Here is a 922,746-nt window from a genome sequence, read left to right as displayed (position 1 = left end):
TGCTCAACTGTGTAATTTGTTGTACTAATTAATTTAGCTATAACGTTATTGTCCAAGATAGGAAATTTTTTTACTAAATAATAAATCGCATCAGGTTTATCTCTACGTCTTGCCGTAGAGGCAAAGCCAAGAATGCTACCAATCGCTTTACTCCTTTTTTTTATATTTTTTATAATCAAATTTGGTACACGATTTGGATTTTTTTTGCAATCATCGATTTCTTTTTCAGTAATTATTCCAGAAATAATAGGGTTATATTTTTCTACTTCTATTTCCTCATCAGCTATGTCTTGTACTTCTTCAAGGGCCAATCTGCAACATTGTGCTATTTGATTAAAAGTTAAACCAGTGTTGTCTACTAACCAAGCAGCTATTTGCACTAGAAACTGTTTATTTCTATCGTTATTGCCCTTAGAAGATTCCATTGACATCAAAAAAGCATCTCCCATTTAAAGTATCCCTTACTGTTATACAGAGCTAAAATATAAACTATTAAAACTAAAAAAGCATTAATTTTGTCATTCAATAACTTTTTGTTTGTCACTTCCCACCTCTTAAGTTAATTAAATGCGCTTACCTTTAAGCATATTTCAAACAAAATATTTCCCCTTCCTAAGATGTATGGTCCCAGAGTGTGATGGTGTGGATTTAGTATAAATAATTCTGGAGACTGTGTCCACTGATAACATATAAATTCATAAGGAGTAAGACCCTTAAGAGTTTTGAGTCTCTTTGCATAATTATAAGCCATAACAAAGTTATAAAGGTGTTCTTTAAGTTGCTGGTGCGATTGATAGTAATACTTCTTAACTGTAGCATCCTTTAAAGTTTTATTCATACGCTCGACTTGCCCATTCGTCCAAGGATGGCTAACTTTTGTCAAACGATGTTCAATAACATTCCCTTCGCAAACTCTATCAAATATATGTTGGAAAGCATACTTATGACGCTTCTGGTTTGTAAATTGTATACCGTTATCTGTCAAAATAGTATGGATTTTATACGGTAAAATTCTAATCAAATTACGTAAGAACTCAGCAGCTATGGGTTTTGTAGCACTGTTACGCAACTCAACATAGGTAAATTTGGATGTCCTATCAATAGCAACAAACAAATGTAATTTGCCCTCCTCAGTTCTAACTTCAGCAATATCAATATGAAAGTAACCGATAGGATATTGTTTGAATTTCTTTTTTGACTTAACTTCTCCATCAACAGTTGGTAATCTGCTAATGTTGTGTCTTTGTAAACAACGATGCAAGCTAGAGCGAGTCAAATGCGGAATTGTAGACTGCAGAGCGTAAAGGCAATCATCTAGTGGCAGTAGTGTATACTTGCGAAATGTAACTATTATAGCTTCCTCTTCTAGCGTTAAAACAGTCGATCTTGGACGCTTTGGACCCATATCAGCATCTTTCGTAAATGAACGTTTTCTCCACTTAATAATAGTTTTTGGATTAAGGTTATAATGCTTGGAGAGTTTTGCTATGCTCTCTTTTCTATTTTGTATTGCTCTACGAATCGTCTGTGTTGTTTTGGCGCACCCATGCAATATTTGTCCCATAACTCCTCCTTTGATGGTATTTTTTTCTCATATTTTATCATACCATCACACTCTGGGACTGTACATCTAAGGTATAGTATAACTCAGTTAAACATATGTTCCTATTTAAGATTAGAGAGTTAAATTTTAAGTTAATATATTGTAATATTATATATATTAGCTAATAAAGCAACAGGTTTACAAGCATTAAATTATCACTATTCTATAATTAATCATTAATTAACTGGGTTTAAAATGAATGTTAAAAATTTTTTCACTAAAGTAACCGTTGTCCTTTTAGCTTGCTTGTTAATCTTCATGGGAATTGGCAACCTTTTATCAGGTGATGATGAAAAAGAAGAGGTAGCTAGGGTTGGAAAAGAAGTTATAACGTCAGATGAGTATAAGTCGCTATATCAAAATTATGGAAAACAAATTTCTGGATCTGATGCGAGTAGAGAACAAGTAAAAAAGCTGAAATATGATTTGCTTAACGCACTTATAGAGCAAAAACTATTGTTTAACCTAACTAGTGAGCTGGGGTTGACAGTTGGAGAAGAATCTATAAAAAACCATATTAAAAACACCAAATACTTTCAAAATGATAAAGGTGAATTTGACAAAAATAAATTCTATGAAACGCTAAATGACCTGCATATGACAGAGAAAGAGTATATAGCAAAGCTAGAGAAAGTCCTGCCTGCAATGATGTTCATGACTTCATTATTTAAAGATAATTATCCAGTAACTTTTGGCGAGAAAATTGATGAGCAGATATACAAAAGTCGCTACCAAACTAGAGTAGTTGATATTGTTAAAATAACTGAAGATGCAGTTACAAACATTCCTGAACCAGATGATCAAGCCTTACTTGATTTGTACGAAAGAAATAAATCCCATTTTTATTATCCTGAGTATCGAACTGCGCAATATATTTCCCTAGGCCAAAAGTATTTTGAAGATCAAATCAAGATCTCAGATGAAGAAGTTGATGGTATAATAGAACAACAAGAACTTAAAAATCAAAGAGATATATTCAATGCAATATTTTCTACCAAAGAAGAAGCTGAGACAGCAAGAAGAGCATTTGAGGAGGGTAAAACAAGCTTTGAACAGATAGTAGAAGAGTTTGGCAAAGCAAAACTTGAGGAAACTAGAGTAAATAATATAACTAAGGATTTTTTACCAGAAGACGTGAGAGAGAAGGTATTTGCTCTTAAAGTAGGTGAAGTAAGTGAAGTTTTAGCAAGCAGTTTTGGTTGGCACATAGTAAAAGTGGAAAGTGCGCATCAAATCTCTGATGAAGACTTAGTTGATTTAAAAAAAGACATAAAGTCAGTTCTAACTAACCAAAAGTCTTTTGAAAGAGTCAATGATTTCATAAACCAAGTGAACTATAAGATATACAATGGTTCAGAAATTGAAGAAATATTGAGTGAATATAATTTACCTATACAAACTATTGGTCCAGTAGATGCGAGTGGAAAAGATCAAAGCGGTAATAACGTAGGAGATTCTGGTGATTTGATTTCTTTCATTTTTTCGCGAGAAAAGGATCAGAAAGGTTATTTTAAGGGCGTTGGGGACGCCGTTGTTAGTGTAAAAATCGTCGATATCTTTCCACCCAAATTGCAAAGTTTTGAAGAAGGCAAGGCATTAGCGGTAGAGCTTTGGCGTAGTGAGTTTATAAAAGAAAGAATGTTTAAATTCGGGCAAGAGGTTGCAGTTCAACTAAGAGAAAAAACAGATTTGGAAGAAATTCAAGGTGTGGAATTAGTTAAAGGTCAGCAGATGCACCGCAATAAAGTGGATCAACAAAACTACCCCTTTTCTTTTGTAGAAGAGATTTTCAATATGAAAACAACTGGTTCAGTGACAGATCCTATTCAATACAATAATGAAATTATAATAGGTGTTCTAAAAGAAATGCATTCATCAAATGGCAAATTAAACACGCTTGACACCGGAAAACGTGTGATGATATCGCTAAAAGAGCAATTAATTAGCTATCTGGAATCAAAGTATAAAGTCGAAGTTAATCACGCTATACTTGATGATATATAATCAAAAATCTTATAAGCTGCTTCAAACGCATCCAGTGCCCAGACACACAACTGTACGAACATTGCGATTTGAGAGCAATCTTCACTAGAAAGGATGTCATCCCAGTGCCCAGACACTGGGATCCAGGAATTTTATTAAGTTGGTAAGCATAAAAGTAGCCGTTTTATGTTAAAATACAACGTTTTAATGATTAAAAAAAGGCTGGATTCCAGTGTCAAGCACTGGAATGACACCATTTGCTGTGCAATTTACCTTCAAAAATGAATGTTCGTATAGCTGTGCGCCCGGCACTGCCCTACATTATTGGTAATTATATTATAAGGTGCAAAAGCTGTATAATTCATTTGACTTAAAACGGCTCATTGTATAAAATTGTGGCTAATATATGAATAAAGGTTAACATGGCAGTTAAAATAAGGTTGGCGAGGTTTGGCGCAAAGAAACGCCCTTTTTATAGGATAGTTGTAGCTGATTCACGAGCACCAAGAGATGGGCGTTTTATTGAGAAAATAGGACAATATGATCCAATGTTACCAAAAGACAATAAAAATCGTGTTGTGGTGAAAGCTGATAGATTAAAACATTGGCTAAGTGTAGGCGCGCAGGCAACTGAAAGAGTACTGTGGTTTATCAAAAAAGGCATAGTAACTTTAGAAACAGAACCAAAGAAAACAGAAAAGAAGAAAGTAGAGAACGAGAAAGCACAAGGGCAAGAGGCATAAGTCTCTTAAAATGCTAAATACTGATTTAACAAACAGCGATAAATTAGACGATATTGTATCTTCTGATTTGTCAGCTATGAATGACTTTGTCTTCAAAAATGTCAATGATGAAGATGCTAAGCTTGCTACTGATATTATATCTCATCTTGTTAGGTCAGGTGGAAAAAAAATAAGGCCTAAACTAGTTTTTATTATATGTAAAATGCTAAACTATTCTGGGGAGAATAGGATCAACGTTGCTGCATCGGTAGAGTTTATACACAATGCTACTTTACTTCATGATGATGTGCTCGATGAAAGTGAGGCACGCCATGGAGTTAAAACAGCGAATAAGATTTGGGGAAATAAATCAAGCATTTTAGTTGGTGATCTATTGTTGACTCTAGCATTTAGATGGCTTATAGAGTGTGGAAATTTAAATATTCTCTCTATTTTATCTAAAGCATCGCATTTACTTGTGAAGGGTGAAATAAAGCAGATGACAGCACGCTTTGACCCCCACACAGTCAGGGAAAATTATTTTGATATCATTGGAGAAAAGACAGCATCTTTATTTTCTGCATGCTGTGAAGCTGCATCAACAGTATCTGGTGCAACAAATGACGAAACAGAGAGGCTAAAGAATTTTGGTTTTAATTTTGGTATGGCATTTCAAATAGTTGATGATATGCTCGATTATACTGCTAATCAAGGCACTTCTGGAAAGCAAGTCGGAAAAGACTTTTTCGAAGGTAAAGTCACCTTACCTGCTATTATAGCATACGAAAAGGGCAGTCCAGCAGAGCAAAAATTCTGGGAAAAATGCTTTTCTTCAGCTAGACACAATTTTGACCAAGCATTACACTATATTAATCACCATAATGCCATTCAGCTTTCTATGGAAAAAGCTAGATACTACATTAATATGGCACAAAATGATATTAGTACTTTTTCTGATTCTTTTTATAAAACTACTTTAATTAACTTTTTAAATGCGAGCATAGAAAGACGAATGTAGCTGGCGCTTGATATTTTCAGATTAATTGTTATATATTTATTAGATTCTTAAGGGTAATGATATGTCAGATAGCAGTAAGGAGAAAAAGAAGAAGTTTGCTGATATGGTAAGTAGGCAGAAAGGTGACGACCAACAAAGTGATAACCATAAGCAAACTGATGATTTAAATGAAGATCTCAATACATTAAAAGAACGTGCAGTTCAGCTTGAAGATCATTTACGCCGTGCTGTTGCAGATAATGAAAACGTCAAACGTATAATGCAAAAGCAAATTAGCGATGCAAGTGACTACGCAGTCACAAAACTTGCACGTGATATGATCGACTCGTGCGACAATTTAAAAAGAGTAATGGAAATTTTGAAAGACGGTGATCCTGTTCATGAGGGGATTAAAGTAGCTTATCAAAAAATTATAAATGATCTAAAAAAACATGGAATAGAGGAAGTAGATCCACTTGGTGAGCTTTTTGATAGTAATTTACACCAAGCTGTTGTGGAAAGAGAAGACAATGAAAAAAAGCCTGGCACCATTGTAGAAGTACTACAAACTGGTTATACTATCAAAAATAGGTTGCTCCGTCCTGCAATGGTTATTCTTTCTAAGAAATCTGCTGATTGTGGAAGCGATTAGCATGAGGTAAATGTATAATGACAAGTATTGTCTTTTCAGGTATCCAGCCAAGTGGCGTACTACATTTAGGTAATTATCTTGGTGCAATCAAACAGTGGATAGACTTACAGGATAAATACAAATCTCTTTTTTGTATTGTCGACCTACACGCAATCACAGCAAATAAGCTTCCCGCAAGTGAATTAAAAAGTAATATTTTCAAAACAGCAGCAGCTTATATTGCATGCGGAATAGATACAGAAAAGTCCATTATTTTTAGTCAGTCCACAGTTAGTGGTCATGCAGAACTGGGCTGGCTGCTTGGATGCTATACACCAATTGGTTGGCTTAATCGCATGACTCAATTTAAAGATAAAGCTGGCAGCGATAAACAAAAAGCCTCTCTTGGATTATATAGTTATCCAGTACTTATGGCTGCAGATATATTGTTGTATCAAACTAAATACGTTCCTGTTGGTGATGATCAAAAACAGCATTTGGAGCTTGCACGTGATATTGCATCAGCTTTTAACAATCATTATAAGCTGGATTATTTCATCGTACCTGAAATCTTAACTTTGGATTGCACATCAAGGATAATGAGCTTAAGGGATGGCACAAGCAAGATGAGTAAATCTGATCCTTCAGAACATTCGTGCATTAACCTTGATGATACGGATGACTTAATTGTCAAAAAAATAGAAAAAGCAAAAACAGATTCAATTCTAGGCTTTGCTACTTTAAAGTGCCGACCAGAAATAAGCAATTTGATAAACATTTATTCAGTGCTTAGTAATGTAAATGCAGAAAAAGTATGTGAAGAAGTGAACAAACATGACATGAAGCACTTCAAAAAAGAGTTAGCTGATTTAATTATCAGTGTTATATCACCCATACGTGAGAAAATGAATGATCTTTTAAAAGACCAATTCCATTTACATGAAATATTAAAAAAAGGCACAAAGAAAGCAGCAGAAATTGCAACCCATAATATAAAAGAAATCAAGGATATTATTGGATTTGCTCAATATCTGTAAGGTTCCAAAGTGTGATGGTGCGAACCGTCATACCGCCGCGGTATCTCAGCCGCTAACACGTAGCGGGATGACGGTTTTTCAAATTGTCGGTAAATCTAAGTCAGTTTAGCTATAGGCAGCAATTTTCTGTATTTATTTTAAGTTGAAGAAAGCTCAAATGAAAAATCGTGTTTTGCTAAAAATCACAGAATGCAGTCTGGTTACAAAATTCTCTAATGGTCTTAAATAAAACTTCCAGTGAATGATTGTCAGACATATTGTGCTCTGCTGATTTTATTAAGTGTACTTCAACATCGGTTGACTTAATTTTTTCAGCTAAATTCAATGAAGTTTGATAAGGAACATCTTTATCATTAATGCTATGCAGCAAGCGCACAGGACAGTTTATATCTATTGTCTTTTTGTTTAAAAGAAGGTTCTTTCTGCCATCTTCGATCAAATTTTTAGTTATTTTGTATGTACAATGCTCTGAAGTAAAATCTATTACACCTTTAGAATCTAGTTCTTCTTTTTGCTTGCCTGACAATTGCTTGAATATCAAATCTTCAGTAAAATCGGGAGCAGACGATATACCAATTAGTGCTGCAATTTTTTCTGGAAATTGAAGGGCAGTGAGCAACATCAGCCATCCTCCCATACTTGAACCTATAATTATTTGTTTATCGCTAGTTAATTCACTCATTACTTTAGCACAATTTTTTTGCCAATCACTTATCGTGTAATCAATAAAATTACCACTTGAATGACCGTGACCAAAATAATCAAATAGCACAAGTGCTACGTCATTTTCTTGGCAAAATTTGTAAATAGCAGTTGCTTTAGTTCCATCCATATTGGATGCAAATCCACCGAAAAAAACTACAGAAGCTTTCTTTCCTTGTAGCTTTCGATATGCTATGTGACCATTATTTCCATCAAACAATTTACAATAATCCATACTACTTTGGCAAAGCAACCGGGCTATCACTCAATTGATGCAAATAACTAACTAGATCTGCAATTTCTTGTGGATTGGAAATACCTGCAAATGCCATACGTGTACCTTTTATATAGGCTTTTGGGTTCTTTAAAAAGGCAAATAGCTCCTCATACCCCCATTTTCCACCTCTTTCAAGCACTGCTTTTGAGTAATTGAATGAGTTACCAAGATGGGCCTTTTTATTTCCAACTATGTTCCATAAGTTTGGTCCTACTTTATTCATTCCACCTTTCTCAAAACTATGGCAGGCTATACATTTTTTTGCTGCTGATTTACCTTTCTCAAAGCTAGCATTCTGCATGAGCGCTCCAATATCAAGCGCCACTTGCTCGATTTTTTGCTGGAACTCATTGCTGCCAGCAGCTACTATCGTTTGGTGTTCAATCTTATATTCTTCTGGACTGTAAAGCATATCAACTACATTACTAACTATCATAATGATTAGCCCAGAAAGTAAAATCGATGCTGCAATCTTATTAAGCTCCATAGTTAATTTTTATTAAGTAATGTTACTTAAATTATGCGAATATTTTCGCAAATAGCAACCAATTACCTTGAAGCTCGCTAAAGATGAGAGTCTCTATAGCTGACCCAAGAAAGGTTTTCCTACGTCCATACCGCCGCGAACCGTCATACCGCGATTCATTCGCGGTATCTCAGCCGCTAACAAGAGATCCCGCTAACAAGTAGCGGGATGACGAGGTTCACTGCCATTAAGTTAAGGAAAGAATGGTTAAAAACTGAACTAAAAAGTCAGAAATAATTAAGGATTTATGACAAATACTGAAACAGAATAGAGTAAACTTTAAAGCAGATAAACTCTGAAGTGTAAATTACTTAAGAAATAGTTTGTTTAGAAGTCATTTTACAGGAGCTATGGCAATAAGCTACCCAGTTATTATCAGAAGATATGAATACTACCTCTAGTCAAAATATGTGTTTTCTAACCCTTTTTTGGTAATTGAACGAACGAAGATAAGGTACCTTATGACGATCAACTTTCCTTCCCTTTCTTACCGCCAAAGTGTTCATCAAAAATAGCTTTGATAATTGATCCATAATGCAGTCAGTATCTGATTCCGTAGCAAAAATGTCGAAAGCCAAGTTTTTGATCGCGTTAAATGAGACAGATTTGTTAATGCTCCTCTTAAGCTTATCATCGGTTAAGTCCATATTCAACGCTTCTTCTACATCTTCTGTCATAACACTTTCTAGGTTGCTAATAAAGATAGCTGACCAAAAATCCTGTTTAACAGACTCAACACTTTTTCCTGTAAAATTTTCTAGACTTAGTCTTCCTTTGAGTTTTGCAAAAAATGTCTCAACTCCCCAGCGTAAAAAATATAACTCCTTAAATCCTCCAGTTTGAAACTTTTGTTCATCCATTAATGATGTAGCTAACACTTCAATTTCACCAGATGGCAGTACCACTTTGAAGCGTTATTCCACTATTTTCTTGTTTTATCTTACGCTGAGCACATATGGTAACCTCAACACTAGATGGGCTTTTTTCTTCAAACATAGCATTCACTTCATTAAAAGATGATCTGGGACATCGAATGACATAAGCAATTTTTCTTTTTGTAAGGCTAGAAAGAAATTTATAAGATAAATATACAAATCAGTAAGTCATTAGTATTTACAACTTTAAGCATTTCATCTGCTAAGTTAATTTCATGAGTGTTACCTCTATCTAACACTGACCTTATGGCAACATTATTTAGCACATCTTAACAAACCGCAAAGGTTGCACTTGCATAATCACCTAAATCTTTTGGTTTTTGGTTACGTATTTTTCTTGAGCCAAATTCATTTTTTATTTCAACGCTTGTTGGTAAAATGATTTTGGAGGCATCAAGAGCTAACACTCTAAAGCCAAAACAAGTTTTAAATTTTTGGTCTTGGTAGTACAAGGAAACCACACCTTCGTTAATTTCTGAAAATGCACTGTGTTTCATTTTTTTTCTTGCTTGACTAAAAGCACTAGCAGTAACGGTATAGTCTTTTTTCCTATATAAAATAAATTCGTTTAGTATTACTTGCAGCGACTTTACACTTTTTCTTAAAATTAAGATAAATATGTCAATAAAAGATAACTTCCTCTTTCTCATAAAATCTTTTGAAGATGATTTATGGGATTCTATAAATTCTAGACTTGCCAATTCATTTTGAATAAATTTTATTACTGCCTTTTTTACTCATACTACCTTTAAACTTATTGGTATACATCATTATCCCATAAAATCTATCTTTTTTCCTTAACTTAATGGCAGTGAGACGAGGTTATCGTCATGCCGCCACGAACCGTCATACCGCGATTCATTCGCGGTATCTCTTAGCCGCTAACAAGTAGCTGGATGACGATTGTCAGGGTGTAATCCCAGTGTCCCTATGATGTCATCCCAGTGCCCAGACACTGGGATCCAGGAAAGTTTGCTTGTAAGCAAGGAAACTAGCACAGAAAGTGGTTACAACATTTTCGATGAGATTATATGGAAAACTGGATCCCAGTGTCAAGCACTGGGATGACAAAAAAAGGAGCACTGGAATGGCACCATTTGTTATGTTTAACAAAGTTCGTACTTAGCTTCATGTTAGCCATAAATATTTAAGAAATTTACCAAATGGAAAAAAAGGCAAAAGAAGCCCCATGGTTAACTAGTTCTGACACTGGTTTCCATCCAAGACGGCAGTAGCCCCTTCGGTGTCATTCCAGTGTCAAGCACTGGAATGACAAAGGAGAGCAGTGTCAGCTACTTGGATGACACCTTTTTTCTACTTAGTGTGGGTTATACAAGAAGTCTATTGTATGGCTATTGTTGGTCGTATATTACTTATAGCTTATCTATTCAAATTGCAACTTTGTTTTTCATAATTAATTATTGACAGAAATTATTAATTGGGTTATTATTAAATTATCGTTAACAAGTGAGGCAAAGAAATGATGATATCCAATAATTCTTCATTGCTAAAAGATAGTCAGGAGCTTACTAAAACTAAGCAGACTATATGGAAACCTTTAATTGCTGTTTCATTATTATCTATATTTAGTTTCATATCTGGTCAATATCTTCCTTATGTTATTATAGCAGTTTCTGGTTCTGGTCCTATTGCAGCAGTTCCTTTAGCAATTTTTGCTGTTTCTACGGTTGTTGCACTTATTTCAGTGACATATCTTGTTAAACTGGCTATTTCTAGAGATGATAATAAGAAAGAAGTAGGTCTTAATGGACAGAAATTCGGCCATACTCCATCTCAAGAACCACAAAAATTTGTGTGTAAAAATTGTACTAATCTGGAGAATAAATCAAATGTACCTACTCCTCAATCACCTCCAGTAACGTTTGGAACACAACCAAATCCAAGTGTCAGTGTACCACCGCCGCCACCTCCTCCATTGCCACAAGATGCTGCACTACCACCTCCGCCTCCGCATTTTTTTACAGCTTCCAAGCGTACGGAGCAACCTAAGAATGATGCACCGAAGAAGGCTGGTGAACCTGAGAATAATAATCATTCTACTCTGTTTGAACAGATAAGAGGAGGTACTACGTTAAAAAGAGTGGGCAGCAACAAAATTTTACAAATGAATTGAAAGCAAAATTAGAAAGTAGTGGGGGCACTGACAAAAAAGAAACACCAGAAGAGTTTGCTGCAAGAATAGATAGGGAGCAAGCAGAGAGAAAGAAGTCGGATGATAATGATTCAGATTGGACAAAGAGACTTAAGGAGAGAGCAGCAGTCATGCAATTCTCAGATAGTGAAGAGGAGTCACCGGTACCGCCAAGTTCGTGTGTTGATTCACCACAAGTAAATAATGTTGACTCAGTGGATAATGAGGTGCAAGATTCACCTCCTCTTTCTGTTGAGGATCGCATAGCACAGTTTGGTGGAAAAGCGTTGCGATGCCAAAAGGAAAATGTTGTACAAGGACTATGATAACTATGAAATGGTCAGCCATGCACTTCCCTTCCTTTTCAAAATAAGTTTACCTACAGGTCTGATTGTATTAAGATTACTTAATACAATCAGATCTATTATATGCGCTTATCCAAATATTACCTGCCAACTCTAAAGGAAAAGCCTGCCCATGCTAAAATTATCTCCCATCAATATTCTTTGCGTGCAGGTTTAATAAAGCAGATAGCATCTGGCATCTATACGTGGTTACCACTTGGTCTCTTAGTGCTTAAGAATATTGAAGATATTATCAGAGATGAAATGAACAAATCCGGTGCTATTGAAGCATTAATGCCTTGTGTGCAACCAGCAAGTCTTTGGCGAGAATCAGGGCGTTACGATGATTACGGTAAGGAAATGCTACGCATAAAGGATAGGCATGAGGAAGATATGCTTTTTGGTCCAACGCATGAGGAGATAGCAACTGATTTAATTAGAGATGTGGTAAAAAGTTACAAAGATTTGCCACTTTGTTTATACCAAATTCAATGGAAATTCCGTGATGAGGTAAGACCACGTTATGGTGTTATGAGGGGCAGGGAATTTTTGATGAAGGATGCATACAGTTTTGATGTAGATTACGAAGGTGCACTGAATTCATATAATTTGATGTACAAAACTTACATAAAAATCTTCAAACGCATGGGATTTACTCCAATTGGAGTTCGAGCTGATACGGGGCCAATTGGAGGAAATTTGAGCCACGAGTTTCATATATTGGCAAACACTGGTGAGAGCACTTTATATTATGACAATAAATTTTCTGAACTACTAGAGAGTGAAGATATTGAAAGTTTAAAGAGTATATACGCAGTTGCAGATGATATGCATGATCCTGAGACTTGCCCTATATCACAAGAGCAGTTAAATGTTAGTAAAGGTATTGAAATAGGGCATATTTTTTATTTTGGCGACAAATATTCAAAGCCTATGAAGGCAAGTGTTACTTCTCAAGATGGAAAAAATGTCAATATACATATGGGTTCGTATGGCATTGGGGTTTCAAGACTTGTTGGTGCGATAATAGAAGCTTTTCATGATGATAAGGGAATTATCTGGCCGGAGGAGGTAGCTCCTTTCAGAATTGGTTTAATCAATTTACAAACGAAAGTAACGGAGGCTGCAGATAAAATATACAAAGCTTTGAAGAGCGATGAAGTGCTTTACGATGATACGGAAGGGAGTGTAGGAGTAAAATTTTCTAGAATGGATCTGATAGGCTTGCCGTGGCAAATAATTGTCGGAAAGAAAGCAGTAAGTGAAAATATAGTTGAAGTAAAAAATAGAGCAACCGGAGAGGTAAAGGAAATGCAGATTGAGGAAGCAATAAATCACTTTAGCGCAAAATGATACACGGTATCGGCACTGACATAGTATATATACCAAGAATATTGAGAATATTACAAAAATACGGGGAAAAATTTCTCAATAGAATCTACACTGAAAAGGAAATAGAGCTAAGTAGAAAGTATAATAGTCAAGAAATGCGAGCAAGGTATTTTGCTAAACGCTTTGCAGCAAAAGAAGCTTTTGTTAAAGCACGAGGTAGTGGTCAGGGTATTACAATGAAAGATATAGAAATATACAATGATGTAAGAGGCAAGCCATATCTTACCGTTAGCAAGGATTTTATCTCCAAAATTCATCTTTCTTTAAGTGACGATGGAGATTACGCTACTGCATTTGTTGTAATTTGCGTCTATAGCTCACACAGATAAAGTTTACTCTTTTGTCATCTTATGGCTTACTGTATGAACATTCATTTTTAAAGGTAAACTGCACAGCAAATGGTCAGTGCTTGACACTGTCCTCCTTTGTCATCCCAGTGCCCAGACACTGGTTTTCTGCAATCTCATCGAAAACGTTTTTCTATGCTAGTTTGCTTGCTCACAAGCAAACTTTCCTGGATCCAAGTAGTCAGGGCACTGGGATGACATCTTTGTTGTGTTTAACAAAAACAAATGTTCGTACAGTTGTGGAATGAATCGCAGTATAGCTATAGCATACACAAACGACTAGTTTGCCAAAAAAACATAGCGGTTTTTCTATGATTTTAGTATAATTCTAGCTTTACCTAAACAAAAAGATGAATTATTTAATGGACTGTGTTTTAACGTCTCTTTCCTTACCATTTTCAATTACTGAGAATTATTTATTAATTACTGCGTTGATTCCACTTTTAAGTGCGTTAGTTATTTTTTTTACTGGTAAATGGCCCGGAGTGAACAATAGTATTACTGTCACTTCTTCTGTACTTCTGTTTACGTATACGTGTCTGTGCACTTTATATTGGGTATATGGTGATCATTCTCAATTTATTCTCATGGATTTTGGTAATAATTTGCACATTAGTTTAAAGCTAGAGTCTACCGGAGTAATATTCAGTTTATTAATATCGTTTTTATGGGTGCTGACCAGTATATATGCAATATGTTATATGCAGAATAACTATGCTGATAGCAATCACTCAAGTTTTCTATGCTTTTTTTCAATATCGATTGGCTGTGCAATGTTTATTGCTTTTTCTGGAGACTTGCTCACTACATTTGTCTTTTATGAGCTTCTAACTATTAGTACATACCCTCTGGTTACTTACAACTCAACAAATGAATCAATGATTGCAGGACGCTATTACTTTGGCGTGCTATTTTTCTCTTCTTTGGTATTATTTTTTCCTGCAATAGGCCTTTTATATCATGAATTTCATACTTTAGACTTTGTAAGCGGTGGAATATTCAAATTTGATACTTCACTCATCACTTTCATTGCAGTGTGTTTTGCTATGCTGATTTACGGAATAGGAAAAGCTGCATTAATGCCAATGCATTTTTGGTTACCAAAAGCAATGGTTGCACCAACTCCTGTGAGTGCACTACTGCACGCTGTTGCTGTTGTGAAATCCGGAGTTTTCATCATCATAAAAGTTATATTATACACTTTCGGCGTCGATAATATGCAACGTTTTGTGCAGCAAAATTGGTTTGCTGGAGGGTGGCTTCCGTACGCTGCTGGATTTACTATTATTACTGCATCATTGATTGCACTAAAGCAAAAAGAATTAAAGAAATTGCTTGCTTACTCTACCATCTCTCAATTGTCGTATATTATATTATTCGCTTCAATTTTTAGTGATCTCAGCATGAGGGTTGCAATTTTTCAATTAGTTTGCCACGCATTTGCAAAAATCACTTTGTTTTTCGTTGCCGGAGCAATAATAACGAGAGCAGGTGAGAAATATATAGATAAGATTTACGGTATAGGACGCAGTATGCCAATTAGCATGACAGCATTTGCTATAGGTGCATTGTCTATGATAGGGGTGCCGCCTGCTCCGACTTTTTGGGGTAAATTTCTCATTTTTCAAGCTGTTTTCAACTCTGGCAATGTAATACTTTCTGTGTTTGTAACTCTAGTGTTAATTGTTAGTACTATACTCAACGCTCTGTACTTTTTACCGATAATTTACAACGCCTTTTTCTTAAAACCTTCTCAGAATTACTTTATTAAAAAAACACCAATTCTTCTAGTTTTACCTCCAGTTATTACTGCTATGTGCACTTTGGTTATTTTTTTTAGCTACCAAGTAATATTTTAAAATCTGTATTTATAACCATTAACAATAAATTTAAATGGTATTATACCAGCCAGAGTTGCTTTTATATTCGACAAAGTGAAGCTAATCTCCACAGTATCCTCCTTATTTTGCTCGGTTGTAAAAACTACAGTAGCATTTCCAGCAAATGTAACTAAGTCCTTGGTCGATCGATCAATAGATAATGTTATTACATTTATGTTGGCGATTTTTCTTTTAGATAAAGACAAATTACCAGCTTCATTATTCGTTTTTTCCTGAAAGCCTTGATAGATTTTATGTATAGAATTGTTTCTTATAAAATTTTCTTGGTACTTCGGTTCAACGATCTTAATGGACTCGTATATTTCAATGTATTTACTTATTAAGTACCTCGCTGTGGAAGTGTATTCATCTTCCTTTTTACTGAAACTAAGCTTATGCATTGCAGAGAACTCATCTTCTGTGTGGTTCATATACTTCACAAAATTTAAATCTTTTTTAATAGGAAATAACAGGTATATGTTTAATGTTAATAAACATAAGCATACTAGGAGAAGCGATACTATTAATGCCATCCAAGATCTTTCTGCTACACAAAACAGATACCTATGGCAGTACCATTCGACTGCTTTACTGAAATAACTTTTGTTTTTTACTGATTCAAGCAATTTATCTTCCATAACACAATACTACCAGACCTAATCGGATCATTATAATAACAATAAGCTTAGATACTCTAAAAAAAACTTTAAAATATGTCTAAATTTTCCCAAATAGGATGAATGATTATATCACCTTGTTCTGCAATGAGGTAGAATTTATCGATTTTGCTCACATCTATATTTATCATTTTTACACTGAAATTTTCAGGATCATAAGTATTACTTTCTACACTTTTGTGATAATTATAATAATGTAATTTATTTTGATCATCAAAATAACCAAATTCATCAGCAAAGGTTCCCACTTTTCTACCTTTACCACTTTTGACTAGCTCAAATAGATCAATTACATGGTTTTGGGATCCAGGCTCAATAGGCCCTTCTGCAGCAAAAAATTTAGGTGCATGACCAATGTATTCCTTAAATTTTAGATTATGAGTCTTTTTTACACTACCAAAATCCACAAATTTATATTCATCTGAAATACCAGAATATTGTGGATCATACTTTTTATATTCAAAAAACTCATTACCTAAAAAATTACAAAACGTTAATTTATAATTATCATGATCGGATTTTACGACTTTAAGGTAATGAAAATCTCCAGGAATCTTTACTTCCTCTTCCGTAATATGATTACGTACAACAAGCTCACCATTTAGCATATGATAGCCAATTTTTGGCAAAGTAGCTATATTGATTGTCTTGTTTAGCTTAAAATTTGCTTCATAAATGCCACTTAACAACTCCTTTCCTTTTTCTAGGGTTATGTCTTGATCTGAAGCTATATTCTTAATTAAGCTTAATTTTTTCTGCATGTTCAATATGGCTTTCGTCAAAACTTCTATTGATTGCCATACAGTTAATTTATTATCAGTCAAATTATATACTTCGAGTATTAAATTAACAGAATTTTATCATGAATTTATGTTAAAAGTATTATACTTTGTAAACTTATGTCATGATATTAACTACATTAGCTAAAACATGCTTTTTATCTAAGTGGAGTTGCTTTGCGGCAACGAAAAGTTCATCTATTTTTTTCCACTGACTTAGCAGAATTTCAACACCATTTACCTCTCTCTTTATGCTTTCTAAAATGAAGGCCTGAATTATATATGATGCTAGTTCTAGTTCGATTTCGCTATTAATTACTTTATTAATCATATTGGGATTCTTTAAATCATGAAGAAATTTATAAAAGCATTTGTATGCTTCATAAGCATCACTACTTATTGTATTTATTATCATTCCTGGCATTCCAGGAAATAAAGTAATCATTTCGTCAAACGTTTGATTATCAAATTTACATTGAGATGAAGCAACTTGCTTTGTTTCATCATAAGTTAATGGGAGTAAATTTAGCTGAAAGCACCTACACCGGATAGTGGTTTGTATATCATATGGCTTATGGCTAATTATAAATATCTTAGAATTTTTTGGCGGCTCTTCTAATATTTTCAATATTGCGTTTTTAGCGTTATTAGTCATTGCCTCTAAGCTATCTATTATAGCTATTTTGTGTTCTGATTGAATGGGACTTAAGTGTAGAAAGTTTTTCATTTCTCTGACTTTTTCTATTCCGATAGTATCACCTTCAACAATGTGTAAGTCCAATGCTACTTCATTATAGTTTTTTATGAGTAACCAATTGGAGAAGGATTTTGCAAGTGTTGCTTTTCCTATACCTTTTTTACCACAGATCAGCCAAGACTGAACAGATAAGTTGTTCATTATTTTTTTTTTGGCTTGGTTGTGGCCTATTACTTTTTTCATTCTTTCTCCTATAGATTTTAGTTTGAAAATGCGTTGTTTACTGTTTGTAATGAAATTGCACCTTCCCTTAAAACCTTAATCTTATCTTCGGTTAAGTCAATAATAGTAGATTCTATACCAGAAATTAGTTCGTCATCTTCAATCACTACAGATAAATGTTGCTTAATGGATTGTGGTATATCGTTTGCCTTACATACACTTTCTTTTCCTGAAATATTTGTACTAGTTGCAACTATTGGAACTTTCAGTTTGTTTAGTATTGAAATTGCAATAGGATGCTCAGGAATTCTGATACCTATACTATCTTTAAAGAATTCGTTTGGCAATATGTTGTTGTTTTTAAGTGGTAAAATATAGGTAATTGGTCCAGGAGAAAAGTGGTTTATTAAATCAATATATCTTTCCTTTACCTTTGCTATTTTTGTCAAATTGTAAATATCACTAACAAATATAGACAGTGGTTTATTTTGAGAGCGTTTCTTTATCTGATATATTTTTCCTATAGATTCATTATCTAGTGCATTACAAGCAAGAGCATACACTGTTTCTGTTGGAAAACACACTAATAAATTGTTCTGTATTGCATTTATTATTTTAGATACCATATAGCTAAAAACTTATTCATAACAACTAGATCAGTTTTGTTGCACTGTATCTTATATAGTAACTGCTAGTTTTTGTAAACGTAATGCAACGCAGCTTACCATTTGTTATGCAGATTTGCTACAACCCAAACTCTTCATTGACTTTATCAATTATTGCCTGTGGTGGATCCTCTCCCCATCCTGAATACAAAATCTCTCCATAGTCTGCAACATCTATAGAGCCAGTTCTGCTTTTTGCTAGAAACATTTCTCTTTTCTCTTTATCAACTAATACATAATGCCACGCTGATTTTCCACGATCTTTACCACGGACTAAGTATATAAGATCTGACCTACTTCTTTTTGTTGCATCAGCAAAAGATCTTTCATTGACAGTTCTGCTTTTACTTTTTATGCCGCCACTTTCAGAAAAAGCTTCCTTGGATTCGGTTTTTTTGCCTGCTAATTCAGAAATTTTTCCTTTTTCCCCTAATGCCCGTTCTTTGGTGTTTTGAGACGAATACTTACTGGAAAAACCTTCCCCTGTACCGCCAGGAGTCCTGTTTGTGAAACGCTTAGTAAATGAATTATTGTCGTTGTTTTCTGCCATAAAAATCTCCAAACTTTAGATTGTAGAATCCAAACTTTTACTACACTTTATCATATGTTAATTAAATTAATATAAATGAAAAATAATATAGTAATTATTACAGGAATTACGGCCTCAGGTAAATCAGAATTATGCGATAACCTGAGAGAAAAATATGGAAATATTAGTATAATAAATTGTGATTCAAAGCAGGTATACAAAGAAATTCCCATAATTACTGCTCAACCACTAAAGCAAGAAGAATTTTATAAATTATATGGTTATGTTTCAGCAAAAGAAAATTATTCCGTGGGTCTATGGTTAGAGGATTTAGAAAAAGAAGTTAATCACGCATTAGAAAATGCTCAAATACCTATCATCACTGGAGGAAGCGGGCTTTACATCAGCAGTTTAATCAAAGGCTTATCATCAATGTCACAAATAAGTCAGAAAGTAAGGAAAAATGTAAGCGAATTAAGGAAAAATTTAAGTAAAGAGGAGTTTTACAAATTAGTGCTAAGCAAAGATCCAAGGATTCAAGGTAAAGTATTCATGAATGACTCGCACCGCCTTTCAAGGGCACTTGAAGTTATCACTGAAACTGGCAAGTCGATTTTCGTATGGCAGAAAAATCGACAGCCTCCTTTATTCAATAATTTTAAGATATATACAATTTTGCCTAAACGTGAGGATGTATACCAAAAAATAAATTCTCGTTTTATCAAAATGATTGAAAATGGAGCAATTGATGAAGTAAAAAAGCTACTTAACATGAACCTAGCCCCACATTTGCCAGCTATGAAAGCACACGGAGTGCCAGAAATTATAAAGTACTTGAAAGGTGAGATTACTTTAGACGAAGCGATACAGATTGCTCAAACCAATACAAGACACTACGCGAAACGTCAGTATACTTGGTTTAAAAATCAATTTCCGAGTTCTAAAGTAATTGATTGTGCAAATAAGCTTACAGAGATTGAGATATCTTAATCATTATCAAGGCTAAGTCCTACCCTTATCGTGGGTAAGTGACTCTACACTGTTCACTTTCAGTTGCTTATCCAAGTCATGCTCTATTTTCAACTTAAATCCTAGCTTCTCGCAGAATTCGTAAAAATACTCCTTAATGACATCAAATAAATTTCTGCCATCAATTTTGTAATCTCTCAATTTTCGAGGAACAGTGAGCGACAATTTACCATCTTCATATGTTACATCTTTGTCACCTTGAGACTTAAGTGTGAATTCTAGCGAGCTATCCAATTTACATAATTCTTCTTCCAGTTCTGCAAAAGTGCGAACTGCAATTTTTTCTTCAATTCTGATTGCCGCATGACTTGGATCACTACAATTAATATGTGTTACATGATTAGACTGAAACAATAACCCATATGTTTCAGCTAAATGAAGGATAGGTCCTCCTTTACCATACAATGCACCCACATAAGCAGCCTGGTTACAATTAGTGATTAGTTCTTCTAGAATAGAATCATTTGGAACTTCTGCTTCAGCATATTCAAATAGCTCTGTAAAAACTTGTTTTACAAATTGGCGGTACTTATTTTTGTCATTTGAAATGAGGTTGGTATGTTTATTATATAATTCATCAACAAGCTCTTTTGTTATAACTTTGTTCTGAATAACAAGTTTCATTCTTGGAAGATCTACGTACATAGTTGCACCAGAATTCGCTTCAGCATTATCTTTACCAGCCCTCAACCTGCTAAAACCAAACTTTTCTGCTTGAGCTCTTAGTGTAACTATTGGATTTTCCTTTTCTTTTGGTGTAGAGCTGTTCATCATTAATACCTTGATATAGACTGCTAATGGTATAATAATACATAAAAATGATTAATAAGTTAATAAAATACCTACTATAAGCCCTATGATAGCAAATATAGTTAGGGGTAACTTAGGCTTACCGACGATTTTAAAAACAACAAATTCGTCATTCCGTTACGTGTTAGCGGCTGAGATACCGCGAATGAATCGCGGTATAACGTTAGAGAGCTGTGCTAGCTATAGTGCATACCTGACCATAAGGTGACAAGATTTTAAAAAGGCTCTATAACAGTTTTACACATGTATGAATCTCAATGAGCAATCAGATTTTTCTAAATAGCAGGCTGGAGAATATACCTAAATTTCATTCCGCAATATTACCTAAACTTTGTGGTGGGGACAAGGTGGTGGATCTGCTGTTTTATAAGCCACTTAGTTATGTGGATAGAAGCAAGTTACTATCTGATGCTCGAGTTGGAGAATTTACAACTTTCATTGCAAAAGTTTATGAACATCAGTCGCCCACTTTTAGAGGTAGACCATATAAAATAGTCGTTGAAAGTGAGAGTCAGTATATATTCATAGTCTTTTTTAATTACTCAGTTAAGTATTTATATAAACTATTTCCAATTGGAGCGAATGTGATCATCAGTGGCAAACTCGAAAAATTTGCTGAACATTGGCAAATTACTCATCCAGATTACGTGTCGCTTGACATCAACCAATTTAAAGAAATAGCTTGCATAGAGCCAGTTTACCAATTATGCCGTGGCATTACCAATAAGCGCATTGGGAACATAATAAGCTCTAATCTAAAGGAATTGCCTGATTTACCAGAGTGGATAGATGATACATTAATCAAGCAAAAAAAATGGTTAAGTTGGAGGGAAAGCATCATAAAGTTGCACAGACCAAGCTCATTGGCGGAAGCTGAGGTTTGTAGAAAAAGGCTTGCTTATGATGAATTGTTTGCGTATCAGCTAGCGCTGAAACTTGCAAGAAAAAATCATGTGAAAGAAAGGGGAAGAGAATTTATAATATTGAGTAAATACAAAGAGCAAGTTTTAAATGAATTGTCGTTTCAATTAACAAATGATCAAACTCGTGCAATAGATGAGATCTCAGAGAGACAAAAATCCAAGTATCGCATGATAAGCTTGCTGCAAGGTGATGTTGGTAGTGGCAAAACCGTAGTTGCACTTTTTGCAATGATAAATGTGGTAGAAAACAACATGCAGGCAGCTCTAATGGCACCGACTACTATCTTGGCGGAGCAACATTATAATTGGATTGAGGAAGTTTTATCCTGTACCGATATAAAAGTTGCGCTGCTTACTGGTAAAACTTCGCGCAAGGAAAGAAAGATTATCATGAACGAACTTGCAAGTGGTGTTTTAAATATAGTGATTGGCACTCATGCACTATTTCAAGCTAACGTTACATTTAAAAATTTAGGGCTTGCAGTCATAGACGAGCAACAGCGATTTGGAGTGATGCAGAGAAATCGCTTGGTAGGAAAAGGAGAAAATGCCGATATACTTTTCGTTACTGCAACTCCCATTCCAAGAACCTTGCAGCAAGCTATGTATGGTGATGTTGAATGTTCAATTTTGAAAGAAAAACCAAAATCCAGATTGCCAATAAAAACTGTAACTATGAACATTAGTAGGGTGCCAGATGTTATTGAAAAGCTAAAAGGTGCTATAAACAGGGGCGAAAAAGCATATTGGATTTGTCCATATATAGAAGAAAACGAAGAGACCAATATTGCTGCAGCAGAGATGCGTTTTCAGGAATTACAAAAAACATTTCTTGATAAAGTCGGGATAATACACGGAAAATTGACTCAGGAGCAGAAAGATCAAGTTATGTTTTCCTTCAAAAGGAATGAATTTTCTCTGCTTGTTGCAACCACTGTGATAGAAGTTGGTATAGATGTGCCAGATGCAACCATCATGATTATAGAAAATGCAGAGCAATTTGGGTTATCACAATTGCATCAGTTAAGAGGCAGAGTAGGGCGAGGAAACAAGCCATCTTTTTGTGTATTATTATACGATAATTTAAGTAAAAGCTCATCTTCAAAGTTAAAGATCATGTGTGAGTCACAAGATGGATTTTACATTGCTGAAAGGGATATGATGCTAAGAGGCAGTGGAGATATTTTAGGCACAAAACAATCAGGATGTATGGAATTTAAATTTGCTGATTTATATCAGGACAAAGAGCTGCTCAATCTCGCGTATAATAACGCAAAAGGCGCAATGGCTGATTTTGAATTACTGCTTGATATATTTGAATATAGGAGTAGATTACATTTTTCAAAATTTCAGTAGAAAAACCAGGTAGCCCGCAGAAACAAAAAAACTTACTTGACACCCTTCGCCAACCCCCTTATCATGAAACTGAAGCTATTGTATTTGCTTTCGCCAATCTGCAGATTAAAAGGTAAGGATTACTTAATGTATCGGCGTCTTATGTTCAATTTTTTGCAGTATATAGATACTGTATGTCTTTACAAAACTTCATCTACATCTAGATTTTTATCTAAATAAGCTGAACGCGCTTATAAAGCGTTACAAGACATCAAAAAATGCCAATACTCGACAGAGATAGTAAAAGACTAGCTAACTCGGGGATTCTTTGTCTTTTTTTCTGCTTAGTAAATTTCTTAAACATTTGCAGCGTAAGTTAGTTGCAATTAAAAGCGGCTGAATCTCGCTTGTCAAGCGTTTAAAACATAAAAAACGCCAATATTTTAAAGCGGATAATAACCACGGGGCTTCTTTTGCCTTTTTTTTCATTTGGTAAATTTCTTAATGTTTATGGCTAAACGACAACCGTCATCCCGCTGCTTGTTAGCGGAATCTGCTGTGGCGACATAAACTCAAATCATTTCAAATTTCAATCCAAAGAGGTATCATTATGTCAAACAACTTCAATTTTAAAGAATTTTTTAACCACTATGAAACAAATAGTACGTCAGATGATATACAAAGGTATTATTTGCTGTGGAAATCAGTAATAGCGCAGGCAATGATTGATGCAGCAAGTCACTGCAAAAAAACAGAAAGCTTGGTAGAAAAACGTAAGGCAATTTCTTGGTTATCAGACTTTAGTCAAGATTTTGTGCACACATGTATATTGGCTGATTGTGATCCGGTATACGTAAAAAATAAAATACAGCCAACCTTAAAAAGCCTTACTAGATAAAGCCTTTTTATATACTTAATGAGGTTTACTCCTTTTACCGAAAAAAATATAATTCAATCTCCTATCTATAGTTGCCTCTATATCTTTGATTAATAGCTGCTTTATCATGTTTACTTTTCGCTTTGCATCTTGAGCTTGACGCTCATTGTTACCACTGTTATTGCTGTAATTATTCTTATCACTATAACTACTGCCACTTGGTTTGCTACTGTTACTGAACTCACTACCCTTTTTTCTTCTTGTGTTGAGTATCTGTATTATCTTTTCCTTTAAAAAGGACTTCCAGCCTGTGCCAAGTAATAATTTATAGAGAAAATGCGGAGTAAGAAACGCCACTAATATTCGAATAGAAATTCCGTAACCGAGATCTTCCCTATTTTCATAATACCACTTGCAATATTGAAACAAACGGTAAAACGCATTTTTGAAAGAGCAAAATTCTACAGCATACCAAAAACCATTGCTGAGAAACATGAGCACAATGCTGAATGTGTAAAGATACATTGTGAAGAGAAACAGTTTCACAATTATATCTTTGAGACTACCTAATATATAATTCAATAATCTTAATTTATAGAAAAGTGATATCATTTCACACCCACTTCAATATGGCTGGGGTGGAAGGATTCGAACCTTCGCGTGGCGGTATCAAAAACCGCTGCCTTACCACTTGGCTACACCCCAATACTACTTACATCAATAACACTATTAGCCCAATTAGTAAAAGATTTATTTGCTTTTTCTATGGGCATCACAGCAATAGCTGGCTGATCATAAGAATGCATTGCTTCGATTTTTTCTACAATTTTATCAACTTGATCATTCCTGCTCTTCATAATTGCCACTACTTCACAACTATTACTAATTTTACCTTCCCATAAATACAGAGAATTCACTTCGGGAAATATATTTACACATACAATTAATTTCTCGTTTAACAATTCTTCAGAAACAGTTTTAGCTTCCTCAAAATTTGAAAAAGTTGTATAAACCAAAACTAAATTATTCATTAGTAGCTACATAAATGCATTGCTACTATACTCTACCGAGATTTATTCATCAAGAGAAAATAACGCCAGCGCGTACTGTATGAACATTTGTTTGCAAAGGTAGTATGTTAAGTGTTATAGCTAGTTTGCCTCAAACGTAAAGGTGTCATCCCAGTGCCCCTGTGATGTCATTCCAGTGCTTGACACTGGAATCCAGTTTTCCATATAATCTCATCGAAAACGTTGTAACCACTTTCTATGCTAGTTTGCTTGTAAACAAGCAAACTTTCCTGGATCCCAGTGGGCTTTGTTGCATCGCTAGCTATGATGGATAAAGATAAAAAAGATAGGGAATATCAGTAGCTTATTATTCTGGTATTTATAACAAGAACGGTCAATGAATACCTAAATTTGAGTAAAAGAAATTTCACTACCATTTACCAATCCGGCTAAAATTCAAGAATTTCAATGCTTTAGCTATTTTCAATAGAATTAAATTTATTAATATAAATAACAAATTACTATTCTTAAATTTGATCAGATTGATTGCAAAAAAACAAGATTTTCAATAGGTTGCTTATAATCCTAACTATAGTTAGCCTTTCATAAGTAGCGATGCAACAAAGCCATCCCAGTGTCAGCTACTCGGATGACACCTTTCCTAGCAGAGAAATCACAATGTTCATACGGTTGTACGCATACCGCTGGGATCTAGGATTTTTCTATAGTTTAAAAACAAAAAAAGGACGTTACTCATTGAGTAACATCCTTTTGGAGAAGGTAGAAGTTTTACTTATTACACTGTTCCTGGAGTTGCTGTAGCTCTTGAGTTGACAGGTTCTGCACTAGGTTGATCTAGAGATGCGCGTCGTTTTGCCAACTTTTCTTCGAGTTCTCTGTCAAATTCTTCTTTTAAAGGAAGAACTTGTTTTCTTGTTAGCGTAGAAGAACCAGAACCCATTCCACTATCAGTAGAATTACTGTGAGTGAGAGTTCTGTTACTCAAACTATCCAGGTTTTGCTCCACAATAGGATCACTGAGAACATCTTCACTGAAAGAACTTTGTCCATTTAAGTTAGTTAATGAGGCGCTTCTAGGTAGTTCTGGTGGAGCAACTGGAGTAAGCTTAGGAGTTAAGCTACTAGATGAATTGCTTCTACGGACTGTTGCAAAGTTCTGAGAATCTGAATCAGAGACAGTAGCAGTACTTTCAGTTCCTATAGAATTTAGTGAATTGCTTTTTGACAAGCTGTTAGATTGTTCAGAGCCTTTTCTTCCCAGTGAAGAGAATGATGATGACACAGACCTAGTTAAACTTTTGACAGAAGGCCTGTTAGCTTTTTTCTCTGCTCTGTCAAACATATTGCTTACGCTTGAGTACAAATGATTTTCTCTACATTCTTTAATAACCTTCTTAATTTCATCGTGATGTTCAGAGAAAACACTGTCGATGAAATAACTACCTTTAGGTAATGACCTTTGTGTTAACAAGTTATGCAAGCTTTTTTCATTTAAATTATTAATGAATTCTTTCTGTACTTGCCATCCAGAAGTATGTTCAATCTCCCCTGATTTTGCCTTCTCTGCCATTTTTAAATCAATTTCTGACGATATTCCAGAAAGTATATTTTTCACTAACCCAGAATTATTTCCTTTATCAGCAAAAATTGCTTTCATATCATTTCTTATTTCGTCAGATTTCTTAATTGCATCTGGAGTAAACCTTTTTACCTTATCTAAATAGTCCGTCTCACCAGATGCCTTATGGAACTTATTTGCCACTCCTTCGCCTACAAAACTAGCGCCTTTTTTCAGTGAATCTACTGAATGTTCATAACCTTCTTTCACCTTATCTTTAACATGCATAGCACCATCTCTAACTTTTCCAGCAGCGTATGTTGATGCGTCCTTAACTTTCCCAGCAGTATATTTCGCCCCATCAACTGTTTTTTCTGCTGACCACTTGAGCCCTTTATATCCAGATTGAACTGCTTTTACAGCGACTTTTACAGCGAAATATAAAGCAAGACCAACTATAGCACCCGGTATAGCAAGTGTTGCACCAACTGCCAAAAGTGGTAGTACTGCCGTAAATAACCCACTTGCTGTACTTACTACAAGAATCTTATCTCCTTGTTTCATCTTAGAGAATTCTGTATCTCCTTTTAACAGGTCAGTCATTCTTTCTTTTAGCTTCTTGTGATCATTAGCAATATCTGAATTTGGTAGATTTTGCATCGTTTTATTCAAATCAAAACTATCTTCTGGTTGGTTTTGTTGAGTTCCAACAGAATTTGAATTTTTTTCATTATGTAACATTTTAAACCTCACTATTAATTAAATATATTATATTGTACACCCTCGATTCTTAAGTTAGTGTTAAATTGATTGCCAGTATTTATTTGTCTTCAAATAATTTCGCTTGACGTGTTTTGTGGTAACATAGAAAATTAGGTCAAGAAGCTGCAGCATTTATGAAGTATAGAAAAAGAACACTCATCTTTTTGGCTGTTATAACTTTAATAATAATAGCTTTACTATTTAGGTATAATTCCCATTTTCACAAAGACGTAGTGCACTTAAAGAGTGACAACAAAGAATTCAAAAAAAAGCCAGAAAATTCCATAGAGTCGACCATATTACATAGAGAAAAGGAAGTGTACGATCATGTTTTCCATCCTGATGATTAATTTGTAAATAAAATAGCAATTTATGTTTGCATTTTCTTATTAAAGAAGTAATATTAGCGTATTAATTATAGAATCAATCATTATGTTTGATGATAATAATCCTTGGAATCTGGGAAAGAAACCGGTAGGGAACAAAACTCCTAATAATGAAGATATTTTAAGTAAAGCTGTATCTGATATAAGGTTCTTTCTTAATGGATTAACCAGAAACAGGGGCAAAAAACCTTATTTCATCATTTTCATTATTTTGCTGTTCTATGCTTGCACTGGCTTTTATATTGTCCATCCTAGTGAAGAAAGTATAGAACTTACCTTTGGTAAATATTCTAATACAGAAACACCTGGTTTGCGTTATCACTTCCCCTACCCTATTGGCAAGGTTTTTAAAGTGAACGTTAAGGAAGTAAATCGTGAAGAAATTGGGGTAAGTAGTTCTTATGGGCGAGATACAGATCGCGGTGAAGGCGTGATGCTAACTGGAGATGAAAATATAGTCAACGTTAACTTCGAGGTTCAGTGGCGCGTTAGAGATGCTAAGGACTATTTATTCAAAGTGCGGGATTACAAACCCGGTTTCAGTGTTAAAAATGCTGCTGAAAGTGCCATGAGAGAAATAATAGGTAAAAATACGATCTCTTTTGCACTTGGTCAAGGCAGACCAGAAATTTCTAGAGATACTAGAATTCTATTGCAGCAGATTCTTGATGGATACCAAATGGGTATAGAGATTTTATCTGTTCAAATGAAAAAAATTGATCCACCAGAAAAAGTAATCAGTTCGTTTAGAGATGTACAAAGTGCTCGTGCAGACAAAGAGCGTACTATAAACGAAGCATATGCTTATAATAATGATATTATACCTCGAGCAAAGGGTGAAGCGATAAAGATAAAATTAGATGCACAAGCATATGAAAATGAAATAATAAATGAAGCAAAAGGTAATGCAAATCGCTTTTTATCTCTTTATGAGGAATATAGACAGAATCCTTCTCTCGTTAAGAATCGTATTTATCTTGAAACTATGGAAAATATTTTCAGTAAGGTAGACAAAGTTGTTGTAACTGATGATCTGAAAGGTATGTTTTCTTATTTACCTCTTACAAATTTAGGAAAATAACCATGAGTAGTAATATTAAAATTGTTTTTGTTTCTGTATTTGTTGTTTTATTGATTGTTTTATTTAATTCAATATTTGTTGTGCAAGAAACAAAGCAAGCGATAGTTATACAACTCGGTAAAGTTGTAAGGGATGTTAGGGAAAGTGGCTTATATTTTAAGTTGCCATTCATAAATAGTGTAGAGTTTCTTGATAAAAGAGTTTTAGATTTAAGTCCTGATAAGATCCCAAGGGAAGTGATAACAGCGGATCAAAAACGTATTATAGTAGATGCATATGCAAAATATAAAATAACAAATCCTGTTATTTTTTACCAGGCTGTGAGGAATGAATCAGGGCTGGTTAGAAGATTATATCCGGTTATAGAAGCACACATAAGAGAAAATATAGGCAGATTTTCGTTGATTAGCTTGTTGAATGAAAAAAGATCAGAGGTTATGCAATTGATTCAGCGTGGAGTTTATTCTGAAGCTGAAAAATTTGGCATAGAAATAATAGATGTAAGAATTAAGAGAGCAGACTTACCAGAAGAAAATAGTTCTGCAATATTTCGCCGTATGCAAACTGAAAGGGAAAAAGAAGCAAAAGAAATTAGAGCAGAAGGAGAGCAAGCTGGGCAGGAAGTTAGATCAAAAGCTGATAAATTAAAAAGGGAAATTATCTCTAGTGCAGTAAAAGAATCGTACGAAATAAGGGGCCGTGGTTATGCTGAAGCAACTAGAATTTATAATGAGGCATTTAAGGTCGATGAAGAGTTCTTTAACTTTTATCGCTCTATGAGCGCTTACAGTAAATCATTTGCCGAAAATAATACTAAATTTGTACTTTCACCAAACAATAACTTTTTAGATATTTTAAATAAGGGGTGGAAATAGTCTATGAAAAGTAAGGCATTTATTTTATCTATATTTGCATATTTTCTAATTGCGTTTTCTTCGTATGCTAATATGTTTGATTGGAATGCAAAAAAGGTCGTTGATGCTAGCACTACTGCATGCAACTGTAATCAAGGACTTGCCGATTTAGTGGAAGAACTCATTCCTGCGGTTGTAAATATTTCAAGCGAACAAATCATCAAACAAGAAAATAACAGCAGAACTAGAGTTCCATCTATGCCAGGAAATAATTTTTTTGATGATTTTAGAGAGTTTTTTGAGCATTTTGATCAGTTTTTTATGGATAGGGGCCCTAGTGTTAACAAAGAGGTGGTGTTGCTTGGTTCTGGGTTTATTATAGATAAAGGTGGAACTATAGTAACCAATTATCACGTTATTAAAAACGCCAAAGATATCACAGTTACTATGAACGATAATACTTATTTCAAAGCAGAAGTTTTAGGCTATGATGCAAGAACTGATCTTGCTGTGCTTAAGATTAATTCTGATAAAGATCTTTCTTCTGTTGCATTTGGTGATTCTGATAAAGCAAGGGTTGGTGATACGGTTATGGCAATAGGTAACCCATTTGGTTTGGGTGGCTCTGTAAGCACAGGAATTATATCTGCAAGGTCCAGGGACATTAGTATTGGCACTATGAATGAATTTATTCAAACTGATGCTGCAATTAATAGGGGTAATTCTGGAGGACCGTTATTTGATTTAAATGGAAAAGTTATAGGTATTAATACTGCTATCTATTCTCCATCTGAGTCTGGCGGCAACGTGGGTATAGGTTTTGCCATACCATCTAATTTAGCTATGTCAATTATTGACACATTAAAAAGTGGCAAAAAAATAAAACATGGTTGGCTTGGTGTGCAAGTTCAGCCTATAACGAAAGAATTTGCTGAGTCCTTGGGTTTAAAAGATATAAAAGGCGCATTGGTTGCAAGTATAGTAAAGGATAGTCCTGCAGAAAAAGGTGGGATTAAAGTAGGTGATATATTATTAGAATTTGACGGTAAAAAAATCGATAGAATGACACAATTACCTCAAATGGTTTCAAGAGCTGGACCTGAGAAAAAAGTGCAAGTTAAGTTACTTAGAAAGAGCAAAGAGGTTAATATTAAAGTTGTGATCGGAGAATCTACAAATGATGGCCAAGATAACAATCAAGAAGAAAATAAATCAACATCTGATTATGTAACCGGTTTAACTGTTTCAAATCTGCCAAAAGAATCAAAAGAAAGTAAAAATAATGTACCTACAAAAGGTGTGATAGTTACCAATGTAGATAGTAACAGTAATGCCACGTTGCGTGGTATTAAAAAAGGAGACATTATTATCCAATTAGATGGAACCGATATAGAAAATACTAATGATTTTCAAAAACAAGTTGATTCAGCAGTAAAGAAAAACGGTAAAGATTCAATAATGTTGCTCATTTACCGCAATGGAAATCAATTCTTTACTTCGATAAAGTTGAAGAAATAGCACTCGTAGGTTATTTACTAAATTAGCAGCATTGTAAGCCTGTCACTGTAACACCTCAATCTTACAAGACAAATCAAAACTATTAAAGTCTACATTCCATTCACTAAAATACACATATGGATAATATAAATTTTCTAAAATTCATTGAACTGTGCTTTCAAACAGTGGTGCCGGGATGTGAGTATAATGATTATCAGTACATAAAAGTCATAGCAGACAGGCTGGAAGCAGCGAATGCTGGCGAAGTAAGGCGCATAATATTCAATATGCCTCCGCGTTCAATGAAGTCCATATGTATGAGTGTTGCGTGGCCCGCATGGATACTGGGAAATCAGCCAACTGCAAGAATAATAGTTGCAAGTTATTCTAAGTTGCTTAGTGAAAAACATTCGCTTGATACCAGGTGCATAATGCAATCTGATTGGTATAAAGAACTATTTCCAGAGGTAGAACTATCCAAAGACCAGAACACTAAATATAAATTCCAAACAGTGCAGAGAGGATACAGAATCGCAACATCAGTTAGAGGAACATTAACCGGTGAAGGTGGTGACTCTATTATTGTGGATGATCCGCTTAACCCTGCTCAAGCTTTGAGTGAAACATTTAGAAAACGTGCCACAAACTGGTTCGATCAGACTTTAGTAACGAGACTCAACGATAGAAAAAAAGGAGTAATTGTGCTTGTGATGCATAGGCTCCACCTGGAAGACTTAACTGGGCACCTCTTATCTAAGCCAAAAAACATATGGCATCACATTTGTTTGCCAATGATTTCTGAAAATAAGGAGGTTATTTATTCAATTAATAACCATACTGGTGTCATTCCAACCCCCCCTCCTGTCATCCCAGTGCCCAGACACTTGTATCTGGGATCTCGTTCCTTAACTTTATAGTGTAAATTATTTCAAATTGTGTCTAGCTGCAAGTATAATAATTTCCATTTATAGATAAAGTATGTTGCAAATGTTATGCCAAAGAGTATAATAAAATCTATATCAAATACTTTACAAGAAAAAGTGGGATAGAGGCAAAAGCAAATATTAATAAGGATAATTTAAGAAAAGCGCATGCTAGAGTTTGAAGAAGCAGTAAAAATAAAAAATATTATTGAAAGGTTAAATAGCACATGATATAATATATATATATAGTGTAAAAATGTAAATAATTTTATTGACATCTTTACATTAATAGTTCTTAAATATTTAGTACTGTAGAATTAAATTATTAAGTTTTATGAAGGAAGTAAAAATGGTGGAAAGCTTTTCAGGTAATAATAAAGATAGTAATTTTATTGAGGGGGCAAAAATAATGGAAAATTTTTCAGATAATAACGGAAACGGTAGCTCGATCTTCCAAGGAAAAATCAGGGAGCAAGATTTCTCTGCAGAGCAGAAGCTAAATGAACTAAAAGCAGCCATAGAGGAGCTCACCAGACAAGATTTGCTCAGGAGGCTCGAGTGTGAGCGTCAGGCTTCTAGTTGTATCGATGAAATATCATCTCAAGCAGAGCTACATATCGGAGAAGGTGATGATGAGAATTACTTCACTGGTGAAAAAGGAAGAGTACTCGGAGATTTCTGGAATTTCTTTGAATCTCTCTTCAACCTTTTTGAAGTAGATGTAGATGATCCGAAAATCTACCAAATGCTCAAAGAGAAGAAAGAAAAAAATTGGCTTCTTTCGATAATTGAATTTATGTGTGACAAGCTTAAGGAGTTAATCAAGAAGATTTTTGCACGCGATTTAAGTTTCAATCAGAGGTTGGACAAAGAGATAAAAGAATTGCAGGAAAAATTAGGCAGTGGTGAGTTATCAGAAGAAGAGTTTGCAAGGGCGTTAGAAAGATTAACTGCATTGCAAGATCTGAAACTCAGGTTACAAATGGCCGTTGTCGGATGGATTGTTACAATGTTCGCAGAGATGTTTGGAGTTGAGTTGGCAGCTGCGGTAGAGGCACCTACAGAAAAAGAAGATAAAAAAGCAGAAAAAACATCATTAGAAGCAATTAAAGAAGTTCATAAAGACGTAGAAATCAAGGTAGATGAAAGAGAAAAACCTAAAGTGCCAGTTTTCCTTTTTGAAGTTTCACCAGGATTTGTAAGACCGGTTGTTCTGAGCAAACCAGAACTTGAAATTGCGTCAGATCCTTTGAAACATCTATTGCGTCTTACTGAGCTTGAAAGAAAATATCATGAAAATTCACAAAAACCAAAAGTGGAAGAAGAGAAAAAAGCGAAGCAGGAGGAACCGAAGAAAGAGGTGTGTCCACCTGCTCCAAAAACTGCAACGAATACGACGGGGACGGGGCAGAGGAGACAGGATGTTCAAGGATGCGATAGTAGTAAGGAAAGAAAGAAAAACCACGATGAAAATAATAATAAGCAAGCTCCAAACCAACCTACTCAAGGCTCTGTTCCTAACGGAAAAGCTTCGAACCAACCTATCCCAAAATCTATGTCTGACAGAAAGGCTTCAGAGCAATTTGTTAAAAATCCTGTTGCTGATTGTGAATATGATCTTACAGTTGGTTTTTGGAATGGTCCTGAGAATGAAGGTTCTGTGAGTAATGCTCAACCACCAAAAGAATTGACTAATGATGTAAAAGTTGAGAAATGTGCAGAAGGTCAGTCAGTAGGAAAGACACCTTAGTGGGGATAGCTAATACTTAGATGACAAAAAAGGGTGTCATTCCAGTACTGGAATCCAGGGGCATATAGATAGATGTCGACAGTTCGTCATTCCGCTACGTGTTAGCGGAATCTATGCTTGAGATACCGCGAATGAATCGCGGTATGACGTAGGGAACTTAGGGTTGCCAATGACTTGTCATTCCAGCGCGTGACGCTGGAATCTTGAAATTTGTGTTTTATGAAAAAGAGTGAATAAAATTTTTTGAAAAAAAATATAAAAAACTGCTTGCACTTAATTTTATTTTTAGTATATTGATTGCATGATATTTTTACTGGAGGGTAATATGCCGAATGATAATGGTAAGGAAAGTTTTAAGGGAGAAAAAGAGTGGGATCTCCGGAACAAGGGGCTAGGTGGTGGAATAGTGACGCATGTTAAAGGAGCAAGGATTGATGATCATCGTGATGCACTTAAGGACGTGCGAGAGAAGCTACGTCAGCCTAGCAGTTCTATGAGCGGGTCAAGCTCTAGTGGAGTTGGTAGCGGTAATAAAAGGTAGTAATAAAAAATAGTTGTTGTAATTTAAAAATGGGGAGGTTGGTATGCCTAATATAGAAACAGTAAGGGCGTTGATTAACGCTTTTAATGTACATAATTATTTTTCTAATACAGTTAAAACTAATTTTAAGCTGCAAAGCGAGGGCAAGAAGAACTATATCGTAGTCTCATTTGATAAGAGTATGGATACGTATCAGTGTAGAAGATATCTGGACAGTATAAAAAGAAAGATAATACGTGAATTCTACGGCATTGAGGAAAGTAATGATGCAGAAATATTGGATACAGCTAAGCTAATTTTTGATGTTAATTCTTTTCCGTTTGATATCAATGATAGAGACTGGTCTTGGGATAAACAGCATGGGTTTAAGTTTGTAACACCTGTAGATAAAGGTGTAATTTTTAATCTAAAGTCTCACTTAGCTTCTTCACTTAAAAAAGATGTTCTAGAAGGTATGCCAACTTGTAGCATATTCACTAATGCATTTGACAAGAAAAAATATTTATGGTGCGGTGAATTTGATAATGAAGAATTAAGTCAGCAATTTAAGAGTAAGTTTTTATCAAGGATGAGAGAAAGATATAAAAATGTTCCTAAGAGCCCTCTGAAGGTTGAAGGTAATGATGTATATATCAAAGATGTTTTTGATGACGCTCGTTTTATTGATAGTGTAACACGGTATAAGGCATGGCTTACAGGTATGGACCTTGGAGTTGGCAATGATGTTGATCATAGTGTGAAGTCATTTAAAAATATGATAATAAGATCTACTTATTCGGTGACAAAAGTGATGGTAGATGGTTTTATACTTGCTCCTCCTTTAAATGGGAGAGTAGTTTCAATTCTTACACCTATTACACAAAATGGTAAGGGGATTAAATTGTTAACAAAAGAAGAGGTACGTGCTATAAATCGTGCATTTAATCATGCTGTACTTGATGATATTAGTGGTAGAACTCAAGCAAAATTATCAGTGAATGGAAGCAGTGGAATATATGGCATAGACTTTTCCAATCCGTACATTTCTCACTGTGTGATAACCAAAATAATAAAAAACTCTGTAATCAACAAAGACCATGAACTGGCCATTGACCCTGAGCTTTGTTTTCGAGCATTGTCGCGATCACCATCGACTGAACTGTCAGATATGAAATGGGAGTCTCCCACGCGGAGTCAGGGTGGAGTAAAGGATTCTCCCAGGCAAGGATCAGAAAGAGAGAAAGAAACAGAGCCTTTTCGGGGGGTGCTGGGGGAAGAGATAGGTCAGGCTAGTACTTCTTCTCAGCAAACGGACATGCCATCCAGTTCATACACGTACATAGATAAACGAGATGAAAGTATGCCAGAGGATTCGTACTTTTTGCCATCAACGTTAACTTCTTTTCCACGTGTTATAACTCCTCCAGTTCATTACACAATATCGACGAAACCAATTCTACTTACGACAAAGAATGATCAAAAGTCCTCAAGTCTTGAGTTTTCTGCACGTTCTCCATGTTTGAAAGATGTGAACATTTTGGGTATGAAATCTGAAGAACATGATAAAAGCGAGCAAGGGGCTTGCTCACAGGTGGGTGTGAGAGCATTGGAAGGTGATCAGGCAGATGATGAAAGTATGCTAATAAAGATTCAGGGTCAGCAAGTGAGCTATAGGCCATCATTGACTCCTTTTCCTACAGCATGGGATAATTCAACATTCTTAAATCTTGAGGTTTCTAATGAGGAATCTGAAAAACAGCAAGTTACTGATAAAAGTGATCGAAAAAGTAGTAATGAGTGTTTTAAAGCGAAGCCACAAAAGAATGAATCTTCGAAGAAACATGGGGGTGGTGTTCAAAAAATGAAAAAATGGCTCTCTTCAACTTTTAGTAAGCAATATGACGTAAACCTTAAGCGACATGATGAAGGGCGTGGTACAACGCGAAGTACTCCTGAAACTTCTGTAACTAAAAAATTATCTGTGTCTAGATTATTTTCTTCATTGTCAGATATAGTAAGAGCAGAAAATAATTCACCCTCAAAAGAGACTTCTCCTGTAAGTTCTCTAGATGGTGATCCAGGCCCGTCACAAGGTACTATTTCGGGGAAAGGGGAGGTACTACCTGTAGAGTATAGATCTGATAACTCTAGTTCTAAAACAGCAGTTGATAGAGATAGTGGTTTTTGTTCTACGGGTTCTCCTGCTGCGCAACATAAGGGAAGTGTCTCTTCAGAGCTTAAACATCTGCAACAGGTAAAGAATATATCAGAAGCTTTGAGGAAATAAATTTAGGTTTTTAGATACATCTTAACCATCTAAATGGTTTATTAGGGTTGGGGCCAAAGTCCCTGACCCTGAAAGCATTGGTGTTAGTTTTTCTCATCCATTGCAGATATTGCGCGGTACTAAATGTTTAAAAAGTATTAATATAAAGATATCAATAAAATTATTTACACTTTCATGCTATGCTCATAGCATCATATATTACTTAACCTTACAATAATTTTTTTATTCTTGCTGCTTCTTCAAACTCCAAATTTTTAGCATGCTCTATCATTTGCTTTCTCAAATCATCCTTATTAGTATTTACTTTCGGTTCTGCTATTGCCCTCTCTTGTAAGGTGTTTGATATAGGTTTTATTATAGTCTTCGGGATAATATTGTGCAATATATTATGTTCTTCTTGTTTTTTTCTTCTTCTTTCGGTCTCTCTTAATGCACGGTCCAGAGAACCAGTGATTTTATCTGCATACAAAATTACTCTACCTTCAGCATTACGCGCAGCACGACCGATCGTTTGAATTAATGAAGTTTCCGATCGCAAAAATCCTTCTTTATCAGCATCCAAAATTGCAACCAACCCACACTCTGGAATATCAAGACCTTCCCTCAGCAAGTTAACACCTACTAAAACATCGATTTCTTTAGATCTCAATTTGTATATAATTTCTATTCTCTCCAGCGCAGCAATATCAGAATGCAAATAACTCACTCTCATATTCAATTCACTCATATATTCAGCTAAATTTTCAGCCATTTTTTTCGTCAATGTAGTGATTAAAACACAAAATCCCTTCCCTATTGTCACTTGTGCCTCATGAATTACATCATCAATTTGACTCTCTATTGGTTTTACAATGCAGATTGGGTCTATAAGCCCTGTTGGACGGATAACTTGCTCTATAAATACATTACTGGTCTTTGCCAACTCATACTTTCCGGGAGTGGCTGAAATGTAAACAGTCTGCGGCCTAACTCCCTCCCACTCTTCAAATTTTAATGGACGATTATCAAAAGCGGAAGGGAGCCTGAAGCCATAGTCGATCAATTTCTTTTTACGCGCCTCATTACCACTGTACATCGCACCAACCTGAGGAACGGTGACATGACTCTCATCAACAAATAAAATTACGTCTTTGGGTAAATATTCAAACAAAGTAGGCGGTGGATCCCCAGCTTCCATTCCATAGAGATAACGCGAATAATTTTCAATACCTTTACATATTCCTGTTGTTCTCATCATTTCGATATCAAAATTAGTGCGTTGCTCGAGGCGCTTTGCTTCAACAATTTTTTTCTGTGAATAGTAATAATCCAAGCGTTCATGCAGCTCTTTTTTGACTAGTTCAATTGCCTGCAACAAAGCCTCACGCGGGGTTATGTAATAGCTATTTGGAAAAATGGTGATTTTATTTACGCCTTTGGTAACATTGCCCGTTATAGCATCAACTTCAGAAATTTCTTCTATTTCATCGCCAAATAACGATAAACGCCAAGCTTTATTTTCATAATGGGAAGGAAATATATCAACAATATCGCCGCGCACTCTGAAATACCCTCTCTCAAACCTGGCATCAGAGCGCTTGTATTGAAGATCAGTTAAGTTGCTCAGGAAATCATTAATACGAATTTTATTTCCAACACTAAGCGGTATGATCATGCTGCGGTAGCTCTCAGGCGAACCAAGACCGTATATGCAGGAAACACTGGCAACTACGATCGTATCCCTGCGCTCCAAAAGGGAGCAGACGGTGGAATAACGCAGCATCTCAATTCTTTCGTTAATTGCAGAATCTTTTTCGATATAAGTATCAGTTTGTGGTAAATAGGCTTCAGGTTGATAATAATCATAATAAGAAATGAAGTATTCAACAGCATTATGGGGAAACAATCCTTTCATTTCCTCATAAAGCTGTGCTGCTAAAGTTTTATTGTGTGTCATAATTAATGCAGGCCTGTTTGTCCTTGCAATAACATTTGCCATAGTAAAAGTTTTCCCAGAACCAGTAACTCCAAGCAAAACCTGATCTCTTTTATTGCTATTTAGCCCTGCAATTAAGCTATCGATTGCCTGTGGTTGATCCCCAGCCGGTTGAAAATGTGTAGCGATTTGAAATTCCATAGACTTTACTTACTATCTTTGATTCATTGTATAGTAAACACTATATTGCTTTTAAGATAAGTTGTATAGCTATCGTAAAGCCATAAAACATTAACCAACAATGTCATGCAAGTAGCTGACACTGGAATCTTGTTTCAATGTTAAACAAAATACCATAGAATTCAAGAAGACAATTCCTAAAAAATCCCTACATCCAAAAAAAGGCAAAATGCTGCTTGAATAAGCTAAATTTTTTTAGATGCAAAAACAATAAAACATAGTTGATACTAAAGTTATAGTACTCCTATGACAACGTTACAAAAATTAAGGAAATGGATAGCTCTGATCAATTGGAATAGTATTTTCAGGTACCGGTGGTCAATATGACATTTTTAAAATAAAGATTTAGAACCTGTTTAAAATCTTCTCAATAGAAGAGAAATGAAGGAAAGAACGACCATTTGTAGGCTAGTGTTAAGTTTTCGCTCGCAATTTTTCCACAATCGTCTGCATTTTTCTAACCAAGCGAAAGATCGCTCTACAACCCATCTTTGTGGCAATACAGCAAAGGAATGTAATTCACTTCGTTTTATTACTTCTACAGTTGCTCCAATAATCGTTTTTATTTGAGTTGCAAAATTTTCTCCTGTATAACCTGCATCAACCAGTATATTTTTAACTTCCGAGAGGTTTTCTTTTGCGCTTTCAACCATTCTCACAGCACTGCTAACCCCAGTTGTAAATTAGAAAAAATAGAAAAGGTAAGGAAATAGGGTAAACTCCGAGGTATTTGATATTCATTCCTAAAATAGGAGGTTACCAATGAAAGAGAAAGTAACAGAAATCTTTTGTATAGTCGATGATTTTTGCAATACAGTCGATGAAAATTTTGCAGAAAAACTTCTACCAAGTGGCAAAAAACCAACCAGGACGCCAGAGATTACGCATTCAGAGATTTTTACCATAATATTGCTATATCAAGTGCGACAATTTTAAAATTTTCTATGTGCATTATTTGAAATTATTATACGAATCAGCGTTTCCAAAATTGCCATCCTATAGTAGGTTTATCAGGCTAAAATCGCGGGTTTTATGGTATTTAGCGCTCTTAATGCAATGGTTTTGCGAACAGTCAAAAGTGACAGGGATTTCGTACATAATCTATCGCTGTTTGCCATCCAAAAAGGACCTCGAGAAACAAAGTTTTCAAAGGGTTGGCAAAGATTGGAAAGACTACTTATGGGTGGTTTTTCGGTACATCTAGTAATCAATGAAACTGGCGAAATTCAAGGGGTTACGGTGATAAAAGGCAACGTTGATACCTGTGCCAAATTTAACTAAGAAATTGACTGGATTATTGTTTGGAGATAAAGGATATATCAAAAAAGATCTTTTTCACGAATTATTCGATAGAGGGTTAAAGCTTGTAACCAGTATAAAAAAGGGTATGAAAAACTCATTAATGGCGCTAAATGAGAAGATTTTGTTAAGAAAAAGATCGATTATTGAGACAGTTTTTGGCTCTCTGAAAAACAAATTTGAGATTGAGCATACTCGCCACAGATCACCGATAAATTTTTTGGTACACATTTTTTCTACGCTTGTTTCATATTCCATGCAGCCGCTGCATTTCTAAGCTTTACTTCGTTGGCTAATCCGCAACTGGGGTATATAGGGTTGACACCAAGGCAATATTCTTCTGGAGAAGTTGATCGGCATGGCAGCATATCAAAGATGGGACCAGCGGAATGTAGAAGTATGTTATATGAAGCTGCACAAACAATGCTTACAGTTACCAAGAGGACATTTAAATTAAAAAACTGTGGTTGCGAAGAAAAAAGGAATGAAAAAAGCAATTGTAGCAGTAGCAAGAAAATTAGCTGTAATTATGCATAGGATGTTGGTTGATAAAACAGAATTTTATTATCAATAAACATCAAAAGAGCATAGGACAATAATTTTATTGAAAATAAAGATAGCAATGCCGATGGAAGGGACAAGCAAGAACTTAGTTAGAACCTGTCTTGAAAGGAACTAAGCAGCTAATTTAGCAAGCATAATAGTAATCATATTAAAGGAGATATTAGTTTTTGAAGTAAGAGGAGAATGCTCATAATCCTTGCTCATACGTCTAAAATTGGAAAGCCAAGCAAAAGTTCTTTCAACAATCCACCGTTTAGGAATAACTTGAAATCCTACAGCATCAGCTGCTTTTTTAGTAATCGTCAATAAACATCCTGTTTTCAATAAACAGTAATTTTGCAATTTACCAATATATCCCTGATCAGCGAGAAACCTTTGTAGCGTTGAAGCTTTTCGTTTAGCTTGAGTAAAAAGATTTAGAGCACCATCACGATCTTGAATGCCTGCACTATGAACATCAGCTGTAATAATTAGGCCTATTGTATCCACAATGATGTGACGTTTTCTACCCTTTATTTTCTTGCCAGCATCATATCCTCTGGATCCCCTTTTTGAGTGGTTTTCACTGATTGACTGTCAATTATTCCTACCGAAGGTATTTCATTTTTGCCAACCATTTTTCTTACCTTTTTTACTAACATATCGTGTATTTCTTCCAATTTGCCACTATTACGCCACCTGAGAAAATAATCATACACCGTTTTCCATGGCGGAAAATCTTTTGGCAGCATTCTCCACTGGCAACCACCTTTCATTATGTATCTTATTGCATTAATAATTGTTCTAATATTGTGCTTTCTTGGCCGTCCTACTGCACCTTGTGCAACACTTGGCTCCAAAATTTCCCATTCTTTGTCACTTATATCACTTGGATACATTTTTACCTACTATTTTTTACTTATCTCATCATATTCTCTTTCTCATTTCTTTTCAAGACAGGCTCTTAGACTTCGTGGTAAACATGTTGCCGTCCACTTCCGCCTAACAAGTATAATGCGGCTTGACAAATTTATTGTCATCTCAGACCGCGGAGAGAACCATATGCTACTTTTAACTTATGTAAAATTACCAAGGATTATGGAGAAGATATGCTGTTTTGATTTGTGTGAAAATTATTGTTGACTTATGTGCAATTAGAGAACCTAAGTCACTTTAGCTATATATAAAAGGTTTAAGTGGTTGTATTGATGTATCTTTGTATTAAAAAACACCCAATAAGCAGAGTTGTAAGTGGAATAAACCACAAAATGTAAGTGCTAGATTTTATAGGCGGTACGATTATAATTGAATTGCCGTAAGAATTTTTTAACTCTGAGATTATCTCTTCATCTGTGTATCCATCATTGATTTTTTTACGAATTGCTTCTCGCATATCATACGCGATCTGAGATCCAGATTCAGACAATGATTCGCCAGAACATATTGGACACCTTATTATTTCAAATAAACTTGTTGCTCGTTTTTCCATGCTTTTATCTCTGAGTTTATTATCCAGAGTAAAAGCATTTACGCCTGAGTGAAATATCAATATGAAAAGTAAACTAACTACTGCTCTCATCCTTGGTTAATTGGGTTGAGTTGGTTCATAAAATCAGTGATGGATAACTTTCCAATAAAGCTTGACCCTACATCATCATCGTACTTTATTGAAAATTGAACGCTGTCATCAGTTGTTTTTTCCGATAAGGAAGATATTAATTTTTCGAACGCATCTGAAATTTTTGAGTCATCAGTCATAAACGAGATTAATTCTTTATAATTTGATATGGCCACGTTAATCTTGTCTTGAAATGAAGACGTAACCAAATTGTAATTTTGCACTCCACCATCTGCAGCAAGAGAAAAATTATTACTTTGAATTAAAAATTTTTCTATATTGAAATTAATTCTGGAAGCTGAGATGTGGTTTACAAATTCAAAATCAAATTTAGTGTTGATACAACTTTCAGGACTTGCAGTACTTTTATACCGATAAGTATAAAAATCAAATCCTAGCTTAATATTTCCATTCAGTTCTTTATTGAGATGAAATTGAATGTAATTACTTTTATCATTCACCTCGGTTATAACACTTTGCTGATTTTCTGAAACATCACATTGTAATCCATAATCTTCGTAACGAAGTGTATCTATATAGTCTATTATTGTACTATTTCTATCAAACCTTAGCGAAGATGGTAAATCATTTAGTCTAACAACAAAGTGGCTGCTATCGTTTGTGTGGCATTTTATATTCTTTTTCTCATCACCATGAACAGTAATATCAACTTTATTACTTGGTGTATAAATATATACTGATTTATCAAATAATCTATTTTTTATCAATAAAGCATCAGATGAGATGGTTAATTGCTCATTGGAAAATTTTGGGTTTGTCACACGAAAAATTAGGTTAGAAGGAAATCCACTAAAATCATGTGAAATATCAAATTTTTCGTCGTTAATGTATAGTATTGTTTCAGCTAAAAGATTTTTTACCTTACATGCAGAAAAATACCAAAAACCACTATACGCTACAGGAATAAACAAAAGTAAAGAGATGATAATATAGATAAAAATCTTACGCATAGCTAATCACTCCCCTGTTTATCCAATGATATATTTCTTGTACCCCTTGGTATGGTTACACACAAGCCGTCGATATCTTTTGTGATTTTTATTTGGCACCCAAGTCTTGATGTCTCTGTTAAGCCGAAAGCTAGGTCTAACATATCATTTTCCTCATCAGATATGGGATTATGCGTTTCTACAGCATCATAAGATTTTGGATCAACAATCACGTGGCATGTAGAACAAGCAAGAGAGCCTTCACATGCACCTTCAAGCAGATCTGGATCACTTCTATGGGCTAAATTGAGCAGAGTTTCTCCCTCTGCAGCTTCATAGCTTTTCTTACTCCCATCAGGTAAAATAAAAGTAACAGATGGCATATTATTCCTATTAAAATCCTTACTAATTTCTCTATATCCTACAGGTAATAACTAATATTTGCAAACTCTTTACAATTCCAGTGCCTATTTTTTGTTATCCAAGTAGCCGACACTGGTTTCCAGAAAAAAGGGTGTTATGCAAGTAGCTGACACTGGTTTCCATCCAAGACGGCAGTGCCCTCTTCTTGTCATCCCAGTGCCCAGACACTGGGATCCAGGAATTTTATTAAGTTAGTAAGCATAAAAGTATAGCTAACGCGAGCTCTACGTCATACCGCCGCGGTATCTCTAGATCCCGCTAACACGTAGCGGGATGACGAACTGCTATACCGCCACGAACCGTCATACCGCGATTCATTCGCGGTATCTCAGGCGCTAACAAGAGATCCCGCTAACAAGTAGCGGGATGACGGTTGTTGTTTAGCTACAAACGTTAAGAAATTTACTAAGCGAAAAAAAAGGCAAAAGAAGCCCCGTGGTTGGCTAATTACTTACATTATACTTTCAAGTATGGCGTTTTTTTATTCTAAACGTTTAACAACCGCGATTCAGTTGCTTTTAAGCCGCAACTAATCTAAATTATAAACATTAAGAAATTTACTAAACAGAAAAAAAGGCAAAAGAAACCCTAGGGTAGCTAGTTATTCACTATCCATTTTTTAAATCGGCGTTTTTTGATGTTTTAAATGCTTTATAAGCGCATTTCAGCTTATATTAGGTAAAAACCTAGAATTTTATAAAGACATAAGGTGCACATAGTGCAAAAAATTAAACATGGGACGCCAGATACGTGAGTTTTTTTGTCATTTAATCTGTACAGAGAAGATAAATAAATAGCTTCAGTTTCATGATAAGGGGGCTGGCGGAGTTTGTCAAGTAAGTTTTTTGTTTCTATTGAATGACAGTTGTAACCTACGAAAGAAGTCTGTTGTAATTTGTACGATATCTTTATAAAATGGTTCGCATAAGTTATCTAGCAGTGCAACTAAACAAATACAAAAATCAAAACGTCGCGGTTTTTGGTCTTGGTAAAACTGGTTTATCCGCCATTAACGCTCTAACAAAGAGTGGTGTAAGAATATATGCATGGGATGATCATGAAGAGCAAATAGCAAATGCAAAAATGATGTATAAAAAATGTAATTTTATTCATCCCAAGGAATACAATTGGCATGAGATCAGTGCATTGGTTTTAAGCCCTGGAGTGCCAACAGAGCCACATTGGATAGTAAAACTTGCAAGGAGATTTGATTGCAAAATAAAATCAGACATTGAGCTATTTCTTGAAGCTAAAACTACGAACCAGAAGGTAATAGGCGTCACAGGAACAAATGGTAAATCAACCACTACATCACTAATAGGGCACATATTAAAATCTGCAGGGAAAAAAGTAGCTATTGGTGGAAATTTAGGCGTTCCTGTTTTGGATCTAGAAAGAGATGCAGAAATTTATGTAATCGAACTCTCCTCTTTTCAATTGGAGTTGATGAATGAAATTAACGTGGACATTTCAGCACTGCTCAATATTACACCAGATCACATAGATAGGCATGGAAGTATGGAGAACTACATAGCAACTAAATTAAAACTGATAAACGGTAGTGAGGTTGCCGTAATAGGATGTGACAATGAGATTACTGCTGATATATTCAACAAATTCACTGGAGACAAAATTCCAATCTCAGTAACATATTCTCCGATGTCATTCCAGCGCGTGACGCTGGAATCCAGAAAAGAAAAACCATTGCCAACTACTCAGATGACAGAGGGTGGTGCAAGAGATCTAATATCATTGGCAGGTAACAATTTGCTTGATTATAGTGAACAGATTACTGGTATAGATCGAAATTATCTGGATCCCAGTGTCAGCTACTTGGATGACAAAAGGGGCACTGGGATCCAGAAGATCTCGTTAAAACTAGAGAATCATAGCTTATCAGTAAGCGACGTGAAAATAAACCTAATATCCAACGCAGAAAACATAGCAGCCACATATGCCGTATGTAAGGTACTTGGAGTAGATAGCAACACTATTATCAATGGAATCAAGTCCTTTTCAGGACTGAGGCATAGGAATGAACTGCTTGGCAAAATAAGAAATGTGTTTTTCGTGAACGATAGCAAAGCAACTAATGCAAAATCGAGCGAAAAGGCGATCTTATCTTATGAAAACATAAATTGGATCGCTGGTGGAAGAAGCAAAAAAGGTGGAATAGAATCATTAAGCAAGCATTTTACAAGGGTTAGAAAAGCTTTTCTTATTGGAGAATCAACCGAAGCTTTTGCAAATGTTATGGAGAATAAAGTAGATTATGTTAAATGTTGCAATCTAGAAGATGCATTCAGATTGGCTTTTGAAGAGGCCTTAAATAGCGCAGAAGAAGTAACAATATTACTTTCTCCCGCGTGTGCTTCTTTTGATCAATGGAAAAATTTCGAGGAACGTGGTGAAGCATTTTGTAGAATGTTTGAAAATCTCAGGTACAATCACACATGCTGTTTAGTATGATGTTGCGTGGAACAAAAGTTAATAATAGATAAGCTAATTAGGGTTATTCCATTTGAAGGGATAAGCGATGAAACCCTATTAAAGGTGTGCACTGACCTTAATCTAGCTAATAGCTTTTGCAAATTTCAGAATGGAATATATAGCGCTTTGGAGCACATAGCAGAGGACTTAAATAGCTCAATGGAAGCTGAATTAAGAAATTCTAATTTAGAAGATATGAAAGTGCGAGAGCGAGTAAAGTTAGCTATTCAAATACACCTTTCAAACTATGCTAAGCTACCGAATTATAGAGAACTTTTAAAAAATGTTTTATCATTCTCCGTATCACCAAAAAATACATATTTTTCTAGTAAACTTTTATACAGAACTATTAGTGCGATTTGGTATGGCATTCATGACCAATCAACAGATTTTAACTACTATACAAAAAGAGCAATATTAGCTGGAGTGTACTTAAGTACGATACTTTTTTTTATCAATGATTATTCAGAAGATTTTGTGGATACTTTATCGTTTCTTGATAACCGTATCAACAATGTCATGACATTTCACAAATTCAAAACTCGCTTAAAAGGAATCATAGGAAATTTCTTATAAGCTATTGATTGTTGGTAGAAAAGTACTTGAGCACGATCCTGAAAAGGTTTGTGAAAATAAAAATATTCATGCTGATCATAAAGAACATTTAGTTTATTGTGAGGATAATAATGGTACAACAAAATACACCAGTTACGAAGAAAAAGAAAATAAATTTATTGAAGAAGCACATGAATATTTAATAGACTCTGAATTTAATAAAAATTTTGATCTAGGGCAGTACAGAATAAGTAATTTCTCCGGAAACTTGACGAAAATAGAACTGGAACTCATCAATGAAAAGTATATGCAAGTTTAAGTTGATAGAGAAAGAAAAATTATTCTTGCTATACCGTAAATACGTTCCAAGATTATACTAAAGTCTTTATTGCACTCAAAACCTTCGTTTTTCCTAATCTCTAGAATTATCAATGCATCATCACTTAACCAGCCTGAGTTAGCTAGTCCATTCAACGTTGATTCAACTAGATTGCTATTGTAAGGTGGGTCTATAAAAACTATGTCGCATTTTGAAATAGGTTTTGGTAAGCAGTTAGCACTGCAGCAAATTAGCGTAACATTGTCCGTAATTCCAAAATCTTCTGCTGTTTTTTTAGGCAGTTGCAAATTGTAATAATCTGAATCCACCATGAATGCATGTTTAGCGCCGCGAGAAAGCGCTTCAAATGAAAAAGAGCCACTTCCGCAGAACAAATCAAGTACATTCAAGTTATAAATAGGTTTTCTTGAGGAAAGTATACTAAATATTGCTTCTCGAACAATACTCATAGTTGGTCGTGCAGCTAAATGCTTACCTGTAGTTATTTTTCTTCCGCGATATTTGCCTGCAATGATGCGTAGCATATTAAATAAGCTCCAAAATAATTAATTATTTATACTATATGATTAATGTCAATATGGCTTTAGCAGTTTAATAGAGAGAAGCTATCGAGTCGCTTGTAAGAAAAACACAAACACAAGACTCATCAGTTATCTTTTTCTGATTTGCCTGCTGCATTAATTGCTTGACCAATCTCATCTTGTAAATCATCATGATCATTTTTTTCATCATGATTTAGCCCTTCAATTCTGCTTTCTAACTCTAACTTAATTATAGTATTGATTTTATCTATATTATCAAGAAAGCCTCTACATTCTTCTTCACTATACTCTTCACCAGATGCTTTTTTTTCAATAAATAGGTTTTTAAATCCTGCTAGATCAGAATTCTGATCGGTATTTAGTACAACATTTCTCTCTATGAAGCTAAGATCTGACAGCAGTAAGCTAACCTCTAACAGATCTTCACTTTTCACGCTTTTAAGGTCTTCAAGACTTTCTAAAATACTAAACACCTTAATCCTTTCTTGTACAATCTCTTTGTCTTCCTTATCAAATTCAGACAATAAACTATGATTATCTACAAATTTCTCACTCAAAGCTTTATTCAATTTAGCAAAATTGACATCCTTGTCAAGTGATGTGTTATCCCGCAACAAGTCTACCCTTGCCCTACGCGCATTTAAAATGTCGTCGTAGTCATTTAACTTTATGTTGCCATCTTTGTCTTGCTGCAATTTATAATAATCAAGGCCTTTGAAATTTTTATTAGTCTTCATCTTCAATCCTCTTCTCATCTCCTTTTGCATCTGGTTTCCTCATTGGTTCCGGTAATTTCCTTTTACTGTCTTCTCGATTTCTTTTTTCCTCTCTTTCAGCACGTTTTTTTATAGCTTCCTGGGTATTCATTTCAAAAAGTGCCTTAACGTACTCTTCTGGATTTTTTGGTTCTTTAAATAAAGGCTTAAGATTATAAACTTCGTCTTTTCGATCTCTTTCTTCTTTTCTTCTAGCTCTTTCAGCACGTTTTTCTACAGCTTCTGGAGTGTTCATTTCAAAAAGTGGTGAGAGGTTGTAAACTTTATCTTGATTTCTTCTGCCTTCTCTTTCAGCACGTTTTTCCATACCTTCAAAAGCAGATCCAAAATCATCAATTTCATCTGAACCTTTTGGTTCCGTGCCTAAATTTCGTGTCACTTCATTTGATTGATCAGGCTTATCTTCTTCTGTTGGCTGATCATGCTGTAGTTGATTAGGCTTGTCTTCTTGTTCTGTGCTTAGTTCTCGTACTACCTTATCTGGCTGACCTCCCCCTCGTAGTCGAAGAGGGTCGCCTTCTTCTAGTGGCTGATCATGGTTATCTCTTACTAGTTCCGTGCCTAACTCTCGTTCTACCTTATTTGATTGATCAGGATTGTCTTTTTCTGGTTCTCTCTTACGGCCGATAGTGTAATCATGAAGCTTCTCTAAGAAATCTCGCCTATATTCTTTTGCTCTATAGAGTAGGTTATGATCATAGCCATGCTTTCCTATAGAGTCAAGACCATGCTCCCAAGTAAACTTCATAGCATCTTCTATTGTATAGCCCAAATGTGATCCTACGTATCCTTTATAATAATCTAAATATTTACCGATCCTTCTGTGTGTAATATCTTCCTTATCAACTCCAAATGCCCTGTAAATTTTTTCCTCGAGCTTATCAACATCATTTTCAGGCGATGTTGCAAACTTCGTTGCTTCAATAGTAGCACCTACAAATTTACGTGGCACATCAATAGCGTATTTCAGCACTCCTCCAACTCTTGGTACTCTCCCCAGCAGATTAGCTGCACCTCCGGCTAATCTATCCGGTAAATGAGTAGCCCAACTGCCTAAAGACTCAAGTCCTCTACCAGCAAAATTTTGCCACTGCTGTTTGAATCCTCCCATTATGCCAGTCAAAGGCGATGCCTGATACATACTAGATATATTGTAAACGCTGAATCCACCACCAGCGATACTTGAGCCCATTTGTTGTACGAACGTGCGTAAGGAGAACATTAAAAATGAAAGCAAGAATAGTATAAAGATTTCCCCTGCATTGATTAAATAACCTCTCTGTATGTCTTGCACCCTTTGGTAATCGCTATTTTCTTGATAATTTTTGCAATCCTCACAATCTTTACATTTCTGACAGTATTCACTGTTGGGATCCTTATATAAATCATGAAGTTTCAGTATTCTACAACCTTGTTTTTCTACCGCACTCCGCACTAAAGATCTTATTTCATTAATTATTTCCCTATAACTATTGCATTTATTTATATCTTGACAGTAGCGTTTTATTATTTCACTAACATCACCTATCCTTTTCTCTATATTGTTGATCAGTAATATAATGTCAGCCCTCTCTGATGCATGAGATAAACTATTTGTTAAGCGCACTAGATCTTTTTCACTACAGCCATTACTAACTACCATATCACTTTCTGCAATATAATGGTCTGCTGGATTCTCTTTAGTACCAGGAATTGGGTTAAAGAAAGGATAATCTATATAACGAAACCCTTTTTCAATGTAATCCGGTGGAAGAGGGATATACCCAGCACCGCCAGTAAATTTTATTGTACCACCTTCTCTGCTTATCTTTTCTATACCTTCTATGTTCTTATCTACGTTCAGCGGAGAAGCTTCTCCAAGAGTGTAAGGTACGAAAATTTGCCCTGGGGTCCAACCAAAGTACTGCTTATCAACGATACAAAAACCACCAAACACCCATTTTGGAGCACATAACCTTACCTCAAACCATTTATTGTAGCATACAGTAAAACCTAACTGCCTATAAAAGGTATTCATTATAATGGAAGCCAGTAATGACAAGAGAGCAAATATCATAATCGACTGTAAACAAAAGCTGATGCAGAATTTTATCCAACCTTCAAATAGACTTTTCAGCGGTGAAAATAAAATAGAAATTAGAAACAGTGGCATAATGGCTATAAGAAAAGCTATACCCATAAAACCAGAGAGAAATATTATGTAAGCATATAAGCACAGCAAGAAGTATAGCACAATCCCTATGAAAATTGCCGGTATCATAAGAAGGCTTGCCCACATTTGGTAATGTAAAAACGCTGCAAACTTTTTCCAAACAGAATAAGCAAAAAACTTATTGAACATGTCCTCCATGAAGCTAAACAACTTAGCTTCATCTCCTTGAGCAATACTTCCGGTGTTCATGTTGGGAGCAAAATTAGTAATTATACTTATCAATTGTTCAAGACCTTTAACGAATAAAACAAGAAAATGATCATAGAAAAATCTAAAACTTCCAGGAGATATAAGCACTATTACTAGAGTGATTTTCATCATTCTGATGAGCATATCATGCTTAGTTTCTTGTATCATGCCAAAAAGATAAAGAAGCGATGAAATCATTACAAATAGAACAAGCAAGGAAAGAACAAAATTGTGAAAGCTCGTACTTTTTTCAGCTATATTTTCGAACATAGCTTGTGCAACTGCAGGATCATTGCTATTAAAATGTTCTTTGCAATTTTCGTTAATCAATAATACACATTTTAGATAGTTATAAATGTAATCAAAAAACCCAAAACTACTTGGCTGCTGCACTCCACTTAAGAACTCAAAAGAGTAGCCACCTACATTATCTAAGTAATATCTATCTAATATTTTTACATATATTTTCCATCCCTTTTTTAACTTCAACTCATTACAATTTCTGTCCTTTAATTTAGTGTTATCTCTGTCTAAAGTAAAAAATCCATTGTCGCCCTCTGCTGTGGAGTTATAACCTAGATGTACAGTAGGATATTGAGGATCGCGCATTAACTTTAGATTTTCGTTAGGATCATCTTTCCCCGTTTGAAACAAAAGATAAGCACCATGACCATTGGTAAACCAACATGGAGCACCACGTGATACTGTATTTGCGCTATCATCTTCATTAATGCACTTGCAATTTACAGTGCAACTTGTATCAGACTTACTTGAAAATTTTTGTATGCTAGGTTTATAATCATTACAAACTAAGTGAAAATTAGGTAAACTATTATCACTTTGTTTACCTTCAAATTTAGTTGCATATTTTAACTGCTCCAAGCTTTGTAAGGTATAACTGCCTTTTTTAGATTCCTTCTTGTTATTATTACTCCAAGATGTCCATGCACCATTAACTCGCACTTTTAAACTATCTCCATTGGTTTCGAGTCCGGTATCCTCCCACTTCACCACTTGGTTATGGTGAAAACCATAATTAATTTCGCCAGTTTCAGGATCAATAACTTCTCCATCTCCTGGAATAAACGCATCGTGGTCGCTTGAAAAATGAGCGCTTACTGCAATAGGTTTAGGACCAAAATAGTCAGCAGATATACACCTTGGAAAAGGCATATCGTTTTTACTACAACCTGTGATCAGCACATAAGCTGCAAGAAGTAATACCCTAAACCAACATTTGCCTAAACGTGATTGCATATCTAAACTTTTTCCAAATACAGAATAAATTTCTAAAACTTTACTTAAAATATCTTTTTAATTAGTTACTCCATAATATCATTTATATCTTACTCCTCTCCATTTTCTTCCTTGTTTTTAGCTTTAGCACTAGGATCACTTCTTATTGTTTCATCAGAATTTTTTTGCTGATCTGATTGTTTTAATGTTTTAGGTCTATCACTCGTTGTTTTATCAGAACTTCCTTTAGAATCTTCTTTTTTGTCTGGTTGCTTTGGTGTGTTAGGTAATTTAGCCTCAATTTTTCCCCGATCTTTACTCATTTTCTGCTTGATACTCTGTATCATACTTTGGGTCTTATCATCAAGGCCAACGGTTGACAGCATAGCTTGCGATGCGCTCTTAGCAACTGTACCAACACCGCCAGTAACTCCATAACCAGAGCTAAATAGTGTTTGTACCATAGTTTCCGATATAGAAACAAAAGCTTCCATTGCACCGGCAATAATGAGGTATATAAACGCCTGGATTAGGTCTATAGGTAATGCTGCAAAGTGTCCACCAGCCCTTTCTCCGGTACTGAGTGCAACATCAACGCTAGTGCCAGGACTGTATCCAAGAGGCAGTATTGATTTCATCAAGCACAGATCATACGATAAGAAATTTACGCTAATTAAACATTGATAGCATGCAGAAAAATTTGTGAGGTTATATAAAACTGAATACATCAACTGATTTAAAAGAGATAAAAATGAAAATAAAATGACTGGTTCTAATGAAACATGAGCCAACGTTTTTATCCAATTATCAAACAAGGGTTTAGTCTTTTGAAATAGAATAAATACGATAAATAAAGGTGTTAATGACAGTAAAAACGCCACTAGAACAGTAGATATTACATATTTAAACGTAGCGCTAATAATGCATTTTAAGAACATAAAAGTAGCATAGAGTATTGCCAAAAATGCAATAAAGCCAAAAGGACCAGAGAGCATCAACGATAAAAACTTTAGCCAAGTTTCTGTTGTGAATAATACTCCTGCTGTCAAGTCTAAGAATGCAAATTTTCTCCCCCCTTCCCCTATATAGCCAGAAAAGCTATCAACTAAATAAGTGCTACCATCTACAAAAAGTCTGGATAAAGTTGTACCAAAGAGTTCCCAGCTTCTATCGCTAAAGGCAAAAGCTATAAATGCTATCTTGAACATCCTTACAATGAAATCAAATTTACTTAGCTGTATTGTTCCAAGCATATAGCCAATGACAGTAAATATAACGTATAGAGTAAGTAAAGCTCTTACCCCCTGAAGAAGACCTCTTGCATATCCTTTGTATGAATCTTTAACGCTGTCCCCAATTACTTCTTCTTTTATAAATTTAAATACCCCGTTTACATTCGATGAAATAAAATCATTAATTTTTCTTTTGACAAATAAAGTTACACTATACTTATTGTTTTCGTAATATTTGCCATTTTTGTCCGTAATGTCATCTTTCTCTACGTTGCTTACATTGATGCCGAAATATATCTTCTTAGGTTTGCATTCATCTGTTATAGGTTTTTTGTCTTTGCATTCATCTGTTAAAAGACCTCCATCTATTATATAATATACCTTATCCTTTGTTTTATCTAAGTGCTCTACTTTTTTGAAATCATTAGTCTTTGGAGCAGATGGATCCCCTGGCGGGTTATCACCCAAATACACATACAGTTTTTCACCATTGATATATTCACACGATCTAGTCACTTTAACATGGTACCCGCCCCTATTAGCTCCATAGTAACCATAATCTGCTATAGCAAGCATCACACTACTACCATATTTTACATTGTCATTTACTGCATAGTCACTATTTAATTTCAGAGAAAAATCCTCGAAATTGTCACTAATTTGCGAACACACATTATCCTTTCTTGCACCTACTTCATTATCTGGAAGACATTGCATACCTTTATCAGTATCTTGATCACCAAGATCACCAATTTTTGCAACAAGAGCCTCAGCCCAAGATTTATCATCTTCAGTAAAACTACCTGCTTTAACATTCCCTTCCATTTTTTCTAGATAAGAATACATATCACATTTATTTCCTTTATCGTACTTCTTATACCTTATAGAGGAGACACAGTTCCGTTCTCCTGCTCGACCTGAATCATAGCTCCATATACCTTTTCTAGTATAGCATATATTCTGATAGTAACAATTAAGCTCATAAGAACTGTACTTTTTTTTCTCATCCAAACTACAGTTTTTTCCATCACATAACTCATTCAATCCTATTTTAGCTCGGCGTAAATCGAACAGCGAGCCATGTATCCATGGTTCGTTGTTTTTAACATAACCTTTATTAAAATGTACCTTATTATCATATGGAGTGTACCCATTGCCAACTAGCACTTTGCTTTCCTTTGCTTTTGTTTTATCAAGAGGTAAAAATTTTATTTTATTTCTCTTTCCATCCTTGCCCTCACAAAAAAATTCCTCTCCCTCTTGCTTGCTAACATTCAATATTTCACTTGCTGACACTTTTTCACCTCCTTCTTCAGCTCTATAACAATTGTCATCAAAGCTGATACCTTTCCCTCCTGGATTGTCATAATCAATTGTTATTTTTCTGGGAACTAAGCTAAAGCTTAACTTATCACCAGGATTTACTTTAATTCCAGTGTCTACATAACGTCTATTGCTGCCAAATCCTTTACCACCGCACAATTCGTTTTTATTTACGCCTTTTTCATCAACGCCATAATTATTAGGCACATCGTTAATATTTGCAGCTTTACTATAATTTGGTTCTGAGCCATCAGCACAAAAGCTAGCTGGCACAAGTACTTTCCTTGGATTTTTGTCTTCTTTAAAAGGGCAAAAATTTACTGATCCATCGAGGGTGAATTTGATTTCCTCACCCTTACTAATTACTTGACCAGAATCAACCCAATGAATTTTAACTTCTTCACCAGCTTTATGAACTGGAACATCCACGTTAACACTAGTGTTTCTGCTCTGCAACCCAGGTTCGACACAATCCATGTTACAACCAGTGATTGCAAGACACAGTATCAACAATAGTGATCTTTTACTTATCATTGCTGTCTTCCTGGTGGTGGTATCTGAGGCGTTGACCTTTGAGTCCCTTGTGGTATTTGAGGTCTTGACGTACCTGACTGTTGAGAAGCACCTCCTCTTTCTCTTCTTTGAACGCTTTGTTCATCTAACCCTACTGTTCCCATTAAGCTTTGTTGATACTGTCTTCCAGGTTCGCTTGCTACATAAGCACCAAACAACGAGTCAGATATTGTCGAAGAAGCTTCAACTAAAGCTTTCATAGCGTGTCCCAAAATAACAAAAGCCATCATAGCGGTAATATTAGGTGTATATTTGGAAGCATAACCATAAAAAATACAAGGGTTAAAAATCTTTAAGTTAATATTAAGTATACATGTAGAGCAGACCTCAAAATCAAATACTGAATACACAATATAATCCATAACCTGGCTTATCAGTGATATAAAAATTAAAAGCACTACTGGATGAATCGCAAATCTTGCTAAATTTTTAACCCAGTTGTGAAACATCTGCCTAGTATACGCAAATAAAAGACAAATAATAAAAATAGGTGCTAAAGAAAGCAATAACGCAACTATTGCTATAGATGTAATAAAAGAAAATAAGGCATTAAAAATAGATAAGCTCACTGTGATTAAACCCCAAATCACCAAGCAAAAAGATACAATGCCCAAAGGGCCAGAAAATATAAGAGATACTATTAACAATACTGAATGCGATGACAAGAACCTATTGAGCGGCAAATCAAGAAACTCAAAAACATTTGAAGTAGTGCCTCTAAAATTTGCTATTTCTATTAGTTGTTTTGGAGTGTTAATAAATATAGAGAATGCGTTGTTATAAAAAAAGTCCCAGCTATTATCCTGCAATAGCTGGGCGATGATTCCTATCTTTACGCATATAATTAAAAACTCATATATAGAAATATGAGTTAATCCAAAAAAGTAATAAAGAGTATATAAGATTATATATAGTACTAATAGTGATATTATAGTAGATCTAATGGTATTTGTTCTGCTTGATTTTATAAAACTTTCGTAAAGAGACTTTACAGGACTAGTATCAGAGTGAATTGCGTTAGGGTCTTTATAATTAGAGCCGAAAAATGCAGTTTTCACTTTTTCATCAAAGAAATTATATATTGCACTAAAAGTTTTTGTAGGTGGCTCTTTAGTTGTTAGGTTAATACTAAATTGACCTTCATTTTTGTAATCGCAGCCATGGTCTCTTATTCCGTAATATATGGTGCCTGTTTTGTCTTTTAATTTTCCTTTCAAGTTTTCCATGTCATGAACTTTGCTGATATCTACAGATATATCCGCTTGATTTTCACCAGGCTTATGCTCAGGGAATTTATCGGAAACACTTATATACAAGCTATTTTCCAGACTATGGTTCTTCGTTACTCTTATGTTGAACCCGCCTTTGTCATTTGTATTGTAGCAGCTCTTGTCATTTCTGCTACATAGACTAAAAGTTAAACTTGGTATTTGATGGTCATTCTCCATCTTATGATCACAACTAGTACATAAACCACCACCTGGAATGTGTTCAAGAGTTTCATTATCCATACCAACTTTTAGAAATGTAATGTCAGTTTTTACCTGTTTTCCCTTTAATACGTTACTAATAATTTCAGCAACAACAGATTCACCACTAGAATTTAAAGCATTGAATAGCTCAATTTCTATATTATTATATTCAATATACACGCAATCCTCGCCTCTACGACCAGAAGAAAATTTACATATACGTCTACAGAGTGAATTTAAAATGTGCGTATCTATCTTACTTGCACTGCTCTCTGAAAGCTTACTGCAATCTATATTCTCTCCTTGTTTTATAGAGTTAATAATATTTTCAATTTCCTTTTTTCTTTCATCTTGATCTAACTTCGAAAACCAGTACTCTCTTCCACTCAACCATTGCGCATCGCCTATTATATATTTATTAGGACATATCCCATCCTTGCCACCTTGGCATTTCTCTTGATTTAAAACATGTGCAAAATGTTCCGTTTCTTGCTCGCTACACTTTTCGTCGATTTTCAAATACCTGATTTTTGTCTCACTCTCTTTATCTTTACACACTTTACTTCCAATCACACTAAAGCTTATCGTATCGCCTTTTTTAAGTGCAAATGGTAATGCAACGTCATTTCTCCCAGGCCCAATTGCAAAATCTGCATACTGCTTAGGACAAAAATTAACCTTACTAGGCACTATATCAATCTCTGTTACTCTTATTCTATCTGAGATATTAACACCAGAATCAACCCATTTCTGCTCTGTTGACACTATATCTAGTTTTTCACGCAAACCTGATAAATTTTCTGGCTTAATACAGTGATGTTCCCCGCAGCCTGACAGAAAAAAAAACGGTATTATCAGCAAAAATTTTAGCATAAATCCAACTCATTCAGTGCTTTTGTTAACACTCTCGGAGCTACTAGAACCAGAACCTCGAGATTTACTCTTGTCTCCACCACTCAACTTCTTAGCAGCAGCACCAGCAACTCCAGCAACACCCCCAGCAGCAGCTTTGGCAGCAGATAAAGCTTTGCCCACCATTTGTCCAGGTGTCTGACCTGAGCCAAGTGCTGCTCTATGGTTACCAGCAAGTTCAGCAGCCATGCCAGGAAGAATGTTTAAAAAGTGGTAAAAGAGGAATAATACTAAACACAATTTTAATAATTCTCCGATGAGAGAGCTGCCAAACTCCATGTATGTAAAGTCGAATAGACCAAGTATGCTGCTCTTTTTAAAGCTATAATTTTGCATCATACATGCAAGAGTAGTTTCATTTTTATCACATTCCCCATCTTTCAATTTAAACCACTGTTTTTTCTTACTATATGAGATTTCTGCTTGTTTCTTTTCATATGACTTGTCCGGTTGTTCATTTTTATATAACTCGTCCAGTTCAAAATTTAAATTTTTAAAATAGATTTTATCACATGCTATGAACATAAAGGACAAAAACGCAAAAAGGATAACCGGGTATAAGCTATAGGTAATCAACTCTTTCACCCAGCCTTCAAAATATCCTTTGGTGTGTTGGAATAAAACCATAGGAATGAACAAAGGTGATAAAATGATGATTACACTTAAAGCAACTAGAGATAAAATAAATACATAGCACAGCCACAAAATAACCATCATCATCAGAACGGCCATAAATATACAGACAAGAGCTACTAAAATTTGTCCACCAGCAAAAATAATACCGATTACCGAACCTGCAACTAATAAGACAGGAGCAGCACCAAGCAAGACTGCTAACGTTGCAACACCTCCAGTACCAATTTTGCCACCAATTCCATCTAAAGGGGCACCTAAATAAAATAAAATTCTACAATCAAGCCTATCCCAAGGTGCAAGATAACTGTAAGATACCCTCTTTCCTGCACGAGTATATTCATAATCTGTACCTGCTTTATAATTACATATGCCTTTACTTTCAGATGATGCTTTTAGCACTATCTCTGACAAACCATTTGAGAGACGAGTTAATTCTCCATAATAATGAGACATGGTACTGCCTGTTGTGAAGTAAATCACTAAAGCGAATTTTATGATCAACATATACATTTCTTGAGGCCTCTGAACTCCACCAGACATGGCTTTTATAGAGAACAGTATTAAAGCTAAAACTAAAACAGCAGTTACAGTGTTTTTCAGCCTTTTCTGTGCTACAGATATAAAACTCTCACCATTTGGTGCACCTTTACCTGCAACTAAATTATCTAACGATTCCTTAATGCATTGCACTATCATAGAAGTTACGGGAATAGGAGCTAATGATTTACTCCCTGCCTGGTTATAACAAGCTTCAGAAACATACGAGCTAAAACAGCCAGCATTATCATAACCTACAAAAATTTTCCCCCCTTGTCCGTTGAGTCTTTTTTCTTTAGATCTGATAATAGTTTTATAGTCATCATTATTACCAATAGGAACTTTTTCCTCTCCTGTACCATCTTTATTTTTGAATATCATCACAGATTTTTCACACATAGGAGCAAGTGGGTCAGGTGGCAATTCCGTGCACCCCATATCAACCCCTTGCGGCCAAGGAGTCATTTCGATACCAAGCATGCTAACACTGGCTAACTCCACACATAATCTGCCCGTTTTTCTCACTGCTTTGAATGTAGCTCCATGTATGGGTTCGCTCTGTCCTGCTTTGAGAACTCTACATTCCAGACCACCATCAACCTTCGAGGACCATGACCCATCTACGTATCCAGTGTCTTTCTCCCTGACATCAAAGTCTATGTATCCAGGTTTTCCTCTGGAATTAAAGTCTACCTTATTAAAAAGATTACCAAAAGTTAAAGGGTTTCGATGACATACTTCTATATATTCACTGTATTGCACACCATTTTTTGGCCAGTAATAACTCTCTGTACTCTCCTGAACGTTAGAATTTAAGGCTTCTTTTTCTGCTCTTTTCCCGTCATAATCTTTTTTGTTCACGTCTTCCCGAGCTTTATTTTGCAAACAAGAAAAATATTCCTCTTCTGTTTGGTAATTTTCATTGGTGCAGCCACTATAACCTGTGTCTTCTAATTTAAAATTTTTGTATTTTCCATCATGATCACGTGCAACTGGGTGTTTAACAAAACTATGTTCACAAACAACAAGCCCTCCTATCGCTTTCCAGACTCCAACAATTGCAGCTATCATTCCAACAATAACAAGAGCGGTAAACAAACCAGCAGAAGAAACGATCAAAACAATGCCAGTAAATATTGCGCCAACAGCAATCGCTATTCCAGCAAGTGCTGCAGCTGTTTTAAACGCTCCACAATCAGGATTAGAGGCACGACTAAAACTGCCAGTGGAATTAAATCTGCTAACAAATTCTGTCTTGTCAGTACCACTTACTCCATCTGCAAGCACTGGATATGAGAGTAAAAAGTCTATATTTAGTAAAAATATCGCAATTAATAGCAATGACAGCTTAGTCTTAAACATTTTTTACCTTCTGATAAAATATAGGCAACCATACTTTTGGGTTGTCCCCAACTTCATTTAATATATCGTGTAACAATAGAACACTTTCTGCACGTCCGGATAATACGTTGATTATATCATCCAGGCCTTTTAAGTCTATTCTAGCTACTACAGCATTGACTCCTTGTTTCACCAAAAAGAATCTAGTACTCGGATCTGTGTGCTTAATTAATATATATTCACGTTCAGTTAACATAAAAACATCCCGATAGACACTAGTAGCTTTCAGATTTGGTAAAAAAATCTGTGTCGCTGTTTGTTGTACAAGCGTATCGCTAATAGTACTTTTACTTGCATCCTCAACACTCTGAGTAGCAAAAATCACAAAAGCATTTAGTTTTCTCAGTACCTTCAACCAGTCTTTTATCTTGGGTGCAAAAACTGGATTATCTATTAACGCCCATGCCTCATCAAGAACGATAATAGATGGAGTGCCATCAAGAGATATACTAATCCTATGAAATAAATAAATCAAGACCGGTCCAAGAGCAACAGGATCTTTGAGCAAGCTAGCCATCTCAAAACCAAATACTCTTGCTCGTGAAAAATCTAGCAAATCTTCTTTATTGTCAAATATTGCAGCATGAGAACCATTATCATGCCACATAGATATTGCCCCAGCTAGAGTATCAGGACCTGCAAGCCCTAAAAACGGTACGAGGTTTCTCAAGAATCTGTCTTCTTTTCTTAATTTAAAATTTCCTTCAATTGCATCATTAATTCGTGCAATATCTTCTGAAGTAAATTTATCATTATATACCGAAATTAAAGACTTTATCCACTCCATTAAAAATGTTCTATTATCAGAGGTATCATCAAGTTGTAAAGGATTAAAATTTGTTTTAGTTCTTGGTTCTATTACAGTATAGATACCACTAAGTGCTCTTAAGAAAATCTCTGCACCGCGATCTTTATCAAAAAAGAATATCCTTGGAGAAAACTTCATCGCTTGGGCACACAGGAAATTCATTAAAACAGTTTTACCAGCACCAGTTGGGCCAATTATCATAGTGTGTCCAACATCCCTTATATGAAAGTTGAAAAAAAATGGAGTACCAGATGTCGTGTCAAAAACTGTAACGGCATCTCCCCAGTGGTTATTGAATTTATTACCAGTAGGATAATTATGTTGAGATGCAAATCCAGCCAAATTAAGACTACTTATTGTAGCTTTTCTCACTATATAATCGAAATTACCAGGAATTTGCGCCCAAAATGCTGGTTCAAGGTTAACTCTCTCACGTATAGGGTAAACACCGCAATTAGAAAGCTCTGATTCTACCAACGACAGAGCGTTATCCAATGATTTAGGACTTTTTTCTATACATAAAATAGTCAGGTGATGTTGACCAAACGCAATCTTACCACTCATTGCGTCATCAAGCGCTTGAGAAATTTCTGCTATTTGAGAAATAGCTTTATCTGCAGACTGTATCATTCGATTTTGCTGTATCTGCATTTTTCCAATCGCCATTTGCCTGTTTATAAATTGAAAAGATTGCGTAATTATAAACTCGTAAGGAAGTTGTAAAAACGAATCAAGCATTCCTGCAGAAGTATGATTTCCATATTCTTTGATACTAATTATTCCAGCATATTTACTCTCATTATGAGTCACAACCTGTATCATCTTACGGCCAAAGAATAACCTATGTACTGGTAAGTATCTTGATATTTCAGTTCTTAGCGGAAAAAGCGTATTTGTAACGAAGCCACAATTTACGATTCTAGATAGAAACTCCATTATTTCGCAGAACAAACCATCTGGAGTTTCTTTTACTCCAAGAATTTTAGGCGAATAATTTCTAAGGCTTGTCACTACACGATTTGTCGTTTCCTCTAAATCTTCATACGTGGCACGTATATCACTTTCCCAAGCATGTTTTGAAGTTACATGTCCGAATTTTTTTAGTAGATGTGACAAAAATTCTACTCCTTTTGTGTCCGCTCTACGGATAATCGTAATGTATAGGTCATTAATAAATGATTGCCTTGTTGCGTGTTTTTCTCTCCATTTTAGATTTACGTGATTAGCGAAAAAATTCGGCAAACCTTGACTTGCAAATTCATCAGAAAAAATATTTTTCTTACGTCTGATAGTATGAAAATACAAACTAAATGCCGGAGATGAAATGCTTCTTAGCATCTGATTCCTGATGTTGTTCTGTATGACTAAATCCTCGTCATCGGCAGTTTCAAATGCAAAACCACTTAATTTTATAACCTTAACCAACCAATTTTCTTTTGTCATCAAGGTTGTGCTATTCCAATAGCAAGAATAAGGAATAAATTCAGCAGCGTGAACTTCCCTGTTCAGAGTAGATTTATTCTTTGATTGAATAGCCCTAAACCTCAGCATCACACAACGTTAAGCAATATCATAAGAATTGGCTCCATGGTAAAAACGATTTAAACATTTCGAGCACTTTCCCAATTTTACCATAAATAATTCAATAAACAACGGTTCTTTTGCAGAAGCTATATAACCAAGTCCATGTATACCTGGTAACATTAAGAGAATCACTCTTAAATCATTTGAATTAATGAAAATTAGCATGCAAATCAGGACGTTTAATATTGCAAACATATAACTCACACCAAAGAGCATTGCAGGTCTTGTAAGACCTTTAAATAATTGATCTGTTTGTATACTACCTGTGGACATATCTTTAACCTTCTAATAATAGCTCTAACACTAATACTATATCATTATATTAAAAATCCATTGAAACTAGTAGCACTTTAAGTTAAGATACATTATTTAATCCCGATAATGACAAATTGGCCATTTCAAGAAGCAGAAAAAATATTGCAAGAGTTTCCTAATAAAAAAGAAATAATATTTGAAACTGGTTATGGACCCTCTGGTTTACCCCACATAGGAACCTTTGGAGAGGTTTTCCGCACTACAGTTATTGTAAATGCATTAAAAAAAATAGCTCCTGGTATAAAAACCAAAATCATTGCAGTTTCAGATGATATGGATGGTTTGCGAAAAATACCAGATAATGTGCCAAATCAAGAGATGCTAAGAGAGCACTTAAATAAACCATTGACTATGATACCTGATCCATTTGGCACTCATCAGAGTTATGGTCATCATATGAATTCATTGTTGTGTAAATTTCTTGATATGTTTGAATTTGAATACGAGTTCAGGAGTGCAACAGAGTGTTATAAATCTGGCGTTTACGATGAAAAACTTTTACTCTTACTGAAAAATTATGATAAAGTGATGGACGTAATGCTTCCATCATTTCGGGAAGAAAGACAGCAGACTTATAGTCCATTCTTGCCAATATGCCCAAAAACTTCTCAAGTTTTACAAGTTCCAGTAATTGAAACAAATACAGAGAAAGGAACAATCACATATGAAGACCCAAACGGGGAAAAAATAGAAGTTCCAGTGACAAAAGGAAAATGTAAACTGCAATGGAAACCTGATTGGGGAATGAGGTGGGCCGCATTTGGAGTAAATTACGAAGCTCACGGAAAAGATTTAACTCCATCTGCTGTGCTTTCAAGTCAAATATGTGAAATACTTGGAGAAAAGCCACCACTTCTGTTTTGCTACGAGCTTTTCCTTGATAAAGAAGGAAAGAAAATATCAAAATCAAAAGGAAATGGCATTTCAATTGAAGAGTGGCTAACTTACGCACCAACAGAGAGCTTAGCATTGTACATTTTTCAGAGTCCTAAAAAAGCTAAACGTTTATATTTTGATGTGATACCAAAATCAACTGATGAATATTTAGAATTTGTAAAGCGTTATCATGAGAACAAAGAAAAGGATATAAATAATCCTGCTTGGCACATTCACCAGGGCAATGTTCCCAGTATAGAAACTTCAGGCATAAATTTCTCACTACTTTTAAACCTAGCAGCAGCTTGTAATGCTGAAAACAAAGAGATCCTATGGGGTTTTATATCCTCTTATGCACCAAACGTTACACCAGAAAATAATAAAATGCTTGATAGACTTTCAGACTTTGCAGTAAAGTATTATCACGATTTTATCAAGCCAACAAAATCATATAAAACTCCAAATGAAAAAGAAAAAGCAGCGTTACTAGATTTGAAGGACACTTTACATTCTCTATCTACAACTGCTACTGCTGAAGAAATTCAATCTCAGGTATTTTCTATTGGAAAAAAATACGATTACACCAACTTACGTGACTGGTTTCAGCTATTATATGAAACGTTACTTGGCCAAAAAACCGGTCCAAGAATGGGATCTTTCATAAAGCTTTACGGAATAGGTAATACGATTTCTCTCATAGAAAGCGCTACTAAATGTATACTTTAGAGTTTACCTCCTTTCATTTGAGCTCTTTAGTTTTAATAAGAATTCCTTGACAAACTCCGCTAGCCCCCTTATCATGAAACTGAAGCTATTGTATTTGCTTTCGCCAATCTGCAGATTAAAAGGTAAGGATTACTTAATGTATCGGCGTCTTATGTTCAATTTTTTGCAGTATATAGATACTGTATGTCTTTACAAAACTTCATCTACATCTAGATTTTTATCTAAATAAGCTGAACGCGCTTATAAAGCGTTACAAGACATCAAAAAATGCCAATACTCGACAGAGATAGTAAAAGACTAGCTAACTCGGGGATTCTTTGTCTTTTTTTCTGCTTAGTAAATTTCTTAAACGTTTGCAGCGTAAGTTAGTTGCAATTAAAAGCAGCTGAATTTCGCTTGTCAAGCGTTTAAAACATAAAAAACGCCAATATTTTAAAGCGGATAATAACCACGGGGCTTCTTTTGCCTTTTTTTTCATTTAGTAAATTTCTTAATGTTTGTGGCTGAACGACAACCGTCATCCCGCTACTTGTTAGCGGGATCTCTTGTTAGCGGCTGAGATACCGCGAATGAATCGCGGTATGACGGTTCGCGGCGGCATGACGATAAGGTTTATACCTTGTCATCCCAGTGCTTGACACTGGGATCCAGCTTTCTTTATAAATTCACCAAAAGTGCTTCATTCTATAACGCAAAACCCATACTCACCAAATCCAATGCATTACTTGCAATTAAGTTTCCTGGATCCCAGTGTCTGGGCACTGGGATGACACCATCATAAAGGAATCAGTGTCAGCTACTTTCATGACACCATTCTTTTTCCTGGATCCAAGTAGTCGAGCTACTTGGATGACAGCTAGCCTGACAACCGTCATCCCGCTACCTGTTAGCGGGATCTATGCTAAGAGATACCGCGAATGAATCGCGGTATGACGGTTTGCAACGGTATGACGGTTCGCGGCGGCATAGTAATTCGTCATCCCGCTGCTTGTTAGCGGGATCTCTTGTTAGCGGCTAAGAGATACCGCGAATGAATCGCGGTATGACGGTGTAGACGATGGTTAAGTATCCCGCTGCTTGTTAGCGCCGCGGCGGTATGACGGTTCGTGGTGGTATGACGTAGAGTGCTTAGAAACTGTTATTTTGCTATAAATGGCTGTAATGGCATCATCTATTTTATTGCTATCACAGCCTGTTTGTGCAAGTTCAGCATTCCCACCACAGTTCTTTTTAACTGCTATGGATATTAGTTCTTTTGCGCTAATCTTATTGATTAAGTCTTTACTTACTTTAATAATCAAGACTGTTTTATCTTTTTCTGTTGCCGTAAAAGCTATTACCGTTTTTGGTTTTTGTTGCTGCAAAACAAACTCTCTTATTACATTTGCTGGAATATCAGTGAAAGTGTGGCTTATAAAATTTATTCCATTTATTTCGGTGCTTTTTATATTCTCTGCACTCACAAGCTTTTTATATAGGTTTTTTATTTTGGTTTCGGATTTTTTGTGTTCTTGACTTAAAATACTTAATCTGCTTGTTATTTCACTCACTGGCGCTTTTACGAATTCTGCAACTTTTTTTAAGTTAATTTCATTATCACGTACATAATTGATTGCTTCCTGACCAGTTAAAGCTTCAATTCTCCTCACTCCAAAAGCAACAGAACTCTCTGTTACTATCTTAAATAAACCGATTTCTCCAGTATGTTCAACGTGCGTGCCACCACACAGTTCCCTTGAATCTCCAATCTTCACTACTCTTACTTGATCGCTATATTTTTCGCCGAATAACGCCATAGCTCCTTCGTCTATTGCCTGATTCATGCTTTGAATTTTTGTAGATGCGGAAAGATTTTCTCTGATTAGAGAGTTTACCATATCCTCTACCCAAAACAACTGATCTTGAGTCATTTGAGTGTTATGGCTGAAGTCGAATCTCAGTCTATCTGGTGCAACTAGGGAACCTTTTTGAGTGACATGATCACCTAGAATTTTTCTGAGTGTAAAGTGCAGAAGATGTGTAGCTGAATGATTTCTTCTTAAGGCTTGCCTTCTTTCCTTATCTATGCTTGCTGTAACTGTGTCACCTTTACACATTGAGCCAGATTTAACTATGCATCTGTGCAAATATAGGTCATTAACCTTATTGGTATTCTCGACTATAATAATACTTCTACCAGGTTTGATCAGACTGCCAGTATCTCCCACTTGTCCACCTGACTCGCCATAAAAAGGTGTTTTATCAAGTATAATGGTTATCTTTTCTCCCTCCTTTGCAGAATCAATTACTTCATTTTTAGAGGAAACTATAGCTAGTATTTTCGCATCACTTACTTCATTGAACTCATAACCAACAAATTTTGTTTTGCCAAATTTATTGATCAAATCAAACCATACTTGCTCAACAGATTTTTCACCAGATCCAGCCCATTTAGCACGTGCTCTCTCTTTTTGTTCTCCCATTGCATCATCAAAACCCTTCTGGTCAAAATTTATTTTTTTCTCTTTTAAAATATCAAGTGTAATATCCAAAGGAAATCCGTAGGTGTCATATAGCTTAAACGCTGATTCTCCAGGCAAAGTATCGCCCGATTTTAAATCTGTAGTGAATTTCTCCAGGAGATTGATACCTTTCATCAAAGTGTCTTTAAAGTTTTCTTCCTCTGATTTTAACGTCGTTTCTATTAAGCTTTTAGCTCTGACTAATTCAGCTCCCATATAAGCCGAACTCGTGCTATCTATCAACACTGGAAAAATACGATGGAGTAGGGAATCATTATATCCAAGCAGGTGAATATAACGTGTGGCTCTCCTAATTAATCTGCGTAATACGTAATTCCTGCCCTCATTTCCAGGAAGCACTCCTTCTGCGATGAGAAATGCAGCCGCGCGAAGATGATCTGCTATGATCTTATGCGCTATTTTATTTTCCGTTCTTCCACAGTACTCTTGTGATTTACTTATCAGAGCAGAAAATAGATCAATATCATAGTTATCATGGACGTTTTGCATAACAGCCGCTATTCTTTCAAGGCCCATTCCAGTATCGATGCATTTTTTTGGCAATTTGTGTAAATTACCTTCTTCATCTTTGTTAAACTCCATGAATACCAGATTCCAGATTTCAACAATTCTATCGTCCTCTTGTAAATTAGGACTCCCATGGTCATAAAAAATTTCAGAACATGGACCGCACGGACCAGTGCTTCCCATACTCCAAAAGTTATCATCCGTTGTAATTCTTATGATTTTATCACTTGAAAAGCCACTTATCTTACGCCAAATCTCGTACGCCTCATCATCAGTATGGTAGACGGTTATGGATAGTCTGTTTTTATCAAGAGATAACTCTTTAGTGATAAATTCCCACGCAAATTCTATCGCAGTTTCCTTAAAGTAATCACCGAAGCTAAAATTTCCGAGCATTTCAAAAAATGTGTGATGCCGAGTTGTATAGCCAACATTTTCCAGATCATTGTGTTTACCGCCTGCTCTTAGGCACTTTTGACTTGAGACAGCACGTTTCATTTCAGTTTTTTGAGCACCAGTAAAAATATTTTTAAACTGCACCATACCAGCATTTGTGAACATGAGCGTTGGGTCATGTTCTGGAATCAAAGGAGAAGAAGAAACCCGCTCGTGGTCATTATTTACAAAAAATTTTATAAATCTTTCTCTGATTTCGTTTAGCTTCATCGTTTTTATTGAGGTTATCTATAAATAATAAGTTGTAATGGAAATAAAATCAATACCACTCTCTAGATCTCAGAACTTCTAGTGACATGCACCTTGTGGTAAGAAAAAATCAATATATTCACGATAAATTTACCTCATATCTGTGTTTTATATGTGGAAATTGGAATGGAAATTTATGTAGGCAAAGAAAAAAGAATAGCAAATGTGGTGACTCAACACTGGAATGACATAAAAGGATCAGACAGAGATTGGCCAGAAAGGCATGAAATAGACACTGCAGAAATAATGGAATCATGGCAGCATTGTTTTGTCATTGAAGTCAAGGATCAAGGTTATATTTGTGAAAATGCAGGAGAAAAGGCTGTTGAATTCTATGGTTTTGAGAAAAAGACGCGCATTGATAATAAGTATGCAATTGATGCACCATTTTTGCGACTATATAAAATAGATGCAGTTATTGATAAACTTGATACTGTAATAGAGAGTAAATGCCCGATCAATGAAGAGGAAGAAAGTGAAAGTGTTAAAATGAGGCAAGTATTGTTGCCACTTGGGAATAAAGAAGGTATAACACACATATTGGGCGTAATTACTTTTAAACTCCTTTAATATACAATTTTAATTTGATTCTTTAATAAAATTATTTATACTAATGCTTAATTACTATTAAAGAACTCAATAGTAGTGCTTGTAAATTTATTTGGAATATGAAGAAAATAAAATTAAAAACCAAATCTTCTGTGAAAAAGCGCTTTCACCTTACAGCTAAGGGTAAAGTTATTTCTACTCAGTCAGGCAAAAGGCATGGCATGGTAAAGAGAAGTAAATCTAATATTCGTAATCAGCGCGGTACAACGATTCTTGGTAAATCTGACTCGCGTATAGTTAAGCTTCATATGCCTTACGGTATTTAACAAAATGGAGGTAAAATAAAATGGCTCGGGTAAAACGTGGAGTCACTACTCACGCTCGTCATAAAAAAATATTGAAACTGGCAAAGGGTTATAGAGGGCGCGCAAAAAGTTGTTATAGAATTGCATTACAAAGAGTTGAAAAAGCACTGCAATATGCTTATAGAGACAGAAGAACCCGTAAACGTGATTTCCGTAGCTTATGGATAATACGTATTAATGCAGCAGCAAGAGAGCATGGGCTTACTTATGGTAGGTTTATGCATGGTCTTACACTTGCCGGCATTGATTTAAATAGAAAAATTCTTGCTGAGATGGCAGTTAATTATAAGGATGATTTTGCCAAATTAGTAGAAACTGTAAGTGGTAAATTAGCGGAGAATTCTTAAAGCAAAAACACCATGAGAATTATTTTCATGGGATCACCAGGATTTGCTGTTAATTCTCTGAGCTTGTTACTGAAATCAAAGAGCGAAGTGGTGGCAGTATACACCAAGGCTCCAAAACCTTCAGGGCGTGGACAGAAGCCAACGAAATCTCCAGTACATGTTATCGCTGAAGAAAGTAACATAGAGGTATGTACTCCTATCTCTCTAAAGTTCTCGGCAGAGCAGGAAAAATTTAGAAATTTCAAACCAGACGTTGCAGTTGTAGCTGCGTATGGATTGATACTTCCAAGAGAAATTTTGAATATTCCAAAATATGGTTGTATTAATATTCATCCTTCATTACTACCAAGGTGGCGTGGTGCAGCCCCGATACAGCACACAATTTTAGCAGGAGATCAAGAAACCGGGGTTAGCATTATGCAATTGGATGAAGGATTAGATTCCGGCCCTATTTTAAAACAGGAAAAATTTCTTATCGAAAAGAACGATAACTATAAGACATTGCATGATAAATTGTCTGAATTAGGCAGTGATTTACTGCTTGAGGTGTTAAATGAAATTGAAAAACAGGTTCCTATAGAGCAGAATGATAATGATGCATGTTACGCTAACAAAGTGGAAGACTATAAAATTTATGCAAGTGATGCCTGTGAAGTTGCTTATAGAAAGGTTAAAGCGTTTTACCCAAAAGCATTCATCAAGATAGAGAATAAACGTATCAGGATACTTGATGCTGACTTTGAAGCTCTCGCTTCAGAACAAGGCAAGATCGTTAATGATAATATGCACATAAGTTTAAAAGGTGGCACTTTAATTCCTAAAGTTGTACAAATGGAAGGGAGAAATCCTTGCAGTATTGAAGATTTTATTCGTGGCTTGAAATCAAGCATGGTAAAAAAATTTATAGAATAGGCTGCTTTAAATTAGTGTAGAAATGTAATAGCTAAATTTCCTTTTCTTAGATATAATCTTAAAAAACTTTCCATATAAAAATGAAAATAAAAAGAGCTTTAATATCAGTATACGATAAAACGAATATAATTGATCTTGCATCGTTTTTAACGCAGCAACAAATAGAAATTCTTTCAACGGGCAATACTTATAAAGTGCTATCTAGTGCAGGAATAAAAACACAAGAGGTCTCAGATTACACACAATTTCCAGAGATACTGGGTGGTAGAGTAAAAACTTTACACCCTAAAATTCATGGAGGCATACTTTGCAATAGAGAAAAACACAAAACGGAAATACAAAATCTAGGTATTGAGCCAATAGACCTGCTTATAACTAACCTATACCCATTTTGGGAGACAGTAAGTAGCAGCTCAAATGAAGAGCAAATTATAGAACAAATTGATATCGGCGGGGTGGCGTTAATTAGAGCTGCAGCAAAAAACTTTCGTTTTACTTCAGTTATTTCTAGCATTCAAGACTATGAAGCACTAAAAGCTGAGATGATAAAAAATAACAATGAAACAACATTGGAATATAGAAAATATTTAGCAACCAAAGCATTTGCTCTCACTGCACACTACGATTCTAATATTCACAGTTGGTTTTTATCCCAGAGTAAAAATAATGAGTTGCCAGAGTTTTTCGCACTATATGGGCATAAAGTACAAGAACTCAGGTATGGTGAAAATCCCCATCAAAAAGCTGCATTTTATAGTAATCAATTTACAGAATATCCGTTGGAAAAACTACATGGAAAAGAGTTGAGTTATAATAATATAGTAGATATAGAGTCCGCACTTAACATAATTTCTGAGTTTAAAGAGCCTGCAGCAGTGATAATCAAGCACAATAACCCATGTGGCGCTGCTGTTAGTAATAATGCTTTGGAGGCATATGAAAAGGCTCTATCATGTGATGAAGTAAGCAGTTTTGGTGGCATAGTTGCCTTAAATCGGGAGATAGATTTAAAGCTAGCAGAAAAATTAAACGAGATATTTTTGGAAGTAGTGATAGCACCATCGGTAAACAATGAGGCACTAAAAATTTTACAAAGAAAGAAAAATTTAAGAGTGATTATTCATAAATCTTTCCAACAAAATGTGAAATACCAAATTAAAAATGTTGTTGGTGGGTTTTTGGTGCAAGAAAATAATGACCACACAATAAAAGCAGAACAAGTAACAAAGTGCACTACAACAGAAAAAGAAAAGGAAGATCTTATTTTTGCCTGGAAAATATGTAAACATGTGAAATCCAACGCAATAGTTATAGCAAAAGATGGTTGTGCTATTGGCATCGGCGCAGGGCAAACAAGCAGAATAGATAGTGTGAACATTGCAGTGAAAAAAGCAGGTGAAAAATGTAAAGGTGCAGTGCTTGCTTCAGATGCATTTTTTCCATTCCCAGATAGCATAGTAGAAAGTGCAAAACATGGAATTACAGCTATAATTCAGCCCGGCGGCTCGCTAAAAGATCAAGATGTGATAAAAGCTGCAAATGAAAATAAAATTGCTATGTTTTTCACTGGCGTTCGCAGTTTTTTCCATTAGGCTTTGTGTCTTATCGTCATACCGCCACAAACCGTCATACCGCGATTCATTCGCGGTATCTCTCAAAATAGATCCCGCTAGCGGGATGACAAATATACCGCCGCGGCGCTAACAAGAGATCCCGCTAACACGTAGCAGGATGACGGTTGTCAGCCAAGTAGCCCCCTATGATGTCATCCCAGCGCCCCTATGATGTCATCCCAGTGCCCCCTGTAATGTCATCCGAGTAGCTGACACTGGGATGACACCCTCCTAGTAGAAACGCTTTTGTAATTGCAACATTCGTGCAATCTTTAGCCATAAACATTAAGAAATTTACCAAACGAAAAAAAAGGCAAAAGAAGCCCTGGGGTTATTATCTGCTTTAAAATATTGGCGTTTTTTATGTTTTAAACGCTTGACAAGCAAGATTTAGCTGCTTTTAATTGCAACTAACCTATGCTGCAAATGTTTAAGAAATTTACTAAGCAGAAAAAAAGACAAAGAATCCCCGAGTTAGCTAGTCCTTTACTATCTCTGTCGAGTATTGGCATTTTTTGATGTCTTGTAACGCTTTATAAGCGCGTTCAGCTTATTTAGATAAAAATCTAGATGTAGATGAAGTTTTGTAAAGACATACAGTATCTATATACTGCAAAAAATTGAACATAAGACGCCGATACATTAAGTAATCCTTACCTTTTAATCTGCAGATTGGCGAAAGCAAATACAATAGCTTCAGTTTCATGATAAGAGGGCTGGCGGAGTTTGTCAAGTAAGTTTTTTTGTTTCTATGGGTCAGTTGGACTTAAAGTCTACACAAAAAACGTTTACAACCAACGTTCAACATGGTAAATTAAAAAAGGTTTATTCCTCGGTAGCTCAGTGGTAGAGCAGTTGGCTGTTAACCAATTGGTCGCTGGTTCGAATCCGGCCCGGGGAGCTTTTCTCTGTGAAATTCTAGTGTTGATTTTATATGAACATTAAATCAGTGGTTTTATGTATACTAGATGGCTGGGGAAATGGAGTAGAAAGCAGTAAATACAATGCTATTAGCAACGCAAATCCACCCTGTTGGCAATATATTAGCTCTAATTATCCAAAATGCAGTTTATCCGCCTGTGGAACTGATGTGGGGTTACCTGGTGGTCAAATAGGTAACTCAGAAGTTGGCCATATGAATATTGGCAGTGGTAGAGTGGTAATACAAAGCCTTCAGCGCATTAATCAAGAGATTGGAACAATAGAAAACAATGTAAATCTACAAAGTTTTATTAATGATCTAAAAAGTAAGAACGGAGTATGCCATATAATGGGATTGGTGTCCGATGGTGGTGTTCATTCGCATCAAAAGCATATTTCAACTTTAGCAAATAAAATATCACAGCATGGAATAAAAGTGGTGATACATGCATTTTTAGATGGCAGAGACACATTGCCAAATTCAGGAAAAAAATGCATTCAAGAATTTACAAAGAGTATAAAGGGAAATGACACAAGAATTGCTACTGTTTCTGGGCGTTACTATGCTATGGACCGTGACAACAGGTGGAAGAGAACAATCGAAGCTTATGAGGCTATCGCATTTGCAAAGGCACCTTGTTATGATAATGCAGTATCGTTGATTGAGAATAACTATCAAAATAACATAACTGATGAGTTTATCAGGCCCGCAGTAATAGGTGATTATCAAGGTATAAAACCAGAAGATGGAGTGCTGTTGGCTAACTTTCGTGCTGATCGAATGATACAATTAGCAAGTATTTTGCTTGGCAAAACAGATTACGCTAAGGTAGCAAAATTCTCTTCAATTTTAAGTATGATGAAGTATAAAGAAGATCTCAAAATTCCTTATATTTTTCCTCCTACTTCTTTCGCTGATACTCTAGGACAAACAATAGAAGACAATAAATTACGACAATTACGTATCGCCGAAACCGAGAAATACGCTCATGTGACTTTCTTTTTCAATTGTGGAAAAGAAGAACCTTTCTCTGGTGAAGAAAGAATACTCATTCCCTCACCAAAAGTTCAAACTTACGATTTGCAGCCCGAAATGTCAGCCTTCGAGCTCACAGAAAAGCTTGTAGAAAAAATTCACTCCCAAGAATTCGCACTGATAGTTGTAAATTACGCTAATCCTGATATGGTAGGGCATACAGGTAATATAAAAGCAGCCGAGAAAGCTGTGCTAGCTGTAGATGATTGTCTTGCGAAAGTGCTGAATGCTGTTAAAAAGTCAAGCAACACCGCATTAATTGTTACTGCAGACCATGGTAACGTGGAATGTATGTTCGATGAAGAAAATAATACACCTCATACAGCACACACTCTAAATAAAGTGCCATTTATTGTGTCTTGCGATAATCTAAAACTAAGAGACGGAAGGTTATCTGACATTGCCCCTACTATTTTACAGCTACTTGGAATTAAAAAACCAAACGAAATGACAGGCAGTTCGTTGATTTCTTGCATTACCCTCTGTCATTCCAGCTAGGCAGCGTTATGCACCGGAATGACATCAAATAGATGTGTTTTAACTTAATCCAACTTTTAAATTTTTCGCTGTTAGTACTAATGATTCATTAAAGAAGCTGTCAATAGACTTCTTTCGAAACTAGGATAAAGTAGTAAAAATAGTAATTTTGAGGTAAGGAGAAATGAAGTATGAAATAGTGAAAGAGCTCGATAAAGGGGAGTTTCGTCGACTAACAGGAGTAAAGAGATCAACATTTAACAAAATGGTAGGGATTTTATGTGAAGAGAATAAAAAAAAGAAAGCCAAAGGAGGAAGGAAAAATAAGCTAAACGAGGAGAATATGCTGCTCATGGTATTAGAATACTTACGAGAATACCGTACATATTTTCACATAAGTCAAAGTTATGGAGTAAGTGAAAGTACGGCATATAAAACTGTAAAATGGGTAGAGGATACTCTAATACAACACCCAGATTTCGCATTGCCAGGACGAAAAGAACTCCTAAAAAGCGACGTGGAATATAAGATTCTGGTGATTGATGCAACGGAAACACCTGTAGAGAGACCAAAAAAAAGCAGAAAAGATTTTATTCAGGAAAGAAGAAAAAACATACGCTAAAAACCCAAATAATTGCAGAAAAGAAGAGCAAGAAAATTATTTGTACGTCATTTTCAAACGGGAGAAAGCATGACTTTCGGCTTTTCAAGGAGTCAAAAGTGCATGTATCAGAAGGTATAAAAGTTTTAGCCGATGCTGGCTATAGAGGTTTTCAGAAAATTCACAAAAATGTCGAGTTGCCACACAGAAGGATGAAAAAGAGTCCCTTAATTAAGGAAAAAAAGGTAGAAAATCGGGAGCTAGCAAGCAAAAGAGTAGTAGTTGAGAATGTAATTGGTCTGTTAAAAAGATTCAAAATTATTGCAGACAGATACCGCAATCGGAGAAAACGTTTTGGCTTAAGATTCAATTTTATAGCAGGAATTCACAATTTTGAGCTGTCTATATGAGTTTCGAAAGAGGTCTAATATCACCAATACTATCTATATTTTTTGTACTGATAGATTGGTCAATTCTTTTGACCAAATTAGATAAAACTTTATTAGGGCCAATTTCAACAAATTTGTTAATGCCACGGCTTGACATATACAAAACCATTTCTCTCCATTTCACTCTGCTTACAACTTGCTTGGCGAGTAAAGTTTTTATAACTTTGGGATCACTCTCCTCTTTAGCTGTAACATTTGATATCAAAGGAACTATAGGACGGGTTATTTTAATACCCTTCAAAAACTCCAAAACTTTTTCATCAGCAGGTTTCATAAGAGATGAATGAAAAGGCCCACTAACCTGTAATTTAATTAGTTTCCTCACACTCGAGTTTTTGAATAAATCGGGTAACATTTCAAGAGCTTCTCTAGTGCCACTTATAACCACTTGTCCGCCACCGTTATCGTTTGCAATTTCACAAATTCCGTCAATTTGAACTGATTTCAATATATCTTCCACTTCATTTATCTCTGCTCCAAGCAACGCAACCATTCCGCCTTTACATTTCAGTGAAGCTTCATGCATTGCTTCGCTGCGAACTTTCAGCAGCTCGATTGCAGACTCAAGCGTTAACGCTCCTGCAGCACACAGCGCTGTATATTCGCCAACTGAATGCCCACAAACATATTTAACATTGTGATCAGTGAAAAGAGATTTGCCAAACACATGCTCCATAACACGTAGCATTGCAATTGATACTGCCATTATAGCTGGCTGAGCGTTTTCTGTAATGGTTAATTCTTCAATAGGACCGTTGAAGATTAAATGAGACAGCTTTCCATCCAATATGCTATCTACTTCATTAAATACTTGTCTTGCAACAGAAAACTCACTATATAAGCTCTTTCCCATTCCTACAAACTGAGAGCCCTGACCGGGGAAAGCAAAAATCATGATAGTTATTATTTATTCCTTATTAAATATACTACTTTATTTATTTTTTGTCAATATTTTAGAATAATGATTGACTTAGTGAATTAAGTTCACTAGAATATTAGCTGACTAAAAGTTTATAAACAACAATGAATTATCATAAAATTATTATAGTTATGACAGACGGTCAAGAGTTTGAAACTCGTTCCACTTATGGAAAGGAGGGAGATAGGGTAAAACTTGATAGAGATCCTCTTACTCACCCTGCATGGACTGGAAGTTTGACAAGCGGGTTAGCAAGTAAAACTAGCAAATTAGCTAAGTTTAACGATAAATATGGAAGCATTTTCTAATTCTCCTCCTCTTTAAGTTTTAGAGAGTTTACTGAAGCATGCATAAATACAAAAATATAGGCTATGTTGCTTCTCCATCACCAAAATCGCAGGAAGTATCTAAACTATTAAAGAAACTTAATTTTATCAATATAACAGAAGAAAATAAGTCCGAAATCGATCTATTGATAGTTGTTGGCGGTGATGGCTTTATGCTACGCACTTTGCACAATTACGTCATAGAAAATAAAAACATGCATGTGTATGGGATAAACACTGGCAATGTTGGGTTTTTGATGAATAAATGCTTTAGCTGCAGTGAAGATTTAATTGATCATATAGAGCATGCAACTTCAACTCAGTTAACTTTGCTAAAAATGGAAGCAACAGACACAAGTGGCAAGAGATATCATTACATAGCAGTAAACGAAGTATACGTTTTTAGAAAAGAGAACCAAATAGTAGAGATGAATATTACTATTAATGATAAGCTAAAAGTAGAAAAATTTAGAGGGGACGGAGTAATATTATCTACCCCCACAGGCAGCACTGCATACAACTTCTCTGCCGGTGGCCCAATCTTGCCGCTAAATTCAAATTTACTTGCACTCACTTCTATCAATAGCTATTACCCAAGGCATTGGAATGGAGCGTTAATATCAAACGATACAATCGTACAAATTGACATTAACAACACAAAAAACCTTCCAGCACTTGTAGTATCAGATTACAAGGAGTTTCATAATATATCACAGATAAAAATACAAAAAGACCATGAAAACACAATAACTTTGCTCTTTGACAAAGATTACCCTCTGAATGAAAGGATCTTTGATAGACAATTTCTATACTAATAATTATCCGTAAACTGGTATTTACTACATCTTAATAACTATAGCGTAATCAATGCAGCATAGTAATTAATTTTGGAGCAGATATGCATGGATTAGAAAACGGAGATAATGTCACACCAACTTCTTATACAAAAAAGGATGAAGATGGCAAGAAAGTACTGCCGACACCAGCACCTAGAAGCACAGTGCCACGAACAAACGATAAAAATGAAATTTCACACTCTACAAGTCCGTTTGATGGCGAGTCTGATGATAAAGAAACAGCAAACTTAAATATGGAAGGATCAGTTGGTGATGGATCAGAAGAACCTATTTATGCAACTATAGACCCAGATACAAAATCTTCGAAAAAGAGTTTAGACAGTGGAATAGATGGTCAAAATTCAATTCTAAGCAGATCCCCTTCTCAAGAGACAGTATTTGATGATCCTGATGATCTTGATAAAACATTAACACGGTTAAGCAGAGAATCAAGTAACAAACTTAGCAATGTACCTTCAACTTCTCCACCATCATATAAGACAGATGACTCTGAAGAGTCTTTGTCACTAAATTCTGATGTAGGTGGCACAACAAATAAAAAAACAAACAGATTCTTGCCAAGAGCAAAGTATTCCATGCAGCAGAAGGGCTTTATAATTTTTACTGCAAGTGCTATTATACTCAGTATATCTGCAGCTTTATTATATTTACAAGATAAAGCAAAATTTATTGCATTTTTTACAAACAGCCCAAAATATATCACTATACCAGTTATCGCACTTGCTGCATTGCTTGCAATTGGTCCAATATTTTTTGCAACAAGGCAATTTATAGATACTGAAGAACATTCCATTCAAAAAAAAGATGCGGATAAAATTTTAGCTGAGGTGTTGGAGCACCAGCCAAAAGATAAAGCTATAAAATCTGTAAGACTGGAATATAGCAATGGCACTCATTCAAATTTTGTACTTAATGCTTGGGAAGCTAAACAAGGCTTCACTAACATTGACGAAAAAGTAATTACTAGAACTAATAAAATCAGTAATTAACGACAGACCAATATTTACTGCATTATTTACTGGTGTAGTTGCTGCAAATATAGCGTTTCCTCTAGGGCTACTTGCAACACATGGTGTTAATGGTGTACAAAAATTTTACCAAAACCCTTTGACTAATAACATAGGATTATCATTACTTATAGGTTCTGGTATACTTGCATTATCAATTATATGTCTTGGCGTGCATTATTATAGAAAAACAAATTGCACTAACCTTATATATTCTGAAGAAGAGATTGATCCTAAAGATGTTAATGGGAAATTCATTGAGGAAATAAAACGAGAAAGAACAAATGTTCTTGGGGAAAATCACAGTAAAGACGCTAAACGCAGCAGCTTAACGCTTGAGCAAGTTGTGGTTCAATCTCATAATTGTAAGGATATTGTTTATAGTGTCGGTTAATAAAATGCATGATATAGCTAGTGCAGCCCTACGTCATACCGCTGCAGACCGTCATACCGCGATTCATTCGCGGTATCTCTAGATCCCGCTAACACGTAGCGGGATGACGATTGTCAGGGTAGCACCTCCCTCCCCTGTCATCCAAGTAGCTGACTGACCTTACCCAGAAAAAGTGGAGAGAAAGTTTGGAATGTTTTTCACAAAGAGAATGATGAATCAAAATGCTCAGAGCCTGTCTTGAAAAGAAATGAGAAAGAGAATATGATGAGATAAGTAAAAAATAGTAGGTAAAAATGTATCCAAGTGATATAAGTGACAAAGAATGGGAAATTTTGGAGCCAAGTGTTGCACAAGGTGCAGTAGGACGGCCAAGAAAGCACAATATTAGAACAATTATTAATGCAATAAGATACATAATGAAAGGTGGTTGCCAGTGGAGAATGCTGCCAAAAGATTTTCCGCCATGGAAAACGGTGTATGATTATTTTCTCAGGTGGCGTAATAGTGGCAAATTGGAAGAAATACACGATATGTTAGTAAAAAAGGTAAGAAAAATGGTTGGCAAAAATGAAATACCTTCGGTAGGAATAATTGACAGTCAATCAGTGAAAACCACTCAAAAAGGGGATCCAGAGGATATGATGCTGGCAAGAAAATAAAGGGTAGAAAACGTCACATCATTGTGGATACAATAGGCCTAATTATTACAGCTGATGTTCATAGTGCAGGCATTCAAGATCGTGATGGTGCTCTAAATCTTTTTACTCAAGCTAAACGAAAAGCTTCAACGCTACAAAGGTTTCTCGCTGATCAGGGATATATTGGTAAATTGCAAAATTACTGTTTATTGAAAACAGGATGTTTATTGACGATTACTAAAAAAGCAGCTGATGCTGTAGGATTTCAAGTTATTCCTAAACGGTGGATTGTTGAAAGAACTTTTGCTTGGCTTTCCAATTTTAGACGTATGAGCAAGGATTATGAGCATTCTCCTCTTACTTCAAAAACTAATATCTCCTTTAATATGATTACTATTATGCTTGCTAAATTAGCTGCTTAGTTCCTTTCAAGACAGGTTCTCAGGAATGCAATAGTTAATAGTGACGTTGTTTGTTATAAAAAATTTCTATGTATTCAAATATTGCAGTTCTAGTTTGTTGAGCAGAGTGTTGTGAAGTATCAATAAGTATTTCTCTTTTCAATGAGCTAAAGAAGCTTTCCACAACAGAATTGTCGTAACAACAACCTTTATGACTCATCTATGTTTTTTATGGATAAGAGATATTGATAACCTTGCGAAGTATATTGTGAACCTTGATCACTATGTAATAGTAGATTTTTGGCAGGTTTACGCTTGTTAACGGCCATTAATAAAGAGTCCATAACCAATTGTTTATTTATTGAACTGCTCATTAACTACCATGCGTGAATATAGATCGATTATTGTTGCCAAATATAGCCATCCTTCTTTGGTTTTTATATAAGTAATCCCATACTTTATTTGGTTGATCGACAATAAAGTTTTGGTCTAATATATTGGGAGCTACTGTCCGTTTGTTGTTTCTTAATTTTAAATTTTCTTCTCAATATAGCCTGAATACCATTTTTCTGCATAATACTTTGCACTGTTTTTAAGTTGCAACTTTTACCCAAAGCCTTTAATTCAGCATGAATTTTAGGAGCTCCATATCTACATTTAGAAGCTTGATATATTTTTTGAATATCTGCTAATAACTCTTTATTTGCTGATTCTCTACTGCTTATTTTCCTTGTAGTCCACTTATAGTAGCCACTAGCAGAAAACCCTACATAATTCCTGCACTTTATAGTGTTTACTATGCTCTTTTATGAAAAAATATTTTACTCTTTTTGACTGGCCAGGGCTTTTTTTAAAATGTCTCTTTCTCTTGTTACTTTTGCTAACTCTTTCTGTAAATCAAATCTCTCTTTGTCATAAGGTGCTACATCTGGAAATGCATTTGCCGCTGACTTTTTTTCGTTATATTTCTTCATCCATTTTCCTAATACACTATCCCTTATTCCTAGATCTCTTGCTACTTTTGCAACTGGTTGACCTACCTTTCTTTGTTCATTTGCCAGCTTAACAACTTCCAATTTGAATTCTGCCGTATATTCTCTTGCCATTTCTAATCCTCCAAAATTTTATTTTACCCGAAAAAACTCCTTTCTTTCTCTCCACTTTTTCTGGGTAAGGTCAATCTGTCCAGGTTCCAAGATCGGTGTCAAAAATTGCTCAAACCATCCATTAAAAACATCCATATTACAGTGGCCTTCAAAGGTTAACGGAACAACTATCTTTCTTCCACTTAAGGCTGCAACCATACTGATTCGTTGAGTTTTCTTTCCAGATTTTAAGGCATAAAACCGCTGTCCTTTCTGGCAATATCCGTAGTTCGGTGTTATCAATGCCAGACTCATCTATATACACTAAGTTTTTAGGTTCTTTTGTCGCTATAATTTTCAAAAATTCAGCACGTTTTTCTTCGTTCCTTTCCTTGTATCCATATGTCTTTTTTTGCGCGTAAATCCAATTTTTTTAAGGGCTCGATAGATCGTTTGGATACTAACGTTGTTCCAAAGTTTAGCCATTTCCGATAGAGTCTTTCCTCCGTGTTCTCTGGCAAATTTGGCAAAGGTATTCCAGTCGGTAATTTTGTGATTGTAACCCCCATTTCCAAGTTTTTTTGATTGAAAGTCTCCTGTTTCTTTTCTTCTTTGCTGCCACTCCCATAAAGTAGTTCGTCCAATCTTAAATCTTGCTGCCACTGTTTCTCTGCTTTCTCCTTCGTCTAGCGCTTCCATTGCTTTTTTTCTTAAATCATAACTATATGCTGCTGGCATTCAACCTCCTTATCATCATCTACCCTTATCCTATCACATCCGGACTTTTATGGAAAGAGCTATATTTTTATCAATTCTGCAATCATTTATCTTAATATTAAGTTTCTTAAACCTTCTTGATGCTTGTGAATAGCTGATAACTGCCAAATCTCTTCCTATTTGTTGCAAATACCCTTTTATAAACCCGACTGTTTGTCTTAAACCAATTCTAAAGAAACTGACGATTATATGCACCAAAATCACAACTTTATCACTATAAATATAGTTGCCGCCCTGCATTTTTGGACAATTCTCGTACCAATTTTCTATGGCGTCATTGATATAACAAAAAATGCTTCCTCTTTCTTGGAGAAATTTGTTATATTCATGGCAGTTACTGACTCTCATTTTTTGTGGCATATTTTTTCTTCAACAGTTAAATGGCTATTTATAATGAATTTTGTCAGTAACTGCCAGTTCTTTTCACTTGAGCGATGCAACAAAGCCATCCCAGTGTCACGCACTGGGATGACATCATCCTTTTTTTGGGATTCCAGCGTCACGCGCTGGAATGACACCTCTCTTGGGCTCTCTTAGCTATAAATATTAAGGAATTTACCAAACGAAAAAAAAGGCAAAAGAAGCCCCGTGGTTGGCTAATTACTTACATTATACTTTCAAGTATGGCGTTTTTTTATTCTAAACGCTTAATAACCGCGATTTAGTTGCTTTTAAGCCGCAACTAATCTAAATTATAAACATTAAGAAATTTACTAAACAGAAAAAAAGGCAAAAGAAACCCTAGGGTAGCTAGTTATTCACTATCCATTTTTTAAATCGGCGTTTTTTGATGTTTTAAATGCTTTATAAGCGCATTTCTGCTTATATTAGGTAAAAACCTAGAATTTTATAAAGACATAAGGTGCACATAGTGCAAAAAATTAAACATGGGACGCCAGATACGTGAGTTTTTTTGTCATTTAATCTGTACAGAGAAGATAAATAAATAGCTTCAGTTTCATGATAAGGGGGCTGGCGGAGTTTGTCAAGGGATTTTTGACGAAATGATTTTGAAAGCAAAGAGCGGGAGAAGGGGTTCGAACCCTCGACCTCAACCTTGGCAAGGTTGCGCTCTACCAACTGAGCTACTCCCGCAATTAAATTAACCTAAATTTACTTAATTATAGGCATATACAGCGATTTGTAAACCCCGTGTACACGAAAAATGTGAGAGCCCATAAATTTGCGTGGTTCCTTCTATGATCTTTTCGTATACTTAAGACTCATTTTTGATTATCATAGGTTTTCAATTGTGCCAAAAAATGTATTAATTTTATGGGAATATTTTTATATAAAGACGACTTGCCAGCTAGTTCAATACCAGATGATATAAGGTCTATAGCTGTTGATACCGAGGCAATGGGGCTACTTCATAGCAGAGATAGATTATGCCTTGTGCAGCTCTCTTTTAATGATGGCAACGCTCACTTAGTTCAACTCAAGAACGATTATACAGCGCCAAATTTAAGAAAAATATTAGAGGATAAAAATATAACTAAAATATTTCACTTCGCGCGATTTGATGTGAGCATAATACGTTATTACTTGGAAACTTGGGCACTTCCGTGCTATTGCACAAAGATAGCTTCACGTTTAGTTCGCACTTACACAGATAATCATAGCTTAAAAGAGTTGTGCTTAGAGCTGCTTGATACCAAACTAAATAAGCAGCAGCAATCTTCTGATTGGGGAAATGAAAATTTAACAGACAAACAAAAAAGTTATGCTGCATCTGATGTTTTGTATCTCCACAGGATAAAGGAAAAGCTAGACTTAATGCTGGAACGTGAAAATAGAAAAGAATTGGCCCAAAAGTGCTTTGAATTTCTTCCTACTCGTATTGAGTTAGACTTAATGGGTTGGGAAAACGTGGATATCTTTAACCACCAGATGTAATAGAAGTTTTTTGTTTGTGCAAAACACTTTAGGGCAATTTTTCAAGCTCTGCGGTAAGAATTTAGTTGATTAACTGCTAATAGATACGCTATATTTTACAAAAATTTAGGTATTTTATGAGTGATGATATTACATCGGTAAATGATCAAAATTTCAAATCTGAAGTCACTGACTATAAAGGGTTTGTTCTGATAGACTTTTGGGCAGAATGGTGTGGGCCATGTAAAAGTCTAATGCCACGTATCGAACAATTGGCTAAAGACAGAAAAGGCAAGATTAAGATCTGCAAATTCGACATAGATGAAGGGACTGAAGTGCCAAGTAAGTATGGGGTTCAATCTATACCTACTTTGATTATATTTCAAGATGGTAAGGAAATTGCACGCAAAATTGGTGCAACAAATGATCTGCTAAGTTGGGTTGATAGTGAAATAAGCTAATAGACAAATTTGCTTTTGTGTGTATTATAAATATTGATAAAAGGGATTGTAGCTCAGTCGGTTAGAGCAGTTCGCTCATAACGAATTGGCCGTAGGTTCGAGTCCTACCAATCCCACCATTGTTAGCATGATCGTAACAATGAGAAAACTATAGTATATGAACTATATATTAATGTAATGGGGGAAATGATGGAATTTACTAAGTCTCTAAATAACAAGTTAGATGAATTGCACTTACTAAATCATCCATTTTACCAGTCATGGAATACAGGAAGCTTAAGCTTGCAAGCTTTACAAACCTATGCTAAAGAATATTATCACCACGTTGCTGCGTTTCCTCGTTACATCAGTGGTATACATTTTCTGTGCCCAGATCTAAAAATGCGACAGGTTTTACTTGGTAATTTAATAGAAGAGGAACAAGGTGATGAAAATCATCCAGAGTTATGGAAACGTTTTGCTGAAGGGCTTGGCGTTGCGCGATCTGATCTTCGTGAAAGTGCACAGATTAAGGAGACACAAGAATTAATTGATGGTTACTTTGACATTGTAAGATCAGGTTTTGCAGCAGGTCTTGGAGCCTTGTACGCTTACGAACGTCAAACTCCAGAGGTTTCCAAGTCTAAAATTGAAGGTTTAAAAAAACACTATTCAATAAGTGATGAGCGTTCTCTTCAATTTTTTACGGTCCATATGCATGCTGATGAATGGCATTCTGAGGAATGTGCAAATCTTATTGAAGATCTAGATGAAAAAGAGCAAGATAAAGTTATGCAGGGTGCTCAAAAGGGAGCAAGGCTCTTGTGGGGTTTTCTTGATGGAATGATGAATGCTAGCGTGTGTTAGTAGTTGTAAGTAGCTTAAACTCAGTGATGTTGGAATGCAATGTCTGCATGTAATCTTCTTATATCTGACTTACGGCTTTGGGTTCATTTAGGCTATAGTGCAGAAGAGAAGTATCATTCTCAATTAGTTAGTGTTAATATTGATTTTACCTTTAAATCCCCCCCTTTAGGACTTACAACTGACCGGCTTGAGGATACTATATGCTACTTGGAGGTAGTTCAGAGTATTCAATCTCTCGTTCAAAGCAAGCAATTCAACTTAATCGAGCATTTAACTCATGATATATACAGGACCATTAATAACCTTGTGATGCAAAAAAAGCTTATTATTTCTTCTATAGGCGTAACTATTCACAAAGTTGCACCACCTGTCCCCAGTGTGCATGGAGGTGTTTTCTTTACTTATCGTAATGCGTTGCAAGAATGATTTACATTTCTATTGGCTCAAATATGGGGAATCGCTTTTCCCATTTACAAAAGGCTGCTCAGTTACTGCAGGAACGCTATTTTAAAAATTTAAAATCTTCAATTATTCTGGAAACTAAGGCTATTTTACCAAATGATGCTCCACCTCAGTGGAATAAGCCATTTCTAAATATGGTTGTGTATGGAAGTTGTTCTTCTTCTCCTGAAGAGCTGTTAAAGGGCCTTAAACAAATTGAGTGTGACATTGGCCGCCCGCAGGTCTATGAAAAATGGGCACCTCGCGTTATTGATTTGGATATTTTGTTATGGGATGACCTGACACTTGATACACCCTACCTTAAGATTCCTCACCCAGAATTGATAAACAGACCATTTTTGCTTCACTTGATGGCAATGCTGAGTCCCATGGCAGTAGTTAACAAAACGTTTGGTACTATTAACCCTAACATTAAGGATTGCTTTTTAAGGAGTTTTACGCTTTCACCAGAGCTTGTAGGTATTGTTAATATTACTCCTGATTCATTTTCAGATGGTGGTCTTTATTATGATGCAGATCAAGCAACCAAGCAGGCACTGCGGCTGTTATCAGATGGTGCAAGCATAGTTGAACTTGGTGCTCAATCAACAAGACCTGGCTCCTCAATACAAACTCCAAAAGCAGAATATGCACGCTTAAAACCAGTGCTTGATGACCTTAATCAATATATGAAAGTTGGTGACATTAAAGTCAGCATTGATAGCTTCTGGTCAGACGTTATTTTAAATGTTTTGGAACACTACAACATTGCCTGGGTAAACGATCAGAAGGGAGATCTAGATGATAATACCTTAAAAGCGATTGCTAGCAGTGGATGTAGTATCGTTATTATGCATTCACTCTCCATACCACCACATAGTGACAACATTATCCCAAGTGACATTGATCCAATTGATACCATAAATAATTGGGCAGAAAAGAGCATTAACAGGTTACTTGCCCTAGGTTTTGATCAAAGCTCGATCATTATTGATCCTGGTATTGGTTTTGGCAAATCTATGTACCAGAATATCCAGATTTTACGCAGTATAGAAACGTTACAAAATTTTGGCTGCAAAGTTCTGGTTGGTCATTCTAGAAAGTCATTTATTTCTTCTTTTTCTACAGAACCTGTCTTTAACCGAGATTTAGAAACAATTGCTTTATCATCTGCATTGCACAACAAGGTTGATTTCCTTCGAGTGCATAATGTGCGTGATCACATGCGATTCTTTGTAGCTCAAGCTGCTTTACAGGGATGATAGTTATCGGAATTATGGCTGTTGATCCCAAGGGGGTAATTGGAATAAATAATGGATTGCCCTGGCATTATCCAAGTGAGTTAGATCATTTTCGTCAGGTGACTGACAAACAAGTTATTGTTATGGGAAGAAAAACATTTGAAACTATGTCTCAAAACATATTAAAGGATCGTATCCCTGTTGTTTTTTCTCGTAACAAATTAAATTCTTGTTTTAACAGAGGAGTAAAATGCACTATTATTTCTTCTATGCAAGAGTTTTTGTCAATCCAAAGTAATTCTAAAGTCTTCATGATTGGTGGAGCACAAATAGCGCATCTTTTTTTGGAGTATGATCTAATCTCAGAATTTATCATAACAGAAATTCACAAACCCTATAAAGGTGATGTATATTTCAACTTAACACTTCTTGATGGATGGCATAAAACTATTCTCACCAAAACGAAAGATTATACTATATGTAGGCTAATACGTTAATATGCATGTTAAAGCAATTTATACCCACCGCATTGAATGTGGGGAAGTATTAGAGCAGGTTCTTGATCGCTATGTTTCAGAGTTGCTAGGAGAGGAAGTTGTTCTTGCTATCACATCAAAAATCATTTCTATTTGTCAAAAACAAGTGGTTTGCAAAACTGCTTGTTCTAAAGAAGAGCTAATCAAAAGAGAAGCTGATGCAATTGTTGATGTAGACCATAATTCTTACGGCATCTATTTAACAATCAAAGACAATATCTTAATTCCATCTGCTGGTATTGATGAATCAAATGGTAATGAAATGTATATTTTATACCCAAAGGATGTTCAGAAAACAGCTCTATCAATATGGAACTATCTCAAGACAAAACACTGCATAAAACATCTTGGTATTTTGATTACAGATAGTAACATAACACCTATGCGCCTTGGGGTTACGGGCGTTGCTCTTGGTTGGTGTGGATTTGAACCATTTTATTCCTATATAGGCAAGCCAGATCTTTATGATCAACCACTGCAAGTAACACAAGTCCATCTTCTTGATGCGTTGGCAACGTCTGCTGTTTTAGTTATGGGAGAATGGGCGGAGCAAACACCAATGGCAATAATTAGTGGTGCACCAAAGATTCACTTTCTTACTCGTCCGCCAACTACAGAAGAAGAAAAAAGTGTGAAGATATCTACGGAAGAGGACCTTTACTCTCCTCTCCTCATGCGAGCCCGCTGGTTAAAGAGTTAAAGAGGAACTTAAAAATTTGCTATTAGACTTCTTACATAACCATATAACATTGGGAATAGAAACAAAAAACTTACTTGACACCCTTCGCCAGCGCCCTTATCATGATAGTGAAGCTATTGTATTTGCTTTCGCCAATCTGCAGATTAAAAGGTAAGGATTACTTAATGTATCGGCGTCTTATGTTTAATTTTTTGCAGTACATAGATACTGTATGTCTTTACAAAACTTCATCTACATCTAGATTTTTATCTAAATAAGCTGAACGCGCTTATAAAGCGTTACAAGACATCAAAAAATGCCAATACTCGACAGAGATAGTAAAAGACTAGCTAACTCGGGGATTCTTTGTCTTTTTTTCTGCTTAGTAAACTTCTTAAACATTTGCAGCGTAAGTTAGTTGCAATTAAAAGCAGCTTAATCTTGCTTGTCAAGCGTTTAAAACATAAAAAACGCCAATATTTTAAAGCGGATAATAACCCCAGGGCTTCTTTTGCCTTTTTTTTCATTTGGTAAATTTCTTAACGTTTGTAGCTAAACGACAACCGTCATCCCGCTACGTGTTAGCGGGATCTATGCTTTGAGATACCGCGAATGAATCGCGGTATGACATAGGGAACCCTTTCTTGGGTTAGCCATAGATTTACTTCGCATATTCAGCTAATTTTTATTACAATTACAACAAAATAATTTTGGCTTTGATGAAAACTGTATATGTATGTCAATCCTGTGGTCACAGCACTGGTAGGTGGGTAGGGAAGTGTATTGCATGTGACAATTGGGATACAATTGTTGAGGAAATAGCAGTAAAAACGGGCAAAAGAAGTATATCTGCGCCAATTTTAATAAAGACGTTATCAGGTAGCGAAATTATCACTCCAAGTCGTTTTCTAACAGGAATAGAAGAATTAGATAGAGTTTTTGGTGGGGGTATCGTTCAAGGTGCTAGCATTTTAATTGGAGGCGAACCTGGAATTGGGAAATCCACCCCTTTGCTTAGAATTGCAGCTAATGTTGTGCAACTTTCCTCTTTTGAATGTCTTTATGTATCCGGCGAGGAATCTTTAGAGCAAGTGAGTCTCAGAGCAAAGCGTCTTAAGATAAATGAACCTAAAATTAAGCTTTTATCTACAGTGTCTTTAACTGATGTAGTAGCAACAATAAAGGAAAACAAAAGTATTAAATTCTTAGTAATTGACTCTATACAAACAATGTATGATAGCAGAATTACATCAGCACCAGGAACTGTAACTCAGGTCCGCACTTGCGCACATGAATTAACCATTCTTGCGAAACAATATGGTATTTCTCTCTTAATAGTTGGTCATATAACTAAGGATGGACAAATAGCTGGACCTAAAACTTTGGAGCATATGGTGGATACGGTATTATATTTTGAAGGTGAAAATAGCAATCAATATCGCATTTTGCGTACTATTAAAAATAGATTTGGCCCTGCAAATGAAATTGGTGTTTTTGAGATGTCTGAAGCAGGACTTGTGCCTGTTGATAACCCATCATCATTGTTTCTGATGGCCCATGACAGAGAAGTAGTTGGCAGCGCCGTATTTGCAGGAATTGAAGGTTCAAGACCAATTTTAATGGAAGTTCAAGCATTAATAGCAGGAACTAATATGGCAACCCCAAGAAGGGCAGTAGTTGGGTGGGATATTAATAGATTGGCTATGATCATCGCGGTGCTAAATGCTCGTTGCAAAATGTTTTTGCATGATAAAGAGGTATACCTAAACATTGCAGGGGGACTCAAAATACAGGAACCATCGGCTGATCTTGCTGTTGCTGCTTCCCTTATTTCAAGTATAGTAAATTTACCGCTGCCAACTTCTTCAATAATCTGCGGTGAAGTTGCACTTTCAGGAGAAATTAGGAACATCTCGCATGCTGATCTCAGACTAAAAGAAGCACAAAAGTTAGGATTCAAAAAAGCAATTATGCCTAAAAATGGTAACTATTCTTCTCATGATATTGAAATAATCAAGCTTGGTCACGTAAGGGAATTAAGAGAAGTCTTTAATTACAATTAAATAACGCTTCAGCAAATTCTTTGCTAGTAAACTCCCTTAAGTCCTCTATATTTTCGCCAATTCCTATAGCATGTAACTTTATCTTATAAGCTTCTGCAAGTCCAATTACCACTCCGCCCTTAGCAGTGCCATCTAACTTTGTTACGATTAGCCCGGTAACATTAACCATTTTGCTAAATGCTTCTAATTGGCTATAAGCATTTTGGCCGGTAGTTGCGTCAAGAACTAAAATAACGTCATGAGGGGCAGTGTCATCCAATTTCTTTATCGTTCTATATATTTTTGATAACTCCTCCATAAGGTTCACATTATTTTGCAGCCTTCCTGCTGTGTCAATTAGAACAACATCAACGTTATCTTTTATAGCTTGACTTACAGCTCTATATGCCACACTTGCAGAGTCGCTACCGTACTCTCCAGTAACAATCAAGCAATCAGAACGTTCTGCCCAAATGTTTAATTGTTCACTAGCAGCAGCTCTAAATGTGTCGCATGCAACAAGCATAACGGATTTTCCCATTTCCTTATATTTATATGCGAGCTTACCTATAGTCGTAGTTTTACCGTTACCATTTACTCCGCATACCATTATTATATGTGGTTTTTTGTTTAAAATTAGCGGTTGCACAGCAGGGTTCAATATCGATTCTATTTCGCTCATTAGCTGCTGTGTGATGGTATTATACTCAACTTCCTTGTCAAATTTGATGCTTGTGAGCCTATCGATAATCAACTTGGAAGTTTTATGACCAATATCCATGCTAATTAGCAATTCTTCTAATTCATCTAAAAGCGACTGATCTAATTTTTTTTTGCCAGAAAAAATACTTTTCACCCCGTCGCTAAAGCGAGAAGAAGTTTTTAACAGGCCCTGATAAAGGTTACTAAACAAACTCAAGGGATACTCCTTTTTAAATTATAAACTTAATTACAATATAAAGAATGACATGCACTACGTGAATTTGTAAAGTAAAATGCACTCAAAAACTACAATTTTACCTTACAAAAATTACACTTTTTGAGTGTATTTTACTTTAGTTTTTAACCTAAATATGTTATAATGTAGAATAGCGGTTCACAGGTAATTTTATGAGTTATAATGAGAAAATTTTAGATCATTACGAAAATCCAAGGAATGTTGGCTCTCTGGATAAAAATGATCCAAATGTTGGTACTGGCCTAGTTGGTGCACCATCGTGCGGTGATGTAATGAAATTGCAGATAAAGGTCAATGACAAAGGTGTTATTGAAGATGCAAAATTTAAAACTTTTGGTTGCGGTTCTGCCATTGCTTCAAGTTCCTTGTTAACAGAGATGATAAAGGGAAGAAGCATCAGTGACGTTACACAGATAAAGAATACTCAAATAGTGGAAGAGTTGTCTTTACCTCCAGTGAAGATACACTGTTCGGTACTTGCTGAAGATGCTATAAAGGCTGCTATTCATGACTATCAAAGTAAACAAAAGAATTAAGAAGCTACGAACATGGGTGAATATCAAGAAGTAGGCGGAGGTGAAACTGTAAAAAAGAATAAAAAACTTATCACTATAACTGCGGAAGCAGTAGAAAGGATAAGGTATTTATTGGATCAAAAAAAGCATGCTAACCTTGAGAAACCGGAAGAAGCAATAGGAATAAGAGTGCTAATTAAGCAAAAAGGATGTTCTGGTTTAAAATATGATATTGAATATGCATATGATACTCGTCCTTTAGAGTCGATAATTGAGGAAAACTGTAGTGATGGCCAAAAAGTTAAAGTGTTAATCGATCCAAAATCCGTCATGTTTATTCTTGGCTCTGAAATGGATTATGTAGAAGAAAAATTTTCATCGGGTTTTGTTTTCAAAAATCCTAATGAGAAAGGAAAATGTGGTTGTGGAGAGAGTTTTCATGTCTAGCAACTATTTTGCATTGTTTGAAATTGAACCAGCTTTCAATATCAGTTTTGATGAGTTAGAGAAAAAATATATCGAGCTAAGCAGGACTGATATAAATGAAAGACAGTCCCAAAACATGGAAAATATTAACAGAGCTTATCAGATACTAAAGTCACCGCTAAAGCGTGCTGAGCATTTGCTGGATTTTTTTGATGTGAAAAGCCAAAAGGACCACTTAAATTCTGAAATATTAAGTGAATCAATGGAAATAAGAGAGTATTTGCTGGACTGCGACGATCTACAATTTGCAAGCAGGATGATTGATGAAAAAATAAAAGATTGCGTTAAAAACCTAATTAACACTTTTGCTGTAAAGAATTTTGATGGAGCTGCTACACAAGTCTTAAGATTGAAATATTTATATAAGTCATTTGAGGAGGTGAAAAAGAATGCAACCAATTCAAATTTCTGAACCAAATTCAAGTGAAGTAGTTTTTGGTATAGACCTTGGCACCACCAATTCTTTGATTGCTATGGTAAATAAAGCTGGCAACGTGGAGATATTTAAAGATGAACAAGGAAGAGAACTGCTGCCTTCTGCTCTTTCATATGAAAATAATACATTGAAAACTGGCTACGATGTCGGTCAAAATGCAATCTACTCAATAAAGCGTTTAATGGGTAAAAGTGTTGAAGAATTAAATAAAGAAGGCGTCAATTTTGAAATAGATCATGAAAGCGAAAAAGTTATTAGAATAAAATGCGCAGAGGAAAAGTATCTTACTCCTATTGAGATTTCTGCTGAGATATTAAAAGCTTTATGTGAGAGGGTAAAAAAGTCTAAGGGGCTGGAAGTAAAAAAAGCAGTGATTACTGTGCCAGCTTACTTTGACGATTCAGCACGTAACGCAACCAAATATGCGGCAAAATTAGCTGGAATAGAAGTTCTTCGCCTCGTTAACGAGCCAACCGCTGCAGCGCTTTCTTACTCCATTGAAAAGAACAATAGCAGTGGAATATATGCAGTTTATGACCTTGGTGGAGGAACGTTCGATATTTCGATATTGAAATTGCACCAAGGAGTGTTTCAAGTCCTTGCGGTTGGTGGTGACACCAAACTCGGCGGTGATGATTTTGATCATTTGCTGAGTTCAATTGTGATTGATAAGTATAGAGAAAAGACGGCTAAGCAACTAAATTCCTTACTTATCGAATCACGCTCTGTGAAAGAGTACCTAAGCAATCACACTATAGGTATCTTTGAATTTAATGTTAACGGCAAGCCATTTGAGTGCGAAATTACCAGAGAAGAATTCGAGCAGGCAATCAGTTCTTTGGTCAATAAGACTATCAATATAGTCACTCGTACTATAAGCAACATAGATCTTAAAATTGATAATATAAAAGGAGTAATTTTAGTTGGTGGTGCAACTAGAACACCATTGGTTCAAAATTCACTAGTCAAACTCTTTGGAAATAAAGTACTAAATGACGTGGATCCAGATAAAGCAGTTGCCATTGGGGCAGCTCTGCAGGCTCATGATTTAACTTCGAGCTCAAAAGATAGGAATATTCTCCTGGATGTTTTACCTCTATCACTTGGCATAGAAACTATGGGAGGCATAGTTGAAAAAATCATACCAAGAAATACGCCACTGCCAGTTTCAGAAACAAAAGAGTTTACAACTTATATTGATGGGCAAACAGCAATGAAAATTCATGTTTGTCAGGGAGAACGTGAAATGATAGAGGATAACAAATCTCTAGCGCAGTTTGAACTAAAAGGTATACCTCCACTGCCTGCAGGTTCTGCAAGAGTTGAAATAGAATTTACAGTTAACGTTGACGGAATCTTGACTGTTACTGCAAGAGAAAAAACTACTGGAATTGAGCAGACAGTTAAAGTAAATTCAAGTTTTGGCTTGAGTGAAGCTGATGTTCAAAATATGGTTAACCAGTCAATAAACAGTTTTGACGAAGATATGAAGGCTCGTTCCCTTGCAGGTGCTAAAATTAATGGAAATAAACTCATACACTTGGTTGAAAACAATAATAGCCTTTCCACTGATTAAAAGTTGAAAAACCTATTACAAAATGCAAAAAACGCTTTACAAGGCAATGACTTGAATGAAATTAACAACACTATCGCCGAGTTAGAAAATTCTTCTTTAGAGTTGTGTGAATTAACAAATAGGTAGAAAAAGCTTACACAACCTTGTGCAATACCCTATTTAATCTCAAAGCAACAGGTAACCTGAAATTAAATGGTAACCAATCGACCTTTCCTAATTTAAATGATAAACCAACTATGCTTACACGCCCAATGATATTTTCCATTGGTACAAAACCAACTTCAGGAAACCTACTATCTAAAGAATTATTTCTATTGTCTCCCATAACGAAAAATTGATCGTTAGGTACATAATAAACCGGAGTGTTATATGATAGCTTATTAGAAATGTCATCTACCAAAATCTCATGTTCCTTGCCACTTAAAAGCGTTTCTATATATCTTGGTATGTTACGATTTGACTCATAATCAAAAAAACTTTCAATTTGCCTTCGCTCTACTTTCTGATCATTTAGGTATAATTCTCCCTCTATCATTTGCACTTTGTCACCTGGTGTTCCTATTACTCGCTTAACAAACCTGATGCTGTCATTTCTTGTGGGTTTGAAAACTACTATGTCGCCACGCTTTGGAGGGGTATAAAAAATCCTGCCGCTAAAAATGTTTGGAGAAAATGGAAAGGAGTGTTTACTGTAACCGTATGAATATTTACTAGTAAAAATGTAATCCCCTTCAAGTAGGGTGCTTTTCATTGAACCAGAAGGTATATGAAATGGCTCGAATAAAAAACTACGTATTGATAGCGCAATCAACAGTAAAAAAAACAATGAAGATAAAAATCTTCCCGTTCTTATCACCCAGTTTTTGCTTAGTTCTTCCAACTTTTCCAACTTTGTTTTTCTTATAGATTAAGCTTATTATAATACATAAATTAAAAAATGGTAATATGAAATTTTACTTGTGAATGTTATTCCTCTATTCAAAACAATTTTGAAAAGGCGGTTCATTTCTTTCAACGGTGTCATCCAAGTAGCGTGACACATAACTGTACGAACATTGCAATTTGCAGGTGGCAGATGAAAGTAGCTGATGCACATCTGTACGAACATTTGCTTTTGTTAAGGTAATATGGTGTTATGAAAGTAGCTGACACTGGAATGGCTTTGTTGCATCGCTACTTATGAAAGGCTAACTATAGTTAGGATTATAAGCAACCTATTGAAAATCTTGTTTTTTTGCAATCAATCTGATCAAATTTAAGAATAGTAATTTGTTATTTATATTAATAAATTTAATTCTATTGAAAATAGCTAAAGCATTGAAATTCTTGAATTTTAGCCGGATTGGTAAATGGTAGTGAAATTTCTTTTACTCAAATTTAGGTATTCATTGACCGTTCTTGTTATAAATACCAGAATAATAAGCTACTGATATTCCCTATCTTTTTTATCTTTAATCCATCATAGCTAGCGATGCAACAAAGCCCACTGGAATCTAGGTTGTAACCGTTCACGGATTGTGAGAATGAATAAAGAACTAAGCAGTCGTAACTTTTGGAAGGGATTTTGGCCATTGAGACGTGATGTCAAAAATATCGACAACATTCTTTCCACAAATCTTTCTCCATGTTCCGACCAGGTGAAAAAGCTGTTTTTACGATAGCCGTCTAATTTGCCGTTCTGCAAGGTTGTTGATTGACTTCAGGCTTTCGTAAAAACTTCCACACCATATCCTCGGCCTTAACATCTTAATGGCCATTCTCAAACCATTTACAAGCCTTGTCATTTCATGCCCCCCCTTTTTGCATTAGTTGTGTAGCATCTTTTAATATTAGCAAGGCCTATAATAGTGCAACACTGCCTTACGTATTGCCAATCCAAATTCTACTTGCTGTAAAATAACACAATCTGCTACATCGCTGCTAATCTCAATCCCTCTATTTATTGGCCCTGGGTGCATAACAATCGCATCTGGTTTTGCGTATGATAGCTTTTGTGAATCAAGTCCATACAAATAAAAATATTCTTTCTCTGAAGAACTATTATTCATGCGCTCTTTCTGCAATCTCAAAAGCATAATTACGTCAGCATCCTTTATACCTTCAATTAATGAATAATGGACTGAATCTACTTCAGGAAAATGCTTACAAATCAAAGTTGGTGGTGCGACCAAGTTTATCTCTGCTCCAAACATTTTTAGCAATCTTATATTTGATCTTGCAACTCTACTGTGCAGAATATCTCCACATATCACAACTTTGAGGTCCTTTATTTGCTTTTTGTGATTGCTGATTACAAGATAGTCTGCAAGAGCTTGAGTTGGATGTTCACTACTTCCATCGCCTGCATTGATTAGCGAGCAGTTAACATACTTTGCCAGTGTATTAATGATACCACTACTTTTATGCCTGATTATTATGTAATCAGGATTCATTGCATTTAATGTTTTGATCATGTCTTTTAGATCTTCTCCCTTGTTAATAGAAGAAGATCTTATTGGCAAAGTTACAACATTTGCTCCAAGGCTTTTTGCTGCTATTTCAAAAGACGCAAGTGTACGCGTTGAATCTTCAAAGAATAAATTTATTACTGTCTTATTTTCCAAGATATGACTATTTGCAACTTCTTTTTTAAGGTACTGGTTGGCCAACTTAGTTATATTTTCTACATCATCGACTGTAAGGTCTGAGATGTTTAACAAATTCCTTCTCTTGTTCATAGTTTCCTTTTCAACTACTTGAACCTATTCTACTTTCTTATTACCTTTTTTCAATAGACTTCTTGTGCAGCAATTGTTTTGGTGAAAGAACGGAAAAAGATAGTAAAGTCAAAATTAAGTTAGAAGGAAGAAAAAGTTCAGCGAGTCAAGAGTAAGGTATATTAGCATAAATCTTTCATCCCAATGTTTAGTGGCGCTGGGGATTACTTCCACTTACACTCATCCGCTATCATAACAGCCTCAAAAAGATGCTTCTCAAGTTCACTTAGAGGCAAATCACTTTGTGAATAATTTCCCCAAGATTTTAGTATATCGGAAGTTTCAACGCCTTCAATAATAGGATATTCTTGGTTTTTTTTAGCGTATAACTCTTGAGCCTGCTTGCTTACTAAAAATTCCAATAAGACTATAGCATTTTCCCTGTTTTTTGCGTTTTTTGTTACTGCTGCACCACTGATGTTTACCATTACACCGTGATCGTTGCGATTAGGAAAAAAAGCCCCTAGCTTGTCTGCAACATTCTTTTTATTTTCTGATGAAAGAATTCTCGCAAAGTAGTAGCTGTTTACTATTGCAACATCTCCCTCACCCGCTGCTACGGCGTAAATTTGATCAGTATCACCACCACTTGGTTTTCTTGCCATATTGCTCACAATTCCGCTTACCCATTCTTTCGTCTTTTCAAAACCATTATTTGCAATCATAAAAGCAATTAACGATCTGTTATATGGACTTGTAGAAGAACGCACTAATATTTTTCCTTTCCATTTTTCATTTGCTAAATCTTCATAAGCACTTAAGTCCTTAGGGTCTACTGACTCTTTATTGTAAACCAATATCCTAGCTCTTTTTGTAAGACCAAACCAATAATCTTCACTGTCTCTAAATCTTGCAGGTATAACACTTTTTAAAACCTCTGAATCTACTTGAGATAAAAGTCCTCTTTTTTTTGCTAGAATTAAGTTGATTGCATCAGCAGTCAAAAATAAGTCAGCTTCACCACCGTTTTCCATTCGTGAAAGTAGCTGAGAATAATCATCAATGATGTAACGTACTTTAATACCTGTATTTTTCGTGAATTCATCAAACAAAGTACGTACTAATTCTTCTTTGCGCGATGAATAAACATTTACCACTTGTGAGTCATTAGTTCCGTCGTTTCTGTATAAATAAGTAATAACTATCAATATAATTGCTATTAAGGATGTGAATATAAAGGCTTTTTTCATATTGGATAAAAAATAACTTCTTTCAGTTAAAGTTACCAAGATGGTACAACTTTAGCAAGTGTAAAGTTCGTTAGATAAATCATAAAAACTTCCTTGACAAGCTTCGCCAGCCCCCTTATTATAACACTGAAGCTATTTATTTATCTTCGCAATCTCTGCAGTGGATTAATGACAAAAAACTTAATGTATTTGGCGTAAATCATGCTTAATTTTTTGCACTATGTGCACCTTATGTCTTTATAAAATTTCTAGGTTTTTACCTAATATAAGCTGAAATGCGCTATTTAAAACATTAAAAAACGCCAACTTAAAAAATGGATAGTGAATAACTAGCTACCCTAGGGTTTCTTTTGCCTTTTTTTCTGTTTAGTAAATTGTATCCGTTCAGCGGAGTGGTAGAATAAGGTAGACAAAGCAAGATAATAAAGATAATCATAGAGCAAAAGTGAGGTAATGTGGTAAACCTTTGAGAACTTTGCAAAAATTTACAGCAAAAAATAGAAAAACTGAAAGCAGAGATAAAAAACTTAAAAGCAGAAAATAAAGCTTTAAAGATAGAGAACGTTGAATTAAAGGAAAGGCTCGGTTTAAATTCAAAAAACTCATCCCTGCCCAGCTCAAAAGAGCTATACAAAATAAAAAAGGACAAGCCAAAAAGCGAAAGGAATGTTGGCGATCAGGTTGGGCATAAAGGAAATTTTCATGCCACAATGGAAGCAGATAAAGTAGTAAAAATAGAGTTGCCTAATATTTGCGAATGCGGAGGAGAGCTTGTAATATGCGAAAAACCTTATGTTCACCAAAAAGTTGATCTTCCGGAAATTAGGCCTTATGTAGTAATTGGAACATGGTCGTTGTTGGAGATGCAGAAAAAGAAAAAGTAGCAAGTTACCAGAAGGTGTTACGCCAGATACATTTGGTCCAAGGGTTAAGTCTATAATTGCAGCACTCAGCGGATTTTACAAAAACTCAAAGCGTGAAGTGGCTAGTATCATAAATGACATTTTTAATTTGAACATAAGTGTTGGCAGCATATCAAATCTTACTATTACCCACAAATATGAGGTTCGTGAGCAAGTCGCCATCCTTCTGCTAAATCAAAGAGACGTTTATATCCTTTCCAAAGAGTAATTGGTCCTGGTTTTGGGTCATTTTTTCTTGCTAAATGGCCTCCAAGTTCATGAAACAGCTTCTTTTATGTTGGGAACTACACTTGGACATGGTTTTCTGTGTATTTTAACGTATAAAACTTTCCATTCTTCTTCAGCTAATAAGGTAGTACATGGTAATGTTGGGTTAGCTCTTGCAATTGATGTAATAAAGAAGATCCTCCAAGCAATAATACTCATAACTGTTAGATATCTCATTAGTCTTTCTGCTATTCCAAGCCTACATTCTTCAACTTTGAGACCGGATTTAAAATTTTATGTAATATCTCTATTTTCCATCTAAGGCAATTGTAAGTTAAAAACGTGATATAAAAGAGATAAGAGAGAAAGATAACCCTGCTCACTAGGAATAGCGGGCGTGCGCGACCGAAAGGAAATTGGTATTACAACCGTTGGTATCAAGGTACGCTAGCCCTATCTCTCGATACGTTTGAATAGTTGCTTGGGACATATATATGCACCCGTTTACAATCTTAAATTAACTAAAACTATCGAGGTTTATTATGGTTACATCTTATCAAAATTTTATTGGCATTGACATCGGAAAATTTAAAAATGTCGTTGCAATTCACAAACAGAAGAATGCTGTCGAATTTGATAATAATGCTTCTGGTTGGCAACAATTATTTCAAGAGTTTTCAGATATTCTACCTAATGCTTTAGTGACTTTAGAAAATACAGGGAAATATGAGCTTGGCTTATCACATTTTCTTACCGACAAAAATATTGCCGTGCATCGAGCTAATACTCGTAAAGTAAAAAGCTTTATTTTATCTCACGGAACTTTAGCAAAGTCTGATAGATCAGATGCAAGAGCTCTTGCTCAATATGGATTTGAACGCCATAGAACTATCTCTCTATTTGTACCTACCTCTACAGAACAATCAACTTTGGCTGCACTTTGTCAACGTCGTGATGATATTACGCAAATGAGAACTCAAGAAAAATGCAGACTTGAAGCACCGGAAAATGATCATATAAAAGAAAGCTGTCAAAAGACCATTGAGTTTTTCGATAGTCAAATAAACGAACTCAATGATACTATACAAAAGATTATTGATGAAAGCCGCGAATTACAACAACGCCAAAAAATTCTTAAAACAGTTCCTGGAATAGGTAAAAAGTTATCACAAGATTTTTTGTGTTTAATGCCAGAGCTTGGTTACTTAAATAGAAAAGAAGTAGCAAGTCTTGCCGGAGTTGCACCGCATCCAAAAGAAAGTGGTAAAGCTGTTGGTTACCGAAGGATTACAGGTGGTAGAAGTAACGTTCGTTCAAAGCTCTTTACAGCCGCTATGGCTGCTACAAGGTCAAAATCTATACTTGGCGCCTTTTATTCTAAGCTTGTTGAAAGTGGTAAGAAGAAGATGGTGGCTATAACAGCCCTAATGCGTAAAATTATAGTAATTGCTAATACAAGACTTAAAGAAGCAATTAATTTGCATACTTAAAAATCTTCACAACGGTAACTGAAATTGGCTAATGAATATGTGCGTCCACACAGACTTAAAGCACATATTCATTAGCTTAAGCAGAAATTGCTGTGGTAGCTGTTTGATATAAAATTCTATTTCTATGACAAACGGGTTTTTATTGCCCATATAATTTGCAAAATTACACAAATAAAAAAATTTTTAAAAAACATAGTTGATACCAACTAATTTTTTCAACAGCTTCATCGAAAGTATTAACTGAAAGATTCGTTAATAGCATCCATTCTAGCGGTTTTTTTTAAGGGAAGGGGAGTTTTCTCAACAACATAAACTGCATAAAGTGGTAATTTAGGTAGTTCTTCCGTCTTATGCCTAATATTATTCTTAGATGGATTCATCATAAACTTTCCAAATCTAACTTCCAAACGTGCTGTTCTTTTTGGCTTATTATCTTTTACAGGAACTTCAACTTCTACCGTACCTGCACAATGAGAGGATTTAATAAATGCCCATAACTTCTGCTCACCTTTTTCAGGATATCGAGATTTTCTATTTACTGCTCTATCTCTGCATGCTCTAACTAGCACTGCCGAATTAAGATTATGTGCAAGCTCAAAAAAGTCATATATATCTGCTTCTCTATCGCATACAGTTATAGTCTCAGTTTGAGTTGGATCAATAATATTATTTGTTTTTCTTAAAGTTTCCAACCACTTTACGCTTTCTTTATCTTCAATGCGATCGCTCTTTTTTTTAAGGTTCTCAGTTTCTTCAGGTCTTGAATAAACTTTTTGATCTAGTATCCCTAGTACCAAACCTTCTATACTAACGGCAAGAGCTGTATGCATTATAATACCTTTTGCAGTATCATAACTGGACAAATTTGCTAATCCGCTTGTTTTTTTATGGTTATTATATACAATGTAACTGGTATCTTGAATGACAAGAACCCTCTTGTGAGCTTTTGTTCTCTCAACCGTCTTATTAATATGTGTAGCTAAAATATCACTTTCTTTTACATTCTCATTTTGAAAAAAACGTTATGCTGTTTTTGCTTCTGACCAACTTTCACATGCTTGATTAATCTAACTTTCAGGTAATTTTGTCAAACATATCAGCAATCTTTACTAATCGCTCAGTTAACCTTTTATCTCCAAATTCATTTTTAGCCCATTCACTACTTTTACTTGCCATTTTACACCCTCAATATTTGCAAACTTTAATATTGTAATATTTTACTTTTTAGTCCATTTATATTTGTGGGTAATAGTAAGGAATGACACCGTCTTGGATGGAAACCAGTGTCAGCTACTTTCATGACACCATCACAAGGTGAAACTGGATCCCAGTGGGCTTTGTTGCATCGCTCAAGTGAAAAGAACTGGCAGTTACTGACAAAATTCATTATAAATAGCCATTTAACTGTTGAAGAAAAAATATGCCACAAAAAATGAGAGTCAGTAACTGCCATGAATATAACAAATTTCTCCAAGAAAGAGGAAGCATTTTTTGTTATATCAATGACGCCATAGAAAATTGGTACGAGAATTGTCCAAAAATGCAGGGCGGCAACTATATTTATAGTGATAAAGTTGTGATTTTGGTGCATATAATCGTCAGTTTCTTTAGAATTGGTTTAAGACAAACAGTCGGGTTTATAAAAGGGTATTTGCAACAAATAGGAAGAGATTTGGCAGTTATCAGCTATTCACAAGCATCAAGAAGGTTTGAGAAACTTAATATTAAGATAAATAATTGCAGAATTGATAAAAATAATATGGAAGATATCGAAATTGCTATAGACAGTACAGGAATTAGTATATACAACAACACTCCTGGTCACAGCAAGGAAAATAGCACTGACAGAAAATATCGTGGCTATGAGCAAACGAGAAAATTGCACGTAATGTTGAATATAAACAACAAAAAAGCCATAGCTGTAAAATACAGTAACGGTGTCTACTCTGATCACTATGGAGCTTGTGATTTGCTAAAAGAAGTTGATTTTCAGCATGCCATAAAAGCACTATATGCAGATAGAGCATGTGATAGGCACAAGTTTTATAAGTTGTGTAACGAATATGATATAAAGACAAAAATTCCACCAATAAACAATGCGGCAGAACATCCAGAAATAGATTATATGTCTGACAGGAATGCTGCTATTAGGTTAATAAAATTATACGGTGAAGATGGCATGAAAGAATGGAAAAAAGAAGTAAATTATGGGAAAAGATCTTATATTGAAGGGTTTTTCTCAAGATTAAAGCAAATATTCGGATTTAGTTTTAGGAATAAATCTGAGATAAATCGAGAAAAAGAACTAAATGCTATTTGCTTAATAAATTCACTGATATTGGTATGGCTAAATTTGAGATAGTTACATGAATTTACCATAAATCACCATCTCATAAAGTGTGATGCAACAAAGCCATCCCAGTGTCAGCTACTTGGATGACAAGAAAGGGAGCACTGGAATGACAGGAGAAGGGGGGCTACTACCGTCATAAAGGAACCAGTGTCAGTTACTCGGATGATACCTTTTTCTACTTAATTTGGGTTATGCAAGAAGTCTATTCGCGGTATAGATTCCGCTAACACGTAGCGGGATGACGGTTGTCGGTAAATCTAAGTCAGTTTAGCTATATGCTTTTAATTCCCCCAAAAGGAGAATTAAATATGTGAAGTTCTAGTTGATATGACTTAATGAATGGTTAGTTTAAATTACTAATTTATTTAAGAGATTTTGATAATATTTAACCCACTCGCTTTTCTATTTTCCATATCACGATGTGCTTGAATTATTTCATCAAATTTATATTTTTTATTGATCCGTACAGTTAAAAGTTTTTTTCTTATCATCTCGAAGATTTCCATTGTGGTAAGCACTAATGTGAATCTATCATGCTTATAATGGTATATTGAGGTTCCAGTTGCAAATAACGAACGTGAACTAAGTAAAGAAAAACTAATAGGAGCGTTACCTGATATCTGCCCATAGGAAACGTATATGCCGGACCTGCCTAAAGATTCAAAAGAAAGCTTGCTTGTAGCGTAACCTATAGGGTCATACACTGCACCTACTCCTCTGTTTTGCGTAATCTCCATAACTTTAGAAACGAAGTCTTTATCATTGTAGTTTATTGCGTATGTGCAGCCACTTTGTAAAGCTATCTTCATTTTTTCATCAGAGCTTACAGAACCTATCACTACACCTTTTTTATCCTTTGCCCATTGGCATATTATTTGTCCTAAACCACCATTAGCCCCATGAACTAGCACGAAAGCACCAGGCCTAACTTTATAAGATTGATTAACTAAATAGTGAGCTGTCATACCTTTAAACAGCACTGCAGCAGCAACTTCATCAGATATGTCATCTGGAATTTTTATCAGATATTTCTGGTGTATAATGCGCTTTTCACAATATGCCCCTGGAGGAGCTGTGCAATATCCAACTCTGTCTCCAACCTTCAATCCATCACTGATTTTTTTACCAAGCTTTTCAATAACTCCCACTGCTTCTACCCCAAGCACTGATGGTAAATTTTTAATTTTGCGCGTACCTTTTCTGTGCTCTAAATCATAACGATTTAAGCCGATAGTTGTGTGACATACTAAAACTTCCTCGCCTTTTGGCTCACCTATACTCTTATCTACAAATTCTAATACTTCTGGTCCCCCAGTTTTTTTAATTTGTATAGCTCTAACCATGATGAATATTAAGATAAAAACTTTGATTATGTTATCTAACAATTAATATTTTGCAAAGTTATTGTTTTCACAATCAATAGACTTCTTGCGTTACCTCCTGTCATTCCAGTGTCAGCTACTTGGATGACACCCTATTGATTACTGAAATGACACGGTTTGCAAACATTCTGTTACTTAAGCTTAAAGAACGTGTATGATAGTGTTATTTCGCCCAAATCTTTTGTATTACTATCAAGCATTATCTCAGGATCTATATAGAAAGATACGGGCATAGCTGCTTTTTGTTTTGGTAGCAACATTTGCTCTTCAAAACAAAAGCATGCAACTTTATTGAAATACTTACCTGCTTTGAAAGGCGTAACATTATACACCGCCATACCAAATGAAGGCTGATCAGATAGATTTTTTGCGTAATAAAACGCTAAACTTTGTTCTCCTATGTTTACGTCAACGTAGTTAGTTTCTGATTTAAACTCCCAAGGTAGATCGGACATTATATCAGCATTGAAATGGACCCTGATCTTTTGGTTAGTTATATTTGTTGTTGTGTTAGTTACTTTTCTTATTGTGCCACCATACCCAGTAGCTTTACAGAAAATGCTATATAGAGGTACCGATGCATATGCAAGACATATCATCGACACAACTAAAGATACTAAAAAGAAAACTATAGAATTCTTACTGCCTTTCCTTAAAAAGGAAAACATCTAATCCCTATTGTTGAACAAGTTAAGTAACCTGAGTAGATTGAGAAATATATTAATAAAGTCAAAATAAAGATTAGTTGCACCGAGTATTGCCAATTTAGTAGTAGCAACTTCTGATCCGTCATTATGTTTATAATAAACGTCCTTGATTCTTTGAGCATCATACGCAGTCATTAAGGTAAAGACTATTACTGATATGAACGATATTGCAAAGTGGAGAGGACTACTTCCAAGAAATAAATTTACTATAGACGCAATGATTAACCCCCAAACTCCCATAATCAAGAAAGAGCCCATACTTGTAAGATCTCTTTTTGTAGTATTGCCATATAAAGCCATAGAGCCAAACATGATTGATGTAATGAAAAACGCCCTTGCTATATTTTCTGCAGTATAAACTATAAAAACATAAGATAAGGAAAGCCCCATTAACACTGAGAACGAGAAAAATATAGTAACGGCAGACTGAGCACTTAGGTGTTGAATTCTATAAGACATGTAGAACACCAATGCAACCGGAGATAACATTACCACAAGCGATAGAACGGGATTAGAATAAATTACTTGAAAAAGACCAGAAAATACTGTTAAAAATGCAACAAGCCCTGTGACGCCCAAAGCTAAAGCCATGTAATTATATACTTTAGTTAGGTAACTTCTAAGCCCAGCACTATAATAAACGCCTTGAGAGCGAATATCCTGTTCATTTCTCATATAAGACATAATATAACTCCTTTTATCCATTACTTAACACATTATAATATAAAACCATATTTTTATCAAGTGTTTTTATTATAAACAGCTATGCGCTGGCATTTGTTTTAATATAAATAGAATATAGGCCTATTGCTGCTGCGTTTGAAACATTTAAACTGTTAATTGCATTTGACATTGGGATTTTTAAAAGATAATCACAATTTTCTTTAACTAACCTCCGCATTCCTTTCTCTTCAGAACCAAAAATAATTACTCTTTTTTTCTCAAAACTCTTTATTTCATCTATATTTTCTTTAGCATTGCAATCAAACCCGTAACACCAGTAGCCGACCTTTTTTAAATACTGCATAGTTTTTACTATATTTGTAACGTATATTAGCGGAACAATATCTAAAGCCCCACTTGCTGCTTTTGCAATAGATGCATTTTCACTCGGTGAATGGTTATGTGGTAAAACCAATGCGTCGACATTAAAACAAGCTGAAGTTCTTAAAATTGATCCAATATTGTGCGTGTCAGTGACTTGATCTAAAATGACTATAGTAGAACTGTCGTTTGAGCTTTCAGCTACTTCTTCGATGCTTAAGTTATAAAGAATAGGGGCAACATTTAAAGCAATTCCTTGATGGTTAGCACCTTTGGGTAAAACGTCATTAAGTATTTTGTTTTCTACTAATCGAACTTTAATGCCCTTACTATTTGCATATTGCTTAATTTCTTTTTCGTGTTCTCTATAGAAATTTTCTGTTACTAACAGTTCTATACACCGCCTATTTTTATTCTTCAGTGCTGACATGCAGGTGTGCTTTCCATACAGCCAAAAATTCTCATTAGTTTTTGACGATTTCATCGTATTATTGAAAATCGGGTTTTTATAGAATAAGCAACATTTTACTATGTTTGAATATTGTTGTAAAATTATACAATTCGATTAATGCGTTTATGTCGGACGATGAGTTGGATTGGCAAAAAAATGTTAAGCCAATAAAATGTGGAAAAGTTACTTTGAAAGTTGATCATAAAGTAAATATAAAGTCTATGGTTGATAAAGGTACCTCCGACTTACAAGGGAATTTTCTTAATACCAATAATAGTAACTCATCATTTTGTCTTGACCAAAACACAAAATCAAAAGTTGATAGGGGTAAATATTTTATAAGCGATAAGCTCGATTTGCATGGCTATAATATAGAGGATGCTTACTGTAAATTGATAGATTTTATTATCAAAAATTATCGAGCAGGAAATAGATGTTTATTGGTAATTACGGGATACGGCAGTGCAACAAACAAAACAGACACTATAAAGAGTAACTTAAATAAATGGTTAAATGACACTAAAATCCAGCATATGGTTCTATACTACCAACAAGCTACGAAAAAACATGGTGGTAAAGGGGCTTTTTATGTTTTATTAAGAAGGAATAAAAACCTTGAGTCCTGATACTTAAAATTCCTTTTAAGCCTTAATTTTTCTTGTATAACCATACAGTGTTCGGCAGCGCGTGACGCACAACTGTGCGAACATTGTGATTTGGGTCTACCAGGAAGGATGTCTCCCAGTACCTCTTTTCCCGTCATCCCGCTACGTGTTAGCGGGATCTCATTTCACTTTATGAGGGTGTCATCCGAGTAGCCCCTTTCTCGTCATCCCGCTACGTGTTAGCGGGATCTCATTTCACTTTATGAGGGTGTCATCCGAATAGCTTGACTACTTGGATCCAGATTGGATACTGAGTTGGTGAGTATAAAAGTATAGCTTCTACGTCATACCGCCGCGGTATCTCAGCCGCTAACAAGTAGCGGGGTGACGAGTTACTATACCGCTGCGAACCGTCATACCGCGATTTATTCCATAGCTGTACGAACATTCATTTTTGAAGGTAAACTGCACAGCAAATGGTGTCATTCCAGTGCTTGACACTGGAATCCAGCCGGCTTTGTTGCATCGCTAGCTATGATGGATTAAAGATAAAAAAGGTGGAGAATATCAGTAGCTTATTATTCTGGTATTTATAACAAGAACGGTCAGTGAATACCTAAATTTGAGTAAAAGAAATTTCACTACCACTCACTAATCCGGCTAAAATTCAAGAATTTCAATGCTTTAGCTATTTTCAATAGAATTAAATTTATTAATATAAATAACAAGTTACTATTCTTAAATTTGATCAGATTGATTGCAAAAAAAACAAGATTTTCAATATGTTGCTTATAATCCTAATTATAGTTAGCCTTTCATAAGTAGCGATGCAACAAAGCCATTCCAGCGTCACGCGCTGCCATGTGATATACAATTTCCTTCGAATTACAACGTACGTGCGCTCTATATGCACTTGATTGACAAATGCTCTCTTATCAAAATCTCAAGAATCTGCACTATATTTAATGCTGCGCCTTTGCGCAGGTTGTCAGCCACTATCCACATATTTAATCCGTGCTCAACAGTATTGTCTCTTCTAATACGCGATACATATACAGCATTCTCCTGTACAACATCAATTTGAGTTATGTATTCACTATCTTCACGCCTGTTGTACACTAAAACTCCACTATCTTCGGCTTCACTTAGCACTTCACGAGCTTGTTCTTCAGTGATATGTTGATCAAATTCCACATTTACTGCCATAGCGTGACCGATAAAGACGGGTACCCTTACACAAGTTGCAGTAACTTTTATATCTTCCTCTAAAATTTTTTTTGTCTCCTCTTGCATTTTCCATTCCTCTTCTGTAGAGCCATTTTCCATGAATTCTCCTACATGGGGAATGCAATTGAATGCTATTTGCTTAGAGAATATCTTGGGTTTTTTAGCTTCGTTCATAAAGATTTTTTTTGTCTGGTCATAGAGCTCATCCATTGCTGCTTTGCCTGCACCAGAAGTTGATTGATAAGTTGAAGCAACGATTCTCTTTATTTTTGCTTTTTGGTGTAATAGATGTAGTACTAGCAGCATCTGTATTGTAGTACAGTTTGGATTGGATATTATGTTGTGGTTTTTATATTCCATAATTTTTTCTTTATTAATCTCTGGAATAATGAGTGGCACACCCTCTTTCATTCTAAAATGGGAACTGTTATCTATCACGATGCATCCAGCCTGTGTTGCAATTGGTACATACTCTTCAGAAACATGAGATCCAGCACAGAAAATGGCTACATTAGTTCCAACGAAGTCATAATCCTCAAGGCATAAAACTGTTAACTCTTTGTCACCAAAGCTCACCTTCTTCCCTTCTGATTTTTTCGATGCAAGTGCAATAACGCAATCTATCGCCTCATCTTGAAATTCAGCAAGCGTGCTTAATACCTCACGCCCTACTCTTCCGGTTGCTCCAATAACAGCAATTTTGTATCTCATATAGATGAACCTCTAATTTTAAAGTTCTATTATATTTTTACTGACAAAATTTACAATTGTTTTAATATTTTTACCTTGCAATTAATTGTAATTTAGCTATTATTATGCAATATTAGTAATATTACATAATGAAATGAAAGATGAGTAAGGAATACGATGAAACTAAGGTTAAACCTGCAATGTCTACACCTCAAGGGCCTGAAGGAACCAATGGATCAAAGGCCCAAAGTGTTCTTTCGAATAAAAGAAAGCCTACAATAAATTTTGATGATAAAAAGTATGGTGTAAAAACCTCTAAAATAGACCAACAGTCTCTAAACAAAAGACAAGAATCTTCAAAGCTAAGAGATCTCTTAAGGTCAATACCAATAATAAGGAGATTTTTAGCAAGGATTTTCACACCTGAAAAAATAGAAATCATCAGTAACCCTATATATGACAACATGGAAGCATATAAAAAATCGCAGGAAGATTACCCTAGTAAGATAAAAGATGAAACTAGTATAGATGATGAACACACAAAAGAAGTAGATAGTAAACTTGAGAAGGGTAATGTTGAACAAGTGGACAACAAGAAAAGTCGTAGTTCATAAATATCAATCATTTAAAAATTATCTCTAGTTATAACATTGTATCTGTTCAGATGTATGGCTCATGTACAAATATTGAAACAAAAATTCCAGTGCTCCTTTCTCGTCATCCCAGTGCGTGACACTTGTATCTTTATGATGTGAGGCATTAGAGCTAAAATACCTCACAGGGAGGGTGAAGCTGATGCGACACTAATGCCATTAAGCCAGATTTTGCTTCCCTCCCATAGAGTTAAAGACTGAACAGTATCTTTTGGAATTATATCCCGTATTACAAGGTTAGTCTAAACTCTCAGTTTATTTATAGTCTTGGAGGCAATTTTATGCAAGTAAATGCTATTTTGGGTGTGGATATTTCAAAAAAGAAATTTGATGTTTGTTTGTTAGTGGACAGTAAAAAACGACACAAAGTCTTTCAAAATAATCAAGATGGTTTTGCAAAACTTGTAGTTTGGTGCAATGGCCATGGAGCAAATCTTACTCATTTATGTCTTGAAGCAACTAGTTGGTATGGAGAAGATTTGGCTACTTTTATGCACGATTTAGGACATAATGTCAGTATAGTAAACCCAGAAAGCTTTTGGCAAAAGTGAGCTGCTCAGAAATAAGACAGATAAATCAGATGCAGCTATGATAGCTAGATTTTGTATCGCCAACAAACCTGCTCTTTGGAAGCCCATTGCACCTGAAATGAGGCATTTGAGCGAGCTTTACCGTTGCATGCAATCGCTAAAAGATGATAAGGTGCAACAGACAAATCGCTTGGAAAACAAAAATATGCATTCCAGTTGCAAAGAAGCTATATCTAAAGTAATTTTGGCAATAGAGGAGCAAATTATTGTTCTCGAAAAAGAAATTAATGAGCATATAAATAACTATCCACATCTAAAAAATATGGTGGAAAACCTTAAGACTATAAAAGGTATAGGATATCTTACTGCTGTTGCTGTTGCTGTTGTCGCAGAAATGCCATCAGTTGATAACTTTGACAATGCTAAACAATTTACAGCTTTTGCTGGTCTAAATCCAGGACATTATCAATCGGGATCGTCAGTAAGTAAGAGAAGTTGCATATGCAAAATAGGATCTGAGCGTATTCGAAAAGCTCTTTATATGCCAGCTATAGTAGTCAAAAACCATAATAATCATTTTCAAAAGTTTTGTCAGCGTCTAGCAAGTAAAGGCAAATGTCCAAAAGTCATAGTTCTTGCGTTAATGCGAAAATTAATGCATGTCTTTTTTGGTATTCTTAAAAATAATCAACCATTTAATTGTAATTTTGTTGGATAATTTGTTTGACAGCAGAGACAGTATCTGGGATCCAGATTGGGCACTAAGTTGGTAAACACGAAAGCGATTAATCCTTTACAACGTTTTTGATGGAACTGCGCGAAAGAACTGGATGCCAGTGTCACGCACTGGCATGACACCCATTTCTTCCTATAGTTGTCTTTTCTCGTCTACCTTATTTTGCCACTCTGCTGAACAGATACATAACATTTGCTATACAGAAACTCTGCGATACCAAAATAAATAAAGAGGTACGCCACTTGCAGTGAATAAGCTTGCGATCAGCAAGGTATTCACAGAAGTTTCAAATATTACCCAGCAGCAAAAGGTTGTTGCTATACTGCCAATTAAAAATTTGTAACAACTCTTTTCTTGCACAATAACTTTGAGAAAAGCAAGACTGCATGCAAGGTAAACAAATAAAAATGAAACTACAGAAAAGTCGATAATTGATGTGATCTGCTTAGCAAAATTGTTGCTTGAAGTGAGGATTAGTAAAGTTGCAGTTCCAACTGAGCTAGTTGTTATGCCCCAGAAAGGAGAACCGTGCTTGTTTCTTTGAGCAAAAAACTGTGGCATCAGTTTATCTTTTGCAAGGCCAAGGGCCACTTGTCCACTAGCTAGTACCCAAGCGTTTAAAGTACCAACACAAAAAATGAACGCAGTTATAGAAATAATCAAGTGCCAATTGCCAGAGGCCATAATTTTTATTGCGTCAACATATGGTGCTCTTGAACTTGCTAAATCATTGCCATTTATTAATCCCATAATTGCAAGATTGTTGATAAAATACACAACAGCAACAGAGATTGTTCCAAGTACCACAGCTCTTGGTATTGTTCTAGCTGGATTATCAACTGACCCTGCAGGTGCTGTTGCCAATTCAACTCCAATAAAACCCCATAGAGTAATAAGTGTAGAACGGGCAAGAATCTGCGATGTTGTAAGATTTGATATTTCTTCACTTATGATGAAGTTATTTCTATCAAAAAAAAACAATGCTGCTATAGGTATTACAAGCAATACAGAAATTTTTATCACCGTCAATAAAAACTCAACACGTCCAGCAGTAGCTACTCCTCTAAAATTTATTAGTGTAATAATTGTAAGTAATAACATCTCTAAAAACAGATGTACGTTTTGAATATCTTCATGGAAAAATGGTGTAAGATAACCAACACCCACAACTATTACGGCTGTTGTGCTAACCCATGAGATCACCCAATACGTCCAACCAACAAAAAAAGCTGCAGCAGGGCCAAAAGCATGCTTTACATAGACGTGAGGGCCACCCGTTTCCGGAAATTTTGCGCAGAGTGAGGCAAAAACTAAAGCAAGAGATATAGCACCAAGCCCTGATATTATCCAGCTTATAAGGCTATACATGCCATATGGAGCAAGGCTAATTGGAAGCATAAAAATTCCAGAGCCAATTTGGCTGCTAATCACTAAGGCAAAAATAGCCCAAAAACCTATTTTATTTGACACAATAATTCTTATCTAAATAGATTAACAATATACCCTAAACTCAGAAATTTCAATTGATCTTTTAACATAAAAACTTGCATTTTTTTCAATTTATTCCTAAAATAGATTATATTAACAGATTATTAAGAGGGGGTTATGAATCCGAGATTAAAAGCATTTTTGGTTGTTTGTAGTATTATTGCATTTTTGATTGCACTTTTGTTTCTCGTGTATTATTTAAATCTTCTTGTTAACTATATCCTTGACCCGATTCTAGTTCGTCCCTTTGAAAGATTATACAAAAACTTAATTGTTGATGGTCTTTATGCCTATTTATCTACAAGCACTTCTAGCCCTGCACTAGCATTTTTGGCTACAGGTTTTATTGTTATTGCTGCGTTTATTTGCCTGAATAAAATGCTTCTTCCCTTGCAAGAGAAGATCATAAACAACTATACCTCCTTTAAAAACAACAATATTGATAGCAATAGCATGTTGTTTGAGGTTTATAAAGATCCAACAATAAAATTAAAGGACAAAATCTTATTCTTCAGTATACACTTGATATATTACCTACAGCTTCCATTTTTGTATATTGCATCAAAGGTATCAGCTCTACGTGGGTTTCTTATATTTAATTTTGGTTTATTATTGTTAAATTATGCACTGCTAATTCCAGTAGCACTTCTTGAGTTAATAAAATATCCATCAGTAAAACTCTTTTCACCTTTGGGTTTGAATGTAAAGCAGCTAAGCTTTTTGTTTAATGTAAGTGATGTGGGTACTAGTAGTCAGAGCGTTCATACTAGAAGTTTTCAGCAAAGCGTTATTGAATGTGCCAAAAAATTAAAGGAAGAACATGGTACGCCGTTAAATGAGTTGGATGAAGAGTTTAAAAGTTATATAAGCGGTTTAACAAGTCAGCAAAAACGAATGATAGAACCTTATCTAAGATTGGATGGTTATGAAACTGGGGAGTGGGTAAATTGGGCAGATTCACAAACCGGATTGACATTGACACAGGCTATAAATTTAGTTTTAATTGCGGCAAGAAAGCAAAATGCAGATATAGAATTATTGAAGTCTATATTACTGGTTCGCTTTGAGGAAAGTAATCGCCAATGTGGTCCTGGAATGCTCAACCGTATCATTTATGCATTAAGTGGTCTTAAAGCGGAAAATAATTTTGCAGCTCAACTAGAGCCTCAGCCAATAGGAAAGTTGGCTAGTGATGCTACTAAAAGATTTCTTGAGAAATATGTGGATAAGCACTACCATAAAATAAAAGTTTTGAAAGAAAATTTTGATAATTTGTATTCACCAAGTTCTGGGGTGGATTTGAGCAGCGTGAGTGATGAAGTAAAGGATGGCATTTCTTATACAAGAGATGCTATAAAAGAATTTGTGTTTAAGGAATTATATGTAAAGTTTTATAACGACTATGGAGAACATATTCGGAGAGGGCAAATAAAACAAAGGCTAAGAGAATTAATAACAGATGAAGTCATAGATGCAGCAATATCTTATAAGATAGACGAGATAGAAATTCCTGCAGAACCACTTACTTATCTTGAAAGAGTAAAAACATTTTTTGGAGCTCATGCAAGGTCTTCTGCTGCTTAGTGGTTTAGTTCGTGCTATATAGCTAAACTGACTTAGATTTACTGACAATTTTAAAACAACAAATTCGTCATTCCGCTACTAGTTAGCGGAATCTATACCGCGAATGAATCCATAGCTGTACGAACATTGTGATTTGAGAGCAATTTCCACAAGGGAGGGTGTCATTCCAGTGCTTGGCACTGGAATCCAGCCTTTATTATGCAGCCACTTGGTTGAAATTAAGTCTTCTGGATCCCAGTGTCTAGGCACTGGGATGACACCATTTGCTGTGCAATTTACCTTCAAAAATGAATGTTCGTACAGCTATGGAATGAATCGTGGTATGACGCGTTAGCTATAGCTTTGTCTTCCCTTTTCTGAATGGCTTACAAGCTGCTATCTCTACAAAAACTATATTTTTCTTCAGAAGAGAGTTATATTGTAACTATGGACAAAATAATCATAAAAAAATTTGGTGGGACTTCGCTAACTGATTTAAACCGAGTTGCAAATTTGATAAAAAACGATATTGAGAAAGGTTGTAATGTAATCGTTGTTGTATCTGCTGTTGCAGGATTTACTGACCAAATGGTTTTTCAGGCTAGGCAAATCTCAAATTTAAGTTATAGACAAGAGTTATCAGAGTATGACGTTATGCTTTCAGCAGGAGAACAAATCTCTTGCGGTCTATTAGCTATCACTCTCCAATCGATCGGAGTTAATGCTAAATCGTGGCTTGCCTGGCAGTTACCAATTGTAACTGATGATTTTTATTCTGAGTCTAAAATAAAAACAATAAAGATTGAACGTGTGAAAAGATCTTTTGCTGAGGGTTATACTGCTGCGATCATTGCTGGTTTTCAGGGTATAAATGATGATAGAATCACTACTTTTGGAAGAGGAGGCTCTGATATATCAGCAGTTGCCTTCGCGGTAGCCTTTGGTGTTAGAACTTGCGAAATTTTTACTGATATTGATGGAATATATACAGCAGACCCGAGAATTGTTCCAAAGGCACGCAAGCTCAAATTTATCTCTTACGATGAAATGTTGGAAATGTCGTCATCTGGTGCTAAAATACTGCATAATCGTTCAGTACAACTTGCAATGAAACATAACATTAAAGTGCAAGTGCTATCCACTTTTAAGGAAGTAGAAGGCACCACAGTGCTACACAAAAGGGATGTACTAGAGAGATACTTAATTACTGGAATAACTTATAGCACTAATGAAGCTCTTGTAACTTTCACTAACCTTGCAAATAACTTGCGTACTTTAAGAGATATAGCAGGAGCAAACGTTAAAATTGATATGATACATGGGTCAAGTTTTGTTATCTCCAAATTTGATATTGATTTAATGGAAAAGTTACTGAATAAGAATGAAAATTATGCTATAAACGATAATGTAGCTAAAATTTCAATAATTGGTATTGGTGTTATGTCTAACACTGAAGTGATGCACCGCACACTCAAGGTTTTAAGCGAAAAAAAGATAGAAATACTTGCTATCACAACATCTGAAATCAAAATCAGTATAATTGTTCAAAAAGAATGCGCTGTAGCTTTAGTCAAAGATTTACATACTGAGTATGAGCTTGATATGCAGCACTAGGATAGGCTTGACGTCCAGTTGTCTAAGAGTATGTCTTAAAAAGGAATGAGGAAAAAAATATGATAGTGTAAGTAAAAAATAGGAGGGAAAATTGTATCCAAGTGATATAAGTGATAAGGAATGGGAAATTTTGGAGCCACATGTTGCACAAGGAAAGATAGGGAGGCCAAGAAAGCACAATATCAGAACAATTATTAATGCAATAAGGTATATAATGAGAGGTGGTTGTCAATGGAGAATGCTGCCGAAAGATTTTCCTCCATGGAAGACGGTGTATGACTATTTTCTCAGGTGACGTAGTAATGGCAAATTGGAAAAAATACATAATATGCTAGTAAAAGAGGTAAGAAAAATGTTTGGTAAAAATGAAACACCTTCAGTAGGAATAATTGACAGTCAATCAGTAAAAACCACTCAAAAAGGGGATCCAGAGGATATGATGCTGAAAAAAAAATAAAGGGTAGAAAACGTCATATTGTTGTAGATACAGTGGGCTTAATTATTGCGGCTGATGTTCATAGTGCAAGTGTTCAAGATCGTGATGGTGCTCTAAATCTTTTCACTCAAGCTAAATACAAGGCTCCAACTTTACGTAAGTTTTTTGCTGATCAAGGATACATAGCAAAACCGCTGTTTATTGGAGACAGGATACGATTACCAAGAAAGCTGTTGATGTTACAGGATTTTTCGACAATCTGGACCACAATTTAGCACTGCAGGCTATCAAGAAGCACACAGACTGCAAATGGGTCATACTGTATGTTGAAAGGTGGATGAAATCCCCTATTCAGCAAGCAGATGGCAGTAAGGTAGTTAGGGAAAAAAGGAGTTCCGCAAGGAGGTTCAATAAGCCCAATCATTTCAAACATATTTATGCACCATGCATTTGATATATGGATGAAACAAAATCACCCAACAGTACCATTTGAAAGATATGTGGATGATGCGATAGTGCACTGCAGAACTAAAAGACAGGCAGAATTTATGCGAGCAGCAATTGAAGAAAGATTGGCATAATGTAAGCTAAAATTGCAACCTGATACCAATGCCATTCCAAAACTCCATCATTATACTGCCTTAGTATAACCTTCTCACTTCTATTGTCTATTTGTTTGTTATGTAATAGAAATTGGTATGAGATTGAAGAATTAAGTGTGAACGGTTACAGAATTTTTGCCAGGAGAAACATATAGTTAAAGTAATTCAGATTTGTAAGATATGTTTATCTGCAATTATAGCTTCAATAGTAGGCAATGTTGCTTTTAATTACCTCAACATTTTCTCTTGGCAATTCTTTAATGAACCGAGAAGTGCGCATCGGTTGCCACTGGTTGTTAATTTCCCTCCTATCTGCACATGAAATGATTAACCTTTCTTTGGCTCTGGTTATGCCAACATATGCGAGTCTCCTTTCTTCTTCTAAAGCTTTACCACTTTTGTCATCAAAAGATCTTTGATGAGGAAATAATCCCTCTTCCCAACCAGGTAGAAACACGCACGGGAATTCAAGTCCTTTGGCTGCATGAAGAGTCATAACATATACGGTGTCATCGTTATTCATATTATCCACTTCCATCACCAGACTTATATGCTCCAAGAAAGTTGTGGCATTATCGAAATTTTTTAAAGATGAGATGAGCTCTTTAACATTTTCTATTCGTGCTAAGCCTGTTACCTCCTCATTTTCAAGCATTTCAATATATCCTGATTGGTTTGCTACGATTTTAACGAATTCATGCAGTGGTTTTACGCTTACTATTTCTTCCCAAGCTTTAATTTTATTTAAAAAATCGTTGAGTGAGAGTTTAATTCTTTCGGTTACCTGATTACTATTAACTAATATTTTTGCTGCCTCAAAAAAAGAAATTTTGTTATCCTGAGCAGTCGTGTATATTTTCTTTAGAGTTGTAGCTCCTATGCTTCTTTTTGGCCGATTTACTATCCTTTCGAAAGCTAAGTCATCGTTATTGTTTGTAACAAGTCTTAAATATGCAATTATATCCCTGACTTCCTGACGTTCGTAGAATTTTACGCCACTTATAATCTTGTAGGGAATTGAATATTTTATAAAATACTCTTCGAGAACTCTAGTTTGAAAAGTGGCCCTTACCAGCACTGCAATGTCACTAAATCTGTATTTATTGAGTTTCAATATCTGTTCGCTTATGAACCTTGCTTCAGCTTTCCCATCCCATAATTTTATTAGATTTACCTTTTCCCCTTCAATGTTTGTTGTCCACAATTTTTTTTCTAAGCGAGTCTTATTGTGATTGATAACATATGACGCAGTTGCAAGTATGTGGGATGTTGACCTGTAGTTACACTCTAGTTTAACGGTTTTTGCATTTTTAAAATCATCAGAAAACTTCAAAATATTTTCAACTTCTGCACCACGCCAACTATATATCGACTGGTCATCATCTCCTACACAGCAAATATTTGAGTGCTCTTTTGCAAGGTATTTTAGCCAAAGATATTGTATCGCATTTGTATCTTGATATTCATCTACCATAACATATTTAAACTTGTTTTGGTAGTAGGACAGAACTTCGGTCTTTTGATTAAAGAGCTGTATGTTATATAGCAATAAGTCACCAAAATCGACAGAATTAAGGAATTTCAACCTTTCCTGATACTGGTGATAGACTTTGAGTGCAGTTACATATACTGGCCTAAATGATTGAATATCTTCCACTTCAGATGGCAATAAGCACTTCTCTTTCCATTGCTGAATAATATTCATAATGGTCTTACATTTTTCTGATAGGTAATCAGGATTTATTTCATTGATAATATTTTTTATTACCTGTAATTGGTCATCCACACCAATGATTGTAAAATTGGGGTTTAAGCCCACAATTTCTGCGTGCAGGCGCAAGATTTTTGCTGCAATTGCATGGAAAGTGCCAAGCCATGGTATGTTTGTGCCCGTTAGCTCAAGTACCCTTGATACCATCTCATTTGCTGCTTTATTTGTAAATGTAACTGCTAATATCTCATCAGAATAAGCGTGACCGTTTCTAATTATGTGTGCTATTCTTGAAGTAATCGTTCTTGTTTTTCCCGTCCCGGCTCCTGCCAGTATCAAAACTGGTCCATCTATGTTAGTTACAGCTGATTGTTGTTCTGGATTTAGCAGTGAGAGATAATCGTTCATCGTAGCCCTATAGATTATAACTTCGTAAAGTTAAACCTATGATTGAAATATTGTAAAGGTTTTATTGAATAGAACAGTTAAAGAATGCTTCACTCAAGTACTACATATTTAAACGTAGGTTTTACATCTATTTTGTTTTAGTAGTTTCAGGTGTATGTCGAGTAACAACAACTTGATTTGAGGTATTGGCACCAGAACTTCTGCTTGTTGGGTGGATAAGTGGAGTTTGGAATGGCTTATATGTACGGTTTAGTTCCTTCATTTCTATTTCTTCAACTTCAACAAGGGGTTTTTCTTTTGGGGTATAGCGATTATGCGTTGCAGGTCGTTCAGTGAGATTTTCATATGTTTCTTTCAACCAAGTTCCGATATCATACATAAATCCATACGCTTTTTCTTTAAATTCTCTCAATGATCTACTGAAACTTGCTAGTGTGTTATTAAAGTAAATTGTCATATAGTCTCTTGTGGTGTATTGATAACTTTCTCCATCTAGTCTGCTACTTTGTGCGTTAGAACTATTGTTGCTTTTAAAATAACCAAATATGTTGTACATTTTGAGCCGCCATTAATTACTAACATACACATATTATATATTGATAAATTAAGGACTTAGTGTATTGATTAAGCACTTAGAGGTTGTCCGGAAACAAGTAAAAGGCTATAATATCTGAAATTTTAGTACGGGGTAAAGATGAGAAAAAAGTATCCAACAGATCTAAGCGAAAGGGAATGGGCAAGAATAGAAAAACACTTCAGAGTATCATACAAGAAAGGAGGAAGGCCGCCAAAGTATAGCAAAAAAGAAATATTAGAAGCAATTTTCTATGTATTGCGTACAGGGTGTCAATGGCGGTATTTACCAAATGATTTTCCGCTATGGAAGACTGTGTATGAGCAGTTCAGGCAATGGAAGAAGCAGGGAATTTTTGAGAAAATGAATTATGAAATTACAAAATATAGTAGAAGAAAAATAGGAAGGAATGAGCAGCCGAGTGCCTGTATAGTAGATAGTCAATCTGTAAAGACTACAGAAAAGGGGGGATCAAAGGCTATGATGGAAGTAAAAAAGTAAAGGGTAGAAAAAGGCATATAATTACAGACACTCAGGGTTTTATACTAGGTTGTTACGTAGGCGCTGCTAACGAAAATGATAGAGATGGTATTAAAATAGCATTAAACAATATGAGAACAAAATATACTAAAGTTAAAAAAATGTGGGCTGACATGGGATACCAAGGAAGAAATTTAAAGAATCACATAAAGGAAGAATATGACATAGATATTGAAATTGTTAAAAGGCCTCCATGTAGATTTTGGGTGCACAAAGATACGCCACCTGAGCTACTACCAACAAGAGAACAAGGGTTTAAAGTACAGCCAAGAAGATGGGTTGTAGAAAGGACTTTTGCTTGGGTTAATAGGAATAGAAGGCTATCGAAGGAGTATGATTTACTCACAACATCCACTGAGAATTTCATATACCTAGCTATGAGTAGGGTTATGTTAAAGAGGGAATATGCTTGAATTTACTAGTTTCCGGACAACCTCTAAGAATTGCGAGAATTCATTTAGAGCAAGATGCAGGAAAGAGCGTTCATGAGGAAAGCAGAACTTATGTAGAGTTAAATCGTGCAGGGGTTGCTTTAATGGAAATTGTTTCAGAGCCAGATCTCCGTTCATCTGCGGAAGCTGCAGAATGCATGAAAAAATTGAGGCAGATTTTGCGTTACATTGGTTCATGTGATGGTGATATGGAAAAGGGATCACTTCGTTGTGATGCAAATGTTTCTGTCCGCCTAAAAGGCAGTAGTACATTTGGCACTCGTTGTGAAATAAAAAATCTGAACTCGATACGTTATATTGTGCAAGCTATAGACTATGAAATACAAAGACAAATTGAAATTTTAGAAAGTGGAGAAGAAATAAGTCAAGATACCTTATTGTTTGACGTTGCTTCGGGAAAAACAAAAGTGATGAGAAGCAAAGAGGATGCAAGCGATTATAGATACTTCCCTGAGCCTGATTTATTACCTGTTGAGGTAAGCCAGGATAAAATTGATTTAATTCAATCATCTTTGCCCGAGTTGCCAGATCAAAAAAAGCTGCGATACATTGAGGAATTGGGTATCAATGAATACGATGCAAACGTCATTACCTCCGATAAAGCAATTGCTGATTATTTTGAGGAATTGATAAAAAAACATGATTCAAAGCTCGCCGTTACCTGGTTAACCGTAGAGCTTTTTGGTCGTTTGAATAAAGCAGGTATTGATATTGTGAGCTCCCCAATCAAAGCAAATGCTTTGTCCGAACTCTTAGATTTTATCGTTGATGGAACAATCTCTGCTAAACTTGGCAAGCAGGTATTCGATAGTATGTTTGAAACTGGCAAACCTGCATCTTTAATTATAGAAGAGCAAGACCTAAAACAAATAACCGATAGAGGTCAAATATCAGGAGTTATCGACACAATCGTCAATAACAACCAAGATAAAGTTCAAGAATACAAAAGCGGTAAAACAAAGTTATACGGATTCTTTGTCGGCGAAGTTATGAAACTTACCAAAGGAAAAGCCAGCCCTGATGTGGTGAATTCAATTTTGAGTGAGAGATTAAGTAATTAGTCACATTTTTTTATTTACATAACAGCACATCTCGTAGATATTCCAAGGTCTTTGTTACGATATCTGTATATCATGACATATAACTTTTTTACCATTTGTTGGTACTATTTTTAAAATTATGTGAGGTTGAGGATGCCTCAAACTTATCCTGCTTGGGGAAGAAAGCGGTCTCTTCATGGTGATATCTACCAACTAAAGTGGGTAATGCTGCTTCTCAAACGTGCAGTAGATGTTGGATATTCTTTCCGTTTAGCTACAGAAATGGAATCAGCTACGGGTTTTGATGATATTGTTTTTCAGGATAGGAAAAATGAAAAAATAGTACATAGGTTTATACAAAACAAACACAAGCAAAATGAATGCGAAAAAATCGGTGTAGGTAAATTGCTTTCAAAAAATAAAAGTGGTGAATTTAGCGTTCCAAAATATTTTGTTTCATATCTAAGAACCTGTCTTGAAAGGAACTAAGCAGCTAATTTAGCAAGCATAATAGTAATCATATTAAAGGAGATATTAGTTTTTGAAGTAAGAGGAGAATGCTCATAATCCTTGCTCATACGTCTAAAATTGGAAAGCCAAGCAAAAGTTCTTTCAACAATCCACCGTTTAGGAATAACTTGAAATCCTACAGCATCAGCTGCTTTTTTAGTAATCGTCAATAAACATCCTGTTTTCAATAAACAGTAATTTTGCAATTTACCAATATATCCCTGATCAGCGAGAAACCTTTGTAGCGTTGAAGCTTTTCGTTTAGCTTGAGTAAAAAGATTTAGAGCACCATCACGATCTTGAATGCCTGCACTATGAACATCAGCTGTAATAATTAGGCCTATTGTATCCACAATGATGTGACGTTTTCTACCCTTTATTTTCTTGCCAGCATCATATCCTCTGGATCCCCTTTTTGAGTGGTTTTCACTGATTGACTGTCAATTATTCCTACCGAAGGTATTTCATTTTTGCCAACCATTTTTCTTACCTTTTTTACTAACATATCGTGTATTTCTTCCAATTTGCCACTATTACGCCACCTGAGAAAATAATCATACACCGTTTTCCATGGCGGAAAATCTTTTGGCAGCATTCTCCACTGGCAACCACCTTTCATTATGTATCTTATTGCATTAATAATTGTTCTAATATTGTGCTTTCTTGGCCGTCCTACTGCACCTTGTGCAACACTTGGCTCCAAAATTTCCCATTCTTTGTCACTTATATCACTTGGATACATTTTTACCTACTATTTTTTACTTATCTCATCATATTCTCTTTCTCATTTCTTTTCAAGACAGGCTCTAAGTCAGTTTAGCTATAATTTCCTAAATTTGCTCACAATCTCTTGACTTGACACATATGTTTTTTTCCCAAATGTTACTATCTTCCTCCTTTTCCTTTCTCAATTTGTGCAACCATTTCCTTTACATTTGCATGCGTGAGAAGGGAATTTTTGCTGACATGAGATTTTGGATCAGATTTTGCTGTTACGTGTTTCGTTGCAGATCTTTTATTCTCTGTTAGAAATGAATGAGATTGTTTTTTCTTCACACCGATATCCGCTTGTGCTGCTGGAGTGGTTTTGCTTTCAGCAAGCTGTACATTAGCATTTCCTTTTGCTTGATTTTGCTCAAATTTTTCTTTTAATGCCTTTACTTTACTGCCCATCTCGCGATTAGCTCCTCCTTTCATAGTAGCTGCTGCTACTTTTGGTATCGCCTTACCAGCAGCTTTTTGTGCTGATTTCCTATTGTCTTGATTTTCAGATTTTAGTGGTACTCTTTCAGCTGATTTTTTAAGAATTACTCCTACTACTTTTGGCTCTGTGCTTACTTTTTGATTAGCACGGCTTAGATTTTTAGGCTTTGGCGGTACTGCAGGTTTATCTTTGATTACCACTTTCGATTCTTGTCTAACTTCTTGACCAGTAGTAAACATTTTTTTTGGCACTTGCGGTGGTTTTGGTGGTACGAGGGATTGAGGTTGTTGTTTCTGCTTACGTTCTCTTTTTGCTTCTATATGTTCTTTAGGAACTGTTGCATAAATTGGCTCTTCTTTGGGCGATTTTGAACTCTGCGAATTTTCTATTAAAATTTTACTCTTCTTCTCTTGATAATTTGATATCTCTTTGTATACAGACTCTTCATTTAATGAACTTCCATAGCCTGAATCTTCTCTCTGCTCATATAAAGGATTTTCCTTTTGCTTTTTCTCTTGATAATTTGATATGTCTTCATATTCAGACCCCTGATCTAATGAACTTTCATAGCCTGAATCCTCAGAAGGATTTTCCTTAGCATCAGGCATACTAAAACTATTAGCTCCTTTTAGTAAAGAAGATGTAGACTTTGCCTTGCTTTCTCCATCTGAGGATATTTCTGATTTAAAGCGTACCTTCCTCGAATCTGGAGCAGCCGGAGGTGCTGTTGTTGGTCGCTTTATTTGCCTCATGCGATTACCACCTAATTTTTCTTTCGGCTGTTCTTCTTTTCGCAGCTCAAAAGTACCTTCCTTTTGCTTTCTACCTTCCAAACTCACTTCGTGTGATCTATCTTTTCCTTGACTCTTTTCACTTTGTTCTAAATTTAAAGAATCTTTTAAAATATTATTTTTTCTGAGAGGTTGTCCGGAAACTAGTAAATTCAAGCATATTCCCTCTTTAACATAACCCTACTCATAGCTAGGTATATGAAATTCTCAGTGGATGTTGTGAGTAAATCATACTCCTTCGATAGCCTTCTATTCCTATTAACCCAAGCAAAAGTCCTTTCTACAACCCATCTTCTTGGCTGTACTTTAAACCCTTGTTCTCTTGTTGGTAGTAGCTCAGGTGGCGTATCTTTGTGCACCCAAAATCTACATGGAGGCCTTTTAACAATTTCAATATCTATGTCATATTCTTCCTTTATGTGATTCTTTAAATTTCTTCCTTGGTATCCCATGTCAGCCCACATTTTTTTAACTTTAGTATATTTTGTTCTCATATTGTTTAATGCTATTTTAATACCATCTCTATCATTTTCGTTAGCAGCGCCTACGTAACAACCTAGTATAAAACCCTGAGTGTCTGTAATTATATGCCTTTTTCTACCCTTTACTTTTTTACTTCCATCATAGCCTTTGATCCCCCCTTTTCTGTAGTCTTTACAGATTGACTATCTACTATACAGGCACTCGGCTGCTCATTCCTTCCTATTTTTCTTCTACTATATTTTGTAATTTCATAATTCATTTTCTCAAAAATTCCCTGCTTCTTCCATTGCCTGAACTGCTCATACACAGTCTTCCATAGCGGAAAATCATTTGGTAAATACCGCCATTGACACCCTGTACGCAATACATAGAAAATTGCTTCTAATATTTCTTTTTTGCTATACTTTGGCGGCCTTCCTCCTTTCTTGTATGATACTCTGAAGTGTTTTTCTATTCTTGCCCATTCCCTTTCGCTTAGATCTGTTGGATACTTTTTTCTCATCTTTACCCCGTACTAAAATTTCAGATATTATAGCCTTTTACTTGTTTCCGGACAACCTCTGAAATCTTTTTCTAATTGTTCCAAGAGATCAATTTTTTTTAAAATTCTTGTATACTTAGCTGCTGTTTCTAAAGTGAAACTTGACAACTCATCATTTACAAAATTACTTATACTACTGTTCTTGGTTGGAAAATTTTTTCCCAAAATTCTATTCATTAATGTTTTAAAAAGACCTAATGGCTGTTCTACATAATTGTTCAAGTCAGTATATATAACAAACTCAGCTATACCTTTTGCCTCACCTGTAAAACCTTCTAATGCATGAGATAAATCCCTTAACGTTTTGTTATATTGTTTCTCTGCATTTCCTAGCTTTACAGCTTTGATCAGAGAATCGAGATTTTTTTTATAGTTCTCACTTTTAAATGGATTATTCATACTAATTACAGCTCATTATTTATTAAAATATAGATCTAAAATATTAAGATCTAGTAAATATTACTTTTGTAATTCATGTAGAACTATAGCTATAATAAGTAAGATTTCCCTACGTCATACCGCCGCGGTATCTCCAGATCCCCCTAACAACTTACTATTACCCACAAATATGAGGTTCGTGAGCAAGTCGCCATCCTTCTGCTAAATCAAAGAGACGTTTATATCCTTTCCAAAGAGTAATTGGTCCTGGTTTTGGGTCATTTTTTCTTGCTAAATGGCCTCCAAGTTCATGAAACAGCTTCTTTTATGTTGGGAACTACACTTGGACATGGTTTTCTGTGTATTTTAACGTATAAAACTTTCCATTCTTCTTCAGCTAATAAGGTAGTACATGGTAATGTTGGGTTAGCTCTTGCAATTGATGTAATAAAGAAGATCCTCCAAGCAATAATACTCATAACTGTTAGATATCTCATTAGTCTTTCTGCTATTCCAAGCCTACATTCTTCAACTTTGAGACCGGATTTAAAATTTTATGTAATATCTCTATTTTCCATCTAAGGCAATTGTAAGTTAAAAACGTGATATAAAAGAGATAAGAGAGAAAGATAACCCTGCTCACTAGGAATAGCGGGCGTGCGCGACCGAAAGGAAATTGGTATTACAACCGTTGGTATCAAGGTACGCTAGCCCTATCTCTCGATACGTTTGAATAGTTGCTTGGGACATATATATGCACCCGTTTACAATCTTAAATTAACTAAAACTATCGAGGTTTATTATGGTTACATCTTATCAAAATTTTATTGGCATTGACATCGGAAAATTTAAAAATGTCGTTGCAATTCACAAACAGAAGAATGCTGTCGAATTTGATAATAATGCTTCTGGTTGGCAACAATTATTTCAAGAGTTTTCAGATATTCTACCTAATGCTTTAGTGACTTTAGAAAATACAGGGAAATATGAGCTTGGCTTATCACATTTTCTTACCGACAAAAATATTGCCGTGCATCGAGCTAATACTCGTAAAGTAAAAAGCTTTATTTTATCTCACGGAACTTTAGCAAAGTCTGATAGATCAGATGCAAGAGCTCTTGCTCAATATGGATTTGAACGCCATAGAACTATCTCTCTATTTGTACCTACCTCTACAGAACAATCAACTTTGGCTGCACTTTGTCAACGTCGTGATGATATTACGCAAATGAGAACTCAAGAAAAATGCAGACTTGAAGCACCGGAAAATGATCATATAAAAGAAAGCTGTCAAAAGACCATTGAGTTTTTCGATAGTCAAATAAACGAACTCAATGATACTATACAAAAGATTATTGATGAAAGCCGCGAATTACAACAACGCCAAAAAATTCTTAAAACAGTTCCTGGAATAGGTAAAAAGTTATCACAAGATTTTTTGTGTTTAATGCCAGAGCTTGGTTACTTAAATAGAAAAGAAGTAGCAAGTCTTGCCGGAGTTGCACCGCATCCAAAAGAAAGTGGTAAAGCTGTTGGTTACCGAAGGATTACAGGTGGTAGAAGTAACGTTCGTTCAAAGCTCTTTACAGCCGCTATGGCTGCTACAAGGTCAAAATCTATACTTGGCGCCTTTTATTCTAAGCTTGTTGAAAGTGGTAAGAAGAAGATGGTGGCTATAACAGCCCTAATGCGTAAAATTATAGTAATTGCTAATACAAGACTTAAAGAAGCAATTAATTTGCATACTTAAAAATCTTCACAACGGTAACTGAAATTGGCTAATGAATATGTGCGTCCACACAGACTTAAAGCACATATTCATTAGCTTAAGCAGAAATTGCTGTGGTAGCTGTTTGATATAAAATTCTATTTCTATGACAAACGGGTTTTTATTGCCCATATAATTTGCAAAATTACACAAATAAAAAAATTTTTAAAAAACATAGTTGATACCAACTAATTTTTTCAACAGCTTCATCGAAAGTATTAACTGAAAGATTCGTTAATAGCATCCATTCTAGCGGTTTTTTTTAAGGGAAGGGGAGTTTTCTCAACAACATAAACTGCATAAAGTGGTAATTTAGGTAGTTCTTCCGTCTTATGCCTAATATTATTCTTAGATGGATTCATCATAAACTTTCCAAATCTAACTTCCAAACGTGCTGTTCTTTTTGGCTTATTATCTTTTACAGGAACTTCAACTTCTACCGTACCTGCACAATGAGAGGATTTAATAAATGCCCATAACTTCTGCTCACCTTTTTCAGGATATCGAGATTTTCTATTTACTGCTCTATCTCTGCATGCTCTAACTAGCACTGCCGAATTAAGATTATGTGCAAGCTCAAAAAAGTCATATATATCTGCTTCTCTATCGCATACAGTTATAGTCTCAGTTTGAGTTGGATCAATAATATTATTTGTTTTTCTTAAAGTTTCCAACCACTTTACGCTTTCTTTATCTTCAATGCGATCGCTCTTTTTTTTAAGGTTCTCAGTTTCTTCAGGTCTTGAATAAACTTTTTGATCTAGTATCCCTAGTACCAAACCTTCTATACTAACGGCAAGAGCTGTATGCATTATAATACCTTTTGCAGTATCATAACTGGACAAATTTGCTAATCCGCTTGTTTTTTTATGGTTATTATATACAATGTAACTGGTATCTTGAATGACAAGAACCCTCTTGTGAGCTTTTGTTCTCTCAACCGTCTTATTAATATGTGTAGCTAAAATATCACTTTCTTTTACATTCTCATTTTGAAAAAAACGTTATGCTGTTTTTGCTTCTGACCAACTTTCACATGCTTGATTAATCTAACTTTCAGGTAATTTTGTCAAACATATCAGCAATCTTTACTAATCGCTCAGTTAACCTTTTATCTCCAAATTCATTTTTAGCCCATTCACTACTTTTACTTGCCATTTTACACCCTCAATATTTGCAAACTTTAATATTGTAATATTTTACTTTTTAGTCCATTTATATTTGTGGGTAATAGTAAGGAATGACACCGTCTTGGATGGAAACCAGTGTCAGCTACTTTCATGACACCATCACAAGGTGAAACTGGATCCCAGTGGGCTTTGTTGCATCGCTCAAGTGAAAAGAACTGGCAGTTACTGACAAAATTCATTATAAATAGCCATTTAACTGTTGAAGAAAAAATATGCCACAAAAAATGAGAGTCAGTAACTGCCATGAATATAACAAATTTCTCCAAGAAAGAGGAAGCATTTTTTGTTATATCAATGACGCCATAGAAAATTGGTACGAGAATTGTCCAAAAATGCAGGGCGGCAACTATATTTATAGTGATAAAGTTGTGATTTTGGTGCATATAATCGTCAGTTTCTTTAGAATTGGTTTAAGACAAACAGTCGGGTTTATAAAAGGGTATTTGCAACAAATAGGAAGAGATTTGGCAGTTATCAGCTATTCACAAGCATCAAGAAGGTTTGAGAAACTTAATATTAAGATAAATGATTGCAGAATTGATAAAAATAATATGGAAGATATCGAAATTGCTATAGACAGTACAGGAATTAGTATATACAACAACACTCCTGGTCACAGCAAGGAAAATAGCACTGACAGAAAATATCGTGGCTATGAGCAAACGAGAAAATTGCACGTAATGTTGAATATAAACAACAAAAAAGCCATAGCTGTAAAATACAGTAACGGTGTCTACTCTGATCACTATGGAGCTTGTGATTTGCTAAAAGAAGTTGATTTTCAGCATGCCATAAAAGCACTATATGCAGATAGAGCATGTGATAGGCACAAGTTTTATAAGTTGTGTAACGAATATGATATAAAGACAAAAATTCCACCAATAAACAATGCGGCAGAACATCCAGAAATAGATTATATGTCTGACAGGAATGCTGCTATTAGGTTAATAAAATTATACGGTGAAGATGGCATGAAAGAATGGAAAAAAGAAGTAAATTATGGGAAAAGATCTTATATTGAAGGGTTTTTCTCAAGATTAAAGCAAATATTCGGATTTAGTTTTAGGAATAAATCTGAGATAAATCGAGAAAAAGAACTAAATGCTATTTGCTTAATAAATTCACTGATATTGGTATGGCTAAATTTGAGATAGCTTCATAAATTTATTGTGCGTTACCTACTATCCGAAGAGCGATGCAACAAAGCCATCCCAGTGTCAGCTACTTGGATGACAGAGGGGGGTGGGATGACAGAAGATGATGGAGTGACAGGGAGTAATACAAAAAGTTTCGTCATCCCCATTGAATCGGCTTTAAAATCGATGTTCAAAGTTGAAATTTCCCTAGAAGATGCGGGGAAAATCAGAAAAGGTCAGGAAGTTGTATTAAATAACTTGCGTAATTTAAAGAATCATGATATTTGTTGTACGGTGGTGGGTAGTGTACCTATTGCAATCTGCAGTTTTATTTATGGTTGTGTGAAACCTATTCGTGTTTTTAATATTTAAAATGAGGTTTAGATGTCGATAACATCCGAAAAGAAAAAGAGTTTGATAAATATATATGCAATTAAAGAAGATGATACAGGCTCATCTTTTGTACAATGTGCAATTTTGACCGAGAGGATCAGTAACTTAACTGAGCATTTTAAAGTGCACAAGCATGACCATCACTCTAAGCGTGGTTTACTTATATTGATAGGTAGAAGACGCAAGCACTTAAATTATATAAAGCGTAAATTTGGTAATGAAGCCTATCAGGAATTAATAGAGAAGTTAGGCATTAGAAAATAATCGAGGAATTTAATATGTTTAAAATTATAAAAAAATCTATAGAGTGGGGTGGTCGTGCCTTATCTTTAGAAACAGGAAAAATAGCACGCCAAGCTCATGGTTCAGTAGTTGCAAATTACGGTGATACTTCTGTTTTAGTAACTGTTGTACGTAAAAAGAAGGAAGAAAGCGTTGATTTCCTACCTTTAAATGTGCAGTTTATCGCAAAAAGCTATGCCATGGGTAAGATCCCTGGCGGGTTTTTTAAAAGAGAAGGCAAGCCATCTGATAGAGAAACTTTAATCTCAAGAGTAATAGATAGAAGTATAAGACCACTATTCCCAGAAGGATTTCATGATGAAATTAGTGTGGTGTGCAATCTATTAACTTATGATACAGTCAATCCTCCTGAAGTGCCAGCATTGATTGGTGCTGTTGCAGCTCTTGCAATTTCTGGTGTTCCCTTTCACTTTACTATAGCTGGAGTGATGGTTGGTTGTGATGAAAATAATAACTATATACTCAACCCTTCTGTTCAAGAGATGAAAGCAAGCAGCTTGGATCTGTTTTTGTCTGGTGATGAAAATTCAATTTTAATGGTTGAATCAGAAGTGAAAGAGCTCTCTGAAGAAAATGTTTTTAATGCAATAAAATTTGGCCATGAACACCTTAAGCCTGTCATTAAGCTCATAAAAGAGTTTGCTGATACAATTGGCAATAAACCTGAGAGCTTTGCCCCTATTGATGCATCAGATATAACACAAGAGCTCGAAAAATACGGTAAAGATTTTGAAAAAGCATATTCGCAAACAGTAAAACAAGAGCGAGTTCAAGCTCTAGAAGCGATCAGAGAGAATATATTGAATACTCTTAAAGAAACTGGAAAAGACGAAAAGTTAATTACGTATGCAGTAAAAAACTTTGAAAGATCTTTAGTACGTGAAATAATTAGGAAGAAAAGTGTAAGGATAGACGGTCGTAAGCATGATGAGATACGTCAGATAGAAGTTGAAGTTGATATTCTGTCCAAAACTCACGGTTCTGCACTATTTACAAGAGGCAATACTCAGGCACTGGTTGTTACTGCTCTTGGCACCACTCAAGATGAGCAAATTGTGGATGATATTGAAGGGGATAGACGTGAGCATTTCATGTTGCATTATAACTTTCCCTCATTTGCTGTTGGAGAAACTTCTGCTGCGCGTGCACCAGGAAGAAGAGAAATCGGTCATGGCAAACTTGCTTGGAAAGCAATTCATCCTGTTTTACCCGATAAGTCTGAATTTCCTTATACAATAAGAGTAGTGTCCGAAATTTTGGAGTCTGATGGTTCTTCTTCTATGGCAACAGTTTGTGGGACTTCTCTTGCTTTAATGGATACGGGTGTGCCAATAAAGGCCCCTGTTGCTGGAATTGCTATGGGTCTCATCAAAGATAAAGACGAGTATGTAATACTTTCCGATATACTTGGTGATGAAGATTATCTTGGTGATATGGACTTTAAAGTAGCAGGAACTAGTGAAGGGGTTACGGCGCTACAAATGGACATGAAAATTTCTGGTATAAGCTTTGAAATTGTTGAAAAATCTTTAGAACAGGCAAAAGCTGGAAGATTACATATTTTAGAAAAAATGAATGCAGTGATTTCAGAACACAGTGATGATGTCAAAGACCATGCACCAAGGATGTTATCATTTTACATAGATAAAGACAAAATTTCTGCTGCTATAGGTTCTAAGGGGAAAAATATACGCAGTGTGTGTGAAAGAAGTAATGCAAAAATTGAAATAGGAGATGATGGTAAAGTTTCTGTTTTTGCTACGAGTGGCACTGAAGCTGAAATTGCAAAGAGTATGATGATTGATTCAATAACAGAACTAGAACAAGGTTCTATAGTTGATGTCAAGGTTGTAAGAATAGAGAAGTCTATTGTAGAGCTTGAATTTCTTAATGGCAGAAAAGGAAAAATGCACATAAGTGAAGTAGCTAATGAACATATAGATTCTATAGAGAGCGTACTTAAACAAGATGATACTTTCAAAGCACTAGTAATTGACTTCGAAAAAGGTGGGTGTCCAAAGTTGTCAAGACGTCGGGTTGATCAAGAGACGGGAGAGTTTTTTGAAGGTGAGCTTTACAACGAGGAAAGGAAAGATGGTCCAAATGACAGGGATAATTATTACAATAATTCATTTAGTAGAAAACCTGGAGGAAGTCACCATAAGAGGCCTCCTCGTCCTCGTTCTGGTTTCAGCAACAGAAATAGGCCGAAATTTGGTAATAATGATTCATCATCAGGTTTTTATTAAGAGTAAACTTCTTGCGTTACCTCTCGTCATTCCAGTGCTTAACACTGGAATGACACCCTTTCTGGTGAAGGTTGTTCTCAAATCACAATGTTAGTACAATTGTGGTGTTAGCTATAGCTAACCCAAGGTATCCGTTCAGCGGAGTGGTAGAATAAGGTAGACAAAGTGATCTAAAAAGATAATCATAGAGCAAAAGTGAGGTAATGTGGTAAACCTTTTAGAACTTTGCAAAAATTTACAGCAAAAAATAGAAAAACTGAAAGCAGAGATAGAAAACTTAAAAGCAGAAAATAAAGCTTTAAAGATAGAGAACGCTGAATTAAAGGAAAGGCTTGGTTTAAACTCGAAAAATTCATCTCTACCGAGCTCTAAAGAATTGTACAAAACAAAAAAGGACAAGCCAAAAAGCGAAAGGAATGTTGGCGATCAGGTTGGGCATAAAGGAAATTTTCATGCTACAATGGAAGCGGATAAAGTAGTAAAAATAGAGTTGCCTAATATTTGCGAATGTGGAGGAGAGCTTGTAATATGCGAAAAACCTTATGTTCACCAAAAAGTTGATCTTCCGGAAATTAGGCCTTATGTAGTATAGCATTTCTCATAATAGTCCGAACAGGTCATAGGAAGGCAGAATCAACAGCACGACGAAAGGATTCGAATAGAGGAATGTTTTTCCTGGCTCTGTTTTTTATAGCAAACCAATGATGCTCAATTTTGTTGAAATCTGGAGAATAAGGCGGCAGATACAAAATTTCTGCACCAACCCCTTTAGCAAGCTCGATAATCTTATCAGACTTATGAAAAGTAGCATTGTCAAGAATGACAGTCTGTCCAGGTTCCAAGATCGGTGTCAAAAATTGCTCAAACCATCCATTAAAAACATCCATATTACAGTGGCCTTCAAAGGTTAACGGAACAACTATCTTTCTTCCACTTAAGGCTGCAACCATACTGATTCGTTGAGTTTTCTTTCCAGATTTTAAGGCATAAAACCGCTGTCCTTTCTGGCAATATCCGTAGTTCGGTGTTATCAATGCCAGACTCATCTATATACACTAAGTTTTTAGGTTCTTTTGTCGCTATAATTTTCAAAAATTCAGCACGTTTTTCTTCGTTTCTTTCCTTGTATCCATATGTCTTTTTTTGCGCGTAAATCCAATTTTTTTAAGGGCTCGATAGATCGTTTGGATACTAACGTTGTTCTAAAGTTTAGCCATTTCCGATAGAGTCTTTCCTCCGTGTTCTCTGGCAAATTTGGCAAAGGTATCCCAGTCGGTAATTTTGTGATTGTAACCCCCATTTCCAAGTTTTTTTGATTGAAAGTCTCCTGTTTCTTTTCTTCTTTGCTGCCACTCCCATAAAGTAGTTCGTCCAATCTTAAATCTTGCTGCCACTGTTTCTCTGCTTTCTCCTTCGTCTAGCGCTTCCATTGCTTTTTTTCTTAAATCATAACTATATGCTGCTGGCATTCAACCTCCTTATCATCATCTACCCTTATCCTATCACATCCGGACTTTTATGGAAAGAGCTATAAGAGGTTGTCCGGAAACAAGTAAAAGGCTATAATATCTGAAATTTTAGTACGGGGTAAAGATGAGAAAAAAGTATCCAACAGATCTAAGCGAAAGGGAATGGGCAAGAATAGAAAAACACTTCAGAGTATCATACAAGAAAGGAGGAAGGCCGCCAAAGTATAGCAAAAAAGAAATATTAGAAGCAATTTTCTATGTATTGCGTACAGGGTGTCAATGGCGGTATTTACCAAATGATTTTCCGCTATGGAAGACTGTGTATGAACAGTTCAGGCAATGGAAGAAGCAGGGAATTTTTGAGAAAATGAATTATGAAATTACAAAATATAGTAGAAGAAAAATAGGAAGGAATGAGCAGCCGAGTGCCTGTATAGTAGATAGTCAATCTGTAAAGACTACAGAAAAGGGGGGATCAAAGGCTATGATGGAAGTAAAAAAGTAAAGGGTAGAAAAAGGCATATAATTACAGACACTCAGGGTTTTATACTAGGTTGTTACGTAGGCGCTGCTAACGAAAATGATAGAGATGGTATTAAAATAGCATTAAACAATATGAGAACAAAATATACTAAAGTTAAAAAAATGTGGGCTGACATGGGATACCAAGGAAGAAATTTAAAGAATCACATAAAGGAAGAATATGACATAGATATTGAAATTGTTAAAAGGCCTCCATGTAGATTTTGGGTGCACAAAGATACGCCACCTGAGCTACTACCAACAAGAGAACAAGGGTTTAAAGTACAGCCAAGAAGATGGGTTGTAGAAAGGACTTTTGCTTGGGTTAATAGGAATAGAAGGCTATCGAAGGAGTATGATTTACTCACAACATCCACTGAGAATTTCATATACCTAGCTATGAGTAGGGTTATGTTAAAGAGGGAATATGCTTGAATTTACTAGTTTCCGGACAACCTCTAAAAAACAGGCCAGCAACAAATGATAAATGCAAACCAGATATGGCAAACAAATGTGCTATACCTGAATCTCGTATCGCATCCATAGTTTTTTGGTCTATTCCGTCCTTTTTACCGATCAGTAATGCAGAAATTATGTCTGCATGTGGTTTTTTAATATTTTGCTGCAGGTTTTCATAAATGTATTGACGGAAAGATTCCATATACTCTAGAAATTGCCTTGCTTCAGCCTTTTTGTGTAGGGCTATTTTGCTTGTTGCAAAACCTGTTGCACTTATTTTCTGGTAATATGCTATTCTTGCAAAATCGTATGCATACTCCGAAGGCGCAATTTTTGGAGGGAAGAGTTTTGCTGATAATTTTACTTGATCGCCTACTTTAATGCCTTTTTCCACTTTGGTTCTAACTGATATTCTGATGTTATCTAGAGCTCTATCCGGTGTCATTCCAGCGCGTGACGCTGGAATCCATATCTTTTTTTTCTGGATCCCAGTATCAAGTACTGGGATGACAGAAGAGGGCGCTGGGATGACAGAAGGGAGCACTGGGATGACAGAGGAGGATTCTGGAATGGTGGAAGGCTTTGTAATAGAAAGCAGAAATTGTTTGCATGAGCCCCTGTCATTAATATCCTTCACTGTGGCAACGATATTTTTTACATACCTCTCTTTATCAAGAATTTGAGTATCAACTAAAGCTGTTCTTAATTTACTGGCTGTAAATCCTATGAGCACTGCAATTAAAGCAATGCATAATATTGCGTACTTTCTGTATAATATTGCAATCAAAATTAGTGTGGGTAAAAGCAAAAGAAAAATAGATATGCAGCTTGGTTCAAAACTTAGGGAAAAATATGTTAAAATTCCTGCACACTGAAGAACAGGAAACCACAGTATCAAGTTATATTGTTCATTGCGCAGATTGTTACGTATATAACTAACTATTATGTCAAGAAAAGTTAATAAGTGTGTCGATATTTGCATGTGGTGAAATTTTATTTTTCTTTTTTCATTATTTGTATATATAATAACTAAATAAGCAACGACGCGGGATGGAGCAGCTCGGTAGCTCGTCAGGCTCATAACCTGAAGGTCGTAGGTTCAAATCCTACTCCCGCAACCATTTTTAAGGATATAGTTGTTCCACTTTCCAATCGCTTCCCTCAACAAGAGTGTATCTAAATCTAATATGCTTCCTATATTCACCTTCTTGCCAAAATTCAATTACTTTTGGGATTACGCAAAATCCCACCCAAAAATCAGGACGAGAAACTTGTGTATTGTGAAATTCTTTTTCCTTCAATTTTATAGCTTGCTCAAAATCTTGCCAATCTTTCAGAATGCTCGATTGTTTTGAGCACCATGCGCTAATTTGACTACCCAGCGCTCGAGAAGAGAAGTATTTGTCAGTTCTTTCATCGTTTAGAAGTTTAACCTCTCCTTCAATTCGCACTTGCCTAGCAAATTCTATCCAATGAAACACTAACGCAGCTTTGGGGTTCTCAGTCAATTCTTTCCCTTTTTTACTGTTTACGTTAGTGAAAAACACAAAACCTTCTTTGCTATATTCCTTTAGTAATACTACTCTTGCAGATGGAATGTAGTCTTTGCTACAAGTTGCTAGCGTCATTGCAGTTGGTTGTTCACACGGAGAATTAAGTACTGCTTTGTACCACTTTGAAAACAAATCAAACGGATCTTTTTCAGGTGAGAATGTCATATCTAAAAATAAAATCTTAATTCTGGCACGCGTTGCAAAAATAAGTGCTACGGCCATTTTGTCGTACAAGTGTTATGATATTATTGCAAATCTTGCAAGGTTTTTGAACTTTACCATATACGTAAAAGTTATTTTGAAAGTATCCAGCAGATCCAGATGGCTGTGCATAATCTTTCAGTGTTGAACCGCCTGCAGCAATTGCATCACTCAGAGTATTTTTTATTTCAGCAGCAAGTTTTTCGCACTCTCTATAGGTCAAGTTTTTTGCTGACCTGAGTGGTGATATACGGGCTCTAAACAAGCTCTCAGAAGCATATATGTTGCCTACGCCAACTATTGATTTATTGTCCATTAACGCTGATTTGATATTCACTTTTTTGTTTTTCAGCAACTCCTGTAAATAGTCTCCACTGAATTCATCCGTGAGGGGCTCTATTCCGAAACCGTCAAAAAAATTTATTTCTTGTTCTTTGCTTAAAATAATAACTAGTCCAAATCTTCTTGGGTCATTAAAGATTATTGAAGTATTATCGGAAAATAAAAATACCACGTGATCGTGCTTATTCCGCACTTGAGCATATATAAGCTTTCCGCTCATGCCAAGATGTATGATTACAGCCATACTATCTGTATTCCAGATTATATACTTACCTCTACGCTTGATACCGTTTATAACTTTGCCCTTTAGCAAATCATCAATATTTTTTGTTATTGGTACACGCAAATTCCAATTATTTACTGTAACACTGCTTATTTGCTTGTTTTTAATTTTATCAAGCAAAAAATTAGAAATTACTTCCACTTCCGGTAGTTCTGGCATCTTGTCTACTCTGTTGCTGTTTTTTTCTTTTTACAATATTTTGCTTTAAAGCTTTTGCCAATCTTTTTCTCTCTTCTTCTTTTTCCTTATTCCTTTTTGTGTTATTCATTATCATAATATATAAGACTGCCGTTGTAGCTCAGGTGGTAGAGTACGTCATTGGTAATGACGAGGTCCCAAGTTCGAATCTTGGTAACGGCACACTCTTACAATATTGCATAACTTGCAAGCAAGGCTTAAAAGAAAGTTACAGAGGCAGGTTATCATGCTTTTTCCATATCCTTTCTACTTTCTTGTTTTTGAGTAGCTCTAATGCTTTGTGAAAGTGATGCCTTGTTTTACTTGGCACTATAATGTCATCAATGTATCCATGTGATGCAGCAAAAAATGGATTAGCAAATTTTTCTTTATATTCTTTAATTAACGTTTGCTGATCTTTTTCGTGTCGAAATATAATCTCAACTGCACTTTCAGGGCCCATCACAGCTATTTCAGCAGTTGGCCAGGCATAATTTATATCACCTTTTAGATGTTTCGAATTCATAACAATGTATGCACCACCATACGCTTTTCTAGTGATAAGGCTAATTTTCGGCACGGTCGCTTCAGCGTAAGCGTAAAGCAGTTTCGCTCCGTGTTGTATTATATTATTGTATTCTTGATTTGTACCCGGCAAAAATCCTGGAACATCAATAAGTGTGATGATCGGAATGTTAAATGCGTCACAAAACCTTACAAACCTCGCAGCTTTTCTTGAAGAATCAATATCCAAACATCCTGCAAGGTGCATAGGTTGATTTGCAACAATACCGACAGTATTTCCTCCAATTCTACCAAAACCAGTTATGATATTACGAGCAAAATCAGGTTTCAGTTCAAAGAAATTCCTTTCATCACAAACTTTTTCAATGAGTTCATACATATCATAAGGAGTATTAGGATTGCTAGGAATCAGAGTATTTAAAGATTCATCAATCTCATTAACATCATTACAGATTGGTGCAGATTTTGGTGATTCTTGATTATTTGCTGGTAAGAAAGTAAAGAATTCACGCATTTTTAGCAGCATTTCAACATCATTATTGAATGCAAAATCCGCTACTCCTGTTTTGCTTGTATGAATTTTTGCTCCACCAAGGTCTTCGAAACTTACATCTTCGTAGGTAACCTTTTTTACTACATCTGGTCCGGTTATAAACATATATGAACTGTTTTTCACCATGAAAGTAAAGTCAGTTAATGCTGGGGAATAAACTGCACCTCCTGCACATGGGCCCATAATTAAAGAAATTTGTGGTATAACACCCGATGCATTTACGTTTCTTTGAAAAATTTCTCCATAACCAGCAAGAGAATTTACTCCTTCCTGAATTCTGGCTCCACCAGAATCATTTAGTCCGATAATTGGAACTCTGGCATTAATTGCCATATCCATAATCTTGCATATTTTTTTTGCATGTGACGCACCAAGTGAACCACCAAAGACAGTAAAATCCTGAGAATAAACAAAAACTTTTCTGCCATAAATAGTACCATGACCAATCACTACCCCATCACCTAAAAAATTAGCATTTTGCATGCCAAAATCATTTGCATGATGTTTTACGAATTTATCGTATTCTGCAAAAGAACTTTCATCGAGCAATATACTGAGCCTTTCTCTAGCAGTTAATTTCCCTTTTTCATGTTGTTTGGTAATCCTGTCAGAACCGCCTCCTTTTTCAGCTTCTAGTGCTTTGGTTTTTAGATTTTCTAGTATTTTAAAGTCTTGCATACAATAAAGTAGTTTTCAAATTAGTTGTAGACTTTATTAAGTTTACAAACCCTACTAACTATACACATACACTATTGCTATATGCAACAATGTATGTATGATAATTGTTAATGCTCTGGTGATTCATGGTCACTACTTTGAAAATGTTGCGATGTGTCAACACTTTTCATATTAGAAAGAGGTGGACTAACTGCACTGCTTTTCGTTTGTGCAAAACTTTTAGCAGCTTCAACAACCTTGCTTATACGAGGTTCTTTTTCTAGCTCTTTTAGGTACTTTGAGAAGATTTCACAACTTTTGTCATCCATATGTACCATTATTTTACCAAAACTTTCAGCTTTTTCAGAAGATAAAATCATTTCGATCTTTTCATCGCCTACCCTAAAGGTCATTTTTACTTTGCCTTGCATATCATGATATTGCCAGCTTTTTATTCAGATTAGATTATCTCCTTCTCCTATTCGCAATGCACCATATTCTAAGTCCTTAAATTCCGGGGAGTTCATAAATTTTGCAGGAGTGATCACACTTTTTTCTGGACACTGTACATAATAAAATTTATTATCTCTTTCTACTACAATTCCTTTTTTTTTGTCATTTTCAATACTATCACTTACAATTTGTTTTAGACGTGACAAATATTCGCCGCGTTCTTTCAGTATATCTTCTGGCAATAATCTCCGAACTTCTTGGCTCACATCAGTGCCTGTTGAAACTAGATTAAACATTTCTAACATAAGAGGCCGTAGTTTTTCTTTTCCAGTCTCAGTAACATTTTTATCTTGCTCCATGAGGTGGTATAAGATCAGTATCGAATAATCTATTATTGATGACTTTTTTCTCCTTGGAATACATCAACACTAAACATGACCTTGTGCTTTTTTGCATCGTCTATAGATTTTTGAAGTCTCTTTGCTATGTTTTCGATAGCTTCATCATTAGGTAAGTGTTCAGGCAATGGCGTCAACTTAAGGAAAAATATCAGCGATAGTGTATAAAATTTCTCTCCAAATTTTTTATCATTAAATTATCCAAAGAGTGCAAGGGACAGCACTTTTGTTTCTATTTTATTGCAACAAAAAAGTTTAAAATGTGTCTTTTTTAGGTGAGGCATGCAAAAAGGAAAAGATCTTATCTTACAAATTAAAAATGCAATATACTCGAAAACTTTTCAGAAAATCCATTGTGTTGAGTTTTACACGAACAAGAAAACTTCCTTTTTCGACAGTATTTTCTATGATTTTAAAGTTAGTTAAAAAAAGTTTGGGAATAGAATGTGAACTTATGGAGCCATTGACATGTACCCTCAAAGCAAGCTTTTTCTAAAGCAAGGTATAAGATTTGCCATACAGGCTTTCAAGAATCTAAGCATCCAAACAGCCTATCAGGATGAACCTGAGTTGGAGAGGCTATAGACTTATTGCAGCAGATGGTTCTGGTATGAGATTACCCAGCTCTGGGGAAATTGTATCCGAGTTTGAACCAAATGGAACAACAGGCACCATTGGCAATTTGTTTGTTGATTTGTGTACTTCATTGATTTGCAGTGCTCGTCTTGCAGCTTGGAATATAGGTGAACAAACGTTGGCGGCAGAGCAATTACCCGAAGTTATCACTCAAATGCGTTTATTAAATCAAGAGAAATTATTATTTATCTATGATCGTCTTCAGTAAAATTCATTCAGCAGCATTATAATTTGGAAGTAGATTTTATTTTTCGCTTGCAAAAAAGAAATTATAGTAAGCTATGGGAACGCTGGCGAATTAGATTTTGATTTTATATTAGAAAATGAAAAGCTAAAAAATAAAATGAAAGGACAGAAAGTAAGAGTTATAGTGCTGACATTAGCCAACTGAGAAACAGAGTTTTTGACCGAGACTTTGGAGCAAAGCTTATGTGTTAAGGTGGCACATAGAGGAGTGCTATAAACGACTCAAAGTAGGAGAAGAGTTAGAGAATTTTTCTGGAGAGGCTGTATTACAAGAATTTTGGGCAAACTTGGTCATGTGCAATATATTATCGCTTCATATGTGTGATGCACAAGGGCCTTGGAACCCAGATCAAATTACTGATACCAATTCCCACTGCACAATAAACGGATAGATAACAATGGAAAAAAAGCCATACTATTGCCTTTCTTTCTCACTCCACAATTAAATAACTCTACAATATCGCTTATTTGATTCACTAATAATGAGAATTGGTATGAGTATCGTTTAAATTTTTCAGTTTTATTTGGTGTAATGAGGCAGAAACTCTATCAGGTACTTATTGCGCCAAAAAACTTTCAAGCCCTTTTTAAGTATACGCGCTAAAGTTAAAATCCGACCGGGACAGCCGCAATAAAGTAGATAAGCCTAAACGCCATCATGTCTTTAGGAGAGTTTGCTAATGAAAGTTCTTAAGTTGACGCCATTGGCTGAACGGATACGGAATGACACCATCCTTTTTTCTGGATTCCAGACTGGAATGACACCTCTGGACACTTCCGTCGTAAAGGAACCAGTGTCAGCTACTCGGATGACACCTTTTTCCTACTTAGTTTGGGTTATGCAAGAAGTCTAATGAAGTGAAAATAAATTTATTTACCAAAATAGAGTTGCCTTGGTCTACAGATCTTAGTTTCTTTATCATTTATCATTTCATACCACTGAGTAACCCAACCAGTGGTTCTTGCAAGTGCAAAAATAGGCGTGAACATATTTGAGGGGATATCAATAGCATTCATTATTATACCTGAGTAAAAATCAACATTTGGATATAACTTACGCACGATAAAATATTCATCCTTTAAAGCTATTTCTTCAAGTTTTTTTGCAATTTTAAGCAGTTCATTATTTTGTTCTAGTTTACTTAGAACCTCATGGCAAGCGCCTTCCAATATACGCGCGCGCGGATCATAATTTTTATAAACACGATGTCCAAATCCCATCAATTTAAATGGATCTTTATCATCTTTAGCTTTTTCGATGAATTTATCTATATCTCCACTTTGCTCTATCTCTTTTAGCATATTTATAACTGCCTCATTAGCTCCACCATGTGCTGGTCCCCAAAGTGTAGCAACTCCTGCAGAGAGGCTTGCAAACAGATTAGAACCAGCCGATCCCACCAATCTGACAGCCGCCGTAGAAGCATTCTGTTCATGATCAGCATGGAGAGTAAATATTTTATCCAGAGCTTTTGCAAAAAGGGCGCTTTTATCATTATCAACAGCATCGCCAAATATCATCTTTAAGAAATTTTCACTGTAACTTAATTCATTGTTAGCATTTATGAATTCCTGATTGTTGATATGCCTATAAATCATTGCAATAATTGTGGAAACTTGCGCTATTGCAGAAATTCCAAAATCTAGGTCTTCACCATTGACATTGTTGCCATGCTTTTCATGATAAGATGCTGACAAACTTGCAAAACATGCAACTAAGATTGACATAGGGTGAGCAGTTTTTGGAAATGCTTTAATTACATTTGTAACTTGCTCTGATACTTTGGATGATTCTTGTATTTTGAGAAGAAATTTTTTGTGTTGCTCTGAACTGGGTAATTCACCATAGAGCAATAAATAAATCACAGCAGTAAAATTATTATTCTCTGCCAAATCAGCTATATTATGTCCCCTATATTTAAGAACTCCTTCATCTCCATCAATGAATGTAATTGTAGAAGAGCATGAAGCTGTAGAAACAAACCCTGGATCGTAAGTGAATAATCCTGTCATCTTATATAAATCCTTGATATTTAACACATCAGGACCTGTTGTTCCGCTTAATACAGGTAGCTCGATTTTTAATCCATTACTTAGTTCTAATAGCACTTTTTTATCCATCACTTAAGCTACTTAAATTTTATACAGAATATACAAACTGAGGAGTATATATTAATACAGTTAACTTTACATTAACCGTATTAAGCGGTCATCAATGCTTTTACTTTTGCATTTAAGCGACTTATTTTACGCGCAGCAGTATTCCTATGAATAACACCTTTATTCACACACTTGTGTAAATTAGATTCAGCATTCCGAAATGCCAGAACAACATTTTCTTTGTCGCCAGACTTGATTATATCAACCAATTTTCTAATAGAGGTGCGAGTTTTACTTTTCCGCATCTTATTTATTAAAGTGCGCTTTGCTATTACCTTTATCATTTTTTTAGCACTCTTATGATTTGCCATATATTAATACCTAAAATACTGTACTTTTCTTTTAATTATAAAGTTTTTTTGTTAATTTGCAATATCAGTTTTTCCTATGGTTAATCTACTGCTTCTCTCTTCAATAATTTTTTCTAAACTTTGCAAGAATTCATTTTTGTTTAACCCAGGATATATTGGGGGCAATATTTCTATTACTGCCTTTCCGGGATTCTTTCTCAGAGAAAGTATGCTTTTTGGCCAAAACAAACCAGTGTTTAAAGCAACCGGTAACACAGGAACAGATAATACGCTATATAAAGCAGCAATACCTGGTTGATATTTTATATTTTGGTTTATAGTTGTTCTTGTACCTTCAGGAAATATTATTATGCTTCTATTTTCTTTTATACGCATTTTTGCTAGTTTGATTATATGGCGTATAGAACTGATACCATCTGAACGGTTAATAAAAATCATTTTCAGCGCTATAAGATGCAAACCAATGAATGGAATCCATTTCAATTCACGTTTTAAAATAAAAACCGCTTTTCTAAATAGTAGTATAAAAATAAATGTTTCAAATGGAGATTGGTGTTTAGATGCAATGATAAAAGGTTGCTTAGGGATGTTTTCCATTCCCCTCACTTCATATTTAATGCCACATAATAAACGCAGCATGAATAATACAACTCTCACCGAACAGACGAGGAAAATGGTTATTACACACTCAGAAAAGAAAATTACAGGGAGAGTAATGAAAGTATAGAATACCTCCCATAATATAAGAAAGAAATTAAACAATAAACTTGAAATCACAAACTCACATAAATTTATTTAAATTTAACTTTATTACAAATTAAAAACAATAAATTTAATTATTGATCATCTGAGTAATAGGATGCGAATCAGCTAATTTGTCCTTTAACTTTTCGTTAGCAATATGAGTATATATTTGTGTTGTAGAAAGGTTAGTATGGCCAAGAACTTTCTGTATCAACACAATATTTGCTCCGCTATTTAGTAGATGGGTAGCAAAAGAATGCCTAATCACGTGTGGAGAGATCTTATTTTCATCAATATTGCATTTTCTTGCCAACTCCTTCATTAATTGACCGACCCTCTGCCTTGTAATTGGTTTATTAGGTTTATCACCTGGGAATAGCCAATCGGATTCCTTTTCTTTAGAGATCAGATTATCACGAACTGATAAATAATTTCTAAGGCTCTGCAATGCTTGTTCATTAAAAAGAATTTGCCTCTCTCTACCACTTTTTCCTTTTATTATTATATAGCATTCTTTGTTATTACTGTTTATTAAATGTGACACTTCACATAATTTCATACTAATTAGTTCAGAAACACGCATTCCAGAAGAGTAAAGGATATCTAAAATCGCACATAGCCTTTTACTGCTTATCTCTTTATTCGATTCGCTTGCTGATTTTCTCACTGTGTCCATTAGCAAAAATATTTCTTCGACACTTAAATACTTAGGCAAAGGACGAGAAACTTTTGGATTCTTTAATTCAGCATCATTAGCCGGCGCTGGATTAAAATCTATTATTCCGTCATTAAATAGACACTTGTAAAAATTTTTCATAGCGGATATTTTTCTTGATATAGAGCTACTTTTATATTTTTTTTGTGTACATAAAGATTTCACATAATCTTTAATATTGGTTTTGTTTACACCAACCAAGGTAGTGCCGCTTTCCAATAAAAATTCTTCAAACTGGTGTAAATCCGAACGATAACTTTCCAGAGTATTTTGTGCAGCGGACCTCTCTGAAGCTAAAGCATCTATGTAATATGTTATGTAAAGATTTTCTTTTTTATTTTGCGACTGTTTATTTTTCATTATCAGTTCCTATATTTATTTCTTTGGCTATAATTTGATTAGAAGTGTTCCCTGTGTTTCTTATGAGAAAATATGAGACAAATAAAGCATTTATCAATAGAGTGAACATCACAAACTTTTGCTTTAACCTTTTTCTTAAATTTAATCTTACTCTTATCATAGTTAAATTATAACGTTAAATCTATAAAAAACACCTTATAAAGTGAGCTCTACTATAAATATAGAATACTTCTTAGCTGTATCTATCTATATTTATTATAACATAACATTGATTATAATTCTAACATGGACAGATAGAGATTCCAATTACGTTAGTGTTATGGGTGTTAATAAATTTTTAATATACACCTTTACAAAAGAAGAAATCAAATGGCATCTTTTTTTAATAAAGTGCTAATAAAAGGAACGGTCACATTTGACCCTATAGATTCATTATCTATCTTTTCTATAATTTTATCAATGCTATAGAAAGAACGTTCTATTCTTGCTAAAATATAATTAATCACTTTTAAATCAATTTTTAACTGTTTATCTGAAAATCGTTTTATTAGCATAATTCTTAATAATTCCTCGCTTGCAGGCAAAATTTTTACGCTGATAGTTGATAATATTCGAGAACTTAAATCTCTTAGTTTGAAGTTAAGCTTTTTTGGTGAAATTGAAGAAGTGATTAGCAGCCTCTTGTCGTTTTCTTTCATGTAATTGTAACAATGTAATAACATTGCTTCATCTTTAATGTTTTGTACGTCTTCTAAAATAAAAGCATCGCTATACCTAATCTCGCTTACGAAGTTATTCACATTGATAAAGATTGCATCGTTTATTGATTGCCAAATATGAGCAAGATGAGTTTTACCGGAGCTTTTAGGTCCAAAAAGAATCAGACATTTCCAAGATAAATCATTAACTACCGAATTATATACGTGCTTATTTTCATCTAAGATGATGTAATTTTGCCGGCTATAATCAGCTTGATTGTTGTTAAATAAATTTAATTGCACGTTGAACCTCTTACGTAACCTCTTTCTGGTAGTAATTTTTGCGCAGAAATTTACTTACGCTCCTCAAATGTGTCAGGTATTCTGGGCTCATTTCTCCTCTTACCATAAATTGATTATGCAAAAGGTCTGTTAGCCGTTTTTATAAAGCTCACTTTTAAAATATTTATTGATTGCATATTCTACTGATACATTGAACATTGCTATTATTGGAATAAAAAGTAATATACCTGTAAATCCAAAATATGAAGCGCATATAGTAATTCCCAGAATAATTACAGTTGGATGTATATGAACTTTTTTTCCTATTAATAAAGGAACTAATATGTTTGAATCTATTAATTGTCCAACACCAAATAATAGCAAAACAGCAGCACTTTCAAACCATCCACTAAATTGAGTGATAGCGCTCAAAAACCCAATAATGGTATATAATAATGGCCCTACGTAAGGTATGAACGTTAACATTCCTGATAAAATTCCAATAACAATAGAGTGTTCCAATCCAATTATGCTCAGACTCACAGAGTAAAAGACCATCATGACAATACATACATTTACCTGCCCCTTTAGATAATTAGATATAATGAAATCCACTTTGGAAAAATAATCTGCAATTTTTCCTCTGTAAGGAATAGGGATTAATTTACTAGCTTTTTCTATAATTAAAGGCCAATCACGTAATATATAGAAAAACACTACAGGAGTAATCACCATTAATGATACCGTGTTAAAGCTTGAACTTAACACTTGGATTATAAAGTTACTAGCAATATCAAGAGCATTCATGAAATAAGATACATAGTTGCTGTAATTTTCTGCTAGATTTTTAGATAAATGATCAAATAAGCTATCCTCGATTTTCATATTAAGAAATTCTAATACAGAGGGGATTACTTTAAACTTTAATGAAGGCACTTTACTCACTAAGAAATTTAATATTGAAGTAATTTGAACATATATAATAGGTAAAACAAATGTTATGACTAGTATAAAAGCTATTAATAAAATAAGTATTATAAAAATTACAGAACATGAACGTGGTATTCTATACTTTTCAAACTTGACTACTAGCGGATTAAACAAATATGCAATAATAATAGATATTAAACATGGAAAAATCATAGGACGCATCAGGAATAACATCCCTATTATAAAAAGCAGTATGAAACAAATAGTTATATGACGTTTTTGCATGTGTTTAGCATAGCTAATTTACTGAAAAATATGCAATTTATTTTTCCTATGTTGAAAGTATTTTACGATTTGTAATACTATCATTTTTTACTAAAATTTAGTTGTTTAATCCGCAGGCAAAGATAGATTTTGAGCTCTCTAAATATCTCTTTTGCTATTATAATTATGCTAGTTAATAGGGGAAGTAACTTTTATATGATGTCAGAAATTTTATTTTTCGGAAAGAATCTTGGATAGAGAGGAAAGCTTCTACAAAAAGAAATATGTGCGCTAAGAAATACAAAATAGCAGCATTAATAGTTGCAGCGGGAGTAGGCAGTAGATGCAATTCTACGATTCCTAAGCAATATATAAAACTGGCAGGTAAATCTGTTTTATTTCATACAATTAAAAGATTTCTGGCTAACCAATATATAGATTACATAAGAATAGCAATTAATAGAGACCATGAAAGTTTCTATGAGAAAGCTATATCACTAATTACAGACACTAAATTACTAAGCCCTGTATACGGAGGAGAAAACAGGCAAAGTTCAGTTAAACTAGGGCTTGAAAGCTTACAAAAAATTAACCCAGATTTTGTAGTTATACACGATGCTTGTAGGCCTTTTGTGTCAGATGTTCTGATAGATAACTTGGTTGAATCTATGATTAATGATCAATATACAGGAGTAGTTCCAGCAATAGAAGTTGAAGACACTATGTCATTGGTGAGTAATAGTTTTATTGAATCTACGATTTCAAGAGGAAAGCTCAGAGCCATACAAACCCCTCAAATTTTTAATTTCAAAGAATTATTATCATGCCATCAATCAGTCAAAGAATTTACTGACGATTCATCACTAATGGTAGAGCACAAAAAACATGTTGCGATTATTAAAGGTGAGAAAAGCAATTTTAAGTTAACCACAAAAGAGGATATCAATATGGCAAAGCTTCTTTTTGAAGAGCCAAAATTTCGTGTCGGAGCCGGTTATGATATACATAAGTTCATTAAAGTTCAAAATGGTGCTGAAAGCTTTATAAAAATTTGCGGTGTGAAAATTGAACACAACATGGCAATAGAAGCGCACTCTGATGGTGATGTTGCAATACATGCAATCGTTGATGCAATACTCGGAGCACTGGGATGTGGCGACATAGGAGAGCACTTTCCTCCTAGTTCCTCTGAATGGAAAGATTGCAATTCATCTCACTTTCTTGACTTTGCTGCTAAAAAAGCAAAGGAAAAAGGGTACAGCGTGTCTAATTTAGATATTACTATAGTTTGTGAAGAGCCTAAAATATCGCCTTACAAAGTAGAAATGAAGAAATTCATATCAAAAGCATTAGAAATTGATGATGAATTTGTAAATATCAAAGCAACCACTGCAGAGAAATTAGGTTATATTGGAAGAAATGAAGGAATAGCAGTGCATGCTTCTGTGTTATTGCATACAAACTTTTATTGGGAATAGAAACGAAAAAACTTACTTGACACCCTTCGCCAGCCCCCTTATCATGAAACTGAAGCTATTTATTTATCTTCTCTGTACAGATTAAATGACAAAAAAACTCACGTATCTGGCGTCCCATGTTTAATTTTTTGCACTATGTGCACCTTATGTCTTTATAAAATTTCTAGGTTTTTACCTAATATAAGCTGAAATGCGCTTATAAAGCATTTAAAACATCAAAAAACGCCGATTTAAAAAATGGATAGTGAATAACTAGCTACCCTAGGGTTTCTTTTGCCTTTTTTTCTGTTTAGTAAATTTCTTAATGTTTATAATTTAGATTAGTTGCGGCTTAAAAGCAACTAAATCGCGGTTATTAAGCGTTTAGAATAAAAAAACGCCATACTTGAAAGTATAATGTAAGTAATTAGCCAACCACGGGGCTTCTTTTGCCTTTTTTTTTATTTGGTAAATTTCTTAATATTTATGGCTAAACGACAATCGTCATCCCGCTACTTGTTAGCGGGATCTAGAGATACCGCGGCGGCATGACGTAGGACTGCTGTCATTCAAGTAGCTGACGCTGGAACCCAGCCTTGCTGTAATCTCATCAAGAACGTTGTGTTTTAACATAAGATCAGCCACTTTTATGCTTACCAACTTAATAAAATTCCTGGATCCAAGTAGTCAGGCTACTCGAATGACACCTTCATAAAGTGAAATGAGATCCCGCTAACAAGCAGCGGGATGACGAGAAAGGGGCTACTCGGATGACACCCTCATAAAGTAAAATGAGATCCCGCTAACAAGCAGCGGAATGACGGGAAAAGAGGTGCTAGAATGACACCGTTTACTATGTAACATCTCATCATATCACAATGTTCGTACAGTTGTGGCGGTATGACGTAGAAAAACTGTTAACTTAAATCTATATTGACATGTCCCATTTTACGCTTATCCCTAACCTCTTTTTTCCCATATATGGTTAAACTAGCTTTTTCGTTGCTCAAATACTTATGAGAATCATATATATCATTACCTATTATATTTTTCGTCATACAAGGAAAGCGTAATACTACTTCCTGCATAGGTAGCCCGCATATTATCCTAACTAGCTGTTCAAATTGACTAACGTTACATGCATCCAAGCTCCAGTGGCAAGAATTGTGAGGTCTGGGAGCTAGTTCATTAACTAACAATTCGTTATCCTTAGTAACAAAAAATTCAATAGCCAGAATTCCTATTACATCAAGCGCATTTGCTATTTTCTTTGCAGCTCGTTGTACCTCTTGAGTTAATTTACTATCTATTTTAGCTGGCACTGTTGAAGTATCAAGTATTCCATCAACGTGGTAATTTTCTGCTATAGGAAAAAAAGCTACTTTACCGTTTTTATCTCTTGCAACGACTATTGAAACCTCTTTCAGTAAATCAACACTTGCTTCAAGAATGTACTCTGTATTCCAATCAAAGGAAGCAAATTGCTTCACTTCAGAATCATTCTCAAGCACATATTGCCCTTTTCCATCATAACCCATTTCTGTTGTTTTCAGCCTTGTTGGATAGCCAAAAGCTCTACTGCTTTTCAGTAGCTCATTATAATTTTGTATACTTTTGTATTCAGCAGTTTTTATACTCAAGCTTCTAATGAAATCTTTCTCTCTAAGCCTATTTTGCGCAATGTGTAACGCTTTTTTACCCGGATAAAAATTTACATCGATATCAATTGCACTACATGGAATATTTTCAGACTCAATAGTGACCAAATCCACACTCTGTGCAAAAGATTCAAGCGCTTTCTTATCAGAGAAATCTGCTATTGTGAAATCATCAGCAATAGAACAAGCTGGATCGTCTTTAGCACTGGCAAAAACATGTATTTTTTGTCCAAGTTTTGTTGCAGCGATAGCAGTCATTTTACCTAATTGTCCACCACCTATTATTCCTATTACTTTTTTGCTCAGCGCATCTGGTTCATTCATACTATAAATTGATATTTCCTAATTAAAGTATACTTGAAAAATCTATGAAAAAAGTATATAATTAAAATACTATTTTCTTATCATGAATATTTTATAATGATAGAATACACACTAACTACCAACTTTGTTGAAGTTACAGTTTTACCAATTTATATTGAAGAGCAATCCATTCCTTATGAAAATTGCTATGTATGGATGTATAACGTTAAGATAAAAAACAAAAGCCAATCAACTATTCAATTGTTAAGTCGTCATTGGCAAATAATAGATTATAAGGGAAAAGTAAATGAAATTGCCGGAGTTGGTGTTATCGGAGAACAACCTGTGATAAAATCTGGAGAGGTATTTAAATACACAAGTGGAACATACTTAAATGTACCGTCAGGAATAATGCAGGGTAAGTATGAATTTCTGAATGAAGAAAGCATAAAAGTTTTTGAAGTTATGATACCACCCTTTTCTTTGGATAGTCCATACATCAAAACTAGACCCCATTAACTGTCAAAATAGTTTATTTGTAACCAGACTGCATTCTGTGATTTTTAGCAAAGCACGATCTTTCATTTGAGCTTTCTTCAATTTAAAATAAATACAGAAACTAGCTATCTTCAAAAATATGGTTGAATAATTGTTAATAATAGTGTATAATTATTAATATTTTCAAGCATTTTTGCCATGGCTCTTTCAAAATTTCTCGATCCTCGCAATGATTTGTGTTTCAAAAAAATCTTTGGAACGGAAAAAAATAAGAATATCCTGATCCACTTTTTGAACGATATTTTAGGGTTTACTGAGATAAATGCAATACAAGAAGTTGAGTTTCTTAGCACTATTATGGATCCCGAAGTTGCCTCTGATAAACAAAGTATTGTTGATGTTCTCTGCAAGGATTCTCACGGAAATAGATATATAGCAGAAATGCAGCTCGCTAGAGACAAGGGCTTCGAAAAACGCGCTCAATTATATGCCGCTAAAGCCTACTCAAGACAATTAGATAAATCTGGCAACTACATTGATTTAAAGAAAGTCTTCTTTATTGCTATATCAAATTGTAACTTACTTCCTGAAGAAGTTGATTATATTTCTACTCACAATATACGTGATATAAAAACTAACGGCCATTACTTAAAAGATTTTCAATTTATCTTTATAGAATTGCCCAAATTTTCAAAAAGTAAAGTAGAGCAGCTAGAAAGTACAATAGAAAGGTGGTGTTTCTTTTTTAAATATGCAGAAGAAACAACAGAAGAGGACTTAAAAGAGATAGCAGAAAAAGCACCAATAATAAAGCTGGCGTATGATGAGTTAGACAAGTTTCGTTGGAACGAAAAAGATTTAGTAGCCTATGAAGAAAGGATAATGGATCTACGCAAAGAAGAAGCCATTCTTGAATACAGACTTGATCTTGCTACTGAAAAAGGCAAAAAAATTGGTAAAGAGGAAGGGAAAATTGAAGGGAAAATTGAAGTCGCAAAAGCAATGCTGGCTAATAATGTTGATGTCAACACTATTGTCAAGTTTACTGGCCTTTCTATTAGTGAGATTGAAGAATTAAGTGGAAATCTGTGAACGGTTACGTTTATTTTTTATCCTTATCATCAAGTGTAAATAAGGTTATTGTAGAGATTAAGCCTATTATAACTATTATTAACGAAAATGGGGCAGCTTCTCTATAGCGCTCATCGCTTACAAGTTCATATATTCTAGTTGATATAGTTTCAAAATTAAATGGTCTTATAATAAGTGTTGCTGTGAGCTCTTTGATAGTATCCATAAATACGAGCAAAAATCCCGATAATATACTCTTCTTGATGAGAGGGATATGAACATTCAAACATGTGGAAATAGGTCCATGACCCATAGTATATGCAGTCCACTCAATTTCATTTGGTGTTTTTTTGAGCCCTAACTCTACCGCATTGAAAGATATAGCAAAAAAACGAAATAAATATGAGTAAACTAATGCGCCAATAGTTCCTACCAAGCTAATTTCCACAATATATTGAGTAATGAAAGAGGATATTCTGCTTAAAAATATTATTATGCTAATTGCGATAATTGCATTTGGAATTGCGTAGCCTAAAGAAATGAGACGTGCTACATTATTGATTACCTTATTTTTACGCGCCGTATATCCAATAATTATTGCAATGCTAATTGAGATTAGTGCAGTGATGAATGATAAACTAACGCTATTTGCTATTATGTTATAGAATCTTGCTTCATATATGAAAAACCCCTTCTCTATGCTCCAATATATGAGCGGAATCATTGGCAAAATAAAACCTATTAATATCGGCAATACACACATAAGATAAGCAAAGATCAATGGTATAGTGCCACTTATACTCCGTTTGTTGTGATAATCTGAATTGGTATTGATTGAAGAGTAGGATATTCCTTTTTTTTGTAGTTTTTTTTCGATAGCTATTAGTGTTGCAACGAAAATCAACTCTGCAACTGCTAAAACAGTAGTTGAATATTTGTCATGCAGTAAAAACCAGGTGCGATATATTCCTGTTGTGAAAGTATCGATAGCAAGAAACTGTGGTGTGCCGAAATCTGTAATTACTTCCATTAGTACCAAAGACAACCCAGCTATAATTGATGGGCGTATGGAGGGTATGATGACAGAAAACAGGCTCTTCAATGAGGAGAACCCAAGTGTTGACGCAATAGTGACTGAGTTACTAACATTCTTTAGACTTGAGCGGACTAACATATAAACGTATGGATATAGGCTGAATCCCATTACTAATATTCCACCACCTAGGGATTTTATTTCAGGAAACCAATAGTCACCTTTGCTCCACTCTAAAATGTCTCTTAATGAGCTCTGCACCGGACCTGAAAACTCTAGTGTATTTACATAGACGAACGCTACTATATATCCAGGAATCGATATTGGAAAGAATAAAGCAATCTCAAAAATTTTACTTCCAGGAAATGAAAAAAATGTGGTGAGCCAAGCTGGAATTACTCCAAATATGAAAGATATTCCCCCTACTCCTACCATCAAAATTAACGTACTCAGTATATATTCAGGAAAAAGTGTACTGATTACCCATTCGGAATTCGCTGAATCTGTAAATAAGATTGATATTAACGATAGTATAGGACAGACGAATAATATACTTACTAAAAATAAGAATATATTTTTAAATACTCTTAAAAACATTAATTTGAATCTATATTTTATATTAAAATGTTATATGTAAAAACTGAAGATATCCAGTAATTAACAGCCGTACTATTGAATATCTTTATAATTTTGTATATCATGTTTTTAGTTGATAAGTGAATAATCATGAGCTTCGTCATTGCAACTTTCTATCACTTTGTAGAACTCTCTAATTATTATGACATGAAAGACGAAATAAAAGCTGCATGCAACAACGTTGAGTTAAAGGGCACTATACTCCTTGCAGAAGAGGGTGTTAATGCAACAATATCTGGTGAAAGAAACGCAATTGATAAAATATTCGATTTTCTACGTTCTGATTATAGGCTAAGGGACCTTACATGGAAAGAGAGTGCAGAAGAATATCAACCATTTAGCAAGATGAAGGTAAAATTAAAAAGAGAGATTGTGAATCTTGGTGTAAGCAATCTTGATATTTCCCTTAAGGGTAAATATGTTGATCCAGAGCATTGGGATGATTTTACTTCTCAACCTGACGTTTTAGTAATAGATACACGAAACGAGTATGAAGTGAAATTAGGCAAGTTTAAGGATGCAATTAATCCACACACACAATGTTTCCGTGAGTTTCCTCAGTGGACAGAGTCATTTTCTGAGAGTAAAGACCTGAAAGTGGCTATGTACTGCACTGGTGGGATTAGATGCGAAAAATCTACAGCATATATGAAAAGCCTTGGATTTAGTGATGTTTACCATCTTAAAGGCGGCATTCTTTCTTACCTTGAAAAAACTTATAATAAAAATGGTAATTGGAAAGGAGAATGTTTTGTTTTTGATGATAGAATTGCTGTTGATAACTCACTTACTCCAAGCAACACAATAAAATGCATATTCTGCTCAAATCAAGTTTCAACTGATAAACTGAAATCAGTTCCACGTGGCCAAGTGGTTTGTTCTGATTGTAAACTTCAGTGTTATAGCTATAATAAATAAAACATCATACTGCTGCAGTTGTATGCACGTTGTGATTTGAGAGCAACCTCTACCAGAAAGGGTGTCATGCCAGTGCCCAGACACTGGCATCCAGGTTCTTTTTTTCTAGATTCCAGCGTCACACGCTGGAATGACAAAAAAGCTGATTTTTAACGTAGATAATGGTTATGCAAGAAGTCTACTTCTTACCCTTAATCAACTCTAAAGCCTTCTCCAGATCTATACTCTCAATATCTGCACTCTTGCCCAAAGCAACGTTTGTTTTACCGCATTTTATATAGAATCCGTACCTACCGTTGCAGATAAAAACTTCTTTTCCCTTTTCATTAACCCCGAGAGATTTTAACTCTTTGCGTGGACTGTTTGCAATAATTTGTACAACTTCGCTCAATTCTGTATTCAGCACCTCTTTGGAGCTTTTCTTAAGAGAAAAGTATTTACCATCATAGAAAATATAGTACCCAAATCGTCCAAGGCCTATTTTTACTTCCTTTCCGGTTTCAGGGTGTTCTCCGATTACTTTTGGCAAGGAAAGTAACTGAGTAGCGGTGCTCAGATCAATCTCATTAACATTTATATCTTTTGGTATGGAAACCGTTTTTTTCTTTTTTAACTCGTTATTAAACTCCAGATAAAGTCCAAAAGGACCCTTTTTGATCATCACTTCTTGGTTTGTTATATCATCTATACCTAAACTTTTTGGATATTCTGAATTGTCGTTACTACCTGTAATTTCTTTTGTATGGTTGCATTCAGGATAGTTAGAACATCCAAGGAACACCCCGGCTTTTCCAAAGTTCAATTTCAATATGCCACCTAAGCAAGCAGGGCATTTCGTATTCACCTCTTTTCTTCCTTCTTCTGAACAAAACCAATCGATTACCAAATCGTGAATGCCGCTGAAAACTTCATCATGCGTCATTTGCTTGACAGAGTTTACATGACCAAAAAATGGCACCCAAAAGTGGCCTAATTCTTTTTTCCAATCTGCATGTCCATTTGAAATTAAATCAAGCTTCTCTTCCATTTGTGCTGTGAAATCATACTCTACACAACGCTGAAAAAAAGTTTCTAAAAATATAGTAACGATTTTACCGCGGCTGCTTGGAATAAACCTTTTGCTATCCAATGAAACGTACTCACGATCTTGTAATACCGAAATAATTGTTGCATAAGTTGATGGTCGACCTATACCGATTTCTTCCATTTTTTTTACGATACTTGCTTCACTATAACGAGGTGGCGGTTGAGTGAAATGTTGTTTTGGCTCAACTGAAATCAGCTTACACGCTTCCCCTTCCTTCATGGCAGGTAGCAGGCCTTCATTTTCGGCTTCTATGTTATCTTGGTAGACTCTATAAAAACCATCAAAGAATATACTTGATCCACTTGCTCGCAGAATTACTTTCTGGTCAGTAGAACTAATTTCGACTACCACTTGATCAAGAATCGCCGACTCCATTTGACTTGCAATGGTCCTTTTCCAGATTAAATCATACAATTTAAATTGCTCTGGCGTTAAGTAATCCTTAATACTACCCGGCGTTCTATTGATATCAGTTGGACGAATTGCTTCATGTGCTTCTTGAGCATTTTTGACCTTTTTTACATATTTACGAGGAGACTGCGGTAAATATTTATCACCATATAATGACTTAATTGACCCTCTAATTGAGTTTATAGCCTCATCTGCAATATGAAACCCATCTGTACGCATGTAAGTTATCAACCCTACAGTTTCACCACCAATATCGATACCTTCATATAAATTTTGCGCTATGCGCATAACACTTTTCACATTAAAATACAGTTTATTCACTGCATCTTGCTGAAGACTTGAAGTAATAAACGGAGGAAGCGGGTTTCTCTTAACTTGCTTGCGTTCTACTGTGCTTACAGCATATTGCCTTGATTCAATCTCCCTGACTAAGTTCTTTGCTTCTTCTTCATTCTTAATATCAAATTTTTCTAGCTTTTTATTGTCATAGTGGCTTAGCATAGCAAAAAAAGCCTCATCTTTGCTATTTTGCATTTCTGCTTTTATGCTCCAATACTCCTGTGTTATAAATTTACTAATTTCATCTTCTCGTTCGCATATAATCTTTAATGCAACAGACTGCACTCGCCCTGCAGACTTGCTTCCCGACAATTTTGTCCACAGCAGTGGTGACAAACTAAATCCAACTAGATAATCCAAAGCTCTACGTGCTTGTTGTGCACGCACTAAATCCATATTAATTTCACGTGGATTTTTTATTGCTTCTTGTACTGCTCTTTTTGTTATCTCATTAAAGACTACTCTATAAATGTTGTTTTCATTACTGATTGCTTTCTTTTCTTTTAATGTCTCTATCACATGCCAAGCCATTGCTTCCCCTTCTCTGTCTGGGTCTGTTGCAAGATATATATCTGATGTTTTGCTTGCGGCTTTTACTAGCTCTTTTATATACTTTTCTGCTTTTTCAATGGTTTCATACTTTATAGCAAAATCATTATCCGGATCGACAGAACCGTTTTTTGCTGGAAGATCCCTCACATGTCCAAAGGATGCAGCTACTTTGAACTCTTTACTCAAATATTTACCTATTGTCTTTGCTTTCGCAGGTGATTCAACTATTAATAATGCCATATTGTTAATTATTTTAGTACTTAAAGATAATATGTTGAGAAATATACAATGAAAAGTAAAAAAATATTTTAATGGTTCTTGTGAATTTTACAAAGTAGACGGTGTCATGAAAGTAGCTGACACTGGAATGACAGCAGTCCTACGTCATACCGCGATTCATTCGCGGTATCTCATCAGCTAACAAGAGATCCCGCTAACAAGTAGTGGGATGACGAGCTTACCGTCATGCTGCCGCGAACCGTCATACCGCGATTCATTCGCGGTATCTCATCAGCTAACAAGCAGCAGTTCTACGTCATACCGCCGTGGTATCTTTTAGCATAGATCCCGCTAACACGTAGCGGGATGACGGTTGTCAGGGTGTCATGAAAGTAGCTGACACTGGTCTCCATCCAAGAGGGTGTCATCCCTAGTGGATTCAAATCACAATGCTCGTATAGCTGCAACCCTGGAGGTACTGTTTCTCACCCACTGGAGATATTGCACGGTACTATCTACTTGATCATCGTGTCGAGTTTCAGGAAACATTAAAATTTCATACTCAAAATCATTTAGCCATACTGCTTGATGCGGCAAAATAATCCTGCCAGACTCTATCATCGGAGCAATCCGGTGGAATCGAGTGAGCTTACCATCATGTGGCACTATTTCGATAATGGGCAAATGACTGTTTGCCTTCAGCTCTTGTGCTAATTGCTGACCACTTGTTTTGGCTTCGATCAAAATCGCGTGTGGTGACCATCTTGCAGCTAGTGATAAAACTTGTTCTTTAAGCTTTGGATACTCAAGCTTTGCGCGATATACATCAAGTAAATAGAATTTATTATCTATTTTTGCCCAGGTGGTGCAGACACTAAAGTTGCTCATGTCGCTTGTTGAAACCGCAGTATCCCAACTTTGTGTTACATGCGAGAGATTATCAGGAACATTTTTATAGCGCTTTAGAGGTTGTCCGGAAACAAGTAAAAGGCTATAATATCTGAAATTTTAGTACGGGGTAAAGATGAGAAAAAAGTATCCAACAGATCTAAGCGAAAGGGAATGGGCAAGAATAGAAAAACACTTCAGAGTATCATACAAGAAAGGAGGAAGGCCGCCAAAGTATAGCAAAAAAGAAATATTAGAAGCAATTTTCTATGTATTGCGTACAGGGTGTCAATGGCGGTATTTACCAAATGATTTTCCGCTATGGAAGACTGTGTATGAGCAGTTCAGGCAATGGAAGAAGCAGGGAATTTTTGAGAAAATGAATTATGAAATTACAAAATATAGTAGAAGAAAAATAGGAAGGAATGAGCAGCCGAGTGCCTGTATAGTAGATAGTCAATCTGTAAAGACTACAGAAAAGGGGGGATCAAAGGCTATGATGGAAGTAAAAAAGTAAAGGGTAGAAAAAGGCATATAATTACAGACACTCAGGGTTTTATACTAGGTTGTTACGTAGGCGCTGCTAACGAAAATGATAGAGATGGTATTAAAATAGCATTAAACAATATGAGAACAAAATATACTAAAGTTAAAAAAATGTGGGCTGACATGGGATACCAAGGAAGAAATTTAAAGAATCACATAAAGGAAGAATATGACATAGATATTGAAATTGTTAAAAGGCCTCCATGTAGATTTTGGGTGCACAAAGATACGCCACCTGAGCTACTACCAACAAGAGAACAAGGGTTTAAAGTACAGCCAAGAAGATGGGTTGTAGAAAGGACTTTTGCTTGGGTTAATAGGAATAGAAGGCTATCGAAGGAGTATGATTTACTCACAACATCCACTGAGAATTTCATATACCTAGCTATGAGTAGGGTTATGTTAAAGAGGGAATATGCTTGAATTTACTAGTTTCCGGACAACCTCTTAGCCACTCTCGTTTGACTATACCACTTGAAAGCGGCAGAGGGTTTTGTTGATATTGCGCAGCAAAAGCGTAACTCCCAAGTTCAGCTTTTATTATCTCAACTTCTTCTTTTCCTCCATCGAGGGGATATAACAACTGACCTTCTTCTCTTGAATATAATATCCTTACAGGTGACGCTGGTTTATTATATAATCTCCTGGTCGCACAGTGCTGAGCTACTCGGATGATAGGAACGGGAGGTATTGGCTTTTTGATTGAATAAATAACCTGCTTATTTTCAGAAATCATTGGCAAACAAATATGATGCCATATGTTTTTTGGCTTGGAGAGAAGGTGTCCAGTTAAGTCCTCCTGGTGTAGCCTGTGCATTACAAGAACGATGACTCCTTTTTTTCTATCGTTCAGCCTGGTTACTAAAGTCTGATCAAACCAGTTTGTGGCACGCTTTCTAAGCGTTTCACTCAAAGCTTGAGCAGAACTGAGCGGATCGTCCACAATGATAAAATCACCACCTTCACCAGTTAGTGTTCCACCAACTGATGTTGCGATTCTGTATCCTCTCTGCACTGTTTGAAATTTATATTTGGTATTCTGGTCTTTGGATAGTTCTATCTCTGGAAATAGCGCTCTATACCAACTAGACTGCATCACGCACCTGGTGTCGAGCGAGTGCTTTTCGCTGAGCCGCTGAGAATAACTTGCAACTATTATTCTCGCAGTTGGTTGGTTTCCCAGTATCCATGCGGGCCACGCAACGCTTATGCACATGGACTTCATCGAGCGCGGAGGCATATTGAATATTATTCGTTTCACTTCACCAGCGCTCGCTGCTTCCAGCCTGTCTGCTATGACTTTTATATACTGATAATCGTTATACTCACACCCCGGCACTACCGTTTGAAAGCACAGTTCAATGAATTTTAGAAAGTTCATGATATAATGTTGAAACCAACGCGTGACGCTGGGATGACAAAAAAAGGAGCACTGGAATGACACCCTACTTAACCGTCATACCACGATTCATTCGCGGTATCTCTTAACATAGATCCCGCTAACAAGCAGCGGGATGACGAATTACTTAACCATCATCTACACCGTCATACCGCGATTCATTCGCGGTATCTCTTAACATAGATCCCCTACTATACCTTAACATAGATCCCGCTAACAAGCAGCGGGATGACGAATTACTTAACCATCATCTACACCGTCATACCGCGATTCATTCGCGGTATCTCAAAGCATAGATCCCGCTAACAAGCAGCGGGATGACGAATTACTTAACCATCATCTACACCGTCATACCGCGATTCATTCGCGGTATCTCTTAACATAGATTCCCTACTATACCTTAACATAGATCCCGCTAACAAGCAGCGGGATGACGAATTACTTAACCATCATCTACACCGTCATACCGCGATTCATTCGCGGTATCTCAAAGCATAGATCCCGCTAACAAGCAGCGGGATGACGAATTACTTAACCATCATCTACACCGTCACACCGCGATTCATTCGCGGTATCTCAAAGCATAGATCCCGCTAACACGTAGCGGGATGACGGTTGTTGTTTAGCTATAAATATTAAGAAATTTACCAAATGAAAAAAAAGGCAAAAGAAACCCTGGGGTTATTATCCGCTTTAAAATATTGGCGTTTTTTATGTTTTAAACGCTTGACAAGCGAGATTCAGCCGCTTTTAATTGCAACTAACTTACGCTGCAAATGTTTAAGAAATTTACTAAGCAGAAAAAAAGACAAAGAATCCCCGAGTTAGCTAGTCTTTTACTATCTCTGTCGAGTATTGGCATTTTTTGATGTCTTGTAACGCTTTATAAGCGCGTTCAGCTTATTTAGATAAAAATCTAGATGTAGATGAAGTTTTGTAAAGACATACAGTATCTATATACTGCAAAAAATTGAACATAAGACGCCGATACATTAAGTAATCCTTACCTTTTAATCTGCAGATTGGCGAAAGCAAATACAATAGACTTCTTTCGAAACTAGGATAAAGTAGTAAAAATAGTAATTTTGAGGTAAGGAGAAATGAAGTATGAAATAGTGAAAGAGCTCGATAAAGGGGAGTTTCGTCGACTAACAGGAGTAAAGAGATCAACATTTAACAAAATGGTAGGGATTTTATGTGAAGAGAATAAAAAAAAGAAAGCCAAAGGAGGAAGGAAAAATAAGCTAAACGAGGAGAATATGCTGCTCATGGTATTAGAATACTTACGAGAATACCGTACATATTTTCACATAAGTCAAAGTTATGGAGTAAGTGAAAGTACGGCATATAAAACTGTAAAATGGGTAGAGGATACTCTAATACAACACCCAGATTTCGCATTGCCAGGACGAAAAGAACTCCTAAAAAGCGACGTGGAATATAAGATTCTGGTGATTGATGCAACGGAAACACCTGTAGAGAGACCAAAAAAAAGCAGAAAAGATTTTATTCAGGAAAGAAGAAAAAACATACGCTAAAAACCCAAATAATTGCAGAAAAGAAGAGCAAGAAAATTATTTGTACGTCATTTTCAAACGGGAGAAAGCATGACTTTCGGCTTTTCAAGGAGTCAAAAGTGCATGTATCAGAAGGTATAAAAGTTTTAGCCGATGCTGGCTATAGAGGTTTTCAGAAAATTCACAAAAATGTCGAGTTGCCACACAGAAGGATGAAAAAGAGTCCCTTAATTAAGGAAAAAAAGGTAGAAAATCGGGAGCTAGCAAGCAAAAGAGTAGTAGTTGAGAATGTAATTGGTCTGTTAAAAAGATTCAAAATTATTGCAGACAGATACCGCAATCGGAGAAAACGTTTTGGCTTAAGATTCAATTTTATAGCAGGAATTCACAATTTTGAGCTGTCTATATGAGTTTCGAAAGAGGTCTAATAGCTTCACTATCATGATAAGGGCGCTGGCGAAGGGTGTCAAGTAAGTTTCTATATAATATTTTCTAAAATAAATAGACTTCTCGCATCCAATTTTGGCAGCGCGCGACACACAACTGCAATGACAAGGTGTCGCAAGATAAACATCATATTCACACGAAGTACTTGACTTCACTTGTACTAAGAAGCATTTTATATATGTTGTGTGCCCGTAGCTCAGCTGGATAGAGCAACAGCCTTCTAAGCTGTGGGTCGTAGGTTCGAATCCCACCGGGCACACTCTTTTATCAATACTTTCTATAAATCTTCAAGTACTCTGGCACCACATTTTCAATTGCTAATGGTCGAACCTTCATTGTTTCAAGGTCAACTGACTTTTCGATTGAACTATTCATCATAACTTTCACCTGATCTTGAGTAAGCATAGGGTTCGTATCTCCGGTTATTGGTTTTAGCAGCATAGAAATAATTTTATTTTCTAAAAAGAAAGCTATTAACTTTGCCATTGGAAAAGATACATTGATCAACAAACACTTTCTGTTAGTAACATTCAGAATAAACTTCAATAAGCTTTTGAAAGAGTAAACCTTTGGTCCACCCATGTTATAAATTTTCTTGTCTTGCTTATTAAAACTGATAATACGATATACCACTTCAGCTAAGTCTGTTACACATATTGGCTGAAATTTAGTTGTTCCATTGCCAATTAGTGGTAAGAAAGGAAGAATAGTTGCTAATCTTGCAAATTTATTAAAGAAGTTGTCTTCTTTACCAAATACAAGGCTTGGCCTAATTATTATTGCTTTTTGAAATGCTGAAGTTACAGCTTTTTCACCTTCCAATTTACTTTTGGCATATTTTGACAACTTGCTATTTTCTATTCCCATAGCAGAAAAATGTATCATCATAGGTACATTTTTCATTTTTGCAGCTTTTGCTATCCTTTCAGCTATTTTAACGTGAACAGCGTAAAAATCGTGCTTTTTTGCTTCATATAATATTCCCACTAAGTTTATAGCTACATCACATTCTTCCATACCATCCAGAACTGATTTTTCATCAAAAAAATCGCCTTTAAATATTGATATTTGTCCTAAATTGCCACACAATTTTAAACAAGCAGCTTTTTCCTGATTACGAGTGAATATCTTTATTAAATATCCTTCTGCTGCCAAGCGTCTTACGATGTGTTTCCCTATAAACCCCGTTCCACCAAAAATAATTACACGTTTTGTCACAATTAAAGTTCCTAATAATTTGTTACTGTAAATTAATACAATGATTTCGCTTAATATTTTATTACGAATTCCCGTACAATAAGATCCATTTTCATTCCTCGTGAGCCTTTAACTAGAATTGCGTCATTATTCTGAATAATGTTAGCTAAATCACTTTTCAATTGATTAGAATCATTAAAATGCGTGCCTCTTATATTATCTGGCAAAAGCTCATGCAATTCTAACATAAATTTACCAACTGTATAAACTTTATCTATATTATTTTCTGTGATAATCTTAACCAAATCTGTATGAAACTCTATGCTTTCATCACCAAGTTCCAACATATCACCAAGCAAAGCTACTTTTCTCTGATTAGAATATGTACTCAAAGTTTTTATTGCAGTTTTCATCGAAGCAGGGCTGGCGTTATAGGAGTCATCAATTAAATGTATATATTTTTTATTGCATTTGACCTTATGAATATTGCCTCTACCTTTCGCTACACTAAAATTCTTAAGTGCAAGTGGTAATTTTGATAAATCAAGTCCGAGGCTTTGCACAACTGCTGCAACAGCAAGTAGCGAATAAGCAAAATGCTCACCTTGTACACGTAAATTACAGTTTATAATTTGATTATCACTCAGCCTGATTTTTAAACTTAATCTATTAGCAACTCGGTTTGATGTCATTCCAGCGCGTGACGCTGGAATCCAGTCTTTATTATACAACCGTCTGATATGCTCATTTGCAATTGAACTTCCTGGATCCAAGTAGTCAAGCACTGGGATGACAGAAGATAGTGCTGAAATGACAGAAGATTCATCGTTTCTTATTAAGTTTAGTAAACAAACTTCAGCATTTTTATCTTTACCGAAGCTTATTACATTTCTATTGGCGTGTGATGAGAGATAATCATAATATTTATTATCTCTGCTTAAAACCAAAGTACCGTTATTTTTCATACCATACAGAATTTCTAACTTCGCTTGTGCAACGTCAAATAGTGATGAAAAATTTTCAGTATGTGCAGGTTCGATGTTGGTAATAACTGCAATATTCGGATTACTAATTTTTGATAATTCTTTTATTTCACCAGCTTTATTCATTCCCATTTCAAGAATTAAGTACTGGCAGTTTTTTGGAGCTTTCAGAATTGTCAAAGGCAATCCTATATTATTATTTAAGTTACCTTCGTTTGCATGGGACACTCCATATTGCGATAAAACAGTATGCAGCATATCCTTTGTAGTGGTTTTCCCGACACTGCCTGTAACTGCAATAACTTTAGCATCAATAAGAACATTTCTAATGTAGTATGATGCCATATCGTGCAAAGCTTTCAGGGTATCTTGTACAATCATGAGAGGGAAACTTTTATATTTACCCTCACTCACTATTGCAGCGACAGCCCCTTTTAAAAACGCTTCATGCAAAAAATTATGGCCATCAAAATTCTTTCCCTTGAGGGCAATAAATAAATCACCTTTTTTTATGCTTCTTGTGTCCGTTGAAATATTTGAGCTATGTATCGAATTACAACCATTTACGTCTCTTCCGCCAGTTGCATCAATGATATTATTTGTGTTCCATTTAAACATAATTTAGAGTATTCTTTATAATAAATTGAACAATAAAAGTAGCGAAAATACTACATGTTTTAGACAATGTGCAAATAATGGTTGCAATCCCTATAATTCTATCTTATAATGGATATAGAAGTTTAAATTTTTTCGTCTATAATTAAAATGTATTTAGTTATAGAAACTACCTTGGAGGTATGTATGGCAGAATCTATTTGGGCTAAGATAGGCGGAGCAGTTAAAACAGGTGTAGAAGCTACAGGTCGGGTGTTTGCTCTTGTGCCTAAAGCACTTATTTACCCTATAAAGAAGCCGTTTGCTTCAACGGGTGAAATGAAACATGATGCTACAGTTTCGTTAAAGAAAGCTGTTGGTATAGATGTACCTGAAGAAGAAAGGGAATATGATCCACCTATAGAAACCACACAGGCTAGTAAGGATCTTGGTGTACAAATAACAGAGCAAAAGAAAGGGATAGGAAAGGTAAGTTTTTTAGTGTCAAGAACTCTGACGGGAGATATACCTTATTTGAATGATGAACAATTGAATAAAATAAAAGCACTAAAAAGTGAGTATTCAAACATCACTATACATAGAGAAGAAAATAAAATTGTAATTGAAGTTGATGTTAAAAAAATAATTGAAGACATTAAAACTGACTATAAAGGAAAGAGTCCAGAGGAGATAAAAAAGCTTGCTATTGAAGAAATTAAACAAAAAGTTGACGGTAACCTTAAAGATCTAGCAAAAATTACTGGTGGAGAATTTAAAGTTCACACAGACTTAAAATTGCTGTATGGTATTGCAGAAAAATTGTATAAGGAATATGATAATCAAAAGCAGTCATCAGACAAAGTTGTGAAGTCTGGTATTGGTCAGCCTTCAGAAACTATAGCTTCAGGTGAGAAAAAATGGGCGCAAGAAGCTATAAAAGCAGGTAAGTCGCAAAGTTGTGGAATGCAAAAATAAGTTATAGGGGAGTATTATGAGTGAAGCTAAAAAAATAGAGGAAAGACATCATAGTCTAACTGTTCCTGGGGATATGTATCACTTACAACCAGGAGTTATTACTGGAAAAAGGGTAAGTGGAATAGAACCCTTTTTGAAAGAACAGCAGGACATGGTAAAAGTAAGGGAACTTGTAAGCTCTTTAAATCTTGAAGATGCTTCTGGTGAAGCGATAAAACCACTATCTACACCTAATGTAGAGAAAAACGAAGAAAGAGGGAAAGGTCGCTCTTAAAATATGAGCAATGAAGTTTATGATAGCGATAACATCTTTGCTCAAATATTAAGAGGTGAGTTACCTTGTAAGAAGGTACATGAAAATGAAAATGTACTAGCTTTTCATGATAAGTACCCTGACGCACCAGTTCATATTTTAGTTATATCAAAAAATCAATATATTTCATATGATGATTTCATTCTAAAAGCTCCTGAAGAGGAAATAGCGGATTTCTTCAAAACTGTAAGAGAGATAGCACACAAATATAATCTAGAAAAAACAGGATATAGATTAGTCACTAACTACGGTGAAAATGGAGAGCAGGTTGTACCACACTTTCACGTGCATATTTTAGGTGGTAAAAAGTTAGGAAAGCATGTAAACTCATAGTGTTATATGTTTTGTTAAATGAGCGAATATTTAACCATAGTAATCTTTATCTGCGTATCAATTGTAGTATCTTTTGCTTTAGGTATATTGCCTATGTTTCTTGCAGTGAGTAAGCCAGATGGTGAAAAGCTTTCCACATATGAGTGTGGCTTCAATCCACTATCCAGTGCAAGGAAAAATTTTGACATTAAATTTTACCTAGTTTCAATATTATTTATAATATTTGACTTAGAAATTGCTTTTCTTTTTCCTTGGGCTGTTTCTTTATCTAAGATAAGCTATGGTGGATTTTGGTCTATGATGGTATTTCTTGCAATACTCACTATAGGTTTTATCTATGAATGGTGTAAAGGTGCATTAGAGTGGGAGTAGTTTATGACAAATCAAATTCTATCTAATGATGACTGGGGTCGTTATAAAAAAGAAGGGTTTCTTGTCACTAAATTTGGTGATTTAACAGATTATGTAATGAATTGGGCAAGGTCTGGTTCATTGTGGCCAATGACATTTGGTCTTGCATGTTGCGCAGTTGAGATGATGCATACTGCATCCAGCCGTTATGATCTTGATAGATATGGTATAATGTTTCGTGCAAGCCCACGTCAATCAGATGTGATGATTGTTGCTGGCACACTAACTAATAAAATGGCAGCAGCATTGCGCAAGGTTTATGATCAAATGGCAGACCCGAAGTATGTTATTTCCATGGGAAGTTGTGCAAATGGTGGTGGTTATTACCATTACTCTTATTCAGTAGTCCGAGGCTGTGATAGAATTGTGCCAGTTGACGTGTATGTCCCTGGATGCCCACCAACCGCTGAGGCGTTGCTATATGGAATGCTATGCCTACAAAACAAAATAAAACGGACTCGGAATGGATAAAACTGCAAAGTATATACAAAAAAAGACCAAATGCGAGTGCATTCAAAAAGATGATGGCATTATTGTAATATATTCAACTTTAGATGAAATTGAAAAGTACCTATTCTTTCTACGTGATGATGAAAAGTGTAGGTTTGAACTATTAGTTGATATTTTTGGGGTTGACTATCCAAATAGAGAGAAGCGTTTCGAGCTAATATACAATCTGCTCAGCATTGTGCATAATATTAGAGTACACATAAAGCTTCAGTTATGTGAAAGCGACATGCCTCCAAGTGTAGCGAAGATATTTAGTACGGCTTTGTGGTTTGAGCGTGAAGTGTTTGATATGTATGGAATAGAGTTTTCTGATCACCCTGATTTGCGTAGGATTCTAACAGACTATGGATTCAAAGGTCATCCAATGTTAAAAGATTTCCCTCTCACTGGTTATGAGGAAGTAAGATATGATATAGAGACAAAAAAGGTTGTGTATAATCCTATAGATTTACCGCAAGATTTTCGTATGTTTGATAGCTTATCGCCTTGGGAAGGTAAAACCATAAAAGTAAATACAAAGGAGTAGAAAATGACAGTACAAAGAAAAAAAATATCTTTAATCGGTGCAGGAAATATCGGTGGAACTCTCACCCATATGATTGCACTAAGGGAACTCGGTGATGTTGTTTTACTTGATATTAGTGATGGAATACCACAAGGTAAAACACTCGACATAGCAGAATCATCCCCTATTGATGGATTTAATGTCAATATTACTGGCACAAATAGGTATGAAGATATAAAAAACTCCGATGCAATTATAATAACCGCTGGCATCGCTAGAAAACCTGGAATGAGCAGGGATGACCTCCTGCAAACCAATGCTAAAGTAATGAAGGAGGTTGGCGAAAATATTAAAAAATATTCTCCAAACGCGTTTGTAATAGTGGTTACCAACCCTTTGGATGCCATGGTTTCAGTGGTGCATAAATTTTCAAACCTTCCAACTAATATGATTGTTGGCATGGCAGGAGTGCTTGATTCTTCCCGTTTTCGTTACTTTCTTGCAAGTGAGTTAAATATCTCAGTTGAAGATATATCTGCTTTTGTGCTTGGAGGACATGGCGACACTATGGTACCACTAATCAATTGTGCTTCAGTTGCTGGAGTTCCACTTACTCAAATTATCGATATGGGTCTTATCACACAGAAAAAAGTCGATGAAATAGTTGAACGCACTCGCAATGGCGGTAAAGAAATAGTTGATCTGCTTAAGTCTGGATCTGCATACTACGCTCCTGCATCTTCAGCTATATGCATGTTAGAATCATATTTAAAAGATAAGAGGCGCATATTACCATGTGCTGCTTACCTTAATGGTGAATATGGTGTAGAAGAGTTGTTTATTGGTGTTCCTGTAATTATTGGAAAAAACGGAATTGAAAAGATCCTAGAAGTTAAAATGAATGATAGTGAACAAGAAATGTTTAATAAGTCTGTAAACTCGGTGAGAGAGCTGGTGAAATCTTTAGGTTCATAAGCAAATTAATGGTTTTATAGAGCTTCTTCATAGCTCAAACAGCCTAAAAAAGTTGCTTGTGGTTACCTTCGCTACTTGTTCTGGTGACTCATTCCACAACTCTGCCAAACAATCAACAACGTATTTCACCATTGCTGGTTCATTCTTTTTTCCCCTATAAGGCTCAGGTGATAGATATGGTGCATCAGTTTCGACTAAAACACGCTCGCGTGGTACATTTTGTGCAATTTCTCTGAGTAAGCTCGCATTTTTAAAAGTAATAATTCCAGAAAATGAAATATATAACCCCAAATCTATAGATTGATAAGCAAGTTCTTTAGAGGAAGCAAAGCAGTGCATTACTCCACTAAAAGCACCGGCTTTCATTTCTGACCTTAACATATCGATCATCTCATTATCAGCGCTTCTTGTGTGAATAACTAAAGGTAGTCCAGTTATTCTTGACGCTTCTATATGTAATGCAAAACTTTTTTTCTGATTGTCTTTGTTGTCAGATTTATAAAAATCTAACCCGGTTTCACCGATACTAATTACCTTTTGGTTCTTGGTAAATTCAACTAATTCATCAACATGTATACACTCACCGTTTTCTATAGCAGCATCAAGCGGATGTATACCAACAGAGGAGTAGACCTGATCATAGGATGAAGAAATTTTTAATAACTTAGGAACATCGTCAATGCTTACGCATATGTTATGCAAAACCTTTACACCATTTTGCTCTGCCCTTGAAATTACTTTTGGTATTTCATCGTCAGAAAAATAAATCAAGTGGCAATGAGAATCTACTATCATGAGCTTATTGTTGAGGCTTTTATTATAGAAGAAAACTCTTCTATCACTGTTTTATAAACTTCTTTTTTAAATGATATAGCACTGGCTACTAAACTATCTATACCTTGCCAACGCCACTCTTTGAACTCTGGATGACCAGTATAATTAATATCAATGTCCTCATCCTCTCCGCAAAACTTCATTAAGAACCACCTTTGCTTTTGACCAGAATATTTTCCATTCCAGCATATTGGTATAACTTCTTCAGGCAAGTTGTAGTATATCCAATCCTTGCTTTTAGTTATAACCTTTACTTTATTAGTACCAACCTCCTCTAGCAACTCACGTAACGCTGCTTGTTCCAGTTCCTCACCATCATCAACACCTCCTTGTGGCATCTGCCAGTAAGAATCGCTATCAAAGCGTTTTCCAATAAAGGCATGTCCTTGTCTGTTAAATAGCATTATGCCAACACAAGGACGGTACTTATCTTTCTGCTCAACCACGAGTACGCTCTGTTTTTAAATGATTTGTTACAGAAGTTTTAATTAATTTTCCATTTTTTTCTTTCTTCATCTCTTCAACAATTTTCTTTGCAACTTCCTTTACACTCAAGTTCGAGTTATCAATTTCAAGCGAACCCTCAGGTATAAATAGCCTTTTCCCTTCAATTTTCTTTATAGCAAAATCCGGATCAGTAATTTTATTTTCCTGATATCTCTCTTCTGATTGGACACGTCTTACTAGTTTTTCATTATTACAATGTAATACTACAGAAAAAATTTCCATGTCCATTTTTTTACTTAAATTTACCACTGAGTTATATAATCTTTGGTCATAGGGATCACCCTCTATCAATTCATTTGTAAATATATAATGTTTTGATTTTACGTAGTGTTTTTCCAGTATTGCTAATACATTTTCCCTAACTGCAAAAATTTTTTCCCATAGGTCATCTGGAACTTCAGCGTTTTGTAATTTAACAATATCAAATATAATATTATTGAATAGATTATTGCTTACTATTACTGCACCAATGATTTTACACAGTTCCTTTGCAGTAGTAAACTTACCACTGCCTGGAAAGCCGATTAAGTAGATGAGAGTCTTGCCCATAATGAATACTAGTAAAAAGCTATTTTCAATTATATAAAAAGTATATACATTGTACATGCTAAAAACATGATGATAAAATAGATGCAGGTAATACCTTTAACAAGTAGTTGCGTTGAAAATAGTTCATATTTAGAAATTTTGAGTATATAATTATAAATGAATCATATAACCTGTAAACAATGCTTAGCGATATGGAATCGATAAGAAGTACAATTGAAGAGATAATAGATCAAAATAAAGGTCATGATATAGTAACTTTTGATGTGCAGAATAAAACCGTTATTGCAAAATATATGATTATTGCATCTGGTGATTCAAGCCGTCACGTTAAAGCTTTAGCTGAGTACGTAATAAAAAGCCTCAAGCCACATGATAAAATAGATGTAGAAGGTATGGATGAAGGCAATTGGGTAGTTTTGAATTTTCAAGGCATAATGGTTCACATATTCAGGCCGGAAGTAAGGGAGTATTATAAAATAGAAGAGTTATGGAACTGATTGCCTGGATAGCTGGTGCACAACTGCACAAACGTTGTAATTTTGAAGGCAACTCCTGCACAGGTAGTGGTGTCATGAAAGTAGCTGACACTGGAATCCAGTTTTTCATGCAATTTCATCGGAAACGTTGTATAGTGTGCTTGTTTATAATTAAGTTCCAGTGTCTGGGCACTGGCTTCTCTATTAGGGTTACCTTCGGCATTAATGACAGGATAGACTGGGGTTTATAAAATGAAACACGCATCTGAATTTTTAAATTTCATCCAAGAAAGAGGGTACCTATACCAATGCACAAACATTGAAGGACTAGATCAATTATTATTGCAGAGCAATTATATAGTTGCATACATTGGGTTTGATTGCACAGCACCAAGTCTTCATGCTGGTCACCTAATTCAGATTATGATGCTCTGTCACCTACAAAAATTTGGTTATAAGCCGATAGTCTTACTTGGAGGTGGCACAACAAAAATTGGTGACCCATCCTTCAAAGATAAAGCAAGAAGCATCTTGCCTGTAGAGAACATCAATCAAAATACATCCAGTATAAGGAGAATATTAGAGAAAATGGTGTCTTTTAATGACAGCAAGACTGGTGCAATGATAGTAAATAACGCAGATTGGTTGGATAACATAAAATACATAGATTTTTTGCGTGATATAGGAGCTTATTTTTCTGTAAATCGTATGCTAAGTTTTGATAGTGTGAAAACCAGGCTGGATAGAGAGCAAACCTTAAGCTTTCTAGAATTTAATTACATGCTATTGCAAGCTTACGACTTTATTGAATTAAACAAAAAATATGATTGTCGTCTGCAGATTGGAGGGTCAGACCAGTGGGGAAATATAGTAAACGGAATTGAACTTGGAAAAAAGTTGAATTTACCTGAGCTATTTGGCCTTACCATGCCTCTTTTATTAAATGCACAAGGAAAAAAAATGGGCAAAACTGAAAGTGGAGCAGTGTGGCTTGATGATAATATGCTAAAGCCTTACGACTACTGGCAATATTTTCGCAACGTTGATGATCAAGATGTTGGACGTTTTTTAAGATTGCTCACTGATGTGCCAATTGATGAGATTAGAAAATTAGAGTCTTTAAAGGATCAAGAAATAAATGAAGCAAAAAAGGTCTTGGCAACAGAAGTGACAAAAATATGTCATGGTGACAAAGAAGCGGAACTTGCACAATTTGCTGCAATTTCTGCTTTTGAGAATGAAGATAGCTCACTACTTCCTGATTACATCATAAAAAAAGAACAAGTTGCAAGCGGCATATCCTTAGTAGACCTACTACATGACACCGGTTTTGAACCTTCAAAAGGCGCTGCAAAGCGTTTAATACAGGGCAACGGATGCAAGATTAATGATAATGTTGTAAACAATATTGATCATGTAATAAATTTCGAAAGCTTTAAAGATCAGCCATTTATAAAATTATCTGCAGGAAAGAAACGCCATATAAAAGTTGTGGTAGATTAGGTCTCGAAGTAAGAAAACAAATTTTATACAAGTGAGAAATTAGATATGGAGCAAATTTTCAAAATTCGAGAATTATGTATAAAACAACTGGAAAGATAGTAGAAAGCGAAATTCTATTATATATAGCTAAAGTGGCTTAGGTTTACCTACAATTTGAAAAACAACAAATTCGTCATTCCGCTACTCATTAGCGGAATCTATACCGCGAATGAATCCATAACTGTACGGACATTGCAATTTGGACCTACCAGGAGGGCAATGCCTCTTATCCAAGTACCCTCTTCTTGTCATCCCAGTGCTTGACACTGGGATGGCTTTGTTGCATAGCAACTGAAAAATCTGGTGGCTACTGACAAAATTCATTATAAAATAGCCATTTAACCTTGAAAGAAAAAATATGCCACAAAAAATGAGGGTCAGTAACCATAGCGAATATAACAAATTTCTAGAAAAAAGAGGAAATATTTTTCATTATATCAACGAAGCCATAGAAAAGTGGTACGAGAATGGTCCAAAAATACCAGGTGGCAACAATATTTATAGCGATAAAGTTGTAATTTTGGTGCACATAATAACTTGTTTATTTAGAATAGGCCTGAGAGCCTGTCTTGAAAAGAAATGAGAAAGAGAATATGATGAGATAAGTAAAAAATAGTAGGTAAAAATGTATCCAAGTGATATAAGTGACAAAGAATGGGAAATTTTGGAGCCAAGTGTTGCACAAGGTGCAGTAGGACGGCCAAGAAAGCACAATATTAGAACAATTATTAATGCAATAAGATACATAATGAAAGGTGGTTGCCAGTGGAGAATGCTGCCAAAAGATTTTCCGCCATGGAAAACGGTGTATGATTATTTTCTCAGGTGGCGTAATAGTGGCAAATTGGAAGAAATACACGATATGTTAGTAAAAAAGGTAAGAAAAATGGTTGGCAAAAATGAAATACCTTCGGTAGGAATAATTGACAGTCAATCAGTGAAAACCACTCAAAAAGGGGATCCAGAGGATATGATGCTGGCAAGAAAATAAAGGGTAGAAAACGTCACATCATTGTGGATACAATAGGCCTAATTATTACAGCTGATGTTCATAGTGCAGGCATTCAAGATCGTGATGGTGCTCTAAATCTTTTTACTCAAGCTAAACGAAAAGCTTCAACGCTACAAAGGTTTCTCGCTGATCAGGGATATATTGGTAAATTGCAAAATTACTGTTTATTGAAAACAGGATGTTTATTGACGATTACTAAAAAAGCAGCTGATGCTGTAGGATTTCAAGTTATTCCTAAACGGTGGATTGTTGAAAGAACTTTTGCTTGGCTTTCCAATTTTAGACGTATGAGCAAGGATTATGAGCATTCTCCTCTTACTTCAAAAACTAATATCTCCTTTAATATGATTACTATTATGCTTGCTAAATTAGCTGCTTAGTTCCTTTCAAGACAGGTTCTGAGGCAAACAGTTGGGTTTATAGCAGGATACCTTGAGCAAATTGGGAAAAATTTGCAAGTTATCAGCTATTCACAATCATCAAGAAGGTTTAAGAAACTCAATATTAAGATCAATGATTGCAGAATTGATAAAAATAATATGGAAGATATCGAAATTGCTATAGACAGTACAGGAATTAGTATATACAACAACACTCCTGGTCATAGCAAAGAAAATAGCGAAGATAGAAAGTATCGCAGCTATGAACAGACAAGAAAATTGCATGTAATGTTGAATACAAACAGCAAAAAAGCCATAGCTGTAAAATACAGTAACGGTGTCTACTCTGATCACTATGGAGCTTGTGATTTGCTAAAAGAAGTCGATTTTCAGTATGTCATAAAAGTACTATATGCAGATAGGGCATATGACAGAGAAAAGCTCTATAAGCTGTGTAATCAATATGGTATAAAAACGAAAATTCCTCCGAAAAACAACGCAGCAGAGCATCCAAAGTTAGACTATATGGCTGAGAGAAATTCTGCAGTCAAGCTCATAAAGTCATATGATGAAGATGGTATAAAGAAGTGGAAAAAAGAGATGAGTTATGGAAAAAGATCTTATATAGAAAGTTTTTTCTCGCAACTGAAACAAACATTCGGGTTTAGTTTTAGGAATAAATCTGAGACAAATAGAGAGAAGGAACTACTTGTTAAATGCTATTTGCTCAATAAGTTCACTGATATTGGTATGGCTAAATTTGAGATAGCTTCATAAATTTATTGTGCGTTACCTACTATCCGAAGAGCGATGCAACAAAGCCCACTGGGATCCAGGAATTTTATTAAGTTGGTAAGTATAAAAGTAGCCGTTTTATGTTAAAACACAACGTTCTTGATGAGATTACGGCAAGGCTGGATTCCAGTGTCAGCTACTTTCATGACACCATTTGCTGTGCAATTTACCTTCAAAAATGAATGTTCATACAGTTATGGAATGAATCGCGGTATGACGTAGGGAAACCTTTCTTGAGTTAGCTATAGCACTATAAAATTGTCCGCAGGGCCATATAAAAGTCGTGGTGAGTTAATAAATTTTTATGGAAGAAAGGATATATTAGAAAATTGAGGGTTTTAAAGGAGGTAAAAATGAGACTGTATTATAAAGATATCACAGGTCTTATCAAAGAACCCTACCGCTCCAGAGGAAGGGATTATTTTGACAAAAGAAAGGTACAGATTATATCTGTTAATGAATCTCAAGCTAAATCAAAGGTAGTTGGATCAAATGTATATCGAGTAACACTAAAGCACGATGGTCCTCTTTTGAGTGGAACATGTTCCTGTCCTGCATTTGTGTATTATGGTCCATGTAAGCATATGGCTGCAACAGGTTTTGCTTTGGTTGCACTTGATAGAAAGGAGTATCGATCGTCTGCGCGCCCAGATGAACAGACTCTCTTTGAAAGGTTTTACTAAGAAAAACAAAGCAAGAGCTAATTTCAATAATTACTCGTTCCAGTAAACATTATCCTGAGATTTTTGAAGAACTAGAGGATAAAGAATATGAGCAATTTATTCAAAGTGAACTTTCAAAATCCGAGAATTATGTATAAAACAACCGGAAAGATGGTGAGATCAGGTAATCTATGGCTAAGACGTCATACCGCCGCGGTATCTCTTAGCCGCTAACACGTAGCGGGATGACGAGATGCCACCACGAACCGTCATACCGCGCGATTCATCCGCGGTATCTCTTAGCATAGATCCCGCTAACAAGCAGCGGGATGACGGTTGTCGTTTAGCTATAAACATTAAGAAATTTACCAAACGAAAAAAAAGGCAAAAAAAGCCCCATGATTGGCTAATTACTTACATTATACTTTCAAGTATGGCGTTTTTTTATTCTAAACACTTAATAACCGCGATTCAGCTACTTTTAAACCGCAACTAATCTAAATTATAAACGTTAAGAAATCTACTAAACAGAAAAAAAGGCAAAAGAAACCCTAGGGTAGCTAGTTATTCACTATCCATTTTTTAAGTTGGCGTTTTTTTATGTTTTAAACGCTTTATAAGCGCGTTTCAGCTTATGTAGGTAGAAATTTTATAAGACATAAGGTGCACATAGTGCAAAAAATTAAACATGATACGCCAGATACGTGAGTTTTTTTGTCATTTAATCTGTACAGAGAAGATAAATAAATAGCTTCAGTGTTTATGATAAGGGGGCTGGCGGAGTTTGTCAAGTGGTTTTTTAGCCACGTTTCCCTGTTATAATGTTCGTTTGCTTGACCTAAGATCCGGGAGTATTTAAACTGAACTCTATATAGTGTTAAAAATGATAGGAAATCTAAGCGGAATAGTTGATGAAGTGCGCAGTGATCACATAATCCTGAATGTGAATGATGTTGGCTATATGGTGTATCTTTCAGCCAAAACTTTAAGTGCTTGTGCAATTGGAAGTAGAATCAAATTACTTATCGAAACCTATGCAAATAACAGAGAAAACACTACTCAGCTATATGGTTTTATAAGCGAAGAAGAACAGCAGTGCTTGAGGTTGCTAGTTAAAGTAAGCGGCGTTAGCTATAAAACTGCAATGTCAATTTTGGGCAAATTAACTCCAGAACAGCTATTTTTGGCAATTATGAATGAAGATAAAGTAGCACTCAAGATGAGCGGACTTGGCCTGAAACTCATAAATCGAATCATCACTGAATTGAGTGGCAAAGTGAGTAAACTAGAAATAAATAACAATAATTTTCATCCAATTAATGAAGATGCCCTTTCAGCATTGATCAATCTTGGGTATGAAAAAATGAAAGCTTATGATACGATAAAAAAATACAGGCCAAATCTGGACACTAAGGATATTATTCGCATGGCGCTTAAGGAGCTTTCAATACTATGAAATCAATATCGTGCGGTAAAGAATATACTGAAGATGTGCACAATATCAACATCAGGCCTGAACAACTTGATGATTTTGTCGGGCAAAAAGACTTAATACAAAATTTAAAAGTGTTTATAAACGCTGCACAGACGAGAACTGAAGCTTTAGATCACGTTTTATTATATGGTCCTCCAGGGCTTGGCAAAACAACTTTAGCACAAATTATTTCTAAAGAATTAAGAGTTAGCTTTCGCGCAACTTCTGGTCCTTTACTTAGTAAAGCTGGAGATTTGGCCGCAGTGCTTACCACTTTAAATGCAAAAGATGTTCTATTCATCGACGAAATTCATAGATTAAATCGCAGCATCGAAGAAGTTTTATATACTGCTATGGAAGATTTTTGCCTGGACATATTAGTAGGTGAAGGTCCATCTACTCGCACTTTAAGGATAGATCTACCACCATTTACGCTAATTGGAGCAACAACACGGCTTGGATTACTTTCTGCGCCACTCAGAGATCGTTTTGGCATTCCTTTGCATCTTGAGTTTTATTCCTTTGAGGAGCTGGTTAATATTATAAAAAGAGGCGCAAGAGTTCTTTCTGCTGAAATTGAAGAGGATGCAGCACGGGAAATTGCCTGCCGTGCGCGCGGCACTCCAAGAATTGCTTTGAGGTTACTCAGAAGAATAAGGGATTTTGTTGAAGTGAAAGATGATAAAAAAATTACTTATGAAGTCGCTGATTCTGTATTACTAAAATTGGGTGTAGATAAAATGGGACTCAATAAACTTGATATGAATTATCTAAGATTTTTATTCAACACTTCAGGCCCTGTTGGAATTGACACCATATCTATTGCGCTATCCGAAGATGTTGGCAATATTGAAGAAACAGTAGAACCTTATTTAATCAAAATTAGTTTTGTAAAGCGCACACCAAGAGGGCGCGTTCTAACCGATCAAGCAAAGGAGTATTTGAGCTTTCAACATTAAACATCATAATTTATATTGACTAATTGGCGTGGTATCTATATGCTAACATTTATATATTAAAAATAATGGAGGCATATATGTTAACTAATAGCACTGAAACTGTATCTTTAATTGAAACTTCTTCTAATCTAAATATCAGTCCTTCTGATAATAATTTGATTTCGGATACTAAAAATGTACCTAAATCAACACTAGATGAGAATGTACCTAAATACGTCACTCCTAATAATGCAGAAGAATGGAATGAGTTCTTTATAATGCAGAACAACACTTCTACTAATACCACTAATAAAAAGAAACCAAAACCTTATATTCATAAGGATAGTAATGGTATATGTACATATACTGCTCGGGATGAGAATAAATATGGTGGTAAGAACATTATAGGCAAAATTGCTGAACAAATTAAAGAAGAGATATCTAAGAGCCTGTCTTGAAAAGAAATGAGAAAGAGAATATGATGAGATAAGTAAAAAATAGTAGGTAAAAATGTATCCAAGTGATATAAGTGACAAAGAATGGGAAATTTTGGAGCCAAGTGTTGCACAAGGTGCAGTAGGACGGCCAAGAAAGCACAATATTAGAACAATTATTAATGCAATAAGATACATAATGAAAGGTGGTTGCCAGTGGAGAATGCTGCCAAAAGATTTTCCGCCATGGAAAACGGTGTATGATTATTTTCTCAGGTGGCGTAATAGTGGCAAATTGGAAGAAATACACGATATGTTAGTAAAAAAGGTAAGAAAAATGGTTGGCAAAAATGAAATACCTTCGGTAGGAATAATTGACAGTCAATCAGTGAAAACCACTCAAAAAGGGGATCCAGAGGATATGATGCTGGCAAGAAAATAAAGGGTAGAAAACGTCACATCATTGTGGATACAATAGGCCTAATTATTACAGCTGATGTTCATAGTGCAGGCATTCAAGATCGTGATGGTGCTCTAAATCTTTTTACTCAAGCTAAACGAAAAGCTTCAACGCTACAAAGGTTTCTCGCTGATCAGGGATATATTGGTAAATTGCAAAATTACTGTTTATTGAAAACAGGATGTTTATTGACGATTACTAAAAAAGCAGCTGATGCTGTAGGATTTCAAGTTATTCCTAAACGGTGGATTGTTGAAAGAACTTTTGCTTGGCTTTCCAATTTTAGACGTATGAGCAAGGATTATGAGCATTCTCCTCTTACTTCAAAAACTAATATCTCCTTTAATATGATTACTATTATGCTTGCTAAATTAGCTGCTTAGTTCCTTTCAAGACAGGTTCTAAAAATATAGAAAATAATGATATAGAATTTATAAAACTTAAAGAAAGCAAAAATGAAGATAATATTATTGAGCCTGCCGTAAGAATTGCGATAGGTAGTAATACAAAAGAAATAAGCATGAGTGACATTCTAAATAACGATTTGTGTAAACAATATGGCGTGAAAGCAATTACATTATTGCTACCTCAAAGTAAAGCAAGGGGGCTAAGTTGCCGGGTTGATGAACATGGAACAAGAATTTATGAAGTAGCTAATGGGTCATATCAAATGACTTTAAAGTGGAATGCTCAAGGAAAAGAATGTAATATTAAAATTAATATTCATGATAATGGCTCCGTAGAACTTATTGAGGGTAATGGTGTTACTATGGAGCAATTAGCTGCACATAAAGAAGTAAAAGTAGGAAGGCAATATGAAGCAAAGCCTTTACATGAAGTGTTAGCATCACAATTGCCACAAACACAATTACAACAAAGCTCTGAAGAAGTAAAATTTTTGGAGCAGCATTCAACAAATGTAGAAGACTTGAGCGGCGCATCACAAAAGCATCAAGCTCCTGCTGCTTCAAAATAGGTAAAGTAGTGAAAATTCAGTATAAGTTGCTTGCATCTGCAAGTAACTTATACTTTTATGATGAGCAACACAATACTACCAAGAAATTTCTACGAGCGGCCAACTTTGGTTGTAGCCGGGGAGTTACTAGGAAAGATGCTGAAATTTTCTAACTTTAGTGGAATAATAACCGAAGTTGAAGCCTATATAGGAATGAGTGACCCAGCTTGTCATGCAGCTAAGGGTTATACTAACCGAACCTCAGTAATGTTTGGTATGCCGGGGTTTTCATATGTGTACTTTATATATGGAATGTATTACTGTTTAAATATTGTAACAGAAGCAGAAGGGTTCCCAGCAGCAGTGTTAATACGGGGATTAAAGCTCATTGAACCGCTTGAGGCAAATTTAGGTGGGCCAGGAATATTGTGTAAAAGATTAAATATTACAAAAGAACATAACAAACAGGACCTTACTATAAGCCACGAATTTTGTGTTTATGAATCTCACCTCAAACCAGATTATGTGTGCACTCCGAGAATCGGAATTAGTAAAGGCCAAGAGAAATTTTGGCGGTTTAAAAACTTAAGATCTTGCGTAGACTATTTGCCAATTGGATAATCACCAGTGAAACAAGCATCACAATATTGTGGTGTAGCATTGTTACGCACTTCTCCTTTAACAGCCTGATATAATCCATCAATACTCAAGAAGGCTAGGCTATCTACTCCTATAACTTCCTTAATTTCCTCTACAGATTTATTTGCAGCAATTAAATCTTTGCACTCTGGCGTATCTATTCCATAAAAACAAGAATGCTTAATTGGTGGGCTTGAAATTTTGAGGTGAATCTCTTTTACTCCTGCATCCTTTAGCATAACTATTATATTTGTTAACGTACTACCACGCACTATACTATCATCTATTAAAATTATGTTTTTACCTTTCAAAGTGTGCTTATTAGCATTGAATTTTAATTTTATTCTAACTTTACGTACTTCAGCGGTTGGTTGTATAAAAGTTCTTCCTATGTAATGATTACGAATTATTCCCAGTTCCATAGGTAATCCTGAATGCTTTGCATATCCAATAGCTGCAGGTATTCCAGAATCAGGTATTGGTACAACCATATCTACATTGTTTTTTGGTGGGCTCTCTTCTGCAAGTATTCTTCCTATTTCTTTTCTTGTATCGTATATAGACCTATTCTCCATTATGCTGTCTGGTCTTGAAAAATAAACGTATTCAAAAATACAAAAACTTGATTTTTGCTGTGGGAAAGGAAACATTGAGGCTAGCTTACTACCCGAACTGATGGTAACTAATTCGCCTGGTTCTATTTCTCTAACAAACTCTGCATTTATTATATCAAGAGCACAAGTTTCAGATGCAAGAACGTAAGAACCGTTTAACTTTCCTAAAACAAGAGGCCTGATTCCAGATGAATCACGTACTCCAATAACTACTTCTTGATTGATTGCAACAAAAGAATAAGCACCTTGTATTTGCTTTAATGCATATATAAAACTCTCTAAAAAGCTATCTTTTTCACCGCTTGCTGTCAGATGCACTACTACTTCTGTATCAATATCTGACTGAAAAACGCACTCTTGTTTAATCAATTGTTCGCGTATCGGAGAAATATTAATTAAATTACCATTATGTGCTATGGCGAAATCCCCAAATTTGCCACTTTTGCTAAACATGGGCTGCACTCCAAATTTATTACCACTTGTTGAGTATCGAACATGACCTATTGCACAATCTCCAGGTAAGGATTTCTTTATTTCATCTATATCATCAAATACGCTGCTCACTTGACCTTGAAAGTGATAAGAGTGCAGCTTATCGTTGTTACTGGTTACTACGCCAAAAGACTCTTGACCTCTATGCTGCAAAGCGTGGAGAGCAAGTATAGAGTTAAAAGCAGCACTTTGGTTGCAACTTATGCCAAATACCCCACATTCCTCACGCATTTCATCTAGCATAAAAACTATTAAGTAAAATTTAATTTTACTTTAGCATAGGTAAAATACAAGCATTTTGTTGTTCATCTGCTTTTATTGCCAGCAATAATCCTATGCATATTAAGCTTGCAGCAGTTGTACTTCCTCCATAGGACAGAAATGGCAATGGGTCGCCTATCACAGGTAAGAGGCCCATTGTCATTCCGATGTTTATAAAGAAATGAGCACTAAAAAAGGCGAAAATGCCGATAGATACCGACTTAGAAAAATAATTTTTCGACCTATAAGCGATAGAGAAAATTATGCCAAGTAATGAGGTATAAAGCAAAATTAAAGCCATGCTACCTAAAAATCCCCATTCCTCACTCAGCACTGCAAAAGCAAAATCTGTACGTTTCTCCGGCAAAAATCCAAGTTGAGTTTGACTTCCGTTAACAAAGCCCTTACCAAGCAAACCTCCTGAACCAATAGCTATCTGAGATTGCTGCGCATTATAACCTATTCCAAGTGGATCCACTGATGAATCCAAAAACGACAATATCCTTTGCTTGTGATAAGGACGTAAAAAAGGCGAAATAGCCGGTACTGCAAAAATGCCAAGCGTTCCACATATTACCGAATGAGATCTTTTTATTATTGCTGTGAATATAATTGATATCCCTATAAATAACATTATCACAGCTGTGCCTAAATTAGGTTGCTTTAACACCAAGAACACGGGTAAGAAAATAATTATAAGTGCCTTAAGCAATCTTTTAAATTCCATCATTTTATATACACTCTGCTTATCAAAATAGCGAGCAAGCGCAAGTATTAAGCCTACTTTTGCAAATTCTGATGGTTGCAAACTAATTGATCCAATTCTTATCCACCTTGTTGCACCCATTATGTGTGAGCCAAAAAAATTCACTACTAATAGCGAAATCACTGCTGCTACATAAAAAAAGTAGGCGTGCTTCAAATAAAAATCTAGCTCTATGAATGACATAGCTATAGCAAGTAGGAAAAAGAAGGAGAATATGACCAGTTGGTGAATCGCAAATGGCAGCCACTTTCCTCCAGCAGAAGAGTATTGAACAACAATGCCAACGCAAAACAGCGCTATCACGTTAATGACTAACAACCAATGAATCTTCTTCAGTCTATCCACAATAAAGACCTTATAACCTTAAAGTATAGTAAAATATGAAACAAAGATAAAAATCAAAAAACCAACTTCTCAACTACTAACCGAATTGGAGTGCTATATATTCCAGTTACTACTGTTAAAACTGCCATAAACAATAGACAGAAAAGCATAGGAAATGGCACATCATTAATTTTGTCCGGTGTCATTCCAGTGCGTGACGTTGCATCATTTTCAAAATACATTTTCTCTACCATCTTCCACATATATATCAATGCAAGGAAAGAGCCAGCAGCAAATGTTACAAGGGAAATCCACGCATGAGATTCGATAATTGCTTTCATTATATACCACTTGCTTACAAAGCCATTTGTTAAAGGCACACCGATTAATGCTAAACTGAGTAGAGTGAACGCAAGTGCTGTATAAGGCATTGATTTCTTGAGTCCCGATAAATTCTCTATTTTTGTTGTATCAAATTTGTAAGAAATACATCCTGCAGCCATAAATAAAGATGTTTTTATTATGCTGTGGTTTACTATGTGAAGAATTGCTGCAAATACACCTGTTTTTGAGTTAAAACTCAGTGCTAAAATTATATAACCAATTTGGCTAATACTAGAGTGAGCAAGCAGTCTTTTTATGTCTTTTGCGGTTATTGCAAATATCGACCCAAATATAACAGCGCAAAGTGCGAGGATAATTATCACGTTGCTTAGTGATGGTTTAAATAAGAAGAAATTTTGATGAAAAACAGTATAAAAGATTCTGATGAAAACATATATCATCACTTTTGTCACTGTGCCTGAAAAGAATATGCTAATGAAACTTGGCGCCTCACTATATGCATTAACCAGCCACCTGCTTAATGGAAACAGTGCCATTTTGATTGAGAGACCAATAAAAATGAACAACGTGCCAAGTTTTATGATGTTGTTATCGTGTAATGGAACTATTCTTTCAGCCATGTCAGACATATTGAGCGTTCCAGTCATTGAATACAAGAGCCCGATGCCAAATAAATAAAATGTTGCGCCTATTGTTCCACTAATTAGATATTCAAATGCTGCAACCAAGGCTTTTTTATCCCTTCCCATTGAAACTAATACATAAGAAGAAAGAGATGAAATTTCCAAGAAAACGTAAAGGTTAAATATGTCGTTTGTTACTAGAATCCCGAACAGTCCGCTTAAGCACAGTAGAAATAGAGAGTAAAAACCAGTGATTTTGTTTTTGCTAATTTCTTTTTCGTTAATATAAAAGCTATAAAGCACGCTAATCAGCGCTATAAAATTCACCAAAGTTAGAATCAAGGAGTTCAACACGTCGATTCTTAACTCTATGCCGTACGGGGGAGCCCAATCCCCAAGGTGATAAGTTATAATTTCGCCTTTATATGTTTTAATGAGTAGTATTGATGAAATGACAAGAGTGATTGTTGTTGCAATAAAAGAAATAAACCAAGATACCTTGTGTTTCTTGGCAAGAAAGCAAAACATTGATGCAATTATTGGGATAATAACTTGTAAAATTGGTAATTGCATTAAATTGTTGTTAATATATCGTTAAAGTATTAGTATATATAATACTTTTTGTTTTAATACCCTTATGTTATCTAAAATTTATAACGCAATAAAACGCCTATTACGAAGAGAAGATAAATTTGTAGGAAGAGATGAAAATGGAAATTCTTACTATGAATCAAGTAAAGGAAAAAGGTGGGTTATGTATAGCAGTGTCTCTGAGCCTACAACAGTGCCTCCGGAATGGCATATATGGCTTCACTATACTGATAATGTAGTACCAGTTAATAATAAAAAAAGAAAAGTAAAACATACTCCTAATTTAACGGGTACAAAAGATGCATACTATCCAAACCAAAAAGTGAAAAATTACTATAAAAGCTGGAGTCCTGATAACTAAAGATGCGAAGGTCAAATATACTTGAAATAACCGCTGGATTATTTGTATTAATTTTCACTATTTTTCTGATTTTCTTTGCTATTGATAAGCTATCTTACATAAAGAAAAACTATAAGGATTGCAATAAAATATATGGTCTTTTTGCTAACGCTAACGGTATAGGAGTTGGTGATAGTGTCAAGATCTCTGGTGTAGATGTTGGAAGCATAACTGGTGTATCACTTGACAAAGCTACCTACGTAGCACGAATCGATATGTGTATAAGCAAAGACATAAAATTGCCAATTGATAGTTCAGCTCTGATCACTAGCAGTGGAGTTGTTGGCAGTAAATTTGTTAATATATCACCTGGATCAGATATTAAACTAATCTTGCATGGTGGTAAAATAGAGTATACTCAAGCTGAAGCAAATATGGGTGGAATAATGGACAGAATTCTTGGTATGTTTACAAAGTGAAAATGGCAGGATTCCAAGTATATCCGTTCAGGTAAAGCCTCCTGTAGTTCTAAAGTATTTAAGGAGTTTGCCTTATTTCTTGCCTTTTCTACCGCTTGCTTTGGGGTTTATAGTATAGAAAGTGCCTTAATAGTTGCAGTGCATGTCTATCAATGATAAAATGAAAATTAATTTATTTTGATATTATGATTGGTTTACTGTTTGCCGTACTGTTGTTCCTCTGTGGTAGTGATGCACTTGCAAAACAGGAGCCACGTTCAATAGCTGGAGATAATCACATAAAGGTGATAAATTATAACCCACAAGCTATACATAAGTATACGGGTTTTTATGGTTATCAGTCCAGTATATTGTTTGAACCAGGGGAGGTAATACAAAACCTTTCAATGGGTGATTCAACTGGTTGGCAACTCCTTCCTCAAGGTAATAGATTGTTTATTAAGCCTATAGATGATATTGCCGATACTAATGCAACTATAATTACCAATAAAAGAGTTTATTACTTTGAACTTCATGCTGAAGAAGCAACTGGACTAGATGATCCAAGATTAGCATATGAAGTAAGGTTTCTTTATCCACTATTTAGCAGTGATGAGATTTACACAACAAATAACGGTGATATCTTCGAACAAGCTAGTCATACCATTATTCCTGATATCAATGATATTGAAGTTGTAAAGAAGGGATTAAATTTTAATTATTCCATCTCGCACGTCAAAGGTAGTCAGTCAATAATACCAATTAAGGTTTTTGATGACGGAAAATTTACATATCTACAATTCAATAAAATAAACTCTGATTTTCCGGCAGTTTTTATGGTTGATTCTGCAGGATATGAGTCTTTAGTAAATTTCCGTACAGTTGATAACTACCTGATAATCGAAAGGGTAAGTTCAGTGTTTACCTTAAGGAATGGATCGAGTACAGTTTGCCTATTTAATGAAACCATACCTTTCAAAAAAGGGTAAAGGCTATAATGCCCGAGATATGGGTGCAAAATTTTTTCTATGATGTTCTGTAATTCCATAAAGGCCAATAGCGTTAAGGTGCTCTTTTGTCCCATATCCTTTATTTTTATACCAATTATATTCAGGATGCTTATTATGCAATTCTTGCATAAGCCGATCTCTCGTAACTTTTGCAACGATTGAAGCTGCTGCAATTGATGTACTCAAATTATCACCATTTACTATGGATTTCACTTGCCATTTCACTTCAGGTGGTTGATTACCATCAACTAGTACATAATCTAATTCTAGGTCCAAGTCTATCAACGCACGTTTCATTGAAAGCTTTGTTGCTTGCAAGATATTGTATGAATTTATTTCTTCTACGCTTGCCATTCCTATACCAAATTTTGCAACGGATGTTATTTTTTCATATAGGACTTGCCTACATTGAGGAGTCAACTTTTTCGAGTCGTTGATTCCATCAATAATTGTATTTCTATCAATAAACACTACGGCTGCGGATATTACTGGACCAGCTAGCGGACCTCTTCCAACTTCATCCACTCCTGCTATCACTCCTGATAATTTATTTTCTAATGTAAAGTCTGGGTATTTCATAGGTTTTTATAATAAGAAAGTTATAGTAAAAACTGAACAGATAATAGAAATTATCCAAAATTTCATAACGATTACATTTTCTGACCATCCCTTCTTCTCAAAGTGATGATGTATTGGTGCCATAAGAAAAACTCTTTTTCCTTCTCCATATTTAAACTTTGTATATTTAAAATATGATATCTGAATAATAACAGATAGAGTCTCTATTACAAAGATTATTCCAATAATGGCAAAAAGCATTTCTCTTTTAATTAGGACACTAGTTAACCCTAAAGCCGCACCTACCGACAAGCTACCAACATCACCCATAAATATTTTTGCTGGATGTGTGTTAAACCACAAGAAACTTAGAATAGCTCCTATAAATGCAATGCAGAATAAAGTAATATTCATATCTGCCTGAGTTATATATGCAATTAGCCCCAAAAAAGCAAAGGAAGTGATAACTTGAGTTGCAGCAAGGCCATCCAAACCATCTGTGAGATTCACAGCATTAGAAGAGCCGACAATTACAAACGCAGCAAACGGAACATATAGATAGCCAAAATCTATTATTACTCCTTTAAATAGGGACGTTTTTGTAAAACATTCAGCAGAGTATAGCTTAAGTATAAACACACCAACCAGAGCAACAATAAACTGAATAAGTATTTTGGTTTTTGCACTTAAACCTCGATAGTGATTTGTCTTCAATTTTAAATAATCATCAATAAATCCAAGTAGAGCAAAAAATAGAGTTATCAATATCAGCAGCAAAATTTCTGGTGTTAACTGAGCCCAGAGTAAAATTGGTAATAAAGAAGAAATCAGTATTATTATTCCGCCCATAGGTGGTACATTCTTTTTTGTTATTAAATGACTTTCTGGTCCACATGATCTAATTGGTTGCCCATCTTTGCTTATTTTTTTTAGAAGCTTTATAAAATAGGGAAAAAGAATAAACCCAAAAACAAATGAGGTAAAAAATACTTTTGTAGCTAAGATCATCTACTTACTTAAATTGACTAAGTGTCATACCACCTATAGCTAATAAAGTCAACTTCTGTCATCCTATAGCCTGACCCACAACTGTACGAACATTGTGATTTGGGCCCATCAGTAGGGTGTCATCCCAGTCTGGAATCCACAACTGTACGAACGTTGTAGTTTGGACCACCAGTGGGGTGTCATCCCAGTGCCCAGACACTGGTTCTATGCAACTTAATTAAAAACGTTTGTTTTAGTGTAAGACAATTACCTTTAGCTTATCAGCTCAGTTATAAGCAAAATTTCTGGATTCCAGACTGGAATGACACCATTTGCTGTGCAATTTACCTTCAAAAATGAATGTTCGTACAGTTGTGAACCTGTGGCAGGTATTACATAAGAGCATTTCCCTCTTCTAAATTAAAACGCACTTTTGCCTCCTTTGCAGTCTATACTTTAGATGTATTTAATTTACAAATACTAATTATTTATTAATAATGGTGATATGTAAATATAGTTATAAAATAATTGTTACACTTGAATTCCTTCCTGGTTTCTGTTGTTATCAGAACATTTAAAACACTTTAAGAAAGCTGCTTAGTTAAATTAACTTAGACAAGTAAATAGCAATTTTGCAGCCTGTTTTTATGAATGATGATAAAATGTTGTAGCCAAATGCGCTTTCAGCATTGTGCTGAATTGCAATATCTTTGTGCTCTAACTCCTCGTCGCGAAATTTACTTATAGTTTCTCTTAATTCCCCATCTTCTAAATGTGAAACTTGCTCTTTGTAGTGCTCCCCGATAACTTCTTCAACTGCAGCAGTGCAAGCCATAGCAGCTTTTTTGCCCATAATGGCAGTTGCAACGCCAAGCGACACTCCTAAAACACGCCAAACAGGCAACAAAACAGTAGGACGAACTTTTTGCTCTTTGATTTTCTCATTAAAATAGTGAAAATGCTTTTTTTCCTGCTCTTCCATTTCAATTATTTCATTGATTATAGAAGATTTCTTAAGAATAAATTTTTGACCAGAATAAATGCAAATAGCTCCATATTCTCCAGCGTGATCTACTCTAATTGCCTGTTGCAAGAACTGATTGTTGCTGTACCTTAAATTATTTAGATTTCTTTCTTTCTCCACAATACACCTTACCTGATACGAACAGAGCTACTATGAGATAAATTAGATTCCATGTTGCTAAGGAAACACCTAGAACGTAATGAGGTCTGTCACAAGATGGAGAGTAATTAGGATTTAGTAGATTATTTCTGAGCTCTTCTATACTAACGTTACTACTTGCTTGCTCTGTACAACCTAAAACATCATGAAATAAGTGGAGTTCAAGACCTATATGATAAAAAGATATTACTGCACCTATGAGGTAGCTGCAAAACATTGCATAGATTAGAATTTTGTTGTCTTTAAGCATGCACGCTACTGCAAGTAATCCAGCGATATAGTAAACTATTCGCTCGTATGTACATAACTTGCATGGCAGCATGTTGAAAAAATATTCTAGCACATATGCAAAAATTAGAGCAGCGGCACTCGACAGCAGAAAGATTGCAGGAATTCTGGAATTATTACACATAACTTTAAGTAAATTATCCCTGAAAGTATAAAGCAGAGTATTCATTTTACATAGGGATTTTTATTTTTTTTCAAAAGCAATCTAACTGGCACACCGTCTGCAAAGAAATTTTTTCTGAGATCGTTAATTAAATAGCGTTTGTAACTTTCATCAACACTTTCAGGTATGTTACATATCAAAGAAAAAGCTGGAGGTTTAGTACCAATTTGAGCGATATACTTCATTTTAACTGCTTTGCCTTTTACAAGAGGGTGAGAATGTTTTCCTACAGCATCTATGAGCCACTTATTCAGTTTTGCAGTGCTGATCTTCTTGTTCAAGGATTCACTCACTTCAAGACACTTATCTATCACATCACCGCAGCGCATGCCTTTTAACGCAGAAATTGTTATAGTTGGCACTTCCAAGAATAACCTGGTTACTTCCTGTTGTTTGACAAATTTTATTAACCTGCTTCTGTCATCCTTACCTATTAAATCCCACTTATTTAAAACAACAATAATCCCTTTCCCTCCCTTAATTGCAGCTTCACCAATTGATAAATCCTGCTGCTCAATACCAACTAGGGAGTCTAGCATTAAAACTACCACATGAGAGCGCTTGATTGATTCCATGCTTTTCTCAACAAATCTTGATTCTAAGCCATCTACAACATTCGCCTTTCTGCGGATTCCGGCAGTGTCAATTAGAGTAATTAACTCTCCATCATGATCATATGTAATATCCACAGAATCACGTGTGGTACCTGGCTCTGAACTTGTTATTAGTCTGTTTTCTGCAAGTAAACCATTTAAAAAAGTTGATTTTCCAACATTCGGACGGCCGATGATCGCGATCCTCAGCCTACTCAGTTCATTGTTAGGTAACTCAGTGTTCTCGTTAAAATTTTCAATAACACCAGCTAATGCATCATAAAGATCAACCATGCCAAGATTATGCTCGGCAGAGATATACACCGGGCCAAGAAAATCAAAAAACTGCAAATAATCAACATTTTCGGATTTATGACTCTCGCATTTATTTGCTACTAGTATTACAGGTTTATTTATTTTTCTCTTCAGCCACTTTGCAAACTCTTCATTTCGCTCATTTTGCACTTTTGCATCAACAAGAAAGAAAATTATGTTTGAATTGGATAAAGAAAATTCGATTTGTTCAATAACTTGTAGTGAAAAATTAGTTTGGTCGTTCCATCCTCCTGTATCTATAACTTTAAACTCCAAATCGCTAATTCTCCCCATTCCCTCTCGCCTATCCCTTGTCACTCCTGGAATGTTACTCACTACTGCTGCTTTTCTTCCTACTAATCTGTTGAATAGGGTCGATTTTCCAGCATTTGGTAGGCCTACTATGGCGATTTTTAGCATAATTCAAGGGCATGTTCTATATGAAGTAAATTATAACCGAAACTTTTCAATTTAACTATTGACTTCGTAGATTATATAAGCATACTACAGTTAGAATTTTTTTATTTCGTTATGTAAAATATGGGGTAGTTATGCTAGTGTCAGAGCAAATAGAGAGTGTAGATAGAGAAGAATTAAAGCAACAAAATCATATACATAAAGATACAGAGTATTCGGAAGAGACGACAATATATGGGCATATTAATCAACATATGGAAAAAAACATCTCAAATACATTGCATGAAATATATGATGCTCTTATGTCATATAACGAATCGGAACAGCCAATGGCGTCAACTTAAGAACTTTCATTAGCAAACTCTCCTAAAGACATGATGGCGTTTAGGCTTATCTACTTTATTGCGGCTGTCCCGGTCGGATTTTAACTTTAGCGCGTATACTTAAAAAGGGCTTGAAAGTTTTTTGGCGCAATAAGTACCTGATAGAGTTTCTGTCTCATTACACTAAATAAAACTGAAAAATTTAAACGATACTCAGTAATTTGATCTGGGTTCCAAGGCCCTTGTGCATCACATATATGAAGCGATAATATATTGCACATGACCAAGTTTGCCCAAAATTCTTGTAATACAGCCTCTCCAGAAAAATTCTCTAACTCTTCTCCTACTTTGAGTCGTTTATAGCACTCCTCTATGTGCCACCTTAACACATAAGCTTTGCTCCAAAGTCTCGGTCAAAAACTCTGTTTCTCAGTTGGCTAATGTCAGCACTATAACTCTTACTTTCTGTCCTTTCATTTTATTTTTTAGCTTTTCATTTTCTAATATAAAATCAAAATCTAATTCGCCAGCGTTCCCATAGCTTACTATAATTTCTTTTTTGCAAGCGAAAAATAAAATCTACTTCCAAATTATAATGCTGCTGAATGAATTTTACTGAAGACGATCATAGATAAATAATAATTTCTCTTGATTTAATAAACGCATTTGAGTGATAACTTCGGGTAATTGCTCTGCCGCCAACGTTTGTTCACCTATATTCCAAGCTGCAAGACGAGCACTGCAAATCAATGAAGTACACAAATCAACAAACAAATTGCCAATGGTGCCTGTTGTTCCATTTGGTTCAAACTCGGATACAATTTCCCCAGAGCTGGGTAATCTCATACCAGAACCATCTGCTGCAATAAGTCTATAGCCTCTCCAACTCAGGTTCATCCTGATAGGCTGTTTGGATGCTTAAATTCTTGAAAGCCTGTATGGCAAATCTTATATCTTGCTTTAGAAAAAGCTTGCTTTGAGGGTACATGTCAATGGCTCCATAAGTTCACATTCTATTCCCAAACTTTTTTTAACTAACTTTAAAATCATAGAAAATACTGTCGAAAAAGGAAGTTTTCTTGTTCGTGTAAAACTCAACACAATGGATTTTCTGAAAAGTTTTCGAGTATATTATATTTTTAATTTGTAGAATAAGGTTTTTTCCTTTTTGCATATTTCACCTAAAAAGGACACATTTTAGACTTCTTTGTTGAAATAAAACAGAAACAAAAGTGCTGTCCCTTGCACTCTTTGGATAATTTAATGATAAAAAATTTGGAGAGAAATTTTATACACTATCGCTGATATTTTTCCTTAAGTTGACGCCATTGCCTGAACGGATACAACTTAATTTTTAATCTGCAGGAGTCAAGTTGAGAATGTCCAATTTTCCACTTTCTTTATAGCATAACATACTTCAGCGCCTCTTGCTCCTCTTGAAGTCCAATGGGCTCACCACTTATGTGTAAATTAATCGTTAATGTTGTACACGTTCTTTTCTTTTTCTACTCTCTCTTGCTCTTCAATACAATATATAGCAAGCGGATTAGCTTTAAGTCTTTCGACTCCTATTTCTTCTCCTGTTCCATCGCAGTAACCATAAGTGCCTAATTTTATTTTTTCTAACGCCTCCTTAATTTTTTCTTTTCTATCTTTTCGACGCTTGATTAATTCCTCGTTTCCACTATCTTCATCAGAATAGTATGTATCAATACTATTATCTTCTAGTTCTTGTTTCTCTAACTCAGCGAGTATTGATTGTAACTTTAAGCTGAAGTATTCCAGTTGTTTTACGCTCATATATTCTTCATCTTCTGAAGGAGTGTAATCTTCTGGTGACTTTATTTTTGGTAACTTTTCCATAATTGCATTATCAAAAAAATAATAAAACCTATATAATTCATGAACAAAAAATTATACTACCTCAAAGTAAACACTATAATTTATAATAAACATTTAAAAGCCTAGTATGATCGACTCAGTAAAAAAATTAGTAATAGATGATAAGAACTTTACCTATATAGTATGTATTTTTATCATAATGTTAAGTTTATCTTCATTTACACTTAAAAACAACAATAAACAAGAAGTTATGTTAACATTAACATGGATATGTGCTACATTTGTTTTGCAGATTTCTACAAATAATTTGTTTACATCTGATTATCATGATGGAATATTAGAGCAAATCTTTGTACAGCCACTCTCTTCTAGGCTTATAGTTGCTTATAAAATTTTCGCTCACTGGTTATTATTTGGGTTACCGATTTCAGTAATTTCTTCCATATTCAGCTTTGCAATTCTAGGCAATAGTATTGAACACTCAATAGCAGTTGGAGTGTCTTTATTATTTAATACGCTGATAATCACTAATATTTCAGCTACTGGAAATGCATTGATGATTGGTCAAAACAACTTAGCATCAGGAGTATCGCAAATTCTTGTTTTGCCAATGATAATGCCAACCTTTGTGTATTTTAAAATGCTAACTCAATTTGAAAATTTATCCTTGAATATTTATACACTACTAATCACCATCTTAGTTTTTGTTATTTTGATTGTTAACAGCACCATAACTACTCACATGGCACTAAAATTTGCTGTGGAACAGGATTGAAAAATCTTACTGTTATTCAGTAGACTTCTTGCATAACCTAGAAAAAAGGCAAATAGTTATTATAGATTTAGGTTTATCGACAATTTGAAAAACCTTCATTCCAGCATCCTTCCCTGTCATCCAAGTAGCCCTTCGTTGTCATCCCAGTGTCAAAAACTGGGATAACAGCTAACCTGACAACCGTCATCCCGCTACTTGTTAGCGGCTAAGAGATACCGTGACGGTATGACGGTTCGCGGTGGCATGACGATAAGCCTCATCATCCCGCTACGTGTTAGCGCCGCGGCGGTATGACGATTCGCAGCGGCATGACGAGAAAGGGGCTACTTGGATGATACCTTTTTTCTACTTAGTTTGGGTTATGCAAGAAGTCTATTCCTTCATAAGGAGAAGTAGTTAAAGGAATTTACTCTATTTCTCCCTCTTTTTTTATTATTTTTAATCTATAGTTAACGTAAAAGAGATATGCAAAAACTCTATTGATCCATAGTCTGCAAATTATTAATAACACTTACTTTAAAGAACCTCACTTTACGCTGATCTTTGAGCGCTCTTCTGTGGTATTTTGTAAGAGTATAACTTGTGAAATCGTCTTCCCTATAGATTAAAGAGTTACACTGCTTTATATGTGATGCTATCCACTCTGCATAGTCCTGATGATCGGTTGCAATGAATATTTCCCCTGTTATAAGTATTTTTTTTGCTAATAAATTTAAAAATTCCGTATTAATTAATCGTCTTTTATTGTGACTTCTTTTTGGCCATGGATCTGGAAAGAGAATAAAGAATCTTTCAACACTGTTATCAGGAAAATTTGCAATCAATTCTCTTGCATCTTCTGTCCACATTAAAATATTTTTTATGTTCTGTATTTCTATGTTTGTTAGCAAGCGAGAAACCCCCTTTAAGTAGGGCTCACATCCTATAAATAATAGATCAGGTTCATTGAGCACCTGGTAAAGCATATTTTCACCGTTGCCAAAGCCTATTTCTACCCATATTCTTTTTTGTGAATTTACAATTTTCTCTATAGATTCCTTGCTGTTTTGAATAGAATATTTTTCCAATATTTCATCAACATCAGGTTTTAGCCTGGACCTTCTGGAGAACGATCTAATCCACTTGCTATTCTTAAATAGCATATTCTTGATACATATATAATTTTCTCACTATATTTTATATAGCTTAAACAATTCTCGAAATGAGTTAATGAAAAATTACTTGTCAATAATTGTTAATATTATATAATATATGAGTTCTAATAAAGTTTAAGTTAAAGGTATGAATAATAATAATCCAGTCGTAAATCTACCGGTTACTATCAGAAAGCTATCATCAAACAAATTTATAGAAGAGATATGTCAAGGCCAATTTGAGGATCAAGATAATACCTTGTTTGAAGATTCTTTTGTTAACAAAATTAAAGAAGGAGATGTGGTAGAAGGTGTAATTACAAGAATAAACCCTAACGACGTTGTGGTTGATATTGGTTTAAAATCTGACGGGAGAATTCTGATCAAGGAACTCGGTTGTAATGATGAGGTCATTATTGGCTCGAAAATCAGAGTTTATGTGGAAAGAATTGAAGATTATCATGGTAATGTTGTTCTTAGTCGTGAAAAAGCAATTAGGGACGAAAAATGGAATAAGTTGGAAGAAGATACAGTTACAAGGGCTGAAGTAAGCGGAGTTATTAAACGCTCAATTAAATGTGGCTTTATTGTTGATCTTGGTGACGGAATAAGCGCTTTTTTACCGCTGAGTCATGTGGATTTGAAGCAAGCAAAAGATGCGAAGCACCTTATTGAAACTGAACAAAAGTTCATCGTGCTTAAAATGGATAAGAAGCAGGGCAATATTGTAGTATCAAGAAAGCTGGTGTTAGAAAAATTGCACGCTGGTGAAAAAATTAAATTTTTAGAATCTTTAAATGAAGGCGATATAATAGAAGGGAAAATAAAAAGTATCACTCATTACGGTGTATTTGTCGGTATTCATGAATCAGATGTAGTGGGAGTTATAGATGGATTGTTACATATTACAGATATCTCTTGGAGTAGGGTAAGTCATCCGTCTGCAGTTTTTACTTGTGGTCAGACTATAAAAGTTAAAATTATAAAAATAGATAAGGAAAATGCTAAAATTTCCTTGGGTGTGAAGCAGCTAGAAGATAGCCCTTGGCAAGATGCAGAGTCAAAATATCCAGTTGATAGTGTGCATAAGGGTTATGTAACAAGCATAGAAGATTATGGATTATTTGTTGAGCTTAGACCTGGAATTGAAGGTTTAGTGCACTCGTCAGAAATAACTTGGGTTAAGAGTAATTTACCAGTTAGTAGTCTCGTAACAAGGGGACAAGAAGTATATGTAAAAATTCTCAGTATTGACATTGCTAAGAGTAGGATGAGTTTAAGCATGAAAAGGTGTGTAGACAACCCTTGGCAAGTATTTATCAATAAATATCCTCCTGGTTCTATTGTTTCTGGTGAAGTGAAGAATAATACCGGCTCATATGTATCTGTTGCTTTCGGTGATTCTGAAATAGATGAGAACGTAGAAGGGACAATATATGTGAAAGATTTTAGTTGGTCTAAAAATGGTTCAGATGAGATAAAGAAGTATAATGTAGGTGATAAAATAGAAGCAAAAGTAATAAGGGCTAACGTGAATCGGGCAAGAATTTATCTTGGAATAAAACAAATAGAGTATGATCCTCTTGAAGAACTGATAAAGAAAGTTAAGGTAGGTGATAAAATACAGGTTATTGTAGGTAAGAGAGAAGATAATGGACTAGTCGTTGAAGTTGAGAACGATGTAACCCTTCTAATAGATCAAGAGCATTTACCAGAGAATAAAAAATTCTCTATATCAGAAAAAATAGAAGTTGAAGTATTGGGTGTTGAAGAATATAACATAGCATTATCTGCTAAGTGATAAGGTTTACTTATTTTGGCTTCATATAAATGGCAACAAAGTCTGATATAATAGCGAGGGTAGCAAAAAGACATCCTTTTTTAGATAAGATTGTTATAGCAGCTATAGTTGATAGATTTTTTGGGATACTTTCAAGCACATTGAAACATCATAATAGAGTTGAAATTAGGGGGTTTGGTTCTTTTTCAGTTAGAAGTTATAACTTGAAAGAAACAAGCCATTTAATGTTACAGAAGTTTACAAAGAATCAATACTTTAAAACATATTTTCGTAGCAGTAAAAAATTATCTGATTTGATAAATGAATAAAAATTTATACCATAAATAAGATGAAAGTAGGGGTTTGAGTTTATACTGTACGATAGAAATTTTTAGCACCATATGCAAGTAGTAGAAATAGTTATACGTAATAACACATATAAAATATCTTGCGAAAGTGGGAAGGGGAATCATTTATTACGCCTTGCTAATAGTTTTGACAAGTTAGTTAGTTCTGTATCTCAAAAAACTGGAGGTAAGGGTTCGGATGCATTAAATTTCTTACTTGCAGCACTAATTCTTGAAGATAAAATTTTAGAATTAACAAAGCGATTAGATGAAGTAAATCAAGAGCGCGAAAAGTATAGAAACGAGAAAAGAATAGAATATACTGAGGTACTAGATAAGGTAAATAAGATTATCACTAATCTTGAGTGCATAAAGGATTAGCTTCAATAAAGCAAGCAATTAAATTGACTATCTGACTATTCAAGCCAGGAGGGAGGTTTGTCTTACGAGTTATGTAACAATATAATTCGTAATCATCAAGATCAACTATTTTTTCGTATTCGATTAGTTCGCTTAAGGAAAATTTATCAAGATATTTCAATGCGAAATGCCCTAAAAGTATATCGGTTTCTTTGCAACCCCTATGCCAGCTTCTATATATTAATTTTCTTCTGAGTAGTGAGGTATCTGTCATTACAATTAAACTTTTTTTAATTTAAAAGTTAAACTAAATACTTGTCAAGCGAGGCGCATTTTAATATACTTAACATTTTGTTAAGATCTAAATATACAGGTGGAATTAATTTCTAATCTTATCCATCAATTTAGCGATGGAATATATTATTTTTTATCATTTTCTTTAATAATTTCTGTCATAGTATTCGTGCATGAATATGGGCATTATGTTGTTGCCAAAGCATGCAAAGTTAAAGTTGAATCTTTTTCCATAGGTTTTGGTCCTGAAATTTTTGGTTTTAACGATAAGTCTGGAACTAGATGGAAATTAAGCGTTGTTCCATTGGGTGGTTATGTTAAAATGCTAGGAGATACTAATGCAGCGAGTGTCCCAGCTGATCAACAAGAATTAACGGAAGAAGAAAAATTGTATTCATTTCATACAAAACCGCGTCATAAAAAAGCAGCAGTAGTTTTTGCAGGGCCTTTTGCAAACATGGTATTTGCTGTTATAGCTTTTACAATATTTTTTAGCATAGCAGGTTATTATCGCACTCCACCGGTGATTGAAAATGTAATCGAAGGTAGTGCAGCTAAGCAAGCTGGTTTGTTGCCAGGTGACACTATTACACAAATCAATGAGCATAAAATAAAATACTTTGAAGATATTTCACGTGTGATAATGTCGAATCCTAAAACAAGAATGGAGATTGAGTATAGCAGAAATAATGAGAAGCACAGGACCAGTTTAACTCCATTAATAATCAAGGACAAAGACGTTTTTGGCAACACAATAGAAAGAGAAACTATAGGGATTATTTCAGTCAATACATTAAAGCAGTCGTCTTTTCTTGGGGCTGTGAGCTTATCAGTAAGTGAAACTTACCACACTATGTGCTTAACGATTAAAGCTATCTTTCAAATTATTGTTGGTAAGAGGAGTGCAAGTGAAATAGGTGGACCAATAAAAATCGCAAAATATTCAGGACAATCAGCTAAAAAGGGATTTATTATGGTTCTATATTTTATGGCAATCATTTCAGCTAATTTAGCTGCAATTAACTTGCTGCCAATACCACTGCTAGATGGTGGGCATTTATTTCATTATATCATAGAAGCGGTTATACGTAGGGATTTAAGCTTGAAATGTCAAAAATATGCAGCTATTTTTGGTGCTTTAGTGTTGTTTTTGCTTATGGCAACTGGAATGTCAAATGATATTAGGGATCTTTTTTGAAATAAAATATGAAAAAGCTATTTTATATACTGGTAGTGGTTTTTATTTCTTTTCCTGCCCTGCTTGTTGCTTTAGGAACTGCGGAAAAAGTGCAGGTGAAAGATGTCAAATGTATTGGTAATGAGAGGGTAAGCAACCAGACAATAGGGTTCTATATAAAACTAAAATCTGGTGATTATATAAACGACGATGATATAGACTCAATTATAAAAGATCTATATAAAACAAAGTTATTTGCTAGTGTTAATGCTTACATAGATGATAAAAAAAATTTAGTAATAAAAATTCAAGAAAATCCACTGATTAACAAGGTAGTGTTAAAAGGCAATAAGTTATTTAACAGCAAAGAGCTGCTAAGTAATGTGATTCAATCAAAGTCGCTAACTATTTTAACTGAAACAAAATTGCAAAACGATTTAGTGAATTTAGTCACTACTTATAGAAATAACGGTAAGATTGGTGTTAAAATTGAATATGACCTGAATAAGCTTGATGGCAATAGAGTCAATCTAATTTTTAAAATAAAAGAAGGCAAAACCTCTAAAATTAAGGATATAAGATTTATAGGCAACAAAAACTTTTCTGAAAATGAGCTAGAGCAAGTTATCAAAAGACATAGTAATGACATATTTAGTAAGTTATTTAGAGCTATTTTTAAAGGCGGAAATCATTATTCACCGCAATATCTATTGATTAACACAGAATTGCTCGATCATTTTTATTCATCTAAAGGATATATTCAAAATAATATTCAACCAATTGTTGAGGTTGATAATAACAATCAAACAGAGTTAACTTTTTTGATTGACGAAGGACAGCAGTATTTATTTGGAAATAATGAGGTTAATATTGAAACTGAAATTCAGGATTTGAGCCTAAAAGAAGAAATATTGGATTTTATAACAGAGGAAAACGATAAGATATTTAATAGAGTTAAAATTAATAATACAGTAGAAAAAATAAACAAATATTTAAATGAGAAAGGATATATATTTGCAAAAGTTAATCCAGAGTATGCACAACGTGACAATGTTGTAGATGTAACCTACAGAGTGCTGCCGGGTAAAAAGATTTATATAAATCAAATTACAATTGATGGTAACGATCGCACTTTAGATAAAGTGATCAGAAGTAAGCTAAGTGTAGCAGAAGGTGATGCGTACAATATATCTGAGATTCAAAAGTCACGTAAAAAACTAATGAGTAGTGATTTTTTTGAAACAGTGAAAGTAAATAGTTATGCAGTTAATGATAATACAGTAAATCTTGACTTAAGTGTTAAAGAAAAAAACACTACTTCGTTGTATTTGGGAGGAGGTGTGTCTCTTCCTGGTGGAGCATTGATTAAAATTGACCTCAAAGACCGTAATTTATTTGGTACTGGAAAAGAGCTCTCTTTTGCTCTTGAAAAAAGTCAATACGTATTTTCTACTGATTTAGAGTTTGTTGAAAATAATTTTAACGATTCTGATACGTCACTAGGCATTGGTGTATTTTATGAAAAACAAGATAAACCAAACACTACTTTTGATAGTTGCGATATGGGATTTTTTACAAAGTTATCATATAAAGTCACAGAGAACTTAACTAATTCCCTTCGCTATTCTTATAAGTATAATCATATACACATGGATAATAAGGGTGGACAAGACACCGATATCTCTGAAATAATACTGGACCGAAAAGGTAAACATCAGATTTCATCAGTGGGATACACGTTGGCATATAATAAACTGGATAACCTCTATACTCCAAAAGAAGGGTATTTACTGCGCTTAAGTCAGGATATTTCAGGATTGGGAGGAAACGTGAATTTCCTGAAATCTGAATTCTTATCTTTTTATACGCACCCTATATTAAGCAAAATTGACGATGATATAACGCTACGCTTTAAGATGGCGGCAGGTCATATTTTTTCTTATACTGATGAAAATCTAAACATTGGCCAGCACTTTTTTAAAGGGGGTAATGAGATTAGAGGGTTTGACCTTTCCGGTATTGGACCAAGAGCAGAAGACAAAAATAAAAGCTCATTAGGAGGCAAAACTTATTTTAATCTAACACAGCAAGTGGATTTTCCTCTACCAAAACTATATGACTATGCTGGTATCAAAGGCTCACTATTTGTTGACTATGCAACACTTTTTGGCTTAGATGATAAAAATAAGAAGTATGAAGGGAAATACTATGATAGCAAGCTTGTGAGAGTGTCACCAGGTTTTGGCTTTTCAATGCTTTCTCCTTTTGGTAGACTTAGATTGGATTTCGGGTTTCCTTTAGTAAAGGAATCTTATGATATAATACCATCACCAAATGTTAAATTTTCTATTGAAGCGGGGATTTGAATGAAATATATACAGTTATTTATATCAGTTATTGCCTTAATTATTTCCTTATTTGTGGGGTATAAGTTTGTAGGATATCAACCTCAGAACACAAAGGCTGCAATTATCGATAGTGACAAAGTCATCAATGAATCTCTTGCTCTGCAAAATATACAACAACAAATAAAGGAGCAGAATTCTAGATTACAACAAGAATTTGAAAATGAGTTAGAAAAACTTAAGCCATCAAAAGAAGAATTTGACCTTTTGTCAGAAGAAGCAAAAAAGGAAAAGACAGGACAATTTAATAAGCACACTGTAAATGTTAGAGATAATTATGCTAAAAAAATGTTACATTTAGAAGAAAGCTATAGAGAAGCAGTAGAGAGTGTTTTTAACAAGATAAAAGAAGTCGCTAAAAAAACGGCAGAAAAAAACAACATAGATTTGGTACTATTTATTTCAAAAAAGAACCAAGTTTTATACTCCATGGATGAAGTTGATTTATCAGATGTGGTATTAAACAATATAAACAAGGAAATACCTGAATTTGCTTTAAAAGGCATTGAATAGACTTATGCAATTTAATATCAGTGATATTATAAAAACACTACCACATTCTTATCCGTTTCTCTTAGTAGATAGAGTTATAGAGTGTGATCCTGGTAAAAGTATAAAAGCAATCAAAAATGTGACTTTCAATGAGCCATTTTTTATTGGCCACTTCCCTGGTCATCCGATAATGCCAGGAGTCTTGATAATTGAATCTCTAGCTCAGGCATCTGCTATATGTGTTCTAGGTAAAGAAACAATAGAAAATAAAGTTGTTTACTTGAGATCCATTGAAAATGCAAAATTCAGAAAGCTAGTTACTCCAGGGGACACATTGATTCTTCAAGCTAACATTCAAAGTGTGTGTTTAGGTGTATACAAATTTAGGTGTATTGCATCTGTTAGCGAAGAAAAAGTTGCAGAAGCAACAATCTCAGCAGTATTGCAAAATAAATAAAATCTTCATCTGTAAGAAACAGCATGTACACTTTATAGTATAGCAATGAAGCTGAATTTCAAAATCTCATTTTCGAATCTATATACTCGCAATGGATTAACAAAATTAGATGAGACATTTTTGAATTATATTAAATCATGTGATGAGAGCTTGTTTTGTTCATTAATTGAAGCAAGAGAAAAAGCAGCTTCTTCTTCGATGTCATCCCAGTGTCACCCCCCGTCATCCCAGTGCTTGACACTGGGATCTAGAAAACAAGAAGAACGGTCAGCTACTTGGATGACAGATAGCCAGCTCATTATAGACCTTTCGTACTTACTTGATGGATTTATTGCAAAACTTTTCAATATTGAAAAAGAAATAGAGGAGCTAAAGAAAAAGCACAACGACTTTGCTGTAATATATAAATGCAAAAGGTTATTTGTCCAACGCTATGCATTGAAGAAATACACTAATGTGGCGAATATAAATATTACTAACAAACTAAGTCCTTTTCTCACTTTGCCAACAACAGAAAAAAATTTCGCTGAGCAGGTGATGCATTGGTTTGAAGATAAAGAAAATCACAAAGAGGAAATAGAACTTGCGGTACAATATGCAGCGTGGAGAGTGAAAAATAAACAGAGCATATTATTTAGCATACATAAAAAAATTGACCACGAAAACCTCATACCATTTTCTAAAAAAGAAGTAGACAAAGTTGAAGTGCTGTATTCAAATGAAGTAAAAAGACGATACGGTTTTGACCTAACAAGTGAAAAGGCTAGTTTAGATAAAGCATTGGATAATGCTCACTACTGCATATTTTGTCATAAGCAAAGTAAGGATAGCTGCTCAAAGGGGCTAATTAATGATGACAATACTTTCAAAAAGTCTCCACTTAGAGTTGAACTGCACGGCTGCCCACTAGAGCAGAAAATATCAGAAATGAATCTGGTGAAAAGCGAAGGGTACAGCATAGCAAGTCTTGCAATTGTGATGATAGATAACCCATTATGCGCGGCTACTGGACACAGAATATGCAATGACTGCATGAATTCGTGCATATATCAAAAACAAGAACCCGTAAATGTGCCAGCAATTGAAACAAGGATTCTGGATGATGTGCTCAGTTTACCGTACGGATTTGAAATATATTCTCTGCTCAGCCGTTGGAATCCTTTAAATTTTCAGCGTTCATTGCCAAGAGGAAACACTGGAAAAAACGTTCTAGTTGTAGGCCTTGGTCCTGCTGGTTTTAATTTAGCTCATCATTTGTTGAATGATGGGCATAACGTTATTGCCATTGATGGACTAAAAATTGAGCCTTTGATCGATAATTTCCAGCTAATTAAAGATTTCAAACACGAAAAATTGAGTGAACGCACGGCAGGAGGGTTTGGTGGGGTGGCAGAATATGGCATTACTTCTCGGTGGGATAAGAATTACTTAAAGATTATTAGATTACTGCTGGAAAGACGTGAGAATTTCGTACTTTATGGAGGCATTCGTTTTGGTGGCACGATTAATGCTGATGACGCGTTCAACTTGGGTTTTGATCACATCGCCCTAGCACTTGGCTCTGGTAAGCCACGAATGATCAAAATAAAAAACATACTAGCTCGTGGAGTACGCATGGCATCTGATTTTCTGATGTCGTTACAACTGACTGGCGCTCTTAAATTTGATTCTATAGCAAATCTGCAAGTTCGTATGCCGATAGTTGTCATAGGGGCGGGGCTTACTGCGATTGACACTGCCACTGAAGCTTTAGCGTATTATCCAATTCAAGTAGAAAAATTTCTTCTTCGTTATGAGATATTAGTTGATAAGTATGGAAAGGACTGTGTTGAAAAAGATTGGACAGAAGAAGAGCGCGAAATTGCGAATGAGTTTATATCGCACGCACAATTGATCCGAGAAAAGCAAAAGTTAACAAAAAAAGAGAATAGAGAAATAAAAATATTAGAGTTAATGCAGAGCCTCGGGGGAGTGAAAGTTATATATAGAAAAGAGCTAAAAGATTCACCGAGTTATCGATTAAATAGCGAAGAGGTGCAAAATGCACTGTCAGAAGGAATTTACTTTATTGAAAACTTAGAGCCAGTTGAAGTTGTGACGGATAAATATAACCATGCTGAGTCAATAAAACTGATAGACACAAAATCCGGCGAAATCAAACGTATAAAAGCACGTTCTATTTTTATAGCAGCAGGTACTGAGCCAAATACAGTTATTGCAACAGAAGATAAAAAGCATTTTAAATTAAGTAATGGGTATTTTACTCATTTGAATTCATCAGGAAAAGAAATAGACCCAATATTTTCTCCTAAAATGCAAAATAAAGATAGAATATTAGTGTATAAGCAAGGCAATAAAACAATCAGCTTTTTTGGTGATCTTCACCCTTCGTATAGTGGCAGCGTCGTGAAAGCTATGGCAAGTGCTAAAAACGGCTACCCTATTATTTCTCAGCTTTTGAGTGGAGTTAATAGCTTCGTTTCTGTCATTCCAGTGTGTGATGTTGTGGGCCAGAAAAAAAATGCGTGGTCAAGTGTTGAAGACCTGGCTAATAAAGAATTATTTAATAGAATCAAAGAGCAATTCACTGCAAAGGTTATAAAAGTTCAATATTTAACAGACAAAGTTGTGGAAATAGTGATCAAAGCACCACTTGCGGCAAAGAATTTTAAGCCTGGGCAATTCTTTAGATTGCAAAATTTTGAAACCAATGGCAGAAAAGCCAATAATACAAACCTTGCTATGGAAGGTATAGCCGTAACCGGCACTGAAGTAGACAAAAAAAAAGGAATTATTTCCACTATTGTGCTGGAAATCGGCGGCTCCACTAATTTATGCAGACACTTAAGAGAAGGCGAGCAAATAATTCTTATGGGCCCAACTGGCAGACCTACTGAGGTTTACTAAGTCTCAATATTAAAGTGATGCCAAATTTTATTTCAAAAAGTAAATAATTTACTAACGCTCGTGCACAAATTAAAAATAAATTATGCACGAGTGTAGCGTTATGAATTAGGAGTGCTATATTAAAGCTTACCTCACTATTAAAGCTATCGGTCAGATTAGATTAAAAACCTAATCTGACCGGTTTCTCTATAACCCTCTAAACTCTGATATAATTATATGATAATTAGTTTAATTAGTGGTTAATATGCAAATTGATTTTATTCATATATTGAGATAGCATAAACCATATTGGTTTTAATTATTGTGCAACTTTATAAATCGTCACTGTTACTTCTACTGACTGTATTAATAGTTATAGTCCTAAAATTACCTGAAAATTTGAGCATTGCAGTAAATTGGTCTCTCCCAATTCTAGATTTTGATTTATCTTTTCGTACCATACTAATATCTTTTTTATCAGTTGCATTTTTAGCTGTTCTACCAGCACAAAATTTGACTTTTTCAGAGATGCTATCTTTTGCTGCTTACACTATTAGTTCACTTTATGCAGTTTTATCTGAACATATGATATTGGTTATAATATTCTGTGAATTAATGACCATCAGTGCATTTTTTATTATCGCAGCTAGCTGTAGAGATAGTGGACCTGCAATAAGGTACGCTTGTGTACACTTTTTCGTTGGAGTTATATTAATAGCAGGATTGGCACTTCAAAGCACTAACCTGATAATTTTGGGTTTATTGATAAACTGCGCTTGTTTTCCTTTTTCATTTTGGGTTGTTGATGCATATCCTGCTGCATCGCTACATGGCACCACATATCTCTCTTTATTTACCACTAAAGTCTCTTTTTTAGTGATGCTTTTACACACTTATAACCTATGGCAAGATTGTACTGAAATATTAGCGCTTGTAGGCGCCATCACTGCAATTTACAGCATTATATTTGCTTCTCTTGAGCAAAATATTCGCAGATTTTTATGCTATAACGTTGTAGGACAAATGGGCTTGCTGATTATTGCAGGAAGTTTGCTCAGTCCTTCGGAAAAAGCAATACCAATTTTGATACTGCATATAATCTTCTCTCTTGTTTATCAATCATTATTGTTTGTGGTCAGTAATTCGATTATTTCACAAACAAAAACAATTAGTTTTAATGGAGTGGGTAAACTGATGTCAGTGGAAGGCATGTGTGCTATAATCGCAATACTTACAATGGCTGCATTTCCTGGAACCGTTGGATTTATCAGTAAATCATATATCACAGCTGAAATTGAAATGAACACTGTTGCCTTAAAAGGGTATAAAAATTTATATAAGCTTCTAAATTTGCTGCTTCATTTAAGCGTGGGGCTAAAGTTTCTTTATTACTTATTTATTGCAAAAAGTAAGTCAAAACCTTTAGCAGAGAGAGGAAGCAAAATGACTATGATTATTTTAGCATTTATATGCGTAATCGCTGGCAATCCTTACTTACCTATTTACAATAAACCTTCGATTTTCGATTTTGTGTACAACACAAAAAATATTTGGTCGCAATTTAATTTATTACTATGTACCACTTTATTGTTTATTCCTTTACGCAAGTTATTTTACCCGAGAGTAAATTTTAAAATGGATGTTGATTGGATTTTTAGAGCTTTCATACCCTATATTATCTTGCTGTTCAATCAGTTAGTCTCTAAAACTAGAGAAATGTTTGCCAGCGTAGTGCAAAACTTGACTAATCCACTTGTTGGTTTATACTTTAATAATATTACTAAACTTAAAGAAGTGCTGAGTTATAACTCAGTGAGTTTTGTTTCAGCTTCTTCTCTCTTTTTAATGAGTATTCTACTAATGCTATTATGTTTAAATCGTTAACTGAAAGTTTAAATTCTGTATTTAGTAAACTGAGAGGAAAGTCAATCATTTCTGAAGATGATTTTAATCTTGCCATGCGTGAAATACGCATAGCCTTAATTGAAGCTGACGTTTCACTTGAAGTTGCAAAAAAATTCATCAACGACATTAAAGATAAAGTGATTGGGGAAAAAGTCATAAAAAGTGTTTCTCCAGCACAAATGATAATTAAAATTGTACAGGATAATTTAGTTGCAGTTCTCGGATCAGAGAAAAGTGACTTAAATCTAGCAGTTAAACCCCCTGCTGTGATTATGATGGTGGGCTTACAAGGTGCAGGTAAAACAACTACCTCAGGAAAGCTTGCTTTAAAACTAAAAAAGCAAAAGAAAAAAGTGATGCTTGCCTCTTTAGACATTTATAGGCCTGCTGCCCAGAAACAACTTGAAGTGCTAGGTAAACAAATAGATGTGCAAACTTTACCTGTAGTAATAGATGAGAAGCCCATTACAATTACAAAAAGGGCAATAGCAATAGCAAAGAACGATAATTATGATGTATTAATACTAGACACTGCAGGCAGGCTTCATATTGACAATAATATGATGAATGAGTTGAAAGCCGTAAAGGAAATAGCTTCACCTGCAGAAGTTATTTTAGTAGCCGACGCAATGATAGGCCAGGATGCGGTCAACATTGCCAAATCATTCAATGAGGTAATAGGTGTAACCGGCATTATTCTCACCCGTGTTGATGGTGATGCACGTGGTGGTGCTGCTCTTTCTATGAAAATGATCGCCGATTGTCCAATTAAATTTATTGCTTGTGGTGAAAAATTAAGTGACCTCGATGATTTTTATCCCGATAGAATTGCAAAAAGGATACTTAGCATGGGTGATGTTGTCTCATTGGTTGAAAAAGCTGCTGAGATTGTTGGTCAGGAAGAAATTGATAAGTTACAAAAGAAAGTGAAAAAAGGTAAATTCGACCTAAACGACCTAGTGGGAATGTTAAAAACTCTGAGTAAAATGGATGGCATTAGCAACATAATGAAATTCATTCCTAGTTCATTTACAAAAAAGCTAAGTAGCAGTGTGCCAGATGACAATAAAGTGAAAAAATATATAGCCATCATAAACTCAATGACTGAAAAAGAAAGGCAAAATCCAGATATTTTAAATGGCAAAAGAAGACTTAGAATTTCTAAGGGGTCCGGAACAACTGTAACTGACATTAATCTTCTAATTAAGCAGTATAATCAAATGAGCTCTATGGTAAATAAGTTCAGTAAAGTTGACCATAGTAAACTCAAAGAATCTGATTTGATGGATATGCTAAGCAGAAAGTAAGTCAGCAGGTAGTGGAATGAGACAAATCATCAGTAAACCTTTAGCTATATCAAAAGCGGCTTAGGTCTCGCAAAAAAATTTACAGCTTCTTGCTAGCCAAGAAATTTATTATTAATTTTAAGAAATACTATAGCTGACCCAAGCAACACGTCATACCGCAATTCATTCGCGGTATCTCATCCGCTAACAAGCAGCGGGATACTATCTACACCGTCATACCGCGATTCATTCGCGGTATCTCATCCGCTAACAAGCAGCGGGATGACGAGTTACTATACCGCTGCGAACCGTCATACCGCCGTGGTATCTCTAGATCCCGCTAACACGTAGTGGGATGACGATTGTCAGGGTAGCTGTCATCCCAGTAGCCTCTTTCTCTTGTCATCCTAGTGCCCTGACTACTTGGATCCAGGAAAAAGAATGGTGTCATGAAAGTAGCTGACACTGGTCTCCATCCAAAAGGGTGTCATCCGAGTAGCTTGACTACTTGGATCCAGGAAACTTAATTGCAAGTAATGCATTGGGTTTGGTGAGTATGGGTTTTGCGTTATAGAATGAAGCACTTTTTGTGAATTTGTAAAGAAAACTGGATCCAAGTAGTCAGGGCACTGGGATGACATCATCCTTTTTTTTGGATTCCAGACTGGAATGACAGCAGTCCTACGTCATACCGCGATTCATTCGCGGTATCTCTAGATCCCGCTAACAAGCAGCGGGATGACGGTTGTCGTTTAGCTATAAATATTTAAGAAATTTACTAAACAGAAAAAAAGGCAAAAGAAACCCTAGGGTAGCTAGTTATTCACTATCCATTTTTTAAGTTGGCGTTTTTTTATGTTTTAAACGCTTTATAAGCGCGTTTCAGCTTATGTAGGTAGAAGTTTGATAAAGACATAAGGTGCACATAGTGCAAAAAATTAAACATGAGACGCCAGATACGTGAGTTTTTTTGTCATTTAATCTGTACAGAGAAGATAAATAAATAGCTTCAGTTTCATGATAAGGGGGCTGGCGGAGTTTGTCAAGTAAGTTTTTTCGTTTCTATTGTAATGACAGTTATGGCCTGTGCAAGAAATCTATTGATTTACAGCAGGTTCTTTGTTACAGTCCACAGTTATGCAAAGAAACTTAAAGCCTCATGAGTTTATTTACAGCCAGTGGTTTACATAATTTGGAGCTGTATAGCTGAGTATTGTATATGATAATATTGATAACAAACGATGATGGCTTTGGAAGTGAAGGAATAAAATTACTCAAAGAGGTTGCACGGAATTTTGCGTCAGAAATATGGATAGTGGCACCAGATACTGATAGAAGCGGAGCTGCAAGATCTCTTGATTATCCAGTGAAACAATCTATTGGAATAAAACAACATAGTGAAAGGGAATTTAGTGTGTCTGGTACTCCTGCAGATTGTGTCATTATTGCGCTAAATAAAGTTATGAATAAAAAACCAGACTTAATATTGTCCGGAGTAAATATTGGATCAAATGTCGGGGACGATATTTGTTATTCAGGAACAATTGGTGCTGTAATGGAAGGTGCTGCAAGGTCTATACCTTCTATTGCGCTAAGCCAAGTTTATCATGATAAAATAGACTGGCACAATACAAAGGTTTTTGCACCAAAGGTTATTGCCAAGCTAGTTAAGGTTGGTTGGCCTAAAAACATAGTGATGAGTGTAAATTTTCCTGCTACGGAAAAAGTAAAAGGAGTAGAATTTGCTGAACAAGGTGAATATAACATTGATGGGGATTTAACTTTTACTGAAAATTCGAATGGCTCTTTTAGCTTAAATTGGTCTCGAGAGCACTCAGGCAGTGGTAGTATAAATAAAATAAAAGAAGGATTTATTACTATTACACCGGTAAAATTAGATTTTACAGATTATGATACTTTGAATACTATGAAAAATTCTTGTGCAGACGAATTTTCTTCTATAGCTGACTGAGAAAAACATTTGCATTGCTCCTAATAGATATTTTCTATTGTGTTATCGCGAGCAATTATTTTTTCTTCACCTGTATCCATGTTTTTAATCTTTAAAGTTTTACTACTCAATTCTTCATCGCCAAAGATTAAAGCAGCTTTAGCATTTGCTTGATTTGCTTTTTTCATTCGGGTTCTGAGCGTTCCGCTATATTCATAGATTACATATAAACCATTTCTGCGCAATTCATTTGCAAGTGTTAAAGCATGTTTTTCAGCCTCTCTACCGATTGGAATTAGGTAAATAGGTCGCTCTTCTTTCGGAGAATAATTGATTAACTCCATTATGCGCTCAATACCCCCTGCAAATCCTATTGCTGGAGTGTGTTTTCCACCTACTGAAGATACTAAATTATCGTATCTTCCACCGGCAAAAACTGCCCCTTGTGCACCTAAATCCTCTGTAACAAACTCAAACACTGTGTGGCAATAATAATCCAAACCTCGAACTAGTTTATTGTTTACGGTATAAGGTATATCAAGAATTGTTAATCCATTTAGTATTTGTTCAAAGAAATCTGAGGACTCTTTCGTATAATAATTGCTGATTTTAGGCGCATCAGAAATTATTGATTTATCTTTCTCATCCTTGGAATCCAGTATTCTGAGTGGATTTTTGATCAACCTATTTTTGCTATCTTCTGATAGATCATTTTGATACTTTGTAAAGTATAAGATCAAAGCTTCTCTATATTTAGTTATTGTTTCACCATCACCTAAAGAGTTGATTTCCAGCTTTACATTTTTATTGATGCCAAATTCAGTTAGTAAGTGCTGAGCGAGTGATATCAATTCAATATCAGCTTTTGGATCTTCTATGCCAAAAACCTCAAAATTTATCTGATGAAATTGCCTTTGTCTTCCCTTTTGCGGTCTTTCATAGCGAAATGCAGGTCCTGTTGAGAATAATTTTATCGGTGTTTGCAGTTTTTTTTCAATGAGTAGCCTGACAATCGCTGCAGTGAACTCAGGACGTAAAGTTATGCTCTTTCCCCCTTTATCATTGAAGCTATACATCTCTTTAGTGATGATGTCTGAGCTATCACCTAAGGTTTTTGTAAAAACCTCCGTGCACTCAAATATTGGAGTTTGGGCGGGCAAAAAGCCGTATAAACTTGAGATTCTGTTTGCTGTTTGCTCTATGTATTTAAACTTGTACCATTCATCAAACAGGAGATCTTTTGTTCCTCTAACCGTTTGATTAGTCATAGTGTGGTCTCTATACCTGCAATCTCTGGTATGTGGTAGCTCAGCATATTTTGCACTCCTTGCTTTAAAGTAATTGCAGCACTTGGGCATCCAGAGCAAGCTCCTTGCAACTCAACATAAACTATTCCATCTTTATAGCCACGAAATTTGATATCGCCACCATCTTGAGCAACTGCAGGTTTGATATGACTTTCCATCAATTCTTTTATTCTATTTACAATTTCTATATCATTTTTATCAAAAAATTCTTCATCTGGATCATTCACTTCTTCTTTATCTAGTGCTTTTCCACCAGAAGTAAAGTGATTCATGATTGTAGTTAAAACTTCTACTTTTAATATATCCCAATTAATTCCATCCAATTTTGTTACTGAAATAAAATCATGACCGAAAAATACTCTTACCACATGCTCTATTTGAAAAAGATTTGCTGCTAGTTTAGAATTTTTTATCTCATTCGCATTTGAAAAATCAGCAGTTTCTCCTTCATTTAAAATTTCAAATCCAGGAAGGAATTTTAGCGTATTTGGGTTTGGTGTTTCTTCAATCTGGATGAACATGTTATTTACCATGACAATTATAATTGTTACTATTTAATCATAAAATGATAAAAAAATATACATGTCATTCATCTTTTTTCTTTTTTTAGTATTCATAGTAATTACATTTGTCTTGCCTAGCGTTGTTATATTTTTTCTTTTCCTGACAAAAAAAAATAATATGAGTTTCATGATGAACTCTATATTGAGTAAGTTTTTGAACGAATTTAGTAGCAGTAGAAGTTATACTGAAAATTACACTGGTGATAACATGTCCAAGGATGAAGCATTAAAGATACTGGGGCTGAATCCTGAGGCAAGTCAAAATGAAATCAATAAAGCATATCAAAATTTAATGAAATTAGTTCACCCAGATAAGGGAGGCTCGGAATATTTTGCGCAAAAGCTAAATGCGGCACGTGATAAATTGTTAAAAAAGTGATCTTAAAAAAAGTTTTCGTTTAACGAATTTCTTCCTTTGCTTTTTCTAAATACTCCAATATTGCTTCATGTAGTGCAGTCCATGTTATCTGTTCTTCCAGGGAAGGTATAAATTCTTGTCTCCAAGCATTCTTAAACTCCTGAAACCACTGTTTTTCAAAACCCTGAAATTCTAAAGAAATATCTACTTTAAAGCTATCAATTAAACTGGAAACTTCTGCAGCTTTAGAGCTATCTAGTGATTTTAAAGATAACACTCCACTCTTTAAAATCTCTAACTCTTCCAATACATTAAGCTTAAATGGTTTATAGAGTGAAGACCATATGCGATATCTTAAATAAGAATCATAGTATAACTTAATTTTGTACATTAAAGTGGTAGATGCATCAGGAGAAATGTTATTCTCATATTGTGCAAGAGAAGATAATAAATTCTCATAATCTACTTTGCTTAAACATGGTTGTAGAGTCGATTTAATTTTTTCACTAAAGGTTAGATAACTAGAAGAAATGCCATGACTATATTCACCAAAGAATTCAGGAAATATATCTGCTTGTTCTAGTTTAAGAGGTAGATCTTTTCTAATTTCTCTTGGTAAATTATGTATTGAAAACTGATAAATAACCCATACAAAATTCTCATCAAACTCATCTGAGTAATCAGCATTATTATCAGGAAAAATTACATTACCTTTCTTATCATTCCAAGGTTCTATCTTATAGAAAAATCTGTTCAGCCTTTGTTTTAATTTCAAAATACCTTCATTTCTATCACCTGCTTTATACAATGTTTTGCCCATTTTGTGTTTAGCATCTTTAGGGTTTATTCTGTCACTTATGTGCAATCCAATTTCATTTTTCTCTAATAACTCCCAATCAAACAATTTGTGTGGATCTGGTTTACGCATTGTATAGCCAAGCTCTGGATCATACACTATAGTTCCTATTTCAGAATGACTAAATATCATATCCCTTTTAATTTTAAAACGCTCCATAAGGTATAAAATCAGCTCTTTAACAGATCTCATTTGCTCTTCCGGAAAAGGCTCAAGTCCTGTGTTTACAATTTCAATACCTACAGAATAGTTGTTAAGCTTCCGTAACTCTTCAAGCTTACTATCTACCTTAACTCTTGCATAACTAATACCAGCATGCCATGCTTCTTTCTCTAATGGAACCATTAAGGTGATGCTGCCATCCCTATCGACAATAAAATGAACTGACAATCCTCTAGCATTCAGCGTATCTTTTGTACCTTTTAGTGTTGATGTTTCAGTATGGTGAACTATAACCATTAACACTTTTTTACCTGCCCTATCACCATAATTTAAAGCTGAAGCTGGATCTAAAAATAACAAATCCTGATCTTTCAATAATGGTAATTTTTCTTGTAAATCTTGAAAATCATTCTCGATATTGCTTGAACTGGATACTTGCCCAGATATGAGAAATGCTGAGACAGTAATCAGTAAAACTAATAAATATTTGTTGACTTTAGATAGTTGGATTTTCATACCATCTTCATAAACACTTTGTAGATAATTTTTCATTATATAGTTAGAATAGGGTTGTTGAATAAATTTACAAGACAAAATCATACTAGTCTGGTAGTAGTAACATGTTCAGAGATGGAGCATTTAAAGTGCTAGGAATAGATTCTGGAGCGAACCAAAATGAAATCAATAAAGCATATCAAAATTTAATGAAATTAGTTCACCCAGATAAAGGAGGCTCGGAATATTTTGCACAAAAATTAAACGCAGCACGTGACAGGTTGCTGAAGAGGTAATTAATATTGCTTTAAAGTTTTTATTTGTGCGTAAAGGATAAGTTGCTACAATAAAAAAATAAGATAAAAGTAGCAATGGACATGTGTTCAGAAAGGTTTAAGTTATGCAGGAAGATAACAAAAAAGAAACAATAAAAGAAGAAAAAGGCATATTAGGATGGATAGAATATAGATTGCCTATATTTTCTTTTCTAAGACACACTGCTTCTTACCAAGTGCCAAAAAACTTAAATTATGCTTGGAACTTTGGCTCTTTGGCTGGTATAGCGCTGATTTTACAAATAATAACAGGTATATTTCTTGCTATGCACTACACTCCGCATGTTGATTATGCGTTTAATAGTGTAGAGCGCATAATGCGAGATGTGAATTACGGGTGGTTAATACGCTACACTCACGCTGTTGGAGCATCGCTCTTCTTTATGGTAGTCTATGTTCATATAATGCGTGGATTATATTACGGATCTTATAAAAGACCAAGAGAGATGGTGTGGTTTATTGGAATATTTATATTTTTTGCAATGATGGCAACTGCCTTTATGGGATATGTATTGCCTTGGGGACAAATGAGTTTCTGGGGTGCAACAGTTATAACCAACTTATTTTCTGCTATACCTTTAATTGGCAATAAAATAGTTATATGGTTATGGGGTGGTTTTTCAGTGGATAACCCAACACTTAACCGTTTTTTCGCTCTGCATTATCTTCTGCCTTTTGTTATTATTGCTTTAGCTATGCTTCATGTGATAGCTCTGCATAGGTTTGGCTCTGGTAACCCAAGTGGAGTGGAGGTAAAATCAGATAAGGATACCATCCCTCTCTATCCTTATTATATAGTCAAGGATTGCATAACTTTTGGTCTGTTTTTTGTAGTTTTGTTCGCATTTGTTTTCTATGCTCCCAATTATCTTGGGCATCCAGACAATTATATAGAAGCTGATTCTATGGTCACTCCGGTACATATAGTGCCAGAGTGGTATTTTTTACCTTTTTATGCAATGCTACGTTCAATTCCAGATAAACTTACTGGTGTGCTTACCATGTTTGCGTCTATTTTAGTGTGGTTTTTGTTACCTTGGCTTGATAAATCAAAAGTTAAAAGTGGTGCTTATCGCCCGGTGTTTAAGAAATTTTTTTGGGTTTTTGCAATAAATTTTGTACTTCTTGCCTGGCTTGGAGGACAAGAGGTAAAAGAGCCTTACATCACTATGAGTAGGCTATCTACTCTTTATTACTTTGCATACTTTGTGATAGTTTTACCACTGCTTAGTAAGTATGAAAAGCCAAAAGAACCACCAAAAACCTTAAGTGATTCTGTGCCGGAGATGAGGTGATGTCAATTCAAAGCAGATCTCTTACAAAATTCTCTGTCATCCCAGAGCTCTCTTCTGTCATCCCAGTGCTTGACACTGGGATCCAGAAAAAAAATAAATGGATTCCAGCATCATGTACACAATTGTATGAACGTTGTATACAACACACAGTGTCATTCCACTATCTTCCGTTGTCATCCCAGTGCTTGACACTGGGATCCAGGTATAAAAATACTTACAAATCATGCAATGGACAACAGATTCTAGGAGTGCATGATAACCATAATGTCAGTGATGAAATAAGCTGGATTCCAGTGTCAGCTACTTGCATGACATCAATTCGAAATTTACTAAAACAGTGGTTATGCATGGGATCTAATGTATTTGCAATCTTCTGCATGTTATTTCTATCTAGTCTTATATCTGCAGAAGAATTTAAATCATCACCAAATAAGAAAATAGACTGGAAATTTGATGGAATTGTCGGATCTTTCGATAGAGAGTCAATTCAGCGTGGCTATAAAGTGTATAAAGAAGTCTGTGCTGCTTGTCATTCAATGAATAGGGTAGCATTTCGTAATTTGCAAGATGTCGGTTTTTCTGAAGAAGATGTAAAACAAATAGCAGCTTCTTATCAAGTTAAAGATGGTCCGAATGATTTGGGTGAAATGTTTGACAGACCTGGAGTACCTTCGGATTATTTTATTGCGCCTTTTGATACAAAAGAAGCAGCTGCAGCAAGCAACAATGGTGCAGTCCCACCAGACTTATCATTAATTATTAAAGCAAGGCATGATGGTGCAAATTATGTCTATTCATTGTTAACAGGCTATCAAAACGGCGAACACGATGAAAATGATTTATATTTTAATTCGTATTTTCCAACAGGCAGATTAGCTATGGCGCCACCACTTTCTGAAGGAATGGTGGAATATGATGGTGCAAGGCAAGCCACAGTTGAAAATATGGCGTATGATGTGATAAATTTTTTACAATGGGCAGCAGAGCCAGAATTAGAGCGCCGGCATAAACTTGGATTAAAAGTAGTGGCGTATTTTATAATTTTAACAGTGTTTTTTGTATTAACTAACAACAAAGTTTGGAGCAAGCTCTATAAAAAGAAGTGATAGTCAATTTTGCCTCAAGCACAATGGTTGTCATCCAAGTAGCTAACACTGGTTCCTTTATGACGGTGTCATCCGAGTAGCTGACACTGGGATGGCTTTGTCGCATCGTACCTTATACGGTAATAATTTACGATAAATTCATGTAGCCATTTCGAATTTAGCCATACCAATGTCAGTAAATCTATTAAGCAAACAGCACTTAATGAGCAGTTCTTTTTCACGATTTATAGCTCTTTTCATAGAAGTCCGGATGTGATAAGGATAGATAATGATAAGGAGGTTGAATGCCAGCAGCATATAGTTATGATTTAAGAAAAAAAGCAATGGAGGCGCTAGACGAAGGAGAAAGCAGAGAAGCAGTGGCAGCAAGATTTAAGATTGGACGAACTACTTTATGGGAGTGGCAGCACTGTAGGCTTGACCATAAATTATGTTAAGATAGAAAATGACTATTTTAGATAGAGCTTGATGTAATGCAGTGCGATACAAAATAACGGTAGAATATAATGGTAGTAATTTCTCTGGTTGGCAAAAACAGCAACACTCTGCTAACTCAATCCAGGAGAAGATAGAAAATGCTATATTTAATTTTAGTGGTGAGAAAGTTACTTTGTACTGTGGTGGCAGGACTGATGCAGGAGTTCATGCTTTAGGACAAGTTGCTCATTTTGATATGGAAAAGGAATTTGAGCTTTATAGAATAAGGAATGCAATAAACTATCATTTAAAATCAATTCCTATAGTCGTGCTTAATGCAGAAGTTGTAGATGATGCGTTTCACGCACGTTTTTCAGCAAAAAAAAGATATTACGAATATAGAATAGTTAATCGCTATGCTCCTGCCGCTCTGGAGACGGGTTATGTATGGCAAGTGTTTAGCCCACTTGATGTAAATATTATGCGTGAAGCTGCTAAACATCTACTTGGAAAACATGACCTTTCAAGTTTCCGTTCAAAAGATTGTCAAGCCGCAAATCCGATAAGAACAATTGATGATATCGATATAATACAAAATGGGAATCATATACACATCAAAATATCTGCTATTTCCTTTTTACATAACCAAGTGAGGATTATTGTGGGTACTTTAGTTGAATTTGGAAAAAATAGAACCAATCCGCAAGAAATGCTAAATATATTAAACCAATGCAAAAGAAGTGCCGCTGGAGTTACTGCACCACCTTTTGGCTTATATTTGGTAAAGATAGATTACTAATTTAATAAAAGCTAGTGAAATAAGTGCCATACCGCCACGGTATCTCCAGATTCCGCTAACAAGCAGCGAGATGACGAGTTTAAGTTCTCATTGGCATTACTACATATAATGCACTTGAATCGTCTTCATCAGTGATAATTGTAGCACTATTACCATCGGCTAAGCTAAACTTACATTTATTTTTTATGCAGGATAGAACATCAAGTAAATAACGCGAGTTGAACCCTATTTCTATAGGGGCTTCATTGTAGTCCACTTCTATGGATTCAGTTGCATCACTGCACTCTTGGGAGTTTGAATGCAGAGTTAGCAGCTTTTCTTGTAGTGAGAATTTAATAGATTTTACTTTATCAGATACAACAACGGAAACTCGATCTATAACGTCTGAAAGTTTTTTACTTTCAATAATCATATGCTTATCTTGAGATGCTGGAATAACTGCTTTATAATTTGGAAAAGTTCCATCTATTAATTTTGATATTAGAATATATTCACCGCATGTAAACTTGATTTTTCTGTCTGAGAGTTTTACTTTAATTTCATTACAATCGTCCAATATTTTTAACAGCTCCATAACAGTTTTACGTGGAATGATCACACCAAATTCGCCATTGATGTTCCCAGGCTTTGGCCTCTTTATACATGATAAACGATGGCCATCAGTTGCAACGCAGTACAGAAATTGCTCATCTGTATGTAGATATATTCCATTTAAATTATACCTTGTATCATCTAGTGATACAGCAAATTTTGTTTTAGTTAATAAGTCTATCAGGTCTGTATTTAGTAGAGTAAAATCATGTTTATAATTGTCTTCTTCAAGAGCAGGAAAGCTGCTTGAAACTACATTCGGTAAAGAAAAGTTTGCATTTCCGCAAGACATCAATAATTTTCCTTGGTTGTTTACTTCAAAATTGACATCCAAATCAGCGGGTAACTTCTTCACTATGTCATGTAAAGTATGCGCTGAAATTTTTACTTCTCCTTCTGTTAATACGGTTGCAGCAAGTGAGGCAAACATTGAAATGTCAAGATCAGTTGCCATTAATTTTATGCTGCCGTGTTGTGCTTTGATATTTATACACGCCAAAACATCTATTGCATTACGCCTTTCAACCACTCCACTTACTCTGGATAATGTATTTAAAAGACTTGTGCGGCTCACGCTAAAACGCATCTGCTCGCACACAGAATTTTGCTTTTTGATTTCTGTATCTACACCTGCAACCTCTGACATTGCTAACTCTCAAAAATATATTTTAAATGATATCCACATCCCATATAAAGTAAAGTGCTATTTATATTTCCATTGAAAGAGTAGTCTAGTTTATACTATAGCTGGGTATTCTGTTACAATAATTTACTTTGTATGGCATAAATCATGCATTTTTTGATACGCTTTTTGAAAACCAAGTAGGGAATAAGTATCATCAATGGTCACTGTTTTTGTTTTTCCATTAACTACCATTGATAATCCCTGCTTCATTTTTAGAATGAGATCTTGATCTATTTTTGTATGCTCTGCCCACGCAAAACTTCCCTGTATTATGGGCAGTGTATATTTAATTTTTTTGTCGATATTGAGAGCTACAGGCTCCTTATCATACTGAAAACCAGAGGTAACGCTTACCTCATCTGCTTTTTTATCAACATAACTAACCATTACATACGGCTTGCGATTGGTTGTATAATATTCGCTTTTTTTTTTAGGATAGGATACAATATAACATACTTTCTCTCCATCTTCCAATGCAGTATACACGAGCCAATCTTTATATTTTTCCTTCAATTGTACATCACTAACCGATGCAAAAGCGCCTATCGAAAAAAATATTAGAAATATAAAAAAACTACGCATGCAAACCAAATTTCAAACTTTCAGATTGTATATATTGTTTTACCTTAGCCATCGCCTGCTCAGCCAACTGCCTTATTCTTTCTCTTGAAACACAATATTTTTTACTAAGTTCATCCAGAGTTTGAATGTTTTCAGACAAATATCTACTGATAAAAATGTCTCTTGCCCTTTCGTTGAGACTCGCTAGTGCATTGTTTAAAATTGTTTCTTTTAATTCTTTTTCTTCATGATTCTGATAGGTTACTTCTTGACTGACCAAGTTACATGGGATCATATCTTGCAACTCCCTTTTAGAGTCATCACCTATTTTTATGCAATCGTTTAGCGACTGATCCTTACAAGCCATACGGTAATTCATCTGCAGAACGTCTCCTTCGGATACAGAAAGCTCATTAGATATTGCTTTTATTTCTTCATTATTTAAAGTTTCCCTGTTTGTATACTGTAAAATTCTTTTTTTTATTTTACGTAAACTAAAAAACAATCTTCTTTGTGCTTGCGTTGTGCCTATTTTCACAAACGACCAAGATTTCAATATAAAGTCTTTTATTGAAGCTTCAATCCACCACACTGCATAAGTTGAAAAACGAAACCCTAAATCAGGATTAAACTTTTTCACTGCGTGCATTAAACCCATATTTCCTTCCATAACCAGGTCCATCAACAATAGCCCATAATTTTTGAATTTCATTGCAATTTTCACTACCAAATTCAAATGGCTGGTAATCAATTTATGAGCAGAAGAAACATCCTTATATTGGTTCCAATTTTTTGCTAATCGTACCTCTTCCTCTTGAGACAGCATAGGAAATTTTTGCACCCTAGCAATATATTGCATGAGATTGGTTCTGCTATCGACACATAAGTTTGCCATTGAGGTCAACATAACAACTTAAATCAAAACTTCATGCATATAATATATTGATTTTCCAGCAAAAATTCAAGCTTTGATTTGAAAAAAGTACAAATTTTCCATCTAATTTCTTGGAGACAGTAGGCCGCAGTGTTAGCTAATTGGATAACATTATGTAACCTTAGATGATATTCTACCAGTACAATGGTAAACGTTATAGCTTAAACACATAGCAAATAGTGTTATTCCAGTGCCTTGACACTGGAATCCACATTTCTTTTTTCTAGATCCCAGTGCCATGCCACTTAGATGGCAAGAAAAAACTCACTGGGATAACAAGACTGAGATAGACTAGAAATTAAACGCTACTCCAGCTTCTGCACCAACAGTGCTGTAAAGAACTTTGTATGCGCCTGCATCAGTAACCTGTCTGGTTGAATCTTTAGGATCTGTTTTTTTTCCATCAAAATTAGCACCATAAGAACCGAAATAACGAGCTCCAGCATAAAGTTTGACTTCTGGAGTTACATCATAACTAACACCAGCTTTTACTTGACCAGCAAAACCAAATTTACTTTTTTGATCATTCACAGCGGGTTCCAAAGGAGTGCTAATATACGCTGCACCAACACCAACACCAATGTATGGAGTGATAGGCATATCTTCAATTGCTATATCGTAATACACGTTCACTAATCCTGAAATTGCTGTTACACTGTCTGCAATAGTATTTGCTGGGTCAAATGTTACATCTTTAACATCATTTTTGTTTAGGTATGAATAAACTCCTTCAACATCAACCCTGATGTCGTCCATTTTGTAACCAAATGCACCACCACCAGCTATAAAAGATGGTTTTAATGGACTGTAATCACTCTTGTCTTTCTTATAGGTAATACCATCAACTTTTGTGAAAAGAGGTAAAAATTCACCGTTGTATTGCAAACGAACGTAGTAGCTAGTTTCTTCATCACTTATTGGACCAACAGGATCTGAAAAAGCAGAGTTTGATAAACTTAGCAACGTTGCTAAAGCGGCTGCTGAAAAAAACTTTTTATAATGCATAATTGTCCTCGTAAAAAAATTAAAATTCCACTTTAGCAGTCTAAGTAACAACTAAAGTTAAGTCAAGTGCTAACTTAATAACACAAAATATTCTACATTTTAACTAATTTTTAGGAGAAGACAAAGATTTTATTAATGAATAAATACGACTTTTTTACTCTTGATTTTTTGGTATAGCTAACACAGGTAAGATTTACTATCGAAAGACCTCGTCATTCCGCTGCTTGTTAGCGGATGAGAAATCCACAACTGCACGAACATTGCAATTTGGGCCTACCAGGAGGGCAATGCCTCTTATCCAAGTACCATCTTCTTGTCATCCCAGTCTGGGATCCAGGAATTTTATTAAGTTGGTAAGCATAAAAGTAGCCGTTTTATGTTAAAACACAATGTTCTTGATGAGATTACAGCAAGGCTGGATTCCAGACTGGAATGACATCGTTTACTATGTGCCATATTGCAATGTTTGTACAGTTGTGGAATGAATCACGGTATGACGTAGGGCTATGCTAGTATAGGTACATTATATGAAGAAGTACTAGCGTTGGGAATATTAGAAAAAAAATACTTACACTAAAAGAAACTTCAGTAGTAAATTCAAAAAGGAAGTTTAAACCCAGATGGTAAACCCATCATACCTGCAAGATCAGAAGTTGCATTCGCCATATCTTCTTCTGCTTTTTTAACGGCATCATTAAACGCTGCTGTTACTAAATCCTCTACTATATCTTTTTCCTCATTTCTCATAAGTTCTAAGTCTATGTTCACCTTTTTAGCTTTATAGCTACCTATTTTTATGACTTCCACTAATACAGAAACTTTGCCACCACCAGAAATACCTTGAAACTCTTTTCCAACATATTTTTCTTGAGCTTCTGCAAGCTTTTTTTGCATCTCTTGCGCTTGTTTCATTATTTGACTAAAATCCACAACTTACTCCTTATTTTCTATATTAACTACTTTTGCACCTTTAAACGTGTCAAGGATATCCTTAACTGCAGGTGCATAATTTAAATTACTCACTTCCCTGTTTATATAACCTGTATCAACTGCAACAACCCACTCTTGCTGAGTCACCTGGTTTAAGTAATTTTTTAAATCATTGCAAAAATTACTATCCAACTTAGATACAGCTTTTAATTTTAAATATCCAGGTTTACAATCTATTAATTGTAGATTATTACACAGTTGTTTGTAAAGATAAATTTGGTTACTTCGCCTTAATAGTTGCAAAATCTTATCAAAATCGTAATTTTGTTGTTTATTTTCCACATGGATCCCAGTGTCACGCACTGGGATGACAGAGTGGGGTTGTTGTTTACTTTCCACATATTTTTTTGGATCCGAGTAGTCAGCTACTTGGATGACAGAGGGGGAAGGTGCAACAGGTCTGCCCTGTCTATTTCCTTGCTCTACATTCTGCGAAAGAACTTTTTTGATCACCTGTTCCGGAGAAGGCAGATCAGAAAGATAACAGAGGCTAATTAACATCATTTCAGCAGCAACATCGTTGCATGTTGAAGTTTTTATATCTTGAATACCTTTAAGCAACATCTTCCACAATCTCGAAAAAAATATTAAAGATCTCTTTATACTTAAATCTTTTATCCTATTCTTTTCATGCTCTGTAACTGCATTATCAATCTCTTTTGTAATCAAAAAACGGCATACTAACTGAATTGTTTGCAATAGACCTTCAAAAATACTAAGTGGGTTTGCTGTTTTTACCGCCTTGTCAAACACTGATAGAGCTTTCTGTAAATCACCTTCTAATATTGCCCCTAATAGATCGAATATAATATCTTTATCCACTAGGCCAAGTATGTCTGTCACATTTTTAGTGGATATTGCACCATCTTTGCTATATAGCACTGCTTGATTCATCAAAAACAAGGCGTTACGCATTGAATTTCCAGAGTGTCGTGCAATTAATTCTAATGCTCCCTTTTCAATGGAATAACTCTCTTTTTGTGCAACATCATTTAAACGTTCCACTATTTTAGCTACAGGAATGTTGTGTAAATCAAATCTTTGACAACGTGCAATAATAGTTATTGGTATCTTTTTTATTTCCGTAGTTGCTAAAATGAACTTTACACTAGATGGTGGCTCTTCTAGGGTTTTAAGTAATGCGTTAAATGCACTGCTAGATAGCATGTGTACTTCATCTATAATGTAGACTTTGAATTTAGAGCTTATAGGTGAATAGCAAATATCTCCCAGGATTACTTTAATATCGTCAATGCTAGTGTGACTTGCTGCATCGATTTCAATTACATCTGGATGGCTTGAATTTTTTATTGCTAGACAATTTTCACATGATCCGCAAGGTTCAAAAATTGGCCCCAGGGAACAATTCAAACATAAAGCTATTATCCTTGCAGTGGTGGTTTTACCAACTCCACTACTACCAGAGAGCAGTATAGATTGTGGGATTTTGTTTAAAATAAAAGCATTTTCTAATACACGCACTAATATATCTTGACCTACTAGATCTTTGAAGCTACTAGGACGATGTTTTAATGCTATATTCATAGCCTCGGATAAAACAAATAATGAAATAGGTATGCAACCCAAAAAGGTTCTGATATGGCTGCTTCATTTCTGATCTGACCAAATTACAGAGTTTTTGCCTGCATACCTTATAAAATATTATACTTTTTTTTTTATTTAGCAAGGTATATCCTATATTAGCTCTATAATTTGATATGTTAAATTTTTTACAGTGCTATTTTGAAGTAAACAAAAAGTTAGTTGTCATGCAAGTCACTACAAGATTGTCACTCCAATGTTTATTTATGTCATTTCAGCGCTTATTTATGTCATCCCAGTGCCTAGGCATACAGCTGTATGAATGTTGTGATATAAGAGCAATTTTTACCGAAAAGGATGTCATCCCAGTGCTTGACTACTTGGATCCAGAAAACTTAACTGTAAATGAGCGCACTAGGCAATTGTATAACAAGAACTGGATTCCAGTGTCAGCTACTTGCATGACACTACCTGCTACGCAAACTTCTGTGGACTACAAAGAAAGTTCGTACAGTTGTAGGTCAAGCCATAGAGTAACAAAAAAAGGATATTGGTATAACAAAAGAGGAACATTATGATTTTATATCATTTTCCTCTTTGTCCATTTTCACGAAAAGTTAGAGCTTTTCTAAAAGAAAAAAAATTAGGCTGTGATCTAGTGTATGAAAATCCGTGGGAAAAGCGGAATGAATTTATGGAGATCAATCCAACCGGGCAAGTACCAGTGTTAATAGATAATAACTTTGTAATAGCGGATAGTAATGCCATTTGTGAATATATAGAAGAGACTTACAATAGCGACGTCAAATTACTTGGTTCATCCACTATTATTAAGTCTAAAATACGCGCTCTAATCAATTGGTTCGATAACAAATTTTACAATGAAGTTACTAAGTATATTATGAATGAAAAAGTAATTACTAACCGCAGCCCTGACTCTAGATTTCTTCATGCAGCTCAGCATAACCTGCCTTGCCATATGGAATACACCGAACACTTAATTAACAAGAACGTTTGGCTTGCAACTGATAAGTTCACTTTAGCTGATATTACTTTAGCATCGCATATTTCCGTAATGGATTATGTAAGTAGTTTTCCATGGGAAAAAAGTAAAATTTTAAAAGAATGGTACTCCATTGTTAAATCAAAGCCTTGTTTTCGTGAGATATTATTAGAGAGGATTTCTGGTTTAATCCCTCCTAAACATTATGCTGACCTTGATTTTTAACTTATGTTAGCTTTAAAGCTACAGTCATTCCTTCATCAGTTGGAATCAATATAGAGAAATATTTTTTTTCATCTGATAATCTATTATTAAACTCCCTCATGGCATGCCATGATTTTTCTGATACTTCTTTTGGAGGCGATTCTTAAAATACTGTGTTAAACAGTAGAGTGTTATCTGCAACGATTAGCCCATCTTGTTTAATGTATGACTCTGCCCAATCTAAATACTTAGGATAACTACTTTTGTCAGCATCAATAAATATCATGTCAAATGGTGCTTTTGCTGATAATTCATTAATTTTTTCCAGTGCATCGCCTTCTATTAGAGTAATTTTATCACTTAGATTAAAAGCACTAAAATTTTTTTTTGCTATTCTTGAGTGTTGAGGATTATTTTCTATTGTATATATATGACCGTCTTTTAGTAGAGCTTTTGCCATGCAAATCGACGAGTAACCGTATAACGTGCCAATCTCAACAATACTTTTGATTTTTTGGATTTTTATAAATAAACTTAATAGCTTTCCTTCTTCAGGGCCAATTTGAATATGTTGCTTTTTTTCAAGAATACAATATTCTTCTATTTTTTTATATTCTTTTGCAAATAGATTTCTTATGTATGACAATTTTATACTAAAATTATTACGCATATATTATAAATTAGGGAGACTTAATTCATACACAATTTATAAATATAATAATATAGTTTAAAATAATAAAAACATTTATTTTAAGTTATTATTTCATAGTATAAAATTTTAAGTGACAAAAATTATTATATATCGTACTATAGTTAACTAGTATAATAAACAGTCGATTATTATGCTAGAATTAAAGGGATTGTTTATGCGCATTTCTCTTTTTAAAATATAATTTTTATAATCAATTAGAGGGGGTTATATGTCTTATACTATTGCTGGTGAAGTTGAAACGTTAAACAAAAAATCTAACAAGAATGAAGGGGTTATGTTACTACATAATCCAGCTTATCGTGAAAAGTATAAAGAACGTTTTGATGAAGCTCAGAGAAAAGTTATGGATATGGTTCAGTTTTATGATGGGACAATAGTATTAATAGAGAATAAAATCGCTATGTATTACTACACTTGGCACAGTAAAAAAAGAGAGTTTGAGCGTAAAAAACAACAAACAGTAGTGAAAAACAATGACTCAGCATAGAGTCTTTTATATGGTAAGCTACAGTGGTATTACTTCACTATAGCTTTTCCATATAATTTATCTATCACATTAGTGAAATATTTCAGCTCTTTATACCCTCCATGTTTAACTTTATTATGCTCTATATATGATTTATCATCGTTAAGCTTGATGAAAAATATTGGAGTGGCTGTGATACCAAGTTTATTAATTGCCAGTGATTTATCATTTACGATTTTATCCATTATTTTCTTATCATTAATGCATTGGTTAAATGCATCTTGCTTTAAGTTGCTTAGTGCAGCAATTCTTTGTAGTAAAGTTAAATCACTTAAATTGTAGTAATTCCACGAATCTATTGAGTTAAAAACAGCTTTGTTAAAATTAAAGTAGTCTTCTTGTTTTTCGTAGCAATGACTTAGCATTGCAGCCTTTAGCCCTCTGTAATCCAAAGGAAAATGACGAAATATATATAACATCTTACCTGTGTCTATATATTTCTCTTTAATTTTAGGAAAAACATTCCTATGAAAAAGAGAGCAGTGATAACAAGTTAATGAAGCATATTCTATCATTAGAATTGGTGCTTTTGGATCTCCTAATAATTTATCATTAGGTAATGGCGATAATAGCTCATTTGATGTTATTTCATTGGGTTTTTTTTGAATGTATTGGTTATCGGATAAATCTTGCTTAACAACTGCATAAGAATTAACACTTATGAAAATTAATAAAAACAATAGTCTAAAAATCATTACAATATAAACACTTAACTTACTAAAAAAAATTATACATTTATATTAATAATGTCAAGATAACTTTTGTTTAGCAAGGCTTTCAGCCCTATCTTTAAATGCAGCAATTATTTTACTTTGTGTATACTTATATACTGAGTTTAATAAAGTGGAAAATGAGTTGGACTTAAACTTAAACTCTATATAAAACTTTACCATAGTTTTATTTTCATCTATGGGAATGAATTGCCATTCATTGTATAGATGTTTAAATATTCCATTTGATGATACAGCTTTTATCCAACCTTCATTTGTTCCACTTGGAGAAAGAGAAGTAACTTCTGATGTATATCTACCTTTAATTCCATGAAAAGCTGCGAGGAGATCCACAACCATTTGGTTGTTAATTTTTTCTTTTATATAAACGGCTTTGCACCAAGGAACAAAATCAGGATACCTTTCAACATCAATTACAATTTGGAATACTTCATTAGGCAAACATAGGAAAACACCCTGTTCTTTGTATTGATGAAGCATAAATGTTAAACCAATCAAAATAGGATCCGTATCTACCGTCAGCCTTAGTAGATTCCTGAGACTAAAGTTAAGGTGGGCATCGCGTATCAATTTCAACGAAATTAACAGAGGCAATTCCCTTGACTAGAAATTACCGCTCGGGAAATTTAACTTAACTCATAACGCATAGAACAGACCCTTAATTAATTGTAGATGATTTATACAAGGTGTGTCTATAGATATATTAAAGCTAGCGATTATTATTTAATCTTTATTAAACTTTGCATTCTAAGTATCATAGCTAATAAATATATCTTATGAACATTACTAAAGTTTTAACTATCATTGTTTTTATTGTAATTTTTTCAAGTGCTTACACTAATTGTACAGATCACAAAATTTTTGTGCATACTATGAAGCAACAAGTGGATGGTATATCTACAAAGGAGAATAAAAAAAACCGGGAATGTGTGCAAAAAAAGCTTCAGGAGGTCATTCAAAACAATGTTAACCTCAAAGGAATATCGCAATTCGTCATAGGAAAACATTGGGCTTTAGTTAAACAAAAAGAAAAAGAAGATTTTTTAAGAGAGTATGAAGTGTATCTTACGCGTTTGTGCGTTAAAATTTTATATAAATACATGCATGATAGTGAAATGATCATAATGAGTACAAAAGCAGTTGACGATGAAACTTGCTTAATTGGTACAAGATTTTCTTACGGTGATGAAGAATTTACAAATATTGATTTTAAAGTTACTAAAAATAACAGTTCTTTCTTGATAAGTGATGTTGTAATGAGTGGAATAAGTATTGCTATTAATCAACGTTATCAATTTAGTGAAAAAATCGACACGCATGGCATAGCAAGCGTTATAGCTGAATTAAAATGCAATAACAATCCATGATATATATGCCTCATTGGCCTAAGCCACTTGGTAGCAGGCCGAATGATTTTTCTCTTGATCGCATAAAAGGCTTTCTTAGCAAACTAGATAACCCCGAGAAAAAAGTGCCTCCCGTAATTCATATAGCTGGAACTAATGGGAAAGGCTCAACACTAGCATTTATAAGATATATAATGCAAGCAGCAGGGTATAAGGTACACGCATACACTTCTCCACATTTAGTGAGTTTTAATGAGAGGATAGTGATAGCCGGCAGCTATATCGACGATAATGAATTATATAGCTTATTAGAAGAATGTCGTGCAGTAATTGCAGAACAACCTATCACTCTGTTTGAAGCTGCAACTATTGCAGCTTTTTTAGCTTTTTCTCGTCATAAAGCCGATATAACTTTAGTTGAAGTGGGTATGGGTGGAAGGCTTGATGCAACAAATGTTATAGATAATCCGATTTTAACAATAATTACTTCCATTGCACTTGATCATACGGAATATCTTGGCCCTACTGTAGAAATTATAGCAGGTGAAAAGGCTGGAATAATGAAACCTAATGTTCCTTGCGTAATAGCACCGCAAGAAAAATCTATAGTGAACACGCTAGAACACCACGCAATAAATAAGAAATCTCCCTTGTATAGAGGAGGTCTTGAATGGAATTGCAAAAAAAAGAACAACAAAATGGTTTTTCAATCAGCTATTCAATCAATAGAATTTCCTTTGCCATCTTTAAAGGGTGATCATCAGGTGATTAATGCAGGCAATGCTATTGCAGCATGTAGTATTTTAAGTGGAAAGTATGAATTTGATATTGGAGAAGAGGATATCACTTCAGGTTTACAGTGCACTTATTGGCCTGCACGGCTAGAGTCTATAAAAGAAGGTAATTTAATTTTCCTACTACCGAAAGATTGGCAATTATTTTTAGATGGTGCACACAATAATGATGGTGCTAGAGTACTATCTCAGTGGGTAAAAGATAATTTTGCTGAAGGTATTTATATGGTTTTTGGTGTTACTAGTAACAGAAATGTGGAAGAGTTCTTAGAGCACTTAAAGCCATATATCAAGCTACTATGTGCGGTTTGTGTTAAGTCTGAACCTAAAGCAACAAATACAAATTTGATTAGGGAAAAAGCCAATAACATAGGAATAAAAGCAGTTGAATGTGAATCAATTGGCGATGCAATATCAAATCACATATTAAAAGCCTCTACCCAAAACGTCAAAACCATACTAATCTGTGGCTCATTGTTCCTAGCTAGAGACTTCGCTATGGAGAATAGCTAACTTTGATGATATTAACTGACCGATGGGGAAATAACTTTGATTGCTCATAGTACTGCTTGGCTTTTCGTTATCGACTTCTATAAACTGATCATCACCTTTAAATTGCTCCTCAATTGAATTTATAGCTGTCTTTTTGAGAATATAATTACTTGCAGCATTTAAAATAGGTGAAGTAACAATTAAAAGCGTGAATGGTAATGAAAGTAATAAGCCGGATAACATCATAGAGTTAGTTATACCAAAGCCGTTGGCAACTAAATCTAATCCCATACCGAAAAACATTAAAGATGTACAGATTGTGTTGCTCAAAATAACTGAATTTTTTAGCCACTTTAATTTAGTCCTATCACTCTTTGAAAAATTTTCGCATTCTTGGTCAAAGTTAAACAATAATAAAATATTAGTCTGATGATTAAACTCTTTCCCATTTCTAGTATAAATGCTCTTAACAGCTAGATTTAAAATAGATCCTGCTAACAAGGGAGCAAGAAAACCTACTGCTATTGGTACATTAGAAGAAATACCATTAATTATTAAAAATGCAATTGATGTGAAGGATACTAAAAGAACTCCTAAGAGATTTGAATAAGAAGAATATTTTACATAAGCAGTTACATTATTGTTAATTGACTGCTGCTTATTATAGAGTTTATTTCTGCACTTATCATCTAAGTATTTTTGCAATTCTTCATAACTGCGACTCCACAACTTACCGCGTAATTCTTTTATTAAATTATTTCTTTTATTGAGACCTTTCTCCAATGGCTCTATTATAAATTCTTCAAAAAATGGCTTATTTAATGCAATAACCTTAAATTTCTCCTCCACTTCTTTATTGTTTGGGTTTTTATCTGAGTGATATTTTAACGATAATTTACGGTATTGTTGACTAAGCTTTTTCTTAATATTCTTAATGTCAGAATTTACCACATCCTCCTTTTGAATATTAAATGTTAAAAACAACTGCTTTAAAGCGTGGTACTCATTTTCATTCAAAACATTTCTAGCCACATTACACCTACAAATTAACTAACTATTAATGTTCTATAATATACATATTTCCAAACTATGTCAATTATTTCATAAATATCTTTGGTAAAAATTATTTCTGTTATGACTAGCATGATAAGTGTATGAAGCGACTAAAATTGTCATTACAGCGCTTAGTGTACGACAGTGCTCCAACATTTAGGGTTGCAGTTTTCATGGCAGATCTGAGTAGCTGACCCATCTAAGAGGTGTCATTCAAGTAGCTGACACTGGAATGGCTTTGTTGCATCGCACCTTATACGGTAGTAATTTACAATAAATTCATGTAGCCATTTCGAATTTAGTCATTTCAGTGTTGGCTACTTGGATGACACCACCTGCTATGCTGCAAATTGCAACGTTCGTACACTAAAGTATAGTGTGTTACTAACGAAGGCAAACAAATATCTGCTTTATGAAAACGTTAATATTTTTCATTGAAATAATACATAAATACTAGAAAAACCTTGGCAGGTTATTCGCGTTTGATTATCATAGAGAATTATATAAATTAATAAATGATCTATGGCAAGTAACCCAGAAGAAAGAAATAGTGATAAACAAAAAGCGCTAGATAACGCAATAAGCCAGATTGAAAAAGCATTCGGTAAAGGTGCAATAATGAAGTTGAAGCAAAACCCTGTAGAAAAAATAGACACAATATCCACAGGATCAATTGCGCTTGATTCGGCTCTAGGTGTTGGAGGTCTGCCAAAAGGGCGTATAATTGAAATATTTGGCCCCGAGAGTTCTGGTAAAACCACTCTTGCCTTGCACGTGATTGCTGAAGCACAAAAAAAAGGAGGATCATGCGCATTTATCGATGCAGAACATGCATTGGATGTCTTATATGCTCGTAAACTTGGGGTAAGCACTGATGATTTAGTGATTTCACAACCAGACACTGGAGAGCAGGCGTTGCATATTGTTGAGTATTTAGTGTGTTCTGGTGCGGTTGATGTGATAGTTATTGACTCTGTCGCAGCATTAACTCCAAGAGCTGAAATTGAAGGTGATATGGGTGATCAACATATGGGGCTGCAAGCAAGGCTTCTAAGTCATGGGCTACGGAAACTAACCTCTGCCGTTTCAAAAGCGAACTGTATATTGATATTTATTAATCAAATTCGTATGAAAATAGGAGTAGTGTATGGAAATCCTGAAACTACCACGGGTGGAAATGCATTAAAATTCTATACTTCTGTAAGGCTTGATATAAGAAAAGTTGGTGTAATAAAAGACAAAGAAAATATTACAGGTAATGAAACAAGAGTTAAAGTTGTAAAAAATAAAGTTGCTCCTCCATTTAGAGAAGCGAAATTTGATATAATGTACAATGAAGGTATATCAAAACTCGGAGAAATAATAGATATGGGAGCAAAGCTTGGTGTGCTTGAAAAAGCAGGCGCTTACTATTCATATAACAACACACGTCTTGGGCAAGGAAGAGAGAATGTAAAAACTTACCTAAAAACAAACAAAGAAGTCGCAAATGAAATAGAAACGAAAATCAGAGATTTACTCAGAAATCATGATAATTCTATCATAATAGACGAGGATAGTGAGCAACTTTTAGAAGAATCAGTTTTCTGATCTAAACTTAGGCATTAGATTTTGTGTTGGACGGGTTGTTACAGTATGACGGTAATTCTATGTGCTAATATAACAATCTGTAATGTTACCTTGTATCAAAAAGACTTTGCTGAAGCAGTTAAAAAAAGCTTTTCATGAGAAATTATAAATGATAAATTGTTAACAATAGGTTATTGTTAATAAGATTATGTGTTTTGGTTTACCTAATATAAACAGGGAAGGTTATTCATTTATAGTAGTTTCCTTTATAGTAACGTGTATAGCATTCTCTATATCTTGGGGGTTTGGCGTTACGTGCTTGTTTCCGACATTATTGTGTACTTATTTCTTTCGTGATCCAGCAAGAGCTGTGCCAAACAATAAGAATCTTATATTAAGTCCTGCTGATGGTGTGATTTCAAAAATTGAAGAAGTTAATTATCCTTTATCAGCAGAAAACGGAGAGGAGAAGAAGTTTACGCTTGTTAGCATATTTTTAAGTGTTTTGAACGTCCATGTGAACCGTATACCAATATCTGGTACGATAAAGGAAATGAGTTATAAAAAAGGCAAGTTTGTATCCGCAATGAGCAATAGGTCTAGTAATGAAAATGAAAAGCAGGTTATTGTAATTGAATACGAAAAGGGGAAAGAAATTATTGTGGAGCAAATAGCTGGATTAATTGCACGTCGTATCGTTTGTAATTTAGGAATATCCCAGAACGTAAAAGCAGGTGAAAGGTTTGGAATTATAAGGTTTGGCAGTAGAGTGAATATCTATGTTCCTGCTGATACAGAAGTCAGAGTTTCAGAAGGGCAAACTGTTATTGGTGGTGAAACAATTATAGCAAACTTAAATAAGGAAAACGTTCAAGAGAAGCTTACTTTTGACGTTATATGAATAACGATGGAAGTAACAGTAGATTCTTACCTATTACTAAATTATTCCCAAACTTTATAACTTTATTGGGTTTATGTTCTGGTCTCACTTCACTTAAATTTACATTTAATGAACAATGGGAATTCTCAGTAATTTTTATCATCATTGCAGCAATAATAGATGGAATGGATGGCAGAATAGCTAGAATTCTAAAATCAACTAGCGATTTTGGAGCCCAGCTTGATTCTTTTGCAGATTTTCTAAATTTTGGTGCAGCGCCTGCATTTCTTTTGTATTTTTGGAAGCTAAACGAAATCAAAGTCATAGGTTGGATTTTAGTAATGATATACGTAATCTGCATATCAATAAGACTTGCAAGATTTAATGTTTCGCTACACTCAGAACAACCATACTGGGAAAAATTTTTCTTTTCTGGTGTTCCAGCTCCAGTGTGTGCTTTACTTTCTTTGTTACCAATAATTATTACCTTTCAATCTCATGAGAGTGAATACTTACTTCTCATAGAGCGATTTTTTAACACAAGAAACGTAGCTTATTACTTTCTGGCCATTTCATTTTTTTCGATAAGTCACATTCCAACTTTCTCTGCAAAATATATTTATATTCCCAAAAGCCTATCCTATATATTTGTGTCATTTTTTGGAGTACTTATTGTATTTTTCATCAGTAAGCCCTGGATGACTCTACCAATTTTAGGTATAGTGTATACACTTACTATTCCAATAAGCATCGGGTTTTACATATATTTTACATATAAAACTCGTTAGCTAACAAAAAATAGAAAACTGCATGATTTTGAAGATAAGTGAACTATTAAATTCATTTCTGTATATAAAGATATTCAACATTCCATTTATAATTATTTGGGTAATTGCAACTGGAATCTTTTGTACTGCCCAGTTCAAATTCATTAACTTTAGGTTACTTAAATATGGAATACAGACGCTATTCAATCTAAAGTGTAATAACAGCAACAATGGCATAATCACTCATATTCAAGCGTTTGCAACAGTAATTTCAGGAACAGTTGGTCTTGGAACAATATCAGGAGTTGCAATAGCTATCACAATAGGGGGCCCAAGTGCAGTTTTTTGGATGGTAATTACCGGAATACTTGGTATGTCGATAAAGTTTGCCGAGGTGGTGCTTGCATTTACTTATCGCTCTGAAAATACAACTGGCGGGGCTTTTTATTACATGAAGTACGGGCTTGCAAAAATTGGATTTGCAAAAACTGGTAGATTTCTTGCCTTCACTTATGCGATTATGCTACTTATTGCAATGATTTTGGGCGGTATACCATTTCAAGCAAATCAAATAGCAGCACTATCAAATAACCTCCTAGAATACAACGCATCCATTATTATATCCCTGCTTGTCTTTATTGTAATATTGGGAGGAATAAAGCGCATTGCTTTCGTTTCAACGAGCTTAGCACCAATTATGATAGTGCTATATGTGGGTATGTGTATATATTTAATTTATGTAAACGGAAGTAATTTGCTGAATGCTCTATCCATAATATTCCAAGATATCTTCAATAAATCAGCTATAGGAAGCGGAGTATTGAGCGGATTAATAGCCGGAGTGAGAAGATCAGTGTTTGCTAAAGAAGCAGGTACCGGAACAGCAGCTATAGCACATTCAGCTGTAAAAGAAGAAGATCCAATTAAAGTTGGGTGCGTTGCAATGATTGCACCACTTATAGACACAATATTAATCTCATTTTTGACTGGTATTGTGATAATTATCACTGGTATGCATAGCACTGATAACGTGGGTGATATTACACTAATTAGTTCGATATTTTCAACAGCTTTGCCCTTGTTCAGCAAGTTAGTTTTTCCGCTAATGATGTTTTCCTTTGCATTTTCCACAATAATAGCTTATTGTTACTACTGTGAAGTTGCTTTGCTGTATTTATTTGGTAGTAAAAAAATACTGATACCGTTCCAAATTCTTATAGTGGTTTCAGTGTATATCAGCTGTATGTCAAAGAATATAGAATTTATATCTTATCTAGGTGACAGTTTGTTTATATGCCTTATGATTCCAAATGCTGTTGCAATATATCTACTAAGAAGGGAAGTTTTGAATACAATAGATTCTTATTACAATTCTAAAGGGTATTAACATGATTTATAGATTGCTTTGTATGGTGTTATTTTGCCTATTGTTTAATGATGTGTACGCTGCTTCAGGTTTTTACGAAAGTTATGACGCTGTGTTGAATGGAATAAATAACTTCATGAATGAAGTACTGTTTTTCAAGATCCTTTACGTGCCATTTATAATCCTTCTACTAGTTTTTGGTTATGTGTTTCTAACATTACGTTTTGGATTTCTCAACATAAGAATGTTTAAGCATGCGTTTGCTATTTTATGTGGAAAATATGACACGAATCACCATGATGGTCATATTACGCATTTTCAGGCATTTATGACTGCACTTTCAAGCACAGTAGGCCTTGGAACTGTTGCTGGAGTCGCAATTGCAGTTTCAATGGGTGGACCAGGAGCGGTGCCTTGGATGATGATTACAGGTTTTTTTGGTATGTCAGCAAAATTTGCTGAGGTAACGTTGGCGTTTAGACATAGAACAGAAGATCAGGACCAATTGTTTAGTGGTCCCTTTCAGTATATAAGGAATGGTCTGGAGGAATTTGGATTTAAAAAACTTGGTATTGTGCTGGCTGCCATGTATGCAGTATTCTTTGTATTATCAGGTCTTGGTGGAAGTGTAGCGTTTCAAACCAACCAAATGGTTTCAATATTATCTGGCTATTCAAGTTGGGTAGATGGTCACTCTTGGTTTCTTTCTTCCATAATTTCTGCGCTGCTTGCTCTAGTGATTATTGGCGGAATTAAAAGGATAGCTAGAGTATCTTCTGCACTAGTGCCTATTATGTCACTTATATATATCTTTAGTTGTATTATTATTATTGCATTTAATATTCATAACCTTGGTTATACGTTGAAAATATTATTTTCCACTATGATAGATTTCAATGCTGTTGGCGGAGGGATGGTAGGAGCATTTGTTGCTGGAATTCAAAGGGCAATCTTTGCCAGCGAAGCAGGTGTTGGTTCTGCTTCAATTACTCATGCAACAACTAAAGATGAAGAACCAGTAAGAACTGGACTAGTCGCTATGATAGAACCATGCTTTGACACAATGTTAATTTGCTGTTTAACAGGAATAACAATAGTAATAACAGGTGCATACCAAACAGGTGTTGGTGAGGGAATATTAATTACTCACAAAGCATTTGAGACAGTTTCTCCATGGTTTCCTATCCTTCTAACAGTAGCTGCTCCTTTGTTTGCATTTTCTTCAGTAATTTCGTTTGTATATTGTTGTGAAATGGGGTGGCTATATTTATTCGGTGCAAAAAGTATAGTGATATACCGCATAGCGGTAATAATTGTGGCGTTTTTCTCTGGTCTTTCTAAAGATATAATGGCTATTGCCAATATCGGTGGAACTTTATTCTCTTGTTTAGCTCTCATCAACATGACAGCGCTTATACTGTTTAGTAATCAGATTAACGATGAAGTTCAGTGCTACCTAAAAAGGCTGAGGAATAATAAAATTAATTAGGTTCTTGGTATAATGGAAAAGTATGTAGTCCTTATACTGTCCTACATACTCGGTTCAATACCGTTTAGCTTAATCATTACAAGAATAAAAGGGATAAACTTAAGAGAAGTAGGTTCAGGAAACATTGGTGCTACAAACGTTGCAAGGACGGGAAATAAATTTCTTGCTGCTTTGGCATTATTTCTGGATTCCTTTAAGGGATTTATTGCCGTTTATATAGCACAACAATTTTGTGATAATAACGATTTTTATATATATGTATCTGCAATTTTAGCAGTTTTAGGACACATGTTTCCTATTTGGCTAAAATTCAGTGGAGGAAAGGGCGTTGCAACCACTCTAGGGATACTGATAGCATTTAACATCGATATTACTTTAGTATTCGTAATAATTTGGATAATAGTCTTTCTTGCCTTTAGATACTCTTCCCTTGCTTCACTCAGTGCTACTTCAACGGCTGTAGCATGGTCCTTTTTTTTTCAGAGGAATTTGTTCTTAACATTACTAATTATAGGAGCACTGGTCTTCCTAAAACACCACAGAAATATTGTGAATCTTCTGCAAGGTAAAGAGTATAAATTTTATAGATAATGTACTGCCAAATTATTGACACTTAAACTACGAGACAAATTGCTTGACGGTATGATTTTGTCCTCTTTGTTTAAGTCTATGATTTTTGCTTTTGTTATATTCTCTACTTCTTGAGGTGTTAAAAGACCATCTTCAATGAATTCCTTTTTTGTTTCTCTTATTTTTTCATAAAGTTGAGTAACGTGATCTTTATTTCCTTCATATACACTTTCAATTTCTAACTCTAGCTTATGTGAAGCTCCTTTTTTTAACATTTCATCCATTGCTGCTTTTGTTACTTTTAACCTTTCTTGCAAAATTTTCGTTATTTTTACTGAGTTCTACATATACCCTATAACATCTTTTTTCTCTTGGGAGCATTCTTAACCCATCTAACATGCTAATTATCTGACCTTCAATAGTCTTCTCAGCCTTTAATTTAAATTCTGCTACTTCTTCTATTATCTTATTAGCTATTCTCTTAGCTCCATCCAAAGATGAATCCTTGAGAGAAAAATCTGTCTCGAGTAGATCTCGATTTAATAGCTCTAAGAACCTGTCTTGAAAGGAACTAAGCAGCTAATTTAGCAAGCATAATAGTAATCATATTAAAGGAGATATTAGTTTTTGAAGTAAGAGGAGAATGCTCATAATCCTTGCTCATACGTCTAAAATTGGAAAGCCAAGCAAAAGTTCTTTCAACAATCCACCGTTTAGGAATAACTTGAAATCCTACAGCATCAGCTGCTTTTTTAGTAATCGTCAATAAACATCCTGTTTTCAATAAACAGTAATTTTGCAATTTACCAATATATCCCTGATCAGCGAGAAACCTTTGTAGCGTTGAAGCTTTTCGTTTAGCTTGAGTAAAAAGATTTAGAGCACCATCACGATCTTGAATGCCTGCACTATGAACATCAGCTGTAATAATTAGGCCTATTGTATCCACAATGATGTGACGTTTTCTACCCTTTATTTTCTTGCCAGCATCATATCCTCTGGATCCCCTTTTTGAGTGGTTTTCACTGATTGACTGTCAATTATTCCTACCGAAGGTATTTCATTTTTGCCAACCATTTTTCTTACCTTTTTTACTAACATATCGTGTATTTCTTCCAATTTGCCACTATTACGCCACCTGAGAAAATAATCATACACCGTTTTCCATGGCGGAAAATCTTTTGGCAGCATTCTCCACTGGCAACCACCTTTCATTATGTATCTTATTGCATTAATAATTGTTCTAATATTGTGCTTTCTTGGCCGTCCTACTGCACCTTGTGCAACACTTGGCTCCAAAATTTCCCATTCTTTGTCACTTATATCACTTGGATACATTTTTACCTACTATTTTTTACTTATCTCATCATATTCTCTTTCTCATTTCTTTTCAAGACAGGCTCTAAGAATACTTTTTTTCCGATGTTTTCGAGTAAACTTTCTTGGTCATCTAAATCATGCTCCTGCAGTTTATTTCTCATGTGCTGAACCAGCTCACAACATTGTAATTTATTTAACTTTATAGAGCTAATATTTTTCATTAACGTCAGCACAATTTGTTCACTATATTGAGAAGTAATACTCAATAATTTTCTCATTAAAGGAATACTTACTTCTGAAATAAAATCATCAACTATTTTTTGACTTTCATCGTCTTCATAACCATTTTGAACGTCATACCAAGCCTTAAGAATTTCTTTATTGTTTTTCTTGTTTTTTAACCTGTCTAACATAAACTCACGTGCTTTATTTTGTGCTTCTGAGAGCAACATTTCCCTTGGGGGAGTAAATCTAATTTCTGGATCAGGATGAATACCCTCTAGCGTGCTTAACATTCTATAGATAATACCGGTGAAGCAAGTGTTAGGAATTCGCTCTTTTCTAGAGAAAGTTTGGCTATCAATTAAATTAGAAATCAATGCATCCTTTTTACTCTTAACGGCTTCTCCGTCTCCATCATTGCAAGCCCTTAAAACTAAAAGCAGAACCTGCCCACCTGTAAAGCCGGAGCTATGCTTTTGATCATCTTTGCAAAAGTCATCTAAAAATGCAATTACTCTTCCTTTATCCTCATCACTAAACTCATATGAATTGTTTATATATCCAATGAATTGAATATATTCATCATTTTTGATTACGTCTTCAGGTACTTGTTCACTATACTTACCTTTTAATTTATCAATATTTTTAATGATATCATCATTTAATTGATGGGGCAGTAAATGTTCAAGCTTAACATCAAAACTATTAACCATACCACGTAAATTCTCTTTTATACCTTCCAAAAAGAAATTTATAGAAGCTTTAAGCAGCGTAAATGGGTTAAAATCTTTTGGCCTTAGTTCACTCTGCAATAAAATTAATAGCATTGTAAGTGGTATAGTTCCCAGTAACGAAATAAGCAAGAAAGTGGTAGTGAAAGTTAGATATGTTATGAAAGCAGAAAACAAGAGGAAGGCTGCTACCTTGATTGTATTGTTTTTAAAAAATATTTCCCAATATTCCCTTTTGCTCATTTTTTGCTGTTTTGCCGTTTTTATTTCTTTGTAGATATAAAGAGTTTTAATTTCAGACCTGAAGAACATAGTACCAAGAGAAAAAAGAACATTAACAGGATTAGTGATAATGCTTAACGAGACAAAAGCTCCAAAGTAGCTAACAAATTTTAGCTTACTAGAATCCTTTGAAGGAAATTGTATTTGAGAAATACCTATCATAGCTTACCTTCAACATCATTACACTCTAGTAATAGCATAATAATTTAAAACGTCAATGTTTAAGTATCTTATTATCCGCACACTCATCGTATTCGATCTCGACTGTAGAGTGTGCTATCTCGAACTTATCTAGCAATATTTTTTTTATTTCATATAAAACATTGGTGTGCTGCACATTTTGCTTTATTTTAGCATGCATGGTAATTATAAAATAATTATCAGACAGCGACCATGTATGTATGTGGTGCACATCTATCACTTCAGGTAATTCTGATGTGATCTTACTTTTTATCTCTTCAGCAGATATACCCTCAGGCGTACCTTCAAGGAGTATATGGCAAGAATTTTTGAGAATTTTATAGCCGCTATTTAGAATTATCACACTAACAAATACTGATAAGATTGGATCTACTATTTGCCATCCAGTAAGCATGATAATTATAGATGCAAGTATAGCAGCTACAGAACCTAAAATATCTCCTATAACGTGTAGTACAGCACTTTTTATGTTTATATTGCTCTCGCATTTACTATGTAATATAAAAAAGACTATTATGTTAGAGACAAGACCGAGTGTAGCAATTATTAACATTACTTTCCACTCAACATTGACTGGAAAAATAAACCTCTTTATTGACTCAATTATAATGATTACTGCAATGAGGAATAGAGTTAAACCATTAACAAATGCTGCAATTATCTGCAACCGATGATATCCGTATGATCTCTGCAAATCGGATTTCTTAGCTGAAAACCTATGTGCTAACCAGCTTAAAACCAAGGCAAAGAGGTCAGTGAGCATATGCCCTGCATCTGATAATAGAGCAAGCGAATGTGAAATTATTCCACCTACTATTTCCATAAACATTGTTATCGCAACTATTATTATGGAATAGATTAAGCGCTTGGACTGCGCTGCTGAGTGTTTACCGTTATGCACTGCTGTCATATAAAATCTTTTCATAAACAAAAACGTGGGTAACACTGGGTTCGAACCAGCGACCGCTTGCACGTCAAGCAAGTGCTCTACCAACTGAGCTAATTACCCATCGTGGTTTTAGTATAGTGCTTTGGTGGAATGAAAGTCAATAAACCACTTTGCTTTTGTCCTTGTCCAATGTGATTCCGGAATATAGCTGTATAGAATTTCAGCCATATTCTAAATTTTACATATTAAGTTAACTATCTATACTTTATTTATTAAGATATAAATTATATTAATACAGGGATTTACGTTTTTTTTAGGGAAATTACTTTATGCTTGATATTGAAAGATCAGCAAATTAGAGGTTAAAATTATGACAATTAGTCAACAAGTAAATAAAAATATAACTAAAGCAGAATATTTCAACAATAACGGCAAAGGGTTTAATTCGCCACATGTTATAGAAGTTGAAGATTTAAATATTAAAGTAGAGGTTTATTCTCACAATTTAAGAGCAAGTAAAGTTGCTAACATTGAAAGTGAGATAAGAGAAACAGCTACTAATTTTAAAAACGCATTCGAGTTAGAACGCGGCAGTTCAGAACAAACATTTAAAATTTACATGTTTGATGACAAGGATGATTACACTCACCTTGGCGGAAGCGAGCGTTTCGGTTCTTACCTTGGAGACGAAGGTGGTAAATGTTACTACAAAGGGAAAGCTGACGTTTTTGCTGAAATGTACGTCTACCAGCAAGGTGGCATTCATAACCTTCAGCATGAATTTGCACATGGTTTAACTTACTTGGCTACAGGAGGCAAATCTTTACCTACAGTATTAATGGAAGGAATTGCAGACTACTTTGAGCATCATTCAGATCATAAATTCAATTCTCAAGGATCAAGTATCGACAAAACTGAAGCTGCAAATTTGGATTTAGATAAAATTTTAAGTTTAGAATACTCAAAGGACAGCGAAGCAAATAGCTTGGTTTATAAAACAGGTCATGCGTTGATAATGTACTTACAGGAAAAAGATCCTAGTTTATTAAGAGACTACCTAGATGCTTTACGTCAAGGTAACTCAGATGAGTCAAAAAGTTTCTTGAAAGACATAAAAGGACACGATACTGACTTCAAAAGTTGGCTTGCTGAGAATGATACAGAAACTGCAATGGAACATCTCAACGCTTTGCAAGTTACAAAAGGAGATTTCATAGCAATTGGTCAAGAAATAGTGGGTGGAGAAATTAAAAACGTATCCTACTATAAAGCAAATATAGAAAAAATGGATGGAGAAAACGTTGGAAGTTTTTCTCCTGTAGAACACGTTGCATTTTATGATGTTGCTCGTGCTATAAATAGGGCAACAAATGATACACTTGATATATCAAAGGAATATCATTTCCTCAAGGTAGTAAAAACTTCCGATGGACAGGATAAACTAACTTACTCTGACCAACAAGGTAATGAATATCGAAACAGTCAAGAGTATAAAAATCAGGCTTTAAGGATATTATCAAAATATGATACAGAAATTAAGAATCAGGTAGATGAATTTGATAATTTGAATAAAGAACGTGGTGAAATGTATCAAAAATATCATAAAGGAGAGATTACTATTGAAGAGTTACGTAATGAGGAAAATACAAAATACAGACCAGCATTTTTAAAGTTTGATCAACTAAAAAACAAAGCTGTTGATAAGATTGAAAATAATTCCCAAGCAGCAAAAATATTAGATGGGCTGGTCAATATCGATCCAAACTTAATCAGAGGTACTCATATTGATCTACAAGAAGGTAAGATTTTTTCTATGCAAGCTCATGGTCAAGGAGATATGGGTGCACTGTCTATATATGACGGAAATACAAAGCTTGGAGAATTATTGAGCGAATCAGGATTTTTTAAGCAAGTTGAAGGCCAAACTAAAGAAACTTTCGTTTTTGAGGATATATTACACAACTTAAATGTTTCATACGAAGGTGGTGCTTACATGGCAGTTACAAAAGAAAACGGTCATTATAAAGCTTCCCTAATAGATGGCAGAACAGTTGAACGTGATGAATACTTTGATGAGGCGCATTTACATGAAAATGAATTGTTGCATCCTAGCACTGGACACATCCAAAAAGATTTAGATTCTCTGCTCCTTAGATGTATGGTCCCAGAGTGTGATGGTGTGGATTTAGTATAAATAATTCTGGAGACTGTGTCCACTGATAACATATAAATTCATAAGGAGTAAGACCCTTAAGAGTTTTGAGTCTCTTTGCATAATTATAAGCCATAACAAAGTTATAAAGGTGTTCTTTAAGTTGCTGGTGCGATTGATAGTAATACTTCTTAACTGTAGCATCCTTTAAAGTTTTATTCATACGCTCGACTTGCCCATTCGTCCAAGGATGGCTAACTTTTGTCAAACGATGTTCAATAACATTCCCTTCGCAAACTCTATCAAATATATGTTGGAAAGCATACTTATGACGCTTCTGGTTTGTAAATTGTATACCGTTATCTGTCAAAATAGTATGGATTTTATACGGTAAAATTCTAATCAAATTACGTAAGAACTCAGCAGCTATGGGTTTTGTAGCACTGTTACGCAACTCAACATAGGTAAATTTGGATGTCCTATCAATAGCAACAAACAAATGTAATTTGCCCTCCTCAGTTCTAACTTCAGCAATATCAATATGAAAGTAACCGATAGGATATTGTTTGAATTTCTTTTTTGACTTAACTTCTCCATCAACAGTTGGTAATCTGCTAATGTTGTGTCTTTGTAAACAACGATGCAAGCTAGAGCGAGTCAAATGCGGAATTGTAGACTGCAGAGCGTAAAGGCAATCATCTAGTGGCAGTAGTGTATACTTGCGAAATGTAACTATTATAGCTTCCTCTTCTAGCGTTAAAACAGTCGATCTTGGACGCTTTGGACCCATATCAGCATCTTTCGTAAATGAACGTTTTCTCCACTTAATAATAGTTTTTGGATTAAGGTTATAATGCTTGGAGAGTTTTGCTATGCTCTCTTTTCTATTTTGTATTGCTCTACGAATCGTCTGTGTTGTTTTGGCGCACCCATGCAATATTTGTCCCATAACTCCTCCTTTGATGGTATTTTTTTCTCATATTTTATCATACCATCACACTCTGGGACTGTACATACCTTCAGTTTCATGATAAGAGGGCTGGCGAAGGGTGTCAAGTAAGTTTTTTCGTTTCTACCAGCTACTTGGATGACACCACATAAATTAATAAATAGGAAAATTACTACAAATCCTTTCAACTTTAGCTTTTACTGCTTTTTCGACACTTGAGCTATTTCCGCTGATTAATCCTTGAATTACTTCATTTATTAGACCAGCTATCTCTTTAAAATTTTCTGCCTCAAGTCCGCGTGTTGTCTCAGCAGCGGTGCCAAAACGGAGCCCTGAAGTGATGGTCGGCTTTGCTGTATCAAATGGTACAGAGTTTTTATTACAGGTAATACCGGCTCTCTCAAGGCTATCTACAACGTCTTTTCCAGTTAATTTCTGCGATCTTAAGTCAACTAGCACTATATGAGAGTCAGTGCCACCGGTTATAATGTCAAGTCCATGCTTTTGCAATTCTTGAGCCAGCACTTTCGCATTTTCCACGACTTTCTTGCTATAAGTCTTAAACTCTGGTGCTAATGCTTCTTTAAATGCAACAGCTTTTGCAGCTATCACATGCATAAGTGGCCCGCCCTGCAATCCTGGAAAAACTGCGGATTGAATTTTTTTGTGTAATGCTTCATCATTGGTCATCACTATTCCACCACGAGGACCACGCAAAGTTTTGTGAGTCGTGGAAGTCATAACATGTGCATATTCAGCAGGGGATGGATATTCGCCCGCTGCAATAAGCCCTGCATAGTGAGCAATGTCTGCAAGCAAATAAGCACCAACTTTATCTGCAATCTCGCGAAAGCGTTTGAAGTCCATTTTTCTTGGATAAGCAGAAGCACCAGCTATGATCAATTTAGGTTTATGCTCCAGCGCCAGCTTTTCTATCTCATCCATATCCAGCAAGTAAGTGTCTTTATTCACTGTATATTGAATTGACTTAAACCATTTACCAGAAAGGCTTGGTGCCGCACCATGAGTTAGATGCCCACCGCAACTCAGTGATAATCCAAGTATTGTATCGCCTGGAGTAAGCAGTGAAGCAAATACCGCCTGGTTTGCCTGAGAACCAGAATGAGGTTGAACGTTTGCAAATTTAACACCAAACAACTTACAAAGTCTTTCTATAGCCAGACTTTCAATTTTGTCCACATGCTCACAACCACAGTAATATCTTTTACCTGGATAACCTTCTGCGTATTTATTAGTCAGAAAAGAGCCTTGTGCCTCCATTACCGCTTTGCTTGCAAAATTTTCTGATGCAATTAATTGCAATTGTGATTTTTGGCGTTGTAATTCTTTTTCTATAGACTGATAAACCTCGTTATCAAAAGACTTTAAACTATTTTTAGAGCCACAGATTTTTTTTAAAACACTCATCATAGATCAAACCTCGCTTTAATTTTAAGATGCACAAGCAATTTTAAGACTGCTTATCCTGCTTTTTTAACCATAAGAGCCCAAAAACAGCTATCAGCAAACATACAGGAATAATAGATGTTGCTTTTATCAGCAATTCAGCACTATACACAGGATTTCCTTGTATCACTGTCCTATCCCAACACAAATCTATTATTTTTGCGATCCCAGTGTGAAAAAAATAGCCAAAAACCATGACTATCATATTTGACACAGCTGTAGTTAATCCTATTAAGTTATTATTTACATAACTTAATGCTTTGTACAGTGTTACTATTTGATATCCAGAAGCGAAACCTATAACAAGAAGTGCAGGCAATACAATATACAATCCGCCAGCCTGTGTAAAAAGTAAAAGGAAACTAGCAATCATTGCAAAGGAACAGACAATAATAACTTCATAATGTCTATTTGGATATTTTTCTAATATGTGAGCAAAAGAGAGCAATCCAGCTGCAAATCCTACATATATAACAGAAGAAATTGAAGACGCTAGATCACCGGCCATTTGATATACCTCACATAAAAAAGCTTTTGTCCAAGCATCAGCAAAACCTTCTAGTGGACCTACCATTAAGCCACCAAAAAAACTAATTAGTTGGATATTTTTCTAATATGTGAGCAAAAGAGAGCAATCCAGCTGCAAATCCTACATATATAACAGAAGAAATTGAAGACGCTAGATCACCGGCCATTTGATACACCTCACATAAAAAAGCTTTTGTCCAAGCATCAGCAAAACCTTCTAGTGGACCTACCATTAAGCCACCAAAAAAACTAATTAGAATGATATATTTATTGAAAAGCACAGTTTTTAGATCCTTCATGCTAATTTTTTCTTTTCGAAAGTCGTAAGCATTGTAAGGAATAACTAAAAATAAAGATAAAGCGAGTAAGAAACCAAACCCTGAAAGAATATAAATTACGTAATTCCAACCAAACTCATCAAGCAAAAGTTCTATTGGTAGACCACCATATATTGCCCCTAATAGCCCTATAATAACAGATATGCTTGCCATTTTTGCTGATTTTTCTCGCGGAAAATACATACTGGCAACTTTAAATACTCCTATTACTGACGCAGACGAGCCAATCCCAACAATTATTCTACCTAATACTGAATAATACCACTCATCAAAGCACACAAGAGGTAATGTTCCAATAGATACCAAGACAGCACAAATAGGTAAAACAATTTTTGGACCGAATCTATCAAAACAAAGACCAACAGGGATATGAACTAGTGTAAATCCCACATAGTAGAGACCATTAAATTGCCCTAAATCTGCAATGCTTATATTAAATTTTGTTATTAATACAGGCGCAATTATGTTTGGCATGACACGTAACACATACTGGTATGCATAGAGAAGAGATACTATCAACCATACAAAAAAATTACTTTTCGACATACCTACCACCTAATAAAACCCAATTACAATTAAAACAAAAATATCAAAGTAAAATAAAGTATTATATTTCATAATAACAAGAGCCTTAAATTAGTACATCTAACGATTTTATCATACGAGCCTTCGATAAATTATCTACTTATTACAATCAACTTCTCTAAAATCTTTATTTTTTAACCATAAGAGCCCAAAAACAGCCACCAGCAAACATACAGGAATAACTGATGTTGCTTTTATCAGCAATTCAGCACCATACACAGGATTTCCTTGTATTATTGTTCTATCCCAACACAAATCTACTATTTTTGCGATCCCAGTGTGAAAAAAATAGCCAAAAACCATAACTATCATGTTTGACACAGCTGTAGCCAGGCCTACTAAGTTATTATTTACATAACTTATCGCTTTGTAAATGGTAACCACCTGATATCCAGATGTGAAGCCAATAATAAAAAGCGTAGGTAATACAACATACAAGCCACCAATCTGAGTAAAAAGCAAAAGAAAACTAGCGATCATTGCAAATGAGCATGCAATTATTACTTCATAATGCTTATTTTTATATTTTTCCAATAAATAAGCCAAAGAGAATGATCCTGTTAACATTCCTATCAATATTACGGAAGAGAGAGAAGATGCCAAGTCTTCATTCATTTTATATACTTCAAAAAAGAATGCTTTCACCCAACCATCGGCAAAACCTTGCATTGGACCGACCATGAGTCCACCAAAAAAGCTAATTAGAATAATATGCTTGTTGAAAAGTATGTTTTTTAAGTCTCTAATGCTAACTTTTTCCTGTTGAGCATTGCTTTCAGGCGTTACTAAGAACAGCAACAGAGCAAGTAAACACCCAAATGCTGAGAATGTATAGATAACATAATTCCAGCCAAATTTATCGAGTAAGAAGTCTAAAGGTAACCCGCCACATATCCCTCCCAAAATTCCTATAATTATAGATAAGCTGGCCATTCTTGCTGATTTTTCTTGCGCAAAATACATGCTTGCAACTTTAAAGATTCCAATTGCCGAAGCGGATGACCCAATTCCCACAATTATTCTTCCAATTATTGAATAACTCCACTCATCAAAGCATATAAGCGGTAGTGTTCCGGTAAATGTCAAAACGGTACAAGCAGGTAAAACAAACTTTGGTCCAAATCTATCAAGGAAAAGACCAATAGGTATATGAGCTAGCGTATAGCCTACATAGTATAACCCACCAAACTGGCCAACATCTGCAATACTTATGTTAAATTTTGTTATTAATTCAGGCGCAATTATGTTTGGAATTACGCGTAATATATATTGGTATGCATAAAACAGTGACGTCAACAACCAGATTAAAAAATTCCTCTGCAACATGAATCTCAGCTAAAATTTAGGATTATAGATACTTTAGTTATAAAAAACAATACTATATTAATCATCTAAATCTGCTTAGCTCTTTTTACAGCTTATAACTTTAAGTAACCAAAAGCCTATCATTCCTATTAGTAGGCATATAGGTATTATTAACATAGACTTAACCATTACATCAGTTCCATAAAATGGCTTTCCATCGATAATTTCACCGTTCCAATAAAAATTCATTATATTTGCAATAATGACGTGAAAAAAATAACCAAAACTCATAACTATGGAATTACCTACAGATCCTGCACTTGCTACTGCTTCGTTTTTTACACAACTTACAACTTTAGCAGTAAAAACAATTTGGTATGCAGAAGCAAGACCAATAATGAATAGTAATATACATGCCAGGAGTTCACTAATATTGCATATAAAAAGTAATAAGAACACAATTATCATGGCCATAGCACAAGAAATTATTATTTCATAGTGCTTGGTTGGATTTTTTGCTAATATGTAAGGAAGTAATAAATGCCCAAAGCCAAAGCCTATTAGAACCTGTCTTGAAAGGAACTAAGCAGCTAATTTAGCAAGCATAATAGTAATCATATTAAAGGAGATATTAGTTTTTGAAGTAAGAGGAGAATGCTCATAATCCTTGCTCATACGTCTAAAATTGGAAAGCCAAGCAAAAGTTCTTTCAACAATCCACCGTTTAGGAATAACTTGAAATCCTACAGCATCAGCTGCTTTTTTAGTAATCGTCAATAAACATCCTGTTTTCAATAAACAGTAATTTTGCAATTTACCAATATATCCCTGATCAGCGAGAAACCTTTGTAGCGTTGAAGCTTTTCGTTTAGCTTGAGTAAAAAGATTTAGAGCACCATCACGATCTTGAATGCCTGCACTATGAACATCAGCTGTAATAATTAGGCCTATTGTATCCACAATGATGTGACGTTTTCTACCCTTTATTTTCTTGCCAGCATCATATCCTCTGGATCCCCTTTTTGAGTGGTTTTCACTGATTGACTGTCAATTATTCCTACCGAAGGTATTTCATTTTTGCCAACCATTTTTCTTACCTTTTTTACTAACATATCGTGTATTTCTTCCAATTTGCCACTATTACGCCACCTGAGAAAATAATCATACACCGTTTTCCATGGCGGAAAATCTTTTGGCAGCATTCTCCACTGGCAACCACCTTTCATTATGTATCTTATTGCATTAATAATTGTTCTAATATTGTGCTTTCTTGGCCGTCCTACTGCACCTTGTGCAACACTTGGCTCCAAAATTTCCCATTCTTTGTCACTTATATCACTTGGATACATTTTTACCTACTATTTTTTACTTATCTCATCATATTCTCTTTCTCATTTCTTTTCAAGACAGGCTCTTAGTATCCATTTTGAAATGCTATATGCAATGTGTCTATCTATAGCGTACATCTCATGCAAGAATGTTGCGGACCACGCATCTGCAAAGCCTTCTAATGGTCCAACCATAAAACCGCCAAACAAACCTATCAATAAAATATCTTTATTAAATATAACTTTGCTTAAATTTTTAATATTTAATTCTTCGTCTGAGGTGCCAACTTTAGGTATAGATATAAAGGTAGTTAAAGCAAGCAATAATCCAAGCATTATACACACAGTAAATAAATAATCCCACCCAAACTTATCAAGTAAGACATGTAATGGTTTGGTGGCAAATACACCACCTGAAATGCCAATAATAACCGATATGCTGAACATCATGGCAAATTTTTCTCTATGGTAATAGATTCTTATTATTTTAAAGAGTCCAAGTACTGAAGCAGAGGATCCAATACCAGTAATTATTCTTCCAATAATAGAATAACTCCAATCATTAGAACTGACTAAAGGTAAAGCACCTAAAGATGTTAATGCAATACAAATCGGTATAACAACTTTAGAACCAAATCTATCTAAAAGAATACCTACAGGAATATGTGCTAACACATAACCTACATAATACAGTCCACAAAATTGTCCTATTTCTGTTGTTCCTATATTAAACCTTACTACCAATTCAGGAATTATAATATTTGGAATTACGCGTAATATATATTGGTATGCATAAAACAGTGACGCCAACAACCAGATTAAAAAATTCCTCTGCAATACTTTACCCCAAAGCTAGCATTATAGATACTCTGTTTATAGAAAACAATATTTTTATGAATACTTATTTTAATTTACCGGAATTTTACACAGTTGAACTCATAGCCAACATAAGTAGTTTATGCATTAACTAAATTTTCCAGGTTCAAGTTTGGATGATGGAAAAAGTTCACTTTTTCTATTTTTAAAAGAGACCTTTTATTTTACTTATAATTTTTTCTACCATATCTACAACTGGCTCATGAATAAGGTATATGAAAAAAATTACACCACAAATGATAAGTATATTTATGATTTTACCCTTATTCATCTTTATCTTGAGCTTCACTTTTGTTACAAGATCCATTTTATTTATGTTTTTATTTCATGCTGACAATTATATCTTAAATACCATAATTTTCAGTAAAATTTGACTTCAGAAGTATTCTATTAATTCAATATTAACCTTTTTATGTGTAAAATAGTTAATATAATATTAAAGCAGGCTGATGAATATAAGCACGATAGATAATACGCTGCAAAATTACATAACAAAATACATTGAACAAACATTCGCTACACACGTGCTAGGCAATAGATACGACAAATTGTATAGGAAACTTCTAAGTGGTATAGAAGAGATAATAAAGCTTGCTGTAAATGAAGCAAAACACTACGATGAAAATTTAGAAGATCTATATAACGATTCAAGATTTAATAAGAAATTTATTCAAGCTGTTGCTAAACATCAGGTGTCGGAATTTTTAAATACTTATCCGAAAAGAAAAGAAATTGTTGCAGAATTTTACAATGAACATCACATTAACGAAAGTGATTTAAAGACTCTGGAAAAGGGGAAAGATTTAGTAAATAAAATAAATAACATTAACTTACTGCAACAAAATGAAAAAAATGAGGAATTCAATATTAGAAAGACACTTGCTCAATCAATAAAAATGCCTTCCATAGAAAAACACAAGTTAGAACATTCAAAATAACCTTGGCGAAGTATGGCAAAATATACAACTTATGGATAGTCTATTTCATTTTAACTCCTGGCACGCTTTAGTAATACTATCACATCCAATTTCTAATTGTTCCTGAGAGGTTGCATAAGAAATTCTGATAAAATTTTCTAGACCAAATGCAATTCCTGGAACCACAGCAACCAAATGATCTCCCAGTAAGTATTCAGTAAAATCTAAATCATTATTTATTATCTTACCACTTTTTGTGCTTTTACTGAGCAATCCTTCACATGAGACAAATAAATAAAACGCACCTTGTGGAACAGACGCTGATAATCCCGGGGCAGAATTTAGCTCTTTCACCATAAAATCTCTACGACTCTTAAAAATCCTTGTTCTTTCTTTCAAAAAACTATGATCACCTTTTAATGCTGCTGCTGCTGCTGCTTGTGCTATCGAATTTGGATTAGAAGTGCTTTGAGACTGCAGCGTAGAGATAGCTTTTACCACATCACTTCTACCTGCAATATACCCTATTCTCCAGCCTGTCATTGCATAGGCTTTTGATACTCCATTGACTACAAAAACTCTATCATAAAGCTTCGGCTCAACCTGAGCGATAGTAAAAAACTTTTCGTCGTATATTATATGCTCATAAATATCATCTGTAACGACATTCATATGTGGATATTCAAGCAATATTTGTGCTATGTCTTTCAATTCATCACATGTGTACACAGCTCCTGCAGGGTTGTTCGGTGAGTTAAGAATTAACCATTTAGTTTTTTTAGTTATCCTGCTTTTCAATAATTCCGCTGTCAGTTTAAAATTTTGTTTGCATTCTACTACAACTGGCAAGCCGCCAAAAAGACTTACCATATCAACATATGAAACCCAATAAGGAGCTGGAATAATAACTTCATCTCCAGAGTTAATTGTTGCCATGAACAAATTGAATAACACCTGCTTAGCACCTGTACCAACACAGATTTGGTTAAGCGTGTACTCGAGGTTATTATCCTTTCTTAACTTATTAATTATTGCTTCTTTCAGCTCACGCGTTCCATCAACAGCAGTATATTTAGTCTTACCTTCACTTATTGCTTGAATAGCTGCTTTTTTTATATGATCTGGAGTATCAAAATCCGGTTCTCCTGCAGCTAAAACACAGATCTTTTTTCCTTCATTTTTCAACTTATTTGCCTTATCAGTTACAGCAATCGTAGGTGATGGTTTTATTAGGGACATTTTTTTTGCAAGGTCTGACATATCTTACTGAAGCTAAATTCAAATGATAAACCCCGTACAACAAAAAAGCTAGAATTTTGTGTATTGTATTAGTAGCTTTTTACCAGGTTTACCAATGCAGCAATATTTTCAACTGGAGTATCAGGGAGTACTCCATGTCCGAGATTAAATATGAAGGGTAAATCTCTAAAGCAATCTATTATACGTTTTGCTTCTTTGATTGCTTCCGTTTTATTATAGGCTAAAAGATTAGGATCAAGGTTTCCTTGTAGAGGGATGTTTAGATTTGCTTTCGCCCATTTTATTGGAACATTATAATCTATACTTACTGCAGATACACCTGTTTGTTCGCAGTAATCTTTATAAAGATTTCCAGCAGACCTTGGAAAACCTATTATTGGAAAATCAGAAAATCTATCCTTTATTGCCAAGATAATTCTCTTTGTTGGTTCGATAACATATTCTTTAAACAATGGTTCCGATAACGCACCAGCATTACTGTCAAATAGCTGAATAACATCTGCTCCAAATTCTATCTGTTTAATTAGATAAATAATCGTTACTTCCGTTATTCGTTCAATTATTTCCTTCAAACACGAAGGATAAAAATTTAATACTTTGGAAAAAGTTTTGCTGCTCCTACCTTCTATGATGTATGAGGCTACTGTCCATGGTCCACCAGCAAATCCTATGAGAGATTTTTCTTTTGGTAATTGGCTTCTGACTTTTTTTATAGCATTTAGAATTGGTAAGGTTTTAGTTTCAATTTCTTGTGGACCCTTCAATTCCTTAGGACTTTCCACGGGTTTTATTATTGGACCTACACCGCGTACGAAATTCACGTCACAACCCAAAACATCAGCTATTATTAAAATGTCTGAAAAAATTATCGCCGCATCCATGTCAAATCTTGTCACCGGCTGTAACGTCAATTCTGTCACTAAATCTGTGTTGTAGCATATCTCCATAAAATTATTCATATTTTCTACTGCTTTGCGGTACTCAGGAAGAGACCTGCCAGCCTGACGCATTAGCCAGATAGGCACTCTTCTACCCGGCTCATTTCTCTTAATAATTTTCGTTATTGTTGTTTTGCCGCTTTCCAATCTATTCTATTTATTCTTTTTTATATTAAAGCATAGTAATAATAATAGTTCTATCAATAACTTGTTACTAACTTAAAATTCAGTAAAAATTGGCGTTGTTCAACTTGTGGATAAATATGTGAGTAACTTTCGTATATTATTGATTTTCTGTTATGATTTATGTGTATAAGTAAGGTGTTTAGAGTGTTAGTAATTTTCTTTTATGGAAAATACTTTACCATCATGCATTGTTACACAACTATGTATATGTTGTTGAAAAAGTTGTTGATCAATTGTTGGTATTTTATATCAACAAATAATTCACAAATTAATTTGACATTATTCACATGCTTATTAAACATTTAATAACAGTTTTCTTGATAAATCTAATCTGAAAACGTTTTTGCCATTACAGGGAATAAATTGAGTAAAAAAAGAACCTTAGTAGAAAAAATAGCATATAGAATTTTTCTCTTCCTTTTCAAAAAAGCTTCTGTGTTGAAAAAGTGTGCGACTGAGGCATTAATGAAAGATCTGCCAGACCTTAATATATTTGATGGTCTATTAAAATTCCACGATTGTGGTATAATGGATATAATGACTCCACGTACAGAGATATGCGCAGTAGACATTGAGTCAAGCGAGCGTGAAATAATAAAGAAGATAAAAAACACTTGCCACACTAAAATACCAATTTATAAAAATAACTTTGATAACGTAATAGGCTTTTTTTATGTAAAAGATGTTATTTTTAATAGGGATAAAAATTTTAATCTGAAACATATTATACAAAGCGTAATATTTGTTCCACCCTCGATGAAGACAACTAATCTTTTTGTTAGGATGAACTCTTCTAAATCATGCTTAGCTATCGTATTGGATGAATATGGTGGAACTGATGGTTTAATTTCAATGACTGATCTTATAGAGGAACTAATACCAAACATTGATAGTGAAAACGAAATAAATTCAGAATATACCATTACTGAATTGTCTCAAAATAAGTTTGAAGTATCAGCAAGGGCTCTTATAAAAGATATAGAAGAGGATCTAAAAATAGAATTACGTGACCCTGAAGAAGACTATGTTACACTTGGTGGTTTGATTCTTTCGATTGCTGGTAAAGTGCCTTCTGTAGATGAAGTCATTAAATATAAAAATGGTATGAAGTTTATCATCAAAGATGCAAATGAGCGCTACATTAATAAAATAGTACTAGACTTAAGTGATTACAAAAATTAGATTTGGTACCCCTTGTCGGGGAATGCCTTGACACGAAGAAAAAGTTGTAATAACCAAATATGCAACTCAAGTTATAGTTAAACCTATTTCCAGCAAATTATTTTCGCAAGTATAATGCATTTCAGTGTTATAGTACTCTAATAATAAAGAGGTCATATAGATATTAATATCTTTTGTATTTAAATTAGTGTCATTTTTTTTGATTAATTTGTCTACTAATGATTTGCTTATTGGTTTGTGTTCATTTAGAATTTTTATAGTTAATAGCATTTTATCTTCTGTTTGACTCAGTAAAACAGATACTAGTTCAACTTCCTCCACTGCACTGGCTATAGTTAGCACCATATTAGAAATTATCTTATTTATCTTTTCAATTAAATCTTCCTTATTTTTTGCAGAGTATGCGTCTATTTTCCACGTAAGCTTTACTTTTTTTTTAATAAATAATTTTCGATATTAGATTTGGTCTTATCAAAGCTATAATTATCCATTGAAGAAGAATATGCCTGCTTCATAACTTTATGTTTATATATTAAATCATCGGAGCTTTCTTTAAGAAACAACAACGCTTCCTTCTGCGCATCAGCATCATTCTTATCTATTACTTCAAGCTCTTCTACGCCAAACGTTATTCCATTCATAGAGTTAGCAAAGTCATGAAGCAGCCGTCCTGATAGCAGTTCCGTTATTAACAGTATGTTTTTGGTATTTTCGTTCATTGGATAATTATAAATGATTTAAGTTACCCTATATTGGTAAGTATATAATAGTCAATTAAGAGAAAGTTTCGTTGCACTTTTTATATCAAGGCATTAATATAGTATTAACAATTTTAAAATTTATAAAAGGATTATGAATACTTATACCAGATCAGGAATAGATATTGAACTATATAATAAGTTAATAAAAGAAGTCAAGCCTATTGCTCAAGAAACTACTAGAGAAGAAGTAATCAGCGAAATAGGTTCATTTTCTGCGTTATTTGATTTTGCTGCACTAAGTAAGAAGTATGACCATCCAGTACTCGTTTCCTCAACTGATGGAGTAGGTACGAAACTGTTGATAGCTCAAGAAGTGAATAAACATGATACTATAGGTATAGATTTAGTTGCAATGTGTGTAAATGACTTACTTGCACAAGGAGCAACGCCTTTGTTTTTCCTTGATTACTTTGCAACAGGCGTTTTGACCAAAGATGTTTTATTATCTGTGGTTAAGGGCATTGCAGAGGGGTGCAAGCAAGCTAAAATAGCATTGGTTGGTGGGGAAACTGCAGAAATGCCTGGAATGTATGGTAATAATCACTATGACCTTGCAGGGTTTGTGGTTGGTGTAGTTGATCGAAAGCAAATTCTTCCAAACTGTAGTATGATGAAAGCAGGTGATTATATAGTTGGCTTAGAGTCAAGTGGAATTCACTCAAATGGGTTTTCTTTAGTGCGCCATGTTTTCAAAAGCTTAGGTATAAATTATAACGATACATCTCTATGGAATAATAAATCTTGGAGTGAAATACTACTTGAACCAACAAAAATATATGTTGATTCTTTGCTGCCTATCATGTCACAAGTAAAAGGTATTGCGCACATCACGGGTGGTGGTTTGGTAGACAATATTCCGCGAATTCTTCCAAAAAACTTATTTGCAAACATAGACATTAATTCCTGGAAATGGCCAGATATATTTTTATGGCTAACAAAGGAGGGTAAAATAGAGAAGAAAGAAATGCTAAAAACATTTAATTGTGGTATTGGTATGGTATTGATCGTAAGTTCTGAGAATATGCAAAACGTGAAAAATCATTTCCAAAAACGTGGAGAAAAAATTGAAATTATTGGAAAACTTGATGAGGCATGTAACCCTCCACTTGATAGAGTAGTATTTAGTTAACCTAACTTTACTGACAGTCTTTTTGCAACTTCTAGGTATGCTTCCTTTAAATCTCCTAAATTCAAACGAAAGACATCTTTATCTAGCTTTTTATAAGTATTTTTATCCCATAATCTGCAGTTATCAGGGCTAATTTCATCAGCTAAAACGATTTTAGTACTGTCATTTATTAATCTGCCAAATTCTAACTTGAGATCAACTAAATATATACTTGCATTTGAAAATAGGTGAACTAATATTTCGTTGATTTTTAAAGTTGTAGTTTTAACTTCATCCATTTCTTTGCTAGATAGCCAATCAAAATACAGTATGTGATTTTCACTTACCATTGGGTCGGCTAGGTCATCATTTTTGTAAAAAAAATCGATTATAGGAGATGCAAGCCTCTCACCTTCTTTGATATTAAAACGTTTGCAAAAGCTGCCAGCTGCGACATTTCTAACTACTACCTCAAGAGGTATTATCTTGAGTTTTTTGACTAGCTGTTCTCTTTCGTTTAGAGTTTTTATAAAGTGTGTGCTAATTTCTGCTTTCTCAAGCTTTTCCATGATAAAAGCACTAATATGATTATTAATTATTCCTTTACCATCGATTATTTCATATTTTTCCTTATTGAATGCTGTAACATCATCTTTAAAGTGCTGTATGACAATTGATAAGTCTTCAGTTTCAATAATGGCTTTCGCTTTACCTTCGTATATCGTTTTATTCAGTGACATGTTTAATTTAACTATATATTATATCAATTTACTATTCTTAGAGTATAGCCCCAAATAACTTAAAATAAACCTTAATGGCATTCAATGTTACAATATTAACCATATTCCCAGAAATGTTCCCGGGGTTTTTGAACTATTCTCTTGCCGGAAAAGCGTTAGAAAAAAAAATATGGAACCTTGAAGTAATAAATATTCGTTCTTTTGCGAAAGATAAACATTCAACTGTGGATGATGTTCCATATGGAGGTGGAGCAGGAATGGTTATGCGTTCTGATGTAGTTGGTGATGCAGTAGATAGTATGCTCTCTGTTCATAAAAACACTAAGTTTATTTACATGACTCCATCTGGAACTAAGTTTAATCAGAATATTGCCAGAGAATTATTAGAGTTTCCTCATATAACAATATTGTGTGGTCGATTTGAAGGTATTGACCAAAGGATAATTGATGCGTATACTCCTTATGAGTTAAGTATTGGAGATTATATACTTTCAGGAGGTGAGCCAGCTGCAATGGTGGTTCTTGATGCATGCATTAGACTTCTTCCAGGTGTAGTAAATAATACCGATAGTATTACTGAAGAAAGTTTTAATTATGGTGGTGGTGTACTTGAATATCCTCAATATACTAGACCTGAGCAGTGGAAGGGATATAAAGTACCTGAGGTTTTGTTATCTGGCAATCACAAAAAAATAAGTGATTGGAGGCAGAAGCAGTCTCATGTTATAACAAAAAAGCGTAGGCCTGAATTATTGAGTGGAGAGATAAATGACAAATTTACTTAAAAAATTTAACGAACAGCAAATGCAAGTGTTAGCTAAAGAAATACCAGAATTTCGTCCTGGCGATGATTTGAAGGTCACTTTTAAAGTAGTTGACGGTACAAGTGAACGTATACAGATATTTGAAGGTGTATGTATATCAAAAAGGAACCGCGGGTTACATTCTTCTTTTGCAGTCAGAAAAGTGAGCCATGGAGAAAGTATAGTGTCTCAGTTTTTTGTTTATTCTCCTGCACTGGTTTCAGTGCAAGTGACAAGAAAAGGAAAGGTTCGTAGAGCAAAACTGTATTATCTGTGCAAACTATTTGGAAAAGCTGCAAGGATCAAAGAGCGTACTACTTATGTTAAAAAGAAATCTAAGTAGATACAATAGGGAGTGATGTCAATTGTGTCATCTCAGAACTCTCTCTTGTCATCCCAGTGCGTGACACACAACTGTACGAACATTGTGTTTGCCTCCCGCTGTGGTGTCATCCCAGTGCTCCGACACTGGGATCCAGCATTCATTATTCTCCTTTTGGTTTGTGCTTTCATGGAAAATGTAAAAATTATTTGCAGGCAAAGCCTGCTGGATCCCAGTGTCAGCTACTTGCATGACAAAAAAGGGGAAAGTTTTTTCAAATCCTCGTGTAAAGAAAAATAAATGAGTATAAAGAAAAAATTCCTTAAATTACTTCAGTCAAGGCGTGTACATGCTCGTATAAAAAGGAAAAATAAAAAGAACAGAGCGTTACGCTTTTGTTCTTTCACGGCACTAGTTATCTCACTTGGCTGTCCTGTGTGCATATTGTTGAGTATATTAGTTAACTCTTACAGTGCCTTAACAGTAACGAAAATTTTATTGCCAGTTGAAATAAATGCTGATCTTACTTTGGCGAGTAATCCTAGTGATTTGCGGTATAAGTCCATTGGCTTACTCAACGATTCTTTACGTAAGGTGTTTGGAGGAACTGATTTTAAAGACGGTGACGAAATTTTAAGTCGTAATTCTTACAAAGAACTAGAGAAATTTTTTCGTAAGAAAGTAAAAGATAGTGGTGAATATGAGATCTGGTTTACCGCGTCAAGTATAATTAATTCAATAAATAAAGATAAATATTTGAATGATCGTTATGCTAAATTACTTGATTGGCTAAAAGAAAAGAGGAGAGTGAAAAAATTTTTTAATAAGTCTTTATTCCTTAAATCTGACTCTCGTGAACCTGAAAATGCAGGGATTTTAGGAGCGTTTATCGGTTCATTAATGACAATTATAGTGTGCCTAGCATTAGCATTACCAATAGGAATTATGTCGGGCATCTGTCTTTACGAATTTATGCCTAAAAATAGGCTAATGACTAATATTGTAGAAATTAGCATAAATAATCTTGCTGCAGTGCCTTCAATAATATTTGGTGTAGTGGGCTTAACTCTCTATCTTGGCATATTTGGGCTACCACGCTCTTCACCACTTGTTGGTGGAATGACTCTTTCATTTATGATGTTACCTAATATTATAATTGCAACAAAAAATGCCTTTGCGAATGTTCCTATTACGATAAAAGATGCAGCGTTTGCGCTCGGTGCACCTCACATCAAGGTGATATTAGATCACTCTTTACCGATTGCGTTACCAAGAATAATACATGGTACTGTGCTTGCAATTGCAAGGATTTTAGGTGAATCTTCTCCTTTACTTATGATGGGTATGGTGGCATTTATTGCTGATACACCTACGTCCTTTTTCGATCCGGCGACTGTTCTACCTGTGCAAATATACATATGGTCAAGCAATCCTGAAATTGCATTTGTTGAACTTGCTGCTATCGCAATTATAGCTTTATTATTGGTGTTATTTGCGTTAAATTTAGTAGCAAATTTTGTAAAAAGGAAATTCGAATTTTTTAATTTTTAGCAATTCATGAAAATCACAGTCCTATCTGGTTATGGCTTAAATTGCGAAAAAGAAACTGCATTTGCATTTATGGAATGCAGCAGAAAACTTGGTATTGGTAATATTGAAGTAAAAATCGTTCACATTAACGATATCATAGATAATCCAGGTGAACTAAAATTAAGCAATATACTTGCAATTCCAGGGGGTTTTTCCTATGGTGATGACACTGGTGCTGGTAATGCGTTTGCTTTACGTATTAAAAACAACTTGTTGGATGAGTTTCAAGAGTTTTTATCTCAGGACAAGCTGATTATAGGAATATGTAATGGTTGTCAGATATTAGTAAAATTAATTCCAGAGTTCTCTAATCTAGCTTTAATCCATAATGATATAGGCAATTACCAATGCCGCTGGATTAGAGTGAGAGTTAATTCAAAGAGTAATTCTGTTTGGCTACGGGATCTGAGTGAACTATATCTCCCTATTGCTCATGGGGAAGGCAAATTTTTTATGGATCAAGATATTTTGAACCAATTGATTGAGAGCAATTCCACCGCATTACGTTACATTGATAAAAATGGCAACTATGCTAACCTACAATTTCCTTACAATCCGAATGGATCTACATACGACCTAGCAGCTTTATCAGATAAAAGTGGAAGAGTGCTAGCTTTAATGCCCCATCCAGAAAGGGGAATATTTTTTACCCAGCAAGATAATTGGCCCCTTGAAAAAGAAAAGAGCAAGCGTTTAGGTGTTGCTGTGCCAAAATATGGCGATGGAATGCTTATATTTGAAAATGCACTAAAGTATTTTTGTTAAAATTTATTGATAGGGATTTATGGTCGAAATTATCCCCTGATATTGCAAAAAACTTGCTTGATAAACTCCGCCAGCGCCCTTATCATGAAAATGAAGCTATTTATTTATCTTCGCAATCTGCAGATTAAAACGACAAAGGGAACTTTGTATTTGGCGTAAATCATGCTTAATTTTTTGCACTATGTGCACCTCATGTCTTTATAAAACTTTTAGGTTTCTACCTATACAAGCAGAAACGCGCTTATAAAGCGTTCAAGACATCAAAAGACGTCAAATAGAACAAGGGAGAATTTGAATACTGGCTACCCTGGGGATTCTTTGCCTTTTTTTTCTGCGTAGTAAATTTCTTAAACATTTATAGCTAAGGTTAGTTGCATTTAAAAGCAGCTAAATTGCAGCGTTTAAGACTTAAAAAACGCCAAATTGACAATAGAGAGTGACCGGGGCTTCTTTTGCCTTTTTTTTCATTTGGTAAATTTCTTAAATATTTATGGCTAAACGACAATCGTCATCCCGCTACGTGTTAGCGGGATCTATGTTAAGAGATACCGCGAATGAATCGCGGTATGACGGTTCGCGGTGGCATGACGATAACCTCGTCATCCCGCTGCTTGTTAGCGGGATCTAGAGATACCGCGGCGGTATGACGGTGTAGATAGTATCCCGCTACGTGTTAGCGGGATCTATGTTAAGGTATGACGGTTAAGTAAGGGATCTATGTTAAGAGATACCGCGGCGGTATGACGGTTAAGTAGGGTGTCATCCCAGTGCTCCTTTTTTTGTCATCCCAGCGTCACGCGCTGGTTTCAACATTATATCATGAACTTTCTAAAATTCATTGAGTTATGCTTTCAAACGGTAGTGCCGGGGTGTGAGTATAATGATTATCAGTATATAAAAGTCATAGCAGACAGACTTGAAGCGGCAAATGTTGGCAAAATGAGGCGAATAATATTCAATATGCCTCCGCGTTCAATGAAGTCCCTGTGCATAAGCGTTGCGTGGCCCGCATGGATACTGGGAAATCAGCCCACTGCAAGAATAATAGTTGCAAGTTACTCCCGGCTGCTTAGCGAAAAACACTCGCTCGATACAAGGTGTATAATGCAGTCTAGTTGGTATAGAGAGCTATTTCCAGAGGTAGAACTATCCAAAGATCAGAATACCAAATACAAATTTCAAACAGTGCAGAGAGGATACAGAATCGCAACATCAGTTGGAGGAACACTAACTGGTGAAGGTGGTGATTTTATCATTGTGGACGATCCGCTCAGTTCTGCTCAAGCTTTGAGTGAAACGCTTAGAAAGCGTGCCACAAACTGGTTTGATCAGACTTTAGTAACCAGGCTGAACGATAGAAAAAAAGGAGTCATCGTTCTTGTAATGCACAGGCTACACCAGGAGGACTTAACCGGACACCTTCTCTCCAAGCCAAAAAATATATGGCATCATATTTGCTTACCGATGATTTCTGAAAATAAGAAGATTATCTATTCAATCAAAAAGCCAGCGCATCCTGTTTCTGTCATCCAAGTAACTACAACCAGTAATAAAACAGCATCGCGTGCTAGACCTGCAAAGATGTTATACTCAAGAGAAGAAGGCCAGCTATTATATCCCCTCTATGGAGGAAAAAAAGAAGTTAAGATGATAAAAGTCGAACTTGGGAGTTACGCTTTTGCTGCACAATATCAACAGAACCCTCTGCCACTTTCAAGTGGTATAATTAAACGAGAGTGGCTGAAGCGCTATAGAAATTTTTCTGATAGTCTCTCATATGTCACTCAGAGCTGGGACACTGCAGTTTCAACAAGCAGCATGAGCAACTTTAGCGTCTGCACCACCTGGACAAAAGTGGGCAATAAATTCTATTTACTCGATGTATATCGCGCAAAGCTTGAGTATCCAAAGCTTAAAGAGCAAGTTCTGTCACTAGCTGCAAGATGGACACCGCACGCAATTTTAATCGAAGCAAAAACAAGTGGTCAGCAATTGGTGCAAGAGCTAAAGACAAACAGTGATTTACCAATTATCGAAATAGTACCACATGATGACAAACTCACTCGATTTTATCAAATTGTTCCGATTATAGAGTCTGGCAAGGTTTTTCTGCCGCACCAAGCAGTATGGCTGAACGATTTTAAGTATGAGATTTTAATGTTTCCTGAAACTCGACACGATGATCAAGTGGATAGTACCGTGCAATATTTGCAGTGGGTGAGAGATAGTAGCTCTAGGGTCGCAGCTTTACGGGCATTGTGATTTAAGCCTACCAGATCCAAGTAGTCAGCTACTTGCATGACACCCTGACAACCGTCATCCCGCTACGTGTTAGCGGGATCTAGAGATACCGCGAATGAATCGCGGTATGACGGTTCGTGGTGGTATGACAGTTCGTGGCGGTATGACGGTTCGCGGCAGCATGACGATAAGCTCGTCATCCCGCTATGTGTTAGCGGCTAAGAGATACCGCGGCGGAATGACGGTCTGCGGCGGAATGACGGTTAAGCAATTCGTCATCCCGCTACATGTTAGCGGGATCTCTTGTTAGCGGATGAGATACCGCGAATGAATCGCGGTATGACGGTTAAGTACGTGTTAGCGGCTAAGAGATACTGCGGCGGTATGACGTAGAGCTCGCGTTAGCTATAAGATTAGCTAACATTCTGCACGTCCATAAAAAACAAACCTTCTTTTTCGTCTTGAACGCTAATAATAGCGTGAGTGTTAAAAGGTAAAGGATCATTTGTATGTCCATGGCCTACCCCTTTCATTGTAAATACAGGAAAGTTAACACTTTTTGCAAACCTTTCTTTTACAACTTCAACAAGGTTATCGTTATAGCAGTTAACGAAATCCCCAAAGATTACTGCATGTACTCCATCAAAGATGTGAGCTTGTTTTAGGTGATCTAAACTGCGCTCTATTGCGTATGGGTAGACTCTTATGTCCTCTAAAAATAGAATTTTACCTTTCGCATTTATTTGCCAAACAGTTCCTATACTGTTTTCAACTAAAGTCATATTACCACCGATGATTTTAGACTTTAATCTGCCATCTTTTAGTCTAATGCCATTATTTATCGTCTTTAGGTTATCAAATCTGATAGAATCCCGCTTGTTAAGAATTAACTCTTTCAATTTTTCAACAGAGCTTTCAGAAACGGAGTTATTTACTATCATTTCCAACATGGTGCCGTGAAGAGTTTGCCAATCATATTTAGCTTGTAGATGGATGTGCAAGGCAGTTATATCGCTATAGCCTATGAGGATCTTTTTGTTTTGAGCAATCCTTTCTTTTTTATAATTGGGTAACTTTTCTAGATAGGGAATTAACCGAGAAGCCCCTTCTCCTCCTCTGATACACCAGATTATTTTACTATCACCGGTTAGTGCACTAACCAAATCATTTGCTCTGAATTCATCAGAGTTGGAATAAAATGGATTATCATTACTATATATTTTCTCCGAAATATGGGGATTAAAATCCAAAGCTTCTACATATTCTTTTATAGTAGTCAGATCTAATTCTTTTCCCTTCGAAGAAGGAGCAATAATATCAACTTGGTCGATTGCATGAATACCTGTGTTAGCACATAAAGTGAGAATGAAATATAAAAGGTAAACAATCATTAAAATATCTTATAAAACTCTTTTTTTAGTATATCATCCAATTCAGAGAGTGGAACTTTCACTCCTAGTTCTTCCATTGACGTGACGCCATAACCTTGCAACCCACAAGGAATAATACCCTTATAGTGAGAGAGGTCTGGAAAGACGTTAAGCGCTATGCCATGATAAGTTACCCATTTTCTTAAGCGAATACCAAAAGCTGCAATTTTTTTTTCTACTCCGTTATGGTTTACCCAAATGCCTATTCTATCTTCTCTAAACTCTCCAAGTATATTAAATTGCTTTAAAACATTTATGATCCACTTACTTAGATCTCTAATATATAGCTTTATATCGCATTTGTTTCTTTTTTTAAGGTTTAACATTAAATATATAATGCGCTGTCCTGGACCATGATATGTGTGTTTACCACCCCTTCCTGTTTTATATATGGGAAATAGTTTTTCAACAATATCATCAGCTGTTGCACTGATTCCTGCAGTATAAAGTGGAGGGTGCTGGAGTAGCCATACCAATTCGTCTGCTGAATTATTGTGAATTTGTTGAATTTTCTCTTCCATGGATTTTACAGCACAGTTATAATCAATAAGCTGATTAGATATTAGCCATTCTGTCATATTCTATTTCTTTTTTTTTAGTATAGCAGTTCGTTCTTTTCCTGTCACCCAAGTGCTTTCCTTCCGTCATCCCAGTGCGTGACACTGGGATCTATGTCTTAGTTTAACTACAGAATCTAAGAACCTGTCTTGAAAGGAACTAAGCAGCTAATTTAGCAAGCATAATAGTAATCATATTAAAGGAGATATTAGTTTTTGAAGTAAGAGGAGAATGCTCATAATCCTTGCTCATACGTCTAAAATTGGAAAGCCAAGCAAAAGTTCTTTCAACAATCCACCGTTTAGGAATAACTTGAAATCCTACAGCATCAGCTGCTTTTTTAGTAATCGTCAATAAACATCCTGTTTTCAATAAACAGTAATTTTGCAATTTACCAATATATCCCTGATCAGCGAGAAACCTTTGTAGCGTTGAAGCTTTTCGTTTAGCTTGAGTAAAAAGATTTAGAGCACCATCACGATCTTGAATGCCTGCACTATGAACATCAGCTGTAATAATTAGGCCTATTGTATCCACAATGATGTGACGTTTTCTACCCTTTATTTTCTTGCCAGCATCATATCCTCTGGATCCCCTTTTTGAGTGGTTTTCACTGATTGACTGTCAATTATTCCTACCGAAGGTATTTCATTTTTGCCAACCATTTTTCTTACCTTTTTTACTAACATATCGTGTATTTCTTCCAATTTGCCACTATTACGCCACCTGAGAAAATAATCATACACCGTTTTCCATGGCGGAAAATCTTTTGGCAGCATTCTCCACTGGCAACCACCTTTCATTATGTATCTTATTGCATTAATAATTGTTCTAATATTGTACTTTCTTGGCCGTCCTACTGCACCTTGTGCAACACTTGGCTCCAAAATTTCCCATTCTTTGTCACTTATATCACTTGGATACATTTTTACCTACTATTTTTTACTTATCTCATCATATTCTCTTTCTCATTTCTTTTCAAGACAGGCTCTAAAACACTTTTAACTTTTAAACATCTTTCATGAGGCACATATGAATTTCAACATCTTTCAAAGAAAAAAAAGCGCAGTATTTACTAAATATTCTGCTTTGCAGCTAATGATGGAGCCAAGTTGGAGTAAGCGTGATTATGTAAGTTTTGCTGAGGAAGGTTACATAAAAAATGTTATTGCCTTTCGAGCAATCAATATGATTGCAAATGCTGCATCTTCGGTACCTCTTACTCTCTGCCAGCTTACTGACCAGGGAAAATCGCAACTAAAAGCCCATCCATTACTGAAATTACTTTATTCTCCTAACCCAATGACATCAAAATCGGAATTTATTGAGGGGATTGTAACTTATCGGTTAGTTAATGGCAATTCTTATATATTGATGATTGAGTCACAGAATAGTAGAAAACCACCAACAGAGCTTTATCTTCTGCGCCCAGATAGGGTTGAAATTGTTCCAGGGAGAAATAACGTTCCTTATATCTATCGTTATACCATAAATAACAACAGTTATGACTTTAAAGTTGATAAACTAACTGGATGTTCAGCAGTGTTGCACTTAAAGACCTTTAATCCTTTGAATGATTGGTATGGGTTATCACCAATTGAGGCAGCTGCATATAGCATAGATCAACATAATCAGGCGGGTGCTTGGAATCAAGCGATGTTGCAAAATGGGGCAAGACCAAGTGGTGCAATAGTTGTAAAATCAGCAAAAGATGGAAGTGGTGGAAGTTTAAGTCAAGAGCAGTACCAACGCTTAAAAGCGCAGATAAATGATCATTATTCAGGTTCTATAAACGCTGGAAGACCGATATTGCTTGAAGGAGGCTTGGAGTGGAAAGAAATGAGCTTATCGCCAAGGGATATGGATTTTATTGAGTCCAAACACAGCTCAGCTCGTGATATTGCGCTAGCTTTTGGCGTTCCACCGCAATTGCTTGGCATACCGGGTGATAACACTTATAGCAATTTAGTCGAAGCACGCTTATCCCTCTGGGAGCAGACGGTTTTACCAACGCTAGAAAATATTATCTGTCACCTGAATTCTTGGCTGACACCAAGATTTGGTGAAGATCTGTGCTTGTCGTATGACAAAGATGCAATAGAAATTCTCATGGAAAAAAGACAAAAGTTGTGGAAATACGTAGAAAACGCAAGCTTCATGACGCTCAACGAAAAGAGAGAAGCATTTGGCTTGCCACCACTGCCAGGTGGTGATGAGTTAGGTTAAGTTTGTATCCGTTCAGATGAGTTTATTGTCCCCTAAACCGTACACCTAAGTAAATTAACTATTTTTCTTGCCAACCAGAGCGATGAAGATTTGGTCTACATCAAAACTCATCTTAGGACGCCAAATAGGGCCATCCAAATGCATATCGATATAGATTGGATTACTATAATTTGGTGGTATGAAAAAGAACCTGAATATAGAAGCTAAAGCGAAGTTAGATAAGGTTAAATTAGAAGAGATCGATCCTGATGCTTGATCAATCCCGAACTGTAAACTAGTTGAACATATACCACTCTTAATACTTGCTTTTCCGCTAATATTTTCAAAAAATGTCTTGCCATTATATATATCAACATAAGCAAGTGTGGAAATTTCAGATTTATTCTTACTGCTTAACAAATTAGTGATAAATGAATTGAAATCTACATTAGTAACTTCTATTCCTTGCGCTTGTAAGTTTACATCTCCTGATAAGTTACTAGCCCAATCATGAAAACTTTTTCCTTGAGTTTTGATTTCACCATTTAAGCTTACCTGACCATTTACATTGTCAATTCCTATAACCTTACCAATCTTTTTAGTGTCCAAATTTACAATAGAAAATCTTGTATTTATTGAGTCTGATCTTAAATAACCCTGAAAAAACACTTGCCCGCGTTCTAATACGTAACTTGCCTGCCTGATAGTGATAGTGTTGTTTCTCATTACCGCATCCAAATTAAAATCTTTTAAAACATTCTGCTCGGTTTTAAATTCTGCAGTATTGATTTGCACATTTGCATCAAAGCCTTCTTTATCATCCAAAAAATCAAGCTGCTTTGTTGACCATTGAATTTGATCTATCTCATTTCTTGAATTTCTTTTCGTCTCTACTAAATTTGGTAATGTAATAATTTTTCCATTAAATTTACTGCCCGTAAGGTTAACATCTAATAAAGGTTTGGCGTATTTTTGATCTGCTAATATTTTTGCATTACCGGTAATATCGAAATCTTCTCCAGATAGTTTTATTTTATCTGCAACTAGCTTACCTTTTTCCATTTTCAGCAAAAAATCCAAATTTTTAATTTTCGTATCATTCAATGTAAGGTTATTAACACGGGCCTTTATATTTGTATCATACTGAAAATTTTTCAGCCATTGCATTTTAGGTAAACTGCTAAATAATGAATGATCATATTTATCTGCATCAAGATTATGCATGCTAAATTCACCATCGATCACACTGCGTTTTTTTGTGTGGCTTACTCTAATTGATCCTTGCAAGGATTCCTTATTATTTAGCAGTCTAATGTCTGAGATAGATAATATTCTTGGTGCAAGGTGCAGTTTAGAACTTAGTGTAAATTGATTTTTCTGGTTTTCTTTCATCTTTATAGAAGGGAAAAAACATGAAATGAATGACTCAAAATCATTTCCTTCGACTAATAAATCACCGTTGAATTCAGATAGGACATTATTGTTTGAGATCTCTCCTGATAAGTAAGATATATTATTGATTCCAGGAAATTTAAGAAGCGTATTAACTTTTACTTTGCCATCAGTGGATTTTAGTACAGCACGGAAATTGTCCAATATTTTGTTTTGATATTGAATGTTAGAAGCTTCCATATTAAAATTTAAGCTCAAGTTCTTTGGCACAACTGCTCTAAAACATTCCAGAAGATCCTTCATATTCATTGTTCTTTGTGAATCATTTTGTATGGAATCTAAATCAACTTTACTGAAGCTAATATTGAAATTAGTGTGATTGCCTTTTCTATCATTTTGTATTGTACCGCTGGCTTGCATGCTTTTGGAATCAATTTTTAAGTCAGTTGCCGTAAACTCACTTTCATTAAGACTTATATTGGATGATATCTTGATATTTTCGCTAGGAATAACACAAGAGAGAAAGCTAAGATTAATGATTTTTGCTAAATCACTCACAGAACCGGAACTGTTATTAATTGTTAATGTTAAATTACCCTGGAGTTCTTCTTGATTTCTATTACCTGTAAATAGCAAATTTACAAAATTTGATTCAACACTAATGTGTACATTCCTTTTTGTGATATTAACCTTTCCTGAAAAATCGTAATTATTATCACCTACCTTTACTTTACCAAAAAACTGCTTATTTTTTTTTACAGCAACTTCCTTTATGTTAACAATATCAGCGAAATCATTCTTGAAACTTACTTGGCTGTCTTTTATTACTATATCGACTGTGTTACCACTGGCGTTTGTATTTATAATATTAAGTAAATTTTCTTTGTTGCTTTTCATGCCAAACAATGTGATTGACTTTGGTTGCAACGAAAATAAAAACAACGATAGGAACGATGGCCTTATTTCAATTTTTCTTACACTAATTAAATCTGACAACTTTTGCTCTTTATTTTCGTTGTATTGTACGTATACATTATAAATAGTGAGCTTTGGGGTAATCAACGAAACTTTAATTTTTCCCCCAATATGCACTTTAGCATCATACGTCTTCTCTAACTCTTTTATGATATATTTCCTGTAGCCACTCCAATCCTTAAAAGTTGCAGCAACATGCATGAGAATTAATAGCAGTGAGATTGATAATATAGCATATAAAGAAAGTCTCATAATTTACACATGCTTAAAGTTTCCCTTAAATATTAAATAGAGAATACCAAAATAAACAATAACACTCAAAGCTATTAAAGTCGTTAAATAAACAATACGAGCCAACATTTTATCAAAAAATAATCCTGCCAACAAAGAATTAAAAATATAAAGGGCTATTGACATGACTGCCGTTGCTACAAAAATTTTCATGACATTTAACAATAACGCTTGGCTAACCTTATACATTTTATTTATTGTTAAATAACTAATTAATAGAATAGAGTTTATCCAAGTGGAAACGGAAGTAGCAATAGCAATCCCCGTATGCTGATACTCGTTCATTAACAAAAGGTTTAGCACTACATTAATTCCAAGACACATTAGCGAAAATATGGTTGGTATTTTCAGATTGCCTTTAGCAAAAAATGTAGGTAGCAATACTTTATTTATAATAAATGCAGGTAAAGAAAGAGAAAATGCTATTAAAGTGGGAACAGTTTGCTGCACTGCATAATGATCAAACCGGCCGTAAGAAAAAAGCGTAAGTAAAATTATGTCGGGAATAATGATAAAGGCAGCAGTTGTTGGCATAATTAACATTAATCCTATGTTGAGAGCCTTGTTCTGTATTTTGACTATATTTTCAGTATTATCCACCTGTTTTGAAATTAAAGGAAGAAGCACTGTACCAATTGCAGTACCGATTATTCCCTGCGGTAGTTGATTTAGTCTATCGGCATAATATATATAGGACACCGCATTTGGTATAAAACTCGCCATGATTGTATCAATCCATAAGCTTATTTGAGTTACACAATTGTTGATAATTGCAGGTATCACACGCTTAAAAAATAACCTTACTTCATTGCTTAATTCAAGGCTAAAAGAAAAAGCTGCCTTTAACTTGTATGCACTAAATAGTATCAAAAGTAGCTGGAAAATTCCTCCTATAAGGACAGCTATAGAAAGGTTGTGCGCTGGAGTTTTTACGTAAGGCACAAACAAACTGATGATTAAACAGAGATTCAAAACGATTGGTGCAATAGCTGTTGAAGCAAAATGCTGCTTTACTTGCAGCATTCCACCAATAAGTGATGCAATTGAAACAAAGATTATGTAGGGCATCATAATTCTTGATAAAGTAACAGTAAGGGTAAACTTACTTTGGTCAAATCCAGGAGCAAAAATTTGAATCATATAAGGGGAGAAAGTTTGCATGATAAGGCAAAAAATTACTAAGATAATAAACGTAATGGATATTACACTACTTGCAAAATTAAATGCCTTTTTATTATCATATGATTCTGTCGAATATAATGGTATGAATGAGGTAGTGAACGCTCCTTCTGCAAAAAATGCTCGAAATAGATTGGCAAAACGAAACGAAGAAAAAAATATGTCTGCAAGAGAGTTCGCACCAATAACCGTAGCAATCAATACATCTCTTATTAACCCTGAGATCCTTGAAATAGCCGTAAAAAAACTAAATGTGAAAATACTTTTAAACATACCACTACTTCATTAGTGTCAATACAATTAACTATAATGGTAAAAGTATCAATGAAAATATTTATTGGCTAAACTTAAAACCCTCTGCAAAAGGAGAGTTAAATAATCAATTGACTATTTGCGCTCTTATGTTAGAAATTTTATATCTTGGCGGGCGTAGCTCAGTTGGTAGAGCGTCAGTTTGTGGTACTGAATGTCGCCAGTTCGATCCTGGTCGCTCGCCCCACTAAAACCCGATAATTTGAAAAACCGTCATCCCGCTGCTTGTTAGCGGGATCTAGAGATACCGTGACGGTATGACGTGAGTTAGCTATACATTGGCCACTGATGATTGAAATAGTTAATTACTGTAAAATTTGACATTAACTGCTAATAGTTAGAATATTAGTAGAGTAAGAATTACTCAAGAAGGCATGCATAAATATGATGTAGTAGTAGTAGGTGGTGGTCATGCAGGGTGCGAAGCTGCTGCTGCAGCTCGCCTTGGTGCAAACACGCTGCTTATAACTCATAAAATTTCAACTATAGGGGAAATGTCCTGCAATCCAGCAATCGGAGGAGTTGCAAAGGGCGTTGTAGTCAGGGAAGTTGACGCTCTTGATGGAATAATGGGAAGAGCAATCGATCAAGCAAGTATACACTCAGTCATTTTAAATAGCAGCAGAGGTGCAGCAGTATGGGGCCCGCGTGCACAGGCAGACCGAAAATTATACAAGCAAGCAATACAGGAAATTATTCTAAATTATAATAATTTGACGGTAAAAGAAGAGTCGGTTGACGATTTTCTTATAGAGAGTAATAACAATGGAGAATTGTGCATTAAAGCTGTAATAACAAGCTCAGGGGAGCATATACTGACAAGTAAAGTCGTTCTAACTACAGGGACTTTTCTGCGGGGTGTGATTCATATAGGAGAGCAGGTAACTCCTTCAGGGAGAATGGGAGATAAGCCTGCCGTAGAACTTGCAAATACGTTGAAGAAATATAATTTTAAATTAGGTAGATTGCGTACCGGAACTCCGCCAAGGCTTGATCGTGGCACTATAAACTGGTCAATATTGCAAGAACAAGTGGGTGATAATCCACCTGTGCCGTTTTCTTACTTAACAGAAAAAATTAATCAACCTCAGGTATCATGCTTTATTACCCATACTAATGAAAACACGCATAAAATAATTAGAGAGAATCTGCACAGGTCAGCTTCTTCGTATTTGGATGATATTATAGCACCAAGATACTGCCCATCCATTGAAACTAAGGTTAAAAAATTCGCAGAAAAAAGTAGTCATCAAATATTTTTAGAACCAGAGGGCTTGAATGATGATACTATATACCCGAACGGAATTTCAAATTCATTGCCTATTGAAGTGCAGTGTGAAATGATAAAGAGTATCAAGGGACTTGAAAATGCAGAAATACTAAGACCTGGATATGCAGTTGAGTATGACTATATTGATCCACGAGAACTAAGCCATACTCTTGAAACTAAGAAAATTAAAGGCCTATATTTTGCTGGCCAAATTAATGGCACTACTGGATATGAAGAAGCAGCAGGGCAAGGAATTATTGCCGGAATTAATGCAGCACTCTCTGCATCTGAAAAAAAAGAAAGCTTTGTTCTTCATCGCACAGACTCATATATCGGCGTAATGATAGATGATCTAGTCACCAAAGGGGTGATCGAACCTTATAGATTATTTACCTCACGTGCAGAATATAGGCTAGCTATCAGGTCAGACAATGCAGATAGAAGATTAACACAAAAAGGTTATGATATTTCCCTTGTTTCGCATGAGAGATACTCCGTTTTACAGAATAAACTTGAATCCATTAAGCAGCTTGAAGAGGAGTTAGGGAGTCTGACGATTACTCCTGAGCAGCTTAGGTCTTATGGTATCAAAATATCTTATGATGGGATAAGAAAAACGGCACTAGATTTACTTAGCTATCCAAACATCGACTGGAATAAATTACAAGAAATATGGCCGGAGTTAAGCAGCATCACGCGCTGGGATGGCACCGCAATGGGTAGCATAACTAAGAATGAAATATGCGAAGCGGTTGAAATTGAAGCAAAATACAAACCTTATCTAATAAGACAAGAAGCGGATATGAAGTTTTTACGAGAGGAAATTAACACTCAAATTCCAATTGATTTTAACTATTCACAAGTTAAAGGCCTGTCAAGTGAAGTAATAGAAAAGTTGCAGACGATAAAACCAGCGACGATTGGCATTGCAAAGCAAATACAAGGCATCACTCCTGCAGCGATAGTGAGCATATTAGTGTATTTGAGAAACAGGAAAACGAAAGTGGCTGCTAATTTTGTATGAGGTGTTCTATGTCAAAAATCGAAGAATTTCGTTCTTTTATGCACGAGATAAACGTTGATGCATTTATGTTGCATACTAAAGATGAATATTTAAATGAGTATTCAGAGGAGCTAACAAAGCTGTGTGGCTTTACAGGAACAAATGGGCTACTTATCGTTACAAAAGACAACAAGTGCCCATTTTTTACGGATGGACGCTATATCACACAAGCTCGCAATCAGCTCGATCGGGGCAATTTTCAAGTATATAATATACAAGAAGAGGATCCACGCGAATGGATAAAAGCAAACTTAACATCGACTGCCTCACTAGGTTATTATTTGCAATATTTTACCATAGAAGATATAAGAAAGTATGAGAATATCTGTAAATTAATACCCTGTTTAGCTGGAAAAAAAAGTGACTGTCGAAAACAAGCAGTGGTTTTACATTCTATTGAATATGCTGGTGAAAGTAGTAAGGACAAATGTGAAAAAATAGCTAAAAGCATAGATAAAGAAGCTGAAGTAGTGCTTTTAACTGATCCAAATTCAATTTCGTGGTTATTAAATTTAAGAAATGAAAATGCTAAATATACTCCATGTATATTGGGCCGTGCTATATTGTATAAAAGCGGTAATGTTGGTTTGTTTATTCAAGATAAAGAACATTCAACTATAGAAGCAAATTTAGGCAATCATATAAATATTTTTGATATTAGTGAGCTAGAAAATTCGCTGCACAAGCTAAATTCAATAGTCATGGATCCAAGCACAACTCCAATGAGTATCATGGCTGTAATAAAAGATAAACAGGTAGCTGAGAGAGAAGATCCTTGTCTAATTTATAAAGCAGCAAAAAACCAAACTGAAATAGCTGGGGCTATAAATGCGCATATCAGAGATGGAGTGGCAGTTACAAATTTTCTATATTGGCTTGAAAATAATGTTGGTACAGAACTTGAAGCTGAAGAAAAGATTTTAGAATACAGAAAAGAGCAGAATTTGTTTAAGCAACTAAGTTTTCCAATAATTTCAGCATTTAATGAGAATGGGGCAATAATTCACTATCGTGCAAGCAGTAAGACGAATAAAGTAATTCAGAAAGATGGACTGTATTTGATTGACTCTGGTGGCCAGTACCTTGACGGCACAACTGATGTGACAAGAACTGTAGCAATTGGCAATCCAACTGATGAACAAATAACCCACTATACAATAGTACTCAAAGCTCACATTGCTATAGCAAGTGTCATCTTTCCTCCTGGCACTACTGGTGGAGAATTGGATATATTAGCACGTACGCATTTATGGAAATTTGGAATGGACTATATGCATGGTACAGGGCATGGAGTAGGAAGTTACCTATCAGTACACGAAGGACCACAAGCAATATCAAAAAGTAATAAAGTGAAACTCACGCCAGGGATGATACTTTCCAACGAACCTGGCTATTACATTCCGGGAGAGTATGGAATAAGAATTGAAAATCTGATATATGTTGACAGGCAAGAAAACGGCTTCTTAAACTTTAAACAACTGACCTCTATTCCATATGATAGAAGACTAATAAATGTGCAAATGCTTACTAAGGATGAAATTGAATGGATAAATGGCTACCATCAATTTGTCTATAAAAACTTAGAAAATAGCGTAAAAGATAAGGAATGGTTAAAGAAGGTATGTGACCCTTTATAAGCAAAGGAGCATTTTTTATTATTTAAAAAGTATTAATGCAATTGTGACAGGTATTTTGTATTGTTTTTAATTTTAAAATAATATATAATAAAGAACACGTATTTTTAGGTAGGTTATAATTATGATAGACAAAGGGCAAGAAGATGAATTTATGAAGCAGTATATGGATACTTGCAAAGAGCAAATAGAAAAATTAGCTAAGGATCCTGGATTGCTTAATCAGACTTTAAAACCATTTATGCAAATGTCTCAGCAGCTTATGGCTGGCGGTATGTTAGAAGGGGCTATGCCTGGCATGATACCTGATTTGGGCAGTATGGATGTTAACAAGATGATTGCTCAGATGAAGGAAATGATTGACTACATAAGAGGTAACTATAAGGAACTAATGAAAGAGCACAGCTCGCAGATTCAAGAGCTTGATGAATCCAGTAAAAAGCTAAGAGGCTTAGTTAAAAAATTGATAGAAAAGATCGAAAGTAAGTAAATAACATCTGGATTTCTGTCATTCTATATACAACTTTCTAGTTGGACGGTAAGTCGAGGTCAATTATTGATGCCATGAAAGTAGCTGACACTGGTTCCTTTATGACGGCAGTGCCCAGAGGTGTCATTCCAGTGCTTGACACTGGAATCCAGGAAACTTAACTTTACACCAGGTAATAAGAACTGGATCCCAGTGTCAAGCACTGGAATGACAGCAATCCTACGTCATACCGCGATTCATTCCATAGCTGTACGAACATTGTCTAGCAGGAGGGTGTCATCCCAGTGCTTGACACTGGGATCTAGAAAAATTGATTGTGCACTATGCAACATTTTCGATCAAAAGCTGGATTCCAGTGTCAGCTACTTTCATCTGCCACGCGAATTGCCTGCAAATTGCAATGTTCATACAGTTATGAGCTAGTGTACATAATTGCACATGGGTTTTTACAAATTTGAAAATTAGTGTTAAATAAAAATATAAATGCAAAAGGAAAAGAAATGATTGAACTTAAAGGCCCAGAAATTTGTGCAGGCGGAAATAAGAAAAATTTGATTATTTTTTTACATGGTTGGGGCTCAAGTGGCGATAATTTCATTCACCTTGCTAAAGTTATGAGCAAGTTTTTACTGGGTTCATATTTTGCAGTACCCAATGCTCCGTTTGAAAGAGAAATAGGTGATGGTTATCAGTGGTTCAGCTTGGAAGATCGTAGTGAGGAAGCGCTATATAATGGAGTAAAAAATGCTACATCAATTGTAAATCATTTCATTGATACAAAATTAAAGGAGCTTAATTTAAAAGATACGCAACTTTCTTTAGTTGGATTTTCTCAAGGAGCAATGCTTGCAATACATACAGCTCTCACCCGCTCTCAATCCTGTGCATCAGTTGTTGCATACTCTGGTAGATTTCTTTCACCTTCAAAAACTGCACCAGAGATCAAGTCAAAACCTAACATATGTGTTATCCATGGTGATGCTGACGACGTGGTACCTTTTTCGTCCCTCGACTTAGCGGTTAAAGCTCTGAAAGAAAATGGAGTAAATGTTGAAGGACACCCAATTCATGCATTAGGGCATATTATTAATGAAGAGGGAATAAAATTAGGAGTAGAATTTATCAAGAAGAATTTTAAAAATTAATTTTCATGCACTTGTTTTGCTTTGGTTATGGATATGTAGCTAAATTTTTATCGAAAAAATTACTGAACTTAGGTTGGAAAGTCAGTGGCACATCAAGAAGTAAAGATATACAAAATGTAATCCTCTTTAATTATGAGAAGGTTAGCCAAGATCTGCTTAAAAGCGCAACGCACGTTTTAATTTCTATTCCTCCAGATGGTGATGATGTTGTGGAGAGATACGGTGATTGCCTGCAAAATGTTAAATGGTTTGGTTATTTGTCTGCAACTAGCGTCTATGGTGATCACTCTGGTAATTGGGTGAATGAGGAATCTGAAACAAAACCTATAGAAATCAGAGGAGAAAAGCGCCTTAGATCTGAAAGGAAGTGGCTGAATAGCAGATTGCCTGTACATATTTTTCGTTTAGCTGGAATATACGGTCCTGGTAGGAACGTGTTAATTGACTTGCAGCTTAGCAAAGCAAGAAATGTGAAAAAAGAAGGGCATTTTTTTTCTCGTATTCACGTTGAAGATATATCGAATATTTTATTTTCTTCCATGCAAAACATAAAACCTGGTGAAATATACAATTGTGCAGACGATTTACCCACTACACAATCTGAAGTGATAATGTATGCAGCCAAACTTCTCAATGTTAGCCCTCCAGAGCCAATTGAGTTACCAGATTATGCACAGAGTTTTTATTTAGGATCAAAAAGAGTAAGTAATGTTAAAATTAAAAAAGATCTTAATGTCTCTCTAATTTATCCTAACTACAAGGTGGGATTAGAGAGTTTGCATGTAAAAAAAACTGAAATCACATCAGAATGATAGATAGGCTTATTGTCACTGCCATTAAGTTAAGGAAAGAATGGTTAAAAACTGAACTAAAAAGTCAGAAATAATTAAGGATTTATGACAAATGCTGAAACAGAATAGAGTAAACTTTAAAGCAGATAAACTCTGAAGTGTAAATTACTTAAGAAATAGTGACCTTACCCAGAAAAAGTGGAGAGAAAGAAAAGAGTTTTTTTGGGTAAAATAAAATTTTGGAGGATTAGAAATGGTAAGAGAATATACGGCAGAATTCAAATTGGAAGCTGTTAAGCTGGCAAATGAACAAAGAAAGGTAGGTCAACCAGTTGCAAAAGTAGCAAGAGATCTAGGAATAAGGGATAGTGTATTAGGAAAATGGATGAAGAAATATAACGAAAAAAAGTCAGCGGCAAATGCATTTCCAGGTAGAGGTAACATGGCTCCTTACGACAAAGAGAGGTTTGATTTACAAAGCAAGAGTAACAAGGGAAAGAGACATTTAAAAAAAAGCCCTGGCCAGTCAAAAAGAGTAAAATATTTTTTTATATAGTAACTGCTATAAAGTACAGGAATTATGTAGGATTTTCTGCTAGTGGCTACTATAAGTGGACCACAAGAAAAATAAGCAGTAGAGAATCAGCAAATAAAGAGCTACTCGAAGCTATTCAAAAAATATATCAAGTTTCTAAATGTAGATATGGAGCTCCTAAAATTCATGCTGAATTGAAGGCTTTGGGTAAAAGTTGCAATTTGAAAACGGTGCAAAGTATTATGCAGAAAAATGACATCAGGGCTATACTGAGAAGAAAGTTTAAAATTAAAAAACAACAAACAGATAATAGAGCTGTAGCTCCCAATATACTAGATCAAAACTTTATTGTTGATCAACCAAATAAAGTATGGGATTACTTACATCAAAACCAAGGAGGGATGGCTATATTTGGCAGCAATAATTCTCACGTATGGTAGTTAATGAGTAGTGCAATAAATAAACAATTGGTTATGAACTCTTTATTAATGGCCATTAATAGGCGTAAACCTGTTAAAAATCTACTGCTGCACAGTGACCAAGGTTCACAATATACTGCGCAAGGGTATCAATATCTCTTAGCTGTAAAGAATATAGATGAGTAATAAAGGCTGTTGTTACGACAATTCTGTTGCAGAAAGCTTCTTTAGCTCATTGAAAAGAGAAATACTTATTGATACTTCACAACACTCTGCTCAACACACTAGAACTGCAATATTTGAATACATAGAAATTTTTTATAACAAACAACGTCACTATTAACTATTGCATTCCAGAACAATTTGATGCATCATTCTTTTTGTAAAAAACATTCCACACTTTCTCTCCACTTTTTCTGGGTAAGGTCATATGTGTACATCCCCATCATGAATGCTATTTTCGGTAAAATCTCTTACAACGCTCAAAAGCAGAAAAACAAAAACTTGATTTTCTCAGCTAAATAGTGGACCATCAAAAGCACGCATAAATATCTACAATGAAAGAAAAAACTTTCACAATCATCGATGGCTATGGTTTTCTTTTCAGAGCTTACTATGTACTACCTCACTTAATTACCACAACAGGAATGCCAATAGGTGGTGTATATGGCTTTCTGAATATGGTTCTTAAGTACATTGCCCATTCGGACTACTTAACTATAGCACTTGATGCAGGGAAAAAGAATTTTAGGCACAATTTATATCCTGAGTACAAAGCGAACAGAGTAACGCCTCCTGAGGATCTAACTCCACAGTTTACCATACTGAGGGAAGCGGTAGAAGCTTTTAACCTCAGCTATGAAGAGATTGAAGGTTATGAAGCAGATGATATAATTGCAACACTAGCTGCAAAATACGCCAACCACCAAGACTTTAAAGTGGTAGTCGTTTCATCAGATAAAGACTTATTTCAACTCTTGAACCACAATATTTTAATATTCGACCCCATTAAAAATATATATATAGATGAAAAACAAGTAATAGAAAAATTTGGTGTAAACTCACACAAGCTTCTTGATTTATTTTCTCTAACTGGTGATGCATCTGACAACATTCCAGGCGTTCCGGGAATAGGTCCGAAAACTGCAGCTAAATTACTGGATGAATTTGATTCATTGAATAATATTATAGAGAACATTGATAATATCGAGCAAACGAGGATTCGTAATATTCTCACCGAACATAAGGAAAAAGCTCTAATTTCAAGAGAACTTTTATCACTATGCGAAAAAGTAGACCTTCAACATGATATTGCAAAATATGAAGTCCATTCTCCAAATATGGAAAAACTATTATCCTTTTTAAAGAAGTATGAATTCAATTCCTTAATAGGGAAAGTGGAAAAGCTTTTTTCCTATAATGGGTCTAGCACAAAAGAGAAAATAGAATATAGTAGTGAAGAGTTAGAGAAATTTTTGGAGCATTGTAGATATGAAGGCAAAATTGCAATTCATTACCACCTTGAAAACAATGTATTAAGTCTATCTTATAGCGAAAGTAATATTTTTTATATAGAGCAAGACAGCATACAAGATGCACTCATTATAATTAACTTAACTTTGCTCTCAAATGGAGTGCTTAAAATAATACATAACATCAAAGAGATCAGGAAAATCTTCCCTACAGTAGAGAAGATGCTAGATTCAGTTGATGATTTGATGATAATGTCGTATAGCTTGGATACAGGAAAGCATGATCACAGTATTCCAAACATAGTTGCGCATAATTTGAGTGAAAATGCAGAAATTTTCTCGGCAAAAACTTTAATAGCAATTCATGAAAAGCTAAAGCAAAGGTTATTTCAGGAAAAATTGCTCACAATTTACGAGCGCTTCGATAAGCCACTTATGAAAGTAATATTTGATATGGAGAAAAATGGGATATTACTGAACATACAAAAATTACAGGAGCTGTCCGATAAATTTCAGCAGGTAATTGCCGTGCTTGAAGATGAGATATATAATTTGGCAGGAGAAAGATTTAATATTGCTTCGCCAAAACAATTAAGTGATGTTTTATTCAACAAAATGGGGCTTAATAAAAAGAAAAAGTCAAAAAAATCTGGATCGTATAGCACCAATTATGAAGTTCTAGAGGCACTCGAAGAAGAAGGGGTAGAAATTGCAAGTAAAATCTTAAATTGGCGACATTTAAGTAAATTAAAAGGCACCTACACTGATGCATTAATAAAGCAAGTTGATCCACTTGATGGTAGAATACACACAAGCTTTTCAACGACTGCAACTGCAACTGGAAGGCTGAGCTCCAGCAATCCTAATTTACAGAATATTCCTATCAGAAGCGAAGAGGGAAATCTTATCAGACAAGCATTTATTGCGCCAAAAGGGCATAAGATAATTTCTGCTGACTATTCGCAAATAGAATTAAGACTCCTGGCACACGTTGCAAACGTTGCAGCATTTAAAGAAGCTTTTGCAAACGGACAAGATATTCATGAGATCACCGCAAGGCAAGTTTTTGGAGTGCAAGAAATAGATGAGCAATTAAGACGCAAAGCAAAATCCATCAATTTTGGAATTATATATGGCATTAGCCCATTTGGTCTTGCAAAGCGGCTTGGAATTACCATTGCGGAAGCTGCTGAATACATTAATTACTATTTTTCCTGTTACCCAGAAATAAAGGCCTATATGGAAAAAACAGTGTCTATCGCAAGATTGCATGGTTATGTAGAAACTTTGTTTGGCAGGAGATGCTTTGTAAGAGACATAAACAATACAATTCCTTATATAAGACAATTTGCAGAAAGGGCAGCAATAAACGCACCACTGCAAGGAACCGCTGCTGATATAATAAAACGTGCGACAATTCAGCTTTTTGACCAATTGAAAGTAGGTAAAATAATCCTCCAGGTTCACGATGAACTACTGGTTGAAGTAGAGGACGAAAAGGTACAAGAAACAGCAAAACTTATGAAAGATATAATGGAAAATGCAATAGAAATTTCTGTACCACTTGAAGTAGAAATAAAAGTTGGCGACAACTGGGGTCTAAATTCCCTTAATTATGACTTAAACATCGTGAATTCTAGGAGTATAGATTATTTGAATTAATATGAAAAATATGCTACAATTGAAGTATAGTAAATGTGAGTAACTCAGTTATGACAAAAATATTAACTCCACAAACAAAGAATTTGGAACCTTCAAATCAGGTAACTAACAAAGATGAGAAAATTTTTGAAAAAGAGGAACATCAGGTAATCTATGATTACTTTGTAAAAGTATTAGAAGGTAAAGCCGAATTAAAGGAGAACAAAGAAATAACTGATTATTTTATATCAGCTTATAAGGACATACTACTTAATAATGTCAATCCAAAAGATATAAAACCACTCAGTGAAGAGAATTTTTCTCAGTTTTTACTTTCTATGTTTAAAGAAATTAGAGAGCAAGGCTTAGCTAGAGAAGAGAAATTAAATAATGATAAAATACAACAAATAATAACCAAGTGTGTAGCTGATATACGGGGTACAGAAGCTAAAGATTCATCCATAAAGTTTGTATTGGAAATGCTGCTGCTAATTGGAGGGATCAAAATAGACCCGAAAAATATTTCTGGCTCCTTTATGGATGGGATGAAAGAAAAAATACCATTCTTAGGTAAAGACAAGAAAGAAGAGGATGAACCACCACTCAGTGATGAAGAGATGGTAACAACGTTCTTAAGCAAGATCTTTTTTCCTGTCCTTCTTTCCACTATTCCAATGTTAATTTTTGGTCCTACTACACTCGGAGTAGTTCTTACTGCTATCGGCACAATATTTGCCATAAAAGGAGGAGTGGAGGTTCTTTTTTCAAATAACAAAAAAGGTACTTTGTATGACCCTAGCTCACAAGATAAAGATGATACAGAAAAGAGAGCAAAACTGAATGGAAAAATTCTCGAGGGCATTGATGATATTTTAAAAACCCCAGTTACAGAAGTTGAGAAAGGCACCTCTGTTTCTGAACAAATTTCCCAAGGAAAAGAAAAGAGTGAACAACAGCCTGTTCCTGAGCAAATTTCCCAGGTAGGAAACGAAAAAAGTGAGCAGCACGATCAATCTTGGACAGGAAAGGAAAACAAACGAAGGGAAAAACCACAGAGCAGCAAAGGTAAGACTACTCAGGTTTGCTAAAAGTGAATTGTGTAAGAGATCTGCTATTATTCTATAGCACATACAACAGGAGTATGGTCAGACGGATTTTCTAGCTTACGCAATCTATCATCTATGTAGCATGTTTCCAATTTATCTACAGCTTGTGGTGATAACAGCATATAATCTATTCGCATTCCTTGATTATTTCTGAGTGAATTGCCTTGATAATGCCACCAAGTGAATTGTTGCAAATTTGGGTGAGATATTCTAAACGCATCTTTAAACCCAAGATTCAAGATCGCTCTTAACTTCTCACGTTCTCTTATATGAAAGCACACTTGGCCATTCAATAAGTTTGAATCAAAGACATCAATTTCATCCGGTGCAACATTATAATCGCCAGCTATAATAGTTAACTCTTCATTCTTTAACAAAGTGCTCATCCTTTCATATAGATTATCAAAAAACTTGAGTTTATATTCAAATGCTTGAGAGTCCGGGCTTTGACCGTTTGGAACGTATACACTTCCCACCCTTACCTTCTGATTATTGTGCTTTATTATGCACTCTATATAACGCGCTTCTTGATAACCTTCTACGATATCAATCTTAAACTTCTCCAGTATCGGATATTTAGATAAAACACAAACGCCATTTCTTGCAACTTGTCCATAGACAGCACATTCATATCCCAGCTTCTCTATCTCTGCATAAGGAAATTGCTCTTCCATACATTTTATCTCTTGCAGCAAAATTATATCTATCTGACTATCAACTATAAAACTACAAAGTTGGTTAACTCTTTTACGTATGGAGTTTACATTCCAAGTTGCAATCTTTAGCATCAACAATCCTTATTAATTATATCAATTAAACTCTCCCCAGTAGGCAACCTCGATGTTATAATTTTTTTCCATTTGATTAACTTTAAACTATCAGCAATGTTTTTACTCATGGTATATGCAACTGCATTATTCATCACATGAGATAACCCACTTTTTAGAACTAATGAACAAAATATCCTTGCTGTCTGTGAGGAAAAAAAAGCAACACTATCAATTTTACCATCCAATAGTAAATTTTTACACCTATAAGTTAGATTCCTTTTTATAATTGTTTTATAGAGTACAACTTCTCTTACGTTAAAATCTTCTTCAGATAATCTCTTTTTTAGGTTACATGATACTTCTTGTCCCCTTATATACAAGAACTTTATTGCGTTTGAATAATGAGCTTTTATGAATGATATCAGACCATCAACGTTGCTGTCTGCTGAGATTATATCAGAAAATCCCAAATTTTTTGCAGCCTGCATGGTTGAATTACCAACTGTAATAATCGGAAAGTCATCCTCTTTGCATATTTGACTAAGAGCCTTTACACTGTTTTTACTTGTAGATATCACAACGTCAAATTCGTACGCAGATATATCAGGATTTAAGTACTTTATTGTGAATACTGGTTCTATAAAAACTTTGTATCCATACTTTCTCAATATATTTCTTGTATTGAACGAGTCCAATAAAGGCCTCGTTAATAAAATAGACTTCATTCTGATTTATTTCACTACTAGTAAAATAGTACCCTTTATACACAAATTACTGAATAAAAACTTTTATTTTGATAGCTTGAGCAATTATTCAAGTAATTGATGTGGAAGTAGGAGTACTAAGCGCTCCTACCCCAATAAGCCCACAATTTCTGCTTACACTTTTTTGACGCTAATTACATCGAACTCTTTTGAATGGCTTCCTTCAGTGGAATTATATAGCTAATATTCCTGTATAAGTTAAATAAGTTAATACTTAAGCTTGTACTCTTGCAGTATTTGAAGAGAGATTCTCAAGGACGTTTTTTGTCTGTGGTTCACTAATCATAGTTTGAACGATATTAGCTGCCATAATAACACAGCCTAGAATAAAAAAAGGCGTAGAAACAAAATAAATAACAGAAGACTCAAAAAGCGACATAGATGCAATACCTCCTATTAGAAATGAAGCACTGGATGCTATATCAAGATAGATCTTTGTTAACTTTTTTTGTCCTGGAGTGTTTTTTATGCCAGATTTCTTATTAAGATTCTGTTGTCGGGAATGATCATTTAGTGACCATATATTTAAAGCAAACGAAAGTGCACTGAATATAGTGCCGGCAATACTAAAATACAGACTTAAGACAGGAATATTCAAGACCAATGCCGCTATGTATCCAATGAAAGAGATAGTAGATAGTGTAGTAACTAAGCGTTTCGAGTAAGTTCGTACCTTCTTTCTGTAGGCTAACTTATCTTTTTCACCATACATAGCATAAATATTACCTAATATGTTATATTATAACATTAATTAATTCAATAAGCAATATGGAAGCTAAGAGTGCCCGAGAGAAGACTTGAACTTCCACAACTTAAAAAGTTACTAGCACCTGAAGCTAGCGCGTCTACCAATTCCGCCACCCGGGCTTTTTATAGTTTACTATGTTAAAGTTAAATAATATACTTAAACAATTTTTAGTTCAAAGGTAATGCCAAATCTAGATCAAATATTTTTTGCTCAAAACAATGTTAATATTAATAACGTATATAAAATAGTCAATAACGCTTTGAGCAATAGCGATGGTGGTGAGCTGTTTCTAGAATTTTGCCAGTCGGAGTCCCTGGTTTTTGAGGATAACATATTAAAACACATGGACTTGAATACTAGAAGGGGATTTGGTTTAAGGTCTTTTTGTGAAGATAGTACATCTTTCGTTTGTTCTTCTGAGATCAGCGAAAAAGAAATTAGTAATGCTGCTTCTATGGTAAAAAGCTCAGTGTCTTTAAACAAGACAAATTCAATAAATTTAAACGAAGAGACAAAAAGCCTATATTCGAGGATTAACCCTATAAATGAAATGGATCTGAATTCAAAGATTAAGCTACTCAATGAGGTTAATGAGTATGTAAGGTCCAAAAATAACTGCGTGAAGCAAGTAAAAATAACTCTAAGTGGAGAATGGCAAGTTGTACAAATAATAAAGGGTGATCACAGATTAAGCGATATCAGGCCTCTGGTACGTTTTAATGTGCTAGTCATTGTAGAAAAAGATGGCCGTACCGAAAGAGGTTCTGCAGGGCATGGTGGAAGGGACTCTTATAGTAAGTTTATTTCTGAGAAAAAGTGGAAAGAAGTTGCAAACCAAGCGTTAGAACAAGCACTGGTAAATCTTGAAGCAATTCCAACTCCAGCCGGAGAAATGACAGTCGTTTTAGGTCCAGGCTGGCCAGGAATATTGTTACACGAAGCCGTGGGTCATGGACTTGAGGGCGACTTCAATCGCAAAAAAGTCTCAGCATTTTCAAATTCTGTGGGTAAACAAGTAGCAGCTAGTGACATCACAGTAGTTGATGACGGAACTCTGCCCAATTTGCGCGGCTCTATCAGCGTAGACGATGAAGGCACTCCACCCAGTTATAATATATTGATAGAGGATGGGATCCTAAAAGGATACATGCAGGATCATATGAACGCTAAACTCATGGGTGTAAGCCCAACTGGTAATGGTAGAAGAGAAAGTTATAAAGAAGTTATTATGCCGCGCATGACAAACACCTATATGTTGCCCGGAAAGTATACACCGAAGGAAATAATATCTAGCGTAAAGAAAGGTCTATATGCAGTAAATTTCGGTGGTGGGCAGGTTGATATAACGTCAGGAAAATTTGTTTTTTCATCTTCGGAAGCTTACCTAATAGAAAATGGCAAAATTACACAGCCAGTAAAAGGAGCAACACTAATTGGTGACGGTCCAACAGTGTTGAAAAAAGTATCTATGGTTGGTAATGACTTAAAGTTAGATCCTGGTGTTGGCACATGCTCGAAAGATGGACAAAATGTGCCCGTTGGAGTTGGTCAGCCGACACTCAAAGTCGACGCAATAACTGTTGGTGGAACTGAGATATAGATAAGGGCTAAAACGGATTCCAGCGCACGGCGCACAGCTGTACAAACATTATGATTTGGAAGCAATTGCCACCAATAGGGTGTCATCCCAGTGTCTGGGCACTGCCTTTGTGTTTGAGGCAAAACTGGCTATAACATTTAACACACTGCTTTCGCAAATAAATGTTCGTACAGTTATGTGTCAGCTACTTGGATGACACTTTTGTACTTGATGCAAGATTATATCTTGAAAAAATTAAGTTTTAATGCTATAAAATAATTGTAAATTTTGTCTCCGTGGTAGCTTTATGAATGTTGAAAGTAAAAAAATACACGATGCTAAAATAAAATTACCAATATTTCTTGATTATCAATCTACTACTAAAGTAGATCCCCGTGTTTTAGAGGTGATGATACCTTACTTTGGTGAGTTCAGCAATGCACACTCTCGCAGCCATTCATTTGGTTGGACTGCTGAAGAAGCAGTGGAAAAAGCAAGGAAACACATCGCTGATCTGGTGAACGCAGATAGCAAAGAAATTATCTTTACCTCAGGTGCAACTGAGTCAAATAATACGGCAATCAAGGGCGTTGCTCACTTTTATAAAAATAAAGGAAATCATATAATCACTGTCTGCACGGAGCATAAGTGTGTTCTGGATTCTTGTCGGCATCTGGAAAATGAAGGCTTTAAAGTTACATATTTGCCTGTTAAGCAAAACGGAATTATAGATTTATCAAAGCTTGAGGAAGCAATTACTGATAAAACAATTTTGATTTCAGTAATGATGGTAAATAATGAAATCGGAGTAATTCAGCCTGTAAAGGAGATTGGTAAAATATGCAGAAAGCATAATATATTTTTCCATACAGATGCAGCTCAAAGCTTTGGAAAAGTTCCAATTGATGTTAATGAGATGTGCATTGATCTTATGAGTCTCTCTAGCCACAAAATTTATGGACCTATGGGAATAGGCGCATTATATGTACGTAGAAAGAATCCTCGTGTTAGGCTGATACCACTAATTAGTGGTGGTGGACAGGAAAGAGGCATGCGTTCTGGAACAGTTCCAACACCTCTTGCAGTTGGTTTTGGTGAAGCGGCACGTATTGCTAGAGAAGAAATGAAAAAAGAAACAACTAGAGTGGAAGAATTAAGGGATATTTTGTATAACAAGATAAAAGAAGCGTTTCCTGATATCGTTTTAAATGGTGATTATGAAAATAGAATTCCTGGCAACCTAAACTTGAGCTTTCCCTATGTTGAGGGTGAGTCTCTCATCATGGCAATCAAGGATTTAGCAGTAAGTTCTGGTTCTGCGTGCACGTCTGCGTCTCTTGAGCCTTCCTATGTAGTACGGTCGCTAAATAATGGCCATGACCTTGAGCATTCATCAATTAGATTTGGCCTAGGCCGATTTACAACTAGAGAAGAAGTTTTGTATGCAGCAGATCTTGTTGCTAAAAATGTTGGCCGACTGAGAGAAATGAGCCCACTTTGGGAGATGGTACAAGAAGGAGTAGATTTGAACACCGTGAAATGGGACTCTCATTAAATGTATCCGTTCCAACTGCAAATGCACTTTGAAATTACTCTGTACCGTTCACACTTAATTCTTCAATCTCACTAATAGAAAGGCCAGTAAATTTGACAATAGTGTTGACATCAACATTGTTAGCCAGCATTGCTTTTGCGACTTCGATTTTTCCTTCGATTTTTCCTTCGATTTTTCCTTCAATTTTCCCTTCCTCTTTACCGATTTTGATGCCTCTTTCTTCGCCAATTTGGATGCCTTTTTCAGTAGCAAGGTCAAGTCTGTATTCAAGAATGGCTTCTTCTTTCCGTAGATCCATTATTCTTTCTTCATAAGCTACTAAATCTTTTTCATTCCAGCTAAACCTGTCTAATTCATCGTAGGCTAACTTTATTATTGGTGCTTTTTCTGCTATTTTCCTTAAGTCTTCTTCCGTAGTTTCATCTGCATATTTGAAGAAAAATAACCAACGATCCACTATGCTTTCTAGCTGTTCTTCCTTATTCTTAGGAAATTTAGGTAGTTCAATAAATACAAATTGAAAATCTTTTAAGTCATGCTCATTGGTTTTCTCATCTCTTATAGTGTGGCTGGATATATAATCAAGCTTATCAGGAAATAAATTACAATTAGAGATAGCAATAAAGAAAACCTTCTTTAAATCAATGTACTTACCAGATTTATCAGCTTGCCTTGAGTAAGCCTTAGCAGCATATAGTTGAGCTCGTTTTTCGAAGCCTTTATCGCGAGTGAGCTGCATTTCAATCACATACCTAGCCCCACTAGAGTCCCTGCAAAGAACATCAACTATACTTTGCTTATCAGAGGCAATTTCAGGATCCATTATAGTACTGAGGAATTCCACTTCTTGTATAGTATTTATCTCGGTAAACCCTAAAATATCATTCAAAAAATGTATGAGAATATTCTTATTTTTTTCAGTGCCAAATATTTTTTTGAAGGTTAAATCCAGCTTAGGGTCGAGAAACTTAGATAAAGCCATAGCCAAAGTGCTTAAAAATATTAATAATTATACACTATTATTAACAATTATTCAACCATATTTTTGAAGATAGCTATGCCGCCGCGAACCGTCATACCGCCGCGGTATCTCTAGATCCCGCTAACAAGCAGCGGGATGACGAATTACTTAACCGTCATACCACCGCGAACCGTCATACCGCCGCGGTATCTCGGCATAGATTCCGCTAACAAGTAGCGGAATGACGATTGTGTATCGTGTTTTGCTAAAAATCACAGAATGCAGTCTGGTTACATTACTCTAGCTATACGCAACAACTTTACTTTCAACAATTTTGTGAGCAATAATACGACTTTCATAATCAATATTTATTATATCAGATAGTGAATTAATATCAGTATAACTACCAAAACTTTCCATTGTTGATTCCACTACCTCTACTATTTTTAAAAAGCCGATTCGTGACTTCAAAAATTCATTAACAGCTATTTCATTTGCAGCATTGAGCACAATACTGTTTGTTTGTGGAGCAGAAGAGTTTAACACTGCCATGCTAAGCTTTAGCGCAGGAAAACGCTTATGGTCTGGTTCTTGAAAGGTCAATTTTCCTTGCTTTGTTAAATCTAATTTACGATTTAAAGCTGATCTTTCCGGCCAAGATAGAGCATATGAAATAGGAATTGCCATGTCAGTTTCTGCAAGCACAGCAAAGTTGAACCCATCCTTATAAGTTACAATTCCATGTACTATTGACTCAGGATGCACTATTGCTTCAATTTTATCCGGGCTGATATTAAACAAGTTATGTGCTTCTATTATCTCTAGTGCCTTATTCATCATTGTTGCGCTATCAACCGAGATTTTCTTTCCCATATTCCAAGTGGGGTGACTAAGCGCCTTATCTACCATAACATTTCTTAATTGCTCAAGGCTATAATTTAAGAATGGTCCACCAGAAGCAGTAAGTATGATCTTTTCTACGCATTTGTCGTCATTTTGCAAAATTTGAAAAATTGCATTGTGCTCAGAGTCAATAGGGATTATTTGTACATTTTTTTCTTTAGCTTTTTTGAGTAATAACTTTCCACCGCAAACAATGCTTTCTTTGTTTGCCAATGCAATGACTTTGGTACCGCTTTCTATAACTTCCATAACTGGCCCAAGGCCTGCAATGCCAACTATTGCAACAACTGAGAGATCAACAGGTATGGTAGCAATATTTGTAGCACCAATTGCTATTTTTACATCTGTACCAAGTAAACTTTCTTTCAAATCTTTGTAAAGCCTTTCATCGGAGATAGCAACATATTTTGCATTTAGCAGTTTTGCTTGGTGTGCCAGTAGAGCAAAGTTCGAATGGGCACTTAGTGCTTCCACTTGGTATTCTTCTTTTCTCTTTGAGAGCAAATCTACAGTCTTTTTTCCAACACTTCCTGTTGATCCCAAAACTGAAACCTTTTTCACTAAGACAAACTCATAACAACAGCAACTTTTCTTATTAGGCCTTCTTCCAACTATTCAATAGTTTTTAAGTGTTTAACCAAGTTCATGTCCGTGGTCATCGCCAACAGATGGTGAAGGACCAGGTGAAAAAGATTGACCATGGTGATCACCTGCATCATGCATGTCTTGCAAACCATCAGCATTATGAGCTATTTCGTTATTGGCATGAGGGTAATCATCTGAGTGATGTCCATCATCACCATGAGCCATATCCATTTCTTCTGATGGCATATCTTCCCCACCTCCACCTGAAAAATATTCTGCAAGGCCTTCAAGAAGTTTTATGCCAAACATATTACCTGACTTTCCAAACAATGTTACTAGACTACTGCCACTCACCAAACCTTCAAACACGTTACTATAAGCAGCAATTGCTCCTTCATGAAAGTTGAACAACCATTTCATTCCATCGACAACTGTTGAAACAGAGTCACTATGACCAAGACCAAAACCACTTTTCTCACCAGCAGCCTCTTGGTGTTGCTGCTGCGCTTGCCATTCTGCAATGTTTGGACCTTGAGCTTCACTCATAAATTTTTACTCTCAACCTTAAGCTATTATTTTATCACAAATATTGCAAAATATCAATAGAGCTTTTGAATATAGCTAATACAAACAATTTCTGTCATCCTATATATAGCTAAACTGACTTACGACAATTTGAAAAACGACAAATTCGTCATTCCGCTACTAGTTAGCGGAATCTATGCCGAGATACCGCGAATGAATCGCGGTATGACGTGTTAGCTATAGGATCCAGTTTGAAAAAAATCTGAATTCCAATGTTCACTACCTTTTACAAAGTTAAAACTTAAAAATATGACTGTTAGCAATAGTGTATATATCTTTAGCTATATATAATGAATGAATTTTTTTATATATTCGTTATTAGTATTTTGTATTTCCTGAACAGTTCCATGGGAAATGATCTCCCCTTCATATAATACTGCTATTTTATCAGCTATTTTAAATGCGCTATGAATATCATGTGTAATCGTGATAATTGTAGGGTTAAGATCTCTAGATAATTTTATTATTATCTCGTTTACTATATCTGACATAATTGGGTCCAATCCTGAAGTTGGTTCATCCAAAATAATGATTTCTGGATTGTGTGCAATCGCCCTTGCAAGTGCCACTCTTTTTTTCATTCCACCTGATAGCTCTATTGGAAACATATCTGCTATGCTTTCCTCCAGTCCAACATCATTTAACTTCTCGATTGCTAGCTGTTTTGCCTCTTTTTTGCTGATATTAAAGCGCTTTTTATAATTAAAAGATATATTTTCCCACACTGTAACGTAGTCAAATAAAGCGGAATTTTGAAATAAAACCCCAAATTTATTTTTGCTTTTACTATTTATTTTAACAGACCCTGAGTCTGGAGCAAGCAAGCCGATAATTGTTTTTGTTAATACAGATTTGCCGCTTCCTGAGCCACCAAGTATGACTAATGATTCCCCTTTTAATATATCAAAATTTAGATCTTTTAGTACTGTCCTATCATCAAAAGATAAGCTTAAGTTCAATATTGATATTATGGGGTTACGCATGTATCAAAGTAATCATGTAGTTTGCTAAAATGATCAGTATGGACGATAAAACAACAGTTGATGTTGTAGCAACACCTACTCCTCGTGCACCTTCTTTGCAATGGTAACCGTAATAGCAGCTTGAGACAGAAATTATGGCGCCAAATACAGTTGCTTTTATTAGCCCAGTTATAAAATCATACGTATTAAAGAACTGAGCTGTGTGTTTAATGTATATATTTAAATTGTGGTTAAATTCGAAGACTGCAGTGATACATCCTCCAAATATTCCTATTAAATCTGCACATACTGTAAGTATGGGAAATACTATGATTGACGCTAAAATCCTTGGTGCAATTAAATATTTAAAAGGGTTGATGTTCAAGGTTGTAAGTGCATCTATTTGCTCGGTGATGCGCATTGTACCAATTTCTGCTGCAACTGATGATCCAACCTTTCCTACCATTATTAAGCTGATCAAAACTGGTCCTAACTCTTTAATGATAGTGATCGTAACAAGTTTGGGTATTATCTGTTCTTGGTTAATTAATGGGTCACTCAAGCTACTTTGTAAAACTATTGCCGCTCCTATAAAAACTCCAGTGAGCCCAACAATTGGCAGAGAGAAAAAGCCTATCTCTATAATTTGTCTTGCTATGTTGCTAAAATAATATGGTGGCACAAGGCAGTGGTATAGAGATTGAATAAAAAATATGAATGCACTACCAAGCCTTAACAAAAAATTGATAAAGTACCTACCAATTATTCTAACACTATTTATATCAAAAAAGCTCACTTTGTATTCATTTTAGCTAGAGGTTAGTCTTACTGATTTTATTAAAATTTTTATTAACTTTATCGTAAAGTATAGCTGAGATATGTTTTAAGTTCAACATACTTGATGTTTTAATTTAAAGCTCATATAGCTAACCCAAGAAAGGTTTCCCTACGTCATACCGCCACGGTATCCACAACTGTACGAACGTTGTAGTTTGGGAGCAATTCCCACCAGTGGGCCAGTGCCCAGACACTGGGATCCAGCTTCTATGCAACTTAATTAAAAACGTTTGTTTTAGCGTAAGACAACTACCTTTAGCTCATCAGCTCAGTTATAAGCAAAATTTCTGGATTCCAGACTGGAATGACATCATCTGTTGTGCAATTTACCTTCAAAAATGAATGTTTGTACAGCTATGGATTCATTCGCGGTATAGATTCCGCTAACGAGTAGCGGAATGACGGTTTTTCAAATTGTAGAGCCACTTTAGCTATAGAACTCAATTACATAAGCAAACCTTACTTATTTTACTATCCCTGTTTACTTCCTGTAAAAAACATGTTACTAATGTATTGTATTTTGTAGTAGAATGGAGGAAATTTTGGCAGTTCCAAAAAGAAAAAAGTCAAAGTCAAGGCGTAATATGCATCGTTCTCATCATGCTATTGAGCCTAAGAATGTTGTGGTATGTTCAACAACTGGGGAATTCATGTTGCCTCATAACGTAGCAGTTGATGGCAGTTACAAAGGAAAACGGGTTTTCATCAAGCAACAGGCAGAGTGACTATTATGATATGTTACCTACGGTCAATAATAATATAGTTATTGCACTTGACGCTATGGGGGGCGATTTTGCGCCTCTTTCCGTAATTCAGGGTGCTGGTTTTTTTTTAGACAACCTTGTTGACCCAGGCATTAAAGTTTTTTTTCATATTTATGGAGATAAGGAAGAAGTATCTCCTTTGCTTTTGAAATATAAAAAAGTAAGTAACAATTCTGAATTTACTCATTGTTCTGACAATGTCCTTGCAAATGATAAGCCATCTTTTGCACTGAGGCATCGTAAAGACTCAAGTATGAAAGCTGCCATTGAGGCAGTAAAAAAAGGTAAAGCTTTCGGAGTGGTGTCTTCAGGCAACACCGGAGCATTGATGGCAATTTCCAGATTTATTTTAGGAACATTACCAAACATTTATCGTCCTGCTATTGCCTCTATCTGTCCAACTAAGACAAAAAGCTTCGCTTTGCTTGACCTTGGTGCAAATGTTGATTGTAATGCCGACTCATTATTTCAATTTGCGTTAATGGGTAGTATATTTGCAAAAATAGCATTAAAAATTGACAATCCTGAAGTTGCTTTGCTAAATATCGGCACAGAAGAAGTTAAAGGTAATGACTCAGTGCGCGGCGCTTTTGAGTTGCTTAAAAACGCTCCAGGCATTAATTTCAAAGGGTATATAGAGGCAAGTGAATTTTTAGAGGGTAATATAGATGTGATTGTTGCTGATGGTTTTGTTGGCAATGTAATGCTCAAAACGGCTGAGGCAACCGCTAGTACCTTTATCAATCTAATAAAGCAGGAAGTATTCAATTCGTGGATAGCGAAAATGCTTGTTGGTATATTGTTAAAATCCAAACTAAATAAAGCTTTAACGCGTTTTAATCCCAAAATTAGAAGTGGAGCTATGTTTTTAGGGCTGAATGGTATCATCATTAAAAGTCATGGAAATTCTGATGCTATTTCTTTTGCCCATGCCATAAAATTTGCAGTAAATGCAATTAGTGAAAATTTAAATCAAAAGATAATTAACGGGGTAAGTCATATTGAATAAAAGTTTCATATTAAGCACTGGATCTTACCTACCAAGAAAAATGTTGAGTAACAACGAAATTGCATCGATAGTTGAGACGAGCGATGAATGGATAAGGCAGAGAACAGGAATAGTTCAAAGGCATATAGCAGATGAAGGAGAACTAACGTCAGATCTAGCTGTAAATGCAGCAAAAAGTGCTATAGAAAAAGCTAAAATTTCAGTAGATGAAATTGACTTGATTATAGTTGCTACAACAACTCCTGATAAAACTTTTCCTAGCTGTGCAACGATTGTACAAAGTAAGTTAAAATGTAAAAACGCATTTGCTTTTGATGTACAAGCAGCATGCTCTGGTTTTATATATGCAGTTACAGTTGCTGATTCGCTCATAAAATCTAACAATAGAATTAAATATGCATTGGTTATAGGTGCTGAAATAATGTCTAGGATTGTTGATTGGGAAGATAGGTCAACTTGTGTACTCTTTGGTGATGGTGCTGGTGCAGTGGTGATGAAATCAGAAATGGGTAGAAGCGGCATCATATCAACAAACTTATACTCTGACGGCAATGTGGACATACTATGTACGAACGGAGGGGTATCCTCTACTGGTGATTCTGGAAAAATATACATGAATGGAAGAGAAGTGTTTAAACATGCAGTGGATAAGTTAACAGCCTTAATAGAGGAAACTCTGAAATGCAATAATTTGAAAATTACTGATATTGACTGGCTAATTCCCCATCAAGCAAATATTCGTATTATTGAAGCAGTAGTAAAGAAGTTAGATTTCCCTATAGAGAAAGTGATTAATACTGTTGATAAGCATGCAAATACCTCAGCGGCATCAATTCCACTAGCACTTGATTATGCAATACAAAAATCAAAAATAAAATTAGGAAACCTGGCACTGCTGATTTCAATAGGTGCAGGCCTAACCTGGGGTTCTGTGTTGCTGCACTATTAGACTTCCTGCATTACCTCCTGTCATCCAAGTACCCTCTTTGTCATTCCAGTGCCTCTTTCTCCTGTCATCCCAGTGCCCCCTTTTGTCATCCCAGTAGCCCCTTCGGTGTCATTCCAGTCTGGAATCCAGTTCTTATTGTACATTCACCTGGTGTAAAGTTAAGTTTCCTGGATCCCAGTGTCAGCTACTCGGATGACAAAAAAAGGAGCACTGGAATGACAGCAGTCCTACGTCATACCGCGATTCATTCGCGGTATCTCTAGATCCCGCTAACAAGCAGCGGGATGACGGTTGTCGTTTAGCCACAAATATTTAAGAAATTTACCAAATGAAAAAAAAGGCAAAAGAAACCCTGGGGTTATTATCCGCTTTAAAATATTGGCGTTTTTTATGTTTTAAACGCTTGACAAGCGAGATTAAGCTGCTTTTAATTGCAACTAACTTACGCTGCAAACGTTTAAGAAATTTACTAAGCAGAAAAAAAGACAAAGAATCCCCGAGTTAGCTAGTCTTTTACTATCTCTGTCGAGTATTGGCATTTTTTGATGTCTTGTAACGCTTTGTAAGCGCGTCCAGCTTATTTAGATAAAAATCTAGATGTAGATGAAGTTTTGTAAAGACATACAGTATCTATATACTGCAAAAAATTGAACATAAGACGCCGATACATTAAGTAATCCTTACCTTTTAATCTGCAGATTGGCGAAAGCAAATACAATAGCTTCAGTTTCATGATAAGGGAGCTGGCGAGGTTTGTCAAGGAAGTTTTTCTTTCCCGTGAATTCCCTTTGAGGTTGAATATTGAAAATTAACCGGAGAGTTGTGGATTACTTTGTATATGTCATAACAAGCCATGGCGCTCTCAGCAAAACCATTTAGTATTAATTTTAGTTTGCCTGAATAAATAGCTATATCTCCGATTGCATATATCCTATCTCTACTGGTTTTAAGTGTAGCTGGGTCGACAACTATGCGGCTATGTTCTAACTGTATACCCCAATTGTTTATTGGACCAAGATTCATTGACAGTCCAAAAAATGGCAGCAAAAAATCAGCGGATATTTCTTTTTCTTCCTTAGAGGCAATGTTTTTTACTATCACTGCGCTCAACTGCCCATTACCTCCTGCTAGTTCGTGTAATTGATATGGCACTACCAGTTCTATTTTTCCATCAATTTCAAGTGATTCTAATTTATTTCTAGTTTCAGGAGTGCAGCGAAATTCCTTTCTCCTATGTATCACATAAATTTTCTTCGCAACTTTAGAAAGTTCTACAGTCCAATCAGCCGCAGAATCACCCCCACCTGCAATGACTATAGTTTTGTCCTGAAAATCAGAAATTTTATTTACACTGTAAAATACAGATTTATTTTCATATTCTAATATACCACTTAAGGGTGGACGGTTAGGTTCAAACATTCCGTTACCTGCAGCAACAATAACGGCTTTGCATTTTACCTCTGTACCTATGTTCGTTATGACAGTAAAGCTTTCACCTTCGTTATTTGAAATCTTTTCCACTTTTTGACTTAAATGGTAAACAGGCTTAAATGGCGAAGATTGCTCCATTAGTTGCTCAATTAATTTTTGGGCAGTGATTACAGGATAACCAGGTATATCATATATTGGCTTTTCTGGGTAAAGAGCTGTGCATTGTCCTCCTGCTTGATCCAAAACATCTATTATATGACATCTCATATCAAGCATTCCCGCTTGAAAAGCAGTGAATATTCCAACAGGTCCTGCACCTATTATTACTATATCGGTTTTCATATTCAGATGGTGATCTATTTATAGATATTAGCTTTCTTTGCTAACAAGGTCAATTTACAAAGGGATGTATTTTTAAAAGATGTGGCTAGATTAGACAAGATTTCCAGCGTTATGAACCACATAGTCCAAATAAGCTCTAAAAATCAGCTAGCATAGCGAGATGCTGTGCGGACGGAATGGGATTCGAACCCATGGTACGCTCATCACGTACGTCAGTTTTCAAGACTGGTGCCTTAAACCGCTCGGCCATCCGTCCATTTCTTTTCTATCACAACATTTGATTTTAAGCAATCTATAAAAGCTTTACTTGCCCACGCAAAAGTTGCTAAACACACTACTCAATATTTCCTCAACATCAATAATTCCAATCACCGCACCAAGTTCAAATGCAGCAAGCCTCAAATCTTCAGATATCAACTCAATTGGATTATCGATATTAAAACGTTGTAAATGTTCCAGTGCTTTCTTCATGTGATTCCTATGTCTTTGCCGAGTGATTACAGGAGTGTCTCTATCATGCCCAAATTTTTCCTCTGCCTTCTCTTTTATGAGAGAGATCAATTTGTTTGTACCTATTTCCTTTAGAATAGAAATGGGTAAAAGATCTATGCCATTAATTTTTATATTGTGATTATTGATAACATCGTCAGCTTTGCTCAATACATAAATGGTGTCATTTTGGTCTGATGTCATGCAAGTAGCTGACACTGGAATCCAGCTATGAACATTGTTTTCAGCACATGTTTCTAGAATCCATTGTCTATTGCATAATTTGCAAGTATTTTTATATCTGGATCCCAGTGTCAAGCACTGGGATGACACCGTTTGTTGATTACAATATTTGCATAGTTGTGTGTCAACGACAGATGGTATATTGCCTGTGGCTTGATAATTGACATCGTGTCGTTGTTCAAAAGGAAATAGCTCTATTCTTAAATCAGCTTCAAAAGACCTCTTTTTCGCTCGACTTATACCTTCTAATTCTATTGGATCTGAACTTTCACGAATTCCAGCAGTATCAGAGAGAATGATTGGGTATCCGCCAATGTCAATATGAGCTTCAAGTATATCTCTTGTTGTGCCTGCATATTCAGAAACAATAGCAATATCACGCTTGGCTAAGAAATTAAACAGAGTTGATTTACCGACATTTGGTTCACCAGTTATTACAATATGTAAACCCTCACGCAACCTTTCGCCCCGTCTATTATCATTTAAATGCTCTTGTATCAACTGCACGAGAGATTGCACTTCATTATTAATTTTTTCCAATTCACTTTTTTCTGCCCAAATGTCCTCTGGAAAGTCTATATATGCTTCGATTTTGGATTGTATCGTTATTAATCTTTGCCTCCAATTGCTGTATAGTCTCTCCAATTCTCCTGATATCTGCTTAATCGCTTGTTTAGCTTGCATTTTCGTCTCAGCATCAATTAAGTCTGCAATCCCTTCTATTTGCGTTAAGTCAAATTTACCATTTAGAAAAGCCCTAAGTGAGAATTCTCCAGGCTTGGCCATAACGAAAACTTTTGATAATTCCTCCAAGATGATTTTTATAACTGCCTTGCTTCCATGCACTTGTAACTCTATAACGTCCTCGCCAGTGAAACTGTTTGGAGCAGGGAAATAGATGATTATTCCATTATCTATCAATTGACTGGAATCATCATATAGATCAACTAAAGTAGCAAATCTTGGTTTAATTTCTTTCTTAATATGAAAATGATTTAAAGCTTTAAGCGCGTAGTTGCCTGAAATTCTGATTACTGCAACTCCTGACTTACCAAATACGGTCGATAAAGCGAAAATAGTTTCATTTGTGTTTGTCATTATTTATATAAACTACTTAGCAATATTACACTTAAGAAACCAAAATACCTAAAAAGTCACCCAGGTGAAAATATTTATTTTGAAAACTGATAATATGATTTATAATGACTGACACAAGTTTTAAATATTTTATGCTCAAGAAATTAGCTTGGTACTGGTCTTTTGTAGAGTTAATTAAAGGGTTTGTTATTACATTAAAATATATGTTTAAGCCAAAGGTTACTTTGAGGTATCCTATGGAGAAGGGCCCTTTAAGTCCAAGGTTTCATGGTGAGCATGCGTTGCGTAGGTATCCAAACGGTGAAGAACGATGCATAGCTTGTAAATTATGTGAAGTTATCTGCCCTGCTCAAGCAATAGTTATTGAAGCAGAGGAAAGAGAAGACGGTAGTCGCCGCACCACGCGCTATGATATTGATATGACAAAATGCATATACTGCGGACTTTGCCAAGAGGCATGTCCAGTTGATGCAATTGTTGAAGGTCCTAACTTTGAGTTTGCTACTGAAACAAGAGAGGAGCTAATGTACAATAAAGAAAAGTTATTGCGTAATGGTGAAGTTTGGGAAGACGCAATTGCACTCAGGTTAAAAAAGAATAGGCCTTATTATTAATGTTCAGAGCTTATAACCCTGTTATCCATTATGATTTAGGGGCAGTGCCCACTAGGGGTGGTGTCATCCCAGTAGCTGATACACAACTGTACGAACATTTGTTTGCGAGGGCAGTATGTTAAATGTTATAGCCTGTTTTGCCTCAAACACAAAGGTGTCATCCCAGTGCTTGACACTGGGATCCAGTAAAATTGATTGTGAACAAGCACACTATGCAACATTTTCAATGAAATTACAAAAAAGCTGGATTCCAGTGTCAAGCACTGGGATGACACCATTTGCTGTGCAATTTACCTTCGAAAATGAATGTTCGTATGGCTATGTGCGTGACACTGGGATGACACCGTTGGAAGAAGCAAACCGCCTTCAAGCTACATGTCCGTATAGGTTTATTTATGGTTAGGGTTACTTTTTCAACCGAACAAAAAGTAAAAGAATACAGTGGTAAAGTCACTGGCTTTGATATATTACAACCGGATGCTTTGAAAGAAGTAGTTGCATTGAAAGTAAATGGTGAGCTATATGACCTCTCACGTGAAATTGAAGCTGATGCAGAGATAGAGGTGATACAACTGAGTGACGAAGTGGGTTTAGATATAATAAGGCATGATGCTGCTCATATAATGGCGCAGGCAGTGAAAGAGCTATTTCCTAATACTCAGATTACTATCGGCCCAACAATTCAGGACGGTTTTTACTATGATTTTGCTACAGATCGTACCTTCACTACGGACGATCTTACCGCAATAGAAAAGAAAATGAAAGAGATTGTAAAAAGTAACCACAGATTTGTTCGAGAAGTTTGGACTCGCAAGCAGTCAGTTGATTTCTTTAGTGGTATAGGCGAAAAATATAAGGTTGATATTATCTCATCCATACCAGAGGGTGAAAACCTAACTGTTTATAGGCAAGGTGATTTTGTTGACCTATGCCGTGGTCCGCACTCACCATCAACCGGTAGAGTTAAAGCGTTTAAACTTATGAAAGTAGCGGGTGCATACTGGCGTGGTGATTCTAAGGGCCCAATGTTGCAGCGAATATATGGCACAGCATGGGGAAATAAGGATGAATTAAACGCTTACCTTGAGTGCCTCAAAGAAGCAGAAAAACGTGATCACCGCAAAATTGCTAAGGATATGGATTTATTTCACATTCAAGAGGAAGCTGTTGGGCAGGTTTTTTGGCATGAACAAGGATATATTCTATATAATGTTCTTGAGTCTTACATCAGAAAGAAGCTAATAAATAATGGCTATTTTGAGGTAAAAACTCCTATTTTAGTAAGTAAAGAGCTGTGGGAAAGATCTGGACATTGGGATAAGTTTCGTGAAAATATGTTTATTGTTGACGAATCTGAGAATAAAAAGTTAGCAATAAAACCCATGAATTGTCCTTGTCATGTGCAGATTTTTAATTCTCACACCAGGAGCTACCGTGATTTACCAATACGTATGGCAGAGTTTGGCACATGCCATAGAAATGAAAGCTCAGGCTCATTGCACGGACTGATGCGAGTGCGTGGTTTTACGCAAGACGATGCACACATTTTTTGTATGGAAGAACAAGTGAATTCTGAGACTATAAAGTTTTGTGACCTTTTAAAAGAAGTATATTCAGAGCTTGGATTTAATGAAATTTCTGTGAAATTTTCAGACCGTCCAGATATTAGAGCAGGTAATGATGAAGTGTGGGATAGAGCTGAAAAAGCGCTGCTTGAAGCCGTTAAAGAAGCGGGCTTGAGTTATAAACTTAACCCTGGTGAAGGTGCATTTTATGGTCCAAAGTTAGAGTTCGTTTTGAAAGACGCAATAGGCAGAAATTGGCAATGTGGAACATTACAAGTTGATTTCATTTTACCAGAACGTCTGGGAGCTTTTTATATAGGGGCAGATGGGCACAAGCATCACCCTGTCATGTTACATAGGGCAATTCTTGGGACTTTTGAGCGTTTTATCGGAATTTTGATAGAAAATTATGCAGGAAAATTTCCAGTTTGGCTTGCTCCAACGCAACTTGCTATTCTGACCATTACAAATGAAGCTGACGGTTACGCCACAGAAATTAGCAATATTTTAAAAGAACAAGGTGTGAGAGTCAAGACTGATTTGACCAATGAAAAAATTAGTTATAAGATACGTTTGCATAGTTCAAACAAGGTTCCTATATTGTGGATTGTAGGCAAAAATGAAGTTACAAGTAAAACTGTGTCAGTAAGAAATTTAGGATCGGAAAGACAGGAGTCTTTTTCTTTGGAAAAGGCTAATGAATCGCTGTTAAAAAGTATTAATTTGAATTAAGGGAGTTAAAGTTTGCAAGTTAAAAAGAACAATAAAAACAGAATTAATGGATTTATCACAGCTAAGGAGGTACGCTTAGTTGATCATAGTGGTGAAATGGTCGGAATCGTGCCAATAGAACGAGCTTTGGAATTTGCACAGGGTGTTGGTTTAGACTTGGTGGAAATTGCACCTGATTCAACCCCTCCAGTATGTAAAATTCTGGATTATAGCAAGCAAAAGTATGATATAAAAAAGAAAGCAAGTGAAGCAAAAAAGAAACAAAAAACATTAACTATAAAAGAAATTAAACTGGGTCCCAATATTGGTGATCACGATTACGGAACAAAATTGCGTCAAGCAAGAGACTTACTTGCCCACGGACATAAAATTAAAGTCACAATGAGATTTAGAGGGAGAGAGCTTATAAACACTGAAGTTGGACTGGAAAAATTAGAACGGCTAATTCGAGACACTGAAGATATCGCAAAGGTAGAATTGGCACCTAAAAGAGAAGGGAATCAATATTTTTTAGCTCTGGTTGCTAAGTAGCAAAACGGCTTAAGAAGTATAAGTAAAGTTAAATTATCGCTCTCTCTTTGATAACATGGCGAAAATGTCTTATTAATCCTTGAATCGGCCAAGCTGCAGCATCGCCAAGTGCGCAAATTGTATGTCCTTCTATTTGAGTTGTAAGGTCAAGCAGCTTATCTATTTCATCAGGCTTAATATCTCCTGCCACCATCCTCTTCATAATCCTCCACATCCATCCAGTACCTTCACGGCATGGTGTGCATTGTCCACAGGACTCATGCATATAAAAGTGTGATAACCTCTCTATTGCAGCTATTATATCAGTTGATTTATTCATCACTATTACAGCAGCAGTACCAAGCCCTGATTGTGCAGTTCTTAATGAATCAAAATCCATTTCAATAGTATCACATATAGATTTTGGAATTAATGGCACTGAAGACCCACCAGGTATTACAGCAAGTAAATTATCCCAACCTCCTCGCACTCCACCTGCGTATTTTTCAATTAATTCACGTAATGGAATTCCGAGCTCTTCTTCAACATTACACGGGTTGTTTACGTGCCCTGAAATACAAAAGACCTTGGTACCAGTATTATTTGGTTTACCAAGAGATGCAAACCATTCTCCTCTGCGATTCAGAATATCTGGAACCATGGCTATAGTTTCAACGTTGTTTATTGTGGTTGGGCAGCCAAAAAGTCCAACACCTGCGGGAAATGGAGGCTTCATGCGAGGAAAGCCCTTTTTTCCTTCAATTGATTCGAGTTGAGCTGTTTCTTCCCCACATATGTAAGCTCCTGCGCCCCTATGGATAAACACATCAAGATCATAACCTGATTTGCAGGCATTTTTTCCAATTAAACCTTCTTTATAGGCTTCCTCAAGTGCTTTTTTTAGAACTAAATATTCATTATAAAATTCACCCCTGATATAAATATATGCAACTGATGCGCTGATCGCTTTGCCGGCCAGGAGAATTCCCTCAAGTAACTTATGTGGCTCATATCGCAATATATCTCTATCTTTACATGTACCAGGTTCTGACTCATCTGCATTGACTACTAAATATGCTTTTGGGAGATTTTTGGGCATAAAGCTCCACTTAAGGCCGGTGGAAAATCCTGCACCCCCTCGACCTCTCAAACCAGATTTCTTTACTTCATCAATGATCTTTTCTGATCCTAAATCCAGTAATTCCTTTGTTTTTTGCCAGCTACCACGTTTTTTTGCACCCTCAAGTAGTGGAGTTCCTTTACCATTTAGGTTGGTGAATATTTTGTCTTGTTCTTTTAGCATGTTTTTCAAAATTTGTGAGTGATCCCGACGCGATTCGAACGCGTGACCCACTGATTAAAAGTCAGTTGCTCTACCGGCTGAGCTACGGGATCATTTCATTTTTCAGCTATACTAAACATCAATACAGTTTTTATCCGTTTTAATCAAACTAAAATTTTCATGTGTGGTTAAATAAATTATATAATATACTGCGTTAGTGATAATTTAGTTAAAAAATCTATGAATAATTTAAAAAAATTTCCAAAGGAAAACTTCTTGTTAATTTTCAGTTCACAGATTTATTTGGATGGTGTGACGTATAACGCTAAGGAGACAAAAAAATAGAGAAGTGTGTACACCCTGCAGAATTTGTACACTATTTAGCAATAGCCTAATAGATAAATATTTCTTGCATTTCAGCCTGAGTGATTTATGCTTTAAGCAAGAATTACCTGGGGGTATAGCTCAGCTGGTAGAGCATCTGTTTTGCACGCAGAAGGTCAGCGGTTCGATCCCGCTTGCCTCCACCAGTCTATACAGCTCTAGCCGCCACAAAACCTGTCAAAGCAGCTTATTTTAATCTATGAGGATTTTATACTATTTCCCTGAAAATCTCTATTTCTTTTCGTAACTTTTCTCTACACAAGTAATGTTGGTTATTACAATTGTAATATATACTAACTTAACAATAAATTAATCAATAAATGTTAGAATACTAACAATTAATTTATTGGTAACGCCTATGAGTGGAAAAAAGCATGTTTTTAAGATGATACCTGGAAAAGAGGTGTTTAGAAAAACCCCGACTACAAGGATAAAGTGGCCTGAAGGTAATGATCCTACAATGCCTATTAAAAAAGTTGAGCTTGTATCGCTGGATGATAAAAACGATGTAGTACTAGGCTTATTGCCTATAAAACTTTGCAGCAGTTCTTGCCTAGACAGTTACATATGTCTGGAGGAAGAAAATGAAGGAAATCTGGTAGCCAAAGATTATAAAAGTGATTCTAACTTAGATGTACAGTCCCAGAGTGTGATGGTATGATAAAATATGAGAAAAAAATACCATCAAAGGAGGAGTTATGGGACAAATATTGCATGGGTGCGCCAAAACAACACAGACGATTCGTAGAGCAATACAAAATAGAAAAGAGAGCATAGCAAAACTCTCCAAGCATTATAACCTTAATCCAAAAACTATTATTAAGTGGAGAAAACGTTCATTTACGAAAGATGCTGATATGGGTCCAAAGCGTCCAAGATCGACTGTTTTAACGCTAGAAGAGGAAGCTATAATAGTTACATTTCGCAAGTATACACTACTGCCACTAGATGATTGCCTTTACGCTCTGCAGTCTACAATTCCGCATTTGACTCGCTCTAGCTTGCATCGTTGTTTACAAAGACACAACATTAGCAGATTACCAACTGTTGATGGAGAAGTTAAGTCAAAAAAGAAATTCAAACAATATCCTATCGGTTACTTTCATATTGATATTGCTGAAGTTAGAACTGAGGAGGGCAAATTACATTTGTTTGTTGCTATTGATAGGACATCCAAATTTACCTATGTTGAGTTGCGTAACAGTGCTACAAAACCCATAGCTGCTGAGTTCTTACGTAATTTGATTAGAATTTTACCGTATAAAATCCATACTATTTTGACAGATAACGGTATACAATTTACAAACCAGAAGCGTCATAAGTATGCTTTCCAACATATATTTGATAGAGTTTGCGAAGGGAATGTTATTGAACATCGTTTGACAAAAGTTAGCCATCCTTGGACGAATGGGCAAGTCGAGCGTATGAATAAAACTTTAAAGGATGCTACAGTTAAGAAGTATTACTATCAATCGCACCAGCAACTTAAAGAACACCTTTATAACTTTGTTATGGCTTATAATTATGCAAAGAGACTCAAAACTCTTAAGGGTCTTACTCCTTATGAATTTATATGTTATCAGTGGACACAGTCTCCAGAATTATTTATACTAAATCCACACCATCACACTCTGGGACCATACATCTGAGAAACTCGAAGCAATTGCTCAGGATTTAACTGATTCTAATAGGATCCAGATTATCATTAAGTCTTTAGTTGATAACCCAGACAAACTTCAAGCTTTTGCTTGCAATATGTCTAATGAGCAGTTTAAAGAACTTTTGGATAACGTAGGTGCAGAAGAGCTTAAAGAGATTATTCACAAACTGCCTTATGAGAAAGTGACAGCTGTGATTGGTGATCTCAGCAATCAAGATCAGTCTAAAGCTATTATTGATGCATTAAAAGGGAAACTTGATGAACAAAATGAAAAACAAAAGGAAATCCTTGAGCTGATTAAGAAACTTGGAGATTCTGCTGATGAACCTAAATGGGAGGGCCCTCTTCAAAACGCCAATGCTGAACTAATGGTAATGGAAGAGTACTTTCAGACTGGATACGAAGTATTGTTGAGCTAAATATTTATGGGTTTGAAAAGAGCTTTTTATATTTCTATAGTTGATTTTATTTGAAATTTTAAATTTTAATGAGGTAGTTTATATGGCCAATGAACCAAAAATTATAAGTAAAGTTACCCTTGCAAAACCGACAAATTACGAAACGAATAAAGATAAAAATGCGAAAGTTAGTTATACTCATAGTGTTATTGATAAACTGATTGAAAGTATGAATGACGGACTTGTTGTGCAAGTAAATACTAACTTGCATGGAGAACAAGAAGAAGTCAATCAACTGATTGAAGACGTTGGTAATGTAGATAGTGGTTTAGTACAGAGCCTGAATAACTTACAGACAAGAGTAAAAGAATTAGAAGACAATACCACTAGTGAACCAGATTGGGGTTAAACTGGAAAGAGTAATAGTCTCTAGGCTATTACTTTCTCCACATACCATTTCAATGTAGCTGAGTTGATTTTAAAAGTATAATTTTTTATAGAAGTTAATATGAGTAATTACAGTGTAAAAGAAAGCGAAAGCAACTTTGAATTAATAAGCGAAATAGGCGGAGATAACCCTAGAGTAATAGACGACATAGAGGTCAAAATTAAGCCTAAATCTTTTGAGAGCGATAAAGAAAAGAATGCATCGGTCAATTACGTTCACAAAATTCTAGATAAACTAATCGCAGATTTAAACGACACATTTGTTCCTAAATTGAATAATGAGCTGAAGGATCGTCAAGATGAAGTGGATCTATTGTATAAAGATTTAGATAGGCTTGAGATGATAGCTATAGAGGCTGAGAAGGATTATAAAATTTTGGAAGGAAACCTTAACAACCTAAAAGAAGAGGTTGAAAAATTAAAAACAGGAACAATTGGTGGTGATAATATGATGAATGGGAAGCACCAACTCACTCTGATATATTGTAGTAGTTAGGAAAGTCACAGCTTGCTAGCAGGCTGTTACTCTCTCTACATACTATTTCAATATAGCCAGATTAAGGAATCTATTTTAAAACTTTCGGCATATAGTTCTCATCATGTTTTGCAAACACCGTATCTGCAAGAAAGGTATTATTATCAGACATTTTACCTTGCACAACAACACCACTTTTTTCTGAAAACATCGGTGGAAGTATTCCCTGGTATTTTACCACAACGCTTTTGTTAAAATCTGTCATTTGAAAAACTACTTCACTTTCGCTCCGTATCACACTATCTTCAACAACCATTCCACCAACACGGATTGGCTTTTGACTATTTGGTAAAACTATTGCCTCACTTACTGTATAGAAAAATGAGATATTTTCTTTGAGCGTTGTTAAAATAAAAAAGACTATGCAGCTTAAAAAGCAGAAAATTCCTGAAGTTATAAGTAATCGCTTATGTTTCTTCTTCATTATTATCTTTCAGGCTTTCTAGAATTTTTTTACTTTTAGTATAGCAAGAAATGGTAAAAATTAGCTCTCCAACAATCAGCGTGAAACTAATAAGGTAAGCAAAAATTACATATGTATTCATAATGCACTGCCAATAAATAACTCACCTGCATCAAAATAAATTAAGCTTCCATCCTTTTGCTGCAACACCAATTTACCACTTTTATCTATATCAGCAAAAATTCCTTCATACAATTTGTCAGCTAACTTTACACTGATTTGCTCATTCATTTTGAATGCTTTTTTTAACCACATTTCTCTTATAGCATAAAACCCATCAAATAGCCATTGCTTTCTTAGCTTATTAAAATTTATTATTAATTCCTTTAACAGATCTATGTTAGACACAGACTCACCGTAATTGCTAATGCACGTTGTTCCTGGAAGTGGTGCATGACTGACATTAATTCCAATTCCTATAATGAGCCAATTCGAATTGGATCTTTTTTCAAGCAATATTCCGCTTATTTTCTTGCCATCAATAAGGGCATCATTTGGCCACTTATACTGGAGATTTAGACCATTTATAAATGACAGTATAGTATTTCCAACAGCAAGAGCAGTAACAAAAGTCAATTCTGTTAATTTGCTAACATCCGCAATTTTATTCACCAAACCCTTCTCTGTCATCCCAATGCCCTCTGATGTCATCCCAGTGCTTGACACTGGGATCCATTCTTCTTTTTTTCTAGATTCCAGCGTCACGCGCTGGAATGACACCGAAAGCTGGCTTTCATTCAGATAATCGTTAAAGAGGTTTATCACCAAACTCGCATAAAAATTACCCTCTGGAGAAACCCAACTTTTTCCGGTGCGCCCCCTGCCTTCTGTTTGTTTATCGGCAATAATAACGGTTTCATTTGATATTCCTTTATCAATTAAATCCAACGCTTCTTTATTAGTGCTTGAAACTTCTTTGTAATGATGAATATGAAAGCCCTCAGGGATCACCTTGTCAGCCCTTTAGTTCAATGAGTGAGTAAAGATCTTCTACATACAAGAAAAGAACGAGGTTGATCAGTGAAGCCACTGAAGTGATAATGAATAGACCCTTAGAATAAGCAACCTTATTACCACTAGCTTTATCAAAATACATAACTTTCATGATATTTAAATAATAGTAGCATGATATCACACTCGCTATTACAAGGATCAAGGACAGGCTGATAAAGCCAGAATTTATTAAACTTTTGAATATAAAAAATTTAGCGAAAAACCCAGCAAGTGGAGGTATTCCCGACATTGAGAGTAACAGCACAGAAAGATGAAATGCTACAATTGGGCGTTTCTTCCCTATACCAGATAAATTTGCAATATCACAATCGTCATCGTCAATTTGTACGAGATATGAGAATAGCCCTATGCTTGTGATGATATATATCACCAGATACATTAAGGCACTATCTGTTCCTGCTTGTGTAAAAATAGAAAGTGAAGCAAATATAAAACCAATGTGACCAATTGAACTGTAAGCAAGCAGCCTTTTTAAGTTTTGCTGACGTAAGGCCCCAAAAGCTGAGATAAGCACAGACAATGCTGAAACGTATAAGAAAATAGGCTGAACATAACTTTTTACATTTACTAACTCTTCATTCATCAATCGAATTAAAAATGTTACAAGTGCAGCTTTTGGGGCCGTAGAAAAAAACGCAGTTACTATGGTAGGTGCACCTTGATAGACATCTGGAGCCCACATATGAAAAGGAGCAATAGCAAGCTTGAAACACAAACCAATTAGGACAAAGACTAACCCAAAAACTATTCCATAAGTTATCTGATGGTTTTGCAAGAATGAACCGAGCTCAGAGAAATTGACTTGTCCTGTATATCCATAAAGCAGCGACATTCCATATAGCATAATGCAGGAAGATAATGCACTGAGTGTAAAATATTTCACTCCTGCTTCACATGAATAAATCGAATCTTTATTAAAGCTCGCAAGAACATACAAAGATATACTCATCAACTCAAAAGCTAAATAAAAAGAAATCAGACTATTTGCTGAAACCAAAGTTATCATGCCAAATAGCGCAAAAAGAATCAGCATTGAAAATTCATACTTATAGTCATATTTTGATAAATTCAGCATCAAAAGTATTAAAATTCCTGTGCTGAGAATTAACCCTTGGGCTGACCTGATGTATAAATTGAGTTTTAACAACGAATTAAAGAGAAAAATTTCATTGTTTTCTGCCGAAAGAATTAAAATAATCAAAGTTACCACTGTGCAGCCAAGTGCTAATAAGTTGATAGTTCTGCGGTTAAATATAATCCCAAGCAGCAGCAACACTAACGAGGAGATAATAGAGAACGTTTCCGGCAATATCTGTATATAATTCATAGCGCATTATATTTGACTAACAAATTTGCCATACATGGCTTCAAATAATTCAGTGCAAGGGTTGGGTAAAATCCAAGCAAAATAACAAACACTGCAAGCAGAATTAAGACAGAAAATTCTATGCTATCCAAACGGTTATTTAATAATTTAGAATAGCTAACCCCCCATATTATTTGCTTACATAAATTCAGCATATAAACTGCGCTTAAAATAGTGCCAAGTGTGATAAATCCTGTAAAAAACCCTATGCTCTTAAACATTCCAACCATAGCCAAAAACTCACCTGCGAACCCAGATGTTCCAGGTAGCCCTATTGAAGCCATTGAAAATAAAATGAACATAAAACCAAATTTTGGCATTGTGTTTACTATGCCAAAATATTTTGCAATCTCCAAAGTTCCAGTTCGAGTATATAGCATTCCAACACATAAAAATAAAGCAGCAGAAATAAGGCCATGACTAATCATTTGAAATATGCTACCCAGTACTCCTTCCTCACAAAATGAAAAGAGGCCAGCAGTAACGATCCCCATATGTGCTATTGAAGAATAAGCTATTAACTTCTTTATATCATCTTGAGCAAACGCAACTAGAGAAGCATATATCACCGCAATAATGCTCAGCACAACAACGAAATTTGAAAAATACAAACTTGCCTGAGGAAGCATTGGAATAGAAAACCTTAAAAATCCATATCCCCCCATTTTAATAAGCAAGCCAGCTAAAATCACAGATCCAGAAGTTGGTGATTGCACATGTGCATCAGGAAGCCAAGTGTGAAATGGAAACATCGGTACTTTTATTGCAAAAGAAATAAAAAATGCAATCCACAGCAATGACTGCACTTCAAGATCAAGGCTTGGCACTAATGTAGCTAATTTTTGTATATTAAACGTTCCAAAAATGTTATAGATGTAAACCAATCCAAGTAGAAATAATAATGAGCCAGTTAATGTATAAAGAAACAACTTAAACGTTGCATATACCCTGTGTTTTCCTCCCCAGATGCCAATAATAAAGAACATTGGTATTAAAACAGCTTCAAAAAACACATAAAAGCTTATAGCATTCAGTGAAACGAAAAAACCGACTACAAAACTCTCAAGCAGTAGAAACAATGCCATATAGGCTTTTAGGGTCGTATAACTCATTTTGCAGTTGTAGAGTGTACAAATTACAAACAAGAAAGTTGTAAGCAGAAGGAAAAGCAACGATATACCATCTATCCCTATTCCAACATTTCTAATTGGGTAGCTGACAAACTGAAAGTCCGCATTGTTATAATCAAATTCTATACAAGCTACAATGCTAAGCAAAAATGGAAGTACAGCAAAAAATAGAGCAAGGAATCTTAAGTGTATAGATTGATGATTAATCCTGATTAAGGATAAAATCAACGCTCCTATCAGTGGAAGCAAGAATATACTAAGTAACAACACCTTCTATTTAATTCCAATAATATATAAAGCACCGATTATTAGAGTAACAAACATAATAAATGCATAATCAAATATATAACCAGTTTGTAACTTTATAGAACTTTTTGAACATTCATTAACCAACCTTACAACACCATTTGGTCCAAATGAATCAATAGCCTTAACATCAAACTTCCATAGAAGCCTAGATATAAACCTTATCGGTGCAATTATAACAAACTCATACACCTCATCAAAGTACCATTTATTCTGCAAAAACTTAAGTAAAAATTTACTCTTAATTTGCCTAATTACTTGATATTGGTAAATTAGGTACGCAAGTGCTATTCCACTTAGGCTTGCTAAGGTTGGCAGTAGTTTTATAAAGAAATTATGAACTCCATGCTCATCAATCATCACTAAACTTGATTTCCAAAACGCATTACTAGTTATGTTCAAAATATTTGCTCCCCATATTCCAGAAAATACTGATCCAAAAGCGAGTATCAGTAATGGTATAAGCATAATCTTTGGTGCCTCATGTATATTAATTTTACTTTGTTTTTGGCTGTGGAACACAAGAAGCAATAACCTCCAAGAGTAAAATGCTGTGAAGAATGCAACAACTAAGCTTATTACAAAAGCAAAGCTATCCGTGCTATAAGCATGTTCAATTATCAAATCCTTTGAATAAAAACCTGCAAATGGGAATATCCCAGAAAGCGCAAGAGATCCAATCCACATGAGAGCGTAAGTGCAAGGGATTTTCTTCCAGCAATTTCCCATTTTCTGAATGTTTTGCTCATGATGCATTGCATGAATTACATTGCCAGCACCAAGAAATAGTAGAGCTTTAAAAAAAGCGTGTGTCATTAAATGAAAAATAGCAACATTGTAAGCAGAAAGCCCACATGCCATGAACATATAACCAAGTTGACTGCAGGTTGAATAAGCAATTATTTTCTTTATATCGTTCTGAGTAATTGCAACGGTGGCTGCAAAAAAAGCAGTGAGTGCTCCAACGATAACTATTAATTCTCGTGCCACATTTGATAACTCAAACAATGGAGAACACTTTGCTACTAAAAATATACCTGCTGTTACCATCGTTGCTGCGTGAATAAGTGCAGAAACAGGAGTTGGCCCTTCCATTGCATCTGGCAACCAAACATGTAAACCAAGCTGTGCAGATTTACCCATACAGCCAATAAAAAGTAATATGCATATTATATGAGTTACTTTGAATTCACAGCAGAATGCCCTAATGTTCTGCGTGCCAAGAAGATCAGTTGTGTCAAAAACTTCAGTAAAATTCAAAGAGTGAAATGTATAATAAATAAGAAAGATTCCAATCAATAGTGCAAAGTCTCCTACCCTATTCACAACAAATGCTTTAATTGCTGCATTATTTGCAGAATATTTTTGGAACCAAAATCCTATGAGTAAATAAGAACATAGGCCAACCCCTTCCCAGCCAAAAAAAAGCTGCACGAAATTATCGCTTACAACCAGCACAATCATGCAAAACGTAAATAGCGATAGGTAAGAAAAAAACCTCGACTTCCCCTTATCATGCTCCATATAACCGATAGAGTAGAGATGTACTACCAGTGAAACGGTGGTAATAACAATAAGCATTAAGGATGAGAGAGCATCCACACTAATTGCCCAATTTACTTTTAAGATGCTCAATGAAAACAAAGGAAATAAACTCAAGTGATAATTTTCAGAGAAGGTGAGAAAAACATACCAAGATAAAACTGCAGATATTCCAATCCCTGCCGTTGTAACTAACTGACTTTTTCTAAAAAGTGCTGCAAATAGCGAACCAAAAAGTGGCAAAAATACTATTAATTTCAGTATATCCATCATACTTTCATTCTTTCATTAAATTTGCTTGTTCAACATCTATATTGCCACGGCTTCTATAATATACAACCAATATTGCAAGCCCAACTCCTGACTCTGCTGCCGCAACAGTCAACACAAACATCACAAAAATTTGCCCAACTATATCATTCATAAAGGCAGAAAAAGCAACTAGATTGATGTTAATCGCCAACAATAATATTTCTATTGATAACAATATATTGATTATGCTCTTACGGTTGATGAAAATACCGCACACCCCAACAGTGAACAAAATAGCAGCAACTATCAAAAAATGATTTAATCCTATTTCCATTCCACTCCTTTTCCAAATTTAGCCTTAACCAATTTTACAGATGAAGATTGCGTCAATTGCTTTAATACATTCTGTTTTTTAACTCCTTTTTTCTTGTCCTGCAAAGTAAGAGCAATTGCACCGACAATTGCAACAAGTAGCAAAATTCCAGAAAGATGAAAAGCGTACATGTAGTCAGTGTAGAGCAAATTACCGATAGCTTTCACGTTATTGGCATTATAGTTTATAACATTACTTATATTCAGCGTTGAGCTGCGGATTACAAAACTGATAATCAAAAAAAACACACCACACAATATAGCACCAAGAGTGAAATGCTTCGCAAAACCCTGGCGCAATCTTATGTAGTCAATATCGAGCATCATAACTACAAAGAGGAACAACACTGCAACTGCACCGATGTATACTATCAGTACCATCATAGCGATGAATTCAGCTCCAAGGAGAATGAAAAGCACTGCAGAGTTAACGAAGGTGAAAATTAAAAATAATATTGCATGCACAGGATTTCTTACACTAATTACGCATACAGCAGATAAAATGCTAAGAATTGCAAAAAAATAAAAGAAAAAAGGCATTGATACTTTAACTGCAACAATAGTTACTAATTTAAAGTGACTATCGTTGTAAAGTCAATATTATATTAAACGTTTGAAAACATTGTACTACAAAGCTCCAGCTCCATTTTAAATTATTATACAGAGCGCTTTCTAAGAACCTGTCTTGAAAGGAACTAAGCAGCTAATTTAGCAAGCATAATAGTAATCATATTAAAGGAGATATTAGTTTTTGAAGTAAGAGGAGAATGCTCATAATCCTTGCTCATACGTCTAAAATTGGAAAGCCAAGCAAAAGTTCTTTCAACAATCCACCGTTTAGGAATAACTTGAAATCCTACAGCATCAGCTGCTTTTTTAGTAATCGTCAATAAACATCCTGTTTTCAATAAACAGTAATTTTGCAATTTACCAATATATCCCTGATCAGCGAGAAACCTTTGTAGCGTTGAAGCTTTTCGTTTAGCTTGAGTAAAAAGATTTAGAGCACCATCACGATCTTGAATGCCTGCACTATGAACATCAGCTGTAATAATTAGGCCTATTGTATCCACAATGATGTGACGTTTTCTACCCTTTATTTTCTTGCCAGCATCATATCCTCTGGATCCCCTTTTTGAGTGGTTTTCACTGATTGACTGTCAATTATTCCTACCGAAGGTATTTCATTTTTGCCAACCATTTTTCTTACCTTTTTTACTAACATATCGTGTATTTCTTCCAATTTGCCACTATTACGCCACCTGAGAAAATAATCATACACCGTTTTCCATGGCGGAAAATCTTTTGGCAGCATTCTCCACTGGCAACCACCTTTCATTATGTATCTTATTGCATTAATAATTGTTCTAATATTGTACTTTCTTGGCCGTCCTACTGCACCTTGTGCAACACTTGGCTCCAAAATTTCCCATTCTTTGTCACTTATATCACTTGGATACATTTTTACCTACTATTTTTTACTTATCTCATCATATTCTCTTTCTCATTTCTTTTCAAGACAGGCTCTTAGAGGTGCAACTAATGGTAAGTTAAAAGATGCAAAAATGGACAACTCTACTTTCTACTTAGAGTATTCAGAGGATAGCATAATAGATGTCGCAAAGATAACAGATGGGGCAAGGAGCTTAGGGTTAACTCAAGGAAAAATAGAATACGGAAGAGATATAGTAAAGATCGGTAAAAGTGAGGTAGAAATTATAACGGAAAATGGCATAAGGCATTACACTAATCTTGCAGACAATAGTAATATAGTGTTAACTTTCTCTACTAGTTTAGGAGAATTAGAAGTTAATTTGTACCCTGACAAGCAAGATAAAATAATAGTAGAAGTTAGTAACAAAAAGGAAATACTGGAAAAGTTCAAAAATTGTAAAGAAGAATTAGGTGAGAATTGCTCGCTTGGTGGATATTGGGTCTACGATGCTATTAAACAGGGATATTTTGAAAGGTCTGGAAAACTTTGTCAATCTTTTGAAACAATTAGTCTATCTAAAAAAGTCTCAGAAGGAGTCAAAGCAGCGGTAAAAGGTTTAAAGTGTGGTGATATAGTGAGTTCTTCATCCAGTAATATATTTCCTCCAAAAGCGATTATGCAGGAAGGTAAAGCAAGAGTACCAGGAGCATGAACTCAAAGTTGCTTAGATGTATGGTCCCAGAGTGTGATGGTGTGGATTTAGTATAAATAATTCTGGAGACTGTGTCCACTGATAACATATAAATTCATAAGGAGTAAGACCCTTAAGAGTTTTGAGTCTCTTTGCATAATTATAAGCCATAACAAAGTTATAAAGGTGTTCTTTAAGTTGCTGGTGCGATTGATAGTAATACTTCTTAACTGTAGCATCCTTTAAAGTTTTATTCATACGCTCGACTTGCCCATTCGTCCAAGGATGGCTAACTTTTGTCAAACGATGTTCAATAACATTCCCTTCGCAAACTCTATCAAATATATGTTGGAAAGCATACTTATGACGCTTCTGGTTTGTAAATTGTATACCGTTATCTGTCAAAATAGTATGGATTTTATACGGTAAAATTCTAATCAAATTACGTAAGAACTCAGCAGCTATGGGTTTTGTAGCACTGTTACGCAACTCAACATAGGTAAATTTGGATGTCCTATCAATAGCAACAAACAAATGTAATTTGCCCTCCTCAGTTCTAACTTCAGCAATATCAATATGAAAGTAACCGATAGGATATTGTTTGAATTTCTTTTTTGACTTAACTTCTCCATCAACAGTTGGTAATCTGCTAATGTTGTGTCTTTGTAAACAACGATGCAAGCTAGAGCGAGTCAAATGCGGAATTGTAGACTGCAGAGCGTAAAGGCAATCATCTAGTGGCAGTAGTGTATACTTGCGAAATGTAACTATTATAGCTTCCTCTTCTAGCGTTAAAACAGTCGATCTTGGACGCTTTGGACCCATATCAGCATCTTTCGTAAATGAACGTTTTCTCCACTTAATAATAGTTTTTGGATTAAGGTTATAATGCTTGGAGAGTTTTGCTATGCTCTCTTTTCTATTTTGTATTGCTCTACGAATCGTCTGTGTTGTTTTGGCGCACCCATGCAATATTTGTCCCATAACTCCTCCTTTGATGGTATTTTTTTCTCATATTTTATCATACCATCACACTCTGGGACTGTACATCTCAGAAAAAATAATATTTTAAAAGATTCTTTAAATTTAGAACAAAGTGAAAAGAGTCAAGGAAAAGATAGATCACACGAAGTGAGTTTGGAAGGTAGAAAGCAAAAGGAAGGTACTTTTGAGCTGCGAAAAGAAGAACAGCCGAAAGAAAAATTAGGTGGTAATCGCATGAGGCAAATAAAGCGACCAACAACAGCACCTCCGGCTGCTCCAGATTCGAGGAAGGTACGCTTTAAATCAGAAATATCCTCAGATGGAGAAAGCAAGGCAAAGTCTACATCTTCTTTACTAAAAGGAGCTAATAGTTTTAGTATGCCTGATGCTAAGGAAAATCCTTCTGAGGATTCAGGCTATGAAAGTTCATTAGATCAGGGGTCTGAATATGAAGACATATCAAATTATCAAGAGAAAAAGCAAAAGGAAAATCCTTTATATGAGCAGAGAGAAGATTCAGGCTATGGAAGTTCATTAAATGAAGAGTCTGTATACAAAGAGATATCAAATTATCAAGAGAAGAAGAGTAAAATTTTAATAGAAAATTCGCAGAGTTCAAAATCGCCCAAAGAAGAGCCAATTTATGCAACAGTTCCTAAAGAACATATAGAAGCAAAAAGAGAACGTAAGCAGAAACAACAACCTCAATCCCTCGTACCACCAAAACCACCGCAAGTGCCAAAAAAAATGTTTACTACTGGTCAAGAAGTTAGACAAGAATCGAAAGTGGTAATCAAAGATAAACCTGCAGTACCGCCAAAGCCTAAAAATCTAAGCCGTGCTAATCAAAAAGTAAGCACAGAGCCAAAAGTAGTAGGAGTAATTCTTAAAAAATCAGCTGAAAGAGTACCACTAAAATCTGAAAATCAAGACAATAGGAAATCAGCACAAAAAGCTGCTGGTAAGGCGATACCAAAAGTAGCAGCAGCTACTATGAAAGGAGGAGCTAATCGCGAGATGGGCAGTAAAGTAAAGGCATTAAAAGAAAAATTTGAGCAAAATCAAGCAAAAGGAAATGCTAATGTACAGCTTGCTGAAAGCAAAACCACTCCAGCAGCACAAGCGGATATCGGTGTGAAGAAAAAACAATCTCATTCATTTCTAACAGAGAATAAAAGATCTGCAACGAAACACGTAACAGCAAAATCTGATCCAAAATCTCATGTCAGCAAAAATTCCCTTCTCACGCATGCAAATGTAAAGGAAATGGTTGCACAAATTGAGAAAGGAAAAGGAGGAAGATAGTAACATTTGGGAAAAAAACATATGTGTCAAGTCAAGAGATTGTGAGCAAATTTAGGAAATTATAGCTAAACTGACTTAGAGCCTGTCTTGAAAAGAAATGAGAAAGAGAATATGATGAGATAAGTAAAAAATAGTAGGTAAAAATGTATCCAAGTGATATAAGTGACAAAGAATGGGAAATTTTGGAGCCAAGTGTTGCACAAGGTGCAGTAGGACGGCCAAGAAAGCACAATATTAGAACAATTATTAATGCAATAAGATACATAATGAAAGGTGGTTGCCAGTGGAGAATGCTGCCAAAAGATTTTCCGCCATGGAAAACGGTGTATGATTATTTTCTCAGGTGGCGTAATAGTGGCAAATTGGAAGAAATACACGATATGTTAGTAAAAAAGGTAAGAAAAATGGTTGGCAAAAATGAAATACCTTCGGTAGGAATAATTGACAGTCAATCAGTGAAAACCACTCAAAAAGGGGATCCAGAGGATATGATGCTGGCAAGAAAATAAAGGGTAGAAAACGTCACATCATTGTGGATACAATAGGCCTAATTATTACAGCTGATGTTCATAGTGCAGGCATTCAAGATCGTGATGGTGCTCTAAATCTTTTTACTCAAGCTAAACGAAAAGCTTCAACGCTACAAAGGTTTCTCGCTGATCAGGGATATATTGGTAAATTGCAAAATTACTGTTTATTGAAAACAGGATGTTTATTGACGATTACTAAAAAAGCAGCTGATGCTGTAGGATTTCAAGTTATTCCTAAACGGTGGATTGTTGAAAGAACTTTTGCTTGGCTTTCCAATTTTAGACGTATGAGCAAGGATTATGAGCATTCTCCTCTTACTTCAAAAACTAATATCTCCTTTAATATGATTACTATTATGCTTGCTAAATTAGCTGCTTAGTTCCTTTCAAGACAGGTTCTTAGATATGAAACAAAATATTTTGGAACGCTAAATTCACCACTTTTATTTTTTGAAAGCAATTTACCTACACCGATTTTTTCGCATTCATTTTGCTTGTGTTTGTTTTGTATAAACCTATGTACTATTTTTTCATTTTTCCTATCCTGAAAAACAATATCATCAAAACCCGTAGCTGATTCCATTTCTGTAGCTAAACGGAAAGAATATCCAACATCTACTGCACGTTTGAGAAGCAGCATTACCCACTTTAGTTGGTAGATATCACCATGAAGAGACCGCTTTCTTCCCCAAGCAGGATAAGTTTGAGGCATCCTCAACCTCACATAATTTTAAAAATAGTACCAACAAATGGTAAAAAAGTTATATGTCATGATATACAGATATCGTAACAAAGACCTTGGAATATCTACGAGATGTGCTGTTATGTAAATAAAAAAATGTGACTAATTACTTAATCTCTCACTCAAAATTGAATTCACCACATCAGGGCTGGCTTTTCCTTTGGTAAGTTTCATAACTTCGCCGACAAAGAATCCGTATAACTTTGTTTTACCGCTTTTGTATTCTTGAACTTTATCTTGGTTGTTATTGACGATTGTGTCGATAACTCCTGATATTTGACCTCTATCGGTTATTTGTTTTAGGTCTTGCTCTTCTATAATTAAAGATGCAGGTTTGCCAGTTTCAAACATACTATCGAATACCTGCTTGCCAAGTTTAGCAGAGATTGTTCCATCAACGATAAAATCTAAGAGTTCGGACAAAGCATTTGCTTTGATTGGGGAGCTCACAATATCAATACCTGCTTTATTCAAACGACCAAAAAGCTCTACGGTTAACCAGGTAACGGCGAGCTTTGAATCATGTTTTTTTATCAATTCCTCAAAATAATCAGCAATTGCTTTATCGGAGGTAATGACGTTTGCATCGTATTCATTGATACCCAATTCCTCAATGTATCGCAGCTTTTTTTGATCTGGCAACTCGGGCAAAGATGATTGAATTAAATCAATTTTATCCTGGCTTACCTCAACAGGTAATAAATCAGGCTCAGGGAAGTATCTATAATCGCTTGCATCCTCTTTGCTTCTCATCACTTTTGTTTTTCCCGAAGCAACGTCAAACAATAAGGTATCTTGACTTATTTCTTCTCCACTTTCTAAAATTTCAATTTGTCTTTGTATTTCATAGTCTATAGCTTGCACAATATAACGTATCGAGTTCAGATTTTTTATTTCACAACGAGTGCCAAATGTACTACTGCCTTTTAGGCGGACAGAAACATTTGCATCACAACGAAGTGATCCCTTTTCCATATCACCATCACATGAACCAATGTAACGCAAAATCTGCCTCAATTTTTTCATGCATTCTGCAGCTTCCGCAGATGAACGGAGATCTGGCTCTGAAACAATTTCCATTAAAGCAACCCCTGCACGATTTAACTCTACATAAGTTCTGCTTTCCTCATGAACGCTCTTTCCTGCATCTTGCTCTAAATGAATTCTCGCAATTCTTAGAGGTTGTCCGGAAACTAGTAAATTCAAGCATATTCCCTCTTTAACATAACCCTACTCATAGCTAGGTATATGAAATTCTCAGTGGATGTTGTGAGTAAATCATACTCCTTCGATAGCCTTCTATTCCTATTAACCCAAGCAAAAGTCCTTTCTACAACCCATCTTCTTGGCTGTACTTTAAACCCTTGTTCTCTTGTTGGTAGTAGCTCAGGTGGCGTATCTTTGTGCACCCAAAATCTACATGGAGGCCTTTTAACAATTTCAATATCTATGTCATATTCTTCCTTTATGTGATTCTTTAAATTTCTTCCTTGGTATCCCATGTCAGCCCACATTTTTTTAACTTTAGTATATTTTGTTCTCATATTGTTTAATGCTATTTTAATACCATCTCTATCATTTTCGTTAGCAGCGCCTACGTAACAACCTAGTATAAAACCCTGAGTGTCTGTAATTATATGCCTTTTTCTACCCTTTACTTTTTTACTTCCATCATAGCCTTTGATCCCCCCTTTTCTGTAGTCTTTACAGATTGACTATCTACTATACAGGCACTCGGCTGCTCATTCCTTCCTATTTTTCTTCTACTATATTTTGTAATTTCATAATTCATTTTCTCAAAAATTCCCTGCTTCTTCCATTGCCTGAACTGCTCATACACAGTCTTCCATAGCGGAAAATCATTTGGTAAATACCGCCATTGACACCCTGTACGCAATACATAGAAAATTGCTTCTAATATTTCTTTTTTGCTATACTTTGGCGGCCTTCCTCCTTTCTTGTATGATACTCTGAAGTGTTTTTCTATTCTTGCCCATTCCCTTTCGCTTAGATCTGTTGGATACTTTTTTCTCATCTTTACCCCGTACTAAAATTTCAGATATTATAGCCTTTTACTTGTTTCCGGACAACCTCTTAAACATTTTTTTTAATCGATTGATTTCATCAGCAAATTTTGAGTCGGTCTTTATAAAATTTTCTACTTGTTTTACTGCATGTATAACAGTAGCATGGTCTCTGCCACCAAAGTTTCTCCCAATATCTGGTAGGCTTTTTTGCGTAAATTTTTTGGCAAAATACATAGCTATTTGTCTTGGCCTTGCAAGACTGCGAAGCCTTCTATTGGATTGCATATCTGCAACCTTTATATTGAAAAATTCAGCTACTTTCTTTTGTATTTCTTCTATTGTGACTGACCTATGATTTGACCTAAGAAGATCGATTAGGGTTTCACTAGCTGATTCTACCGTCATACTTCTTCCAATTAATGAGGTATGGGTAACCTTATTTAATGCTCCTTCTAATTCTCTTATATTAGATTTTATGTTCCTTGCTAAAAACTCTAGGACATCTTTCGGAACATACATATTCATCTGCTCCACTTTTGCCTGCAATATACCAAGCCTTAATTCAAAAGTTGTTTCATTAATATCTGCCACCAACCCCCAACCGAGTCGTGATTTTATTCTTTCTTCCACTCCATCAAGATCACTAGGAGACCTATCAGCTGATATAACCAATTGTTTATTTTGGTCTATCAATGCATTGAAAGTGTGAAAAAATTCTTCTTGTGTACTATCTTTACCACTGATAAATTGCACATCATCTACCATCAATACATCTACTGATCTAAATTGCTCTTTAAATAACATAATATCTTTGCTTCGCAGCGCTGTAATATATTGGTACATGAATTTCTCTGCTGATAAATACACCACTTTTCTTTTTGCTGATGGGGAATTGACTATGTGCCAAGCTATAGCATGCATTAGATGTGTTTTACCAAGTCCCACTCCACCATATAGAAACAAAGGATTGCTGCCTAATATTGGATCTATAGATTCTGCCACACGCTTTGCCGCCGTAAATGCTAATTCATTTGGCTTTCCCACTACAAAATTATCAAAGGTGAACCTTGGATCCAGCGGCGAACCAAGATTATGATTACTTTCCTCTCTGTTTTTTAGTATAACATTAAAATTTGAATTCCTCTCCTCAATTACTTGAATATCAATAGAACGTATACTTTTATCTTCGCTTTGCCATAATGATAATATTTTTTTCATGTAATGAACTGTAATCCACTCTTTTATAAACCTTGTTGACACGGATAAAAGAACTTCCCCATTTCTGCTATTGACAAATTTTAGTGAACTCAGCCAGCTATTATATGTTGCTTCTCCATAAAGATTATAAAGACAATTTTGGATTTTTTCCCAAGTAACATTGTGATCCGTTACTGTAATAATCTGATCAAAAAACATAGTAGAAACCTTAGGGCTAGTTAAGTTCATATACCACACCAAGAAAAAAGCAATAATTAGAAAAATATAAGATAATCAATAGCTTACTGCAAAATGAAAAGCTAATACTACTTAATACATACTAAAAATTATGGTAATTTTTTGATGGGTTGTAAAGGGTATAAAAACATTAAAATTGATCATTTTTATTTCAAAAAAATGATCAATTTGTAAATGTCGCTTGTATCGAGGATTAGAAGCATGCTATTAAAAACAGTAATACATTATGTATAAATAAGATGTTAAATTTACTGGCAAATAAGTAAAGTATTCATATAAATATAGCTAACCTAATATAGATTTACTGAAGCAAATTTATGATTATATTAAGTAATTTGAGTTGTTATGCTGTATTCGGTATTGAACTAGAGTTTTACATTGAAGGAATAGAAAAAGAATACTTATTTCTGAATAGCATCAAAAATAAAATAGCATCTCTTGAATTTTCTTGCGAGAAGGAGAATTCTACACATCAGTATGAGATAAAAAGTGGTTGTTATACGAACTCCTACAATTTAATTAAGCATTTTGAGTTAGCAAAACAATCACTTACTGAAACAGCACAAAAACTAGGTGGGAATGTTTCTTTTAAAGCAAAGCCTTATTTGGATAGAGCAGGCAGTGCATTAAATGTGCATGTTAATCTCGTGAATTCAAATAACGGTAACTTATTTTATATCAATGAGCAAAAGTACAGTGACTATCTGATTCATAGTATTGGTGGATTATGTGCAATGATGAAAAAACATATGTTGTTTTTTGCTCCAAATGATGATTCATATTTAAGATTTCAGTATCCGGATATTCACACTCCAACTACGATTAGTTGGGGAGTAAATAACAGAACTGCTGCGATAAGAATTCCCTATTTTGGCAACGATTCCAAAAGATGCCGCCTAGAGCACCGTGTTCCTGGAACAGATTGTAACCTTGAAAAAGTACTCACAGCAATAATTGAAGGTATAGTTTGTGGTATAGAGAACAAAATTGCTCCGCCAAATAGAGTGTATGGCATTGCATCTGATCCTCAATATAAGATGGAGAGTTTGATATAGCAACTACCTGTTAAACCCTAACCCATTAAACTCCTTTGAGGTAATTGGCCATTCTAGCACTTTCCTCACATCATTATTTACATTCCCATACTGTAATAGCAAGTCTGCAGCAGATAGTTTCTGCGTACTTTTAGATGATCCAAGCCCTATATTGGTAAGGTTGCTCGGTGGCTGCTCAGGAAGTGGATTACCAGATACATCCATGTGTTCAGGGAGAGATTTCATCTGATTCTTTATAGAGCTAGAGTTATTTTGTGCAGGATTTCTATCATCTGACATGTCAAGAATAATTTTCTCAGGTACTACCATAGTTTTTGTATAATCAGCAGAATGACTGCCTTCAGTGTTCTTAAATTCATCAAGAATTGGTTCGCCAAACGCATTTATAGGGCCACCAAGTGATCCTTTCTCCATGCGCTCTTCTGCTCTTTTCCTTATTATTTCTTCTGCTAGCTCAGTTTCAGTTCTTTTTGGTTCTTTTACGGTACCTTTTTCTTCACCTTCATCTCCTGAAACACCAGTAATTTCAGCAGGCTGTTCTTTTTTAGTTCTTATTTTATGAATCAGCGAAAGTAATAAGTAAGTAACTGCAGCAGCAGAAACGATAATGGCTATCTTTGCGGCAATGTGGATTGCTGTTAAAAATATTAAAGCTGATAAAGCTCCAGCTAATCCAGACACAATAACTTTATTTTTGCCTTTTGTTATATTTAGAATTGCCACCATAATAACCTCTCAAATACTGCTCTAGAATTATTATACAGAAATTTTCTTATACTTGCAATTTTGCAAAAATTTTAATTATTTGCGTAAAGTTTTAAAGCTACACAAGGATTAATTAATATGCAATGTATCTCGACTATAATATTGTACAAACGCACATATTCAGCTAACATTCAACATGCAGAGCTTACTCATAGAGCGAAACAGGGCGGTGGTATTATTACTTATAGTAATTTTTATCTTCGGTTCATACGTTTATGTAAAAATGCCAAGGGAAAGCAATCCTGGTATACAGATTCCTATAATCAGCGTGTTTGTTGGACTTCCTGGGATTTCTGCTCAAGATAGTGAAAAGCTATTAGTGCTTCCTATAGAAAATGAACTAAGATCCATCGAAGGTGTAAGAGAATTGAGAGCTTTTGCAACTAATGATGGTGCTCACATGATACTCGAATTTGGAACAGAGTATGATAATAAAGAAGTGCTCGATAATGTCCGTTCAAAGCTTTCAAACATAAAATCGAAGTTACCTGTTGAAGCGGAATCTCCGATAATAAATGAAATAAACTTGAGCTTATTTCCGATACTCAATGTCGGCTTAATTGGTAATTTGCCAGAAAGAGCCTTAACTGAAATAGCACGCAAGCTAAAGAAAGAAATAGAATCTCTGCCAAATGTTCTCAAAGTTGAAGTGGCAGGTATGCGTAAAGAAACAGTGGAAGTGATAGTTGAGCCCACAGTTCTAACAAAATATAACATTCAATCAAACGAAATATTCCAAGCTATATCAAGCAATAACAGACTAGTGGGAGCTGGGTCACTGGAAAATGATACCGGTAAATATTCGATTAAAATATCAGGGTTATTAAAAGATATAGAAGATATTATGAATATTCCTATTAGATCTCAAGGCGATGCAGTTTTGAGAATCAAAGATATAGCAAAAGTATACCCTAGGTTTGAGGATCACCAAGGATTTGCTCGCATTAATGGATTACCTAGTGTCGTGCTAGGAATTTCAAAACGTAACGGAAAAAACATAATAGACACAGTAAATCAAGTAAAATACTTAATGGATAAGGCAAAAGATCAATTACCTGAAAATTTAAAAGTGGTGTACTTAAACGACCAGTCAAAAAACGTCCGCGATGTGCTTGATGACTTGGAAAACGGCATAATATTTGCTGTGTTGTTAATATTGATCATAATGATGCTTTCTATGGGAACAAGGATTGCTATTCTTGTGGCACTCTCGATACCCGGTTCCTTTCTCATTGGGATAATAGCTCTTTACTTTATGGGTATAACCTTAAATATCGTTGTGCTCTTCAGTTTAATTATGGCTGTTGGCATGCTGGTTGATGATGCAATTGTGATCAGCGAATATGCCGATAGAAAGATGATCTGCGGAATGGACAAAGTAGAAGCTTTTTACACTTCAGTTCGTGATATGTTTTATCCGGTTCTATCATCAACGTTAACTAAATTAGCAGTGTTTTTTCCTCTATTATTCTGGCCTGATACTGTTGGTAAATTCATGCAGTACATACCAATTACAATAATCCTAACTTTGACTGGATCGCTCATTATGGCTTTGGTTTTTATACCAACACTTGGTGCAATATTTGGTAAGCCTTCGATAACTTCAAAAAAAGAAATAAAAAAAATGAGTGCTATAGAAAGTGGTGAAATAAAAAATGCTGGGCCTATAATAAGAGCTTACGTACGCATGCTAGAGAAGGTTTTGGATCATCCTAAAAAATTCGTATGTGCTACTGTATTCGTTTTGTTTTCATTTAGTGTGCTGTACTTTACTTTTGGTCCTGGAGTAAAGTTTTTTCCGAAAGTGGATTCAGATAATATTTTAATCAGTGTTAAAGCAAAAGAAAGCTTATCAGCCAAAGAACGAGATCTGATACTCAAAGAAGTGGAAGAACGCATTTTGAGCATTGAAAAAGAAATTCATGTTTCTTATGCTAGATCAGGAGCATTTTCAGACAACGTTATCGCCAGAATACAACTAGAACTTATGGATTGGCGCTTCAGGCGCAAAGCTAAGCACATACTAAATGATATAAGGAGCAGTGTGCAAGACATGAAAGGAATAATAATTAATGTTCAAGAGGAAAAGCCAGGACCGTCGGCTGACAAGCCAATACAAATTAACCTCAGCGGGAGTGTATCCAGTTTGAATTTAGCAGCAGAGAAAATTCTAGAAATTATGAACCAACCTTCATCCGGGTTTATAAATATTCAAGATAGCAGATCAGCACCTGAAATAGAGTGGAATATGAGTGTTGATAAGAGTAAGGCTACAAGCTCTGAAGTAAGTGTTGCAACCATTGGCGATTTTATAAAGATGGTTACAAATGGAGTATTGATTGGAAAATATAGACCAAATAACACGGATGAAGAAATCGATATTGTACTCCGTTTCCCCAGAAAGGACCGCAATATGAAGACTATAGACAATCTTTTTATCAATACAGTTAATGGCCCGTATCCTATGAGCAACATAGTAAAATATGCTCCCGAAAAAAAGGTAAACAAACTAAACAGGATTGATGGATTACGCACAGTGACAATCTCTGCTGACGTTGATACTGGCTATCTTGTTGATGAAAGAGTAAAGTTCATTCAGAATTCTATTGCCCAGGATTGGGACAAGGGAGTAAAAATTGATTTTAAAGGCGACAAAGAAGATCAACAAAAATCAGGAGCATTTTTGTTAAAGGCTTTTATATTAGCGATTACACTAATGATATTGGTATTAGTGACACAGTTTAATAATGTATACCATATATTTATCGTAATGACAGCAGTGTTTTTATCCACAACATGTGTGTTTTTTGTTTTCTTTCTTATCCAACAAGTTTTCGTAGTTGTTATGTGTGGAGTGGGGATAATTGCTTTGGCAGGAATTATAGTGAATAATAACATACTATTGCTTGATGCCTTTCATCATCAAATTAAGGTACACAAAAATGACATCAAGCGATGTGTAATAAACGCTGCAATTTCTCGCGTTAGGCCAATATTGCTTACCGTTGCAACCACAGTTCTTGGTTTAATACCGATGATTACCAGGTTAAATATCAATTTTTTTACGCTACAAATCACATATGATGCTCCATCAAGCCAGTGGTGGGTTGACATTTCAACAACCATAGCAAGTGGAATATTGGCTGCAACGGTTTTAACTTTATTCTTTACTCCTGCGTTGCTTGTTATACAAAAACATGAAAAAACTTGACTTAAATTAGCAATCATTTAACATTTAAGATAGTGTTCTTTGCCCGTTGGAGCTATAATTATAACTAATTACATTGGATTTATTTATTATGATTGCTAATCGTAAAAGCAGTGTTAAGCAGAAAAGTAACAAGAATAACATAGTTGGAAGCCTTGATGTAATAAAAACAGCAGGAGAGCTTTCACTTCAAAAAGGTTTAGATTTTGATGTTGTAATAAAGGCACTAGAAAGTGCTATAGAAGCAGTGGCTCATCAAAAATATGGTAGCAAAAGTAAAATTGTAGTTGATATAGATAGAAACACAGGCAAAGTTACTTCATATAGAAAACTAAAAGTTATTGATGATGAATCAAATGAAAAAGAGAATACTGAGTGTGAATCAATTACGCTTACACAAGCTAAATTAATAAAAGGAGATGCAAAAGTTGGAGATACTGTTAGTGAATTGCTCTCTCTTAACACTGATCTTGCTTCAGCAAGAATTGCCCAGCAAAAGATTGCTCAAGTAATTAAAGATGAAGAGTCAAAAAAGCAATATGAGGAGTTTAAAGATAAAGTGGGAGAAATAAGGTATGGTATTGTTAAACAAGTAGAATATTCAGATCTTATTATAGACATAAATGGCACTAGGGCATATCTTCCATTGCGAAATTTAACTGGTGGTGAATCATTTCGTGAAGGTGATAAGGTTAAAGCTTACATACAGACTGTTAAGCGCTCTGATGATGGACGTCAAATTATTCTTTCTAGGACTCATGAAGGCTTTTTGGAGGCATTATTAAATCAAGAAATACCAGAAATTGCTGACGGATTAGTGACAATTAAAGGTATAGCTAGAGATGCTGGTTCAAGGTCTAAGGTTGCCGTTTTCTCTCCCGACAAGAACATTGATCCAGTAGGTGCTTGTGTTGGAGTTAAGGGAGATAGAATAAAAACTATTATACACGAATTAAATGGTGAAAAAATTGACGTTATAAATTACTCCTCAGATTTGGGTCAATTCGTTATTAAAGCCATTACTCCTGCAGAAGTATCGAAGGTTATTATTGATGAAAATGAAAATTGCATAGAGTTAATAGTTGCTGAAGATCAATTGAGTTTAGCGATAGGAAAAAAGGGCCAGAATGTAAGATTAGCTTCAGAGCTTGTTGGATGGAAAATTGAGATATTAAGCACTCAGCAAGAATCAGAAAGGCGAAGTAAAGAACTTAGTCAATGTTCAGCTTTATTTGCTGAAGCTTTAAACTTAGAAGAGATTATGGGTCAGCTATTGGTAACAGAAGGTTTTTCAAGTGTAGAAGACATATCTAGCGCTTCAATTAAAGAGCTTGCTTCAATAGAGGGCTTTAATGAAGATATTGCAAACGAACTTCACAATAGAGCAAATAAGTACCTGAAAGCAGAAAATGATAGAAAAATAGAAGAGCTAAAAAGTTTAGGTATGGAGGATGATGTAATCAATTTAACTTTATCAATAGACAATAAAATTGCTCTTAGTAAGCATGATATTAAGACTTTAGAGGACATAGCAGATTTATCAAGTTATGAGTTTTGCAGCATACTCTCTTCCTCATCCGATAGCAAAGAAGATCTAAAAGATACAGTAGATTCAATAATCATAGAAGCACGTAAAAAGCTTGGATTAATATAATAAAATAATATGAATAATGAAGATATCAGTGATAAAAAATTAACGCTCCAAGGTTTAAGCAAGCTTAAATTAGACCTCAATTTAAACTCTTCAGCTAGCCCAAGTACTGGAGCTACAGTAGTAAAAAAAAGAAGAAAAAAATCTCATGATGCAGAAGAACATAATTTATTTGACGAGAGTAAATTATGTTCTTTAACAGAGAAAGAACAAATTTTTCGCATTAATGCTGTGCAGAATGCTGCTTTGCTGAAAGAAAGAAATCAGAGAGAAGAAAAAGAGAAAACAGCAAAAGAAGATAGCAATAAAGAGATTGACGAGAAAAATGAAGCGGACGCCTTATCTAAGGAAATAAATAAGCAAGTTTTAAGTAATACCCACTTAGTTGAACCAAAAGAAGATAGTATTGACCATGAGGACAACGATAAAAAGTCTTTTAAAGTCAACAAAGATATATATTCTAAGCATTCTAAACTGGTAATTGCACAGGCAATAGATGAAAAAACTGAACAACCCCCTGTATTTAAGCAAAGGTTTGGTATAAGAGGTAGAAAGTCAAAGTTTACTAAGGGTAAAAATATATCAAGAGAAGTTATTATACCAGACAAAATAACTATCAGGGAGTTATCTATTCGCATGGCAGAAGATAGCAAGAGTGTGCTAAAAATGTTCAAAGAAGAAGTCGGTGAGAGTTATAGAGTAGATGATCTGGTGGATCCAGATATAGCATGTGAAATAGTGGAAAAATTTAATCATACGGCTAAACGAGTGAGCGATACCAACAGAGAAAAAGATTTATTTTTTATAGAAGGCAGAGAAAGCCTGCCTAAAAAACCTAAACCACCAATCGTCACTTTTATGGGACACGTCGATCATGGTAAAACCTCATTGCTCGATGCATTTCGTGAATCTAATGTTGCAGGAAGAGAGTCAGGTGGCATAACTCAACACATAGGTGCTTATCAAATAACGACAAAAGATAAGCAAAAAATTACCTTTATTGATACACCAGGACATGAAGCGTTCACTGCGATGCGTGCACGTGGTGCCAATATTACTAATATAGTTGTAATAGTAGTTGCAGCTGACGATGGAATCATGAAACAAACAGTTGAAGCAATAAATCATGCAAAAGCAGCAAATGTTTCTATTATAGTTGCTATTAATAAAATTGATAAATCTGAGCCTGGTGATGTGGAGAAAGTAATGAGTAGCTTACCTCAATATGATCTCATTCCTGAAGAGCTTGGTGGTGATGTTATGATTGTGCCAGTATCAGCAAAAAAGAAAACTAATTTAGATAAACTAGAAGAGACGATTTTGTTAATCGCTGAATTAATGAAGCTAGAAGCAATAGAAGATTGTCGAGCACTTGGATGGGTAATAGAATCCAAAATAGATAAAGCGAAAGGAATATCAGCTACATTGATAGTTGAGGAAGGAACGTTAAAGGTTGGTGATATATTGGTAGTTGGTACAACATACAGTAAAGTACGTAGTATGGTTAATCACCTTGGTCAAAGAGAAAAAGCAGCACTACCCTCTGCTCCAATTGAAATTACTGGTCTAAATGGTGTACCAAATGCTGGAGATAAATTTGTTGTTGTAAATTCTGAAAAGCAGGCGCGTGAAATTGTTGAATACAGGCTAGAGTTAATCAAGAAAAAGAAAGAAGATTTGGGCGACAATAATTTAGATATATTCAGTCGTAATAACAGCGAAACAGAAGAACTATCTGTAGTTTTAAAGTGCGATGTAACTGGTTCTATTGAAGCAATATCAAGTTCAATTGATAAACTCGGTAAAGACCAAGTGAAATTAAATATCCTACACAAAGCAGTAGGAGGGATAACAGATTCAGATGTGCTGCTTGCAGAAGCATCAAGTGCAGTAATTTTAGCTTTTAATGTAAAAGTGGACTCAAAAATAAGGGACTTGGCAAAACAAAAAGGTATAGAAATACATACTTATAACATAATATACGAGCTCATTGACGACATGAGAATGTATTTAACTAAAATGTTAAAGCCTGTTACACGAGAGGTTCGTGTTGGTTCTGCATCTGTAAGGCAAATATTTAATGTATCTAAAGCTGGTAATATCATTGGATGTTATGTAAGTGATGGAGTCATAAAAAAAGATTCTTTAATTAAGGTAATGCGTGGTGGCAAATTGGTGCATGAAGGAAAGTTAAAAGCACTACGTAGATTTAAAGATGATGTTAAAGAAGTAGGTGTAAACTTTGAATGCGGAGTATCACTAGAGGGTAATGTCGATATTAAAGTTGGAGATATTTTGGAAGCTTATCAATTAGTGCAAGAAGAAAGGGTGTTATAGTAGCTGGATATGAAAAAGGAAATTAGAAACCTAAAGATAGCATCGGTATTGCATAGAGCAATATCAAGAGTTCTAATGGAAGGTAAGGTGTTCAATAAAAATGTAGCGGTATCTGACGTAAAATTAAGTAAAGATTTGAAAAAAGCAGATGTATATATTGTGTTATCTTCATTGAATATTCAAGTAGCTGACTACTTAGATCCAGAAAAAAGACGCACTGGAGATCCTTCTGAGAATAATTGTGATCTTAACACCGTTGTTAATGAAATGAACCAATCTGCATGGTCAATACGTAAATCTATACTGTGTTATGTTGATTTGCGATTTATACCTGAACTAGTTTTCAAGCCTGACTTAGCGTTCGATAATTTTGTTAATGTAAGCAAAATATTACATAATCACACTTAATTAATGCATTTCAATCGTTACTTTTCATTAATGAGGTTGCACAGTTTAACGGGTTTGTGGCTTGTGCTATTTCCCAGTTTGAGCGGTATTCTTTTAGCCTCAACTTCTCTATCGTATCAGGTTCTTTTTCTCCTTGTTTTGTTTACTATAGGTGCATTTTTAATGAGACCCGCAGGGTGCATAATCAATGATATCTTCGATAGAAAAATAGATGCGCACGTTGAACGAACAAAATATAGGCCACTTGCAAGTGGTGCATTAAACATAAAGCAGGCTTTGGCTTTACTTTCACTGCTACTGTCTATTGCCCTGGTAATCTTATTATTAACTAATAAAACTACACTCATACTTGGAATAATCTCAATGTGTATGATAGCTACTTACCCTTTATTAAAGCGGTATGTTTGGTGGCCACAATTGTTCTTAGGGTTTACCTTCAATATGGGATCGCTCATGGGCTCAGCAGCAATAACAAACCAGATCAGTATAGAATCCTTGCTGTTTTATATAGGATGCGTCTTTTGGACACTTAGCTATGACACCATATACGCCCATCAAGATAAAAAAGATGATGAAAAACTCGGGATGAAATCTACCGCATTATATTTTGGTGATACAACAAAATCTTGGTTGAAAAGATTTTATTTAATATCTCTTATGACGTGGCTATATGCTGGTATCTTATCATCATTAAATAACATTTTTTATATTGCTCTACTTGCTGTAGGGTTCATATTTCACCGCCAATACAAAAATTTCAATCCTGACGATCCCAGTCAATGCATGTCCATATTTAAAAATAATTCCTACGTAGGGTTGCTTCTCTTTTTTGGCATCCTTTTAGATAGAATTATCACCTAGGTCTCAAGAGTTTTGGCTCTAATGAAGTCAATAAACTCAGGTACTCGCAGAAACGAAAATTGCTTGACACCCTTCGCCAGCCCTCTTATCATGAAACTGAAGCTATTGTATTTGCTTTCGCCAATCTGCAGATTAAAAGGTAAGGATTACTTAATGTATCGGCGTCTTATGTTCAATTTTTTGCAGTATATAGATACTGTATGTCTTTACAAAACTTCATCTACATCTAGATTTTTATCTAAATAAGCTGAACGCGCTTATAAAGCGTTACAAGACATCAAAAAATGCCAATACTCGACAGAGATAGTAAAAGACTAGCTAACTCGGGGATTCTTTGTCTTTTTTTCTGCTTAGTAAATTTCTTAAACATTTGCAGCGTAAGTTAGTTGCAATTAAAAGCGGCTGAATCTCGCTTGTCAAGCGTTTAAAACATAAAAAACGCCAATATTTTAAAGCGGATAATAACCCCAGGGCTTCTTTTGCCTTTTTTTTCATTTGGTAAATTTCTTAATATTTACAGCTAAACAACAACCGTCATCCCTAAGTATCCCGCTGCTTGTTAGCGGCTGAGATACCGCGAATGAATCGCGGTATGACGGTTCGCGGCAGGATGACGATAAGCTCGTCATCCCACTACTTGTTAGCGGCTAAGAGATACCGCGGCGGTATAGCTATAGGATGACAAAAAAAGGGCACTGTGACGAACTTAAATCACAATTATCAGTTAATGCAAATCGCGGCATTATAAAAAACGCCAAACTTTTTTCTGCTTTTATGCAAGAAGTCTAGTCCATATATTCCTCCCACTTCTCCGCGACTTTCCTTACTATTTCCTCACTCATCTCAATTTTCTTTCCCCACTCTCGTTTGGTTTCAGGCGGGATTTTATTTGTCGCATCAAATCCCATTTTACCTCCAAGTCCACTTTCAGGGGAAGCAAAGTCTAAATAATCAATAGGTACACTTTCTATCATGATTGTATCACGCACAGGGTCCATCCTAGTTGACATTGCCCACATTACTTCCTTCCAATCACGTACATTTATATCATTATCAACAACGATAATAAACTTCGTGTATAAAAACTGCTTTAGAAAAGAAAGTATGCCCATAACAATTCTTTTTGCCTGCCCTGGATAGGATTTTTTTATCGACACTATCGCTATTCTATATGAGCAACCTTCCGGTGGCAGATAAAAGTCCACTATCTCTGGAAATTGATTGATAAGAATGGGCACAAAAATTTCATTGAGTGCTTCACCAAGAATCGATGGTTCATCAGGTGGCTTGCCAGTGAAAGTGCTAAGATATATCGGGTTTTTACGCATAGTAATTGCAGTAATATTAAATTCAGGAAATTGCTCAACAGAATTATAGTAGCCGGTGTGATCTCCGTATGGCCCTTCGTCTTGATATCTATCCAAACTCACATAGCCTTCCAGAACGATTTCCGCGTGAGCTGGCACTTGAAGTGGAATAGTCTTACAATTTACAAGCTCAAGCGGCTTCTTTCGCAGTAGTCCAGCAAATTGGTATTCTGACAATGTTTCTGGCACTGGAGTTACTGCAGCAATAATCGTTGCAGGATCACTACCGATCACAGCAGCAGCAGGAAATTTCATATTTTGTTCCTTCTCTTTCCATCGTTTGTGGTGACCTGCACCACCACGATGTGCAAGCCAACGCATTAGAGTCGTTTTTTTATCTATGACCTGCATACGATATATTCCAAGATTGAAATTATCTTGTTTGTCTTTCGTAGGTCCTTTTGTCACCACAATTGGCCAGGTGATAAGTGGTGCAGGTTCATTTGGCCAGCATGTTTGAATGGGCAGTAGACTTAGGTCCACTTCATCTCCGGTTAGCACTACCTCTTGACATGGAGCCTTGCTCACGACTTTACTTCGCATCGATAACACGACTTTCAACAAAGGAAACATTTTTATAGCATCCTTAAAGTTTTTTGGCGGCTCAGGTGATTGCAAAAATGCTAAAAGTTTACCAAGATCTCTTAGTTCATCAGGATTTATGTTCAACCCCAATGCAATCCTCTTAATAGTACCAAATAAATTCACCAAAACAGGAATCGAATTTTTACCATTTTCTGTGACAACATTTTCAAAAATGATCGCTGGCCCTTTGTTTGACAAAACCCTACGGTGAATTTCTGTCATTTCAAGAACTGTTGAAACTTTCTCCTTAATTCTAATCAGATTCTTTTTTTCTTCTAAGGCTTTGATGAAGTCGCGTAAGTTGTTGTACATATTCCAGTTTTTAAAATTTTAAGTTTACATTTAGTTTTCAAGCACTTTATTGAAATTTGACCTATGCACTACTTTCCTGCCTAGCGAGCTTTCAGTTAATTTGAGATCAAATCCTCATATTGCTTACTAAGTTTGTATTTCCTTCCTCTATTGGAAAAATCTACAATCTTGATAAACCCCATTTCCACCCACTTTTTACAAAGTTGCGCACTGGTACGAGGCTTAAAATTAAATAGTTCGCCAACCTGACTAGCTGTAATAGCGGAAAACTCCTGGAAGAGCTCAAGAGCTTTGCGTTGTTTAGGATCAAGCTTACGTATAAGATCAGTCTGATCAGCGTGGTATTCTTCTTTATTTATACGTTGTAAAACGTTCTCAAATGAATTTGCCATACCTTCTACAAAATACTCCACCCACTTAGTAATATCTGCTTCAGCTCGTCCCATGTAATAGTTGTGCGATGGACCTATACTGATTGCTTCATAATACGCTCCTAGATTCTTAGCATAATATTCTTCCAATGAATAAAGTCCTTTTAGGTCATACCCACCAAGGTGTAAAATTAATGTAGTCAACAATCTTGCAGTACGACCATTACCGTCATAGTAAGGGTGAATTGTTACAAATTGATAATGCGCAATACCTGCAATAATTGGGCAAGGCACTTGCTCACTGTTACGAATCCAATCAATCATACTGCTCATGAGCTTTGGTACATCCTTTGCTTCAGGTGGCATATAAATTATTGCACGTGTAAGACTATCGCGGATAACATTTTGACCATCACGATAAGGTGTTGATTTTATTTTAGATTTTCCACTTGCTATTACTAGAGCATGTAGTGTTTGAACAGCTTTCTCAGTAATGGGTATTCTCCTTGCTGCCCATTGTTCAACTTGAGTTAAAGCTGCATAATATCCTTTAACCTCATTTTCATCTCTCCTATATTTTGGAAAGTGGCTTTTACCACTTAAAACCTCTTCAATCTGTTTAGGTTCAAGTCGATTTCCTTCAATCATAGTAGAATAGTGTGTGGTATAAAGCCGTGCAGTTTCACGAAGAGACAAAAGCATTGATACAGTGAGCGGCAAATGTAACACTTTTTCTTTTGCTGCTTCAATCCTTATAAGACAACTAGCAATTTTAGAAGTAATCGTATAATTCGGCATCGGCATAATATCTGCATTACATTACTTCTATATTATGCTGATAAAATGCAGATAATACAACATTTACACGACGCCGACCATAAACAGCAATAAATTCGGCTGATTGAGAAAGAAGTTTGTCTTGTAGAATAGCTATTTCTTTTTCTCTGCCAATTATTGGTTCACTCATATGTTTATTCCGCGGAAAATTATACACAGCGGAATAAAATTATCAACTTTGTTTTACCGCCGTATTTACAGCGTGGCGGTAAAAGATAGAGCATCTCATAATTGGCTATTCTGGAGGTAGTTTTGTCACTTGCATCACCAATTCTTCTGATGAACTTTGTGGTAATGTGCTTGAGTTTTATTGTGTAAAGTTTGCATTTGAGGCAAAACTGGTTATAAAATACACTTGATACAAATGTTTTTATATATTAACATTAGATGCTTCTTTTAATATACAGATAAATGTGTACTAAAAGTTTTATGTTGTAGGTTTTTAAATAAATTGTATGTCTAGAATATCGTTTTTATTAATTTTAATAATAGCAATAGCAAGCTTGCCGATAATAAACAATTGGCTTTCAAATCGCAGCCAAATGCTAAACGATGATTATATAGGTGAGAAATTAGATAATTATATAAGCAGAAATTTTGATAAGATCGTAAAAACTCTCAAAGAGGAGTCGATTAAAAGTAGTTACGCTGCTCGAGATAATGTAACCAAAAGTAAAATTTCACAATACAAGGATCAAATATTTGACCTTACTTATCCTTACTCCGGAAATGAAAATAGTAGTGTTATAGCTGTAGGCTTCCTTGACTATTCTTGTGGACATTGCAAAGCTATAAAGAATGATATAAAGCAGTTAATTAACGACGGCAAAATTAAGTATATCTTTAGGGATGCTCCAATACTTGGTAACGCTTCTTTAAAGGCAGCAAAAAGTGCTTTAGCTGTCTATTTTCTCGATAAAGAAAAATATTTCGATTTTCACCATGCTGCTTTAAGTCACAAAGGAGAATTTTCAGACGAAAGCATATTGGATATAGTGAAAAACATAGGGATTGATGAGGACGATTTTAATGATTCCATAAAAGATAACGCGGACAAAATTGAGCAAATGATAAACAACAGTAGGCTTCTAGTAAGAGATTTGGGAGTAGGTGGTACACCTTTTTTAATAATTGGAGATAGCCTGTTTGTAGGAGCAACTGATTTGAATGTATTACGCAAAAAAGTAGATGAATTAAGTCACAAGCAAGGCTAGTTACAGTTTGCCATAAAATTTTATTTTTTTGCTTGACAACTCAAATGAACCTGAGTATAGTAACTGTGGGTGTGACAGCAGTTTAACTCAGTAGTCTCATCCACTTTCCATAGCGTCATTTACTATGTGAAACGCTTTCAAATTACAACATTTTCTTCAACCAAACTATTTTACTTTCACAGGAGGGTATATGTCATTCACAGAAATTAGATTTCCAGAAAATATATCTTATGGTTCCACTGGAGGACCGGAATTTTCCACTGACGTTGTAACAACTCACAATGGTTGTGAACAGCGCAACATCAATTGGTCTCATGCACGCACTAGATACAACATAGCTTACGGGGTCAGATCAAACGAGCAACTACTGGAACTAATAACATTTTTTCATGCACGAAAAGGTAAAGCAACAGGGTTTCGTTTTAAGGATTGGTCGGATTTTATAGCCATTAATCAAGAGATTGGTATAGGAGATAACAAAAAAACGACTTTTCAGCTAATCAAAACTTATGTAAGTGGGGAAGATAAGCATATACGTATGATCAAAAAGCCAGTACATGGGACAGTAAAGATTTATTTAAATGGTAAAGAAGAGAGTGAATATTCAGTAAATTATTCAACTGGAGAAATAACATTTATGAAGCCACCAGTAAAAGATGTGATAATCACTGCGAGCTTTGAATTTGATGTGCCCGTGCGCTTTGATACAGATTACTTAAATGCTTCTATTGATGACTATGGAAGCAATAGCTGGAATAATATCCCCTTGGTGGAAGTGAAATTTTAGTTATAAGCGAGCATAGATCCACATCATAGTAGGGCTACTAGTCACCATCAATTGAAAAAATTAAGCACCACTGAGAGCCTGTCTTGAAAAGAAATGAGAAAGAGAATATGATGAGATAAGTAAAAAATAGTAGGTAAAAATGTATCCAAGTGATATAAGTGACAAAGAATGGGAAATTTTGGAGCCAAGTGTTGCACAAGGTGCAGTAGGACGGCCAAGAAAGTACAATATTAGAACAATTATTAATGCAATAAGATACATAATGAAAGGTGGTTGCCAGTGGAGAATGCTGCCAAAAGATTTTCCGCCATGGAAAACGGTGTATGATTATTTTCTCAGGTGGCGTAATAGTGGCAAATTGGAAGAAATACACGATATGTTAGTAAAAAAGGTAAGAAAAATGGTTGGCAAAAATGAAATACCTTCGGTAGGAATAATTGACAGTCAATCAGTGAAAACCACTCAAAAAGGGGATCCAGAGGATATGATGCTGGCAAGAAAATAAAGGGTAGAAAACGTCACATCATTGTGGATACAATAGGCCTAATTATTACAGCTGATGTTCATAGTGCAGGCATTCAAGATCGTGATGGTGCTCTAAATCTTTTTACTCAAGCTAAACGAAAAGCTTCAACGCTACAAAGGTTTCTCGCTGATCAGGGATATATTGGTAAATTGCAAAATTACTGTTTATTGAAAACAGGATGTTTATTGACGATTACTAAAAAAGCAGCTGATGCTGTAGGATTTCAAGTTATTCCTAAACGGTGGATTGTTGAAAGAACTTTTGCTTGGCTTTCCAATTTTAGACGTATGAGCAAGGATTATGAGCATTCTCCTCTTACTTCAAAAACTAATATCTCCTTTAATATGATTACTATTATGCTTGCTAAATTAGCTGCTTAGTTCCTTTCAAGACAGGTTCTTATAGCTCTTTTTACAATAATCCGAACAGACCGTAATATGCTACTGGCCTGCTATAGCCATAAACACATATCTTATCGCATTCGGACTATTATAAGAAAGGCTATACATCCAAAACAAACAAAATTGAGACACATACTATAAAAAGCAGTAACTCCTGTCTGAACGCAATTTCTGATATAAAAGCTGATTTTATTCCTTCACAAGAGTATTGAATTGCTTTTATTAGACGAATAATGCCCTTCTTCATTATTATTCACAAAACCCTTTAATCAAAATTTTAACTCATTTAGATTTGCTACACCCTATAGCATTTTTATCATTTGTTCACCCTATTGGTTTTGAAATTAAGATTTACCGCAACTACAATAAGTACTCTTATCATCACATTTTGGTGTTAAGTCAGGATAGAACGTGAGTATAGCATCATTCTTTCTTACAAACACTGATTGATAATTGTCATCTTCCATTTCATATAGACACATTCCATCTTTTCCTAATTCCTTAAACGCCTTAGTTGCAGAAATTATCGGCATGAAGGTTATATGCGTATCCATTTGGGCATTTAACTTTCACTTCCCCATCCTTACCCAAATATTTCATTCCAAATGTATAAACCGGCGGCTTAATATCTGATTCATTGCACAGGATTCCAACTGCCCATTTATCCTCTTGAGCTTCAACATATCTACCTACAAAATGCATACCACCTAATTTATCGTTTGGCTCACCACAAAAAATATGTCCAAACCCTATAGTTTCTTTTTCACTTCCACTATTTGTAAACCAAATGTTAGCCAGTTCATCTTTAAGTAACTCCAAATCCGCATCTGGCGTAATCACTTATATATTCCTTTCACTACTTCTTGATGCTGCGGACAACTAAGTAAAATTTTGAAATCTTCTTTATCTGGATGTGCTCCCCAATCTCCACAAACTTTCAACACTCCTCTATCGAAGTCAGTTAATTCTGAAACGGTGGCTGGTTGTGAACTGAAAAATGGTTCAAAATTGACTTCAACATTTTCTTCTACATAGCCGGTGTGAAAATAATGATCCTTAATATAAAAAATAAATCCTATTATTGGTATTATTAAACACAAAATTAGTTTAACTGTCTTCGACATAATCACGTTCACAAAAAAGCTAGCCTATAAGAAATAATTTAAAAAAGTTTTAATCTAATCGTTTTTGCAGAGCAGCAACTCCCGGCATTTCATCGCCACTTAACCAATCTAAAAATGCTCCTCCACCAGTGGAAACATATGTAAAATCCTTATCGGCAAGGCCTGCAGCGCTTATTGCAGATAGACTATCGCCTCCCCCTATTATGCTGGTTAACTTTCCTTTGTGCGTTAAGTCACTTACGATTTTCATTACCCCTATTGTACCGCTTGCAAAAGCTGAATGTTCAAAAACACCAATAGGTCCATTCCACAGCAGAGTCTTACTGCTTGCTATTATACTGCTTATTGTACTCAAAGTTTGTGGTCCGATATCCAAAATTATATCACCGTCCAAAATGGACTCAGTTCTTCTTGAAATACTAGTGCTGTAATCAGAGTTTACTGCAACCAGAACGTCTTCTGGCACAACTATTTTGCAATTGTTTTTATTTGCTGTTTCAAGAATATTATGCAGAAGGTCGTCAACACCATTTTGAAAGAAAGATTTCCCTATATTTACTTTGCTAAATGACAAAAAATTATTGGCTATTGCACCACCTAGAACTAGGTAATTAACCTTTTCTGTTAGCTTCATAAGCACTTTTATTTTAGTTGATATTTTAGCTCCCCCGACTATCGCAGTAATAGGTTTAGCTTTAAACGATACAGCTTTTTCAAGATACTTTAGCTCATCTTGCAAGCAAAACCCTGCATAAGAGGGTAAAAATTCTGTAATGCGTGAAATAGAAGCGTGAGCTCTGTGAGAGCAAGAAAATGCATCATTTACATATATATCCGCTAGAGATGCTAGTTGTTTGGCAAAATTTGAGTCACTTTGCTCTTCCTCTTTATAAAATCTTAGATTCTCTAGTAATATTATATCTCCTGCATCCATAACACTTACTGCTCTTTGTACTTTTTCACCAAAGCAATCGTCAATGAATTTCACTTTTTTATTTAGTAACTGCGATAAAGTGTCAATTACATTTTTTAGCGACAGATTATTGTCTCTGGCCTTTGGGCGTCCAAAATGTGATATAATAATAATCTTTGCACTCGCATTCACTAAATACTGAATAGTAGGCAATGCTCTCAAAATACGAGTGACGTCACGAATTTCTCCATCTTTTATAGGAACATTGAAGTCAACTCTGAGTAAGACGGTTTTATTGTGAAGATCACAATTTTCTATACTAGGTATATTCATTACAAAATTGAAGCTATAAAGTCACTATACAGCAGTTTGATCTAAAGTAAAGTTTTAAGCTTACGAACGTTTAAGGAAATTTGCATGCCAAACGCTTGACACTGGAACCTTATCGTCATGCCATCACGAACCGTCATACCGCCGGGTATCTCTTAGCCGCTAACACGTAGCGGGATACTTGACCTTTACAGGGATGACGATTGTCGTTTAGCCATAAATATTTAAGAAATTTACTAAACAGAAAAAAAGGCAAAAGAAGCCCCGTGGTTGGCTAATTACTTACATTATACTTTCAAGTATGGCGTTTTTTTATTCTAAACGCTTAATAACCGCGATTTAGCTGCTTTTTAATGCAACTAACCTTTAGTCATAAATGTTTAAGAAATTTACTAAACAGAAAAAAAGGCAAAAGAAACCCTAGGGTAGCTAATTATTCACTATCCATTTTTTAAGTTGGCGTTTTTTGATGTTTTAAATGCTTTATAAGCGTATTTCAACTTGTATAGGTAAAAACCTAGAAATTTGATAAAGACATAGAGTGCACATAGTGCAAAAAATTAAACATGAGACGCCAGATACGTTGAGTTTTTTTGTCATTTAATCTGTACAGAGAAGATAAATAAATAGCTTCAGTTTCATGATAAGGAGGCTGGCGGAGTTTGTCAAGTAAGTTTTTCGTTTAATCCGTTTCTTGATTTAGGTGCCCTTGACTTCCGGCTGGGTCGAATTTGTATAGCTACATTGTCGGTAAATCTAAATTGCTTTAATGATTTTGATTGAAAAATAGTTTTTCTATTATATAAATGCTACTTTAGGGTAATCAAAATGGAAGACGATAAATATAGCCTAGGTTTAAGGGTTATCCATTGGTTGATGGCTGTTTTTATTATCGGTATGCTTTGCTCTGGACTTTATATGAAAAGCTTACCACTTAGCAATGAAATTAAGTTCAACATATACGCTATTCATAAGGCTTGCGGTATCACTATTCTTGGATTAATCATAGTACGCATATTTTTTCGTGTCTTTACTTATGTTCCACCACTTCCAGCAAATTTTTCTCGGTTTGTAATCAATATAAGTAAAGCAGTACACTTTGGTTTATATTCTTTGATGGTGCTAATGCCACTATCTGGCTATGTCATGTCTTCTGCTTCTGGCAAACAGATCAAATATTTTTTTCATATCCCTTTGTTGATTAATCAAAACAAAGACCTAGCTAACACGGCTAACGAGCTACATTCGATGCTTGCATATTTTATGGTACTCTTTATAATCTTACATATACTTGGCGCCTTAAAACACACATTTATAGATAAACAAAACATTTTTAAACGTATGATATAGGTTATATGTTAAGTAGCCTCTGGAAAAAAGGGACAGATTTTCTTGGCAGTGAGTTTGCTATAATGGGTGGTGCTATGAGCTGGGTTTCAGAGAGAAACTTGGTCTCAGCAATCTCAAACGCTGGTGGTTTTGGTGTGATTGCATGTGGTGCAATGTTTCCAGACTTGCTAAAAAAAGAAATCATAGAGACGCAGCAATTAACTAACAAGCCATTTGGTGTAAATCTAATTACTATGCACCCAAAGTTGAGTGAGTTGATAGATGTGTGTATTGAAACGAAAGTGAGCCATATAGTGCTTGCCGGTGGACTGCCAACAAAGCCTAATATAGAAAAAATCAAGGGTGCAGGCATTAAAGTTATGTGCTTTGCACCAGCATTAAGCCTTGCGAAAAGGTTAGTAAAAATGGGAGTAGATGCATTAATAATAGAAGGAATGGAAGCAGGTGGGCATATAGGTCCAGTTAGCACTTCTGTTCTTGCACAAGAGATATTGCCTCATTTTAAAAATGAACAAATACCAGTGTTTGTTGCAGGTGGAATAGGAAGAGGTGAAATGATAGTTAATTACCTGGAAATGGGAGCAAGTGGCTGTCAAATAGGTACATTATTTGTCTGCACTAATGAGTCAATTGCCCACAAAAATTTCAAGGAAGTGTTTATTAAATCGGCCGCACGTAATGCAATACCTTCTGTACAGATAAGTGCTGATTTTCCTGTAATTCCTGTAAGAGCTATAGCCAACAAAGCAAGCGATGACTTCATGAAGCGTCAAAAAGAAGTTATTGATGAATACCAAAAGGGACAGATCTCAAAAGAAGATGGGCAGCTTGAAATAGAAAAGTTCTGGGCTGGAGCTTTAAGAAGGGCAGTGATTGAAGGAGATGTTGAAACAGGATCTTTAATGGCTGGCCAAAGTGTTGGCATGGTTGATAGGGAAAAGCCTGTAAAAGAAGTAGTGAATATGTTAGTTCAACAGGCAAACAATTATATTGAGAGCAAATCTGTAGAAGTAGAAAGCCCAGAAAGCAAATAGTTAAGCGACCTCACAATAAGCAAATTATCCATATATGGCATAATTGCCCAGTTTTAATGTAAAATTAACGCTAAAAAGGTATCTATACATTTTATTATGTATGGAGGAATGTTATGCTAAGTCCTTTAAAAAAATCTCAGAATAATACAGGAGATATTAACCAACAATTGCACAACACTATATACAAAAAGGTAACAAAAAAAACACATAATCATGAAAGCCCAAAAAAAAATGGAGATGGAACTATCAAAAAATGCATAGAGTTGTTCAAGAAAGAGGCTAATCCTAATGTATTAATTAAATTAGAAAAATCACTGAAAGAGCAAGAAGAATCTTATAATTATTACACCAAAAAATTTCTTCCAGTGTTGGAAACAGAAGTAATGAAATTAGAGGTCGAGCTTTCAGTATCTAACAATGAAAGAGAACAATTACAAAGATCACCAACAAGAAGAGGGAAAATATTAGAAATAATTTCAGGGATTACTAAAAGGAGCAGCAGTGTAAGCTCAATACCAAATGCTGTTGAAGAAAATATTGAAGATCAAATGCAGCTAGGACATATTGAAGAGCAAAACAACACACAAGAAACACCCTTGAATGTAGCTGAGAAAAAAAGTGGTGATACTAAAATACTTGGCCAATTAGATATTCCGAAAGAGGTATCTAGAAAATATAGTAAAGTTATGGAGCAATTAAAGAAGAATATAAAAACTCCTAAGCTTGGTAACGGTAGTGGTTCAGATAGTGGAATAAACTCACCTGGACTGAGTGAAAAAAACTCGATATCACCAATAAATAGTAGAAAAAACAGTTTAACATCAATAGCAAGCACTTCATCTGAGGAAAGTTTAAACTCAACATTGAGCTCTGTTGAAGAAGATAATGGCTTACAACCAGAGGGTGGAGAAAAAACTGAGTTATTAGAATCAAATTTGGAATCCCCAAAAGAAAACGAGACTCAAGTGCAGCCAGAGCAGACTGTAAAAAAAGAGCCAAAAATGCAAGAAAATGAAAACTCAGATGGTCAAGCAAATCCAGATCAAGTTAAGAAAGATATCCTACTTAAAAACCAACCCAATAACAGAAATCTTCACGTTGCACTTGTAGCAGGTTGTGCTCTCTCCACAATAGGGTGCATTGTTGCAGGAGCAATGACATCAGGATTGATAGGAGCAGGACTACTTGCTATGGCTGCAGTGTTTGCTATAGCAGCAGTAGCTGAATTGCATTCAAACTTCCTATCAAGTAAATTAACATCCATTAATGTGAGTCCTCTTGTTGATGATAAAGAGCTTACAGCATGTTCACGTCTGTAAAAATTAAATATGTGTTACTTGTAGTGGATAAGTGAATTCAGTTCTTGCCTATTGATATAAAAGTTGTTATATTTAAGAAATGTTTAAAAGGTATTTAGTTGATGCGCATTCAATTGAATAAAGTTTTGGTTTTTATAGCCTTATTAAGTTTCATTTTTGCATCATATTCTAGCGAAGCAAGTTCGGCGAGTGATGAATTAAAGGGTATACAAGAAACGGTAAAAAATTTTATTTCTTCATTTTCAGTTAAAGATACTGTAGAAAATATGAGTCCTTCAACAATCATAGGGTTGTGTATAGCTGCAGTGATACTTGCAGTAGTGTTCAGAGGTCTAATCTTTTTTATGATAATGTTTGGTGTACTGGTCCTGATGTTCGGTAGTACAGAAAAGGCAACAGACTACTTAAAAGAAAAATTTAACTTTGCAAAAGATATAAAATTACAATCCGATAGCGAAAAAAAAGATAAAAATTAAGATAGTATTTTTATCTTTTTTAATTATCTTTATTGAATACGCATATGCAGTTAAAAGTACCAACAGTTAACTCTAAGCTTAAAAAAAAGAACAACTTAGCATTACTAGAAAGCATTGATTTAGATTTTGTTCCTTATGCTTGTCATTACGATGAAGAAACCATACTAACAAAACAGGGAGAATTGTTAAAAATAATCAAGTTAGAAGATTATTCTTCTGTTGATAACTACAGCGACCTCAGAACTGAAATTAGAAAAAGCATATCAAAAAATATTAATAGCCTGTGTTTTACCGTTTGGATTCATACCGTTAGAAAGAGCAATAAACTGAGCTTGAAATGGAATAAAACTGAAGACTTCTCTGACAACCTACATTCAACGTGGTTTAATAAACTAACTGATAGTAAATTACAGTATATAAATGAACTATACATTGTAATATTGTTTAGCGATTTTGGCAAGCATACTAATAATTCGTTTTTTTTCAATAGAATAAAGAATAAGCATAAGTTGTCTTTACAAGAAAGCCATCAGGAGTTGCAAAAGATAACTGACGTAATTCAAAATGATTTAGGACCTTTTGGAGCTAAAAAACTGAGTCTAAGGTTTAGTGAAGGTAAAATATATTCTGAAATGATAGAATTTCTCCACTATATTGTTACATTAACGCACAAAGATTATCCAATACATGAAAGGGACCTGTCGCAATATATTAGAAATTTTAAAATAGCTTTTGGTTTCAATACGTTTCAAACAATATTTGAAAATCAACAGAAATTTGGCTCTATTTTCAGCATAAAAGAATACCGGGAAATCTCTTTAGGTAATATAGATAGATGCTTGCAGCTTGAATCTGAATTTATCATTACAGAAATAATGATATTTACTAGTAATAACAAAGCAATAAAAGAATTTAAAAAACAAATCAACATGCTGCAAATTAGTGAGGATAATACCTTACTTAAAAGCTCAGGAATTGAAGAAATAATAGAGCTTGAAAAGACCTCTAGTATAGACTTCTGCCAACAGAAAATTATTTTTACAATATTTGCAGATGATAGGAATAAGTTAGCTGAAAGTATTAGTGATTTATCTTCTATAATGTCATTAGTTGGCTTCATGATGTTTAGAACTGATTTACATATGGAAAGTCATTTTTGGGCACAACTTCCAGGCAATTTTGCTTTTATTACGCAACCGAAAAATATCTTAACAAAATACGCTTGCAGCTTTGCTATGCTGCACGATTTTACGTCAGGTACATTAAAAGGAAGAAGGTGGAAAGAAGCGGTAATGATTTTTTTTTCAAAAAAAGGAAATCCTTACTTCTTTAATTTTCATGGAAAAAGAAATAATGGCCATACTACGATACTCGGAGCTCCAAATTCAGGCAGAACTTCACTCATTAATTTTCTATTATCAGAATCAAGAAAGTTTAACCCAAGAATTGTCATATTGGATAACACTGGAAAATCAATAATTTTTACTAAAGCAGTGAGTGGTAAATATTACATAATCGATCCAAAATATAAGGACAAAAGCCTAAAATTTAATCCACTAAACATTGAAGATAGTGCTTCCAATCGCAATATGTTGGTTGAACTGATCAGAAGAATGGTAGCCGATACGAGCTTGGTGTACGTAGAAGAAAAGATAAGAAAAATTGTGGATTCTATATTTGCTATACCCAAGGAATCACGTTCTATTTCACAAATTTCTGAGGTGCTCTTGCTCCTTGGGGGTAAGATAAGTAGATGGTGTGACGATGGTGACTTTGCTTACTTATTTCAAGATGGTGATGAATCAGATATTGACTGGGAAACAAAAATTATATCTCTCAACACCGCAAACCTTACAAAACAAAAGGAATGTATGTCCGTGATACTTTACTATTTTTTATATTCTTTTGAGGCAAAATGTGATGGCTCGGCTGCAATACTTGTTTTGGATGAAGCATGGGAGATAAGTAATATTTTTCCTACAGAGAAAGAGTTTGATAACTGGATGCAAAGAATGACGGAACTAAATGTTGTAGTAATCCTAAGTACTGAGAATTTAAATCTCGCATTTGCTAGCAAATTTACTCAATATTTAGATAAACATGTTGATACAAGAATCTTGATGCCGAACGTCAATGCAAATAGATTATACATGAAGGCATTTTCTCTATCGAAAGAGGAGCTGAATATAATTCTGCAGACGCCAACACAGGAAGGTTTATTTTTGATAAAACAGTACAAAGGATTAGTAACCTTAAATCTGGATTTGAAGGATATGCAAGAAATACATGTACTTTCAGCTAACAAAGAGACTATAAAGTATATGTATGAGGCAATAAAAGAAAAAGGAGAAGAAGTTAATGAGTGGTTACCGGTATTTTATGAGAAGTGTAAGGCTTAATTTCTTATTGATATTTTTTTTGATACTTGGTCTTTCGTATCAAGGATATGCTGATTGTCCAACATTTGTAGAAAGTAATACTTGGTGGGAAGCAATAGTTGGTGGAGATTGGGTAAAGGAAATTAAGGTGCAAGCAATAAAAGATCAAGGAGTTGATGGTTACTTTAATCCCAAAATTAGAGTATGTGCTTATGATGGACAAAGTTATTGTTATGACTTACAAAGTGGGGAATCCTGCCGCCAGATATATGGAACGCAAGGTACAGGAGCTGGAGTTTCTGCTGCAGCTTTTATCGACTGGGAAGGAGATAAAACAAAAGCTGGAGGAGAAATTGCTCGGGGTCTTAAATGGGAATGGGCAGACGGTGTTACTGATGAGGAAAAAAGAAGATTCGCTAACTCTCCTAAAATATGTGCTTGCAGTCAAAAAGGGGCTTGTATGTCAGGAATTTCTTCATGGGGTTCTAGAGTATTTTTGGGTGAGAATATTTTCCGTCCTGGGGAGATGGAAAAAGTCTGTGATACCTGCTACCAAACGGCAGTAAAATGTGCTCCTGTTCCACTTGCACCTGGCCCCCCTCCATTTTGTGAACAACTTGCAATGTCGCTTCCACAAGTTAGAATTGTTCCTATAACAGATAAAGACAATGATTACTTTAATCCTAAGGTTAAGGTAATCATTGGTGATCTGAAAGGAAGAGACGGAGAGATTGGAGAAAAATTAGATTTCCCTAAAGGGTATGGAGAAAATAAAGCTGAGTGGCGCTCTATTTTAGACAAAGATGGCATCACGTACTACTTCAAAACTTATAGAGAAAAAGATAAGCTCTGCGCTGAATACCTTGGAACTCAAAGTATAGATGAAAACAATCCACAGTTCATCCGCTGTTTTCCTGCACCACCTGCTCCAGAACCTGAGATAGTGGAGATAGTAAATGCAAATACATTGAAAGTAGAAATGAAGATGAGTGAGAGCACTTGTGCTAAAGCACATGGAACCTATAGTAATGGTTCCTGTACTTTTAATGTTAATACTGACCTCAACCATCCTATAAACATTGGCCCCCTATCTTTAAAAGTAGTAAAACCAGCAATAGTAGCAAAAACAACTGATAGTAATATTGATAATATTATAGAAGGTATATTAGAAAGTAATCCGCAACAATTTAAAGTTCTGAAAGAATATGGCTATGTTCCTGATGTGCAAATTAAATGTTCTAAAGGCGGAAGTTTTTATAGTTTTAATGATTTTGAGAAAAAGTTAAAAGACAAATCTATTCAATGTGAATTTAATAACTCTGGGCAGCCGGAAATAGAAGTAAAGTATAAAGGAAATTCTAACAGTAAAATGCTTTGTCTTTCTGGATGGCAGCCAGAACCAGAGGAGTTTGTTCTTAAAAGAGAAAATAAAATAATACCACTAAAATTAATGGGAACAAGATATACTAAATACAATGCTGTTTACTCCAAGGAATCAAATCAGTTCTATTATCTTCCAAGCAAGGAAATAGTTTACCCTTTGAAAGAAACTCAAGAGAGGTTGGATAAAATAATATTTAATAAGCAAGAGTATGTTTTCTTCCCTGATGAAAATGAGCAGAAGAAGGAAGAATGCAGTTATTGTGTGAAGAAAGATAGCAAAATAGACGAAAAATTAAAATCTGGTGAAGGACTGAAAGTAGTATACAAATTGACGGATGTAGAGCATAAAGAAGGATGTGAGCAAGGTGATGATGGTTGCATCTGCTTTGATGGAAAGTGTAGCCGTTCAAAACAATATTTGAATAAAAATGAAGATGATAAGCCATTCTACTTAAGGTATGAGGAAGTGGATTGTAAAGATAAGGATGGTAAAGTATTAAGAGATGAAAAAAATGAAGTACGAAAGTGTACACAATTAAAAGATCAACTGATTAAAGCAAACAGAACAGAGGTTTTTTACGCTGATAAATTGTGTAGGTTCGATTTAGAAGGTCTCAAAAAGAAATTAAAAGAAAAATTAAAAGAGATAATCAAGGAACATCTGAAAAATAAGAAACCAGATCTTGAAAAAAATAATGAAAAATCCTATGATCATAAAAATAAAGATGTTTATACAGATGACTTATCAATAAAATTTGATCGTATTAAAATAGAAGCGTGGGGAAGTGGTGAAGCAGGTCATATACAAGGTAGTGGCTGTGACAATCAAAAATGCCATTCTACTGAAAGCAGAGTAGGGATGCCAGGAGATTATATTAAAGCTAAACTGAAAATCGATCCTAATTATCCTATAATTAAGGTGCAAGTCACAGAGGGAGGGGGTAACCAGGAAAGTAACTTCTCAGATAAGGACGGGGGACCTGTTTTCATAGAAATGTGCAATTCGCAGAAGCAACATTGCCAGCAACTGATTACTGTTGCAGGTGGAGGTGAGTATAGAACATACGGTGGTAAGGGTTATGAGGAAACAGTAATTCATAAGCAAGATTTAAAGCTAGAGGAGAAAATTGTAAAGGCAGATAAACTGAAGTCTACACAAGACAATCAAATAGCATATATAGAAAATGGTGAAATCAAGTATGAAACAGTAGAGTGTGGAAGTGGTTTGAGAAGCAGTAGATCTGGTGCAGGTGGCTGCATTAATAAAAGCAAAGGAATTTATGGTAAAGGCTCTCCAGGGTATGTGAAGATTAGACCTATTATAAAGGAATTTGACGAAGAAGAAATAAATGCTGCTATTAAAAAAGTAATAGAGGATCTATACGATCTTGAAACTATGACTGATTTTTGGGTAGGGGATCTTAACGTGAATATAAGTGGGATAATTAAAGAGGAAGTCAAAAAAGAATTATCAAGGTAAAAAGATATAGCTCTGGAAATGATGCTCTTGTTTTAATAATTAATTAAAGTAAAGCATGTAGTAAATGGTGTAATTGCTGTATCTTAACAAAAAGGTATAACGAATGTAGGAGGGTGCTTTATGTCTCTAAAGAATAAAATTTCTGAGTTAATAGAACAACAATTTAGCATTAAATACCATGACAATTATTTGGCTTACACTATACATAATTGGGCTGCAAGCGAAATATCTGATTCTATTACTTTTTGCATAATTGGTTGTGGAAATTGCAAGATTGGATATCAAGATGTTGCAAAGTCATTCAACATAACAAAAGAAGAAATTGACCAAGGTAATATTGCAAGCATAGAAAGTAAAATAAAAAGTGAAGCTGAAAAATCAGGTAGCGAGTTTTCTGAGTTGATTTCTAGAGTGGATCAATCGCTAAAAGAGCAGAGTGAAAAGTCTATTGTACAAATTTTAGATTCATCCGCTGAGGAGATGTTAAGGAGTTTCTGTGATAGCCCTGTACAGTCTCCAGAGCCTCAAGAACCCTCTGCTTCATCTGAAGAGCATGCTACAGAAGGCCCAGAAACTAGTGTTAATTCAGATCTTTTGTCAACCTAATCAACCCCATATATATGTTTTTTTTGTACCCATGCTTTGCGTTTTGGGGTGGAAAGAAAGCACCATTCTTCGTTGCATTTTTCTATCTTCATCACAACAAACTTGTCTATTTTCATAGTAATCTTGCTGTCTACACTCTGTTTTTGATATCCATAAGTATCTTCTTTTACAATCGCGTAGCGCTTATCACTAAGAAGATTGCCTTTTATCCATCCGCAGTCTTCATCTATATCGCAGACCTTTTTCCAACTCTCAAACTCTTCTATCACTTTCAGGGGCAGATTTTTGCAAGTGTATATCCATTTTACAGGATAGTGAAACCCTGGCCCCGTTCTCATGTTGATCTTATTTGATTTGGTTGAAACAAAGTTGTTAGCAAACAAGCTATGGCTAAATAATAAAAACAATAGGATAATAGTACTGAACCAAGATCCCAGTGTCACGCACTGGGATAACGTGAGGGATAGTGTAACAGACTTATTCATCATAATTCACGATTAGGTTGACATAAGATAAAGAGTAAATTAAAAATTGAATAGATCTTTAAATGCAAAATCAATGCCTATAGAAATATTAATGCCTGCTCTTTCACCGACAATGAGCAAAACTGGAGGAAAAATTGTAAAGTGGCATAAAAAAGAACAAGACAAAGTTGAAGTAGGCGACGTAATTGCTGAGATAGAGACTGATAAAGCCATAATGGAGTTTGAATCTATAGATGAAGGAGTCATAGCAAAAATTTTAGTAACAGGAGGAACAAGTGGCGTGTCTGTAAATCAACCAATAGCTTTAATGCTGGAAGAAGGAGAAGATGAAAGTGCACTTAACAACTATACTTCAACTTCCATCAATAGTGCAGTTAAAAAGGAAGTGACAAAAAGTGCTGTTGATAATCAAAAATCAGAACACCAAGATTTAAACGGAAAGCCAATAAGTAATTCTTCGGTGTCATTCCAGCGCGTGACGCTGGAATCCAACCCCTCAATGTCATCCCAGTGCTTGACACTGGGATCTAGAAAAGAAGAATGGATCCCAGTGTCAGCTACTCAGATGACAGAGGGTTATGCAGAAGGTAGAACAAAAATAAGCCCATTAGCTAAGAAAATAGCTCAAAATGAAGGGGTTAATGTGCAGCAATTAAAAGGTACAGGACCATATGGTCGCATAATTAAGGCTGATGTGTTGGAGTTTTTAGGCAGTGGTATACATACTGAAAGTCCTGAGAAAGATACCATAGTTGAAGTAAGCAACATGCGCCAAGTGATAGCACAGCGCCTGACTGAATCAAAACAGAATGTTCCACATTTTTATTTAACTGTAGATTGCCAGGTTGATAAGTTAATATCGTTAAAAAACGAGATTAACTCAGCAGATGAAAACAATAAAGTAACAATTAATGATCTAATCATAAAAGCTGCAGCTTTCAGCATGAAAAAATTTCCTGATATAAATTCTTCGTGGATAGATAATAAAATACTGAGATATTCAAATATAGATATTTCAATCGCTGTGGCACTTGAAGATGGGCTAATTACTCCTATAGTAAAAAATGCTGATAAAAAGGGTATTTTATCTATATCAAAAGAAGTGAAAGATTTAGTAAGCAGAGCAAGATCTGGAAAATTGAAACCTGAAGAGTTTCAAGGAGGAGGGTTTACTATCTCCAACTTAGGGATGTTTGGTATAAAAGCCTTCAGTGCTATAATCAATCCGCCGCAATCTTGCATTATGGCAGTTGGTGCATCTAAAAAACAACCAATTGTTATGAATGAGAAAATAGAAATAGCAGAAATAATGACAGTAACGCTCTCTGTTGACCATAGAGCAGTTGATGGGGCACTCGGAGCAAAGTTTTTAAATGCCTTTAAGCATTATATAGAGAATCCTCTGGTGATGCTTATTGAAACTGCGGTAATCTATTAGCATTGTTATTACAAAATTAATACCTCTAAGTTTATACTTTTATTAGTTAATAGGTTTAGAGGTAAAAAAATGAATACTACAGTAGAAAAAAATAATCCAAAAATTTTTCCTCAAAATGAAGGAAAGATTAACTCAAAAGGCATGGTTGCCCCACCTGTTCCTCCGAAATCTTCCCAAGCTAAATTTACTGGAATAAAAGCAATTTTTGAGCGAAATGTACCTCATTCTCAAGCAAATGATAGTAATAAAACAGTGAGTAGCAATCTTGGAAGAACATTTGGCCCAACAATGCAAAAACTCATGGAAGACAACATTCATAGCACTCCTAACAAACAACGCCGCAATTCAGGGGATAGTGGTATCAGTGATATTAGTAGCAGCACTTCTGATGATGAGGATAGAACAATAAAAGATAAAATGATGGAAAATGTTAAGCAGGATAACCATCAAAAAAGCTTTGATTTACATAAAGTACAAGCAACTGATGAATTAGAAACCGTAAAATTTCTCAAAACGCTAAGCAAGAAAGAAAGAGAAAAACTTGGTTTTTCTCCTAAACAGCAAAATAACCAAAAGGTTGAGACTAGCAAAAAAACTTATAATCCACTTGATTGGAATCCAATCTATCAAGGTAAAAAGCTCTTTAGCTTAGGCAATATGTCGAGTAATTCGTCTTCATGTAGTGAAAAAAGCAATATTTCAGATGTAAGCGATAAGTCTAATAATTCAAACATTGTTAGATGTAATATTACTAGGAGTAACAGTAAGGAAGACCTTCGTAAACCTGATGCTTCACATAATGACAAATCTGCAGGTAAAAAATTATCTAATGTCAATGTAAGCGAATTAATCAGAAAGTTTGAACAAGGTAATGACATAGTAAAAGGGCGTTAATCAAATGTTACCCTATCTTTGTATATGTAAAGGTAGGGTATCTTTTCAAAATAGTATATCCTTTATAGCTTTGTTAATTTTTGACTCCCTCTCTGCAAAAGCAGTTTCTAGAGAGGTTTTAAGTTTTTCCCATTCTTCTTGACCATTTAGAACTAAAGATTTATATTCATTTTCAATTTTTTCCAATGCTCTTTGATATGAAAAACCTAATTCCTCATATATATCAATATTTATCGATTGCAGTATTACCAAAAATGAAAACAAATTCGGATCAGGTAATTCTTCTCTTGTGTGATTCAGAAGACACAGCTTTATTTTTTTTACGCAGTATTCTATTGTTTTTAACGATAGTGACAGGCTTTCTGCATAAAATATAAAACTATCTACAATCAAATTTTTTGACTTTTTCGGTAATTTAATATTTTCAAATAGTTCTTTTGTAAATTTTTCTATCGGTTGTTTTGGCAAATGTAAAGAGAGATCAGTAAAAGATTTTAGGTCAAAATTTGGTCCAAGTATTGTGCTGATTGCTCTTTGTACATTACTCTTATCTTTACTTACAGAAATAATGAAAACCAGCCCCTCCACATCAAGCATATACTTTATAGATTCCAAAAAATCGACAACGAATTTAGGACGGCACACATCAAGATTATCCACCATTATATAAATGTTTTTGTCTTTTCTGATTTTATGAACCACATCCGCTAACTGTGTTTTAAAATCTCTAGTACTCTCTTTTCTTCTTTGGAGAAGACTTAATTCACTCAAGACAAAACCTATGTCTTTTTTATCAGCCTCTTTTGCAGCATCAAGAAATACTGAAAGCATAGCAAGTGGAGATTTACTGATCAGCTTTCCTAGTGTGTTTAGAGAAAATAGCTCTTGGTTTATGTTCTTGAACTGTTGTATAACACTTCTTTTTACTTTATACGATACAAATAAATCTTCAAATAGGAAATTTAAAAAAGAAGGCAGTGGTTGGTCCAATGCATTGATATCCCATGCACTATAATAAGCTGCAATTTCATTTTGCTGTTTTAACTCTTTTACCCATTCTTTCAAAAAAAACGTCTTGCCCCATCCATCATATCCTTCCAAAGATATTATTGTAAAAGACTGATCAATTGTTTTAATTATATTGTTAAATTTACCTGAAAATTGCTTATAGTTTAGACGGTCATTTTCCCAAGCCACCACTTTAAGTGGTGGCGCTATTTCTTTCTTTTTGAATGTTATTAGCGATATAAGTTTTTTTAAGCACATGTCTTATTTTATATTTAACTCATATTCTTGTCTTGAAGTAAGTGCTATCCTCAGCGTTCCTTCATCAAGATAGTCAATTTCTCCGCCCATTGGTATGCCGCAAGCAAGACGTGATATTTTCACATCCAAATTTTTTAGCAATTCAATTATATATTGTGCAGTAACTTGACCCTCTAATGTCGGATTAATTGCGATAATTATCTCTTCAATTTTAGACTCTGTCACTCTTTTCAGAATAGTGTCAAGGTTGAGTTCTTTTGGACCTATGCCATTTATTGCAGACAATCTGCCACCCAAAACATGGTATAAACCTGAATATATATTTCCTTTTTCAAACGCCCATAGATCGCCTAATTCTTCTACTACACACAGTAACTTAGTGTCACGTTTTGGGTTAGTACAAATAGAACAAGGTGACTTAGTATCTAGATTTCCGCAAACTTCACACTCTATTATAAGATCTGCTAGCTCTTTAATCAAAGATGCAAGTGGTAGCATAACTTTTTCTTTGTTTTGGAGTAAATGTATAACTAACCTGCGTGATGATGATGGCCCTAAACTTGGCAATTTAGAGAAAGCATGAACTAGATTTTTTATGTTAACGTTCATTCAATAAATTCAGAATAGGCAGTCAAATGGTAACATCAAACCCTTTGTAAAGAAAGTGGTAAGTTTCTCTTGATCCCACTTTGATCAGCTATAGAAAAAATTTTTTACTTTAACGAAAAAAATTACTTCCGCACACTTAAAGCCTGATTATAATAGACTTCTTGCATAACCCAAACTAAGTAGAAAAAAGGTATCATCCAAGTAGCTGACACTGGTTCCTTTATGACGGCAGTACCTTCTCCTGTCATCCGAGTAGCCGACTACTTGGATCCAGGAAATTTAACTCTACCAAGTAAATGTACAATAAGAACTAGATTCCAGACTGGAATGACAGCAGTCCTACGTCATACCGCGATTCATTCTCGGTATCTCTAGATCCCGCTAACAAGTAGCGGGATGACGGTTGTCAGGCTAGCTGTCATCCCAGTGCCCAGACACTGGGATCCAGAAATTTTAATTGTAAGTAAGCATACTGGGTTGATAAGTATAAAAGTAGCTAGAAAATAAACATTTTTGATGAGATTATATGGAAAACTGGATGCCAGTGTCAAGCACTGGCATGACGCCCTTCACGGACTTTTAAATTACTTTAGCTATAAATATTAAGAAATTTACCAAATGAAAAAAAAGGCAAAAGAAGCCCTGGGGTTATTATCCGCTTTAAAATATTGGCGTTTTTTATGTTTTAAACGCTTGACAAGCGAGATTCAGCCGCTTTTAATTGCAACTAACTTACGCTGCAAATGTTTAAGAAATTTACTAAGCAGAAAAAAAGACAAAGAATCCCCGAGTTAGCTAGTCTTTTACTATCTCTGTCGAGTATTGGCATTTTTTGATGTCTTGTAACGCTTTATAAGCGCGTTCAGCTTATTTAGATAAAAACCTAGATGTAGATGAAGTTTTGTAAAGACATACAGTATCTATATACTGCAAAAAATTGAACATAAGACGCCGATACATTAAGTAATCCTTACCTTTTAATCTGCAGATTGGCGAAAGCAAATACAATAGCTTCAGTTTCATGATAAGGGGGCTGGCGGAGGGTGTCAAGCAAGTTTTTTCGTTTCTATGTTGTCAGCTACTTGGATGACGCCAATCTGAGTTAACTACACCAACTCACATTCAGCAAAAAAGAAAGCTATCTCCTTACGAGCATTTTCTAGACTATCCGAGCCGTGGACTCTATTTTCACTAATATCATCAGCAAAATCACCCCTGATTGTGCCTTTATCTGCCTGCTTTGGATTGGTAGCTCCCATGATTTGTCTGTATTTACTTACTGCATTTTCACCAACTAAAACTTGAACTACCACAGAACCAGAGGTCATAAACTCTACTAATTCCCCAAAAAAAGGCCTATCTTTATGAATTTCATAAAACAGCTCTGCTTGTTTTTTTGTTAGTAACATCATTTTTTGTGCTGTGATTTTCAGCCCAGATTGTTCGATGTAGGAATTTATATTGCCTGTAATATTATTTTTTACTGCATCAGGTTTTAATATCGAAAGTGTTCTCTCAATTGCCATATTATTTCCTTATATAAAATAGTATATTTATAGATTTATTTTATTGTAAATTTTGATTTGATAAAAGCAGTTTTTTATTTATAGTTAAGAATAAACCATCAAGGAGGTATTGTATGGGTGAATGTTGTAAAAATAACACTACTAAACAAGCTGAGCCTACCACTAAAAAACAAGCTAAATCTACTACTAAAAAATTAGTAAGTAACTTTAAGTCATCACTTTTTTGTGGAACAAAAGGATTTTTAACTTTTAATTTGGCCTTTTTAAGCTTTTTGGAATATAGCTTACATCATAATACAGAATTAAAAAAAGGTGCTGCTTTTGCAATGAAAAGAAACACTATTCCATTTCTTGAAATGACAATCATAGCACCGCTTGTTTGTTTTGCACTGCCAGCTATGCTAGGCAGTATGAGCCTCATGCAATGCGCACTTTTATGTGCTTCCTTAATGATTGCCACATGTTTTATTGTCAGAACTTTTCATCTGCGTGAGAAGTTAATGGAAAAAATCACTAACCATAGTAGAAAAGAAATAGACGCGGAATTTAAGAAAGATACTATAAAATTTCCTATCTTTGATCAAAATAGAAAACACACCGAGTATAATTCGCCTAACTCAGGGCGACTACTGGATGAAACAAATAGCACCTCTCTTTTCGTTAAAGTTTTACTTTTTCCCCTCAAGGTTCTTCTGAATGTCCTGCAAAGTTGTATAATGCTATCTTTAGCTGCTGTTGAACTTCTTGAAACGGTACCAAGTCTTTTTGTCGATACATTTTTCGATTGGAGCTTCACATCTACCAAGAGTAACCTGCAGAGATCAGGTCATTTATTGTATGCAAGTGTAAGAAATTTAGTGCCCATAACTAAATTTGATGAGTGTGTAGCTAATTTTATAGGCACCCCAAAAGTAACTTGTTGTAGTAGTGCGTAGGTGAAAAAGGCAGTTATCTTATTTAACCTTGGCGGACCTAATTCATTGAATGCGGTTCGTCCTTTTTTATTCAACCTTTTTTATGACAGGAGAATAATCAATCTACCGAATCCCTTTCGGTTTCTTTTAGCAAAGTTTATATCTGCGAAACGAGAAAATACTGCACGAGAAATATATGAGCAAATCGGAGGTAAATCGCCGATTTTGGATAATACGAAAGCACAAGTTAATGCTTTAGAACTAAAATTAAATGAAGATAGAAACCATGTATACAAGGTATTCATCTGCATGCGCTACTGGCACCCTTTTGCCGACGAAGTTGTTAAAAGTGTAAAACAATTTGATCCTGACGAAGTAATTCTGTTGCCACTGTATCCACAATATTCAACTACCACAACTCTGTCATCCATCGAGAATTGGCAAAAAAATGCTAAACGGTATGGCCTAAAATGCAATACAAAAATGATTCACCGTTATTATGATAACCAAGATTTTATTGAAGCTCACGCTAATCTGATAGCTAAGTACTATAAATTGGCTAGCAAAATCGGTAAACCAAGAGTCCTATTTTCAGCTCATAGCTTACCTCTTAGTATCATTAAAAAGGGCGACCCTTACGCTTCACAGGTAGAAAGAAGCGTAGAGTTAATAGTAGAAAAGTTAGCTATCAATAACTTAGATTGGTCAATATGTTATCAGAGTAAGATTGGTCCTGTAAAATGGCTAGAGCCAAGCACTGAAAGTGAGCTATTACGCGCAAAAGCTGATGGTGTACCTGTAGTTCTATCACCTATATCTTTTGTTTCTGAGCATTCAGAAACTCTAGTTGAACTTGATATAGAATATAAAGCAATTATCAAGGATGGATATTACTTTCGTGTGCCAACTCTCAGTACCGATCCCTTGTTTATAAAATGCTTAGCCGATTTGTGCATAAATCTCCCTTAAAGTCCTGATTCATAGGGCTTTTCTTTTAGGATTTTATGTGATAGAATAACAGAAAGTTATTATTTTATTAACTATTTTATGCTAAACAAGCTAAAAAAGAAATCTAACACGCCCGCACAAAAGGTACATGATGCTTATAATCATGATATCAGAAAGGTAATCTGCATCACAACAGGTTTAACAGCCCTATTGTGTAAGATTTCACTGCAATTTTGCTGCGAGTTCATTGACAATAATAGATCCAATATCTCCTTTATAAAGAATGTTGCCCGATGGGTGAAATTTCCGACATCTACCCTATACATTGCCCATTCTGCATTTATCTTACGGGATTTGGTAAAAGATTATAAAGACCCTAAGGGTAAAAAAGAATTAGCAAAAATTTTGGGTAAATCGGCTAACCTTGCAAGCAGCACCATAGAAGCATTGATGATGTTGAAAGTCATCCATTTTTTGGCTAGAGGTAATGCAGATGTAACAAGTTATATTAGTTCAACATCAACGATCCTATTTTTGTTCATTTCAGAACCTATAAGCTATTATTATACATGCAAGAAATATCTGGATAATAAGGATCCTGAAAAGTCTGCTAAGTGTAAGAAGGACCTTATTATCAGCACATTAACTTTGTCGTTAGGTTTATTAAACTTCATATTAAGAAGGATAGAAACTCCAACTATACCAATAAACTTGGGTAGTGGTATAATCTATAATTTCAACTTAAGCGTAACAGTCAGCATAATATATAGTGCAGTATTTCTTGCAGTTCAACTTGATAAGTTGTTTAATCAACCTGTCAATGATGATCCTTCCACTGAACTTGATGATGTTCATAATATAAACGGTCATTCTAATGACAGCACTGTAGAGGTATAAGAATTAGGGATGAAAAGATTTTATTTCTACTGCCAACGCTAGTACTGCTAATTTGCTAACAATACTCCAAAGTGATAGAATTTTACCTTCTACAACCTGGCTAACATCATGAAACTCACAGTCAGTGGCATTCAAGCTAGAATATACATCTTTTCTGCTATTACATCGGTATAAGTAACATGTTGAAGTATCTCCTATATAGTATATTAGCGGTTCTGCAGAACTGCTTTTAAACATGTCAATGGTTGGTACACCTTCTTGTATAATAACGCTATTGATTGCTATTCCTTCTTTTATCTTTTTCATTTTATGACGCTTTTTTTTATTGAGGTTTAATATTTCCTCTCCACTTGTTGCTGTTATAATGCCCATCCCATATGTGCCATTGCTTGCTTTGATAAAAACGTAAGGTTGTGTTTTTATTTTATATTCTTCGTATTTTTTTTGCACTAGAGATAATATTTGGTCAACTTTAGTTGCTACTGCTCCTAGTGACAAATCATCATCAAAATCAACTCCATCACAGCTCTCTGTAAGCACAGAAATTAGCCATGGGTCTATTTTAAATTTGCCACAAAACTCAGATGCTAATTCTTGATAGATTTCAAAATACTTAAATTTCTGCCTGCTATGCCAACCGTATAGTGGGCTTGGTACTATATCTTGCTTTACGTCTTTCAGCGTGTCTGGAATGTGGCTCGTCATATCACGGTTCAGTATAATAACATCAGGCACAAATCCTGAAGTTGTCTTTAGCAGAGAGTTTTCTTTCACAACAGTTTCATACTGTTCTATTAAATTGTATACTTCATTATATAAAAGGCCAATTCTAGTCTCAAAACCTGCGAGTTGTAGTATTTTCTCTATAACAAATACGTTTTCTATATACATTTTATTGCGTGTATAATTTTCCGGTATTATAAGAACCTTTTTGTATTGATGTCTTTTAAAATAGCTTTTTATCAATCTTGCTGCCATCGTTCTTGATTCTTCACTTAAGTTATTGAACCCCGCAGGAAATAAATTAGCGTCTACTGGAACGATTTTATAGCCAGAGTTTCTAAGATCTATAGAGCTATAAAATGGCGATGTAAGGCCATTAAATTTTGCTTCGAACCAATTATTTATACTTTTTTCCAAATCTGGGTGAATTATGTTTTGCATCTGCACTTTAAATGTTATAAGGAAGGTATTATATTATAAGCTATAGTTGAACATATTTAGTAAATTTGACTAAAGATTAAAGTATAATGAGATTCTTATTTAAAGTGATAGAAAAATGATTCAACACGATAACAATAAAATGTATGGCACTACTATATTATCAATTAGAAAAGATAAAAGTGTAGTAGTAATAGGTGACGGACAAGTTTCACTGGGCCACACTGTTATAAAATCTGGAGCAAAAAAAGTTAGGCGTCTTTCTGGTGATTCCGTAATTGCTGGATTTGCCGGGGCAACAGCCGACGCATTTACTCTTTTTGAAAGATTAGAATCTAAACTTGACAAGCACCCAGGGCAATTAATGAGAGCATGTGTTGAACTTGCAAAAGACTGGAGAATGGATAAATATCTGAGGAAATTAGAAGCTATGATGATCGTTGCAGATAAATCTATTTCATTAGTAATTACGGGAACAGGTGATGTTCTTGAACCTGAAGATGGAGTCGCAGCTATTGGCTCTGGGGGAAATTTTGCTCTATCTGCAGCAAGAGCTTTAATTGACATTAAAGGAATATCAATAGAGGAAATTGCGAAAAAGGCTATGAAGATAGCTGGCGATATATGTGTTTATACAAATCATAATGTAGTTATTGAAAAGATAGAGGAGTGATATGTCTTCCAAGCAAAAAACTTTATGCACCAATTTTTCCAATCAGCCCATAACCCTTTCAGAAGGGCGGTCTTGTAGTAGTGACACCTACGATGAAAAAGATAACCTCTATAAAGATACTAAGAGTGGTTTTGATTCAAATGACAGCGATGTTCAAGTTAATGACAGCACTCAAGTTTTGTTAGATGACCTGCCACCACAGAAGATAGTTAAAGAATTGGACAGATTCATAATCGGACAGGATGATGCAAAGCGTGCTGTTGCTATTGCGCTCAGAAATCGTTGGCGTCGCAATCAGGTTCCATTTCCATTGCGTGATGAAATCATACCTAAGAATATATTGATGATCGGTCATACAGGGGTTGGTAAAACTGAAATAGCTCGTCGCTTAGCAAAACTTGCCGGTGCACCGTTCATAAAAATTGAGGCAACGAAGTTTACTGAAATAGGGTACGTTGGACGTGACGTTGATTCGATAATACGCGATTTAGTTGATGCAGCAATAGTTTTAGTTAAAGAGAAAGCCCGTAAAGCCTTAGCTAAAAAGGCTTTAATTTTAGCTGAGAAAACAATAGTAAACTCTATGGTAGGCGAAAATGCAACCGAAGAGAGTAAAAAAAATTTTAGAGAAAGGTTGAGGAATAAAGAGTTTGAGGACGGAGAAGTTTCTATTAACGTCAGAGAGAGCAAGAGTATGTTACCTACTTTCGATATACCAGGCATGCCAGGTGGGCAAGTTGGTGTGATGAATGTAACAGAAATAATGGGCAAGATGTTTAACGGGAGCAAAAAAACAAAAACTATTACGGTGAAGGTAAAAGAAGCGCGTGAAATATTAATTAATGAAGAAAGTGAAAGGCTAATGGGTGAAGATAAGATAATCAAAGAAGCCATTGATCTTGTTAGTAATGACGGTATAGTATTTTTGGATGAAATAGACAAAATTGCAGCGCGTACAGAAGTAAAAGGTGAAGTAAACAGAGAAGGAGTGCAACGCGATCTGTTACCATTACTTGAAGGAACAACTGTTACAACTAAGTATGGCCATGTAAAAACAGACTATATATTATTTATTGCATCTGGTGCTTTTCATCAGTCTAAACCATCTGACCTCTTACCGGAATTGCAGGGCAGATTACCGATCAGGGTAGAACTTAAGGCACTTACTCAAGAGGATTTAATAAGAATATTAAAGGAACCAGAATCTAGTTTGTTAAAGCAGTACATAGCTTTAATGAAAACAGAAAATGTGACACTTGAGTTCACTGATGATGGTATAAAAACCATAGCTGAAATAGCGTTTACAGTTAATAGGCAAGTGGAAAATATAGGCGCAAGAAGGCTTCACACTGTCATGGAGAAGCTTTTAGATGAAATAAGTTTCATTGCTTCTGAGAAAAATAGCGAAAAATTCATTATAGACAGCAAGTATGTAAAAGATAAACTTGAGTCAATTTCGAAGCAGCTTGATTTATCTAAGTTTATACTTTAGGAAAAACGAAAAGCCTACTTTAAGTAGTATAGAGAGTGTTCAGAAGATTAGCCAGTAGACCTAAAATTTCAGCTATATTCTTTAGGCTGTTTTTCAACAGTAGAATGGTGTGCTGCGACCTCTTGCTTAACATCTAAGCTTAAGTCAATTATTGAGATATTTTCTTCATCATAATCTATGTCTTTTATTAACATATCGTCAGTAATAGTCAAAAGGTCAGGCGGAGAAAGAATAGTTCTTTTATTACCAGCTCTCATTCCCACAACTCCAAGCTCTATAGCAAGTGGTATTTTTTTATCGCCAACCCTAAATTGCACTGTTTGATCTTTGACTATATATTCCTCATTATGCTCCTTTACGCTATATTTAACCGATATCTCATCACCGCACCTTACTTGTTTTCCAGTCTTGTTAATTAAGTCATTAAAAACCATCAGATTATTTACTGAGTCGGGATATTTATCCTTTACTTCGATCAGTTTGACGTAATAAGAATTAAAATTCATTTTGTTCTCATTGGCAATAGTAACTACACGCTCTCCGCCTTCTTTCATACCTATTACCCCTAAACTCACTTCTTTTAGGTCATCTTGACCTATTTTCAAAGTAACATCAGAAACTTTGCTAGGGAGTGTTGCTGAGTTATTATTAGAAATTTTATATATTTGCAATAGGACTTCCAGGCCACAAAAAGCCTTGCTGCCACTGCCTTCAGTAATTTCATAAAAATTTATTGAATCTTCTTCCTTTTGCTGCGTTATTTCTTCTAAATATTCTGTCAGCCCATGCTTTTCAATATAGCGGTCAAGTGCTGATTCAAGTATTGGCTTCACTAGGTAATGTGCTATCGTCTGTATCAAACCACCATGCGTGGCATTTATCTCATAAAGCTTGTCCTTTTTTTCCGGTTTACCTTTGTTTATATAGACAATAGTAAACACAAAAGCAGAAGTTAAAGTGAGAATCATTACTACGGAAATAAGCATTTGTAATATAATTTTTCTAACCATCTTTCTTTACTTGATTCAATAAATCATATAAATAATTAGTATCCCCTGAAAGCGCACTCAAATTATCCAAGCCTTGTTTAAAGAGGCCGTCTATATAGTCCTCTACTTCACTTTTACCAAGCACAGACATAAGATTATTTGTTTTATCTTGTTCGTAGTCTTCAATATCATCCTTAGCTTGAAAGATAAGCCCTAGATTTATTCCATAGTTATATAACGCTTTACGTTGCTTGTCTGTAGCACCCCCTATTATAGCACCTATTTCACATGAAGCTGCAAATAGTTTTGCGGTTTTCATCAAATGAATTTCTTTTATTTTATCAGCTTGGCCCGACGTCATTCCAGCGTCATACATACAGCCGTACGAATGTTGTAGTTTTAAGGTAGAAAGGGTGTCATGCAAGTAGCTGACACTGGAATCCATTTCATGTTCAGCTCCACTATCGCATGGCTTTTTGCACGAAATGCTTGTAGGCAAAGCCTTCTGGATCCCAGTGTCCGCTACTTGAATGACAGAGGGTTGGGGGCTAAAATCTATATGCTCACTGTTAATATCTAAAGCCTGTCCTCCCACCATTCCCCTAATTCCTATTGCCTGAGAAAGAACTTTTATGATCTCACAGCGTTTCTCATTTAACGAAGATAATACCTCAAAAGCCAGAGTAAGTAGTGCATCTCCGGCAAGCACTGCTGTTGCTTCATCAAATTTTTTATGGCAGCTTAGCTGGCTTCTGCGAGTATCACTGTTGTCCATGCACGGTAAATCATCGTGAATTAGAGAGTAAGCATGAACAAATTCAATTGCTGCAGCAACTGATATTACTTTTTTAGCTTCCGCGTTAAACACTCGCGATGAAGCTACGACTAAAAAGGAGCGTATATGTTTTGCAGGAGCAAGGAGTATATAACGCATAGCTGATATAAGCTTATTCTCGCTATTTTCGGGTAAGAGTTTATTTACTTCTACAATAAGCAAATTTTTTGTTGTTTCGTCTAGCATTTTTGAATTGTTAATTGTTTAGCACGTAACGCTAGCCAGCTAGGGCAGTAGAAAACTTTACTGTAGTTTACCAGTTATAAAAGATATTGCAAACATAAAAATTTTTTATAACATCAAAGAATAGGTTATTTTTTTGGTAAGAAATGTGAATAGCGAACTAGCAAAGAGCACTAGAGAAGACATAGAAGAAAAAGTGAAAAAGATTATACTAGAGCATATTAGTAAGGATGTAGAGAAATTCAACAGCTCTTCAAAGCTTTCGGAGCATGGTACAGACAGCTTAGATGCAGTTGAAATCATCATGGCAGCAGAAGAAGAGTTTGGAATAGAAATTCCAGATGAAGACGCACAAAAAATGGAAACTATGGAGCAAATAGTTGAGTACATTAATAATAAAAAAGGCTAATAGTTAGTGTTAAATGAGCAGAAGAGTAGTAGTCACTGGTGTTGGTTTAATCACTCCACTAGCGGCAGATGTTGACAACACTTGGTCAAGGCTAATAAAAAGTGAGTCTGGTATAAAAGCAATCAATACGGATAGATTTGACTCTTCTGATCTTGCTTGCAAAATTGCAGGGCAGGTGCCGTTGCAATCAGACAACATTGAGCACCATTTCAATCCACTAGATTATATTTCTGAGAAAGACTCAAAAAGGACAGATCGTTTTATCCATTACGGTATTGCAGCAGCTATTCAGGCAGTAGATGATTCATTAATTTTGGAAAGCCAAAATATCAATCGGGAACGTGTTGGTGTGACTATTGGCTCTGGTATAGGTGGTCTTCCGTCAATTCAGGAAAATGTTATTACCATGCAGGAAAAAGGGCCCAGACGTGTCAGTCCATTTTTTGTCCCTGCAAGTCTAATAAATTTGATATCTGGCCATATTTCTATTAAATACGAATTTACAGGTCCAAACGATTCAGCAGTAACCGCATGTGCAACAGGTGCGCATGCAATCATAAACTCAGCAAGAACTATAAAACTTGGTGAAGCGGATGTTATGATTGCAGGTGGAGCAGAAAGTGCACTGTGTAGAGTTGGAATTGCAGGTTTTGCATCTATGAAGGCGTTATCAACTAAATTTAACGATAAACCGGAAGAAGCTTCAAGGCCATGGGATGAAGAACGCGATGGTTTTGTTATGGGTGAAGGAGCAGGTATATTGGTGCTGGAGGAATACGAACATGCGAAAAAAAGGGGGGCAAAAATACATGCTGAACTGGTTGGGTACGGACTCACAGGAGATGCGCACCACATTACAGCACCACATCCAGAAGGAAGAGGCGCATTTAAGGCAATGCAGCTTGCTTTAAAGAGCGCACAAATTAATCCCAATCAAGTAGGGTATATCAATGCACATGGAACTTCAACGCCACTTGGAGATAAAATTGAAGTAATAGCAATGAAACAGTTATTCGGTGACTACGTTTATAAAATACCTGTTTCTTCAACTAAATCTTCTATAGGACATTTACTTGGTGCTGCAGGGAGCGTTGAAGCAATATTCAGTATTCTTGCGTTAAATAATGGAATTATTCCGCCAACCTTAAATTTACACAAGCCTTCAGAAGGATGTGATTTAAATTTTGTACCGTTTAAAGCTCAGGAGCATAAAATTCAATATGCACTTTCTAATTCGTTTGGTTTTGGTGGCACTAATGCATCGCTCATATTTGGACAAGTTTAGTTGATGTCACCCCAGTGTCTTCCTCTTGTCATTCCAGTACCCTCCTCTTGTCATGCAAGCAGCTCTCCTACTGTCATCCCAGCACGTGACACTGGAATGACAAACGGTTGTGAAAGGGAATACATATAAAAATTAAACTATCAATAGCAATTCAAAAAGAAAAAATATTCTATTCATCCCTGAAGAAGTATTTTATTGACAATTTATGAATAAAGATCAATAATGCAGAAAAGGAATTGATGGGCGTATGCATGAATTTAACCACTATTAATTGTACATTATTTGTTGTAATTACATATTTTTTGACGTGCATTATAGCTTGGTGCTTACCTTTCAAAGACATAACATTATTAACAACATTTGTTCCGGCTTCAGTTGCAATTTTGCTAACCATTTATAATAAACAGAAGGTAAGGGATCTTTTTAAACTTAGTTCGCCAAAAAACTGTCTATCAGGGTTTATACTTATTCTGGTAAGTATGCTAATTTCCAATGGTCTTTTGTCAATTTATTGCGGTTTTTCATTTTTCCGAGAGTCTTTTACGTTAGACCGTGTAAAGGATTTGAGTGCAGTTTTGAGTCCATTAGTGATGTTATTTGTTTTATTATCAACCTTTGTGATGTGGATCATTATGTCTCTTGGTGAAGAGATCGGTTGGCGTGGCTATCTTTTGAAAAATCTTAAAAGCAAAATATCAAATTTTTATATCAGAGCAATTATTGTCGGTATTATTTGGTCAGTATGGCACATACCAACTTATGTGGTTGCTGGCTCAGCTTTGTGGAAGGATGGCTTTACATTCCCGACTATTTGTGCTTATACCCTTTATATTTGTGCAATGTCTATAATGTTTACCTGGTTGTTTGAAAAAGACAACTCGATTTGGCCAGTAACTATTGCTCATGCAACAAATAATCTTGTGTATAGTGTTTTGAGCATTCTAATGCCGTCTCCTCCTCTGTCAACTTTCGATGCAGTAATTCGCCTTACATTAGGAGCAGCTGGTTATTTCATTGTTGCAATTGGTGTTATTTGGTTTGATAAAGCTCGAGAGCGTCATTTGAGTAATTCATAGTATAAAATTTCGGGGGCAATTCGCATCAGGTGTCATGCAGGTAGCATGACACTGGGATGATGAGGAAGAAAAAGCAAATTTTGCCTTTTACGGTCAATCTATTATACTTAGTAAGACTTCAATAAACTAATGAATTATACTTTATATCTAATTAAATGCACAAGATATTAATAAGAAATAACTACAAACCTTTGGTCGGAAAAATCAAGATTAATGGCTCAAAAAATGCTGTTTTACCAATAATGGCAGCAAGTCTATTAAGTAGCTCTCCGGTAATTTTGCATAATGTACCTGATTTAATTGATGTGCATCTAATGTCTAAGTTGCTTGAAAGTCTTGGAGCAGAAGTGAACTTTATGCACAATAAAAATTATAAAGCGAACCATACTTTGAAAATTGACTGCAGCAATATCAACAATCACGTGATGCCATATAAAACCGCAAGTAAGCTAAGAACTTCTTTTCTAATATTGGGTCCAATGCTTAGCAGATTTGGCAAAGCGAGAACAGCATTTCCTGGTGGATGCAACATTGGAAAGCGTCCCGTTGATATGCATATTAAAGCATTAGAAGAAATGGGAGCTAAAATTGAAATTGACGGCTATAATATAATTGCAACAGTGAAAGGAAAGCTACAAGGAAAAGAAATCACATTTGAGAAAATAAGTGTTGGCGCAACAGAAAATGTAATAATGGCAGCAACATTTGCAGAAGGAGTGACAACAATAAACAATGCTGCAACTGAGCCGGAAGTTCTTGATTTAATAGATTTTCTGAAGAAAATGGGTGCTGATATTGAAATTGATAATACAAAGGTCATAATAACAGGAGTTGAAGCACTAAATGGATGTGTTCATAAAATAATACCAGATCGCATAGAAGCAGGCACCTATGCACTAGCTGCTATAATAACCGGTGGTAAGTTGGAGTTGGAAGGAATAAATCTATCTGATATAAGGTGTATTACAAATGAGTTGGAGACTATAGGAGCTATGGTTGAACTGTATGATGGAGGCATTGTTATTTCCAGAAAAAATGGCTCTATTAAGTCTGCTAACGTTGCGACAGATCCATATCCCAATTTTCCCAGTGATATGCAACCACAACTGATGTCTGCAATGTGCATCGCTGATGGGATATCAGTAATTGAAGAGAACATTTTTGAAAACAGATTTACACATGCAGATGAATTGAGAAAGTTAGGTGCTAATATCAGCATCGAGAAAAGCAAAGCTACTATAAGTGGAATAAAAAGCTTATCTGGAGCTAATCTATATGCTACTGACTTAAGATCAACAGCAGCTTTGGTGCTTGCTTCTTTGGTAGCCGGTGGAGAAACTATAATAAACAATTCACATCATTTATGGAGAGGATATGAAGCAATGCATGAAAAACTCAATTCATGTGGAGCTGATATCTCCATTTCGTCTTGAGGATATTTTATGAATGAAGCAACCAAACGAACTATAGTAAAAGAAATAGATGCAATCTTATATGAAGAACATAAGGTATTAGACCATGGATTTATTCGAGTAGTGGATTATATGGGCTCTGATAGCGCTATAGTTCAAGCTGCTCGTGTTTCTTATGGCAAGGGAACAAAACAGATAAGTCAGGATGAAGCACTTATAAAGTATTTAATGAGACATCATCATACAACTCCATTTGAAATGTGTGAAATTAAGTTTCACGTGAAACTTCCAATTTTTGTTGCAAGGCAATGGATAAGGCATAGAACTGCAAATGTGAATGAATATTCAGCAAGGTATTCAATACTTGATAATGAATTTTATACACCTAAACCAGAACAAGTTGCAAAACAATCTGACAATAATAAACAAGGTAGCGGGGAAGCTTTTGATCCAGATACCTCAAAGGAAATAATAGATTCTCTAATAAATGACTCTAATTTAGTATATTCTCATTATGAAAAATTTATTGAGCAGGGGCTTGCAAGAGAAATTGCCAGAACTAACCTAATGCTTAATTACTACACGCAATTTTATTGGAAAATAGATCTGCATAATCTCCTTCATTTTTTGAAGCTTAGAGCTGATAAGCATGCCCAATATGAAATCAGAGTTTATGCAGAAGTTATGCTGGATATAATAAAAAAATGGGTTCCACTGGTCTACAATGCCTTTGTTGAATATTGCCTAGAATCAGCCTGTATTTCAAGAACTGGTCTAGAAATAATTCGCAAATTAATTAAAGGGGAAAACGTTACTAGAGAAGAAAGTAATATTGGTAAAAGAGAATGGGGCGAGCTGATGTCTATACTTGATAAACAATCTTAAAGATAAAGGCATACGTGTCAATCTCCTCTGTCAGTTAACTCTCGTTCACCAGATTGAATCTTGCTTTTTACATCACATTAACTCATCACTTTTATAGAACATCTCATTAAAATCATTTAGAGTTCCAAAATCCTGACCCTTGATAAACAGGTGATCATTAGCAACATGTGCTTCATCAAGAGTAAACAGCTCGTAATGATGATTGTGAGCGGGCCTAACAATTTCATTATATAAAACCATTACTTGTTCGTAGTTATATCCATCGCCAGCATGATATTTACCACGTACGGTATCATAAAAATTCTTTACATCATCATATGTCACTTGCAGCTCCACCTTATACTTTCCCACTTCAAGAGGACTTCCTGTCTTTATTTTTAAGGGATGTTGTGAATTTGCAACACTGTTAGAAGTTTCTGCTTCAATATCAGAATTTTTATCCATATTTTCTATCACACTTGCCATAGCAGTTTCTTGTTCATCTTCTGTTGGTTTTGTTTGTTTTTCAGTCTTATTACTGCTACTGTCAGTTTCCACAGTTACTTTTTTTACTTCTATATCTTTTTGAGCTTTCTCATTACTTTGCTTGTGTATTTCATCTCCATGCAATTTTTCCTGCAGAGCTTTTTTCGTATCAGCATAATCATCACGATTGCTTTGCAAAGCTGGTTTATAACTGCTGCTATCATCCGCTTGCATTTGATCTATATAGTTAGATTCTTCTTCCTGTATAGTATTTTTTGCGTTATCCTCACCAACCGTTCCTTTCTCCCCAGACTTGGCTTCACTCTCTACCACAACTTCTTCGTCTACTTGCTCATCATCAATTGTAAATTCAGTACCTATCTGATTGCTATCTTCCTCCAATTCATTAGATAATTTTTCAGATAGCTGGTCACCACTCAAATATGGTTCCTTTGAATATTTAGCATAATTATGGGGATCGGTTCTGTTTTCTGAATAAAACCCACTTTCAAAGTCTGAGTAGGAGCTTTGATTGAGCACAAAAAATAAGTTTTCATAATTAACCAGCATATCACTATCAGGGCTAACAAAATTTAAATATTCATCGCCTTCCCATTCTGGGTGGTGTCTATACTCTGCTATGTAGTATTTACTAGAGTCGAGAGGTATCTTGTCACCTTCTTCCCCATCAAGTTGTAAAACTACTGCTGAATGCCCATTACCTAAATCATTACCTTTTACCACTTTGAATATTTTAATCTCATCCTTTTCTACAAGTTCTTTTAACTCCTCGTTCTTTTCATTTAACTCTTCCTCCCTTTGTCTTTCTGCTTCTCTCTCTCTTGCCAATCTTTCTGCTTCTTCATCAGCTTTCTTCTGCAGTTGTGAGAATACATTTTGTAATATATCTTGTGTGGTTAAGCTATTTGTGTTGCTTAAAAAATTATCTAACACATTTGATGCAATTGGTGACAATTCACCGTGATCATCAAATACTTTTTCCTTTGCTTTATCATAGTGATTTGGGTTATAGATTGCATACAGAGGATAAAAACCATAATCTGCAATTGACGCTCCGTCAGGTGATAGTTCCATTGAGAATCCATAGTAATTAAGTGGAAGATTGGAGGTTAAATATTTACCGTTATCATCCCTAACGTGTAGCTCACTTCTACCATTGTGCTCACTATATTTGTTGTAGTAGATATAAAAATTCTCATGGTTAAGATTGAAGTGATCATCTAGATTATCGAATTGAATTGTACTGCCAAGCTTCTCGCGCAAAAGATTTTTGCTTTCATCTGTAAGCTTTATATGTGCAGAAAAGTAGTATCGATCTATAGGTTTGCCTTTTTCTATTTCAAAGTTCAAAGTAATCTTGTCGTTGACCATTGGTAGCCTCCACAAATTCTATAAATCATTTTATTTATCAATCATACGGTCTGTACTATGAAAAATGTGTTAAACGTTAAGATTTTCTCTGTACCGATTCATCTATATTGCCAAGCTTAATAAAGTTACAAGCTCTTTAAAACAATGTTAAACTCAATCACTATGGCAAAAACAGTTGACGTATTACTACCACTTCCAATTGATCAGTTATTTTCATATGCAATTGAGGAAAATACTGAGATTTTACTTGGAGATTACGTAGTGGTGCCATTTGGCAAAAAACGCTTAATCGGAATAGTTTGGAAATACAGTGATAAAAGTAACCGAGAATTAAAATTTATTGAGCAAAAAATCGATTTACCAAATATTAGACCAAAATTGATTGCATTTGCAGAGTGGGTTGCACAATACAATTTAATACCTATTGGTATGCTTGCCAAAGTGATAATGGGAGGAGTGTTAAAAGTAAATCACATAGATAAATTGGTTTGTGTTGAACAAAAGCAGGAAACAAGTGAAATAAGTTGCCAATTAAGCCCTGAACAGCAGATAGCTAGTGATAAAATAATCAGCAATTTGAACGAGTATTCAGTGACTTTGCTTGACGGTGAGACAGGATCTGGAAAAACGGAAGTTTATCTCTCTGTGATTGCACAATTGATTAAGAATTACACTGCCGTTCCAAATGCTGCTCAGACTTTACCATCCCAGTGCCCAGAGACACAACTGTACGAACATTGTGATTTGGGTCTACCAAGAGGGTGTCATCCGAGTAGCCTGACACTGGGATCCAGTTTTTCATATAACCTCATTACAAATGTTTATTTTAACTTAAAACCAATACCTAATTTACAATCAAAATTCCTGGATTCCAGTGTCAAGCACTGGAATGACACCTTTATACTCAAGGCAAAACCCACTGTAACATTTAGCATACCGTCTTTGCCACGTACTAGTATGACACCAGAATATGTTGAAATGACATCAGGAGAAGGTAATACACAAATTTTAATCCTCCTACCTGAAATTGTTTTAACTTCACAATTGGTAAATCGTGTTCGCGGTCAGATATCAAAAAACTTAGTTGAATGGCACTCAGGGCTCACTCCAAAAACTCGCCGGAATAATTGGCTCAATATAGCAAATGGAAATGCGCAGATAATTATTGGTGCACGGTCAGCGCTTTTTTTGCCTTATAAAAACCTAAAATTGATTATCGTTGATGAAGAGCACGACTCATCTTTTAAACAAGAACAGGGAATTATATATAATGCTCGAGATATGGCGATAATCTTAGCCAAATTTGAAAATATTCCGATTATTTTATCATCAGCTACTCCACTGCTTGAAACGATTCATCATGTTAAAAACGGGAATTACAATCATGTAAAGCTAACTAAACGATTTGGTGGTGCAGAATTGCCACTCATTAAAGTAGTAGATATGAGGAACAACAAGCAATGGATCTCCTCTGAGCTTTTTGAAAGCATCAAACAAACCATAGAGAAAAAACAGCAGGTTATGCTTTTTCTAAACCGCAGAGGGTATGCACAACTGGCAATTTGTAAAAAGTGTGGATATAAAATTTCCTGCTTAAATTGTGCTGTTTGGCTTACATATCACAAGAAAAAAAATGCTCTTTTGTGCCATCATTGCTCTTATCAATTAAAACTTCCAGAGAAATGCTCTAATTGCCAAAGTGAACAGCCATTGTCCCTCTACGGCATAGGAATTGAAAGGTTGCTTGAAGAAATGGTGAAATTAATACCAAACGCAAAAACTGCGATGATAAGCAGCGATCAGAAGTCGGTTAGTAACGTAATTGACTTGATATTGAAAGAAGAGGTGAACATTATAATCGGCACACAAATAATTGCTAAAGGGCACAATTTTCCCAAATTAACTTTGGTTGGAGTAATGAATGCAGATTTGAGTCTCGAAAATTCTGATTTGAGAGCAGCGGAAAAGACGTATCAATTATTGCACCAAGTTGCAGGCAGATCAGGAAGGTTTAATGAAAAAGGAATGGTAATAGTGCAAACCAATAATCCTGAAAGTTCAATAATAAAAGCATTGCTGCATCAAAAAAGAGACTCATTTTATGAAATCGAACTTAAGTCAAGACGCGAAGCCAAAATGCCACCATTTAGCAGATTAATAGCGCTTATAATCTGTGGTAAGAATCAGATTGCAACACAAAAAGCAGCGAATGAAATAGTAAAATCTCTTCTCTGTCATTCAAGTAGCTCAACTATTTGTATCCAGGAAAAAAATGTAGGTGTAGACAAAAAGGAATTTGAAATTCTTGGCCCATCACCAGCAGCGATAAATTTTTTAAATAATAAGTATCGGTATAGGGTATTATTAAAAATACACAATAAGCATAGTCTATCCATACAAAAAAAGCTGAAATATTGGATTAAAAATTGTAACTTGAATTCGAGTATTGCAGTGATAATAGATGTTGATCCTGTGAGTTTTTTTTAACGAGTTTATTTATATTCGTTAAGCCTTCTTGCCAATTACCACAACATTCTCACTGGGAAAAAAATAATCAGGTACAGCCATATTTTTCGGTGCAGGACCCCCAATTACTCGACCTGATGTATCATAATATGAACCGTGGCAAGGACAGAACCAACCATTACCATCTCTTGTAGCGTGGTCAACCGGTACACACCCAAGATGTGTACATATTCCAAGCATAATTAACCATTCGTCTTTTCCTTCGTATACTCTCTGCTCATCTAATTGAGGATCCCTCAAGCTCTTCACATTCACAGCTCTTGCAGCCTCAATTTCTTGCTTTGTGCGTCTACGAATGAATACTGGTTTACCTTGCCACTTTACTTTTACTCCGTGTCCTTCCTGAATTCCAGACAAATTCACCTCCACTGTGGAAGTTGCTAGAACTTCAGCAGAAGGATTCATAGATTTAACCAGTGGCCAAAGTCCGCTTGCAGCTCCTATACCTGCCATAGCGCATGTAGTTAATGTTATAAAATCTCTCCTACTCTTATTTTTAGTAAGATCTTTAACAGGAGGTGGTTTTTTATTTTTAGTTAATTTTTTGTCCATTGATCTTTACTTAGCCATAAGTATATATTTTAATTTAAATACTGCGTATTAATCAACAAAAACTTGCGCTTTTTGTTTAACCTATACTACGGTTAAGAAGCGATAGAGTTTTCAACTTCAAAAATACTATCTTCAGTGGAATCAGGATCTTCAATTTTTGCTACTGACACCACTTTTTCTCTACTTTCTGTTTTAAACAGAGTGACTCCTTGAGTGCTGCGTCCTGCAATTCTAATCTCATTGACCGAAATGCGAATTAACTTTCCTTTATCTGTAATAAGCATTATATTATCACCCTGCTCAACTGGAAAACTAGCAACAACATTACCGTTTCTGCTAGTAGTAAGAATATTGGTGATACCAACACCACCCCTGTTAGTTACTCTATACTCATACGCAGAAGTTCTTTTACCAAAGCCATTTTCAGTAATAGTTAATATAAACTCCTCATTCACTGCAAGTTTTAAGAATAATTCGTTATCTATTCCTAAATCATTCAAAGTCTTTTCCAATTTAGAATCAATGGAGTTATTAATTGCAGTCCCCAGTCTTTTTGCAAGTGGAACTTTTAAGTAAAGTTCTTTTGTTTCTGTTGCTACACCTATCCCATTTAATATGGTCATGGATATCACGCTGTCATTCTTTACAAGTTTGATACCTCTTACGCCATCTGAATTGCGACTCTTAAATTGACGCACATCACTTACAACAAATCTGATACTTTTTCCAAGCGTTGTTGAAAGTAAAACATGGTCAATTTCATTACATACCTTAACCGATACTAATTTGTCTCCTTCATCGAGCTTTATTGCTATTTTTCCATTGCTTGGAATATAGTGAAAGTCCGCTAAGGAGTTACGCCTTATGTTTCCATAGGCAGTAGCAAAAACTATGTTTTGATTTTCGTCATTTTCACTTGGCAATGGCATGATATTAGTTATAGTTTCACCATCGCTAAGCGGAAATATGTTAACAAGTGCTCTTCCACGTGCGGTTGGCTCTGCAAGAGGTAACTTATAAACTTTTAATCTATAAACTCGACCAATGTTAGAAAAGAATAAAAAGCTAGTATGGGTATTTCCAACAAATAATTCTGTGATTACATCCTCTTCTTTTAATCCCTGTCCTAGCTTTCCTTTTCCACCACGACGCTGAGTTCTGTAGTGAGAAAGTTTTACACGCTTGATATAACCATTCATAGTTACGGTTATCACCATATCCTCTTGTGGAATTAGATCTTCAGCTTCAATGTCCGCGTCTGACTCTTCTATTGAAGTTTTTCGCGGCACAGCAAATCTGTTCTTTATTTCTTGTAGATTGTTTTTTATTTCTTTCATCAACTTCTCTCCTGAGCCAAGAAAAGCGATATATTCTTTTATCAGGTTGATCATTGAACTTAGCTCAGCTTCTAATTTGTCTTTTTCAAGGCCTGTTAAACGCTGCAGTTTCATATCAAGGATAGCTTTAATTTGTAGTTCAGTTAATCTATACACTCCATCTTTCAAAAAGCTTGCGCTATCTGAAATCAACTCGATAATAGTATTGATTTCATTCGAAGTTTTCCATTCTTTATTTAAAAGTTCTCTACTTGCTTCCGCAGGATCTTTTGCACCGCGGATGATTTTTATCACTTCATCTATGCTGAGGACCGCAATGTAGAGCCCTATATATATATGAGCTTTTTCCCTCGTTTTTCTTAGACGAAATTCTGTTCTCCTGATTAATACTTCTTTTCTAAAATCAACAAAAGCAGTTATGATTTCTTTCAATGACATCAAAGCAGGCCTGTTGTTATTGAGCACTAAAGTGTTAACACTAAAACTACTTCTTAGTGGAGTTAGCCCCAATATTTGATTAAGTATAAAACTTGCTTCAGCATTTCTTTTGAGGTCAATTACTACTCTAATACCAGACTTATCGGACTCATCCCTAATTTCTGTTATACCATCAATTCTTTTTTCTTTTACAAGCTCACCTATCTTCTCAATTAATTTTACTTTATTTACCTGGTAAGGTATTTCATCAATCACTATTGCTTGCCTATCTTGTGGCAGATCTTCTATATGAGTCTTGCCTTGCACAACAATTGATCCACGACCAGTTGCAAATGCTGATCTTATTCCAGACCTTCCAAGAATTGTTCCCCCAGTTGGAAAATCCGGCCCTGGCATCACTTCAAGTAACTCATCCAAAGTAACTTCAGGATTATTTACATATAATATACAAGCATCTATTATTTCTCCAAGATTATGAGAAGGAATATTGGTTGCCATACCAACTGCAACACCACTTGCACCGTTTACCAATAGATTCGGAAACTCTGCAGGCAGCACAACTGGTTCTGTTTCATTTCCATCGTAGTTTGGCCTAAAATTAACTGTATCTTCATCAATATCATTCAGTAAAAAGTGCGACACTTTTTGAAGTCTTGCTTCTGTGTATCGCATTGAAGCTGGTGGATCTCCATCTATCGAACCAAAGTTACCTTGCCCATCAACAAGTGGTAAAAGAAGAGAGAAATCTTGGGCCATTCTAACCAAGGAATCGTAAATAGCTGCATCACCATGTGGGTGATATTTCCCCATTACATCCCCAACTATACGAGCTGCCTTTTTATATGGCTTACCGGCATCGAATCCAGCTCTTGACATTGCATATAATATGCGCCTGTGAACAGGTTTAAATCCATCCCGCACGTCAGGTATAGCCCGGCTTATGATAACGCTCATTGCGTAGGAAAGATAAGAATCTTCCAGCTCTTTTACTATTGAGATTGGTACTATATTATCCTGCATTTTCTATACTTTAATTGAAGTAATTAATAATACTAACATTCAGTTAAGCAAATGGGCAATGACAGACTTGAACTGCCGACCTCCTCGGTGTAAACGAGATGCTCTACCAGCTGAGCTAATTGCCCCTTTAGATCTAATTCTATACCTCAATATTATTATTGTAAACAAAAATAGCAATAAATTGTATCCGTTCAGCAGAGTGGCAAAATAGGTAGACAAGGTGATCTAAAAAGATAATCATAGAGTAAATGTGAGGTAAGTCCTTACAATAAATGGTGTCATCCAAGTAGCCGACACTGGGATCCAGAAAAAAGAATGGTGTCATTCCAGTGCTTGACACTGGAATGGCTTTGTTGCATTGCTCTTCGGATAGTAGGTAACGCACAATAAATTTATGAAGCTATCTCAAATTTAGCCATACCAATATCAGTGAACTTATTGAGCAAATAGCATTTAACAAGTAGTTCCTTCTCTCTATTTGTCTCAGATTTATTCCTAAAACTAAACCCGAATGTTTGTTTCAGTCGCGAGAAAAAACTTTCTATATAAGATCTTTTTCCATAACTCATCTCTTTTTTCCACTTCTTTATACTATCTTCATCATATGACTTTATGAGCTTGACTGCAGAATTTCTCTCAGCCATATAGTCTAACTTTGGATGCTCTGCTGCGTTGTTTTTCGGAGGAATTTTCGTTTTTATACCATATTGATTACACAGCTTATAGAGCTTTTCTCTGTCATATGCCCTATCTGCATATAGTACTTTTATGACATACTGAAAATCGACTTCTTTTAGCAAATCACAAGCTCCATAGTGATCAGAGTAGACACCGTTACTGTATTTTACAGCTATGGCTTTTTTGCTGTTTGTATTCAACATTACATGCAATTTTCTTGTCTGTTCATAGCTGCGATACTTTCTATCTTCGCTATTTTCTTTGCTATGACCAGGAGTGTTGTTGTATATACTAATTCCTGTACTGTCTATAGCAATTTCGATATCTTCCATATTATTTTTATCAATTCTGCAATCATTGATCTTAATATTGAGTTTCTTAAACCTTCTTGATGATTGTGAATAGCTGATAACTTGCAAATTTTTCCCAATTTGCTCAAGGTATCCTGCTATAAACCCAACTGTTTGCCTCAGGCCTATTCTAAATAAACAAGTTATTATGTGCACCAAAATTACAACTTTATCGCTATAAATATTGTTGCCACCTGGTATTTTTGGACCATTCTCGTACCACTTTTCTATGGCTTCGTTGATATAATGAAAAATATTTCCTCTTTTTTCTAGAAATTTGTTATATTCGCTATGGTTACTGACCCTCATTTTTTGTGGCATATTTTTTCTTTCAAGGTTAAATGGCTATTTTATAATGAATTTTGTCAGTAGCCACCAGATTTTTTCAGTTGCTATGCAACAAAGCCCACTGGAATCCAGCTTTTTCATAATCATTAAAACGTTGTATTTTTACATAAAACAGCTATTTTTATGCTCGCCAACTTAATAAAATTCCTGGATCCCAGTGTCAAGCACTGGGATGACACCCTCCTGATGGGCCAAAATCACAATGTTCGTACAGTTATGCATTTGTTGTGTAAATTACCTTTGCAAACAAATGTTCGTACATCTGTGTTTCACACACTTTGCTTCAATATTTGCACATTAGCCACTCCCTTGAACAGATACGATAAATTAGATTTAGGTGAGCTATAAGCTTTTATGAAATCTTTGAGTGCGTGCTGTGAAGTTTTATAAATTTTAGTCTTGCTGTCACTTTGTATAAAGGTATTTTTTCACTCACATCTTTCGAAGTTGTAGCCATGTTCAACAATTTTAAGTAGAATATTGTAGCATTTTGAAAATCTGAAAGTTTATCTAGAATAACAGCTAAATTATAAGTATAAAAAATATTGTTTTCATCGAGGGAAATAGCAGTTATCATATACTCTTTACCTTTTACATAATCCTCCTTTTTCATATAGATCATACCTAAATTTGCTAATAAAGGAGCATAATTTTTATGTATATCATACAATTTTAACATTTCACTCAACGCCAGATCAGGATTATATTGTGAGATTATCGTCAGAAAATTTTTTAATATGTAAGGGTTACTAGGGTGTTCTTTTAACAGTCTTGTGTAAATCTCTACAGCTTTTTTGTATTCTTTATTAGCGTAATAAATATTTCCCAATCCAATTAAAGCATTTTTATGATAAGGAAACTTTGCAATGATCTGATTAAGGAGAGAAATAGCTGTTTCATTATCTCCTGATTCAAAGGAATCTTTTGCTTTTTTTAAAGTAGAGTATATGTCAAAACTCTTGCCAGAATTCTGCGCAATTTTGATGTTAAATTTATCACTTTTTCTCTCAATAACATCAAGATCTTTATATTTTTTATCAGCTTTTATATGCTTGACAACACTATCAAAGGCCTTCTGTATCTCCAAATTTTCACTAGCATAGGTAACAGAAGACCTCCATAAAATCACAACGCAAATTAACATGCAGATAAACATAGGTCCTAGTGTTGTGGCATTGGCTGCAGCGTGTAACCAGTAAACCTTATTTCTTTGAGCTATATGCAACACATTACAAATTCATAAATGCTAAATTACCTATCTCATACAATAATAAAGATATTATTAATTAGCGGGACGAACATGCTGTGTAGCCTTTCAGAATGCATTTATCTTTTGTCTTCCATATTTCGCTTTATTTCCACAAAAATGCTTCAATTTATCTTAGTCTGGTAGAGACTCATGACCTTGAAACCAGCGATTTGGTCTCATAACCATAGTCTCCCCAAAAGAACCGTGCTTGCGGATTTCCCGCACACGGCTCCACAATACAGCGTTCACACTAGTGCTCCTGTGTATAAAGAAACATATACCTTTGGTTTTGGTAATGGATTTACTTTTAAATAGTGTATAAATTGTTCCCAATCCATACTTTTCTTTTGACTACGTCGGTTTATCCACTTAAATGCTAACTTTGTTACCGGTCGATAGAATTGAATCAAACACCGATAATTTCCGCTAACTCCGAAGTAGCTATGTATGGTCCCAGAGTGTGATGGTGTGGATTTAGTATAAATAATTCTGGAGACTGTGTCCACTGATAACATATAAATTCATAAGGAGTAAGACCCTTAAGAGTTTTGAGTCTCTTTGCATAATTATAAGCCATAACAAAGTTATAAAGGTGTTCTTTAAGTTGCTGGTGCGATTGATAGTAATACTTCTTAACTGTAGCATCCTTTAAAGTTTTATTCATACGCTCGACTTGCCCATTCGTCCAAGGATGGCTAACTTTTGTCAAACGATGTTCAATAACATTCCCTTCGCAAACTCTATCAAATATATGTTGGAAAGCATACTTATGACGCTTCTGGTTTGTAAATTGTATACCGTTATCTGTCAAAATAGTATGGATTTTATACGGTAAAATTCTAATCAAATTACGTAAGAACTCAGCAGCTATGGGTTTTGTAGCACTGTTACGCAACTCAACATAGGTAAATTTGGATGTCCTATCAATAGCAACAAACAAATGTAATTTGCCCTCCTCAGTTCTAACTTCAGCAATATCAATATGAAAGTAACCGATAGGATATTGTTTGAATTTCTTTTTTGACTTAACTTCTCCATCAACAGTTGGTAATCTGCTAATGTTGTGTCTTTGTAAACAACGATGCAAGCTAGAGCGAGTCAAATGCGGAATTGTAGACTGCAGAGCGTAAAGGCAATCATCTAGTGGCAGTAGTGTATACTTGCGAAATGTAACTATTATAGCTTCCTCTTCTAGCGTTAAAACAGTCGATCTTGGACGCTTTGGACCCATATCAGCATCTTTCGTAAATGAACGTTTTCTCCACTTAATAATAGTTTTTGGATTAAGGTTATAATGCTTGGAGAGTTTTGCTATGCTCTCTTTTCTATTTTGTATTGCTCTACGAATCGTCTGTGTTGTTTTGGCGCACCCATGCAATATTTGTCCCATAACTCCTCCTTTGATGGTATTTTTTTCTCATATTTTATCATACCATCACACTCTGGGACTGTACATCTTAGAAATCGTTTTATTAACCACAATAAATTTGGGTCAGCTATTCGTTCCCTTAGACAATTCATTAGCCATTTATGTTGAACATTATCAAAGAACTTCTTGATATCCACTTCTACAATATAGTTAATTGGTTTGTGCATAACTGCTTTATCTAGAGCGTTTATCGCCTGATGACAATTTCTTCCTGGTCGAAATCCATACGAGCTGTCCATAAAGTTTGCTTCATAAATATTTTCTAATATCTTCTTTAGCATTACCTGTACCAACTTATCTTCCGTTGATGGTATTCCGAGACCGCGCTTCTCTTTGCTCCCGGCTTTGGGTATGTATACCCTTTTCACTGGTAGCGGTTGATATTGTTTTCTCTTCATACTATCCACTAGTGTTTTAAGTTTCTCTTCTAGATTTTCTCCATAAGCTTCCACTGTCACACGATCTATACCACAAGCCTTGTTGCGTTTTAGTTCCTTATAACACTCTGCAAGATTCTCTTCATTAATCAAATGAACTAATGATGTAAATTTTACTCGCTTATCTTGCTTAGCCCTTACTGCTATCTGGTTTAGTTTTCCTTGCATACTCCTCCAATCTCTGTTGTATTGGTATAGCAATCCCTATACCAGTCACTATATTGCTAACCGCTTCCCCTTGTATGTGGCTTTCCCACACTCCGAGTACTATCAGTTAGTCCGACTTCCTTTGCATCTTCCTCCAGTCCTCGCCTTTATTGACTTGTTCCAGAGTACCCTTACAGGAATACAAAGGATCTCCCAAGTTCACGTAAGGTCCATCTCAACACATGACGCGGCCTTCGATCCCGATGAGGTGAGTAATATCTTGCCTTAGCGTTATTACCCATGTTGCCTTCCACCAAATGTAAAGTGTCAGCCCCCATGACGCGTGAATTACGGGACTCAATACCTTCACTTTCGTTGCACCCTATGTTGTCCATTCCATTAGCTTTACTACGCTCGTTACCTTACGCAGCATAATGGTTTGTTCCAGGTTGCCGGCTAAGCTTTACCCGTGTTGGATTTTCACCAACTGTTCCTTACGCACTTCTTGGCGCACACATTTTGTCAACTACCTTTGTAGATTTAAAAGGGCATTTTTACATATTCCATATGGCTGCCAGTTGCACCCCTCACATGCGTACTCGAATTTCTCTAAAGACATTTTCTCCCTAATCTTTTCTACCGCTTCACTCCAGGTCAAAGTCTCGCCAATTTTAATTCCTAAAATTTCCATATGCCTTCTATCTAGCTCTAAAACTTTAGCTTGTGTGGTGCATTTACCTTGTTTAGTCTGATTTGGACAAGCACTACAGATATTATCAAGGTTACCAACTACTTCGATTTGAGTACTAATTACTTTGCTTGCTATCCTTTTATAATTTTCTACAAAACCCTGAGAATACCCATATCCCCGAAACGCGAGGGTGCACATAAAATGATGAGGGCGAAATTTTATCATTTTTTCAAATATTGCAAAGCTGCTACAAGTAGAAAAATTTTTATCAAACCAGGAAGGATAAATGGTAAAACACCCACCATTATTGCTTGTTCCAGACCCAAGTAAACAGCAAGCCAACTAACACCACAAATAAAGATTACAACTGTACCAGCCAGACAACTTAAAGAATTACATACAAATGATTTATACTTAGAGTTCAGTAATTCATTTACTTTGCTCATTACCATAACAGCAGCTAAACAGCCAATTAAATATCCACCTGTTGGTCCAAGGAGAGCGTGATAACCACCAGAAAAATTTGCAAGAACAGGCAATCCTGCTGCACCAAGTGATAGATATGTAAGCACAGAATAGAATGCTGTTCTGCGGTTAAATTTAAGCCCAATAAGCATTACTCCTAAAGTTTGCAATGTGATAGGCACAGGCTGCAATGGTATACTTATTTGAGCCATCAAGAATAAAAGTAAAACGCAAGACAATATTTCAGCCAGTGTTGATCTGCTGCTAGATTGTGTTATAAACATACCTTCCCAATAAAAATAACTTATTAAATGTAATATATGTGTATGAGAGGTTTTGCAATTTAAATTTTGCTTATATTGTGCTACAATGAATTATTTATGCACTATTAAATTAAAAATGATGAGTAAACAAGATCTATTATCGTTGATGAAAGCAAGACACAGCGGACGTTCATACGATCCTACAAGAGCAATATCTCAGGAAGACATGGATATTTTAATGGAAGCTGTAAGGCTGACTCCCTCATGTTTTGGTGATGAACCCTGGAGATACGTAATATGCAACAAACAGAACAATCAAAGCGCATGGGAAAAGCTGCTAAATTGCCTTGATGAATCTAATCAAAAATGGGCAAAAGATGCACAAGTGTTAATCATATCTTTAAGCGCTAAGAATTTCCGCAAATCTGATAAAGGTGAAAATTTTTGGGCTAATCACGATACTGGTGCAGCGAATTATGGACTTATGTTACAAGCTGCAGTTATGAACTTAATGGCCCATCAAATGGGTGGATTTGATAGAGATAAAATAGTGAAAGAGTTCAATATACCCAATGACTTTAACGTAATGTCAGTGATAGCGGTTGGTTACGAAGAAGAGGGTGCTGAAACAAGTAAGAAGAAAAGAAGACCAATAGAAGAAATATTTTTTTATGATGAGTGGCCAAAATTCTGAAAATTTTATCAAAATGCACGGCACTGGTAACAATTTCGTTATCATAGACTCACGTTCAACAAACAATTTAGACTGGAACCATAGACAAATTGCTGATCAAAGCAGTTGTGATCAAGTGATAATTATAACAATGTCTAATGCTGCAGACTGTTTTATGCATATCTATAATGCTGATGGCAGTCGAGCTGAAATGTGCGGAAACGCAGCACGCTGTGTTGGATATTTGATAATGTCAGAAAAAGGTGCTGAATACTCCATTATTGAGCTAACAAGCAAACGCATTTTAGAGTGTTTTAAAGTGGGTGATAAATCCATAAAGGTTAACATGGGTAAACCTTTGCTAAAATGGCATGAAATTCCCTTATCTACTGAGTGTGACACTCTTCACTTACCTATAGAGCTTGAAATGCTAAAAGATCCTGTTGCAGTAAATATTGGCAATCCTCACATAGTTTTTTTTGTTGATAACATAAGTGAAATACCATTGCGAAATTTAGGACCAAAGCTAGAAAATCACGCATTATTTCCTCGGAAAATTAATGTTAGTATTGCACAAGTTGAAAAGTCTGGAGAAATAGCTTTAAGAGTTTGGGAAAGAGGTACAGGCATTACTGCATCATGCGGTAGTGCAGCCTGTGCAGCACTTGTTGCATCCACACTACGTGGATATCTGGTTGCCCAACAGACTTCAGTAAATTTACCAGGAGGCAAGTTATTAATCGAATGGGCAAATAACGTATTCATGACTGGTGATATAGGGTTTTTGTGACCCTAATTCTAGTGATGCATTACTTCCAATACCTTCTTACCAATTACTGCAGGGGTTTCAGCAATTGCAATTCCAGCGCTCCGCATAACTTCTAGTTTTGCACCAGCACTTCCACCGCTGGAAGAGATGATTGCTCCAGCGTGTCCCATACGTCTTCCTGGAGGTGCCGTTTGGCCTGCTACAAAACCAACGATTGGCTTTTTAGTTTTTTCTGTTTTCACAAAATGTGATACATCTTCTTCTTCGTTTCCACCTATTTCACCAATAACTACAATACCATGAGTATCGTTATCTTTTAAAAAGAGCTCCATACAGTCGACAAATGTTATACCATGAACTGGATCCCCCCCAATTCCGATACACGTGGATTGACCAAGACCAACAGCGGTTGTTTGTGCTACTGCCTCGTAAGTTAAAGTTCCGGAGCGAGACATAATTCCTATGTGTCCACGCTTATGGATATGGCCAGGCATAATTCCTATTTTGCATTCTTCAGGGGTAATAATTCCCGGGCAGTTGGGACCAATCAATCGACTTTTTGAGCCGATAAGCGCACGCTTAACTTTCACCATATCAAGTATAGGAATGCCCTCTGTAATACAAATTATCAATTCTATTTTTGCATCTATTGCTTCAAGTATTGCAGCAGCAGCAAATTTAGCAGGTACATATATAACTGTAGCATTTGCACCGGTTTTTTCTTTGGCTTCTGCTACAGTATTAAAAACCGGTAAATTAAGGTGAGTGCTCCCACCCTTTCCAGGAGTTACACCTCCCACCATTTTCGTTCCGTAATCAATTGCTTGCTCTGAATGAAATGTGCCTTGTGCACCAGTAAAACCCTGGCATATTAATCTTGTATCTTTGTTTACTAAAACGGACATGCTTTATTTTACCTCTTTTACTATCTTTTGCGCAGCTTCATCTAGCTCATCTGCAGCAATAATATTTAATCCTGACTCTTCTAAAATTTTTTTTCCTTCTTCAAAATTAGTACCTGATAATCTAACCACTAGAGGAACTTTAATGCTCATTTCTTTTGCAGCCGCAACAATTCCACTTGCGATAATATCGCAACGCATTATACCACCAAATATGTTAACCAGAATTCCTTTTACGTTGCTATCAGACAATATGATTTTAAATGCTTCAGTTACAGTTTCTTTACTCGCTCCACCACCAACATCCAAAAAGTTAGCAGGCTCTGCTCCGTAGTATTTTATTATATCCATTGTTGCCATAGCAAGACCTGCACCATTTACCATGCAACCAATACTGCCATCCATTTTGATGTAACTGAGCCCATACTTTGAAGCCTCTATCTCTTCTTTCACTTCCTCATCATAATCACGAAGTTCCATAATTTCTGGGTGACGATATAAAGCATTATCATCGAAATTAATTTTTGCATCGAGCGCAATAAAATCTCCAGAATTTGTTTCAACCAGTGGATTAATTTCAATTTGGCTCGCATCAGTTGCAATAAACGCATCATATATTTTTTTTGCAATGTTCGATATCTTTTCTATTTGTTCTGGACTCAAATGAAAACTGCTGCTTAACTTGCTGCTATCAAAACTTGTAGCAGGATCAATATCAAATTTCACAATTTTTGCAGGAGAATTTTTTGCCACTTCTTCGATGTCCATTCCACCTTCTGAGGAAAATATAAATATTGGCCTACTGAGCTTCGGGTCGATTACCAGGCTTAAATAATACTCTTTCTTAATGCTTGAGCCTTCTTCAACGTACACTTTTCTTACTTGCTGCCCGCTTGGCCCTGTTTGATGAGTAACTAAAGTCATACCAATCATGTCCTTTACAAACTGTTGAGCTTCTTCAACTGACTTTGCTAGCTTTACGCCACCGGCTTTACCCCTACCACCTGCATGAATTTGAGCTTTAACTACAAACACGTCAGATTTTAATTGACTTACTTGAGTCTTTACTTCTTCTGCAGATGTAGCAACAAAACCTTTTGGCACTGGGACATTAAATTTATGCAAAACTTCTTTCGCTTGATATTCGTGAATATTCATAAAATAACCAATGATAAACTATTAACTTGAGTACAAACTACCAACCATAACGTTGCCTTCTGCACTCTTGTTGGTACCTCTTTTTTTTAGCTTCAGCTTTCTTTTTAGCTCTTTTTTCTGATTTTTTTTCATGATATTGTTTTTTCATTTTCAACCCTCTTCCTTCCTTTTGAATTGTTTTTTTCAATACTGGAAGAGCTCTGTCTACATCACCATAATGGACTGATACTTCTATCAAACTCTATACCTCCTTCGGTAATCATTTCAAAATCTATTTATAAATTAGAAAATTAACATTGTCAATTATTTTATAAACTTGAGCGTTAAAATGTAATATGCCATAATTTACATGGTAAATAATGTCATTCCAGTGTCAGCTACTTGCTTACTGATGGAGATTGCTCTTATGTTACAGCGTTCTTACAATTATACTAACATCGGGGCGGAGAGATTTGAACTCCCGACCCTTTGGTCCCAAACCAAATGCGCTACCAGGCTGCGCTACGCCCCGACTTCTTTACTCAGAGTATCAATAACTCAGGCAAAATGCAAGATTCATTTGTTTACTTTAGAAAAAATATAATATGAGATTTAATATTATCTTAGAATATGTTTTTTATTAGCTCCTCTTTAACAACAGACTGCTTCGTAGAAAGTCTACAGGGTTTTTGTGCGCGCAACACTGAACCAGATTTCTTTATGACCCAAACCTTAGTCATATTTAAAAATCTAGCTACACCAATTGGTGAAAGTGAGTGCAGCAACTACAGCAGTATCGACCCTTAAAATTCTTTTTCCTAGACTCAATTTTTGACAAAACTTATCGGCAAGATCAAGTTCATAAGATGAAAAACCACCTTCAGGGCCAACAATAATAGCAACATTTTTTTTGCCTTTCAGCACTTTGTCAGCTTTACCTGTTTCATCACACAAAACAAAATTTTTACTCTGGGAATCAGGTAATTCACAAAAGTTAATAGGAGGCAAAATCTCTGGTATACTTATCCTACCTGATTGTTCCGCTGCTTCGATTGCTTGTAATTTTGCTCTACTTAGGTTAATATTTTTTACCACTGTACGTTCCGTTGAAATAAATTGAATGCAGATTACTCCCATTTCAGTTGCCTGTCTTACTATGTTGTTCAAAGCAGCACTTTTTACCATGGCACAATACAGGTATAAATTTTCCTCATATTGCTGTTGTTTAGTGCATTCTTTGGGTGTAACTTCTGTCAATTTACGCGATATATTAACTACTTCTCCTAACCATTCTCCATCTTTTCCATTAAAAAGAGAGAGATTATCATACTTCTTAAGCCGCATTACATTGCAAATATAGTGACTTTGTTGTGGATTAAGTGCTAAACTCACGCCTTGTGATAAAGCTTCTTCAACATAGAGCCTAATTTTTCCCATTCAAAACTTTAATTATATTCTACTTGAGTGACTCTTACGGGATTTGAACCCGTGTTACCACCGTGAAAGGGTGGTGTCCTAACCACTAGACGAAAGAGTCAACTTGAATCTAACTAGGTTATATCGATTACATATATAAAGTCAATTCAATTATTTTGAATCACATAGTTAGAGGGATATATCAGTAATCTTATATCGACAGCCTCCTATTACTCCATGCTCAATACTCACTGAACCTATCTCAGATTTAGGAGCTAATTCTAATTGTTGTTCAACTTTTGTATCGGAATCATAGCCAGAATCGTAGCCAGAATCTCTACGCTCATATTTCTGCCTTATTTCTTCTACACTAAAGCCAGCCTTGGTCTTAATTTTTTGATCATTAGTCTGTTGCTGACTTATCGACTTATTAGCACTTAGCTCATTTAGCTTCACTTGCCAATCATTCACTTTATCTTGCACTAACCCATGGCAAGTTCCAGAATTAGCTTTTATGTCTTTTGCTTTTCTTTCTGCTCTTTTCTTGGACAAATCTACCCTAGCATAAATAGGTTCTGACGACTGTTCTGGCTCTTTCTGTTTTAGGCTAGTAGGCTTTTTTGTTCTGAAAGATCATCTATAGTGCAATAAATAGGTTCTTCTGATATACTCAAATAACCACTATCTTCCAATGATAAATTTTCAGTGGATTTTTTATGTGAATCATATATTTCAGCATAAATAGATTCTTCTGATACACTCAAATAACCATTCTCCCCTAATGAGTTACTAACCTTAGCATCATACACCTCAGCGTAAATTGGCTCTTTTGAAGGCAAAGCATCATAATTAGTGCTCTTTGGCTTATACTCAAAAGTTCTAGAAGGTTTTTGAGGTGGTATTACATTGTTGTTCACCTCAGCGTACATAGTTATTGGCTCATATTCAGAGGTTCTAGGAGGTTTTTGTTGTATAGCTTCAACATTCAAATCATCTGTAGAATAATACTCTGCGCCTTTTCCTAGTAAAAAGGAAACTGTGGGGTGAAGAATTATCTCTGCTGGTAAGTTTTTCTCACTATCCAATTTTAGATTTTTTGATTCTGCTAAACTCTCAATAACACGAATTATAACATTCTTTCCATTCTCATCTATTGAGTGGATATCAGCTCCACGATTAATCAGCAATTCCATTATTTTGTGATCTGTAGCATGTCCTAAAGCCTGATTTAAAGCTTGATTATTATTTATATCAAATGATCCTGTATTCTTGAGAGACATAGTCTTTGAAAAGAATTTTCTAAAACTATTTAATGCATCATAGAGAATTAGAGTCAGTTTAACACCTTTTATGTCATTGTTTTTGACAGATTTAATTAAAAAATTATCTATTATGCCCATGATTATACCCCCTATATAAAAGCTCACTACCATGGTACAATTTTAAACTATGATGATTTATTTTCTACTAATAGCAGCTCTCTATAACCACTTAACAAGTGGTGGCATTGACATCATAATTGCATCTGGATTGCCGTCAGTCATTAAACCAAACCTTGTGCCACGATCGTATAACAGATTGAATTCTACATATCTGCCACGTTTTATTAATTGATTTTCTCGTTGTTCTTTTGTCCAAGATTTTTGTATATGTTTACGTATGATGTGCAAATAAATTTCCAAAAAGGCTTCACCTACTGCTTTTGTGAACTCAAAATCGTTTTCCCAGTTGCCAGAACTCAGATTATCATAGAAAATGCCACCAATACCACGTGGCTCTTTTCTGTGTTGTAAGAAAAAATAATTGTCACATTGCTCTTTAAATTTTGGATAATATCCGGTGTCAAATCTATCACATGTCATTTTGATTGATTCATGGATATACTTGCAATCTTCTTCATTTTTATATATTGGCGTAAAATCCATTCCTCCACCAAACCATTGTTTTGAAGTATATATCAGCCTTGTGTTCATATGTGCTGCAGGGATAAGGGGCGATTGCATATGAGACACTAAAGATATACCGCTTGCCCAGAACTCTCCGTTACTTTCACTTGCACCAGGAATTTCATTAATGGCTGAATCTGCAAATTTTCCGTGTACTTTTGAAACGTTTACTCCAACTTTTTCAAAAACATTACCAAAAATAATTGTAGATTCACCACCTCCACCACCTGGGCGATCCCACTTTCTCTTTTCGATTTTTGGCTCTGCGGATGATTGTTTTTCAATTAATAAGAAAGATTCTATAATCTTATCTCTTAGTGCACAGAACCATTTAAATGCTTGTGTTTTTTGTTTTTCCATAATATCCTCTTGCTAGCTTATTAACATTGTTATATCTGATATTTAAGGAACTTAATTAGATTTGGATGATAATTATCTATCAAAGACGTTAATAAATCTATAATAATTAAATCAATATAATAGAACATTTTCGTATGTACAACAATGCCAAGTAACAATAATGAATAAAAGATACATAGATAACAAAAAAGAGAACAGGGTTGACTTCATACTAAGAAATTATGGAATGTCAATTGTTGTGATGGCAGTTATTATGCTCTTACCTCCAGTAGCAATATCGATACTCTACTTTTTTGATATATATAGTCAGCATATTAATATAGAGATTAATTTATTAGTTAGCATTCTAACAACTCTCTTTATGATGTATAATGTAAAACGCTACAGATACCTACTTAATACTATAGAATTTCAAAATGCAATATTTGCAAATGCACTAAATCATAATACAGAATTTTGCCTTATTTTACATAAAGATGAAGGTATTATTTATGCTGATGCAAGGTTCTACGAAAGGTTTAAAGATCATATAGATGATGACATTACGTTAGACAAGATTCTTGAAATAGGAGATGTTTCAGAAGCAGACAAAAAAGTACTCTATCATGCACTAAAAAATAACTCTTCTGTACAGGTATGCATTTCCTTAAACAAGAAGAATAGAGTATCTAACTTTCTTTTGCTCTTTGAGCCGATACCAGATAATCCCCAAATTGCTATAAATAGTAATAAGATTTTAAATTTATCATTAGTGCCAATAGCAAGGCCAGATGGGTATTTTGTATTAAAAGCAACACAGATAAACAAGGAGCAGATATATGAAGAGTTAATAGAAAAACACAGCATAGGAACTTACATTGCAAATGCCAAAGGGGTGATTTTATCTGTAAATAAAAGATTTTTAGACATATTTGAACTAAAAAAACTGGAAAAAGGTAGCTCAATCAGTGATTTTATATCTCAATCTAAATATAACAATACAACAACCGATAATGAAATTTTGTTTTTTACTATAAGTGGTATTCCATTCAAGGCTTATATGAGCACTGCTATATTTTGTGATAAATACAACCATAGCTATATATATGGCTTTATAACACCAACCGAATCAAATATTGTTGATTATCAATTACACCCTTGTTTTGCAAATTCATCAATTGCTATTGCACAATGTGACATAAACGGCAACTTTGTAAAGAAAAATACGGCACTAATAAAGCTTGCAGGGTCAGATAATAATTCAATCTTTACGTTGATATTGGATAGTTATCATGTGAAAATACGTGAATATTTTTCGAGTAATAGAATAAATAATGCGTCTTTTGATGTACAGCTCAACGGCGGTAATAACATAAAAATATATTTCAATAAGTTTCTTCATAATAAAATGATCTTCATACTTTGTTATTTTATTGACAATACTGAACACAAAAACCTAGAGATAAAGCTTGAGCATTATCAAAAGATGCAAGCTATAGGGCAGTTAGCAGGTGGTATTGCGCATGATTTCAACAATATATTGACTGGGATAATAGGATTTTGCGATTTGCTTTTACTCCAACACTCAGCTGGTGACCCATCTTTTGGAGATATAATACAGATACAGCAAAATGCAAAGCGTGGATCAAATTTAGTAAGACAATTGCTTGCTTTCTCAAGAAGACAGACCTTGCAGCCAAAAATTATTGATGTAAATAATACTATAGCTAATCTTTATGAAATGATAAAAAGATTAATAGGTGAAAATATAAAATTTAATATTTATTATGGTAGAGACTTGGGTGCTGTTAGGGCTGATCAAGGGCAATTAGAGCAAGTTATACTTAACTTAGCAGTCAATGCTAGTGCTGCTATGGAAAAGGGCGGAGAATTAACTATACGAACCTTTAATCAAAAGATTGACTCATTAAATTCTACACCTCAGGATATGTTTTCTCCAGACAAGGAAGCGATTGAACATGGAAATTATGTTGTGATTGAAGTAATTGATACTGGATGTGGAATGACGAGTGATACAACTGAAAAGATCTTTGATCCATTTTTTTCTACCAAAGATATTACCTCTGGTACAGGTCTTGGCCTCTCTACTGTATATGGCATTATTAAACAAACTGAAGGATACATCTATGTTGCTAGCAAAGTAAATCATGGAACTAAATTTAGCATATTTTTGCCCATGGTTTACATATCAGATGAAAATGATAGAGAGGAAGATAGTGAAGAAACAGAAAAACCGGTAGTAAGTGAAATTAAAGGTAATGGTATAATTTTATTAATCGAAGATGAAGATTCAGTAAGGGAATTCATCTCTAAAGCACTCAAAAGAAAAGGATTTGATGTAATAGAAGCAAGCATAGGCAGCGAGGCGCTAGAAATAATCAGTAAAAAAAGTCAACATATAGATCTTATAATCACTGATGTAATCATGCCAGAGGTGAGCGGCCCAGAAATAGTTAAAGAAGCATTGATCCATAGGCCAAATATCAACGTTATTTTTATTTCTGGGTATGCAGAAGATGCTTTTTTAAAGAGTGATGACATCAATATAGAAGATTTTCACTTTTTGCCAAAACCATTCACTCTGAATGAATTAGGAAACAAGGTTCAAAGTGTGTTACACAAAGCAAAAAAGACAGTCTAATTTTAGTGTGGTTAGCAACAAAAAAATTTTCTAATGCAAAAGTTTCTTGCATATATACAATAGAATTATTTTATACATAAGATAAAAGGCGTGAGCAAGATTATTGCAATAGTAAATCAAAAGGGTGGAGTTGGCAAAACCACAACTAGTATAAATTTGTCGACAGCCTTTGCTGCTGTGGGAAAAAGCACTTTATTGGTAGATCTTGATCCTCAAGGAAATGCTAGCACCGGACTCGGGATTTCTTATCGTAGTAGGGAAGAAAAAAACATATACAAAATACTACTAAGCAGCGAAAATAAATTGATAGAATCGGCAATTTTCAATATAAAGGAAATTCCGAATTTATCGCTAATTTCGTCAGTAGTTGATTTGTCAGCTGCAGAAATTGAATTATCGCAACTTGAGCGAGGAAAATTCGTACTAAAAAGCGCATTGGAGAAGATACGCGATAATTATGAGTATATAATCATCGATTGCCCTCCATCACTTGGGCTTCTGACCATAAATGCTTTGACTGCTGCTAATTCTATTATTGTTCCTCTTCAGTGTGAATTTTTTGCTCTGGAAGGATTAAGCCATTTAGTTAAAACTGTGGAGCTAATAAAAAGGAATAACCTAAACCCTTTTTTGGCAATAGAAGGGATAGTGTTAACAATGTATGACAGGCGCAACAAACTCAGTGAACAGATTAAAAACGATATTTGCCAGTATTTAAATGATAAAGTATACAAAACTATCATCCCATTGTATGAGACTGTTATTCCACGTAACGTACGGTTATCAGAAGCGCCTTCTCATGGAAAACCCGCTATTGTGTATGATCTTAAGTGTCCTGGTGCACAAGCATATATAAGTTTGGCAAGGGAAATTTTAAAAAAGCACGCGAGCAGTTGTAAGGAGAAGAAACTAGTAAGCGAGGGCGTAGTATGAAGGATGATAGACGCCTCGGCAGAGGTCTTGCCGGCCTCATAGGCGATAATTATGATAATAAAGAAGATCGACAAGAGCATTTGCCTGTTTCATTACTGCACCCAAGCAAATTTCAACCGAGGAAACATTTTGACGAGGAGTCATTAAGAGAACTTGCAAATTCGATAAAGAAAAGTGGCATTATACAGCCTATCGTGGTACGCAAAGATTCAAATGATGATGGTTATGAAATAATAGCTGGAGAACGTCGTTGGCGAGCAAGCAAGATTGCAAATCTTGATAGTGCACCGGTTATCATAAAAGATCTGAGCGACAAGGAATGCTTGGAAGTATCCATTATTGAAAACATACAAAGGCAAGATATTAATCCAATAGAGGAAGGTGAAGCTTACAGAAAACTGATAGATGAGTTTTTCTATACACATGAGGAATTAGCTTCAGCTATAGGCAAAAGCCGCAGCTACATAACCAATATGATTCGGATGTTGTTGCTCCCTGATAGGGTGAAAACAATGATCAATGAGAAAAAATTGTCTATGGGTCATGCAAGAGCGTTGATTAATGTTGAAAATGCGGAAAGTATTGCAGAAAAAATAGTTTCTCAGGGCTTAAGCGTTAGACAAACTGAAAAACTGATAAAGGACCTACATCAAAACAACAATCAAAAAGAGCAGAGATATACTAGAAATCAAGATATGACAGTAATAGAAGGCGCTATATCTTCTCAACTTGGTTTAAAGATCAAAATTAATGACAACAATTCTAAGGGTAAAGTTATGATACGGTATGATAATCCAAATGAATTGGATTTGATATTGAAAATTTTGAATAGGAAACTTGAGGCATAGCTAGTAGTTGGCTAGCAAAGCAACAAACCAATATCAACTGTTGGTGTCATGAAAGTAGCTGACACTGGAATCCAGGAATTTTATTAAGTTGGTAAGCATAAAAGTATAACTTCTACGTCATACCGCCGCGGTATCCGCTAACAAGCAGCGGGGTGACGATTGTCAGGGTAGCTGTCATCCCAGTGCCCTGACTACTTGGATCCAGGAAAAAGAATGGTGTCATCCCAGTGCGTGATACCCTAGTAGAAATCGTTTTTGTAATTGCAACATTCGTGCAATCTTTAGCCATAAATATTTAAAAAATTTACCAAATGAAAAAAAAGGCAAAAGAAACCCCGTGGTGGTTGGCTATTTACCATGTACTAAAATATCGGCGTTTTTTTTATTCTAAAACGCTTGATTAAGAGCGATTTAGCTGCTTTTAACTTGCAACTAACCTACACCGCAAGTGTTTAAGAAATTTACTAAGCAGGAAAAAAGGCAAAGAAACCCCGTAGTAGCTAGCATTCAAATTCTCCCTTGTCAATTTGACGTTTTTTGCTGTCTTAAACGCTTTGTAAGCGCGTTTCGGCTTATATAGGTAAAAACCCAGAAATTTTTAAAGACATGCGATGCACGTAGTGCGAAAAATTAAACATGAGACGCCAAATACCCTAAGTTTTTTGTCATTAACCTGCACAGATTGCGAAGATAAATAAATAGCTTCAGTTTTATGATAAGGGAGCTGGCGAGGCTTGTCAAGGAAGTTTTTCGTTTCATCCAATGCGCTGCCAAAAGCTATGCAAAAAGTCCAATGAGTTAACTCCCATATATCCGGAGTAGTTCTTGTGCATTAGCCTTTATTAGAGTAGGGCATTTTCTGTCATTTAATAGGGAACGCAATACTTCAGTTGCACCTTTAATGTCGTTATTGTGTATCTTTACTACAGCGATAGCTTCTTGGCTTGAATAAGGATACACTGTACTTGATTCTAAATTATCAATTTTATCTTTATTTATTTTTTCACCGTTGGAGTGAAGTAAGCTCATTACTTCTAAATATTGTGCTAACTCACGCAAAACATTAGGAGCATCTTTATCATCTGCCAAATCATTATAAATAGATGCTGTGTCTGTTGGCATTGAATCTGAGATATGATTGAATGCGCGTTCAAAATTTGCTAAATACTCCCAATTTGAATCTATTTCTTCTAGCAGCGGCTTATTATCTTTTTTTAAGAATAATACTTCGTAAAACTTGTCACCTGCAGTTATAGATTGTTTTGTGTTATCAATGTTGTGCAATAAGTATAATGTGATGCCAACTAACATTGGCGCGAGTGCAAGCAGAAAGATGTATTTTTTCATGGTAATATTCCAAATAGTTATATATTTATACATTAATGCTTTTGATTTGCAAAAACATATTGACATAGTGATTATATCACATAATAATATTCTTAAAGTTGTTTGAATAGTTGGAGATTAAAATATTTCTAAAGTAGAAATAAAGACAGCAGTATTAAGCTAAATTATTTTTTGTCGGATTTATCCGATGTACCCTCAACCTTTTATAGGTTGAAGTCTAAATTTGAGAGTTTGATCCTGGCTCAGAATGAACGCTGGCGGCAGGCCTAACACATGCAAGTCGAACGGAGTTATATTGTAGCTTGCTATGGTATAACTTAGTGGCAGACGGGTGAGTAATGTATAGGAATCTACCTAGTAGTACGGAATAATTGTTGGAAACGGCAACTAATACCGTATACGCCCTACGGGGGAAAAATTTATTGCTATTAGATGAGCCTATATTAGATTAGCTAGTTGGTGGAGTAATAGCCTACCAAGGCAATGATCTATAGCTGATCTGAGAGGATGATCAGCCACACTGGAACTGAGATACGGTCCAGACTCCTACGGGAGGCAGCAGTGGGGAATATTGGACAATGGGCGAAAGCCTGATCCAGCCATGCCGCATGAGTGAAGAAGGCCTTTGGGTTGTAAAGCTCTTTTAGTGAGGAAGATAATGACGGTACTCACAGAAGAAGTCCTGGCTAACTCCGTGCCAGCAGCCGCGGTAATACGGAGAGGGCTAGCGTTATTCGGAATTATTGGGCGTAAAGGGCGCGTAGGCGGGTTAGTAAGTTAAAAGTGAAATCCCAAGGCTCAACCTTGGAATTGCTTTTAAAACTGCTAATCTAGAGATTGAAAGAGGATAGAGGAATTCCTAGTGTAGAGGTGAAATTCGTAAATATTAGGAGGAACACCAGTGGCGAAGGCGTCTATCTGGTTCAAATCTGACGCTGAGGCGCGAAGGCGTGGGGAGCAAACAGGATTAGATACCCTGGTAGTCCACGCTGTAAACGATGAATGTTAAATATGGGAAGTTTTACTTTCTGTATTACAGCTAACGCGTTAAACATTCCGCCTGGGGACTACGGTCGCAAGATTAAAACTCAAAGGAATTGACGGGGACCCGCACAAGCGGTGGAGCATGTGGTTTAATTCGATGCAACGCGAAAAACCTTACCACTCCTTGACATGGAAATTATACCTATTCGAAGGGATAGGGTCGGTTCGGCCGGGTTTCACACAGGTGTTGCATGGCTGTCGTCAGCTCGTGTCGTGAGATGTTGGGTTAAGTCCCGCAACGAGCGCAACCCTCATCCTTAGTTACCATCAGGTAATGCTGGGGACTTTAAGGAAACTGCCAGTGATAAACTGGAGGAAGGTGGGGATGATGTCAAGTCATCATGGCCCTTATGGAGTGGGCTACACACGTGCTACAATGGTGGCTACAATGGGCTGCAAAGTCGCGAGGCTAAGCTAATCCCTTAAAAGCCATCTCAGTTCGGATTGTACTCTGCAACTCGAGTGCATGAAGTTGGAATCGCTAGTAATCGTGGATCAGCACGCCACGGTGAATACGTTCTCGGGTCTTGTACACACTGCCCGTCACGCCATGGGAATTGGTTTCACTCGAAGCTAACGACCTAACCGCAAGGAGGGAGTTATTTAAAGTGGGATCGGTGACTGGGGTGAAGTCGTAACAAGGTAGCAGTAGGGGAATCTGCAGCTGGATTACCTCCTTAGGCTTTGCACATAATTTACCATTTTTAATGATGGTGTTGTTATGTGCTATACTGCTGTCTTTGCTTCTACTTTATTTTAATTTCCCGATAACGGAATTTTATGAGTGATAGACCTCTTTCTCCACATTTACAAATATATAAAGTACAAGTTACTAGTTTTTTCTCTATTATGCATAGATTGACTGGTATCTTGCTATTCCTTTTATTAATGATACTTTCTTGGTATTTCATATTACATGTTTACTTTCCTGAGTTACTTATAGTAAGGTACTTAAATGCATTATTATTCACTCCTGTTGCTAAATTAGCTTATGTCTTATGTTTTATAAGTTTTGTATATCATTTTCTTAATGGTATTCGTCATTTATTGTGGGATGTTGGGCTTAATTTAGAAATTACTGGCGTTTCAAGGAGTGCTATACTGCTGACAGTAACGCTACTTCTTTCTACTATGGCTTTTTTATTTATGTTTATATGAGTCAGTCTGGAAATTCAGTACATCATTGGTGGGTTCAGCGTGTTTCTGCGGTAATTTTACTGTTCCTGTTTCCTTGGTTTATCTATTCATTTTCTTGCACATTTTATACTGATAGCTCTTTGTCTTTTAGTGAAAAATTTATTAATCACCCTCTAGAGCTTTTATTTTTTGTTGTATTGTTGTTTTGCATTTTTTGGCACGCAGTTCTTGGAATGCAGGTAGTATGCGAAGATTATATACACAGCGTACCTTTGAGGATTTTTACAATTACATGCATAAAGTACTTATCAAGCATTACTTATATAACCCTCGCTTTTACAATCTTTATCTTCTACAGGCATATTTTCTTGTAAAATCACCGGTGCTGTGTTAATATATTATTAGTGTACTAGTTTTATTATTGAACTATAGCATTATAGCGATTTTGGTTTGACAATATGTTTGAAGCATTAAAAAAGGGAGCAATAGATCTTACACTTAAAGCAAAAGGTCTGCTTACTTCACCTGAATCTCAAGTTTACGTCGAAGACCTTAGAAAGGTAATGATGTATGATGGAAGGAAATGCCAGTATCCAAAAAATTATGATCAAATTGTACAGTCTGCTAAAATCATAGAAAACAGGGATATGCATGGAAATGCTATACTAGATAAAGATAAAAATCCAACCTATAAACTTTTGTATGGTCAAAAAGATGAGAATGGAGAACAACCAAGTTTCAGATTATCTTTAGTTACCAAAGATAAAGATAATGATAGATCTTATTTTACTATCAATTATATAGACAATCAGGGTAAGCAAATTCCGATAAATGAGTTGCATAAGTCATATTTTGAGCCATTAGGCTTTTCGAGAATGGATTTGAAAAAACACGTGTCAATTTTTGAAGCTGAAAAAACTAAGGATCCTCAATATCCATTTGAATTAACTAATTCTTCTGTGCTAACTAAAGAGGTAAAAAATAAAGGAGGTAAAGTTCAGGAAGTTGTTGATGAAAAAGGAAGAAATGGAGAATTATTATACACTAGTGATTACAAGAAGCTAAGCACCCATTTTTCAGAAATTAGAGATCAGAATGGTAATCTAGAGCTAGATAAAAGTCTTATATCTGTTCCTATCGTTTTTGCTACAAGTTTAGCTAAAGTTTGTACTAAATTGTTGACTTCTCTTCCTATAAAGTTAGGGGAGCATTTAATAAGCGAACAAAACCCAATTGCAAAGTCTTTTGGTTATCTTTTATTTACTCCTGCAATGGCAGTAAAAAATTTAGTGGATATGGGAGCTACCATACTTAAGGCTCCAATTTTATTGTTTGTAGCAAATGAGAAAAAATATGGTGATGCTTACTACACCATGTGGAAACACCAACTGAAAGGATGTTTGGAAGAAGCAAAAAGTGACTTTAATGTTATTAAAGGTGAAGAAAGGCTAAAGCCGGATCATGGGAATCGTGATTCACTAGTGGGCACATGGGATGAGCTTAACGCTAGAAGGCCAAAGAAACAAGGGGATGATAAAGAAGTTAGCAAGAGTAATGAAATACTAAAGAGTCCTGAGGAAGAACAAAATAAGGGTAATGAAATATTAAGTGATAAAAGAAAAGGTCATGTTGAGGAATTACAAAATAGAAGAAATTCACAGCAAGGGCAAGGCGCTACACATGATCACTCTCATTAGCAATTACTTTAAATCAACATTTACTTTCTTTATTAACTATTCCACAACAAAAACTTGCATGTATTTTGCCCTCAGTATAAGATATTAATTATTTAATTAATATCTTAACTAAATGCGCCCTGTAATATTGTGTGGTGGTAGTGGTAGCAGACTTTGGCCTTTATCTAAGAGCCTGTCTTGAAAAGAAATGAGAAAGAGAATATGATGAGATAAGTAAAAAATAGTAGGTAAAAATGTATCCAAGTGATATAAGTGACAAAGAATGGGAAATTTTGGAGCCAAGTGTTGCACAAGGTGCAGTAGGACGGCCAAGAAAGTACAATATTAGAACAATTATTAATGCAATAAGATACATAATGAAAGGTGGTTGCCAGTGGAGAATGCTGCCAAAAGATTTTCCGCCATGGAAAACGGTGTATGATTATTTTCTCAGGTGGCGTAATAGTGGCAAATTGGAAGAAATACACGATATGTTAGTAAAAAAGGTAAGAAAAATGGTTGGCAAAAATGAAATACCTTCGGTAGGAATAATTGACAGTCAATCAGTGAAAACCACTCAAAAAGGGGATCCAGAGGATATGATGCTGGCAAGAAAATAAAGGGTAGAAAACGTCACATCATTGTGGATACAATAGGCCTAATTATTACAGCTGATGTTCATAGTGCAGGCATTCAAGATCGTGATGGTGCTCTAAATCTTTTTACTCAAGCTAAACGAAAAGCTTCAACGCTACAAAGGTTTCTCGCTGATCAGGGATATATTGGTAAATTGCAAAATTACTGTTTATTGAAAACAGGATGTTTATTGACGATTACTAAAAAAGCAGCTGATGCTGTAGGATTTCAAGTTATTCCTAAACGGTGGATTGTTGAAAGAACTTTTGCTTGGCTTTCCAATTTTAGACGTATGAGCAAGGATTATGAGCATTCTCCTCTTACTTCAAAAACTAATATCTCCTTTAATATGATTACTATTATGCTTGCTAAATTAGCTGCTTAGTTCCTTTCAAGACAGGTTCTAAGCCAAAGCAATTTCAGAAAATATTTAGTCAGAACACTATGTTTCACAACACTTTGTTGAGGCTAAAAAGCGATTGTATGCCGCCCATAATTGCTACAAATATACAGTACGAGTCATTAGTGATGGAGGAATTGCATGCACTGCAAGAATATAAAGTGATTTTCGAACCAGTGAAAATTGGAACAGCAGCGGCAATATTAATTGCTGCACTTCTCTGCAATGAAAACGAGACAATGTTAATTCTGCCTTCAGACCATTTTATAGGTGATTTGAATAGTTTTTATGCTTCTACTCAAAAAGCGTCTAAGTTAGCCTCTGAAACTAACTCTATAGTCACTTTTGGGGTTAAGCCTCATGAATTCAATTCTGAATACGGCTATATAAATGCAGTATATGATCAGAAAGAAAAATGTCATATAGTGAAAGATTTTACAGAAAAGCCCGAGCGTAAGTTAAGTAACGATCATTATTGGAACTCTGGAATATTTGTGTTTAAAGCAAAACGCTACATAGATGAGATTAAAAAATCTGCCCCGAATCTTTACAATTTATGTTTTAAATATTTCACACCGCAAGAGAGATTTCTGTATTTAAAACAACGAGATTTTGCAGGAATTGAAGGCATATCCATTGATTACTTGGTGATGGAGAAAGCAAAAAACGTTGCAATGATAGAAGCTAATTTCGATTGGTTGGATGTTGGAACTTGGAATTCAGTTTTAGAATTGAGTGAGAAGTTTAGTAAAGAACCGGCATCATTTCAGCATGTGATTAGAGAAAAAGAACCAGTTTCAACGACAGAAAGTAATAAAAATTTATTGAGTGGAGCTTGTAAGCAACCAAACAAAAGTCTAATTTCATTTATTCATAAAGTTAAGAAAGTAAAGGTGATAAGGAAAGAAGTTAAACCATGGGGATTTTGTAGTATAATTTTAATGAGCGAAAATTTTCTTATAAAATATCTTTTTATCAATCCATTAAGCTGCACTTCTAAGCAATTCCATCACTATAGAGATGAATACCATATAGTGCTATCAGGAGTTGGATATGTTAGTTTAGAAGACAAAGAATATGCTATAGCAAAGGACCATATGATAGAAATCCCAAGGGAAGTTTCCCATAGGATTGAAAATAGAAGCACAAGCTTTCCACTTGAAATAGTTGAATTTCAGATAGGAGAGCATTTATCTGATAATGATATAGTGAGATTGGATGATGTATATGGAAGAATATGGTAACGCCATAAATGCATTTGTTGGCAATTTATAATATGGGTATAGCTGCTTTATGTAAAAAATAATATTTACTAAATCTTAATATTTTAAACCTATACCCATATTTTAATAAATAATGAGTTGTAATTAATATGAAGGATCCATTTAAAAGTGACAATTATAGAGAAAATCTCAGTTTCCTTAGAACCTGTCTTGAAAGGAACTAAGCAGCTAATTTAGCAAGCATAATAGTAATCATATTAAAGGAGATATTAGTTTTTGAAGTAAGAGGAGAATGCTCATAATCCTTGCTCATACGTCTAAAATTGGAAAGCCAAGCAAAAGTTCTTTCAACAATCCACCGTTTAGGAATAACTTGAAATCCTACAGCATCAGCTGCTTTTTTAGTAATCGTCAATAAACATCCTGTTTTCAATAAACAGTAATTTTGCAATTTACCAATATATCCCTGATCAGCGAGAAACCTTTGTAGCGTTGAAGCTTTTCGTTTAGCTTGAGTAAAAAGATTTAGAGCACCATCACGATCTTGAATGCCTGCACTATGAACATCAGCTGTAATAATTAGGCCTATTGTATCCACAATGATGTGACGTTTTCTACCCTTTATTTTCTTGCCAGCATCATATCCTCTGGATCCCCTTTTTGAGTGGTTTTCACTGATTGACTGTCAATTATTCCTACCGAAGGTATTTCATTTTTGCCAACCATTTTTCTTACCTTTTTTACTAACATATCGTGTATTTCTTCCAATTTGCCACTATTACGCCACCTGAGAAAATAATCATACACCGTTTTCCATGGCGGAAAATCTTTTGGCAGCATTCTCCACTGGCAACCACCTTTCATTATGTATCTTATTGCATTAATAATTGTTCTAATATTGTACTTTCTTGGCCGTCCTACTGCACCTTGTGCAACACTTGGCTCCAAAATTTCCCATTCTTTGTCACTTATATCACTTGGATACATTTTTACCTACTATTTTTTACTTATCTCATCATATTCTCTTTCTCATTTCTTTTCAAGACAGGCTCTTAAAGAAGCTATAAAAGCAAGAGATGAGTTAGTAACTATTAGACATTATAATAAAACGGTAAGGGATTTATCTCAGGCATTAAAGCGTTTTACAGATAAGGCAGAAGATGTAGCTAAGTTTGTTATACGTAGTGACTCAATTGATTATGTAAAATCGATGAATGGAAAGCCATCAGGTCTTAAGATATTAAAGGAAATATTGAATAGAATCTCGGGAAGAAATGTTCCAGTTAAGAATATAAGTAGTTTTATTGATAAATTACCTCCTCCTACTTCAATGACAATCTTTGAATATCTAGAGGCTTATCGTAAAATTTCAGGTTTGGAGCAAGTTGAAAGAGGAAATATTGCAATAGCTCCAGAAAAGCCAGAACGCAGTTTTCTAAAAGAAGATAGACAAGTAGAAGTTAATTATAATGATTCAGGCCATGGAAATTCATTAGATGAAAAGCCTGGATACAAAGAGATATCAAATTATCAAGAGAAGAAGAGTAAAATTTTAACAGAAAATTCACAAAGTTCAAAATCGCCTAGAGAAGAGCTAATTTATGTAACAGTTCCTAAAGAACATATGGAAGCAAAAAGAGAACTTAAACAAAAACAACAATCTAAACCTCCAATATTGCCAAAACCATCAATAGCACCCCCATTGCCAAAAAAAATGTTTACTGCTGGTCAAGAAGTTAGACAAAAACCAAAAGTAGTAGGAACTGTTCCTAAATCAACTAAAGATAAACCTGAATTACCACTAAAACTTAAAAAGTTAGGTCATACTGATCAAAAATCAAGCACAAAGCTAGAAATGGTAGTATCTTCTATGGAAAAAGAAATTAATTATAATATCGATATTAAAGTACAAGAGATAAGAAAAAAATTCAAACAAAATCAAGCAAAAGAAAGTCCTAATGCGCAAACTATTGAAAGCAGGACCCCTCCTGTTGCACAAGTGAATATAGATGTGGAGAAAAAAACTAGGCCATCACCAAAAGTTGCTTCCCAATCTCGCTTATTTCCAATGAGGGATGAAATATCTCAGATGAATCCCTTATCAGCAAAATCTGATCCGAGACCTCATGTTAGCAAAAATGCTCTTCTCACAGATGTAAATGTAAAGCAACTAGTTGTACAATTTGAAAATTATGGAAGGAAAGAATTATAACTTATTGAATAAACCCAATAATATTCTTGATTTTTTCTATGTTATAAAAGCACAAGCTCTCCACTTGAAATAGTTGAATTTCAGATAGGAGAGCATTTATCTGATAATGATATAGTGAGGTTGGATGATGTATATGGAAGATTTTGAAATTCTAATGTTAAAGATACTCTATAAGTCTGCTAAATTTAAGGAAGCAAAAATCTCTAGTTTTTAAATAAAGAAAAGTCTACAATTATACGAAGTTTCAAAAATATAATGTCTAACCTAAAAATATTTTGTAATGTCCATTGCCTTTGAAATTACTATGGCTGCTTGCTATTTGCGAGCAAGAAATGCCAGATTTTGCTCTATAATGACTTTGTTCTCTATTATCGGCATTGCCCTTGGAGTTGCAACACTAATAGTGGTGATGTCTGTGATGAACGGATTCAGAGCAAAGTTGCTTGACTCAATACTTGGCATTGATGGCCATATTAACGTTTATTTTGATAGGAACATAAATTCAGATTACTACGCAGTTTCAAAATCTATTGAGAGAATTCCTGGTATATTAAAAGCTACTCCTATGACCAATGATCAAGTTATTATTGTAGCAAATGGTAAAATTGCAGGTAGCGTAGTGCGAGGTGTGTCAACTAAAGATTTGCTTGATAGTACTGCCGTTACAAATAATGTAATTATAGGTGATGTAAAAAAATTTGATGAAGGGATAATAATAGGAGCACGCTTAGCAGAAGTTTTGAACATTGACTATGGCGACGAAATTACGTTTATATCATCTGAAGAATTTGATGCATTACTTGGTGAAATGCCGCGAATGAAAAAATATAAAGTTATAGCAATATTTGATATGGGTATGTTTGAGTATGATAATACCTTGATATATATGCCTCTAAAATCAGCACAAGCCTTTTTTAATTATAAAAATAGCATAAAAAATATAGAAGTACTTGTAGACGACGTTACTAGAGCTGATAAGCTGGCAGATGCTATAGAAAAAGAAATAGGAATGGAAGCTGAAAGTTGGCAATCACAGCAAAGCCATTATTTTAGTGCTTTAAAAACTGAAAGAAATGTGATGTTTTTAATTCTCACTTTGATTATAGTTGTAGCAGCGTTTAATATTATCTCAAATTTAATGATGATAGTGCAAGAAAAGAAATCCGCGATTGCAATTATGCGTACATTTGGTGCAACAAGTGGAAGCATTATGCGTATATTTTGCGCTTGTGGTCTATTAATCGGTTTTACGGGAACTTGTCTTGGCTGTATTATAGGTGTCGTTTTTTCTCTCAATATCGAAAGCATTAGAGTGTTTTTAGAAAACATTACTAACGTCAAGCTGTTTGATCCTATGATATACTTTTTTTCAAGTTTGCCAGTAATATTAGTACCCCAAGACGTAGTAAATATTTCTGCACTTGCGTTACTCTTATCATTTTTAGCGACAATTGCTCCTGCGTTGCAGGCAGCTGCACAAGATCCTGCGGAGATACTACGTTATGAATGATACTCAGCAAAAGTACATAGGTTGGTTCTTAATTGTATTGTTATTTACCGGTTACATCACAATAAATAACATAATCTTTTTAAAAATAAATCAGCAAGAGAGTGAAAACAATGTGAAAGCTTTAACGGAAAACATGGATGAATTTAGAATGTTGCTTGAAGTTAATCAATCTAGAATAGAAAAAAAGATATTTGACCTCAAGAGAAGACAGCATACTCAATGTGAGCAAGGTGATAATAACTCAAGATGTAAGAACCTTGCAAAATTGCTATTACTTGTGGTTAAAATGAAGAATTCGTTATTGCGAGAAGCAAAATTTGATAACCATATAAATTCAATAAAGCCTTTGATATCAGAGCTTGACGATCCAGAGATAGAAAATGCAGTAGATGAATTAGAAAATTTGAAAGAGATAAATACCTTACACGAATTGAAGTTATCTTTTGAAAAAACTATTGATACTATCGATTACAACAAAAGTACATTGTCTAAAAAAATCATTTCAAACTGGATAAAGGTAGACGACCGAAATGATCCATTAAGAGTAAAATTCGCAGAAATTGAGGAGTCAATAAATGATAATGATTGGCAAAATATAACTGTTACAGTAAGCAATTTAACGCATTCAGAATTCAAGCCATGGCTGAATAAATTGAATGGTTTTATTGTAGCTTCTAAGAATATTTCAACAATATATCATCACTTATTACAATATATCTCATGATTTATTTTATAATTTTCGCTTTTTCGTTTTTATTTGGTATATGGGTCAAGGTAAGTGGTGAAGTAATAAAATTGGAATTAGGCAATTACACTATAAGTATTGATCTATATTTCATTATTTTTACTTGTGTAGTTTTATTATTTTTATTAATTACACTTGTACGCTTTTTTTCCTCCATTTCATCAACATTTGCCAACATAAGAAATAGAAGAAGGGATAGGGAAGAATTGCTTCTCTTTGAAGCTTTCTTTAGCATAGACTTAAACAATATAGAGAATGCCCAAAAGCTAGTTAAAAGTCTGAGTGAGGAGAGCGATAGGTTGTCTTTAATAAAGCTCTTTAACTCAGGTAAGACGGGAAATTACAGCTTTTTCAGTAACGGTTTAACAAATATTGCAAATAAAAATCGTAACTTAGCTCTACTTCTAGCCAATAAGCTGATTGTCCACCTCAAACAAGAAAAAGTAGTCTTTCAAAAATTTATAGAATATTGCTCTAGTTCAATTAACGATAAAATGCTATCTATTCCCTTTCAAATAGAGCATTGCATATTGAAAGAAGATTGGATTAATGCAATTTTGAGGTTGAAGGAAGCAGTTAAGTCCAATATTTTTCTCCCCTTTGATCATAAAGAAATGTTTGCAGTGTTTTATTGCGCTTTAGCAAAGCAATATGAAAGTAAAGGAAATTTTAAGGAGGCTATAAAGTCTTTATTTAGAGCACAACGTTATAGTGCAATTTTTCAGCCCATCAATTATTTAAAGGCAGAATTATATATTAAACTTGGAAAAATCAGAAAAGCTTCTGCAGTGCTAGAGGCAGAGTATACAGTAAATCCTACTCCTCAGTCAGCTAAAATGTACATCAATTTAAATAGTAAAGGTGCTGAAAGACTATACAACTTACGCCCTGATTATTATTTTAGTTACTGTTTACTTGCTTTGTCCTCAATGAGTTCAGGTAAATATGATCTTGCAAGTCAATATTTAGACACTGCTATGAAAAAAGCTAATTACATGTCAATCTACTTTATTGTAATACAACTCAAGGTTACATTGCAAGAACACGACAAGGTAATTTATTGGCTAAACAAGATGGGCTCAGAAGCTTTGCCTGATCCAGGCTGGAAATGTAAAAATTGTAACAGGGAACTAGAACAATGGGATCATAAGTGTTCAAGTTGTAATAGTTTTAATTGTGTTTATTATATATTATAAAATTCCACAAAGTGTAGAAATTACCATTAGGCTACTTTCACATTGATATTGCTGAAGTTAGAGCACTTTCTTAATATAATCCTTATCTCCAAACAATAAACCTGCAAGTTTCTTAGCTAGACTTGGTTTTAATGTCAAAAAAACTTGCTTTTAGACACTAACAGTTATATATTTTAATAAATCAGGGTTGTATACAAAATGAAGAGCTTAAAGGAATTATCCTTAAGAATTAAGAATATTAGGTCTGTACAGAAAACCACGAAAATAATGCAAATGGTTTCTGCAGCAAAGTTGTTACAAAGCCAAAAGAAGTTATTAAATTCAAAATTATATGTATCTAAGCTGCATAACATTATTTTTTCATTAATGCTATCAGTTGATCAAGAATTACTGGCAAAAATTCTAAATGTCAGTAACGACGGTTCTTACCTAGTATTCATTATTGCGTCTGATCGTGGCTTGTGCGGCAACTTTAACTCTTCTATTGTCAAATTTAGTCAAGAGCGTGTAAATAAGTCAATCGCAAATGGCAAAAAAGTAGATATTGTATTTCTTGGTAAAAAAGCTTTTGATGTAGGTAAAAATAGATTTGACTCTAAAAGTATCTTAAAAATTGAAAATAGTAAGGGAATCACGTTAAAGCACGTAGAAGCTTTGGTTGATGGTATAGATTTAAGTAAATACGATAAAGTTAAAGTTTTTTATAGTAAATTCTATAATACCTTCACGCAAAAACCAATGTTGGAAACAATAAAACCATGGAGTAAAGACTCATCCTTGATTGATAGCTCTCTGGCTGGTCCAACAACAGATTACGGCTATGAGTATGAACCACAAAATATTGAATTTATTTTAAAATCTTTGGTTCAAGATTACGTTGTAATTGCTCTTTACTCTGCTTTACTTGAAAGTGCAACGAGTGAGAATAGTGCTAGAATGGTTGCTATGGAATCAGCAAACAGAAACACTAAAGAGATACTGAACAAATTAGCATTGCTTTATAATCGTTCTCGTCAAGCAGCGATTACGACTGATTTAATTGAAGTTATAGGTGGTGCAGAATCTTTATAGAAATCTAAGGAATAGAAAATGAATATATTAAATATTGCAGCAGATATTACTAAACTAATAAAAAAGAAAAATCAAGATGCGGAAGTTACAATATATGAAACTAATAAGACTTCAGTTTCTCAGCGTCTATCAAAAATTGAGCAAATATCACAATCTAAAAATTGCACTGTAGGAATCAGAGCTATAGCAGGTAAAAACAAAGCTGCGTATATTTCTACAAACGATTTGAATAATCTGAGTGATACAGTAAGCCAAGTGGTAGAAATGGCAAAGAATGCGCCAGAAGATCCTTGCATTAATTTTGCTGTAAATGGTAGTAATTATATCTCTTCTGCAGATTTAAGTATCTCAGATAATAATGTTGTAACCGTTGATAACCTAAAAGAAATTGCTGAAGCTGCAGAAAATTCAGCCCTTGCACATAAGAGTATCACTAATTCTGAAGGAGCCTCTTCTTCATACGCTTTAGTGAATACAGTATTATCGACTGTTTCTGGTTTTATTGGCTCGTTTAGTAAATCAACCTTTGCTAATCAGGTCTCTGTTGTTGCTGGAAGAGAAAGTGAAATGAAGGTTGGTTACGATTATGATATAGCATGTAATTTTAGTGATTTAAAGTTGCCAGAGTTAATGGGAAAAGAAGCAGCAAAAAGAGCAGTTGATCAATTGAATTCACGTACAATGAAAACTGGTAAATTTCCAGTTATTTTTGAAAAAAGAGCAGCAAAAGGGCTAGTAAAAAGTTTTGCTTCTGCTATAAATGGGAGCAGTATTATAAGCAACAGTTCTTTCTTGAGGGGTAGTTTAAACGCTCAGATTTTCAACGATAGAATTAATATTATCGATGATCCATTGTTGCCAAGAGGCATAGCATCGAGACCATTTGATGGAGAAGGGATAACTAGCAAGAAAAATATATTTGTAAAAAACGGAATATTACAAAATTGGATTTTAGACTTATACTCGGCTAGAAAATTAGACTCAGAAACAACCGGAAGCGCAACTCGTGCAAGTAATGCTGCAGTTATTCCTGCAGCTAGTAACCTCTACATTGAGAATGGTGATGTATCGTTTGAAGAATTAATTCAGGAAGTGAAAGAGGGAATATATGTAACTGATTTATTTGGTTTTGGTGTCAATTTAATCAATGGCGATTACAGCCAAGGCGCTTCCGGATTTTTTATAGAAAATGGAAAAATAACGTATCCAATACATGAGATTACCATTGCTAGCAATTTGAAGGATATGTTTAGCAATTTAGTCGTTGCAGATGATCTAACTTTTTGTGGGCAATTTAATTCACCAACGATTAAAGTTAGCGAAATGACGGTTGCAGGTTCGCTTAACGATTAAAAAATTTATTTGCATCAAGTACAACAATTGTGTATTATTGTCATGTAATGTTAAGAATAGACTATGGAGTATAAAGGTTTAGTTTCAATAGCTAAGCTTAAAGCATTCTCAATCGTAATTTTAAAGTTTTTCATCACATTAGTAATGTTAGTTAATAATTTAGGAGTTGTTTAAATGGAATTTGGTAATGTAAAATGGTTTAATGCCGAAAAAGGCTATGGTTTCATCAAGCCAGAAGGTAAAGGGGGTGACGTTTTTGTACATATTAGCACATTGGAACGTTCGGGAATAAGACCTGAGGCACTTAAAGGAGAGAATAAAGAGAAGGGAATAAAAGGAGAAAGGGTGAGTTATGAGGTTAAAGAGGAGCGCGGTAGAAACGGAGAAGATAAAAAATCTGCAATAAATTTAAGATTGGAAGATTAATCTATTATGAAGTCTTTTAACAGGATTAACGTATTGTGAATAATTTTCATGAGATGGGTCTCCCAGCTTCGCTTAGACAAGCTCTAGATAAAAATAATCTTTTCGTCCCAACTCCGATTCAAATACAAGCGATTCCCTTAGCGCTACAAGGTAAAGATATTCTCGGATCTGCTCAAACGGGGACTGGAAAAACTTTAGCATTTGCTATTCCGTTGGTTGCTAAGTTGCTGAATGAGCCTAACACTGGTTCAGCTTTAGTCATCGTGCCAACCAGAGAGCTTGCGCATCAGGTAACAAATGAGATAAGAAAACTCTTATCTCAAAATTCTGCACTAAGGGTCGCTTTGTTGATTGGTGGTGAGCCTATTTTTAGGCAGCTAAATCAGCTTCAGAAAAAACCACAAATTGTAATAGGTACTCCTGGTCGTATTGTAGACCATATTGAGCGTAAAACTTTGATTACTCGCAATGTTAGCGTTCTTGTGCTTGATGAAACGGATCGTATGTTTGATATGGGCTTTGGAGTTCAGATTGAAGAAATTATGAAGCATTTGCCTAAAATAAGGCAAACTCTTATGTTTTCTGCAACTCTTCCTGGAGATATAGTAAAACTTGCTGAGAAGTACCTTAATCGACCAGAACGTATTTCTGTTGATTGTGAGGTTACAACTTCTGTAAAAATTAAGCAAGAAATTGTTTATGCATCAGAATCAGAAAAATATGAAAAGCTTGTTACACAACTATGTCAGCGCGAAGGATCAATCATTATCTTTGTCAAAACAAAGCGAGGAGCGGATCAGCTAGCTAACAGATTGCACAAAGATGACTATAGCGCTTTAGCAATTCATGGTGATTTAAGGCAGCACAAGCGCGAAAGGGTCATTAATTCTTTTCGTCGTGGCCGTAATCAAATCATGGTTGCAACAGATGTTGCTTCTCGCGGCCTTGATATTCCCCACATTCAACATGTTATCAATTATGATGCACCACAATCGCAAGCTGACTATATTCATCGTATAGGTAGAACTGCACGCGCTGGAGCTGAAGGGTATGCGCTATCTTTTGTTACACCTCAAGATAAGAGAAGACTGCCTGCACTGGCAGACAAAGAAGGAGAGCTAAATTTTGATTGTAGTGTGCAATTTAAAAAACGTAACAGCAAAAAGGTCTTTAAAAGGCCAAGTACGTTAAAGACTAAATACGGTAGAAAAAAGATCAATGCATTTAAGAAGAAAAGCAGAGTACTAGAAAAAGCGTATTAAATAGGATTTACCTACAATTTGATAAGCGTAAAACTCGTCATTCCGCTACTCATTAGCGGAATCTATGCTGAGATATTGCGGTGCTATGACGTAGATCCAGAGTGGGATTCAAATTGGCTACAGCGAACTGCTGGATTTCAATTTTTTTAATAATTGTGTGCTATTCATTATATATGAGTTCCCACTTTTAAAGAGAATAGGAGATGATTTCCAAAAACTTAGAGGCAAGTTTGAATAGAGCACTATTCATTGCTTCTAATTTTAATCTTAAATATGCGAAAGTAGAACATTTATTGCTGGCGTTAACTAAAGACGTGGATGTAAATTACGTTTTATCAAGATGTAATATCAGAGCCGATGAAATCATCAGTATGGATAACATTCTATCAAGATGCAATATTAAGGCTAATGATTATAATAATAATATAAAAGGGTTTTTACAAAGCAGTTCTGAATTGATTATCAGTGGAGTTAAACCTAGCTCAATGTTTCAATGCATAATACACAGAGCAATAATACGGGCTCATAGCTTGGGGAAAAAAGAAATAAATGGAGCAAGTGTTCTAGTAGAAATTTTGTCTGGGCAAGATTTATACGTTGAAGATCTATTGCAGAAACAAAGTGCGAAAGATTCCAATTTGATTTACCACATATCTAACATGAAATACTCTAACGATATAGATGAATACACCACTAATCATAAAGTAAAACTTGATAAAAATAATGATGCTCCTACTACAGTAAATAAAGGTGAGCTACTAAAAGATGAGGAAATTCTACAAAGTTATTGTAAAAATTTAAATGACTATGCAAGAAGCAAAAAAATAGATTATGTTATTGGTCGTGATTATGAATTAAATCGCACTATAGAAATATTATTGAGGCGTAGAAAAAACAACCCTTTATATGTTGGAGATCCAGGTGTTGGCAAAACCACAATAGTTGAGGGTTTGGTACTCAAAATCATTGAAAACAGTGTTCCAAGTGCGCTCAGGTCCAGTATAATTTATGCTTTGGATTTAGGGTCACTCCTTGCAGGGACACGCTATAGAGGTGATTTTGAAGAGAGAATAAAATCTATAATAAAAGCGATTGAGGCAAAACCAGGTGCTATCCTTTTTATTGACGAAATACACACTATCATTGGAGCAGGTTCTACAAGTGGTAGCTTTCTTGATGCAGGTAACCTACTCAAACCTGCGCTTGCAAGAGGTACACTGCGTTGTATAGGTGCAACTACATATAGAGAATACAGCAATAGTTTTGAAAAAGATAAAGCATTAGCGAGGAGGTTTCAAAAAATTAATGTTAAGGAATCTTCTGTTAACGAAACGATAAAGATACTAGATGGTATAAAGCACTACTATGAAGGGTATCATGGAGTATATTATACAAAGAATGCCATTAGGTCTGCGGCTGAACTTTCGCATAAGTATATTACTGGGCGAATATTACCTGATAAAGCGGTTGATGTTATTGATGAGGCAGGGGCATATTGTAAATTGCTAAGAAACAGGGGTAAAATTGTAAATAGTAGAGATATTAAGAATACCATTACTAGAATTACAAATGTGCCTTGCGGATCTGAATCTGATGATTTGCAGAAAGTAAAGTCTTTAAAAGCTAATCTAGAGAAGGTGATTTTTGGCCAAGAGCAGGCAATAGAATCTCTTGTTAATTCTATTAAAATTGCTAAATCTGGGTTGAGAAATTACAATAAGCCTTTAGCAAATTATCTTTTTGCAGGGCCAACCGGTGTTGGTAAAACCGAGCTAGCAAAACAATTAGCAGAAAGCATGGGCATGAATCTTATACGCTTTGATATGTCCGAATATATTGAGTCTCATACGATATCAAGGATGATTGGTTCTCCTCCTGGATATGTAGGTTATGATCAGGGTGGATTACTCACAGAGTCTGTATCTAATAATCAATATAGTGTTGTGCTGCTTGATGAAATTGAAAAGGCTCATAGCGATATCTATAATATATTGCTACAAATTATGGATTATGGTTGCGTTACAGACACTTACGGACGTAAAGTTAACTTTTCCAATATAATCTTAATTATGACAACTAATGCAGGAGCAGCTGAACGCAGCAAAAGTTTTGTTGGCTTTGGGCATAAAAAATTTAACACTGGTGATAGTGAAAAAGCGATAGAACAGGTTTTTAGCCCTGAATTTCGTAATCGTCTTGATGCGATTATTTCTTTTTCTGACTTAAATGCGGATATAATTCTGCATATTGTAGATAAATTTATTCAGGAACTGAAAAAGCAGCTGACGCAAAAAGGCATAAACTGCTTGGTAGAAGATGAAGTGAAATCTTATCTTGCACAAACAGGTTATAGTAAGGAAATGGGAGCACGTCCGATAGAGAGACTTATTGAAAAAGAGATAAAAAGTTACTTAGCGGAAGAAATACTGAATCGTAAATTAATAAAAGGAAAGAAATTAAGAATCTATATGAATAAAGTAGAAAATAAAATTGCTTTTGATATAGTTTAAAATCCTTGTATTGAACTTCATCTTTGTTACAATCTATAACTTAAATTCAATTTGAATTATAGTGATAAGTGATAAAGTAAAACAAGTCCTAAGCTACTACGAAAGTGAAAACCCTGGGGTAAAAGCAAATCTTACTCGTATTCTCATGCATGGAAAGCTTGGCGGCACTGGCAAGTTAGTGATTCTGCCAGTAGATCAAGGATTTGAGCATGGTCCAATTAAAAGTTTTGAAGTTAACCCTGATGCTTATGACCCACATTATCATTTTCAGCTTGCGGTTGATTCGGGAGTAAGTGCATATGCTGCTCCACTTGGTATGATTGAAGCTGGTGCTGCAACTTATGCTGGAATGCTCCCACTTATTTTGAAACTTAATAGTTCCAACTCTTTACATTCAAAGGATCTAACCTCTGATCAGGCAATAACCTCTTCTGTGAAAGATGCGCTGCGTTTGGGCTGCTTAGCTGTCGGATTTACTATATATCCTGGTTCTGCTAAGTGTTTCGATATGATGGAGGAAGCCCGTGGAATCATAGCTGAAGCCAAATCTTACGGGCTTGCAGTAGTGCTATGGTCTTATCCACGCGGTGAAGGGATTTCCAAAGAAGGTGAAACAGCAGTTGATGTTATTGCCTATGCTGCACACATAGCAGCTTTGCTTGGCGCTAATATAATAAAAGTAAAACTTCCAACTAAATATTTGGAAAGGGAGAAAATAGAAACAGAAAATATTGAATCATTATCTAAAAGAATTGAATATGTTAAAAGGTCTTGTTTTGCAGGGAAAAGAATAGTAGTTTTTTCTGGTGGTGAATCGAAGGAAGTAGATAACATATACAATGAAGCGAAAGAAATTAAGCAGGGTGGCGGTAATGGTTCAATCATTGGACGTAACACTTTTCAACGCAAAAGGGAGGAGGCTTTATCTATGCTAAAAGATATAATGGATATCTACACATAAAAAACGGCTGGGTGGCAGAATGGCTTATGCGGAGGACTGCAAATCCTTTTATACCGGTTCAATTCCGGTCCCGGCCTCTTTCATTCTCTATATCTTGTAAAAGTTAACAGTAGCTTTAAGTGTGTAACCTATAGAGAAAGCTTGTCCATAGTAAAATCAATTTCTTTTCAAGTTATGGTTATACTCTTATAGCGTTTCATGGTAAAAAATAAACTAAAAATAAGCAAAGTGTTTTACAAACGTAATTTACTATTTTTACTACCGCCCGAAGTTGCTCACTCTTTGGCAATTATGGCATTAAAGAAAATGCCTTATAAGAATCCTATAGAGCTACCAGAATCTTTGAGTGTGAATTTTTTTGGTAATAAGCTCAGAAGCCCCATAGGTCTGGCTGCAGGTTTTGACAAGAATGCAGAAGTTATAAGGCCTATGCTCTCATTTGGTTTTGGGTTTATTGAAACTGGTACTGTAACTCGTAATCCACAATATGGAAACAAAAAGCCAAGAATTTTTCGGTTAATTAAAGATCAAGGGGTAATTAACAGATTGGGATTTAACAATAAAGGAATAGACTATTTTCTTAAACAAATAGGTGAAACCAAGCTTGATGACTGCATTTTTGGCATCAACATAGGAAAAAACAGTACATCAAAGGACCAAATCAGCGATTATGTTGACTTAATAAAGATAGTATATGGAAAGAGCAATTATATAGTGCTGAACATCTCATCCCCAAACACGCCTAATTTACGCAATCTGCACAATAAGCAAGAATTATCGGAATTGTTGAAATCCGTAACTCTAACCCGAAAATCAATTGATAATTCTAAATCCATACCAATAATATTAAAAATCTCACCAGATGTAGATCAGCAAACGAAAGAAAATATCGCTGAGCTTGCGTTGGAATATAAGATTGACGGATTAACAGTAAGCAACACTACGGTAAGTAGAGATAATCTGCATTCTCACCATAATGAGAGTGGTGGGTTGAGTGGCAAACCGCTGTTTAAACTTTCAACCGAGTTATTGGGCGATATGTACAAATTTACTAAGGGCAAAATATTATTGATAGGGTGCGGAGGAATCTCAAGTGGTGCTGATGCATATAAAAAAATAAAGGCAGGAGCTTCTTTGGTGCAGTTGTACACTGCTCTCATATACCACGGACCTCAAGTTGTAAACAAAATTAATCTAGAACTTGCAGAACTAATAAGGAGAGATGGATTTAGTAACATTAGTGAGGTGGTGGGTTGTATACATTAATTTTGGAAGTTGGTGGTATTATTTTAATAAAATAAAACTAATTCTCTGGTATAAAGGTGGTAGAAAGTGCTTTTCTTTTAAATAATTGGTATGAAGAGTTTGAATGATGCAATATCTAAGATCATTGATTATAAATTTACAAATTATGCAATATTAGAAGAGGCACTAACTCACCCAAGCGTAAATAAAAGGAATAGCAAAAACCAGATTGTAAGCTACGAAAGACTAGAGTTTTTGGGCGATAGTGTTTTGAATATGGTTGTATCTGCCACACTGTTTAAACTATTTCCTGAAGAAAAAGAAGGAGCATTGGCAAAAAGAAAGACGGATTTAGTTTGTGGCAACACCATTGCTAATGTTGCTAAAGAAATAAAATTAGGCAGCTTTATCATCATGAATAATAGTGAACGCTGCAATGGAGGGAGATGTAACTTAAAAAATTTAGAAAACTCGCTTGAAGCACTAATAGGTGCAATTTATATTGATGGCGGGCTTGAAAATGTTGAAAAATTTATTATCCAATATTGGGAAAAGCTAGCTAAAGGCATGCTTGACCCCCCTCAAGATCCTAAAACCTCACTGCAAGAGTGGACTCAGAAAAACAAATTGCCTTTACCAGAGTATGAGCTTGTAAAACAAACTGGACCAGCGCACAATCCTGAATTTACTATATCAGTTTGCATAGAAGATTATGGTAAAGTTTCTGCATGCGCTTCTAGTAAAAAGATTGCTGAACAAAAAGCTGCTGAGTTGATGCTAGAAAAAATTGGAAAAGACGCTTCAGTTTAGGCAAAATAGGCATTAATGTAAATTTTAAGGAAGCTAATAGCGTTTAGGGTAAATGGTCAATTTAAGGAGAAGCATAGTATTATTCATAAAAAAGTTGATTTACCAAAAATCAAGCCTTATGTAGTGGAATATCAATGGCTGTTGTCGGAGATGCGGAAAAAAAGAAGTAGCAAGTTACCAAAAGGTGTTATGCCAGATACATTTGGTCCAAGAGTTGTTTTGTGAAGTTGACAGAGTCAAGGAGAATGAAAGTTTTAAAAAATAGCATATTTTTTAATTATAAAAATTTGATATTAACTGTTGTTGGTTGATTGAGTAAAAACCAGTGAATGGTCACGTTAAAACATATTTTTAAATTTCTGCCAAAATCCTGGTTTATTATCATTAACCTTTGTAAATGTTATATTTAAACTGTATTTCGGATCATTTGGCACGTCGTATTTTATGCTAAATGTTGAAACTTTATCGTTATTGTAAATATGTACATCATCATATGATAGCTTTGTTGTGTAACACTTTACATACTTTTGCTTATCATGCACTAAATCACCTGACTCCCTTTCTAGTTCCACAAATTTCGTTTTTTTCTGACATTCCTTCATTTTTATTAAATCCTTATCTAGTGATATTGAAACTGGCAACGTATTTCCAGCATATTCTTTAGCTAAAAGTTCACTTTGAGGATACATTTTTATTTCCCTGCCAAAATGTGAGTCTATGAAATTATTACTCCAAAATTTATCGCCAGAATGCACGTACTCATCAGTAGCATACGGCACCCCACCATAATTGCATTGAACTTTGTAATCTCCAACACTGTTGTTTTGAAAAAAATCATGAATAGCAGTGTAGCTACCGGCAGCATCATTTATATAATCCATTACTTTATTCCTTAAATTTTTAGTTCATTATATCATAATCATTATGCCAATCAATCAAAAAAGCTCTCCCTTGCTGTTTTTAAAACTGATTTTGAGCAAGCGCTCTCGATTAGTTGGGAGCGTATTTGTAAGATTGTGACATTCGTGCCTCCCAGTTTTTCACATACTGCTGAATCAATTCAGGATAATCTGTAATAATTAATAAATTTTCAGCATTTCCTTTTTTAGCTGTCTTACTAAGGTTAAATGACCCTGTGATGACTTTTTGATTGTCAGCAATCATTAGACCTCTTTCGAAACTCATATAGACAGCTCAAAATTGTGAATTCCTGCTATAAAATTGAATCTTAAGCCAAAACGTTTTCTCCGATTGCGGTATCTGTCTGCAATAATTTTGAATCTTTTTAACAGACCAATTACATTCTCAACTACTACTCTTTTGCTTGCTAGCTCCCGATTTTCTACCTTTTTTTCCTTAATTAAGGGACTCTTTTTCATCCTTCTGTGTGGCAACTCGACATTTTTGTGAATTTTCTGAAAACCTCTATAGCCAGCATCGGCTAAAACTTTTATACCTTCTGATACATGCACTTTTGACTCCTTGAAAAGCCGAAAGTCATGCTTTCTCCCGTTTGAAAATGACGTACAAATAATTTTCTTGCTCTTCTTTTCTGCAATTATTTGGGTTTTTAGCGTATGTTTTTTCTTCTTTCCTGAATAAAATCTTTTCTGCTTTTTTTTGGTCTCTCTACAGGTGTTTCCGTTGCATCAATCACCAGAATCTTATATTCCACGTCGCTTTTTAGGAGTTCTTTTCGTCCTGGCAATGCGAAATCTGGGTGTTGTATTAGAGTATCCTCTACCCATTTTACAGTTTTATATGCCGTACTTTCACTTACTCCATAACTTTGACTTATGTGAAAATATGTACGGTATTCTCGTAAGTATTCTAATACCATGAGCAGCATATTCTCCTCGTTTAGCTTATTTTTCCTTCCTCCTTTGGCTTTCTTTTTTTTATTCTCTTCACATAAAATCCCTACCATTTTGTTAAATGTTGATCTCTTTACTCCTGTTAGTCGACGAAACTCCCCTTTATCGAGCTCTTTCACTATTTCATACTTCATTTCTCCTTACCTCAAAATTACTATTTTTACTACTTTATCCTAGTTTCGAAAGAAGTCTATTATCTTATTATGAGCAATCTTTGGCTTATCATCGATCCAAATTGGTACTCCACCTGAAAATAATTCATTTATAACACTATATTTTGAGTAGAGTTGCGATTTATCTAAGATGACTTTAACATCAACACCGCGTTCTTTAGCATTAATCAAAGATTTTGCAACTGTTCCAAGAGTAAATGTATATTCTTGAACTAAGATAGATTTTTTAGACTGATCTATTACGTTGATTATCGGTACAGCACAATCTTCTCCAGGTGAAAAGCAAACCGTAGCTTTTGGGCAGGGCGAAAATATAAAACCCGCATAGTAATACAGAGAAAAACACATTAACAAGAATAAAAAGTGAAAAAGCCTCACAACAACCCACCCCCGGATATACGGCGATAGGCTACATTATAATTTAATCACCTGTCAATAGACTTCTTGCATAGTTTTTGGCAACAACCGTTAGATGTACAGTCCCAGAGTGTGATGGTATGATAAAATATGAGAAAAAAATACCATCAAAGGAGGAGTTATGGGACAAATATTGCATGGGTGCGCCAAAACAACACAGACGATTCGTAGAGCAATACAAAATAGAAAAGAGAGCATAGCAAAACTCTCCAAGCATTATAACCTTAATCCAAAAACTATTATTAAGTGGAGAAAACGTTCATTTACGAAAGATGCTGATATGGGTCCAAAGCGTCCAAGATCGACTGTTTTAACGCTAGAAGAGGAAGCTATAATAGTTACATTTCGCAAGTATACACTACTGCCACTAGATGATTGCCTTTACGCTCTGCAGTCTACAATTCCGCATTTGACTCGCTCTAGCTTGCATCGTTGTTTACAAAGACACAACATTAGCAGATTACCAACTGTTGATGGAGAAGTTAAGTCAAAAAAGAAATTCAAACAATATCCTATCGGTTACTTTCATATTGATATTGCTGAAGTTAGAACTGAGGAGGGCAAATTACATTTGTTTGTTGCTATTGATAGGACATCCAAATTTACCTATGTTGAGTTGCGTAACAGTGCTACAAAACCCATAGCTGCTGAGTTCTTACGTAATTTGATTAGAATTTTACCGTATAAAATCCATACTATTTTGACAGATAACGGTATACAATTTACAAACCAGAAGCGTCATAAGTATGCTTTCCAACATATATTTGATAGAGTTTGCGAAGGGAATGTTATTGAACATCGTTTGACAAAAGTTAGCCATCCTTGGACGAATGGGCAAGTCGAGCGTATGAATAAAACTTTAAAGGATGCTACAGTTAAGAAGTATTACTATCAATCGCACCAGCAACTTAAAGAACACCTTTATAACTTTGTTATGGCTTATAATTATGCAAAGAGACTCAAAACTCTTAAGGGTCTTACTCCTTATGAATTTATATGTTATCAGTGGACACAGTCTCCAGAATTATTTATACTAAATCCACACCATCACACTCTGGGACCATACATCTAAGAAAAAACAGATATACCACGACATGCTATTTAATACGGTTGTTATCAAAGGAAATATTAAATGAGTTGCTATAACTATCGTTATCATATAAATTATGCTGATGAATTGAACTAAGGGAAGATTATGAATGAAGAGATAGTAAAACATTTGAACAAATTATTGACCAATGAGCTAACTTCTGTACGCCAGTATCTTTTGCATTTTGCGATTCTCAAAAACAATGGAATTAATAGATTTGCAGAAAAGGTAAAAAATGAGCTTAACGAAGAACTTGAACATGCAAACAAGTTGGCAGAAAGAATTTTGTTATTCAAAGGAGTTCCAAATTTTCAGGATACAAACGAAATATCAAAGCATGATGGAAAGTTTACAAAAGACACAATACGGAAAATCTTAGAAGCTAATTTGAAATTAGAGGGAAAAGGTATTAAGGATATCAAAGAAACGATTTCTATCGCTGAGAAAGAAAAAGATTTTGTTAGTGTAATGTTATTAGAAGAGATGTTAAAAAATGAAGAAGAGCACTTCCATTGGATTGAAAAACAGATTGACCTTATTGAACTAATGGGTGTTGAAAACTATTTAAGAACACAAATATAGAGTGTTAAAAAAAATAGTATTTATTTTAATTGTACCTTGCTTGCTCCTTTTTTTATTAGGATTATGGCAAGTATTCAGATTGAACTGGAAGAATAATATTATCAAAAATATGAGTCTTCCTGTTGTTCATCTGTTGCCCAATAACGACCTTGAAAAATTTAACTATAGGCATGTCAAGATTGATGGGATTCTAAGTGACATAGAACTATATGTTTTTGCAGGGCAACACGGCTATCACGTGCTGTCTCCTATGTTGCTCACTACTGGACGTTACATGTTGGTGAATAAAGGAATAGTCGGAGAAAAAAAGGAGAAAAAAGTAAAAATTGAAAAAGTAGTTGCAGATGGAATTTTATATTGCGATAGCAATAAAAGTAAAAATTGGTTTATCAAGAACGATACTGCTTCGAATACATGGTTTACCCTGAGTACAGAAGAAATTTCCAATGAGTTAGGTATTAAGCTAGAGAAGTGTGTATTGTGGCCGAACAATTTTGGCAGCAAAGTAGCTATACAGCCAATGAAGCATTTGGAATATGCAACCACTTGGTTTGCACTTTCCTTAATTTGGTTGATTATGTGCGTAATTTACTATAGGCAAAACCTCAATAAAGCTTGAAGCTTTCTGTACATAAAATTAGAGAAGTAGTTATTCATCTTTATCACTACCAAGGTCTTTTAACATACTGTAATTGCCTTTTCTGAATCTACTTTTTAAAGACGTAACTCCACTTTCGCTAATACCACTAAGGCTCAGTGCAGCTCCACCTAGCTGCAATCCTATCTCAGATGTTTCAGGAATAATTTTACTAGCTCCTAGATCTCTATAAACCTCCACATTACTCAGATCTGGTAAGCGTATTACAATATTTACATGCGGAAAATTTGCTGCAACTAAAGAAACAACTTTTTTTATAGTAACTTCATTCTTTATTGAAATAACGAGAGCTTGAGCTCTTTCTATTCCTACCGATTTTAAAATTTCACATCTTGTAACATCTCCAAGATATATAGGAAAACTATCACTTTTTCCTTCTTTGACTATTTTCGATTGAATATCTACAACAACGTAACTTAAATGCTCTGCCGTAAGCATTTTTGTTACCATATATCCCACTCTACCAAATCCAGCAACTATCACATGGTTATAAAGATCTTGTGTATCTGTTTCAACAGCTTCATCATCTAATATTGTTTTCTCAGTGCTAAATGAGTTTGCTACCCAATCTCCAAGCCCCGATAAAAGAGGAGTGAAAGCCATGGTTACTGTAGTTACCATCATAAGTACTTGAGCGATTTCACTTGGTAGCACATTTAGCTCATCTGCTAAGCGAAACAAAATAAACGCAAATTCACTGCCTTGTGAAAGCAGTAACCCAGCTTGTATAGCAGGTGCACTCTTAAACCCAAAAAATCTACACAATATATATATAATAGATGTTTTTAAAACGATAAGGATAATCGATAATAAAGTAATTAGTGGTAACTTATTGAGTAAAAGTTCGGTATTGATGGACATACCAACAGTCATGAAAAATAAGCCAAGAAACAAATCTTTAAATGGCAATACTGCGTGTTCTACTGAGTGTCTATATTCTGTTTCTGCAACTAACAATCCAGCAACAAATGCACCTAATGCTAACGATAAATGGAATTGCTCAGTAATAAATGCTGCACCTAATACTATTAAAAGCGTTGTTGATATAAAGATCTCATTACTTTCCATTTTAGCAATAACCGAAAATAAAGGTCTAAGCAATAATCTACCAGTTATAAATATCAGCACTAATGCAATAGCTGCTTGCACCAATGAACCTGCCAATGAGCTTATCAGGCTGTGCTCAGAATTGCCAGTAAGTAAAGGTACCAATACTATTAATGGTACCACTGCAAAATCTTGCATTAATAGCACTGCTATCGACAACCTACCAACCTGACTTGCTTGAGAACCTTTTTCTTGCAGAACCTGCAACACTATTGCTGTTGAGGATAGCGCAAGCCCACCACCAATAACTGTTGCTATATTCGTATTCACTCCGAAAGCAAGAGCGATGCACCATATTGCTACCATGGTAACTATAACTTGAAGAGAACCGAACCCAAATACATGAATACGCATAGCGATCAGGCGTTCAAATGTCAATTCAAGGCCTATAATGAATAATAGAAAAACTACACCAAATTCTGCAAGATTATCCATTGCTTCAGCTGAGTGTATCAGATTAAATCCGTGAGAACCAATAACTGCACCTGCAACGAAGTAACCAAGCACTGGACTAATATTCATTTTCCAAAATGCTATGACTATAAACACAGCAGCAGAAAGCAAAATTATAATATCAAACAAATGCTGAGAGCCACTGTGCATGATATTTAACCTGTAGAATTAGACCATTTAATTGAGCAGCCAATACTTGATTTTTGGTCAATTGGAGAATTACCAGTTTCTGCAATAAATTTCATAGCTTGAAATAAGTCACTACTTCCTACTTCATAGCTTTGAACCTTTTCTTTTTTTGTGTCGTTAAAACGTCCACGATAGCAAAGGTTTAAATTGGAATTAAAGCCGAAAAAGTCGGGAGTGCAAACAGCCCCGTATTCTTTAGCTATTTTCTGTGTACTATCAATTAAATATGGAAATATAAACTTATTTTCCTTGGCAAAATTAATCATATTTTCAAAGGAATCTTCTGGATATTCATTTACATCATTTGGCATTATTGCAATGGTGTTTACCTGATAATCTTTTTTCAATTGATCAACATCGCTTACCAGATTGCTAATAATTGACTGAACGTAAGGACAGTGATTGCATATAAACATTATAATAAGACCATTTTTTCCACAACAGTCACTTAATGCATAATATTTATTGTCTACTCCCAAAAGATTAAAATCTTTTGCAGTAAAACTAAAATCGACTTTAGGAGTATTCAGAGCAACCATAGACTATTATTATACCACATGTAATTTACGGTCTTATTATTTAAATGTCAAGCGGTTTCTATGTATACTGTTTGCATATTCTTTTTTAGTATTATAATTATAAAACTTATGTTCATAACTTTCGAAGGAATAGACGGCTCTGGTAAAACAACACAATCTAAGCTACTTGCAAATCATTTTAAGCAAATTCGCGGCGAAAATAATGTGGTATTGACTCGAGAACCAGGTGGCACTAACTTTGCAGAGAAGGTAAGAGGAGTATTGTTAACGAATAATATTGATTCTATTTCTGAACTCTTGCTACTTATCTCGATGAGGCGCGAACATATGAAAAAATTAATATTACCAGCTCTTGCAGAAGGAAAAATAGTGATTTGTGATCGGTTTATTGATTCAACTATTGCATATCAAGGATATGGGTTTGGAGTTGACTTAGGGCTAATAAGGGACTTACATAAGCTAGTGGAAATTAAATATCCAGATATTACATTCATTCTAGATATTGATGTTAAAGTTGGGTTAAATAGAGCAAAAGACAAGAATAAATATGAAGAAATGGATGTTAATTTTTACAATAAGGTCAGAAAAGGATTTCAGGAAATAGCCATAAAAGAGCCCGTTAGGTGCAGTGTTATCACTGGAATTGAAACAAAAAATGATAATCACGTACACAATGAAATTATTGATAAAATCACCTAGCTTGTGATAGAAAATTATCAATTTCAGGTAACATTATTTCATATGAATAACTTTTTGTTTGAGTAGCTAAAAAATCCTGTATTTTGTCTGGATCTTCTTCACTTATCATCTTATATGCCCTTGCGAGGTTCATTAATTCACTTCTATTTTTTTTATTGCTTACTTCAGTAATAGTAAAAAATTGATCAAAATGGTCTAAGAGGTCTTTATTTTTTATTGAAGACACAATATCGTCAATTTCTTTCACATATAATGCAAGTTTGTGTGCTTTACTACGATCTTCAAAACAAAGATTAACAAGCACGTTACGAAACCTATCTTTCGTAGTACTTCTCACTTCTGCTAATAAGGACTTAATATTTTCTTGGCAATGCACTCTCTTTACCGATTCAGCCGGTTCAACCATACCAAGAACATTCTTTACCAAAGATTTTTCTTCACAACTAAATATGAACATGTAATAACCCATCGATAAAGTGAAGAGCAAGAACATAGCCGGAAGTAAAAACGGAGCTAATACATTTTGTGACGCAGGGAAAATAAACCAGGTAACAGTTGCTATTGACACAGTTACAAATAATCCTGATAAACATAATTGTGCTTTTCTTCTATAATTCTGATCAATAACTGTACTTACACCAATAGAAGCTATATCAATCATTACTCACACCTCATTAAACATTAATAATAACTGAATAGACCTCTTTCGAAACTCATATAGACAGCTCAAAATTGTGAATTCCTGCTATAAAATTGAATCTTAAGCCAAAACGTTTTCTCCGATTGCGGTATCTGTCTGCAATAATTTTGAATCTTTTTAACAGACCAATTACATTCTCAACTACTACTCTTTTGCTTGCTAGCTCCCGATTTTCTACCTTTTTTTCCTTAATTAAGGGACTCTTTTTCATCCTTCTGTGTGGCAACTCGACATTTTTGTGAATTTTCTGAAAACCTCTATAGCCAGCATCGGCTAAAACTTTTATACCTTCTGATACATGCACTTTTGACTCCTTGAAAAGCCGAAAGTCATGCTTTCTCCCGTTTGAAAATGACGTACAAATAATTTTCTTGCTCTTCTTTTCTGCAATTATTTGGGTTTTTAGCGTATGTTTTTTCTTCTTTCCTGAATAAAATCTTTTCTGCTTTTTTTTGGTCTCTCTACAGGTGTTTCCGTTGCATCAATCACCAGAATCTTATATTCCACGTCGCTTTTTAGGAGTTCTTTCCGTCCTGGCAATGCGAAATCTGGGTGTTGTATTAGAGTATCCTCTACCCATTTTACAGTTTTATATGCCGTACTTTCACTTACTCCATAACTTTGACTTATGTGAAAATATGTACGGTATTCTCGTAAGTATTCTAATACCATGAGCAGCATATTCTCCTCGTTTAGCTTATTTTTCCTTCCTCCTTTGGCTTTCTTTTTTTTATTCTCTTCACATAAAATCCCTACCATTTTGTTAAATGTTGATCTCTTTACTCCTGTTAGTCGACGAAACTCCCCTTTATCGAGCTCTTTCACTATTTCATACTTCATTTCTCCTTACCTCAAAATTACTATTTTTACTACTTTATCCTAGTTTCGAAAGAAGTCTAATGATAGCATTATTGTGATGAAAATGCAATATTATGAATATTTTAATACAATTTATATTGACAGTTACAATTCTGAATGTTTTATTGCAGCGTTAGCTGATTAGCATTTTTAAGATGAGGTCAACTCTCATAGAGAGAGGATTTTTTTACTTTCTCATTCTTCTCATTTTCTTCTCTAACAATTTTTTTTCCGTTTAGTATATCCTTTATTTCATCTCCTGTTAAAGTTTCAAACTCCAGTAGATTTTCAGCAATAAGCTCTAAGCCTTTCTTATGCTTGGTCAAAATGTCTTTTGCTTTTTCATAGCAAGAAGATATGATTTTTTTCACTTCTTCATCTATGAGCTTTAGCGTATCTTCAGATGTCATATGAGGATGTTGTGGATCTTGCTGCTCACGATTGTGATACACTAGCCCTATCTCATCATTCATTCCACATTTTTTTACCATAGCACGTGCTATGTTAGATGCTTGTCGTATATCAGAAGACGCGCCACTTGTAACTTTATCGTAGCCAAAAATTAACTCTTCTGCTGCCCTGCCACCCATGGCAACAGTTATATCTGCTATCAGCTTTTCTCTTGTGTGGGACACTCTATCTGTTTCCGGTAGTCTCATAACTAAACCTAAGGCCATACCTCTTGGAATGATTGTTGCCTTGTGTATAGGATCAGAAGCAGGCATATTAACCGCAATTATCGCATGACCAGCTTCATGGTATGCAGTCAGTCTCTTTTCCTCTTCTGTCATAATTAGGGATCGTCTTTCTACGCCCATCATTACTTTATCACGTGCATATTCAAAATCATCCATGGTAACAATTTTCTTGTTTCTTCTTGCAGCGATAAGTGCAGATTCATTCACCAAATTTGCTAGATCAGCCCCTGAAAAACCTGGTGTTCCTCTTGCAACTGTTTTCACGTTTACATCTGGTGCTATTGATATTTTCTTTATATGAGTATTTAATATCTTTTCACGCCCATTTATATCGGGTAAAGAAATAGTAATCTGTCGGTCAAAACGACCAGGTCTAAGCAGTGCTGGATCTAAGACATCCGGACGGTTAGTCGCAGCAATTATTATTACACCTTCATTAGACTCAAAGCCATCCATCTCAACTAATAACTGATTTAATGTTTGTTCTCTTTCATCATTGCCGCCACCAAGACCAATCCCACGATGTCTACCCACCGCATCTATCTCATCTATAAAAATTATACAAGGAGCATTTTTCTTGCCTTGATCAAACATATCACGAACACGGCTCGCACCAACACCAACAAACATTTCAACAAAATCAGATCCAGAAATGCTAAAGAATGGCACATTAGCTTCTCCTGCAATTGCACGAGCAAGTAAAGTTTTACCAGTTCCAGGAGAGCCAATTAAAAGGCACCCTTTTGGTATTTTTCCACCTAATATTTGAAATTTTTGCCTTTGTTTAAGGAAATCAACGATCTCTACTAGCTCTTCTTTTGCTTCATCAATTCCAGCAACATCATCAAATGTTACTTTTTTTCCACTAGTCATGAGTCTAGCCCTTGACTTGCCAAAGCTTATAGTTCTGTTGCCTCCCGCTTGTGTTTGTTTAAGAAAGAATAGCAAAAAGCCAATAAAGATAAATGTTGGGACCCATGAGATAAGTAATCCACCAATTACGTTCATGGCAGAATCTCCAGTTGAAAAGGAGAATCTCACTTTTCTATCATGTAAATTTTTTATTAGGTCGCTATATATGACACCGCTTGAATTGAAACTTGAACCGTCCCTGAACTTGCCTTCAATGCTCTGGTTTTTTATGACAATATTTTCTACATCATTGTCTTCTAGTCTAGTTAAAAATTCCGAAAAAGGTATAATTGTTTTACTTTTACCTACATTTCCGCTGAATTGAATATAAGCAACTGAAATAAGAACAATAATTACTAACCAGATCAATAAGCCTTCTAAAAATTTTTTCATTTCTATTTCTAACTAAATACTAATCAAGCTTACCAAATTTTGTTTTATCGTGCTATTAATAATGCATTGAACCTTATCGTCATTGGTATTTTTTCCGTTATAATTTACATCAGGATAAGCAAGCACCTTGCTATCTTTTTGTACTGTAGGCAAAGAGTAGAAAACTTCAGGGCAGCAGTTGTAATCCTTCAGAAATTCAGGAACTTTTTGTGTTTTTTTTAATGGAGCGATGATAACTGAACACCCTTGATTTCCGAGTATTGTGCAGCTAAATCTGTTATCCCATTGGGTAGGTTCATTTAAAGGTAGGTTTACGGTAATTTCTTGTATCCTTGACGATTCTCTAATTATTAAGATATTTTCTCCATACTTTCTTATTTTACACCAAGAAAGTGTACAGTTAACATTACTATCCTTTTGCAATATTCTATTAAATATTGCAATGAGGCTGCTGTACCTTGGTTTATAATGTTTACTGGCAATTGCCATTATAGAGTAAAGAAGAAGCCTCAAGGCTATTTCCTCTGGCAATTGATAAAATTCACTTAGTTTAATTTCAATATAACCAAGATCATGCACATTAACGCAGTCATTAAACGCAAGGCGTGTGTAGTGCATCAACGCTTTTGCAGCTCTTTTCATATGAAGGGCTGTGAGGCATATTCGCTCTGTTAAAATCTCTTGATTATCACTTGCTTTAAGTAAGTTACGGTATAAAGTTCGTCTGTATTTTAAGTCATGATTGCTTCTATCTTCGATCCATTTTAACCGATGAAGCTTAGCGTACTTTTCTATTTCACTACGACTAAAATTTAACAATGGCCTAAATATATAAATACCATTTAGGAAAGACTTGTAGTCCATTGATGATAATCCATCTACGCCACTACCTCGCTCTAATCTTAACAAGAACGTTTCTGCTTGATCATCTTTGTGATGAGCAACAAGTAAATATTTAACATTATTATTTTTACACCACTCTGCTAGTAACTTATACCGTGCTTTTCGTGCCTGTAACTGAATATTGCCTTTAATATTTTGCTTCTCCCAATTTAATATGAACGATTCCTTTGCTCCAAGTTCCTTTGCATAACTTACAACAAAATCAGCTTCTTTTTGAGACTCTGGACGTAATCCATGATTTACTGTTAATGCTATAGGAAGTGAAAGCTTGTTTTTTTTTGCCCAGTTAGTCATTAAGTGCAGTAAGACTATACTATCTACACCACCTGATACTGCAACTGCAACTTGATTGTTATAGAAAGCAAAACTATTAACCACATTTTGAAATAATAACTCTAATTCCATTATGTCTCTTGATGGCCAGACAGGTCAGATCTCTTACGTCATACCGCGACTTATTTGTGGTATATATAGATCCCGCTAACAAGCAACGAAATATGACAAGTTTGTCCTTTTTTGTCTACCCCAGTGCCCTTTCTTTATGTCATCCCAGTGTTTGACACTGGGATCCAGGTTTTAATGCAAGAAACTATTTCTTTATTCCAGAAAATGAAAATTCCACTCTACGATTTTTAGCATGCTCTTTTTCATATTTAGAATTTCTAGAATCATCTTTTACATTAACCAAAGGCTCAGTTTCACCTTTAGAAGCAGTTTTTATTCTGTTTTCTATGTAGGGTGTACAACTAACCATAAATTTTTTAGCTGCATCAGCCCTTCTAGCGCCTAGCGCAAGATTATATTCATGAGAACCACGGTTGTCAGTGTGACCAGTTAAAGTAACCTTCGCGTCAGGGTTATCTTGTAACACCTCCATTACGTCAAGTAATGCATCTGCACTTACTTCAGCAATACTAGATTCATCATAACCAAAGAAAACTCTTTTATCACCTATCTGCTTAACAACAGAATTTATTTTATTTGTTGTATTTGCTCCTTTTTTTGGGCAAGAACTTACACCAGTAAGTAATAAACAAAAACAGCACATTATAACCAGTCTACTCCACATTACTAAACCTCCATAAATTTTAAATAGTGCGTAACTTTAATTTCAGTAGCTAATATCTCTCCATATTGTAATATAGTCAAGAGAAATAAAATACTAAATACTTTTTCTACAACCTTACAATTAATTTTCCTATAATATGCTGGACTCTGAATAGAAAAATCCAATAAAAGAATAAAAAGTACAATTTTTTATTGTACTTTAAGCAAATATACTTTTAACTTTATTATTAATCTATTACGGTATTAAACAGATGTTTTCTAAAATAATGAACAAATATGCAATCTTATGAGTTTTTAGAGGAAGTATTATATAGGGTAAAGAATATCGAAAATACGCTAAAAGTACTAAACCAAAGCCAATTGAATATAGAGGACAAAGTTGAACAAATGAGTCTTCTAGAAGAAATCAGACATGAAATTATCTCTCATGACGCAATAAAGGAATCATTAGCAGATGCTCTTGGTAACAAAAAAAGTGCAAATACTCAGCAGCTAAAGTTAATAGAGAGAATACATAAAAGCAACAGTGCTGTTCCTATTGATTTAGTAAAGTCTTTATCCAAAGCTAAGGTTGAATGCCAAAATTTATGGAAGCTATCTCATTCTGAAACCAGTAACTTAGAAAAACTAAAAGAACGTTTTACTGATTTAATCACACTCATTCGCGAAGTAGCTTCTATAAAATCGCAGCAATTAAAATGCTCAAAATACGACTCACTGCTTGCTGACTATGACTCTGATATCACAGAAAAGAATATAAGGGAAGTATTCCCCAAGGTAGGCAAATTTTTTAGCGAAAATGTAGATAAAATAATTGAAAAGCAGGAAAAGGATAAGGATAAGGTTACTAATATACAAAAAGTTGCTACTCAGAAACAGATTGAACTTGGCTCATTATGTTTACAGCAAATGGGTATTGCACTAAATGAGATTCGTACTTCTTATTACTACCCTATAGATTATGATGAATCTGATTTTTGTTATGGTTTATTTTCACTTTTACGGCATAGTGGTTATGCAATTTATCAAAAATGTTTAGCGCAAAATTCTATAAGTAGTCCAATTACGAGACATGTTATGTATGAAACTCAAGGGTTATTCATGGAAAGGATGATTGGAACATCCAGAGAATTTATTGAGTTTATTCAACCACACATAAAAGAGAAATTTGCTATAAAAGGCAAAACTAACGAGAAAGTTAGCAGTGTTGAAAATTTGTACTTGATTTTCAATGAAATAAACCTTTCTTCTTTTTTAAAAAATGCAGATGAATTTAGTCTGTTAGCTCATATTATGTTGAGAACTAGGTTAGAACAAGATATAATAAATGGTACATTGGAAGTCAAAGACCTGCATGATGCGTGGCTGGAAGGTATGAAGCACTATAAAATTCCAGTAAAAGCTGAAAATGAGCTAAACACTTATTTTCAAGATGAATATTGGGCAAGCGGTGTTATGGGCTACTTTCCTATAAAAATTATTGCTTTAATTGCTGCTGTGCAGATTTTCTCTTGCGTTAAAAAGAATCATTACGAATCATTAAGTGCTATAATAAAAGGAGATTTTAGTTTACTTATCAGTTGGTTATCTCAAAATATATACAGTGCAAAGTGTGGCCTGGAACTGCTAAAAAAAGTAACAGGTAAGGGTTTAGACGTTGAGTGTGTTACTTACTACTTATCTGAAAAGTATAATTTGTCTTAATAAATGGTTTTCTTGAGTTATGTATGAATTTTGTTCGAAAATTAACCGGAAAGTTTTATAGCCTTTTTACTTTCAAAGGTTTGTTTGCTAGCGATATTGCTATAGACCTTGGTACTGCAAACACTTTAGTTTATCAGAAAAATCAGGGAATAGTGCTTGATGAGCCTTCAGTTGTAGCAAGAATAAAAGAAAAAGGAAGTTACGTTCCTTATGCTTTTGGTAAAAAAGCTAAAATGATGCTTGGGAAAACGCCTGGAGAAATAGAGGCGATAAGGCCCTTAAAGGATGGAGTTATTGCTGATTTTAAAAGTGCGGAAGAAATGCTAAAATATTTCATACGCAGTGCAAACACAAAATTCACTGTTAATAAACCTAATATTATCATATGCGTTCCATCTGGATCCACGCCAGTTGAAAGGCGTGCTATACAAGATGCAGCAGAAAGTGCTGGTGCAAATGAAGTATTTTTAATTGAAGAACCAATGGCTGCAGCAATCGGAGCTGGGCTCCCGGTTACTGAACCTGAGGGTTCTATGATTGTTGATATAGGAGGCGGTACAACTGAAGTTGCAATTATTTCTTTAGGCGGAATTGTTTATTCACGTTCTGCCAGAGTAGGTGGCGATATTATGGATGAAGCAATAAAATCATATATTCGTGAAAATCATAAGTTATTAATCGGTGAAACAACCGCTGAGAAAATTAAGAAAAGCATAGGTTCAGCCAGTCTGCCAGGTGAAAATAACAAAGAGGGAATGATAATTAAAGGCAGGGATTTAGTGAGTGGCATGCCAAAAGAAATGCTTTTATCAGAATACCAAGTTGCAGAGAGTTTAATAGAGCCTGTACATCAGATAATTTCTGCTATTAGGACTGCACTGGAGAGCACTCCACCTGAACTTTCTTCTGATATAGTCGATAAAGGAATAATTTTATCCGGTGGCGGCGGATTATTGCGTAACTTGGGCAAAGTTATCAGTGAAACAACAAAACTACCAGTTCGTGTTGCAGATGACCCACTTTGTTGTGTTGCTCTGGGTAGCGGAAAAGTGCTTGAAAACATGGATTATTTTGGCCATGTTTTATTTAAGCAGGATTAAATTATTTTTAAAGGTAGTTCATCGAATTTTATAGCAAATTTTACCTCAAGCATAAAGATGTCATCCAAGTAGCCAACACTGGGATCCAGAAAAATTGGCTATAAACAAGTATGCTGTTTCGATGAAATTGTGTAATAGAAACTAGATTCCAGTGTCAGCTACTTGCATGACACCAAGTTTGTGTTTATAAATTAAGGCGATTATGCTAAAAGAATTTGAAATAGAACCTCTGCTAAAAGATAAAGCTCCGCACCAGACCAAGGCTGTTGTTGCAATGTCCGGGGGAGTTGATAGCTCCGTTGCTGCAGCACTGCTACATAACCTTGGGTACAAAGTGGTAGGTGTGACTCTTCAACTCTATGGCACCGACGGTAATGCTAACGCAAGAAAGGGCGCATGCTGCGCTGGACAGGATATTTATGACGCTAAGCGTGTAGCTGAAAGTGTTGGCTTTCCTCACTATATTTTAAACTATGAGGAAATATTCAAAAAGGAAGTAATAGAGGATTTTGCGAGTACCTATATGCGTGGGGAAACTCCCATACCATGCGTGAGATGTAACCAAACGGTAAAATTTCGTGATCTATTGCAAGTTACAAAAAATCTTGGTGCGGATGTGCTCGTAACAGGACATTACGTGAGAAGGTTAGAAAAAAATGGTGAGGTAAAGTTGTGCAGAAGCATTGATAAAAGTAAAGATCAAAGTTATTTTTTGTTTGCTACAACTCAAGAGCAATTGAAGCTTTTGCGATTTCCACTAGGTGGATTCTATAAAAGTGATATAAGAAAATTAGCAAAGTATTTCAGCTTACAAATTTCTGAAAAGCCGGACAGTCAAGATATATGCTTTGTTTCCGAAAGCTATAGTAAAACAATAGCTAAATTAGCTCCACAATCTGTACAGAAAGGTAAAATTGTGGATGTAAATGGAAAAGTGCTAGGCGAGCACAGTGGCATAGTAAATTTTACAGTGGGGCAAAGAAAGGGCTTGGGTATCGCACACAATGAACCTCTTTATGTGATAAAAATTAATACAGAAAATAATGAGGTTATAGTAGGTCCGATCAACGTATTAATGCAAAAAAAAATATTGATCAAGGAGTTAAATTGGTTAGAACAACCAAAGGAAGGTATGGAAGTAACTGTGAAGCTGAGATCATCACATGCGGGAAGTTTAGCAACAATACATTCAACTGACGAAAAAAATAAAGCCTGTGTCATTTTAAACGACGATTACTTTGGCATCAGTCCAGGTCAAGCCTGTGTAGCGTATAAAGATGAGCAAGTTATCGGCGGTGGATGGATATGCTCTTAACTAAAAGCTTTAATGCAGAGTGTAAACATACAATAGACTTCTTGCATAACCATATAACAGAAACGAAAAAACTTCCTTGACAAACCTCGCCAGCCCCCTTATCATGAAACTGAAGCTATTTATTTATCTTCTCTGTACAGATTAAATGACAAAAAAACTCACGTATCTGGCGTCTCATGTTTAATTTTTTGCACTATGTGCACTCTATGTCTTTATCAAATTCTGGGTTTTTACCTACACAAGCTGAAATACGCTTATAAAGCATTTAAAACATTAAAAAACGCCAACTTAAAAAATGGATAGTGAATAACTAGCTACCCTAGGGTTTCTTTTGCCTTTTTTTCTGTTTAGTAAATTTCTTAACGTTTATAATTTAGATTAGTTGCGGCTTAAAAGCAGCTAAATCGCGGTTATTAAGTGTTTAGAATAAAAAAACGCCATACTTGAAAGTATAATGTAAGTAATTAGCCAACCACGGGGCTTCTTTTGCCTTTTTTTTCGTTTGGTAAATTTCTTAAATATTTATGGCTAAACGACAACCGTCATCCCGCTAGCGGGATCTCTTGTTAGTGGCTGAGAGATACCGCGAATGAATCGCGGTATGACGGTTCGCGGCAGCATAAAGATAAGTCTCGTCATCCCACTGCTTGTTAGCGGGATCTGGAGATACCGCGGCGGTATGACGGTTCGCGGCGGCATAAAGATAAGTCTCGTCATCCCACTGCTTGTTAGCGGGATCTGGAGATACCGCGGCGGTATGACAGTTCGTGGCAGCATGAAGATAAGCTCGTCATCCCGCTAGCGGGATCTCTTGTTAGCGCCGCGGCGGTATGACGTAGGATTGTTGTCATTTCGCTACTTGTTAGCGGCTAAGAGATACCGCGGCGGTATGACGGTTCGTGGCAGCATAAAGATAAGTCTCGTCATCCCGCTACGTGTTAGCGGGATCTATGTTGAGAGATACCGCGAATGAATCGCGGTATGACGGTTCGCGGCGGCATAAAGATAAGTCTCCTCATCCCGCTGCGTGTTAGCGGGATCTCTTGTTAGTGCCGCGGCGGTATAGCTATACCTTTTTCTACTTAGTTTGGGTTATGCAAGAAGTCTAATAACATTTATTGCTATTTTGCCATGTATCCCTTATACTATAAAGTAGAACATTATAGGTTTCAGCAATGATAAAAGAAATTGAAGAACTAATAAAAATTGTTGGTAAGGGTAATTTATTAGAGACGTTATTTATTTTTTTAGGTAGCTTTCAACATGCTGACTTAGGTCGTTTTATGGATCACAGAAATCATTTTGGTTTGTCTGAATTCATTAGAAAAAAAGAGGAACCATTAGATAAATATTTTAACTTAAAATTTAGTCTACAAGGGCTGTTTTTAATTTATGCTCAAGCTTATCAAATTCTAAGTGAAAACAATAACCTGAATACTAAAGATGTCATAGATAAAATATATGAAGTTATTAAAGGATCTGAGTTAAATGAATATATAAATGAAGTAGTAGATGGAAGAAAATTAGATTTACTTAACATCTTAGCAAATCCAAAGAGAGAACCAATATTTAAAACAGAAGAAGATTTTGAAAATAAAGTACTCATTGGTCTTAGAAAGTTACTAAGTGAAGGAAATACATTAAACAAATATGACAGAGAATTTGCATTAAATAAGTGCGTTATCAGCAGCTATTATTCCATTCATGACATAAAAGCAGATAAAGATATAGCATTGTTCTTTTCTTTGGGTGGTCACTATAAAGAACTTTCGTCATCTAACAAAACAGTAAAAAGAGAAGTATTAGAGATATGTGAGAATCAGTTAATAGAGAGCTATATAATGTTCTTAGCTGGCAAATTACACATGATCGGATTATCAAGTAGAGATAAATATACAATCGACCATGAGAATGTGGATCGGCAAGAGAAAGCATTGAAAATGGATGGATTAATATATCCTATAAATACAAAAAACACCCTAGAGCAACTGTTAAAAAACCAAAATAGTGATGAATTTGAACAATTAATAACGAGCCCTGATAATATATACTACTCAGTGCTGCAAGAAGAGAATGAATGTAGGCCAAATCCTATCACCAGCAAGAAAAAAGAAAAAGACCATAAAAACACAGTCTGTAAACTTATTTTAGGTATGTTTGTATTATCTGTTGGGTTATATGTTGCTGATTATTTCTTTATGGAGCAAAAATTATTTAATCCAATAAAAGGTGTCCTACCACAGGATAATTTTGCTAATCTAGTAATTGCTGCAGTGCTTACTATCGTAATAGTATATGCTTTATTTCAATTATCACAGGAATCACCACTTTCAACAGTCAATAAGATGACGAATGAAAATTTAGGACCGCTCCATGCAAAACAAGCTTAGAACTACATAAATGTGGCAACTTAAAAGCACATATTGTATAATGCTTATTCTTAAGTTAAGAGGTGATTTATGGATTTAAGTAAAATAACAGCGGGACCAAATGCGGTGAATGTGGTAATTGAAATAAGTGCAAATGCTGAGCCTGTAAAGTATGAATTTAATAAAGAGCTTGGGTTGTTACAAGTTGACAGATTTTTGTCTACCTCAATGACTTATCCTTGCAATTATGGGTTTATACCAAATACCTGTGCAGGTGATGGTGACCCTGTGGATGTTTTGGTGCTAACTCAATTTCCCTTAGCATCTAGTGTTTTAATATCGGTACGTCCAATAGGCGCATTACTCACTAAAGATGAAAAAGGAGAAGATGAGAAAATATTAGCAGTGCCTGTTTCCAGTGTTGATAGCTATTATGACAATATAAAGGACTATTCTGACTTATCTAAAAGCCTACTAGATAAAATTACTCATTTCTTTTCTCATTATAAAGATCTAGAAAAGGGAAAAACGGTAGCAGTTGGAGAATGGGTTGGTGTAGAAGAAGCAAAACAAATTGTTGCAAGCTCTATTAAAAGCGGAAATTAGTTTTTGTTGATTTATAGCTAAAGTGGCTCTACGATTTGAAAAATAACAAATTCGTCATTCCGCTACTCGTTAGCGGAATCTATACCGCGCACAACTGCACGAACATTGCAATATGGCACATAGTAAACGATGTCATCCCAGTGCGTGACACTGGGATGACAAGAAAGGGAGCACTGGAATTTTTGTTTCAGCATTAGCCATGCATCTGAACAGATACAAATATTGCAATTAAAAGCATTAGACAGGTGGTAGAGGTCTTGGTATTATATAATCTTTAGGTTCTAAATTTGGAAGGGTGGCCGAGCGGCTGAAGGCGGCGGTTTGCTAAACCGTTATACGACCCAAAAGTCGTATCGAGGGTTCGAATCCCTCTCCTTCCATATACTGTTTTAGCACGGTTTAAATTCGCTATATTAGCCTGTTTACCTGATCTTATTGTAATGTTTTTTTTATTTCCATCTTTAACTATTAAAAAGTTGGCTAGCATTGACTCAGTATTTATTATAGAATTGGTCATTAACTAAACAACTTTGCTTGTATGTATAGAATACTAATTTTACTGTTAATAGTGTTGCCACTTAGGTTGCTTGCAACCGAGATTGAAATTGTTGCAGATGTAAATGGTGAACCAATTTCAAATTTAGATATCGAAAAACGCATCAACTTTATAAATTCATTGTTTGGCACTCAAAGTGTTAATCAAAAAGAAGCAAAGCCTCAAATTCTTAGGGAGCTAATAGACGAAATTATCATTATCAATGAAGCACAGAGGCTGAATATAAAATTGAGCAACGAGGAGTTAGATAATGCTATTATGTTATTTTTAACCCAAAGTTTTAAACTTAAGGCTAATGAAGTTGATCAATACATAGAGAAGCATAATATAGATCTTGGTATTTTAAGAAAACAAATAAAATGTCAGTTACTGTGGAGCAAAATTATTGAAGTAAGAATTGTGCCATTTATTAATATAAGCGATAAAGAAGTAGATGATGTAAAAAGGCAAACAGAAAAGCCGGATTATCTTATCACGTTCCAAGAGTTTATAATTCCTGATCAAAAAGACAAGGACGTTTATGGTATAGCTGAAGATTTAGTAAAAAAATTACGCAACAGTAATAACCCAGAATCTCCAATAAAGATGCGTAAAGCAACAGTTAATTTAAGTCAGCTAAAAGGAAAACTCAAGAGCGTTTTAGAAGGATTAGAAACCAGCGACATAGCAGGTCCATTCAGTTTCAGTGAAGGTTACTCCGTTATAAAAGTAATAGATAAAGTACAACTTAATCATGCACTGCTGGAAAGCACTTTAAAATTAAAACAGATTGTGGTTGAAGGTTCAGAAAGTTTATTAGATAATCTCAAGGAGCAAAAAGTTAATTGTTTAAATTTTGATAAATTAGCAGATAATTTTAAGCTGCCAAACGCAAAAGAATTTGAAATAAAAATGCGAGATTTAAATCCTGATTTACAGATTTTATTTAGTAAAACAAGTGTGAATGAAATAGTAGAATTGAGAGAAAATGGCACTGCAAAGTTGATGATGTTGTGTGATATCAAGAGTAATGTAGCGGGTATAGAAGCAATCAAACAGAAAATGTACCAACAAAAGATTATGATACAAAGCAACTTGTTATTAGATGATATGCGTAAAAATGCAGCTATCAGTTATCGGTATAGTTGAAGTCAGAGAGTGTCCTTGTCTCTGTCTTTGTGTATAGAACTATATAAATTACTTTGTTCTATAAAATTTCAAAAAATTTGAACAAATGCAGTTAAAATAGCACATGAAGAATATAATGCTAATTGGTGGTGGAGTTGGAAATGCAGTGTTATTTTCGATAGGGAAGGCATGTCTTGAAAATAATAACAAGGTTTTGTACTTCGCTGGCTATAAGAAGTTAAGTGATGTATTTAAACGAGCACTGATAGAGCGTGCATCAAATGCAGTAGTTTGGGCATGTGAAGAAGGATTGATAGAAACAAGCAGAGATCAAGATAAATCCTTTCATGGTAATATAGTTGATGCAATAGTCTCTTATCAACAAGGAAGATTAGGTATTAATTTAAACACTATAGATAAAATTATCACTATCGGTTCTGATAAAATGATGAAAGCTGTGAATGAAGCTAGAAAAACAATTTTAAAGCCATATCTAAAATCAGGCCACATAGCAATATCATCAGTTAATTCTCCTATGCAGTGTATGATGAAAGAAATCTGCGCTCAGTGTGTGCAGCAACATATAAATGCGAAAACAGGAGAAAGAAGTTTTGTTTATAGTTGCAGTAATCAAGACCAGGATATGGGGTGTGTTGACTTTGACTTTTTAAGTGAGCGCTTGAAGCAAAATAGTTTACAAGAAAAACTTACTGCAAAATGGATAGATCATGTTCAAAGATATTAAACAGCACAAAAAGGAAATAAGAGAGCAATATAGAGCTATAAGAAAAGATATTGATGAAAGTTATTCCAGTTATGCGGCAAATTCCCTTATTAATCTCTTTAATCAGAACTTAAGCTACGTTAAAGGCAAAACAATAGCAGCTTACATTCCAATGGATGAGGAAATAGATGTTGTGCCTTTGATGCATAGTTTACTCGATTTAGATTATAAAGTAGCAATTCCTAATAAAAATAAGTTACTAAAATTTGAGGAATGGAACAAAACAAATGAAGACGTAATTCCCGACACAATCATTACTCCTGTTATTGCTTTTGATGATCATTTTAATAGATTGGGTTTTGGCGGTGGTTGGTATGATACAATGATAGAAAAACTGCGGCCACTTGGAAAAATATTTATAGGTGTAGCCTATGAGAAACAATATTGTAAAGATTTACCTGTAGAAAAACATGATCAAAAATTGGATATTATAATCACTGAGATGTGTGTTAGATGTGGAAGTGGATTGCTCAAAAAAGTGGATAAAAAAGAATAGATCTCTACCTTTTCCATTCCCTCCCTCTCCAAGCCATCAGAGGGTTTTGGTTTCTCCTGTACTCGCTTGTTCAGAACTTGGACTATCTAATTGAGGAACTGGTGACTTCATTTGGTTAACTTTATCATTAACCATTTTTTCTACCTCCTCTATTTTACCCTCACCAATGGCCATAATTTTAGATTGAAATTTCTCCATAAGTTCCTCAAGTGCTTCCTTATCACTTTCATAAGTACTAGTACCTTTTTCTCTAAGCTTTTTCATGTCATCTTCTGAAAAATTTTGAATAGTTCCATTCTTTACTAACTCTTGTATAGCAGATCGCTGCCCTTCATTTTGAAGCATGCCTATGACCTTTGCTTTACTCTGGGCGTTTTTTATTTTTTCACCTTCTTCGGACATATTATAGCCTATAATCTCTTGAGCCAAACTGTTGTATAATTTACTAAAGTTATCTTTTTTTGGCCCAACCTCAGGCAATTTATCCCCTAAATTTTTAGATAAACTTTTCACTGCTTTTCCTGCATCAATCGCACCTTCTTTTATTTTTTCCCCTGCCTTTACTATACCTATTCCTGCATAACGTGCTCCAATACCTACAAGTGCTATTAATGTAGCAAGCACAATAAGTGGAGAAAATGCTGCTCCTAATACCATTACGGCAGAAGCTATTCCAATTTTTTTATTTGCAGATGCTGATTTAAAATAATTGACTAGATTGTCCAGTGGACCTTTATTATTATTTATAACATTACTTATTGCTTGCTGATTAACAGATTTTAACGCCTCTTCTATTATTTTTGAGTCAACATTTTCAGAAGTTAAACCTTCAAGCGCTTCTTCAATGAATTTTATAAATAATTCTTTGTTGACCTCCTTTTGCAAGCCTTGGTCATTAATCGCTAAACCTAAATCTTTGAGGTTCATCCCTTTAACTTGTTCTGATAGGGTTGTAAATAACTCTTTTTTCCCCTCTTGTGAGGATTGTGCAATACTTTCTATTATATCTGAAATAGCTTTTCTTAGTTCTGGATAGTCAGTGTCAAAAAACATACTATTGCTAGATTCCATATTCAGCTTCGTTGATTATAAATATGCCTAATTATACATACTAATCATTAATTATATTATAATTGATATAACATACCCCTTTCCAAATATAGAATTTGTATTAAAATATCTAGATTATATGAAATCAAGGTACTTTATGGGTGAAAAAAAATTAAAAGCTGCTGTGGTCTTATCAGGGTGTGGTCACCTTGACGGTGCAGAGGTAAGAGAAGCGGTTTTAAGTTTGCTTGTGCTTGATCAGCAGGAAGTGGATGTTAAATGCTTTGCACCTGATATCAATATCACACAAGTTATGAATCATAGAACAAAAGAGGCAACAAAAGAAAAAAGGAATGTACTTGTGGAAGCAGCAAGAATCGCAAGAGGCGAAATATATGACTTAAAAGAAGCCAAAGCTGAAAATTTTGACATGCTAGTTGTACCTGGTGGATACGGGGTTGCGAAAAATTTATCTGACTTAGCTGAAAGTAAAGACATGGTGACAGTAATGCCTGAATTTGAAAGATTAGTTTCAGAATTTTTTGTTACAAAAAAGCCAATAGGAGCGATATGCATATCTCCAGCCATCATTGTTTCAATTTTAAGTAGCAAGATAGGTAAAGAAGAAAGTAAGGTTAAGGTAACTATAGGAGATGACAAAGAACAGTTGATAGAAAAGCTTGGCGGCGAACACATAAAGTGCGATACAGAGTTATCAATAGAAGACGAAGAACATAATGTATTTTCCTGTTCTGCTTATATGCGTAGCGACGAAAGTACATACTCTGTATATCAAGGGATAAAGCATATGATTGACAGCATGGTAAAAAAGATTAACAAAAAAACTAAACAGCCATTCCTATAAGGTGTACTAAATAAGACTTCTCTATTAATCACACAATTAACTGTTGAATTTTACATTTCTAGCTGTATTATGGCTACGTAGCTAAAGTAACTTAGGTTTATCGACGCTTTACTACTTGTTAGCGGTGTGGTGTAGTGGCCATATATGTTTAGTTCTTTTTTTTAAGGTATTTTGTATGTCAGATCTTTTCTATATTGAAACTACGTGTTGTGTGGACGGTCAGTGTGATGTCTATACAGGGGAAGTGAGTTTTAATGATGTCATGTTAGGCAAGTTCAGTCTAAATTCGTGCAGCGGGAAAGAAGCTATGATAAATCTAGACATTATTACATTTGATATTAATATCGCTATTGATGGTCAAAATGGAAAGACAATAAAAAAAGACCTTAAAGGTCTTGAATTTGTAACTAAAGATGATGGTTCTTGGTATATTAATAAGGATTTTGGTGATGATAAATTTGAAGTTGTAGTAAAGCAATCATAATTTTACATCTCAGGTGTAACATTTAGTATAGGCGCTATTCTATTTATAATGTTCTTTACTATAGGCGCAGCAATTATTCCCCCGGTATGGTGCATCCCTTGAGGCTCATCAATAGCAATTAGCACTATGTACCTTGGGTCAAGCATAGTTAGCACTCCTATAAATGATGCTATGTTTGCATCTTTGCTATATTTACCATCTACAACTTTTTCCGCCGATCCAGTTTTTCCTCCTATTGAATATGCCTTTATTTTTGCTTTTCTGCCAGTGCCATCTGTTACTGCTGCACGTAATAATTTTCTCATTTCCCTGGAAGTTCTTCTTGAGATAATTTGCTCTCCTATACTTCTTTTATTCAACATCAAGGTTGCGTTATGAAATATCCCATTGTTGATTAATGCTGCTGCAGTTTGTACAAGATGTATAGGAGTTACAGCTATGCCATAACCATAAGATGCTGTTATTAAAGTGTTTTCACTCCATTTATCCGGGATTATCGGTGTGGATTTTTCTGGTATTTCTATTTTCAAAGGAGAAAATAGCTTCATAGCTTTAAAGTATTCTACCTGTTTTTCAATACCTAGTTTGACTGCAATTTTTGCTGCACCAATGTTGGATGATTTTACAAATATATCTTGCACAGTAATTTTTGGAATTTTAGATTTATGAAAATCCTGAATTTTATACTTTCCGATGGTGATTGGTGTTGATACGTCATATAAATCGCTAGTTTTTGTAGCGTTCGCATCAAGCGCTGCGGCTATTGTAAAGTATTTTAATACCGACCCCATCTCATATACCCCAAGACTGGCGCGATTAAACTTTTGTACGTCTTCTGCCTTATTCTGTAAGTTGGGATTAAAATCAGGTAGGCTGACCATCGAGATAACTTCACTATTTCTCACATTTAAAACAATTCCTACTCCGCCAAGTGCCTGATATCTGCTTACAGCTTTAGTTAGCTCTTCATGCACTATGCTTTGCACTCGTGTATCTAAGGATAGTATTATGGGCTTTTCTTGCTCATTATTTTTACTTATATATGCCTCAACTCCTGCAATACCGTTGCCATCTATGTCAGTGTAACCAAGCACGTGTGAAAATAAATTACTGTGAGGATATATACGCTTTATGTCGTCATAAAAATTTACTCCTGGTACACCAGCGTTTTTGATCGCTAGTAATTCTTTTGGAGTCAAGTGCCGCTTTATCCAAGCAAATTTCTTTTCTGAAGTAAGTACTCTATATAAGTTCTTGTATTCGAGGTCATGCAAAGTAGAACACAGTTGTGCTGCTATACTTTCCGGATTCTTTACTTTGGTTGCATCTATATATAGTGATGTTGTGGGCACATTTGTTGCTATTACCACTCCATTTCTATCTAAAATATCAGGTTGTTTATGTACTATATTATCTTTTCTAAAATTTTCTGAAGTAGTAAGTTGATCAAATGTTAAAGAGAATATGCGAAAAATAATTATTATATAAAATATAAATAATGGTACTATAAAACACAGTGAGCGGAGCTTATTTTTAAGTAATGCTTGCATATTTACTTGATTTGACAAAAATGGAAATCATCTTAGCTGAACCACGAGGTTTTTGTGCCGGGGTAAAAAGAGCTGTGGACATATTAGCTATTACTTTAGAAAAATACAAAAACGAGCGCCAAGTTTATGTGCTACACGAAATTGTTCACAATAAATATATAGTAGAGGACTTTAAGAAACAAGGAGTGGTTTTTGTAAGCAGTATCGAGGAAATTGAAGATAATGAAGGAATACTGATCTTCAGCGCGCACGGAGTATCAAAAAATATAGAAGATGAGGCAAAAAGAAAGGGTATTCAAGTGATTGATGCAACATGTCCTTTAGTCAGCAAAGTGCATAAAGAAGCAAAAAGGTATGAAAACAGTGGTAAAGAATTAATTCTCATTGGGCATGAAAACCATCCAGAAGTTAAGGGAATTAGAGGAAGAGTAAACAATCCTATCATTTTAGTGCAAACTTTGCAGGATGTATATGATTTAAAGGTTAAAGATCCAGATAATTTGTCTTATGTTACACAAACTACGTTAAGCATCGACGATACTCGCGACATTATTGCTGCCCTGAAATTAAGGTTTCCAGGCATAACAGGTCCAGATTTAAAGGACATATGCTATGCAACGCAAAACAGACAAAATGCTGTTAAAAAGCTAGCTGAAATTGTAGACATGGTATTAGTTGTAGGAAGTAAAAATAGCTCAAATTCAAACCGCTTATTAGATCTGTGCACTGCTAGAGGAAAAAGAGCCTACTTGATTGATAATTACAGCTGTGTGAATAAAAGCTGGTTTCAGGGCGTAGAAAAGATAGGAATCACCGCAGGTGCTTCCGCTCCTGACATATTAGTTGATGAATTAATAGACTACCTAAAAGTAAACCTGAGTGTAAAAATTTCAGTTATGCCAGGTGGTATTACTGAAAATGTTCAGTTTAAAATACCGAATCTGGTTTAAAACACAACTTATCTACTAAACTTCTCTTGAAATCACACAAACCAGCATCTATAGCTAAGACGTCATGCCGCGATTCATTAGACTTCTTGCATAACCATATAACAAACTTTTATTGGGAATAGAAACGAAAAAACTTGCTTGACAAACTCCGCCAGCCCTCTTATCATGAAACTGAAGCTATTGTATTTGCTTTCGCCAATCTGCAGATTAAAAGGTAAGGATTACTTAATGTATCGGCGTCTTATGTTCAATTTTTTGCAGTATATAGATACTGTATGTCTTTGCAAAACTTCATCTACATCTAGATTTTTATCTAAATAAGCTGAACGCGCTTATAAAGCGTTACAAGACATCAAAAAATGCCAATACTCGACAGAGATAGTAAAAGACTAGCTAACTCGGGGGTTCTTTGTCTTTTTTTCTGCTTAGTAAATTTCTTAAACATTTGCAGCGTAAGTTAGTTGCAATTAAAAGCAGCTGAATTTCGCTTGTCAAGCGTTTAAAACATAAAAAACGCCAATATTTTAAAGCGGATAGTAACCCCAGGGCTTCTTTTGCCTTTTTTTTCGTTTGGTAAATTTCTTAATGTTTGTGGCTGAACGACAACCGTCATCCCGCTACTTGTTAGCGGGATCTCTTGTTAGCGGCTGAGATACCGCGAATGAATCGCGGTATGACGGTTCGCGGCGGCATGACGATAAGGTTTATACCTTGTCATCCCAGTGCCCAAACACTGGGATCCAGTTTTCTTTACAAATTCACCAAAAGTGTTTCATTCTATAACATAAAACCCATACTCACCAAATCCAATGCATTACTTGCAATTAAGTTTCCTGGATCCCAGTGTCTGGGCACTGGGATAACAAAGGAGGACGTTATTCCAGTGCCAAGCACTGACCATTTCTGGTCTCTTAAATTGCAACTAATCTAAGTATTAAAAAATTTACCAAGCGAAAAAAAAGGCAAAAAAAGCCCAATGGTTGGCTAGTTACTTACATTATACTTTCAAGTATGGCGTTTTTTTATTCTAAACGCTTAATAACCGTGACTCAGCCGCTTTTAAGCCGCAACTAATCTAAATTATAAACGTTAAGAAATTTACTAAACAGAAAAAAAGGCAAAGAAACCCTAGGGTAGCTAATTATTCACTATCCATTTTTTAAGTTGGCGTTTTTTGATGTTTTAAATAGCGTATTTCAGCTTGTGTAGCTAGAAATTTGATAAAGACATGAGGTGCACATAGCGCAAAAAATTAAGCATGATTTACGCCAAATACATTAAGTTTTTTTGTCATTAATCCACTGCAGAGATTGCGAAGATAAATAGATAGCTTCAGTTTCATGATAAGGGGGCTGGCGAAGGGTGTCAAGGAAGTTTTTCGTTTCATCCAATGCGCTGCCAAAAGTTTGTTATGCAAGAGATCCCATAAATTGGGTGTCATAATAACTACACCCACATTAATTTTGGTGTACGTGACCTTGAAAGATCGTGATTCAATACTTAAATTATTAGGGTAGTAGGCAAATAATGGAGCTCAAAATGCATAATGTACAAGAAACTGAAAATTTAAAATTTGACGCTGAGGTAGGGAAAGTACTGAATATAGTGATTCATTCACTTTACACCAATAAAGACATTTTTCTGCGTGAATTAATATCAAATGCATCAGATGCATGTGATAAGTTGCGCTATGAATCTCAACTAAACCCTAATTTGCTAGATTTGAGTGACGAATTAAAAATCACTATCAGCTCCAATAAAGATAAGAACGAGCTATATATCACTGATAATGGCATTGGAATGAATAGACAGGATTTAATAGACAATCTTGGTACAATTGCAAGCTCTGGTACGCAAAAGTTCTTGGATGCGATTAAGAATAGCAAGGATTCAAGCCAAACTGTGGAGCTGATTGGGAAGTTTGGTGTTGGTTTTTACTCAAGCTTTATGGTTGCATTAGAAGTAATAGTAGAATCGAGAAAAGCTGGAGAAGAGGAGTCTTGGATCTGGCAATCCAAAGGAGATGGGGAATATTCAATCAGCAAGTCAGATAATCAAGTCCCTCGCGGAACCAAAATTACGCTCATTATGCATCCTGAAGAAAACGAGTTTTTAGATAAATTTCGTGTTGAAAATATTGTCACTACTTACTCTGATCACATAAATTTTCCTGTTGAATTTATAGACGAAGAAGGAAAAAGTGAAAAGTTAAACAGTAAGGCTGCAATTTGGACTAAGCCAAAAAATGACGTTACTCAAGAGGAGCACAACGATTTTTTCCGCAGTGTTGCTCACATTGGCGGGGAGCCCTGGATGATATTGCATAATAAAAATGAAGGTGCAATAGAATATACAAATTTGCTTTATGTTCCTTCTATAAAACCTTTTGATTTATTCCATCCAGATAGACGTTGCTCTGTGAAGTTATATGTAAATAAAGTATTTATCACTGAAGATAATGTACAGATCATACCGCAGTATTTACGTTTCTTGAAAGGTATTGTTGATTCACCGGACTTACCTCTTAATATCAGCAGAGAAACGCTGCAGAATAATCGTGTTGTTGGGCAAATCAGGAAATCCCTCACTAAACGCGCGATATCAGAGCTCGGTAAAAAGGCAAAGGAGAATTTAGAAGAGTACACAAAATTCTGGACCAATTTTGGTGCAGTTTTAAAGGAAGGTCTTTGCGAAGCTATGCCAACTGATGAGAGAGAAGCACTACTCTCAATTTGCAGATTTCATAGTACTGGTGATGAGAAATTAGTCAGCATTGATGACTATATAAGCAGAATGAAGCCTGAGCAGGAACATATCTATTATCTCACCGGAAATAGCCTCGATTCAGTGAAAAACAGTCCGCAACTTGAGGGGTTCGTCAGTAAAGGGCTGGAGGTTCTTCTGTTCGTTGATCCAGTGGATGATTTCTGGACTAGTGTAATTCATGAATATAAAGATCAAAAGTTTAAGTCTGTGACTCGCGCTGATGTTGATTTGGAAAAATTCTCTTCAGAAGAAGATAAGAAAAATGAAGAAAACAAATCGAATGAAGAAAAAACTGAGGAAACTATATTGCAATATTTTACCACAGTGCTTGGAGATTCAGTAAAAAGCGTAAAAATTTCCAAAAAATTGACTGATAGTCCCGTATGCCTAGCGGTTGCTGAAGGTGCTATGGATCTTCGCATGGAGCGTTTTTTGCGTGAACAAAAGCAGCTAAATTACCGCACGCCAAAGGTGCTTGAAATTAACACTAAGCATCCTGTAATAAAGAGTATAATGAAATCTTATGCTGAAAGTGGTGAAAACCCAACATTGGAGGACATGGTTCACTTATTGTTTTACCAAGCTTGCATCGTGGAAGGCGAAGAGATGGATGACGCGAGCAGCTTTGCTAAGAGACTGAATAATTTGCTTGGCAAGATTTCTGTTTAATGCTATACTTAGCTTAGCTGCTAGTTAGGAGGTAAAACATGTTTGGTTCCAATTTTAGAGACTTTGTATCACAAGATACAACTTCACAGGGCCAATCAAATTCTGAAAGATTAATCAAAAGTTGGCATGGTTTTGAAAAACCAGATTCTGAAGATTCAGGTATTGAAGAAGAGTTTGAAGTTTTAGATAGCGAAAGTCAAGAGATACCAGCTACTCCATGTAGCACACCCCCTGAAGATCTAAGTTTAGAGAATGCAATACTTGCAAACTTTCCTGATGGTTGTGATAGGTCGTTTACTGTAGAGTTAAAAGATGAAGATTCATATGGTATCATTCCTAAAAACTTAACTTTTGCTGAGATTATAAATATCTTAAATCAAGCTATACAAGAAGATAATTGTGAAGAATTAGACAAGGTTGTACAAAATATTGAAGATTATGAAGGCAGGTCTATTACGCTGGATAATGAAAATCTCAAAGATTTCTGTTCAAATCAACTTAATTTGGAGTTACAAAACGGAAGCAACCATCAACATATATATTCAAATGTACTATCACAATATAAATTTGATCAAGAGGGTTTCAAGTATGATTATTCAGTAAAAGAATTGGTACTATTGGCAATTGCAGCTAATGACAAGCTAGTAGAGCAATATCAGGATTTTCTTTTTGCTGAAGGAAATTTAAGTCTTTTACCTCTCCTTGTTGGTGGTCAAAAATATATTGAAGCTTTTATAGAAAAATTCCATGGTACCGATGGAGTTTATGGAAGATTAAAAGATCAAACTATACAACTTGTCGAACCTAATAAGATTGGTTTTTTCTCAGTTATAGCATTAAGAAAAGAGCAAGAATTATTAAATGCAGTTTTTGTCGAATACGTTTTAAGAGATTTTGGACAGGTGTTAAAAACAAGTAATCCTGATTCTTTGTATGGTGTGCTTGAAACAGCGTCTCTGATCAAAAATGAAGAATTCATCACGATAGTGCTGGGTGCATTTGAAAGATATATTAATAAGCTAACTAAAAAAGCCTCAACAGAAGAGTTATTAAAAAAGAGTTTTGTTACTTTATTAGAAACTGCGATAAGCCAGGAACACACATCTGTCATTGAATACCTGTGCAAACGATACACTAATAGTGCAGATCATGCCATTTACGATGTATATGAACAAGCATTTGCGGATGATAAAGTTATTACAATACTAGGGCAACAAATCCTGAAAAACATAGGAGCTCGTGGCAGAAAAGAAATTTATGATTTAATTCTGAAAACTGCATTGGATGCTGGTAATATTGCATTTATCGAGCACTTGTGTGAAAAATATGCTAAATGCAGCAATGATGTTATTAATTATCTTGATCATAAATCTAAAAACAACGAGTTTGATGAAATATATGAATCAATTCTGATTGCATTGTCTAATACTGAAAGTCAAGACATTATAGTCAGTGTTCTAGCTCATGTTCAAATTTATCAAAGCATACTCAATAATAAACAGCAAGTAGTCAGGCAAACCATACAAAATATACTGAGAAATGCAATAAAAGAAGCTAGTTATGGAGTTGTTGTACCCTTATGTCAGCATGTTGACCTAAAATTCGCAGCTCTTCAGGCAATATGCAAGGAAGAATTTGAGAAAGCTTTACCAGTAGTTGCAGAACAGCTTGAAAAAATAAGTATGGAACTTTCTCCAAGTATGACTCGTAATGAGTATCAAAAAAATAGGGATACTTTGAGTCATCTATATCTAATTAGAAATTTGTTAGAAAGTAGTAAATTAATCAATACTTCCAGTAAAGCAAATATACAGACACAAGCGAATACACAAGTTAATAAAAGAAGCAGTGATAATGCAGTATCACCTGTTATAAAAGGCGATACGGCTGTAGTAAATGAAGAGAATAACAATCAACCAAGCAGTCAAAGAAACCCAAAATCCAAAAGTGCTGGCAGTCAACAGACAGAAAAAAATGTTCTTGCAGGGGAGGAAGAAAATGCTATCTTAAATAACACAGGGGTTTCAACGCAGGAGCCTTTAATTAATAATTTTGAGGAGGGTGAAATCAAAAAAGGCAGCGGAAAAAAAGGTGTTAAGCAACTTGCCAGTCCTGTTAAGAAAAAGATTGATGGACTTATAAGCAAAACCAGTACTAACTCAAGAGAAGAACTCGAAAATATTCTAAAAAGTAACTCTCCTACTCTTGTACTACAATATGTAAAAAATAAAGAAGGTCCCTTTAAGGGTAAAGTAGAAGAAATTAAAAAAGAAATTAAAAACCATAATACAAAACAAGGTAATGTTAATATTTCACTGAACAACGATTTGCCAAATTCAGGAGACCAATCTACAAGTTCTAATAATACCGGAAGCAATAGTACACTTACCACAACTCCAGAAATTACGGGTTGTGAAAAGAAGTTGGGGGTAAGTGAAGTTTCTTCGAATGCTGACAATGTGTCTACAATTGGAGGTGTTATTAACAGTAAGGAAAAGCCTGCAGCAGTAGAAAAAACTAGTGCTATAAACAATCAATCAACCTCTATTACTGCAACACAAAATACGCAAAAGAGTAAGTGGCCTACCATAGCTACATGGACGTTAGCAGTAGCTGGAGTTGTTTCAGGAGTAGCTATTGCAGTTTATTTGGAAATGCTAGCTGCAGGAATAGCAGTTGGAGCTTGTTGTCTGGTTGCTGCTGCAGTTATATACTGCTGTACACCTAAAAGCCAAGTTGAAAACAACAAGGTTGACAAACCTTTCAACACGGGGAAAGTACCTACTGCCGTACATGTATAATAAATATAGTAGTTTACCATTTAATAATTTATTATAATTATGTTAATTATCGGTAAATAAGGACTTGGTAAACTACGAAGAAATATTCTTGAATAAAATAAAAGATATAAAAGATGAGGGGCGCTACCGTGAATTTACGCACTTTGCGTCATTACCAGGTAGGCTCCCCCACATTATGGACTATGAAAGAAATAGGGAAGTAATAGTCTGGTGCAGTAATAACTATTTGGGGATGTCACAAAATGAGAGTGTAATTGCCGCTATCCAAAATTCATCTGTTGGTGCTGGAGGAACAAGAAATATATCTGGTACAACAAAAGAGGTTGTTGAACTTGAAAAATCCTTAGCTTGTTTGCATAAAAAAGAGGCTGCTTTAACTTTTGCTTGTGGCTACCTCGCTAACCAGACAACACTTAGCACTTTATCGTCTGTTATTCCGGGCGTAGTAATTTTTTCAGACGAGAAGAACCATTCTTCGATGATAGAAGGCATAAAATCAGGAAAAAGGCCAAAACATATATTTAAACACAATGATGTTAATCATCTAGAGCAGCTACTCAAGTCTATAGACAAAAAGACACCAAAAATAATAGCACTTGAATCCGTATATTCAATGGATGGCGATATAGCGCCGCTTGAAGCGATATGTGATCTTGCAGATCAACATAATGCAATTACCTATTTGGATGAGGTGCACGCAGTTGGCATGTATGGTTCACATGGTGGCGGAATTGCAGAAAGAGAAGGTCTGATGGATAGAATAACCGTTATTCAAGGTACACTATCAAAGGCTTTTGGAGTGATGGGTGGGTATATAGCGTCTTCAAAGAGCTTGGTAGATGTAATAAGAAGTTCCGCTCCAGGATTTATTTTTACCACTGCTATGTCGCCTGTTTTAGCAGCGGCAGCAAAGGCAAGCGTTGAGCACCTAAAATCGAGCAACATTGAAAGGGAAAAGCAAAAGCAAGTCGTTGAAAAAGTAAAAAACTCACTGAGAAATGCAGGAATTAACTTCATTCCAACAGAAACTCATATAATTCCAATAATAATTGGCAACTCAGAGTTATCCAAAAAAGCATCAAAATTATTATTTGATGAGTATGGAATATATGTTCAACATATAAATTACCCGACAGTTCCAAGAGGAACTGAGCGTTTCCGTATTACCCCTACACCTTATCATACCGATGAAATGATAGAGCATTTAACAGAATCTCTTGTAAAAGTTTTCGAAAAGTTGTCTATCTCTGTAGCCTGTTTATGCTATAGCTAGTACAGCCCTACGTCATACCGCGATTTATTCGCGGTATCTCAGCATGGATTCCGCTAACAAGTAGCGGAATGACGAGTTTTACGCTTATCAAATTGTAGGTAAACATAAATTACTTTAGCTATAGTTTTATATCTCCAGCAATGATTAGCCCGTTGTCTTCCGTTAGCCTTCCACCGCTTTCTTGCAGAAAAAGTCTACCGAGCAAGGCTTTATATTTGTTAACTCCAGAGTAAATTATTCCACTGTGCCTTCCTGCCGCAAGGTATGCAAAGCCTAAAATTGTTGAACCTATGGAGCGTACATTACTATTGCCAGGCAGCAATTTATTTAACAAATTACCACTTACATCTATTAGACCCCCTTCACGGCTTTTCACTCGCATTTTTACATGACGAGATCTAAAATCCTCAAGAAAAGCACCTTTCTTTTCTTCTGCCCAAAAAGTTTCTCTAAGAGCCGGAGCATCAATTACAGCTGCCACAACTTTATTTTTATGAATGAGACAGACTGATACTGCAAAATAAACCATGCAACTAGAAAAGTTCTCCCTGCCCTCTATAGGCATAATAAACCAGGTATAAGTGTTATCTTTTACTTCTTGATCAGTATCATCTTCAAAAATAAAACCATAGTCTCGTTTGTAGTCGTGCAAGCAATCGTATATGGTTTGCTTGGATTTTGAATAAGTTTTATTAATAAAGTCTGCTGATTTAACATTAGAAATTTGCAATTCATTAAAATCGCGCATAAGCTGCTTGGAAGCATTACGCACAGAATCAAGCATCACATTAATTCGTGGTGATGAGAGGGACATTCTTCCTTTTACTCTTTCACTCTTTCATAATAGCTGTCACCTGGAGTATATACTACAATTTTATCCTCTTCTTTTATAAATTGAGGCACGTTAACGCGCATTCCGTTTTCCAAAATTGCAGGCTTATAAGAAGCAGTAGCAGTTTGTCCTTTAATAACAGACTCTGTTTCTTTCACAGCAAGTGTAACATAATCAGGCACATGCGCAGAAATTATTTTGTCTTGATAAGCTACAACTTTAATTTTCATGTTATCCTGTAAATAAATTTTTTTTTCTCCCAATAAGTCCAAATTTATAGTGATTTGCTCGTAATTACTTGGATGCATAAGATTTACAATGTTTCCTTCAGTGAAAAGGTAAACATATTCCTCTTCATCTAAAATTGCCCTTCTGATTGTTGCATCAGAACGAAATCTTTCATAGTGTTTTGCTCCGGTTTTGATGTTTTTCATTTCGGCTTGTATGTATGCACCACCTTTACCAGGTTGAGTATGCATAATACCTACAACCAAAAATAATCCGCCGTTATGTTCCAATACCTGACCTGGTCTGATATCGTTAGCTCTTTCTGCCATAATTACATTTTCAATTTGATCTTATAATTATAAATAGCTTTATATAAATATCAAAGTCTTTATTAGTCAATAAATTCTGGTATATTTAATACTATATACCTCCCCTTTATATTTATATGTGGAAATATCTCTTTAGTGAAAGACAGCATAATACGTTTTTTTGTGCTGATAACTAAAATTTCTAATATATCCCCTGAGCCGAAATTATACACAGATTTTACATAGCCATATAATTCATTACTTTTCAGCCTTACTTCCATATCTACAAGGTCACTTTGGTAAAATTCATCCTCATCATTTAGCTCTGGTAACTTGCTTCTTTCTATATATAGCTTCTTATTCCTTAAAAGCTCTGCTTCATTACGGGAATTTACTCCGCTTATTGTAGCTATTACTAAATTATCACCTATGACGGATACTGAGTCTATTTTATAATTCTCATCACCACTTATTAGCTTACCATATAAGGAGATATTTTCAGGCTTTTCAGTAAAGGTTTTTACTTTAACAGCTCCTTTAATTCCGTGAGGAGAGGTAATAATTCCTAAGCATACCAGATTGTCGTTCATATTAATGCAAGTATCTAATCAGAAGATTTCTCAGATAAATATTGAGTCAAAATCTCGATGCCTTCATCAATCTCTTTTTCAGTGATAATGAGTGGAGGTAAAATTCTCACAACGTTGTCTGATGTTACCCCAACAGTAAGCAAGCCGCGATGACTTAACTCTTCTGCAAACTTTTGATTGTCTGCTTTCACTTTTATTCCAAGCATTAACCCTTTCCCTCTTACTTCCTCTATTATTGGAAATTTACTTGCTAAGTCTTCTAGTTTATTTTTTAAGTATTTACCTCTAATTTCAACATTTTTCAAAAAGCCGGGGCTGAGCAATTCTTCGAGCACAGCATTACCTACTGAGGTTGCAAGCGGATTGCCACCAAAAGTGGAACCGTGCATACCAACTGCCATATATTTAGCAGCCTTTTCAGTTGCAAGACAAGCCCCCAGCGGAAACCCCCCGCCTATTCCCTTTGCAAGAGCACATATATCAGGTTCCACTCCTATATGTTCGTATGCGAATAATTTTCCTGTCCTACCAGCACCGCATTGTACGCAATCAAAAAATAACAATATGTCATTTTCATCACACAGCCTTCTTAGTTCTTTCATAAAGACTTCATTCATTACTTTGATACCACCTTGCCCTTGTATTGGTTCTATTAATATAACGCCTATACCACTTGAAATTGCTTTCTTTACGCTCTCAATATTGGGCTCGATGTTATCACACCAATCAATGTAGGGATTTAGTAATTCAGAAAATTTCTGTTTATCGTTTGTAGCACAAGTTAAAAAGGTTCTTCCATGAAATGCACCATGAAATGTTAAAATTCTGTGACGATTTTTATTGCCTTTTCCATTTTGATAGATCCTAGCAATCTTAAGTCCACATTCTACTGCCTCTGATCCAGAATTTGAGAAAAATACAGTGTCAGCGAAACTATTGTTTATTAATTTTTCTGCAAAATTATTGGCAGCAGGTATATTATAGGTATTTGATATATGCCATAATTTTTCTCCTTGCAATTTAAGAGCACTAATTAATCGCGAATTAGTGTGACCTAAGCTACTAACGGCTATTCCGGAGTGAAAATCTACGTAGCGCTCACCATCAACATCATATAGGTAGATACCTTTGCCATGAGAAAAATTTATATTAACAGGAGAATAAACTGGCAAAATAGGAGAAATTGTCATAAAATATTATATGCTAAATTTTATTATGAATAACATAAAAACCGTTGTTTCACAATAAGAAGGATATGTATAAGCTAGGTAAATTGATGTTTTCTGCGTTGAAGAAAAACAAATACACAAAAGTTATTGTATTACTCTCATCGATCTTTATGATTTTATTCAGTGTGATATATTGTAATCATTTACTAAGGAGTAATTTCCTTTCTTCTTACCGTGATTCAAGTGTAAACTTAAAAAGCGTACTGGAAAATGGCATAATAAAAAAATACCATTATTTACTAATAGAAAAGCATCACATTAAATACAAAAATTTTGACTACATAAACCAACTAGTAAAACTACGTGCTGAATTATTACAATCAGTGAGCAAAGTAAAGGATTTCAGCTTAATACTGTATGATCAAAACGGCAGAATAATATTCAGTAATTTTAACACTCAAGATTATGATTATGAACAGTTACTTACAAACGATGAAATTGATAAACTATTAAGTAACCAAGAAATATTTTATACTACAGGAAATACATTAACTTCTATTTTCCCTATATTCCATGAAAATAGCGTTAAACCGTCGTTTTTTTTGAAGATTCTTCGAAACTACAATAATTCTTATGTTATAGCATATGGCCTGTTTTTAACATTTTTGGGCCTATTATTAATAATCTTAATATTAATAATGTTCTATTTGCACTTTTCTAATACCCAAATGCTAGCCAAGCAACATAAAACTAACATTGAATTACAGCAGATAAAAGAGACATTAGAGCAAGAAAATGCAAACAAGCTAAAGTTTTTTGCAAGCGTTACACATGAATTACGCACACCTCTTAATGCTATTATTGGATTTGCGGAGTTGATCAAAAATAAAACTTTAGGTTCAATGGATAATTCTCAATACAAGGAGTATGCAGACGATATATATAATGCAGGAACACACTTACTTACCTTAATTAATGATGTGCTCGATTTTTCTAAAGCTGAATCAAGTAGTTTAACAGTAGAAAAAGTGAAGTTTAACCTGAACAAAATAATGGATTCATGCGTAAATATGCTATTACCTAAATTAAAAGAAGCCGGGATTAATTTAAAAAAAGAGATGACTAATAAACAATTATTAGTCATTGCAGATCCCAAGAGAATGAAACAAGTTATAATAAATTTATTATCAAACTCAATCAAGTTTACTCCCAAAGATGGTTTAATAAGAATGGTGATAAAAGAAAATATAGAAAAAAACTTATTAACTATTGAGTTTCATGACAATGGAATAGGAATAATGCAGCAGGATATATATAAAGTTATGTCTGTTTTTGGCCAAGCAGATTCGGGGTATAGAAACGAAGGTACGGGCATCGGATTGCCGCTAAGCAAGAAATTAGTAGAGTTAATGGGTGGAACTTTTGACATTAAAAGTGAAGCAAAACTTGGTACTACGATAACATTGAACTTCTTTTATGAAGAACAAACATGTGAAGATTCGATTGATTTTTAATAGGATCTATTTGATATGGCCTTACATCAGACGAAAACCACACTTTATCAAAAGCGGCAAGCCGAGAAGGTAGGCAGAAATTCATCAATAAGCCCCCATCAAGAATCTTATCTGTTAGCTATATATAAAATTTGATACTCTGACTACAATATACTACTATAGATAGAAGTGTTATTAATGGAGCAAGGTATGGAATTAGCAGTAGGAAATAATGCACCCGATTTTAGCTTACTAACAGATTCTGGTGAAAATTTATCACTGAGTGAATTTTTTGATAAAAAAAATGTAGTTCTTTATTTTTATCCTAAAGACGATACTCCGGGTTGTACAATGGAGGCAAAAGGCTTTAGAGATAAAATAGATGATTTTTCTTTCCTTGACACAGTGATAATTGGTGTATCAAAAGATAGTGTTAAGTGCCACACTAACTTCAAAGCAAAATATTCTCTGCCGTTTTCTTTAGTTTCTGATGAGAATGCTGAAATGTTGGGAAAATATGGTGTTTGGGTAGAGAAAAGTATGTTTGGCAAAAAGTATATGGGAATAGAACGCACTACTTTTTTAATAGATAAAAAAGGTAAAATAGTGAAGATCTGGAAAAATGTAAAAGTTAGTGGACATGTTGATGAGGTTCTGGAAGAAGTAAAGAGAATATAAACTAAAGAATAGGTTAATGGCTACCCATTGCTACATAAAAAAGCTGAAATTACATAATTTTCGTAGCCACTCAAACTTTGAACTGGATTCAGATGATAGCTCAGTTGTAATAACTGGCAAAAACGGTATTGGTAAAACTAATATACTTGAAGCAATCTCGTTGCTTGCTAAAAGCAATGGAATGAAAAAAGCAAAAGCCAGTGAGATACAAAATAGATTCAGTAATGAAGATTGGGTAGTGCACTATGATTTTTTTAATGGAATGGATTTTAATTCAATTGGTATCACAAAGAGTTTTGATAAGAAACTAATACAAATTGATGGAAAAACGCAATCGAGTTATTCATCTTTGTATAAGATATCCAATGTAATATGGCTGATTCCACAAATGGACTATGTTCTTCTCAATTCTCCAAGTGACAGATTAAAATTTTTAGACCGTATAGTCTCACTGTTTGAGGAAAATTACACTTGCTGCTACATGAAACACAGAAAAGCTAAACGTGAGCGAAGTAAACTGTTGAGAGAGAACACCTTGGACGAAAATTGGCTCTCTAGTCTTGAAAACATAATGGCCGTTAATGCAGTTAGTATTTTACGTATGCGATCGTCTGTTTTAAAGACACTACAAGACACAATTGATAACCATTCCAATGAGTTTTTTCCGAAGGCAAGTTTGAAATTCAGCAGCCAGCTAACTTTGGACGATACTGCAGAATATTTTCAGAATCGTCTAAAGGAAAACAGAGAAAAAGATTCATTGACTGGTAGAGTAACCTTTGGTGTGCATAACGATAATTTTCGGGTTTTTTGTCAAAAAAGAAACGTACCAATAAATCTGTGCTCCACTGGAGAACAAAAGTTATTACTGCTTTCTATTATTTTATCCAGTGTAAAAGCAAGGTGTATTCATTACAATAAGGCACCACTTCTTCTACTTGATGATATAATGTCTCATCTGGATAAACATTACAGAAAGGCGTTAATGGAGGAAGTGTTAAGTATTCAATGTCAAACTTGGATAACTGATGTAAATCAAGATAATTTCAATAGCTATCTTTATTCTTTCAAGTTTTTTGAATTATCAAATGAATTAAATGCAAAACTTCCTTGACAAACCTCGCCAGCCCCCTTATCATGATACTGAAGGTATTCAGTTATCTTCATCTGTGCAGATTAAACAGCAAGAAAACAACGTAGTTGGCGTCTTATTTTTAATTTTTTACACTATGTGCACCTTATGTCTTCACAACATTTCTGGGTTTTTACCTATATAAGCTGAAACGCGCTTATAAGTCGTTTAAGACAGTATAGTACGCCGATTTTGCAGGATTAGAGAGTGACAACTAGCTAACACGGGGTTTCTTTTGCCTTTTTTTCTGCTTAGTAAATTTCTTAAACATTCAAACTAAGGTGAGTTGCATTCAAAAGCAGCTAAATTGCAGTGTTTAAACTTAAAAAACGCCAATACTGAAAATAGACAATGACCAGGGCTTCTTTTGCCTTTTTTTTCGTTTGGTAAATTTCTTAAATATTTATGGCTAAACGACAACCGTCATCCCGCTACTTGTTAGCGGCTGAGATACCGCGAATGAATCGCGGTATGACGGTTCGCGGTGACATGACGATAAGCCTTGTCATTCTAGCGCGTGGCGCTGGAATCCAGACTTTAACTGATATGATTACAGAAAGAGAATTTATTAGGTAGTTATAGACACTGAAAGTGGTAAAACTTACCACTTTCAAGTAAAGAAAACTACGTTTACGCCTTCTATAATTTCTATGGATTATTCACTACTGCACCGTTTTGACAAATCACACCTCCTGGTGTTATTTTTGAAACGACTACAGGAGCACCAAAAAACACAGCAGTAAATGCACCGAGTGCAAAAAGCGCTGGCCACGGCATTCTGCCAAATATTGCAAGCAAAGCTGCACCTATTATCACTATCGTGATCATCGGCCCACCTATACCTTGGGTATATTGTACTATTTTGCATATCACTGTTGACGTTTCATCAGCATTTGCATCAAACGCAAAGGAGAGAATTAACGTCACAAGTAGAAGAAAATTTTTTATTACGCCTCCTATAATTTTTACTTTATGCTACTTCACTTTGATTAAATTTAAGTAAATGATACAAGAAGCATCATTTACCTAATACTTTTTAACCACACTTATAAATTCCTGATCCCGCAGGATCCTCTTTTAATGTTTGATTACCAGTACATGTCTCGCACCTACTTGCTGTGCCTGGTGCTATTTTTGAAACGACGGCAGGAGCACCAAAAAACACAGCAGTAAATGCACCGAGTGCAAAAAGTGCTGGCCACGGCATTCTGCCAAATATTGCAAGTAAAGCTGCACCTATTATCACTATTGTGATCATCGGCCCACCTATACCGTGAGTATAACCCATTATTTTGCATATCACTGCTGATGTTGCATCTAGATCAGCACGCGCATCAAACGCAAAGGAGAGAATTAAAGCTACAAGTAGAAGAAAATTTTTCATTACGCCTCCTATAATTTTTACTTTATGCTACTTCACTTTGATTAAATTTAAGTAAATGATACAAGAAGCATCATTTACCTAATACTTTTTAACCACACTTATAAATTCCTGATCCCGCAGGATCCTCTTTTAATGTTTGATTACCAGTACACGTCATGCACTTGCTTGCTGTATCTGGTGCTATTTTTGAAACAACTGCGGGAGCACCAAAAAACACAGCAGTAAATGCACCGAGTGCAAAAAGAGCAGGCCATGGCATTCTGCCAAATATTGCAAGTAAAGCTGCACCTATTATCACTATTGTGATCATCGGCCCACCTATACCGTGAGTATAACCCATTATTTTGCATATCACTGCTGATGTTGCATCTAGATCAGCACGCGCATCAAACGCAAAGGAGAGAATTAAAGCTACAAGTAGAAGAAAATTTTTCATTACGCCTCCGATAATTTCTATTTAACGCTGTATTGTCTATCGCATTGATTAAATTTAAGTAAATGATACAAGAAGTATCATTTACTTAAAATTTCTTTGAGGCTGTGATACCTATTATGTACATTTACCATTAGTCAACGTTTTACCAGTAGGGCAAGCAATCGCACCATTCTGACAAAACGTACCATCTGGTGTTATTTTTGAAACAACTGCAGGAGCACCAAAGAACACGGCAGTAAATGCACCGAGTGCAAAAAGCGCTGGCCACGGCATTCTCCCAAATATCGCAAGCAATGCTGCACCTATTATCACTATCGTAATCATCGGCCCGCCTATACCTTGGGTATATTGTACTATTTTGCATATCACTGTTGACGTTTCATCAGCACGCGCATCAAATGCGAAGGAGAGAATTATAGCCACAAGTAGAAGAAATTTTTTCATTATGCCTCCGATAATTTCTATTTAACGCTGGATTATCTATCATTTTGATTAAATTTGAGTAAATGATGCAGTAAGTACCATTTACTCAATGCTTTTTACTGACAAGTATATTTTCCATCTGCATCAGGTTTCAATGTTTTCCCAGCATCACACGTCTCGCACTTACTTGCTGTAGTTGGTGCTATTTTTGAAACAACGGCAGGAGCACCAAAAAACACAGCAGTAAATGCACCGAGTGCAAAAAGTGCTGGCCACGGCATTCTACCGAATATCGCAAGCAAAGCTGCACCTATTATCACTATCGTAATCATCGGTCCACCTATACCGTGAGTATAGCTCATTATTTTGCATATCACTGCTGACGTTGCATCTAGCTCATTAGTATTTGCATCAAACGCAAAGGAGAGAATTAAAGCCACAAGTAGAAGAAATTTTTTCATTACGCCTCCTATAATTCCTGTTCTATGTTAAATTATCTATCCCTTTGATTAAATTTAAGTAAATGGTGAGGATTTTTTGCTTAAAAGTATCCTTTATTTCATTTAGAATACTTTTCTTGGTTCGTTTATATTACATGCTACAGAAATTTTACGGTATTGTTTATTGTCTTTATCGTGCTTTGATTGACACAATTTATAATGATGGAGTGGAGCATGCAGGGTATCTATCATTTTTAATTCTGTTATCAATATTTCCTTTTCTCATCGTTTTAATGGCTGTGGCATCAACATTCGCAAATTTCTTAGACCAGTATAACATTGGCTGGGTATTTATCATTGATAACATGCCACAGGATATTTTGGCATCTTTGATGCCGCGTATCAGAGAGATAATATCAGGCCCGCCGCAAAGCTTACTAACTTTAGCAATTGTAGGTGCTGTTTGGACCGCTTCATCGACAATTGAAGGGCTTAGAACAATACTCAATAAGGCCTATAAAGTTCCGGTTTCGCCGCCTTATATATTAAGAAGAGTACTAAGTATATTACAATTTTTAGTAATCACGCTTATTATAACTCTAACTATAGTGTTTTCTACACTAGTACCAATGCTAATTGATTTTTCCTATCAGGGACTAAGTTATACTAGGTATTTACTTATTGAATTTGTACTTTTCACAGTAGTCTCTTGGCTATATTTTATGTTACCAAACATAAAACAAAATTTATCAGACGTATTTCCTGGATCTTGTGTAGCTGTTATTCTTTGGACGATTTCTGCTTCAGCTTTTAAGCAATACTTAAAAGCTTCCTTTGACCAACTGGATTTGATATATGGAAGTTTAGGTGGTGTGGTAGTGTCATTACTATTTTTTTATATGCTAAGTTTGATTTTTATATATGGAGCAAAATTCAATTTTCAGCTAAAATATTTCAATGGATCTCGCTAAGGAGAAAGAAATGGGTAAGTTAGAAGGTAAAGTAGCTTTAATCACCGGAGCTTCAGGTGGAGTAGGCTCTGCTGTTGCAAAAAGGTTTATAAGAGAAGGTGCATGTGTGATTCTGATTTCAAGATCTCTTGATAATCTCAAGCCACTATATAATGAAATTGAAGAGCTTGAAGAATTTAAAGAAGGCTCTGTGAAACTAATTCAGCTTGATCTTTTAGACTTTGAGAATGTAAAGATACTGACAAACATGATAGAAAGCCTGAAATTATCAGAATCTGGAGCACTTGATATATTAGTTGCGTGTGCTGGAATTTTAGGCAAACTGAACCCCATTCATGACTGTGAGATTGAAGAGCTACAGAACGTAATGAATACAAATTTTACTGCCAATTGGTACTTACTAAAAAACTTAGATCCAATGCTAAAAAAGTCTAATGCTGGAAGAGCGATATTCATGACCTCAGAAGTGACACTTTCTCCTTCCTCTTATCCATATTGGATGCCGTATGCTGCAAGTAAAGTTGCACTAGAAATAATGGTGCAGATATATGCATCTGAGACAAAACATACAAAATTATGTGTAAATGCTGTATACACGGAAGGACCTGTGGGTAGTGAGCAGGCATTTCCTGGATCTGAATTGGTGTCACCTGATAAACTAACAGATAAATTTGTGGAATTAGCTTCTGAAGACTGCAGCATATCAGGAAAAATCTTACCGCTCAGCAAATCTCCCGAATAAATTACCATAGTATCTGCAAAGATACCGTTAAGCCCACAATTGTATGAACATTGTGATTTGAGAGTAATCTCCACTAGGAAGGATGTCATCCCAGTGCCTCTATGGTGTCATTCCAGTCTGGAATCTAGTCTTTATTATGCAGCCACTTATTTAAAGTTAAGTTTTCTGGATCCCAGACTGGGATGACACCTCTGGGCACTGCCGTCATAAAGGAACCAGTGTCAGCTACTTGAATGACATCATTTGCTGTGCAATTTACCTTCAAAAATGAATGTTTGTACAGCTGTGTGTCAAGCACTGGAATCTGCCACGCAAATTGCAATGTTCGTACAGTTATGCGTCAAGCCTAAAAGTAATTAGCTAATAGGTTTAATAAAAATTCACATATACAGGAAAGATTGGTAACATTACTTGAATAGAGACCGTTATTGTAATTATGCCGAAACGCACAGATATAGAATCTATATTAGTAATAGGAGCAGGCCCAATAGTTATAGGTCAGGCATGCGAGTTTGATTATTCCGGAACGCAAAGCTGTAAAGTATTAAAAAGCGAAGGTTATAAAGTCATTTTGGTTAACTCCAACCCCGCAACTATAATGACAGATCCTGAGTTTTCTGATGCGACGTATATTGAGCCGGTACTGCCTGAAATCATAGAGAAAATTATAATTAAGGAGAGGCCAGACGCAATATTGCCAACAATGGGCGGGCAAACAGCGCTCAATTGTGCAATAAAACTTGCAGATGATGGAGTGTTAGACAAATACAACGTAGAATTAATAGGGGTAAATAGAGAAGCAATAAAAAAAGCAGAGGATAGAGAGTTATTCCGTCAGTCCATGGATAGAATAGGACTGAAATACCCCAAAAGTATCATTATAAAAAATCAAGAACAAATAAAAAAGGCTTTGGATTACATTGGATTACCAGCAATCATCCGCTCGTCATTCACCCTTGGTGGTGCAGGTAGCGGCATAGCATATAATAAAGAGGAGTTTTTCAATATCGCAGAAAGTGCTCTCAAAATTTCGCCAATAAATGAAGTTCAGATAGATGAATCAATTATCGGCTGGAAAGAATATGAAATGGAAGTTATCCGCGATTGTAAAGATAACTGCATAATAGTCTGTTCGATAGAAAATGTTGATCCGATGGGAGTGCACACTGGGGATAGCATAACTGTTGCTCCTGCTTTGACTCTGCGTGACGTAGAATACCAACAGATGAGAAATGCATCTATAGCAGTGCTGAGAGAAATTGATGTTAGTGCCGGTGGTGCAAATGTTCAATTTGCAGTGAATCCTAAAGAAGATGGAAGCCTCGTTGTGATTGAGATGAATCCAAGGGTTTCTCGCTCTTCTGCACTTGCTTCGAAAGCAACAGGCTATCCTATTGCAAAAGTTGTAACTAAACTTGCTATTGGCTATTCGCTCGACGAAATACGTAACGACTGTGCTCCAATAATACCAGCAGCATTCGAACCAGTGATTGATTATATCGTCACTAAAATTCCTCGATTTGAGTTTGAGAAATTTAAGGGGACGAATTGTGAATTATCAACCTCCATGAAATCAGTGGGAGAAGTGATGTCTATAGGCCGCACTTTTAATGAGTCACTACAGAAAGCTTTCCGTTCACTTGAAACTGATTTTACAGGACTTGATGAAGTATTTCCTGAGAACATTGATATTGATCACATAAAATCTCAATTAGCAAAATTGCTACCAAACAGATTACTGATTGCTGCTGACGCAATGCGCCACGGAATTAGCATAGAAGAAATAAATTCGATTACAGGATATGACTTATGGTTTCTGCAAAATATACAGCAAATTATATTAACTGAACAAAAAATCAAGGAAAATGGATTTCCTGGAACTGCGTACGAAATGTTAGAGCTGAAAAAAATGGGATTTTCAGATGCAAGATTAGCAAAGTTAAGTAATAGACCTACCTCTGTCATTCCAGTACCCTCTAATGTCATCCCAGTGCGTGACACTGGGATCCAGCCAGCGTTACACGCTGGAGATCGAGTAAAACAAATCGAAGAAATAAGAAAAAAATTTGGCATTAAACAAGTTTATAAACGCGTAGACACCTGTGCAGCTGAATTTGAATCGAGCACTGCTTATATGTATGGCTGCTATGAGGGTGATGTTGAAAATAAAACGGAATGTGAGGCGAATATTTCTGACCGAGAAAAGGTTGTCATTTTAGGAAGTGGTCCAAATCGCATTGGTCAAGGTATTGAGTTTGATTATGCATGCGTACATGCAGCTTCTGCCGCCAAAGAAATGGGGTATGAAACAATAATGATCAACTGTAATCCCGAAACTGTCTCAACTGACTACGATACCGCTGATCGTTTATATTTTGCACCACTCATTGCAGAGGATGTGCTTGAAATACTAAGTAAAGAGCAAGAAAATGGCACACTGGTTGGTGTAATAGTTCAAATAGGCGGTCAAACACCTTTAAAGTTAGCCAAAGTGCTTAACGAGAGAGGTTTCAAAATTCTGGGAACTTCGTTTGATTCTATTGACCTTGCAGAAGATCGCATGAGGTTTAAAAACCTTGCTTTGCAACTTAATTTAAAACAACCTGAAAATTCTATCTGCCATTCAGTAGAAGAAGCGTTAACCAACGCAGAAAAGGTGGGGTTTCCACTAGTAGTCAGGCCATCATATGTCCTCGGCGGTCAGTCTATGTCGATTAGACACGATACTCAGAGCTTTAAAGAGTACGTCTTAGATCAAACTAAAATCTTTGAGCATGGTTCGCTGCTTCTTGATAAATTTTTAGTCAATGCAGTTGAGGTTGACGTTGATGCTGTATGTGATGGGGAAAAAGTTTTCATTGCAGCGGTCATGGAGCATATTGAAGAAGCTGGTATCCACTCTGGTGATTCAACATGCTCAATACCGACAAATACATTGAGTGACGAAGTAATAAAAGAGATCGAGCTCCAAACTGAGAGAATAGCATTAGCATTAAAAGTGAAAGGTCTGATAAACATTCAGTTTGCTGTTCAAGAGAATAGACCTCTTGCAGAACCTGTTTGTGATGAGAAATCTTTAGGAAAAGTGCAGATGAGCACCACAGAATACTCGAATGTATTTGAGGAGCGCAGACAAGCTTTGACGACAAAATTGCCTTCAGAAATCGAGTTATGCAAGAGGTCTAGTGATGTATACATACTTGAAGTGAATTTAAGGGCTAGTCGAACCGTTCCTTTTATTTCCAAGGTAATCAATATTCCTATTGCAAAGCTTGCCACTCAGGTTATTTTGGGTAAAAAATTGAATCAGGAAAACAAGCCTTTCAATCATTTTGCAGTTAAAGCTGCTGTTTTTCCATTTACCCGCTTTGCAGGAGTTGATACTTTACTTGGTCCTGAAATGAAATCAACAGGAGAAGTGATGGGAATTGATTCATCATTTGAAGCTGCACTTGCAAAAACGCACATGGCTGCAGGATACAAGTTACCAACAGAAGGAACAGCTCTGGTTTCAGTAAAAGATGATGATAAAAAGTATATATTGCCAGTTGCACGAATGTTGAAAGAACTGAGTTTTGAAATATATGCCACCAAAGGCACAGCTTCGTATCTGAACAATAACGGCATTGCTGCACAAGCTGTAAATAAAGTAAGAGAAGGCAGACCCCACATAGTTGATATGCTCAAAGATGGAAAAATAAATCTAGTGATTAATACTTCAAAAGGTGTAAAGTCAGTCTCAGACAGCAAAGATATCAGGAGAACTGCTATTTTGCAAAATATAGCTTACAGCACCACAGCTTCCGGAAGTAAAGCGTTAGTGCTTGCAATTCAATATGTAAAGAATAGCAAACTGGAAGTGAAATCATTACAGCAGATACAAAACGTTTAAATATCAAAACTAGAATAATTCACTCTCAAAATGCTAAAGAGAACATAATAAAAAGATGGAAATTTTGAAGGAAATAGTATACCTAAAGAATCAACTAGCGTAATTGAACAGCCAAATGCTGCAACGAATGCTCCACAATCTCACCTAGAGGACACTTCCCTTATATGTTAAGAACAAGTCTTTATAAATATCAAAGTAGTGAGATTAAAGACACACAGAGAAGAGGAATCGTCACGCCCCTTGATTATAAGAATCGTTGTTCAGCAAGGTTCTCTTCTCTGGTTTATTATACTGAAAGTTCCGAACAACTGATTGAGCTTTTAGGCTCGTATATAAGGCTGGAAAATGCAGTATATGTTATTATTACGGAGGAATTATGAATTCATCAAACATTATTGCTGGCATTGATGTTAGCAAAAGTAAATTAGATCTCCACATTCACCCACTTGAGCATTATAAAATATTTGAAAACAATGTACAATCCATTGATGAAATGCTGGACTTTTTACGTTTGCATAATGTAACCAAAATTGGTCTTGAGGCAACTGGTGGATACGAAAAATTATGTGCCTATACTTTACTAAGCAATGGTTTTGAGGTGTACGTCATTCAACCAAGGTGGGAGAGACTATGCTAAAAGCCTTGGTATTACTACAAAAACTGATAAAATAGACTGCAGTATCATCTCACGTTATATTAATAATACAGATATGCGTGTTACTCCTTTAACAGTTAGTAATGGTAATATTGATTGCTTGAAACAAAAATTATCTCGTAGAAACCAACTTGTAGAAATAGCAAAAATACAAAAAACCCAAATCCAACAGGTAACTGATACATCTATAATCAAACAAATAGAGGAACTTCTTGCAATTTTACGTAATCAAATTAAAACTTTAGAAGATGAAATGATTACATTTATCGATCAAAACCAAGAGCTTAAAAGAAAATATATATCAATAACTATATAGTAGCGGGATGACGGTTTTTCAAATTATCGGTAAATCTAAGTCAGTTTAGCTATAGGCAGCAATTTTCTGTATTTATTTTAAATTGAAGAAAGCTCAAATGAAAGATCGTGTTTTGCTAAAAATCACAGAATGCAGTCTGGTTACTATTTAAAAGGATATGTTCAAAAAACTGTGTCAAATCAACTCATACACTTCATTACCAACTTCATGATGAAGTTCCGCAGTTGGATGGAAATAATCAAAAAAGAAATAATCCTTTAGAGCCTGTCTTGAAAAGAAATGAGAAAGAGAATATGATGAGATAAGTAAAAAATAGTAGGTAAAAATGTATCCAAGTGATATAAGTGACAAAGAATGGGAAATTTTGGAGCCAAGTGTTGCACAAGGTGCAGTAGGACGGCCAAGAAAGCACAATATTAGAACAATTATTAATGCAATAAGATACATAATGAAAGGTGGTTGCCAGTGGAGAATGCTGCCAAAAGATTTTCCGCCATGGAAAACGGTGTATGATTATTTTCTCAGGTGGCGTAATAGTGGCAAATTGGAAGAAATACACGATATGTTAGTAAAAAAGGTAAGAAAAATGGTTGGCAAAAATGAAATACCTTCGGTAGGAATAATTGACAGTCAATCAGTGAAAACCACTCAAAAAGGGGATCCAGAGGATATGATGCTGGCAAGAAAATAAAGGGTAGAAAACGTCACATCATTGTGGATACAATAGGCCTAATTATTACAGCTGATGTTCATAGTGCAGGCATTCAAGATCGTGATGGTGCTCTAAATCTTTTTACTCAAGCTAAACGAAAAGCTTCAACGCTACAAAGGTTTCTCGCTGATCAGGGATATATTGGTAAATTGCAAAATTACTGTTTATTGAAAACAGGATGTTTATTGACGATTACTAAAAAAGCAGCTGATGCTGTAGGATTTCAAGTTATTCCTAAACGGTGGATTGTTGAAAGAACTTTTGCTTGGCTTTCCAATTTTAGACGTATGAGCAAGGATTATGAGCATTCTCCTCTTACTTCAAAAACTAATATCTCCTTTAATATGATTACTATTATGCTTGCTAAATTAGCTGCTTAGTTCCTTTCAAGACAGGTTCTTAGTGTTTCTTTGCTACACCCAGGGTTATAGTGAACGTCAAGTTCCCCTTTAAATATCAACTTTAAGAGTATTTTTATATTTTCTTTAAATCTCCCAACTTGGTCTGCAATGTTCGATGTGCATGCATCTTGACAATTTAAACCTTTGCTCTTGTATTCGCTAAACATACTTCTCATTTTAGAACCTGTCTTGAAAGGAACTAAGCAGCTAATTTAGCAAGCATAATAGTAATCATATTAAAGGAGATATTAGTTTTTGAAGTAAGAGGAGAATGCTCATAATCCTTGCTCATACGTCTAAAATTGGAAAGCCAAGCAAAAGTTCTTTCAACAATCCACCGTTTAGGAATAACTTGAAATCCTACAGCATCAGCTGCTTTTTTAGTAATCGTCAATAAACATCCTGTTTTCAATAAACAGTAATTTTGCAATTTACCAATATATCCCTGATCAGCGAGAAACCTTTGTAGCGTTGAAGCTTTTCGTTTAGCTTGAGTAAAAAGATTTAGAGCACCATCACGATCTTGAATGCCTGCACTATGAACATCAGCTGTAATAATTAGGCCTATTGTATCCACAATGATGTGACGTTTTCTACCCTTTATTTTCTTGCCAGCATCATATCCTCTGGATCCCCTTTTTGAGTGGTTTTCACTGATTGACTGTCAATTATTCCTACCGAAGGTATTTCATTTTTGCCAACCATTTTTCTTACCTTTTTTACTAACATATCGTGTATTTCTTCCAATTTGCCACTATTACGCCACCTGAGAAAATAATCATACACCGTTTTCCATGGCGGAAAATCTTTTGGCAGCATTCTCCACTGGCAACCACCTTTCATTATGTATCTTATTGCATTAATAATTGTTCTAATATTGTGCTTTCTTGGCCGTCCTACTGCACCTTGTGCAACACTTGGCTCCAAAATTTCCCATTCTTTGTCACTTATATCACTTGGATACATTTTTACCTACTATTTTTTACTTATCTCATCATATTCTCTTTCTCATTTCTTTTCAAGACAGGCTCTTAGAGTTAAGATCAAATGCTTTTATTTCAAGATTTGTACTTTTCTTCATATAACCTAAGCCTTTAGCCAGTTTTGCATTGAAACTCTCCGTGAGCTTTGTAGCTAGTTCCCTTGCTTCTTCATCTCTATTAAAAGCTGGTATTGAGCCAACTTCAGGTGCATTTGCAACAACTACATGCTTAACACCATGTTCATTTAGAACCTTAAGTGCATTACATATTTCACTCACTGCTTGTTCCAACACTTCTTCCGCTTTAGTATCGTCATAAGCAGTGGCAACCATAACATCATTTCCGCCGATTATGATGCAAAATAAATCTTCTTTACCTATATCTGGATGATGTTTAATTACCGCATCTAGCTGGTTAGCTAAACGAAATTTATTGAAGAAATAAGAAAAAATAGGGTCAAAAATTTCAGATGCTGTTGCATATGAAACTGCGTAATTCTGACCTTGCTGTTCGTGGCATCTCCCAAAAAATGAATAACTCCACCCAGGTTTAAATTCATCTAAATCTAAATATTTTGCTATATATTCAACAGCAGTAGGGCCATTGCTAAAAGATCTTCCTTGATAAAAAGGATCATCAAATTTTACGCTTTTTGCAAAGGATAAATTATTTAAAATTCCAATGATTGCGCCATTATCGGATAAGCTATCACCCAGAACATAAAAATTTCTATACTTTGAATTAGAATTGTCATTTTTGTTTGTCATAATATTTACCGTAGATTAGCATGTTGTTTCATTAGATTCATAGAAAAAGAAAAATAGCGGTGAAATTATACAACTTTGGCCTAACTTGCTCTCCACTTTTTCCGGGCAAAATCAGCTTCTTCTTAACTTGACACGTATACTTAAAAGAACCCTCTAAGTTTTCTAGCACGGCTTGGATGTTTCAACTTGCGCAGTGCTTTTGCCTCTATTTGCCTAATTCTCTCACGTGTTACATTAAAAATTTTTCCTACTTCTTCTAAGGTATGTTCCTTCCCATCTTTACCAAGGCCAAAACGCATTCTTAAAATTCTTTCTTCCTTTGGTGTTAAAGTTGCAAGAACATTGGTTGTAATGCCACGCAAGTCAGCAAGTATTGCAGCATCCTCTGGCCTGGAGACTCGCTTGTCTTCTATACAATCACCAAAGGTACTACTATCATCTTTTCCTGTTGGAGCTTCAAGACTTACTGGATCCCTTGCTATTTTCATAACTTTGCGTATTCTTTCCAGTGGCATTGTCAGTTCTACACTCAATTCCTCTAACGTCGGCTCTCTTCCCATCTCATGAGTCATCTTTCTTAATGCTCTGTTGATTTTACTGATAATTTCCACCATATGAACTGGTATTCTAACTACTTTAGACTGCTCAGGTATTGCTCTAGTGATTGATTGTCTTACCCACCAAGTGCCATAAGTTGAAAATTTATATCCACGTTTGTAATCAAACTTATCCACGGCCTTCATAAGACCAATATTGCCTTCTTGTACCAAATCAAGCAGATCAAGGCCTCTTTTTGAATACTTCTTAGCAATGGAAACTACTAGCCTTAAGTTAGCCTTAATCATTTCTTGCTTTGCTTCAGAGACTTCTCGTTCGTGTTTTTGTATTCTCTTGATTAGCTCCTTAAATTCTTGTACGTTATCTTCCTGTATATGCTGCTTAATACCGTTCAAGGTACTAGCTATATGTTCAGAGTTATCGTCTATAAACCTTAAAAATTTGTTTTTTAATTCACCTGTAAAAGAGGACTGATTTTCATTGATCTTTAAAAGACTTATCTTTTTCAATTCGTGCTTTAAAAGCACGTCATCATAAACTTTATAGAAACTTTCTCTATCGATATCGTATTTTCTAGCCTCAGCAATAAGATTAGCCTCTTCAAGCGTAATGGATCTATTTATCTTATAAAGTTCTTGTGTAATTCTGGCAACAGCAGCATCACTTAACTTAATTTGTAATGCTATAGACCATATTTGATTATACAAATTTTCTAGCTCATTAGAGAAATTTTTAGAATTTTTTCTTAATATCAACGCTTCATTTGTTAAAGTAATTATCTCATCCAATGCAACTATGACCTTTGGCAATAAGTCACTTTCCATTTCAAGAATAGAAACATTTAAATTGACTGAACTTATATCTTCATTATTACCGTCTTTCTCATCATCACTTTTTTTACTATCTTTCTCATCATCACTACAGTACTCAGCATCTTCAGAAACATCCTCAGAATCCTCAACATCTTCAGCACTTTCTTCACTCTCTTCACTTTCTTCTTTGGGTACCACATTAAAATCAGAGTTATAAATTGCATCCAGATCTATAATTTCTCTCAGTAAGAGAGCTCCATTACTTAAATCATCACGCCATACTTTTATCACCTTTAATGTTACTGATGTTTCAATTATTGCACGTAACATGTTATGCTTTTCAGATTCAATTTTTTTTGCTATCTCGATTTCATCTGCCCTTGATAAAAGCTTTACGGAGCTCATGTCTTGTAAATAAATCCTCACTGGATCATCATTTTGTACTAAAGTTGCAGTAACATTTGGCGATGTGTCATCATCATCAAGTTTACTATCATCACTGTTGGAAGGAATATCTTCTTCATCTTCGCTACTTTCAAGCACATTAATTCCGGAATCCTGCAATAAAGATATAGCATCATCTATAAAGTCAGACGAAAAATTTTCATCTGATAATTTATCATTTATATCATCAAAGGTGATAAAACCACCCTTTTTTATACTCTTAGTTACCAGATCTTTGATAATTTTTTTCTTATCTTCTGCATCATTAATAGTTGACATCATTACCTTTATAGTTTATAATTTTATTTCTTATTAACAAACAAACTTACAACGAGCAAGTCTATAATTTTACTTTTAACTTGTGGCTATTTGTTACTTCATATAGTTTAAGATACTGTTAATTTATGTACACTTGTCTTAATCAATTGTTCCATACTTTTCTTCCATTTTTACTGCTATGGATAATCCAACTGAAAATGTTGCAATTCCAACCACTATAGCAGTAAGCATTAAAACATGGGGTATAGGATTGCTATATGAATAAAAATTTGAAACCAATATAGGAGGCAAGGAACTTTTTATATATCCTAGAGATATGTAAAATAACAAAACAGATGCTTGGAAGACGCTTACCCCTATCATTTTCTTGATTAAATTTTTATCGTTTATAATAATATATAAACCTAGCACCATTAATACAATAATAATCGTATAATTATATAAAGTCATTGTTTTTTCCTACGAGCAAAATTTATATATATAATTAACATAGAGGAGCAGACAGTAAATGCTACACCTAATTCCACCAAAAAAATACCTAATTTTTGACCGGTTCTATTATTGGTTAACAAGATATCATAAGATAAAAAATTTTGGCCAAGTAAAGTTGTTGCAACGCCCGTTCCTCCATAAATTAAAATACCTAACACGTTAGTCAATCTAATCACAGAATAAGGTATTGCTTTTAGAGTTGTAGATACACCAAATAGCATTGAATATAATATTATCCCGGAGGCAATAATTATTCCTGCTTGAAAACCTCCACCCGGAGTGTAATCACCGTGAAATTGTATGTATAAACCAAATAAAATGATAAAAGGTATCATCAAAAATGTTACTGCATTTAATATCGGATCTTTAATCATTTTCTTTTTCTTCTTTTAATATCAACGTTATACAAAGCGCAGCAGTAAAAACTACTATAGTTTCTCCAAACGTGTCATAACCACGAAAACTTGCCAAAATAGCTGTCACTATATTAGGAATACCGGTAGCTTTTTCGGTATTTTCCACATAATAAGGAGCAACATGCAAGTGGATCGGAGCATTGTGGCTGCCAAAATCTGGCAATTGAATCATAAAATATGACAAACATACAGCCAGAAATAACATAAAAAAAAGCGTTATAGGGTTATGAGATAGATTTACTTTATGATTCTTTATCAAGGAGAGTGCTGCAAACGTAAAAACTGTACTGAGCCCCGCACCAACAGAAGCTTCAGTAATTGCAACATCAGGTGCATTCATAATTAAGTATATAAGCGCAATCAGTGAACTAAATACACACATTAGAACAGCACTTACGACTAAATGTCGCGAGAAAACTATAAAAACCGTAACTGTTAGTAACAACAAAAGTAACACTACATTTAATATTTCTAACACCTTAGCCTTCTTTAACAGTTTTTTTCTTAACTTTATAATGAGTGCGCGCTAAAATATAGCTATTAGTTGAGTTAGCTACCCATATTATAAAAATTAATAATACTATTTTAACAGTATTGATTGAAAATCCATTCTGCAAAGCAAAACCAATTAACAATAACGTTGCACTGCTAGAATCTGTAATACCTGCTGCATGTAACCTAGTATAGAAATCAGGAAATCTGATCACCCCTATATTTGAAATAATTATCAAACAAATACCTAAAAATATGAAAATGGATCCTATCATAAATTATCAAAACAACATTAATCTCATTAGTGCTATAGTTGATATAAAGCTAACGCTAGCATACAACAATGCTATATCAATTAAAAAAAAATTATTCAGAATGATTGATATTGCTGTTATAAGTACAACTACTTGCGTTGAGAAATTATTGAACGCTAAAACCTTATTGTACACATCATTTGACTTAGACACTATGCAACACAACATTACACTCATACAGAACAACAGTGTATAGATAGCAATGCAAACCATTTAAAGACTATGTAACTTCAGTAGATTTCTAAACGGATACTTCTTCATCGCCATCTTGATCATTTATTTCATCATCCACTTCATAATCTTGGCTTTCTTGACTTACATCAAGATCTGTGTTATCAGAAAAATTTAATAAATTCGCTAGCTTACTTGTATTACTGCTGTAAACATTATTCATATTTCCTTTCATGTATTCCTTGCATCTACCTACCAAAAGGCTAAACAGCTCATGAGTATCCACCTGTTTTCCTGCTATTTCATGTAAGGAAACTATGGTATTTTTATGACCTTTAAACTTAGCTGCTTGAATTGGATTACTTGCCCCTGTATTTAAATCATGTGTTCTTTGACTTGCCAACAGAACCAATTTGAAACGGTTACTTACCCGTTCTATACACTTTTCTACAATAGACTCAGCCATAAGATACTACCTTAATAAATTTTATACTATATCACAAAAAACAAGTTGTCAACTTTGTATCTATTGCGATTCAACTTCATGTTTTACTTTTTCTGCCTCAGATTTTATTTCTTGGCTTTCTGTCATCGTGATTGTTATCTCATGATCAAGTTTTTTTAGAAATCCTAACAATCGCTCTAAAGAAAAACCATCTATTTTACCATTTTTAATTTGCGATACCTTTGGCTGATCAATACCAAGTTTCTCAGCTGCAAAAGCCTGAGTCCAAGCATTTTTTTCTATAATTTTATTTATTATATAAAGCAACTTTGTTTTTATTCCTGCACTGTCTAAGTTATTTAACGATATTATTTCCATAATTCTTACACTCACATATCAATTAACTTTATTAAATATTATAACATAATATTTAATATACCAAGATATTAATATCATGTAACTTGTCAATAATTATATGATATCAATATTTAAAACTTTAAGTTGATTATATATTAATATTTTTATCAAATTTCTAGTAATTTTAAATTACCATTTTACCATCAGTCTATCTGAAAAAACCATTTATAGAAAGAACAAGCTAAGATTACAAAGCTTGAAATACAAAAATAATTATTTTATAAATTTATCTTACATAAGAAGTTTATATCTCTATATCTTAACATAGATATTTATTTAAATTTTTAAAATTTCTATTTTAACAAGAATTCTATATATTATATTTATAATATAACTTAAATATTTGTTGCCTTTTAGCTGGAACATTATTTAGTTAGTAAGTAAAATTGTGTTGAATATGACAAAAATAAAAAAAGATGTTGCTGTTATTATGGGAAGTGAATCAGATTACACCACTATGGTCCATACTGTTGATATGTTAAAAGCATTAGAAGTTTCACATGATATATTCATAATATCTGCACATAGAACACCAGAAAGGCTCTTCAATTTTGCTAAATCTGCACAAGAAGAAGGTTTTAAGGTTATTATAGCTGGTGCAGGAGGTGCAGCTCATTTACCTGGTATGGTTGCGTCACTAACTTGTTTACCAGTTATCGGCGTTCCTGTGCATAGTAAACAATTAAATGGGCTGGACAGTCTACTCTCTATAGTTCAAATGCCAAAGGGTGTTCCAGTTGCAACCATGTCTATAGGAGAAAATGGAGCATATAATGCTGCCATTACTGCCGTATCTATATTGTCAATTTCCAACAGTGAAATTGCAGGTAGGTTAAAAAAGTGGAGAGAGAAACAGACCAAAGAAGTAAAAGAAAAACCAGTTTCATAATAAATCTATGGCAATAACTCTTTTAGACACAAAAACCATAAACCGTATAGCAGCGGGGGAGGTGATAGAAAGGCCAGCAAGTGTAGTAAAGGAATTAGTGGAAAATGCAATAGATGCTGGAAGTTTAGAAATAGAGATCAAAATAGAAAGTGGTGGGCGTAACCTTATTATTGTGACAGATGATGGTAACGGAGTAGAAAAAAACGATTTAGAACTTGCGTTTATGCGCCATGCTACTTCAAAATTGAGCGATAGTGAATTAATAGAAATCAAGCATCTTGGCTTTAGAGGAGAAGCTCTGCCTTCAATAGCAGCAGTAAGTAGGATAAAATTATCGTCTAAGGCAAGAGAAGCAAATGAAGCATGGTCTATAAGTTATGAGGGTGGAGAGAAAATAGGGGAGCTAACTCCTTACCCTTTATCACAAGGGACACATATTGAAGTACGAGATTTGTTTTTCGCTACTCCAAATAGACTAAAATTTCTAAAAACCGAAAGAGCAGAAACTCAAAGCATTGTTGATATTGTAAACAACCTAGCAATGATTAACTATCATATAGGGTTTACTCTCACTTCAGGTAATAAAAAGCTCTTAAAATACGCTAAGCAGACTTCGTTATTTCATAGATTGTGTGAAGTAGAAGAAGAATTTCAGGGCAATTCTTTGGAGGTCAATGAAGAAGAAGACGGCATCAAACTTACGGGACACATCTGTAAGCCAACCGTCAATCGTGGTAAGTCAACTCAGATCTATACGTTTGTTAATGGAAGGCCAATTAAAGATAATTTACTTATTGGCGCAGTTAGGTATGCATATCATGATTTTATTCCAAGCGATAGGTATCCTTTTGCAGCGTTACATTTAGAGATACCTTATGATCAAGTAGATGTAAATGTGCATCCAAATAAGTCAGAAGTAAGGTTTCAGAATAAGAAGCTCATATATGAGATAGTGACAAGAGGATTAATTAAAGCGTTGTCAAGAAGGATAGGCACCTTTCCAGCGCATGACCAGAAAATGGATTCAACATTGCCAGATCCTTTTGATAAACCTAATGTTCAAAATGAAAGAAGGCCAAGTCCTTTTGAAAATCAACTAATAAAAGAATTTGCTTCTCCAAATGAAAGAGTAAAAAGCTTATCAGAACAGTCAAAATCGTTTGATTATATCGGCATACAGAAATTACCATCACAAGCGGAGACTATGGTTCTAGAAAAAAAGGTGTTAGAGCAAGTTGATTTGATAGAGAGCCACCCGCTCGGGTTTGCACGCTGTCAGGTCTATGATACTTACATTATTGCCGAGGTAAGAGACAAATTGATTATAGTCGACCAGCATGCAGCCCACGAAAGGCTAGTATATGAATGCTTAAAACAAAAATCAAGTATAAAAAGACAAAAACTACTTCTTCCTGAAACGGTTGAAATCAAAAATCAAGCCGGAATGGAGATGATTGAAATCTATAAAGATAAGTTATTTGAAATGGGTTTTGATATTGAAATCAAATCAGAGAATAAAGTGATAGTAAAAGAAATCCCTGCAATTTTGGGAGCAATAGATGTGAAAGAGATGCTAATTAACATAATTGATAGATTAACGGAAATAGAAGATACATTGCCAGTAGAAGATAAAGTGAACAAAATATTGGCCACTATCGCTTGTCATGGATCAATTAGAGCGGGTAGAAAAATGAGGTTAGATGAAATGAATGAGCTGCTGAGACAAATGGAAAAAACCCCATATTCCGGGCAATGCAACCACGGAAGACCAACTTATATAGAAATGAAACTCAGTGATATTGAAAAACTTTTTGAGCGGAGGTAAGAGGTTGCCATAAATATGTAAGTGCTCCTTTCTCGTCATCCAAGTAGCTCATAGAAACGAAAAAACTTCCTTGACAAACTCCGCCAGCGCCCTTATTATAGTATTAAGGGTATTTATGACTCAAAACTTGTTTTTGACCTGCAGGCTCAATGACAAAATTCAGTAAAAAACTCAGGGTATTTTTTGGCGGATTACATAAAATTATAGCGGCTGCATGTCTTTTAAATTTTTTCTACATTCAGCCAAACCGCGCTTAAACTAAGCGTCAGCACATTATTACAGCGCCACTTACAGTAATATAGAGTCAAAACTCGCTACTCGGGGCTTCTTTTGCCTTTTTTTCGTTTGGTAAATTTCTTAAATATTTATGGCTAAAGTAACTTAAGTTCACCGACAATCGTCATCCCGCTGCTTGTTAGCGGCTAAGAGATACCGCGGCATGACGTAGGATTGTTGTCATCCCGCTGCTTGTTAGCGGGATCTATGTGAGATACCGTGAATAAATCACGGTATGATGGTTCGCGGCGGTATGACGTAGAAGCTATACTTTTATACTCACCAACTCAGTATCCAATCTGGATCCCAGTGTCGGCTACTCGGATGACATTATAGGGGCGCTGGCCTGACAATCGTCATCCCGCTACGTGTTAGCGGGATCTCTTGTTAGCGGCTGAGATACCGCGAATGAATCGCGGTATGACGGTTCGTGGCGGCGTGACGATAAGGTTTATACCTTGTCATCCCAGTGCGTGACACTGGGATCTAGCCTTTATTATGCAGCCACTTGGTTGAAATTAAGTCTTCTGGATCCCAGTGTCAGCTACTCGGATGACACCATTCTTTTTTCTGGATCCAAGTAGTCTGGGCACTGGGATGACACCATAGGGGCGCTGCCATTATAGAGTGAACCAGTGTCACGCACTGGGATGACACCCTGACAATCGTCATCCCGCTACGTGTTAGCGGGATCTATGTTAAGAGATACCGCGGCGGTATGACGTATAGAAACTAAAAAAGTTCTTTTTTAAAAAACTTAAGTTATACTTATAAGTATTTGATACTTTTTATAGTGATTATGTCGAGTTTAAGCTGCCTTTATGGTGATAATGCAGAATTTGTGGAAGAAATGTATAGCCGTTATTTGCAGGGTGATAAATCAATCGGGGAGGATTGGTATAGAATTTTTTCAAGCAATTTAGAAGTTAATAAAGCGGAGACCTGCGGTGCACAACATGTAACTAAGGTGGATGATTCAGTTTCTAGTTTAGCAAATTTTTTCAGATCTTACGGTCATTTTTTTGCGGATCTTAATCCGTTATCACCCAATGTGAATAAGGAAGTAGATTATCAAAAATACTCGAATCTATCTCCGGCAAGTGACACTGGAATCTATAGAGATATTTACTGCAAGAATATCGGTTTTGAATTTATGCATATCTCCTCTTATGAAGAGAAAATGTGGCTGCAGGAAAAGATCGAAAATCAAACCTATACGCTGAGCTCACAAGACAAAAAAGAAATACTGAGGCACTTGATCGAATCTGAGATGTTCGAACAATTTCTCCATATGAAATTTCCTGGGTATAAGCGTTTCTCTATCGAAGGTGGAGAGTCAGCTATCGTTGCAATTGAAAAAATCATTAGTGATTCTACGGTTTTTGGTATTGAAGAAATAGTCCTTGGCATGGCTCACCGCGGACGACTCAATGTTCTAACCAAAGTGATGGGGAAAGAATATGCGGCAATGCTGTCTGAATTTCAAGGCAATCTTGCATACCCAAGTGGTCTTGAGGTGTCCGGTGATGTTAAATATCACCTTGGTTACTCTTCTGATCGAGCACTTTCAGGTGGCAAAAAAATACATTTAAGTTTATGCCCTAATCCATCTCACCTTGAAGCGGTAAATCCGGTTTTGGCTGGAAGAATAAGAGCAAAACAGAATATAAGATCTGTGCTTGGCATATCAATTCATGGTGATGCGGCTTTCATCGGTCAAGGAGTGGTTGCTGAAACTTTAACCTTAAGCAATATTGAAGGCTATAAAGTGGATGGCATTGTGCACATTGTCATTAATAACCAAGTTGGTTTTACTGCTAACCCATGTTGCGCACGATCCTCTTTTTATTGCACTGATATAGCAAAATCAATAGAAGCTCCAGTGTTTCACGTCAATGGAGATAACCCGGAAGCTGTGAGTTTTGCTACAAGTCTGGCGATGGAATATAGGCAGAAATTTAAAAAGGACGTAGTAATTGACATAATGTGCTACCGCAAATATGGCCATAATGAAGGTGATGAACCGAATTTCACTCAGCCACTTATGTATAAGGCGATATCAAAGCATAAAACTCCTGGAACATTGTATGAAGAAAAATTGACTGCAGAGAAAGTATTAGATGGCGATGAAGTAAATAAATTGCGCAGTGAATTCAGGGCAAAATTAGATAAAAGTCTTGCTGAATCAGCGGCTTACACTCCAAAAAAAGCTGACTGGTTCGGTGGAGTGTGGTCAAAATTAAGAAGAGCAAAGCTGAACGATTTGAGCGAATACTACACGGATTCTGGTGTTCCGCCAGATGAGCTGAAAAAATTAGGTGTGCGTATAAATAGCAATATCCCAAGTAACTTTAACATTAACAATAAGGTTAGAAAAATACTCGATGGCAGAATAGACAGCATAAATTTTGGTAGTAATATAGACTGGGCAACTGCCGAAAGTCTTGCGTTTGCATCACTGCTCACAGAAAGAATAGGAGTGCGTTTATCAGGACAAGACTCTGGTCGTGGAACTTTCTCGCACCGTCATTCAAGGCTTGTTGATCAGGTAACAGAAGAAGCATTTATTCCGCTAAACAATATAAATGAAAAGCAAGCTCACTTTGAGGTCATAGATAGCGCACTATCTGAGTATGCTGTAATGGGCTTTGAATATGGATATAGTCTTGATTCTCCGTATTCACTGGTGCTCTGGGAAGGACAATTTGGTGATTTTGCAAACGGTGCGCAAATTATGATCGACCAGTTTATCGCATCTGCAGAAACAAAGTGGTTGCGATCAAGCGGTCTAGTTTTATTGCTGCCTCATGGTTATGAAGGACAGGGACCTGAGCATAGCTCCGCACGTATAGAGAGATTTTTGCAACTCTGCGCAGAGGATAATATGCAGGTAGTTAATTGTTCCACTCCGGCGAATTACTTCCATGTCTTACGCAGACAAATGCATAGAGACTTTCGTAAGCCTCTGGTAGTGTTTACACCTAAATCACTATTGCGTCATAAAAGAGCAGTTTCTAACCTATCTGACTTTGAAGGAAAATTCCTCACGGTGATTCCAGAATGTAGAAAAGGTTTAGTTTCAAGTGATAAAGTACGAAAAGTTGTAATATGCAGCGGTAAAGTTTACTACGACATAATTGAAGTATGTGAAGCACAAAAAATAAACGATATAGCAGTGATACGTTTAGAACAATTCTATCCGTTTCCTGCCGATAAACTAAGTAATGAACTTGAAAAGTACAAAAACGCTGAAATTATATGGTGTCAAGAAGAACCAAAAAATATGGGAGGATGGTTTTTTGTCAACCCATTGATAGAAGAAGTGTTATCTAATCTCGATATCCAAGCAAAAAGACCTAAGTGTATCGCAAGACCTGCTGCTGCATCTCCTGCATGTGGTTATGTTAGTGTTCACACTCAGCAGCAGGAGGAGATTTTAAAGCAGGTTATGCAGGGGATCTAGCACAATTGTGCAAATATTGAAGCGAAAGCTGGCAAGCGAACATTGTTCATCAGATCTTGACGCTGGGCACTGCAGCCAGGCGCAATAGAAAACGCATTACACCAATAAAGCCCTTTTGGTACTCAAGCAAATATAAAAGATTTTTATTCTATTAAAAAAAAATTAATTTTTATTAAAATTTTCATTTATTTTTATTTAAAAAGTAAACATTATTAATATTTACTTTAATTAATATAGGATATATATGAATACAAAAATATTTGAGATGTTAATAAGGAGAACTGGTCTACGCAGAGATAGCAAAGCTGAGATCATACAGTTAAATAGAAATGAAAAAGCTTTTGTAGATGAGGATAAAGAATCTATCGAATTAGCTGAGGCCATTTTTGAAGAGAATAATATGTTTCATTTCCGCAAACCAGGTCCTGCTATGGATTACATTTTGCACAAATTAATAAATGATAGGAAGCTTTTCAAGGAAATGAAAGATAGAGGTACAAGTATAATACGTCTTTTTTCTTTGTTATCAATGTATCATGGTCGTCTCAATTGCTGTGTTATAAGAAAAGGAGGGTGTATTACTGAGTGTGGCATACTTGATTACGCTGGCACCTATCCAGAACTAGTGCCTTTAGAGGACTTTATACTTATTGAGCCTTCCTCGTACCTCGAGTACATTGTGTTTGACAATGAGAATATCAGAAATAGGTTAGCTGAAGACTTAACTGAAGATAAAACAAAATTAGATATCTTTTTGAATGGAATTTTAGCAACAAAGAATTCGGATTTAGTATTATCTTGTATTAACAAGATAGAGGTTCTTAATGAGGGAGATAGATATTTTGTTAATCTCTTACAGAAAAACGGCATGCTAGACTACATCTTAAACAAAGATGATACAACACTTGCAAAATCAACTCTAAAGGAGTTGTTGAAGCTTTCTATTTTGCAGGAAGAAAAAAGCACTGAGTTAGAATCTCCCCAAGCTTCAAGTGTAAATGTTAGCAAAGCTCAGCAACATTGTAGTATATAGCTGGTGATAAAGTTTAAAATAATTGCATATACTGAGGCTCATTTAAATATAGAGCCTCAGAGCCTGTCTTGAAAAGAAATGAGAAAGAGAATATGATGAGATAAGTAAAAAATAGTAGGTAAAAATGTATCCAAGTGATATAAGTGACAAAGAATGGGAAATTTTGGAGCCAAGTGTTGCACAAGGTGCAGTAGGACGGCCAAGAAAGTACAATATTAGAACAATTATTAATGCAATAAGATACATAATGAAAGGTGGTTGCCAGTGGAGAATGCTGCCAAAAGATTTTCCGCCATGGAAAACGGTGTATGATTATTTTCTCAGGTGGCGTAATAGTGGCAAATTGGAAGAAATACACGATATGTTAGTAAAAAAGGTAAGAAAAATGGTTGGCAAAAATGAAATACCTTCGGTAGGAATAATTGACAGTCAATCAGTGAAAACCACTCAAAAAGGGGATCCAGAGGATATGATGCTGGCAAGAAAATAAAGGGTAGAAAACGTCACATCATTGTGGATACAATAGGCCTAATTATTACAGCTGATGTTCATAGTGCAGGCATTCAAGATCGTGATGGTGCTCTAAATCTTTTTACTCAAGCTAAACGAAAAGCTTCAACGCTACAAAGGTTTCTCGCTGATCAGGGATATATTGGTAAATTGCAAAATTACTGTTTATTGAAAACAGGATGTTTATTGACGATTACTAAAAAAGCAGCTGATGCTGTAGGATTTCAAGTTATTCCTAAACGGTGGATTGTTGAAAGAACTTTTGCTTGGCTTTCCAATTTTAGACGTATGAGCAAGGATTATGAGCATTCTCCTCTTACTTCAAAAACTAATATCTCCTTTAATATGATTACTATTATGCTTGCTAAATTAGCTGCTTAGTTCCTTTCAAGACAGGTTCTAAAAATAAGGTCAGAATTTGGCTATATAACTCTAAGGAGCATTTAATTCCTACACCCTCACATGCATTTGAGAAATTACAGGTAAAATTACCTATTTCACTATTTAGCTCTGAAAAATTTATACCAGATAATATATTAATACACTGCAAATGAGTTGCTACCACATCGAAAATAGAGCAATTTATAGAACGAAGTAAAGGATTAAATATAACCTCTAACTTACTGATAATAAGTAATATATCTTCTTTGTATTTTAGCTTTTTATGGGCATTGATAGCATTTATAATATCGCTCAGACCATTTGTACTAAAGTTGCGTAATATCTCTATTTCAAATTCAGATAAAATCCGAGTGTACTCTTCTTGAGTGTAACCAAAAGTCACTAGCCTATGTTTAAGGAGCGAAAGTAATGACACACTGCTCCAATTTGAGGTCAAAACTTCGATACTATAAAGCAGAAGCGTTATATAAGGGTAATTTTCCGGTATGGCACTGTGTTGCCTTGATAAACATGCTATACGAGCTGCAAGTAATTTATCAAAGACGACCAAAGAAATGTTTTCATAACCTTCATTTTCTATAATTAATGATGTCACTTGTGCTTCTTCCTCTCTGGAATCACAAGTGATGACTTCAATATTGCCAACATGTCCACTACTAACTTTGCTTAGATCGGCAGTTGTATCAAAGACGTAATCTAGATATTCCTCAGGACTTCCTGTTATCCCAGCCCTTTCTTCTGTCATCCAAGTAGCTGACACTGGGATCCAGTTTTCATTATACAGCCACCTGGTGCGCTCATTTAAAGTTAAGTTTTCTGGATCCCAGTGTCTGGGCACTGGAGAACACGCTTCTGGCAGAAAACTAACATCCCTTCTATCCACTTTTAAATAATCGAGCAGATCTTTCAGGCAATATTGATAATGTTTTTTATCAAGCGATTTCCAGTCTTTCTCTTTAATTTTCAAATTCAAGTTAGGCAAAATTATTTTTCCAAATGGCAGATCATATATAGCCCTAATTAACGACTTATCCTTTCCAATTCCAACAAAGATTATATATTGGTCTTTTTGTAAAGAGATTATCATATTGTTTATGTAATCACTCTTATGTTTTAATATATCTACTACTTCTAAATCTTTTAAAGTTTTACTCCAAGTCTCAGTGAGTAAGCTTATGAAATTCTCTATTTTTTTTGAATGTTCATCAAATTGATAACAATCCGTTGTTTGGGTAGATTGAATTTTATCAAGCAGTGATGGCAGGTTATAAGCTAAATCAATTGGAAAATTATCATTATTTTTTCTATTCCACTCTAATATGAATTGAATGAGTAGCAGTGTCCTTTTTGTTGGCTTGATAACTTTAACCCTATCAAGATTTAATATTAAATCTTCCTCATCAATATTCTCTAGCGAAACTATCTCTGGCAAAATTATGCATTTTTTAGCGTTATGATTCTTGAATGCACTCAGCAGCGCTATCACATCCCTCTTGCAAGGAAGTATGATTTTTACTTCAGGAATTTTTTCTCTTTCATATTCAGAAAATATGTGCTGAACCAGCACATCAAAAAGAGATTCATCCACATTAACGGTAAAAACTCTTCCCACTAACAGTAACAATTAATACAATATTTTATTGTATAGAAATTATTCAAAATATAAACGTGCTTGTATGCTATTATATATTAAAATTTTTTATAACATTACATGGCAAACATTAGAATAGAAGTTTTAAATAAATGCGAGCAAATTGGCCGCAGATGGTTAGTCAACGTTTACTCGATTTACATACGCAAAGGATTACCATCCAAATTATATGAAGAAATTTGCGGGCTATTTTATAATAAAGTCATACAAGACTGCCGTTATTATTCCTACAATGAAAACCTTGAAGAAGTTCCGTATGATTTCATAGAACCACAAGCAAAGTGGGGCTTGGAAATAAGCTTCCTACCTGGCATGACCGATAATGTAGGCAACACAGTGAAACAAATTGTTAGAGAGTATTTAATAAGCAAAGGCTATATCGACCAGCCTGTCATCCCAGCCCCTTCTTTTGTCATCCCAGTGCTTGACACTGGGATCCAGAAAGAGAAAACGCAGATTCCAGCGTCACGCGCTGGAATGACACCAATTGAGATCAAAGCAAGAAGTTCAAAATTGATTCTAAGTCAAGGAGATTTACCAACCGAAGATGATATAAAACAAGAGTTCAACCCCATCACTGAGTATTGCACACTTATCTGTAAAGAAAATAATAACTATAGCTGGAAATATTATGGTAAATATAAGTCATTAAATACCCACTCCGGTGTCATTCCAGCGCGTGACCAGGAAAAAAAAGAATGGATCCCAGTGTCAAGCACTGGGATGACAGAAAAAAAGGCTGGGATGACAAAAGAGAGCACTGGAGTGATATCAAGTAGTAATGGGGCTAAATCTGTTGATTTAAATGTAAGTGACCAAGAACTTGAGAAAATCAGCAGAGATGGAATCGATGGTAATGGCACTTTAGGGCTCTCGCTGGCAGCAATGAAAGCTATAAAGGATTACTTTAAAAAACTTGGTAGAAATCCATATGATATTGAACTTGAGTCTCTGGCACAGACTTGGTCTGAACATTGTAAACACAATATTTTTTGCTCCCCTATTGATGAAATAAAAGACGGTCTATATGCTCATTATATTAAGCGTGCAACGCGTGAGATAAATTCTGATATATGCGTGTCAGTTTTCTCCGACAACGCAGGAGGAATAATTTTTGATGATGATTACTTGATTGTAGATAAAGTTGAAACTCACAATAGCCCTTCAGCTCTTGATCCATTTGGTGGAGCAATGACCGGAGTGCTTGGAGTTAATCGCGATATAGTGGGTTTCGGGAAAGGCGCAGAGCCTATAATGAATACCTATTACTTTTGCTTTGCCAAAGAAGCAAAAGGCAAATTTTATAGGGATAAAGAGCGCACTGATGAGATCTTACCGCCAAAATATATAATGAAAGAAGTGATTCACGGTGTTAATGTTGCTGGTAATTGCTCTGGTATTCCAACACAACTTGGATCGGTATATTTCGACGATAGATTTTGTGGCAAGCCATTAGTTTTTGTCGGAAGCATTGGAATTATTCCACGCAATATAAATAATGCACCTTCACACATTAAAGGACCAAAAAATGGCGATAAGATTGTAATTATTGGCGGAAGAGTTGGAAGAGATGGAATTCACGGTGCAACGTTCTCTTCAGAGGCTTTATCGGGAAATAGCCCTTCAACAATTGTGCAAATTGGTGACCCTATAACACAAAAAAAATTATCCAATGCCGTCATAAAAGCAAGAGATCTTGATCTTTATAATGCAATAACGGATAACGGAGCAGGTGGGCTGTCGTCGTCTATTGGTGAAATGGGAAAAGACGGATTTGAAGTTGATTTGAGCAAGGTTCTCCTTAAAAACGATGGTATGGCTCAGTGGGAAATATGGATATCAGAATCACAAGAGAGAATGACCTTAGCAGTGCCAGAAGAAAATCTCCCTATGTTTAAGCAAATCATGAAAAAACATGATGTGGAGGTTTGTGTGATTGGAGAGTTTAATGAGAGTGGTAAAGCTGTTGTTAAATGTCCTGAAGGGACAGTAATAATGGACATCGAAACTGAATTTCTGCATGATGGTAATCCCAAAGTGCATTTACAGACGAAACCGTGGTCTAAGGGGCTTCCAGCGCTATGCGCTGGAATGACAACAAGTTCGCCTTCTTTAGCAATTGAACTAAAAGAAATGCTGAGCAGACCAAACATTTGCAGCAAAGAGTTCATAGTGGTGCAATATGACCATGAGGTTCAAGGGTCGTCAGTGCTGAAACCACTGCAGGGCAAGGGAAGAGTGTGCAGTGAAGCTATTGTTTCAAGGCCAATCCTTTCTTCAAATAAAGGTGTTGTAAAATCGCAAGGATTTGGCTCAAGTTATGGAGAAATTGACACCTACCACATGGCAGCATGTGCAATTGACACCGCGATACGCAACTATGTAGCCGCAGGAGGGAATATAAATCATCTAGCGTTGCTCGACAATTTTTGTTGGTGTGATGCTTATAATCCAGAAAGGTTGTGGCAACTAAAGAAAGCTGCAGAGGCTTGTTACGACTTCGCAACTGCATTTAAAACACCATTCATATCCGGAAAAGACAGTATGTTCAATGACTTCAAGGGATATGATGAAAATGGCGAGAAAGTGATAATCTCTGCACCACCTTCATTACTCATCTCAGCAATTGGAATTATAGAAAATATTGAAAATGCGGTATCGCTTGATGTAAAAATGCCAGGGGACTTGATATATGTGCTTGGAGAAACACTTGATGAACTTGGTAGATCTGAATATCAGTTATATAGTGGAATAGGTAATAACAACGTACCAAAAGTTGATGCAAAGAGCGCTAGGAAGTTGTATGAGCGTTACAACCAGGCAATAAAAGATGGCATAATTGCCTCTGCAATTGCACCAAACTTAGGCGGATTAGTTATTGCTCTGGCAAAATCGCTAATTGCAGGAGACCTTGGTGCTGAAATCGATCTTTCACTAGTGCCAATAGGAAAAATACAAAATACAGACATAATAAACAAGATAATAATGTTTTCTGAATCGCAAAGTAGAATTTTGGTTACTATTGCACCACAAAATCAGAAGAGGTTTGAAGAATTGTTTGAAGGTGCAGTTTATTCATGTATTGGCAAAGTAACAGAGAAAAAGGTGCTAAACATAAAGGATGTTTTAAAAGTAGATCTGAAAGATGTGGCATGCTAATATAAAATATTTTTCTTATTATGCTAAATAACTCTTTTACTATATGTAATGTTTATTTAGAATGAATGTATGTTATTAATTTTGGGTAGGTAATTATGTCTATTTTATCGATACTCCTGTTTATCAGTCTTTCTTTACTCAACACTTCAAATAAATTGATGATATGTGCTGCCTTATTTGTGGGAGCTGCTTTAGTTGTAAATTCAATGGTTGAATTTTATGGCAGAAGCAAAGCTACGTACAACTTAATAGTGTGTACAGCGCTATGTTGTGTTTTTAAATGGCAAAGTTTTAATTTGATGATATTGATTTCATATACTGCAATTTTAGTATCTCTTCTCTCAAGCATAATTATTTTTGAAAAATTGAAGTCCAAGTTGAATTTTCATATGGCAAATTTCATTACTTTAATTATAGCATCAGTGGTTGATAGTGCCGTTGTATGTGTTGGATTACTATACAAATTTTCTGCAGGTAAATGCCTATCAATATATACTAGAGACTTAATTTTTAAGTTTTCTTATGCGTCAGTATTGAGCATCTGTTTGTTTGTAGGAATGTATTTATTTTGCTTGGCAAACAAGAAGTATTTTAAGATTTCCATATAACCTGTTTTCTGATATAGCTAAACTGACTTTGGGTCCTAGGGGTGTATTTGGTGCGTAACAACAGTTTAGAATTTATAGGTAGCCTAAATCCACAACTGTACAAACATTATGATTTGAGCCTATCAGGGGGGTGTCATTCCAGTCTGGAATCCAGAAAAAAGAATGGTGTCATCCCAGTGCTTGACACATAGCTGTACGAACATTCATTTTTGAAGGTAAATTGCACAGCAAATGGTGTCATTCCAGTCTGGAATCCAGAAATTTTGCTTATAACTGAGCTGATGAGCTAAAGGTAGTTGTCTTACGCTAAAACAAACGTTTTTAATTAAGTTGCATAGAACCAGTGTCTGGGCACTGGCCCACTGGTGGGAATTGCTCCTAAACTACAACGTTCGTACAGCTATGTGCTTGACACTGGGATGACATCATAGGGGCACTGGCCTACTTAACCGTCATACCGTCGCGGTATCTCAGCCGCTAACAAGTAGCGGAATGACGATTTATCAAACGCTGCCTAATTTTCCGTAACAGTTGAAAAAATCAATAGAAAATCAATATATCACTATAAATTCACGTATTTTGAGGCTATAATGGTTAATACGTTATATGGTATAATATGGACGATTTTATCAGAGTTAAGGGCGCAAGGGAACATAATCTGCAAGGTGTAGACGTCAATATACCGAAAAATAAGCTAGTTGTTATAACTGGGCTAAGTGGTTCTGGCAAGTCTAGCCTTGCATTTGATACGATTTATGCAGAAGGCCAACGCCGGTACGTTGAAAGCCTGTCAGCTTACGCGCGTCAATTTCTCAACATTCAGGATAAACCAGATGTTGAGTCGATTACAGGTCTCTCTCCTGCAATATCTATCAACCAGAAATCGATCTCAAAAAATCCAAGGTCAACAGTTGGAACTGTTACCGAAATTTACGATTACTTGCGCTTAGTATATGCACGAATAGGAGTTCCTTATTCACCTGCAACTGGATTACCAATAACAAAACAAACGGTGTCTCAAATTGTAGACACTATAATTGCGTTACCTTTAGAAACTAAGATATATATACTTGCCCCTGTTGTGCGTGGTAGAAAGGGAGAACATCTTAAAGAGATATTGGAAATTAAAAGACAAGGTTACGTAAGGTTCAAAATAGATGGTGAAGTGTACAATGTAGATGACTTGCCTAAACTCGATAAGAACAAGAAACACGACGTTTTTGTGGTTGCAGATAGAATATCAATATTGGGCGATATAGGAAATCGACTGCCAAGTAGTATAGAATCCGCACTAAAACTTGGTAATGGTCTAATGTATGTAGAAATAGTAAACCTACCTGACAACCATAATTCCGAGTATAAAAATGGTCAAATTCTGACTTTTTCAGAGAATTTTGCATGCCCCGAGTCTGGTTTCACTCTTGAGGAAATAGAACCAAGATTATTTTCTTTTAACAGCCCTTACGGTGCATGTGGTTCGTGTAATGGGCTTGGTAAAAAACTAAGTGTTGATATAAAGCTAATAGTACCGGATGAAACTCTTTCAATATCTGAGGGTGCTTTAAAGCCAGTGGGATCAATGTTCCGCCAAGTGCACACAGGTTATGGATTTCTAAAAAGTGCAATTCTATCACTGGCTGAAAACTACAAATTTAACCTTGATATTCCGTGGAAGAACATAGATCAAGAAGTAAAAGATATGATACTCTTTGGCTCTAATAAATTTCAAGGTTTGATCAGTATCTTGGAGAACCAGATGGATTATGATGAAACACTTGTTGAGCGATATTGCTCTGTCACTCACTGCAGAGAATGCACTGGCTATAGATTGAGAAAAGAAGCGCTTACAGTAAAAATTGATAGCAAACATATAGGTGAAATATCAGGGCTTAGTATCGATGAATCCCTTAAGTGGTTTGAAAATTTGCCAGACAAGCTCACAGAACAACAGAAGCAAATCTCAAATAAAATACTAAGTGAAATAATCAAGAGGCTAACATTTTTAAAGAATGTAGGGTTGAATTACCTAACGCTTGATCGAGAATCTAGCACTCTCTCTGGCGGTGAGAGTCAGAGGATCAGACTTGCTTCGCAAATTGGCTCAGGATTAACGGGGGTTTTATATGTTCTTGATGAACCCTCGATTGGCCTTCATCAATGTGATAATGATCGGTTAATTGCCACACTAAAAAACTTAAGAAACATGGGTAACACTGTAATCGTTGTTGAGCATGATGAAGATACAATAATGGCTGCTGATTATGCGATTGATATTGGTCCTGGAGCTGGCGTAAATGGTGGAAAAGTTGTTGCAGAAGGAACACCAGACCAGGTGCAAAGAAATTCAGGGAGCATAACAGGGCAATATTTGAGTGGAGAGAAAAAAATTTTAATTCCAAGGAGAAGAAAGAAAGCAACTCAGTTCATAAAAGTAATAAATGCATGTGAAAATAACTTAAAAAATGTGAACGTTAAATTTCCTATAGGGAATCTTATTTGTGTTACTGGAATATCAGGAGGGGGAAAATCAAGTTTAGTCATAGAAACGTTATATAAATATTCAGCACATAAGGTACATCACTCGTCTGCACGGTATGGTCGGTGTGATAGAATAGAAGGCCTTGAATATATAGATAAAGTTATAGAAGTTGATCAGTCGCCAATTGGTAGAACTCCAGCGTCAAATCCAGCAACATATGTTGGTATGTTCACTCATATAAGAAATTGGTTTGCTGGTCTTCCAGAGTCAAAAGCAAGGGGATATAATATAGGCCGGTTTTCATTTAATACCAGAGGGGGAAGGTGTGAGGCTTGTAAAGGTGATGGGCACTTAAAGATAGAGATGCATTTTCTACCGGACGTTTATGTGAAGTGTGAGCAATGTAAAGGGCGAAGGTATAATCGGGAAACATTGGAAGTTACTTATAAAGAAAAATCAATCTCTGATGTGCTTGATATGACGATAGATCAGGCTTGTGATTTTTTTGAAAACCTTCCAATGGTAAAAGAAAAGTTGGTTTCTTTGCAGGAAGTAGGGCTTGGCTATATAAAACTCGGACAGTCGTCAACAACGTTGTCTGGGGGTGAAGCACAACGAATAAAGCTGTCCAAAGAGCTATCAAAACGATTTACCGGAAGAACATTGTATATTCTTGATGAGCCAACAACTGGATTACACTTTGAAGATATAAATAACTTACTAAAAATACTCCATAGATTAGTCAATCTGGGAAACACTGTTATAGTTATCGAGCACAATTTGCACGTTATAAAAACTGCAGATTATATAATAGACATCGGACCAGAGGGAGGAATAAAAGGCGGAGAAGTGATTGCTACTGGAACTCCAGAAGAAGTGGCAAAAATTCCAGAAAGTGTTACAGGCAGGCATCTTAAAACATATTTATTATAAACTATTTCTTAATTATATTAGGCTAGGTTGCATATTTATGATTTGGAGATAAGAATATCGATACTTTAGAAGGTACGTTGAATATGGAGTTGTACCTGCTAAGAAAGCAGAAGATAACACACTAGTTCCAGAAAATAGTTTCTATAAATCTGTACGTTACGTTGATAATGTGCTAGGACCTGTGAAAGATGTAATTTGTGGAGTTGAGAGTAAAGACAATTATAACAAGTATTATCAAGATAATGATAAATGTGAATACGTGGGCCACAGAGCAGAGGGAGTGTATTCATTGTGTACACTGGGTGCTGTTTTAGCAGCCAACATAATATTGCAACCTTTATTTTTGATAGTGGCATGTTTGTCATACTTTCCAGTCAAGTGATTGTCAAAAATAACAGGGGACTATTGTTTAAAAGCAAGTACAAAGTCATTAGTTGATCATTCAAATGCATTTTTAAGTGCTGGGCAAGATTGTGCTAATGCAGTAGCTAGAGTATTTAACAAGATTGTAAGTTATGCTTGCGCTGCTATCGTTTGGGCTGCCGCGTCAATCATAACGCCACTTGTGTGGGCTTGTGACAAAGTGCAAAGTAAGTTGAGTGAAATACAGGAACCAGAAAAATATCAGCGTTTATCTACTGAGTTATAAGTTCTGCTTTTTCAGCAGTGGCTTAGTTTGAACTATATTGAGATGAAATAAAAAGTGAAAGAGTGTAAGCACAAGTTACTTTAGCTATACTATATAAATTTTATAATATATTTAATGAATTGTGAACCTTCTCTTACTAAACAAAGCTACAAATCTCATATTTCCAAACGTATGCGTAAGTTGCGAGTGTATCATTGATGAAAATCTTAATCTGTGTAGTGAATGTAACAAAAAAATCAATTTTCTAACTAAGCATTACTGCAATGTTTGTGGCGTAGTAATCTTAGATGTATGGTCCCAGAGTGTGATGGTGTGGATTTAGTATAAATAATTCTGGAGACTGTGTCCACTGATAACATATAAATTCATAAGGAGTAAGACCCTTAAGAGTTTTGAGTCTCTTTGCATAATTATAAGCCATAACAAAGTTATAAAGGTGTTCTTTAAGTTGCTGGTGCGATTGATAGTAATACTTCTTAACTGTAGCATCCTTTAAAGTTTTATTCATACGCTCGACTTGCCCATTCGTCCAAGGATGGCTAACTTTTGTCAAACGATGTTCAATAACATTCCCTTCGCAAACTCTATCAAATATATGTTGGAAAGCATACTTATGACGCTTCTGGTTTGTAAATTGTATACCGTTATCTGTCAAAATAGTATGGATTTTATACGGTAAAATTCTAATCAAATTACGTAAGAACTCAGCAGCTATGGGTTTTGTAGCACTGTTACGCAACTCAACATAGGTAAATTTGGATGTCCTATCAATAGCAACAAACAAATGTAATTTGCCCTCCTCAGTTCTAACTTCAGCAATATCAATATGAAAGTAACCGATAGGATATTGTTTGAATTTCTTTTTTGACTTAACTTCTCCATCAACAGTTGGTAATCTGCTAATGTTGTGTCTTTGTAAACAACGATGCAAGCTAGAGCGAGTCAAATGCGGAATTGTAGACTGCAGAGCGTAAAGGCAATCATCTAGTGGCAGTAGTGTATACTTGCGAAATGTAACTATTATAGCTTCCTCTTCTAGCGTTAAAACAGTCGATCTTGGACGCTTTGGACCCATATCAGCATCTTTCGTAAATGAACGTTTTCTCCACTTAATAATAGTTTTTGGATTAAGGTTATAATGCTTGGAGAGTTTTGCTATGCTCTCTTTTCTATTTTGTATTGCTCTACGAATCGTCTGTGTTGTTTTGGCGCACCCATGCAATATTTGTCCCATAACTCCTCCTTTGATGGTATTTTTTTCTCATATTTTATCATACCATCACACTCTGGGACTGTACACTTAGAGCCTGTCTTGAAAAGAAATGAGAAAGAGAATATGATGAGATAAGTAAAAAATAGTAGGTAAAAATGTATCCAAGTGATATAAGTGACAAAGAATGGGAAATTTTGGAGCCAAGTGTTGCACAAGGTGCAGTAGGACGGCCAAGAAAGCACAATATTAGAACAATTATTAATGCAATAAGATACATAATGAAAGGTGGTTGCCAGTGGAGAATGCTGCCAAAAGATTTTCCGCCATGGAAAACGGTGTATGATTATTTTCTCAGGTGGCGTAATAGTGGCAAATTGGAAGAAATACACGATATGTTAGTAAAAAAGGTAAGAAAAATGGTTGGCAAAAATGAAATACCTTCGGTAGGAATAATTGACAGTCAATCAGTGAAAACCACTCAAAAAGGGGATCCAGAGGATATGATGCTGGCAAGAAAATAAAGGGTAGAAAACGTCACATCATTGTGGATACAATAGGCCTAATTATTACAGCTGATGTTCATAGTGCAGGCATTCAAGATCGTGATGGTGCTCTAAATCTTTTTACTCAAGCTAAACGAAAAGCTTCAACGCTACAAAGGTTTCTCGCTGATCAGGGATATATTGGTAAATTGCAAAATTACTGTTTATTGAAAACAGGATGTTTATTGACGATTACTAAAAAAGCAGCTGATGCTGTAGGATTTCAAGTTATTCCTAAACGGTGGATTGTTGAAAGAACTTTTGCTTGGCTTTCCAATTTTAGACGTATGAGCAAGGATTATGAGCATTCTCCTCTTACTTCAAAAACTAATATCTCCTTTAATATGATTACTATTATGCTTGCTAAATTAGCTGCTTAGTTCCTTTCAAGACAGGTTCTTAGACAATATTTATACGTGTGGTAAGTGCATCATCAATCCTCCACCGTTTAAAGTATTAAGATCAGTTTTTGCTTATGATCAACATAGTAGAAACATGATTATAAATTTCAAATTTTTTGATAATTTGAATTACGTAAAAATCTATGCAAAGTGGATACACCAAGCTAATCAGGATACATTTCAGAACGCAGAGATCATAATCCCTATACCGTTACATAAAATGCGCTTGTTTAAACGTAAATATAATCAAGCAGCACTGGTTGCAAAAGAATTGAGTAAGTTGTCCAATTTATCCTATACGCCATTTGCAATAAAACGCCTTCGCCATACTGCGCCTCAAGCTGGTCTTTCACTTAAACAGCGTGAAAAAAATTTAAAGAAGGCTTTTAAAACAAGCAACAAGAAAATTATCGAAAATAAAATCGTGATATTAGTTGATGATGTGGTAACAACCGGAGCAACTGTAAGATCTTGCTCTCAGGAAATTTTAAACTCCGGTGCAAAAGAAGTGAGAGTGCTATCACTTGCAAGAACGGTGAATGATTGGACCTCTTGCATAAAAAATTAGCAGTCAGTATCATCCAAGTAGCTTGACTACTTGGATCTATTTTTTTCTAGATTCCAGCGCCAGCGTCACGCACATAGCTGTACGAACATTGTTTGCCAAGGAGGGTGTCATCCCAGTGCTTGACACTGGGATGGCTTTGTTGCATCGCTCTTCGGATAGTAGGTAACGCACAATAAATTTATGAAGCTATCTCAAATTTAGCCATACCAATATCAGTGAACTTATTGAGCAAATAGCATTTAACAAGTAGTTCCTTCTCTCTATTTGTCTCAGATTTATTCCTAAAACTAAACCCGAATGTTTGTTTCAGTCGCGAGAAAAAACTTTCTATATAAGATCTTTTTCCATAACTCATCTCTTTTTTCCACTTCTTTATACTATCTTCATCATATGACTTTATGAGCTTGACTGCAGAATTTCTCTCAGCCATATAGTCTAACTTTGGATGCTCTGCTGCGTTGTTTTTCGGAGGAATTTTCGTTTTTATACCATATTGATTACACAGCTTATAGAGCTTTTCTCTGTCATATGCCCTATCTGCATATAGTACTTTTATGACATACTGAAAATCGACTTCTTTTAGCAAATCACAAGCTCCATAGTGATCAGAGTAGACACCGTTACTGTATTTTACAGCTATGGCTTTTTTGCTGTTTGTATTCAACATTACATGCAATTTTCTTGTCTGTTCATAGCTGCGATACTTTCTATCTTCGCTATTTTCTTTGCTATGACCAGGAGTGTTGTTGTATATACTAATTCCTGTACTGTCTATAGCAATTTCGATATCTTCCATATTATTTTTATCAATTCTGCAATCATTGATCTTAATATTGAGTTTCTTAAACCTTCTTGATGATTGTGAATAGCTGATAACTTGCAAATTTTTCCCAATTTGCTCAAGGTATCCTGCTATAAACCCAACTGTTTGCCTCAGGCCTATTCTAAATAAACAAGTTATTATGTGCACCAAAATTACAACTTTATCGCTATAAATATTGTTGCCACCTGGTATTTTTGGACCATTCTCGTACCACTTTTCTATGGCTTCGTTGATATAATGAAAAATATTTCCTCTTTTTTCTAGAAATTTGTTATATTCGCTATGGTTACTGACCCTCATTTTTTGTGGCATATTTTTTCTTTCAAGGTTAAATGGCTATTTTATAATGAATTTTGTCAGTAGCCACCAGATTTTTTCAGTTGCTATGCAACAAAGCCATCCCAGTGTCAAGCACTGGGATGACATCACTTTTGCTTCAATATTCGCACATTAGCGGAGGTAAGCCCATTGCGAAAATCAGTATGTTAAGGCATGATTTTTAATAACCTCAACATCGCTAAATTCAAAAGTTTGGTTGCCTATAATTTGAAATTTCTCATTTCCCTTTCCTGCAACTAGCAGAATCATACCCTCGTTATAGGCAATATCTACGCCTTTCTCTATAGCTTCTCTCCTACCTCCTATCTCCAGTGCATCAGGGCAATGTAGCAAAATATCGTGGCGAATTTTTGCCGGATCTTCATCACGCGAATTATCATCTGTAATTATTACTTTATCTGCATACATTTGTGCTATTTTGCCCATTTCTGAACGTTTCGTCTGATCGCGATTTCCACCGCATCCAAAAACTAGAATTATTTTTTTGTTGATATGCCATTTTAAAGACAATAGGGCTTGTTTAAGCGCACTTGGAGTATGAGCGTAATCCACGAATGCAAAAGGTTTCACTTTTTCCATTCTTCCTGGTGGAGAAACGAGTTTTTCTACGCATATTTCTCTGTAATTTAATCCAGATATACCAATTGCACATAGCAGATTATATGCTTGAAATTTTCCTAAAACTGGGAAAAATGTATTGTAAATTTGGTTATCAATTTTTACTGTAAGATGTTGACCATTAGGGGTTGATGTTTGCTCTAATAAAGTAATATCAGAGCCTTTTTTTCCATAAGTCACAACTTTATTACTGCGTTTTTCAGCTATTTTAAGCAATGCGCCGTATTCATCTATATCCGCATTTAAAATCGCTGTTTTTCCTTCTGGTAATACTTCGTAAAATAACCTTTTTTTAGTTTCTAAATATCCACCAAGACTTTTATGGTAATCTAAATGATCTTGCGAGAAATTAGTAAAAGCTGCAGCACTCAACTTTAATCCATGGATTCTGTATTGATCAATCCCATGACTTGATGATTCCAACACTAAGTGTTCTACACTTATACCACGCAATGTTGCGTAAAGGTCTTCTGCACCTGGAGTGGTAAGGCTGTTGCTATTACCTTTTCTGCCATTATTGATGCATGTTCCAAGTGTTCCAATAGACGCAGCATTATAGCCAGAGTTTTGCCAGATCTGGCGGCAAAATTCTACTACTGAAGTTTTACCATTTGTACCAGTTACAGCAGCAACATATTTGGGCTGTTTGAATTGATAAAACCTGCTGACTATTTCGCTGTATATTTCTTGAGGGTTTGGGTGTTCAAGCACTGCAAAGCTCGAAGTATCTGTCATTCCAGTGCGTGACACTGGAATCCAGTTTTTATTATACAATTGCCTAGTGTGCTCATTTGCAATTAAATTTTCTGGATCCAAGTAGTCAAGCACTGGGATGACATCTTTCTTGGCCCCTTGTATCACAACGTCTACACAGTTGTGTACGTAACACTGTGATTCAGTAGGAAGGATATGGATTCCAGTATCGGATGTTGCGTATTCTTTACTCCTTTCTGACACACAAACAAAAAGATAACCTTCCTTGACTCTCTTGGGATTACATGTAACGCCCTTGATTTCAATATCAAAGTTAACATCAATAATGTTATGCAGTAATTCTCTCAGTTTCATCTGCCAGCTTTGATATTCAAACATGGCAGTCTTGCTAGTGCAGCATTTAAATCAGAGATCAAATCCTCAGAATCTTCTAGTCCACAAAATATCCGCATGAAACTTCCACCATAATCTGAATTCATTACAGATCTTGACATAGATCTAAGATCTATTGGTAATATCAAACTGTCGCACCCTCCCCAAGAAGCACCAATACTAAAAATTTTCATATGATCAACCATGCAGCTTAGTTCTTCACATGAATATTCTCTATCCAGTATTATACTGAATACGCTACTTGCTCCTTTGAAGTAACTTTTCCATAATTCGTGTTGAGGATGGGAGGGAAGTGCTGGGTACAAAACTTTTTTGATTTTTAAATGTTTTTCTAGCCACTTTGCCACTTCCATTGCTGTATTTTGGTGCCTTTTTATACGTGTGTGCAGTGTTCTTAGTCCCCTATGTGCAAGGTAGCAGTCGTGCGATTGAATGGTTACTCCATAATTTTTATAGCTCTCATAAAGCAATTTAAAAGTTTCACCTTCAGCAACCATAGCTCCCATCACTAAATCTGAGTGACCGGCTAGATACTTTGTCACCGCATATAGTGCAACATCAACTCCATAATCAAGCGGCTTAAATAACAAAGGAGTGGCCCATGAATTGTCACAAACGGTCACAATTTTATGTTCCTTAGCAACTTTTACTATATGCTCTATATTCGAAATCTCAAACGTTACAGAACCAGGAGTCTCGATCATTATCAATGAAGTATTACTCTGAATTAAATCAGTTATATCCTGTGTTGGATCATAAAAAGTTACTTCTGTTCCTCTTTTTGGTAGCTCATTTTCTGCAAACCTCCTAAGCCTATAATAACTATTATCTTGAATTAAAACGTGCGAGCCTGCTTTAGCGAAAGTTAGAATAGCAAAAGTAAGTGCAAATAGTCCGGAAGGATAAATAAGCGCTTGTCCACTCCCTTCAATTTCAGCCAGTGCATTTGAAAGATAATGAACAGTAGGAGTACCAACATTACTGTAGCTATAATCCCTTGCAACACCATCATTGATTACATCGTATATACTTTCTCCATTTGCTGCATTTAAGTAGTCCTTGTAAGTAGGGAATAATATGGTAGAAGAATGATAAACTGGCGGGTTCATGGAACCTTTATAGTCATTAAATTTTCTTCCTGCTTTAACTAATATAGACTCTTCCTTCACATTTTTATTATTTATTTTTTAAATTGTACTCATCTTGCGTATACAAGTGAAGAGAAATTGCATGTATTAGCTCTATCTCACCCTTCAATAACTCATAAATCAACTTGTGTCTTTTTAGAACGCTCATTCCAATAAAGCCGTCAGATATTAATATTAATTTAATGTGCGAAGGTAATGTTGAAGATGAAGCAAAATAATGATCAGCATGCTTTGCTGATTCATCGATAATGTTGATATCAATTACATCTATCGAATCGCGTATCTTTTCTTCTATTGTTTTAATAATATCCATAATGGTTTCTTTAAGCAACAATATGCTCCTCTTGTCATCCCAGTATCAGCTACTTGGATGACAATCGCAATTACTTATTCTCTTCTTTATTATCTATGTCTTGATAATCAGAATCTACTACTTTTTCCTCTTTATCATTTGGATTTCCTTCTGATGAAAAGCCATTTTCAGCACTATTTTGTTGAGATGCTTGATACATAGCTTCTCCAAGTTTCATAGATAATTGAGAAAGATTAGTGACTTTCTGCTGTATTGAATCAGCGTCATCAATGTTATCAGATTTACTAACTTCTTTTAATTCGTTAACTGCATTTTCAATAGCAGATCTATCTTCTGGTGAAACTTTATCACCATACTCTGTCAGAGACTTTTCTGTAGAATGGACTAAGCTATCCGCTTGATTCTTCACTTCAATAAACTTTTTGCGCTTTTCATCTTCTTGCGCTTTTTCTTCAGCTTCTTTTACCATGCGATTTATTTCATCATCAGATAAACCACCTGAAGATTGAATGCGTATTTTTTGCTCTTTTCCAGTAGCTTTATCTTTTGCAGAAACGTGTGCTATTCCATTTGCATCTATATCAAATGTCACTTCAATTTGTGGCCTTCCGCGCGGAGCAGGAGGTATCCCTTCCAAACTAAACTGACCGAGTAGCTTATTATCAACTGCCAGTTTTCTTTCACCCTGATGCACCTTAATTGTAACAGCTGTTTGGTTATCTTCTGCAGTTGAAAACACCTGAGATTTTTTAGTAGGAATTGTAGTATTACGCTCAATAAGTGGAGTGAATACTCCTCCTAGAGTTTCAATACCAAGAGAAAGTGGGGTCACATCAAGTAGTAACACATCTCTTACATCACCTTGAATGATCCCCGCCTGTATTGCAGCTCCAATTGCTACAACTTCATCAGGGTTAACTCCTCTATGTGGATCTTTGCCAAAGAATTCTTTAACTTTCTCTATGACTTTTGGCATACGAGTCATGCCACCAACAAGAACCACTTCGCCAATTTGACTAGCAGATAAACCAGCATCCTCAAGAGCTTTTTTACAAGGAGCCATAGTTCTTTCGATTAAATCATTCACTAAGCTTTCAAGTTTTGCTCTCGTTAATTTCATATTTAAGTGTTTTGGACCACTTGCATCAGCTGTAATAAACGGTAGATTTATTTCCGTTTCCATTGCACTTGATAATTCAATTTTCGCTTTTTCAGCAGCTTCTTTGATTCTTTGCATAGCCATTGGATCATTTTTCAAATCAATGCCATTACTTTTCTTGAATTCATCTAGTAAATAACTCACTACTCCATTATCAAAGTCTTCACCTCCAAGATGGGTATCACCGTTTGTTGCTTTCACTTCGAAAACTCCATCACCTATTTCAAGTATTGAAACGTCAAATGTACCACCACCAAGGTCATATACTACTATTGTGTGCCCATGTTTCTTATCAAGACCATAAGCAAGTGCTGCAGCAGTCGGTTCATTTACTATTCTGAGTACATTTAATCCGGCAATTTTTCCTGCATCTTTTGTTGCTTGACGTTGAGAGTCGTTGAAGTATGCTGGCACTGTTATCACAGCATCTTTTACTTCCTCTCCAAGATAAGCTTCTGCTGCCTCTTTCATGTTTTGTAGTATAAATGCACCAATTTGACTAGGAGAATATTCTTTATTATCAGTTGTTTTAACCCATGCATCACCACTTTTTGCTGCAAATACTTTGTATGGTACACTTAGATTTTTCATCTCAGGATCACTATATTGACGGCCTATTAATCTCTTAGTAGCAAAAAAGGTATTACTTGCATTGGTGGTTGCTTGCCTTTTTGCTGGAGCACCAATCAACCTTTCTCCTGAAGAAGTCAATGCAACTATAGATGGAGTAGTTCTTGCCCCTTCTTTATTTTCTATTACCTTTGTATCCTTGCCCTGCATTATTGCAACACAAGAATTTGTTGTTCCGAGATCTATGCCTATTACTCTTCCCATAATGAGTACCCCATTGTAAATATTATCTGATATAAGAATATATAAGTATAGGGCTCATTAATTACAAGCCCAATTTAGGTTTCTAATTAGTTATTAGAACTTAAAAGGCGCGAAAGCCACTTAGTCAGCCAAAAATTGCCTCGTAGTTTATTTGAATTATCAGCTTCTTCATTGCTGCTATCCCCAATTTGGTATCCAGAGTTCTGTAATGGCTTATAACCGTTTAAATTAACATCATCTCCTTGTTTTAAAACAAATGTATTTACATCTAAACTGTTATCAATACTAACGTTCAATGTAATATTAAACTCTTTTTCGATTGTAGAAACTGTATTGCGTTTGTTATTAAAAATGTGCGCTATAACTGCACTGTGTGCTACTAAATCAAAAGACTTATTTCGATTCTTGTTAGCAATATGTTGTAAATCCCTTAGTATTGATGAAACAATTACTTCGTTTGATTTTACTCTTCCAGTACCTTTGCAGTGTAAACACTCTGTAGTATTAATTTCTTGTATGTTTGGTTTAATTCTTTGTCTTGAAAATACCATTAAACCAAAGTCATTTATGTAGCTAAATTGAACTTTAGCTTTATCATCTTTAAACGCTTGCTTTATAGCAGACTCAACAGCTCTGCAATACTGATATTTCAACATATCAATAAAATCGACTACTATTAATCCTGATAGGCCCCTAAGATTCACCTGTCTTGATATTTCAGGTACTGCTTCCATGTTGGTTCTATAAGCTGTTTCTTCTATGCTATCTTCTCCTGTCATCTTTCCTGAATTTACGTCTATTGAAACAAACGCCTCAGTTAAAGTTATTATCAAAGACCCACCAGATGGCAATTCTACTCTATTGCTATATAACTCAGAAATTTGATCTTCGATTCCGTAGTAAGTAAAGATCGGAGCATAACCTCTATACAATCTATAGCGCAACTTACTACCTTTTAGTGCATTGTTAGCATATTGCCTAACTGCCTCAAAAGCTTCCTTTCCAGACACTATAACTTCTATACCATCGCTACAAAAATCACGAACAGATCTCATAATTACATCTGCTTCATTGTAAATTAATGATGGAACGTTTACAGAGAAGGCATTTTTTTGAATGCTCTGCCATAATGAGGATAAGTAATTGTAATCCTGCTCAATTTCTTTCTTATTTTTTCCTGAACCAACAGTTCTTACTATTAAACCTGATCTTTTTGGCAAGTTTATTGAACTCAGTATCTCCTTTAACTGCTTTCTGACATTAGCATCTTCAATTCTGCGGGACACTCCACCTTTGCTCATGGAATTTGGCATGAAAACACAGTATCTACCCACTAAAGTTATGTATGTTGTAAATGAAGCTCCTTTATTGCCTCGTTCCTCTTTAGTTAGCTGGACCAATACTTTTTGATTTACTGAAATAACATCTTGTAATTTGTATTTTTTATATAAAGGTACCTCTCTTACAAAACCACTACCTGATCCGTTGACATTCTTACTAGCTGCAGAATCTGAAGAAACATTTGCTGAGGCTTCTTCTATACAATCGTCATTTGAGTAGCCCTCAAAGATAGTTTCCTTTTCTTTTTCTGGAATGTTGAAGTAATCTAGAGATATCTCGGAAAAAGACAAAAAACCTTGCTTATTTTTCCCATATTCAATAAATACGGCTTGCAAAGAAGGCTCTATACGCTTTATATAAGCAACGTATATATTACCTCTTAATTGTTTTTTTTCCTTGAATTCTTGTTCAAATTCTACAACCTTGTTATTAATTGACAAGGCAACTCTTACCTCATTAGAACAGATAGAATTTTCTATCAATAATACCCTTTTACCACTATTTGTCACTTATTTACCGTTTGCTTTTTATTCTGAAGTTAACTTTATGCTACTTAATGCACTGTTGATTGTCAAGGATTTTGCAATCTGCATTATTCGATTGACTTTTAGTATTTTGCGTAATAAACTCGCATAGAATTTATTATATCATTATAAGTATGGCGAAAAAAAATGCTTCTTTGCTCGTTAAGTTAGTCAGCACTGCAATCAAGATAACAAAAACTGGTGAAGAAAAATCAACTGGCTATTTTTATGTAAAAAAGCGTAATCCAAAAAAGCTCACCAAAAAACTGGAGTTTAGGAAGTATGACCCAGTAGTCAGAAGGCATGTGTTATTTAAAGAAGAAAAACTAAAGTAATTTTTTTATAAGGAATTTTATTATTATGCAAAATTTACAATTAAGTTATCCTATAATAGTAGAGTTGGGGGATGTGAAAGATACAAAACTGAAATTAATAAAGGTCATTGCACAATTAATAAGTAAGAAGTACACAACACAGAAAAAAGCAGCAAACGCTCTAAAGATTGATCAACCTAAAGTATCTCAAATCAATAGGTCAAAAATCGAAGGGTTCTCCTTAGAATACTTGCTTAACTTATTGATTGTATTGGGCCAAGACATAAACGTAAGAATAAAGCATAATTCTAAACCTGCATAATATGGTATCCGTTCAGCGGAGTGGCAAAATAAGGTAGACAAGATAAATCAATCTCGGTGTCAAGCACTGGGATGACAAGGTATAAACCTTATCGTCATGCCGCCGCGAACCGTCATACCGCGATTCATTCGCGGTATCTCTAGATCCCGCTAACAAGTAGCGGGATGACGGTTATCAGGCCAGCACCCCTACGATGTCATCCCAGTGCTTGACACTGGGGTGGCTTTGTTGCATCGCTCAAGTGAAAAGAACTGGCAGTTACTGACAAAATTCATTATAAATAGCCATTTAACTGTTGAAGAAAAAATATGCCACAAAAAATGAGAGTCAGTAACTGCCATGAATATAACAAATTTCTCCAAGAAAGAGGAAGCATTTTTTGTTATATCAATGACGCCATAGAAAATTGGTACGAGAATTGTCCAAAAATGCAGGGCGGCAACTATATTTATAGTGATAAAGTTGTGATTTTGGTGCATATAATCGTCAGTTTCTTTAGAATTGGTTTAAGACAAACAGTCGGGTTTATAAAAGGGTATTTGCAACAAATAGGAAGAGATTTGGCAGTTATCAGCTATTCACAAGCATCAAGAAGGTTTGAGAAACTTAATATTAAGATAAATGATTGCAGAATTGATAAAAATAATATGGAAGATATCGAAATTGCTATAGACAGTACAGGAATTAGTATATACAACAACACTCCTGGTCACAGCAAGGAAAATAGCACTGACAGAAAATATCGTGGCTATGAGCAAACGAGAAAATTGCACGTAATGTTGAATATAAACAACAAAAAAGCCATAGCTGTAAAATACAGTAACGGTGTCTACTCTGATCACTATGGAGCTTGTGATTTGCTAAAAGAAGTTGATTTTCAGCATGCCATAAAAGCACTATATGCAGATAGAGCATGTGATAGGCACAAGTTTTATAAGTTGTGTAACGAATATGATATAAAGACAAAAATTCCACCAATAAACAATGCGGCAGAACATCCAGAAATAGATTATATGTCTGACAGGAATGCTGCTATTAGGTTAATAAAATTATACGGTGAAGATGGCATGAAAGAATGGAAAAAAGAAGTAAATTATGGGAAAAGATCTTATATTGAAGGGTTTTTCTCAAGATTAAAGCAAATATTCGGATTTAGTTTTAGGAATAAATCTGAGATAAATCGAGAAAAAGAACTAAATGCTATTTGCTTAATAAATTCACTGATATTGGTATGGCTAAATTTGAGATAGTTACATGAATTTACCATAAATCACCATCTCATAAAGTGTGATGCAACAAAGCCCACTGGGATCCAGGAATTTTATTAAGTTAGTAAGCATAAAAGCAGCCATTTTATGTTAAAATACAACGTTTTGATGATTATGAAAAAGCTGGATTCCAGACTGGAATGACACCATTTGTTGTAAACTCACTTCTTCTTGATTTGTAGAACAATAAAACAGTAAGCTAAAAGGGAACTTATTACTCAACAAAACAAGACTTAAAATTTTGTGCAATGCTATTGATTATAGCTAGATATGCATCTTTTCCAGGCTCTATGTCTGATCCAATAGGATCAAGAACTACCATTTTTGCGTCATTAGAAAGGGCGTTAGGCTTTATGCTATCTTCCTGTGAATGAGCAAATATACATTTAACGTTTTCTTCCTTCATTATCTTTTTTAGCTTCATTAAACTCTTCATACCTATGTAAGAATCCTCTTCTATGGAAAGAATAGCGCTTGGATGATTTAGACCGAAATATTTTTCAAAATATTGATAAGCATCATGAGTAACGATGTATTTTTGATTTTTAAAATCATTCAGTTCTTTCATGATTTCTTTTACTTCTTGGTCTATTTTTTTTATAGCTTTTGTTGCATTAGAACTGTATCGATGGGAATTTCCTTTATCTATGTCAGACAATGTTGCACTTATAGAAAGTATCATGCTCTTTGCATTTTCGGGACTCAGCCACATGTGTAAATCTTTTTCATCTTGAATGTGAGTGATTTTTCTAGAAAATGAATGTGGCCGAGTAGGAAGTAGGTTGATTGCCTTTGACAATTGCACTAGTTCTTTATTATTTTTGGCGAAAGTTTGAACAAACGTCTCTAAGTTATCGTCAACATAAAATATAACGTCACTTGATTCTAAATTACTCGCATCAGATGGCTTTAATATATAATTATGTGCAGATGTTGCATAGCCAAGCAATTCCGGTTCTAAAATCCCTTCTGTAACAGAAGCTACAAGTGAGTGGATAGGTTTGATTGTAGCTACAACTTTTAAATTGGATGAAAAGGCAATATTATAGTATAGTGTAAGTGAAAGTAATAGAAAAAAAGCCAGTAAATGTCTCATATAAACGTTGAGAAGAAGTTAAATTTTGTCAATAAATTGAATAATGTCAATAATCGTGTTCTAAAAATAGAAAATCTTGCTCTCGCATATGATGGTAAAAGAATCCTTGACAATATCAATATGTTCATGGAAAGAGGAGACATAATTACAATACTTGGTCCAAATGGTGGAGGTAAAACCTCTTTAGTGAAAGCAATTGCTGGTATAAATAAAAATTATACTGGAAATATTGTGTTAGCTGAGAACACAAAAATTAGCTACATGCCGCAAAATTTTAGTATTAGTAATTTGATGCCAATAACAGTTGAATATTTTCTTTTAAATAGCTCCTTGAAAAGACTAAAGAAAAATCAATCCATTATTACAGAAACGATAGAGTTGGCTGGTATCGGTAACATTTTGAAAAATCAAGTGTTAGAAATTTCTGCAGGGCAAACACAATTATTACTGCTTGCACGTTGTTTAATTGCAGAGCATGACTTGATCATTCTAGATGAACCAGTTAGTGCAATGGATATTAACGCGCGGGCTAAATTTTATGATATTATAAATAAAATAGCAAAAAAACGATTGGTATCGATTCTTATGACTTCTCATGATCTTAACTCTGCTCTACCATCCTCAGATTACATAATTTGTATAAATAATACTATCTATTGCCAAGGCAAGCCTGATGAGATTATGAAAAATAGAACCCTAAATGAAATATTTAGCAGTTACGCAGCGAAATGATTCAAAATATTTTGCGTCTTCTGCACATAACTACGGTGCTGACGCGTTACAATATATTACCTTATTTACTTCCACCATCAAAAAAATCAATAAATAAAATACAAGGCCACAAGCTAAAGTGTGCTCTTGAAAAATTAGGTCCGGTGTTCATTAAGTTTGGGCAGTCTATCTCATCACGTACTGATGTTTTAAATGAGGATATAACAAATAACTTGTTATTGATATGTGATAGATTGCCATCATTTTCACATAAAATAGCAGTTAAAACTATAGAAAGTGAGTTTAATTGTAAATTGAGCGACATTTTTTCAAGCTTTTCTGAAAAGCCAATTGCAGCAGCATCGATTTCTCAGGTGCATAGAGCGGTTACAACTGAGGGTAAGGAAGTTGCTGTGAAGGTTTTAAGGCCAAATATTGAGAAAACATTCTCAAGGGATATAAAAATGCTTTCTTGGCTTGCAGAAATTGCAGAAAAATTTAGCGAACAATCAAAAAGGCTGAGGCCAATTGAATTAGTCAAAACTTTTGCTGAAATTTGCCGATTAGAGTTAGATCTACGTTTTGAAGCTGCTCACTCTTCGGAACTAAAGGAAAACACAAAAAATGACAGAGGTTTTTACGTACCTGAAATAGATTGGAATAGAACTTCGAAAAAGGTTTTAACATTAGAATGGATAGAAGCAACGCCAATATACGAAGTTGAAAAACTGAATAATCGTAAGCAAATAGCTATCAATCTTACAGAATCGTTTTGCAATCAAGTATACAGGGATTGTTTTTTTCATGCTGATATGCATCCTGGAAATCTAATGGTTGATAGTAATAACAATATTATTGCCCTGGATTGTGGAATCATGGGTAGAATAGATCGTGAGACATGCTATTACGTTATAGAGATACTCAAAGGCTTTTTAAATCGGGATTATGATCACGTTGCAAAAATGCACTTTAGGGCTGGTTATGTTTCATCACAGCATAGAAATTTTGTCACAGCTTGCAGAGCAATAGGTGAACCCATTATTGGGCAGCCTATACAGAAGATTTCATTTGCTAGTTTACTTGCTCAGCTATTAAAAATAACTGGTGATTTTGATATGAAAGCTCAAACACAATTGTTATTGCTGCAGAAAACTATGATTTTACTGGAAGGGACATGTAGAAAGATCTACTCAGAAATCAATATGTGGAAAGTAGTTGAAGCGTGGATAAGCAGTCAACATGAAAATAAAATAGGGTATAGGGAAAAAATTAGAAGTTCTTATCCTGTAAAAACAATCCAAGGGATATTTAGCCTTATAGAAAAATTAAACCTAATAGCTGATAAAAAATTAGAAAACATCCAAATTAAAAATAAATCAAATGGAAAAGTCTATTTTTTATTGTGGTTTGTAATTATAATTCTAATCGTTAAACTTTTAATTTCTTAAACTATGGGAAAAAACTGCGTCAAATCCAATTTTTATTCAACTTAATTTTTAATCTGCAGGAGCCGAGTTGAGAATGTCCAATTTTCCACTTTCTTTATGTATCTGTTCAGCAGAGTGGCAAAATAAGGTAGACGAGAAAAGACAACTATAGGAACAAATGGGTGTCATGCCAGTGCGTGACACTGGCCTCTTGTTTCAATGTTAAACAAAATACCATAGAATTCAAAAAGACAATTCCTAGAAAATTTCTACATCCAAAAAAGGCATAAGTTATGTTAATGCTGTTTGAATGAGATGATATAAAGATAAGCCAAATTTTTACAAAGAAAACATTTCAAGCAGCAAGACACCTTTGATTGAAAGAGAGCACCAAATTTATGGGGTGAGTAACTGCGCTATTTCAACTATAGTATTTTCTAAAAAGAATGATAAACGTCTAAAATGGTATTACCAACTAAAAGGTGTAAGTCTGTACATTGATGCATTAGAGGTCTGAGGCAACTTTTGATGGTGTGCCAACAATGCTCTATCGGATTTAGATCAGGTGAATATGTTGGAAGATAAAGCAAATGACAGCCAAAAGACTCTATTAATGACTTTGTTTTGGGAGTTTTATGGAATGTAGCATTATCCATAACTATGGTTGTATCACGCTGTAATTGTGGAAGTAATCTTCGCTCTAACCATACATTAAATATATCTTTATTACACCCTCCTGTGAAGGTCATTGGTGCAATAAACTTCTCATCCACCTATTATACTCACTCTTTCCCGCTTTTTTCCTGGAACATCAGCATATATTTTTTCTCCTCTTGGAGCTCGTGCATATTCTCGGTATAGTCTATTATCAACTCCTGCTTCATCTATATATAAAATGCTACAGTGGTCTATTTTTGAGACTTTATCGATAAATTGCTGCCTATCTTCTTGATTGCGCTCTTGATAGAATGTGACTTTTTTTAAAGGTTATTTTTAGCTGTCTTAATCTATACCAAATTGCACTTATCCCAAAGCCAAGGTTTTGTTTCATTTCTGCTAGTGTGTGATCTGGGTGTTTTTTGACATATTCTTTGAGTATTTCTGGATCTATTTTTCGAATAAAACCAGTACTTTTTACCGCTTTGAGACCTTGGCCAGTAGCTTTCTTTTTTAGCCATCTATATAGTGTTGCTATCCCTATCTCAAAAACCTCTGCAACTTCAACCTTTGACTTTCCTTTTTCTACCAAAGACACTGCTTTTTCCCTTAAATCTACACTATATACCATCGCTTTCCCTACTTTAAAAAAACATATTATACCTTTATCATTCGCTTTTGAAAATACTATAGTTAGCGGAATGACGGTTTTTCAAATTGTCGGTAAATCTAAGAGCCTGTCTTGAAAAGAAATGAGAAAGAGAATATGATGAGATAAGTAAAAAATAGTAGGTAAAAATGTATCCAAGTGATATAAGTGACAAAGAATGGGAAATTTTGGAGCCAAGTGTTGCACAAGGTGCAGTAGGACGGCCAAGAAAGTACAATATTAGAACAATTATTAATGCAATAAGATACATAATGAAAGGTGGTTGCCAGTGGAGAATGCTGCCAAAAGATTTTCCGCCATGGAAAACGGTGTATGATTATTTTCTCAGGTGGCGTAATAGTGGCAAATTGGAAGAAATACACGATATGTTAGTAAAAAAGGTAAGAAAAATGGTTGGCAAAAATGAAATACCTTCGGTAGGAATAATTGACAGTCAATCAGTGAAAACCACTCAAAAAGGGGATCCAGAGGATATGATGCTGGCAAGAAAATAAAGGGTAGAAAACGTCACATCATTGTGGATACAATAGGCCTAATTATTACAGCTGATGTTCATAGTGCAGGCATTCAAGATCGTGATGGTGCTCTAAATCTTTTTACTCAAGCTAAACGAAAAGCTTCAACGCTACAAAGGTTTCTCGCTGATCAGGGATATATTGGTAAATTGCAAAATTACTGTTTATTGAAAACAGGATGTTTATTGACGATTACTAAAAAAGCAGCTGATGCTGTAGGATTTCAAGTTATTCCTAAACGGTGGATTGTTGAAAGAACTTTTGCTTGGCTTTCCAATTTTAGACGTATGAGCAAGGATTATGAGCATTCTCCTCTTACTTCAAAAACTAATATCTCCTTTAATATGATTACTATTATGCTTGCTAAATTAGCTGCTTAGTTCCTTTCAAGACAGGTTCTAAGGAACATTGACAATTTTAAGCTAATTTGTATCCTTAATAAGTATTTTTTAAAATGCTATGAAAAGTAAAGAACATGATTTTCATTTAGTGGATCCAAGCCCTTGGCCAATTGCTGTATCAGCAGCAATTCTTATTCTTGCACTTGGATTAGTTGGCGCGCTTCATAAACAAATTGTCGGAATGTTTTGTTTAGTTTTGGGAATCTCCGCAGTATCAGGGGTGCTGTTTTATTGGTGGAGAGATGTAATAAGGGAGGCCATTTATGACAAATGTCACACTGCCATTGTAAAACATGGACTCAAATTTGCAATGTACTTGTTTATTCTCTCGGAGGTCGTATTTTTTATAGTGTTCTTTTGTTCATTCTTTAAAGCCTGGCTTGATCCAGTTTTTTTATTTGAGGCGTTTTCTCCTGCAAAAAAAGTTGAATGGCCCCCTGAGGGAATTTTGCCACCTGATCCGTGGTCACTACCATTCATGAATACATTAATATTATTGCTTTCTGGTACAACAATTACTTGGGCAAATCACTCTTTACTTAAAAATGATAAAAAGAGCATGATTAAAATGCTGTCCATAACTATATTGCTTGGAGTTTTTTTTATAATAGTGCAAGCAATAGAGTATCATGAAGCGAGTTTTTCTCTACAAGAAACAGGAGAAAAGCTTATTTATACATCCAATTTTTATATGATTACCGGTTTTCACTGCGCACACGTTATAATAGGAATAATATTTTTATCAGTGTGTTTATTTAGAGCACGGAAAGGCCAATTTACACTTCAGGACCATTTGTGCTTTGAGTTTGCCTCCTGGTATTGGCACTTTGTAGATGTAGTCTGGATATTTTTATTTTTGTTTGTCTATTGGTTAAGCGTTTATTAAGTGGTTAAAATAATAGGTCTAGATCCAGGAATAAGCAAGACTGGGTGGGCCATTATCAGCCTGAACGAAAAAAATAATATTGAATTTTTGGGCGGCGGTACCATATCAACTGATGGTAAATTGGGTACAGGTGAACGCCTACATACAATTTTTGAACAATTAAAGAAAGTAATTTCCCTATACTCTCCGAATGAAGCTGCGGTAGAAAAAATTTTTGTTAATAAAAATCCTAAATCTTCACTAACTTTGGGATATGCAAGAGGGGTTGTAATTTTAGCGTTAAAAATAACAAAGCTAACTATGAATGAATATGATGCAAACTATGTAAAAAAAAGCATTACCGGAAATGGCCATGCTGATAAGGATCAGATTATATTTATGGTGAAGCAAATAGTTAAAAATTTGAGTATAAAATGCCACCATGCTGCTGACGCTCTTGCTGTAGCAATTTGTCATGCTTATACGAAAGGTTCTTGTTTTGTTGAGTAACTTTTATATGGGATTCAGTTTGAAGATTTCCAGATCTGGAAAAACTATTTGATTGTATTTATCTTGTCTAACGTTCGTTGCAAAATAATACATGCGGAGATTTTATCATCTATTTTTTTCGATTTTGTGATTGATACTCCAGTAATTTTTAGTGTATGAGTTGCGATAGATGTTGAGAAGCTTTCGTCTTGTAAGTATATATTTACTTTATATTTTTTTATTATTTTATTTGCGAATTGGATTATAGTTTTACACCATTTAGTTTCTTGCTCGTCCATTTTTAATGGTAGTCCTATTACCATTGATCCAGATTCATTTTCTTTGAATATTCTATGCAGATAACCTAAGAACCTGTCTTGAAAGGAACTAAGCAGCTAATTTAGCAAGCATAATAGTAATCATATTAAAGGAGATATTAGTTTTTGAAGTAAGAGGAGAATGCTCATAATCCTTGCTCATACGTCTAAAATTGGAAAGCCAAGCAAAAGTTCTTTCAACAATCCACCGTTTAGGAATAACTTGAAATCCTACAGCATCAGCTGCTTTTTTAGTAATCGTCAATAAACATCCTGTTTTCAATAAACAGTAATTTTGCAATTTACCAATATATCCCTGATCAGCGAGAAACCTTTGTAGCGTTGAAGCTTTTCGTTTAGCTTGAGTAAAAAGATTTAGAGCACCATCACGATCTTGAATGCCTGCACTATGAACATCAGCTGTAATAATTAGGCCTATTGTATCCACAATGATGTGACGTTTTCTACCCTTTATTTTCTTGCCAGCATCATATCCTCTGGATCCCCTTTTTGAGTGGTTTTCACTGATTGACTGTCAATTATTCCTACCGAAGGTATTTCATTTTTGCCAACCATTTTTCTTACCTTTTTTACTAACATATCGTGTATTTCTTCCAATTTGCCACTATTACGCCACCTGAGAAAATAATCATACACCGTTTTCCATGGCGGAAAATCTTTTGGCAGCATTCTCCACTGGCAACCACCTTTCATTATGTATCTTATTGCATTAATAATTGTTCTAATATTGTGCTTTCTTGGCCGTCCTACTGCACCTTGTGCAACACTTGGCTCCAAAATTTCCCATTCTTTGTCACTTATATCACTTGGATACATTTTTACCTACTATTTTTTACTTATCTCATCATATTCTCTTTCTCATTTCTTTTCAAGACAGGCTCTAAATCTTTGCTCATATTTTTTCTGTGATATATGCTATGAGCTGTGGCTATGAGCTGTGTTTTATCGCTAAATGCTATGCCTATTTGCTTTTCTCCCATGTCAAGGCACATTATGCGCTTATCTTTTGGAATAGACTTTAGAAACTCATCTGGATTTCTATGTAGCATCTATTAGACTTCCTTTAAAGTGACCTTACCAAAAAAGTGGAGAGAAAGTTAAGAAAATTTTTTACAAAAAGAATAATGAATCAAATTGCTCAGGAATGCAATAGACTTCTTGCATAACCCAAACTAAGTAGAAAAAAGGTATCATCTAAGTAGCTGACACTGGTTTCCATCCAAAAGGGCAGTGCCCCTATGATGTCATTCCAGTGCTTGACACTGGAATGGCTTTGTTGCATTGCTCTTCGGATAGTAGGTAACGCACAATAAATTTATGAAGCTATCTCAAATTTAGCCATACCAATATCAGTGAACTTATTGAGCAAATAGCATTTAACAAGTAGTTCCTTCTCTCTATTTGTCTCAGATTTATTCCTAAAACTAAACCCGAATGTTTGTTTCAGTCGCGAGAAAAAACTTTCTATATAAGATCTTTTTCCATAACTCATCTCTTTTTTCCACTTCTTTATACTATCTTCATCATATGACTTTATGAGCTTGACTGCAGAATTTCTCTCAGCCATATAGTCTAACTTTGGATGCTCTGCTGCGTTGTTTTTCGGAGGAATTTTCGTTTTTATACCATATTGATTACACAGCTTATAGAGCTTTTCTCTGTCATATGCCCTATCTGCATATAGTACTTTTATGACATACTGAAAATCGACTTCTTTTAGCAAATCACAAGCTCCATAGTGATCAGAGTAGACACCGTTACTGTATTTTACAGCTATGGCTTTTTTGCTGTTTGTATTCAACATTACATGCAATTTTCTTGTCTGTTCATAGCTGCGATACTTTCTATCTTCGCTATTTTCTTTGCTATGACCAGGAGTGTTGTTGTATATACTAATTCCTGTACTGTCTATAGCAATTTCGATATCTTCCATATTATTTTTATCAATTCTGCAATCATTGATCTTAATATTGAGTTTCTTAAACCTTCTTGATGATTGTGAATAGCTGATAACTTGCAAATTTTTCCCAATTTGCTCAAGGTATCCTGCTATAAACCCAACTGTTTGCCTCAGGCCTATTCTAAATAAACAAGTTATTATGTGCACCAAAATTACAACTTTATCGCTATAAATATTGTTGCCACCTGGTATTTTTGGACCATTCTCGTACCACTTTTCTATGGCTTCGTTGATATAATGAAAAATATTTCCTCTTTTTTCTAGAAATTTGTTATATTCGCTATGGTTACTGACCCTCATTTTTTGTGGCATATTTTTTCTTTCAAGGTTAAATGGCTATTTTATAATGAATTTTGTCAGTAGCCACCAGATTTTTTCAGTTGCTATGCAACAAAGCCCACTGGAATCCAGACTTTAATTGTTATACTTGTAAATAAGTCTGGTGAGAATAGACGTTCATCTCAAAATGCAGTATTTTTGTTGAAATAGCTCAACTGGATTCCAGCGTCACGCGCTGGAATGACACCTTTGTGTTTGCATAGCTGTACGAACATTGTGATTTGAGAGCAATCTCCACAAGGGAGGATGTCATTCCAGTGCCCAGACACTGGAATCCAGGAAAAAGAATGGTGTCATCCAAGTAGCTGACACTGGGATCCAGAAGACTTAATTTCAACCAAATAATAAAGGCTGGATCCCAGTGCTTGGCACTGGAATGACAGCAATCCTACGTCATACCGCGATTCATTCGCGGTATCTCGGCCGCTAACAAGTAGCGGGATGACGGTTATCGTTTAGCTACAGACATTAAGAAATTTACTAAACGAAAAAAAAGGCAAAAGAAGCCCCGTGGTTGGCTAATTACTTACATTATACTTTCAAGTATGGCGTTTTTTTATTCTAAACACTTAATAACCGCGATTCAGTTGCTTTTAAACCGCAACTAATCTAAATTATAAACGTTAAGAAATTTACTAAACAGAAAAAAAGGCAAAAGAAACCCTAGGGTAGCTAGTTATTCACTATCCATTTTTTAAGTTGGCGTTTTTTTATGTTTTAAACGCTTTATAAGCGCGTTTCAGCTTATGTAGGTAGAAGTTTTATAAAGACATAAGGTGCACATAGTGCAAAAAATTAAACATGAGACGCCAGATACGTGAGTTTTTTTGTCATTTAATCTGTACAGAGAAGATAAATAAATAGCTTCAATTTTATGATAAGAGGGCTGGCGAAGCTTGTCAAGTAATCTTTTGCATTTAACCCGTTTCTATGGGTAAAACAATCTGCATACCACTTAGCTAACATGAGTTTTGTTTTGACTTTTTGTGCTAATTTTGCAGAATATTAAGATTATCATTTAAATAAAATACATGACGAAAGAGGATTGGGAAGCGGTAATTGGGCTTGAGGTGCATGCTCAAGTTTCTTCTAATACGAAGCTATTTTCTAGCTCATCAACGGAATTTGGTGCTGAGCATAACACTCAAGTTTCTCTAGTTGATGCGGCAATGCCAGGTACGCTGCCAATACTAAATTATTACTGCATAGAGCAAGCAATACGCACTGGTCTTGCACTTTCTGCAGAAATTAATAAGTATTCTTACTTTGATCGGAAAAATTATTTTTATCCTGATTTACCACAAGGTTACCAGATAACTCAGTTTTTTGAGCCAATAGTTAAAAACGGTAGAGTATTTATCAACGACAATGAAAAAGAAATAAGAATTGCGAGAATTCATTTAGAGCAAGATGCAGGAAAGAGCGTTCATGAGGAAAGCAGAACTTATGTAGAGTTAAATCGTGCAGGGGTTGCTTTAATGGAAATTGTTTCAGAGCCAGATCTCCGTTCATCTGCGGAAGCTGCAGAATGCATGAAAAAATTGAGGCAGATTTTGCGTTACATTGGTTCATGTGATGGTGATATGGAAAAGGGATCACTTCGTTGTGATGCAAATGTTTCTGTCCGCCTAAAAGGCAGTAGTACATTTGGCACTCGTTGTGAAATAAAAAATCTGAACTCGATACGTTATATTGTGCAAGCTATAGACTATGAAATACAAAGACAAATTGAAATTTTAGAAAGTGGAGAAGAAATAAGTCAAGATACCTTATTGTTTGACGTTGCTTCGGGAAAAACAAAAGTGATGAGAAGCAAAGAGGATGCAAGCGATTATAGATACTTCCCTGAGCCTGATTTATTACCTGTTGAGGTAAGCCAGGATAAAATTGATTTAATTCAATCATCTTTGCCCGAGTTGCCAGATCAAAAAAAGCTGCGACACATTGAGGAATTGGGTATCAATGAATACGATGCAAACGTCATTACCTCCGATAAAGCAATTGCTGATTATTTTGAGGAATTGATAAAAAAACATGATTCAAAGCTCGCCGTTACCTGGTTAACCGTAGAGCTTTTTGGTCGTTTGAATAAAGCAGGTATTGATATTGTGAGCTCCCCAATCAAAGCAAATGCTTTGTCCGAACTCTTAGATTTTATCGTTGATGGAACAATCTCTGCTAAACTTGGCAAGCAGGTATTCGATAGTATGTTTGAAACTGGCAAACCTGCATCTTTAATTATAGAAGAGCAAGACCTAAAACAAATAACCGATAGAGGTCAAATATCAGGAGTTATCGACACAATCGTCAATAACAACCAAGATAAAGTTCAAGAATACAAAAGCGGTAAAACAAAGTTATACGGATTCTTTGTCGGCGAAGTTATGAAACTTACCAAAGGAAAAGCCAGCCCTGATGTGGTGAATTCAATTTTGAGTGAGAGATTAAGTAATTAGTCACATTTTTTTATTTACATAACAGCACATCTCGTAGATATTCCAAGGTCTTTGTTACGATATCTGTATATCATGACATATAACTTTTTTACCATTTGTTGGTACTATTTTTAAAATTATGTGAGGTTGAGGATGCCTCAAACTTATCCTGCTTGGGGAAGAAAGCGGTCTCTTCATGGTGATATCTACCAACTAAAGTGGGTAATGCTGCTTCTCAAACGTGCAGTAGATGTTGGATATTCTTTCCGTTTAGCTACAGAAATGGAATCAGCTACGGGTTTTGATGATATTGTTTTTCAGGATAGGAAAAATGAAAAAATAGTACATAGGTTTATACAAAACAAACACAAGCAAAATGAATGCGAAAAAATCGGTGTAGGTAAATTGCTTTCAAAAAATAAAAGTGGTGAATTTAGCGTTCCAAAATATTTTGTTTCATATCTAAGAACCTGTCTTGAAAGGAACTAAGCAGCTAATTTAGCAAGCATAATAGTAATCATATTAAAGGAGATATTAGTTTTTGAAGTAAGAGGAGAATGCTCATAATCCTTGCTCATACGTCTAAAATTGGAAAGCCAAGCAAAAGTTCTTTCAACAATCCACCGTTTAGGAATAACTTGAAATCCTACAGCATCAGCTGCTTTTTTAGTAATCGTCAATAAACATCCTGTTTTCAATAAACAGTAATTTTGCAATTTACCAATATATCCCTGATCAGCGAGAAACCTTTGTAGCGTTGAAGCTTTTCGTTTAGCTTGAGTAAAAAGATTTAGAGCACCATCACGATCTTGAATGCCTGCACTATGAACATCAGCTGTAATAATTAGGCCTATTGTATCCACAATGATGTGACGTTTTCTACCCTTTATTTTCTTGCCAGCATCATATCCTCTGGATCCCCTTTTTGAGTGGTTTTCACTGATTGACTGTCAATTATTCCTACCGAAGGTATTTCATTTTTGCCAACCATTTTTCTTACCTTTTTTACTAACATATCGTGTATTTCTTCCAATTTGCCACTATTACGCCACCTGAGAAAATAATCATACACCGTTTTCCATGGCGGAAAATCTTTTGGCAGCATTCTCCACTGGCAACCACCTTTCATTATGTATCTTATTGCATTAATAATTGTTCTAATATTGTGCTTTCTTGGCCGTCCTACTGCACCTTGTGCAACACTTGGCTCCAAAATTTCCCATTCTTTGTCACTTATATCACTTGGATACATTTTTACCTACTATTTTTTACTTATCTCATCATATTCTCTTTCTCATTTCTTTTCAAGACAGGCTCTAAGATGTACAGTCCCAGAGTGTGATGGTATGATAAAATATGAGAAAAAAATACCATCAAAGGAGGAGTTATGGGACAAATATTGCATGGGTGCGCCAAAACAACACAGACGATTCGTAGAGCAATACAAAATAGAAAAGAGAGCATAGCAAAACTCTCCAAGCATTATAACCTTAATCCAAAAACTATTATTAAGTGGAGAAAACGTTCATTTACGAAAGATGCTGATATGGGTCCAAAGCGTCCAAGATCGACTGTTTTAACGCTAGAAGAGGAAGCTATAATAGTTACATTTCGCAAGTATACACTACTGCCACTAGATGATTGCCTTTACGCTCTGCAGTCTACAATTCCGCATTTGACTCGCTCTAGCTTGCATCGTTGTTTACAAAGACACAACATTAGCAGATTACCAACTGTTGATGGAGAAGTTAAGTCAAAAAAGAAATTCAAACAATATCCTATCGGTTACTTTCATATTGATATTGCTGAAGTTAGAACTGAGGAGGGCAAATTACATTTGTTTGTTGCTATTGATAGGACATCCAAATTTACCTATGTTGAGTTGCGTAACAGTGCTACAAAACCCATAGCTGCTGAGTTCTTACGTAATTTGATTAGAATTTTACCGTATAAAATCCATACTATTTTGACAGATAACGGTATACAATTTACAAACCAGAAGCGTCATAAGTATGCTTTCCAACATATATTTGATAGAGTTTGCGAAGGGAATGTTATTGAACATCGTTTGACAAAAGTTAGCCATCCTTGGACGAATGGGCAAGTCGAGCGTATGAATAAAACTTTAAAGGATGCTACAGTTAAGAAGTATTACTATCAATCGCACCAGCAACTTAAAGAACACCTTTATAACTTTGTTATGGCTTATAATTATGCAAAGAGACTCAAAACTCTTAAGGGTCTTACTCCTTATGAATTTATATGTTATCAGTGGACACAGTCTCCAGAATTATTTATACTAAATCCACACCATCACACTCTGGGACCATACATCTAAGAACCTGTCTTGAAAGGAACTAAGCAGCTAATTTAGCAAGCATAATAGTAATCATATTAAAGGAGATATTAGTTTTTGAAGTAAGAGGAGAATGCTCATAATCCTTGCTCATACGTCTAAAATTGGAAAGCCAAGCAAAAGTTCTTTCAACAATCCACCGTTTAGGAATAACTTGAAATCCTACAGCATCAGCTGCTTTTTTAGTAATCGTCAATAAACATCCTGTTTTCAATAAACAGTAATTTTGCAATTTACCAATATATCCCTGATCAGCGAGAAACCTTTGTAGCGTTGAAGCTTTTCGTTTAGCTTGAGTAAAAAGATTTAGAGCACCATCACGATCTTGAATGCCTGCACTATGAACATCAGCTGTAATAATTAGGCCTATTGTATCCACAATGATGTGACGTTTTCTACCCTTTATTTTCTTGCCAGCATCATATCCTCTGGATCCCCTTTTTGAGTGGTTTTCACTGATTGACTGTCAATTATTCCTACCGAAGGTATTTCATTTTTGCCAACCATTTTTCTTACCTTTTTTACTAACATATCGTGTATTTCTTCCAATTTGCCACTATTACGCCACCTGAGAAAATAATCATACACCGTTTTCCATGGCGGAAAATCTTTTGGCAGCATTCTCCACTGGCAACCACCTTTCATTATGTATCTTATTGCATTAATAATTGTTCTAATATTGTGCTTTCTTGGCCGTCCTACTGCACCTTGTGCAACACTTGGCTCCAAAATTTCCCATTCTTTGTCACTTATATCACTTGGATACATTTTTACCTACTATTTTTTACTTATCTCATCATATTCTCTTTCTCATTTCTTTTCAAGACAGGCTCTAAAGATTAAAATTAATCCAGATTTTGCAGATGGTGACCTAAAGGACTTTACTATCTGTACTAATATCGGTTTCGATCTAGCTCAAAGTGCAACACAAAATACAATAAAAAAGTTGAAAGCAAAAACTTCGGGACCAAACAAGGGAATAGAAATTGCAGTTGAAGTAATAAGCACTAGTGATATTTTTTTTAAATACGGCGGTACGAGATACAAGTTCTCTTGTACTCACGATAACATGATTTCAATAGTGCAACCGGCATTTAAGAGTGCTGTAAAAGAAGCAATAGAAGAATTGGAAAAGGAGATAAAAGAACTTCAAGGTAAATCAGATCAAAACTCAAAAAGAAAATTGGAAAGAAATCAGGTATGGCAACGTGAGTTTGAGCGAATGACAAATGAAGGCAAGTTAGAAGAGAATATAAGGGAATTTTTTGATAAATTAGTATTTGCAGTAGATCAACCTAACGAGATAAAACTAGCGGAAATCATTGAGAATGAGTTGGGAAAAGAATTTAATAATCTCGATAAAAAGAACGTTTATAGTCGCTTTCTGGTAGAAGTTCTGGATTGGATGAAAGCAAGAGAGGGAAAGTTTCTATCACATGAAGAAATAAAGGAGTTTTTTGAAAAAATAAGAGAGGAAATTTTAGGAGCGATTTGGTTTGATGTAAGAGGTCCAGTCAGACTATTTACAGGAAGAGATGAGGAATTGGGAATGCTACATGATTCGCTACAACGCGATCCCAAAGGTGCTGTAATTTCATACATAACGTCTATTAGTGGTCCTGGGGGGATGGGAAAAAGCCAGTTAGCTAGAAAATATGCTTGTAAATATAGAAGATATTATGACGGCAATGTTATATGGATAGACGCTGAAAACTTTGAAGCTATGAAAGATTCTTTCTTAAGGTTAGCTAGAGATAGATTAGGTATTTCTTCTAAAGATAAGTATGGAAACGACAAAACGATAGAAACTATTGTTAGAGAAGTATATGCTTTCTTCGCAAGAAGGAGGAGCCTGTTCATTTTCGATAACGTTCAAGAGTACAAAAAGATAAGTAAATTTTTGCCATTTTCTTTATCTCCTGATCTTAACAAGCCTCATATTTTGATTACCTCGCATGATCAGGAACTGGAAAAGGGAATAGACGTTATAAAGCTAGGAGAATTGGAACAAAGAGACGCTATAGAGTTTGTTAAAAAAGGATTTAATATACTAAAAAAAGATAAATCGCAAGATCGGGAGATAGAAAATTTGGTAAGAAGGTTGCAATGCTTTCCTTTAGCTATACAACAAGCAATATCATATATTGAAGATCAGAGAATAATAGAGGAGTTTAAAATTAGTGATTACCTAAAAGAGTATGAAAAGAAAGCTAAGAAGTTGCTTAAGTCTAAAATATTTCAAGGAATTGATAACGACTATACTAAAACAACTTTTACAGCTTGGGAAGTTACGATGGATAAAGTAAGAAGTGATGAACAATATGGACCGTTAGCTTCAGAGATTTTAGATGTTTTGGCTTATTTTGCACCTGATAAAATCGCTAGAGAAATATTCTTAAATTCGGTAAGTGATTATAAGAAAAAGCAGTTAAAGCTAGCCATCCGTTTACTTGTGAGATATTCCATGGTGGGCGGTGAACAAAACCAAAGTGTATTAAATGTCCATAGGTTAGTACAGGAAGTAACTGAATTAAATTTACAAAAGGAAGGCCGAGAAGAAGAAGTTCTCAGAAAAGCCCTAGAATTAATAAATAGTGGTAATATAGTAAAAGATAGTACAATTCATGTTGCATCTATTTGGGGATATGCAAGTAAATATGGTAAATTGATTGATGACTTTTATTTCAGCTCATCTTATGTACATGGAGAACCGCTTTTTATAAAGAAAAGTGCACCTTTACACTTCCTTGCTGTAAGTGGTGATTATGAAGCAATTAGTGCAATAATAACACATATAGAAAGACATTACCCAGGTGAATTGGTAAAAACTGTTAATGTTAAGGACAATCTCGGTCAAACTCCGTTACACCACGCTTCTTATAATGGAAATTTGAGAGTAGTAGAGTATCTTATTAGTAAAGGTGCTGATATTAATGTTAGAAGCGAAAATGACTGGGTTCCATTGCACTATGCTTCTAGGAGTGGAGTACTAGCTGTAGTGGAGCATCTTATTAGTAAAGGTGCCGATGTTAATGCTAGAAGCAAAGATGACTGGGTTCCGTTACACCTGGCTGCTTGTATTGGAGAGCTAGATGTGGTGAAGTGCCTAATTAACAAAGGTGCTGATGTTAATGCTAATGCTACAAAGCCACTTTATTATGGAACTCCATTACACTTAGCTGCATACCACGGAAAATTGAATATCACAAAGTGCCTAGTTAGTGAGGGTGCTGATGTTAATGCGAGGGATGGGAATAACTGCACTTCTGTCCATAGAGCTGCTTACAGTGGAAAATTGGATGTAGTAGAGTACCTTATTAGTAAAGGTGCTGACCTTAATACTGAGGATGGAGATGGCAATATTCCGTTACATAAAGCCGTCCAGAATGGGAAATTAAATGTGATAGAATACTTCGTTGGCAAGGGTGCTGATGTTAATGCTAAAAACAGATATGACTGGACTTTGTTACATTGGGCTGCTTATAACGGCCAGTTGGATATAGTGAGATATTTAATCAATAAAGGTGCTGAGATTAATGCTAAAAGTTGGTCTAATGACACTCCGTTGCACCTAGCCGTATGTAGCGGAGTGTTGGATGCGGTAAAGTGTCTTGTTGGTAAAGGTGCTGAGGTTAATGCTAAAAGCAGGTATGGAGGCACTACATTGTGCTTAGCTGCTATGACGGGAAATGTTGACATAGCTAAGGTGCTACTAAAACACAACGCAGACATTAACACCAAAAATAATGAAGGAAGAACAGCATTACATTATGCTGCTAAATATAATCACCAAGAGCTTGTGGAATTACTTTTAGCTCATGGTGCATCCTATGACTACTAGAAATTTTGCATTTAATTTATAGCTCCGCTTCTGTCAGAGCATAAGATGACAGAAGTGGGCTTTAATAACTGTAGTACTATAGCTGTTATACTCCAAAAGTAAGTATTAGATATAACAAATAGAAGAAATTAGATAGAATGATTAAAGGGGCAAGAATATAAAGGTTTAACTTGAAATAACCTGATAAAATTTGAATCACACTTCCAAGTGCTGGCACCCACGAAAGTAATAAAGTTGCAAAAATTAGCAAATTTTTTGTAACTTTTGGCATTGTATATCCGTTTTCTAATTTGTGGTATGATTTTCGTATAGAGATTGTTATTTTACCTAAGTACCAATTAACTATTCCACCAAGACTTGATCCTAGTACTCCAAAAAATAACATCAGTAGTGGAGTGTGATACGACCTGAAATAAAGCATGGTATTGAACACAAAACCTTGATGTATGGGTAAGACTAATGATGATACTAGACTATCTGTGAATAACAGGAAGTAGTTTTCCATATGAATTTACCAGGTTGTTGTACCATCTTCATTGTCAGAAATTGTAACCCCTATTTGTTTCAACTGATCCCTTATTTTGTCTGCAGTATTATAATCTTTATTTTGTTTTGCTGCTCTTCTTAAATCTATCAATCTTTCTATTTCTTGATGACTCACACCAGCAGTAAACCACTCTTGATAACTTGACTCAAGAAGACCAATAAATCTGGCACTCTTAACAAAACTCTCAGTTAATTTAAGCTTTTCACTTTCATTACTCATTTTGTTAATTTTTGCAGCCATTTCATGTAATATAGCTAGAGCTTCAGGAATGTTTAAGTCGTTTTTTAAAGCGTCTATAAAATCTTTAGAAATCTCTGCGTTACTTTCATCAATATTCGTTATATCTAAACCACGTAATAACCGATAAAATTTGTTTAAGGTTTCCTGTGCATCAGAAATAACGTTTTCTGTCCAATCAAGTGGTTTTCTGTAGTGAGTTTTGAGCAGTGCATAGCGTATTACTTCACCCTTTATTCCACTATCTAGCAAATCTCTTACTTTGACTATATTAAATAAGGACTTGCTCATTTTTTCTTCATTTACTGTAAGAAAGCCGTTATGTATCCAGTATTTTGCAAACATTGATCCAGCAAATGCAGACTTACTCTGTGCAATTTCATTTTCATGGTGAGGAAATTGTAAATCTATGCCGCCACCATGAATATCAAAATCTTTGCCAAGGTAAGCATATGACATTGCTGAGCATTCTATATGCCATCCAGGCCTGCCCTCTCCCCATGGGCTATCCCAATAACTTGAAAGTTTGTAGTCAATATCACTTGCAGGCTTCCACAGCACAAAATCTCCCGGGTGCTTTTTATTTTCATTAACTTCAACTCTGCTACCTGGAACCAATTCATCAGTTTTTTTTCCTGATAAAGCACCATATTCATGGTAAGATTCTATATTAAAATACACGTGTTTGTCAGATTCATAAGCGTGGCCTGATTGCAGCAAATGTTCAATTAATTTTATAATATAATCTACGTTTTCCGTTGCTTTTGGTTCGTATGTTGGTTTTTTACAATTTATGCTTTCCATATCATCATGAAAAGCTTTAATGTAATATGTGGTTATACTTTCTATGTTGCTATTTTTCTCACTTGCTGCATTAATTATCTTATCATCAATGTCGGTTATGTTACGCACATAGGTAACTTTGCCATAACAAAACTTAAGTAGCTGAAATAACACATCATACACAACAACAGACCGTGCATTGCCTATATGTGCTGTGTCATATACTGTTGGTCCGCAAACATACATTTTCACATGATCTTTATCGATAGGTGTAAAAAGCTCCTTTTTTTTTGTTAAGGTGTTGTAAAGCCTAACCATATACGAAGCTTTTGAGAAAAGAAAATGCCCCAATGATAAGTTGTGGCCCTTTGACTACTACAACAAGAGTAAGCAATAGCCCACACAATGATATTAAAACTCCCAATATGGATAGAAACCCATCTTTACTCATAATGCCAAGCGAAATAAGAGTCGTACCAATTGCAGGAATGAAGTTAGTAAGAGGCAATGGAAGAGCTATCGATAATGCAGAAAGCAACATTACAAAAGCTAAAATCTTTTCACCGGGCCCATAGAAAATAAAAGACATTCTTGGTTTCATGAACTTTTCTATTTTTTTTAATGCTGGAGAAGTTTTCTCTACCACAAGAGCTAGTGTTGAACGCTGAAAAGATCTTCTTTCTAGCCAACTGGGCATCCAAGGAGAATCAAATCCAAATAAAAGCTGCAATGAGAATAAGATTAAAGGTATAGAAAGAATAGTTGTATAACCAGGTGGAACCGGTATAGGCACCGATAGCGGCAAGGAGAAGATGATTATTAAAATACCAAAACCACGCTCATGCAAAGCTGTTTTAATGTCAAACAAAGTTACTTTATCGCTATCATTGTTATTGGTATCTGCAACTTCTTTTAGAATATCAGAAGCTAATTTATCACTTTTAGTCAACTTATCATTTTTTGACACGAAAAACCTTTGATAAAAATAATTCTTAACACAATTATTGTTTTATTTCAATATGCATTATTCATTTTGCGCTAGTAATTCGTTCTTTTGTTAAAGTGTTGTAAAGCTTTTAAGAAGAGAAAGTGCTCCGGTTATAAGTTGTGGTCCTTTGACTATTACAACAAGAGTAAGCAACAACGCGCACAATGATACTAAAACTCCCAATATGGATAGAAACCCGTCTTTACTCATAATGCTAAGTGAAATAAGAGTTGTGCCAATTGCAGGAAGGAAGTGAGTAAAAGGTAATGGAAGAGCTATTATTATTGCACAAAGCAACATCATAAAAGCCAGAATCTTCTCACCAGGCCCATAGAAAATGAAAGACAGTCTTGGCTTCATGAATTTTTCTATTTTTTCTAATACAGGGGAAGTTTTCTCTACCACAAGAGCTAGTGTTGAACGCTGAAAAGATCTTCTTTCTAGCCAACTGGGCATCCAAGGAGAATCAAATCCAAATAGAAGCTGCAGTGAGAATAAGATTAAAGGTATAGAAAGAATAGTTGTATAACCAGGTGGAACCGGTATAGGCACCGATAGCGGCAAGGAGAAGATGATTATTAAAATACCAAAACCGCGCTCATGCAAAGCTGTTTTAATGTCAAACAAAGTTACTTTATTGCTATCATTGTTATTGGTATCTGCAACCTCTTTTAGAATATCAGAAGCTAGTTTTTTACCTTTAGTTAGTTTCTCACTTTTTTGCACAATTATCCTTTAATAAAATATTCCTCTTAAGCTAACATAGTTGTTGCTGTATTTCAATATTTGTTATTTATTTCATACCAACACTTCATCTCTTTCATTCTTTAACCTGACTAAGTTTTTAAACAGATGACATGCACTAAGGTGCATGTCACGAAGTATGAGGACGCTAACGATCTGGTTCATTAGACGATAATTTTTCTGAGTCCTTAAGCTCCTGTTTAAGGTTTTTGATGCCTTTTCCTAAATCACCCATAACTTGCGGTAATCTGCCTGCACCAAACAGAACTAAAATTATTATTAAGACTAGAAACAATTGCCATGGTCCTAAACTCATTTTCACCTCCATTTAAAATATTGACCTTTAAATATTAAAACTTGACTGAAGTCAAGTAACACATAGATTATATCACCTTTATTTAATTATAAATCAAGGTTTTTTAATTATTTTATAACAATCCCAAACTAGATTATTTTCTTGCAGCGAATAAGTGGAAACTTTTCGCTTAACTGTAGAGTAGAAGAGAGCTCACTAAAAAACTTTGCTAGCGTATCATCTTTAGGCTTATGGTATATATCGCTAGAAACTCCTGATTGAATAATTTTACCATTTTTCATTACGTAGATAAAATCTGCAACTTTCAATGCTTCTTGCGGGTCATGAGTTACCATTAGCACAGGGATATTTTTACTTCTAAAAAGGGACAATATATGTTGTCTTATTCGGCACTTGAGCAGTATATCTAAATTAGAAAATGGTTCATCTAACAACACAACATCAGGGTTTTGTGCCATCACTCTTGCTATTGCAACTAATTGTTGCTGTCCTCCAGATAAGGCGTTAGGGTACATATTTTCATATTTTTCTATATTGAGTAACTTCAAGATTTCCAATGCAATTAGGTGCTTTTCTCTCTTGGAAGAGCTGCGGATAGCAAAGGTTATATTTTCTACTACTGTTTTATGAGGAAATAATGCAGAATGCTGAAAAATCAATCCGATATTTCTATGCTCTATAGCGACTGATGCCTTATTACTTGCAACTAACCTATCATTTATAAAAATAGTTCCAGATTTTGGATTTTCTATCCCCGCAATTAATTTCAAAATTGTTGACTTGCCACAGCCAGAATGCCCCAATAAACATGCAACATTTCCTTTCTTTACTTTAATGTTTATATTGCTTAAAGCAAAGTCGTTTTGATTGTTATAGAAATAACCAATATTGTTAACTAGCATTAATCTTACTTAAACCATGTTATTAAATATAATAGCATTATACTCAAGAAGTACAGAAATGTTTTTTGTCGTCATAAATTGGTTATGCAAGAAATCTAGAAAAGAAAGGATTTTTTGCTATAACTTTACATGAATGGTAGGAAATACGGGACTATAGCTCAGCAGGATAGAGCGTTGGACTCCTAATCTGAAGGTCGTGCGTTCGAATCGCACTAGTCCCACCACATTGCTTCACAAATTTTATGGAGATTTTTTTTCACAAATACGCACACCTTTTTTTGCGGTTTTAAGATATAAATTCCCTAATAATAAAACGGGTTTTGTGTCATTCCAGTACTCCTCTCTTATAATTTACGTGTTTAAGAATAACTTCTGCTAAACCTTTACTAATTCCAGGTATGTTTTGAATTTCAGCCAGAGAAGCTTTGCTTATATTTTTCACTGAACCAAAATAAGACATCAACGCTTTTTTTCTTTTGTTGCCAATGCCGGGTATTTTGCTTAATTGTGAAACTATAAACTGTTTATCGCGTTTTTTTCTATGTGAAGTTATCGCAAAACGGTGGGCTTCATTACGCAGCGATTGTAAGTAAAGCATGACTTTGCTGTCATTTGCCAGACTGAATTCTTCCCTGCCCAGCATATAAAATCTTTCATTTCCTGCGTTACGATCAGGACCTTTTGCCATACAAGCAAAAGGAACGTTTATATTCAATACTTCCAGTACATTCTGTACTATGGAAACATGTCCTGGTCCACCATCAATCAGTAAAAAATCAGGTATTATGCCTTTTATATTGCCGGAGAAACGTCTGGTTAGCACTTCCCTCATCATTTTATAGTCATCGCCTGAAAATTTTTCCTTTATAGTAAATTTTCTGTACTCACTTTTTAAAAAACCCTCCTGCCCTGCAACAACCATTACACCAATTTGTTGGTTTCCAAATATATGGCTATTGTCATAAACCTCAATACGCTTTGGAATATTTGGTAACAAGAAGATTTTGCTAAGCTCCTCAAGCTTTTCTAGGTTATTTCTATAATCGATAAGCTTCTGCTCTAAGCTATGCTGAGAGTTATCATAAACAAATTTCAATAAATCACGCTCTTTTTTATTCTTTGCATGCAGAACTTTTACTGGCTTTTGAGCAACCTTATATAGTGCTTGTTCTATAATTTCCTTATCCACAATAGAATCTGGAACGTAAATTTGTATTGGAGGTATGTTAGCTGAATTATAAAAATTGACCAAAAAGGTGGATAAAATTTCATCATTTGAGTGATCACCACAGTTCTCGGCAAAGTAAGGAGTGCTGCCGTAGTTGTCTTTATTTCTGAACGATAACACACTAATACATGCTAGATCCTCTTCACGTACAATACTGAAGAAATCTGCATCTTTTTCAAAAGAAAAATCCGTGTGCTGTATTTGAATTTGCTCAAGAAACTTTACCCGATCTCTATATATAGCAGCAAGCTCATAGTTTTCTTCACTGCTGCACTTTCTCATTGTGAAAAGTAACTGTTCTTTCACTTCCTTATTTCTTCCAAGCAATGTATTTCGTGCCTGTTTTACTGATTGGCAGTAGTCGTCTTTTGTGATTTTGTTTATGCATGGTGCTGAGCAGCGCTTAATTTGATATTCAATACATGGTCTTTTTGTTGAGGAAAAGTATTGATCTGAACATACTCTTAGGAGAAAAGCTTTTTGCAATGACAATATAGTTTGCTTAACAGCAGCGGCAGATGTAAAGGGACCATAATAATGAAACTCATTTTTCTTAAATTTGCCTCTATATTTTGCTATTCTTGGATAATCGTGCTTGGAAATTGTTATATAAGGATAAAATTTTCCATCCTTGAGCACAATATTATAAAGTGGTTTCAATGATTTTATTAGCTGTGCTTCAAGAAGCAGTGCTTCGATTTCATTCTCAGTGATGAATATTTCAACCTTAATAACCTGTAAGAGCATAACTCTAATTCGTTCAGAAAGGTTTTCGAATTGAAGGTAGTCGGATAACCTTGACTTTAAGTTTTTTGCTTTTCCAACATATAAAACTTTATTCTTATCTCCAACCATCTTATACACGCCACAGGATTGTGGAGATGATTTGATTTGTTCTTTATATTGCCTGAGCATTTATCCATTGTTTAACCTGTATGAGGTTAAAATCTGCTACTAAATGAAAGATGGAAACTACATTTTCAAGCAAAGATAATCTGTTTCTTCTCAGCTTATCAGAATCACAGTTAATCTTTATACTGTCCATAAACTGATTGATAAACGGAGCAAAACCAGCAAGTTCATCAAGTGCTACATTAAAGTGGTTATTTTTTATCGCTTGTTTTATGTTTTTACAAGCAGTTATAGCACAATTTGATAGCGCAATTTCTTCACTTTCAATCAAAAACCTCTTACCGTAAGATGCACTATAAGTAGTGCCATCACTTTTCCTTGCTTTGCTCATCATGTTACTGACTCTTTTGTAAGTGCTTAGAATTTGTTCACCTTCTGGAGTACTAAGATAACGATCCAATATAACAGTTTGCTTTTCTGCTGTCAGCAGATCATTAATATCGATTTTATATAGTATTGAATCTACAACATCTTGCCTTATATCTCTATTTTTTAAAATAACCTTGAATCTTTCTAAGCAAAATCTAAATACTAGTTCTGAAATTTGTTTTCTATTCGGCTTATCAACTGAAGCTGTATTTTTATTAAATAGAAGCCTTGAATATAAAGATACTGACTTGTCTATCATTAGCCTAATTGGAACATGCAAATTATTTTCAAGTATTGTCCTAATTATACCAATTGTCATTCTCCGCAAACCAAATTGATCATACGAACCAGAGATTTTCTCACCTGCTGCAATTAAACCAACTAAGCTATCCACTTTGTCTGCAATTGACACAGCAATTGCAGAAGGAGATTTAGGACACTCCTGCTCTGGCCCGATTGGCTTATAATGCTCAGTTATAGCTTCCACTATTTCTCTATCTTCTTGAAAATAAGAAGCATAATATCCACCCATTACTCCTTGTAATTCTGGAAACTCTCTTACTATCGATGTTGCCAAATCAGCTTTTGCCAAATATGCAGCACGTTCAACTTTTATCAGCGAAGCATGTGGAATAAATATAGCCATATACTTTGACAAAGCCGTAATACGCTTCACCTTTTCCCCCACGCTGCCAAGTGAAGCATGAAATAATATTGAACCTAATCTTTTGACATAATAATCTAGATTTTCCTTTTTATCTTGAGATATTAAAAATTGGGCATCAGCAAGACGTGCTTCTAATATTCTTTCGTGTCCTTTAACAACTTCACCATTGTTGACGTTGACAACAGTGACAAAGTGTGAAATTCTCTTTCCATTACTTAAAGCAAGGTATTTTTGTTGTGTATTAACTATACTAAGTATTACTTCCTTCGGTAATCCAAATGACTTTTCTTGATTCACTTCACCAAACAGTACGATTGGCCACTCTATAAGCCCTGTCAATTCATTTAGTAAATAATCATTTTTCTCAAGTTGTAAATTCTGCTCTTTTGTGAATTTATTAATCTGATCTAGTATAAATTGCTTTCTTTTGTCCATTTGGAGAATTACACTGTTTTTTTCTAGCAATTCAAAATAGTCTTTAGGTGTTTTAACAGTAAGCGCCGTACCACTTGAGAGAAATCGATGGCCATATGTTGTGTTAGATGCTGTAATCCCTGCAAAAGATACAGGTATTATTTCATCATTTAAAATGCATAAAATGTTTTTAATTGGCCTAACCCACCTTTCTTTTCCTTTGCCCCATCTCATACTTTTTGGCCAAGAGAAATTTTTTAATATTTCTCCTAGTTGATTTTTAAGAAACTCTTGAATGTTAAATGAGCAGCTTTCTCTTTTAATGAAGTAAAAATCCTCATTATTTACTTTTCGAACGAGCAAATCTTCTTCATTTTTCTGATATTTTCTTAAAAAACCTTCGATAGCACTTTTTGGTGCGTTAATGTTTGGTCCCTTAACTTCGTTATTGGAATCCTTTAGCTCCAAAGCATTTATGTTGTCGACAAATAGGGTAATGCGACGTGCCGTTACAAAAACCTCCATTGATGTAAATTTTACATTATTTTTGTTAAAAACATTGGCAATACAGCTCTTAACTTGAGTTGCAGCTACATTCTGCATTCTCGGTGGTATTTCTTCTGAAAGGCACTCAAATAATAACTGCAACGACATACGCTATTTACTCATGTACAATTCACAACATTTTTTTGTTAGCTCTCTAACTTTACCAATATAAGCTGTACGTTCATTCACACCAAGCACACCTCTTGCATCAAGCAGATTAAGTAGGTGACTAGTTTTAATACATTGGTCATAGGCTGCCATTGGTAGCTCCTTTTCAATAAGGAACTTACACAATTTTTCCGTATCTTCGAATTGCTGCTGTACCACTTTAGTATCATAATAGTCTAACGCTAGATAAGAAAATTCATATTCTCTTTGTTTAAAAATATTTCCGTAAGTTACACCGTTATCGTTCCAAATTATATCGTAAACATTATCTACACCTTGTATGCACATTGCTAAACGTTCCAACCCATATGCCACCTCACCAGGAATCATCTTGCAGTCAATCCCTCCAACTTGCTGTATATAAGTAAGCTGTGTTACTTCCATTCCATTGCATGTAACTTCCCAACCAAGTCCTGATGCACCAACACTTGGATTTTCCCAATCATCTTCAACAAACTTAATATCATATTTTTCTGTAGATATGCCAAGAACTTTTAAGCTATCTAAATAGACGTCTTGTAAATTATTACCAGATGGCTTTATTATAACTTGATATTGGTGATGTTGATACAAACGATTAGGATTATCACTATAGCGCCCATCTGCTGGCCTAATTACTGGTTGTAGATATGCAATTTTTGCCGGTTTTGTATCAATTGCAGACATAATTGTTGCAGGATGTAATGTGCCAGCACCAACTTCAGATGTGTATGGGTGAAGTATAACACATCCTTCACTAGCCCAAAAATCTTGTAACTCTTTTATTATACTTTGTAAGTTCACACAAATTGTACACTTTTTATACTAAATATATAAATAAATAAGTACTATTCAATACCTATTTTTTTAACAGTATCATGTAAATAATCACCTAAAACTGCTGAACTTTCCCTCACATACTGAATTATGCTTTTATTTAGGACAATTGCATCATGCATAGTTAAATCGCAGAATATAAATGCTGTTAAATACAGTAAAATCACCGCATAAAATGTGTGAAAAATCCCCTCAAATGTAATTGACATTGCATTATTATAGCTGAGCTGTATTGAACTTATTGGCCATGGTTTTATCACTTCTACGACATTAAAAAATACGTAAGGTATCATAAGAAAAAAGAAAAAGTGCATAAAATCATTAAACCAAAATGGGCATTGAAACATCTGCTTACATATATTCCCATAGAGTTTACTTACAGCATAATAAATCGACATCATTGCCGGCATTGAAAGTGCTACAGTCAGTACTTGCCCTGACGCTATTTGTATTACTATTTCTTCACCACTGTTTGCTGAAGGGTCTTGAGCATGAAAAATAAATATTCCAATTAATTGCATTACTAACATAACTATTGCCAATTTTGTAAAAACAGCAGCTACAACTATTCCTGAGTCTGGCATTTTATATAGTAAGTATTCGCCTCCATATGTAAGAATTAATATAACATCGACAATAAATAATATTAAAAAAGAAGACCAATAGTTCTGCCAACTTGGTAAATATCCTATTCCTAAAAGAGAGCTTACTGTTTTAGCAGGAAAAACCTTGCCTAGCATCTTTCCCAAAAATTTAAAAAAAATCCCCATGTTCTAAGTAACACTTGGTTTATATTATTTATAATACTGTATTGTAACGGACTTATCAACAACTTAAAACATGTATTGGAAAACTTTAAGTAATATGCAGCAACAGTAGAAGAACGTGCGCCAAAAATTTAATAATTTTATAGGGCTTATGCACTTAAATTTTTTGCAATATCAAGTGCAGCGTAAGTGAATATTGCACTTGCACCCGCACGTTTGAAACCAATCAAAGATTCATAAATCACCTTGTCATAATCTAGCCAGCCATTATTTGCAGCAGCTTTTATCATTGCGTACTCACCGCTTACTTGGTAAGCAAAAATCGAAAAATTAAACTTATCACTTGCTGTTTTGATAATATCTAAATATGGCATACCTGGTTTAATCATAATAAAGTCTGCACCTTCATTTATATCCATTTCAATTTCGCACATTGCTTCGCGCGCACTTTTATAATCCATTTGATAACCACTTTTGTCTATAGAATGTGATAGCCCACATGAACCAACGACTTGCCTGAATGGAGCATAGAAGCTAGAGCAGTATTTCACTGCATAAGATAATATTAATACGTCTTGAAAGTTGTTATCATCTAATGATTTTCTGATTCTTCCTACTCTACCATCCATCATATCAGAAGGAGCAACTATATCACATCCTGCCTTCGCTAAAGCAAGTGCTTGCTTACACAGTACTGATATAGTTTCATCGTTTTCTACATCCATCTGATTATCTTTTAAAATGCCGTCATGGCCATGAATAGTGTATGGATCCAGTGCAACGTCTGCAATAATACCAATTTCAGGTACCTTTAATTTTACAGCACAAATTGCTCTGCAGATTAAGTTGTCAGAATTACATGCTTCTTCAGCGTTTTCAGATTTTAGTTTACTATCAACTACAGGAAAAATTGCAACAGCATTAATTCCTAAATCTTTAGCTTCCTTAACTATAGACACTAATCCATCTATTGAATAACACTTTACGCCTGGTAAGCCAGAAATTGGTTCAGTTGTTTCTTCTCTGTCGTGAACAAATAGAGGAAAAACTAAATCATTTACTGATAAGCTATTTTCACTTGTTAAATTGCGAACCCATTTGCTCGAGCGCCTGCGTCTTAATCTTGTATTTGGAAAATTAAACATTGGATCCAGGTAAATTCCCAGTAAAGAGCAACACTCCTGAAATGAGTACCACCCAAAGCACCGATATTGGCAGAAACACTTTCCAACCAAGGCGCATTAGCTGATCATATCGATAACGAGGTATTGTTGCTCTAATCCAAATAAATACGAATAAAAGTATAATTATCTTCAAAACGAACCAAATTAAACCTGGAATTTTATAAAGCAAACCAAGTTCTAACGGAGGATACCACCCTCCTAGAAAGAATATTGTCATCATAGCACTTGCTAAAATCATGTTTGCATATTCTCCCAAGAAAAAGAGAGCGAAAGGCATGGATGAATATTCAACGTTATATCCAGAGACAAGCTCTGCTTCAGCTTCTGGTAAATCAAATGGGTGACGATTAGTTTCTGCAAGCAAAGAAATAAAAAATATTATTCCTATAGGCATTAGTAGCAAATCAACCCAAAATGGCATATTGTGTTTCGCTACCACCATCTCTCCGAGGTTCAACGTGCCAGTCGTAACAACAACTGTAGCAACTATTAAGCCTATTGAAACTTCATATGAAATCATCTGAGCAGCCGACCGTATAGCGCCAAGAAATGCATAATTAGAATTGCTTGACCAGCCTGCAATAATTACGCCGTATACTCCCAGCGACGATATAGCTAGCACATAAAGCACTCCAACATTAATATTTGCTATAACCTTAGGAATAACTACTTGCTGGCCATTTTCTACAATTACTTCAGCACCAAACGGTATAACTGCCCAGGCAATTAATGCCAAGATAAAGGTAAGCATTGGAGCCATAATGAACAGTATGGTGCTCGCTCTAAATGGTATTATCGGCTCCTTAATCAGGAGCTTAATAGCATCTGCAAATGGCTGCAATAGCCCAAAAGGTCCAACTACACTCGGGCCGTGCCTTAGTTGAATTGCACCAATAACTTTACGTTCAAAGTACACCAAATATGCTACTGAAAGCAAAAGTGGAATGAGAAGAAAAATAATTTTAAATATTAAAGGCATACAACTCTAAACCAAAAAAGTAATTCATAATCGCCAAAATGAAGAATATAGCAAGCGCAGTAGATAAAGCAGATGATGTTATTAGAGTAAGAGCAGCAACCATATTCCGCAACCTACCATTTTCCGATTTAGCGTAGTAGCGCGATACGTACCAACTGAACAATATAAATGACATAATAATAACAATTATAATTATTGATAATCTAGAACTATCATACACCCCGCGTGAAACTATACCAGCTGTAGCACCACATACAGCTGCCACAATAATTTGCCTAAAAAGGTTAAACATATTCCATGAACTAGTATCTTTAATTTTAACATCATCACCTAATATGAATGAAAGTAAAAAAATCATGATTATTATTAACGGAAAATAACTCCAGGAAATATACCACCTGCCAATATCAGTACATGAACAAATAATGTTACAATATCAGCGCGCAATTGTAGCAACGTATAAGGCTTACATTCTAAAATTGGATCCTTGTTCATTATTACTAAATTGGCTTTATGCTCAAAGTAAACCAAGACTGGCAGTAAAAAAGGCGTTAAAATAAATAAAACATTAACTAGCGTTATCATAAAAAGCCTTAGTACAATCCGCCATTATTTTTGAAGCGCGACTTATTGAATCCGTCATATAAAAATTACACTCCTTTAAAGTAAAAGGTGTATTACTTAAGCTTATTTCACCACTGCTGATTGGTACCCATGTATTTTTTATCACTTGATCAGCATTTCTAAACTGTGGACCGATAGTATCTAATTTTTTTCTCACGTCAAATAAACTATCATATGGTAAGGAGAGATCCAAATATTGCGAGAGATTTTTAATAATTAACCAGTCCTCCTTTGCTTCACCTGGAGGAAATACAGCTAAATTTGTTCTTTGCACTCGACCTTCAGTGTTTACATAAGTTGCATATTTTTCTGTATATGCAGCACCAGGCAAGATAACATCTGCCACATGTGCACCCTTATCACCGTGATGACCTTGATAAATTACAAATGTGTTTTCTAACTTTGATGTGTCAATTTCATCTGCACCAAGAAGATAAACAACTTCTATTTCACCACTTTCTGCATGTTCCAATATTTGATTAATATCCCTTTCGCCTTTTTTAGGAACAAACCCAATATCTAGCCCACCAACTCTTGCTGCAGCTTTATGCAGCAGATTAAAGCCATTCCAGTCATCTCTGACCATGTTAAATTCTTCTGCAATTTTGCCAGCTAGAATTAGAATTGATTCAGAATCGTCTCTTACTAATGCATCTTGACCGATAATCAGCATAGGGCTCTGAGCAGCACTCAGCAGCTTACAGAACTTATGATTTCCATTTGCTATTTCACTCAAAATATCAGGATTATCGCCCAATTTCTCAACATGATACAAATATTCAATGTTAGGACCAACACTTGCAACAGGAAAGTTGCCCTGTAAATATCTCTTTCTCAATCTTACGTTAATGATCGGTGCTTCTATCCTTGGGTTTGTATTTATAAGCAGACACAAATCCGCATTCTCTATACCTTCAATAGTGGTATTGAACACATACGATCCACGATTATTTGGTATAAGTTTTGCACCATCCTGCCTGCAATCTATATTTCCCGAGCCGAGCTTCTGCATCATTTCTTTAAGTAGAAGCATAGACTCACAATCTGCTAAATCACCTGCAATTGCAGCTATTTTATTTGATTTTGTATTCTTTAATTTCTTTGCAGCAACAGTTAATGCCTCATTCCAATCAACTGGGGCTAATTTACCATCTTTTTTTATATAAGGTCGATCAAGACGCTGAACTTTTAGTCCATCATAGGCAAAGCGGGTTTTATCTGATATCCATTCTTCATTTATTTCTTCGCTCAGCCTTGGCAATATTCGCATAACTTCCGGGCCACGATAATCAACTCTAATACTACTTCCCACAGCATCTAGTACATCTATAGTTTCGCAATGTGATAGCTCCCATGGACGCGCTGTAAAGGAGTAAGGCTTTGAAGTTAAAGCTCCTACCGGGCAGAGATCTATGATATTTCCGGATAATTCAGAACTAATATGCCTTTTTATGTAAGTGCTAATCTCTACATTTTCTCCCCTTCCGATTCCTCCAAGTTCATTTGTACCTGCAACATCAGACAAAAATCTAACACACCGAGTGCAATGAATGCATCGATTCATCGCGGTCTCAATCAGTGGTCCGAAGTGTTTTTTTGGCACAGCCCTCTTATGCTCATCAAGTCTGCTGGTTCCTTTCCCATAAGCCATCGTGATATCTTGCAAATCGCATTCACCACCCTGATCGCAAATTGGGCAATCAAGCGGGTGGTTAATTAGCAAAAACTCAAGCACACCTTCACGTGCTTTTTTAACCTTAGGGGTATCAGTGTGAATAACCATCCCTTCTGCAACTGGCATTGCACAAGAGGCTACTGGTTTTGGAGGTCCACCCTCCACTTCAACCAAACACATTCTGCAGTTACCAGCAATTGCTAAACGCTCATGATAACAAAAACGTGGAATTTCAACGCCCACGACTTCACAAGCTTGAATTATAGTGAGCCCATGCTCTACTTCACATTCCTTAGAATTAATAGTAACTTTAACCACAACTATTATACAGCTTCCCACTTTATAGGATTGCCGCTTACCTCATCTTCAACCAGATTGCCGTTGTCATATTGAGCAGACATATAATTCATGCGCGAATCACGATCTATATATCTAACAGGTTTTACCGGTTTATCTTTATACATTTTTTGCTCAGCTTTCTTACGCTGAGTAGGGTTATTTTTACTAGCTGTCTTTGCTTTCCCACCTGCTGCCATATAAACTCCTAAAAACTTTTCATTCTATTTTAACACTTAAGTATATAGCGTCAATATTTAATAACTTTAAAATTTCAATAGATCTCTTATTATAATCATTTTACAATCATTGTTTAAATAAAAAGTTACCCCTTGATGCCATTCCAGCGCATGACGCACAGCTGTACGAACATTGCAATTTGCAGGCAATTTGCGTGGCAGATTCAAGTAGCTGACACTGGTTTCCATCCAAAACAGCAGTAGCCCTTTTGGTGTCATTTCAGTGCTTGACACTGAAATCCAGGATTTTGATTGGATACTGAGTTGGTAAGCATAAAAGTATAGCTAACGCGAGCTCTACGTCATACCGCGATTTATTCGCGGTATCTCAAAGCATAGATCCCGCTGCGGGATGACGATTGTCGTTTAGCTATAAACATTAAGAAATTTACCAAACGAAAAAAAAGGCAAAAGAAGCCCTGGGGTTATTATCCGCTTTAAAATATTGGCGTTTTTTATGTTTTAAACGCTTGACAAGCAAGATTAAGCTGCTTTTAATTGCAACTAACTTACGCTGCAAATGTTTAAGAAATTTACTAAGCAGAAAAAAAGACAAAGAATCCCCGAGTTAGCTAGTCTTTTACTATCTCTGTCGAGTATTGGCATTTTTTGATGTCTTGTAACGCTTTATAAGCGCGTTCAGCCTATTTAGATAAAAATCTAGATGTAGATGAAGTTTTGTAAAGACATACAGTATCTATATACTGCAAAAAATTGAACATAAGACGCCGATACATTAAGTAATCCTTACCTTTTAATCTGCAGATTGGCGAAAGCAAATACAATAGCTTCAATTTTATGATAAGGGGGCTGGCGGAGTTTGTCAAGGAAGTTTTTTCGTTTCTAACGATTGTTAACATGCTGCAAAAAACTATGCAAGAGGTCTACCACTTTATTAGGTATTTGTGCAGTTATTGGTGTTATCAAGATACTCCCTAATCTTCTTCAAGTCCTCCCAGGCTAAACGTTTTTGTGCCGGTTGGCGAAGTAGGTAAGCTGGATGAAATATAGCGGCTGTGGTGATTGAATTGGACAAATATTGGTTAGTGTACGTATGAAATCTGCCACGCAAATTCGATATAGTTTTTGTGCTGTCAAGAAGGCTATAACATGCGATTCCCCCGACTAAAATTAGAATTTGCGGTGAAACCAGTGCAACATGCTTCTCAACAAATGGTCTGCACATATCAAGCTCTAGGTCGGTTGGCTTTCTATTGCCAGGTGGGCGCCAAAATACAGTATTGCTTATGTATACCTTAGTGCGATCAAGATTGATTGCATTTAACATTTTATCGAGCAACATTCCACTTGCACCACAAAATGGTATGCCTTGAAGGTCTTCATTTGCTCCTGGAGCTTCACCAACGAGCATAATTTTTGCATTTGGATTACCATCGGAAAAGACAGTATTAGTTGCAGTTTTTTTTATCTCACAACCTTCAAATGATTCAACTGCACTTCTTAATTCATCCACACTACCACATTTACCTGCAAGTTTCCTTGCTTCAATTATCCAATCACTTGGAAACATGTCTTTTCCATCTTTAGTGTCATTCCAGCGCATATCTGCATCTTTCTTCTTGGTCCCAGTTTGGATAACAGAGGGTTGTACACTCTCTTTGCTCTCCAATTTTTTTTCCTCTTCACCCTCCATTAGTGTGCAATCAACGCCCACTTCATGGTAAAATTTTAATAATTCTAGGTCTTTATTGCTCATAATGCTTTTTAACCTTTTGTGCTTTTTTCATGGCCATATCATACTTTAATTTAGATAAATGTCTAATATATGATATGCCGTTTAAGTGATCTAATTCATGCTGAATACACCTTGCAAGCCAACCACTAGCTTTTAGCGTCTGTTCTTCGTTATTTAAGTCTCTGTATTTCACAGTTAGATACTTTGGACGCTTAATTTCATGACTTTGCTCTGGAATTGAAAGGCATCCTTCCTTGAGAATTACTTGTTCATCGGATAATTCTGTAATCTCAGGATTAATCATGTAAAATTTGCCAGTTGAGCCATATCCTGCTGGCTCATTTTCAATCGTTTCTAGCTGAATATCCATAACAAAAATTCTCTTTAACACTCCAACTTGCACTGCAGCAAGGCCAAGACCTTCTGCATCATACATAGTTTCGAACATGTCGTTTACTAATTCTTTAATTTTATCGTTTATATCTGTTACTTCACTGGCACGTGTGATTAGTCTTTCATCAGGGGCAATTACAATTGGTAATATGGACATAAAAATTATAATTCTATGTTTTGCTTTTCCTTTTGTCCAGAATTTAGTGTATATTAAAATGTTGCTATATCTATAATAGAAATATAAATTATTAAAGGAAGCTACAATTTAAATGAAATTGCGTAATAAGGTTAACTAATGTACTCTGCAGTAATAGCAAAACCAAAGAGAAACGTTTTTGCTGTTTTAGACATAGGTACAACAAAGATTATTTGTCTAATCGTTAAAATAAATGGCAACTTCAGCTATAAAGTAACAGGAACGGGCTATAAGATTGCAGAAGGTGTAAACGGTGGGTCGATAACTAATGTAAAACACGCAAATTACTCCATCTCATCAACTATAGGTTTAGCTGAGCAAGTATCAGAAGAAACCATAGATCAGATATATGTGAACATTGCTGGATGTGGCATCTCATCTTTCAATGTACATAATGAAATTATTGCAGCTAACCATGAGATTTCTGAGCGTGATATAAGACGTGTAGTTTTTCAAACATTTGAGAAATATATTGAAGACAATGTTATCATTCACAATATACCACTAAAATATCACTTAGATGACATGACTGACATAAAAGAAGTTGGTGGATTGTACGGAAAAAGACTATCTGCTGATGTTAATGTTGTCACTGCTTCGCGTCCAGCGCTTACCAATATTGAAAACTGTATTACCAATAATGGTGGATTAAATATGGCAGGTTGTATTGCTTCTGCATATTCTGCAGGTCTTGCCTGTCTGAGTGGAGATGAAAAAGAGCTCGGGACTGCTATTGTTGATATAGGCGGTGGGTGCACTGCAATTGGAATTTTCAAAAGAGGGAAACTTGTGTATGCAAGCAGCGTTCCAATTGGTGGTGTTCATATCACTCGAGATATTGCTTACGGGCTATGCACAAGCATAGAACGTGCAGAGTATATAAAAATACTGTATGGCAGCACTATCGTAACTTCAATAGATGAGAATGAGTACATTACAATGCAAAACAACGAAAATGATGAACCTACTCAAGTATTCAAATCTGAGCTTATTAACATCATAAGACCAAGAGTTGAAGAAATACTTGAAATGGTAAGAGAGCAATTTCAAGAGCAGAAAGATCCAATTAATAAAGTAGTGATCACAGGTGGAACTAGTCAACTCACAAGCATGAAGGAAATTGCAGGCTATATATTCAATAAGCAAGTTCGAATTGGGTGCCCTGAGTCTTGTAGCGGTCTTGATGGCGAATATGATAAAAATCCTGTATTTTCTGCTGCTATAGGCTCTATAAAGCTAATAGTTGACACTTTTTATAAAAATAATTCTGGTATTTTAGGTCAGGATGGTAAAATGAGTAAATTGTATAATTGGGTTAAATCAAAAGTTACAGTCTAGATTTCTGTTTTACCACCTTTCATACAAATGACTTGACACTAGGATCCATAGGACTTATTTTTATAATATGTAAAATTATTATGTTTATGTACTTGCGAGTAAGCGTACCAATTACAATAAGACATGGAAAATATGAACATAACTATACACTCACAAGAAGATTTTGAATTTATGCGCAAGGCTGGCAGGCTTGCTGCTGAAACTCTTGATTTCATTGCACCGTACGTAAAGGTAGGGGTGACAACCAATGAATTAAATGATCTATGCCATGACTTTATAATTAATGCAGGTGCAATTCCAGCACCACTAAACTATAGGGGGTATCCAAAATCAATTTGCACTTCAAAAAATGCAGTTGTGTGCCATGGTGTTCCCGATGATAAACCGCTTAAAGATGGAGATATTTTAAATATTGATGTCACGGTGATTTTAAATGGTTGGCATGGTGATACAAGTCGCATGTTTTGGGTTGGCAAACCATCAATCAAAGCAAAACGTTTATGTGATGCTACTTATAATGCGTTGATGGAAGCAATCAAACAAGTTAAGCCCGGCAATAAGTTAAATGAAATAGGGCTTGCTATAGAGAAATATATTAGAGATTTTGGATATTCTATCGTACGCAGCTACTGCGGACATGGTATAGGAAAAGTCTTTCATGCTCCACCAAATGTAGTGCATTTCTATGATCAAGATGAAGATCTTGTCTTAAAGGAAGGTATGTTTTTTACAATAGAGCCAATGATTAATGCTGGAAAACATGAGACTCTGCTCAGTAAACTCGATGACTGGACAGTAACAACACGCGATCTTTCACTTTCTGCTCAATTTGAGCATACACTTGGAGTGACAAAAGATGGTGCTGAAATATTCACATTATCACCTAAGAATTGGCATTTCCCACCTTATAATTAGATTTTTTTAAATTCTGCTATACTGCAACTATACTTGGTTTACTTTGGGTGATTTTGAAGAAAGCTCACCCTTAATTTGCGATATAGCAACTAGCCCAATTAATGCACAGAAAATCATGTAAAAACTAGCTGAAGTCTCTTGTCCTGTAACCTTGATAATTGTTGTGCATATAAATGGTGCAAGGCCGCCAAAAAATCCAGCAGCTATATTTCTTGATAAACCAAATCCACTGTACCGAACCTTTGTTGGAAATAATTCGCACATAAGTGCACTGACAGGACCAAGCGATGCAGCTATTGGAATTATAAAAGAATGTGTGCCAGCAAGTAATTGCCACTACATAACATTGAAAAAACTGGATAACTTACTATTACAAAAGCTATAAATGCAAATTTCATAACTTTTTCTCTTCCTACCTTATCAGAAAGTATAGCAAATAATATTGTCAATCCTCCGAGCGCAATTTGACTCAGTATTTCTACTATATGATTAAAATGAGTATTTACTGTTAATATTTTATTCGTAAGCACATTGAAAAATACCAAATATATATATAGAGACGCATTTTCAACCAAGTCAATACCTATTGATATTAGAACAGGCTTTTTGTAATTGTTTAATAACTCTTTTAGTGGCAATTTAGACGGATTTTTTTGTCTTTTATACTCTGGGCTTTCATCAAGTATATATCTCATATATATGCTAATTAATCCCATTGCTAAACTGAAAATGAAAGGTAATCTCCACCCCCAAGATTCAAAATCAGATACTTTTTTGCATATGAGTACCGCTATCAGGCTTAATATTGAACCAAGAATTGCACTTAATACCTCAATGCTGCCAAAAAATCCTTTTTTGTTTTTAGGAGCATGTTCTATTAAAAATGGTGCATTTCCTGCTTCTCCTCCAAGAGATATACCCTGCAATAATCTTAAACACACTACCAGCATTGACGCTAGTATTCCAATGCTTTGATAACCTGGAACAAAAGCAATTAATACGGTTGATAAAGTCATTAATATAATCGAGAGCAATAAGGCAACTCTTCTGCCATGTTTATCACCAATGTGACCAAATATAGCAGCACCGACTGGTCTCATTAAGAAACCCACTGCAAACACTCCAAAAGCCTTCAATACGCTGGTTAGTTGATCATCCGATGGAAAAAACACACCACCTATTATGTTTATTAAGTAGCCAAAAAGCATGTGGTCATACCACAATAAAGTGTTACAAATCAAACTTGAAAATATTACTTTTGTTATTTGCTGCATAATTTCCCTATAGCCTGTTTGATCTTATATATAAAAAAAAATGTGAACGTTATGTGAATATTATATTAACAATATTAAACCTTGATTTTAATATTATTGCTCATATATTCCGATAAGATACCATATTTTGGCAAGAAAATCTATGTACATAAATAAAATTGATGTGAAGAGTAGAGTAGAGTAGGATATCTACACCAACTGTACTTAAATTTTTTGATATGACACACACTCCAGTTTTGTTAAAAGAGATGCTATCACTACTATCACCGCAGGATGGTGGCATATACGTGGACGCCACATTTGGAGCTGGAGGGTATAGCAAAGCAATATTGGAGTCAGCTGATTGCAAGGTATATGCAATTGATAGAGATGAAACGGTAACTAAGTTTTATGATGATTTAAGCGTTAGATATCCCGATAGAATAAAACTATTCATTGAGAAGTTTAGTAATATTAAAAGTATACTAAGCAGCGTTGAGCCATCTCCTGTCATCCCAGTACTTGATACTGGAAAAAATAACTGGTCACGCGCTGGAATGACATCAAACGGAGTGGATGGAGTGGTCTTTGACATCGGAGTTTCATCTATGCAGCTTGATAACGGAGATAGAGGGTTCTCATTTTTACATGATGGTCCACTCGATATGAGTATGGATAACTCTTCTTATATAAACGCTTCAACGTTTGTTAATGCTTTACGCGAAGAAGAAATCGCAAATACTATATATAACTACGGAGGAGAGCATCATTCTCGCAAAATCGCAAGAGCAATAGTAAGTGCACGGAAGAAGAAAACTATCAAAACTACATTTGAGCTTGCGAACATTGTACGTTCTGTGGTGTTCCGTGGAAAAAGCAAAATTGATCCTGCAACCAGAACATTTCAGGCAATCAGAATATGGGTAAACGATGAGCTGGGAGAACTTGAAAAGGGTATTAAAGCTGCATCTGAGATTTTAAGTGAGAATGGCAAATTAATTGTCGTCACCTTTCATTCCTTAGAAGATCGTATAGTCAAAACTTTTTTTAAAGATTTATGTGCTACTGATTGCAAGACATTCTCTCTGCTAAATAAAAAAGTGATCGAAGCAAGTATAGAAGAAGTAAGTGCAAATCCGCGTTCACGCTCAGCAAAACTAAGAGCTATACAGAGGTTGTCGTGAGAACTTTCTGCATCATCTCAATAGTTATGTTTTTTCTTAGCATTGTAGGACTATTTAAGGTAAAATTACATGTTCAGTCGTTAAATAGAGAGCTAATAAAAATAAAAAGTGAAATTAATTTAGTACAAAGTGATATAAAAGTTTTACAAGCAGAGTGGAGCTATTTAAATAATCCAAAAAGACTTGCAAGTCTTGTAAAGAAATACCTGAAAAATAACTCTTTAATACTGGCTAGCCAGGTTAAAAATCTTGACTCTTTAAATGGCCGCAGTGTGTTAGCACAACTTAAAATCCATGATCAACAGTGAGATTAAGTCTTATTTTTTACAGATGAGCACATCACAATAAAACTTACTTTGTATCCGTTCAGGATAGCGGCAAGGTAGTATAACCATAGAGTAAAAGTGAGTTTACAACAAATGGTGTCATCCCAGTGCTTGACACTGGGATCCAGCCTTTCCATAATCATCAAAAACATTGTATTTTAACGTAAAACAGCTATTTTTATGCTTACCAACTTAATAAAATTCCTGGATCCCAGTGTCTGGGCACTGGGATGACAAAGGAGAGCAGTGTCAGCTACTTGCATAACACCATTTGTTGTGCAACTTACTTTAGTATGAAATTGCTTGCGTAAGATCTTGGCAGCCTCTTAACATTTTTTGGCATTTCAATTATGTATTTAACGTTGCGTTTTTTTGCGTAGAATACTGCTTTTTCAAGAGAATCAAACTTTAATACAATCTGTTTTTTTGGATCTTTTGAGCCAACCCACCCCATTAAAGGTTCAATGTAGTAAGAGCCAGATTCAATTTTCAGGTGCCAGAAATTTGTATTACCTAAACCAGATTGTGTTGCAGTTCTTGTTGGTCTATAAATCCTAAAAACTACTTTATCGTCAATGCCCATAGTTCTTGTTAAATAAGCTTAAATATATATCTAAATAAATCCTTTCACAAACAATTAGTATGAAAGAATGAAGTTTGAAATAAATATTTTTATGTTATATTATTGTTAAATTATATTAAAAGGATTAGCTGAATAGGAGTAACCGATGACGCAACAGGAAATAGTAACAATTAATGCAGAGTTACGTGATATAACAAAAACAAAAGCGATGCATTCTCTAAGAAAGAAAGGAAACATCCCTGGAATCATATATGGAAAGGGCCATGATAATGTAAATTTGACATTGTCTGCAAAGGAATTCACAAAGCAATATAAGTCAGGCTCTCTTTCTGCACATTTGATAGAGCTGAATATTTCGGGCAAAAAGGAATATGCTCTTGTTCGCGATATCCAATTGCATGTAGTAAAGGATACTGTGCAACATGTTGATTTTCAGTTTATTGATAAAGGCAGTGAAATTAAAATAGACATACCTCTATCATTTGTGAATGAAAGTAAAGCTCCAGGAATCAAATTAGGTGGAGTGCTTAATGTTTTGTGTCGTTCTATTGCTGTTAAATGCTCTCCTGATAAAATACCTCAGGTTATTGAAGTTGATTTATCCGGTAAAATGATTGGCCAGTCTATACATATTAATGATGTAAAATTACCAGAAGGTGTTAAGTTTGTAGCTCATGAAGAAGAAAATTTTACCATTGTTACAATTTCTGCTGCCGATAGTGACGTTGAAGAACCTCAAGCAGAAACAGAGGAATAGTGCACCTGATAGTTGGGCTTGGTAACCCTGGTGGTCAATATGAGTTAACTTATCATAATATCGGCTTCATCGTAGTTGATACAATTTGCAAATATTGGAATTTCCAGTCGTTCTCTAAAAAAGCCGATTATCTAATAACCTCTGGCATAATTAATGATAATAAAATCATGTTAATAAAGCCTTATTCATTTATGAATAATTCAGGCATCCCTGTTGCAAAAATACGAAATTTTTACAAATTATCGCTAGATAATATTGTTGTCATACACGATGACGCTGATTTGGAACTTGGAAGAATAAAAATAAAGAAAGGTGGTAGCTCTGCTGGACATAATGGACTTAAATCCATAGATAGTTTTATTGGCAACGATTATTGGCGCTTGAGATTTGGAGTGGGTAGACCTGAAGATCAAAGAAGCTTAGCAGATTATGTGTTATCAAAATTTTCAAATTTTGATAATGTTACTCCCTTAGTGGAAAAAATAGCAAAAAATATACACTTAATGCTGCAAGGAGATAATACAGCTTTTATCAATTTGATTGTATAATATTACGAAACACAGGAAGTGTATGGTCCCAGAGTGTGATGGTGTGGATTTAGTATGAACAATTCAGGAGATTTTGTCCACTGTAAAGATATAAACTCAAAAGGTGTAAGACCCTTAAGAGTTTTGAGTCTTTTAGCATAATTGTAGGCCATAACAAAGTCATAAAGATGCTCTTTGAGTTGCTGGTGAGACTGATAGTAATACTTCTTAACAGTGGCATTCTTTAAAGTTTTGTTCATACGCTCAACTTGCCCATTCGTCCAAGGATGGCTAACTTTTGTTAGACGGTGTTCAATGTCATTTTCTTCACAAGCTCTATCAAATATATGTTGAAAAGCGTATTTATGGCGTTTTTGGTTGGTAAATTGTACACTGTTATCTGTCAAAATAGTGTGGATTTTATATGGTAAAATTTTAATCAAATCACGTAGAAACTCAGCAGCTATAGGTTTTGTAGCACTTTTATGCAACTCAACATACGTAAATTTGGATGTTCTATCTATTGCAACAAACAAATATAACTTTCCTTCTTCTGTTCTGACTTCTGCAATATCAATATGGAAATAGCCTATAGGATATTGTTTGAATTTCTTTTTTGGTTTAACTTCGCCATCAACATCTGGTAGTCTGCTAATGCTGTGCCTCTGTAAGCAACGATGTAGACTAGAGCGAGTCAAGTGTGGGATTGAGGTTTGCAAAGCGTAGAGACAATCATCTAATGGCAATAGAGTATGCTTACGAAATGCAACAATTACAGCCTCCTCTTCTAAAGTTAAAACAGTTGATCTTGCATGCTTCGGACCCATATCAGCGTCTTTGGCAAAAGACCGTTTTCTCCATTTAATGATAGTTTTTGGATTAAGGTTATAGTACCTGGAGAGTTTTGCTATGCTCTCTTTACTATTTTGTATTGCTCTACGAATTGTCTCTGTTGTTTTGGCGCACCCATGTAATATTTGTCCCATAATTCCTCCTTTGATGGTATTGTTTTCTCATATTTTATCATACCATCACACTCTGGGACCATACATCCCCCCTCCCCCCCTAATTCCTATATCAAACCTTTCTTTACTAGATTATATAGTCAATATAAAAAGCCATATAAAATTGCTTCCACTGCTGCCATGAGGAAATTGCTTATTCTTGCTAACTCTTTAGTCAGAGATGACAGGGTTTTTACTGAGAAATATAACTCTCTGTCTGTTTCTATCTAAGAGCCAGTATAGCTGTGGATAAGCACGTTTATACAGATAAAAGTACTTATCCACAGCTACATCAATTTTTCTATTGACTTTTAACACAACTGCTAAACAGATACATTCGTCATCCCGCTACGTGTTAGCGGCCAAGATACCGCGGCGGTATGCCGTGGGAAACCTGACTTGCATTAGCTATAAAATAGTGATTTATATAAATCCCATAGCATGCCGAATGAAGCGTTTTTTGAGGAAATTTGAATTTTCAACTGCAATCAAGCCAAGATTTCTTAGTGCTTTAGCGCAGAATATTCTGTTGGAAAACATCCTATTTAATCCATCAGTTGCAAGCGCCATTGTAAAATTATCAAAGTATCTGTTACGTGAAATTTTCTTTAATAAATAACTACTGCCAACATCAATACCAGATGCTTTTGCGGCAACTACGTGCTTTATAATACTTTCTACATCTCTAATTCCAAGATTAAGCCCTTGACCTGCAACTGGATGAATTGAATGTGCTGCATCGCCGATAAGCAAAACTCTACCCTTATATAACTTTTTTGCGAAAACAAAACTTAAAGGATAAAGTTTTCTTTCACCCTCTAGTTTTATCTTTCCTAAATAAGAACCAAATCTTTTTTTAAGCTCTATAATAAATTCTTCTTCAGACAGATCCATTAGCATTTTTGAAATTCCAGATTTTTCTGTCCAAACTATCGAAGAAGTATAGCCATCCTTTATCGGTAGAATTGCAAATGGACCGCCAGGAAAAAAACGCTCTACAGCTAAGTTTTGGTGATGCAGTTCATGCTTTACATTAAATACTATGCTACTTTGTTTATAATCAAATTTCGCTGTCGGTATAGAAAATAACTCTGGTAGTTTAGAGTTCTTGCCTTCAGCGCAGATAAGTAGCGATGATATTAATTCCTGGTTATTATCAAGAATAACTTCCACATATCCTGAATCACAAGCAATTGTTTTATAGGAATGTGGAGAGTATATATTTAGTTTATTCAAAAAATTATTGTTGATTGCATTCCATATAGTGGCATTGTTAATAACATAACCCATTGGTTCTTCACCAACCATTTTATGATTGTAATGCACAGTAACCGCATCTAATATGCATATATCAAGTATTGGCTCAGCTTCGCTTTCTATAAACTGCCAAATCCCTAATTTTTCCAATATTTTTTTCGAACCTTGAGAAATAGCAAATGCTCGGTTGTCATCTACTACACGTGGTAGACTATTTTTTTCAATCACAGCTACAGACACAGAGTCACAACTGAGGCCAATGGCAGTAATAAGACCAAGTAACCCACCACCTGAAATGATTACATCATAATTCATTTTATTTACGCTAATTGTAAAATTATATTTTATCTGTTTTGAAAATAGTTTAAACAAACTTTATATATAAATTAAATTTTTTAGATCCCAGTGTCAGCTACTTGGATGACATCTAAAGACACTCCACCTTGTCATTCCAGCACGTAACGAACAACTGTACGAACATTTTGCGAAGGCAGTGTGTTAAATGCTATGGCCGGTTTTGCCTCAAACATAAAGGTGTCATCCCAGTGCTTGACACTGGGATGGCTTTGTTGCATAGCAACTGAAAAAATCTGGTGGCTACTGACAAAATTCATTATAAAATAGCCATTTAACCTTGAAAGAAAAAATATGCCACAAAAAATGAGGGTCAGTAACCATAGCGAATATAACAAATTTCTAGAAAAAAGAGGAAATATTTTTCATTATATCAACGAAGCCATAGAAAAGTGGTACGAGAATGGTCCAAAAATACCAGGTGGCAACAATATTTATAGCGATAAAGTTGTAATTTTGGTGCACATAATAACTTGTTTATTTAGAATAGGCCTGAGGCAAACAGTTGGGTTTATAGCAGGATACCTTGAGCAAATTGGGAAAAATTTGCAAGTTATCAGCTATTCACAATCATCAAGAAGGTTTAAGAAACTCAATATTAAGATCAATGATTGCAGAATTGATAAAAATAATATGGAAGATATCGAAATTGCTATAGACAGTACAGGAATTAGTATATACAACAACACTCCTGGTCATAGCAAAGAAAATAGCGAAGATAGAAAGTATCGCAGCTATGAACAGACAAGAAAATTGCATGTAATGTTGAATACAAACAGCAAAAAAGCCATAGCTGTAAAATACAGTAACGGTGTCTACTCTGATCACTATGGAGCTTGTGATTTGCTAAAAGAAGTCGATTTTCAGTATGTCATAAAAGTACTATATGCAGATAGGGCATATGACAGAGAAAAGCTCTATAAGCTGTGTAATCAATATGGTATAAAAACGAAAATTCCTCCGAAAAACAACGCAGCAGAGCATCCAAAGTTAGACTATATGGCTGAGAGAAATTCTGCAGTCAAGCTCATAAAGTCATATGATGAAGATAGTATAAAGAAGTGGAAAAAAGAGATGAGTTATGGAAAAAGATCTTATATAGAAAGTTTTTTCTCGCGACTGAAACAAACATTCGGGTTTAGTTTTAGGAATAAATCTGAGACAAATAGAGAGAAGGAACTACTTGTTAAATGCTATTTGCTCAATAAGTTCACTGATATTGGTATGGCTAAATTTGAGATAGCTTCATAAATTTATTGTGCGTTACCTACTATCCGAAGAGCAATGCAACAAAGCCCACTGGGATCCATTCTTCTTTTTTTCTGGATTCCAGCGTCACGCGCTGGAATGACAAAAGCTGCTAATTTTTCATGTAAATAATGGTTATGCAAGCAGTCTATTTTGTAACTAACAAAAGAGGACTTTGATTCGCATGTTTCTCACGCTTATTCTATTGTTTAACTATACTTTGAGCAATGTCTTCATAAATCTCTGCCAAATCCTCACTTAACATTAAAGGATTTCCGCAATCAGAAGCATGGCATATTTGTGGATCTAGAGGAACTCTGCCTAGAAGTTTGATGCCCAGCTCCTCAGACATTTTTTTTGCACCGTCTTTTCCAAATATGTATATTTTTGAGCTGCTTTGAATGAAATAACTCATATTTTCTACAATGCCAATAACCGGTACGCTGAGCTTTGTAAACATATCATAAATTTTGCGAGCATCGATTAAAGAGAGCTCCTGTGGAGTTGAAACTATTATCGCCCCAGTTAAGTTAAAATTTTCCATAAGACTTAAATGCACATCGCCAGTTCCAGGTGGTGTATCAATTATCAAATACTCTATATCGGACCATTTTGTTCCCATTAGCAGACTATAAAGTGCTTTTGTAATCATAGGTCCGCGCCATATTGCTGCACGATCTTTATCGATAAAATAGCCAATTGAAATAGTATGCAGTCCATACTTTTCTATAGGCATTGCTTTACTATCCTGTATTTCTGGCTTTAATTTTTCAGCGCCAAGCATTTTAGGAATTGAAGGACCATATATATCTGCATCAACCAGCGCAACTTTGTGTTTTAACTTTGCTAATGAGAGAGCAAGATTTAGCGCAACTGTGGACTTGCCCACACCGCCTTTACCAGAGGCCACAACGATTATATTTTTCACTCCTTCGATATGTAATTTAGCTTTTTGTTGCCCAGTTTGTTTTTGACAAGTAGCAACCACGGTCACTTTTGTCACCCCCGGTATAGCTTTAACAGCTTGCTCACAATTTCTTCTTAATTCTTCATTTGCTTGCGTGTTACCGGCAACTTCAAGCACAAAACCAACATCTTGACCTTTAATAATAATTGAGGATATTATGCCAAGAGCGATCACATCTTTACCGCTTTTTTGCTCTATGACTTTTTTTAAGTTCTCTCTTACAATTTTTTCGTTGATCATTAGCCTTTTAGGTGATTTCTTCCTGAAGTCGTTTAATCTCAGCTTGAGGAAGGCCGGTTGTCTGAGAGATAATATCAATAGAGATGTCAGCCTTAAGTAGGTTTTTTGCTACTTCAATCTTTCCTTCAATCTTTCCCTCATCAAGTTTTTTAGCGAGGATGCCTTCTTCTTTCCGCAGATCCATTATTCTTTCTTCATATGCTACTAAATCTTTTTCATTCCAGCTAAACCTGTCTAATTCATCGTAGGCTAACTTTATTATTGGTGCTTTTTCTGCTATTTTCCTTAAGTCTTCTTCCGTAGTTTCATCTGCATATTGTTGTCTAAGTGAAGAAGGTCGCCCCTCCTCACTCGACTTCAAAACCGTACGTGAGACTTTGCGCCTCATACGGCTTCTCTCCAATTTGGAGCTTTTCATGCACACCTCCTGTGTAATTCATCGTGACAATGTCCATGTAACAAAGATAAGTTTTTGATCATGTTGTTTCGTCTATTCCGGTCTTTGTGATGTATTTCTATTGTATCATCACTTTTAAACCATAGTCTACAATTATCACATTTACTTTGTTGTAACTTCAATAGTTTTATTACTCTTAATGGCTTATCTGGTATTTTTCTCAGACGTTTACCCCAATAAACCCAATCACCATCATATGGAGATCTGGTTTTTTGCACTTTGATATGTCGTTTAATAACATGATCGCTGTGTATAATAAAATGTATCTTGTTACTTGTCATAAAACGCCAGTTATCGTTATTATACTTTTTAAAGTATTTTCTTTTTATCCAGCATTTCCCTTTGTTTGGGTGCCTAAGAGCCTGTCTTGAAAAGAAATGAGAAAGAGAATATGATGAGATAAGTAAAAAATAGTAGGTAAAAATGTATCCAAGTGATATAAGTGACAAAGAATGGGAAATTTTGGAGCCAAGTGTTGCACAAGGTGCAGTAGGACGGCCAAGAAAGCACAATATTAGAACAATTATTAATGCAATAAGATACATAATGAAAGGTGGTTGCCAGTGGAGAATGCTGCCAAAAGATTTTCCGCCATGGAAAACGGTGTATGATTATTTTCTCAGGTGGCGTAATAGTGGCAAATTGGAAGAAATACACGATATGTTAGTAAAAAAGGTAAGAAAAATGGTTGGCAAAAATGAAATACCTTCGGTAGGAATAATTGACAGTCAATCAGTGAAAACCACTCAAAAAGGGGATCCAGAGGATATGATGCTGGCAAGAAAATAAAGGGTAGAAAACGTCACATCATTGTGGATACAATAGGCCTAATTATTACAGCTGATGTTCATAGTGCAGGCATTCAAGATCGTGATGGTGCTCTAAATCTTTTTACTCAAGCTAAACGAAAAGCTTCAACGCTACAAAGGTTTCTCGCTGATCAGGGATATATTGGTAAATTGCAAAATTACTGTTTATTGAAAACAGGATGTTTATTGACGATTACTAAAAAAGCAGCTGATGCTGTAGGATTTCAAGTTATTCCTAAACGGTGGATTGTTGAAAGAACTTTTGCTTGGCTTTCCAATTTTAGACGTATGAGCAAGGATTATGAGCATTCTCCTCTTACTTCAAAAACTAATATCTCCTTTAATATGATTACTATTATGCTTGCTAAATTAGCTGCTTAGTTCCTTTCAAGACAGGTTCTAAAGACTGACCTTACCCAGAAAAAGTGGAGAGAAAGAAAAGAGTTTTTTTGGGTAAAATAAAATTTTGGAGGATTAGAAATGGTAAGAGAATATACGGCAGAATTCAAATTGGAAGCTGTTAAACTGGCAAATGAACAAAGAAAGGCAGGTCAAACAATTACAAAAATAGCAAGAGATTTAGGAATAAAGGGTGGTTTATTAGGAAAATGGATAAAGAAACACAACGAAAAAAAGTCGGCGGCAAATGCATTTCCAGATGTAGCACCTTATGACAAAGAGAGGTTTGATTTACAAAGCAAGAGTAACAAGGGAAAGAGACATTTAAAAAAAAGCCCTGGCCAGTCAAAAAGAGTAAAATATTTTTTTATATAGTAACTGCTATAAAGTACAGGAATTATGTAGGATTTTCTGCTAGTGGCTACTATAAGTGGACCACAAGAAAAATAAGCAGTAGAGAATCAGCAAATAAAGAGCTACTCGAAGCTATTCAAAAAATATATCAAGTTTCTAAATGTAGATATGGAGCTCCTAAAATTCATGCTGAATTGAAGGCTTTGGGTAAAAGTTGCAATTTGAAAACGGTGCAAAGTATTATGCAGAAAAATGACATCAGGGCTATACTGAGAAGAAAGTTTAAAATTAAAAAACAACAAACAGATAATAGAGCTGTAGCTCCCAATATACTAGATCAAAACTTTATTGTTGATCAACCAAATAAAGTATGGGATTACTTACATCAAAACCAAGGAGGGATGGCTATATTTGGCAGCAATAATTCTCACGTATGGTAGTTAATGAGTAGTGCAATAAATAAACAATTGGTTATGAACTCTTTATTAATGGCCATTAATAGGCGTAAACCTGTTAAAAATCTACTGCTGCACAGTGACCAAGGTTCACAATATACTGCGCAAGGGTATCAATATCTCTTAGCTGTAAAGAATATAGATGAGTAATAAAGGCTGTTGTTACGACAATTCTGTTGCAGAAAGCTTCTTTAGCTCATTGAAAAGAGAAATACTTATTGATACTTCACAACACTCTGCTCAACACACTAGAACTGCAATATTTGAATACATAGAAATTTTTTATAACAAACAACGTCACTATTAACTATTGCATTCCAGAACAATTTGATGCATCATTCTTTTTGTAAAAAACATTCCACACTTTCTCTCCACTTTTTCTGGGTAAGGTCATTTTTCATTGCACCCTATATTGTCCATTCCATTAGCTTTACTACGCTCGTTACCTCACGCAGCATAATGGTCTGTTCTAGGCTGTTGGCTAGACTTTGCCTAAGTTGGATTTTCACCAACTGTATTCTAAACGCTTACTTGGCGCACCCATAACAAAAATGCCTGAAAAACGTTAATAATTATATACTATTATTAATAATTATTCAACCATATTTTAAGCTTACAATTTTGAGCTTAACTGACGCTTATGGATAGGGGCAACTCTATCACCCTGTGTTATGTTTATTTTCTAACGGACGCTGATTTTTGTATCGTAATTTCTTGCTATAAATTGGTTATATAAGAGCTGGCTTCTAAAATTTTATAACCCTAATTTGAATTAACAGACAGTAGAATCGAAAGATTATTACAAGGAGAAATCTACACAGATCGACCCTTTTGTGAATCTGCGTTTCTGCTTTCTTCAACTTGTTTTGCAAAAGATGTTTCCGGTTTCTGAAGTGGCTTAGCAATTTCACGCACAACGGCAATAACTGCTGTTAAAAACGTTTTTAACAATGCACCTAAAGCTCCACCAACTGCTTCCCTGCCATATATATGAGCTTGCTTTTCGTTACCGTCAGCAGTTTCCCCTGCCCTCCTTCTTGGATCCATCCTATGAGCAATCACCGAAAACAACACTCCCCTGATTGAAGACTTCACTTTTTCCTTTGCTTCGTGGACATCCCCATCTTTTGCTGTTTCATGTCCATGACTTAAGTGTTTAGCGTTCATTAGCTCCTTTTGTTGCTGGGCAAACATGCTACTTAATACTTCTTCTATCACTTGCTTTCTTCTCTTCTCTCTAACTCTTTTCATAGATTCTGATTTATCGCGAGTGTGTTTGGTAGTTTCAAATTCTGCATCAATATCTTCGGACGCAGCCTGACTATATAAAGTCTCTATGAGCCTGTCTATGCTTCGCTTTATTTGCATAGTCCTTTCGTAACTATCCGAATTATCAATTCCTTCGTCGATCTGATTTAGAATATCCTCAAAAACTTTCAAATAGTCTTGAATATACTGTATTATGTATTGCTTATCTTCCTCTTTGTGTTGTTCTTCTTGATTTTGCTGATTTTCATTTTCTAAACTTCTCTCTCTTTTATCATCGTTATTTTCTTCAATATTATCACCGTCTTCCTCGAAAAGGTTTTCGTCATTCATGATTTTTTTTAATTTAGTTAAAATTCTCACCAGTTATTATTGTATATGAAAAAATTAAATTAACATTAATGAAAAGCGTTTACAACTTCAGCACTAGTTAAAACTACAGTAAAGCTGTCAAAAGTAACAGGATCATAATACCTCTCATACAATTCAACTGAACACCTAAGCCTTATCTTTTCCTTAGCATTAAAACTAATTTCATAATCATTATTAGAGTTTAGCATAGCAGAATTACGTAATAATTCATCAGCTAATACAGAGTCTAAAATTCCATTAATTTTTATCGTAATGTGTCTGCTTCCAGCACAATCGAGCACTTTCCTCCAGCCAAAAGAAGAAATATCTTTCACCTCTTCTCTGTTATTACGCAAAGTAAACCTTAGGTTTCTTATATTATTTAACACAATAAAATTATTGTCATGATCTTTAATTTTTAGCTGTAATTTGCTCATTATCACCTCCTTTTATTAAAATATCAAAATTAATTGTTGAATGTAAAATTTCATCGTGCTGATCCATAGCACAATTACTTTCTAAAATGGCCTCATTATTAAAACCTTCAATGCTCTTAAGTATCAAGTGAATATGCCTTATAATGGCAAACATACTGTCTATATGATAAGTATATATGTCGCATGAAAATCTTGCCTTTGTAGCAAAATTGGACAGCATATGCAGGTTATTATAATTCACTACACGCAATCTCAGGTAAGGAATGGTGACCTGTTTAGGTAAGTAGTCATAAATGTTAGTAACATATTTCCTTAAATCAGAGTTTGCTTTTAGTGCTTCATAAATGCTACTGTACAACTCGTTTATAGCTTGAATTTTTTTCATAATTAACCCTCGAAAGATATATAGAAACTCGTCATCCCGCTACTTGTTAGCGGGATCTATCCGTGACGGTATGACGTAGGACTGCTGTCATTCCGCTACGTGTTAGCGGCTGAGATACCGCGGCGGTATGACGATAAGGTTTATACCTCGTCATCCCGCTGCTTGTTAGCGGGATCTATCCGTAACGGTATGACGTAGTAGCCCAGTTTGAATGACCAGAAAGAGCTACAAAACAACCTTTGGTTCGCGAAATGGAGAATATACCTTCTTCACTTCAGATAAATGGCTACTTACCTCCGATTCACGATTTTTGTAAAGAGCAGAAACATGCCGCATAATACCTAGTTTTATCTGCTCAGGAACATTGTCATAACCAGCTTCGTATACAACATCAACTCTTATTGCATTCAAACAATTGAAAAACTCAACGTAGCCCCCTACATCACTAAAATAATACTTAAGTGTACTCTTCTCTTGATTTTTAGACATCATTGCAGTAGCCAATACTATCTTACTCACAGGGCCATAGCTTAAATAGATCCTACGAGGTACATAATCTTCATATGAAACTTGCCATGTTTGTTTCACCAGTGACTTTTCCATATGCCATTCAGCGTAATCAGTTGCCATAAAAATTAGATCTGAAATCAACTTATCATCCTGGTCGTTCTCAATGCGTAAAAAAGATTTAACCTCTTCTAAGATGTATGGTCCCAGAGTGTGATGGTGTGGATTTAGTATAAATAATTCTGGAGACTGTGTCCACTGATAACATATAAATTCATAAGGAGTAAGACCCTTAAGAGTTTTGAGTCTCTTTGCATAATTATAAGCCATAACAAAGTTATAAAGGTGTTCTTTAAGTTGCTGGTGCGATTGATAGTAATACTTCTTAACTGTAGCATCCTTTAAAGTTTTATTCATACGCTCGACTTGCCCATTCGTCCAAGGATGGCTAACTTTTGTCAAACGATGTTCAATAACATTCCCTTCGCAAACTCTATCAAATATATGTTGGAAAGCATACTTATGACGCTTCTGGTTTGTAAATTGTATACCGTTATCTGTCAAAATAGTATGGATTTTATACGGTAAAATTCTAATCAAATTACGTAAGAACTCAGCAGCTATGGGTTTTGTAGCACTGTTACGCAACTCAACATAGGTAAATTTGGATGTCCTATCAATAGCAACAAACAAATGTAATTTGCCCTCCTCAGTTCTAACTTCAGCAATATCAATATGAAAGTAACCGATAGGATATTGTTTGAATTTCTTTTTTGACTTAACTTCTCCATCAACAGTTGGTAATCTGCTAATGTTGTGTCTTTGTAAACAACGATGCAAGCTAGAGCGAGTCAAATGCGGAATTGTAGACTGCAGAGCGTAAAGGCAATCATCTAGTGGCAGTAGTGTATACTTGCGAAATGTAACTATTATAGCTTCCTCTTCTAGCGTTAAAACAGTCGATCTTGGACGCTTTGGACCCATATCAGCATCTTTCGTAAATGAACGTTTTCTCCACTTAATAATAGTTTTTGGATTAAGGTTATAATGCTTGGAGAGTTTTGCTATGCTCTCTTTTCTATTTTGTATTGCTCTACGAATCGTCTGTGTTGTTTTGGCGCACCCATGCAATATTTGTCCCATAACTCCTCCTTTGATGGTATTTTTTTCTCATATTTTATCATACCATCACACTCTGGGACTGTACATAAGCTTCAGTTTCATGATAAGGGGGCTGGCGAGGTTTGTCAAGCAAGTTTTTTGTTTCTGCGGACTACCTAGATTAATATTATATAGAAGGTTTGCTGCCAATAAAGCCTAAACTTACCAAATACATTTCTGTAGATTCAGATCTACTTGACTTTGGTTTAAAGTATTTTACTGTTTTAAACATTTTTTTTAGCTCGTTACAAAAATCTTTGTCAGATTCTCCTTGGAAAATTTTTACTACAAACGTGCCACCATGACTCAAGAAATGCTTTGCAAAATTGAGCGCTGCTTCGCATAAAAGCATAATTCTGATATGATCCAACGATTTTAAACCACAAGATTCGGGCGCCATGTCAGATAAAATTACATCAAATTTTTGATCCTTGAATTTTTCTCTTAAAATTTCAAACTCATTGATAATATCACATTGTATAAACTCTACTCCATTAATTGCGTTCATTGGTTTTATGTCAAGAGCAACCACATTTGCACCTTTCTGAGATGCAACTTGTGACCATCCACCAGGAGAAGCACCAAGATCAATAATTTTTTGCCCTTCTTGGAATAATTTAAATTTGTTATCCATTTCTACCAGCTTATATGCTGAGCGTGACCTATAACCATCCTTGCTAGTTTTTTGCACATACTGATCATTCAAATGACGATGTAGCCACCTTGTTGAAGATAGTTTTCTGCCTCTAGCCGTCTTTACTCTAGTTTTTATTGCTAATACCCTACTTATTATTGATTATATCTTTAAGCTCTTTTTCAACTACTTCTTTTACCAGTGCATGTAGATATTTATTCAGCCATTCTGAGAGCTGAGGTTTTAAAAGAGATGTAACTAATTCTTCAACAGTAAGGTTCGCTTTTTTTTGTTGTTTATGCTGTAATTCGTTTTGCATTTTTCCAAGCAACGCTTTGATCTCTTCCATATTCTCTTTTAAAATTAGATGATCGTTATTTTGCGCTTGTAAGCCGCTATTACTCGCTTTGTTATTACTCATTTGGATATTATCGTACAAATAAATATCTTTTTTTTCTTCTGAATTGTAGCTATGGCCATTAAATTGGTTATTGTTGCAAGCCATTTCCTCACTTTGGTCATCATTATCAATGTCCTCTTTTTCATTATTTTCTTTTTTGCCATCTTCTTCTATTTCTTCTGGATACTCTTCCTCAAGGTATAGCACATCATCATTTTCATCCTTTATTTCTGCTTTATCGTTACTCGCGTTTTTACCCGATATAGCTTTTTTTATATCTTCTAGGATATCTTTTACAGATTGATTACCTTGTTCATCATGCATAGTGCTAATACCATTAAATTTAGAGGTTTATACTATTTATCATAAAAAGCAAGTTGTAAACACTAATCACATAATTGCTTTTTGCTTCAACTAAGTCTGAACGTGCTTTAAATAATGCATCTTCAGTGTCCAAAAGGTCAGATGTACTCTTTAAATTTAAGTTTACTTCTTGCTCAACTCCTTCCAATGCTAGAGCTGCTGCTTTTTCCGCTTCTTGACTTGCTTTGATAATGGCCTTTGCTGTCAACACATTATTCCAAGCATTTACAACTGCTTGTTCTATATTTTTTACCGTTTCATAATAATCGTAGGTAGATTTTTTTGCATCCATTTTAGCTTTACTGACACCAAAAGCATTAACTCCTCTCTTAAAGATTGGAACATCAAGAATAAAAACTACATGAACATTTTCTAATAGTTTGTCTACCTTCATACCATCCTCCCCAAAATTTTTGCTTGCACTTAGATTTAAAGAAGGAAGCCACTTAGAGCTTTCAACAATCACTTCGATTCCGGCTGCTCTTTTTTGATAAACTGCTGCTTTTAGAGATAAATTATTGGTTTTTGCTAACTGTAAACATTCATTTAGCTCTGGAACAGAAGGTAGTTTATCATTAGCTTCAGAAAGGTCATCAGCATCTTCGCCAATCAAATGATAATAAGCAATATTTACCAACTTTAATTTACCTTCAGCATCAACTCTTTCGGATATAGAAGACGAAAATTTTGCTTTTGCTAACAAAACTTCAGCATTGGTTACCTCTCCAAGGGAAAAGCGTTTTTTCATAGCTGACAAATGTTCCAAAGAAACGCGTTCTTTATGTTCTCTGAGCTTTAATATTTCTGTCTTTTGTAAAACATTAACATATGCTTTCACAGCATTAAGTGCAAGCTCTTGTTTTAATTGCTGAAATCGCATCTTTTCTGCTTTGAGAAGATGGCTTGATCGACTGAATGTGGCAAAGGTACCACCGCCATCGATTAATTTCTGGCGCAATGTAAGTTTTTTTTCAGATGTATCAAGATTAAAGTTACTATCGAAATTGTATTGCAAATTAATGTCAGGTAAAAATCCAGCTAACCCAGAAGATTTATAGTGTTTTTCTGCGCTTTTATATTGGTAAAATTGAGACTTTATTTTTGAGCTATTTTTGATGGCTTTGCTTATCACTTCTCCCACATCGGTTGCATAGCAACTTATAGTATTAAAAATGATCGCAAGTGTGATAATCAATCGAAACATTCTAATTCCTATGCATATTGGTTGCGCAGCTCAATTACTAACATAAATTACTTTAATAATCAATAACTAATATTGTTGACACTATTGAGAAATTAAGTATATCATAGCTTACTATTGTTGGATCAAATAATGAAGACTTTTTTCTTAAAGGAGAAACAAATCAATAAAAAGTGGTTTGTCATAGATGCAGAAGGATTAGTGGTAGGGAGGCTTGCAGCATTTGTAGCGACACTATTACGTGGAAAGCATAAACCTGAGTATACACCTCATATGGATTGTGGCGATAATGTAATTATTATCAACGCAGAAAAGGTGCATTTCACCGGAAAGAAGCTTAAAGATAAAATTTACTATAAGCATACAGGTTATTCTGGTGGTTTGAAGAAAACTACTCCAGATAATATTTTAAATGGCAAATTTCCTGAGCGTGTAATAGAAATGGCAGTGAAAAGGATGCTTGATGATGGGCCTATGGCACGTAGACGCTTTGAAAATTTGTATGTTTATTCTGGTTCAGAGCATAAGCATCAAGGACAGCAACCTGAAAAGATAGATTTTGCCTCTTTGAATCGTAAAAATAAAAAGTAATGGAGTAAAAATGAAGAGTTCTACAATAAATAACAATGATTGGTCAGAAAAGACAATTAAATCAGCAGTTGATTCGCTTGGTCGTTTATATGCTACAGGCCGAAGAAAAGAATCTGTAGCAAGAGTATGGATAAAGCCGGGGAGTGGAAAATTTAGTGTTAACAAAAAAGGCGATCTAATTTCTTATTTTAAAAGAGAGTCAGTGTGCCAAATAGTAAAAATGCCATTTGTTGCAACTTCCACATTGGATAAATACGATGTATTTGCAACTGTAAAAGGTGGAGGGCTATCTGGTCAAGCAGGTGCTCTAGCTCATGGAATAAGCAGAGCTTTAAGTAGTGTAAGCCAAGATTTGCATTCTATACTACGTAATGGTGAGTTCTTAACTAGAGATTCACGTGTTGTTGAACGTAAGAAATATGGTCAACATAAAGCTCGGAAAAAGTGTCAATTTTCTAAGAGATAGTTATTTTATAGGGGTGTTTTTTTGTAAGTATTATACAAATATTTGCAAAAATGTATGATATCCTCTATTTTTGTGATGGATTTAGTTGACTATCGGTGTCAACATAATATGCTGTTTATGTGATTTTTTCAATATTAAGGTAATTTATGAGTAAAGAAGATATAATAAAACAATTAAAGGAAGATTGTTCTAGTCAGAATATAGATATAACAAAATCTGATTTGAGCAAGATTCATGATGCGTTTATTAAAATAATAAAGAATGAGCTGCATGGGAAAGGTGAAATACGTTTGCATGGAATAGGAACATTTTCTACTGCTATCAGTCAGGAAAAACAATGTCGTAACCCCCAAAGTGGTCAGATCATGACTGTTCCTAAAAAGACAAGGGTAAAATTTAAAGCAAGCCAAACTCTTTTAAGTATTTTAAATGAGAAGGAAAAAGCAGCAGTTAGTTAGACATTGTCATTTTCATTGTTTTTACTACGCTGTGTAAGCCGTAAAATACAGCTTCGCTAGTTAAATAGTGGCCTATGTTAAGAGCTGAGATGTAAGGTATTCTTGTCATCTTCTTAGCGTGTTTATAAGTTATGCCATGTCCTGCGTGGCATTCTATTCCTAATTTATTGACGTACTCTGCAGCATTAGTAATTAACTGTAACTTTTTTTCTGATGGATTATCACAGTAATCCCCTGTGTGAATTTCTATTATGTCAGGTTTTGTCCCTAGCTTTTCAAGATATTTTAGTTGATCAATATTTGGATCGATAAACAGTGAGACTTTTATGCTAGAGCTATGCATTTCCTCTATTATACTAGAAAGTTTACTGTGCATATTCACGATATCCAGGCCACCTTCGGTTGTTAATTCTTCTCTTTTTTCTGGTACTATACTAATCGAATAGGGTTTTACCTTTTTTGCTATTTCAAGCATTTCTTCCGTGGCTGCAATTTCAAGATTTAGCTCAGTGCTAATGCTTTTTTTTAGGTTAAATACGTCTTCATCTCTAATATGCCTTCTATCTTCTCGTAAGTGTACAGTAATAAAGTCTGCTCCAGCGTCAATGGCTATTTCTGCTGCTTTCAATGGATCTGGATAAGAAGTTCCGCGTGCGTTGCGGAGGGTTGCAACGTGATCGATATTAACACCTAGTTTCACAATCTACCTCAGAAATTATTTATAGATTATACATGTTATTAGGTTTTTTGCATAGTCATTGTTTGACCTTACCCAGAAAAAGTGGAGAGAAAGAAAAGAGTTTTTTTGGGTAAAATAAAATTTTGGAGGATTAGAAATGGTAAGAGAATATACGGCAGAATTCAAATTGGAAGCTGTTAAACTGGCAAATGAACAAAGAAAGGCAGGTCAAACAATTACAAAAATAGCAAGAGATTTAGGAATAAAGGGTGGTTTATTAGGAAAATGGATAAAGAAACACAACGAAAAAAAGTCGGCGGCAAATGCATTTCCAGATGTAGCACCTTATGACAAAGAGAGGTTTGATTTACAAAGCAAGAGTAACAAGGGAAAGAGACATTTAAAAAAAAGCCCTGGCCAGTCAAAAAGAGTAAAATATTTTTTTATATAGTAACTGCTATAAAGTACAGGAATTATGTAGGATTTTCTGCTAGTGGCTACTATAAGTGGACCACAAGAAAAATAAGCAGTAGAGAATCAGCAAATAAAGAGCTACTCGAAGCTATTCAAAAAATATATCAAGTTTCTAAATGTAGATATGGAGCTCCTAAAATTCATGCTGAATTGAAGGCTTTGGGTAAAAGTTGCAATTTGAAAACGGTGCAAAGTATTATGCAGAAAAATGACATCAGGGCTATACTGAGAAGAAAGTTTAAAATTAAAAAACAACAAACAGATAATAGAGCTGTAGCTCCCAATATACTAGATCAAAACTTTATTGTTGATCAACCAAATAAAGTATGGGATTACTTACATCAAAACCAAGGAGGGATGGCTATATTTGGCAGCAATAATTCTCACGTATGGTAGTTAATGAGTAGTGCAATAAATAAACAATTGGTTATGAACTCTTTATTAATGGCCATTAATAGGCGTAAACCTGTTAAAAATCTACTGCTGCACAGTGACCAAGGTTCACAATATACTGCGCAAGGGTATCAATATCTCTTAGCTGTAAAGAATATAGATGAGTAATAAAGGCTGTTGTTACGACAATTCTGTTGCAGAAAGCTTCTTTAGCTCATTGAAAAGAGAAATACTTATTGATACTTCACAACACTCTGCTCAACACACTAGAACTGCAATATTTGAATACATAGAAATTTTTTATAACAAACAACGTCACTATTAACTATTGCATTCCAGAACAATTTGATGCATCATTCTTTTTGTAAAAAACATTCCACACTTTCTCTCCACTTTTTCTGGGTAAGGTCATTTTTGCCTTGACCAAGAAAAAATTCAGCTATTGCCTTACTTTCTCTTGCAACAACTTCTTCCTTAACAATTTTTCCTTTCTCATCAACGATACTTATAAAAGTTTCTTTTAGTGAGATCGCTATAATATTCCATGAGACTGCTCCTACTAATAAAAGTTTAAATTATTTTTGAAGAACTTATTCTACTGAATTCGTTACTTCGTGCTAAAATAATGGACTCCATCATTCAACAGCAATTACAGTATGTTTACCCTTTTTCTTGTTATTTTTCTAATCTATAGCTAGCGTTCAAAACCATATTCGAAAATACGTTTTCGGATTTTTTTTAATGCTGTTTATTTCATCCTCAACATCGTCTCTACCTTTATGAACTAAGTAGCAGCATTAAAAATTATAACGTACCCCTATCTCTAGAGTTGCATCTGGTATTTGTTTTGCTTTTATACCACTTAGTTGCCCACCCATGGTCATACCAACTGCACCAATTATCTGCGGAGTAATTTCATAATCAACACCTAACTTTAGTTTATAGGAAATAGAACTCAGTATTTTATCTACTACAGATGAACCAGCAGCTTCACCACCTGATTCTGGAGCACCTTGTGTTTCTTCTTCCTTTTCTTTTTCTTCTTGTGAACTATTGCCATCACCATCAACTGTATCACTAACACCAAAGCCAAAAGGTGTTATTTGGAGATATCCTCCTAAACCTCCGCTGACATATAGTTTAACGGGATCAATATCAAGGTCAGGATAGAAGCGGTAGTTTGCCAATAAGCTAGCTCCTATGCTCTTTAATGACTTAATATTACTGAGAACCTCAAGTTCAAATTTAGAGTTTTGGTCATAATGGTAACCAAGAACAACACCAGGTTTCATTTTAAAGCCACCACCCCAACCAGCACCAAAGTTTAAACCTGCATAGTACTTATCTTCTGACTTACTTGCACTATTACTAGCTGCACCTGCTAGAGATGAAGTAAGCAACACAGCCAAAACGCACAATCTCTTTATTTTCATATAACTCCTCATACAAAAAAATATATAATGCATAAGTATATATCCTTTATATTAAAAAAGATATAACTACATGTCAAAAAAAGTATAGCCATAAAATCAGATTATATAAAACGTACTACTCAGGTCTTTTATATAACTATATTTACTATCTTATTTGGTACAGCATATACAGTGCGAACTTTGCTTTGATCGATCTTACTGGACACAGAGTCTATCGCTATTTTCTTCAATTCTTCTTGAGGTAAGTTAATTGCCACCTTGATTGTTGTACGTAATTTTCCATTGATTTGCACTGCTATAGTTACCGTATCGTCAACTAATAATGATTCATCAGCTTTTGGCCAAGGTTGACCTCCTATTTCTTGCCATAGGCTTTCAGCTAGATGTGGTATGAATGGTTCGGTTACTCTGATTAATATACATATACCTTCATCAATAAGAGATTTTCCAGTTTTTACGTCTATTTCAGCTATTAAATTCGTCATCTCACGAAATTTTGCCACTACACAGTTTAATCTGCAGTTTTCCAAGTCATCTGTAAGTCCGTGTAAGAGTTTATGAATTTTTTTTCTGTACTCTAGAAGTCCACCCATAACATTTTCATTATCATAGTGTATATTTACAGGTCTTAGCTGCATGACCATACGCCACAATTTATTTACATAACGAGAACAACCTTCCACGCCATCATCGGACCATTCCATATCTTTCTCCGGAGGAGTGTCGGACAACACAAACAAGCGAGCAGTATCAGCACCATACTTTTCTATGATAAAGTTTGGGTCAACTGTATTCTTTTTCGATTTGCTCATTTTTTCAACTTTGCCCACTTGAACTTTTGCACCTCGCGCTATTAATTCTTTTGCTTCTGCGGGAAATAGCCACTTACCATTTTCGTCTTTATAAGTTGCATGGCAGACCATTCCTTGAGTGATTAAAGTAGAGAAAGGCTCTTTAATATCAAAATAGCCACATTTGGTTAAAGCACGGCAGAAAAATCTTGAATAAAGCAAATGCAGAATTGCATGTTCTATCCCACCTATATAATAATCAACAGGCATAAAACGATTACATGCATCTTTGTCTATTGATTTATCTTCACTACAGAATGCAGCAAAATACCAGGAAGATTCAAAAAAGGTGTCGAATGTATCAGTTTCACGCTCTGCTTGCTTTCCGCACTTTGGACAATCAACAAATTTCCAAGTTGGGTGCTTATCCAGCGGATTGCCACCACTTGTAAATTCTACATCTATTGGTAGAACTACAGGAAGGTCTTTTTCTGGCACTGGAACAGTTCCGCAATCTTTGCAATATATGATAGGTATAGGGCATCCCCAATAACGCTGCCTTGAAACTCCCCAATCGTGCAAACGATAGTTTATTGTTTTTTTGCCTATTTTTTTTTCTTCAAATTTTTTAACTATGGCTTCCTTTGCTTCACTAACCATTAATCCGTTTAAGAATTCGGAGTTAAACATTGTCCCGTCTCCAGTATACGCCTCCTTTGTCATCTGAGTAGCTTGACACTGGGATCCATTGTAAGAATTCTGGTCACGCGCTGGAATGACACCTAAGTGGGCTGAAGAAATAACGGGAATTATCGGCAAATTATATTTCTGTGCAAATTCAAAGTCACGCTGATCATGTGCAGGGCAACCAAAAATCGCGCCTTCCCCATATTCCATCAACACAAAATTCGCTATGTAAAGCGGCAATTCCTTATCAAGAAATGGATGTTTGACGTTTAATCCGGTGTAAACTCCTATTTTTTCATCGTTCTCTCTTTTTGATTTTATTTCCTGGATCCCAGTGTCAAGCACTGGGATGACAACAGAAGAACCATTCTTTAAATCCTGCACAATAGGATGCTCTGCTGCCACTGCACAAAAAGAAGCCCCAAACAAAGTATGAGGATAAGTTGTAAAAACTTTTAATTTCTTATTCAGGCCAACTACTTCAAACTCTATAGTTGCTCCTTCAGATTTTCCTATCCAACGCTCCTGCATTGTTTTGACTTTTTCTGGCCAATTTTTCAAACTTTGCAGGCACTTGAGTAAATCTTCAGCGAAATCAGTAATCTTTAAAAACCATTGGAACAACTTACGTTTTTCAACAACTGCACCTGATCGCCATCCTTTTCCATCAACCACCTGTTCATTTGCAAGCACTGTTTGGTCCACTGGATCCCAGTTAACCCATGATTCTTTTCGATAGGCAAGCCCATGCTTTAAAAAATCCAGGAAAAATTTTTGTTCGTGTTTGTAATAATCAGGCTCACATGTGGAGAGTTCACGCTCCCAATTATAAGAAAGACCTATAGATTTCAACTGTGTACGCATATTATCTATATTCTCTTTTGTCCATGTTTCGGGGCTAATATTGTTATCCCTTGCTGCATTCTCAGCTGGTAATCCAAACGCATCCCAGCCAATTGGATGCAAAACCTCAAATCCATTAGCTCTCTTGTAACGCGCTATCACATCCCCTATTGCATAGTTACGTAAGTGTCCCATATGAATTTTACCAGATGGATATGGAAACATTTCCAACACGTAACACTTTTCTTGTTTACCACTCTTGCTTACAGAAAAATCCCATTTATCTTGATAAAATTTTTCAACACTTTTAAAATCATATTTCATATAAATCCAAATTCAATTACAGTTCATATGCATCAAAGGATCAACCGCTTGGCCATTATGTCGTATTGTGAAACACATCTGTGGATCTTTATCTTGTGTGCTTGATTTACCTGCAGATCCAATTACTTGACCTTGCTTTACTTTATCGCCAATTTCAACATGTATGTTTTTTAAATAGGAGTACACAGTCATGTAATTATCTTTGTGTTCCACTATAATTAAATTCCCATACCATCTCAGCCCTTTGCCTACATATATCACTTTGCCTGGTGCAGAGGAAACTACGTTCGTTCCATTTTGAGCAGCAATTTTTATGCCATCCTTACACATTTCATCAGAAGAGGTAGCTGAACCTTTAACTGGCATTACAAATTTACAATTTACCCCCACATTTTGTGTATTATTGTTATCTTTGTATATCCTATTTATGATGGCTTTTCTACTTTCTTTTTGCACTGAAGGCTCCCTAATTAAATGGTACTCTCTTGTATATTCCAGATCTCTTTTTCCGTAAAATTCTTCGCCTTTAAGCAGCACAGGTGCAGGTTTTTGCAGGCCACAGCCTATTAATATTGCTAATAACATAAGAAATGAGGCTATATGCCACATTTTAAACTCTCACAAAACTCCAAAATTTTAGCGAGACGTAGTGTTTCACGCCTGCTTGTTACTTTCCTCGTTATTTATTTTACTAGTTAAATAGTCCCTCAAATCGGTGAGTTCTTGCAACAAATTCTTTGTGACTTTTATATCATTACCAAATTCTTTTTGCACTCCTTTTATTGTATATCCTTTATCATATAGCATGTATTTTACTTTCTTTATGGCCTCTATACACTTGCGATCATATAGCCTTCTTCCTTTACGCTTTGTAGGCTTAATTTGATGAAATTGACCTTCCCAAAATCTCAAAACATGCTGTTCCAAATGTAGCTCTTCAGCTACTTCCCCAATCGTATAAAATAATTTTTCCTTGTTCATTAATTATTGATTGATTTTTTTATAATTTTTGAAGGCCTAAAAGAAACTGAATTTCTTGCCTGAATCATCACTTTCTCCGATGTATTTGGTATATTTCCTGGTCTTTCCTTCTTTTTCTTAACCAAGAATGTTCCAAATGACGATATTTTTACTATTCCATCCTTTACCAAGCTTGTCTTTATTTCGTCCAATATATCATCTATTATCGAAACAGAGTCTTCCTTTGATAATCCTATTTCTTGGTTTATATCTCCAGCTATCGTTGCCTTAGTTACTGTTGTGTCTTTTGTTGTAACGTGATCCATTATTGATAAATATTACAATACGTAAATATAATATAGCAATCGACTCGAGATTCAGCTACTTTATTTTTTAGAGTATGTCTCTTTTGTTGCATAATTTAAAATACCGGCAACTATCAATATCGCAAATATTGCAAAAATGCCATTTTATGATCTGTAAAAAGTGCTAACATTGACACTATAACTCCACTGCCAATAAACATAAATCCATTGATAATGGATGATGATGTGCTGATGTATTTTCGTTTCACAATCTCGCTGCCGACAGTAAAATTAAGCATATGTCCTCCCGCAAAAAACCCGAACATTAACATACAAAAGTACACAACGTGGACTGTTAAATGGCTGTATAGTAAAATAATAATTGAGACGCCTTGCAATAAAGCAAAAGCAGAAATTACATGTTTCCTATTTTTAAATAAGTTTGAGATTCGATCTGCAATTGGAGCACCAACTGCAAGACCAAGCCATAGTATTGCAGTTGCTATACCTGACTCCATTGCATTGAGTTCTGAGTTGCCCAGTAACCTTGGAGCCCACAAGGTATTAAGTGCTAAAAATGTTCCAAAAGTAATAGCACCCACCACTGAAGTTATCCAGATATCTCTTAATTTTAGCACTGTTAATATAGAGCACATTACTGTCTTCATAGAGCTTTTTATTGTGCGCTTTTCTGAGCTGCTTTCTGGAAGTGTGTTTGGACAAAAAAGCGTAAGTACAAATATCAACACACCAAATAGTATTATGCATACAATCAGATTTTTCCAATATGCATCTTCGGCAAGCAAGTTAGAGAACAGTATTTGAATTACCAAAGCAGAAAGGCTTGAAATTGTCTGCACTAGTGAAAACATTAGTCCAAATTGGGCAGCGGAAAAACATATGCTACTTGTGTGAGCAGCACCAATAAAACCAAATGATGCTCCAGTTGCAATCAACACTTGAGACAAAATCAAATGGGAGAAATTGTCACTATTAATAAGGACAAAAAACCCCAAGATCATAGTTGATAACGAGAAAAAATAAATTTTTTTACTGGAAAAAACATTAAACGTTGCTCCACTAAAAAATTGTAAGATGGCGAAAGTCCAAGTATATGCTGAATTAGCCAGTGCAACTTGCGCGATTGTAAGTCCAAGTTCCTTTTCGAGATTTACACTTATAAAGGTATAAATTATCTGCATGTTGCTGAATATAACAACCAAGTTACTAATCAGCCAAATGAACCAAGCCTTAGCTCTGCTTTCCATAAGATTTATTTTTATAAGTAATCTATTAGAAATTTAACACTAAGTCTCTTTTTAAGCTATTGTTTCCTGACTACTGTTATAGCTAACCCAAAAAACGGTTTCCCTACGTCATGCCGCCGCGGTATCTCTTAGCCGCTAACAAGCAGCGGGATGACGATTGTCAGGGTGTCATCCCAGCGCCCCTATGATGTCATCCGAGTAGCCAACACTGGTTTCCATCCAAGACGGTGTCATTCCAGTGCTTGACACTGGAATGGCTTTGTTGCATCGCTCTTCGGATAGTAGGTAACGCACAATAAATTTATGAAGCTATCTCAAATTTAGCCATACCAATATCAGTGAACTTATTGAGCAAATAGCATTTAACAAGTAGTTCCTTCTCTCTATTTGTCTCAGATTTATTCCTAAAACTAAACCCGAATGTTTGTTTCAGTCGCGAGAAAAAACTTTCTATATAAGATCTTTTTCCATAACTCATCTCTTTTTTCCACTTCTTTATACTATCTTCATCATATGACTTTATGAGCTTGACTGCAGAATTTCTCTCAGCCATATAGTCTAACTTTGGATGCTCTGCTGCGTTGTTTTTCGGAGGAATTTTCGTTTTTATACCATATTGATTACACAGCTTATAGAGCTTTTCTCTGTCATATGCCCTATCTGCATATAGTACTTTTATGACATACTGAAAATCGACTTCTTTTAGCAAATCACAAGCTCCATAGTGATCAGAGTAGACACCGTTACTGTATTTTACAGCTATGGCTTTTTTGCTGTTTGTATTCAACATTACATGCAATTTTCTTGTCTGTTCATAGCTGCGATACTTTCTATCTTCGCTATTTTCTTTGCTATGACCAGGAGTGTTGTTGTATATACTAATTCCTGTACTGTCTATAGCAATTTCGATATCTTCCATATTATTTTTATCAATTCTGCAATCATTGATCTTAATATTGAGTTTCTTAAACCTTCTTGATGATTGTGAATAGCTGATAACTTGCAAATTTTTCCCAATTTGCTCAAGGTATCCTGCTATAAACCCAACTGTTTGCCTCAGGCCTATTCTAAATAAACAAGTTATTATGTGCACCAAAATTACAACTTTATCGCTATAAATATTGTTGCCACCTGGTATTTTTGGACCATTCTCGTACCACTTTTCTATGGCTTCGTTGATATAATGAAAAATATTTCCTCTTTTTTCTAGAAATTTGTTATATTCGCTATGGTTACTGACCCTCATTTTTTGTGGCATATTTTTTCTTTCAAGGTTAAATGGCTATTTTATAATGAATTTTGTCAGTAGCCACCAGATTTTTTCAGTTGCTATGCAACAAAGCCCACTGGAATCCAGACTTTAATTGTTATACTTGTAAATAATCTGGTGAAAATAAACGTTCATCTCAAAATGCAGTATTTTTGTTGAAATAGCTCAACTGGATCCCAGTGTCTGGGCACTGGGATGACACCATAGGAGGCTACTTGGATGACAAAAAAAGGAGCACTGGGATGACAGCAGTCCTACGCGCCGCGGTATCTCTAGATCCCGCTAACAAGCAGCGGGATGACGAGCTTATCGTCACGCCGCCACGAACCGTCATACCGCGATTCATTCGCGGTATCTCAGCCGCTAACAAGTAGCGGGATGACGGTTGTCAGGGTGTCATGAAAGTAGCTGACACTGGAATCCAGAAAAAAAGAAATATGTATCAGCTACTTTCATTTGCTGCGCCTCGAAAATAAACGTTCATGTAGCTAAGCCATAAATCCAGTATAAAGACCTTTAATCATTGGCTTCGTAGTACTTCTCAACCAACTTATTAAGTAACCTTACACCAAAACCTACTGCTCCTCTTGGACAAATGTCAGTACCTTTCTCGTGCCAAGCAGTGCCTGCGATATCTAAATGTGCCCAGCAAGTTTCATTCACAAAACGCTGTAAAAACTGTGCAGCCATTATGCTATCTCCACCAGAGCCTGCAGGAGCGATGTTTTGAACATCAGCAATCGGTGAATCAATAATTTTGTCATAAGTTTCATTCATAGGAAAACGCCATAACTTCTCATTTACTTCATTTCCTGCATCAATCAGACGGTTTGCTAATTCATCATTATTTGAAAAAAGACCAGCATATTCGTTATTTCCAAGTGCAACCACTATAGCACCAGTTAAAGTTGCAAGATCAATCATAAATTTTGGTGAGAATCTATCTTGCGTATACCATAAAGCATCTGCAAGTATGAGCCTTCCTTCTGCATCGGTGTTCAACACTTCTATTGTTTGTCCAGACATTGAAGTTACTACATCACTTGGTCTTTGAGCATTACCACCCACTGCATTTTCTGCAAGTGCGACCACACCGATCGCATTTACTTTTGCTTTTCGTCCTGCTAAAGCATGCATCACCCCAACCACAGTAGCAGAGCCTGCCATGTCATATTTCATTGACTCCATACCACGTGAAGGTTTGAGTGATACTCCACCAGTGTCAAACGTTATACCTTTACCAACAAAAGCTATAGGCTTTTGTTCTTTAGAAGCTCCATTCCATTTTATCACTACTAATTTTGGTTCTTTACTACTTCCTTGTGCAACTCCAAGCAAGGCTCCCATTTTTTTCTCTTCCATCTGCTTTTTATCAAGCACCTCGATTTCAAGGCCAAGCTTAGTAAGTTCTTTTTTTATATGATCAGCATAGGATTCTGGATATAGAATGTTAGGAGGCTCTGTTATAAAAGAGCGCGCAAGGAATATACTCTCACCTTCTTGCCTTAAGTGCTCAAATGATCTTTCAGCATTACTTAATTGTTCATCTTTTACTAATACGGTAATCTCCTCTACCTCTGTAATTTTCTCATCCTTTTTAGTTTTATACTTATCAAACTTAAAACTACGCAGAAACGCACCATATGCAACATTTGCTGCACTACCTTCGATTAAAACCGCTGCTTTTTTAATTTTTAATCTGCTTAGCTCACAATATATTTTACCACCAATATTTAATTCTTTATTTTCATTCCATTCATCCTTCTTACCCAGTCCAACAACTATAACATTTTTTTCTTCTGGCAAAGCAGTAGAGAAAAATTCACCAAAACTTCCATTGAAATCGCTAAATTGCTTTATATTATCTATGACCTGTTTCCCTTGCAAAACTCCGCCATCATTTACGGTTTCGTTGTCTTCAAATAAACCCATTACTATTATTTTAAAATCGGGCGAAATTTTAGAAATTGTTATTTTCATTGCTGGTATCTCCGTTGCAAATAATTGTAAACTGTACATAAAACATAGCAAAAACATCAGTAAGATATTTTTCATATACATCCTAAGTACAATAACACTTAAGTTTACTATGGACTCCCTTACATGCAAGGTTTTTTATCTTTTATTAGAGAACTTATTATATCCGCCCAAGGTAATGTTAAACGTATAGGTTTTTATGACCTGATCACTGTAAGTAAATGGTGTTATGAGAAGGCTTGCAAGCCCATTACTAACAAAATCTTCAAGAACAGGATCAGCGCAATTATCGCAATTATGGTCAGCAAAAAACATTTGCGTTGTGAATTCTGGAAAATCCGGATGTTGAACTAGAAAGTTGATATGTGGAGCTCTATCACCAATTTTACCAGGTGCTATCGTAATAAAATTATAATAGCCAAGATTATTCACTACAAACCTTCCTGATCCAGCAAAATTCAGATCATCCTCTATATTCTTATCGTAATGGTTCACGCCGCGTGAATTCGCGTGCCATATAGAAACTACAGCATTTTGTATTGGTAAGCAGTTTATATCAGTAATTCTACCCACTATGTGTATTAATTCCCCTATTGCACTATTTGGAGAACCAGGTTTCCTTCTTAAATTGTTTGAAGAGCTAAAATTTTTTGGCCTTGCATCAAGGTCATATATTTCCGGAGTTTTAATGCAGTTGAGCAAAACAGGATCAGCTGCAAATAGCGGCAAACTGAATATCATTTGTACTAAAAGTGCTAACAAGATATTTTTCACATTCATTTCATTTATAATAGACTTCTTGCATAACCATATAACAAACTTTTATTGGAAATAGAAACGAAAAAACTTGCTTGACACCCTTCGCCAGCCCCCTTATCATGAAACTGAAGGTATTCAGTTATCTTCATCTGTGCAGATTAAACAGCAAGAAAACAACGTAGTTGGCGTCTTATTTTTAATTTTTTGCACTATGTGCACCTTATGTCTTCACAATATTTCTAGGTTTTTACCTACACAAGCTGAAACGCGCTATTTAAAACATTAAAAAACGCCAACTTAAAAAATGGATAGTGAATAACTAGCTACTCTAGGGTTTCTTTTGCCTTTTTTTCTGTTTAGTAAATTGTATCCGTTCAGCGGAGTGGTAGAATAAGGTAGACAAAGCAAGATAATAAAGATAATCATAGAGCAAAAGTGAGGTAATGTGGTAAACCTTTTAGAACTTTGCAAAAATTTACAGCAAAAAATAGGAAAACTGAAACAGAGATAGAAAACTTAAAAGCAGAAAATAAAGCTTTCAAGATAGAGAACGCTGAATTAAAGGAAAGGCTTGGTTTAAACTCGAAAAATTCATCTCTACCGAGCTCTAAAGAATTGTACAAAACAAAAAAGGACAAGCCAAAAAGCGAAAGGAATGTTGGCGATCAGGTTGGGCATAAAGGAAATTTTCATGCCACAATGGAAGCGGATAAAGTAGTAAAAATAGAGTTGCCTAATATTTGCGAATGCGGAGGAGAGCTTGTAATATGCGAAAAACCTTATGTTCACCAAAAAGTTGATCTTCCGGAAATTAGGCCTTATGTAGTAATTGGAACATGGTCGTTGTTGGAGATGCAGAAAAAGAAAAAGTAGCAAGTTACCAGAAGGTGTTACGCCAGATACATTTGGTCCAAGGGTTAAGTCTATAATTGCAGCACTCAGCGGATTTTACAAAAACTCAAAGCGTGAAGTGGCTAGTATCATAAATGACATTTTTAATTTGAACATAAGTGTTGGCAGCATATCAAATCTTACTATTACCCACAAATATAAATGTACTTATAAATAAAGTATTACAATATTAAAGTTTGCAAATATTGAGGGTATAAAAATGGCAAACGAGAGTAATGAATGGGCTAAAAATGAATTTGGAGATGCTGTACTTGGAGATAAAAGATTAACTGACCGATTAGTAAAGATTGCTGATAGTTTGATAAGTTTACCTGAAAGCTCAATTAATGAGGCATGCGGAAGTTGGTCAGAAGCAAAAGCAGCATAACGTTTTTTTCAAAATGAGAACGTAAAAGAAGTCGATATTCTAGCTTCACACATTGATAAAACAGTTGAAAGAACAAAAGCTCATAAAAGAATTCTTGTGATTCAAGATACAACTTATATTTCATACTCAAGCCATAAGCGGATTGGGAACTATTGCTGGAAAAGGAGCAGTAATGCATACAGCCCTTGCTGTTAGTACGGAAGCTGGGAATACTGGATCAAAAGATTTACTCGAGGCAACTCATTTCTGAAGAAGAAAAAAGACTAAAGAGCCATCGTAACAACGTTCATATTGAGGATAAAGAAAGTATGAAATGGCTAGAAAGTTTAAAGAAAACAAATAATATTATAGATCTGGCCCAAACCGAAGCTATAACTGCATGTGACAGAGAAGCAGATATGCATGATTTTTTTGAACTTGCACATAATCTTAACTCAGCAATTTTAGTAAGAGCTCGCCACAACAGAAATGTAAATAAAAAATTCATGCATACCAGGAACAAGCAAAAATTATGTTCATTTATCCAAGGCCTCCCTTGCGCTGGAAAAGTAGAAGTTGAAATCCCTGCCAGAGATAACAAGCAAAAAAGGACAGCGTTTTTAGAAATTAGATTCGGAAAATTTATCACATGAAGGCCATATAAAATGTAAAGAAGGTCACATAAAATATAAACCGACAGAGTCTACAACTTCACGCAATTCATGTTGTTGAAAAAAACTCTCCTCCCGAAGCAAGTCCTCTAGAGTGGATGCTTTTTTCCGGTCAGTACTTTTGAAGAAGCTGTTGAAAAAGTTAGTTGGTATTGTTTGAGATGGAAAATAGAGATATTGCATAAGATTTTAAAATCTGGTCTCAAAGTTGAGGAATGTAGACTTGGAACAGCAGAAAGATTAATGAGGTATTTAACAGTCATGAGCATTATTGCTTGGAGAATTTTCTTTATTACATCAATTGCAAGAACTAACCCAACATTACTATGTACTGCCTTATTAGCTGAGGAAGAATGGAAAGTTTTATATGTTAAAATACACAGGAAACCATGTCCAAATATAGCCCCTACTATAAAAGAAGCCGTTTCGTGAACTTGGAGGTCATTTAGCAAGAAAAAGCGACCCAAAACCAGGACCAATTACTCTTTGGAAAGGGTGGAGACGTCTCTTTGATCTAGCAGAAGGATGGAGACTTGCTCATGAACCTCATATTTGTGGGTAATAGTAAGGTTTCTAAGTGAGGGAGTAGTAGTAATACTGCTTCCTTACCTGACCAGTTTGCTCGTGATAAAGGTTTTGAGAAACGAGCTCAACTATATGCTGCTAAGGCTTACTCAAGGCAAGCTGATAAATCTGGTAAGTACATTGATTTAAAGAAGGTTTTCTTTATTGCTATCTCTAATTGTAATTTATTTCCTGATAAGCTTGATTATATATCCAGCCACACTATAAGAGATGAGAAAACCAATGAGCATGACTTAAAAGATTTTCAATTTGTATTTATTGAACTACCTAAATTTCCTAAGAATAAGGAAGAACAGCTAGAAAGCATAGTGGATCGTTGGTTATTTTTCTTCAGTGCGACCCGGAAAGCCGTGGTTTTGTGATGGTTAAATTCCATCTTCCCTAGACATCGGGGATAATGTATGTCTCACATTTCAAAGGATGGCAACCTTTGGGATGCAAGCATGAGATAAAAGCAGGTAACACTAAACCTCATGGTGAATCCCTGCAAACAGAGTTAGATATGATTACGAGAGGAACCTATGTTTAAATTGTCGTCAAAGCATAGTATGCGAAAAGAGGTTGAACTACGCATAGACCAAAATGGTACGAAGCAAAAGGGGAACTAAAGATTGAAGACTTTAGTTATTGATGTTCCCAGCTTCCGGCAAATAGTAGGAATCTAAGTTTAACGTGAAACGAAGCTATGGAACGGAGTAACCACATAAAAGCTCTTATATTCATTAAATATAAGTAGGTAGCCAACCACAAGCTGCTATGTGGAAGGATTGTTTAAGAAGCTAATGCCCAAAGTAATATCTGGGATATGCAGACGTAAACACTTTAATTTGGAAGGTAAAGTGGTGAATAGTAGTGAATATGTTATGGACCAGCAAAAAGCTAGGTATGAATGGAATGGAATTCCTTGGCGAAAGCTGAAGAAATCTTCATTTAAGCTACAAAAACGAATTTACCAAGCCTCTAAATGTAATGATATCAAAAAGATGCATAATCTTCAAAAATTATTGCTCAAATCAACAAGTGCAAAAACACTCGCTGTTAGGAAAGTAACACAGGACAATAGGGGGAAGAAAACTGCAGGTATTGATGGAAAGGCTAATCTTAATCAAAAAGAAAGATTACAACTATCATATTCTTTAGATATAAAAGAAAAAGCAAAGCCATCAAGACGCGTCTGAATCCCAAAACCTGGTAAGCCATCGGAGCATCGCCCGCTTGGTATACCTACTATATCACAAACACTTGTAAAAATGGCTTTAGAACCAGAATGGGAGGCAAAACTTGAGCCAAACACTTATGGTTTTAGACCTGGTAGATCATGTCATGATGCAATTGAAGCCATATTTGATGTGCTAAAACAGAAAACAGCATATGTATTAGATGCTGATATTTCTGGATGTTTTGACAATATTAACCATAATAAACTGCTTGAAAACCACACCAACGTTAAAGAAAATCATAAGAAGATGGTTAAGGGCAGGCGTTATGGAAGATGGAAAGTTTCAATCCACAAAACGTGGTACAATTCAAGGAGGCACCGTTGCTAGCTTGTGTTGCATTACACGGATTAGAGCAACATGTCAAAAAAGCATTAACAAACGAACTCTTTCAATGCATGAAAAGAAAATATGGTAGGATATCGCATAAAAACGCGCAAAAGTCTATTAGTGTAATTTTCTACTGTGATGATTTTGTCATCATACATGAAAACGAAGAGATTATTCTTAAAGCAAAAATTTTAGTTGAAGAATGGTTAGAAACCATTGGACTAAAATTAAAGCCCTCTAAAACAAGAATTTCTCATACATTAAGAACCATTGACGAAACAAAACCAGGATTTGATTTTCTTGGATTTTCAATAAGACAATATCCAACAAAAGAAAGTAAAAAAGGTTACACATTATTAATAAAACCAAGTCGTAATTCTATAAAGCAGCATACATTTGCTATTAAACATAAACTTAGAGAAATGCGTAGGGCGCCACAGGAAGTAATAATAAGGAATCTCAATCCAATAAACAGAGGATGGAGTCAATATTACTCTTCGGTAGTTTCATGTAAAATCTTTAGCTCATTGGATAATACTATACATAGAAAGCTCTGGAAGTGGGCAGTCTTTAGGCACCCAAACAAAGGGAAATGCTGGATAAAAAGAAAATACTTTAAAAAGTATAATAACGATAACTGGCGTTTTATGACAAGTAACAAGATACATCTTATTATACACAGCGATCATGTTATTAAACGACATATCAAAGTGCAAAAAACCAGATCTCCATATGATGGTGATTGGGTATATTGGGGTAATCGTCTTAGAGAAATACCAGATAAGCCATCGAGAGTAATAAAACTATTGAAGTTACAACAAAGTAAATGCGGTAATTGTAGACTATGGTTTGAAAGTGATGATATAATAGAAATACATCATAAAGACCGGAATAGACGAAACAATATGATCAAAAATTTATCTTTGTTACATGGGCATTGTCACGATGAATTACACAGGAGGTGTGCATGACAAGCACCAAATTAGAGAGAAGCCGTATGAGGCGCAAAGTCTCACGTACGGTTTTGAAGTCGAGTGAGGAGGGGCGACCTTCTTCACTTAGACAACAGTATGCAGATGAAACTACAGATGAAGACCTAAGAGCCTGTCTTGAAAAGAAATGAGAAAGAGAATATGATGAGATAAGTAAAAAATAGTAGGTAAAAATGTATCCAAGTGATATAAGTGACAAAGAATGGGAAATTTTGGAGCCAAGTGTTGCACAAGGTGCAGTAGGACGGCCAAGAAAGCACAATATTAGAACAATTATTAATGCAATAAGATACATAATGAAAGGTGGTTGCCAGTGGAGAATGCTGCCAAAAGATTTTCCGCCATGGAAAACGGTGTATGATTATTTTCTCAGGTGGCGTAATAGTGGCAAATTGGAAGAAATACACGATATGTTAGTAAAAAAGGTAAGAAAAATGGTTGGCAAAAATGAAATACCTTCGGTAGGAATAATTGACAGTCAATCAGTGAAAACCACTCAAAAAGGGGATCCAGAGGATATGATGCTGGCAAGAAAATAAAGGGTAGAAAACGTCACATCATTGTGGATACAATAGGCCTAATTATTACAGCTGATGTTCATAGTGCAGGCATTCAAGATCGTGATGGTGCTCTAAATCTTTTTACTCAAGCTAAACGAAAAGCTTCAACGCTACAAAGGTTTCTCGCTGATCAGGGATATATTGGTAAATTGCAAAATTACTGTTTATTGAAAACAGGATGTTTATTGACGATTACTAAAAAAGCAGCTGATGCTGTAGGATTTCAAGTTATTCCTAAACGGTGGATTGTTGAAAGAACTTTTGCTTGGCTTTCCAATTTTAGACGTATGAGCAAGGATTATGAGCATTCTCCTCTTACTTCAAAAACTAATATCTCCTTTAATATGATTACTATTATGCTTGCTAAATTAGCTGCTTAGTTCCTTTCAAGACAGGTTCTAAGAAATTTACTAAGCAGAAAAAAAGGCAAAAGAAACCCCGCGTTAGCTAGTTGTCACTCTCTAATCCTGCAAATTGGCGTACTATACTGTCTTAAACGACTTATAAGCGCGTTTCAGCTTATATAGGTAAAAACCCAGAAATGTTGTGAAGACATAAGGTGCACATAGTGCAAAAAATTAAAAATAAGACGCCAACTACGTTGTTTTCTTGCTGTTTAATCTGCACAGATGAAGATAACTGAATACCTTCACTATCATGATAAAGGGGCTGGCGAAGGGTGTCAAGTAGTTTTTAGCTCTGCCTTCTAAGGCTTTTACTCGTGACAACCACTGTGCCTGCGATCTTATCGTGCCAAGTTTGACAGCGTTTGTTGAAATTTGACCATAAAAAGCCCAAGAACAATGGTGCAACTGACAATATAAAGGAAAAAAATCTCTTTGTTGCTTGTTTTAGGGTCATCTTTTCGAAAGTTTGTGCATCCACAACTCTAAGCCCAAATAATAGTTTTCCAGGTGTAGTAGCAAACTTTACCCACATATATATTACATAGCAAAAGAGCATAATAAACTGGACTATTTGATTTAGAATCATTAATTTTACAAGTCTACTCTGCATTGCCTTTTCTTCTATAGAAAGTGGCACTTGCATTGGGGATTTTGCAGCAACTTGGCTGAATATTTTGCTATCCTCTGAGTTTGCAAAGAGCTGATTAAAGGCTTGGCTGCAAAACTGCAAGAACAAAACGATAATAATTAAATCAAGCAATACTGATATATAGCGCCTGAGGCCCGTTACATAACATATCCCATTTTCATCTTTCTTTACCTTTTGAATAACATTTATAGAAGAAAAAATAGAAAATAAACGATTAAAAAATTTATGTAACATATATATACTTTCCAATATTTAACGTGCCCCTGGCCGGACTTGAACCAGCATGCTTTTGCAAGCAACAGATTTTGAGTCTGCCGTGTCTACCATTCCACCACAGGGGCATTAAGTTTTAATGCTATAGGCAACACGGAATTAGTCAAATTTTTTTGCCTTTACATCTTTCAAATGAGGACTAAATATTCTACAATAATCAACAGTTACTCTCAAAACTTAAAATGAATGAATTAGCCAATCTCCTCAGTTCAAGAAGTGTAGACAAGGAAATATGTAAATTACCGCATAATTTAGAAGCTGAACAGATGCTTATTGGTGCAATGATTCGTGATAATAGAATCTGTGATGCAGTTGAAGACACAATTACAGCAGAAAATTTCTATGATCCACTGCATCAAAGTATTTTTACGCAAATATCTAAAACCAGAAAACATGGCATAGTTGCCAATGAACTGAGCCTTAAAATGTTTTTTGAAAACGACCAAGCATTTACCGAGTGTGGTGGAGTAGAGTACTTAGCAAAGCTTGCAGCGAAGGCAAGTATTGCACTTGATATTTATAGTTTGACTAGAATAATCCGTGATACTTACTTAAGGAGATGTTTAATTAAGCTCGGGCAAGAAATAGTTGGTGATAGCTACAACTACGATATTGAAAATCCTGCACAGGCGCAAATTGAACAAGCAATGACAAAATTGTTCAATTTGGCAGTAAAAAAACAAGGTGAGAAAACATATATAAAACTTGCAAGTTCAATTAAAGATGTAGTTGAGAAGATCAGCACACTGAAAAATAATCCAGAAGCGCTAGGCGTTACAACCGGACTTCAAGATCTAAATCAGCTTCTTGGTGGTCTACAAAAATCTGATTTATTAATTTTAGCTGCAAGGCCTTCTATGGGTAAAACAGCATTGGCGCTAAACATCGCACTTAATGCTTGTAAGATGTTGCAAAAAAGAGCAGATAAGCAACACTATGTAGCGTTTTTCTCGCTTGAAATGTCAGCAGAGCAATTAACTGCAAGGCTGATCACTATAGATTCAGGAATTAGTTATTATAAGGCATTAACCGGGAGAATTAGTGATTTTGAATTGCATGAATTTATCAATACTAGTACAGAATTATCTGAACTGCCTTTCATCATAGATGACACCCCTGCGCTATCAATTAGTGCCCTTCGCACCAGAATACGCTTGCTGTATCAATTATATAATGTAGAAGTGGTATTCATTGATTATTTGCAGCTAATCAGAGGAACAACAAAAAGGAGTAATGAAAATAGAGTGCAAGAAATCTCGGAAGTGACGCAGGGTTTGAAAGCAATTGCAAAGGAGCTAAATATTCCCATTGTTGCACTATCTCAGCTCTCTCGTTCTGTTGAGCAGAGGGATGATAAAAAACCACAACTTTCTGATTTACGTGATTCAGGGAGCATAGAGCAAGACGCAGATATAGTAATGTTTCTCTATAGAGAAGAGTATTATGAACTAAGAAAACAGCCAAATGAAGGAAACAATAAACATCGGGAATGGCAAGAGAAAATGGAAAAAATTAGAAACATTGCAGAGCTCATTATTGCAAAGCAGAGAAATGGACCAATTGGCAGTGTGAAGCTATATTTTGACTCTAACAGAGGTGCATTTAAAGATTACACGGAAAGGCATAGTTCATAGCTTGGCAGCAATCTTCTTGTTCCCAAGTTTATCAATTATTTTTTTTATGTAAAGATAGCTTGACAACTTCTTAAAAATCCTTTTATAATGGTATTATATTTTATAATACGTGAGATGATGAATAAAAACAATGTACCCTATCTTATAGCTGGTGCTCTGGCTACTGCAACTTTGTTAGCATCGGGAGTGTTTGCTGCAGCTCCTTATATTGGTTTCTTAGCTCCAGTTGCAGCATTAAGTGTTGGCCTGCCATTTATTATTGGTTATGCTGTGTTTTCTGTTGTAACTATTGCACTTTCGTATAAAGCAATTAGTGAGAACAAAACAAATTCTGAGTTAAAAAATAAAATGAAAGCTCAAGAGCAAACAATTTCTGGGCAGAAAACTCAACTAGCTAAAAAAGAAGCGGAAGTAAAAGCTAAAGAGGAAGAAAATTCTAAGTTAAAAAATAAAGTAGAAGCTCAAGAGGAAGAAAATTCTAAGTTAAAAGATCAAGTACGCACTCAAAAGCAGAAAAGTTCTGAGCAAAAAACTCAACTAGCTGAAAAAAAATAAAAAGATAGAAGAAGACAAATTAAAAGTGGCAATTGCTGATGGCACTGTTCAGCTTGCAAAAGGAACAGTTAATAGCGCTGTTTGGTTTGCAAAAGAAGCAGTTAATGGTGTCTTGTATTCTGGCAAATATGCTTACGATAATTATGTGCCATCAACTGAGTCTACAAAAGGAACACTTAGTGGTATTGGAGGTGGCTTGAAAAATACTTATGATGCGTCAATTGCATCTGTAAGAGGAACACTTAACAGCGTTGGAAGCAGCTTGTACAGTAGGATTTATGGTACTAAGGTTTCTAGTCCGGAAGAGCAGTTTAAGCGTGAAGATGGATCTAAACCTAGCATGCAAGAACTAACTCGTTTGGATTATTTAAATCTTGAGGTTCTTTCCAGTGAGCAAAAGCAACGAGCTAATAGTTTGGATTATTTAAATATTGATAACGTTCCTAAGCAACCTGATCATTTAAATGTTGATGCTGCTAAAAGTTATTTAATGAGTCTTTCTGAGATGTATGGTCCCAGAGTGTGATGGTGTGGATTTAGTATAAATAATTCTGGAGACTGTGTCCACTGATAACATATAAATTCATAAGGAGTAAGACCCTTAAGAGTTTTGAGTCTCTTTGCATAATTATAAGCCATAACAAAGTTATAAAGGTGTTCTTTAAGTTGCTGGTGCGATTGATAGTAATACTTCTTAACTGTAGCATCCTTTAAAGTTTTATTCATACGCTCGACTTGCCCATTCGTCCAAGGATGGCTAACTTTTGTCAAACGATGTTCAATAACATTCCCTTCGCAAACTCTATCAAATATATGTTGGAAAGCATACTTATGACGCTTCTGGTTTGTAAATTGTATACCGTTATCTGTCAAAATAGTATGGATTTTATACGGTAAAATTCTAATCAAATTACGTAAGAACTCAGCAGCTATGGGTTTTGTAGCACTGTTACGCAACTCAACATAGGTAAATTTGGATGTCCTATCAATAGCAACAAACAAATGTAATTTGCCCTCCTCAGTTCTAACTTCAGCAATATCAATATGAAAGTAACCGATAGGATATTGTTTGAATTTCTTTTTTGACTTAACTTCTCCATCAACAGTTGGTAATCTGCTAATGTTGTGTCTTTGTAAACAACGATGCAAGCTAGAGCGAGTCAAATGCGGAATTGTAGACTGCAGAGCGTAAAGGCAATCATCTAGTGGCAGTAGTGTATACTTGCGAAATGTAACTATTATAGCTTCCTCTTCTAGCGTTAAAACAGTCGATCTTGGACGCTTTGGACCCATATCAGCATCTTTCGTAAATGAACGTTTTCTCCACTTAATAATAGTTTTTGGATTAAGGTTATAATGCTTGGAGAGTTTTGCTATGCTCTCTTTTCTATTTTGTATTGCTCTACGAATCGTCTGTGTTGTTTTGGCGCACCCATGCAATATTTGTCCCATAACTCCTCCTTTGATGGTATTTTTTTCTCATATTTTATCATACCATCACACTCTGGGACTGTACATCTAAGGAATATAGCAGAAAAATCACCAATAATAAAGTTAGCCTACGATGAATTAGACAGGTTTAGCTGGAATGAAAAAGATTTAGTAGCATATGAAGAAAGAATAATGGATCTGCGGAAAGAAGAAGCCATTCTTGAATACAAACTTGAGGAAGGTATAGAGAAAGGAAAAATCGAAGTTGCAAAAAATTTACTTAAAGCTGGTGTATCTGTTAATTTAATAGCTGAATCCACTGGCCTTTCTCAAGCTGAAATTGTACAGCTTAAGCAAGAAGTGGCCTAAGTATCACGTTTTTCAGGGCTTTTTTAGCTCGGCAGTGGTCTGAAAAGTCCATTTTTCACTTTATAAAATGTTTATATTTTACCACCTACTTTATTTGAATAAGTCCTTCTGCCACACTCTGAACGGATACTTGAATCAGGCTCAAGTTGACAAGTAGATGTTATCTTGTTATAATAAATATTTATTAATTTAATCTTAACTTAAGAGGGTATTTATGGTAGCAAGTGATAGTGTTTTAAAAAGGTATGCGTTAGCCTATATAAAGAAATTAGGTAATAATAATATTGAAGGGTTTCTACAGTATTGTAATAATACACCGAATTTAACTTGGAGCAAGGAGAATTTTAAAAATGTGTATGAAGAATTTACACATCCAAATTCAAGCAATAGGCACGATACAGGAAGCAGAAATGATCAATATAACGCAGGGAATAACGCACAACCTACAGGCTCTCAGATTACACATATACATGTACACAATAGAGGTTTAGACTTTTGGGATTATTTGCTATTACAATGCTGGATGGATTCTTTATTCGGTGGACGTGGTCACACTACGGTTAATAATATAACGAATATTAACAATGGTAATACCACTCATCAAGGGAGAAAAGAGAATAAAAAAGAATCAGAAGACAGTAGAAAGCTATTAGCTTTGGGTATAGTAGCTGCAGTTGTGTGTGTTGCTTTCCATGCTGGTATGTGTTTTTGGTATAACAGCAGCAGAAAAGTGGCTAGAAAAGAAGAAAAAATAGATTACCTGGATAGTAAATTTAAAACGTTCAGAAATATAGAATTTGCGGTTGGCGTTGTTTCTTTGGCAGCTTTGGTAGCTTGTGCTGTTTACCCAGTCTTACCAGTGTAGGGTTTAGCTATCCTTGGCGTTAATTCTCTCGTATGTTTTGCTGGTGGTTTAGCTTTTCATATGAAGCATGAGGAAGAATCAGAAAATATCGAGAAAGCTGAAAGAGCGGTAGATAGCTATCTTAAACAAGTGCATGGTTATGGAGATTCTTCTCGTGACGCACCACCTCCTTACTCTCCTCAATATCCTAATACTACTCCAAGCGCTCCTCCTTACTTTCCTTAAAGCGCTTCTCCTTCTTATAGTGAATTTAATAATCCTAATGTGGAACAGCAGTCTGGGAATTGTGAGTGGTTCATGCGTGGTAAAAATTAACAGTTTTATTTTTAGCCAAATTAATTGAATCAAGCTACAAAACCTGCTAAAGTTAACTTTGTGAAAGCACCCTTAGCTCAGTTGGATTAGAGCATTTGACTACGGATCAAAAGGTCGGGCGTTCAAGTCGCTCAGGGTGCACCACATTTTATAGGAAACAGAAGTCACACTTGAAATTAATATATGTAATACCTATCTTTCAAGGTTAAGCACTAAACTATTATATATGAGCAAAAAAGACTACTATGATCTGCTGGAAGTAGGCAGAAATGCCAGTATTGATGAGATAAAAAAAGCGTATAAAAAATTAGCATTAAAATATCATCCTGATAGAAATCCTGGCAATCAAGAAGCAGAGGAAAAGTTTAAAGAAGTAACAGCTGCATATGAAGTTCTGTCTGACTCTGAGAAAAGGGCAGGCTATGACCGTTATGGCCACGAAGGTGCTTCTGGTGGATTTCAAGGCTTTAGCTCTGCAGGAGATTTTAGCGACATATTCAATGACTTCTTTGGTGGAGGATTCGGTGGTGGTGCAAGTAGATCGAGAGCAAAAAGAAGTACAACAGGAGTATCTGGAGCAGACCTACGTTATGATCTTGAAATTACCTTAGAAGATGCATTTAAAGGAATACAAGCGCCTATACATTATGTGACAAATGTAAAATGTGATACATGCCAAGGCACAGGTGGCGAAGGAGCAATTAAACCAGTTCAGTGCCACACATGCCAGGGAAGCGGTAGGATTAGAACTCAACAAGGCTTTTTTACCATCGAAAGAACATGTACTACATGCTATGGGGAAGGAGAAATAATACAAAACAAATGTAAGAAATGTGGTGGAAGTGGACGTAGAAGAGATGAAGTAAATATATCCGTTTCAATTCCAAAAGGCATAGAAGAAGGAGCTAAGGTAAGGATAAGTGGTAAAGGAGAAGCTGGAACAAAAGGTGGAAAAAGTGGAGATTTATACGTATACGTGAAAATAATTTTCCATAAAATCTTTGCTAGAAATAAAGCAGATTTACACTGTAAAGTGCCTATAAGAATGACACTAGCAGTGCTTGGTGGTGAAATCGATATTCAATCAATTGATGGAGCTAAAATAAAAGTAAAGGTCCCTGAAGGCACTCAAACTGGTACCAAACTACGTTGTAGGGAAAAGGGTATGCCATATATGAACTCACATGCTCGTGGTGATTTATACGTACAGGTAATAGTTGAGACTTTAAATCCAAAAAATTTAACTAAAAAGCAAATTGAACTATTAAAAGCGCTTGAAGAAGAGGAAAATGCAAGTGTACAACAGCAATCTGAAGGGTTTTTTAGTAAAGTAAAAAAAAAATAAGAAATCTGCTAAATGACATAAAGGGGTAACTGTTTACGGGTTTTCATTTAATCCTGCAATTCTTTGACCTTATTAATGGAAAACTTAACAATAGTGTTATTATTAGCCAACAGAAACTTCTTAGTTCCTTAAAACTATGTAAAAGCAATAAATTTCTTTATTTAAGGTCGAAGTTTTGCTATTCTCAGGTTTTAATAATTTAAATTTAATGAATATAAACAAAAATGAGTTTTTATTTCTTCCGCTTGGGGGAGTAGGAAGAATCGGGATGAATGTTAGCCTATATCATTACCAAGGTAAGTGGATTATGATCGACCTTGGTGTTGGTTTTGCAGATGAAACTATGCCAGGTGTTGAGCTGCTCATTGCTGATATAGATTTTATTGCTCAAAGAAAAAAAGATTTACTTGGAATAATAATTACACATGCACATGAGGACCACTGCGGTGCAGTGCCCCACTTGTGGGAAGAGTTGCAGTGCTCCATATATACAACAAAGTTTACGGTTAATTTTCTTAAAGAGAAACTAAAAGAATTTCGATTGGAAGGTATAGTGCCTGTGAAAGAGGTAGACATAAATGGCAGCATAAATTTGGGTCCTTTTACCGTCGAGTTTATAAATGTAACTCATTCAATTCCTGAGGCAAATTCAATATTAATTAGCACTGAAATGGGTAGTGCACTCCATACCGGAGACTGGAAATTTGATCCAAAACCTGTTGTTGGATTAACTTCTAATATGGAGCGTCTAAAAGAAATTGGCGATAAAGGTGACCTGCTTGCAGCAATTTGCGATTCAACCAATATATTAAGCAAGCATCACCCTGAGTCAGAAGGTGAAATTTATAATAATATTTATAACATAATAAAGCGGTCTAAAAAATTAGTTGCTGTTTCGCTATTCGCTTCAAATGTGGCACGAATTGAAACGATAAGCCAAGCTGCAAAAGCACTAAATAGAAAAGTAGTTTTACTTGGTAGATCTTTATGGAGAATAGTGAAAGTTGCGCAAGATAGTGGTTATTTAACTGATTCTCCTCAGTTTCTTGAAGCAAAGGAAGCAGTAAATTTTCCAAGGGAAGAACTGGTGCTACTTTGCACAGGTTGTCAAGGTGAGCCACTGGCAGCTACCGCAAGACTTGCTGCTAAGAGTCATCAAGCATTTAAAATGCAGCAAGGTGATACCATGATCTTTTCGTCAAAAATCATTCCTGGAAATGAAACTCGTGCGCACAACATGCTCAATGCCTTTATTGAGATGGGGGTAGAAGTTATTACTGAAAAAACAGAGCATGTTCATGCTTCTGGGCATCCAACAAGAGAAGAGCTAAAGGAAATGTATTCTTTAATAAAACCGAAGATGTCTATTCCAGTTCACGGCGAATATATTCACACGCATGCACATGTAAAATTTGCTAAAGAGTGCGGTGTGGCAAAAGCAATAATGATTGCACCAGGTGATATTGTTAATTTGGAGAACGGAGAAAAGGTTGATTCAATTGATGTTGACTACTTTGGTATTGATGGTATGTTGCTACGTCATCCGGAGAGCAGTGTTATAAAAATGCGTAAAAGAATGAGAGATGCCGGAGTTATTGTGGTAACAGCAGTTGTAAACAAGAAAAATAAATTGCTTGCTAAACCAAAAGTATTTGTACCTGGTGTTTTTGAAGTGCTAGAAGATGCAGCTACCATACAGAAAATTGTCAAGAAAGTTGAGTCGTTGTTTAGTTTGCAGCCAACAAAAAAAATTAAAAATAAGATTGAAAGTTCAATATTGAGTATCTTAAAGGAATATTTACTAAAAAGGCCTATAATTGAGGTTCAGATAGAACAGGTATGAAATGAATGAAGCTATTCGTTCATCTGGTGTTATTTATTTCGTTATTTATTCCTTATTTTACAAAAGCTGCTTTATATGTTGATATAAAAAAAAGCAGTGTTGGTAACATTGGTCTTGTTGTATCTAAATGTACATGTAAAACAGCGTTGGAAAGCGAATTAAGCGAAAATATTGCAAAGGTAATAGGAACAAATTTATCTAATTGTGGCTTATTTAATGTAAAACGTGGCGCGGAAGCTGAATCTAAATCTTGGAAAAGCGATACTGTAGTCACAGTAAGTTTAAGCGAAATATCTGGTAGTGCATTAGAGCTATCATTTCGTTTATTTGACGCTTTTACAAAAAGAGAATTACTTACTCAGTCAGTTGTTTTTCCAGCAAAAGACTGGGGAAAAATTGGTCACCTCGTTTCGGATGTGATACATGATAGATTAATTGGTGAGAAAGGGCACTTCAACACAAAAATCACGTATATCGCTGAAGAAAAAGATAGCAACTACAAATCTGTGCGTAAAATTGCTGTGATGAATCAAGATGGAAGTAATATAAAATACTTAACAAATGGCGATAGATTTGTGTCAACACCGAGATTCTCACCAAATGGAAAGGGCATTGTTTATATCTCGTACGCAAATGGTAAAAGTTATATAATATTAAAAAATTTAAAAGATAACACTGAATCAATAATCAGCGCATTTGAAGGAGTTGTTTCTGCACCAAGATTTTCTCCCGATGGTAAATCTCTTTTAATTTCCCACTCATTGGGTGGTGAAACGAATATATTATCTTTGGATTTAAGTAGTAAACGAACAAAAAAAATTACTAAAGGTTCAGCTATAAGCACTTCTCCCTCTTTTTCTCCAGATCAAAAGTATATGGCTTTTAGTTCTGATATAAGTGGGAGTCAGCAACTGTACGTTATCGATTTTACTAACAAAAGTAAAAAACCTAAAAGAATTAGTTTTGGAAGTGGAAGATATGCTACGCCTGTTTGGTCGCCAAAAGGAGATCTGATAGCTTTTACAAAGATTCAGTCAGGAAAATTTTACATAGGAGTTATGAAGCCAGATGGCAAAGAAGAACGTCTGCTTTCAGAGGGGCATAAAATTGAATCCCCGGCATGGTTACCAAATGGTAGAGAAATCATTTTTACAAGAACAGAATCACCAAGCAACTCTAAACTATATTTAGTAGACTTAGTAAAGAAAAATCAAAAAATGGTTTCCACTCCCACAAATGCTTCTTTACCGGATTGGTCTTATTTTTGAAAGTAGATCTATTATAGATTTGATATGAGCCTTATTTTACTTTAATTGCTTATAACCTTTGGCACTACGAAATACCCATGCTCAGGTTTTGTATTGGACAATATCTCTTTTTTAATGTTTTGAGAATTTATAACATCATCGCGTACATGAATGTCCTTGTCTATGCTGCCATAACGCATAGGAGAAACACCTTCAGTATTAACTTGCAATAAAGTATCATGTATCCAATCCAGCATTGTCAGTTCTTTGGAGTAGTGATCAATCTCGTCATTTGATAACTTAATCCTTACAAGCTGTGCAATTTTAAGCATTTCTTCTTTGGTAATTGTTATTTTTCTCTTATTTGCAAATTCTATTAGTGAAGTAATAACGTCTTCTGTTGACTTAGCTGGCATCTTTACCTCCTTGGATAAAGTGAGTTAAAATATCTACGACCGAAACAACTTCTATTTTACCAGTTTTTTCAAATTTGTGAAGTATGGTATCCGTAATCACTAATTTATCTAAAGAAGAGGAAGAGATTTTCTCAACTGCACTTCCTGAAAGCACGCCATGTGTGATGCATGAAATTACGGACTTTGCTCCGTGGCCTTTTAAAGCAAGAGCTGCATTACACAATGTTCCACCAGAGTCAACTATATCATCAACAATGACACAATTTTTGTTTGCAACTTCTCCTATTATGTTCATTACTTGAGATGTGCCTGCTTTCTCCCTATATTTATCTACTACAATAATCTTATCACTTAACCCTATCTTGTACTTTTCCTCTAAAGTCTTTGCAAAAGCACGTGCTCTACCAATTGCTCCAACATCAGGTGCAACAATTGCCAAATTTTCCGTGTGTATAGAGTCAACAAATGCTTCAAAGCAGTTCAAATTAGTTATCGGTACATCAAAGAATCCTTCAATTTGACTTGAGTGCAAATCAATAACTGCAACGCTACTTGCACCTGCAGTTTGAATAAGATTTGCAACTAATTTGGCACTTAAAGCAGACTGCACATTATTGTTCTTGATAATTCTATCTTGCCTGCTATATCCATAATAAGGGATAATTACTACTATCCTTTTGGCTCCTAATCTATTTACTGCATCAATTATAAGCAGAAGCTCCATAAGATTATCATTCACAGGGGGAGAAAGAGATTGTATTATATATACTTCTTGATTATATAGATCATTTGCTACTTCTACATTTACCTCACCATCGGTAAACTTTGATATCCAAGCAGAGGATGGTTGAACATCTAGCCGGTTAACTACTGATTCCCCTAATTCCTTACTAGCATTACCTATTATTATCTTCATAACGCACTAATTGAGTTTTTAAGATTATACAGAAATTGTGAAATAATTGAAATGTAAGTGTCTTTATCTAGCATTCTTGTCGGTGAATTAGATACCTCTTGTACAATGACCTGTCATTTTCACGCGTTGTTTCAATATACAGACCCAAATTGAAACAACTATACAAAATCCTGCTTATGTTTCAAGATAAATGACTTTAATGAAATATAATTTATCTAGTCATTTGTATCTGCTAACATACTACACTTCCCATTGTAGAGCCTCTGCAACTTACTGAAATTTATAATCGCTTTATAAAAAGCTTTATACTCTTTGCTTAATTGGAGGCGCTACCTCTGCACTTTCTGCTCTGTCTAGGGTACTACTTGGTTTTTCTGCAGTAATTTTTTGAATGCTACCATCTACCTTATTCTTGATATCTGCTCCATATGATCTTAATACTTCAATAGCTTTCTCGTTTCCACTATTCAGCGCAATATCCAAAGCATCCATTCCATCATTATTTTTGTGGTTGATAAAATTCTCTAACTCAAAGATTTTTATATATTGCTCAATGATGAATTCTACCACTTTTCCAGGGCAATTATTAGCGGCAGGAAAGAGTACTGCATTGTTATTATTGTCTTTCTTTGTTACATCTGCTTTGAGCTTGTCTATCAAATACTTGATAATTTCTATTCTGCTATCATCTTCTGCTTCAGTGCACTGCCTAGCAGCTAAAAACAGAGCTGTTCGCCCATTATTGTCCACATCTTCAATATCTTGTCCCTTATCAATTAAGGCTTGTATTATATTTTTGTTCCCATATAAAGCAGCAAAGTGAAGAGGAGTATACCCTTCGGTACTTTCTCTTTCATTAATCAATGCACCATGGCTAGCTAGTAATTCTATAAATTCTGGCGTATTTGCAAAAACTGCAAAGTGCATTGGTGTTAGATCATCTTTACCATGATTTTGAGTTTTTGCATTAACGTTTGCTCCATTTTTTATCAGCAATTTTGCTATTTCTAATTGTTTGCGTCCCATGGCAATATGCAGTGGCGTACGATTGCGTTCATAATGATCATTGACGTTTGTGCCACATTTTATTAGTAGTTCTGCAGCTTCAATATTACCTTCCTGAATTGCAACGTATAAGGAAGCATATCCATCTTTTGTTTCCTCTGTCATACGAAATTGCAAACATGTTAGTTCATATATTATTAAGGATTATTATTAAGTTTTTATTAATACAATATTAATGTAGCGGGATGACGAGCTTATCGTCATCCCGCCGCGAACCGTCATACCACTGCGAACCGTCATACCGCCGCGGTATCTCTAGATCCCGCTAACAAGCAGCGGGATGACGGTTTTTCAAATTATCGTAAGTCAGTTTAGCTATAGCTACAAGTTTCATTCTTCCCTTACAAATAACTTTACTGCGTCCTTTTTTCGGATTCAGAATTAGCAAGAAACGTTCTTGTAAGGTGGTCTACTAAAATTTTGCTTTATAAAACAATGTCTGAACTATGCAATTAATACATTATCAACACAACTGATTCATAAAAGCAAATATTATAACCACGAAGAGAGAAAATGTTATGCTTAGTTTAATAAGAAAGACCTTGAGAAAAAAAATGACTCATCAGAACCTGTCTTGAAAGGAACTAAGCAGCTAATTTAGCAAGCATAATAGTAATCATATTAAAGGAGATATTAGTTTTTGAAGTAAGAGGAGAATGCTCATAATCCTTGCTCATACGTCTAAAATTGGAAAGCCAAGCAAAAGTTCTTTCAACAATCCACCGTTTAGGAATAACTTGAAATCCTACAGCATCAGCTGCTTTTTTAGTAATCGTCAATAAACATCCTGTTTTCAATAAACAGTAATTTTGCAATTTACCAATATATCCCTGATCAGCGAGAAACCTTTGTAGCGTTGAAGCTTTTCGTTTAGCTTGAGTAAAAAGATTTAGAGCACCATCACGATCTTGAATGCCTGCACTATGAACATCAGCTGTAATAATTAGGCCTATTGTATCCACAATGATGTGACGTTTTCTACCCTTTATTTTCTTGCCAGCATCATATCCTCTGGATCCCCTTTTTGAGTGGTTTTCACTGATTGACTGTCAATTATTCCTACCGAAGGTATTTCATTTTTGCCAACCATTTTTCTTACCTTTTTTACTAACATATCGTGTATTTCTTCCAATTTGCCACTATTACGCCACCTGAGAAAATAATCATACACCGTTTTCCATGGCGGAAAATCTTTTGGCAGCATTCTCCACTGGCAACCACCTTTCATTATGTATCTTATTGCATTAATAATTGTTCTAATATTGTGCTTTCTTGGCCGTCCTACTGCACCTTGTGCAACACTTGGCTCCAAAATTTCCCATTCTTTGTCACTTATATCACTTGGATACATTTTTACCTACTATTTTTTACTTATCTCATCATATTCTCTTTCTCATTTCTTTTCAAGACAGGCTCTCAGGTAAACGATTCGAAATTGAAAGAGAAAGATGAAAAAAGTATTTTAAAATTAGCATCAAAAATAGAAGGCAAAAAAAGTAGCATTGCTGAGATGTACAGTCCCAGAGTGTGATGGTATGATAAAATATGAGAAAAAAAATACCATCAAAGGAGGAGTTATGGGACAAATATTGCATGGGTGCGCCAAAACAACACAGACGATTCGTAGAGCAATACAAAATAGAAAAGAGAGCATAGCAAAACTCTCCAAGCATTATAACCTTAATCCAAAAACTATTATTAAGTGGAGAAAACGTTCATTTACGAAAGATGCTGATATGGGTCCAAAGCGTCCAAGATCGACTGTTTTAACGCTAGAAGAGGAAGCTATAATAGTTACATTTCGCAAGTATACACTACTGCCACTAGATGATTGCCTTTACGCTCTGCAGTCTACAATTCCGCATTTGACTCGCTCTAGCTTGCATCGTTGTTTACAAAGACACAACATTAGCAGATTACCAACTGTTGATGGAGAAGTTAAGTCAAAAAAGAAATTCAAACAATATCCTATCGGTTACTTTCATATTGATATTGCTGAAGTTAGAACTGAGGAGGGCAAATTACATTTGTTTGTTGCTATTGATAGGACATCCAAATTTACCTATGTTGAGTTGCGTAACAGTGCTACAAAACCCATAGCTGCTGAGTTCTTACGTAATTTGATTAGAATTTTACCGTATAAAATCCATACTATTTTGACAGATAACGGTATACAATTTACAAACCAGAAGCGTCATAAGTATGCTTTCCAACATATATTTGATAGAGTTTGCGAAGGGAATGTTATTGAACATCGTTTGACAAAAGTTAGCCATCCTTGGACGAATGGGCAAGTCGAGCGTATGAATAAAACTTTAAAGGATGCTACAGTTAAGAAGTATTACTATCAATCGCACCAGCAACTTAAAGAACACCTTTATAACTTTGTTATGGCTTATAATTATGCAAAGAGACTCAAAACTCTTAAGGGTCTTACTCCTTATGAATTTATATGTTATCAGTGGACACAGTCTCCAGAATTATTTATACTAAATCCACACCATCACACTCTGGGACCATACATAGCTTCAGTTTCATGATAAGGGGGCTGGCGGAGTTTGTCAAGGAAGTTTTTCGTTTCTGTGAACCACCTGCTAACCGACAGCTAACATTAACTACCGATATCGTATCTGAAGAAGCCCCCTGGCCATTCTAAAAAATTTAATGCTGAGTACACCTTACTTTTGGCTTCCTCTATAGTGCTCCCTTCTGCTACTATATTTAGCACTCTTCCGCCATCGGAAACTAAGTTACCACTTTCATCGAATTTAGTACCAGCATGAAACACCAACACACCAGGAATGCTTTCAATCTTATCTAATCCTTTAATTACTTCTCCCTTTTGATAATCACCCGGATAGCCTTTACTTGCAACAACTACACAAACTGTAGATTTGTTGTTAAGTTCCACCATTTTGACATTTAACTTTCCTTCTGCAACTGACAACATCAATTTTAACAAATCGCAATTTGAATCAAATCTAGGTAATATAGATTGCGTTTCTGGATCACCGAATCTAACGTTATACTCGAGAAGTTTTGGGCTATCTTTGCAAATCATTAAACCAGCAAAGAGTACTCCTTTATAAGACGTACCCATGTTAACCAATGCTTGAGCTGTAGGGTATATTATTTTTTGGATAATTTTTTGCTCCATGTCCTTACTTATAATTGAAGGTGATGAGTACGACCCCATACCTCCAGTATTTTGGCTTTCATTACTTTCATCAACTCTCTTATAATCTTTTGCACACCCAAGAGTTACTACTTTCAACCCATCAATAAGAGCAAAAAAACTTACTTCTTCTCCAATTAAAAATTCTTCTATGATTATTTCTTCACCTGATTCACCAAATTTTTTCTCCACTAGCATTGAATCTATTGCTGAAAAAGCTTCGCTTTCTGTATTACATATAACCACCCCTTTTCCTGCTGCAATTCCATTTGCTTTCACTACAAGTGGAAACTTTATTTTATTGCTACGTACAAAATCTTTAGCTAACCCTTCATCAACAAAACACTCGTACTTGGCAGTTGGTATACCATATCGTTTACATAGTCCCTTGGTGAAAGACTTCGATCCCTCAAGTTTTGCAGTTGCTTGACTTGGAGCAAAAACATTTATTCCCTCTGCAACTAAATCATCAGCAAGCCCATCAATTATTGGTTGTTCTGGACCAATAACAACCAACTCTATATTTTCTCTCTTGCAAAATTGTGTAACATCCACTGAATTTTGAATATTTACATCCACAAGAGCCCCAAGATCTTTCATAGCTTGGCGACCAGGAGTTACATATAACTCAGTCAAGATAGGAGATTTTTTTAGAGCCCAAAGTAGAGCGTGCTCACGCCCACCAGAACCTATAACCAGAACCTTCATCTTTATTTCCTCGCTTTTCTATATGTCAAAATTATTATTTGCTTATAACAGTATCATTACTCATGTATTTTTGCAACACGTTTGGTATTGCAATCGACCCGTCAGAATTTTGATAATTCTCCATTATGGCAATAATCGTTCTTCCTATAGCTAAAGCTGAGCCGTTTAAAGTGTGAATATATTTTTTCATCTTTTTATCAGTTTCTGAAGAGTATTTAGCGTTCATCCTTCTTGCTTGAAATGCACCACAATTTGAGCAGCTTGATATTTCTCTATATTTATTTTGCCCAGGTAACCATACCTCTATGTCATAAGTCCTTTGTGCAGCAAAACCCATATCGCCACTGCAAAGCAGCATTACTCTGTATGGCAATTCTAATTTTTTTAATATCTCTTCAGCAACACTCGTCATACGCTCAAGCTCATCATTTGATTGGTCTTCAGTTGTGATGCTTACCAACTCCACTTTACCAAATTGGTGTTGCCTTATCATGCCCCTGGTATCGCGACCTGCACTACCTGCTTCTTTACGAAAGCACTCCGAATATGCAGTAAAGCGAATAGGCAGTTCTTTTTCTTCCATTATTTTGTCAGCAACTAAATTTGTTAAAAACACTTCACTTGTGGGAATCAACCTCAATTCGTCGGTAGTTAAATACGAATCGTCAGAAAATTTCGGTAGCTGACCAACATTATACATAGCTTCGTTTTTCACCAAAGCCGGGTGGTACACCTCAGTATAGCCAAATTCATTAACATGCATTTCAAGCATACAATTTATTAGCGCTCGTCCAAGCTTAGCTAACTGTCCTTTTAATATCGTAAATCTTGATCCGGAAATTCTCGCCGCTTGTTCGAAGTCCATTAAACCTAATTTTTCTCCGAGTTCATAATGAGATTCTGGTACAAAATCAAACTGTCTTTTTCCTCCATATCTTCTCACCTCTAAATTAGAGTTCTCATCTGCGCCTATTGGCACATCTTGCGCAGGAATATTCGGCAAGTTAGATAAAACATTCACTAACTTATCCTTTTCTGCTTGTTCTTTTAAGCTGATTGCCTCTATCTCATTTGTGATGCTTTTTGACAACTCTATTTGCTCTTCACAGGGGCTCTTGCTCATTTTAAGCTTTTTTATTTCCTCTGTGATTTCATTGCGCTGCCTATTCAAATCCTGCAGTTTAGTGGTTAATGATCTTTTCTCGTGATCGATTTCTAATATCTCTTCCGCAGTAGATTCTCTAATTCCCCTGCTTTTCATTGCCTTTTCAAATCCTTCAGGGTTTCTGCGTATATATTCTATATCGTGCATATATTGTGCTATTACTAACATTGTTACTGTACTCCAAAAGCTCTTAATATTCAATATATTCTCATACTACTAAAATTATTATGGTTGATTTTTTTGTTAGAATTTGTTTAAATTTAATTAACTTAGCGTTCATAGGGTGTAGTATGTTGGGCATTACAAAAAATAATCAGAAAGAGAGCACTTACTTTGCTGGTGAGGAATTCGTTATCTACGCTACTTGTGTATGCCTAGCAGCCACATTCGCTGCTGGCTGTTTAGGGGCGGTAATAGGATCCCCTCTATTGACCTTTCCACTTGCTATACTCATCTCTAACCCCGTAGTTTGGGTTTTAATGGGAACAATTCTTACAGTAGCATACAAAATGGTTGTTGAACCTTTATTTTACTTAGCGAAGGGTTATATTAATGGAAAAAGAGCAAGTCAAGGTGAGCAAAAAACTCCAGATGAGGATAGTGGTATTTTTCCTGGACCAGATAATGAAGATGGGTCAACTGTTTCAGAGAACAGTAGTCGCAGAAGTTCTATTGCTTCAAAAGATAGTGGTTTGGGTGGTAAAGAGTTTCATGAAAATTTGGACACTCTTGTGCATCAGACAAACAGAGGAAATTATGCTTACTGGTTATGTGATGATGACATTACACATATTGCAAGAGTTGTGTATGGGTACTCACAAAGTGAACATAGTAATAATAATGTCTATTTTCTTGCTCCTAGCTATTCTAATGGTTGGGACGAACTCACAAAAGAATTTCTTCAGAATTATAGAGGTGAATTAAAACAAAATTCTAAATTGATATTTACTTCGGTTCTTCATATTAACAACAATCATTGGGTAACTTTGGTTATTAAACCTGATGCAGGTGATAAAAAATTTAGAGCTTATTACTGTGACTCATTTGGTAATCAATTGCCAGATAATGTGCTAAATATTGTTAAAAGAGAACTGCAAAAAGAGGAATGGGTATTAGACATAAGAATTTCCCCAACTAAGCAGCAAAGTGACGGGTATAACTGTGGAATATTTGCGTTAGAAAATGCTCATAAAATTACACAAATGCTTAACGAAGACAAATCATTTGACGAAATTGACAAAAAGTTATCAGAATATAAATTTGATTTGAATGAGAAAAGAGAAGAATTTACAAGAGCGCTTATGGAAGATGAGAAATGTAAGGAAGATCTAAGAAATCGTAAGCGTCCGCCAAGGACGAAAACATCTCAGTCTTCTATTTCAAGGGAGAATGCAAGTTTGTATTGCATTATGTAATCAATGAAAAATTACCATTGACCTTATGCCCCTCCAAATAGGAAATTTGACAATTGATTCTCCAGTTATTTTAGCTCCAATGTCTGGAGTGACTGATTATCCGTTTAGAAGTATTGTGAAGAAACTTGGTGCAAGTTTGTTAGTTTCAGAGATGATCGCAAGCAGAGCTATGATTATGCAAACTCGCCAGAGTTTGCAAAAAGCAAAAGTCGATGCATTAACTGCTGTGCAGCTTGCTGGGTGTGAGCCAGATGTTATGGCGGAGGCTGCAAAATTAAACGAGGACATGGGAGCAAAAATTATAGACATAAACTTTGGTTGCCCTGTTAAAAAAGTTGTAAACGGTTATGCAGGATCAGCGCTAATGCGTGATGAGAAAAAAGCCGCTGAGATAATTGAAGCTGTGGTCAAAGCAGTGAATATGCCAGTTACGGTGAAAATGCGCACTGGATGGAACGATGAAAATCGCAATGCCCCGAGACTTGCGAAAATTGCCGAAGACTTAGGAGCAAAAATGATCACTGTGCATGGAAGAACAAGAGCGCAGCTTTATAATGGTCAAGCAGATTGGAAATTCGTTAGAAATGTTAAAGAGCAAGTGAAAATTCCAGTTATAGTAAATGGCGATATTAAAAATTTAAATGATATTCAGAATGCTCTCAAAGAATCTGGAGCAGACGGAGTGATGATAGGTCGTGGTGCCTACGGTAAACCTTGGCTGATTAATCAAGCAATGAACTTTCTCAGTGGAAGTGAAACTTCTGAGCCAACAGCTTCAGAGAGATTAAGCATCATACTCGAGCATTACGACAATATTCTTGAGTACTATGGAAATGACACAGGAATAAAGATGGCCCGCAAACACATAGGTTGGTACAGTAGCGGGCTTCAAGGCTCATCTGAATTTCGTGTGAGAGTAAATAACATGACAGATAGCACAGAAGTGAAAGAAAATATTATTGGCTTTTTTGGTCAAGAGACACACTAGCTGTACTCAATTCGACTGATCGTATGCCACTACGCTCTCTTCCTCACCAGAGTGTAAATGACAACCATTATCCATCAACCATTCCTCGTCATAAGTTTCAATATCAAAATATTTTTCATATTTATCCACATTATCACAAAGTGAAAGTGCTCTGATCTTATTCATAATCAAACCTGTACCAGCAGGAATTAATCTTCCTACTATAACATTTTCTTTTAATCCACTTAAAGGATCACTCTTCCCGCAGAATGCTGCTTCTGTAAGTACTTTTGTTGTCTCTTGGAAAGAGGCAGCAGAAATAAAGGAGCTAGTTTCAAGACTTGCCCTAGTAATCCCCTGCAGAATAGGAAGATAATGAGTAGGCCGTTTGCCAGAGTTACTCATAGCATCATTTTTCCTATCAACTTCCAGCTTGTCAATGCTTTCGCCAACCAAGTACATAGTATCACCAGGATCAGTAATTTCCACTTTTTGTAGCATTTGTTTTAAGATCACCTCTAAATGCTTATTGTCTATACGAACACCCTGCAATCTATAAACTTGCTGTATTTCAGAAATCATATAGTGCGCTAAAGCTTCTAACCCAAGCACACGTAAAATATCATGGAGATCAGGGTCACCATCCATCAATAGATCACCTTTACGTACAAAATCACCTTCATTGACTATTACATGCTTACTTCTTGATACCAAATATTCAACTGGAGAAATTTGTTCATCTACAGGTTTAATTAATATACTGCGTTTTCCTCTACGGTCTTTTTCAGAAAACGCTACATAGCCATCTATCTCACTAACAATAGCATGCTCTTTAGGACGACGTGCTTCAAATAACTCTATAACCCTCGGTAAACCACCAGTAATATCACGAGTTTTAACTGACTCTCTTGGTGTTCTTGTAATAACATCACCTGCATGAACCTTCTGGCCATCTTGTACATTGAGCACTGCACCGATTGGTATAAAATAACATGCTTCAACGCCACTTGCGAGTGTCATTACTTTACCATTATCGTCAAGCAGCACAATACGAGGACGTAAATTAGCTCCACCAGAATGCAATTTCCAGTCTTTTACTACTTTGCTTGATATTCCTGTAGATTCATCCATCACTTCAGTGATCGAAATTCCATCTTTTAATTCCTGATAAGACACTGTACCAGTCTTCTCCGTGATAATAGGCAATGTATAAGGATCCCATTCCGCAACTTTATCGCCAATTTTTACTGACCCACTCTCATCTACACAAAGCTTAGCGCCGTAAGGTACACTGTGCTTCAACTTCTCACTACCAAGGCTATCAATCAACACGACTTCACAGGAACGGCTTATCACAATTTTATTTCCGTTTCTATCTATAATTATATTACTATTGTTTAACTTTATTTTAGCATTAATAGAAGCTATAATATTCGAGGATTCAACGCCTCTAGTCATTACTCCACCTATATGAAAAGTACGCATCGTTAACTGAGTACCTGGCTCTCCAACAGATTGAGCAGCTATAACACCAACTGCTTCACCTATTGAAACAATTTTACCAGTTGCAAGGTCTCTTCCATAACATAAAGAACATACACCAGGACTTATTTCACAAGTTAAAGGCGATCTAATTTTTACAACATCAAGACCTGCAATGCTGATTTGCTTTACTTTATCCTCATCAATTAATTCCCCTGCTTTTACTAATAATTCTTTTGTCACTGGGTTATATATATCATTTGCAGCTGTTCTACCCAGCACAACACTCTCTAGAGATGCAACTATAGTACTTCCTTCAACTGTAGCTCTCACAACAAGACCATTTTTTGTTTTACAGTCATGCTTTGTAACTATGCAATTTTGAGATACATCAACTAAACGACGAGTTAAGTATCCAGAGTTTGCAGTTTTAAGTGCAGTGTCAGCTAAACCTTTACGCGCACCGTGAGTAGAATTAAAGTATTCAAATACGTTCAATCCTTCACGGAAATTAGAAATTATAGGTGTTTCTATAATCTCACCAGAAGGTTTGGTCATGAGCCCTCGCATTCCTGCTAGCTGTTTCATCTGTGAAGTAGAACCCCTTGCACCAGAGTTAACCATCATATACACTGAGTTGTACTTACTATTTCCATCATATATAGATATTGCTTTTAACATATCATTAGCTATCATATCCGTACACTTAGACCATTCATCTATAACCTTGTTATACCTCTCACTTCTAGTTATTAGCCCATCTTGATATTGCATAGAGAATTTCTTAATTTCACCCCTCGCGTGATCAACATGTGTAGCTTTAGTTTCAGGTATAACCATATCACAACGACCAAAAGAGACACCAGAAAATGTGGCATACTCAAAGCCAAGTACCATTAATTTATCAGAAAATGCCACTGTAGCACTTTGACCACAGTTACGATATACCAAATCAACTATACCAGTTATTTCCTTGACTGTTAATATCTGATTTATTAGATCGAAGCCTAGATTCTCATGCTTAGGAAAAATTTGCCATAATATTAAACGGCCAGGAGTTGTACAAACAGTTTTATAGTGAGTTTCACCGCTGCTATTAATATACTCCATCCTATACTTTATACTAGAATGAATATGTAAAGTACCATCACTCAAGGAATGCTCAACTTCACAAAAAGCACCAAAAGATGGTAAATTATCTTCCTTAGGTTCTTGTAAAGTCAGATAATATATACCAAGTACTATATCTTTACTAGGAACTATAATCGGTCTGCCATTAGAAGGACTTAAAACGTTATTAGTGGACATCATCAACACCCTAGCTTCAAGCTGAGCTTCCAATGAAATTGGCACATGCACTGCCATTTGATCACCATCAAAATCAGCATTAAACGCCGTACAGACAAGCGGATGAAGCTGTATTGCTTTGCCTTCAATAAGGATTGGCTCAAAAGCCTGAATACCAAGTCTATGTAGCGTAGGCGCTCTATTCAACAAAACAGGATGCTCTTTTATTACCTCTTCAAGCATATCCCAAACTTCTGGTTTTTCTGCTCTTATCAACTTACTAGCAAACTTAATAGTTGGAGCCATACCATACATCTTAAGCTTTGAGTAAACAAAAGGTTTGAATAGTTCAAGAGCCATTCTTTTTGGTAATCCACACTGATTTAGTTTCAAAGTTGGACCAACAACTATTACAGAACGTCCAGAGTAGTCTACCCTTTTTCCTAAGAGGTTCTGGCGAAAACGACCCTGTTTTCCTTTTAACATATCACTAATGGACTTTTTATATCCAACAGCACCAGCTTTATTTACCAAAGTATTACGACGACTATTATCAAAAAGAGAATCAACTGCTTCTTGTAACATCCTTTTTTCATTACGAATCATAATCTCAGGAGGATTTAAGCTCAACAATTTCCTCAACCTGTTATTTCTATTAATAATAGTCCTATAATGATGATTCAGATCAGAAACTGCAGGACGACCACTCTCAAGCGATACCAAAGGACGCAAATCAGGTGGTAAAATAGGTATAGTTGTAAGTATCATCCACTCAGGCCTATTTCCAGATTTAATGAAGTTTTCAACAATACGCAATCTCTTTATAATTTTCTTTCTTCTTATCTCAGAAGCAACAGATTCTAATTCTAGTCTTAAATCCTTCCTAATTTCATGTAAATCAAGGCGCGTTAGCAACTCTCTTATAGCTTCAACACCTTGCATAGCTACAAAACTATCGATCCCATAGCTATCTTTAGCTTCATTATAAGCTTTTTCACTAATAATCTCACCTTTTTCAAAAGGCGAAACAAGAGGATCTATTACGATATAATTATCGCTATATAAAATATTCTCAATATCTCTGAGAGACATATCCAATAATGCTCCAATTCTTGAAGGAAGCGATTTCAAAAACCATATATGAGCAACAGGAGATGCAAGCTCTATATGACCCATCCTTTCTCTTCTTACTTTAGAAGATGTAACTTCTACTCCGCATTTTTCGCATATGCGACCTCTGTGTCTTCTTTTTTTGTATTTTCCACATAAACATTCATCGTCATTGACAGGGCCAAAAACCTTAGGGCAAAATAATCCACCTTTCTCAACTTTGAACGTACGATAATTTGCAGTTGAAACATCTTCTATCTCACCACAAGATATACGCTTAATACTTTCAGGGCTAGCAATCGATATGCTAACCTCATTAAAAGGTTGTGCAATGTTAGTGTGAGATATATCTTCAATCACTACATCATTTTGCTTTAAATCTACATTTAAACATAAAGAACGTAGTTCTTTTATCATCACATTAAAGGATTCAGGAATTCCACATTCAAAATTACTGTCACCTTTTATTATCGATTCATAAATCTTAACTCTACCATTAATATCATCAGACTTCACAGTTAACATTTCCTGCAAAGTATAAGCAGCACCATAGGCTTGTAATGCCCAACATTCCATTTCACCAAAACGCTGACCACCAAAATGAGATTTTCCTCCAAGAGGTTGTTGAGTAACCAAACTATAAGGCCCTACTGAACGCGCATGAATTTTACCATCAACCAAGTGGTGCAACTTAAGCATGTACATGTAACCAACTGTAACCTTGCGGTCGAATTTTTCACCACTGCAACCGTCATATAATACAGCTTGTCCAGAGTTATCTAAACCAGCAAGTTCAAATAATTTTGCTATTTGTTCATCTTTTGGACCCTCAAATACAGGTGCAGCAACAGGAACGCCATCACGTAATTTGCGTGCAAATTCAATGAGATTATTATCACTAATATTACGAATATCATTACAGATAGATACGTTACTGCCATAGCTATAAACCTCAATCAGGAAGTTACGTAAATTGCTGTATGAACTTTTACAAGAGTTCAAATAGTTCTCTACTAACTCATTCAACTCGTCATTTAGTGCATTCTTATTAGGTGTATTTAAAACAGAAGCCGTTATTTCATCATCATCAATATTTTCAATTTTTTTATTATCAAGGTATGCTACTGCAAATTGTGTAAAATTATCATCGTTAAGGGACCTAATTCCCTTGCAAAAAGCACTTTTGATCTTATTGATCTCATCGAGAATATTACTTACCTTTTCCCCTAATTTTCTACAAGCCCAACCTACATGCGTTTCCAGTATTTGCCCTACATTCATTCGTGAAGGAACACCAAGAGGGTTAAGAATAATATCAACAGGAGTACCATCTTCCAAATAAGGCATATCTTCCACTGGCACAACTCGAGAAATCACACCTTTATTTCCATGTCTACCAGCCATTTTATCCCCTGGTTGCAGACTATGTTTCACAGCAATGAAAACTTTTACTGACATCGACACACCTTGAGGCAGGTCATAACCTTCATGTAATTTTTCTACTTTTCGCTTAAACTGTGCTATTGCATGTGATACTTTTTCATCAAAATCTTTTTTTAAGCTCTTAACTTGCTCAGAAATGGATTGGTTTTTTAATCCTATACCCCACCATTGCTCACGTTCAATAGAGTCAAATTTTTCTCGATCTTGAGAACCAGAATTAATAAGAAGTTTCTTCAGTTCATCATAGAAATATTCACTAGTAACATTGATTATATAATCTCGCTCTTCCTCAAAGTCATTTATCTCTTTTTGTTTGATGAGTAATGCCCTTTCATTTTCTTCAACCCCCCTGCGTGTAAAGACTTGTACATCAATTACTGTCCCTTCAACATCTGGAGATGTATATAAAGAGGAATCCGCACAATCGAATGACTTTTCACCAAAAATTGTCATTAATAACTTCGTTTCAGGAGGCAATGAAAGAGAAGGTTTAGGTGTAACTTTACCTACCAGAATATAGCCTGGACCAACTCTTGTACCAATTTTCACTATACCACTATCATCCAAGTGATATAGATTTTCTTCATTAACACCAGGTATAGCACGAGTTATTTTTTCTGATCCTAAAGGGGTATCATGTACAACACAGTCAAATTCTTCTATATGAATAGAAGTAAAGAGATCTTTTTTAACAACTTCACTAGAAATAATAATAGAGTCTTCAAAATTATAACCTTGCCAAGACATAAAAGCGACTAGCAAATTTTTACCAAGCGCCAACTCACCACTGTTAATTGCAGGACCATCAGCTATTACATCACCCTTTTTAACATAATCACCTACGCACACTAGCGGTCTTTGATTAATACAAGTATTATGGTTAGAACGCTGAAATTTCCTTAGATGATAAATATCTACGTCCAAGTAGTTAACCCTTTCTTTATCAAAAGCACGTATAACTATAGAGTTACTATCAGAACTATCAACTATGCCATCGCGTTTTGCTAAAACTACAGCACCAGAGCCAGAAGCTACAAAAGACTCCATACCAGTAGCAACCAGAGGAGCGGTAGGCTTCAATAAAGGTACGGCCTGACGTTGCATATTTGAGCCCATTAATGCTCTATTAGCATCATCATTTTCTAAAAATGGAATCAAGGAAGCTGCAACTGATATTACCTGCTTAGGAGATACGTCAATGTAACTAACTTGGTCGCTACTTACCATGACGAAGCTACCAGCATATCTACAGTATAGCATGTCATCAACAAAGCAATTATTTTCATCAAGCTTTACGCTAGTGTCAGCTATATGATGTGAGCCTTCGTCTATAGCAGAAAGATACTCAATTTGATCAGTAACAACCCTATTGACTACTTTTCTATAAGGGCTTTCAATGAAACCATATTTATTAATACGCGCGTATATAGCTAAGCTGTTGATTAACCCTATATTTTGCCCTTCAGGAGTCTCAATAGGGCAAATTCTTCCATAATGAGTTGGATGAACATCACGCACCTCAAATCCTGCCCGTTCTCTTGTTAAACCGCCAGGACCTAACGCGGATAACCTTCTTTTATGTGTTATTTCAGATAACGGATTAGTCTGATCCATAAATTGAGATAATTGAGAAGAATTGAAGAAATCTCTTAAGACATTAGTTAACACTTTTGGATTAATAAAATCAGATGGAGAAACTTTATCTAAACTAGAAGTGGACATAGAATCAACTATTGCGCGTTCCAATTTCAACAACCCAGTTCTAAATTGATTTTCTATAAACTCTCCAACTGATCTTACTCTTCTGTTTCCTAAATGATCAATATCATCTACAGATCCTTGACCGTCACGTAACAATACTATTTTTTTCACAATTTCAATAATATCTTCATGCGTTAAAACAGTTAAATCCTCATCATAATTTAATCCAAGGTAAGAGTTAAGCTTCAACCTACCAATGTTAGACAAATCATAATATTCCGGACTGAAGAAAAGATTACGGAAAAACTCTTCTACTATCTCTAAAACAGGAACTTCACCAGGACGCAAAACTCTATATATTTCATATAGTGCATCCTGATAAGACATGTTTTCATCTAAGAAAAGCGTATTTAATATATAAGGTCCAACAAACAAATTATCTATGTTCAACACTGATATTTCATCTACAGATAATAACTCAAGCTTCTTTATGTCTTCCAGCTTTATAGATTCACCAGCAGATAAAATTTTCGTAGAGCTAGCACTATCCATTAAATCTTCTGCGAGGAATAAACCACATATAGAATTAAACGGAACCAGATACTCTTTCAATTCATTATCATATAGCTTTTTAGCTAGTCTTGAGGTAATACGAACGTTAGCTTTAAGCAGCACATTACCTTCAATATCCATTAAGTCGAAAGGCAGCCTCACTCCTTTAAATTTATCAGGAACAAAAGGCACTTTCCAACCATCTTTATGTTTTACATACTTTATTTTCTCATAAAATCTATCGAGTATATCATTATTTGATAGACCCAACGCCTTTAATAAAACTGAAATTGGCAATTTTCTTTTTCTATCAACACGAAAATACAAATGGTCTTTAACATCAAATTCAATATCAAGCCAAGAACCCCTATAAGGAATAATTCTAGCAGAATAGATCAATTTACCAGAATTGTAAGTTTTTCCCTTATCGCTATCAAAAAATACACCAGGAGACCTATGCATTTGTGAGACGATAACTTTTTCCACACCATTAATGATGAAAGTGCCCTTATCAGTCATCATAGGCAACCCACAAAAGTGGACTTTCTGCTCTTCTATAGATTTTACAACGGTTGCAAGTTTAGAATGATCTCCACTCTCTTTAATCGATTTATATTCATCAAGAGAAATACCATCCTGCATAACAACAAGACGTATAGAAGCAATAACCTGAGCAGAAAAAGTTACACCACGCTTTATACACTCAGATTCATCATACTTAGGATCATCTACCCTACAACTTATAAACTCAATAGTAGCCCTACGCAAAGGATCATTTATTGGAAAGATTGTATGAAAGATAACTTCAAGTCTTTCATTACCCTTATTCTTAGGAGTAAAAGAATCATATGATTCTTTTTGAACCTTAACCAAATCCAATAAAGAATCTTTTAAATCAATCGACCTAGAATAAGAAACTCTAGGAACAAAAGCACCAGAAGCGTACATATAAGAAGAATCAACCATTAAAATACCCCAAACTAATTAAAAGAGCTATATCAATATAAAATTAATACATTAAATATTATTCAAGCTCCACTTTAGTTGCTCCTGCTTCAATAAGTTTTTGCTTGATTTTTTCTGCTTCGTCTTTAGGAACATTAGCAGTCAAATCTTTAGGTAAAGATTCAACCAACTCTTTTGCTTCTTTTAAACCCAATGTAGAATTAACCTCTCTCACAGCTTTAATAACTCCTATTTTTTTACTCGCATCAATTTCTTTAATCACAACTTTATACTCAGCTTTTTCTTGAGCAGCAGGAGCAGCAGCATTATCACCAATAGGAGCCCCAGCACCAACAGCTCCACCAAGAAAAGAACCAGCAGGCAACCCTATTTTCTCTTCTAAAACTTTTACAAGTTCAGAAGCCTCTAATAGGTTTAAAGATAATATTTTATCAACCAAATCACTTGTTACATTACTCATAATTACCACCTTACTTAACAACAAATTTATTTTTTAGAACTATAATAATCCAAAACTCTCATAAGCCTCATAGAAGATGAATTAATAGACAACGCTAACCGAGCAGGAATATCATAAGATATTAAACGCATAATTTTAACACGCAATTCATCCAGAGAAGGCAACTTAGCCAGTTTATTAACATCTTCCACTGTTAACAATTCATTTAAATGAGCTGCGCAAATCACAGACATTTTTTCTTTGTTAGCATTAGTAAAATCAACTATTAATTTTGCAGCTTCTACTATGCCACTAGAGTATATAATAGCAACAGGACCGGAAAATTTGCCTGATAAATAAGAGAATTTACCAGTCCTTTCCAAAGCCAAGCGCGCTAGAGTGTTTTTAACTACTAATACCCCACCTGCTATAGACTTCAGAGTATTCCTCAGAGTTAATGAATCATTAGCATTTATAGATTTAAAATTTACTAATATCAAGAAATCATTATTTACAAATACGTTTATTGTGCTCTGTATAAATTCATCCTTATCTTTACGCTTCACGGTATCACTCCCTTAAATTATATCTTCCACTTTGCCTATCTTATAAGCTTTACCCATAGTTGAATTTAAAAAAACACCCCTAAAGTAAATTCCTTTCGCAGAAATAGGTTTATTATCTTTAATTACTTTAAGAAAGGCTTTTAAATTTTCTAGCAAGTCATCAATATCAAATTTAATATTTCCTAATTTACCATGAATAACACCATTTTTATCTGTTCTAAATTTTACCTGACCAGACTTAATGGTTTTAATAGCTTCTGCAATGTTAGAAGTCACAGTACCAAATTTAGGGTTAGGCATCAGCCCTTTAGCACCCAATACTTTTGCAATAGGAGTGATTTTTGCCATAAAATCAGGAGTAGTAATGCACCAATCAACATCTAACTTTCTACCTTTTTTTATTTCTTCAACTAAATCCTCTCCTCCTGCAATATCAGCACCAGCTTTTTCAGCTTCTAATAAATGTTTATCTTGAGCGAAAACAGCTACTTTAATATTCTTCCCGATACCTTTAGGCAAAACTACTGTACCACGCACCTGCTCTTCAGATTTACGTGAATCTACGCCTAAATTGACTGCAATATCAACTGATTCATTAAATTTTGCTGAAGCAGACTCAACAATCTTCTTCAAACACTGCTTAGGATTATCATTATATGTATTCATTTACCTAACCTTCCACAACTTCTATACCCATAGATTTTGCAGTGCCTACAACCATTTTCACTGCTGAATCTTCATTATCCACTTTCATATCAACCATCTTGCACTTTGCTACTTTAATTATAGCAGACATAGGTAATTTAGCCACTAATTCTTTACCAGGATTACCAGAACTTTTACTTAATTTAGCCTCCTGCTTAAGTAAATAAGCCACAGGCGGACCGCTGACAGTAAAATCATGAGAGCGATCATCCTTTATGGAAATTCGCACTGTTACTAAATCACCTACTTTATAATTAGCGTTAGCAGCACTAGTAACTTTATTAAAAGCTTCACAAAACTTAGGAACAGGTATACCACGTGGACCAAGTACTGAAGCAATTTTCGGTCCTGGAACTGCTTTCCCAGCTTCCATAAGTAAGTTAATCTTAGCAACTATAACACTCATAATTAATCCTCTATTTTCTCTACTTGAGCCAGATCAAGCTCTATTATTGTCGGCTTACCTAAAATCGATACTTCCACATTAATAATTTTTTTCTCATCGTTTACCATATTTACCTTACCAGTAAAATTTTGAAAAAGACCATCATTAATTTTCACTTTTTCACCTTTTTCATAACCATAACCTAACTTCTTTGTCTCTTGAGCATTATAAAGTGCATTACACATTGAGTGAATCTCATCATCCAAAATCACCTTTGGAATATTACCGTTTTTCAAAAATCCATAAACCTTAAGAGATTTTGGTATATTATTGATAAAATTCAATACTTCATCGCATAAATTCACGTATAAAAAGACATAACCAGGAAAGCATTTCCTTCGTGTAGCAATTTTCTTAGATTTCAACTCTACTTCACTTAGCTCTTCATATGGAATAAAAACTTCCTTAAAGTAATCATTAACACCCAATCTCATAGAATTTTCCAATATATGTTGGCGCACTTTCTCTTCACAATTGGAAGCAACTCTCAAGATATACCATTTATATCTATTAAATTCTTTACACTTTAAACTTATCTCATCATCTGAAATCATCTCAAAATCACCAGATTCGCCACTGCAGAATCCAGGCGTTTGATTCAAAATATTTTTGCTTTCATCACACAGATGCATATATACATACACTTCACATAATTCTTTTATATCAGACTTTGAATTACATACCGTTTGATAAGGAATAAACACTTCCTTAAAATAAACAGCATTACTTACCAATTCGCGTATGTTTTGCTCATATCCATAATCAACTTTAATGATATACCATTTATATTCACATTCCATAAATAATTCCAAATAAAGCCTTAATTACGTAAAGAGACATAAAATCCACAAAACAGAAGAAAATCGAAAAGCATAATATAACAATCATTACAACAAATAGAGATGACAACACCTCCTGTTTCTTTACCCAAGCAATTCTTCGTATTTCTTGCTTTATATCACAGAAAAAACCACACAAACTTTTTAACATTTCCACCACAACATTAATGCAGGAGCGATAGGAATTGAACCTACAACCTCTGGTTTTGGAGACCAGCGCTCTACCAATTGAGCTACACTCCTATAACTCAAACTCTCACTCCAAAATTTCAGAAACAACACCAGAACCAACAGTTCTACCGCCTTCTCTTATCGCAAAACGCAATCCCTTATCCATTGCTATCGGTACTTGCAATTCTACTTCTACACTCACATTATCTCCTGGCATTACCATCTCCTTCCCATCTAGCAATTTTATGCTCCCAGTTACATCCGTTGTCCTTAAATAAAACTGTGGCTGGTAATTCGCAAAAAATGGTGTATGCCTTCCTCCTTCCTCTTTCTTTAATATATAAACCTCCGCCTTAAACTTTCTATGCGGTGTTATCGTCCCCGGTTTCGCTAATACTTGCCCTCTCTCCACTTCTTCTCTTTTTGTTCCTCTTAACAATATTCCTACATTGAGTCCTGCACTTCCCTTATCCAGCAACTTCTTAAACATCTCAACACCTGTGCATATCGTCTTTTGCGTCGCTTTCAGACCTATTATCTCTATCTCTTCTCCCGTCTTTATCTCTCCCTTCTCTATTCTTCCTGTTACCACTGTTCCTCGCCCCGATATCGAAAATACATCTTCGATTGGCAATAAAAATGGTAAATCCACAGGCCTTGGTGGAACCGCTACATATTCATCTAACTTTTCCATCAATTTATCTATTGATTTCTTTCCATATTCGCTGCTGTCATCCTCCAGCGCCTTGAGCGCTGAACCAACCACCACAGGCACTTCATCCCCTGGAAATCCGTATTTACTCAGTAATTCCCTCACTTCCATTTCTACTAAATCTATCATATCAGCATCAGCAACATCAGCTTTATTTATATACACCACGATATATCCAACACCTACCTGCTTCGCCAGCAATATATGCTCTCTCGTTTGTGGCATTGGCCCATCAACCCCCGACACTACCAATATCGCCGCATCCATCTGTGCTGCACCTACTATCATGTTCTTTACATAGTCAGCGTGTCCAGGACAATCAACGTGTGCATAATGCCTTTTTTCCGTCTGATACTCAACATGCGCTGTTGCTATCGTTATCCCCCTCTTCCTTTCTTCTGGCGCTTTATCTATCTGATCGTACGCTACAAAATTTCCATAATGCTTCGTTATCGCCGCTGTTAACGTCGTCTTCCCATGATCCACATGTCCTATTGTTCCCACATTTACATGCGGCTTTCCAAATGCTTCCACTACTGCTGTCATAATTATTACCCTTAATTATACTCTAACTTTAACTCATCAACCACATATTGTGGCACTTGCTCATAACAAGAAAAATGCATACTATACTGCGCCCTTCCCTGAGACATAGAACGCAAAACGTTGATATAACCAAACATATTTGCAAGAGGTACCGAAGCAGTAATTATTTTACTATTATTACCTAAATCGAGCATATCAGCAACATTTCCTCTTCTACTATTTATATCACCCATAACATCACCCATATATTCTTCAGGAGTAATGATTTCAACTTTCATTATAGGCTCCAGCATTTTTGGACCAGCTTTATTTGCCATCTCTTTAAAAGCACCTTTAGCAGCAAGTTCAAAAGCTAAAGGACTAGAATCAACCTCATGAAAAGCACCATCAAGAAGGGTAGCCTTAAAATCAATCAACGGAAATCCCAAAATTATACCACCTTCTTTTATCAACTCCAAGCCATTTTCTACCCCAGGAATATACTCTTTTGGAATAGCACCACCTACAATTTTACTTTCAAATTGAAACCCAGAACCAGGCTCAAGAGGTTCAAATTTTATTTTAACCTTAGCAAACTGACCAGCTCCACCAGATTGTTTTTTATGAGTGTAATCAATTTCAACAGATTTAGTGATAGTTTCACGATATGCAACCTGAGGAGCACCGACGTTAGCCTCAACGTTAAATTCGCGCTTCATTCTATCAACAATAATCTCAAGATGGAGCTCACCCATGCCTTTCAATATAGTCTGGCCACTTTCCGCATTTACTGACATTCTCAAAGAAGGATCTTCTGCAACCAACCTATTTAGAGCAATACCTAATTTTTCCTGATCTGAAGTGGTTTTAGGTTCTACAGCAATTTCAATAACAGGCTCAGGAAATTCCATACGCTCCAATAATATAGGAAAATCAACAGAACATAAAGTATCTCCGGTGGTTGTTTTCTTTAGCCCAACTAAAGCAACTATATCTCCAGCCCTAGCCTCAGTTATATCTTCTCGGTTATTTGCATGCATAAGTAACATTCTGCCAATCCCTTCAGTTTCGTTTTTTAACGCATTTGAAACGGTAGATTTAGACTTTAATTTACCAGAATAAATACGGATAAACGTCAAGCTGCCTACAAATTTATCCGTCATCACTTTAAATGCAAGAGCAACAAATTTCTCTTTTTCTGAAGGTTTGACCTCAATTTTCTTTTCTGAATCTTTAGGATCAATTCCAACAATTACATCAACATCAATAGGAGAAGGTAAAAAGTCAACCACAGCATCTAAAAGTGGTTGTACGCCTTTATTTTTAAAAGCTGATCCACATAACACAGGAACAAATTTTCCTTTAATGGTCCCATTTCTCACGCATTTTTTCAGTAAATCCACTGGCAGATCATTAGACTCAAAGTAAGTATTCATCGCTTCATCATCCATCTCAGCTGCAGCATCTAATAAAAGATTTCGATATTCTTGAGCCTTATCAAGCAAATCAGAAGGAATATCTTCATAAGAAAATTTAGCGCCCAACGTTTCTTCTTGCCATATAATGGCTTTCATAGAAATAAGGTCAATTATACCTTTGAAATCTTTCTCACTCCCTATTGGTAAATGAATAACTAAAGGTGCTGCACCAAGCTTCGTCTTTATCATATCAACACATCGATAAAAATTTGCCCCTATCCTATCCATCTTATTAACAAAGCAGATACGAGGAACGCTATATTTATCAGCTTGACGCCACACTGTCTCAGATTGAGGTTCAACTCCAGCAACTCCATCAAATACAGCAACTGCACCATCCAAAACCCTTAAAGATCTCTCAACTTCAATAGTGAAATCAACGTGACCAGGAGTGTCTATTATATTGACCCTATGATCATTCCAAAAACATGTTGTTGCAGCAGATGTGATTGTAATACCACGCTCTTTTTCCTGCTCCATCCAATCCATAGAAGCTGCACCATCGTGCACTTCACCAATTCTATTTTGCTTACCAGTATAAAATAAAATACGCTCTGTTGTGGTAGTCTTACCAGCATCTATGTGAGCCATTATCCCTATATTTCTGTATTTAGATATTCCAATTTCCATATCACAATTAATTAGCTAACATTAAAAACGAAGATGAGAAAATGCCTTATTAGCTTCAGCCATTTTATATTTTTCTTCGCACATCTTAAACGCACCACCGCGTTTATTATAAGCATCCAGTATTTCAGATTGCAAACAATCAACAGTGGTTTTTCCACTCTTTTTTCGAGCAGCAGAAGTTGCTTTAGCAATCCACCTTAACGCTAAAGAAACCGCTCTATCTTGTCGAACTTCAACAGGTACTTGATAAGTTGCACCACCAATGCGTCGAGAACGCACTTCTATAGAAGGAGTAACATTTCCTACTGCTGTCTCAAAAATTGATAACCCACCTTCGCCTATTTTCTTTTCAGCTAAAGACAAAGCGTCATAGATAATCTTTTCTGCAGTAGATTTTTTACCACATTTCATGATTGTATTAATGAAACGCATCAGCAAAACACTGCCGTAACGCGAATCAGGACTTATTTCTCTTTTTTTTGCTTTATTCCGACGAGCCATAAACTTTAACCAGATTTCTTTACACCATATTTTGAACGAGCTTTCTTTCGATTTTGCACACCACGCAGATCAAGGGCACCTCTTATTATGTGATAACGCACACCTGGCAAATCTTTAACCCGCCCACCACGTATCAAAACAACAGAGTGTTCTTGTAAATTATGACCTTCACCAGGTATATAAGCCGTCACTTCACCATACCCACTAATTTTTACTCTGGCTACTTTACGGAGTGCTGAGTTAGGCTTTCTAGGAGTTGTAGTATACACCTTAGTGCAAACACCTCTCCTTTGAGGGTTGCTTTCTCCCAAAGCTGGTACCTTTTTCTTATGGGTCAATCCTAATCTACCCTTACGTATTAATTGATTTATCGTAGGCATATGTTATAAACTCAAGCTCATTAAAATAACTAAGTTTTTAGTTATAAAATAATAAACCTCAATAGTCAATATAAAAATAAACATTACTACTCTAATAATTAAGCTCAACTGCCTTGAAAGCCATCAGTAGACTTCTTGCACTACCTCCCAAGCCACAACTGTCATTCAGTAGAAACGAAAAAACTTACTTGACACCCTTCGCCAGCCCCATTATCATGGTACTGAAGGTATTCATTTATCTTCAATCTGTGCAGATTAAATGACAACAGTATTACGTAATTGGCGTCTTATTTTTAATTTTTTGCACTATGCACACTTTACTTCTTCACAACATTTCTGGGTTTTTACCTATATAAGCTGAAACGCGCTTATAAAGCGTTTAAGACAGTATAGTACGCCAATTTGCAGGATTAGAGAGTGACAACTAGCTAATACGGGATATCTTTTGCCTTTTTTTTGCTTAGTAAATTTCTTAAACATTTAAACTAAGGTGAGTTGCATTTAAAAGCAGCTAAATTGCAGTGTTTAAGACTTAAAAAACGCCAATACTGAAAATAGACAATGACTAGGGCTTCTTTTGCCTTTTTTTTGCTTGGTAAATTTCTTAATATTTATGGCAACATGAACTGGGCAGGAAGGTGTCATTCCAGTGCTTGACACTGGAATCCAGTTTTCCATATAATCTCATCGAAAATGTTGTAACCACTTTCTGTGCTAGTTTGCTTGCTTACAAGCAAACTTTTCTGGATCTCAGAGCCTGTCTTGAAAAGAAATGAGAAAGAGAATATGATGAGATAAGTAAAAAATAGTAGGTAAAAATGTATCCAAGTGATATAAGTGACAAAGAATGGGAAATTTTGGAGCCAAGTGTTGCACAAGGTGCAGTAGGACGGCCAAGAAAGTACAATATTAGAACAATTATTAATGCAATAAGATACATAATGAAAGGTGGTTGCCAGTGGAGAATGCTGCCAAAAGATTTTCCGCCATGGAAAACGGTGTATGATTATTTTCTCAGGTGGCGTAATAGTGGCAAATTGGAAGAAATACACGATATGTTAGTAAAAAAGGTAAGAAAAATGGTTGGCAAAAATGAAATACCTTCGGTAGGAATAATTGACAGTCAATCAGTGAAAACCACTCAAAAAGGGGATCCAGAGGATATGATGCTGGCAAGAAAATAAAGGGTAGAAAACGTCACATCATTGTGGATACAATAGGCCTAATTATTACAGCTGATGTTCATAGTGCAGGCATTCAAGATCGTGATGGTGCTCTAAATCTTTTTACTCAAGCTAAACGAAAAGCTTCAACGCTACAAAGGTTTCTCGCTGATCAGGGATATATTGGTAAATTGCAAAATTACTGTTTATTGAAAACAGGATGTTTATTGACGATTACTAAAAAAGCAGCTGATGCTGTAGGATTTCAAGTTATTCCTAAACGGTGGATTGTTGAAAGAACTTTTGCTTGGCTTTCCAATTTTAGACGTATGAGCAAGGATTATGAGCATTCTCCTCTTACTTCAAAAACTAATATCTCCTTTAATATGATTACTATTATGCTTGCTAAATTAGCTGCTTAGTTCCTTTCAAGACAGGTTCTCAGTGTCTGGGCACTGGGATGACAGGGGAGGGAGGCTACTTGGATGACACCATTCTTTTTCCTGGATCCAAGTAGTCAGGGCACTGGGATGACAGGAGAAGGTACTAGGATGACACCCTGACCTCGTCGTCCCGCTACGTGTTAGCGGAATCTAGAGATACCGTGACGGTATGACGTAAAGCTCGCATTAGCTATACTTTTATGCTCACCAACTTAGCTGGATCCAAGTAGTCAAGCTACTTGGATCTGCAAATTGCAATGTTCGTACAGCTGCGTGCTTGACACTGGGATTTAGTGCAGCTACCCTAAACTGGAAGCTCATCTTGCTATTTTTGGCTGAAAGAAACATATTTTTAGAATAATGAAAACAATCAGCACTTTAATTCAAGAAGGATCGGAGTTATTATCGTCACATAAAGTTGAATCACCACATTTAGATTGTGAAATCATCATGCAGCACGTACTTGGAGTGGAAAGATCATTTATAATTGTGAACCATGCTGATCAAGTGCCGATGGAGAAAGAACTTTTATTTTGGAAATTAACAAAAAAAAGAGCGGAAAGATATCCAATATCGCAAATAATAGGTAATCGTGAATTCTGGAGTAAAAATTTTATAGTTAACCAGCATGTTTTAGATCCAAGGCCAGATAGTGAAACAATAATCCTAGCAGTGTTAAAATATTACCCAAACAAAAAACAGAAACTAAAAATTGCAGATTTTGGTACAGGCACAGGTTGTTTATTGATATCCGTACTTAGTGAGTATGAATATGCTGTTGGCGTCGGTTTTGAAAAAAGCTTGGAAGCATATAAAGTTGCCTATCAGAACACAAAAAAACATGATCTTCTCAGCAGAGCCAAAATATTTCCAAGTTCGTGGACAGAGTGCAGAGGTTCATTCGATCTTATAATCAGTAATCCTCCATATATTAAAAGAAGCAAATTGAAAGACTTGCAAGCTGAAGTGCAAAAGGAACCAAGAATTGCCCTTGATGGTGGTATTGATGGTTTGAGCTGTTACTTGAGCATTTTTCCAATATTGAGAAAGTGCCTTAAAAAAAATGGGTTTGCGATATTGGAGATAGGTGAAGATCAAAGCAATATTGACAAAATAATCCCCTCATACGAATTAGCTTTTCAGGAATATGTATATGACTTAGCGGGAATGAAGAGATGCATTGTTGTGAAAAGAACATAGCTAATGTTTTTTTGCCTTCATCCCATATTATCCTATATCATCCCAGTACCCTCTACCTAGTCATCCAAGTAGCGTGACTACTTGGATCTATATTTAACTAGATCCTATGGTCAAGCCATAGGACGACAGGAACGGTTTTATGCATTTTTTAAAGGGCAACATGTTTAAGCTTTGCTGGCAAAATGGAAAGTAAGACCAGCCTCTATACCGTGTGTGTGAAATAGTTGATTACCTATATTTATTTCCTCAGTTACTTTGCTACCTGAGCTAGGATTAAGCTTCTTTTTTTTATCATTATTAGGGTCGTCTACCACTTGTCCTAACCTTTTTGCTGTAAGCTTAATATCGCTACCAATAGCACCAAAACCTCTATATCCAATATGCATATTTACACCTTCGTTTATGCGATAGTCAAAGCCAGCTTTTAATTGACCTGCGGGTCTTATTGACGGTTTTTCAAACATCGTCATTCTTGTTGCACCGATCCCAATACCAACGTAAGGAGAAAAAGAGAAACGGTCACTTTTCCAATGATGATAAACATTTGCCATTACAGATATGTTCTCAATTTGGTCATGACTAACTGCAGCACTATAGAGATAAGTTTCTTTATTAGGATCCTCACCAGTCTCCTTTAGGTATGAAACAGTTATTTGGCTACTTGTTAAACCAATATTATCCACTTTTACAGAAGAATACATCCCTTCCAATTCAGCCCTATAGCTGTTGTTACCCAATTCTCCTGTGTAACCAAATGCCACATTTGCAGCAAAAGGTGGATTATAATCTCCTTTATACTCACTTAGTGACTGACCTTCTGTGTTCTGAGCACCCCTGTCATTTATAGACAAATTTTTGATACCTGTAGTGCTTGTTTTTAGTACGCTTGTGTTATTTAAATATTGACCGTAATACCCACTACCAAAGTAAAACCCTTCTGTTTCACTTGCAAAAGATTGTTGTGACAACAATAAAGCAAATGCTGTAACCGCTAATGTTTTTTTACTAATCATTATTACTCCCCTAGTTAAAATAGCTAATCTAATACTAATTAATTAAAAATGGCTTAATATGAAAAACCTAATTATTTGCATAACTTGCACTTTTCTGAGCTAAAAATAGGCAAAGTTAACCTTACTTCTCGTCATTTTTTAATTTATCCTCATCTTCAAATTCATCCTCCTCTTCTTCGTCATCAAACCCATCATCGCTCCTATCCTCATCTTCCTCGTCATCATCTTCAAACTTATCGTCGATATCTTCATCATCAATATCTTCGTCTGCAAATTCATCTGATTCATCATATACTGCATCTTCGGTTTTAGTTTCAGCAGGATAATCAACTGAATTAGGTCCCTCAAGAACATTATTCCCCTCGTTATTAACCTTATCTTTGCTCGCAGCGGCAGAAAGAACTTTGTTTGGGTCATATGGTTCTTGTGTAGGCACACGAGTTTGTTTGAGCAGCCTTCTTGTGAAGGTGGTATCACTGTAGTACAAAATTTTCTTTGATTTAATTGGGTAAGTCGACTCTATTAAAATTATCTGATCGTCACGTGGCAACATAATAACTTCTTGAGGCAATAGCAATGCTCTCTGTATTTCAGAGATATGTAATGACCTTGAAGCAGGATTTAAATCTAAAAATTTAGGCTTATTCAACGATTCTTGTTGTACAGTTTTGTTTCCTATAAGTTGCGATATTAAATTAGCTGTTTCAATATTATTGGCTGCAAAAGTTATTCTGTAAGTCGAGTTTGACAAAAAGGAGTTCATCCCTGCTTCTTCGTATATTCCTTTGAGCTGCTCAGTATCTTGAACAATTAAGAATAACCTAACTCGATAACCACGAAAATATGCAATACCTGTTTGAAATTGCTCCATTTTTCCAAGTGTAGGAAACTCATCCATTAAAAACAATACGCCATAAGGCTCGTCATCCGATGGCAATTTTCTACATAAAAACTCAGTTGCCTGTTGGTAAAAAACCTGCATTAAAGGCCTGAGCCTAGTCAAGTTGTCAGGAGTTAAACCAACATAAACTGTAATTTTCTTCTTTTTAAAATCTAGAATATTAAAATCACTTGACGCAGTTGCAGTATCAATCAATGGGTTTGCCCACAATTCAAGTGATGAGTTCATGGTTGATACAACACCTGACCTTTCTTTATCAGCTTTTTGTAAAAAAGCTGCAATATTCATATATGCTACAGGGTGTAGTATTTTACCCATTGTATCAAGAGCAACAGCAAGATTATAAACCACGTCATCACTACGCATCGTACGCACAACTTCACCAAAAGATTTAACTTTCTCTGGTGCAGCAAGTAAGTATAATACCACTCCAACAAATAAGCTTCTTGCTTCATTCTGCCAAAAGTCTTGTTCAGGCATGATTAGGTTAGCTATTTTCTGCACATCGTCAACCATCTGCCCAGGTTTTTCACTAATCCATTGTAATGGATTGTAACAGTGACTTATTCCATCTGGCTGCGCTGGATTCCATACGTATACTTTTTGTCCTTGTCGTTCTCGCCAACCACTTGTTATTTCATAGTTTTCTAATTTTATGTCGTGTACAATTACCGAGTCAGTCCAAAATAATAAATTAGGAATTACAAAGCCAACACCCTTACCAGAACCTGTAGGTGCAAATAACAATGCATGCTGAAACCCATCAGAAATGAAGTATCCTCTTTTATCTTTACCAAGCAATAATCCCTTTTTGCTTCTTAATCCTGCTTTTCGTATGTCTTTCTCTGATGCCCACTGCGAATCTCCATGAAGTGATTCCTTCTTTTTAAATGGTCGCCACTCAATTATCCTTTCTCTTAAATTCCATAAGATAATCATTAAAACAATGATAGGCAGTGCAGAAGATATAATTAATGTGATTTTGAGCTCAAGGCTATATAACTCTGGATGATGCCAACAATATTGTATATGATCAAAAATCGTTGGCCAAAGAGCTTGAGGGAAAGGCGTCAAACTAGGATTAATTGCCTTAAAATCCACAGCATCCGGACCATCAGCAAACAGAACAAACAATATACCAGATAGATAGAAGCAAAACTCAAGTACGCTAAAAGCTACTACACCTCCTATGAGAATATTACGTAGGTGATTTCCATTACTCATAAACTACTCTTCCTTAACTTATATATAAATTTAAGCATTTTCGCTCGCAGATCTAGTAAATAATATCTCAGAAATGCTTCTTTTGCCCCCACCGGTTCTTTTTAGCTGAATAACAATATCAATCACATTTCTAATGTATGGTATAATTTGGTCTGGAGGAATGCCAAGGTTTGCTTGCATAACCATCAGTTTTATTTGCTCAAGGGCCATTGTTGGACTATCCGCATGAAGGGTTGATATTGATCCAGGGTGACCAGTATTTATCGCCCTAAGAAAACTAAAAGCTTCCGCTCCACGGAGCTCACCAACTATTATTCTGTCTGGCCTTAAACGTAAGCACGCTTCTATCAAATCTTGAGTGGTTACTTTTGCTCTGCCCTGCCCTCCTTTAGAGGCAATTAGATGGACTTTATTGGGATGATCGTTCAAAACGATTTCCCTTGCATCCTCAACAGTAATAATTCTTTCCTCATCTGGAATAGCACGCAAAGTAGCATTAGTAAAAGTAGTCTTACCAGTGGAAGTTCCACCACTAATTATAATATTTTTCTTACTTATTACAGCGTATTCTAAAAACTCTTTTATTTTTTTTTGCCTTAACAATAAATCCAAATGACGGTCAACTGGATTATCAGTTGCTTCTGTAACAGTTTCAGAAAAAGCCCCCATTTTTTCGTAATCATCGAGTGCTAACTGCATGCTAGAAGGCTTACGAATCGACATGACTACTTTATCAGGTTCACATGCTGGCGGAAATACTATCTGTATACGATAACCATTTGGTAATGTTGCCGAAAGTAACGGCGCTTCTTCGCTAAGTTTTTGTTCTGTAGCTTGAGCAATCAGTCTGCCAAGAGATTTCAAATGGTTAAGATCGAATACTTCTAATTTTTCACACCTTATTTCACCGCGATTTTCAATCCATACTTCCTTTGGCTTATTTATTGATATTTCATTTACGCCTTCTTCTTGAAATATGCCTTGTAATGGCTCCAAATATGTATCAAGTGCAGCATAGTTCATTTCATTGATTTAATATTGCCTGTGGAGGAAATACTATATCTTGGTTAACAAATACTTTCAATGCAGTGCCTTGATCAACATAAATAGTTGGTTTTTTATCTGTATATCTGCCCACTACATCCCGCATATCTTTAGAAAAATCCTCGATTGATTTCCCGATTGCTTCATCATAAACAGACTTGCTTTTTCTTTGAATTTGTTCTAACAGTTGATTTACAATTTCCAGGCTTATATTTACCTCGTCTTCTTCAATTCCTAGTGCTTTTGCTATTTCCTCTTTCATTATTTTTAGTAAATCTTGTCTGCTTTTGGCACTCCGAATTCTTCCGATAGCCCCAAGGCCTAATTTCCATTTGTCACTAGATATCTTCTTTTCTGGGTCAATAATGAGTTGGAGAGAAGAAAAATCTATTTCGGTTGCAGTGATAGACTTTACTGCATCTCTGACAGTTAGCGTATCAACAAGATTAGAAGCCTTTTGCCCTATAACAGCAGAACCAATCGAAACACCAGCAAGTGTCACCGAAGAGAATAACGCACTTACTATTTTGTTATCAACTATTCCTGCTATTCCTGCTCTACCAAGCTCGTCAGTACTAAGTGATGAGATTGCAATATCTATTCCATGTGGCAGAATCACTCTATTCCAGTTTATATTTACACGAGATTTAGCAACATTCGAGTCAAATGAATAACTGCCTATCAATCTTGAGCCTTTAGGTATTAAAACTGTATCACCAGTTTCTGCATAAACATCTCTACTCACCATAGCACGCAGCATTCCTTGCAGATCAGAGTTTATTGCAGTTTCAAGAACAGCATCAATAATTTTACCTTGAGTAATCATTAAACCAAGCTTTCCTACTCTGGTAGCTTTGCTCGATTGTGCTGAAGTGTCGGATAAAATAGCATCAGCAGCCTTGTTCTCTCCACTACCACCTGAAATTGTCAACATCTGTGCACTACGTCTGTCTCTAGGATAACCGCCACCCCCTATTGTAGGAAACGAGGTAGGTAAATTGCCCATAACATTACTAGAAGGAAAATTTTGCTTTGGCAAAATAGGTATATTTGACACAGGAGTTTCTTTTGGTTTCTCTTCTTCTTTTTTCATCACTTCTTCTTTTCTAATTTGTTTTATTTCTGGTATGATTAGTGGTGTAGGAAGAGGAGGTAAGGGTGGTAAGGGATCAGTTATTATTCTTTCAGGAACCATTACATTATCTGGAACTTGTTCCAACTTTCCTTTCAATTCTTGAACGTTTTGCTTTGTTTCCTCTTTTTTAATAACTTCTGAACCCTCTTTAGGAGAAGGACTAAAATAGAGATAATACACTCCACCAGCCAGAAGCACTAAAATAATGACCATCAATGCCCTATGACCTTGATTAGAGCCAACTGTTACTACCTTATTCTCTATTTCTGATTCATCTTCTGAATTGTTACGCCTTTCTTTATTCATATTGCATGTACCACAGCTAAAGTGACCTATTTATAATTTCAACTTCACCATCTTCATAACGCATAAATAGCTTTTTATGTACTCCTTTTATTATAACATAATCATCAAATAACAGCCTTTTACAAGGTTTATCCTCCCCTTCTACAAAAACCTGAGGTATTTTATTATTATTTCTAAATTTTAAATAGGTTAAATAACCATCATCAAATAACTCGATCGGAACTATATCCGCATTACCACCTTCATCAATATATGTATAATTGTACTTCGTATCATTTTCTTGTATTATTTTTTCTAGCTTGTCTGTAGTATATTGCATTTGAGTAGGTAAAGAAACCTCATCTAAATCAACATCAAATTCACCTTCTTCTTGAGGATAATAAAAACGTACTACGTAAGATATATCCTTTTCAGCAGAATAATCGTGATCTACTTTCTTAGCATCAGTATCCGGGTATTTATCGTAGTTTGGCCTTGAGATTAAATCAAAAATGTAATTTCTTTTTTTAGTTGTCGTAATAATCATGTTAGTGCGACTACTAACTTCAAATGGCATGATAAGCAATTTATTGTCATAAGGATTAATTTTCCAACTTGATGCATCACCAACAGCGATATTTTTAACTTTTTCTCCTTCCGCAAATTCAATATAAGAATAGTAACCCTGACTAAAAACCACCGTAAATACTTCATTAGGGCTATACACAAAAGTCTTTATTCTACTATCTATAGAAATAGGCTCATTATAATTAATGGATGCGTTTAAATTGCCACTTACAAGTAAAGCTAAAACTAATAATATCCTATACATATTCATCATCTACTCTATATGAAATAACTTGAAATCCTAATGGGTTAATATATCTTTGCTGATCATCCATTTCAAGCGATGCATATCTATATGACATAATAACTATCTTATTTTTTCTCGTAGAACTTCCATCTTTCCGTGTAAATTCCACAAAAAATCTCACCTGAAGAGCATCGTTACCCAACTTTTGAATTGAGCGAATTTTAAATTCACTTTTGGTATCTGAATATAAATTAAAAAGATCATCCATATTCTGCGATCCTACATAATTTCTAAATTCATTATACACATTAGGTGAGGAAAACAACCTCACCTTTGTATAATAGTTATAATTATAATGATATGGATCAAAAACCTCCCTTGCTTTTATATACTCTGAAATAAAATAATCGTTTAGCGCTTCATCTGCAGAATACTGTTTTACTGTGACAGGATCAACCAATTGCACTATTCCTGATTTCTTGTCAATTTCTATAACAAATGGCTCAATAGTGCTACTTGTGCTAATTTTAAATATGACTAATATGCTGATAGAGATCGTTGCTAATAATATTAATGCAAATAAAAGTAGAATATTCCTTTGAGCAATAACTGTGCTGTAGCGGTTTGAATTCCAATTTATATCCTTATCTAAGGATTCAGTATTTTTTTCTCGCTTAAAAAATCTTAGCATTTTAGTATTCCTAAAAATCTTAACTTATGTTAATAAACATAGCAAATTAACAAAGTAGTTACAGCAAAAAAGCTAAAAAACTCTTAATCTATGGCCTAATTTACCAAACTTTGTCTCCATATATGAATCGTTATATTTATTACGTTCCACAATAAGTGGTAGACACTTTGTAACTCCTATACCACTACTTTCCAATTCTGACAATTTCCTATCATTGTTTGTAAGTAATTGGATTTTGTTAATGTTCAATTTCTTAAGCATTTTAGCTGCAACAGCAAAACTCCTTTCATCATCTTCAAAACCCAATATTCTATTTGCATCAACAGTATCAAGATTATGTCCTCTTTGCATACTGTACGCTCTTAACTTATTAGTTAAACCAATGCCTCTTCCATCTTGCATCAAATACAATATAATACCACTTCCAGAGTCAGCTATCATTTGAATTGCTTGATGTAACTGACTTCTGCAATCGCATGACAAGCTATCTAACAAGTCACCCGTATAGCACGAAGAATGAATTCTCACTAATGGTTCGTCATCTTTATCTGGATTGCCAATGATAATTGCATGATGTTCTCTTTCACCACTTTCGGTTCTATAAGATATGATATTTACTTCTTGAGTCTGTTTTAAAAATAATGATGTTTTGCACACTTCATATACATCCTGATTTTCTTGAAAATTATTTATGAATGACGTGTCCAGTGCAATAACGTCATTTTTCTCGCACCAATTTCGCATTTCATGGTTATTCTCAAAAGTCATATCAGCCACTAACGCGTATGGCAATAATTCTGAGAACTTAAGCAAGGCAATAGCACATTCATCTATTGTCTTTGAGCATTGCAACTCTTTTATGCAATCCTCCTTTGAACAGTTTATTAAATAGAGCAGTTCATCAAAATTATTCACCAACAGACGTTTGCTGTTATGTTCTTTATTCTGAGATATGTATTTTACCTTACTTGAAGTTAAAGTAACATATACATTACTTGATGTAAGCTTGTATTGATTAAATAAATCTCTTTCTAAAGCCTCAGCAGCAGCAAACAATAGGTAATTACTTTCATCATATATTACAATTGGCCGACCGCGCCTGATTTCGCTGATAGCTCTTTCTACCTTATTGCTACTCTGATTTCCTATAAACATTTTTACCCATATTAAACAGCGATAAAAACTGGTGCGGCCGAGAAGACTTGAACTTCCAAGGCCTTATGAGCCACAGCGACCTCAACGCTGCGTGTCTACCAATTCCACCACGGCCGCACTATATTCTAGTTTTTATATAATTATTTTAAATTACTTAATCATTTTAGAATTTTTCATCTAGAGTGTCAATCTGATACTAGAATAATTTAGAAATTGTTTGTATAATTTGATTATGAATTTTGTGATTATAAATTTTAATCATTTAAGATAACCTTACTACTAATTTTTAACTTAGGTTTTTATACAAATGAATATAGCTAATATCTTTATTTTTTTAGCTCTCTCTCTTATAACTAGCTTTCATTTCGTCCATGCACAAATATTATACACATGGTCTCAAGTTATCCCAGAAAATAAACTAAGCATACGCGCAATTACGGACAATGACATGTGTCCCATTGTTTATGTTGATGGCGAGGAAACAGAAATGCTGAATCGCAGCTCAATTAACAATGGTGATCATAACGAAACAGTTTGTGAACTGACAGTACAAACAAGTGCCAAAAACATTAGTATTGAGGATCTACGGGTTCCTATATTACCAAAAAAGGTTAATAAAATTGCTTTCATTGGTGACACGGGCTGTAGAATAAATATGTTATTTCAGCAGGAATGTAATTCGGTAGATAGCTGGCCTTTAAAAAAAAATTTAGATTCAATCGCCCTTCATAAACCAGATTTAATTATCCATGTTGGTGATTATCATTATAGACAAACAAAATGTAGAAATACAAAAAAGTGTGGCGATATTTATGGATATAATAAAGAAGTTTGGTACGCTGATTGGTTTGAGCCTGCAAAGGATATTTTATCACAATCCCCTTTCCTTTTTGTTCGTGGAAACCATGAGAGTTGTGATAGAGCTTATGAAGGATGGTTCAGGTATCTAGATTCATACCCCTTTTCGTCTGAAAAATGTGGAAACTTCGTTTCTAGTTGGTCCTTAGATGCTGGACCGATGAAATTTTTTATCTTCGACTCTTCATCCGGTGAGGATATTTTTACAACCCAAAGCACAATTGATGCTTTTGAGAGGCAATTTGATAAATTGATACAAAATAGTTCTGACAAGCCCATGTGGTTTTTAACTCATAAACCGCTTTGGAGATCTCCAAAAAAAGAATTTTTGACATTAAAAAGCCATGGTAATCTTACACAAATCGAAGCTTTTGGAGATAAATTTCCAAGCAATGTTACTACCATAATTTCTGGCCACATTCATATAGCCCAGATTTTATTAATGGATAATGTTCCAGACCAAATTATAGTTGGAAACGGTGGTGCATCATTACACGCTCAAGATCAAGAATCTGTTTATCAAAATGTAGAATTTGACTATTCAAATGGTAAAAACTACTTAGCACACGAGGTTAGAAACTTTTTTGGCTTTGGCTTTGCAATACTAAATTTAGATGATCACGAATTTACCTTCTATAATCAACACAATAAGGAAATGTATTCTGCGAAGCTAACAGAAGATTTTAAACTTAAACGGATTAAAACTATAGTCGATTCATTTTAGGATTTGTTATTAGCTATTTTAAAAACGCTACTTAGAGGTTGTCCGGAAACTAGTAAATTCAAGCATATTCCCTCTTTAACATAACCCTACTCATAGCTAGGTATATGAAATTCTCAGTGGATGTTGTGAGTAAATCATACTCCTTCGATAGCCTTCTATTCCTATTAACCCAAGCAAAAGTCCTTTCTACAACCCATCTTCTTGGCTGTACTTTAAACCCTTGTTCTCTTGTTGGTAGTAGCTCAGGTGGCGTATCTTTGTGCACCCAAAATCTACATGGAGGCCTTTTAACAATTTCAATATCTATGTCATATTCTTCCTTTATGTGATTCTTTAAATTTCTTCCTTGGTATCCCATGTCAGCCCACATTTTTTTAACTTTAGTATATTTTGTTCTCATATTGTTTAATGCTATTTTAATACCATCTCTATCATTTTCGTTAGCAGCGCCTACGTAACAACCTAGTATAAAACCCTGAGTGTCTGTAATTATATGCCTTTTTCTACCCTTTACTTTTTTACTTCCATCATAGCCTTTGATCCCCCCTTTTCTGTAGTCTTTACAGATTGACTATCTACTATACAGGCACTCGGCTGCTCATTCCTTCCTATTTTTCTTCTACTATATTTTGTAATTTCATAATTCATTTTCTCAAAAATTCCCTGCTTCTTCCATTGCCTGAACTGCTCATACACAGTCTTCCATAGCGGAAAATCATTTGGTAAATACCGCCATTGACACCCTGTACGCAATACATAGAAAATTGCTTCTAATATTTCTTTTTTGCTATACTTTGGCGGCCTTCCTCCTTTCTTGTATGATACTCTGAAGTGTTTTTCTATTCTTGCCCATTCCCTTTCGCTTAGATCTGTTGGATACTTTTTTCTCATCTTTACCCCGTACTAAAATTTCAGATATTATAGCCTTTTACTTGTTTCCGGACAACCTCTTATTTCTTTTTCATTGTCGTTGATAAATACTCTACCGTTTTTAACTATTGGCTCAAAAAACTGAGTTATCTGGTAACCTTGTGGTAAATCAGGATAAAAATAATTTTTCCGATCAAAGTAAGAATACTTATTAATTTCTGCAGAAAGTGCAAGACCAGTGCGTATTGCTTGCTCTATGCAGTAATAATTTAGTATTGGCAGCGTACCTGGCATTGCCGCATCAACTAGAGAAACTTGAGTGTTATGCTCAGCACCAAATTCCGTTGATGAGCTAGAAAATAGCTTCGTATTAGAAGAAACTTGAGCATGCACCTCAAGCCCAATTACCGCTTCCCAATCCTCTTTCGTCATGTATTTTATTTAAATGATAATCTTAATATTCTGCAAAATTAGCACAAAAAGTCAAAACAAAACTCATGTTAGCTAAGTGGTATGCAGATTGTTTTACCCATAGAAACGGGTTAAATGCAAAAGATTACTTGACAAGCTTCGCCAGCCCTCTTATCATAAAATTGAAGCTATTTATTTATCTTCTCTGTACAGATTAAATGACAAAAAAACTCACGTATCTGGCGTCTCATGTTTAATTTTTTGCACTATGTGCACCTTATGTCTTTATAAAACTTCTACCTACATAAGCTGAAACGCGCTTATAAAGCGTTTAAAACATAAAAAAACGCCAACTTAAAAAATGGATAGTGAATAACTAGCTACCCTAGGGTTTCTTTTGCCTTTTTTTCTGTTTAGTAAATTTCTTAACGTTTATAATTTAGATTAGTTGCGGTTTAAAAGCAACTGAATCGCGGTTATTAAGAACCTGTCTTGAAAGGAACTAAGCAGCTAATTTAGCAAGCATAATAGTAATCATATTAAAGGAGATATTAGTTTTTGAAGTAAGAGGAGAATGCTCATAATCCTTGCTCATACGTCTAAAGTTGGAAAGCCAAGCAAAAGTTCTTTCAACAATCCACCGTTTAGGAATAACTTGAAATCCTACAGCATCAGCTGCTTTTTTAGTAATCGTCAATAAACATCCTGTTTTCAATAAACAGTAATTTTGCAATTTACCAATATATCCCTGATCAGCGAGAAACCTTTGTAGCGTTGAAGCTTTTCGTTTAGCTTGAGTAAAAAGATTTAGAGCACCATCACGATCTTGAATGCCTGCACTATGAACATCAGCTGTAATAATTAGGCCTATTGTATCCACAATGATGTGACGTTTTCTACCCTTTATTTTCTTGCCAGCATCATATCCTCTGGATCCCCTTTTTGAGTGGTTTTCACTGATTGACTGTCAATTATTCCTACCGAAGGTATTTCATTTTTGCCAACCATTTTTCTTACCTTTTTTACTAACATATCGTGTATTTCTTCCAATTTGCCACTATTACGCCACCTGAGAAAATAATCATACACCGTTTTCCATGGCGGAAAATCTTTTGGCAGCATTCTCCACTGGCAACCACCTTTCATTATGTATCTTATTGCATTAATAATTGTTCTAATATTGTACTTTCTTGGCCGTCCTACTGCACCTTGTGCAACACTTGGCTCCAAAATTTCCCATTCTTTGTCACTTATATCACTTGGATACATTTTTACCTACTATTTTTTACTTATCTCATCATATTCTCTTTCTCATTTCTTTTCAAGACAGGCTCTAAGTGTTTAGAATAAAAAAACGCCATACTTGAAAGTATAATGTAAGTAATTAGCCAACCACGGGGCTTCTTTTGCCTTTTTTTTCGTTTAGTAAATTTCTTAATGTCTGTAGCTAAACGATAACCGTCATCCCGCTACTTGTTAGCGGCCGAGATACCGCGAATGAATCGCGGTATGACGTAGGATTGCTGTCATTCCAGTGCCAAGCACTGGGATCCAGCCTTTATTATTTGGTTGAAATTAAGTCTTCTGGATCCCAGTGTCAGCTACTTGGATGACACCATTCTTTTTCCTGGATTCCAGTGTCTGGGCACTGGAATGACATCCTCCCTTGTGGAGATTGCTCTCAAATCACAATGTTCGTACAGCTATGCAAACACAAAGGTGTCATTCCAGCGCGTGACGCTGGAATCCAGTTGAGCTATTTCAACAAAAATACTGCATTTTGAGATGAACGTCTATTCTCACCAGACTTATTTACAAGTATAACAATTAAAGTCTGGATTCCAGTGGGCTTTGTTGCATAGCAACTGAAAAAATCTGGTGGCTACTGACAAAATTCATTATAAAATAGCCATTTAACCTTGAAAGAAAAAATATGCCACAAAAAATGAGGGTCAGTAACCATAGCGAATATAACAAATTTCTAGAAAAAAGAGGAAATATTTTTCATTATATCAACGAAGCCATAGAAAAGTGGTACGAGAATGGTCCAAAAATACCAGGTGGCAACAATATTTATAGCGATAAAGTTGTAATTTTGGTGCACATAATAACTTGTTTATTTAGAATAGGCCTGAGGCAAACAGTTGGGTTTATAGCAGGATACCTTGAGCAAATTGGGAAAAATTTGCAAGTTATCAGCTATTCACAATCATCAAGAAGGTTTAAGAAACTCAATATTAAGATCAATGATTGCAGAATTGATAAAAATAATATGGAAGATATCGAAATTGCTATAGACAGTACAGGAATTAGTATATACAACAACACTCCTGGTCATAGCAAAGAAAATAGCGAAGATAGAAAGTATCGCAGCTATGAACAGACAAGAAAATTGCATGTAATGTTGAATACAAACAGCAAAAAAGCCATAGCTGTAAAATACAGTAACGGTGTCTACTCTGATCACTATGGAGCTTGTGATTTGCTAAAAGAAGTCGATTTTCAGTATGTCATAAAAGTACTATATGCAGATAGGGCATATGACAGAGAAAAGCTCTATAAGCTGTGTAATCAATATGGTATAAAAACGAAAATTCCTCCGAAAAACAACGCAGCAGAGCATCCAAAGTTAGACTATATGGCTGAGAGAAATTCTGCAGTCAAGCTCATAAAGTCATATGATGAAGATAGTATAAAGAAGTGGAAAAAAGAGATGAGTTATGGAAAAAGATCTTATATAGAAAGTTTTTTCTCGCGACTGAAACAAACATTCGGGTTTAGTTTTAGGAATAAATCTGAGACAAATAGAGAGAAGGAACTACTTGTTAAATGCTATTTGCTCAATAAGTTCACTGATATTGGTATGGCTAAATTTGAGATAGCTTCATAAATTTATTGTGCGTTACCTACTATCCGAAGAGCAATGCAACAAAGCCATTCCAGTGTCAAGCACTGGAATGACATCATAGGGGCACTGCCCTTTTGGATGGAAACCAGTGTCAGCTACTTAGATGATACCTTTTTTCTACTTAGTTTGGGTTATGCAAGAAGTCTATTGCATTCCTGAGCAATTTGATTCATTATTCTTTTTGTAAAAAATTTTCTTAACTTTCTCTCCACTTTTTTGGTAAGGTCACTTTAAAGGAAGTCTAATAGATGCTACATAGAAATCCAGATGAGTTTCTAAAGTCTATTCCAAAAGATAAGCGCATAATGTGCCTTGACATGGGAGAAAAGCAAATAGGCATAGCATTTAGCGATAAAACACAGCTCATAGCCACAGCTCATAGCATATATCACAGAAAAAATATGAGCAAAGATTTAGGTTATCTGCATAGAATATTCAAAGAAAATGAATCTGGATCAATGGTAATAGGACTACCATTAAAAATGGACGAGCAAGAAACTAAATGGTGTAAAACTATAATCCAATTCGCAAATAAAATAATAAAAAAATATAAAGTAAATATATACTTACAAGACGAAAGCTTCTCAACATCTATCGCAACTCATACACTAAAAATTACTGGAGTATCAATCACAAAATCGAAAAAAATAGATGATAAAATCTCCGCATGTATTATTTTGCAACGAACGTTAGACAAGATAAATACAATCAAATAGTTTTTCCAGATCTGGAAATCTTCAAACTGAATCCCATATAAAAGTTACTCAACAAAACAAGAACCTTTCGTATAAGCATGACAAATTGCTACAGCAAGAGCGTCAGCAGCATGGTGGCATTTTATACTCAAATTTTTAACTATTTGCTTCACCATAAATATAATCTGATCCTTATCAGCATGGCCATTTCCGGTAATGCTTTTTTTTACATAGTTTGCATCATATTCATTCATAGTTAGCTTTGTTATTTTTAACGCTAAAATTACAACCCCTCTTGCATATCCCAAAGTTAGTGAAGATTTAGGATTTTTATTAACAAAAATTTTTTCTACCGCAGCTTCATTCGGAGAGTATAGGGAAATTACTTTCTTTAATTGTTCAAAAATTGTATGTAGGCGTTCACCTGTACCCAATTTACCATCAGTTGATATGGTACCGCCGCCCAAAAATTCAATATTATTTTTTTCGTTCAGGCTGATAATGGCCCACCCAGTCTTGCTTATTCCTGGATCTAGACCTATTATTTTAACCACTTAATAAACGCTTAACCAATAGACAAACAAAAATAAAAATATCCAGACTACATCTACAAAGTGCCAATACCAGGAGGCAAACTCAAAGCACAAATGGTCCTGAAGTGTAAATTGGCCTTTCCGTGCTCTAAATAAACACACTGATAAAAATATTATTCCTATTATAACGTGTGCGCAGTGAAAACCGGTAATCATATAAAAATTGGATGTATAAATAAGCTTTTCTCCTGTTTCTTGTAGAGAAAAACTCGCTTCATGATACTCTATTGCTTGCACTATTATAAAAAAAACTCCAAGCAATATAGTTATGGACAGCATTTTAATCATGCTCTTTTTATCATTTTTAAGTAAAGAGTGATTTGCCCAAGTAATTGTTGTACCAGAAAGCAATAATATTAATGTATTCATGAATGGTAGTGACCACGGATCAGGTGGCAAAATTCCCTCAGGGGGCCATTCAACTTTTTTTGCAGGAGAAAACGCCTCAAATAAAAAAACTGGATCAAGCCAGGCTTTAAAGAATGAACAAAAGAACACTATAAAAAATACGACCTCCGAGAGAATAAACAAGTACATTGCAAATTTGAGTCCATGTTTTACAATGGCAGTGTGACATTTGTCATAAATGGCCTCCCTTATTACATCTCTCCACCAATAAAACAGCACCCCTGATACTGCGGAGATTCCCAAAACTAAACAAAACATTCCGACAATTTGTTTATGAAGCGCGCCAACTAATCCAAGTGCAAGAATAAGAATTGCTGCTGATACAGCAATTGGCCAAGGGCTTGGATCCACTAAATGAAAATCATGTTCTTTACTTTTCATAGCATTTTAAAAAATACTTATTAAGGATACAAATTAGCTTAAAATTGTCAATGTTCCTTAGAACCTGTCTTGAAAGGAACTAAGCAGCTAATTTAGCAAGCATAATAGTAATCATATTAAAGGAGATATTAGTTTTTGAAGTAAGAGGAGAATGCTCATAATCCTTGCTCATACGTCTAAAATTGGAAAGCCAAGCAAAAGTTCTTTCAACAATCCACCGTTTAGGAATAACTTGAAATCCTACAGCATCAGCTGCTTTTTTAGTAATCGTCAATAAACATCCTGTTTTCAATAAACAGTAATTTTGCAATTTACCAATATATCCCTGATCAGCGAGAAACCTTTGTAGCGTTGAAGCTTTTCGTTTAGCTTGAGTAAAAAGATTTAGAGCACCATCACGATCTTGAATGCCTGCACTATGAACATCAGCTGTAATAATTAGGCCTATTGTATCCACAATGATGTGACGTTTTCTACCCTTTATTTTCTTGCCAGCATCATATCCTCTGGATCCCCTTTTTGAGTGGTTTTCACTGATTGACTGTCAATTATTCCTACCGAAGGTATTTCATTTTTGCCAACCATTTTTCTTACCTTTTTTACTAACATATCGTGTATTTCTTCCAATTTGCCACTATTACGCCACCTGAGAAAATAATCATACACCGTTTTCCATGGCGGAAAATCTTTTGGCAGCATTCTCCACTGGCAACCACCTTTCATTATGTATCTTATTGCATTAATAATTGTTCTAATATTGTACTTTCTTGGCCGTCCTACTGCACCTTGTGCAACACTTGGCTCCAAAATTTCCCATTCTTTGTCACTTATATCACTTGGATACATTTTTACCTACTATTTTTTACTTATCTCATCATATTCTCTTTCTCATTTCTTTTCAAGACAGGCTCTTAGGAAATTGATTGAATCTTGAAAAATTATATGCACCGTTCAAAAAATCTAACACAAATTGTGCAGTTATTCTAAACAACTCAAGCATTCTGCTCTTTTCGTTTTCTCTTGCTCTGCTGCAATATCCATCAACAATATTTTCCAAAATAATGCATCCAGACTTTACTGAATCACTGTAACAAAAATTAAACCAATCCCTATATCTATTATTTTTCTTGAATCTATTTTTCATGCTATCAACGACAGTCTCGTATATAAACATGCAAGAATACAAAACCGTCATAGCCTCATAGGTATTACTATGCGAGATGGATAAAAGAAAATTAGTGAAATTAAAACACTCAAGAGATTTCTTTTCGCGACTTATACCGTACATAGTAAAGTAGTAGTCATATAGCATTCTATTAACAGTCACTACTCTTTGGGCTACTTCAGCAAGCGAGATAATAGACCTCTTTCGAAACTCATATAGACAGCTCAAAATTGTGAATTCCTGCTATAAAATTGAATCTTAAGCCAAAACGTTTTCTCCGATTGCGGTATCTGTCTGCAATAATTTTGAATCTTTTTAACAGACCAATTACATTCTCAACTACTACTCTTTTGCTTGCTAGCTCCCGATTTTCTACCTTTTTTTCCTTAATTAAGGGACTCTTTTTCATCCTTCTGTGTGGCAACTCGACATTTTTGTGAATTTTCTGAAAACCTCTATAGCCAGCATCGGCTAAAACTTTTATACCTTCTGATACATGCACTTTTGACTCCTTGAAAAGCCGAAAGTCATGCTTTCTCCCGTTTGAAAATGACGTACAAATAATTTTCTTGCTCTTCTTTTCTGCAATTATTTGGGTTTTTAGCGTATGTTTTTTCTTCTTTCCTGAATAAAATCTTTTCTGCTTTTTTTTGGTCTCTCTACAGGTGTTTCCGTTGCATCAATCACCAGAATCTTATATTCCACGTCGCTTTTTAGGAGTTCTTTTCGTCCTGGCAATGCGAAATCTGGGTGTTGTATTAGAGTATCCTCTACCCATTTTACAGTTTTATATGCCGTACTTTCACTTACTCCATAACTTTGACTTATGTGAAAATATGTACGGTATTCTCGTAAGTATTCTAATACCATGAGCAGCATATTCTCCTCGTTTAGCTTATTTTTCCTTCCTCCTTTGGCTTTCTTTTTTTTATTCTCTTCACATAAAATCCCTACCATTTTGTTAAATGTTGATCTCTTTACTCCTGTTAGTCGACGAAACTCCCCTTTATCGAGCTCTTTCACTATTTCATACTTCATTTCTCCTTACCTCAAAATTACTATTTTTACTACTTTATCCTAGTTTCGAAAGAAGTCTAGTGAAACGCTTAGAAAGCGTGCCACAAACTGGTTTGATCAGACTTTAGTAACCAGGCTGAACGATAGAAAAAAAGGAGTCATCGTTCTTGTAATGCACAGGCTACACCAGGAGGACTTAACTGGACACCTTCTCTCCAAGCCAAAAAACATATGGCATCATATTTGTTTGCCAATGATTTCTGAAAATAAGCAGGTTATTTATTCAATCAAAAAGCCAATGCCTCCCGTTCCTGTCATCCGAGTAGCTCAGCACTGTGCGACCAGGCGATTATATAATAAACCAGCGTCACCTGTAAGGATATTATATTCAAGAGAAGAAGGTAAGTTGCTATATCCCCTCGATGGAGGAAAAGAAGAAGTTGAGATAATAAAAGCTGAACTTGGGAGTTACGCTTTTGCTGCTCAATATCAACAAAACCCTCTGCCGCTTTCAAGTGGTATAATTAAACCAGAGTGGTTGAGAGGTTGTCCGGAAACTAGTAAATTCAAGCATATTCCCTCTTTAACATAACCCTACTCATAGCTAGGTATATGAAATTCTCAGTGGATGTTGTGAGTAAATCATACTCCTTCGATAGCCTTCTATTCCTATTAACCCAAGCAAAAGTCCTTTCTACAACCCATCTTCTTGGCTGTACTTTAAACCCTTGTTCTCTTGTTGGTAGTAGCTCAGGTGGCGTATCTTTGTGCACCCAAAATCTACATGGAGGCCTTTTAACAATTTCAATATCTATGTCATATTCTTCCTTTATGTGATTCTTTAAATTTCTTCCTTGGTATCCCATGTCAGCCCACATTTTTTTAACTTTAGTATATTTTGTTCTCATATTGTTTAATGCTATTTTAATACCATCTCTATCATTTTCGTTAGCAGCGCCTACGTAACAACCTAGTATAAAACCCTGAGTGTCTGTAATTATATGCCTTTTTCTACCCTTTACTTTTTTACTTCCATCATAGCCTTTGATCCCCCCTTTTCTGTAGTCTTTACAGATTGACTATCTACTATACAGGCACTCGGCTGCTCATTCCTTCCTATTTTTCTTCTACTATATTTTGTAATTTCATAATTCATTTTCTCAAAAATTCCCTGCTTCTTCCATTGCCTGAACTGCTCATACACAGTCTTCCATAGCGGAAAATCATTTGGTAAATACCGCCATTGACACCCTGTACGCAATACATAGAAAATTGCTTCTAATATTTCTTTTTTGCTATACTTTGGCGGCCTTCCTCCTTTCTTGTATGATACTCTGAAGTGTTTTTCTATTCTTGCCCATTCCCTTTCGCTTAGATCTGTTGGATACTTTTTTCTCATCTTTACCCCGTACTAAAATTTCAGATATTATAGCCTTTTACTTGTTTCCGGACAACCTCTGAAACGCTATAAAAAATTTCCTGATAATCTCTCGCATATAACACAAAGTTGGGATACTGCGGTTTCAACAAGTAACATGAGCAACTTTAGTGTCTGCACCACCTGGGCAAAAATAGATAATAAATTCTATTTACTCGACGTATATCGCGCAAAGCTTGAGTATCCAAAGCTTAAAGAACAGGTTTTGTCACTAGCTGCAAGATGGTCACCACACGCAATAGACTTCTTTCGAAACTAGGATAAAGTAGTAAAAATAGTAATTTTGAGGTAAGGAGAAATGAAGTATGAAATAGTGAAAGAGCTCGATAAAGGGGAGTTTCGTCGACTAACAGGAGTAAAGAGATCAACATTTAACAAAATGGTAGGGATTTTATGTGAAGAGAATAAAAAAAAGAAAGCCAAAGGAGGAAGGAAAAATAAGCTAAACGAGGAGAATATGCTGCTCATGGTATTAGAATACTTACGAGAATACCGTACATATTTTCACATAAGTCAAAGTTATGGAGTAAGTGAAAGTACGGCATATAAAACTGTAAAATGGGTAGAGGATACTCTAATACAACACCCAGATTTCGCATTGCCAGGACGGAAAGAACTCCTAAAAAGCGACGTGGAATATAAGATTCTGGTGATTGATGCAACGGAAACACCTGTAGAGAGACCAAAAAAAAGCAGAAAAGATTTTATTCAGGAAAGAAGAAAAAACATACGCTAAAAACCCAAATAATTGCAGAAAAGAAGAGCAAGAAAATTATTTGTACGTCATTTTCAAACGGGAGAAAGCATGACTTTCGGCTTTTCAAGGAGTCAAAAGTGCATGTATCAGAAGGTATAAAAGTTTTAGCCGATGCTGGCTATAGAGGTTTTCAGAAAATTCACAAAAATGTCGAGTTGCCACACAGAAGGATGAAAAAGAGTCCCTTAATTAAGGAAAAAAAGGTAGAAAATCGGGAGCTAGCAAGCAAAAGAGTAGTAGTTGAGAATGTAATTGGTCTGTTAAAAAGATTCAAAATTATTGCAGACAGATACCGCAATCGGAGAAAACGTTTTGGCTTAAGATTCAATTTTATAGCAGGAATTCACAATTTTGAGCTGTCTATATGAGTTTCGAAAGAGGTCTAATTTTGATTGAAGCAAAAACGAGTGGTCAGCAATTGGTGCAAGAGCTAAAGACAAACAGTGATTTACCGATTATTGAAATAGTGCCACATGATGACAAGCTCACTCGATTTCATCAAATTGTTCCGATTATAGAGTCTGGCAAGGTTTTTCTGCCACATCAAGCAGTATGGCTGAACGATTTTGAGTATGAGATTTTAATGTTTCCTGAAACGCGCCACGACGACCAAGTGGACAGTACCGTGCAATATTTGCAGTGGGTGAGAAACAGTACCTCCAGGGTTGCAGCTATACGAGCATTGTGATTTGAGTCTACCAGTACTGGGATGACAGCTAGGAGACAACCGTCATCCCGCTGCTTGTTAGCGGGATCTCTTGTTAGCGCCGCGGCGGTATGACGTAGGATTGTTGTCATTCCGCTACTTGTTAGCGGCTGAGATACCGCGGCGGTATGACGGTTCGCGGCGGCATGACAATAAGCTCGTCATTCCGCTACTCGTTAGCGGAATCTATGCTGAGATATCGCGGCGGTATGATGTAGGGAAACCTTTCTTGGGTTAGCTATATCAATAGCATTGCTTTAAAAAGAGTGCCCATATTTTCAGTCAACCTTAAGAATTCACTAAAGATCCTATTCTTTTGTTCATCACTTGCGCTTTTCATTAAAGCCTGGGTTCTTTCTTTTATGCCAAAAAGATATAAAAATTCCCTTTGAGTTAAAATCTCACAATCTACATGCTTTAATGGATCTCTTAACGCTTGAAAGTTCACAAGTGCGGTAATATCACTATTACCAACATTCTCAAGAAAATTAGCATACTTATGTTGTTTTATCGATTGCAAAGTGCTCTTATATGCGGGGTATACATAACCGTAATCTACAATCAAAGCAGCTCCTTTATTATTATATATCTTCTTCTCAAGTTTTTTTAATATTTCAACCCCAACTGAACATATTTCCACCACTGCACCATTAAAAAATTTTCCATTTGTCATCTGAGTAGCTGACACTGGAATCCATGATTCTTTTTTTCTGGATTCCAGTGTCACGCACTGGCATGACACCAAGAGACTGCCATCATCTTGTTTTGTCACCATATTTTCATACCACCCCTCATCATGATATACAAACTGATCTATCGGAAGAGCGTCAAAGAACTCATTTGCTAAAAAAATGGTTGGTTGTTCTGGTAGGTTGTCAATATTTTTGTGCCAATTAATACCTAAACCCTTTAATTTTTCCTTTTGTATCTTCTGTAAAGTAGGGCTTATTTCAACTAAGTGGATCAACATTGAATTAAAAAAGCTGCTGTATTTTTTAGTGACTCTTATTATATCGTGAATGAGTGTTCCTTTGCCTGGCCCAAGTTCAACTAGAGAAAATTTTGATGGCTTTCCTAATTTTTCCCATGTATGCATTATCCAAACTGCAATTACTTCACCAAATAATTGGCTGATCTCAGGTGCGGTAGTAAAATCACCATCCTTACCAAGCGGTAATTTACTTGTATAATAGCCGTATTTTTCATGGTACAAAACGGCATTCATGAAATCACTGATGGATATTGATCCTTGACTTTTGTCAATTAATTCGTGTATATAAGTGAGCATGTTATTAATAAATGTTTAACTATAGCGTGCCATAATATAAAATAGTAGAGTATTTATATATATAGTATAAACTTAAGTTTGTGAGTAATAGTGCTTCAGTTATGGACGACAAAAACACCGATTATGTTGCCCTTATACCTCAAGATGATAGTATTGAATACAAATTTGAAGAAGCTGTCAATTTTATAGAAAACAAGGTTATAAATGCTGATGGGCTAACTTTAGCGGAAGTGTTTCAAGTGCTAGTTCAAATGCTAAATGGTGATCTAGAATTGGTAAAAAAAGTACTAGCATGTGCTAATATTATGGCAAAGCATGGAATGAAGGTAGCAAAAGAGTCGCAATTAAGCAGAGCTGATGTTCGCCGAGCTTTGGAAGGTAGAGAAAGTGTTGTCAATAGACAAGATTTTATAAAGAAACCACCTCTTCCACCTGCTATAAAATCGACCAAAAAGAAAAGTAGAGGTCTTTAGATGGCTGAATCTATAAAAAAATTTACTGTACAATGTGACTTCAAAGGACAAAGTTCACCTTTTGCAATATACATAGGAAATCCAAAAAGTGATGCTCATCCAATTCATCATCAAGATTCCTGGCTTGTAAAAGAACGTGGAGGGAATATTCCTAATAAAGTAAAAGAAAGTCTACAAAAATTATATAAACTATCTCAAGAAAATGGAGTCTCTTTCTCAGAGTTATGCGCGTATGCCATTACTGTGGTTAGTAATAATGATAAAAAAAGTGACGACAAGGAGTAAGATAGTTTAATCCCTCAATATTTCATTTATAGAGATTTTCGATCTCGTCTTTTCATCCACTTTTTTTACTATGACTGCACAATAGGTTGAAATATTATTTTTAGATGGAATAGACCCTGGTACCACTACAGAATAAGGTGGCACTTCGCCGTAAAATACCTTGCTAGTTTCTCTATCAATAATCTTTGTTGATGCCCCAATAAACACGCCTATGCCAAGGACTGATCCTTCTCTCACTACCACACCCTCGGCCACTTCGCTACGTGCTCCAATAAAGCAATTATCTTCTATAATGACAGGTGAAGCTTGAATAGGCTCAAGAACTCCACCTATTCCCACTCCACCGGAAATATGACAGTTTTTTCCTATTTGCGCACAGCTACCAATCGTTGACCAGGTATCTATCATTGTTCCTGAATCAACATATGCACCAACATTGATAAAACTTGGCATTAGAACAACATTTGTACCTATATAAGCAGATCGGCGAACAAAACACCCAGGAACTGCTCTAATTTTTAACCGGCGAAATTTCTCCTCATTCCATTCACTAAACTTGTTACCGATCTTATCAAACCAGCAATTGGTATTATCTATTATTTTATTTTCTTCGGTGAGAAAATGTAATAATATTGCTTGCTTTATCCACTTATGTACTACCCATTCTCCACTTGATAGCTTTTCTGCTACTCTAATTTTGCCACTATCAAGGAGCTCAATTACCTCTTTAATTGCTATTCTTGCTGTTTTCTTTAGATTACAGTCATTAAATTTTTCTCTATTTTTCCAAATATTTTCTATCTCACTCTGTGTTTTTTTTAGTTGCAAACCTTCCATTTGTTATATATATATTGATATTAAATTTGTAGCTCTGTATCATTTGAGCTTGTTACTACTTTATATGTAAGTGCTATGAAAATACAATGTAATAGTTGTACTAAAACTTACTTAGTATCTCCTAAGCAAATTGGCGCGTCTGGAAGAAAGGTAAAATGTACGAACTGCAATCACATATGGCATGAATATCTAGAAGAAGTGTCAAACAAATCGCACTCTGCTAATATACAGGAAAAAAAAGTTAGTGGAAGGAATTTTTTACAAAATCTAGCATTTACCACTCTAGCTTTTGCAACAGCTACAGGGTTATGCGTCGTAATTGCTAACGGCATCTTTCCTAGAGAGATGAACAAAGCATACAAAACGATCAGTTTATACAAGGATTCAATAAGCTATAAATTAGGGTACAAAAAAGAACAAACAGAAAGTCCAAATGTAAAAAAACTTGCTGTAAATAAGTTTTATCAAGACTACCTTTTTTTATCTAATTTAAGATCTAGTTAAATAGGCATACCGATATCGGTCTCTAGCTACTCAGATGGTGCTTAGGGTGACAGAGTTTTGAAAATAAGTTATTTTTTAGCAAAAAAGGCAGCTCATGAGTATTAAAATTGCACCTTCTATACTTTCAGCAGATTTTGCAAAATTAGGGGAAGAAGTAAGAAAAATTAGCGATTTAGGTGTGGATTACATACACATAGACGTTATGGATGGGAATTTCGTTCCAAATATTACAATTGGTCCTAGCGTTGTTTCTGCAATACGTAAATATAGCAATCTTCCTTTTGATGTGCATTTAATGGTCAAATCTCCTGGTAACCACATTGAAAGCTTTATAAATGCTGGTGCTGATATTATCACTGTACATGCAGAAGCAGAGATACACCTTGAGAGGTTGATAAGAAAGATAAAGTCATACAAAAATGTAAACGACGAAAAAAAACCGATTCAAGTTGGAGTTTCAATTGTTCCTTCAACTTCTCCAAGTGTGCTTGAATACATAATACATGAGCTAGATATTGTGCTGATTATGACAGTCAACCCTGGCTTTGGAGGGCAGGAATTCATTCATTCACAGTTGAACAAGATATCTACTATAAAAAAAATGATACAAGAGCGTAACCTTAAAACACAAATTTCAGTAGATGGTGGAATTAACTTTTCTAACGCAGCTGATATAATAAAAGCAGGTGCAGATATTTTAGTTGCGGGATCGACGATATTCAAGGCTGAAGATATTAAGAAGGCCATAAACTATCTTAAAAATCCATTGTTGTGACCCTATATAGCTAAAGTGGCTTAGGTTTACCTACAATTTGAAAAACAACAAATTCGTCATTCCGCTACTCGTTAGCGGAATCTATACCGCGAATGAATTGCGGTATGACGTAGGGAAACCTTTCTTGGGTTGTATCAGTTCAGGAGAGTGGTTTAAGAAACAATAGATAGAAGGTTTTGGAAAGCCCATTTGTTTCCATGTTAAGTATAACGAAATTATCCGTTCAAGTTCCCCACTTCGATTGGGTAAAATATGAATTTTTGCGATAAACGACATAATGCCGTATCTGCTGTTCAGCATGGTTGTTTGTCAGCGGAATGTTTTCTGGGTCATCTAAAAAATTCCACATTATTCTTTCAGATTTCAAAATATTTTTTGCAACTCGAGAAGCTCCAATTGCTTCAGGTAAGCGGCTTCAAGTAATACCTTGTACGTTTTCGCAACTTTCTGGCACGTCTGGTAAATCTAAAAACATCTATCTCATTTTTTAGCAAGGCCTTTTTTAGTGCAAATAATTCAGTGGCTACGTTTCTTAAGTAACAGCCCAGAACTTTAACTTCAACTATGTGCTAATCTTTCAAAATCTCTTGATAAATGTGCCCAACAGATTTGCCTGTTCTTATCGGCAAAGTAGTTGTATGCTGCGTACCTGTCGTAAGCTATTGCGATTGCAGAACTTACTATTTTGTAAAACCTTCATTCCTCTTGACTCTGTCAATTTTATAAAACTTGCTGTATTACTGGCAAACATCCAGCACCAACCAAGTTTACCTTTGTTATAATGGCTCGTTTCATCGATATGCAGAACTTCACTTTTACTTACTTCTTGCTCGATTTGCTCATATGCTTCTTGGCATTTTTCTGCAACTCTAGCCTCGCTATTTGACACGCTACCAACACTGATGTCCAGGTTGAAAATATTTTTTATAATATTTGCTACTTCTCTTTTCGAGTTCTTGTAAAATCCGCTCAGCGCCGCGATTGTTGACTTAACTTTTGGACCAAATGTATCCGCAGTAACACCTTCTGGTAGCCTGCTACTTTTTCTTTTTCCACACTTGCAACAGCGGCCATTGGTATTCCACAACATAAGGCTTAATTTCTGGCAAATCAACTTTTTGATGAATGTATGGCTCTTTCGATATCGCAATTTCTCCTCCGCACTCGCAAGAACTCTATTTTCACCACTTCATCTGCCTCCATTTTAGGGCGATACTTTCCTTCATGCCCAATCTGTGCCCCTATTTTCCTGTCACTTTTTTTCTTTTTCTTCTTTAGCTTGTATAACTCTTTTGAGCTCGGTATCGATGAATTTTGTGAATTCAGACCTAGTCTTTCTTTCAATTCAGCATTTTCGATTCTTAGCGCCTTATTCTCAGATCTAAAATTTTCGTTTTCTATCTCTAACCTCTTTATCTCTGCTTTTAGTTGCTCTATCTCTATTTTAAAGCTTTCACAGAGCTTGAGAAGACTAGCTAGTAGATCAGACATATTTACCACACATACTACTTGTGATATTATGTTTTTAGCACTCCTTGTCTACTTTTTATTTTACCGCTCCGCTGAACGGATACCTTTTTTTACTGTTTGAGTATGTAAGGATTATGACGACCTATCCCAAACCTCAACTATATCCTCACTAAACTCTATTATCTTTGTTTTTTTAAACTGATAACAGTTGTTAATGAATTGAATCCCTAAATCTCCTACAAAAGGAGTGGCATCATTGCCTAAAATTTTACCACTGCGGCATATTATCAACCTGTCGATTAAATTACACTTTAATAGTTCTGTGATTAACACTCCTCCACCTTCAACTAATAATCTTGTTATACCAATTTCTGAAACAAGTTTTGATGCCATGTCCTTTAGGTAGGCTTTGCCTGCATCGTTTGAATTGACTTTCAAGTAGTTAATGTTTTTTATTTTTTTCTCTACTTCTTTATTTGTGATGACCCAAGTTATTACTTTGTCTGCAGTCTTTGCAATGTTATGCTCTTCCTTTAATCTCCCTTGACTATCTATAATTAGCCTTATTGGCGATCTACTTCCGAGTCCTGGTAATCTGCAAGTTAAGAGTGGATCATCATTAATAAGAGTATTGCTGCCGATCATAATTGCATCATATTTCGTTCTGAGCTCATGCACCCAGTTTCTCGTATTTTCACTTGTTATCCATTTGCTATCGCCTGTAAATGTTGCGATTTTTCCGTCAAGAGTTGTTGCGACTTTGCAAGCTATAAATGGTCTATGTAATTCTTTAGTGGTGAAAAAACCGACATTCAGTTCTTTTGCCTCTTTTTGCATAATACCTTGCTCAACTTCAATTCCTGCTTCTTTCAGAGCTTTCATGCCTCTGCCTGAAACTCTACTATCTGGGTCAATAGTTGCAATTACTACTCTTTTTATGCCAGCTTTTATGATTTTTGCAGTGCAAGGCCCCGTGACTCCGTGATGACAACATGGCTCAAGAGTGATATATATAGTTGCGCCATGAGTTGAATCTTTAGCGTTTTGCAAAGCGACTACCTCCGCATGCGGACGCCCACCAATCCCTGTATATCCCTCACTAACAATTGTACCATCTTTTACAATAACACACCCGACAGCAGGATTTGGTGCAACATTTCCAAGATTTTTTTCTGCAAGCCTTAATGCAATTGACATGAAATGATCATCAGTCATTAGAAAGAAGTCATTTCGTATGAGGTATCAAAAATTCTTCTGTGCTCGTGTATAGCAAATCTATCTGTCATACCTGAGATATAGTCACATATTATTACTGAACGCTGAGATTCACAAGCGAGTTTGCTCCACTCTGTGGGAAGTAATCCTGGGTTTTCATAAAAACATTGAAAGAGTTCCTGTATTATGCGTTTTGCTTTGTTCATCGTTCTACTCAGTTTATAGCTTCTGTATATTTTCTCCATGTTGAATCTTTTCATTTCTTTTGTAGCATTCGCAACTTCTGATGAAAATGTGACTAGCATTTTATTTAGACTTCTTACGTCTTCTACGCTTTTTATTTTGTGATCTTCAATATTTCTTTCAGTCTGAGAAACAACATCACTTATCATAGTTCCTATAGTTCCACTCAGTGATTCATGTATGAGTTTGCTCTGAGGCAATTCTGAATATCTGCTCCTTATGTCTTTAAACATTTTTTCAATTAAAGGAACATTCAGCAAATCTTCGATGGTTACTAAATTCGCCCTGAGTGCATCATCAAGATCGTGAACACTGTAAGCAATATCATCGGCAATTGAAGCAACTTGCGCTTCAATGCTTGAAAATTCTTCAAGCTTTAGATCATATTTTTTGTTGTATTCTAATAACAGCTGATTATTTGTAGAAGACTCCGCGTTTTGACCAAGCAAGGGACCGTTATGTTTTGCAACTCCTTCAATCACCTCCCAACTTAGATTCATACCATCAAAATCAGCATGTTTTTGTTCGAGGTAAGTTAAAATCCTTATAGCTTGAACATTATGATCAAACTCATACTTCTCGTTATCAAGATTCAAATCTTGAACTGATTTCTTTAGAGCATCTTCACCTGCATGACCAAATGGAGGATGACCAAGATCATGTGCGAGCGCTATGCATTCAGTGATATCCTCATTTAAGCCAAGTCTACGCGCAATGGACCTTGCAATTTGTGCAACTTCAAGGCTATGAGTAAGCCGAGTGCGATAGTAGTCGTGCTCATAATTGATAAAAACTTGTGTTTTGTACTCCAATTTTCTAAACGCATTAGAGTGAATGATACGGTCCCTATCACGCTGAAAGCAGCTGCGATTCTCATCTTCTGGCTCTTTGAAGTATCTCCCTTTTGTTTTGCTTGGAAAACATGCATAATTTAATAGAAAATTATTGTTTGACATGTAAAATTTCTACTATAATAAGTTATCAATAATAAACGGTGGTTACTATGTCAACAAATTACAACATCAACTTAACTGATAATGCACTAAAAAAAATCCACTCTCTTGCAGAGCAGGAAGGGGATAAGAGTTCCATTTTACGGGTTGCAGTTTCAGGTGGTGGATGTTCTGGCTTCAAATACAATTTTCTTATGGATCAAATGAATAAAAATCTATCTTTGGATGATGAGTTTGATGACGAAGACGAAGATGATGACTATGAAGAAAGTGAGGACTATAGAAGCCACTCTAGTTTTAGCGAAAAAGGTAAAGATATAGTAATTAATGATGAAAATGGAAACCCTGTATTAATGGTTGATAATTGTTCAGCAAAATTTTTAAATAACTCAGTTATAGATTATACTGAGGATCTCAGTGGTTCTGGTTTTCAAATAAAGAATGCCTTTGCTAAGTCTCAATGTGGTTGTGGTAACAGTTTTTCGGTTTAATTATTACTAAAACTTAGATGCCTTCTGGATCTTTTAAACATGGGTGGTAATGTAGCACTAGAACTAACTTCCGTAGATAAAAGCTTCAAGAACAATTCTGCTGTTGTAAAGGATATCAACTTAAGTGTCACAAGAGGGCAAGTAGTAGCGCTGATTGGCGATTCAGGTGCAGGGAAAACAACTATATTGCAAATCGCAGGCTTGTTGGACAAGCCAACTTCAGGTATAGTTACGATAGATGGAATAAATTGCACACAAGCCAGTAATAAGCATAAAACTCATGTAAGAAGAAATTTTCTTAGTTTTGTTTATCAATTTCACTATTTGTTACAAGAGTTATCGGTGTTGGAAAATATTATGCTTCCTCAACTCATTGCAGGAAAAAGCAAAGCTGAAGCAAAAAAAAATTCGCAAGCAATGTTGGAAAAATTTGGTCTGGAAAACAAAGCAAGTAGCATGGTATCTGAAGTTTCGGGTGGGGAAAGGCAGAGAGTTGCAATTGCAAGAAGCATTGTAAATTCTCCAAAGCTTTTACTTGCAGATGAGCCAACAGGAAATTTAGATCCAACAAATTCTTTTAAGGTGTTTTTACTGCTACATTCATACGTAAAGGAAAATAACAGCTCTATGCTTATAGTAACACACAATCATCTCCTTGCAGAAAAGGCAGACTGCATTTTCCAATTGAGAGATCGATCATTAGTGAAGTTGTGAATAGGAAAAATAGCACAATTTCTATGCCCTATACTTATCTAACCAATGATCATTAACAGAGTATAACTCGCATGAAATGCTTTCATTGCTTTTTATACACGGACTTTTTAACTTACGCTGTTTACTTAGGGAACACCCCGATAACATAAACACAGCTAAAACAAAAAATAATAGCTTTTTAAACATAACAAAACCTTTTCATTTATATTACTACACTCATTTCTCTTGTTTGTAAAGATTAGGCATATTCTTTTACCCTTACCTCTTTTTTGACCTTTTGAGAAGAAATAGTTGCACTATTCAAGCGCAGTTTTATATAATTGTCCACGATTTGAGTCACTTCCTCTTCTTTATCCTTTAGAAAGTGATTAGTATCATCTATTATATAGTATTTCATGTGATCACTTCTTACTGAATTTATCAACCTTTTTGCTAATTCTGTTACATCGCTTTCTTCTGAGATTGTATCATTACTGCTTTGTATTATAAGCCCAGAAACTGGACAGGGAGAAAGAAAAGAAAAATCGTACTTAGTTACCGGAAGAGAAAGAGCAATAAAACCCACTATCTCAGGGCGGCGCATTGTTAGCTGCATAGCCACCCATGCTCCAAAAGAAAAACCAGCGATCCAAATTGGAACATTGCTAGGATTATGTTCCTGAAGCCAATCAATGGCTACCGCAGCGTCAGTTAATTCTCCTATACCCTTATCAAAAGTTCCGGTAGATTTTCCCACACCACGAAAGTTAATTTTCAATGCAGAAAAATTGTTATCGATAAAAGACGTATATGTACTATGTACAATTTTACTATCCATATTACCACCATATTGAGGATGATGATGTAAAACCAGCACAACCGGCGCGTTGGCATCTTTGCTTTGGTGGTATTCACCTTCTATCTTTCTTGTTGCATTATTCAAAAAAACTTCAACCATGGTAACCCCTAATAAGAACCCGCTTGACAGGTATTAATGACGTGAGTTATTAATTATGTATTAATTTCGCTGTTTTTGCAATAAATTTTTTATCGTGTTAAAGCTAACGTACATAGTTATGGCTATAGTTGATGGTAAACTTATTTAAGTGACAGATGAGTCCATTCTCTTTAGAAAATAGTGGTTACGTATATGCTGATTACAATGCAACTGCTCCAATTAGTGAAAATGTAAAAAAAAGTATATTTGAGGTCTTGTTAAAACAAACGCTCAATCCATCATCACTACATAAAAGAGGACAAGAAGCGAGGAAGATTCTTCAGGATGCAAGAGATAACGTACGTGGTGCTATTGGCGTTTCAAGTGATAAAGAAATAGTTTTTACGTCTGGTGCAACTGAAGCGAATAACCTTGTTATGAGAGGAATAGCAGGCTACCTGCATATAATTTCAGCTATAGAGCATCCTTCAATTCTTAATTCTGCATGTAATCCATATATAATACCTGTTAATCAGGAGGGCATTGTTGACTTTTTAGAGCTAGAAAAAATTCTAAGCGAACTTAAAGGAAACAAAGCAATAGTTTCAGTTATGATGGCAAATAACGAAACCGGAGTTATTCAACCTATTGAGGAAATGGCTAAAATAGTACACAAGTTTGGAGCAATTTGCCACACTGACACTGCTCAAAGTGTTGGGAAAATTAAAGTTAATATGGAAGATTTAGGAGTGGATTTACTCACTTTATCCGCCCATAAATTTGGCGGTGTAGCAGGCAGTGGAGTTTTAATATTCAATAAAGAACTTGCGATAGAACCTATTATAATAGGTGGTGGACAAGAGAAGGGATTTCGTGGTGGTACGGAAAATATTGTTGCGATTGCAGGCCTTTCTGCTGCACTGCAAAATATTCCAGACCTTCTATCAAAAATGGATGAAGTAAAGGAGCTACGTGATCAATTAGAGTGTGAATTATTAAATCTTGCCAGTGACATAAGAATCTTCGGTAAAAACTCTAAGAGGCTGCCAAACACAAGTTTTATTTATATGCCAGGAGTAAAGAGTGATGTGCAGCTTATGCATTTTGACTTGAATCATATTGCAGTTAGTAATGGCTCCGCATGTTCTTCTGGAAAAGTTGAGCCTTCCCATGTTTTGCTTGCAATGGGGGCAACAAAAGAGCAAGCAGAGTGTTCAATTAGAATCAGTATAGGTCCAGAAACTAAACCACAAGACATAAAAAAAATAGTGGATTGTTGGTATAATATCTACAAGCAGAACACCTTGGTATAGATAATACGTGGTATCATGCAGGCACTGGCCGAGCATTAGATGTAAAAAATTACTTTACAACCCCGCGGTATCTCTAGATCCCGCTAACAAGCAGCGGGATGACGGTTGTTAGGCTAGCTGTCATCCAAGTAGCTGACACTGGTTCCTTTATGACGGCAGTGCCCCTATGGTGTCATTCCAGTGTCCTGACTACTTGGATCTAGCAAGCTTTGCTTGCAAATAAGTCTAATACGTGTCGCGTTTTATGCCAAAACACAATTGGAGTTACATGCAAAATAGATCCCAGACTGGGATGACAAAAAAAGAGCACTGGAATGACACCATTTGCTGTGCAATTTACCTTCAAAAATGAATGTTCGTACAGCTATGGATTCATTCGCGGTATCTCACCATAGATCCCGCTGACAAGCAGCGGTATGACGGTTATCAGTAAACATGAATTACTTTAGCTATGCAATCAGGCTTCCTAAAAACACTTTGTAGCCAATCAATTCTTGAGTATAAAAAGAATTCCTTTAATAATAAGGTATGCTAATCAGGAATTTAATAAAACAAGCAACTCAAGTAGGAAGCAGTGAAAATGCAATACGGTATGTCGAATATCTCTATCAATTTGAGAAGTTTAGAAACACATTAAACCTCACTTTATCACTAATAAAGCAAAACAGGCTCTCATTTGAAATATACCAAGAGGGATTAGTGGATATGGAAGAGGGAGTGTGTAAGACAATCAGGTCTTCCAGTGTAAATAGATATGTTATTGTACTGAGGAAGTCAAACCCATACATTATAGTGCATGAACTTTCACACATGGTTGAAAATGAACTGAACTTAAGTTTGGAACAGGAATTTCTCCATAAAGTTTACCAGGATATTGAGCAGAACCTAAAGCAAGCAAATATTCTTGTGCAGAAAATTATCGGCCAAGTTATATTTAAGGAGATACAGGCTTATCAAACTGCAAAATCACGCGCATCTGAATTATTTGCACGCTATTTTGAGCTATTTGCTTGGGCGCAGGAGGTTTACCCTAAAGATAAAGAATACTTAATCCGCACTCAAGACTTAAACAAAGTGTTCCTTGCTACTGACCAATGGAAAAAGAGCTACCTGGATCCACAAATAATGGAGAGAGTAGATAAAGAAATCAAGGAATACAGCAATAAAACTGTCTTTAAAGATGTAACCAAAGTGCAAAGCAGTTGGACTAATAAATTTTCTCCTGGGGGCAAAAAAATTAGCTCTATATTTGGAGATGATGATTAGCTTATAGTGCAGGTTTTCCTACGTCATGCCGCCGCGAACCGTCATACCGCGATTCATTCTTTTGGTGTACGAACATTGCAATTTGCAGGTAATTTTAGTAGTAGATGGTGTCATTCCAGTGCTTGACACTGGAATCCAGGAATTTGGATTGGGCACTAAGTTGGTGAGCATAAAAGTGGCTGATCTTATGTTAAAACACAACGTTCTTGGTGAGATTACGGCAAGGCTGGATTCCAGTGTCAAGCACTGGAATGACACCATTTGCTGTGCAGTTTACCTTTAAGAATGAATGTTCGTACAGTTGTGCGCGGTATCTCATCAGCTAACACGTAGCGGAATGACGGTTGTCGGTAAATCTTTTAGCTATAGAAGTTAACTTTGCAGTTAACTTCTACAGCGTTTCAAAGTATAGTTTTGGTAATACAGTAACTAAATATACATGAAAACCATTTTAGCTGTTGAAACAAGCTGCGACGAAACTGCAGTAGCGATTGTAAATAGTGACAAGCAAGTCCTTGCTCACAAGATTCTTTCTCAAGTAGAACACAAAAAACGCGGTGGGGTGATTCCTGAGATAGCTTCACGTGCTCATATGGAACATTTAAGTGGCCTGATAAAAAGCGCTGTAAAAAAATCTAACCTTAACTTTTGTGACCTCAATGCAATTGCAGCAACATCAGGACCAGGACTCATAGGTGGATTAATAGTTGGTACAATGATGGCTAAAGCAATTGCGCATGTAGCACAAAAACCGTTCATTGCAGTGAATCACTTAGAAGCGCATGCATTGGTTATTAGGTTACTGCATGAGGTAAAATTTCCATTTTTAGTCCTATTAATATCAGGTGGTCACTGTCAATTTTTAATTGCACAGGATGTAGGCAAATACGTTAAACTTGGAGAAACGCTTGATGACTCGCTGGGTGAAGCGTTCGATAAAGTTGCTAAGATGCTGGGTTTAAGCTACCCAGGAGGCCCATTAATTGAAAAGTTGGCTAAAAAAGGCAATGGCACAAGATTCAAACTGCCAAGGGCAATGATAAAACGTTCTGGATGTAACTTTTCGTTTTCTGGAATTAAAACAGCAGTAAAAAACTTAGTGCAAGAACTGAAAATGAGCGAGCAAGATGTGTGTGATGTATGTGCTTCGTTTCAAGAGTGTATTAGTGACATACTGCTGGACAGGGTTAGTAATGCGATTATTATAGCCGAATCTTTAAATATCAAAATCAATGACTTTGTGATTACCGGCGGAGTTGCAGCAAATAATTTCTTGAGAGAAAAATTAAAGCAACACATAAACTTAAACATATTTTTTCCTCCCAACAACCTATGTACAGATAATGCAATAATGGTTGGATGGGCAGGAATTGAAATGTTACAGAAAAGCTATATAGATTCTCTCAATTTTGCACCAAGACCTAAGTGGGAGTTAGAGAGTTATTAAAAGCTCTCAATTCTGAATTATAGCTAAAGTGACTTAGGTTCTCTAATTGCACATAAGTCAACAATAATTTTCACACAAATCAAAACAGCATATCTTCTCCATAATCCTTGGTAATTTTACATAAGTTAAAAGTAGCATATGGTTCTCTCCGCGGTCTGAGATGACAATAAATTTGTCAAGCCGCATTATACTTGTTAGGCGGAAGTGGACGGCAACATATTTACCACGAAGTCTAACTAAGTTCTTGCTTGTCCCTTCCATCGGCATTGCTATCTTTATTTTCAATAAAATTATTGTCCTATGCTCTTTTGATGTTTATTGATAATAAAATTCTGTTTTATCAACCAACATCCTATGCATAATTACAGCTAATTTTCTTGCTACTGCTACAATTGCTTTTTTCATTCCTTTTTTCTTCGCAACCACAGTTTTTTAATTTAAATGTCCTCTTGGTAACTGTGAGCATTGTTTGTGCAGCTTCATATAACATACTTCTACATTCCGCTGGTCCCATCTTTGATATGCTGCCATGCCGATCAACTTCTCCAGAAGAATATTGCCTTGGTGTCAACCCTATATATGCTCCAACTGTATCAGATTTCTCAAACCTATGTGGGTTATCAATTGCAGCTTTATACGTCATTGCTACTATAATCCCCACTCCTGGAACAGTAGTTAACAATTTACAATCATCGTCTTTTTCACCTTGTTCTGAAAGCATTTTGTCAAGCTTTCTTAATGACTTTTCTATTGCTTCCAAACTACAAACTAACGCTTCAATTGAACTCCTACTGATTTCATCCAAATTATTTATTGCCTCTTGTATTCTTAAAGCGAAAGTTTCAAATTTTGATCCTTTACCGACCATGTATCTTCAACAACCCTCTTATTGTTCCAATAACCTGCTGTTTGCTACACATTAGCTGTCTTCTGCTTCCAAGCGCTATTTTAATTTGACAACTGATTTTACTAACACTTCTCATCATCTGCGCTATACCCCTCGCATCGTTTTTATCATTCTTATTGATTCTTGCAGACAACGCTGCTGCCATATGCCTTGCATCTACACAAATTACTGGTAATCCAAAACTCCTTAACTCTTTGCACATTGATATTGACAACTATCCACTTTCTATTCCTATGGGTTCGTATTTTTTGCCTTGGCTAATCTGCTATTGCCTTACTTTCGCTTGCAACAACTTCTTCCTTAACAACTTTTCCTTTCTCATCAACGATACTTATAAAAGTTTCTTTTAATGAGATCGCTATAATATTTCATGACCTACTGTAAAAGTTTAAATTATTTTTGAAGAACCAATTCATTGAATTTGTTACTTCGTGCTAAAATAATGGAGTATGTCTCTCCATCATTCAATAGCAATTACAGTATGTTTAGCTATAATTTGAAAAACAAAAATTCGTCATTCTGCTACTAGTTAGCGGGATCTAGAGGTACCGCGGCGGCATGACGTAGGATTGCTGTCATCCCGCTGCTTGTTAGTGGCTAAGAGATACTGTGAATAAATCACGGTATGACGGTTAAGTATCCCGCTACGTGTTAGCGGCTGAGATAACGCGAATAAATCGCGGGATGACGTGTTGCTTGGGTCAGCTATAGAAGCAAAACTCATCATTTTGAAAGAGGAGGAGATTTTTCCGGACCCTCAGCGGAGATTGATTTTGGATCTGATAATTCTGTATTTACCTTGATTGGCTCTAATGGAGTTTTCTGCTCTTCCGGTTTATCATCTGGAATTGGAACAGGCCAATCCATAATGTTTTGCGGTATAACTTCTGCTTCTTTAGCTTCTTTTTGACCTGTTGAAGATGATGCATCAACTCCTGCATTTTTGGTAACTTCTTGTTTTAGTTGTTTATTTTCTTCTTGCAGTTGCTTTAAATTTTTCTTTAACTCGTCAATCTCTCTTATTTTTTGTTTTAATTGTTCAGATATAGTTAGTTTGTCTCTAGTCAATTTTTTGTTTTCTTGTCTTAACCCACTAGCTGTTCTGCTTGAGTTGTTGTTTACAGCTTGTATACCTTGGTCTTGCTGCTGCATGCTTGTTCCTCTACTTTCATATTCAACTTCAGTTTGAGTTGATGTAGCTGCCTGACCTTTTTCCTGCTGTAATATGTTCTGCAGTTGCTCTAGACTCTCTTTGACAGATGCCAGCTCTTCCTGTGTACACGTTAACATCCCTTCCTTTTCCTTAAGTTGATATTGAAGTTTTTCTATTTCCCTCTTCGTATTTTCTTCGCTTAGCTCATCTGCAAGTGATCTTCCAGGTTCAAGTTGTCGAATTTTCCTCTCTAAGTCTTCCTTTTCTCTCTGTAATCCATTTAATTCTTTAGACAATTGGTTCGCCGTTTCAGCCAATGTATTGTTTTCCTTTTTTGTTTCCATTAACTGTTCTGCCAACTGCTTTTTATGATCATCGTTTAAACCTTCCACTATTTTCTTCAGGTCATTCTCCAAATTTGCATTCTTTTCCTTTAGTACAGTTAAATTAGCTTCACTTTGCTTCAATTTTCTCTGTAATTCTTTATTTGCCTCATTTGTTTCACCTTCCTTATCTTTCAACTGATCATTTAAGTTCTTTATTACATCATTTTTATCCTGTAGTTCTTCCTCTTGTTCCTTTATTCTTTGACCTCTTTCAAATATCGCTCGCTGTTGTTCATTGACTTTATCTCTCAAGGAGTCACGTTCTAATCTTAGATCCTCAAGCTGCTTTGCCTGCACTGCAAAATATTTAGCAAATGTTTCTTTTTCTTCCTCTAATTCCTCAACTTCATCTTTTAATCCTTCTTGCTCATACTCTTCTTCATCACCAGACATATCATCCTCAAATATTTCATCTTCATCACTAAATTCACTGCTGGTGGATATAGAACTTCTACGTGAAGAAGGTGTGCTAGGAGAGGAATACCCACTGCTGCTTGGTGTAGGTGACTGTGGTGATATATGTAGATCTTTTGTAAATATTTCCTCTGCTGGTACTTGCTGATCGTCTACACTCTTGGATATGCCAGTAAAAGCTTGATACAGAGTTTTTCCGTTGATAAAAACTTCTTTATTTTGTCCAACTAACTTTAATACTTCTTCTGAACTCGTTATTCCTCCAAATTTTGGCTCACCAATAACACTCTGTATACCACCAGAATCCAATTTTACGGTCATGCTACAGTCTATGCTGTTACCTTCAGAATCCTTAGCCTGCCAATTAATGGTCATTTCACATGAGCTTGAACCAGTAAAATCATAGTGCCTTTCGCTGCCTTTTTTGGTTGCAGTTATTTGACTATCTTTCCCTAAAGATATGTTATAAACCTTACCTTCACTGCTGGTCCTTAAAATATTGCTAATTTCTATTGGTTTTTCTTCATTTTCAAATCTAATTTTGAAGTCATTATCCTTTGTTGGATACACTAAGAAATTTTGACCAGGCAGAGACGACTTAAGTTCTTTATGCATTGCGTCTATTGATTGCTCAAATTTTTGGAACTCCTTTTCCCACTTTAAATTTATCTGTCCTGTAATGTCCTCATCTTTGCGTAAAGGACCAATAAAGTACCAGATTAAATTTTCTTCCTCCAGCCTTTTGATAAAATCCTGAAGATCGTTGCAAGATTCAATGACATTTAAAGTATCATTTTTCTTTTGTTCATCTACATCTAAACTTTGACTTTCAGCTATAAATACATTTTCGTTTTCCTGTGGCATAATTTTACATTTTAAAAAATATACTATAATATTAACAGATTTCTTTAAAAAATCAACTAATTGTTGGATAAATAAACTTGAGCATTTGGCCAAAATGTTATATAGTAGTCACTTCAAGAAGTACAGTATGGACAATACCATTATAAGAAAATACGATATTAGAGGTATAGTAGGCAAAGATTTGCAGATTAATGATGGGTACGAGATAGGTAGAAAGTTTGGCCAAACCGTAGCTAGTGTTTGTGTCGGCTACGACAGCAGAATAGATTCACCAGGTATAGAAAGAGAATTAATTAGGGGCTTAACTTTATCCGGTGCAAATGTTATACGCGTTGGACTATGCTCTTCACCTATGCTTTACGCTGCAACACAAATCACACAGGCGGATCTTGGTATCATAATAACTGCCTCTCATAACCCCAGCGAATATAATGGCTTTAAATTTTTTAGTAATAAAAAAGTCTTCTCAGATCAAGAAATGAAGGAAATTATAAGCAGTCCAATTAAAAACAGCACAAGAATTGGAAGCTTAATTAACATAAATATATATAGTGAGTACATTAGCATATTGAAAAGTGCAGTGAAGAATAATACTACACAGAAATTAAAAATAGCCTGGGATTGTGGAAATAGTCCAGCAAGTGGAATTATAAGGTATATTGAAAAGATCTTGCCTGGTCATACGCACATCGTAACCAATAACTCTATAGATGGGGCATTTCCACTGCATGATCCAGATCCCATAGAGGAAAAAAATCTTGCTCAATTAATTGACATTGTGAAGGAATATGGATGTGATCTTGGCATTGCGCTAGATGGCGATAGCGATAGGGTGCGCTTAATTGATAATAAAGGCAACGTTGTTTCCAATGACCATTTATTTATAATTTTTGCACGTGAAGTGTTGGAGGAATATCCAGAAAGCAAAGTTATTGCTAACGTAAAAATGAGTATGAAAGTGCATGATTTTGTTAGAAAGTTAGGAGGGCAAGTTATCACCTGTGCTACTGGACATTCACTAGTTAAGAAGAAGATGGTAGAGGAAGAGGCAAAGTTTGCTGGTGAATTAAGCGGGCACTTCTTCTTTTCTGAGCTAAGTTTTGATGATGGGCTATATTCTGCTGTTAAAGCAGTTGACATTTTGCTTAAGAAAAACCAAAGCCTATCTCAGGTGATTGAGGATTTACCGAAGTTATATATCACTCATGAAGTGAAGATTGTAGTGAAAGATGAGAAAAAGTTTCAAATAATTGAGTCAATAAAGAAAACACTGGAGCAGCAAAATATTGTATTTTCAGATCTTGATGGTGTTAAGGTAACCGATAATAAAGGTTGGTGGCTTCTTAGGGTATCAAATACGCAAAACTGCATTACAGCAAGATGCGAAGGAGAGACTTTAGAGGGTTTTGAACTTACTAAAAAGGTTTTGTTCCATTACATTGATGAAGCAAGGTCTTTAAATTGTAGCTACTCACAGAAATAAATTTGATTTATGAAATTGACATGAAAGTATAAAGATAAATAGGCTAAATGTACTTATCACCTGGTCAGGCTGCAGCATTAGACTTCTTTCGAAACTAGGATAAAGTAGTAAAAATAGTAATTTTGAGGTAAGGAGAAATGAAGTATGAAATAGTGAAAGAGCTCGATAAAGGGGAGTTTCGTCGACTAACAGGAGTAAAGAGATCAACATTTAACAAAATGGTAGGGATTTTATGTGAAGAGAATAAAAAAAAGAAAGCCAAAGGAGGAAGGAAAAATAAGCTAAACGAGGAGAATATGCTGCTCATGGTATTAGAATACTTACGAGAATACCGTACATATTTTCACATAAGTCAAAGTTATGGAGTAAGTGAAAGTACGGCATATAAAACTGTAAAATGGGTAGAGGATACTCTAATACAACACCCAGATTTCGCATTGCCAGGACGGAAAGAACTCCTAAAAAGCGACGTGGAATATAAGATTCTGGTGATTGATGCAACGGAAACACCTGTAGAGAGACCAAAAAAAAGCAGAAAAGATTTTATTCAGGAAAGAAGAAAAAACATACGCTAAAAACCCAAATAATTGCAGAAAAGAAGAGCAAGAAAATTATTTGTACGTCATTTTCAAACGGGAGAAAGCATGACTTTCGGCTTTTCAAGGAGTCAAAAGTGCATGTATCAGAAGGTATAAAAGTTTTAGCCGATGCTGGCTATAGAGGTTTTCAGAAAATTCACAAAAATGTCGAGTTGCCACACAGAAGGATGAAAAAGAGTCCCTTAATTAAGGAAAAAAAGGTAGAAAATCGGGAGCTAGCAAGCAAAAGAGTAGTAGTTGAGAATGTAATTGGTCTGTTAAAAAGATTCAAAATTATTGCAGACAGATACCGCAATCGGAGAAAACGTTTTGGCTTAAGATTCAATTTTATAGCAGGAATTCACAATTTTGAGCTGTCTATATGAGTTTCGAAAGAGGTCTATTATTTCGTGTAACCGTTTGCGGGTCCACTTAATTCTGCAATTCTTTGATCTCACTCATGGAGAGGCCAGTAAACTTAACAATAGTGGTGACATCAACATTATTAGCCAGCATTGTTTTTGCAACTTCAATTTTTCCTTCCTTTTTAGCATCATCAAGTTTTTGTTCAAGAACAGCCCGTTCATCACGAATACGTTTTATTTCCTGTTCGTAGGCAATAAATTCTTTCTCTGACCAGTTGAATCTATTTAGTTCTTCATATGCCTTTTTAATTATTACATCACTACCTATTATCTTTTCCAATTCTTCTTCGCTAGTTTCATCTGCATATTTAAAATAATAGATCCATTTTTCAACTATACTCTCCAATTGGTCTTCTTTAGTTTTAGGAAATTTTGGTAACTCAATAAATGTAAAATAAAAATCTTTTAAATCATGTTCATAGCTATCTTTGTCTAACATTACATGATCTGACTTATACTCAGATTTATTAGGAAAGAGAATACAACCAGCAATAGCTATAAAAATGATTTCTTTAAGACCCTGATATTGATCACCTTTATCAGCTTGCCTTGAATAAGCTTTAGCAGCGTAATATTGAGCGCGTTTTTCAAAGCCTTTAGTTTTGGCAACTTGCATTTCGACTATTACTTGCACCCCATTTTCATCCCTGCAAAGAACATCAACGATACTTTGTTTTTTAGAGGCAATTTCAGCATCTTGAATAGTGCTGAGGAATTCTATTTCTTTTATTTCATCTTTGCCAGTGAACCCCAAAATATCATTGAGAAAGTGAATGAGGATGTCTTTATTTTTTTCAGTACCAAAAATACGCCGGAACGCAACATCATTCTTGGGGTCGAGAAATTTAGAAAGAGCCATAAAAAAATTTTTAAATGTATCTTTATATTATATATTCTTATTAATAATAATTCAATAATTTGTCGTCTTTTTTGTTAACTTTACTGATGTTGTTGTAAGGAACGTTGTTGCAAAATTTTGTAAAATTTATTATCCTAAGGTTTCAAGTTCTCACAGGTTTATTGGAGCTATATGTACAATGTGTTTATCAGTGAAAATCCGGAGAAAATGATGGGGGAAAAGTTAATACATTACTTTAGCCAGGGTAAATGCGAAGGCAATGCAGAAATGAAAAATCTGCTGGGAGGAAAGGGGGCAAATTTAGCAGAAATGTGCAATGTTGGCATTCCTGTTCCACCTGGTTTCACAATTTCCACCTCTGCTTGCAAAGTCTATTATCAAGACAATAGATCTTCTGTTATCCAAGTAGCTGACTACTCGGATCCAGAAAAAAATGTGGTCACGCACTGGAATGACATATGTAGTGGAATCAAAAACTACATGGCGATGCTCGAAAATGACATCGGTTGTAAATTTGGGGATTTAAATAATCCTTTATTAGTTTCAATACGCTCTGGTAGTGTTAGTTCAATGCCGGGCATGCTTGATACTATTTTAAATGTTGGTCTAAATGATGAAACCGTTGTTGGACTTGCAAAAAAAAGTGGCGAACGTTTTGCTTACGATAGCTACTGCCGTTTCATCATGATGTACTCCAATGTTGTACTACAGCTTGATCATCACCTATTTCAAGATGTTGTTGATAATGAGCAGCAAAAGAGTGGAGCAAAAAGCTTAGCTGATCTTGATGTTGATGTTTTAAAGAGAATTGTTAACGATTTTAAAAAGATAGTATATGAAAAAACTGAGAAACATTTCCCGCAGAACGTTGAAGAGCAATTGTTAAACTCAGTTAATGCAGTATTTGCCTCTTGGAAAAATGATAGGGCTGTTTCCTATAGAAGAATACATAATATTCCTGAAAACCTTGGAACAGCGGTCAACGTGCAAGCAATGGTTTTTGGTAATTTAAATGATAATTCTGCAACTGGTGTGATATTTACACGAAATCCTTCAACTGGGGAAAAAAAGCTTTTTGGTGAGTTTTTGGTTAATGCTCAGGGTGAGGATGTGGTTTCTGGTGTTTATACTCCTATGCCAATTGACGGAGAGCAAAAAAACACCATGGAGAAGTTGCTGCCAAGTGTCTACCTGGAATTATGCGCGGTATGTGAAAAACTTGAAAGGCATTATAAAGACATGCAGGATATCGAATTTACTGTGCAGGACGGTAAGTTATGGATTTTGCAGACTAGGTCTGGCAAGCGCACGGCTGAAGCTGCTATTCGCATAATAGTTGATATGGTAAACGAAGGAACGATTACAAAAGAAGAAGGAATATTGAGAATTGATCCAAAAACCTTTGACAATTTATTGCATCCAGTTCTTGACGTTAAGGGTGACCAGAAAGTAATAGGGAAGGGACTGCCGGCTTCTCCAGGGGTTGCTTCTGGATATGTAGTGTTTAGTGCAAGTGATGCTGAAAAAGCTGCAGAGCAGGGTAAAAAAGTGATTTTAGTAAGGTCAGAAACGAGTCCTGAAGATATTAATGGAATGAATGCTGCAAGTGGCATAGTAACAGCACGGGGAGGGATGACCTCGCATGCTGCTGTTGTAACCCGTGGAATGGGTAAGCCATGCATTTGCAGTGTGAGTGGACTTTATATCGATAAAGATGGAACTTTCTTTTCTGTAGGGGATACAAAAGTAAATAAAGGTGAACCAATTACCATCAACGGAGGAACAGGGGAGGTTATGCTTGGCATTCTTCCTACAATTTCACCTGAATTATCGCAAGAATTCAAAACGATAATCAACTGGATAGATGAAATCAAAACGGTCAAAGTGAGAGCGAACGCTGATACTCCAAAAGATGCAAAAATTGCAAAAGAATTCGGTGCAGAAGGTATAGGCTTATGTCGCACAGAACATATGTTTTTCGCTAGTGATAGAATCGAATTCATTCAAAAATTGATAATAGCTGACGATGAAAATGAAAGGGCAAATGCGCTCATTAAACTAGAAGAAATGCAAAAGTCTGATTTCAAAGAAATATTTTCTATTATGGAGGGCAGGGAAGTCACTATACGGTTGCTTGATCCACCTTTGCATGAATTTTTACCCAATGATCAGTCTACTATAGAAAAAATTGCCAAATCACTTAGTAAGTCAGTTGAGTCAGTAAAAAATAAAATAGCACAGTTATCAGAAAAGAACCCAATGCTTGGTCATCGAGGTTGTAGACTTGCTATTTCTCATCCTGAAATATATTGCATGCAGATTAGGGCAATACTTAGTGCTGCAAATGAGCTAAAAAAGGAAAAAAATGTAGAAATCAAGCCTGAGATCATGATCCCTTTTATAATGAATGAGAAAGAATTTATTCTGATATGCGAGCTAGCAAAGAAAGAATCCTCTGTCATCTCAGCTAGGATCAAGAAGCAGATTCCAGCGTCACGCGCTGGAATGACATCAGACAAGGCGTACTCAATTGGAACAATGATAGAGCTACCACGAGCGGCACTGATTGCTGATAAGTTAGCAAAACATGCAGAGTTCTTTAGTTTTGGCACTAATGATTTAACGCAAACAACCATGGGACTTTCAAGAGATGATTCAGTTAATTTCCTCGATTCCTATAAGAAAAACAACATATTTGACAATGATCCATTTGAAGTGCTGGACATCGAAGGGGTAGGGGAGTTAATCAAGATAGCCATTGAAAGAGGCAAAAAAACCCGAAAAGAAATAAAACTGGGTATATGTGGAGAGCATGGAGCAGATCCAAAATCCATAGAGTTTCTCATCGAATCAGGGGTGGATTACGTTTCATGCTCACCCTATAGAGTACCGGTTGCAAAGTTAGTGGCAGCACAGTTTAGTGTTAGATCTAAATTTGCTAGGTAAGTATAGTGGCAGTGTTGGCTACTCATATGGTTTGAGCCCACCAGAGGGTGTCATTCCAGCGTGTGACGCTGGAATCTAGTTTTTATTATGACCTTCTGGATCCCAGTGTCTGGGCACTGGGATGACATCCTGTTACACGTTCAACTTCATTCTCTCTCATCTCCCTATAACTTGGTAATGTAGAATTTTTTACATGCAACCCGGTAGCTATTGCAACCAAAGCAGCTATAACACCACAAATCACTGCACCAGTTACAAATGGAACCATCACAGCAGCAGTAATGAATAATCCTGTAATAACAACTCCAACAACATCTTTTGTTAATGAGGTGTAAAAATTTTCCTTGCTTTTTTTATATTTAGCTTCTTTTTCATTTGGCACAGAAAATTGAGCATCTACAAAGCCGTTAGCTTTATTATCATTATTTGGTGTGGCAGTTTGCTTAGCCTCTGGTATTACAGGCGTTTTATTTTTGTTATTATGATTTGATTGGCCATTAACATTATCACTATTTGGCGTGGTAGTTTGGTTAGTCTCTGTTACTACAGGTATTTCATTGTCGTGATTGCGATTATCACCATTAGTACTAACTGGAGGCACTGTTGCTACAGGTCTACTACCAATGTTTCCATTACTGCTGCTGGGTTCTGCTCTATTTTCTTCATTAAGCTTACCTCTATTCAAGAACGCATTAACAATTTTAGTTTTACCTACCTGTATGGCCACTTGTAAAGCCTCTTTCCTGTTTGCAGGACTCACGTAACCTAAAATTAGCTCAGCTTCTTGGGCATTATCCTGAGTAATAGCAAGACACAGAGCGTTAAATTTTTCTTCTTCATAAAATTTGCCACTATCCAAAAGTACCTTAACAACGTCAGCTTGTTTTGTTATTGTAGCTATGCCCAATATAGTTCTGGAAGCAGTATCTGTAAGATGGGTTACAGCATCTAAATCTGTAAACAATTTTACAACATCTAGAAATATGCCACGATCGCCGGTAATATTGGACTCTCTTACAGCATTTGCAAACGAGTCAAAAATTGCCAGATTTGTTTCTTTCCCTTGTATTAGTTGCTCGTAAAGTACTTCAGCAGTCATACCAGGGTTTATGAAGTTACTAGAATCTACTTCATTACTGTCTGCTCTATTCTCTTCCACATTAGGTGCCTCTTCTTCCTTGTTTATTGCTGCGGTTATTTGCTCTTGTTGAAGGGGTTCACACCCATTTTGGAGGAGAAAATCCTTAACGCATGGGTTGTTATTTTCGGTTGCATGTTTTAGAAGTAGGTTCCCTAATGAATTGCCTCCTTCACATTCATCTTGAAAATTAACTTCTTTCCTTAACCTCTTTTTTAGTTCTTCCAAACTAGTAACTGTGTTATCACGTCCTGTAATTCTATCTATATCTAGATAGAAATTTCTAACATCATCATCACTATATGCCATAACTATAATCCCACTACTATAATGCTTATATTATATCAACTCCCTAATAATCAGTCAAGACATATTGCAGTTTCAAGCAGCATGATATATCATGATACATATTGAATATAGTTCTTAAAGCAAATGATGGAAGATTTAGCCTATAAATTAGTTAAAGTGACCGAAGCTGCAGCACTTGCTGCGTATAAATTGGCAGGCTTTGGTGATGAAAAAAGGGCTGATCAGGTTGCAGTTGATGCAATGCGTACAGTATTAAATTCAATGGAAATAAATGGTACTATCGTAATTGGTGAAGGTGAGAGAGATGAAGCGCCGATGCTATATATTGGCGAGAAGGTTGGCACTGGAAATGGTCCTGAAATCGACATTGCCGTTGACCCACTTGAAGGCACTACGATTTGTGCTCATTACAAATCAGGGGCAATGTCCGTTCTTGCTGCAACGAAAAAAGGTAATTTTTTACATGCACCTGATGTTTATATGGAAAAGATAGCAGTAGGAAAAAATCTTCCAGAGGGTGTAGTCTCACTAAAAAATAGCATTGAAAAGAATCTAGACAATTTAGCCAAGGCAAAAAAATGCAAAGTGAATGATCTCGTGGTAACTGTACTTAAACGTGAAAGGCACAATGAATTAATAGAGAAAATCAGGAAATTAGGAGCAAAAATTAAACTAATAGATGATGGCGATGTTGCAGCCGTAGTTTCACTAGTAAATGGCAATCATGATATGTATATCGGAATAGGAGGGGCACCAGAAGGGGTGCTTGCGGCTGCAGCGCTGAGTTCAATCGGTGGGCAGATGGAGGGAAGATTAATATTTGACACGGATCAATTAAAAGAAAGAGCAAAAAATTTAAATATCCATGACCCAGAAAAAATCTACACCGTAAAAGATATGGCAAGAGGTGAATCAGTGTTTATTGCAACTGGAGTAACAAGCGGAGAACTTGTGGATGGAGTTGATAACATATGTTCAATTAGTTCTTTAATAATTCTACCTAATAAGCTGATAAAGCTGCAAACAATGCAGAACTTATGTTAGCTTTTTTAGTTTCTAATTTTAGCTTTACAACATTTAGCATTAAGATATAATCAAGTTTACTTATAACAATAGAGGTGTGAAATGTTTTCTAGTATTGTAAATCTATTGAATGGTTTTTACAAAAATTCGAGTACCAAGGAAAGTGAAGAAAAGTTGACTCTTCTATCTCCTCAAGCAAATCTTCAATTCGATGAGACTCAGGTACAAAGTGTGCTCTCAGATTTTGAGAAATTGGAGTTTAAGGATAATAAGTGTTTTGACAAAATAGCAGACGATTATGAAAAGAAGGGGAAGAGTTCCCTCTTTAATTACGTGATATTGAATAAGCGGAAAGAAATAATCGATATATTAGATAGGAATCTTCCTCTTCTCGAAGAACAGGAGGAGTTTAGAAAGAAATATAGTCAATATGTTTTTCAAATTGACAAAGGAATGAGTTATGGAAAAGAACTTCAAGATAGACTTCAGTCTTTTAAAGATAGGGCAGAAGAAGTGTTATCAGATTTTGAAAAATTGAATTTCAATTTTAAGGATAATAAATGTCAAGATTCTTCTGATTCTGTAAATTATAATAACGGCCGGCCAGCGGATCCATTTGACAAAATAGCAAACTATTATCGACGGGAGAAGGAGAGCATTTTCCTTTTTAACTATGTGGTATTAAGTAAGCAAAGAGAAATAATGGATATATTGGATAAGAAGCTTACTTCTAAAGATCAGGAGGAGTTAAAAGAAAATTTTAAAAAGAGGTTGGGTGGATATCTTCTTCGAATTGACGAAGGAATGAATGATGCAAAAGAATTTCTAAACAAAGATGATCTAATTGGTTTCTTTGATGGATGTTATTGGCCAGACAAAAAGGCAGGACATCTTGTTAATCATTATGATAATCTTAGTATCAACATTACTAAACCTGGACAGAGTTTAGAAACTAGTCGTCTTTTTAGCGAAAAGATTAAAAGGATGGAAACAATTAAAAATGAGGTACAAAGAGTAAAAATATACAGTAATGATAAAAGAATAGTAACAATTGAGAAGAATGAGAAACAACAGAGGAACTACTCCTTTACAAAATTTGCAATATGTGACATCGAAATTAGTTGGAGTGCAAAAGATGAATCTGGAAAAGACCTTAACTGTACTGTTGTTCTAAATATAAATTTAGGTCAAGTTAGTATTAAAAAATCAACTATTGACGGTAAAGATGTTGAACCAAAGAAAATTTTAGAGTTAGCTAAGCAAAACGAGGCTGTGCTTATAAAAGGTAAAGCTTTACATGAAGTTTTAGCAGCACATTTCATTAAGCAAACACCATGTGAGGGAAAGAAGGATATGCAATCGCACGAGAATATCGTTGTACCTGGTTCCGGTGCACCTCGCTCTATTAATGAGGAAATAACTGTAGAGCATCCGTTCGGGAAAGCGGCAAATAAAGATAATCATAGAGAAATGTGAGTTTACAACAAATGGTGCCATGAAAGTAGCTGATACATAACTGTACGAGCGTTTGTTTGCGAAGAAATGTTATAGCAGGTTTTGCCTCAAACACAAAGGTGTCATTCCAGTGCTTGACACTGGAATCCAGCCCTTTTACGCAGTCCCATTAAAAACGTTGTATTTTAACGTAGGATTAGCTACTTTTATACTCACCAATTTAATCTCTAATCAAAATTCCTGGATCCCAGTGTCTGGGCACTGGGATGACATCCTCCCTAGTGGATTCAAATCACAATATTCGTATAGTAAGCACTGACCACTTTTGCTTCAATATTTGCGATGCCCCTGAACAGATACAATTATTCTATTATCAGGAGGATGCCATTAATCGCTTTATATAATGCTACTTGTAACACTTATGCCCTGAACGGAGACAGTTTAGGCTGTTATGCCTGGCGGCTTTGTTGGAATAAGTTTTTCAACACTGCTAACAATAAAATTGATTGTATCGTCAGCTACCTTATCGAATTTATCATTTATCTCTTTTCCTATTTCTTGATTTTTAACATATTCGTGTAGAGCTAAAGCAGTTATAGCTGCACATGCTGCAATTAAGCCAGTTTGTGCTATAATGAATAGTGATAATCCTCCTACGAATATAGATGTTAATCCAATAGCCAGGTTTATAATTTTACTTTGTGTTGTTTGTTGCATCGCTTGGCTTTGATCTGCCTGTTTATCCTCTAAAGCATTCGATATTGTTTTTAAGGCAACTTTTATCGCTATTGCTGCAACTGAAACCATAATTAGCCCTATAGCTATTTTTGCTAAAAGAAGAATCGACGGTAGCATCATTACAAATAATAGCGCGCCAATTCCTCCAGCTAACCACTTCTCATTTATTTTTTTTGATTGATTTGTACCAGTGTTCATTATTACCCTCCACTTTACTTATGATTTACCTATATCTAATACGAAATATGAAGGTAGTCAACTATATATTTTATATGAAAGATTGTATTAAAAGTTTTTCATGTTATTTTTTGCTGCTTCGTGGTTAAATTTGGAATTTTAGAAAGAGTTACGTATTATTTGAAATTCTTGTATACTGTTTTGAATCAGTTAAATAGATAATGAAGTGCAGGACGCAGCTTTAATTTTACAAGATGGCAAGTGCTTTTGGGGAAAATCAGTAGGTAAAAAAGGCAAATGCATAGGTGAGGTCTGTTTTACCACTGGTATGACCGGTTATCAGCATACTATAACTGATCCTTCTTTTGCCGATCAAATTATAACGTTCACTTTTCCTCATATTGGTAACGTTGGAATAAACCATAAGGATAATGAAGGAAAGAAAATTTTTGCAAGTGGTGTGGTTATGCGTGAACTTTCTTCTATGTCCCACCCTTCTTCATATATCAGTTTAAATGATTGGTTAGAGAAAAATAACGTGATTGGGATATCAGGAGTTGATACTAGAGCTTTAACGAGACATTTGAGAGAACATGGATCTCAAAATGGAATGATATGCTCATCGAGTAAGGCGCATGCATTAGACAAATTGAAGGAATACAAACCTGTAAATGGGATAGAAATAACTAATAAGGTTAGTTTAAATAACAGTTTTGAAAATAATAGACTAGCGGAGCACTTTGTCATCCAAGTAGCTGACTACTCGGATCCAGCAAAAAATATATGGATTCCAGTGTCACGCACTGGAATGACATCAGATAGAGCTATTGACCTTAATGCAAAATATAGGATTGTAATCGTTGATTTTGGCGTAAAAATCAGTATAGTTTCACGCTTAATAGAACTTGGTTGTACAGTTGAATTAATCAGACCAAGCACAGGTTTTGCTCAAAAAGTGTTGAGTATGAATCCAGATGGTATAGTGCTTTCAAATGGTCCTGGTGATCCGCAAGAAATAGGAGAAAGTGTAGTTTCAGAAATAGACATTATTATAAAATCTAAAATACCAATTTTTGGCATATGCATGGGCCATCAATTACTTGCGATTACTTTGGGGGCAAAGACCATCAAGATGGATATAGGTCACCGAGGGAGTAACCATCCAGTTTATGATGTAATTAGTGGAAAAGTTGAGATCACTAGCCAAAATCATGGTTTTGTTGTTGATTCAGCTTCTCTTCCAAGTAATGTTGAAATTACTCACATTTCTCTATTTGATAATAGTGTAGAGGGAATAATGATGAAGGATTACCTAGTCTTTTCTGTGCAATATCATCCAGAAGAAGCGCCAGGTACGCATGATTCGCATTATTTGTTTAGGCGTTTTATTGGCAATATTGTGTTATATAAAATGAAATCTGCATGATTTTAATCAGGGTAGGTTTTATTGCTTGATTTTTTAATTTTAGGCGTTTAGTATTAAATACAATAAGAGCTTAAGTTAAGATGCTAAAATAGTATTCTCTTAACAAATTTTTGCGGAGGAGTGACCGAGTGGTTAAAGGTAACAGACTGTAAATCTGTCCGCGTGAGCGTACGTAGGTTCGAATCCTACCTCCTCCATTGTGCGGGTATAGCTCAATGGTAGAGCTCTAGCCTTCCAAGCTAGTGACGTGGGTTCGATTCCCACTATCCGCTCTTTTTTTTGTTGTATTTTTATAAAATCAACATATTATTTATTGATGTATTTGTATTTTAGGTAGAAAAGTTTAAATTATGACAGCAATAGTGGAAGCATTTGGAAAGCCGCATGTAAATGTGGGAACAATAGGACATGTGGATCATGGGAAGACGACGTTAACAGCGGCGATAACGAAGCATTATGGAAATTTTGTAGCGTACGATCAGATAGATAAAGCGCCAGAAGAAAGGAAGAGGGGGATAACGATAGCAACAGCGCATGTTGAGTATCAGACGGAAAAAAGGCATTATGCACACGTTGATTGTCCTGGACACGCTGACTATGTAAAGAACATGATAGTAGGTGCAGCACAGATGGATGCGGCGATATTGGTAGTGTCGGGGGTTGATGGGCCAATGCCACAAACGAGAGAGCATATATTGCTGGCGAAGCAGGTAGGTGTTGGATATATCGTGGTGTATATAAATAAAGCTGATGTTGCTGATGCTGATATGATAGATTTAGTAGAAATGGAAGTGAGGGAATTACTGAGTAAATACGGATTTCCAGGGGATGAAGTGCCTGTGGTGGTTGGTTCAGCGCTCAAGGCGCTGGAGGATGACAGCAGCGAATATGGAAAGAAATCAATAGATAAATTGATGGAAAAGTTAGATGAATATGTAGCGGTTCCACCAAGGCCTGTGGATTTACCATTTTTATTGCCAATCGAAGATGTATTTTCGATATCGGGGCGAGGAACAGTGGTAACAGGAAGAATAGAGAAGGGAGAGATAAAGACGGGAGAAGAGATAGAGATAATAGGTCTGAAAGCGACGCAAAAGACGATATGCACAGGTGTTGAGATGTTTAAGAAGTTGCTGGATAAGGGAAGTGCAGGACTCAATGTAGGAATATTGTTAAGAGGAACAAAAAGAGAAGAAGTGGAGAGAGGGCAAGTATTAGCGAAACCGGGGACGATAACACCGCATAGAAAGTTTAAGGCGGAGGTTTATATATTAAAGAAAGAGGAAGGAGGAAGGCATACACCATTTTTTGCGAATTACCAGCCACAGTTTTATTTAAGGACAACGGATGTAACTGGGAGCATAAAATTGCTAGATGGGAAGGAGATGGTAATGCCAGGAGATAATGTGAGTGTAGAAGTAGAATTGCAAGTACCGATAGCAATGGATAAGGGATTGCGTTTTGCGATAAGAGAAGGCGGTAGAACTGTTGGTTCTGGTGTTGTTTCTGAAATTTTGGAGTGAGTGTAGTAACTAAGATGAAGCAAGATATATATATTAACATTAAGGCTTTCGATTGTTCTTTATTGGAGGAGTGTGTTCGAAAATTTGTTGATGAATTAAAGCGGTCCAGTGCAAAATTATCTGGTCCGATTGCGTTGCCAAGGAAAGATTCTAAATTTATTGTTAATAGATCTCCTCACGTTGATAAAAAATCTCGTGAACAGTTTGAAATGAGAACTTCTAGGCGTTTGATTGTTTTACATAATCTTACTCCTACTATGATGCAGATGCTTACAGGTTTATCTTTTTCTGCTGGCGTAGAAGTGGATTTAAAAGTCAAGGAAGTTAAGGTTTAGGAGAAGGAAATGAAGAGAATAAATTCGCTGAGGAGAATTGGTTTACTAATGATGAATATTGGTCATACTGCTATGTATTCTGACAATAGTCGCATGGCTGTAACTTTATTGCATCTCAGCGAAACTTATATTATTGATATAAAAGGACAAGATAAATGTGGCTATAATTCAGTCATTTTAGGCACAGGAGATTTTAAAAATATAGCAAAACCTCAGTTGGAATATTTAAAGAAAAAGGGTATAAATAATAAATGTAAGTTATACGAAAGTAGATTAAATGACCTGTCGGGAATAGAATGTGGTAAAAAAGTGGGAATCAATCATTTTGTGGTTGGTCAATATCTTGATATTACGGGTTATTCTATAGGTAAAGGATTTGCTGGTGTGATGAAGCGGCATAATTTCAGTGGGCTTAGGGCATCTCATGGTGTTTCTATTGCTCACAGATCACAAGGTTCCACTGGCCAATGTCAGGATCCTGGTAGAGTATTCAAAGGAAAGAAAATGGCTGGTCATTTAGGTAACAGCAGGATAACTGCACAAAATATGAAGATATTATCCATTGATCATGAAAATAGTATAATTGCTGTGAAGGGTAATAATGTTCCTGGGTTTAAAAATTCCTATGTTTTTGTAAGAGATGCAGTTAAAAAATCTTTACATAAAGATGTTCCTTTTCCGGTAGGTTTACTGTTAGATGTAAATGATGATGCTAGTAATTTGGTAAGTTAGTTATGGAATGTAATTTAGTTAATCTATCTAATGATAATGTAGGTACTGCTCAGCTCAATCCTTTGATATTTTCTGCTAAGCAAAAATTGAGTATTTTGCATGATATAGTGAGATGGCAATTAGCGAAGAGAAGAGCTGGTACTCATAAAACAAAAGGTATTAGTGATGTCTCTGGTACAACAGCTAAACCTTATGGTCAAAAACGTACCGGTAGGGCAAGACAAGGGAGCTTGCGATCTCCTCAATTTAGAGGTGGTGGGATTATTTTCGGCCCTGTTGTGAGGAGTCATACTTATTCTCTTAATAAGAAGGTACGCAAATTTGGTTTAAAAATTGCTTTATCTCTAAAGTATTTAAATAATCAAGTAATTATTCTGGATAATTTAAATATTGATGTGAAGAAAACGTCTGAAATGTGTAAATGTATTAAAAATTTTAAATTTTCTTCCTTTTTAATAGTTGGTGATTATGGAGATGATTTGTTGCGTGCGGCTAAAAACTTGCAATATGTAGACTTAATCAAACCTATTGGGTTAAATGTTTTTGATATATTGAATCACGAATGCGTGATGTTGACAAAGGATACTTTAAAGCATCTTGAAGGTAGATTGTTATGATCAAATATAATAATATAATAAAATCTCCTATAATTACAGAAAAGGCCTCTTTTTTGAGGGAGAAGTTTAATAAATATTCTTTGTATGTTTTTGTAAATGTAAATAAGCGTCAAATAAAGTTGGCAATAGAGTCTCTATTTGATGTTAAAATTTCTTCTATAAATGTTGTTAGAATTAAGCCTAAATATAGGCGTTTTAGGGGTGTGGTTGGTTGTGAAAAACAGAAAAAGAAAGTTTATTTTTCTTTGATGGATGGTCAAAAATTAGATATAATGAGCGTTTAGTATGGGTATGAAATTTTTTAATCCTGTTACTCCGTCTTCTCGTGGGACTGTGTTAGTAAGTAAAGTTGGTTTATCAAAAGATGAGCCAGAAAAGTCTCTTACATCCGGTAAAAAGTCCAGTGGTGGAAGAAATAATCATGGTAGAATTACAACTCGTCATAGGGGTGGTGGTCACAAAAAGAAGTATAGAGTGATAGATTTTAAGCGTAATAGAAGTGGTCAAGGTATAGTTGAAAAAATAGAGTATGACCCAAATAGAAGTGGGTTTTTGGCGTTAATATCATATAAGGAAGATGATATTAAGTCTTATATATTAGCTCCTCAAGGTATGAAGCCAGGTGATGTTGTTACAGCTGGGAATGATGCTGATATTTTGCCAGGGAATTGTTTACTACTCAAGCATATACCTGTTGGTTCTTTCGTTCATAATGTTGAGCTGAAGCCAGGTAATGGTGCTGCGATTGCTAGAGCTGCTGGTTGTTATGCACAAATCGTTGGTCGTGATGGCCAATATGTTTTATTACGACTCAGGTCTGGTCAAATTAGGTTGATTTTATCTTCTTGCAAGGCTACTATTGGTGTAGTATCTAACCCTGACCATAAGAATAGAAAGTTGGGTAAAGCTGGGAGAAGTAGGTGGCTTGGGATTAGACCTACTGTACGTGGAGTTGCAATGAATCCAGTTGACCATCCTCATGGAGGCGGGGAAGGAAAAACCTCTGGTGGTCGTCATCCTGTTACTCCTTGGGGTGTTGCAACAAAAGGAAAGAAAACTCGAAGGAGAAATAAATCTAGTGATAAGTATATAAAACAATTGAAAGGTTAGTTTATGAGTAGATCTGCATGGAAGCCTCCTTTTTGTCATCCTTCTATATTAAAGTCGGTGAATAATGCTTTAAACAAGGGGTTTGTTAACATGGCTATAAAAGTTCATTCCAGGGCTTCTGTAATTCTTCCTAATTGTTTAGGTTTAAAGTTTGCTGTTTATAATGGTAAGGATTACATTCCTGTGAATGTTAATGATCAGAATATGATAGGTCATAAGTTTGGTGAGTTTTCACCCACTCGTAAATTTACTGGGCATAGTGGTGATAAAAAGGCGACAAGAAGGTAATTGATATGAAAAACAGAGATGTAATAGTTAAAGCTGGTTCTAGGGTTTTAAAATCAACTCCTCGTAAATTGAATTTGGTTGCTGGTTTAGTACGTAATAAAAAAGTTTCTTTTGCCACTGTGCAATTAAGATTTTGTGAAAAGAAAGCTGCAGGTCTTATAAGGAAGGTATTAAATTCTGCGATTGCTAATGCTCAAAATTATGGATTGGATATCGATAATTTATATATAAAAGAAATTTTAATAGGTAAGTCTCTTACTTTGCGTAGGGTATGTCCAAAAGCTATGGGTAGAGCTAATAGAGTTAGTAAACGTTATAGTAATATAACTGTAAAATTGGGGGAAATTATATGATTCATAAAAATAGAAAATTAATAAGGAAAGTGCAAAAATATGGGAAACGTTAATCCTAAAGGATTTAGGTTAAAAATAATTAATACTTGGTCATCTATTTGGTATGCTGAGAAGGGTTATAAACAAGGGTTGCATCAAGATTTATCTATTCGCAGTTATATAAATGAATCTTTTAAGCATGCTGGTGTTTCTAAAGTAATTATAGAGCGTACGATCGATTTGGTATCTGTAATAATACATTCTTCTAGACCTGGAGTGATAATAGGTAAGAAAGGCTCGGATATTGAGAAGATAAAGCAAAAGATAGCTGAAAAAGTAAAAAATAATGTGGAAGTGAATGTAGTAGGGGTTAAAAGGTCTGAAATAGATGCAGTTTTAATATCAAACAGCATTGCACAGCAGTTAGAAAAAAGGGTTTCATTTAGAAGAGCGATGAAAAAAGCTATTCAAAGTTGTTTGAGGATGGGTGCTAGAGGTATTAAAGTAAGTTGTTCTGGGCGCCTTGGCGGAGCTGAGATAGCTCGTACTGAGTGGTATAAAGAAGGCCGTTTGCCTTTGCATACTTTACGTGCTAATATAGATTATGCTTTTGCTGAAGCAAAAACTATATATGGCATCATAGGAGTTAAGGTCTGGGTTTATATTGGTAACTAATTAGGTATATTGAAATGTTTATTCCTAAAAAAAGTAAATATAAAAAAGTATTTAAAGGACGAATTAAGGGTAACACGAAAGGTGGTAGCACATTATCTTTTGGAGATTATGGTCTAAAGGCTATGGGAGCAGGTAGGATTCAATCTAAGCATATTGAAACTGCAAGGCGTGTAATATCTAGAACATTAAAACGCTCTGGTAAAGTGTGGATAAGAATTTTTCCTGATACCCCTGTTAGTAAAAAGCCGGCGGATGTGCGTATGGGTAAAGGGAAAGGTAGTGTTGAGTTTTGGGTATTTAAAGCTAAGCCCGGTAGAATGTTGTTTGAAATTAGCAGTGATGTTCCCATGCATTTAGCAAGATTGGCGCTTGAAAAGGCAACTGCTAAGCTTCCTATGAAGTGTAAATTTGTATCTAATCATAATTAAATGGAGTTGCAATGGATATAGCTGACATTGAATCGAGGTCCTCGCAAGAATTGCATGAAATTCTTGTGAATTTGAGAAAAGAGTTTGTTAATTTGGTTTTTCAAAAGAAGCTGGGCCAGTGCAACAATATTTCGCGTTTTAGCTTAATAAGAAAGAGCATAGCTCGTATTTTAACTACATTAAATAAAAGAAGAAGAGAGGAAAAGAATGCCTAAAAAGGTTTTTTGTGGTACTGTAACTAAGGCTAAGTGTGATAAGACTGTAAAGGTTTCGGTATTACAAGTGTATAAGGATGAGCTGTATAAAAAGGTTATAAAAAAATACAAGAAGTATACAGCACATGATGAGAATAATAGTTGTAAAGAAGGGGACAAGGTTTTAATACAAGAACACAAGCCTATTTCTACTACTAAAAAATGGGTTATTGTTAATAGCTCACATTGAATAGGATATTTATATGATTCAAAAAAATACATTGTTGGAAGTAGCTGATAATTCTGGCGCGCGTGCAGTGCTTTGTATTGGTTTATTGGGTGGTAGAAAGTCTGCATCTATAGGTGACACAGTTATTGTATCTACTAAATCTATTACTCCAAGAGGGAAAGTTGAGAAGGGAAAAGTATATAGAGCAGTTGTGGTGAGGGTGAAAAGCCCTATTAGGAAATCTGATGGTTCTGTAATTCGTTTTTCTAGCAATGCTGTAGTTTTGATTAACGATCAAGGTGAACCACTTGGCACTCGGGTGTTTGGTCCGGTAAAAAAGTTATCATCTGGTTCTTTTATGAAGATAATGTCATTAGCTGTTGAGGTTTTATAATGAGTGCTAAAATAAAAAGTGGTGACGACGTTATAGTTTTAACTGGTAAAGATAAGGGAAAAATTGGTAAGGTAATCAAAGTTATAGCACGTGATGCTAAAAAGAAAGTAATTGTTTCTGGAGTGAATGTGCATAAGAGACATACTAAACCAAAAGCTGGTAGTAGTGGTGGTATATTAAATAAAGAGTTAGCTATTGATATATCCAACGTTGCAACATTGGACCCTAAATATAAAACTCCAACTAGAGTGGGGTTTAAGGTTATAGACGGTAGAAAAGTGCGTTTTGCAAAAGTTTCTGGAGAAGTGATAGATTAGGTTGATATGTTTAAAGAATTGTATAAAGATAGCATAGTAAAGTCCTTGAAGGATAAGTTTAATTACGGCAATATAATGCAAGTGCCTAAACTTGTCAAGGTGTGTATCAATATGGGCGTTGGAGATGCTGCTACAGATAGTAAAGCAATAAATGAACCACTTGATAGCCTATATTTGATTGCTGGGCAGAAGCCTTTATCAACTTTTGCAAAAAAATCTATTTCTGGCTTCAAGATCAGAAAAGGTGCTACAGTAGGTTGCAAAGTAACTTTGCGTAGAGATAAAATGTATGAGTTTTTAGAAAGATTGATATATATTGCTTTGCCAAGGGAAAAAGATTTTAGAGGATTTAGTGTGAAGCAATTTGACGGTAATGGTAATTTTTCCTTTGGTATAAAGGAACATATCTCGTTTTTAGAAATAGACTATGATAAAATAAGTAAAATTAGAGGTATGGATATTAATATTATAACAAGTGCAGTTAGTGATAAGGAAGCAAAGGAATTATTACTGGCTCTTAAATTTCCTTTTTTTGATTAATTGAGAGGAGAAATATATGGCAAAAAAATCTATGATAGAAAGAAATCTTCGCAGAATAAAGTTGTGCGATCAATATAAAGAAAAAAGAGAAAAATTGAAATCTATAATAAATAATAAGAATCTGTCTATTGTAGAAAGGTTTACAGCTCAAAATAAATTAATTAAAAAATTGCCTAGAAATTCTTCTAAAACCAAAATTAGAAATAGGTGTGCTTTAACTGGGAGACCAAGAGGAGTATATAGAAAATTTGGTTTATGTAGAATTGTTTTGCGTGATTTATGTTCTTTTGGGCAAATTCCAGGAGTTACAAAGTCTAGTTGGTAAATATAATATAAGGAGTATATTGTGGCGTTATCTGATAGTATTGGTGATTTTTTAACAAGGATACGTAATGCTCAATTGGCAATGCATAGGGCAACAAGGGTACTATTTTCTAAGATGAATTCTTCTATATTGGAGATTTTAAAAGAGGAAGGGTATATCCTTGATTATGAAAAGCAAGTTGTAGATAATTTACCTTCTTTCATTGTAAAATTGAAGTATTATGAGAAGTCACCTGTAATTAGTGACATAGTTAGGGTGTCAAAGCCTGGTTGTCGTCGTTATTCTAAGTATAAGGACATTTCTAAAGCATATAATGGTCTTGGTATTTTTATTATATCGACACCCAAAGGAGTGATGACTGATTATAATGCACATAAATTAAAGGTTGGTGGAGAAGTTTTGTGTCGTGTGTTTTAAATAATAGGAGAAATTCATGTCTCGTATAGGTGCTGCTCCTATCAATATTCCTGCTGGTGTTTCAGTTGAATATAATAATGGTAGTATGTTAATAAAGAGTGCTAAGGCTGAAAAGGAAGTTAGCTTGATCAGGGATGTTGTGTGTCAGATTATTGATAATCAGCTATTGCTTTCTGTTGATCAAGATAAAGATAATTATGATAAAATAAAGCCTATGTGGGGCACTTATAGGAGTAATATTAATAATATCATTAACGGCATGGTTGATGGTTTTTCTGTTAATCTTGAGATTAACGGTGTGGGATATAAGGCAGAGTGTGATGGTAAGTATTTGACTTTATATCTTGGTTATAGCCATAATGTTAAATATAAAGTGCCTAAAGATGTTGAGATTAAGTGCATAAAGCCAACTCACTTAGTAGTTAGTGGTATGGATAAGCAGAAGGTCTATATGGTGGCGTCTGATATATGCAAAATTAGAAAATATGATCCTTATAAAGGTAAGGGTGTTGTAATAAAAGGCAAATTTATGCTGCGTAAGGTTGTAAGTAAAAAGAAGTAATAAAAATGAAAAGATCGTATAATTTTTTAAGTAATTCTGAAAAAAGGAAGTTACGTAATAGAGCGAAGCTTGACAAGAGCGCTGAACGTTTACGTATATCCATATTTAAATCTAATAGGCATTTTTATGTCCAGTTAATTAATGATGTAAAAGGAATAACTCTCACTTCAGCTTCTACTTTGGATGCTAAAATTAAGGATGTATGTAAAGGGAAAGTCAACGCTGAAACTATAAAACAGGTTTCTTCTTTAATGGTTGAGCGTCTGTCTGGCATGAAATTAGAGCAGCAGCTTACGTTTGATCGTGGAGCGTATAAATACACAGGATTAGTTTCTCAATTTGCTGAGGCTTTAAGAAGTTCTGGATTTGAATTTTAGAAGGTTTTGAATATGGCTATAAAGAATTTACAAAATAATAATGATTTATCAGAGCTTTTAGTTTCGGTACGAAGAGTGACAACGGTTACCAAAGGTGGTAGAAGATTTTCATTTTCAATTTTGGTTGTTGTTGGCGATGAGAAGGGTAGGGTAGGGTGTGGAATAGGTAAGCACGCAGAAGTTGCTGAAGCAAGAGTCAAAGCTGTAAATGCTGCAAAGAAATCAATGATTAGAGTGTACTTGCGTGAAGGTAGAACTTTGCATCATGATATTAAAGCTAAATTTTGTTCTGGTGAGATAGTTTTAAGAACCGCAAGAGCCGGAACAGGTATTATTGCTGGTGGAGCGATTAGATCAGTTTTTGAGGTGTTAGGTATAAAGGATGTGGTAGCTAAATCCACTAGATCAAATAATCCTCATAACGTTATATGTGCGGTGTTTAAGGCTTTTGATAGTATGTTATCTCCTCGTCAGGTAGCAAGCAAAAGAGGCAAAAAGATTAGCGAGATAGTTGGAAACAGGTAAAGTATGAATAATGCTGTAAAATTAAACTCTATATTTACTAAATTATCTAAGAAAAAGAAGCCTAAGTTGCTGGGTAGAGGTATCGGTTGTGGTAAAGGTAAAACATCCGGTAGAGGGCATAAAGGGCAGAAGGCTAGAAGTGGAGTTTCTATAAATGGTTTTGAGGGTGGACAACAGTCTATATATACTCGTTTGCCTAAAAGAGGTTTTAAGCCTATACGTAGGAGCATATACTCTATAATTAATGTTGGCGATATACAGCGCTTAATGGAAGCTAAAAAAATAGTGAAAGACTCTGTTATAGATAAGGAGAGGCTGTATAAATTAGGTTTTATAAAGTCTATTAAGGATAAAATTAAACTTCTTAATAAAGGTAAGTTGAGCGAAAAATTTGTGTTTCATGTTGATTTTGCGTCAGAAGCTGCAAAAAAATCTGTAGCTTCAGTTGGTGGTAGTGTGGAAATACTATCGTAAGTCATGGGCAATAAATCAGCATTTAATAGCTTGGATCCTACGTTGTTATATAAAGGCGATTTATTAAAGCGTATATTTTTTACGCTAATAGCTTTAATTTGCTATCGCTTGGGTACTTATGTGCCTATTCCTGGAATTAATCTTGATGTAATTAATGATATATTTCCCAAAGATGGCTCAGGCGTTTTTGGAGTATTTAATTTATTTTCTGGTGGTGCATTGGCTAGAATGACAATTCTAGCATTGAACGTTATGCCATATATAATGGCTTCTATCATTATTCAGTTACTTTCTTCTGCGATTAAAGGAATGAAGGAAGTTAAGAATGATGGAGAGTCAGGCCGTAGAAAGATGAATTCTTATATACGCTATCTGACCATAGTAATTTGTGTATTTCAATCAATTCCAATTTTGGTTGGATTGGAAGGGATGAATAGGGAAGGGGTATTGGTTGTAATCGAACCTGGTGTTATGTTTCGTACAATAGGTGTTTTCAGCCTTTTAGGTGGAACTATGCTTTTAATATGGCTTGGTGAACGAATCAGCGCTAGTGGTATAGGCAATGGTATCTCATTAATCATTTTCACGGGTATAATATCAGAGTTACACAGCGCTTTGTCATCTTTGTTAACGTTAAATAAAAACGGTAGCGTATCGTTATTTATTATCCTTTTTGTTTTGGTATTGTTTTTTTTGCTGCTACTCTTAGTCATTTTTGTAGAGTCTTCTTATAGAAAGGTTATTGTTCAACATCCTAAAAAGCAATTTAAAAGATTACATAATGACGATTTTACTTATATTCCATTGAAGATTAATTTATCTGGTGTAGTACCAACCATTTTTGCTAATGCAATTTTATTGACACCTATTTCAATTGCAAATTTCTATAAGGGGCACGCTTTTTCTGATTTTATTTTGAATTACTTTATGGCAAATAAAGTAGTATATATTGTAGCCTATTTGGTGCTGATAGTATTTTTTAATTTTTTCTATACCAATTTTATATTTAATCCAGAGGAAAACGCAGATTTTCTTAAAAAAAATGGTGGTTTTATACCTGGTAGAAGGCCTGGGAAACATACTTCTGATTACCTTCAAGATATAGTTTTTAAGTTGACATTCATTGGCTCTGCGTATTTGGTAGTCATATGTACTGTACCTGAAGTTATGAGATATTATTATGATATACCATTTATTTTTGGTGGGACGAGCTTACTGATTATAGTGAACGTTATTACTGATACTATTATGCAAATACAATCTTATATTTTTTCAAATAGGTACGACAACTGGATAAAGAAATATGAGTCTAAAACGAGGAAAGTAAGATGATCATTACGATTTTTGGTCCTCCAGGTTCTGGTAAAGGTACTCAGTCAAGCTTGTTAATAGCAAAATATAATTTAAAATTAATTTCAGTAGGGGATTTATTAAGGAATATTATATCTAGCAGTAGTGAGTTAGGTAAAAAAATAAAGGGTACCGTGGAATCTGGTAATTTAATTCAAGATGAAATTATATGTGGATTATTACGTGACCAGCTTGCATTAGTGGATGATAATTGCTTATTAGATGGTTTTCCGAGAAATTTAAACCAGGCTCATTTTTTGACTCAAGTTTTGCAAGAAAAATATAATAGGGATGTTGACATTGTAGTTGAGCTGCAGCTTGACGATAATATTGCAATCGATAGGTTAAAAAATCGTCTCGCGTGTTTGGACTGTAAAAGCATATATAGTGTATCTTCTTTTAAGAGTACTACTTGTGCTAAATGTAAAAGTACGAGGTTAGAGAAAAGAATTGATGATGCTGATATGTCTGCAATTAATAAGAGAATAAGTGAATATTACCTTCAAATGAAAGGTTTACGCGAGTATTATAAAGGCAAATTATTAACAATTGACGCTAATTTGAGTGTTGATGAGGTAACGCAAGAGATTGAAAGTAAAATTTCTTGTAATTTGGTTTGACTCTGAGTTGTTTTATGGTATAAATTAAGAGTTGTTATTAATAAAGTATCGAGGTACCAGTGGCACGTATTGCAGGCATAAATATTCCAGTGAGGAAATGTGTTCCTTTTGCATTAACTTATATATATGGTATAGGTATTGCTACTGCGAATGTAATTTGTCACGCTTGCGAAGTTGATAAGCGCAAACGTGTTTCAGAATTACGAGATGAAGATATAGAAAAGATCAGCGGTTTCATTAGACAAAATTATGTTATAGAAGGTGAGCTCAGAAAAGAAGTGGCTATGAACATAAAATCTTTAGTGGAAATGGGATGCTATAGAGGGGTGAGACATAGAAAAGGTTTACCTGTGAGAGGGCAAAGGACTCATACTAATGCTAAGACTCGTAAAGGTAGATCTCGGTTGCCTATTGCTGGGAAAAAATAAAATTTATTATTATTGTGAGTTTTAATGAAAAAAGTCAAAACGGTTAGTAAGAGTAAGAAGGAGTTTATTACTGGTGTTGTCCATATTCGTGCAACTTTTAATAATACTTTTGTAAATGTAACTGATTTTCATGGTAATACGCTATGTCAAACTTCTGTGGGTGCATGTGGTTTTTCAGGTTCGAGAAAATCCACACCTTATGCTGCAGGTAAGGCTGCGGAGTCTGCTGCGAAGAACGCAATGGAGAGATTTGGTATGAAGGTTGTCTCTGTAATAATTCGCGGCCCTGGCTTTGGTACCGAAGCTGCGGTTAAAGCACTTCAGAGCTGTGGGTTGACTGTGACTTCAATTGCAGATAAAACCGCAATTCCTCATAATGGGTGCAGGTTAAGAAAAAAAAGAAGAGTATAGGATATTTGAAAAGGTTGTTTTATGTATTATAATAATGATGTTTCTCTCTGTAGCAATTTAGATAAATTGATTAAACCTAGTTCAGTTAAGGTAATATCAGATGATTCAAGTGAAAAAAGTGATATAGTGCTAGAACCGTTGGAAAGTGGTTTTGCTTTAACATTAGGCAATGCATTAAGACGTGTAATGTTATCTTCTCTTAAAGGTAGTGCTGTTTATGGAATAAAAATTGAAGGTGTAACTCATGAGTTCACTTCAATTCAAGGGGTGAGAGAAGACGTAACTGATATAGTATTAAATATGGGTATGTTGAGGTGTAAATTAAATGGTGCTTCTAATAAATGCTTAAATTTAAACGCTAAAGGGCCTTGCCAGGTATTAGCTGGGATGATAGAAACTGATGATCAATGCTCTATTGTTAATAAAGATTTGTTAATATGTACGCTGGGGCAAAATGTGGAGCTTAACATGACCATATATGTGGCTAGCGGAAAAGGTTATCTTCCTGTAACTAAATATAAAGAAAATGAACTTTTGAAGCTTATGAGTGAACAGGATTTAATTGGTTTTATTCCAGTTAATGCTTTGTATAGCCCTGTCAACAGGGTTTCGTACAGGGTAGAGAACAGTCGTGTTGGCCAAGTGACTGATAAGGATAAGCTGATATTGTCAATTGAAACTGATGGTACAATTTCTCCGAGTCAAGCTGTTGACTCTGCTGCAAGAATATTACAGGAGCAACTTCAGCCCTTTATTAGTTCTGATGTAAGTTATAAAAAATCGCAGGTTTCTTCGTCTAGTGGTGCTAAAGATTTGGGTTATGACCCTGTCTTATTGTGTAAGGTAGATGAAATGGAATTATCTGTCAGGTCTCATAACTGTCTGAAAAACGAAAACATCACTTATATAGGTGATCTTGTACAAAAGACAGAAGGTGAAATGTTAAGAGCTGCTAATTTTGGCAAAAAGTCTTTGAATGAGATTAAGGCAGTTTTGACTAATTTTGGCTTGTCTTTGGGTATGAATGTGCTAAACTGGCCACCTAAGGATATAGATGAGTTGGCTAAACAACATACTGATGAAGATTAGGTGATATATGAAACATGGAATAAAAAAACGTAAACTATCTCGTTGTACTGAACATAGATTATCGACGTTAAAGAATCTATCTATCTCATTAATTAACCATGAGCAGATTGTAACTACTTTACCAAAAGCTAAGGAACTTCGTCCATATGTCGAAAAGTTTATTACAATTGCTAAGAATAAGAATACTTTACATGGTAGAAGACTTTTGCTTTCACGCCTTCATAATAGTAAGTTAGCAGTTGATAAGTTATTAAACGTCTTAGCCAGCCGTTATCAAGATCGTAAAGGTGGGTATTCTAGAATAATAAAATTTAGCACTCGAAAGGGTGATTGCGCTTCAATGGCAGTGATAGAACTGGTTGATAGGGATATTGCAGCAAGAGGTAAGGTTTATAGTAAAAATAAAGAAGGAGGCAAAGTAGTTACACAAAGTTAATTGTTATCATAATTGTTCTTCTTGTGGTAAGTAGGTTACGCTACTTTGTAGGTTACTTTGGCGAGTTATTAGTTTTAGTATATTTAAAACTGAAATGGTATAATGTTATAAAACGCCGTTACCGTTGTAAGTTCGGTGAAATTGACTTAATTGTATCTAAAAAAAAGGAGCTGATTTTTATAGAAGTTAAAACAAGTTTACTTGGAAAAGAAATACCGATATCTCATCTTCAATGTCAGTCTATTATAAATTCTTCTAAGTATTTCTTAAGTAAAAACCTTAGTTTTTTAGATTATTCAGTCAGATATGATTTATATTTTCTTTCCTTAAAGAGAAGACCTGTTTATATAAAAAATGCTTGGATTGAAGAATGAAAGATTTGTAGCTGAATTAATTTAGATTTACTGGATTTAATATGAAAAAGACCCAATACAATAATTTAGTTTCATCTTACGCTAGAGTGCTATTTCATGTCTCAGGAAGCAGGTTAGGTATTATAAGGAAAGAAGTAGAATTTTTGTTGGCTTTTTTTAAGGATCAACGTGATGTTTTTGTGTACCTATCTCATCCTATGATTTCTTTTGCACACAAAAAAGAAGTGATGCTTTCTATAAATGAGCACTTGAGTGAGAATTTAGTAAAATTTATTATGGTTATATTTGCAAATAAACGCTCTAGTTTATTGATCCTTATATTAGAAAAATTCTTAAGTCTTGCAAGAGAAAATGAAAATGAATTCGAAATTACTATAAAGTCAGCAGAAACTTTAAAGGAATCTGATATAAAAATAATTACTGAATCTTTGAGCTTTCTTGGTAAAATAATAAAAGTAAGCAATGTGGTTGACCCTTCTATACTAGGTGGCTTCGTAGTTAGGTATGGTTTTAATTTGATCGATGCTTCGCTAAAAAGTTACTTGGATAGGTTAGTTGACTTAAGTAAAATGGAAATATTAAAAGTAAGGAATTTTGTATGAAGAACAGTATGAATGTTTCTGAGATAGCAAGTATAATAAGAGAAAAGGTTGAGACGTTTGATAATCCTATAAAGCGGGAAAATATAGGTGAAGTAATTTCAGTAACAGATGGTATCGCATTGGTTTATGGGCTGGAAAAAGCAAAATTCGGTGAAAAGGTATTTTTTGCAAGTGGTGTAGAAGGAATAGTTCTCGATTTAGATCATAATACGGCTGGAATAGTTGTGCTTGGTAATGACCGTGATGTGAAAGAAGGGGACGTTGTAAAATGTAGTGGTGATGTTGTGCAGGTGCCTGTAGGGCATGAATTGTTAGGGAGAGTTGTAAATGCGTTGGGCCATCCTATGGACGACGGTGGGGAAATTAGAGCCAAAAACAGAATGGATATAGAATCTAAAGCGCCAGGCATTATTGATCGTAAGTCTGTGCATGAGCCACTGCAAACAGGAATTAAAATTATAGATTTGCTAATTCCAATAGGTAGAGGGCAGCGTGAATTAATTATTGGTGATAGACAAATTGGTAAAACTACTATTGCGCTTGATACTATTATCAATCAGAAGAAGATTAACGATGAGGTAAACGAAAATCAAAAAGTTTACTGTGTTTATGTTGCTATTGGGCAAAAAATTTCAACAGTAGCAAAAGTGGTAAATAAGCTGAAAGAAAGCGGAGCATTAGAGTATACAACTGTAGTTGTGGCTAGTGCATCTGACTGCGCGCCTATGCAATTTTTAGCACCTTATGCTGGTTGCACTATTGGGGAATTTTTCCGTGACAATGGAATGCATTGTTTGATTATATATGATGATTTATCTAAGCATGCTGTGGCATATAGGCAGATGTCTTTATTGCTCAGACGTCCTTCTGGTCGTGAAGCTTACCCTGGAGATATATTCTATGTACATTCTCGCTTGCTTGAAAGAGCTGCTAAAATGTCTGATAAAAAAGGGCAGGGTTCTTTAACTGCTTTGCCAATTGTCGAAACTCAAGCTGGTGATGTATCTGCATATGTGCCAACAAATGTTATTTCAATTACCGATGGGCAGATCTTTCTTGAGTCTGAATTATTTTATAAAGGATTTCGACCTGCAGTAAATATAGGTTTGTCAGTTTCACGGGTTGGTTCTGCTGCACAACTAAAGTCTGTGAAGAAAGTTGCTGGTTCTATAAAGCTAAGCTTAGCTCAGTATAGAGAATTAGAAGATTTCGCAAAATTTGGTTCTGATCTTGATGCTAGTGTTCAATTATCCTTGAATAAGGGTAAATATCTTGTCGAGTTATTAAAGCAAAAACAACATTTACCTATGTCAATAGAAGAGCAAGTAGTGCTGATGTATATTTTTTCTAACCTATATAATCAGTTAAGTAAAATACAAATAAGTTACATTAATAAATTTGAACATGATCTTATTAATTATTTTCATACTGTACACCCTGGGGTTTTAAAAAAGTTGTCAAATGACATGAGTGATGATATAAAAGGTGATATTTTTAACATTGTGAGTAATTTCGTTACTCAATTTAATTGCGTTTAGGTGGTGATTATGGCTTCATCCATTATTAATAAATTTCCTATGACGAGGGAAGGTTTTGAGAATATGCAAGCCGAACTTGAAAAATTAAAGGAAGAAAAACCTTCTGTGATACAGGCTATTTCTGATGCTCGTGATCAAGGTGATTTGTCTGAAAACGCAGAGTATCATGCAGCACGGGAAAGGTTAGGTTTTATTGAAGGCCGTATAATGGAGATAGAAAGTAAGCTCTCACATGCGGAAGTAATAGAAGTAAAAAATTTGTCTGGTGATTCAGTAATGTTTGGTGCAACTGTGACATTAAGCATGTTAAGTGATAATAACGGTGAAGTGGAATATGTTTATAAGGTTGTAGGCGAATATGAAGCTGATGTTTCAAAGCAGTTAATATCTACTAGTTCACCACTTGGGAGTGCCTTAATCGGCAAAAAAGTCGGTGAATATGTGGAAGTGACAGTGCCAAATGGAGAGAAATTGTATAAAATAGTTAAGATTGAATTTAAGTAAATTATTATGGTACAGGCCACTTATGCTTCAATGAGTCTACCAGGTATTTCTTTTGTGGAAGATGTATTAGAGGATGCTCGTTCCGGTAAATTATTCATTTTAGTTGATGATGAAAATAGAGAAAATGAAGGCGATTTGATTGTCTTAGCTGAGAAAATAAAGCCGGAACATATGGCTTTTATGGTTAGGTACGGTACAGGGGTTGTTTGCTTAGCAATGACTAAATTTCACATGAAAAGGTTGGGCCTTAATTTCATGGAAAAGAAAAATATTGGTGAAAATCATACCGCATTTACTACATCAATTGATGCACGTTATGGCATTACAACCGGTGTTTCAGCAGAGGATAGAACGAAAACTATACATGCTGCTATCAACAAGGATGGTACTCAGGATGACATCATAACTCCAGGTCATGTTTTTCCTGTAATTGCACATAAAGGTGGGGTGGTACAACGTGCTGGTCATACTGAAGCGAGTGTTGAAATGGCGAAGTTAGTAGGGTTTGATCATTCAGCAGTTATTTGTGAATTAGTGAATGATGATGGCTCTATGATGCGCTTACCTCAGTTACTTAAATTTGCTGAACAACATAAAATTAAGTTAACTACCATCGACAAACTTATCAGTTACGTTAAAAATTTAAACTAGCGTTTATAAATTTGTATAATTTAAGTGTTAAAATATAGAATTTCTATAAATTATACAAGCACAGAATTTTCATGTTTAGAGTTGCTAAGTTTTTGACCTTATTGTTCTTTTTTGCATATTGTAATAATGCTTACTCTATTAACATTATTAGAGATAGTGAAGTGGAAGCAATAGTGAAAGAGCTAGCGCAACCTTTATTTTCTGCTGCGGATATTGATCATGAGCAAATAAAAGTTTTTATAATTAATGACAATTCGATTAATGCTTTTGTAATTAACAATAACAGTATTTTCATTCATTTAGGACTTTTACAATATTCGGCTAAACCTTATGTCCTGCTTGGTATATTAGCACATGAGATTGCTCACATATCTGCTGGTCATATATTGCAAATGAGTAGTGCTATGGGTTATTTTCAATCGATAGCAATGATTAGTTATATGGTAGGATTAGTTTCTAGTATTATCATTAACCCTCAGAGCCTGTCTTGAAAAGAAATGAGAAAGAGAATATGATGAGATAAGTAAAAAATAGTAGGTAAAAATGTATCCAAGTGATATAAGTGACAAAGAATGGGAAATTTTGGAGCCAAGTGTTGCACAAGGTGCAGTAGGACGGCCAAGAAAGCACAATATTAGAACAATTATTAATGCAATAAGATACATAATGAAAGGTGGTTGCCAGTGGAGAATGCTGCCAAAAGATTTTCCGCCATGGAAAACGGTGTATGATTATTTTCTCAGGTGGCGTAATAGTGGCAAATTGGAAGAAATACACGATATGTTAGTAAAAAAGGTAAGAAAAATGGTTGGCAAAAATGAAATACCTTCGGTAGGAATAATTGACAGTCAATCAGTGAAAACCACTCAAAAAGGGGATCCAGAGGATATGATGCTGGCAAGAAAATAAAGGGTAGAAAACGTCACATCATTGTGGATACAATAGGCCTAATTATTACAGCTGATGTTCATAGTGCAGGCATTCAAGATCGTGATGGTGCTCTAAATCTTTTTACTCAAGCTAAACGAAAAGCTTCAACGCTACAAAGGTTTCTCGCTGATCAGGGATATATTGGTAAATTGCAAAATTACTGTTTATTGAAAACAGGATGTTTATTGACGATTACTAAAAAAGCAGCTGATGCTGTAGGATTTCAAGTTATTCCTAAACGGTGGATTGTTGAAAGAACTTTTGCTTGGCTTTCCAATTTTAGACGTATGGGCAAGGATTATGAGCATTCTCCTCTTACTTCAAAAACTAATATCTCCTTTAATATGATTACTATTATGCTTGCTAAATTAGCTGCTTAGTTCCTTTCAAGACAGGTTCTTAGGTATTTATCTGAGAAAAACAGTTATTTAGTGAAACTTGCATTATCTCATACTTTATTATTACACGGTGATGCAAAAAAGGCGATTTTTTACCTGGAGCAGATTTTGAATGTAGAACCAGATAACGCTTTTGTCTGGAAGTATTTAAGCATTGCATATAAATGTGAAGCTGATACGGCAATGCATTATTTTGCCTTGACAAAAAAGGCTTGTATTGAAGGTGATTTAAAGCAATTTACAAAATATGCTGAGCTAGCTGTTAAAACTTTACCAAAAGATAGCCCTTATTTGTTGCAAGTTGAAGATATGAAGCGGTTTAATGGATAACAAAAAAGCATTTCTGCACTTTTTGGATTATTTTTGTCCACACTTTTCCAACATAGTTTTTGCTTCATCGCTTACGTTGGGCATAATTTTCGTTATGATAGTTTTAGCGCCAAAAAATACACCACAGAACATGCCAAGAGCAAAGAGGGCTGGCCACGGCATCCTGCCAAATATTGCAAGCAAAGCTGCACCAATTATTACTACCGTCATAAGTGGACCGCCTATCCCCCAAACATAACCAATAATATTGCATATTACTTTAGTTGTGTCATCCATATCAGGGTCAGCTGCATAACCTGAGAAAGAGAAAAGCAATACTACGCAAAAAACACTAAAAAATTCCATTATAGAGCTCATTTTTTTGCCTCTAAGTAATAAATTAACCTAAACCTACACATTTTTTATTTTAAAGTAAAAATTATAATTTGTCCATACATAAGTGTTGCTACATAAATAACCCACCATTAATATTGAGCACATGCCCTGTTATATATTTTGCTTCATCACTTGCTAAAAACAAGACCCCTGCTGCTATTTCTTCCCCTGTTCCCATTCTTTTCATTGGAATATTATCTAATATTTTTCCCTTTTGTCCTTCATTTAAAACTTCAGTCATTTTAGTATCTATAAACCCAGGAGCAATACAATTTACTGTTATATTACGACTTGCAACTTCTTTTGCTATGGATTTGCTCATAGCTATTATTCCAGCTTTAGACGCCGCATAATTTGCTTGCCCGGCGTTTCCTGTCAGCCCTATTATTGAGGAAATATTTATAATTCTTCCCCAATTATTCTTAATTAGTTTTCTGCATGCTTCTCTACTCAGCTTAAATGTAGAGCTCAAGTTAATATCAATTACTTTTTGCCATGCTTCATCTGTCATTCTCAATAATAAACTGTCTCGCGTAATACCCGCATTGCATACGAGCCCGTCAAAGCCTTCCATCAGCTCACTTGCTCTATTTATTAGTTGATTTACTTCCTCAGCATTTGATAAATCACAAGGGAGTACATGCATGTTTTTTTCATATTGTTTAGCAACTTCTTCGAGCACTTCTTTTTTTGTGCCAGAAATACATAAAGTTGCTCCGGCTTTGTGCATAATTTTTACAATTGCTTGCCCTATTCCGCCTGATGCGCCAGTAATCAGGAACTTTCTGCTTTCCAATTTAAGCATAATAACTTTATATTATCTTAATTCCTAACAGAATATTGACTAGTTGGCAATAGATTTCTTACATAATATAAGTAACTCAGATATTCACAAAATAAAGAAAAAGTTATAATAAAGTTAAACGTCAAAAAATTTTAAAAACATAGTTGATGCAGGAATTGTTACTAAATAGTTTATTCTGGTGCTCTACAGTCTAAATGGAATGCTTAAATTATAGATTCTTTGTTTTTGTGTGTTACCTTGAGTTAACACAAATTCACAGTAGTATTATGATAAGTAAGTTAAAAAAGCTTAGCGCTGGATTTTCTTTGACAGGCTTGATTGGCCATGGTGATAATATAAATATGCAAGGAGCAAAAAATAAAAAGAAGAAGTACCCAAAATTTTTGGATAAGACGTTTGCATTGATTGATGCAGTGATAAATTTTATTTTAAAACGCGAAAGTAATAACGTAAATGAAGTCCTGAAAGTAACATGGGGACCACTATTTTTTGGTCTGGTAGTAATACTCATCTTTTTTGGGATAGGTGGTATTTGGTCGGCTATAGCTCCAATTGACGGTGCGGTGCATGCAAGTGGAGAAGTTATTGTATCTTCAAATAGAAAAATAGTTCAACATTTGGGCGGAGGAATAATAAGCAAAATTTTAGTAAAAGAGGGTCAAGCAGTTAAAAAAGATGAGCCTCTAGTTTTGTTGAGTGATGTTAACGAGAAGGCGAATTTAAGTATCATCAAAGAGAAGCTCTTATCATTTTTAGCAACAGAAGCAAGGCTTCTTGCAATCAGAGTAGATTTGGACACGCTCGAGTTTCCTGATGAGGTTAAAAAATTATCTCACGATGAACTTGTAAATAAAGCGATAAAGAATCAAGTAAAGTTGTTCAACTCTCAGAGAAAGAGCATATTGGGAAAAACAGACATACTGCAACAACGTATAAAGCAGTTAAATGATGAATTAGCGGGGCTAAACTTTCAACTAAATGCAGCTCATAAGCAATATGACTTGATAACTGAGGAGTTGGAAACAAAAAGACAATTACTTGATAGTGGCCATATAAGCAAACCACACATTTTAGCTTTAGAAAAGCAGTTTGTTGAAATTGAAGGCAGAGTTGGACATTACCGTTCTGCAATATCTCAAGTGCAGCAAAAAATTGGAGAGAACGAATTAGAAATTATAAACGTGAGAAATGATTCTCAAGAAAGAGCAAACGCTGAACTTAAGGAAGTTAGTACGTCTATTGCAGACTTGAAAGAGAGACTGATGGTTGCTGAAGATTCATTAGCACGTACAATAATTAAATCGCCTCAAGATGGGATAGTCACAGATATAAGATACCATACTGAAGGTGGTGTTATACAATCTGGAGTTCCGATCATGAGCGTAGTGCCATCGGATGATGACCTAATAATAGATGCTAAAATTCAGACCAGAAACATAGAAGAGATACTGTCAGCACAAAAGAAAGATAGCAACATAGTCTCTATTGATGGGCTAGAAGGGCTAAAGGTTAAAGTTCGTTTAAGTGCTTACAGTGCACGTCGTTTAAGTTTAATTAATGGTATAGTAAGCAATATTTCTCCCGATGCCCTTGATGATCCAAGGCTAGGGCGTTATTATTCAGTACGTGTAGTGATACCAAAACCAGAGCTTGCTCAGTTTAAAAACGTATACCTATACCCTGGTATGCCAGCAGAAGTGTACATAGTTACTCAATCTCGTACTCTTTTATCATTCTTGTTTACGCCTATAATTGCAACAGTCGATAGGTCTTTTATAGAAAGGTAGCTCACTCGTTAAAGTAGTAGTGAAAGTGCCGTAATAAAATTTAGGTACATAATTAGACAATAGGCTTCTTGACCTTACCCAGAAAAAGTGGAGAGAAAGAAAGGAGTTTTTTCGGGTAAAATAAAATTTTTGAGGATTAGAAATGGCAAGAGAATATACGGCAGAATTCAAATTGGAAGCTGTTAAGCTGGCAAATGAACAAAGAAAGGCAGGTCAAACAATTACGAAAATAGCAAAGGATTTAGGAATAAAGGGTGGTTTATTAGGAAAATGGATAAAGAAACACAACGAAAAAAAGTCGGCAGCAGATGCATTTCCAGGTAGAGGTAACATGGCTCCTTACGACAAAGAGAGGTTTGATTTACAAAGAGAGTTAGCAAGAGTAACAAGGGAAAGAGACATTTTAAAAAAAGCCCTGGCCAGTCAAAAAGAGTAAAATATTTTTTTATATAGTAACTGCTATAAAGTACAGGAATTATGTAGGATTTTCTGCTAGTGGCTACTATAAGTGGACCACAAGAAAAATAAGCAGTAGAGAATCAGCAAATAAAGAGTTATTAGCAGATATTCAAAAAATATATCAAGCTTCTAAATGTAGATATGGAGCTCCTAAAATTCATGCTGAATTGAAGGCTTTGGGTAAAAGTTGCAACTTAAAAACAGTGCAAAGTATTATGCAGAAAAATGGTATTCAGGCTATATTGAGAAGAAAATTTAAAATTAAGAAACAACAAACGGACAGTAGCTCCCAATATATTAGACCAAAACTTTATTGTCGATCAACCAAATAAAGTATGGGATTACTTATATAAAAACCAAAGAAGGATGGCTATATTTGGCAACAATAATCGATCTATATTCACGCATGGTAGTTGGCTGGTCAATGAGCAGTTCAATAAATAAACAATTGGTTATGGACTCTTTATTAATGGCCGTTAACAAGCGTAAACCTGCCAAAAATCTACTATTACATAGTGATCAAGGTTCACAATATACTTCGCAAGGTTATCAATATCTCTTATCCATAAAAAACATAGATGAGTCATAAAGGTTGTTGTTACGACAATTCTGTTGTGGAAATGTATGGTCCCAGAGTGTGATGGTGTGGATTTAGTATAAATAATTCTGGAGACTGTGTCCACTGATAACATATAAATTCATAAGGAGTAAGACCCTTAAGAGTTTTGAGTCTCTTTGCATAATTATAAGCCATAACAAAGTTATAAAGGTGTTCTTTAAGTTGCTGGTGCGATTGATAGTAATACTTCTTAACTGTAGCATCCTTTAAAGTTTTATTCATACGCTCGACTTGCCCATTCGTCCAAGGATGGCTAACTTTTGTCAAACGATGTTCAATAACATTCCCTTCGCAAACTCTATCAAATATATGTTGGAAAGCATACTTATGACGCTTCTGGTTTGTAAATTGTATACCGTTATCTGTCAAAATAGTATGGATTTTATACGGTAAAATTCTAATCAAATTACGTAAGAACTCAGCAGCTATGGGTTTTGTAGCACTGTTACGCAACTCAACATAGGTAAATTTGGATGTCCTATCAATAGCAACAAACAAATGTAATTTGCCCTCCTCAGTTCTAACTTCAGCAATATCAATATGAAAGTAACCGATAGGATATTGTTTGAATTTCTTTTTTGACTTAACTTCTCCATCAACAGTTGGTAATCTGCTAATGTTGTGTCTTTGTAAACAACGATGCAAGCTAGAGCGAGTCAAATGCGGAATTGTAGACTGCAGAGCGTAAAGGCAATCATCTAGTGGCAGTAGTGTATACTTGCGAAATGTAACTATTATAGCTTCCTCTTCTAGCGTTAAAACAGTCGATCTTGGACGCTTTGGACCCATATCAGCATCTTTCGTAAATGAACGTTTTCTCCACTTAATAATAGTTTTTGGATTAAGGTTATAATGCTTGGAGAGTTTTGCTATGCTCTCTTTTCTATTTTGTATTGCTCTACGAATCGTCTGTGTTGTTTTGGCGCACCCATGCAATATTTGTCCCATAACTCCTCCTTTGATGGTATTTTTTTCTCATATTTTATCATACCATCACACTCTGGGACTGTACATCTAACTTCAGCAATATCAATATGAAAGTAACCGATAGGATATTGTTTGAATTTCTTTTTTGACTTAACTTCTCCATCAACAGTTGGTAATCTGCTAATGTTGTGTCTTTGTAAACAACGATGCAAGCTAGAGCGAGTCAAATGCGGAATTGTAGACTGCAGAGCGTAAAGGCAATCATCTAGTGGCAGTAGTGTATACTTGCGAAATGTAACTATTATAGCTTCCTCTTCTAGCGTTAAAACAGTCGATCTTGGACGCTTTGGACCCATATCAGCATCTTTCGTAAATGAACGTTTTCTCCACTTAATAATAGTTTTTGGATTAAGGTTATAATGCTTGGAGAGTTTTGCTATGCTCTCTTTTCTATTTTGTATTGCTCTACGAATCGTCTGTGTTGTTTTGGCGCACCCATGCAATATTTGTCCCATAACTCCTCCTTTGATGGTATTTTTTTCTCATATTTTATCATACCATCACACTCTGGGACTGTACATCTAAGACAAACATTTCTCACCGCCATTGGTTTTGAATGCTGTAAATGATTGTTTTGCTTAAGATCTTAATAAAATATTGCTAAATTAATATTATTGAACTCGGAAATAACAGGAAAATTCATAACAGTTTTTATCCCCAATAGAATGAAATCCTTTTTATTGGTATCGTCCTTTTTGTGAAAAATATTCTTAACTTCTCTACAACTTTTTCTGGCTAAGGCCACATATTCTACAATAAATATTTGACATATACGTTATAGAGCAAGCAATTTGAGATTTTTTATAGTCAAGGGATCGTTATTTGTTGGAGCAACATCAGCCTATGGTACTATATGACCACTCAACATAAAACCGCTGCAAAAAACCATATAGAATTTACAAACCTATTACTAGTGATACGGTAGGAAAACGAAATTAATATAGTATCCCCTACCGCACACTTATGAAGCCTTAATAAAACATTGAAATTTACTACTTACCCTTAGAACTACCTGCAGAATTAACCTTAACTACGTTAAGGGCTTCTGTTATTTTAGTAGATACTCCATCTTTTTCAAGATCTATATCTTCCATTTTTTTTAATTTCTCTTGTTTATCTTTTAACAAATCATGCAGATTCTTGTGCATAGTGTCATCTCTTTCCAAAGACCCTCTTGCCATTACTATTGCACCTGTCAGTACTTCACATTCTTTTATTTTTAATTCTTTATAGCTATCCCTACTTTTGAACTTTTCATTATGAATTGCATCAAGAAGAGTGACAATATTATCAAATTTACCTTCAAGAATATACTCTCTCATTAATGATTTTTCTGCCTCATAAAAAGCAGTTCTTGATGTTTTACCACCTCTTATTTGGTCGTCACCTTTCATTAGGTTATTTTCCACCCATTGTGTAATCAAGTCAGGGTTATTATTATTCACTGCATCACATAAGAAATCTGAGTGTGCTTCTTCAAATGCCATCTGTAAATTACTTTTACGTTTTTTCATATAACCTCCTATATGTATATGTTCCTTAACGCCTTCTCCTTTTAAGAGTTGCTCAATATTAGTGACAACTCCTTCTTTTGGTAGTGCTGTAATATCACTTCCATCGATACCACCTTCTCCTGGCAGTTTTTTAGTGTGACTTTCATCTACAATGATACTGCTTGCTTCAGAAAAAGACTGATTTTGTTCTTGATATTTTTCAAGTGTTCGATTTACCCAATCATCATTTAGTACTTCTCCAATTCTTTCGTGAAATGGCGCATTAATATAGTCTTGCTGTACTAAATTTATAAAAGAATTTAGTACCTCTTGCATTCCATTTCCTAATCCTTCTTCCACTGCACTTTCCATAAAACCATCCTTCAAGTACCTGTATGGCACTAGATGAATAATAACATGAGAAACAATTTTACTAGATAGTATTTTTCCTATTAATTTATTAGCCATTCCTGAACGAAATATTGCTTTATCATTATAACCTTTTGCTTCATTTATTTTTAACCTTCTATATTCATCTCCTTCTTGTACTAAATATTCTGCTTCTCTTATACCACCAGCAGAAGGATATACTTTGATAGCATCCCCTGCCTCTCTTCTTGGCGCTAATACTCTTTTTTCCAACGGTTTAAAATCAAATACTTCATACAAATGTTTTGCTACATGATTATAAAGAACATCATTTAGATTATTTTTATTAATCTTCCCATTATAATTATCTAAATCTTGACTATGTGTTCTAATAGTAGAATTACACTTTTCATTATAATCATCCAAATATTTCTTACTTTCTTTTTCATTGATATTATATGAAGTAGTTTTTAGTAAAGAATTTAAAACACTCAACACACATGCTGTTCTCTTTACTATATATCCTTCATTATTCACAATTCTAATACGAAGATTATAATCTCCGACTATCTCTTGAGTGATTTCGTCATGTAGCAATACACTAAACACCTTTGCTTTAGGTTCTTTTGCATCGTTTTGGCTCTCATATAAACGAATTTCTTCTGATAGAGTATTACCTTCTTCAGGAAAAGCAGCATGTATGTCTTGATTAAACATAGTTAATATTATTCTGGCAACTCCCTCACACATTATTGTAACAGTGTTTATATCTTCTGCAGCTAATCCATCAGTTAGATAATCAATTCCATGACTTATGTATTTTCTAAGTCTTGCATTAAAACCAGTGCGAGCTTTTTTTATTTCTTCTTCTGTAAAAATTTTTTCTTTGTTAATGGTTTCGATAATCTCTTTATCGTATATTAAGTGATATCTATTGCGGTGTCCTTTTTTAGTTTTAGTCGTGAGTTTAAATTTATTATGTTCATCAGAAGAAATAATATTATTTTGTCGAAGTTGATCATACTGTCCTTCTGTCAAACACAAACCTTCTCTGCTTATTATTAGTGGAGTCATAACTTGTTCTACCATGTTTTTCACATGTAATATGTAGCCACCTTTTTCTTTTACTTTCACCGCACTTTCAATAGCACTCTTTATCGAAGAATATGGTATAACATGACGCATTTGTTTTGTAGAACTTCCCAATACCTTTGGACGTCCTACTACAGCGATTTTAGTATCATCTTTACTATCAACTATAACATCTACTAGCACATCAGGGCTCATCTCTATTTTAAGCAGATCTTCTAAAAACTTATACGCGTAAGCCTTATCATGTCCTCTAGGTATATTTCTTCGGGCAATTGGTGTAGAAGCACGTACAGGAGAAAAAAGACTACGTGAACCAAAGCCCCCGATTGATGCTACAAATTCATTATATGGACATTTCAACTCTCTAGTAAATTCTTGCTTTTCAGAAAATGATTTACAGACTAATTCTCTATCATTCCCCTTCCTTTCTTTTCCTGTGAACATTTTATACTCTTGAAACACAAATGCTCGTTTTTTCCCTTCAGTATCGCTATCAGGTAGTTTGTTTCTTACCAATTCCATCTCTTCTTCACTGAATCTTGAGTCAGGACTGTTTATTCTATAAGAAATAGTATAGCACCTTACAATTTGTTGACCTTCTGAGTCTCTTTTATTAGTTAAAACAGCAAACTTAAAATTTCTTTCTTCAACGCAGTCTTGATTATTGTAACGACCTAAATAAATTACTTCAACGTTCCCAAATATATCAACAAAATGCGAAGATTCGCCAAGGTAACCTTCGATCTTTTTTTCAAGATCATTAAGAGGCTCACCACTTCCTCTGTCGTTTTGTTTTCTCAATATTGGAATAAAATGACCATGGCCTCTATTTATTATGTGTATAGTATTTTCCTCATTATAATCTATGTTGTCCACATTCTTAGAACCTTCTTCACTATTTATGATCTGATTTGTCCATACCTCTTTTCCATCCACAACATGTCTTTCCATAACATGCAGTTTTACACCATACTTTCCACAAAGTATTCTACCTTCAACTTCGGAATCACCCCATCTATTGTTATTTAGAATATTTTTTGCATAAGAATCTGGAGTTTCCCTACGCACTACACCATTATTGTCATAACTGTTAGCAATAGCATTTATGAACCATTCTGGTGGGTTATTTTGTGCAAATTCTTTACAATATTCTCGCAGTTCCTCAACAGCAGCGCTCATTCCTAATTGTCCTAGTCCTTGCTTAAACGAATCAAAAAAACAGTTTCCATCTGTAGTTGCTTTTCCTACACGAAAGCCTGGAGGCAAAACAGGCTCATTTTCTTGCATAAACACCCTCACAAATAAACATACAAAAACTTACTTCAACCAATACAACAACGAAATCACTATCATACAATCAACACCACGATTAATTAATTGCCTACAATACTGCAAGCCACTTACTTATAAGACTACGATATCAACTATGCTTTTATTGTCAAAAATTATTTGACTAAAATAAGGATAAAAATTTTATTTAGGTTTATATCTTCTATGAAAGTGTAATTGTATATAAGTTCTCTAATTGCATAAAAGTCAATAATAATTTTTTATATCATGAAAAATATTTTTTGATGTAAAATTCAGCTCTAATACAACCTTTTATTTACTATCGTATTATCTTATTCAATCAAAAGGTATCCGTTCAAGCAATGGCGTTAAGTTAAGGAAAGATTGTCTAATATAGTAAAATTTAAAGTAGGTGTTTTATTTGTTACATTTATTTTTTAGAGCATTTTTATCTAGAGTAATCGTATAAACCACTAACCTTATTAATTACTATCTAAAGTGGTTTTTTCCATCCCCTTTTTTTCTTTATGCCACTTTCCCTTAACTTGATGTATATGCTTTTTTGAACATTTTCGTATTAATCCTTTAATTTTCGGATCTCATCTAAAGAGAGGCCAGTGATTTCAGCGATAACATCAATAGAGACACCGGCCTTGAGTGAGTTTTTTGCAACTTCGATTTTTTCTTCTTGTCTACCTTTTTCTTGACCAACTTTAAGACCCTCATCAAATTTTTGAGCAAAAGCAGCAATCTCATCCATTATGCGTTTCTTCATTTGTTCATATGCTAGTAACTCTTCTTCTGACCAATTAAACTTATTCATCTCTTCATAAGCTCGTTTTATTATTACGTCACTACCAACTATCTTATCTAGATCCTCTTCCCTTGTTTCTGCTGCATATCGGAAAAAATAACACCATTTTTCTACTATATTTTCTAGTTGGTCTTCTTTTGTCTTTGTAAATTTAGGTAGTTCTATGAATACGAAGTAAAAATCCTTTAAGTCATGTTCAAAGCTATTTTGATCTAAAATGACATGATTAGATTTGTACTCAGTCTTATCTGGAAAAATAATACAATCAGCAACAGCTATGAAGATAATTTCCTTGAGATTATGATAATTATCACCTTGATCAGCTTGACTTGAGTAGGCTTTAACAGCATAATACTGAGCACGCTTTTCGAAGCCTTTGGTCTTAGTAAACTGCATTTCTATGATGTATCTTGAACCTTGAGAGTCTTTACAAAGAACATCGACAATACTCTGCTTTTTAGCGGCAATTTCAGGGTCTAAAATGGTAGCTAAGAATTCAACATCGTGAATAGCAGCTAAACCAGTAAAGCCTAAAATATCGTTCAAGAAATGAATGAGGATATCTTTATTCTTCTCGGTGCCAAATATTCTTTTGAAGGCATAATCGTTGCGTGCATCAAGAAATTTAGATAAAGCCATGAGAAAGTAAGATAAAAAGCATTAATGATTATACACAATTTTGAAGAAATGTTCAACAATTTTGATTTATGTTAACCTGTATAATATTTATTTCTGTATGGCAAAGTATACTACTGTTTCCATAAGGTACCAAATAGCACAAAAAGTAAGGAGCTGGAGGTTAAAGAGAAAATATACTCTGAAAGACTTAGTAGACAAAACAATCATAAACTACCACACGCTGCTAAGATACGAGCAAGGAACATGTGGCATTCCAACTGAAAAGTTAAAAATCCTAGCAGAGGCGTTATCAATTCCTGTTAGAAATCTCTTTCCAAGACGAAAAGTACTAAAAGAAAGTAGTTGTTTCGACAAAGCTAAGGTTCAGGAAATGTATAATTTCATAGAAAAAACAGGAGGACACAAAGCAATTTATGCATTAACCAAATCTGTCCGAGCTGAGAGCCTGTCTTGAAAAGAAATGAGAAAGAGAATATGATGAGATAAGTAAAAAATAGTAGGTAAAAATGTATCCAAGTGATATAAGTGACAAAGAATGGGAAATTTTGGAGCCAAGTGTTGCACAAGGTGCAGTAGGACGGCCAAGAAAGCACAATATTAGAACAATTATTAATGCAATAAGATACATAATGAAAGGTGGTTGCCAGTGGAGAATGCTGCCAAAAGATTTTCCGCCATGGAAAACGGTGTATGATTATTTTCTCAGGTGGCGTAATAGTGGCAAATTGGAAGAAATACACGATATGTTAGTAAAAAAGGTAAGAAAAATGGTTGGCAAAAATGAAATACCTTCGGTAGGAATAATTGACAGTCAATCAGTGAAAACCACTCAAAAAGGGGATCCAGAGGATATGATGCTGGCAAGAAAATAAAGGGTAGAAAACGTCACATCATTGTGGATACAATAGGCCTAATTATTACAGCTGATGTTCATAGTGCAGGCATTCAAGATCGTGATGGTGCTCTAAATCTTTTTACTCAAGCTAAACGAAAAGCTTCAACGCTACAAAGGTTTCTCGCTGATCAGGGATATATTGGTAAATTGCAAAATTACTGTTTATTGAAAACAGGATGTTTATTGACGATTACTAAAAAAGCAGCTGATGCTGTAGGATTTCAAGTTATTCCTAAACGGTGGATTGTTGAAAGAACTTTTGCTTGGCTTTCCAATTTTAGACGTATGAGCAAGGATTATGAGCATTCTCCTCTTACTTCAAAAACTAATATCTCCTTTAATATGATTACTATTATGCTTGCTAAATTAGCTGCTTAGTTCCTTTCAAGACAGGTTCTTAGCCCTATAGTTTTTGATATGGTCTGGATCAAAAGCCTTCTTTGAACTTAGAACACCAAAAACAATATGGAGTAACTTACGCATCGCAGCTCCCACAATGGCCATATTATGCTTGCCTTTTTCTTTTAATCTCTTGCAAAAAGTCATAATAATAGGATTGTGATTTTTAGCTACTATAGCAGGAAAATACATTGCCTTACGTAGTGTTCGTGAACCTGATTTACTTAATCTGGGTTTGGCATATACAGAGGAACCTGATGTTATATTTCTCGGTATAACTCCTGCATATGCTGCTAATTGCCTGGCATCTCTAAAAGCTTTTATGTCAGGAACCTCAGCTAAAATAGCTATTGCTGATTCTTCTCCTATACCTGAAATAGTCAGTAGAAGTTGAAAATTTTCCAACAACTCTTTGTGTTGCTTTAATAATTCACGTATGGAGTTTTTTATTGTTTCTATTTTTTGTTCTATGTTCATTGCAAGGTCTTCCCAAGCATTTGCAACTTCTTTAGGCAGTCTCTCTTTTTTTTCTAAGTGGTTATTTACTAATGTCAATTCATCTTTTAACGCAGCCGAGCAACGATAAAGATGTTTTAATTTTTTTAACTCAGGAGAAGCAACGAGTTGGTTCCTGTCTTTGGCAGTAATCAGCAATAATTTCCGCATCGGTCTGATCATTCTTTTGTCGTACAAGCTTACTCCTTGCATAAGATTTTATGTAATAAGGATTTACAACACTAACAAAATATCCAGCATTGTGAAGAAATTCAGCCAAAGCTTCACCATAACAACCAGTAGCTTCCATACAGGCTTTTACTTCTTCTACATTATGTTTTTGTAGAAAGTCCTGCAAACCTTGAAACCCAGAATCCTCGTTTTTAAAATTCCTTTTCCTAGTTTCACGTTTTCCTTTTTTGCTTATGAATGAAAGAAAAACATCAAAGCGATTTTTTGATATGTCTATTCCTAAAAAGTTGTTGATCATATATAACCCCATACGTTACCATTAAAAATGAAAAGTAAGGCTTACCTTGTGAATACAGAATTAGAACCATTTAGGTTTTTCTACGATACCGTCCAGCCTATACTTTTGAGAAGGGAACTCTTATCTCTTGCACAGATTTTATATCTAAGCCAAATGCCAGAGTTTTTCCCTTCTCCATCTAATGCTTAAGCTTAAAACATTAAATGCTTTTTACAAGATACAAGCTAAACGCTTCTGACAATCTATTTTCCAAACTATGTTGTGATATTGATGCTGCAGGCAAAGAGAAAGATACAAGATCAGTAATGCACCAAAGAAAGGTAGTCGTGGCCGTTAGTGCTGGTGTAGTGTTACTGGTAAGCAGCGTTGCATTGTATATCATGAAAATGCCTGTAGTAGTAGCAGTTGTGGGAATAGCTGGATTATCATGTATAGGTTTTGCGCTGTACAATCTTTTAAAGCCCAATGCCAAACTCGAAAAAGTTGAAGATATAGAACAACTAATTGTTGAATCTCCAAAAATTTTAAAAAATGAAATAAGATAATCTATTGAGGAGAATCACTGAATATTTAAGTAACATCTCTCGCTATTTTTTCTTGAACATTGCTATTTTCAAGGGAACTTGAAGGCCTGCTATAGCAATATACAATTGCAGCGGCAACTAAACAACAAACTCCAACTGCTATCCCCACTGCTAACATTTCTAAATAAACTGCAACAGCTATCCCTGTAGCAACTCCGGTTATTGCTAACATAGAAGCAGCTATCACAGGCAACTTACTTTTTGCATCTTGTGGATTAGGGTTGTTTTTGTTTGGATAACTAGGTTGTTTGCTGTTACCTTGAGCATTTTTTGATACAGGTTCAGTAAGCTGAACGAGAGCTTGTTTTTTCTTATTACCCTCAACACCTGTATTGCTAGGATTGCTGTCAACAACTAAAGTTTTTGGTTGCATGTTTTGCATAGCATCATCATCTTGGTGCTCTTCAGGTATAACTTTATCATGTTCACCATCATTTTGGCTGCCTTGTGTAATTACTACAGACTCTTCTTCATTACTTCTAGATGTCGAAACATCCTCACTTACAGAACTTGATACTGTAGGTACTGTTAAATTTTGCTGATCATCTTGCTCATCATTTAGGTTATCAGGCTCGAATTTAGATTCTTCAGTGGCCATTGCAGGCATTTCTGACACCATGGCAGTAGCTACAGATTCTATTGTTTCAATTACAGGTATTCTTACTTCATTAATTTCTTCAAATGGATAATTAATACTAGAACCTGAAGAATCCCCAGCAGACTTATCACTTTCAAGCTTAGAATAATCATCATCCTCAGAATTCGGTGAATCTGATTCACTTTCTTTAGGCTCTGCCACAGGGACTTCTTGTCTACCTGCAGCAGCACCAATACTTTTACTTTCTACTGCAAGAAATTCTCTAATTTTTTTAACCTCACTTTCGGACTCTTGATCTTTCTCTTCAACTTTTATCTCATGAGCTTTCTCCAAAGCCCGATTAATGATTCGTTCTGCATTATTGTCCTCTTGTTTTACCCGTTCTACTAAACATTCTACTGCTTTATAATCAAGACCGAAGATAGCATCAGACAACTCTTCTTCTATGCTTCTTGTATTTTGGTCACTACTATGCACTCTATCCTCCTCAAAATTATCACTTATACGATTCATTATTGAAACCATAATGCCATCTAGTATATCACTTTCTCCCTTTTGTGCAAGAACATCTTTTTCTACCTGCTTACTGGCAGCACTTTCAAGTCCTGGATTTTCTGATAGATTGTCACTTGTTATAACTGGAATTTCTAATTCATCTGCAACGTTATTACTTCTTTTTCGTATTATAAAAGTTCCAGGAGTTTGGTGCATTTCATCCCACAAATCTTGACGTTCATGACAGGAATATTCTTGCACATCAATAGAAAATTGTAGAATATTTCTAATTTGCATTAAACTGAATATTAGATCAATATTCTTTTGACGTTTATTGTCTTTTGGATCTTTAGTGTATTCATCATATGCTATGTAAGCAGTCTGAGCTAATCCATTTACAATACCTGGCAAATAGCTGTAATTATATTCACGTAAAGCTTCAGATTGTAATAATTTATTTTCCTTTTCCAGCTCTTCTATGCGCTTTTCTATGCTAGATTTAAAAACCCCACACTCCTCTTGAAAAATTACGTTAATTGCACCCTCTTCTGTGTATAGGTAACATGCTTTCTTGATTAAGGAGTAATCTTCTTGGCCTGCTGAGTAGTGTGTTGCATTTCTCAGTGTATTCCGTATGGCTTGCCTGACTACTTGCTTATGTGATACGTTTTGATAGATTTTTTTAGTGTAAAAAGGTACATTGACTATAACGTTTGTGTTTTCAATATTAGACAATGCAACTAGAACCGATTCATATGCTTCATCAAATTCGTTATTTTTAAGTTTATGATCAAGATAATGAATAACATCATTGACGCTTTCAGCACATTCTTTGCATATGTACTCAATAAATGTAACATTGCCAGCATCCAATGCGGTTTTCAGAATTAAATCATAAATTTCTTTTCTGCGACGAGCTCCTGTGTTTTTCAGGATCTGTTGCCTTAGTATTGTAATAACTTTATCATCTGTAAATGCTTGTTTATATACATCGTAAATGGCACAATCTGCACTATTAGTATATCGTTTGCACAAGTATTCAACGACAGATATGTGTTCTTGGCTTATTGCAGTTTCTAACAAAGTAACAAAACTTTTTCTTAACAGATCTTTTTTATCCGTATCATTAATATATCCTTCAAATGCACCTAGCACTATCATGATAAATTCTTCATTTTCGATCAGAGATGCTGTTTCAAGCACACCATACAAAGGATCAGGTTTACTTGTTTTTAATGCTTGTGCAAGATCTTTTAAGATGAATTCAACAAAAACTGTGTCTAATAAATTTCGTTCTTTTCTTAATGCTATAGCTGAGAAGAAGCTAATCTTATTAGGTTCAATAAATTGTATGGCCTGATCTTTTAATGCTCTATAAATCCAATCGGTACCATGGAATTTTTCTATAAAAGCTTCAATATATTTTTGACCACCGACAAGTAAAGATAAAAGACTCAAATTTCCTTCAGCAAAAAGTATGCCCTGATATTGTTCTATCAGCTTATCATTAGCTGCAATTGCCATTAATACCAATTCTTTTACTAAATAATCACACTTGAAATTCTCCTGATCAAAATTATACCGTGATAGTATATTTGAGTATATATGCTGGTGATCCCTTCTATCTCGTAAATCTAAATTAAGTTGTTGTTCACAAAAACTCTTTAAATTTACATTGTCCAGCGTAATATATCTGCCTTCATAATTTTCAATATTTTGTATAACCCTGCCTAGTTCTTCACAATCATCTTCCCGTATAGCTTGATTTAAGATATTTATTATTTCAGTTAAAGTTAAATTTTTAGGAATAATGTCATATGAATCTTCATCTTCCGACTCTACGGTAAATGATCTATCACAACTATCAGGAAAGTTTGTAAGTATTGCATTCTCTAGACTCAGATCTTCAGGGGGTGTATCACATAGATTAGCTTGTATCTCTTGATTTTTGCCATCTAAAACTTCAAGCTCTTCCTTTTCTTCAATGCCTGAATCTCCAGAATAGCGACGATCTTTGGTTATTTCTTGATTCTCTTCTGTGCCCAAATTAACCCAACTTGAATCTAGAGAGTCAGTTTGATTAACCATATCTTATCTCCTACTAATAACCAATTAAGTATAGCACCAAACAATAATCTTGCCAAGCAAATCATTAATTCCTTGACAAATAGGCTATCATTATCATCCATCTCTCCGCCTTCCACGATACAAGCAATATTTTTTGAATGAGCATTTTTTAGGTAAAATATTGCAATAACTAGTAGCAACAACAATTTAATTATTTACTTGTCCAAAAACATAAAAAACATCGTATATTTGTGAGAATAAGTTGCGCAAAAACGGGGTTGTAAAAATAAAAACGAAAAATTGTTGCAACAAAGTTAGGCAAAACAGTTCGTATGTAAATGTAGTAAAAATTGGCTAATATGGATGGTTTTAGCGTATAGTAGAATCACTGTATTAAAAAGTTTATACGGTACACTTGGTAGACCAACGGATTCCAAGAAAAACTCTTCTCACGCTTGTTTGTTAATTAGGCAAAAAGTAGAACCATATTATTAATTTAATAATAAAAAATATGGAAATATATATCTATTGAAAAATATTGTTATTTATCATAAAAAAATAATTTACTTTGCTTATTTTTTCTGCTATCAAGCAGGTAGCTTGGTTTAGTGAGTTAATATGTTAGCAGTGGGTAAAGGGTTAGGTGTTAGTAGAGAGCCTATTTCCGTTTTTTGTCAGATAAAAAAGGCAAAAGGTGAGAAGCGAAAAGAACTCGAGGAACTTTTAAGTAAGCTAAAAAAGGAGTTTCCTGGGAACTATAAAATAGGGGCTGCTGTAGGTGCAGGAGATTGCTTTTTTGATTCTGTTGCTCAAGGATTGAATGAACTAAAAAGTAATGGTCTGATTACAAGTAGTGAAGAGTTTAACGTAAAGTCTTTACGGAAAAGTTGTAAACAATATGCAAAACAATCAAAGAGCAGTTCATGGTTGAATAAAGCTTTAAAAAAAGAAGATAATAACATTATAAGATATGTTTCACGTATTGAATTTACTGTAAAAGATGTTAAAGATTTAAGCCTTAATTCATTAATGAGAAAACTAGAGTTAGAAGATGCTGTATGTGGAAGAAACGAAATTGAAGGAAAAATAATATGTGAGAAATATAATGTGAAAATTAAAGTTATAGAATTGCATGAGAAATCGGTAGATGGATTACATATTACTACAGATGAAGTAGGCACAGGTGATAATGTTGTTTATATAGTGAATTACAGCAACCATTTTGTACCACTTCTTAGTAACATCGAAAAGGACATAGAGGATGATATGCCAGTTTCTAGAGAAAAAATTTACGGCGTTTCATCCAATACATCAGAGAAACCCAAAGCAGAAAAAAAAGATCTTAATGAAATCTTGGCTCGTTGCGAAGAACTCATATGTGACAAATGTGACAAAGGTGAAGATATCTTTGAGTTACTAGATCCTCTTGTATCAGATAGCCTATGTCAAATTCGTCCCTTATTTATTCTTTCTATGTTGCCTAAGTTCTGCAAAGAAGGTAAGCTTTCTCGTGATGAAGTCAAAAACTTAACAAAGAAAGAAAAAGATCTATTTTTACCTGTAATTCTGCTCAGTTTGTTAAAATATAGAAAAAAAGATAAACTTGGTATTGCAGTTTTGGAAGAATCGATAGATAATTTTGGTGGTGTTTCTCTTGGTAAAGATAAGGAGGAAGAACTCATTGCCAAAATGAAAAGCGAAATTAACTTACATTCTATAGAATATATAAAAAATATTGCAAATGAAAGAGTTCAGAAAATATTGGGCACATGTAAAGGTGTTCTACTGTATTCAAAACATAATATTACCCTCAAGGTATTACCTTGTTACATTAGTGTCTATGCAGTAATCAGCTGTATGGAACAAAAAGGGCTGCCAATCATTATTTCGTTAGTGAGAATTAATAGAGTAAATGATCAGCTTAGTATAGATAGTAAAGATGTGCTTTTTTACAAGTTCCAAGCAGAAAATAAAAAAACGTTTTATTATAAAAAGGAGGAAGATGTTGATGAAAATGAAAAAGTACAACCAACTCTTGCTTTTTTTTGTTTTAGCTTGATTAATGGAGAATGTTCTAAAGAATATAAGGAGTATGCCGATGGTACACAAGTACCGTCAAAGAAATTTCTAACAGAAGATTGTGATATCAGAAATATTCTTATGCTCCATCCTGCAGGTCATATTCAATTACCACTATGCACTAAACTTCCTGAAGAAGATAAACCATCTAAAGATGAGGAAAAACTTAGAAAGTACGTAGAAAGCTTATATGAGAAGTGCCCAGATGGCTCAGTAGAATTACAAGATCCATTAGTAGATGACTTTCATTCAATAGATAAAGATTTCCTTGGTTATAATAATATGCATGTTAATTTTGCGAGGAGATTTGGTATAAAAGATACACGCTATTCACATCATGTTAAGGTTGGAAATTTAGCCAAAGTAACGCGGAGAAGTGAAAATGCTCTTTTTGCTATACATCATATATGTTTATCAAACTATTCAAGGGAACGTGAGTATCAAAAGAGCTTAGCTCCTGATGCCAAAGTTAACATGGAGGAGGATATAAAGGTTGATAAGGCCACTGAAAAAGCCAAGGAAGTCCTTCGCCAGTTGCATGCTGATACTGGAGCAGGTCCTAGTACTAAAGTTGACGAAACTGAGACTTCAAAAGCTCAAAGAGGACTAACTAACTTAAGAATGAATCTCCTTTGATTGTTTTGTAGGTGATAAGTTGAAGTATACTAGTCAAACATACATAGATCTTACCGCGATTCAAGCAGGTGCAGTCTTTTGTGTACCTGCTTTCATGTTGGGGTATATGCTTACTACCAAATATGGTGTTACTTCTAGCTTAATTTCTATAATTATAGCAAATCTTATACTGACAATGTTGGGGTTGTGTTTTGCTGTATTGTCAGTAAGAAGACCATGCAATACCATAGAACAAGTATTACACTATTTTGGTGTTCACGGTACATGGCTATATGGATTAGGTATTATAATGTGTTTAGTGTTCTGGTTTTCTATTCAACAAAACATTATGGTGAACACTATTATAGAATTTCCTCTATTAAAAATGAAAGACTTACCATATGTATTCGTTGCTACTAATTGTATCATTGGTTTCGCTATTACACTTCTTGTAAGCAGAGGTATCACTGCATTAAAGAGCTTTGCAAATATTGCAACGCCTTTTCTTATCATAGTTACGATAATCGCAATATTGCAACTTTTTTACAAGCACACCTTACCTGATATTATACTTACATCTAATATGACATTAAAAGGCGTACCGCTTATAATTGCAGCATCTTTAGGTGCTATTTTCGATATCCCAACATACTATCGTTTTGCACGAACAAATCTCGATGCATATGTAAGCGTTATACTTACCTTTTTCATATGTTATTTTTTCGTTATAGGCACAGGAGTCTATTTTGCTCTTTGTGTGCCAGATTCAAGTTTTATAGAGGTATTATTGAGCAGCGGAAATGATTTGTGGAAGTTATTGTGTATTCCGTCTATAATTCTTTTATGCTGGACTACTAATAACTTAAACTTGTATTCTGCTGGTGTAAACGTTAATTTTTTGTTACCCAAAGTTTCATTACCGTTCTGCATAACAATTATAGGGATTGTTGGTACAGTACTTTCATGTACTAATATAATACTAAAATTTGAGGAGTTACTTAATGTAATTACCATTGTCATAGGAAGCCAAGGATCTGTTATTGTAACCTGTTTTGTGCTGGATAAATTACAACCTATACAATATACGTCTTCAGCACAAAAAACCAATCTCATTTGTGCAATATTTGGTATTATATATGGTTTGCTTTCGTTACTTAAGGTGCATGATATAACAACTGGTTTTATTTACACCGATGCAGCAATTGTATCATCTTTTGCTGTTCTATGCACACGCACTTTTCTGTTTATTTATAAGAACTATTGTGAAAAAAATAAACCAACTAACTCTCAATAATATAGAAGCTCTTTCTTTAGGGGCTGGATTATTAGGCTCAGGAGGTGGAGGTAATACCTATTATAATAAGCTTAGTACACAATATAAAATCGAACTCCATGGCGAGGTAGCTATTACAGATATAGATGAGTTGGAAGATGATGCTCTAATTATGCCCATTGGTTTTATGGGTGCACCTCTTGTAGCTGCAGAAAAATTACCCAGTAAAGAGTGTCACTCATTAATCGATGTATTTACGTTATATTATAAGAAAGAACCTACGGCACTTATACCAGCGGAAATAGGAGGAAGTAACGCTTTTACACCATTCCTTGCAGCAGGTAAAGTCGGGATTCCTGTTATAGACGGAGACTTAATGGGCAGAGCATTTCCATCATTGAATATGGTATCACCTAATTTATATGGCATTTCTTGTTGTCCTGCATTTTTTGCAGATAGCTTAGGTAACACTATAATTATGCATATTGAAAGCAGTGACCACCTCGAAAGGGTTGCGCGCGCGGTGACAGTGGCATGTGGTTCAAGCATAGGTGTTAGCTGTTACCCTATAACAGGTCAACAAGCAAAGCAAGTTATTTGTAGAAACAGTATCTCCTATGCATGTTTTCTAGGTAATATTATACTGGAAGCACGAGAACGAAAAATATGTCCTATAAAAGCGTTATGCGATAAGCATGCATTGCTGTTGGGAGAGGGAATTATAAGAGATATAGATCAGTCAATTAAGGGAGGGTTTCTTTCAGGAAATGTATCTATAGAAGGTTGTAATAATATGTTGACCATCATTTATCAAAATGAATATCTTGCAGTGTATGATGGTTCCGATTGTGTTGCTGCAACACCAGATATCATTGCTGTTCTTGATAAAGATACTGGATATCCAATAGCTTCTGAAGCTTTAACATATGGAATACGTGTATCAGTGCTAAAATTTCCTTCTCCCACGTTATGGACAACACCAGAAGGACTGGCAATAGTAGGTCCTGAAGTGTTTGGTCTTTCTGAAAAAAGGAGGTGATATGGATTATAGAATAGGAATCGACGTTGGTGGCACAAATATTGACGCTGTACTTGTAAAGGATAATGGTACAATAGTTACTTCTTGTAAAGTGATTGCTACGAAAAATATTTCTGAAGGGGTTTTACGTGTATTATCCACATTGTATGAGCTTCATCCTTTTGATAAACAGAGAATTTTAGCTGTATCTATAGGAACCACGCACGCAACTAATGCGGTTTTGCAAGGATCTGAACTATACAAGGTAGGTGTGATTCGCATTGCAGGTCATAAACCTTCACTTCCACCTGCATACTCGTGGAACGCACAGACACGTAGTACATTGTATATTGGAGAAAAAGTTATTAATGGAGGGTATGATTGTGATGGTAGTTGTATAACTAAGCTTTCTATTTCTGAAGTACGCTCTGCCATATACGAGTTGCACAATAAAGGAGCAGAAGGATTTGCAGTAGTGGGAGTGTTTTCTCCTCTATATTGTGAACAAGAGAACATAGTAGGAAATGAGATCAAAGAAATTTTAGGGAAAGCTTTTCCATTTACGTTATCACATAAGATTGGTGGAGTTGGTTATATCGAAAGAGAGAATTCAGCTATACTTAATACTGCTCTTATAAAAGCGATGAATGCAGGGTTTAAAGATTTGCAAAATATATTAAGCATTTTCGGGTTAACATGTCCTTTGTTTATTACTCAGAATAACGGTACTATTATTACTTTAGAAGAAGCACTGCAGTACCCTATATTGACTATTTCATCAGGCCCTACTAATTCTTTTGTGGGGGCAGCACGTCTTGCTTGTAAAAATGAATGTGTAGTTGCAGATATTGGAGGAACATCAACAGACGTAGGTATAGTGCTAAACAATTTTCCGCGGCGTTCGCTTTATAATTCTTCTATTGGTGGTATTACACTCAATTGTGCTATGCCTGATATTTTGTCTATTGCATTAGGAGGTGGCAGTTATATAGAAGCAAAAGATGATAAAGTTAATATAGGACCTGAAAGTGCAGGATATCTAATAAAGCAACATGCAAAACTATGGGGAGGCAGCAAGATAACTCTCACTGATATGGCACAAGCTTTAGGGCATGTTAATTTTTCTTCTGTTAAGTTTACTAAACAGGAAGCTATGTGTGCAAAGCGTATTATGAGCGAAATAGTATTGAAGCTTGAAAAACTTTATCAGAAAATTTCTGGACCGCATGCTGACCTTCCTTTTATCATTGTAGGTGGTGGCGCTATGTTGCTTGCATCACCGTTTTTACCAAAATATGCGTTCATTCCTGAATATGCTGAAGTTGCAAATGCTTATGGAGCTGCTTTTGCAGAGGTTTCGGTAACAAAGGATACTGTAGTTTCTTTAACTGATAGAGAAAATGTGTTGAAAAATATAAGAAACGAAGCTAAGGGTGAAATATCACTGCTATATAAAGTGAATCCTAGTTCAATTCGCATTGTATATGAAGAAATTATTCCCTATCATTATATACCCAATAATCTTGCACGTGTGCGTATTACTGCTGCTAGCCCTTGGATATCGTAAACCTTGTGTCCTTATCAAGAAAAGATGTGGAAAAAATGTGTAGCAGGATTTCCTACTATCCAACCTGGTGCTTCTCTTCCATTTTCCCACTTAGCGAATCTCATCTTTTCCTGTAGGTAATACTCCCTATAAGCTTTTACAGGATTAGTACATTTATACCGATCGGGCAGTGCTTGTATAAAAGCTTGCATATCAGTTGATCGAAAAATGAGTAAATCCTTATTACTATCACACCAATCTATTACTTCTTCTGATTTATGCTTTCTTTTGTATCGCCAAGTGTACTCTTTACATAATTCTTTTCCGTACTCTATCAACCAACAAAAGTTCCCTTTCGATTGCCTAGCCCACAAAGAACAAGGATGATTGCTGTGAGTGAGTTTATATGGAACTGCTATATTCTGATCTGTGGTACTGACAAAAGGATTTGGCGCTTTTAATGCTATTGAAAAAACATTACTTAATAACTGAGCAGTTTCTAATGGCATTTTTACTATATGCTTATCACACAACATTTGTGCTGCAATTACTGGGTTTTCATCTAGTACAAAGATGTTCATCTAGGTGTCAAAAGATAGAATCAGCTTAAGTCTTTAACTTCATCAACTGTAAGACCAGTAGTTTGAGCTATAATATCAATAGAAACACCTGCTTTAAGTAGATTCTTTGCAACTGCTATTTTAGCTTCCTTCTCACCCTCTTCTCTGCCTTTTTCATGACCGATTTGGATGCCTTCGTCTTTAGCAAGATCAAGCCTATATTCAAGGATGGCTTCTTCTTTCTGTAGATTCATTATTCTTTCCTCGTACGCCATTAGATCTTTTTCATTCCAATGAAATTTGTCTAACTCATCATATGCTAGCTTTATTATTGGTGATTTTTCTGCTATTTTTCTTAAATCTTCATCTGTAGTATCTTCTGCATACCGGAAAAAAAAACACCACCTTTCTACTGTGTTCTCTAGTTGTTCTACTCTGTTTTTTGTAAATTTAGGCAACTCAATGAAAACGAATTGAAAATCTTTTAGATAATGTCCGTTGGTTTTTATCTCTCGTATATTATGAGTAGAAATATACTCAACCTCTGTAGGAAATAGCGTACTATTAGAAATAGCAATAAAGAATACTTTCTTAAAATCAATGTAATTGCCAGATTGTCTTGAGTAAGCTTTAGCAGCATAGAGTTGGGCGCGTTTTTCAAAGCCTTTATCACGAGCGAGTTGCATTTCCGCAATATACCTATTTCCGTATGAATCCTTACAAAGAACATCAACGATGCTTTGTTTATCAGAAGCAATCTCAGGATTCATGATAGTGCTAAGGAACTCAACATCTTGTATAGTGTTAACACCAGTAAAGCCTAAGATGTCATTTAAAAAGTGAATAAGGATATTCTTATTTTTCTCAGTACCGAAGATCTTCTTAAATGTTAAATCTAATTTTGGATCAAGAAACTTCGAAAGAGCCATAAAATTAACCTAAAAAGCATTAACAATTATACACAATTCTAAAGAAATGTTCAACTCTTTTATTTTTAGCTTATTTTTCAAAGTTTTAAATGTATTGATGAAAAAAACGGCTTTCAGAGATCATCTTAGAATAGCACCCTCTACTTTAGACGTCCTTTTGTACATCTTTTTATAACTCCCTCATAAAGCGCCTAAAAACGCCAGCAAATGAATTCATAGATTTAGTAGCTATAAAGAGCTTTAAAAACGCTTATTTCTGGTGTGAGAGCCTAATAAAAACACGAGCCCACAAGCTCAATTACCTAACATCGTGAGCCCACACCTTTACATGATAAAGATCTTGAAACTTAATGTCAACATTTCAGTAGCAAATTTTATGTTAAATCTATATCCTATTAGCATGGACAAAAAGAAGATACATTGCCAGTAGAAGATAAAGTGTTGGCAACTATCGCTTGTCATGGATCAATTAGAGCGGGTAGAAAATGAGGTTAGAAGAAGTGAATGAGTTGCTAAGGCAAATGGAGGAAACGCCATATTCTGATCACGGAAGACCAACTTATATAGAAATGAAACTGAGTGATATAGAGAAATTGCTTGAAAGAAGATAGATTAAGCTTGTTGAAATGATCTTTATTGAGATAGTTCTTCTGGTTATTAAGGAGTCAGTATAGAATGTAAGTATTTGTTTTTATAGATAAAGAGTGACTGCTCTAATTTTTTAGACTACAAAGTAGGACAGAAAGTAAGAAGTTGTAGGCTAGCGAAGAGATATACTCAAAAGGATTTAGCAAGTAAAATCGGTACAAAATATCAGGTCATACTACAGTATGAAAAAGGAAAGCGTAAAATTTCAATCAGAAGGTTATATAGCATCGCAGAAGCACTATCAGTTAGCATTATAGATCTTATTCCTGTATCAAATGAAAACAGTTATCTCGAGAGTGAGGGATTAGATCTAATAGAAAAGTATGAGAAAATACCATGAGCAATCGTTTAAGAATTACGTAATGAAACTCCCCTTTATAGCTCTTTCACTATTTCATACTTCATTTCTCCTTACCTCAAAATTACTATTTTTACTACTTTATCCTAGTTTCGAAAGAAGTCTATTAATTACATCTGCACAAGTTAGCAAGGAAAATAGTAGAAAAGTGGCAAGAATAGAGGTGGCAAAGAATCTAGTTAAAGTAGGAGTTTCTGTTGAAATAATTTTCCAAGCAACGAACTGAAGAATATAGTAATGCAGAAGAAAAAACTACTTCTGTAGACTACAGGATGGGACAAAGGATAAAAAAGCTAAGGATAATGCGAAAATGCACTTAGGAAGACTTGGCAAAAAAAATTAGTACAACGCGTCAAAAAATAAGCGACTATGAACATTGCTGTTCCACTTGAAAAGTTATATGAAATAGCAAAGGCGTTATCAGTCAGCATTAAAGATCTGCTTACAAGGCAACATAGTGAAGCAAGCAGTGGTTTAATGGAGAAATACAGGGATACGCAACGAACTTTATGAGTTCTTATCTGAAGGTATGGAGATTATCGAAGGAAAGGTCAAGAAGGCGGAAAAAGCCAAAATTGCAAAGAATCTGGGAGTGTTAAATAAACCATACGCGTCAAGTTAAGGAAATAAAGGTATGAAAGAGATAGAATAATAAGGTATAAGTTCTCCCAGATGTACTTTTAGTGAGAGAACCAATGAATAAAATAACTTGCTTATCAAAAAAGCTCAAAGAATTTTTTAATGAAAAAGCAGACAAAATCTCAATTACAACAAGGTTTATAAAAAGAAAGAGAAAGCTAAAAGGTTCATCATTCGTAAAAGCCATGGTCTTGGGTAATATAGGAGTTGATAATTGTAGCGTAGAAACAATGTGTCAATTACTAAACGAGAGATATAACAAAACAAGGTTTGGATTTTAGATTTACTGAAGAAGCAGTGGAATTTATGAAAAGGATGTATAATGAATCTGTGATTCTCTTTAAAAATATCTTGCAAGTTGATTGCAAAATCTTACAGCAATTTAATAGTGTTAAATTATTGGACAGTAGCTATATTACTCTACCTAACAGTATGGAAGAGATGTATAAAGGTTATGGTACTAGCTACAGTGGCTATGAAAGCAATACTAAGTCTGGAATAAAGTTACAATTAGTTTTCGATTACATGAATCAGATAATAGACCAACTTAATTTAACGGAGGGAATAAGATCAGACCAGGGATATAGGAAACATTTAAGTAATATATCAAGCAATGATTTGCTAATATCTGATCTCGGTTATTTTGTGCCAAGTTCTTTTAAACAAATCAATGAAATAGGAGCTTATTTCATAAGTCGTCGATACCAACGTATATGATGTAGAAACAAATCAAAAAATGGAGTTATTAGAATGTTTAGAGGATAAGTTATTTTTAGAAAACGAGGTATTGTTAGGAAAAGAAGCAAAAATTAGAGTAAGAATTATATGTCAGAAACTAACTGAAGAACAGTCTATGGCCAGAAGAAGGAAAGCTAATAGATTAGCAAGATCGCAGATCCTCTAAAAGAAATCAAAAATTGTTGAACTGGTCAATATTTATAACTAATGTTCCAGAAAATAAAATTAGTGCTGAGCAAGTATTAACGATTTACAGAGTAAGGTGGCAAATTGAGTTATTATTTAAATTGTATAAAAGCCATATCAGGCTTGATAAGCTAAAAGGAAAGCCATGCAGAGTATTATGTGAACTATATGCTAAATTGTGCGCAATTCTTATATTTCACGGCATAGTTGGTTGCACAGAAGTGAAAAAGAATACAGAACTTAGCTTAACAAAGGCATTTATTGAGCTAAAAAGACGGGTTAGAGAGTTATTTTTAGTATCAACCAAGATTAATAGTTTAAAAGTATTTCTTAAAAAACTCACTATAACTTGGTCGCGATTTTCATTAAAAGACAAACGCAGAAGGGCTAGAGTATCCACTTTAACCTCTCTAAATTTGCTCACAATCTCTTAACTTGACGCGTATGGGTTTTTCGCCGACAACCAAGAAGTCCGTTTTATTTGACACACTTGAGTTATCTAAGTGAGGAAAGTCACCTCTCCCCACTCGACTTCGAAACCGGACTTGTGGTAGAGTGGGCAGCCAGCGAGTTACTTGTTAAGTACTTTTCCAACAACCCCTCTCCGAACCACGCATGATCGTTTCCGTATCACGTGGCTCTCCAATAATCTAACGTTTTAAGGAGTCACCATCATATTTTCCATATTGGATTTTCTTATGGCATTCATGACAAACAACAAGAGTTTTCCTCTGTCGTTCAATCATTCTCTTTTTCCATTCCGGTAGTTCAGTATTACGTTTACCTAGCAAATCAGCAAGTTTACGTACGTGATGTACTTCAATCTGCTCTTGTGATTTACATAATTCACAAGTTTGTGCCAATAGTCTTTGCTCTATTTCACTACGCTTATTCCATATTGGTATAAGGTTATCACTTATGCTTACCCATTTATTCCATTTTAGCAACACAGCACCAAAGTGTGTAATTAATGGTATCTTTGATGGTAAACGATCTACTCTGATTTGGATGACTTTTCGTTTTTCACCTTCATCATTTTCGATCGTCGCACCAAATTTTCTATAAATTTTCCTGCAAGTTGTTTTGTATTTAGATGCTAAAGTCTTTACTAATGATACTTCCATCACATATTTCAGATAACTTAGTGTGTGAAGGTTGTAGGCCATTTTGTAGTATTGTACAATTCCTCGATATTCAGTTTGATACTGAGCAACAATACTGTAAGCTGTATCAATTGTACGTTGAGGTAAATGTATCGGTTTACCACAACGCATATATTCAGAACACTTTTTCTGCTTTATATGATGTGGTACACGTAACCCAATACTACCGTTAATACATCGTTGTGTCCGATGATCATGTTTATCATCTGCATGCAAAACATGTATTTCATAACCCAAAAAATTGGCTTTGCTATCACACGCATGTGTAATAAACGTTTTATCTTCATTAAGCATAAGTTTGAGCTCCTCATTGAGAAACCCAGCAATCTCATTCTTAATTTGTTCAGCTTCATTCTTTGGTCCTGCAAACCCTATCAGAAAATCATCAGCATACCTAACATACCAAAGACGTCGATAATTTAGATCGCAAGAATCCTTAGATGGCATACCCTGCACTAATTGACGCAGTTGTTTTGCTTGATCCCAGTTCCCTTGTTTTCTCATCATCGATACTTGCATGGTTAACCTTAAATATTTTGGATTTGTCCTTCTTCGCTTACCTCGGTTATTTGCTGGTATTAGTATATGCTCCACATGTTTATCTAACCGATCGAGTAATATGTTACTCAGAATTGGACCAATAATAGAACCTTGTGGTACCCCACTATGACTCTTATTGTACTTCCAATTTTCCATATATCCTGCTTTTAGCAGTCGATTGATTAGCTGAATAAAACGGTTATCTTGGAAGCTTTCACTCAGAGCCTGTCTTGAAAAGAAATGAGAAAGAGAATATGATGAGATAAGTAAAAAATAGTAGGTAAAAATGTATCCAAGTGATATAAGTGACAAAGAATGGGAAATTTTGGAGCCAAGTGTTGCACAAGGTGCAGTAGGACGGCCAAGAAAGCACAATATTAGAACAATTATTAATGCAATAAGATACATAATGAAAGGTGGTTGCCAGTGGAGAATGCTGCCAAAAGATTTTCCGCCATGGAAAACGGTGTATGATTATTTTCTCAGGTGGCGTAATAGTGGCAAATTGGAAGAAATACACGATATGTTAGTAAAAAAGGTAAGAAAAATGGTTGGCAAAAATGAAATACCTTCGGTAGGAATAATTGACAGTCAATCAGTGAAAACCACTCAAAAAGGGGATCCAGAGGATATGATGCTGGCAAGAAAATAAAGGGTAGAAAACGTCACATCATTGTGGATACAATAGGCCTAATTATTACAGCTGATGTTCATAGTGCAGGCATTCAAGATCGTGATGGTGCTCTAAATCTTTTTACTCAAGCTAAACGAAAAGCTTCAACGCTACAAAGGTTTCTCGCTGATCAGGGATATATTGGTAAATTGCAAAATTACTGTTTATTGAAAACAGGATGTTTATTGACGATTACTAAAAAAGCAGCTGATGCTGTAGGATTTCAAGTTATTCCTAAACGGTGGATTGTTGAAAGAACTTTTGCTTGGCTTTCCAATTTTAGACGTATGAGCAAGGATTATGAGCATTCTCCTCTTACTTCAAAAACTAATATCTCCTTTAATATGATTACTATTATGCTTGCTAAATTAGCTGCTTAGTTCCTTTCAAGACAGGTTCTCAGTATTTTCAACAACATAGTATGATCAATTGAGTCATAACATGCACTGAGATCTCCCTCTATAAACCATTTTGTACCTCTGCCTTTTTGCATTACTGCTCTTAATGCAGTGTGGCATCCACGCTTTGGTCGAAATCCATGTGAACATTCACTAAATTTAGGCTCATAGTAGGCTTCCAATATTAATCGAATTACTTCTTGAAGTAACTTATTTGACCATGTTGGCAACCCTAACGGCCTGCGTTTACCACTCTTCTTTAAAACATAGATACGTTTTACTGGTGTCCACCGATATCGCTCATAGCGTAAACCCTCTATGATTTTATCGATCTTTTCCAAAGACGTACCATCAACTGTTTCAACTGTCACACCTTCTGTCATAGCACCTTTATTACGACAAAGTTTGCCATACGCCCGAAGGTAAAGATCACGCTGATAGAGTAGGCGATATACGTTTTTAACCGGCAAATTTCTTTGTCCACGTTCACGTATAATGTTAAGTATTGTTTCAGCTTTCCGCATCTTGCGTACCTCCCAATTTCAACATTCAATTATCTGTCACCCTTTGCCCTGTATGTGGCTTTCCCACACTCCCCGGTGATTCGTTACTTTCACGACTACTACGATGACTCCGTAACCATAGAACTCGCGTTCCTTAGGTCATCCCATGTTCCGTCACTAAGAACTGTTCTAGATCAACTTAGGTTTTCTATTCATCCTCTTAAATAAGTTCACTACTTATCGTTCTACAGCCAGAATGTCACACAAACGAAAGTTTAATTTGTGCTTACTGTAGACATGGGGTTTTAAATGTGATACCCATGGATGTGAAATCCCACCCCTGAAGATTAGAATTCAAGCAGTTTAGCTTTAACCATATTGATCAGGTGTTGCAAGCCGTTACCTTACACATCTTCAGATAACTCTCGCTTTACATACATGCTCTTGTCCTCCTTCCCTTTCGGGTTGAAGTTAGTTGTTCACCTCGAGGCCATTTATTCTGAACCCCGCTTAGCTCCGCTAAGTATTTCTTAATGCGTACCACGGCGCACCCTCTCGACTCACACAGCTCCCATTATTCAGCCTTTTGTCCCAAACCTAATGTCCAGTGGGGGAGTGTTAAATAAACCATACGCGTCAAGTTAAGGAATGTAGAGAGCTTAAAGTAGATACCCTGGTCTTCCTATATCTGTCTTTCAAAGAAAACTTTGACCAGATTATAGTAAGCTTTTTTAGAAAAATTTTTAAATTATTGACAATATTGTTTAATATCAAAAAGAGCTCTCTAACCCGCCTTTTCAATTCAATAAATGCCTTTGTTAAACTGAGCTCCGTGTTCTTTTTTAGTTTTACACAGCCAATCATTTCGTGAAATACGAGAATAGCACATAATTTTGCGTATAGCTCGCACAATACTCTAAATGGATTTGTCTTTCCTTTTAGTTTATCAAGATTGATATGACTTTTATATAGTTTAAATAGTAATTCGATTTGCCATCTTACTCTATAAACCGTCAATATTTGTTCAGCATTAATTTTACTCTCTGGAACATTAGTTATAAATATTGACCAATCTAATAACTTTTGATTCTTTTGAGAAGATGTATATCCATGTGACTTTGCTAATTTATTAGCCTTTCTTCTTCTAGCCATAGACTGTTCTTCAGTTAGCTTTTGACATATAATTCTTACCTTAATTTTTACTTCCTTTCCTAATAATACTTCTTTTTCTGAAGATAATTGACCTTCTAAATACTCCAATAGCTCTATTTTTTGATTTGTTTCTATATCATATATATTGGTATCAGACTTATAACGACTAACAAAATATGCACCTGCTTCATCAATCTGTTTAAAAGAACTAGGCACAAAGTAGCCCAAGTCAAATATTAGCAATCATTGGCTGATAAACCGTTCAGATAATCCCTATAACCTTGATCCGACCTTATTCCTTCCATAAAATTTAACTTATCTAGCGCTTGATTCAGGTAATCAAAGACTAACTGTAGCTTTATTCCTGATTTGGTATTATTCTCACAATCTCTATAGCTACTGCCATATCCTTTGTACATATCTTCCATGCTACTGGGCAGGCTAATGTAGCTGCTATCCAATAATTTAACGCTTCCAAATTGCTGTAAAATTTTGCAATCAATCTGTAGACTTTTTTTAAATAAACACAAAGCTTCGTTATACATTTTTTTCATGAACTCAACTGCTTCTTCACTAAACCTAAAATCTAAACCCTGTTTTGTAATTTCTATCGAGTCTTCATTTAGCAATTGGCACATTGTTTCTATGCTGCAATCATCAACTCCTATGTTACCAAAAACTATAGCTTTTATGAATGATGAGCCATTAAGTTTTCTCTTTCTTTTTATAAAACCTACTGCAATTGATATTTCGTCTGCTTTTTCATTAAAGAATTCATTGAGGTCTTTTGATAAGCAAGCTATTCTGTCCATTGTAAGTTCTCTCATTCATATATCCAAGAGAATTTATACCTTATTATTTTCCTTCACTCTATCAACTTTACTTACACTTTTCCTTAACTTGACGCGTATGGTTTATTTAACACTCCCTCACTTCATTATAGAGAACGGCCTACTGTTTCTTCAAGACTTGAAGCTTTTCTCATTTTTTCGCGCTTTGCCCAAGGGCCCACTTTTGTTGCATCAGATTGACTAATTGTTTCAGAACGAATCAACTCTCCAGATCTAGTAAAAAAACCTCGTTCAATAGCATCACGTACTGAACACCCACCAAGCAAACATTTTTCCCCTATTCGTTCCTCACAATTCTGTAATTTTTTCCACTTTTCTTGATCTTCTACTTCTACCTTTATTAGATTTTGCTTATCAGGGTATAATCTCACTTCCAACTCTCCCAAGCCAGTATCGAAAGTCAATACTATATTACTACCATCTGCTAGGCCTACATAATTCCTTATAGCGTTTTCCGTTATAATTTCTACCTCACTCTTACCTATCTTTATTATATTTCTTCCGTATTGTACACCTTCCTGAGTGATACCTAAACCCCTTGCTCCATTTGTAATCTTTGCAACATCTACTTTACTATCCTGTGAATATTCAAGACAGAGAGTAGAGTTGTCGATTTTTACGTCTCTTACCTTACCACTTGTTGCGCTTTGAACGATTGTTATGAAATCTAAAGCACGATTCTCATAATCTGCATAAGCGTTTTTCATATTAGCTTTGTGGCTTTCAAACTCTTCCAGTTCGTCAATTACATATATACTGCTTATGTTGTACAAAATTGCCCCTTTTGATATCAATTGACATACTATACCACTAGCAACCTCTATATTCCTTGAACCTTCGGAACTCTTTCTTAATTCACTAATCTTTCTTATCACAAAATCTGTAAAACTATATTCCTTTTCATATACCTTTCCGTATATACTACCCTGGTTAGGAAAGTTCAGCCTTACCCCAAGTTCTATAGCTTCGTTTACAACGCGTTTTAACTCATCTATATCTTTGGATTTATTTACCCTACCCAAAAATATTTTCAACTTTTCCGACTGATCTAATATTAAATCATCCCATAGAGTTCTAAGCTTAGGCAAACGTTTTTTGTCCTTCCACTCTTCGTAATCAATCGCTCCTGCTTCTAGCAGCAACTTTTTTGCTTCTTTGAAATGAGTTTCATTACCATAACAAGCCTCCCTAATCTTTTGAAAAACTCGAGACTTTCCTTCGCAATCACGAAGATTGAGAATCTCTTTAAGACCTTCATTTCCTTTGTGCTGATTGAAAAACTTTCTTAGTCGATTAGTGTTAAAGCTATGACCGCAAATACCTTCTAAATCATTTTTTGCTTCCAATTGCTCCTGAGTTAAAAAGATCTGTTCTAAAAGATTCACTTCAAAAGGTTTTTTGTTAATAATTACAATGTCTAGAGGAGTTTTTCCTTGTCTGTCAGTTTGACCACGTGCTCCTTTTTTCAGAAGCAAAGGTATATTTAAAGTATTATAATAAGCAGCATAGTGCAAAGGTGTTTGCCCTTCACTGTTAACTATGTTAGGATCAGCACCAGATTTTAAAAGTAAAGTCATAAATGCACTAACTGCACAACCTATGTCTTTTTCCACTGCTAAATACTCCATACCTTGTATTACATGTAGTATTGTCAATTTGGATTCTCCCCTTTGAAGATTGAGAACAGCTTTTAGATCATCACCTTTGTTATCGTGTAAAAAGTCCTCAAACCTTGTAATGTCACAAAATGGAAAGTCTGTAAGAAGATTTAACAGTGCCTTATTCAAATTTTTTTGGTTATCTTTTAAATCAGGTACGTTGAAAGACCAATCAGATATTAAATTTTTGAATTTTCCCCTTTTAATAATAGAGGTCAAAGAGCTGTTATCACTAAGCAGCAACGAGTATTTAATTGACTCATACTTATCATCTACCCGCCCCTCCTTCTGTTCTACCTTTACCTCCTTTAAATACTCTGTATCATCATCTTTAATGCGTTTAGCTAGATCCTTTAAAAATTCAATATCTCTGTTTTCCAGTAAAGGTAATGCCCCCTTCTTCATGAGAATCGAGACCATTTTTGTACTTCGTCCAGCTAAGTATAATGGAGTGCGCCGTTTTTCATCTAACGCATTAACATCAGCTCCATTGTTTATAAGATACTCTACTATTTTTATTTTTTGGCTCAAGACAGCATGATGTAGAGGAGTGCTTCCGTCATTATACTTCTTATTAACACTTGCTCCATTTTTTATTAGGATCTCTACCATTCTTGTGTTCCCTTGTGAGATAGCATAATATAATGGATCACGATTGTACGCATCAATTGTGTTAACATCAGCTCCTCCTTTTATAAGGGTTTCTACCATTTGTTTGTTGTTTTTTAAAACAGCAAAACTTAATTGGCACAATGTACCTGGATCTACTTGCTTTAATCTCTCTTCTATTTTACTAACTACATTACTCTTACTGAAACCAACATCAGCGTTAGCAGAATTTAATACTTCCTGCAATTTATTCAATTCCATAACTCCACCTCGGTTAAAAATACTACACACCATTTTCACACGCATGACATAAAATGCAAGAACTAATATGACATGCAACATTCGTCCTTAGGCATTTGAGGTAAGCTTTGCCTATTCACTTCACATTCATTTAGCCTACTATTAGGCTTTAATACTGCATATGTAATGCCACCAGCAATGGCCCCAACAATCAATGCAGCAGTAGCTGATATTGATAAACTAAGATGAATAGCAGTACATCCAATAGCCACACTTGTCAACATGGTCATTATCCCTACACAGAAACTGGTCTTTATTGCTCTATTAGTTATAGTTAGGTGTTTATTTTCTGTCACTTTTTGATACTGTATCACATTTTTATCATCAGCCAGACTTCCCGAGGTTTTGGGACACTCCCTTACTCGAAGACTAAGATACTTAACTATATCTTTGTAACCATTAGAATCTGCCAAATCGGAAGGAGTCTCGCCTCTCAAGTTTTTTACATCAATAGTAGCCTTTTCTTCCTCTACAAGATATTCAACTATATTGTAGCAATTCATTCTAGCAGATTCATGTAATGGAGTATCGCCATTTTTTTCGCTTACTACATTAACATCAGATCCCTTTTCTAACAGAGCTTTAACTATGCCTAAACAGCCCACCTCACAAGCAATATGCAAAGCAGTGCATCCTTCTTCGTTTCGTGCTTCAAAACTAGCTCCTTTGTCTAACAAAAATTGAACTACTTCCAAACGACCACATCCAGCAGCTTCATTTAAAGCAGTATCGCCGTCATAGTTTGTTGCATTAATATCAGTACCTTTGTCTAATAGAGCTTTAACGATTTCTAAGTAACCCTTTCGAGCAGCAATATGCAAGACACATTTGAAACTATTCTTTCGTATGTCAGCATTATTCATTTGGCCCAATAGAGCTTTAACTATTTCTAAGTGGCCCTCGCTAGCAGCAATATGCAAAGCAGTACAGTCTTCGTTGTTTCGTGCCTCAACACTGGCTCCTTTTTCTAACAGAAATTGAACTACATCTAAGTGACACATTTCAGCGGCAATATGCAAAGGCGTGTTACCATCGTTGTCTTCTGTCTCAACGCTAGCTCCTTTGTTTAATAGATCTTGAACTTTCTCTAAGTGACCATGAAAAGCAAAATTAAGTAAGTCAGTATGTATATTACTTTCGTGTACACAATGCTCATCTTTTTTTAAGTGACTATCGAGCGTAGCTAAATATGAATACGTAATATTTTGATTAACTTGATAAATTGGTATGGTCTGTGTTGCATAAAAACCTTGTTCTTTTGACCGCTTTTCTATTCCATCAACCATACTGTTCTCTTCTAAATCTGCTTGAATATTTATTGGATTAGATACTTCTTTCAATTGATTATTCACAACACTACCTTAACTTAAAAACTTATGTTTTAATTATTACACAATTATTATAATTAGCAATAGTTTTATATTTTTTTCAGAATTACAAATTTATTGTATTCAGATATAGGAAAATACCTTTTGTCTCTAAAAAACATTGCAACCAAGTATTACAAAGATTTCAATTATTTACTTCTTCAAAGATCCCAAAAAGATCGTATCTTTGTGAGAACAAGCTACGTAAAAGTAGGGTTATGAAAATAGGAACTTGCAATCTTTGCAACAAAGTTAGGTAAGTTAGTTCGTATGTAAATGTAGTAAAAGTAGGCTAATATAGCTGCTTTTATGGTATAGTAGAATTATTATATAGAAAAGTTCGCACGTATTGAGTGATAGACCATGCCATCCCAAAACAAACTCTTCTCACAACCTTTGGTTTTGGTTGCTGGAAATGGTTATTTTACTGGAGATCTTAATAATATATTTTGCTAAATTAATAGTAGTTTGTTTATGGAAGAATCAGTACAAGCTCAAGACAAAAAAATTTAAAAACAAATAAAAGATCATGTATTGAGCCTGTTATCAAAAATTATTCCAAATCTAAAAAATTTTCTAAAATTGTGATTGAAAAGTTTTAAAGATAGAGTAATATACCTATGGCACACTGAGTGGTGATTAGTTGTGATAGGCCATAGATTTAAGAATCAAGGTGTTTTTTCATTCATTTTAAGGGAGGTAACTATGGATCGTGAGGATATTCCAGAAGTTTTGTTTTCATCTATTAAGGAGGATGATCCTTATAGGGCATCTAAGCTCCTTCAAATTGAACGCTGGTGCTGTACGCATTCGAAGATAATTGAAAGAAGTGGTCAAAAAGGGCACAATCTTCTTGCACAAGTGTTATCTGATAAGGAATCATGGGAGGAAGTAGGAGGATTGCATGGAGTCAAGCTTAATAGACGGAAGGTAGGTAGAAAGTTTGCTGTACCAGATTCAGATAATTCTTTTAGTAGGGCAAGTAGATACAAGATTTCCTGTGAGTGTTGTTTAGAGGATGAAATACGAGCTATATTTGAGGAAAGAAAAGAGGAATTGTCTGCTCAAGGTAATGAAAGTTTGCTTGAATATCATCACTTAGTTAGGTGCTGTGGAGAAGGTCCTATAGCACAGTTTTGGTCACATTTCATTAGTGGGTATCTTGATAAGTTGGATTTGAGGGGTCGTCATCCATATGAGTATGGGCTTGATTGTGCAGTAGGTTGGCGAAGAGTAGAAGCAGTGGAATTCTTTTGGAGTAAAATAAAATCTTTACCTGAGAATGAGATGAGTGCACAAAAGAAGGATGAGATCTTGATGAAAAATGCAGTGTATTCAGCAGGACCTAATTTTCGCATTTATCCTGATATATTTGAGTTTTTCTTTGATCAGATAAACACTGATAGGTATCTAGAGCTTTTAAAAAGGGATTTAGAGAAAAATGGTCATTATGGTTCTTTGAACAGAATAAAAGACGTGCTTAGTTTTGATAAATTTCAGGAATTGTTTGATTGCTTAAAGCCAAGTGATATTTCAGAAGATTGTTATCATACCCGTTTATGCTCTATAGAAATACAAAACTATTCTGGACATTATGTAGATGCAGCTGAGAACCTTTTTATACACATGTGGATGAAAGAGGAATTTGGCCGTCATCGTGCTTTTGTAATAAAAGAAGAGGTAGAGGAGGTAATAGATCCATCCACCTTTTTTGATAGAAATCTATTAGTACATTGGGCGAAAAAGGGCTGCATGAAGGCAGTGTGGGCAGTACTAAATGAACTAAGTTCTGATCAAAGGGTGAAGCAAGTTAATTATATACATTCTATATTAGCAATGCAGGGAGATAGTGCTTCTCTAGATAGATTTTCAGCCTATTGTAATAAGTTTACTGATAAGGAGCCTTATCGGGAGGATGTACCCGGTCCAAGTAGTAATTTAACTGAAGCGAAAGTTGAAAAACCGCATGGTCAGTCTAGGATTGAATAGATAAAAGAGTTATATATTAACGGGGGATTTATGCCAAACGAAGAAAGACCACAAGATTTTGAGTTAATAGAGTTATTGATTAAGGAAGCAGGTTCAGTTATAGGTGCTAGTGCTGCCGAACATCCAACTCAACCAAGTAGTGAGTTTAAATCTTTCAAAGCAAGGTTTCTATCATATATTGACCAAATTCCATCGTATTTACATTCGGTAAATAAAGGAGGTTTTTTTCCTCATTTCTTTTTAGGAAGCTTTTCTACTTTGGTAGACACAGAAATTGCAACAAAGCTAGATATTGAAAAAGTATATTTCTGTTTTGATGGTCCAAAAACTTTAAAGGTGGCTATTATAAGAGAAGGTGACATTAAAGGTAGAGGAGATGCGATAGATAAGATAAGGTTATTTGTAATCTCAGATGTATGGTCCCAGAGTGTGATGGTGTGGATTTAGTATAAATAATTCTGGAGACTGTGTCCACTGATAACATATAAATTCATAAGGAGTAAGACCCTTAAGAGTTTTGAGTCTCTTTGCATAATTATAAGCCATAACAAAGTTATAAAGGTGTTCTTTAAGTTGCTGGTGCGATTGATAGTAATACTTCTTAACTGTAGCATCCTTTAAAGTTTTATTCATACGCTCGACTTGCCCATTCGTCCAAGGATGGCTAACTTTTGTCAAACGATGTTCAATAACATTCCCTTCGCAAACTCTATCAAATATATGCTGGAAAGCATACTTATGACGCTTCTGGTTTGTAAATTGTATACCGTTATCTGTCAAAATAGTATGGATTTTATACGGTAAAATTCTAATCAAATTACGTAAGAACTCAGCAGCTATGGGTTTTGTAGCACTGTTACGCAACTCAACATAGGTAAATTTGGATGTCCTATCAATAGCAACAAACAAATGTAATTTGCCCTCCTCAGTTCTAACTTCAGCAATATCAATATGAAAGTAACCGATAGGATATTGTTTGAATTTCTTTTTTGACTTAACTTCTCCATCAACAGTTGGTAATCTGCTAATGTTGTGTCTTTGTAAACAACGATGCAAGCTAGAGCGAGTCAAATGCGGAATTGTAGACTGCAGAGCGTAAAGGCAATCATCTAGTGGCAGTAGTGTATACTTGCGAAATGTAACTATTATAGCTTCCTCTTCTAGCGTTAAAACAGTCGATCTTGGACGCTTTGGACCCATATCAGCATCTTTCGTAAATGAACGTTTTCTCCACTTAATAATAGTTTTTGGATTAAGGTTATAATGCTTGGAGAGTTTTGCTATGCTCTCTTTTCTATTTTGTATTGCTCTACGAATCGTCTGTGTTGTTTTGGCGCACCCATGCAATATTTGTCCCATAACTCCTCCTTTGATGGTATTTTTTTCTCATATTTTATCATACCATCACACTCTGGGACTGTACATCTTAGAAAGCAATTTTAAAAAGCACGTTTTTATTTATGGAGAAAATATACCCACAGAAGCTCAATCTGAACCTCAATCTCAACGTCTTAAAGATCAGAAAAGTAAAGGGCAAGGTGCCGGTCAACCATCTAGGTTGGATCAGAGTCACGGAGTTGTAACAATAGTCTTAGTTTCAAAATCTGCTCAAAAATCAGTTTGTGTAATGAATATTGTTGAAACAGATGGAAGAGATAATGTGATAAACAAGGGGATTCCTCTTGATAAACTCAGGCAAGAGATAGGAGATAGAAGAGTGGTTGAACTAAACCTTAACTTTAACGTTAATAAACAAAAGGAAAAATTTGAAGAATATTTTAGTATGGAGATTAGAGCACCTATTCCTCTAGCACAGTACACCAGTGGAATGCCTGATAAGTTTCAAGGTGATTTTGAGAATATCCCTTATCCTGATAGGTTAAAAGAGGTATTTGATGAAGCTCTAGAGTCTCAGCTTGCTTCTTCACAAGATCAATCTTCATCTCAATCAATAGACAAATATAAGGGATTATTTAAAAAATTAGGTGAGGCGGTACTGCCTTTTAAAGTTTTAATAGAAAAAGAAGCACACACACAAGCTGTACTCAATGGAACATTTAGCCACTATAGTGACATAAGGCTAGGAGAGCCGCAAGAAGAAGATAGAGCATTAATATTAACAGAGTTTCAGACAGGGAGAGGAAAACGTATTGATATGCTAGTTCATGGTATTAAGTTTGCAGACCAAGCTGGCAGTGCTAAAGAGTATGCTCCAGTAGGGTTAGAGATTAAAGGACCAAGGAAAAATGTGACAGTTCAGAGATTAAAGCAAGAGGCAGTTAAGCAGATAGAAATGTATAAAGAGTGCGTCACATGTAAAACACTTACAGACGGTAATACAGTAGCTTTTGTGGGAGTTGTTTTTGATGAAAAGGCTAGAGATGCAGGTTCTCTTATTTCAACAACAGAAGATTTTATAATGGGAATTGCTAGGCATAGCTCCATTTTGAGTGTTGAGCAATTACAGTCATTGCACTTTAATAGAGAACAACAAGAAGTGTTTTCGCGATTTGTATCCCATAACTTTCCAAATGCATCCATTGCACCAGTAAAACAAGGGCTTTATTTGCCTCCATTTGAGAAACGTGTAGTTAAGATTGATGGTAAGTGTGTATCAATTACACGCAGCTTATCCCAAGCTTTATTTTCACAGAGTAATGAGTCATTTTTAAGTAACTTAAAAGCTTCATCTGAAATTTATGAACGTATAGCGCAGGGTAAGCAAATATCTAAGAGGGAAGAAAGAGAAGTTTTTGCTTTTAGTAAATTGCTTTCTAATTTTGAAAGGCAACTAGATTCTGCTACAAGTAGTATACCTTCAAGCTTAATTCTTAACACCAAAAAAGACCGTAAAGCGTTCAGTGATTTATCAAATCATATAGCTGAAATTGAAGGCGATTTTGCCATCCATCTGGTTACAAGCAATCATGTTGTTGCTATTTACAGAATTGGTGATAATTATGCTTATTTTGATAGCAATGTAGTGTTTGTTTCTGAGTTAAAAAATGTTGATCAGCTTATGAAAATTGTAGAGAAAGCAGTAGAATCTGCTGGCTATAAAGTAGGAGAAAAAGGTTTTCTTGTTGAACACTTTGATGTTGATAAAGCCAACAGCCAATTATCCGATAAAGATAGGCAAATTTTAGCAAAAGAAATCAAAACAGAACACCAGCTTCTGGCAGAGCAAGATGATGAGCTTGGTCTCATTAAGATTAATGGTCAAGAATTATCTAGAGTGCAGTTATATGACTTTGGAACCAAAATTAACGTAGAAGGTAGTGTACCATTACTTATTAATGCTGAAATGAATTTAAGTAGCGAAAAATTCCAAGATCACCTAGATAAAAGAGAAGTTAGTATGACAGCTAGAGAATATCTTGATCACTTAAAAGATAGCGAGAATGTGAAAGAGATAATACAAGCAACCAAAGCAATTCCTTTCATGGGTTCAAAACGTGAAATTGAAGAAGCAGAGCAAACACGCAGGCCAAAACAATCTTTATTAGAGTTGGCTAAAGGAACAATTAATTGCATACTTGCTGCTGTTTCTCTTACTAGCGCTAGTCGATCAAAGAGTCAGTTACCAGAAAAAGTAGGCAATGAACCTCAAACTTATTTAAATGATCCAACAGCAGACAAGCAGCTACGAAGATCTGTTAGCTGATTCTTCCTGAAGTTGCTCTATTTCAGCTTGAGAAAGGCCAGTAGATTCAGCTATTAAGTCGACAGATACGCCAGCTTTAAGTAGGTTTTTAGCCACTGCTATTTTAGCTTTCATTTCACCTTTTTCTTCGCCGATTAGGATGCCTTCTTGTCTACCTTCTTCTCTACCTTTTTCAGTAGCATCATCAAGTTTTTGAGCGAGGACAGCCTGTTCATCAAGAATACGTTTTATTTCCTGTTCATAGGCAATAAATTCTTTTTCTGACCAGTTAAATCTATTTAGTTCTTCATAGGCCTTTTTAATTATTACATCACTACCTATTATTTTTTCCAGCTCTTCTTCACTAGTCTCATCTGCATATCGAAAAAAATAAACCCATTTTTCAACTATATTTTCCAACTGATCTTCCTTGTTCTTTGGAAATTTTGGCAACTCAATAAATATAAAATAGAAATCTTTTAGATCATGCTCATTAGTGTCTTCATCTCGAATAGTATGCTTTGATTTGTACTCAGATTTATTAGGAAACAGCACACAATCTGCTATAGCAATAAAGATAATTTCCTTAAGGTTATGGTATTGATCGCCCTTATCAGCTTGTCTTGAATAAGCTTTAGCTGCATAGTATTGGGCACGTTTTTCAAAGCCTTTAGTTTTAGCGACCTGCATCTCGCAAATGTATTGAGCACCTGTAGAATCTCTACAGAGAACATCAACAATACTTTGCTTTTTAGCGGCGATATCAGGGTCTTGAATAGTACTTAAAAACTCTATATCCTTTATTTCATTTTTACCAGTAAAGCCAAGAATATCATTGAGGAAGTGAATAAGGATATCTTTATTTTTTTCAGTACCGAAGATACGCTTAAACGATACATCATTTTTGGGATCAAGAAACTTAGAAAAAGTCATAAGAAATCAACCTAAAAAGCATTAATAATTATACACAATTCTGAAGAAATGTTCAAGTTTTTTATTTTTTTAAGTTTTGAATGCGTTGATAAAAAAACGGCTGTCAGAGATCATCTTAGAATAGCATCCTCTACTTTAGACGTCCTTTTGTACATCTTTTATCAACCCTGCTGTAAAGCACCTTATAAGCCCAGGAGATGGATGTCATAAATTTGGAGCTGTAGGAGACATCAAAGATACGCTTTTTGGTGTGGGAGCCTAATAAAAATACGAGCGTAAAAACTCAAATACGATTTACCTAACATCGTGAGAACAGGTTTCCCACACCTTTACATGATAAAGATCTTGAAACTTAATGTCAACATTTCAGTAGCAAATTTTATGTTAAATCTATATCCTGTTAGCATGGACAAAAAGAAGATACATTGCCAGTAGAAGATAAAGTGAACAAAATATTGGCAACTATCGCTTGTCATGGATCAATTAGAGCAGGCAGGAAAATGAGGTTAGAAGAAATGAATGAGTTGCTAAGGCAAATGGAAGAAACGCCACATTCTGACCATGGAAGGCCAACTTATATAGAAATGAAACTGAGTGATATAGAGAAATTGTTTGAAAGAAGATAGATTAAGCTTGTTGAAATGATCTTTATTGAGATAGTTCTTCTGGTTATTAAGGAGTCAGTATAGAATATAAATATTTGTTTTTATAGATAAAGAGTGACTGCTGATAACCCTAATTTTTTAGACTACAAAGTAGGACAGAAAGTAAGAAGTTGTAGGCTAACGAAGAGATATACTCAAAAGGATTTAGCGGAGAAAATCGGGGTAAAATACTGGGTAATACTCCATTACGAAAAAGGAAAGCGTAAAATTTCAATCAGAAGGTTATATAGCATCGCAGAAGCACTATCAGTTAGCATTATAGATCTTATTCCTGAACACACAATATCAAATGAAGAAAGTTATCTCGAGAATGAGGGGAAAGAGATATTAGATCTAGTAGAAAAGTATGAGAAAATTGAGAATCAAGAATTACGTAATGTAGTTTATTCATTAATTACATCTGCACAAGCTAGCAAGGAAAATAGTAGAAAAGTGGCAAGAATAGAGGTGGCAAAGAATCTAATTAAAGCAGGAGTTTCTGTTGAAATAATTTTCCAAGCAACGGGCTTATCAACTGAAGAATATAGTAATGTAGAAGAAAAAACTGATTCTGCAGACTATAGGATGGGACAAAGGATAAAAAAGCTAAGGATAATGCGAAAATACACTCAGGAAGACTTGGCAAAAAAAATTAGTACAACGCGTCAAAAAATAAGCGACTATGAACAAGGAAATATTGCTGTTCCACTTGAAAAGTTATATGAAATAGCAAAGGCGTTATCAGTCAGCATTAAAGATCTACTTACAAGGCAACATAGTGAAGCAAGCAGTGGTTTAATAGAGAAATACAGGGAAATTGAGGATCAAGAGTTACGCAACGGATTTTATGTACTAATCAAATCTTTATCTGAAGGTATGGAGATTATCGAAGGAAAGGTCAAGAAGGCGGAAAAAGCCGAAATTGCAAAGAATCTACGTAGATTAGGAATTTCTATCGATATTGTTTTACGAACAACTGGGGCAACTGAGCTACTTTTTTAAAAACACAACTTAAGAAATATCTTCTGCATTTTACATAAAAAATAAACAAAAAAAAAATTGAAAAATTGATTTGACTTCGCCCGAAACCTATGGCTTTATGCCAATACTACCAAGAAAACAGTAGTAAATAATTAAAAAAAATTAGTAGCTAATAGGAGGTATATCTTATGAATAATAATAAAAGTAAAGATAAAAATGAATTTAGAGAAGAAATAGAGAGAATACGACAAAGCGGGGGAGGAAAGGCTTTACTTAATCATGAAATAGTAGCAATATTTCTAAGTGTAGTGCATGGTAAGACCCAAGCCCAAGCTATTGCTAGAAGGTTAACAGACAAGTATTCTGGAATAAGTAAGATCTTCAGCCAAGAGATGGATGATCTGAAAATGGTAGAAGGGGTGACTGATGATACAACAGCGATAATTTCGTGTGTTAAGGAAACTTTAGAGAGGGCACCAACCGAAGAGTTCAAGGAAGAACCGGTAATAGACGATTGGGAAAAGCTCGCAAAATATTTAAGTACGAGTATTGGTTACTCAGAAAGAGAAAATCTCAAAGTAATGTATTTGAATAAAGGGTATCGTTTAGTAGGAAAAGAGACTTATACTGGTACAGTTGATCATATACCTTTTTATATAACAGAAATAACAAGAAAAGCAGTACTTGCAAGAGCAACATCAATTATAATATCTCATAACCAACCTGGCGGAACTGTAAAGCCATCAGAACGTGATAAAGCTATGACTAAAAACTTAGCTTCAGCTTGTGCAACCATAGGTATAAAGTTAGCAGATCACATTATTGTTGCAGGCAACAACTATTTTAGTTTCAAGGAAAAAGGATTGTTATGACTGTGCTCGAACTTTTCTTTTCAAGTTTTAAGCAGTAATTTGAACCTAAAAAGCTTTTCTGATCCAAAATTGTATTTATGTTTTTTATTTTTGTTGAAATATAAATATATAAAAGTATTTGCAAATCAAGGATTTATGTTTTATAATTCCTGGAAAAGAGCATATTGGGTTAATAATAAAGTAACAAATTGCGCTGTAGACTTAGATAATATGTTTAATATAGGAGGCTATATGACTAATAAAAAAATTACAGTAGTTGGTAATACTCGTAAGTTCAACATTGATCTTAGCAAATTACCGGACGAAATATTAAGTGATCTTGAAGGCATAAGTTGTACTGATATACAACAGTCTAACTTTGTGAGCAAAATTAATAAGGCTAAGAAGCCTGGAGGAGCGATGCCTTCCCCTAGAGATCTCGTAATCAACTTTGAGAAAGGACTTGATCGTATTTATGGCACAAAACCTTTGGGTGATCAAGCAAATCCATTTGTCTTATTGCAAAAAATAAAGCCAAGTGCAAGCGAAAATAAAAAGTTGAGCTGGTTTAAAAGTGCAGTGGTAAAAGCAGGCAGCCCAAAAGAGATGCATAAGGTTGTGGATCAAGCTCTATCTGCTGGCATAAGAATAAATGCATGTCATGAAGGAGAATGGAGCTTTGCTGAGTATGTAATACTGGGTATGCATTTTCACAAGTTCAAAAAAGGTGATCAGAAAAAGATAATGAGTAAATTAATACTGAGAGGAGCAGAGTTTCATGACAATCTGTTGCAGAATAAACTGGTAGATGAAATTTATAAAGAACTTCAACCAGAGGTTCAGCCACAGATAGATAAGCAACTTGGGGAACAGAGAAAAATTGGTGAAAATGCTGTTCGAGAAGGAAACGTAATAGGTGTAGAGATAGACAACAAAACATGTATTACGGAATTTTCTGAGGGTAGCACAGTAGAGGTGGCAAAAGTACTAGAGGGCTTAAACAGAAGTAGTATCATAAAAATGGGCGATAGCACAATAGAAGTCGAAAGCGAGAAAGGAGGTAAAAGAGACTATATAGGTGTGTCAGGCACCTTTGAGATAACATTTCCTACAAGCATTGGTGGGCTAGGAGTTGTAGTATACCACGATGCAAAAAATTACGGTCAAGTACAAGTGAGAGTAGCAGATAGGGAAATGTGGGATGAGCTACAAAGAAGAGGAGAAGTAGTAGGGAAAGATTGCCTCTTTGGTGGAATGACAGTTGAAGAGGCGGTAAAGAGAGGAAATTTCCCGGGGCGTGGCATCTTGGGTGAAAATAAGGACATAGAAGAAAGAGAGGCAGTTAGTGAAGCATTGTCTTCGTCTTTATGGACAGATAGGATACATGGAGGTAGTCAGGAAACCTTTAGGGCACGTTAGACCAATTGGAGGGTTTTTCTCTCCACCTATTCGTAAAATTGTGGTGTAAATTTTCAACTAAGTTGAAGTAGACAACTTTTAAATTCACAGCAAAGTTGAGCTATAACAAAAAATCCTGTAATAGTATATTTTTTTGTGAAGGAAAGTGACCACCCCCTTAGATTACGAAGTAGGACAAAAAGTAAGAAGTTGTAGGTTAGCCAAGGAGTATACTCAGAAAGATTTAGCGGAAAAAATCGGTGTAAGATACTGGGTAATACTCCATTACGAAAAAGGAAAGCGTAAAATTTCAATCAAAAGGTTATATAGCATCGCAGAGGCGTTATCAGTTAGCATTATGGATCTTATTCCTGAACATACAATATCAAATGAAGAAAGTTATCTTGAGAATGAGGGGAAAGAGATATTAGATTTAATAGAAAGGTATGAAAAAATTGAGAATCAAGAATTACGTAATGTAGTTTATTCGTTGATCAAATCTGCACAAGCTAGCAAGGAAAATAGTAGAAAAGTGGCAAGAATAGAAGTAGCAAAAAATCTAGTTAAAGCAGGAGTTTCTGTTGAAATAATTTTCCAAGCAACGGGCTTACCGACTGAAGAATATAGTAATGCAGAGGAAAAAACTACTTCTGTAGACTACAGGATGGGACAAAGGATAAAAAAACTAAGGCTGATGAGAAAATATACTCAAGAGGATTTAGCAAATAAAATTGGTGTAACACCCAAGAAAATATATGACTATGAACAAGGACATATAACTGTCCCACTTGAAAGATTATACAAGATAGCAGAGGCATTATCAGTTAACATTGCAGTTTTACTGTTAGGGCAAATAGAAGAAGTTGTGGCAAAAGATGAACTGAACGGTTTAATAAAGGAATACAAGGAAATTGAGGATCAAGAGTTACGCAACGGATTTTATGTACTGATCAAATCTTTATCTGAAGGTATGCAGATTATCGAAGAAAATGTTAAAAAGACAGAAAAAATCGAAATTGCAAAGAATCTACTTAGACTAGGCATTTCTATTGACATTGCCTCGCAAGCTACTATATGAGAGATTTATGGTGAAAAAAGTAGGAGGTATGTTTGTTTCTATAAGAAAACCGACTATTAAAGGCTACTATAACCCAGAGTATATAGACTCTATTGATTATAAAGTAGGGCAAGAAGTGGAAATTTGTAGGTTAATACAAAGATATACTCAGATAGACTTAGCAGATGAAATCGGTGTAACATATCAGGAAATACACAAATATGAACAAGGGTACAATCCTATCTCAATTGAAACATTATATAAAATAGCGAAAGCATTATCAGTTAATACTGCAGATCTACTTCCTGAACCAAAAGTACTAAATGAAGATTGTTATTTTGAAGGTGAGGCAGAAAAAATATTAAGCCTGGTGAGAATGTATGAAAAAATTGAGAATCAGGAATTACGCAAGGCAATCTACTCATTGGTTGAATTTGCCAAGGGTTACAAAGAAAGCAGCAGAAAAGAAGCAATAGAGGAAGTATCAGATAATCTAGTTAAAGAGGACATATCTATTAGTATTATCTTGCAAGCAACAGGCTTATCTACTTGCAAATATGATAATACAGAGAAGGAAGTCCGTATAGATTCTATAGACTATAAAGTAGGACAGAGAATAGAAATTCTACAGTTAATACGTGGATACACTCAAGAAGATTTAGCAAATAAAATTGGTGTAACACCTCAGGAAGTACACGGCTATGAGCGAGGGTACATTGCCATTCCACTTGACATATTATATGAAATAGCAAAGGCATTATCAGTGAAAGTAAGGGTTTTACTGCCTGAAATAAAAAAAGATGAGAGTAATGAAGTAGAAATAAGTGGACACAACAAGACTGAAAATCAAGAATCATGGAGTAGATTGAGCGCATTAGTTGAAACTCTGTCTAAAAGTATGAAGGTTGTTAAGAAAAAGGTTAAAAAAGCAGAGAAAATCAAGATTGCAAAAGATCTAGTTAAGGCAGGTGTTGCTATTAATATTATCTTGCAAACAACTGGCCTAACTGCTGATGAGTTGGGTGAGTGTCCAAAAATGAAGTAACAAGTATGAAGGCCTTTCTGATATAAACTTGACTTGAATTCTGGATTAAAAACAGGGGTACTCAGAAATAGTATATTAAGATATAAGTAAAAGTAGTTATATACTTAGTAAATCTATTTGCCATCTCTGAAAATTTGCTTAGATTCTTCTTTCGCTTGTTCAACAGATACCTCTTCTAGCTTTTTTGGCTCAGCTTCGGATTTTGCCGCTAATTTACGTTGTTTAATAAATTTCTTTAGTGTCTTGACTGCGATAAAGTTAATACTGAAAACACATGCAGAAGTTATGGCTAAGGCTGGAAGAGGAGCTAGACTGAATGTTGGTAAAATTGCCACAATTGTAGCAGATGTTAGTAAAAATGCTAACTTCTTGCTCCCGATTATCTTATTTTTCTTAACCTTTATTGGGTTTAATTTTTTTATTTTCCCTTTTAGCTTTTTGAAGCCTTTTTTGAACACTTTGCCTCTTTTCAGCTCTTTTTCTACGGGTTTTGTTTTTAAGCTTTTTATTTTTTCTTTTATTCCTTTTTTATTTTTTTTGACATTTTCTACTTTAGAGGTCTTCTGTTCTAGTGCCATCAACTTTAGAGGTTGCTCATGTAGCGGTTTTGGCTTATCGTTTGAAATTTTAGCTTCTTGCCCCTTAGTATGTTTTTTGGGCGAAACTATGTTTTTTAAACCTTTCTTTGCTTTATTTCTTTAGTTTGCTTGGCATCGTTTATAGTTCAATATTGCAGAATCTATCTATTACTTCCTGGTGGTCCTCTATCATCGCATTTGCCTCTTGCTGTAAGCACTTGATGTTTTTTGGTGTTATATTATCCATCTCAGCTAATGCTACTTTTAGTTGTGATTGAATGTCTATCATTCTTATCTTATATTACAAAAAAATCAGTCAGTAACTCCCTGCTCAGATAATCTCTATTCTAAATCTATTAAAATTATGCAATTAAAGACATATCTTGTATAATACTTCTAATGCTACTTTTAGCAAAAATTTGTGAATATGGTTAGAACAGTAAGTAGAAGAGAGCCTGTATGCTATCAACCTTTTTTGCAGCGAAGTTATATGAGCACATCATGGAAGTTTGTATATTAAATTAGGAGTTTTGTGGATTACAGACTAAGAGCTTATTTACTTGGAGTTATCTGGTTTATACTTAGTTTATTTAGTAGTGTAGCTAATGATACTATATCAAAATATCTAAGTTTACATCTCCAAAGTTTTGAAGTAATCTTTTTCCGCTTTTTATTTAGCACTATTACCCTTGTACCTTTTATGCTTTACTATGGAAGAGAAGCTTTTAAAACAAGTCAAATATCTATTCAGATAACTAGAGGAGTATTGTTATTTGTTGGAATAACCTTGTGGACCTATGGGTTAGCTATTTTTCCCATAGTAACTGCAACAATTATAAGTTTTTCTATACCATTATTTGTTATACTTCTTGCAATCCCTTTACTAAATGAAAATATAATTTGGCAAAGATGGTCAGTAACTGTTATTGGCTTTGTTGGTATTGCTATTACTACCAAAGCTTATAGTGAAGACTTTAATCCTAAAATTCTTATTTTTATTGTATCTACATTAATCTTTGCTATATTAGACATACTTAATAAGAGGTTGTCCGGAAACAAGTAAAAGGCTATAATATCTGAAATTTTAGTACGGGGTAAAGATGAGAAAAAAGTATCCAACAGATCTAAGCGAAAGGGAATGGGCAAGAATAGAAAAACACTTCAGAGTATCATACAAGAAAGGAGGAAGGCCGCCAAAGTATAGCAAAAAAGAAATATTAGAAGCAATTTTCTATGTATTGCGTACAGGGTGTCAATGGCGGTATTTACCAAATGATTTTCCGCTATGGAAGACTGTGTATGAGCAGTTCAGGCAATGGAAGAAGCAGGGAATTTTTGAGAAAATGAATTATGAAATTACAAAATATAGTAGAAGAAAAATAGGAAGGAATGAGCAGCCGAGTGCCTGTATAGTAGATAGTCAATCTGTAAAGACTACAGAAAAGGGGGGATCAAAGGCTATGATGGAAGTAAAAAAGTAAAGGGTAGAAAAAGGCATATAATTACAGACACTCAGGGTTTTATACTAGGTTGTTACGTAGGCGCTGCTAACGAAAATGATAGAGATGGTATTAAAATAGCATTAAACAATATGAGAACAAAATATACTAAAGTTAAAAAAATGTGGGCTGACATGGGATACCAAGGAAGAAATTTAAAGAATCACATAAAGGAAGAATATGACATAGATATTGAAATTGTTAAAAGGCCTCCATGTAGATTTTGGGTGCACAAAGATACGCCACCTGAGCTACTACCAACAAGAGAACAAGGGTTTAAAGTACAGCCAAGAAGATGGGTTGTAGAAAGGACTTTTGCTTGGGTTAATAGGAATAGAAGGCTATCGAAGGAGTATGATTTACTCACAACATCCACTGAGAATTTCATATACCTAGCTATGAGTAGGGTTATGTTAAAGAGGGAATATGCTTGAATTTACTAGTTTCCGGACAACCTCTAAGTGTACAGTCCCAGAGTGTGATGGTATGATAAAATATGAGAAAAAAATACCATCAAAGGAGGAGTTATGGGACAAATATTGCATGGGTGCGCCAAAACAACACAGACGATTCGTAGAGCAATACAAAATAGAAAAGAGAGCATAGCAAAACTCTCCAAGCATTATAACCTTAATCCAAAAACTATTATTAAGTGGAGAAAACGTTCATTTACGAAAGATGCTGATATGGGTCCAAAGCGTCCAAGATCGACTGTTTTAACGCTAGAAGAGGAAGCTATAATAGTTACATTTCGCAAGTATACACTACTGCCACTAGATGATTGCCTTTACGCTCTGCAGTCTACAATTCCGCATTTGACTCGCTCTAGCTTGCATCGTTGTTTACAAAGACACAACATTAGCAGATTACCAACTGTTGATGGAGAAGTTAAGTCAAAAAAGAAATTCAAACAATATCCTATCGGTTACTTTCATATTGATATTGCTGAAGTTAGAACTGAGGAGGGCAAATTACATTTGTTTGTTGCTATTGATAGGACATCCAAATTTACCTATGTTGAGTTGCGTAACAGTGCTACAAAACCCATAGCTGCTGAGTTCTTACGTAATTTGATTAGAATTTTACCGTATAAAATCCATACTATTTTGACAGATAACGGTATACAATTTACAAACCAGAAGCGTCATAAGTATGCTTTCCAACATATATTTGATAGAGTTTGCGAAGGGAATGTTATTGAACATCGTTTGACAAAAGTTAGCCATCCTTGGACGAATGGGCAAGTCGAGCGTATGAATAAAACTTTAAAGGATGCTACAGTTAAGAAGTATTACTATCAATCGCACCAGCAACTTAAAGAACACCTTTATAACTTTGTTATGGCTTATAATTATGCAAAGAGACTCAAAACTCTTAAGGGTCTTACTCCTTATGAATTTATATGTTATCAGTGGACACAGTCTCCAGAATTATTTATACTAAATCCACACCATCACACTCTGGGACCATACACCTCCAATCTCTGTTGTATTGGTATAGCAATCCCTATACCAGTCACTATATTGCTAACCGCTTCCCCTTGTATGTGGCTTTCCCACACTCCGAGTACTATCAGTTAGTCCGACTTCCTTTGCATCTTCCTCCAGTCCTCGCCTTTATTGACTTGTTCCAGAGTACCCTTACAGGAATACAAAGGATCTCCCAAGTTCACGTAAGGTCCATCTCAACACATGACGCGGCCTTCGATCCCGATGAGGTGAGTAATATCTTGCCTTAGCGTTATTACCCATGTTGCCTTCCACCAAATGTAAAGTGTCAGCCCCCATGACGCGTGAATTACGGGACTCAATACCTTCACTTTCGTTGCACCCTATGTTGTCCATTCCATTAGCTTTACTACGCTCGTTACCTTACGCAGCATAATGGTTTGTTCCAGGTTGCCGGCTAAGCTTTACCCGTGTTGGATTTTCACCAACTGTTCCTTACGCACTTCTTGGCGCACACAATTTTTCACCCCCCTTAAAATTAAAACAAAAGGTGGTAAACAAGATGTCAAACACAGATAACTCAACTACAAGCTGGTTTTTGTTGTAGTTAGATAGTTATTTTCTCACTTTCTTTACTTGCTTTAATTAATTCATCAAAATCAGATTCATGTAATTTGTCCTGTATAACTCTGTACTTTTCGTATTCTCCTTCAGCCAGGGCTTTTGCAACTTCAGCACTAACTTTACCGGCATCTTTAAGTACTTCATAATCATTGAACAATAGAAATGCATCCAATTTTTCAGCCCAGTCTTGCATTTTCATCAGCCGATTCTTTTTTGCTTGAAGTTCTGCATAATCTAGATACATCGAAACAATGTGGTTTAGTTCACTTAGTTCTTCTTCAGTTAAGTAATTTTTCGCAATACTTACATCACTCTTGTGAATTTTTTTACCTGGACCATCTTTCCATGTAGTTAGCCCCATATGTGGTTTTTTGTGATCAACCCGAGAACATATCAACTCTGCTGCAGTTAAACCATAAATTGCCCAATATAATTTGTTTTGTACTTTTGCGTAAAATTGTTTTGTTATTTCTGAATTTGGATCGTAATCTGCAGAACATTCGGCATAAATGTCGGTAATCTTCTGGTAAAATCTACGTTCGGATGCTCGTATTTCCCTGATTTTTTCAAGTAATTCATTGAAGTAGTCTTTGCCAAACTTTTTCCCGTTTTTTAGTCGTTCACTATCTAAAGCAAATCCTTTGATAATAAAATCCTTCAAAACTTTTGTAGCCCATACTCTGAATAATGTTGCTTTTTTAGAATTAACTCGATAACCAACAGCTATAATTGTATCTAAATTGTAAAGTTGTGTTGGGTAATTTTTACCGTCTGCAGCGGTTACCTCAAAAGTGGAAACAACTTCTTTTTCCTGTAATTCACCAGATTCAAATATGTTCTTGATATGCTTACTAATAGCTGGCAGTTGTACATCAAATAATTCAGCCATCCTTTTTTGCGTAAGCCAAAGATTTTCATCTCTGCATAAAACTTCAATTTCTATATTTCCACCTGGAGTAGTATAAAATACAATCTTATTCTCATCCATTATCTATCTCCTATAACTTACAAACAAACCATTGATCATCAATAGGAATTTAACCAATTAATTGTCTCTACTGCAACTAAATTCTTTAAAACGTCTTTAGAGGGCTATTATAACTTATTAATGAGCTGGATAGAGGGGAATATCTGTTTTATCAAAAATTCATGTGACCTCTTCTCAGCTCCAGTAAACAGTTATTTCCAAAATGGAAACAACTCAAATAGTAAGGTGTCTAGGAGGTCGGACTTCCGTTTAGCGGGTTCTTAAAGTTTAGGCTCTCTTTAATTTCTGAGCTGCATTCAAATTATTTTAACTTTTTTTCAGAAAATCCCGGAAAAAGTGGTGAGAAATCCGGAGTATAGGGGCATTGAGTGTAGATGTGCTTCAAACACAAAAGTCGGCAAATAAACAGAGTAGAAAAGATTGAAGGAAGCAAAAGAAATTTAGGCTTTTGGTAAGTTACGTAATTGAGAATTTGTATTTTTTTAGATGAGGTAAAAACTTTGTTTTAAGGCTAGATGCAACTTTAGGGTACAAATACTACTATTACCAAAGAACGCATATAACACCCCTTAGAACTCGAATAAATGGCATTCTTAGCAATTCTATTACTGTATAGCAAACTCACAGGTGAGTTTAGCACGTTTTTTACGCTTTGCAAAGAAAAATTAAAAAAAAGTGAACAGTTTTTGTAAAATCGGTGAATATATATAATAGCAAGTCCTAACTAAGGTAGGTAGCATAAGATTCTTGTCATTGGCCAACAAAAACCCATTCATAGCGTATTTTGAAGGAACCAGACGATATTTAGCGCTACTTATAGTTTTAAATAATAGCAAATGTCAATCCTCACACTCGACCTCGGCAAACAAACCGGCTGGGCTATTCTTACAGATGGAGTAATTCAAAGTGGGAGTGAAAGTTTTCATGGTAATCGTTTCAGCGGAGGTGGAATGGCTTTGTTGCATCGCTACTTATGAAAGGCTAACTATAGTTAGGATTATAAGCAACCTATTGAAAATCTTGTTTTTTTGCAATCAATCTGATCAAATTTAAGAATAGTAATTTGTTATTTATATTAATAAATTTAATTCTATTGAAAATAGCTAAAGCATTGAAATTCTTGAATTTTAGCCAGATTAGTGAGTGGTAGTGAAATTTCTTTTACTCAAATTTAGGTATTCACTGACCGTTCTTGTTATAAATACCAGAATAATAAGCTACTGATATTCCCTATCTTTTTTATCTTTAATCCATCATAGCTAGCGATGCAACAAAGCCAGGTGGCATGCACTTCTTAAATTTTCGTAGGTGGCTCAATGAGATGAGGGAAAGATTTTCAGATATTGAAGCAGTGTATTTTGAAGAAGTAAGAAGACACCTTGGAACTGATGCTGCTCATTGCTACGGAGGCTTTCTAGCTCATTTAACAGCTTGGTGCGAGGAAAACAATATACCTTATCAAGGTGTACCTGTCAAGACGATAAAACGCTTTATCACCGGTAAGGGCAATGCAAGTAAAAGTGAAGTTATTGAAGCTGTAAAGGGAAAAGGGTTTATTCCTCAAGATGATAATGAAGCCGATGCTTTGGCATTGATGTTCTATGTTAATAATTTTAGTAAAGATTTTAATATGCTAAACATCCAATAGAAAGTGGGTCCTTCCCGCCAGCTAGGCTGATTTGGGAGCGAAACCACGGGTCCTCTCTAGCGTCAGACGTATTTTGATTATTAACTTTTTGTTAAGAATTTAAACATAGCAATTTAATACACTAATATGAACTTAGCAACACACTACTATCCTATTGAAAATCTTGTCGAATATGAGCGCAACCCTCGCAAGAATGACGATGTAGTAAACAGAATGTGCGCCTCTATTCGGGAATTTGGGTTTCGTATTCCAATAGTTGCAAAAAGCGATGGCACTGTGGTTGATGGTCATTTACGCCTCAAAGCAGCAAGAAAACTGGGTATGGAGAGTATTCCAGTAGTCCTCAGTGATAACTTAAGTGAAGCCCAAACCAAAGCTTTTCGGTTACTAGCAAATCAATCAGCTAACTGGGCAAAGTGGGACGATGATCTTTTGAAGTTGGAAATTCAAGAGTTAGAAGATTTGCAGTTTGACCTAAAAATGACTGGATTTGAGCTGGAAAAGGTTCAACGTTTTCTTGATGATTTAGATGGAGAAAACAGTGAAAAAGAAGATTTTTCCGACTTAGCCGGTAAGGTAAAAATAACAAAACCAGGGGATCTGTGGATTTTAGGTGGTCATCGAATCTACTGTGGTGATAGTTGTCTGGTTGAATCATTTAAAGCGGTATTAGACGATAAAATGGCAGATATTACCGTGTGTGACCCTCCGTATAACGTAGCATATGGTGACAGTCAGGAAAGAGAAGGCAAAAAAATACTAAACGATGATCAAGGTGAAAAATACGAACTTTTCCTGTATGACATTTGTTCTCACGTTTTAGCGTACACCAAAGGTGCAATTTACATCTGTGCATCATCATCCGAGCTGGCAACGCTGCAAAAGGTATTTGAAGAAGCAGGTGGTCGTTGGTCGACATTTATAATTTGGGCAAAGAATCATTTTACGCTAGGAAGATCTGATTATCAAAGACAATACGAAACAATACTCTACGGTTGGAAAAATGGCAATAAACGTGAGTGGCATGGGGGACGTAATCAAAGTGATCTCTGGTTTCACGACAAGCCAACATACAACTCACTGCACCCAACGATGAAACCAGTGGAGTTAATGGAAAGAGCGATAGTAAACAGCAGTAGACCAGGGGATATAGTTCTTGATCCATTTAGTGGTTCTGGAAGTACATTGATTGCATGTGAGAGGACAGGAAGAATCTGTAGAACGATAGAGCTAGATCCTACGTTTGTAGATGTGACCATAAAACGTTGGCAGGTATACACAGGCAGAGAAGCTATTCTATCCAGCTCAGGCAAGACTTTTGCGCAAATTCAAGAAGAAAAACAGTAAAAGAAGGGAGAAAAAAGTGGAAGGAGGAGGGGCGAAAGTAACGCAGACAGAATGGGCAAGAGAACTGGGAGTTTCAAAGCAATACGTCTGTTATTTAGTGAAGAAAGGAATAGTTGAGCTGAAAGATGGATTAATTGACCGAGAACAAGCAAATAGAGCAATAGAAGCAATTAGAGATCCAAGTCAACCACTGAGGAGAAAAGGTGGAGAAGAAGGGGAAAAAAGAGGAAATAATGATCTTTCCACGATGTTGCTTAAAACCCGAATTAAAAACGAGATGGAGCGGGGAAAACTGCTCGAGGCAAAAGCAAAAGCTGAGATTGGTGAACTTATCTCAGTAGAAGAAGTAAAGACTGAAGCATTTAATGTTGCGAGAGTTGTCCGTAATAATTTGCTTAACATTCCAGATAGGGTTTCAGCGTTACTAGCATCGATAAATGACACAGAGAAGATCCATGAAACATTAACTGAGGAAATCAGAACTGCGTTGGAAGAGTTAGTGGAAAATACATTTCAATGATACTAAGGAAGCACTTGATAGGTTTAATAAACATATTAGTTGCAATACTGATTTTAAGTAAGGCATCAGCGTGCAGACAAAAAATACCATTTTCCCTTAAAAGTACAACAATTGCAGCAAATGATCTATAGTAGTAGTTTCTATGCAGGATTAAGGCCAGATCTACCGCTAAAAGTATCAGAGTGGGCAGATAGAAATCGTCAACTTTCAACGATAGCATCATCAGAACCAGGAAAATGGAGAACAGAGAGAACACCCTACCTTAGAGAAATAATGGATTCACTTTCCTCGTCTTCACCGGCTGAAAAAGTGGTATTCATGAAAGGAGCACAAATTGGCGGAACAGAAGCTGGGAATAACTGGATCGGCTATATTATCGACCAAACACCGGGACGAATGCTAGTAGTACAGCCAACAGTAGAAATGGGCAAGCGTTGGTCAAAGGGAAGATTTGCGCCGCTCATTGAAGATACGCCATGTTTAAGGAGTAAAATAAAAGATCCAAGGTCGAGAGATTCAGGCAATACTGTGCAGAGCAAAGAGTTTCCGGGAGGAACGGTAGTAGTAACAGGTGCCAATAGTCCAGTGGGTCTGCGCTCTATGCCGGTAAAATATCTTTTTTTAGATGAAGTAGATGCATATCCAGGAGATTCAGGAGGAGAAGGAGATCCAGTTTTACTCAGCATAGCCCGAACTAATACATTTACGCGGCGAAAAATCTTTTTAGTTTCAACACCGACGATTCATGGAATAAGCAGAATAGAAAAAGAATTTGAGAGTTCAGACAAACGTTACTTTTTTGTTCCTTGTCCGCATTGTAATTACTATCAGGTGCTGAAATGGCCACAAATAAAGTGGGAAGAAAAGAATCCAGCAACAGCGCACTACGTTTGCATAGAGTGTAGGGGAGAAATAAAAAATCATCAGAAAACAGAGATGCTAGCCCGTGGAGAATGGAGAGCTACAGGGAAAGAGGGAAAAAAAGAGGCAAAAGAAGGGGGAAAAATAGGGTTTCATCTATCGAGCTTGTATAGCCCAGTTGGCTGGTATAGTTGGAAACAAGCAGTAGAAGATTATCTGCATAGTAATGAACAATTACTAAAAGTTTGGATCAACACCACGCTGGGAGAAACCTGGGTAGACAAAGGAGAAGTACCAGACTGGAAGCAACTATTTGAGCGTCGAGAAAATTTTCCGATAGGCATGGTGCCAAAAGGTGGAAAAATAGTGTTAACGGCAGGGGTTGATGTACAAAAAGACCGCTTAGAAGCAGAAGTAGTAGCATGGGGTATGGGTCGCGAGAGTTGGTCAATAGACTACCAGGTATTAGAAGGTGATACTGGAAGTGGAGAAGTATGGGAAAAACTTTCAGAGCTCTTGAATCATCATTTTATCGGTGAAAATGGTCTTGAATATATGATAAGCATGATGGCGGTTGATGCTGGGTATGCAACGCAGGAGGTATACAATTGGGTAAGAAGTCATCAAGGCTCTGGAAGAGTAATGGCAGTAAAAGGGGCAAACAAAGCGCTAGTGCCGCTTAACAGCCCAAGTAGAGTTGATGTAACAGTTGGAGGACAAAAGCTAAAGAGAGGAATGAAGCTGTGGCCAGTTGGGGTATCGATATTGAAGTCCGAGCTTTTCCAATTACTTAATGTTTTAACAGAAGGGGCGCCGGGGTATTGTCATTTTCCAGAGTATCCACCTGAATATTTTAAGCAGCTAACCGCAGAGCAACTAATTACCAAAGTAGTAAAAGGATATACCAAACAAGAGTGGCAAAAGATAAGAGACCGAAATGAAGTACTAGATTGCAGAGTTTACGCAAGAGCTGCATCTATTGCCCTGGGGATTGATCGTTGGCCAGAGAGTAAATGGGAGAGTTTAGTAGGTGAAAAAACTAAAAAGTCAAAAAGAGTGAGAAGAAGTCAATGGTTGAATGAGAAAAGTTGATGTATAGCCAAGAATATTTAGATCAAGTAGAAGAAGCGATAAAGAAGCTACAGAGCGGGGGAAGAGTAGTATCGATTGCATATGGTGACCATGTGGTTAGGTATGGAGAAGTTCAGATAAAAGATCTATTGGACTTAAGACAACGAATCAAAGCTGAGCTGAAAGTTGCAGGTATAAAGCCGAAGCGCAGGATTGTGATTTCAACAGATAAAGGGGTTAAATAAAATGGCTGAAAATCAACTAAATGTTAACGTGAGCTTTGAAGGTGAATTAGCGAAATATCTCAAAGATATAGCAGAACAAGACTGCAGAAGAAGTTTTAGTAAGTCTAGTAAGGGAAGCATTAGAGGAAGATATAGAACTGTCAAAAATTGCTAATGAACGTGATATTGATGGCGCAGAGTTGATTAGGGCTGAAGATGTGGACTGGGATAAAATATTATCTGCAGGAACCTTTTGCACAAAATGTCAACAGCCTATTGACCAAAATTCTCCAACAACTCATTGAAATTTCAAATAGTGCAGCAACCTGTTGCACAAATAACAAAATAAGAGCCCCAAATGATAAAAAATGTAATTGTAGATCTCTCCCACTGGAGCCAAAGTGTAAATTTTAAGTTAGCGAAAGAAGATGAAATATTAGGAATCATTCATAAAGCAACGCAAGGGCTAGAGTATGTGGATCCTAAATATGCAGAAAGAAGGAAAGCTGCCGAAGAAAAAGGACTGCTTTGGGGTGCATATCATTTTGGCATAGGAGCAAACGGAAAGGACCAAGCTGAGCATTTTCTGGAAGTAGTCGGAGAGAGTTCTAAAGTGTTGCTAGCCCTAGATATCGAAGACAACGGAGGAAACAATATAACGCCAAAACAAGCAGAGGATTTCGTTAACAGGGTTTATAGAGTCACAGGTCGTTTGCCACTGATTTATGGAAGTCCTTACTTTATAAATGATTTCGCTACGCCGATTTTAACAAAATGTCCACTGTGGGTGGCAAGATGGAGACGTAGACCTAAGTTACCAAGAGGATGGAAAGAGTGGGCTTTATGGCAATATACCGACGGAAAAAGTGGGGAAGAGCCGCATTTAGTGAAAGGGATTGGACCGTGTGATAGAAATAAATTCAACGGCACATTAGAAGATTTGAAAAGATTTTGGATATCGTGATGTTATTGAAATCATTTAAACAATTATTCCGCAAACCACCAAAGCCTAAAGGTTCAGCATGGGATGCGTCAGGCTCAGGAAGAAGATTATTGCACTTTCAACCAGAGTCAGGAAGTATAAACAATTTGCTTTCTCAGAGCCTTGAGCACCTACGTAGCCGCTCTCGTGACATGGTAAGAAAGAATTCCTATGCAGCAAACATCATCGATACGATAGTGAGTAATTGCGTTGGGACAGGAATAAAGCCGCAGTCAAAGGCGAAAGATGCAGAGTTTCGGAAAAAAGTGCAAGAGTTATGGCTGAGATGGACAGATGAAGCAGACAGTAGCGGAGCAAGTGATTTTTATGGGTTACAAGCTCTAGTATGCAGAAGTATGATAGAAGGAGGGGAATGTTTTGTAAGGCTCCGAACAAGAAAACGAGAAGATGGTCTTTGTGTGCCGTTGCAACTGCAAGTACTTGAATCAGAGCATTTAGACAATAAGAGCAATCAAACCCTTGCCAACGGTAATGTAATTAGAAACGGCATTGAATTTAACCGATTGGGGCAAAGAGAGGCGTATTACCTATTTAGAGAACATCCAGGTGAAGGCTCGTTTGGCGAATCAGTGAGAGTACCAGCAAATGATGTTTTACATATCTACAGACCACTAAGACCTGGGCAGATTCGAGGAGTACCGTGGCTTTCTACAGTACTGTTAAAGCTCTATGAACTTGATCAATACGATGATGCGGAATTAGTCAGAAAAAAGACTGCAGCGATGTTTGCGGGATTTATTACGAGACTTGATCCTGAAGCGAACATCATGGGAGAAGGAGAGAGTAATGAACATGGAGTAGCGCTGTCAGGCTTAGAACCTGGGACTATGCAATTACTTGATCCCGGAGAAGATATCAAGTTCTCGGAACCATCTGATGTTGGAGGAAGTTATGAAGCATTCATGAAACAGCAGCTCAGAGCAATAGCAGTAGGCATAGGAATAACGTATGAGCAGCTAACAGGAGATCTAAGTGGTGTCAATTATTCATCAATCCGAGCAGGATTAATAGAGTTTCGCCGGAGGTGCGCGATGTTACAGCATAACGTGGTAGTATTTCAGCTTTGCCGGCCAGTATGGGATAGGTGGCTAGAATTAGCACTACTCTCTGGAGAACTGGACATAGGTGAAAATTGGGCAAAAGAAACAGCAAAAGAGGTAAAATGGATACCGCAAGGGTGTGCTTACGTAGATCCGCTAAAAGACCAGCAAGCACAGCAAATGGCGGTAAGGAATGGGTTTAAGAGCAGGTCAGAAGTGGTTTCAGAACTTGGTTATGATGTAGAGGAAATAGACCAGGAAATTGCTGAAGATCAAAGACGTGCGAGTGAATTGGGTTTAAGTTTTGATTCTGATGTACAAAGTAGTTTTGCGGAAATGACATGAAACAACAAGCAATGTGGCTGAACAGACCGGTAATGATGGAGCAAAGAAGTTTTGATCTATTGTCATTACAAGCAGGAAAGCAGTCGATTTTTAAAAACATAAAACATGCAGTAAGAAATAATGAAAGGGGAATAAAAGTACATGGAATCTTGACGAAGAATTCAGAGGCTTTTGACGATATTTTGGGGATGACATCGTATGAGAAGATACGTGAAGAGATAGAAAAAGCTTTAATAGATGAAGAAGTAGAAACAATAATTTTGGACATAGACAGCCCCGGAGGAGAAGTAAACGGTTTATTCGACCTTTCGGACTTTATTTACGAAGCAAGGACAAAAAAGAGGATTGTGGCGATAGCAAATGATGATGCTTACTCTGCTGCGTACGCTATAGCTTCTAGCGCTGAAAAGGTGTATGTAAGCAGAACATCGGGAGTTGGAAGCATAGGAGTAATAGCAAGTCACATTGATCAAAGTGGATTTGATGAAAAGCAAGGGATAAAATATACAACTGTTTTTGCTGGAAGTCGAAAGAACGATTTAAATCCGCATGAGCCGATAACATCAGAAAGTGTGGAAAGCTTACAAGATGAAGTAGACCGCCTATATGAGATGTTTGTCGAGCTTGTAGCAAGAAATAGGAATCTTTCCACGGAAAAAATCAAATCAACGGAAGCAGGGCTATATTTTGGTGAGAAAGCAATAGAGATTGGACTTGCTGATGAAGTGATAACATATTCTGAATTTATAGATAGGAGAAACAATATGAGTAAAGCTGAATTTAACTATAAGGGCCACACCATCGATGCTGATGAGTTAATGGAAGAATCAAAACGAATAGGTTATGAGAGGTGCCGCAAGGAAGTATTAGAGGTAATAAGATTGTGTAATTTGTCAAAGATGCCAGAGAAGATAGGAGAATTTATTGAGCAGGATGTAAACGCAAAACAAGCCCAAGAGATATTAATGTCGATACTGGCGGAGAGAACGAAGAAGACAGAGATACTGAGCACAATACCACAAAGTTCATCAGAAGATTTAATGATGCAGGTAGCAAGAACTCGAGCGCAATCTGGCATTTGAGAAATTTAGGTACCAGCAATTACAAATGCCGCGGTAAACAAGTCCGCCAGAATAGCCAATTATAAAGTTTTTACCGCGACGTATAGCAACTTTAAACACCGCGGTAAACAAATCTTATAACCGCCGTATATAACACTAACAAAAGCGGCGGTAAAACAATTAAGGAGAAACATTTATGAGTTGTATAACTGAACAAAATAACCTTGGTGACCTATTAAAGTATGAGGCATCAAGCCTATATTCAAGAGACCAAATAACAGTAGCAAAGGGGCAAAACCTAAAGCTTGGTACGGTTGTTGGTCGTGATAAAGATGATCTAATTAAAATTATAAACTTAGCAGCGACAGATGGAACGCAAACAGCGATAGGTGTAATAACAAGTGATGTAAATGCAACGGAAACCACCAAAGCAGTAATCATTACTCGTATAGCAATACTAGCTGATCATGCAGTGGTGTGGCCAGGAAATATCACTGAGGAGCAAAAAGCTGCAGCAATAAAGCAACTTGAAGCACGGGGTATCATCATCCGCAAAGGTGTCTAAACTTCAACTCAACTTAAATTCATAGGGAAAACAAGGGGAAAAACATGCAAAATCCATTTACAAATCCGGCATTTAGTATGACAGCATTAACAAATGCAATGAACATATTGCCGATAAATTATGGTCGAACAGAGAATTTAAATTTATTTCCAAGTAGGTCAGTAAGATTTCGTCATATTACGATAGAAGAACACCAAGGAGTTTTAACTTTATTACCAACGCAAGTGCCAGGAGCACCAGCAACAGTGGGTAAGCGCGGAAAGAGAAAGGTAAGAACTTTTACCATTCCACATATTCCCCATGATGATGTAGTGTTACCAGAGGAAGTGCAAGGGATAAGGGCATTTGGGTCAGAGAATGAACTGAAAGCATTGGCAGATGTAATAACGGATCATTTGCAGATGATGAGAAACAAACACGCGATAACGTTAGAGCATTTGCGGATGGGAGCATTGAAAGGGATTATTCTGGACGCAGATGGCAGTGAATTGTTAAATCTGTACAACGAATTTGAAATTACGCCAAAAGTAGTAAATTTTGCACTGGGAACAGCAACCACTGATGTAAAGCGTAAGTGTCTGGAAGTATTGCGTCATGTTGAGGACAACTTAAGTGGTGAATACATGACTGGGATTCATGCGCTGGTAAGTCCTGAGTTTTTTGATGCTTTAACTTCTCATACCAAAGTAAAAGAAGCATATGAGAGATGGCAAGAAGGAGCAGCGCTAAGGAACGATATGAGATCAGGATTTACGTTCTGTGGAATAACATTTGAGGAGTATAGAGGACAAGCAACTGACCCTGAAGGTAATGTGAGAAGATTTATAGAAAAAGACACGGGCCACTGTTTTCCACTTGGTACAGCAAGCACATTTACGACATACTTTGCACCAGCAGACTTTAATGAGACGGTAAATACACTAGGGCAACCGTTATATGCAAAACAAGAGCCAAGAAGATTTGATAGAGGGACCGATTTACATACGCAGTCAAATTCTTTACCAATGTGCCATCGTCCAGAAACATTAATCAAAGTCGTTGCAGCATAACAATACTGAACTATAAAAGTGGTGAGGTATGATACCAGTATGCCCCTTCTTAGCGTGCATGTAGAGATTAGTGCATAAAGGAACAAGATGCAAGAAAATATTAAAAGGTTATTGAAAGCCCAGAACAGATAAAATCTGTAAAACCAAAAAGAAACTCCCTCTTTACTTTATGTTCTTTGGGTATAGTGTTATGAAGAAGCGCTTCTGCAGCTATAACCGAAACAATCAATGGTGCTATAAATGCCCGTTTGAAAGCATGGTTTTGGGGGAAATGGTAAAACCATTGATGGAGTTCTTTTTGGGCTACCTCGTTTAGAAGATTGTATAACCTAACCGTCCCAAGCTGAAGTGCTTCTTATCATAATAATATAGGAGGGATTTTATATGGCAGAAGCAAAAAGTAAATTAAAAACAATAGGGATTGATATTGGCTCGACTGTACATTATGTATGTGTACCTGAAGGAAGAGATGAACAACGTATCCAAAAATTTGGGTGCTTTACAGTAGATCTACACAACTTAGCAAAGTGGTTAAAAAAGTGTCAGGTTAGAACTGTAGCCATGGAGTCAACTGGAGTATATTGGATTCCCTTATTTCAAATATTAGAATCACATAAATTTGAAGTAAAATTAGTAAATGCGCGACATGTCAAAAATGTGCCTGGTAGAAAGTCTGATGTTCAAGATTGTCAATGGCTGCAACAATTGCACAGCTATGGACTGCTTCAAGGATCATTTAGACCGGATAATCAAATGTGTGTACTGCGTAGTTACGTTAGACAACGTGCTAATCTAATTGAAAATGCAGCTAAACATACTCAACGTATGCAAAAAGCGCTAATTCAAATGAATATTCAATTACACAAGGTTATTAGTCATATTACTGGGATAACTGGTATGAAAATCATTGAAGCTATAATTGAAGGCGAAAGAGATCCTGAGAAATTGGCTAAATTCAGGGATGCACGAATAAAAAATGATCAGTCTACTATAGCAAAAGCGTTAGCTGGTGATTATAGAGAGGAACACTTGTTTGTGCTAAAACAAGAATATGCAGCATATACTTTTTTTCAAGAGCAAATAACGGGATGTGATAAAAGTATAGAAAATTACTATAAAACATTTGAAACAAAGTCGAATGAGAACAGGGCATTGAATAAGACACGAAAGAGAAAACAGAAGAATAGTCCAGATTTTGCCGTAGATGAAGATTTATATCGAATAACGGGGATGGATTTTACTAGAGTTCCAGGACTTGATGTATTAAGTATACAGGCTATCATTTCAGAAACAGGTATAAATCACAATAAATGGAGGACAGAAAAGCATTTTTCTTCCTGGCTCGGATTAAGTCCTGCTAATAAAATTACAGGAGGGAAAATTATTGGAACAAGAACTCGTAAAGTTGTTAATCGTGCTGCAATTGCCTTGCGACTTGCTGCTCATTGTGTATCAAGAAGCAACACTGCACTTGGTGCATACTGCAGGAGGTTAAAGAAGCGACTAGGGATACCAAAAGCGATCACTGCTACAGCAAGGAAATTAGCATGTATTTTTTATAATATGCTAAAATATGGACAAGAATATGTAGAAAAAGGAATGAACTATTATGAAACACTCTACAAAGAGAGAGTAGTCAAAAATTTGACTAAAAAAGCAAAGGAATTTGGTTATATACTAATGAAAGAGGAGCCGATAGATGAAGAAGGTTCTTAGGAGTTTCTTAGAAGATTGTTTTACACATTTAGGACAGCAAGCTTTGTATGAGTCAAAGAATAAGTCATACCTGGTGCAGATATTAAAACAGCAACCAGACAAACTCTATGGTATTGGTGAAGGACAATTTGTAGGGGAGATGTTGATTTTGGAGGTGAGTGTCTTTGATGTATTGCAACCAATGGTAGGAGATATCTTTATTATTGGTAACCGTAGATACAAAGTACACTCACCGCCACTCAGAGATAACTCTGGAATGATCTGGAAAATTCAAGCGTCAGGGGTGTAGATGCGTATTAACATCGAAGTCACCGGTAGTATTGAAAAGGTAATACAAAGTATAGATGCTGAAAGGAAAAAAGTGGAAAAAGCAACGGTGAGGGCATTAAACAAAACAGCACTATGGGTAAGATCGCAAACTGTCAAACAAGTTAGCGAAGAAAAACAAATACCAAAAAAAGCAATGAGAAAAAAGTTAAGTGTGGATAAAGCAAATAGAAAGCGTTTATGGTCGATAGTGAAGCTCAGTTCGCAGTGGATAGGAGTAGCAAAACTTGGGAGCATAAAACAGACAAAGATAGGAGCAAGGGCAGGAAGCCGTATGTATGAAGGAGCATTTATAGCAACGATGAAAAATGGTCATATAGGAATCTTCAGACGAAGGTATATGACACCGTTACCAATAGATGAAATTAAAGTAAGAGGTTGTCCGGAAACAAGTAAAAGGCTATAATATCTGAAATTTTAGTACGGGGTAAAGATGAGAAAAAAGTATCCAACAGATCTAAGCGAAAGGGAATGGGCAAGAATAGAAAAACACTTCAGAGTATCATACAAGAAAGGAGGAAGGCCGCCAAAGTATAGCAAAAAAGAAATATTAGAAGCAATTTTCTATGTATTGCGTACAGGGTGTCAATGGCGGTATTTACCAAATGATTTTTCGCTATGGAAGACTGTGTATGAGCAGTTCAGGCAATGGAAGAAGCAGGGAATTTTTGAGAAAATGAATTATGAAATTACAAAATATAGTAGAAGAAAAATAGGAAGGAATGAGCAGCCGAGTGCCTGTATAGTAGATAGTCAATCTGTAAAGACTACAGAAAAGGGGGGATCAAAGGCTATGATGGAAGTAAAAAAGTAAAGGGTAGAAAAAGGCATATAATTACAGACACTCAGGGTTTTATACTAGGTTGTTACGTAGGCGCTGCTAACGAAAATGATAGAGATGGTATTAAAATAGCATTAAACAATATGAGAACAAAATATACTAAAGTTAAAAAAATGTGGGCTGACATGGGATACCAAGGAAGAAATTTAAAGAATCACATAAAGGAAGAATATGACATAGATATTGAAATTGTTAAAAGGCCTCCATGTAGATTTTGGGTGCACAAAGATACGCCACCTGAGCTACTACCAACAAGAGAACAAGGGTTTAAAGTACAGCCAAGAAGATGGGTTGTAGAAAGGACTTTTGCTTGGGTTAATAGGAATAGAAGGCTATCGAAGGAGTATGATTTACTCACAACATCCACTGAGAATTTCATATACCTAGCTATGAGTAGGGTTATGTTAAAGAGGGAATATGCTTGAATTTACTAGTTTCCGGACAACCTCTCAGAAGAAAACATAAAAGGAAAAGATTCAGGTGGTTGTACGGCATTGCACCGAGCAGCACAAGTGTCAAACCCAGAAGTAATAAAGTTATTAATAGAAAAAGGTGCAGGTATAAACGATAGAAACAATAGAGGCGAGACACCGTTGCACCTAGCAGCATTTTTAGGAAAGAGAAAGAATGTGAAAGCACTGATAGAGAAAGGAGCCGAGGTAAATGCAAAGTCGAACAACAAAGCAGTACCACTACACTTAGCCTGTTTAGCAGGGAGGAAAGGAACAATAGAAGAGTTAATGAAGGCGGGAGGAGATCTTGATACAGTAGATAAATTTGGATGTAGTCCACTAAACTATGCGAAGATTTACCAGAAGGTAACGAATTTTCTAGAGAAAAGGGGAGTGAATATGAGAGATGTGGCGGTGATGTATGGAGAAGCAAACAAGGCAATAGAGGAGATAATGGAGAAACGAAACGTAAATGAATTACAACTGCAGGAGGTAGATTTAACAGATTAAACATATAGATTTATATCTTAATATAATATGCTGAAAAAATATGTATATTTTGTAAAAAAAAACTTGCTTTTTATGCCAAAACAGCCCTAAGTGAAAAAGTAGCTAGTAAACAAACAAGATTTGCTAAGCGCTAAAGTGAGCCAAATTGGAGCCACTTTATATAGCATTAATAGCTGAGGAACTTATGGTAAAATTTAGTAAGAAAGAAAGAGAAGAATTTAATAAGTCATGGAAAGAAGTATTAGATAACTCAATAGAAAATATTAATAAAAAAGACACGAAAGGGAGGACGATATTGCATTACGCGGTGGGAATGCCAGATCCAAAAAAAGTGAGGTTATTAATCAAGAAAGGAGCAGATATAAATGTGGCGGATGCGGGACAATATAGACCACTGCACTTAGCAGTCATGGGGCAACGTGTAGAAAACACAAAAGAGCTGATAAAGGCAGGAGTGGAGGTAAACGCAGTGGAACGAAGTAGCAAATTTGCCGCGTTACACCTTGCGTGCATGGTAGCAGAGATAAAAATAGTAGAAGAGCTAGTAAAAGCGGGAGGGAATGTGGAACAAAAAGATAAATTTGGCAAGACCCCAATGGATTATGCGAGAAATAATAAAGAGATAAAAGAAGTGTTAGAACCTGTCTTGAAAGGAACTAAGCAGCTAATTTAGCAAGCATAATAGTAATCATATTAAAGGAGATATTAGTTTTTGAAGTAAGAGGAGAATGCTCATAATCCTTGCTCATACGTCTAAAATTGGAAAGCCAAGCAAAAGTTCTTTCAACAATCCACCGTTTAGGAATAACTTGAAATCCTACAGCATCAGCTGCTTTTTTAGTAATCGTCAATAAACATCCTGTTTTCAATAAACAGTAATTTTGCAATTTACCAATATATCCCTGATCAGCGAGAAACCTTTGTAGCGTTGAAGCTTTTCGTTTAGCTTGAGTAAAAAGATTTAGAGCACCATCACGATCTTGAATGCCTGCACTATGAACATCAGCTGTAATAATTAGGCCTATTGTATCCACAATGATGTGACGTTTTCTACCCTTTATTTTCTTGCCAGCATCATATCCTCTGGATCCCCTTTTTGAGTGGTTTTCACTGATTGACTGTCAATTATTCCTACCGAAGGTATTTCATTTTTGCCAACCATTTTTCTTACCTTTTTTACTAACATATCGTGTATTTCTTCCAATTTGCCACTATTACGCCACCTGAGAAAATAATCATACACCGTTTTCCATGGCGGAAAATCTTTTGGCAGCATTCTCCACTGGCAACCACCTTTCATTATGTATCTTATTGCATTAATAATTGTTCTAATATTGTGCTTTCTTGGCCGTCCTACTGCACCTTGTGCAACACTTGGCTCCAAAATTTCCCATTCTTTGTCACTTATATCACTTGGATACATTTTTACCTACTATTTTTTACTTATCTCATCATATTCTCTTTCTCATTTCTTTTCAAGACAGGCTCTTAGAGAACGTAAAAATGGCAAATAAACAGAGAGAGTTCATAGAAAGAATAAGGGTTGTATCGGAAAGTACGACAGCAGGTGTGATAGTGGCAAAGGAAGAGCTAGAAACTGTGGATGAGAAAGTGCTATAGCGTTTTAAAAATTCAGAAGGGCTGTGTTTGAAAAGGTGATTATATGGAAAAAAAAAGTAGAAAAAGAGGTAAAATGTTTAGAGAAAAAACCACTAGCAGAACTGAAAAAAAATATGGAAAAAGGTATTTGGGGAAGAGGCACCTAGACACTCAAAGAAATACCTGATACCAAGATTGGCGTATAGGTTGCAGGAGAAAACGTATGGAGAAATATCAAGAAAAGGAGCAAAAAGACTAGCATACCTGGCAAATCGGCTAGAACAGGGGAAAAGAATAAGTAGTGATAAACTGCCAGTGGAGGGAACGGAGTTGATACTAGAAAGAGGTGAGGAAACGCATGCGGTATTGGTAACAGATACTGGTTTAATCTACCGAGAAGAGTTTTATACGTCATTATCAGCAGTAGCAGGGAAAATAATGGGAATGAGTTATAACGGACCGCTCTTGTTTGGAATGAGAGAAAAGGAGAAAAAATGCTAAAAGAAGTAAGATGCGCAATATATACGAGAAAATCAAATGAGGATGGACTAGAACAAAAGTTTAATAGCTTGGACGCACAAAGGGTAGCATGTGAAAAATACATAAAGAGCCGAGAAGGGTGGATAGCATTAGCAAAAAGGTACGACGATGGTGGATTTTCAGGAAAAAATTTAGAAAGACCAGCGATAAAGGGATTGTTTGAAGATGTAAAAGCCGGAGAGGTAGACTGCGTGGTAGTATACACGTTGGACAGGTTATCAAGGGAAACGAAGGATTGCATAGAAGTAACGTCATTTTTTAGAAGGCACCGGATAAGTTTTGTAGCAGTGACGCAAATATTTGATAACAACACACCAATGGGAAAATTTGTACAAACAGTGTTATCAGGAGCGGCACAGCTAGAAAGAGAAATGATAGTAGAGAGAGTAAAAAATAAAATAGCAACATCGAAAGAGGAAGGATTATGGATGGGAGGGAATGTGCCACTAGGGTATGATGTAAAAGAGAAGGAATTAATAATAAATGAAAAAGAAGCAAAAGTAATAAAGCATATATTTGAGAGATATATGGAGCTGAGATCAATGGCAGAATTGGCAAGAGAGTTAAATAGCCAAGGGTACCGAACGAAATCAGATATTTTTAAAAAGGCCACGGTAAGGAGGATAATAACAAATCCGATATATATGGGAAAAATACGGCATTATGAGAAGCAGTATAAAGGAAAGCATGAGGCAATAATAGAAGAAGAAAAATGGCAAAAAGCGCAAGAATTGATAAAGAATCAACCATATCGAAAAGTAAAATATGAGGAAGCGCTGCTAAAGGGAATAATAAAGTGCAAGAGCTGTAGTGTAAACATGACGCTGACATACTCAAAAAAAGAAAATAAAAGGTATCGATATTATATATGCAATAACCATTTAAGAGGAAAAGGTTGCGAGTCGATGAACCGAACAATAGTCGCCGGAGAAGTGGAAAAAGAAGTAATGAAGAGAGCTGAACTCTTATATGAAAATTGGGAAGAAAGGGGAGAAAGAGAATGGAAAAATTTAAGTTTCAGAGAACAGAAAGAAGCAGTGAAAAAATTAATAAAGGGAGTAATGGTGAAAGAAGATGGAATAGAGGTGCATTCTGAGTCAGAGAAGACATTTATAGCAATGAATTTAAAGAAGAAAGGAAACAAATGCACGGTAGTAGAACCAGAAGGCAAAACAAACAATGCGCTACTGAAAGCAGTGGTAAGAGCCCATCTGTGGAAACGGCAGCTAGAAGAAGGAAAATATAGAAGTGTGAAAGAGCTGAGCGTTAAAATTAATATAGGTACAAGACGTATACAGCAAATTTTAAGGTTAAATTATTTAGCTCCAAAAATTAAGGAAGACATAGTAAATGGGAGGCAGCCAAGTAGTTTGAGGTTGGTTGATTTAAGGGAAATACCGATGCTGTGGAGTGAGCAGTTGGAGAAGTTTTATGATCTTAATTTACAAAAGAAATAGGAGAAAAACATTATGAGAACACCGAAAAAAATATGGAAAGATATTGCTGAAAAGCTTAGAAATAAAAAAGGTACCACTACCGCAAAAGGAGCTGATATGGAGATGCCGGCAGATGTTGAGGAAGTTAAAGTTGAAATAAAAAAGCAAACCAATACAGTTTACAGAAACTGACACTAAATTATGTAATATAAATAGTGAAGATCTTCAACCTATATGTGAAAACAGCGAAAAAGCGCAAGTAGAAACTACTGTAGAGCCAACTTCCGTTGATAGAGCTGACAGCCCATCTTCCGCTGAACCATGTTTTAATGGTGATGCTGCAGACAAAAACCTATCAGCAAAAGCACTGCAACAAAGGCAAGCAATCATATTTGGTAGTGTTGGTGCGGTGTTATTGGTAAATTGTGTTGCATTGTATATCATGAAAATGCCTGTAGTAGCAGCGGTTGTGGGAATAGTTGGATTAGCGTGTATAGGTTTTGCGCTGTATAATATCATAAATCCCAACACCAAGCTCGAGAAAGTGGAAGATGTAGAACAACTGGATCCACAAAATCTTAAAGCTAGTGGTATGCTTGAAAGATCATAAACATCAAGATAATTTCTTTAGAAAATCTCTTAAGCTGTTAACTTAACATCACCATGAAATTTTGAACATTTCCATTTCACCCTAAGCACGGCTTACTGTTTCTTCGAGACTTGGGGCTCTTCTCCTTTCTTCACGCTCTATCCAAGAACTCTTTTTTGTTTGGCCATTAGATTGACTCATAGCCTCAGAACGTATCAATTTTCCAGACCTTTCAAAATAGCCTTGTTCAATAGCATTGTAGACCAGACACCCACCAAGCGAGCAATTCTCACCTAATTCTTCTTTACAATTTTTGAACTTTTCCAGTATTTCCTTTTTATTACTCACTTCTACTATTATTTTATCTTTATCTTGTTTGTCAGGGTACAAATTAACTTCTAATTCTCCTTCACTGGTGTAGAAAGTCAATGCTATATCACTATTATCCGCAAGGTCTGTGTAATTCCTTATACCATTTTTCGTTATAATTTCTACCTCACTTTTACCGATCTTTATTATATCTCTTCCGTATTCTATTTCTCCTTGAGTTAGCCATAAACCCCTTGCTCCATCTGTAATCTTCGCAATATCTATTTTGCTGTTCTCTGAGTATTCTAAGTAAAAAGTAGAATTATCCATTTTTACATTTTTTACTCTACCATTAGCTGCACTTTTAACAATTTTCATAAACTTTAAAGTATTATTGATATACTTACCACAAGCTTCTTTCACATTGGTTGTGTGGTCTTTAAATTCTGACTCCAGTGTATTGATTACATCTATATTACTTAAGTTATGAAACACTGCTCCTCTTGATAACAATTTATATACTATATCACTAGTAACTTCTATCTGATTTGCAATTTTAGAACTCTCTTTTAATGCACTAATTTTTTTTATTACATGATCTGTAAAATTACATGCATCTTGGTACGCCACTTTATCTGGACGAATAGGAAAGTTAAACCTTATTCCAGACCGTATAGCTTGGTCTACAACTTCTTCCAGTTGTTTCATATCTTGAGCTCGATGTACTTTATCAAAAAATTCATTTAGCTTCTTCTTCTGGTCTGGTATTAAATCATCCCATAGGGTCCTGGATTTAGGCAAACATTTTTCCCTGCTATAGTCTTTTTGGTCAGTTGCTCCTGCTTTCAAAAGTAAGTCTTCTACTTCAGCAGCAGCTTTAGAAACAAAAAAAATATCTCTGGCATGTTGCAACACTATTGACTTTCCTTCTTCATCATGAAAATTTAAAACCACTTTTAGATCTTGATCACCCTCATGTTTATCCAAAAACTCTTTTAGATTTTTAACTGTTTTAGCATGGGAACATTCGCGCATTATACCATGTAATTCTTCATTCAACCTCTTTTGATTATCAGTTGGAAAGTATTTTTTAATATGGTATTGATGATTATCAATTGCAATTTGTAGTGGGTTTTCCTTGTTTCATCAAGTACATCGCACTTAGCTCCATTCCATAGGAACGATTCTATACTGCTGCTATAACCAAGGCCAGCAGCATAATGCAAAGGTGTTTTCCCTTCAATATCCTGTGCATTAGGATTAGCTCCTGCTTTTATAAGGTAACCTATACCATCACCGCTAGACCCAATAGCAGCATAATGTAAGAGTGTCTGTCCTCTATCATTCTTTATATTAGGATTAGCTCCTGCTTCTATGAGTAAACATGCAGCAGATACATATTCTTCGGCTAACCTCCCTCCATATTCTACAGCCATACTTACTACTGCATGCAATACTGTCAATCCAGATTCTCCTCTTTTAAGGTTAAGAACAGTTTTCAGATCGTCCTTATTTCTTTCTAAAAATCTATGAACTTTTGAACTATAGCTATAACTATCCCTACCACCAGTATCTGGAGATTCGCTGAGAATATTTAATAATTTTTTATTTAACTTCTTTTGATTTTCTGTTAAATCAGATTCATCACAAAACCATGCATGCATTAAATTAGTAGTACATAAACCTTTAGCAGAATCTATCAAAGTATCAATACCATGTGTGAAGAAACATTCTCTGATCAATTCATGCTCATTATCCTCTAGGGACCACTTCTTTTCTTCTAGCCAATCTTGCCATTCTTTCAATTTTATCGACACGTCCAAATTTTCCCATGTTAGCTGTTTTTTGAATTCTTCCCATTCTAGCTGTTCCTCTCCTCCCTCAAGTTCTAGCCGTTTTTCCCATCTTTTCATCTTTAGGTATTCTTCCCATTCTAGTGGCTGTTCTTTGAATTCTTCCCATTCTAGCTGGTTCTTCAATCCTTCCCATTCTAGCTGTTCTTCGAACCTTTTCAGCTTTAGGCGTCTTTTAAATTCTTTCTGTTCGCTCAATTTTTCCGACACGTCCAAATTTTCCCATGGTGACTGTTTTTTGAATTCTTCCCCTTTTTCCTGTTCTAACCATTTTTCATCTCCTGGATTTGTTTCAAAAGCCTGCTTAAACTCAATATCTTCATTTGACATGCTTTCCCTCTGATCTATCAAAAATATTACGTATAATACATAGCACAAATAAAAGCTAATGCAAGAATAGTTTTTCTCACTTTAGTATTTTTTAGCTTGATATCCATAAACTTCACTGACATTGACCTCTGAGCCTACTATGCTTCTGCTTGTTAATTAGCCATGCAAAAAAGCCTGCCAGATTAACAACATTGTGCCTATTTTAGTATCACTGTCATAAAAATATAAAGAGGTTGTTTACCTGCTGTGGTTACTCCTCATCGTCATAGTCAGGATATTGTGGAGGAGCTTTTCCTTGCTTTTTAGTAACTTTTGGATATCTTTTTTCAACCTCTGCTTCAATGATACCACAACATTCTACTAAGAATTCCCAATTATCACCATAATCAAAAAGAAAAATCATTTTTTTATCTGACTCAAAAACCTTATAGATATAAGAATTTCTGACGCTTTTTTCATTAGGCATAACAGTCAGACTAGAATCAGTATCATAAAATAAAGTGTATACTTCATTACTTTTATAAATATCATTTATATTACTATAAAAACCAAATGAATGATCTAATTCAAAATTAAAAGCATCTATGATAATCTCTGCAAATTTATAAAGACTAGATGTACCTTTCAATGCCATTTCACGATAGATTTTTTTGTTTAGAGAAACTTTAAATAGGTATACTTTTCCTTTCTTATCCACCCAATTTACCTTTAACTTATACTGAATTAACCAGTAGCAAAAAAATAACACAAGTCAAGCTTAATGCATAAACTTTAAATAACTAGTGGCAACAACAATTTAATTATTTACTTTCTAAAAAACACGAAAAAGTACGTACCTTTGTGAGAACAATTTAAATAAAAGCGGCGTTGTGAAAATAAAAACGTAAAATTGTTGCAACGAAGTTGGGCAAATTAGTTCATACCTAAATGTGGCAAAAGTAGGCTAATATAGCTGATTTTGCAATATAATAAAATTATTATAAAGAAAAGTTCGAACGATACACTTGGTAGTCCAATCCATCCCAAAACAAACTCTTTTCACGACCCTTGGTTTTGAATGCTGGAAATGGTTGTGTTATTTGAGTTAGTGGTAATTAATGTTAAAGAGTGAAAATTAGTTTATTTGGAAATAAAAGGAAAATTCATTGCAATTCTATATTTAAAATAGAATAAAGCTCTTTTTGCATCATGTATTAATAAAAAAATATATTTTTTTGCGTATCCTTTCGTTTTAATTAATATGAAGTGATATGACACCTAATGTAGAGTTTAAAGATAATCACGGCACATCAATATCAAATTTGGAAAATGTTAAAATTATAACCTTGAGCGATGAGAAAGGTAATAAGTATACTTTAGATGCAAGCAATGGTAGTCTGGAATTAAAATATAAACAAGATGGTCAAGGTGAAATAAGCTATAAAGTAGGAGGTTTAGCGGCAGCTTTTAAAAGTCTACTTGATATGAAAAGTACTAACAATGATGAACATACAGTACTTGAAGAGAAGTTAGCAGAAAAGTCCATAGTGGAGGCGATATTTTATGCAAAAGATTTTGATAAGGGTGATAGAATCTCTAACTTGATACTAGATAGTACATTTTCTAGGCGAGATGTTCTGCCTGCTTACCTAAATAAAAAGGCTGATGTTGAAAATGTATATACTAAGGAAGAAGTAGATGAAGGATTAAATAAAAAGGTTGATGTTGAAAATGTATATACTAAGGAAGATACAGATAGAGGATTTATTTCTCGTGACAGTGACGGAATCAATAGATTAGCAAGGGAATTATTTTATAAACATGATCCCAATGCAACTTCAATTTTAGTTAATACATTAGGGAAGCTTCTTGATGAAAAATATGAAATATATGGTGATAATAAAACAGCAAAAGATTTTTTGGCAGAAAAGGGTAATTTTGCTAAAGCTGATGGCTCTAATATAAAAATTTTAGAATTCACGAAAAAAATACTTGATGCAACAGAGGATATAGGAGATGGGAAAAAGAAATCAATTTTAGTGGAGAAATTAGGCAGATTTCTTGATCAAACTGCTGATAACGAAAATGCTTATGATGGTAAGATAGCAAAAGCTTTTTTAGGAGACAAGGGGGTGCAGGGATCAAAAGGTGCAGATGGTCCTCAAGGTCCGGCAGGTAGAGATGGAAAAAGCCCATCAATTGAGGAAGTCGCTGTACAGCTACTTACTGATGAAAATAAAGATATATTGGGAAAAACAGTACTTGATATAACTGATAGCACTGGTCAAAATCTTGCTACTCATGTTGCTAATAAAATAAATCTTAATTCGCAGGATTTTATAAATAAAGCTGATCCAATAAAACTCGCTGAGTTGCTTTTTAATAAAAGTAACTTAGATCAACTTGCAGCCAAAAAGATTGCCGAAGATAAAGTTAGCTCGTATAAGATTTCTGAACTAGTATTTAACGATGCTAAGAATGCACTAGCAGAGAATTATCAGTGGGATCAAAAGAGCTTTATTGAAGATATAATAAAAAATGTCGGCACTTCTAGGTTAGCTGAGTTGTTATTTAATGCTGGCAGTATAGAGAAAGGTGAAGCAAAAAGAATTACTGAAGGGAAGGTTAGCCCTGAAAAATTAGCTGAATATTTGTTTAATGCAAGTGGCTTAGGCGATAATATAGATGAGTCGAAGACGTTAGTCAATAACGTAACTCAGCACCTTTTGAATACCAAGGTAGATGAAATAGGGAAAGCGGTTGTGAAGGATAATGAAAATAGAGAGATCTTAGCAGGTAGTCGTATTTTGCAGGAAGGAGTGGCAGAAAAATTAATTAGTAGCAACACAAATAAATTGGGACAAGCTATTCTGAATGTGAAAAACAAATTTGGTAATGACGCAAAACCTGTGCTGGAAACTCATCTTGCCAATAACAGCAGCTTTCAGGAAGCTGTGGCAGGAAATCAAGATTTAAGGACTGCAGTAACAGCTAATTTTGGGAGCAATAGAGATTTTGCAATATTGTAACAAGAGATCTTAGTAGAGATGAAGAAAGTCTGTTAATTGATAGGCTGCCTTTTTATGAAATTCCAGATGATCCAAATGCTCCGCTTTCTTGGAATTAGTAATGTAATTTTTGCTAGACCAACCGATTCCAAGAAAAATTGTTCTCACGCTTGCTGGTTTTGGGTGCTGGAAATGGTTATATTGTTTAGGTTTTTAACAGTATATATTGCTAAATTAGTAGCAATATATTAAAGACTTTCATCAAAAATTATTCCATAAAAAATTTCTAAATAGGGGTTGATAAGTTTTAAAAATGGAGTATTGTACTGAGTAGGAAAATAGTTTTTTTTATATAGTTTATGAAAGATCAAACGAGCCTTACAACGGATTTTACGCATGCTATAGAAAATGACGACTTTAAACGGTTGGAGGAATATATTGATCAACATATTGATAAATATAATGTTAATCGTGAACTTTTAGATAAGTTGCCTTTGCTGTCCTGGGCTGCCTGTAAAAATAGTGTAAATGTAGCTCAACTTCTTCTTAGTATTGGTGCTGATATTGACATTAGATGTGACCAAAATTGGACACCTCTACACTATGCTGTTAGTGCAGGTCAATACGATATGGTTAGATTTCTTGTTGATCAAGGTGCCAGCATTTTAGCTAAGGATAATAATGTTAAGACACCTTTACGCATAGTAAATGAGCTTGGTAACACAGAAGTAGCAAACTTTTTGAGAGCAAAGCTAGATAAATATTTATTTTCTGCTATAGAAAGAAAAGATATTAGAAAGGTTAGTGATTTTCTTGATGGAGGTGCTAATATTGAGGCTAAAGGTATAAACAATCAAACGCCTTTGTGTGTAGCTTCTTGTAAGGGTAATTTGTATGTCCTTAAACTTCTTCTCAGTAGAAATGCTAAGGTTAACGTTCAAGATGATAGTAGAAAAACACCTTTACATTATGCTGCTAGGGAAGGTCATTCAGATGTAGCTGAACTTCTTCTTGGCCGTGGTACTATGATTGATGCTGAAGACTGTTTTGGTATGGCTCCTCTACACTATGCTGCTTACCACAATAGAAAAAATATGGTTAGCTTTCTTATAAAACAAGATGCCAAAATTGAGGCCGTGGATAAAGAAGCTAAAACACCTTTACATTATGCTGCTGGGAAAGGTCATTTAGATGTAGCTGAACTTCTTCTTGACCGTGGTGCTATAATTGATGCTGAAGACCGTTTTGGTATGACTCCTCTACACTATGCTGCTTGCTACAATAGAGAGGATGTGGTTAGCTTTCTTATAAGCCGAGATGCTAAAGTTGAGGCCATGGATGAAGAAGATAAAACACCTTTACATTATGCTGCTGGGGAAGGTCATTTAGATGCAGCTAAACTTCTTCTTGACCATGATTCTATAATTAATGCTAAAGACCGTTTGGGTATAGCTCCTCTACACTATGCTGCTTACTACAATAGAGAGGGTATGGTTAGCTTTCTTATAAGCCAAGGTGCTAAAGTTGAGGCCATGGATGAAAAAGCTAGAACACCTTTACATTATGCTGCTAGGGAAGGTCATTTAGATGTAGCTAAACTTCTTCTTGAATGTGATGCTAAGGACTGTTATGATCGGGATCCTTTATATTATGCTGATTCGTATAATAAATTAGATGTAGTTAGACTGCTTGAAGGTAGGAATGGTGTGAACACTTGTAACCCTCTTACTAATTTTTTAAGTGCATGTATCCATTCCCCTATTGCTCGTTACTTCGGAAGTGTTTGCGTAGAAGGAGCGCCAATTTTATACAGAAGGCAACGTGCCTCTGCAATTGATCACAATGCTTTGGAAGGTAGTTTACGACTCTTCAGTATCTGTAAAGGAGGAAGAGAAGGTATAGATAAAACACGTTTCAATAAAGAGATTAGTTATCTACATGAAAATGCTTATTTGTATGATGTTTTACTGTTACAAGATGAGGAAAATCAAAACACACTTTTGCATGTGGTTATTAAAGAAAATCAGGTTGATCTTGTAAAAGAACTTTTGTGTATTCTTAAGGAGCCATATCGTTCGAATAAGGTGTATAAGTGCAAGTATTTTGAAGATAAGCAAGAAAATGAAAAGCCGCTTTCTAAAGTTATTAATTCTAAGGATAAAGACGGAAAAGATGCAATTACTCTGGCTATTGAAGGTAATGACCCAGAATGTATTTCGGCTCTTTTCAAGTATTTAACTTATGAAAATATTAACAGAAGGAAAGATGTTAAAAGCGATTACACACCTCTACATGAAGCTGTGCGTTCTAGAAGTAGTAACGCAATTAGTGCGCTTCTAAAATCAGAGCATGTAAACGTTGAGCTCATAGATGGAAGATCTTACAGAGCATGGAAATATGTTAATAATGAAGAAACAAAACAATTGTTTATTAGGTATTATAGTGATAAAATTAATGATTTGCGTAAAGAATTAGCACATTGCAATGAAAAATTAGCGCAAGTCGAGTATTTCCTGTGCAGAACAAAACTTGCTTTTGTATGCTCTGCAGCTTTTGGCTCTTGTCTTAATATGTATAAAAATTTTCATGATGCAAGAAGTGGAGATATGCCAGGTGTTACCATTCATCCTCTCTTGTTGTTATTTTCTAGTGCTACAGGTCTAATAGTGTTGTGTAATCATTTTATCGATTTAACACTTTCAAAGTATAAAGAAGAAAGTGTTAGCTTGCAAAAAAAATTGGACAGTTTTAGAGAAGCAAGAGATAAGTTGGAAAATAAATTACTTCATTTTCAAGAAGGTACATCTCAGGGTATTAGGACGAATTCAATTTCTACGCAACTATCTGATTATGATGACGTACCTGGAACATTAGAATCACCTACCTCTATAAAGAGCTTTGAAAGCTCAGCAAAGGTATCCGTTTATAACCTGCCTAAGGAATTTAAGTAGCCTAATTTAGTAAGTACATAGAAGTAATCATATTAAAGAAGATATTGGTTTTTGAAGTAAGAGGAGAAAGCTCACAATCTTTGCTCATGTGTCTAAATTGGAGAACCAAGAGAAAGTTTGTTCCACAATAGAGATGTTCAAAAAAGTGTGTCAAATCAAAAAGAAAGTAATAAATTGATATAAAAAGGTGAAATAGAAAACCACTTATTGGCTGAAAGTGAAGAAAATAATAGAAAAAATGGGAGAAATGCAAAGGCTTTACGTACAAGTGCAGATTCATTTGAACTTTTAACACCAAGAGATAGAGAAGGAACCCCAAATAGTCAAAAAAAGGCAAATAAATTTACATCCAGGGCTTGAAACGAAGATTTTAAGCACATTTGCAAGACCAATCGATTTCCAAAAAAATCTTCTCATGCTAGCTGGTTTTTATTGCTGAAAGTGGTTGTATTATTTAGGTTCTTAGTAATATTTAATATTAAATTAATAGTAATTCATTAAAAATTTTCATCAAAAATTATTTCAAAAAAATTTTAAATTAGGGGTTGACAAGTTTTAAAAGTGGAGTACTATTCCTGAAATACATTAGATTACTAATTTTTTATGGTATGTAAGTGTGTGATGGCTAAGGTAATTTTACTTTTGTGAGCGGGCTATGTTATGTGAGGGCATTCCAGAATTCTTGTTTGAGGGAAGATGGTCCTTTCTGTGTTGCTTGAGGAAAGAAAAAAGCTCAGGGTAAGAGTGGCTTGTTATAGTGTGATTGCTTAGTTAAGTTAGGTAAGTTTTTATAAATGTGGAGGGACAAATGACTTTAAACAATGATGATTTATTAGTTAGTGCTGCAGGAGCAGGACGCCTTAGTGACGTTAGAGAACTTCTTGAGAAAGGGGCTAATATTGAAGCTAGAGATAGTGATGGTTACACATCTTTGCATAGGGCTGCTGAAGGAGGTCATTTAGAGATAATTAGATTTCTTATAGATAAGGGGGCTAACATTGGAGCTAAAAATAAGGATGGTGGAAAACCTTTAGATGTAGCAAATACCTCTCGTCAGTCAGAAGTAGTAAACTTTTTAGGACCAAAGCAAAGTGAGTATGATAGACTTTTATTTGCTGCTGTAGAAAGTGGGAATGTTAGTGAAGTTACAAATCTTCTCAATATTGGAGCTAGTATTGAAGTTAAAGGTGTAGAAAATGCGGAGTTTAGGTTAGCCCGTTATGTAAAAAGAATTATGGAGATGAGTAATTACCATAATGTTCATTCGGAAAAAAATCTGAGCTTGAAAGGATAAAAGGAGAATTACCAGAGTCAGTAAAGAATGCAGTATTTTCATCGGAGGTATGTATTAAAAGTGTTTACTATAGTAATGAGTATTTATATCCTGCTAGTGATTATCTTAGCCATGATAGGGATAGAAGGAGAGTATTTACTTGGAGGCCAGGGGGCAAAGATAGTTCATGTCAATGGAAATTTGAACCTGAAGGTAACAACATATATATAAAAAGCACTTATTTTAATGAGTATTTATATCCTGCTAGTGATTATCTTAGCCATGATAGGGATAGAAGGAGAGTATTTACTTGGAGGCCAGGGGCAAAGATAGTCCATGTCAATGGAAAATTGAGGATTGTGGATCTACTCGCAAGAAGCGTGATGTACAATATAGTATTACAAAAGAAGCTAAGTGTGATCTATCTTATGATAATGCATCAGACAATTCATCGCAAAGTGACGAAATAGGCTATAACAAAATAGGAGCTACAAGCGGAGCAAGTAAGCCGTCTTCATGGATAGATGCTGTTAAAGGTGTTTTTCAGTTTATCTCTTCCCCTTTAAGGGCTGCGTTGCCTTCATTTTCAGAAAATAGCTCTAGCCGTTCTGGTACAGCAGGAAGTAGCTCCAATCATTCTGATACAGTAAGAAACCCAAATATCCAATATACTAGCCAATTTAGTCGTGAAGTTTGTGCGAGTAATAATGCTAGCTTGATGTTTTTCTTGTTACAAGCTTTTCTAGATAAAAAGTGTCCTCTTCCTAAGTTTTCTGATGTTAATCCTGTAAAGGCTCTTTTTTACACATCGGATATTATAAAGTCGTTCAAGGAAGTATTAGAGAAGCAAGCTGAATCGAAAGGTGGTATAAAAATGCACCGCTTAGAACCTGTCTTGAAAGGAACTAAGCAGCTAATTTAGCAAGCATAATAGTAATCATATTAAAGGAGATATTAGTTTTTGAAGTAAGAGGAGAATGCTCATAATCCTTGCTCATACGTCTAAAATTGGAAAGCCAAGCAAAAGTTCTTTCAACAATCCACCGTTTAGGAATAACTTGAAATCCTACAGCATCAGCTGCTTTTTTAGTAATCGTCAATAAACATCCTGTTTTCAATAAACAGTAATTTTGCAATTTACCAATATATCCCTGATCAGCGAGAAACCTTTGTAGCGTTGAAGCTTTTCGTTTAGCTTGAGTAAAAAGATTTAGAGCACCATCACGATCTTGAATGCCTGCACTATGAACATCAGCTGTAATAATTAGGCCTATTGTATCCACAATGATGTGACGTTTTCTACCCTTTATTTTCTTGCCAGCATCATATCCTCTGGATCCCCTTTTTGAGTGGTTTTCACTGATTGACTGTCAATTATTCCTACCGAAGGTATTTCATTTTTGCCAACCATTTTTCTTACCTTTTTTACTAACATATCGTGTATTTCTTCCAATTTGCCACTATTACGCCACCTGAGAAAATAATCATACACCGTTTTCCATGGCGGAAAATCTTTTGGCAGCATTCTCCACTGGCAACCACCTTTCATTATGTATCTTATTGCATTAATAATTGTTCTAATATTGTGCTTTCTTGGCCGTCCTACTGCACCTTGTGCAACACTTGGCTCCAAAATTTCCCATTCTTTGTCACTTATATCACTTGGATACATTTTTACCTACTATTTTTTACTTATCTCATCATATTCTCTTTCTCATTTCTTTTCAAGACAGGCTCTTAGATATTAGACTTCTTTCGAAACTAGGATAAAGTAGTAAAAATAGTAATTTTGAGGTAAGGAGAAATGAAGTATGAAATAGTGAAAGAGCTCGATAAAGGGGAGTTTCGTCGACTAACAGGAGTAAAGAGATCAACATTTAACAAAATGGTAGGGATTTTATGTGAAGAGAATAAAAAAAAGAAAGCCAAAGGAGGAAGGAAAAATAAGCTAAACGAGGAGAATATGCTGCTCATGGTATTAGAATACTTACGAGAATACCGTACATATTTTCACATAAGTCAAAGTTATGGAGTAAGTGAAAGTACGGCATATAAAACTGTAAAATGGGTAGAGGATACTCTAATACAACACCCAGATTTCGCATTGCCAGGACGGAAAGAACTCCTAAAAAGCGACGTGGAATATAAGATTCTGGTGATTGATGCAACGGAAACACCTGTAGAGAGACCAAAAAAAAGCAGAAAAGATTTTATTCAGGAAAGAAGAAAAAACATACGCTAAAAACCCAAATAATTGCAGAAAAGAAGAGCAAGAAAATTATTTGTACGTCATTTTCAAACGGGAGAAAGCATGACTTTCGGCTTTTCAAGGAGTCAAAAGTGCATGTATCAGAAGGTATAAAAGTTTTAGCCGATGCTGGCTATAGAGGTTTTCAGAAAATTCACAAAAATGTCGAGTTGCCACACAGAAGGATGAAAAAGAGTCCCTTAATTAAGGAAAAAAAGGTAGAAAATCGGGAGCTAGCAAGCAAAAGAGTAGTAGTTGAGAATGTAATTGGTCTGTTAAAAAGATTCAAAATTATTGCAGACAGATACCGCAATCGGAGAAAACGTTTTGGCTTAAGATTCAATTTTATAGCAGGAATTCACAATTTTGAGCTGTCTATATGAGTTTCGAAAGAGGTCTATTAATTTTGAGAAATTATTTGAGAAGATTAATGAAAAAATTAGGAGTGGTGAATTTAATGAAATTTCAGGGATTTTAAAATCATACGCAGAGGAAGCATTGCCTGGTAGAGAACCCGGAGATCCCGGTAGATTAAGTCCGAAAAAGTTTGATAAGTTTATGGCTGAATTTAATAGAAGAATAGACCCAGTAATAAATCAATTAATGCAACAAATGTTAAGCAGATTAGAAGTGAGTGACGTAAAAGAACAACAAATAAGCTTGGAGCCTAAAAGTTATCTAAATAATACTTCTGTTCAATGTCATTTAACTCAAGCTAGAGGTCAAGGTAAAGTATTAATTCCTTAATTTTTGAATTTCATCTATCGAAAGGCCGGTAATTTGAGCGATAACATCAATAGAGACACCGGCCTTAAGTGAGTTCTTTGCCACTTCGATTTTCTCTGCTTTTCTGCCTTTTTCATGTCCGATTTGGATGCCTTCTTCTTTACCTTCTTCTCTACCTTTTTCAGTAGCATCATCAAGTTTTTGAGCGAGGACAGCCTGTTCATCAAGAATACGTTTTATTTCCTGTTCATAGGCAATAAATTCTTTTTCTGACCAGTTGAATCTATTTAGCTCTTCATAGGCCTTTTTAATTATTACATCACTACCTATTATTTTTTCCAGCTCTTCTTCACTAGTCTCATCTGCATATCGAAAAAAATAAACCCATTTTTCAACTATATTTTCCAACTGATCTTCCTTATTCTTTGGAAATTTTGGCAACTCAATAAATATAAAATAGAAATCTTTTAGATCATGCTCATTAGTGTCTTCATCTCGAATAGTATGCTTTGATTTGTACTCAGATTTATTAGGAAACAGTACACAATCTGCTATAGCAATGAAGATAATTTCCTTAAGGTTATGATACTGGTCACCTTTATCAGCTTGCCTTGAGTAAGCTTTAGCAGCATAGTATTGGGCACGTTTTTCAAAGCCTTTAGTTTTAGCGACCTGCATTTCGCAAATGTATTGAGCACCTGTAGAATCTCTACAGAGAACATCAACAATACTTTGCTTTTTAGCGGCGATATCGGGGTCTTGAATAGTACTTAAAAACTCTATATCCTTTATTTCATTTTTACCAGTAAAGCCAAGAATATCATTGAGGAAGTGAATAAGGATATCTCTATTTTTTTCAGTACCGAAGATACGCTTAAACGATACATCATTTTTGGGATCAAGAAACTTAGAAAAAGTCATAAGAAAGAACCTTAAAAAGCATTAATAATTATACATAATTCTGAAGAAATGTTCAAGTTTTTTATTTTTTTAAGTTTTGAATGCGTTGATGAAAAAAATGTCTCCCATAGATGGCTTTAGAATGCTACTACGCACCTTAGACGTCCTTTTGTACATCTTTTATTAACCCTTCTATAAAGCGCCTTAAAAGGCCGGCAAATGGATGCTATGAGTTTGGAGCTGTAGGAGACATCAAAGATACCCTTTTTGGTGTATAAAAATACGAATCTACGACAACATCGTTTAAAGAAATTAGCAGCTATTAATATCTTCTACCTTTTCATAAAAAAATAAACAAAAAAAAATTGAAAATTTGATTTGACTTCACCCAAAAGCTATGGCTTTATGCCAATACTGCTAAGAAAATAACAGTAAACATTTAAAAATAATTTATTATTAGTGAAGGGTATATTATATGAACAATAAGAATAAAAGTAAAGATCGTAAAAAAGAAATAGAGTTCCGAATTGACCTTACCCAGAAAAAGTGGAGAGAAAGAAAGGAGTTTTTTCGGGTAAAATAAAATTTTGGAGGATTAGAAATGGCAAGAGAATATACAGCAGAATTCAAATTGGAAGCTGTTAAGCTGGCAAATGAACAAAGAAAGGTAGGTCAACCAGTTGCAAAAGTAGCAAGAGATCTAGGAATAAGGGATAGTGTATTAGGAAAATGGATGAAGAAATATGACGAAAAAAAGCAGCGGCAAATGCATTTCCAGATGTAGCACCTTATGACAAAGAGAGATTTGATTTACAGAAAGAGTTAGCAAAAGTAACAAGAGAAAGAGACATTTTAAAAAAAGCCCTGGCCAGTCAAAAAGAGTAAAATATTTTTTTATATAGTAACTGCTATAAAGTACAGGAATTATGTAGGATTTTCTGCTAGTGGCTACTATAAGTGGACCACAAGAAAAATAAGCAGTAGAGAATCAGCAAATAAAGAGTTATTAGCAGATATTCAAAAAATATATCAAGCTTCTAAATGTAGATATGGAGCTCCTAAAATTCATGCTGAATTGAAGGCTTTGGGTAAAAGTTGCAATTTGAAAACGGTGCAAAGTATTATGCAGAAAAATGACATCAGGGCTATACTGAAAAGAAAGTTTAAAATTAAAAAACAACAAACAGATAATAGAGCTGTAGCTCCCAATATACTAGATCAAAACTTTATTGTTGATCAACCAAATAAAGTATGGGATTACTTATATAAAAACCAAAGAAGGATGGCTATATTTGGCAACAATAATCGATCTATATTCACGCATGGTAGTTAATGAGCAGTTCAATAAATAAACAATTGGTTATGGACTCTTTATTAATGGCCGTTAACAAGCGTAAACCTGCCAAAAATCTACTATTACATAGTGATCAAGGTTCACAATATACTTTGCAAGGTTATCAATATCTCTGATCCATAAAAAACATAGATGAGTCATAAAGGTTGTTGTTACGACAATTCTGTTGTGGAAAGCTTCTTTAGCTCATTGAAAAGAGAAATACTTATTGATACTTCACAACACTCTGCTCAACAAACTAGAACTGCAATATTTGAATACATAGAAATTTTTTATAACAAACAACGTCACTATTAACTATTGCATTCCTGAGCATTTTGATTCATCATTCTCTTTGTGAAAAACATTCCAAACTTTCTCTCCACTTTTTCTGGATAAGGTCAAAAAAAACGCCGATATTTTAGTACATAGTAAATAGCCAACCACCACGGGGCTTCTTTTGCCTTTTTTTTTATTTGGTAAATTTCTTAATGTTTATGGCTAAACGACAATCGTCATCCCGCTACGTGTTAGCGGGATCTATGCTTTGAGATACTGCGAATGAATCGCGGTATGATGGTTAAGTAAGGGATCTATGCTAAGAGATGCCAAAGACCTTCATGAAACTTTGCCCATTTGGCTTCTCTAAAGATTTCGTTTACAGAATCTAGTAACTCAGCTATGCAGAATAAAAAAAGTTTGTATGGTATACAAATAGTGTGTTTTTTTTATAATTATTTTCTATAATACATAAACCTTTGGTCCAAGCTGTAAATGCCACCATAGGCATTAAAAGTTAATTAACAAACTGCAATGTATAATGAAATAAAGAAACTTGTAAGACTTTGATCTTACAGATTATAAACTTGTCATAAAGTTTAATAGTGTCTGTTACTGCTTTTAGGTGTGAGGCTAGAGGGTTATTAGCAGTAACAGACACTATTAAACTTATTATAGAATTTACTTAAAGTAAATACTTAATTTAAAATATTATAATATTTTTACTTACAATAGATTTATGTAAATGCTTTTTTCCTCAATTAGTATTGTACTATTATACTTGTTGAATGCTAAAAAATTATTAACCATCACTAATCTCTATTTGCATAGTAAGTTTATATATACTATTATACAGTATATCACTTAGTTTTATAGCAAACAAACAAAAGATATGGTGAAGTTATTTGCACTATTGATAATATTTTACTCAAATATATCTGTTGCCTCTGCTCCTACTTCCTGGCAATTTGGATTTCCTGCTCCTGCAACTGAAGTAATGGAGGCTGTAGTTAGGTCACATTCGTTTGTGATGCTTGTGATGGTTACAATAATGCTTTTTGTGTGGGCGCTGCTTGCTTATATAGCGTTTCGCTTTCGTAAAAGCAAAGTAACAAACATAAGTAAAACTACCCATAGTGTTCCTTTAGAAATTATTTGGTTTGTTATACCAACTATCATTGTTGGAATATTAGCCTTTGAAAACGCTAAATTACTGAAGCTACAGGAAGAAATACCGAAAGCTGATATAACACTGAAAGTTATTGGCCATCAATGGTATTGGAGTTACCAATATCCAGAATATCAAGGTGTGTCATTTGATAGTTATATTAAGGGAAAAGAAGACTTTATCGAAGGAGATTTAAAGCTATTCTCTGTTGATAACAACATCATTTTACCCGTTAATACTAACGTTCGTTTACAAGTTACAGCAGGAGATGTGATACACAGTTGGGGAGTACCGGCTTTCGGTGTAAAAATTGATGCGATACCAGGTAGGCTGAATGAGGCGTGGTTTAATATCAAAAAGCCTGGTGTTTATTATGGGCAGTGCTACGAATTGTGTGGTCAAGGCCATGGATTTATGCCAATTGTTGTTGAAGCAGTAAGCAAAGAAGATTTTAATAAGTGGATTGAAAATAGAAAATTAGTGAGTTAAATTTGGAGTATAGATATGAGTGACGTACCAAAGGGCATAAAGCGTTGGTTGTTTTCCACCAATCATAAAGATATAGGGACACTGTACATTATTTTTTCCATATTAGCTGGAATTATTGGTGGATTATTATCAGTGATTATTCGCACTCAGCTAATGCACATTAATATACTTAACAATAACTATCAATTATATAACGTAATGGTTACAGGGCATGCGTTGATAATGGTGTTTTTTATGATAATGCCAGCCCTCATGGGAGGATTTGGTAACTGGTTTGTACCTCTCATGATTGGCGCACCAGATATGGCATTTCCTCGTATGAATAATTTAAGTTTTTGGTTATTAGTGTCATCTTTTATTTTGCTCATTCTCTCAGTGTTTATTGGTGAAGGTCCAGGTACAGGTTGGACTTTATATCCACCTCTATCACAGGTAATGTCCCATCCAAGTGCAGGAGTTGACATTGCTATACTTGCACTTCATGTTGCTGGTATGTCGTCAATTGTTGGGGCGATCAACTTTATAGTTACTATATTTAACATGCGCACAAAAGGAATGTCATTAATTAAGATGCCACTGTTTGTTTGGTCTGTCTTGCTAACAGCATTTATGTTGATTGTTGCCTTACCAGTGCTTGCCGGTGCTATAACTATGCTTCTTACTGATCGCAATATTGGTACTTCCTTTTTTGATCCTGCCGGTGGCGGCGATCCTGTGTTATTTCAACATCTATTTTGGTTTTTTGGTCATCCAGAAGTTTACGTAATTATTTTTCCTGCATTTGGCATCATAAGTCAGGTTGTATCAACTTTTTCTCACAGACCTGTATTTGGTTACATAGGGATGGTTTATGCAATGATAGGTATAGCAGTATTTGGCTTTATGGTTTGGGCTCACCATATGTTCACTGTTGGGCTTAGTGCTGACGCTGCTGCATTTTTTAGCACTACCACAATTTTTATCGGTGTTATAACTGGTGTAAAAGTCTTTAGCTGGATTGCAACTATGTGGGGTGGAGCAATTGAGTTTAAGACCCCTATGCTATTTGCACTAGGTTTTATTTTCATGTTTGTTGGCGGTGGCATAACGGGAATAATTCTTTCTCATGGTGGAATAGATAAGCTCCTGCACGACACCTATTATGTTGTTGCTCACTTCCATTATGTCATGTCACTTGCTGCATTATTTGGAGCTTTTGCTGGCTTTTATTATTGGATTGGTAAAATGTCGGGTAAACAATATAATGAGCGCTTAGGTCAAATCCACTTTTGGCTTACTTTTATTAGCACCAATATCACTTTTTTACCTCAACATTTCTTAGGATTAGCTGGTATGCCAAGGCGTATACCTGATTATCCTGATGCGTTTATCCCTTGGAATTATATATCCTCAATTGGTTCGTATATGTCCTTTGTTTCAGTTATGTTTTTTGTGTTTATAGTTATACATCTTTTTAAATGGGGCAAGAAAGCTGGAGATAATCCTTGGGAAGGTGACACCTTGGAATGGACGGTATCTTCACCACCGCCTTTTCATACTTTCGAAAAGCCACCAGTGGTAAAATAGAATGTACACAAGTGTTTTGCTAAATGTTGAATCAACAATACTGGATTTTTGGCGTTTGCTGAAGCCAAGGATAATGTATCTTGTGGTATTTACTGCAGTTGCTGGTATGGTTACTGCACCAGGTAGTATGCACCCTTTTCTAGCACTAATATCTCTTATGTGTGTTGCTCTTGGCTCAGGATCTGCAGGTGCTATAAATATGTGGTATGACAGAGACATAGATCTGCTCATGGAAAGGACAAAAAACCGCCCTATACCCTCAGGTAGAGTTTCTGCAGAAAGTGCGCTTGAATTTGGTATAACTCTTGGAATATTGTCAGTATTTATCATGGCAATAGCAGTAAACTATATTTCTGCTGCTTTGCTTGCTGTTAGCATATTATTTTACGTTTTCATATATACAATTTGGCTAAAAAGGCGTACTCCGCAGAATATCGTTATCGGTGGTGCAGCAGGTGCTTTCCCTCCAATGATTGGCTGGGCAGCTGTGACTAATTCTGTAAGTTGGGAAAGTTTCATTTTATTTTTAGTAATTTTTATGTGGACTCCACCACACTTTTGGGCCCTATCTTTAAATAAGTCTGAAGACTATGCAAAGGCATCGATTCCAATGTTCAATATTGTTTATGGTCCGGAAAAAACAAGAAAATATATATTAATTTATAGTGTTTTGCTGGTGCTAACTAGCTTGCTTCCGGCTCTATTTTTGAAAAAGGCTTTACTTTATCTAAGCATGGCAACCTTTGAAGGTTGCGTTTTTATTTGGTACGCTGTATCTGTTATGAAGTTCAAGAATCACAGCTCACAGAAAAAAATGTTTTCTTATTCAATTTCTTATCTATTTTCCCTATTCGCCAGTATTATTTTTTGTTCTATTGATTTATTTTAGTTATGAAAGAACGGCAGAAGCATAAAAACTATTTTTTACTTTTCCTTTTGGTAATGCTCGTTGTCACACTTTTTTTTGTTTCTATAATAAAATTTAAAGGTGCAGCTTAAACTACCTTTAGAAATTGTGCTTTCATAAAAGCAACTATATACTTTGTTAACCGATATAAACAAAGATGAGTAAAAAAGAAGTGACAATATATACGGATGGGGCGTGTTCTGGTAATCCTGGAGCGGGAGGATGGGCAGCTATCATATTATTTCAAGATTACAGAAAAGACATTTATGGTAGAGAAGAAAATACCACAAACAATAAAATGGAGTTAACAGCGGTGATCAATGGGCTGAAAGTATTGAAATTTTCTTGTAATATTAATTTATATACGGATAGTCTTTATGTTAAGCATGGCATAACAGAATGGATAAATAAGTGGAAAATGAATGGCTGGAAAACAAGTAATAAAAAATCAGTAAAAAATATGGAATTGTGGAAAGAGCTAGACAACGTTGCTTCACAACACGAAATTGATTGGAAGTGGGTTAAAGCACACAGTGGCGATAAGTATAATGAGGAGGCTGATAGTTTAGCGAGAAAAGCAATAATCGATGCTTAAAAAAATTACTATATTATTTTCCGTAGTTTTATTGTTCATATTGTGCTTCTTTATTTTTTTAAAGCCTTTAGAAATCAATATTAATTATATTAATTTTTATGTTAAACATAAAATATCAAAAATATTTGTTGGCTCAAGCGTTAATATGGAGAATACCTCAGTTGTTTGGCAGAAAGGTAGCAAAGATCCGTATTTAGTCATTACAGATTTGGCAATAGCAAACCCTAATTTTACTATAAAAGTTCCTGAGCTTTTTGTACATTTTAAGTTAAGTTCCTTATTTAAAGCTAGCACAAATCTCTCTCAGGTTTCAGCTGATAATGTGCATGTATGTATCAATCAGAAAGAAGCTGACTTTAAAGCAGTAAATTTTAATCTGCAAAACTCAGTAAAAACAATAAGGGAATTTTTTTTTGACTTAAGTGCGGATTCAAAAATTGAATTTACTAACATCGCTATTGATAAAAGCACAGAAGATGAATTTTTTATTGATAAATTATATATAGGGAAGGGGGAAGATTTTAATGTTTTAGATATTCATGTGAATACAAAAGATGGAAAGGGATTTTTGGATGATTTATCAATTACGATAAAAAATCGCAACAATTTGCTAAATGTGTACGGGACATTTTATGATCTAAAATTGGGACTATTGAGCAAGTTTTCTACATTAGTTAAAAGCTACAATTTGGACAAAAATATAGGATTCAAAGGAAGCTTCTCAGTGAAAATTAATAAAAAGGATGAAATTGTAGATGGAAATATATACGTATTAAATACAGAAAATTATTTGAACAAAAATTTGGCCTTAACTAATGTAAATATAAATTTAACATATAGTAATGGAATTATTAGTGTAAAAAACTTCCATTTTAAGTTAAATGACACGTATCTCTCTTTAATAGGCAAAATGAACTTTAGTGCAAGTCATGCTTTGCTTAGAATTAATATTAGTAAGTTTGCTGCAAAAGATTTATGTACTTATGTACCAGATGGTGTAGTGAATAATAAATTTAAAAGCTGGTATTGTGATAATATTGATGGGGATGTTTTAAATACCATTGTAAGTTTCAATGGCAAAATTAACAATTTGGTTGATGACGATCTGTCAGACATTGTAATTGTTGCTGATATAGAAAACGGTAGCGTAAAATTTGATGAAGATTTTGAGCAAGTAAAGGAATTAAAGGGTGATTTGATCATCAAGAATAACAATCTTAAAATTACTGTAAATAGTGCTAAGTTTCAGAATTTCACTATTAATGGTGGTGATATTGAAATGAAATCTCTCAATAAGGAAAATTCAGTTCTAACCATTAATGGCCAAGCTGTAAGTGATGCGTATGGTTTATATGAGCCTATAAGATTTAAGCTGGATGATGTGGTGAAGGTTGAAAGGGATAAAGTCAGTGGAATGGCAAAATCTATATTTAATTTTCGCATTTTTAATCTAAATGCTGATGACAAAAAAGTAGACTTCTCAGCAAATTTTCATTCTGAAATTGACAATTTGGCCGTCTATAATGCAAGTCTTGGTAAATATGATATTAAGCTTAGTTTTGGCAGTGACTTTATAGATTTAAATGGTAGTGGTATGGTGAATAACACACAGCTATTATTTGACCTGAAAAGTAGCAATAGGAATAAAAGCTTCGCCTGGAATTTGACCGGAGATTTACCCGCTCAAATACTTAATTTTGATGAAAATATAGGTGGCTATGTTAATGCAAATATAGAATCGGTGATAAATCAAGATAAGACTGGACATGTTAATGGTAATATGGATTTATCAGAGCTTGAATCACGTTCAAGTTATTTTGGGTGGAAAAATCGTTTTGAAGATCACAATAAAGTTTTGTTCTCTGTAAAATTAAAAGGTGCCGATGAATTGTTAATAGACAGATTAGATGTTATAGGAGATGACCTAGATATAAAATTCAGCGGAAGAGTAGAAAATGGAAATTTATATTTAAATTCTAGTAGCTTTAAATTGCCTGATAATGATTTTAGTATAGAAATTGAATCAGGTAAGGAGAGAAATGTTATAACTGTTCATGGTGAGGAAATTAACTTAAGTGATATTTTAGGCTTGCTTGGTAAAAACAGTAATGGATTAAACAAAGATATAGAGATTAGTATGAATGTTGACAATGTAATGATGAAAGAAGGCATCGTTATCAAAAATGCTAAGCTGAATGTAACCTGTACTAAAGGTAATTGCAATGGAAGTCAATTTACAGGACAGTTTCTAGAAGATAGCAGCAACATACTAGCGGAATACAGTGGAATAGGGCTCGAAATATATGCGGATAATGCAGGTATACTTTCGCGTTCCTTAGGCATTAGTAAATCAATTAAAAACGGCAAATTGTCTTTTTATCTCTCTCCTCAGAGAGAAAGTGGAGAACATTATGGTACGTTATCCATTAGCAATTTCTACATCAAAGATGCTCCACTACTTACTACTTTATTGTCGATGTCTTCATTGCCTGGCATTGTAAATGCCATAAAAAATGAAGGTGTATACTTTTACAAATGTAATGCACCTTTTTCATACAAAGATGGCACTATTGAAATTGAAGAATCTTGGCTTGAAGGGGCGGAGTTAGGTATTAGCACTGGTGGTAAGCTCGATATTAAAGATTATAAATTCCAGGTTGCAGGACAAGTAATACCAGCATATTCAATTAATAAATCTTTGTTAAAAATTCCTATAATTGGAAAACTTCTTACTGGTGGGAAAAGTAGGGGAATCGTTTCAATAGACTATAAAGCAAGTGGTGATGACAAAAACAATAACGTATCTGTTGATCTTATCTCTTCGCTAACTCCAAACCTATTAAAGAGGTTATTGGGAGTGTTTGATCGCATTATGACAAAAACTAACGAAAGTGGCTTAAAAGGTGGCGTGAAAAAGAAATTTGGTTCGATATGACCAAAAAGGAAGTTATTTAACAAAATTATGGACAAAAATGCAAGAATTTCAGAATGATCTACCTGGTTTTTTATTTAGTTGTTTAAGTAATACCACTCCCTTTAACCTCTCTATATTTGCTGAACAACTAAAAAGGGTAGGGGGGTGGTTGTAAATTGTATCTGTTCAGCAGAGTGGCAAAATAAGGTAGACGAGAAAAGACAACTATAGGAACAAATGGGTGTCATGCCAGTGCGTGACACTGGTTTCCATCCAAAAGGGTGTCATTCCAGTGTCAGCTACTTTCATGACATCGTTTACTATGTGCCATATTGTAATGTTCGTACAGTTGTGGAATGAATCGCGGTATGACGTGTTGCTTGGGTCAGCTATAGTATAAATATACTAGGGGTTATAGTTTTCTTATGCTGCCTTTTTGTTATTAGACAACCACAATATAAAGGAGTGAAACGGATGCAAACAGTAGTGCATTTCTGCACCAAACGTATTACCTTTAACGAATAGTAAAATGTGAGATTTTTTGGAACTACCGTGGAGCAATTGCTCCACGGTTTCATTCTACTTAGAATCCACCCATGCCACTCATTTCTCCTGCACCCATAGGAGATGAAGCATTTTCTTTGCTTGGTACATCAACTATCATAGATTCAGTAGTTATCAGCACACTCGCAACAGATACCGCTGTTTCAAAAGCAATACGCACCACTTTTGCTGGATCAATCACACCAGCTGTAAACGCATTAGCATAATTCATAGCCTCAACGTTGTATATAAGCTCTTTATCATTCTGCTTAATCAAATAGTCAATTATAACAGCAGATTCAAGACCAGCATTTTTGACTAACCTTCTAATTGGAGCACTGAGAACTTTCTTGATAATGTTTATGCCTATTTGTTCCTCGTCACTTGCACCTTTTAATTTGTCGAGAACAGATGAAACATAAAGAAGCGCAACCCCACCACCTGGAACTATACCTTCTTCAATTGCAGCTCTTGTTGCATGCAGCGCATCTTCGACTCTATCTCTACGTTCTTTAACTTCCACTTCAGTTGCTCCACCAACTTTGAGCACAGCAACGCCACCTGATAATTTCGCTAAACGTTCTCTTAGCTTTTCTTTATCATAATCAGAAGTTGAAGTTTCAATTTGAGATTTAATCTGCTCGATTCTAGCTTTCACACTGTCAGAATCGCTATTTTCGCTGACAACTGTGGTATTATCTTTAGTAATTTTAACATTTTTAGCCGTACCAAGATCATCAAGCGTGAGATCTTCCATCTTGATTCCAAGTTCATCTTTTATGACGTACTTAGCACCAGTTAAAGTTGCTATGTCTTCGAGCATCTCCTTTCTTCTGTCACCAAAACCTGGAGCTTTTACTGCAGCAACTTTTAAACCACCACGCAATTTATTGATAACTAAAGTGCTTAATGCTTCACCTTCGATATCCTCTGCAATAATAACCAAAGGTTTACCAGATTTAACAATAGCTTCAAGAATAGGAAGTAAAGGTTGAATAATATTTAATTTTTTCTCTGTAATTAATAGATAAGGATTATCAAGCTCCACGATCATTTTTTCATTATTTGTAATAAAATACGGAGAGAGATAACCGCGATCAAATTGCATGCCAGTAGTCAGCTCAACTTCTAACTCTTTTGAACCTTTACTCTCTTCAACAGTTATTACACCCTCTTTTCCAACTTTTTTCACGGAATCAGCGATACTGTTACCTATATCCTTATCACCATTTGCAGAGATTATTGCAACTTGTGCCACTTCGTCTATTTTCTCTAGAGAAATTGTACGAGACATTGACGCAATTTCCTTTAATATTACATCTTTTGCCTTCTGTATTCCGTTTTTAATACCAACACGATCGTTTCCAGCAGCAATTGATTTTGAAGCTTCCATTATCATGTTGCTAGTTAGTATTGAGCACGTTGTTGTACCATCACCAACTTTATCGTTACATTGAGAACAACTTTGTGCAAAAATGCTTGCTATCGCAGCGTTTAATGGTTTTTCAGGCTTGATACCCTTCATCACCTTATAACCATCTTTTGTAATTTCTGGTGCTCCATAGGGCTTATTAATCCCTACTGTTTTTCCTCTAGGTCCTGCAGTTATTGCTACCGTTGAATCCACTATTGCTGCAACTTCACGAAAGGCTTCTTGCAACTGCTCACCTGATACTACTACATTAGTCATTTTTATCACCTCTTGTTAATAAAAAACTTAGAAAACTATAATAAAATTACTTACAATGCACTATGTCGTGCTTTGTTTTAGTTTAGTAAAATAAAGACTGCTACTTAATGACAGCAAGTATATCGGACTCTTTCATCACGATAAGCTTCTCATTATTATGTTCTATTTCTGTACCAGCCCATTGGCGATAGAACACTTTATCACCAGCTTTCACAGTTAAAGTTACGCGTTCGCCACTTGAATTGCGTGAACCTTCACCAATTGCTATAACTTCACCTTTAGTAGGTTTCTTTTCAGCACTTGATGGAAGCACAATTCCACCTTGCTTTTCTTCGCTAATAGGCTTGATCAGCACGCTATCATCTAATACATTTAAACTTATACTTGACATTTGTTTTTCCTCATCAACAAATTAACTTATGAGTTTATATATATATACTCGTAAGTTAGATTTCAAGGGCTGGAGCTTGTAAAATATGCACGCCATTATAAAATATGCACGCCAAAAGCAGTTTCTAAAAGAGCCCAATGTTATATAATAAAATTTAGATTTATTTATAGAGATTTCATGAGTTATATACCATTTTTAAGTCGTGGTGTGATAGTGCTATATGGGCCTGACACTAGAGATTTTCTGCAGGGTATTATAACCAATGATATTAATAAGTTGGATAGCCAAAAAGCCATTTACTCTTTATTGCTTAGCCCTCAGGGAAAATATCTATATGATTTTTTTCTTATTGAATATGGTAAATACACCCTCTTAGAGTGCGAAAACATGCACTTGCAGCAAATAATCGAGAAACTGGATTTGCTTAAAACTTACTTGAGAGTGAAGATTAAAGACGTTAGCGCACTATATAAGGTTGGAGTTTTGTTTAATACTAAGTTGGCGGAGTGTAGTGGTAAGTCACAAGTTATTTTTCAAGATCCAAGGCACAAGCTGCTAGGAATGAGGATCATACATAAAGATGAAATAAAAGAGCCGGTTGGGGATTTTACTCAGTATGAAAAAGTCAGAATTCAAAATCTCGTTCCAGATGGAGCGAAAGATATGGTGCAGAATTCATCGTTTCCGCTGCAATTTTTAATCGATAAAGTAAACGGTATAAGCTTTAATAAGGGGTGTTATATAGGTCAGGAAGTTGTAAATCGAATGAGCAGACAAGAAATATTCAGAAGAAAACTTTACCTTGTTGAGGGGGATAACGCACTTCCAGATATTGGCACTAAAGTGACAAATGAAAACAATGAGGAAATAGGGGAACTGCGCTCTAGTGTAGACAACATTGGATTTGCATTGCTTAATACTGGAAAGAGCCATGCAAATTTATATGCAGATGGAGTTAGGTGCGTTAAGACGTTGAAGTCTTAAGGTAGCGCATATAGAAACGAAAAACTTGCTTGACAAACTCCGCCAGCCCCCTTATCATGGTATTGAAGGTATTCAGTTATCTTCATCTGTGCAGATTAAACAGCAAGAAAACAACGTAGTTGGCGTCTTATTTTTAATTTTTTGCACTATGTGCACCTTATGTCTTCACAACATTTCTGGGTTTTTACCTATATAAGCTGAAACGCGCTTATAAGTCGTTTAAGACAGTATAGTACGCCAATTTGCAGGATTAGAGAGTGACAACTAGCTAACACGGGGTTTCTTTTGCCTTTTTTTTTGCTTAGTAAATTTCTTAAACATTTGCAGCGTAGGTTAGTTGCATTCAAAAGCAGCTAAATTGCAGTGTTTAAGACTTAAAAACGCCAATACTGAAAATAGACAATGACTAGGGTTTCTTTTGCCTTTTTTTTCATTTGGTAAATTTTTTAATGTTTATGGCTAAACGACAACCGTCATCCCGCTGCTTGTTAGCGGGATCTCTTGTTAGCGCCGCGGCGGTATGACGGTTCGTGGCGGCGTGACGATAAGCTCGTCATCCCACTGCTTGTTAGCGGGATCTAGAGATACCGCGAATGAATCGCGGTATGACGGTTCGCGGCGGTATGACGGTTCGCAGTGGCATGACGATAAGCTCGTCATCCCGCTACTTGTTAGCGGCTAAGAGCCTGTCTTGAAAAGAAATGAGAAAGAGAATATGATGAGATAAGTAAAAAATAGTAGGTAAAAATGTATCCAAGTGATATAAGTGACAAAGAATGGGAAATTTTGGAGCCAAGTGTTGCACAAGGTGCAGTAGGACGGCCAAGAAAGCACAATATTAGAACAATTATTAATGCAATAAGATACATAATGAAAGGTGGTTGCCAGTGGAGAATGCTGCCAAAAGATTTTCCGCCATGGAAAACGGTGTATGATTATTTTCTCAGGTGGCGTAATAGTGGCAAATTGGAAGAAATACACGATATGTTAGTAAAAAAGGTAAGAAAAATGGTTGGCAAAAATGAAATACCTTCGGTAGGAATAATTGACAGTCAATCAGTGAAAACCACTCAAAAAGGGGATCCAGAGGATATGATGCTGGCAAGAAAATAAAGGGTAGAAAACGTCACATCATTGTGGATACAATAGGCCTAATTATTACAGCTGATGTTCATAGTGCAGGCATTCAAGATCGTGATGGTGCTCTAAATCTTTTTACTCAAGCTAAACGAAAAGCTTCAACGCTACAAAGGTTTCTCGCTGATCAGGGATATATTGGTAAATTGCAAAATTACTGTTTATTGAAAACAGGATGTTTATTGACGATTACTAAAAAAGCAGCTGATGCTGTAGGATTTCAAGTTATTCCTAAACGGTGGATTGTTGAAAGAACTTTTGCTTGGCTTTCCAATTTTAGACGTATGAGCAAGGATTATGAGCATTCTCCTCTTACTTCAAAAACTAATATCTCCTTTAATATGATTACTATTATGCTTGCTAAATTAGCTGCTTAGTTCCTTTCAAGACAGGTTCTAAGAGATACCGCGAATGAATCGCGGTATGACGGTTAAGTAGGGTGTCATCCCAGTGTCACGCACTGGGATGACATTATAGGAGCACTGGGATGACACCCTCTTGGATGGAAATCAGTGTCAGATAATTTCATGACACCAGTTGTTGTAAACTCACTTTTTCTCGATTTTTTGGTTTATCTTGTCTACCTATTTTGCCACTCTGCTGAACAGATACACTCAACTAATGGTCAATACATCTTCTATTAAAAATTGTACAAATTCATTGCCATTCCAGTAATTCATAGAGATTTTACCCAAAATAGCTTTAACATTACCCTGCATGATAGCAGAGCCAAGATGAGTATTTGCAGAACGAAATGCAATAGCTCTTACCATAACATTATCATCAGCAATAAAACATTTTATATGGTCAACTCCTATAACTTCAGGCTTTCTTATCTTTGCTCCTTGGATAATAAACCTTGGTTCAGGATTTCCAACTCCAAATGGTCCCAAGCGTTGCAGTTGGTTCCACAGAGATAAGTTTATTGCTTTAGCAGTTACTATACTATCAGCTTTTAAAGTTTTCTCATTTATAGAGTTTGAAAATCTTTCAGTAAAAAAATCATGCAAATCATTTATTTTGTCTTCTTTAATTGAAAATCCTGCCGCCATACTATGGCCACCACCTTCAATAATCAAATTTATAAACTTTGCGGAAAGGACTGCAGCACCGATATCAACTCCCAAAATTGATCTACAGCTTGCTTTTCCTATTCCATTATTTAAAGATATCACTACTGTTGGCAAGTGAAACTGCTCCTTTAGCCTTGATGCAATTATACCAATTATTCCCTGGTGCCAATTGCCACTTATCATTATAAAATTCGCACCTGATTGGGCAGACTTTTCCGCTTGTGCTGTAGCTTCCAAGAGAGCCTCATTTTCTAACACTTTTCTTGCATTATTCAAATCTATTAATTTTAGCGCGATTGAATGTGCCTCTTCATCATCATCGGTGGAAAGCAACCTTGCACCAAGCGATGCTTCTCCAATTCTTCCTCCAGCATTTATGCATGGCCCAATACTAAACCCTAATCGAGAAACACTTGGTTTTTCAAGGATTCCCAAAGCATCAAATAAAACACGCAAGCCAACGTTTTTTCTTGTTGACATAACTTTTAATCCTTGTGAGACAAGTGCTCTATTGAGGCCTGTGATCTGCATAACATCACAGACAGTTCCCAGGGCAACCAAATCCAACAGATCAAATAAATCTGGTTCTTTTTTGTTGGTAAAAAATCCTTGCTCACGTAGGCTTTTATTAAGAGCAACAATTAGCAGAAATGACACTCCAACTGCTGCTAGGTTATTATAAGGAGAGCTCTCATCAAGGCGGTTTGGATTCACAACTGCTACGGCGCTTGGTAATTTTTCCGTACCAAGGTGATGGTCAACAACTATAATATCAAGACCAAAAGCCTTTGCATCTTCTATTGGTTGATATGCAAGCGTACCACAATCAACGGAAATACATAAATCAATTCCATTCTTTTTAAGTTGTAATAAAGCATCTGTGTTTAATCCATAACCCTCATCAACACGATCTGGAATGTAGATTATAGAGTGTATATCGATTGCTCTCAGGTACCTGTTAATCAATGCTGACGACGTTGCACCATCAACATCATAGTCACCAAATATTGCAAGGTTTTCATCATTTTTTATTGCCCGTATTATACGAGAAACAGCTTTATCCATATCAAGAAGGTGAAAGGGATCTGGTAATAGCGATCTGATTAGTGGATATAAGAAGTCGCTTGCATTTTCTATGTTAACACCACGAGTAACCAATATTCTTGCTAATATTTCTGGTAACTCAAATCTCTGTGTAAGAGTTAAGATTTGCCTTTGATCTGCTTCTTGCAACTTCCACAATGCATTTGTTATGCTGCGCTTTTCAATTTCAAGTAGCATATTCTTTCTTTGTAAATAAAACTACTTTACCAGAATTTTTAAGCTTGTTCTATAATTGTATTAGACTTCTGCATAACCTAAACTAAGTAGAAAAAAGGTATCATCTAAGTAGCTGACACTGGTCTCCATCCAAGAGGGCAGTAGCCCCTTCGGTGTCATTCCAGCGCGTGACCAGGTCTTTTTAGCTATCATAGGATGACAGAAGCAGACACTCCACTTTGTCGTTCCAGTGCCTCCTTTTTTTGTCATTCCAGTGCCTTGACTATTTGGATCCAGGAAAAAGAATGGTGTCATCCCAGTGCCCCTATGATGTCATCCAAGTAGCCTCCCTCTCCTGTCATCCCAGTGCTCCTTTTTTTGTCATCCGAGTAGCTGACACTGGGATGGCTTTGTTGCATCGCTAGCTATGATGGATTAAAGATAAAAAAGGTGGAGAATATCAGTAGCTTATTATTCTGGTATTTATAACAAGAACGGTCAGTGAATACCTAAATTTGAGTAAAAGAAATTTCACTACCACTCACTAATCTGGCTAAAATTCAAGAATTTCAATGCTTTAGCTATTTTCAATAGAATTAAATTTATTAATATAAATAACAAATTACTATTCTTAAATTTGATCAGATTGATTGCAAAAAAACAAGATTTTCAATAAGTTGCTTATAATACTAATTATAGTTAGCCTTTCATAAGTAGCGATGCAACAAAGCCCACTGGGATCCAGGAATTTTATTAAGTTGGTAAGCATAAAAGTGTTATGTAAAATACAACGTTCTTGATGGGATTGCGTGAAATGCTGGATCCCAGTGTCTGGGCACTGGGATGACAAAGGAGGACAGTGTCAGCTACTCGGATGACAAAAAAAGGAGCACTGGGATGACATCATCCTTTTTTTGGGGTTCCAGCGTCACGCGCTACCTTCCGTATAAATATTAAAAAATTTACCAAATGAAAAAAAAGGCAAAAGAAGCCCCGTGGTTGGCTAATTACTTACATTATACTTTCAAGTATGGCGTTTTTTTATTCTAAACGCTTAATAACCGCGATTTAGTTGCTTTTAAGCCGCAACTAATCTAAATTATAAACATTAAGAAATTTACTAAACAGAAAAAAAGGCAAAAGAAACCCTAGGGTAGCTAGTTATTCACTATCCATTTTTTAAATCGGCGTTTTTTGATGTTTTAAATGCTTTATAAGCGCATTTCAGCTTATATTAGGTAAAAACCTAGAAATTTTATAAAGACATAAGGTGCACATAGTGCAAAAAATTAAACATGGGACGCCAGATACGTGAGTTTTTTTGTCATTTAATCTGTACAGAGAAGATAAATAAATAGCTTCAGTTTCATGATAAGGGGGCTGGCGGAGTTTGTCAAGGAAGTTTTTTTTGTTTCTATGGGTCAGTTGGTACGCGCTTTGCCTTTTAACAGATGTAAAAGCACAATTATTACGAACAACATTCCACCAACAACTGATATAGCGCCACCTATAATGAAGCACGTGCGTGCTAACATTGACGAAATACTTGGCAGATCTGCAACCTTCCTTAAAGCACCATATCCACCAAGCCACACAAGGCCAGTGATATGGAGAAAATGCCCTATACTGTAGGCATAAATCTGTAATCTTACCATGGAACTTTTTATCTCTTTAAAGTTTAATTTAGGTAACATCCAGTAGACAAAATTCATAAAAGCTATAGTGATACCAACTACAGAACCGTGATAATGAGCAGGAATCGTGACATTACCTTCAATAGTCAACACTCCGAGCACATCTCCATAAGTGAACAACAAAAATGAATGTAATAAATAGTTGCTTTTATCATTAATAAAAGTTCTGATGTTGTAGCACACTAATATTATCAAAAAGCACGGCAAAACTGCTCCAGCAATCCTCATATGCCAAGTAAAAAACTGTATTAACTTGGCACTATCAACTGGATAAACAAAATATACAAACGGTGCGCCTACAGCTAAAATCGTGTTTATAAATAGTGGTAAAATAGTAATTTTATTGTTTGAAGCTAAACTAATATCATTGGAACTTAGCATTATTAAATAGACTAAAAACATTCCTTGAGTAAAAGCAAACTGCAATAAATGTCCGCCTCCCCAAAAGAGATATTCGTAAAATAAATTATTATCTGAGTGATATAGACCTGGAGGCATATTATTATATGCTAAAACAAAGCAAAGAAATGACGATACAAGTATAATAACTAGCCCAATTTGCCCAACAGAGAGAAATGAAACCTCTTTTTTTGATGTGTATGCTAGCATTGTATTTACTAATATACTGGCAATAAATAAACTGAGTCCAAGTAAAAATAATTTGTTTTGTAATACGGGAATATAGTTACTTTTGATAACTTCAGTGTTTGGAACGAATGCGGATATAAACATGAGCAGCATCGAAAGGGTTGATAGAACCCATGAAAAGTTAAACCAACTATTGGTATTTTGTAGGTTTATGATAAAGAGCAGAGATATTATAGAGCACATCCACACTAAAATTGACAAGTTCACGTGTATTACCAGCGCATTATCAAAAATATATTGTGCAGAAGGAACAAGAGAGGAGATAAAAGGCAATCGTAGAAAAATAACAATTATTGACAGTAACCCAGAGCAAGCAAGAGCACATACTGCCAAGAACATCCATTTTCTACAGAGCGGAGCGTTGTCTTGTATATTAAGCACAATCTTTTTTCTCAATTTTGTTCAATACAATATATAACACTGCAATAATACCTAAAACATAGCAATAGTATACGTGTGGCACGACTGCCAAAGGTGAAACTCTAGCAATAGTGCTAGCCAAAAGCAATTGAGCGCCATACGGTATTAATCCTTGAAATACACAAGAAAATATGCCTAGCCATGCTGCACTATAGTGAGGCGGTATTTCATATTTCTTAGCAATATCTCTAGCAATTTCACCACTAAAAATTATAGCGATGGTGTTATTTGCAAGTAAAATATCAAATATGCTGACTATTTTTGCAATAAATAATTGCGCAGTTTTTTGTCCACCACGTTGTATCATAACCCAAGATGAAAGTTTATCTGCAAGCTCCTTAGAATTTTTACCTACCAGTCCTGAAAGCCCGCCAACCATCAATGACAGTAGCATAATTTCATGCATACTCATAAACCCTTTGGTGATGTTTTGGCTTAAAAACAATAAACCATGATTGTTGTTATTTATAAATCCAATGATTCCAGCAAAAGTTATGCTTAAAACCAATGCCGTAAATACATTTATTCCAAAGTTTGCAAGCAATATAAGTATTATGTAAGGAGTCACAAGCAATAAAGAATACTCCTTAACTGAAATAGCAGCACTATTGCTTGAGCTATAAAATAATATAATTATTGTGAATATAGAAGCAATTAGTGCCACTTTTGCATTCAGTTTTAATTTTTTCTTTATATCAGCCTTTTGAGAACCTGTCTTGAAAGGAACTAAGCAGCTAATTTAGCAAGCATAATAGTAATCATATTAAAGGAGATATTAGTTTTTGAAGTAAGAGGAGAATGCTCATAATCCTTGCTCATACGTCTAAAATTGGAAAGCCAAGCAAAAGTTCTTTCAACAATCCACCGTTTAGGAATAACTTGAAATCCTACAGCATCAGCTGCTTTTTTAGTAATCGTCAATAAACATCCTGTTTTCAATAAACAGTAATTTTGCAATTTACCAATATATCCCTGATCAGCGAGAAACCTTTGTAGCGTTGAAGCTTTTCGTTTAGCTTGAGTAAAAAGATTTAGAGCACCATCACGATCTTGAATGCCTGCACTATGAACATCAGCTGTAATAATTAGGCCTATTGTATCCACAATGATGTGACGTTTTCTACCCTTTATTTTCTTGCCAGCATCATATCCTCTGGATCCCCTTTTTGAGTGGTTTTCACTGATTGACTGTCAATTATTCCTACCGAAGGTATTTCATTTTTGCCAACCATTTTTCTTACCTTTTTTACTAACATATCGTGTATTTCTTCCAATTTGCCACTATTACGCCACCTGAGAAAATAATCATACACCGTTTTCCATGGCGGAAAATCTTTTGGCAGCATTCTCCACTGGCAACCACCTTTCATTATGTATCTTATTGCATTAATAATTGTTCTAATATTGTGCTTTCTTGGCCGTCCTACTGCACCTTGTGCAACACTTGGCTCCAAAATTTCCCATTCTTTGTCACTTATATCACTTGGATACATTTTTACCTACTATTTTTTACTTATCTCATCATATTCTCTTTCTCATTTCTTTTCAAGACAGGCTCTGAGACATCACAGATGCAATTGTAGTATCAGAGATAATAGATAAATTGTCGCCAAACATTGCTCCTCCTACAACGGTTGCAACTCCTAAGGAAGGAGAAATCCCAGCTTGTGTCAGTTCAACTGCAATAGGAGCAATTGTTGCAATGGTGCCCATTGATGTACCAATAGCAGTGGAGATGAAAGCTGCTACAAAAAATAATCCTATGAGTAAAAATTGTGTTGGTATAAATGAAAGAGCCAAATTAACTGTGGCATCAGCACTACCGATTGCTTTAGTTACTTCACTGAATGCACCTGCAAGTAAGAAAATGATACACATAGTGATAATATTACGATCTCTTACCCCATCTAGAAAGGCATACATTTTTTCTTCAGTATTGCCCTTGTATAAAACCCAACCCAGAGCTATGGCAGGAACAATGGCTACCAGTGGAGATAACTGATAAAAAGCATTTGACACGCCAAGAATAGTAAAATATATACCACTTCCTACAAAAAGAAATAGGAACAGTAAAATAGGCAAAAAATTTGTAAGATAAAACATACCTCTACTCCAGCTCTGATAAACGCAAATCAACTATGATATGATTTATATTATTATAAACCACAGTTAGCACCTTGACCAAGGTTTTTCTAGAAAGCAATCTACCAGAAAAGGTTTCCATGAAAAGGACTATTATAATATATCATCTACTTGAATTAAACTGGGAGATAGAATAAGTAAAAAATATGAATGACATAACAACAAAGCAAGTCATATCCTTATGGGATGCACAAGTTGGTGGATTTTTGCCGGATAAAAGAGAAATGGAGATTGATAATATTTTTTTAATCTAATGCTTCAATGTTTCCGACATAGGAAAAGTATCATTTTTACTTTCTATAGAGGAAGGCACACTATTTTGATTATCATCACCATTAATTGGAGTAGTAGGGTGCATTAAAGCAACTTTCATAACTTCATCAATATTCTTAGCAAAAACTACGTTGATCCCCTCTTTGATGCTTGCCGGAATTTCTTGCATATCTTTCTCATTTTCACTTGGTATAATCACAGTTTTGATTGATCCTCTGAGCGCTGCAAGCAATTTTTCTCTCAAGCCCCCGATAGCTAAAACTCTACCACGCAATGTCACTTCGCCTGTCATAGCAACATTTTTGTTAACTGGTATATTTGTCATAAGAGAAACAATAGACGTACATACCGCGCCGCCAGCAGAAGGGCCATCTTTTGGTACAGCACCCTCAGGTACATGCAAATGTATATCATTATTTTGGAATTTTTCGGGCTTTATACCAAAAAACAAACAATTTGATCGAATATAACTATACGCAGCTTTTATAGATTCTTGCATAACCTCTCCAAGCTTTCCTGTGTATTTTATTTCTCCCTTGCCCGGAATTAGGACTGATTCTATCATCAAAATATCACCACCTGTTTCAGTATAGGCGAGCCCAGTTACTATTCCTACTAAACTCTCATTTTCCGCAATGCCAAAGGTATATTTACGTACCCCTAAATAATCTTGTAAATTGTCAACCCCTACGGATATTTTCTTATTTTTATCAGTCAATATTTCTTTAACTGCCTTTCTCATGAGCTTTGCAAGCTCCCTTTCCATACTCCGCACACCACTTTCACGTGTATATAAACGTATCAACTCGTATAACGCCTCATTAGTTATGTCCCATTCCTTCTGATACAAACCATGCTCCTTCTTTAACTTCGGAATAAGGTGGTGTGTAGCAATACTGATTTTTTCATCTTCAGTATACCCGGACAATTGTATAATTTCCATCCTATCACGCAAAGGATGTGGTAAATTTAAGCTGTTTGCCGTAGCTACAAACATTACACTTGAAAGATCAAACTCAACTTCCAAGTAATGATCCGTAAAGTGTTTATTGTGCTCAGTATCTAAAACCTCAAGTAATGCAGACGCAGGATCGCCACGCGAATCAGAACCCATCTTATCTATTTCATCAAGCAGAAAAAGCGGGTTGCATGAATTAGCTTTTTTCATGTGTTGAATGATTTTACCAGGCATTGAGCCAATATAAGTTTTCCTATGCCCTCGTATCTCAGACTCATCACGCACACCACCAAGAGCTATGCGAACAAAATCTCTTCCTACTGCTCTTGCCATAGACTTAGCTAAAGAAGTTTTACCAACACCTGGCGGTCCAACTAAGCAAAGTATAGGACCTTTTATCTCTTTTACTCTTTTTAATACCGCTAAAAATTCTATTATTCTATCTTTTACTTTCTCTATGCCATAATGATTTCCATCTAAGATTTTCTTAGCTGCATTTAAGTTAATTTTTGCATCTTTGTACTTTCCCCATGGCAACTCAAGCAACCAATGCAAGTAACTAGATATAACTGTAGCTTCAGGAGAAATGGGATTCATTTTCTTGTATCTCTTCAAATCAGTTATAGCTTTCTCTCTTGCTTCCTGAGAAAGCTTTGTTTCATTTATCTTTTTTTCAAATTCATTGAGTATATTCCCTTCATCACCATTCTCAAATTCGCCTAATTCTTTCTGTATAGCTTTCAATTGCTCGTTAAGGTAGTAAACTTTCTGAGTGCTTTCAACTTGCGATTTAATTGTCTTATATAAACGGTTTTGTGCGTTCAAAATACTCATTTCTCTCTCAATAAAAGCAAAAGCTTTTTTTAAACGCTCTTCTGGGTCATAAGCCTCAAGTATACTTTGTTTATCTGATACTTTTATATTTAAATGTGAAGCTACCGTGTCTACAAGTTGATCAACTTCTTTGATTTGATCAATGGAGTTAATGGCAACCTCGGGTTGATTTTTCTTGTTTAGCTTACACCAGCTATCGAACGCGTCTACAACAGACCGCCTTAAAGCTTCTAAATCAATATTGTCTTCATCTTCTTTATAATAATTGTCTAACTCTACCCTGGCTTGTAATAAAGTATGAGAGCTAATATATTCTACAACTCTTCCCCTTCTTATCCCCCGGATTATAACTTTTACTGCATTGTCAGGTAATTTTATTAACGGTTGTACAATGCTTGCTAACACACCTACTTCATAAAGATCTTCAGGCTCTGGATTATCAACAGAGCCATCTTTCTGTGCTACAAGAAAAATCTCATTTTGGTGATTACTACTACTTATTGCATACTCTAGTGCATTAACAGATTTTTCTCTGCCTATGAATAAAGGCACCATTATATTTGGAAAAATTACTACATCTCTTAAAGGTAATACTGGCAATGCAGTAAAACTAGAGCTTACAGCACGTTCAATGTTCATAATATATGCCTCAAATTAATCATTAACCGTTATAACATTGCCATTGTTATTATGATTAACCGTTGCTTTTCCTAATTCTACCATTTTCTTAGTGATTACTATAGTGCTACCTTCAAAGCCTCCGTTTCCAGATGTATACATAATGTCAAGCAAAAGTGACTCCAAGATAGCACGTAACATTCTTGCACCTGTTTTGTAGCTTATAGCCTTTTTAGCAATAGCTGATATTGCTTCATCTGAAAACTCAAGGTTTACTTTGCTAAACGCAAGCAATGCTTTGTACTGTTTTATTAGTGCATTCCTTGGCTCTGTCAACACATGTATTAAATCTTCATGATCCAGCTCATCTAAAACAGCAGTTATTGGAACCCGCCCTACAAATTCGGGTATTAAACCGAATTTGATTAAATCTTCAGGTTGAACATCATGTAAAGCATTCTTTTTCTTTTGCTCTTTAGACTGACTTATATCTGCTCCAAAGCCAACTGACGTTCCCTTTTTTCTCGCTTCAATAATTTTATCGAGGCCTTCAAAAGCTCCTCCACAAATAAACAGTATGTTACTAGTATCCACTTGTATAAACTCTTGTTGTGGGTGTTTTCGCCCTCCTTGTGGCGGAACATAAGCAACTGTACCCTCCATAATCTTAAGCAGAGCTTGCTGGACCCCTTCACCTGAAACGTCACGGGTTATTGAAGTGCTTTCAGATTTTCTTGTAATCTTGTCTATTTCATCTATAAACACTATACCACGCTGTGCTTTTACAACGTCATAATTTGCAGCTTGTAATAAACGCGACAACACGCTTTCTACATCATCACCCACATAACCTGCCTCAGTTAAAGTTGTCGCATCAGCCATAGCAAATGGCACATCTGAAACTTTAGCAAGTGTTTTGGCTAGCAAAGTCTTACCAGAACCAGTGGGACCAATAAGCATTATATTTGACTTCTCGATTTCAATATCACTTATAGCATGAAATTGTACCATGGATTGACAATGGTTATACATAGCTACAGATAAAACGTGTTGCGCGTGTTCTTGACCTACAACATACTTGCTGAGAAAGTTTTTTATATCCTCAGGTTTCTTTAGTAATAGCTTCATATCAGATATACGATCTGAATTAAAAGATCTATCTTTCTTTTGACTTATTGCTTTATGGGATAATTCTATGCACTCATTACAAATAAACACCTTTAAACCATCCGAAGAGTTAGTAATCAATTTATCTACTTCATCTTGCGCCTTGTTGCAAAAAGAACAGTAGTGTAAATCATTATTGTTATCCATTAACCCACCTTTTGTTTAACTTTAATATTTTCAATTTCAATATCTGTACGCTCAGCTATCACCCTGTCAATTAAGCCAATTTTCCTTGCTTCTTCAGGATCCATGAATTTATCTCTTTCCATCATTCCTTCAATTTTCTTCAGTGAATTTCCAGTATGTTTTTCATAAATTTGATTTAGTTTTTTCTTAACCCGCAAAATTTCATTAGCATGTATTTCTATATCAGTTGCTTGACCATGATAACCACCAGATGGCTGATGTATCATAATTCTTGAATGAGGTAGAGAGTAGCGCTTACCTTTTGTACCAGCTGCAAGCAATAAAGAACCCATAGACGCAGCTTGACCTATACATAAAGTTGAAACGTCTGGGTTTATATACTGCATTGTATCGTAGATCGACAAACCAGCAGTTACAACACCACCTGGTGAGTTGATGTACATACAAATGTCTTTATCGGGATTTTCCGATTCTAAAAATAAAAGCTGTGCTACTATTACACTGGCCATATTGTCTTCAATAGGACCTGTTACAAAAATTATTCTTTCTTTCACTAGTCTTGAATATATGTCATAAGCGCGCTCACCGCGACTAGTTTGTTCAACTACAATTGGTATAAGAGTCATACCTTTTCCTATTAAATATTATCAAATAATTCCTTTAATTCTTTCACAGAAACAATCTGCTCTTCTTTACTAACTTTTTCTATTATATAATCTGTCACTTTATACTCAAGCGCTTGCCCTCTAACTAATTCTTGAAATTGTTTATTTGATTCAAAATGCTTAAGTACTCTGTCAAATTGCACATCTTTACTGACATATTGATTTACAATAACACTCAAAACATCATTTTGAGTTAATGATATTTTATGTTCTGCACTAAATTTCATAAATAACATAGCAAGCTTTACACGTTTTTCAGCTTCTTTACGAGAATCATTTTGAGCACCCAATTCTCCTTCCATTCTTTGTTGCTCCTGTTTTACTATGTCTGTGGGTAAATCAAAACTATAATTAGCATCCAAATAATCAAACAGCTCCTTTTTAATTAAGAGATTTCTCATTTCGGTGCACTGATCACCAATCATTTTTTTTGCATGATTTATTAGCAAAGAATAATCTTTAAACCCAATACTCTTAGCTATTTCATCATCATTTTCAAAATCTTTGGCAATTTGAATCTCATTAACTCGCACAGAAAAATCAGCTTCCTGTCCTGCAAGGGAAATGGCTTGGTAATTTTCAGGAAATTTCAACTTAAAGTTCTTTGTTTCTCCCTTTTTCATACCAGTTAATTGATCTTCAAAACCATTAATAAATGTGCCAGACCCTAAATTAACGGCAAAATCTTTGCTACTTCCACCTTGAAAGAGCTTATTCCTAATCCGCCCTTCAAAATCAATTATCAATTTATCCCCATCTTTCGCTTGATAAAAAGCATCATCAACAGAGGCAAAATTGGGGAACTTTGTTTTGATAGAATCAATAAATTCTTTTATATCTTCCTCTTCAATCTTTGCTTCAATTTTCTTTAAGTTTATTTTGTCAAGATCTATCATCGGTACTTCAGGCATCGACTCAAAAGATAGCTTGTATACAAAATTGCCCTCCTCATTTTCTTTGCCCAGATCTGGTAATGATATAACATCAACCTTAGGATAAATGTGAGACTTGACTTCAATTTTTTTCATCAAATCACTTGAGCAATAATCAATTGTATTATTTATCACATATTCCAAAGCCTCGTTTTTATAATTTGCAACAACAAGGTCATAGGGCATCTTTCCAGCCCTAAATCCAGGTGATTTTGCATTTTCTGCTATCTCTTGCAACCTGGAATTTACCTTTTGTTTTATATAATCACTACCAACTGTGATTTCATACTCATACTTTAGTTTATCTATACTAAGCTCTTTGTAGGTATATACGCTACTTACTTCGACTGTATTTTGAGGTATATTATTAGACATCATAATTCATTTATTAACATTTTAATTCATATCTTAATAGAGTCATTTTACCAGAATTTAAGTTAAACACAATCCTTAAGAACAGGTTTTTACACAAACAAAAGTGTATTTAGTGATTATAAATTTTCCCTTAAAACCTAAGTTACATGACTTTAAAGTGCGGATAGAGGGACTTGAACCCCCACGAGCAAGCTCACCAGGACCTAAACCTGGCACGTCTACCAATTCCGCCATATCCGCAAGAAATTTTCAGTACCCTATTATAGGTATTCCATTAAAAATATTCAAGGTTTAAAGTCTTACTTAATTTATGGTATTTACACAATCAAAAAAGCTTATTAACATTTCTTAATGAAAGCTCTAAACCCTGAAAATCAATAATGAGATTAATAACAAGCTTCTTACTCGCAATTTTTTTGATTACACAAAGTGGTTGCACAACCCTTATAATAGGTGGTGTGGTGGCTACAGCAATAACAATGCAGGACAAATCCTTGGGAAATATCATTGATGATACGACTATGGTCATCAGAATTAATAAGGGGCTCTTAAAACATGGGCTATTTTCATCCATAAAGGTTAAAGTAAGTGAAGGAAGAGTATTGCTCATTGGAAGTGTTGACACTCCTGAAAAACAACTTACAGCAGAAAAAATAGCTTGGCAGCAAAAAGAAATTAAAGAAGTGATAAATGAAATAAGAGTAATACCAATTCAAATGGCTTCCATGCTAGACACTACTGTAGATGGCATGATAACAGCGGAAATAAGAACAAGACTTCTGGGGAAAAGAAATATTAAATCAATTAATTATAGCGTTAATACGGTTGATAGAGTTGTTTATTTGATGGGTATAGCCCAAAATAAAGCGGAATTAAAAGCTGTAATAGCAATTGCAAGAAAAGTAAAGGGAGTAAAACAAGTTGTAAGTTATGTACGATACAGGTACAGTAAGTTACGCCATTAGGCAAAAATCGCTTTCAAATTATAACATTTGTACAGTTGTGACAATAGGTAGAGAACATAAATGAAAATTGCCTTTCAGATGGATGAAAATATAAATTTTGAAACTGATACTACATTTGCGCTAATAAAAGAAGCACAAAGGAGGGGGTATGAAATTTTTGTTTATACTCCTGATAATTTAGCACTAAAGCTAAACTATCCAATTGCTTTTGCTCAGAAAGTCAGCGTTGATGATTTTAGTTTTATCTCCAAAAAAGATGTAGCTATCAACTTGAATGAAATGAACATCATATTTATCAGACAGGATCCACCTTTTGATATGCGTTACATTACAACAACATATATCTTAGAAAAAACTAGCGCATTGGTAATTAACAATCCAACAGAAATAAGAAATTGTCCTGAAAAATTGATAACTTCATTATTTCCAGAACTAATTCCGCCAACTTTGATTACTGAAAATATATCAATGATTAGAGATTTCTACTACAACTATCAAGATATTATTCTGAAGCCATTGTATAGTTATGGAGGAAACGATGTGATAAGAATACAAGATGAGAATAGTATTCAAGTAGTAGTGGATCTCATGATAGCAAAATACGAATGCCCTGTGATTGCACAATCATTTTGTAAAAACATAGATAAAGATAAAAGAATATTGCTACTTTATGGCCAACCAATTGGTGTAATGAAACGAATTCCAAAAATCAGTGGAGAGATCAGAACAAACATGCGACTTGGAGCAAGTTTTGAGCCCGCTCAAATGAACGATAGAAACAATGAAATATGTAACAAAATTGGTCCTGAATTAAAGAAAAGAGGGCTAATATTTGTTGGTATTGATATTATAGATGACTTCCTGCTCGAAATTAACACAACTTCACCCACGGGAGTAGTTTATATCAATAAGTTGTATAATATATCGCTAGAAAAGGATCTTTGGGACGTGTTTGAAGAAAAAGCAAGCAGCCATCAACTAAACCTGTGAACAATCACCTTAACAAACTCAGTAGTCCCATTCTTTATCCCTGTTTTTTCTGTACTATTGGTCATATCACGCAATTTTTGAGAATTATTTAATAGATCAAATAGTACCTCTGTTAGATTTTTTTTTGCTTCACTATTCTGCTTAACTATTATAGCTGCTCTCGAGTCTTCAATATATTTTGCGTTATAAAATTGGTGATTATCTTTTGAGTAAGGGTAAGGAATATATATAGCAGAACGCCTAGCAAGAGTGATCTCTGCTATTGAAGTTGCTCCTGCTCTGCTAATTACCAAGTGAGCATTGGCCAGTCTATTCTCCATATCATCAAAAAATTCACTCAATTCACAATCGATCTTTTCACTTTTGTATAGACTTTTGACCTTGTTTACATTTTTCTTCGTACATTGCTGCGTCACTCTAATTTTCTTTTTCATTTTAATAGGTAAATCACAAATTACGCTGCTTACTACATCATCAAAAAAATTTGCACCTTGGCTGCCTGCTATGACCAATATATTTAGGATTTTCTCAGTGCTAGAATGGCTCTGTGCTTTTATATCAACAAAATTTCCTGTAAAAATACATTTATTGCCCTCTGCATATTTAGTCTCCGGAAAGCTGGTTGCAATTAATTTTGCACTCTTGAAAAAGAATCTATTTACTCTCCCTAAAACTGTGTTTTGTTCATGTAAAATTATAGGTATAGAAAGAACTCTTGCTGCAAGAAGAGTTGGAAAAGAAGCATAGCTACCAAAACCAATGACCGATTTTGGTTTTAATTTTCTTACTTGATACAGTGCTAACATAGAGCTGTATATCAAGAAAAGGAAAAACTTAAATTTGTTGCTGCTTGGTCTACGTAATGGTAAGGTGTAGCTTTCTATGTCGGTATTTTTATTTGTTTTTTTATCAGTGAATAATATGCAATTGTATCCTTGTGTCTTTAGTGCTTTTGCTAAAGCTATGGCCGGAAAGATATGCCCACCTGTGCCACCTGTTGCTAAAATAATATCCATCTGTAAATAATAAATCCTAGATTGTTAACTGTTATTTAACAATTTGCACGTAGAATTTTATTAAGCGTTATGATAGTTGAGTTAAAAATGCCTAAAAGTAATAGTAAAAAAGAACCTAATGAGAAAAATAAACCTCAAGAACAAAGAGAAGGCAGAAGCGGAGGTTTTTTAGAACTGCTAAAAAATATAATAAAAATTCTTTTCAATTCGGTCGTTGACCTACCTGAGCACGAGCAGCATAATAAAATGAAAAGCACTAATCTACAACAAGGTTTGGATACTAAAGGAAAAGGCCCAGAAGATCTTCATCCAAAGGCAAAGCTTGAAGTTAAAGAAGCAGCTAAGGGATTGAAAGAAGAGTTACAGAATTCTGATGCTGGTGGTAATCAATCTATTGAAACTAAAGTGCCTAATCAAACTACTACTCAAGACATTGACAACTCTAAAACGATGGAACGTTAGTTCAACTATTTAACATCTGCAGCAAGCACTGATTCATGTATCATCTCTGAAATGGTTGGATGAGGAAAAATCGTAGATTTTATGTCGAAGTCTGTTCCTTCTAGTTGCTTTGCAAGAGCAAAATTGCTAATTAACTCCGTTACTTCTGCACCTATCATGTGGCTACCCAGAATTTCTCCGGTTTTTTTATCTATAATCGTTTTCACTAACCCTTCAGTTTCACTGAGTGCAACAGATTTACCATTAAAGTTAGAGTGAAATTTTCCTATTTTTATATCATACCCACCTTTTATTGCCTGTTCCTCAGTAAGGCCGATGCTCGCTATTTGTGGATGAGAATAAGTGCAATTTGGTATGCATTCTTTTTTTAACGCATGAGCATTTTTACCAGCAATCTTTTCAATGCAGATCACGGCTTCATGGCTCGCTTTATGTGCTAAACATGGTGGGCCAGCTACATCACCTATTGCATACACATTTGATTCACTAGTTTCATACCATTCATTCGTTTCAATAAAGCCAGAAGGGCTTAATTTAATTTTTGTATTTTCTAAACCTATATTTTCAATATTTGCTTGAATTCCAACCGCAACAATCACCCTCTCAAATTCTTTGCTCTCACCACTACTTAGTAGCACTTGAGCAGAGTCTTTACTTTTAGTAAGAGCTTTTACGCTACTGCTTGTATATATTTCTATCCCCTGTTTTGTGAATATTTCTTGTGCTAAATCTGAAATGTCCTTATCCTCCAGCGGCAAAATAGTGCTCTTTATCTCTATGATTGTTACATCAACACCCAAAGTACTATAAAAACTTGCAAATTCTATTCCAATTGCACCAGACCCTATAATTAGTAGCGATTTTGGTAATCTCTCTGGAGTCATAGCGTGCTGCGCATTCCATATTAAATCTCCATCTGCCTCTATTCCAGGCAGATTCCGTGCCCTCACGCCTGTTGCTAAAATGATATGCTTGGAAACAATTTCTTGTTCTTCCTTATCGCTAACGACTTTTATAGTACCATTGCCTGCAAGTTTACCAAAACCTTGATGAACTTTGATATTATTTTTTTTCATCAAATATGCAACACCGCTTGACAATTTATCAACAACGTTTCTTGAGTATTTCACTATTGATTGTATATCAAAATTCGCTCCCTTTACTTCTATACCAAACTCTTTTGATCTTTTTATTAGCCTATAAACCTCAGATGCTCTAAGCAGTGATTTTGTTGGTATACATCCCCAATTTAAGCATATACCGCCTAAATTTTTTTCTTTTTCCACAATTGCAGTTTTAAACCCAAGCTGTGCCGCCCTAATTGCCGCTATATAACCACCAGGACCGCTACCTATAACCGTAATATCATACTCATTCATCAGTTTTCTTCGTATTCAAAAAGATTATATATAACAGATGGAACCCATACAATCAATGGTCTGTCATCTACCGTCTTAAGAGTCAAGATAAAAGTTGTTATTTTTTATCATGGCATTTAAACAAACGATAATTTTTCTCATGACAGCAACTAATGCAACCTTAGCAGCTTTGCCAGAATCAACCAAACGCTGATAAAACGCTTTCATTTTTCTGTTGTGGCGCATAGCAACAAGAGCTGACATGTATAGTGCTTTCCTTGCATAAAACCTGCCTCCTTTGATTTGAGCTTTGCCAACTTTTCTTCCACTTTCACTAGTTTTAGGTGCAACTCCAACTAAGCATGCAATTTCTCTATTCTCTAATCTACCAAGCTCAGGCACCTCTGTCAGTAGAACGCTCGCCGTCTTTGATCCAATACCTTTATAGCTGATTAAAAGCTCATTTTTTCCTTTCAATTCAGCTATTGCGTCTTCTATGTCTTGCCTAATTTCTTTCAATTGTTTTTCAGCAAACCCTATCTGTCTTTCTATGTATTCTCTAGCTTTTCCCGTCGCACTTTGCAGGCGACACTTGTTTGCATGAATTGCATCATTTAAATTACGCTCAACTGCCCCCAGCTCCTTTAATTCCTCTTGCTTTTGTGAAATTATACATCCTTTTACTTCACCGTCTTTACTGACAAATTCAGCGTATTTTTCCAGTAATTTAGCATCTAACTTGTCAGTTTTTGCAAAATGATTGCAAGCTTTGGCAAATGCATATACCCGATTCGGGTGAGCTTTATGGACAGTTATCTTGCAACAATTTTATAATGAGCTTTTCATAGCCACCAGCTTACACATAACTTGATGGGTAAATCGACTATATTTGTTTCTATAAACTTAGATATAGCATCACTCACGTTTGCTATGCGCTTATGCTTGCCATTAATTGAGATGTCCAATGCTTCCTTGGAAACATCTACTCCCATGAAAATTATTCTAGCCATTTTTGTACCTATAAATATAATCAAACAATAATGCAAAATGCTGTATACAGGATTGTGATTCGATCTTTTAGATCCACCTACCGTTCGTACTACATTTTGCTTTAAGCCTTACTATTACCCACAAATAAAAACATAGTATTGTATTTACTCAAATAATTTAATTTTATTAACCTGAAAGCTTATTAGATTAAAATTATTAAACTAAGAGTTATAATTTTAGCAACTAAAAGCTGTAAATTGCACCATATAAACAGTTATTTCAAGCAAAAGTTATGCCATTAAGAGCTATGCAACAAACATTTATATTTGTGGGTAATAGTAAGATCTAAATCCGATAGAGCATTGTTGGCACACCATCAAAAGTCGCCTCAGACCTCTAATGCATCAATGTACAAACTTACACCTTTTAGTTGGTAATACCATTTTAGACGTTTATCATTCGTTTTAGAAAATACTATAGGAGGTTGTCCGGAAACTAGTAAATTCAAGCATATTCCCTCTTTAACATAACCCTACTCATAGCTAGGTATATGAAATTCTCAGTGGATGTTGTGAGTAAATCATACTCCTTCGATAGCCTTCTATTCCTATTAACCCAAGCAAAAGTCCTTTCTACAACCCATCTTCTTGGCTGTACTTTAAACCCTTGTTCTCTTGTTGGTAGTAGCTCAGGTGGCGTATCTTTGTGCACCCAAAATCTACATGGAGGCCTTTTAACAATTTCAATATCTATGTCATATTCTTCCTTTATGTGATTCTTTAAATTTCTTCCTTGGTATCCCATGTCAGCCCACATTTTTTTAACTTTAGTATATTTTGTTCTCATATTGTTTAATGCTATTTTAATACCATCTCTATCATTTTCGTTAGCAGCGCCTACGTAACAACCTAGTATAAAACCCTGAGTGTCTGTAATTATATGCCTTTTTCTACCCTTTACTTTTTTACTTCCATCATAGCCTTTGATCCCCCCTTTTCTGTAGTCTTTACAGATTGACTATCTACTATACAGGCACTCGGCTGCTCATTCCTTCCTATTTTTCTTCTACTATATTTTGTAATTTCATAATTCATTTTCTCAAAAATTCCCTGCTTCTTCCATTGCCTGAACTGCTCATACACAGTCTTCCATAGCGGAAAATCATTTGGTAAATACCGCCATTGACACCCTGTACGCAATACATAGAAAATTGCTTCTAATATTTCTTTTTTGCTATACTTTGGCGGCCTTCCTCCTTTCTTGTATGATACTCTGAAGTGTTTTTCTATTCTTGCCCATTCCCTTTCGCTTAGATGTATGGTCCCAGAGTGTGATGGTGTGGATTTAGTATAAATAATTCTGGAGACTGTGTCCACTGATAACATATAAATTCATAAGGAGTAAGACCCTTAAGAGTTTTGAGTCTCTTTGCATAATTATAAGCCATAACAAAGTTATAAAGGTGTTCTTTAAGTTGCTGGTGCGATTGATAGTAATACTTCTTAACTGTAGCATCCTTTAAAGTTTTATTCATACGCTCGACTTGCCCATTCGTCCAAGGATGGCTAACTTTTGTCAAACGATGTTCAATAACATTCCCTTCGCAAACTCTATCAAATATATGTTGGAAAGCATACTTATGACGCTTCTGGTTTGTAAATTGTATACCGTTATCTGTCAAAATAGTATGGATTTTATACGGTAAAATTCTAATCAAATTACGTAAGAACTCAGCAGCTATGGGTTTTGTAGCACTGTTACGCAACTCAACATAGGTAAATTTGGATGTCCTATCAATAGCAACAAACAAATGTAATTTGCCCTCCTCAGTTCTAACTTCAGCAATATCAATATGAAAGTAACCGATAGGATATTGTTTGAATTTCTTTTTTGACTTAACTTCTCCATCAACAGTTGGTAATCTGCTAATGTTGTGTCTTTGTAAACAACGATGCAAGCTAGAGCGAGTCAAATGCGGAATTGTAGACTGCAGAGCGTAAAGGCAATCATCTAGTGGCAGTAGTGTATACTTGCGAAATGTAACTATTATAGCTTCCTCTTCTAGCGTTAAAACAGTCGATCTTGGACGCTTTGGACCCATATCAGCATCTTTCGTAAATGAACGTTTTCTCCACTTAATAATAGTTTTTGGATTAAGGTTATAATGCTTGGAGAGTTTTGCTATGCTCTCTTTTCTATTTTGTATTGCTCTACGAATCGTCTGTGTTGTTTTGGCGCACCCATGCAATATTTGTCCCATAACTCCTCCTTTGATGGTATTTTTTTCTCATATTTTATCATACCATCACACTCTGGGACTGTACATCTTAGATCTGTTGGATACTTTTTTCTCATCTTTACCCCGTACTAAAATTTCAGATATTATAGCCTTTTACTTGTTTCCGGACAACCTCTAATATGGAAGATATCGAAATTGCTATAGACAGTACAGGAATTAGTATATACAACAACACTCCTGGTCACAGCAAGGAAAATAGCACTGACAGAAAATATCGTGGCTATGAGCAAACGAGAAAATTGCACGTAATGTTGAATATAAACAACAAAAAAGCCATAGCTGTAAAATACAGTAACGGTGTCTACTCTGATCACTATGGAGCTTGTGATTTGCTAAAAGAAGTTGATTTTCAGCATGCCATAAAAGCACTATATGCAGATAGAGCATGTGATAGGCACAAGTTTTATAAGTTGTGTAACGAATATGATATAAAGACAAAAATTCCACCAATAAACAATGCGGCAGAACATCCAGAAATAGATTATATGTCTGACAGGAATGCTGCTATTAGGTTAATAAAATTATACGGTGAAGATGGCATGAAAGAATGGAAAAAAGAAGTAAATTATGGGAAAAGATCTTATATTGAAGGGTTTTTCTCAAGATTAAAGCAAATATTCGGATTTAGTTTTAGGAATAAATCTGAGATAAATCGAGAAAAAGAACTAAATGCTATTTGCTTAATAAATTCACTGATATTGGTATGGCTAAATTTGAGATAGTTACATGAATTTACCATAAATCACCATCTCATAAAGTGTGATGCAACAAAGCCCACTGGGATCCAGTTGAGCTATTTCAACAAAAATACTGCATTTGAGATGAACGTTCCAGACTTATTTATAAATATAACAATTAAAGTCTGGATTCCAGCGTCAAGCACTGGAATAATATCGTTTACTATGTCTATATTACAATATTTGTGCAGTTGTGTGTCAACTACTTTTGTGGCACCGTTTGTTATTCAATCTTTATGCTAGTTTTACTAAAAATTATAGTATTTTAGGTATAATTGCAATATCTAAATTTAAGGTATAGAGATGAACCCTAGGAAAGTTTTTAATATTCTTTTTATAGTATTATTTATTTCTTTTTCTCATGTTGGGAGTGCTGCCGCTGACACTAATACTGATACAACTGCTCAAGTAATATGTAACATTATTGGCTACGTTTGGGGAATAGGCGGACCGCTTATGACCGTAGTGATAATAGGTGCAGCTTTGCTTGCGATATTTGGTAGAATGCCATGGCCAGCTCTTTTTGCACTCGGTATATTTTGTGCTGTATTTTTCGGTGCTAAAACTATCGTCATAAAAGTAATGGGTGGTATAGGCGGCACTGGAAATACTTCTTTGATGGACCAATGCGGAACAGGAGACACAAAAAAGAACTATTTTTTTCTAAAACAGACCTGATGCACGGCTTCAACTATATCTTCCACTTGCGGTAATGCTTTTTTTTCTAGATTTGCAGCGTAAGGTAAGGGGATGTCCTTGCCAGTTACACGTACAACTGGAGCATCAAGGTAGTCAAATCCTTGTTCCATAACAACGGCTGACAGCTCTGCTCCTATTCCTGCAAATGGCCATCCTTCTTCTACACTAACTAACCTATTAGTCTTCTGAATAGAGTTAATAACAGTTTGAGTGTCAAGTGTTCTTAAGGTTCTGAGGTCAATAACTTCAGCTTCTATACCTTTACTCGAAAGTAAATCTGCTGCATTTAAGGCATCCATTAATTTTAATGAAAAAGCAGTGATAGTTACATCCTTTCCTTCCCGTATAACAGCAGCTTTGCCTATCTCAAGTAGATAATCTTTGTTTGATAGCTCAGAGTCAGAAACTTCATGCTCATGTCCATAAGCTATTTCGTTTTCTAGAAATATTACCGGATTAGGGTCACGAATTGCAGCTTTAAGCAGACCTCTGCAATCTGAGGCAAAATAGGGTGCTATTACTTTTAACCCCGGTATATGCGAATACCAAGCTGCAAAGCATTGAGAATGTTGTGCAGCAACTCTTGCTGCAGCGCCATTTGGTCCACGAAATACTATAGGGCATCCAAGTTGTCCGCCTGACATATAATTTGTTTTTGCTGCGGAATTCACAATTTGGTCAATAGCTTGCATAGAAAAATTAAAAGTCATAAACTCGACTATTGGCTTTAATCCAGCAAATGCCGCTCCAACAGCAAGGCCAGCAAATCCATGTTCGGTAATAGGCGTATCAACTACTCTGTTTTCTCCAAACTCTTTCAGTAATCCTTTCGTTACTTTATAAGCACCATCATACTCTGCAACTTCTTCACCCATGATAAGCACATCAGAGTCGTTTTGCATTTCTTCTCTAATTGCTGTGCATAAAGCTTCTCTTACACTTAATGTTGCCATTTATAAACTTTTATAGACTTTAACTAAAGTAACTATATCAGAATTACTGGGGGTAAGTAAAGTGTACAAATTAAGTTTTACAAACATCATGACCAACTCATTCCAAAAAAAAATCTTCTCACGCTTGCTGGTTTTGGTTGCTAAAAATGATTGTATTGCTTGTGTTTTTAATAATATATACTGCTAAGTTAATAATAATTCACTTGGGAATAACAGAAAAATACATGATAATTTTATATTTCAAATAGAATAAAATCCTTTTTATTGATACTGTCTTTTTTTGTAAAAAACATTCCTAACTTTTCCACCACTTTTTCTGGCTAAGGTCAGTATAACTTTTGCTTGAAATAACTGTTTATATGGTGCAATTTACAGCTTTTAGTTGCTAAAATTATAACTCTTAATTTAATAATTTTAATCCAATAAGCTTTCAGGTTAATAAAATTAAATTATTTGAGTAAATGCAATACCATGTCTTTATTTGTGGGTAATAATAAGAATAACGAAGGTTGGCTCAGCTACACTTCTATAATTTCAATTTTTATGTTTACCGTATAAAAGAAGTTTCTTCTATCTGTGTCTTCGCGTTTGAAACTAACTTTATTCTATCTCTTTCTTGTTCTGGACTTAACCTGTGAAGCGCGTAACTGAAATCTTCCTCACTCACTATAAGCTGTCTTTGCGCACCAGCGCTAATTTTTGCTTCATTCACTAATTGCTCTAACTCAGCCCCAGAATAGCCTTCAGTCTTGTCTGCAATGTCTTGGAGGCTTAGCTTTTCATCAGTTTTTGTACCTCGCATATAAAGTGCCAATATCTTTTGTCTCACCTCTATGTTTGGATTAGGGACATAAACCTTCTGACCTAAACGTCCAGGTCTAATAAGTGCTGGATCTATACCACCGATAAGGTTAGTTGCACCAATTACTATTATATCTTTTCTGCTCTTAAATCCATCTATTTCAGTTAACAACTGTGTTAAACTCTCTCGACAATGGTAAGCTGAGTTATTAGCGGTACTTCTTTTTTGAGCAACTGCATCTATTTCATCTATAAAGACTATACAAGGAGAATATTTTTTTGCTATTTTAAAAAGCTCGCGTACAGCATGTGCACCATGACCAATATATACTCCAATAAGTTCAGGACCTGAGATGCTTATGAAATTCATATTTGATTCACCTGCAATTGCACGAGCGATAAGTGTTTTACCATTTCCAGGAGGGCCATATAATATGTAACCTCTCAGAGCCTGTCTTGAAAAGAAATGAGAAAGAGAATATGATGAGATAAGTAAAAAATAGTAGGTAAAAATGTATCCAAGTGATATAAGTGACAAAGAATGGGAAATTTTGGAGCCAAGTGTTGCACAAGGTGCAGTAGGACGGCCAAGAAAGCACAATATTAGAACAATTATTAATGCAATAAGATACATAATGAAAGGTGGTTGCCAGTGGAGAATGCTGCCAAAAGATTTTCCGCCATGGAAAACGGTGTATGATTATTTTCTCAGGTGGCGTAATAGTGGCAAATTGGAAGAAATACACGATATGTTAGTAAAAAAGGTAAGAAAAATGGTTGGCAAAAATGAAATACCTTCGGTAGGAATAATTGACAGTCAATCAGTGAAAACCACTCAAAAAGGGGATCCAGAGGATATGATGCTGGCAAGAAAATAAAGGGTAGAAAACGTCACATCATTGTGGATACAATAGGCCTAATTATTACAGCTGATGTTCATAGTGCAGGCATTCAAGATCGTGATGGTGCTCTAAATCTTTTTACTCAAGCTAAACGAAAAGCTTCAACGCTACAAAGGTTTCTCGCTGATCAGGGATATATTGGTAAATTGCAAAATTACTGTTTATTGAAAACAGGATGTTTATTGACGATTACTAAAAAAGCAGCTGATGCTGTAGGATTTCAAGTTATTCCTAAACGGTGGATTGTTGAAAGAACTTTTGCTTGGCTTTCCAATTTTAGACGTATGAGCAAGGATTATGAGCATTCTCCTCTTACTTCAAAAACTAATATCTCCTTTAATATGATTACTATTATGCTTGCTAAATTAGCTGCTTAGTTCCTTTCAAGACAGGTTCTTAGTGAATTAATACTTTTATTTCCAAACAGCTTGCGCATTTCTTCTGTCATTTGGTCACAGCAAATCATCTGCAACCGTTGTCTTAAGGAGTCATCAATTATAGCATCAGCAAATGTTATTCTTTTATCATCTGAATTAGCTAATTCTATCGATATAGGCAGCTCTACTTCCTTTAGTTTGCTGAATACTTGATCATATACAAACCAAACAATAAAAAGGAGAACGACAAGTAACACACAAGGCATAGCTTCACTAACATAATGTGCAGCTAACTCATACCCTTTACTAAGCAACATTGTATGCATATAGGCAAACAAAAAAGCGATAGAGATAATAGTTGCCACGCATAGTAAACAGATTGAAATTCTTTTTAGTAATTCTGAAATTTCAATTTTTTTCATCTTAATACCTTATACCAATTTTAAACTAAGAATAATTTTATCTAGCTTACCTATTTTAGCTTGATTAGAGTGTTCAGAAAAATTATCAAGTACGTACTTTAATTTATTAAATACTAAAAACAATATATCACCATATTGTCACATACATCTTTAAAGTTTACCAAATTCATTTTCAAAAAACAAGATTTTATTATTAACCCGAATTCTGGATTAGATTTTAGGTAAATTATTGAAAGTCTTGAATTTTACTAAATTAGTAACTAGTCTTAAAATGCTTACTGCTTTATCGTAAATGCTAAAACAATAAGCTATTGATATTCTTGTTTTTTTTAATCTCCAATCCAGAATTCGGGTTAAAAACGCTAACTTGTATCTTCAAGAAGTAAGACATAATAGCTCTAAAATGTCTTGCAAGGAAAGGTAAAGCTGAACGCTAACTTATGCCAGAAAAATACCGTCTTGTTTGCCTTTTTGAGTAGTATCATCTTATTTTTCCTGTAAATTTTGTTTATAACGCCTAAGATTTACGATATTTTAATCCCGGTAGAATATCTTATAAAATCAGATTATATGTTATACCTATGGAAATAGATAACTTTCAGCAATATTACAACCAAGAAGAAATGAAGACAGTAACATTAGCTCAAATTTATAAAGACTTGGTAATAAAGATATTCGATATAGCCACAAGCAAAATGTAAGCTACTATTAATGGTATTATGGAAATAGCACCAACGATACCACCTACTATACCTACTACCAGAGGTGACGGAGTAGTAAGGCTTAATATAATAAGTGGGAGAGATATAATTGATAGTATTATAGAAATTACACCTACTGTTTTCAGAAGAGATAGAAATCCTTTTGAATCTGAGAGTTCTTTAATTCCTTAAATAATATAAAGAAAATGCTTATACACATTATAGCACAAAGTATTACTGCTGCTATAAGTGCTGCTAAATAAGCTATATTCATTGCAATTATCACACACCATAATAAAAAAGTCAACTCCATATGTTTAGGTTGTAAAATCCCAAAAAGCAGCCAGAATAGAATAAGCAAACATTTACGAATTGAATTTAGTGCAAACAAGGGTGTTGATATCAACCATACTCTGCAGAATCGCAATATGGTATGACTACATGCTTTTTATTGATTTGATTAACATAATCAGCAGAGAGTTTTGTTTTGCAAAAGATGTCTACAGTAACATACTGCAATTATTTGGAATTGTAGGGCTAGGTGCAATTGTAAGGCCACTTGGTGCATTCATATTTGGTCACGTTGGTGACAGGTATGGAAGGAGGATAGCATTAATAATTACTATCTTGCTAATATCGATACCATCAAGTCTCATTGCATTTATTCCAAGTCACAATCAAGTAGGTATAATTTCTACTATATTGCTTCTTGCAATCCATATAACACAAGGAATTGCACTTGGTGGTGAACAAGGAAGTTCTGTTTATCTTATAGAGCATTTATCCAGTAGGAAAGAGAACTTAGGGATGTATTTTGGAATGATGGGTTTTGGTCGCTCCATTGGCGTCTTGCTTTCTGCGGTAATAGTGATTATCTGCAAAAAAACTACTGATTTTTGTACCTGGGGTTGGAGATTGCCATTTATTTTCTCAGCTATTTTAGGATTAATTAGCGCGTATAGCATATACACATTGGGAGAAACTCCAGCATATGAAAAAAATCGAAAACAAAGAAATTTACCTGATTTGCCAATAATAGAGCTTATAAAACGCCACAAGAGAGCTCTTATACTTGCTATTTTAATATCTGTACCTGTTAATGTTGCTGTTGGATTTACCATATTTCTTCGAACTCTCGCAAAGGAAATAGCATCAGTGGATGTTTATGTAACAACATATATCAACGAAATTGTATTGATTATAACCAGTGTATTAATGCCGATATCTTCAATAGCGTTTGGAATGTTGGCTGATAAAGTTGGAAAAGAGCGCACTGCAATCTTATTTATAGCAATTACAATGGCACTGTGTTGTCCTGCGTTATCTATTGCATATTACTATAAAAATTATCTTGTGATTGCGTTGAGCGTAATGGTTCTCTCTATAATAGAAAGGGGTATAGTTCCCATAGGAATAGTTGCATCTGAACTCTTTCCTACCAATGTTAGATTTAGTGGTGTGAGCTTATCACGCAATATCTCTTATGCGTTACATGGAGGATTTACTCCTATGGTTTGTATTTGGTTGACTGTAACATTTCCTCAAACAAACCTTGCTGCTGGGCTTTATATAGTCTTCTGCTTGTTGATCAGTGTGGTAGCAATATTGCAAATAAAACCGCAAGATAAGAAATTTGATTGGTCTTAGTTTTCTCTTAAGTGTGTATTCTCCTAAGTTGAAAAAAGGTGTGAAAAATGCGCTAATCTCGCTAAATGAGAAAATTTTATTGCGGAAAAATTAGAACGATCAAAAACACATGCCATGATAAACTTTTTTATGCGTAACACTAATTTCTTATTCTATTCGTCTAAAAAAACAGTATTTCCAACTGTAAATTTAAGTCTTTACAAGCGTCACAAATATAGTATGATATAAGTTAGGCTTTATAGAGGGTATATGGCAACAGATACAGAAAATAATAATAGAATTAATATAGTACGTGAACAAGCAGGAAATGCTGTTCATTCAGATATTGCTTACTCAGAAAGAATACAAAAATCAGTAGAAAATGAAGCATTGTGTGATGCGTGGTCTAATTTTGAGTACTTTGAAGATGTGTTGAGAATAAAAAACAGCACCGATAGGGAAAACAGAATTAAGCAGCTTATCAAGGAAGATTTAGATATAAATGCTACAAAAAATGGCAAAACTATTCTAGACGTTGCTATAGAAAAAAAATGCTCATCAAAAGTTATAAGTTCATTAATAAGCAATGGCAGTAGGATTGATACTATAGATGCTAGCGATCGTACTGTACTGCATAGATCTGTTAGGAATGAAAATAGAAAAGTTGTTGAGTTGTTTTTAGAAGCTAATGAAAAAGAAGTGTCTCAGTACCTGGTAGCAAGGTTTTTGCCATTGTCTATGTTATGTCAAAAAATAGAAGTAAATGCTAAGGATAATGATGGTTGTACTGCTTTGGATTATGCTCAATATGGCAGTGAAATGTGTAGCTTGCTGCAAAAATATGGAGCACAACATAGTGAAAAGTTTTTATACTCACGCAACCTTAATATAGGGGAATTAGATTTAAATAAACTTGTTTCTGACCATAACTACTGCTTTGATGTGCTTACAAAAGCATTAGAGATTGAGGACAGATGCGAAAAGGAAGAGGTTATAGATTGGTTGCTAAAAAATGGTGCTAACATTAATGTTAATAAAGGTGATGTTGAAAATGCTGTGCTATTGCTTGAAAGGGGAGCACATGAAGGAGTAAATTCTCAAGATGCTGAAGGAAGAACGTTATTACTAAATGCAATTATTCAAGATAAGTTGGGCCATGCAAAATATCTCATAAAACAAAGAGTTAACGTTAATATACCAGATAATAATGGAAATAGCTCACTACACTACGCTGTTGTCAATTTTATTAAGCAGCGCTTAATTGAATGTGATGAAACCTATACAGCTAACGCTACTTTTTATGATTTTCTTAAGAATGGTGCAGATCTCTATATCAAAAATCATGATAACCTTACAGCATTTGAATATGCTTTTCACGCAAGAATAGCTCCTAGGGAAGCTGTTTATTTATTCAAGCTATATATAGAAAGAGGTGATCAGAGTGAAAACGTGCAGTGAGTAAAAAATTTCAAATTGCCTTCTGGTGAAACACTATTGGAGTATTTTTTCAACAATAAATTATTTGATAGTGCTCAATCTTGTATAGATCTAGGAGCAAATGTTTCGCATAATGGGTCATCTTTACTGATACAAGCTCTTCAGAATCGAGATATAGAAGGTATCGGGTTTCTTTTACGAAACAGAGCAGACATTCCAAATAACGCAAACATTTCAAATAATAAGAAAAACTGTAAGTTGTATTTCCAAGTAGCGGTTGGATGTGTAGCGATGTTTTCGCTTGGTATGGGAGCTGCAGCCACGTTTACTCTAATTAAAATAGACTTCTTTCGAAACTAGGATAAAGTAGTAAAAATAGTAATTTTGAGGTAAGGAGAAATGAAGTATGAAATAGTGAAAGAGCTCGATAAAGGGGAGTTTCGTCGACTAACAGGAGTAAAGAGATCAACATTTAACAAAATGGTAGGGATTTTATGTGAAGAGAATAAAAAAAAGAAAGCCAAAGGAGGAAGGAAAAATAAGCTAAACGAGGAGAATATGCTGCTCATGGTATTAGAATACTTACGAGAATACCGTACATATTTTCACATAAGTCAAAGTTATGGAGTAAGTGAAAGTACGGCATATAAAACTGTAAAATGGGTAGAGGATACTCTAATACAACACCCAGATTTCGCATTGCCAGGACGGAAAGAACTCCTAAAAAGCGACGTGGAATATAAGATTCTGGTGATTGATGCAACGGAAACACCTGTAGAGAGACCAAAAAAAAGCAGAAAAGATTTTATTCAGGAAAGAAGAAAAAACATACGCTAAGAGCCTGTCTTGAAAAGAAATGAGAAAGAGAATATGATGAGATAAGTAAAAAATAGTAGGTAAAAATGTATCCAAGTGATATAAGTGACAAAGAATGGGAAATTTTGGAGCCAAGTGTTGCACAAGGTGCAGTAGGACGGCCAAGAAAGCACAATATTAGAACAATTATTAATGCAATAAGATACATAATGAAAGGTGGTTGCCAGTGGAGAATGCTGCCAAAAGATTTTCCGCCATGGAAAACGGTGTATGATTATTTTCTCAGGTGGCGTAATAGTGGCAAATTGGAAGAAATACACGATATGTTAGTAAAAAAGGTAAGAAAAATGGTTGGCAAAAATGAAATACCTTCGGTAGGAATAATTGACAGTCAATCAGTGAAAACCACTCAAAAAGGGGATCCAGAGGATATGATGCTGGCAAGAAAATAAAGGGTAGAAAACGTCACATCATTGTGGATACAATAGGCCTAATTATTACAGCTGATGTTCATAGTGCAGGCATTCAAGATCGTGATGGTGCTCTAAATCTTTTTACTCAAGCTAAACGAAAAGCTTCAACGCTACAAAGGTTTCTCGCTGATCAGGGATATATTGGTAAATTGCAAAATTACTGTTTATTGAAAACAGGATGTTTATTGACGATTACTAAAAAAGCAGCTGATGCTGTAGGATTTCAAGTTATTCCTAAACGGTGGATTGTTGAAAGAACTTTTGCTTGGCTTTCCAATTTTAGACGTATGAGCAAGGATTATGAGCATTCTCCTCTTACTTCAAAAACTAATATCTCCTTTAATATGATTACTATTATGCTTGCTAAATTAGCTGCTTAGTTCCTTTCAAGACAGGTTCTAAAAACCCAAATAATTGCAGAAAAGAAGAGCAAGAAAATTATTTGTACGTCATTTTCAAACGGGAGAAAGCATGACTTTCGGCTTTTCAAGGAGTCAAAAGTGCATGTATCAGAAGGTATAAAAGTTTTAGCCGATGCTGGCTATAGAGGTTTTCAGAAAATTCACAAAAATGTCGAGTTGCCACACAGAAGGATGAAAAAGAGTCCCTTAATTAAGGAAAAAAAGGTAGAAAATCGGGAGCTAGCAAGCAAAAGAGTAGTAGTTGAGAATGTAATTGGTCTGTTAAAAAGATTCAAAATTATTGCAGACAGATACCGCAATCGGAGAAAACGTTTTGGCTTAAGATTCAATTTTATAGCAGGAATTCACAATTTTGAGCTGTCTATATGAGTTTCGAAAGAGGTCTAGTGAAAGAAAATTGCCTGAAGATAAGCAGTGGGCTAAGGTATTAAAAAATACAGTACCAAACTTAATAAGAAATCAAGAAGTTGTGCGGAATGTTATAGTACCAACTCTTACTGATATTTTAAAGAGCCTATCAGAATCAAGAGAAGAAAGAAAATTTATAATCTATACTCTGGTCTGCCTGAAAGAAGTGATTGATGAAGTTTATACGACATCGGTACAAGAGTCATTGTATAGGATATTAGGAGTAGAACTTGCAAATAGTCTAAATGGTATGGTACAGGCAATAAGTAACCTATTAGGCTGCTATGGACACGAAGAAGTAGAACGTGCAAGAACCGCAAATGAGTTAGATTACAGAGTAGGTAAACTTACACCTGAAGAAACGCAGCAATTCGTTATAAACTTAGGAGAGAGAGTAGGATCTCTCAGGGAGTTTGAGGGTCGAGTTACAAATAAACAGTCAATTAGTAAATTGATAGATTATTGTTTGGACCCAAAACTGAATGATAGGGAAGCAGCCGCAACACTATTAAATTATATACTCACATGTACTGAAGATGGTCGTTATTTGGCCGCTGAAGCTGGTACTAATAATAATTTATCTAGCAACTCTAATGTTGTACTTATTACGCACGTGGCAGCAAATCGATCTGCACAGTTAGACTAGAGGCGGCTATATGGAAAAAAGTGAAGATAGTTTCAGAGATAAGCAAGCAAATGACAATTGATAGACTTAAACTATGTTCTCAATTTCTCAAAAAAATCCTTTAACAAAAAAGAGCATTCTGTTTCTAATATCCCACCATAAACTTCAGGTATATGGCTGCAAAATTGAAATATCTTAGCACCATTTTCAATTCCTCCACCTTTTGGATTATAAGCTCCAAAGTACAATCGTTTAATTCTGGCAAAGGAAATAGCTTGAGCACACATCGGACATGGTTCTAATGTTACGTACATATCAGCATCACAAAGCGTGGGAGTTGAAAATGCTTGTCTGATCGCTAACATCTCTGCATGTGCAGTTGGATCGCTGGATATATTGTGTGCAGAAGAAATGATATTGTCTCCACTCACTATTACAGCACCTATGGGCACCTCATCATTTTTTTGAGCGAGTTTGGCTTGCTCTATGGCAAGCTCCATATATTGATACTTAAACACTAGGCACTTATTTCTTATCAATTGCTGCTTTAACGAACGACACGAAAAGAGGATGAGGAGAAAACGGCTTTGATTGAAATTCTGGATGAAACTGCACACCAATAAACCACGGATGACTCTCTAACTCCACTGCCTCTATGCACGTTCCATCTTCTGATATGCCACTGCATAACAGCCCATTTTTTTCTAAGTCATCTTTATAATCTGAATTGATTATGTACCTATGCCTGTGTCTTTCTGAAATAGTAGTGTTACTATATGCATCCATCATTTTAGAGTTTGCATTTATATTACATTTGTATGCCCCAAGTCTCATGGTTCCACCAAGATCGTCATCTTGATCGCCAGCTAACTTAACGATTGGATGTTTACAGTTACGAAATTCTTCAGAGTGTGCATCTTCAAGCTTAACAACATTACGAGCAAACTCAATAATTGCAAGCTGCATACCAAGGCAAATTCCGAAAAATGGGATATTATTTGTACGGGCATAATTTATTGCTAATATTTTACCCTCTACTCCGTCATCACCAAACCCCCCTGGAACAAGGATTGCATGAGAATTCTGTAATTTCTCTCCTATAAGTTTTTCATTTATAGGTTTTTCTTCCTTCTCTCTTGAGTTAACCCAATTTATCCTTACTTTGACTTTATTACTAATCGCACCATGATTTAATGCTTCAACTAGTGATTTATACGCATCAGGGAATTCGGTGTATTTTCCCACTATAGACACAGTAACTTCCTGTGTTGGGTGCCTTATGGAATGCACTATTTGATCCCATTCAGTCAAGCTTGGTCTTGGCTTACTTAAATGAAAGTGCTCCAAAATTTGCGTATCAAGCCCACATTGGCTATACAACACCGGTAACTCATATATATGACTCACATCAGGAGCAGGTATCACATTGGATAAAGAAACATTGCAAAGCTTAGCTATTTTCTCTCTTTGATTATTGAAAATTTCTTTCTCACTGCGGCATAATATAATATCTGGTTGTAACCCCGCGGAATTTAACTCTCGAACTGAATGCTGCGTTGGCTTTGTCTTTAATTCTTGCGCTGCGGTAAGATATGGTATTAAAGTTAAGTGAATAAGGATAACTCTTTGTTTTCCTAATGTGTAGTTAACTTGGCGTATAGCCTCCAAAAATGGTTGGCTTTCAATGTCACCTACAGTTCCACCTATTTCACATATTACAAAATCTAAACCTTCCGTACCATTAAAAATGAACGATTTGATCAAATCTGTTACATGAGGAATGACTTGCACAGTTTTGCCCAGATAATCACCACGCCTCTCTTTCTTCAATAACTCATGATATATCTTACCAGTTGTTATATTGTCATCTTTTGTTGCTTTAATTCCAGTAAAACGCTCATAATGCCCAAGATCCAAATCAGTTTCAGCACCATCTTCGGTAACAAATACCTCTCCGTGCTGAGTTGGGTTCATTGTCCCAGGATCAATGTTGAGATACGGGTCAAGTTTTCTGATACGGATCTTAAAACCGTGAGCTTGAAGAAGCGCACCAACACTCGAAGCAACTAAGCCTTTACCAAGCGATGACACAACTCCACCTGTGACAAAGATAAATTTAGCTTCCTTCATTAATTTTCAAATGGAACAGAAGTAGATTCACTTTCTTGCTTTTTTTCTAATATAATTTTTTCTGCGATCGATTTTTTATGTACGTCTTTTGAACATAATCCTGACAATAGCAATGTGTTTATAATAAACAATCCAGCAACAATAGCCGTTATTCTGCTGAGCGGGTTTTCAGAAGATTTCACCGGAATCATCGAATTGACCCCCTGTTGTGTATTACTAAAACCACTTAACGAACTACTTCCAGGCGGCTGCAAGAGCACTAAAATTACTAACACAACAACCAATATTATTTGAAATATACTTAATACCGCTACTGACATTATAGATAGGGCTGAAAATAAAAATCTTAGCAGTACAAAGCACGTAAGTCAAGAACATCTGTCACCCAAGTAGTTTGAAATCTAAGTATGTATTTACTGCTTACCTTATTTTGATTAACATATGCATAAGACTTTGGGCTTAATATGTATCACATTTTAAAATACAAAGATTATGAACCAAAAATAGACGAAAGTGCTTTCATCGCAGGTGGTTCGCATATCATAGGCAAGGTTGAAATAGGAAGAGATGCAAGCATCTGGTTTAATTGTGTAATCAGAGGGGACGTTGGATCAATAAAAATAGGTAATGGAACAAATATTCAAGATGGAACGGTAATTCATGTGGATAGAAACCCAGGTGGTGACACAATTATTGGCAGCATGTTAACAGTGGGACATTTTTGTGTGTTGCACGCATGCACGGTGCATGATAAGGCGTTTATTGGTATGGGCTCTACCGTGATGGACCATGCAGTTGTGGAGCCTGAAGCTATGGTAGCTGCTGGCTCACTGGTAACACACGGAAAAGTGATAAAAAGTGGGGAAATATGGGCTGGCAGGCCAGCAAAGTTCTTCAAAAAGATGTCGAATGAAGAAATTAAACATATTACACAATCAGCACAAAATTATATTATGCTAATGAAGGAATATAAAAACTGAAGTTCGCGTCAAGTGTTTTACTTGACACGTACATTTCGGCTTAACCCTTGTTACTTCTTTTTCCCATTCTCATTTACTTCTTGTGCTTTTGCCCCATCTACTTGAGTACTAGGTAATACTGCATATGTAATACCACCGGCTACGAGTGCAGATGCTGCTGCTATACCAATCATTACTAACATCTCTAACTTAACTGTACGTTCAAGTGCAGTAAATGCTATCAGTCCAGCAGCAAGACCCATACCAACAGTAGCAGTGTACCGTGCTCCATTGCCTTGTTTTGGTTGCTCAGTTGTTTTGCTTTTATCTTCTAGTTTTCTATTTTTCTCCTCAGCTTCAGTCAATCGATTTTGTAAGTCTTTTGTTTCATCCTTTTTGGCTTTTAACTGAGCAGCAGTATCATTTGGTGCTGCCTTTAACTGCGCAACTTCATCATTTAGTTTATTTATTTCATCCTCTTTGGCTTTTAACTGAGCAGCATTTGGTTGGTTGTTTAACTGTGCTTCTAAATCTTTTATTTTATTTGTTAGTGTTGTTTTTTCACCCTCTAACTTCGTAACAGCAGCATCTGGTTGAGCTTTTAATGCTGTCATTTCATTCTCTTTCTCTGTTAACTTTTGCTGTAACGCCACAGCATCTAATGCTTCCAATTCTGTTATTTTAGCATTTTTCTCTTCTAACTGCTGCTGCAACGCTGTAGAATCTATTGCCTTTAGTTTTTCCACTTCAGCTTCTAAGTCTTGTTTTTCCTGCTGAGCTGTGTCCAATTGATCTTGTAATTCTTGTGTTTTAATTCTCAATTCCTCCTCAGCTTTCTTCTTTGCAGCTTCTAATTCTTCATTTTTCCCCTTTAACTGCTCTTCTGCAGCTTCCAATTCTGTTGTTTTAACATTTTTCTCTTCTAACAATTGTACTGTGGGATGGCAAGATAGGGCTTTTACCATAATCTCCTCTTTCCCATCGTTAAAGCCTAACAGATTTTTCATTTCTTCTAGGCGACTAAAATATTTGCCACCCTTTTTCCCAACGGATTTTACATTCATGATTGTATTATCTCCTAGTTCTTCTTGAGGATAAGAACCAGTAATATATAGTTGTTGATCATTTAGCGTACAGCCCACATAAAACTTGTCATCAATTATAGCACCACTCTTATCTACGTTTTTATACTTTTTAAATTCTTCATAATCATCTTTTTTTATAACAAGCACTATTTTATCATCGGCAACCTGTATTATACCATTCTTTAAGCTTAGCATAACGAACCTCAATTATAATTTAACATTACATAATACCCTTAGAACCTAAGGTCAAGTAATATTTTTATCATAGCATAGAAAATTTATGTTCGTAAACAAAAAATTTTGGCGTAAAATTGCCGTAATTGTGCTATAGCTAAAGTAATTTAGGTTTACCGACCATCGTCATTCCGCTGCTTGTTAGCGGGATCTAGAGATACCGCGGCGGTATGACGTTGCTAGCTTAAGGTTTAAAATTGAGAAATATTTATGTTAAAAGAAAAATACGGCTTTAAAGAAGTTGAAGACAAATGCAACATATTGTGGGAAGGAAGTAAAGTTTATAAATGGAATGGTGAAAAGGATAACACTTTCACTATAGACACACCTCCGCCGACAATATCGGGAAAACTCCATATTGGCCATATATTTAGCTATTGCCACACGGACTTTATTGCAAGGTTTCAGCGCATGCTGGGAAAAGATGTGTTTTACCCAATTGGGTTTGATGATAATGGGCTTCCCACTGAAAGATTGGTTGAACAAACCTATAAAACCCGTGCAAAAGAAGTTGGCAGAGAAAAATTTATAGAGATGTGCCATGAGGTTATTGAAAAATCAAAGCAAGAATTCAAGGAACTATTTAAATCAGTCGGCATTAGTTATGACTGGGATTTGGAATATCACACGATCAGCAAGGAAACTGTGACGCTTTCACAGATGTCGTTTATTGATCTATATAATAAAGGGTATGCATATAGAAAAATGCAGCCCATCCTTTGGGACCCGGTTGATAAAACAGCAATTGCGCAAGCAGAAATAGAAGATAAAGTTTTTGAGTCATCCTTAAACACGATAGTTTTCTCTACTCAAGAAAATGAGCAGATCAATATTGCAACTACGCGACCTGAGTTACTTCCAGCATGCGTTGCAGTTTTTTGTCATCCAGAGGATGCGCGCTACACTCATCTGATCGGAAAAACAGCCATAGTGCCAATAACAAAGGAAAAAATTCCAATCATAGCTGATGATAAGGTTAAAATAGATAAAGGCACTGGGCTTGTTATGTGCTGTACGTTTGGTGATGAACTCGACATATATTGGCAGCAAAAGCATAATCTGCCGATGAAAATTATCATCGATCAGGATGGGAGGATGAACCTGAATGATGTCATTCAAGTAGCTGACACTGGAATCTATAGTGAAATAAATGGATTGAAAGTTAAAGAAGCAAGAAAGCGGATAATCGAAATCCTAACTCAAAGAGGCCTTTTGATAGAAAGCACTAACATTTCTCATTCTGTTAAGTGTGCAGAAAGATCTGGTGCACCACTTGAGATATTGCCTACTTATCAATGGTTTATCAAGACCTTAGAGCAAAAAGCTCAAGTATTAGATAAAGTAAAAGAATGCAATTGGCATCCAGCTACTATGCGTAAACGCATGGAAGTGTGGATAGAAGGGCTAAATTGGGACTGGTGCATCTCAAGGCAACGTTATTTTGGTGTGCCATTTCCAGCGTGGTATTCCAACCGTAAGGGAGAAGAAGGTAAAATTATTCTAGCTGAGATAAAGGACCTGCCTATAGATCCATTGAAAGATTTGCCAAAAGGGTATAGCAAAGAAGAGGTTATCCCAGATCAAGATGTAATGGATACCTGGGCCACAAGTTCAATTACTCCTCAACTGAGTGCACTGGCAGTAAACAGTGAGTTTAGCTTACCAAATCATCGCTATGATACGATATTTCCTGCAGATCTGCGCAGCCAGAGCCATGAGATAATAAGAACTTGGGCTTTTTATACTATTTTAAAGGCACATTATCATGCAAATTCTTTACCTTGGAAAAACATTATGATCAGCGGTTGGTGTTTAGCAGATGATAAGAAAAAGATGAGTAAATCAAAAGGTAATATCATCACTCCTCATGTAATACTTGAAACTTATGGAGCTGATGTAGTGCGCTATTGGGCAGCGAACTCAAGGCTTGGAGTTGATACAGTCTACTCTGAAAATACATTCAAAATTGGCAAGCGCCTCGTTACAAAACTTTGGAACGCTAGCAAGTTCGTTTCCATGTTCATGGAAAAGCATCAAGTGATGAGCATAAATTCTGCTCACGAGACAATGGATAAGTGGATATTGTCTAAGTTATACAAAGTTATAGAAAGAGCAACAAATAACCTATTACAGTTTGAATACTGCGAAGCTTTGGGCGCAATAGAGGAATTTTTTTGGAAGGATTTTTGTGATAGTTACTTGGAGTTAGTAAAAAAACGTGCGTACGGAAGCAGTGAAGCAACCTTAAGTGCAAAACAAAGCTTGGCGTATGTGTTAAATGTTATTTTGCGGTTATTTGCACCTTTCTTGCCATACATTACAGAAGAGATATACCACCAGTTGTATAGTTATAATTCTGTACACAATCAAAGTAATTGGCCAAGCAAAGAAGAACTTATCTACGATAAATATTCAGAGGAAATGGGAGATAATGTTATTCAGATATTAAACATTATCAGAAAGATAAAGGCAGATAATAATGTATCAGTTAAGCATCTGATAAAAAAGTTGATGATAAAAGCAGATCTACGAGAGGATAAGTTGGATCAATCCGCACAGAATGATTTGCAGGCAGTTTGCAATGCGGAAACGATAGAGTGGATGCAGTCTGAGCTTGAAACTGAAGACGAGAAATACATAGTGAATATAGATTTATATTGATTTTTATAGCTTTACTTCCTTTAATATCCATGCTATTGTAATAATTATTAGTATGAGGGAATAATAATGGGGGGTTTATATAATAAAGCCAATGCACCGTATCTTATAGCTGGTGCTCTTGCTACTTTGGTATTGCTTGCGTCTGGGACACTTGCCGTTGCCCCTTATGTTGAGTTCTTGTCTTCAGTTGCAGCCTTTAATGTAGCTCTTCCTGTTGCTTTGAGTTTGTCTATACTTTCTGTTCTGGTGCTTGTACTTTCATGTAAAATGATCAGCCAGAATAAGAAGCTTGATGCACAAAAAGCAGAACCTAATGAAAAAAATGGATTAGCTAAAGAGCAAGAAAATATAATACAAAGCTTAGAGCCTCAAATCAAAGAGCTAAATAAGAGGCTTAGTAGTCAGTACAATGAGATTGAAAAGCTAATTGCTAGTGCTGCAAAAAAAGAGGAGCTAAATAAGCTTAACAATGAAGTGAAAGAGCTAAAGGTAAAGATTGCTAGTGTTGCAACAAAAGAAGAGATAAATAAGCTTAGTAATGAAGTTGAAAAGCTAATTGGTAGTGCTGCAACAAAAGATGAAATGGAAGAGCTAAAGGCAAAGATTGCTAGTGCTGCAGCAGAAAGTAAAACACAAGAAAAGATTTTTATGAAATTTTGCGCAAAAGGTGAAAAAAGAGGGAAGAAAGCATTTGAGGATTTTATATTTATAAAAGAGATAAAAACAAAATTAGTAAATATTTATGAATCAATAAAAAATAATATTAATATAGTGTCTTCAGCAAAATCAGGTGATTCAGAAGAAGAGCAAGAAAAAATACAAAGAGGATTCATTTTTCACGGTCCAGGAGGAACTGGTAAGAGTTCAATTGTTGAGGCGATTGGGGATCAGCTGATATCTCTAACTACATTTATAAAAGTTTCTGGAGCTGATTTGCTTGAAAAATCAAATATAAATGAGCTTTTTAATAAAGCAAACGAAAACGCTCCTTGTATAGTTCTTATAGATGAAATCGACAGCTTTGGCAAGGGACGCACTGATGCCAATCGAGTACCTTTAAATTATTTTTTCACTAGATTCGATGAAGCTGATAAAGGTGTGACGGTGTTTGCTACAACTAATGTTAGTCTGCAAGATTTAGATGCATCACTTGTTAGGGGAAGTCGTTTGAGTAGTAAACTCAAGTTTACTATGATAGAAGGAAGTATACTTAAGAATATACTGAAGGATGGTCTGAATGAAAAATTAAAAAATAAAAAGTACAAGCATGCTATCTTAAGAATTTTAAACGAAACAAGACTTACAACACTCTCTATCTCAGCAGCAGATGTGGAATGTTTTATAAATTATATAGTTGAAAAGTTAAACAACAAGATTGGAACTTCTGCTTATACTATAATTAAAGATTTTTGTATTGAATATAATATTGGAGAGGTGTCGAATAAGCAGACTAACAGGAAAATTGAAAATTCTATAGGAGAATCACAGCAATACACATCCAGACCATCACATAAGCTGAATGACGCTTTATGTGATTCTGGATATACCAGTATGTTCTACCCCCGATCAATAGCTAACGAGACTTATAAGTACAATGGTACACTCGATACACAAGGTCTAAGTCATTTTTTAGCTAGCAGACTGAAGATGGGAAGTTTGTTGTAGGTGCAGCACTATAATTCCTCCACAGATAAGAGAATTTTAATAAATATATACAAGACTGCTGAACGTGGGGGGAGGAGGGGAGTAATGAGCAATTTGCTTAGTGAGGCTAACACATTTTATTTTATAGCTAGTTCCTTAGCTACTCTTACGTTACTTACATCTTTAGCGCTTATTGTAACTTCTAATGTGCCTCTTCCTCTAATTCTTGCTTTAGCTACATTATCTATTTTGGTGCTTGCACTTTCATGTAAAATAATTAGTAATAATGTAGAATTGGAAGCAAAAGTAAAAGGTCAGTTAGAACATAAGGAGGAGATGCTTTCTCTTGAACACCAAGAGTTACGTGATGAAAATACAAGATTGAATGAAAGAGTGGATTCTTTAATGGAGGAATTGTGTCAATGCAAATTAGAAAGTGAAAAGAATAAGTTATGTTTAAAGTCAGAATATGAAGATGAGTTACGCTTAAGATTGGAATATGAAGATGAATTAAACTTGGAATTAGAACATAAAAGTAGGGAAGCTTCTTCTCTGCGTACTCAATTAACTATGTTAAGAAAAAAAGTAGAAGTAGAAGAAGTAAAACAATTAAAAACTTTAGAATCGGAAGAACAACATGAGAGCTCAGAAAGCGACATAGAAGAATTAGAGAAGAAGTTATGCCAGTCGGAAAAGGAAAAGAAAGAATTAGAAGGTAAAGTTAGTGATGAACGTCAAAAGCGCACTGATCTTGAAAGTAAAGTTGATAAATTGTGTACAAAGGAGAAAGAGTACTTATCTAAAATTAAGGAGCTGGAAAAGGAGTCATTATCTTTACAAAAAGAAGAGAAAGAATCTGATAACACATTAACAACAGTGAATGATGATCGCGATAATAAGGTGAAAGAATTAAACAGTTCACTTTTGAAGCAATCCTCTCAAATAGAACAACTTCAAAAAGCTTTATTGGAAAAGAAAAAAGAAGAAGTGCTTTTTTTGCAACGGATGATAGAATATGTAACAGATGAGGTAGAAAAATTAGTAAGGGAAAATGAAGTGATCAGAGATGATGATAAAAAAGTAATATTACAAGTGATTCAAGCAACAAAGTCTGTGTTAGTAGAAGAAGCTGCACAATATTTGCCAGGCGAAACGTCTGTTCCTTCATTTGTGGAAGATCCTGGATATACCAGTGGATGTTCTACCCCGATCAATAGCCACTAGACATTTTGAGTACAGTTGTACACTGGATACATAAAACCTTAGCCATTTTTAGCTAGTAGACTGAAAAAGGAAAGTTTGTTGTAGGTGCAGCACTATAATTCCTCCACAGATAAGAGAATTTTAATAAATATATACAAGACTGCTGAACGTGGGGGGAGGAGGGGAGTAATGAGCAATTTGCTTAGTGAGGCTAACACATTTTATTTTATAGCTAGTTCCTTAGCTACTCTTACGTTACTTACATCTTTAGCGCTTATTGTAACTTCTAATGTGCCTCTTCCTCTAATTCTTGCTTTAGCTACATTATCTGTTTTGGTGCTTGCACTTTCGTATAAAATAATTAGTAATAATAAAAAAATAGAGGTTGAGAGAAATAAATTCGCTCAGAAAGAGCAAGAGTTAGAAAATAAAATAACTCTAGGAAAGGAAGCTGAAAAAGCTGCAAACAAAGAAGTGGAAAAATTAAAACATGAATTAACTCGAGAAAAGCAAAATTTAGACAAGAGAGCAAAAAGATTGGATCAGAAAGTAAATGAGTCAGAAATTGAGAGAGAATCTCTTCTTGAAGAAAAAAAATCTTTAGAGAAAAAATTAGAAACAGCAAAGAATCGTACGTTTGAAATAGACAATAGACCTCTTTCGAAACTCATATAGACAGCTCAAAATTGTGAATTCCTGCTATAAAATTGAATCTTAAGCCAAAACGTTTTCTCCGATTGCGGTATCTGTCTGCAATAATTTTGAATCTTTTTAACAGACCAATTACATTCTCAACTACTACTCTTTTGCTTGCTAGCTCCCGATTTTCTACCTTTTTTTCCTTAATTAAGGGACTCTTTTTCATCCTTCTGTGTGGCAACTCGACATTTTTGTGAATTTTCTGAAAACCTCTATAGCCAGCATCGGCTAAAACTTTTATACCTTCTGATACATGCACTTTTGACTCCTTGAAAAGCCGAAAGTCATGCTTTCTCCCGTTTGAAAATGACGTACAAATAATTTTCTTGCTCTTCTTTTCTGCAATTATTTGGGTTTTTAGCGTATGTTTTTTCTTCTTTCCTGAATAAAATCTTTTCTGCTTTTTTTTGGTCTCTCTACAGGTGTTTCCGTTGCATCAATCACCAGAATCTTATATTCCACGTCGCTTTTTAGGAGTTCTTTCCGTCCTGGCAATGCGAAATCTGGGTGTTGTATTAGAGTATCCTCTACCCATTTTACAGTTTTATATGCCGTACTTTCACTTACTCCATAACTTTGACTTATGTGAAAATATGTACGGTATTCTCGTAAGTATTCTAATACCATGAGCAGCATATTCTCCTCGTTTAGCTTATTTTTCCTTCCTCCTTTGGCTTTCTTTTTTTTATTCTCTTCACATAAAATCCCTACCATTTTGTTAAATGTTGATCTCTTTACTCCTGTTAGTCGACGAAACTCCCCTTTATCGAGCTCTTTCACTATTTCATACTTCATTTCTCCTTACCTCAAAATTACTATTTTTACTACTTTATCCTAGTTTCGAAAGAAGTCTAATGAATTGGACAAAACAAGAAAGGAAATAGGTAAGCTTAATGAGCAGGAAGAGAAATTAAAACTTGAAATCTCATGTTTAAAGAAACAGTTGGAAGAAAGAAGTAGATTTATTGCAAAGCTGAAGATGGAAGTGGATGATAATAAACATTTAGAGCTAGAGAATAAGGGGTTAAATGATAGAATAGAAACGTTACGTGAAGTACAAAAGGCACTACGTGAGAAAAAACATGAACTTAGTGAAAAAGTAGAGGCATTGAATAAGGAAAAAAATAAACTTTCTAAAGAAGTAGAGGAATTACGTGAAGAACAAGAAAGGCTGCATGCAAACTTAGATAAGCTACAATGTAAAATTAAAGAGGTCAACAAAGAAAAGAAAAATTTATCTAAAGAATTAAAAGAGAAATTTGAAGAGTTAGATGAAGCAAATGGTTTAATTAAAAATCAATCTTTTGAGTTAGATGGGATAAGAAAAGATTGTAATAATGAAGTAAAAAGTTTAAGAAATTCACTTTTAGAACGAGACAGTCAAATAGAAGATTTTTTGAAAGAGAAAGAAAAACAAGTGAATTTTGCGCAACTGTTGATAAGATGCGTAACAGACAATATAGAAGAACCAATAAGAAATAATGATGGAAAAGCAATATTAGATACGATTCAAATATTAAAGTCTGCGTTACAAGGAGAAATTGCACGGCTTTTGCCAGAGGAAACGCCTTCTTCTTCGCTGGAAGATCTTGGATATGAATCATTATTTGTCAGTCGCTCATCCACCCCGACCAAGTTGCCAAATTCACTATTGACAGAATCTTATGAACGCAGTCAGTTCAATCAGAGTGAAAGTATTTGCACAACACAACAATGAGTCTTATTATAAGATAAATCATGCAAGATAATGAACCCAATAATATGCGCACTGGATACACAAGACTTAAATAAGGCTATTTCTCTAGCTAATGCTCTGCGTGGTAAAGTTGGCATGGTAAAGCTGGGATTAGAATTTTTTGCTGCTCAAGGTCTTTCTGGAGTGCAAGAAGTTGCAAAATGCAATGTACCAATTTTTTTAGATCTGAAATTGCATGACATTCCAAACACTGTAGCCAAAACAGTTGAAGTAATAAAAGTTCTGAACATTGAAATGTTAACTCTGCACATCAGCGGTGGAACAAAAATGCTTGAAGAAGCGCTAAGTGTAGTGCAAGGCACAAAAATAAAGCTGATTGGGGTGACAGTGCTAACTAGTATGAGCAATGAGGATTTAAACGAGCTTGGAGTAGCAAGAGAAGTAAAATCACAGGTAATTTTGCTTGCAAAGCTTGCAAAAAAGATTGGACTCTATGGAATAGTCTGTTCTGCATTGGAAGCTCAGGAAGTGCGCCGAGAATGCGGTGAAGACTTTAAAATTATTACTCCAGGAATTCGTATAGATCCAGGTCATGACGACCAAAAAAGAACAGCAACACCAAAAGAAGCAATAAATTCAGGAGCTGATTATATCGTCATTGGCAGACCCATTACAAAAACTACAAGTAGTGCGGAGCTAATATTGAAATCCATGAAAGAATTTTAATATAATAACTTAATTTATAAAAATACTAACATATTAATTAGGAATAAGCATGAGTAATATCAATAGAATAATACGCGAAGTAATCAAGGAATTCCGCTCAAAATTACCAGATAAGGAAATAGAGGAATATTCTGGCAAATTGAATAAGCTACATATCTACCAGTGCAATAAGCATATAATAGAAAATAAGAAGCTATATCATTATACAATAAATGGGAAAACCCATGCTATGGGTCAGCATGGGCATAATTTTGTCAAGAGTTTAGAAGTTATCTTGAGGAATAAGCCACAAATTTCCTTAGAAGAGGTAATTGATTTTATGGAAAAAATAATTAATTTTGGTATTGATAGTTGTTATGGAGCATTTGAGATGATATTTGAATCTCGCTCTGGTGTTACAATAGATGATGCAGTTAATTTTGTAAAAGATAGCTTATCTAGTAAATTTTATAGATTCCATGGCAGTGGGATTTTCAAAGTAATATTAGAACTTAATCCAGAGAGCTCTCTTGAAGAGATAGAGAAACAATTTAGCAAAGTAGTAGATCCTTACTTTCTTAATGCTTGGAGTCGAGAAAGTGAAAGGGCTTTTGCTAAGATATGTAGGTTATGTAGAGAAGGACATGTGGAGAATATGCAGAAATTTGATTTTAGCAATTTTAATTTAGATCAAGATAGTGCTGGAGCATTAAGAGCACTGTTACAGTATTGTGTTGACGTTTCTAATCAAAAAGCTTTAGGTGATTCACATGAATTTCATAGAGAAGAGATGGAGGGGATATATAAATTTGATGATAATTACGATTTAAATTTAGATAGTGATCATAATGATAGTATCTGGCATTGAAATTATACTACAATAATAAAATAACTGGATAAAAATTATCACCAAAAAAATTCAAAAAAGTGCTTGACATAAAAGAACGAACATTATATAGTGTCATTATCTTTTATTTTACCTCGCTTAATTTAATTACTGGATTAAGCTTACAGTACTAAGCGTGGCACAAAGTGCCACGCTATTTTTCGGTTTACATTTTCAACAGATAAAAAATGATGCCATTTCAGTGCCAAGCACATAACTGTACGGATATTCATTTTTAAAGGTAAATTGCACAACAGATGATGTCATTCCAGTGCTTGACACTGGAATCCAGAAATTTTGCTTATAACTGAGCTGATGAGCTAAAGGTAGTTGTCTTACGCTAAAACAAACGTTTTTAATTAAGTTGCATAGAAGCTGGATCCCAGTGTCAAGCACTGGAATGACATCGTTTACTATGTACCATATTGCAATATTCGTACAACTGTGGGAAACATCTATGGATGCCATTCCTATTACCTTATTTCCATTTTTATTTCATTTTCAAAGGAGGCTATTATGTCACTTACCGATATCGCTCACCGTATCAATGAACTCGCTTCATCATGGGAGCAATTTAAATTAATAAATGATCGCAAACTAAAAGAAATTGAAAGCAAAGGGCGTGCTGATTCTGCAACAATTGAGCAGCTATGCAAGGTAAATAATGCCATTGATAGTTGCAAAGAGCGTTTAGACTTGATCGAAACTGCAGCTCAACGCCCAGAAGTAAATACAGATTTTAGCACAAGCGATAAATATTTTTCTGATTATATCCGCAAGGGAATGGAAAGCGGTTTATCACACAAAACCCTCAGTGGAGATGACAGTGATATCGGGGGTTATCTAGTTACTCCGCATATTGTAAAACGCATAAACAAGCGCGTAACTGATTCGTCCCCAATGCGACAAATATGCTCCAGTCAAAGAATCTCTACTGAAACATTGGATTACATTATAGAAGATTTTGACCGCGCCGGTGCAGGTTGGAGCAGTGAAACAGTAGATGATGAGGACGGTGGCAATAAGTCTAAGTATGATTTTGCAAAAGATACGGACACGCCCAAAATCCAAAAGATTTCCGTCACAACTTACGAGTTATATGCTCAACCACAAATATCACAAAAGTTACTCGATGATGCGTTTGTCGATGTTGAGAGTTGGCTGGTGGAAAAGATTGCCGAGACTTTTAGTAAGGAAGAAAGCGAAGCCTTCATTAAGGGTGAGGGCACTTTTCAACCAAAAGGAATTTTAGCTTATGAAAATGGAAACAGTTATAATAAAATAGAGCAAGTTAAAACTGAAAAATTAGATAGTGATTCAATAATGATGTTGTATTACTCTCTGGACGAATATTATTCCAAAAATGCGTCATTTTTGATGAACAGGAGTACGTTGAAGGATATCAGGCTGCTAAAATCTCAAACAGGTCAGTATCTCTGGCAGCCAAGTCTGTCGCTTGAAGCTCCAGATACTTTAATGGGAATACCAGTATATCAATCTGCCGATATGCCACCAGCGCCAAACAATCAGCTACCAGTAATTGCGATGGCAGATTTCAAACAAGCTTATAAGATTGTAGATAACAGAGGAATGAGAATATTAAGAGACCCTTATACGAATAAACCTTATGTGAGGTTTTTTGTCACTAAGCGTGTCGGCGGAGAGGTTGTAAACACCAGTGCTATTAAATTGTTGAAAGTTGCGAGCAAGTACTAAAAACTTCCGCAGCATCATCTTTATAGCTGATCAAAGCAACACGTCATACCGCGATTCATTCCATAACTGTACGAACATTGTGATTTTGGCCCATCAGGAGGGTGTCATCCCAGTGCTTGACACATATAGCTAAACTGACTTAGATTTACCGACAGTTTGAAAAACAAAAATTCGTCATTCCGCTACTTGTTAGCGGAATCTATGCTGAGATATCGCGGCGGTATGACGTAGGAAAACCTTTCTTGGGTTAGCTATAGTTTGCTATATTATGTGATTTTATTTTTAGCATTGCTTCTTACATTATGTAATTTTGTTTTCCATAATGTATATTATGTAATTTTCGATGCTAAAATCTGTTATAGCTCTCAGTATGATATGAGTGATTCTCTTTTAATAATTATTTTTTAAATAGTTTGTTGGTTCATCAATTTCTTTAGGATTGATATCTACAATTATTTTTCCGTTTTTTAACAGAATAATCCGATCTGATATTTTTGTTAAAAAATCCAAATTGTGAGAAGCGATAATCATAGTAATACCCATATCTCTAACTGATTGTAATAGTTCCACAACGTCGACTATTGTTGCTACATCTAAACCAGACGTTGGCTCATCGCATAATAGAATCCTTGGATTCATCATTAAGCTTCTGGCAAGCGCAACCCGCTGTTTTTGCCCACCGGATAGATTACTAGGGTAATCATTTTTTTTAGAGGCAATACCCAAAGACTCAAGTAGTGAATCACTTTGATCCTGAGTTTTGTTTTTAAGTTTGGGAGCATATGTAAGATTTTCCCAGACAGTCATATGTGAGAAAAGTTGAAAATCCTGAAATACAAAACCAGTACTATCATTGCATTCAATGCTACCAGAATCTAAAACCTCGAGTTTTTGTATACAACGTAACAATGTTGATTTACCACTACCAGAAGGACCAGCAAGACCAACTATAGATTGCTCTATAATCAGGTTAATATTATTAAGTACTGGAATATTATTAAATAATTTACAAACATTATGCATTTTTATCATATATACCTTTCTGTTCAATCTTTTTGCCTATATATTCAATTAGTAATACAAGAGCGTAATAATAAGCCCCAGCAAGACAAAGTGGTATAAAATAAGTAAATTGTTCTGCTGCAAGCATTTGCGCAGAGCGCATAATATCAACACCACCAATAGTAGAGATTAATGCCGTTTCTTTAAGGAGTGCAATGATCTCATTTATCATTGCAGGAAGAATATTTTTAATAACTTGTGGTAATATAATATCTCTCCACATATAGAAACTAGGTATTTGTAAAGTTTTAGCTGCTTCAAACTGGTTTTTTGATATAGTTTCAATACCAGCTCGTAAAATCTCAGCAATATAAGCACAGCTATTTAGACCAAATGCTATAATGCCAGCACTAAATATGTTTAATTTAATTCCTGCAATGGTTGGGGTCATAAAATAAACAACACTTAACTGTAATATAAGGGGGGTGCCACGTATTACAGATATAATTCCATTAATTAATGGAATACAGATCTTATTATATCTGAGTACTGACAATAATCCCCCTAGACTCACACCTAAAAGCAGTCCTCCAATCAATAATTTTAAAGTAAAGGCAAGGCCTGTTCCAACAAACAAGAAATTAGAAATTAATTCCTGCATCAGTTATCTCCTAGCCATTTTTCTGCTATTTTTTGTATTACACCTTTACTTTCTAAACTTTTTAATGCCTCGTTTATTTTATCCTTTAAAGCAGATCCTTTATTCACAGCAATAACATAACCACCATCTAACTTGGCAGTGGCTGACCATGATAGACCAGGATTTTTTTTGCTAAATACTTTACCTTGGAATTCATCAATTAGGACGCCATCAACATGACCAGACTTTAATGTTTCTACAGCTTGATTATTATTGTCTATAGCAATAATTTGAGCTGTTGTAGGAACATGCTCTTTTAGCCAAATTTCCATGACAGTTCCTAGTTGAACGGCTATCTTCTTGTGAGTTAAGTTGTTTATACCGGCTATGGGTTTATTTTTGTGATATAGAATACCAAATTCCCCTGTATAATAACTATTTGAAAAATCAAAATTTTTTTCACGCTCTTCTGTGCTACCAATAGTAGATATAGCAGCATCTACAGAATTACTTTGCAATGCTGCAAATATAGCACTAAACTGCATATCTTTAAATATCGCTTCTTTACCTAACTCTTTTGCTACTAATTGAGCAAGCTCAATGTCAAAGCCAGTAAATTTACCATTTTCATAATATTCAAAAGGTGGATAATCTGCAGAAATTGCAAATCTAATGATATTATCGTGTTTATTTTCCTTGCATCCTGTTAATAGAATACTTATCACTATAATAGCATTTAAAATATATTTTTTCATATTACTAATTTATATTCATATTTTATTCATCTTATGAATATAGACATTAAAAATTGAATAGTCAAGAAATAATGAATATAATTTCAAATATACTTATTACATATTCAATATGAGGAAAATGCATAATGCATGACAACACACTAGGTGAACATATTTTAAATATTATTCAAAATCACGAAATTTTAGAGCAGAGCGATTTACAGACCTTGCTTAAAGAAAGAGGGCACAACATTCCTCAGGCTACTTTATCAAGAAAATTAAAAAAACTTAAAATTGCCAAAGTTGCTGGTATGTATAAAGTAATTGACATCAACCAATATCGATTACCATTAATACTTAATATGCAAATTTCGGATTTTGGTTTAATAGTACTACACACTCAACCAGGACAAGCTAGCAGCCTAGCTTACTTTCTAGATCAGAAGTATGTTATTTATTCATTAAATAATAGCAAAAACATAGGAATTATAGGAACTATAGCAGGTGATGATACAGTATTATTGATCATCAAAAGTAAGGCTGAACTTAACAAAGTATTACAATCAATTTATGAAACATTTCCATATTTAAGTCCTGAATAAGAATGTTGTAAGTTAAAAATGTGATATAAAGGAGATAAGAGGGATTTCTTTGTTTAAATCTTTGTCTTCTTTTTTTCAATATACCTACATATCAGAATGGACAATTCATATAGAATCAGCATAGGTATTGCAAGCCCTACTTGGCTTAATACATCAGGTGGAGTTAAGATTGCAGCGATAATAAAAATTACCACTATCGCGATTCTGCGTTTATTTGACAAACTTTGTGTAGTGAGTAACCCTACTCTCACCATTAATGTGAGTATTACTGGAATTTGAAATGCAGTGCCAAAAGCAAACATAAATTGGAGAACGAGGTCTAAATATTCGCTAACTGATGGCATAAACTCTATCGGTATATCGAAGGATTTACCACTGTGTTCGAAGTTGATAAAAAACTTCCAGGCTAAAGGAAATATATAGTAATAGACTACAGTAGCTCCCGTTACAAATAAAACCGGTGTTGCAATTAAGTATGGCAACAACACTGCCCTTTCACTTTTATATAACCCAGGTGCTAAGAACATATAGAATTGCCATGCAAACACAGGAAAAGAGAGCAAAAGTGCACTCATTACAGCAACCCTAAGATATACAAAAAATGCCTCTGTTAAGTCTGTGTAAATCAAAGAAAAACCTTTGCTACCTTTTGTTGCTTCTATTAAAGGTGCAAGTAAAAAACGGTATATATTTTCCTTAAAGTAGTAACAAAAACCAAAAGCAACGCAAAAAAATAGAAAGCAAAAGATAACTCTTTTTCTGAGTTCCGCAAAGTGCTCATAAAATGAGGCGTATTTGTTTGAGTTCCAGTTCATACTTTACTATAGCTCAATAATGCTATGTCTAACATTCTCAGCGAAAAAGCCCACTCATTGTCATACCACGCTGCAACCCTGCATATATCACCTGTAACATATGTACCAGTTAAATCCACAATTGCACTATAAGGGTTATGCACAAAATCTATTGAGACTAAAGGTTCCTCGCATATAGAAAGTACATTTGACATTGGATAACCCTCTGTCATCCTAGTACCCTCTGATGTCATCCGAGTAGCTGACACTGGATTAGATTCCAGCGTTACGCGCTGGAATGACGTAGACGAGAGAGCTGCATCCTTAAACATTTCATTGATTTCTTTAACGGTCGCTTTCTTATCAGTCGTAAATGTAAAATCAACCATAGAAACATTGCTAACCGGAACTCTGACGGCAGTGCCATCTAGCTTGCCCTTTAATTCAGGAATTATAGAACCAATTGTTTTTGCTGCCCCGGTTGTAGTTGGCACCATAGATAATCCACAAGCCCTTGCTCTACGCAAATCTTTATGATTACCATCAAGAACATTTTGATCATTCGTGTAGGCATGTATAGTAGTCATAAAACCGCTTTTTATACCTAAACTGGAGTGTAGGACTTTCACAATCGGAGCAAGGCAATTTGTAGTGCAAGAACCTGCTGATATCACTTTATGCTCTTTTTCGAGCATATCGTCATTCACACCATAAACTATAGTGACATCAGCATCCGGAACTGGAGCAGAGACAATTACTTTCTCTGCATTGTGCCTTATTGCTTCTTCACGTTTATTGAATGCACCAGTACATTCAAGTATTACATCAACATTCCAAGGAATATTTTCAGGATTCCGTTCTCTATATAAAGAAAACTTTTTGCCATTTATAGAAATCCAATTTTGAGACTCATTAAAATCAATATCACCACTGAATTTGCCATGAACAGAATCATATTTAATCAAATGTGCATGCTGCTCAGCACCGAGCGATCCATTGATAGCTACAACTTCTATTTGCTCACTATACTTTTCTATTTCATAAATAGCACGCAATACACTTCTGCCTATTCTACCCAGACCATTAATTCCTACGCGAACCGTCATCTCTTCATTCAAAAAATTTAATTATAGAGGATATCACTTGATATTTCATTCTATTCTTTTGCTTTTCTATCGATATGAACATTATAGCAAGGAGACAGGGCTAAAAACTTGCTTGACAAACTCCGCCAGCCCCCTTATCATGAAACTGAAGCTATTGTATTTGCTTTCGCCAATCTGCAGATTAAAAGGTAAGGATTACTTAATGTATCGGCGTCTTATGTTTAATTTTTTGCAGTATATAGATACTGTATGTCTTTACAAAACTTCATCTACATCTAGATTTTTATCTAAATAAGCTGAACGCGCTTATAAAGCGTTACAAGACATCAAAAAATGCCAATACTTGACAGAGATAGTAAAAGACTAGCTAACTCGGGGATTCTTTGTCTTTTTTTCTGCTTGGTAAATTTCTTAAACATTTGCAGCGTAGGTTAGTTGCAATTAAAAACAGCTAAATCTTGCTTGTCAAACGTTTAAAACATAAAAAACGCCAATATTTTAAAGCAGATAATAACCCCAGGGCTTCTTTTGCCTTTTTTTTCATTTGGTAAATTTCTTAATGTTTATAGCTAAAAGAGCCCAAGAGAGGTCAATGCCCCTGTGATGTCATTCCAGTGCTTGACACTGGAATCCAGCCTTTATTATGCAGCCACTTGGTTGAAATTAAGTCTTCTGGATCCCAGTGGGCTTTGTTGCATCGCTAGCTATGATGGATTAAAGATAAAAAAGATAGGGAATATCAGTAGCTTATTATTCTGGTATTTATAACAAGAACGGTCAATGAATACCTAAATTTGAGTAAAAGAAATTTCACTACCATTTACCAATCCGGCTAAAATTCAAGAATTTCAATGCTTTAGCTATTTTCAATAGAATTAAATTTATTAATATAAATAACAAATTACTATTCTTAAATTTGATCAGATTGATTGCAAAAAAACAAGATTTTCAATAGGTTGCTTATGATCCTAACTATAGTTAGCCTTTCATAAGTAGCGATGCAACAAAGCCATCCCAGTGTCAAGCACTGGGATGACAAAAAAAGGAGGCTACTCGGATGACAGGAGAAGGTACTGCCGTCATAAAGGAACCAGTTTCAGCTACTTTCATGACATCGTTGTAACATTGTACCATATTACAATTTAGCGTTTTTAGTAACTAAGAAAAGTGCTTCCCCCTTTTAGAGCACTGCATATAATAGAATTATATCGCAGTGCATTGCGAAACAAAATTCCCAATACTACAGGAGGCTTTATGAATAAGAAATTTCTCTATTCACCATTGTCAATAAAAAGTATAGGAGAAAACGGTGTATTTTCTGGTTATGCGAGCGTTTTTAACATAGTTGATAAACAAAATGATCTGATATTGCCCGGAGCATTTAAGGAAAATTTAAACAGAAATAAAATAAAACTCCTTTGGCAGCATAATCCTGACGAACCTATAGGTAGTATCATAGATATTTATGAAAATGATGTTGGCCTGTATATAACCGCACATTTACTTTTGGGTATTCAGAAAGCAGAAGAAGTGTATTTGATGCTCAAAACTGGGGCAATTAACGGACTTTCCATCGGCTATATACCTATAGAGTATGATGTTGATCATAAAAGTGGAGCTAGAGTGTTAAAACAAGTGGAATTATGGGAAGTCAGTTTGGTCACTTTTCCTGCAAACTTGGCTGCTCAGGTAATCAATGTGAAAAATCAGAACAATGAACAGGAAGTGTTAGCAAGAGCGATGGAAAAAGCAAATGCTGTACTTGCAGACATGTACATTTCTGCTTAAAGTGTATTAGGCGGGCAAAGACTTTACCATAATTTGACACCTGTGTTAGTATTTGTTTAACATTTATACTAATATATATAACTTTATTACTATTAAAATTTTCTGTAAATTAAAGTTAAAAAATAAGGTAATTTTATGCTAAATATTAATAATAAGGTTAATTATGAAATTAATATTAAGCGAAAGGAAAAAAAATACAGCTGGTCTACTGTATTTGCTTGGTTATATCTAAAAACGATTGGACGAATATTGCCCAAGAGATGGAATAGATGGGCAGAAAATATTTTGTACTACGATAAAACTACTGCAAACAATGAAGTTCAAACTGATGCTTTTAAGACAATAGATGGAAGTGTTCAAGTTGACTTAAAACCTGAAGTTGTAGAGAAAGAGAGCCAAAGTGTAGTGATAAACAAAGATGGAGGGGTTCAGACTGATGGAGTAGCATTGATAACAGAGGAAGATGATGAAGCATTAGAAGAACAGCTGGAGGGCATAAATCAGGAATTAGAACTTGAACGTTTACAAAATGCTTCCTTAAAAGAAGAAAATAGAGAATTACGATCTGCAATTGAAGGACTTGAAAAGAGTTATAAGGGACTTACAGAAGATGCAGGCGAACGAGAAGAGGAACTAACCAAATACAAACAAGATAAAAAAGCAATGCAGGATAAAGTTGATGAACAACAGAAAACTATATTTGATCAATACATGATAATAAGAGAGCAAGGAGAAGAAATTGAAGCTACTAGGAAAGATAATAGACTTCTTTCGAAACTAGGATAAAGTAGTAAAAATAGTAATTTTGAGGTAAGGAGAAATGAAGTATGAAATAGTGAAAGAGCTCGATAAAGGGGAGTTTCGTCGACTAACAGGAGTAAAGAGATCAACATTTAACAAAATGGTAGGGATTTTATGTGAAGAGAATAAAAAAAAGAAAGCCAAAGGAGGAAGGAAAAATAAGCTAAACGAGGAGAATATGCTGCTCATGGTATTAGAATACTTACGAGAATACCGTACATATTTTCACATAAGTCAAAGTTATGGAGTAAGTGAAAGTACGGCATATAAAACTGTAAAATGGGTAGAGGATACTCTAATACAACACCCAGATTTCGCATTGCCAGGACGAAAAGAACTCCTAAAAAGCGACGTGGAATATAAGATTCTGGTGATTGATGCAACGGAAACACCTGTAGAGAGACCAAAAAAAAGCAGAAAAGATTTTATTCAGGAAAGAAGAAAAAACATACGCTAAAAACCCAAATAATTGCAGAAAAGAAGAGCAAGAAAATTATTTGTACGTCATTTTCAAACGGGAGAAAGCATGACTTTCGGCTTTTCAAGGAGTCAAAAGTGCATGTATCAGAAGGTATAAAAGTTTTAGCCGATGCTGGCTATAGAGGTTTTCAGAAAATTCACAAAAATGTCGAGTTGCCACACAGAAGGATGAAAAAGAGTCCCTTAATTAAGGAAAAAAAGGTAGAAAATCGGGAGCTAGCAAGCAAAAGAGTAGTAGTTGAGAATGTAATTGGTCTGTTAAAAAGATTCAAAATTATTGCAGACAGATACCGCAATCGGAGAAAACGTTTTGGCTTAAGATTCAATTTTATAGCAGGAATTCACAATTTTGAGCTGTCTATATGAGTTTCGAAAGAGGTCTAATGAAAGTCTGCAAGCACAAATAATAGAACTTAAGAGTAGGTTAAAGGACAAGGAGGATAAATTAATTGAATTGAATCAACAATGGCAAGCTAGCAAATTAGTGGCTTTACTTAAATCACAGACTGATAAATTGTGTCAGGCTAAAGACAAAAATACTGAATTAGAAAATAAAGTCAGTGACTTAGGTCATGAAAACAAAGCTCTACGATTAAGTGTGAATACATTGACTGCTCAATTGGGTGAAATGGAGAACTTGGGGAAGCAATTACAAAGTGTTCAAGAATCTAAACAACAATTGGAGAGGGTTTATCTAAGCTTCGTGGGAATGAGAATTGCGATAAATTTTTATCTGATAAAAATAAAGAGTTGAAAAAAAGTTTTTCTGAATTTGAAAAGAAACACTTTTGCCATAACGTGCTTAATGAAACTATAAAGTCTCTATCAAATCAAGATGATGGCAAATTTGAAAGCAGTAAGCTGCTTGAATTATTAGAAAGTAATTTGAAACAATCCGCAAGGGAGATCATAGAAGCTAAGGTTAAAGAAGTTGTCAACGAACATTGTAACATTGGAAAAAATATGGGTAAAGAACTACGAGATGACACGTTAAAAGCCAAGTTGTCACCTTCTGTTAGAAAATGCGTAAAAAAATTAGAATTTAACAAACAAGAAGGGGTAAATAAGATTGTAGACTCTATCTTGCACAGCTTTAATAGCAAGAATAATAATAATAACGACTCAGGAGAATTGCTTAAAGAAATTGTTACAGGAAAATTAACAGAGGCTAAAATGAAATGTTTTTCAAATAAGATTCAAGAGTTACAACTGGCATTAAGCATAAGAGCCTGTCTTGAAAAGAAATGAGAAAGAGAATATGATGAGATAAGTAAAAAATAGTAGGTAAAAATGTATCCAAGTGATATAAGTGACAAAGAATGGGAAATTTTGGAGCCAAGTGTTGCACAAGGTGCAGTAGGACGGCCAAGAAAGCACAATATTAGAACAATTATTAATGCAATAAGATACATAATGAAAGGTGGTTGCCAGTGGAGAATGCTGCCAAAAGATTTTCCGCCATGGAAAACGGTGTATGATTATTTTCTCAGGTGGCGTAATAGTGGCAAATTGGAAGAAATACACGATATGTTAGTAAAAAAGGTAAGAAAAATGGTTGGCAAAAATGAAATACCTTCGGTAGGAATAATTGACAGTCAATCAGTGAAAACCACTCAAAAAGGGGATCCAGAGGATATGATGCTGGCAAGAAAATAAAGGGTAGAAAACGTCACATCATTGTGGATACAATAGGCCTAATTATTACAGCTGATGTTCATAGTGCAGGCATTCAAGATCGTGATGGTGCTCTAAATCTTTTTACTCAAGCTAAACGAAAAGCTTCAACGCTACAAAGGTTTCTCGCTGATCAGGGATATATTGGTAAATTGCAAAATTACTGTTTATTGAAAACAGGATGTTTATTGACGATTACTAAAAAAGCAGCTGATGCTGTAGGATTTCAAGTTATTCCTAAACGGTGGATTGTTGAAAGAACTTTTGCTTGGCTTTCCAATTTTAGACGTATGAGCAAGGATTATGAGCATTCTCCTCTTACTTCAAAAACTAATATCTCCTTTAATATGATTACTATTATGCTTGCTAAATTAGCTGCTTAGTTCCTTTCAAGACAGGTTCTAAGATGTATGGTCCCAGAGTGTGATGGTGTGGATTTAGTATAAATAATTCTGGAGACTGTGTCCACTGATAACATATAAATTCATAAGGAGTAAGACCCTTAAGAGTTTTGAGTCTCTTTGCATAATTATAAGCCATAACAAAGTTATAAAGGTGTTCTTTAAGTTGCTGGTGCGATTGATAGTAATACTTCTTAACTGTAGCATCCTTTAAAGTTTTATTCATACGCTCGACTTGCCCATTCGTCCAAGGATGGCTAACTTTTGTCAAACGATGTTCAATAACATTCCCTTCGCAAACTCTATCAAATATATGTTGGAAAGCATACTTATGACGCTTCTGGTTTGTAAATTGTATACCGTTATCTGTCAAAATAGTATGGATTTTATACGGTAAAATTCTAATCAAATTACGTAAGAACTCAGCAGCTATGGGTTTTGTAGCACTGTTACGCAACTCAACATAGGTAAATTTGGATGTCCTATCAATAGCAACAAACAAATGTAATTTGCCCTCCTCAGTTCTAACTTCAGCAATATCAATATGAAAGTAACCGATAGGATATTGTTTGAATTTCTTTTTTGACTTAACTTCTCCATCAACAGTTGGTAATCTGCTAATGTTGTGTCTTTGTAAACAACGATGCAAGCTAGAGCGAGTCAAATGCGGAATTGTAGACTGCAGAGCGTAAAGGCAATCATCTAGTGGCAGTAGTGTATACTTGCGAAATGTAACTATTATAGCTTCCTCTTCTAGCGTTAAAACAGTCGATCTTGGACGCTTTGGACCCATATCAGCATCTTTCGTAAATGAACGTTTTCTCCACTTAATAATAGTTTTTGGATTAAGGTTATAATGCTTGGAGAGTTTTGCTATGCTCTCTTTTCTATTTTGTATTGCTCTACGAATCGTCTGTGTTGTTTTGGCGCACCCATGCAATATTTGTCCCATAACTCCTCCTTTGATGGTATTTTTTTCTCATATTTTATCATACCATCACACTCTGGGACTGTACATCTAAGAGCCTGTCTTGAAAAGAAATGAGAAAGAGAATATGATGAGATAAGTAAAAAATAGTAGGTAAAAATGTATCCAAGTGATATAAGTGACAAAGAATGGGAAATTTTGGAGCCAAGTGTTGCACAAGGTGCAGTAGGACGGCCAAGAAAGCACAATATTAGAACAATTATTAATGCAATAAGATACATAATGAAAGGTGGTTGCCAGTGGAGAATGCTGCCAAAAGATTTTCCGCCATGGAAAACGGTGTATGATTATTTTCTCAGGTGGCGTAATAGTGGCAAATTGGAAGAAATACACGATATGTTAGTAAAAAAGGTAAGAAAAATGGTTGGCAAAAATGAAATACCTTCGGTAGGAATAATTGACAGTCAATCAGTGAAAACCACTCAAAAAGGGGATCCAGAGGATATGATGCTGGCAAGAAAATAAAGGGTAGAAAACGTCACATCATTGTGGATACAATAGGCCTAATTATTACAGCTGATGTTCATAGTGCAGGCATTCAAGATCGTGATGGTGCTCTAAATCTTTTTACTCAAGCTAAACGAAAAGCTTCAACGCTACAAAGGTTTCTCGCTGATCAGGGATATATTGGTAAATTGCAAAATTACTGTTTATTGAAAACAGGATGTTTATTGACGATTACTAAAAAAGCAGCTGATGCTGTAGGATTTCAAGTTATTCCTAAACGGTGGATTGTTGAAAGAACTTTTGCTTGGCTTTCCAATTTTAGACGTATGAGCAAGGATTATGAGCATTCTCCTCTTACTTCAAAAACTAATATCTCCTTTAATATGATTACTATTATGCTTGCTAAATTAGCTGCTTAGTTCCTTTCAAGACAGGTTCTAAGAGATAAATTTTTATCTCCAGATCAGGGAATGTGTAATCAAACTCAAGGAGGAGTAAACGAATATCAATTAACAGAAAAAGCTAAAAAAGAACATATACCTAATTCCTCTATGAGTTCCCCTAATATTGCAAGCATACATTCATTGAACAGTCAGAAAGCAGTTAGAATAGGCTCTTAGCATAAAGCACCAGCTCCTCTTTTGTTAAAGTGTAGGAGCTATCTTCCCAATGTTGTTTTAGCAATTCCAAGTTTCTACCTAAACTTTTTCCTGGCTGGTGACCTATACTTATTAAATCATCGCCAGATAAAGGAAATTTTGGAATATTGAATGTGTTAGCAAATGAAATGTATTCATCAACATTTTCTCCAGACTCAACACCACAAATTTTCACTAAATCACAATATAATTCTCTACCAAATAAAGATATGTATTTTTTTTGCTCTTTTTCTGAGAGTTCTGTTTTGATATCGTTGGATAGTAAAAATAGCAGCTTTTTCTTTTGCTTGTTTGAAAGACGTAAAAATTTGCTTACATATTCTCCAAGACTTAGCCTGTCATTTTTTTTAGTAGTCCTAAGGAGTAACGCTAATTTTACTAGTGCATCAGTGCCCAAAAGAAGTGGCGAAGACAGAATTTCGCATTTTACTTCTTTTGGGATAATCTTTTGCAAAACATCAGATTCTTGCATGCTCTTAAGTGTTGGAAAAGGATCATTGCACTCCAGCAATTCAAGTATTTCATCTCTTATTCTCTCTCCAGAGAGGTTTTGAATCATATGCGAATGCTTTTTGCATACGTTTAGTATTTCATCACTCAAATCTCCGACACATATTTTTGCATGAAAACGAAATGCTCTTAAAATACGTAGATAGTCTTCTTTAATTCTATCTTCAGCGTTGCCTATAAAGTTTAACCTTCGCGCTTTTAAGTCCTCTATACCACCAAAGTAGTCATATATATGGCCATGCTTATCTGCATACAGAGCATTAAATGTAAAGTCGCGCCTTGAAGCATCCGCTTGCCAATTATTGGTAAATTCTACTTTTGCATGCCTACCATCACATTTCACATCATGCCTTAGTGTTGTGATCTCAAAAGATCTTTGATTTAGAACCGCAGTGATAGTTCCATGTTTTAAGCCAGTTGGAATAGTTTTAATATTACGGAGTTTTAGCGCTTTAATCGTTTGATTGGGAAGCAAATTAGTAGCTAAATCGATGTCGTGGACATCACGCTGCAAAATTGAGTCTCTCACACACCCGCCGACAAGCCTAGCCTCACCACCAAATTCCTCTATGGCATCAATAATTAAACTAGTCTCATGGTCAACTTGCATTTAGGTTAGTACGTACTGCAAATTCATATTATATGAAATGCTTGCAAAAGCCCTATATAAAAATATACAGGGCTATGAAGATTTATTTTACACTTCCAATTATGATATTTGTTGTTGATGAAATGTTTTTTCTGTTCTTGATTCCTCCATACTACATCTTGGTAAACTTGAAGGGTTTTGCTCTTCAGAGCACTCTATGCGCTGCTTTATCTCACTAACGCACTGCTCTACAACATCACCAATTTTTCCATCAGCATTTTCTGCCAATAACTTATCAAATCCCTTTTCAACCTCTGCTCTCTCAGAGATATCCTTTGAAAGGTTACAATATTCTAAGATCTCGTCTAGCTGCAGTTTTTTTGCTAATAGGAAATCTTCTTGTTCTTGCTCTTGTTTAAGTTTGGTTTCCTCTTGCAGTTGTTTTGCTAAACTTTTATTTCTATCAAGCAATGGTTCGAAATGCAATCCGCTTTTGTTTATTATATGCACAATACTACTATCATCATAATCAACTTTATTGTATTCACCTGCACTTTTTGAACCTGAATTGTCTATTAATTCATGCAAAGACAGATCTTGGTTATCAACAGTCTGGTTCTCTATAACATGTAGCTTTACCTTATACTTTTCACAAAGTATTCTGCCTTCAACGTCAGGATCACCCCACCTACTGTTACGCATAATGTCTGCTGTATAATCATCTACAGTTTCACTACGGTGCTGGCCATTGTTATCATGACTATTGACAATTGCATTTGTAAACCACTTTGGTGGATTCTTTTGCGCAAATTCCCTACAATCATTTCTTAATTTTTCGGCAGTAACTTGCTCTCCTGTCTGTTGTTCTAGACTTTGCCTGAACGAGTCAAAAAAACAGCTTCCATTACCAATTGCTTGTCCTACATAGAAATTGTCAGGGTAAGGGTTACTATTTAAAAGAGTTATTTCTTGCCCTGAGATCCTGGGCCTTTTTATTCCAACCTCAACATCATGAAAGTCACTTGGTAGTTTCCGTTTCTTAGCTGTAGTCATAGTTTTACCTTAATTTAAGCTATATATTACTATACCAACAAAATTGTCAATAAGCGACTAATTAAGTATAGCAGAAATTTTTAAATTATGCAATAGTTATAATTTTACATAGCAAATATGAGTTTTAACTGCGGTATAGTTGGGTTACCAAACATAGGAAAATCAACCTTATTTAATGCGCTTACAGAGTCAAGTGCAGCCGAAGCTGCAAATTATCCTTTTTGCACAATCGAGCCAAATATAGGCAAGATTTCGATAAAAGATCAACGTTTGAAACAAATCGCAGCAATTGCAGGCTCAGAGAAGGTAATCTACAACCAATTAGAAGTTGTAGATATTGCAGGTCTGGTAAAGGGTGCGAGCAAAGGCGAAGGGCTTGGCAATAAATTTTTAAGCCATATCAGAGAAGTTGATGCCATCGTTCATCTGCTCAGGTGCTTTACGGATGACGATATCAGCCATATACACAGTAAAATAGATCCAATATCAGATGCTGAAGTGGTAGAAATGGAATTAATCCTAGCTGATATTGATAGCATAGAAAAAAGGCTTCCTCAATTGGAAAAGAAAGCAAAGCAAGGTGATAAAGAGCTAAAGAGACAACTTGAATTAATGCAAGAGGTATTAGCTACTTTAAAATTAGGTAAACCTGCAAGAAGTTTGGAGAATATCAATGAAGATGAGATGAAGTTGCTTCAATTGCTGACAACAAAGCCCGTTATGTACGTTTGCAATGTTGAAGATACAAATGTTATAACTGGCAATGAATTATCTAAAAAGGTAGAGAGGATGGCGGAGGAAAATAAAAGCAAATTTTATTGCATTTCAGCAAAACTCGAAGCAGATATTGCAAATCTTGATAGTGAAGAGGAAAAACAGAGTTTTTTATCAGAATTTGGCTTACAAGAATCAGGCCTTGATGGAGTAGCGCGTATTATGTATGAAGTGCTGAGTATGATAACTTTCTTTACTGTGGGCCCCAAAGAAGCACGGGCATGGCCAGTAAAAATAGGGTCAACAGCCGATAAAGCAGCAGGTGTAATCCACACTGATTTTGAGAAAGGCTTTATAAAAGCAGAGACAATAAGCTTTGCAGACTACATAAAGTATGGAAGTGAATCAGCTTGCAAAGACGCAGGAAAAATTCGCTTTGAAGGCAGAGATTATATCGTGCAAGATGGCGATATAATGCACTTTAGGTTTAATGTGTAGTTTATTATGCAGCCACTGATTTAAAGTTAAGTTTTCTGGATCCCAGTGTCTGGGCACTGGGATGACATCCTCCCTAGCGGAGATTGCTCTCAAATCACAATGTTCGTACAGTAAGCACTGACCACTTTGCTTCAATATTTGCGATGCCCCTGAACAGATACAAAAAATCTATTGTTTTTTTATAAATTAAATCCTAAGATGTACAGTCCCAGAGTGTGATGGTATGATAAAATATGAGAAAAAAATACCATCAAAGGAGGAGTTATGGGACAAATATTGCATGGGTGCGCCAAAACAACACAGACGATTCGTAGAGCAATACAAAATAGAAAAGAGAGCATAGCAAAACTCTCCAAGCATTATAACCTTAATCCAAAAACTATTATTAAGTGGAGAAAACGTTCATTTACGAAAGATGCTGATATGGGTCCAAAGCGTCCAAGATCGACTGTTTTAACGCTAGAAGAGGAAGCTATAATAGTTACATTTCGCAAGTATACACTACTGCCACTAGATGATTGCCTTTACGCTCTGCAGTCTACAATTCCGCATTTGACTCGCTCTAGCTTGCATCGTTGTTTACAAAGACACAACATTAGCAGATTACCAACTGTTGATGGAGAAGTTAAGTCAAAAAAGAAATTCAAACAATATCCTATCGGTTACTTTCATATTGATATTGCTGAAGTTAGAACTGAGGAGGGCAAATTACATTTGTTTGTTGCTATTGATAGGACATCCAAATTTACCTATGTTGAGTTGCGTAACAGTGCTACAAAACCCATAGCTGCTGAGTTCTTACGTAATTTGATTAGAATTTTACCGTATAAAATCCATACTATTTTGACAGATAACGGTATACAATTTACAAACCAGAAGCGTCATAAGTATGCTTTCCAACATATATTTGATAGAGTTTGCGAAGGGAATGTTATTGAACATCGTTTGACAAAAGTTAGCCATCCTTGGACGAATGGGCAAGTCGAGCGTATGAATAAAACTTTAAAGGATGCTACAGTTAAGAAGTATTACTATCAATCGCACCAGCAACTTAAAGAACACCTTTATAACTTTGTTATGGCTTATAATTATGCAAAGAGACTCAAAACTCTTAAGGGTCTTACTCCTTATGAATTTATATGTTATCAGTGGACACAGTCTCCAGAATTATTTATACTAAATCCACACCATCACACTCTGGGACCATACATCTAAGGCATTTTTTACTGTAGATTAATCATTTGATTATAGTATCATTTTAATTAAGCTTATGCTTGGGGTATTTATGAAGAATATTTTATATTTTATATTATTAGCTGTCGTATTCGGATCACCCATCCTGTTTGCCGTAGAGCAGCTTGAAGAAAAGAAAATTGAATCAGTTCATAAAAACGAAAATGTAGGTGTAAGGAAGCAAGATAGCACAAATCAAAAAGATGAGTTAAAAAGCAACGTCGATGCTAAACAAACACAAGAGGCTGAGAGCAAAAGATTAGACGGCACTACCGATAAAGAGAAACTGCAACACAACGAGAACAAAGCTTTCGTGGTTGAAAAAACTATAAGTGAAGGTGAAAGGATTGATAAAGATTTGCCAAATGACCAGCTAGAAGGAAGCACAGACAAATTTGCTCAAAATTTACCAAATGTGGCCAATAAAGAAGTGAATAAAGATTTGAAACCAGAGCCTTTGCCTTTAAGTGCTGATTTAAATGAGAATACAGCTAACCCGCAAAAAAATCTACAAGCTGATCAGAAGATTGATATAAAAGATAATGAACTTTCAAAAAGTGATGCGAGTCAATTATTAGAGGGAAAAAAAGAAAAAGTAGAGAATCAGTCTGAAGAAAAAAAAGTGAAAGAAACAAACAGTAATTCCAAGGACCGCAATAGAGTAAAACCTATAACTAAAAAAGATGAAGAAGAGCAAAGTGAAAAGAAAAGTTTACAAAAATGGACAAAGCTAAACAGAGAACCAATAAAAGAATGGGGTCATAAAGACATACAAAGCAAGTCAATATATAAACGACAATATGATAGCCTTAATGAGCATCTTCCTACAACTGTGTTTATTGATGATTACAGTAAGCAATTTTTTTACTGCATTAAGAAGAACAACTTAACTTGCTTAAGAGGAGTAATAAGTAAGCTAGAAAAAATTGGATTAACAATTCAAGAGATACTAAGGTTTAGAAATAAATTGGGTGATACTCCTCTCATTTATTCAGTTAAACAAGGTGAGGTAGACATAGTGCGCTTTCTCTTATTACAAGGTGCTGATCTTAGAGTAGTTAACAATAATTTTCAATCCCCAATTGATATAGCAATCGAAAAAAAGCAGATCAATATAATAAATGCGATTGCCGAAATGATGCCACATCTTTTGGAGGATAGAAAAATAGACAATAAAGAAAGCTCAGCAATGTACGATTGGGCTGTGAAAACGAAAGAAATACAGTGCGATAAGCAAGATGATTAGATTTTTGATATTAATTTTAGTTGGTCATTTATGTTATGGAAACGAAACAAATGATGAAAAAAATCAGATTAGTGATTTTTTAAACGCTTTGCGTGATGCAAAATACGTATCTTACAGTAAAAAAGACTTTGCTGAATTTTTGGTGCAGTGCCACAAAGAGGGCGTGCCAGAAGATTTTAAGAAAGGTTTTGGTTCTAACTTAAATGGAGCTAATTTTAACCAACTGTACCTAAGTAAATCTGTTTTTGATGGAGTAAGTCTGATTGGTGCCGATTTTTCTAACACCGATTTATCCGATGTGTCTTTCATTGATGTTGATTTACGTGGTGCTAATTTTTCCAATGCTAATTTACATGGCATTAAAATAAAAGGTACAAATTTGAGTTTTACAAAATTTGTTTCTGCAAACTTAACAGATATCGTATTTGATCAGTCTAATGTTAGTTATGCTGATTTTATCAGTTCCGATCTCAAAAAAGTAAGTATGCACAACGTAATTGGTTTGCATACTAATTTCTCGAATGTGAAAATGAATTTCTCCAACTTATCAAACTCGAATGTTAGCCACGTAAATTTTAGTGATAGTGAAATAAACGATACTGTTATGCAGAAAAACAACCTTGATAATGCAAGTTTCTTTGGAGTGGATGCATATAAATTAAAGATACAATTTTCTTCATTAAAAAATGCTAACATATATGGTGCAGAGTTAAAAGAATCAGACTTTACAGGTAGCAATCTTTCCGATGCTTGCCTTAATTCTTCTATCATAATTAACAGTAACTTCGACGAAACTGATTTAAGCAACACACAAATTTCCTATGTGAATGACGATAATTCAAGTTTTGTTCAATCTATACTAAATGGTTCCAAGATAAAACATGCATATGTTTCTGAAGCAAATCTTCATGATGCTGATTTATCCAATATTGATTTTAGTTTTAGTGAACTGCATCAAGTTAATGTCTCTAATGCTGACATTCGTCACGGAAAGTTTCATAATACTAAAGTTGCAAATTCTAACATGAATGGCTCATTTTTTGACCATTCACTATTCACCTATGTGAAGATAGAAGATTCAGACCTTTCTACAACTTCAATGTATAAGATAAAAATCCAAGACTCTCAAGTTTATAACAGTACACTTTCTCGCCATAATATTGATTCCAGTGAAATAGAAAATTCAACATTCTTTAATTTATTAGCTGATAATTCGAGCTGGTCCAATTTAAAAGTAACTAATTCAAATTTTATTGAAAGCGATTTCAGATCTTCTTTGCTTCACGCTAATGCCTTTAGGAAAACTAGCTTTTTTCTTAGCAATTTGAGTAATTCAACAATTAGTGATATGTCTTTTCTCTCTTCAAGCATATATAAAAGTTCAGTTGTTGATGCTCACTTAACAGGTTGCAAATTTGATAATTCAATTTTGATTGACAATAAAGGACAGAAAAAACTTGCAGGTTCAGAAAATGCTATAACTTCGATTAAAGATTTGCAAGAGAAAATATCACAGGGTGAAAAATTTAATGTAAATTATTCTTACTTTGAATTTAAGAATATGAATTTAGAAAATGCCGATTTTTCTAATTCAACATTGAGTAGAGCAAAGTTTGTAAACGTTAATTTGAATAAGGCAAATTTTGAAAAGACCGATTTGCGCTATACTGTCTTTGATAACTCTTCTCTTATTGGCACCAACTTATCAAATTCTAATTTAGAAGGTTCTAGCTTTTTAAACTCTGATCCAAAAAGCACCATGTTAAAAAATGCAAAGAAAAATGACCGTAAAAAGTGAGGGCGTATTATTGGTTCTATCCTCCCCTTCTGGAGCTGGAAAAACTACTATATCAGCAAAATTACTTGAGCAATCAACTAATTTAGTTAGGTCTGTTTCTATGACTACACGCAAGCCTCGCCCCGGCGAAAGAAATGGAAAAGACTATTTTTTCGTTACCGAAGAAAAATTTCACGAGTTATGCAAAGCTGGCCAAATGCTTGAATACGCCAAAGTTTTTGAGAATTTTTATGGTATACCAAGAAATTTTATAGAGCAAAACTTAAGCAATGGAATAAGCGTTTTACTCAGCATAGACTGGCAAGGAGCATTTCACTTATTCAAGCTCATGAGAAAAAAAGTTGTAAGTGTTTTTATACTTCCCCCTTCAATGGAAGAGCTTAGGTTGCGTTTGCAAAAGCGTAATAGTGATGATGCAAGCGAAATAGAGCGCAGATTAGCCGAAGCTCAAAAAGAGATAAGCAAACGTGATAAATATGATTATGTAATAATCAATGATGATATTGATAAAAGTGTAGAAGAGATAAGCTCCATACTAAATAAAGAAAGACTTAAAAAATCAGAAGAAAAACCAAGCCTGGAAGATTTATAAAAAATCAATTTGGATATTTGCAGCTGTAGTTTCTTATCCTATTTTAGCCAATAGCACATTTCACAGTTTAGCTATATTTATTATTTTTTAAGATTAAATGGTTAAAATAGTAGCAACTGTTCAAGTGAGGATTTGACTATGACAACAGATTTTCTAATAGAAACTAGTTTTCTGCCTTTCCACCTATACATATACAACGTTTAGCTCAATTTAAAAGTCAAACTTCTTGGTTGTTAGTTTAGTGCTGACAACTTAAATAGCTTTTAATATTGAGGTTTTAGTATGGGTATAGATATAACTGCACTAACTACTAATGCAGATAAATTAGGTGAATGCATAGATAAAAATAAAAAGCAAGAGCAGGATAGAAAAGACGAACAATTATATGGCATTATAGAGAGAAAGGTAAAAAAAGAAGAACACAAGCGTGAAAAACCAAGAGGTCAAGATGGAACCCTCAAGAAGTGTAAAAGGTTATTTGAGGAAGGTGCTAGCTCTGAAGTACTAACTAAATTAGAAGAATCACTTAGAGAACAAGAAAAATATTATAAGTATTATGTCCAATGCTTTCTTCCGGTATTGAATAGAAAAATATCGAAAGAACTAGACCCTATAAAAAAAGAGGAAATAGGACAAGCAATTTCAGAAATTACTTATAATAGCAGATATTGTTTTACCCACAACCGTAGGGACAGCGAAACAGAGAGTGGCTACGGCAGTGATGTTGAAGATGATCATGAAGTAGAAATAAGCAACGAAATAACAAATAACAATGCTCTACTACTAAAAGCGATCAAAAATGGAAATAACAGGAAATTTAGAAAATATCTAAAAGATTGTACGGATATTAGCAGCATAAAAGCTGAAGAAGGGAAAAATATTTTACACCTCATTGCGTCGTTGGAAAAGAAACAGAAATGCAAGTTTCTGGGTACCCTAATAAAAACGGTCACCAAGGAAGATTTAGCACAACTTGTTGATAGTGAAAATCAGGACGAAAAAACTCCTCTTCAGGTGGCACTAATTAACAAGATAACAAAAGAAAAACATGAGTCTCATACAATCCAAGATAACGATAACACACTTAAGTTTCTTACAAAATTGTTAGAGCATGGGGCCAGCTCTGATAATTTAGGATTATCTACAAAAAAATTACAAGACTTAAAAGAAGAGCAAAAGACATACTATCGTAATTTCTTAGAAAAATTAGCAGAGCAAGGAAAGAACTCTAAATTAAAGCCAGAAATAAAAATCAATACAGAAGCAAAAATTAAAGAAATTATACCACGTACCATAAATACTCCAGATAGTAATGATAATTATCAATTACATTTAGCAATTAAAAATAATGATAAAGAACTTTTTAAAGAACTATTGCAAAAAGGGGCAGATATTAGCCTTAAAGACACAGATGATAATAATGCTTTACACTTGATTGTTAAACCTGAAACAAAACAAAAACTTAAACTTCTCCATATATTGCTAGAAGCAAGCCAAAAAGAACAATTTATAAAAGCTGTAAATGATAAAAAAGAAGGGCAAACACCGCTCCACCAGGTACTCCAGTGCATACAAGAGAAGAGTGAGAACCGATCACTTAAGAAATTTGAGAAAACTAAGAGATATAAAACCCTAGAGCTATTACTACAAAACGGTGCAGATATTACTGTGCAAGATAAAGATGAAAAAAATGCTCTGCACTATATTGCTTCATTCAAAGGAGAACAAAAAGTTGCATGTTTGAAGTTGACTTTAGGTAAGGATGAATTTAGTAAGGCTATAAATGCTGTTAACGGGAAAGAGCAAACACCGCTCCATCAGGTACTCCAGCGCATACAAGAAAAGAGTAAAGAACCTTCATTGAAAAATAAAATAAAGAATGTAATAAAAAAAGAATTTAAGGATACTGGCAGGTATAAAACCTTAGAGTTATTTCTACAAAACGGTGCAGATATTACTGTGCAAGATAAAGATGAAAAAAATGCTCTGCACTATATTGCTTTATTCGAAGGAAAACAAAAAGTTACATGCTTGAAATTAATATTAGGTTTAGTAAAAGAAAGAAAAATATCTGAAGATCAATTAAGAGAGGCTGTGAATGCACCTAATGGAGAAGGGAACACACCCCTAGAATTGGCATTAAAGAAAAAAGCAGAAAAAAGAAGTATCGAACACCTATTGCAAGGAACAATTTTTGATACAGCAACTGCTTATGACAATACAACAAAATTTTGTACAATGCTGCTAGAAATAGGCGCTGATCCCTGTTCTCTGGAGCTGAAAGATCCAAAATTCCATACTAAAAAGTACTATTTAACTTTACGAGATCTAAAAGATTATTCAGGGACTCCACAGAAAGCACAGGAGAAAGCTAAAGAACTAAAAGAGAAGCTTGAAGAAAAATACCACTGTAAAACTGCTTCAAAAAAATGCAAGTCTGGCATTAAAGAAGCAGGTTCTGGTATAAAAAAAGGAGTATCTGCTGTAGCAGGATTCATAGATCCAGCAAAAAGGACCCGCGAACTGTTAGCAATCACGATAACGATTACTGTTATTGCAATGGTAACATTTGCTTTCTTTCAGGGTCAAATGGCAATTGGAGCAGCCATTCCTATCATAGCTACTGCTGGAGTTATATGTCTTACTTTAACTTTAGGATTTAGTGGTATTAAGAAATTTTTTGAAAAATCAACCAACAAAGCACAGGACATATTTAACGACAAAAACCGCTCTAATTCAACAACAGAGCAGAATCAAGCTTCGAAGAACCCTATTGACAATGATCAACAGAATTTAGGAAATGATTCTGAAGACCTAGCAGCAAAAAGACAACAAAATCAATCAGAGCATACAGAAAACCCAGCTACCAAAATGAGCGATGTATCAATAATGAACTCGTTGAAAAATTGTGTAGGGATAGTGTAACTAGTAAACCCTCTTCTCTGGCGCTATGAAATCAATCTCACCGCTCAGAGTTTTTTCAGCCACTTTTTTATAATCAATTTTTACGTCAATTTGCCCTTTCTTTTCTTCAAGCCACGCTATAGTGTGCTTCATCCAGTTTTTGTCATCACGTTCAGGAAAGTCTTCACGAGCATGGGCACCTCTGCTTTCCTCGCGATTAGCTGCGCATTCCATGGTAATAACCGCTTGTGGGATCATGTTAGCAAGCTCCAGTGCTTCAACTAAATCACTATTCCACATCATACTTCGATCCTCAAGTGAAATATCAGGCATCATTTTTGCTACCTTTTTTATAGCTTTTTTGCCTTCTTCTAAAACTTCAGCAACACGGAACACTGATGCGTACTTTTGCATAGTGTTCTGCATTTCACTGCGTATTTTTGCTACTTTTAGCCCACCGGAAGCAAATCGCATTTTATTGAATCTATCTACTATCCAGTCTGTGCAGTCTGAATGCAATTTTTTATGTGGTGTACCGGATTTTAGTTTCTCTCTTGCTCTGAGCGCTGCAGCTCTGCCAAAAACCACAAGATCAAGAAGCGAGTTAGAACCAAGTCGATTTGCACCATGCACAGAGACGCACGCAGCTTCTCCAATTGCAAATATTCCATCTACCACTTCTTCCTTACCTTGCTTCAGCGTGATCACTTCTCCATGATAATTGGTTGGAATGCCACCCATGTTATAGTGAACAGTCGGAATGACCGGTATTGGATCTTTAGTAACATCAACTCCTGCAAAGGTCTTTGCGGTTTCGCTAATGCCCGGCAATCTGAGTTTTATTACTTCCGGATCAAGATGCGCTATAGTTAAATACATGTGATCTTTTTTAGGTCCAACTCCCCTTCCCTCTCTAATTTCAATTGTTATTGCACGACTTACCACATCACGGGAAGCTAAATCTTTTGCTTTTGGTGCGTAACGTTCCATAAACTTCTCGCCCTGAGAGTTAACAAGGTATCCCCCTTCGCCACGGCATCCTTCTGTCATCAAGCACCCTGAGCCATATATTCCTGTCGGATGAAATTGCACAAATTCCATATCTTCAAGTGGTAATCCAGCTCTTACTACCATGCCATTACCATCACCTGTGCAGGTATGCGCACTTGTTGCAGAGAAATAAACACGTCCATATCCACCTGTTGCTAACACCACTCTATGCGCACGAAATCTATGTAATGTGCCGTCGCATAGCGACCAAGCAAGAACTCCGCAGCATGTTTCGCTATCCATAATTAAATCAATCACAAAGTATTCAACAAAAAATTCAGCGTTGAATTTAAGACACTGCTGATATAGAGTGTGAAGGATTGCGTGCCCAGTCTTATCTGCTGCCGCACAAGTGCGCTGCGCTGATTTTCCTTTACCAAAGTGAGTTGTCATTCCACCAAAGGAACGCTGGTATATTTTGCCATCTTCTGTACGAGAAAAAGGTACGCCAAAATTTTCAAGTTCAATAACAGCTTTAGCAGCGTTTTTACACATATATTCTATTGCATCTTGATCACCAAGCCAGTCTGAACCTTTTATTGTGTCATATGCATGCCAGCGCCAATCGTCTTCACCGATATTACCTAAAGCTGCACTAATTCCGCCTTGTGCTGCAACTGTATGACTTCGTGTAGGGAAAATTTTAGAAATGCAGGCAACTGAAAAATTAGTTGCAGCCATCCCAAGCGTTGCTCTGAGCCCTGCTCCACCTGCACCTACTACTACCACGTCATACTCATGTTCTATGATCTCATACGCTGACTTATCCATATTTACTTATTTTATCATTACAGGCTTATGATATCACAGAAGTAGAAAAAATCTATACAAGTTTTCTATAGTTAAGACGTCATGCCGCCGCGGCGCTAACAAGTAGCGGGATGACAGCAATCCTACGTCATACCGCCGCAGTATCTCAGCCACTAACACGTAGCGGGATGACGAGCTTATTGTCATGCCGCCGCGAACCGTCATACCGCCACGAACCGTCATACCGCGATTCATTCGCGGTATCTCTAGATCCCGCTAACAAGCAGCGGGATGACGATTGTCGTTTAGCTATAAATATTAAGAAATTTACCAAACGAAAAAAAAGGCAAAAGAAGCCCCGTGGTTATTATCCGCTTTAAAATATTGGCGTTTTTTATGTTTTAAACGCTTGACAAGCGAAATTCAGCTGCTTTTAATTGCAACTAACTTACGCTGCAAATGTTTAAGAAATTTACTAAGCAGAAAAAAAGACAAAGAATCCCCGAGTTAGCTAGTCTTTTACTATCTCTGTCGAGTATTGGCATTTTTTGATGTCTTGTAACGCTTTATAAGCGCGTTCAGCTTATTTAGATAAAAATCTAGATGTAGATGAAGTTTTGTAAAGACATACAGTATCTATATACTGCAAAAAATTGAACATAAGACGCCGATACATTAAGTAATCCTTACCTTTTAATCTGCAGATTGGCGAAAGCAAATACAATAGCTTCAGTTTCATGATAAGGGGGCTGGCGAAGGATGTCAAGTAATTTTCTTATTTCATTTAAATTGCTTGTAACCTTCTTATACACTCATCTTTACCAAGAATCACCATGATATCAATGATTCCAGGTGCATCCATTACTCCAGTTATAGGGGCGCGTAATGAGTGGTATACATCGCTTATTTTCATATCGTGCAATTTTGCACATTCCTTGATCTGAGAAGATAAAAAACCCTTATTCCAATTTTCATCACCGATCTTTGACAGAAATGACGCGAGTAACTTGATTATATCGAGGTTAGATTTGACAATTTGCTCAGCCTCTTCACTTAAATCAAGTGGCGGATCTTGAATATAAAATTTTGCTAAATCCAATAATTCGGTCAGGTAGTTTGCTCTTTTTTTTAGCTCTGTCAGTCCCTGCAGTAAATAGCCCTTTTTTTTGTCAGTTAGAGTATTTTCTCTAAGCATTAGAGTCAGAATATCTTCATTGCTCATATTACTAATATAGTGGTTATTCAAATGCTCCAGTTTTTTGAAATCGAGCCGTGCAGGTGAACGACCAATACTTTCTAAATTAAACCACTCTATTGCTTGCTCATCGCTAATAATCTCATCGTTGCCGTGACTCCAGCCAAGTCTCAGCAAGTAATTACGCATCGCTTTTGGCAATATTCCCATCTTTTCATAATCGCAAACGCTTGTGGCACCATGCCTTTTGGATAGCTTATTCCCATCTTCCCCATGGATAAGCGGCACATGTGCAAAGCGTGGAATGTCAAAATCAAGAGCCTGGTATATTAGCAGATGTTTAAAGGTATTAGTGAGATGGTCAGAACCACGTATTATATCAGTTATTCCAGCATCATGATCGTCAACTACCACGGCAAAAATATATGTTGGAGTGTTATCAGAGCGTAAGATCACTATATCATCAAGCTGGTCGCTATTTACTTTGATTTGGCCGTATATTTTGTCATCAATGACGATCTCTTGCGAATCTGGCACTTTAAAGCGGACAACTGACCTCACACCCGATGTCATTCCAGCGCGTGACCACATATTTTTCCAGTGTCGGCTACTTGGATGACAAGAAGGAGGTTTTGTAGTACATTTATGCTTGTATATCTTGCCCTCTTCTCTTGCTTTTGCCTTCTTTTTTGCAACTTCATCTTCAGGGCAGTAACAGTGATACGCCCTACCCTTTTCAACTAAAAGGTTTGCTACTTCTTTATGCCACTCTATTCTTTTTGACTGATATACTATTTCCCCATCATAGCTCATACCGAGCCATCTTAGCCCTTCTATAATTGCATCAATTGCTTCTTGTGTTGAACGTTTTCTGTCGGTGTCCTCAATTCTTAGCAAAAACCTGCCACCATGATGCTTTGCATAGAGCCAATTAAATAACGCAGTACGAGCTCCTCCAATGTGCAAAAATCCTGTTGGTGATGGAGCAAATCTCGTGACTATACCTGGCATATTTGTCTGTTACAGTAATGTAAATGATGATAGCTAAAATTTATGTTTGTAACAATTTAGAATTTATTTGTTCTGAGAGATAAAATTTACTTGTTTTTCATAAATTGTGTTGTATAATTTAGTATTGGTTGAATATAGCGAGGTGAGTTATGGATGGACCTGTAGATATAGCAAAATTGCTTTCAGATAATGAAGCTAATATCAATTGGCGTTACACCGGCCCTTTTGATAAAACAAAACAAAGAGTACAGGCAGGTAATCTCCTGCATTTAGCTGCAAGAATACAAAACAAAGGTAAATTTGTAGACATTTGTAAGAAGAACATTGCTTCTGTAACTGCGCATAATGAATATGGAGATAATCCATTTCATGAAGCAGCAAGAAGTGGAATTTTGCTGCCTGCAGTACAAGAGATTGTGAATGACTTAGAGAAGGAAGCTAATAACAAAATTACGAAAGCAGAAGAAGCTGGAGATCGGAAAGAAGTAAGCAGATTGAAAGAGGAACTCAAATGTAATAAAAAATATATTAAAGATGCGCTCTGCAGTAAAGGCTATGCTTTTAATAAGAAGAGGGAAACTCCTCTTTATTACTTAAATGCTGCACAACAGAAAGAAATTAAGCAAATCGCAGGCATAAAAGACAGCTTTATATGTAACCAGAAGTTTCACCTGTGCTTATATATAATAGGAGCGATAGCATGTATCGCTGCTTTATGTTTGTCTTTATACTTTTTATTTTTAGTTTCTCAATCTTTTGCACTAAGCTCGATGGTTGCAATAGCTTCTGGCGGAGTCACATACCTGTCAGTTAAAGCATGTAGCGAGATACATGCCTTGCATAACGAAAGCACTTTAGTGGAAAATGCTAATGTACAACTTGCAGGAGAAAGTTTAGGTGTTTGATGAAGCTAGAAATTACTTGCAGGCAATGATATAGAAATTTACTTTCTTAACTTCAGAAAGTATACTCATACGATGATAGAAAAGAAGTACAGTAAGATTTTAATAGCAAACAGAGGAGAGGTTGCCTGCAGGATTATCAGAACTGCCCATAAGATGGGTATATCTTGTGTGTGCATATACTCGGATGCAGATGTAAATTCTGTGCATGTAAGACAAGCAGATGAGTCAAGATATATCGGCCCTTCGCCATCTTGCCTCAGTTATTTAAACATTGAAAAAATATGTGAAGTAGCAGTTGAAACAGGTGCTGAGGCAGTTCATCCTGGCTATGGTTTTTTAGCAGAGAATCCAGATTTTCCACGTGCTCTTCAAAAACATAATATAGACTTCATCGGTCCCAGTGCAGAAACAATAGAAGTTACAGCCAACAAAATAACAGCAAAAGAAGCTGCAAGAAAAGCTGGAGTGAATGTAGTGCCAGGATATATGGGTAAGATCAGCGATGCTGACCACGCAGCTCAAGTTGCTAAAGAGGTCGGTTTTCCCGTTATGCTCAAAGCTGCATCAGGCGGTGGTGGCAAAGGAATGCGAATTGTAAACTCCAAAAAAGAAATTAAACTAGCATTTACATCAGCCACAAATGAAGCAGAGAAAAGTTTTAAGGATGGCAGTATCTTTATAGAGAAATATATAGAGTTGCCAAGACATATTGAAATACAAATCATAGCAGATAAATATGGCAATATAGTTTGTCTTGGAGAAAGAGAATGCTCGATACAAAGGAATAATCAGAAAATAATAGAAGAAACGCCAAGTCCATTCATTAGTGAAGAAGTAAGACAAAAAATGTATGTTCAATGTGTTTCTCTGGCAAAGCAAGTTGGCTATTTTTCAGCAGGCACTGTTGAGTTTGTTGTAGATAAAGACCAAAACTTCTATTTTCTTGAGGTAAATACGAGATTGCAAGTTGAGCATCCAGTAACAGAATTTATAACTGGAATAGACATAGTAGAAGAAATGATTAGAACTTCCTGTGGAGAGAAATTGAGATTCAATCAGGATGATATTAAACTTACTGGTTCTGCAATAGAAAGTAGAATTTGCGCTGAAGACCCATCGAAGAAATTTTTCCCTTCCAGCGGAAGAATAAAATATTACGATAAACCGGGTGAAAATGATTATGTAAGAATAGATGATGGAGTTGCTGCAGGTTCAGAAATTAGCATGTTCTATGATTCGATGATTGCCAAAGTGATAACATATGGAAAAGATAGAGTAGAAGCGATCAGCAGAATGCAAAAAGCATTGTCTGAATGCTATATAGAAGGAGTAACAAATAATATAGAATTTCTAGAATCCATCTTCCATCACCCAAATTTTATCGCAGCAAAGCTCCATACGAGATTCATTCCAGATCATTACCCTAGTGGGTTTCACGGCGATTTTGTTACAGAGGAGTATATTAAAATATTTATTTTCACTGCGTTATATGTTCATTTGGAAAATGAAGAAAGGTACCATCATAAAGCAGTGAATGAAACATCTCAGGTGTCATTCCAGTGCGTGACACTGGAATCTAGTAAAAAAGAAGGGGCACCAGTATCAGCTACTCGGATGGCAGGTGACCGTGCAAGAGATTTATTCATAGTGAATATAAATGACAATGAGTACTCCGTAAATGCAAAATACCAAGATAATATATTAATAACGGTATATAATCACAATAAATACTCCGTTATAGGCAAGTGGAAATCAAGTTATAGATTGCTATATATCACAATTAATGACGATACCAATATAGCACTTAAAATAGAAAGACAAGGCAGCAAGTACTTCATAAGGCATGCAGGCATGAAAGCTGAGTGTTGTATATTTAAGCCTCATGTAGCTGAATTAAGTAGGTTAATGCTAAATAATGAAACAGAAGGGATTTCAGCAGATGCTGTAAAATCCCCAATATCTGGTTTATTAGTTAAATTGCACGTAAATGTAGGAGATCAGGTGGAAATAGGACAACCTTTATTTGTGGTGGAGGGAATGAAAATGGAAAATATCATATGTGCTGAAGCAGCAATGGTGATAAAAAATATTCCCGTTCAAGAAGGAAAAAATGTGCAGATTGGTGATGTAGTCTGCTTTCTTAAATAACATAAGAAGTACAAACTTGACCCAAACAAGATAAATGAAAACACTTGATGAGCTATGGCAATGGCTATTGGTATGTGCAATAATAGAGTAATTACACCTAAAATGATCTGAATGACGACGGAGAGCAGCATAATATATACCGGTTTTATGCTAGCATTTTTTACTGTGAGTATTACTACCAAAGTTAGTATTAGCAATGCCAGTGCTCGATGTATAAATTGCACTGTCGCTCTGTTCTCAAAGATATTCAGCCATATAGGCTGTAAGAAAAATAAATCTTCTGGAACGATTTGTCCGTCCATTAGTGGAAAGGTATTGTAAATCAAACCAGCATTTAATCCCGCAACAAATGCGCCGAAAATTATTTGTATTACAATTAGAATCAGAATAAGTATTGTGTAATATATACTACTGTTAGTAGATTGAAATCCTGTCATCCGAGTAGCTGACACACAACTGTACGAACGCTTACTTTTGAAAATAAATTGCACAGCAAATGGTGTCATGAAAGTAGCTGACACTGGAATCCAGCTTTTACTATGCAGCCACTTATTTAAAGTTAAGTTTTCTGGATCCCAGTGTCTGGGCACTGGGATGACATCTTTCTTGGTGAAAATTACTCTTATACTGCAATGTTCGTATAGTTGTGTACGTAACACTGGGATCCATATTTGGTAATCAAAAAATTGATATGACAATAATGCAAAGATAATTAATGCTAATAATAAGTGAAGTGCAAGCCTATAGTGGCTAACATGAGGTTCAGTTACTAAACCACTTTTAACCATATACCAACCAGCAAAAGCTTGTAAAGCTCCAAATAATAATGCCACACATAGCTTTATTACTACCTTTTTAGATATTTTTCTTCTTAATATGAAATATATAAATGGCAGGACAAAAACTAAACCTGTTAGTCTTGCAACCAATCTGTGTACATATTCTATTAAGTATATAGCGCGAAACTCCTCCATACTAATACCATAGTTAAGTGCTTTATATTCAGGTGTAGCTTCGTATTTTAATTTTTCTTGTAGCCAGTCTTGTTCACTCAGTGGTGGTAATGTTCCAGTAATTGGTTTCCACTCCGTGATTGACAATCCTGCTTTTGAAAGTCTGGTAAATCCACCAATCCCTACCATGAGAATTACCATGACCGAGCAGAGAAAAAGCCAAATAGCTACAGGTTTTGCTTCCATAAACCATGCTGAGTTTTGTTCCATCGCTCAGGGTAAAGAATAAATTCCCATAAGGCAAGAAAAGCTGCAACACTATGTAGCAGACTATAGACCGGAAAAAATATCGATACTATATAAAAATAAAAAGGCATCTTTTGCTGTTTGACAGCTATTACCAAAAGAATCAGGTTAGTAACGTATACCACTACAAAGTAGTACAAAAATAATTCATTTAAAACTTTAGTTAATATCAATGAAAGCAGTAAAAATGGAGTAGTAAAAAATATAAAAGCTGCAGAGCCAACAAAAAGATTCAATAGCAAAATTCCCTTAAATCCAGTGTGTTTATAAAGTGACTTTATATTTTTTAAATGAACAATATAAGTTTGCATATAGCCTTTGATCCAGCGCGCTCTTTGCTTAATCCAAGCAAATACAGCAATTGGTGACTCTTCCAATGTTTCTGAGTCAATCATCCTGGTTTTATATCCCATTTGTGCAAGTCTCAAACCAAGGTCAGCATCTTCGGTAACACTATAAGCATCCCAGAAAAACACTTTTTTTAGAATTTTTACTGAAAAATGATTACTGCTACCACCCAAAGGCATCGGCATGTTCATTTTTTGGAATCCAGGCAATAAGTATTGAAACCAGTTCATATACTCCAGAGAAAAGAATTTTGTGAGAAAATTATAATCACAATTGTAGTAATTTAATTTCGCCTGTACACAGGCAAGCTTATCGTCGTCCTTATTAAATTCAATCAGTGCTTTTTTTAACTGCAATGGGTCTGGTTTATCGTCCGCATCATATATTACTGCATACTTTCCTCTAGCAAAGCTCATAGCATAATTGCATGACTTGGCTTTTGTTCTAGGCAAAGAATGAGGCACTTTTATTACTTCAAAATACTGCGGTAAAGTGTACTTTTCTATAGCTGCTAGCGTTTCTTGGTCATCACTTTCTACCTGAAGCTTCACATCTAATTTTGATTTTGGATAATCCAAACTTTCAATGCTTTCAACCAATTGCTCTATCACTGCACTTTCTTTAAAAGCAGGCAATAAAATAGTATATATAGGAAAATCTTCTTCACTCAGCTTACTATAATCCACTTTTTAGTTGGAGGTTTCACATAAGTTAAAAATTGTAGCTATAAACTTGAATAAATAGCTAGAACATCCGATTATAAATATCAACATCAAAGCAAAATATGTATATTTCTCTGTTAGTGTTAAAATTGAAGTTACAATAAAGAAAGAAGCAAAAAATATTGAGCTTAGTTTAATGCTTTTGGCTGAAAAATTAGGATTCTTGTAATATAAGTAGTTGCTTGCAAATTCTGAAATACCAAAGTGCGAGTTAAGAAGATTTAAAATCTGTTCGCTATCCACTTTTATTAATACATAGTCAATACCGTAATGAGCTTCGACCCAACGGTTGATATCTCGGCTTGTGTCTTCAACCATAAAAAAAGTAGTATTATTTAATTTTTGCTAAGGAATTATATTAAATTTATAGTAAAAAAGTTTCTCTGGCTCTTTGCACAAACTAGAATCAAACTTAATTTTTTCTACATTATCAGCTTGAAGTATAGGCAATTGTTGCATTGAACCTAATGCAATTTTTTATTTAAGTCACGTGAAAATGAAGATATGACCTCGCTACTACGCTTATCATCTTTACGTTCATGCATTATTTTTTTTACAGCATCAGCAGCTATATTCGCTGTGTTAGCCTGTAAATCTCCAAGAGCTTTTTCAACTTGGTCAGTGACTTTCTTCAAGTTAGAATGGGCATTGTCATCTAATGTCTGATCTAGCTGCTGTCTATTGTGCTTAATGATACTATTAGCTTTATCAAGTGCTTCATTCATCATTTTATTAACTTCTGCATCTAATTCTTTGTATTTTTTAGAAGATTTTTTGTAATACTCCAACATATCTTTCCTGAATTTTTCAGTTTCTTCACTTGAAAATTTGCTTTTGTTACGCTTATTGTTAAGCGCATTTTTTATCACTTTCTTTAGCAATTTATACGAAAGGACAAAACTTACCAAGAAGGCAAGACCGATAATCAGTGATGTAGACATAAAAACCCCTAAAATTCTTTGGACACCAAGTCAGCAATAAATTCCTCTTCAATTTCAGAATTAGTCAATTTAGTATAATAAATTAAAGCAATACTAGTAGCCATTTGTTTTAACTGATCAGTATATTCAGATTTAAATTCTGCCACTTTTTTTTCAATAAGCTTGCTCTTTTTTTTATCTTCCTCTTCTAATATATTCTTAACATTAGCTCTCATTTCTTCTACCTGAGCAAGTGCATCATCTATGATTTTTTTTGCCTGTATTCTAGCTTGGGTTAAAGCTGCGTTATACTTGGTAATCTGATCTTCCGTAAGTCTTAAAAGATGAACAGAACTATTAAAAGAACCCAATACTTCTTTACTTCTAGTGCTTATTATTTCATCTAACTTTGGCAAAAATAAACAACTTACTACGAAAAAAAGTGAAGAGAAAAAAATTAAAAACCAAAAAACTTGAGAAAAGAAGGTTGAAACATCAAGCTGTGGCATCTGTTAAGCAGCAAATATTAATAACATTGCAAGTACAAACGCAAGCAATCCCATGATTTCAACCATGGCAGCACCAATATAAACATAACTTTTCATTTTACCTTCTGATTCAGGGTTTCTCGCAATCCCATTTAACATAGCAGAGAAGATATTAGCTATACCTAAACCAGCGCCGAGCATTCCAAACACAGCTAAACCAATTGCTATAAATTTTAAAGCTACTAAATCCATATATTACCTTTAATTATTTCTTTATAATATAATTGTAAAATATTCTACAAGGAAGTCAATTACTTTACTGCATCTGACAAATATACACATGTTAATATAGTAAATATATAAGCTTGTAAAATTGCAACAAATACTTCAAATCCTATCAATGCAATTATGAACAAAAACGGCGCAGGAGTGAAAAATATGTTCATATTTACAATAAACCCTGCTATCACCTTGATGATTGTATGACCAGCAATCATATTTGCTGCAAGCCTTATTGATAGGCTAACCGGCCTTACTAAATAAGCAAACAACTTAATAATAATTATTATAGGTGCAAGCCACGAAGGAGTTCCTTTTGGTAGCAATATGCGTAAAAATTCTACTCCCCTTTCTTTAAATCCAACAATCGTTATATAAATAAAAACCACCATCGATAAAGCGAAGGTGACTATCACATGACTTGTGACCGTGAAACTATAAGGAAGAACACCAACTAAATTACACGATAAAATGAAAATAAACACTGTAAATATCAATGGAATGTGCTGCAAGCCTTTGCTTCCAGTGTTATTTTCTATTATTGAAATAACAAAATCATATACATACTCAACTGCAGCTTGCAAATATCCTGGTATTACTGCCCCCTTCTTTATTCCAAAAAGCAAAAAGAGTATCACCAATATCACCGAAATCATCGTGAAAAGAGATGAATTGGTAAAGCTTACGTCATACCCAAATAACCTAGGTAACTCTATTACCGTATATACTTTAAACTGTTCCAGCGGATTTAATGCCATTTTAATCTGAATTATAAACAGTAAATAAAGTATGAATTTTATAGGACAAAGTCAAGAATTAAGATAAGGCTCTGTATTATTATAACATTAACATATTAACAAAATATGTAATTAGAATGTTAATTACAGTCAGCTCTGTATTTTAAAATTTACTAATCTTGTTAAATTATTCAATATCTTGACTTAATATCTTATTTTGATTATAATTTAATTTTTAGTGAGGTATATAATGAACGAAATAGATTTTATTAACACTAATCATCCTTTAAATTTGGAGCAGGGATTTGGTAACGGATACATCGAATCAGTAGATTGTTTCCTTGACGAAGATACTCGCGATTATTACATAGGACTCAACAATGCAATAATACACTTCTTTTTTGATGGTAACATTGATGAGGATGCCTGGGATTATGAAAGTCTTAAATTCTTTCTGGAGATAGATTTAAAAGGTGATATAGAAAAAATTCTTTCTCTTCGCAAGAAGATATAAAGTTACAAAAGCTTCTACATCATAAACAATGATGTAGAAGTATTCCACTACAACAAGCTTTAAAAGCACTACATTTTATATTACAATAACTTTTTTGTTTCTTGTTAGATCGATGAAATTCACGTTATCTTGGTTACTGGAGTATTTAGAAACCAATGCTAGTTTAGAAGAAATTACCGATAAATTAACTCACATAGGGTTAGAAGTAGAAGATGTGATCGACAATACCAAATTAGCTGGTTTTATTGTTGCAGAAGTATTAGAGGTGATACAGCATCCAAATGCTGATAAATTAAAATTATGTAAAGTAGATGACGGAAGTAAAATTCTACAAATAGTTTGCGGAGCAAACAATGTTAGAGAAGGTATGAAAACTGTGCTTGCATCTCTTGGTAGCACATTGCCAGAAAGTGATTTCACAATCAAGCCTACAAAAATACGAGGAGTGCTAAGTGAAGGGATGCTCTGCTCTGCTTCTGAACTTGCGTTGGTTCAAGAGGAAAGTGAAGGAATAATCGAGCTTTCCGATGATTATAAAGTAGGGGATAAATTTTTCAATTGTGACCCTGTAATTGATATAAATGTTACTCCAAACCGTGGAGATTGCTTAGGCATTTATGGAATAGCTCGCGACCTTGCTGCAACTGGAATTGGAACATTAAAGACTTTAAGCATTCCACAACTTACCAGCTCCATAAATTCACCAATCGATGTTGAAGTTACTGACGGAGAAAGTTTTATTAGTGGAATATACATCGCCAATGTAAAAAATCAAGAAAGCCCAAAGTGGCTAAAAGATAAATTGGAATCGATAGGAATGCGCTCCATTTCTACAATAGTTGATATCACGAACTATATTATGATATCTTTCAGCCGCCCAATGCACGCGTATGATGCAAAAAAAATAGAAGGAGAGCTCACAGTACGCAAAGCAAACGACGGAGAAAAATTTGCTGGTTTAAACGGTAAAGAATACTTATTAAACAAAGACATGAGCGTTATTGCAGGTGATAAAAATATTCATGGAGTTGCTGGAATTATAGGTGGAAAGTGCAGTGGATGTACACTTGAAACTACTGATATCTTTTTAGAGTCTGCTTGGTTTGACCCTATATCTATCGCTAAATCTGCAAGGCAAATAAACATCTCCACAGACGCTAGTTACAGATTTGCACGTTCTGTTGATCCCGAATTTACTTTTGATGGACTCAACCTTGCAGCTAAAATGATTCTGGATTTATGTGGTGGAGAAGCCTCAAGCGTAGTGTCTGCTGGCAGCTTAGATAGGGCTGACACCAAGGTGAGCTTTGATTACCAAGATGTAAACAAGTTTGGAAGTGTATCTGTATTGCCTGATGAAGTGTTCGATATCTTGACGAAACTAGGGTTTAATATTGATAAAAAAACCGAAGGCAATTGGAATGTACAAGTACCAAGCTGGAGACCGGACGTGACAATACCGGTTGACCTAATTGAAGAAGTAACAAGGATATACGGCTATGACAAAATAAAAGAAGAACCACTACCAAATAATGTTGAAGAAGTAGATAGTACATACGACAATTTGCGTATTTTGATGACAAACAGAGGGTTTCATGAAGTGCTAACCTGGTCGTTTATGAGTGAATCAACAGCTGAAAAATTTGGTTACTCGAATAAGTTATTTATCATCGATAATCCGTTTAACAATAACTTTAATATAATGAGACCAAGTATTATGCCAAATTTATTGCAAGTTACTGCTGATAATATTGCCCATGGAATATCTGATCTTGCAATCTTCGAAATCGGGCCGATTTACGATGGTGAAGCTCAGTCTAAACATGTTTTAAGTGGAATAAGAACAGGAAATAATTTACCGCGAAACCATTATAATACTAATAGGAAAGTAGATGTTTTTGACGCAAAGGCTGATTGCATAGCAGCTTTGGAGTTTTTTAACGTCAATTGCGATAATTTAACGATAGAGAGAGCAGAAAAAGAACATTACCACCCAGGAAAGTCAGGCACTCTCTCTTTTAAGAATAAAGTAGCAGGTTATTTTGGAGAGTTGCATCCTAATATATTAGATCTTTTTGACATCAAGCAAAAAGTTGTAGGTTTTGAGGTGATATTAGAAAATATTGAAAATTTACCTGTAAGTAGAAAGAAATTTATCGATTATAAATACCAAAGTGTAAAACGTGATTTTGCATTTATTGTAAATAAGGATGTGAAAGTAGGTAACATAATCAATGTGGTAAAAAAAAGCTCAGAGCTCATCACAGAAGTTTTAGTATTTGACGTATACCATGGAAATAATATAGAATCGAATAAGATGTCTATAGCATTGTCAGTTACTTTCTGCTCTCCAACTCACACTTTAACTGAAAAAGAGATCCAAAAAGAATCAAGTGCTATAGTTAATTTAGTATGTGAAAATACCGGAGGAACTTTGAGAACTTATCGTTGAGTCACAATCATAGTTTCCTGCCGTTGCTGTGTCACACTTACTTCATCCAATTTATTTCCAATATTGAATTCAATATCCTTGAAAAATCTATCCCACATTCCATGCAAATGCTCTTCTATTTTAGGCCACACATCATTTTTAAATGTTACCCCATCATCAGAAAATAAATTACCTAAAAAGGCTCCAACACCTTCATAATTTGACTGAAAACATTGAAGAAATGTCTCTCCTTCTTTATAAGTATTATGTGCCACATTTAACGCTTTTCTCTCTGTAGTCTCTTTATAAGCATTTGATGCTCCAATCTTTATTGCACCAAACATAACTTTACTCCAGTTCTTAACTTTCTGTATACAACCTTCACTATTTCCTGGTATATTATTTATTATATCTTTTGTCAAATTATCTATCAAAGGAGACAATAAACCTTGATAAAAGTGCTTGATATTATTTTTTGTTTTTATCACAGGACTTTTTATGCATTTTTCTGCCAAATAGTATTCAAGTTCCGCTTCCTCTAACAACTTCTTAACTGCTTCTTCGTTAAAAGTTTCACGCTCGAACTCCTTCAGTAAATCATCCTCTATTATTGCAAACTTTATTTTTTCGCGAGATTCTAGTTCTTCTATATAATCATTTTTTGTTTCTTCATTTATCAACAATCCTTTTTCTTCTAATTCTAACTGTTTTAATGCTTTGAGAATTTCTTGGTTATTTTTCAAATGCTTCTCTATTAATTTTGTACTTGGATGCTGTTCTCCTTTCCTATTTCGCTCACCTTCTAAATATTTGTTTAAATCCTCATTTTCTTCTATTACTTTCCTTAACGATATAGGTTGCTCTAAGCATTCTGCAATTTCCGCTCGGTGCGCATTAATCCTCTGTACTAAATCCGGCTCCTTTTCCTCTAACAGCTTACATGAATCCTCTATACCCTTTGCTTGGCCTTTGAGTACATTTTGTATTTTGCATTTCGTTATTTCTAAATATATCTTTGCTACAAAAGCATTTACTTTATCTGAAGCTTCTTTTAAATTCTCACTCAAAGAACCTTTTATCTCCTTTTCTAAATCCCGAAACTGGTCTATTAAGCTGAGCATGCCTAATAGGCCTAACTCACCCTTGGCTTTTTTCATTACTGATTTTACTAGCCTTTGCTCAACTTCTTGATCATCATACTCGAACTTAAAAAGACCTTCTAACCTTCTTCTTAAAACATCACCTGCTAAATTATTCTTTTTTACATCTCCATATATTTCTTTCAATTTTTCATGTATCCTAATATATCTTTTTTGTCCTTCTTTTTTTAAAAGATTAATCTCTTCTTTAGCATTACCTAGAGCTGTCTCTGTTTCTCTACTATGTATATATTTATAAACATCAATAATTGTTCTCTTAGCTATCTTCCCTTCTTCTTTAAGCCGCTTCCATTCTGCTTTAAATATAGGAAGCTCACTATCATCTAAAACATCCGGTACTTTTGCTCCTGCTTTTTTCAGATCTCTTATTATCACTTCTTTCTCACCTGGTAATTCCTTACCTTGACTCTCTAATTCCTGTCTCACTAAAGAATTTTTTATCTCATCTTCCAGTGAAAAACCTTCTTTCCGTCTATCCAGCTGAAACCTAACTGCTTGTATAAAGGCAACTTGATAGGCGTTGTATATTAAGTGAGTTGTCAACTTAAAATCTATGCTACTTACCACTTTTAACCTGAATTCGTCCAACAATTCCTTCAATTTATCATATGTAATCTCTTTCTTTTCTAGCTTTATCAGTTCTTCCATAGTCTTCGCAAATTCTTGAATAGAAGTTGCAAGCACATTCTTGATCTCATTACGTAAAGGCTTAAGACCATTTTTTAAGTGGATATTAGCTGATAATTTCAGTATGGTATTATGTTCTGAATCACGTGCAACATTAAACCAACTACCATCTTTATCTTCGTATAAATCTCTAAGTAGTTGTTTAAATTGCGGTGGAAACTTAACTTCCATATTCCACTTAATGTCTGCTTCAATAGCCTCTATCTCATGAAAAGACACCTCAATATTTTGGTGTTCATTTTGACATAACCCATTACTTATTTTAATAGCAGCAATCAAAAAATGAGATAATTTTTTATTTAAAAGATAAAAAGTAGCCAAAGCGAGTGTTGCAGGAATAAGTAATGCTGCAAGCACAGCGATATTAACAAGAATCACTATTGCAGCAAGAACACCATATGCCAATCTTTTTGCTGTACTTTCACTTACTTCACTTTTTTTTGTTTTATTCTCCTCTGAACTGATTTGTGTCTTATCATTTGTTTTTAATTTATTATATACGGCTAATCCTAACGCAGTGAAAACTATATAAGGAAACATTAAAACTGATAGAGCTAAATTTAATACTTTCTTCTCCGGGCAAGCTCGATTTACCTCTTTAAATATTCTACTTGATATATTATACCAAGAAGTAAAAAAATCAGAGTTATAATCTTTATAATGAAATATACTGAGTGGAACGTTAAAATTAGCTAACGGCTCTTGTTCTTCCACAGCATCAAAAAATTCTTCTTCCTCTTCTGAAGTAGCAAGACCTAAATCATTCCCTTCTTCTACATTAGAAACAGCTTCCATAGCATCAAAAGACTCTTCCTCTTCCAAAGTAACATTGGAAATAGATTCTACTTTACCTAAATCATCACTATTGTTATTTAAGTCAACAACTTTCTTACAATCTACAACAGCATGCATACCATAACCTTACCTCAAGTAACCTAAGTATAGCATAAACAATGACAACTTTCAACTACTAATAATTTAACCTAATACCAACTATCAAATTTTGGTACTCCTTAAAATAAAAGTTAGTTCCAATTTCTGTATTAATGTCCAAAGATAAGGTAAGGGTCTGCTCTTTTATATATTCAATCCACGTATTTATTGCTTCCTTAATTTTCTCATCTTCTGTTTTGATTATTACTCTGATTCTATCGGACATATGAAAATCAGCTTGTTTCCTGGTTTCCTGAATGAGCCTCACGACATCTCTTGCAAGCCCTTCTAGAATTAATTCATCATTTAGTTCAGTATTTAGAATGACAATCCCTTTATTGTTATCAAATACAGAGGAATATTCACTGTTTGCTTTTAACAATAGTTCATATTCGCCTTTTTCTATGATGCAATTTTCTGACTCATTACCTAAAAAAACTTGCTCATTTTCAACTTGCTTCCATTTTCCCTCTTTGACATATTGAACTAGTTTCTTAATTTTATCTGGTATTCTCTTTCCAAGCAGGGGAAAACTTAGCTTTAACTCTAGTGATGCAATATCTTCAAGTCTGTTTACTAACTCCAGTTTTTTTACATTTACCTCATCTTTTATCATCTCTTGATATTCATTCATGCTTGGTGTCATTCCAGCACTTTTTTCTTTCTGGATCCCAGTGTCAGCTACTCGGATGACAGGAGAGAACTCTGGGATGACGGGAGAGAGCTCTGGGATGACAGAAAACGGCTCACCTTCAAGAAAACTACAGGAAGACTGATGATAAATGATCATACTGCCAAGTGGCTGTCTGATACGTATGTTAAAAGTGTTTCTAATAGAGAGTGCAGAGTTGCATATCTCTCTCACCAAATCCATCTTGGCAATGAGCTGACTATCAAACTTCTCTAATTGTGGAAAATTAGCCAAATGAACAGATGTTTCTTCATACTTAAGCCCTTGCCATATATTCTCTGTTATAAGTGGCAACAAAGGAGCTGCAGCTCTTAGTATGTAATAAAAAACCGTATATAGAACATTATAAGCATCAGTTTTATCCTGATCCAAATCACTTTTCCAAAAACGCTCGCGACTGCGACGAATATACCAATTATTTAACACTTCAAAAAAGTTCATTAAAATTTTGCAAGCCTCTTGGGAGTTATAGTTGTTCATAGAAGCTTGGATACCTTCTACAGCTTCAAAACACTTGGAAATCATGTAACGATCAATAGTGCTTTGATAATCCTTACAAACTTCAGCTTTAATTCCATCTGCATTTGCATACATAGTAAAAAAGTGATAACTGTTCCAAATAGGTTTTATTACGTTTTTCAGAACATCTCGTATTGAGTTTCCTTCTTTATCGAGTAGCAAATTACCACCACAAACAATAGATCCAGAAAGCATAAGAAAACGCAGTGCATCAGAACCGTATCTATCAAAAACCTCCATTGGATCTGCATAGTTATTCAAACGTTTGGACAATTTTTGCCCTTTTACATCCAAAACAACACCGTGGCATATGCAGTTCTTAAATGGTTCCCTATTAAACAAAGCAGTGGACAATACAAAGAGCGTATAAAACCACCCCCTGGTTTGCGCTATGTATTCAGTGATAAAATCCGCAGATTCAAACCACTCCTTATTTTCAAACGGATAGTGGATTTGCGCAAATGGCATCGAGCCAGATTCAAACCAGCAGTCAAACACGTCAGGTACACGGCGCATAACTGATTTTCCTGTTGGATCATCAGGATTTAGTCTTGTTAAAGTATCGATAAATGGTCTGTGCAAGTCGTCTATTTTAACATTAAAATCTCTCTCCAGTTCTTCTATTGAACCATATACATCTACTCTTGGATATCTCGCATCATCTGATTTCCATACAGGGATTGGCGTACCCCAGAATCGATTGCGTGAAATTGACCAGTCGTGTGCCCCTTCAAGCCATTTTCCAAATTGACCATCTCTAATGTGGTTTGGTATCCAATTAACTCTCTTATTTAGCTCTACCATTCTGCTTTTGAATTTTGTAACAGCAACATACCAAGAAGGCATAGTTCGATAGATCAAAGGAGTGTCAGTTCTCCAGCAGTGTGGATAATTGTGAATATATTGCTCAGTCTTAAACCAACTTCCCTGCCCTTTCAATTTTTTTATTACTGTATCATTGGCATCAAAAACATGAACCCCTGCCAAATCTGAAACTTCAGCAGTAAATTTTCCACTGTTATCAATTGGACAAATAACTGGAATATCATGGCTTTGGCAAAGGTAAAAATCTTCCTCACCAAATCCAGGAGCAGTATGCACAACGCCAGTACCGTCTTCTTCCGTCACATAATCAGCAATAAAAACGCGAAATGCATTTTTTGTGTCTTTAAAATAGTCAAACAGTGGTTTGTAAGAAAGACCTGCAAGATCATTCGCTTTAAGTTTTATATTGCAGTTTTCATATGGAATATTGTTTTGTTCAGAGTGGCTGATAAATTTCTCTAAGTAGCTTTCAGCAAAAATGTATATTTCACCATTCATTGAACTTCCTTCACTACTCCCTGTCATCCCAGTGCCCAGACACTGGGATCCAGAAATAGATTCCAGCGTCACGCGCTGGAATGACATCAAAGGGTGGACTGACACTGCACAATACTTAATATCTTTTCCTATTGCTAAAGCCAAGTTGCTCGGCAACGTCCAAGGAGTTGTAGTCCAAGCAAGTAATTTACACTTTCGTTTAACACTTTTAAATTGCTGTGGGTTTTCTAAAAGCTCAAATGCAACAGTTACAGCTTTGCTAACTTTTTCTCTATACGCGTTATCAAGCCTTGTTTCGAAATTAGATAATGGAGTTTCGCATGCCCAGCTATATGGTACAACGCGCACTGATTCATACACCAGACCCTTATCATAAAGCTGCTTGAATGCCCACATGACCGACTCCATGAATGATTTATCCATAGTCTTATAGTCATTGTGAAAGTCTACCCACCTTGCTTGCCTATTTACATACTTCTCCCACTCTGATGAAAATTTCATCACAGAAGTACGGCAATGATCGTTAAATTTATCTATACCAAACTTCTCTATCTCAGTTCTACCAGATATTCCAAGTTCTTTTTCTGCACCCATCTCAGCCGGCAATCCATGGCAATCCCAGCCAAATCTACGTTCAACCCTTTTTTGAAGCATAGTTTGATATCTTGCAAATGCGTCTTTGATGAAACCAGTGAGTAAATGTCCATAATGCGGAAGTCCATTTGCAAACGGAGGCCCATCGTAAAAGACAAAACAATTATCCTTGGAACGTTCTTCAACTGACCGCTCAAAAACTTTGTTTTCCTGCCAAAATTTTATGATTTCCTTTTCTAACGATAAAAAATCAGGACTACTTACTGTATCAGGATAATGCTTTGACTTCATGTTCGCTATGTAAAACTAAAGAATATAGGGCTTTCTGAAAAATTACAAATTCAAAAATATTTCCGTAGCTCACACCCCAACAAACTATTCTGCCGAGCTTCCAATACCTTTTTTTAAGTTTTACTTGCAGTTTTTATTGTTTTACTTAACATTAACCCAAGCTTTAGGGGTATTTTATGGATCAGAAGACAGATAAGTTTCCACAATTTTTAAAAATGTTGTGCTTTGTTGAAATGTGGGAACGTTTCTCTTACTATGGAATGAGGGCACTTTTGGTCCTATTTTTGACTTCTCACTTAGGTTTCACTGATGAGAGGGCCTTTACTATTTACTCATTATTTGCTGCAACAGGTTATGCTATACCAATACTTGGAGGTTTTTTAGCTGATAAGCTGATGGGATTCCGCAACATGGTGTTGCTTGGAGGGATAGTGATGATAGCAGGTCATGCTTGCATGTCATTGGTTAAGTTTGAACCAGGTTTATTATATTTAGGTTTATCTCTAATAGCCATAGGTACTGGTATGTTTAAAGGGAACGTAACTAACTTACTTAGTTCATGCTATGGCAAAGACGATCCTGAACGTAGCAGAGGCTTTACTTTATTTTACGTAGGTGTGAATATTGGAGCAATATTGGCTTCTATTTCATGTGGTTATGTAGCCCACTTGTTTGGCTGGCACTACGGCTTTGGTTTAGCTGGTATTAGGATGTCTATAGGGCTAATCTTTTTTCTCAAATTTCAGAATCTTTTAGGAGATAGCGGCCTTTCTCCTTATCCAGAGCTTATGAATAAGCGCATATTAGGGATTAAAATTTTTGGTATAGTATTGATAGGAAGCTTTCTGTCATCATCAATAATTGCTAAAATGCTTATACATAGTGAATTTTTTACTAATATGCTCATATTTATTGGAATAACAGCTCTGGGCATATTTATTTATATAATATCTAAATTATCAGCAGAACAAAGACGAAAATTAGTGGCATTATCTATTCTTGTGGTATTTTTCTTGTGTTTTTTTGCTTTAGAAATGCAGCTTGGCTCTTTGGTTAACTTATTCACCGAAAGAAACGTTATTAACAATGTATTAGGTATAACAATCCCAGCTTCAGTTTCTCAAGCCATAAATCCTTTGTCAATTATAATATTTGGCTTTCTTTTTGGAACATACATGAAGTTTAAGCAAAAATATGCAACTTCCATGTTTACCCTTGGCCTTCTGACAATGGCTATGTGTTTTTTCACACTGTACATAGGATGTTTAAACTCTAACATTGAAGGTAAAGTAGAATACTTATATTTAATAATTGCTATCTCCTTTATGGGACTGGGAGAATTATGTATTGCTCCATTAGTCCAAGAACAAGCAACTACACTAGCCCCCAAAAACCTTAGAGGAGTAGTGATGGGTATAGTAATGCTGTCATTAGCGTTTTCTAACCTAGCCGGAGTTGCAATATCAAAATTTATGTCAGTTCCTTCAGTAAATGGTAAAATAAATTATTTAGAATCTTTAGAAATATATAAAGAGGGTTTTTTAAAGGTGGGAATATTTAATTTAATGCTCGTTATTGTATTTTTATTCTTCTTCAATTTTATACATAAAGTTGTTACTAACTCATCTTGTACAAAAAATTGATATAGGTAAGCTCAAATTTGTAGGTTTAAGGTACCCGTTCAGCAGAGGTAGCAATTAAACTTTGTAACTTTTGAAAAAGATTATGATTGCATTTTTTCAATACTCTTTGCTTAAGATTTATATTTAACGCTGCTTAAAATCAGTGAAATGCACACCCCAGCAAACTACTCTGCCGAGCTTCCAACACTTTCACATTTACTATTTTGTCCCTGTATTTATCTTCAGAATCATCAATGCACACTGATTGCATATATGGGCTTTTACCAATAATTTGGTTTTGGTGTTTACCTTTTTTATCGCTAAATAGAACAGGTATAGTTTTACCTACCATACTCTGGTTAAACTCAAGTTGTTGCTTACTAATTAATTTCTGTAAACGAAGAAGGCGCTCTGTTTTAACCTCTTCTGGTACTTGATCTTTTCTTTCCGCTCCCGGTGTGCCTGGTCTTGGGCTGTATTTAAAACTATAAGCCTGAGCATATCTAACTTTTTCTACTAATTTCATAGTTTCTTCAAAATCTTTTTCGGTTTCTCCAGGAAAACCAACAATAAAATCAGAAGAAAATTCGATTTCAGGTTTCAATTTGCGAAATCTGTCTATTATTTCCAAATACTCCTCTGCAGTGTGTTTCCTGTTCATCGCGTGCAATATTTTATTCGAACCAGACTGCACAGGCAGGTAAACAAACGGCATGAGCTTTGGCTCTTCCGCATGTGCCAAGTAGAGAGATTCATGCATATCTCTTGGATGAGAAGTTGTATAACGAATCCTCTCTAGCTTTTCAATTTTAGCAATATGACTAATTAATTTTCCTAAATCCCACACTTCCCCTTCGCACTCCCCATGGTAAGCATTGACGTTCTGACCAAGCAAATTGATCTCATTTGCCCCATTTGCAACTAATTTCAATGCTTCACGAAATATTTCATTCACTGGCCGTGAATACTCAGCTCCACGAGTATAGGGCACTACACAAAACGTACAAAATTTATCACAACCCTCTTGTATGGCAAGAAACGCAGAAGACCCCTGGCTATTGCCATAGCATTCATCTGGCAATTTATCAAACTTTGCAACTTCAGGAAAATCAGTGTTTATTACATGACCTTTACTTCTGCTTGCTTTGACTATCAGCTCCGGTAAGGTAGCGATACTCTGCGGACCAACAACAATATCAACAAAAGGAGCCCTTCTGAACACTTCTTCTCCCTCTGCTTGCGCTACACACCCAGCCACCACTATAGTCATTTCTTTTCGTAACGAATGAATCTTCCCAAGCTCTGAGTAAAGTTTTTCTGCTGCCTTCTCTCTAATGTGACAAGTATTCAGTATCACTAAATCGGCTTTCCCTGCATCACTAACAACGTTGAACCCCAAAGGTTTAATTACATTTTCCATTAAAACGGAGTCATAAACGTTCATCTGACAGCCGTAAGTTTTAATATATAGGCCTTTCATATTTGGTATGTCTTTTTCAAAATTTCTTCACCCTACACGTAAATGTCTAACAGACCAGCGCGTGACGCTAGTGAACTTGCTAGCACAATAGATTTTGACAAAATTATACGAAAAACTGGATCCCAGTGTCAAGCACTGGGATGACAAGTTCTCGGCAACCCCTACGTCATACCATCACGGTATCTCTAGATCCCGCTAACAAGTAGCGGGATGACGGTTGTCAGGGTGTCATGAAAGTAGCTAACACTGGCTTCCATCCAAGAGGGCAGTGCCCTCTTCTTGTCATCCCAGTGCTTGACACTGGGATGGCTTTGTTGCATCGCTACTTATGAAAGGCTAACTATAGTTAGGATTATAAGCAACCTATTGAAAATCTTGTTTTTTTGCAATCAATCTGATCAAATTTAAGAATAGTAATTTATTATTTATATTAATAAATTTAATTCTATTGAAAATAGCTAAAGCATTGAAATTCTTGAATTTTAGCCGGATTAGTGAGTGGTAGTGAAATTTCTTTTACTCAAATTTAGGTATTCACTGACCGTTCTTGTTATAAATACCAGAATAATAAGCTACTGATATTCTCTACCTTTTTTATCTTTATCCATCATAGCTAGCGATGCAACAAAGCCCACTGGGATCCAGGAAAAAGAATGGTGTCATGCAAGTAGCTAACACTGGGATCCAGGAAAAAGAATGGTGTCATCCGAGTAGCTTGACACTGGCATCCAGGAGACTTAATTGCAAGTAATGCATTGAGTTTGGTGAGTATGGGTTTTGCGTTATAGAATGAAGCACTTTTGGTGAATTTGTAAAGAAAGCTGGATCCCAGTGTCAAGCACTGGGATGACAAGAAAGGGAGCACTGGAATTTTTATTTCAGTATTGTACATTAGCCATGCATCTGAACAGATACGAGCTTTCTGCTTTTTTTGGGTAAGGTCAGTCAAAAAGGTTTTACAACAACCATAATAACTATAACTATTATCAATACTGTAACTGCTTCATTTAAAACGCGAAAATAAATATGTGACTTCTTATTCGAACCCATTGCAAAATTTTTCCTATATTTTGCAAGTAGCATATGAATAATTAACATCAAAAGTATTGCAAATGCTTTTACATGAAACCATCCTTCACGATATGCTTCCCTAATAACCATTAGTGTAATTCCAAGACCAAGTGAGAAAAGCATTGCAGGGTTTATGATATATCTAAGTAGCCTCTTTTCCATTGTTTGAAGCAAGCTATCATTTTCCGATCCCGGTTTTACAGTTGCATGGTAGACATAAAGCCTGGGTAAATAAAGCATACCTGCCATCCACATGATAACAGAGATAACGTGAAAAGCCTCAAGCCAGTGGTAATAGTTCATTAGCAAAAATTTAAAATTCCTGGTATTGTGTTAGTTTAATGAAAAAGAAATCGATATGAAAGCAGAAAATTTCACTAAAGAACAGATAATTGGATTCTACAGGAAAATGCTACTCATACGCAGATTTGAGGAAAAAGCAGGACAATTATATGGGATGGGATTAATAGGCGGGTTCTGTCACCTATCAATAGGACAAGAAGCAGTTGCAGTTGGAACTCAAGCTGCATCAAAATTAGGTGACGCTTTTATCACAAGTTATAGAGACCATGGCTTAATGCTCGCATGTGATTCTGATCCAAATGTTGTAATGGCAGAGCTTACCGGCAAAGAAACAGGATGCTCGAAAGGTAAAGGTGGTTCGATGCACGTATTTGACGTTGAAAAAAAATTCTTCGGCGGGCATGGAATAGTGGGAGCACAAGTTCCAATTGGCACAGGAATAGCATTTGCTAATAAATATAAGAAAAAAGATAATGTGGTATTTACATATTTTGGCGACGGTGCTGCAAATCAAGGACAAGTATATGAATCGTTTAATATGGCATCTTTGTGGGAGTTGCCTGTGGTTTACATCATAGAAAATAATGAATACGCAATGGGAACCTCCGTGCAAAGGTCAACTTTAGTAACAGAGTTATATAAAAGAGGAGAAAGTTTTGGTATTCCTGGAAAACAAGTTGATGGAATGGATTTTTTCTCTGTTTATGAGGCTACAAGCGAAGCAGCGGAACACACACGCAGCGGAAAAGGGCCTATCCTGCTTGAAATGAAGACATATCGATATCGCGGTCACTCAATGTCAGATCCTGCTACTTATCGCTTAAAAGAAGAAGTTGAAGATATGAAGCAAAATCATGACCCTATGAGCACTTTAAAGAAATACATGACAGATAATAAAATGGCTTCAGAAGAAGAGTGCAAAGTAATTGATAAGGAAATACGTGATTTAGTAAAAAAGTCGGAAGATTTTGCCAAAAATAGTAAAGAACCAAGCGTTGATGAGCTGTATACTGATGTTTATAAATTTGTTAGCTAATTTTTTTATCCAGAACTGTACAAACATTGTATAGTAAACGATGTCATCCAAATAGCTCCTTCTCCCGTCATCCAAGTGCCCTCCTTTTTTTGTCATCCCAGTGCTCTGACTACTTGGATCCAGCTGAGTTGGTGAGTATAAAAGTATAGCTAACGCAAGCTCTACGTCATGCCGCCGCGAACCGTCATACCGCGATTCATTCGCGGTATCTCTAGATCCCGCTAACAAGCAGCGGGATGACGGTTGTCAGGCTAGCTGTCATCTCAGTAGTCTCCTTCTCCTGTCATCCGAGTAGCTGACACTGGTTCCTTTATGACGGCAGTAGCCCCTTCGGTGTCATTCCAGTGCTTGACACTGGAATGACACCAATAATTGACATTTCACTAGATATTCATTATAAATAATGGAATGCTACAAAGTATAAAAACCATATTAATAGAAGACGATAACGTTAGGCTGGATAGGTACATCAGAAGAATCTTTCCTGATCTAAAGCAATCTGTAATTGAAAAATCTTTAAGGAAAGGATTAATCAAAGTTGATGATTGCAAAGCAAAGTCCAGTGATAGAGTAAATTCTGGGCAAACTATAACGCTGAAGCACTTGAATTATATTGAAAACGCTAATTCTGATCGCAAATATAATGAAAAGTTAGTGAATCTACTAAGAGAGAACATATTATATGAAGACGAATATATACTAGCTATAAACAAACCCGCAGGGGTCATCGTTCAAGGTGGCGTAAAAGTAAAGATTAGCATGAGTGATTTGCTTGACCAAATAAGAGAGGGAGAAACATTTAAAATTGTCCATAGGCTAGATAGAGATACGAGTGGAGTGATAATATTCGCACGCAACGCTAATGTTGCCAGATACCTTATGGAAGAATTTAAAGGACGAAGAGTAAAAAAAACTTATTTAGCATTAACTTCTGGCATACCGAGCAAGGATAGTGGAACAATAGACTATCCATTGGTGAAAAAATATGTTTCAGGTCAAGAAAAAGTGGTCGTTGATGAAAATTCACCTCAGAATGCCACTACGCATTTTTCAATTATAGCAAAATCCAAACACAATGTTGCTTATTTAAAATTACAACCAATTACCGGCAGAACCCATCAGTTACGTGCACATTTAGCTCATATAAATTGCCCTATTCTTGGTGACGGTAAATATGGTGGTAAAAAAGCTTTTATTGATGGGATAGCAAATAAAATTCACCTTCATTCGCATTCTTTATCTTTAAAACTGCCAAACAATAAAGAAATCACTATCACCGCTCCTATCACTAAACACATCGAAAAATCCATTGAAGCGCTATTTTTCGACTGAAACGATTTCACCAATCAACTTTTCTGTCTTTGGCTTTAATTTGAAGCACAGATATTAGGCTAATTAATGCGCAGGCAGTAAGATAAATGCCTGCTGCAAGTTTTGTTCCGGTTTTTTCTATAAGCCACATGCATATGTATGGAGAAAGGCCACCAAAAATTCCTGCAGATATATTATTTGCTAAGCTTACGCCAGTGCATCTTACTTTTGTTGGAAACAGTTCACAAATAACAGAACCATATATTCCAAAAGATGCACCTACTGGTATAGTAATCAATAAGTAAGTTATTATTACGACATAGTGGTTAACGGAAGATAATAATGGTAATACACATGTACCAATCAGAGATAGCATAATCAGTACAGGAATCATTACGCGTTTTCTTCCAACTTTATCAGATAAAATTGCAAAAAGTACCGCAGATGCTGCAAATACAACCTGTATTACTATCCTCATTAAATCTTTAACACTAATAGATAAAATAACTAGCTCTTTTATTGATATATTATAAAACATTATTGCTGCGTAGACAATTGCATTCTGAGCAATTCCCAGATTGATTGAAATAATAAGCGGTCTTTTATAGTTTCTTACTAGTTCTAACAATGGTGAATGTGCTAAATTATTAGCGTACTTATTAGTTTTATATGCTAAGCTTTCTTTTAATATGTACCTAGTTAAAAAACCTATTGTCCCCAAAAAAAAGCAAAAATAAAAAAGCAACTTCCATCCCCATATTTCATAGTTCTCACCTGTAACTCTTTTGCAGATAAATATCATTGTTATGCATAAGAGCGTTCCAAGGGCTCCGCTAAAGGGCTTCATACTTCCTAAGAAACCTAGATTTTTTTTATCTTTTGAATGCTCTATCGTAAATGCTGTATTAATGCTTGTTTCACCTCCTGCAGTTATTCCTTGCACTATTCTACAAAACACAAGCAATACAGGTGAAAGCAACCCTATTTCTTTATACCCAGGTATAATTCCCATAATTGTGGATGATATTGAAATTAATATTACTGAAGTAAGTAAAGTCTTTCTTCTGCCATACTTATCTCCCATATAACCAAAAATTACTGCACCAATTGGTCTAAACGCAAAACCAATTGCAAAAACACCAAGGAATTTGAGTGTACTCAAATAATGATCTTCTGATGGGAAAAAAACGTTGATGATTGTATCTGTTAATACTCCAAAAAGAGTGAGTTCATACCACACAATCATGTTACAGATCATGCCCGATAGTATTGCTTTTTGGATATTATTCATGGTCTTTCAATTTAACATAACCTAATATATCATTAACCGGTGCTCCTTGCTATAAAATTTTTCATTCAATAACCTTCAAGGATAATTCACGTAAATGCTTATCCTCCACCTTGGAAGGAGCACCCATTAGAACATCTTCACCTTGCTGGTTCATAGGAAAACAGATTACTTCACGAATATTTGGCTCATCAGCAAGCAGCATAACTATTCTATCAACTCCTGGTGCTATTCCACCATGAGGAGGAACACCAAATCTGAATGCACGTACAAGTGCACCGAATCTTGTATCAACTTCTCCCCGGCTATAACCTGCAATGGCAAAAGCTTTATACATGATATCCAGTTTGTTATTACGAATCGCCCCACTTGACAGTTCTATTCCATTGCAAACAAGATCATATTGGTAAGCAAGGATATCCAGTGGATTTTTGTCCTCTAAATCTTTCAGAGCACCGTGTGGCATGGAGAATGGGTTATGAAAGAAATCGATTTTTTTACTTTTATCGTCATATACAAAATATGGAAAATCAATGATCCAACAAAACTTGAAGATATTATCATCTATAAGACTGAGTTCTGACCCTAAAAGAGTGCGTACTTTTCCTGCAATGTTTGCCGCCTCATTCTCTTTGTCAGAAGCAAAAAATACACTATCTCCTGGCTCTATGTTTGTTGCTTCTCTTATGTGGTTTAGCCTATTTTCATCAAGAAATTTAGCAATTGGGCCTTTCGCAGTTCCATCTTTATCAAACGTTATATATCCGAGACCCTTAGCACCGAATTCTTTTTGCGCATGTTCTATCTTTTTATCAAAGAAGCTGCGTGGTTCCTCTGCTGTTTTAGGTGCAGGGATGGCTCTCACTACCATACCACGCTCAATATTGCTTTTGAAAATATTGAACCCTGAATCACGAAAAATTTCTGTAACATCGCTGATTAATAGTGGATTGCGCAGATCTGGCTTATCAGAACCATATTTAAGCATTGCTTCTTTATATGTAATACGTGGAAAATCTTTATCAACAGACTTACGAGAAAATTTAGCAAACACTCTATATAAGGTAGACTCAATAATCTGAAAGATGTCTTCTTGAGTTACAAAAGACATTTCAAGATCTAGCTGATAAAACTCTCCCGGAGAACGGTCAGCCCTTGCATCTTCATCACGAAAACACGGTGCGATTTGGAAATATTTATCAAACCCTGAGACCATGAGCAACTGTTTGAAAATCTGCGGAGCTTGTGGCAATGCATAGAACTTGCCAGGATTTAGCCTGCTTGGCACTAGGTAGTCGCGTGCTCCTTCAGGAGAGGAAGCAGTGAGTATTGGAGTTTGAATCTCTAAAAATCCTCGCTCTATCATGAGCTTGCGGAGTTCTGCAATAATTTGTGAGCGCAGAATAATATTGTTGCGGGCTTTTTCACGCCTTAAATCAAGAAAACGATATTTAAATCTCATATTTTCCGGATATTCTTGTTCGCCAGCAATGCTCGCTAATATACTTCTTTCTTCTTTCGCTATTTCTTCATCACGGTGGAACTCGACTTCCGATTCAACGTGCAAATTGCTAACTACAACCTCAATTTCCCCAGTTGCGATAGAGGTGTTTACCGTATCTTCAGTTCTAGCTTCAACTATTCCTGTAACAGTAATTATACTCTCCAATTTTAAATTTGATATCTCATCAAAAAAGTCTTTGTCATTATTCAATACTAGTTGAGTGATTCCATAGAAGTCTCTTAAATCAACAAAGATTAGGTTACCGTGATCGCGCTTACGGTATAACCATCCAGAGAGGGTAACTTCCTTTCCTACATCATTCTTCCTTAATTCATTGCACGTGTGAGTCTTGTAGCAGTTCATATTTGTTTCACTTCTAAATTCTTTAAAAAGTATAGAAATAAACCTTACTACATACAAGCCCATTCTCAGATATTTGTCCAATTTACGAAATAGAGCAGTATTACTTTTATACTGTCTTTACCCGCAAAAAAATTGCACAATTTCTATAATTATGGTATAATAGTAAGGGTATTTTTAATGAATTAGATACAGGAAATGCCACTTACACAGATCATATTATATAGCGTAACATTACTTGCTGTAGCTGCAGTATTTCTCTTTTTGAGAAAAATATACAAAAATCGCATTAGAAAAATCATATTTCCTAGAAAAGTTTTTAAAGAAGAGTGGGAAGAAGACAGAAAATTCAATGAATTATATCAAAAAAATAAGCAAAAAGAGTTGATGAAACAACAAGAAACGCTACGCGAGAAACAAAAAGATGTGCAAGTTTATAAAGAAGATCCAGAAATAGTTGACATAGCAAAACCGGTAGGTAAATGGACAAAGATGGTTATGATGGGTAATGGTTTAATGCAGCGTTTTGCACAATTGATACATAGAGAAGGCGGACAGAAAGGATTTTGGGAGCTGTTTGTAAAAGCTCAGGCTTCAACTCAAGGTAAACATAAGGGAAAGGGCAGATAATCCATGCTTGAATGTGAAAATTTATCCTGCACTCGTAATAATAAGGTACTATTTAAGAATCTCAGTTTTAAAGCTGAGCTAAAATCAAAGATTCTAATCACTGGTCCAAATGGTAGTGGTAAAACCAGCTTAATTAGAAGTTTATCTGGACTTTTACCGCCGGTATCAGGCAATATAAGGCACTGCGGAAAAGATATATATGATGATCCAAAATCCTATATATCTTCTATGGTCTATATAGGCCATAAGAATGCCTGTAAAGATAGCTTAACTGTTGCTCAAAACGTAGAATTCTGGGCAGGAATACGAAATACTAGAGAATTGATTGTGGCAGCTATTTGTTGCTTGCAGTTGCAACCTGTACTTAATATTAGATATGGCGAACTTTCTGCAGGCTGGAAAAGGAGAGTTGCGCTTGCTCGCCTCTTGATTTCTAATGCAAACGTTTGGCTGATAGATGAACCATTTTGTAATCTTGATAGTGCAACGTGTGAATTAGTGCTGAACCTAATCTCAATACGCTCTGAGCAAAATGGTATAGTAATTATTACAGGGCATAGCTCTACAGAGCAATTGTGTGATTTTACAACGATTGATATACGTAATTTCAATAGACTTCTTGTATAGTTTTTGGCAACAACCGCTAGAAATAAAAAACTTGCTTGACAAACTCCGCCAGCCCCCTTATCATAAACACTGAAGCTATTTATTTATCTTCTCTGTACAGATTAAATGACAAAAAAACTCACGTATCTGGCGTCTCATGTTTAATTTTTTGCACTATGTGCACCTTATGTCTTTATCAAACTTCTACCTACATAAGCTGAAACGCGCTTATAAAGCGTTTAAAACATAAAAAAACGCCAACTTAAAAAATGGATAGTGAATAACTAGCTACCCTAGGGTTTCTTTTGCCTTTTTTTCTGTTTAGTAAATTTCTTAAATATTTATAGCTAAACGACAACCGTCATCCCGCTGCTTGTTAGCGGGATCTAGAGATACCGCGAATGAATCGCGGTATGACGGTTCGCGGTGGCATGACGATAAGCTCGTCATCCCGCTGCTTGTTAGCGGCTAAGGGATACCGCGAAGGGATACTGCGAATGAATCGCGGTATGACGGTTAATTATTCTGCGGCGGTATGACGTAGAGCTCGCGTTAGCTATACTTTTATACTCACCAACTCAGTATCCAATCTGGATCCAAGTAGTCAGCTACTTGGATGACAACCTGTTGAGGCTGCGCTTACACATTCCACTTTCTATGCTCACCAAACAAATTTGCTTACTCGCAGCAAAATTTTCTGGATCCAAGTAGTCAGCTACTCGGATGACATCTTTGTGTTTGAGGCAAAACCAGCTATAACATTTCTTCGCAAACAAATGTTCGTACAGTTGTGCGCGTGATGCTGGAATCTAGACAACAATTAGATCCTATTGTCAAGCAATAAGCTACATGTGCTATTTATTTAGTAGATTAAATATGAAGTTTAAAACTCTGCTATTGACTTCCTGTAGAACTAGTGAAAACCAAACTTGCTTAAAACCACTTAATTAGTTATAGTTATAAGTTTAGGTACAGTAAAATGACAGCTTTTGTTCCCTTGATTATTTTTTTAATCTTGTATCTTGGAAGTGGTGCTTATTTTTCTTTTATCGGAACTGATAATCCACTTCATCAGGTTTCACCAGTAATCTGCTTATTACCAGCACTATTTTTTGCTGCCTCACGTGGTACAAATAAAATTCAGCATAACATCGATACTGTTATCAAGGGCATGGGTGACAAAAACACCCTTACTATGTGTTTAATTTTTTTATTTTCTGGAGCATTTTCTGCGGTGACTCAATCAATCGGTAGCGCAGACACTGTTGCTAATTTAATTCTTAATTTCCTTCCAGCAAGATTACTGCTGCCTGGAGTATTTTTGGCTTCTGCTTTTATTTCAACTGCAATTGGCACATCTATGGGAGTTGTTGCGCTGATGGTACCTATAGCTGTTAATCTGGCAAAAAGTGGAGCTTTTGGTCTCGAAATAGGAACTGCAACTGTAGTAGGTGGTGCCGTGTTTGGCGATAACCTTTCGATGATATCTGATACCACCATTGCATCTGTTTCTTCACAGGAAGCTTCAGCAAAAGATAAACTTAAAATGAACTCTAAAGTTGCACTTATTGCCAGCATTATAACACTCATCTACCTAGCAGTTGCCTCAAATAGTACAAAAATTATTTCTATATCAAATTTAGATTATTATTCTATAATAAAAATTATTCCTTACATTTCTTTAATAATCATGGGGCTGCTTGAAGTCGCCACTTTAGTAACAATAACTATAAACATAATTATTGCTGGTGTGCTAGGAATAACTTTTTTTGACTATGCTATCATTCAATTTCCTCATGACGTGTATGACGGTTTCAAAAAAGTAAACGAAATAGTGATATTTGCTCTATTTATCGGTGGATTGAGCCATATAATGTACAAGCAAGGTCAAAAAGCGTTGCATAAACTCATCGATGAAAGCAATATCACAAAAACTAAAGCTGAATTTGTGATAGCAGGAATTGCGTCTATGTTTACTACCTTAGTTGCCAATAATACCATTGCTATTTTACTAAGTGGTGGCATTGCAAAAAGGCTTGCACAAAAACACAGTATTGCGCCACATCGCAGCGCATACTTATTAGATGTTTTTGCTTGTGCTACAAAAGGTATCTTACCTTATGGTTCCCAACTATTGCTAGCAGGTAGCATCGCCTCTGTATCACCTATTTCTTTATTAACACAGGTATATTATTGCTTTATTCTAGCGGCAGTTACAATAGGCGAAATAATCATCAACAGCAGAAAAGAGAAACATTGTGCGGCTGCAACTTAGAGTTTCTCTTTTTTTACCCATAAGGAACGGAATTACTTGACACCCTTCGCCAACCCCCTTATCATGAAACTGAAGCTATTTATTTATCTTCGCAATCTGTGCAGGTTAATGACAAAAAACTTAGGGTATTTGGCGTCTCATGTTTAATTTTTCGCACTACGTGCATCGCATGTCTTTAAAAATTTCTGGGTTTTTACCTATATAAGCTGAAACGCGCTTACAAAGCGTTTAAGACAGCAAAAAACGTCAAATTGACAAGGGAGAATTTGAATGCTAGCTACTACGGGGTTTCTTTGCCTTTTTTCCTGCTTAGTAAATTTCTTAAACACTTGCGGTGTAGGTTAGTTGCAAGTTAAAAGCAGCTAAATCGCTCTTAATCAAGCGTTTTAGAATAAAAAAAACGCCGATATTTTAGTACATAGTAAATAGCCAACCACCATGGGGCTTCTTTTGCCTTTTTTTTTCATTTGGTAAATTTCTTAAACATTTATAGTTGCAATTTAAGAGCCCGTAAAGGGTGTCATTCCAGTGCCCCTGTGATGTATTCCAGTGCTTGACACTGGAATACAGTTTTCCATATAATCTCATCGAAAATGTTGTAACCACTTTCCATGCTAGTTTGCTTGTTCACAAGCAAACTTTTCTGGATCCCAGTGTCTGGGCACTGGGATGACAAGAGAAGGTACTAGCCTGACACCCTGACAACCGTCATCCCGCTGCTTGTTAGCGGGATCTATGCTAATGCCCTTTTATTCTTTCAATTATGTTATTTCCATTTAAATCTGTCTGTTCCGCAACTTCAGTGAATACAGTTGAATACTCCCTAAAACTGATTGTCATAACTTTACCCTACTTTGAATAATATTTTGATCATTACATATTGTAACAAAAAAAAATCAACTCATTTCTTCTAACGGCTCTATATTAAAGATAGAAAGTCCAGAAGCAATGACGTGTGCTAAGGCTTGGACAAGTTGCAGCGGTGAGATCTTTCTTATATTTTTAATTGTGTAATCTTCTGTGTTTGTAAATGTTTTTTCTATACCCCACTGCAGTAATAAGTACTTTACGTTCTGAATGATTTATGATGTAAATTATACGGTAGTTGCTAACCCTTATCCTATATTGCCCTCTAAAGCTATGACATAAAGGCTTTCCTAGATTAAAAGGATCAACTGTAAGGCGTTTCTTTATGGCCTCCTGAACCATTAATTTAATCTTTGCCGGAAGAGCTGGAATTTCTTTTTCAATAACATTTTTTAAGAATTTTATAGTGTAAGTTTTATTTCCAGATGTTTTCATCATCCTCTACTTCTTCTTCACCTTCAGAGAGGCGATCGTCAGCTATTTTGGATAGCTCTACATCTTCTTCGAACTCTTCTTCCACTAAATCTACTAAAACTTCAGGAATAGTTTTATTTTGAGTCTCTGCCATTTCTGTAAGATACTGAGCCAATTTACTGTCAAAACTTACATTAACATTGAGCTTTTTTTGACTGTGAGCCATATATTAACCAGAAAATACTACTATAAACTATAACATTTTTACTTAATTTTGTCAACTTCTCTATTCGTTGAAAAAACAATCTTGCATAAAAAAATCAACTCATCTCTTCCAAAGGCTCTATATTGAAGATAGAAAGTCCAGAAGCGATGACGTGTGCTAAGGCCTGCACGAGAAACATTCTTGCAGCGGTGAGGTTTAAGTTGTCTTCCAGTATGAAACGCATGTTTAAATCACTCTTGCCATACCCCCATAAAACGTGAAACGCTTCTGCAACTTCAAGTAAGTAGAAAGTAATTCTGTGTGGCTCACAAAGCCTTGCTGCAATTTCTACCACATCTGGCCACTTTGCTAAGGTTTTTATGAGGAAGAGCTCTCCACCTGTCCTTAAAAGTGAAGGATCTGCTGTTGGGAGCTCTTTTGGAGCATTACGCATTAACGAATGAGCACGAGCATGCGCATATTGCACGTAAAAAATAGGGTTGTCTTTTGACTGTTCTTTCACTTTAGCAAAATCAAAGTCCAAGACCATATCATTCTTGCGTGTTAGCATTATAAAACGAGTTATGTCCCTGCCAACTTCTTCCACTACATCTCTTGCTGTTAGGAAGTTTCCTGATCTTTTGGACATCTTAACAGGTTTGCCGTTCTCGAAAAAATTCACAATATTATGCAGTTTTACCTCTATTTTTGCTTGATCATCACTGAGCGCAGAGACGACTGCTTTGAGTCTTTTGACATAACCGCCGTGGTCACTACCAAGCTCTACGATCATATTGTTAAAACCACGCGATATCTTATCAAAATGGTAAGCGATATCCGAGGCAAAATAAGTCCAACTGCCGTCCTCTTTCTTCAATGCACGGTCAACGTCATCACCAAATTTTGTAGAGCGAAATAGCATCTCTTTTCTGGAAGTCCAATTTTCGCTTTCTTTGCCTTTTGGTTTCTCCAGGTACCCTTCATACACTAGACCCTTGTCAGACAATATCTTTATACTCTCTTCAATTTTGCCACTTTTTTGTAGCTCATACTCTGAAGTAAAAACATCATGATTTACTCCAAGTAAGTTCATGTCTTCCTTTATGATTTCTAAGATAGAACTTAAAGTATAGTCTCTAATCACTTGATTATCTTGCTTTTCTAGAAGCTCTGCGCCATATTTTTTGGCCAGCCCAGTCCCTATTGGTTTTAAATATTCACCTGGGTATAAACCTTTTTCGATGCTGATTTTTTCTCCCAGAGCTTCCTTATACCGCAAATATACTGACCGAATTAGCGTATCTATCTGCGCTCCAGCATCATTAATATAGTATTCCTTAGTAACTTTATAACCAACTTTTTTCAATAAATTTGCCAGAACGTCACCAAATACTGCCCCTCTTGCATGACCAATATGCAGTGGACCAGTTGGATTTGCAGATACAAATTCAACATTAATGGCCTGATTGTTCCCTATATCTAGGGTGCCAAACTCTGTTTTTAGCTCATTTATTTGTTTTAAGATTCCATGCCACACTTCTATTTTTAAGTGCATGTTGATGAAACCAGAGCCTGCTATTTCCACTTTTGCAACTTCATCAAAAAGTTCAAATTCTTTGGCTAAAACCTCTGCAATTTCAATGGGATTCTTCTTTTCATGCTTTGCAAGCACCATAGCAACATTTGTGTAAATGTCTCCATGGACTCTATTGCTTGGAGGCTCTATGATAAAGTTTGCTGCACTTGTGCTTATAACACCCCTTTGTTTCAACTCATTCAATTTACTAAAGATTAGAGAAGAAATCTGCTTAAAAATGTTCATTCACTATATTGCTATAAAATCTATAGCAGTATAGTGAATAAGTGGGACTAGTTGAAGGTTTATCTTAACTATTTTATCTTCCTGGATCAGAGTTTATATTAAGTCGTTGCCGTAACCATGGTAAGAGAAAGCCATACCTTCGCTGTAACCATCATTACCAGCATCAGGCTCTTCAACATCATCAGTTACTACCTGATCTTCAGTTGTGATTTTATCCTTGATCGTCTCGTCTACACCCTCATCACTATAAGAAAATTTGTTAGTATATGAATAGCGATTATTGATTTTATCACTATAGTTATGTTTTAACATAGAGACCTCCTATACAGTCAAAATTGGAATTACATTAAGATAGAACAAGCTATGAATATAACGTGAATGAAAGAAACTACAGATCACGAAATTTCCGGATAACTATGGAACCATTATAAAATAATAAAATTAAAAATTTAATAATTTTAATTATAAATCTAGCATATCAACTAACGGTATGATTTAAATTTTCTTTCAATTCCACTGTATCTTCGCCAGTTTTGCATATAGCCCGTCTTTACTTATTAGAGAGTCATGAGTGCCTACTTCTTCTACTTTTCCATGATTAATTACTATAATCTTGTCAGTCTTGAGTGCGGTTGATAGCCTGTGTGTAATTACGATTGTTGTTCTGTTTTGCATTAACTTGCTCAATGCTTTTTGCACGAGGTTCTCACTTTTGTAATCAAGGGCAGAGGTTGCTTCATCCAGTATTAAAACCTGAGGATTGTTGAGTATGGCCCTTGCTATTACAATACGTTGTTTTTGTCCTTCAGAAAGTTTTAATCCTCTTTTTCCTACAAATGTATCAAATTTATCAGGCAGCTTATCAATAAATTCCATCGCATAAGCGCTGATGGCTGCTTGCTTCACTTCCTCATATTCGGCACCTGGTTTGCCATATAGTATATTTTCCATTATTGAGCAAGAGAATATCATGTGATCTTGTGGCACTAAGCCAAACAACGATCTGAGGTCATTTAGCGCAATTGACTTAATATTGTACCCATCGATAGTAATGCTACCTTTGTTTGGATCATGAAAACGGAGCAGAAGCTTTAAAATGGTGCTTTTACCACTGCCAGATGGTCCAACAATTGATACTGCTTGACCTGCCTCTATAGAAAATGATACGTTATCTAATGCTGGCTTATCAGCATAAAAAAATGTTACGCCATTAAACGAAATTCCCTTTTGAACACTACAAATTTTTATAGGATCATCGGGATCTGCTATAGAGCTTTTCATATTTTTAAATTCAAATAAACGCTCTACTATTCCAAGACCTCGTTGTAAATCACTGATATTATCGCTCAAATTATTTATAGCTCCTGCTGCGAGCGCTGAATAAAACACAAATGAGGAGAGTTCTCCAATAGTTATATTATTGCTTAAGACTTCTTTAATACCAAAAAAGAGCAAAACAACTAGTGAACCTATCACACACGTGATAACTAGAGTTACTAAAATAGCACGCAAGAGTACTAATTTTACGTATGATTTTGATACTGAGTTTAAATGTTCCTTAAAACGGATTTTTTCGTTTTCCTCGAGTACAAACGATTTGATAGTCACTATAGATCTAAAATTTTCCTCACTAAATGACGCAAGCTCACTTAATTTATCCTGAGCAAAGCGTGCATAGCTACGCACTTTTTTTCCAAGTGAGGTCATGATAATGAGTAGTATAGGTATTATTGCGGCTGCATACGCAGTTAGTTGTATATTTGTATATAATAACATAGCAACACTGCCAATCAGAATCACAAAATTTCGTAATATGGTTAGTAAGCTGCTGTTTATTATTGATTGCAGCACAGAGGTATCAGTAATTAACGCTGAGATAACATCTTGTACGCCTGTGTTCTCAAAGAAACTTGGTTGCAAGTTAGTGATACTGCTATATAAGTCATATCTGATTCTTGCGATAACTTTCTCGCTGCCAATGCCAATGAAATATAACCGAGTAAATGCAGTGAGAGAAATGGCTAAAACTATAAGTATTGCAACTAATAGTTTGGTAGTAAAATCGTGCTCTGTGCCAGAATCAATTATATTGCTTAAGCCTCTGCCAAAGAGGAGGATCGTTAAGGCTGAAAATAAAACTGCAATAAAAGCTATGATGAAATAAGATAGATTAGGCTTTATATAGTAAAATAACTGCCTAATATTAGATCGCATCTTATTTTAAAGTTTCTAAAGTTAAGTATATAGATTTTAGTTTCAGGGGGAAGGGGAAAGGTGTAGTATGAAGCAATTTAGGTTCTGCAGCTGTTGTGATTTTAGTCCACCAAGAAAGGGTAGTAGCTCGCAGAAACAAAAAACTTACTTGACAAACTCCGCCAGCCCCCTTATCATGAAACTGAAGCTATTGTATTTGCTTTCGCCAATCTGCAGATTAAAAGGTAAGGATTACTTAATGTATCGGCGTCTTATGTTCAATTTTTTGCAGTATATAGATACTGTATGTCTTTACAAAACTTCATCTACATCTAGATTTTTATCTAAATAAGCTGAACGCGCTTATAAAGCGTTACAAGACATCAAAAAATGCCAATACTCGACAGAGATAGTAAAAGACTAGCTAACTCGGGGATTCTTTGTCTTTTTTTCTGCTTAGTAAATTTCTTAAACATTTGCAGCGTAAGTTAGTTGCAATTAAAAGCGGCTGAATCTCGCTTGTCAAGCGTTTAAAACATAAAAAACGCCAATATTTTAAAGCAGATAATAACCCCAGGGCTTCTTTTGCCTTTTTTTTCGTTTGGTAAATTTCTTAATATTTATGGCTAAACGACAACCGTCATCCCGCTACGTGTTAGCGGGATCTATGTTAAGGTATGACGGTTAAGTAAGGGATCTATGTTAAGAGATACCGCGGCGGTATGACGGTTCGTGGCGGCGTGACGATAAGCTCGTCATCCCGCTACGTGTTAGCGGGATCTATGTTAAGGTATGACGGTTAAGTAAGGGATCTATGTTAAGAGATACCGCGGCGGTATGACGGTTCGTGGCGGCGTGACGATAAGCTCGTCATCCCACTACGTGTTAGCGGGATCTAAAGATACCACGGCGGTGTGACGGTTCGTGGCGGCGTGACGATAAGCTCGTCATCCCGCTACGTGTTAGCGGGATCTCTTGTTAGCGCCGCGGCGGTATGACGGTTCGTGGTGGAATGACGATAAGCTCGTCATCCCGCTACGTGTTAGCGCCGCGGCGGTATAGCTATACTTAAAAATATGGTTGAATAGTTGTTAATAATAGTGTATAATTATTAATCTTTTCTCAGTATTTTTACTATGGCTCTTTCTAAATTTCTCGATCCAAAATTGGACCTAACATTTAAAAAAATATTTGGTACTGAGAGAAATAAGAATATTCTTATTCATTTTTTGAACGATATTTTAGGATGTACTGAAGTCAACACTATACAAGAAGTAGAATTCTTAAGCACCATTATGGACCCTGAAATTGCTTCTGATAAACAAAGCATTGTTGATGTTCTTTGCAGGGATTCTAGTGGGAACAGGTATATAATTGAGATGCAGCTCACTTGTGATAAAGGCTTTGAAAAACGTGCACAACTTTATGCTGCTAAGGCTTACTCAAGACAAGCTGATAAATCTGGTAAATACGTTGATTTAAAGAAGATTTTCTTTATCGCGATTTCAAATTGTACCTTATTCCCTGATAAGCTTGACTATATATCTAGCCATACCATAAGAGATGAGAAAACCAATGAACATGACTTAAAAGATTTTCAATTTATCTTCATAGAGCTGCCAAAATTTCCTAAGAGTAGAGCAGAACAACTAGAAAGTGTAGTAGACCGTTGGCTATTTTTTTTCAAATATGCAGATGAAACAACGGACGAAGATCTCAGAAAAATTGCGGAAAAATCACCAATAATAAAGCTAGCATATGATGAATTAGATAAGTTTCACTGGAATGAAAAAGATCTAATAGCTTATGAAGAAAGAATAATGGATCTGCGCAAAGAAGAAGCCATTCTTGAATACAGACTTGATCTTGCTAAAGAGGAAGGTAGAAAAGAGAGGGAAATTGAAGTCGCAAAGAATCTACTTAAAGCAGGTGTTTCTTTTAATATTATAGCTCAAACTACTGGTCTTTCTATGAGTGAGATCAAAGAATTGCAGAATTAAGTGTGAATGGTTACGAAAAATATAAGTTTTTGCGATAAACGACATAGTGATGTATTTGTTGTTCAGCATGTCAGTGGAATATTTTCTGAAAAATTTCCACATAACTCTTTCAGATTTCATAATATCTCTTGCCACTCATCTGAACAGATACCTATTTTGGAGGGATACCAATAATAGTTGTGAGCGGTACAAGTTTAGTCCATATACCTTCCAAGCATAACACGCTCACGAAACTTTAATGCGATAGCTTGGTTTCTACTAAAAGACAGCATTATGCCAAGTGCGATGCTCGAAGATAAAAGAGAAGAACCACCATAGCTAAGTAGTGGCAGGGTTATACCGGTGGTTGGAAAAACACTCAATGTTACCCCTATGTTTATTATGAATTGTGTGATGAATTGAATTGAGATACCGAGAATCACTAACAGATTAAATAATTCATTTTCCCTATATGCAACGTAAAGCAAGCGGGCGGAAATGATACCAAATAACATCAATGTGGCTAAGCACGTAATCAAACCAAATTCTTCTGCTAAAACAGAAAACACAAAATCTGTATGACAATCAGGAAGAGAGGCTTTTACGCTACCTTCACCAGGTCCAACTCCAGTTAATTGACCTCTTTTAAATGCTTCTAATGATTTTGTGACTTGAAAGTTATCGCGCTGCGCAAAAAAGACAAAATTGTAAATCCTTTGCTTTATATGCGGGAGACATAAGTAAGCCGTGGTAATTCCAGTTGTGACCACTCCTATTATACATAGAAAGTATAAAAATGGTATACATGCAATAAACATTTGACCAATAAAAGAATATGTTAAAAGCATGGACATACTGAAATCAGGTTGCAAAAGTAACAACACAAAAACTAACAGAAATATTATGATTGATATGTGCATTTTAAACCTCATTTCGCTGGCCAAAATACTAGCTATAACAACAGAAAAAAATGGCCTTACGAACTCAGATGGTTGAACAGAAATTTTGACAATATGTAACCATCGTTTCGCACCTTTTACCTCTATACCAAGTATTATCGCAATTGCTACTAGAATAGTAAATAAAATGAAACCTGCGAATGAGAGGTTAAGTATAGTTCTTGTGTTGAGAAAAGAAAATGTCACCAAGGTAATTAGTGACAGGACTATATAAATTGTATGGCGCCGTATAAAATAATCCTGTGGCAGAAAAAGACGCTGCGCAATTACAGGGCTTGCTGAATAAACAAGAATGAAGCTTATAGTGAGCAAAAAAAACACTGGAAGGATGAGATAATAATCCAGCGTTCTATACCAGAGTTTAATATTCATTTTGTTCCAATGTGTAATGCCACTATTCCATAGCTCATATTATGAAACTCAACATTCTTAAAGCCTACCTCTTCAATTTCCATTTTAAAATCAGCCTGAGTTGGAAACTCTCTAATGCTCCTCACTAAATATTCATAAGAACTCTTGTCTTTAGCAACTATGCTGCCAATTTTAGGAATTACTTTAAATGAATATAAGTCATAAAGTTTGGTAAATATCTCATTTTGATAGTGCATAGGGGCAAATTCTAAGCAGATAAATTTCCTATGTGGTTTTAATACCCTGTGCGCCTCATTTAAAGCCTTCTTGCGGTCAGAAACATTTCGAATGCCAAAAGCTATTGTGCAATAATCAAATTCGGAGTCTTCAAATGGTAAACTTTCTGCACTTGCACATACCCAATCAAAATTAATTTGGTTTGAATTTATAGCTTTATCACGTCCTCTGTTTAGCATGTTTTGATTTATATCGCATACTGTAACCTTAGCACTTGGCTCTTTTCTTACTACTCTTATTGCTATATCTCCAGTTCCTCCAGCAACATCTAAAACCTTAGAGTTTTTTGTAAAATGCACACTATTTACCATCTTATCTTTCCATAATCTGTGCATTCCGAGGCTCATTATATCATTCATGGTGTCGTAGCGACTTGCCACGGAATCGAATACCTCTTTAACTAATTGTGATTTCTTCTCGATTTTTATAGTAGACATTACGTAAAAACTCCTTTATAATTAGTAAAAATTAATTTGAATTAACACAAATGTCAACGATAGGCCTTGAGCCTGTTAAAATCTTCTTCAGCGTGGTATGATGACCGAGTTAGTGGGCTTGATGCAACCACTAGGAACCCTTTGGAGTAAGCAATGTATTTATAATGCTCAAACTCTTCTGGGGTAACATACCTATCAAGTTTTGCATGTTTTGGAGTTGGTTGTAGATATTGACCAATTGTAATAAAATCAACCTCAGCACTGCGCAAATCGTCCATAACCTGCAGTATTTCCTCTTTTGTTTCTCCAAGACCAACCATAAGCCCTGACTTTGTGAAAACTTTAGGATTAATCTGCTTTACCATCTTCAGCAAATATAGTGAATGAAAATAGCGAGCTCGTGGTCTTATTTTTGCATACAATCTCGGCACTGTTTCAATATTGTGGTTATAGACATCAGGTGATGCAACAGCAATTGCTTCAAATGCTCCTTTCTTATTTAAAAAATCAGGAGTTAAAATCTCTATTGTTGTTTCTGAAGTTATCTTTCTAATTTCTTCTATGCACTGTATAAACTGATTTGCGCCACCATCTGGCAAATCATCACGATCAACAGAAGTAATGACAACATGTTTTAAGTTTAACTTTTTTATCGCTTTTGCTAAATTTTCTGGCTCATGAGGGTCTAGTTTATCAGGAATGCCAGTTGCAACGTTGCAAAATGCACAAGCACGAGTGCAAACAGAACCAAGAATCATCACAGTAGCATGACGTTTATTCCAACATTCACCAATATTTGGACATGCAGCCTCTTCGCACACTGTATGCAAGTTATGCAGTTTAACGATGTTTAAGGTCTCATTGAATACTTCACCGGTCGGAGCTTTTGCTCTGAGCCATTGAGGTTTGCTATGCATCTGAAACTGCTAACTCTACCTCTTGCTTTACTAAAACTTTTTTCAACCTTCTTTTTATCTTCTGCGCTTTCTCACTTAGTTTAATCGTTCTTGTGTTGAGCAAAAAAGCATCTAAATCACCTTTGTAATCTATAGTTCTCAAAGTTCTTGTTGCCACACGAAATCTAAACTTTTTATTCAATATATCACTTGTCAACGTAACCTTATGTAAATTTAAAAGAAAGGTACGCTTTGTTTTACGATTAGAATGTGATACCTTATTACCAAAAGATTTTTTTCTATTTGTTAATTCACAAACTCTACTCACTTCAATATACCAAATTATTCTATGTACTTAGATTACCTTATATAGTCAAATAGTCAATACTCTCTTGCTTAATTTTTATACCATATACTGCTTTATAACCAAAAAATATCGTAATTTTTTCTATTATAAGAGAAATCATATGCTGAATTTCCAATGCTTTACTGCCATTTGTTACTACCAGATGCAATACACCCGAATTTATATTCTGTGCATATGAGATCTTTTTCGGTTTTGTACACTCTGCTATTTCTTTCCCTACTATATTTCGCCAGTTTAAAATAAGACGTATTTCATTTTTACTAATCTTATTTTTCATGCATTTTAATGCATAGTTTTCAATTATAGACTTTAATTTTTTTGGACCGCTACGTTTGAGCATTTTTCTGTTTTTTTAGTAGGTAGATAATATAAAAGTATACATATAACTTGAGATTTTGTCATTACTGCTACATGTTTGTGAGATACCGTGACGGTATGACCATAATCGTCACTCCGCAACGCATATTGCATAGTCGTCATTCCGCGGCGTGTTCGCGGAATCTAGCTCTGGTCACGCTACTTAGATGACAACCTTCTAACTGCTTTACAAAGGCTCTACCATCTGGCCTCACACCGTAAAAGCAGTATTTTTATGCAAAACTTATCTCAACGTAGCACTTGCCAAGATCGTTCCATTTACCAAATTTTGTGCTGTCATCTTTGCCTCATAATTAACCTTATAGCTGTTTTAATTGTAATTAGTTAAATTATTATTAACTTGCCAGGCTAGATCCAAAAAATAGCATAATCAATATGCAAATTGTAATAGAAATCACGTTTGCGTATGGTTTATTGCTATGCGGTTAATCTTTCCTCAATCCAAGCTGCTTGAATAGCTTCGAGTATTTTTTCGTTACAGCGTTTTTCATCATCATCAAATTCCTCTAAACTCAAGACCTTTTTTTTAAGCTCAGTGAATCTGATACTAATTATATTCTCATTTGGAAATTTTTCCTCCAGAGCTTCCACAATATCTTCTATATCAAGCCATTTCAGACTTTTTTGTATTTATCTGCTAAGTTAAATTGGTGCCCATGGGGAGACTTGAACTCCCAAGGTCGCAAAACCCACGGATTTTAAGTCCGCTGCGTCTACCGATTCCGCCACACGGGCTTTTTTTATCTATCTAGAGTAAAACTCTACTACTAAATTGACTTCCATGTCTGCTGAATAAGGAACCTCAGAATATTGAGGTGACCTCAAATACTTCACTGAATGCTCTTTACTATCTGCTTCTAAATAATCCGGAGCCTTGCGCTCTTGTTTTTGTTCAGCCTCTACTACTACAGGGATTTTTGCTGCCCTTTCTCTTATTTTTATTATATCACCTGGCTTCACTCGATAACTCGATATGTTAACCACCTTATCATTAACTGTAACGTGCTTGTGAGATATGAGCTGCTTTGCTGAGTAAATTGTTGGAACAAGACCAGAGTGGTATAAAACAGAACTTAATCTCGATTCTAAGATACCGATAAAATTATCAGCCGTATAACCCTTTCTGTTATAAGCATCTAAAAATGTACGTCTGAGCTGCTTACTTGAAATCGCATAGTAAAACTTAAATTTCTTATGCGCAGCAAACTGCTTACCAAAGTCGGATAACTTCTTGAATCCAAGAATACCGTGTTGACCTGGAGGGTATTTCCTTTTGTTTACTGGGTCTTTAGCTCTACCCCATAAATTTACACCAAGTCTACGGCTAATCCTATACTTTCTAGTGATAACAGTTGTCATATAAAAACTCTCACGATTTAACTTTAGATTATTAAGGATTTTAGCACTCAGTGTCAACTTGTTTTTGCTGATATAATCTTTTATACTTCATTTTTAAGTTTTTCTATTAACACATGAATCATTCACATTTAAAATCTATGGCAAACGCCATCCGTTTTTTATCAATTGATGCAGTACAAAAAGCAAACTCTGGACACCCAGGTATGCCACTTGGCATGGCAGATGTTGCAACTGTTTTGTTTGCTAAATATCTGAATCATAATCCTGATGATTCTAAATGGTTCAATAGAGATCGCTTTGTTTTATCAAACGGTCATGGGTCAATGTTACTATACTCAATATTATATTTGACAGGTTATATTAGCATAGATGAGCTAAAAAACTTCAGACAAATGGGATCCAAGACCCCAGGTCATCCAGAGTTCGGCTTGACTTCCGGGGTAGAGGCAACAACAGGCCCGCTCGGTCAGGGGTTTGCCGCTGCTGTTGGCATGGCACTTGCTGAATCGATACTTGAAAAGCAGTTTAGAATCAATCACTACACTTATGTGATGCTAGGGGATGGCTGTCTTATGGAAGGAATAAGCCATGAAGCAGCATCACTTGCTGGGCATCTTAAATTGAATAAGCTTATAGCTCTTTTTGATGATAATGATATTTCTATAGATGGCGCTACTTGCCTTTCCTGTTCTGATGATGTAGAGAAACGCTTCTTAGCGTATGGATGGAATGTTGACAAAATTGATGGCCATGATTTTGATGCCATATCCCTTGCAATAGAGCAAGCAAAAAAGTCTGATAAACCTACAATGATCTGCTGCAAAACTATTATCGGAAAATTTTCAAGCCGTGCTGGCACATCCTCTGTTCACAGTGGTGCTTTTTCGGAGGAAGACATAAAACAGATGAGAGAGAAATTAAACTGGAATTATGAACCATTCCATGTACCAGAAGATGTGAAAAATGCCTGGAAGAAAACTGTTGAGAGAGCAAAACAAAACTACACGATGTCATTCCAGCGCGTGACGCTGGAATCCAGGAAAGAAGAAAAAGAATGGATCCCAGTGTCAAGCACTGGGATGACAAGAGAGAGTACTGGGATGACAGAAGAGAATGCTGGGATGACAGGGTATCATGCAGAACTTCAAAGACGGTTAGATAAACATCTACCAGATAATATCGCTGGTGTTTTAGCTGACCTGAAGAAACAAATATGTGAGCTAATGCCAAACGAAGCTACTCGATCTTCTTTCGGCAGAGTAATGGAACTTTTAACTGAGTCTATGCCGGAATTAATCGGCGGTTCTGCTGATCTTACCGGGTCAAATTGCACTAAATATGAGCACATGCAGGTAATAAATAGCAATAATTATAGTGGCTCTTATGTCCACTATGGAGTGAGAGAGCACGCTATGGCAGCATGTATGAATGGTATGGCACTTCACGGCGCGATTCTTCCTTATGGCGGCACTTTTTTGGTATTTTCCGACTATTGTCGTCCTGCTATACGTCTTTCAGCTCTGATGAAGCAGCAGGTTATGTATGTCATGACTCACGACTCAATTGGAGTGGGAGAAGATGGCCCGACTCATCAGCCAATAGAGCATTTAGCCTCTTTGCGTGCTATACCAAATCTATATGTTTTTAGGCCAGCCGATGCAGTTGAAACTCTGGAGTGTGTTAGCATTGCACTCGAAAAGAAAGAATCTCCAGCACTGTTTGCGCTCTCAAGGCAAAACGTAAGTTACATGCGCAAGTTCTACTCTGATATCGATCAATCTGCTAATTTATCGAAGTTTGGTGCATATATTTTGTGTGAATGTTCAAAAGAATTAAAAGTGACGATATTTGCTACGGGGTCCGAGGTTGAAATTGCAGTTGAAGCAAGGGAGAAATTGCAGGAAAAGGGTATAGGTACAAGGATTGTTTCTATGCCATGCTGGAGGCTTTTTGACGAGCAAAGCGATGAATATAAAGCGGCAATATTAAATAATGACAGCATTAAAGTTGCAATTGAAGCCGGAAGTGAAATGGGTTGGCATAAATACATAGGTTCAAACGGTATATTTATTGGCATGAAAAGCTTCGGAGAATCAGCACCTTATAAAACACTTTATGAGCATTTTAATATCAACGCTGATCATGTGGTAAAATGTGTGTGTGAGAAGTTAGGTTGCATTCAGTAAACCTCTTGCATAACCATATGAAAGCCCACTCTTCTTTGTCATTCCAGCGCGTGACGTTATTTCCATCCAAGATGGTGTCATTCCAGTGCTCCTTTTTTTGTCATCCCAGTGCGTGACACTGGGATCTAGCCTTTATTATTTGGTTGAAATTAAGTCTTCTGGATCCCAATGTCAGCTACTTTCATGACATCATCATAAAGTAAAATGAGATCCCAGTGTCACGCACTGGGATAACAGGAGAAGGAGGCTACTTAGAGAGGATGTCATTCCAGCACTTGACACTGGAATCCAGTTTTCCATCCAAGACGGTGTCATCCCAGTGCTTGACACTGGGATGGCTTTGTTGCATAGCAACTGAAAAAATCTGGTGGCTACTGACAAAATTCATTATAAAATAGCCATTTAACCTTGAAAGAAAAAATATGCCACAAAAAATGAGGGTCAGTAACCATAGCGAATATAACAAATTTCTAGAAAAAAGAGGAAATATTTTTCATTATATCAACGAAGCCATAGAAAAGTGGTACGAGAATGGTCCAAAAATACCAGGTGGCAACAATATTTATAGCGATAAAGTTGTAATTTTGGTGCACATAATAACTTGTTTATTTAGAATAGGCCTGAGGCAAACAGTTGGGTTTATAGCAGGATACCTTGAGCAAATTGGGAAAAATTTGCAAGTTATCAGCTATTCACAATCATCAAGAAGGTTTAAGAACCTGTCTTGAAAGGAACTAAGCAGCTAATTTAGCAAGCATAATAGTAATCATATTAAAGGAGATATTAGTTTTTGAAGTAAGAGGAGAATGCTCATAATCCTTGCTCATACGTCTAAAATTGGAAAGCCAAGCAAAAGTTCTTTCAACAATCCACCGTTTAGGAATAACTTGAAATCCTACAGCATCAGCTGCTTTTTTAGTAATCGTCAATAAACATCCTGTTTTCAATAAACAGTAATTTTGCAATTTACCAATATATCCCTGATCAGCGAGAAACCTTTGTAGCGTTGAAGCTTTTCGTTTAGCTTGAGTAAAAAGATTTAGAGCACCATCACGATCTTGAATGCCTGCACTATGAACATCAGCTGTAATAATTAGGCCTATTGTATCCACAATGATGTGACGTTTTCTACCCTTTATTTTCTTGCCAGCATCATATCCTCTGGATCCCCTTTTTGAGTGGTTTTCACTGATTGACTGTCAATTATTCCTACCGAAGGTATTTCATTTTTGCCAACCATTTTTCTTACCTTTTTTACTAACATATCGTGTATTTCTTCCAATTTGCCACTATTACGCCACCTGAGAAAATAATCATACACCGTTTTCCATGGCGGAAAATCTTTTGGCAGCATTCTCCACTGGCAACCACCTTTCATTATGTATCTTATTGCATTAATAATTGTTCTAATATTGTGCTTTCTTGGCCGTCCTACTGCACCTTGTGCAACACTTGGCTCCAAAATTTCCCATTCTTTGTCACTTATATCACTTGGATACATTTTTACCTACTATTTTTTACTTATCTCATCATATTCTCTTTCTCATTTCTTTTCAAGACAGGCTCTAAGAAACTCAATATTAAGATCAATGATTGCAGAATTGATAAAAATAATATGGAAGATATCGAAATTGCTATAGACAGTACAGGAATTAGTATATACAACAACACTCCTGGTCATAGCAAAGAAAATAGCGAAGATAGAAAGTATCGCAGCTATGAACAGACAAGAAAATTGCATGTAATGTTGAATACAAACAGCAAAAAAGCCATAGCTGTAAAATACAGTAACGGTGTCTACTCTGATCACTATGGAGCTTGTGATTTGCTAAAAGAAGTCGATTTTCAGTATGTCATAAAAGTACTATATGCAGATAGGGCATATGACAGAGAAAAGCTCTATAAGCTGTGTAATCAATATGGTATAAAAACGAAAATTCCTCCGAAAAACAACGCAGCAGAGCATCCAAAGTTAGACTATATGGCTGAGAGAAATTCTGCAGTCAAGCTCATAAAGTCATATGATGAAGATAGTATAAAGAAGTGGAAAAAAGAGATGAGTTATGGAAAAAGATCTTATATAGAAAGTTTTTTCTCGCGACTGAAACAAACATTCGGGTTTAGTTTTAGGAATAAATCTGAGACAAATAGAGAGAAGGAACTACTTGTTAAATGCTATTTGCTCAATAAGTTCACTGATATTGGTATGGCTAAATTTGAGATAGCTTCATAAATTTATTGTGCGTTACCTACTATCCGAAGAGCGATGCAACAAAGCCCACTGGGATCCAGTTTTCTTTACAAATTCACCAAAAGTGTTTCATTCTATAACGCAAAACCCATACTCACCAAACCCAATGCATTACTTGCAATTAAGTTTCCTGGATCCCAGTGGGCTTTGTTGCATCGCTACTTATGAAAGGCTAACTATAGTTAGGATTATAAGCAACCTATTGAAAATCTTGTTTTTTTGCAATCAATCTGATCAAATTTAAGAATAGTAATTTATTATTTATATTAATAAATTTAATTCTATTGAAAATAGCTAAAGCATTGAAATTCTTGAACTTTAGCCGGATTGGTAAATGGTAGTGAAATTTCTTTTACTCAAATTTAGGTATTCATTGACCGTTCTTGTTATAAATACCAGAATAATAAGCTACTGATATTCCCTATCTTTTTTATCTTTAATCCATCATAGCTAGCGATGCAACAAAGCCATCCCAGTGTCAAGCACTGGGATGACACCTTTTCCGGTAGAAGATCACTATCAAATCACATTGCTCTGGTCATTATGATCACCATTATTTTGTTCAACTGATTGATCGACCCCAGGTGAAGAAGAATCATCATAAGGTTGTGTGTCAGACTTTTCTTCGTCAGACCCAAACAACCATGAAAAAAAAACACCAAAAAATGATGCAATTAATGAAAAAGGCTTCATAAGTATACTAAACAAACTACCAAAAAAAGAGCTCGGCTGTTCTTCTGTTTGTGCAGGTTCTGTGGAAGCAACAGGACCTACATCGTTGTCTTGTACATCAGTTCCTTGTTCTGCACTGGTGGTGCTGGTTTTTTCCCCTTCTTTGCTATTATCTGATTGTAGTTCAGTATCATCACCTACTCGTTTTTCTTCCTCTTGACCCCCTTCACTATCTGTCGATGATCCACCCGCTGAACTATCATCAGATTTTTCTGCTGGTTGCAATAGAGTTTTTATTCCTTCATCAGTGGCTAATTTGAAAGGAGTATTTCCATCTTCATTTTCTATATTAACATCTGCTCCTTTTTTTATTAAGAATTTTACTGTTTCCGCAGAGGCGTTTGCTGGACGATCTGCATAACCCATAAACACTTTATTTTTTGTAGCAAAATGTAGAGGAGTCCATAGATCGTTATCTTGTATATTAACATTCGCTCCTTTTTCTAATAAAAGTTCTGCTATAT

Annotated in this window: 855 protein-coding genes, 27 tRNA genes, 1 rRNA gene, 2 other RNA genes and 87 pseudogenes (2 of these 972 only partly in view); 514 read left to right on the top strand and 458 right to left on the bottom strand. The window is 35.2% G+C overall.

Translation table 11 applies throughout. The features are described 5' to 3' along the window. Together HUB92_RS05450 and HUB92_RS05445 are read right to left on the bottom strand one after the other, a co-directional pair. On the bottom strand, window positions 1–449 hold the 5' portion of the coding sequence (locus HUB92_RS05450; protein WP_010082495.1) for a cell cycle transcriptional regulator TrcR. It extends 154 nt beyond the left edge of the window; 449 of the gene's 603 nt are visible here — the first part of the coding sequence; its start codon is at window positions 447–449; the stop codon falls past the left edge of the window. A 110-nt stretch (window positions 450–559) separates the two neighbouring features. Further along, a complete protein-coding gene (locus tag HUB92_RS05445; protein ID WP_209472629.1) occupies window positions 560–1,564 on the bottom strand; it encodes an IS481 family transposase in 1,005 nt (334 codons plus the stop codon). A gap of 234 nt (window positions 1,565–1,798) precedes the next feature. Here HUB92_RS05445 and HUB92_RS05440 point away from each other — a divergent pair, with 234 nt between their 5' ends. The 5 genes from HUB92_RS05440 (at window position 1,799) to trpS (ending at window position 6,973) form a co-directional block, all read left to right on the top strand. Then, entirely contained in the window at window positions 1,799–3,607 is a 1,809-nt protein-coding gene (locus HUB92_RS05440; protein WP_095742751.1) for a peptidylprolyl isomerase, read from the top strand. A 401-nt stretch (window positions 3,608–4,008) separates the two neighbouring features. After that, window positions 4,009–4,329 (top strand): 30S ribosomal protein S16, encoded by a 321-nt coding sequence (rpsP, locus tag HUB92_RS05435; protein WP_006279266.1) that lies wholly within the window; start codon window positions 4,009–4,011, stop codon window positions 4,327–4,329. 10 nt (window positions 4,330–4,339) lie between these two features. Next, entirely contained in the window at window positions 4,340–5,326 is a 987-nt protein-coding gene (locus HUB92_RS05430; RefSeq protein ID WP_209472627.1) for a polyprenyl synthetase family protein, read from the top strand. A 61-nt stretch (window positions 5,327–5,387) separates the two neighbouring features. Next, window positions 5,388–5,957: a nucleotide exchange factor GrpE gene (locus tag HUB92_RS05425; protein ID WP_012673267.1), complete on the top strand. Its 570-nt coding sequence runs from the start codon at window positions 5,388–5,390 to the stop codon at window positions 5,955–5,957. 17 nt (window positions 5,958–5,974) lie between these two features. Then, window positions 5,975–6,973 (top strand): tryptophan--tRNA ligase, encoded by a 999-nt coding sequence (trpS, locus tag HUB92_RS05420; protein ID WP_006280207.1) that lies wholly within the window; start codon window positions 5,975–5,977, stop codon window positions 6,971–6,973. A 175-nt stretch (window positions 6,974–7,148) separates the two neighbouring features. Here the strand turns inward: trpS and HUB92_RS05415 are convergent, their stop codons facing one another. The 3 genes and pseudogenes from HUB92_RS05415 to HUB92_RS05405 form a co-directional block, all read right to left on the bottom strand. Then, entirely contained in the window at window positions 7,149–7,910 is a 762-nt protein-coding gene (locus HUB92_RS05415) for an alpha/beta hydrolase (RefSeq protein ID WP_012673268.1), read from the bottom strand. A 1-nt stretch (window position 7,911) separates the two neighbouring features. Then, the gene (locus HUB92_RS05410; RefSeq protein ID WP_010082469.1) at window positions 7,912–8,439 is read right to left on the bottom strand and encodes a c-type cytochrome; all 528 of its coding nucleotides are present in this window, start codon (window positions 8,437–8,439) and stop codon (window positions 7,912–7,914) included. Between the two features lie 440 nt (window positions 8,440–8,879). Further along, window positions 8,880–10,135 (bottom strand): annotated as a pseudogene (locus HUB92_RS05405) (IS4 family transposase). Window positions 10,136–10,316: 181 nt separating this feature from the next. Here HUB92_RS05405 and HUB92_RS05400 point away from each other — a divergent pair. The 7 genes from HUB92_RS05400 to HUB92_RS05370 all read left to right on the top strand — a co-directional run bounded on the left by HUB92_RS05400 (window position 10,317) and on the right by HUB92_RS05370 (window position 15,507). Then, a complete protein-coding gene (locus HUB92_RS05400) occupies window positions 10,317–10,481 on the top strand; it encodes a hypothetical protein (RefSeq protein ID WP_209473406.1) in 165 nt (54 codons plus the stop codon). A gap of 412 nt (window positions 10,482–10,893) precedes the next feature. Then, entirely contained in the window at window positions 10,894–11,547 is a 654-nt protein-coding gene (locus HUB92_RS05395) for a hypothetical protein (protein WP_209472625.1), read from the top strand. Further along, window positions 11,544–11,891 (top strand): hypothetical protein, encoded by a 348-nt coding sequence (locus HUB92_RS05390; protein WP_010962849.1) that lies wholly within the window; start codon window positions 11,544–11,546, stop codon window positions 11,889–11,891. Before HUB92_RS05395 ends, HUB92_RS05390 begins: the two co-directional genes overlap by 4 nt. A gap of 102 nt (window positions 11,892–11,993) precedes the next feature. Beyond that, window positions 11,994–13,262, top strand: a complete 1,269-nt coding sequence (gene proS, locus HUB92_RS05385; protein ID WP_022626352.1) for a proline--tRNA ligase — start codon at window positions 11,994–11,996, stop codon at window positions 13,260–13,262. Further along, window positions 13,259–13,630: a holo-[acyl-carrier-protein] synthase gene (locus HUB92_RS05380; RefSeq protein ID WP_010082456.1), complete on the top strand. Its 372-nt coding sequence runs from the start codon at window positions 13,259–13,261 to the stop codon at window positions 13,628–13,630. Before proS ends, HUB92_RS05380 begins: the two co-directional genes overlap by 4 nt. A gap of 11 nt (window positions 13,631–13,641) precedes the next feature. Continuing rightward, on the top strand, window positions 13,642–13,896 hold the full coding sequence (locus HUB92_RS05375; protein WP_010962852.1) for a hypothetical protein: 255 nt from the start codon (window positions 13,642–13,644) through the stop codon (window positions 13,894–13,896). 114 nt (window positions 13,897–14,010) lie between these two features. Beyond that, entirely contained in the window at window positions 14,011–15,507 is a 1,497-nt protein-coding gene (locus tag HUB92_RS05370; protein ID WP_010962853.1) for a proton-conducting transporter transmembrane domain-containing protein, read from the top strand. On the opposite strand, the gene HUB92_RS05365 is transcribed toward HUB92_RS05370, so the two are convergent. From HUB92_RS05365 to HUB92_RS05345, 5 genes are all read right to left on the bottom strand, one after another. Then, window positions 15,504–16,166, bottom strand: a complete 663-nt coding sequence (locus tag HUB92_RS05365; RefSeq protein ID WP_010082435.1) for a hypothetical protein — start codon at window positions 16,164–16,166, stop codon at window positions 15,504–15,506. The two genes, HUB92_RS05370 and HUB92_RS05365, sit on opposite strands and share 4 nt — an antisense overlap. 68 nt (window positions 16,167–16,234) lie before the next feature. Further along, complete coding sequence (locus tag HUB92_RS05360) at window positions 16,235–17,029, bottom strand: hypothetical protein (RefSeq protein ID WP_022626354.1); 795 nt, start codon at window positions 17,027–17,029, stop codon at window positions 16,235–16,237. A 73-nt stretch (window positions 17,030–17,102) separates the two neighbouring features. Continuing rightward, a complete protein-coding gene (locus HUB92_RS05355; RefSeq protein ID WP_038199127.1) occupies window positions 17,103–17,924 on the bottom strand; it encodes a DNA polymerase III delta subunit-related protein in 822 nt (273 codons plus the stop codon). Window positions 17,925–17,941: 17 nt separating this feature from the next. Then, window positions 17,942–18,529, bottom strand: coding sequence for an L-threonylcarbamoyladenylate synthase (locus tag HUB92_RS05350; RefSeq protein ID WP_209472623.1), 588 nt, complete (start codon window positions 18,527–18,529; stop codon window positions 17,942–17,944). A gap of 118 nt (window positions 18,530–18,647) precedes the next feature. After that, window positions 18,648–19,118, bottom strand: coding sequence for a hypothetical protein (locus HUB92_RS05345; protein ID WP_010082479.1), 471 nt, complete (start codon window positions 19,116–19,118; stop codon window positions 18,648–18,650). A gap of 75 nt (window positions 19,119–19,193) precedes the next feature. Here HUB92_RS05345 and miaA point away from each other — a divergent pair, with 75 nt between their 5' ends. Continuing rightward, window positions 19,194–20,087 (top strand): tRNA (adenosine(37)-N6)-dimethylallyltransferase MiaA, encoded by an 894-nt coding sequence (gene miaA / locus HUB92_RS05340; protein WP_209472621.1) that lies wholly within the window; start codon window positions 19,194–19,196, stop codon window positions 20,085–20,087. Window positions 20,088–20,099: 12 nt separating this feature from the next. Here the strand turns inward: miaA and HUB92_RS05335 are convergent, their stop codons facing one another. Then, the gene (locus tag HUB92_RS05335) at window positions 20,100–20,897 is read right to left on the bottom strand and encodes a hypothetical protein (protein WP_209472619.1); all 798 of its coding nucleotides are present in this window, start codon (window positions 20,895–20,897) and stop codon (window positions 20,100–20,102) included. A 296-nt stretch (window positions 20,898–21,193) separates the two neighbouring features. Between HUB92_RS05335 and recG the strand changes: the two genes are divergently transcribed. Together recG and HUB92_RS05325 are read left to right on the top strand one after the other, a co-directional pair. After that, the gene (gene recG, locus HUB92_RS05330) at window positions 21,194–23,215 is read left to right on the top strand and encodes an ATP-dependent DNA helicase RecG (RefSeq protein WP_209472617.1); all 2,022 of its coding nucleotides are present in this window, start codon (window positions 21,194–21,196) and stop codon (window positions 23,213–23,215) included. A 589-nt stretch (window positions 23,216–23,804) separates the two neighbouring features. Continuing rightward, window positions 23,805–24,092, top strand: coding sequence for a hypothetical protein (locus tag HUB92_RS05325; protein WP_007549783.1), 288 nt, complete (start codon window positions 23,805–23,807; stop codon window positions 24,090–24,092). Window positions 24,093–24,107: 15 nt separating this feature from the next. Here HUB92_RS05325 and HUB92_RS05320 read toward each other — a convergent pair whose 3' ends face one another. The 4 genes from HUB92_RS05320 to walE1 all read right to left on the bottom strand — a co-directional run bounded on the left by HUB92_RS05320 (window position 24,108) and on the right by walE1 (window position 27,401). After that, entirely contained in the window at window positions 24,108–24,683 is a 576-nt protein-coding gene (locus tag HUB92_RS05320; protein ID WP_010962863.1) for a hypothetical protein, read from the bottom strand. An 18-nt stretch (window positions 24,684–24,701) separates the two neighbouring features. Continuing rightward, window positions 24,702–24,776 (bottom strand) — tRNA-Gln (locus HUB92_RS05315). Further along, window positions 24,767–25,102: a divalent-cation tolerance protein CutA gene (gene cutA, locus HUB92_RS05310; protein ID WP_006279213.1), complete on the bottom strand. Its 336-nt coding sequence runs from the start codon at window positions 25,100–25,102 to the stop codon at window positions 24,767–24,769. The genes HUB92_RS05315 and cutA overlap by 10 nt, the downstream gene beginning before the upstream one ends. A gap of 775 nt (window positions 25,103–25,877) precedes the next feature. Next, complete coding sequence (walE1, locus tag HUB92_RS05305; protein WP_010082451.1) at window positions 25,878–27,401, bottom strand: actin bundler; 1,524 nt, start codon at window positions 27,399–27,401, stop codon at window positions 25,878–25,880. A 155-nt stretch (window positions 27,402–27,556) separates the two neighbouring features. Here walE1 and HUB92_RS05300 point away from each other — a divergent pair, with 155 nt between their 5' ends. The 8 genes and pseudogenes from HUB92_RS05300 (at window position 27,557) to HUB92_RS05265 (ending at window position 36,720) form a co-directional block, all read left to right on the top strand. After that, entirely contained in the window at window positions 27,557–27,772 is a 216-nt protein-coding gene (locus HUB92_RS05300) for a hypothetical protein (protein ID WP_006279848.1), read from the top strand. An 82-nt stretch (window positions 27,773–27,854) separates the two neighbouring features. Beyond that, the gene (gene hflK, locus HUB92_RS05295; protein WP_010962866.1) at window positions 27,855–28,889 is read left to right on the top strand and encodes an FtsH protease activity modulator HflK; all 1,035 of its coding nucleotides are present in this window, start codon (window positions 27,855–27,857) and stop codon (window positions 28,887–28,889) included. 2 nt (window positions 28,890–28,891) lie between these two features. Beyond that, window positions 28,892–29,764, top strand: a complete 873-nt coding sequence (hflC, locus tag HUB92_RS05290) for a protease modulator HflC (protein ID WP_182319521.1) — start codon at window positions 28,892–28,894, stop codon at window positions 29,762–29,764. A gap of 3 nt (window positions 29,765–29,767) precedes the next feature. Continuing rightward, on the top strand, window positions 29,768–31,261 hold the full coding sequence (locus tag HUB92_RS05285) for a DegQ family serine endoprotease (protein ID WP_010962868.1): 1,494 nt from the start codon (window positions 29,768–29,770) through the stop codon (window positions 31,259–31,261). Between the two features lie 116 nt (window positions 31,262–31,377). After that, a pseudogene (locus tag HUB92_RS05280) lies at window positions 31,378–32,115 on the top strand (hypothetical protein); the annotation flags it as partial. 397 nt (window positions 32,116–32,512) lie between these two features. After that, window positions 32,513–33,913 carry a hypothetical protein gene (locus tag HUB92_RS05275; protein WP_410543345.1) on the top strand — a complete coding sequence of 467 codons (1,401 nt, stop codon included), beginning with the start codon at window positions 32,513–32,515 and terminating at the stop codon, window positions 33,911–33,913. A gap of 325 nt (window positions 33,914–34,238) precedes the next feature. Further along, on the top strand, window positions 34,239–34,454 hold the full coding sequence (locus HUB92_RS05270) for a hypothetical protein (RefSeq protein ID WP_209472615.1): 216 nt from the start codon (window positions 34,239–34,241) through the stop codon (window positions 34,452–34,454). A 43-nt stretch (window positions 34,455–34,497) separates the two neighbouring features. Further along, complete coding sequence (locus tag HUB92_RS05265) at window positions 34,498–36,720, top strand: hypothetical protein (protein ID WP_209472613.1); 2,223 nt, start codon at window positions 34,498–34,500, stop codon at window positions 36,718–36,720. A 208-nt stretch (window positions 36,721–36,928) separates the two neighbouring features. On the opposite strand, the gene uvrB is transcribed toward HUB92_RS05265, so the two are convergent. Then, window positions 36,929–38,836, bottom strand: coding sequence for an excinuclease ABC subunit UvrB (uvrB, locus tag HUB92_RS05260; RefSeq protein ID WP_209472611.1), 1,908 nt, complete (start codon window positions 38,834–38,836; stop codon window positions 36,929–36,931). 395 nt (window positions 38,837–39,231) lie between these two features. Next, window positions 39,232–39,504 (bottom strand): annotated as a pseudogene (locus HUB92_RS05255) (transposase); the annotation flags it as partial. 133 nt (window positions 39,505–39,637) lie between these two features. Between HUB92_RS05255 and HUB92_RS05250 the strand changes: the two are divergent. After that, window positions 39,638–40,470, top strand: a pseudogene (locus tag HUB92_RS05250) (IS982 family transposase). A 22-nt stretch (window positions 40,471–40,492) separates the two neighbouring features. Continuing rightward, complete coding sequence (locus HUB92_RS05245) at window positions 40,493–40,711, top strand: transposase (protein ID WP_209472609.1); 219 nt, start codon at window positions 40,493–40,495, stop codon at window positions 40,709–40,711. A gap of 138 nt (window positions 40,712–40,849) precedes the next feature. On the opposite strand, the gene HUB92_RS05240 is transcribed toward HUB92_RS05245, so the two are convergent. Next, window positions 40,850–41,616 (bottom strand): IS5 family transposase gene (locus tag HUB92_RS05240; RefSeq protein ID WP_410543339.1). Its coding sequence is split into 2 segments (ribosomal slippage): window positions 40,850–41,289 and window positions 41,289–41,616, totalling 768 coding nucleotides; the frame shifts between segments, so codons are not numbered across the junction. Here HUB92_RS05240 and HUB92_RS05235 point away from each other — a divergent pair. Then, a complete protein-coding gene (locus HUB92_RS05235; protein ID WP_209472607.1) occupies window positions 41,591–41,860 on the top strand; it encodes a hypothetical protein in 270 nt (89 codons plus the stop codon). The two genes, HUB92_RS05240 and HUB92_RS05235, sit on opposite strands and share 26 nt — an antisense overlap. A gap of 49 nt (window positions 41,861–41,909) precedes the next feature. Here the strand turns inward: HUB92_RS05235 and HUB92_RS05230 are convergent, their stop codons facing one another. From HUB92_RS05230 to HUB92_RS05220, 3 genes are read right to left on the bottom strand one after another with little or no spacing between them, the layout of a single operon-like run. Continuing rightward, the gene (locus HUB92_RS05230) at window positions 41,910–42,296 is read right to left on the bottom strand and encodes a cytochrome c-type biogenesis protein (RefSeq protein ID WP_015589263.1); all 387 of its coding nucleotides are present in this window, start codon (window positions 42,294–42,296) and stop codon (window positions 41,910–41,912) included. Continuing rightward, entirely contained in the window at window positions 42,293–43,306 is a 1,014-nt protein-coding gene (locus HUB92_RS05225; protein WP_209472606.1) for a hypothetical protein, read from the bottom strand. The genes HUB92_RS05230 and HUB92_RS05225 overlap by 4 nt, the downstream gene beginning before the upstream one ends. A 2-nt stretch (window positions 43,307–43,308) precedes the next feature. Then, the gene (locus tag HUB92_RS05220; protein ID WP_155969176.1) at window positions 43,309–43,668 is read right to left on the bottom strand and encodes a ferredoxin family 2Fe-2S iron-sulfur cluster binding protein; all 360 of its coding nucleotides are present in this window, start codon (window positions 43,666–43,668) and stop codon (window positions 43,309–43,311) included. A gap of 955 nt (window positions 43,669–44,623) precedes the next feature. Between HUB92_RS05220 and HUB92_RS05215 the strand changes: the two genes are divergently transcribed. From HUB92_RS05215 to HUB92_RS05205, 3 genes and pseudogenes are all read left to right on the top strand, one after another. Beyond that, complete coding sequence (locus tag HUB92_RS05215) at window positions 44,624–46,177, top strand: Mur ligase family protein (protein ID WP_209472604.1); 1,554 nt, start codon at window positions 44,624–44,626, stop codon at window positions 46,175–46,177. A gap of 6 nt (window positions 46,178–46,183) precedes the next feature. Then, on the top strand, window positions 46,184–46,774 hold the full coding sequence (locus HUB92_RS05210; RefSeq protein WP_209472602.1) for a COQ9 family protein: 591 nt from the start codon (window positions 46,184–46,186) through the stop codon (window positions 46,772–46,774). Window positions 46,775–46,796: 22 nt separating this feature from the next. Further along, window positions 46,797–47,072: pseudogene (locus HUB92_RS05205) on the top strand (hypothetical protein); the annotation flags it as partial. On the opposite strand, the gene rsmD reads toward HUB92_RS05205, so the two are convergent. The 8 genes from rsmD to HUB92_RS05165 form a co-directional block, all read right to left on the bottom strand. Then, on the bottom strand, window positions 47,069–47,617 hold the full coding sequence (rsmD, locus tag HUB92_RS05200) for a 16S rRNA (guanine(966)-N(2))-methyltransferase RsmD (RefSeq protein ID WP_010082416.1): 549 nt from the start codon (window positions 47,615–47,617) through the stop codon (window positions 47,069–47,071). The pseudogene HUB92_RS05205 and the gene rsmD overlap by 4 nt on opposite strands. Before the next feature lie 122 nt (window positions 47,618–47,739). After that, window positions 47,740–48,372 carry a WD_0853 family protein gene (locus HUB92_RS05195; RefSeq protein ID WP_010082417.1) on the bottom strand — a complete coding sequence of 211 codons (633 nt, stop codon included), beginning with the start codon at window positions 48,370–48,372 and terminating at the stop codon, window positions 47,740–47,742. Continuing rightward, a complete protein-coding gene (locus HUB92_RS05190; RefSeq protein WP_209472600.1) occupies window positions 48,362–52,069 on the bottom strand; it encodes a TrbL/VirB6 family protein in 3,708 nt (1,235 codons plus the stop codon). Before HUB92_RS05190 ends, HUB92_RS05195 begins: the two co-directional genes overlap by 11 nt. An 89-nt stretch (window positions 52,070–52,158) precedes the next feature. Beyond that, window positions 52,159–55,137, bottom strand: a complete 2,979-nt coding sequence (locus HUB92_RS05185) for a TrbL/VirB6 family protein (RefSeq protein ID WP_209472598.1) — start codon at window positions 55,135–55,137, stop codon at window positions 52,159–52,161. Beyond that, entirely contained in the window at window positions 55,134–57,521 is a 2,388-nt protein-coding gene (locus HUB92_RS05180) for a TrbL/VirB6 family protein (RefSeq protein ID WP_208571613.1), read from the bottom strand. The genes HUB92_RS05185 and HUB92_RS05180 overlap by 4 nt, the downstream gene beginning before the upstream one ends. 9 nt (window positions 57,522–57,530) lie before the next feature. Beyond that, window positions 57,531–60,095, bottom strand: a complete 2,565-nt coding sequence (locus HUB92_RS05175; protein ID WP_209472596.1) for a TrbL/VirB6 family protein — start codon at window positions 60,093–60,095, stop codon at window positions 57,531–57,533. Next, window positions 60,088–62,493 (bottom strand): VirB4 family type IV secretion/conjugal transfer ATPase, encoded by a 2,406-nt coding sequence (locus HUB92_RS05170; RefSeq protein ID WP_010962886.1) that lies wholly within the window; start codon window positions 62,491–62,493, stop codon window positions 60,088–60,090. The genes HUB92_RS05175 and HUB92_RS05170 overlap by 8 nt, the downstream gene beginning before the upstream one ends. 9 nt (window positions 62,494–62,502) lie before the next feature. Next, window positions 62,503–62,799: a type IV secretion system protein VirB3 gene (locus HUB92_RS05165; RefSeq protein WP_007548615.1), complete on the bottom strand. Its 297-nt coding sequence runs from the start codon at window positions 62,797–62,799 to the stop codon at window positions 62,503–62,505. Window positions 62,800–62,907: 108 nt separating this feature from the next. On the opposite strand from HUB92_RS05165, the gene HUB92_RS05160 reads away from it, so the two are divergent. Continuing rightward, window positions 62,908–64,443 carry a lysine--tRNA ligase gene (locus tag HUB92_RS05160; RefSeq protein WP_010082403.1) on the top strand — a complete coding sequence of 512 codons (1,536 nt, stop codon included), beginning with the start codon at window positions 62,908–62,910 and terminating at the stop codon, window positions 64,441–64,443. A 731-nt stretch (window positions 64,444–65,174) separates the two neighbouring features. On the opposite strand, the gene HUB92_RS05150 is transcribed toward HUB92_RS05160, so the two are convergent. Both HUB92_RS05150 and alaS read right to left on the bottom strand, forming a co-directional pair. Further along, the gene (locus HUB92_RS05150; protein ID WP_153801319.1) at window positions 65,175–65,318 is read right to left on the bottom strand and encodes a hypothetical protein; all 144 of its coding nucleotides are present in this window, start codon (window positions 65,316–65,318) and stop codon (window positions 65,175–65,177) included. A gap of 186 nt (window positions 65,319–65,504) precedes the next feature. Next, entirely contained in the window at window positions 65,505–68,138 is a 2,634-nt protein-coding gene (gene alaS / locus HUB92_RS05145; protein WP_209472594.1) for an alanine--tRNA ligase, read from the bottom strand. Window positions 68,139–68,303: 165 nt separating this feature from the next. Between alaS and HUB92_RS05140 the strand changes: the two genes are divergently transcribed. The 8 genes from HUB92_RS05140 to HUB92_RS05105 all read left to right on the top strand — a co-directional run bounded on the left by HUB92_RS05140 (window position 68,304) and on the right by HUB92_RS05105 (window position 75,408). Beyond that, window positions 68,304–68,747, top strand: coding sequence for a PAS domain-containing protein (locus HUB92_RS05140; RefSeq protein ID WP_010962890.1), 444 nt, complete (start codon window positions 68,304–68,306; stop codon window positions 68,745–68,747). A gap of 98 nt (window positions 68,748–68,845) precedes the next feature. Further along, complete coding sequence (gene rpmI / locus HUB92_RS05135; RefSeq protein WP_007548610.1) at window positions 68,846–69,052, top strand: 50S ribosomal protein L35; 207 nt, start codon at window positions 68,846–68,848, stop codon at window positions 69,050–69,052. 20 nt (window positions 69,053–69,072) lie between these two features. Next, on the top strand, window positions 69,073–69,438 hold the full coding sequence (rplT, locus tag HUB92_RS05130; protein ID WP_006279340.1) for a 50S ribosomal protein L20: 366 nt from the start codon (window positions 69,073–69,075) through the stop codon (window positions 69,436–69,438). A gap of 12 nt (window positions 69,439–69,450) precedes the next feature. Continuing rightward, on the top strand, window positions 69,451–70,350 hold the full coding sequence (fmt, locus tag HUB92_RS05125) for a methionyl-tRNA formyltransferase (RefSeq protein ID WP_209472592.1): 900 nt from the start codon (window positions 69,451–69,453) through the stop codon (window positions 70,348–70,350). Between the two features lie 80 nt (window positions 70,351–70,430). Next, window positions 70,431–71,942, top strand: a complete 1,512-nt coding sequence (purH, locus tag HUB92_RS05120; RefSeq protein WP_209472590.1) for a bifunctional phosphoribosylaminoimidazolecarboxamide formyltransferase/IMP cyclohydrolase — start codon at window positions 70,431–70,433, stop codon at window positions 71,940–71,942. Window positions 71,943–72,792: 850 nt separating this feature from the next. Further along, window positions 72,793–72,864 (top strand) — tRNA-Asn (locus HUB92_RS05115). A 33-nt stretch (window positions 72,865–72,897) separates the two neighbouring features. Further along, window positions 72,898–74,418, top strand: coding sequence for a 2,3-bisphosphoglycerate-independent phosphoglycerate mutase (gene gpmI / locus HUB92_RS05110; protein ID WP_209472588.1), 1,521 nt, complete (start codon window positions 72,898–72,900; stop codon window positions 74,416–74,418). A gap of 163 nt (window positions 74,419–74,581) precedes the next feature. Further along, window positions 74,582–75,408, top strand: a protein-coding gene (locus tag HUB92_RS05105) for an IS5 family transposase (RefSeq protein ID WP_209472530.1) whose coding sequence is annotated in 2 segments (ribosomal slippage) — window positions 74,582–74,969 and window positions 74,969–75,408 — 828 coding nt in all. Because the reading frame shifts where the segments join, the coding sequence is not laid out codon by codon here. Here HUB92_RS05105 and fabD read toward each other — a convergent pair. Next, complete coding sequence (gene fabD, locus HUB92_RS05100; protein WP_209472586.1) at window positions 75,401–76,342, bottom strand: ACP S-malonyltransferase; 942 nt, start codon at window positions 76,340–76,342, stop codon at window positions 75,401–75,403. The two genes, HUB92_RS05105 and fabD, sit on opposite strands and share 8 nt — an antisense overlap. A gap of 128 nt (window positions 76,343–76,470) precedes the next feature. Here fabD and rpmE point away from each other — a divergent pair, with 128 nt between their 5' ends. The 4 genes from rpmE (at window position 76,471) to HUB92_RS06835 (ending at window position 78,950) form a co-directional block, all read left to right on the top strand. Beyond that, complete coding sequence (gene rpmE / locus HUB92_RS05095; RefSeq protein ID WP_007548602.1) at window positions 76,471–76,674, top strand: 50S ribosomal protein L31; 204 nt, start codon at window positions 76,471–76,473, stop codon at window positions 76,672–76,674. Between the two features lie 38 nt (window positions 76,675–76,712). Then, window positions 76,713–77,507: an NAD kinase gene (locus tag HUB92_RS05090; protein WP_209472584.1), complete on the top strand. Its 795-nt coding sequence runs from the start codon at window positions 76,713–76,715 to the stop codon at window positions 77,505–77,507. A gap of 83 nt (window positions 77,508–77,590) precedes the next feature. Then, window positions 77,591–78,538, top strand: coding sequence for a hypothetical protein (locus HUB92_RS05085; protein ID WP_244663050.1), 948 nt, complete (start codon window positions 77,591–77,593; stop codon window positions 78,536–78,538). 118 nt (window positions 78,539–78,656) lie between these two features. Further along, the gene (locus HUB92_RS06835) at window positions 78,657–78,950 is read left to right on the top strand and encodes a hypothetical protein (protein WP_244663049.1); all 294 of its coding nucleotides are present in this window, start codon (window positions 78,657–78,659) and stop codon (window positions 78,948–78,950) included. Between the two features lie 88 nt (window positions 78,951–79,038). On the opposite strand, the gene HUB92_RS05080 is transcribed toward HUB92_RS06835, so the two are convergent. Beyond that, entirely contained in the window at window positions 79,039–79,269 is a 231-nt protein-coding gene (locus tag HUB92_RS05080; RefSeq protein WP_209472582.1) for a hypothetical protein, read from the bottom strand. On the opposite strand from HUB92_RS05080, the gene HUB92_RS05075 reads away from it, so the two are divergent. Further along, window positions 79,244–80,010 (top strand): IS5 family transposase gene (locus HUB92_RS05075; protein ID WP_410543339.1). Its coding sequence is split into 2 segments (ribosomal slippage): window positions 79,244–79,571 and window positions 79,571–80,010, totalling 768 coding nucleotides; the frame shifts between segments, so codons are not numbered across the junction. The two genes, HUB92_RS05080 and HUB92_RS05075, sit on opposite strands and share 26 nt — an antisense overlap. 6 nt (window positions 80,011–80,016) lie before the next feature. On the opposite strand, the pseudogene HUB92_RS07290 reads toward HUB92_RS05075, so the two are convergent. From HUB92_RS07290 to HUB92_RS05040, 5 genes and pseudogenes are all read right to left on the bottom strand, one after another. After that, window positions 80,017–81,095, bottom strand: a pseudogene (locus tag HUB92_RS07290) (IS3 family transposase). A gap of 75 nt (window positions 81,096–81,170) precedes the next feature. Beyond that, window positions 81,171–81,812, bottom strand: a pseudogene (locus HUB92_RS05055) (IS630 family transposase); the annotation flags it as partial. Window positions 81,813–81,854: 42 nt separating this feature from the next. Then, window positions 81,855–82,211: pseudogene (locus HUB92_RS05050) on the bottom strand (transposase); the annotation flags it as partial. Further along, window positions 82,196–82,354: a hypothetical protein gene (locus HUB92_RS05045; protein WP_209472578.1), complete on the bottom strand. Its 159-nt coding sequence runs from the start codon at window positions 82,352–82,354 to the stop codon at window positions 82,196–82,198. The gene HUB92_RS05045 and the pseudogene HUB92_RS05050, both read right to left, overlap by 16 nt. Before the next feature lie 519 nt (window positions 82,355–82,873). Continuing rightward, window positions 82,874–82,946 (bottom strand) — tRNA-Gly (locus HUB92_RS05040). Between the two features lie 180 nt (window positions 82,947–83,126). Between HUB92_RS05040 and HUB92_RS05035 the strand changes: the two genes are divergently transcribed. From HUB92_RS05035 to radA, 9 genes are all read left to right on the top strand, one after another. After that, window positions 83,127–83,747, top strand: coding sequence for a ribonuclease D (locus HUB92_RS05035; RefSeq protein ID WP_010962900.1), 621 nt, complete (start codon window positions 83,127–83,129; stop codon window positions 83,745–83,747). 116 nt (window positions 83,748–83,863) lie between these two features. Then, window positions 83,864–84,187, top strand: a complete 324-nt coding sequence (gene trxA / locus HUB92_RS05030) for a thioredoxin (RefSeq protein ID WP_209472576.1) — start codon at window positions 83,864–83,866, stop codon at window positions 84,185–84,187. Window positions 84,188–84,229: 42 nt separating this feature from the next. After that, a tRNA-Ile gene (locus HUB92_RS05025) sits at window positions 84,230–84,306 on the top strand. A 70-nt stretch (window positions 84,307–84,376) separates the two neighbouring features. Continuing rightward, window positions 84,377–85,033, top strand: a complete 657-nt coding sequence (locus HUB92_RS05020; protein WP_022626367.1) for a CADD family putative folate metabolism protein — start codon at window positions 84,377–84,379, stop codon at window positions 85,031–85,033. Between the two features lie 39 nt (window positions 85,034–85,072). Then, entirely contained in the window at window positions 85,073–85,459 is a 387-nt protein-coding gene (locus HUB92_RS05015; protein ID WP_007548841.1) for a dihydroneopterin aldolase, read from the top strand. Next, on the top strand, window positions 85,456–86,736 hold the full coding sequence (folP, locus tag HUB92_RS05010; RefSeq protein WP_209472574.1) for a dihydropteroate synthase: 1,281 nt from the start codon (window positions 85,456–85,458) through the stop codon (window positions 86,734–86,736). Before HUB92_RS05015 ends, folP begins: the two co-directional genes overlap by 4 nt. Next, window positions 86,733–87,212 (top strand): dihydrofolate reductase, encoded by a 480-nt coding sequence (locus HUB92_RS05005; RefSeq protein ID WP_209472572.1) that lies wholly within the window; start codon window positions 86,733–86,735, stop codon window positions 87,210–87,212. The genes folP and HUB92_RS05005 overlap by 4 nt, the downstream gene beginning before the upstream one ends. 1 nt (window position 87,213) lies before the next feature. Continuing rightward, complete coding sequence (locus HUB92_RS05000; protein ID WP_209472570.1) at window positions 87,214–87,951, top strand: putative folate metabolism gamma-glutamate ligase; 738 nt, start codon at window positions 87,214–87,216, stop codon at window positions 87,949–87,951. Window positions 87,952–88,649: 698 nt separating this feature from the next. Beyond that, window positions 88,650–89,993, top strand: a complete 1,344-nt coding sequence (gene radA, locus HUB92_RS04995) for a DNA repair protein RadA (protein ID WP_209472568.1) — start codon at window positions 88,650–88,652, stop codon at window positions 89,991–89,993. Here radA and ftsY read toward each other — a convergent pair. After that, window positions 89,980–90,891 carry a signal recognition particle-docking protein FtsY gene (gene ftsY / locus HUB92_RS04990; protein ID WP_010962907.1) on the bottom strand — a complete coding sequence of 304 codons (912 nt, stop codon included), beginning with the start codon at window positions 90,889–90,891 and terminating at the stop codon, window positions 89,980–89,982. The two genes, radA and ftsY, sit on opposite strands and share 14 nt — an antisense overlap. A 191-nt stretch (window positions 90,892–91,082) precedes the next feature. On the opposite strand from ftsY, the gene iscU reads away from it, so the two are divergent. From iscU to hscA, 4 genes and pseudogenes are all read left to right on the top strand, one after another. Further along, window positions 91,083–91,466 (top strand): Fe-S cluster assembly scaffold IscU, encoded by a 384-nt coding sequence (iscU, locus tag HUB92_RS04985; RefSeq protein ID WP_209472566.1) that lies wholly within the window; start codon window positions 91,083–91,085, stop codon window positions 91,464–91,466. Window positions 91,467–91,478: 12 nt separating this feature from the next. After that, entirely contained in the window at window positions 91,479–91,892 is a 414-nt protein-coding gene (locus tag HUB92_RS04980) for a HesB/IscA family protein (RefSeq protein ID WP_209472564.1), read from the top strand. Next, window positions 91,885–92,343 (top strand): iron-sulfur cluster co-chaperone HscB C-terminal domain-containing protein, encoded by a 459-nt coding sequence (locus tag HUB92_RS04975; RefSeq protein WP_209473383.1) that lies wholly within the window; start codon window positions 91,885–91,887, stop codon window positions 92,341–92,343. Before HUB92_RS04980 ends, HUB92_RS04975 begins: the two co-directional genes overlap by 8 nt. Beyond that, window positions 92,321–94,069: pseudogene (hscA, locus tag HUB92_RS04970) on the top strand (Fe-S protein assembly chaperone HscA). Before HUB92_RS04975 ends, hscA begins: the two are co-directional and overlap by 23 nt. A 7-nt stretch (window positions 94,070–94,076) precedes the next feature. On the opposite strand, the gene lepB reads toward hscA, so the two are convergent. The 3 genes from lepB to HUB92_RS04955 all read right to left on the bottom strand — a co-directional run bounded on the left by lepB (window position 94,077) and on the right by HUB92_RS04955 (window position 97,889). After that, a complete protein-coding gene (gene lepB, locus HUB92_RS04965) occupies window positions 94,077–94,823 on the bottom strand; it encodes a signal peptidase I (protein ID WP_010962911.1) in 747 nt (248 codons plus the stop codon). Window positions 94,824–95,772: 949 nt separating this feature from the next. Beyond that, a complete protein-coding gene (locus HUB92_RS04960) occupies window positions 95,773–96,660 on the bottom strand; it encodes an aspartate carbamoyltransferase catalytic subunit (RefSeq protein ID WP_006280416.1) in 888 nt (295 codons plus the stop codon). A 203-nt stretch (window positions 96,661–96,863) separates the two neighbouring features. Beyond that, window positions 96,864–97,889, bottom strand: coding sequence for an extracellular solute-binding protein (locus HUB92_RS04955; protein WP_209472562.1), 1,026 nt, complete (start codon window positions 97,887–97,889; stop codon window positions 96,864–96,866). 497 nt (window positions 97,890–98,386) lie between these two features. Here HUB92_RS04955 and HUB92_RS04950 point away from each other — a divergent pair. Further along, window positions 98,387–98,930, top strand: a pseudogene (locus tag HUB92_RS04950) (DUF6444 domain-containing protein); the annotation flags it as partial. 7 nt (window positions 98,931–98,937) lie between these two features. Here the strand turns inward: HUB92_RS04950 and HUB92_RS04945 are convergent. Beyond that, a pseudogene (locus tag HUB92_RS04945) lies at window positions 98,938–99,345 on the bottom strand (IS4 family transposase); the annotation flags it as partial. A 216-nt stretch (window positions 99,346–99,561) separates the two neighbouring features. Between HUB92_RS04945 and HUB92_RS04940 the strand changes: the two are divergent. Beyond that, window positions 99,562–100,509 (top strand): IS110 family RNA-guided transposase, encoded by a 948-nt coding sequence (locus tag HUB92_RS04940; RefSeq protein WP_209472550.1) that lies wholly within the window; start codon window positions 99,562–99,564, stop codon window positions 100,507–100,509. Between the two features lie 193 nt (window positions 100,510–100,702). On the opposite strand, the pseudogene HUB92_RS04935 reads toward HUB92_RS04940, so the two are convergent. After that, window positions 100,703–101,685: pseudogene (locus tag HUB92_RS04935) on the bottom strand (IS4 family transposase); the annotation flags it as partial. A gap of 107 nt (window positions 101,686–101,792) precedes the next feature. Here HUB92_RS04935 and HUB92_RS04930 point away from each other — a divergent pair. Both HUB92_RS04930 and HUB92_RS04925 read left to right on the top strand, forming a co-directional pair. Beyond that, window positions 101,793–101,945 carry a hypothetical protein gene (locus HUB92_RS04930; protein ID WP_155975182.1) on the top strand — a complete coding sequence of 51 codons (153 nt, stop codon included), beginning with the start codon at window positions 101,793–101,795 and terminating at the stop codon, window positions 101,943–101,945. Continuing rightward, on the top strand, window positions 101,930–102,871 hold the full coding sequence (locus HUB92_RS04925; protein WP_209472560.1) for an IS5 family transposase: 942 nt from the start codon (window positions 101,930–101,932) through the stop codon (window positions 102,869–102,871). The genes HUB92_RS04930 and HUB92_RS04925 overlap by 16 nt, the downstream gene beginning before the upstream one ends. Window positions 102,872–103,227: 356 nt before the next feature. Here the strand turns inward: HUB92_RS04925 and HUB92_RS04920 are convergent, their stop codons facing one another. The 4 genes from HUB92_RS04920 to rlmB form a co-directional block, all read right to left on the bottom strand. Then, window positions 103,228–104,205 carry a quinone oxidoreductase family protein gene (locus HUB92_RS04920; RefSeq protein ID WP_209472558.1) on the bottom strand — a complete coding sequence of 326 codons (978 nt, stop codon included), beginning with the start codon at window positions 104,203–104,205 and terminating at the stop codon, window positions 103,228–103,230. Between the two features lie 170 nt (window positions 104,206–104,375). After that, entirely contained in the window at window positions 104,376–104,912 is a 537-nt protein-coding gene (locus HUB92_RS04915) for a cytochrome c oxidase assembly protein (protein WP_010082343.1), read from the bottom strand. Continuing rightward, entirely contained in the window at window positions 104,913–105,635 is a 723-nt protein-coding gene (locus HUB92_RS04910) for a Bax inhibitor-1/YccA family protein (protein WP_010962942.1), read from the bottom strand. Between the two features lie 79 nt (window positions 105,636–105,714). Next, window positions 105,715–106,479, bottom strand: coding sequence for a 23S rRNA (guanosine(2251)-2'-O)-methyltransferase RlmB (gene rlmB, locus HUB92_RS04905; protein ID WP_038199241.1), 765 nt, complete (start codon window positions 106,477–106,479; stop codon window positions 105,715–105,717). A 92-nt stretch (window positions 106,480–106,571) separates the two neighbouring features. On the opposite strand from rlmB, the gene HUB92_RS04900 reads away from it, so the two are divergent. Then, a complete protein-coding gene (locus tag HUB92_RS04900) occupies window positions 106,572–107,072 on the top strand; it encodes a Smr/MutS family protein (RefSeq protein WP_010082340.1) in 501 nt (166 codons plus the stop codon). A gap of 882 nt (window positions 107,073–107,954) precedes the next feature. Here the strand turns inward: HUB92_RS04900 and HUB92_RS04895 are convergent. After that, window positions 107,955–108,989 carry an aspartate-semialdehyde dehydrogenase gene (locus HUB92_RS04895; RefSeq protein WP_010962945.1) on the bottom strand — a complete coding sequence of 345 codons (1,035 nt, stop codon included), beginning with the start codon at window positions 108,987–108,989 and terminating at the stop codon, window positions 107,955–107,957. 140 nt (window positions 108,990–109,129) lie between these two features. Here HUB92_RS04895 and HUB92_RS04890 point away from each other — a divergent pair, with 140 nt between their 5' ends. Together HUB92_RS04890 and HUB92_RS04880 are read left to right on the top strand one after the other, a co-directional pair. After that, window positions 109,130–109,582: a hypothetical protein gene (locus HUB92_RS04890; RefSeq protein WP_015589289.1), complete on the top strand. Its 453-nt coding sequence runs from the start codon at window positions 109,130–109,132 to the stop codon at window positions 109,580–109,582. Window positions 109,583–109,902: 320 nt separating this feature from the next. Next, a pseudogene (locus HUB92_RS04880) lies at window positions 109,903–110,869 on the top strand (IS110 family RNA-guided transposase). 213 nt (window positions 110,870–111,082) lie between these two features. Here the strand turns inward: HUB92_RS04880 and HUB92_RS04875 are convergent. Further along, a complete protein-coding gene (locus HUB92_RS04875; protein ID WP_010082345.1) occupies window positions 111,083–112,357 on the bottom strand; it encodes an APC family permease in 1,275 nt (424 codons plus the stop codon). Between the two features lie 135 nt (window positions 112,358–112,492). Here HUB92_RS04875 and HUB92_RS04870 point away from each other — a divergent pair, with 135 nt between their 5' ends. Then, window positions 112,493–113,959 carry a hypothetical protein gene (locus HUB92_RS04870; protein WP_209472554.1) on the top strand — a complete coding sequence of 489 codons (1,467 nt, stop codon included), beginning with the start codon at window positions 112,493–112,495 and terminating at the stop codon, window positions 113,957–113,959. A 114-nt stretch (window positions 113,960–114,073) separates the two neighbouring features. On the opposite strand, the pseudogene HUB92_RS07285 reads toward HUB92_RS04870, so the two are convergent. Next, a pseudogene (locus HUB92_RS07285) lies at window positions 114,074–114,250 on the bottom strand (WPE palindromic element domain-containing protein); the annotation flags it as partial. Between the two features lie 135 nt (window positions 114,251–114,385). Here HUB92_RS07285 and HUB92_RS04860 point away from each other — a divergent pair. The 5 genes from HUB92_RS04860 (at window position 114,386) to HUB92_RS06830 (ending at window position 116,569) form a co-directional block, all read left to right on the top strand. Further along, the gene (locus HUB92_RS04860; RefSeq protein WP_010962950.1) at window positions 114,386–115,552 is read left to right on the top strand and encodes an aspartate kinase; all 1,167 of its coding nucleotides are present in this window, start codon (window positions 114,386–114,388) and stop codon (window positions 115,550–115,552) included. Between the two features lie 91 nt (window positions 115,553–115,643). Then, window positions 115,644–115,847, top strand: a complete 204-nt coding sequence (locus tag HUB92_RS04855; RefSeq protein ID WP_007549940.1) for an IS5 family transposase — start codon at window positions 115,644–115,646, stop codon at window positions 115,845–115,847. Window positions 115,848–115,862: 15 nt separating this feature from the next. After that, the gene (locus tag HUB92_RS04850) at window positions 115,863–116,009 is read left to right on the top strand and encodes an IS5 family transposase (RefSeq protein WP_007549942.1); all 147 of its coding nucleotides are present in this window, start codon (window positions 115,863–115,865) and stop codon (window positions 116,007–116,009) included. Continuing rightward, window positions 115,952–116,263, top strand: coding sequence for a transposase (locus HUB92_RS04845; protein WP_081420825.1), 312 nt, complete (start codon window positions 115,952–115,954; stop codon window positions 116,261–116,263). The genes HUB92_RS04850 and HUB92_RS04845 overlap by 58 nt, the downstream gene beginning before the upstream one ends. A gap of 162 nt (window positions 116,264–116,425) precedes the next feature. After that, window positions 116,426–116,569 (top strand): Putative reverse transcriptase, encoded by a 144-nt coding sequence (locus tag HUB92_RS06830; RefSeq protein ID WP_022626389.1) that lies wholly within the window; start codon window positions 116,426–116,428, stop codon window positions 116,567–116,569. A gap of 223 nt (window positions 116,570–116,792) precedes the next feature. On the opposite strand, the gene HUB92_RS04835 is transcribed toward HUB92_RS06830, so the two are convergent. Both HUB92_RS04835 and HUB92_RS04830 read right to left on the bottom strand, forming a co-directional pair. Further along, window positions 116,793–118,709, bottom strand: coding sequence for an ATP-dependent helicase (locus HUB92_RS04835; protein WP_209472552.1), 1,917 nt, complete (start codon window positions 118,707–118,709; stop codon window positions 116,793–116,795). A 127-nt stretch (window positions 118,710–118,836) separates the two neighbouring features. Beyond that, window positions 118,837–119,265: a WD_0964 family protein gene (locus HUB92_RS04830; protein ID WP_010082321.1), complete on the bottom strand. Its 429-nt coding sequence runs from the start codon at window positions 119,263–119,265 to the stop codon at window positions 118,837–118,839. A gap of 138 nt (window positions 119,266–119,403) precedes the next feature. Between HUB92_RS04830 and HUB92_RS04825 the strand changes: the two genes are divergently transcribed. From HUB92_RS04825 to HUB92_RS04815, 3 genes and pseudogenes are all read left to right on the top strand, one after another. Next, window positions 119,404–120,236 (top strand): IS5-like element ISWpi1 family transposase gene (locus HUB92_RS04825; protein WP_209472412.1). Its coding sequence is split into 2 segments (ribosomal slippage): window positions 119,404–119,773 and window positions 119,773–120,236, totalling 834 coding nucleotides; the frame shifts between segments, so codons are not numbered across the junction. A gap of 23 nt (window positions 120,237–120,259) precedes the next feature. After that, window positions 120,260–121,336: pseudogene (gatB, locus tag HUB92_RS04820) on the top strand (Asp-tRNA(Asn)/Glu-tRNA(Gln) amidotransferase subunit GatB); the annotation flags it as partial. Between the two features lie 132 nt (window positions 121,337–121,468). Next, window positions 121,469–121,804, top strand: coding sequence for a hypothetical protein (locus HUB92_RS04815; protein ID WP_209472414.1), 336 nt, complete (start codon window positions 121,469–121,471; stop codon window positions 121,802–121,804). Here the strand turns inward: HUB92_RS04815 and HUB92_RS04810 are convergent. Further along, window positions 121,801–122,567 (bottom strand): IS5 family transposase gene (locus HUB92_RS04810; protein WP_410543339.1). Its coding sequence is split into 2 segments (ribosomal slippage): window positions 121,801–122,240 and window positions 122,240–122,567, totalling 768 coding nucleotides; the frame shifts between segments, so codons are not numbered across the junction. The genes HUB92_RS04815 and HUB92_RS04810 overlap by 4 nt on opposite strands. Here HUB92_RS04810 and HUB92_RS04805 point away from each other — a divergent pair. After that, the gene (locus HUB92_RS04805) at window positions 122,542–122,679 is read left to right on the top strand and encodes a hypothetical protein (protein ID WP_209472418.1); all 138 of its coding nucleotides are present in this window, start codon (window positions 122,542–122,544) and stop codon (window positions 122,677–122,679) included. The two genes, HUB92_RS04810 and HUB92_RS04805, sit on opposite strands and share 26 nt — an antisense overlap. A gap of 31 nt (window positions 122,680–122,710) precedes the next feature. Here HUB92_RS04805 and HUB92_RS04800 read toward each other — a convergent pair whose 3' ends face one another. The 4 genes and pseudogenes from HUB92_RS04800 to HUB92_RS04785 all read right to left on the bottom strand — a co-directional run. After that, a complete protein-coding gene (locus tag HUB92_RS04800; RefSeq protein ID WP_244663047.1) occupies window positions 122,711–123,976 on the bottom strand; it encodes a hypothetical protein in 1,266 nt (421 codons plus the stop codon). After that, window positions 123,973–124,805, bottom strand: a pseudogene (locus tag HUB92_RS04795) (IS5 family transposase). The gene HUB92_RS04800 and the pseudogene HUB92_RS04795 overlap by 4 nt, the downstream one beginning before the upstream one ends. Window positions 124,806–124,832: 27 nt before the next feature. Beyond that, window positions 124,833–125,243 carry a hypothetical protein gene (locus HUB92_RS04790; protein WP_244663046.1) on the bottom strand — a complete coding sequence of 137 codons (411 nt, stop codon included), beginning with the start codon at window positions 125,241–125,243 and terminating at the stop codon, window positions 124,833–124,835. Window positions 125,244–125,400: 157 nt separating this feature from the next. Next, window positions 125,401–125,808: pseudogene (locus HUB92_RS04785) on the bottom strand (IS4 family transposase); the annotation flags it as partial. A 216-nt stretch (window positions 125,809–126,024) separates the two neighbouring features. Here HUB92_RS04785 and HUB92_RS04780 point away from each other — a divergent pair. Next, window positions 126,025–126,972, top strand: coding sequence for an IS110 family RNA-guided transposase (locus tag HUB92_RS04780; RefSeq protein WP_209472550.1), 948 nt, complete (start codon window positions 126,025–126,027; stop codon window positions 126,970–126,972). Window positions 126,973–127,165: 193 nt separating this feature from the next. Here the strand turns inward: HUB92_RS04780 and HUB92_RS04775 are convergent. Then, window positions 127,166–128,148: pseudogene (locus tag HUB92_RS04775) on the bottom strand (IS4 family transposase); the annotation flags it as partial. Between the two features lie 107 nt (window positions 128,149–128,255). Between HUB92_RS04775 and HUB92_RS04770 the strand changes: the two are divergent. From HUB92_RS04770 to HUB92_RS04745, 6 genes and pseudogenes are all read left to right on the top strand, one after another. Next, the gene (locus tag HUB92_RS04770) at window positions 128,256–128,408 is read left to right on the top strand and encodes a hypothetical protein (protein WP_155975182.1); all 153 of its coding nucleotides are present in this window, start codon (window positions 128,256–128,258) and stop codon (window positions 128,406–128,408) included. After that, window positions 128,393–129,334 carry an IS5 family transposase gene (locus HUB92_RS04765; RefSeq protein WP_209472548.1) on the top strand — a complete coding sequence of 314 codons (942 nt, stop codon included), beginning with the start codon at window positions 128,393–128,395 and terminating at the stop codon, window positions 129,332–129,334. The genes HUB92_RS04770 and HUB92_RS04765 overlap by 16 nt, the downstream gene beginning before the upstream one ends. A 15-nt stretch (window positions 129,335–129,349) precedes the next feature. Continuing rightward, window positions 129,350–129,688: a hypothetical protein gene (locus HUB92_RS04760; RefSeq protein ID WP_231115842.1), complete on the top strand. Its 339-nt coding sequence runs from the start codon at window positions 129,350–129,352 to the stop codon at window positions 129,686–129,688. Window positions 129,689–129,700: 12 nt separating this feature from the next. Then, complete coding sequence (gene rpsO / locus HUB92_RS04755; RefSeq protein WP_006279944.1) at window positions 129,701–129,973, top strand: 30S ribosomal protein S15; 273 nt, start codon at window positions 129,701–129,703, stop codon at window positions 129,971–129,973. A gap of 14 nt (window positions 129,974–129,987) precedes the next feature. Next, entirely contained in the window at window positions 129,988–132,261 is a 2,274-nt protein-coding gene (pnp, locus tag HUB92_RS04750) for a polyribonucleotide nucleotidyltransferase (RefSeq protein ID WP_209472546.1), read from the top strand. A gap of 205 nt (window positions 132,262–132,466) precedes the next feature. Next, a pseudogene (locus tag HUB92_RS04745) lies at window positions 132,467–132,850 on the top strand (IS66 family transposase); the annotation flags it as partial. Between the two features lie 28 nt (window positions 132,851–132,878). Here the strand turns inward: HUB92_RS04745 and HUB92_RS04740 are convergent. After that, a pseudogene (locus HUB92_RS04740) lies at window positions 132,879–133,730 on the bottom strand (IS630 family transposase). 124 nt (window positions 133,731–133,854) lie between these two features. Between HUB92_RS04740 and HUB92_RS04735 the strand changes: the two are divergent. Then, window positions 133,855–134,687 (top strand): IS5-like element ISWpi1 family transposase gene (locus HUB92_RS04735; RefSeq protein ID WP_209472412.1). Its coding sequence is split into 2 segments (ribosomal slippage): window positions 133,855–134,224 and window positions 134,224–134,687, totalling 834 coding nucleotides; the frame shifts between segments, so codons are not numbered across the junction. A 25-nt stretch (window positions 134,688–134,712) separates the two neighbouring features. Here HUB92_RS04735 and HUB92_RS04730 read toward each other — a convergent pair. After that, window positions 134,713–135,693 (bottom strand): annotated as a pseudogene (locus HUB92_RS04730) (ComEC/Rec2 family competence protein); the annotation flags it as partial. 62 nt (window positions 135,694–135,755) lie between these two features. Here HUB92_RS04730 and HUB92_RS04725 point away from each other — a divergent pair. After that, a tRNA-Met gene (locus HUB92_RS04725) sits at window positions 135,756–135,832 on the top strand. 3 nt (window positions 135,833–135,835) lie between these two features. Here the strand turns inward: HUB92_RS04725 and pdxH are convergent. From pdxH to HUB92_RS04710, 3 genes are read right to left on the bottom strand one after another with little or no spacing between them, the layout of a single operon-like run. Continuing rightward, entirely contained in the window at window positions 135,836–136,429 is a 594-nt protein-coding gene (gene pdxH, locus HUB92_RS04720; RefSeq protein ID WP_209472544.1) for a pyridoxamine 5'-phosphate oxidase, read from the bottom strand. Window positions 136,430–136,445: 16 nt separating this feature from the next. Further along, window positions 136,446–137,249, bottom strand: a complete 804-nt coding sequence (mutM, locus tag HUB92_RS04715) for a bifunctional DNA-formamidopyrimidine glycosylase/DNA-(apurinic or apyrimidinic site) lyase (protein ID WP_209472542.1) — start codon at window positions 137,247–137,249, stop codon at window positions 136,446–136,448. Beyond that, window positions 137,215–137,358 (bottom strand): hypothetical protein, encoded by a 144-nt coding sequence (locus HUB92_RS04710; protein ID WP_209473404.1) that lies wholly within the window; start codon window positions 137,356–137,358, stop codon window positions 137,215–137,217. Before HUB92_RS04710 ends, mutM begins: the two co-directional genes overlap by 35 nt. 19 nt (window positions 137,359–137,377) lie before the next feature. Here HUB92_RS04710 and HUB92_RS04705 point away from each other — a divergent pair. Then, window positions 137,378–137,450 (top strand) — tRNA-Thr (locus tag HUB92_RS04705). Between the two features lie 46 nt (window positions 137,451–137,496). Here HUB92_RS04705 and HUB92_RS04700 read toward each other — a convergent pair. The 3 genes from HUB92_RS04700 to HUB92_RS06820 all read right to left on the bottom strand — a co-directional run bounded on the left by HUB92_RS04700 (window position 137,497) and on the right by HUB92_RS06820 (window position 139,814). Then, window positions 137,497–139,023, bottom strand: coding sequence for an acyl-CoA carboxylase subunit beta (locus HUB92_RS04700; protein ID WP_209472540.1), 1,527 nt, complete (start codon window positions 139,021–139,023; stop codon window positions 137,497–137,499). A 107-nt stretch (window positions 139,024–139,130) separates the two neighbouring features. Then, entirely contained in the window at window positions 139,131–139,433 is a 303-nt protein-coding gene (locus HUB92_RS06825) for a hypothetical protein (RefSeq protein ID WP_231115838.1), read from the bottom strand. A gap of 24 nt (window positions 139,434–139,457) precedes the next feature. Beyond that, window positions 139,458–139,814 (bottom strand): hypothetical protein, encoded by a 357-nt coding sequence (locus HUB92_RS06820; protein ID WP_223823154.1) that lies wholly within the window; start codon window positions 139,812–139,814, stop codon window positions 139,458–139,460. Window positions 139,815–140,135: 321 nt separating this feature from the next. Between HUB92_RS06820 and HUB92_RS04690 the strand changes: the two are divergent. Both HUB92_RS04690 and HUB92_RS04685 read left to right on the top strand, forming a co-directional pair. Then, window positions 140,136–141,094: pseudogene (locus tag HUB92_RS04690) on the top strand (transposase); the annotation flags it as partial. A gap of 137 nt (window positions 141,095–141,231) precedes the next feature. After that, a pseudogene (locus HUB92_RS04685) lies at window positions 141,232–141,416 on the top strand (IS4-like element ISWosp8 family transposase); the annotation flags it as partial. 189 nt (window positions 141,417–141,605) lie between these two features. On the opposite strand, the gene HUB92_RS04680 reads toward HUB92_RS04685, so the two are convergent. From HUB92_RS04680 to HUB92_RS04655, 6 genes are all read right to left on the bottom strand, one after another. Then, window positions 141,606–142,856 (bottom strand): citrate synthase, encoded by a 1,251-nt coding sequence (locus HUB92_RS04680; RefSeq protein ID WP_010081982.1) that lies wholly within the window; start codon window positions 142,854–142,856, stop codon window positions 141,606–141,608. An 80-nt stretch (window positions 142,857–142,936) separates the two neighbouring features. Continuing rightward, complete coding sequence (rpsT, locus tag HUB92_RS04675; RefSeq protein WP_012673338.1) at window positions 142,937–143,206, bottom strand: 30S ribosomal protein S20; 270 nt, start codon at window positions 143,204–143,206, stop codon at window positions 142,937–142,939. A gap of 51 nt (window positions 143,207–143,257) precedes the next feature. Further along, the gene (locus tag HUB92_RS04670; protein WP_010963063.1) at window positions 143,258–143,983 is read right to left on the bottom strand and encodes a lysophospholipid acyltransferase family protein; all 726 of its coding nucleotides are present in this window, start codon (window positions 143,981–143,983) and stop codon (window positions 143,258–143,260) included. 55 nt (window positions 143,984–144,038) lie between these two features. Continuing rightward, a complete protein-coding gene (locus HUB92_RS04665; protein ID WP_151808093.1) occupies window positions 144,039–145,025 on the bottom strand; it encodes a tyrosine recombinase in 987 nt (328 codons plus the stop codon). A gap of 365 nt (window positions 145,026–145,390) precedes the next feature. Beyond that, window positions 145,391–146,026, bottom strand: coding sequence for a DnaA ATPase domain-containing protein (locus tag HUB92_RS04660; protein ID WP_006280257.1), 636 nt, complete (start codon window positions 146,024–146,026; stop codon window positions 145,391–145,393). Window positions 146,027–146,155: 129 nt separating this feature from the next. Then, window positions 146,156–147,220 (bottom strand): AI-2E family transporter, encoded by a 1,065-nt coding sequence (locus tag HUB92_RS04655; RefSeq protein ID WP_010963061.1) that lies wholly within the window; start codon window positions 147,218–147,220, stop codon window positions 146,156–146,158. Between the two features lie 263 nt (window positions 147,221–147,483). Here HUB92_RS04655 and HUB92_RS04650 point away from each other — a divergent pair, with 263 nt between their 5' ends. Beyond that, on the top strand, window positions 147,484–148,677 hold the full coding sequence (locus tag HUB92_RS04650) for a bifunctional 2-C-methyl-D-erythritol 4-phosphate cytidylyltransferase/2-C-methyl-D-erythritol 2,4-cyclodiphosphate synthase (protein WP_209472538.1): 1,194 nt from the start codon (window positions 147,484–147,486) through the stop codon (window positions 148,675–148,677). 896 nt (window positions 148,678–149,573) lie between these two features. Here HUB92_RS04650 and HUB92_RS04645 read toward each other — a convergent pair. After that, entirely contained in the window at window positions 149,574–150,638 is a 1,065-nt protein-coding gene (locus tag HUB92_RS04645) for a 5-(carboxyamino)imidazole ribonucleotide synthase (RefSeq protein WP_010082017.1), read from the bottom strand. 96 nt (window positions 150,639–150,734) lie between these two features. Between HUB92_RS04645 and apaG the strand changes: the two genes are divergently transcribed. After that, window positions 150,735–151,136, top strand: coding sequence for a Co2+/Mg2+ efflux facilitator ApaG/CorD (gene apaG / locus HUB92_RS04640; RefSeq protein WP_007549064.1), 402 nt, complete (start codon window positions 150,735–150,737; stop codon window positions 151,134–151,136). Between the two features lie 177 nt (window positions 151,137–151,313). Continuing rightward, window positions 151,314–152,207, top strand: a complete 894-nt coding sequence (locus tag HUB92_RS04635; protein ID WP_209472536.1) for an Rpn family recombination-promoting nuclease/putative transposase — start codon at window positions 151,314–151,316, stop codon at window positions 152,205–152,207. A 10-nt stretch (window positions 152,208–152,217) separates the two neighbouring features. Here the strand turns inward: HUB92_RS04635 and HUB92_RS04630 are convergent, their stop codons facing one another. Then, window positions 152,218–153,816 (bottom strand): ABC transporter permease, encoded by a 1,599-nt coding sequence (locus tag HUB92_RS04630; RefSeq protein ID WP_209472535.1) that lies wholly within the window; start codon window positions 153,814–153,816, stop codon window positions 152,218–152,220. A gap of 129 nt (window positions 153,817–153,945) precedes the next feature. Here HUB92_RS04630 and trhO point away from each other — a divergent pair, with 129 nt between their 5' ends. Continuing rightward, window positions 153,946–154,773 carry an oxygen-dependent tRNA uridine(34) hydroxylase TrhO gene (gene trhO / locus HUB92_RS04625; RefSeq protein ID WP_209472533.1) on the top strand — a complete coding sequence of 276 codons (828 nt, stop codon included), beginning with the start codon at window positions 153,946–153,948 and terminating at the stop codon, window positions 154,771–154,773. On the opposite strand, the gene HUB92_RS06975 is transcribed toward trhO, so the two are convergent. From HUB92_RS06975 to terL (HUB92_RS04615), 3 genes and pseudogenes are all read right to left on the bottom strand, one after another. After that, window positions 154,761–154,895 (bottom strand): hypothetical protein, encoded by a 135-nt coding sequence (locus HUB92_RS06975; protein WP_255407365.1) that lies wholly within the window; start codon window positions 154,893–154,895, stop codon window positions 154,761–154,763. The genes trhO and HUB92_RS06975 overlap by 13 nt on opposite strands. 56 nt (window positions 154,896–154,951) lie before the next feature. Then, window positions 154,952–157,402 carry a type I DNA topoisomerase gene (gene topA / locus HUB92_RS04620; protein ID WP_209472532.1) on the bottom strand — a complete coding sequence of 817 codons (2,451 nt, stop codon included), beginning with the start codon at window positions 157,400–157,402 and terminating at the stop codon, window positions 154,952–154,954. 423 nt (window positions 157,403–157,825) lie between these two features. Further along, window positions 157,826–158,350: pseudogene (terL, locus tag HUB92_RS04615) on the bottom strand (phage terminase large subunit); the annotation flags it as partial. Between the two features lie 55 nt (window positions 158,351–158,405). On the opposite strand from terL (HUB92_RS04615), the gene HUB92_RS04610 reads away from it, so the two are divergent. Beyond that, window positions 158,406–159,238 (top strand): IS5-like element ISWpi1 family transposase gene (locus HUB92_RS04610; RefSeq protein WP_209472412.1). Its coding sequence is split into 2 segments (ribosomal slippage): window positions 158,406–158,775 and window positions 158,775–159,238, totalling 834 coding nucleotides; the frame shifts between segments, so codons are not numbered across the junction. Window positions 159,239–159,260: 22 nt separating this feature from the next. Here HUB92_RS04610 and HUB92_RS04605 read toward each other — a convergent pair. Then, window positions 159,261–160,196 (bottom strand): annotated as a pseudogene (locus HUB92_RS04605) (phage terminase large subunit); the annotation flags it as partial. Between the two features lie 1,118 nt (window positions 160,197–161,314). On the opposite strand from HUB92_RS04605, the gene HUB92_RS04600 reads away from it, so the two are divergent. Together HUB92_RS04600 and HUB92_RS04595 are read left to right on the top strand one after the other, a co-directional pair. Further along, window positions 161,315–162,141, top strand: a protein-coding gene (locus HUB92_RS04600) for an IS5 family transposase (protein ID WP_209472530.1) whose coding sequence is annotated in 2 segments (ribosomal slippage) — window positions 161,315–161,702 and window positions 161,702–162,141 — 828 coding nt in all. Because the reading frame shifts where the segments join, the coding sequence is not laid out codon by codon here. A 222-nt stretch (window positions 162,142–162,363) separates the two neighbouring features. Then, window positions 162,364–162,437: transfer RNA gene (locus tag HUB92_RS04595), tRNA-Arg, on the top strand. Window positions 162,438–162,445: 8 nt separating this feature from the next. Here HUB92_RS04595 and HUB92_RS04590 read toward each other — a convergent pair. Further along, window positions 162,446–163,396, bottom strand: coding sequence for a complex I NDUFA9 subunit family protein (locus tag HUB92_RS04590; protein WP_010082395.1), 951 nt, complete (start codon window positions 163,394–163,396; stop codon window positions 162,446–162,448). A gap of 50 nt (window positions 163,397–163,446) precedes the next feature. Then, window positions 163,447–164,976 carry a UDP-N-acetylmuramoyl-tripeptide--D-alanyl-D-alanine ligase gene (locus HUB92_RS04585; RefSeq protein ID WP_209472528.1) on the bottom strand — a complete coding sequence of 510 codons (1,530 nt, stop codon included), beginning with the start codon at window positions 164,974–164,976 and terminating at the stop codon, window positions 163,447–163,449. A 183-nt stretch (window positions 164,977–165,159) separates the two neighbouring features. On the opposite strand from HUB92_RS04585, the gene HUB92_RS04580 reads away from it, so the two are divergent. From HUB92_RS04580 to mdh, 7 genes are read left to right on the top strand one after another with little or no spacing between them, the layout of a single operon-like run. Further along, on the top strand, window positions 165,160–165,927 hold the full coding sequence (locus tag HUB92_RS04580) for a hypothetical protein (RefSeq protein ID WP_209472526.1): 768 nt from the start codon (window positions 165,160–165,162) through the stop codon (window positions 165,925–165,927). Between the two features lie 16 nt (window positions 165,928–165,943). Continuing rightward, window positions 165,944–166,201, top strand: coding sequence for a hypothetical protein (locus HUB92_RS04575; protein WP_006279579.1), 258 nt, complete (start codon window positions 165,944–165,946; stop codon window positions 166,199–166,201). Window positions 166,202–166,204: 3 nt separating this feature from the next. Further along, window positions 166,205–166,573: an HIT domain-containing protein gene (locus HUB92_RS04570; protein WP_209472524.1), complete on the top strand. Its 369-nt coding sequence runs from the start codon at window positions 166,205–166,207 to the stop codon at window positions 166,571–166,573. Between the two features lie 18 nt (window positions 166,574–166,591). Further along, window positions 166,592–166,945: an NADH-quinone oxidoreductase subunit A gene (locus HUB92_RS04565; RefSeq protein ID WP_006279576.1), complete on the top strand. Its 354-nt coding sequence runs from the start codon at window positions 166,592–166,594 to the stop codon at window positions 166,943–166,945. 3 nt (window positions 166,946–166,948) lie between these two features. After that, the gene (nuoB, locus tag HUB92_RS04560) at window positions 166,949–167,455 is read left to right on the top strand and encodes a NuoB/complex I 20 kDa subunit family protein (protein ID WP_006279574.1); all 507 of its coding nucleotides are present in this window, start codon (window positions 166,949–166,951) and stop codon (window positions 167,453–167,455) included. Continuing rightward, window positions 167,448–168,020, top strand: coding sequence for an NADH-quinone oxidoreductase subunit C (locus HUB92_RS04555; protein WP_006279573.1), 573 nt, complete (start codon window positions 167,448–167,450; stop codon window positions 168,018–168,020). The genes nuoB and HUB92_RS04555 overlap by 8 nt, the downstream gene beginning before the upstream one ends. A 3-nt stretch (window positions 168,021–168,023) precedes the next feature. Then, window positions 168,024–168,974, top strand: a complete 951-nt coding sequence (gene mdh / locus HUB92_RS04550; protein ID WP_209472522.1) for a malate dehydrogenase — start codon at window positions 168,024–168,026, stop codon at window positions 168,972–168,974. Between the two features lie 27 nt (window positions 168,975–169,001). On the opposite strand, the gene HUB92_RS04545 is transcribed toward mdh, so the two are convergent. The 3 genes from HUB92_RS04545 to HUB92_RS04535 are packed head-to-tail and all read right to left on the bottom strand — an operon-like array spanning window position 169,002 to window position 170,864. Further along, window positions 169,002–169,769 (bottom strand): TatD family hydrolase, encoded by a 768-nt coding sequence (locus HUB92_RS04545; RefSeq protein ID WP_010082353.1) that lies wholly within the window; start codon window positions 169,767–169,769, stop codon window positions 169,002–169,004. Beyond that, complete coding sequence (locus HUB92_RS04540) at window positions 169,766–170,212, bottom strand: RNA pyrophosphohydrolase (RefSeq protein ID WP_007548581.1); 447 nt, start codon at window positions 170,210–170,212, stop codon at window positions 169,766–169,768. The genes HUB92_RS04545 and HUB92_RS04540 overlap by 4 nt, the downstream gene beginning before the upstream one ends. A 34-nt stretch (window positions 170,213–170,246) precedes the next feature. Continuing rightward, window positions 170,247–170,864, bottom strand: a complete 618-nt coding sequence (locus HUB92_RS04535) for an AAA family ATPase (RefSeq protein ID WP_244663043.1) — start codon at window positions 170,862–170,864, stop codon at window positions 170,247–170,249. Between the two features lie 179 nt (window positions 170,865–171,043). On the opposite strand from HUB92_RS04535, the gene rsfS reads away from it, so the two are divergent. From rsfS to HUB92_RS07280, 4 genes and pseudogenes are all read left to right on the top strand, one after another. Next, window positions 171,044–171,361: a ribosome silencing factor gene (gene rsfS, locus HUB92_RS04530; protein ID WP_209472518.1), complete on the top strand. Its 318-nt coding sequence runs from the start codon at window positions 171,044–171,046 to the stop codon at window positions 171,359–171,361. After that, window positions 171,352–171,591 carry a hypothetical protein gene (locus HUB92_RS04525; protein ID WP_010963049.1) on the top strand — a complete coding sequence of 80 codons (240 nt, stop codon included), beginning with the start codon at window positions 171,352–171,354 and terminating at the stop codon, window positions 171,589–171,591. The genes rsfS and HUB92_RS04525 overlap by 10 nt, the downstream gene beginning before the upstream one ends. 1 nt (window position 171,592) lies before the next feature. Beyond that, a complete protein-coding gene (gene tyrS / locus HUB92_RS04520) occupies window positions 171,593–172,843 on the top strand; it encodes a tyrosine--tRNA ligase (RefSeq protein ID WP_007548582.1) in 1,251 nt (416 codons plus the stop codon). A gap of 397 nt (window positions 172,844–173,240) precedes the next feature. Further along, window positions 173,241–173,444, top strand: a pseudogene (locus HUB92_RS07280) (IS5 family transposase); the annotation flags it as partial. On the opposite strand, the gene HUB92_RS04515 reads toward HUB92_RS07280, so the two are convergent. After that, a complete protein-coding gene (locus HUB92_RS04515; protein ID WP_209472516.1) occupies window positions 173,381–173,533 on the bottom strand; it encodes a hypothetical protein in 153 nt (50 codons plus the stop codon). The pseudogene HUB92_RS07280 and the gene HUB92_RS04515 overlap by 64 nt on opposite strands. On the opposite strand from HUB92_RS04515, the gene HUB92_RS04510 reads away from it, so the two are divergent. The 9 genes and pseudogenes from HUB92_RS04510 to HUB92_RS04470 all read left to right on the top strand — a co-directional run bounded on the left by HUB92_RS04510 (window position 173,508) and on the right by HUB92_RS04470 (window position 180,613). Further along, window positions 173,508–174,274, top strand: a protein-coding gene (locus tag HUB92_RS04510) for an IS5 family transposase (RefSeq protein WP_410543339.1) whose coding sequence is annotated in 2 segments (ribosomal slippage) — window positions 173,508–173,835 and window positions 173,835–174,274 — 768 coding nt in all. Because the reading frame shifts where the segments join, the coding sequence is not laid out codon by codon here. The two genes, HUB92_RS04515 and HUB92_RS04510, sit on opposite strands and share 26 nt — an antisense overlap. Next, window positions 174,275–175,051: pseudogene (locus HUB92_RS04505) on the top strand (IS5 family transposase); the annotation flags it as partial. A gap of 371 nt (window positions 175,052–175,422) precedes the next feature. Further along, a complete protein-coding gene (locus HUB92_RS04500) occupies window positions 175,423–175,752 on the top strand; it encodes an SWIM zinc finger family protein (RefSeq protein WP_007548583.1) in 330 nt (109 codons plus the stop codon). Window positions 175,753–176,614: 862 nt separating this feature from the next. After that, window positions 176,615–177,187 (top strand): Holliday junction branch migration protein RuvA, encoded by a 573-nt coding sequence (gene ruvA / locus HUB92_RS04495; protein WP_209472514.1) that lies wholly within the window; start codon window positions 176,615–176,617, stop codon window positions 177,185–177,187. Beyond that, window positions 177,184–178,164, top strand: coding sequence for a Holliday junction branch migration DNA helicase RuvB (gene ruvB / locus HUB92_RS04490; RefSeq protein ID WP_209472512.1), 981 nt, complete (start codon window positions 177,184–177,186; stop codon window positions 178,162–178,164). The genes ruvA and ruvB overlap by 4 nt, the downstream gene beginning before the upstream one ends. Before the next feature lie 77 nt (window positions 178,165–178,241). Next, window positions 178,242–178,601: a hypothetical protein gene (locus tag HUB92_RS04485; RefSeq protein ID WP_209472510.1), complete on the top strand. Its 360-nt coding sequence runs from the start codon at window positions 178,242–178,244 to the stop codon at window positions 178,599–178,601. 52 nt (window positions 178,602–178,653) lie between these two features. Further along, window positions 178,654–179,420 (top strand): IS5 family transposase gene (locus tag HUB92_RS04480; protein ID WP_410543339.1). Its coding sequence is split into 2 segments (ribosomal slippage): window positions 178,654–178,981 and window positions 178,981–179,420, totalling 768 coding nucleotides; the frame shifts between segments, so codons are not numbered across the junction. 137 nt (window positions 179,421–179,557) lie between these two features. Continuing rightward, on the top strand, window positions 179,558–180,013 hold the full coding sequence (locus HUB92_RS04475) for a hypothetical protein (RefSeq protein ID WP_209472508.1): 456 nt from the start codon (window positions 179,558–179,560) through the stop codon (window positions 180,011–180,013). Window positions 180,014–180,073: 60 nt separating this feature from the next. After that, on the top strand, window positions 180,074–180,613 hold the full coding sequence (locus tag HUB92_RS04470; RefSeq protein ID WP_038199418.1) for a DNA-3-methyladenine glycosylase: 540 nt from the start codon (window positions 180,074–180,076) through the stop codon (window positions 180,611–180,613). Here HUB92_RS04470 and purF read toward each other — a convergent pair. The 3 genes from purF to HUB92_RS04455 are packed head-to-tail and all read right to left on the bottom strand — an operon-like array spanning window position 180,595 to window position 184,629. Then, window positions 180,595–181,980 carry an amidophosphoribosyltransferase gene (gene purF, locus HUB92_RS04465; RefSeq protein WP_010082377.1) on the bottom strand — a complete coding sequence of 462 codons (1,386 nt, stop codon included), beginning with the start codon at window positions 181,978–181,980 and terminating at the stop codon, window positions 180,595–180,597. The genes HUB92_RS04470 and purF overlap by 19 nt on opposite strands. A 25-nt stretch (window positions 181,981–182,005) precedes the next feature. After that, on the bottom strand, window positions 182,006–183,109 hold the full coding sequence (gene rodA / locus HUB92_RS04460) for a rod shape-determining protein RodA (protein WP_209472506.1): 1,104 nt from the start codon (window positions 183,107–183,109) through the stop codon (window positions 182,006–182,008). A gap of 53 nt (window positions 183,110–183,162) precedes the next feature. Beyond that, entirely contained in the window at window positions 183,163–184,629 is a 1,467-nt protein-coding gene (locus HUB92_RS04455; RefSeq protein ID WP_209472504.1) for a proton-conducting transporter transmembrane domain-containing protein, read from the bottom strand. Window positions 184,630–184,693: 64 nt separating this feature from the next. On the opposite strand from HUB92_RS04455, the gene HUB92_RS04450 reads away from it, so the two are divergent. The 3 genes from HUB92_RS04450 to virB9 (HUB92_RS04440) all read left to right on the top strand — a co-directional run bounded on the left by HUB92_RS04450 (window position 184,694) and on the right by virB9 (HUB92_RS04440) (window position 186,434). Then, window positions 184,694–185,008 (top strand): NADH-ubiquinone oxidoreductase subunit NDUFA12 family protein, encoded by a 315-nt coding sequence (locus HUB92_RS04450; RefSeq protein ID WP_209472502.1) that lies wholly within the window; start codon window positions 184,694–184,696, stop codon window positions 185,006–185,008. Window positions 185,009–185,010: 2 nt separating this feature from the next. Next, the gene (mlaD, locus tag HUB92_RS04445) at window positions 185,011–185,466 is read left to right on the top strand and encodes an outer membrane lipid asymmetry maintenance protein MlaD (protein WP_010082331.1); all 456 of its coding nucleotides are present in this window, start codon (window positions 185,011–185,013) and stop codon (window positions 185,464–185,466) included. A gap of 185 nt (window positions 185,467–185,651) precedes the next feature. After that, window positions 185,652–186,434 carry a P-type conjugative transfer protein VirB9 gene (gene virB9, locus HUB92_RS04440; RefSeq protein ID WP_010082330.1) on the top strand — a complete coding sequence of 261 codons (783 nt, stop codon included), beginning with the start codon at window positions 185,652–185,654 and terminating at the stop codon, window positions 186,432–186,434. Between the two features lie 3 nt (window positions 186,435–186,437). On the opposite strand, the gene rnhB is transcribed toward virB9 (HUB92_RS04440), so the two are convergent. From rnhB to der, 5 genes are all read right to left on the bottom strand, one after another. Further along, complete coding sequence (gene rnhB / locus HUB92_RS04435) at window positions 186,438–187,034, bottom strand: ribonuclease HII (protein ID WP_010082329.1); 597 nt, start codon at window positions 187,032–187,034, stop codon at window positions 186,438–186,440. A gap of 6 nt (window positions 187,035–187,040) precedes the next feature. Beyond that, a complete protein-coding gene (gene mraY, locus HUB92_RS04430) occupies window positions 187,041–188,021 on the bottom strand; it encodes a phospho-N-acetylmuramoyl-pentapeptide-transferase (protein WP_209472500.1) in 981 nt (326 codons plus the stop codon). Window positions 188,022–188,601: 580 nt separating this feature from the next. After that, on the bottom strand, window positions 188,602–189,144 hold the full coding sequence (locus HUB92_RS04425) for a demethoxyubiquinone hydroxylase family protein (protein WP_209472498.1): 543 nt from the start codon (window positions 189,142–189,144) through the stop codon (window positions 188,602–188,604). After that, on the bottom strand, window positions 189,119–189,640 hold the full coding sequence (locus tag HUB92_RS04420) for a disulfide bond formation protein B (RefSeq protein WP_010963042.1): 522 nt from the start codon (window positions 189,638–189,640) through the stop codon (window positions 189,119–189,121). The genes HUB92_RS04425 and HUB92_RS04420 overlap by 26 nt, the downstream gene beginning before the upstream one ends. Beyond that, on the bottom strand, window positions 189,637–190,962 hold the full coding sequence (der, locus tag HUB92_RS04415) for a ribosome biogenesis GTPase Der (RefSeq protein ID WP_010963041.1): 1,326 nt from the start codon (window positions 190,960–190,962) through the stop codon (window positions 189,637–189,639). Before der ends, HUB92_RS04420 begins: the two co-directional genes overlap by 4 nt. Window positions 190,963–191,093: 131 nt before the next feature. Here der and HUB92_RS04410 point away from each other — a divergent pair, with 131 nt between their 5' ends. Continuing rightward, window positions 191,094–191,303 (top strand): hypothetical protein, encoded by a 210-nt coding sequence (locus HUB92_RS04410; RefSeq protein ID WP_010081834.1) that lies wholly within the window; start codon window positions 191,094–191,096, stop codon window positions 191,301–191,303. A 9-nt stretch (window positions 191,304–191,312) separates the two neighbouring features. Here the strand turns inward: HUB92_RS04410 and HUB92_RS04405 are convergent. Beyond that, window positions 191,313–192,456 (bottom strand): annotated as a pseudogene (locus HUB92_RS04405) (transposase). A gap of 296 nt (window positions 192,457–192,752) precedes the next feature. Beyond that, window positions 192,753–193,145 (bottom strand): TraR/DksA family transcriptional regulator, encoded by a 393-nt coding sequence (locus HUB92_RS04400; RefSeq protein ID WP_010963040.1) that lies wholly within the window; start codon window positions 193,143–193,145, stop codon window positions 192,753–192,755. Window positions 193,146–193,251: 106 nt separating this feature from the next. Here HUB92_RS04400 and HUB92_RS04395 point away from each other — a divergent pair, with 106 nt between their 5' ends. Then, window positions 193,252–193,899 (top strand): heme exporter protein CcmB, encoded by a 648-nt coding sequence (locus tag HUB92_RS04395; protein WP_010963039.1) that lies wholly within the window; start codon window positions 193,252–193,254, stop codon window positions 193,897–193,899. Between the two features lie 476 nt (window positions 193,900–194,375). Here HUB92_RS04395 and trmB read toward each other — a convergent pair whose 3' ends face one another. After that, window positions 194,376–195,041, bottom strand: coding sequence for a tRNA (guanosine(46)-N7)-methyltransferase TrmB (trmB, locus tag HUB92_RS04390; protein ID WP_012673367.1), 666 nt, complete (start codon window positions 195,039–195,041; stop codon window positions 194,376–194,378). 139 nt (window positions 195,042–195,180) lie between these two features. Here trmB and HUB92_RS04385 point away from each other — a divergent pair, with 139 nt between their 5' ends. The 3 genes from HUB92_RS04385 to HUB92_RS04375 all read left to right on the top strand — a co-directional run bounded on the left by HUB92_RS04385 (window position 195,181) and on the right by HUB92_RS04375 (window position 197,540). Then, window positions 195,181–196,833: a 30S ribosomal protein S1 gene (locus HUB92_RS04385; RefSeq protein ID WP_209472496.1), complete on the top strand. Its 1,653-nt coding sequence runs from the start codon at window positions 195,181–195,183 to the stop codon at window positions 196,831–196,833. Between the two features lie 29 nt (window positions 196,834–196,862). Next, on the top strand, window positions 196,863–197,141 hold the full coding sequence (locus HUB92_RS04380) for an HU family DNA-binding protein (protein WP_010963035.1): 279 nt from the start codon (window positions 196,863–196,865) through the stop codon (window positions 197,139–197,141). Window positions 197,142–197,213: 72 nt separating this feature from the next. Continuing rightward, window positions 197,214–197,540 (top strand): cell division protein ZapA, encoded by a 327-nt coding sequence (locus HUB92_RS04375; RefSeq protein WP_010082086.1) that lies wholly within the window; start codon window positions 197,214–197,216, stop codon window positions 197,538–197,540. On the opposite strand, the gene HUB92_RS04370 is transcribed toward HUB92_RS04375, so the two are convergent. After that, on the bottom strand, window positions 197,515–197,793 hold the full coding sequence (locus HUB92_RS04370) for an FAD assembly factor SdhE (protein WP_006279484.1): 279 nt from the start codon (window positions 197,791–197,793) through the stop codon (window positions 197,515–197,517). The two genes, HUB92_RS04375 and HUB92_RS04370, sit on opposite strands and share 26 nt — an antisense overlap. A gap of 99 nt (window positions 197,794–197,892) precedes the next feature. On the opposite strand from HUB92_RS04370, the gene rseP reads away from it, so the two are divergent. From rseP to surE, 8 genes are all read left to right on the top strand, one after another. Continuing rightward, a complete protein-coding gene (gene rseP, locus HUB92_RS04365) occupies window positions 197,893–199,011 on the top strand; it encodes an RIP metalloprotease RseP (RefSeq protein ID WP_010082085.1) in 1,119 nt (372 codons plus the stop codon). Window positions 199,012–199,019: 8 nt separating this feature from the next. Next, a complete protein-coding gene (gene bamA, locus HUB92_RS04360) occupies window positions 199,020–201,356 on the top strand; it encodes an outer membrane protein assembly factor BamA (protein ID WP_209472494.1) in 2,337 nt (778 codons plus the stop codon). Continuing rightward, a complete protein-coding gene (locus tag HUB92_RS04355; protein ID WP_209472492.1) occupies window positions 201,357–201,908 on the top strand; it encodes an OmpH family outer membrane protein in 552 nt (183 codons plus the stop codon). It begins immediately after the preceding gene. Between the two features lie 4 nt (window positions 201,909–201,912). Then, complete coding sequence (gene fabZ, locus HUB92_RS04350; protein WP_010082082.1) at window positions 201,913–202,344, top strand: 3-hydroxyacyl-ACP dehydratase FabZ; 432 nt, start codon at window positions 201,913–201,915, stop codon at window positions 202,342–202,344. Window positions 202,345–202,389: 45 nt separating this feature from the next. Beyond that, window positions 202,390–205,251, top strand: coding sequence for an FAD-dependent oxidoreductase (locus tag HUB92_RS04345; protein WP_209472490.1), 2,862 nt, complete (start codon window positions 202,390–202,392; stop codon window positions 205,249–205,251). Between the two features lie 303 nt (window positions 205,252–205,554). Then, window positions 205,555–207,114, top strand: a complete 1,560-nt coding sequence (locus tag HUB92_RS04340) for a proton-conducting transporter transmembrane domain-containing protein (protein WP_038228212.1) — start codon at window positions 205,555–205,557, stop codon at window positions 207,112–207,114. After that, window positions 207,099–208,442, top strand: a complete 1,344-nt coding sequence (ffh, locus tag HUB92_RS04335) for a signal recognition particle protein (RefSeq protein ID WP_095742798.1) — start codon at window positions 207,099–207,101, stop codon at window positions 208,440–208,442. The genes HUB92_RS04340 and ffh overlap by 16 nt, the downstream gene beginning before the upstream one ends. 1,198 nt (window positions 208,443–209,640) lie before the next feature. Next, on the top strand, window positions 209,641–210,393 hold the full coding sequence (surE, locus tag HUB92_RS04330) for a 5'/3'-nucleotidase SurE (protein WP_010081939.1): 753 nt from the start codon (window positions 209,641–209,643) through the stop codon (window positions 210,391–210,393). Window positions 210,394–210,413: 20 nt separating this feature from the next. Here the strand turns inward: surE and hisS are convergent, their stop codons facing one another. Together hisS and HUB92_RS04320 are read right to left on the bottom strand one after the other, a co-directional pair. Further along, window positions 210,414–211,640, bottom strand: coding sequence for a histidine--tRNA ligase (hisS, locus tag HUB92_RS04325; protein ID WP_010963026.1), 1,227 nt, complete (start codon window positions 211,638–211,640; stop codon window positions 210,414–210,416). Further along, window positions 211,637–212,200, bottom strand: coding sequence for a NifU family protein (locus HUB92_RS04320; protein WP_022626407.1), 564 nt, complete (start codon window positions 212,198–212,200; stop codon window positions 211,637–211,639). The genes hisS and HUB92_RS04320 overlap by 4 nt, the downstream gene beginning before the upstream one ends. 172 nt (window positions 212,201–212,372) lie before the next feature. Here HUB92_RS04320 and HUB92_RS04315 point away from each other — a divergent pair, with 172 nt between their 5' ends. After that, window positions 212,373–212,621 (top strand): J domain-containing protein, encoded by a 249-nt coding sequence (locus HUB92_RS04315; protein WP_022626406.1) that lies wholly within the window; start codon window positions 212,373–212,375, stop codon window positions 212,619–212,621. Between the two features lie 19 nt (window positions 212,622–212,640). On the opposite strand, the gene HUB92_RS04310 is transcribed toward HUB92_RS04315, so the two are convergent. Beyond that, on the bottom strand, window positions 212,641–214,170 hold the full coding sequence (locus tag HUB92_RS04310) for an N-acetylmuramoyl-L-alanine amidase (protein WP_244663041.1): 1,530 nt from the start codon (window positions 214,168–214,170) through the stop codon (window positions 212,641–212,643). Between the two features lie 92 nt (window positions 214,171–214,262). Here HUB92_RS04310 and HUB92_RS04305 point away from each other — a divergent pair, with 92 nt between their 5' ends. The 3 genes from HUB92_RS04305 to HUB92_RS04290 all read left to right on the top strand — a co-directional run bounded on the left by HUB92_RS04305 (window position 214,263) and on the right by HUB92_RS04290 (window position 216,849). Continuing rightward, window positions 214,263–214,409 (top strand): J domain-containing protein, encoded by a 147-nt coding sequence (locus HUB92_RS04305; protein ID WP_244663040.1) that lies wholly within the window; start codon window positions 214,263–214,265, stop codon window positions 214,407–214,409. A gap of 104 nt (window positions 214,410–214,513) precedes the next feature. Beyond that, on the top strand, window positions 214,514–215,743 hold the full coding sequence (locus HUB92_RS04300; protein WP_006280242.1) for a cytochrome b: 1,230 nt from the start codon (window positions 214,514–214,516) through the stop codon (window positions 215,741–215,743). A gap of 347 nt (window positions 215,744–216,090) precedes the next feature. Then, a complete protein-coding gene (locus tag HUB92_RS04290) occupies window positions 216,091–216,849 on the top strand; it encodes a cytochrome c1 (protein WP_010963022.1) in 759 nt (252 codons plus the stop codon). A gap of 138 nt (window positions 216,850–216,987) precedes the next feature. Here the strand turns inward: HUB92_RS04290 and HUB92_RS07275 are convergent. Continuing rightward, a pseudogene (locus HUB92_RS07275) lies at window positions 216,988–217,086 on the bottom strand (IS5 family transposase); the annotation flags it as partial. Between the two features lie 47 nt (window positions 217,087–217,133). Between HUB92_RS07275 and HUB92_RS04280 the strand changes: the two are divergent. Next, window positions 217,134–217,256 (top strand): annotated as a pseudogene (locus tag HUB92_RS04280) (IS630 transposase-related protein); the annotation flags it as partial. A gap of 71 nt (window positions 217,257–217,327) precedes the next feature. Continuing rightward, window positions 217,328–218,065: a tRNA pseudouridine(38-40) synthase TruA gene (gene truA, locus HUB92_RS04275; protein WP_010963021.1), complete on the top strand. Its 738-nt coding sequence runs from the start codon at window positions 217,328–217,330 to the stop codon at window positions 218,063–218,065. 79 nt (window positions 218,066–218,144) lie between these two features. On the opposite strand, the gene dnaN is transcribed toward truA, so the two are convergent. The 7 genes from dnaN to ffs form a co-directional block, all read right to left on the bottom strand. Beyond that, window positions 218,145–219,302: a DNA polymerase III subunit beta gene (gene dnaN, locus HUB92_RS04270; protein ID WP_038199350.1), complete on the bottom strand. Its 1,158-nt coding sequence runs from the start codon at window positions 219,300–219,302 to the stop codon at window positions 218,145–218,147. Between the two features lie 123 nt (window positions 219,303–219,425). After that, window positions 219,426–219,923, bottom strand: a complete 498-nt coding sequence (locus tag HUB92_RS04265; RefSeq protein ID WP_006279310.1) for an invasion associated locus B family protein — start codon at window positions 219,921–219,923, stop codon at window positions 219,426–219,428. Then, window positions 219,916–220,809 (bottom strand): RNA polymerase factor sigma-32, encoded by an 894-nt coding sequence (locus HUB92_RS04260; protein WP_010963019.1) that lies wholly within the window; start codon window positions 220,807–220,809, stop codon window positions 219,916–219,918. Before HUB92_RS04260 ends, HUB92_RS04265 begins: the two co-directional genes overlap by 8 nt. 318 nt (window positions 220,810–221,127) lie before the next feature. After that, window positions 221,128–221,841, bottom strand: coding sequence for a P44/Msp2 family outer membrane protein (locus HUB92_RS04255; protein WP_138264894.1), 714 nt, complete (start codon window positions 221,839–221,841; stop codon window positions 221,128–221,130). 597 nt (window positions 221,842–222,438) lie between these two features. After that, window positions 222,439–222,771 (bottom strand): YbaB/EbfC family nucleoid-associated protein, encoded by a 333-nt coding sequence (locus HUB92_RS04250; protein ID WP_010963017.1) that lies wholly within the window; start codon window positions 222,769–222,771, stop codon window positions 222,439–222,441. A gap of 3 nt (window positions 222,772–222,774) precedes the next feature. Then, the gene (dnaX, locus tag HUB92_RS04245; protein WP_010963016.1) at window positions 222,775–224,376 is read right to left on the bottom strand and encodes a DNA polymerase III subunit gamma/tau; all 1,602 of its coding nucleotides are present in this window, start codon (window positions 224,374–224,376) and stop codon (window positions 222,775–222,777) included. A 15-nt stretch (window positions 224,377–224,391) separates the two neighbouring features. Next, window positions 224,392–224,491: signal recognition particle sRNA small type (gene ffs, locus HUB92_RS04240), an RNA gene on the bottom strand. Window positions 224,492–224,549: 58 nt separating this feature from the next. Here ffs and HUB92_RS04235 point away from each other — a divergent pair. Both HUB92_RS04235 and HUB92_RS04230 read left to right on the top strand, forming a co-directional pair. Beyond that, the gene (locus HUB92_RS04235) at window positions 224,550–224,951 is read left to right on the top strand and encodes a WPE palindromic element domain-containing protein (RefSeq protein WP_010963015.1); all 402 of its coding nucleotides are present in this window, start codon (window positions 224,550–224,552) and stop codon (window positions 224,949–224,951) included. Then, window positions 224,948–225,601, top strand: coding sequence for a glutathione S-transferase family protein (locus HUB92_RS04230; RefSeq protein WP_010081992.1), 654 nt, complete (start codon window positions 224,948–224,950; stop codon window positions 225,599–225,601). The genes HUB92_RS04235 and HUB92_RS04230 overlap by 4 nt, the downstream gene beginning before the upstream one ends. Before the next feature lies 1 nt (window position 225,602). Here the strand turns inward: HUB92_RS04230 and HUB92_RS04225 are convergent. Further along, a pseudogene (locus tag HUB92_RS04225) lies at window positions 225,603–226,250 on the bottom strand (O-methyltransferase). Window positions 226,251–226,500: 250 nt separating this feature from the next. On the opposite strand from HUB92_RS04225, the gene HUB92_RS04220 reads away from it, so the two are divergent. Further along, the gene (locus HUB92_RS04220; protein WP_006279425.1) at window positions 226,501–226,779 is read left to right on the top strand and encodes a DUF2671 domain-containing protein; all 279 of its coding nucleotides are present in this window, start codon (window positions 226,501–226,503) and stop codon (window positions 226,777–226,779) included. Window positions 226,780–226,808: 29 nt separating this feature from the next. On the opposite strand, the gene HUB92_RS04215 is transcribed toward HUB92_RS04220, so the two are convergent. From HUB92_RS04215 to ssrS, 3 genes are all read right to left on the bottom strand, one after another. Beyond that, a complete protein-coding gene (locus HUB92_RS04215) occupies window positions 226,809–227,513 on the bottom strand; it encodes a DsbA family protein (RefSeq protein WP_038199341.1) in 705 nt (234 codons plus the stop codon). A gap of 54 nt (window positions 227,514–227,567) precedes the next feature. Beyond that, window positions 227,568–228,029, bottom strand: a complete 462-nt coding sequence (locus tag HUB92_RS04210) for a type II toxin-antitoxin system RatA family toxin (protein ID WP_010963012.1) — start codon at window positions 228,027–228,029, stop codon at window positions 227,568–227,570. Between the two features lie 19 nt (window positions 228,030–228,048). Beyond that, window positions 228,049–228,209: non-coding RNA, 6S RNA (ssrS, locus tag HUB92_RS04205), on the bottom strand. A 116-nt stretch (window positions 228,210–228,325) separates the two neighbouring features. Between ssrS and HUB92_RS04200 the strand changes: the two genes are divergently transcribed. Both HUB92_RS04200 and HUB92_RS04195 read left to right on the top strand, forming a co-directional pair. Continuing rightward, complete coding sequence (locus HUB92_RS04200) at window positions 228,326–228,916, top strand: MlaC/ttg2D family ABC transporter substrate-binding protein (protein ID WP_209472488.1); 591 nt, start codon at window positions 228,326–228,328, stop codon at window positions 228,914–228,916. Beyond that, window positions 228,913–230,202 (top strand): bifunctional folylpolyglutamate synthase/dihydrofolate synthase, encoded by a 1,290-nt coding sequence (locus tag HUB92_RS04195; RefSeq protein WP_022626401.1) that lies wholly within the window; start codon window positions 228,913–228,915, stop codon window positions 230,200–230,202. The genes HUB92_RS04200 and HUB92_RS04195 overlap by 4 nt, the downstream gene beginning before the upstream one ends. Here HUB92_RS04195 and HUB92_RS04190 read toward each other — a convergent pair. Further along, window positions 230,170–231,213 (bottom strand): J domain-containing protein, encoded by a 1,044-nt coding sequence (locus HUB92_RS04190; RefSeq protein WP_209472486.1) that lies wholly within the window; start codon window positions 231,211–231,213, stop codon window positions 230,170–230,172. The two genes, HUB92_RS04195 and HUB92_RS04190, sit on opposite strands and share 33 nt — an antisense overlap. 543 nt (window positions 231,214–231,756) lie before the next feature. On the opposite strand from HUB92_RS04190, the gene recA reads away from it, so the two are divergent. The 6 genes from recA to plsY all read left to right on the top strand — a co-directional run bounded on the left by recA (window position 231,757) and on the right by plsY (window position 237,896). Continuing rightward, window positions 231,757–232,824 carry a recombinase RecA gene (gene recA / locus HUB92_RS04185; protein ID WP_010963008.1) on the top strand — a complete coding sequence of 356 codons (1,068 nt, stop codon included), beginning with the start codon at window positions 231,757–231,759 and terminating at the stop codon, window positions 232,822–232,824. 187 nt (window positions 232,825–233,011) lie between these two features. After that, window positions 233,012–233,704 carry a phosphatidylserine decarboxylase gene (locus HUB92_RS04180; RefSeq protein WP_007548750.1) on the top strand — a complete coding sequence of 231 codons (693 nt, stop codon included), beginning with the start codon at window positions 233,012–233,014 and terminating at the stop codon, window positions 233,702–233,704. Continuing rightward, on the top strand, window positions 233,701–234,471 hold the full coding sequence (locus HUB92_RS04175) for a CDP-alcohol phosphatidyltransferase family protein (RefSeq protein WP_209472484.1): 771 nt from the start codon (window positions 233,701–233,703) through the stop codon (window positions 234,469–234,471). Before HUB92_RS04180 ends, HUB92_RS04175 begins: the two co-directional genes overlap by 4 nt. A 22-nt stretch (window positions 234,472–234,493) precedes the next feature. Then, on the top strand, window positions 234,494–235,837 hold the full coding sequence (locus HUB92_RS04170; RefSeq protein ID WP_209472483.1) for an alanine/glycine:cation symporter family protein: 1,344 nt from the start codon (window positions 234,494–234,496) through the stop codon (window positions 235,835–235,837). Window position 235,838: 1 nt separating this feature from the next. Continuing rightward, window positions 235,839–237,305, top strand: a complete 1,467-nt coding sequence (locus tag HUB92_RS04165) for an alanine/glycine:cation symporter family protein (RefSeq protein WP_155969383.1) — start codon at window positions 235,839–235,841, stop codon at window positions 237,303–237,305. 12 nt (window positions 237,306–237,317) lie between these two features. Next, window positions 237,318–237,896, top strand: coding sequence for a glycerol-3-phosphate 1-O-acyltransferase PlsY (plsY, locus tag HUB92_RS04160; RefSeq protein WP_010963004.1), 579 nt, complete (start codon window positions 237,318–237,320; stop codon window positions 237,894–237,896). On the opposite strand, the pseudogene HUB92_RS07270 reads toward plsY, so the two are convergent. The 5 genes and pseudogenes from HUB92_RS07270 to HUB92_RS04130 form a co-directional block, all read right to left on the bottom strand. Beyond that, window positions 237,887–238,430 (bottom strand): annotated as a pseudogene (locus tag HUB92_RS07270) (hypothetical protein); the annotation flags it as partial. The gene plsY and the pseudogene HUB92_RS07270 sit on opposite strands and share 10 nt — an antisense overlap. Window positions 238,431–238,446: 16 nt before the next feature. Continuing rightward, a protein-coding gene (locus HUB92_RS04145) for an IS5 family transposase (RefSeq protein WP_410543339.1) occupies window positions 238,447–239,213 on the bottom strand; the annotation gives its coding sequence in 2 pieces (ribosomal slippage) (window positions 238,447–238,886 and window positions 238,886–239,213; 768 coding nt in all). 62 nt (window positions 239,214–239,275) lie between these two features. Further along, window positions 239,276–240,592, bottom strand: a pseudogene (locus HUB92_RS04140) (hypothetical protein); the annotation flags it as partial. A 52-nt stretch (window positions 240,593–240,644) separates the two neighbouring features. Continuing rightward, on the bottom strand, window positions 240,645–241,541 hold the full coding sequence (locus tag HUB92_RS04135; protein WP_006280506.1) for a cation diffusion facilitator family transporter: 897 nt from the start codon (window positions 241,539–241,541) through the stop codon (window positions 240,645–240,647). A 26-nt stretch (window positions 241,542–241,567) separates the two neighbouring features. Next, a tRNA-Val gene (locus HUB92_RS04130) sits at window positions 241,568–241,640 on the bottom strand. Between the two features lie 250 nt (window positions 241,641–241,890). Between HUB92_RS04130 and HUB92_RS04125 the strand changes: the two genes are divergently transcribed. Next, complete coding sequence (locus tag HUB92_RS04125; protein WP_244663036.1) at window positions 241,891–243,714, top strand: collagenase; 1,824 nt, start codon at window positions 241,891–241,893, stop codon at window positions 243,712–243,714. Here the strand turns inward: HUB92_RS04125 and HUB92_RS04120 are convergent. From HUB92_RS04120 to HUB92_RS04080, 8 genes and pseudogenes are all read right to left on the bottom strand, one after another. Continuing rightward, entirely contained in the window at window positions 243,671–244,621 is a 951-nt protein-coding gene (locus HUB92_RS04120) for an IS481 family transposase (protein WP_209472420.1), read from the bottom strand. The two genes, HUB92_RS04125 and HUB92_RS04120, sit on opposite strands and share 44 nt — an antisense overlap. Beyond that, complete coding sequence (locus HUB92_RS04115; RefSeq protein ID WP_209472477.1) at window positions 244,543–244,809, bottom strand: hypothetical protein; 267 nt, start codon at window positions 244,807–244,809, stop codon at window positions 244,543–244,545. The genes HUB92_RS04120 and HUB92_RS04115 overlap by 79 nt, the downstream gene beginning before the upstream one ends. After that, window positions 244,775–246,052 (bottom strand): serine hydroxymethyltransferase, encoded by a 1,278-nt coding sequence (gene glyA, locus HUB92_RS04110; protein ID WP_209472475.1) that lies wholly within the window; start codon window positions 246,050–246,052, stop codon window positions 244,775–244,777. Before glyA ends, HUB92_RS04115 begins: the two co-directional genes overlap by 35 nt. Before the next feature lie 40 nt (window positions 246,053–246,092). Then, window positions 246,093–247,500: pseudogene (locus HUB92_RS07120) on the bottom strand (MFS transporter). Window positions 247,501–247,635: 135 nt separating this feature from the next. Further along, window positions 247,636–248,865 carry an MFS transporter gene (locus HUB92_RS04095; RefSeq protein ID WP_010962993.1) on the bottom strand — a complete coding sequence of 410 codons (1,230 nt, stop codon included), beginning with the start codon at window positions 248,863–248,865 and terminating at the stop codon, window positions 247,636–247,638. Between the two features lie 75 nt (window positions 248,866–248,940). Then, window positions 248,941–249,318 carry a hypothetical protein gene (locus tag HUB92_RS04090; protein ID WP_010082010.1) on the bottom strand — a complete coding sequence of 126 codons (378 nt, stop codon included), beginning with the start codon at window positions 249,316–249,318 and terminating at the stop codon, window positions 248,941–248,943. 108 nt (window positions 249,319–249,426) lie between these two features. Continuing rightward, window positions 249,427–250,193 (bottom strand): IS5 family transposase gene (locus HUB92_RS04085; protein WP_410543339.1). Its coding sequence is split into 2 segments (ribosomal slippage): window positions 249,427–249,866 and window positions 249,866–250,193, totalling 768 coding nucleotides; the frame shifts between segments, so codons are not numbered across the junction. 42 nt (window positions 250,194–250,235) lie between these two features. Next, complete coding sequence (locus HUB92_RS04080; protein ID WP_244663035.1) at window positions 250,236–251,009, bottom strand: MFS transporter; 774 nt, start codon at window positions 251,007–251,009, stop codon at window positions 250,236–250,238. 488 nt (window positions 251,010–251,497) lie between these two features. On the opposite strand from HUB92_RS04080, the gene HUB92_RS04075 reads away from it, so the two are divergent. Continuing rightward, entirely contained in the window at window positions 251,498–251,986 is a 489-nt protein-coding gene (locus HUB92_RS04075; protein ID WP_006280043.1) for a hypothetical protein, read from the top strand. A 45-nt stretch (window positions 251,987–252,031) separates the two neighbouring features. On the opposite strand, the gene HUB92_RS04070 is transcribed toward HUB92_RS04075, so the two are convergent. Both HUB92_RS04070 and hemE read right to left on the bottom strand, forming a co-directional pair. After that, window positions 252,032–253,225: a pyridoxal phosphate-dependent aminotransferase gene (locus tag HUB92_RS04070; protein ID WP_209472471.1), complete on the bottom strand. Its 1,194-nt coding sequence runs from the start codon at window positions 253,223–253,225 to the stop codon at window positions 252,032–252,034. 68 nt (window positions 253,226–253,293) lie between these two features. Beyond that, on the bottom strand, window positions 253,294–254,310 hold the full coding sequence (gene hemE, locus HUB92_RS04065; protein ID WP_209472469.1) for a uroporphyrinogen decarboxylase: 1,017 nt from the start codon (window positions 254,308–254,310) through the stop codon (window positions 253,294–253,296). Between the two features lie 402 nt (window positions 254,311–254,712). Between hemE and HUB92_RS04060 the strand changes: the two genes are divergently transcribed. Then, complete coding sequence (locus tag HUB92_RS04060; protein ID WP_209472468.1) at window positions 254,713–255,531, top strand: transporter associated domain-containing protein; 819 nt, start codon at window positions 254,713–254,715, stop codon at window positions 255,529–255,531. A gap of 66 nt (window positions 255,532–255,597) precedes the next feature. On the opposite strand, the gene HUB92_RS04055 is transcribed toward HUB92_RS04060, so the two are convergent. Both HUB92_RS04055 and HUB92_RS04050 read right to left on the bottom strand, forming a co-directional pair. Continuing rightward, the gene (locus HUB92_RS04055; RefSeq protein ID WP_410543340.1) at window positions 255,598–255,876 is read right to left on the bottom strand and encodes a hypothetical protein; all 279 of its coding nucleotides are present in this window, start codon (window positions 255,874–255,876) and stop codon (window positions 255,598–255,600) included. 80 nt (window positions 255,877–255,956) lie between these two features. After that, window positions 255,957–256,250, bottom strand: a complete 294-nt coding sequence (locus HUB92_RS04050) for a hypothetical protein (RefSeq protein ID WP_006280049.1) — start codon at window positions 256,248–256,250, stop codon at window positions 255,957–255,959. Between the two features lie 133 nt (window positions 256,251–256,383). On the opposite strand from HUB92_RS04050, the gene purM reads away from it, so the two are divergent. After that, window positions 256,384–257,421 carry a phosphoribosylformylglycinamidine cyclo-ligase gene (gene purM, locus HUB92_RS04045; RefSeq protein ID WP_007549277.1) on the top strand — a complete coding sequence of 346 codons (1,038 nt, stop codon included), beginning with the start codon at window positions 256,384–256,386 and terminating at the stop codon, window positions 257,419–257,421. Here purM and purC read toward each other — a convergent pair. Continuing rightward, entirely contained in the window at window positions 257,418–258,140 is a 723-nt protein-coding gene (gene purC / locus HUB92_RS04040) for a phosphoribosylaminoimidazolesuccinocarboxamide synthase (protein WP_010081959.1), read from the bottom strand. The two genes, purM and purC, sit on opposite strands and share 4 nt — an antisense overlap. 74 nt (window positions 258,141–258,214) lie before the next feature. Between purC and trmD the strand changes: the two genes are divergently transcribed. The 6 genes from trmD to terL (HUB92_RS04010) all read left to right on the top strand — a co-directional run bounded on the left by trmD (window position 258,215) and on the right by terL (HUB92_RS04010) (window position 263,882). Next, on the top strand, window positions 258,215–258,925 hold the full coding sequence (gene trmD, locus HUB92_RS04035; RefSeq protein WP_007549279.1) for a tRNA (guanosine(37)-N1)-methyltransferase TrmD: 711 nt from the start codon (window positions 258,215–258,217) through the stop codon (window positions 258,923–258,925). After that, window positions 258,909–259,286: a 50S ribosomal protein L19 gene (gene rplS, locus HUB92_RS04030; protein ID WP_006279489.1), complete on the top strand. Its 378-nt coding sequence runs from the start codon at window positions 258,909–258,911 to the stop codon at window positions 259,284–259,286. The genes trmD and rplS overlap by 17 nt, the downstream gene beginning before the upstream one ends. A gap of 15 nt (window positions 259,287–259,301) precedes the next feature. Beyond that, window positions 259,302–259,565 carry a hypothetical protein gene (locus tag HUB92_RS04025; RefSeq protein ID WP_155975176.1) on the top strand — a complete coding sequence of 88 codons (264 nt, stop codon included), beginning with the start codon at window positions 259,302–259,304 and terminating at the stop codon, window positions 259,563–259,565. Then, complete coding sequence (pstA, locus tag HUB92_RS04020; protein WP_015589336.1) at window positions 259,566–260,816, top strand: phosphate ABC transporter permease PstA; 1,251 nt, start codon at window positions 259,566–259,568, stop codon at window positions 260,814–260,816. A gap of 6 nt (window positions 260,817–260,822) precedes the next feature. Further along, entirely contained in the window at window positions 260,823–261,620 is a 798-nt protein-coding gene (locus HUB92_RS04015) for a phosphoribosylformylglycinamidine synthase subunit PurQ (protein WP_209472466.1), read from the top strand. An 819-nt stretch (window positions 261,621–262,439) separates the two neighbouring features. Further along, a complete protein-coding gene (terL, locus tag HUB92_RS04010; protein ID WP_209472464.1) occupies window positions 262,440–263,882 on the top strand; it encodes a phage terminase large subunit in 1,443 nt (480 codons plus the stop codon). 392 nt (window positions 263,883–264,274) lie between these two features. On the opposite strand, the gene HUB92_RS04005 is transcribed toward terL (HUB92_RS04010), so the two are convergent. The 3 genes from HUB92_RS04005 to HUB92_RS03995 all read right to left on the bottom strand — a co-directional run bounded on the left by HUB92_RS04005 (window position 264,275) and on the right by HUB92_RS03995 (window position 266,775). Then, window positions 264,275–265,252 carry an LD-carboxypeptidase gene (locus tag HUB92_RS04005; RefSeq protein ID WP_209472462.1) on the bottom strand — a complete coding sequence of 326 codons (978 nt, stop codon included), beginning with the start codon at window positions 265,250–265,252 and terminating at the stop codon, window positions 264,275–264,277. Beyond that, a complete protein-coding gene (lipB, locus tag HUB92_RS04000; RefSeq protein ID WP_010081985.1) occupies window positions 265,252–265,869 on the bottom strand; it encodes a lipoyl(octanoyl) transferase LipB in 618 nt (205 codons plus the stop codon). The genes HUB92_RS04005 and lipB overlap by 1 nt, the downstream gene beginning before the upstream one ends. Before the next feature lie 139 nt (window positions 265,870–266,008). Further along, window positions 266,009–266,775, bottom strand: a protein-coding gene (locus tag HUB92_RS03995; protein ID WP_410543338.1) for an IS5 family transposase whose coding sequence is annotated in 2 segments (ribosomal slippage) — window positions 266,009–266,448 and window positions 266,448–266,775 — 768 coding nt in all. Because the reading frame shifts where the segments join, the coding sequence is not laid out codon by codon here. A gap of 106 nt (window positions 266,776–266,881) precedes the next feature. Here HUB92_RS03995 and HUB92_RS03990 point away from each other — a divergent pair. After that, a complete protein-coding gene (locus HUB92_RS03990; RefSeq protein WP_209472460.1) occupies window positions 266,882–268,075 on the top strand; it encodes a phage portal protein in 1,194 nt (397 codons plus the stop codon). A 54-nt stretch (window positions 268,076–268,129) separates the two neighbouring features. Here the strand turns inward: HUB92_RS03990 and HUB92_RS03985 are convergent, their stop codons facing one another. Both HUB92_RS03985 and murJ read right to left on the bottom strand, forming a co-directional pair. Continuing rightward, window positions 268,130–270,673, bottom strand: a complete 2,544-nt coding sequence (locus tag HUB92_RS03985) for an AsmA family protein (protein ID WP_182282701.1) — start codon at window positions 270,671–270,673, stop codon at window positions 268,130–268,132. Between the two features lie 3 nt (window positions 270,674–270,676). Further along, window positions 270,677–272,164 carry a murein biosynthesis integral membrane protein MurJ gene (gene murJ, locus HUB92_RS03980; RefSeq protein ID WP_010962984.1) on the bottom strand — a complete coding sequence of 496 codons (1,488 nt, stop codon included), beginning with the start codon at window positions 272,162–272,164 and terminating at the stop codon, window positions 270,677–270,679. Window positions 272,165–272,314: 150 nt separating this feature from the next. Here murJ and HUB92_RS03975 point away from each other — a divergent pair. From HUB92_RS03975 to HUB92_RS03920, 10 genes and pseudogenes are all read left to right on the top strand, one after another. Then, window positions 272,315–272,390 (top strand) — tRNA-His (locus tag HUB92_RS03975). 187 nt (window positions 272,391–272,577) lie between these two features. After that, complete coding sequence (mnmG, locus tag HUB92_RS03970) at window positions 272,578–274,497, top strand: tRNA uridine-5-carboxymethylaminomethyl(34) synthesis enzyme MnmG (RefSeq protein WP_209472458.1); 1,920 nt, start codon at window positions 272,578–272,580, stop codon at window positions 274,495–274,497. An 8-nt stretch (window positions 274,498–274,505) separates the two neighbouring features. Next, window positions 274,506–276,173, top strand: a complete 1,668-nt coding sequence (locus HUB92_RS03965; protein WP_209472456.1) for an aminopeptidase P family protein — start codon at window positions 274,506–274,508, stop codon at window positions 276,171–276,173. 121 nt (window positions 276,174–276,294) lie between these two features. Beyond that, window positions 276,295–276,660 carry a hypothetical protein gene (locus tag HUB92_RS03960; RefSeq protein WP_209472454.1) on the top strand — a complete coding sequence of 122 codons (366 nt, stop codon included), beginning with the start codon at window positions 276,295–276,297 and terminating at the stop codon, window positions 276,658–276,660. 135 nt (window positions 276,661–276,795) lie between these two features. After that, window positions 276,796–277,083, top strand: a complete 288-nt coding sequence (locus tag HUB92_RS03955) for a hypothetical protein (protein WP_209472452.1) — start codon at window positions 276,796–276,798, stop codon at window positions 277,081–277,083. A gap of 77 nt (window positions 277,084–277,160) precedes the next feature. Further along, a complete protein-coding gene (locus HUB92_RS03950) occupies window positions 277,161–277,805 on the top strand; it encodes an alpha/beta hydrolase (RefSeq protein WP_015589325.1) in 645 nt (214 codons plus the stop codon). Window positions 277,806–277,810: 5 nt separating this feature from the next. Further along, window positions 277,811–278,617, top strand: a complete 807-nt coding sequence (locus tag HUB92_RS03945; protein ID WP_209472450.1) for an SDR family oxidoreductase — start codon at window positions 277,811–277,813, stop codon at window positions 278,615–278,617. A gap of 232 nt (window positions 278,618–278,849) precedes the next feature. After that, window positions 278,850–279,936 (top strand): annotated as a pseudogene (locus HUB92_RS07265) (IS3 family transposase). Between the two features lie 171 nt (window positions 279,937–280,107). Next, a complete protein-coding gene (polA, locus tag HUB92_RS03925) occupies window positions 280,108–282,684 on the top strand; it encodes a DNA polymerase I (RefSeq protein WP_209472448.1) in 2,577 nt (858 codons plus the stop codon). Between the two features lie 50 nt (window positions 282,685–282,734). Continuing rightward, a complete protein-coding gene (locus HUB92_RS03920; RefSeq protein ID WP_190321453.1) occupies window positions 282,735–283,751 on the top strand; it encodes a hypothetical protein in 1,017 nt (338 codons plus the stop codon). A gap of 26 nt (window positions 283,752–283,777) precedes the next feature. Here the strand turns inward: HUB92_RS03920 and HUB92_RS03915 are convergent, their stop codons facing one another. The 4 genes from HUB92_RS03915 to HUB92_RS03900 all read right to left on the bottom strand — a co-directional run bounded on the left by HUB92_RS03915 (window position 283,778) and on the right by HUB92_RS03900 (window position 286,170). Next, window positions 283,778–284,557, bottom strand: a complete 780-nt coding sequence (locus HUB92_RS03915; RefSeq protein ID WP_006279450.1) for an exodeoxyribonuclease III — start codon at window positions 284,555–284,557, stop codon at window positions 283,778–283,780. Continuing rightward, window positions 284,557–285,264, bottom strand: a complete 708-nt coding sequence (locus tag HUB92_RS03910) for a uroporphyrinogen-III synthase (RefSeq protein WP_209472446.1) — start codon at window positions 285,262–285,264, stop codon at window positions 284,557–284,559. The genes HUB92_RS03915 and HUB92_RS03910 overlap by 1 nt, the downstream gene beginning before the upstream one ends. A gap of 253 nt (window positions 285,265–285,517) precedes the next feature. Next, the gene (locus HUB92_RS03905) at window positions 285,518–286,015 is read right to left on the bottom strand and encodes a hypothetical protein (protein WP_010962975.1); all 498 of its coding nucleotides are present in this window, start codon (window positions 286,013–286,015) and stop codon (window positions 285,518–285,520) included. A 70-nt stretch (window positions 286,016–286,085) separates the two neighbouring features. Beyond that, window positions 286,086–286,170: transfer RNA gene (locus tag HUB92_RS03900), tRNA-Leu, on the bottom strand. A 62-nt stretch (window positions 286,171–286,232) separates the two neighbouring features. Between HUB92_RS03900 and tldD the strand changes: the two genes are divergently transcribed. From tldD to HUB92_RS03885, 3 genes are all read left to right on the top strand, one after another. Beyond that, window positions 286,233–287,651: a metalloprotease TldD gene (tldD, locus tag HUB92_RS03895; RefSeq protein ID WP_010962974.1), complete on the top strand. Its 1,419-nt coding sequence runs from the start codon at window positions 286,233–286,235 to the stop codon at window positions 287,649–287,651. 55 nt (window positions 287,652–287,706) lie between these two features. Continuing rightward, window positions 287,707–287,847 carry a hypothetical protein gene (locus HUB92_RS03890; RefSeq protein ID WP_153296798.1) on the top strand — a complete coding sequence of 47 codons (141 nt, stop codon included), beginning with the start codon at window positions 287,707–287,709 and terminating at the stop codon, window positions 287,845–287,847. A gap of 90 nt (window positions 287,848–287,937) precedes the next feature. Beyond that, entirely contained in the window at window positions 287,938–289,185 is a 1,248-nt protein-coding gene (locus HUB92_RS03885; RefSeq protein WP_010081919.1) for an IscS subfamily cysteine desulfurase, read from the top strand. 34 nt (window positions 289,186–289,219) lie between these two features. On the opposite strand, the gene HUB92_RS03880 is transcribed toward HUB92_RS03885, so the two are convergent. The 5 genes from HUB92_RS03880 to HUB92_RS03860 all read right to left on the bottom strand — a co-directional run bounded on the left by HUB92_RS03880 (window position 289,220) and on the right by HUB92_RS03860 (window position 293,977). Beyond that, window positions 289,220–290,167: an Rpn family recombination-promoting nuclease/putative transposase gene (locus HUB92_RS03880; RefSeq protein WP_209472444.1), complete on the bottom strand. Its 948-nt coding sequence runs from the start codon at window positions 290,165–290,167 to the stop codon at window positions 289,220–289,222. 279 nt (window positions 290,168–290,446) lie between these two features. Then, the gene (gene dxr / locus HUB92_RS03875; protein ID WP_070356952.1) at window positions 290,447–291,610 is read right to left on the bottom strand and encodes a 1-deoxy-D-xylulose-5-phosphate reductoisomerase; all 1,164 of its coding nucleotides are present in this window, start codon (window positions 291,608–291,610) and stop codon (window positions 290,447–290,449) included. Between the two features lie 72 nt (window positions 291,611–291,682). Beyond that, the gene (locus HUB92_RS03870) at window positions 291,683–292,180 is read right to left on the bottom strand and encodes a hypothetical protein (RefSeq protein ID WP_010082318.1); all 498 of its coding nucleotides are present in this window, start codon (window positions 292,178–292,180) and stop codon (window positions 291,683–291,685) included. A 320-nt stretch (window positions 292,181–292,500) separates the two neighbouring features. Continuing rightward, window positions 292,501–293,202, bottom strand: a complete 702-nt coding sequence (locus HUB92_RS03865) for an ABC transporter ATP-binding protein (protein WP_006279859.1) — start codon at window positions 293,200–293,202, stop codon at window positions 292,501–292,503. Continuing rightward, window positions 293,195–293,977, bottom strand: coding sequence for an MlaE family ABC transporter permease (locus HUB92_RS03860; protein ID WP_015589313.1), 783 nt, complete (start codon window positions 293,975–293,977; stop codon window positions 293,195–293,197). The genes HUB92_RS03865 and HUB92_RS03860 overlap by 8 nt, the downstream gene beginning before the upstream one ends. Window positions 293,978–294,560: 583 nt before the next feature. On the opposite strand from HUB92_RS03860, the gene rpmF reads away from it, so the two are divergent. Genes rpmF through HUB92_RS03845 form a run of 3 tightly spaced genes read left to right on the top strand, consistent with a single transcriptional unit; the run spans window position 294,561 to window position 296,740 of the window. Further along, on the top strand, window positions 294,561–294,743 hold the full coding sequence (gene rpmF / locus HUB92_RS03855) for a 50S ribosomal protein L32 (RefSeq protein WP_010962967.1): 183 nt from the start codon (window positions 294,561–294,563) through the stop codon (window positions 294,741–294,743). Between the two features lie 10 nt (window positions 294,744–294,753). Continuing rightward, window positions 294,754–295,791, top strand: coding sequence for a phosphate acyltransferase PlsX (gene plsX, locus HUB92_RS03850; protein WP_209473375.1), 1,038 nt, complete (start codon window positions 294,754–294,756; stop codon window positions 295,789–295,791). Beyond that, on the top strand, window positions 295,784–296,740 hold the full coding sequence (locus HUB92_RS03845) for a beta-ketoacyl-ACP synthase III (protein WP_209472442.1): 957 nt from the start codon (window positions 295,784–295,786) through the stop codon (window positions 296,738–296,740). The genes plsX and HUB92_RS03845 overlap by 8 nt, the downstream gene beginning before the upstream one ends. 20 nt (window positions 296,741–296,760) lie before the next feature. Here HUB92_RS03845 and HUB92_RS06970 read toward each other — a convergent pair whose 3' ends face one another. From HUB92_RS06970 to mnmE, 4 genes are all read right to left on the bottom strand, one after another. Continuing rightward, window positions 296,761–296,883: a hypothetical protein gene (locus tag HUB92_RS06970; RefSeq protein ID WP_255317430.1), complete on the bottom strand. Its 123-nt coding sequence runs from the start codon at window positions 296,881–296,883 to the stop codon at window positions 296,761–296,763. A gap of 613 nt (window positions 296,884–297,496) precedes the next feature. Beyond that, window positions 297,497–298,513: an NAD(P)/FAD-dependent oxidoreductase gene (locus HUB92_RS03840; RefSeq protein WP_038199260.1), complete on the bottom strand. Its 1,017-nt coding sequence runs from the start codon at window positions 298,511–298,513 to the stop codon at window positions 297,497–297,499. A 168-nt stretch (window positions 298,514–298,681) separates the two neighbouring features. Further along, window positions 298,682–298,769: transfer RNA gene (locus tag HUB92_RS03835), tRNA-Ser, on the bottom strand. A 47-nt stretch (window positions 298,770–298,816) separates the two neighbouring features. Then, the gene (gene mnmE / locus HUB92_RS03830) at window positions 298,817–300,343 is read right to left on the bottom strand and encodes a tRNA uridine-5-carboxymethylaminomethyl(34) synthesis GTPase MnmE (RefSeq protein ID WP_010082336.1); all 1,527 of its coding nucleotides are present in this window, start codon (window positions 300,341–300,343) and stop codon (window positions 298,817–298,819) included. Between the two features lie 131 nt (window positions 300,344–300,474). Here mnmE and nuoI point away from each other — a divergent pair, with 131 nt between their 5' ends. The 4 genes from nuoI (at window position 300,475) to infC (ending at window position 303,785) form a co-directional block, all read left to right on the top strand. Beyond that, on the top strand, window positions 300,475–300,957 hold the full coding sequence (gene nuoI, locus HUB92_RS03825; RefSeq protein WP_209472440.1) for an NADH-quinone oxidoreductase subunit NuoI: 483 nt from the start codon (window positions 300,475–300,477) through the stop codon (window positions 300,955–300,957). 115 nt (window positions 300,958–301,072) lie between these two features. Next, entirely contained in the window at window positions 301,073–301,360 is a 288-nt protein-coding gene (locus tag HUB92_RS03820) for a hypothetical protein (protein ID WP_010962961.1), read from the top strand. After that, a complete protein-coding gene (thrS, locus tag HUB92_RS03815) occupies window positions 301,353–303,254 on the top strand; it encodes a threonine--tRNA ligase (RefSeq protein ID WP_010962960.1) in 1,902 nt (633 codons plus the stop codon). The genes HUB92_RS03820 and thrS overlap by 8 nt, the downstream gene beginning before the upstream one ends. A 12-nt stretch (window positions 303,255–303,266) precedes the next feature. After that, the gene (gene infC, locus HUB92_RS03810) at window positions 303,267–303,785 is read left to right on the top strand and encodes a translation initiation factor IF-3 (RefSeq protein WP_006279610.1); all 519 of its coding nucleotides are present in this window, start codon (window positions 303,267–303,269) and stop codon (window positions 303,783–303,785) included. 28 nt (window positions 303,786–303,813) lie between these two features. Here infC and nuoF read toward each other — a convergent pair whose 3' ends face one another. Both nuoF and HUB92_RS03800 read right to left on the bottom strand, forming a co-directional pair. Next, window positions 303,814–305,067, bottom strand: a complete 1,254-nt coding sequence (gene nuoF / locus HUB92_RS03805; protein WP_209472438.1) for an NADH-quinone oxidoreductase subunit NuoF — start codon at window positions 305,065–305,067, stop codon at window positions 303,814–303,816. Window positions 305,068–305,086: 19 nt separating this feature from the next. Further along, window positions 305,087–305,159 (bottom strand) — tRNA-Lys (locus HUB92_RS03800). A 341-nt stretch (window positions 305,160–305,500) separates the two neighbouring features. Here HUB92_RS03800 and HUB92_RS03795 point away from each other — a divergent pair. From HUB92_RS03795 to HUB92_RS03770, 6 genes and pseudogenes are all read left to right on the top strand, one after another. Then, window positions 305,501–305,576, top strand: a tRNA-Ala gene (locus tag HUB92_RS03795). A 212-nt stretch (window positions 305,577–305,788) separates the two neighbouring features. Beyond that, window positions 305,789–306,091 carry a hypothetical protein gene (locus HUB92_RS03790; protein WP_244663034.1) on the top strand — a complete coding sequence of 101 codons (303 nt, stop codon included), beginning with the start codon at window positions 305,789–305,791 and terminating at the stop codon, window positions 306,089–306,091. Between the two features lie 37 nt (window positions 306,092–306,128). After that, window positions 306,129–307,079, top strand: coding sequence for an IS481 family transposase (locus HUB92_RS03785; RefSeq protein WP_209472420.1), 951 nt, complete (start codon window positions 306,129–306,131; stop codon window positions 307,077–307,079). Continuing rightward, window positions 307,066–307,509 (top strand): annotated as a pseudogene (locus tag HUB92_RS06810) (MgtE intracellular N domain protein); the annotation flags it as partial. The gene HUB92_RS03785 and the pseudogene HUB92_RS06810, both read left to right, overlap by 14 nt. Before the next feature lie 82 nt (window positions 307,510–307,591). Further along, a complete protein-coding gene (locus tag HUB92_RS03775) occupies window positions 307,592–307,897 on the top strand; it encodes a hypothetical protein (RefSeq protein ID WP_209472436.1) in 306 nt (101 codons plus the stop codon). A 99-nt stretch (window positions 307,898–307,996) separates the two neighbouring features. After that, a complete protein-coding gene (locus HUB92_RS03770; protein ID WP_209472434.1) occupies window positions 307,997–308,431 on the top strand; it encodes a hypothetical protein in 435 nt (144 codons plus the stop codon). A 70-nt stretch (window positions 308,432–308,501) separates the two neighbouring features. Here HUB92_RS03770 and ccmE read toward each other — a convergent pair whose 3' ends face one another. The 9 genes from ccmE to HUB92_RS03725 form a co-directional block, all read right to left on the bottom strand. Then, entirely contained in the window at window positions 308,502–308,894 is a 393-nt protein-coding gene (gene ccmE / locus HUB92_RS03765; protein WP_174515681.1) for a cytochrome c maturation protein CcmE, read from the bottom strand. Further along, entirely contained in the window at window positions 308,878–309,015 is a 138-nt protein-coding gene (locus tag HUB92_RS03760; protein ID WP_209472432.1) for a CcmD-like small membrane protein, read from the bottom strand. The genes ccmE and HUB92_RS03760 overlap by 17 nt, the downstream gene beginning before the upstream one ends. Continuing rightward, window positions 309,012–309,884, bottom strand: coding sequence for a biotin--[acetyl-CoA-carboxylase] ligase (locus HUB92_RS03755; RefSeq protein WP_209472430.1), 873 nt, complete (start codon window positions 309,882–309,884; stop codon window positions 309,012–309,014). The genes HUB92_RS03760 and HUB92_RS03755 overlap by 4 nt, the downstream gene beginning before the upstream one ends. Window positions 309,885–309,888: 4 nt before the next feature. Beyond that, window positions 309,889–311,274, bottom strand: a complete 1,386-nt coding sequence (locus tag HUB92_RS03750; RefSeq protein WP_209472428.1) for an NADH-quinone oxidoreductase subunit N — start codon at window positions 311,272–311,274, stop codon at window positions 309,889–309,891. Beyond that, window positions 311,271–312,713: a complex I subunit 4 family protein gene (locus tag HUB92_RS03745; RefSeq protein ID WP_209472426.1), complete on the bottom strand. Its 1,443-nt coding sequence runs from the start codon at window positions 312,711–312,713 to the stop codon at window positions 311,271–311,273. Before HUB92_RS03745 ends, HUB92_RS03750 begins: the two co-directional genes overlap by 4 nt. Window positions 312,714–312,716: 3 nt before the next feature. After that, window positions 312,717–314,564 (bottom strand): NADH-quinone oxidoreductase subunit L, encoded by a 1,848-nt coding sequence (nuoL, locus tag HUB92_RS03740; RefSeq protein WP_022626390.1) that lies wholly within the window; start codon window positions 314,562–314,564, stop codon window positions 312,717–312,719. A 4-nt stretch (window positions 314,565–314,568) separates the two neighbouring features. Further along, window positions 314,569–314,877 carry an NADH-quinone oxidoreductase subunit NuoK gene (gene nuoK, locus HUB92_RS03735; protein WP_010962953.1) on the bottom strand — a complete coding sequence of 103 codons (309 nt, stop codon included), beginning with the start codon at window positions 314,875–314,877 and terminating at the stop codon, window positions 314,569–314,571. Further along, window positions 314,868–315,455 carry an NADH-quinone oxidoreductase subunit J gene (locus tag HUB92_RS03730; protein WP_209472424.1) on the bottom strand — a complete coding sequence of 196 codons (588 nt, stop codon included), beginning with the start codon at window positions 315,453–315,455 and terminating at the stop codon, window positions 314,868–314,870. The genes nuoK and HUB92_RS03730 overlap by 10 nt, the downstream gene beginning before the upstream one ends. Window positions 315,456–315,610: 155 nt before the next feature. Beyond that, a protein-coding gene (locus HUB92_RS03725) for an IS5 family transposase (RefSeq protein WP_410543338.1) occupies window positions 315,611–316,377 on the bottom strand; the annotation gives its coding sequence in 2 pieces (ribosomal slippage) (window positions 315,611–316,050 and window positions 316,050–316,377; 768 coding nt in all). Between HUB92_RS03725 and HUB92_RS03720 the strand changes: the two genes are divergently transcribed. Further along, on the top strand, window positions 316,352–317,062 hold the full coding sequence (locus HUB92_RS03720) for a hypothetical protein (RefSeq protein WP_209472422.1): 711 nt from the start codon (window positions 316,352–316,354) through the stop codon (window positions 317,060–317,062). The genes HUB92_RS03725 and HUB92_RS03720 overlap by 26 nt on opposite strands. A gap of 12 nt (window positions 317,063–317,074) precedes the next feature. Here HUB92_RS03720 and HUB92_RS03715 read toward each other — a convergent pair whose 3' ends face one another. After that, window positions 317,075–318,025, bottom strand: coding sequence for an IS481 family transposase (locus HUB92_RS03715; protein WP_209472420.1), 951 nt, complete (start codon window positions 318,023–318,025; stop codon window positions 317,075–317,077). Here HUB92_RS03715 and HUB92_RS03710 point away from each other — a divergent pair. After that, entirely contained in the window at window positions 318,008–319,330 is a 1,323-nt protein-coding gene (locus HUB92_RS03710; RefSeq protein WP_244663032.1) for a hypothetical protein, read from the top strand. The two genes, HUB92_RS03715 and HUB92_RS03710, sit on opposite strands and share 18 nt — an antisense overlap. 31 nt (window positions 319,331–319,361) lie before the next feature. On the opposite strand, the gene HUB92_RS03705 is transcribed toward HUB92_RS03710, so the two are convergent. Continuing rightward, window positions 319,362–319,499: a hypothetical protein gene (locus tag HUB92_RS03705; protein WP_209472418.1), complete on the bottom strand. Its 138-nt coding sequence runs from the start codon at window positions 319,497–319,499 to the stop codon at window positions 319,362–319,364. Between HUB92_RS03705 and HUB92_RS03700 the strand changes: the two genes are divergently transcribed. Beyond that, window positions 319,474–320,240 (top strand): IS5 family transposase gene (locus tag HUB92_RS03700; protein ID WP_410543339.1). Its coding sequence is split into 2 segments (ribosomal slippage): window positions 319,474–319,801 and window positions 319,801–320,240, totalling 768 coding nucleotides; the frame shifts between segments, so codons are not numbered across the junction. The two genes, HUB92_RS03705 and HUB92_RS03700, sit on opposite strands and share 26 nt — an antisense overlap. Here HUB92_RS03700 and HUB92_RS03695 read toward each other — a convergent pair. The 4 genes and pseudogenes from HUB92_RS03695 to dnaA form a co-directional block, all read right to left on the bottom strand. Beyond that, a complete protein-coding gene (locus HUB92_RS03695) occupies window positions 320,237–320,572 on the bottom strand; it encodes a hypothetical protein (protein ID WP_209472414.1) in 336 nt (111 codons plus the stop codon). The two genes, HUB92_RS03700 and HUB92_RS03695, sit on opposite strands and share 4 nt — an antisense overlap. A gap of 132 nt (window positions 320,573–320,704) precedes the next feature. After that, window positions 320,705–321,781: pseudogene (gene gatB, locus HUB92_RS03690) on the bottom strand (Asp-tRNA(Asn)/Glu-tRNA(Gln) amidotransferase subunit GatB); the annotation flags it as partial. A 23-nt stretch (window positions 321,782–321,804) separates the two neighbouring features. Further along, a pseudogene (locus HUB92_RS03685) lies at window positions 321,805–322,637 on the bottom strand (IS5 family transposase). A gap of 37 nt (window positions 322,638–322,674) precedes the next feature. Beyond that, complete coding sequence (gene dnaA, locus HUB92_RS03680) at window positions 322,675–324,075, bottom strand: chromosomal replication initiator protein DnaA (RefSeq protein WP_209472410.1); 1,401 nt, start codon at window positions 324,073–324,075, stop codon at window positions 322,675–322,677. Between the two features lie 326 nt (window positions 324,076–324,401). On the opposite strand from dnaA, the gene HUB92_RS03675 reads away from it, so the two are divergent. Continuing rightward, window positions 324,402–325,139 carry a type I glutamate--ammonia ligase gene (locus HUB92_RS03675; protein ID WP_209472408.1) on the top strand — a complete coding sequence of 246 codons (738 nt, stop codon included), beginning with the start codon at window positions 324,402–324,404 and terminating at the stop codon, window positions 325,137–325,139. A 3-nt stretch (window positions 325,140–325,142) separates the two neighbouring features. Here the strand turns inward: HUB92_RS03675 and HUB92_RS03670 are convergent, their stop codons facing one another. Continuing rightward, window positions 325,143–325,865 (bottom strand): hypothetical protein, encoded by a 723-nt coding sequence (locus HUB92_RS03670; protein WP_138264854.1) that lies wholly within the window; start codon window positions 325,863–325,865, stop codon window positions 325,143–325,145. Between the two features lie 175 nt (window positions 325,866–326,040). On the opposite strand from HUB92_RS03670, the gene HUB92_RS03665 reads away from it, so the two are divergent. The 5 genes from HUB92_RS03665 to ubiA all read left to right on the top strand — a co-directional run bounded on the left by HUB92_RS03665 (window position 326,041) and on the right by ubiA (window position 334,369). Continuing rightward, window positions 326,041–329,115, top strand: coding sequence for an efflux RND transporter permease subunit (locus HUB92_RS03665; RefSeq protein WP_209472406.1), 3,075 nt, complete (start codon window positions 326,041–326,043; stop codon window positions 329,113–329,115). Window positions 329,116–329,203: 88 nt separating this feature from the next. Next, window positions 329,204–330,766 carry a transcription termination factor NusA gene (gene nusA / locus HUB92_RS03660; RefSeq protein ID WP_070357032.1) on the top strand — a complete coding sequence of 521 codons (1,563 nt, stop codon included), beginning with the start codon at window positions 329,204–329,206 and terminating at the stop codon, window positions 330,764–330,766. Window positions 330,767–330,775: 9 nt separating this feature from the next. Next, window positions 330,776–333,100 (top strand): translation initiation factor IF-2, encoded by a 2,325-nt coding sequence (gene infB / locus HUB92_RS03655; protein WP_209472404.1) that lies wholly within the window; start codon window positions 330,776–330,778, stop codon window positions 333,098–333,100. Window positions 333,101–333,109: 9 nt separating this feature from the next. Further along, complete coding sequence (locus HUB92_RS03650; protein WP_209472402.1) at window positions 333,110–333,508, top strand: ribosome-binding factor A; 399 nt, start codon at window positions 333,110–333,112, stop codon at window positions 333,506–333,508. 3 nt (window positions 333,509–333,511) lie between these two features. Beyond that, window positions 333,512–334,369, top strand: coding sequence for a 4-hydroxybenzoate octaprenyltransferase (gene ubiA, locus HUB92_RS03645; protein ID WP_182319897.1), 858 nt, complete (start codon window positions 333,512–333,514; stop codon window positions 334,367–334,369). 785 nt (window positions 334,370–335,154) lie between these two features. On the opposite strand, the gene HUB92_RS03640 is transcribed toward ubiA, so the two are convergent. From HUB92_RS03640 to HUB92_RS03630, 3 genes are all read right to left on the bottom strand, one after another. Further along, window positions 335,155–336,633: a UbiD family decarboxylase gene (locus HUB92_RS03640; protein ID WP_209472400.1), complete on the bottom strand. Its 1,479-nt coding sequence runs from the start codon at window positions 336,631–336,633 to the stop codon at window positions 335,155–335,157. 95 nt (window positions 336,634–336,728) lie between these two features. Then, complete coding sequence (locus tag HUB92_RS03635; RefSeq protein WP_182319894.1) at window positions 336,729–337,808, bottom strand: Fic family protein; 1,080 nt, start codon at window positions 337,806–337,808, stop codon at window positions 336,729–336,731. Between the two features lie 10 nt (window positions 337,809–337,818). Continuing rightward, the gene (locus HUB92_RS03630) at window positions 337,819–337,971 is read right to left on the bottom strand and encodes a hypothetical protein (protein ID WP_007548541.1); all 153 of its coding nucleotides are present in this window, start codon (window positions 337,969–337,971) and stop codon (window positions 337,819–337,821) included. A gap of 325 nt (window positions 337,972–338,296) precedes the next feature. Here HUB92_RS03630 and HUB92_RS03625 point away from each other — a divergent pair, with 325 nt between their 5' ends. The 3 genes from HUB92_RS03625 (at window position 338,297) to HUB92_RS03615 (ending at window position 340,748) form a co-directional block, all read left to right on the top strand. Then, on the top strand, window positions 338,297–339,055 hold the full coding sequence (locus HUB92_RS03625; RefSeq protein WP_010963174.1) for a DsbA family protein: 759 nt from the start codon (window positions 338,297–338,299) through the stop codon (window positions 339,053–339,055). Window positions 339,056–339,245: 190 nt separating this feature from the next. Continuing rightward, window positions 339,246–339,842: a TIGR02217 family protein gene (locus HUB92_RS03620; protein WP_209472398.1), complete on the top strand. Its 597-nt coding sequence runs from the start codon at window positions 339,246–339,248 to the stop codon at window positions 339,840–339,842. Window positions 339,843–339,981: 139 nt separating this feature from the next. Next, a protein-coding gene (locus HUB92_RS03615) for an IS5 family transposase (protein ID WP_410543338.1) occupies window positions 339,982–340,748 on the top strand; the annotation gives its coding sequence in 2 pieces (ribosomal slippage) (window positions 339,982–340,309 and window positions 340,309–340,748; 768 coding nt in all). 121 nt (window positions 340,749–340,869) lie between these two features. On the opposite strand, the gene HUB92_RS03610 is transcribed toward HUB92_RS03615, so the two are convergent. From HUB92_RS03610 to HUB92_RS03600, 3 genes and pseudogenes are all read right to left on the bottom strand, one after another. Continuing rightward, entirely contained in the window at window positions 340,870–341,016 is a 147-nt protein-coding gene (locus HUB92_RS03610; RefSeq protein WP_244663030.1) for a diacylglycerol kinase, read from the bottom strand. A 97-nt stretch (window positions 341,017–341,113) separates the two neighbouring features. Further along, window positions 341,114–341,893: pseudogene (locus HUB92_RS07260) on the bottom strand (EndoU domain-containing protein). Between the two features lie 49 nt (window positions 341,894–341,942). Continuing rightward, the gene (locus HUB92_RS03600; protein ID WP_010963073.1) at window positions 341,943–343,139 is read right to left on the bottom strand and encodes a phosphoglycerate kinase; all 1,197 of its coding nucleotides are present in this window, start codon (window positions 343,137–343,139) and stop codon (window positions 341,943–341,945) included. A gap of 825 nt (window positions 343,140–343,964) precedes the next feature. Here HUB92_RS03600 and HUB92_RS03595 point away from each other — a divergent pair. From HUB92_RS03595 to HUB92_RS03565, 7 genes are all read left to right on the top strand, one after another. Further along, window positions 343,965–344,486, top strand: a complete 522-nt coding sequence (locus HUB92_RS03595) for a cytochrome b (RefSeq protein WP_010082022.1) — start codon at window positions 343,965–343,967, stop codon at window positions 344,484–344,486. A gap of 5 nt (window positions 344,487–344,491) precedes the next feature. Then, the gene (locus HUB92_RS03590; protein WP_209472394.1) at window positions 344,492–345,520 is read left to right on the top strand and encodes an NAD(P)H-dependent flavin oxidoreductase; all 1,029 of its coding nucleotides are present in this window, start codon (window positions 344,492–344,494) and stop codon (window positions 345,518–345,520) included. A gap of 113 nt (window positions 345,521–345,633) precedes the next feature. Then, window positions 345,634–346,839, top strand: coding sequence for a hypothetical protein (locus HUB92_RS03585; protein WP_209472392.1), 1,206 nt, complete (start codon window positions 345,634–345,636; stop codon window positions 346,837–346,839). Window positions 346,840–346,940: 101 nt separating this feature from the next. After that, window positions 346,941–347,315 carry a hypothetical protein gene (locus HUB92_RS03580; RefSeq protein WP_022626145.1) on the top strand — a complete coding sequence of 125 codons (375 nt, stop codon included), beginning with the start codon at window positions 346,941–346,943 and terminating at the stop codon, window positions 347,313–347,315. 44 nt (window positions 347,316–347,359) lie between these two features. After that, window positions 347,360–349,714, top strand: coding sequence for a VirB4 family type IV secretion/conjugal transfer ATPase (locus HUB92_RS03575; protein ID WP_209472390.1), 2,355 nt, complete (start codon window positions 347,360–347,362; stop codon window positions 349,712–349,714). Next, entirely contained in the window at window positions 349,695–352,556 is a 2,862-nt protein-coding gene (locus HUB92_RS03570; RefSeq protein ID WP_209472388.1) for a hypothetical protein, read from the top strand. The genes HUB92_RS03575 and HUB92_RS03570 overlap by 20 nt, the downstream gene beginning before the upstream one ends. 120 nt (window positions 352,557–352,676) lie before the next feature. Then, complete coding sequence (locus tag HUB92_RS03565; protein ID WP_010082090.1) at window positions 352,677–353,162, top strand: WBM0748 family T4SS-associated protein; 486 nt, start codon at window positions 352,677–352,679, stop codon at window positions 353,160–353,162. On the opposite strand, the gene HUB92_RS03560 is transcribed toward HUB92_RS03565, so the two are convergent. Further along, complete coding sequence (locus HUB92_RS03560) at window positions 353,159–353,650, bottom strand: SH3 domain-containing protein (RefSeq protein WP_007551030.1); 492 nt, start codon at window positions 353,648–353,650, stop codon at window positions 353,159–353,161. The genes HUB92_RS03565 and HUB92_RS03560 overlap by 4 nt on opposite strands. Window positions 353,651–353,720: 70 nt before the next feature. Between HUB92_RS03560 and HUB92_RS03555 the strand changes: the two genes are divergently transcribed. Together HUB92_RS03555 and HUB92_RS03550 are read left to right on the top strand one after the other, a co-directional pair. Next, on the top strand, window positions 353,721–355,085 hold the full coding sequence (locus tag HUB92_RS03555) for a pyruvate dehydrogenase complex dihydrolipoamide acetyltransferase (RefSeq protein ID WP_209473373.1): 1,365 nt from the start codon (window positions 353,721–353,723) through the stop codon (window positions 355,083–355,085). Window positions 355,086–355,154: 69 nt separating this feature from the next. After that, window positions 355,155–355,979 (top strand): hypothetical protein, encoded by an 825-nt coding sequence (locus HUB92_RS03550; RefSeq protein WP_209472386.1) that lies wholly within the window; start codon window positions 355,155–355,157, stop codon window positions 355,977–355,979. Between the two features lie 45 nt (window positions 355,980–356,024). On the opposite strand, the gene HUB92_RS03545 is transcribed toward HUB92_RS03550, so the two are convergent. Both HUB92_RS03545 and recR read right to left on the bottom strand, forming a co-directional pair. Next, a complete protein-coding gene (locus HUB92_RS03545) occupies window positions 356,025–357,245 on the bottom strand; it encodes a KAP family P-loop NTPase fold protein (RefSeq protein WP_209472384.1) in 1,221 nt (406 codons plus the stop codon). A gap of 3 nt (window positions 357,246–357,248) precedes the next feature. Beyond that, window positions 357,249–357,854: a recombination mediator RecR gene (recR, locus tag HUB92_RS03540; RefSeq protein ID WP_010963080.1), complete on the bottom strand. Its 606-nt coding sequence runs from the start codon at window positions 357,852–357,854 to the stop codon at window positions 357,249–357,251. 396 nt (window positions 357,855–358,250) lie between these two features. Between recR and HUB92_RS06965 the strand changes: the two genes are divergently transcribed. Then, window positions 358,251–358,361, top strand: a complete 111-nt coding sequence (locus HUB92_RS06965) for a WPE palindromic element domain-containing protein (RefSeq protein ID WP_080717651.1) — start codon at window positions 358,251–358,253, stop codon at window positions 358,359–358,361. Between the two features lie 599 nt (window positions 358,362–358,960). On the opposite strand, the gene ndk is transcribed toward HUB92_RS06965, so the two are convergent. Continuing rightward, on the bottom strand, window positions 358,961–359,380 hold the full coding sequence (gene ndk, locus HUB92_RS03530) for a nucleoside-diphosphate kinase (RefSeq protein WP_209472382.1): 420 nt from the start codon (window positions 359,378–359,380) through the stop codon (window positions 358,961–358,963). A gap of 113 nt (window positions 359,381–359,493) precedes the next feature. Here ndk and HUB92_RS03525 point away from each other — a divergent pair, with 113 nt between their 5' ends. The 3 genes from HUB92_RS03525 (at window position 359,494) to HUB92_RS03515 (ending at window position 362,139) form a co-directional block, all read left to right on the top strand. Then, window positions 359,494–360,315 (top strand): hypothetical protein, encoded by an 822-nt coding sequence (locus HUB92_RS03525; RefSeq protein WP_209472381.1) that lies wholly within the window; start codon window positions 359,494–359,496, stop codon window positions 360,313–360,315. After that, window positions 360,316–361,263: a ferrochelatase gene (gene hemH / locus HUB92_RS03520; protein ID WP_209472379.1), complete on the top strand. Its 948-nt coding sequence runs from the start codon at window positions 360,316–360,318 to the stop codon at window positions 361,261–361,263. It begins immediately after the preceding gene. A 78-nt stretch (window positions 361,264–361,341) separates the two neighbouring features. Then, complete coding sequence (locus tag HUB92_RS03515) at window positions 361,342–362,139, top strand: hypothetical protein (protein ID WP_209472377.1); 798 nt, start codon at window positions 361,342–361,344, stop codon at window positions 362,137–362,139. A 3-nt stretch (window positions 362,140–362,142) separates the two neighbouring features. On the opposite strand, the gene gshA is transcribed toward HUB92_RS03515, so the two are convergent. Continuing rightward, window positions 362,143–363,303 carry a glutamate--cysteine ligase gene (gshA, locus tag HUB92_RS03510; RefSeq protein ID WP_010963085.1) on the bottom strand — a complete coding sequence of 387 codons (1,161 nt, stop codon included), beginning with the start codon at window positions 363,301–363,303 and terminating at the stop codon, window positions 362,143–362,145. A gap of 115 nt (window positions 363,304–363,418) precedes the next feature. Between gshA and hslV the strand changes: the two genes are divergently transcribed. Both hslV and hslU read left to right on the top strand, forming a co-directional pair. Then, window positions 363,419–363,973, top strand: a complete 555-nt coding sequence (gene hslV, locus HUB92_RS03505) for an ATP-dependent protease subunit HslV (protein WP_006280198.1) — start codon at window positions 363,419–363,421, stop codon at window positions 363,971–363,973. 1 nt (window position 363,974) lies between these two features. Beyond that, window positions 363,975–365,465 (top strand): ATP-dependent protease ATPase subunit HslU, encoded by a 1,491-nt coding sequence (gene hslU, locus HUB92_RS03500; protein WP_209472375.1) that lies wholly within the window; start codon window positions 363,975–363,977, stop codon window positions 365,463–365,465. A 68-nt stretch (window positions 365,466–365,533) separates the two neighbouring features. Here hslU and HUB92_RS03495 read toward each other — a convergent pair whose 3' ends face one another. Next, window positions 365,534–366,475: an FKBP-type peptidyl-prolyl cis-trans isomerase gene (locus tag HUB92_RS03495; protein WP_209472373.1), complete on the bottom strand. Its 942-nt coding sequence runs from the start codon at window positions 366,473–366,475 to the stop codon at window positions 365,534–365,536. Then, window positions 366,468–367,475 carry a polyprenyl synthetase family protein gene (locus tag HUB92_RS03490; protein ID WP_010082029.1) on the bottom strand — a complete coding sequence of 336 codons (1,008 nt, stop codon included), beginning with the start codon at window positions 367,473–367,475 and terminating at the stop codon, window positions 366,468–366,470. The genes HUB92_RS03495 and HUB92_RS03490 overlap by 8 nt, the downstream gene beginning before the upstream one ends. A 145-nt stretch (window positions 367,476–367,620) precedes the next feature. Between HUB92_RS03490 and acpP the strand changes: the two genes are divergently transcribed. The 6 genes from acpP (at window position 367,621) to thyX (ending at window position 372,539) form a co-directional block, all read left to right on the top strand. Continuing rightward, entirely contained in the window at window positions 367,621–367,881 is a 261-nt protein-coding gene (gene acpP, locus HUB92_RS03485) for an acyl carrier protein (protein ID WP_006279836.1), read from the top strand. A 13-nt stretch (window positions 367,882–367,894) separates the two neighbouring features. Next, entirely contained in the window at window positions 367,895–369,166 is a 1,272-nt protein-coding gene (gene fabF / locus HUB92_RS03480) for a beta-ketoacyl-ACP synthase II (RefSeq protein WP_010082030.1), read from the top strand. 3 nt (window positions 369,167–369,169) lie between these two features. Next, window positions 369,170–369,295, top strand: a complete 126-nt coding sequence (locus HUB92_RS06960) for a hypothetical protein (protein ID WP_255322260.1) — start codon at window positions 369,170–369,172, stop codon at window positions 369,293–369,295. A gap of 122 nt (window positions 369,296–369,417) precedes the next feature. Then, entirely contained in the window at window positions 369,418–370,242 is an 825-nt protein-coding gene (locus HUB92_RS07255) for a CPBP family intramembrane glutamic endopeptidase (protein WP_458695330.1), read from the top strand. Window positions 370,243–370,397: 155 nt separating this feature from the next. Beyond that, on the top strand, window positions 370,398–371,675 hold the full coding sequence (gene murA, locus HUB92_RS03470; RefSeq protein ID WP_006279833.1) for a UDP-N-acetylglucosamine 1-carboxyvinyltransferase: 1,278 nt from the start codon (window positions 370,398–370,400) through the stop codon (window positions 371,673–371,675). 9 nt (window positions 371,676–371,684) lie between these two features. Further along, window positions 371,685–372,539, top strand: a complete 855-nt coding sequence (gene thyX / locus HUB92_RS03465) for an FAD-dependent thymidylate synthase (protein WP_209472369.1) — start codon at window positions 371,685–371,687, stop codon at window positions 372,537–372,539. Between the two features lie 72 nt (window positions 372,540–372,611). Here thyX and HUB92_RS03460 read toward each other — a convergent pair whose 3' ends face one another. After that, window positions 372,612–374,396, bottom strand: coding sequence for a hypothetical protein (locus HUB92_RS03460; protein ID WP_209472367.1), 1,785 nt, complete (start codon window positions 374,394–374,396; stop codon window positions 372,612–372,614). A 144-nt stretch (window positions 374,397–374,540) separates the two neighbouring features. Here HUB92_RS03460 and priA point away from each other — a divergent pair, with 144 nt between their 5' ends. After that, window positions 374,541–376,883: a replication restart helicase PriA gene (gene priA / locus HUB92_RS03455; protein ID WP_209472365.1), complete on the top strand. Its 2,343-nt coding sequence runs from the start codon at window positions 374,541–374,543 to the stop codon at window positions 376,881–376,883. Window positions 376,884–376,901: 18 nt separating this feature from the next. Here priA and petA read toward each other — a convergent pair whose 3' ends face one another. The 11 genes from petA to HUB92_RS03405 all read right to left on the bottom strand — a co-directional run bounded on the left by petA (window position 376,902) and on the right by HUB92_RS03405 (window position 386,347). Further along, window positions 376,902–377,474, bottom strand: a complete 573-nt coding sequence (gene petA, locus HUB92_RS03450; protein ID WP_209472363.1) for a ubiquinol-cytochrome c reductase iron-sulfur subunit — start codon at window positions 377,472–377,474, stop codon at window positions 376,902–376,904. A gap of 92 nt (window positions 377,475–377,566) precedes the next feature. Next, window positions 377,567–380,269, bottom strand: coding sequence for a DNA topoisomerase (ATP-hydrolyzing) subunit A (gyrA, locus tag HUB92_RS03445; protein WP_070356997.1), 2,703 nt, complete (start codon window positions 380,267–380,269; stop codon window positions 377,567–377,569). Window positions 380,270–380,321: 52 nt separating this feature from the next. Then, window positions 380,322–380,394, bottom strand: a tRNA-Val gene (locus tag HUB92_RS03440). A 14-nt stretch (window positions 380,395–380,408) separates the two neighbouring features. Then, entirely contained in the window at window positions 380,409–380,654 is a 246-nt protein-coding gene (locus tag HUB92_RS03435) for a hypothetical protein (protein ID WP_209472361.1), read from the bottom strand. Window positions 380,655–380,661: 7 nt separating this feature from the next. Beyond that, window positions 380,662–381,618: an IS5 family transposase gene (locus HUB92_RS03430; protein ID WP_209472359.1), complete on the bottom strand. Its 957-nt coding sequence runs from the start codon at window positions 381,616–381,618 to the stop codon at window positions 380,662–380,664. Between the two features lie 379 nt (window positions 381,619–381,997). Continuing rightward, window positions 381,998–382,873 carry a tetratricopeptide repeat protein gene (locus HUB92_RS03425; protein WP_010082043.1) on the bottom strand — a complete coding sequence of 292 codons (876 nt, stop codon included), beginning with the start codon at window positions 382,871–382,873 and terminating at the stop codon, window positions 381,998–382,000. 427 nt (window positions 382,874–383,300) lie between these two features. After that, the gene (locus tag HUB92_RS03420; protein WP_209473371.1) at window positions 383,301–384,284 is read right to left on the bottom strand and encodes an IS481 family transposase; all 984 of its coding nucleotides are present in this window, start codon (window positions 384,282–384,284) and stop codon (window positions 383,301–383,303) included. Further along, entirely contained in the window at window positions 384,206–384,928 is a 723-nt protein-coding gene (locus HUB92_RS03415) for a reverse transcriptase domain-containing protein (RefSeq protein WP_244663028.1), read from the bottom strand. Before HUB92_RS03415 ends, HUB92_RS03420 begins: the two co-directional genes overlap by 79 nt. Beyond that, a complete protein-coding gene (locus tag HUB92_RS06955) occupies window positions 384,891–385,019 on the bottom strand; it encodes a hypothetical protein (protein ID WP_255324786.1) in 129 nt (42 codons plus the stop codon). Before HUB92_RS06955 ends, HUB92_RS03415 begins: the two co-directional genes overlap by 38 nt. A gap of 414 nt (window positions 385,020–385,433) precedes the next feature. Further along, window positions 385,434–385,823: a DUF1284 domain-containing protein gene (locus tag HUB92_RS03410; protein WP_209472357.1), complete on the bottom strand. Its 390-nt coding sequence runs from the start codon at window positions 385,821–385,823 to the stop codon at window positions 385,434–385,436. Further along, the gene (locus tag HUB92_RS03405) at window positions 385,820–386,347 is read right to left on the bottom strand and encodes a biotin transporter BioY (RefSeq protein WP_151807512.1); all 528 of its coding nucleotides are present in this window, start codon (window positions 386,345–386,347) and stop codon (window positions 385,820–385,822) included. Before HUB92_RS03405 ends, HUB92_RS03410 begins: the two co-directional genes overlap by 4 nt. Window positions 386,348–386,432: 85 nt before the next feature. Here HUB92_RS03405 and HUB92_RS03400 point away from each other — a divergent pair, with 85 nt between their 5' ends. Both HUB92_RS03400 and dapF read left to right on the top strand, forming a co-directional pair. Then, the gene (locus HUB92_RS03400) at window positions 386,433–387,020 is read left to right on the top strand and encodes a nitroreductase family protein (RefSeq protein WP_095742826.1); all 588 of its coding nucleotides are present in this window, start codon (window positions 386,433–386,435) and stop codon (window positions 387,018–387,020) included. Further along, on the top strand, window positions 387,001–387,789 hold the full coding sequence (dapF, locus tag HUB92_RS03395) for a diaminopimelate epimerase (RefSeq protein WP_006279822.1): 789 nt from the start codon (window positions 387,001–387,003) through the stop codon (window positions 387,787–387,789). The genes HUB92_RS03400 and dapF overlap by 20 nt, the downstream gene beginning before the upstream one ends. Window positions 387,790–387,797: 8 nt before the next feature. On the opposite strand, the gene sucD is transcribed toward dapF, so the two are convergent. The 9 genes from sucD to hemF form a co-directional block, all read right to left on the bottom strand. Then, window positions 387,798–388,673 carry a succinate--CoA ligase subunit alpha gene (sucD, locus tag HUB92_RS03390; protein ID WP_010963102.1) on the bottom strand — a complete coding sequence of 292 codons (876 nt, stop codon included), beginning with the start codon at window positions 388,671–388,673 and terminating at the stop codon, window positions 387,798–387,800. A 3-nt stretch (window positions 388,674–388,676) separates the two neighbouring features. Then, complete coding sequence (gene sucC, locus HUB92_RS03385; RefSeq protein WP_006279820.1) at window positions 388,677–389,828, bottom strand: ADP-forming succinate--CoA ligase subunit beta; 1,152 nt, start codon at window positions 389,826–389,828, stop codon at window positions 388,677–388,679. 37 nt (window positions 389,829–389,865) lie between these two features. Then, window positions 389,866–390,066: a 30S ribosomal protein S21 gene (rpsU, locus tag HUB92_RS03380; protein ID WP_006279819.1), complete on the bottom strand. Its 201-nt coding sequence runs from the start codon at window positions 390,064–390,066 to the stop codon at window positions 389,866–389,868. A gap of 199 nt (window positions 390,067–390,265) precedes the next feature. Beyond that, a tRNA-Pro gene (locus tag HUB92_RS03375) sits at window positions 390,266–390,339 on the bottom strand. Between the two features lie 218 nt (window positions 390,340–390,557). Then, window positions 390,558–391,244, bottom strand: a complete 687-nt coding sequence (locus HUB92_RS03370) for a 16S rRNA (uracil(1498)-N(3))-methyltransferase (RefSeq protein WP_006279818.1) — start codon at window positions 391,242–391,244, stop codon at window positions 390,558–390,560. Between the two features lie 28 nt (window positions 391,245–391,272). Then, a tRNA-Glu gene (locus tag HUB92_RS03365) sits at window positions 391,273–391,344 on the bottom strand. Between the two features lie 68 nt (window positions 391,345–391,412). Then, window positions 391,413–391,775 carry a hypothetical protein gene (locus tag HUB92_RS06785; RefSeq protein WP_223823129.1) on the bottom strand — a complete coding sequence of 121 codons (363 nt, stop codon included), beginning with the start codon at window positions 391,773–391,775 and terminating at the stop codon, window positions 391,413–391,415. A gap of 50 nt (window positions 391,776–391,825) precedes the next feature. Next, on the bottom strand, window positions 391,826–392,623 hold the full coding sequence (locus HUB92_RS06780) for a hypothetical protein (RefSeq protein WP_244663027.1): 798 nt from the start codon (window positions 392,621–392,623) through the stop codon (window positions 391,826–391,828). A gap of 81 nt (window positions 392,624–392,704) precedes the next feature. Beyond that, the gene (gene hemF / locus HUB92_RS03355; RefSeq protein WP_064124995.1) at window positions 392,705–393,529 is read right to left on the bottom strand and encodes an oxygen-dependent coproporphyrinogen oxidase; all 825 of its coding nucleotides are present in this window, start codon (window positions 393,527–393,529) and stop codon (window positions 392,705–392,707) included. A gap of 160 nt (window positions 393,530–393,689) precedes the next feature. On the opposite strand from hemF, the gene HUB92_RS03350 reads away from it, so the two are divergent. From HUB92_RS03350 to HUB92_RS03340, 3 genes are all read left to right on the top strand, one after another. Continuing rightward, window positions 393,690–396,170 (top strand): ATP-binding protein, encoded by a 2,481-nt coding sequence (locus tag HUB92_RS03350; RefSeq protein ID WP_151807519.1) that lies wholly within the window; start codon window positions 393,690–393,692, stop codon window positions 396,168–396,170. Window positions 396,171–396,260: 90 nt separating this feature from the next. Next, entirely contained in the window at window positions 396,261–397,103 is an 843-nt protein-coding gene (locus HUB92_RS03345; RefSeq protein ID WP_006280226.1) for a ParA family protein, read from the top strand. Next, entirely contained in the window at window positions 397,100–397,951 is an 852-nt protein-coding gene (locus tag HUB92_RS03340; RefSeq protein ID WP_209472355.1) for a ParB/RepB/Spo0J family partition protein, read from the top strand. The genes HUB92_RS03345 and HUB92_RS03340 overlap by 4 nt, the downstream gene beginning before the upstream one ends. A gap of 112 nt (window positions 397,952–398,063) precedes the next feature. Here HUB92_RS03340 and HUB92_RS03335 read toward each other — a convergent pair whose 3' ends face one another. Together HUB92_RS03335 and HUB92_RS03330 are read right to left on the bottom strand one after the other, a co-directional pair. Continuing rightward, a complete protein-coding gene (locus HUB92_RS03335) occupies window positions 398,064–398,240 on the bottom strand; it encodes a hypothetical protein (RefSeq protein WP_179943664.1) in 177 nt (58 codons plus the stop codon). A 509-nt stretch (window positions 398,241–398,749) separates the two neighbouring features. Continuing rightward, entirely contained in the window at window positions 398,750–399,364 is a 615-nt protein-coding gene (locus HUB92_RS03330; RefSeq protein WP_209473323.1) for a tetratricopeptide repeat protein, read from the bottom strand. A gap of 153 nt (window positions 399,365–399,517) precedes the next feature. Here HUB92_RS03330 and HUB92_RS03325 point away from each other — a divergent pair. From HUB92_RS03325 to HUB92_RS03295, 7 genes are all read left to right on the top strand, one after another. Next, a 16S ribosomal RNA gene (locus tag HUB92_RS03325) occupies window positions 399,518–401,022 on the top strand. A 100-nt stretch (window positions 401,023–401,122) separates the two neighbouring features. Beyond that, window positions 401,123–401,500, top strand: a complete 378-nt coding sequence (gene sdhC, locus HUB92_RS03320; RefSeq protein ID WP_010963112.1) for a succinate dehydrogenase, cytochrome b556 subunit — start codon at window positions 401,123–401,125, stop codon at window positions 401,498–401,500. Then, window positions 401,497–401,853: a succinate dehydrogenase, hydrophobic membrane anchor protein gene (gene sdhD / locus HUB92_RS03315; RefSeq protein WP_010963113.1), complete on the top strand. Its 357-nt coding sequence runs from the start codon at window positions 401,497–401,499 to the stop codon at window positions 401,851–401,853. The genes sdhC and sdhD overlap by 4 nt, the downstream gene beginning before the upstream one ends. An 84-nt stretch (window positions 401,854–401,937) precedes the next feature. Further along, complete coding sequence (locus HUB92_RS03310; RefSeq protein WP_209473321.1) at window positions 401,938–403,176, top strand: hypothetical protein; 1,239 nt, start codon at window positions 401,938–401,940, stop codon at window positions 403,174–403,176. Window positions 403,177–403,288: 112 nt separating this feature from the next. Further along, window positions 403,289–403,357, top strand: a complete 69-nt coding sequence (locus HUB92_RS07105; RefSeq protein WP_209473369.1) for a sugar phosphate nucleotidyltransferase — start codon at window positions 403,289–403,291, stop codon at window positions 403,355–403,357. A 52-nt stretch (window positions 403,358–403,409) separates the two neighbouring features. Further along, window positions 403,410–404,176 (top strand): IS5 family transposase gene (locus HUB92_RS03300; RefSeq protein ID WP_410543338.1). Its coding sequence is split into 2 segments (ribosomal slippage): window positions 403,410–403,737 and window positions 403,737–404,176, totalling 768 coding nucleotides; the frame shifts between segments, so codons are not numbered across the junction. Beyond that, window positions 404,164–405,435, top strand: coding sequence for a sugar phosphate nucleotidyltransferase (locus HUB92_RS03295; RefSeq protein ID WP_209473367.1), 1,272 nt, complete (start codon window positions 404,164–404,166; stop codon window positions 405,433–405,435). Before HUB92_RS03300 ends, HUB92_RS03295 begins: the two co-directional genes overlap by 13 nt. Before the next feature lie 199 nt (window positions 405,436–405,634). Here the strand turns inward: HUB92_RS03295 and HUB92_RS03290 are convergent. Then, window positions 405,635–406,401, bottom strand: a protein-coding gene (locus HUB92_RS03290) for an IS5 family transposase (RefSeq protein WP_410543338.1) whose coding sequence is annotated in 2 segments (ribosomal slippage) — window positions 405,635–406,074 and window positions 406,074–406,401 — 768 coding nt in all. Because the reading frame shifts where the segments join, the coding sequence is not laid out codon by codon here. Between HUB92_RS03290 and HUB92_RS03285 the strand changes: the two genes are divergently transcribed. The 13 genes from HUB92_RS03285 (at window position 406,376) to rnc (ending at window position 420,715) form a co-directional block, all read left to right on the top strand. Beyond that, window positions 406,376–407,626 carry a hypothetical protein gene (locus tag HUB92_RS03285; RefSeq protein WP_244663116.1) on the top strand — a complete coding sequence of 417 codons (1,251 nt, stop codon included), beginning with the start codon at window positions 406,376–406,378 and terminating at the stop codon, window positions 407,624–407,626. The two genes, HUB92_RS03290 and HUB92_RS03285, sit on opposite strands and share 26 nt — an antisense overlap. Before the next feature lie 280 nt (window positions 407,627–407,906). Continuing rightward, the gene (locus HUB92_RS03280) at window positions 407,907–409,136 is read left to right on the top strand and encodes a lipoprotein-releasing ABC transporter permease subunit (RefSeq protein ID WP_070357005.1); all 1,230 of its coding nucleotides are present in this window, start codon (window positions 407,907–407,909) and stop codon (window positions 409,134–409,136) included. Continuing rightward, entirely contained in the window at window positions 409,129–409,860 is a 732-nt protein-coding gene (locus HUB92_RS03275) for a hypothetical protein (RefSeq protein WP_209473319.1), read from the top strand. The genes HUB92_RS03280 and HUB92_RS03275 overlap by 8 nt, the downstream gene beginning before the upstream one ends. Continuing rightward, window positions 409,857–411,077: a heme biosynthesis protein HemY gene (locus HUB92_RS03270; RefSeq protein WP_209473317.1), complete on the top strand. Its 1,221-nt coding sequence runs from the start codon at window positions 409,857–409,859 to the stop codon at window positions 411,075–411,077. The genes HUB92_RS03275 and HUB92_RS03270 overlap by 4 nt, the downstream gene beginning before the upstream one ends. A gap of 198 nt (window positions 411,078–411,275) precedes the next feature. Beyond that, entirely contained in the window at window positions 411,276–412,148 is an 873-nt protein-coding gene (gene atpG / locus HUB92_RS03265) for an ATP synthase F1 subunit gamma (RefSeq protein ID WP_010081973.1), read from the top strand. A gap of 18 nt (window positions 412,149–412,166) precedes the next feature. Next, a complete protein-coding gene (locus HUB92_RS03260) occupies window positions 412,167–413,501 on the top strand; it encodes a TldD/PmbA family protein (RefSeq protein WP_209473315.1) in 1,335 nt (444 codons plus the stop codon). Between the two features lie 174 nt (window positions 413,502–413,675). Beyond that, window positions 413,676–413,927 (top strand): cold-shock protein, encoded by a 252-nt coding sequence (locus tag HUB92_RS03255; RefSeq protein WP_006279919.1) that lies wholly within the window; start codon window positions 413,676–413,678, stop codon window positions 413,925–413,927. A 35-nt stretch (window positions 413,928–413,962) separates the two neighbouring features. Then, window positions 413,963–415,189 (top strand): DEAD/DEAH box helicase, encoded by a 1,227-nt coding sequence (locus HUB92_RS03250; RefSeq protein ID WP_244663115.1) that lies wholly within the window; start codon window positions 413,963–413,965, stop codon window positions 415,187–415,189. Between the two features lie 203 nt (window positions 415,190–415,392). Beyond that, window positions 415,393–417,699 (top strand): AAA family ATPase, encoded by a 2,307-nt coding sequence (locus tag HUB92_RS03245; protein ID WP_070357007.1) that lies wholly within the window; start codon window positions 415,393–415,395, stop codon window positions 417,697–417,699. Window positions 417,700–417,763: 64 nt separating this feature from the next. Next, on the top strand, window positions 417,764–418,660 hold the full coding sequence (locus HUB92_RS03240; protein ID WP_209473361.1) for a class I fructose-bisphosphate aldolase: 897 nt from the start codon (window positions 417,764–417,766) through the stop codon (window positions 418,658–418,660). A gap of 5 nt (window positions 418,661–418,665) precedes the next feature. Beyond that, window positions 418,666–418,737: transfer RNA gene (locus HUB92_RS03235), tRNA-Cys, on the top strand. Window positions 418,738–418,858: 121 nt separating this feature from the next. Then, window positions 418,859–419,926, top strand: coding sequence for a quinone-dependent dihydroorotate dehydrogenase (locus tag HUB92_RS03230; protein WP_007548704.1), 1,068 nt, complete (start codon window positions 418,859–418,861; stop codon window positions 419,924–419,926). A 90-nt stretch (window positions 419,927–420,016) separates the two neighbouring features. Continuing rightward, window positions 420,017–420,715 carry a ribonuclease III gene (gene rnc / locus HUB92_RS03225; protein WP_006279914.1) on the top strand — a complete coding sequence of 233 codons (699 nt, stop codon included), beginning with the start codon at window positions 420,017–420,019 and terminating at the stop codon, window positions 420,713–420,715. 338 nt (window positions 420,716–421,053) lie between these two features. On the opposite strand, the gene HUB92_RS03215 is transcribed toward rnc, so the two are convergent. From HUB92_RS03215 to HUB92_RS03200, 4 genes and pseudogenes are all read right to left on the bottom strand, one after another. Beyond that, window positions 421,054–421,596, bottom strand: coding sequence for a hypothetical protein (locus tag HUB92_RS03215; RefSeq protein ID WP_209473313.1), 543 nt, complete (start codon window positions 421,594–421,596; stop codon window positions 421,054–421,056). A 109-nt stretch (window positions 421,597–421,705) separates the two neighbouring features. Beyond that, window positions 421,706–421,882: pseudogene (locus HUB92_RS03210) on the bottom strand (phospholipase D-like domain-containing protein); the annotation flags it as partial. Between the two features lie 14 nt (window positions 421,883–421,896). Continuing rightward, window positions 421,897–422,723, bottom strand: a protein-coding gene (locus HUB92_RS03205) for an IS5 family transposase (protein ID WP_209472530.1) whose coding sequence is annotated in 2 segments (ribosomal slippage) — window positions 421,897–422,336 and window positions 422,336–422,723 — 828 coding nt in all. Because the reading frame shifts where the segments join, the coding sequence is not laid out codon by codon here. A gap of 57 nt (window positions 422,724–422,780) precedes the next feature. Continuing rightward, window positions 422,781–423,140 (bottom strand): annotated as a pseudogene (locus HUB92_RS03200) (phospholipase D-like domain-containing protein); the annotation flags it as partial. A 77-nt stretch (window positions 423,141–423,217) separates the two neighbouring features. On the opposite strand from HUB92_RS03200, the gene HUB92_RS03195 reads away from it, so the two are divergent. From HUB92_RS03195 to HUB92_RS03180, 4 genes are all read left to right on the top strand, one after another. Further along, window positions 423,218–423,379 carry a hypothetical protein gene (locus HUB92_RS03195; RefSeq protein ID WP_209473310.1) on the top strand — a complete coding sequence of 54 codons (162 nt, stop codon included), beginning with the start codon at window positions 423,218–423,220 and terminating at the stop codon, window positions 423,377–423,379. Then, window positions 423,310–424,251, top strand: a complete 942-nt coding sequence (locus HUB92_RS03190) for an IS481 family transposase (RefSeq protein ID WP_410543344.1) — start codon at window positions 423,310–423,312, stop codon at window positions 424,249–424,251. The genes HUB92_RS03195 and HUB92_RS03190 overlap by 70 nt, the downstream gene beginning before the upstream one ends. A gap of 123 nt (window positions 424,252–424,374) precedes the next feature. Further along, on the top strand, window positions 424,375–424,851 hold the full coding sequence (gene bfr / locus HUB92_RS03185; RefSeq protein WP_010081932.1) for a bacterioferritin: 477 nt from the start codon (window positions 424,375–424,377) through the stop codon (window positions 424,849–424,851). A gap of 1 nt (window position 424,852) precedes the next feature. Further along, window positions 424,853–425,470 (top strand): SURF1 family protein, encoded by a 618-nt coding sequence (locus HUB92_RS03180; RefSeq protein WP_209473308.1) that lies wholly within the window; start codon window positions 424,853–424,855, stop codon window positions 425,468–425,470. Window positions 425,471–425,500: 30 nt separating this feature from the next. Here the strand turns inward: HUB92_RS03180 and HUB92_RS03175 are convergent, their stop codons facing one another. Both HUB92_RS03175 and HUB92_RS03170 read right to left on the bottom strand, forming a co-directional pair. Next, complete coding sequence (locus HUB92_RS03175) at window positions 425,501–427,219, bottom strand: monovalent cation:proton antiporter-2 (CPA2) family protein (RefSeq protein WP_209473307.1); 1,719 nt, start codon at window positions 427,217–427,219, stop codon at window positions 425,501–425,503. Between the two features lie 5 nt (window positions 427,220–427,224). Then, window positions 427,225–427,797 carry a thioredoxin family protein gene (locus tag HUB92_RS03170; protein ID WP_010081997.1) on the bottom strand — a complete coding sequence of 191 codons (573 nt, stop codon included), beginning with the start codon at window positions 427,795–427,797 and terminating at the stop codon, window positions 427,225–427,227. Window positions 427,798–427,905: 108 nt separating this feature from the next. Between HUB92_RS03170 and tmk the strand changes: the two genes are divergently transcribed. After that, window positions 427,906–428,496 (top strand): dTMP kinase, encoded by a 591-nt coding sequence (gene tmk, locus HUB92_RS03165; protein ID WP_010081998.1) that lies wholly within the window; start codon window positions 427,906–427,908, stop codon window positions 428,494–428,496. Here tmk and HUB92_RS03160 read toward each other — a convergent pair. From HUB92_RS03160 to HUB92_RS03140, 5 genes are all read right to left on the bottom strand, one after another. Continuing rightward, window positions 428,489–429,157: a hypothetical protein gene (locus HUB92_RS03160; protein ID WP_010081999.1), complete on the bottom strand. Its 669-nt coding sequence runs from the start codon at window positions 429,155–429,157 to the stop codon at window positions 428,489–428,491. The two genes, tmk and HUB92_RS03160, sit on opposite strands and share 8 nt — an antisense overlap. Before the next feature lie 52 nt (window positions 429,158–429,209). Continuing rightward, a protein-coding gene (locus tag HUB92_RS03155) for an IS5 family transposase (protein ID WP_209472530.1) occupies window positions 429,210–430,036 on the bottom strand; the annotation gives its coding sequence in 2 pieces (ribosomal slippage) (window positions 429,210–429,649 and window positions 429,649–430,036; 828 coding nt in all). A 179-nt stretch (window positions 430,037–430,215) separates the two neighbouring features. Then, window positions 430,216–432,057: an ATP-dependent zinc metalloprotease FtsH gene (gene ftsH / locus HUB92_RS03150; protein ID WP_209473305.1), complete on the bottom strand. Its 1,842-nt coding sequence runs from the start codon at window positions 432,055–432,057 to the stop codon at window positions 430,216–430,218. Window positions 432,058–432,069: 12 nt separating this feature from the next. Next, window positions 432,070–433,365 (bottom strand): tRNA lysidine(34) synthetase TilS, encoded by a 1,296-nt coding sequence (gene tilS / locus HUB92_RS03145; protein ID WP_209473303.1) that lies wholly within the window; start codon window positions 433,363–433,365, stop codon window positions 432,070–432,072. A 184-nt stretch (window positions 433,366–433,549) separates the two neighbouring features. Then, entirely contained in the window at window positions 433,550–434,029 is a 480-nt protein-coding gene (locus tag HUB92_RS03140) for an OmpA family protein (protein ID WP_010081889.1), read from the bottom strand. A gap of 275 nt (window positions 434,030–434,304) precedes the next feature. Here HUB92_RS03140 and HUB92_RS03135 point away from each other — a divergent pair, with 275 nt between their 5' ends. From HUB92_RS03135 to HUB92_RS03090, 10 genes are all read left to right on the top strand, one after another. Further along, on the top strand, window positions 434,305–435,732 hold the full coding sequence (locus tag HUB92_RS03135) for a gluzincin family metallopeptidase (RefSeq protein ID WP_209473301.1): 1,428 nt from the start codon (window positions 434,305–434,307) through the stop codon (window positions 435,730–435,732). Between the two features lie 23 nt (window positions 435,733–435,755). Then, on the top strand, window positions 435,756–436,832 hold the full coding sequence (locus HUB92_RS03130) for a rod shape-determining protein (RefSeq protein WP_209473299.1): 1,077 nt from the start codon (window positions 435,756–435,758) through the stop codon (window positions 436,830–436,832). Window positions 436,833–437,034: 202 nt separating this feature from the next. Further along, on the top strand, window positions 437,035–438,147 hold the full coding sequence (gene mnmA / locus HUB92_RS03125) for a tRNA 2-thiouridine(34) synthase MnmA (RefSeq protein ID WP_209473297.1): 1,113 nt from the start codon (window positions 437,035–437,037) through the stop codon (window positions 438,145–438,147). A 1,175-nt stretch (window positions 438,148–439,322) separates the two neighbouring features. Beyond that, window positions 439,323–440,537 (top strand): WD1261 family protein, encoded by a 1,215-nt coding sequence (locus HUB92_RS03120; protein WP_209473295.1) that lies wholly within the window; start codon window positions 439,323–439,325, stop codon window positions 440,535–440,537. 69 nt (window positions 440,538–440,606) lie between these two features. Further along, window positions 440,607–441,122, top strand: coding sequence for an inorganic diphosphatase (ppa, locus tag HUB92_RS03115; RefSeq protein ID WP_209473293.1), 516 nt, complete (start codon window positions 440,607–440,609; stop codon window positions 441,120–441,122). A gap of 35 nt (window positions 441,123–441,157) precedes the next feature. After that, window positions 441,158–441,319 (top strand): hypothetical protein, encoded by a 162-nt coding sequence (locus HUB92_RS03110; protein ID WP_010963140.1) that lies wholly within the window; start codon window positions 441,158–441,160, stop codon window positions 441,317–441,319. Between the two features lie 92 nt (window positions 441,320–441,411). Beyond that, window positions 441,412–441,502: transfer RNA gene (locus HUB92_RS03105), tRNA-Ser, on the top strand. A 158-nt stretch (window positions 441,503–441,660) separates the two neighbouring features. After that, window positions 441,661–442,806 (top strand): SurA N-terminal domain-containing protein, encoded by a 1,146-nt coding sequence (locus HUB92_RS03100; protein ID WP_155968436.1) that lies wholly within the window; start codon window positions 441,661–441,663, stop codon window positions 442,804–442,806. Window positions 442,807–442,909: 103 nt separating this feature from the next. Continuing rightward, window positions 442,910–443,530 (top strand): ferredoxin reductase domain-containing protein, encoded by a 621-nt coding sequence (locus tag HUB92_RS03095; protein WP_209473291.1) that lies wholly within the window; start codon window positions 442,910–442,912, stop codon window positions 443,528–443,530. Beyond that, window positions 443,514–444,065 carry a 5-formyltetrahydrofolate cyclo-ligase gene (locus HUB92_RS03090; protein ID WP_010963143.1) on the top strand — a complete coding sequence of 184 codons (552 nt, stop codon included), beginning with the start codon at window positions 443,514–443,516 and terminating at the stop codon, window positions 444,063–444,065. The genes HUB92_RS03095 and HUB92_RS03090 overlap by 17 nt, the downstream gene beginning before the upstream one ends. A gap of 36 nt (window positions 444,066–444,101) precedes the next feature. Here the strand turns inward: HUB92_RS03090 and HUB92_RS03085 are convergent, their stop codons facing one another. After that, window positions 444,102–445,136, bottom strand: a complete 1,035-nt coding sequence (locus HUB92_RS03085; protein WP_070357017.1) for a hypothetical protein — start codon at window positions 445,134–445,136, stop codon at window positions 444,102–444,104. A gap of 136 nt (window positions 445,137–445,272) precedes the next feature. On the opposite strand from HUB92_RS03085, the gene elbB reads away from it, so the two are divergent. Beyond that, window positions 445,273–445,980, top strand: coding sequence for an isoprenoid biosynthesis glyoxalase ElbB (elbB, locus tag HUB92_RS03080; RefSeq protein ID WP_209473289.1), 708 nt, complete (start codon window positions 445,273–445,275; stop codon window positions 445,978–445,980). A gap of 175 nt (window positions 445,981–446,155) precedes the next feature. Next, window positions 446,156–446,464 carry a hypothetical protein gene (locus HUB92_RS03075; RefSeq protein ID WP_010081942.1) on the top strand — a complete coding sequence of 103 codons (309 nt, stop codon included), beginning with the start codon at window positions 446,156–446,158 and terminating at the stop codon, window positions 446,462–446,464. A 2-nt stretch (window positions 446,465–446,466) separates the two neighbouring features. Here HUB92_RS03075 and HUB92_RS03070 read toward each other — a convergent pair whose 3' ends face one another. Beyond that, window positions 446,467–448,014, bottom strand: coding sequence for a peptidoglycan D,D-transpeptidase FtsI family protein (locus HUB92_RS03070; protein WP_209473287.1), 1,548 nt, complete (start codon window positions 448,012–448,014; stop codon window positions 446,467–446,469). A 20-nt stretch (window positions 448,015–448,034) separates the two neighbouring features. Here HUB92_RS03070 and ispH point away from each other — a divergent pair, with 20 nt between their 5' ends. From ispH to hemA, 5 genes are all read left to right on the top strand, one after another. Beyond that, the gene (ispH, locus tag HUB92_RS03065; protein WP_209473359.1) at window positions 448,035–448,964 is read left to right on the top strand and encodes a 4-hydroxy-3-methylbut-2-enyl diphosphate reductase; all 930 of its coding nucleotides are present in this window, start codon (window positions 448,035–448,037) and stop codon (window positions 448,962–448,964) included. Window positions 448,965–449,625: 661 nt separating this feature from the next. After that, entirely contained in the window at window positions 449,626–449,895 is a 270-nt protein-coding gene (locus HUB92_RS06775) for a hypothetical protein (protein WP_244663114.1), read from the top strand. Window positions 449,896–450,503: 608 nt separating this feature from the next. Beyond that, window positions 450,504–452,399, top strand: coding sequence for a molecular chaperone HtpG (gene htpG / locus HUB92_RS03055; RefSeq protein WP_209473285.1), 1,896 nt, complete (start codon window positions 450,504–450,506; stop codon window positions 452,397–452,399). A gap of 38 nt (window positions 452,400–452,437) precedes the next feature. Next, window positions 452,438–455,200, top strand: a complete 2,763-nt coding sequence (locus HUB92_RS03050) for a host RNA manipulator TomO (RefSeq protein ID WP_209473283.1) — start codon at window positions 452,438–452,440, stop codon at window positions 455,198–455,200. Window positions 455,201–455,264: 64 nt separating this feature from the next. After that, the gene (gene hemA, locus HUB92_RS03045) at window positions 455,265–456,473 is read left to right on the top strand and encodes a 5-aminolevulinate synthase (RefSeq protein WP_209473281.1); all 1,209 of its coding nucleotides are present in this window, start codon (window positions 455,265–455,267) and stop codon (window positions 456,471–456,473) included. Window positions 456,474–456,591: 118 nt separating this feature from the next. On the opposite strand, the gene HUB92_RS03040 is transcribed toward hemA, so the two are convergent. The 4 genes from HUB92_RS03040 to HUB92_RS03025 form a co-directional block, all read right to left on the bottom strand. Then, window positions 456,592–457,287, bottom strand: coding sequence for an inositol monophosphatase family protein (locus tag HUB92_RS03040; RefSeq protein WP_006279720.1), 696 nt, complete (start codon window positions 457,285–457,287; stop codon window positions 456,592–456,594). Window positions 457,288–457,295: 8 nt separating this feature from the next. Next, window positions 457,296–457,862 carry an elongation factor P gene (gene efp, locus HUB92_RS03035; RefSeq protein WP_006279719.1) on the bottom strand — a complete coding sequence of 189 codons (567 nt, stop codon included), beginning with the start codon at window positions 457,860–457,862 and terminating at the stop codon, window positions 457,296–457,298. A gap of 62 nt (window positions 457,863–457,924) precedes the next feature. After that, a complete protein-coding gene (gene rimM, locus HUB92_RS03030) occupies window positions 457,925–458,431 on the bottom strand; it encodes a ribosome maturation factor RimM (RefSeq protein WP_006279718.1) in 507 nt (168 codons plus the stop codon). Between the two features lie 14 nt (window positions 458,432–458,445). Continuing rightward, the gene (locus HUB92_RS03025; protein ID WP_065094478.1) at window positions 458,446–459,621 is read right to left on the bottom strand and encodes an aspartate aminotransferase family protein; all 1,176 of its coding nucleotides are present in this window, start codon (window positions 459,619–459,621) and stop codon (window positions 458,446–458,448) included. A 65-nt stretch (window positions 459,622–459,686) separates the two neighbouring features. Here HUB92_RS03025 and HUB92_RS03020 point away from each other — a divergent pair, with 65 nt between their 5' ends. From HUB92_RS03020 to recF, 3 genes are all read left to right on the top strand, one after another. Next, the gene (locus HUB92_RS03020) at window positions 459,687–461,114 is read left to right on the top strand and encodes a sensor histidine kinase (protein WP_209473279.1); all 1,428 of its coding nucleotides are present in this window, start codon (window positions 459,687–459,689) and stop codon (window positions 461,112–461,114) included. Between the two features lie 189 nt (window positions 461,115–461,303). Then, window positions 461,304–461,771: a thioredoxin-dependent thiol peroxidase gene (bcp, locus tag HUB92_RS03015; RefSeq protein ID WP_209473278.1), complete on the top strand. Its 468-nt coding sequence runs from the start codon at window positions 461,304–461,306 to the stop codon at window positions 461,769–461,771. A gap of 16 nt (window positions 461,772–461,787) precedes the next feature. Then, complete coding sequence (gene recF, locus HUB92_RS03010) at window positions 461,788–462,885, top strand: DNA replication/repair protein RecF (protein WP_209473276.1); 1,098 nt, start codon at window positions 461,788–461,790, stop codon at window positions 462,883–462,885. Between the two features lie 666 nt (window positions 462,886–463,551). On the opposite strand, the gene HUB92_RS03005 is transcribed toward recF, so the two are convergent. The 5 genes from HUB92_RS03005 to HUB92_RS02985 all read right to left on the bottom strand — a co-directional run bounded on the left by HUB92_RS03005 (window position 463,552) and on the right by HUB92_RS02985 (window position 465,607). Continuing rightward, window positions 463,552–463,851, bottom strand: a complete 300-nt coding sequence (locus HUB92_RS03005; protein ID WP_209473357.1) for a TrbC/VirB2 family protein — start codon at window positions 463,849–463,851, stop codon at window positions 463,552–463,554. Between the two features lie 88 nt (window positions 463,852–463,939). Continuing rightward, the gene (locus HUB92_RS03000) at window positions 463,940–464,287 is read right to left on the bottom strand and encodes a TrbC/VirB2 family protein (RefSeq protein WP_209473274.1); all 348 of its coding nucleotides are present in this window, start codon (window positions 464,285–464,287) and stop codon (window positions 463,940–463,942) included. 88 nt (window positions 464,288–464,375) lie between these two features. After that, window positions 464,376–464,723: a TrbC/VirB2 family protein gene (locus HUB92_RS02995; protein WP_209473272.1), complete on the bottom strand. Its 348-nt coding sequence runs from the start codon at window positions 464,721–464,723 to the stop codon at window positions 464,376–464,378. 114 nt (window positions 464,724–464,837) lie between these two features. After that, on the bottom strand, window positions 464,838–465,167 hold the full coding sequence (locus tag HUB92_RS02990) for a TrbC/VirB2 family protein (RefSeq protein WP_209473270.1): 330 nt from the start codon (window positions 465,165–465,167) through the stop codon (window positions 464,838–464,840). A gap of 95 nt (window positions 465,168–465,262) precedes the next feature. After that, complete coding sequence (locus tag HUB92_RS02985) at window positions 465,263–465,607, bottom strand: TrbC/VirB2 family protein (RefSeq protein ID WP_209473268.1); 345 nt, start codon at window positions 465,605–465,607, stop codon at window positions 465,263–465,265. Window positions 465,608–465,741: 134 nt separating this feature from the next. On the opposite strand from HUB92_RS02985, the gene HUB92_RS02980 reads away from it, so the two are divergent. Together HUB92_RS02980 and HUB92_RS02975 are read left to right on the top strand one after the other, a co-directional pair. Beyond that, window positions 465,742–466,557 (top strand): YihY/virulence factor BrkB family protein, encoded by an 816-nt coding sequence (locus HUB92_RS02980; RefSeq protein WP_209473266.1) that lies wholly within the window; start codon window positions 465,742–465,744, stop codon window positions 466,555–466,557. Beyond that, window positions 466,544–467,299: an SDR family oxidoreductase gene (locus HUB92_RS02975; protein ID WP_012673418.1), complete on the top strand. Its 756-nt coding sequence runs from the start codon at window positions 466,544–466,546 to the stop codon at window positions 467,297–467,299. Before HUB92_RS02980 ends, HUB92_RS02975 begins: the two co-directional genes overlap by 14 nt. A gap of 124 nt (window positions 467,300–467,423) precedes the next feature. Here the strand turns inward: HUB92_RS02975 and HUB92_RS02970 are convergent, their stop codons facing one another. Next, complete coding sequence (locus tag HUB92_RS02970) at window positions 467,424–467,597, bottom strand: hypothetical protein (RefSeq protein WP_167471214.1); 174 nt, start codon at window positions 467,595–467,597, stop codon at window positions 467,424–467,426. 138 nt (window positions 467,598–467,735) lie between these two features. Here HUB92_RS02970 and carB point away from each other — a divergent pair, with 138 nt between their 5' ends. The 3 genes and pseudogenes from carB to HUB92_RS07250 all read left to right on the top strand — a co-directional run. Then, on the top strand, window positions 467,736–471,191 hold the full coding sequence (gene carB / locus HUB92_RS02965; RefSeq protein ID WP_209473264.1) for a carbamoyl-phosphate synthase large subunit: 3,456 nt from the start codon (window positions 467,736–467,738) through the stop codon (window positions 471,189–471,191). Between the two features lie 164 nt (window positions 471,192–471,355). Beyond that, window positions 471,356–471,571 (top strand): hypothetical protein, encoded by a 216-nt coding sequence (locus HUB92_RS02960; protein WP_080717592.1) that lies wholly within the window; start codon window positions 471,356–471,358, stop codon window positions 471,569–471,571. Next, window positions 471,568–472,156, top strand: a pseudogene (locus HUB92_RS07250) (IS110 family transposase); the annotation flags it as partial. The gene HUB92_RS02960 and the pseudogene HUB92_RS07250, both read left to right, overlap by 4 nt. A gap of 180 nt (window positions 472,157–472,336) precedes the next feature. On the opposite strand, the gene HUB92_RS02950 reads toward HUB92_RS07250, so the two are convergent. After that, window positions 472,337–472,513 (bottom strand): GDSL family lipase, encoded by a 177-nt coding sequence (locus HUB92_RS02950; RefSeq protein ID WP_209473409.1) that lies wholly within the window; start codon window positions 472,511–472,513, stop codon window positions 472,337–472,339. On the opposite strand from HUB92_RS02950, the gene HUB92_RS02945 reads away from it, so the two are divergent. Then, window positions 472,488–473,254, top strand: a protein-coding gene (locus HUB92_RS02945) for an IS5 family transposase (RefSeq protein WP_410543339.1) whose coding sequence is annotated in 2 segments (ribosomal slippage) — window positions 472,488–472,815 and window positions 472,815–473,254 — 768 coding nt in all. Because the reading frame shifts where the segments join, the coding sequence is not laid out codon by codon here. The genes HUB92_RS02950 and HUB92_RS02945 overlap by 26 nt on opposite strands. 220 nt (window positions 473,255–473,474) lie before the next feature. On the opposite strand, the gene HUB92_RS02940 is transcribed toward HUB92_RS02945, so the two are convergent. Further along, window positions 473,475–474,241, bottom strand: a protein-coding gene (locus tag HUB92_RS02940) for an IS5 family transposase (protein WP_410543339.1) whose coding sequence is annotated in 2 segments (ribosomal slippage) — window positions 473,475–473,914 and window positions 473,914–474,241 — 768 coding nt in all. Because the reading frame shifts where the segments join, the coding sequence is not laid out codon by codon here. Between HUB92_RS02940 and HUB92_RS02935 the strand changes: the two genes are divergently transcribed. Further along, window positions 474,216–474,365 carry a hypothetical protein gene (locus HUB92_RS02935; protein ID WP_209473262.1) on the top strand — a complete coding sequence of 50 codons (150 nt, stop codon included), beginning with the start codon at window positions 474,216–474,218 and terminating at the stop codon, window positions 474,363–474,365. The genes HUB92_RS02940 and HUB92_RS02935 overlap by 26 nt on opposite strands. Here HUB92_RS02935 and HUB92_RS02930 read toward each other — a convergent pair. From HUB92_RS02930 to HUB92_RS02890, 9 genes are all read right to left on the bottom strand, one after another. Continuing rightward, window positions 474,294–475,025: an SGNH/GDSL hydrolase family protein gene (locus HUB92_RS02930; RefSeq protein WP_244663113.1), complete on the bottom strand. Its 732-nt coding sequence runs from the start codon at window positions 475,023–475,025 to the stop codon at window positions 474,294–474,296. The two genes, HUB92_RS02935 and HUB92_RS02930, sit on opposite strands and share 72 nt — an antisense overlap. A gap of 140 nt (window positions 475,026–475,165) precedes the next feature. Further along, the gene (rpoD, locus tag HUB92_RS02925; protein WP_209473260.1) at window positions 475,166–477,118 is read right to left on the bottom strand and encodes an RNA polymerase sigma factor RpoD; all 1,953 of its coding nucleotides are present in this window, start codon (window positions 477,116–477,118) and stop codon (window positions 475,166–475,168) included. Between the two features lie 138 nt (window positions 477,119–477,256). Further along, on the bottom strand, window positions 477,257–477,568 hold the full coding sequence (locus tag HUB92_RS02920; RefSeq protein WP_006279706.1) for a cation:proton antiporter subunit C: 312 nt from the start codon (window positions 477,566–477,568) through the stop codon (window positions 477,257–477,259). Beyond that, complete coding sequence (locus HUB92_RS02915; protein WP_006279705.1) at window positions 477,565–477,984, bottom strand: Na(+)/H(+) antiporter subunit B; 420 nt, start codon at window positions 477,982–477,984, stop codon at window positions 477,565–477,567. The genes HUB92_RS02920 and HUB92_RS02915 overlap by 4 nt, the downstream gene beginning before the upstream one ends. Then, window positions 477,977–478,504, bottom strand: a complete 528-nt coding sequence (locus HUB92_RS02910) for a DUF4040 domain-containing protein (protein WP_015589497.1) — start codon at window positions 478,502–478,504, stop codon at window positions 477,977–477,979. Before HUB92_RS02910 ends, HUB92_RS02915 begins: the two co-directional genes overlap by 8 nt. A 1-nt stretch (window position 478,505) precedes the next feature. Next, on the bottom strand, window positions 478,506–478,793 hold the full coding sequence (mnhG, locus tag HUB92_RS02905) for a monovalent cation/H(+) antiporter subunit G (RefSeq protein ID WP_209473258.1): 288 nt from the start codon (window positions 478,791–478,793) through the stop codon (window positions 478,506–478,508). A gap of 6 nt (window positions 478,794–478,799) precedes the next feature. Further along, window positions 478,800–479,045 carry a monovalent cation/H+ antiporter complex subunit F gene (locus HUB92_RS02900; RefSeq protein ID WP_209473256.1) on the bottom strand — a complete coding sequence of 82 codons (246 nt, stop codon included), beginning with the start codon at window positions 479,043–479,045 and terminating at the stop codon, window positions 478,800–478,802. A 28-nt stretch (window positions 479,046–479,073) separates the two neighbouring features. Next, window positions 479,074–479,469 carry a DNA-directed RNA polymerase subunit omega gene (gene rpoZ / locus HUB92_RS02895; protein WP_209473254.1) on the bottom strand — a complete coding sequence of 132 codons (396 nt, stop codon included), beginning with the start codon at window positions 479,467–479,469 and terminating at the stop codon, window positions 479,074–479,076. A 60-nt stretch (window positions 479,470–479,529) separates the two neighbouring features. Beyond that, complete coding sequence (locus tag HUB92_RS02890) at window positions 479,530–479,826, bottom strand: helix-turn-helix domain-containing protein (protein ID WP_010081926.1); 297 nt, start codon at window positions 479,824–479,826, stop codon at window positions 479,530–479,532. A gap of 436 nt (window positions 479,827–480,262) precedes the next feature. On the opposite strand from HUB92_RS02890, the gene purE reads away from it, so the two are divergent. Together purE and mutL are read left to right on the top strand one after the other, a co-directional pair. Next, window positions 480,263–480,754 (top strand): 5-(carboxyamino)imidazole ribonucleotide mutase, encoded by a 492-nt coding sequence (gene purE / locus HUB92_RS02885; RefSeq protein WP_006280351.1) that lies wholly within the window; start codon window positions 480,263–480,265, stop codon window positions 480,752–480,754. A 7-nt stretch (window positions 480,755–480,761) separates the two neighbouring features. Then, on the top strand, window positions 480,762–482,579 hold the full coding sequence (gene mutL, locus HUB92_RS02880; RefSeq protein ID WP_209473252.1) for a DNA mismatch repair endonuclease MutL: 1,818 nt from the start codon (window positions 480,762–480,764) through the stop codon (window positions 482,577–482,579). Window positions 482,580–483,395: 816 nt separating this feature from the next. Here the strand turns inward: mutL and HUB92_RS06950 are convergent. Then, window positions 483,396–483,527 carry a hypothetical protein gene (locus HUB92_RS06950; protein ID WP_255322263.1) on the bottom strand — a complete coding sequence of 44 codons (132 nt, stop codon included), beginning with the start codon at window positions 483,525–483,527 and terminating at the stop codon, window positions 483,396–483,398. 127 nt (window positions 483,528–483,654) lie between these two features. On the opposite strand from HUB92_RS06950, the gene HUB92_RS02875 reads away from it, so the two are divergent. The 3 genes from HUB92_RS02875 to HUB92_RS02865 all read left to right on the top strand — a co-directional run bounded on the left by HUB92_RS02875 (window position 483,655) and on the right by HUB92_RS02865 (window position 488,242). Then, a complete protein-coding gene (locus HUB92_RS02875) occupies window positions 483,655–486,318 on the top strand; it encodes a 2-oxoglutarate dehydrogenase E1 component (protein ID WP_209473250.1) in 2,664 nt (887 codons plus the stop codon). 244 nt (window positions 486,319–486,562) lie between these two features. Then, entirely contained in the window at window positions 486,563–487,351 is a 789-nt protein-coding gene (locus HUB92_RS02870; RefSeq protein WP_209473248.1) for a GTPase Era family protein, read from the top strand. A gap of 124 nt (window positions 487,352–487,475) precedes the next feature. Further along, window positions 487,476–488,242 (top strand): IS5 family transposase gene (locus HUB92_RS02865; RefSeq protein WP_410543338.1). Its coding sequence is split into 2 segments (ribosomal slippage): window positions 487,476–487,803 and window positions 487,803–488,242, totalling 768 coding nucleotides; the frame shifts between segments, so codons are not numbered across the junction. Between the two features lie 16 nt (window positions 488,243–488,258). Here the strand turns inward: HUB92_RS02865 and HUB92_RS02860 are convergent. Beyond that, window positions 488,259–489,875 (bottom strand): annotated as a pseudogene (locus tag HUB92_RS02860) (WPE palindromic element domain-containing protein); the annotation flags it as partial. A gap of 99 nt (window positions 489,876–489,974) precedes the next feature. Here HUB92_RS02860 and HUB92_RS02855 point away from each other — a divergent pair. The 7 genes and pseudogenes from HUB92_RS02855 to HUB92_RS06750 all read left to right on the top strand — a co-directional run. Beyond that, window positions 489,975–493,073 (top strand): phosphoribosylformylglycinamidine synthase subunit PurL, encoded by a 3,099-nt coding sequence (locus HUB92_RS02855; protein WP_209473246.1) that lies wholly within the window; start codon window positions 489,975–489,977, stop codon window positions 493,071–493,073. A gap of 95 nt (window positions 493,074–493,168) precedes the next feature. Next, window positions 493,169–493,681, top strand: coding sequence for a hypothetical protein (locus tag HUB92_RS02850; protein ID WP_209473244.1), 513 nt, complete (start codon window positions 493,169–493,171; stop codon window positions 493,679–493,681). A 50-nt stretch (window positions 493,682–493,731) separates the two neighbouring features. Next, entirely contained in the window at window positions 493,732–493,872 is a 141-nt protein-coding gene (locus HUB92_RS02845; protein ID WP_010962923.1) for a hypothetical protein, read from the top strand. 425 nt (window positions 493,873–494,297) lie between these two features. Continuing rightward, window positions 494,298–497,093 carry an excinuclease ABC subunit UvrA gene (gene uvrA / locus HUB92_RS02840; RefSeq protein WP_209473242.1) on the top strand — a complete coding sequence of 932 codons (2,796 nt, stop codon included), beginning with the start codon at window positions 494,298–494,300 and terminating at the stop codon, window positions 497,091–497,093. A 169-nt stretch (window positions 497,094–497,262) separates the two neighbouring features. Further along, window positions 497,263–497,475 carry a hypothetical protein gene (locus tag HUB92_RS06760; RefSeq protein ID WP_244663112.1) on the top strand — a complete coding sequence of 71 codons (213 nt, stop codon included), beginning with the start codon at window positions 497,263–497,265 and terminating at the stop codon, window positions 497,473–497,475. After that, window positions 497,476–497,742 (top strand): hypothetical protein, encoded by a 267-nt coding sequence (locus tag HUB92_RS06755; protein ID WP_244663111.1) that lies wholly within the window; start codon window positions 497,476–497,478, stop codon window positions 497,740–497,742. Between the two features lie 121 nt (window positions 497,743–497,863). After that, window positions 497,864–498,031: pseudogene (locus HUB92_RS06750) on the top strand (double zinc ribbon domain-containing protein); the annotation flags it as partial. On the opposite strand, the gene HUB92_RS02830 reads toward HUB92_RS06750, so the two are convergent. Both HUB92_RS02830 and HUB92_RS06945 read right to left on the bottom strand, forming a co-directional pair. After that, window positions 498,026–498,976, bottom strand: a complete 951-nt coding sequence (locus HUB92_RS02830) for an IS481 family transposase (RefSeq protein WP_209472420.1) — start codon at window positions 498,974–498,976, stop codon at window positions 498,026–498,028. The pseudogene HUB92_RS06750 and the gene HUB92_RS02830 sit on opposite strands and share 6 nt — an antisense overlap. Window positions 498,977–499,013: 37 nt before the next feature. After that, window positions 499,014–499,136, bottom strand: a complete 123-nt coding sequence (locus HUB92_RS06945; RefSeq protein ID WP_256437792.1) for a hypothetical protein — start codon at window positions 499,134–499,136, stop codon at window positions 499,014–499,016. Here HUB92_RS06945 and HUB92_RS02825 point away from each other — a divergent pair. Further along, window positions 499,111–499,877, top strand: a protein-coding gene (locus tag HUB92_RS02825; RefSeq protein WP_410543339.1) for an IS5 family transposase whose coding sequence is annotated in 2 segments (ribosomal slippage) — window positions 499,111–499,438 and window positions 499,438–499,877 — 768 coding nt in all. Because the reading frame shifts where the segments join, the coding sequence is not laid out codon by codon here. The genes HUB92_RS06945 and HUB92_RS02825 overlap by 26 nt on opposite strands. Window positions 499,878–499,899: 22 nt before the next feature. Further along, a pseudogene (locus tag HUB92_RS02820) lies at window positions 499,900–500,466 on the top strand (ComF family protein); the annotation flags it as partial. Window positions 500,467–500,502: 36 nt separating this feature from the next. Here the strand turns inward: HUB92_RS02820 and HUB92_RS06940 are convergent. The 7 genes and pseudogenes from HUB92_RS06940 to HUB92_RS02790 form a co-directional block, all read right to left on the bottom strand. Continuing rightward, window positions 500,503–500,637, bottom strand: a complete 135-nt coding sequence (locus tag HUB92_RS06940) for a hypothetical protein (RefSeq protein WP_256437791.1) — start codon at window positions 500,635–500,637, stop codon at window positions 500,503–500,505. Between the two features lie 7 nt (window positions 500,638–500,644). Then, window positions 500,645–501,601, bottom strand: coding sequence for an IS5 family transposase (locus HUB92_RS02815; RefSeq protein ID WP_209472359.1), 957 nt, complete (start codon window positions 501,599–501,601; stop codon window positions 500,645–500,647). 165 nt (window positions 501,602–501,766) lie between these two features. Continuing rightward, window positions 501,767–503,314, bottom strand: a complete 1,548-nt coding sequence (locus HUB92_RS02810; protein WP_209473356.1) for a UDP-N-acetylmuramoyl-L-alanyl-D-glutamate--2,6-diaminopimelate ligase — start codon at window positions 503,312–503,314, stop codon at window positions 501,767–501,769. Continuing rightward, window positions 503,289–504,522 (bottom strand): annotated as a pseudogene (gene metC / locus HUB92_RS02805) (cystathionine beta-lyase). Before metC ends, HUB92_RS02810 begins: the two are co-directional and overlap by 26 nt. Window positions 504,523–504,529: 7 nt before the next feature. Continuing rightward, on the bottom strand, window positions 504,530–504,814 hold the full coding sequence (locus HUB92_RS02800; RefSeq protein ID WP_077188332.1) for a BolA family protein: 285 nt from the start codon (window positions 504,812–504,814) through the stop codon (window positions 504,530–504,532). 70 nt (window positions 504,815–504,884) lie between these two features. Further along, a complete protein-coding gene (gene dnaK, locus HUB92_RS02795) occupies window positions 504,885–506,807 on the bottom strand; it encodes a molecular chaperone DnaK (protein WP_209473238.1) in 1,923 nt (640 codons plus the stop codon). An 86-nt stretch (window positions 506,808–506,893) separates the two neighbouring features. Further along, window positions 506,894–508,657, bottom strand: a complete 1,764-nt coding sequence (locus HUB92_RS02790) for an Rne/Rng family ribonuclease (RefSeq protein ID WP_095742804.1) — start codon at window positions 508,655–508,657, stop codon at window positions 506,894–506,896. Window positions 508,658–508,806: 149 nt separating this feature from the next. On the opposite strand from HUB92_RS02790, the gene rpmG reads away from it, so the two are divergent. From rpmG to HUB92_RS02775, 3 genes are all read left to right on the top strand, one after another. Further along, window positions 508,807–509,007: a 50S ribosomal protein L33 gene (rpmG, locus tag HUB92_RS02785; protein ID WP_010082633.1), complete on the top strand. Its 201-nt coding sequence runs from the start codon at window positions 508,807–508,809 to the stop codon at window positions 509,005–509,007. A gap of 25 nt (window positions 509,008–509,032) precedes the next feature. Continuing rightward, window positions 509,033–509,308 (top strand): helix-turn-helix domain-containing protein, encoded by a 276-nt coding sequence (locus tag HUB92_RS02780; RefSeq protein ID WP_010082632.1) that lies wholly within the window; start codon window positions 509,033–509,035, stop codon window positions 509,306–509,308. A 308-nt stretch (window positions 509,309–509,616) separates the two neighbouring features. After that, on the top strand, window positions 509,617–510,558 hold the full coding sequence (locus HUB92_RS02775; protein ID WP_209472548.1) for an IS5 family transposase: 942 nt from the start codon (window positions 509,617–509,619) through the stop codon (window positions 510,556–510,558). Window positions 510,559–510,790: 232 nt separating this feature from the next. Here HUB92_RS02775 and HUB92_RS02770 read toward each other — a convergent pair whose 3' ends face one another. Continuing rightward, complete coding sequence (locus HUB92_RS02770; protein ID WP_010962934.1) at window positions 510,791–511,672, bottom strand: zinc ABC transporter substrate-binding protein; 882 nt, start codon at window positions 511,670–511,672, stop codon at window positions 510,791–510,793. Between HUB92_RS02770 and HUB92_RS02765 the strand changes: the two genes are divergently transcribed. Both HUB92_RS02765 and ubiB read left to right on the top strand, forming a co-directional pair. Next, on the top strand, window positions 511,664–512,404 hold the full coding sequence (locus HUB92_RS02765; protein WP_209473236.1) for a metal ABC transporter ATP-binding protein: 741 nt from the start codon (window positions 511,664–511,666) through the stop codon (window positions 512,402–512,404). The genes HUB92_RS02770 and HUB92_RS02765 overlap by 9 nt on opposite strands. After that, window positions 512,401–513,831, top strand: coding sequence for a 2-polyprenylphenol 6-hydroxylase (gene ubiB, locus HUB92_RS02760; RefSeq protein ID WP_209473234.1), 1,431 nt, complete (start codon window positions 512,401–512,403; stop codon window positions 513,829–513,831). Before HUB92_RS02765 ends, ubiB begins: the two co-directional genes overlap by 4 nt. A gap of 416 nt (window positions 513,832–514,247) precedes the next feature. Here ubiB and HUB92_RS02755 read toward each other — a convergent pair whose 3' ends face one another. From HUB92_RS02755 to HUB92_RS02745, 3 genes are all read right to left on the bottom strand, one after another. Further along, complete coding sequence (locus tag HUB92_RS02755) at window positions 514,248–514,583, bottom strand: transposase (protein ID WP_049973597.1); 336 nt, start codon at window positions 514,581–514,583, stop codon at window positions 514,248–514,250. Window positions 514,584–514,750: 167 nt separating this feature from the next. Further along, a complete protein-coding gene (locus tag HUB92_RS02750) occupies window positions 514,751–515,098 on the bottom strand; it encodes an IS630 transposase-related protein (protein ID WP_022626382.1) in 348 nt (115 codons plus the stop codon). A gap of 37 nt (window positions 515,099–515,135) precedes the next feature. Continuing rightward, window positions 515,136–515,291, bottom strand: a complete 156-nt coding sequence (locus tag HUB92_RS02745) for a hypothetical protein (protein WP_209473232.1) — start codon at window positions 515,289–515,291, stop codon at window positions 515,136–515,138. Here HUB92_RS02745 and HUB92_RS02740 point away from each other — a divergent pair. The 3 genes from HUB92_RS02740 (at window position 515,266) to ruvC (HUB92_RS02730) (ending at window position 517,428) form a co-directional block, all read left to right on the top strand. Continuing rightward, window positions 515,266–516,032 (top strand): IS5 family transposase gene (locus tag HUB92_RS02740; RefSeq protein ID WP_410543338.1). Its coding sequence is split into 2 segments (ribosomal slippage): window positions 515,266–515,593 and window positions 515,593–516,032, totalling 768 coding nucleotides; the frame shifts between segments, so codons are not numbered across the junction. The genes HUB92_RS02745 and HUB92_RS02740 overlap by 26 nt on opposite strands. Window positions 516,033–516,111: 79 nt before the next feature. Then, window positions 516,112–516,939 carry a cytochrome c oxidase subunit 3 gene (locus HUB92_RS02735; protein WP_006279354.1) on the top strand — a complete coding sequence of 276 codons (828 nt, stop codon included), beginning with the start codon at window positions 516,112–516,114 and terminating at the stop codon, window positions 516,937–516,939. Then, on the top strand, window positions 516,940–517,428 hold the full coding sequence (ruvC, locus tag HUB92_RS02730; protein WP_209473140.1) for a crossover junction endodeoxyribonuclease RuvC: 489 nt from the start codon (window positions 516,940–516,942) through the stop codon (window positions 517,426–517,428). Window positions 517,429–517,472: 44 nt separating this feature from the next. On the opposite strand, the pseudogene ruvX (HUB92_RS02725) reads toward ruvC (HUB92_RS02730), so the two are convergent. The 5 genes and pseudogenes from ruvX (HUB92_RS02725) to HUB92_RS02705 form a co-directional block, all read right to left on the bottom strand. Then, window positions 517,473–517,775: pseudogene (gene ruvX / locus HUB92_RS02725) on the bottom strand (Holliday junction resolvase RuvX); the annotation flags it as partial. Between the two features lie 19 nt (window positions 517,776–517,794). Beyond that, window positions 517,795–518,561, bottom strand: a protein-coding gene (locus HUB92_RS02720) for an IS5 family transposase (protein ID WP_410543339.1) whose coding sequence is annotated in 2 segments (ribosomal slippage) — window positions 517,795–518,234 and window positions 518,234–518,561 — 768 coding nt in all. Because the reading frame shifts where the segments join, the coding sequence is not laid out codon by codon here. 26 nt (window positions 518,562–518,587) lie between these two features. Then, window positions 518,588–518,794 (bottom strand): annotated as a pseudogene (ruvX, locus tag HUB92_RS02715) (Holliday junction resolvase RuvX); the annotation flags it as partial. 89 nt (window positions 518,795–518,883) lie between these two features. Continuing rightward, window positions 518,884–519,027, bottom strand: coding sequence for a hypothetical protein (locus HUB92_RS02710; protein ID WP_209473144.1), 144 nt, complete (start codon window positions 519,025–519,027; stop codon window positions 518,884–518,886). A gap of 33 nt (window positions 519,028–519,060) precedes the next feature. After that, on the bottom strand, window positions 519,061–520,017 hold the full coding sequence (locus tag HUB92_RS02705) for an IS5 family transposase (protein ID WP_209472359.1): 957 nt from the start codon (window positions 520,015–520,017) through the stop codon (window positions 519,061–519,063). Window positions 520,018–521,075: 1,058 nt separating this feature from the next. On the opposite strand from HUB92_RS02705, the gene gatB (HUB92_RS02700) reads away from it, so the two are divergent. Together gatB (HUB92_RS02700) and HUB92_RS02695 are read left to right on the top strand one after the other, a co-directional pair. Further along, complete coding sequence (gene gatB, locus HUB92_RS02700; RefSeq protein ID WP_209473230.1) at window positions 521,076–522,500, top strand: Asp-tRNA(Asn)/Glu-tRNA(Gln) amidotransferase subunit GatB; 1,425 nt, start codon at window positions 521,076–521,078, stop codon at window positions 522,498–522,500. A 132-nt stretch (window positions 522,501–522,632) separates the two neighbouring features. After that, a complete protein-coding gene (locus HUB92_RS02695) occupies window positions 522,633–522,968 on the top strand; it encodes a hypothetical protein (protein WP_209472414.1) in 336 nt (111 codons plus the stop codon). Here HUB92_RS02695 and HUB92_RS02690 read toward each other — a convergent pair. After that, window positions 522,965–523,731, bottom strand: a protein-coding gene (locus tag HUB92_RS02690) for an IS5 family transposase (protein ID WP_410543339.1) whose coding sequence is annotated in 2 segments (ribosomal slippage) — window positions 522,965–523,404 and window positions 523,404–523,731 — 768 coding nt in all. Because the reading frame shifts where the segments join, the coding sequence is not laid out codon by codon here. The two genes, HUB92_RS02695 and HUB92_RS02690, sit on opposite strands and share 4 nt — an antisense overlap. Here HUB92_RS02690 and HUB92_RS02685 point away from each other — a divergent pair. Together HUB92_RS02685 and HUB92_RS02680 are read left to right on the top strand one after the other, a co-directional pair. Then, complete coding sequence (locus tag HUB92_RS02685) at window positions 523,706–523,945, top strand: hypothetical protein (protein ID WP_209472933.1); 240 nt, start codon at window positions 523,706–523,708, stop codon at window positions 523,943–523,945. The two genes, HUB92_RS02690 and HUB92_RS02685, sit on opposite strands and share 26 nt — an antisense overlap. Next, window positions 523,867–524,817, top strand: coding sequence for an IS481 family transposase (locus tag HUB92_RS02680; RefSeq protein WP_209472420.1), 951 nt, complete (start codon window positions 523,867–523,869; stop codon window positions 524,815–524,817). Before HUB92_RS02685 ends, HUB92_RS02680 begins: the two co-directional genes overlap by 79 nt. A 19-nt stretch (window positions 524,818–524,836) precedes the next feature. On the opposite strand, the gene HUB92_RS02675 is transcribed toward HUB92_RS02680, so the two are convergent. Further along, window positions 524,837–525,603, bottom strand: a protein-coding gene (locus HUB92_RS02675) for an IS5 family transposase (RefSeq protein ID WP_410543339.1) whose coding sequence is annotated in 2 segments (ribosomal slippage) — window positions 524,837–525,276 and window positions 525,276–525,603 — 768 coding nt in all. Because the reading frame shifts where the segments join, the coding sequence is not laid out codon by codon here. On the opposite strand from HUB92_RS02675, the gene HUB92_RS02670 reads away from it, so the two are divergent. Next, complete coding sequence (locus HUB92_RS02670) at window positions 525,578–528,676, top strand: ankyrin repeat domain-containing protein (protein WP_209473228.1); 3,099 nt, start codon at window positions 525,578–525,580, stop codon at window positions 528,674–528,676. The genes HUB92_RS02675 and HUB92_RS02670 overlap by 26 nt on opposite strands. Window positions 528,677–528,761: 85 nt before the next feature. On the opposite strand, the gene HUB92_RS02665 is transcribed toward HUB92_RS02670, so the two are convergent. The 6 genes from HUB92_RS02665 to HUB92_RS02640 form a co-directional block, all read right to left on the bottom strand. Further along, the gene (locus tag HUB92_RS02665) at window positions 528,762–529,181 is read right to left on the bottom strand and encodes a YqaA family protein (RefSeq protein ID WP_209473226.1); all 420 of its coding nucleotides are present in this window, start codon (window positions 529,179–529,181) and stop codon (window positions 528,762–528,764) included. 6 nt (window positions 529,182–529,187) lie between these two features. Next, window positions 529,188–530,561 (bottom strand): cysteine--tRNA ligase, encoded by a 1,374-nt coding sequence (gene cysS / locus HUB92_RS02660; protein WP_209473224.1) that lies wholly within the window; start codon window positions 530,559–530,561, stop codon window positions 529,188–529,190. After that, window positions 530,554–531,210 (bottom strand): exopolysaccharide biosynthesis protein, encoded by a 657-nt coding sequence (locus HUB92_RS02655; protein ID WP_209473222.1) that lies wholly within the window; start codon window positions 531,208–531,210, stop codon window positions 530,554–530,556. The genes cysS and HUB92_RS02655 overlap by 8 nt, the downstream gene beginning before the upstream one ends. Before the next feature lie 90 nt (window positions 531,211–531,300). Further along, on the bottom strand, window positions 531,301–531,957 hold the full coding sequence (locus HUB92_RS02650) for an exopolysaccharide biosynthesis protein (RefSeq protein ID WP_209473220.1): 657 nt from the start codon (window positions 531,955–531,957) through the stop codon (window positions 531,301–531,303). Between the two features lie 166 nt (window positions 531,958–532,123). Next, entirely contained in the window at window positions 532,124–532,291 is a 168-nt protein-coding gene (tatA, locus tag HUB92_RS02645; protein WP_006013840.1) for a twin-arginine translocase TatA, read from the bottom strand. 128 nt (window positions 532,292–532,419) lie between these two features. After that, window positions 532,420–533,193: an ABC transporter ATP-binding protein gene (locus HUB92_RS02640; protein ID WP_006280146.1), complete on the bottom strand. Its 774-nt coding sequence runs from the start codon at window positions 533,191–533,193 to the stop codon at window positions 532,420–532,422. A 147-nt stretch (window positions 533,194–533,340) separates the two neighbouring features. Here HUB92_RS02640 and HUB92_RS02635 point away from each other — a divergent pair. After that, window positions 533,341–533,417 (top strand) — tRNA-Arg (locus HUB92_RS02635). Between the two features lie 101 nt (window positions 533,418–533,518). Here the strand turns inward: HUB92_RS02635 and uvrC are convergent. The 13 genes from uvrC to def form a co-directional block, all read right to left on the bottom strand. Next, window positions 533,519–535,336, bottom strand: coding sequence for an excinuclease ABC subunit UvrC (gene uvrC, locus HUB92_RS02630; protein WP_209473218.1), 1,818 nt, complete (start codon window positions 535,334–535,336; stop codon window positions 533,519–533,521). Then, window positions 535,320–537,437 carry a glycine--tRNA ligase subunit beta gene (gene glyS, locus HUB92_RS02625; RefSeq protein ID WP_209473216.1) on the bottom strand — a complete coding sequence of 706 codons (2,118 nt, stop codon included), beginning with the start codon at window positions 537,435–537,437 and terminating at the stop codon, window positions 535,320–535,322. Before glyS ends, uvrC begins: the two co-directional genes overlap by 17 nt. A gap of 3 nt (window positions 537,438–537,440) precedes the next feature. Further along, window positions 537,441–538,280, bottom strand: coding sequence for a glycine--tRNA ligase subunit alpha (locus HUB92_RS02620; RefSeq protein WP_209473214.1), 840 nt, complete (start codon window positions 538,278–538,280; stop codon window positions 537,441–537,443). Between the two features lie 44 nt (window positions 538,281–538,324). Further along, window positions 538,325–539,083, bottom strand: coding sequence for a phosphatidylglycerophosphatase (locus HUB92_RS02615; RefSeq protein ID WP_138265045.1), 759 nt, complete (start codon window positions 539,081–539,083; stop codon window positions 538,325–538,327). A 146-nt stretch (window positions 539,084–539,229) separates the two neighbouring features. Further along, window positions 539,230–540,225 (bottom strand): porphobilinogen synthase, encoded by a 996-nt coding sequence (gene hemB, locus HUB92_RS02610; RefSeq protein WP_209473212.1) that lies wholly within the window; start codon window positions 540,223–540,225, stop codon window positions 539,230–539,232. Next, window positions 540,218–541,243 (bottom strand): NADH-quinone oxidoreductase subunit NuoH, encoded by a 1,026-nt coding sequence (gene nuoH / locus HUB92_RS02605; protein WP_209473210.1) that lies wholly within the window; start codon window positions 541,241–541,243, stop codon window positions 540,218–540,220. Before nuoH ends, hemB begins: the two co-directional genes overlap by 8 nt. Then, on the bottom strand, window positions 541,227–541,601 hold the full coding sequence (locus HUB92_RS02600) for a hypothetical protein (protein ID WP_209473209.1): 375 nt from the start codon (window positions 541,599–541,601) through the stop codon (window positions 541,227–541,229). The genes nuoH and HUB92_RS02600 overlap by 17 nt, the downstream gene beginning before the upstream one ends. 8 nt (window positions 541,602–541,609) lie before the next feature. Next, the gene (locus HUB92_RS02595; RefSeq protein ID WP_209473208.1) at window positions 541,610–541,828 is read right to left on the bottom strand and encodes a hypothetical protein; all 219 of its coding nucleotides are present in this window, start codon (window positions 541,826–541,828) and stop codon (window positions 541,610–541,612) included. Beyond that, on the bottom strand, window positions 541,812–543,860 hold the full coding sequence (nuoG, locus tag HUB92_RS02590; protein WP_209473352.1) for an NADH-quinone oxidoreductase subunit NuoG: 2,049 nt from the start codon (window positions 543,858–543,860) through the stop codon (window positions 541,812–541,814). The genes HUB92_RS02595 and nuoG overlap by 17 nt, the downstream gene beginning before the upstream one ends. Before the next feature lie 5 nt (window positions 543,861–543,865). Then, window positions 543,866–544,078, bottom strand: a complete 213-nt coding sequence (locus HUB92_RS02585; protein WP_006279675.1) for a hypothetical protein — start codon at window positions 544,076–544,078, stop codon at window positions 543,866–543,868. A 66-nt stretch (window positions 544,079–544,144) separates the two neighbouring features. Continuing rightward, window positions 544,145–544,351 carry a hypothetical protein gene (locus HUB92_RS02580; protein WP_038250894.1) on the bottom strand — a complete coding sequence of 69 codons (207 nt, stop codon included), beginning with the start codon at window positions 544,349–544,351 and terminating at the stop codon, window positions 544,145–544,147. Window positions 544,352–545,012: 661 nt separating this feature from the next. After that, on the bottom strand, window positions 545,013–545,834 hold the full coding sequence (locus HUB92_RS02575) for a uracil-DNA glycosylase (RefSeq protein ID WP_209473207.1): 822 nt from the start codon (window positions 545,832–545,834) through the stop codon (window positions 545,013–545,015). Beyond that, a complete protein-coding gene (def, locus tag HUB92_RS02570; RefSeq protein WP_209473205.1) occupies window positions 545,824–546,363 on the bottom strand; it encodes a peptide deformylase in 540 nt (179 codons plus the stop codon). Before def ends, HUB92_RS02575 begins: the two co-directional genes overlap by 11 nt. A gap of 138 nt (window positions 546,364–546,501) precedes the next feature. On the opposite strand from def, the gene ftsA reads away from it, so the two are divergent. Beyond that, window positions 546,502–547,740 (top strand): cell division protein FtsA, encoded by a 1,239-nt coding sequence (gene ftsA, locus HUB92_RS02565; RefSeq protein WP_010962406.1) that lies wholly within the window; start codon window positions 546,502–546,504, stop codon window positions 547,738–547,740. A gap of 132 nt (window positions 547,741–547,872) precedes the next feature. Continuing rightward, window positions 547,873–548,655 (top strand): type I methionyl aminopeptidase, encoded by a 783-nt coding sequence (gene map, locus HUB92_RS02560; protein WP_141456790.1) that lies wholly within the window; start codon window positions 547,873–547,875, stop codon window positions 548,653–548,655. Window positions 548,656–548,682: 27 nt separating this feature from the next. Here map and HUB92_RS02555 read toward each other — a convergent pair. Further along, window positions 548,683–549,929 (bottom strand): annotated as a pseudogene (locus tag HUB92_RS02555) (MFS transporter). Between the two features lie 218 nt (window positions 549,930–550,147). On the opposite strand from HUB92_RS02555, the gene rsmH reads away from it, so the two are divergent. Both rsmH and ftsL read left to right on the top strand, forming a co-directional pair. Further along, window positions 550,148–551,092, top strand: a complete 945-nt coding sequence (gene rsmH, locus HUB92_RS02550; protein ID WP_209473203.1) for a 16S rRNA (cytosine(1402)-N(4))-methyltransferase RsmH — start codon at window positions 550,148–550,150, stop codon at window positions 551,090–551,092. Then, window positions 551,089–551,400 (top strand): cell division protein FtsL, encoded by a 312-nt coding sequence (ftsL, locus tag HUB92_RS02545; RefSeq protein ID WP_007548286.1) that lies wholly within the window; start codon window positions 551,089–551,091, stop codon window positions 551,398–551,400. Before rsmH ends, ftsL begins: the two co-directional genes overlap by 4 nt. 301 nt (window positions 551,401–551,701) lie before the next feature. Here the strand turns inward: ftsL and HUB92_RS02540 are convergent, their stop codons facing one another. After that, window positions 551,702–552,001, bottom strand: coding sequence for an NADH dehydrogenase ubiquinone Fe-S protein 4 (locus HUB92_RS02540; protein WP_209473200.1), 300 nt, complete (start codon window positions 551,999–552,001; stop codon window positions 551,702–551,704). Window positions 552,002–552,146: 145 nt separating this feature from the next. Here HUB92_RS02540 and HUB92_RS02535 point away from each other — a divergent pair, with 145 nt between their 5' ends. Further along, entirely contained in the window at window positions 552,147–552,758 is a 612-nt protein-coding gene (locus HUB92_RS02535; RefSeq protein WP_209473198.1) for a 50S ribosomal protein L25/general stress protein Ctc, read from the top strand. Beyond that, window positions 552,758–553,306 (top strand): aminoacyl-tRNA hydrolase, encoded by a 549-nt coding sequence (gene pth, locus HUB92_RS02530; protein ID WP_065094970.1) that lies wholly within the window; start codon window positions 552,758–552,760, stop codon window positions 553,304–553,306. Before HUB92_RS02535 ends, pth begins: the two co-directional genes overlap by 1 nt. A 2-nt stretch (window positions 553,307–553,308) precedes the next feature. On the opposite strand, the gene HUB92_RS02525 is transcribed toward pth, so the two are convergent. Together HUB92_RS02525 and ubiH are read right to left on the bottom strand one after the other, a co-directional pair. After that, a complete protein-coding gene (locus tag HUB92_RS02525) occupies window positions 553,309–554,271 on the bottom strand; it encodes an IS481-like element ISWpi4 family transposase (RefSeq protein WP_209473196.1) in 963 nt (320 codons plus the stop codon). 441 nt (window positions 554,272–554,712) lie between these two features. Beyond that, window positions 554,713–555,861 carry a 2-octaprenyl-6-methoxyphenyl hydroxylase gene (ubiH, locus tag HUB92_RS02520; protein WP_209473195.1) on the bottom strand — a complete coding sequence of 383 codons (1,149 nt, stop codon included), beginning with the start codon at window positions 555,859–555,861 and terminating at the stop codon, window positions 554,713–554,715. A 180-nt stretch (window positions 555,862–556,041) separates the two neighbouring features. Between ubiH and HUB92_RS06935 the strand changes: the two genes are divergently transcribed. Beyond that, window positions 556,042–556,170, top strand: coding sequence for a hypothetical protein (locus HUB92_RS06935; protein ID WP_256437790.1), 129 nt, complete (start codon window positions 556,042–556,044; stop codon window positions 556,168–556,170). Between the two features lie 24 nt (window positions 556,171–556,194). Beyond that, on the top strand, window positions 556,195–557,151 hold the full coding sequence (locus HUB92_RS02515; protein ID WP_209472359.1) for an IS5 family transposase: 957 nt from the start codon (window positions 556,195–556,197) through the stop codon (window positions 557,149–557,151). 199 nt (window positions 557,152–557,350) lie between these two features. Here HUB92_RS02515 and HUB92_RS02510 read toward each other — a convergent pair whose 3' ends face one another. From HUB92_RS02510 to HUB92_RS02500, 3 genes and pseudogenes are all read right to left on the bottom strand, one after another. Further along, window positions 557,351–558,355, bottom strand: a complete 1,005-nt coding sequence (locus tag HUB92_RS02510; protein ID WP_209473193.1) for an Mrp/NBP35 family ATP-binding protein — start codon at window positions 558,353–558,355, stop codon at window positions 557,351–557,353. Between the two features lie 7 nt (window positions 558,356–558,362). Next, window positions 558,363–558,674: pseudogene (locus HUB92_RS02505) on the bottom strand (nuclease/transposase family protein); the annotation flags it as partial. Window positions 558,675–558,769: 95 nt separating this feature from the next. Continuing rightward, entirely contained in the window at window positions 558,770–559,261 is a 492-nt protein-coding gene (locus tag HUB92_RS02500; RefSeq protein WP_209473191.1) for an HNH endonuclease signature motif containing protein, read from the bottom strand. Here HUB92_RS02500 and HUB92_RS02495 point away from each other — a divergent pair. Further along, window positions 559,236–560,002 (top strand): IS5 family transposase gene (locus tag HUB92_RS02495; RefSeq protein WP_410543339.1). Its coding sequence is split into 2 segments (ribosomal slippage): window positions 559,236–559,563 and window positions 559,563–560,002, totalling 768 coding nucleotides; the frame shifts between segments, so codons are not numbered across the junction. The two genes, HUB92_RS02500 and HUB92_RS02495, sit on opposite strands and share 26 nt — an antisense overlap. A gap of 99 nt (window positions 560,003–560,101) precedes the next feature. Next, window positions 560,102–561,179 (top strand): annotated as a pseudogene (locus HUB92_RS07245) (IS3 family transposase). 463 nt (window positions 561,180–561,642) lie between these two features. On the opposite strand, the gene HUB92_RS02475 reads toward HUB92_RS07245, so the two are convergent. From HUB92_RS02475 to HUB92_RS02440, 8 genes and pseudogenes are all read right to left on the bottom strand, one after another. Then, a complete protein-coding gene (locus HUB92_RS02475) occupies window positions 561,643–562,428 on the bottom strand; it encodes a hypothetical protein (protein ID WP_070356729.1) in 786 nt (261 codons plus the stop codon). Window positions 562,429–562,493: 65 nt separating this feature from the next. Further along, entirely contained in the window at window positions 562,494–562,883 is a 390-nt protein-coding gene (locus HUB92_RS02470) for a phage tail tube protein (RefSeq protein ID WP_209473189.1), read from the bottom strand. Next, complete coding sequence (locus tag HUB92_RS02465; RefSeq protein WP_209473187.1) at window positions 562,858–563,268, bottom strand: DUF3168 domain-containing protein; 411 nt, start codon at window positions 563,266–563,268, stop codon at window positions 562,858–562,860. Before HUB92_RS02465 ends, HUB92_RS02470 begins: the two co-directional genes overlap by 26 nt. A gap of 225 nt (window positions 563,269–563,493) precedes the next feature. Continuing rightward, window positions 563,494–563,919: a head-tail connector protein gene (locus HUB92_RS02460; RefSeq protein WP_244663121.1), complete on the bottom strand. Its 426-nt coding sequence runs from the start codon at window positions 563,917–563,919 to the stop codon at window positions 563,494–563,496. Between the two features lie 54 nt (window positions 563,920–563,973). Then, window positions 563,974–564,918: pseudogene (locus HUB92_RS02455) on the bottom strand (IS481 family transposase); the annotation flags it as partial. Window positions 564,919–565,063: 145 nt separating this feature from the next. Further along, a complete protein-coding gene (locus HUB92_RS02450) occupies window positions 565,064–565,642 on the bottom strand; it encodes an RlmE family RNA methyltransferase (protein ID WP_010962344.1) in 579 nt (192 codons plus the stop codon). 76 nt (window positions 565,643–565,718) lie between these two features. Beyond that, window positions 565,719–566,294, bottom strand: a complete 576-nt coding sequence (locus tag HUB92_RS02445; RefSeq protein WP_010082598.1) for a PopZ family protein — start codon at window positions 566,292–566,294, stop codon at window positions 565,719–565,721. 19 nt (window positions 566,295–566,313) lie between these two features. Further along, entirely contained in the window at window positions 566,314–567,537 is a 1,224-nt protein-coding gene (locus tag HUB92_RS02440) for a TolC family protein (RefSeq protein ID WP_209473185.1), read from the bottom strand. 129 nt (window positions 567,538–567,666) lie between these two features. Between HUB92_RS02440 and rplM the strand changes: the two genes are divergently transcribed. From rplM to HUB92_RS02425, 3 genes are all read left to right on the top strand, one after another. Further along, window positions 567,667–568,125, top strand: a complete 459-nt coding sequence (gene rplM / locus HUB92_RS02435; protein WP_010082596.1) for a 50S ribosomal protein L13 — start codon at window positions 567,667–567,669, stop codon at window positions 568,123–568,125. Between the two features lie 10 nt (window positions 568,126–568,135). Beyond that, on the top strand, window positions 568,136–568,591 hold the full coding sequence (rpsI, locus tag HUB92_RS02430) for a 30S ribosomal protein S9 (RefSeq protein WP_006279875.1): 456 nt from the start codon (window positions 568,136–568,138) through the stop codon (window positions 568,589–568,591). 146 nt (window positions 568,592–568,737) lie between these two features. Then, window positions 568,738–569,049, top strand: coding sequence for an HU family DNA-binding protein (locus tag HUB92_RS02425; protein ID WP_010082594.1), 312 nt, complete (start codon window positions 568,738–568,740; stop codon window positions 569,047–569,049). Here the strand turns inward: HUB92_RS02425 and HUB92_RS02420 are convergent. Then, window positions 569,042–569,749, bottom strand: coding sequence for a pyridoxine 5'-phosphate synthase (locus tag HUB92_RS02420; RefSeq protein WP_209473183.1), 708 nt, complete (start codon window positions 569,747–569,749; stop codon window positions 569,042–569,044). The genes HUB92_RS02425 and HUB92_RS02420 overlap by 8 nt on opposite strands. Before the next feature lie 136 nt (window positions 569,750–569,885). On the opposite strand from HUB92_RS02420, the pseudogene HUB92_RS07240 reads away from it, so the two are divergent. Then, window positions 569,886–570,963: pseudogene (locus HUB92_RS07240) on the top strand (IS3 family transposase). Between the two features lie 429 nt (window positions 570,964–571,392). On the opposite strand, the gene HUB92_RS02400 reads toward HUB92_RS07240, so the two are convergent. The 10 genes from HUB92_RS02400 to HUB92_RS02360 form a co-directional block, all read right to left on the bottom strand. Continuing rightward, a complete protein-coding gene (locus tag HUB92_RS02400) occupies window positions 571,393–572,028 on the bottom strand; it encodes a membrane protein (RefSeq protein ID WP_010962341.1) in 636 nt (211 codons plus the stop codon). A gap of 128 nt (window positions 572,029–572,156) precedes the next feature. Then, window positions 572,157–574,673: a leucine--tRNA ligase gene (leuS, locus tag HUB92_RS02395; protein WP_209473182.1), complete on the bottom strand. Its 2,517-nt coding sequence runs from the start codon at window positions 574,671–574,673 to the stop codon at window positions 572,157–572,159. A gap of 12 nt (window positions 574,674–574,685) precedes the next feature. Then, on the bottom strand, window positions 574,686–575,282 hold the full coding sequence (locus tag HUB92_RS02390) for a murein hydrolase activator EnvC family protein (RefSeq protein WP_006279879.1): 597 nt from the start codon (window positions 575,280–575,282) through the stop codon (window positions 574,686–574,688). A gap of 45 nt (window positions 575,283–575,327) precedes the next feature. Further along, complete coding sequence (locus tag HUB92_RS02385) at window positions 575,328–575,654, bottom strand: MerR family transcriptional regulator (RefSeq protein WP_006279880.1); 327 nt, start codon at window positions 575,652–575,654, stop codon at window positions 575,328–575,330. Beyond that, the gene (locus HUB92_RS02380) at window positions 575,654–575,959 is read right to left on the bottom strand and encodes an integration host factor subunit alpha (protein WP_006279881.1); all 306 of its coding nucleotides are present in this window, start codon (window positions 575,957–575,959) and stop codon (window positions 575,654–575,656) included. Before HUB92_RS02380 ends, HUB92_RS02385 begins: the two co-directional genes overlap by 1 nt. Window positions 575,960–576,072: 113 nt before the next feature. Then, on the bottom strand, window positions 576,073–577,206 hold the full coding sequence (locus HUB92_RS02375; protein ID WP_244663104.1) for an MFS transporter: 1,134 nt from the start codon (window positions 577,204–577,206) through the stop codon (window positions 576,073–576,075). A gap of 168 nt (window positions 577,207–577,374) precedes the next feature. Further along, the gene (locus HUB92_RS06930; RefSeq protein WP_256437788.1) at window positions 577,375–577,500 is read right to left on the bottom strand and encodes a hypothetical protein; all 126 of its coding nucleotides are present in this window, start codon (window positions 577,498–577,500) and stop codon (window positions 577,375–577,377) included. 7 nt (window positions 577,501–577,507) lie between these two features. After that, window positions 577,508–578,464, bottom strand: coding sequence for an IS5 family transposase (locus HUB92_RS02370; protein WP_209472359.1), 957 nt, complete (start codon window positions 578,462–578,464; stop codon window positions 577,508–577,510). A gap of 528 nt (window positions 578,465–578,992) precedes the next feature. Further along, window positions 578,993–580,456: a leucyl aminopeptidase gene (locus HUB92_RS02365; RefSeq protein WP_244663103.1), complete on the bottom strand. Its 1,464-nt coding sequence runs from the start codon at window positions 580,454–580,456 to the stop codon at window positions 578,993–578,995. Between the two features lie 135 nt (window positions 580,457–580,591). After that, on the bottom strand, window positions 580,592–581,233 hold the full coding sequence (locus HUB92_RS02360) for a protocatechuate 3,4-dioxygenase (RefSeq protein WP_010962336.1): 642 nt from the start codon (window positions 581,231–581,233) through the stop codon (window positions 580,592–580,594). 424 nt (window positions 581,234–581,657) lie between these two features. Here HUB92_RS02360 and HUB92_RS02355 point away from each other — a divergent pair. The 6 genes and pseudogenes from HUB92_RS02355 to HUB92_RS06920 form a co-directional block, all read left to right on the top strand. Beyond that, window positions 581,658–582,269 (top strand): annotated as a pseudogene (locus tag HUB92_RS02355) (DUF6444 domain-containing protein); the annotation flags it as partial. A gap of 54 nt (window positions 582,270–582,323) precedes the next feature. After that, window positions 582,324–583,703, top strand: a pseudogene (locus tag HUB92_RS02350) (IS4 family transposase). Window positions 583,704–583,755: 52 nt separating this feature from the next. Continuing rightward, window positions 583,756–584,058, top strand: a pseudogene (locus HUB92_RS02345) (PD-(D/E)XK nuclease family transposase); the annotation flags it as partial. A 510-nt stretch (window positions 584,059–584,568) separates the two neighbouring features. Then, window positions 584,569–584,904: a reverse transcriptase N-terminal domain-containing protein gene (locus HUB92_RS02340; protein ID WP_209473178.1), complete on the top strand. Its 336-nt coding sequence runs from the start codon at window positions 584,569–584,571 to the stop codon at window positions 584,902–584,904. After that, the gene (locus HUB92_RS06925) at window positions 584,905–585,273 is read left to right on the top strand and encodes a reverse transcriptase/maturase family protein (protein WP_209473350.1); all 369 of its coding nucleotides are present in this window, start codon (window positions 584,905–584,907) and stop codon (window positions 585,271–585,273) included. After that, on the top strand, window positions 585,267–586,244 hold the full coding sequence (locus HUB92_RS06920) for a group II intron maturase-specific domain-containing protein (RefSeq protein WP_209473176.1): 978 nt from the start codon (window positions 585,267–585,269) through the stop codon (window positions 586,242–586,244). Before HUB92_RS06925 ends, HUB92_RS06920 begins: the two co-directional genes overlap by 7 nt. Here the strand turns inward: HUB92_RS06920 and HUB92_RS02325 are convergent. Beyond that, a complete protein-coding gene (locus HUB92_RS02325; protein ID WP_209473174.1) occupies window positions 586,183–586,464 on the bottom strand; it encodes a hypothetical protein in 282 nt (93 codons plus the stop codon). The two genes, HUB92_RS06920 and HUB92_RS02325, sit on opposite strands and share 62 nt — an antisense overlap. On the opposite strand from HUB92_RS02325, the gene HUB92_RS02320 reads away from it, so the two are divergent. Further along, a protein-coding gene (locus HUB92_RS02320) for an IS5 family transposase (protein WP_410543339.1) occupies window positions 586,439–587,205 on the top strand; the annotation gives its coding sequence in 2 pieces (ribosomal slippage) (window positions 586,439–586,766 and window positions 586,766–587,205; 768 coding nt in all). The two genes, HUB92_RS02325 and HUB92_RS02320, sit on opposite strands and share 26 nt — an antisense overlap. A 313-nt stretch (window positions 587,206–587,518) precedes the next feature. On the opposite strand, the gene HUB92_RS02315 is transcribed toward HUB92_RS02320, so the two are convergent. Together HUB92_RS02315 and HUB92_RS02310 are read right to left on the bottom strand one after the other, a co-directional pair. Beyond that, the gene (locus HUB92_RS02315) at window positions 587,519–588,115 is read right to left on the bottom strand and encodes an RDD family protein (protein WP_209472843.1); all 597 of its coding nucleotides are present in this window, start codon (window positions 588,113–588,115) and stop codon (window positions 587,519–587,521) included. Window positions 588,116–588,139: 24 nt separating this feature from the next. Further along, a tRNA-Leu gene (locus HUB92_RS02310) sits at window positions 588,140–588,222 on the bottom strand. A 114-nt stretch (window positions 588,223–588,336) separates the two neighbouring features. Between HUB92_RS02310 and HUB92_RS02305 the strand changes: the two genes are divergently transcribed. The 3 genes from HUB92_RS02305 (at window position 588,337) to HUB92_RS02295 (ending at window position 590,869) form a co-directional block, all read left to right on the top strand. After that, window positions 588,337–589,788, top strand: coding sequence for a replicative DNA helicase (locus HUB92_RS02305; RefSeq protein ID WP_015589094.1), 1,452 nt, complete (start codon window positions 588,337–588,339; stop codon window positions 589,786–589,788). Between the two features lie 114 nt (window positions 589,789–589,902). Then, window positions 589,903–590,343, top strand: a complete 441-nt coding sequence (locus HUB92_RS02300; RefSeq protein WP_209472845.1) for a hypothetical protein — start codon at window positions 589,903–589,905, stop codon at window positions 590,341–590,343. A gap of 25 nt (window positions 590,344–590,368) precedes the next feature. Further along, window positions 590,369–590,869 carry a hypothetical protein gene (locus HUB92_RS02295; protein WP_209473172.1) on the top strand — a complete coding sequence of 167 codons (501 nt, stop codon included), beginning with the start codon at window positions 590,369–590,371 and terminating at the stop codon, window positions 590,867–590,869. Here HUB92_RS02295 and HUB92_RS02290 read toward each other — a convergent pair. Continuing rightward, window positions 590,827–591,795, bottom strand: a complete 969-nt coding sequence (locus HUB92_RS02290; RefSeq protein ID WP_209473170.1) for an IS481 family transposase — start codon at window positions 591,793–591,795, stop codon at window positions 590,827–590,829. The genes HUB92_RS02295 and HUB92_RS02290 overlap by 43 nt on opposite strands. A 66-nt stretch (window positions 591,796–591,861) precedes the next feature. Between HUB92_RS02290 and HUB92_RS02285 the strand changes: the two are divergent. The 6 genes and pseudogenes from HUB92_RS02285 to HUB92_RS02260 all read left to right on the top strand — a co-directional run. Beyond that, a pseudogene (locus tag HUB92_RS02285) lies at window positions 591,862–592,143 on the top strand (Rpn/YhgA-type helix-turn-helix domain-containing protein); the annotation flags it as partial. Window positions 592,144–592,357: 214 nt separating this feature from the next. Next, a complete protein-coding gene (locus tag HUB92_RS02280; protein ID WP_244663101.1) occupies window positions 592,358–593,008 on the top strand; it encodes a hypothetical protein in 651 nt (216 codons plus the stop codon). A gap of 381 nt (window positions 593,009–593,389) precedes the next feature. Beyond that, window positions 593,390–593,467 (top strand) — tRNA-Arg (locus tag HUB92_RS02275). Between the two features lie 82 nt (window positions 593,468–593,549). Then, window positions 593,550–594,668 carry a molecular chaperone DnaJ gene (gene dnaJ / locus HUB92_RS02270; RefSeq protein WP_012673045.1) on the top strand — a complete coding sequence of 373 codons (1,119 nt, stop codon included), beginning with the start codon at window positions 593,550–593,552 and terminating at the stop codon, window positions 594,666–594,668. Between the two features lie 208 nt (window positions 594,669–594,876). Continuing rightward, window positions 594,877–596,511 carry a ribonuclease J gene (locus HUB92_RS02265; RefSeq protein ID WP_012673044.1) on the top strand — a complete coding sequence of 545 codons (1,635 nt, stop codon included), beginning with the start codon at window positions 594,877–594,879 and terminating at the stop codon, window positions 596,509–596,511. A 5-nt stretch (window positions 596,512–596,516) separates the two neighbouring features. Beyond that, window positions 596,517–597,779 carry a beta-propeller domain-containing protein gene (locus HUB92_RS02260; protein WP_209473168.1) on the top strand — a complete coding sequence of 421 codons (1,263 nt, stop codon included), beginning with the start codon at window positions 596,517–596,519 and terminating at the stop codon, window positions 597,777–597,779. A 41-nt stretch (window positions 597,780–597,820) separates the two neighbouring features. Here HUB92_RS02260 and gatC read toward each other — a convergent pair whose 3' ends face one another. The 4 genes from gatC to HUB92_RS02240 all read right to left on the bottom strand — a co-directional run bounded on the left by gatC (window position 597,821) and on the right by HUB92_RS02240 (window position 601,506). Continuing rightward, complete coding sequence (gene gatC, locus HUB92_RS02255) at window positions 597,821–598,174, bottom strand: Asp-tRNA(Asn)/Glu-tRNA(Gln) amidotransferase subunit GatC (RefSeq protein WP_010962323.1); 354 nt, start codon at window positions 598,172–598,174, stop codon at window positions 597,821–597,823. Next, on the bottom strand, window positions 598,164–599,090 hold the full coding sequence (locus HUB92_RS02250) for a ribose-phosphate diphosphokinase (protein ID WP_209473167.1): 927 nt from the start codon (window positions 599,088–599,090) through the stop codon (window positions 598,164–598,166). The genes gatC and HUB92_RS02250 overlap by 11 nt, the downstream gene beginning before the upstream one ends. Window positions 599,091–599,393: 303 nt before the next feature. Next, entirely contained in the window at window positions 599,394–600,260 is an 867-nt protein-coding gene (locus tag HUB92_RS02245) for an ankyrin repeat domain-containing protein (protein ID WP_209473165.1), read from the bottom strand. Between the two features lie 479 nt (window positions 600,261–600,739). Next, window positions 600,740–601,506, bottom strand: a protein-coding gene (locus HUB92_RS02240) for an IS5 family transposase (RefSeq protein ID WP_410543339.1) whose coding sequence is annotated in 2 segments (ribosomal slippage) — window positions 600,740–601,179 and window positions 601,179–601,506 — 768 coding nt in all. Because the reading frame shifts where the segments join, the coding sequence is not laid out codon by codon here. A 226-nt stretch (window positions 601,507–601,732) separates the two neighbouring features. Here HUB92_RS02240 and HUB92_RS02235 point away from each other — a divergent pair. Beyond that, a complete protein-coding gene (locus tag HUB92_RS02235; protein ID WP_209473163.1) occupies window positions 601,733–602,695 on the top strand; it encodes an IS481 family transposase in 963 nt (320 codons plus the stop codon). A gap of 71 nt (window positions 602,696–602,766) precedes the next feature. Here HUB92_RS02235 and purD read toward each other — a convergent pair whose 3' ends face one another. Together purD and serS are read right to left on the bottom strand one after the other, a co-directional pair. Beyond that, the gene (gene purD, locus HUB92_RS02230; protein ID WP_209473161.1) at window positions 602,767–604,038 is read right to left on the bottom strand and encodes a phosphoribosylamine--glycine ligase; all 1,272 of its coding nucleotides are present in this window, start codon (window positions 604,036–604,038) and stop codon (window positions 602,767–602,769) included. A gap of 34 nt (window positions 604,039–604,072) precedes the next feature. Then, a complete protein-coding gene (gene serS / locus HUB92_RS02225) occupies window positions 604,073–605,350 on the bottom strand; it encodes a serine--tRNA ligase (protein ID WP_209473348.1) in 1,278 nt (425 codons plus the stop codon). Window positions 605,351–605,493: 143 nt separating this feature from the next. Here serS and HUB92_RS02220 point away from each other — a divergent pair, with 143 nt between their 5' ends. Together HUB92_RS02220 and dusB are read left to right on the top strand one after the other, a co-directional pair. Next, on the top strand, window positions 605,494–606,618 hold the full coding sequence (locus tag HUB92_RS02220; RefSeq protein WP_209473159.1) for a Ulp1 family isopeptidase: 1,125 nt from the start codon (window positions 605,494–605,496) through the stop codon (window positions 606,616–606,618). Between the two features lie 25 nt (window positions 606,619–606,643). After that, complete coding sequence (gene dusB / locus HUB92_RS02215) at window positions 606,644–607,606, top strand: tRNA dihydrouridine synthase DusB (RefSeq protein WP_010962313.1); 963 nt, start codon at window positions 606,644–606,646, stop codon at window positions 607,604–607,606. Between the two features lie 6 nt (window positions 607,607–607,612). Here dusB and HUB92_RS02210 read toward each other — a convergent pair whose 3' ends face one another. The 13 genes from HUB92_RS02210 to HUB92_RS02150 all read right to left on the bottom strand — a co-directional run bounded on the left by HUB92_RS02210 (window position 607,613) and on the right by HUB92_RS02150 (window position 624,195). After that, complete coding sequence (locus HUB92_RS02210; RefSeq protein ID WP_209473157.1) at window positions 607,613–616,126, bottom strand: DNA-directed RNA polymerase subunit beta/beta'; 8,514 nt, start codon at window positions 616,124–616,126, stop codon at window positions 607,613–607,615. Between the two features lie 58 nt (window positions 616,127–616,184). After that, window positions 616,185–616,586: a 50S ribosomal protein L7/L12 gene (gene rplL, locus HUB92_RS02205; protein WP_007551887.1), complete on the bottom strand. Its 402-nt coding sequence runs from the start codon at window positions 616,584–616,586 to the stop codon at window positions 616,185–616,187. A 26-nt stretch (window positions 616,587–616,612) separates the two neighbouring features. Then, window positions 616,613–617,131: a 50S ribosomal protein L10 gene (rplJ, locus tag HUB92_RS02200; RefSeq protein WP_209473155.1), complete on the bottom strand. Its 519-nt coding sequence runs from the start codon at window positions 617,129–617,131 to the stop codon at window positions 616,613–616,615. 12 nt (window positions 617,132–617,143) lie between these two features. After that, the gene (gene rplA / locus HUB92_RS02195) at window positions 617,144–617,797 is read right to left on the bottom strand and encodes a 50S ribosomal protein L1 (RefSeq protein WP_209473153.1); all 654 of its coding nucleotides are present in this window, start codon (window positions 617,795–617,797) and stop codon (window positions 617,144–617,146) included. 4 nt (window positions 617,798–617,801) lie between these two features. Further along, a complete protein-coding gene (locus tag HUB92_RS02190) occupies window positions 617,802–618,242 on the bottom strand; it encodes a 50S ribosomal protein L11 (RefSeq protein WP_006279541.1) in 441 nt (146 codons plus the stop codon). A gap of 2 nt (window positions 618,243–618,244) precedes the next feature. Further along, on the bottom strand, window positions 618,245–619,081 hold the full coding sequence (gene nusG, locus HUB92_RS02185; RefSeq protein WP_070356705.1) for a transcription termination/antitermination protein NusG: 837 nt from the start codon (window positions 619,079–619,081) through the stop codon (window positions 618,245–618,247). After that, window positions 619,071–619,271 carry a preprotein translocase subunit SecE gene (secE, locus tag HUB92_RS02180; RefSeq protein WP_022626186.1) on the bottom strand — a complete coding sequence of 67 codons (201 nt, stop codon included), beginning with the start codon at window positions 619,269–619,271 and terminating at the stop codon, window positions 619,071–619,073. The genes nusG and secE overlap by 11 nt, the downstream gene beginning before the upstream one ends. A gap of 19 nt (window positions 619,272–619,290) precedes the next feature. Then, window positions 619,291–619,363, bottom strand: a tRNA-Trp gene (locus HUB92_RS02175). 13 nt (window positions 619,364–619,376) lie between these two features. Then, window positions 619,377–620,549, bottom strand: a complete 1,173-nt coding sequence (gene tuf / locus HUB92_RS02170) for an elongation factor Tu (RefSeq protein ID WP_010962309.1) — start codon at window positions 620,547–620,549, stop codon at window positions 619,377–619,379. Window positions 620,550–620,560: 11 nt separating this feature from the next. Then, complete coding sequence (fusA, locus tag HUB92_RS02165) at window positions 620,561–622,636, bottom strand: elongation factor G (RefSeq protein ID WP_209473152.1); 2,076 nt, start codon at window positions 622,634–622,636, stop codon at window positions 620,561–620,563. Between the two features lie 21 nt (window positions 622,637–622,657). Beyond that, window positions 622,658–623,137: a 30S ribosomal protein S7 gene (gene rpsG / locus HUB92_RS02160; protein WP_007549313.1), complete on the bottom strand. Its 480-nt coding sequence runs from the start codon at window positions 623,135–623,137 to the stop codon at window positions 622,658–622,660. A gap of 5 nt (window positions 623,138–623,142) precedes the next feature. Further along, window positions 623,143–623,517, bottom strand: coding sequence for a 30S ribosomal protein S12 (rpsL, locus tag HUB92_RS02155; protein WP_006279787.1), 375 nt, complete (start codon window positions 623,515–623,517; stop codon window positions 623,143–623,145). 525 nt (window positions 623,518–624,042) lie between these two features. After that, window positions 624,043–624,195: a hypothetical protein gene (locus HUB92_RS02150; protein WP_007549315.1), complete on the bottom strand. Its 153-nt coding sequence runs from the start codon at window positions 624,193–624,195 to the stop codon at window positions 624,043–624,045. Window positions 624,196–624,335: 140 nt separating this feature from the next. On the opposite strand from HUB92_RS02150, the gene HUB92_RS02145 reads away from it, so the two are divergent. Together HUB92_RS02145 and prmC are read left to right on the top strand one after the other, a co-directional pair. Continuing rightward, window positions 624,336–625,102, top strand: a protein-coding gene (locus tag HUB92_RS02145) for an IS5 family transposase (protein WP_410543338.1) whose coding sequence is annotated in 2 segments (ribosomal slippage) — window positions 624,336–624,663 and window positions 624,663–625,102 — 768 coding nt in all. Because the reading frame shifts where the segments join, the coding sequence is not laid out codon by codon here. A 381-nt stretch (window positions 625,103–625,483) separates the two neighbouring features. Next, window positions 625,484–626,323, top strand: a complete 840-nt coding sequence (prmC, locus tag HUB92_RS02140; RefSeq protein ID WP_010962305.1) for a peptide chain release factor N(5)-glutamine methyltransferase — start codon at window positions 625,484–625,486, stop codon at window positions 626,321–626,323. A gap of 164 nt (window positions 626,324–626,487) precedes the next feature. Here the strand turns inward: prmC and HUB92_RS02135 are convergent, their stop codons facing one another. The 8 genes from HUB92_RS02135 to HUB92_RS02100 form a co-directional block, all read right to left on the bottom strand. Beyond that, window positions 626,488–627,336, bottom strand: a complete 849-nt coding sequence (locus HUB92_RS02135; RefSeq protein ID WP_209473150.1) for a P44/Msp2 family outer membrane protein — start codon at window positions 627,334–627,336, stop codon at window positions 626,488–626,490. 121 nt (window positions 627,337–627,457) lie between these two features. Next, on the bottom strand, window positions 627,458–629,461 hold the full coding sequence (locus HUB92_RS02130; protein WP_077188467.1) for a type IV secretory system conjugative DNA transfer family protein: 2,004 nt from the start codon (window positions 629,459–629,461) through the stop codon (window positions 627,458–627,460). 30 nt (window positions 629,462–629,491) lie between these two features. After that, window positions 629,492–630,484, bottom strand: a complete 993-nt coding sequence (virB11, locus tag HUB92_RS02125) for a P-type DNA transfer ATPase VirB11 (RefSeq protein WP_010962302.1) — start codon at window positions 630,482–630,484, stop codon at window positions 629,492–629,494. Between the two features lies 1 nt (window position 630,485). Then, entirely contained in the window at window positions 630,486–631,946 is a 1,461-nt protein-coding gene (locus HUB92_RS02120; protein ID WP_010962301.1) for a TrbI/VirB10 family protein, read from the bottom strand. A 16-nt stretch (window positions 631,947–631,962) separates the two neighbouring features. Then, window positions 631,963–632,763, bottom strand: coding sequence for a P-type conjugative transfer protein VirB9 (gene virB9, locus HUB92_RS02115; protein WP_174515708.1), 801 nt, complete (start codon window positions 632,761–632,763; stop codon window positions 631,963–631,965). Then, window positions 632,750–633,430 (bottom strand): VirB8 family type IV secretion system protein, encoded by a 681-nt coding sequence (locus tag HUB92_RS02110; RefSeq protein ID WP_151807683.1) that lies wholly within the window; start codon window positions 633,428–633,430, stop codon window positions 632,750–632,752. The genes virB9 (HUB92_RS02115) and HUB92_RS02110 overlap by 14 nt, the downstream gene beginning before the upstream one ends. 72 nt (window positions 633,431–633,502) lie before the next feature. Beyond that, complete coding sequence (locus HUB92_RS02105; protein ID WP_209473148.1) at window positions 633,503–634,585, bottom strand: GTP cyclohydrolase II; 1,083 nt, start codon at window positions 634,583–634,585, stop codon at window positions 633,503–633,505. A gap of 29 nt (window positions 634,586–634,614) precedes the next feature. Beyond that, window positions 634,615–634,702 (bottom strand) — tRNA-Leu (locus HUB92_RS02100). Between the two features lie 190 nt (window positions 634,703–634,892). Here HUB92_RS02100 and HUB92_RS02095 point away from each other — a divergent pair. Next, window positions 634,893–636,167 carry a metallophosphoesterase gene (locus tag HUB92_RS02095; protein WP_209473146.1) on the top strand — a complete coding sequence of 425 codons (1,275 nt, stop codon included), beginning with the start codon at window positions 634,893–634,895 and terminating at the stop codon, window positions 636,165–636,167. Window positions 636,168–636,225: 58 nt separating this feature from the next. Here the strand turns inward: HUB92_RS02095 and HUB92_RS02090 are convergent. The 3 genes and pseudogenes from HUB92_RS02090 to HUB92_RS02080 all read right to left on the bottom strand — a co-directional run bounded on the left by HUB92_RS02090 (window position 636,226) and on the right by HUB92_RS02080 (window position 638,717). Continuing rightward, window positions 636,226–637,058 (bottom strand): annotated as a pseudogene (locus HUB92_RS02090) (IS5 family transposase). 57 nt (window positions 637,059–637,115) lie between these two features. Then, window positions 637,116–637,469: pseudogene (gene gatB / locus HUB92_RS02085) on the bottom strand (Asp-tRNA(Asn)/Glu-tRNA(Gln) amidotransferase subunit GatB); the annotation flags it as partial. Between the two features lie 481 nt (window positions 637,470–637,950). After that, window positions 637,951–638,717, bottom strand: a protein-coding gene (locus HUB92_RS02080; protein WP_410543338.1) for an IS5 family transposase whose coding sequence is annotated in 2 segments (ribosomal slippage) — window positions 637,951–638,390 and window positions 638,390–638,717 — 768 coding nt in all. Because the reading frame shifts where the segments join, the coding sequence is not laid out codon by codon here. Between the two features lie 664 nt (window positions 638,718–639,381). On the opposite strand from HUB92_RS02080, the gene HUB92_RS02075 reads away from it, so the two are divergent. The 3 genes from HUB92_RS02075 to ruvX (HUB92_RS02065) all read left to right on the top strand — a co-directional run bounded on the left by HUB92_RS02075 (window position 639,382) and on the right by ruvX (HUB92_RS02065) (window position 641,072). After that, window positions 639,382–640,338: an IS5 family transposase gene (locus tag HUB92_RS02075; RefSeq protein WP_209472359.1), complete on the top strand. Its 957-nt coding sequence runs from the start codon at window positions 639,382–639,384 to the stop codon at window positions 640,336–640,338. A gap of 33 nt (window positions 640,339–640,371) precedes the next feature. Continuing rightward, the gene (locus tag HUB92_RS02070; RefSeq protein ID WP_209473144.1) at window positions 640,372–640,515 is read left to right on the top strand and encodes a hypothetical protein; all 144 of its coding nucleotides are present in this window, start codon (window positions 640,372–640,374) and stop codon (window positions 640,513–640,515) included. A gap of 89 nt (window positions 640,516–640,604) precedes the next feature. Beyond that, window positions 640,605–641,072, top strand: coding sequence for a Holliday junction resolvase RuvX (gene ruvX / locus HUB92_RS02065; protein WP_209473142.1), 468 nt, complete (start codon window positions 640,605–640,607; stop codon window positions 641,070–641,072). Between the two features lie 44 nt (window positions 641,073–641,116). Here the strand turns inward: ruvX (HUB92_RS02065) and ruvC (HUB92_RS02060) are convergent, their stop codons facing one another. From ruvC (HUB92_RS02060) to HUB92_RS02040, 5 genes are all read right to left on the bottom strand, one after another. Continuing rightward, window positions 641,117–641,605, bottom strand: coding sequence for a crossover junction endodeoxyribonuclease RuvC (gene ruvC, locus HUB92_RS02060; protein WP_209473140.1), 489 nt, complete (start codon window positions 641,603–641,605; stop codon window positions 641,117–641,119). Next, entirely contained in the window at window positions 641,606–642,433 is an 828-nt protein-coding gene (locus HUB92_RS02055; RefSeq protein ID WP_006279354.1) for a cytochrome c oxidase subunit 3, read from the bottom strand. It lies immediately after the preceding gene. 79 nt (window positions 642,434–642,512) lie between these two features. Next, window positions 642,513–643,279, bottom strand: a protein-coding gene (locus tag HUB92_RS02050) for an IS5 family transposase (RefSeq protein WP_410543338.1) whose coding sequence is annotated in 2 segments (ribosomal slippage) — window positions 642,513–642,952 and window positions 642,952–643,279 — 768 coding nt in all. Because the reading frame shifts where the segments join, the coding sequence is not laid out codon by codon here. A 52-nt stretch (window positions 643,280–643,331) separates the two neighbouring features. Beyond that, entirely contained in the window at window positions 643,332–643,826 is a 495-nt protein-coding gene (locus HUB92_RS02045) for a TenA family protein (RefSeq protein ID WP_244663100.1), read from the bottom strand. Beyond that, window positions 643,810–644,636 (bottom strand): IS5 family transposase gene (locus HUB92_RS02040; RefSeq protein ID WP_209472530.1). Its coding sequence is split into 2 segments (ribosomal slippage): window positions 643,810–644,249 and window positions 644,249–644,636, totalling 828 coding nucleotides; the frame shifts between segments, so codons are not numbered across the junction. The genes HUB92_RS02045 and HUB92_RS02040 overlap by 17 nt, the downstream gene beginning before the upstream one ends. 58 nt (window positions 644,637–644,694) lie before the next feature. Here HUB92_RS02040 and HUB92_RS02035 point away from each other — a divergent pair. Further along, window positions 644,695–645,159 (top strand): annotated as a pseudogene (locus tag HUB92_RS02035) (phage terminase large subunit); the annotation flags it as partial. Window positions 645,160–645,181: 22 nt separating this feature from the next. On the opposite strand, the pseudogene HUB92_RS02030 reads toward HUB92_RS02035, so the two are convergent. After that, window positions 645,182–646,014 (bottom strand): annotated as a pseudogene (locus HUB92_RS02030) (IS5 family transposase). Window positions 646,015–646,069: 55 nt separating this feature from the next. Here HUB92_RS02030 and HUB92_RS07035 point away from each other — a divergent pair. The 3 genes and pseudogenes from HUB92_RS07035 to terL (HUB92_RS02020) all read left to right on the top strand — a co-directional run. After that, window positions 646,070–646,294 (top strand): annotated as a pseudogene (locus HUB92_RS07035) (phage terminase large subunit); the annotation flags it as partial. A gap of 57 nt (window positions 646,295–646,351) precedes the next feature. Further along, window positions 646,352–647,178 (top strand): IS5 family transposase gene (locus tag HUB92_RS02025; RefSeq protein WP_209472530.1). Its coding sequence is split into 2 segments (ribosomal slippage): window positions 646,352–646,739 and window positions 646,739–647,178, totalling 828 coding nucleotides; the frame shifts between segments, so codons are not numbered across the junction. A gap of 17 nt (window positions 647,179–647,195) precedes the next feature. Further along, a pseudogene (terL, locus tag HUB92_RS02020) lies at window positions 647,196–647,498 on the top strand (phage terminase large subunit); the annotation flags it as partial. A gap of 256 nt (window positions 647,499–647,754) precedes the next feature. Here the strand turns inward: terL (HUB92_RS02020) and HUB92_RS02015 are convergent. Continuing rightward, complete coding sequence (locus HUB92_RS02015; protein WP_209473138.1) at window positions 647,755–648,804, bottom strand: class I SAM-dependent methyltransferase; 1,050 nt, start codon at window positions 648,802–648,804, stop codon at window positions 647,755–647,757. 101 nt (window positions 648,805–648,905) lie between these two features. On the opposite strand from HUB92_RS02015, the gene HUB92_RS02010 reads away from it, so the two are divergent. Together HUB92_RS02010 and HUB92_RS02005 are read left to right on the top strand one after the other, a co-directional pair. Beyond that, window positions 648,906–649,277 carry a hypothetical protein gene (locus tag HUB92_RS02010; RefSeq protein ID WP_022626336.1) on the top strand — a complete coding sequence of 124 codons (372 nt, stop codon included), beginning with the start codon at window positions 648,906–648,908 and terminating at the stop codon, window positions 649,275–649,277. Continuing rightward, the gene (locus HUB92_RS02005) at window positions 649,278–649,562 is read left to right on the top strand and encodes a DUF2610 domain-containing protein (protein WP_010962783.1); all 285 of its coding nucleotides are present in this window, start codon (window positions 649,278–649,280) and stop codon (window positions 649,560–649,562) included. Window positions 649,563–649,568: 6 nt separating this feature from the next. On the opposite strand, the gene dapD is transcribed toward HUB92_RS02005, so the two are convergent. Next, window positions 649,569–650,399 carry a 2,3,4,5-tetrahydropyridine-2,6-dicarboxylate N-succinyltransferase gene (gene dapD / locus HUB92_RS02000; RefSeq protein ID WP_077188288.1) on the bottom strand — a complete coding sequence of 277 codons (831 nt, stop codon included), beginning with the start codon at window positions 650,397–650,399 and terminating at the stop codon, window positions 649,569–649,571. Window positions 650,400–650,474: 75 nt separating this feature from the next. On the opposite strand from dapD, the gene HUB92_RS01995 reads away from it, so the two are divergent. Then, on the top strand, window positions 650,475–650,903 hold the full coding sequence (locus tag HUB92_RS01995) for a zinc-ribbon domain-containing protein (protein WP_010962781.1): 429 nt from the start codon (window positions 650,475–650,477) through the stop codon (window positions 650,901–650,903). 94 nt (window positions 650,904–650,997) lie between these two features. After that, the gene (gene rpe / locus HUB92_RS01990) at window positions 650,998–651,678 is read left to right on the top strand and encodes a ribulose-phosphate 3-epimerase (RefSeq protein ID WP_209473135.1); all 681 of its coding nucleotides are present in this window, start codon (window positions 650,998–651,000) and stop codon (window positions 651,676–651,678) included. 152 nt (window positions 651,679–651,830) lie between these two features. Here the strand turns inward: rpe and tnpC are convergent. The 3 genes and pseudogenes from tnpC to HUB92_RS01975 all read right to left on the bottom strand — a co-directional run bounded on the left by tnpC (window position 651,831) and on the right by HUB92_RS01975 (window position 655,562). Next, window positions 651,831–653,169, bottom strand: a pseudogene (gene tnpC, locus HUB92_RS01985) (IS66 family transposase). 111 nt (window positions 653,170–653,280) lie between these two features. Beyond that, complete coding sequence (ribD, locus tag HUB92_RS01980) at window positions 653,281–654,363, bottom strand: bifunctional diaminohydroxyphosphoribosylaminopyrimidine deaminase/5-amino-6-(5-phosphoribosylamino)uracil reductase RibD (RefSeq protein ID WP_209473133.1); 1,083 nt, start codon at window positions 654,361–654,363, stop codon at window positions 653,281–653,283. Next, window positions 654,363–655,562 carry a deoxyguanosinetriphosphate triphosphohydrolase gene (locus HUB92_RS01975; RefSeq protein ID WP_209473131.1) on the bottom strand — a complete coding sequence of 400 codons (1,200 nt, stop codon included), beginning with the start codon at window positions 655,560–655,562 and terminating at the stop codon, window positions 654,363–654,365. Before HUB92_RS01975 ends, ribD begins: the two co-directional genes overlap by 1 nt. A gap of 47 nt (window positions 655,563–655,609) precedes the next feature. Here HUB92_RS01975 and HUB92_RS01970 point away from each other — a divergent pair, with 47 nt between their 5' ends. Both HUB92_RS01970 and HUB92_RS01965 read left to right on the top strand, forming a co-directional pair. After that, window positions 655,610–656,050, top strand: coding sequence for a HesB/IscA family protein (locus tag HUB92_RS01970; protein ID WP_209473129.1), 441 nt, complete (start codon window positions 655,610–655,612; stop codon window positions 656,048–656,050). Between the two features lie 39 nt (window positions 656,051–656,089). Beyond that, window positions 656,090–656,764, top strand: coding sequence for an ABC transporter ATP-binding protein (locus HUB92_RS01965; RefSeq protein WP_007549198.1), 675 nt, complete (start codon window positions 656,090–656,092; stop codon window positions 656,762–656,764). A 238-nt stretch (window positions 656,765–657,002) separates the two neighbouring features. On the opposite strand, the gene HUB92_RS01955 is transcribed toward HUB92_RS01965, so the two are convergent. Beyond that, window positions 657,003–657,701, bottom strand: coding sequence for an alpha/beta hydrolase (locus tag HUB92_RS01955; RefSeq protein WP_209473125.1), 699 nt, complete (start codon window positions 657,699–657,701; stop codon window positions 657,003–657,005). Window positions 657,702–657,856: 155 nt separating this feature from the next. Between HUB92_RS01955 and HUB92_RS01950 the strand changes: the two genes are divergently transcribed. Both HUB92_RS01950 and HUB92_RS01945 read left to right on the top strand, forming a co-directional pair. Continuing rightward, window positions 657,857–658,993: a cysteine desulfurase family protein gene (locus tag HUB92_RS01950; RefSeq protein WP_209473123.1), complete on the top strand. Its 1,137-nt coding sequence runs from the start codon at window positions 657,857–657,859 to the stop codon at window positions 658,991–658,993. Between the two features lie 528 nt (window positions 658,994–659,521). Further along, complete coding sequence (locus tag HUB92_RS01945; protein ID WP_209473121.1) at window positions 659,522–660,259, top strand: WD_0702 family putative metalloprotease; 738 nt, start codon at window positions 659,522–659,524, stop codon at window positions 660,257–660,259. Between the two features lie 39 nt (window positions 660,260–660,298). On the opposite strand, the pseudogene HUB92_RS07235 reads toward HUB92_RS01945, so the two are convergent. After that, a pseudogene (locus HUB92_RS07235) lies at window positions 660,299–660,400 on the bottom strand (WPE palindromic element domain-containing protein); the annotation flags it as partial. A gap of 298 nt (window positions 660,401–660,698) precedes the next feature. On the opposite strand from HUB92_RS07235, the gene tsaD reads away from it, so the two are divergent. Then, the gene (gene tsaD, locus HUB92_RS01935; protein ID WP_209473117.1) at window positions 660,699–661,706 is read left to right on the top strand and encodes a tRNA (adenosine(37)-N6)-threonylcarbamoyltransferase complex transferase subunit TsaD; all 1,008 of its coding nucleotides are present in this window, start codon (window positions 660,699–660,701) and stop codon (window positions 661,704–661,706) included. A 352-nt stretch (window positions 661,707–662,058) separates the two neighbouring features. Here tsaD and HUB92_RS01930 read toward each other — a convergent pair whose 3' ends face one another. From HUB92_RS01930 to HUB92_RS01915, 3 genes are all read right to left on the bottom strand, one after another. Then, window positions 662,059–662,511 (bottom strand): transposase, encoded by a 453-nt coding sequence (locus HUB92_RS01930; protein ID WP_209473115.1) that lies wholly within the window; start codon window positions 662,509–662,511, stop codon window positions 662,059–662,061. A 52-nt stretch (window positions 662,512–662,563) separates the two neighbouring features. Next, window positions 662,564–662,827: a hypothetical protein gene (locus HUB92_RS01925; RefSeq protein WP_007552904.1), complete on the bottom strand. Its 264-nt coding sequence runs from the start codon at window positions 662,825–662,827 to the stop codon at window positions 662,564–662,566. A 509-nt stretch (window positions 662,828–663,336) separates the two neighbouring features. Beyond that, on the bottom strand, window positions 663,337–665,430 hold the full coding sequence (locus HUB92_RS01915) for a coiled-coil domain-containing protein (RefSeq protein WP_244663097.1): 2,094 nt from the start codon (window positions 665,428–665,430) through the stop codon (window positions 663,337–663,339). Between the two features lie 127 nt (window positions 665,431–665,557). Between HUB92_RS01915 and HUB92_RS01910 the strand changes: the two genes are divergently transcribed. Both HUB92_RS01910 and HUB92_RS01905 read left to right on the top strand, forming a co-directional pair. Further along, window positions 665,558–666,913 (top strand): phosphomannomutase/phosphoglucomutase, encoded by a 1,356-nt coding sequence (locus HUB92_RS01910; protein ID WP_244663096.1) that lies wholly within the window; start codon window positions 665,558–665,560, stop codon window positions 666,911–666,913. Window positions 666,914–667,050: 137 nt separating this feature from the next. After that, window positions 667,051–667,877 (top strand): IS5 family transposase gene (locus tag HUB92_RS01905; RefSeq protein WP_209472530.1). Its coding sequence is split into 2 segments (ribosomal slippage): window positions 667,051–667,438 and window positions 667,438–667,877, totalling 828 coding nucleotides; the frame shifts between segments, so codons are not numbered across the junction. 46 nt (window positions 667,878–667,923) lie between these two features. Here HUB92_RS01905 and HUB92_RS01900 read toward each other — a convergent pair. Continuing rightward, complete coding sequence (locus HUB92_RS01900) at window positions 667,924–668,775, bottom strand: Rpn family recombination-promoting nuclease/putative transposase (protein ID WP_209473112.1); 852 nt, start codon at window positions 668,773–668,775, stop codon at window positions 667,924–667,926. A gap of 210 nt (window positions 668,776–668,985) precedes the next feature. Between HUB92_RS01900 and ppdK the strand changes: the two genes are divergently transcribed. Beyond that, window positions 668,986–671,721 carry a pyruvate, phosphate dikinase gene (gene ppdK / locus HUB92_RS01895; protein ID WP_209473110.1) on the top strand — a complete coding sequence of 912 codons (2,736 nt, stop codon included), beginning with the start codon at window positions 668,986–668,988 and terminating at the stop codon, window positions 671,719–671,721. Between the two features lie 85 nt (window positions 671,722–671,806). Here the strand turns inward: ppdK and HUB92_RS01890 are convergent, their stop codons facing one another. Beyond that, complete coding sequence (locus HUB92_RS01890) at window positions 671,807–673,168, bottom strand: ankyrin repeat domain-containing protein (RefSeq protein WP_209473108.1); 1,362 nt, start codon at window positions 673,166–673,168, stop codon at window positions 671,807–671,809. Between the two features lie 126 nt (window positions 673,169–673,294). On the opposite strand from HUB92_RS01890, the gene glpX reads away from it, so the two are divergent. Together glpX and HUB92_RS01880 are read left to right on the top strand one after the other, a co-directional pair. Beyond that, complete coding sequence (glpX, locus tag HUB92_RS01885; protein ID WP_209473345.1) at window positions 673,295–674,212, top strand: class II fructose-bisphosphatase; 918 nt, start codon at window positions 673,295–673,297, stop codon at window positions 674,210–674,212. Window positions 674,213–674,293: 81 nt separating this feature from the next. Further along, the gene (locus HUB92_RS01880) at window positions 674,294–675,667 is read left to right on the top strand and encodes a hypothetical protein (RefSeq protein ID WP_209473106.1); all 1,374 of its coding nucleotides are present in this window, start codon (window positions 674,294–674,296) and stop codon (window positions 675,665–675,667) included. Window positions 675,668–676,087: 420 nt separating this feature from the next. On the opposite strand, the gene HUB92_RS01875 is transcribed toward HUB92_RS01880, so the two are convergent. Next, complete coding sequence (locus HUB92_RS01875) at window positions 676,088–676,582, bottom strand: hypothetical protein (RefSeq protein ID WP_209473104.1); 495 nt, start codon at window positions 676,580–676,582, stop codon at window positions 676,088–676,090. 205 nt (window positions 676,583–676,787) lie between these two features. Here HUB92_RS01875 and carA point away from each other — a divergent pair, with 205 nt between their 5' ends. The 38 genes and pseudogenes from carA to HUB92_RS01685 all read left to right on the top strand — a co-directional run. Further along, the gene (gene carA / locus HUB92_RS01870) at window positions 676,788–677,987 is read left to right on the top strand and encodes a glutamine-hydrolyzing carbamoyl-phosphate synthase small subunit (protein WP_209473102.1); all 1,200 of its coding nucleotides are present in this window, start codon (window positions 676,788–676,790) and stop codon (window positions 677,985–677,987) included. A gap of 114 nt (window positions 677,988–678,101) precedes the next feature. Further along, window positions 678,102–678,184, top strand: a tRNA-Tyr gene (locus HUB92_RS01865). Between the two features lie 4 nt (window positions 678,185–678,188). Beyond that, a tRNA-Gly gene (locus HUB92_RS01860) sits at window positions 678,189–678,259 on the top strand. 78 nt (window positions 678,260–678,337) lie between these two features. After that, window positions 678,338–679,510 carry an elongation factor Tu gene (tuf, locus tag HUB92_RS01855; RefSeq protein WP_010962759.1) on the top strand — a complete coding sequence of 391 codons (1,173 nt, stop codon included), beginning with the start codon at window positions 678,338–678,340 and terminating at the stop codon, window positions 679,508–679,510. A gap of 14 nt (window positions 679,511–679,524) precedes the next feature. Next, window positions 679,525–679,845, top strand: coding sequence for a 30S ribosomal protein S10 (gene rpsJ / locus HUB92_RS01850; protein ID WP_209473100.1), 321 nt, complete (start codon window positions 679,525–679,527; stop codon window positions 679,843–679,845). A 9-nt stretch (window positions 679,846–679,854) separates the two neighbouring features. Beyond that, window positions 679,855–680,577 carry a 50S ribosomal protein L3 gene (rplC, locus tag HUB92_RS01845; protein ID WP_006279218.1) on the top strand — a complete coding sequence of 241 codons (723 nt, stop codon included), beginning with the start codon at window positions 679,855–679,857 and terminating at the stop codon, window positions 680,575–680,577. 2 nt (window positions 680,578–680,579) lie between these two features. Continuing rightward, complete coding sequence (gene rplD / locus HUB92_RS01840) at window positions 680,580–681,194, top strand: 50S ribosomal protein L4 (RefSeq protein WP_209473098.1); 615 nt, start codon at window positions 680,580–680,582, stop codon at window positions 681,192–681,194. Next, window positions 681,191–681,478, top strand: a complete 288-nt coding sequence (locus HUB92_RS01835; RefSeq protein WP_209473095.1) for a 50S ribosomal protein L23 — start codon at window positions 681,191–681,193, stop codon at window positions 681,476–681,478. Before rplD ends, HUB92_RS01835 begins: the two co-directional genes overlap by 4 nt. Window position 681,479: 1 nt before the next feature. Then, entirely contained in the window at window positions 681,480–682,304 is an 825-nt protein-coding gene (gene rplB / locus HUB92_RS01830; protein WP_015589143.1) for a 50S ribosomal protein L2, read from the top strand. Window positions 682,305–682,307: 3 nt separating this feature from the next. Further along, the gene (gene rpsS / locus HUB92_RS01825; protein WP_006279181.1) at window positions 682,308–682,592 is read left to right on the top strand and encodes a 30S ribosomal protein S19; all 285 of its coding nucleotides are present in this window, start codon (window positions 682,308–682,310) and stop codon (window positions 682,590–682,592) included. 5 nt (window positions 682,593–682,597) lie between these two features. Then, the gene (gene rplV, locus HUB92_RS01820; protein ID WP_007549821.1) at window positions 682,598–682,945 is read left to right on the top strand and encodes a 50S ribosomal protein L22; all 348 of its coding nucleotides are present in this window, start codon (window positions 682,598–682,600) and stop codon (window positions 682,943–682,945) included. A gap of 39 nt (window positions 682,946–682,984) precedes the next feature. Further along, a complete protein-coding gene (gene rpsC / locus HUB92_RS01815; RefSeq protein ID WP_010962753.1) occupies window positions 682,985–683,599 on the top strand; it encodes a 30S ribosomal protein S3 in 615 nt (204 codons plus the stop codon). 14 nt (window positions 683,600–683,613) lie between these two features. Further along, complete coding sequence (gene rplP, locus HUB92_RS01810; RefSeq protein WP_209473093.1) at window positions 683,614–684,027, top strand: 50S ribosomal protein L16; 414 nt, start codon at window positions 683,614–683,616, stop codon at window positions 684,025–684,027. 11 nt (window positions 684,028–684,038) lie between these two features. Further along, complete coding sequence (rpmC, locus tag HUB92_RS01805; protein ID WP_006279350.1) at window positions 684,039–684,242, top strand: 50S ribosomal protein L29; 204 nt, start codon at window positions 684,039–684,041, stop codon at window positions 684,240–684,242. Further along, the gene (rpsQ, locus tag HUB92_RS01800; RefSeq protein WP_007549925.1) at window positions 684,235–684,471 is read left to right on the top strand and encodes a 30S ribosomal protein S17; all 237 of its coding nucleotides are present in this window, start codon (window positions 684,235–684,237) and stop codon (window positions 684,469–684,471) included. The genes rpmC and rpsQ overlap by 8 nt, the downstream gene beginning before the upstream one ends. Before the next feature lie 13 nt (window positions 684,472–684,484). Beyond that, entirely contained in the window at window positions 684,485–684,844 is a 360-nt protein-coding gene (gene rplN, locus HUB92_RS01795) for a 50S ribosomal protein L14 (protein ID WP_006279348.1), read from the top strand. Further along, on the top strand, window positions 684,844–685,161 hold the full coding sequence (rplX, locus tag HUB92_RS01790; RefSeq protein ID WP_006279347.1) for a 50S ribosomal protein L24: 318 nt from the start codon (window positions 684,844–684,846) through the stop codon (window positions 685,159–685,161). Before rplN ends, rplX begins: the two co-directional genes overlap by 1 nt. A 6-nt stretch (window positions 685,162–685,167) precedes the next feature. Beyond that, on the top strand, window positions 685,168–685,701 hold the full coding sequence (rplE, locus tag HUB92_RS01785; RefSeq protein WP_010962750.1) for a 50S ribosomal protein L5: 534 nt from the start codon (window positions 685,168–685,170) through the stop codon (window positions 685,699–685,701). A 16-nt stretch (window positions 685,702–685,717) separates the two neighbouring features. Continuing rightward, the gene (rpsN, locus tag HUB92_RS01780) at window positions 685,718–686,026 is read left to right on the top strand and encodes a 30S ribosomal protein S14 (protein WP_006279345.1); all 309 of its coding nucleotides are present in this window, start codon (window positions 685,718–685,720) and stop codon (window positions 686,024–686,026) included. A gap of 21 nt (window positions 686,027–686,047) precedes the next feature. After that, window positions 686,048–686,443: a 30S ribosomal protein S8 gene (gene rpsH, locus HUB92_RS01775; protein WP_007551150.1), complete on the top strand. Its 396-nt coding sequence runs from the start codon at window positions 686,048–686,050 to the stop codon at window positions 686,441–686,443. A gap of 16 nt (window positions 686,444–686,459) precedes the next feature. Then, complete coding sequence (gene rplF, locus HUB92_RS01770; RefSeq protein ID WP_007551152.1) at window positions 686,460–687,005, top strand: 50S ribosomal protein L6; 546 nt, start codon at window positions 686,460–686,462, stop codon at window positions 687,003–687,005. Between the two features lie 5 nt (window positions 687,006–687,010). Beyond that, window positions 687,011–687,382, top strand: a complete 372-nt coding sequence (gene rplR / locus HUB92_RS01765) for a 50S ribosomal protein L18 (RefSeq protein WP_006279867.1) — start codon at window positions 687,011–687,013, stop codon at window positions 687,380–687,382. A gap of 12 nt (window positions 687,383–687,394) precedes the next feature. Further along, window positions 687,395–687,907 (top strand): 30S ribosomal protein S5, encoded by a 513-nt coding sequence (gene rpsE / locus HUB92_RS01760; protein WP_010962748.1) that lies wholly within the window; start codon window positions 687,395–687,397, stop codon window positions 687,905–687,907. A gap of 3 nt (window positions 687,908–687,910) precedes the next feature. After that, the gene (gene rplO / locus HUB92_RS01755) at window positions 687,911–688,381 is read left to right on the top strand and encodes a 50S ribosomal protein L15 (RefSeq protein WP_006279863.1); all 471 of its coding nucleotides are present in this window, start codon (window positions 687,911–687,913) and stop codon (window positions 688,379–688,381) included. 3 nt (window positions 688,382–688,384) lie between these two features. After that, the gene (gene secY, locus HUB92_RS01750; protein ID WP_010962747.1) at window positions 688,385–689,713 is read left to right on the top strand and encodes a preprotein translocase subunit SecY; all 1,329 of its coding nucleotides are present in this window, start codon (window positions 688,385–688,387) and stop codon (window positions 689,711–689,713) included. Next, on the top strand, window positions 689,710–690,351 hold the full coding sequence (locus HUB92_RS01745; RefSeq protein WP_209473092.1) for an adenylate kinase family protein: 642 nt from the start codon (window positions 689,710–689,712) through the stop codon (window positions 690,349–690,351). The genes secY and HUB92_RS01745 overlap by 4 nt, the downstream gene beginning before the upstream one ends. A gap of 59 nt (window positions 690,352–690,410) precedes the next feature. Further along, window positions 690,411–690,779 carry a 30S ribosomal protein S13 gene (gene rpsM / locus HUB92_RS01740; protein WP_010962745.1) on the top strand — a complete coding sequence of 123 codons (369 nt, stop codon included), beginning with the start codon at window positions 690,411–690,413 and terminating at the stop codon, window positions 690,777–690,779. 24 nt (window positions 690,780–690,803) lie between these two features. After that, window positions 690,804–691,190 carry a 30S ribosomal protein S11 gene (gene rpsK / locus HUB92_RS01735; protein ID WP_209473090.1) on the top strand — a complete coding sequence of 129 codons (387 nt, stop codon included), beginning with the start codon at window positions 690,804–690,806 and terminating at the stop codon, window positions 691,188–691,190. Between the two features lie 21 nt (window positions 691,191–691,211). Then, entirely contained in the window at window positions 691,212–692,279 is a 1,068-nt protein-coding gene (locus HUB92_RS01730) for a DNA-directed RNA polymerase subunit alpha (protein ID WP_209473088.1), read from the top strand. Window positions 692,280–692,286: 7 nt separating this feature from the next. Next, entirely contained in the window at window positions 692,287–692,715 is a 429-nt protein-coding gene (gene rplQ, locus HUB92_RS01725; protein ID WP_007550873.1) for a 50S ribosomal protein L17, read from the top strand. A gap of 23 nt (window positions 692,716–692,738) precedes the next feature. Continuing rightward, the gene (locus tag HUB92_RS01720) at window positions 692,739–693,089 is read left to right on the top strand and encodes a YraN family protein (RefSeq protein WP_012673177.1); all 351 of its coding nucleotides are present in this window, start codon (window positions 692,739–692,741) and stop codon (window positions 693,087–693,089) included. A gap of 41 nt (window positions 693,090–693,130) precedes the next feature. After that, window positions 693,131–693,691, top strand: coding sequence for an ATP synthase F1 subunit delta (gene atpH, locus HUB92_RS01715; protein WP_010962742.1), 561 nt, complete (start codon window positions 693,131–693,133; stop codon window positions 693,689–693,691). Beyond that, window positions 693,688–695,229: a F0F1 ATP synthase subunit alpha gene (gene atpA / locus HUB92_RS01710; RefSeq protein WP_209473086.1), complete on the top strand. Its 1,542-nt coding sequence runs from the start codon at window positions 693,688–693,690 to the stop codon at window positions 695,227–695,229. The genes atpH and atpA overlap by 4 nt, the downstream gene beginning before the upstream one ends. A 9-nt stretch (window positions 695,230–695,238) precedes the next feature. Then, window positions 695,239–695,733 (top strand): transcription elongation factor GreA, encoded by a 495-nt coding sequence (greA, locus tag HUB92_RS01705; protein ID WP_007549342.1) that lies wholly within the window; start codon window positions 695,239–695,241, stop codon window positions 695,731–695,733. Between the two features lie 6 nt (window positions 695,734–695,739). Next, window positions 695,740–696,384, top strand: coding sequence for a 3,4-dihydroxy-2-butanone-4-phosphate synthase (ribB, locus tag HUB92_RS01700; RefSeq protein ID WP_209473084.1), 645 nt, complete (start codon window positions 695,740–695,742; stop codon window positions 696,382–696,384). Window positions 696,385–696,455: 71 nt separating this feature from the next. After that, window positions 696,456–696,872: pseudogene (locus HUB92_RS01695) on the top strand (M48 family metallopeptidase); the annotation flags it as partial. 55 nt (window positions 696,873–696,927) lie between these two features. Further along, window positions 696,928–697,694 (top strand): IS5 family transposase gene (locus tag HUB92_RS01690; protein ID WP_410543343.1). Its coding sequence is split into 2 segments (ribosomal slippage): window positions 696,928–697,255 and window positions 697,255–697,694, totalling 768 coding nucleotides; the frame shifts between segments, so codons are not numbered across the junction. A gap of 18 nt (window positions 697,695–697,712) precedes the next feature. Beyond that, window positions 697,713–698,042, top strand: a pseudogene (locus HUB92_RS01685) (M48 family metalloprotease); the annotation flags it as partial. A gap of 27 nt (window positions 698,043–698,069) precedes the next feature. Here the strand turns inward: HUB92_RS01685 and HUB92_RS01680 are convergent. Beyond that, window positions 698,070–698,399: a TrbC/VirB2 family protein gene (locus tag HUB92_RS01680; protein WP_155968336.1), complete on the bottom strand. Its 330-nt coding sequence runs from the start codon at window positions 698,397–698,399 to the stop codon at window positions 698,070–698,072. A gap of 88 nt (window positions 698,400–698,487) precedes the next feature. Next, the gene (gene fabG, locus HUB92_RS01675) at window positions 698,488–699,222 is read right to left on the bottom strand and encodes a 3-oxoacyl-[acyl-carrier-protein] reductase (protein ID WP_015589136.1); all 735 of its coding nucleotides are present in this window, start codon (window positions 699,220–699,222) and stop codon (window positions 698,488–698,490) included. A 266-nt stretch (window positions 699,223–699,488) separates the two neighbouring features. Between fabG and HUB92_RS01670 the strand changes: the two genes are divergently transcribed. Together HUB92_RS01670 and HUB92_RS07230 are read left to right on the top strand one after the other, a co-directional pair. Beyond that, window positions 699,489–701,009, top strand: a complete 1,521-nt coding sequence (locus HUB92_RS01670; RefSeq protein ID WP_209473080.1) for an HlyD family type I secretion periplasmic adaptor subunit — start codon at window positions 699,489–699,491, stop codon at window positions 701,007–701,009. Between the two features lie 142 nt (window positions 701,010–701,151). Further along, window positions 701,152–702,094 (top strand): annotated as a pseudogene (locus HUB92_RS07230) (IS3 family transposase); the annotation flags it as partial. Here the strand turns inward: HUB92_RS07230 and HUB92_RS01650 are convergent. The 5 genes and pseudogenes from HUB92_RS01650 to HUB92_RS01630 form a co-directional block, all read right to left on the bottom strand. Continuing rightward, window positions 702,067–703,035 (bottom strand): IS481 family transposase, encoded by a 969-nt coding sequence (locus HUB92_RS01650; protein WP_209473077.1) that lies wholly within the window; start codon window positions 703,033–703,035, stop codon window positions 702,067–702,069. The pseudogene HUB92_RS07230 and the gene HUB92_RS01650 overlap by 28 nt on opposite strands. A gap of 65 nt (window positions 703,036–703,100) precedes the next feature. Then, a pseudogene (locus HUB92_RS01645) lies at window positions 703,101–703,529 on the bottom strand (transposase family protein); the annotation flags it as partial. Window positions 703,530–703,660: 131 nt separating this feature from the next. Further along, a complete protein-coding gene (locus HUB92_RS01640) occupies window positions 703,661–703,819 on the bottom strand; it encodes a hypothetical protein (RefSeq protein WP_209473075.1) in 159 nt (52 codons plus the stop codon). A 247-nt stretch (window positions 703,820–704,066) separates the two neighbouring features. After that, window positions 704,067–707,315, bottom strand: a complete 3,249-nt coding sequence (locus tag HUB92_RS01635; protein ID WP_209473073.1) for an OTU domain-containing protein — start codon at window positions 707,313–707,315, stop codon at window positions 704,067–704,069. A 580-nt stretch (window positions 707,316–707,895) separates the two neighbouring features. After that, the gene (locus HUB92_RS01630; protein WP_209473071.1) at window positions 707,896–708,771 is read right to left on the bottom strand and encodes an Rpn family recombination-promoting nuclease/putative transposase; all 876 of its coding nucleotides are present in this window, start codon (window positions 708,769–708,771) and stop codon (window positions 707,896–707,898) included. A 97-nt stretch (window positions 708,772–708,868) separates the two neighbouring features. Between HUB92_RS01630 and HUB92_RS01625 the strand changes: the two genes are divergently transcribed. Both HUB92_RS01625 and HUB92_RS01620 read left to right on the top strand, forming a co-directional pair. Next, entirely contained in the window at window positions 708,869–709,225 is a 357-nt protein-coding gene (locus HUB92_RS01625; RefSeq protein ID WP_244663095.1) for a helix-turn-helix domain-containing protein, read from the top strand. 52 nt (window positions 709,226–709,277) lie between these two features. Next, window positions 709,278–710,044 (top strand): IS5 family transposase gene (locus HUB92_RS01620; RefSeq protein ID WP_410543339.1). Its coding sequence is split into 2 segments (ribosomal slippage): window positions 709,278–709,605 and window positions 709,605–710,044, totalling 768 coding nucleotides; the frame shifts between segments, so codons are not numbered across the junction. Window positions 710,045–710,050: 6 nt separating this feature from the next. On the opposite strand, the pseudogene HUB92_RS01615 reads toward HUB92_RS01620, so the two are convergent. Further along, window positions 710,051–711,050, bottom strand: a pseudogene (locus HUB92_RS01615) (IS110 family RNA-guided transposase). 203 nt (window positions 711,051–711,253) lie between these two features. Between HUB92_RS01615 and HUB92_RS01610 the strand changes: the two are divergent. Then, a complete protein-coding gene (locus tag HUB92_RS01610; RefSeq protein WP_209473070.1) occupies window positions 711,254–711,595 on the top strand; it encodes a hypothetical protein in 342 nt (113 codons plus the stop codon). A gap of 25 nt (window positions 711,596–711,620) precedes the next feature. Here HUB92_RS01610 and HUB92_RS01605 read toward each other — a convergent pair whose 3' ends face one another. Together HUB92_RS01605 and HUB92_RS01600 are read right to left on the bottom strand one after the other, a co-directional pair. After that, entirely contained in the window at window positions 711,621–714,815 is a 3,195-nt protein-coding gene (locus HUB92_RS01605) for a host RNA manipulator TomO (RefSeq protein ID WP_209473067.1), read from the bottom strand. Continuing rightward, window positions 714,791–715,000, bottom strand: coding sequence for a hypothetical protein (locus tag HUB92_RS01600; protein WP_209473065.1), 210 nt, complete (start codon window positions 714,998–715,000; stop codon window positions 714,791–714,793). The genes HUB92_RS01605 and HUB92_RS01600 overlap by 25 nt, the downstream gene beginning before the upstream one ends. 412 nt (window positions 715,001–715,412) lie before the next feature. On the opposite strand from HUB92_RS01600, the gene HUB92_RS01595 reads away from it, so the two are divergent. Genes HUB92_RS01595 through HUB92_RS01580 form a run of 4 tightly spaced genes read left to right on the top strand, consistent with a single transcriptional unit; the run spans window position 715,413 to window position 721,346 of the window. Beyond that, window positions 715,413–717,509, top strand: coding sequence for an OTU domain-containing protein (locus HUB92_RS01595; protein ID WP_209473063.1), 2,097 nt, complete (start codon window positions 715,413–715,415; stop codon window positions 717,507–717,509). A gap of 19 nt (window positions 717,510–717,528) precedes the next feature. Further along, a complete protein-coding gene (locus tag HUB92_RS01590) occupies window positions 717,529–718,782 on the top strand; it encodes a cytosine permease (RefSeq protein ID WP_209473061.1) in 1,254 nt (417 codons plus the stop codon). Next, window positions 718,751–719,800 (top strand): S-methyl thiohydantoin desulfurase family protein, encoded by a 1,050-nt coding sequence (locus HUB92_RS01585; protein ID WP_209473059.1) that lies wholly within the window; start codon window positions 718,751–718,753, stop codon window positions 719,798–719,800. The genes HUB92_RS01590 and HUB92_RS01585 overlap by 32 nt, the downstream gene beginning before the upstream one ends. A 1-nt stretch (window position 719,801) precedes the next feature. Further along, complete coding sequence (locus HUB92_RS01580; protein ID WP_209473057.1) at window positions 719,802–721,346, top strand: hydantoinase/oxoprolinase N-terminal domain-containing protein; 1,545 nt, start codon at window positions 719,802–719,804, stop codon at window positions 721,344–721,346. Window positions 721,347–721,360: 14 nt separating this feature from the next. Here the strand turns inward: HUB92_RS01580 and HUB92_RS01575 are convergent, their stop codons facing one another. Further along, a complete protein-coding gene (locus tag HUB92_RS01575) occupies window positions 721,361–721,906 on the bottom strand; it encodes a pyrimidine dimer DNA glycosylase/endonuclease V (protein WP_007549769.1) in 546 nt (181 codons plus the stop codon). A 20-nt stretch (window positions 721,907–721,926) separates the two neighbouring features. Beyond that, on the bottom strand, window positions 721,927–722,814 hold the full coding sequence (locus tag HUB92_RS01570) for an Rpn family recombination-promoting nuclease/putative transposase (protein ID WP_209473055.1): 888 nt from the start codon (window positions 722,812–722,814) through the stop codon (window positions 721,927–721,929). Between the two features lie 411 nt (window positions 722,815–723,225). On the opposite strand from HUB92_RS01570, the pseudogene HUB92_RS01565 reads away from it, so the two are divergent. From HUB92_RS01565 to HUB92_RS01545, 5 genes and pseudogenes are all read left to right on the top strand, one after another. After that, window positions 723,226–723,425, top strand: a pseudogene (locus HUB92_RS01565) (DNA mismatch repair endonuclease MutL); the annotation flags it as partial. Between the two features lie 86 nt (window positions 723,426–723,511). Next, window positions 723,512–723,796 (top strand): annotated as a pseudogene (locus HUB92_RS01560) (helix-turn-helix domain-containing protein); the annotation flags it as partial. Beyond that, entirely contained in the window at window positions 723,786–724,046 is a 261-nt protein-coding gene (locus tag HUB92_RS01555) for a hypothetical protein (RefSeq protein ID WP_209473053.1), read from the top strand. The pseudogene HUB92_RS01560 and the gene HUB92_RS01555, both read left to right, overlap by 11 nt. A 143-nt stretch (window positions 724,047–724,189) precedes the next feature. Then, entirely contained in the window at window positions 724,190–724,333 is a 144-nt protein-coding gene (locus HUB92_RS01550) for a hypothetical protein (RefSeq protein WP_182282559.1), read from the top strand. A gap of 182 nt (window positions 724,334–724,515) precedes the next feature. Then, window positions 724,516–725,817: pseudogene (locus HUB92_RS01545) on the top strand (IS4 family transposase). 216 nt (window positions 725,818–726,033) lie between these two features. Here the strand turns inward: HUB92_RS01545 and HUB92_RS01540 are convergent. Continuing rightward, complete coding sequence (locus HUB92_RS01540) at window positions 726,034–727,398, bottom strand: reverse transcriptase/maturase family protein (protein ID WP_244663094.1); 1,365 nt, start codon at window positions 727,396–727,398, stop codon at window positions 726,034–726,036. On the opposite strand from HUB92_RS01540, the gene HUB92_RS01535 reads away from it, so the two are divergent. Next, a protein-coding gene (locus HUB92_RS01535) for an IS5 family transposase (RefSeq protein ID WP_410543339.1) occupies window positions 727,373–728,139 on the top strand; the annotation gives its coding sequence in 2 pieces (ribosomal slippage) (window positions 727,373–727,700 and window positions 727,700–728,139; 768 coding nt in all). The two genes, HUB92_RS01540 and HUB92_RS01535, sit on opposite strands and share 26 nt — an antisense overlap. Here the strand turns inward: HUB92_RS01535 and HUB92_RS01530 are convergent. The 4 genes and pseudogenes from HUB92_RS01530 to HUB92_RS01515 form a co-directional block, all read right to left on the bottom strand. Further along, the gene (locus HUB92_RS01530; protein WP_244663093.1) at window positions 728,136–728,681 is read right to left on the bottom strand and encodes a reverse transcriptase/maturase family protein; all 546 of its coding nucleotides are present in this window, start codon (window positions 728,679–728,681) and stop codon (window positions 728,136–728,138) included. The genes HUB92_RS01535 and HUB92_RS01530 overlap by 4 nt on opposite strands. A 615-nt stretch (window positions 728,682–729,296) precedes the next feature. Continuing rightward, window positions 729,297–730,624 (bottom strand): annotated as a pseudogene (locus tag HUB92_RS01525) (IS4-like element ISWosp9 family transposase). 125 nt (window positions 730,625–730,749) lie between these two features. Then, window positions 730,750–733,191, bottom strand: a complete 2,442-nt coding sequence (locus HUB92_RS01520; RefSeq protein WP_209473051.1) for an ankyrin repeat domain-containing protein — start codon at window positions 733,189–733,191, stop codon at window positions 730,750–730,752. A 62-nt stretch (window positions 733,192–733,253) separates the two neighbouring features. Beyond that, window positions 733,254–734,582: an ankyrin repeat domain-containing protein gene (locus HUB92_RS01515; RefSeq protein WP_209473049.1), complete on the bottom strand. Its 1,329-nt coding sequence runs from the start codon at window positions 734,580–734,582 to the stop codon at window positions 733,254–733,256. 720 nt (window positions 734,583–735,302) lie between these two features. Between HUB92_RS01515 and HUB92_RS01510 the strand changes: the two genes are divergently transcribed. Together HUB92_RS01510 and HUB92_RS01505 are read left to right on the top strand one after the other, a co-directional pair. Further along, the gene (locus HUB92_RS01510; RefSeq protein WP_209473047.1) at window positions 735,303–736,586 is read left to right on the top strand and encodes a hypothetical protein; all 1,284 of its coding nucleotides are present in this window, start codon (window positions 735,303–735,305) and stop codon (window positions 736,584–736,586) included. Window positions 736,587–736,616: 30 nt separating this feature from the next. Next, window positions 736,617–737,033 carry a hypothetical protein gene (locus HUB92_RS01505; protein ID WP_209473045.1) on the top strand — a complete coding sequence of 139 codons (417 nt, stop codon included), beginning with the start codon at window positions 736,617–736,619 and terminating at the stop codon, window positions 737,031–737,033. Here the strand turns inward: HUB92_RS01505 and HUB92_RS01500 are convergent. Further along, the gene (locus HUB92_RS01500; RefSeq protein ID WP_209472420.1) at window positions 736,995–737,945 is read right to left on the bottom strand and encodes an IS481 family transposase; all 951 of its coding nucleotides are present in this window, start codon (window positions 737,943–737,945) and stop codon (window positions 736,995–736,997) included. The two genes, HUB92_RS01505 and HUB92_RS01500, sit on opposite strands and share 39 nt — an antisense overlap. Window positions 737,946–737,955: 10 nt before the next feature. Between HUB92_RS01500 and HUB92_RS01495 the strand changes: the two genes are divergently transcribed. Beyond that, window positions 737,956–740,250: a hypothetical protein gene (locus tag HUB92_RS01495; RefSeq protein ID WP_209473043.1), complete on the top strand. Its 2,295-nt coding sequence runs from the start codon at window positions 737,956–737,958 to the stop codon at window positions 740,248–740,250. On the opposite strand, the gene HUB92_RS01490 is transcribed toward HUB92_RS01495, so the two are convergent. Next, a complete protein-coding gene (locus tag HUB92_RS01490) occupies window positions 740,230–741,162 on the bottom strand; it encodes an Rpn family recombination-promoting nuclease/putative transposase (protein ID WP_209473041.1) in 933 nt (310 codons plus the stop codon). The two genes, HUB92_RS01495 and HUB92_RS01490, sit on opposite strands and share 21 nt — an antisense overlap. A 416-nt stretch (window positions 741,163–741,578) precedes the next feature. Between HUB92_RS01490 and HUB92_RS01485 the strand changes: the two are divergent. From HUB92_RS01485 to wmk (HUB92_RS01460), 6 genes and pseudogenes are all read left to right on the top strand, one after another. After that, window positions 741,579–741,788, top strand: a pseudogene (locus HUB92_RS01485) (DNA mismatch repair endonuclease MutL); the annotation flags it as partial. A 93-nt stretch (window positions 741,789–741,881) separates the two neighbouring features. Next, window positions 741,882–742,808, top strand: a complete 927-nt coding sequence (wmk, locus tag HUB92_RS01480; protein ID WP_209473039.1) for a WO male-killing family protein Wmk — start codon at window positions 741,882–741,884, stop codon at window positions 742,806–742,808. A 167-nt stretch (window positions 742,809–742,975) separates the two neighbouring features. Next, the gene (locus HUB92_RS01475) at window positions 742,976–743,659 is read left to right on the top strand and encodes a JAB domain-containing protein (protein ID WP_209473037.1); all 684 of its coding nucleotides are present in this window, start codon (window positions 742,976–742,978) and stop codon (window positions 743,657–743,659) included. A gap of 231 nt (window positions 743,660–743,890) precedes the next feature. Further along, entirely contained in the window at window positions 743,891–745,057 is a 1,167-nt protein-coding gene (locus tag HUB92_RS01470) for a hypothetical protein (protein ID WP_209473035.1), read from the top strand. A 145-nt stretch (window positions 745,058–745,202) separates the two neighbouring features. Further along, window positions 745,203–746,114, top strand: coding sequence for a WO male-killing family protein Wmk (gene wmk, locus HUB92_RS01465; RefSeq protein WP_209473033.1), 912 nt, complete (start codon window positions 745,203–745,205; stop codon window positions 746,112–746,114). Window positions 746,115–746,142: 28 nt separating this feature from the next. Continuing rightward, window positions 746,143–747,138, top strand: a complete 996-nt coding sequence (wmk, locus tag HUB92_RS01460; RefSeq protein WP_209473031.1) for a WO male-killing family protein Wmk — start codon at window positions 746,143–746,145, stop codon at window positions 747,136–747,138. 113 nt (window positions 747,139–747,251) lie between these two features. On the opposite strand, the gene HUB92_RS01455 is transcribed toward wmk (HUB92_RS01460), so the two are convergent. Together HUB92_RS01455 and HUB92_RS01450 are read right to left on the bottom strand one after the other, a co-directional pair. Beyond that, a complete protein-coding gene (locus HUB92_RS01455) occupies window positions 747,252–747,716 on the bottom strand; it encodes a hypothetical protein (RefSeq protein WP_209473029.1) in 465 nt (154 codons plus the stop codon). A 139-nt stretch (window positions 747,717–747,855) separates the two neighbouring features. Continuing rightward, a complete protein-coding gene (locus tag HUB92_RS01450) occupies window positions 747,856–748,005 on the bottom strand; it encodes a hypothetical protein (RefSeq protein WP_405197731.1) in 150 nt (49 codons plus the stop codon). A gap of 243 nt (window positions 748,006–748,248) precedes the next feature. On the opposite strand from HUB92_RS01450, the gene HUB92_RS01445 reads away from it, so the two are divergent. From HUB92_RS01445 to HUB92_RS01430, 4 genes and pseudogenes are all read left to right on the top strand, one after another. After that, on the top strand, window positions 748,249–748,779 hold the full coding sequence (locus HUB92_RS01445) for a DMT family transporter (RefSeq protein WP_244663092.1): 531 nt from the start codon (window positions 748,249–748,251) through the stop codon (window positions 748,777–748,779). Window positions 748,780–748,816: 37 nt separating this feature from the next. Further along, a protein-coding gene (locus tag HUB92_RS01440; protein WP_209472412.1) for an IS5-like element ISWpi1 family transposase occupies window positions 748,817–749,649 on the top strand; the annotation gives its coding sequence in 2 pieces (ribosomal slippage) (window positions 748,817–749,186 and window positions 749,186–749,649; 834 coding nt in all). Further along, window positions 749,642–749,821 (top strand): hypothetical protein, encoded by a 180-nt coding sequence (locus tag HUB92_RS01435; RefSeq protein ID WP_209473027.1) that lies wholly within the window; start codon window positions 749,642–749,644, stop codon window positions 749,819–749,821. The genes HUB92_RS01440 and HUB92_RS01435 overlap by 8 nt, the downstream gene beginning before the upstream one ends. Beyond that, window positions 749,743–750,687 (top strand): annotated as a pseudogene (locus tag HUB92_RS01430) (IS481 family transposase); the annotation flags it as partial. The gene HUB92_RS01435 and the pseudogene HUB92_RS01430, both read left to right, overlap by 79 nt. A gap of 583 nt (window positions 750,688–751,270) precedes the next feature. Here the strand turns inward: HUB92_RS01430 and HUB92_RS01425 are convergent. Continuing rightward, window positions 751,271–752,275 (bottom strand): virulence RhuM family protein, encoded by a 1,005-nt coding sequence (locus tag HUB92_RS01425; RefSeq protein ID WP_010962468.1) that lies wholly within the window; start codon window positions 752,273–752,275, stop codon window positions 751,271–751,273. A gap of 1,279 nt (window positions 752,276–753,554) precedes the next feature. Between HUB92_RS01425 and HUB92_RS01420 the strand changes: the two are divergent. The 17 genes and pseudogenes from HUB92_RS01420 to HUB92_RS01340 form a co-directional block, all read left to right on the top strand. Then, window positions 753,555–753,923, top strand: a pseudogene (locus HUB92_RS01420) (crossover junction endodeoxyribonuclease RuvC); the annotation flags it as partial. 126 nt (window positions 753,924–754,049) lie between these two features. Next, entirely contained in the window at window positions 754,050–755,270 is a 1,221-nt protein-coding gene (locus HUB92_RS01415) for a DNA modification methylase (RefSeq protein WP_209473023.1), read from the top strand. Window positions 755,271–755,286: 16 nt separating this feature from the next. Continuing rightward, window positions 755,287–755,790 carry a hypothetical protein gene (locus HUB92_RS01410; RefSeq protein WP_209473021.1) on the top strand — a complete coding sequence of 168 codons (504 nt, stop codon included), beginning with the start codon at window positions 755,287–755,289 and terminating at the stop codon, window positions 755,788–755,790. A gap of 120 nt (window positions 755,791–755,910) precedes the next feature. Continuing rightward, window positions 755,911–757,743 carry a phage terminase large subunit family protein gene (locus HUB92_RS01405; RefSeq protein ID WP_209473020.1) on the top strand — a complete coding sequence of 611 codons (1,833 nt, stop codon included), beginning with the start codon at window positions 755,911–755,913 and terminating at the stop codon, window positions 757,741–757,743. Further along, window positions 757,743–757,967, top strand: a complete 225-nt coding sequence (locus HUB92_RS01400; RefSeq protein ID WP_209473341.1) for a gpW family head-tail joining protein — start codon at window positions 757,743–757,745, stop codon at window positions 757,965–757,967. Before HUB92_RS01405 ends, HUB92_RS01400 begins: the two co-directional genes overlap by 1 nt. A 1-nt stretch (window position 757,968) precedes the next feature. Next, window positions 757,969–758,121: a hypothetical protein gene (locus tag HUB92_RS06705; protein WP_244663091.1), complete on the top strand. Its 153-nt coding sequence runs from the start codon at window positions 757,969–757,971 to the stop codon at window positions 758,119–758,121. 183 nt (window positions 758,122–758,304) lie between these two features. Next, window positions 758,305–758,910, top strand: coding sequence for a glycoside hydrolase family 25 protein (locus tag HUB92_RS01390; protein WP_209473018.1), 606 nt, complete (start codon window positions 758,305–758,307; stop codon window positions 758,908–758,910). Beyond that, the gene (locus tag HUB92_RS01385; protein ID WP_209473339.1) at window positions 758,910–760,334 is read left to right on the top strand and encodes a phage portal protein; all 1,425 of its coding nucleotides are present in this window, start codon (window positions 758,910–758,912) and stop codon (window positions 760,332–760,334) included. Before HUB92_RS01390 ends, HUB92_RS01385 begins: the two co-directional genes overlap by 1 nt. Next, window positions 760,331–761,416 (top strand): S49 family peptidase, encoded by a 1,086-nt coding sequence (locus tag HUB92_RS01380; RefSeq protein ID WP_209473016.1) that lies wholly within the window; start codon window positions 760,331–760,333, stop codon window positions 761,414–761,416. The genes HUB92_RS01385 and HUB92_RS01380 overlap by 4 nt, the downstream gene beginning before the upstream one ends. 175 nt (window positions 761,417–761,591) lie before the next feature. Beyond that, a complete protein-coding gene (locus tag HUB92_RS01375) occupies window positions 761,592–761,960 on the top strand; it encodes a head decoration protein (protein ID WP_209473014.1) in 369 nt (122 codons plus the stop codon). A gap of 44 nt (window positions 761,961–762,004) precedes the next feature. After that, on the top strand, window positions 762,005–763,009 hold the full coding sequence (locus tag HUB92_RS01370; protein WP_209473012.1) for a major capsid protein: 1,005 nt from the start codon (window positions 762,005–762,007) through the stop codon (window positions 763,007–763,009). A 384-nt stretch (window positions 763,010–763,393) separates the two neighbouring features. Next, window positions 763,394–764,725: an IS110 family RNA-guided transposase gene (locus HUB92_RS01365; RefSeq protein WP_209473010.1), complete on the top strand. Its 1,332-nt coding sequence runs from the start codon at window positions 763,394–763,396 to the stop codon at window positions 764,723–764,725. Next, window positions 764,709–765,014, top strand: coding sequence for a head-tail joining protein (locus tag HUB92_RS01360; RefSeq protein WP_209473009.1), 306 nt, complete (start codon window positions 764,709–764,711; stop codon window positions 765,012–765,014). Before HUB92_RS01365 ends, HUB92_RS01360 begins: the two co-directional genes overlap by 17 nt. Then, entirely contained in the window at window positions 765,015–765,458 is a 444-nt protein-coding gene (locus tag HUB92_RS01355) for a phage tail protein (RefSeq protein WP_244663090.1), read from the top strand. A gap of 27 nt (window positions 765,459–765,485) precedes the next feature. After that, a protein-coding gene (locus HUB92_RS01350; RefSeq protein WP_209473007.1) for an IS5-like element ISWpi1 family transposase occupies window positions 765,486–766,318 on the top strand; the annotation gives its coding sequence in 2 pieces (ribosomal slippage) (window positions 765,486–765,855 and window positions 765,855–766,318; 834 coding nt in all). Between the two features lie 87 nt (window positions 766,319–766,405). Beyond that, complete coding sequence (locus HUB92_RS01345; protein WP_244663089.1) at window positions 766,406–766,855, top strand: ankyrin repeat domain-containing protein; 450 nt, start codon at window positions 766,406–766,408, stop codon at window positions 766,853–766,855. Between the two features lie 184 nt (window positions 766,856–767,039). Then, window positions 767,040–767,528 carry an ankyrin repeat domain-containing protein gene (locus HUB92_RS01340; protein ID WP_209473003.1) on the top strand — a complete coding sequence of 163 codons (489 nt, stop codon included), beginning with the start codon at window positions 767,040–767,042 and terminating at the stop codon, window positions 767,526–767,528. Here the strand turns inward: HUB92_RS01340 and HUB92_RS01335 are convergent. After that, window positions 767,512–768,278, bottom strand: a protein-coding gene (locus tag HUB92_RS01335; protein WP_410543339.1) for an IS5 family transposase whose coding sequence is annotated in 2 segments (ribosomal slippage) — window positions 767,512–767,951 and window positions 767,951–768,278 — 768 coding nt in all. Because the reading frame shifts where the segments join, the coding sequence is not laid out codon by codon here. The two genes, HUB92_RS01340 and HUB92_RS01335, sit on opposite strands and share 17 nt — an antisense overlap. Before the next feature lie 238 nt (window positions 768,279–768,516). Between HUB92_RS01335 and HUB92_RS01325 the strand changes: the two are divergent. The 3 genes and pseudogenes from HUB92_RS01325 (at window position 768,517) to HUB92_RS01315 (ending at window position 770,622) form a co-directional block, all read left to right on the top strand. Then, a pseudogene (locus HUB92_RS01325) lies at window positions 768,517–768,955 on the top strand (DUF2924 domain-containing protein). Next, complete coding sequence (locus tag HUB92_RS01320) at window positions 768,949–770,451, top strand: recombinase family protein (RefSeq protein ID WP_209473001.1); 1,503 nt, start codon at window positions 768,949–768,951, stop codon at window positions 770,449–770,451. The pseudogene HUB92_RS01325 and the gene HUB92_RS01320 overlap by 7 nt, the downstream one beginning before the upstream one ends. A gap of 12 nt (window positions 770,452–770,463) precedes the next feature. After that, window positions 770,464–770,622: a hypothetical protein gene (locus HUB92_RS01315; protein WP_209472999.1), complete on the top strand. Its 159-nt coding sequence runs from the start codon at window positions 770,464–770,466 to the stop codon at window positions 770,620–770,622. A gap of 33 nt (window positions 770,623–770,655) precedes the next feature. On the opposite strand, the gene HUB92_RS01310 is transcribed toward HUB92_RS01315, so the two are convergent. The 4 genes from HUB92_RS01310 to HUB92_RS01295 all read right to left on the bottom strand — a co-directional run bounded on the left by HUB92_RS01310 (window position 770,656) and on the right by HUB92_RS01295 (window position 774,208). Beyond that, entirely contained in the window at window positions 770,656–770,949 is a 294-nt protein-coding gene (locus HUB92_RS01310) for a hypothetical protein (RefSeq protein ID WP_209472997.1), read from the bottom strand. A 172-nt stretch (window positions 770,950–771,121) separates the two neighbouring features. Next, on the bottom strand, window positions 771,122–772,387 hold the full coding sequence (locus HUB92_RS01305; RefSeq protein WP_209472995.1) for a hypothetical protein: 1,266 nt from the start codon (window positions 772,385–772,387) through the stop codon (window positions 771,122–771,124). After that, window positions 772,384–773,511 (bottom strand): ankyrin repeat domain-containing protein, encoded by a 1,128-nt coding sequence (locus tag HUB92_RS01300; protein ID WP_209472993.1) that lies wholly within the window; start codon window positions 773,509–773,511, stop codon window positions 772,384–772,386. The genes HUB92_RS01305 and HUB92_RS01300 overlap by 4 nt, the downstream gene beginning before the upstream one ends. A 250-nt stretch (window positions 773,512–773,761) precedes the next feature. Continuing rightward, window positions 773,762–774,208, bottom strand: coding sequence for an IS1096 element passenger TnpR family protein (locus tag HUB92_RS01295; protein WP_209472991.1), 447 nt, complete (start codon window positions 774,206–774,208; stop codon window positions 773,762–773,764). 553 nt (window positions 774,209–774,761) lie between these two features. On the opposite strand from HUB92_RS01295, the gene HUB92_RS01290 reads away from it, so the two are divergent. The 5 genes and pseudogenes from HUB92_RS01290 to HUB92_RS01270 all read left to right on the top strand — a co-directional run bounded on the left by HUB92_RS01290 (window position 774,762) and on the right by HUB92_RS01270 (window position 781,644). Beyond that, a complete protein-coding gene (locus tag HUB92_RS01290; RefSeq protein ID WP_209472989.1) occupies window positions 774,762–776,519 on the top strand; it encodes a hypothetical protein in 1,758 nt (585 codons plus the stop codon). 338 nt (window positions 776,520–776,857) lie between these two features. Continuing rightward, window positions 776,858–779,449: an ankyrin repeat domain-containing protein gene (locus HUB92_RS01285; protein ID WP_209472987.1), complete on the top strand. Its 2,592-nt coding sequence runs from the start codon at window positions 776,858–776,860 to the stop codon at window positions 779,447–779,449. A gap of 183 nt (window positions 779,450–779,632) precedes the next feature. Next, window positions 779,633–779,852, top strand: a pseudogene (locus tag HUB92_RS01280) (transposase); the annotation flags it as partial. 405 nt (window positions 779,853–780,257) lie between these two features. Further along, complete coding sequence (locus HUB92_RS01275; protein ID WP_015589130.1) at window positions 780,258–780,743, top strand: ankyrin repeat domain-containing protein; 486 nt, start codon at window positions 780,258–780,260, stop codon at window positions 780,741–780,743. 289 nt (window positions 780,744–781,032) lie between these two features. Next, window positions 781,033–781,644, top strand: coding sequence for a hypothetical protein (locus HUB92_RS01270; protein ID WP_244663088.1), 612 nt, complete (start codon window positions 781,033–781,035; stop codon window positions 781,642–781,644). Here the strand turns inward: HUB92_RS01270 and HUB92_RS01265 are convergent. Further along, window positions 781,628–782,394 (bottom strand): IS5 family transposase gene (locus HUB92_RS01265; RefSeq protein ID WP_410543339.1). Its coding sequence is split into 2 segments (ribosomal slippage): window positions 781,628–782,067 and window positions 782,067–782,394, totalling 768 coding nucleotides; the frame shifts between segments, so codons are not numbered across the junction. The two genes, HUB92_RS01270 and HUB92_RS01265, sit on opposite strands and share 17 nt — an antisense overlap. Window positions 782,395–782,526: 132 nt before the next feature. Here HUB92_RS01265 and HUB92_RS01260 point away from each other — a divergent pair. Both HUB92_RS01260 and HUB92_RS01255 read left to right on the top strand, forming a co-directional pair. After that, a protein-coding gene (locus HUB92_RS01260) for an IS5 family transposase (RefSeq protein WP_209472530.1) occupies window positions 782,527–783,353 on the top strand; the annotation gives its coding sequence in 2 pieces (ribosomal slippage) (window positions 782,527–782,914 and window positions 782,914–783,353; 828 coding nt in all). Then, on the top strand, window positions 783,337–783,717 hold the full coding sequence (locus tag HUB92_RS01255; RefSeq protein ID WP_244663087.1) for a hypothetical protein: 381 nt from the start codon (window positions 783,337–783,339) through the stop codon (window positions 783,715–783,717). The genes HUB92_RS01260 and HUB92_RS01255 overlap by 17 nt, the downstream gene beginning before the upstream one ends. Here the strand turns inward: HUB92_RS01255 and HUB92_RS01250 are convergent. Next, a complete protein-coding gene (locus HUB92_RS01250; protein ID WP_015589128.1) occupies window positions 783,706–784,617 on the bottom strand; it encodes an Rpn family recombination-promoting nuclease/putative transposase in 912 nt (303 codons plus the stop codon). The two genes, HUB92_RS01255 and HUB92_RS01250, sit on opposite strands and share 12 nt — an antisense overlap. 580 nt (window positions 784,618–785,197) lie before the next feature. Here HUB92_RS01250 and HUB92_RS07225 point away from each other — a divergent pair. From HUB92_RS07225 to HUB92_RS06915, 7 genes and pseudogenes are all read left to right on the top strand, one after another. Then, window positions 785,198–786,290: pseudogene (locus HUB92_RS07225) on the top strand (IS3 family transposase). Between the two features lie 810 nt (window positions 786,291–787,100). Beyond that, on the top strand, window positions 787,101–787,865 hold the full coding sequence (coxB, locus tag HUB92_RS01230) for a cytochrome c oxidase subunit II (RefSeq protein ID WP_010962498.1): 765 nt from the start codon (window positions 787,101–787,103) through the stop codon (window positions 787,863–787,865). A gap of 15 nt (window positions 787,866–787,880) precedes the next feature. Then, window positions 787,881–789,431 carry a cytochrome c oxidase subunit I gene (gene ctaD / locus HUB92_RS01225; RefSeq protein WP_209472985.1) on the top strand — a complete coding sequence of 517 codons (1,551 nt, stop codon included), beginning with the start codon at window positions 787,881–787,883 and terminating at the stop codon, window positions 789,429–789,431. A 1-nt stretch (window position 789,432) separates the two neighbouring features. Beyond that, entirely contained in the window at window positions 789,433–790,320 is an 888-nt protein-coding gene (locus HUB92_RS01220; RefSeq protein ID WP_209472983.1) for a heme o synthase, read from the top strand. A gap of 175 nt (window positions 790,321–790,495) precedes the next feature. Beyond that, window positions 790,496–790,933, top strand: a complete 438-nt coding sequence (gene rnhA, locus HUB92_RS01215; protein WP_151807582.1) for a ribonuclease HI — start codon at window positions 790,496–790,498, stop codon at window positions 790,931–790,933. Next, entirely contained in the window at window positions 790,926–793,868 is a 2,943-nt protein-coding gene (locus HUB92_RS01210; RefSeq protein ID WP_209472981.1) for a YhdP family protein, read from the top strand. The genes rnhA and HUB92_RS01210 overlap by 8 nt, the downstream gene beginning before the upstream one ends. 216 nt (window positions 793,869–794,084) lie before the next feature. Next, entirely contained in the window at window positions 794,085–794,207 is a 123-nt protein-coding gene (locus tag HUB92_RS06915) for a hypothetical protein (RefSeq protein WP_255703183.1), read from the top strand. Between the two features lie 223 nt (window positions 794,208–794,430). On the opposite strand, the gene groL is transcribed toward HUB92_RS06915, so the two are convergent. Beyond that, the gene (gene groL, locus HUB92_RS01205; protein ID WP_209472980.1) at window positions 794,431–796,080 is read right to left on the bottom strand and encodes a chaperonin GroEL; all 1,650 of its coding nucleotides are present in this window, start codon (window positions 796,078–796,080) and stop codon (window positions 794,431–794,433) included. 100 nt (window positions 796,081–796,180) lie between these two features. Further along, window positions 796,181–796,462 carry a co-chaperone GroES gene (locus tag HUB92_RS01200; protein WP_173862895.1) on the bottom strand — a complete coding sequence of 94 codons (282 nt, stop codon included), beginning with the start codon at window positions 796,460–796,462 and terminating at the stop codon, window positions 796,181–796,183. A gap of 186 nt (window positions 796,463–796,648) precedes the next feature. Here HUB92_RS01200 and ygfZ point away from each other — a divergent pair, with 186 nt between their 5' ends. Beyond that, window positions 796,649–797,455: a CAF17-like 4Fe-4S cluster assembly/insertion protein YgfZ gene (gene ygfZ, locus HUB92_RS01195; protein ID WP_015589111.1), complete on the top strand. Its 807-nt coding sequence runs from the start codon at window positions 796,649–796,651 to the stop codon at window positions 797,453–797,455. Between the two features lie 747 nt (window positions 797,456–798,202). Next, a protein-coding gene (locus tag HUB92_RS01190) for an IS5 family transposase (protein ID WP_410543339.1) occupies window positions 798,203–798,969 on the top strand; the annotation gives its coding sequence in 2 pieces (ribosomal slippage) (window positions 798,203–798,530 and window positions 798,530–798,969; 768 coding nt in all). A 237-nt stretch (window positions 798,970–799,206) separates the two neighbouring features. Here HUB92_RS01190 and recJ read toward each other — a convergent pair. The 5 genes from recJ to HUB92_RS01165 all read right to left on the bottom strand — a co-directional run bounded on the left by recJ (window position 799,207) and on the right by HUB92_RS01165 (window position 805,180). After that, a complete protein-coding gene (gene recJ, locus HUB92_RS01185; RefSeq protein ID WP_010962506.1) occupies window positions 799,207–800,946 on the bottom strand; it encodes a single-stranded-DNA-specific exonuclease RecJ in 1,740 nt (579 codons plus the stop codon). Between the two features lie 60 nt (window positions 800,947–801,006). Continuing rightward, window positions 801,007–801,240 (bottom strand): hypothetical protein, encoded by a 234-nt coding sequence (locus HUB92_RS01180; protein ID WP_010962507.1) that lies wholly within the window; start codon window positions 801,238–801,240, stop codon window positions 801,007–801,009. Between the two features lie 1,106 nt (window positions 801,241–802,346). Next, a complete protein-coding gene (locus HUB92_RS01175; protein WP_010962509.1) occupies window positions 802,347–803,606 on the bottom strand; it encodes a cbb3-type cytochrome c oxidase subunit I in 1,260 nt (419 codons plus the stop codon). 34 nt (window positions 803,607–803,640) lie between these two features. After that, window positions 803,641–804,351 carry a Na+/H+ antiporter NhaC family protein gene (locus tag HUB92_RS01170; RefSeq protein ID WP_244663085.1) on the bottom strand — a complete coding sequence of 237 codons (711 nt, stop codon included), beginning with the start codon at window positions 804,349–804,351 and terminating at the stop codon, window positions 803,641–803,643. A gap of 62 nt (window positions 804,352–804,413) precedes the next feature. After that, window positions 804,414–805,180, bottom strand: a protein-coding gene (locus HUB92_RS01165) for an IS5 family transposase (protein ID WP_410543339.1) whose coding sequence is annotated in 2 segments (ribosomal slippage) — window positions 804,414–804,853 and window positions 804,853–805,180 — 768 coding nt in all. Because the reading frame shifts where the segments join, the coding sequence is not laid out codon by codon here. Here HUB92_RS01165 and HUB92_RS06910 point away from each other — a divergent pair. After that, window positions 805,155–805,289 carry a hypothetical protein gene (locus HUB92_RS06910; protein ID WP_256437787.1) on the top strand — a complete coding sequence of 45 codons (135 nt, stop codon included), beginning with the start codon at window positions 805,155–805,157 and terminating at the stop codon, window positions 805,287–805,289. The two genes, HUB92_RS01165 and HUB92_RS06910, sit on opposite strands and share 26 nt — an antisense overlap. Here the strand turns inward: HUB92_RS06910 and HUB92_RS01160 are convergent. From HUB92_RS01160 to HUB92_RS01135, 6 genes are all read right to left on the bottom strand, one after another. Then, window positions 805,233–805,790, bottom strand: a complete 558-nt coding sequence (locus HUB92_RS01160; protein WP_244663084.1) for a Na+/H+ antiporter NhaC family protein — start codon at window positions 805,788–805,790, stop codon at window positions 805,233–805,235. The two genes, HUB92_RS06910 and HUB92_RS01160, sit on opposite strands and share 57 nt — an antisense overlap. Before the next feature lie 289 nt (window positions 805,791–806,079). Continuing rightward, a complete protein-coding gene (gene lon / locus HUB92_RS01155) occupies window positions 806,080–808,533 on the bottom strand; it encodes an endopeptidase La (protein ID WP_209472978.1) in 2,454 nt (817 codons plus the stop codon). Window positions 808,534–808,548: 15 nt separating this feature from the next. After that, the gene (gene clpX, locus HUB92_RS01150) at window positions 808,549–809,826 is read right to left on the bottom strand and encodes an ATP-dependent Clp protease ATP-binding subunit ClpX (RefSeq protein ID WP_209472976.1); all 1,278 of its coding nucleotides are present in this window, start codon (window positions 809,824–809,826) and stop codon (window positions 808,549–808,551) included. Beyond that, window positions 809,826–810,452: an ATP-dependent Clp endopeptidase proteolytic subunit ClpP gene (gene clpP, locus HUB92_RS01145; RefSeq protein ID WP_006280254.1), complete on the bottom strand. Its 627-nt coding sequence runs from the start codon at window positions 810,450–810,452 to the stop codon at window positions 809,826–809,828. Before clpP ends, clpX begins: the two co-directional genes overlap by 1 nt. Window positions 810,453–810,463: 11 nt before the next feature. After that, a complete protein-coding gene (tig, locus tag HUB92_RS01140) occupies window positions 810,464–811,798 on the bottom strand; it encodes a trigger factor (protein WP_209473337.1) in 1,335 nt (444 codons plus the stop codon). Between the two features lie 158 nt (window positions 811,799–811,956). Next, window positions 811,957–812,038, bottom strand: a tRNA-Leu gene (locus HUB92_RS01135). A 140-nt stretch (window positions 812,039–812,178) separates the two neighbouring features. Here HUB92_RS01135 and HUB92_RS01130 point away from each other — a divergent pair. Together HUB92_RS01130 and gshB are read left to right on the top strand one after the other, a co-directional pair. After that, window positions 812,179–812,763 (top strand): BON domain-containing protein, encoded by a 585-nt coding sequence (locus HUB92_RS01130; RefSeq protein WP_209472974.1) that lies wholly within the window; start codon window positions 812,179–812,181, stop codon window positions 812,761–812,763. Between the two features lie 60 nt (window positions 812,764–812,823). Next, a complete protein-coding gene (gshB, locus tag HUB92_RS01125; RefSeq protein WP_038198626.1) occupies window positions 812,824–813,753 on the top strand; it encodes a glutathione synthase in 930 nt (309 codons plus the stop codon). Here the strand turns inward: gshB and murG are convergent. Beyond that, window positions 813,738–814,769, bottom strand: a complete 1,032-nt coding sequence (gene murG / locus HUB92_RS01120; RefSeq protein ID WP_007549072.1) for an undecaprenyldiphospho-muramoylpentapeptide beta-N-acetylglucosaminyltransferase — start codon at window positions 814,767–814,769, stop codon at window positions 813,738–813,740. The genes gshB and murG overlap by 16 nt on opposite strands. A gap of 69 nt (window positions 814,770–814,838) precedes the next feature. Here murG and HUB92_RS01115 point away from each other — a divergent pair, with 69 nt between their 5' ends. After that, window positions 814,839–815,231, top strand: a complete 393-nt coding sequence (locus tag HUB92_RS01115; protein WP_006279962.1) for a hypothetical protein — start codon at window positions 814,839–814,841, stop codon at window positions 815,229–815,231. A 5-nt stretch (window positions 815,232–815,236) separates the two neighbouring features. On the opposite strand, the gene lpdA is transcribed toward HUB92_RS01115, so the two are convergent. The 5 genes and pseudogenes from lpdA to HUB92_RS01085 form a co-directional block, all read right to left on the bottom strand. Continuing rightward, window positions 815,237–816,610, bottom strand: a complete 1,374-nt coding sequence (lpdA, locus tag HUB92_RS01110; protein ID WP_151807945.1) for a dihydrolipoyl dehydrogenase — start codon at window positions 816,608–816,610, stop codon at window positions 815,237–815,239. A gap of 75 nt (window positions 816,611–816,685) precedes the next feature. Beyond that, window positions 816,686–817,599 (bottom strand): annotated as a pseudogene (locus HUB92_RS07220) (IS110 family transposase). Window positions 817,600–818,083: 484 nt separating this feature from the next. Beyond that, window positions 818,084–818,898, bottom strand: a protein-coding gene (locus HUB92_RS01095; RefSeq protein ID WP_209473335.1) for an IS5-like element ISWpi1 family transposase whose coding sequence is annotated in 2 segments (ribosomal slippage) — window positions 818,084–818,547 and window positions 818,547–818,898 — 816 coding nt in all. Because the reading frame shifts where the segments join, the coding sequence is not laid out codon by codon here. Next, entirely contained in the window at window positions 818,889–819,839 is a 951-nt protein-coding gene (locus HUB92_RS01090; protein ID WP_209472420.1) for an IS481 family transposase, read from the bottom strand. Before HUB92_RS01090 ends, HUB92_RS01095 begins: the two co-directional genes overlap by 10 nt. Beyond that, window positions 819,761–819,934 carry a hypothetical protein gene (locus tag HUB92_RS01085; RefSeq protein ID WP_209472972.1) on the bottom strand — a complete coding sequence of 58 codons (174 nt, stop codon included), beginning with the start codon at window positions 819,932–819,934 and terminating at the stop codon, window positions 819,761–819,763. The genes HUB92_RS01090 and HUB92_RS01085 overlap by 79 nt, the downstream gene beginning before the upstream one ends. 57 nt (window positions 819,935–819,991) lie before the next feature. On the opposite strand from HUB92_RS01085, the pseudogene HUB92_RS01080 reads away from it, so the two are divergent. Both HUB92_RS01080 and HUB92_RS01075 read left to right on the top strand, forming a co-directional pair. After that, window positions 819,992–820,608, top strand: a pseudogene (locus HUB92_RS01080) (transposase); the annotation flags it as partial. Between the two features lie 310 nt (window positions 820,609–820,918). After that, window positions 820,919–821,293: a TrbC/VirB2 family protein gene (locus HUB92_RS01075; protein WP_006279664.1), complete on the top strand. Its 375-nt coding sequence runs from the start codon at window positions 820,919–820,921 to the stop codon at window positions 821,291–821,293. Here HUB92_RS01075 and HUB92_RS01070 read toward each other — a convergent pair. Further along, on the bottom strand, window positions 821,269–822,267 hold the full coding sequence (locus tag HUB92_RS01070; protein WP_209472969.1) for a pyruvate dehydrogenase complex E1 component subunit beta: 999 nt from the start codon (window positions 822,265–822,267) through the stop codon (window positions 821,269–821,271). The two genes, HUB92_RS01075 and HUB92_RS01070, sit on opposite strands and share 25 nt — an antisense overlap. 547 nt (window positions 822,268–822,814) lie before the next feature. After that, window positions 822,815–823,606, bottom strand: coding sequence for an ATP-binding protein (locus HUB92_RS01065; protein ID WP_244663083.1), 792 nt, complete (start codon window positions 823,604–823,606; stop codon window positions 822,815–822,817). On the opposite strand from HUB92_RS01065, the gene HUB92_RS01060 reads away from it, so the two are divergent. Continuing rightward, window positions 823,581–824,347, top strand: a protein-coding gene (locus HUB92_RS01060; protein WP_410543339.1) for an IS5 family transposase whose coding sequence is annotated in 2 segments (ribosomal slippage) — window positions 823,581–823,908 and window positions 823,908–824,347 — 768 coding nt in all. Because the reading frame shifts where the segments join, the coding sequence is not laid out codon by codon here. The genes HUB92_RS01065 and HUB92_RS01060 overlap by 26 nt on opposite strands. Here the strand turns inward: HUB92_RS01060 and HUB92_RS01055 are convergent. Further along, on the bottom strand, window positions 824,344–824,769 hold the full coding sequence (locus tag HUB92_RS01055; RefSeq protein WP_244663082.1) for a hypothetical protein: 426 nt from the start codon (window positions 824,767–824,769) through the stop codon (window positions 824,344–824,346). The genes HUB92_RS01060 and HUB92_RS01055 overlap by 4 nt on opposite strands. A 1,142-nt stretch (window positions 824,770–825,911) precedes the next feature. On the opposite strand from HUB92_RS01055, the gene HUB92_RS01050 reads away from it, so the two are divergent. The 4 genes and pseudogenes from HUB92_RS01050 to HUB92_RS01040 form a co-directional block, all read left to right on the top strand. Continuing rightward, entirely contained in the window at window positions 825,912–827,117 is a 1,206-nt protein-coding gene (locus tag HUB92_RS01050; protein WP_244663081.1) for an MFS transporter, read from the top strand. A 249-nt stretch (window positions 827,118–827,366) separates the two neighbouring features. Then, window positions 827,367–828,554, top strand: a complete 1,188-nt coding sequence (locus HUB92_RS01045) for an ankyrin repeat domain-containing protein (protein WP_244663080.1) — start codon at window positions 827,367–827,369, stop codon at window positions 828,552–828,554. A 15-nt stretch (window positions 828,555–828,569) separates the two neighbouring features. Then, a complete protein-coding gene (locus HUB92_RS06695; protein ID WP_244663079.1) occupies window positions 828,570–828,893 on the top strand; it encodes a hypothetical protein in 324 nt (107 codons plus the stop codon). A gap of 39 nt (window positions 828,894–828,932) precedes the next feature. Next, a pseudogene (locus HUB92_RS01040) lies at window positions 828,933–829,375 on the top strand (transposase family protein); the annotation flags it as partial. On the opposite strand, the gene HUB92_RS06905 reads toward HUB92_RS01040, so the two are convergent. Then, window positions 829,339–829,461, bottom strand: coding sequence for a hypothetical protein (locus HUB92_RS06905; RefSeq protein ID WP_256437786.1), 123 nt, complete (start codon window positions 829,459–829,461; stop codon window positions 829,339–829,341). The pseudogene HUB92_RS01040 and the gene HUB92_RS06905 sit on opposite strands and share 37 nt — an antisense overlap. On the opposite strand from HUB92_RS06905, the gene HUB92_RS01035 reads away from it, so the two are divergent. The 3 genes and pseudogenes from HUB92_RS01035 (at window position 829,436) to HUB92_RS01025 (ending at window position 831,298) form a co-directional block, all read left to right on the top strand. After that, window positions 829,436–830,202 (top strand): IS5 family transposase gene (locus tag HUB92_RS01035; protein WP_410543339.1). Its coding sequence is split into 2 segments (ribosomal slippage): window positions 829,436–829,763 and window positions 829,763–830,202, totalling 768 coding nucleotides; the frame shifts between segments, so codons are not numbered across the junction. The two genes, HUB92_RS06905 and HUB92_RS01035, sit on opposite strands and share 26 nt — an antisense overlap. 9 nt (window positions 830,203–830,211) lie before the next feature. After that, window positions 830,212–830,613 (top strand): annotated as a pseudogene (locus HUB92_RS01030) (transposase family protein); the annotation flags it as partial. Further along, entirely contained in the window at window positions 830,597–831,298 is a 702-nt protein-coding gene (locus HUB92_RS01025; protein WP_244663078.1) for a hypothetical protein, read from the top strand. The pseudogene HUB92_RS01030 and the gene HUB92_RS01025, both read left to right, overlap by 17 nt. A 71-nt stretch (window positions 831,299–831,369) precedes the next feature. Here the strand turns inward: HUB92_RS01025 and HUB92_RS01020 are convergent, their stop codons facing one another. Genes HUB92_RS01020 through secG form a run of 3 tightly spaced genes read right to left on the bottom strand, consistent with a single transcriptional unit; the run spans window position 831,370 to window position 833,727 of the window. Next, window positions 831,370–831,777: a nucleoside deaminase gene (locus tag HUB92_RS01020; protein WP_209472967.1), complete on the bottom strand. Its 408-nt coding sequence runs from the start codon at window positions 831,775–831,777 to the stop codon at window positions 831,370–831,372. Between the two features lie 25 nt (window positions 831,778–831,802). Continuing rightward, window positions 831,803–833,407 (bottom strand): CTP synthase, encoded by a 1,605-nt coding sequence (gene pyrG, locus HUB92_RS01015; RefSeq protein WP_209472965.1) that lies wholly within the window; start codon window positions 833,405–833,407, stop codon window positions 831,803–831,805. Further along, window positions 833,407–833,727, bottom strand: a complete 321-nt coding sequence (secG, locus tag HUB92_RS01010) for a preprotein translocase subunit SecG (RefSeq protein ID WP_007548880.1) — start codon at window positions 833,725–833,727, stop codon at window positions 833,407–833,409. Before secG ends, pyrG begins: the two co-directional genes overlap by 1 nt. A 144-nt stretch (window positions 833,728–833,871) precedes the next feature. Here secG and HUB92_RS01005 point away from each other — a divergent pair, with 144 nt between their 5' ends. After that, window positions 833,872–834,387, top strand: coding sequence for a gamma carbonic anhydrase family protein (locus HUB92_RS01005; protein ID WP_209472963.1), 516 nt, complete (start codon window positions 833,872–833,874; stop codon window positions 834,385–834,387). 50 nt (window positions 834,388–834,437) lie between these two features. Here the strand turns inward: HUB92_RS01005 and HUB92_RS01000 are convergent, their stop codons facing one another. After that, window positions 834,438–835,646 carry a hypothetical protein gene (locus HUB92_RS01000; protein WP_209472961.1) on the bottom strand — a complete coding sequence of 403 codons (1,209 nt, stop codon included), beginning with the start codon at window positions 835,644–835,646 and terminating at the stop codon, window positions 834,438–834,440. A 249-nt stretch (window positions 835,647–835,895) separates the two neighbouring features. Here HUB92_RS01000 and HUB92_RS00995 point away from each other — a divergent pair, with 249 nt between their 5' ends. From HUB92_RS00995 to HUB92_RS00980, 4 genes are all read left to right on the top strand, one after another. Beyond that, a complete protein-coding gene (locus HUB92_RS00995; protein ID WP_209472959.1) occupies window positions 835,896–838,346 on the top strand; it encodes a valine--tRNA ligase in 2,451 nt (816 codons plus the stop codon). Between the two features lie 66 nt (window positions 838,347–838,412). Beyond that, complete coding sequence (locus HUB92_RS00990) at window positions 838,413–840,011, top strand: AAA family ATPase (RefSeq protein ID WP_209472957.1); 1,599 nt, start codon at window positions 838,413–838,415, stop codon at window positions 840,009–840,011. An 84-nt stretch (window positions 840,012–840,095) separates the two neighbouring features. Next, window positions 840,096–841,214: a coiled-coil domain-containing protein gene (locus tag HUB92_RS00985; RefSeq protein ID WP_209472955.1), complete on the top strand. Its 1,119-nt coding sequence runs from the start codon at window positions 840,096–840,098 to the stop codon at window positions 841,212–841,214. A 168-nt stretch (window positions 841,215–841,382) separates the two neighbouring features. After that, on the top strand, window positions 841,383–841,868 hold the full coding sequence (locus HUB92_RS00980) for a hypothetical protein (RefSeq protein WP_209472953.1): 486 nt from the start codon (window positions 841,383–841,385) through the stop codon (window positions 841,866–841,868). On the opposite strand, the gene HUB92_RS00975 is transcribed toward HUB92_RS00980, so the two are convergent. After that, window positions 841,861–842,687 (bottom strand): IS5 family transposase gene (locus tag HUB92_RS00975; protein WP_209472530.1). Its coding sequence is split into 2 segments (ribosomal slippage): window positions 841,861–842,300 and window positions 842,300–842,687, totalling 828 coding nucleotides; the frame shifts between segments, so codons are not numbered across the junction. The genes HUB92_RS00980 and HUB92_RS00975 overlap by 8 nt on opposite strands. Window positions 842,688–842,751: 64 nt before the next feature. Between HUB92_RS00975 and HUB92_RS00970 the strand changes: the two genes are divergently transcribed. From HUB92_RS00970 to HUB92_RS00960, 3 genes are read left to right on the top strand one after another with little or no spacing between them, the layout of a single operon-like run. Beyond that, a complete protein-coding gene (locus tag HUB92_RS00970; protein ID WP_244663077.1) occupies window positions 842,752–843,609 on the top strand; it encodes a coiled-coil domain-containing protein in 858 nt (285 codons plus the stop codon). A gap of 30 nt (window positions 843,610–843,639) precedes the next feature. Next, window positions 843,640–844,314 (top strand): orotidine-5'-phosphate decarboxylase, encoded by a 675-nt coding sequence (gene pyrF, locus HUB92_RS00965; protein ID WP_209472951.1) that lies wholly within the window; start codon window positions 843,640–843,642, stop codon window positions 844,312–844,314. A 49-nt stretch (window positions 844,315–844,363) separates the two neighbouring features. Continuing rightward, a complete protein-coding gene (locus HUB92_RS00960; protein ID WP_209472949.1) occupies window positions 844,364–845,161 on the top strand; it encodes a hypothetical protein in 798 nt (265 codons plus the stop codon). 192 nt (window positions 845,162–845,353) lie between these two features. Here HUB92_RS00960 and HUB92_RS00955 read toward each other — a convergent pair whose 3' ends face one another. Beyond that, window positions 845,354–845,647, bottom strand: coding sequence for a hypothetical protein (locus tag HUB92_RS00955; protein ID WP_010962608.1), 294 nt, complete (start codon window positions 845,645–845,647; stop codon window positions 845,354–845,356). A 48-nt stretch (window positions 845,648–845,695) separates the two neighbouring features. Between HUB92_RS00955 and HUB92_RS00950 the strand changes: the two genes are divergently transcribed. Then, on the top strand, window positions 845,696–846,895 hold the full coding sequence (locus tag HUB92_RS00950) for a phage major capsid protein (protein ID WP_065094900.1): 1,200 nt from the start codon (window positions 845,696–845,698) through the stop codon (window positions 846,893–846,895). Window positions 846,896–847,285: 390 nt separating this feature from the next. Here the strand turns inward: HUB92_RS00950 and HUB92_RS00945 are convergent, their stop codons facing one another. Genes HUB92_RS00945 through HUB92_RS00935 form a run of 3 tightly spaced genes read right to left on the bottom strand, consistent with a single transcriptional unit; the run spans window position 847,286 to window position 849,292 of the window. Further along, window positions 847,286–847,927: an amino acid ABC transporter ATP-binding protein gene (locus HUB92_RS00945; RefSeq protein WP_209472947.1), complete on the bottom strand. Its 642-nt coding sequence runs from the start codon at window positions 847,925–847,927 to the stop codon at window positions 847,286–847,288. Continuing rightward, window positions 847,911–848,558, bottom strand: coding sequence for an amino acid ABC transporter permease (locus HUB92_RS00940; protein WP_022626279.1), 648 nt, complete (start codon window positions 848,556–848,558; stop codon window positions 847,911–847,913). The genes HUB92_RS00945 and HUB92_RS00940 overlap by 17 nt, the downstream gene beginning before the upstream one ends. Then, on the bottom strand, window positions 848,558–849,292 hold the full coding sequence (locus HUB92_RS00935) for an ABC transporter substrate-binding protein (RefSeq protein WP_038198776.1): 735 nt from the start codon (window positions 849,290–849,292) through the stop codon (window positions 848,558–848,560). The genes HUB92_RS00940 and HUB92_RS00935 overlap by 1 nt, the downstream gene beginning before the upstream one ends. A 125-nt stretch (window positions 849,293–849,417) precedes the next feature. Between HUB92_RS00935 and HUB92_RS00930 the strand changes: the two genes are divergently transcribed. Continuing rightward, entirely contained in the window at window positions 849,418–849,873 is a 456-nt protein-coding gene (locus HUB92_RS00930) for an arginine repressor (RefSeq protein WP_010081874.1), read from the top strand. Window positions 849,874–849,926: 53 nt separating this feature from the next. On the opposite strand, the gene tatC is transcribed toward HUB92_RS00930, so the two are convergent. The 3 genes and pseudogenes from tatC to HUB92_RS07215 all read right to left on the bottom strand — a co-directional run. Then, window positions 849,927–850,688, bottom strand: a complete 762-nt coding sequence (gene tatC / locus HUB92_RS00925) for a twin-arginine translocase subunit TatC (protein ID WP_182320250.1) — start codon at window positions 850,686–850,688, stop codon at window positions 849,927–849,929. Beyond that, the gene (locus HUB92_RS00920) at window positions 850,685–851,773 is read right to left on the bottom strand and encodes a type I glyceraldehyde-3-phosphate dehydrogenase (protein WP_209472945.1); all 1,089 of its coding nucleotides are present in this window, start codon (window positions 851,771–851,773) and stop codon (window positions 850,685–850,687) included. The genes tatC and HUB92_RS00920 overlap by 4 nt, the downstream gene beginning before the upstream one ends. 604 nt (window positions 851,774–852,377) lie before the next feature. Next, window positions 852,378–852,458 (bottom strand): annotated as a pseudogene (locus tag HUB92_RS07215) (WPE palindromic element domain-containing protein); the annotation flags it as partial. A gap of 569 nt (window positions 852,459–853,027) precedes the next feature. Here HUB92_RS07215 and HUB92_RS00910 point away from each other — a divergent pair. The 6 genes from HUB92_RS00910 to HUB92_RS00885 all read left to right on the top strand — a co-directional run bounded on the left by HUB92_RS00910 (window position 853,028) and on the right by HUB92_RS00885 (window position 856,899). After that, window positions 853,028–853,561: an HK97 family phage prohead protease gene (locus HUB92_RS00910; RefSeq protein WP_209472943.1), complete on the top strand. Its 534-nt coding sequence runs from the start codon at window positions 853,028–853,030 to the stop codon at window positions 853,559–853,561. Window positions 853,562–853,696: 135 nt separating this feature from the next. Continuing rightward, entirely contained in the window at window positions 853,697–854,347 is a 651-nt protein-coding gene (locus tag HUB92_RS00905) for a hypothetical protein (protein WP_209472941.1), read from the top strand. A gap of 34 nt (window positions 854,348–854,381) precedes the next feature. Further along, window positions 854,382–855,208, top strand: a protein-coding gene (locus HUB92_RS00900; RefSeq protein WP_209472530.1) for an IS5 family transposase whose coding sequence is annotated in 2 segments (ribosomal slippage) — window positions 854,382–854,769 and window positions 854,769–855,208 — 828 coding nt in all. Because the reading frame shifts where the segments join, the coding sequence is not laid out codon by codon here. Further along, window positions 855,192–855,596 (top strand): hypothetical protein, encoded by a 405-nt coding sequence (locus HUB92_RS00895; RefSeq protein ID WP_209472939.1) that lies wholly within the window; start codon window positions 855,192–855,194, stop codon window positions 855,594–855,596. The genes HUB92_RS00900 and HUB92_RS00895 overlap by 17 nt, the downstream gene beginning before the upstream one ends. A gap of 44 nt (window positions 855,597–855,640) precedes the next feature. Next, window positions 855,641–856,090 (top strand): hypothetical protein, encoded by a 450-nt coding sequence (locus HUB92_RS00890; RefSeq protein WP_209472937.1) that lies wholly within the window; start codon window positions 855,641–855,643, stop codon window positions 856,088–856,090. Window positions 856,091–856,132: 42 nt separating this feature from the next. Beyond that, window positions 856,133–856,899, top strand: a protein-coding gene (locus tag HUB92_RS00885) for an IS5 family transposase (RefSeq protein ID WP_410543339.1) whose coding sequence is annotated in 2 segments (ribosomal slippage) — window positions 856,133–856,460 and window positions 856,460–856,899 — 768 coding nt in all. Because the reading frame shifts where the segments join, the coding sequence is not laid out codon by codon here. On the opposite strand, the gene HUB92_RS00880 is transcribed toward HUB92_RS00885, so the two are convergent. Both HUB92_RS00880 and HUB92_RS00875 read right to left on the bottom strand, forming a co-directional pair. After that, entirely contained in the window at window positions 856,883–857,869 is a 987-nt protein-coding gene (locus HUB92_RS00880) for an IS481 family transposase (RefSeq protein ID WP_209472935.1), read from the bottom strand. The genes HUB92_RS00885 and HUB92_RS00880 overlap by 17 nt on opposite strands. Continuing rightward, on the bottom strand, window positions 857,791–858,030 hold the full coding sequence (locus HUB92_RS00875; protein ID WP_209472933.1) for a hypothetical protein: 240 nt from the start codon (window positions 858,028–858,030) through the stop codon (window positions 857,791–857,793). The genes HUB92_RS00880 and HUB92_RS00875 overlap by 79 nt, the downstream gene beginning before the upstream one ends. Here HUB92_RS00875 and HUB92_RS00870 point away from each other — a divergent pair. Continuing rightward, window positions 858,005–858,771, top strand: a protein-coding gene (locus tag HUB92_RS00870) for an IS5 family transposase (RefSeq protein ID WP_410543339.1) whose coding sequence is annotated in 2 segments (ribosomal slippage) — window positions 858,005–858,332 and window positions 858,332–858,771 — 768 coding nt in all. Because the reading frame shifts where the segments join, the coding sequence is not laid out codon by codon here. The genes HUB92_RS00875 and HUB92_RS00870 overlap by 26 nt on opposite strands. 184 nt (window positions 858,772–858,955) lie before the next feature. On the opposite strand, the gene HUB92_RS00865 is transcribed toward HUB92_RS00870, so the two are convergent. Together HUB92_RS00865 and HUB92_RS00860 are read right to left on the bottom strand one after the other, a co-directional pair. Beyond that, a complete protein-coding gene (locus tag HUB92_RS00865) occupies window positions 858,956–860,131 on the bottom strand; it encodes a CCA tRNA nucleotidyltransferase (RefSeq protein ID WP_209472931.1) in 1,176 nt (391 codons plus the stop codon). A gap of 99 nt (window positions 860,132–860,230) precedes the next feature. Further along, on the bottom strand, window positions 860,231–861,163 hold the full coding sequence (locus tag HUB92_RS00860) for an OTU domain-containing protein (RefSeq protein WP_209472929.1): 933 nt from the start codon (window positions 861,161–861,163) through the stop codon (window positions 860,231–860,233). A 117-nt stretch (window positions 861,164–861,280) separates the two neighbouring features. On the opposite strand from HUB92_RS00860, the gene ychF reads away from it, so the two are divergent. The 6 genes from ychF (at window position 861,281) to HUB92_RS00825 (ending at window position 870,169) form a co-directional block, all read left to right on the top strand. Next, window positions 861,281–862,375: a redox-regulated ATPase YchF gene (gene ychF, locus HUB92_RS00855; RefSeq protein ID WP_010962597.1), complete on the top strand. Its 1,095-nt coding sequence runs from the start codon at window positions 861,281–861,283 to the stop codon at window positions 862,373–862,375. A gap of 264 nt (window positions 862,376–862,639) precedes the next feature. Continuing rightward, window positions 862,640–863,590, top strand: a complete 951-nt coding sequence (locus HUB92_RS00845; RefSeq protein ID WP_209472420.1) for an IS481 family transposase — start codon at window positions 862,640–862,642, stop codon at window positions 863,588–863,590. Between the two features lie 70 nt (window positions 863,591–863,660). After that, window positions 863,661–864,854, top strand: coding sequence for an ankyrin repeat domain-containing protein (locus tag HUB92_RS00840; RefSeq protein ID WP_070356816.1), 1,194 nt, complete (start codon window positions 863,661–863,663; stop codon window positions 864,852–864,854). Continuing rightward, entirely contained in the window at window positions 864,847–866,652 is a 1,806-nt protein-coding gene (locus HUB92_RS00835; protein WP_209472927.1) for a pentapeptide repeat-containing protein, read from the top strand. Before HUB92_RS00840 ends, HUB92_RS00835 begins: the two co-directional genes overlap by 8 nt. Beyond that, window positions 866,636–867,244, top strand: coding sequence for a guanylate kinase (gmk, locus tag HUB92_RS00830; protein ID WP_209473330.1), 609 nt, complete (start codon window positions 866,636–866,638; stop codon window positions 867,242–867,244). Before HUB92_RS00835 ends, gmk begins: the two co-directional genes overlap by 17 nt. Window positions 867,245–867,526: 282 nt before the next feature. Further along, window positions 867,527–870,169 carry an ankyrin repeat domain-containing protein gene (locus HUB92_RS00825; protein WP_209472925.1) on the top strand — a complete coding sequence of 881 codons (2,643 nt, stop codon included), beginning with the start codon at window positions 867,527–867,529 and terminating at the stop codon, window positions 870,167–870,169. On the opposite strand, the gene sdhA is transcribed toward HUB92_RS00825, so the two are convergent. Further along, window positions 870,170–871,969 (bottom strand): succinate dehydrogenase flavoprotein subunit, encoded by a 1,800-nt coding sequence (sdhA, locus tag HUB92_RS00820; protein WP_209472923.1) that lies wholly within the window; start codon window positions 871,967–871,969, stop codon window positions 870,170–870,172. A gap of 763 nt (window positions 871,970–872,732) precedes the next feature. Continuing rightward, window positions 872,733–874,154, bottom strand: coding sequence for a glutamate--tRNA ligase (gene gltX, locus HUB92_RS00815; protein WP_209472921.1), 1,422 nt, complete (start codon window positions 874,152–874,154; stop codon window positions 872,733–872,735). Between the two features lie 149 nt (window positions 874,155–874,303). On the opposite strand from gltX, the gene HUB92_RS00810 reads away from it, so the two are divergent. Together HUB92_RS00810 and HUB92_RS00805 are read left to right on the top strand one after the other, a co-directional pair. Beyond that, entirely contained in the window at window positions 874,304–875,059 is a 756-nt protein-coding gene (locus HUB92_RS00810; RefSeq protein ID WP_209472919.1) for an ankyrin repeat domain-containing protein, read from the top strand. A gap of 72 nt (window positions 875,060–875,131) precedes the next feature. Further along, on the top strand, window positions 875,132–877,207 hold the full coding sequence (locus tag HUB92_RS00805) for an acetyl-CoA carboxylase biotin carboxylase subunit (RefSeq protein ID WP_209472917.1): 2,076 nt from the start codon (window positions 875,132–875,134) through the stop codon (window positions 877,205–877,207). Here the strand turns inward: HUB92_RS00805 and HUB92_RS00800 are convergent. From HUB92_RS00800 to HUB92_RS00775, 6 genes are all read right to left on the bottom strand, one after another. Continuing rightward, window positions 877,156–878,430: a COX15/CtaA family protein gene (locus HUB92_RS00800; RefSeq protein WP_244663076.1), complete on the bottom strand. Its 1,275-nt coding sequence runs from the start codon at window positions 878,428–878,430 to the stop codon at window positions 877,156–877,158. The genes HUB92_RS00805 and HUB92_RS00800 overlap by 52 nt on opposite strands. Then, a complete protein-coding gene (locus HUB92_RS00795; protein WP_244663075.1) occupies window positions 878,388–879,500 on the bottom strand; it encodes a glycosyltransferase family 2 protein in 1,113 nt (370 codons plus the stop codon). The genes HUB92_RS00800 and HUB92_RS00795 overlap by 43 nt, the downstream gene beginning before the upstream one ends. A 500-nt stretch (window positions 879,501–880,000) precedes the next feature. Further along, complete coding sequence (locus HUB92_RS00790; RefSeq protein WP_065094793.1) at window positions 880,001–880,477, bottom strand: F0F1 ATP synthase subunit B; 477 nt, start codon at window positions 880,475–880,477, stop codon at window positions 880,001–880,003. A gap of 8 nt (window positions 880,478–880,485) precedes the next feature. Then, window positions 880,486–880,965, bottom strand: a complete 480-nt coding sequence (locus HUB92_RS00785; RefSeq protein ID WP_010962584.1) for a F0F1 ATP synthase subunit B family protein — start codon at window positions 880,963–880,965, stop codon at window positions 880,486–880,488. Window positions 880,966–880,968: 3 nt separating this feature from the next. After that, on the bottom strand, window positions 880,969–881,196 hold the full coding sequence (locus HUB92_RS00780; RefSeq protein ID WP_006014985.1) for a F0F1 ATP synthase subunit C: 228 nt from the start codon (window positions 881,194–881,196) through the stop codon (window positions 880,969–880,971). 59 nt (window positions 881,197–881,255) lie between these two features. Next, a complete protein-coding gene (locus HUB92_RS00775) occupies window positions 881,256–881,981 on the bottom strand; it encodes a F0F1 ATP synthase subunit A (RefSeq protein WP_155968396.1) in 726 nt (241 codons plus the stop codon). 229 nt (window positions 881,982–882,210) lie between these two features. Between HUB92_RS00775 and HUB92_RS00770 the strand changes: the two genes are divergently transcribed. Together HUB92_RS00770 and pheT are read left to right on the top strand one after the other, a co-directional pair. Beyond that, window positions 882,211–882,474, top strand: coding sequence for a hypothetical protein (locus HUB92_RS00770; RefSeq protein ID WP_209472913.1), 264 nt, complete (start codon window positions 882,211–882,213; stop codon window positions 882,472–882,474). A 112-nt stretch (window positions 882,475–882,586) separates the two neighbouring features. Beyond that, window positions 882,587–884,926: a phenylalanine--tRNA ligase subunit beta gene (gene pheT, locus HUB92_RS00765; RefSeq protein ID WP_209472911.1), complete on the top strand. Its 2,340-nt coding sequence runs from the start codon at window positions 882,587–882,589 to the stop codon at window positions 884,924–884,926. Here pheT and HUB92_RS00760 read toward each other — a convergent pair. Beyond that, window positions 884,917–887,664 (bottom strand): hypothetical protein, encoded by a 2,748-nt coding sequence (locus HUB92_RS00760; protein ID WP_209472909.1) that lies wholly within the window; start codon window positions 887,662–887,664, stop codon window positions 884,917–884,919. The two genes, pheT and HUB92_RS00760, sit on opposite strands and share 10 nt — an antisense overlap. A 58-nt stretch (window positions 887,665–887,722) precedes the next feature. Beyond that, the gene (locus HUB92_RS00755) at window positions 887,723–891,103 is read right to left on the bottom strand and encodes an isoleucine--tRNA ligase (RefSeq protein WP_209472907.1); all 3,381 of its coding nucleotides are present in this window, start codon (window positions 891,101–891,103) and stop codon (window positions 887,723–887,725) included. A gap of 176 nt (window positions 891,104–891,279) precedes the next feature. On the opposite strand from HUB92_RS00755, the gene HUB92_RS00750 reads away from it, so the two are divergent. Beyond that, window positions 891,280–892,746 carry a peptide MFS transporter gene (locus tag HUB92_RS00750; RefSeq protein ID WP_209472905.1) on the top strand — a complete coding sequence of 489 codons (1,467 nt, stop codon included), beginning with the start codon at window positions 891,280–891,282 and terminating at the stop codon, window positions 892,744–892,746. Window positions 892,747–892,885: 139 nt separating this feature from the next. Here HUB92_RS00750 and miaB read toward each other — a convergent pair whose 3' ends face one another. From miaB to hemJ, 3 genes are all read right to left on the bottom strand, one after another. Further along, the gene (miaB, locus tag HUB92_RS00745; protein ID WP_209472903.1) at window positions 892,886–894,205 is read right to left on the bottom strand and encodes a tRNA (N6-isopentenyl adenosine(37)-C2)-methylthiotransferase MiaB; all 1,320 of its coding nucleotides are present in this window, start codon (window positions 894,203–894,205) and stop codon (window positions 892,886–892,888) included. Between the two features lie 613 nt (window positions 894,206–894,818). Further along, window positions 894,819–895,097 carry a hypothetical protein gene (locus tag HUB92_RS00740; RefSeq protein WP_138265071.1) on the bottom strand — a complete coding sequence of 93 codons (279 nt, stop codon included), beginning with the start codon at window positions 895,095–895,097 and terminating at the stop codon, window positions 894,819–894,821. Between the two features lie 53 nt (window positions 895,098–895,150). After that, window positions 895,151–895,579 carry a protoporphyrinogen oxidase HemJ gene (hemJ, locus tag HUB92_RS00735; protein ID WP_010082641.1) on the bottom strand — a complete coding sequence of 143 codons (429 nt, stop codon included), beginning with the start codon at window positions 895,577–895,579 and terminating at the stop codon, window positions 895,151–895,153. 55 nt (window positions 895,580–895,634) lie between these two features. On the opposite strand from hemJ, the gene pdhA reads away from it, so the two are divergent. Then, window positions 895,635–896,615, top strand: coding sequence for a pyruvate dehydrogenase (acetyl-transferring) E1 component subunit alpha (gene pdhA / locus HUB92_RS00730; protein ID WP_209472901.1), 981 nt, complete (start codon window positions 895,635–895,637; stop codon window positions 896,613–896,615). 408 nt (window positions 896,616–897,023) lie between these two features. Further along, window positions 897,024–897,947, top strand: coding sequence for an RluA family pseudouridine synthase (locus HUB92_RS00725; RefSeq protein ID WP_006279888.1), 924 nt, complete (start codon window positions 897,024–897,026; stop codon window positions 897,945–897,947). A 7-nt stretch (window positions 897,948–897,954) separates the two neighbouring features. On the opposite strand, the gene HUB92_RS00720 is transcribed toward HUB92_RS00725, so the two are convergent. Beyond that, the gene (locus HUB92_RS00720; protein WP_209472899.1) at window positions 897,955–899,217 is read right to left on the bottom strand and encodes an MFS transporter; all 1,263 of its coding nucleotides are present in this window, start codon (window positions 899,215–899,217) and stop codon (window positions 897,955–897,957) included. Window positions 899,218–899,278: 61 nt separating this feature from the next. After that, the gene (aspS, locus tag HUB92_RS00715; protein WP_209472897.1) at window positions 899,279–901,081 is read right to left on the bottom strand and encodes an aspartate--tRNA ligase; all 1,803 of its coding nucleotides are present in this window, start codon (window positions 901,079–901,081) and stop codon (window positions 899,279–899,281) included. 195 nt (window positions 901,082–901,276) lie between these two features. Here aspS and HUB92_RS00710 point away from each other — a divergent pair, with 195 nt between their 5' ends. From HUB92_RS00710 to HUB92_RS00700, 3 genes are all read left to right on the top strand, one after another. Further along, the gene (locus HUB92_RS00710; protein ID WP_174515653.1) at window positions 901,277–901,708 is read left to right on the top strand and encodes a hypothetical protein; all 432 of its coding nucleotides are present in this window, start codon (window positions 901,277–901,279) and stop codon (window positions 901,706–901,708) included. Window positions 901,709–901,711: 3 nt separating this feature from the next. Further along, window positions 901,712–902,335, top strand: coding sequence for a heme ABC exporter ATP-binding protein CcmA (gene ccmA / locus HUB92_RS00705; RefSeq protein WP_007548816.1), 624 nt, complete (start codon window positions 901,712–901,714; stop codon window positions 902,333–902,335). Between the two features lie 958 nt (window positions 902,336–903,293). After that, complete coding sequence (locus tag HUB92_RS00700) at window positions 903,294–904,589, top strand: Na+/H+ antiporter NhaC family protein (protein ID WP_209472895.1); 1,296 nt, start codon at window positions 903,294–903,296, stop codon at window positions 904,587–904,589. A gap of 520 nt (window positions 904,590–905,109) precedes the next feature. On the opposite strand, the gene HUB92_RS00695 is transcribed toward HUB92_RS00700, so the two are convergent. The 6 genes from HUB92_RS00695 to HUB92_RS00670 form a co-directional block, all read right to left on the bottom strand. Continuing rightward, on the bottom strand, window positions 905,110–905,265 hold the full coding sequence (locus tag HUB92_RS00695; RefSeq protein ID WP_167513690.1) for a hypothetical protein: 156 nt from the start codon (window positions 905,263–905,265) through the stop codon (window positions 905,110–905,112). A 326-nt stretch (window positions 905,266–905,591) separates the two neighbouring features. After that, window positions 905,592–905,894: a type II toxin-antitoxin system RelE family toxin gene (locus tag HUB92_RS00690; RefSeq protein WP_233395579.1), complete on the bottom strand. Its 303-nt coding sequence runs from the start codon at window positions 905,892–905,894 to the stop codon at window positions 905,592–905,594. Then, window positions 905,872–906,096 carry a hypothetical protein gene (locus HUB92_RS00685; RefSeq protein WP_010962565.1) on the bottom strand — a complete coding sequence of 75 codons (225 nt, stop codon included), beginning with the start codon at window positions 906,094–906,096 and terminating at the stop codon, window positions 905,872–905,874. Before HUB92_RS00685 ends, HUB92_RS00690 begins: the two co-directional genes overlap by 23 nt. 94 nt (window positions 906,097–906,190) lie before the next feature. Further along, window positions 906,191–907,897, bottom strand: a complete 1,707-nt coding sequence (argS, locus tag HUB92_RS00680) for an arginine--tRNA ligase (RefSeq protein WP_010962564.1) — start codon at window positions 907,895–907,897, stop codon at window positions 906,191–906,193. A gap of 93 nt (window positions 907,898–907,990) precedes the next feature. Next, a complete protein-coding gene (locus HUB92_RS00675; RefSeq protein WP_010962563.1) occupies window positions 907,991–908,209 on the bottom strand; it encodes a hypothetical protein in 219 nt (72 codons plus the stop codon). A 195-nt stretch (window positions 908,210–908,404) separates the two neighbouring features. Then, window positions 908,405–910,111 (bottom strand): ABC transporter ATP-binding protein, encoded by a 1,707-nt coding sequence (locus HUB92_RS00670; RefSeq protein WP_209472893.1) that lies wholly within the window; start codon window positions 910,109–910,111, stop codon window positions 908,405–908,407. Window positions 910,112–911,226: 1,115 nt separating this feature from the next. On the opposite strand from HUB92_RS00670, the gene HUB92_RS00665 reads away from it, so the two are divergent. Together HUB92_RS00665 and HUB92_RS00660 are read left to right on the top strand one after the other, a co-directional pair. Continuing rightward, the gene (locus HUB92_RS00665) at window positions 911,227–912,090 is read left to right on the top strand and encodes an Rpn family recombination-promoting nuclease/putative transposase (protein WP_209472891.1); all 864 of its coding nucleotides are present in this window, start codon (window positions 911,227–911,229) and stop codon (window positions 912,088–912,090) included. A 6-nt stretch (window positions 912,091–912,096) separates the two neighbouring features. Continuing rightward, on the top strand, window positions 912,097–912,264 hold the full coding sequence (locus tag HUB92_RS00660; RefSeq protein ID WP_167482805.1) for a hypothetical protein: 168 nt from the start codon (window positions 912,097–912,099) through the stop codon (window positions 912,262–912,264). Window positions 912,265–912,284: 20 nt separating this feature from the next. Here the strand turns inward: HUB92_RS00660 and HUB92_RS00655 are convergent, their stop codons facing one another. The 8 genes from HUB92_RS00655 to rpsD form a co-directional block, all read right to left on the bottom strand. Beyond that, entirely contained in the window at window positions 912,285–913,400 is a 1,116-nt protein-coding gene (locus HUB92_RS00655) for an FtsW/RodA/SpoVE family cell cycle protein (RefSeq protein ID WP_209472889.1), read from the bottom strand. After that, the gene (gene ubiE, locus HUB92_RS00650; protein ID WP_209472888.1) at window positions 913,397–914,113 is read right to left on the bottom strand and encodes a bifunctional demethylmenaquinone methyltransferase/2-methoxy-6-polyprenyl-1,4-benzoquinol methylase UbiE; all 717 of its coding nucleotides are present in this window, start codon (window positions 914,111–914,113) and stop codon (window positions 913,397–913,399) included. Before ubiE ends, HUB92_RS00655 begins: the two co-directional genes overlap by 4 nt. Window positions 914,114–914,166: 53 nt before the next feature. Beyond that, on the bottom strand, window positions 914,167–915,030 hold the full coding sequence (gene lipA, locus HUB92_RS00645) for a lipoyl synthase (protein WP_209472886.1): 864 nt from the start codon (window positions 915,028–915,030) through the stop codon (window positions 914,167–914,169). Beyond that, window positions 915,023–915,337: a 50S ribosomal protein L28 gene (gene rpmB / locus HUB92_RS00640; RefSeq protein WP_006279619.1), complete on the bottom strand. Its 315-nt coding sequence runs from the start codon at window positions 915,335–915,337 to the stop codon at window positions 915,023–915,025. The genes lipA and rpmB overlap by 8 nt, the downstream gene beginning before the upstream one ends. Before the next feature lie 37 nt (window positions 915,338–915,374). Beyond that, entirely contained in the window at window positions 915,375–915,716 is a 342-nt protein-coding gene (locus HUB92_RS00635) for a DciA family protein (RefSeq protein WP_010082513.1), read from the bottom strand. A gap of 455 nt (window positions 915,717–916,171) precedes the next feature. After that, a complete protein-coding gene (gene iscX / locus HUB92_RS00630) occupies window positions 916,172–916,372 on the bottom strand; it encodes a Fe-S cluster assembly protein IscX (RefSeq protein ID WP_007552114.1) in 201 nt (66 codons plus the stop codon). Window positions 916,373–916,402: 30 nt separating this feature from the next. Then, a tRNA-Leu gene (locus HUB92_RS00625) sits at window positions 916,403–916,489 on the bottom strand. A gap of 9 nt (window positions 916,490–916,498) precedes the next feature. Beyond that, on the bottom strand, window positions 916,499–917,113 hold the full coding sequence (gene rpsD / locus HUB92_RS00620) for a 30S ribosomal protein S4 (RefSeq protein ID WP_010962555.1): 615 nt from the start codon (window positions 917,111–917,113) through the stop codon (window positions 916,499–916,501). Between the two features lie 113 nt (window positions 917,114–917,226). On the opposite strand from rpsD, the gene tkt reads away from it, so the two are divergent. Then, on the top strand, window positions 917,227–919,299 hold the full coding sequence (gene tkt, locus HUB92_RS00615) for a transketolase (protein WP_209472884.1): 2,073 nt from the start codon (window positions 917,227–917,229) through the stop codon (window positions 919,297–919,299). A 192-nt stretch (window positions 919,300–919,491) separates the two neighbouring features. Here tkt and HUB92_RS00610 read toward each other — a convergent pair whose 3' ends face one another. Further along, a complete protein-coding gene (locus tag HUB92_RS00610) occupies window positions 919,492–919,680 on the bottom strand; it encodes a hypothetical protein (protein WP_209472882.1) in 189 nt (62 codons plus the stop codon). A 41-nt stretch (window positions 919,681–919,721) separates the two neighbouring features. Between HUB92_RS00610 and HUB92_RS00605 the strand changes: the two are divergent. Beyond that, window positions 919,722–920,024 (top strand): annotated as a pseudogene (locus HUB92_RS00605) (transposase); the annotation flags it as partial. A 9-nt stretch (window positions 920,025–920,033) separates the two neighbouring features. On the opposite strand, the gene HUB92_RS00600 reads toward HUB92_RS00605, so the two are convergent. Further along, window positions 920,034–920,800, bottom strand: a protein-coding gene (locus HUB92_RS00600; RefSeq protein ID WP_410543339.1) for an IS5 family transposase whose coding sequence is annotated in 2 segments (ribosomal slippage) — window positions 920,034–920,473 and window positions 920,473–920,800 — 768 coding nt in all. Because the reading frame shifts where the segments join, the coding sequence is not laid out codon by codon here. Between HUB92_RS00600 and HUB92_RS00595 the strand changes: the two genes are divergently transcribed. The 3 genes and pseudogenes from HUB92_RS00595 (at window position 920,775) to HUB92_RS00585 (ending at window position 921,718) form a co-directional block, all read left to right on the top strand. Next, window positions 920,775–920,939, top strand: coding sequence for a hypothetical protein (locus tag HUB92_RS00595; RefSeq protein WP_209472878.1), 165 nt, complete (start codon window positions 920,775–920,777; stop codon window positions 920,937–920,939). The genes HUB92_RS00600 and HUB92_RS00595 overlap by 26 nt on opposite strands. Next, window positions 920,867–921,532 (top strand): annotated as a pseudogene (locus HUB92_RS00590) (transposase); the annotation flags it as partial. The gene HUB92_RS00595 and the pseudogene HUB92_RS00590, both read left to right, overlap by 73 nt. A 33-nt stretch (window positions 921,533–921,565) precedes the next feature. Next, entirely contained in the window at window positions 921,566–921,718 is a 153-nt protein-coding gene (locus HUB92_RS00585) for a hypothetical protein (protein WP_209472874.1), read from the top strand. A 351-nt stretch (window positions 921,719–922,069) separates the two neighbouring features. Here HUB92_RS00585 and HUB92_RS00580 read toward each other — a convergent pair whose 3' ends face one another. Next, window positions 922,070–922,746 carry the end of an ankyrin repeat domain-containing protein gene (locus HUB92_RS00580; protein WP_209472872.1) on the bottom strand. Its footprint extends 1,975 nt past the window's final position, so only the last 677 of its 2,652 coding nucleotides appear in the window; its start codon lies beyond the right edge, outside the window; it ends in the stop codon at window positions 922,070–922,072.

Source organism: Wolbachia endosymbiont of Wiebesia pumilae, from assembly GCF_017869285.1.
Lineage (GTDB): Bacteria > Pseudomonadota > Alphaproteobacteria > Rickettsiales > Anaplasmataceae > Wolbachia > Wolbachia pipientis.
This window is presented reverse-complemented; position numbering and strand designations above follow the sequence as displayed.

Excerpts from the sequence above, each read along its gene's own strand:
- HUB92_RS05445 (WP_209472629.1), bottom strand. The coding sequence starts at position 1,564 with ATGGGACAAATATTGCATGGGTGCGCCAAAACAACACAGACGATTCGT.
- HUB92_RS05440 (WP_095742751.1), top strand. The coding sequence starts at position 1,799 with ATGAATGTTAAAAATTTTTTCACTAAAGTAACCGTTGTCCTTTTAGCT.
- rpsP (WP_006279266.1), top strand. The coding sequence starts at position 4,009 with ATGGCAGTTAAAATAAGGTTGGCGAGGTTTGGCGCAAAGAAACGCCCT.
- HUB92_RS05430 (WP_209472627.1), top strand. The coding sequence starts at position 4,340 with ATGCTAAATACTGATTTAACAAACAGCGATAAATTAGACGATATTGTA.
- HUB92_RS05425 (WP_012673267.1), top strand. The coding sequence starts at position 5,388 with ATGTCAGATAGCAGTAAGGAGAAAAAGAAGAAGTTTGCTGATATGGTA.
- trpS (WP_006280207.1), top strand. The coding sequence starts at position 5,975 with ATGACAAGTATTGTCTTTTCAGGTATCCAGCCAAGTGGCGTACTACAT.
- HUB92_RS05415 (WP_012673268.1), bottom strand. The coding sequence starts at position 7,910 with ATGGATTATTGTAAATTGTTTGATGGAAATAATGGTCACATAGCATAT.
- HUB92_RS05410 (WP_010082469.1), bottom strand. The coding sequence starts at position 8,439 with ATGGAGCTTAATAAGATTGCAGCATCGATTTTACTTTCTGGGCTAATC.
- HUB92_RS05395 (WP_209472625.1), top strand. The coding sequence starts at position 10,894 with ATGATGATATCCAATAATTCTTCATTGCTAAAAGATAGTCAGGAGCTT.
- proS (WP_022626352.1), top strand. The coding sequence starts at position 11,994 with ATGCGCTTATCCAAATATTACCTGCCAACTCTAAAGGAAAAGCCTGCC.
- HUB92_RS05380 (WP_010082456.1), top strand. The coding sequence starts at position 13,259 with ATGATACACGGTATCGGCACTGACATAGTATATATACCAAGAATATTG.
- HUB92_RS05370 (WP_010962853.1), top strand. The coding sequence starts at position 14,011 with ATGGACTGTGTTTTAACGTCTCTTTCCTTACCATTTTCAATTACTGAG.
- HUB92_RS05365 (WP_010082435.1), bottom strand. The coding sequence starts at position 16,166 with ATGGAAGATAAATTGCTTGAATCAGTAAAAAACAAAAGTTATTTCAGT.
- HUB92_RS05355 (WP_038199127.1), bottom strand. The coding sequence starts at position 17,924 with ATGAAAAAAGTAATAGGCCACAACCAAGCCAAAAAAAAAATAATGAAC.
- HUB92_RS05350 (WP_209472623.1), bottom strand. The coding sequence starts at position 18,529 with ATGGTATCTAAAATAATAAATGCAATACAGAACAATTTATTAGTGTGT.
- HUB92_RS05345 (WP_010082479.1), bottom strand. The coding sequence starts at position 19,118 with ATGGCAGAAAACAACGACAATAATTCATTTACTAAGCGTTTCACAAAC.
- miaA (WP_209472621.1), top strand. The coding sequence starts at position 19,194 with ATGAAAAATAATATAGTAATTATTACAGGAATTACGGCCTCAGGTAAA.
- HUB92_RS05335 (WP_209472619.1), bottom strand. The coding sequence starts at position 20,897 with ATGAACAGCTCTACACCAAAAGAAAAGGAAAATCCAATAGTTACACTA.
- recG (WP_209472617.1), top strand. The coding sequence starts at position 21,194 with ATGAGCAATCAGATTTTTCTAAATAGCAGGCTGGAGAATATACCTAAA.
- HUB92_RS05325 (WP_007549783.1), top strand. The coding sequence starts at position 23,805 with ATGTCAAACAACTTCAATTTTAAAGAATTTTTTAACCACTATGAAACA.
- HUB92_RS05320 (WP_010962863.1), bottom strand. The coding sequence starts at position 24,683 with ATGATATCACTTTTCTATAAATTAAGATTATTGAATTATATATTAGGT.
- cutA (WP_006279213.1), bottom strand. The coding sequence starts at position 25,102 with ATGAATAATTTAGTTTTGGTTTATACAACTTTTTCAAATTTTGAGGAA.
- walE1 (WP_010082451.1), bottom strand. The coding sequence starts at position 27,401 with ATGTTACATAATGAAAAAAATTCAAATTCTGTTGGAACTCAACAAAAC.
- HUB92_RS05300 (WP_006279848.1), top strand. The coding sequence starts at position 27,557 with ATGAAGTATAGAAAAAGAACACTCATCTTTTTGGCTGTTATAACTTTA.
- hflK (WP_010962866.1), top strand. The coding sequence starts at position 27,855 with ATGTTTGATGATAATAATCCTTGGAATCTGGGAAAGAAACCGGTAGGG.
- hflC (WP_182319521.1), top strand. The coding sequence starts at position 28,892 with ATGAGTAGTAATATTAAAATTGTTTTTGTTTCTGTATTTGTTGTTTTA.
- HUB92_RS05285 (WP_010962868.1), top strand. The coding sequence starts at position 29,768 with ATGAAAAGTAAGGCATTTATTTTATCTATATTTGCATATTTTCTAATT.
- HUB92_RS05275 (WP_410543345.1), top strand. The coding sequence starts at position 32,513 with ATGGTGGAAAGCTTTTCAGGTAATAATAAAGATAGTAATTTTATTGAG.
- HUB92_RS05270 (WP_209472615.1), top strand. The coding sequence starts at position 34,239 with ATGCCGAATGATAATGGTAAGGAAAGTTTTAAGGGAGAAAAAGAGTGG.
- HUB92_RS05265 (WP_209472613.1), top strand. The coding sequence starts at position 34,498 with ATGCCTAATATAGAAACAGTAAGGGCGTTGATTAACGCTTTTAATGTA.
- uvrB (WP_209472611.1), bottom strand. The coding sequence starts at position 38,836 with ATGGAATTTCAAATCGCTACACATTTTCAACCGGCTGGGGATCAACCA.
- HUB92_RS05230 (WP_015589263.1), bottom strand. The coding sequence starts at position 42,296 with ATGAGAGCAGTAGTTAGTTTACTTTTCATATTGATATTTCACTCAGGC.
- HUB92_RS05225 (WP_209472606.1), bottom strand. The coding sequence starts at position 43,306 with ATGCGTAAGATTTTTATCTATATTATCATCTCTTTACTTTTGTTTATT.
- HUB92_RS05220 (WP_155969176.1), bottom strand. The coding sequence starts at position 43,668 with ATGCCATCTGTTACTTTTATTTTACCTGATGGGAGTAAGAAAAGCTAT.
- HUB92_RS05215 (WP_209472604.1), top strand. The coding sequence starts at position 44,624 with ATGGTTCGCATAAGTTATCTAGCAGTGCAACTAAACAAATACAAAAAT.
- rsmD (WP_010082416.1), bottom strand. The coding sequence starts at position 47,617 with ATGCTACGCATCATTGCAGGCAAATATCGCGGAAGAAAAATAACTACA.
- HUB92_RS05195 (WP_010082417.1), bottom strand. The coding sequence starts at position 48,372 with ATGAAGACTAATAAAAATTTCAAAGGCCTTGATTATTATAAATTGCAG.
- HUB92_RS05190 (WP_209472600.1), bottom strand. The coding sequence starts at position 52,069 with ATGCAATCACGTTTAGGCAAATGTTGGTTTAGGGTATTACTTCTTGCA.
- HUB92_RS05185 (WP_209472598.1), bottom strand. The coding sequence starts at position 55,137 with ATGATAAGTAAAAGATCACTATTGTTGATACTGTGTCTTGCAATCACT.
- HUB92_RS05180 (WP_208571613.1), bottom strand. The coding sequence starts at position 57,521 with ATGCTAAAATTTTTGCTGATAATACCGTTTTTTTTTCTGTCAGGCTGC.
- HUB92_RS05175 (WP_209472596.1), bottom strand. The coding sequence starts at position 60,095 with ATGTTTAAGACTAAGCTGTCATTGCTATTAATTGCGATATTTTTACTA.
- HUB92_RS05170 (WP_010962886.1), bottom strand. The coding sequence starts at position 62,493 with ATGCTGAGGTTTAGGGCTATTCAATCAAAGAATAAATCTACTCTGAAC.
- HUB92_RS05165 (WP_007548615.1), bottom strand. The coding sequence starts at position 62,799 with ATGTCCACAGGTAGTATACAAACAGATCAATTATTTAAAGGTCTTACA.
- HUB92_RS05160 (WP_010082403.1), top strand. The coding sequence starts at position 62,908 with ATGACAAATTGGCCATTTCAAGAAGCAGAAAAAATATTGCAAGAGTTT.
- HUB92_RS05150 (WP_153801319.1), bottom strand. The coding sequence starts at position 65,318 with ATGACGGTTGTCAGGCTAGCTGTCATCCAAGTAGCTCGACTACTTGGA.
- alaS (WP_209472594.1), bottom strand. The coding sequence starts at position 68,138 with ATGAAGCTAAACGAAATCAGAGAAAGATTTATAAAATTTTTTGTAAAT.
- HUB92_RS05140 (WP_010962890.1), top strand. The coding sequence starts at position 68,304 with ATGGAAATTTATGTAGGCAAAGAAAAAAGAATAGCAAATGTGGTGACT.
- rpmI (WP_007548610.1), top strand. The coding sequence starts at position 68,846 with ATGAAGAAAATAAAATTAAAAACCAAATCTTCTGTGAAAAAGCGCTTT.
- rplT (WP_006279340.1), top strand. The coding sequence starts at position 69,073 with ATGGCTCGGGTAAAACGTGGAGTCACTACTCACGCTCGTCATAAAAAA.
- fmt (WP_209472592.1), top strand. The coding sequence starts at position 69,451 with ATGAGAATTATTTTCATGGGATCACCAGGATTTGCTGTTAATTCTCTG.
- purH (WP_209472590.1), top strand. The coding sequence starts at position 70,431 with ATGAAAATAAAAAGAGCTTTAATATCAGTATACGATAAAACGAATATA.
- gpmI (WP_209472588.1), top strand. The coding sequence starts at position 72,898 with ATGAACATTAAATCAGTGGTTTTATGTATACTAGATGGCTGGGGAAAT.
- fabD (WP_209472586.1), bottom strand. The coding sequence starts at position 76,342 with ATGATTTTTGCTTTCCCCGGTCAGGGCTCTCAGTTTGTAGGAATGGGA.
- rpmE (WP_007548602.1), top strand. The coding sequence starts at position 76,471 with ATGAATTATCATAAAATTATTATAGTTATGACAGACGGTCAAGAGTTT.
- HUB92_RS05090 (WP_209472584.1), top strand. The coding sequence starts at position 76,713 with ATGCATAAATACAAAAATATAGGCTATGTTGCTTCTCCATCACCAAAA.
- HUB92_RS05085 (WP_244663050.1), top strand. The coding sequence starts at position 77,591 with ATGCATGGATTAGAAAACGGAGATAATGTCACACCAACTTCTTATACA.
- HUB92_RS05035 (WP_010962900.1), top strand. The coding sequence starts at position 83,127 with ATGGGAATATTTTTATATAAAGACGACTTGCCAGCTAGTTCAATACCA.
- trxA (WP_209472576.1), top strand. The coding sequence starts at position 83,864 with ATGAGTGATGATATTACATCGGTAAATGATCAAAATTTCAAATCTGAA.
- HUB92_RS05020 (WP_022626367.1), top strand. The coding sequence starts at position 84,377 with ATGGAATTTACTAAGTCTCTAAATAACAAGTTAGATGAATTGCACTTA.
- HUB92_RS05015 (WP_007548841.1), top strand. The coding sequence starts at position 85,073 with ATGTCTGCATGTAATCTTCTTATATCTGACTTACGGCTTTGGGTTCAT.
- folP (WP_209472574.1), top strand. The coding sequence starts at position 85,456 with ATGATTTACATTTCTATTGGCTCAAATATGGGGAATCGCTTTTCCCAT.
- HUB92_RS05005 (WP_209472572.1), top strand. The coding sequence starts at position 86,733 with ATGATAGTTATCGGAATTATGGCTGTTGATCCCAAGGGGGTAATTGGA.
- HUB92_RS05000 (WP_209472570.1), top strand. The coding sequence starts at position 87,214 with ATGCATGTTAAAGCAATTTATACCCACCGCATTGAATGTGGGGAAGTA.
- radA (WP_209472568.1), top strand. The coding sequence starts at position 88,650 with ATGAAAACTGTATATGTATGTCAATCCTGTGGTCACAGCACTGGTAGG.
- iscU (WP_209472566.1), top strand. The coding sequence starts at position 91,083 with ATGAGTTATAATGAGAAAATTTTAGATCATTACGAAAATCCAAGGAAT.
- HUB92_RS04980 (WP_209472564.1), top strand. The coding sequence starts at position 91,479 with ATGGGTGAATATCAAGAAGTAGGCGGAGGTGAAACTGTAAAAAAGAAT.
- HUB92_RS04975 (WP_209473383.1), top strand. The coding sequence starts at position 91,885 with ATGTCTAGCAACTATTTTGCATTGTTTGAAATTGAACCAGCTTTCAAT.
- HUB92_RS04960 (WP_006280416.1), bottom strand. The coding sequence starts at position 96,660 with ATGAACAAGAGAAGGAATTTGTTAAACATCTCAGACCTTACAGTCGAT.
- HUB92_RS04955 (WP_209472562.1), bottom strand. The coding sequence starts at position 97,889 with ATGAAAAAAGCCTTTATATTCACATCCTTAATAGCAATTATATTGATA.
- HUB92_RS04940 (WP_209472550.1), top strand. The coding sequence starts at position 99,562 with ATGGTTACATCTTATCAAAATTTTATTGGCATTGACATCGGAAAATTT.
- HUB92_RS04925 (WP_209472560.1), top strand. The coding sequence starts at position 101,930 with ATGCCACAAAAAATGAGAGTCAGTAACTGCCATGAATATAACAAATTT.
- HUB92_RS04920 (WP_209472558.1), bottom strand. The coding sequence starts at position 104,205 with ATGGTTAGAGCTATACAAATTAAAAAAACTGGGGGACCAGAAGTATTA.
- HUB92_RS04915 (WP_010082343.1), bottom strand. The coding sequence starts at position 104,912 with ATGTTTTCCTTTTTAAGGAAAGGCAGTAAGAATTCTATAGTTTTCTTT.
- HUB92_RS04910 (WP_010962942.1), bottom strand. The coding sequence starts at position 105,635 with ATGTCTTATATGAGAAATGAACAGGATATTCGCTCTCAAGGCGTTTAT.
- rlmB (WP_038199241.1), bottom strand. The coding sequence starts at position 106,479 with ATGAAATCGTCAAAAACTAATGAGAATTTTTGGCTGTATGGAAAGCAC.
- HUB92_RS04900 (WP_010082340.1), top strand. The coding sequence starts at position 106,572 with ATGTCGGACGATGAGTTGGATTGGCAAAAAAATGTTAAGCCAATAAAA.
- HUB92_RS04895 (WP_010962945.1), bottom strand. The coding sequence starts at position 108,989 with ATGAGATACAAAATTGCTGTTATTGGAGCAACCGGAAGAGTAGGGCGT.
- HUB92_RS04890 (WP_015589289.1), top strand. The coding sequence starts at position 109,130 with ATGAGTAAGGAATACGATGAAACTAAGGTTAAACCTGCAATGTCTACA.
- HUB92_RS04870 (WP_209472554.1), top strand. The coding sequence starts at position 112,493 with ATGAATCCGAGATTAAAAGCATTTTTGGTTGTTTGTAGTATTATTGCA.
- HUB92_RS04860 (WP_010962950.1), top strand. The coding sequence starts at position 114,386 with ATGGACAAAATAATCATAAAAAAATTTGGTGGGACTTCGCTAACTGAT.
- HUB92_RS06830 (WP_022626389.1), top strand. The coding sequence starts at position 116,426 with ATGCACCATGCATTTGATATATGGATGAAACAAAATCACCCAACAGTA.
- HUB92_RS04835 (WP_209472552.1), bottom strand. The coding sequence starts at position 118,709 with ATGAACGATTATCTCTCACTGCTAAATCCAGAACAACAATCAGCTGTA.
- HUB92_RS04830 (WP_010082321.1), bottom strand. The coding sequence starts at position 119,265 with ATGTACAACATATTTGGTTATTTTAAAAGCAACAATAGTTCTAACGCA.
- HUB92_RS04815 (WP_209472414.1), top strand. The coding sequence starts at position 121,469 with ATGCCTCAAACTTATCCTGCTTGGGGAAGAAAGCGGTCTCTTCATGGT.
- HUB92_RS04790 (WP_244663046.1), bottom strand. The coding sequence starts at position 125,243 with ATGAATAATCCATTTAAAAGTGAGAACTATAAAAAAAATCTCGATTCT.
- HUB92_RS04780 (WP_209472550.1), top strand. The coding sequence starts at position 126,025 with ATGGTTACATCTTATCAAAATTTTATTGGCATTGACATCGGAAAATTT.
- HUB92_RS04765 (WP_209472548.1), top strand. The coding sequence starts at position 128,393 with ATGCCACAAAAAATGAGAGTCAGTAACTGCCATGAATATAACAAATTT.
- rpsO (WP_006279944.1), top strand. The coding sequence starts at position 129,701 with ATGTCGATAACATCCGAAAAGAAAAAGAGTTTGATAAATATATATGCA.
- pnp (WP_209472546.1), top strand. The coding sequence starts at position 129,988 with ATGTTTAAAATTATAAAAAAATCTATAGAGTGGGGTGGTCGTGCCTTA.
- pdxH (WP_209472544.1), bottom strand. The coding sequence starts at position 136,429 with ATGACATTCTCACCTGAAAAAGATCCGTTTGATTTGTTTTCAAAGTGG.
- mutM (WP_209472542.1), bottom strand. The coding sequence starts at position 137,249 with ATGCCAGAACTACCGGAAGTGGAAGTAATTTCTAATTTTTTGCTTGAT.
- HUB92_RS04710 (WP_209473404.1), bottom strand. The coding sequence starts at position 137,358 with ATGAATAACACAAAAAGGAATAAGGAAAAAGAAGAAGAGAGAAAAAGA.
- HUB92_RS04700 (WP_209472540.1), bottom strand. The coding sequence starts at position 139,023 with ATGCAAGACTTTAAAATACTAGAAAATCTAAAAACCAAAGCACTAGAA.
- HUB92_RS06825 (WP_231115838.1), bottom strand. The coding sequence starts at position 139,433 with ATGCAAGGCAAAGTAAAAATGACCTTTAGGGTAGGCGATGAAAAGATC.
- HUB92_RS06820 (WP_223823154.1), bottom strand. The coding sequence starts at position 139,814 with ATGGAGCAAGATAAAAATGTTACTGAGACTGGAAAAGAAAAACTACGG.
- HUB92_RS04680 (WP_010081982.1), bottom strand. The coding sequence starts at position 142,856 with ATGGATAAAAAAGTGCTATTAGAACTAAGTAATGGATTAAAAATCGAG.
- rpsT (WP_012673338.1), bottom strand. The coding sequence starts at position 143,206 with ATGGCAAATCATAAGAGTGCTAAAAAAATGATAAAGGTAATAGCAAAG.
- HUB92_RS04665 (WP_151808093.1), bottom strand. The coding sequence starts at position 145,025 with ATGAAAAATAAACAGTCGCAAAATAAAAAAGAAAATCTTTACATAACA.
- HUB92_RS04655 (WP_010963061.1), bottom strand. The coding sequence starts at position 147,220 with ATGCAAAAACGTCATATAACTATTTGTTTCATACTGCTTTTTATAATA.
- HUB92_RS04650 (WP_209472538.1), top strand. The coding sequence starts at position 147,484 with ATGTGCGCTAAGAAATACAAAATAGCAGCATTAATAGTTGCAGCGGGA.
- HUB92_RS04645 (WP_010082017.1), bottom strand. The coding sequence starts at position 150,638 with ATGAATGAACCAGATGCGCTGAGCAAAAAAGTAATAGGAATAATAGGT.
- apaG (WP_007549064.1), top strand. The coding sequence starts at position 150,735 with ATGATAGAATACACACTAACTACCAACTTTGTTGAAGTTACAGTTTTA.
- HUB92_RS04635 (WP_209472536.1), top strand. The coding sequence starts at position 151,314 with ATGGCTCTTTCAAAATTTCTCGATCCTCGCAATGATTTGTGTTTCAAA.
- HUB92_RS04630 (WP_209472535.1), bottom strand. The coding sequence starts at position 153,816 with ATGTTTTTAAGAGTATTTAAAAATATATTCTTATTTTTAGTAAGTATA.
- trhO (WP_209472533.1), top strand. The coding sequence starts at position 153,946 with ATGAGCTTCGTCATTGCAACTTTCTATCACTTTGTAGAACTCTCTAAT.
- topA (WP_209472532.1), bottom strand. The coding sequence starts at position 157,402 with ATGGCATTATTAATAGTTGAATCACCTGCGAAAGCAAAGACAATAGGT.
- HUB92_RS04585 (WP_209472528.1), bottom strand. The coding sequence starts at position 164,976 with ATGTTTAAATGGAACACAAATAATATCATTGATGCAACTGGCGGAAGA.
- HUB92_RS04580 (WP_209472526.1), top strand. The coding sequence starts at position 165,160 with ATGGCAGAATCTATTTGGGCTAAGATAGGCGGAGCAGTTAAAACAGGT.
- HUB92_RS04575 (WP_006279579.1), top strand. The coding sequence starts at position 165,944 with ATGAGTGAAGCTAAAAAAATAGAGGAAAGACATCATAGTCTAACTGTT.
- HUB92_RS04570 (WP_209472524.1), top strand. The coding sequence starts at position 166,205 with ATGAGCAATGAAGTTTATGATAGCGATAACATCTTTGCTCAAATATTA.
- HUB92_RS04565 (WP_006279576.1), top strand. The coding sequence starts at position 166,592 with ATGAGCGAATATTTAACCATAGTAATCTTTATCTGCGTATCAATTGTA.
- nuoB (WP_006279574.1), top strand. The coding sequence starts at position 166,949 with ATGACAAATCAAATTCTATCTAATGATGACTGGGGTCGTTATAAAAAA.
- HUB92_RS04555 (WP_006279573.1), top strand. The coding sequence starts at position 167,448 with ATGGATAAAACTGCAAAGTATATACAAAAAAAGACCAAATGCGAGTGC.
- mdh (WP_209472522.1), top strand. The coding sequence starts at position 168,024 with ATGACAGTACAAAGAAAAAAAATATCTTTAATCGGTGCAGGAAATATC.
- HUB92_RS04545 (WP_010082353.1), bottom strand. The coding sequence starts at position 169,769 with ATGATAGTAGATTCTCATTGCCACTTGATTTATTTTTCTGACGATGAA.
- HUB92_RS04540 (WP_007548581.1), bottom strand. The coding sequence starts at position 170,212 with ATGCTATTTAACAGACAAGGACATGCCTTTATTGGAAAACGCTTTGAT.
- HUB92_RS04535 (WP_244663043.1), bottom strand. The coding sequence starts at position 170,864 with ATGGGCAAGACTCTCATCTACTTAATCGGCTTTCCAGGCAGTGGTAAG.
- rsfS (WP_209472518.1), top strand. The coding sequence starts at position 171,044 with ATGCTTAGCGATATGGAATCGATAAGAAGTACAATTGAAGAGATAATA.
- HUB92_RS04525 (WP_010963049.1), top strand. The coding sequence starts at position 171,352 with ATGGAACTGATTGCCTGGATAGCTGGTGCACAACTGCACAAACGTTGT.
- tyrS (WP_007548582.1), top strand. The coding sequence starts at position 171,593 with ATGAAACACGCATCTGAATTTTTAAATTTCATCCAAGAAAGAGGGTAC.
- HUB92_RS04500 (WP_007548583.1), top strand. The coding sequence starts at position 175,423 with ATGAGACTGTATTATAAAGATATCACAGGTCTTATCAAAGAACCCTAC.
- ruvA (WP_209472514.1), top strand. The coding sequence starts at position 176,615 with ATGATAGGAAATCTAAGCGGAATAGTTGATGAAGTGCGCAGTGATCAC.
- ruvB (WP_209472512.1), top strand. The coding sequence starts at position 177,184 with ATGAAATCAATATCGTGCGGTAAAGAATATACTGAAGATGTGCACAAT.
- HUB92_RS04485 (WP_209472510.1), top strand. The coding sequence starts at position 178,242 with ATGTTAACTAATAGCACTGAAACTGTATCTTTAATTGAAACTTCTTCT.
- HUB92_RS04475 (WP_209472508.1), top strand. The coding sequence starts at position 179,558 with ATGAGTGACATTCTAAATAACGATTTGTGTAAACAATATGGCGTGAAA.
- HUB92_RS04470 (WP_038199418.1), top strand. The coding sequence starts at position 180,074 with ATGAGCAACACAATACTACCAAGAAATTTCTACGAGCGGCCAACTTTG.
- purF (WP_010082377.1), bottom strand. The coding sequence starts at position 181,980 with ATGCTAGATGAAATGCGTGAGGAATGTGGGGTATTTGGCATAAGTTGC.
- HUB92_RS04455 (WP_209472504.1), bottom strand. The coding sequence starts at position 184,629 with ATGCAATTACCAATTTTACAAGTTATTATCCCAATAATTGCATCAATG.
- HUB92_RS04450 (WP_209472502.1), top strand. The coding sequence starts at position 184,694 with ATGTTATCTAAAATTTATAACGCAATAAAACGCCTATTACGAAGAGAA.
- mlaD (WP_010082331.1), top strand. The coding sequence starts at position 185,011 with ATGCGAAGGTCAAATATACTTGAAATAACCGCTGGATTATTTGTATTA.
- virB9 (WP_010082330.1), top strand. The coding sequence starts at position 185,652 with ATGATTGGTTTACTGTTTGCCGTACTGTTGTTCCTCTGTGGTAGTGAT.
- rnhB (WP_010082329.1), bottom strand. The coding sequence starts at position 187,034 with ATGAAATACCCAGACTTTACATTAGAAAATAAATTATCAGGAGTGATA.
- mraY (WP_209472500.1), bottom strand. The coding sequence starts at position 188,021 with ATGATCTTAGCTACAAAAGTATTTTTTACCTCATTTGTTTTTGGGTTT.
- HUB92_RS04420 (WP_010963042.1), bottom strand. The coding sequence starts at position 189,640 with ATGAATACTCTGCTTTATACTTTCAGGGATAATTTACTTAAAGTTATG.
- der (WP_010963041.1), bottom strand. The coding sequence starts at position 190,962 with ATGCTAAAAATCGCCATAGTAGGCCTACCAAATGCTGGAAAATCGACC.
- HUB92_RS04410 (WP_010081834.1), top strand. The coding sequence starts at position 191,094 with ATGCTAGTGTCAGAGCAAATAGAGAGTGTAGATAGAGAAGAATTAAAG.
- HUB92_RS04400 (WP_010963040.1), bottom strand. The coding sequence starts at position 193,145 with ATGGAAAAGTTACCAAAAATAAAGTCACCAGAAGATTACACTCCTTCA.
- HUB92_RS04395 (WP_010963039.1), top strand. The coding sequence starts at position 193,252 with ATGATCGACTCAGTAAAAAAATTAGTAATAGATGATAAGAACTTTACC.
- trmB (WP_012673367.1), bottom strand. The coding sequence starts at position 195,041 with ATGCTATTTAAGAATAGCAAGTGGATTAGATCGTTCTCCAGAAGGTCC.
- HUB92_RS04385 (WP_209472496.1), top strand. The coding sequence starts at position 195,181 with ATGAATAATAATAATCCAGTCGTAAATCTACCGGTTACTATCAGAAAG.
- HUB92_RS04380 (WP_010963035.1), top strand. The coding sequence starts at position 196,863 with ATGGCAACAAAGTCTGATATAATAGCGAGGGTAGCAAAAAGACATCCT.
- HUB92_RS04375 (WP_010082086.1), top strand. The coding sequence starts at position 197,214 with ATGCAAGTAGTAGAAATAGTTATACGTAATAACACATATAAAATATCT.
- HUB92_RS04370 (WP_006279484.1), bottom strand. The coding sequence starts at position 197,793 with ATGACAGATACCTCACTACTCAGAAGAAAATTAATATATAGAAGCTGG.
- bamA (WP_209472494.1), top strand. The coding sequence starts at position 199,020 with ATGAAAAAGCTATTTTATATACTGGTAGTGGTTTTTATTTCTTTTCCT.
- HUB92_RS04355 (WP_209472492.1), top strand. The coding sequence starts at position 201,357 with ATGAAATATATACAGTTATTTATATCAGTTATTGCCTTAATTATTTCC.
- fabZ (WP_010082082.1), top strand. The coding sequence starts at position 201,913 with ATGCAATTTAATATCAGTGATATTATAAAAACACTACCACATTCTTAT.
- HUB92_RS04345 (WP_209472490.1), top strand. The coding sequence starts at position 202,390 with ATGAAGCTGAATTTCAAAATCTCATTTTCGAATCTATATACTCGCAAT.
- ffh (WP_095742798.1), top strand. The coding sequence starts at position 207,099 with ATGTTTAAATCGTTAACTGAAAGTTTAAATTCTGTATTTAGTAAACTG.
- surE (WP_010081939.1), top strand. The coding sequence starts at position 209,641 with ATGATAATATTGATAACAAACGATGATGGCTTTGGAAGTGAAGGAATA.
- hisS (WP_010963026.1), bottom strand. The coding sequence starts at position 211,640 with ATGACTAATCAAACGGTTAGAGGAACAAAAGATCTCCTGTTTGATGAA.
- HUB92_RS04320 (WP_022626407.1), bottom strand. The coding sequence starts at position 212,200 with ATGTTCATCCAGATTGAAGAAACACCAAACCCAAATACGCTAAAATTC.
- HUB92_RS04315 (WP_022626406.1), top strand. The coding sequence starts at position 212,373 with ATGAACTCTATATTGAGTAAGTTTTTGAACGAATTTAGTAGCAGTAGA.
- HUB92_RS04310 (WP_244663041.1), bottom strand. The coding sequence starts at position 214,170 with ATGAAAAATTATCTACAAAGTGTTTATGAAGATGGTATGAAAATCCAA.
- HUB92_RS04300 (WP_006280242.1), top strand. The coding sequence starts at position 214,514 with ATGCAGGAAGATAACAAAAAAGAAACAATAAAAGAAGAAAAAGGCATA.
- HUB92_RS04290 (WP_010963022.1), top strand. The coding sequence starts at position 216,091 with ATGGGATCTAATGTATTTGCAATCTTCTGCATGTTATTTCTATCTAGT.
- dnaN (WP_038199350.1), bottom strand. The coding sequence starts at position 219,302 with ATGTCAGAGGTTGCAGGTGTAGATACAGAAATCAAAAAGCAAAATTCT.
- HUB92_RS04265 (WP_006279310.1), bottom strand. The coding sequence starts at position 219,923 with ATGCGTAGTTTTTTTATATTTCTAATATTTTTTTCGATAGGCGCTTTT.
- HUB92_RS04260 (WP_010963019.1), bottom strand. The coding sequence starts at position 220,809 with ATGTTGACCTCAATGGCAAACTTATGTGTCGATAGCAGAACCAATCTC.
- HUB92_RS04255 (WP_138264894.1), bottom strand. The coding sequence starts at position 221,841 with ATGCATTATAAAAAGTTTTTTTCAGCAGCCGCTTTAGCAACGTTGCTA.
- dnaX (WP_010963016.1), bottom strand. The coding sequence starts at position 224,376 with ATGAATATAGCATTAAAACATCGTCCTAGTAGCTTCAAAGATCTAGTA.
- HUB92_RS04235 (WP_010963015.1), top strand. The coding sequence starts at position 224,550 with ATGTTAAATTTTTTACAGTGCTATTTTGAAGTAAACAAAAAGTTAGTT.
- HUB92_RS04230 (WP_010081992.1), top strand. The coding sequence starts at position 224,948 with ATGATTTTATATCATTTTCCTCTTTGTCCATTTTCACGAAAAGTTAGA.
- HUB92_RS04220 (WP_006279425.1), top strand. The coding sequence starts at position 226,501 with ATGTCTTATACTATTGCTGGTGAAGTTGAAACGTTAAACAAAAAATCT.
- HUB92_RS04215 (WP_038199341.1), bottom strand. The coding sequence starts at position 227,513 with ATGATTTTTAGACTATTGTTTTTATTAATTTTCATAAGTGTTAATTCT.
- HUB92_RS04210 (WP_010963012.1), bottom strand. The coding sequence starts at position 228,029 with ATGCTTCATCAATACAAAGAACAGGGTGTTTTCCTATGTTTGCCTAAT.
- HUB92_RS04200 (WP_209472488.1), top strand. The coding sequence starts at position 228,326 with ATGAACATTACTAAAGTTTTAACTATCATTGTTTTTATTGTAATTTTT.
- HUB92_RS04195 (WP_022626401.1), top strand. The coding sequence starts at position 228,913 with ATGATATATATGCCTCATTGGCCTAAGCCACTTGGTAGCAGGCCGAAT.
- recA (WP_010963008.1), top strand. The coding sequence starts at position 231,757 with ATGGCAAGTAACCCAGAAGAAAGAAATAGTGATAAACAAAAAGCGCTA.
- HUB92_RS04180 (WP_007548750.1), top strand. The coding sequence starts at position 233,012 with ATGTGTTTTGGTTTACCTAATATAAACAGGGAAGGTTATTCATTTATA.
- HUB92_RS04175 (WP_209472484.1), top strand. The coding sequence starts at position 233,701 with ATGAATAACGATGGAAGTAACAGTAGATTCTTACCTATTACTAAATTA.
- HUB92_RS04170 (WP_209472483.1), top strand. The coding sequence starts at position 234,494 with ATGATTTTGAAGATAAGTGAACTATTAAATTCATTTCTGTATATAAAG.
- HUB92_RS04165 (WP_155969383.1), top strand. The coding sequence starts at position 235,839 with ATGATTTATAGATTGCTTTGTATGGTGTTATTTTGCCTATTGTTTAAT.
- plsY (WP_010963004.1), top strand. The coding sequence starts at position 237,318 with ATGGAAAAGTATGTAGTCCTTATACTGTCCTACATACTCGGTTCAATA.
- HUB92_RS04135 (WP_006280506.1), bottom strand. The coding sequence starts at position 241,541 with ATGACAGCAGTGCATAACGGTAAACACTCAGCAGCGCAGTCCAAGCGC.
- HUB92_RS04125 (WP_244663036.1), top strand. The coding sequence starts at position 241,891 with ATGACAATTAGTCAACAAGTAAATAAAAATATAACTAAAGCAGAATAT.
- HUB92_RS04120 (WP_209472420.1), bottom strand. The coding sequence starts at position 244,621 with ATGGGACAAATATTGCATGGGTGCGCCAAAACAACACAGACGATTCGT.
- glyA (WP_209472475.1), bottom strand. The coding sequence starts at position 246,052 with ATGATGAGTGTTTTAAAAAAAATCTGTGGCTCTAAAAATAGTTTAAAG.
- HUB92_RS04095 (WP_010962993.1), bottom strand. The coding sequence starts at position 248,865 with ATGTTGCAGAGGAATTTTTTAATCTGGTTGTTGACGTCACTGTTTTAT.
- HUB92_RS04090 (WP_010082010.1), bottom strand. The coding sequence starts at position 249,318 with ATGGCCATGATAATTGTGTTCTTATTACTTTTTATATGCAATATTAGT.
- HUB92_RS04075 (WP_006280043.1), top strand. The coding sequence starts at position 251,498 with ATGAATATAAGCACGATAGATAATACGCTGCAAAATTACATAACAAAA.
- HUB92_RS04070 (WP_209472471.1), bottom strand. The coding sequence starts at position 253,225 with ATGTCAGACCTTGCAAAAAAAATGTCCCTAATAAAACCATCACCTACG.
- HUB92_RS04055 (WP_410543340.1), bottom strand. The coding sequence starts at position 255,876 with ATGGTGCTAACTATAGCCAGTGCAGTGGAGGAAGTTGAACTAGTATCT.
- HUB92_RS04050 (WP_006280049.1), bottom strand. The coding sequence starts at position 256,250 with ATGAACGAAAATACCAAAAACATACTGTTAATAACGGAACTGCTATCA.
- purM (WP_007549277.1), top strand. The coding sequence starts at position 256,384 with ATGAATACTTATACCAGATCAGGAATAGATATTGAACTATATAATAAG.
- purC (WP_010081959.1), bottom strand. The coding sequence starts at position 258,140 with ATGTCACTGAATAAAACGATATACGAAGGTAAAGCGAAAGCCATTATT.
- trmD (WP_007549279.1), top strand. The coding sequence starts at position 258,215 with ATGGCATTCAATGTTACAATATTAACCATATTCCCAGAAATGTTCCCG.
- rplS (WP_006279489.1), top strand. The coding sequence starts at position 258,909 with ATGACAAATTTACTTAAAAAATTTAACGAACAGCAAATGCAAGTGTTA.
- HUB92_RS04025 (WP_155975176.1), top strand. The coding sequence starts at position 259,302 with ATGTCAATTGTGTCATCTCAGAACTCTCTCTTGTCATCCCAGTGCGTG.
- pstA (WP_015589336.1), top strand. The coding sequence starts at position 259,566 with ATGAGTATAAAGAAAAAATTCCTTAAATTACTTCAGTCAAGGCGTGTA.
- HUB92_RS04015 (WP_209472466.1), top strand. The coding sequence starts at position 260,823 with ATGAAAATCACAGTCCTATCTGGTTATGGCTTAAATTGCGAAAAAGAA.
- terL (WP_209472464.1), top strand. The coding sequence starts at position 262,440 with ATGAACTTTCTAAAATTCATTGAGTTATGCTTTCAAACGGTAGTGCCG.
- HUB92_RS04005 (WP_209472462.1), bottom strand. The coding sequence starts at position 265,252 with ATGATTGTTTACCTTTTATATTTCATTCTCACTTTATGTGCTAACACA.
- lipB (WP_010081985.1), bottom strand. The coding sequence starts at position 265,869 with ATGACAGAATGGCTAATATCTAATCAGCTTATTGATTATAACTGTGCT.
- HUB92_RS03990 (WP_209472460.1), top strand. The coding sequence starts at position 266,882 with ATGAATTTCAACATCTTTCAAAGAAAAAAAAGCGCAGTATTTACTAAA.
- HUB92_RS03985 (WP_182282701.1), bottom strand. The coding sequence starts at position 270,673 with ATGAGACTTTCTTTATATGCTATATTATCAATCTCACTGCTATTAATT.
- murJ (WP_010962984.1), bottom strand. The coding sequence starts at position 272,164 with ATGTTTAAAAGTATTTTCACATTTAGTTTTTTTACGGCTATTTCAAGG.
- mnmG (WP_209472458.1), top strand. The coding sequence starts at position 272,578 with ATGCATAAATATGATGTAGTAGTAGTAGGTGGTGGTCATGCAGGGTGC.
- HUB92_RS03965 (WP_209472456.1), top strand. The coding sequence starts at position 274,506 with ATGTCAAAAATCGAAGAATTTCGTTCTTTTATGCACGAGATAAACGTT.
- HUB92_RS03960 (WP_209472454.1), top strand. The coding sequence starts at position 276,295 with ATGATAGACAAAGGGCAAGAAGATGAATTTATGAAGCAGTATATGGAT.
- HUB92_RS03950 (WP_015589325.1), top strand. The coding sequence starts at position 277,161 with ATGATTGAACTTAAAGGCCCAGAAATTTGTGCAGGCGGAAATAAGAAA.
- HUB92_RS03945 (WP_209472450.1), top strand. The coding sequence starts at position 277,811 with ATGCACTTGTTTTGCTTTGGTTATGGATATGTAGCTAAATTTTTATCG.
- polA (WP_209472448.1), top strand. The coding sequence starts at position 280,108 with ATGAAAGAAAAAACTTTCACAATCATCGATGGCTATGGTTTTCTTTTC.
- HUB92_RS03920 (WP_190321453.1), top strand. The coding sequence starts at position 282,735 with ATGACAAAAATATTAACTCCACAAACAAAGAATTTGGAACCTTCAAAT.
- HUB92_RS03915 (WP_006279450.1), bottom strand. The coding sequence starts at position 284,557 with ATGCTAAAGATTGCAACTTGGAATGTAAACTCCATACGTAAAAGAGTT.
- HUB92_RS03910 (WP_209472446.1), bottom strand. The coding sequence starts at position 285,264 with ATGAAGTCTATTTTATTAACGAGGCCTTTATTGGACTCGTTCAATACA.
- HUB92_RS03905 (WP_010962975.1), bottom strand. The coding sequence starts at position 286,015 with ATGTATGGTGAAAAAGATAAGTTAGCCTACAGAAAGAAGGTACGAACT.
- tldD (WP_010962974.1), top strand. The coding sequence starts at position 286,233 with ATGCCAAATCTAGATCAAATATTTTTTGCTCAAAACAATGTTAATATT.
- HUB92_RS03885 (WP_010081919.1), top strand. The coding sequence starts at position 287,938 with ATGAATGTTGAAAGTAAAAAAATACACGATGCTAAAATAAAATTACCA.
- HUB92_RS03880 (WP_209472444.1), bottom strand. The coding sequence starts at position 290,167 with ATGGCTTTATCTAAGTTTCTCGACCCTAAGCTGGATTTAACCTTCAAA.
- HUB92_RS03870 (WP_010082318.1), bottom strand. The coding sequence starts at position 292,180 with ATGAGTGAAGCTCAAGGTCCAAACATTGCAGAATGGCAAGCGCAGCAG.
- HUB92_RS03865 (WP_006279859.1), bottom strand. The coding sequence starts at position 293,202 with ATGCGTAACCCCATAATATCAATATTGAACTTAAGCTTATCTTTTGAT.
- plsX (WP_209473375.1), top strand. The coding sequence starts at position 294,754 with ATGTTACCTACGGTCAATAATAATATAGTTATTGCACTTGACGCTATG.
- HUB92_RS06970 (WP_255317430.1), bottom strand. The coding sequence starts at position 296,883 with ATGTACAATAAGAACTGGATTCCAGACTGGAATGACACCGAAGGGGCT.
- HUB92_RS03840 (WP_038199260.1), bottom strand. The coding sequence starts at position 298,513 with ATGAAAACCGATATAGTAATAATAGGTGCAGGACCTGTTGGAATATTC.
- mnmE (WP_010082336.1), bottom strand. The coding sequence starts at position 300,343 with ATGACAAACACAAATGAAACTATTTTCGCTTTATCGACCGTATTTGGT.
- nuoI (WP_209472440.1), top strand. The coding sequence starts at position 300,475 with ATGCTCAAGAAATTAGCTTGGTACTGGTCTTTTGTAGAGTTAATTAAA.
- HUB92_RS03820 (WP_010962961.1), top strand. The coding sequence starts at position 301,073 with ATGTTAAATGTTATAGCCTGTTTTGCCTCAAACACAAAGGTGTCATCC.
- thrS (WP_010962960.1), top strand. The coding sequence starts at position 301,353 with ATGGTTAGGGTTACTTTTTCAACCGAACAAAAAGTAAAAGAATACAGT.
- nuoF (WP_209472438.1), bottom strand. The coding sequence starts at position 305,067 with ATGCTAAAAGAACAAGACAAAATATTCACCAACCTAAATGGTAAAGGA.
- HUB92_RS03790 (WP_244663034.1), top strand. The coding sequence starts at position 305,789 with ATGAGTGGAAAAAAGCATGTTTTTAAGATGATACCTGGAAAAGAGGTG.
- HUB92_RS03785 (WP_209472420.1), top strand. The coding sequence starts at position 306,129 with ATGGGACAAATATTGCATGGGTGCGCCAAAACAACACAGACGATTCGT.
- HUB92_RS03775 (WP_209472436.1), top strand. The coding sequence starts at position 307,592 with ATGGCCAATGAACCAAAAATTATAAGTAAAGTTACCCTTGCAAAACCG.
- HUB92_RS03770 (WP_209472434.1), top strand. The coding sequence starts at position 307,997 with ATGAGTAATTACAGTGTAAAAGAAAGCGAAAGCAACTTTGAATTAATA.
- ccmE (WP_174515681.1), bottom strand. The coding sequence starts at position 308,894 with ATGAAGAAGAAACATAAGCGATTACTTATAACTTCAGGAATTTTCTGC.
- HUB92_RS03760 (WP_209472432.1), bottom strand. The coding sequence starts at position 309,015 with ATGAATACATATGTAATTTTTGCTTACCTTATTAGTTTCACGCTGATT.
- HUB92_RS03750 (WP_209472428.1), bottom strand. The coding sequence starts at position 311,274 with ATGAATTATATACAGATATTGCCGGAAACGTTCTCTATTATCTCCTCG.
- nuoL (WP_022626390.1), bottom strand. The coding sequence starts at position 314,564 with ATGATGGATATACTGAAATTAATAGTATTTTTGCCACTTTTTGGTTCG.
- nuoK (WP_010962953.1), bottom strand. The coding sequence starts at position 314,877 with ATGGAAATAGGATTAAATCATTTTTTGATAGTTGCTGCTATTTTGTTC.
- HUB92_RS03730 (WP_209472424.1), bottom strand. The coding sequence starts at position 315,455 with ATGCCTTTTTTCTTTTATTTTTTTGCAATTCTTAGCATTTTATCTGCT.
- HUB92_RS03710 (WP_244663032.1), top strand. The coding sequence starts at position 318,008 with ATGCAATATTTGTCCCATAACTCCTCCTTTGATGGTATTTTTTTCTCA.
- HUB92_RS03715 (WP_209472420.1), bottom strand. The coding sequence starts at position 318,025 with ATGGGACAAATATTGCATGGGTGCGCCAAAACAACACAGACGATTCGT.
- HUB92_RS03695 (WP_209472414.1), bottom strand. The coding sequence starts at position 320,572 with ATGCCTCAAACTTATCCTGCTTGGGGAAGAAAGCGGTCTCTTCATGGT.
- dnaA (WP_209472410.1), bottom strand. The coding sequence starts at position 324,075 with ATGAACTTAACTAGCCCTAAGGTTTCTACTATGTTTTTTGATCAGATT.
- HUB92_RS03675 (WP_209472408.1), top strand. The coding sequence starts at position 324,402 with ATGATTATATTAAGTAATTTGAGTTGTTATGCTGTATTCGGTATTGAA.
- HUB92_RS03670 (WP_138264854.1), bottom strand. The coding sequence starts at position 325,865 with ATGGTGGCAATTCTAAATATAACAAAAGGCAAAAATAAAGTTATTGTG.
- HUB92_RS03665 (WP_209472406.1), top strand. The coding sequence starts at position 326,041 with ATGCAGAGCTTACTCATAGAGCGAAACAGGGCGGTGGTATTATTACTT.
- nusA (WP_070357032.1), top strand. The coding sequence starts at position 329,204 with ATGATTGCTAATCGTAAAAGCAGTGTTAAGCAGAAAAGTAACAAGAAT.
- infB (WP_209472404.1), top strand. The coding sequence starts at position 330,776 with ATGAATAATGAAGATATCAGTGATAAAAAATTAACGCTCCAAGGTTTA.
- HUB92_RS03650 (WP_209472402.1), top strand. The coding sequence starts at position 333,110 with ATGAAAAAGGAAATTAGAAACCTAAAGATAGCATCGGTATTGCATAGA.
- ubiA (WP_182319897.1), top strand. The coding sequence starts at position 333,512 with ATGCATTTCAATCGTTACTTTTCATTAATGAGGTTGCACAGTTTAACG.
- HUB92_RS03640 (WP_209472400.1), bottom strand. The coding sequence starts at position 336,633 with ATGTACAACAACTTACGCGACTTCATCAAAGCCTTAGAAGAAAAAAAG.
- HUB92_RS03635 (WP_182319894.1), bottom strand. The coding sequence starts at position 337,808 with ATGCCGATGCCGAATTATACGATTACTTCTAAAATTGCTAGTTGTCTT.
- HUB92_RS03630 (WP_007548541.1), bottom strand. The coding sequence starts at position 337,971 with ATGAGTGAACCAATAATTGGCAGAGAAAAAGAAATAGCTATTCTACAA.
- HUB92_RS03625 (WP_010963174.1), top strand. The coding sequence starts at position 338,297 with ATGTCTAGAATATCGTTTTTATTAATTTTAATAATAGCAATAGCAAGC.
- HUB92_RS03620 (WP_209472398.1), top strand. The coding sequence starts at position 339,246 with ATGTCATTCACAGAAATTAGATTTCCAGAAAATATATCTTATGGTTCC.
- HUB92_RS03610 (WP_244663030.1), bottom strand. The coding sequence starts at position 341,016 with ATGAAGAAGGGCATTATTCGTCTAATAAAAGCAATTCAATACTCTTGT.
- HUB92_RS03600 (WP_010963073.1), bottom strand. The coding sequence starts at position 343,139 with ATGAATATACCTAGTATAGAAAATTGTGATCTTCACAATAAAACCGTC.
- HUB92_RS03595 (WP_010082022.1), top strand. The coding sequence starts at position 343,965 with ATGGAAGACGATAAATATAGCCTAGGTTTAAGGGTTATCCATTGGTTG.
- HUB92_RS03590 (WP_209472394.1), top strand. The coding sequence starts at position 344,492 with ATGTTAAGTAGCCTCTGGAAAAAAGGGACAGATTTTCTTGGCAGTGAG.
- HUB92_RS03585 (WP_209472392.1), top strand. The coding sequence starts at position 345,634 with ATGCTAAGTCCTTTAAAAAAATCTCAGAATAATACAGGAGATATTAAC.
- HUB92_RS03580 (WP_022626145.1), top strand. The coding sequence starts at position 346,941 with ATGCGCATTCAATTGAATAAAGTTTTGGTTTTTATAGCCTTATTAAGT.
- HUB92_RS03575 (WP_209472390.1), top strand. The coding sequence starts at position 347,360 with ATGCAGTTAAAAGTACCAACAGTTAACTCTAAGCTTAAAAAAAAGAAC.
- HUB92_RS03570 (WP_209472388.1), top strand. The coding sequence starts at position 349,695 with ATGAGAAGTGTAAGGCTTAATTTCTTATTGATATTTTTTTTGATACTT.
- HUB92_RS03565 (WP_010082090.1), top strand. The coding sequence starts at position 352,677 with ATGTCTCTAAAGAATAAAATTTCTGAGTTAATAGAACAACAATTTAGC.
- HUB92_RS03560 (WP_007551030.1), bottom strand. The coding sequence starts at position 353,650 with ATGATGAATAAGTCTGTTACACTATCCCTCACGTTATCCCAGTGCGTG.
- HUB92_RS03555 (WP_209473373.1), top strand. The coding sequence starts at position 353,721 with ATGCCTATAGAAATATTAATGCCTGCTCTTTCACCGACAATGAGCAAA.
- HUB92_RS03550 (WP_209472386.1), top strand. The coding sequence starts at position 355,155 with ATGAATACTACAGTAGAAAAAAATAATCCAAAAATTTTTCCTCAAAAT.
- HUB92_RS03545 (WP_209472384.1), bottom strand. The coding sequence starts at position 357,245 with ATGTGCTTAAAAAAACTTATATCGCTAATAACATTCAAAAAGAAAGAA.
- recR (WP_010963080.1), bottom strand. The coding sequence starts at position 357,854 with ATGAACGTTAACATAAAAAATCTAGTTCATGCTTTCTCTAAATTGCCA.
- HUB92_RS06965 (WP_080717651.1), top strand. The coding sequence starts at position 358,251 with ATGACGGTTGTCAGGCTAGCTGTCATCCCAGTGCCCAGACACTGGGAT.
- ndk (WP_209472382.1), bottom strand. The coding sequence starts at position 359,380 with ATGGCAATTGAGAGAACACTTTCGATATTAAAACCTGATGCAGTAAAA.
- HUB92_RS03525 (WP_209472381.1), top strand. The coding sequence starts at position 359,494 with ATGGGTGAATGTTGTAAAAATAACACTACTAAACAAGCTGAGCCTACC.
- HUB92_RS03515 (WP_209472377.1), top strand. The coding sequence starts at position 361,342 with ATGCTAAACAAGCTAAAAAAGAAATCTAACACGCCCGCACAAAAGGTA.
- gshA (WP_010963085.1), bottom strand. The coding sequence starts at position 363,303 with ATGCAAAACATAATTCACCCAGATTTGGAAAAAAGTATAAATAATTGG.
- hslV (WP_006280198.1), top strand. The coding sequence starts at position 363,419 with ATGATTCAACACGATAACAATAAAATGTATGGCACTACTATATTATCA.
- hslU (WP_209472375.1), top strand. The coding sequence starts at position 363,975 with ATGTCTTCCAAGCAAAAAACTTTATGCACCAATTTTTCCAATCAGCCC.
- HUB92_RS03495 (WP_209472373.1), bottom strand. The coding sequence starts at position 366,475 with ATGGTTAGAAAAATTATATTACAAATGCTTATTTCCGTAGTAATGATT.
- HUB92_RS03490 (WP_010082029.1), bottom strand. The coding sequence starts at position 367,475 with ATGCTAGACGAAACAACAAAAAATTTGCTTATTGTAGAAGTAAATAAA.
- fabF (WP_010082030.1), top strand. The coding sequence starts at position 367,895 with ATGAGCAGAAGAGTAGTAGTCACTGGTGTTGGTTTAATCACTCCACTA.
- HUB92_RS06960 (WP_255322260.1), top strand. The coding sequence starts at position 369,170 with ATGTCACCCCAGTGTCTTCCTCTTGTCATTCCAGTACCCTCCTCTTGT.
- HUB92_RS07255 (WP_458695330.1), top strand. The coding sequence starts at position 369,418 with ATGAATTTAACCACTATTAATTGTACATTATTTGTTGTAATTACATAT.
- murA (WP_006279833.1), top strand. The coding sequence starts at position 370,398 with ATGCACAAGATATTAATAAGAAATAACTACAAACCTTTGGTCGGAAAA.
- thyX (WP_209472369.1), top strand. The coding sequence starts at position 371,685 with ATGAATGAAGCAACCAAACGAACTATAGTAAAAGAAATAGATGCAATC.
- HUB92_RS03460 (WP_209472367.1), bottom strand. The coding sequence starts at position 374,396 with ATGGTCAACGACAAGATTACTTTGAACTTTGAAATAGAAAAAGGCAAA.
- priA (WP_209472365.1), top strand. The coding sequence starts at position 374,541 with ATGTTAAACTCAATCACTATGGCAAAAACAGTTGACGTATTACTACCA.
- petA (WP_209472363.1), bottom strand. The coding sequence starts at position 377,474 with ATGGACAAAAAATTAACTAAAAATAAAAAACCACCTCCTGTTAAAGAT.
- gyrA (WP_070356997.1), bottom strand. The coding sequence starts at position 380,269 with ATGCAGGATAATATAGTACCAATCTCAATAGTAAAAGAGCTGGAAGAT.
- HUB92_RS03430 (WP_209472359.1), bottom strand. The coding sequence starts at position 381,618 with ATGCCACAAAAAATGAGGGTCAGTAACCATAGCGAATATAACAAATTT.
- HUB92_RS03420 (WP_209473371.1), bottom strand. The coding sequence starts at position 384,284 with ATGGGACAAATATTGCATGGGTGCGCCAAAACAACACAGACGATTCGT.
- HUB92_RS03415 (WP_244663028.1), bottom strand. The coding sequence starts at position 384,928 with ATGCAAGGAAAACTAAACCAGATAGCAGTAAGGGCTAAGCAAGATAAG.
- HUB92_RS03410 (WP_209472357.1), bottom strand. The coding sequence starts at position 385,823 with ATGATAAAATTTCGCCCTCATCATTTTATGTGCACCCTCGCGTTTCGG.
- HUB92_RS03405 (WP_151807512.1), bottom strand. The coding sequence starts at position 386,347 with ATGTTTATAACACAATCTAGCAGCAGATCAACACTGGCTGAAATATTG.
- HUB92_RS03400 (WP_095742826.1), top strand. The coding sequence starts at position 386,433 with ATGAATTATTTATGCACTATTAAATTAAAAATGATGAGTAAACAAGAT.
- dapF (WP_006279822.1), top strand. The coding sequence starts at position 387,001 with ATGAGTGGCCAAAATTCTGAAAATTTTATCAAAATGCACGGCACTGGT.
- sucD (WP_010963102.1), bottom strand. The coding sequence starts at position 388,673 with ATGTCCGTTTTAGTAAACAAAGATACAAGATTAATATGCCAGGGTTTT.
- sucC (WP_006279820.1), bottom strand. The coding sequence starts at position 389,828 with ATGAATATTCACGAATATCAAGCGAAAGAAGTTTTGCATAAATTTAAT.
- HUB92_RS03370 (WP_006279818.1), bottom strand. The coding sequence starts at position 391,244 with ATGGGAAAAATTAGGCTCTATGTTGAAGAAGCTTTATCACAAGGCGTG.
- HUB92_RS06780 (WP_244663027.1), bottom strand. The coding sequence starts at position 392,623 with ATGGGCATAATAGATAATTTTTTAATTAAATCTGTCAAAAACAATGAC.
- hemF (WP_064124995.1), bottom strand. The coding sequence starts at position 393,529 with ATGGAAAAACAAAAAACACAAGCATTTAAATGGTTCTGTGCACTAAGA.
- HUB92_RS03350 (WP_151807519.1), top strand. The coding sequence starts at position 393,690 with ATGAATAAAAGATACATAGATAACAAAAAAGAGAACAGGGTTGACTTC.
- HUB92_RS03340 (WP_209472355.1), top strand. The coding sequence starts at position 397,100 with ATGAAGGATGATAGACGCCTCGGCAGAGGTCTTGCCGGCCTCATAGGC.
- HUB92_RS03335 (WP_179943664.1), bottom strand. The coding sequence starts at position 398,240 with ATGGCTAAAGATTGCACGAATGTTGCAATTACAAAAACGATTTCTACT.
- HUB92_RS03330 (WP_209473323.1), bottom strand. The coding sequence starts at position 399,364 with ATGTCAATATGTTTTTGCAAATCAAAAGCATTAATGTATAAATATATA.
- sdhC (WP_010963112.1), top strand. The coding sequence starts at position 401,123 with ATGAGTGATAGACCTCTTTCTCCACATTTACAAATATATAAAGTACAA.
- sdhD (WP_010963113.1), top strand. The coding sequence starts at position 401,497 with ATGAGTCAGTCTGGAAATTCAGTACATCATTGGTGGGTTCAGCGTGTT.
- HUB92_RS03310 (WP_209473321.1), top strand. The coding sequence starts at position 401,938 with ATGTTTGAAGCATTAAAAAAGGGAGCAATAGATCTTACACTTAAAGCA.
- HUB92_RS03280 (WP_070357005.1), top strand. The coding sequence starts at position 407,907 with ATGTCCATTGCCTTTGAAATTACTATGGCTGCTTGCTATTTGCGAGCA.
- HUB92_RS03275 (WP_209473319.1), top strand. The coding sequence starts at position 409,129 with ATGAATGATACTCAGCAAAAGTACATAGGTTGGTTCTTAATTGTATTG.
- HUB92_RS03270 (WP_209473317.1), top strand. The coding sequence starts at position 409,857 with ATGATTTATTTTATAATTTTCGCTTTTTCGTTTTTATTTGGTATATGG.
- atpG (WP_010081973.1), top strand. The coding sequence starts at position 411,276 with ATGAAGAGCTTAAAGGAATTATCCTTAAGAATTAAGAATATTAGGTCT.
- HUB92_RS03260 (WP_209473315.1), top strand. The coding sequence starts at position 412,167 with ATGAATATATTAAATATTGCAGCAGATATTACTAAACTAATAAAAAAG.
- HUB92_RS03255 (WP_006279919.1), top strand. The coding sequence starts at position 413,676 with ATGGAATTTGGTAATGTAAAATGGTTTAATGCCGAAAAAGGCTATGGT.
- HUB92_RS03245 (WP_070357007.1), top strand. The coding sequence starts at position 415,393 with ATGATTTCCAAAAACTTAGAGGCAAGTTTGAATAGAGCACTATTCATT.
- HUB92_RS03230 (WP_007548704.1), top strand. The coding sequence starts at position 418,859 with ATGGTAAAAAATAAACTAAAAATAAGCAAAGTGTTTTACAAACGTAAT.
- rnc (WP_006279914.1), top strand. The coding sequence starts at position 420,017 with ATGAAGAGTTTGAATGATGCAATATCTAAGATCATTGATTATAAATTT.
- HUB92_RS03215 (WP_209473313.1), bottom strand. The coding sequence starts at position 421,596 with ATGGATTATATAAATGATGCTGCCGGTAGCTACACTGCTATTCATGAT.
- bfr (WP_010081932.1), top strand. The coding sequence starts at position 424,375 with ATGAATGAAGAGATAGTAAAACATTTGAACAAATTATTGACCAATGAG.
- HUB92_RS03175 (WP_209473307.1), bottom strand. The coding sequence starts at position 427,219 with ATGCACAGTGGCTCTCAGCATTTGTTTGATATTATAATTTTGCTTTCT.
- HUB92_RS03170 (WP_010081997.1), bottom strand. The coding sequence starts at position 427,797 with ATGGTTGCTCTGAATACTCCTAAAGTCGATTTTAGTTTTACTGCAAAA.
- tmk (WP_010081998.1), top strand. The coding sequence starts at position 427,906 with ATGTTCATAACTTTCGAAGGAATAGACGGCTCTGGTAAAACAACACAA.
- HUB92_RS03160 (WP_010081999.1), bottom strand. The coding sequence starts at position 429,157 with ATGATTGATATAGCTTCTATTGGTGTAAGTACAGTTATTGATCAGAAT.
- ftsH (WP_209473305.1), bottom strand. The coding sequence starts at position 432,057 with ATGAAAAAATTTTTAGAAGGCTTATTGATCTGGTTAGTAATTATTGTT.
- tilS (WP_209473303.1), bottom strand. The coding sequence starts at position 433,365 with ATGGAATTAGAGTTATTATTTCAAAATGTGGTTAATAGTTTTGCTTTC.
- HUB92_RS03140 (WP_010081889.1), bottom strand. The coding sequence starts at position 434,029 with ATGTGGAGTAGACTGGTTATAATGTGCTGTTTTTGTTTATTACTTACT.
- HUB92_RS03135 (WP_209473301.1), top strand. The coding sequence starts at position 434,305 with ATGCAATCTTATGAGTTTTTAGAGGAAGTATTATATAGGGTAAAGAAT.
- HUB92_RS03130 (WP_209473299.1), top strand. The coding sequence starts at position 435,756 with ATGAATTTTGTTCGAAAATTAACCGGAAAGTTTTATAGCCTTTTTACT.
- mnmA (WP_209473297.1), top strand. The coding sequence starts at position 437,035 with ATGCTAAAAGAATTTGAAATAGAACCTCTGCTAAAAGATAAAGCTCCG.
- HUB92_RS03120 (WP_209473295.1), top strand. The coding sequence starts at position 439,323 with ATGATAAAAGAAATTGAAGAACTAATAAAAATTGTTGGTAAGGGTAAT.
- ppa (WP_209473293.1), top strand. The coding sequence starts at position 440,607 with ATGGATTTAAGTAAAATAACAGCGGGACCAAATGCGGTGAATGTGGTA.
- HUB92_RS03100 (WP_155968436.1), top strand. The coding sequence starts at position 441,661 with ATGTATAGAATACTAATTTTACTGTTAATAGTGTTGCCACTTAGGTTG.
- HUB92_RS03095 (WP_209473291.1), top strand. The coding sequence starts at position 442,910 with ATGAAGAATATAATGCTAATTGGTGGTGGAGTTGGAAATGCAGTGTTA.
- HUB92_RS03090 (WP_010963143.1), top strand. The coding sequence starts at position 443,514 with ATGTTCAAAGATATTAAACAGCACAAAAAGGAAATAAGAGAGCAATAT.
- HUB92_RS03085 (WP_070357017.1), bottom strand. The coding sequence starts at position 445,136 with ATGGAATCTAGCAATAGTATGTTTTTTGACACTGACTATCCAGAACTA.
- elbB (WP_209473289.1), top strand. The coding sequence starts at position 445,273 with ATGGGTGAAAAAAAATTAAAAGCTGCTGTGGTCTTATCAGGGTGTGGT.
- HUB92_RS03075 (WP_010081942.1), top strand. The coding sequence starts at position 446,156 with ATGTCAGATCTTTTCTATATTGAAACTACGTGTTGTGTGGACGGTCAG.
- HUB92_RS03070 (WP_209473287.1), bottom strand. The coding sequence starts at position 448,014 with ATGCAAGCATTACTTAAAAATAAGCTCCGCTCACTGTGTTTTATAGTA.
- ispH (WP_209473359.1), top strand. The coding sequence starts at position 448,035 with ATGGAAATCATCTTAGCTGAACCACGAGGTTTTTGTGCCGGGGTAAAA.
- HUB92_RS06775 (WP_244663114.1), top strand. The coding sequence starts at position 449,626 with ATGAATCGCGGTATGACGGTTCGCGGCGGCATGACGATAAGGTTTATA.
- htpG (WP_209473285.1), top strand. The coding sequence starts at position 450,504 with ATGCATAATGTACAAGAAACTGAAAATTTAAAATTTGACGCTGAGGTA.
- HUB92_RS03050 (WP_209473283.1), top strand. The coding sequence starts at position 452,438 with ATGTTTGGTTCCAATTTTAGAGACTTTGTATCACAAGATACAACTTCA.
- HUB92_RS03040 (WP_006279720.1), bottom strand. The coding sequence starts at position 457,287 with ATGTCCCTCTCATCACCACGAATTAATGTGATGCTTGATTCTGTGCGT.
- efp (WP_006279719.1), bottom strand. The coding sequence starts at position 457,862 with ATGGCAGAAAGAGCTAACGATATCAGACCAGGTCAGGTATTGGAACAT.
- rimM (WP_006279718.1), bottom strand. The coding sequence starts at position 458,431 with ATGAACGACAATCTGGTATGCTTAGGAATTATTACCTCTCCTCACGGA.
- HUB92_RS03025 (WP_065094478.1), bottom strand. The coding sequence starts at position 459,621 with ATGACAATTTCTCCTATTTTGCCAGTTTATTCTCCTGTTAATATAAAT.
- HUB92_RS03020 (WP_209473279.1), top strand. The coding sequence starts at position 459,687 with ATGTATAAGCTAGGTAAATTGATGTTTTCTGCGTTGAAGAAAAACAAA.
- bcp (WP_209473278.1), top strand. The coding sequence starts at position 461,304 with ATGGAATTAGCAGTAGGAAATAATGCACCCGATTTTAGCTTACTAACA.
- recF (WP_209473276.1), top strand. The coding sequence starts at position 461,788 with ATGGCTACCCATTGCTACATAAAAAAGCTGAAATTACATAATTTTCGT.
- HUB92_RS03000 (WP_209473274.1), bottom strand. The coding sequence starts at position 464,287 with ATGAAAAATTTTCTTCTACTTGTAGCTTTAATTCTCTCCTTTGCGTTT.
- HUB92_RS02995 (WP_209473272.1), bottom strand. The coding sequence starts at position 464,723 with ATGAAAAATTTTCTTCTACTTGTAGCTTTAATTCTCTCCTTTGCGTTT.
- HUB92_RS02990 (WP_209473270.1), bottom strand. The coding sequence starts at position 465,167 with ATGAAAAAATTTCTTCTACTTGTGGCTATAATTCTCTCCTTCGCATTT.
- HUB92_RS02985 (WP_209473268.1), bottom strand. The coding sequence starts at position 465,607 with ATGAAAAAATTTCTTCTACTTGTGGCTTTAATTCTCTCCTTTGCGTTT.
- HUB92_RS02980 (WP_209473266.1), top strand. The coding sequence starts at position 465,742 with ATGCTACAGAAATTTTACGGTATTGTTTATTGTCTTTATCGTGCTTTG.
- HUB92_RS02975 (WP_012673418.1), top strand. The coding sequence starts at position 466,544 with ATGGATCTCGCTAAGGAGAAAGAAATGGGTAAGTTAGAAGGTAAAGTA.
- carB (WP_209473264.1), top strand. The coding sequence starts at position 467,736 with ATGCCGAAACGCACAGATATAGAATCTATATTAGTAATAGGAGCAGGC.
- HUB92_RS02960 (WP_080717592.1), top strand. The coding sequence starts at position 471,356 with ATGTTAAGAACAAGTCTTTATAAATATCAAAGTAGTGAGATTAAAGAC.
- HUB92_RS02930 (WP_244663113.1), bottom strand. The coding sequence starts at position 475,025 with ATGACAAACAAAAATGACAATTCTAATTCAAAGTATAGAAATTTTTAT.
- rpoD (WP_209473260.1), bottom strand. The coding sequence starts at position 477,118 with ATGTCAACTATTAATGATGCAGAAGATAAGAAAAAAATTATCAAAGAT.
- HUB92_RS02920 (WP_006279706.1), bottom strand. The coding sequence starts at position 477,568 with ATGACTTTATATAATTATACGATTATTATTGTATTAATGGTGCTAGGT.
- HUB92_RS02915 (WP_006279705.1), bottom strand. The coding sequence starts at position 477,984 with ATGATTAAAGATCCGATATTAAATGCAGTAACATTTTTGATGATACCT.
- mnhG (WP_209473258.1), bottom strand. The coding sequence starts at position 478,793 with ATGATAGGATCCATTTTCATATTTTTAGGTATTTGTTTGATAATTATT.
- HUB92_RS02900 (WP_209473256.1), bottom strand. The coding sequence starts at position 479,045 with ATGGTTTGCATTGCTATCTATACACTGTTGTTCTGTATGAGTGTAATG.
- rpoZ (WP_209473254.1), bottom strand. The coding sequence starts at position 479,469 with ATGGCTGAGTCTATTGTAGAAAAGTGTATAGAACGGGTAAGTAACCGT.
- HUB92_RS02890 (WP_010081926.1), bottom strand. The coding sequence starts at position 479,826 with ATGGAAATAATATCGTTAAATAACTTAGACAGTGCAGGAATAAAAACA.
- purE (WP_006280351.1), top strand. The coding sequence starts at position 480,263 with ATGACAAAAATAAAAAAAGATGTTGCTGTTATTATGGGAAGTGAATCA.
- mutL (WP_209473252.1), top strand. The coding sequence starts at position 480,762 with ATGGCAATAACTCTTTTAGACACAAAAACCATAAACCGTATAGCAGCG.
- HUB92_RS06950 (WP_255322263.1), bottom strand. The coding sequence starts at position 483,527 with ATGACGATTGTCAGGGTGTCATCCCAGTGCGTGACACTGGTTCACTCT.
- HUB92_RS02875 (WP_209473250.1), top strand. The coding sequence starts at position 483,655 with ATGTCGAGTTTAAGCTGCCTTTATGGTGATAATGCAGAATTTGTGGAA.
- HUB92_RS02870 (WP_209473248.1), top strand. The coding sequence starts at position 486,563 with ATGAATACAAAAATATTTGAGATGTTAATAAGGAGAACTGGTCTACGC.
- HUB92_RS02855 (WP_209473246.1), top strand. The coding sequence starts at position 489,975 with ATGGCAAACATTAGAATAGAAGTTTTAAATAAATGCGAGCAAATTGGC.
- HUB92_RS02850 (WP_209473244.1), top strand. The coding sequence starts at position 493,169 with ATGTCTATTTTATCGATACTCCTGTTTATCAGTCTTTCTTTACTCAAC.
- uvrA (WP_209473242.1), top strand. The coding sequence starts at position 494,298 with ATGGACGATTTTATCAGAGTTAAGGGCGCAAGGGAACATAATCTGCAA.
- HUB92_RS02830 (WP_209472420.1), bottom strand. The coding sequence starts at position 498,976 with ATGGGACAAATATTGCATGGGTGCGCCAAAACAACACAGACGATTCGT.
- HUB92_RS02815 (WP_209472359.1), bottom strand. The coding sequence starts at position 501,601 with ATGCCACAAAAAATGAGGGTCAGTAACCATAGCGAATATAACAAATTT.
- HUB92_RS02810 (WP_209473356.1), bottom strand. The coding sequence starts at position 503,314 with ATGAAACTGAGAGAATTACTGCATAACATTATTGATGTTAACTTTGAT.
- HUB92_RS02800 (WP_077188332.1), bottom strand. The coding sequence starts at position 504,814 with ATGGATATTATTAAAACAATAGAAGAAAAGATACGCGATTCGATAGAT.
- dnaK (WP_209473238.1), bottom strand. The coding sequence starts at position 506,807 with ATGGGAAGAGTAATAGGCATAGATCTCGGAACAACAAATTCTTGTGTT.
- rpmG (WP_010082633.1), top strand. The coding sequence starts at position 508,807 with ATGGCGAAAAAAAATGCTTCTTTGCTCGTTAAGTTAGTCAGCACTGCA.
- HUB92_RS02780 (WP_010082632.1), top strand. The coding sequence starts at position 509,033 with ATGCAAAATTTACAATTAAGTTATCCTATAATAGTAGAGTTGGGGGAT.
- HUB92_RS02775 (WP_209472548.1), top strand. The coding sequence starts at position 509,617 with ATGCCACAAAAAATGAGAGTCAGTAACTGCCATGAATATAACAAATTT.
- HUB92_RS02765 (WP_209473236.1), top strand. The coding sequence starts at position 511,664 with ATGTCTCATATAAACGTTGAGAAGAAGTTAAATTTTGTCAATAAATTG.
- HUB92_RS02770 (WP_010962934.1), bottom strand. The coding sequence starts at position 511,672 with ATGAGACATTTACTGGCTTTTTTTCTATTACTTTCACTTACACTATAC.
- ubiB (WP_209473234.1), top strand. The coding sequence starts at position 512,401 with ATGATTCAAAATATTTTGCGTCTTCTGCACATAACTACGGTGCTGACG.
- HUB92_RS02750 (WP_022626382.1), bottom strand. The coding sequence starts at position 515,098 with ATGGTATATAGTGTAGATTTAAGGGAAAAAGCAGTGTCTTTGGTAGAA.
- HUB92_RS02735 (WP_006279354.1), top strand. The coding sequence starts at position 516,112 with ATGAAAAGTAAAGAACATGATTTTCATTTAGTGGATCCAAGCCCTTGG.
- HUB92_RS02710 (WP_209473144.1), bottom strand. The coding sequence starts at position 519,027 with ATGCAACAAAGCCATTCCAGTGTCAAGCACTGGAATGACATCATAGGG.
- HUB92_RS02705 (WP_209472359.1), bottom strand. The coding sequence starts at position 520,017 with ATGCCACAAAAAATGAGGGTCAGTAACCATAGCGAATATAACAAATTT.
- gatB (WP_209473230.1), top strand. The coding sequence starts at position 521,076 with ATGACGAAAGAGGATTGGGAAGCGGTAATTGGGCTTGAGGTGCATGCT.
- HUB92_RS02695 (WP_209472414.1), top strand. The coding sequence starts at position 522,633 with ATGCCTCAAACTTATCCTGCTTGGGGAAGAAAGCGGTCTCTTCATGGT.
- HUB92_RS02680 (WP_209472420.1), top strand. The coding sequence starts at position 523,867 with ATGGGACAAATATTGCATGGGTGCGCCAAAACAACACAGACGATTCGT.
- HUB92_RS02665 (WP_209473226.1), bottom strand. The coding sequence starts at position 529,181 with ATGGAAAACTACTTCCTGTTATTCACAGATAGTCTAGTATCATCATTA.
- cysS (WP_209473224.1), bottom strand. The coding sequence starts at position 530,561 with ATGGTTAGGCTTTACAACACCTTAACAAAAAAAAAGGAGCTTTTTACA.
- tatA (WP_006013840.1), bottom strand. The coding sequence starts at position 532,291 with ATGAGTTTAGGACCATGGCAATTGTTTCTAGTCTTAATAATAATTTTA.
- HUB92_RS02640 (WP_006280146.1), bottom strand. The coding sequence starts at position 533,193 with ATGCTAGTTAACAATATTGGTTATTTCTATAACAATCAAAACGACTTT.
- uvrC (WP_209473218.1), bottom strand. The coding sequence starts at position 535,336 with ATGCTCAGGCAATATAAAGAACAAATCAAATCATCTCCACAATCCTGT.
- glyS (WP_209473216.1), bottom strand. The coding sequence starts at position 537,437 with ATGTCGTTGCAGTTATTATTTGAGTGCCTTTCAGAAGAAATACCACCG.
- HUB92_RS02615 (WP_138265045.1), bottom strand. The coding sequence starts at position 539,083 with ATGGGGATTTTTTTTAAATTTTTGGGAAAGATGCTAGGCAAGGTTTTT.
- hemB (WP_209473212.1), bottom strand. The coding sequence starts at position 540,225 with ATGTTTAATTTTCCAAATACAAGATTAAGACGCAGGCGCTCGAGCAAA.
- nuoH (WP_209473210.1), bottom strand. The coding sequence starts at position 541,243 with ATGCCTTTAATATTTAAAATTATTTTTCTTCTCATTCCACTTTTGCTT.
- HUB92_RS02600 (WP_209473209.1), bottom strand. The coding sequence starts at position 541,601 with ATGATTTTTTTACTTTCATTCATATTAGGTGATGATGTTAAAATTAAA.
- HUB92_RS02595 (WP_209473208.1), bottom strand. The coding sequence starts at position 541,828 with ATGATAACGCTAGTTAATGTTTTATTTATTTTAACGCCTTTTTTACTG.
- HUB92_RS02585 (WP_006279675.1), bottom strand. The coding sequence starts at position 544,078 with ATGGCAGCAGGTGGGAAAGCAAAGACAGCTAGTAAAAATAACCCTACT.
- HUB92_RS02575 (WP_209473207.1), bottom strand. The coding sequence starts at position 545,834 with ATGAGCAATAAAGACCTAGAATTATTAAAATTTTACCATGAAGTGGGC.
- def (WP_209473205.1), bottom strand. The coding sequence starts at position 546,363 with ATGTCCATATTACCAATTGTAATTGCCCCTGATGAAAGACTAATCACA.
- ftsA (WP_010962406.1), top strand. The coding sequence starts at position 546,502 with ATGTACTCTGCAGTAATAGCAAAACCAAAGAGAAACGTTTTTGCTGTT.
- map (WP_141456790.1), top strand. The coding sequence starts at position 547,873 with ATGAACATAACTATACACTCACAAGAAGATTTTGAATTTATGCGCAAG.
- rsmH (WP_209473203.1), top strand. The coding sequence starts at position 550,148 with ATGACACACACTCCAGTTTTGTTAAAAGAGATGCTATCACTACTATCA.
- HUB92_RS02540 (WP_209473200.1), bottom strand. The coding sequence starts at position 552,001 with ATGGGCATTGACGATAAAGTAGTTTTTAGGATTTATAGACCAACAAGA.
- HUB92_RS02535 (WP_209473198.1), top strand. The coding sequence starts at position 552,147 with ATGACGCAACAGGAAATAGTAACAATTAATGCAGAGTTACGTGATATA.
- HUB92_RS02525 (WP_209473196.1), bottom strand. The coding sequence starts at position 554,271 with ATGGGACAAATATTACATGGGTGCGCCAAAACAACAGAGACAATTCGT.
- ubiH (WP_209473195.1), bottom strand. The coding sequence starts at position 555,861 with ATGAATTATGATGTAATCATTTCAGGTGGTGGGTTACTTGGTCTTATT.
- HUB92_RS02515 (WP_209472359.1), top strand. The coding sequence starts at position 556,195 with ATGCCACAAAAAATGAGGGTCAGTAACCATAGCGAATATAACAAATTT.
- HUB92_RS02510 (WP_209473193.1), bottom strand. The coding sequence starts at position 558,355 with ATGATCAACGAAAAAATTGTAAGAGAGAACTTAAAAAAAGTCATAGAG.
- HUB92_RS02475 (WP_070356729.1), bottom strand. The coding sequence starts at position 562,428 with ATGAATGACGAAAACCTTTTCGAGGAAGACGGTGATAATATTGAAGAA.
- HUB92_RS02470 (WP_209473189.1), bottom strand. The coding sequence starts at position 562,883 with ATGAGCAAATTACAGCTAAAAATTAAAGATCATGACAATAATTTTATT.
- HUB92_RS02465 (WP_209473187.1), bottom strand. The coding sequence starts at position 563,268 with ATGAAAAAAATTCAAGCTATAAACGAGTTGTACAGTAGCATTTATGAA.
- HUB92_RS02445 (WP_010082598.1), bottom strand. The coding sequence starts at position 566,294 with ATGCATGATGAACAAGGTAATCAATCTGTAAAAGATATCCTAGAAGAT.
- HUB92_RS02440 (WP_209473185.1), bottom strand. The coding sequence starts at position 567,537 with ATGTTTCGATTGATTATCACACTTGCGATCATTTTTAATACTATAAGT.
- rplM (WP_010082596.1), top strand. The coding sequence starts at position 567,667 with ATGAAGACTTTTTTCTTAAAGGAGAAACAAATCAATAAAAAGTGGTTT.
- rpsI (WP_006279875.1), top strand. The coding sequence starts at position 568,136 with ATGAAGAGTTCTACAATAAATAACAATGATTGGTCAGAAAAGACAATT.
- HUB92_RS02425 (WP_010082594.1), top strand. The coding sequence starts at position 568,738 with ATGAGTAAAGAAGATATAATAAAACAATTAAAGGAAGATTGTTCTAGT.
- HUB92_RS02400 (WP_010962341.1), bottom strand. The coding sequence starts at position 572,028 with ATGAAAATAAAGAGATTGTGCGTTTTGGCTGTGTTGCTTACTTCATCT.
- leuS (WP_209473182.1), bottom strand. The coding sequence starts at position 574,673 with ATGAAATATGATTTTAAAAGTGTTGAAAAATTTTATCAAGATAAATGG.
- HUB92_RS02390 (WP_006279879.1), bottom strand. The coding sequence starts at position 575,282 with ATGTGGCATATAGCCTCATTTCTTATGTTATTAGCAATATTAATAGGC.
- HUB92_RS02385 (WP_006279880.1), bottom strand. The coding sequence starts at position 575,654 with ATGAACAAGGAAAAATTATTTTATACGATTGGGGAAGTAGCTGAAGAG.
- HUB92_RS02380 (WP_006279881.1), bottom strand. The coding sequence starts at position 575,959 with ATGGATCACGTTACAACAAAAGACACAACAGTAACTAAGGCAACGATA.
- HUB92_RS02375 (WP_244663104.1), bottom strand. The coding sequence starts at position 577,206 with ATGGAAAGCAGAGCTAAGGCTTGGTTCATTTGGCTGATTAGTAACTTG.
- HUB92_RS02370 (WP_209472359.1), bottom strand. The coding sequence starts at position 578,464 with ATGCCACAAAAAATGAGGGTCAGTAACCATAGCGAATATAACAAATTT.
- HUB92_RS02365 (WP_244663103.1), bottom strand. The coding sequence starts at position 580,456 with ATGAAAATAACAATTTCTAAAATTTCGCCCGATTTTAAAATAATAGTA.
- HUB92_RS02360 (WP_010962336.1), bottom strand. The coding sequence starts at position 581,233 with ATGAATGTGAAAAATATCTTGTTAGCACTTTTAGTACAAATGATATTC.
- HUB92_RS02315 (WP_209472843.1), bottom strand. The coding sequence starts at position 588,115 with ATGTTACATAAATTTTTTAATCGTTTATTTTCTATTTTTTCTTCTATA.
- HUB92_RS02305 (WP_015589094.1), top strand. The coding sequence starts at position 588,337 with ATGAATGAATTAGCCAATCTCCTCAGTTCAAGAAGTGTAGACAAGGAA.
- HUB92_RS02300 (WP_209472845.1), top strand. The coding sequence starts at position 589,903 with ATGATGAATAAAAACAATGTACCCTATCTTATAGCTGGTGCTCTGGCT.
- HUB92_RS02290 (WP_209473170.1), bottom strand. The coding sequence starts at position 591,795 with ATGGGACAAATATTGCATGGGTGCGCCAAAACAACACAGACGATTCGT.
- HUB92_RS02280 (WP_244663101.1), top strand. The coding sequence starts at position 592,358 with ATGGTAGCAAGTGATAGTGTTTTAAAAAGGTATGCGTTAGCCTATATA.
- dnaJ (WP_012673045.1), top strand. The coding sequence starts at position 593,550 with ATGAGCAAAAAAGACTACTATGATCTGCTGGAAGTAGGCAGAAATGCC.
- HUB92_RS02265 (WP_012673044.1), top strand. The coding sequence starts at position 594,877 with ATGAATATAAACAAAAATGAGTTTTTATTTCTTCCGCTTGGGGGAGTA.
- HUB92_RS02260 (WP_209473168.1), top strand. The coding sequence starts at position 596,517 with ATGAAGCTATTCGTTCATCTGGTGTTATTTATTTCGTTATTTATTCCT.
- gatC (WP_010962323.1), bottom strand. The coding sequence starts at position 598,174 with ATGCCAGCTAAGTCAACAGAAGACGTTATTACTTCACTAATAGAATTT.
- HUB92_RS02250 (WP_209473167.1), bottom strand. The coding sequence starts at position 599,090 with ATGAAGATAATAATAGGTAATGCTAGTAAGGAATTAGGGGAATCAGTA.
- HUB92_RS02245 (WP_209473165.1), bottom strand. The coding sequence starts at position 600,260 with ATGACAGAGGAAACAAAAGATGGATATGCTTCCTTATACGTTGCAATT.
- HUB92_RS02235 (WP_209473163.1), top strand. The coding sequence starts at position 601,733 with ATGGGACAAATATTGCATGGGTGCGCCAAAACAACACAGACGATTCGT.
- purD (WP_209473161.1), bottom strand. The coding sequence starts at position 604,038 with ATGAAGGTTCTGGTTATAGGTTCTGGTGGGCGTGAGCACGCTCTACTT.
- serS (WP_209473348.1), bottom strand. The coding sequence starts at position 605,350 with ATGCACGATATAGAATATATACGCAGAAACCCTGAAGGATTTGAAAAG.
- HUB92_RS02220 (WP_209473159.1), top strand. The coding sequence starts at position 605,494 with ATGTTGGGCATTACAAAAAATAATCAGAAAGAGAGCACTTACTTTGCT.
- dusB (WP_010962313.1), top strand. The coding sequence starts at position 606,644 with ATGCCCCTCCAAATAGGAAATTTGACAATTGATTCTCCAGTTATTTTA.
- HUB92_RS02210 (WP_209473157.1), bottom strand. The coding sequence starts at position 616,126 with ATGGTTGATTCTTCTTATATGTACGCTTCTGGTGCTTTTGTTCCTAGA.
- rplL (WP_007551887.1), bottom strand. The coding sequence starts at position 616,586 with ATGAGTAATGTAACAAGTGATTTGGTTGATAAAATATTATCTTTAAAC.
- rplA (WP_209473153.1), bottom strand. The coding sequence starts at position 617,797 with ATGAATACATATAATGATAATCCTAAGCAGTGTTTGAAGAAGATTGTT.
- HUB92_RS02190 (WP_006279541.1), bottom strand. The coding sequence starts at position 618,242 with ATGAGTGTTATAGTTGCTAAGATTAACTTACTTATGGAAGCTGGGAAA.
- nusG (WP_070356705.1), bottom strand. The coding sequence starts at position 619,081 with ATGGAATGTGAATATAAATGGTATATCATTAAAGTTGATTATGGATAT.
- secE (WP_022626186.1), bottom strand. The coding sequence starts at position 619,271 with ATGTTAAAAAGTTTGTGTGGTTTTTTCTGTGATATAAAGCAAGAAATA.
- tuf (WP_010962309.1), bottom strand. The coding sequence starts at position 620,549 with ATGACAGCAGTAGTGGAAGCATTTGGAAAGCCGCATGTAAATGTGGGA.
- fusA (WP_209473152.1), bottom strand. The coding sequence starts at position 622,636 with ATGGAAATTGGAATATCTAAATACAGAAATATAGGGATAATGGCTCAC.
- rpsG (WP_007549313.1), bottom strand. The coding sequence starts at position 623,137 with ATGGCTCGTCGGAATAAAGCAAAAAAAAGAGAAATAAGTCCTGATTCG.
- rpsL (WP_006279787.1), bottom strand. The coding sequence starts at position 623,517 with ATGCCTACGATAAATCAATTAATACGTAAGGGTAGATTAGGATTGACC.
- HUB92_RS02150 (WP_007549315.1), bottom strand. The coding sequence starts at position 624,195 with ATGGAAAACTGGATTCCAGTGTCAAGCACTGGAATGACACCTTCCTGC.
- prmC (WP_010962305.1), top strand. The coding sequence starts at position 625,484 with ATGAAAACAATCAGCACTTTAATTCAAGAAGGATCGGAGTTATTATCG.
- HUB92_RS02135 (WP_209473150.1), bottom strand. The coding sequence starts at position 627,336 with ATGATTAGTAAAAAAACATTAGCGGTTACAGCATTTGCTTTATTGTTG.
- HUB92_RS02130 (WP_077188467.1), bottom strand. The coding sequence starts at position 629,461 with ATGAGTAATGGAAATCACCTACGTAATATTCTCATAGGAGGTGTAGTA.
- virB11 (WP_010962302.1), bottom strand. The coding sequence starts at position 630,484 with ATGAACTATGCTGCACTTGATACATATTTGGAGCCATTACAAGGCATA.
- HUB92_RS02120 (WP_010962301.1), bottom strand. The coding sequence starts at position 631,946 with ATGAATAAAGAAAGGCGTAACAATTCAGAAGATGAATCAGAAATAGAG.
- virB9 (WP_174515708.1), bottom strand. The coding sequence starts at position 632,763 with ATGAATATGTATAGGATATTATTAGTTTTAGCTTTACTTGTAAGTGGC.
- HUB92_RS02110 (WP_151807683.1), bottom strand. The coding sequence starts at position 633,430 with ATGCTAAGATTTTTTAAGCGAGAAAAAAATACTGAATCCTTAGATAAG.
- HUB92_RS02105 (WP_209473148.1), bottom strand. The coding sequence starts at position 634,585 with ATGTTTATAGGAAATCAGAGTAGCAATAAGGTAGAAAGAGCTATCAGC.
- HUB92_RS02095 (WP_209473146.1), top strand. The coding sequence starts at position 634,893 with ATGAATATAGCTAATATCTTTATTTTTTTAGCTCTCTCTCTTATAACT.
- HUB92_RS02075 (WP_209472359.1), top strand. The coding sequence starts at position 639,382 with ATGCCACAAAAAATGAGGGTCAGTAACCATAGCGAATATAACAAATTT.
- HUB92_RS02070 (WP_209473144.1), top strand. The coding sequence starts at position 640,372 with ATGCAACAAAGCCATTCCAGTGTCAAGCACTGGAATGACATCATAGGG.
- ruvX (WP_209473142.1), top strand. The coding sequence starts at position 640,605 with ATGCTACATAGAAATCCAGATGAGTTTCTAAAGTCTATTCCAAAAGAT.
- HUB92_RS02055 (WP_006279354.1), bottom strand. The coding sequence starts at position 642,433 with ATGAAAAGTAAAGAACATGATTTTCATTTAGTGGATCCAAGCCCTTGG.
- HUB92_RS02015 (WP_209473138.1), bottom strand. The coding sequence starts at position 648,804 with ATGCTCACTTATATACACGAATTAATTGACAAAAGTCAAGGATCAATA.
- HUB92_RS02010 (WP_022626336.1), top strand. The coding sequence starts at position 648,906 with ATGGACGACAAAAACACCGATTATGTTGCCCTTATACCTCAAGATGAT.
- HUB92_RS02005 (WP_010962783.1), top strand. The coding sequence starts at position 649,278 with ATGGCTGAATCTATAAAAAAATTTACTGTACAATGTGACTTCAAAGGA.
- dapD (WP_077188288.1), bottom strand. The coding sequence starts at position 650,399 with ATGGAAGGTTTGCAACTAAAAAAAACACAGAGTGAGATAGAAAATATT.
- HUB92_RS01995 (WP_010962781.1), top strand. The coding sequence starts at position 650,475 with ATGAAAATACAATGTAATAGTTGTACTAAAACTTACTTAGTATCTCCT.
- rpe (WP_209473135.1), top strand. The coding sequence starts at position 650,998 with ATGAGTATTAAAATTGCACCTTCTATACTTTCAGCAGATTTTGCAAAA.
- ribD (WP_209473133.1), bottom strand. The coding sequence starts at position 654,363 with ATGACTGATGATCATTTCATGTCAATTGCATTAAGGCTTGCAGAAAAA.
- HUB92_RS01975 (WP_209473131.1), bottom strand. The coding sequence starts at position 655,562 with ATGTCAAACAATAATTTTCTATTAAATTATGCATGTTTTCCAAGCAAA.
- HUB92_RS01970 (WP_209473129.1), top strand. The coding sequence starts at position 655,610 with ATGTCAACAAATTACAACATCAACTTAACTGATAATGCACTAAAAAAA.
- HUB92_RS01965 (WP_007549198.1), top strand. The coding sequence starts at position 656,090 with ATGGGTGGTAATGTAGCACTAGAACTAACTTCCGTAGATAAAAGCTTC.
- HUB92_RS01955 (WP_209473125.1), bottom strand. The coding sequence starts at position 657,701 with ATGGTTGAAGTTTTTTTGAATAATGCAACAAGAAAGATAGAAGGTGAA.
- HUB92_RS01950 (WP_209473123.1), top strand. The coding sequence starts at position 657,857 with ATGAGTCCATTCTCTTTAGAAAATAGTGGTTACGTATATGCTGATTAC.
- HUB92_RS01945 (WP_209473121.1), top strand. The coding sequence starts at position 659,522 with ATGCTAATCAGGAATTTAATAAAACAAGCAACTCAAGTAGGAAGCAGT.
- tsaD (WP_209473117.1), top strand. The coding sequence starts at position 660,699 with ATGAAAACCATTTTAGCTGTTGAAACAAGCTGCGACGAAACTGCAGTA.
- HUB92_RS01915 (WP_244663097.1), bottom strand. The coding sequence starts at position 665,430 with ATGCCACAGGAAAACGAAAATGTATTTATAGCTGAAAGTCAAAGTTTA.
- HUB92_RS01910 (WP_244663096.1), top strand. The coding sequence starts at position 665,558 with ATGGACAATACCATTATAAGAAAATACGATATTAGAGGTATAGTAGGC.
- HUB92_RS01900 (WP_209473112.1), bottom strand. The coding sequence starts at position 668,775 with ATGGCTCTTTCTAAATTTCTCGACCCCAAGAATGATGTTGCGTTCCGG.
- ppdK (WP_209473110.1), top strand. The coding sequence starts at position 668,986 with ATGGGGGAAAAGTTAATACATTACTTTAGCCAGGGTAAATGCGAAGGC.
- HUB92_RS01890 (WP_209473108.1), bottom strand. The coding sequence starts at position 673,168 with ATGGCATATAGTGATGATGATGTTAGAAATTTCTATCTAGATATAGAT.
- glpX (WP_209473345.1), top strand. The coding sequence starts at position 673,295 with ATGGAAGATTTAGCCTATAAATTAGTTAAAGTGACCGAAGCTGCAGCA.
- HUB92_RS01880 (WP_209473106.1), top strand. The coding sequence starts at position 674,294 with ATGTTTTCTAGTATTGTAAATCTATTGAATGGTTTTTACAAAAATTCG.
- HUB92_RS01875 (WP_209473104.1), bottom strand. The coding sequence starts at position 676,582 with ATGAACACTGGTACAAATCAATCAAAAAAAATAAATGAGAAGTGGTTA.
- tuf (WP_010962759.1), top strand. The coding sequence starts at position 678,338 with ATGACAGCAATAGTGGAAGCATTTGGAAAGCCGCATGTAAATGTGGGA.
- rpsJ (WP_209473100.1), top strand. The coding sequence starts at position 679,525 with ATGAAGCAAGATATATATATTAACATTAAGGCTTTCGATTGTTCTTTA.
- rplC (WP_006279218.1), top strand. The coding sequence starts at position 679,855 with ATGAAGAGAATAAATTCGCTGAGGAGAATTGGTTTACTAATGATGAAT.
- rplD (WP_209473098.1), top strand. The coding sequence starts at position 680,580 with ATGGAATGTAATTTAGTTAATCTATCTAATGATAATGTAGGTACTGCT.
- HUB92_RS01835 (WP_209473095.1), top strand. The coding sequence starts at position 681,191 with ATGATCAAATATAATAATATAATAAAATCTCCTATAATTACAGAAAAG.
- rplB (WP_015589143.1), top strand. The coding sequence starts at position 681,480 with ATGGGTATGAAATTTTTTAATCCTGTTACTCCGTCTTCTCGTGGGACT.
- rpsS (WP_006279181.1), top strand. The coding sequence starts at position 682,308 with ATGAGTAGATCTGCATGGAAGCCTCCTTTTTGTCATCCTTCTATATTA.
- rplV (WP_007549821.1), top strand. The coding sequence starts at position 682,598 with ATGAAAAACAGAGATGTAATAGTTAAAGCTGGTTCTAGGGTTTTAAAA.
- rpsC (WP_010962753.1), top strand. The coding sequence starts at position 682,985 with ATGGGAAACGTTAATCCTAAAGGATTTAGGTTAAAAATAATTAATACT.
- rplP (WP_209473093.1), top strand. The coding sequence starts at position 683,614 with ATGTTTATTCCTAAAAAAAGTAAATATAAAAAAGTATTTAAAGGACGA.
- rpmC (WP_006279350.1), top strand. The coding sequence starts at position 684,039 with ATGGATATAGCTGACATTGAATCGAGGTCCTCGCAAGAATTGCATGAA.
- rpsQ (WP_007549925.1), top strand. The coding sequence starts at position 684,235 with ATGCCTAAAAAGGTTTTTTGTGGTACTGTAACTAAGGCTAAGTGTGAT.
- rplN (WP_006279348.1), top strand. The coding sequence starts at position 684,485 with ATGATTCAAAAAAATACATTGTTGGAAGTAGCTGATAATTCTGGCGCG.
- rplX (WP_006279347.1), top strand. The coding sequence starts at position 684,844 with ATGAGTGCTAAAATAAAAAGTGGTGACGACGTTATAGTTTTAACTGGT.
- rplE (WP_010962750.1), top strand. The coding sequence starts at position 685,168 with ATGTTTAAAGAATTGTATAAAGATAGCATAGTAAAGTCCTTGAAGGAT.
- rpsN (WP_006279345.1), top strand. The coding sequence starts at position 685,718 with ATGGCAAAAAAATCTATGATAGAAAGAAATCTTCGCAGAATAAAGTTG.
- rplF (WP_007551152.1), top strand. The coding sequence starts at position 686,460 with ATGTCTCGTATAGGTGCTGCTCCTATCAATATTCCTGCTGGTGTTTCA.
- rplR (WP_006279867.1), top strand. The coding sequence starts at position 687,011 with ATGAAAAGATCGTATAATTTTTTAAGTAATTCTGAAAAAAGGAAGTTA.
- rpsE (WP_010962748.1), top strand. The coding sequence starts at position 687,395 with ATGGCTATAAAGAATTTACAAAATAATAATGATTTATCAGAGCTTTTA.
- rplO (WP_006279863.1), top strand. The coding sequence starts at position 687,911 with ATGAATAATGCTGTAAAATTAAACTCTATATTTACTAAATTATCTAAG.
- secY (WP_010962747.1), top strand. The coding sequence starts at position 688,385 with ATGGGCAATAAATCAGCATTTAATAGCTTGGATCCTACGTTGTTATAT.
- HUB92_RS01745 (WP_209473092.1), top strand. The coding sequence starts at position 689,710 with ATGATCATTACGATTTTTGGTCCTCCAGGTTCTGGTAAAGGTACTCAG.
- rpsK (WP_209473090.1), top strand. The coding sequence starts at position 690,804 with ATGAAAAAAGTCAAAACGGTTAGTAAGAGTAAGAAGGAGTTTATTACT.
- HUB92_RS01730 (WP_209473088.1), top strand. The coding sequence starts at position 691,212 with ATGTATTATAATAATGATGTTTCTCTCTGTAGCAATTTAGATAAATTG.
- rplQ (WP_007550873.1), top strand. The coding sequence starts at position 692,287 with ATGAAACATGGAATAAAAAAACGTAAACTATCTCGTTGTACTGAACAT.
- atpH (WP_010962742.1), top strand. The coding sequence starts at position 693,131 with ATGAAAAAGACCCAATACAATAATTTAGTTTCATCTTACGCTAGAGTG.
- atpA (WP_209473086.1), top strand. The coding sequence starts at position 693,688 with ATGAAGAACAGTATGAATGTTTCTGAGATAGCAAGTATAATAAGAGAA.
- greA (WP_007549342.1), top strand. The coding sequence starts at position 695,239 with ATGGCTTCATCCATTATTAATAAATTTCCTATGACGAGGGAAGGTTTT.
- ribB (WP_209473084.1), top strand. The coding sequence starts at position 695,740 with ATGGTACAGGCCACTTATGCTTCAATGAGTCTACCAGGTATTTCTTTT.
- HUB92_RS01680 (WP_155968336.1), bottom strand. The coding sequence starts at position 698,399 with ATGAGCTCTATAATGGAATTTTTTAGTGTTTTTTGCGTAGTATTGCTT.
- fabG (WP_015589136.1), bottom strand. The coding sequence starts at position 699,222 with ATGCTTAAATTGGAAAGCAGAAAGTTCCTGATTACTGGCGCATCAGGC.
- HUB92_RS01670 (WP_209473080.1), top strand. The coding sequence starts at position 699,489 with ATGATAAGTAAGTTAAAAAAGCTTAGCGCTGGATTTTCTTTGACAGGC.
- HUB92_RS01650 (WP_209473077.1), bottom strand. The coding sequence starts at position 703,035 with ATGGGACAAATATTGCATGGGTGCGCCAAAACAACACAGACGATTCGT.
- HUB92_RS01635 (WP_209473073.1), bottom strand. The coding sequence starts at position 707,315 with ATGCAAGAAAATGAGCCTGTTTTGCCTCCAGGCTTTCGTGTAGGAAAA.
- HUB92_RS01630 (WP_209473071.1), bottom strand. The coding sequence starts at position 708,771 with ATGGCTTTATCTAAATTTCTTGATGCACGCAACGATTATGCCTTCAAA.
- HUB92_RS01625 (WP_244663095.1), top strand. The coding sequence starts at position 708,869 with ATGGCAAAGTATACTACTGTTTCCATAAGGTACCAAATAGCACAAAAA.
- HUB92_RS01610 (WP_209473070.1), top strand. The coding sequence starts at position 711,254 with ATGCTTTTTACAAGATACAAGCTAAACGCTTCTGACAATCTATTTTCC.
- HUB92_RS01605 (WP_209473067.1), bottom strand. The coding sequence starts at position 714,815 with ATGGTTAATCAAACTGACTCTCTAGATTCAAGTTGGGTTAATTTGGGC.
- HUB92_RS01595 (WP_209473063.1), top strand. The coding sequence starts at position 715,413 with ATGTTAGCAGTGGGTAAAGGGTTAGGTGTTAGTAGAGAGCCTATTTCC.
- HUB92_RS01580 (WP_209473057.1), top strand. The coding sequence starts at position 719,802 with ATGGATTATAGAATAGGAATCGACGTTGGTGGCACAAATATTGACGCT.
- HUB92_RS01575 (WP_007549769.1), bottom strand. The coding sequence starts at position 721,906 with ATGAACATCTTTGTACTAGATGAAAACCCAGTAATTGCAGCACAAATG.
- HUB92_RS01570 (WP_209473055.1), bottom strand. The coding sequence starts at position 722,814 with ATGGCTCTTTCGAAGTTTCTTGATCCAAAATTAGATTTAACATTTAAG.
- HUB92_RS01555 (WP_209473053.1), top strand. The coding sequence starts at position 723,786 with ATGAGAAAATACCATGAGCAATCGTTTAAGAATTACGTAATGAAACTC.
- HUB92_RS01550 (WP_182282559.1), top strand. The coding sequence starts at position 724,190 with ATGAACATTGCTGTTCCACTTGAAAAGTTATATGAAATAGCAAAGGCG.
- HUB92_RS01530 (WP_244663093.1), bottom strand. The coding sequence starts at position 728,681 with ATGCGGAAAGCTGAAACAATACTTAACATTATACGTGAACGTGGACAA.
- HUB92_RS01520 (WP_209473051.1), bottom strand. The coding sequence starts at position 733,191 with ATGGAATTGAATAAATTGCAGGAAGTATTAAATTCTGCTAACGCTGAT.
- HUB92_RS01510 (WP_209473047.1), top strand. The coding sequence starts at position 735,303 with ATGGATCGTGAGGATATTCCAGAAGTTTTGTTTTCATCTATTAAGGAG.
- HUB92_RS01505 (WP_209473045.1), top strand. The coding sequence starts at position 736,617 with ATGCCAAACGAAGAAAGACCACAAGATTTTGAGTTAATAGAGTTATTG.
- HUB92_RS01500 (WP_209472420.1), bottom strand. The coding sequence starts at position 737,945 with ATGGGACAAATATTGCATGGGTGCGCCAAAACAACACAGACGATTCGT.
- HUB92_RS01490 (WP_209473041.1), bottom strand. The coding sequence starts at position 741,162 with ATGACTTTTTCTAAGTTTCTTGATCCCAAAAATGATGTATCGTTTAAG.
- HUB92_RS01475 (WP_209473037.1), top strand. The coding sequence starts at position 742,976 with ATGAATAATAATAAAAGTAAAGATAAAAATGAATTTAGAGAAGAAATA.
- HUB92_RS01470 (WP_209473035.1), top strand. The coding sequence starts at position 743,891 with ATGACTAATAAAAAAATTACAGTAGTTGGTAATACTCGTAAGTTCAAC.
- wmk (WP_209473031.1), top strand. The coding sequence starts at position 746,143 with ATGTTTGTTTCTATAAGAAAACCGACTATTAAAGGCTACTATAACCCA.
- HUB92_RS01455 (WP_209473029.1), bottom strand. The coding sequence starts at position 747,716 with ATGGCACTAGAACAGAAGACCTCTAAAGTAGAAAATGTCAAAAAAAAT.
- HUB92_RS01450 (WP_405197731.1), bottom strand. The coding sequence starts at position 748,005 with ATGATAGACATTCAATCACAACTAAAAGTAGCATTAGCTGAGATGGAT.
- HUB92_RS01435 (WP_209473027.1), top strand. The coding sequence starts at position 749,642 with ATGCTTGAATTTACTAGTTTCCGGACAACCTCTAAGTGTACAGTCCCA.
- HUB92_RS01425 (WP_010962468.1), bottom strand. The coding sequence starts at position 752,275 with ATGGATGAGAATAAGATTGTATTTTATACTACTCCAGGTGGAAATATA.
- HUB92_RS01415 (WP_209473023.1), top strand. The coding sequence starts at position 754,050 with ATGAACTTAGCAACACACTACTATCCTATTGAAAATCTTGTCGAATAT.
- HUB92_RS01405 (WP_209473020.1), top strand. The coding sequence starts at position 755,911 with ATGATCTATAGTAGTAGTTTCTATGCAGGATTAAGGCCAGATCTACCG.
- HUB92_RS01400 (WP_209473341.1), top strand. The coding sequence starts at position 757,743 with ATGTATAGCCAAGAATATTTAGATCAAGTAGAAGAAGCGATAAAGAAG.
- HUB92_RS06705 (WP_244663091.1), top strand. The coding sequence starts at position 757,969 with ATGGCTGAAAATCAACTAAATGTTAACGTGAGCTTTGAAGGTGAATTA.
- HUB92_RS01390 (WP_209473018.1), top strand. The coding sequence starts at position 758,305 with ATGATAAAAAATGTAATTGTAGATCTCTCCCACTGGAGCCAAAGTGTA.
- HUB92_RS01385 (WP_209473339.1), top strand. The coding sequence starts at position 758,910 with ATGTTATTGAAATCATTTAAACAATTATTCCGCAAACCACCAAAGCCT.
- HUB92_RS01380 (WP_209473016.1), top strand. The coding sequence starts at position 760,331 with ATGAAACAACAAGCAATGTGGCTGAACAGACCGGTAATGATGGAGCAA.
- HUB92_RS01375 (WP_209473014.1), top strand. The coding sequence starts at position 761,592 with ATGAGTTGTATAACTGAACAAAATAACCTTGGTGACCTATTAAAGTAT.
- HUB92_RS01370 (WP_209473012.1), top strand. The coding sequence starts at position 762,005 with ATGCAAAATCCATTTACAAATCCGGCATTTAGTATGACAGCATTAACA.
- HUB92_RS01365 (WP_209473010.1), top strand. The coding sequence starts at position 763,394 with ATGGCAGAAGCAAAAAGTAAATTAAAAACAATAGGGATTGATATTGGC.
- HUB92_RS01360 (WP_209473009.1), top strand. The coding sequence starts at position 764,709 with ATGAAGAAGGTTCTTAGGAGTTTCTTAGAAGATTGTTTTACACATTTA.
- HUB92_RS01355 (WP_244663090.1), top strand. The coding sequence starts at position 765,015 with ATGCGTATTAACATCGAAGTCACCGGTAGTATTGAAAAGGTAATACAA.
- HUB92_RS01340 (WP_209473003.1), top strand. The coding sequence starts at position 767,040 with ATGGTAAAATTTAGTAAGAAAGAAAGAGAAGAATTTAATAAGTCATGG.
- HUB92_RS01320 (WP_209473001.1), top strand. The coding sequence starts at position 768,949 with ATGCTAAAAGAAGTAAGATGCGCAATATATACGAGAAAATCAAATGAG.
- HUB92_RS01315 (WP_209472999.1), top strand. The coding sequence starts at position 770,464 with ATGAGAACACCGAAAAAAATATGGAAAGATATTGCTGAAAAGCTTAGA.
- HUB92_RS01310 (WP_209472997.1), bottom strand. The coding sequence starts at position 770,949 with ATGATATTATACAGCGCAAAACCTATACACGCTAATCCAACTATTCCC.
- HUB92_RS01300 (WP_209472993.1), bottom strand. The coding sequence starts at position 773,511 with ATGTCAAATGAAGATATTGAGTTTAAGCAGGCTTTTGAAACAAATCCA.
- HUB92_RS01290 (WP_209472989.1), top strand. The coding sequence starts at position 774,762 with ATGACACCTAATGTAGAGTTTAAAGATAATCACGGCACATCAATATCA.
- HUB92_RS01285 (WP_209472987.1), top strand. The coding sequence starts at position 776,858 with ATGAAAGATCAAACGAGCCTTACAACGGATTTTACGCATGCTATAGAA.
- HUB92_RS01275 (WP_015589130.1), top strand. The coding sequence starts at position 780,258 with ATGACTTTAAACAATGATGATTTATTAGTTAGTGCTGCAGGAGCAGGA.
- HUB92_RS01250 (WP_015589128.1), bottom strand. The coding sequence starts at position 784,617 with ATGACTTTTTCTAAGTTTCTTGATCCCAAAAATGATGTATCGTTTAAG.
- coxB (WP_010962498.1), top strand. The coding sequence starts at position 787,101 with ATGGTGAAGTTATTTGCACTATTGATAATATTTTACTCAAATATATCT.
- ctaD (WP_209472985.1), top strand. The coding sequence starts at position 787,881 with ATGAGTGACGTACCAAAGGGCATAAAGCGTTGGTTGTTTTCCACCAAT.
- HUB92_RS01220 (WP_209472983.1), top strand. The coding sequence starts at position 789,433 with ATGTACACAAGTGTTTTGCTAAATGTTGAATCAACAATACTGGATTTT.
- rnhA (WP_151807582.1), top strand. The coding sequence starts at position 790,496 with ATGAGTAAAAAAGAAGTGACAATATATACGGATGGGGCGTGTTCTGGT.
- HUB92_RS01210 (WP_209472981.1), top strand. The coding sequence starts at position 790,926 with ATGCTTAAAAAAATTACTATATTATTTTCCGTAGTTTTATTGTTCATA.
- HUB92_RS06915 (WP_255703183.1), top strand. The coding sequence starts at position 794,085 with ATGGGTGTCATGCCAGTGCGTGACACTGGTTTCCATCCAAAAGGGTGT.
- groL (WP_209472980.1), bottom strand. The coding sequence starts at position 796,080 with ATGACTAATGTAGTAGTATCAGGTGAGCAGTTGCAAGAAGCCTTTCGT.
- ygfZ (WP_015589111.1), top strand. The coding sequence starts at position 796,649 with ATGAGTTATATACCATTTTTAAGTCGTGGTGTGATAGTGCTATATGGG.
- recJ (WP_010962506.1), bottom strand. The coding sequence starts at position 800,946 with ATGCTACTTGAAATTGAAAAGCGCAGCATAACAAATGCATTGTGGAAG.
- HUB92_RS01180 (WP_010962507.1), bottom strand. The coding sequence starts at position 801,240 with ATGACACCATTCTTTTTCCTGGATCCAAATAGTCAAGGCACTGGAATG.
- HUB92_RS01175 (WP_010962509.1), bottom strand. The coding sequence starts at position 803,606 with ATGTTCTTGGCAGTATGTGCTCTTGCTTGCTCTGGGTTACTGTCAATA.
- HUB92_RS01160 (WP_244663084.1), bottom strand. The coding sequence starts at position 805,790 with ATGTTTTATCTTACAAATTTTTTGCCTATTTTACTGTTCCTATTTCTT.
- lon (WP_209472978.1), bottom strand. The coding sequence starts at position 808,533 with ATGAACATTGAACGTGCTGTAAGCTCTAGTTTTACTGCATTGCCAGTA.
- clpX (WP_209472976.1), bottom strand. The coding sequence starts at position 809,826 with ATGGATAACAATAATGATTTACACTACTGTTCTTTTTGCAACAAGGCG.
- clpP (WP_006280254.1), bottom strand. The coding sequence starts at position 810,452 with ATGACTCTTATACCAATTGTAGTTGAACAAACTAGTCGCGGTGAGCGC.
- tig (WP_209473337.1), bottom strand. The coding sequence starts at position 811,798 with ATGTCTAATAATATACCTCAAAATACAGTCGAAGTAAGTAGCGTATAT.
- HUB92_RS01130 (WP_209472974.1), top strand. The coding sequence starts at position 812,179 with ATGAGATTAATAACAAGCTTCTTACTCGCAATTTTTTTGATTACACAA.
- gshB (WP_038198626.1), top strand. The coding sequence starts at position 812,824 with ATGAAAATTGCCTTTCAGATGGATGAAAATATAAATTTTGAAACTGAT.
- murG (WP_007549072.1), bottom strand. The coding sequence starts at position 814,769 with ATGGATATTATTTTAGCAACAGGTGGCACAGGTGGGCATATCTTTCCG.
- HUB92_RS01115 (WP_006279962.1), top strand. The coding sequence starts at position 814,839 with ATGATAGTTGAGTTAAAAATGCCTAAAAGTAATAGTAAAAAAGAACCT.
- lpdA (WP_151807945.1), bottom strand. The coding sequence starts at position 816,610 with ATGAATGAGTATGATATTACGGTTATAGGTAGCGGTCCTGGTGGTTAT.
- HUB92_RS01090 (WP_209472420.1), bottom strand. The coding sequence starts at position 819,839 with ATGGGACAAATATTGCATGGGTGCGCCAAAACAACACAGACGATTCGT.
- HUB92_RS01085 (WP_209472972.1), bottom strand. The coding sequence starts at position 819,934 with ATGAGAAAAAAGTATCCAACAGATCTAAGATGTACAGTCCCAGAGTGT.
- HUB92_RS01075 (WP_006279664.1), top strand. The coding sequence starts at position 820,919 with ATGAACCCTAGGAAAGTTTTTAATATTCTTTTTATAGTATTATTTATT.
- HUB92_RS01070 (WP_209472969.1), bottom strand. The coding sequence starts at position 822,267 with ATGGCAACATTAAGTGTAAGAGAAGCTTTATGCACAGCAATTAGAGAA.
- HUB92_RS01055 (WP_244663082.1), bottom strand. The coding sequence starts at position 824,769 with ATGAAAAAAATTGAAATTTCAGAATTACTAAAAAGAATTTCAATCTGT.
- HUB92_RS01050 (WP_244663081.1), top strand. The coding sequence starts at position 825,912 with ATGCTTTTTATTGATTTGATTAACATAATCAGCAGAGAGTTTTGTTTT.
- HUB92_RS01045 (WP_244663080.1), top strand. The coding sequence starts at position 827,367 with ATGGCAACAGATACAGAAAATAATAATAGAATTAATATAGTACGTGAA.
- HUB92_RS01020 (WP_209472967.1), bottom strand. The coding sequence starts at position 831,777 with ATGGAGCTTGCCATAGAGCAAGCCAAACTCGCTCAAAAAAATGATGAG.
- pyrG (WP_209472965.1), bottom strand. The coding sequence starts at position 833,407 with ATGAAGGAAGCTAAATTTATCTTTGTCACAGGTGGAGTTGTGTCATCG.
- secG (WP_007548880.1), bottom strand. The coding sequence starts at position 833,727 with ATGTCAGTAGCGGTATTAAGTATATTTCAAATAATATTGGTTGTTGTG.
- HUB92_RS01005 (WP_209472963.1), top strand. The coding sequence starts at position 833,872 with ATGTATCACATTTTAAAATACAAAGATTATGAACCAAAAATAGACGAA.
- HUB92_RS01000 (WP_209472961.1), bottom strand. The coding sequence starts at position 835,646 with ATGCTAAGCTTAAAGAATGGTATAATACAGGTTGCCGATGATAAAATA.
- HUB92_RS00995 (WP_209472959.1), top strand. The coding sequence starts at position 835,896 with ATGTTAAAAGAAAAATACGGCTTTAAAGAAGTTGAAGACAAATGCAAC.
- HUB92_RS00990 (WP_209472957.1), top strand. The coding sequence starts at position 838,413 with ATGGGGGGTTTATATAATAAAGCCAATGCACCGTATCTTATAGCTGGT.
- HUB92_RS00985 (WP_209472955.1), top strand. The coding sequence starts at position 840,096 with ATGAGCAATTTGCTTAGTGAGGCTAACACATTTTATTTTATAGCTAGT.
- HUB92_RS00980 (WP_209472953.1), top strand. The coding sequence starts at position 841,383 with ATGAGCAATTTGCTTAGTGAGGCTAACACATTTTATTTTATAGCTAGT.
- pyrF (WP_209472951.1), top strand. The coding sequence starts at position 843,640 with ATGAACCCAATAATATGCGCACTGGATACACAAGACTTAAATAAGGCT.
- HUB92_RS00960 (WP_209472949.1), top strand. The coding sequence starts at position 844,364 with ATGAGTAATATCAATAGAATAATACGCGAAGTAATCAAGGAATTCCGC.
- HUB92_RS00955 (WP_010962608.1), bottom strand. The coding sequence starts at position 845,647 with ATGGCATCCATAGATGTTTCCCACAGTTGTACGAATATTGCAATATGG.
- HUB92_RS00950 (WP_065094900.1), top strand. The coding sequence starts at position 845,696 with ATGTCACTTACCGATATCGCTCACCGTATCAATGAACTCGCTTCATCA.
- HUB92_RS00945 (WP_209472947.1), bottom strand. The coding sequence starts at position 847,927 with ATGATAAAAATGCATAATGTTTGTAAATTATTTAATAATATTCCAGTA.
- HUB92_RS00940 (WP_022626279.1), bottom strand. The coding sequence starts at position 848,558 with ATGCAGGAATTAATTTCTAATTTCTTGTTTGTTGGAACAGGCCTTGCC.
- HUB92_RS00935 (WP_038198776.1), bottom strand. The coding sequence starts at position 849,292 with ATGAAAAAATATATTTTAAATGCTATTATAGTGATAAGTATTCTATTA.
- HUB92_RS00930 (WP_010081874.1), top strand. The coding sequence starts at position 849,418 with ATGCATGACAACACACTAGGTGAACATATTTTAAATATTATTCAAAAT.
- tatC (WP_182320250.1), bottom strand. The coding sequence starts at position 850,688 with ATGAACTGGAACTCAAACAAATACGCCTCATTTTATGAGCACTTTGCG.
- HUB92_RS00920 (WP_209472945.1), bottom strand. The coding sequence starts at position 851,773 with ATGACGGTTCGCGTAGGAATTAATGGTCTGGGTAGAATAGGCAGAAGT.
- HUB92_RS00910 (WP_209472943.1), top strand. The coding sequence starts at position 853,028 with ATGAATAAGAAATTTCTCTATTCACCATTGTCAATAAAAAGTATAGGA.
- HUB92_RS00905 (WP_209472941.1), top strand. The coding sequence starts at position 853,697 with ATGCTAAATATTAATAATAAGGTTAATTATGAAATTAATATTAAGCGA.
- HUB92_RS00880 (WP_209472935.1), bottom strand. The coding sequence starts at position 857,869 with ATGGGACAAATATTGCATGGGTGCGCCAAAACAACACAGACGATTCGT.
- HUB92_RS00865 (WP_209472931.1), bottom strand. The coding sequence starts at position 860,131 with ATGCAAGTTGACCATGAGACTAGTTTAATTATTGATGCCATAGAGGAA.
- HUB92_RS00860 (WP_209472929.1), bottom strand. The coding sequence starts at position 861,163 with ATGACTACAGCTAAGAAACGGAAACTACCAAGTGACTTTCATGATGTT.
- ychF (WP_010962597.1), top strand. The coding sequence starts at position 861,281 with ATGAGTTTTAACTGCGGTATAGTTGGGTTACCAAACATAGGAAAATCA.
- HUB92_RS00845 (WP_209472420.1), top strand. The coding sequence starts at position 862,640 with ATGGGACAAATATTGCATGGGTGCGCCAAAACAACACAGACGATTCGT.
- HUB92_RS00840 (WP_070356816.1), top strand. The coding sequence starts at position 863,661 with ATGAAGAATATTTTATATTTTATATTATTAGCTGTCGTATTCGGATCA.
- HUB92_RS00835 (WP_209472927.1), top strand. The coding sequence starts at position 864,847 with ATGATTAGATTTTTGATATTAATTTTAGTTGGTCATTTATGTTATGGA.
- gmk (WP_209473330.1), top strand. The coding sequence starts at position 866,636 with ATGACCGTAAAAAGTGAGGGCGTATTATTGGTTCTATCCTCCCCTTCT.
- HUB92_RS00825 (WP_209472925.1), top strand. The coding sequence starts at position 867,527 with ATGGGTATAGATATAACTGCACTAACTACTAATGCAGATAAATTAGGT.
- sdhA (WP_209472923.1), bottom strand. The coding sequence starts at position 871,969 with ATGGATAAGTCAGCGTATGAGATCATAGAACATGAGTATGACGTGGTA.
- gltX (WP_209472921.1), bottom strand. The coding sequence starts at position 874,154 with ATGCCAGGTATAGTCACGAGATTTGCTCCATCACCAACAGGATTTTTG.
- HUB92_RS00810 (WP_209472919.1), top strand. The coding sequence starts at position 874,304 with ATGGATGGACCTGTAGATATAGCAAAATTGCTTTCAGATAATGAAGCT.
- HUB92_RS00805 (WP_209472917.1), top strand. The coding sequence starts at position 875,132 with ATGATAGAAAAGAAGTACAGTAAGATTTTAATAGCAAACAGAGGAGAG.
- HUB92_RS00800 (WP_244663076.1), bottom strand. The coding sequence starts at position 878,430 with ATGGAACAAAACTCAGCATGGTTTATGGAAGCAAAACCTGTAGCTATT.
- HUB92_RS00790 (WP_065094793.1), bottom strand. The coding sequence starts at position 880,477 with ATGTCTACATCACTGATTATCGGTCTTGCCTTCTTGGTAAGTTTTGTC.
- HUB92_RS00785 (WP_010962584.1), bottom strand. The coding sequence starts at position 880,965 with ATGCCACAGCTTGATGTTTCAACCTTCTTTTCTCAAGTTTTTTGGTTT.
- HUB92_RS00780 (WP_006014985.1), bottom strand. The coding sequence starts at position 881,196 with ATGGATTTAGTAGCTTTAAAATTTATAGCAATTGGTTTAGCTGTGTTT.
- HUB92_RS00775 (WP_155968396.1), bottom strand. The coding sequence starts at position 881,981 with ATGGCATTAAATCCGCTGGAACAGTTTAAAGTATATACGGTAATAGAG.
- HUB92_RS00770 (WP_209472913.1), top strand. The coding sequence starts at position 882,211 with ATGAACGAAATAGATTTTATTAACACTAATCATCCTTTAAATTTGGAG.
- pheT (WP_209472911.1), top strand. The coding sequence starts at position 882,587 with ATGAAATTCACGTTATCTTGGTTACTGGAGTATTTAGAAACCAATGCT.
- HUB92_RS00760 (WP_209472909.1), bottom strand. The coding sequence starts at position 887,664 with ATGCATGCTGTTGTAGATTGTAAGAAAGTTGTTGACTTAAATAACAAT.
- HUB92_RS00755 (WP_209472907.1), bottom strand. The coding sequence starts at position 891,103 with ATGAAGTCAAAGCATTATCCTGATACAGTAAGTAGTCCTGATTTTTTA.
- HUB92_RS00750 (WP_209472905.1), top strand. The coding sequence starts at position 891,280 with ATGGATCAGAAGACAGATAAGTTTCCACAATTTTTAAAAATGTTGTGC.
- miaB (WP_209472903.1), bottom strand. The coding sequence starts at position 894,205 with ATGAAAGGCCTATATATTAAAACTTACGGCTGTCAGATGAACGTTTAT.
- HUB92_RS00740 (WP_138265071.1), bottom strand. The coding sequence starts at position 895,097 with ATGTACAATACTGAAATAAAAATTCCAGTGCTCCCTTTCTTGTCATCC.
- hemJ (WP_010082641.1), bottom strand. The coding sequence starts at position 895,579 with ATGAACTATTACCACTGGCTTGAGGCTTTTCACGTTATCTCTGTTATC.
- pdhA (WP_209472901.1), top strand. The coding sequence starts at position 895,635 with ATGAAAGCAGAAAATTTCACTAAAGAACAGATAATTGGATTCTACAGG.
- HUB92_RS00725 (WP_006279888.1), top strand. The coding sequence starts at position 897,024 with ATGCTACAAAGTATAAAAACCATATTAATAGAAGACGATAACGTTAGG.
- HUB92_RS00720 (WP_209472899.1), bottom strand. The coding sequence starts at position 899,217 with ATGAATAATATCCAAAAAGCAATACTATCGGGCATGATCTGTAACATG.
- aspS (WP_209472897.1), bottom strand. The coding sequence starts at position 901,081 with ATGAACTGCTACAAGACTCACACGTGCAATGAATTAAGGAAGAATGAT.
- HUB92_RS00710 (WP_174515653.1), top strand. The coding sequence starts at position 901,277 with ATGCCACTTACACAGATCATATTATATAGCGTAACATTACTTGCTGTA.
- ccmA (WP_007548816.1), top strand. The coding sequence starts at position 901,712 with ATGCTTGAATGTGAAAATTTATCCTGCACTCGTAATAATAAGGTACTA.
- HUB92_RS00700 (WP_209472895.1), top strand. The coding sequence starts at position 903,294 with ATGACAGCTTTTGTTCCCTTGATTATTTTTTTAATCTTGTATCTTGGA.
- HUB92_RS00690 (WP_233395579.1), bottom strand. The coding sequence starts at position 905,894 with ATGATGAAAACATCTGGAAATAAAACTTACACTATAAAATTCTTAAAA.
- HUB92_RS00685 (WP_010962565.1), bottom strand. The coding sequence starts at position 906,096 with ATGGCTCACAGTCAAAAAAAGCTCAATGTTAATGTAAGTTTTGACAGT.
- argS (WP_010962564.1), bottom strand. The coding sequence starts at position 907,897 with ATGAACATTTTTAAGCAGATTTCTTCTCTAATCTTTAGTAAATTGAAT.
- HUB92_RS00675 (WP_010962563.1), bottom strand. The coding sequence starts at position 908,209 with ATGTTAAAACATAACTATAGTGATAAAATCAATAATCGCTATTCATAT.
- HUB92_RS00670 (WP_209472893.1), bottom strand. The coding sequence starts at position 910,111 with ATGCGATCTAATATTAGGCAGTTATTTTACTATATAAAGCCTAATCTA.
- HUB92_RS00665 (WP_209472891.1), top strand. The coding sequence starts at position 911,227 with ATGGCTCTTTCTAAATTTCTCGATCCAAAATTGGACCTAACATTTAAA.
- HUB92_RS00660 (WP_167482805.1), top strand. The coding sequence starts at position 912,097 with ATGGTTACGAAAAATATAAGTTTTTGCGATAAACGACATAGTGATGTA.
- HUB92_RS00655 (WP_209472889.1), bottom strand. The coding sequence starts at position 913,400 with ATGAATATTAAACTCTGGTATAGAACGCTGGATTATTATCTCATCCTT.
- ubiE (WP_209472888.1), bottom strand. The coding sequence starts at position 914,113 with ATGTCTACTATAAAAATCGAGAAGAAATCACAATTAGTTAAAGAGGTA.
- lipA (WP_209472886.1), bottom strand. The coding sequence starts at position 915,030 with ATGCATAGCAAACCTCAATGGCTCAGAGCAAAAGCTCCGACCGGTGAA.
- HUB92_RS00635 (WP_010082513.1), bottom strand. The coding sequence starts at position 915,716 with ATGCTCAAACGTAGCGGTCCAAAAAAATTAAAGTCTATAATTGAAAAC.
- rpsD (WP_010962555.1), bottom strand. The coding sequence starts at position 917,113 with ATGACAACTGTTATCACTAGAAAGTATAGGATTAGCCGTAGACTTGGT.
- tkt (WP_209472884.1), top strand. The coding sequence starts at position 917,227 with ATGAATCATTCACATTTAAAATCTATGGCAAACGCCATCCGTTTTTTA.
- HUB92_RS00585 (WP_209472874.1), top strand. The coding sequence starts at position 921,566 with ATGCAACAAAGCCCACTGGGATCCAGTTTTCTTTACAAATTCACCAAA.